Genomic DNA, 743,400 nt, shown 5'->3' with positions numbered 1-743,400 from the left:
AGAAGTGAAACAGGCCTGCGCCGATGGTAGTGTGGCATTGCCCATGTGAGAGTAGGTCATCGTCAGACTCTTAATACCGAAAAGCCCCGACAGCTTCGCTGCCGGGGCTTTTTTTTGTTTGAAAATCATCTAAGACGCCGGGGGGCGCTGCTCCTTATACGTCCCGGTGATATACTGCTGCAATAAAACCTAATGCGATATGGAGTACCTCAATGTCTGGCAACGATCATCTGGTCATATTTGACACGACTCTCCGCGACGGTGAGCAAAGCCCCGGCGCCACCATGAACAAGACGGAGAAGCTCCGTATTGCCAAGGCACTTGAGAAGCTGAAGGTTGATGTCATAGAAGCCGGTTTCGCAATCGCCAGCCAAGGTGACTTTGAGGCGGTGAAGGCAATTGCAGAGACCATAAAAGAGTCAACGATATGCAGTCTCGCCCGCGCTCTGGATAAAGATATTGATCGTGCGGCTGAGGCCATCCGGCCTGCTGCCCGGGGCCGGATCCATACTTTTATCGCAACCTCGCCTATTCATATGAAGCACAAGCTGCAAATGCAACCTGATGAGGTTGTTGAGCAGGCAGTGCGGGCCGTGAAACGGGCTCGAGGCCATGTTGATGACGTTGAGTTCTCGTGTGAAGATGCCGGCCGTTCGGAGCTGGATTTTCTCTGTCGTATCATCGAAGCGGCGATAGATGCTGGCGCCAACACAATCAATATTCCTGACACTGTTGGTTATGCGATTCCGGAACAGTTTGCTGAAACTATCCATCAACTGCTGACTCGTATCCCCAATGCGGACAAGGCGATTTTTTCTGTGCACTGCCATAACGACCTTGGTCTTGCAGTTGCAAACTCGCTTGCTGCCGTAACACGGGGAGCCCGACAGGTCGAGTGCACAATCAATGGCTTGGGCGAACGCGCAGGGAATGCCTCTCTCGAAGAAATCGTGATGGCAGTCCGTACTCGCCAGGACCTCTTCAATATTGATACCGGTATAGACGCTCGTCATATCGTCCCGGCTTCACGTCTGGTGTCCACTATTACCGGTTTTCCAGTGCAGCCCAACAAGGCTATCGTTGGCGCAAACGCATTCGCCCACGAGTCTGGTATTCACCAGGATGGAGTACTTAAGCACCGCGAGACCTACGAGATTATGCGGGCGGAAGACGTCGGATGGCACACCAACAGCCTCGTGCTGGGCAAGCACTCAGGTCGTAACGCCTTCCGTACCCGGTTACTTGAACTGGGAATCCAGTTTGAGACTGAAACGGAGCTTAATGAGGCGTTTACACGCTTCAAGGCGCTGGCTGACTTGAAGCACGAAATTTTTGATGAAGATTTGCAAGCCATTGCAAGCGACACCAGACAGAAAGATGAGGACGGGCGCTTTGGTTTGGTCTGTCTTCAGGTCTGCTCTGAAACGGGCGTCGTCCCCAAGGCGATTATGACGCTGACCATGGATGGAAAAGAGCATAAGGTCGAAGCCGAGGGTAGCGGTCCCGTAGATGCAACCTTCAAAGCCATCGAGTCTCTTGTCGATTCAGGCTGCAACTTACAACTCTATTCTGTGAACAACATTACTAGCGGTACTGATGCTCAAGGGGAAGTCACAGTGAGGTTGGAGCGTGGTGGCCGAATCGTCAATGGGGTTGGTGCTGACACCGATATTATTATTGCTTCTGCGAAAGCGTATATAGAAGCTCTTAACCTGATTAGTCGGGGAGGTATCAGGCAACATCCACAGGTGGCGGATGTTTGAGCGAAGCCTGAGGCTACCTATGGGGTTCAGCGAGCCAATAGGGTGATTGGATGATCCAGACTGAGGCCCAGAGACAGTTCTATCTCGGTGTCGCCGGCATTCGCTTGTGGTATGCCCGTGAACCCCTGCCGGGTGCGGCACCCAGCCCTGAGTTGGAATTTGCGGACCCGGGCGAGCCGGAGCAGGCACCGATTCCAGGCCATACTATGGCTGCCCGAAAGCCGGGAGGTCCAGGTACGCCGAACCCTGCCCCAGCTCTGTCCGGATCTAATCAGCGAGGGGGCCAGCGAATTGCCAGTCTCCAAGCGTTGATGGAGAAGAGTGCAGGGGTGTCGGAGAAGGAGTTGCCAGCTGCGGAGGTCCCCGTAGATGAAGCTCTGTCCTCAAGTGATTCCCATGACAGCGCAACGTCAGAAACGCGGCCAAAGGTGCCGGAAGACAAGACCTTCAAACTTAACCTTGCCGTTTTTTCAGGCGAGCATCATCTTTTGGTTGCAGGTATCTCCAAAGAAGCGAGCCTTCGTTTGCAGGAGATCCTGGCAGCGAACATACTGAAGAGTCTTGGAGAGGAGAAGTCGAGGTTGGTCGAATGGGTTCAATGGCCAGTGTTCAATAATACTCTTGTGGCTGGTGGATCTACTGCCAACCTGATGGCAGTTTTGCAGCATGTTTTTCGCGATGCGGGGGGCAAAAAGGTCGTTGTCCTGGGTAATATTGACGGGGCTGATGCGGTGCAAGGAGGTGCTGGTGGCTGGCTATCAGAGGCGCTTGAGCGTTGTCCGGATATCGAGTGTGAATACTCTCTTGCAGAGTTGGCCAGCAACCCTGGGGCCAAACGCTCCTTGTGGCAACAGCTAAGGCCGCTGGTCAGTGCCTGATGCGTAAAAAAGTGAGTGCAGATTGTTCTGCCAAGGGGCTGGATCTGGCTATAAGGCCATTGGAACCCGAGGATCTGCCTGAGATGCTTGATATCGAGCTTCAGGGCTATTCTCACCCTTGGTCTGAAGGCGTATTCCTGGACTGTTTCAAACCGAGCTACCGTTTGTGGGGCATTTGCCAGTTTGGTTCTTTGGTAGGCTACGCTGTGGTCTCCTATATACTTGATGAGGTCCATCTCCTGAACCTCTGTATCCACCCCGGGTGTCGAGGCCGAGGGGCTGGGCGGCTTCTATTGCGCCATCTCGTTGAGGAGGCAAATCGGGAGGGCATGAACCAGGTGATTCTGGAGGTAAGACTCAGTAACAGCACCGCAAGCAAGCTTTATCGCAGCGAGGGTTTTGAGGAAATAGGCCGTCGCCCTCGTTATTATCCTGCAGCTTCCGGATGGGAGGATGCCAGAGTAATGGCGCTGTTGTTGCAACCCTGATGGTTGCTGCTTCTGTTCGCGTAATCACCTCTTAGCCCCTATAATGGCAGCCTCTTTTGAATATCTGACGCAGGTTGCTTTTCGATTATGGCTCACCTTTCCCAGGAAGTGGCTAAACGCCGCACCTTTGCGATTATTTCCCACCCGGACGCTGGTAAAACCACGATTACCGAGAAAGTTCTTTTATTCGGGCACGCGATACAGAAGGCGGGCACGGTCAAAGGCAAAAAGTCTGGTCAGCATGCGAAATCCGACTGGATGGAAATGGAAAAGGAGCGTGGCATCTCGGTCACTACCTCTGTCATGCAGTTTCCATACGGTGGCAAGCTGGTGAACCTCCTGGACACTCCGGGTCACGAAGACTTCTCTGAGGATACTTACCGTACCCTGACAGCCGTAGATTCGTGCCTGATGGTTATCGACAGTGCCAAAGGTGTCGAAGAACGCACCATCAAACTGATGGAAGTGACCCGGCTCAGAGACACCCCCATCCTGACCTTCATGAACAAGCTCGACCGTGATACCCGTGATCCAGTGGAGTTGATGGATGAAGTGGAGGATGTTCTCAAAATTGCCTGTGCGCCCATCACCTGGCCTATCGGTATGGGGAAAAGTTTTAAAGGCGTTTACCACCTGCTTCGTGACGAAGTGATCCTGTATCAAAGCGGGCAGGGCCATGCTATTCAGGATGTCCGGACAATAAGTGGTTTGAATAACCCGGAACTCGACTCTGCGCTTGGTGGGTACGCTGAGGATTTGCGAGATGAAGTTGAGCTGGTAAAGGGGGCTTCTCACGAATTCGATCTTGATGCGTTTCTAGCGGGTGAGCTTACTCCAGTATTTTTCGGTACGGCATTAGGTAATTTTGGTGTAGACCATATGCTGGATGGTCTGGTTGAGTGGGCCCCGACGCCACAGCCTCGCGAAACAGACCAGCGGCTTGTGCAGCCTGATGATGAAGCCTTCACCGGATTTGTCTTTAAAATTCAGGCCAATATGGATCCCCAGCACCGGGACAGAGTTGCGTTTGTGCGCATCGTATCCGGTAAATACAGTCCTGGCATGAAGGCCCGTCATGTGCGAATTGGCAAGGAAGTGCGCTTTTCCGATGCCTTGACGTTTATGGCAGGGGATCGTGAGCACGCTGAAGAGGCTTATGGGGGCGATATTATTGGCTTGCATAACCATGGCACGATCCAGTTGGGAGATACGTTTACTTCCGGTGAAGATATGAAGTTCACCGGTATCCCTAACTTTGCTCCGGAACTGTTCCGTCGCATCCGGCTCAAAGACCCGCTGAAAGCGAAGCAGCTCCAGAAGGGCCTGATTCAGCTGTCGGAAGAAGGCGCTGTGCAGGTCTTCCGGCCGCTGCGCAATAACGATCTGATTGTGGGCGCGGTTGGTGTGCTGCAGTTCGACGTGGTTGTTAGTCGTCTCAAGACCGAATACAAGGTTGAGGCTGTCTATGAGCCCATCAACGTCGCCACTGCACGCTGGGTAACATGTTCGGATGAGCGTGGGCTGGATGAATTCCAGCGCAAGAACGCCGATAACCTTGCACTCGATGGTGGTGACCGGCTTGCGTATATTGCACCGACGAGGGTAAATCTGAACCTCGCTCAGGAGCGTTATCCTGATGTGGAATTCCACAAAACCCGGGAGCACTGATCCGGTAGGCCGGGAGGAAGCTTTGAAACTGGTTGATGCCCATTGCCACTTCGACTTTCCCCGGTTCGATGGTTGCAGAGCCGGTGAGCTGGAGGCCGCTCTGCACAATGGCGTTGTCGGCCTCGTTATTCCAGGTGTGCGCAGTTCGGATTGGGACCGCGTTAAGAGCACTGCCCAGGCTCACAGTGGGTTGTTTTACTGTCTAGGTATTCACCCGTGGTACATCGGTGAGCACTCTGAAAGGGATCTGGAAGCCCTTGAGTCACTCCTGAGCGCTCGCCCTGAGCGCTGCATAGCCATTGGTGAGTGTGGGCTGGACCGTTTGCATGGCGATCTGGCCTCACAGTACCCCTGGTTTGAGGCGCAGATTGAACTGGCATCGAAGTTGAATTTTCCTCTGATTATCCATTCGGTAAAAACGCACGATGAGGTGCATGCCACTCTGAGGCGTCACAATTGGAGCGGTAGGGCTCTATTGCATGGTTTTTCCGGAAGCTATCAGCAGGCTGCCAAGTTGGTAGAGCAGGGGTGCTTTATAGGCGTGGGGGGAGTGATTACGCACCCTCGGGCACGCAAAACCCGCGAGACTGTTGCGCGCCTGCCTCTGGAATCTCTCGTGCTGGAAACCGATGCGCCCGATATGGCCCCTGAAGGCATAGTTGCCGGAAATAATTCGCCTGCATACCTTCCCAGAATTTTGGAATGTCTTGCCGAAATCCGGTCTGAGCAACCGGAATATCTGGCTTCTGTGTTATTCTCCAATACGGAAGAGTTATATGGTCACTCGCTATGGTAGTGCAGGAATAATAAAACACTGTGCTACAGGGTTGGATTCCTGAAATCGTTCGAGTATACTTCGCGCCCTGGCTTTTCAAGGCGATGCCACTATCTCAGCCCCGAATAGTGTCACTGCCAACTAAATAACAGGTACTGAACCTCCTCCGGGTGTATTACACTTTCCGGTGGCGGTTTTTAACGTTTCTTTTTATAGCGTTCAAGGCGGAATCAATGAAGACTCTGAGTGCGAAACCAGAAACCGTAAAACGTGACTGGTACGTTGTAGACGCAGCCGGCAAGACGCTGGGTCGTCTGTCAACCGAAATCGCCCGTCGTCTGCGGGGCAAGCATAAGCCTGAGTATACCCCTCATGTAGACACTGGCGATTACATTGTTGTGATCAATGCGGGCCAGGTGCGGGTTACCGGCAACAAGTCATCTGACAAGATGTACTACAGTCATACCGGCTTTCCGGGTGGGATCAAATCTATCAGCTTCGAGAAGCTGGTCGACAAGGCGCCTGAGCAAGTGATTCAGAAGTCTGTAAAAGGCATGCTTCCGAAAGGCCCGCTTGGTCGTGCCATGTTCAAGAAGCTGAAAATCTATGCAGGCGCTGAGCATCCTCATACAGCCCAGCAGCCCAAAGAACTCGACATTTAACGGAAGGCGGATATGTCTGTAGCACAAAATTACGGTACTGGTCGCCGCAAAACGTCCACGGCTCGGGTGTTCATCAAGCCGGGAAGCGGTAATATTTCTATCAACGGTCGCACTATCGAAGATTTCTTCGGTCGTGAGACTTTGCGCATGATCGTGCGTCAGCCTCTGGTTGTTGCCGAATCTGCAGATCGTTTCGATATCAACATCACGGTTAAAGGTGGTGGTATCAGTGGACAGGCTGGCGCTATTCGTCACGGCCTGACACGCGCTCTGATGGATTATGATGAAACTCTGCGCCCAGCGCTGCGCAAAGCGGGTTATGTAACTCGTGATGCTCGTGAAGTTGAGCGTAAGAAAGTTGGTCTGCGTAAGGCGCGTAAGCGTCCTCAGTACTCCAAGCGTTAAGTTTCGCTGGAGCAGATCTCAAGAAAACCCGGCTATTTTGGTCGGGTTTTTTTGTTTCCGGGTCAATGATAGTCAAATTGATCTGGAGCAGAGAACCGGCTCTGGTGGCGTCTTTCTGACTTGTAAGGACATGGTAATTTCATTACCATTTGAGCGCTTATAATTTTGGATTGTGAAGTCCTTTTCGATGCACACTGTCGGCTTTCTTGCGGGCTGTGACATCGCCTGATGGGAGAAAACCATAATGAATAATGGCGACGTGAGCCAAGGTCGACGCCGCTTCCTTATCGGTGCTACGGCTGCGGTAGGTGGAGTTGGCGTCGTCGGTGCGGCAGTCCCTTTCGTGGCATCCTGGAATCCCAGTGCCAAAGCGGAAGCGGCTGGTGCGCCGGTAACCGTCAATATCAGTAAGATTGAACCGGGTCAGCAAATCACTGTTGAGTGGCGGGGTATGCCGGTCTGGCTTATCCGTCGGACCGACGAAATGGTGGGTAATATAGAAAAGCTCAACGATAAGGTGAAAGATCCTCAATCCGAAGCCCCTCAGCAACCAGATTACATTGACGGCGTACTGCGGTCGCTCCGGCCTGAGATGGCTGTTCTCGTCGGCTTGTGCACTCACTTGGGTTGTGTGCCCTCTTATCGTCCTGAGATTGCGCCTGCAGATCTGGGGGATGAGTGGCTTGGTGGCTTGTTCTGTCCTTGTCACGGTTCCCGCTATGATATGGCCGGACGGGTCTACACGGCGCAGCCTGCACCGCTGAACCTTCAGGTTCCGCCTCATCGGTACGACGATGACGTGACTCTTACGATTGGACTTGATCCGGAGGCAGCGTAATGCAGAAATTATTGAATTGGGTAGATGAGCGTCTACCCGTTGTTGATGCCTGGAATAAGCATCTTGCAAAGTATTATGCGCCGAAAAATTTCAATGTCTGGTATTTCTTCGGCTCTCTGGCAATGCTTGTTCTGGTCAATCAGCTGGTAACAGGCGTCTGGCTTACTATGAGCTACAATCCGACTGGCGAGGGTGCGTTCGCTTCGGTTGAATACATCATGCGTGATGTGCAGTGGGGCTGGCTCCTGCGTTACCTGCATTCTACAGGTGCGTCTGCTTTCTTTATTGTGGTTTACCTCCACATGTTCCGTGGTCTGATGTACGGCTCGTACCAGAAGCCCCGTGAGTTGATCTGGCTGTTCGGTATGTTGATTTATCTGGTGCTGATGGCGGAAGCTTTCATGGGCTACTTGCTGCCTTGGGGTCAGATGTCCTACTGGGGCGCGCAGGTTATCGTCAACCTGTTTGGTGCCATCCCCGTTATTGGTGAAGATCTGTCTCTGTGGATTCGTGGTGATTACCTGATCTCGGGAATCACTCTGAACCGCTTCTTTGCGTTACACGTGGTTGCTCTGCCGATCGTGCTGCTTGGCCTGGTTGTTCTCCATATTCTTGCCCTTCACGAAGTGGGTTCCAACAACCCGGACGGTATTGATATCAAGAAGAACAAGGATGAAAACGGTATTCCAAAAGACGGCATCCCGTTCCACCCTTACTACTCTGTGCACGACCTGGTGGGCGTAGCAGTGTTCTTCTTTATCTTCTTTATTGTGGTGTTTTTCTTCCCGGAAATGGGTGGACTCTTCATCGAGAAGCCGAACTTCGAGCCTGCAAATGCGCTGAAGACACCTGAGCATATTGCGCCTGTCTGGTACTTCACGCCTTTCTACGCGATGCTGCGTGCGGTCACGGTTGACCTGTTCGGTTTGTCCGCGAAGTTCTGGGGTGTTGTTGTTATGGGTGGCGCGATTGCCATTCTGTTTGTCCTGCCGTGGCTGGACAGAAGCCCTGTTCGCTCGATTCGTTATAAAGGTTGGTTGAGCAAAATTGCATTGGCACTGTTTACAGTTAGCTTTGTTATTCTTGGTTATCTGGGGCTTGTGCCTGCAACCGAGGGTCGTACCACTTTGGCTCAGATTTTGACCGTTGTGTACTTCCTCTACTTCATTCTGATGCCGTTCTATACGCGCATGGAAAAAACCAAGCCAGTACCAGAGAGGGTGACAGGATAATGAGAAAGCTGATTTTTGGTCTTTTCATCGCATTCCTGCCGGTTCTCGGGCTGGCAGCCGGTGCTGGCGTTCCGCTCGATCATATTGAGACGGATCACACCGACAAGGCGTCTCTGCAGCGAGGCGCGGCCATGTTTACGAATTACTGCATGGGATGTCACTCCATGGAGTATGCGCGCTACAAGCGTGTGGCCGAGGATCTTGAGGTTCCAGTTGAGCTCTACGAGGAGAACCTGATCTTCACTGGCGCCCAGATAGGCGAGTTGATGAAGAACTCCATGGACAAGGAAATGGCTGCGAACTGGTTTGGTGCACCGCCACCGGATCTTACACTGGAAAGTCGTCTGCGCGGCGAATCCTGGGTTTATTCCTACCTGCGCGGTTTCTATAAGGATGAAACCCGCCCGCTTGGCGTAAACAACGTGGTATTCGATAAGGTGGGGATGCCCCATGTGCTTGTTGATCTTCAGGGTTTGTGTGCGGTTGAGCCCAATATTGGTCATGCAGCAAGCGTAGAGCCATTAAGTGGGAACATTAATAACGCAAGCGCTTGCCCTGAGTACGCGACGGAAGGAAGTATGACCGGAGCAGAGTTCGATCGTGCCATGTACGATCTGACTAACTTCATGTCTTACATGGCGGATCCGGTCAAGGTAGAGCGTGAGCGCCTTGGGATTTTCGTTTTGATCTTCGTGGCTATTTTCTTTGTATTCGCCTACCTGCTCAATCGTGAGTACTGGAAGGACGTACACTGAGAAATAGGGTATAATCCTGTTCCCTGAGTTCCAGTGGGCGTTAACCGGCCCGCTGGAATTTTTGCGTTTTTCAGGGCCAATTCGGTTTGTTTACTCGTGAGGTAGTTCTATGGGCGTTGTGACCAAGCGGTCATCGATGACGTTTTTCTCGGATCCAGCCAGTCACTATAGCCACAGGGTGCGCATTGTGTTGGCGGAGAAGGGTGTTACCGTTGATGTCGTTGATGTTGATCCGGACAATCCGCCAGCCGAGCTGGCTGACCTGAATCCGTATAACGCCCTGCCGACTCTGGTAGATCGTGACCTGGTTCTGTATGAGCCGAACATCATGATGGAATATCTTGATGAGCGCTTTCCTCATCCTCCATTGCTGCCGGTTTATCCGGTTGCCCGTGCCAATAGCCGGTTGATGATCCATCGGATTCAGAAGGACTGGTGTGGTCTGGTGGATCAGATCTTGAACCAGCCAAACGTCAAGGCGTCAGAAACTGCCCGCAAAGAGCTGCGTGAAAGCCTTCTTGCAACGGCGCCTCTGTTTGGCGAAATGCCGTTTTTCCTCTCTGAGGAATTCACTATTGTAGATTGCTGCATTGCCCCCATCCTCTGGCGTCTGCCGTCACTGGGGATAGAGCTCAATGACAAGCAAGCCAAGCCGCTGCACAAGTATATGGAAGCTATATTTGGGCGCGAAGGTTTCAAGGCGAGCCTCTCTGATCTTGAAGAAGATATCCGGAGCTGATTTGGCGGGCATTCGCTTTACGGAACAGGAGGCAAGCTGTGTCTGATAATAAGATCACCATGACATCCAGTCGTCCGTATCTGGTGCGGGCGTTTAATGAGTGGATACTGGATAACGACTGCACACCCTACATAGTGGTGGATGTGGGCGTTCAGGGTGTACAGGTGCCTACTGAGCATGTGGCGAACGGACAAATCGTTCTGAATGTCAGTCCCGGAGCTGTACGCGGTCTGGTAGTGGGAAATGGCGCGCTGGAATTCAGTGCCCGCTTCGGCGGTGTGCCAATGCAGGTGTTTATTCCGCTTCAGGCTGTGATGGCGATTTATGCCAAGGAAAATGGTGAGGGTATGGTATTTGGCAGTGAGCCAGGCTCGCCAGATCCTGACGGCACTAATGATCGGGAAGGTGCCGGGCAGTCGGGAAATCAGGACGATCGCCCATCGGGCAGGCCCACTCTCAAAGTTGTGAAATAAGCTATAACCAATAGCTGAACTAAACAAAAACGCCGGCATTTGCCGGCGTTTTTGTTAGCCCCCGAACAGTTTGCTGTCTACCAGGGAGCACAGTGCGTTAATCACGAGTAACAGCAGGGGCGTTGCTTCTGTTGGCGAGAGATCGTTGAGGGCAATTTCATGATCTTCCGCGTGCATAAGAGAGGTAATGTCGGACTTCTCCCGTGCGCTCAGTACTACCACGTTCATTTCCCGGTCATGAGCTGCCTGAATCGCCTGAATCAGGTTCGCTTTGTGGCCGTCGTCGACGATCACGAACAACAGGTCGCCGGGTTTACCGATCGCTTTTACCTGACGCGAGAAGGTGTCGTTGAAGCGATTGTCGCGGCAAATGGCCGAGTAGGTCGTGGCATCGGCTCCCAGGTTGATTGCCGGTAGTGCGGGCCGGTCCTGCTCAAAGCGATTCAGGAATGCGGTACAGAAATACTGGGCGATGACATTGGCGTTGCCGTTGGCACAGGTGACAATCTTTCCATCATTGAGAAGAGCATTTACAAAGGCATCTGCTGCCTGCTCAATGGCGGGGCCTGCGGTGCTCGCTGCCTGGGCTGTGTGCTCCATGTGGCTTGCAAACAATTGGTTGATCAGGTTCTCCGTTTCGCTCATCAGAATCTATACGTCCGCCTGGATTGCATTTTTGATCCATTGTACCCGGTATTTTTTTACGGTTCCCGGGCTGATTGCCACGACATCTATGCGGCTGATTGTGTTCCACAGGTTGTGGCGGTGTAGATAGAATGCAGCTGCTTTCAGTAGTCGCTGTCGTTTCGGGTATGAAATGGAGCCCGCCGGGTCGACAAGGCTGCCGCTCCCGCGGTAGCGCACCTCAAAGAAGACGAGTGTATCGCTGTCCACTCCTATCAGGTCGATTTCACCGCCCCGGTTATAAACGTTGCGCTCCCTGATGTGCACGCCGTGGGCGGTGAGGTACCGTGCAGCGACTCCTTCAAAGTGCGCTCCAACAGCTTTGCGGCCTTCCATGGCTCTGCTTGTCCTTTTGCGAGGTTTGTTCAGTCGATCAGTGTTTGGAGGCGTTAATCCTCTTCGTTGGCAGGATCGGACTGTTCGGGTAGCAGGCTCGGAGTGCCGCTGCCGAATTGGGCCCAGAGTTGGCTCCTGTGGATGCTGCCTTCAGAGGTCATGGTAAGTTCGCCGGTTTGTCCATCAATGGTTGCAGTTTGAACCTGTCGCAACAGGGGTAAACGTTTACTTAGCTGCCAAGCGTCCGCGCCCATCGCAAACAACCTGCCAAGCTGGCCCTGAGTGCCGGGTAGGGTCTTGGACGCTTCTTCGCGCAAAGGGTTTTCGCTGTCGAGAACCCATGGAATGTCAGTAAATATAACCTGATTCAGATCCCGGTCGCGGGCGGGGTCTGGCGTGCCCTCGTAAACGATGGAAGGTGAGTAGACCGGCAGGTCACCTCCGAAGTAAAAGGCAAACAGCGGCTTGAACTGGCGTGCAATCGCTGGCTCGGCCACCATTACGATTGCCTCAGCGTCCTGGCGCCGACGAGGCTCAAATTCGACATTGAGCCCAATGGTTCTTTCTACTTGTATGGCCCTGTCACGGGATACGGTTATGCCCAGCAAGTCCGCAGTAACGGCGCGTAGGTTATCCTCGCGGAAGAATCGCTCGATATCCAGTGCAACGGACCCATGGCGTTGCATGCGATTCAGTAGCGCCGCTTCAACCCGGTCACCCCACTCACCTTGTGGGATGAGTGCCAGGACCTGATTGATATTCTGTTCCGAAAGCCTGTCTGCGATCTGCCGGGCTTCATCCTCTGCTGAGAGGCCAAACTGATAGAGGCCGTCTGGGGCCTTCTTGCCGGCAGCCAGGTAGTTGAGCCCGAGAGCGGGTACCGGAAGAGCCTTCATATTGGTAAGACTCGCCAGGGCTTCCTTTTCAAGGGGGCCGATAATCAGGTCGATATCCTGAGCGGCGAGCTCTTTATAAAGCTCATCAAATGGTTGGCTAGAGGTGTCTACGATGCGGATGTCGGTTTTGTCGCGGTCCGCCGATTCATCCTGGTAGTAGGCTGCAAGAAAGCCGTCACGGATAGCTTTGCCCGCGCTGGTAAGGGCCCCTTGTAGAGGTAAAGCCAATACAATTTTTTCAGGCCGGTTTTCTGATAGGCTGGCGATCAGCTGTAGCTCTGATGGCAGTATCTGTGCTGCCGGGTGGCTGGGCCAGTTGTTCTTCCAGCGACGGATAACTCGGCCCTGATCATCAATGCTTAGTCCCGGGTCGCGTACGCTGGCAGCGAGCTCAAGCCATCCCTCGGTTTCAAAACCAATGGCGCCCTCATTTGCGGTGGAAAGTTTCTCATCCGGAACGGCTTTCAGGAATGCCCAGATCTGGTCATGGATTTCTTGAGGATTAACCGTGCCGTCCGTCTGTGAAAGCAGCATCAGCGTCATGGCCGCTGAGAGGCGGTCGCCGACCAGTGCGTAGGTTTGGGCCTGAAGACTGGCGGCTCGGTTAACAAGATCTGCGTTGTAGCTTCTGAAGTTATCCGGTGAGAGCGTCTTGACGATGGTGTCGGCCCACTCCCGATCTTCGAGTGCCACTGCGCCTGCCATGGCAAGCAATTGCTTTTGTGCGAGCAGTGCCGGTGCAGGTTGCGCCAATTGATCGCTCTGCAGTAATGTGCGGGCGGCCCGGTGTTGGTCGCGCTCCTGGAATCGGCTGGCTACTTTCAGCAGGTACTGCTGGGCCGTTTCAGTGTCGCGCTCCTTTGCGGCGAGCTCTAGCGCCTGGGCTGGCGACTCTGCAACGTGTGACGCCAGATCGACACTGGCGCAACCGGCAAATAACAGAGTTATGGCGAATATCCCGGCCAGGGCGCGGTGGTTAATACGGTTTTTGGTCATGGCAAGCTCTATAGATTCCGGAGTTTTGGGCTTGTGGCGCCGATCTGATGGTGGCAAGTTTAACAGCTCCCGGGCTAATTCACATGACGCAGGTGTCATGGTAACCATGTCCCTGTGCGCGAGGCTTACATTTTGAAATCTGAATCGGATCAATCTGCCATACAGGCCATAAAGCCAGGTGATGGCCGTGGAACGCTATACATCGTTGCCACCCCCATTGGGAATCTGGAGGATCTTTCGCCGCGTGCAGTCAGGGTGCTTTCGGAGGTTGCTGTGATTGCTGCAGAGGATACCCGTCATAGTGGGCGTCTGATTCAACATCTGGGTATCAGCAAGCCCCTGATTGCATTACATGATCACAATGAGCGTGGCAGAGTTAAAAGCATACTGGATCAGTTATTGGCGGGTGCTGATGTTGCGTTGATTTCAGACGCGGGCACGCCACTGATCTCTGATCCGGGCTATGTGCTCGTTCGTGAAGCGAGGGCTGAGGGGGTGCGGGTGAGTCCGATCCCTGGGGCCTGCGCATTGGTTGCTGCACTTAGCGCTGCGGGCCTGCCTACAGACCGCTTCCTGTTTGTCGGGTTTTTGCCTGCAAAGCGCACAGGTCGATGCACGGAGCTGGGAGAGCTTCAAAAGGAGACAGCAACACTGGTCTTCTATGAGTCACCCCACAGAATACTGGATACAGTGTCCGACATAGCGGACGTTATGGGTGCGCATCGCGAGATTGTGCTGGGTAGGGAGATCACCAAGACATTCGAGACTTTTTACTCCGGTGAAGCTTCACAGGTTCTTTCTGCACTGCAAGACGACCCTCACGGCAGTCGTGGCGAGTTCGTTGTTATGGTAAGGGGTGCTGATAAATCTGAAAGCGGATTGATGGCTGGTGCGCTGGATGTGGATCGGTTGCTAAACCTTTTAATGGCGGAGCTGCCGGTCAAGAAAGTTGCGAAGATTGCTTCTGGTTTAACGGGATTGGGTAAAAACGAGCTGTATCAGCGAGCATTGGAACTTAAAGACGGCTAACACCCTGGGGCGGTGCTTTTTCTTGCATGGTGCGTAGTGCAGGAGTATTGTCTCGCCCGAGCTCGCCAGACAGTCGCCGCCGGTATGACCGGGGGAGGAAAGTCCGGGCTCCGCAGGGCAAGGTGCCAGGTAACTCCTGGGCGGCGTGAGCCGACGGAAAGTGCAACAGAAAGCAGACCGCCTAAGTACCCGTGACCAGTTCGCGGGTGCCGGTAAGGGTGAAACGGTGCGGTAAGAGCGCACCGCGTGGCTGGCAACAGTCCACGGCGATGGTAAACCCCACCTGGAGCAAGACCAAATAGGAATCCAATGGCGTGGCCCGCGCTGGATTCGGGTAGGTTGCTTGAGGCCTGTGGTGACGCAGGCCCTAGATGAATGACTGTCCACGACAGAACCCGGCTTATCGGCGAGCTCGCCTTTTTCCTTCAGGTTGTGAAGCGCGTTCATTCTCATGGCGCGCTTCTTATAGCCAAAAAATCTTATACCTCACTTGTCTTCTTCAAACACTTTTGCAGGTGTTTGATTTTCCTTCTTTTCTTATCCGTAATATTACCTTTTTCTCACGCTGTCGTCCGTAACTTGTTGTCGTAAAAGGAACTTTTCCAAGAGGGCCGCTGTTTACGGCGCTTGCATTGTGAATTGCGTGTTTCTATAGTGTGCACAAGTGGGAAAAAGTGGTTTCTAGTGGTTATTTGTGGTTTTTGAGTACTCAGAGACGGTGTAAATGAGCAATTTTCTCGGCAGTCATGCCATCAATATGGATGCGAAGGGTCGCCTGGCGATCCCCGCCAAGGTGCGCGAAGGCCTCGCGCAGACCTGTGGTGGGCGCATTGTATTGACTGCGAATGCCGATGAAGAGCGGTGTCTGCTGGTCTATCCGGAACCCGAGTGGGAGATTCTTCGCCCTAAAATTGAGGCGCTTCCCAATATGAATAAGGCGGCGCGTCGCCTCCAGCGGCTGTTGCTTGGTAACGCGGCGCCCATGGAGATGGACTCCGCTGGGCGCATTCTGGTGCCGCCCACATTGCGCAGTTATGCCCATCTTGAGAAAAAACTGATGCTCATCGGTCAGGGTAAGAAGCTGGAGCTGTGGAGTGAGGAGCGCTGGTTCGAGTGGCTGGATGAATCCTCTGGTGATGATGATATGCCACCTGAGATGGAGGCGCTCTCCCTATGACCACCGATCGCACTCAGGAGGTCGGGGCAGATTTTTCGCATCGCTCGGTCCTTCTGGATTCGGCGGTCGACTATCTGGTCAGCGATCCCGATGGCAAATATGTAGATGGCACCTTTGGTAGGGGTGGCCACAGCAAGCTTATTCTCGGGCGCCTGGGCGCGTCTGGACATTTGCTGGGCATCGACAAGGATCCTGAAGCCATTTCTGTAGCTGAAGGTCTGGCTGCAGATGATCCTCGTTTTGGATACTTCCATGGTTCCTTTGCTGAGCTCAGTCGCGCGGTATCCGATGCTGGCTGGGAACAAGTTGATGGCGTGTTGATGGATCTGGGTGTGTCTTCACCGCAGCTTGACGATGCGTCGAGAGGTTTCAGCTTTATGCGTGATGGTCCATTGGATATGCGCATGAATCCGCTGCAGTCGCCAAGTGCGGCTGAGTGGCTGGCATACGCGGAAGAGCATGAAATCGCTAATGTGATTTTTCGTTACGGTGAGGAAAAGTTTTCCCGCCGTATCGCCCGACTGATAGTCGAGCGTCGCCAGGAGGCGCCTATTGAAACCACGCTTCAATTGGCCGCGCTGGTGAGCGAAGCCGTGCCGAAAAAAGAGAAACACAAGCATCCGGCAACACGCACGTTCCAGGCAGTTCGGATTTTTATTAACCGCGAACTGGAGGACCTGGAGGTCGGGCTGAAAGCAGCAGTAAGCCGGCTGGCGCCTGGTGGGCGTCTCGTGGTTATCAGTTTTCATTCGCTGGAAGATCGGCTGGTAAAGCGCTTTATGCGAGATCTTGCTCGTGGCCCCAGATTGCCGAAAGGAATACCGGTAACGGCTGAGCAGGAGGCTTCTGGCTTTAGGTTGATTGGCAAGGCCAGTAAAGCCGGTGCCGGCGAGGTCAGTGAAAATGTTCGAGCCCGCAGCGCTGTTATGCGGGTTCTGGAGCGTATCGACGACAGCAAACAGAAATCGCAGGGGAGCGCGTAATTATGGGCGCGGTAGCCATAGAGCCGACGGTAAAGACGGCGAAGCTGAATAAAGAAAAGGTTCGTGGTGGCGTTGTAGCTGCTGTCAGGATTTCGCGGCGCGTTTTTGATGCCACCCGGCAAAAAAAGGTCTTGGTGTCACTGGCTCTCGCTGCGCTACTTGTAGGTTCATCGATCGGCGTTGTTGTCAGCGCTCACGAGAACCGCGGGCTGTTTAATACGCTTTCTCAACTTCAGGCCGAGCGTGATCGTTTTCAGGCGGAGTGGAGTCAGTTGCTTCTGGAGCAAAGTGCTCTGGGGGCCCATGGTCGCGTAGAAACTCTTGCGGCAGAGCGATTCAGTATGGTGGTCCCAGGGCGTCAGGACATTGTCCTGGTGCCGCTGATGTCGCGTTAGCACTGCAGTAATTCATGACAATAACCTTATCAGGGTGATCTGATTGTCAAGCCAGGAATCAGCAAGAACATTGGGCCAGAAGATAGCGGCAGGCTTGAAAGCCTGGCGCTTTGGCTCCGTGCTGGGCGTATTTCTGGTCGTTGTGCTGGCGATTGGCTGGCGGCTGGTTGATCTACACGTTGTAGATAATGATTTTTTACGAAAACAGGGTGATGTGCGCACGATTCGCGTAGAGGCCATCGATGCTCACCGGGGCGTGGTGACGGATCGTTACGGTGAGCCTTTGGCAGTGAGCACCCCGGTTCAGACGCTCTGGGCCAATCCTTCAGAGACCGATCCCGATGAACCCCGTCTGACTAATCTGGCGCGGGTGCTGGATATCAGTGAGGCCAAGCTGCGTGAACGTCTTGCGACCTACGCTGGGCGAGAATTCATTTACCTTCGTCGAAAGATACAGCCGGCACTGGCCGCAAAGGCTATGGAGCTGGATATTCCCGGTGTTTATACACGCCAGGAATATCGGCGTTATTACCCGGCGGGAGAGGTGACCGCTCATGTTGTCGGGTTTACCAACATTGATGAGCTCGGCCAGGAAGGCATGGAGCTGGCATATAACGACTGGCTGTCCGGAGAGTCTGGCCGCAAACGCGTGCTGAAGGACAATCGCGGGCGCATTATCAAGGATCTTACGCTTATTCGGGATGCCAGCCCTGGGAAAAATCTTGAGCTGAGCATTGATCTGCGCCTGCAATACCTGGCTTATCGCGAGTTGAAAGCCGTGGTCGGAGCCCACGACGCGCGTGGCGGCACGCTCGTGATGCTCGATGTCGAGACCGGTGAGGTCCTCGCTATGGTTAATCAGGGCTCGTATAACCCCAATGACCGCAGCCAGCTTGCGCCGGGAAATCTCCGCAATAAGGCGATTACGGATCTGTTTGAGCCAGGCTCAACCATGAAACCGATCTCGATAGCCGCCGCGCTCGAGTCGGGGCAATACTCGGCCAACACAACGATCGATACCTCTCCCGGTTATCGCCGTTTTGGTCGGTTTACGATTCGTGATTACAGGAACTACGGCGTTATCAGTCTTACCGACATTATAGTGAAGTCCAGTAACGTCGGTGTCAGCAAGATCGCGACCGAGCTGGGTGGTGACACCATCCGTAATTTGTACGCCCGGCTCGGGTTTGGTCAGCCAACCGGCATCGGCTTCCCGGGAGAAGCAGTGGGTGTATTGCCGGCGCGACCAAAATGGCGCCCCTCGGAAGAGGCAACGCTCTCATACGGTTACGGCATGAGCGTCAATGCCCTTCAGCTGGCTCAAGCCTACATGGTTATAGCAAATGGTGGTGTGCGGTATCCGCTAAGCCTGCTCAAGTTGAATGAAAAACCCGTTGGCGAAAGAGTGTTGTCCGAGCAAGTAACGGGCGATGTGCGGCTTATGCTGGGAGAGGTGGTTTCCAGGGGCTCAGGAAAGCGGGCTCAGCCCGGCTTCTACAGCGCCGGAGGCAAGACAGGTACCGTTCATCTGGTAGGGGCTCAAGGCTACGAGGATAGCCAGTACAAAGCGATTTTCGCCGGAATGGCGCCAATCGATAATCCCAGAATTGTCACGGTCGTGGCCGTCGATGCGCCCCAGTCCGGTGAATATTACGGCGGCGAAGTAGCGGCGCCGGTTTTTTCACGGGTGATGAGTGATGCGCTTCGCCTCCTGAACGTGAAGCCGGAGCTTGAGGTAGGCACCGCAGGCCCGCAAACGCAAAAAACAGGGGAGAGGGGGTAAGCCTATGTGCATAACGTCTCTCAGCACTCTGTTGCAAGGTATTGTTACTGTTCCCTCAGTGTTCGATGTAACGATTCACGGGTTGCAGACTGATAGCCGTGAGATCGGTTCTGGCGATGCGTTTGTTGCACTGGCGGGGGCAGCTACGCCCGCGGACTATTATGTGGATCAGGCCATAGCCGCCGGTGCGACGGTTGTGCTTATGGAGTCTGATGCAGATCAGGAGTGCTCGGAACACCACGGTGCGCTGATTGTCCCGATTGTGGGGCTGCGGCAGTTAACGGGAAAAATTGCAGCCCGCTTTTACGAGCACCCATCCCGTCGGCTTCGTCTGATAGGTGTTACGGGTACCAATGGTAAAACCTCCGTGAGTCATTATGTTGCCCAGTTGCTGACCCAGACGGGGACACCTTGTGGTGTTCTGGGAACTCTGGGTTACGGCATGCCGGGAGCTTTGCAAAGCGCTACCCATACGACGCCCGATGCTGTTCAGATAAATCGTGTGCTGTCGGCTATTCTCGCCAAGGGCGGCCGTGCTGCAGCGATGGAGGTGTCATCGCATGGTCTCGACCAGGGGCGCGTGGATGGACTGAACATAACCGCAGCGATATTCACTAACCTGACGCGGGATCACCTCGATTATCACGGCTCCATGGAAGCCTACGGGGCAACCAAGGCTAGGCTTTTCGAACGCGAAGATGTGCATTTTTCGGTGATCAACTTTGATGATCCTTTCGGTCGTCAGTTGTATGAAAAGCTCGAAGGTCGGAGCGATCGCGTCCGCTACAGCCTGCACGAGTCCGAGACGGAACTGTGGTTGAAAGAGTTTCATCCCACGGGTTCCGGTTTTCATGCAACGGTCGACGGTGAGTGGGGGGCATTTGAGCTCTCCGTGCCTCTGATGGGCAGCTTCAATGCCAGTAATGTGCTCGCGGCCGTTGCGACAGTCATGACACTGGGCGTCCCGGTAGAGCAGGTTCAGCAGGTTGTGAAACAGTTGGTTCCGCCTCCTGGCAGGCTCGAACAGTTTGTTGGTGCGGATGGAATTTCTGCTGTTGTGGACTATGCCCATACCCCGGACGCCTTGACCAATGCATTGGCGGCTCTGAGGCCGCATGTAACTGGCCGGCTGATTTGTGTTTTCGGTTGCGGGGGCGACCGCGACAGCGGAAAGCGCCCGGAAATGGCGAAAGAAGCAGAAGCGGGTGCCGATGTGATCGTTGTTACAGATGACAACCCGCGTACAGAGAGCCCGGCAGAAATTGTTCAGGATATTCTGGCGGGCTTTTCAGAGGCGGGCGCTGTAACGGTGATCCATGATCGAGCGGAGGCGATTCGTTTTGCGGTGAGTATGGCAACGCCGGACGATATCGTTCTTATAGCAGGCAAAGGTCATGAAGCCTGGCAGGAGATTGCTGGTAAGAAGCTTCCCTTCAGCGATGCAGCTCAGGTTCGCCAGGTGCTGAGACTTGAGGGAGGTGCAGCATGATGCGCGCTTTTTCACTGGCTGAAGCCATGGAGTTTACCAGCGCTGTCTGCAAATCCACGGGGCTCGACGCTACCACGTTTGCTGACATCTCCACCGATACGCGTGCACTGAAACCGGGTGACCTGTTTGTTGCCCTGCGTGGTGAGAACTTTGATGGCCATGAGTTTTTGCTGGCGGCGAAGCAGTCAGGAGCCAGTGCTGTCGTGGTCGATGCCTTTGATAGCGCTCTTGATAGCGCCATCGATAACGATCCGGACAACTCCCGCCAGATGCCCCAGTTGGTTGTGGCTGACACCGTTGACGCGCTGGCAGGCCTCGCCGCAGGCAACCGCAACGAGAGTGACGCAAAACTGGTTGCAATCACTGGTAGCAGCGGCAAAACCACCGTTAAGGAATTGACTGCCGCCATTCTGACTCGCATGGGCGATACGCTGGCGACCCGCGGCAATCTGAACAACCACATTGGTGTTCCGCTGACTCTGTTTGGCCTCAGGCCAGCCCACAGGTATGGCGTTATCGAACTCGGAGCCAGCGGGCTCGGTGAAATTGCACATACGGTGGCAATCACTCGCCCACAGGTGGCAGTTCTCACAAACGCTGGCCAAGCGCATCTGGAAGGCTTTGGCAGCTATGAAAATATTGTGCAGGCCAAGGGCGAGATTATTGAGGGTGTCGCTGAGGGCGGCCTGGTTGTTCTGAATCGCGATGACCCAGCTTTCGAGCTATGGCGTACGCGTGCCGGCAGTCGCAGGGTTGCGAGCGTTAGCCGCTATGGGCACCCGGATGCGGACTACAACGCCATTGTAAAACAGCCTCAAGACCAAAAGCCGGAAATCGTGGTTACAGGGCCGGGCGGCTGGACTTGTAAGTTACCACTGCCTTTGGAAGGCGAGCACAACGTAACGAACACTCTGCTTGCTATTGCAGCGACTCGTGAGCTGGGAGCAACAGATATTGCGGTTATCGAAGGCCTCGCCGGGGTGCAACCGGTTCGCGGCCGACTGCAGGTTGTCAATTTTTCGGGAGGGCTGTCAGTCATCGACGACAGTTACAACGCTAACCCGGCGTCCATGAAAGCTGCGCTGAGCGTTCTGGCAACACGCGATGGCAAGCGTGTTGCGGTTTTTGGTGCCATGGGAGAGCTGGGGCCAACTGCCCGTGAACTGCACAAGGAGGTCGGAGTACTGGCTTCCGAACTCGGAATCGACCGCCTGCTGACGGTGGGAGCTGGATGCGACGGCTATGCCGACGGTTTTGGCGAAACAACTGAAACGTATCAGACACACGAAGAAGCAGTGCAAGCCATCGCTCTTGTTAATGAGCTGCCGATGACCGTGCTGGTGAAAGGGTCCAGGAGCGCCGCCATGGATCTCGTGGTGGAAGGGATTAAAAACAAGGTGAATAACGCATGCTGCTCTGGCTGACAGAGGTTCTATCACAGTATTTTTCAGCGCTGACAGTGTTTCAGTACCTGACCGTGCGTGGAATTTTGGGAACGTTGACCGCTCTCCTGATTTCATTGGTTATTGGGCCTGTGATGATTCGCAAGCTAAGCCAGTACCAGATTGGCCAGGCGGTCCGTGATGACGGGCCCCAGACCCATCTGAGTAAAGCCGGTACCCCGACTATGGGTGGCGCGCTGATTCTGGTATCTATCGCCATCAGCACACTGTTGTGGGCGGATCTGACGAATCGTTATGTGTGGGTTACTTTGCTGGTTACCCTGATGTTTGGCGCCGTTGGGTGGGTTGACGATTACCGCAAGGTGGTTGAGCGCAACCCTCGCGGTCTGCCTGCCCGCTGGAAGTATTTCTGGCAATCGCTGATCGGTGCTGGTGCAGCCATAGTGTTGTATTTCAGCTCGGTCTTGCCTCAGGAAACTTCGCTTTACCTGCCGTTCGTAAAAAATGTATCGCTGACCCTTGGCCCGGTACTTTTCATCCTGCTGACCTATTTCGTCATCGTCGGCAGCAGCAACGCAGTGAATCTGACGGATGGTCTGGATGGTCTGGCCATTATGCCCACGGTGATGGTCGCCGGTGCGCTGGCTATCTTTGCTTATGTTTCCGGCAACGTTCAATTCGCCAACTATCTGTTGATCCCCTATTTGCCAGGCACCGGTGAGCTTATTGTGTTTTGTGGCGCATTGGTCGGCGCCGGTCTCGGCTTCCTTTGGTTCAACACATATCCCGCTCAGGTGTTCATGGGTGATGTTGGCGCACTTGCACTTGGTGCTGCTCTGGGTGTGGTTGCGGTGATCGTGCGCCAGGAAATAATTCTTTTCATCATGGGTGGGGTGTTCGTGATGGAAACTGTTTCAGTGATCCTTCAGGTGGCCTCATTCCGATTAACCGGTCGCCGGATTTTCCGGATGGCGCCGTTGCACCACCATTTTGAGCTCAAAGGCTGGCCGGAACCGCGAGTGATCGTGCGCTTCTGGGTTATCACCGTCATTCTCGTTCTGATTGGCCTGGCCAGTCTGAAATTACGTTAGGAAAACGGACTGATTATGAGTGTCATCACGTCAGATCGCCGCATATTGGTAGTGGGGCTCGGTAAAACCGGGCTCTCCTGCGTGCGCTATCTGTCTACTCAGGGGCGAAAGGTTGTCGTGGCTGATAGCCGCGAAGCTCCCCCGGGCATTGATGACCTGCGTGCGGGGTGGCCGGATGTTCCTGTCTATCTGGGTCCATTTGATCCTGAGCTGTTCGCTGACTTCAGCGAGTTGGTCGTCAGCCCGGGCATAAACATCGCTGAGCCGGCAATTGCTCACGCCGCTGAACAGGGGGCGCGTATCCGAGGCGACATCGATCTGTTCGCAGAGGCTGCCGATGCGCCGATAGTTGCGATTACCGGTTCCAATGGCAAGACCACGGTCACTACACTGTTCGGTGAAATGGCAAGGGCCGCCGGTCTCAAAGTTCAGGTGGGCGGAAATATCGGAACACCCGCGCTGGATTTGCTGGGGCTTGATACAGAGCTTTATGTACTCGAATTATCCAGTTTTCAGTTGGAAACAACCGGGGAATTGAATGCGCTGGCGGCTACGGTGCTGAACGTCAGTGATGACCACCTGGATCGATATCCAGACAAGATGGCTTACTTCCAGGCCAAGCAGAGAATTTTCCGTGGCTGCAAGAACGCCATTGTGAATCTGGATGATGCGCTGAGCACACCGATGGCCAGGGATAATCTTCGATTCTTGTGCTTCGGATTCAACCGTGTTAATCCGCAGACGTTCAGCACCCGGGAAGATGACCAGGGCATCTGGTTGACCTTTGGGTTCGATAACCTACTGAACGCCAGTGAGCTGAAGCTGATTGGCTGGCACAACCTCAGCAATGTTATGGCAGCGCTGGCGTTGGGTCAGGCTGCGGGGCTGCCCATGAACGTTATGCTGGATACCGCTCGTCAGTTTAGCGGTTTGCCTCACAGGTGTGAGTTCATACGCACGTTTGGTGATGTTGATTATATCAACGACTCAAAAGGCACAAATGTGGGCGCTACCGTCGCAGCTATAAAAAGCCTGGTGCCGGAAGGTGATGGGAAAATAGTGCTGATTGCCGGTGGAGAAGGCAAAGGGGCAAAGTTTTCTGACCTGGAAGCACCGATTACAGCATGCTGCCGTGCAGTGGTGTTGATCGGCCATGACGCAGACCGCATTGCTGAGGCAGTTGGTGCTGGTATCCCGGTATACCAGGCAACATCGTTGGCTGATGCTGTGAAAAAATCGTCAGAGCTTGCGTTGAAAGGCGATCGGGTGCTTTTTTCTCCTGCCTGCGCAAGCTTTGATATGTTCCGGGATTATATGGACCGTGGTGAGCAATTCGGCGCCCTGGTCAAGTCTTTGGGGGAGATACTGTGATGCAGGCAGGATTGTCCGTATCTCCCGTCAGAACCCAGTGGCTGAGTGATATTCAGCCCCTGTCAGCTCTGGTGATCAGTTCGGTTGCACTGCTGATTATTGGGGTTGTAATGATTTCGTCCGCTTCTATGGATATGGCGGTAGAAACCATGGGCAACAGTTATCACTATGTGATTCGCCAGCTCATGTTCGCGGCCATGGGCTGCGTGCTGGCGTTGGTGGCGGTCAACGTGCCTGTTGCCTGGTGGGAGCGCAGTGGCTGGTTGTTGCTGGGTATCGGCATGTTGTCTCTGGTTCTGGTGCTGACCCCTCTGGGTCGCACGGTGAACGGTTCAACCCGTTGGATTCCCTTTGGCCTGTTCAATGTGCAGGTATCGGAAATTGCAAAGCTGTGCCTGATTGCTTATCTGGCGGGATACGTTGTTCGTCGACGTGATGAGTTGTTGAACACCTGGCCTGGCTTCCTGAAGCCTCTGGTTGTTCTGGGTGTGGCTTCTGCATTGCTGGTGATTCAGCCTGATTTCGGTGCCACAGTGGTTCTGGTTACAGCGGCCGCGGGCATGATTTTCCTGAGCGGTGTGCGGCTAAGTCGGTTTATGCCCTTGATTGCAACGCTGGTCGTGCTCGGAGTGGTCTTGGTTCTGACTCAGCCCTATCGCCTGAAGCGTGTTGTCAGCTACCTCGACCCATGGAAAGACCAGTTCGATAGCGGCTACCAGCTAACTCAGTCCCTGATTGCTTTCGGTCGGGGTGAGTGGGGTGGTGTTGGCCTGGGTAACTCTATACAGAAGTTGTTTTTTCTGCCGGAAGCTCATACAGACTTTATTTTCGCGATTATTGCAGAAGAGTTCGGGTTGCTGGGTTCATTGATTGTGCTTGGGCTGTTTACGGTGCTGGTTGTCACTGGTTTTGTGATTGCCCGCCGCGCTGAGAAGGCAGAGATGCCGTTTGGTGCCTGTTTCGCTTACGGCATTACGCTACTGATCGGCCTGCAGGCAGGGATCAATATGGCGGTCAGTACCGGGTTACTGCCCACCAAGGGGCTCACCTTGCCTCTGGTCAGCTACGGCGGCTCCAGCCTTATGATCAGTTGTGTCTGTATTGGCATTCTGGCCAGGGTTGAGATGGAAAGGCTGGACAAGGAAAAACAGGCTACCGAAAAGACCGGCTCCCGTAAGCGGGGAGGGGCTAGCTATGACTGAGTCACGCCGGTTCCTGATGATGGCTGGAGGTACAGGCGGGCATGTGTTTCCTGCACTCGCCACTGCCCGGGCACTGGAGTCCAAAGGGCATGAAGTGCACTGGCTGGGCGCCAGTGGGGGAATGGAGGAGCGTTTGATTGGGGATACTGAAATTCCGCTCTCGCTGATCCATATCTCAGGGCTTAGGGGCAAAGGCAAGTTGGCTCTGGTTATGGCGCCGTTCCGGCTTATGCGGGCATTGGGAGAGGCCTTCACGATCATGCGCCGTGTTCGCCCGGATTGTGTGATTGGTATGGGCGGATTTGTAACCGGCCCTGGCGGTTTGGCTGCTTGGCTAACTCGAACGCCCCTGGTGATTCACGAGCAGAACGCCATCGCAGGCATGACTAATCGCATTCTTGTGCGGTTTGCGAAAACGGTTCTCGAAGCTTTTCCAGGGAGTTTCGGTCCGGATGTAATCACCCGGTGTACCGGAAATCCAGTGCGCGAAGATCTGGCAACTCTGCCGTCGCCAGAGCAGAGAATGTCCGGGCGCTCGATTCAGCCCGGCGAAAAGAACAAGCCGCTGCGCCTACTCGTGATCGGCGGCAGCCTCGGAGCCCAGGTGTTCAATCAGCAGCTGCCGGAAGCACTGGCAATGCTGCCCGAACAGGAACGGCCGCAGGTCAGGCATCAGTGTGGTGAAAAGAATCTTGAGGCCGCGCGTGCGTCTTATCAACAGCACGGCGTGGATGCGGCTGTGGAGTCGTTCATCAAAGACATGGCGGAGGCCTACAGCTGGGCCGATATCGTTTTGTGTCGCGCGGGTGCCCTGACGGTTTCCGAGCTTTGCGCAGCAGGTATCGGAGCAGTGTTGGTGCCGTTTCCCCATGCAGTGGATGACCACCAAACGAAAAACGGTCAGCAAATGGTGAACGCCAAGGCGGCCGTACTAATACCACAGTCACGGCTTACGCCGGCCGTGCTGGCAGAAACCCTGGGCGATATTGCCAGGGATCGTGCCCGGGTCATGGATATGGCAAAGGCTGCACGCACACTGGCTCGCCCTGACGCAACGGAGAGAGTCGTGAATTATTGTCTGGAGGCCGCTAATGGCTGATATAACCAATCCGCCACTTGTTTTTCAGGTACCGGAGATGCGCCGGATTCGCCACATTCATTTCGTGGGTATCGGTGGGGCCGGCATGAGCGGGATCGCCGAAGTGCTGAAAAACCAGGGTTACGACGTCTCAGGGTCAGATCTGAAAGAGGGTGTGGTTACCGCTCGCCTCAAGGCCATGGGAATTGAGGTTCAGATCGGTCACCGGGAAGAGAACAGCGCCAAAGCGGATGTGGTTGTGGTGTCTTCTGCGGTCGGTTCTGAAAACCCTGAAGTGGTCTCTGCTCGCAGTCGGCGGGTTCCGATTGTGCCCAGGGCTGAGATGCTCGCTGAGATCATGCGTTATCGCCATGGTATCGCCGTTGCCGGTACCCACGGAAAGACTACTACGACGAGTCTGATCGCATCGGTGTTTGGCGAAGCCGGGCTGGACCCGACCTTTGTGATCGGCGGAAAGCTGAACAGTGCAGGTACCAACGCCAAGCTGGGTGGCTCACGCTATCTGGTGGCAGAAGCGGATGAAAGTGATGCTTCGTTCCTGCACCTGACGCCGGTGATTTCTGTCGTCACCAATATTGAAGCCGATCATATGGATACCTATGACGGCGACATTGAAAAGCTCAAGCAGACGTTCGTCGATTTTCTCCATAACCTGCCGTTCTACGGCGTTGCGGTTATGTGTGTCGACGATGCCTATGTGCAAGAAATTATTCCGCGCATTTCCCGCGCGATCATTACGTATGGCATCAGCAACCCAGAAGCGGATTATCGTGCCGAGAATATCGTTACCGACGGCCTGAGAACCCACTTTGTGGTCAAGCGCCCCAGCGGGCGCAGTGATTTGACGGTAGAGCTGAAAATGCCCGGGCGCCATAACGTGCTGAATGCGCTCGCGGTCATAGCGGTTGCAACCGATGAGGGAGTTGCGGACACCGCTATTTGCCAGGGTCTGGCAGCGTTTGCCGGTGTAGGCCGGCGCTTTCAGGTCAACGGAGAATATAAAATTCCCAAGGGCGGCACGGTTACCCTTGTGGACGACTACGGTCACCATCCGACTGAGGTTGAAGCGGTTATTCGCGCAGCTCACGATGCATGGCCCGGGCGGCGCCTGGTGATGCTTTATCAGCCCCACCGGTTCACGCGAACCCGTGATCTCTACGAAGACTTTGTACGGGTTCTGTCGGAAGTAGATGGCCTACTGCTGATGGATGTGTACTCCGCTGGCGAACCGGCCATTCCGGGCGCGGACGGGCGAGCCCTGTGCCGCAGCATACGGCAGCGTGGCAAGGTGGAGCCGGTGTTTGTAGAAGATAACCGTGAAATTGAGAGCTTGCTGGGCAGTGTGCTACAGGACGGTGACCTCCTTATTACGCAAGGTGCAGGCGATATTGGCGGTGTGGCGAATCGGTTGGCAGCAGCAGGAGTATTTGCAGGTGAGTGATATGCAGCATTCCGGGATACCAGCGTATCAGGCCGAGCCAGCATTGGTTCGGTCGTTGGGACGCGTGGCTGTGTTTATGGGGGGAGACTCCGCGGAGCGTGATGTTTCTCTCAAGAGCGGCAAGGCCGTTCTTGCTGCTCTGGTATCTGCCGGCGTTGATGCGTTTGGCATTGATGTTCAGGGGTGTCTTCTGAAGACCGTCGAGAGCCCTGAGTTTGATCGGGTTTTCATAGCGTTACACGGCCGCGGTGGGGAAGACGGCATCTTGCAGGCGATTCTGTCTCAGGCTGGTATTCCCTTCACCGGCAGCGAAGTGATGGCATCTGCTTTGGCAATGGACAAGCTTCGTACCAAATATGTCTTTGCGGGTTGTGGTCTGCCGACACCAAAGTTCAGAACCATGTCGGCTGCCGATGAGGCTGAACAGATTGTTCGTGAGTTGCGCACACCATTGAGTGTAAAGCCATCTCGCGAAGGCTCCAGTATCGGTATTCGTAAGGTAAATAACGTCGCAGAACTGGCTGAAGCATACGAGCAAGCTGCTGCACTGGATAACTCGGTTCTGGTAGAGGAGTGGATTGAAGGTCCGGAATTCACCGTCAGCTTGCTGCAGGATAGCGCGCTTCCAGCGATAGGGCTGAGCACGGACCATGTGTTCTACGACTATGACGCGAAATACCTGGCAGATGACACCCGCTACAGAATTCCCTGTGGTTTAGCGCCCCAGGATGAAGTGCGATTACAGAAACTTGCGCTTGAGGCTTTTCGCGTCGTCGGCTGCCGCACCTGGGGCCGAGTAGACATCATGCAGGATAGGGACGGCGAATTCTGGTTGCTGGAAGTAAATACGGTGCCGGGTATGACCGACCATAGCCTGGTACCTATGTCGGCAAGAGCTGCCGGTATCAGCTTTGAAGAGCTTGTTGTGAGGATTCTTTGCGACACGCTGGAGACTGCCGATGCTTGAAACACTACTCATCCGGAGCCGGGCGGTACCGTCCGACCCTCCCCGGCGCAGGGGGGCAACCTCCCTCGGGCCGGAGAAGGACCGGTTTGGAGTGTTGAAGGCAGTCTTGGCTGCCGTGCCCTGGCTGCAGGCCGGTATGGGTATCGCGGTACTGCTGTTGGCGGGCTTGGTGCCCTGGGCAACGGGTAAGGTTCTGGGTGCCATGGATCAGCAGGTTATGGCCATTGATGTAAACGGTGAATTTGTGGGCGACAGCCGCGTTGCCATTGAACGCCAAGCCGGGAACTGGATCGGTAAGAGCTATTTTTCGACGGATCTTTCGGAAATCAAGGCTGATCTGGAGAAGCGGCCATGGATAGAGACTGTAGCGGTGCGCCGGGTTTGGCCGGATCGCCTGGAGATTAATATCCGGGAGAAAAAGCCCCTGGCGTACTGGAACGACGGTCGCCTGGTGAGCCGCACAGGAGAGCTTTTTATGCCACCCAACCCCGAAGTGGCCGGGCGCTTGCCGCAGCTTTCGGGGCCGGATGAGCGGGTGCGGGATGTGATCAGCATGGCCCGTACCATGAGTGACAAGCTTGTGGGGCACGGGCTGGGTTTTTCCGGGCTCTCACTGGAGCGACGAGGTGCCTGGACCCTACGTCTCTCGAATGGAATTGAAGTGGTACTCGGGCGGGACCAGGTTGCGAAGCGCTTTGAACGTTTTATCACTGTGTATGAAAACCGGCTTATATCGCGGTCGGACGAAGTTAGCCGGGTAGATGCCCGCTATACCAACGGTGTAGCGGTTCAGTGGAAGCCAGCTCTGGCTGCTTCCGGCCCGAAAACATAGAAACAGTAAATTCAGACCTACGGTTTGGTGGAACACATGTCATCGGTTGAAACGGAAAACATGATTGTCGGCCTCGATATCGGAACCTCGAAGGTGGTTGCGATAGTCGGCAAACGCAAGATGGACGGAACCATTGAAGTGGTGGGTATTGGCTCCCATCCGTCAAGGGGACTGAAGCGGGGCGTGGTGGTCAATATCGAAACTACGGTTCAGGCGATCCAGCGGGCGGTTGAAGAAGCTGAGCTGATGGCGGGTTGTCGAATCCACTCAGTGTATGCAGGGATTGCAGGCAGCCACATAAAAAGCCTCAACTCCCACGGCATTGTGGCGATTCGCGACCGTGAAGTAACGCAGGCGGATATTGACCGGGTCATCGATGCAGCCCAGGCCGTGGCTATTCCTGCGGATCAGAAAGTCCTGCACATTCTGCCGCAGGAGTTTGTGATCGATAACCAGGAAGGCATCAAGGAGCCTATGGGCATGTCCGGTGTGCGCCTCGAAGCGAAGGTGCACCTGGTGACATGCGCCGTTAACGCAGCGCAAAACATTGAAAAATGCATTCGCCGCTGCGGTCTTGAGGCTGATGACATCATTCTGGAGCAGTTGGCTTCCAGCCACGCAATCCTCACAGAGGACGAGAAGGAACTGGGGGTCTGCGTGGTGGATGTGGGAGGTGGTACTACGGATATTGCTGTGTTCACCGGCGGTGCCATCCGTCACACGGCCGTTATTCCTATCGCCGGCGACCAGGTTACCAATGACATAGCCATGGCATTGCGAACGCCCACGCAGAACGCCGAAGAGATAAAGATCAAATACGCCTGTGCCTTGACGCAGTTGGCGGGAGCTGATGAGACCATCAAGGTGCCGAGTGTTGGCGACCGGGCGCCCCGTGATCTGTCGAGACAGGCGCTGGCGGAAGTTGTTGAACCTCGATACGAGGAGCTGTTTACCCTCGTGCAATCGGAGCTGCGCCGTTCAGGTTTTGAGGATCTGGTTCCGGCGGGCATCGTGATTACCGGGGGCGCCTCCACCATGGAGGGTGTGGTGGAGTTGGCTGAAGAAATCTTCCATATGCCGGTGCGGCTAGCTTGTCCGCATGCAGTTTCCGGTATGACAGAAGTTGTTAATAACCCCGTTTACGCCACGGGCGTGGGGTTGTTGATTCACGGTTTCCGGCAGATGGATCTTGGCCGGGCACCGGTGCTCAAGGGCGAGGATGCACCCTCGCTGTTTGAGCGCATGAAGGCCTGGTTTACCGGTCATTTCTGACGGTTCCGGGCAGGCAGTAAACGAAGGTATCTCGAAAATACAAACTCGAATAAACAGCCTGGAACAAGGCTGAAACAGCACGAAGGAGAAGGGGAATGTTTGAACTTGTCGATAATGTCCAACAAAACGCTGTCATCAAGGTAGTGGGTGTTGGCGGCGGCGGCGGTAACGCTGTGCGCCACATGCTTAACAGTGACATCGAAGGTGTGGAGTTCATCTGCGCCAACACAGATGCTCAGGCATTGGCTGATATGGATGCCCGTCAGATCATTCAGCTGGGCGGAAATATCACGAAAGGACTGGGTGCCGGAGCCAACCCTGAGATAGGCCGCCAGGCTGCTCTCGAGGACCGTGACCGCATTGCTGAATCCATTAAAGGCGCGGACATGGTGTTCATCACCGCTGGTATGGGTGGCGGAACGGGCACTGGTGCTGCGCCGGTGGTTGCGGAGGTTGCTCGGGAAATGGGCATACTGACCGTTGCCGTAGTGACCAAGCCCTTCAACTTTGAAGGTGGCAAACGAATGAGTCTGGCTGATCAGGGGCTCAAGGAACTGGAAGAAAGCGTTGACTCGCTGATCACCATTCCAAATGAAAAGCTACTTGCAGTGCTGGGTAAAAAGACCAGCCTGCTGGACGCTTTCGCCGCAGCTAATGATGTTCTGTTGGGAGCGGTTCAGGGCATTGCGGATCTGATTACCCGGAACGGCATGATCAACGTCGATTTCGCCGACGTTAAAACGGTTATGTCCGAAATGGGCATGGCGATGATGGGTACAGCCCGTGCTTCCGGTGAGAATCGCGCGCAGGAAGCTGCAGAGGCCGCTATTCGCAGCCCGCTGCTGGAAGATGTCAACCTGCAGGGCGCCAAAGGTATTCTGGTCAACATCACCGCAGGTATGGATCTGAACCTTGGCGAGTTCTCCGAGGTTGGCGACATTGTGCGTGAATTTGCGTCAGACACTGCCACAGTGGTCGTCGGCACCGTTATTGATCCGGAAATGACTGATGAGCTGAAGGTAACCGTTGTTGCAACAGGGCTTGGTGGCGATCGTGAAAAGCCGACCAAGGTTGTTGATAACACGCGAACTCTGGACGGTAAAACGGACTACAACCAGCTGGACCGCCCTGCAATCCTGCGTCGCCGTGCGGTATCACACGGAAACGTTGCGGTAGATCAGAGCAAAGAAAGCGAAGAGCAGGGAGTCGACTATCTCGATATTCCCGCATTCCTTCGGAGGCAGGCTGACTGATAATCTGTTGCAATTGATGTCCGGTGCAGGTTCATATCTGAAGAGATAGACCATAATTCCGGACAATGAAGCGCTGATGACCAATAGCCGGTGTTGCTTATTTTTTAGGCAATTTCAGGTTGGGCAAATGGTACTCAGACGTATTCTTTGATATTCTGCGCCCAGATTTTTGCTTTGAATATCGCCATTTTTTACGGAATAACGAACCGATGATCAGACAACGGACACTTAAAAACACGATCCGTGCTACCGGGATTGGCTTGCACTCAGGGGAAAAGGTTTACCTTACCCTGAAGCCAGCTCCGGTAGATTCGGGAATCATTTTCCGGCGCACGGATCTCGACCCGGTAGTCGAAATTCTTGCTTGTGCTGAAAATGTGGGTGAGACCATGCTGTCCACGACGCTGGTAAAAGACGGTGTCCGTGTGGCGACAATCGAGCATTTGCTCTCCGCTATGGCTGGTCTCGGTATCGATAACTGCTATGTTGAACTGAGCGCTTCAGAAGTACCGATTATGGACGGCTCTGCCGGTCCATTCGTGTTTCTGCTGCAGTCCGCCGGTATTGCTGAGCAGGAAGCTGCAAAGCGATTCATTCGTATCAAGCGGGAAGTGACCATCGAAGAGGGCGATAAGAAGGCAACCTTCCTGCCGTTCGAAGGCTTCAAGGTGAGTTTCGGCATCGACTTTGATCACCCTGTGTTCAAAGGTCGTGCCCAGACAGCGACCGTTGATTTTTCAAGTACGTCTTTCGTGAAGGAAGTCAGTCGCGCCAGGACTTTCGGGTTCATGCGCGATATTGAAAAGCTGCGGGCGATGAACCTGGCCCTGGGTGGCAGTGTCGACAACGCCATAGTGGTAGATGACTACAAGATCCTGAACGAGGATGGTCTGCGCTATGACGACGAGTTCGTGAAGCACAAAGTACTGGATGCAATCGGAGACCTTTACCTGCTGGGCAATAGCCTGATCGGTGAGTTCCGCGGTATCAAGTCTGGTCACGACCTGAACAATAAGCTGTTGCGTAAACTCAGGGCGGAAGAGGACTCATGGGAAGTGGTTACCTTCGATAACGAAGAAACTGCACCTATCTCTTACATGAAGCCTGTGTTGGCGGTGCCGGCTTAAGGCTGGATGCCTTAATCCCGGACATGGCTTGCGAGTTTTTCGAGAACCTCGCGTAGTTTTTTATCCTTCGTGTGCCCGGCTTCCTCTTTGAGGAGTCGGGCATTTTCTTTACTTAAAGGTATTTTTTTTGCTGGCGGCCTGTCATGAAATCTTGGGGGCGCAACTTTCACCTTGAGCTTCCATACGAACCGGAAGAGCTCGTTTTCCCGCAATTTTTCCATGATCTCGTGTTGCCGAAAGCGAATCTGACTGGCCTTTCCCGCGTTCTCCGCTGAGAGAGTCAGCTCCCCTTCCTGACAACAGACGAACCGGGTACCCGCTACCAGCGTTGGTGGCAAGGCTGCCATGACCTCTTCTTCCGCCATGCGATGTGTGTTGGCTTTGGCGACCAGTTCTCTCAGAACCGGGGTTTTTCCAAGGTTGTCAAAGGTCATTTTTTGATCATTTTTTCGGTTCATAAGGTGCTTTCTTCTCGACGGCCGCGATAACGATTGGTTACACTTCTGCACGTTTTACGCGTGGTGCCTCCAGTGCTCTTGTTTTACCTTGTTGTAAATGAGTATGTCTACCGGGCGCTGCGATTTATCAGTACGTAGTTGTTGCTAAGGAGGGCAGACCCACTCGGAACATTTCGAGCTGCAGCACTACAGGACAGGATTGCAGCTCATTGATGAAACCAGAAGACAATATGAACATCATTCTCGTTGGCAAACGCCACGGAGCATCTCGTGTGTTTGCCCTTAACGGCACAGTCGCTCTTGTTCTGGCATTTTTCGTAGCTGCCTTGCTGGTTGCGACGGCCTGGGGTGGGTACACCATCGCAATGAACCAGGCGGAAGCAAGAGAGCCATCAAGCTCTGAACTTGTAGCCGAATGGCAAAGCAGGCTGGGTGAGCAGAAAGCTGAACTGGCGGGGTTGCAGCAAAATGTGCAGGATCAGGTAGACGCGTTGACCCTGCGCCTTGGCGAGATTCAGGGCAGATTACTGCGCCTCGATGCACTGGGTCAGCGATTTGTGGAATCTGGCTTGGTAGCCAGCGATGAATTTGATTTTAATCAGCCAGCGGCTGTAGGTGGCCCTGAAGACGCCCTTTCTGCGGATTCCTTCACGGCACCGGAACTGACCCGGATGATTGATGAGTTGGAGCGCAAGATGCTGGATCGTGAGCAGCAACTTCGGTTGCTGGATCAGGTTTCATCGCGCCAGAAACTTGAAGACGAATTGTACCTGGAAGGTCGTCCCATTACCTGGGGCTGGTTATCTTCACGTTATGGCTATCGCTCAGATCCTTTCACTGGAAAGCGTACCTGGCATGCCGGCGTCGACCTTGCAGGTAAGGACGGTAGTGATATTATCTCTGTAGCTGGTGGCGTTGTATCATACGCAGGTGAGCGCTCCGGTTATGGTAATCTGGTTGAAGTCGACCATGGCGATGGCCTGGTTACCCGCTATGCGCACAGCAAAACGATCAAGGTTAAAGTAGGGGATGTGATCCAGAAGGGGCAGGTGCTGGCGCTGATGGGGAGCACGGGTCGCTCCACTGGGCCTCATGTTCACTTTGAAGTCATTCGCAATGGAAAAAGCGAGAACCCGGAAACCTATATCAAGAGAGCCAGTCGCTAGAACCTCAGGCGCTGCCTGACGTTAACCTTGTTCCCGCCAGTTTCGTCAGGTTTGTCAGCTCCCGGTATTTGGCACAGGATAGTCACGGAACTCAGGCTATGTGAGCCCTGCCTTTTGTACTGTTACAAAATAAGGTTAGAATGCCGGCTTCCTCCGTTTAATCAAAGAAGTAGTGGTCTATGTTCTCAAAGTTTGCAACCAAGATGTTCGGCAGTAAAAATGCCCGAGAAATCAAGAGAATGCGTAAGCTTGCCTTGCGTGTTAATGAGCTTGAAGAGCAGTTTGGCAATCTGGCGGACTCCGAGTTGCAGGGCAAAACGGCGGAATTCCGTCGCCGGCTTGATGAAGGTGAAAGTCTGGATGCATTGCTGCCCGAAGCGTTTGCGACCGTTCGTGAAGCGGGGCGGCGTGTCATGGGCATGCGCCACTACGATGTACAGTTAGTCGGTGGCATAACCCTGCATGAGGGTCGGATTGCGGAGATGAAGACCGGTGAAGGTAAAACGCTGGTCGCGACTGCTGCTGTTTATCTCAATGCCTTGCCGGGCAAAGGGGTACACGTTGTAACTGTGAATGATTACCTGGCCAGCCGTGATTCCGAGTGGATGGGCAAGCTGTACCGCTTTCTCGGTATGCAGGTAGGTGTAGTAGTCGCCGGTCAGGCTCCGGAGGAAAAGCGAGCTGCTTATCAGGCCGATATTACCTACGGCACGAACAATGAATTTGGTTTTGATTATCTGCGTGACAACATGGCGTTCAGCGCCGATGACAAGGTACAGCGCGGTCTCCATTATGCGATTGTGGACGAAGTTGACTCGATCCTCATCGACGAGGCCCGTACTCCGCTTATTATCTCTGGTGCCGCTGAAGACAGCTCGAAAGCGTATATTGCTATTAATGAATTGATCCCCAGTCTGCAAAAAGGCGAAGTCAGTGAGGAGGGCGAACCCTCCGGCGACTTCACCATCGATGAAAAGTCACGTCAGGTTGAATTGACCGAGGCGGGGCATGAACGGGTTGAAGAGCTGCTGCTGAGTCGCCAACTTCTGCAGGAAGGTGAGAGCCTGTATTCCGCGGCCAATCTGAGCCTGCTGCACCATGTGCATTCAGCACTGCGTGCCCACCATCTGTTTCAGAAAGATGTGGATTACATTGTTCAGGGTGGCCAGGTTGTCATTGTTGATGAGCATACAGGCCGCACCATGCCAGGCCGTCGCTGGAGCGAAGGCCTGCATCAGGCGATGGAAGCCAAAGAAGGTCTGAAGATTCAGGCTGAGAGTCAGACTCTGGCTTCAACAACCTTCCAGAATTATTTCCGGTTGTATGACAAGCTTGCCGGTATGACCGGTACGGCTGATACCGAAGCTTTCGAGTTTCGTCAGATCTACGCACTGGATGTTGTGGTCATTCCACCGAACAAAGCCATCCAGCGGATTGATTACAACGATCTCGTATACCTGACTCAGGATGAAAAGTTCCACGCCATCATCGATGAGATCAAGGATGTGACCGGTGAGGGTCGGCCAATTCTTGTGGGCACCGCCTCCATCGAGGCATCGGAGCTACTCTCGATGCTGCTGAAAAAAGCGCGTATAGAGCATAAGATCCTTAACGCCAAACAGCACGAATCAGAAGCTCAGATTATTGCCCAAGCCGGGCGTCCGGGTGCCGTTACTATTGCCACCAACATGGCCGGCCGGGGCACGGACATTGTGCTGGGCGGCAACTGGGAGCACGAAGTCGCCGGGCTGGACAACCCGTCAGAGGAGGAGGTTGCGCGCCTCAAAGCTGAATGGACAGAACGTCATAATCAGGTTCTGGAAGCCGGTGGCCTGCATATTGTGGGTACCGAGCGCCACGAATCCCGCCGTATAGACAACCAGTTGCGTGGTCGTGCCGGCCGTCAGGGCGACCCGGGTTCTTCACGCTTCTTCCTGTCTCTGGAAGACAACCTGATGCGCATCTTTGCGCCGGATCGTGTCAAGAGCCTGATGCAGGCGATGGGTATGAAGAAGGGCGAGGCCATTGAACACCGCATGGTCACGAATGCCATTGAAAAATCCCAGCGTAAGGTTGAGGGTCGCAACTTCGACATGCGTAAAACGCTGCTCGAGTACGATGACGTCGCTAACGATCAGCGTACTGTGATTTATGACCAGCGTAACGAGGTTATGGCGTCAGAGGATGTCTCCGAGATGGTTAACACCATCCGTGAAGACGTTGTTGATGCATTGATCAGCGAACACATCCCGCCCCAGAGCATGCCTGAGCAGTGGGATGTGGCAGGGCTGGAGACTCAGTTGCAGTCGGAAATGGCTGTTGACCTGCCAATCCAGGCCTGGCTGGAAGAAGACAAAAAGCTTTTCGAAGACAGTCTGCGCCAGAAAATTCTGGATGAGATTGTGGCAGCCTATCGAGCCAAGGAAGAAGTGGCCGGCGCAGAGTCCATGCGTAAATTCGAAAAGCAGGTGTTCCTGCAGGTTCTGGATACGCTATGGAAAGAACATCTTTCGAATATGGATCACCTGCGCCGTGGTATTCACCTGCGCGGCTATGCCCAGAAAAACCCCAAGCAGGAGTACAAGCGCGAAGCATTTAACATGTTTGAGGGCCTGCTTGAGAATATGAAGCGTGATGTAACTCGCGTGCTTTGCCATGTCAGGGTTCAAAGCCGTGAGGAAATGGAAGAGGTCGAGCGTCGCCGTAAAGAAGCCCTTGAGCTTGAGCTTGCCAAGGCGCGCTTGCGCCATGACGAGACCAGCGCGACCGCGCAGAGTCAGGCTGAGCAAGGCGATAGCGGTGGTGAGGGTTCCCGGCAGACTACGCCTGACACCTTCGTGCGACAGGAGCGCAAGGTGGGCCGTAACGAGCCTTGCCCATGCGGATCTGGCAAAAAGTACAAACAGTGTTGTGGAAAGGTGAACTGACCAACCCTCACTGGAAAAGCTAAAGTAAGGAGCCCGCAATCGACCAGTTGACTGGAAGACTGCGGGTTTTTCGTTTTCAGGCATATTCAATTCAGAAGGAGTGGCAAAGATGGCGGTTGGACCAGGAACCTTACCCGAGTTCTTTCCGGTAGCAGGTGTCAGGCTGGGTATTGCCAGCGCAGGTATCAAAAAGCCCGGGCGTAAAGATGTGGTGGTGTTTGAGTTGGCACCAGGCAGCCGGGTAGCGGGATTGTTTACGACCAACCAGTTCTGTGCCGCTCCGGTTACTATCAGTCGCAGACATTTAGCGGAAAAGGCTCCACGCTATCTGTTGATCAATACCGGGAACGCTAATGCAGGAACCGGTGAGCGAGGAATGCAAGACGCACTGGCTTGCTGCGAGGCCTTAGCGCAGCAAGCAGGTGTTAGCGCTTCTGAGGTCTTGCCATTCTCAACAGGGGTGATTGGTGAACCTTTGCCGGTTCAGAAGATCCTGGGCGCGCTGCCAGATGCGCTTGCGAGCGCTGGTGATAATCGCTGGGTGGAAGCTGCCAGCGGTATAATGACGACCGACACGCGCCCCAAGGGCGCATCCGCGCAGGTTGTTCTGGGCGGGCACACTGTCACCATCTCTGGTGTCAGTAAGGGTGCGGGCATGATTCGCCCCAACATGGCTACTATGCTGGGTTTCATTGCCACAGACGCCCTTATTGCGCCAGACGCGTTGCAGGTGCTGGCATCAGAACTCGGAGAGCAGTCGTTTAACCGCATCACAATTGATGGTGATACCTCAACTAATGACGCCTGCATGCTGATAGCCAGCGGCCAGTACGGCGGGCCGGAAATTACTCTGGACAGCGAGCATTTGCCGGCGCTGCGGGATGCGTTGAAGAACGTTTATATGAATCTCGCCCACGCTATCGTGCGCGACGGTGAAGGCGCAACCAAGTTCGTTACCATTCGCGTCAGCGGCGCAGCTGCCCGGCAAGAGGCTTTGGATGTGGCCTATACGGTCGCCCATTCCCCTCTGGTAAAAACGGCGCTGTTTGCATCTGATCCTAATTGGGGGCGGATTCTGGCGGCGGTCGGTCGAGCCGGCGTTGCGGATCTGGACGTCAGTGCGCTCGAAATCTATCTCGGAGAGGTTTGTCTTGTCAGGAATGGTGGCCGCGCCGAGGATTATTCCGAGGAGCGGGGGCAGGCGGTCATGGATCAGGAAGAGATCACTATTGCTATTGACCTGAAACGGGGTGATATCAGCGAGACGGTCTGGACCTGCGACTTCTCCCACGACTACGTCACAATTAACGCGGACTACCGCAGTTAACTATGGCTGGTACAGGAGCCCACGTCCGAGAGGTACATGTAGCAGTCGGAGTTATTGTCCGGGAAGGGCGTGTGCTCATTGCCCGCCGGCCAGATCATGTGCATCAGGGAGGTTTGCTGGAATTTCCCGGCGGCAAGGTTGAGCCAGAAGAATCCGTGCAGGACGCTCTGGTGCGTGAGATCGCTGAGGAAACCGGGTTACAGATAGCGGCCGATTGCCTTCAGCCCGTTATTGGCATTCGCCACGATTATGGTGACAAACGGGTATTTCTGGATGTCTGGAGAACCGATCAGGCGCGTGGCAAGGCTCATGGCCGTGAGGGGCAGACCATAGACTGGATGTGCCCTGAACAACTGCGCGACGAAGACTTTCCAGCGGCCAACCGACCCATTATTCGCGCTCTGAGGCTTCCTTTCCTGCTTGCTATAACAGGAGATATTCAGGCCGGAGATGCTGGCGTCCGGCAGCTAAGCAATGCGCTTTCTAAATTGCCGGCCGTGTTGCCAGCTAGTGATCGTGCAAGCCTTGTACTGTTGCGCGCTCCGGGTATGGCTGCAGAGGAATACTGTAGCCTGGCCGAGTCTGCATCAGACCTTTGCGAGACGGTCGGTGTTGGTCTTCTGGTCCACGGGTCGGTCTCAGTGTTTGATGAGAATCCGGACGCAGCTGGGCTTCACCTGCCCTGGCGAGAAGCAGAAAAGCTTGATGCGAGGCCCGTACCGAGCGGCGTCTGGCTTGGGGTTTCCTGCCACGATGCTCACGAAATCGACCATGCCGTTGTCATTGGTGCGGATTATGTGACGCTGGGACCGGTAAAACAGACGACAACACACCCGGATACACCAGCCATGGGCTGGATGGAGTTCCGTGAACTGGTTTCTCGTGCAACGATTCCGGTTTTTGCTCTGGGCGGTCTTGAACCTGCAGATCTTGATCAGGTAAAGCAGTCCGGAGGACAGGGGGTTGCCGGGATAGGTTACTGGTGGCCAGCAAGTTGCGCATGATCAGCCGCGCTGACGGGTATATCTGATATGCTCGCCGGCGGAATTTCACTTATATCGCTAGTGATCTGGCGGTTATTCTCAAATACGCACCTGGGGAGACGCTGTGAGTAAACTGACCCATCTTGATGACAAAGGTGAAGCCCGCATGGTGGACGTTACGGATAAAGCCGTAACGGAACGCGAAGCGCGCGCAGAAGCAACTATCCATATGGCGGCTGAAACCCTGCGGATGATCACGGACGGTGAGCATCCGAAAGGCGATGTGCTGGCGGTGGCGCGTATTGCCGGAATTATGGCCGCCAAGCGAACCCACGATTTGATTCCCTTGTGCCACGCTTTGAACCTCACCTCTGTGAAAGTTGAGCTCACCCCTGGGGCGGATGGTGCGTCAGTGCATATACTGACGCGCTGCAAGCTTTCAGGCCAGACGGGTGTCGAAATGGAAGCTCTGACGGCGGCCAGTGTTGCTGCGCTGACGCTGTACGATATGTGCAAGGCTGTTGATAAGGGTATGGAGATCAGCGCCGTGCGCCTGCTGGAGAAAAAAGGCGGACGCAGTGGGCATTGGGTTGCGGGTAACCAATAAGGCGTGATCTGCATGGTAACTGGGCTCGTAAATACCGCCTGATAGCTCACCCATGTTAGAATCCGGACCCCGATTTACTGAACCACGAGGAAACACTGTGGCTGTTCGTTACATCCAGACCTGCCGACTTCCGACCCCGTTTGGGGTGTTCGATATGCACGGTTTTGAAGAGCTGGACACCGGAAAGGAGCACGTTGCACTGACTCTGGGGTCGCTTGAAAGTGACGAACCCATGTTGGCACGCACACACTCGGAATGCCTGACCGGCGACGCCCTGTACAGTATGCGCTGTGACTGCGGCTACCAGCTTGAAGAAGCGTTACGAAGCATTGCCCGTGAGGGGCGCGGCATTCTGATGTATCTGCGCCAGGAAGGTCGTGGTATCGGGTTGCTCAACAAGATCCGGGCTTACCACCTGCAGGATCAGGGGGCTGATACCGTAGAGGCCAATGAGCGCCTTGGATTTGCGGCTGACCTGCGCGATTACAGCATGTGTAAAGACATGCTGGAGCATCTCGGCATCAAAAGCCTGCGCCTGATGACGAACAACCCTCGCAAGGTTAAAGCTCTGACGTCCTATGGCATCGAGATTGTGGAGCGTGTGCCACTGCATGTCGGGCGTAACCCTCATAATGAGCACTACCTGGACACCAAGCAGAGCAAACTCGGGCATTGGCTGGAAACCCATCAGGACGATGATCCTGCGATATAAATGCAGCACTGAGAGCCGATGTTAATATTAAAAAAGCCCGCCTGAGCGGGCTTTTTGTATACTGGTTTGGCGACAGGTCTATTTCACTGCTTTAAGTCTCTGGTGTTGCAACCGCTCCATGCGGGCACTTATTGCAGCGAATATGCCCTGAGCATCCAGCCCGCAGTCTTTCAGCAGTTCTTCGTGCTTGCCATGATCAATGAAAGTGTCGGGGAGCCCCAGGTGTAGCACTGGCATGGAAACCTCCTGGCTGTTCAGGAATTCGGTAACAGAACTGCCTGCGCCCCCGGCTATGACATTTTCTTCCAGTGTGACCAGTAGTTCGTGTTGCTCTGCGAGCTCGAGAACCAGAGCTTCGTCCAGTGGCTTTACGAAACGCATGTCGACCACCGTTGCGCCCAATTTTTCTGCGGCTTCCAGGGCCGGGCTTAGCAAGGTTCCAAAGTTGAGAATGGCGACGTCATTGCCGTCACGGATCTTTCGTCCCTTGCCGATTTCCAGGCGGGTAAGTGCTTTCTGGATCACCGCCCCTGGTCCGGTTCCCCTGGGATAACGAACAGCTGCGGGCCCCTCAAACAGCATGCCGGTATGAAGCAGTTGGCGAGTTTCATTTTCATCGGACGGCGTCATCAACACCATGTTCGGGATACAACGCAGATAGCTGATATCAAAAGCCCCTGCGTGAGTCGGGCCGTCCTCGCCAACCAGGCCAGCCCGGTCGATCGCAAACAACACATCAAGGTTCTGGATAGCGACATCGTGTATCAGCTGGTCGTACGCACGCTGCAAAAATGTCGAATAAATTGCAACCACTGGCTTGCAGCCATCGCAGGCAAGGCCTGCGGCAAGCGTTACGGCGTGCTGTTCGGCAATGGCAACATCAAAATAGCGGTCCGGAAAGCGCCTGGAGAATTCCAGCAGATCTGAACCTTCGCACATGGCGGGCGTTATGCCGTTTACCCGTTCGTCCTGTTCCGCGGCATCACACAACCACTGCCCGAACACGTTCGCGTATTTCTGCTTCGCGGGCTTGGGTTTGAGCGGCTCAGGTTTGCTTGGAGGCACCGGCTCAATCTTGTTGATGGCGTGGTAGCCGATGGGGTCTGCTTCGGCCGGCGCGAAGCCCTTGCCTTTGGTGGTCACCACATGAAGGAACTGCGGCCCTTCCAGCTCACGGATGTTTTCCAGGGTCTCGATCAGTAAGGGCAGGTCGTGGCCGTCGATGGGGCCGATATAATTGAAACCCAGCTCTTCAAACAGGGTGCCTGGTACGATCATACCTTTGAAATGTTCTTCAGTTTTCTTTGCCAGTGCCATCAGGTTGGGCGCGCCCTGGAGGACCTTTTTGCTGCTGTCACGAACCTGGTTGTAGGTGCGACTTGAAAGCAGCTTGGCGAAATAGTTAGACAGGCCACCGACATTGTGTGAAATCGACATGTCGTTATCGTTCAGGACCACCAACATATCAGCATGCAGGTGCCCTGCGTGATTCAGTGCCTCAAAGGCCATGCCTGCCGTCATGGCGCCATCACCAATAACGGCAATGCTCTTGCGACCGGTTTTCTGCTGTTGGGCGGCAACGGCCATGCCCAGAGCTGCGCTGATTGAGGTGCTGGAATGACCTACACCGAAGGTGTCATAGGCGCTTTCAGACCGTTTAGGGAAGCCGGCCAGGCCGTTTTTTCGGCGGATGCTACCCATTTGTTCACGGCGGCCCGTCAGGATTTTATGTGGGTAAGCCTGGTGGCCAACATCCCATACAAGGCGGTCTTCGGGTGTGTTGAAGACATAGTGCAGGGCTACGGTGAGCTCGAGCACGCCAAGCCCCGCGCCGAAATGGCCGCCAGTCTGCCCGACAGTCCATAATAAAAACGCGCGCAGTTCTCTGGCGAACTGAACAAGCTGTTCAGCCGGCAACTCCCGCAATTGGGCGGGCACGTCAACCCTGTCCAGCAAGGGCGTATTTGGCCGCTGTGACGGGATTTCCTTGAAAATATAAGTGTCCTGCATCTACTCGGGTCTTTTCCGGAATGTTCGGTAACTGGCTGCCATTATAGGGGAACAGGGGTGCCTGTTTCACACATGTCGGGCCATATGTTACGAAATTGTACTTGCTCAGTGTGCGCCTTCGCGGCGCCTGATTTCAACGAAAGGCTCACCGAGAGGCGCAATGTTGATTTAAGAAGCGTACTCAATGAGTTCTGGCTACCACATAATCTGCCATAGCCCTCAGGGGGTCGGCTTCCGGGCCGAAATCCTGCAGGCTCTCAAGCGCGTTGCTGAGCAGTGAGGCAAGATGCTTCCGTGTTCCTGCAAGTCCGAGCAGGGCGGGGTACGTCGGTTTTGCGCGGGCAATATCGGAGCCCTGGGGTTTGCCGATGGTTTCTGTGTCTCCCTCAATATCCAAGAGATCATCCTGAACCTGAAATGCCAACCCGAGCGCTTTGGCATAACGCGTCAGGGAATTCAGTGAGTGTTCACTGATGCCGGGCACGGTCAATGCTCCGATTCGCACGCTGGCTTCAATGAGCGCCCCGGTTTTGTGTCGGTGCATGGTTTCGAGCTGTGCCAGTGTCAGGCTTTTGCCCACGGATTCCAGATCAATCGCCTGGCCGCCTACCATGCCGCTATGTCCGCTTGCGCGGGCCAGTTCCTGAATCATGGCGAGCCGCGCTGATACCTCAATGCCGGGAGCCTCTGCCAACCATTCAAATGCCAGTGCCTGCAGGGCGTCGCCCGCCAGGATTGCCGTAGCCTCATCAAAGGCAATATGTGCCGTCGGCCGACCACGACGCAACTCGTCGTTGTCCATCGCCGGGAGATCGTCGTGCACAAGCGAATAGGCATGGATCAGCTCTATTGCGCAGGCTGGAACCAATGCTGCATCAGGGTTTTGGCCGAGGGCATTCGCGGCAGCAATGGCCAATGCCGGGCGGATGCGCTTGCCTCCGCCAAGTACGCTGTAACGCATTGCTGCCTGCAACTGCTCAGACACGGAGCCGGATTTTATGCGGCGATCCAGTTCGTCGTCTACGCGGCTGCGGCAGGCTTCCAGAAAATCCATGGTCGGCGACCTCCCGTTATGCATCAGTCGGCATCGCCCGGCGAAAGTGGACGGGTTTCAAGGGTGCCATCGTCGTTTTGCACCAATTGCTCAACCCTTTGTTCAGCGCTCTTGAGCGCCTGCTGACATGCGCGGGTCAGCTTCACGCCCCGCTCGAAGGCTGACAGCGATTGCTCGAGGGACAGCTCTCCCTGTTCCAGGTTGCGTACCAACGTTTCCAGCTCATCGAGAGACTTCTCAAAGTCGGCAATGGATGTGGCGTCTTGTTGACCGGCCATCGGCGGCCCTCCGATCGGGTGAACGAATTTCGCGGAGTATATCAGAGGCTGAGCGCTATCGCTGCCAGTGGAATTCCCGGTGCTCTTCCGGGCGGCCTTCTGGTCCCCAGCTCTGCTCGGTAACGCGAACTTCGCCAATATGGGAGACGCTGACGACTGTGGTGGCTCGTGTGCCGTATTCAGCACCGGTTATGAAAGGCGACGAAAGAAAGCGTTCAGTGTCAAGATTTATGCCGGTATCGGGTAGCAAGTGATCCGGCGCCGGTGTTGTATCCTTCAGCAGCCGGGCAAGGTCTGTGTGCAAGTCCCGGGCATGATTTCCTGCCGACTTTATGGTTCGGCCTACGGCTTCCCGGAGGCGCAGCAGTTTCGGCCAGGGCGTTTGAAGCAGGTGATTGCTCAGGCCATATATTCCGCGATGAATGGCTCGACCGGGGTGTGCATCCCGATTGCTGAAGTACCAGCCGCCCGCTTCGCCGAGGCTGACAAGGTTGAAGCCGGCGTACCGGGCAGCTGTGTTTTCCAGGCTTCCCTGCAACTGCGATTCAGCTTCAATGAGCGCCCGTAAGGGCAACTCGCCACGGCTTGCCTGGCCGGCTTCTGGGGTGCCTTCGCGAACATTGGTTACTGCAGCCACCCGGCCTTCCGGGGAAACTGCCAGCCAGGTTCCCCCGGACTGGAGGTCCCTGCCGGCCAGAATCCGTTCGCCGGATTCCGTTTCCCACCAGTCGAGAGGCGCTGTGGGTCTCCGGAAAAATTCATCCCGGTTGGCGGCAACCACCAGGGGGAAACGGGCGCTTTGGCCAATAGAAAATGCGATCAGACACATGCCAGGTTGTTCTCCGGATCTAAGGGGGTATTCCTGGGTGATGAAGTTCTTGCTGGTGTGTATCATACCAGCCTTATTTTCCCGTATGTGTGAGCACTTATGTCCCTGTTATCCGTGTTTCTGATTTATATGGTGCTGGGAGCCTTTGCCGGAACCCTTGCGGGCCTCTTTGGCATTGGTGGCGGCCTTATTATTGTGCCGGTGCTGATTTTCAGCTTCGGGGCGCAGGGCTTCAGCCCTGAGATTGCTGCCCATTTGGCTGTGGGCACCTCACTGGCAACCATCGTATTCACCTCCTTCAGCTCTATCCGCTCGCACCAGAAACACAGTGCAATTCGTTGGGACATCTTTCGCCCTATGACTGTTGGTATAGTGCTTGGCGCCCTTGTGGGGGCCTGGACTGCGTCACTACTCAGTGGCCCAGCCCTGGAACTGATCATTGGAATATTTGTCATCCTCGTGGGTTTCAAGATGCTACTCGATGTAAACCCCTCTCCGGGCAGAGACGTGCCGGGGAGTTCAGGCCTTGGTGCGGCCGGTGCAGGAATAGGCTGGGCCTCCGCTATTTTCGGAATAGGCGGCGGTACACTGACGGTACCCTACCTGAACTGGTGTAATGTGCGGATGCAGCAGGCTGTGGGCACCTCTGCCGCATGCGGGTTGCCTATTGCCATTGCGGGCACCCTCGGGAACGCCTGGACGGGTTGGGGTGAGTCCGCTGTTCCGGAATACAGCCTTGGTTTCATCTATTTGCCGGCTCTGGTAGGTATTATTCTCACCAGCGTTCTGTTCGCACGTGTCGGCGCTAACCTGGCGCATCGACTGAACGCCAAAGTGCTAAAGCGGGTGTTTGCCATCATGCTTTTGCTGGTTGGCCTTCGTTTTCTTCTAAGCTGAGAGGTTATTGATGCTTCAGCATCCACAGATAGACCCGGTCGCCATTGCCATCGGGCCATTAAAAATTCATTGGTATGGGCTGACTTACCTCGTAGGCTTTGTTGCCGGCTGGTGGCTGGGCCGCCTGCGTGCTCGCAAACCGGGGTCTCCGATTACAGAGGAGCAGATGGGCGACCTTCTGTTTTACCTGGCGCTCGGCGTTATTCTGGGCGGGCGTTTTGGCTATGTTATTTTCTATAACTTCAGTGTTTTTCTGGCCGACCCCATGTGGCTCCTACGAGTATGGGAGGGTGGTATGTCTTTCCACGGCGGGCTGCTTGGCGTCATGCTCGCCATGTGGTTGTACGGGCGCAAAATTGGCACCGGGTTCTGGCGGCTCGCGGATTTCGTCGCACCTCTGGTACCGGTAGGCCTGGGGGCCGGGCGGATTGGTAACTTTATCAACGGCGAACTGTGGGGCAAGCCGACGGATCTGCCCTGGGGCATGGTGTTCCGCCAGGCGCCGGATGCGTTGGCTCGACATCCATCCCAGCTTTACCAGTTTGCCCTGGAAGGTGTGCTGTTCTTTGTCATCCTCTGGTGGTTTTCTGCCAAGCCACGGCCGCGAATGGCGGTGTCAGGGCTGTTCCTGATTTGCTACGGAATCTTCCGTTTTCTGGTGGAGTTTGTGCGGCAGCCAGACGCCCAGTTGGGCTATCTGGCGTTTGACTGGCTCACCATGGGGCAGGTACTTTCCTTTCCGATGGTGCTTGCAGGCGCAGCCCTGATGTTTATTGCTTATCGGAGAAACGCGGAATGAAAGCCTATCTCGATCTCATGAAAGACGTAGTGGATAACGGATTCGACAAGGGCGACCGCACCGGTGTCGGCACCCGCTCTGTTTTCGGGCGGCAGATTCGTTTTAATCTTCAAAACGGCTTTCCTCTGGTAACCACGAAGAAAGTACACTTGCGCAGCATTATCTACGAGCTGCTCTGGTTTCTGAAAGGCTCAACGGACAACAACTGGCTGAAAGAGCGAAAGGTTTCGATCTGGAACGAATGGGCGCTGGAAAACGGTGACCTTGGCCCTATCTACGGCAAACAATGGCGTAGCTGGCAGTGCCCTGATGGCCGCGTGGTGGACCAGATCAGCGAAGTCATTGATCAGATCCGCAACAAGCCAAACTCCCGGCGCCTGATCGTTTCTGCCTGGAACCCGGCGGAACTGCCGGACGAATCTGTTGGTCCCCAGGAAAATGCCCGGGAAGGGCGCATGGCGCTGGCTCCTTGCCATTGTCTGTTCCAGTTCTACGTGCTCGACGGAAAACTCTCATGCCAGCTTTACCAGCGCAGCGCTGACCTGTTTCTGGGGGTACCGTTCAATATTGCCTCCTACGCCTTGCTGACCCACATGATCGCCCAGCAGTGTGACCTGGAAGTTGGCGAGTTTGTGCATACCTTTGGCGACTGTCATCTCTATCAAAATCACCTCACCGATGACATCGTTTTCGAACAGCTCAAGCGTGAGCCGAAGGCGCTCCCTGAACTCGTGATCAAGCGCAAACCAGACTCAATATTTGATTACGAACTGGAAGACTTCGAATTCGAGGGCTACGACCCTTATCCAGGCATTAAAGCGCCCATAGCAATATAAACCTGGCAAGCTTCGCGCGACGTTTGATCGCAAGGGTGCGAAACGGCTCGCCAAAAATGTGCGGAGCCATGGATGGCGGAGCCAAGCGTACACGGACGTATTCACAGCGGTTTTTGGAGAGCCGTTTTGCATCCTTGCAGCCCCGAAGCCCAAAGCAAAAAGCCCCGAGTCAAAGGAACCAGCATGCGTAAAGCCCTCATAGTAGCCATGTCCCGAAATCGGGTAATCGGAAAAAACAACAACCTGCCCTGGCATCTCCCGGGCGATCTCAAATACTTCAAGCAAGCCACCATGGGCAAGCCCATCATCATGGGCAGGAAAACCTGGGACTCCATTGGCAGACCCTTGCCGGGCCGGATGAATCTGGTTATTTCCCGGAATGCGGATCGTGAAGCGCCCGCAGGAACGGTTACCGCCAAATCACTGAAAGAGGCTTTGATAAAGGCAGAAGCACAGGCTGAGCTGGAAGGTGGTGACGAAGTAATGATTATCGGGGGAGGGCAAATCTACGCAGAAGCGCTACCCATGGTAGATCGTATTTACATTACGCAGGTGCATGCCGAGGTGGATGGCGATGCGTATTTTCCGGAAGTGAACTGGGATGAGTGGGAAGAGATCGGACGGGAGGATTTCTCCGCGTCCGATAACAATCCTTACGACTACAGCTTCGTCGTCTATCAGCGCTTGGCGTCTGACTGACGGGGAGGCCGCTTACCGCCCGGCTTGCCACCTTTGCCCGGTGGTTTGCCGCGGGCACCTGAGCCACCTGGGCCGCCGCGCCCTTTGTATCCACCTTTAGGCGGTCCCTTACGGTACTCGCCCGGGCGGCCGCCCTTGCGATCACGACGGGGAGGTGCTGTTGCAGACACAACGGGCAGGGCTTCCGGCTGTTCAAGCGGGAAAGTGCCTGGCTGAAGCGCTTCCATCCAACAGGCCAGGGCGCCGGCAACCATGGCGATATCCATCTCGTTGCGCTCAGCGATATCGTCAAGCAATGCCATAGACTTCGCAAGCTTCTTGTCTTCAGCAAAACCAAGCAGTTGGCTTTCGAACTGCTCTTCGCGCATTTTCTTCAGTTCAACTGGCGACGGCAGCTCGTAAGCTTCCATTGGCGAGTTAGTGGCGCGCTCAAGCGTGCGAAGCCAGCTCCGCTCACGGGGAGTAACCAGCAGAATCGCTTTACCAGTGCGCCCGGCACGGCCGGTACGCCCAACCCGGTGGATGTAGGCTTCAGTGTCGTAGGGCACATCGTAGTTAATGACGTGAGTAATTCTTGGTACGTCCAGACCACGCGCCGCTACGTCTGTGGCCACGATGATATCTTTTTTGCCACGCTTCAGATCTTCAACCGTCTGCTCACGCTGGCGTTGATTCAGATCACCGTTCAGCGGGGCGACAGCATGTCCGCGAGCGCTCAATTTTTCAGCCAGCAGTGTGGTTTCGGCCTTGGTTCGAACGAAGATAATCGACGCTTCGAAAGGCTCTACTTCCAGAATACGGGTGAGGGCATCCAGCTTGCGCTCTGCGTATACCGGGAGAACAAACTGCGAAATGCGCTCAACTGTGCGGGTTTCGCTTTCGATCTTTACTTCGGTCGCATCGCTCAGGTAGGTCCTGGCGACCTTCTTGATTTGCGGTGGCATGGTGGCCGAGAAAAGCGCGCGCTGACAATTTTCCGGCGTTTTGGCCAGTATGGCTTCTACGTCGTCAATGAAACCCATGCGGAGCATTTCGTCAGCTTCGTCGAGAACCAGCGCTTTCAGATTGCCCAGCTTCAGTGTGCCTTTGCGAAGATGGTCCAGCATACGGCCGGGCGTGCCGACAATAACCTGGGCACCGCGTTTAAGGCCTTTGATCTGGGGGTAAAAGTCTTGCCCACCATAAATTGGCAGTACATGGAAGTGCTTGAACTTGGCGGCGTAGGAGGTAAACGCTTCTGCCACCTGAATGGCCAGCTCCCGTGTGGGGGCTAGAACCAGAATCTGTGGTTCACTTACGGATGCATCAATACGGCTCAGCAACGGTAAAGCGAAGGCGGCGGTTTTACCCGTGCCGGTCTGGGCGACGCCCAGTAAGTGTTTGCCAGCGAGCAGCGCGGGAATGCACTGGGCCTGGATGGGCGTCGGGGTTTCATAGCCAATAGCGGATACAGCTTCAAGTACGGCTGGATCAAGCCCCAGTTCGGCGAAGGACAATTCAGACATTGATTTACTCGGAATTCGGGAGGTAGAGCATTGCCGGGCAATGCATTATGTGAACATATTATAAACGCTTTTTGACGGTTTTAATACGTAAAATCGAATCCAGTCTGTAGGTAGTTGCCGGAGCACCGGGATTGCGTTGTGCCCGTAATTTCGGCAATCTCCTGTTTTACTGATAGGTTGCTAATAGGAACGCGCTATGACCTTTGATGAACTGATTGCCGCTGGCCGTGCCAGCAACGAGTTGGTGATGCCTGCGACCTGGTCTCAAGGGCGAGCGACCTTTGGCGGCTTGGTGACTGGTCTGTTGTTCGACCGTATGGAGCGAACGGTTGCTGATAACAGGCCTGTACGGTCCATGCACGTGTCGTTTATAGGGCCGGTAGAAGCAGAGGTTCCCGCGGTTTTCGATACACAGATTCTGCGCGAGGGCGGCTCGGTCAGCCAGGTGGAAGGGCGGATTATCCAGAATGGGGAACCGCGGTTAATCTGTATTGGAGCATTTGCAGGCGACCGGGAATCGGTTGTGCGCATCGATGGAATGCCAGCTCCGGAGGTTAAACCAGTGGATCAGTGCCAGGGGCTTCCGTATATCGAAGGTGTCACTCCGGGATTTATCGGGTACATAGATATGCGCTGGGCATACGGAACTATGCCGTTTACGGGTGGAAGTGGGCGTGAAATGGGTGGCTGGATGCGGTTCAGGGACGTGCCCGAGGTTATGACCGATGCGCATATTGTTGCACTTATCGACGCCTGGCCAGCGCCGGTTCTTCAGCACTTCAAGTCCCAGGTGCCCGCCAGTTCATTGTCCTGGGCGTTCGATATTATTCACCCAAGGCCGGCCCTGAAGCCAGATGACTGGCTATTGTACAAGGCGACAATTGAGCAGGCAGGAGACGGCTATTGTCATTTCAATGCCGGAATCTGGACACCCAGGGGTGAGTTGCTGGCGATCAGTCGCCAGACCGCGACCGTCTTTGGCTAGGGGTATCTGAGACATTGAAAAGAAATGGCGGCTCAGGCCGCCATTTCAGCTTTTAACGCATCAATAATGATTCGGGCGAAGTCTGCGGGGGAGTCTTCCTGCAGGAAGTGTCCGCCGCGCAGGGTGATATGAGGCTGGCCGAGGGCGCCTGGAATGCGGCGCTGCATGTAGCGGTCCCCGCCACGGGTGATCGGGTCGCCGCTGCTGAAACAGGTAATAAAGGGCTTTCGCCAGTTTTCCAGGACTTTCCATGCGGCCTTGTTTGCGCTACTTGCCGGGTCGCCAGGCGATATTGGCACCAGCTTCGGGAATGCCCGCGCGCCTGCTTTGTACTCAGCCGAGGGGAAGGGCGCCTCGTAGGCTGCCAGTTCATGTTTGCTCAATGTTCGCTCGGTGCCAAACTGTACGATGCGGCCAACCGGAAACCAGGGGCTGTGGGTAGCGAAAGCCTTCCATAGGCTGAACGCAGCAGGTGCCGAGGTTTCGCCGGTTGGCAGCATGCCATTCCCGACTATGATCCGTTGAAAGCGGTCTGGAAGTTCCGCCGCAAGCCGCAAGCCCAGAAGTGAGCCCCAGTTCTGACAGACCAGAGTGATGTTTTTTAGGTCCAGAGCTTCAAGCCAGTGTGTCAGCCATGTCATGTGGCGATCGTAACTGTAATCGTCGATGGATGCCGGTTTGTCCGACTTCCCGAAGCCAATGAGGTCTGGTGCCAGTACACGGTGCCCGGCCTCGGCTACCAATGGAATCATGTGACGGTACAGGTATGACCAGGACGGCTCTCCATGGAGCATCAGAACGGGGGATGCTGCGGCTGGGCCTTCGTCGACATAGTGCATCCTGAGGCCTGACTCAACATCGAGATAATGAGGGAGAAAAGGGTAGTCCGGAAGACCTGAAAAACGGTCTTCGTCGGTTCTCAGAATACGCATGCCATCGACTGTCCTGACTGATTGGTTGCGTGCTCAGGATAAATCAGTTGGCGGTTTCCTGTGTTTGTATTGCGTAACAGAGCGTTGCGGCTTTGAATCAGGCCTTGCCAGGGTCGACTTTGGGTCGCCGGTTTGAGCGCTTGTCTTCCCAGTCAAGGTTTTTTGGATCGTACCAGCCAATAGCTCTGAGCACCTTCTCTCGGGTCGTCGCGGAAAGGGTTGGCCAGAGTTCCTGGAAGTCGTCCAGTCCCTGCTCGCGAAAACGCTGCTGCTTGCTTTGGAGCCGATTAAGAATTCGGGGCAGCTGCAGCGCCTCGCCGAGCTGCCCCGGAACCAGAACCTCCTGGCCCATTACCTTTCGGCGATGCGTTCTGGCAGCCAGCACCCGTCGTAGTTCCGCCGCAGCGTCCAGAGCAGTTTCCGTAGTAAAGGTTTCCTGTTCCAATACCATGACCTGTCTAATTGCTGATCAACAACCTTCCACTATAACCTGAAGCATGCACCAGTGGCCATTTGGTCGTGTTAGGCTAATGCGAGTCTGAACTTCACTGGGATAAACGGAATTATGTACGCAAAACTTGAGACACGAACCTTTCTTGCCTTGCTGGTTGGAGTATCTGTGGCTTTCGTGTTTCTTATGAAGCCCTTTTTCGGACCGATCTTCTGGGCGATTGCGATTGCACTGATTTTTCATCCGTTCCAGATGCTTCTCGTGCGCCGGCTTGGAGAGCGGCCAAACGTGAATGCGTTGATTACCTTGACTGTATGTATGTTGATTGTGGTCATTCCTGTATTAGTGCTGATCACATCCCTTGCGGCCGAAGGGCTGGGAATCTATCAGCAGATTCAGGAAGGAGAGATAAAGCCCGGCGAGTATATTGATCAGGTGAACAAGTCTTTCCCTGCTATCCAGTCGCTTCTGGCGCAATTTGATATCAGCTTCAGTGAAATCCGCGACCGGGTTGTCAGCCTGTTCGTGGGCGGTAGCCAGTTTCTTGCCAAGCAGGCACTTGGCGTCGGCCAGAACACATTCCAGTTTTTCCTCGGGCTGGCTCTTATGGTGTACCTGGCGTTCTTCTTGCTGCGTGACGGCAGCGCATTGGTAGATTTGCTGATCCGTGCGCTTCCGCTGGGGGATGAACGTGAGCGCCTGTTGTTTGCCAAGTTTGCGGAAGTAACCCGTGCAACGGTGAAAGGCAACCTGCTCATCGCCATTATCCAGGGGGCTTTGGGGGGCATTATTTTCTGGATTCTGGGTATTGGCGGGGCTTTGCTGTGGGGGGTGGTGATGGCCATATTCTCACTTTTACCTGCCGTGGGCGCTGCATTGGTTTGGGTGCCAGCTGCTATTTATCTGGCCGCTGTGGGTGATATTGTTCAGGCCGTTGTGCTCACAATATTCGGAGTCGTCGTGATAGGGCTTGCGGATAATGTGTTGCGCCCGATTCTGGTCGGGCGTGATACAAAACTTCCTGATTACATAGTGTTGCTTTCCACTCTGGGCGGTCTTGCGATGTTTGGCATTAATGGTTTTGTGATGGGGCCGCTTGTCGCCGCGCTGTTTATGGCCTTCTGGGGAATTTTTATCCGGGAGTTCAGCGAAGAGTCCCAGAGAGCTGCGGATCACGACCGTGATGTAGATTAAAGCGACAGGATACAAAAGTATGTTAGGCTTTTGCCGTTCGCCCCAGCCTGTGGAGATGGGCTCCACATAACAAGAAAGAAACGGATATCGCTGAGATATCAGGAGTAAAACAGGTGAGTATCATGAAAAACGCGACCATCCGCATGGGCCGCCTTGCGCTCACAGCCGCTACAGCAGCTATGTTGTTTTTCGCACCCGCTGCCTTCGCTGACGAGACAGTATCGCTCAAGAATGCCTTATACGGCGCCGGGTACGATGTCACTAACGTTAATTCAACAATGGATGATGCCACCCGGTCTGAGTTGTCCCGTTTTCAGAAAGACAATGGGCTTCAGGCGAGCGGGATTCTGGATGAGGCAACCAAAAAGGCTCTGGGAATGATCAGCGTGCAGGTGGCGGCCGCTGGTAATACTTCCAGCCCGGTTGAATCCAAGCCTGCAGCAGTCAGCAAGCCCGAGCCTGTTGAAGAAGATGCCATTGAGGAAGAAGACGACGGTGGCTGGTCCCTGTTCTAAACCAGGTAATACAAAAAAGCTCGCGCAGGTCATCTGCGCGAGCTTTTTTGTTTAAGAGCCCGAATTAGCCGAGTTTTTCCAGGTCTCTGACTGCGCCCTTGTCAGCGCTGGTTGCCAGAAGAGCGTACGCTTTCAACGCCGCCGACACGGCTCGCGGTCTGGGCAGTTCGGGCTTCCAGCCTTGGGCATCTCGCGCTTCACGACGGCGATCCAGTTCCTGTTCGTCCAGTAGGACATTAATGGAGCGTTGCGGAATATCGATGCGGATAGGATCACCGGTTTCGATAAGCCCTATTGCGCCGCCGGCTGCAGCCTCGGGCGACGCGTGGCCGATGGAGAGGCCCGAGGTACCGCCAGAAAAACGTCCGTCAGTCAAAAGTGCGCACTCTTTACCCAACCCTTTGGATTTAAGGTAGCTGGTGGGGTAGAGCATTTCCTGCATACCAGGGCCGCCTTTGGGTCCCTCGTATCGGATAATAACCACTTCACCGGGTTTGACTTCGTCAGCGAGAATGCCGGCAACGGCGGAGTCCTGGCTTTCAAATACCCGGGCTTTGCCTTCGAAAACATAGATGCTTTCATCGACGCCTGCGGTTTTTACCACGCAGCCGTCTACGGCAATGTTGCCGTAGAGGACGGCAAGGCCGCCTTCTGAGCTATAGGCGTGCTCAACGGAACGAATGCAGCCTGTCTCTCGGTCGCCATCCAGGCTTGGCCAGCGTGTGCTTTGGCTGAAGGCGGTCTGGGTCGGGATGCCGGCGGGGCCAGCTTTGTAAAACTCGACAACCTCCGGAGGCGGAGAACGCATGATATCCCAGGTTTCCAGCGCTTCTTTCATGGTCTTGCTGTGAACTGTGGGCAGATCGGTGTTGATGAGGCCTCCACGTTCAAGCTCACCCAGGATTCCCATAATGCCGCCGGCGCGATGTACATCTTCCATGTGGTATTTGGGTGAGTTCGGGGCCACTTTGCAAAGTTGTGGAACCCTTCTGGAAAGCTGGTCAATCTCGTTCAGAGTGAACGGAACACCGCCTTCCTGCGCAGCTGCCAGCAGGTGAAGGATGGTGTTGGTGGATCCGCCCATGGCGATATCCATAATCATTGCATTCTCGAACGCCGCCATGGAGGCAATGCTCCTGGGTAGGACGCTGGCGTCGTTCTGTTCGTAATAGCGCTTTGTATTCTCCACAATCTGGCGTCCGGCTTTCAGGAACAGCTGTTCCCGGTCGGCGTGGGTTGCCAGCATTGAGCCATTGCCGGGCAGCGCCAGGCCGATGGCTTCAGCCAGACAGTTCATGGAGTTTGCAGTAAACATGCCGGAGCATGAGCCGCAGGTCGGGCAGGCGCTGCGCTCGTACTCTGCGACAGCTTCATCGTTGGCAGTCGGATCTGCGGCTATGACCATGGCATCCACCAGGTCCAGTTTGTGCTCAGATAACTTGGTCTTCCCGGCTTCCATGGGGCCGCCTGAGACAAAAATTGCGGGAATGTTCAGGCGCATGGCAGCCATTAACATCCCTGGGGTGATTTTGTCGCAGTTGGAAATGCATACCAGCGCGTCAGCGCAGTGAGCATTCGCCATGTACTCAACGGAGTCCGCGATAATCTCGCGCGAAGGCAGAGAGTAGAGCATGCCGTCATGGCCCATGGCGATACCATCGTCCACTGCAATGGTATTGAATTCCTTGGCTACACCACCTGCAGCCTCAATTTCGCGGCAGACAAGTTGTCCCAGGTCTTTAAGGTGAACGTGCCCGGGTACAAACTGGGTGAAGGAATTGACAACGGCGATAATCGGCTTGCCGAAATCATTGTCTTTCATACCGGTGGCGCGCCAGAGGGCGCGGGCGCCGGCCATATTGCGGCCTGCGGTAGAAGTCCGCGAACGATACTGAGGCATGGTGCTCTGATCTCTCTTGGTGGATGCTTGGTTGTAACTTTAATGAAGAGATAAAGGATACCAGATTAGACACCCTGCGCATGGTTGTTTTGCTGCGCCATGGTTACAATAGCTTACAGACATCATGAATTAACTCCCGCCTTGAGCTTACTAAGGAGAATGCCTATGGCTAGCCAGGAGAGCTTGCCGCTACGTCGTCTGAAAGAGTTTCAGCCACTGAACCGGTTGACTGATGACCAGTTGGTATTGCTAGCCAGCCGAGCCGAGCGCCGATCTCACGGGCCGGGCCAGCGAGTATTGGAGCGCGGTGTGCGTGATGGTCTGGACTATTTTCTGGTTACCGGGAAAGTAGAGCTTGAATCGGTTGATGGCCGCAAAACGGTTGTTGAAGCCGAAACCGAAAAGGCGCTGAACCCCATTGCCAGGCTGCAGCCACGAATGTATGAGGTGACTGCGGTAAAGCCCTGTGAGTTCCTGGTAATAGAGCAGGATGTTCTCAACCAGCTGCTGCGAGCTGCTCCGGTTGCCCAGGTTGAGATGGATTCGGGGGAGAGCAGTGATAGCGGAGAGAGTGAAGAACACCATCTTTTGATGGAGTTCTACGCCGAGCTGCGCTCGAACCAGCTCAAGCTGCCTAGCGTCCCGGATGTTGCCTGGAAAGTGCGGCGCACCGTCGATAAAGAAGACTCAACGGCAGACCAGGTTGCCACCGCTGTATCAGCTGACCCCGCCATAGCGGCGAAACTGGTTCGTGCCTGTAACAGCCCCCTTTATCGCGGGTTCAGCGATGTGCGCAATGTGCGTGAGGCGGTTATACGCCTGGGCATGAGAACAACGCGGCAGCTTGTTACGGTATTCTCCATGCGAGAGGTGTTCAAAAGCCGCCAACCCTCTTTGCAGCACGAAATGGAAAAGCTGTGGCGACATTCCCGTGAAGTCGCAGCCTTGTGCTGGGTACTGGCAGATCATGCCACGCGGCTCAACCCGGAAGAGGCGCTGTTGGCGGGCCTGCTTCACGATATCGGTGTGGTGCCAATTCTGGTTCAGGCAGAGCACCATGTAAATCTGTTTGCCGACGACGCGAACTTGCAGAATGCGGTCAGCGAGCTCCGGGCAGATGTAGGTACAGCGATTATGGAAAGCTGGTCTTTCCCGCCCGCCTTTATCGATGCCGTTCGGCATGCGGAAGACTGGGATTACGAGAGTCGGGAGGAGGAGCCACAACTGGTGGACGTCGTGATCGTGGCCCAGCTTCATGCCATGATAGGTTCGAGCCAGAACGCAGGCTTACCGCCGTTCGACAAGGTGCCGGCTTATCGCAGGTTGGGCGATCTTGAATTGAACGCATCCCGCAGCCTTGAACTTCTGACCGAAGCGCGTGCGCGGGTCAATGAGGTTCAACAATTGCTGTCGATTCGATGACAGTTCCTATTTTTCCTCTCAATTCAGTTGTACTGCCAGGCGGCAGAATTCCGCTTCAGCTGTTCGAGCCTCGCTACATCGATATGCTGACCCGTTGCCTGAAGGATGATCAGGGCTTTGTTATAACCCTGCTGCGTGATGGCGCAGAAACCGGGCGCGTGGCGTCTTTTTACGATATCGGCACTTATGTGCGCATTATTGATTTTCAGCAGTTGGAGAACGGGCTGTTAGGGATCACGGTAGAAGGTGAAGCCAAGGTCGCTATCACGCAAAGTTGGCGCCAGGATGACGGGTTGAATCTTGGTGAGATGGAGTTTCTGCCGGTAGAGTCCTCTGGGGATATTCCTTCCGTTTTTCATGAGCTGCCATCCGTTTTGCGCGCACTTTTCCGGCATCCGGTTATTCAGGAGCTGGGTATGAGCGTTGATTATGCAGAGGCGCGAGATGTCAGCTGGCGGCTGACTGAGCTGCTACCCCTGGACAAGCAGGAAAAGCAGCATCTGCTTGAGATGCAGGATCCTCTGGCCCGTTTGAGTCGGCTGCAGGAATTGCTGGAAGCGCTCGAAGAGGGCTGAGGAAATCAGGAAGCTGGCGTGTAATGCTGTATGGCATCCGGCCACATGAGCCAGATGTAGTAGCCGCTGAACGTCAGCCAGGCTATTGCCGCCAGAAAAGTCAAAATATCCGGAGCTATGGGAACCCGGTCAAACCGGCTGAAACTGGCCCTTGTTGCGCCGGTGATTGCCAAGCCCAGTAACAATCCCCCGACGATATCACTGAACCAGTGCACCCCCAGATAAAGCCGACTGAGGGCTACCGGAATCAGTGGTAACGATAACATGATGTATGTCTGCCAGCGCTTGCGGTTGCGAGCTTCGGCTGCCACAAAGCTGGCCAGTAGCGTTACGAGCACCGTAGTGCCTGTGGTATGGCCGCTGGGAAACGAGCCGGAAAAGGGTGGGTTGATAACCTGATCTGGACGCACAATGCCAATGGCAGATTTCAGGCCCCACACCAGCACGGTAGCCGTAACAGCAGCCAGCAGTATATGAACGGCGGCTGCGTAGTGCCCACGAAATACCAGTACCAGGCAAGCCAGCACGGCTGCCGCGAAAAGCACCGGTGAGTCGCCCATGAGGGTGGCAACGATTGCTGGGGCATCAAAGAGTGGCCGGCGTAAATCGCTGAACCATTGTAGTGCCAGCTGATCGAACGGCGTAATCAGGTCTGTCATGGCTGTGAGCTGCCCCCAGACAACCAGCAGGGCAATGGAGCCGAACGCCAGCATCAGCGAGGCTAACGGAAACTCACCCTCATGTGCCGGGCGCTCATTGGTGTAAAGGCGCCAGAAACGGTGGGTTGTTTCATACTGGGCCATTTGCCGCTGTAGCCATAGATAACACCTGCCATCTTCAGCGAGTCCCAGCTGAAAGCGAAAAAGTATGACGTAGATTGTCGCCAGAATCGCAAGACTGATACCAGTAACCAGGTAAAAATGCGGAGGTGGCTGAATTTCGCTCGCCAATGCGCTACCCACCAGAAACCCCGGCAGAATATAAACCGGTGCCCAGCCAAGGGCTGACGCTATATTGAATGCAAGGAAACGGCGCCAGGGCATCAGAAGCGCGCCAGCGATGAGTGGGATTATCGGTCGGACAGGCCCGACAAAGCGCCCGATAATGACGCTTTTGCCGCCGTGACTTCGGAAAAAGCGCTCACCTTTTCTGATCAGTTCGGGGTGGCGGCTCAAAGGCCACACGTTTGTCAGCCGGCCCTGAAAAAGCCTGCCGATCGCAAAGCTTGTTGCATCTCCTGCGACCGCGCCCATTCCGGCCCACATTAGTGCAGTCATCAGAGGCATGCCGATCTGCGCAGCCAGTGCGGCAATGGCGAACAACAGTGCGACACCTGGAACGATAATGCCTGCAACTGCCAGGGATTCAACAAATGCGGTGCTGAACAGCGCTAGCGACAACCATCCCGGGTTGGCACTTAGCCACGCGGTAAGATCCGTAAGCCAGACGCTGTTCATGAACGAAGCGTTTCTCCCGGACTGTACCAGGCAGTGTCAGCCCCGCGCCTGCGGGCTTCGAGCATGGCCTGGTGTGCGCGGTTGCGCAGAGTATCCGTGCGAGTGTCACTGCTGCCGCGGGTTGTGCAGCCCAGGCTGACAGTGGCTTTGCCGATCACAGGCCAATGATGTTCCGAGATGGTGCGCCTTATGCGTTCTGAAATTACCCGAACGCCTTCTTCGGGTGTAAATGGAAGAATCAGGAAGAATTCCGAATCATTCAGTGTGTACAGGGTGTCGCCTGCCCGGATCACGTCGAACAGGTGCTGGGTCATATTGTAAAACAGCCCCTGTATACCCGGCTGTCCGTGAAGGTCAGCCGCCTCGTCGGCGTGATCTATGGTCAGGTTGATGACTGATAGGCTGTGACCGGTGGCAATGGCCCGGCTGATTTCTTTTTGTAGCGTTTCATCAAGAAAGCGAGCGTTGTGCGCGCCCGTAACCGGGTCGGTAATAGCAAGGTCTTCAGCCGACTGCGCCATATGGTCGTAATGCCATATATAAAGGGCTGCGACCGTCAGGACAATGAGCAGACCGCTAATCGCCGTCAAAGCGTCGGCGGGAGCCTGCTTTACAAAGAGCACAATGGCCATTGGGGCAAGCAAAAGCAGAGACAGCATAAGCGCCTGGCGGAGCGGCAGTATCAGCAGATTGAGCACAAGTAGCGGCATGGCCCAGTGGGAGATGCCCGGGCTGTTCATGGTTAACATGGCCGCCAGAAGCCCACTGTTCAGACCTGAGAGAATAACCAGGTGGCCGGGCGCGGAGAGTTGGTGTCGGCGGCTAAGAAAAGTATAGGCAACGCCCGCGAGCGTCAGGGCTGCCATGCCCGCTGCCAGATAAAACAGTTCGTAAAAGCCATAGCGCAGGTTTTGTAGTGCCAGAGTAAAGATAAACAGGCTGGCAAGGCCGTAGCCAATGCTGTGTGTCCAGGTTCTCAGCCGGGTTTCTGTCATGGCGCAGATCCTTCCGCACGTGTCTGGTTGTTGTTGGGTGCCCAGGTGCTATAGGCCTGAGATCGGTTGCCGCCCTGTTGCTGTGCACGACGTAGCGCGTTTGCTGCGCTCTGATGCAGGCTGTTTGCATCATCGCCGATATTGAGCCCGGCAATGCCGGTGCTGACGGTCAAGTTCATGCCGTGAGTTTCGAGCAGCTTACCAAGCCCTTTGCGGATCGTTTCTGCCTGTGTGATGGCCTCATGGGTGGCTACGCCCGGTAGTATCACCAGAAATTGCAGATCTGCCGCCCGGTAGTAGGTGTCGAAATCCCGTATCTGAGAGTGCAGGAAGCGGCCGATTCGCGGAAGAATCGAGCGGATATCCTCGTCCGGATCATTGTCGCTGGCATGGGCGTCGAGACCAATCATGATGATGGACATGTCCGTTCCCTCGCGTTCGCTGCGCTGGATTTCCTTGTGCAGGTCTGCAGAAAGGTATTCGCGGCTGGCGGCCTGCGTGAGTTCATCTGTTCTCCTCAAAGGTGCCAGCTGGCGAGTTTTGTATTCGCGCAGAAAGATCAGCAGGGCAGAAAGTAGAATGGTTAGAAGAAAAGCGCTGATCATCTGGTGGCGATCAGCGATGCCTTCGGCCCAGTGTGCCGCGGCCATTGCAAGAACGACCATGATCACCGTTACCAGGGTGGCAATTCCCCTGGGGACCAGCGCAAATGCAATCAATACAAGGGCATAAAGCCAGTGACTGAGTGCCCAGGGGCCAGTCCAGAAACTCATCATCAGTAGTAGTATCAGGGTCGCAAAAAACAGTTTCTGAACGGTTGGCCAGGGGCTGGCTGCGCGCCCCGGATGGAAACTGCGCCCACTGATGATTATTCCCGCGGCAGCTGCAGCACATGCCGCGGTAAGCGGCTCTCCAAGTAAGGCGCACGCAACAGCCACGGCCACAAAAAATGCAAGGCTGGCGCGTGATAGCCGGCTGAGCAAAAACTTTTCGGCCTTCTGGGCCATGGTATTCGTCCTTTTCCGGGGTTCCCGTTGTACCGCAGCGGTATAATATCTGTTTGGGGTGCGTACTTGAAACGGGAAAGGTAAAGTTAGCGTCTTATTCCTGAATTCTGACTGAAAATACATAAGGTAAAGGGATGGATATTGCAGCTTATATGACCGAAGTCGGTCAGCAAGCCCGTGCAGCGGCCACACTTGTAGCCCGTTCGACGACAGAAACACGTAATCGCGCGCTGCTGGCAACCGCCGAAGCGCTGGATGCGGCTCGTAGTGAACTCGCCGAGGCGAATGCCCTGGATCTTGCCGGTGGAAGGGAAAGTGGTCTGGATGACGCTATGCTGGACCGGCTTGAGCTAACACCAGCGCGGATCGACACTATGATCGAAGGGCTTCGTCAGGTAGCCGGCTTGCCGGACCCCATTGGCGCAATTACCGACATGGCCTACCGCCCGTCCGGCATCCAGGTCGGTAAGATGCGTGTGCCCCTGGGTGTTATCGGCATTATTTATGAATCCCGCCCCAATGTAACCGTTGAGGCCGCGAGTCTGTGTCTCAAATCCGGCAACGCCACTATTTTGCGCGGAGGTTCTGAATCCATTCATTCCAATCAGGCTATTGCCCGTTGCCTGGCACAAGGTCTTGCGGAGGTCGGCTTGCCGGAATCGGCGGTGCAGGTTATCAAAACCACCGATCGCGCGGCTGTTGGCGAACTGATTACCTTGCCGGAATATGTGGATGTCATTGTGCCCAGAGGTGGAAAGGGATTGATCGAGCGAATTAGTCGTGACGCACGGGTTCCGGTTATCAAGCACCTTGATGGTGTGTGCCATGTTTATATCGACAGCCATGCGGATCCGGAAAAGGCAGTGAAAGTTGCCGTTAATGCCAAAACTCACCGGTACGGCACCTGCAATACCATGGAGACCCTGTTGTTGGATAAGGAAATCGCTGCTGACATGCTGCCGCTGCTGGGCCCGGCTTTTACCGAAAAGGGCGTTGAGCTGCGTGGGTGCGAGCAGACCCGGGAAATTCTTACAGATATAACAGCAGCCACGGAAGCAGATTGGGAGGAAGAGTATCTGGCTCCAGTGCTGGCTATCCGCGTGGTAGAAGGCCTGGACGGGGCCATCGCCCATATTAATCGGTACAGTTCCCAGCATACTGACAGCATCATCACGGAGAACTACACTCGCGCCAGACGATTTATTACAGAAGTTGATTCAAGCTCGGTGATGGTTAATGCATCGACGCGCTTTGCTGACGGATTCGAGTATGGTCTTGGGGCCGAGATCGGTATCTCCACCGACAAAATACACGCCCGCGGCCCGGTTGGGCTTGAGGGCCTGACATCGCAGAAATACGTTGTCTTTGGCGATGGCCATATCCGGGCCTGATGCCGATGCATGTGATTTATGGCGGTACCTTCGACCCGGTGCACCATGGGCATCTGCGTCTAGCGCTTGAGGTCAGCGAGCGGCTGGGAAAGGTGCCGGTCAGCCTTGTTCCCTGTCATATTCCGCCGCACCGGGGGCAGACCGGCGCCACGGCCGCGCAACGGCTGCGCTTGCTGGAGCTGGCAATAGAGGGCGAACCCCGCCTGAGCATTGATGACCGCGAATTGCGCCGCGAAGGAGCCTCCTATACGGCAGATACGCTGCGTCAGCTGCGCGGTGAACTGGGTGCAGATATACCTCTGGTGATGGTTGTGGGTACGGATGCATTCGCCGGTTTTGACAAGTGGAAAGAGTGGCAGAAGATATCAGGCCTCGCCCACATTATTGTTGTGCGGCGCCCGGGTGCTGAGCTGGATCCTGTTGGTGAACCTGCCAGATTGCTGGCGGAACGTGGCGTTGGGAATGATACCGGCAGTGAAGCTGGGAACATCGAAGCCTTGAGTCGCGAGGTGTCCGGCCGCATTCTGGAGCTGGATCCGCCCTGGTTGGACATCTCCGCAACCGGTATCCGTGAGCGCATTGGTAGCGGGCGATCCCCTCGTTATCTTATGCCCGATAGGGTCTGGGTGGAGATTCAGCGTATGGGGCTTTACGGGGCATGCCCCGTAAAGAACTTTTAGTGTTACAATCGCGTTTGAATACGACTTTTCGGGTGGCCATTCCGGCCGGCACCCGGACAACAGGGTGATTATGCAGGCAGAGCAACTCAAAGATCTGATAGTGAATGCACTTGAAGACGTAAAAGCAAAGGACATCAGCGTTATTGATGTACGGGACCGCACCAGCGTTACCGACTTTATGGTTCTGGCATCCGGAACGTCCAACCGCCACGTAAAATCCCTTGCGGATTCTGTTGTCGTCGACGCCAAAGAGAAGGGTGTCCGTGTCAGCAGTGTAGAAGGTGGTGGTGGCAGTGACTGGATTTTGGTGGATATGGGAGATGTCGTTGTCCACGTGATGCTGCCTGCTACCCGCGAGTTTTACGACCTGGAGCGCTTCTGGCGCGATGCGCCGGATGTCGGTGCTGCGGGCAGCGAGTAACCGTGCGGTTGCGTCTGATCTGCGTGGGGCAGAAAATGCCCGACTGGGTCAGTAAGGGCTACGACGATTACGCTCGGCGTATGCCCCCGGAAATGCCGCTTGAGTTGGTTGAAATCGCCATGCCTCATCGTGGCAAAAATGCCGATATCCCGAGGTTGATGCAGCGCGAAAGCGACGCTGTATTAGCGGCTACAGGTTCCAGAGACCGAGTTGTTGCTCTGGAAGTGACTGGCCGCCCCTGGTCCACCGAAAAACTGGCCAGCCAGCTCGAAAACTGGCAGCAGGATGGTCGGGATGTGAGCTTTCTTGTAGGCGGCCCTGACGGCCTGGCAGAGCCATGCCGTCAACGTGCCGATCAGCAGTGGTCGCTCTCACCGCTTACCTTGCCCCACCCTCTGGTTCGAATCCTGCTTGCGGAGCAGCTTTATCGGGCCTGGTCGATTACCCGTAACCACCCGTATCATCGGGCCTAGGAAGCATCCATGCCGTGGGGTGAATTCAAGGACACAGCCGCCGAGCGCCGGCTTTTCCAGCGTCGTGCCATGGTTATGCTCGTGGTCGTGTTTTTGCTCCTGGCAACGCTCGTAGCGCGGATGTATCAGCTCCAGGTCGTGGAGCACGATATCTACACCACTCTCTCCGATAAAAACCGTGTTCAGGTCCAGTCTGTGCCGCCTCCCCGGGGGCTGGTTTACGACCGGAATCAGGTGTTACTGGCGGAAAATCGCCCGGTGTTCAGTGTAACCGTAGTGCCAGAACGGGTTGGCGGTATGGAAGCGACACTAGAGCAGTTGGCCAGGATTCTCGATGTTTCCGAAGAGGATATGGAGCGGTTTCAACGCCGTCTTCGTGAGCCCCGGCGCCCTTTTCAGGAAATTCCACTGCGTTATGACCTGACCGAAGACGAGATTGCTCGCCTGGCGGTGCATCGGCACGAACTGCCCGGCGTAGAAGTTGAAGCTGAGCTGGTTCGGTATTATCCCCATAGTGAACTGACGGCCCATGCGTTGGGTTTTGTTGGTCGTATTAATCGCGATGAGTTGCAACGGATTGATCCGGTCAACTACGCCGGCACTAACTACATTGGGAAATCCGGTGTCGAACGCTTTTACGAAGAATTGTTGCACGGAAGAGTTGGTTATCAGCACGTAGAGACCAATGCGCGTGGACGAACTCTGAGGGTTCTGGAGCGGGAGAATCCCGTGCCGGGTGAAGATCTTGAGTTGCACATTGATCTGCGGCTGCAGAACCGGGCGCATGAGCTTCTGGATGGCCGTCGGGGGGCTATCGTCGCCATTGAGCCTGCAACCGGCGGGATACTGGCGCTAGCCAGCGTACCGGGATTCGACGCTAACAAGTTTGTCACCGGTATCAGTGTATCGGATTACCGCGAGTTGAGTGACAGCAAAGACAAACCTCTATTCAACCGGGCACTGCGTGGACAATACCCTCCCGGTTCCACGCTGAAGCCCATGCTGGCAATTGCAGCACTTGATAGTGGCGCAGTAACCCGGGATCTCACCATTTGGGACCCTGGACACTTCCAGATCAACTCCGTCGGCCGTCGTTGGCGAGATTGGAAGCGAGGAGGGCATGGTTGGGTTGATCTAACCTATGCAATGGCCCAGTCCTGCGACGTTTATTTTTATGAAGCTGCTGTGGAAATGGGCGTTGATACCATGGTCAGCTATTTATCCCGCTTCGGTTTTGGAGAAGACGCAACCCTGGATGTGTCCGGGGCTTTGAGTGGCCTTCTGCCGTCTCCCGACTGGAAGAGGGCCACGCGCAATGAACCCTGGTACCCGGGCGACACTGTCAATCTCGGGATCGGTCAGGGCTTCATGTTATCAACGCCCTTGCAGCTCGCCACCGCGACAGCACTGATCGCCAATCGAGGGGAGTGGGTCGAGCCCCGGCTTTTGAAGGGTATACAGGGGGATCGATCTCCAGAGGAGTTTTTGCCGGGTGAAACTCATGAGCCCCTGCAGCTGAAGGATCCCAGCGACTGGGATTTTATTGCCGATTCCATGGCCGAAGTTATGCATGGCGTGAAGGGAACAGCGCGCGGAGCGGGCCGCGGGGCGTCTTACCGTATGGCCGGGAAAACCGGCACGGCCCAGGTTTTCAGCCTTGCAGAAGATGAAGAATACGATGCTGAAGAGGTGCGGGAGCGGTTGCGTGATCACGCCTTGTTTGTTGGCTTCGCGCCCTTGAAAAACCCGCAGATTGCAGTGGCGATAATTGTCGAGAACGGAGGCGGGGGCAGCAGTACCGCAGCGCCTGTTGCCCGGGCGCTGTTCGACGCATGGATACAGGAGTTTTCTGAATCTGGCGACGGCGCGCTGGTCAGCCAAACCGATATTGAGAACGAGGTTCGTTAATGGCCACCCGGGAAGTGTTCAGTTCAACGGCAAGCAACCCTCTAGGGCGTCCAAGGGGGCTATGGTCAGCTCTGCACGTCGATCCGATACTGCTTCTGCTGCTTTTAATCCTGGTTTCCGGCGGCCTGTTTGTGCTTTATAGCGGCGCAGACCGCAATTTTGATGTGGTCAAAGCGCAAGGTCTACGTTTTGGCGTTGCCTTTATTGTGATGCTGGTTTTTGCCCAGCTTGACCCCTCTGTATTTCGTCGCTGGGCACCCTGGCTGTATGGCCTGGGACTGGTGGGTCTGATAGCAGTATTGGTCGTGGGTGTCGGCGCGAAAGGTGCTCAGCGCTGGCTTGCACTGCCAGGGTTGCCCAGATTTCAGCCCTCAGAACTGATGAAACTGGTCGTACCCATGATGGCTGCCTGGTACCTGTCACGGCATTTTTTACCGCCAAGGCTTTCCCGCATCGGTGTAGGCCTCGCGATAGTGCTGCTTCCCATGGTGCTCATTGTGAAACAGCCGGACCTTGGAACCTCCCTGTTGGTGGGTATGGCGGGGTTATTCGTGGTGTTTTTCGCCGGCATGAGCTGGAAGCTGATCAGCGCATTTTTTGTTATGGTCTCTGTCGCCGCACCCGTGATGTGGTTTTTTGGTATGCGCGACTATCAGAAGCAGCGAGTGCTCACACTACTCGACCCCCAAAGCGACCCGTTGGGTGCAGGCTGGAACATTATCCAGTCCAAAACGGCCATTGGCTCCGGTGGTTTTGATGGAAAAGGTTGGCTTCAGGGTACCCAGTCGCATCTCGAGTTTCTCCCAGAGAGCCACACGGACTTTATTGTCGCCGTGCTGGCGGAGGAGTTCGGCTTCATTGGGGTTCTGGCGCTGCTCAGCGTATATTTTCTGATTATTCTACGGTGTCTCTTTATATCGGTTACCGCTCAGGATTCATTCAGCAGGCTGGTAGCGGGCGCGCTGACTATGACCTTTTTCATCTATATATTCGTAAACGTCGGCATGGTGAGTGGTTTGCTACCCGTGGTCGGGGTGCCCTTGCCGCTGGTGTCCTATGGGGGCACATCGACAGTCACGCTGATGGCCGCGTTTGGAATTCTGATGTCCATACACACCCATCGCAGGATGATCACGGCCTGATGTCAGGCTGGTAATGGTGATACATGTAGGGAACCCGTTACAATAGTATACGCCGCGGTGTTTTATTCATTTTTCGGCGACTATTTCAGAGGGCGTCTGGACAGTGATATCAAATTGTTTTCGTTTTTGGCTGGCGGTATCGGCAGCTCTGGTAATAGCTGGCTGCGCCTCCTCTCCGACACCGGTCGGCACCGATCATTCGTCGCGCTACACCATAAGCCAGGACAGAGCTCCTTCCGGAAACTTTGATGCCTCCGGGTTGTCAGATGCCGTGCCGGTTTATCACGAGCCTGCCAGAGCCGGAAACATGTCATCGTATACGGTTTGGGGCAAGCAATACTCTGTCATGGATAGCAATGACGGTTATGTTGCCCGTGGCACAGCGAGTTGGTACGGCGAGAAGTTTCACGGTCACAAAACATCCAACGGTGAAACGTTCGACATGTACAAAATGTCGGCGGCCCATAAATCACTGCGGATTCCCGGATATGCAAGGGTGACCAACCTGGATAATGGTCGTACAGTTATCGTCCGGGTTAATGATCGTGGACCATTTCATGGTGACCGACTGATCGACTTGTCTTACGCTGCGGCCAAGAAGCTGGGTTATCAATCACGCGGAACTGCCCGGGTAGAAGTTGAAGCGATTACGGTCGAGTCGGATGGCCGCATGTTTATCGCAGGTCAGCCTTTTGCGCCAGGCGAAGAGCCGGTAGTGAAGCAGGCTGGACCCACAAAGGAAAGTACTGTAGCCGTAAACTATGGCGAGGGTGACGGTGGTGGGCTGTTTGTTCAGCTCGGGTCGTTCAGCAGTCGTGATCCCGCAGAACAGCTGCAGGTGCGCGCGAAAAGCGTGCTCAGCAATCCCGTACGGGTGCGTTCTGTAGACACTGACTCCGGGCGATTTCACCGGGTACAGGTTGGACCTTTCGAGGATGAGGGTAGCGCGAGAAAGACCCAGAGTCTGCTGGAGGCAAGAGGATTTTCTCAGTCAATTGTGCTGACCGATTCACACTAGGCGTCAGGCCAAACTTAAAAATACACTTAACGACGAATGAATGGACCCATGGCATTAAAATCAGTTTTTCGCTCGATTTCCCCTATTTTTGCGTCTTTCGCCCTGGTGTTGATGCTCTCTGTATCAACCAAAGCCATGTCGCAGACAGTGCTGATTCCTTCCCCGCCACAAATTGCTGGCAGCTCTTACGTGCTGATGGATCCGACAAGTGGTCGCATCATTATGGAGGAGAACAGTAACGAGCGGTTGCCGCCGGCCAGCTTGACCAAAATGATGACGGCCTACATTGTTGAGCGTGAGCTGGACGAAGGTCGGATCAGCATGACCGACATGGTGCCCATCAGCGTAAAGGCCTGGAAAACGGAAGGCTCAAGGACATTTGTCAAAGAAGGTACCAGTGTATCCGTAGAGGATCTCCTCAAGGGCGTTATCATTCAGTCCGGTAACGATGCGTCTGTCGCGTTGGCAGAATTTGTCGCAGGCAGTGAGGGAGCATTCGTGGATATCATGAACCAGCAGGCTCAGCTGCTGGGCATGAAGGACACCCACTTCGAGAATGCAACGGGTCTGCCTTCCCCGGATCACTTTTCCACGGCCTATGACCTGGCTGTTCTGGCACGTGCGATTATCAATGATTACCCGGAAAATTATCCGATTTACGCGGAGAAGCACTTTACCTACAACAACATCCGACAGCCTAACCGAAACAGCCTGTTGTGGCGCGATGACAGTGTTGACGGCTTGAAAACCGGCCATACTGAAGAAGCTGGATACTGCCTGGTTGCTTCTGCAAAACGCAATGATACCCGGTTTATTGCGACGGTAATGGGTACCAACAGTTCCCAGGCCCGATCCCAGGAAATCCAGAAAATGCTGAACTATGGCTTCCGCTACTATGAGAGCGAGCGCTTATTTCGCGCGGGTCAGGAGCTGATTGAAGCCAAGGTATGGGGTGGCCAGTCGGATACACTTTCTGTGGGCATGCTTGAAGACGCTCACGTGACCATCCCCCGTGGATCCCGGGAAAGCCTGGAGTCCAGTGTGGATCTCGATTCGGTAATCAAAGCGCCCATCAGTGCAGGTGATGAGCTCGGCCGAGTGAAGGTGTCGTTCAACGGAGAAGTGCTGATAGACCAGCCCGTGCTGGCCTTGACGGACATACCCGAGGGTGGCCTGTTCAAGCGTATCTGGGATGCCATCAAGCTCTTTTTCATTCAGTTATTCTAGTAAGGGCGATTTGAACCCGGGAGTAAAACGGCATGAGTGAGCCGAAAGCACCAAAAATTGAGTTTCCCTGCGACTATGCCATCAAGGTGATTGGTGACTCCGCTCCGGATTTCACGGAATTTGTGATCGGGGTTGTTGAGCAGCATGCACCGGGAATCAGTGAGTCGGATGTTTCCGTTAAAGACAGCAGCCAAGGGCGCTTCTGCTCGATCCGGATGACCATAGTCGCGACTGGCGAACCGCAGTTGAAAGCCTTGTTCGAAGAACTTAAGGCAAGTGGCCGCATACACATGGTGTTGTAAATCCGATGCCTGAGCTGATTGTCAGGTCGTTGGGGCGCCAGCCCTATCTGGAAACCTGGGAAGCTATGCAAAGCTTCACGGCCGACAGAGGCGATGACACAGAAGATGAGCTCTGGTGCCTTGAGCACCCCAGGGTCTATACACAGGGGCAGGCCGGAAAAGCCGAGCATATTCTGGCGCCCGGCGATATTCCGGTTATTCCGGTTGACCGGGGCGGGCAAGTGACCTACCACGGCCCGGGCCAGTTGGTGGTGTATCTGATGATTAACCTATCGCGCCGCAAGATGGGCGTGAGAGCGCTGGTTGATCTCATTGAGCAGGCTATTGTTCGCACATTAGCAGGCCTGGACATTACTGCTGAACCGCGGCCAGATGCCCCGGGCGTATATGTTGATGCTGCAAAAATCGCATCCCTCGGCCTGCGTGTGCGCCGTGGATGTTCTTTTCATGGCCTGGCACTGAATGTCGCCATGGACATGGAGCCATTTCAGAGAATTAATCCCTGTGGTTATGCCGGACTGGCCATGTGCCAGGTTAGCGATTTTGTTGCCTCCGCGACCATTGATGATGTTGAACAGCGCCTGGTGGCCGAGCTGGTCTCGGGCCTGGGTGACTCCAGTGTGAGCTACCGACAGAACCGCTAAATACAGCTCGAATCGGGTGGGTCAGGTGGTTACAGTATTCGTATAATGATTCAAGCCACCTGTTGCTGTTACGCTAAAGAGATTGAACCAGGTGGTTAAATTCTCCGATTCGGACAGGTGTACATGTCATCCAGACACTCAGGTAAATCCGTCTCACGCATCAAGACAGGTAGCTTTGAACGCCGGCTGAGCCTGACTCGTGCGGGGCTCTTTGCCGGAACACGTGTGGCTTCGCACATGGCGACCAATTGGTTCAGCAGCAAGGAGCGGCGGGATGAGCGCCATCGCGCCATGCTCTCCAAGCAGGCTCGCTTGCTGGTGGATGAGCTCGGCAAGCTGAAAGGCAGCGTAGTGAAAATCGGGCAGGTGATGGCGCTTTATGGCGAGCATTTCTTGCCCGAAGAGGTTACCGAAGCGCTGCATACATTGGAGGATCAGACGACCTCTCTGGAGTGGCCAGCCATAGAGCGGGTGCTCAAGGCAGAGTTGGGCGGTGAGCAGCTTGCTGAGCTGGATATAGACCCAGAGCCTATAGGCGCCGCTTCTCTAGGGCAGGTCCATCGCGCACTTCGGCGCAGTGATGGACTGGAGCTTGTGCTTAAGGTGCAATACCCGGGCGTTGCAGACGCTGTCGATAGCGACCTGAATTCTGTGGCCCAGTTGCTCAAAGTGGCTCGTTTGGTGAGTTTTGGGCCAGAGTTTGATGACTGGCTGGAAGAAGTTCGTCAAATGATGCACCGGGAAGTCGATTACCGGCTCGAAGCACGCACCACCGAGAAGTTTCGCCAGATGCTGGCAGATGATCCGCGCTTTGTGGTGCCCAGGGTGCTGCCGGAGTATTCCAGTGCACAGGTTATCGCCTCAACTTTTGAACATGGTCATTCGGTCAGCTCCGGTGCGGTTCGGGAGTTGTCTCTTCAACGCCGCAGCGCGCTGGGAGAAGCGGCCCTTGAGCTTTTCTTCCGGGAGTTGTTTGTTTGGGGCGAAATCCAGACAGACCCTAATTTCGGAAACTACCGTATTCGTATTGCCGGAGAAGACGGCGCGGATGTGGAGTATGACCGCATTGTGTTGCTGGACTTTGGCGCAGTTCAGGCCTATTCAAGGGGCTTTCTTGATCCAGTCATGCAGATGATCCGGGCCTCCTATGAAGATGACCTTGATGCAGTAATCGATGGTGGGGTAAAGCTGCGCTTCATGAGCAAGGACTGGCCCAGTGAGGTGCTCGAGAAGTTTGGCCAGGTATGTATGTCAGTTCTGGAGCCCTTATCCAGTGATCATGAATCTTGGCCAGACTACGCAGTTAACAGCCAGGGTCAGTATCGCTGGAAGCAAAGCGACTTGCCATCTAGGGTGGCCCGGCAAGCCGCGCGATCGGCCATCAGTCGCTATTTCAGGGTGCCACCGAGCGAATTTGTTTTTCTTAACCGCAAACTGATCGGTGTGTATACCTTTATAGCCGTGCTGCACTCTGAGTTTAACGGTGAGACGTTGTTGCGCAAATACCTTTACGGCGAGGGCGACGACACGCCCGACGCTTCGGCAACCAGCCAGATCACAAAGGCGTAACGCAGTCCTTTTCCGATACCCACGAGCACAACAAAGTTGAGCCAGGGCACGCGCATGATTCCGCCGACCAGTGTCAGGGCGTCGCCGCCCAGTGGCAACCAGCCCAGCAGCAAAGACCACTGGCCGTAACGATTGAAGCGGTTTCTGGCCTTGTGGAGCTGGGCTTCGCTGATAGGAAACCAGCGTTTATGCTTCAGACGATCAACCTGCCTGCCAATAATGCCGTTAACTACGGATCCCAAAGTGTTGCCTAATGTGGCCCAGACCCACAGCCACCATACTGAGTATCCCTGTACAACCAGCGTGCCTGTCAGTATTTCTGAATAGGCCGGCAACAGCGTTGCCGCGGCGAACGAGGTCAGAAACAGGGTCAGGTAGACCACAAAGTTCTCCTTGTCGTGATAAGTAATTGCTCCTTGAGTTCAATGAAATTGCTCTACGTATGGTCCTGTACTATAGCGGCCATTCAAAGCATCAATTTTTAATTTTCCACAATCATGTCATCATGTTTTTAGAACTTTTGACACCCCTTTTAAATATCACCCCGGAATTATTCCGGGTTAACTATTCCGGAGGTTTTTATGGAGCAGGTGACTATTTACGGTCGTTCGAGTTGCGGATTCTGTGTGCGCGCAATAAGCCTGTGTGAGTCTCGTAACATGCCGTATACCTGGATTGATATGATCGAACAGGGTATGACGAAAGCGGATATAGCTGACAAGATTGGCCGCGCCGTGCATACCGTTCCACAGATTCTTGTGGGCAGCAGATACATTGGCGGCTATGACGAATTTGCGGCTTATGTGCGGGAGCTGGAAGCGGGGAAAGTGCACTGAGTGGCATTTGAGAGATTTAAAAAAGGCCCTGCAAAAACTGCAGGGCCTTTTTTTGATTGCTCCTAAAGCCGGGCAATCAGGCTGTCATTCAGAGCTGAAAATCGGTTTTCAGCTTCTTTTCTGCAAGCGTGTTTTTCAGTTTGGCAACTCGGGGTAAGCCGTTGTCGAAAGGAGGGAAGCTCTCGCCGGCAATCAGTGGTTCGAGGTAGTCCCTGCAATCCTTTGTAATACCGAAACCATCATCCGTAATGTAGTGGATCGGCATTTTCTTTTCCTGGTTTGCAACTTCGCTCAGCGGTGCCTCTCCAATCTTCCAGGTGTAAGGCTTTGCCTGCTCTCGTACGATGGTGGGCATAAGTGCCTGTTTACCGTCCAGAGCCATTTCCACTGCTGCTTTTCCTACCGCATAGGCCTGCTCAACGTCTGTTGCTGATGCAATATGACGAGCACTGCGCTGGAGATAGTCAGCGACGGCCCAGTGGTATTTGTGTCCCAGTGCCTGCTTGACCATGTTGGCCAGTGCCGGCGCTACGCCACCGAGCTGGGTGTGGCCGAATGCATCTTTGGCGCCGGCATCGGCCAGAAAACGGCCATCTTCATACTGGGCACCTTCAGAAGCGACAACAACACAGTAGCCGTATTCTTTGACGCAAAAATCGACCCGCGCCAGAAACGCATCGCGGTTGAAAGGGATTTCCGGGAACAGAATGATGTGAGGTGGCTCGCCCTCTTCCTGACCCGCCAGGCCACCGGAAGCCGCAATCCAGCCAGCGTGGCGCCCCATGACTTCCAGTATGAATACCTTGGTGGAAGTCTCGCACATGGATTTGATATCCAGACTGGCTTCCAGGGTGGAGGTGGCGATGTATTTGGCTACTGAGCCAAAGCCCGGGCAGCAGTCCGTAAACGGCAAGTCGTTATCGACAGTTTTGGGAACACCGATGCAGGTAATGGGATAACCCATTTTCTCACCCATCTGCGAGACCTTGTATGCGGTGTCCTGGGAGTCACCGCCACCGTTGTAGAAAAAGTAACCAATGTCGTGGGCACGGAATACTTCGATAAGCCGCTCATATTCCCGGCGGTTTTCCGAGAAGTTTTTCAGCTTGTGCCGACAGGAACCGAAAGCGCCGCCCGGCGTGTGGATAAGCGCCTGAATGGCGTCATCACTTTCAAGGCTGGTATCAATCAGCTCTTCGTTCAGGGCACCCAGAATGCCGTTGCGCCCGGCAAAGACTTTGCCGATCTTGTCCGAGTGCTTGCGGGCGGTCTGAATGACCCCACAGGCACTGGCATTAATAACGGCGGTAACACCGCCGGACTGAGCGTAGAATGCGTTCTTGATGGCCATGTCGGGGTGGAGCCTCCTGCAGTTTCAATAATGGCGCAGATGATACGTTAAATGCAGACGATTTTCATGGCGGGAAATGCGAATGGTTGCGCTCTTGACGGGGTGGGGCGGATACGGGAGGCTTGTCGGGTTTCAACGGAGAGGACAGTCGGCGAATGCACATTCATATTCTAGGAATCTGTGGCACGTTTATGGGCAGCCTGGCTGTTCTGGCGCGGGAACTTGGCCACACAGTGACCGGTTCCGACCAGGGTGTTTACCCGCCCATGAGCACACAGTTAGAGGCGCAGGGCATCAGCCTGATGGAAGGCTTCAATAAAGACCACCTTGAGCCAAGGCCTGACCTCGTGCTGATCGGCAACGCCATGTCTCGGGGTAACCCCGAAGTTGAGGCGGTTCTGAATCGCAACATCGATTACATGTCAGGCCCTGAATGGTTGTCTCGCGAAGTGCTGCGGCACAGATGGGTGCTGGCTGTGGCAGGGACCCATGGAAAAACCACGACTACCGCCATGCTGCTCTGGATTCTTGAGCAGGCGGGGCTGGCGCCCGGTTATCTGGTCGGGGGTGTACCCAAGGATTTCCCGGTTTCGGCCAGTCTAGGGAAGAGCGATTTTTTTGTAATTGAAGCCGACGAGTACGACAGCGCCTTCTTCGATAAACGTTCCAAGTTTGTTCATTACCGCCCTCACACTCTGATACTGAACAACCTCGAATTCGACCATGCGGATATTTTCGACAATGTCGAAGCGATTGAGCGTCAGTTCCATCACCTCGTACGCACGGTTCCTTCCCAGGGACTGATTATTCGCCCGAGCCTTGATGCGCATCTCGACAAGGCGTTGGCCATGGGGTGTTGGAGCCCGGTGCAGGATACGGCCATCGGCAGCGAGATAGCCGGGTCCGCAGATTGGCGCGCCGAGCTCTTATCGGAAGACGGTAGCCGGTTTATGGTTATCCATCATGAACAACCGGTTGCGGTAGTGAAGTGGGGGCAGACCGGGATGCATAACGTACGCAATGCCCTGGCCGCGATTGCCGCCGCGAAGCACGTAGGCGTAACACCGGATCATGCGGTAGCGGCCCTGTGTCGGTTCTCTGGTGTGAAGCGCCGTATGGAATTGCTGGCCGATATCGGTGGAATTAGGGTGTATGACGACTTTGCCCACCATCCGACGGCCATTGCGACTACGTTGGAAGGTCTGCGCAATCAGGTTGGGGACGAACCGGTCGTTGCACTTATTGAACCCCGGTCCAATACCATGAAACAGGGCGTTCACCAGCATACGCTGCTGCCGAGTGCCGCGTTGGCCGACAGGGTTTATTGGGCCAACCTCAACAATATGGACTGGTTGCCGGAGCTGGTATCAGCATGGCAGACGGAAAACCCCGAGTCCGGGCAGCACAGTGTAGAGTCCAGCGTAGAGGCGTTAATTGAGCGCGTCGTGAAAGAGCTGCCCAGCCCTTGTCAGATAGTCATCATGAGTAACGGCGGTTTTGGCGGAATTCACGGTAAGCTTATTGCGGAACTTGAGCGTATTCATGGCTGATCCGACACTCAGGGAGCCAAAACGATGACAGAAACCACAGCCACCAGTCTGTCGAACGCCAGAACGATTAATCTGGCTTTTACGGGCGCTTCCGGTGCCCACTACGGCCTTCGCCTTTTGCAGTGCCTGGTGGCGGCTGGTTGCCGGGTTAACGTGATGATCAGCAAGGCCGCGCAAATCGTTATTGCGACGGAAACCGATCTGAAACTTCCGGGAACCCCACCGGCAATGCAGAAAAGTCTTTCTGAGTACGCGTCTGCCGAGCCCGGGCAGGTTCTGGTGTTTGGCCGCGAAGACTGGTTTTCGCCCCCCGCATCCGGGTCAGGTGAAAAAGCGCCTCTGGTGGTTTGCCCCTGCAGCACCGGAACCCTGTCTGCCTTGGCCACCGGTGCCAGCAATAATTTGATTGAACGTGCCGGCGATGTGGCACTCAAAGAAAGGCGCCAGCTGATTCTGGTGCCTCGCGAAGCACCTTATTCAGAAGTGCACCTGGAAAACATGTTGAAACTCACCCGAATGGGTGCGGTGATTATGCCGGCCAGCCCCGGGTTTTATCACCAGCCGGGCTCGGTGCAGGACCTTGTGGACTTTATTGTCGCCCGCATCCTCGACCATTTGGATGTTGCTCAGGATCTCATGCCCCGTTGGGGCGAGGCGCGCGTCAACGCAAAAGCGGAGCGTGACGATGGTTTTGGTCAGCATGATTGATGGTTTTAACCATTGAGCAAAACTGCCTGCCGGCAGAGACTTGGTGAACGCTAAAAACAATATTGTTCACTGATTGAGGTTCACCATGATTCCACGCACGCTCTTCGACGCTGACCTTGATGGTTTTCGGGATTCCGTTCGGAAATTCCTGGAGCAGGAAGCCGCGCCTTACCATGAACAGTGGGAGAAAGACGGACAGGTCAGCCGCGAGTTGTGGCAGAAAGCCGGCGAGCTAGGTTTTTTGTGCCCAACCATGCCGGAAGAGTACGGCGGCGTTGGCGCTGACTTCCGTTACAGTGCGGTCGTGATGGAGGAAGTTTCACGGGCAGGGCTTTCTGGCATTGGCTGGACCCTGCATTCGGATATTGTCGCACCCTACATTCTGAACCACGGCTCTGAAGAGCAGAAAAAGAACTACCTGCCCAAAATGGCCTCGGGAGAGATAATCACCGCTATTGCCATGAGTGAGCCAGGCGCCGGCTCTGATCTCCAGGGAGTCAAAACGACAGCGCTGAAAGATGGCGACCACTATATCCTGAACGGTTCCAAAACCTTTATAACCAATGGCCAGATGGCAGACCTGGTGATAGTCGTTGCTAAAACAGACCCGAAAGAAGGTGCTAAAGGCATCAGCCTGCTGCTGGTTGAAACCGCTTGGGAAGGCTTCGAAAAAGGCCAGAACCTGAATAAAGTCGGCATGAAAGCGCAGGATACCTCGGAGCTATTTTTCCAGGATGTAAAGGTTCCGGTTACCAACCTGCTGGGCAAGATGGAAGGTCAGGGCTTCTTTCAGCTCATGCAAGAGCTCCCTGCTGAGCGATTGCAGATCGGTCTCACCGCGATTGCTGCGGCAGAAGCAGCCTGGCAGTGGACGCTCGATTATGTAAAAGAACGCAAGGCATTCGGCAAGCCGGTCATCAAATTCCAGAATACTCGCTTTAAAATGGCTGAGATGAAGGCAGAGATTACGGCTGCCAGGGTATTCACTGATCGCTGCCTTGAACTTCACCTTGATAAGAAACTGGATATTCCGACCGCAGCAATGCTTAAGCAGTACACAACGGATCTTCAGTGTCGTGTGATGGATGAGTGTGTTCAGCTGCACGGTGGCTACGGCTATATGTGGGAATACCCGATAGCCCGCGCCTGGGCCGATTCGCGGGTTCAGCGTATTTACGGTGGAACCAACGAAATCATGAAAGAGATCGTTGCACGCGCATTTTAAATAGTAAGTTGCAAAACACCCGGGGGGCAGCTCCCGGGCTTGCCTGTTACCAAACTTTACAAATTGCCAAGCCTATCAAGGTCTCCGAAACTCACTTCCCCTAAAGTAACGGCACAACCTCTAACAAGGATAAATGGTTGCCGTGATGAATCGTCTGATTAGCCTGCCTGTTTCCGTTCTTTTACTCACCATTGCCGGCTGCGGTAAAGAATCTGATGAGTTGCCAGTCGATGGGCGTGACTTTGATGGTGAGCAATACAGCGAGCCTGCACCCTATACAGGCAGAGTGATAGACGGGTACCTGAAAAATGCCAGGGTCTGGCTGGATATGGATGGTGATAGCCAGTACACCCCCGGGCCGTTCGTTTACGAGTTGCCCTCTGGCCGGAAGGTAACGCTGCTTTCTGGAGAGCCTACTGCCATGAGCGGCGAGGGTGGCCGGTTCTCGCTGGATACCTCTGAACTGGCACTGGACCCGGAAGTGGGGCCGGACATCGACCCGCGCAGTTTTCCTTTATATGCCCTGGCCCTTCCGGAGAAAACCCTGGAGCAGACATACCGTGGAGATGTACCGGTTCTGCGTGCCTACATGCTCTCTGCCGAACCCGGCGTGCGCAATATTACCCCTCTGACAACCCTGGCCCGTTATCGCGGCTTGGCGGCATTGGGGCCATTGCTGGGGTCGACAGATGCATCGCTGTCCGGTTTGGCGGGTATCAACCTTTGGAAGGACTATGTGCTCGCCGAAGATGACCGGGCTCATGCGTATGCCCGCGCTATGGCGCGCTTCATGGCTAGCCAGTTCCCGGATGCATACAGCGGAGAACTGGCCAGGCCCGATAGTGATGGCACAGGACGTTACCTCAGCTCTCAGAGCGCCTTCCTTCTGGGTATCTCCCTGGTGCGGAACGTCGGTGACGTGGTTGCGGCCGTTGATTCGGCAGTTCAGGGCAGCTATGCAAACCTGGACGTCGATCTGATTGATTTGCCTGAGGTACCGCTGGAGCTGAGTGATCCCGTGCTGCTGACAAGCCAGCGAATCTATGCTCAGCCGGAGCGATCGGATACGCTCCCCGCCAATCGTTCAGACCTGCTGATTTCGGCAGAGTTAATGTTTGATTACAGCGAGGATGGGCGTTTGCAATCCGTCAGCGCTGAAGGTTGCCTTGCGCCGTCTATGCAAGAGATTGCGAGGTTGGTCAACGTTAACGGCTATATGGCTAAGCTCAGTACCCAGTGGTTGCCCGAAGTCTCTCTTTCACCCCAAAGCAGAATTGCGTATCTGGATTCGGGGGTCGATGAGCGACTCGTGTTTGACTGGGCCGCCGGTACTGCCCGTTTTGAAACTGGCACGACATGCCACCTGCACGAGGGCATTCAGCCAGGCTCCACCGAGTTGGGCGGAAACCCCGAGATAACCTATAGCTGGAGTTTGAACGGCGGTAAGTTAGCCGAGTTGGTCGCTCGGATTCCGCAGCAAACCGGCACTCTCACCCGGAGGCTGGAACCGCTGTTTTCCTACGCTCCCTCTGGGTTCCCGGGGCATCGGCTTCTGGAAGAGGGCGTAGAACTGGAATCCCTGGCTTACACCGGAGCGTTCCAGGGGTGCGCAGTTGAGGACGGTGTTGATGCTCAGAATACGGCACAAGTGGTAACCGGGTATCAGAACTATGCGTTCTCAGGATATGAGCCTCAACCGGCAAGTTTTAACGGGGGTGCATGGGAGTTCGATGTACGAGGCGACCTCAACCGCCCGCTCAGATACAGCTTTTTGTCGCCCGAAATGGCTGGGCTTGGCAACGTGGACGCCGATCGCGGGTTCGAGTGGGCGCTGTATTATCCTGCAGGAAGCACGGTCACTTCTCCTGGCGGCACTCCCAACCTCATTCGGGAAGCTTATCTCAAAAGCTACGCTGGAAGCCGCTCATGTGGCCGTGAGTTCGAGGGAGTGCCGTCGGGTGTTTATGCGCGGGTAGATTACGAATACAGGAATCTTTCCGAGTATCTTGTGGAGCGGTTTGAGTAGTGTGTACAAGGATGCGAAGCGCTGCGGGTAATTTAAATGCTGTTCCATTTCCTAGGGAAAGAAATGGTGCCGAGGAGAGGACTTGAACCTCCACGCCCTTGCGAGCACTAGCACCTGAAGCTAGCGTGTCTACCAATTTCACCACCTCGGCAGGTGATTTGCAGAATTTACCGTTAGTTTGTTGAAAACTGGGTGTTTCTGCCATAGATGAAGGTGTGCTTCATCAGATGGCGCGTACTTTAATAATTTCAACTGTAGCTGTCAAACGTTTTTTCCGTCGTTGGGCGGCAAGTAATTGTGCTTATAAATGGTGGGTTGTTAGGCAGTCTACCCGTACCAACGTATACTGTATTGAAAATGAATCTGAATAGCGCCGTTGTGGCGCCGCATTTAAGAGCAAGGATTTGAATGGTTTCCAGGAATAAAAAGCACAAGGACCCTCACGCAAATCGTGAGGCCCAGAATTACGAGAACCCGATTCAGAGTCGGGAATTTATCCTCGCGCACCTCAAAGACCGGGGTGCGCCGGCAACACACGAAACGTTGTGTTCTGAACTCGGTCAAACCTCTCCTGAAGGCATCGAGGCGTTGAGGCGCCGTTTGATTGCGATGTGCCGGGATGGTCAGCTTGTTTGTAACCGTCGCGACGCTTACCTTCCGATTGAGGAGGCCGATCTGGTCAGTGGCCGGGTTATTGGTCACAAGGATGGTTTTGGCTTTTTGGTACCGGACGATGGCGGGTCTGACCTGTTTCTTACCGCCCGACAGATGCGCCAGGTGTTTCATGGCGATCGGGTGGTTGCGCGAGTAGACAGGGTGGACGATCGTGGTCGGCGCGAAGGCGTTATTGTGGACGTTACCGAGCATCACACGCATCAGACTGTCGGTCGCTTTTTCAAGGAAAGCGGTATTGCTTTCGTGGTACCGGAAAACGCACGAATCAACCACGAAGTACTGATTCCCGAAGAACACGCAGGCGGGGCGCAGCATGGCCAATACGTTGTCGTAGATATCTTGCGCCAGCCCACCATCCGTACTCAACCCACCGGCAAGATTGTTGAGATTCTGGGTGAGCACATGGCTCCCGGTATGGAAATCGACGTAGCTATTCGCTCTTACGATATTCCTCACAGTTGGCCTGAAGAAGTGGGGGCCCAGGCCGCAGCTATTCCAGGCGAGGTGGAAGAAAAAGACAAAAAGAACCGGGTGGATATCCGCAATATGCGGCTTGTAACCATTGATGGTGAAACTGCCCGGGATTTTGATGATGCTATTTATTGTGAGCCTCGAGGTCGCGGCGGATATAGATTGGTCGTGGCAATCGCCGACGTGTCCCATTATGTCCGTGCAGGCTCTCCCCTTGATGATGAGGCGTTACGTCGCGGCAACTCGGTGTATTTCCCGGACCACGTAGTGCCCATGCTTCCCGAGAAGCTGTCCAATGGTTTGTGTTCGCTGAACCCGGATGTTGATCGGTTGTGTATGGTGGCCGATATGACCATCAGCGCAGCGGGTAATATCAGCGGATATACCTTTTATCAGGCGGTTATGCGCAGCCATGCCCGGCTGACCTACACCAAAGTCAGTGACATGCTGGAGCGACCGGATTCAGAGCCCGGTTATCGGTTGTCTGCCCAGTACGCGGATGTGCTTCCGCACCTGCATAATTTGTACGACCTATACAAATTATTGCGCAAGGCGCGAACAGCCCGTGGCGCCATTGACTTTGAAACCACTGAAACGCGAATTATTTTCGATGCAGAGCGCAAGATAGAAGAAATCGTGCCGGTGCATCGTAATGACGCCCACAAGATTGTCGAAGAGAGCATGCTGTGTGCCAACGTGGCTGCTGCTCGCTTCCTCAAGAAGCATAAAGTGCCAGCGCTTTACCGGGTGCACGATGGCCCTTCCGAGGAGCGGCTCAATGCCGTTCGCCTGTTCCTGGGTGAGTTGGGTTTACAGCTAGGCGGTGGCGATCAGCCGACTTCGGCGGATTATCAGGAGTTGCTGTCCCAGATAGTGGACCGGCCGGATGCCAACGTGATTCAGACTGTCATGTTGCGTTCGTTAAGTCAGGCGGTCTACAGCCCGGAAGAAAGTGGCCACTTTGGTCTTGGTTTTCCAAGCTATGCTCACTTTACTTCCCCGATTCGCCGCTACCCTGACTTGATTGTGCACAGGGCGATAAAGTCCCGGATTCACAACCCGGAAGTGACGAAAGATATTGTGTCGCCCGCGGTTTTCGACGAGGAACTGGCGCACTATCCGTACGATTACGCGCGCATGCAGCAGTTCGGTGAGCACGTTTCCATGACTGAGCGGCGGGCTGACGATGCAACCCGTGATGTTATGGCGTGGCTCAAGTGTGAATTTCTGAGTGAGCACGTTGGAGAAGAGTTCGACGGGGTGATTGCCTCAGTTGTGCCCTTCGGGTTTTTTGTTGAATTGGCGGATGTCTATGTTGAGGGTCTGGTCCACATCTCAACGCTCAGTGGCGATTACTTCCATCATGACTCTGCGAAGCATCGCCTGATAGGTGAGCGAACTGCTGTAAGTTTCCGACTCGGTGATGAAGTGCGCGTTCGCGTTGTGCGGGTAGGGCTTGAAGATCGCAAGATTGATCTGGAGCTGATCAGTACGCCAAAACGCCGCCAGGCTGACCGGGATGCACTTGATGTGCCCAAGCGGGATAGCCGTGGAAAGAGTGGTAAGCGTGCAGATAAAGGGCGTGGCCGTGCGCCAGGCGCGGACAAATCCGGAAAAGCCAGGAAACCCCGCGAGGCGGGTAAGCCTGGTAAAGCGGGTAAGCCGGGCAGCGCTAAAGCGCAGTTAGTGGCTGAGGCCGCCCAGCAGGCTGGGAAAAAACCGAAGAAAAGCTCGGGCAAGCCCGGGGGTGCCAGCAAGCCCCGAAAAGCACGCAAGACAGATAAATAACAGGAAGCCGAACCAGTGTCCGGAGAATTTGTATTTGGCTGGCACGCGGTTGAGGCCGTTCTCAAGCGTGAGCCGGGAAGGTTGCAGCAGGTCTGGATTCAGACCGGGCGGCAGGATAAGCGGGTAGGTACTATTACGGATGCTCTGGATGAGCTCGGAGTAAGGTGGGCCGTTGTCCATCGTCGGGAGCTTGACGGGCGTGTTGCCGGTGTTCACCAGGGAATCGTTGCGGCAGTCAGTGAAAGCCGGGAATGGACAGAAGATGATCTTCTGACCCATCTTGCGTCGAGCGAAAAGCCCCCGTTCCTGTTGGTGCTGGATGGCGTGACGGATCCTCATAATCTGGGGGCCTGCATGCGCACCTGTGATGCTGTGGGCGTGCAAGCTGTGATTGCACCCAAGGACAAGTCAGCGTCGTTAACGGCGGTGGCCCGTAAAGTAGCCTGTGGCGCAGCCGAAACGGTTCCTTTTGTGCGTGTGACCAATCTGGCCCGTTTTCTTCGCACGATTAAAGATCAGGGCGTTTGGTTGATTGGTACCGCTGGTGAGGCGAATGCCACGCTGTACCAGGCTGATTTCAAAGGCCCGATTGCTCTGGTGATGGGCGCTGAGGGTGCGGGGATGCGGAGGCTCACGCGGGAACACTGCGATCAGCTCATTAATATCCCCATGCTTGGCCATGTCGATAGTCTTAATGTTTCGGTGGCAACCGGCGTCTGTCTATACGAAGCGCTGCGTCAGCGTCTTGGTTAACTCTTGCACAGAACGTTGTGTGCGCCTAGAATACGTCACCCCTTTTAGTAGGGGGGGGTTTTGTATTGTCTTTAATCAGGTAGGCAACGCCTCGCTTTTGATCAAGCCTTTCTCGTAAAGCCTTATCGATAAAGCAAAAAAAACCGGCGGCTCAGGCTGCCACCTCCTTGCTTTCATGCTTCCCGGTCCGTCCGTGAAGAAAGAAAGCTGTTCAATCCGTAGGGAGAACTCATGCGTCACTACGAAATCGTGTTTATGGTACACCCGGATCAGAGCGAGCAAGTGCCCGCTATGATCGAGCGCTATACCGGCGTCATCACTGAAGATGGCGGCAAGGTACATCGCCTGGAAGATTGGGGCCGTCGTCATATGGCTTACCCGATCAACAAGATTCACAAAGCTCACTATGTGCTGATGAACGTAGAATGTTCACAGGCAGCAATGGACGAGCTGACTCACAACTTCCGGTTCAACGATGCCATCATCCGCGACCTGATCCTGCGTCGCGATGAAGCTGTTGCTGATATCTCTCCGATGAAAGCCGCTGAGTCCCGTGAGGACCGTCGTTCAGGCGGAGATGATCGCCCGCGTCGTTCAGCTGAATCTTCTGATGATCGTCAAAACGACAGTCAGAAAGCTGAAACCCAGGACGAAGAAGAGTAATTAACCGGAGTTGAGGAGTTACGTTATGGCTCGTTTTTTCAGACGTCGCAAGTTCTGCCGGTTCACGGCAGAAGGTGTTAAAGAGATCGATTACAAGGATCTGGACACCCTGAAAGGTTACATCACTGAAACCGGCAAAATCGTGCCCAGCCGTATCACCGGCACCAAAGCACGTTATCAGCGTCAGCTGGCAACCGCTATCAAGCGTGCCCGCTACCTGGCACTGCTGCCGTACTCGGACAGCCACGATAACTAAGTAACAGATTTACAGGACTTGGGACCATGCGTGCACTGGCACAATTTGTAATGCGCGGTCCCCTGCAGGCCAGCGGGGTAGCAGCAGTTACGACTGCGATACCTTTGTTGTTCTGGATTGGCGCAGCGGTTGTCGGTCTGGTTATTCTCAGGCTTGGCATCAGTCAGGGACTTACAATCGGTCTCTGGGCACTGCTCCCGGCGCTTGGCTGGGGTGTGTTTGGAGGTGACCCGACGGCCCTGGGGGTGTTGCTGCAAGTGATGCTGATGGCATCATTGCTCAGAGCAACACTGTCCTGGGAAAGAGCCCTTCTCGGAGGGAGCTTTCTGGCGATAATTATGGGGCTTGTACTGCCCATGATTTATCCCGGGTTGCTGGACGACCTCGTGCGCGCCGGTGTCAATTTTTACGAACAGTACAATGCTGAAGTGGCTCGTTCGCTCGGAGAAGACCTCGAGACGGTTATACGGGACACCATGAACGCCAGTATGGCGGGCAGTTATCTGGCAGTAGGTGTGGGCATGACAATGCTTGCAAGATCATGGCAGGCGGGATTGTATAATCCCGGCGGATTCCGAACGGAATTCCATGGTTTGAGGTTGTCACCCGCAGTTGCTGTGATTCTTGTCGCCACCATGGTTATAGGTCCCTTTCTCGGGCTGAACTCCATGTTACTGGCCTGGGTAGCGGGAACGCCTATGTTCCTGGCTGGCCTTGCACTGATTCATGGCATTGTTGGGCGTAAAAAGTTGAGTGGGCAGTGGCTGGTAATGTTTTACATTGCACTGGTGCTTCTGGGCCCAAGTCTGATGATTCTGTTAGTGGTTCTGGCTTTTGTGGATAGCTGGCTGGATATCCGGAGGCGAATAAAGCCTGCCGGGCCGGCTGAATAAAGCACGAAGAGGTTAACGAGATGGAAGTTATTCTGCTCGAGAAAGTTGCAAACCTTGGCTCCCTGGGCGACAAGGTAAATGTTAAGTCCGGCTACGGCCGTAATTACCTGCTTCCGTATGGCAAGGCTGCGCCTGCCACTGAAGCGAACCTGAAGGCGTTTGAAGAGCGTCGCGCTGAGCTTGAAAAAGCTGCAGCCGACAAGCTGGCAACGGCTCAGACTCGCGCCGAGGCTCTGGAAGGTGCATCCTTCACAGTTACCTCCAAAGCGGGTGACGAAGGTAAGCTGTTTGGCTCCATCGGTGTTCGTGACATCGCAGACGTTATTACTGCTGCGGGCACTGACGTTGAGAAGAGTGAAGTTCGTCTGCCAGAAGGCCCGCTGCGGGCTACCGGTGAGTACGAAATCGAGCTTCACCTGCACTCAGACGTTGAAGTTACCGTTAAGCTGGCGGTTGTTGCCGAGTAATCCGCTTTCTCTGAAAGTGGAGTCGGGCTTGCCCCGACCTCTGTAGCACGCTAGTGGCAAACAGTGAGCTTTTTGGAGCCCATTGCTAGCCAAGCTAACAGGCCCGAACCGTTTAATACGGCTTTCGGGCCTGTTGCTTTCTGGTATGCTGTCAGAACCAAACCCCCTCCCATTGCTGCGACTATCTGCTTACACTGTCGTGGTTATGACGTTCAACTGAAGATGTGTTCATGGCAAAGCCTAATCTGAAGCCCGCGAGTACTGATCCCGAAACCAGCCGAATCAAGGTTCCTCCCCACTCCGTTGAAGCCGAGCAGGCTGTTCTGGGTGGCCTGATGCTGGACAACCGGCGATTTGATGAAATTACCGAGGTGATCTCGGCTGGTGATTTCTATCGCCAGGATCATCGGCTGATTTTTGGGGCTGTGGAGCGCCTGGCCAGCGAGAATGAGCCGCTTGATGTCGTTACACTGGCTGAGTTTCTCGAGCGTGCCGGAGATATCGAAGATGCCGGCGGATTGTCTTATTTGGCTGAGATGGCAGAAAAAACTCCGGGAGCGGCCAATATCCGGGCCTATGCGGAAATCGTTCGCGAGCGCTCTATTCTGAGGCAGCTTGTGGAAGTCTCGGGTAAGATTTCAGATTCGGCCTTTAATCCCCTGGGGCGAAACAGTAATGAAATTCTGGACGAGGCTGAGCGCAACGTATTCCAGATTGCCGAATCCAGAGTTAAAGAAGGTTCCGGCCCTCAATCAATTAACCCTATCCTGACCAAAACCCTGAGCCGCATAGAAGAGCTGTTCGAGTCTGGTGAGCAGACGACAGGCATGACCACAGGGTTCAGGGATCTGGATGAGCAAACTTCCGGTATGCAGCCGGCAGATCTCATCATCGTGGCAGGCAGACCCTCAATGGGTAAGACCACCTTTGCCATGAATATCGTCGAGAACGCTCTTATAAGCACAGGAGCGCCGGTTCTGGTGTTCAGTATGGAGATGCCGGCAGACGCGCTTGCCATGCGTATGCTTTCGTCTCTGGGCCGGATTGATCAAAGCAAAGTTCGTGGTGGCAAGCTGGAAGAGGATGACTGGCCTCGGCTGACATCTGCGGTAAGTCTGCTTAAAGATAAACCTTTGTATATTGACGACACCCCTGGCCTGAGCCCAACCGAACTGCGTTCACGCGCTCGCCGGATTGCCCGTGAGAACGGAGGTAAAATCGGCTTGATAATGGTCGACTACCTGCAGTTGATGCGAGTTCCGGGCAACACGGAAGGCCGGACGGCTGAAATCTCTGAAATCTCCCGCTCTCTGAAGGGCATTGCCAAAGAACTAAGCTGCCCCGTGGTTGCGCTTTCACAGCTGAACCGAAGTCTGGAGCAGCGCCCGAACAAGCGCCCGATCAACTCTGATTTGCGTGAGTCCGGTGCGATCGAGCAGGACGCCGACGTTATCATGTTTGTCTATCGTGATGAGGTTTATAACGAAGATACGCAAGACAAAGGTATTGCAGAGATTATTATTGGTAAGCAGCGTAATGGTCCGATCGGGACGGTTCGCCTGGCGTTTATCGGCAAATACACTAAGTTTGAAGACTTGGCTCACGGTGACTACGGCGACTATGGTGGTGATTACTGATGCCGCGTAACACGGCCGCATACATTGATCTGAATGCCTTGCGCGCGAACTATCGCACGGCTTGCGAGCGTGCGGGAGATGCCAGGGTGATGGCTGTTGTGAAGGCTGATGGCTATGGCCACGGTATTGCCAGGATTGCATCCGCCCTTGCGGATATGGCGCCAAAGTACGCCGTTGCCTGCATTGAAGAAGCTTTTGCCATTCGTGCAGCAGGTCATGCTCAGCCCGTGGTGTTGCTTCAGGGTGTGCATGCTGCGGAAGATCTGGCGGATTGCGCAAAAAGTCAGTTCGAACCCGTGTTGCATGGGGAGCACCAGTTGCAGTGGCTGGAACAGAGTGGCCAATTGCCCGCTTTCTGGCTGAAGGTTAATACCGGCATGAACCGCTTGGGTTTTCGGTCAGAAGAACTCTCCGAGGTTATGGCCAGACTTGAGAAAATGCCAGCTTTTCATGGGCTTCAGGGTTTTGTCAGTCATTTTGCCTGTGCCGATGACGCCGGAAGCGCAATGACTTCTGTACAGACAGCCAACTTTGAGGCGGCAACCTTGCCCTGGCCCTCGCTGATGAGAAGTGTTGGCAATTCTGCAGCCCATTTTATTCCTGGCCAGCCATTGTTTGACTGGAGTCGTCCGGGTGTCATGCTTTACGGCGGTTCACCTATAGTTGGCAAGACAGGTCCTGAGTTGGGGCTTGAGCCCGTAATGACCCTTGAAGCGCCTTTGATAACCACCCGGACGGTCAGGGCCGGTGAAAGCGTTGGTTATGGCGCTGCCTGGGTGGCGGAGCGCGACACCCTGATGGGTATGGTGGCTATCGGATACGGAGACGGCTATCCACGGCATGCTGGCACGGGTACGCCGGCCGCAATTGGTGGTCGTCGCATCCGGCTGATTGGTCGGGTATCCATGGATATGTTGGCGGTGGATCTGAGTAATGTGCCAGAGGCCCGGGAAGGCGATTTGGTTGAGCTTTGGGGGCGCACCGTTGGAGTGGATGAAGTGGCGAGCTGTGCTGGCACCATTTCTTATGAATTGCTGACAGGCATCACCAGCAGGGTTCCTCGCATCTGCCGATAGTGTGTTCAGGTATCGCGTTTCAAATCAGTTTTATCCGGAGGCATTGAACTCTAGTGCATGTTCTTGTTGTTCACGATTACAGTCCCTTGGGGAAAGTTCTGCTTGAGCTGCTTCGGGAGACATCGTTGCATGTCAGTCCTTTGCTGGTCAGTGACCCGGCAAACGCAAACCTCAGTGCTCTGGAAAGCTGGATCCCCGGAGACACGGATCTGATCGTCAATGCGCTGTGGTTGGCAGACCCTGAGGCTGCAGAACAAGATCCTGAGGGCACGAAAAAAACCGCGTTTTCCATGCCATTGGCAATTGCTGAGCATGCCCGTGACCGAGGTATGGCACTGTTCCAGCTCTCGTCGTGCTATGTGTTTGATGGCCGCAAGCAGAGTGGCTACATAGCCTCCAACCCGGGCCAGCCAGTAAATGAGCTTGGCAACTGGCAGTGGGAGTGTGAGCAGGCGTTGCGTACGCTTTTGCCTCGACACATCATTTTACGCACTGGCTGGAGTCTCAGCCGCTTTATTCGTAAGGTTCAGGCGAGCACCGCTTCGGAGGAGGCTCTGTCACTGCCTGGCAGGTGTGTGGGGCAGCCGGTTTCTGTAAGAGATCTTGCGCGGGTAATAACCGCCGTTATACAGCAGCTGGATTGCGGCGCCGAAGTGTGGGGGACATTCCAGTATGCTGGCGCGGAAGTTATCAGTCTGTATGAGCTGGGGCTGGCTATTGCCGGTTTGCCAGGTATTCCTGAGGTTCTTCACGTGGTGGATGGAATGCCGGCATGGGGAGCGGTGGAGCCGCCAAATACCACTTTGATCTGCACGAAAATTCGCAATACCTTCGGTATCAAGCAGTGTCCCTGGCGCTCAGGGCTGGTTGATGAGCTGGAATTACTGAGGCGCGATGAGACGCATGTAAAAAAACGAACGCCGGCCGAATAATGCCGGCTGTTCCCGGTTAAACCATGTTATTGCTGGCAGCCTTGGCGGGAAAACTCCCGGGTTACCAGCTGCAGTGCTTCAATATCAAGCAGCTCCACTTCACGGCCACGTGCACGGATGATGCCCTGATTCTGGAAGCGTGTGAAAACACGGCTTACCGTCTCAACCGCAAGTCCCAGGAAGTTGGCGATGTCGTTCCTCGCCATCGGCAGACTGAAATTAGTCCCCGACATGCGCCTGCGCTGGAACCGGCTGGAAAGCGAAAGCAGCAGAGAGGCGATACGCTCCTCAGCTGTATTTTTGCTTAACAGCATGGCGAGCTGGTGACTGTTCTGAATTTCATGGCTCATCAGGCGGTACATATGGTGCTGCAGTTCAGGTAGCTTGCCGGTGAGCTCTTCCAGCTTGTCTATCGGGAACTCGCATACGCTGGTTCGCTCCAGGGCCTTGGCAGTGCAGGCATAAGATTCACCGCTCATGCTGTCGAGACCGACGAGCTCGCCAGGCATGAAGAAGCCTGTAACCTGTTCCTCACCACCTTCGGTAATAATCGATGTTTTGACTGAACCGCTCTTCACAGCAAAGCAGGAGCGGAAGGGCGTGCTCTGGTCAAAAATGTGTTCGCCACGGTTGTACATGCGTCCCTGCTGAACAATGTCTTCCAGGCTGTCCAGGTCATTATCCTGAACGGCGAGTGGCAAGCACAGGTTGCTCAGGCTGCACTGATGACAGGACGCTTTCAGCGGAGAAGGGGCTTGGCGGAATCGTAGTGCTTGGGCCATCGCTTATAAACCGTCCAGATTGATGTAAGTCAAAATACTACTTTAATACGCAGAAGTCCGTTTGCCAATGACCAAACTTAAGGACATGTGCATATATCGAAAATAAAAGGTAAGGCCTGGTGCCAGGCCCTACCTTGACCTTCGTCAGGCGGGCAGCCTCTCAAATACCAGTGAGGCGTTTGTTCCCCCAAAGCCGAAGCTGTTGGACATAACGGTGTCGAGTGTTGTTTCGCGGCCCTGAGGGCCTACAAGAGGCATATTACCGATGGCTTCGTCTACCGAGGCCAGGTTGGCGGTGCCGGAAATAAACCCGTTCTGCAGCATGAGTAGAGAGTAAATGGCCTCATGAACGCCTGCGGCACCCAATGAGTGCCCGGAGAGGGATTTGGTGGATGAAATAGCGGGAATGTTTGAGCCAAAGGTGTTTTTTACCGCGCCAAGTTCCGCGGCGTCGCCGACAGGAGTGCTGGTTCCATGGGCGTTGATGTAATCAATCTTGCCGCGGATGGTTGCCATAGCCTGCTCCATACAGCGTTTTGCACCTTCACCCGAGGGCGCCACCATATCGTAGCCATCTGAGGTGGCGCCGTAGCCGGTTAGTTCTGCAATAATATTTGCGCCGCGCTTACGTGCGTGTTCAAGCTCTTCCAGCACTACCATGCCGCCGCCGCCGGCGATAACAAAACCATCGCGCCCGGAATCGAACGGGCGCGATGCGGTTTCCGGCGCATCATTGTATTTTGTGGAAAGTGCGCCCATGGCATCAAACATCATGGTGAGGCTCCAGTCTTCCTCCTCACCCCCGCCCGCGAATACAATGTCCTGCTTGCCGTTCTGGATCTGCTCCATGGCATGGCCGATGCAATGCGCACTGGTGGCGCACGCTGAGGACATAGAGTAGTTCACGCCGCGAATTTTGTAAGCGGTGGCCAGGCAGGCAGAAACCGTGCTCGTCATGATGCGTGGCACCATATAGGGCCCGATACGCTTGACGCCTTTTGCTCGCATTATATCGGTTGCTTCAACCTGGCTTGAGCAGGAAGAGCCGCCGGAGCCTGCAATCAGTCCAGTGCGATCGTTGGAAATCTGCTCTTCACTCAGACCTGCCTGGGCAATAGCCTGTTCCATCGCGAGGTAGCTGTACATGGCAGAGGGGCCCATGAAACGCCGCACTTTGCGATCAATAACGGTGGTATCAACAGTCGGAGAGCCAGAAACCTGGCTGCGAAACCCCATCTCTTTATAGGTTTCATTGAAGCGGATGCCCGAGGTTCCGTTCTTGAGGCTTGCGAGAACCTCGTCAAGTGAGTTTCCGAGGCAGGAAATGATGCCCATGCCGGTAACGACGACTCGTCTCATAATATTCTCCTTATTGCCGGCGGCCAGAACGGGATGCTTTGGAAGCGGCCTTCTTTTCTGCAAGTTTAGACTCTTTTTCAGCTTCGGCAGCGGCGGTTTCCTTTATTTCCCGTTCTACCATCGCAGGCGTTTCAAGAGAAATTCGCCCCAGAGTGCCAGCGCGAAATTCGTTGATTAGTACTTCAGAGACCTTGTTCAGGTCGGGAATGCCGCCACGGCCAAGGAACCTGCGCCTGGCTGCAATTTCGTCCATTACGGCCAGGCCATCTACGGGCAGCTTATCGAAACCGTAGCGGGCTTTGACCAATTCAGGGTAAGCCTCTCGCAGGTATTCGGCTTCAAACAGAGCGATATCTTCGAAATCCAGAACCGAGCTGCGAATGGCTCCGGTAATGGCCAGCCGATAACCGCAAGCCTCAGGCGAGAGCTTTGGCCACAGGAACCCCGGGGTATCGTAAAGAAGAATGTTGTCCGGCAGCTTGATGGTCTGCTGCGCTTTTGTCACGGCCGGTTCATTGCCTGTCTTTGCGGCCGGGCGCCCAGCCAGCGTATTGATCAGCGTGGATTTGCCCACGTTTGGTATGCCCAGAATCATTACCCGAAGAGCGCTCTTCTGGCGATCATGGTCTGGCGTCATCTCTGCGGCCAGACTGAGGATATCAAGTGCCTCGCCCCGTTGGTTGTGGGTGAGGGTAATGGTTCTTACCCCGCGCTCTTTCTCCAGCCACGTTTGCCACTGTGTGGTGATGTCCGGATCGGCCAGGTCGCGCTTGTTCAGAACCCTGATCAGTGGCGTTTCCCCACGCAGGGACGGCACCAGCGGGTTTTCGCTGCTGAAGGGGATGCGGGCATCCAGTACCTCAATGATGAGATCCATCTGAGGCATGATCTTTTTGATCTCCTTGCGGGCTTTGTGCATGTGCCCAGGAAACCAGTTAATAGCCATTTCTCTGCTCCAGCGTTGGTGAATCGCGCCATTATGAAGGGGAATGACCAAACTTTCACATTTGTTTCGATTCGCTGGTGGGGCGGGGTTTGAGCGGGCATGGTGACCAATATGTATAAAAACAGGGGGTACCGGGGTGAAAATCAGGGCCGGGATGTTTTAGGGTGTCACCTCAGGTATCTATCGAGATCAAATCGCATAATCAATTTGTTAATGGAGATTTTCATGAAGCTAGCAAAACTGTTCGGTACCGCTCTTGTTGCCGTAAGCCTGTCCGCACCGGTATTGGCCCAGCAAGCAGCAGGTGGTCAGCCGGATCAGGTTGCCCAACTGGCACAGATGGTTGGTCTTTCGGAAGATCAACAGAAAGAGATCCGCGGAATTCTTGATGAAATGCAGGGCGAAATTGGAACATTGCGCGAGGAGGCCCGTGCGCTGCAAGAGCAGATGCAGAGTGAAATCAAAGCGGATTACGATGAAGACGCCATTCGCGAACACGGTGAAGATCTGGGTGATGTGACAGGTGAAATCGCCGCGCTTTCAACTCTGATGCAAGCCAAGGTAGACAGCGTATTCACTCAGGAGCAGCGTGACGAGCTCGAGATGAAAATGCAGCAGATGCGTCAACAGATGCAGCAACAGCGTCAGATGATGCAGCAACAGGGTCAGTAATGGCCTGATGGCTGACTGAGGCTGTCCCACATGCCACGGTGGGGCGGCTATCCTTTAACCGCTGGTTGGTTGTCTTCTCAGTCGAGCGCTTTTACCGGAATCTGCATGGCGTTAGAACTGGGGACACTGGGCACTGCAAGCCCGAGATTATTCTTGTCGAATACCTTGTCTGCCCGGTAGCTGGAACGCACCATGGGGCCGGAAGGCACTTCCATAAAACCTTTTTCAAGGCCAATTTCGCGATACCTGTTGAAGTCTTCCGGTGTTACATATTTCTCGACCGGCAGGTGATTCGGTGTCGGGCGCAAATACTGGCCAAGAGTCAGAATGTCCACTCCGATTGCGCGGAGGTCGTCCATTGTGGCGAGAATTTCCTCTTCGGTCTCGCCCAGGCCCAGCATCAGGCTGGTTTTGGTAAGTACATCGGGTCGATATTGTTTGGCATGGGCCAACACGCTGAGAGTCTTCTGATAGCCGGCGCGAGGATCCCGCACGCGACGCGTAAGCCGTTCCACGGTTTCTACATTCTGGGCAAACACCTCAAGGCCGGAATCCACCACCTTCTCTACGTTGGACATGACGGCATCAAAGTCGGGCGTCAGCGCTTCCACAGCGACGTCGGGTGTGCGTTGTTTGATCGCTGAGACGCAGGCGGCGTAATGGGCAGCACCACCATCATCCAGATCATCCCGGTCTACGGAGGTAAGCACGATGTAGCGCAGCCCCATGAGCTCGACAGACTTGGCCGTGTTCTCCGGTTCGTCTTTATCCAGCCATCCGTTCGGGTTGCCCGTATCTACCGCACAGAAGCGACAGGCGCGGGTACATACGGAGCCCATCACCATGATGGTCGCTGTGCCGGCTGTCCAGCACTCGCCTATGTTGGGGCAGTGAGATTCCTGGCATACGGTACTTACCCGGTTATCGGTAACGTTTTTGCGCACCGCTTCGTAGCGTTCGCCACCCGGCATGCGCGCTCGTAGCCAGTTAGGCTTACGTTCAACTTTTACGGGCTCCTGATGCGTCGATCGCTTTACGCCATCCTTGATAGCCGAAAAGCCATGCTCATTGCGGAATTTGGAACCACTGGTGACGCGGGGCTTTGCGCTTTCGCTCATTGCAACCGGACTCTCATCAAGACTATAGGGAACCTTAGAGAATAATGGGGCGGCGGAGCAGTTACAAGGCGGGTAAGGGCAATCACTGGGTGCGGTAAGAGTTACCGGGTGCGACATTCGTCGTACCCGGTTGGGAGCTAGTGGCCAGGAGCAATCAGGCCTGGGCTTTTTCCAGTGCCTGAGTGATGTCGGCAAGTATGTCGTCTACGTGCTCAATCCCGATCGACAGACGCACCAGGTCTTCACTGACACCCGCGTTTTCGAGCTCTTCCGCATTTAACTGGCGGTGAGTAGTGGTTGCCGGGTGGCAGGCCAGAGACTTGGCGTCACCAATATTCACCAGGCGGTAGATCATATCCAGCGCATCGATAAATTTGGCGCCGGCTTCACGTCCGCCCTTAATGCCGAAACTCACGATGCCAGATGCTTTGCCGCCGCAAATCTTGTCGCAAGTGGCTTTGTATGGGCTGTTCGCCAGCGCTGCGTAATTCACCCACGCTACAGCCGGGTGATTCTGCAGGAAGTCGGCCACTTTTTCGGCGTTCTCGCAATGACGCTCCATGCGCAAGCCCAGAGTTTCCAGGCCCTGCATGATCAGGAACGAGTTGAATGGCGAGAGAGCAGAGCCGGTGTTGCGCAGAGGCACAACGCGGCACCGACCGATGAAAGCAGCGGCGCCGAGGGCTTCGGTATAAACCACACCATGATAGGACGGGTCTGGCTCGTTCATCATCGGGAACTTGGCACCGTTGGCCTTCCAGTCAAACTTGCCGGAATCGACCACGCACCCGGCTACGGTTGTGCCGTGGCCGCCAATATACTTGGTCAGGGAGTGAATCACGATGTCTGCCCCGTGCTCGAACGGCCGGCAGAGATAGGGCGTGGCGACGGTGTTATCCACGATCAGCGGAATACCGTGCTTGTGTGCGATTTCGGCCCAACGGGCAATATCCACCACGTTACCGGCAGGGTTGCCAATGGATTCGCAGAACAGTGCGCGGGTCTGGTCATCAATAGCGTTATCGATGGCGTCGAAATCGTCGTGGCGGACCATGCGGCACTCAATGCCCTGATTGGGCAGCGAGTGGGCGAACAGATTGTAGGTGCCGCCATAGAGCTGGCTGGTGCTGACAATATTGTTACCAACCCGGCAGATTGTTTGCAGAGCATAGGTAATGGCAGACATGCCGGAGGCAACTGCGAGAGCGCCAACGCCGCCTTCAAGGGCCGTCATGCGCTCTTCAAGGACCGAGTTGGTCGGGTTCATGATCCGGGTATAAATGTTGCCCGCAACCTTCAGGTTGAACAGATCTGCACCGTGCTGGGTGTCGTCAAACGTGTAGGACGTGGTCTGGTATATCGGTGTGGTAGCTGCCTTGGTAGTCGGGTCGCCTTTGAAGCCGGCGTGGAGGGCGAGCGTCTCGAATTTCATGTTAACTTCCTTGCGAATGGATAGTCGTTGTTATCGGTTTCGGACGTCAGTATGCCATATAGATTTAGCGGGGTTTATAACGGTATGCAATCGAGACATGCCGGAAGGTCATATGTACATGGTGAGGCAAGCTGGTACCGGGTAGTCCTTCGCGGTATGGAGCCTTATTTACGGGCTTCGGGCGCTGGCGATGATGAAGTTTTTTGGGTTGTTTCAGCTGTATCCGGGTCAGGAAAGATCGTGTCGTAACACCAGGTGAACACGAAGGCGTACACCAGATAAAACAGTGCAAATGAAACATCGACCAACAGCGCTTCCAGCAATCCGATGCCCATCCACCAGGCAATAATCGGAAGGAAGGCAATTAACAATCCCAGCTCGAAGCTGAAGGCGTGCAGAATGCGAACCTTGAAGGACTTGCGTGTTGAGCCTGTCAGCTTTTTAAGCGTGTGATCGAAGCCCAGATTGAAGATGTAATTCCATGTCGTGGCCAGGGTGGCGCCGATCAGCCCAAGCACACCGGTCTTTTCGAGGGAAAAGCCGAAGGCGACGGCTGCGAGGGGAACGGAAATCAGCAGCCCGACAACTTCAAAAGAAATCGCTTGCCGGATTCTGTCGTCGGTGGATCTCATCAGAACTCTCCGCAAGGGCAGGGCTTAGCGCCTTTTCGTTGCCCGGAAATAAAAAAAGGCCGCGACCTGAGTCGCGACCTTTTTCGAATACTGGTAGCAAGGGGCGGAGTTGAACCGCCGACCCCAGCATTATGAGTGCTGTGCTCTAACCAACTGAGCTACCTTGCCACTTCGCTTCACCAAAGGAAGCGGCGCGTATCTTATGTACGGAGGACGTAGGTGTCAATAGCTGGCTGGAAAATCTGATCATTTGTCCGTCTTTTTGGTCGGTTCAAGGCCGTATAAGATAATATAAAACAATGATTTGAATGAGATTTTTGATCTGCACAAATTCATCCGGATTTAACATGGTTCTGTCATGAGGTCAGGGGCGTTGTTGCTAATGTCAGAGTTAGACTAACCTGTAGTTGAGTATGACGCAGGGGGGCGTGGAAGTAAGGTGGACAGTCGGGTTGTACAGAGTGCTCAGGAACTTGCTTGGTGTGATGGCGGTGTGCGTGATGCTGCCCGGTTGTATGTCGATGAAAGCGGACCGCGACGTCACCATGTCACAGCAGCTTGATAAAGGAGAGCCCCGGTTTTCACTCTGGAGTACACGTCGGGTCGCATGGCTGGAGCGCGGAGACCCGCAGGGCTATCCAGTATTCTACGCCCACGGCAATCCTGGTTCCCGCCTGGAATTATTGTTTATGGATGCCAAGGCATGGGAATACGGGGTCCGGCTAATTGTTATGGACAGGCCCGGTATAGGCGGGTCCGATTTTGTCTCCAATTATGGGCTGCTGGATTTTGCCAGAGATATCGAAAAGCTGGCGGATGAGAAAGGGATTGAGGGTTTTGGTTTGATGGGCTGGTCGAGCGGCGGTCCACCGGTATTGGCGGCAGCTTACTACCTACCCCAAAGAGTCCGCTTTGCGATCTCCATATCCGGTTACACCAACTTTGGCGAGTACGCTGAGGCACGGGCGCTGATGAGTGAATACGGGCTGCGTGGCCCTGAACTGTCTGAAGAGCATCCCGTATTGTTCAGACAGGCTCTCAAAGTGGCCCGATGGGCCGATCTGGCTTTGCCGGAAGTCTATATGGCTGTCGCAGAAGGCGAGATGCCCCCATCTGATCAGGCGCTACTTCAGGACAAGGCGCGCTCAGAGCTGTTTGTTCGTAATCAGCAGGAGGCGTTGGCACAAGGTGTGAAGGGGACTATTCAGGATCTTAAGGTGCAATGGAAGGCCTGGCCTTTTGAATTGGCAGAGATCCATGTGCCGGTACATATCTATCAGGGTGAGCGGGATACCTTCGTTCCCGTGGAGTTCGCGCGACACATGGCTCGGGAAATTCCCGACGTTTCGCTGGATATAATGCCGGAAAGCGGGCATCTGCTGCCTCTGGATCCGATGTTTCTGGACCATCTTTTCAGAAGGGTTCAGCGTTATATCGCAGGAAATCCGGTCAGCAAGCCTTCTTGAGGATCTCTTCGCACACCTGGTCCTGGGTTTTGTGCTCGCCGTTGACGGTCAGGTCGGCGTAGAGGGTATAGAGCGCGCGCCGCTCGGCGAACAGTTCTTCCATTGTCTGCTCAGGGCGTTTTGAAATGCCTCTGAGGCTGAAGTCGCCAATACGCTGGCACACCGTTGCAAGAGGTATGTCCAGAAAAACAACCACACTGTTGCGCTTGAGATGCTGCATCGCACGTTCGCTGTAAACCGCGCTGCCACCGGTTGCAATGACGTGGCCGGTAACGTCCAGGTTGCACAGCACTTGCTCCTCAACGCTGCGCAAGGCTTCGTAGCCTGCATTATCAACAATGCTCTGTAAGCTGTCGCCGGCCTGTGACTGAATCAAAAGGTCCGTATCGACAAACGCCAGTGCTGCGGCCTTGGCCAGCACAACGCCCACAGTGCTCTTGCCTGAGCCCGGCATACCGATCAAAACAATGTTATTCAGTGGAGAAGGCATAGGTGAGGCCTGGCCGCCGTTTAACGGAGTGTTATTGCAAGGCCCCTCCTCAAGATGAAAAGAGGGGCGAGTATGCGTTAAACGTTAAATCGGAAGTGGATGACGTCGCCATCTTCAACGATGTATTCCTTGCCTTCCAAGCGCCATTTTCCTGCTTCTTTAGACCCGGCTTCGCCATTATATTTCACGAAATCCTCATAACTGATGATTTCCGCGCGTATGAAGCCGCGCTCGAAGTCGGTGTGGATAACAGCAGCGGCTTGAGGTGCAGTGGCACCGATTTTAACGGTCCAGGCTCGCACTTCTTTTACTCCGGCAGTGAAGTAGGTCTGCAGATCCAGCAATCTGTAGCCGGCGCGGATAACGCGATCAAGCCCTGGTTCATCCATGCCCATTTCGCTCAGGAACATGCTTTTTTCATCATCTTCCAGCTCGGAAATCTCAGACTCGATTTTGTTACAGATAGGAACGACAACCGCGTTCTCGCTTTCCGCAATCTCACGCACGGTATCCAGGTACGGGTTGTTCTCGAAACCGTCTTCGCTCACGTTGGCGATGTACATGGTTGGTTTGATGGTTAAGAGGCACAGTTCGCGGATCAGTTGCAATTCGTCTTTATCCAGCCCCATGCCGCGTACGGGCTTGCCTTCGTTCAGCACGGGCAACAAGCGTTCAAAGATCTCGATCTGGGCCTTGGCTTCTTTATCGCCACCCTTGGCAATCCGCTGAACACGCTTGATGGCTTTCTCAACGGTATCCATGTCGGCCAGTGCAAGCTCGGTATTGATGATTTCAATATCGGCCGCCGGATCTATCTTGTTGGCAACGTGAATAACGTTGGGGTCGTCAAAGCAGCGCACTACGTGTGCGATAGCTTCGGTCTGGCGAATATTGGCGAGAAACTGATTGCCCAGGCCTTCGCCCTTGGATGCGCCTGCGACAAGGCCGGCGATATCGACAAATTCCATGGTCGTGGGCACGGTGCGCTGCGGTTTTACAATTTCCGCCAGTTTATCCAGCCGGGGGTCTGGCATGGCAACCACGCCTGCGTTCGGTTCGATGGTGCAGAACGGGAAATTTTCCGCGCCAATGCCTGCTTTGGTCAGTGCGTTGAACAGGGTAGATTTGCCGACGTTAGGAAGGCCGACGATGCCGCAGTTAAAACCCATGGAATGCCTCTGCTGGTACGAGAAAATTTGGCGGGATTATACCGGTGTCGGGCAGTGTGTGCGAGTAAGGGATATTCAGGGGGCTGAAGAGCTGAGCGTTTCGCTGTGGAGGTTCAGGCAATGTCCGGCTTGAAACTGTGTAAACGATTCATTGCAGTGGCCAGTTTTCCGGAAGCTGCGTCGGGCAGCACACGCATAGTTTCGTTGAATACTGCGTTCAGGTCTTCGGTTTCCCGTTTGCCAAGGCGGCCTAATACGTAGCCTGTTACCTTGCGGCTATCGCCGGGATGTCCGATGCCAATGCGCAAACGCTGAAATTCGTTGGTGCCCAGGTGTGCAATGGTGTCTCGCAAGCCGTTATGTCCACCGTGTCCTCCGCCTTTTTTCAGCTTGGCGGTGCCGGGGGGCAGGTCGAGTTCGTCGTGAGCGATGAGTATCTGGCTTGGGGGGATCTTGAAAAAGTCCGCGAGAGCTTTTACGGACAAGCCGCTGCGGTTCATAAAAGTAGCGGGGTTCAGCAGGTGAAGCTCAAGGCCTTGCCACTGAATGCGGGCATAGTGCCCGTGATATTTTTTTTCGGGGCGGAGCGGCTGGCCCGCATCGCGGGCCAGTGCTTCGACGAAGAGGGCGCCGGCATTATGGCGGGTATTCTCGTAGTCCGGACCGGGGTTACCCAATCCAACCACCATGACAATATCCTGTGCCATCTGCCAACGCCTCCGGAGTAATTACTCCTTGTCTTCGCCTTCTTCGCTTTCACCTTCGGCTTCGTCTTCAGCTTCGTCAGTCTTGACGCCTTTTGGCTTGTTGATGGATACAACAGCCTGGTCGTGCTCTGAGTCGTGCTGGAGAGCCGGGATACGAACGCCTTCTGGCAGTTTCAGATCGCTCAGGTGGACAACCTGGTCCATCTCAACGTCTGCCAGATCAAGCTCGATGAACTCGGGCAGGTTCTGGGGCAGACAGGCGACTTCAATCTCGGTCATCAGACGGAACGCAACGCCGCCGAAGGTCTTGATTGCCGGAGCTACATCTTCGTTCAGCAGGTGCAGAGGAACCTGAACAACGATTTCGTGATCCTTGTCTACGCGCTGGAAGTCAGCGTGAGTCAGCAGCAGCTTGTACGGGTGCCGCTGAAGATCCTTCATGATTACGCTTTCTTTCTTACCATTCAGTTCGATGGTCAGAATGTGCGAGAAGAAGGCTTCGTTTTCCAGAGCCTTTTTCAGCTCGTTGTGCCAGATGGAAATCGGAGTAGCTTCCTTGTTACCACCGTAAATGATGGCTGGAATTTTACGCTCTTCGCGACGCAGGCGGCGGCTCGCACCTCTCCCCTTGTCGTCACGAGGAAATGCTTCAATAACAAAGTCCTGAGACATGGTTTGTACCTCAATCGTCACCTGAACTGCCCGCGACCAGGCGTTGGGACAGGTGATGTTTTCGAAAAGCCGGATTTTTCCGGCTGACTAAAAGAGTCGGGAGCCTGATTAGGCTCCCGACTCGGTAACTTTCTTGTATCTGCTGTAACCTGTTGTTTTCCCGAGTGTTGCGGCTTTTAGCCTACTCAGACATTCTCAAACAGGGCGCTTATGGATTCTTCGTTGCTAACGCGACGAATAGATTCCGCAAGCAGTCCAGCCATACTGAGGGGGCGGATTCTATCACAGTTTCTGGCTTTGTCACTCAGTGGAATGGTGTCACAGACCACCAATTCGTCCAGGTCGGAGGCCTCGATGTTTTCGATAGCCGGGCCGGAAAGCACAGGGTGAGTGATATAGGCCACTACCCGGGATGCGCCACGCTCTTTAAGAGCATTCGCCGCTTTGCACAAAGTGCCGGCGGTATCCACGATGTCGTCAACCAGGATGCAGGTCTTGCCGTCTACATCACCAATGATGTGCATAACCTGAGAGACGTTCGCCTTCGGGCGGCGCTTATCAATGATGGCCAGGTCGGCATCATCCAGTCGCTTGGCCACGGCGCGGGCACGCACAACACCGCCCACATCCGGTGAGACCACGACAAAGTTCTCAAAACGCTGCCTTTCTATGTCTTCAAGCAGTACCGGTGTGGCGTAGATGTTATCAACCGGTACGTCGAAAAAGCCCTGAATCTGGTCGGCATGAAGGTCTACGGTCAGTACACGGTCAACGCCAATGCTGGAGATCATGTCGGCAACAATTTTGGCGCTGATGGCAACCCGGCTGGAGCGCACACGGCGATCCTGGCGAGCGTAGCCATAATACGGAATGACTGCTGTGATGCGTGATGCGGAAGCGCGACGCAGGGCGTCAGCCATCACGATCAGTTCCATAAGGTTGTCATTCGTGGGGTAGCACGTGGGTTGGATGATGAATACATCGTGTCCGCGTACGTTTTCGTTAATCTCAACGGTGGTTTCGCCATCACTGAAGCTGCCTACAGTGGCTTCTCCCATGGGGATGTGGAGTTTTTTGGCGATAGCGTGGGCAAGCTCTGGATTGGCATTGCCTGCGAAAATCATCAGTTTGGACACGACGGGACCCTTCTCATTTTCGGCGGTTGAGTCAGAAGAAGCGGGAGAAAGTTGGCTGGGGTGGCAGGATTCGAACCTGCGCATGACGGGATCAAAACCCGTTGCCTTACCACTTGGCGACACCCCAGTATCGTGCTTTTTTGGCATCATTCCAGCTCTGTCAGCTTTTGGTGAAGAGGTGATACGTTCACCCCTTTAGCTACGAACCCGGTGATGCCGGAGGGTTTGCTTTCCCAGATAATCCGGGCTGCGGATTCTGTAGGGAAACGTCCAAATATGCAAGCCCCGGTTCCGGTTAATCTTGCAGGTCCGAATTTTGTGAGCCATTCCATGCTCTGATTGACTTCAGGATACAGCCTTCTGACTACATCTTCACAGTCGTTTCGGTACCTCGAGGCGTCTCCCTCAAAAGCGGGCGCTATTTTGATTCTCGGGGTGTTCCTTGTCAACCCTTGCGCTGAAAATATCTTTCCTGTGTTGATGTTACAGGCAGGTTTCAGCACCACAAACCAGTCTTCTGGTGGGAACGCGGGGGTTAGTTTTTCGCCAACCCCTTCGCCAAAAGCAGCGTGGCCGCGTACGAAAACCGGCACGTCAGCGCCAAGAGCCAGCCCTGTCTCTGCGAGTTCATCCAACCCTAGTCCGAGCTTCCAGAGATGATTGAGCCCAAGCAGGGTTGTCGCCGCATTGGAGCTTCCGCCGCCCAGACCGCCACCCATGGGTAGGCGCTTTTCGATGGCTATGCTTACCCCTGGTAGCTCTTCTGATGCCTTTTCTGCAAGAGCATGCGCAGCTTTCATGATCAGGTTGTCTTCATCAGGGACGCCCGGAACCGGGTTCTCCAGCCGCACGCCGGTTTGCGCAGGGCTCAGGCTCAGTGTGATGTCATCACCGTAGTCCAGGAACTGAAACAGCGTTTGAAGCTCGTGGTAGCCATCCGGGCGCCTGCCAACGATGTGCAGAAAGAGGTTCAGTTTGGCGGGCGAGGGTAAGGTAATACTGGTTGTCACGGCGTCAGGTCCTGCCAACTGCTCACCACCACACGCACCCGCTTATCTTCTTTAAGTGCAGTAATCCGTGCGGGCAGAGCAGGGGTGTTGCCTTCCAGCGCATGCCAGCGGTCGTAGCGGATTTCCCAGCCAGCCTGGCGAATCAGGGTCAATTCACCACGGTCGTTAAACAGCAGTCGGAAGTCACCGCCAGGTGCCGGGAGGCCGCGTATCCACCAGGTCATGCTCTCCAGGGGGAGTTGCCAGCCAGTGGCCGCTTGCATCAGCGCGTCCGGGTCGCCGGAACTGTAGTTGTCACCATTCGGAAGTGTAAGTTCAATGAACCCAGGCACACCTTTAAGGTTTGTACTGCCCATCCCGAGAAACGATGACGATAAGGCGAGGTCGTATGCCTCGCCCTCTTGTATCCAGTGGTTGATGATGGCGGTGCCGCTGTCCGAAGGCTGGCGCACAGCCAGTTTTCCTGATAATTGCCAGTGATCAAACTGGCTGAGCCTTACTGAGCGATCCTGCCAGTCGGCGGGCGGCTGATCTGTCATGCCATCCGGCAGAGGTTCAAGCTGGATGGTGGTGCAGGCGCTAAGCCCTGCAATCAGCAATAAGGCTGCCCAGGAGCGAATGAGCCGCCCCATCACTGGTCACCATTGCCGGTCAGCCGCTCAATCGTTTCGCGTAATATGGTGTGATCCGAATCCTGCTCAAGCCCTTCCTTCCAGATAATCTGCGCCTGCTCCTCTGCGCCGCTCATCCACAAAGCTTCACCGTAATGGGCAGCGACCTCCGGATCGGGGTAGGCAGCCCACGCGCGGGACAGATAATCCAGCGCGGGCTCGATCTGGCCTTCCTGAAACAGAATCCACCCCATGCTGTCGAGAATGGCAGGGTTGTTCGGGTCCAGCGTTAGCGCCTTTTCGATGTAGCCGCGGGCTTCTTTAAGCCGCTCGGTGCGGATTGCGAGAATGTATCCCAAGGCGTTGAGCGCCACGGCATTTTCGGGGTCGTTTGCAATAATTTGTTTGAGGTCTTCTTCGGCTTTGCCTGGCTGCTCCATAGTGTCGAAAAGCATAGCCCTCGCATAACGCAGTTGTATGTTCTCGGGGAAGTCTTCAAGTGCATTGGAGCCAACCTCGAGCGCCTCTTGATTCAGCCCCTGATCGAGCAGCAGGTTTACCTCAAGCAGCCAGAAATTTTCTGCTGCCTCAGGGTTGGCATCCCGCAGGGAGCGAATATTTTCAAGTGCTTCGTCGAGCCTGCCTTCCGTCGCCAGCAAGGTGCTGGCCCGGGCCAGGGATGGCAGATAGTAGTTGCCCTGTTCCACGCTTTGATAGTACCCGATGGCCTGTTCAGTATTACCAGCTTCATCTTCAATTCGCCCGAGATAATAGCTGGCTTCGCTGGTGTGATGGCCTTGCTCTGTGAGTTGTGTAAGTTCTTCTTTCGCTAGTTCCGGTTGCCCATTTTCGAGCGCAACAAGGGCGTGCGAAAGCCTCAGGCCGGGGTTGTCCGGGTAACGTTGCACCAGACGGTTGAATTCATCCTGAGCGGCCTGCAGTTCACCTTCACTGATGAGCATGCGACCGTACAGAGTGCCCATCTGCCGGTTTGCCGGGAACCGTCGGGTATTTATCAATAGGTGGTCGAGGGCTTCGACCGTTTGCCCGGCCTGATACAGAAGGTCGCCTTTGAGGATAATGGCAGGCTGGAAATTGGGCTTGTTTGCCAGCAGAGGTTCCAGGCGACGAAGGGCGGCTTCAGGTTGGCCGGTGATTTTCAGCAACAAGGCGATGCTGTATTCCAGTTCCGGTGTGTCCGGGTGGCGACTTGCCATCTCTTCATACAGCCCCAGCAACTCCACCTGCTGTTCCGGAGGAAGGTTTGCTGCCATGGCAGCAAGGCTGTCAAAATCTGCGTCGCCGCCCTGGTCCAGAATCTGCTCCATGTAGCCCAGCGCAGCTTCGAGGTCATTGCGTTTTACGGATTGAATGGCCGAAACCCTCAGCGCCTGGAGGTTGTCGGGGTCCACGTCGAGCCATAACTCTGCCAGCTGCTTCTGGGCGTTGTCGCTATTGAGCGACTGGGCAATACGCATGGCGCGCTCAATAACATTCTTGTCCCGGGACTGCTGCGCGGCTCGGAGGTAGTTGACCAGCGTGACGTCATACCTGCCCCGCTGTGCTGCAATTTCAGCTGAGAGGAGAAGATAAAGGGTTTCCGGCTCAAAATCGGCGTATTCGACGGGCGGCTCGCTGCTTGCTTGCCCGATACCTTTCTGTTCGTTCTTGGGGGTTGGATCGTCGAGGGCGGTTGTGTCCCCCGAACCGGTTATACTGGCGCAACCTGCCAGTGAGAGGGCGAACAGGCAGGTAACCAAAAGCAGTGCGGATTTGTGCATGCAACTTCCCGTGATTTGTCGACTACGCATCTTGAATAACCCGGGATCTCTCGTTTTATTGAGCTGAGTCGGGGACCGGTTCCCTATAATGGCATAAGCTCCTGTTCTTGCCCAACCTGTCCGCACTTCCCGAAGCACTGGCTGTTTGGGGTGGCAGCTGAAGGCTCTGGCGGCTAAAATGCCTGCAAAATGGCGCTTGTTTACACAGCTCACCGTTAAAGGATTGTATAACCATTAAATGGCACTGCTAACGCTGGGAATCAACCATCGCACCGCCCCTGTTGAGTTACGGGAGCGAGTTGCCTTTACGCCTGAGCGTATGTCCGAGGCGTTTTCTGAGCTGCGTGCGGCTTCTGGCGCCACTGAGGCGGCCATTCTTTCTACCTGTAATCGCACTGAACTCTACCTGGCGGGCGATGACGACTGCGCGCCGTTGGTGTTGCGCTGGCTGGCAGGCTTCCACGATCTGGAGGCAGCCGAGCTCGAAGAAGTGCTCTATATTCATCGCGATGCAGATGCGGTGCGGCACATGATGCGGGTTGCCGCCGGGCTGGATTCCATGGTTTTGGGTGAGCCCCAGATATTCGGCCAGCTGAAGGATGCCTATGCTCTGGCCCGGGAACACGGCGGGAGTGGATCCTTCTTGTCCCGCATGTTTGAGCAAACCTTCTCCGTTGCCAAACGCGTTCGAACACAGACCGCCATTGGCGAGAATCCGGTTTCTGTGGCTTATGCCGCCGTGAGCATGGCCCATCGTATTTTTGCGGATATGTCGAAGAATAAGGCGCTGCTGATTGGCGCAGGCAAAACCATCGAATTGGTTGCACGCCACCTTGCCGATGCCGGCGTAAAGGATTTCATTGTTGCTAACCGCACCCTGGAACGCGCTCAGGCGCTGGCAGAATCCAGAGGCGGCCGGGGTATCACCCTATCGGAGATTCCGGATTATCTTGCGGATGTCGATATCATTATTTCATCCACTGCCAGCCCACTGCCTATTCTTGGCAAGGGCGCGGTTGAGCGTTCGCTTAAAAAACGCAAGCACCGGCCGTTTTTCATGGTGGATATTGCTGTGCCCAGGGATATTGAGCCCGAAGTGGCTTCCCTGGCGGATGTGTATCTCTATACCGTTGATGATTTGCGCCAGGTGATCGAAGAAAATCTTCGTACCCGCGAGGGCGCGGCCCGTGAAGCGGAAAATCTCATAACTGCCGGTGTGCAGGAGTTCCTCAGCCAGCTCCGCGCACTGGATGCGGTTTCTACGCTGAAACAGTTCCGGCAGCGTGCGGAAGTGTTGCGAGATCTGGAAACCGAAAAAGCCCTGCGCGCTTTGCGTAATGGCGGCGATCCCGAAACAGCGTTGCGCAGCCTGGCGCGAGGCCTTACAAACAAACTCCTGCATGAGCCTTCGATACAGGTTCGCAAGGCCACCACCGAAGGGCGCGCCGAGGTGACTGAATGGCTCAGAGAGCTGCATCAGCTTGATGTGTTGGACGCAGACGCGACGACCACCCCGGAAAAACTATGAAACCATCGATACAGTCCCGCCTCGAGCAACTAATTGAACGCTACGAGGAGGTGAGTGCTTTGCTCAGCGATCCGGCAACCATCGCCCAACAGGACAAGTTTCGGGAATTGTCCCGGGAGTATTCCGAGATTGAGCCTGTGGTGCAGTGCTTCAAGTCGTGGAAACAATCGCTGGAGGATGTCAGCGAGGCAAAGGAGCTGGCCAAAGACGGCGATGCGGATATGCGCGAAATGGCCGCAGAAGAACTCGAAACTGCTGAGCAGAAAACCGAAGAACTGGATGAAGAACTGCAGCGCCTGATGCTGCCAAAAGACCCCAATGATGGCAAAAACGTGTTCCTGGAAATCCGTGCGGGGACCGGTGGTGATGAAGCTGCCATTTTTGCCGGAGATCTTTTTCGCATGTACAGCCGCTATGCTGAGCGCAGGCGCTGGCAGGTCGAAGTACTGAGTGAGAACGAGGGCGAGCACGGTGGTTTCAAAGAAGTGATTGCCCGTGTTGCGGGTGACGCTGTTTACGGTGCGCTGAAATTTGAATCCGGCGCACACCGGGTACAAAGGGTGCCCGAAACCGAATCTCAGGGTCGTATTCACACCTCTGCCTGTACCGTTGCCGTTATGCCAGAAGCCGATGAGGCCGAAGCAATCGAGATCAACAAAGCCGACTTGCGCGTGGATACGTTCCGTTCCTCGGGTGCGGGTGGCCAGCACGTTAACAAAACCGACTCCGCCATCCGGATTACCCACCTGCCAACCGGTATTGTGGTGGAGTGTCAGGAAGAGCGCTCGCAGCATAAAAACCGGGCCAAAGCCATGAGCTTTCTGGCCTCCAGGCTACAGAATGTTGAAACTGAGCGGCAGCAGAAAACCATGGCCGAAACCCGCAAAAGCCTTGTGGGCAGCGGCGACCGCTCTGAACGTATCCGCACTTATAACTTCCCCCAGGGCCGGGTAACGGACCATCGGATCAATCTCACCCTTTACAAGCTTGATGATGTGATTGCGGGTGATCTGGATGCCGTGGTTGTGCCGCTTCAGCAAGAGCATCAGGCGGAGCTTCTGGCCACGCTTTCTGATGACGAGTAAATCCTCACTTACCTGCAGCGAGTTACTGGACCGTGCCGTGTCCCGGATTGCCGGTGATACTGCGCGGCTCGATGCCGAGTTGCTTCTTGCCCAGGTAACCGGCCTGAGCCGCTCTGGCTTCCGGGCTTTTCCCGAGCGCGAAGTGAGTGCTCCGCTGGCGACAGAATTTGAAGACCTTGTAAAAAAGCGTGTGCAGGGGATGCCAGTCGCCTACCTGTTAGGTCATCAGGAGTTCTGGTCACTTCCATTCAAAGTCAGCAGCAGCACTCTCATTCCACGCCCGGATACGGAATGTCTGGTGGAGCAGGCGCTGGAATTGCCTTTGCCTGCCCATGCCCGAGTTGTTGATCTTGGTACTGGTACCGGGGCCATCGCTCTGGCACTGGCCAGCGAGCGGCCTGGCTGGGTAATCAGCGCCTGTGACCTGATGGACGATGCGGTGGCATTGGCTCAGGCAAATGCCAGCCAGCTGGAGTTGCCGGTGGACGTTTTTCGAAGCCGCTGGTTTGCCGGGTTGCCCGCTGGCCGTTTTGACCTGATTGTCTCCAATCCACCTTACATCGCTTCAGGCGACCATCACCTCGGCGAAGGCGATGTTCGCTTTGAGCCGGCCACTGCGCTGGTATCCGGAGCGGATGGACTTGATGATATCCGCCTGATTGTGAGTGAAGCGCCTGACTGGTTGAATGCAGAAGGCTGGCTGCTTCTGGAGCACGGATTTGATCAGGCCGATGCTGTTCGAGGGCTGCTCACCACCCGAGGGTTTGCTAAGGTGGAAAGCCGGAAAGACTACGGCGGTAACGACCGCATGACCCTGGGGCAGTGGCCCCGAAAAGGAGCCCTCCATGCTCAATGATGAAGAACTCCTGCGCTTCAGTCGCCAGATTTTGATGCCGCGTTTTGATATCGCCGGCCAGGAAGCTTTGAAATCCGCCCGAGTACTGGTGGTCGGCGCCGGCGGCCTGGGCTGCCCGGTTTCGCTTTATCTGGGTGCAGCGGGAGTTGGCCACATAACACTGGTAGATGATGACGTTATTGAACTGGCCAACCTGCAGCGGCAGATAGCGTTTGAGACGGCCCAGATTGGTCAATCAAAAGCAGAAACCCTGGCTGCCCGGGTGCGCAGTATCAATCCGGCAGTGTCCATTTCTGTGGTTAACCGTCGCCTTGAGCAGGACGACTTCGCCCGGGAAGTTGCCGAGGCCAGTCTTGCTTTAGATTGTTCCGATAATTTCGCCACCCGGTTTGCGCTGAACCGCGCCTGTGTAGCTGCGGGCGTTCCGCTCGTTTCAGGCGCAGCCATCCGAGGTGAGGGCCAGCTCAGCGTCTACGACAGCCGTGATCCCGAATCCCCGTGTTACCACTGTTTATATCCAGAGCAAGGCAATGAAGACCTGACCTGTTCTGAGGCAGGCGTGATCGCGCCGCTTGTTGGTATGATCGGTTCTGCCCAGGCCATGGAGGCTATCAAGGTAATTTCCGGCGTAGGCAAGCCACTTGTGGGCCGGTTGCTGATTCTGGATGCCTGGGAAATGCAGTGGCGTGAAATGAAGCTTACAAAAGACCCCGATTGTCCGGTTTGTGGCTCGAAACATTAACAGTCTGGCCGAAGCGGGTGCGGGAGGGGACCCTCCAAAACACGCTGTGAATACGTCCTTGTACGCTCGGCTCCGCCATCCATGGCTCCGCACGGTTTTGGAAGCTCCCCTCCCACGCCCGCTTCTACACTGTTTATCAGTCTAGTCTTTTAGTGCCTGGAACTTCGCGATTGCCTCTTTTCTGCTCTCTTTCAAATCAACAATAGGCCGGGGATACCCGCCAGGAATAACACCGCCTTTTGACGGATCGTGAATGCGCTTGTTATCCAGCTTCGCCAACTCAGGTACCCACTCGCGGATAAACTCGCCCTTTGGATCAAAACGCTCGCTCTGGGTAACCGGGTTGAACACCCGAAAGTAAGGCGCTGAGTCTGTGCCGGTCGATGCGCTCCACTGCCAGCCGCCGTTGTTGGAGGCCAGGAAGCCGTCCACCAGTTTTGACATAAAATAAGCCTCTCCCAGCCGCCAGTCGATAAACAGATTTTTCGTCAGAAACATCGCCGTGACCATACGCAAACGGTTGTGCATCCAGCCGGTCTGGTTGAGCTGGCGCATGGCGGCGTCTACCAGAGGGATGCCGGTTTTGCCGGCTTTCCACGCCTCGAAATGCTTATCTGGATCATTCCATTGTAATGCTTCGGTCTCGGGCTTGAAGGCGCGGTGCATGCTCACCCGAGGGCAGTGGTAAAGGGTATGGATATAGAAATCCCGCCAGGCGATCTCATTAACCCAGGTAGCCAGGCCTTCCTGGTTGCCACCCATTCCCTGTGCTTGGCGCGCTGCAATCAGGCACTGTCGGCCGGAGAGTACGCCGTTTGCCAGGTAAGGGGAGAGCTGACTGGTGCCATCAAAAGCAGGGAAGTCTCTGCGTTCCTTGTAGGTGCCACCATGCTCGCTGAGGAAGTGCTCCAGCTGTGAGTGAGCAGCATTCTCACCGGTTTCTACCAGAGCTGGCGGGGCACCTTCAAAGCCTTCAGGAATGTTTGTAATACGCTCAGGCTGAATGGCCTTGCCCTGGGGTTCAGCTACCGGGTATAGCGTGGGATGGGTTTCATCAATCCAGGTACGCCAGCGACGGGAAAAGGGTGTAAACACGGAATAGGGTTCACCCTGGCCGGTCAGTATTTCGCCTACAGGCGCTACCGTCTGGTCGCGGTACTTGCGGGTAGTGATACCCAGTTCATCAAAGCGGTGCTTCACCGTCTTGTCGCGTTTGCGCTCGTTGATGCCATACTCTTCATTGAAGTGTAGCGTGCTGACACTGTGTTCCCGGCAATGGCTTTCAAGGGCGTTGATGCTGTCGCTGAAACGTTCAGCCTCGATAAACGTAAGCGGTATACCGAGCTCTGCCAGTTGCTCAGCCAGAGCGTTAGCGTGGGCAACAACGAACTGAACCCGCGCCGGTGACCAGTCGTGCTCCTGCCATTGCGCGGGCGTCAGAATGAAACAGGCTCGAACGCCTGTGTTACCGCCCGCTGCTCGGGATTCTTTGCAGGCGGCGGTGAGGGCGGCGTTGTCGGCTATTCGCAGGTCGTTTCTGAACCATACCAGTTGCGTCATAGTCTGTTCCGTATCGGTTTCCGGCTTTGAATGTAAGGGTAATTACATCGCACTGAGGTAATAAAATCACATAGTTGGATATTCGCCCAGGGTCGCTGATTGGATTATAGTTGTTCCAACTTTACCTGCAGTATTCGTCGGAGATTTACAGCGTTTATGGATACTGAAACCGAAAGCCGGCGTGACGGTGAATGGGCTCAACCCTATCAGCTTTTGTCTGGCCAAACCCAGCACCATAGGCTTGGGCATGTTCGGTTGTGGGTCACCCTACTGGATAAAGAATGGCAAGTGCGCACGGAAACCCGGGAGCCGGAAACCGACCCAGTGGGCTGGACCGAGTCCATAGGCCATCACCTGCCACATACAAGCGCATCTTTGCAGCGCTTTATCCGGGAGGGCGATTCGTCAACGGTTACTTTCGTACCGGCGGTGGCTAACCTTCCGACGGTCATTCGTCCTTATCACCCATTGACCATTCCCGGCGGTGCCCGCTGTACCATCTACGTGGGAACGGTTGTCTGGATGAAAGTCTGTGTCGGGCAGAGTCAGACGCTTCTCACCGAAATTCCCCTAGAGGTTCCTTCTCTTACTTGGGTGGGGCGAAACACCATGGAAGGCGAGCTGTGCTATGCGTCGTCAAACTTTGGCCGGCTAGTGCTGGAGGCAGTGCCAAAGCGGCCATGGCGGGCGGTGACACCGGTCACGATTATTAATCGCAGGACCGAGCCCCTGATGTTGGAACGCTTCAGCCTGCCCACGCCACTGCTGTCGCTACACCGGAGTGAGCGCGGGGAGCTCTGGACACCGGGTGTGGTGGTAGAAGTAGCAACCGATATGAGTTCAGCAAGCCTGCATGTTGATGAGGGCTTACTCAAGTCTGCGGGTCCATGCCAGCAAGTGGCGCCGGCCCGGGAAAGAGCCAGCAGAGGGCGCCTGGTGCGAGCCATCGACCGGGTGTTTGGTTAATGCATATTCTGCGGAGTAATCATTGTGGCTGAAGGGCTGAAAACGGGTGCGATGAATTTCTTTTCCGGCGTAGCCTGGGGGCAGTGGATCAGTACTGGCTTTTTGTTGGTGCTTGGCATAGTCCTCGCCTCGCTGGCTGCGCGCAGTGTGACAAAGGTGATGGCCAGTCGCAGTTCCCGGCATCACACCGTTATGGTCCGGCGGCTGGTGTTTTACGTCATCTTTTTACTGTTTGGCGTGGCGGCGCTCAGGGAAGCCGGGTTTTCGCTGGACGTCGTGTTGGGCGCGGCCGGTATTCTTACCGTCGCCATAGGTTTTGCGTCGCAGACGTCTGCCTCGAATATGATCAGTGGCCTCTTCCTGCTTGTCGAAAAACCGTTTGAAATCGGTGACTTCATTGAAGTGGAAGCCATCATGGGGGAAGTGGTCGGAATCGATATGCTCAGCGTAAAGCTACGCACCCGAGACAACCTGTACGTGCGCATTCCCAACGAAACCCTGATCAAAACGCCGGTTGTTAACCGTTCACGCTTTCCGATTCGTAGAATCGACCTTCAGGTTGGGATTGCCTATGCTGAAGATGCAGAGAAAGTAGAGGAGCTGTTGCTGGAGCTGGCAGAAAAGAACCCCATCTGCCTGGAAGAGCCTAAAGCCTTGGTGCTGGTAACTGCATTCGGCCCTTCTTCAGTGGATTTGCAGTTTTCCTTCTGGGTCCCGAAAGACAGGGTGCTTGAAGGTAAGAGCGGTATGTTGGTTGCCATAAAGAAAACTCTGGATAAAGCGGGTATAGAAATACCTTTCCCGCATACCAGTATTTATGCCGGTAGTCATTCCGAGCCCTTCCGCGTGCAGCTGATGGGGCCGGAAAAAGCCATTGAAAAGGAACCGTTGGATGTCGACAAAGACAGCTGAAGCCATCAAAACTGTAGAGCCGACCCCTGCTGACAACAAACTCAGCCTGGGCTGGCGGGAGTGGGTGGCACTGCCTGATCTGGATATCAGCCGTATCAAGGCAAAGGTGGATACGGGCGCACGTACCTCCTGCCTGCATACGTTTCGCACGGAGCCCTACACACAGGATGGCGAACGCCGGGTCCGGTTCTGGGTTCATCCGGTTCAGAATGATATGCATCAGGTAGTGGAGTGTGATGCCCGTGTTCTTGATGAGCGTGATGTATCAGACTCCGGTGGGCACAAGGAATTGCGGTTGGTAATCGAGACTACTCTGGTGCTTGGCGACCAGAGCTGGCCCGTTGAAATGACCCTGACAAACCGGGATACCATGCGGTTTCGCATGCTGATCGGGCGTACCGCGATGGCGGGCCGCACGATGGTTTATCCCGAAGCATCCTATCTCGCCGGGGAACCGGCTTTAAGGTCTGAAAAATGAAGATTGCAGTTCTATCCCGAAACCGGCATTTGTACTCTACCCGCCGCCTGGTGGAAGAGGGTATCAACCGTGGTCATCAGGTGAAGGTTATCGATTGCCTGCACTGCTCCATGAACATTACATCGGCCAATCCGCGGATTCACTACCACGAAGAAGTGCTGGAAGACTTCGACGTTGTGATTCCCCGTATCGGTGCCTCCGTTACCTTCTATGGCACAGCGGTTCTGCGCCAGTTTGAAATGATGGGAACCTTTCCGGTGAACGAATCGGTTGCGATCACGCGTTCACGGGACAAATTGCGCTCCTTGCAGTTGCTCGCCCGTAAAGGCGTCGGCATGCCCATAACCGGCTTTGCCAACAAGCCGGATAACGTACCGGAACTGCTGAAAATGGTGGGCGGTGCCCCGGTTGTTATCAAGTTGCTCCAAGGCACCCAGGGCATTGGCGTGGTGCTGGCGGAAACCCGCACGGCGGCTGAAAGTGTGATTGAGGCTTTCATGGGCCTTAAAGCGGATATTCTTGTGCAAGAATTCATCAAGGAAGCCGGTGGCGCGGATATCCGGTGTTTTGTTATCGGTGACAAAGTCATTGCTGCCATGAAGCGCCAGGGTGCCGAGGGTGAGTTCCGCTCCAATTTGCATCGCGGCGGCAGCGCCTCTCTGGTGCGTATTACACCGGAAGAGCGAAAAACAGCCGTTACCGCAGCCAAGTCCATGGGGCTCAACGTGGCGGGTGTCGATTTGCTGCGCTCCAGCCGTGGCCCATTGGTGATGGAAGTAAATTCCTCGCCCGGCCTGGAAGGGATTGAAAACGCCACGGGTAAAAACGTGGCGGGTATGATTGTGAACTGGATTGAAAAAAACCAGGCGCCCTGGCGCACCAAAACCAAAGGCAGAGGATAATCGATGGCGCGCGCGCCCTTTGAAATGGCCGGTGTGAAAGTTCAGGCGGGCACCCGGCAAACCATAGAAATCCCGGTCGCAAAGTTGTACACCCACACACCTTTGCACGTACCTGTGGAAATTGTGCACGGGCGCCGGGATGGCCCCGTTCTGATGGTGTGCGGAGCCATACACGGTGATGAAATTGCAGGCGTGGAAATTGTTCGCCGTGTGCTTACCAATTCGGCGCTTCGCCATCTGCGCGGCACTCTGGTAGCAGTGCCTATCGTGAATATCTTCGGGTTTGTACACCGCACACGTTATCTGCCAGACAGGCGCGACCTGAACCGCTGCTTTCCTGGCAGTGAGAGAGGTTCGCTTGGCGGGCGCATTGCGTACCTTTTGCGCACGCAGATTATGGAGCACGTAACGCACATCATCGATTTGCACACGGGTGCCATTCACCGCTTCAACCTGCCTCAGGTACGGGCTGAACTCAAAAACCCCGAAACCGCCCGCATGGCGGAAGCTTTTGGAGCACCGGTCATTATCGATGCAGGCCTGCGGGAGGGCAGTTTGCGTGCCTACGCAGATTCCCTGGATATTCCTGTCATTACTTACGAGGGCGGTGAAGCACTTCGTTTTGATGATGTTGTAATCGGCAGTGGTGCTAAAGGTGTGATGCGTGTCATGCGGGAACTGGAAATGGTTCCTCCACGCAAGGGCCGTAGCACAAAGAAAAAACGTTCAGAAATCGCTGCCAGCTCGCAGTGGGTGAGGGCAGAGATCGATGGCATCATGCGCCCCGTTGCGCAGCTCGGGCAAAAAGTACGTAAGGGCCAGAAACTCGCTATGGTAGCTGACCCCTTCGGCGAGTCTGAAACGGCGATTATGTCACCCTGCTCGGGCATTGTTATTTGTGTGAACAACCTGCCGCTGGTTAATGAAGGTGAGGCGATCTATCACATCGCCCGGTTTGACGAACTGAACGAAGCCGAGAAAGCCATGGACTATTTCCGTAGTTCTTTCGAGGCGGAAGTAAGCGAAGCCGTTGTACCCATGCACCCCTGGGACGAATTGCAGAAATAAACCACAGGAGCCTTCATGATCTGGGATCAGACGTTTATTGACCTGGCACCCCTGCCAAGAGGATTTCATCTGTTAAGCAATGAAATTCTTGCCCAGGCGCCGGACATGACCAACTGCGAAGTGGGGCTGCTGCATCTGTTTATCCAGCACACCTCCGCTTCGCTGGCGGTTAATGAGAACGCAGACCCGGACGTGCGCGGTGATCTTGAACGCCACTTTAACGTGATGGTGCCCGAGCGGGCACCGCACTATGAGCATGTGATGGAAGGGCCGGACGACATGCCGGCCCATATCAAGAGCATTCTTATAGGCCCATCGCTCACCCTGCCCGTGAACCATGGGCGCCTGGCGCTAGGGACATGGCAGGGCATCTATCTGTGCGAACACCGGGATAGCGCCGATGGCCGCCGCATAGTCGCTACGCTGCAAGGGCGCTGGTAAGCGCCAGGCCTATGCTTAGCGAAACGGCGGCTCGTCGAAGCTGCGCAGCTTGCGCGAGTGCAAGGTGTAACGCTCACTGCGCATCAGCTCCAGCGCGCGGATGCCGATATGCAAATGCTGGGTAACCGCACTTTCGTAGAAAGCGCTTGCTGCGCCCGGTAGCTTGATCTCACTGTGCAATGGTTTGTCGGAGACGCACAGCAAAGTGCCGTAAGGTACGCGAAACCGATAGCCTTGCGCGGCAATAGTGCCACTTTCCATATCCACCGCGATGGCGCGGGCCAGGTTTATCTGCGGGCGTTCCTGTGCCCAGCGCAGTTCCCAATTCCGGTCGTCGTAGGTTAATACCGTGCCGGTTCGCAGCCGGCGCCGGAGCGTGTCACCCTCATCGCCAGTGATCTCCGCAGCAGCCTGCTGCAATACTTGCTGTACCTCGGCCAATGCGGGTAATGGAATGTTCGGTGGCAGCACCCGGTCAAGAATGCCGTCCCGGCGCATATAAGCATGGGCCAGCACGTAATCACCAATTACCTGTGATTGCCGCAGCCCGCCGCAGTGACCGATCATCAGCCAGCAGTGCGGGCGGGTTACGGCCAGATGATCGGTAATGTTCTTGGCGTTGGAAGGCCCTACGCCAATGTTGACCAGAGTAATACCCTGGCCAGGCTCGGATGCTTTCAGGTGGTAGGCTGGCATCTGGAATTTGTGCCAGACCACAGAATCGACAAGCGCCTGCATTTCTTCATCGGCCATGCCCCGCTCAATCACCACATTGCCGGGCAATACCATACTCTGAAAGCGCGATTCGCCTTGCAGCATGTCCAGCCCATGGCGAATAAACTGGTCGACATAGCGATGATAGTTGGTCAGCAGTATCCAGCGTTGCACGTGCTGCCAGTCACTGCCGGTGTAGTGCACCAGGCGCCGTAATGAAAAATCCGTGCGGGCAGCATCGAACAGAGCCAGCGGCATCTGTTCCAGTTCCTGCCAGTCGTAAAGGCCGTCGGCAACGCCATCGTCGGTGGCGGAAAGATCTGTACTGGGGAATACCCGCGCCAACTCGCTGGCGGTGACGCCCGAACCGCCCAGCTCGTCACCCCGATCAACAACATAGGGGTAGGGAATGTTGACCTGGCTCCGTCCTACCTCCACCACGACCGTGAAATCCCGCATTATGTGCCCAAGCTGTCTCTCCAGGTAACGCCTGAAGGCCTCTGGCTGAGTCACTGTCATACTGTAGATGCCGGGCACTTGCAGCCGGGCATAGGCACGTACGCTACTGGGTACTTCGCCCTGGGACTGGTACGTCAGGCGCAGCTCCGGGTACCGGAAGGTGCATTGGGAGTCCTGCGGTAGCTGGCGGTCAACAAGGTACTGCTTCAGCGCCGCACGCAATTCGCTGGTAGCTTGCTCATACAGGGCAGCAAGACGATCAACCGCAGCCTCGGCGGTGGTCACTACAACAAAATCATCATCACAAGATGGTGTCACGACGGGCCTCAGAGTTGTTTGATGGTTTTTAAGGAGGGTTACCTCTTGACGTAACTTTAGTAAAACCTCGAAAGGTTACGTTCTTTGTGTGTTCTCATGCAGGCTTACATATTCCACGCAATTTCGTTGCGCAGCTTTTCAACAGAGTCTTTATCACGGCCCGCAACTGCAAGATAAAGAAACGAGCCCCCGTTATCCATTTCGACGCATTTTACAGCGGCCCTGTTAGCCCCTGAGTTGCCATAAACGTAGGTTCCGTTTCGAACAACCGATGAAAAACTGAGTGAATCAAGAGCCGCTACGCCTCTTTGAGCGCAGACTGCTGCTGAGACGTTCAGCACTTCATGGTGCGACCATAAGTTGGGCGGTGAACCGGGGGAGCCTGCCGGGAATGAACTTGATGCAGTAGCTGGCCGCTCCTCGCTCTTGAAGTTAGGCCATGTAAGTTCCGACATCCAAAAATGAGCACCGATGTTGACAGCGATGACGAAAACGATAACCCCGTAAAACCAAAAGAACCGATCCCGGTAGCGTTGAAGAAACCAAAAGAACAGAAGGCCGGTCGCCGCATCAACGAGAAAGTTGATAAGAAGTGCCAAGAGGGCATAGTCGGCCCAACCAAAGAAGAGGCCACCAAGCAGGCCAAGCACCAGGAAGCTTCCGGCATAAATAAACGCGGTAGTTACAGGCCGACCATGGTCGAGCAGGTGCTTGATGCAGAGTAAAAGAATCGCAAATTTGAGAAACAAGCCCAAAACACTATCTCCAAAAGTCCCTTTCAGACTCAGGTCGAGCGTGCGCAGTTAGTTGCTTTCGCGTCGAGGGCCTGGCTTGAAAAGTTTAAACCATGCGATTAAACCCGCTGTCGTACCGAAGCCCAGAAAAGCGAAAAATTCTGCGGCGCTGTAGTCGCCAACTTCATGCATTAGCCCCAATACAACCAAGAGAAACGTTGCGATGGTGCCAATAACTCTTAATTTCATACACTGACCCCTAAAATTTGCGTGCCCATATTCTTATTAATTGTGATCATGCGGTGGCGGACCCTCGCCTCCGGGAGGGGGGCCGACGGGACCTCCTCTACCGGGTGGTCCACCGGGGCCGCCTTTGACGGTTGCGCCCATGTAGCAGGTTAAAACCCCGTTCAGCTCGGGAGACCTGGCATGATAATGGTAGCCATATTCATCGGTGGTATGGCCGTTACAGGCATCCAGGTCGCCAACTTTGCCGATGTCTTCACTATCAAGAACGCCGTGAATTAAATACCCGTCCATGGCAACTGCGAAGGGGGCCGTTTCGCCATCGGGTGCCTCACCAACCTCGCCACAACCGGTCGCAGCGTGCATGTGGTAACCCTCGAACGGATTAACGTGGCCACCACAGTCATCAAATGCGGCGATGGTGTGCGCGCCCAAAATTGCATCCACGGGAGCAGCCGCATCAATGCGGACGCCATTGAAAGATACGCCGAGCGGCGCTCTGGCGGGAATCGCTTCATCCTGTCGCACCGGGGAGACAGGGATCTGTACGGTCGTTGTGACAGGTTCGCCGTCTTCGAGCCATTCCATGCGCCCTTCAACGCAGTAGTTCTCGTATTCTTCCGCCACATCAGGGCGCGCTGCTGCTTCGAAAGCTTCCCTGGTGTCGGTGACGTGCACATGGCCATGGCCATCGTGAAGCATCCACTGGTCATCGTTGTAGATGGATGGCAGGTCGAGGATAAATTCACCTGTGACATCGTAAAGGTTTTCACCGTCCAGCCAGATACCGACCTCCTCTTCCGTGGCCGTTGTGGTTCTAGGGCAAAAAGGCCCTACTTCATGGTCGGCAGGCGTACCCGCAACGGTGATCTCGTAGCAGGATGTTTCCGTTCCATCGGAGAGGGTGCAATCGACTATGGATACGTCTTTCGCCAGTGCGCCTGGCATAAAGAGGCTTGGCCAGCCGGCGGTTGCGTCAGGTACAGCACTGGGTTTTGCTGAACTGCCCATGCAACCTGTGAGGACTAAAACCAGGCCTAGAAGGGTAGTGGCATAAACGCGAGGCATAAAAGTGACTGGTCGCGATTTCATCGGGTTTCTCCTAAAAAACTGTCCCTGAGCCAGTCAAGCGACAAAAATTTCATTCGCAATGTCCCGGGCAAGGCGTGCATCCACAGGCTCACCATTGAGTAGGGCATACCAGAATGCCCCGTGAATGAAGTTGGATAGCATTTTGACATCACGGGTGCGGGAAAGCTCGCCTTGATCTTGCGCCCGTTGTAACAAATCGATCACCAGGACTTCCCTCGGCTTAACGAAGCGCTCCCTCAAAGCTTCACGAAATGCCGGGTCGTCCTGTGCAGCAGCGATTAATGAGCGAATAGGGCTGCCACTCTCTTTTAGGTGTGTGAATACCTGGATCAGGAAGGCCTCAAGCTGCAATTTACAGCTTTTGTTCGGGTTATGGAGGGGGGCGTCAGCATAGTGCCCTGTTTCTTCGAATACGGCTTCAAGGACCAAGTCCGCCTTGGTGCTCCAGCGATTGTATAACGTTTGGCGCGCCACGCCGGCGGCACTGGCAATGGCAGCAATACTGACCTTGTTATATCCACGCTCACGCACCAATTTGAGTGTCGCCGCCTTGATAGAGGCCGCCGCGTCTGCGTCTCGTGGCCGTCCCCCTGAGTGTTTTTCTTCGCTCATTCTCGTCGCCTGAATGGGATTGCTCAAGTGCTAGTGTATTAAGTTTATAGACTGCGGTCTACTATCTAGATAGACTGCAGTCTAAAAACCTACTCCGAACTTCAGAGTGGGGCTGATTTCCCGCTTTTCTGGTAATTAAATATGCTGAAACCAACACTTACCTCCAGGCACGCTGCCGGCATAACCGCAGTGCTTGGCTTGCTCTCGCTTTTTCCACCGCTCGCCACTGATATGTACCTTTCTGCTCTTGGTGATATTGCTGAGGCGATGAACGCGACCTCCTCTGCTACAGAGTTGTCACTGTCTGTGTTTTTTCTCGGCTTGTGTGTGGGGCAGTTGATTATAGGGCCATTGATCGATAGCCATGGGCGGAAAGGGCCTCTACTGGGCGCAACGGCGTTATTTGTTGTGACTTCTGTTGCTCTGCCGCTGGTCAAGCACATTGAGGTGTTTAATGTGTTGCGATTTTTACAGGCGCTCGGTGCCTGTGGTGGGATGGTGGTTGGTAGAGCTGTAGTCAATGATTTATACGAAGGGCGTGAAGCGGCCAAGGTGATGACGGTTCTGGTGATGCTGCTAACCATTGGCCCCATAGTTTCGCCAATTCTGGGTAGCCTGTTGCTTGAGGCCTATGGGTGGCGCTCGAATTTTGTTGTCATGATTCTTGTCGGCTTGTTAGCGCTGGTACTGTCTTTGTTTATCGTGCCCGAAACACTGGCACCTCAAAACCGTATTGCAGCACCCTTTCGGACGGGTAGCCGGACTGCAGTTAAATTGTTGAGACAGCGGGATTTCATAGTGCCAACCTTGATTGCGGGCCTTGTGCAAGGGGGGATGTTTGCTTTTATTACAGGGTCTTCGGGTGTATTCCAGGGCGTGTTCAATTTGGGTCCCCTGGCATACGCGGGTGTGTTTGCCGGAATCGCGACGGCTTTGCTTGTGTTTGGGAAAGTGAATACCCGGTTGCTGGACCATTTTTCTGCGCGGCAGATATTAAAAACAGGTTTGCCATGCTATGTGGCATTTGCGCTTATTCTGACTCTGCTTTCAGGTACCCGTGAGTTGTGGGTATTCATTCCACCACTTTGGCTGGCCATCGGCATGGTGGGCTTGCTCTCCGCCAACGCCATGGCCCTGTCGATGGGGGCTGCACGACACAGCGCAGGTATAGGTTCTGCTGTATTGGGTGCAATCCAGTTTGGTATTGCTTTCACTGTATCGTCCAGTGTTGCACTGGGTGGAAGTGATTCGCCCCTGCCGATGGCTCTGGGGCTATTGCTCCCTGCCAGTGCTGCATTGCTGCTTTCGGTGAGGGCAAAGGCAGTGTAAGAGGAGGGCAGACTCCCATTTGGAGCCGTGAAGCAGCGGCCGCCAGGCCGGGGAGTGCAAAGTCGATTTGAGCCGTTTGATATGCGGATGTCTCCCGTGTGAGAAATGTTCAAATACGATGCCATTGGCTACTTGATGAACCTTGCCCCCTGGAGCAAATCGTCGGAGAAGTTACCTCCGTGGAGTACAGAGATATCACCGGTAGTCTCAAGAATTACAGCGTGGACGGATGAGAAATTACATACATTTGCTTCCCGTAGCTTTGCTATAAGGTCATCTCTTGATACGCGCGTCTTGGCTAGGGCATCGTCAAAAATCACTCCGTCCCGCATGAGAATAACTGGCTCGTTCTGCATTATGCTCTTGAGCTTGTCAGACGATTTGCGGGCAAACGCCGCAGAGAACTGAACTACGAAAAGAGCGGCCATAGCAACTGATGACTGAAGAAACGCATTCCAATTCGTTGATTGACTAGAACTCGCAACAAGGGAACCCATGGCCACGGTCATCACAAAGTCAAAACTCGTCATCTTTGAAAACGATCTTAGGCCGTTGACACGTACCAATGTAACGACCCAAACGATAGCCAACGTCGCAAGAACGCCACCTCGGAGAATCGAATCGAACGTGGGCTGAGAGACAAACATTGATACTCCTGTGTTTTGTTAGTGCGGTTGATGTTGTCGCGGGCTTTACCCCGTTACTGCGCACGCTCCTGAAGCGTCGTATAGCGCTGAACACAGCGGCGGCCACCAAGCGCGTACTGGTGAGGATTGTTATATTTTTGGGCTGACCTTGTTGATGGTACCTTGGGCAACTGCAATCGTACGTTCACCACCATCGTCGCCAACAGCAACCACTGTGCACTGGCAAACAGCCTGGTTTTTCCCCGAAGACAGAACGCTGGCTTTGGCTATTAATTTTTTACCTAAAGCTGGTCGAAGATAGTTGATCTTGTACTCGGAAGTCACCGAGTCTCCCAAAACCGAACCACCCGCATAAGTTAATGCATTGTCGGCAAGGTAACTGACAACGCCTCCATGAACGAAACCGTGTTGCTGCTTCAGCTCGTCACGCACAACCAGTGTAAGAACCGCCGTGCCCGGCTCAAATATTTCAAGCTCGGTACCGAGCATGACGCTGAACGGCTGACTGGCCAATATAGCCTTACCAAACCCGAATAACTCACTCATGATTGGCAAATCCTTTAGATATAACCCCCGGCTCACACGCAGGTTTGGCGCCGCTGGGTGGTGGAAAACCGGTCGCCATGGAGCCGGTTGTTATTTGAATCACATTAAGGCGCGTTGCGTTCGGATGGATCCGTCTTAAAATCCCTTACCAGGTTATGCGGATCAACCTGCGCTCGATATTCCTTCGCAGCCTGAGCCCACCAAATCAATTGGGTGAACGTTCGACCAAAATAATCGAACCAAGAGCCTTGATCCTCATGGGGCTGCACCGAGCCATCCGCCGTAAAGATTTCCTGTGCCTTGGGCACATGAATCATTGCAGAAACTGGCAGGCAGCCGAGCTCTGAGAGAAACGTACGCATTGCGACCGCTGCACGCATGCCGCCCCATTGCCCTGCTGAATAGGTAACAATCGCACTTGGCTTGTAGGAGAACAAGGAGCTACCAAAGTGGTTCAACAGGTTAGCAAGCGCCGGGCTCATCGAATGATTATATTCAGGGCTGACCATAACAAATCCATCGGCACTTTCTATCTTCTCTGCCAATTGGTTGAGCTCCGCAGGCGCTTTGCTTCGTGGGTAAGCGAAGTGCGGTTTGAAGACGGGTTCTGCTGGATAATCCAAAGCATCAACCAGCTCTATCTCATATTCGGGATATTGACTGTTCAGGCATTCGAGAACCGCTTCTGTAACCCGAACACCCAGGCGTGCCGGCTTCGGAGGGGTGCTATCGCGTACGGTGCCCAAGAAAACCAAAAATTTCATTCGAAACTCCTTTTGGTAGCAGTGCCCCATAGCGCTGATATAAGCGGCGGCCCGACAGGGCCGTCCGGTGGAGGCAGCAGGCCGGCACGAACTTAATTGACTGGTTGACTGGCGCTGCCATCATAATAAGACCTTAGCACCCGATGACGATGCGTGAAGATTAAGCGGTAAACAGGTGCCAGAACATATTCCAGTATCGGCAACCTGCACTGGAACTCGACGGTATCTGTGATCTGGGGCAACGCCTCATTTATCCTGATGTCTCGACGATGGTGCCACACCTTATTGGTTATGGAGCTCGACGATTCCATAAAACCCCGTTGGCGATCAATAGAGCTAAAAAAGAATGTGTGCCGATCGATGGGAAGGATGCCGAAAAGGAGTATCCAGCTTGAGAAGAGCACCTTGCCCGTAGGCCATTCAAAGATTGGCTTACATGACCATCCTGAGGGTGCCGTCATGTAGATGAGAGGACTCAATTCCCAATTCACACCCTTCATGGTGAGAAGTCCATCGACATCTTCGGGACTGATTTTCAGATTGCTCGATACTTCAAATTTCACTGATGTCTTCCATGACAGTTAACGCTTTGGTTTAGCGGCGGTCCGATATGGACGTCCGGTGTAGGCCCATCGGGCCAGAGCGAATTTAATGCAATGGTTAGGCTTTTATACCCCACTGCTCTCGTCGTAACCGGTAAAGTACATGCGGCCGCAAGGGGTTGTTCTCAGGCACGCCAGGATGCTCAAACTGGCCACTGCACTCCATGCCTATGCGCTCCATGACCCGACGCGATCGCTGATTGCCAACTGTGGTAAAGGAGACAATCTCGGGAAGCTCTAAATGTTGAAACGCAACATGCAGCGCACCACGAGCAGCCTCTGATGCATAGCCTTTCCCCCAGTGAGCTGACGATAACCGCCAACCAATCTCGACACACGGAGAAAAAGGCAGCGTTGCAGTGGGTACGTGCAGTCCACAAAAACCAATAAACGGCTCGGCACCCTTGACCTCGACTGCCCAGAATCCCCAACCGCGCTGTTCTATGAGTGAGCCAATTTTCTCCGCCATCTCAATACTTGCCTGGCCGCTCAGCGGTTCGGGAAAGTACTCCATGACCTTTGGATCGCCGTTCAGCGTGGCGAACGGCTTGAAATCGTTTTCTTGCCATTGCCGCAAACACAGCCGTTCGGTCTCAAATTCTATTAACTTTGCCATAGCAGGGTGTGCCTTGTTAGCATCTAGCGCTCTCCGGCCCATTTCCCGTCAACATTGATAATCTTGCACGGATATTCAGCTTCGTGTCTTTTATTGTTTCCTTGACAATCTATCAAAGAGTTCTCTATCGCGTGCTTTATTGAGGTTCTATTGGACTTCCAGGATCAGGCACCTACATCAGATTGAGCAAACGCTTTATGTTGGGTTGCATAGACATAGTCCTCCCGGTAAGACTTCAAGGCCTGGTTCGTCATGATCGAGGCCTCTCCAGCGGCCTTATGCTCAAATGTAGGCTCGACGATTTCGCCTGAACTTGTTGCTGCCGGAATGGGTTGTTCATATGTTGCACATCCAACCAGCAAAGCAATAAATACGATGAGGATTCCCGATCTCAAGTCTGACTCCTTGATTGATGCTTGTGCCAACGGCATTCGCGGCTGCGTTTGTTTGGAATTGCGGGCGGGGGCGCCATCAGTATTCTTTTGATCGATAGTTATTTATCAACTTCATTTTTCGAGTCAAAATCTTTGTCGAGGACGCTCATTTCCTTTAATTTCTTTTCTAACGCATCGATTCTGAAATAACAAAAACCAGCAAGCAAAAAACCAAGTATTCCGAAAGCTTCCATTCGAGTTTTCCTTTTGTGATATCCGGTGCCTGTAACTTTCCAGTGAAGGGCGCAGACACGTAGGCAAAAAATAGCGAGGCGGCCCTGTTTGTATGCGCTCTGGCGAATGAGGTAGCTGAAGTGCAGATTGGACCTCCCCAATAAAATGGACACGCTCCATCTGGACTTCCCCCGATCAAACTTCAGTGGGTGCCCATAGCTAAACTAATTATGATAATGCGCGCGTTGTAACAAATCGATTATCGGGAGTTCTCTCGGCTTTACTCAGCGCTCCCTGGCAGAGCGACACTCCGGCTGTTGCTGAAAGTAAGGTCAATGTGAGAGGAGCCAGACCCAGATTTTGGGGCCGCGAAGCGCCTTTAAACGGTCGGTGTACAGACGCTGAAACTGATCTCGCGGCTGTAAGATTATTGCAGCGCTGCGTGGGGCGCTGGTCATCTTAAGGTTAATGATAGTTAGCGCTTGGCTCTTGCAAAGCAACGCGCGACGCTCTATTTTGAATTCTTAATGCAGTTTACAGTTTCGTGACTTGACTTCATTCATGCCCAGCTGCCGTGGGGAATTTATGGCAGCGTGCTCCTCGTCTTAAAAAAAGGTTATATGGGAAAAATACAGCATAGAGTTCTTTATCAAGAAGCTGCTGACAGAATCAGAGAGTTAATCGAACGAGGCACATTGGCCCCAGGCGAGAAAGTTTCTGAAAAAAAACTCTGCGAAAGGTTTGGTATCTCCAGAACCCCGCTCCGCGAAGCGCTGAAAGTTCTGAAGTCGGAAGGTTTAATTGAAATCCCTCCAAATCGTGGCGCCCGGGTAACTCTTCTGACCACGAAGGACGTTGAGCATACCTACGACGTGATGGCTGCATTAGAGGGGCTGTCGGGAGAAGCTGCCTGTAGATATATCAGCGACGCTGAGGTTGCCCAAATACGTGAGCTTCACCTCAAAATGGTAGATCATTTTCATCGTAGTGAGCTCAAAGAGTATTTTCGCGCCAACCGGAAAATTCATGAATGCATCATGCTGGCATCAAATAATGATGTGCTCATGGAAATGTATAACAATCTCAGTCAGCGCATTAAGCAGATCCGCTACTCCGCCCAGATGACCGATGAATACTGGCAAAAAGCAATGAATGATCATGAAAACATGATTGAGGCTCTTGAAGATCGAGACGGCGAGCGCCTTGGTAATATTCTTCGGAATCACTTGGGGCTCCGTAAGCTTCAGTCTGCAGACCTCCAGGGAATAATCTCTGGCTGACTCACACAAGCCAACCCTCTGACCTTTGAAATCTTGTTGGCGCCTGCAAACAGATTTCATGTTAAATCCATGAGCGCCCGCCTTGGCATTTGTCCTTCTCAAGACGCTCGCTGATATTGATTCCCTCTTTCAGATTTAATCCATCCAGATGTCTGGGCTGGCAACGTTTGGTATCCCAGAGCCTCACTACTCCTCGATCATTGATCTAACCTAGTGCATGCGGTCGTCTATTGCGCACTATAAGTAGGCAGAAATCCGGTGAAACCTTCGTTTCTGGCCGGGTTTTAATTATTAACTATATGAAAATAAAGGATTTTCCTGACTTGGCCTAAAGTTTGCATTAGTATTTTGTATACAAAATTCATAATTCTGTTTTGTTTGTAGGAGGAGCTGTCAATCGCTCCCTTTGCTGATTCATGTTCAAGCCTGTCTGGGCTATGACTGGTTTAGCCTTGGGGTGTGCGCTGGCCAGGTCATTCTATAAGCGCTTTCTCGGCGCTTCCCTGGGTGGGGTGTTTGTCACCCTCCCGACATTGTTTTGAGTGAGGTTTTTATGTTGTCAGCGCTGGTGTTCTTCTCACTGGTGGGCGCCGTAGCCGGCGTGATTGCTGGTTTGTTTGGTATAGGTGGCGGAGTGGTAATCGTACCGGCGCTGATAGTAGCACTCAACCAACAGGGGGTTGATCCTGCTGTGGTTGTCCACCTTGCCATAGGCACGTCGCTGGCAATCATAACCGTTACGGGAGCCTCTTCCGCATTCGGTCACTGGAAAAAGGGCGCAGTAGCTTTCCATTTACTCAGGCAAATGCTTCCTGGATTGATGGCCGGTGCGGTGCTCGGCGGGCTTATCGCTGATCAGCTGCCGGCCGACCTACTTGAACGTTACTTCGGGATATTCATGCTTGTGCTGGCGCTTCGGATGCTGTTTTCCAAGCCTGCTGAAACCGGGAAGCAACCGGTCGGCTTACCGGTAATGTTAGGTGCAGGGGGCCTGATTGGCGCAATTTCGGCACTCTTCGGTATAGGTGGCGGCGTGCTGAATGTACCTTGGCTTGCCAGGAACGGTGCCAGTATGGCGAGAGCAATCGGTACTTCAGCAGCTTGTGGTCTTCCGATCGCGGCAGTTGGCGCCGGGACCTTCGTTCTGACGGGGCAGGGACAATCCACGTTGCCGGCGTATAGCTCAGGCTATCTCTACTGGCCAGCGTTCGTTGGTATTGCCTTAATCAGCGTTCCCTGTGCCAGGTTAGGTGTCAGGCTCGCCCATCACCTGTCCCCGCAGCTTCTTAAGCGCCTTTTTGCGTTTCTGATGCTGCTGGTTGGCTTTAAATTAATCATCTGACCGGATCATCTGTCTGCTGGAACCGGAGGAAGACGCGACGTGAATGACAATTCTATGACGATTAATAGCTATCAGGCTGCACTGGCGGAGGGGCGTGCTTCTCCCCTTGACTGGTGGCATTTTTGCGCGGCGCAGATCGAAAAATGCGAGCCCGAGGTGAGGGCGTGGGAGGCTTTGGCCGTCGCGGCACCCGAGCTTGATGCTGATCTGGCAGACAAGCCATTGTTCGGTGTACCTGTGGGTATCAAGGATATTATCGAGACCGTTGATTTTCCAACTGGTTGGGGTACGGGTGGTTATTTGCAGACATCCTCCTCGCTTGTTGATGCGTCACTGGTAACGCTGCTTCAGAAGCAGGGCGCGTTGGTTATGGGTAAAACAGTCTCAACTGAGCTCGCTTTTTTCACTCCGGGTAAAACTCGTAATCCGCACGATCCATCCCGCACCCCAGGGGGCTCCTCCAGCGGGTCAGCGGCGGCTGTAGCCGCGGGAATGGTGCCGCTGGCATTTGGCACTCAGACTGCGGGCAGTATGATTCGTCCAGCGAGTTATTGCGGGGTATTCGGTTTCAAACCGACGTTCGATACTCTCAGCGCTGCGGGCGTAAAATCGTTCTCTCCATCACTGGATACCCTGGGTTGGTTCGCACGTAATATCGAAGACATCTGCACGACCTTTTCGGCTCTGACCCGCGCACCAAATATTGCGCCGTGGGAAGATTTAGTCGGAGTTCGTGTCGGTATTCATAGCCTGCCCAACGCTCTTCCGGCCGATGATGATGTCGTCCAAGCACTGGCTACGGCCCAGGCAAGATTACAAAATGCCGGTGCTGAACTGGTTCAGCTACCCCTGGACGAGAGGTACGAAGCACTGGTGGAGCACCAAAAAGTGGTGATGGCTTACGAGGCGGCCCAAACCCTGGCCAGTGAATACTCCCTATTGTCCGACCGCATGAGCCTCAAACTGGTCGAGTTGATCGAAGAGGGGAAGGCGATCGACTACCTACAGTATCGCGAAGCGATGCTTGCAGCAGATAGCTTGCGGCAGGCGCTGACAGCTGTGTTCGATACAAAGGCTGATGTAATTCTTGCCGCCAGTGCGACCGGCGAAGCACCTGAAGGCCTGGAGAGCACAGGCGACTCGATCTATTGTCGCGCCTGGACGCTGCTTGGCGTTCCATGCATCAACCTGCCGTTTAGTACTGGAAAGACTGGTATGCCGGTTGGGGTTCAGTTGATTGCAGATCGTTGGCAGGATCAGCGACTCCTTGAGATTGTCAGTACCCTGATATCGAGGGGGGTGGTCGCATAGACCATGGGGAATCGAGGGAGTGTTATACCGCCGGTTCTGATTTCGGCAATCCCATCCCGGTGCAACTTTACGGTGCGCATTCCGCTATTAACCAGAGAAATCGTTCTTTCTCGGTGCGATATTTCTAATTAACAAATCATCTTTGATTAGGCTAGATAAAAATATCATTATTAAACAGTAATTTATAGATTTTGGTATACATTATGCAAAATTCAAATCATCAGTAGATCAATCAAACGAAAACGACAAACGGAGAAAGAAAAGATGACTATTCGAAAGAAATTTCTTGTTGCTACCGCATCGATTCCCATGATGCTTGCGTCGGCGCTGCTCTATGCGGCACAACCGATCAATGTGTCTTATAACGCGGCGGCGGGTTCCAGTTGGCATCAGGGAGCCGAGCGCTTCCGTGACCTAGTGGATGAATATTCCGATGGAGATTATGTCGTTCGGTTGCACCCGAATGCCGCGCTGGCCGGGGGTAGTGATCGGGTGGAGCTGGAGATGACGCAATCCGGTGCCATCCAGTTTCTGATCAAGTCGACAACCTGGATGACTGGCCTCGATTCACGCTATCAGGTACTGGGGCTACCCTGGCTTTTCCCGAACCATGAGACGGCTAATGCTGTTATGGACGGCCCGGCTGGTGATGAACTGTTGAATGATCTGGAGCGACACGACCTGGTGGGTTTGGCGTGGGGTGTGAACGGCTTCCGGCAAGTGACCAACTCAAAGAGACCCATTACAGAGCCTGCTGATTTTGAGGGTTTGAGTATTCGCGTTCCAGGCATTGAACTTTACCTGTCGATCTTCGAAACCCTGGGCGCCTCGCCAACCACAATGAACTTCGCTGAGGTGTTCACCGGGCTTCAAACTGGTGCGGTCGATGGCCAGGAAAATCCTCTGTCACTCATCTGGTCATCGCGTTTTTATGACGCTCAGGATCACGTGACTATCTGGAACTACTCCTACGATGCACTCTCATTTGTCGGCAGTCTGCCTTTCTGGAACAGCCTTTCTGAAGGTGACCAGGAAATGTTTACGAAGGCTGCACGGGAAGCCATGTCGTATCAGCGCGAAGTCGTCGCACAGGAAGATATTGATCTGATCGATGAATTGAAAGACGCGGGCATGACCGTTACCACACTCAGTGATGAGCAACTGACGGTATTCCAGGATGTTCTTAAGCCAGTTTACGGTGAGTACAAGCAGTCGCTTGGCGAAGAATTCGTGGAGCTCTTTGAATCCGGCGTTGCATCTAATACCAAGTAATGCCACGCAACGGGGCAGTCGATTCAGACTGCCCCGTTCACTTTTTGCCTGCTATACGAGGTCTTAACGTGGAAAGATTGAAGAAATACTCGATTTTCACGATTGATCATCTGGAAGAGATCGTTGTTGTCGTGTGTATGCTCGGTATCGTCATTCTCACTTTTACTGCAGTGATTGCACGCTACGTCCTCAAAATCCCCATTGCCGGTGCCGATGAAGTGGCAACATTCATGTTCCTGTGGGCTGCGTTATTTGGTGCCTCTGCTGCGTTCAAGTACAACCAGCATGGCAGTGTTCCGCTCCTTGCTGACTTCTTGCCTTCTGGTTGCCGCCGCATTGCTGATTTACTGGTCTTGCTGGTCACTGCAGCGTTTTTTGCTTTTCTGGCCTATTACTGCTGGATCTTTCTGATTCAATCGGTCCGGGTTGGTCAAACCAGCTCAGCGACGGGCATCCCCGTATGGACTATCAATGCAGGTATTTTTGCCAGTTTATCAATGTGTGGGGTTCGGTGTTTGATCGCGGTCGTTCGGGATATCGCCGGCTTACCACGGTACAAGAACGTCCCCTCCTCGGACATGCTCCTTTCTGAAAGTGAGTTGGAACAGCAGTACAAATAGACCTTTTGTTTATTCTGCGGAGATTTATTGATGGATGTACTTTCAAGCGCTGGCATATTGGCCTTGCTGCTTTTCTTTGTTTTTCTGCTGGCTAATTTTCCGATCTCGATATCGCTGGGGCTTGCCGGGGTGGTGGTTTTCGCATACAACCATATTGCACCTTTCACTACCTTGCCGCAGATCTTTTCCGGTGCCATCGATTCCTTCACTCTACTGGCTATTCCGCTCTTTATTGTAGCCGGAAACATGATCGCGCAAACGGGTCTGGCTACCCGGTTAGTGTATCTGGCGCAATTCATGTTGGGCCGTGTTCCTGGTGGGTTGGCGATTACCGTAATTGTTGCGGGAGCTTTCCTTGGTGCCTTGTCGGGCTCGAATGTTGCGGCAATCGCTGCACTTGGTTTTATGATCGGTGCCATGCAGAAAGCTGGCTATCCATTGGGCTTTTCATGTGCCACGGTAGCGGCAGGTTGCACCTTTGGCGTTGTAATTCCGCCGAGTATTAATCTGATTCTTTATGGTGTGATTTCCAATTCTTCTATCCCGGCGTTATTCGCAGCGGGGATAGGACCTGGGCTCATTCTTGCCGTGGTGTTGTGCGCTTATATTTTCTTCGTCGCCAAAAAGCGAAAATTTCCTATTGCCGAGATTGAAAGGACCGGGAAGGAATTCCGGCGGGCGCTGAAGGATGCTTTTTGGGGGTTGATGGCACCAGTAATTATCTTGGGAGGTATATATGGAGGCATATTTACTGCCACAGAAGCGGCGGCGGTGGCCGTAGTCTATGTGTTCATTATCGATCGCTTCGTCTATCGCCAGATTCGGCTCAAGGATTATCCTTACCTTATGTTGCAATCGGGTATCACTACCGGGGTGGTGATGCTGATTCTGGCCATGGCGTCGATTCTGTCGTTCATTCTCATGATCGACGGGACTGCCATGCAGGTGCGGGATTGGCTTCTGGCGGCCAGTGGCGGCAGTGCCGTGATCATGTTGTTGCTCGTCAACTTCATTCTGTTCTTTGCCGGGGCTTTTCTTGACCCTGTATCGGCTATCTTCCTGTTGGTCCCCCTTCTGTTACCGGCCGTACAGGCAGTGGGTGTGGACACCATTCATTTCGGTGCCATTATGACCACCAACTTGTCCATGGCACACATCACTCCACCGATAGGGCTCGCCCTTTACCTGGCCTCTCAGATTGCAGGCATACGCTTTACTCAAGCGGCCAAAGCCGTGGTGCCGTTCGTCATATGTGAGATGTTTGCGCTGATGATTATTACGTATTTTCCGGGCTTCACGCTGTTCTTCGTTAATTTGTTAACTTAATCAGGCCAGGCTTTTGGTGAGCTGACTGGGCATCTCGTGACTAACCCGGTTAAAGCACGGCATACCGAAGCTATAAGGTGGTTATAAAGAAGCATGGATGCTTAATGTCTGATGAATGAATTGCGTTCGATGGATTAACCAGCAGGCCATCCGGCATGCAATCAAACCACCGTCGGGCGGCCATTGCTTATACTGTTATTGAGGAGAGTTCTGCAACGTTTGTTGGTTGAGTTGACCGCTACGGCAAATAGGCAGTCTTCCAGACTTTCTTTCAAGATGGCGGAATTTAACCCATGACGCTCTGATAGTGGGTGGGATTTCACCCATTCCTTTGCTCTTTGTTTTCAGGTTTTTAGAAACTGTCTGTTTTATAAGTGTTTTTTAATCTGGCCTACTCTTTGCAAAGCCCTCCTGATCGCAGCCCTTTCGGGCTCCGTCGAGCACCCAATAAACAAAATGAACCAGGGAGCATTCTCTATGAAGACCCAAGCCGTTATGGCAGTGGCTTTTGCCTCTACTCTTGTTGTTGCTAATCCTGCTGTTGCCCAGGATCGGGATGGATGGCCAAGTAACTTTACAGTGGGAACCGCCAGCCAGGGTGGTACATACTTCGCCTATGGCTCCGGTTGGGCCAACTTTGTTGCAGAAAATCTGGGTGTTTCCGGCGGTGCTGAAATCACTGGCGGCCCGATGCAGAACATGGCGCTGGTGCATACCGGTGACCTCAAGTTCGGTTTGACCACCATGGGCCCGGCTCGGGAATCCATGGATGGCAACAGCCCGCTGGCACCAGGCATGAAGATGGACAACGTTTGTGCCATGTTCCCCATGTACGAGACGCCTTTCTCTGTGACTGCGCTTAGCAGCTCGGGCATTACTTCTATTTCCGAAATTCCGGATGGTGCCACCATCGGTTTTGGCCCGGCAGGCTCAACTTCCGATACTTATTTCCCGCGCATGATGGAAACCCTGGGCGTGGACTTCGAGCGTCGTAACGGCAGCTGGTCTGATCTTGGTGGTCAGCTTCAGGATGGCCTGATTGATGTTGTGGCCTTTGCCGCGGGTATTCCAATCCCGGCTGTTAGCCAGTTGGAAGTTCAAACAGATGTGAACATCATCAGCATGACGGATGAGGAAGCGAAGAAGGTTACCGATAACTTCCCGGTATCTGAATTCACCATTCCGGCAAGCACCTACCAGTCTCTGGATGAGCCGTCGCGTGTGGTTTCCATGTGGAATTTTGCCATGGTGAACTGCGATATGCCGGAAAGCTTCGTGTATGAAATCACCAAGCTGACCATGGAGCAGAACGAAAGGATGGTATCCATCCACAAGGCTGCTCGTAACTCTATTCCCGAGAACTACAGCAAGAACAATGTTCTGCCCTGGCACAAAGGCGCAGCTCGCTGGTTCAACGAGAACGGTTACACCATCGAAGAAAGCAAGATCAAATAAGTTTCTGATCTGAATGCTTGAATGAAGGGGCCGCAAGGCCCCTGAACAACAGCCGGCAAGCTGCCGGCTCCGATTTGCCTGCAGGCAGGATACCCAATGACACTTGAACGACACCCTAAAGACTTTTCCGACGTAGAGGTGGGCGAAGACCATGTACTTGCCCACGACGTGGACAAGGAACCTGTAGAGGCAAATCGCAGGCTGTTTGAAGGCGGCATGCTTAAATTTGTTACTTTGCTTGCCATTGTTTACTCATCTTTCCATCTTTATGCGCTGAACATCTCGCCGCTGGAAACCTGGTCGTTCCGGATCGTTCACATAGCCGGGGCACTTGTTCTTGGTTTTGTTCTGTTTGCTGGCGCTCGCTTTGTGTCTGCGGAAGAGGGTTCTGCACGCCATCGCTGGACAACATGGATTGGTGCTGCTGCTCTTTTACCGGCGTTTTATGCGCTTTATCAAACATTCTCGTTCTGGCAGTTGGTTCAGAACGGCGCCATGCGTATTCCGGTTGAGCTGGAAACCTGGCACTTTGGCTGGCCCCTGTTGGCGGCTACTGCGGTGGGTATTGTGCTGAGCTGGTTTCATCAGCGTGAACGTGCGCGTTTCAGCGTGCCGGATCTCGTGCTGATTGTGTGTTCAATTGCCGTTGCCGCTTACTTTCTGGTGGCTTACAACACCGCTATGCGTATGTCCACGGGCACGTCGTTTGCTCCTGTGGGCATATCCTTTGCAGCTGTTGCGGGCACAGCACTGATTATGGAGCTTACCCGCCGGGTGGCTGGTCTGGCGCTGGTCATCATCGGGCTGGTGTTTCTGGCGTATGTGTTTGCAGGGCCTTATTTGCCAGGGTTCCTTGGCTACCCCGGGCTGTCTGTGCAGCGCTTCTTCAGCCAGGTTTATACCGATGCCGGTATTCTTGGGCCCACCACGGCGGTGTCGTCCACGTACATTATTCTGTTCATCATCTTTGCTGCTTTTCTGCAGGCTTCAAAAGTGGGTGACTACTTCGTTAACTTCGCGTTTGCGGCGGCTGGTCGCTCGCGGGGCGGCCCTGCAAAGGTATCCATTTTTGCCTCAGGCCTGATGGGTATGATCAACGGCACCAGCGCCGGTAACGTGGTGTCTACCGGGTCGCTGACCATCCCGCTGATGAAAAAAGTGGGCTATAGCAAAAAATCCGCCGGCGCTGTGGAAGCGGCGGCCTCTACCGGTGGCCAGATCATGCCGCCGATTATGGGGGCAGGTGCCTTCATCATGGCCGAGATTACCGGTATTCCTTATACCGAGATCGCCATTGCGGCCATTATTCCTGCCATCCTGTATTTCGCGTCTGTCTACTTCATGGTGGATTTTGAAGCTGCCAAAACCGGCATGCGTGGCATGCGGGAAGATGAGCTGCCGAAGTTGCGTACCATGGTTAAGCAGTGCTACCTGTTTATACCGATCATCATACTGGTGGTGGCCTTGTTCATGGGGTATTCGGTAATACGTGCGGGTACTCTGGCAATGATATCTGCGGCGGTTGTCAGCTGGTTCTCACCGAACAAGATGGGCGTTCGCGCGGTTCTGCACGCTCTGGAAATCGCCTCGTACATGGCAATACAGATTATTGTGGTGTGTGCGGCAGCGGGCGTTATTGTAGGTGTTATTTCCCTGACCGGTGTTGGTGCGCGCTTCTCGGTGCTGTTGCTTGATGTGGCAGAAGCCAGTCAGCTTCTGGCACTGATTTTTGCGATGTTCATCTCCATTCTTCTGGGCATGGGTATGCCAACAACGGCGGCTTACGCCGTGGCCGCTTCGGTGGTGGCGCCGGGTCTGGTGCAATTGGGTATTGAGCCGCTGACGGCGCACTTCTTTGTGTTCTATTTTGCGGTGGTTTCGGCGATTACGCCTCCTGTTGCCCTGGCCTCCTATGCCGCGGCAGGGATTTCCGGTGCCAATGCCATGCAAACCTCTGTGGCGTCTTTCCGCATTGGTATTGCAGCGTTCATCGTACCTTTCATGTTCTTCTACAACGGCGCACTGTTGATGGAAGCAGGCTGGTTTGATATCGCCCGTGCATTGGTTACTGCGCTCTTTGGTGTTTATCTGCTGTCTGGCGGCGTGTTGGGCTGGTTTGCCAATGTATCGGCTTCCTGGATAGCACGTCTGTTGCTCATTGGCTCTGCGCTATTGATGATTGAGGGTGGCCTGGTGTCTGATCTGGCAGGTATTGCCCTCGCCGTAGCGGCATTCCTGATGCAGCGTCAGCGTAAGGGTCGCCTGGCAGCCGCCTGAGTGTTCCGGCGCTCATAAGCTCGGGGAGGGCGTAGCACAAAGCGCGCTCGCCCTCCCTGTGCTTGGCCTTGCGCTTGTCCTTGGGAGGGCCGGTCTATACTCTGGCGTCCTTTAACGGTGTTGCGGGAACCGGGCTATGTCCTACCGGATAGGCGCTTTTTTTGTTTTTGTGATTACCCTTGCGGTGTCCTGGGTACTGGGTGGCTGGGTTGGCTACCGGCAAGTTGAACAGGACGGCCTTGAGGAATCTTTCCGTTATCGCCAACTTGTCGGGAACGAGCTTAACCGATACCTGCCCATTCCCGAGCTGATGGCCGAGCACCCGTTGCTTGCAGCCGCTCTGAGTTCTCCAGACGATCCCACTACTATTCACCAGGCCAATGAAGAAATGCAGCGCATGGCCACGATTGTGGGTAGTTCCGATGTTTATCTGATGGACACCACAGGGCTTACGATTGCAGCCAATAACTACCAGCAGGCAGACAGCTTTGTAGGCAGGAATTTCGCCTTCAGGCCCTATTTTTTTGAGGCCATGGAAAGCGGCCATTCTGCTGTCTACTTTGCACTCGGGCTTATGTCTAATGTTCGGGGCCTCTATTTTTCCCACCCTGTTCGCGGAAAGGGCCCCGAGATTCTGGGCATTGTTACGGTAAAGGTACTGGTTCATGAACTGGAGTCCCAGTGGCAAAGACCGGGTTCTTTACGTGAATCGGAAATGGTGGTGTTGGATGAGGCAGGCGTAAGCTTCCTCGCCAGTAAACCCCAATGGCTGTACCGGGATTTTACCCGCAGCGCGGAGGAAGCCCCGGGGGAGTTATCGCGCCAGCGCTACCCGGGCCGTGATCTTAAACCGGTTGCCCTGGATTATGAGGATAAGCCCCCTGGCTTGTCCGGCTCTTCCGAGACAGTGCGCGTTCGTGAAAATGGCGGTGGCCAAGAGTACCTGAGCATTCGAACACCTCTGCCCAGGCTGGACTGGACGCTGCAGGTTATGGTGAGCACGCGTTCGGTTATCTGGGCTCGGCTGGGGTTTGTGGCGGGAGGTATGGCTGTCTTTTTTGGCGGTTTTCTGGCCTGGCTCTACCTGCGTGAGCGTTATCGTCGCGAAGCGGAGCTGGCTCTCAGGGGCGAACAGCTAGAGCTCAGCGTAGCAGAACGAACGGTGGATCTGGAGCGATCCAACCGCAAACTGCTGGATGAGATACGGGAGCGCGAACGCACCCAGAGCGAGCTGCGGGAAACCCAGCAGGAGCTGATTCAGGCGGCAAAGCTGGCGGTGCTGGGGCAAATGTCTGCAGGCCTGAACCATGAAATGAGCCAGCCGCTTACTGCTATCCAGACCTACGCCAGAAACAGCCGCCGCTTTCTGGAGAAAGGCGCCGCCGATATGGTCGACGCAAACCTCAGTGAAATAGTGCTGTTGTGCGACAAAATGGCGGAGCTCACCCGGCAGTTCAAGGTGTTTGCCCGCAAGTCTGAAGGCCCGCCAACGATTGTTGATTTCCGCCTGTCGGTGGATGCCTCTCTGAAAATCATCACGGCACAGAAAAGCAGTGCGGGTGTTGATATCAGATGGGCGCGCCCTGAGCAGCCGGTGTTTTGCCACGGGGATCTGATCCGCATAGAGCAGGTGATGGTTAATCTGCTGGCCAACGCGGTACAGGCTGTTGAAGGCGAGGAGCAACCCGAAATTACGATAGAGGTTGAGGAAAAAGAGGGGAGCTGGTGCTGTCTGGTTCGGGACAACGGCTCCGGGCTGCCGGCGAATACCGAGCAGATTTTTGAGCCTTTCTTTACTACCAAGTCAGTCAAGCAAGGGCTCGGGCTTGGTTTGTCTATCTCCAGGCAGATTGCCGACGCCCTGGGCGGCAGGTTGACCGGTCGCAACCGCAACGATGCACCCGGTGCGGAATTTGAATTCACTCTGACAAAACGTGAGGCCACGGAATGACAGAACCCTCAGTGATCTTTGTGGATGATGACCCACACATCTGTAAGGCCATTGCGCAGGCACTGACGCTGGAGGATCTGCCTGTGCGTTGCTTCGAGAGTGCGGAAGCAGGCCTTGAAACGATTAACCCGGAATACAACGGTGTGGTGCTGTGTGACTACAATATGCCGGGTATGGACGGGCTTGAGCTCCTGAGTGCCGTTCAGGCTCTGGATAAGACCATTCCCGTTATTATCCTGACCGGGCAGGGCGACATCAGCACGGCGGTTTCCGCCATGCAGAAGGGCGCCTATGATTTTATCGAGAAGCCGTTCAATCACGACGAGCTGATCGAATTGCTGCGGCATGCGCTTGAGAAGCGGCACCTTGCGCTTGAGAATCGTCGCCTCAAAGCCCAGCTACGCCATATGGCCCGGCCTGGCCCGAGAATTCTCGGTGGCACGCCCAGCATGCAAAAGGTGATGGATACCATTACGCCGATTCTGGATATCTCCGCCAATATTCTGTTGTCTGGCGAGACCGGCTCAGGTAAGGATGCGCTGGCCCGGTATATTCACGAGAACAGCCCGCGCGCCACCCATAATTTTGTGGCGATCAATTGCGGTGCTGTGCCGGAGAATCTGATTGAAAGTGAGCTGTTTGGCCACGAGGCTGGTGCCTTTACCGGGGCGGAAAAGCGCCGTATTGGCAAGATTGAGCATGCCCACCAGGGTACGTTGTTCCTGGATGAAGTAGAAAGCATGCCTATGCCATTGCAGATCAAGCTGCTCCGGGTACTTGAGGAACAGAAAGTCGAACGCCTGGGCAGCAATCAGGTGCAGGAACTGGATGTCCGCATTATTGCGGCCACCAAAGCGGATCTCAAAATGCTCAGTGATGAGGGCAGTTTTCGTGCGGATCTGTATTACCGGCTGAATGTGGTGAAAGTGGATATTCCGCCGTTGCGCGAGCGTAAGGAAGACATCCCGATGTTGTTCCACCACTTTGTTCTGATTGCTGCGGCGCGTTACGACCGGGAAAGCGTTCCCTTGGATGCCAGCCAAGCTGCGCGGCTTATGCACCACAGCTGGCCGGGAAACGTTCGTGAATTGCGCAATCTGGCAGAACGTTACGTACTGCTTGGCCCAGCGGCTCTGGAGGAAGGTGAGCCAGCTGCCAAGGCTGATGTCAGTGGGCGGCGCACCCTCACCGAAATGATGGACAGCTTCGAGCACTCAGTGCTCACCAGTGCGCTGAATGCTTGCCATGGAAGCATCAAAGACACCATGGTACAGCTTGGCCTGGCCCGTAAAACCCTCTACGACAAAATGAAAAAGCATGGCCTGGACAAGGCTCAATTCAAAGACTGAGCCTTGTCCAACCCGTTCTACAGGTTAGCTTCCGCAAACTCCGCCAATAGCGAGCGCGGCACACCTTGCAGGTGAATGTGCCCACCGTGGTTGAAGGCCTTGAAGCGTTCGGTCATGTAGGTCAGGCCGGAGCTCAAGGCGCTCAGGTAAGGTGTGTCGATCTGCGCCAGGTTGCCCAGGCAGATTACCTTGGAACCGTTGCCCGCGCGGGTAATGATGGTTTTGATCTGGTGCGGAGTCAGGTTCTGGGATTCATCAATAATGATCAGGCTGTGCTGGAAGCTGCGGCCTCGAATATAGTTCATGGATTTGAAGTGCAGGGGTACCTTGCTGAGAATGTAGTCCACACTGGCTGTCATGTTCTCATCGTCTTCGTGCAGTGCTTCCAGGTTATCCACGATGGCGCCCAGCCAGGGCTCCATTTTCTCCGCCTCGGTGCCGGGCAGAAAACCAATGTCTTCATCCAGGCCCTGGGTTGAGCGTGTGGCGATAATCCGTTTGTAGAGTTTGCTTGCAACGGTCATCTCGATGCAGGCAGCCAGCGCCAGAATGGTCTTGCCTGAACCGGCTGAACCGGTGAGGTTCACCAGATGGATATCCGGGTCCAGAAGCAGGTTGAGGGCCATGGCCTGATAGATATCCCGAGGCACCAGGCCCCATACTTCTTCATTCATCAGATCGTGCTGGTGCAGATCCCTGATGATTACCTGGGTATCGGTAATGTTGACGGCTCTGCCGATAAACCCTTGTTCATCAAGTACGAACTCGTTGATGTTGAGTTTGGCCAGCTCGCCTTCCCGCTGGAGAACGTGTTCAGTTACCCCTTCCCGCTGCACGGTTTCCACTTTGGCAATGGTGTCCCAGAAGGAGTTCGGGAATTCGATGTAGCCTTTTGGCAGCAGGTCAATATCATCAACCAACTGGTCGTTATGGTAATCCTGGGCCTCAACACCAAAGCCACGGGCTTTCAGCCGCATGTTGATGTCTTTGCTTACGAGAATGATGTCCCGGGACTTGTGCCGCTCCTGAAGCGCAGCAAGTGTATTGATAATCTTGTTGTCGTTCAGATGCTCCGGCAATGAGTTGCTGCCGGTGTGCTCGGTGCTCATCAAGATGGTCAGGGTGCCCAGAGGCTCTGCCTTTGTAGCCCGTACAATGGGAACGCCTTTTTCAATATCCTTGGGGCTCGCATCACCAAGCAGTCGGTCAATGTTGCGGATTGCCTGGCGACAATCAGCCGCTACACTTTGCTTGCCGGATTTAAGCCCGTCGAGTTCTTCAAGGACAGTCATCGGAATGATGACATCGTGTTCTTCAAAATTCAGGAGGGCGTTCGGGTCGTGGATCAGGACGTTGGTATCGAGGACATACATTGTTCGTTTTGCCGGTGCTTCGGGCATAGCAGGCGCTACCTCTGTGATGGTTCAGTTGTTACTGGCGCAGCGTTTCGTAAGCTCCTCATTCGAGATGACTTTCAGCATATCATAGGTAGTTACAATACCGGTTATTTTTGAATCTCTTGTGACAAAAATACGATGCAGGTGCTCTCGCATCATGATCTCTGCTATATCGCGTACGGGCGTGATCTCGTCTACCGATAAAACGATGGGTGTCATGATATCCCGGACTTCCACCGGCACTTTGCCCATTTCCTCAAAAAGCACCATGCGCAAACGACGTGCTTCCTGCTGGTCCTCTTCTGTAAGTTCGTTGTCGGCCTCAGACTGCTTGGCATTCCAGCGGAATTCCGTAATGTCTTTGAGTGTGGCAATGCCGACAATTTCGCCCGACTCATCTGTAACCGGGCTGCCGGTTATTTCGTTATCGGTCAGAAATCGGGCCAGACGATCCATTGTCCAGGATTGAGGTACGGCCTTGATGCTGGGCGTCATTATTTCAAATGCGAGCACTGTCATTGGGTGATCTCTGCCATGGGAAGTCTTGCATCAAAGCTTAGCCTTTCATTTTCTGTCCGTCACGTCTCAGTTGTCATGCGGTTGCCGTACATCAACCAGTTGACCATCTTCGTCGTACACCAGCCGGAAGCCCTGGTACTGCTCCAGACCTGCTGTCCGTTGCAGCTCTTGCATGGAACTCAAGGGTATATCGACAAGGAGTGTATTCACCAACCAGCCGGGGAGGGCGCCGTTGGGATCGGTATGTTGTACCCATATCATTCGGGTTTTGCGGCCTTCGGGGGTAAACCTGTACAGAGTGTCTGAACGGTCAACTCTTACCCGGTTGCTGTTCTCTGCCCGTTTGCCGGGAGTGGCGCTCATTTCCATGGTGATTTCGCCGGAGCTTTCGTTTCCCCGGGTGCGAATGCGAAGCACATAATCCCGGTCTGTCACCGGCCATGGCATGTCGTTTACTGAGTAGGCGTAGCGATCGTTGAAGCTGTTTTTATCTACACCATAGGATTCTGTGCAGTTAAGTACCCACTCGACACAGGATGCGGGGTTCACCATCACGGCCATGACGGATTCGATGGGCGCGTCGAGCAGAGCTTCCGCTTTGAACGCCTGAAAGCTGGAGTCGTTCTGGTCCGTGGTGTAGATCCGAATATCGCCAGCCTCCTTGCGCAGCTTCCATGCTTCGCTGTTTTCGGCGGGCAGTGCGGCGCGGGCGGTGGCCGCGGCCATGGCTGAAACCAAAAGGGCGCAAATTACGCCGCTGATGACTGAGGCCCAGCGTCTCAAGCCATGGGCTCCGGTCTTGCTCATAAGCTACACTTCCTTATTATCGTGGGCTGAGTCTAACACGAGGTGTTGGGCCTTATGGCTCCCGAAACGGGGATTGTGAACCAGGTAGCGGCCCGGGGAAGCAGTTCGTGAAAACGGCCTGATTTGACTATAAACATGACCAACACAAAGCTGATCGATGCGAAAGGGCACATCTCTCCGGGTGTGCTTCACCAACCGGTAGACGAAATAAACTATCTGGATTACGACTTGCGAACGGTGATGGATCGCCCGCGTTCCAAGCTGGCCCGGCGTTGGCGTTTCAACCAGTTCCAGTTTGTGAGTGCGACCGGCCCGGGGTGGGTATTCGGGTTGGCGATGGTGGACCTGAAACTATTGGGGAATGGTTTTTTCTACCTTTATGATTTCGCATCTGGGCAGATGCTTGAGCACAGCTTTATGAGCCCCCTGGCCAGGGGAACCCGAATAGAACCCTACCCGGAGCATGGTTCAGCTGCGTTCATTAAAGGGGATGTTTCCATGCGTATCCTGCCTTTTGCCGGGGGGCGGTCTATTTCGGTGTCTGCGCCAGGGGGTATACGCGTGGAGCTCAGGCTGACAGAGGATAATGATCCTTTGCGGCTTGTGTGCCCTGCCGGTTACAACGGTTGGGTGTTTACCCGTAAGTCGGCGGGTTTGTCGGTAGAGGGTGAAATTCGTTGGGGGCATCGCATCTGGCGGTGTGACGAGGCCTCCCATGGCGCCATTGACTGGAGTTGTGGTTTCATGCGCCGTGAAACCGCCTGGAACTGGGCGAGCCTGGCCGGGCAACTAACAGATGGCCGTTCAATAGGGATTAATCTCGCCGCTGGCGTTAATGAAACCGGTATGACAGAAAATGCGTTATGGCTGGGCGGGAAATGCCAGAGGCTCGGTGCTGCCCGGTTTCACTTCGACCGTTACCACCCTGGCGGCGACTGGCATGTAACCACTGAAGATGGGCGGGTGGATCTGCATTTTGAACCGGCAGCGGCGCGTAAGGAGAAACTGAATGCAGGCATACTGGCGTCTAATTTCCGTCAGTATGTTGGTACCTTTAATGGCACCCTTACTGATGAGGAGGGCAAGAAAGTTGCTGTTCAGGGCTTGAAGGGCTTGGTAGAGGATCATTTCGCCCGGTGGTAGCACCCGGGCATAAGTAAAAAGCACCTGCCCGCAGAACACGGACAGGTGCTTTGTTATGTCGGTCTGTCTGGCCTGAACTGGCTCAGCGTTCCGGCAGGGTAACGTTCAGTTCCAGAACGGAGCAGCTGCCATTACGGTCAACTTCAACCTGCACCATATCATCACTGATCTGGACATATTTGCGGATCACTTCCAGCAGCTCCTGCTGCATCTGCGGCAGATAATCGGGCTGATCGCGCTGGCCGCGTTCGTGAGCCACTATGATCTGTAACCGCTCTTTTGCCACATTGGCAGAGCTGGTCTTTTTGCCTCTGAAATAATCGAGGAAACTCATCCGTCAGCCCCCTTTAAACATCCGTGAGAAGAAGCCCTTTTTCTGGTTGGTCATGAAGCGTTGTTCACGCTCCTCCCCCAGAAGGCGTGCAACTGCGTCATCGTAAGCCTGGCCGGCATCGCTCTCGGCTTCCAGAATAACCGGCAACCCCTGGTTTGAGGAGTTGAGAACAATCTGGCTTTCCGGGATAACGCCCAGCAACGGAATGGCGAGAATCTCCTGAACATCCCCGACAGAAAGCATTTCGCCGCGCTCAACCCGGTCCGGGTTATAACGAGTCAGCAGTAGATGCTCCTTGACCGGATCCTGGCCCATTTCAGCGCGTCGGGACTTGCTTTGCAGAATGCCCAGAATGCGGTCCGAGTCCCGAACGGAGGAAACTTCGGGATTGGTCACAACAACGGCTTCATCCGCATAGTACAAAGCCATCATCGCACCGTGCTCGATGCCTGCTGGCGAATCGCAGATGATGTAATCGAAGGTTTCGGAGAGTTCGTTGATGACTTTTTCAACGCCCTCTTTAGTGAGAGCTTCCTTCTCCTTGGTCTGGGATGTTGGGAGGATATAGAGCGTATCGACCCGTTTGTCCCGGATCAGCGCCTGATTCAGCGTTGCCTCGCCCTGTATGACATTTACGAAGTCATACACTACACGGCGTTCGCAGTTCATGATCAGGTCGAGGTTGCGTAGGCCTACGTCGAAGTCAATCACGACGGTTTTGTGGCCACGCTTGGCAATCCCGGTGCTTATGGAGGCGCTGGTGGTGGTTTTACCAACGCCGCCCTTTCCTGAGGTAACGACAATGATTCTGGCCAAGGTTCAATTCCTGTTTCTCGGTGGATTCGTCGTGTCTGCCGGTTAAACCGGTCAAATTATTAGGTTCGATTCCGGTATCAGGCCTTATCCAGTGGCGTTACCGCCAACAGATCGTCCCTGAGTTGAATCTGTACAGCGTTTTTCCAGCCACTGTCTTGAAGATCTTCGGAGATTTTATAGTGTCCGGCAATGGACACAAGCTCTGCCTCAAGTGATTGGCAAAAGATTCTTGCAGACTCGGCACCGTGGATACCTGCCAGGGCCCGGCCTCGCAGTGGTCCATAGATGTGAATGTTGCCTGCGGCCAGCACTTCAGCGCCCGCCTGAACCGATGACAGAATAACCAGGTCTCCCTCCGGTGCAAGGACTTGCTGGCCCGAACGAACGGGCTGGGTGATTATCTTGGCCGGAACGACTGCCGGCGCCGCCGGAGGTACAGGTGCAGCAGGGGACTCTGGTACTTTTTCAGGTGCGGCGCCGGTTTCATGGGCCCGATCTCTCTGGCCGTTGCCCGGCATCAGGGCTAGAGAGGCTCCCCTGGCCAGACGGCGTTGATCGTTTGTGCCGCCGCGAACGCCAATCACGTGGATGTTGTTTCGGCGGCAGGTGCCGATAATTTTGAAAAAATCCAGCTCGCTGTCCAGGCCTTCGTATTTTTCCAGGCTGATGATAAGAGGGGTATCCCGGAAAAAGCCGGGAGCCTGGCTGATCGTGTTCTTCAGTGATTCTTCGAATTCGTTATCGTCGAAGTAGTAGAGTTCGAGCGCTGTCATGGAAACGCTGGCGCTTCTCAGCTGGAACCCCTGTTTTACCCCGGAGGTGGCGGTGTCGCTCATGAATGGGTCTCTTCCCTGATGTCTGGCTCATATGGTGCTTCGCGCAGGCGCAGCGGCGCATTATCAAAACGGATGCCGGACCAGCCTGTGCTGATGAACTGCCGGATGTTGCCGTGGCTGTCATCCGCCGGGTTGTCCAGAACCTGCTGATAATGCTGCGCAAATAGCTTGAGAGTGTCGGCTTCGTTCAGATTGCAGTATTGAGCGATACCGAATACCTGGCAGGAGCCTGCGTTCTCACCTGCTGCATTGAATTCCGGACCGTTATGGAACCCCGTCGGCTCGTAATGAAAGTGCTGTTCGATCAGCGCCAGGGTGTCACCGAAATCCGCATGGCCACCATCCAGCGAAGCCAGGTGGATACGCAGTGCATCGTTCACGTTCATTATTTGTGATCCTGCTTGGGGCCTGTCTGGTTAGCCGCCTTCCACTCTTCGTAGGGCATGCCATAGATTTCTTCGCGGGCGTCGGGGTCAGAGATCTCAAAGCCTCGCTCGCTGGCCTCAGCCCGGTACCATTTGGAGAGGCAGTTGCGGCAGAACCCGGCCAGGTTCATCAGGTCTATGTTTTGAACCTTAGGGTTGTCCCGTAAATGCCCAACCAGGCGACGAAATGCGGCTGCTTCTATCTCGGTGCGTTCTGAGTCTGGAATGGGGTTTGTCATGAGGCCTCTCGATGATATCAGGTAGTGATCTTAGGGGTTCCTGACATTCTCAGCATCTTACTTTAAGATACAAGGCTGTATAAATGTACAGAAACCCGACGCGAGCGCAGTCATTATGCCTCAACGCAAGATCATCCACGTGGATTGTGACTGCTTTTATGCGGCAGTAGAGATGCGTGATGACCCAACACTGCGTGATGTTCCCCTTGCCGTGGGCGGTGCAGGCGGCCGGGGTGTTGTCACTACCTGTAATTACAAGGCCCGCGCGTTTGGTGTGCGTTCGGCTATGCCGGGCAGTGAAGCCCGACGTTTGTGCCCGGGCCTGGTAACCGTGCCAACGGATATCCCCCGTTATCGGGCAGCTTCACAGCAGATTATGACAATCCTCCGCGAACTCACAGATCTTGTTGAGCCTTTGTCTCTGGATGAGGCTTTTCTGGATGTATCTGATGTTGCTGATCACCGGGGCAGTGCCACGCTAATGGCCCGTTACCTGCGGGAGCGGGTAAAAAACGAAGTGGGGATTACCATTTCTGCGGGTGTGGCGCCCAACAAATTCCTCGCCAAGATTGCCAGCGACTGGCAAAAGCCTGATGGCTTGTTTGTAGTAAAACCCGAGGATATCGACGATTTTGTGCGGAATCTAAAGATTGAGAAGCTGTTCGGGGTGGGGCAGGTGACGGCGGCCAAACTACACGCACTCGGCGCAGAGACTTGTGGTGATTTGCAGGCGCTGGGCGCTGAGGTGCTGATTGAGCGTTTTGGTAAACAGGGATATCGCCTGCACGAAATGGCCTATGGCCGGGATGATCGGCCCGTGGTTGTTTCGCGGATTGCCAAGTCTGTGAGTGTCGAGCGTACCTTCTCTCAGGATCTGCCCGACATGTCGGCCTGCGAAACTGTGCTGGCATCACTGGTTGCCGACCTTAACCTGCGGCTTTCCCGCAAGGGGCGCGAGAAGCCCATCCATAAGCTGTTTATCAAAATACGGTACAGTGATTTTTCCACGCACACACTGGAACGCGTGCGGGAGAATATAAAAGAGCCGGCTTTTGAGGACTATCTGCCGCTTCTGACCGAGCTAGTAACCAACCGCGAGCGGCCGGTTCGCCTGTTGGGCCTGGGTGTGCGTTTTCGCAATGATGATGCGCCCGTCACCCAGCTCCGGTTATTCGACTGATGTCAGCCTGGAAACAAGGCGATGAAATCGGTGAGAAAGTACACAGTTGACAGATAACCCATCAGGCTTCCTATCAAGGCCCCAGCTACAACGTCGGTAGGGTAGTGCAGTCCGAGCACAACCCGGGATGCGGCCACGCTTAATGTAAATGGCAGAGTGGCGAGTGCCAGGGTGGGTGTGGTGGCGAACAGCATGGCCTGAAAGCATGCGGCGTGAAGTGTGTGTCCGGAAGGAAAGCTGTAGCGATCTAGTGGCGGCGTACCGCAATTAATAGAAGGAAAGGATATAAACGGTCGTTCGCGGATCAGCCTGTGCTTGAGAAGTTTATAGGTCAGGGTGCAGGTCAGACCTGTCAGCGTCATCAGCAGTGCCAGGCCGGCACCAGATTCGGGACTCAGGAAGGGGATGGCTAGAATCAGTGCGTACCAGAACCATCCGTCACCCAAACGGCTCACCAGCTGAAAGTAATGGAGTACTACCCGGAATCTGACTATTCGGTTGATGCGCTGGCAGAAGGCGTACTCGCGTTGATCTGCCGATTCAAAGAAGCGAGATGCTTTGCTTGTTGTTTGCATAGTATCGGGCCTTTGGGCTTTGGTTTAGCACGAGCTGCTCGAATTGTTCTATCTGCGAATTCCAGCTCAGTTTCAGGGCATCCTGCCGGGCCTGCTCGCGAATACGGTTAAGCAGGGTTGGTTGGTTAATCAGCCGGAGTGCCCCGCTGACAAATTTCTCATCCATGGTCAGCGGAGCCTTTATGCCGTTTTCCTCGTTCCGGATGTGTTCCCGGGCTGCGGCGTCATCGTAAGCAATGACGGCGAGACCGCTGGCCATGGCTTCAAGGACAACGTTGCCAAAGGTGTCGGTTTTGCTTGGGAACAGGAACAGGTCGCAGGAGGCGTAGTGGCGGGCGAGCTCATTGCCCCGCTGGGTGCCGCAAAAAATGTAGTCGGGGTGTTTCTCGGCCAGTTGTTTTCGCATGGGGCCATCGCCCACCAGCACAAATTTGGCCCGGGGGTGCAGCTTGTGTATGCGTTCGTAGCAAGCCACCGCCATTTTTAGGTTTTTTTCTGCGGCTAGCCGCCCCGCATAAAGCACTGCGGGGCTGTTGTCGTCGAGCCCCCAGCTTGCGCGAAGTGATTCGTCCCGTTTGTGTGGTGCAAAGTGATTGCAATCGACCCCGCGGCTCCAGACACCGGTGGAGGTGATGCCCATTTTTGCGGTGACCTGCTGCATCTTTTTGGTGGGAACCAGGGTGATGGCTGTGCGGTTGTGAAACCAGCGGCCGTAGCTGCAAAGCAGCTTTTCAAGAACGCCGACGCCGTAGTATCGGCTGTACTGGTGGAAGTTGGTGTGAAATCCTGAGCTGACCGGTATTCCCATTTTTCGGGCCGCAGACGCGGCAGCTATGCCCAGAGGCCCCTGGGTGGCCACATAGATTGTATCCGGCCGGTTGGTTTGCCAGAGTCGCCGGAGTTCTCCGCTGGTGGTCACACCGAACCGCAGGTCTGCATAGCCGGGCAAGGGCAGGCCGGTCACAATATATTCCCGGGAGAACAAGGCTTCATTTGTAGTTGGCGCAATGTTCTTGCGTTCGCCACGTTGCCGTGGGCGAACAACAGTGACCCTGTGACCCTTCTGAATGAGTCCCTGGCACAGGTGTTTCAACGTATTGGCAACGCCATTGATTTCCGGCGGAAACGTTTCAGAAACGATGGTAATGTGTTGCTCTCGCGGATTAGCCTGATTGCTTTTAATCACGATGCTTCCAGGAGTTGCTTTGCGTGCATTCACTATGAGAGAGCTGAGTGACAGTTACGCGACACTCCTGCGACGTTTTCATTACTCGCTCAATAATCTGAAGCGGAGACGCTAACGCTATGCAAACCCGAAAGCTTGGAAGTACCGACATTGACGTCAGCCTGATTTGCCTGGGAACCATGACCTGGGGCGAGCAGAACACTGAGCAGGAAGCTTTTGAACAGCTGGATTACGCGACCTCTGAAGGTGTGAATTTTATTGATGCGGCAGAAATGTACCCGGTGCCGCCGCGTGCAGAAACCCAGGGGCTGACTGAAACCTACCTGGGCAACTGGCTGGCGCAACGCGGGCGCCGCGACGATTTGGTGATTGCCTCGAAAGTCGCCGGGCCTGGCAACGGATTGAGCTATCTGCGCAATGGCCCCCGCCTGACCCGCAATCATATTATTGAAGCTTGTGATGCCAGCCTGAAGCGCTTGCAGACGGACTATATCGATCTTTACCAGGTGCATTGGCCGGACCGTAACACCAACTTTTTCGGCAAGCTTGGTTATGAACACGACCCGAAAGAGAAGTTCACGCCGATAGAGGAAACACTGTCTGCCCTCGGAGAGCTGGTGGATGCGGGAAAGGTGCGGCATATCGGGCTCTCCAACGAGACGCCCTGGGGCATTATGGAATATCTGCGTCTGGCCACAGAACTAGGCTTGCCGCGGATCGCCAGCATTCAGAACCCCTATAATTTGCTGAATCGGTCTTTTGAAGTCGGTACCGCGGAAATTGCCCATCGGGAGCGTACTGGCTTGCTGGCCTATTCACCTCTGGCCTTCGGGATGCTATCTGGCAAATACATGGGTGGTAAGTGGCCTGAAAAAGCACGCCTTACACTCTTTGAGCGCTTCAGCCGCTACAACAACGGGGGTGGTGCGGATGCAACTCGCGCCTATGTTGAACTTGCCCACCAGAACAATCTTTCCCCGGCTCAGATGGCCCTGGCTTTTGTAAACAGCCGGAGCTTTTTGACCAGCAATATTATTGGTGCTACCACCATGGAGCAGCTTCAGGAAAACCTCGGCTCGCTCAGCGTGCAGCTAAGCCCGGATACACTGGAAGCGATTGAGGCGATTCACGGGGAGTTTACCTATCCTTGTCCGTGATGAAAGATACGGCTTGGTTTGATTATAAATTATTGAATAATATATCTATTTTTGTTTTGGTCAGGTTGGCTGTTACATTCTGCAATACAGGGGATCATTTTTTGACAAAAAGTGAGTGAAGCTGTGACAAAAAGGCGTCGCAATTGTGTGCAATTTCACATCTTTTCGCCGCTCAGGGGTTAGACTTTAGGCTATGGTATAAGTAAACTTCTGATCCGGTTGAAAGGTCATCGCAAACATCATGATTATTCGCATATTTATCACATTGCTGGTTCTCAACGTCGCCGCGTTTGTAGTTCGCGCCGAAGCTGCTGGGCACGGGTTTGATGAACTGAGCGAAATCATGACCACTGAAGACGTCTACGAGCTACAGCAGCGGATGTCTGGCGATTATGATGACGACGCTGATGCCGTTGCCGAAATCGGATCGCGCTTGCTGAGTCTGTCGCTGGTTCGTAGCGAGAGTACGGGCAAGCAATACGCCTCTCAGCCTGCGCAGGCCGACCATGGAATTGCACTTTTGAATGAAGGCGCCTGCCTGAATCTGAAGTGGAACTTCTGATCCCGATTATCGCACCCCTGCATTTTTAGTTCGCCGTTAATTCCGCTGCAAGATCTTGTCTCGCTCGCTTTGAGCGAATGTTTTGCCTCCTCGTTTTTCTATACCGTCTGATCAAGACCGGTTAAAGGTCGTATTCATGATCTGATGCATTGTCTGATCACATAGGTCATGTGATGATCCTCATATTATAAAAGCTGATCGACCAATGAGGGTTTTGATATGGCGGTAAACAGCATTGAGCGTTTGGATGACACGGAACGTTGTGTGGATGAAGTAATCCGCCGGGTTGGCAAGAAGATTACACTGGGCTTGCCCTTGGGGCTCGGAAAGCCGATCCGCTTTGTGAATGCGCTTTATCAGAGGGCAAAGGACGACCCGGAGATAGATCTGCGGATATTCACTGCGCTTTCACTGCTCGCCCCCTCCGGTAGTTCCTCTCTGGAAAAGCGCTTTATGGGTCCGATAGCGGAACGCCTTTACGATGGCATCCCGGACCTGCAGTACGCTCAGGATGTCAGCAATAACCGGTTGCCCTCCAATGTTCAGGTTTCGGAGTTCTTTTTCAAAGCCGGCAGTGCCCTCAACAATCGGAGCCAGCAGCGCCACTACATATCCACGAACTACACGCACGCGGCGCGCGATCTGATGGATATGGGGGTAAATGTAGTCGCCCAGATGGTTGCGCCGGGTGAATTGCACGACGCTCCGGGCATGGTGAGCATGAGCTGTAACCCGGACCTGACTCTGGATCTTGTCCCAATGCTCAGAGATCTGGAGGCAGCGGGTTCCCCGGTAGCTATCGTAGGTGAAGTCAATCGCCAGCTACCCTGGTTTGGTCGTGACGCCGCTATATCCGAAGACCAGTTCGATATGATTTTTGAACACGAGGCTTCGGAATATCCGATGTTTTCCGCGCCCCAGATGGCCATAAGCCCGGAAGACCATTTGATTGGCTTTTACGCCAGTACCTTGTTGAAGGATGGCGGCACCTTGCAGCTGGGAATAGGATCGCTTGGCGCGGCGCTTGTGCATAGCGCCATTTTGCGCCACAAGAATAACGATGCCTGGAAGGCTGTTTTTGACTATCTGAAAGTCGCGGAGTACTTCCCCCTTGCAGTAAAAGAAGGTGGTGTCGGGCCGTTTGAGCAGGGGCTATACGGCTGCAGCGAAATGATGGTGGATGGCTTTCTGTATCTTCTGCAGGAGGGTATTCTCCGGCGCGAAGTTTATGACCATGCCGATCTGCAAACGCTGATTAATAACGGTGAGATTGGGAGTGCTGTTTCCCTGACAACTCTGGATGTTTTGCGACGTGAAGGGCTGATTGACTCGCCCTTGCGCGCCCGCGACGTGAACTGGCTGACCCGTTACGGGATTCTGCGAAATGAAGTTGAATTCAAAGGTGGTCGCTTGCGGGTAGGTGACCATACGCTGGATGGTGATCTGGATAAGCCTGAGTCCAGGGAGGCTATTGGGGCCCTGGCGCTAGGGGACAAGCTAAGCGGTGGTGTTGCCATGCATGGTGGCTTTTATCTGGGGCCCAAACAGTTCTATCAGTTGCTGCGCGAGCTCTCTGATGAGGACCGTGATCGAATCTGTATGACCAGCGTTAACTTCATTAATCATCTTTATGATCACCGCTTCGGTAACCAACGTCTCAAGGCCGCTCAGCGTGTTCATAGCCGGTTCATAAATACTGCAATGATGTACACACTTAGTGGCGCTGCAGTTTCGGATGGGCTTGAGGATGGTCGGGTGATCAGTGGCGTTGGAGGTCAGTACAATTTTGTGTCTATGGCGCATGAGCTGCCCGGTGCTCGTTCTATTATCGCCTTGCGCAGTACCCGCAAAACCAAGGGTGAGGCGGTCTCGAACATTATATTCAACTACGGCCACTGCACGATTCCCCGTCATCTCCGTGATGTGGTGATCACCGAATACGGAATTGCTGACCTGCGCGGTCAGCCGGATGAGCAAGTCTATCTGCGCCTGATCCGCATTGCGGATTCCCGTTTTCAACAGTCTCTGCTTAGCCAGGCCCAGAAAGCCGGGAAGGTTGATTCAGCGTTCCGGCTTCCGGAGAGTTGGCTGAACAATACGCCAGATGCCATCGCAAAGTTGTTTTCAGAGGCTGGCGGCAAAGATTGGTTTCCGGCGTTTCCCTTTGGTCGGGATTTTACCGATCAGGAGCTGGTATTGGGTAAAGCCCTTAAGAAACTCAAGTCTGAAACGGCGAGCCGCCGTGGTAAACTATTCACTCTCTTGCAGGCTCTTCGGGCCAAAGATGAAGAGGGCCGCTACACAGAGCTACTGCAACGAATGGGCCTTGACCAGCCTTCAGGGCTGCGTGAAAAACTGGATCAACGCCTTGTGGTCCACGGCCTGCAACTGACAGAAAACCCATCGGATACAGGAAACTCGAAACCCTGATGCAAGATTCCCAAAAAAGACCGGACGTTTTTACTGTTCACTACGTGCTGAAGAACAAACTCGGCGAGTTGGTTGATACCTCAGAGGGCAGTGAGCCTCTGCATTTTCTCTACGGCAGCCCCGATATTATCAAGGGTATCCAGGAGGCAGTGAAAGATCGTAACGCCGGGGATTGTCTTGAGGTAACCGTGCCGCCTTCCATGGCTTATGGTGAGCACAGGGAAGATCTGGTGCGGAAGATTCCCAAGTCGATGTTCGAAGGTGTGGAAAACCTTCAGGTTGGAATGAAGTTCCAAACCAACACAGGCGACAATGCGCAGATTGTTCAGGTTATGGGCATTGACGGTAACCTTATTCGGGTTGATGCCAACCATCCGTTAGCTGGCTTTACCCTGTATTTTGATCTGGAAATCATTGGGCGCCGTGAGGCGACAGACGAAGAAATTGCCCAGGGCCGGCCGCTATAACAACTGAGTTGGCTTCGTTCCGGTTGCGGTGAATCCGGCCAATCTATGTGACTGGGTGTAACTGATGGAACGTTCCATGTATATTTTTGAATAGCATGTATAATTGCTGTTACATCAGGTTGTCTGTATCGTCGGAGACAGATGGACAACTGAACTTGGAAAAATAAAACCAGAGATGGACCGCGTGGAACAGACGAACGAAAGTTGGCGAATTCTTATTGTCGAAGATGATGAGCGGCTGGCCGAGCTGACCCGGGAATACCTCGAGAGTAACGGCTTGGCTGTAACAGTCGAAACGCATGGAGGCCCGGCGGTTGAGCGCATCCGCAACGAGCAGCCAGATCTTGTGGTGCTGGATCTGATGTTGCCCGGTGAAGATGGCCTTTCAATTTGTCGCCGTGTAAGACCGTTTTTTTCCGGCCCTATCATCATGCTCACTGCGCGCACGGATGACCTGGACCAAGTGCTTGGTCTTGAAATGGGCGCGGATGATTACATCGGTAAACCCGTCAAGCCCCGCGTGCTTCTGGCTCGAATTCGCGCCATGCTGCGCCGTGTGACAGAAAATTCGCAGAATAATGCGGATGAAGCTGGCGGCGAGGAACCTACCCGCCTGCAATTCAACGACCTGGTTGTTGACCGCTCCATGCGTGAAGCCTGGTTGAGTGATGTCAGTATCGATCTGACCAGCGCTGAGTTTGACCTGCTCTGGTTGCTGGCCAGCAATGCCGGAAGGGTGTTGAGCCGGGAAGAGATTTTCACCGCCTTGCGGGGCATCGAATATGATGGTCAGGATAGATCCATTGACGTCAGGGTCTCCCGGATTCGCCCGAAAATCGGCGATGACCCCATCCATCCACGCAGGATCAAGACGGTTCGAAGCAAAGGCTATCTGTTTGTAAAGGAAGCCTGACGGTTCAGTCTTCATCGCCGGCTCGGGGTTTCCGGCCGGCGTATTCCTGCCAGGGTTCGTTGACATGCCCCTGAAGTTTTACCTCAAGTTATACGTCCGCCTTGCCGGTCTTGCTGCACTGGTGGTTCTGCTTTGTGTTGTCCTTTTTACGGGTATCAACTCCGTACGTTCTCAGTTCTGGCATGAGCGGTTCTCTGAGCCATTGATGCGCTGGCTGGCCTCCTCGCCTGCACCGGAGCAGCAGTATCACTGGCTTGTCTCCCAATATGACTTCAAAGCTGCAGGTGCCGGGGAATTGTCGCTCTCTCCGGTTATTCGTGAGCGGTTGGGCTATGGTCAGGTGGTAGCCGTGGAAGATAGTCTGGGTTACCGGTTTCTGGCGAGCGGGTTCCATGGGGAAGCCTTGCAGCTAAGGACATCTGAGCCCTATCAGGATATAGCTGTTGCCTCTGCGCAGATTACGCGGATGCACCTCGATGCAATTGGGGCGGAAGAGCGGGACGACGCCTCTGAGCGGCTGGCGGCAGGACTGAATCTATCCATTCTGAGAATCCAGGGCCCCGGGGCTTTACCGGATGATGCGGTTCTGGATCGGGTGCACAGCCGCGGTTCCGTTTTCTATCAAGACAAAGGTAAGGGGCGGGTACTTGTGCAGCTGGCTGATGGCGAGCTGATTCAGGTCACCCTGCCTGCGCCCTTTAACCCTTGGGCATGGCCAGTCATTCTTATGTTAGTGGTGGTGTCAGGTAGTGTGCTGGCGCTGTCGCTGCTTCTTGCGCTTCGTTACCTGGACAGCAACCTGCGCAAAGTCGAGTCTGTTGCGGTACGGATTGCGCGGGGTGAAATGGGTGCTCGTGTAGAAGCCGGAGAGGGCACGATTGTCTCTCGATTAGCGGTGTCGTTTAACGGTATGGCTGAGCACATACAGCGGCTTGTGAATGTTCAGCGTGAAATGATTCATGCGGTTTCCCACGAATTGAGAACTCCGGTCGCTCGTATACGTTTTGGCGTACAGATGATCGAGGATTGCCAGGGCCAGGAAGCTCTTCAGAAACAACTTGATGGTATTGATGGGGACATTCAGGAGCTTGATGAGCTGATTGACGAGATCCTGACGTACGCACGTCTGGAACAGGGTGGCCCGGTCTTTTCGCTACAGGAAGCTTCTATAACCGATATTGTGAAGCAGGTTGTAGAGGAGCAGCAGCGTGTTCGCCCAGCTCTGTGCATCGAAGGTGATATCGATGAAGCGACGGAACGTTGGGCTATGGCTGACGTAGAACCACGCTACATCCATCGTGCTATCCAGAATCTTGTGGGGAATGCCGGGCGCTATGCGGCGGGTAAGGTGCTGGTCCGTTGCCACATTGATGAGGACCATTGTCGGATCGATGTGGAAGATGATGGCCCGGGTATACCGGAAGAAGAGTGGGAGAAAGTGTTTACCGCATTTGCCCGGCTTGATGACAGTCGTACCCGCACCTCCGGCGGGTATGGGCTTGGCCTTTCTATAGTGCGCCGTATACTTTACTGGCATAACGGGCAGGCGTTCGTGAGCCGCAGCGACAGCCTGGGTGGCGCTCGCTTTAGCCTGGTCTGGCCGCGTAAAAAACCGTTGGAGCCAGGTTGTTGATGAGAGTGTGAGACAGGTCTCAGGCTCTCACCTGATGTAACAAAGCGGCTACACAAGGACTACTGAACTTTTTGCAGGTGAAACAGATAATCAGGTTGTAAGAGATGACTTCTACGTTGTGGTTCTTACGAATTTTCCTTGTTTCATTCGTCATTTGAGGGCCGGTTTCCGGTCCTTTTTTTTCTTTTTTGCATACCCTGCACCTTCTTTCCGGGGTTTCTCTCCCGAATCCTCGCCAATGCTCTTATTTCCTGGAACCTGCTGCTAGAATCCGGTAAACAATCAGACGCCAGGATTCGTAATGACCCGATATCTGCTTGCCATTGATCAGGGCACCACCAGTTCCCGTGCGATCGTGTTCGACCAGAGTGGTACCAGTGTTGCTGCAGATCAGCAGGAATTTCCCCAGTACTTTCCCAGTGACGGCAGGGTTGAACATGACGCCACCGAAATCTGGGAGAGCACCCTCAGTGTATGTCGAGGTGCGCTTGAGCAGGCTTCAGTTGACGCCTCGGAACTCGCAGGAATCGGCATTACCAACCAGCGCGAAACTACGGTTATTTGGGAGCGGGCGACAGGTAAGCCTATCCATCGCGCGATTGTTTGGCAGGACAGGCGCACAGCCTCACTGTGTACCAAGCTTAAAACCGACGGCCATGAAAGCGCGGTCGTCGAGCGTACCGGCCTGCTGATCGATCCTTACTTCTCTGCCACAAAAATTGCGTGGATACTTGATAATGTGGAAGGTGCCCGTGCTCGGGCCGAGGCTGGTGAGCTTGCGTTCGGCACGATAGACAGTTGGCTACTCTGGAATCTGACGGGAGGGCGCTCGCACTATACGGACGCCAGCAACGCGTCCAGAACTGCGCTGTTCAATATTCATGAACAGCGTTGGGATGATGAGCTGCTATCGCTGTTTCGTGTCCCGTATTCGTTGTTGCCTGATGTTCTCGACAGTGCGGCGGATTTTGGTGAAATCGAGCCTCATTGGCTTGGTGCGCCGGTCATGGTGGCCGGGATCGCGGGTGATCAGCAGGCGGCACTGATAGGGCAAGCCTGCTTCAAGCCAGGAATGGCCAAGAGCACCTATGGCACGGGGTGTTTTCTGGTGGCCAATACAGGCTCGAAAGCAGTGCGCTCCGAGAACCGCCTGCTAACTACAGTGGCTTATCGTCTTGGTGGCAAACCCTGCTATGCGGTGGAGGGCAGTATATTTGTGGCTGGCGCCGCCATGCAGTGGTTGCGTGACGGCTTGAAGTTGATAAGCCATGCCAACGAATCCTCCGTCCATGCGGAAACCGTGGGCGTGGAAAATTCGGTTTATCTGGTGCCCGCGTTTACCGGGCTGGGTGCTCCCCACTGGGATCCGCACGCTCGTGGCGCCATCATGGGGCTGACACGGGATACGGGGATTGGTGAGATAGTTACGGCCGGGCTGCAATCTGTCTGTTACCAGACCAAGGACCTGGTCCGGGCAATTCTGAATGACGGGGCAACTCTGGGGTCACTAAGGGTCGACGGGGGTATGGTTGTCAATGACTGGCTGATGCAGTTCCTGGCAGATATTCTGAACGTTACGGTTGATCGCCCCCGGGTCACAGAAACGACGGCTTTAGGCGCGGCTTATCTTGCCGGCCTGCAAACCGGTGTTTATGAGAGCCTGGAGCAGATTGCGGAACTCTGGGAGTGTGAGCGGCAGTTCCACTCAGAAATGCGCCCCGCGCTGCGTGAATCGTTGTACGCGGGCTGGCTGGATGCGATAGAGAGGGTCAGCAACAACTGATCCTTTGATCAGCTGTTGCGTTCGAAAGCGATGAGGTGGTCGGCTTCGACCCGCACCGGTACTGTCTCGCCCAGGTGAAAGTCCAGATGACTTCTGAACAGTGCCTCAAATTCGGTATCTTCAGAGCAGCGGAACCGGTAAAGCGTGGAGGTGCCCGCAAAGGTCTTCTCCACCACTTTCGGGCGCAGGTCTGATTCCGCATCGTAGACAATGTCATCAGGCCGGATAAGCACGTCTACCAGAGTGCCGGGAGGCCACTTGTAGGCCCGGTTTCCGTGAATGATACCCAGTTCAGACTCTATGATGTCCGGCCCCACGGCTTTGCCCGGTATAAATCCACCTTGTCCCACAAAGCTTGCCACAAAGCGATTCACTGGCTCATGGTAGAGGTTGTAAGGCACGTCCCACTGCTGGATCTTGCCACTTTGTAGTACGGCTACCTGGTCGCACATTGCGAAGGCTTCCTGCTGATCGTGAGTCACCAGAATGGCGCTGATGCCAAGGGTTTTCAGGATTTCACGAACGTCGAGGCTGAGCCTGCGGCGCAGGTCTGTGTCTAGGTTGGAGAAGGGTTCATCGAGCAGAATCAGTGTCGGCTCAGGGGCGAGCGCCCGCGCGAGGGCAACCCTTTGCTGCTGGCCGCCGGAAAGTTCATGGGGGTAGTTGTCTGCCAGATCCTGCAAGTGGACAACGTGAAGCAGGTCCATAACTTTCTGCCGCTTCTCGGCTTTGTCCAGCCCGCGTAATCCGAAGCCCACGTTGTCGGCGATGCTCAAATGTGGAAACAGAGCATAGTCCTGGAAAACCATACCGATGCGACGCTTTTCGGGCGCCAGTGTTCTTCCGGGCAGGCTTATCTGTTGGGATTGCAGGCGTATCTCACCGCCGGTCAGCGGAAGAAAGCCTGCCAAAGCCCGCAATATCGTACTTTTTCCGCAACCGCTGGGCCCGAGCAAGCAGCCGATATCTCCGTGGCTGAGTGCGAAGTTGACGTCTTTTACAACAGCGTCTCCGCCGTATCCACAGGTCAGATTGTTTACTTCGAGCAACCAGTTGTGAGCGGTGTTGTCGGGCGAGCTCATAAATCTTAGTCCAGGCGGTTCAGGATCAGGAATTCCAGCAGGGCTTTCTGGGCGTGAAGCCGGTTTTCGGCTTCGTCCCAGATGACGGAATTCGGGTGCTCTATCATATCAGCAGAAATTTCCTCACCACGGTGAGCGGGCAGACAGTGCATAAGCAGTGCGTCTTTTTCCGCTACAGCCATCAGCGCCTGGTTGATCTGATAGTTGCTGAACGCTTTCTCACGGGCCTTCTGTTCATCTTCCTGGCCCATCGAAGCCCATACATCGGTAACCAGCAGGTTTGCGTTGCGCGCAGCGTCCGCTGGCTCACGCATGAGTGTGACTCGGTCACTGTGGGCCTTCACCAGTTCTGGATCTGGCTCGTAACCTTCGGGCGTTGCGATGTTCAGGTGAAAATCGAACTGTGTGGCTGCATTAATGTAGGAGTGACACATATTATTGCCATCACCAATCCAGGCCACCGTGGCGCCTCTAATGCTGCCGCGATGCTCGCGGTAAGTCTGCATATCGGCCAACAACTGGCAGGGGTGGAAATCATCGGTCAACGCGTTTATAACCGGTGCCCGTGATGCTTTTGCAAACTTTTCAACGGTTTCATGAGCAAAGGTGCGGATCATCACGGCATCCACCATGCTGGAGATGACGATCGCAGAGTCTTCTATAGGTTCCCCGCGGCCCAACTGCGTGTCCCGTGGAGAAAGAAACATTGCAGAGCCACCCAGTTGGGTCATACCCGCTTCGAACGAGACTCGGGTGCGAGTTGAGGACTTTTCAAAAATCATCGCCAGCACGCGATTTTTAAGTGAGTCCCTTACCTTGCCTTGGCGCCATTCGTTCCGGAGCCTGGTTCCATGATCCACAAGGCTCTCCAGCTCGTTGGTGGTCATGTCATTCAGTGTCAGAAAATGCCTTGCTGCCATAGGATGGCCCTTACCGTAATGAAGCCTTGGATGAGTGAAAAGTTATTGATGAAAAAAGGGGGCATCAAGTCTAGCCCTTCGCGCCATTGATGACAACGCTGCGGTTTGGGGGCTTGCTCTGCGTCAAATTGCAGAGTTTGTTGAGGGGCTCGCCAGAAGTGTACAATGGTTTTCAATAGATCAGATGCAACAGCGTAAGAAAGCGCAAGACACTGTTCCGTTTTCAATTAAAGGTGAATGTTCATGGACATCAACGAAACCATTAAATCGCAGCTCTCGGAAAACCCGATTATCCTATACATGAAGGGGTCGCCTCAGGCTCCTCAGTGCGGTTTTTCTGCCAAAACGTCACAGGCTCTGATGGCGTGCGGCGAACGTTTTGCATTCGTTAATATTCTTGATAATCAGGAGTTGCGCGAAGGCCTGAAAGTTTATTCAAGCTGGCCTACTTACCCTCAGCTGTATGTTAACGGCGAGTTGGTAGGTGGCTGTGACATTATTATGGAAATGTCTGAGAACGGTGAGTTGGCGAAGCTGGTCAAAGAGGCTGCCAAACAGACTGAAGCCTGATTATCTTTTCTGCTTTTCAGAGCCGCGACGGAGCAAACACCAGTTTAACTTCGAAGCGGCTCTTTCCGTTCTCATCGGGCGGTGGTTCAGGGTAGGGGCTGGCAGCAAGTGCGGCCCGGTATGCTGCGGTATCTATCTGCTCGATACCTGTCGATTTGATTACTCTCACTCTGGTAAGTGCTCCATTCCCCAGTAGACGAAGTTCCATCTCCATGCTGTGCGAATGAGTCAATTCCCTGATGGCAGGTATGCGCCGGCTTTCAAGCTGCGTAGCCAGGTGCATGGCAAGTTTGATCAGGTAAGGATCCTGTTCGGAAGGCGATTGCGTAATTCTGGTCGTGTTTTCTTTGCTTTGGCTGTCTGGCGACTGCTTGCGGGCGCCAGATTTTGATGGCTTGTGTGCAGGGCGTGAGGGTGTTGCGGGCTTCGCGAGTTCAGCTGCGGTGATCTTTTGCTCAGAGCGGTTGGCTGTCAGCACGGGTTTTTGCTGCGATGGTTCGCTTTGGTCTGGCGTAGCCTCAAATGGTGGATTGCGCACGAGGTTTTTCCCGTCTCGGTCTGTCGTATAGATAGATGGCGGGGTCTCGGGAGCAATGCCCGCTGCGACCAGTTCGAGTTCGAGTTGCTGTCGGTGATTGACCGGAGGATCCGGAACGACGTAAGGAATGCCAGATAGCAACAGCGTGTGAATCAGGAAAGCGGTTGATAGGGCGAGCGCGATCCGATACTTCGCCGGAAGGCTATTGTTGCTGCCATGTTCCAGCATTGACCTCAGGTTACTCCATTATTACCGGATGATCAGCTGCGCCGAATCTGCGGACCCTCAGGTTAACCGAGGATCCGCGCCGGTTCAGGCAGTTTTGCTGCGCAGGGAGCCGACAACGGCGTCCAGTGCCCGATCAATGAATGCGCCTTGTTCCAGCAGAGTCATTCTTCCACGCCGCATTTCGTGGGCAAGTTCAACGCGTGTCTTTTCAATGACTTTCAGGCCCATGCGATTAACAAAGACGAAGCAGTCGGCTTCTTCAATGATCGCCGAGAGCTTGCACCGGAAACTTGCCCCATTTACCAGACGGAACTCCACCCAATTGCCTATCTCGATGCCGTCGATCTGTGCAACAAACTCAGCGATGGCCGCATCCTCGGGCTGAGGCTGCATATGGCTCTTGAGGTCATCCTGCTCAGGCTCCTGTGTCGGAGATTCCTCAACAAGCTCTGCACTGGAGCTCGCACGGAAGGCCTCCGCCAGTTCGTGCTTGAGCTGGCTCATGGTCTGGTCAAGTTTCGAGGCGTTATACGAAACCTCTTCCAGCCCAGCGCGCAGTGACTTGAGGAGGCCGGGCACAACGCGAACCCACTGATCCCTTTCTGCGTCTTCCTGATGTGGATGGAGGCACCAGATCAGGTCATCAACAACTTTCACGCTTTCCTGCCAGCGGTGCTCCACGTCGTCACGAAGATAGGCCAGGAACATAACGCGGCTCCAGCCATTGACCAGAATGTTATAAGTAGGCTCCGGTAGCCGATAACGGGCTACGCGTTCTTTGATAACCCGGTCTACCAGTTCCTGTGCTTTCTGGGACTTGATGCGCCCCCGCTCTGATTCACGAGTACGTTGTTCTACGAGAGATGCTTTACGATTTTCCCGGGCCAGAAACTCTTCAAACTCATCGTTAAGCGTTTCAAATAAGACGATGTCTCCGTCGAACTCGTTAAGGATCCTCTGCACGATCCCGTGAATCTTATCGTAAAGCTTGTCTCTGGCTTTCTCGTCGCTGTTGCTCCAGCCGATGCCTGCACGGGCAAGAGCGTTAAGCAGCTTTCGCGCAGGGTGTGTGGTCTTGCTGAAAAAGCTCTTATCTTTTATGACGACCTTGAGTATAGGTATCTGCAGTCTGCTTATCAGAACCTGAACCGGGGCAGAGAGATTGTAGTCATCGAGGATGAACTCAAAAAGCATGGAAACAAGGTTGATCAGATCCTCATCGACCTCTTTGAGTGCGGGCTTTTTGCCATCGCTGGTATTAGCCTGGGCAAGAATCTGTTGCACCACATCGCGAACATCAATGGTAAGCGGCTCACCCTCGCTGAGGTTGTTTCCTGTGTCAGTATCCTGAGTAGAGAAGGGCAATGATGCCAGCAAACTTGCCAGTTCATTCCCCCCGATAATCCGGATATTTGGATCATTCTGCCGGGATGGTATACCTGCGTTCGCCCGCTGACGGGCCAGTAACTGATGAATCTGTTCAAAGACGGCATTGCTGCCTTCTGCGGCCTCCCGGCGGTTTTCCTCTGATCCGTCCGGAGCCTGGGCGGTCGATTGGCCGTCAGGTGCAACGTGCTGTTCTCCGGTTTTGCCGTGATAACGGAAATTCGGGATAACACCTGCCTGAATAAGAATTCTGTTCGCCTCATCCAGAAGCATGCCCAGGTTGGATACAACGTATCGATCAAACTGCTTGAGCAGGATTAAGCGTTCGCGGATCTGAATTTCCAGGGCCTGAATGGCTTCAGTAAAGGCACTGCACAGGTGCTCTGGCGCCATGGGGTTTACCGGCGCTTCGTCAGTAGCGCCTTCGTAGACCTGGCTGAAGCGGGTCTGGAGCTGCAAAAGAGGCCCCTGAAAATGCGCCTTGGCTTTGGTGATCATGGCGTTCAGCGCAACCTGTTCTTCGAGGTCATCATTACCGACCAGTGCGAGGTTGTCCGCATTTGCCTGCCGCCCAAGGGCGTCTTCTTGAAATGAGCCAGTATGAGGTGGGTTGGAAAAAAACTGCGCAACTGTATTCTGGAAGTGGCGCTCTACACCTTTTCGCTTGATGCGAATTTCCCGCATGGCTTCAAAATAGCGATTCTGTTCATTGTTGCTGCGGGCGTTGTTGGCCAGCTCGAACAGCGAATCATCAACGGCATCAAAAGCGCCTTGCAACAGGTCACCCAATCCGGCAACAACGGTGTCGCGGATGCGTGTGACCTCCACAGGAACCGGCTGGTTGCTTCCTGCCTCTCTGTGCTCACGGAGGTAATGTATGCCGGACTGCTTATTCATGGCCGACTCCTGTTTACGGCTCAACCGGGTACATGACCGAGCTTGACTATCTATTTTTTGATTATAGGGCTAATTCTTGATTATAGATTAAATTTACCGCATTTTGGGTTGCGTTAACATGAATAAAAACTAACCCGAGTGCTTATTCTAAAAAATAAAGGGTGCTCCCATGGAGCACCCTTTCTGGTTTACTGACACGAATGCCGGGCTCTAACCTTCATGATACGTAAATCGGACCGATTCCTACGCTCCAGATCACGACGCTGATAGCAAGTAGTGCAACAAACATCACAAGCCCTACGGTAAGTACAGCTGTGGCAAACATGAATCCGCGCTCTTCCGGAATTTTCATCAGGATGGGTAGGCCTTCATAAAGCAGGTACACCGCGTACGCGATAGCAACGAGCCCGGCCAGCATATTTATCCAGATGTTCGGGTAAGCTGCGATAACGCCTATCAGGAACATGGGTGTGGCGGTGTAGGCGGCCATTGTAACCCCCCTTGGTGCCTGATCCGCCGCGTCGTAAGTTGCTGCAAAAAAATCAATGAACTTGCCGAGAATGAAGATGCCGGCCAGCATGGCCGCGTAGAACAGCACGGACAGGCTAAGCGCGCTATCGACAGAGAGGCGCGTAACTTGGCCATCACCGATTTGCCAGCCTACTTGAGTGGTTCCGATGAAGCCTGCAAGAGCAGGTATAAGTGCGAGAAGTAATACGTGTCCCGTGTATAGGCGAGTAACAGATTCGGATTCTTTTCGAATCGCCTCCCACTGCTCGTCAGGGTGGGTCAGAAGGCCAAAGGTATGTGTCAGACTCATGGACAAGCTCCTTGCGATTATTATTTTTTGAACTCACCCTCAGTGTTGGTGGTAGTTTGATATGCGTCAAGGAGATGGTTAAATTTTGATCTTCCAAGAAGAGGCTGCGCTATAACCGGAACGTCTATCAAGCCTGACCGGAAAGGGAATTGTCAGGCCATGGATAGCGCGCGTTTTTTGCGCTTTTTCGGATGTACGATCGCTGCTTTTACAACATTGTCCTTGATTTGGAGAACTTCGACCCGATGCCCGTCTACTTTCAGGCAAACGTTGGTGTCCGGAATATTTTCAAGGGTTTCTGTAATAAGGCCGTTCAAGGTTTTCGGGCCGTCTGTAGGCAGTTTCCATCCCAGAGTCTTGTTGATGGTGCGTACGGCGGTCGTGCCGTCAATAATGAAGGTGCCGTCCTCCTGCGGAATGATGTCGGGACTCGTCGCCGCATAATCCGTTGTGAACTCGCCAACAATCTCTTCGAGAATGTCCTCCAGGGTAGCGAGCCCGAGTACATCGCCATATTCGTCCACAACTATCCCGAAACGACGCTTGCCTTTCTGGAAGTTGATGAGCTGAGTGTTCAGCGGGGTACTTTCAGGAATGAAGTAGGGTTCCTGGCAGAGCTGCATGATCATGGCTTTATTGATTTCTTCCTCTTGCAGTAATTTGGTTGCGCTGCGTAGGTGCAGAATGCCCTGAATGTCATTGATGTCGCCTTTGAAAACCGGCAGTCGGGTATGCTGGCTGTTCCTCAGTTGGCGCAAAATAGTGTCCGTGTCGTCGTCCAGGTCTATGCCGGAGACTTCGTTTCGCGGCACCATGATGTCGTTTACCGTCACTTTCTCCAGGTCCAGGATGCTCACAAGCATATCTTTGTGCTTCGCTGGAATCAGTGCGCCGGCTTCGTTCACCAGAGTTCTTAGCTCTTCCCGGCTCAGGTGGTCGCTGGCCGCGTCATTCGGAGAAATTCTCAAAATTCTCAGGATGGCTCCTGTGAACAGGTTCACGGCCCAAACGATCGGGTATAGAACCTTCAGGAGCGGGCCGAGCACGTAGCTCGCCGGGAATGCGATTTTTTCCGGAAACAGGGAGGCCAGGGTCTTGGGTGTGACTTCGGCAAAAATAAGGATAACGATCGTCAGGAGCAATGTCGCAATGGCTATGCCGGCATCGCCCCAAATGCGGATTGCAATGACCGTGGCGATAGACGACGCCAGGATATTGACGAAGTTGTTGCCAATAAGAATGATGCCGATAAGTTGATCGGTGCGCTGCAGCAACCCCTGTGCCCGTTTTGCGCCTTTATGGCCGGTTTTCGCCATGTGTTTGAGGCGATACCGGTTGAGTGACATCATGCCGGTTTCAGAGCTGGAGAAAAATGCCGACAGCATGATCAGCCCGACGAGAATAATCGACAGCGCAGTAAGCGATGTACCGTCCAAACCAGGGGTGTCCTTATGTTGCTGACAAGTAGCGAAAGTAGGTTGTGATTGTGTCTGGTGTCAAGATGTTAAGGGCGGGATATCAACCGCCCTTCTGGAATACCAGTTCGATGGCAAACTTGCTGCCATAGAAGGCCACCATAAGCAGGGCGCACCCGGCCAGTGTCCAGCGGCTTGCAGTCATGCCGCGCCAGCCTTTTGTATAACGCCCTACAAGCAGTGCGACGAAAACCAGCAGTGACAGCAGCGAGAATATAGTTTTGTGGGCAAGATTCTGGGCAAACAGGTTTTCTATAAAAATGGCGCCCGTCACGATGGCGAGAATAAGCATGACAACGCCTGCCCATAGCATTTCAAAAAGCAGGGATTCCATGGTTTGCAGTGGTGGCAGGTTGCGCAATATCGAGCTGTTATAGTTGCGCTTCAGTTGGCGGTTCTGGAAATAAAGCAGGGTCGCCTGTATAGCCGCCAGAGAAAACAGGCTGTAGGCTGTAACTGACAGTGCGATGTGAGAAAGTACGCCATAGCTCTCATCAGAAACCACCCGCGAGGGTGTGTGCGTGACCAATGCCATGATGATGGTCAGGGCTGCTAGAGGATAGACCCCCAGAAAGAGGCTTTGAACCGGCTTTTTGAGGTTGAGTCCCAGTAAAAGGAAAACGATTAGCCAGGAAATCAGTACCGAGCTTTTGAACAAGCCGAAGTCGACACCGCCATCGTGGAGAATAGTCTGGGTTATCAAAACTCCGTGGGCGGTAAGAGCCAGCATGCCGATAAGTGTCGTAATGGCAATGTTGCTGTGCACGCGTCCACGAAAATGAAGCGCCTGCAAGGCGGTGCCGACGCTGTACAGAAAAAGAGCGGTGACCGCGAGAATCAGCGTTCCCATGACTTCCTTATAAACCACTGTGCTGGCTGGAGATCGGCAGGCATAGCTGCCGATTTGACCGGGTTGGTCGTTTCAGGACGATAGTCTGGTTATAATGTCGCGATTATGCAACAGGAATCAAGGAGCCGAAGCCGGCTCTGAGGTTTGTGCACTCAATTTATCCGGGGTACGGAAGAGCAACATGTTTGAAAACCTCCAAGACCGACTTTCCGGTAGCCTGCGCAAGATTTCCGGTCAGGCGCGGCTCACCGACGACAATATAAAGGACACTCTCCGGGAAGTGCGCATGGCGCTGCTTGAGGCAGACGTTGCCCTGCCGGTGGTAAAAGACTTTGTTGAGGGCGTCCGGCAGCGCGCCATTGGTCAGGAAGTCCAGCGCAGCCTTACCCCGGGACAGGTGTTTGTAAAGGTTGTCCAGCAGGAGCTGGAGCGGGTAATGGGTGAGGGGAATGAAACCCTCAATCTTGCCGTTCAGCCGCCCGCGGTAGTTATGATGGCCGGCCTTCAGGGCGCGGGTAAAACGACTACGGTTGCAAAACTGTCGCGTTTCTTGAAAGAGCGACAGAAAAAATCGGTCATGGTAGTGAGTGCTGACGTCTATCGCCCGGCGGCTATCAAGCAGCTGGAAACCCTGGCAGGTGAAGTGGGTGTTGAGTTTTTCCCCAGCAGTGCTGACCAGGATCCTGTCACCATCGCTGAAGGCGCGGTTGCCGCCGCCCGCAAGAAGCACATTGATGTAGTGATTCTGGATACCGCCGGGCGTTTGCACGTTGATGAACAAATGATGGGCGAGATCGGTCGCTTGCATAAAGCCGTCAAGCCGGTTGAAACCCTGTTTGTGGTTGATGCCATGACAGGTCAGGATGCTGCAAACACGGCCAAGGCATTTAACGACGCTTTGCCGCTGACTGGCGTAGTGCTGACAAAGACCGATGGTGATGCCCGCGGCGGTGCGGCACTGTCTGTGCGGCACATTACCGGCAAACCCATCAAGTTTCTTGGTGTTGGCGAAAAAACCGACGCCCTTGAGCCGTTTCATCCGGATCGGGTGGCGTCGCGCATTCTTGGTATGGGCGACGTGCTCTCTCTTATTGAAGAGGCCGAGCGCAAGCTCGATCAGAAAAAGGCGCAGAAGCTCACCAAAAAGATCAAAAAAGGCAAAAGTTTTGATCTTGAGGACTTCCGTGACCAGCTTCAGCAAATGAAGAGTATGGGTGGAATCGGTGGCTTGATGGACAAGCTGCCGGGCATGGGGCAGATGGCTCAGGCTGCCCAGCAGCAGGTTAACGATAAGTCGATGGGGCAGCTGGAAGCGATTATTTGTTCGATGACCGCAAAGGAGCGCCGTTACCCGGATGTCATCAACAACTCCCGCAAGCGCCGGATTGCGACTGGCTCCGGTACGCAGATACAGGATGTGAATCGTCTGCTCAAGCAGCATAAGCAGATGCAGAAGATGATGAAAAAGTTCAGCAAAAAGGGCGGTATGGCGAATATGATGCGCGGTCTGGGTGGTATGATGCCGCCGGGCGGTGGCGGCGGTGGGATGCCTCCGTTTGGTCGTATGTAAAAAGCCTTACACGGAAAACCTAGAAACAGTCTGTTTCCCTGTTTTCTTTGAAGCGCATTTAGCATAGAATAGCGCCCCTTTCGAGTATGGGTCTCCGCGTTAACCACCATTGTGGTAGGCGTGAAACGTACAAAGTTCGTATTAACAGAACAGGATATTGGTTAAATGGTAACAATCCGTTTGGCTCGTGGCGGTTCCAAGAAGCGCCCGTTCTATCATCTGACAGTAACCGACAGTCGCAGAGCACGCGACGGCGCCTTCATTGAGCGCGTTGGATTTTTTAACCCGATCGCCCGCGGTCAGGAAGAGCGCCTTCGTGTTGATCGCGACCGTGTAGATTTCTGGATTGGCCAGGGTGCACAAACCAGCGATCGCGTTGCGCAATTGCTCAAGGCTGCTGTGTAAGTTTTACTGACCACCGGGGTTGTTGTATGACGCAGAATCCTCAGGAAACTGTAGTCGGTCGGATTACCTCGGTATTTGGGGTTAAAGGGTGGCTCAAGGTTTTTTCCTTCACCGACCCCAGAGAAGGAATACTGAACTATACCGACTGGGTTCTTGATCTGGACGGCAAACGTATTCCTGCAAAGCTTGAGGAAGGTCGTCGCCAAGGGCAGGCGATCGTTGTCAGGCTTAAAGGTATTAACGATCGTGAGCTGGCTCGCACTTATTGTGGGGCCGAGGTCAAGGTCCCGACTGCTGAGTTGCCCGAGCTCCCCGAAGGGGAGTTTTACTGGCTTCAGTTACAGGGTCTTGATGTGTTCACGGTTGAGGGTGAATGCTTCGGTCGTGTGGATCACCTGATAGAAACCGGTTCCAATGATGTCTTGGTGGTGCATGCTACAGCAGGCTCCATTGATCAGCGCGAGCGCTTGATTCCCTATCTTCCTGATAAGGTCGTCCGGGAAGTAGATCTGGCAGAGCGTAAAATGGTCGTAGACTGGGATCCGGAGTTCTGACAGGTGTGGATTGGTGCAGTAAGCCTGTTTCCAGAGATGTTCCAGGCGGTAACAGATTACGGGATAACAAGCAGGGCAGTGCGCGACGGTCTTTTGACCGTTAATAGCTGGAACCCTCGCGAGTTCACCCATGATCGTCACCGTACTGTTGACGACAGGCCTTACGGTGGTGGCCCCGGCATGCTGATGAAAATTCAGCCGCTAAGGGATGCCATTCACGCAGCGAAAGAAGCTGCGCCTGGGAAAGCTTGCGTGGTTTATCTTTCGCCTCAAGGCGAAACTCTGAGTCAGGCTGTTGTTGAGTCGCTTGCTGCAGAAGAACATTTGATTCTGGTAGCAGGTCGATATGAAGGTGTTGATGAGCGCCTGATAACGGCAGAAGTCGACCGGGAAATATCACTGGGAGACTTTGTACTCTCTGGTGGCGAACTGGCAGCTATGGTTGTCATTGATGCGGTTACACGCCTCATCCCCGGAGCGCTGGGTCATGCGCAGTCGGCAGAGCAGGATTCTTTTGCTGACGGTTTGCTGGATTGTCCGCACTACACCCGGCCCGAAGTATACGAAGGTCAGGCGGTGCCGGATATTTTGTTGGGCGGTCACCATGATCAGATCCGGCGTTGGCGACTCAAGCAGTCGCTGAGGCGAACCTGGGAGCGACGCCCCGACCTGTTGGAAAAGCGGGTGCTTACGGGCGAAGAGCGTGAGCTACTGGGTGAGATTTTAAACGAACCGTGTGCCTCTGAATCATCAGGGCATTAAAAGATTGGGTATCAGGAGCATTACGATGAGCGGCAAGAACAACATCATCAATCAACTCGAAACAGAACAGATGACCAAGGAAGTCCCCGCGTTTGCGCCGGGTGACACCGTGGTTATTCAGGTTCGTGTTACTGAAGGCAACCGTGAACGTCTGCAGGCGTTCGAAGGCGTTGTTATTGGTAAGCGTAACCGTGGCATGAACTCGTCGTTCACCGTGCGTAAAATTTCTTACGGCGTCGGCGTTGAGCGTACGTTCCAGACCTTCTCCAAGCTGATCGACAGCATTTCAGTGAAGCGTCGTGGTGACGTGCGTCAAGCCAAGCTTTACTACTTGCGTGACCTTTCTGGTAAGGCAGCACGTATCAAGGAAAAGCTGGGCTGATCAGCCATGTGCTGAGCAACCTTGCAGTGAAAAAGGCAGCCTTAGGGCTGCCTTTTTTGTTTCTGGCGAGCCAGAATATACCTTTGTGAATATAGAGTTGCCAGAGGGCTACGGGGTGAGACCAGAGGATGAAGCGGTAATTGTCCGATTTGTTGATGCAGTCTGGCTTGAGGACGGCCTGGGTGAGAAAACCCGGCAGGCATATTGTAGCGACCTGCAGCGGTTGGTCGTCTGGCTGGAAGGTCAGCCTGGGCAGCCCCTTCTGACGGAAGTGCGACGGACGGATTTGCTGGCGTGGATGGCCAACGGGCTCGCTCAGGGCATAAAAACGTCAACGGCGGCCCGCCGGCTCTCGGGAATTCGCCGGTTTTACCGGTTTTTACTTCGGGAACGGTTGATCGCTGAAGACCCCACGTTGCGCATAGACAGCCCACGCCTGCCGAGACGATTACCGGACTCCCTGACCGAAGAGGAAGTAGACGCTCTCCTGGCAGAACCTGACCCCGACTTACCGATTGAGCAGCGGGACAAAGCTATGCTGGAGATTCTCTACGGCTGTGGCTTACGGGTGTCTGAGCTCACAGGTTTGCGTGTTGACCAGGTAAATCTCCGCCAGGGTGTCATACGCGTTACCGGTAAAGGCGATAAGGAGCGTCTGGTTCCCTTGGGTGAAGAGGCAGTGGACTGGCTTGAACTGTATATGAAAGAGGGGCGCCCTGAACTGCTGAAGGGTCGGGCCTGTGATGCGCTGTTTCCTGGCAATCGGCCGACTGCGATGACCCGGCAAACCTTCTGGCACCGGGTGCGGCATTACGCCATCCGTACAGGTATCCGCAAGCATCTCTCTCCTCATACGCTCAGGCATGCCTTTGCAACCCATCTGCTTAACCATGGTGCCGACTTGCGTGTAGTTCAGATGTTGCTGGGTCATTCGGATCTTTCGACAACGCAGATTTACACCCATGTGGCGCGCCAGCGCCTGCAATCCTTGCACCAGGCCCATCATCCTCGTGGTTGAACCTGAGATTATTAGGTAAGGTAGCGCTTTGAACTTTTGTGGCGGCTTGGTGTCGCAGAGTTGGTTTTTTTGATTGTTTCCTGGCTAGTGTGAGTGTTTCCGCAAGCTTGATTAAGTACCCTACTGAAAAGGTGTGTTTGCCAGAATGAATGTAAAACGTTTTTTTATGGTGGCCGTGATGGTGGCTGGCGTGTTGGGTTCACCCTTCAGTGTTGCGGGTGATGTAGAAGACCGTATCAGTGAGCGTCTTTCCAGTGCCGTTCCGGGGTTGAAAGTATTGTCTGTGAAGGAATCCGAAGCGAAGGGGCTTTATGAAGTCCAGAGCAACAACGGCGATACCATCTATACAACGCAGGATGGCCAGTACCTGCTGACCGGGGACTTGCTCAAAGTTACCAGCACTGGCATCGCGAACGTTACGGAAGCGGCAAGAGCTGCGGATCGTCACGAGATCATGGAAAGCTATGGCGATGAAGGCGTTATCAGTTACAAGGCCAGTGACGAGAAAGTGGTGATTGATGTGTTTACCGACATTGACTGCCCGTATTGCCGCAAGCTTCACGACGAAGTTCCGCAGCTTAACGATTACGGAATTACAGTGAATTACTATGCGTATCCGCGCTCAGGGCCGGGCCAGCCATCGTTCGTGAAGTATGTGTCTGTCTGGTGTGCAGAAGATAAGGAATCAGCGATGGACGCTGCCAAAGCCGGTGATGCGGTTGCGGCGGCTACCTGTGAAAATCCGGTGCTCGAGCAGTTTGAGCTTGGTCAGCGCGTAGGTGTAACCGGCACCCCGGCTATTGTGCTGGAGGATGGCAATATTGTGCGTGGTTATGTGCCTGCGAAGAACCTTGCCGAGGGGCTGGGTCTGCTCTAAGGCCTTTTCGAACGGCAGTGCACTACGAGCCGTCACGGTTATGTGACAAGCTTTCGGTTCAGGGCTTATTCAGCGAGCCCTGAACCGGTATACTGTGCGGCCTTTCAGCGTCGCGAAATAGCAATGCTGCAATCTACAATTCATCAGCACCCCTTCGGGATCAGAGGTGAGAGCTTGAAAGACGTCAATGTCGGAATCTGCGGACTGGGAACCGTTGGCGGCGGTACATTCAATGTATTGACTCGCAACGCCGCAATTATTGCTGGCCGTGCGGGCTGTAATATCCGGATTACCCGGGTAGCCAGTCGCCGCAGTCGTGACGATATAGATCTTGGCAGCGTCGCCTTCAGCACCGAGATATTCGACGTGGTGAACGATCCTGAAGTTGACGTGGTTGTCGAACTTATTGGCGGCTATGAGACAGCGCGGGAGCTTGTGCTTTCAGCTATCCGCAATGGCAAGCATGTGGTTACTGCGAACAAGGCTCTGATTGCTGTCCACGGCAACGAGATTTTTGACGCTGCAGAAAAGGCCGGAGTTGTGGTCGCTTATGAAGCCGGTGTTGCCGGTGGTATCCCCGTAATGAAGGCTATCCGAGAAGGCCTGGCTGGGAACCGCATTGATTGGATTGCAGGGATTATCAACGGCACGGGCAATTACATCCTTACAGAAATGCGTGCGGGTCGGCCCTTTGCCGAGGTTCTCAAAGAGGCCCAGGATCTTGGTTACGCGGAAGCGGATCCCACCTTTGATGTTGAGGGTATCGACGCTGCACACAAGCTGACCATTCTCGCTTCTGCAGGCTTTGGTGTTCCTCTTCAGTTTGAAAAAGCCTTTACCGAAGGGATTTCGCAGATCACGCCCTACGATATTGCTCATGCGGAACAGCTTGGTTATCGCATCAAGCACCTGGGCATCGCTCGTCGTCGGGAAGAGGGTATTGAGCTTCGTGTACACCCGACCCTGGTTCCCCAGAGTCACCTTATTGCCCAGGTTGATGGTGTTCTGAACGCCGTTCTTGTGGATGGCGATGCGGTCGGCCAGACCATGTATTACGGGCCGGGTGCCGGTGATGAAGCAACGGCTTCGGCTGTGATTGCAGATGTTGTAGATGTTGCCCGAATTGTGGCGAGTGAGAGCTCGTTACGGGTGCCGTATCTCGGGTTTGTGCCGGGTGCATTGGACGATCTGAATGTGCTTTCCATGGAAGACATACAGTCTGCCTATTTCCTTCGCATAACCGCTCTGGACCGCCCGGGTGTGCTGGCCAAGATAGCCTCGATACTGAGTGAGCATGGCATCAACATCGAGTCGATCATGCAGAAAGAGTCCGAGGTTAAAGATGGCCGCATTCCCATCATAATCCTCACCCATACAGTGCAGGAACGACAGATCAACCGTGCTATCGAAGAGCTGGAATTGCTCTCTGATACCGATGGCCCGGTGGTTCGCATTCGCGCCGAAAATTTCAACTGAAAAAACTATAACTGACAGGTACGCACGTGAGATATATCAGTACGCGGGGAGAAGCCCCCGCACTGGGCTTTGAAGACGTTCTGCTCACCGGTCTGGCACCGGACGGTGGCCTTTATGTTCCGGAATCGCTCCCGCACTTCAGTCTGGAAGAAATCCGCAGTTGGCGGGGGCTTCCGTACACCGAGCTTGCGTTCAATATCATGTTCCCGTTTGTGGAAGAGGCCATTCCCGAGGCTGATTTCCGGCAGATGCTGGATGAAACCTACAGTGTTTTTGCGCACAAGGCTGTCGCTCCGCTGGTCCAGCTTGATACCAATGAGTGGGTGATGGAGCTTTTCCGCGGACCCACATTGGCATTCAAGGACTTTGCGCTGCAGTTATTGGGTCGCCTGTTGGATTATGTCCTTGGAAAGCGCAAAGAACATGCCGTGATTATGGGTGCTACCTCCGGGGATACCGGATCTGCGGCCATCGAAGGTTGCCGTCGCTGCGAGCATGTGGATATTTTTATTTTGCATCCCTTCGAGCGAGTATCTGAAGTACAGCGCCGTCAGATGACAACGGTTAAGGGTGACAATATTCATAACCTTGCCATTCGGGGCAATTTTGATGACTGTCAGCGCATGGTCAAGGAAAGTTTCAGCGATCAGTCGTTTCTGGGTGGTAAAGCCAGACTGGCGGCGGTTAATTCGATCAACTGGGCCCGCATCATGGCTCAGATCGTTTATTACTTTCATGCCTCGTTGGCACTTGGTGGCCCTGATCGCAGCATGGCGTTCTCCGTACCTACCGGTAACTTCGGGGATATCTTTGCCGGCTATCTGGCACGGAAAATGGGTCTGCCCGTATCTCAGCTGGTTATCGCGACTAACAAGAACGACATCCTCCATCGCTTCATGAGCGGTAACAAGTACGAGCAGCATCAGCTTGAGCACACGCTTTCGCCAAGCATGGATATCATGGTGTCCAGCAACTTTGAACGCTTGCTGTTTGATCTGCACGGCCGGGACGGGCTGGCGGTTAAACAGTTGCTGGATAATGCCACGAAAGGTCCGGTGAGTATCGAAGACTACCGTTGGAAGCACGCCCGCAAGCTCTTCGACAGTGCTGCAGTTGATGACAAAACTACCTGTGACACCATCCGTGAAGTTTTTGAGCAGAATGAATACCTGCTGGATCCGCACACGGCCATCGGCGTGCATGCAGCTCGCGCTTGTCGTCGGGATCTCCAGGTGCCGATGATCACACTTGGAACTGCTCACCCGGCCAAATTCCCGGATGCTATCGTCGACTCCGGGCTGACTGTGAAGCCTGAGCTTCCACCGCATATGGCCGATCTGTTTGATCGCGAAGAGCGCTATACCGTGCTTGATAACGATCGGGCGGGTGTGCAGGCATTTATTGCCAAGCACTGGAAGAATGCCTGACCAAGTATGACACCCAAAAAGATCCTGCGTCGCCCCAGCCCGGATAACACTCCGGGCTGGGGGCAAGACCTGCCTCCCTTGCTCCGCCGTCTGTATGCCGCCCGAGGCGTTAGCTCTGACGAACAGTTAAGCTATACCCTTCGACATCTTGCCTCACCCTTCAAACTGCGTGGCATTGATCGTGCAGTTGAGCTATTGGCGGACGCCATTGCCAGCAACCAGCGGGTGCTTGTGCTTGGTGATTTCGATGCTGATGGCGCGACAAGTACTGCGGTAGCGATGCTTGGGCTTTCCATGCTTGGGCTGCGGAGCGTTGATTTCCGGGTGCCCAGTCGCTTTGCGGATGGGTACGGATTGACCCCGGGGATTATCGAACGTCTACGGGATGAAGGGGAGTTGCCGGATCTTATGGTGACGGTGGATAACGGAATCTCTGCCATCGAAGGTGTAAGCGCGGCGAAGAAACTGGGTATCAAGGTGGTGGTTACGGATCACCATCTGGCCGGCGAAACGCTGCCGGACGCCGATGCGATAGTAAATCCCAATCAGCCCGGTTGTGCCTTCCTGAGCAAAAACGCCGCCGGCGTAGGCGTGATGTTTTATGTGCTCACGGCGCTGCGTAAAAAGTTGAGGGAAGCAGGGCGCCTGCCCCAACCTGAGCCCAATCTGGGGGCGCTTCTGGACCTGGTTGCACTAGGCACAGTAGCTGATGTTGTGCCGCTGGATCATAACAACCGCATCTTCGTTGAGCAGGGCCTGCGCCGAATCCGTCAGGGCGAAGCCCGCCCGGGCATTCTCGCACTGCTTGAAGTGGCTGGTCGGGAGCACGCAAACATCAGCTCAACGGATCTCGGGTTTGTGGTTGGTCCACGCCTCAATGCAGCCGGCCGGCTGGACGACATGAGTGTTGGCATAGCCTGCCTGCTGGCCGATAGCCCGGACGAAGCCCGGCGTCTTGCCCGTGAACTCGATACTTTTAACCGGGAACGGCGCACCATTGAAAAAGACATGAAGACGCAGGCGCAGGATTTGCTCGCCTCCATGTCGCTGGACCTGGAAGGACTGCCCTGGGGGCTGGCTTTGTTCGATGAGGATTGGCACCAGGGCGTGATCGGCATTCTTGCAGCCCGGATACGGGAGCAGACTCACAGGCCAACGATTGCTTTTGCGCCAGACGAAAACGGTGTGGACATAAAAGGTTCTGCCCGTTCAATTCCGGGGCTGCATATCCGTGATGTGCTGGCGGTCGTCGATTCTCGCCACCCGGGGATGATGCACAAATACGGTGGTCACGCTATGGCCGCTGGCATGACTTTGGCCCGGAGCGATCTGGATGCATTTTCCGAAGCCTTCGATCGGGCTGTTCGGGATGCTCTCACTGCCGCAGATCTTGAGGCTGCCATCACGACTGATGGCCCTCTTAGTTCTGATGAGCTTTCTCTGGAAACAGCGGCGTTACTGAAACGTGCGGGTCCCTGGGGGCAGCATTTTCCAGAGCCTTTGTTTGACGGTGAGTTCAAAGTGGTCAGCCAGCGTATTGTTGGCGAAAATCATTTGAAGCTGGTTTTGCAGCCAGCAGATGGCAGCGGCATCATTGACGCTATAGCGTTCAATACCGGGCCGGAGGTTCCTGATTACACGCGCACAGGTGCACGGGTGGTATATAAGCCTGATGCCAATACGTTTCGGGGGCGGACTAATCTTCAGCTGTTAGTAGATTATCTGGAGCCGCTTTCCTAGCTTGTCTGGTTTTGGAGGCTGGTCAGGAGGCGGGAGCTCTTTTCTTCTGGAAAAAGCAACTCGCTGCGCTCAGACATCTTTTTCCGGCAGAAAAGAGCCCCCGCCCCCTAACCGATTTGAAAGCGCGGGTAGGTCAACAGTGGATAACTATGTTTGGTAGCATGCAGTTTGCTCCCAACATCGGGCGCTGGTCAGGAGCGGCCTGCGGGGAGTGTCGAAAACATGGATGTTTTCGTCAAGCTTACAGGGACGTATTCACAGCGTCTCCCGGCAGGCCGTTCCTGATCAGCGCTTGCGCCAAACTAGGCGGCAACGGCTGATTTACCGTTAAAATTCGGGTAGAATCCCGCCACTGTTTTTACGCATCATTTTCCAACATTGAGTAGTGTTCTTATGGAAGTTAATCCCATTGTGACGAAGATTAAAGAGCTTCGTGAGCGTACTGAAGCGCTCAGGGGGTATCTTTGACTACGATCAGCGTAGTGAGCGGCTAGTAGAAGTAGAGCGTGAGATGGAAATGCCCACTGTGTGGGATGATCCAGAGCGCGCGCAGGCGCTGGGTAAAGAGCGTTCTGATCTTGATCTGATTGTCAGTACCATCGACAACCTTACAACCGGTCTTTCCGATGCAGAAAGCCTGCTGGAAATGGCTGTAGAGGAAGACGATGCAGATACGGTAACCGAGATCGAATCCGATCTTCAGACTCTCGATGTCAAACTCGAAAAGCTTGAGTTCCGGCGCATGTTTTCCGGCGAGATGGACGCCAACAGTGCCTACCTGGAAATTCAGGCAGGGTCTGGCGGCACTGAGGCACAGGACTGGGCGAATATGCTTCTGCGCATGTACCTGCGCTGGGCTGAGAGTCGTGGCTTCAAGACAGAGATTGTAGAATTGCAAGAAGGTGATGTGGCGGGTGTGAAGAGTGCCACCATCCATATTCAGGGCGAGTACGCGTTCGGTTGGGCGCGCACTGAGACCGGCGTTCATCGTCTGGTTCGCAAGTCGCCGTTCGATTCCGGCAACCGTCGCCACACTTCTTTTTCTTCGGTGTTTGTGTCGCCCGAAGTGGATGACAGTTTCGAGATTGAAATCAATCCTGCAGATCTTCGAGTGGATGTTTACCGTGCCTCTGGCGCCGGTGGTCAGCACGTTAACCGGACAGAATCTGCGGTGCGTCTGACCCACAACCCTACGGGCGTTGTTGTGGCCTGTCAGGCCGGTCGAAGCCAGCATCAGAACAAGGATCAGGCCATGAAGCAGCTTAAGGCAAAGCTTTATGAGCGTGAGATGCTGGAGCGTAATGCCGAGAAGCAAAAGGCCGAGGATGCAAAGTCTGACATTGGATGGGGTAGCCAGATTCGTTCTTACGTTCTGGATGATGGCCGCATCAAGGATTTGCGTACCAAGGTTGAAACCAGCAACACCCAGGCGGTGTTGGATGGTGATATCGACAAGTTTATTGAAGCCAGCCTGAAAATGGCGCTGTAACCAGCGCCATTACCACGCCAACCCGGACACCCCTGATTTTTTAGTGAGCCAACATGACTGAACACACCAAGAATGCACCGCAAGAGGACAACAGGCTGATTGCTGAGCGCCGTGCCAAGCTGGCAGAGCTGCGTGAAGGTGGCAATCCGTTCCCCAATGACTTCCGTCGTGATGTCACTGCAGCAGAATTGCAGGCTAAATACGGTGAATATAGCAAGGAAGAGCTGGAGTCTTTGGGGATCAAGGCGGCCATCGCGGGCCGTATGATGCTTGACCGTAAGGCATTCAAGGTGGTCCAGGACATGACCGGCCGCATGCAGATTTATGCCACTAAAGACGTGCAGAAAGACACCAAGCACTGGGATCTGGGTGATATCGTGGGTGTGCGGGGTACCTTGTGCAAATCCGGCAAGGGCGATCTGTATGTGACCATGGATGAGTATGTTTTGCTCACCAAGTCTCTGCGTCCGCTGCCGGAGAAGCACAAAGGCCTGACCGATACTGAAGCCCGTTATCGTCAGCGGTACGTGGATTTGATGGTGAACGAGGACAGTCGCCGGGTATTCCTGGCCCGCTCTAAAATCATTACCGCCATGCGCCAGTTTTTTGCTGACCGCGACTTCATGGAAGTGGAAACTCCCATGTTGCAGGTAATTCCCGGTGGCGCAACTGCGCGGCCGTTTGTTACCCATCACAATGCGCTTAGTATGGACATGTACCTGCGCATTGCGCCGGAACTGTACCTGAAGCGCCTGGTTGTAGGTGGCTTTGAGCGGGTGTTCGAGATAAACCGTAACTTCCGGAACGAAGGGCTTTCTACCCGTCATAATCCCGAATTTACCATGGTGGAATTCTATCAGGCATATGCCGATTACAACGATCTGATGGATCTTACCGAAGACATGCTGCGCACAATTGCTGAGCAGGTACTGGGCAGCACCACGGTGGTGAATACCCGGATGCTGGCCGATGGCACAGAAGAGTCCATCGAGTACGACTTCGGCAAGCCTTTTGAGCGCTTGACGGTGGTCGATGCCATCTTGCGTTTCTCTCCGGATGTCACTGCCGAGCAATTAGCGGATGAATCTTCCGCGCGCCAGGTTGCAAAGGATCTGGGTATCCACGTGAAAAACGGCTGGGGTCTGGGCAAGATTCAAATCGAGATCTTTGAAGCGACCGCAGAGCATCGCTTGATGCAGCCTACGTTCATCACCGAATACCCTAAAGAAGTGTCGCCGCTTGCGCGCTGCAAAGACAGCAACCCGTTTGTGACCGAGCGCTTTGAGTTTTTTGTGGGTGGTCGTGAGATCGCCAACGGCTTTTCAGAGCTTAACGATGCCGAAGACCAGGCTGAGCGCTTCCAGGCTCAGGTTGCCGAGAAAGATGCCGGCGACGACGAGGCTATGTTCTACGATGAAGACTATGTGATGGCGCTGGAGTATGGCTTGCCACCAACGGCGGGTGAGGGCATCGGCATTGATCGGCTGGCTATGCTGCTGACCAATTCTCCATCCATTCGCGACGTAATCCTGTTCCCGGCTATGCGCCCCGAGCATAAAGCTGAGAGCTCCAAGTCGGAGGAATAACCATGCACCCGGTTGAGGTACTGGCTAGCCATCTCAGGCCCGACCGGGGCTGGAAAGAACACCTCGGAACGGAATTTAGCCAGCCCTACATGCAGGTGCTGGCAGAGTTTCTGGCTGCTGAAGAGGATGCCGGGAAGGTTCTCTTCCCGGAGAGCTCCCTTTGTTTTAATGCCTTGAACAGCACGCCTCTGGAAAAGGTGCGTGTTGTTATTCTCGGGCAGGACCCCTACCACGGCCCCGGCCAAGCCCATGGCTTGTGCTTTTCAGTAAAACCGGACGTTCCTACGCCACCATCGCTCGTTAACATATTCAAGGAAATCCAGAGTGACCTTGGTATGGTGCCGCCGGATCACGGTTGCCTGCAACCTTGGGCGGAGCAGGGCGTATTGCTGCTCAACAGCGTGCTTACGGTGGTTCAGGGTCAAGCTGGTGCGCATCAGGGCAAAGGCTGGGAGACGTTTACAGACCGAGTGATCGAAACGGTAAATCGCGAGTGTGAGGGTGTTGTATTTCTGCTTTGGGGTAGTTATGCCCGGAAGAAGGGGCGGTACATTGATCGCAGCAAGCATTTGGTGCTGGAGGGGCCGCATCCGTCACCCCTGAGCGCCTACCGCGGATTCTTCGGTTGCCAGCACTTCTCCCGGGCCAATGAGTGGCTCCAGGAGCAAGGGCAGGAGCCCGTAAACTGGGCGCTGCCCTCCAAGGCAGATCTGAATATCGGCTATTGAAGCAAGGCCATGGCAGCTTCCATTTGAGCGTTCAGGTCTTCTTCTTCGCTCATGTCGATATTCGGATCAAGGCCAAGACGATCGAAAGCTGAAATGGCAGTCCAGTCCATCTGTGCCCAATTATGCTCAGAGCCTGCAATCAGCTGAAGGTTAGCCACCATAACCAGGTCGGCGTAGTCGGCTGAAGGTATTTCTCTCTTGAAGTTGGCGTATTCCAGCGGAACATTTTGCAGTTCTTTCGGGAAGTCCCACTTTTTGAGAATGGCTGCTCCGATTCTAGGGTGCAGCTGCTCAATAACGTTATCCAGCATTATGCTGCTGATCTGCACATCTTCGTCTTCCACGTAGCGCAAAATCGGCAGTACGCCAATCAGGTGCACCAGGCCGGCAAGGGTGGCCTGATCCGGTTTCAGTTTTGTGTAGTGCTGGGCCAGTACGTGGCAAACCCCCGCAACTTCGGTGCTGGTTTGCCAGGTTGCGCGCAGGCGCTTGTCGATCATGTCCGAGGTTGCCTGGAACATCTGCTGCATGGCCAGGCCCATGGCCAGGCTGCTGGTGTAAGCCATGCCAAGCCTGCTTACTGCCATATTCAGGTTCTCTATCGCTCGGTTGCCCCGGAAAAGCGGGCTGTTGCAAACGCGGATAATGCGTGCAGAGAGAGCCGTATCATTGCTGATAACCTTAACCAGATCACCAATGGCTGAGTCTTCAGATTCGGCGATCTCGCGCACCTGAAGCGCAGCTTCGGGCAGGGTAGGGAGTATCAGTTTATCGTTCTCAATCGCGGCAGTAAGGTCCGCTTTGATGGTTTCGGCAATATTCGACATGGCTCGATAAGGATCCGCTTGGCAGTTCGGGAGAGGCTTATTTGCACAGGCCTGACACCCCGAAGGTCAGAATAATAAGATCTATTTATAGCAAATTTTCGCAGGCTTGCCTGTCAACTTATGTATCGTTGGTTGCGCCATCTTCACGTTCGGTAACGCTATATGGCAAAGGCTGCAGTTGCAAAAAGGCATCTGGTTGGCCTTCAGCGATAAGTTGGCCATGGGCGCTGTCATGTCGGACCACCGCAAGCAGCTGGCAAGACCCATCACTGAACCCGACTGCATTGACGACCTCGCCAACTGATCGTTCGCCTGCCATGATGAGTGTTCCCGGTGTGGGTACAGAGCTGGCATTCACCATGTGAAAGCGGAACAGGCTCTTTTTGAGTTGTCCGAGAAAGTGCATCCGGGCAATAACTTCCTGGCCGGTATAACAGCCTTTTTTGAAATGCACTCCGCCGAGATGTTGCCAATTGAGCATCTGCGGTACGTAGGATTCGCTGGTGGCTGCACTGAGCATCGGCACGCCTGCCGCAATTTCGGATGCCTGCCAGTCCGCAAGCGTTTTCTCCGGAATGGAATCCAGCTTCAGACCGCCTGCGACGGGTTGCCAGGCTTCAAATCGGGACAGCCCTTCTGCTGTATTTTCTGTACGGATCAGAAAGCCGGAATCGAGCGGGAGAGAATCCCCGGGCGATACCAGTTTACGCATCTCTTCTCCGGCAAGTGCCGACGCGGCTTCATCGCCCAGTAGACCGATGATTTGCCCCTCATCCTCTACTGTCATAGACGTGCCGCGAAACAGCATCATATATTTGCGCAGGTGAGCCATGATGGGTTCTGCCAGCTCGGCTGGGAGGTCCATCAGAACGTCGTCCCTATCACGTACCAGGCGAGTCAGGCAGTAGGCGCGGCCCTTGGGTGTTGCGCCTGCGGCGCGCGGTGATGTGCCGAGTTTGACGTCTTCAAGGTTCTGGCTGAGTTGGCCTTGCAGGAATTTGTCAGTGCCCGGCCCGGAGATGCGAACCAGAATGCGGTTGGTCAATAGAGCGCGGCCTGTGGCCGGCGTCGGAATCTCGGCTGATGTATAAACGGGCGTGGCTGAAACAGGTGTTTCTGTACCAGTCATGGGAAAACTCCGGGCAGAAAACTATTCAAATGAATGCTGGGTGCGGCCCAGTCGGAGCCGCATTCTCAGGCGACGAAACTGATCTTCGGATACGTTACCCGCAATCCGTTTTCCTGAGAGTAACACAACCGGGTAAGTAGACGATGTGGAGGTGGTGGGCTCCAGTTTCAAGAGTGCCACATTTGAGCAGATACGGCTTGCGGGACTCGCGTTCACAGCCAGAATCCGCCCGTTTCCAAGGCGTGCATAGAGGGTGCCCTGTTCCTGGTGAAGGCCGAGAACGGCCGATGGTCCTGCCAGTAATCCATTTAATCGATACTGAAAGATCGCGCCCGCGAGGGCCAGTGGGGCTAATATGAACATCCAGTTCTTGCCGGCCGTACCAGTAATCAGGGCGAAAGTGAAGGCGGTCAGCCATGGTGCAGCGGCCAGGCAGCCAGCTGCAGCACAGCGCGAGAGTGTCAGATCAATCCGGCTGGACACGATTAAGGATCATGTCAACGATACGTTGCAGGTCTGCATCGTCAGGGCGGCTGCGTTGCATGAACCATTCGAACATATCGGCGTCCTCGCAGCTCAGAAGTTTCTTGTAGCGCTCCTGATCTTCTTCATCCAGATCAAGGTAGGCTTCCTCCAGAAACGGAACCAGCAGGACATCCAGTTCCAGCATGCCGCGGCGGCTATGCCACCAGAGGCGTTTGAACTCCGGGTTTTCTGCTTGAGTGTCTTGCATAATTGCTCTCTTTACGGCGAAGGTGTTCTGTAGGTGGTTGGTGTCAGCACGGTATCACGGGCCTCGTGCAGCAGTCCCGGGTAATCCAGGGTGTAATGCAGGCCCCGGCTTTCTTTGCGTTGAAGCGCTGAGCAGATAATCAGATCAGACACGGTTACCAGGTTCCTGAGTTCCAGGAGATCATTGGTTACCCGGTAATTGTTGTAAAACTCGCCGATTTCGGCGGACAGAAGATCCACTCTGTGTTTCGCCCGCTGAAGGCGTTTGGTGGTGCGAACTATGCCCACGTAATCCCACATGAAGTGGCGTAACTCGTCCCAGTTGTGAGAAATAACTACATCTTCATCAGAATCACGCACCTGGCTTTCATCCCACGCCGGCGCTTCGGGTGGAGGCGGAATGTCTGCCTCCCTGCGCGCAATGTCGGCGGCTGCTGCTCGGCCATAAACCAAACATTCCAACAATGAGTTGCTGGCCATGCGATTGGCTCCGTGAAGCCCGGTAAATCCGGCCTCGCCAACAACGTAAAGCTGGTTGATATCCGTTCGTGCCCGCTCATCGCTGACTATGCCGCCACAAGTATAGTGCGCCGCAGGTACTACGGGAATGGGTTCCCGGGTAATGTCGATGCCAAACTCCAGACACTTTTCGTAAATGGTCGGGAAGTGGTGTCGGATAAAATCTGTTGGTTTGTGGCTTATGTCCAGATACAGATGATCGGCGCCCAGCCGCTTCATCTCGTGGTCTATTGCGCGGGCTACTATGTCCCGCGGTGCGAGTTCTCCACGCTTGTCAAAGCGATCCATAAAGCGCGAGCCATCGGGCAGTTTCAGGAGACCTCCTTCACCTCGCACCGCTTCGGTGATCAGGAATGACTTGGCATGAGGGTGGTACAGACAGGTCGGGTGGAACTGGTTGAATTCCATGTTGCCAACACGACAGCCTGCACGCCAGGCCATAGCTATGCCATCACCGGATGCGCCGTCAGGATTGGTGGTGTATCGATACGCCTTGGATGCACCGCCGGTTGCGATGACCGTGAAGCGCGCCCGGAAAAGTTCTACGTGGTTATCTTCAAGATTCAGTATGTAGGCGCCTACGCAACGGTTCCCCGGCAAGGCGAGTTTGCGATTGGTGATGAGATCGACCGCAACACGCCCGGACATGAGCTCAACATTGGGACGAGCCTGGGCCTGGGCAGTCAATGTCGTTGAAACTGCATGCCCCGTGGCATCGGCTGCGTGAATAATACGGCGGTGACTGTGACCGCCTTCACGGGTGAGGTGGAGTTGGGCGTCGGTATCCCGGGTAAAGTCGACGCCGGTGCCGATTAGCCACTCGATGCTTTCCTTGCTGTGATCTACGGTAAATCGCACAGCATCTTCGCTGCACAAGCCGCCGCCTGCAGCCAGGGTATCCTGCACATGGTTTTCAGTGGAGTCCTCGTCGTCCAGAACAGCAGCTATGCCGCCCTGGGCCCAGAGTGTGGCGCCGCTGCTGATATCGGCCTTGCTGACAACACCCACCTTCAGGTGTTCCGGAAGGTTAAGCGCAACGGTCAGGCCGGCAGCACCGCTGCCGATAATAAGAACATCGTATTCGTAGGACTGTGGCATCGGGTCGGTATCGCGGGCCATAATGTAGAGGTGTATTGAACTAAACTTTGCGCTTGCTGTCTATTTGGCCTGATGGATGACCTGCCCGATGGGGTGGGTTGTCGTTTACATAAACGGGCGCCGGACAGTGAGCATGAACCACCAGAAACTCGTAACGGCCGGAAAGCTGGCCAGGAAAACAGAGCGCACCGGCGTAACGTCAATGGTACCCGATAACGACCAGAAACAGGCTGAGCAACCAGATAGCCAGACCGACCTGCAGCTCGTTCGCAAAGTGCGAAACGGGGACCGCGCAGCGTTCGATCTTCTGGTTGTTAAATACCAATCGAGGGTCGCTTCAATCATCAGTCGGTACGTTTACGATAGCCAGGAAGTCATGGATCTTACCCAGGAAGCGTTCATCAAAGCTTACCGGGCCATAGATCGCTTTCGTGGTGACAGTGCCTTCTATACCTGGCTGTACCGCATTGCGGTGAATACCGCGAAAAATCATCTTGAATCTCGCAGTCGCCGGCCGCAAGGCAGCGCTGATTCTGCTGAGGCAGAGAACTACGATGACGGCAGGCGCTTACGCGACATTGCGTCGCCTGAGCGTTTACTTCAGCGTGATCAGCTTCAGAACGAGTTGAGAAAGGCGATAGCCAATTTGCCAGAGGAACTGAGATCGGCCTTCCTGCTGCGAGAGTACGACGGGCTCAGCTATGAAGACATTGCGCGAATTCTGGAGTGCCCCATCGGGACCGTGCGCTCGCGTATATTCCGGGCCCGGGATGCCGTTGACAGGCATCTCGGACCCTTGCTCAATCATTCCGTGACGTAATTGAGGGTGCATCCTATGGATGATCGTCTCAGAGAAACACTGTCGGCCATGATGGACGATGAGGCCGATGAGCTTTCGGTCCGGCGCCTGCTATCCCACGAGGAACAGGGCGATGTGCATGCGCAGTGGCAGCGATGGCAAGGTATTCATGACCTGATGCACCGGGGCCATTCGCCGGCTGAGGGTGTTGATGTAAGTGCGGCAGTGCGTGAAGCGCTAGACGGCCGTACCAGGTCACAGGTGTCGCCGGCACCGCAGACCCGGGAAGCGCCGCGCAACTGGCAGTGGCCGGCGGTGGCCATGGTTGCTTTTGCTATGCTGTTAGGCTTTGGTGCCGGTGCTGGCTGGGACTCTGGAGAAACCTCTCCAGGTGATCTGGCGTCAGCGCCCTCAGAGCAGAGACAGGGAGCAGAATCTGTCGGCGAGGTCGCGCCGGTTCAGGAAGTTGCCCTTCAGGGGCTCGATGAAAAACAGTGGGAACACATGAACCGATATCTGCTGGAACACGCTCAGCACAACAGTGTAGGCGCCGGGCAGGGTTCAGTAGGCTATGCCCGTCTTGTTAGCGCTAATGGCGGATACTGATATCAAGTAATGAAGGTGCTCATGAGTAAAGCCCGTTATTTTGGCCTGTGTCTGACTGATCTGTCATTGCGCGGACTCCTCGCATTGGCATTGGTGCTGGCCGTGCCGGCCTATGCGGTCGCTGGCGAAAAAACAGCAGTCTACTGGCTTGAAAAGCTTGCGCCTGCCCTTAATATGACCTCCTATCGCGGCGTCTTTGTCTATGCCAGGGGGGCCAGTGTGCACTCCATGCAGATTGCCCATCGCTACCATGATGGCATGGTGGAGGAACGTCTGGTTTTGCAGGATGGAGGCAGCGGAGAAATTGTTCGCAGGGGTGTGAATGTCGTTTGCGTGCTCCCGAACCAGGGCCGGGTAAAGCTGGATCAGGTTATTCCTTCAGGGCCTTTTGCTGAGGTTTTCGCCAGTCAACTTATCCCTGTAAGCCGATGGTATAGAGCTGAACTAAAGGGTGAAGACCGTATTGCTGGCTACGACGTGGTTACTGTCGCTCTGACCGCCAAAGACCAATATCGTTACAGCCATCGCCTCTGGCTGGAAAAGTCCACCGGTCTTTTGGTAAAAAGCCATGTCCGTTCTTCCAGCGGCGAGGTGCTTGAGCACTTTCAGTTCACCAGTCTTGAGATTACGGACGATATTTCTGACAGTGAGTTTGAGATTCGTACAGAAGGCCTCGAGGTCTCTCGAACTCTGAGCGATACCGATCAGCGTGCCGGTTTGCAGGGGGAGTCGGCCCAAACGCCACGCATGCAGGGGTGGCAACTCGACTGGCGACCTGAGGGTTTTGAGCCTGCGGCAGCGCCTATTACGGGGAAGGGGCAGACCGTTGCATTTTCTGATGGGCTGGCTGCCTTCTCTGTGTTCGTGGAGCCCGCAGGAAGAGTAAGCATGCCCACCGGTGCTTCCCGTGTCGGTGCAACAACGATTTATATGCGTCAGCTGCAGAGTGGAAAGCAGATGTTTCTTGTAACGGTTGTGGGCGAAATACCACCAGCAGCGGCCCGGCAAGTTGCAGAGTCGGTACAGATTGAAAAAACGTTTGCCCTGAGTGCGGGTGAGCAGTGATCACCGAGACCGGCAAAGTAGTTGCCGTGACGGGCGAGCACGCGTGGGTCCAGACCATTCGCGCCAGTGCTTGTCAGAGCTGTGCTGCACGCAATGGTTGTGGGCAGAAGGTTCTGGCGTCAGCTACGGGCGGTCGGGCTAACCAGGTGCGGGTCGTTAATTCCGTGAATGCCAGCGTTGGCGAAGAGGTAACACTCGGAATTGATGAAAGCGCGCTTCTGGGTGCCTCTATGCTGGTGTACGCGCTTCCCCTTTTAGTGATGGTAGCTGCCAGTATGTTCGGGCACTACCTGTCCGGCGGCAGTGACTTTGCGGCCATGTCGGGCGCCGTTGCAGGGCTTGCTTTTGGCTTTTTCCTAAGCCGGCATTTGCAGAGCCGGAATACCGGCAACTACGAACCCACGCTACTCCGGGTTAACCGTATCCCGGCCGGAGTGGTTTCTCATCCAGACTCGCTAATATGATATTCAGGGGATTCTGACATGCTGAGAATGACAACAGCGGTTATCCGCTTTTCCCCGGCATCACTCGTTCAGGGGTTGCCGGCTTCTTTGCTGTTAACGCTGGTGGCTTTTATGATGCTGGCCTGGAGTCAGGCAGGTGCTGCCCGTGGCTTGCCGGATTTCACCGGCCTGGTTGAGGAGAATGCAGGTGCAGTGGTGAATATAAGCACCACCAGTGCTGCCACTACTGGTAATACACGCTTCCACGGCTTGCCTTTTGATGAGCGGCAGCTGGATCAATTGCCGGAATTTTTCCAGGAGTTCTTTCGTGGCCCCCAGTCCCCTTTCGGTGGGGCGCCGGGTAGCTCTCAGCCGCGGCGTTCCATGGGTTCGGGCTTCATCGTCTCCAAAGATGGTTACGTGTTGACCAATAATCATGTGGTCGAAGGTGCGGATGAGATTATTGTTCGGCTCAATGATCGCCGCGAGCTACCCGCAACTCTGGTGGGTACAGATGCGCGTTCGGACATGGCTGTTCTGAAAATCGAGAATGGTGACGATCTGCCGGTTGTAAAAACAGGGCGCTCCAGAGATCTCAAGGTGGGAGAGTGGGTGTTTGCGATTGGCTCGCCGTTTGGTTTTGATTACACGGTTACGGCGGGTATCGTCAGTGCCTTGGGTCGTTCGCTCCCCTCAGAAAACTACGTGCCGTTCATTCAGACTGATGTTGCCATAAATCCGGGTAACTCAGGTGGTCCGCTGTTTAATCTTGACGGCGAAGTAATCGGTATTAACTCGCAGATTTACACGCGCTCCGGTGGTTTCATGGGGGTTTCGTTTGCTATTCCCATTGATGATGCCATGAGTGTTTTTCGGCAGATTCGAGACAAAGGCACTGTCTCCCGCGGCTGGCTGGGCGTGCTGATCCAGGAAGTGAACCGTGATCTGGCCGAATCGTTTGGCCTCAAGCGTCCGCGGGGCGCGCTGATTGCAGAAGTTATGAATGGCTCTCCGGCTGAGGAGGGCGGCTTGCAGTCTGGAGATATCGTTCTTGAGTACGACGGCGACGATATTCAGCTATCGTCTGACTTGCCACCCATGGTGGGCCGCACGCCTGTAGGTGAGACGGCCCGCCTAACGGTTCTGCGTGGCGGGAAAGAAATCGCGCTGGATGTCGAAATTGGCCAGCTGCCCGATGAAAGTGGTTCCCGGCAAACGTCGCCCTCTGTTGGCAGCTCATCATCAGCGCCTCTGGGGCTGACGGTTGAGCCTTTGCCACAGGACCTGGCTGACTCTATTGGTGTATCGGGTGGTGTTATAGTGACCGGTGTCGGCAGAGGACCAGCCTATGATGCAGGTATTCGCGACCGGGATGTGATCACTGAGATAAACAGGACGGCTGTGGCATCGGTCGAGGATTTCCGGCAGGTGGTCAGGTCGCTGCCTGAGGGGCGAGCTGTATCCGTGCGGGTAGTTCGCCAGGGTCGGGCAATTTATCTTGTAATGAAACCCTGATTGTAGCTGCCTGAAAAGAAGCATATTGTTACGAAAAGCTCCGAAACCTGGTGTTGGAAACGACAGACTTCGGAGCTTTTGTTATACTGCCTTCCAGAAATAAAAAGAGCTGCCACGGAACGGATCAGGCCAGGTATGAACACAAAGGATCTCCCCCTTCTGAAACTGCTGAACCCTCGTAATGCCTGGCTTGCATGGCTGCTTTTGGTCGTAACCATTATTGTAACCGTCGCGTCCTGGCAGTTTTCCATCCGGTTGGTGGATGACCGCACGGAGGCGAGGTTCCGAACCCAGTCCCTGCAATTGAAAACCGCCATTGAGGAGCGTTTGCTCAACTACGAACAGGTTCTGGCGGGCAGTGCTGGACTTTTCGCGGTCGCGGGTAAGGTATCCCGTGATCAATGGCGGGAATATGTTCATAAGGTCGACATTAACCGATATTACCCGGGTATTCAGGGCATCGGGTACGTTGAGCGCATCGAAGTGCGGGGGATGGCCGATCACATTGCTTCGGTGCGTGAAGAAGGGGTTTACAATTATCTGGTGAAGCCATTGGGAACAGGTCCTTTCTATTACCCCATGGTGTACCTCGAGCCCGGAACCGAAAGCAATCGAAAGGCTTTGGGTTATGACGCTTTCAGTGATCCCGTTCACCGTAAGGCTATGGAACGTTCGCGTGATCGTGCGATTCCAACGGTAACGGCCAAGGTGGTCCTGGTCCAGGAAGAGCTGGAGGAGGGGCAGGCCAGCTTCCTCATGTATTACCCTGTTTATCAGGGCGGACAGGTGCCGGAAATACGAGCGGAGCGCCGTATGATGCTGGCCGGCTTCGTGTTCAGTGCATTCCGTATGAACAACCTTCTCGATGGCATCATTGGCCTGATTTCTCCGTTTCTCGATGTTCGTATTTACGATAACGGCGTGGTTGCCCGTGAAAACCTCATGTACGGCTCGAATCTTGGTTCCCTGGATAACGAATACAGTTTTGAAATGAGCCAGACCGTAAGTCATGGCGGACGGGACTGGTTGTTGCAGACCCGGTCCACGCCGGCCTTTGACTATCTGGCGTCCGATCCGCGCCCGTCTATTGTGCTTGGCAGTGGTATTGCCATCAGTCTGCTACTTTTTGTTGTGGCACTGGTATTGATTCATTCACGTCTTATGGCGCAAATCGGCGCCGGACGTTATCGCGCGATTACTGAGGGTGCGGCTAACGTTACGCTGGTTATGGATGAGTTTGGTACGCCGCTTTATGCCAGTCCGTCCAGTTTTGATATTCTGGGATTTGATCCTGACGAAGTTCAGGAGTTGGCGCTGGAAAGTCTTGTGCATGAAGACGACTGGCCCAGGCTCAAGCAGGGCTTTGATGATGCCATGGAGGCGCCAGGCAAGCAGATGCCTGTTGTGCGGGCGCGCATCTGCGATGCTGACGGCGGCTGGCGCGACATGGAAGGCACTTTTACCGCTATGCTGACAGTCCCTGGGGTTAACGGTATCGTGTTGAGCCTGCGTGATTTGACCCAGCTGAAAGCGGCCCAGTCCGAGCTGCACCGCCTTGCGTTTTACGATCCCCTTACCGGGCTGGCCAACCGCCAGTTATTCCGTGATCGCCTCAATAATGTAGTGCACCGAAGCCGCAGAAGCGGCGAGCCGGCAGCGCTGATGTTCCTTGATCTTGATGGCTTCAAGCGTATTAACGATACACTGGGCCACGACGCGGGCGACGAGCTTTTGTGCCAGGTTGCCAAATGGCTTGAGGGCTGTGTGCGCGAAGAAGATTCAGTGGCAAGGCTTGGGGGTGATGAATTTGTTGTATTGCTGTCACAGGTCGCTGGTTCGGAAGCGGTCTCCAAAGTTGCGGAAACTATTTTGCGAAGGCTCTGCCAGCGGATTCGCCTGAGTGACCATGAAGTGGGCATTACTGTCAGCATCGGTATCACAATGATCCCTCACGATAGCGAAGACCCCGGCGCTTTGATGAAGTATGCGGATCTGGCGATGTACCGGGCCAAGGAAATGGGGCGGAATACTTATCAGTTCTTTACCCCTGCCATGAATATCAAAGCTGCTCGCCGCTTACTCCAGCAAGAAGAGCTGGCGAGCGCCCTTGAAGGTGAGCGCTTCGTTCTGCATTACCAGCCCAAGGTAGATCTGATCAGCGGGCGGGTGATTGGGGTTGAAGCTTTCCTGCGCTGGCACCATCCGGAAAAGGGCCTGGTGTCGGCGCAGCAGTTTATCGGACTGGCCGAAGAAACCGGCCTGATTGTGCGTCTTGGTGAGTTGGCATTGCGCCAGGCCTGTATTCAAGTGCAGGCGCTGGAGCGGGCGGGTTTTGAAGCGCTGAAAATGGCGGTCAACCTGTCGGTAATGCAGATCACGGATTCCCGCTTTCTCGATATGGTCCGTAGGGTAATTACCGAGACGGGGGTTTCGCCTGAGAAGCTGGAGCTGGAAATGCCGGTCGAGTTGCTGAACGAAGATCCGCGCATGCTTCGTGAGCTTCTAGTGTCGCTCAATGACCTTGGTGTTTGCCTGATACTCGACGACTTCGGGGCTGGCTCCTGCTCCCTGGTTTCTCTGCAGCAGCTCCCTCTTGATGTGATAAAAATTGACCACCGCTTTATCCGCGATATTCCTTACAATGTCAGCGCAACCGACGTGGCCTCTGCGGTGATTGCGCTGGCGCAGAAACTTCACCTCACCGTGGTCGCTGAAGGTGTAGAAACGCCGCAACAACTGAGCTTCCTGAAGTCCGCCGGTTGCACCCAGTGCCAGGGCAACCTGTTCAGCTATCCGTTGGATGAAGACGCCCTGATTGGCTTTCTTATCCGGCAGTATGAGCGGCCGCTTAGTTGCTGATCATGGCAATGGCGGCCGGTTACCGGTAAAATCACGCCGGCCCCGGATGCTGGTAGTGGTCTCTCCGGGCTCAATCCTCCGTATTATTATGAGTATTCATTGTCTGTGACTGAACTGAGCCGAATCCGTAACTTCTCCATTATCGCCCACATTGACCATGGAAAATCCACGCTTGCAGACCGCTTTATCCAGGTTTGCGGAGGCCTGACCGACAGGGAAATGGCCGCGCAGGTACTGGACTCCATGGATCTGGAGCGCGAACGGGGCATCACCATCAAGGCTCAATGTGTCACGCTGCATTACACAGCGCAGGATGGTGAAGTATACAAGCTGAACTTTATCGATACGCCCGGTCATGTCGATTTTTCCTATGAAGTATCGCGTTCGCTTTATGCCTGTGAAGGTGCACTGCTGGTAGTGGATGCCGGCCAGGGAGTGGAAGCCCAGTCTGTTGCCAACTGCTATACCGCCATCGAGCAGGGCCTGGAAGTTGTGCCCGTCCTGAACAAGATGGATCTGCCCCAGGCAGAGCCTGAGCGGGTTGCTGCTGAGATAGAAGATATCATCGGTATTGATGCTTCTGATGCGGTACGTTGCTCGGCCAAGAGCGGAATGGGCGTTGAAGACGTACTGGAAGACCTGATCAGGAAAGTACCACCACCTCAGGGCGATCGGAAGGAGCCCTTGCAGGCATTGATCATAGATTCCTGGTTCGATAACTATCTGGGTGTGGTGTCTCTTGTCCGGGTTACCCAAGGCGTTATGAGAAAGGGCGACAAGATTGTTATCAAATCTACTGGGAAAGCCTGGAACGCTGACAAGGTGGGGATTTTCAACCCCAAGCCTTATGACACCAACATATTGGAAGCCGGTGATGTGGGTTTTGTGGTTGCCGGTATCAAAGATATTCACGGCGCTCCGGTAGGTGACACAATTGTGCATCACAAGTTTGCTGCCGAAACGCCAATGCTGCCGGGGTTCAAGAAGGTACAGCCGCAGGTTTACGCAGGCCTCTTCCCGGTAAGCGCTGACGACTACAACGATTTCCGCGACGCGCTGGAAAAGCTCACCTTGAACGACGCTTCGCTGTTTTATGAGCCTGAGAGTTCTGATGCCCTGGGTTTTGGTTTCCGCTGTGGTTTCCTCGGCATGCTGCACATGGAGATTATTCAGGAGCGGCTCGAGCGTGAATACGATATCAATCTGATTACGACCGCACCTACGGTTATTTACGAGGTGCTGACCAAGCAAAGAGAGACGCTGTCGGTGGACAGTCCCTCAAAGTTGCCGGATATTGGCTCAATTGAGGAAATGCGTGAACCCATAGTAGAAGCGAATATTCTTGTACCCCAGGAACATCTGGGTAATGTAATTGCGCTTTGTGAAGAGAAGCGGGGCGTTCAGAAGAATATGCACTTTACGACCAATCAGGTGCAGCTGACTTACGAATTGCCGATGGCCGAAGTGGTGCTCGATTTCTTTGATCGGATCAAATCTGCCAGTCGCGGGTTTGCGTCTCTGGATTACCACTTCGTGCGCTTCCAGCAGGCAAATCTTGTACGTCTCGATGTGCTTATCAACGGTGAGCGCGTGGACGCCCTGGCTTTAATCGTCCATAAAGAGCAGTCCCACTACAAGGGGCGTCAGTTGATTGAGAAGATGAAAGACCTGATCCCCCGGCAGATGTTTGATATCGCCATTCAGGCTGCCATTGGAAATCAGGTGGTGTCCAGGGTCAGTGTGAAAGCACTGCGTAAAAACGTAACCGCAAAATGTTACGGCGGTGATGTCAGCCGAAAGAAAAAACTGCTCCAGAAGCAGAAGGAAGGTAAAAAACGCATGAAGCAGGTGGGCAATGTCGAAGTGCCTCAGGAAGCGTTTCTTGCCGTGTTGAAAGTCGATAATTAAAAGGCATCTGGATGGATATTGATTTTCCACTGGTTCTGGTTGTTCTGACCTTTGCGTCAGGGCTGATCTGGCTAGCCGATATACTGTTTTTGCGTAAGCGTCGCCTTGCAGCGCTCCCTGATGATGCAGCTCATGATGAGGAAGAGCCTAAAGAGCCGTATCTGGTTGACCTTAGCCGTTCATTTTTTCCGGTATTGGCCATTGTGTTGATCCTCCGGTCGTTTCTTGTGGAGCCCTTCCAGATTCCTTCAGGCTCCATGCTGCCAACGCTGGAAGTCGGAGACTTTATTCTGGTCAACAAGTACGCCTATGGGCTGCGTTTACCGGTTGCCGGAACCAAAGTGCTGGAGGTCGGCGATCCTGATCGGGGTGATGTAATGGTGTTCCGTTATCCCGAAGACGGAAAAACCAATTATATCAAGCGTGTAATTGGCCTTCCGGGAGATAGAGTTCGCTATCGTAACAAGCAGCTGTTCATTAACGACGAGCAGATAGACAGCGAGTTTGTTGTGCGCCTGCCGCCGGTAGAAGTGCGCCGCGAAGACCTGGGCACAGTGGAACATGATATTTTCCTGACCATGGGCCGTCCGGGAGCTGCGGGCGAAGGCGAGTGGCAGGTGCCAGAGGGGCACTATTTCGTTATGGGCGACAACCGCGACAACAGCAACGACAGCCGATACTGGGGTACGGTTCCGGACGAGTTGGTCGTGGGTAAGGCTTTTGCGATCTGGATGCACTGGAAATCCTTAACCAGTCTGCCATCCTTCAAGCGGGTGGGCGGAATTGAGTAATTTTTACTATTCTGGAGTTCAGTTGTAATGAAGAAAAATAATCTATCCGCCATGAGCCGCCAGGGTGGTGCTTCGGCGCTTGTCATTCTGGTCATGGTGCTGTTTTTTGGCAGTTTGCTTACTTTGGTTATCAAGGTCGGGCCGGCGTATATGGACGACCTCACCATTCAGGAAGCGTTGGAAGGCCTGGATGGTACCGAGGGTTTGTCCCGGATGGGGCCGGCTCAGATCCGTACCCTGATGAACAAGCGTCTCAGCGTAAACAATATTCGCGGTTTTGATGCCAAAGATATTACGGTTGAAAAAGACGGTGAGCTTGTCGTGATCAATGTGGATTACGAAGTTCGCAATAACATCTTTCGCAACATAGACACTGTTGTTCACTTCCAGCACAGATATGAGATGAAGGGCAAGTGAGTTCGCAGCCGGACCTGGATCAGTTACAGCGATGTATTGGCTACCAGTTCAAGTCGCCAGAGCGGCTTACGCTGGCGCTGACGCATCGGAGTTATGGTAACCAGAATAACGAACGGCTGGAATTTCTCGGTGACTCCATTGTCAATATGGTCATCGCCGAGTATCTGTTTCTGAACTTTGAGAAAGCCCGGGAAGGCCAGCTGAGCCGTTTGCGGGCACGAATGGTGAAGGGCGTAACGCTGGCCGAGATTGGCCGCGAATTCCAGCTGGGAAGCTACATGCGGCTTGGTTCAGGCGAGCTGAAGAGTGGCGGCTTTCGCCGTGAATCCATTCTTGCCGATGCGGTAGAGTCCATCATTGGCGCTATCTATCTCGACAGCGATTTCGAGACCTGCCGCGAACAGATATTGCGATGGTTTGAGCACAGGCTGAAGCAGTTGGACCTGCAGGATACCCAGAAAGATCCCAAGACCCGCTTGCAGGAGTATCTTCAGTCGAGGCAGTTCCCTCTGCCCCGGTATGAAGTTATATCTGTAGACGGAGAGGCTCACAACCAGACATTTCATGTGTCTTGTGTGTTGTCTTCGCTGGACCGAACTACTAGCGGAGTCGGAAGCAGTCGCCGCGTGGCGGAGCAGGAAGCGGCACGCAGCGCGCTGAAACAACTCGGCGTGGAGACACCCTGATGAACGATATTACGCGTCCGGAGAACCCCGACAGCCGTTGCGGTTTTGTGGCCATTGTTGGCCGCCCCAATGTCGGTAAGTCGACATTGCTGAACCATATCCTGGGACAGAAACTGAGCATTACCTCCCGTAAACCACAAACCACTCGCCACAAGGTGCTCGGGATTAAAACCGAGGGCCCGGTGCAGGCAATCTATGTGGATACACCCGGGATGCACCTGGAGGAACCCAGGGCCCTGAACCGCTATATGAACAAGGCTGCCACCTCTGCGCTATCGGGTGTGGACGTGGTGGTATTCGTGGTGGATCAGCTTGCCTGGACCACGGCGGATGAGATGGTGCTTGAGAAACTGAGCAAGCTGGAATGTCCCGTTATTCTGGCGGTGAACAAGGTTGACCGGATTGAAAATCGGGAAAGCCTGCTGCCACACCTGGACATGCTTTCCAGGAAGCGCGAATTTGCTGAAATTATTCCGATGTCGGCGCTGAAGGAAACTAACCTGAAGCCGCTGGAGGAAACAGTTGGTCGTTTTCTGCCTGAGAGTGTTCATTTCTATCCCGATGATCAGATAACCGATCGCAGTGAACGCTTCATGGCATCGGAGATGGTGCGTGAAAAAATCACCCGTCAACTGGGTGCCGAACTGCCGTATTCCGTTGCCGTGGAAATTGAAGAGTTCAAACATGATGGTAAAACCCTTCATATATCGGCGTTGATTCTTGTGGAGCGCGAAGGCCAGAAAAAAATCATGATTGGTGATAAGGGCGATCGGCTGCGCAGCATCGGTCAGGACGCCCGAGCTGATATGGAGCGCATGTTCGATAGCAAGGTCATGCTCAAGTTGTGGGTCAAGGTAAAACGTGGCTGGGCCGACAGTGACCGTGCGCTCAAGAGCCTGGGCATGAACGACCTCTGACGCCAGAGCCCATTATGCCCCCCGAGGCACCATGAGAAGAGAAGCGCAGCAGGAACCCGCCTATGTGATTCACCGTCGTCCGTGGCGGGAAACCAGTCTCATGGTTGATCTTTTTACTCTGAACCATGGCCGTATGAGCGTGATAGCCCGCGGTGCCAGCGGCAGTAAAAGTCCACTGAAGGCTCAGCTCCAACCCTTTCAGCCCCTGATGTTGGGCTGGGTAGGGCGCGGCGACCTGAAAACCCTGACTCACATAGATGTTCGTGACGGCCCAGCTTTGCACCGTACCCTATCCCTTTACAGTGGTTTGTATTTGAATGAGCTGATACAACGGGTGCTGCCCCAGGCGGATCCTCATCAGACTCTTTTTGCCGCATACATTGAAGCCCTGGCACAGCTTGCACAGACATCCGATGTTGAACCGGTACTGCGAAAGTTCGAGCAGGCGTTTGCGGCCGCCCTTGGGTTCGATTTTTCCTGGGCGCTGGCAACGGATACCGGTCAGCCTGTCAGTGCTGCTCAAAGCTATTGCTATGATCCTGAGCAGGGTATCGTCGCTGCTGTCTCGATTGGTGTGCGTTTACAGAACTTGCCCGGAGAAACGCTGCTGGCACTTGCGGCCGGGGATTATGAAAGCGTCGCAAGCCGCCGGATATCAAAGCGGGTAATGCGCGTACTGACAGACTACCTGCTTCAGGGGCGTCCGTTGAACAGTCGCAGTCTTTTCAATCATCTCAGGGGAGAACGACATGAATCCTAGAGTATTGCTTGGCGTCAATATCGATCATATTGCCACCTTACGTGAGGCCCGGGGAACACGTTACCCCGATCCGGTACAGGCTGCGCTAATGGCGGGAGAGGCCGGTGCGGATGGCATAACCATCCACCCCAGGGAAGACCGTCGACACATCCAGGATCGCGATGTGTTGCTGCTCAAAGAAGTGCTGCAAACCAAAATGAACCTCGAGATGGCCGTTACGGACGCCATGCTGGAATTCGCCGAGAAAGTGCGGCCCGAGTGCGTATGCCTGGTTCCGGAAAAACGGGAAGAGCTGACGACGGAAGGAGGGCTCGACGTGGACGGCCAGGAAAGTCGTGTTGCCAGCGCTTGCGAACGACTGGCCAGACTGGGTGCGGAAGTATCTCTGTTTATCGATCCGGATCGCGCACAGATTGATGCAGCGGTGCGTTGTGGTGCACCGGTTATCGAACTCCATACGGGTGAGTACGCTGAGGCGGTTGGTCCAGAGGCACAGGACACCGCCTTCAAGATTCTGGCGGAGGCCGTGTCCTATGCCCGCAAAAAGGGCTTGATTGTGAACGCGGGCCACGGGTTGCACTATCACAATACTGAGCGGGTTGCCGCCATCCCGGGTATCAATGAACTGAATATTGGCCACGCCATTATTGCCAGGGCGGTATTTTGTGGCCTCAAAGAAGCTGTCCGGGATATGAAAGCGATCCTTGACCGGGCGCGTGGAAGAGCCTGATCCATTTCTGGCACCGCCGCGAGTGCACTATCAGTTGGTTTCAGCTTGCTGGTGGTGCTCCCGAAACATCTCCTGCCAGTCGGTCTTCTCACTCCAGATTTGCAGCCGTTCGATAGCAGAAACCAGCAGGTTCTTTTGCAGCTCCACGTCTGATGCTGACCGTTTGAGTGCTGTTTCCAAGCGATTTGCTGCCGACCGCAGCTCCGGAACACCGCAGTAGCGTGTTGCGCCGTGAAGTCTGTGGACACATTCCAGCAGCTCTTCCAGATTGCGCTCATCCCAGAGCCAGGCAATCCGGTTCAGTTCAGCAGGCAGCTGTTCCAGAAGCATGCTGAACAACTCCTCAGCCAGATCTGTTTTGCCAGCTGCGAGCTGAATGCTTTCAGCTACGCTTACACAGTCGCGCTGCATTTTGCGCGTGGAGGGTCTTAAAGCGCGTCTCGTATCACGGACTTCCGGTACAGCAGGCTGGTCAGCCTGACGGATGCTACGGCATTGGTAGCCTGTGCACTCCTGAATGGTTTCTGCAAGCTGAGCGCTGCTGATCGGCTTGGGTAGATAACCATCGAAGCCTTGTCTGGTCAGGCGTTCCTGCTCGTCGGCCAGTGCGTGTGCCGTCAGGGCAATGATCGTTGTTCTGTGGTTGTTGTTGTCCATCTCGCGAAGGCGTGAGGTTGTTTCCACGCCGTCCATGCCAGGCATCTGAAGGTCCATGAAAACAAGATCAAAAGCCTTTTGCCGGGCTTTGCTAAGAGCCTCAAAGCCGCTTGATGCGCCTTCCACGTCTATCTGGTAATCCTGCAATAAAGTCATGACCAGTTTCAGATTGGCCTCGTTATCGTCTACGGCCAGTACTCGGGGCATATCGTCTGGGATAGGCAGGCGGGCGGCATGCTCCTGGCGTGAAATGCCTTGCCCGGAAGTGTTAATGCCGTGTACCAGAAGAAGCAGTTCGTCATAAAGTGCGTCACGGCACACCGGTTTGGACAGGTGGCCGCTTGCCAGTCCGGCCAGAGAGGTGTCGTGGACTTCCAGGGTTGGTGTCAGTAACAGAGTTCGGCAATCGCGCTCGACCTCCAGCGTCCGCACCAGTTCACAGTACTGGTTTGAATTGAGCAGGTGCCTGGTGATTCCAACGATCGCTGCCGCGTATCCTGACTGGCTCTTTTGTGCATTCTCGACCTGCTCCTGCATGGCGCCAGGCGATGCGACGCGGTCAACCGTTATGCCCCATTCCCGCAAAAGATGCTCAACTGCAAGGCCACAGGTTTTTTGGTGTTCCAGGTAGATAACCCGCTCGCCCCGAAGGGCGTCTCGGGGCGCAATTGCCTCACCGCCAGAAGACAGCTCCGGTGTCAGGGTAAACCAGAAAGTGGAACCTTTCCCAAGCTCACTCTGCAGGCCAATCTTGCCACCCATCTCCTCCACCAAACGCTTTGAAATAGCCAGGCCCAGCCCCGTACCGCCATACTGCCTGGCTGTAGAGGCGTCTGCCTGATTGAATGCGTTGAACAACGATTGCTGCTGAACCCGGGATAACCCCACACCGGAATCTGTAATGCTCAGACGAAGGGTAACCCGGTTGTTTTCTTTGTCCTCATCCTCAAGACTGGCGCGCAATACCACTTCACCGGTTTGGGTAAACTTAATGGCGTTGTTGACCAGGTTGGTGATTACCTGTTTGACCCGCAGAGGGTCGCCCATGATGTTGTCTGGCACATCGTTATAAACCAGAGGCACGAGGTCCAGGTTTTTGCTGTGGGCAGCAGGTGCCAGCATAACCATGACGTCTTCGACAATATCCCTCAGCTGGAATGGAACGCGGTCCAGGATCAGCTTGCCGGCCTCAATCTTCGAAAAATCCAGAATGTCGTTAATGATCGTCAGAAGAATTTCGGAAGACTTGCGTATGGTGCTCAAATGGTCCCTTTGTTGGCGGGGTAGCGGGCTTTTGAGCAGTAATTCGGTGAAGCCGATAATTCCGTTGAGTGGGGTCCGGATCTCATGGGACATATTTGCCAGAAATTCAGATTTTATCCGGCTGGCTTCCAGGGCTTCCTTGCGCGCAAGATCCAGTTCAATGTTCTGGATTTCAATGGTTTCCAAAGTCTCACGCAGATCTTCTGTCGCCTGGTCGATGTTCTGCTGCATTTCTGCCTGGGCAGTGCTCAGCCCTTCCGCCATGGCATTCAGACCTGACTCCAGCTGTTCAAATTCCGGGCCTGCCCCGGTATGTACACGGGTGTCGAGTTTTCCCTCTTTTAGTTTTGCCACTGCCGCGTTCAGCTCGAACACCGGGCCGGTAAATGCTCGGCTCAGGCGCAGTGCAATAAGAAGGCTGAAAACCACGCCGCCAAGAATCAGCAATAAAGAGATCAGAAGAGCTTTGTAGGTTTCTTTCTCGGTGCGTATGTGGGACATCTCCACAGCTACCCAGCCCATGGGCTCACGTTGTTGAGCGGCCGACTGTCGGGTGTCCGGGTCAAGCACGGACTGGATCATCAGATCCTGGAGGAAAACCGGATGTACAAAGCGCGTACTTGTGGCGCGGGCAATGCGGCTCGCCCGATCACTGGTCAGCTCCTTGCTATCAAGGTTGTCGGAACTACCCGGGCCTGTGTGCAGCAAGCGACGGCGGTCACTGTCAAAGAACGTAATCGAGCGCACATCCTGTTCTTCGAGTAACGCGTTGGAAAGACTGCTCAGCAGGCTGCGATTTGCAGTGAACAATCCGTATTCCGAACCGGCTGCAAGTTGGCGGGACAGGGATTCGCCGCGATCTCTTAGCAGGCTCTCAATATTGTTAACCCAGCTGTAGGTAAAAAACAGCCCCAGTATCAGGGTGGTGAGAAGGGTGGGAACAAGAGTTACCACCAGCACTTTTTTGCGAATACCCCAACGTCGCATACGAAATTCCTAAAATATATCTTAACGCCGCTTGTTTACGCGGGTTACGTCCTTGTAATAGTAGGCTATCCGGGAACAGATAACCTTACAATCAGTGCCGGTTGAGTGGAAAAAGACACTTTTTTTATAGCCTCCAGTCATGGTTTTAGCGAGAAGCTGTATTGGGCGACCGGTGCCATAAGGCGTATCATGCCAACCCAAAAGTGTACCACAGGGTTCTCATATGCATTTTCCCACGATTGAAGATTATGTCGGGCATACGCCTCTGGTTCGATTGCAGCGCCTTCCCGGCGATACCAGCAACGTGATTCTGGCAAAGCTGGAGGGTAATAACCCTGCCGGTTCTGTAAAAGACCGGCCCGCCATAGGGATGATTCAGGAAGCCGAACGCCGTGGCGAGATTCAGCCAGGCGATACGCTGATTGAGGCAACCAGTGGTAACACAGGTATCGCTCTGGCGATGGCTGCGGCTATCAAAGGCTATCGAATGGTTCTAATCATGCCCGCAAATATGAGCGAGGAGCGCCGCGCATCCATGCGCGCGTATGGTGCCGAAATCATCACTGTCAGCAGTGATGAGGGCATGGAAGTTGCCCGGGACAAGGCTCTGAAAATGCAGGCGGAAGGTAAAGGTAAGGTGCTTGATCAGTTCAGCAACCAGGATAACCCTTTGGCGCACTATCGAACCACGGGCCCGGAAATCTGGGAACAGACCGAAGGTCGGGTAACCCACTTTGTCAGCTCCATGGGAACCACTGGTACCATTATGGGCGTTTCCCGCTACCTTAAAGAACGCAATCCCGATATCCGCATTATTGGCTTGCAGCCAAAAGAAGGCGCCTCCATACCCGGTATCCGCCGCTGGCAGGAAGCGTATTTGCCCCGTATTTACGATGCGACCCGGGTGGACCAGGTGCTAGACATCGGGCAACAAGAGGCTGAGGAAACCATGCGTGCCCTGGCCGAGCAGGAAGGCATTTTTTGCGGTGTTTCATCCGGTGGTTCTATTGCAGCAGCGCTGCAACTGTCAAAGCAGGTTGAAAATGCCATCATCGTGGCCATTATCTGCGATCGTGGCGACCGCTATTTATCAACAGGTGTCTTCCCCGGCGCCTGAATCTGACGATATCAAGAGAACAGACTATGAGCAGAAGACGCAGGAAGGTACTTCCTACGGAACCCGTGCGCTGTGAAGTGGAAAAACTCAGCCATGATGGCCGCGGTATCGCTCGTCAGGATGGAAAGATCCTGTTCGTGGACGGTGCCTTGCCGGGCGAAACGGTCATGGCCAAGGTGGTGTCCACGCGAAGCAAGTTCGATGAGCTGCGCACACTAGAAGTACTACAGGCAGCGCCTGATCGCCAGAAGCCGCCCTGCGAATATGCAGACCTGTGCGGTGGTTGCAGCCTTCAGCACATGAGCAGCGATGCACAGATTGGGTTCAAGGAAGACACCTTGCGTGAGCAGTTTGCACATTTTGGAGGCATAGAACCTGAAGAGTGGATTGAGCCAATGCTTCCGGAAAGCACGCTTGGCTACCGGCGCAAAGCGCGTATGGGTGTGCGTTTTGTTAAGGCTCGGGAATCGGTGCTGGTAGGTTTCAGGGAGAAGCGTAACAGCTTTCTAACCGATATCGACCGTTGTGTGGTGCTGGATCCACGCATTGGTGAGCGCATACTTCCTCTGCGCACCTTGTTACATAGCATGGATGCCTATGCCCGTATCCCCCAGGTTGAGGTTGCCTGTGGAGATGATATGGCGGCCATGGTTTTTCGCAATATGGATGACCTGAGTAGCGGTGACAGGGAAAAGCTGATTGCCTTTGGTCAGGCCCATGATTTGCATATCTATCTGCAACCCAAAGGCCCGGATACCGTCCATCGTATCTGGCCGGAATCAGCGGGTAGACAGGATGAACGCCTCAGTTACCGGCTTGATGCCTTTGACCTGACTATGAAATTTCATCCGATGGACTTTACCCAGGTCAATGCAGGCATAAATAAAGACATGGTAAACAGGGCCGTGGAATGGCTGGACGTGCAGCCGGGTGAGCGTGTTCTGGACCTGTTCTGCGGCCTGGGTAACTTTACGCTGCCCCTGGCGCGCAAAGGCGGCCAGGTTGTAGGAGTCGAGGGTGATGACGCTATGGTGGCGCGGGGCCGGGAGAATGCGGAAATGAACGGGCTTGCGAATGTGTCATTCCACGGCGCCGATTTGCACGGTGACTTTACGGGGCAGGGCTGGGCAAAAGAGGGCTTTGATAAAATTCTTATCGACCCGCCGCGTTCCGGTGCGGAGGAAATCTGCAAATACCTGACCGCCTTTAATGCCAGCCGTATCGTATATGTATCATGCAACCCGGCCACCCTAGCCCGGGATGCAGGAGTGATGGCGCGCAACGGGTATCGCCTCGTGCGGGCTGGTGTGATGGATATGTTTCCTCACACTACACACGTAGAGTCTATTGCGCTGTTTGAGCGGGACTCACACTGAATGTCGTTGTGCTCAGCAAAGGACTGCTGGGTGAACCTCCGGGACTAACAAGACTGATATGGTAAAAGTTCGAGAAGACTATGCAATGACTGGCGATGGCCAGATCGATATTGAAGGCTGGGTCCAACAGATCGCCTCTCAGGCTCATCTGGATGACGTGAAGCAGTTTCGCAGGGCCTGCGAAAAAGCAGCTGAAATCGATTTGCAGGCTTTCCGGGAAGACCGTCAGTGGGCTTCCGGCTCAAGCAGCTTTCGAATTGGCATTGAAATGGCTCAGGTGCTCGCAGAGCTGCGTCTGGATCAAGCCAGCCTTGTGGCCGCCATTCTTTACCGCGCGGTGCGGGAGGAGCGGGTCGCCCTTGAGGTCATCCGTAAGGAGTTTGGTGACGAGATAGCAGGTCTTATTAATGGCGTGCAGCAAATGGCTGCCATTTCCTCCATTCACCACCCGCTCAAGGGCAACGTGCTCGGGCAGAGCGAAGGCCAGTTGGACAACGTCCGCAAAATGCTGGTTACCATGATTGATGATGTCCGGGTTGCCCTGATCAAGCTCGCGGAGCGCACCTGCGCTATTCGTGGTGTGAAAAATGCGCCTGAAGAAAAGCGCATGCGGGTTGCCCGGGAAGTGTTCGATATATACGCGCCGCTGGCCCACCGACTGGGTATTGGTCATATCAAGTGGGAGCTGGAAGATCTGTCGTTCCGTTATTTGCACGAGACGGCATACAAGAAAATTGCCAAGCTCCTGGACGAAAAGCGTCTCGACCGTGACGGCTATATCCGCCGTGTCATTGATACCCTGCAGACCGAGTTGAAGGCCTCGGGTATCGACGCCTCGCTTTCAGGCCGTGCCAAGCATATCTACAGCATCTGGCGAAAAATGCGCATAAAGGGGATAGATTTTTCCCAGGTGTACGACATTCGAGCTGTACGGATTCTGGTTCCTGAGGTAAGGGACTGTTACGCAGCTCTCGGGATAGTGCACACGCTCTGGCGTCACATACCCAATGAGTTTGACGATTACGTGGCCAGCCCCAAGGAGAATGGCTATCAGTCGTTGCATACGGCAGTGATCGGGCCTGATGGGAAGGTTCTGGAAGTTCAGATTCGTACCCATGCGATGCATGAAGATGCGGAGCTGGGGGTTTGCGCGCACTGGCTCTATAAAGGCACGGATAAGGCCAATAAATCTTCGGGCTATGATGCCAAGATCAACTGGCTCCGGCAGGTGCTGGAGTGGCAGGAAGAGCTTGGAGACCTGTCAGGCTTGTCAGACCATCTCAAATCAGATGTGGTCTCTGACCGGATATACATCTTTACACCGGAAGGACATGTCGTTGATCTTCCTCAGGGCGCCACACCTGTTGATTTTGCTTACCGCGTGCACACTGAAATCGGCCATGCCTGCCGCGGTGCCCGGGTAAACAGTCGCATTGTCCCTCTGACATACCCTTTGAAAACCGGAGAGCAGGTTTTCATTCTTACGTCCAAAAATAATGCTGCGCCCAGCAGGGACTGGCTGAACCCCAGTCTTGGGTACATTCAGACTTCCCGGGCTCGGGCAAAGGTAACTCACTGGTTCAAACAACAGAACCGCGAACGCAACGTAACAGACGGCCGCGCCATCATTGAAGACGAATTCAGACGTCTTTCGTTGCATGATGTTGACCTTGGCGAGCTGGCCGTAAAAGTGAATTACCACAGTGTCGAAGATATGTATGCCGCTATCGGCGCTGGTGACCTGCGCCCTGCACACGTTGCCAACGTGGCCCAGCAAATGCTGGAGCCAAAGTCTGAACAGCTCGACCTGAAGCTGACCGCCCAACGACGCAAACCCTACGATACCGAGTCTGATATTCACATTCTTGGTGTGGGAAAGCTGAAGACTCAGGTGGCAAAATGTTGCAAGCCGCTCCCCGGTGATCCCATCGGGGGTTACATTACCGTTGGGCGCGGCGTGACCGTTCATCGCCAGGATTGCCTGACCTTTCTGAATCTGCAGGAGTTTGAGCCCAACCGGATTATCGAGGTGAGTTGGGGTGGTAAACAGGCCTCCGTTTACCCGGTGGATATCGAGGTTGAAGCCTATGACAGATCGGGCCTTCTGAGGGATATTACCCAGGTATTGTCGTCTTCAAAGAGCGATGTTCTGTCTCTCCACACCGTGACCAACCGTGATGACAACACGGCAACCATGGTGGTGACCGTGGAAATTCACAGTCTGGAGCAGTTGGCACGCTTGTTGGCCCAGATACGTAACCTGCCCAATGTTATTGACGTCAGGCGTAAGCGCTCATGAGCTATTCCATTGATGATCTGAAAGTTCTGATGTCCAGATTGAGAGATCCGGAAACCGGTTGTCCCTGGGACACGAAGCAGACGTTCAGAAGTATTGTGCCGCATACTCTGGAGGAGGCCCACGAAGTAGCCGATGCCATCGAAAGGGAAGACTACCCTAACTTGAAAGATGAGTTGGGCGATCTGCTGTTCCAGGTGATTTTCTACTCGCAGATAGGGGCGGAAGAGGGCCTTTTCAGTTTTGATGCGGTGGTGGATCACCTGGTGCGCAAGCTGGTGCGCCGTCATCCCCATGTCTTTCCTGAGGGTACTCTGGAAAGCCGCATAGACCCGGATAACCGGCCAGACGAAGCCTGGATCAAAGAAAGTTGGGAGCGCATCAAGGCAGAGGAGAGGGCTCAGAACCAGCCCGAAAAATCGTCGGCGGCAGCATCTCCAAGCCGGCTGGATGGTATTGCCCGGGCGCTGCCGGCGATGGTGCGGGCCGAGAAGTTGCAAAAGCGTGCAGCTCGCCATGGTTTTGACTGGCCAGACGTCGGCCCGGTGTTTGATAAACTCCATGAAGAAATCGATGAGTTGAAGGAAGCCTGGCAGGCCGCCGAATCCGGAGAGGGTGATCGCGACGCCGTAGAGGATGAACTGGGCGATCTGCTATTTGTGTGTGTGAACCTGGCGCGCTTCATGAAGGTTAATCCGGAGCAGGCAGTCGGTCGCACCAACCACAAGTTTGAGGCACGATTCCGGGCCATCGAGCAGGTTCTGGAACGTGAGGGCCGATCCTTTGATGAAGAAACCCTGGAAGCACTCGACGAGATCTGGCAATCCGTTAAGGGTATTGAAAAGAAAAGCTGACAGCCGGACAGCGTAGGTACAATCCGTTACCAATTTCCTGGGCTTCTGTTCCTGAGCTTGGTCTACACTTGCACGAAAGGGCGCTCATTGTTTGTGCGCTGTGTGCCTTCAACAGGATGCAGGAGTCAGACTCGATGAAAATCAAAGATCTGGTCAGTTATTGGGACAAGCATGCAAGAGGCAGACTTACCCGGGATGCCAGCTTTATGGCCTTGTCTGACCAGCATCATCGGATGCTTGAAAAATTGGCGGTTATCTACCCATTGAAATCGCCTCAGGATCTTATGCGCGACCTGATTTCCTCATCTCTAGATGAAATAGAAACCGGTTTCCCCTACGTTCAGGGCACCAAGGTGGTTGCCCATGACGAGGACGGATTTGAAATATATGAGGACCAGGGCGTTACCCCGGAATTCGTGCGCCTGAGTCAGAAACATATCAAGCGCCTGAAAGCCCGCCAGCTCGAATCCGCAGCGTGATCGAGCAGGCTTCTGGCTCCGCTGGTTTAACTGCTTTTACCGCCCAACTTTTCTTTTAGCGGGCCCTGGCTGGCAAGGTCATCCAGGGCTGCGGCAATCACATCATTCAGAATGTCACTTTCGCTGCGATCGGGATACAGCTCTGCCAGCGCAGAGATTCTCGCAGCGTCTTCCAGGGGAAGCCTGAGGTTATAGTCGTGGGTTCGCTCAACAGGCTTTTTCTGTTGTTCCCATTGCTTATGCAGGTCCGTTACTTTCATGGGCACTCCTCATAGATATGGCCTCACTGTCATAGCTACGGCATCAATGGCCAATAGACTTTTCCGGCAGTTCCTTAGTATCGTTAGTTTACTTTGTCTCCGTCAATTCAAAAGGACGCCAATGTGACTGAGCTACACCCTGATCTTCGCGAAAATGTCCGTATGTTGGGCGAGCTTCTGGGGCAGAGCATTCAACGCCACCCTGGTCGGGATTGTTTTGATCTTATTGAGGAAATCCGGGCTGCCGCCAAATCCGACCGGCGACAGGAAAGCGGGTCTGGCCAGCGTCTGGTTAACCTTCTCGGTAAATTGAGTGATGACGAACTGTTACCGGTTACCAGGGCATTTAACCAGTTCCTCAACCTTGCGAACCTCGCAGAGCAATACCACGGCATTCGTCGTAAGCGCGACCATCAATCTGATCTGATGGTGGAGCCTGTTTCAGATGTTTTCGAGCGGTTGAAAAATAGCGGTGTCAGCCCCGAAGCACTTCATAAATGTGTGGCAGACATGCGTGTCGAATTTGTGCTGACAGCACACCCCACTGAAGTTGCGCGGCGCACGCTGATTATGAAATACGATGAAATGTCAGAGTGTCTGGCCAGCCTGGATCACGATGACCTGATGCCGGCGGAGCAAGAGGCGATTACAGAACGCCTGTCGCGGCTGGTGGCAGAAGCCTGGCACACAGACGAGATCCGGCATGAGCGCCCCACGGCTGTTGATGAGGCCAAATGGGGTTTTGCAGTTATTGAAAACAGCCTTTGGCAGGCTTTGCCGCGATTTCTTGACAACCTGGACGGGTCGCTGCAGAAGGCGACAGGGAAGGGGTTGCCCCTGCAGGCGTCACCTGTTCGCATCGCCTCGTGGATGGGCGGCGACAGGGACGGCAATCCGAATGTCACTCACGAGGTGACGCAAAAGGTATTTATGCTTGGGCGCTGGATGGCAGCGGATCTTTTTCTCCGGGATATTCGTGCGCTACGGGCAGAGCTTTCCATGTGGCAGGCGAGCGACGAACTGCGCGGCCTGGCGGGGGATTCCCGGGAGCCATACCGCCATGTGCTGGCTGAACTTCGCGAGCGCCTGCTGAAAACCCGGGATTGGGCTGAAGCCAGTGTCAGTGGAGAGCCTGCAGACACTAGCGGAATCTTGTTCGAAAACCGGGATCTGACGGCACCGCTGGAGCTTTGCTATCGCTCACTGGTTGAGTGCGGGCTGGAACATATAGCCGAAGGCGCGTTGCTGGACACCATTCGCCGGGCTCACACGTTTGGCCTTCCGTTGATTCGTCTGGATATTCGTCAAGAGGCCACCCGTCACGCCGAAGCGGTAGCCGAAATGGTGGAGTATCTTGGTCTGGGCGACTATCTGTCTTGGACTGAAAGCGAGCGTCAGGCATTCCTGTTAAGGGAGCTTCAGGGGCGTCGACCGCTTGTCCCCAGGAGCTGGGAGCCTTCTGAGCCGGTGCGTGAGGTGCTGGACACCTGTGAGGTCGTTGCGCAGCAAACGCCTGAAGCGCTGGGTTCTTATGTCATCTCGATGGCCAGCAAGCCTTCCGATGTGCTCAGCGTTATCCTGTTGCTCCGCGAATCGGGAATGAAATTCCCCATGCGAGTGGTTCCTCTGTTTGAAACGCTGGACGACTTGCGCGGAGCGCCCGACAGCATGGCGGCGCTGTATGAGGTCGAGTGGTACCGGGATTATTGCCAGGGCCGGCAGGAAGTCATGATTGGTTATTCGGATTCGTCGAAGGATGCCGGCCAGCTTATGGCGGCCTGGGCTCAGTATCAGGCGCAGGAAAAGCTCACCCAGGTAGCGAGCCAGTACGGCGTTCACCTGACACTGTTTCACGGCCGCGGGGGAACCGTTGGCCGGGGTGGTGGTCCGGCGAATCGTGCAATTCTGTCTCAACCTCCCGGCTCGGTTAATGGCAGCTTCAGGATTACCGAGCAAGGTGAAATGATTCGCTTCAAGTTTGGCCTGCCCCAACTGGCGGTACAAAGCCTGACGCTGTACACCACAGCGGCAATCGAAGCCACCCTGCTGCCTCCGCCCGAGCCGGAGGAAAAATGGCGTGAAACCATGGACTGGCTGACTGAGCGCTCGCTGAAAGCCTACCGCGAAGTGGTCAGGGATAATCCGGATTTTGTACCCTACTTCCGCCAGGTTACGCCTGAGCAGGCGCTGGGGAAGCTCGCTCTGGGTAGCCGGCCTGCGCGCCGTAAGGCTTCAGGCGGTGTCGAGAGCCTGCGGGCAATTCCCTGGATTTTTGCCTGGACTCAGATACGACTGATGCTGCCGAGCTGGCTGGGTAGTGACGTAGCGCTTGAAGAGGCGGCCAGAGACGGGCGATTGCCCATGTTGCGCGAGATGATGCGAGGTTGGCCATTTTTCCGCACTTACGTAGATATGCTTGAAATGGTTTTGGCCAAGGCCGACCTGCGTATCGCCGGCTATTATGAAAAAACCCTGTTGAGCGACGAAAAGCTGAAAGAGCTTGGCGCCAGCTTGAGTAAGCGGCTTGAAGGCTGTGTCCAGCGCCTTCTGGAGCTTAAGGAGCAGAGCGAGCTACTGGAACATGAGCCAGTTTTTGCCCACTCGATGCGTGTGCGCAACCCTTATACAGATCCCTTGCATTATCTTCAGGCGGAGCTGCTGAAGCGCGATCGTGAAAGCGAAGGCAAGGGAGAGGTTCCTGAGCTGGTAGAACGCGCACTTAAGGTTACAATGGCGGGCATTGCTGCCGGTATGCGTAACACAGGTTAACAGCACCGGGGACGGACGAGGGGCGCGCAGAGCTCCTGCCATGGACAACAGGAGTATTGGTGTGGCTCTCGCAACGCGATTGCAGCGTTTTTTCGATCAACAGGACATAGCCTACAAAGAGCGACCCATCGAGCAGGCTTCAAGCCTGGATTCGGCGGTGTCCGCTCTGGGGTCTGCCCGTGAGGATGTCATTAAAGCAACGTTGCTGATCGATATCAGCGGCATTGTGATGGTGGTTCACAGATATGACAGTTCGCTTGATGCCGATGCCCTCCGGCAAATGACGGGCCGGCACCTGCAGCCTCTCACGGTCCAACAGACCATGAGGCTGTTCAGCGACTGTGATCCCGGGTTCACGCCACCAATTGGCAATGCCTACGACTTGCCCGTGTTGCTGGACGAAGGCATTGACCGGTTCGAGCGGGTTTTGTTTTCCAGTGGCACGGATCATTCTATGGTTGAACTGGACGGCCGCTCTTTGCGTCTTGCGATGGCAGGGTCAAGGGAAGGGCATGTGGCGATCCGTGGCCCAGGCAATGAGGGTGCCCGGGATGCGCTGACGTTGGCGGAGGTGGCCAGCAAGCTGAAAAAACTGTACCGATTGCCGCCCATGCCGGCTCTGGCACTGCGCATTCTGCGCCTGACTTCGAATACCGAAGCAACCGCCCGTGAACTGGCAGAACTCATAGAGTTCGATCCGAGCCTGACCGCGCAGGTTATGCGTTATGCGCGTTCAGCTTTGTTCCACTATCCGGGCCAGATTAACTCCGTGCAGGACGCAGTAACCCGGGTTCTGGGGTTTGATCGTGTTGCCCATATTGCGATGGGTATTGCTTCGGTACGTGCGTTTGATGTCCCCAGATCCGGCATTCTTGGGATGGACAACTTCTGGCGCCACTCACTCTACTGCGCGTTCCTGTGCCAAACCATGGCACCCAGTTGTGGTGCCGATAAAGGCCTTGCCTACTTATGTGGCCTGCTGCATAACTTTGGCTTATTGCTGGTGGGACACCTGTTTCCTATTGAGTTCAAAGAGCTCAACAGACTGCGCGAAGCTAATCCTGAGGCCAGTATGCAGTCGCTGGAACAACAGGTATTCGGCCAGGGTGGCGAGCAGGAAATCATTGCCGTTGGGCACGGTGCTATCGGTGGTATTTTGCACAGGTTATGGGAGTTGCCTGATCCGGTGGTCAAAGCAGCCGGTGTTCATCAGCAGCCTGGTTATCACGGCGAGAATGAGAACTACGTCATGATCGTCCAGCTCGCCAATGCGTTGTTAAAAGATCGGGGTATTGGTGATGAATTTAATCCTGATGATGTTCCTGCACTTCTGCAGGGTTTGGGGCTGGAGCCAGCATTCGTAGGTGATCTGATGGCTCAGGTCGATCAGGTTGCCCCGGATCTCGACGCGCTTGCATTATCTCTGACCGCCTGACAGTAACCTTCCCGGCTTCTGCGGCAAGTCCGTTTCCCGGAGATGATACGGAGGTCGACTTTCTCTGAGGTGACTGAGTTCGTATAATGCGCCATCATCGAATCCGGCTGACACCTTTTCCGGAAGGAGAAGTTGTCGCAAAGACATAGATCTTTGCCGCAACTTTTCAAACTATAATGACGAAAATGGGAGCACAGCGTTATGCGAATCATCATGTTAGGCGCACCTGGCGCGGGAAAGGGGACTCAGGCCCAGTTCATAACTGAACGCTTTGGCATTCCTCAGATATCTACCGGTGACATGCTTCGGGCAGCCGTCAAGGCTGAGTCGGACCTTGGGAAACAGGTCAAGGAAGTTATGGCAACCGGCGGCCTGGTATCCGATGACATAATCATTGCTCTGATTGAAGAACGGGTTCAGCAGTCAGATTGTGCAAATGGCTATTTGCTCGACGGCTTCCCCCGCACCATTCCCCAGGCCGAAGCCTTGAAAAACCAGGGTATTGTTATCGACTACGTTGTCGAGATTGCGGTAGATGACGAAGAGATTGTCAGCCGGCTTTCTGGTCGTCGTGTGCACGAAGGCAGTGGTCGCATCTATCATGTCAAATACGATCCACCGAAAGTGGAAGGCAAGGACGACGAAACCGGTGAGCCGCTGATGCAGCGCCCGGACGACAAAGAAGAGACCATTCGCAAACGTCTGCAGATTTATCATGATCAGACGGCACCTTTGATTGGCTATTATCAGGGCCTGGCAGAAAAACAGCCGGAACTTGCGCCTGAGTATGTGAGCGTAAAAGGTGTTGGCAGCCTGGACAGCATTCGCGATCAGATTCTTGCCAAACTCAAATAATTCAACGACGTTCCGCCGAGGCAGCGCCCGCTTGTGAAAATTTTGGCACTGGATACCTCCTCAGAGGGCTGCTCGGCAGCCCTTTTTGTTGATGGTGAGGTTTTCGAGAAGTTTGAGATCGCTCCCAGGGGCCACACCCGCCTGTTGATGCCGATGGTTCGCGGATTACTGGCGGAGCAAGCGCTGAAACCTGCAGAACTTGATGCGTTGGCGTTTGCCTGTGGACCGGGCTCCTTTACCGGAGTTCGTATTGCCACGGGTGTGATCCAGGGGCTGGCCTGGGGGCTTGATCTCCCCGTGGTGCCTGTCTCTTCACTGGAAGCGGTTGCGCTGGGTGCTATTGAAGCCATGCAGGTAGGTGAGGGCGAGGGGGTTGCTGTTGCGTTTGATGCCCGCATGAGCGAGCTCTATTGGGGGTGTTTCCGCAACCACTCGGGCTTGCCGGAGCTGCTGGGCGACGAGCGTGTTTGTTCGCCGTCCAGGGTTTCCCTGGAAGCTGGCGTTGCAAACTGGGTTGGCGCAAGCCAGGGTTGGGCATATCGTGACGGTATGCCAGCCGACGTGTCAGAACGAATCAATTCCGTAGATGAAGCTCTTATTCCCCGGGCGAGCTGGGTTGCACGCTTGGCCTATGCGAAGTTTAATCAAGGCTTGGCTGTGCGGGCAGAGCAGGCTCAACCAGTCTACATCCGCGATGAAGTCACCTGGAAGAAACTGCCGGGCCGCGAGTAAGTCTTTTAATCGGTGCAGACTTCTTTCATACTTCTATAACGAGTCATTATTTTCCCTGAGCGAGCGGTACCCTGACCATGATTGGTGGTATTAATCCAGGCAGTACACTTTCCTATCAGTCGGGCACCAATAGCCCTGTGCGTGAACGCACTGATGTTGCCCGCGCTCCTGCCTCTGCTCCTGAGAAAGCAGCCGAAACAGCCCGCCGAGATCTTGCAGACAGCACGAATGTGCCAGCATCTGAACGAAACGTCGGTGATAACCCTGAGCGTCGTGTAGAAGCTCGCAGGGCATCTGAGGATGTGCGCCTGGAACGCTTCCGGGCGGATGAGGTGCCGCTCCCCGCGGCCCGGGCACTATCTACGTTCGCAAGTGTTGCAGCAGCAGGACAGGAATCTGGCGGCACAGCGCTCGCCGGAATTGATATTCTGGTCTGATGTCTCGCGCCAAAGCTTCGAATGCCTCCTCCACTGATGAAACCATTCCACTGGCGATAGCGAGAAGTCCCCTGGGTGACGATCGCCAGGCACTGGCGCTCAGTACTGATCTTTCATTACCCTATCTGGGCGTTGCCAGCCCTAAAGATATCCGGAATGTGAGTGCATTGTTGTTTCTGGATGAACATGGTTTGTGTTTGCAGGTGGCTGGCAAAAACGCGCCTGGCCCGGTAAGGGCAGAGTTTGTCACCGGTAAGATGGGTTACCGCCGGGAACATGGTGGTGGCTCCGGCCAGCTTGTAGCCCGTGCGGTCGGATTGCAGAAAACAAAAGCCGACCTGCATGTCCTGGATGCGACAGCAGGTCTGGGCCAGGATGCGTTTGTGCTTGCCAGCCTGAGGTGCAGGGTGAGTCTTTTCGAGCGGAACCCGGTGATTCATGCGCTGTTGGCAGACGGGTTGGCGCGGGCATCGTTGAATGTGGATTGTGCTCCGATCATCGCGCGGATGACGCTTCATTCCGGTAGTAGTATTGATTGGCTGCGCAATGCTGCAGTGGACGGTGGTGATGACGAGAGCTCCAATCAAGGTACCCTTGCTGACGTGATCTATCTCGACCCCATGTTTCCTCACAGGGAAAAGTCGGCGCTTGTGAAGAAAGAAATGCAGGTGTTTCGAACGGTTGTAGGGGATGATGACGATTCAGAAGCACTGCTGGAGGCTGCCTTGGCTGCAGCAAGGTACAGGGTTGTGGTGAAGCGCCCGCGCAAGGCTCCCGCAATCGGCGGGGCCGAGCCAGGTACCCGGATAGAAGGCAAGAGCAGCCGCTACGATATCTACCCCATCCGCGCCTTGCCGCGCTAGGCGTATGATTGCCGGTCTTTCGTGTACGCCTCAAACGCCCAGCATGGTCACTTGCTGAATCGCCTGGCGCTTCTCAACACTCAGTACCAGCCTCGCATCATCTGCCACTTCATCCAGCCCATCACCATAACAAAGCAGCCCGTTATCATCGGTGGTAATAACACCATCCTTCTGCATGTTGGCGATAAAATTCCGGAATAGGGTTTTGTCGAAAAACTCAGGCGCATTAAGCCCGAACAGTATGGACATGCGCTCGGCCAGCAGTGTGCTCTGTTCTTCAAGTTCGGCCGCGGTGATCTTGCCGGAGCCGTACTTGCGCAGTATGCCCAGAGCGATGTGGTAACGCTCTACGGTCTGGATGATGAATCGTGAGAGCACCTTCAGACGAAGCATGGCTTCGGTGCCTTCTTCCGGGTGGGCGATTCGTTCGTTGTCCTGAGCTACCAGCAGGCCCTGTTGTACCAGCACATCAATCCACTGGTTGATTACCGCTTCCGCTTCGTCGGGTTGATATTTCAGGAACAGTTCTGATTGCACGTAGGGGTAGGCGACGCTTGCCAGGTTTACAATCTTGTCCCTGGCCAGCGAACTCTTGTTTTCAAACAGGCTGGCCACCAGAGAAGGCAATGCAAAGAGGTGCTGGATGTTGTTTCGGTAGTAAGTCATCAGAATGGCATTGCTACCTTCCAGCCCGATAATGTCTCCCAGTTTCTGGGGTTGGCGCGAGACCAGCCCCATGGACTCGCAGTAGGCTACCCAGTCTTTGCCACTACCTTCCGGGAGGGTTACCGTTTCGGCGTAAGGGAAGGCTTTCAGAAGCGCCGCATACTGATCCGCGAGGCGGATTAGCTGGCCCTCATCCATCGCCAGCCTTTCGGCGCCAAGAAGCACGGTTGCGATCATGCCAATGGGGTTGACGGAAACCGCCGCGTTGATATTGGAGGCGACTCGAAGAGACAGTTCTGTAACCGCTTTGGTAAGCCAGGCAGGGCGGTATTCGGAATCGTAGGCCTCATCCCGCCAACTGACGTGAACGTCATCCAGGACATCAGAGAGGTGTATGGCTTCACCAAAGTTGACCGCAACCTGGCCAAAGGAGTTACCGAGTTTTCGAGCAGTTTTGGCGAGGCCGAACACGCTCTCTTTCTGTTTTTTCTTACCGCGGAGTTCCCCTAGGTAAGAACGACCCTCCATGACTTTCTCATACCCGATGTACACAGGAACAAAAACGATTGGCTTGCGATGGTCGCGCAAAAAGCTGCGCACGGTCATGGAAAGCATGCCGGGGCGAGGCTGCAACATCCGGCCAGTACGACTCCGGCCGCCCTCTACGAAATACTCAATGGAATAGCCGCGTGTGAGCATGACATGCATATACTCATTGAATACCGTTGAGTACAGGGGGTTGTCGCGGAAGCTTCGGCGCATGAAAAAGGCCCCGCCCCGGCGCAGAATCGGCCCGACAACCGGCATGTTGAGGTTGATTCCAGCGGCGATATGTGGCGGCATCAGGCCGTTTTTGTACAGCACATAAGATAGAAGAAGGTAGTCGATGTGGGAGCGGTGGCACGGCACATAGACAACGGCGTTGTTCTGGGCGGTTTCGGTCACTACGCGAATATTATTGACCGAGACGCCGTTATAGAGGCGGTTCCATAGCCAGGCAAGAAGTACCTCGAACACGCGGATGGTAACGACCGACATATTGGCGGCTATTTCATCGGCGTATTTGAACGCCCGGGCACGAACCTTTGCCGGAGCAATGTCCTCGGCAACTGCCGTTTCCCGAATAGCCTCTTTCACCGCCTGGGTTCTTAGCAAGCCTTCTACCAGTGTTCTGCGGTGAGAAAGGTCGGGGCCAAGAACGGCTTGCCGAACCTTGCGGAAATGGGTGCGTAGAATACGTGCAAGTTTGCGGTTGGCGCGCTCTTCGCTGTGACGGTACTCATTGATAACCTGCTCAAGCGACAACGGCTTATTGAATTGCACATAGGTATTGCGGCCGTGCACCAGAATAACAAGAAACTTCTGCAGTCGGCCGGCGACAGACCAGGTGTCGGAAAGCAACAGCTTCACCAACGACTTTTCTTTATCCGGGGAGCGGCCCCAGAACAGGGATACCGGAATAATCTGAACATCCTGTTCAGGGTTCTCCAGGCCGTAACGAACCAAGGCCTGGAATTCGGTGGTCGGTGTAGGTGTCTGGCGCCTGCGAAACAGGCCTCCCACGCGGCGATAGAGGAAAAAAAACGAATGTGACGGGCCGTTTTTTACCGGTAGCGACGTGGTAGCGCCCGGCAGCTTGGCCCGAATCACTTCCTGTTCCAGCACCAGCCGGTTGGAAAGTGAGCTGTACTGCAGCACGTAACAAACTGGTTTTTCGGGCGATAGCCCCAAAGCATCGACGCTGTTCCCGCTGACATCTGTCCGGACCCATAAAAATAGTATTTTCCGGAAAAAGGTCAGAATCAGGCTTCGAATACCCTGGTAAAGACGCATAAAATGTCGCTCCGATGAAAAACAGGCGCCAAGTTTACTTGGTTGCGAACGGGCCGGAAAGCCACTGCTGCATTCTTGGTGGCTATGGCTGTGTGATACATTCCTGTTTTGCTTGTTTATCACGAAGGTGCAATTGCAGATGGCGACATCAACGATTCAGTGGAGCCCGGGCTGGACCACGCAGGGGCCCGAGCAGGGCGATCTTGTGCTGGCGCTGTCGGGGTCTGGTGTTTTCAAGCCCAAGGGTGACTGGTTGCAGCCTCTGGAGAGCCTTCCTGCCAATCCCCGAAATGCTGGTTTTATCTCGCTGGGAAACGTTGACGGCCGGCCGGTTTTCGTGACTGAGGTGCCGGAGCCCCTGATTGCCGGCCATGACATTGTTCCTTTGCGTGATGCCTTGCTGATGATCAGTGATGTACCAGCGGCCATGCTCAGTACCGGCTTTCAGGTGTGGCAGTGGTTTCAGGATCATCAGTATTGTGGGCGTTGCGGCAGCAGAACAGGCTTTCATCCGCGAGAGCGGGCAAGGTGGTGCAGTAGCTGTAATATCCCCTGGTACCCGCGCCTTGCGCCTTGCGTGATCGTGGTAATTCGCAATAAGGATCGCTATCTTCTGGCGAAATCCTCCCGGGGCAAGCGCAATTTCTATAGCCTGATTGCGGGTTTTGTGGAGCCGGGTGAAAGCCTGGAAGGTGCGGTTGTTCGTGAGGTTAAAGAGGAAACCGGCCTGGATGTAACCAATATTCAATATCAGGCATCCCAGCCCTGGCCGTTTCCACACCAGTTGATGGCAGGATTCTTTGCCGACTACGCAGGTGGTGAACTGATTCTTCAGGAAGATGAGTTGGCAGATGCTGGTTGGTTTTTACCCGGAAGCAGACCGCCGATTCCTCCGGATACCACCATTTCCGGGCGGCTGATACGCGATATGGAACGAGTGATCGCCGGGGGAGGCGTGGAGCGTTGAGTGAACGTGAACTTCCCCGCATTCTGGTTTTCGACTCCGGCGTCGGCGGATTGAGCGTTGCGGCCCGTGTGCATGAGCAACTTCCCACCGCATCGATTGTGTATCTGGCCGACAATGCTGCGTTCCCTTACGGAGCATTGTCGGAATCTGTCGTGGTTGAACGCTGTTGCAGGCTGATTTCAAAAGCGCTTGAGCAGTACCCTTGCGATGCCATTGTCGTTGCCTGTAATACGGCCAGTACCGTTGCATTGCCGAACTTGCGAGCCATAACAGACGTGCCTGTGGTTGGGGTGGTACCGGCAGTGAAACCAGCGGCAACGCAAACAAAGAATCGGCGCATTGGCATTCTGGCCACTCCTGCAACAGTGCGCCGACCTTACCTTGATGAATTGATCAGGGAATTTGCGCCCGACTGCCAGGTAGAGCGAGTGGGCCACCCTGGGCTCGTTCAGTGGGCAGAGGATCTGGCGCGGGGTGTGCCTGTGCCTCAGTGCAATCTTGATGGTGCGGTCAGGAAATTGCGCGATGCCGGTGTCGACACTGTTGTTCTGGGATGTACCCATTATCCGCTTTTGCTAACAAGCCTTAAGCAGAGTCTGCCGGAGGTAAAATTCTGGGTGGATTCAGGAGATGCGATTGCCCGCCGCGTTGTGTGGCTGCTGGCGCAAGCCGGTAAGCCTATAGAAGCGCGTGAGCCAAGCAGGGTGCTGGGTACGCCCGTGGCTGAAGCTCTCTTCACAGGTAAGGCCCCGGCGGGGATTGCCAGCTACATGGCAGGCCTGGGCCTGCAGCCAAAGCTGGTTACCGGGAACTGGCCAGAAACATTATAGTAACTGTGTCAGTTTGAACATGGCCAGAAACTCCAGTGCCGGTATTCTCCGTTTATGGCAGCAGTAGGTTTTGAAGTTGTCGCCCCGGAATCTTGACTTGGTAAACTCCAGGCCCTTGAAGTTGTAAATGAAGCTCCCCCTGTTGTAGAGGCCATGTAAGGTTTGTTTCAGAAGCCGGCTTTCCTGATACTCCGTCGTGGCATCAAGGGATAACGGAATGAGCCCAAGGTCGAGATACGGGATGCCCTCCGCCTTGAATGCTGCCATGGCATGCGCCATCAGGGTATAAAAGATGCCCTGCTTGAAGTCTGCGTTGGCGCGGGAAATGTTTGGCACGTAACTGATGATTTCGTTATTGCGATATATCGGGTCAAAGTAGATAAAGCCGACAGCCTTGCCATTCTGATAGGCGTAGAAATGGCGCTCATTCTCCCTGTAATCCATTTCCATTGGACGAATCAGAAAGCGGATCTCATTGCTTTTGCATTTCCGCGTTCGGATCCAGGCTTCCGAGATTTCGCGCGTGTGATCGTCGCTGAAACGTTCCTGAACAGTTATTCCGTTTTTTTCGGCCTGGTTCAACGCTGTACGCAGGATCTGTTTTTTCTTGCCTCTGAGGGACCACTTGCCCAGGTCAATTCGTGATTCGCTGCCAAACTGTGTGCCATACAATCCGAAACGCGCATGCAAATAGTCCACAACAGGCTTGGAAACCTGAACGTAGGCGGCATTGTGAAAGCGCTCCTGGAAGCGTTCAAGAAGCTCTCCAAAATTCTCCGGTGCACATACCGGGTCAGAAAGAACAATGGTGGCGCCCCACTTGCGCATATAGGCGAGGTAGCCTTTGCCTGGCACATCGAAATACTGCATGCCTGGCTGCAGAGTAGAGAAGGACTGGGAGTGTGCGCCGAACCTCTTCAGGTAGCCCACTCTCTCGCTAAAAGTAAATGCAGTGCTTTCAAGTCCTGTGGTCCGGCCAAGTGCAAGGGTCTGGTCTGACATAGTGATTCTCCCCGATTGTTATTATCTGTCAGGCTGTCTCTTACGCTTGCTTGCGGCCGAGAATCGACCAGTAGCAGTCCATGTTCATCAGTTTGAAGTGCTTTTTCTCTGTGACCTCAAGGCCCAGGCGCCGCATGTGTTCCGGGTAGTTGTAGATTTTGTGAAAGGCATTGTTGGCGAATAGCCAGAAGGTGAAAACGGCCATGTACCAGTAGAGTTTTTTAAATGTTCGAGAGAACACATTGCCGGTTGGGTAGCAAAAATCACCCACAACAACACGGGCGTCTGCCTTGCCTAGCTTAATCAGATGCTCCAGGACACGCACCATCATGTTTTCGTCAAATACGTTCAGGAAAAAATTGGCAACGACCATGTCGTACCGGCCAAACTCATCCACGTTCATTATGTCGCTGTGAATGCGACGAATAGTCAATTGAGGGGCTTCGCTTTCCTGGGCCTCTCCGAACTTCCGCAACATGGTTTCCGACAGGTCAACAACGGTAACATCGGCGCCCAGCTCAGCTGCGCGCAGGGCATCACGACCATGGCCAACGCCGGCAAACAGGATGCGGTCTCCGGGCTTTACCGTTTCTACGTCCAACATGGCAGTTTTACATCGGTGGATGTTCTTGCCGCTGTAGAGATTGCTGAGGAAATCGTATACGGGACCGATATAACGGTATTTGTCGCGCATGATGACTGCTGCCTGTTTTTGTTAGCTGGGATATTGCCACCGTTATTGTCATTTTTTCCCGGCGGTAGGTGCGGGCGTTTCGATGGCCAATGCCTTGTTGATCCGAGCTTATGAAACGAGGTGGGGAAAATATGTGCAGCAATGCGCATTTCCGGATACACAAGTTAACGCAAAGCAATACTTTGCAGACAGGGTCAAGGTTTTAGATCGGATTGTAGGACAGGATTTTGTGGGGTGGAGTGTCGGAATCAGCCAGCTACGGGGGTGCGAATGCTTTTCTGGACCAGTAATTTGTCAATATCTGTTGCGGGTTGTGCCGGCCCATAAAAGAAGCCCTGAACCTGATGGCAGCCAAGGGTCCTCAGGTACTGAAGTTGTTTATCCGTCTCCACGCCTTCGGCGACAATTTCCAGTTTGAGTCCGTGAGCCATGGCAATAATAGCGTTAACAATACAGGCATCATCCGCACCGCCACGGATGGCTTTGACGAAAGACTGGTCTACCTTCAGGGTGTGGATAGGAAGCCTGTGTATATAGTTGAGTGATGAATAGCCAGTGCCGAAATCATCGATTGCAATACGCACGCCTATGTTTGCAAGCTCCCGGAGTTTTTGGCTGATCTGTTCCAGGTCATTCATGATCACGTTTTCCGTGATTTCGATTTCCAGGTTGCCAGGTGGGAAACGGCTAGCTTCCACCCTTTCCATAAGCGTCTCCACAAACCGGGGGTGTTCTACCTCAATAGGAGAGAGGTTAACGGCCAGACGCAGATCCTTATGGCCGGAGCGAATCCATTGGCCGACATCACGACAGGCTTGATCCAGAACCTGCTCGCTCAGTTGACCGATCAGCTTGGTTTCTTCTGCCAAGCCAAGAAAATCCCTGGGGTAGAGTAAACCGCGCTCAGGGTGTTGCCAGCGTACCAGCGCCTCGAGCCCCATAATCCGGTTGGTGCTTGCGCAAACCTGAGGCTGGTAATATACCCGGAGTTCATCTCTCTCAAGCGCCAGGCGCAGGTCTCTCTCCAGGTGCAGACGGTTGGTGCTGTCGATGCTCATACTCTCGGAGAAAAAGCGATAGCTGTCTTTGCCCCGGGCTTTGACATGGTACATAGCGATATCAGCGTTCTGGATCAGCTGATCCATGCTGTCACCTGCCTCCGGGTAGATAGCAATACCAATGCTGACGCCTACGAACACTTCATGTTCACCCAAAAGGAAGGGTGCTTTGAGCGTTTTGATCAGCTTCTTCGCGATCTGGCTTGCATCCTCGTGGCCATGAACGGATGGCAACAGCAAAGTGAACTCATCACCACCGAAGCGCGACAAGGTGTCGCCCTTGCGTATGCAGCTTTCAAGCCGCTGGGTTACCGCTTGCAGAAGCCTGTCGCCCATGGCGTGGCCGAGGGTGTCATTAATGATTTTAAAGCGGTCGAGATCGAGAAACATCACAGCCAGTTGCTGGCCTCCGCGGCGAGCATGGGTGATGGCCAGCTCAAGACGGTCTTTGAACAGAGCGCGGTTTGGCAGGCGTGTGAGCAGGTCGTGATAAGCCTGGAAGTTAATAAAGGCCTCAGCTTCCTTGCGTTCGGTGACGTCCCGGGCGGTTCCGTAATAGCAGGCTCTTTGGCCACTGCCACTGCCCCCGGTATTGTGGTCATGTGTCCAGTTTTGTGGATCGATGGGGAAGGCGGTTATTTCAAAATGTCTCGTCGCCCGCCGGCTGCCACGGGTTTTAAGGCGGATCTCCAAGGTGCGGGGGTTATCTGCACTGATATCCGGAGCATTGAGCGCATTGGTACCTTTGGCAAAGTCACGGTCGTCCAGAATGTTCCGGAAATGCTGGCCACACAGCTCAGTCGGCTTGTACCCCAGCAGGATTTCAATTTTGCTGTTGATAAAACAAAAGCGGCCGCCTGCATCGAGCATGAAGACGATATCGGGTGAGCTGTTTACAATGTAACGGTGCAGGGCTTCAGATTTCTCGAGTCGCACCTGAATGTCTTCGTGAGCTTTAAGCAGAGATTGTTTGCCGACGACGCCTTTTACTGTAGCGATCAGCTCTTCAGGATCAAAGGGCTTGCGGACGTAATCCAGAGCACCGCGCCGCAGCGCGCGGCTGACAGCGGTGAATGAGCTTTCTCCACTGATCACGATACTGCCGCATTCAGGTTGTTGGTTCGCAAGGTGGGCCATCACGGCAAAACCGTCGACCTCTGGCATGCGTAAGTCCAGCAGCACCAGGTCAAAGCGCAGGGTATCTATCAATTCACAGGCGTGCCTTCCTCCGTGGGCCTCGGTTACATCGTAACCGCAACTTCGGAGCAGCGAAGCCAGCGCGTCCACCAAGCGTGGCTCGTCATCAACCACCAGAATGCGAGCGGTCGTCACCCGTGAGAAAGGCCTGTTGGACTGTTCAGGTGCCATCTTTGTGTATCCGTTTTTCTACGTCACTCAGATTTGCTTGTTTCCTGGCTGGCCGCCGGCAGCAAAATCCGGAAGGTGGTGCCTTCCTGCCCCGTATGGCAAGCAATAATGCCCTCCATGTCATCAACAAGCTGTTTTACAATACTTAAGCCCAAGCCACTGTGGCCTGCTCCTTTCGTCGTTTTCCCCGGCGTAAACAGGGCATCCCGGACTTCTTGGGGAATGCCAGGGCCGGTATCTGAAATTTCCATTTCCACCCAGTTACGGCGGCCTTGCCATATCGGTGCGGATGTTTTCAGCGAAACGACCCCACCGGCATCGCGCAGGCTCTCCACGGCATTTCTGATCAGGTTGATCAGAATCTGGCGGATGGCTGGCGGACCGGCAATGACACGCGTCGAAGTACTACACATTAGCACGTTAAAGTGCAGCTTGCTGTCACCGAAGAGGCTGTGATCAAGCACACGGGCAAGGCTTCGCAGTTCCGCATTGAGATCCGACGTATCCTCGCCTGTGTCACCGGTGTTTCCGTTGTTCATCTGTAGCAACAGGTTAGCTGCACGATCCAGCTCGTCCCGCACAATGTCCAGATCTTCACGGGCGCTGGGGTCATCAAGCCGATTGCGCAGCTGATGCAGGTATTGTCGTATTATGGTCAGCGGATTGCTGATCTCATGTACCTGTTCTCGCAGCTTTTCGATGGCGATTTCATGGTTTATCCCTTTGCTTTCCTTTTCGGCCTCATAAGCTGAAGTCTTTTCCTGAAGCACGGCGGACAATTGGCGGATAAACAGATCTATGAGGTCCGTGGTTGAGTCGGATGTTCTGCCGTCAGTACCCAATACAAACACGCCAGGGCACTTGTCGCCTGTGACTATAGGAATGGCTGTCAGAGATTGTGTTCGCAGCAACGATAAAAGCTGACGATCAAGTACTGTTGGCGCCTTATCCTTGAGGCTGACAGGTATTCGCGAGGTGAAAGCTTCTGTGATTACGCTACCGCCTGCCTGTGCGGACACGACAAGGTTCGGGTGCGGCCCGGTGGTACCGGAAAGAAGTTCAAGGCTGTCATCGTTGCTCGCGAAATATAATGCAGGCAACCCGGTAATCAAAGTCAGGCTGTTTACCGTTTCGGCCAGAATGGCGCCACTCTTGCCGGTAAGATCTGCGAAGCCGAGGGCTTGTTGTGCGATGGCGTGCCGCAATACAGTTTGTCGGAGTTGTTTTGATGCCGGCTCTGCGTCGTAGCTGTTGATCAGTGGTATACCCAAAGAATCGGCCATCGCAGACACATCATGGCTGATGCGCCGGTTGATCTCGTGGGTCAGCTCTTCACTGAGCCCGAACATGGTGCCCGCGGCCGCAATACCTGCCGAATCTGAGAGCGCCAGGCGGGTGGAGAGTGCGATGACTTTGACCAGATGCCCGGCATCCAGCAACTCTGAGGGCAGCGCTTGTTGATAGCGCATAGCGTCGGCTGCCAGAGGTCCCAGCCCCCAGGAGGTAACCAATTCCGCGGCGATATCGGGTTGCCGGTTCGTATACTGCTGCCCGGTTTCCGTATCTGGTGATTTTACGTCAATCAGTTCCCCGACATTATGAAGCATGCCCAGCATGAAGGCTTCGTCGGCTTCCGGGTACCGGGTGAGGGTTGCCAGGGCTCGTGCAGTCAGTGCAGTTGTCAGGGCGTGCCGCCAGAAATCCCGCAACTGCTGCCAGGCACCGCCACCCAGCTCAAACAGAATCTGGCGCAGAGCAGCGGTGAGTATCAGTGTTTTGAAACGTCTGGTTCCAAGGCGCATTAGCGCCTGGTCTATTGACCGGATCCCGGGTGTTGGGCCATAGAGTGCAGAGTTAGCCAGTGCCAGAATTCGAACCACGAGAGCGGTATCCGAGGCTATTACTTCGCTGATCTCGCGGTAGTTTCCATCCTTGTTGCAAATTTCGAGCGCACGTAGCGTGACCTCCGGAAGGCTAGGGAGCTGAAGGTCGGATATTGCATTCATAAGGTTGCCAGACGCACGCCGGGGTCAGTTTCTGAAATTCTGTTCATTTTCACTTCCAGTGAATGAGCTTAGACAAAAAAGCACGGATTGAAAACTATCGCTGTGCTTTTTTTGAACAGCATATTCATTATAACGCGATATGTGTACAATTTTTACAGACTAGAGCTCCTTTTGTTGTTGTTTCAAGGATGTAAAATCGCCCGTCATGAATGCTCAGGAAGCTCCCAAGCCAAACACAGACTACCCCAGGACCATCGCCGTGACCGGTGGTAAGGGTGGAGTTGGAAAAACATCGGTAGCTCTTAATCTGGCACTTACCCTGGCTCGAAATCATAAGCGGGTGCTGTTGCTGGACGGTGACACCGATCTTGCCAACGTCAGTATTATGCTGGGGCTCTATCCGGAACGGACGCTTGCCAATGTGGTAGCCGGTGAGTGCAGGCTTGAGGATATAATGCTGGAAGCCGATTACGGGCTGCATATTGTGCCAGGCGCTTCTGGTGTCCAGGAATGTATGGATATGGAGCCGGAAGAGAGCTTTCGTATTTTGCGAGCTCTATCAAAGCTTGAAAGCCGTTACGATTACGTCATAACGGACACAGCTGCCGGCCTTCAACCTACGTCTATGCACATGATTGCAGCGGCTCAGCTGGCGTGTGTTGTCGTTACCCCGGACCCGGCCTCGCTCACGGATGCGTTTTCCCTGATCAAAGTACTGAGGCGTCGCGGCTACCGGCGAATGCCAAGCGTGCTGATTAACATGGCGCAGGGCGCCAGCCAGGCCCGCTCGGTGTTCCAGCGTCTCGATTCGGCAGCCCGGAGACATCTGCAATGCTCTCTCCATTACATGGGGGGCATCTGGCGCGATGAGACCCTGCGCCAGTCGGTGCTGAACCAGAGGCCGGTCGCACTGCTGCCGCCCGCCGACCCTTCGTGCCGTCAGTTCATCACACTGGCAGACATGCTTGATGTGCGCTTGTCTCAATTGCCTGCAAGAAAAGCCGGTATTGCAGCCTACTGGCATTCCGTTTCGAAACGGCAGTCGGTGCAAAAGAAAAAGGCGGTTGAGCCTGTTTCAGCACCGGCCAGCCCCCGCGAACGCAGCCTGCAGGCTGTGAGTGAGCTGGAAACCCTGCTCGCACCGACACCGGAGAACGCTTTGCTCCGCTACGATGTGTTCACGCGATTGTTCGCTCTTTTAGGCAAGGCGCCCGACAGCGATACTGTTGAAATTATTCAGGCGGGGCTTGGGGCGATTGACTGGCAACCTCTTTCTCCTGAGCAGCGCGAGCACATGGCAAACCATTTGAGGCACCTTGCCGAGGATGTCTGCATATCGCCGGATACTGGATTAAACGAGCAGGAGCCGACGCACCCTGTGCTTCCCGAGCCCTCATACGACAGCATCAGTTTTGGTGATCAGGACAAGCTTGTCAGGGCTTTGAAAGAACAACCCTCTGATATTTCCTTGAATAACTTTCTGCGGTCCTTAGCCGGCAAGAGAAATATTGACGGCTGAGACTTTCCGGTTAAATACTGTAAGCAAGACATGCCGGTTAATTCGTCATTTCTTATGCCGTCTTTGTCGCGTAGCGTGCTCATAGTAACCATGGAGTCTGTCACGGCACTGTCAAAGGGATTGTGTAAGGATCAAGTGCTGCAGGGATCCGGAAAAGGAGTTTTCAGAATGGGAAAGTCGCAAAATCAGTCGGGAGTCTCGTCTTCAAAAGTGCTCGAACAGCTTCGTGGCAAGCATGTCCTGATTACGGGCACCACGGGCTTTCTAGGCAAGGTCGTGCTGGAAAAGCTGATTCGTGCAGTACCGGACATTGGCGGCGTGCATCTTTTGATAAGAGGCAACGTGCGGCATCCTGACGCTCGAAGTCGATTTCTTGAAGAAATTGCAACCTCCTCTGTTTTTGATCGCTTGCGCCAGGAGAAGGGCGAGTCCTTCGACGTCTTTCTGAAAGAGCGACTGCATTGTGTCACGGGAGAAGTAACGCAGCCTGATTTTGGTCTGGAACCAGAGGCCTTGCGAGAGCTGTCTGGCAGTATTGACGCCGTTATTAACTCCGCTGCCAGTGTTAACTTTCGTGAAGAGCTGGATAAAGCTTTGTCCATCAACACGCAATGTCTGGAAAATATTGCAGAGTTGGCCCGTCAGAACCCGGCGCTTGCGGTTGTTCAGGTATCAACCTGCTACGTTAATGGCATGAACTCGGGACAGGTTACTGAGTCGGTGGCCAAGCCGCCCGCTGGCGAGGATATACCGCTTAACCCTGCTGGTTACTATGAGATCGACGAGCTGGTCCGGTTACTTGAGGACAGTATTGCGGATGTGCGCTCTCGCTATTCAGGTAAAATACTGGAGCGAAAGTTGGTGGATCTGGGTATCCGCGAGGCCAACCGCTACGGCTGGAGCGATACCTATACCTTTACCAAGTGGCTGGGTGAGCAATGGCTGATGAAGGCACTCGACGGCCGCGCCCTCACGATCGTGCGCCCATCGATTATTGAGAGTGCTCTTGAAGAGCCGGTGGCAGGCTGGATTGAGGGCGTAAAAGTTGCTGATGCCATTATTCTTGCCTACGCGAGAGAAAAGGTAACGGTATTCCCCGGTAAGCGCTCCGGTACTATTGATGTCATTCCCGTTGACCTTGTAGCGAACTCTATTGTCCTGGCAGTTGCAGAAGCTCTTGGTGAGCCTCCCCGTCGGCGCATCTATCAGTGTTGCAGTGGCAGCTCCAATCCGGTGACTCTGGGCGAGTTTATTGATCACCTGATGGCGGAGGCCAAAACCAATTTCGCTGCCTATGATAGGCTTTTCTATCGCCAGCCGATCAAGCCCTTTATTGCCGTGAACCGGACAATGTTCGATGCTCTGGCAAGCGGTGCTCGCCTTCCGCTTGGTGTGGCGCAGAGTGTTATGCGTCGGCTGGGTGTGCTGGCAAAGGAGCGTGATCTCAAAACATTGCGAAATCTTGATACTACCCGCTCATTGGCCACCATTTTTGGCTTCTATACTGCACCGGACTATATTTTCCACAATGATGACTTGTTGGCCCTGGCGTCGCGTATGGGGGAGGCAGACAAAGCTTTGTTCCCGGTGGATGCACGCCAGATCGACTGGGAGGTGTATCTGCGCAAGATCCATCTCGCAGGTCTGAATCGCTTCGCGCTCAAGCCCCGGCGGAAGGCTCGGTTGCGCTCCTCAAAGGCCCGAACGCAGGCGGCATGAGGATAAAGTTGGAGCTTGTTAGGACGTTCGTCTAATTCATTGTTTAGTGGCACACATGGTGAACTAGATGCATGTGTCCATAGGGCTGATGTGCCTTATCGCTTTGAATTAATGGTACCGACAAAAACAACAGACTCTGATCAAGGGGGAACACAATGACTGATAAGCATCTTTATCCGGTAAGCCCGGATGTGGCCGCACGGGCCTTGGTGAACCGGGAACAGTATGACGAAATGTATCGTCAATCTGTTGAGGAGCCAGATACTTTCTGGGGTGAGCATGGTAAGCGCCTTGACTGGATCAAACCCTATTCCAAGGTCAAGAACACGACTTTTGATTACAACAACCTTTCGATCAAGTGGTTTGAAGACGGCCAGCTGAATGCTTCAGCCAACTGCCTCGATCGTCATCTCGCCACACGCGGTGACCAGACTGCCATTATTTTCGAAGGCGATGACCCTGCCGACTCCCGTCACGTTACCTATAGCGAACTGCACGAAGAAACCAGCAAGTTTGCCAACGTTCTGAAAGGTCTGGGCGTGAAAAAAGGTGATGTAGTCACCATCTACATGCCGATGATTGTTGAAACCGCTGTCGCTATGTTGGCGTGTGCGCGGATTGGTGCAATCCACTCTGTAGTTTTCGGCGGCTTCTCGCCAGAGGCTCTGGGTGCCCGCGTTGCCAACGGCAAGTCCCGTTTTGTGATCACTTCTGACGAAGGTCTGCGCGGCGGCCGCAAGATTCCGCTGAAAAAGAATGTGGATGCGGCGCTCAAAAATGAAGACGACGCCCAGGTTGAGAAAGTCATCGTTGTTAGCCGTACCGGCAATAAAGACGTACCCTGGGTTGAAGGTCGCGATGCGCGTTATGAAGACCTGATGAAGTCTGCCTCTGCCGACTGTCCTCCAGAGCCGATGAACGCAGAAGATCCCCTGTTCATGCTTTATACGTCGGGTTCAACTGGTGCGCCCAAAGGTGTTTTGCATACGACTGGCGGTTACATGGTCTACGCCTCTATGACTCACCAGTATGTGTTCGATTACCACGACGGTGATGTTTACTGGTGTACTGCCGATTTTGGCTGGGTGACTGGTCACAGCTACATTCTGTATGGACCGTTATGTAATGGTGCGATCTCCGTACTGTTCGAGGGCGTGCCGAACTACCCGGACAGCTCTCGTATGGGGCAGATTGTCGATAAGCATCAAGTCAACATTCTGTACACCGCACCGACTGCAATCCGGGCTCTGATGGCTGAAGGTGAAGCCTGTATGGATGGCACTACCCGCAAGAGCCTGAAATTGCTTGGTTCTGTTGGTGAGCCGATCAATCCTGAGGCTTGGGAGTGGTACCATCGCGTTATCGGCAACAGCGAATGCCCCATCGTAGATACCTGGTGGCAGACAGAAACCGGCGGCATCCTGATTGCGCCCTTGCCGGGTGCGATCGACCTGAAGCCGGGCTCAGCGACAGTTCCGTTCTTCGGTGTCCAGCCAGCGCTTGTCGATAACGAGGGTAACCTGCTCGAAGGCAAGACTGATGGTAACCTCGTGATTCTGGACAGCTGGCCGGGCCAGATGCGCACGATTTATGGCGACCACGAACGTTTTGCCCAGACCTATTTCAGTGCCTATAAAGGCATGTACTTCACCGGCGACGGTGCTCGTCGCGATGAAGATGGTTACTACTGGATTACCGGTCGTGTTGATGACGTGCTCAACGTTTCCGGGCACCGCCTGGGTACCGCGGAGGTTGAAAGCGCTCTGGTGGCTCACGACAAGGTTGCCGAAGCCGCTGTTGTTGGCTTCCCTCACGACATCAAGGGCCAGGGCATCTATGTCTATGTAACCCTGATGCAGGGCGAAGAGCCTTCAGACGAGCTCAAGAAGGAACTGGTACAATGGGTGCGCAAGGAAATCGGCCCGATCGCGTCTCCGGATGTGATTCAGTGGGCGCCGGGCTTGCCAAAAACCCGGTCAGGCAAGATTATGCGCCGGATATTGCGTAAGATTGCTGCAAATGAGCACGACCAGCTGGGCGATACCTCGACACTTGCAGACCCGGGTGTGGTGGACGAGCTCATCGGAAGTCGCGAGTTCAAATAAGGTCTGAAAGCAGGCCATAAACCTGTGAGGAATCTGTTTAATGACACAAACAATTATCGTCGCTGATGATCACCCATTGTTTCGGGCTGCCCTGAAACAGGCGGTCAATCAAGCGGTGCCTGATGCTGAAACCGTAGAAGTAGAAAGCATCAAGGCGCTGCAGGCGTCGGTAGATTCGCACCCGGATGCAGATCTGGTTCTGCTCGATCTCAATATGCCAGGTGCCCATGGTTTTTCCGGGTTGGTGTTCATGCGTGGGCAGTATCCCGGATTACCGGTGGTGGTTGTGTCAGGTTCGGAGCAACTTCAGGTGATGCGACGCTCCATTGATTATGGGGCGTCCGGCTTTATTCCAAAGTCGGCGCCTTTGCCTACCATTACGGAGGCAATTCGCGCCGTGCTCGAAGGCGATGTCTGGTTGCCGGAAGGTGTAGCAGACAAGCTTGAGCGGATGCATACGGATACGACTGATTTCTCCGAGAAACTGGCATCCCTGACCCCGCAGCAGTTCCGGGTGCTGGGTATGTTGGCGGAAGGCCTGCTGAATAAGCAGATTGCTTACGATCTGGATGTGTCTGAGGCTACTATCAAGGCACATATTACGGCGGTATTCCGTAAGCTTGGGGTTCGTAACCGCACTCAGGCGGTTATCGCGATACAGCAGATGGAAATCGATCCCTCTGACCAGTCGTTGTCCGGAAGCTGAGCGTCAGTTTGTTGGTCTGAATAAAAAAACGGGAACCTGTTGGTTCCCGTTTTTTTATGTATTTGCAGCTCGGGTCGGATTATTTACTTCCTGCGTAACCCAGCTCCTTGTTGACCAGGTTGAACAAGTCTTCGCCTTTATGCCAACGGTCAAAGTTCTCGAGAAACTGATCGGTAAGGGCCCGCTTCCAGCCGATAAAATCTCCGGCCATGTGCGCCGTCATGGTCACATTCTCCATATCCCAGAGCGGGTGATCCTCGGGTAGTGGCTCTTCCTCGAACACATCCAGCCCCGCGCCGGCTATTTCGCCGCTTTTGAGCGCCGCAATCAGGTCGTCGGTCTTAACAATCGGCCCGCGCCCAATGTTGATCAAGCGGGCTGTGCTCTTCATGGATTTAAATGCTTTTTCGTCAAACAGCCCTTCCGTTTGTGGTGTAAGCGGTGCGGCGATAACCACGTAATCAGCATGGCCGAGCTGATCATAGAGATCGTCATTGCCATGAACGGCAACGAAGTCGGGGTCGTCTTTGCGGGCTGTTCTGGCAATTCCATGAGGTTTCAGGCCAGCAGCTGCAACAAGGCGCCCGATCTGACGGCCGATGGATCCTGCACCAACGACCAGAACCTGTTTGCCCTCGGCTCGTTCTGTATCCCGGTGCTTCCATTGGTGCTTCATTTGCAACCGGATGGAACCCGGGAAATCCTTGGCGAACATCAGAATGGTGCACAGCACATATTCTGCGATAGTCCGATCAAATATGCCCCTGGCGTTAGTGACAACCACGTTGCCTTCAGTCAGGGCAGGGAACATAAGAGCGTCCACCCCGGCACTGGTCGCGTGGATCCATCGCAGCTTGTCAGCACAACCCCAAGCGGCCTCGAGCGCCTCGGTGCGAAAATCCGTCACCATCATAATATCTGTGCCGGGCAGGGTGCTTCTCAGAGTTGCCTCGTCACTGGCGAAGCGTACTTCGGCTCGCGCCCTGAGTGAATCCATTCCCGGTGGCTCTTGCTCACCGGGCGCGGTGAGAACGGTTACCACAGGCTTGCTGCGCTGAGTCATTGAACCTCCGATTGGTCAGATGGCTGGTGGTCGTATGTGTGTTTTCCGAGGCTTGTCATACCCGCTGTCGAGCCCTCAGTACAGTCTGGTAGGCAGACGCCACCGGGTCAACCTTGGCCTGATCCTGCTGTATCCGGACAGCCCTTTATTGGCACGTATTTATACCTATCCAATGTTTGTCTGCTTTTGTCTTGTATGCCCTTGCCTTACTGGCTAACCTGCAATGGTAGTTTTTTATTTGCCCCCGTTCCCGTTGCAGGAGGTTTTTATGGCAGGCGCCGCCAACAGAGATACCGGCCAGGATACACCGCGGAAAGTGAAGTACCGGAAAACCAAGGCCAGTTGGAACCCTGCTATGCAGGCAGTTCCGGTGCCGGGAATCCGGCGTATGGTTAATATGGCGGCCAGTATGAAAGATGTCATTCATCTTTCCATTGGTCAGCCGGATCTGCCGACACCCAGGCATATTGTTGATGCTTACATCGAGGCCCTGAACGCAGGGCAAACCGGCTATACCATGGACGCCGGGCTGCCTGAGTTACTGGTAGCGCTGAGGGACTATTACAGCAAACGCTATAACCGCAAGCTGACCAGAGACAACATTCTGGTTACCAGCGGGGCCACTGAAGCTATGTACCTGGCAATTGCCGCTACAGCAGCACCAGGGCGACAGTTCATCGTGACGGATCCCTCCTTCTTGTTGTACGCACCTTTGATCCGTATGAACGGCGGCGAGGTGAAGTTCGTATCGACTCAGGCAGAGAATAATCATCAGCTTGATCCTGATGAGGTGATTCGTGCCATGGGGCCACGCACCTTTGCCCTGATCCTCAACAACCCGAATAACCCGACGGGTGCTGTATATCCCCGCACTACCGTGGAAACCATTCTGGAAGAGTGCGCATACCGGGGTATCCAGGTTTATGCCGACGAAGTGTATGACCACCTTATTTTTGATGACGATGATTTTGCCAGTGTCCTGAACTGCTCCATGGATCTGGATAACATCATGTGCATCAGCAGTTTTTCGAAAACCTACAGTATGGCGGGACTGCGTGTAGGTTGGGTGATTGCCAGCCAGGCTGCAATCAAATCCCTGCGACGCTTTCATATGTTTACGACTTCCGTTGCCAATACGCCTTCGCAGTTCGCGGGTGTGGCAGCACTGACAGGTGACCAGCAGTGTGTAAAAGACATGGTGGATATCTATCGGGAGCGCCGGGACAAAGTCGTGGACCTGATAGAGCAGACGCCTTACATGACCGGTTATAAGCCTGGTGGTGCCTTTTTCGCATTTCCCGCTTTGCCGCCCCATGTTGATGGTTCTGATCTGGCGCTGCGCATGCTCAAGGAAACCGGGGTGTGTATGGTACCGGGTGATGCCTTTGGCGAAGGCTCGACCAACGCGGTTCGTATCAGTTTCTCCACGACCTGTGAGAAGCTCGATGCGGCGTTTGATCGCATCATTCCGTGGATGGCTAAACAACAGTTCTGAGGAGTGCCTATGTCGGCTCTGGACTCTGTACTTATCCAATGCCCCTACTGCGGGGAGGCGCTGGAGATCAGTGTCGATCAGTCAGTGGCGGAGCAGGAATACGTGGAAGACTGTCAGGTGTGTTGTCAGCCCATTCTATTGAAGGTGGTTTTCGACGATAATCTCATCCCTCACGTAGATGCCCGGGCTGAAAACGAATAGCCAGTCCGGGTTTGCCGTCAGATAGTGGCGGCTTAACCAATGGAGAGTGATGATGAATAAACTGCACCTGAGTCGCCTTTGGGGCATGGTGTTTCTGGTGCTTGCTTTGTCCAGTGGCTGTGCCAGCATTTCACCTTATTCAATTTCGGAAGGAGAGCTGGAGAAGCATCTTCAGGATGTGGTTAGTGATTACGATCGCACGCAGCTTAAAAGTGGCTCTCCACTCAGCTTGAGTCTCGACAGTGCCGACATTACCCTGGGGCCGGACGGCCGGGATGTCGCGGTGGTGGATTTGAACGGGCAGGTTGCGTTGAACGCGTTTCTGGCCAAACTGCCGGTTGATATTGCCTTGAAGATTGAGGGCGCGCCGGTCTACGACAGCACGGAAAAGGCTATTTACATTCGGAGAATAAAACTGCTGGAAAGCAGTGTTGATGCGGGTTTCTTCAAAGGCGATCTGGCGCCGGTCACTGAGAGTGTGATGCGGGTTGTAGCCCAGATGCTTGAGACCATGCCTGTATACCGCCTGGATGACACCAATCTGGCTCAGCGGATGTTCGGCATGGTGCCTATGGATATCCGGGTGGCGCCGGGTCGTCTGGAATTCGTGATGGCTGACGAGTAAACGTTTATGAATGAGACAGAGCCAGAAAACCCTTTCTGGCTCTGTCACTGCTTTTTCAGGCTGACAGCCTTTGGCAGATCGCGTCGCCGATTTCCTTGGTTTCCCGCCGGGCCCCGGCACTATCCGCCAGGTCTGCGGCCACGGCATCAAACAGCTCCTTGCCAGCAGTCGCCATCGACGGATCTTTCCGCCCTAACCATTCCAGCATGCGTGCTGTGGTAAACAGCATGGCTGTGGGGTCTGCCAGGCCCTTGCCAGCGATGTCCGGAGCGCTGCCATGAGTAGGCTCGAACATGGATGGCATGTCCGGGTCTGTGGGGTTCAGGTTACAGGATGGCGCAACGCCCATGCCACCCGACAGCACGGCTGCAAGATCCGTAAGAATATCTCCTTGCAGGTTGCTGGCGACCACCACATCGAAGGCCCAGGGGCTCTGAACGAACTTCATACAGGCCGCATCGACCAGTTCGTGATGCGTAGCGACATCCGGAAACTCCTTGCTGATTTCTTCGAACGCTTCGGTGTACATATCGCCCCAATAGCGGAGGGCGTTTCGCTTGGTGATCAGGCAAACCTGGCTTTCGCAGGCTCGACCATACTGAGAGCCATCAAGGGAGCGGAAGGTTCTGGTACGGCCTTCTTTAACCCGGTCTGCAGCCCGGGTGCGGGCCTGCTCGAAACCATAGCGAATAATGCGGTTGGTGGCCTTGCGGGTAAACACCTCCATCTGCGTCGCAATCTCATCCTCCGTGCCTTTGCGCAGGCGACCGCCCTGGCTTACGTACTCACCTTCGGAATTCTCCCGAATCACCAGCATATCGATATCTTTCGCGCGTTCATCCGCAAGGTACTGTCGGGCACCCGGTAACAGGCGGGCAGGGCGTTCGCATACCCATTGGTCAAAGCCTTTGCGCATGTCCAGAAGGGGGGCTAGCGAGACGCTGTCGGTCAAAAGATAACGGCTCGGGTCATCCAGTGGGCCCGGATCACCCAGGGCACCCAGCAATATTGCGTCGTAGGCTTTGAGCTGAGCCAGTGCATCGTCGGGCATGGATTCGCCGTGTTCCTGATGCCAGGCATGGGACGGCCAGGGAAAGCTCGTCCACTCAAGGTCCAAACCATGTTTGGTACGCAGGGTTTCGAGGCAGCGTATGGCTTCCCCCACGACTTCCGGACCGATCCCGTCTCCCGGTGTTACGGCGATGCGGATAGTTTGGGCCATGTTGGCGACTCCTTTTTCGAGTTGACTCGTATAGATAACAAGCCCAGTTTAGCTTCCCAAACACAAGACGCCACCACGCAGGCCAATAAAGCCGTTTTACCCGCCCTCGGCTGGACGTTATAGTGTTTGCGGCAGTGGGCGGGCTGATGCTCGAAATTTGTATGACGAACTCACAGGACGATCTCTTTGCTCTACCGACTCATTACCATCATTGGCGGCATCGTTTTCGTTGTTGTCCTGTTCGCATTGGTCTGGTTCTTTTGCAAGAAGTTTCTTGAGCACCATGGGGTTCGAGAGGGGCTATCGGATCGTGCAACCGTGCTTGCAACCTGGACATTTGCCGGTATCAGTGTGGGGCTTGTTTTTGCAGTAGTCGGAGCGTTTATTCTTGGTCCATGGGCGTTTTACCGCACCCTGCGTGGCCACGGTGTTGCTATTTCGGATGGTGCAGCGGTCTGGTGGGGCTTCGGCATTGTGGTTGCCTCGCTTGGTATCACGGCTATTGGCTTTTTCGGCTTTCTGGCGGCCGTTGGCGCCTACTGAATAGCCTTGAGCAGTTCCCTGAACCAGATTAACGCCGGCTCCTGACCGTAGGCCTTGTGCCAGTAGAGGTGCACGTCGAGAGAGGGCAGGTCTGCCGGTGGGTTCATAATGGTAATGCTGGCCTGTTCTGAAATGATTCTGGCGTAGGTTTCCGGCATGGTCAGCAGAAGATCGGTTGCTTCAACAACCCGGCAGGCGGCGTAGTAATGTTGGCAACGCAGGCGAATACTGCGCTGAACCCCTAGCCGCGATAACGCGAAATCCTCAATTCCTGGCCCTTCCGTGCGTGATGAAACCAGCACATGACGCGCTGAAAGATACCCGTTCATATCCAGAGCCTGTGATGCCAGTGGGTGACCCTCCCGGGCCAGAACAACGAGTCTGTCCTGCCTCAATAATTCGTGTGATGTCTGGCTGCTGATTGGTAACAGCACGTCGACAGCGAAATCCAGCTTGCCGGCCGCGAGCTGGGTTTCCATATCCCTGCGTGGAATACGCTTGCTGACAATCTCAAGTTCCGGATACGGGTCCAGTCGTTGCATGAGCTGCGGCAGAAAAGTCGACTCCAGAACATCTCTCAAGCCCAGAGAATAGGTCTTGCGCTGATTCGCCGGATCAAACGCGTGAAACTGATTAACCGCGCCCTGAATCTGGGTAAGACCGGGTTTCATGGATTCCAGAAAGCGACGAGCCAGAGGCGTTGGCACCATCTGGTTGCCCTGGCGCGTGAACAGCGGGTCGTCGAAATGATCACGCAGACGCGACAGAGAATGGCTCACCGCCGGCTGAGTAAGGTGCAAGGCCTTCGCAGCACGGGTAAGACTGCCCTCACGGTATATGGTGTCAAAAACATGCAAAAGATTGAGATCCAGGCGGTTCCCGGCCATAACTACGATGCCTCAAGTTAATAAGTATGGTTAATAATAAATGATAAGAATAATTCAGTCGCGTAATAGTTAGTGCAACTTTAGACTGGGTTCATCGTGCTTATATTCATCGCACCAGCTTGTGCAATTTCTACGAGGGTTCGGCAATGGATTTCAGTATCTCTGAAAAGGGTCAGGATTATCTAAAGCGTGTAAAAGCGTTTATGGCGGAAGAAATCTTCCCGGTGGAAGCTCAGTACCACAAAGAGCTGGCCTCGCTTGAAAATCGTTGGGTTGTGTTACCAGTTATCAAGGAGCTGAAGGAAAAGGCCAAAGCTCAAGGGCTCTGGAACATGTTTTTCCCTGATGAAAAACACGGTTGTGGCCTTCTCAACTCTGACTACGCCCTGATTGCAGAAGAAACAGGTCGCAGCTTTATAGCGCCTGAAATCTTCAACTGTAATGCGCCGGATACCGGCAACATGGAGGTTCTGATCCATTACGGTTCCGAGGAGCAAAAGGCCGAATGGCTGCCGCGTTTGCTGAGTGGCGAGATCCGCTCTGCGTTTTGTATGACCGAGCCGGCAGTGGCTTCATCTGATGCAACCACTATGGAAGCAACTGCGATTGTGGAAGGTGACGAAGTGGTGCTCAATGGCCGTAAGTGGTGGAGCACAGGTATTGGCCACCCGGACTGCAAGGTTGCTATTTTTATGGGCCTGTCTGATCCGGATGCCCATAAACATCGCCGTCACTCCATGGTTCTGGTGCCGCTGGATGCCCCGGGTGTAAAGATTGAACGTATGCTCCCGGTGTTCGGTGAGTATGACGAGCCTTACGGCCATGGCGAAGTACTGTTTGATAACGTGCGCTTGCCGAAGAGTGCCTTTATTGCAGGCCCCGGCCGTGGCTTTGAAATTGCCCAGGGTCGCCTTGGGCCAGGCCGGGTGCATCACTGTATGCGAGCGATTGGTGCGGCTGAACGCACACTGGAACTGCTGGTCAGGCGGGCGATGAGCCGTGAGGCGTTCGGTCGTCCTTTGGCGAAGCTGGGTGGTAACCCGGATATTATTGCCAACGCCCGCATGTCGATTGAGCAGGCACGCTTATTGACGCTGAAATGCGCCTGGGCTCTGGACACCAAGGGTATTGCGGGTGCGATTCAGGAGGTTGCCATGATCAAAGCGGTGATTCCCAATATGCTTCAAACAATTGTTGATCAGGCTATTCAGATCCATGGTGGCGCCGGCGTGAGCGATGACGACTTCCCACTGACCCAATTGTTTGCCTATGCTCGTGTACTGCGTTTGGCAGATGGTCCGGACGAGGTGCATCGTGCCACGGTTGCTCGCCTTGAGTTGCGCAAGTATAAAAACTGATTCTTCGTTTTATTTAAAAACAAACAACGGACAAACACATGACACAAAGAGTATTCGTAACAGGCGGCGCTAGCGGCCTTGGCCGGGCCATTGCGCTGCGCTATGCCAGAGAAGGCGCCAGGGTCTGTATCGGTGACATTAACCCTGAACAGGGCGTTGGTGTTGAACAGGAAATCAACAATGTGGGTGGCGAGGGCTATTTTGTTGAGTGTGATGTCCGGCGGCTGACGGATCTGGAAAAAGTCTGCGCGGATCTTACGGAAAAGTGGGGCGGCGTTGATGTGGTGGTGAACAATGCTGGCGTAGCCTCTGCCGGTTCAATTGAAGATACCACCATGGCGGACTGGGAATGGATACTGGATATCAATGTGCTTGGAGTGGTGCGGGGCTGCAAGGCGTTTACGCCCCAGTTCAAGAAACAGGGTTCAGGTACCTTTGTGAACATTGCGTCTATGGCGGGCCTGATGCTGGCGCCGATGATGAATAGTTACAATGTGTCCAAGGCCGGAGTGATCGCGCTGTCGGAGACTTTGAGCCAGGAATTACGGAGTGACGGTATCCATGTCAGCTGCGTGTGCCCGGCGTTTTTCCAGACCAATCTTACCAACAGCATGCGTTCAGACATTCCGGGCATTCAACAGAACGTGACCAAGCTGATGAAGCGCTCCAATATCTCTGCAGATCATGTTGCAGAAGACATTGTGCGCTCGGTCAAGAACAAGAATTTCTGGGTTTTGCCGCATGTGAAAGAACGCCGCATGTGGATACTCAAGCGTTACGCTCCCTGGGCTTTTGATAAGCTGATGTTTGAAGAGAGCAAGCGCTGGATGAAGAAAATGGGCGGTAAGGCCAAGGCCTGACCGGAACGCGGGAACAAAAGGAGAGTCTTGAATGACCCAGATTGACCAGGCGGAAGATATCCGCGAAGGAGAGGAGTTGGACCTTTCGGCCGTCGACCGGTTTATGAAAGGTGCCATCCCGGACCTTTCGGGCGAGCCGGTGATCCGCCAGTACCCGGGTGGTGCTTCCAACCTGACGTATCAGGTGGACTACGGCGATCGATCGTTCGTTTTGCGCCGCCCGCCGTTTGGCAAGATTGCAAAGTCTGCTCACGACATGCTTCGCGAAGCGAAGGTGATGCAGGCTCTGAAGCCCGTTTATCCATATGTGCCTGACATTATCGCTATTTGTGATGATCACGATGTGCTGGGGTGCGACTTCTATGTGATGGAGCGAATGAAGGGCATCATTCTGCGCCAGGATTTCCCGAAAGACCTGGAGTTGAGTGAGGCTGACACACGCAAGCTGTGCCTGAGCGTAATTGACAAGATGGTGGACTTGCATCGAGTTGACGCCAGGGCCGCGGGCCTGGATTCATTGGGCAAGGGTGAGGGGTATGTCCAGCGGCAGATCGGCGGTTGGAGTGACCGTTTCCGCAAGGCTCGCACAGATGATGTCGGCGATTTTGAAGCGGTTATGTCCTGGTTGAACGACAAGATGCCAGATGATATTGCCCAGGTTGTGATTCACAACGATTTCCGTTTTGACAATGTGGTACTCAACCCGGACAACCCCTTTGAAGTCATCGGGGTGCTGGACTGGGAAATGGCGACAATTGGCGATCCTTTGATGGATCTCGGCAACACGCTTGCCTACTGGATTGAGGCAGACGACGAAGGTCCGTTCCAGATGCTACGCCGTCAGCCTACCCATCGCCCGGGTATGCTCACGCGCAAGGAAGTCGTCGCCTACTATATGGAGCAGTCTGGTTTTCGGGCAGATAACTTCGATTTTTACGAAATCTACGGCTTGTTCCGGTTGGCGGTGATTGTCCAGCAGATCTATTACCGTTTCTATCATGGCCAGACCAGTGACAAACGTTTTGCCGCTTTCGGCCATGCTGCAAACTATCTGGAGAAACGCTGTCAGCGGTTGATCTCAGAGAGTGCTCTTTAATGGCAACTGTGTACCTTGTGCGCCACGGCCAGGCCAGCTTTGGAAAGGAAAACTACGATCAGCTTTCGCCCAGAGGCTGGGAGCAGGGAAAGGTTCTGGGTAGCTGGATGGTCGACAAGATCAAGCCTGCAGCAATCTTTGGCGGCGATTTGCAGCGTCACCGGGAAACCGTTGAAGCCATCGCAACCGGCTACGGTGCGCAGCTACCGGATATGCAGGTCGCTCCCGGTTTTAACGAGTTCGACCATATCTCGGTTGTGAATTGTTATCGGCCAGAGTGGAGCGACCGGCAGGTGATGGCAAGAGATCTCGCGACGTTTCCTAAACCGGCGGCAGCTTTTCAGAAGGAATTCGTGAAAGCGGTACAGCGCTGGGCATCCGGGGAATATGACGCGGAATATGCCGAAACCTGGACCGATTTCAAAAAACGGGTTCTTGCGGCTTTCGATGAAATGATTGAGTACGCAGACGGAGGTGATGTACTCGTTTCTACATCTGGAGGCCCCATAGCGGTTATGTGTCAGCGCCTTTTGGGCCTTGAAGACGAACGGGCACTGGCTCTGAACTCGGTAATCGCCAATACCAGCGTTACCCGGGTTCTCTATTCCGCCGGGCGCCGTAGTTTGTCTGTTTTCAATAATTACAGCCACCTGGAAGCGGAAGACCCCGCCCTGGTGACCTTCCGATAACACATTGAGGTGAACGAATGAGCAAGAAAGACCTGTTTGATCTGACTGGCAAAACGGCTCTTATTACCGGTGCCAGCCGTGGTATCGGCGAGAGCATTGCCCGCACGCTGGCGGATTACGGTGCCCATGTCATTGTTACCAGCCGCAAGATTGACGGCTGTGAAGCTGTTGCCAGCAGTATTCGCGAGGCCGGTGGTAGCGCAGAAGCCTATGCCTGTCACATTGGCGAAATGGATCAGATCGAGGCTATCTGGGCCTACATTGAGAAAGAACACGGCAAACTGGATATTCTTGTTAACAATGCGGCAGCCAACCCTTACTTCGGGCCAGCTGAAGATACAGATCTTGGTGCTTTCCAGAAAACGGTAGACGTGAATATTCGTGGTTACTTCTTCATGTGTGCTCGAGGAGCGCAGCTGATGAAGAAAAATGGCGGTGGTTCGATTGTGAACGTGGCTTCTGTTAACGGCGTAAACCCGGGCCACTTCCAGGGCATTTACTCAGTGACCAAGGCCGCAGTTATTTCCATGACCAAATCCTTCGCTATGGAGTTGGGCCAGCAGAAGATTCGCGTAAACGCACTGTTGCCCGGGCTGACAGACACCAAGTTTGCCAGTGCCCTGACGACCAACGATGCGATCAAGAAACAGGCTATGGCGCACATTCCCATGAAGCGTGTGGCAGATCCGAGCGAAATGGCGGGCACGGTTCTGTATCTGGTGTCGGATGCTTCCAGCTACACTACGGGCGCCTGCATTAATGCAGATGGCGGCTATCTTACGATTTAACGACTCGTAAGAGCCTGTGATGCGACTTCGGAGCCCGGTTGGCAAGTGAGAGCTTTGAAGTCGCCGCTCAATTTCGAGGCTTGGCGGGCGAGGTGGTCCAGGTGTGATGGATGGCTTGCCAGCAGCAGATCCTGAATAAGTGAAGTCATGGCTTCCATACTTGTATCCATCATCTCTGAATAAGCTTCGCCCCGGCCGGCTTCCGGATTATTGATGAGATCAGTGATTCTGGCATCGAAACCTGGCTCATCGCGTTCTCTAAGGGCTTCGAGCAGGGCTTCCTGCCAGTGTTTTCGCCCCTCCAGCCAGATTGTTGTTTGCCCGGCGCGATTTTCCGACCAGTTGTTAATGCTGGTTTGTTGCCGGCCATTCAGGCTTCCTAACCATCGTTCAGCGCGCTCTGCCGTCCGTTCAGCCCTTGCCTTTGCGATCTGCTCCGAACTACCAGAGAGAAATTCCTTCTCCAGTTCCTGCTGTTTCTCCGCCATATTGTCTGCTAGCTCGCGCACCTGTTCATCGCTGAGGCTGGATAGCAAATTCGTAGCAATGGGAGCGACCTGGTTCAAAAGTGGCGGGATAAATGTTGCCAGCTGGCTTTGAAGGCCACTGACTTCTGCAGGCCCCGGATCGCCTGTAGCCAGGTCGCTTTGAAGGTTGTCCAACCATGAGCGATAACGCGGAAGCTCGGTGCTGCAGTGCCAATCTTTCAGGTTATCTATGTCTGCATTCAGCTGCTGTTTCTGGGGTTCAGTGAGTGTAATGAAGTCTTCAACCCACCAGATAATGCCCCAGTCTGCGTAGCGGTATGCAAGTTTAGTGGAGCTGCATCCTGAAACGACAAAAATAGTGACGAGCAGCAGGATGACAGCCCGTTTGGCTCGAACCTGAAAAGAATGCTCATACTGATCCATATAAAGCCTGACTCGGTAAACAAACCTATCGAAAAAAGATCGCTAGCTTATTAATATCCAGTGTTTATCTAAACAATCATACGGCATGTGCAGGTTTTCGGATGCTGTTGTCCGGAGACCTGTAATCTGACGAGGAGCACTCATGAGTCGAATTAAACCCGCACGTTTACGCCAAATCGTTTTTGGATTCTACATGTCCGGAATGATGTCGCTGCTGATGTCCGCAGTAATTACCTTCATCAACACTGGTATAGACAACCAGTTTTTTTATCGTTGGCTCCCCGCTTTTCTGGTGGCATGGGCTGTGGCTTTCCCTCTGGTCACCTTTTTAGCACCTATAGCAGTGAAATTAACCGAAATGACCCTGGGGCGCCCCCCTAAGGATAGTCCGCGTACACCTGTAAACTGAAATGTAAAATTCTCTAATCCGTTTTTATTGCCTCCCCGTAAGTTGCTTGTACGCACAGTGCAGATGCTGAATCTGTGCAGTTTCAAACCACTTGATTCTGTTAACTAACCTTGGAACAGAGGGCTCGAGACAATGAAAACAAAAGTTGCACTAACTATGGTTTTGGCCGGCAGTGTTATGCTGGTGGGTTGTAGTGATGATGATAACGTCGCAGAAAATCCTGCAACGCAAAATATTCTGGAAATCGCTGTCGAAAATGAAAACACGACGGTCCTTGAAGCGGCAGTGCTTGAAGCAGACCCCGCTATTGCGGCACTGCTTGGGGGAGATGATGAGTTAACAGTATTCGCTCCTACAGACGCAGCGTTCCAAGCTTTATTGAATGACTTGGGCATCACTGCAGAGCAGTTGTTGGCCAGCACGGATTTGTTAAACACGGTTCTGAAATACCATGTTCTTGCAACATCAGTGGGTGAAGTGAAGGCAGACGCAGCGATCAGTGTCGCGCAAAGCCCTATCCCTCAAAACCTGGTTCCAACGGTGAACGGTGAAAACGTCGCCCTCTCAATATCCCAGGAAAATAGTGAGGACGTACTGTATGTAAACACCTCTCGAGTAACCGGTCCTGATGTAGACGCGACTAATGGCGTTATTCACATCATCGATAAAGTACTCCTTCCTCCCCCGAGCGATCTCAGTGATACAAATTCCACGATTGCGGGTATCGTAACGGCGCTAGCAGGCGCTGAAGAAGGTGCTGAGTTCACAATCCTGTTAGCCGCACTTGGTACTGATGGCGCTTCCGATCTGCTCGCTGCAGCTTCGGATGAAGATTCGACCTTGACGGTGTTTGCGCCAACGGATGCCGCTTTTGAAGCGCTATTGGCAGATCTCAACATTACGGCAAGTGACTTGCTCAACGATCCTAATCTGTCGTCCATTCTAAGCCAACACATTCTGGGAGCTGAGGTAGGTTCACTTACGGCCTATGCTTCGAACGGCGGTACAGTAACAAACTTGGCTGGCACCACTTTGAACGTGGACATTCAAAATAACGCTCTGGTTATCGAGGGAAGTGCGGTCACCGAAGCAGACGTTGAAGCGAACAACGGCGTGATTCATGTGATCGACAAGGTGATTTTTTCAGTCGACTGATACTTAAAAAACTGTTGTTTTGCTTAAATAACGAGTGTTGGGCCGGCTAATTCAGCCGGCCTTTTTTATTGGACGGAAGTGCTCGACTTGCCTGAATCTACCCGAGAAAGTGCCGTCCCTGTAGGCGGCCGGAAATGCAGGGAATACAGAACCCGATCCAGCACAGCCTGTCCATTCCAGGCAGGGTCATTGTTCACCATTCCTACAACCGCCCAGGTTGTGTTGTTCTCATCCCGCGTGAAACCGGCAATTGACCGCACGTTTTCGAGGTAACCGGTTTTAATACGGCCTTCGCCATCCATGCCGGTGTTGCGCAGGCGGCGGGCCATGGTTCCATCCATGGCGATTATCGGCATGGAGGCCATGAGGTCTGAAGCGTAGGGGCTGTTCCAGGCATGTTGCAGGATTTTCGTGCCTTGTCTTGCGGTAATCCTGCCATGGCGGGTGAGGCCAGCTCCGTTGTCAATCACCATCCCGGAGGTGTCTATGCCTTTGCGTTCCAGCCAATCGTAAATCACGCGTATGCCGGCAACCCTGTCGTCATTCTCGTTATCCAGCCGGTTCCGCGCCCCGATGGTCAGCAATAATTGCCGTGCCATCACGTTACTGCTCCATTTGTTTATATCCCGCACCATAGTGACGAGATCTGGCGATGTGGTTTTCATAACCAGTCGGGCATTTTCCGGAGTTATACCGTTCAGGTTTCCACCGGATACGATAATGCCCATCTCACCAAGCAGTGAGCGAATCATGGAGGCGCTGTATTGCTCGTGGGGTAGCAGTGAAAGGTATTTTGTTGTGCGACAGCCTTGCGGCAGCTCGCCAGTTACCCGCACTGTGACTTTGCCGCCCTCCTGAAATATCGGTTTCCACTCAAAGCTACGGCGTGAAGGACAGGATCCTTCGGCCACGGCCGTTACCCTATTGTCGATAGCTATCTCGCCGAGGGCTGGAGTGCTCCAGGCCTGAGTGCCGCGTTCGTCAGCACGCACTTGAAAGTGCATGAGATTGAGGTTGGTCAGATAGGCAGACGGCTCAACCAGAAATGGCGCATATGGGTTGTTGCCATTGTCTTCAAACGCGGGAAAACCTCCATCGACTTCAAAATAGCTGCCATCCAGAACGAGATCACCGTCAATGCGGGTGATTCCCATGTCCCGAAGTTCCCGTAGGGTTGTCCAGAGTCTTTCAAAGGTGAGTTTCGGGTCTCCGCCGAAGCGCACGTAGAGGCTGCCTTTTAGGGTATCTCCGACCATTTCTCCATCGGTGAGAAAATCTGTATCCCAGTGATGGGTAGGCCCGAGAATTTCCAGGGCTGCGTAAGTGGTAACTACCTTCATGATAGAGCCGGGGCTCATGGGTACATCGGCATTGATGTTCTGATCAAGCCCGGGGCCATTCAGAGGCACCGCTGCCATGCTGAGAGCTTCGTCGCTTTTCAGGGATTTCATTGCGTAGTCACGCATCTGAGTGGCCCAGAGGCGGTTGCTGCTATAGCCAGAACTGTCGTTGTCGTCAGCCAGCGCTGAGGGCAAGTATGCCAGGGCAGGTGTCAGAACAAGTGCTGCAGCGAGGGCCAGCGCTGGACGCTTTTGCCGAAGAGTGACTTTCCCTGCGCTGTTTGAATACGGCATACCCGGCATCACCATAGTGGTTGCTTGAAAAGCTGCGAAAATTAGATTCCTAAAATTAACAATAGCTCATCTTTGCTTGTTGTACTATGCAGAAAACCTCTACATGACGTTAAAAAATGCCAGTAGCCTGCTTGTTTATAATGGGTTTTTGTGACCGAGTGTAAGTCAGTGTGGTGGAAGCGGAGATGCAGGCGTCAAGAAGATACCGGCTGATGCGCTCTTGTCGGTCGTTCCCGCAATCGTAAGCCAATGGAAAGCCTTGTTATTTAATGATAATGGTCGGGTTACCAATTGAGGATTTGATTATGTTTAATAAACTCGCTCACCACGCGAACGTACTGGGCTCCGTCGCAACCTCATCGTTTACAGCGTGGCGTGGATGCCTGGTGGTAAGCGAAGTGCCACAGCCGGAGCAGCCTCTCGTGCTTTACGACATGGAAGGCTGCCCCTACTGCCGTCGGGTGCGCGAAGCTCTGACCGCGCTTAATCTTGATGTTGAGATCCGGCCTTGCCCGAAAGGTGGCCACATATTCCGTAGACAGGCAGAGGCCGCAGGGGGCAAGCAACAATTTCCTATGCTGGTCGACCAGAATACGCAGACGGTGATGTACGAGTCGGAAGCTATCATCAAGTACCTGTTCCTCCAGTATGCAGGTCGACCTGTGCCTGGGTACTACCGCGAGCGTGTTTGGCAGCCGGTTCTGGGTTCATTTGCTTCTGTAGCCAGCGGCATGAGAGGTCTAAGAGCCGCTTCGGGAAAACAGCCGGAGCAGCCGCTGCACTTGTGGAGTTTTGAAGGCAGCCCTTTCTCCCGGCTGGTGCGAGAGAGGCTTTGTGAGCTGGAGATCCCTTACACTCTGCATAACCTGGGTAAGGAGCACTGGACCGAAATCGGCCCAGCGAAGCAGCGCATCAAGCCAGGGCCATACGCGCCGGCACCTGGCGGAAAGCGCGATGCTTTCTTCAAGGCGCACGGCAGGGTTCAGGTGCCTTATCTTGAGGATCCGAATACCGGGGAGGGGTTGTTCGAGTCTGCCTGCATACTGGATTATCTGAACGCGCAATATGGCTAAAACAAAGGTCGTTCGCGCTGTTTCGCCGGCGCCATGGCAGGTATCATGGTTGGCTATCGAATAGCTTTAAAGCTCCCGGGAAATGATCAACAGGAAGTCTATGTATACCGGTCAGTGTCTGTGTGGTGATATTACTTTTGAATATGAGGGCCCGCTGGGCCCGCTTTCTCTTTGCCATTGCAGCCAGTGTCGCCGCGCTCACGGCAGTGCGTTCTCTGCGAGCTCCCCGGTGCAGAAAGTGCGTTTCCGGTTTTTATCCGGAGAAGACAAGCTGACGGAATACGAATCGCGCCCGGGGAAATACCGAGCCTTCTGCAGTCGTTGCGGAAGCCAGTTGTACAGTCGCGTTGACGCAATTCCCGGCATTCTCCGGCTGCGTGTTGGCGTGATCAACGAGCCTCTGGGAAAGGGGCCGGCGCAGCATGTCTACACCGGTTCGAAATCGGATTGGTATGAGATTACCGATACCTTACCCCAGTACGAAAAAACCGAGCGTACTGGCGATCCTCACTGAACCGGCACTATTCGGTAGACTTTGCCCCGCGAGGAGTCCGTTAGCAGCCATAGGCTTCCGTCCGGGCCTGTCCTGACATCTCGAATGCGTTCTTCAAGATCGGTGAGTAAGTCTTCTTCCGTGGTTACTTCTCCGTTTGTCACTTCAAGCCGAACCAGTTTCCGCAATTTTAACGCCCCAACGAACCAACTGCCTTGCCATTCAGGAAACTCAGAGCCGCGGTAAAACGCCATGCCTGAAGGTGCAATAGACGGGTCCCAGTAGTGCAGGGGTTGTGCCATACCTTCTTCTTCGGTTCGCAAGCTGATTGGAATGCCGGAGTAACCAATACCGTATGTTATCTCCGGCCATCCATAGTTGGTGCCGGCTTTTAAGATGTTGACCTCGTCGCCGCCTCGCGGGCCGTGTTCATGAGTCCAGATCTCACCGGTTTCGGGATGAACGCTCATGCCCTGAATGTTCCGGTTTCCCCAGGTAAACAGGGTGCTATTAATGGCCGAGTTATTAAGCCCCGGATTGCCAGGTGCCGGTTCGCCATTAATGGTGACACGGTGGACCCCGCCTGCGTCGTCTTCAGTGTCCTGAGCCCGATCCTTGTCGCCGCGGTCCCCAACGGAAATATAAAGGTAGCCAGGTGCGTCGAAAGCCATTCGGCCCCCGAAGTGGCGGGAACCACCGGAACGCGGGAGCGCTTCGAAGATGATCTTCACGTCTTTCAGCCTTCCGTCGTCATAGATTGCACGCGCTACCCGAGTAGTCATTCCGTCGCCGGAGTTGTGTGCGTAGCTGAGGAACAGTGTCCGGTTTTCTGAAAACTCCGGATGCAGAACTATATCGAAAAGCCCGCCCTGGCCTGATACAGCAGGTTTAGGAAGCCCTTGAACGGCTTGCGGCAACAACTTTCCATCCTGGATGACGCGTAGCCTGCCAGCCCGCTCTGTAACGAGCATGGAACCATCGGGAAGAAAGGCCAGGCTCCAGGGGTGCTCGAGATCCTCGGCGACGGTTTTCAGAATGAAGCGAGTATCTTCGCCGGTATAGGTCTGGCTCGAGGCGATGAGGGGTAGCCCCGAAAGAAACAAGCCGATGAGTGTTACTAAGGATCGGGCAGTTTGCATATGAGCCTCTCTTTGTATTGCAAATGATAATCACTATCATTAATATAATTGTGCAGTTGCTGAATCAAGGCAGATGTTTTTCATACGATCTGTTTACACCATTAGGCCAGGGAGATACAGCCATGACGGCAGAACAGGAAATGATGGAAGGGCTGAAGATTGCGGCGGGCGCCGGTCTTTTTGTTACCTTAGTTATTGTCGGGCTTGCGGTTGCGCTGTAGCCACCGGTCCAGCTTGTCAGCAAATTCTTTTTTGTCGGTCTGGTTGAATGGAGCCTGGCCGCCAGTAACCTGTCCAGCGTTACGCATCTCTTCCATAAAGTTCCTCATAGCTAGGCGCTGGCGAATATTTTCCTTCGTGAAGGCCTGACCCCTCGGGTTAAAAACATCGGCACCTTTCTCAATAGCTTCGGCCGCTAACGGGATATCCTGGGTAATTACGAGATCTCCGGCACTAAGCTGATCCATGATCTCGTTGTCCGCCACATCGAAACCCTGCATAACCTGTCTGGCCTTGATATGAGGGCCGGGCGGCAGCTTGATGACATGGTTTGCTATGAAGGTAGTCTGTATTTGCCAGCGCGTGGCAGCACGGCAGAGAATTTCCTTGATGGGCACGGGGCAGGCGTCGGCATCGACCCAGATTGGCATGAATGGCTCCTTCGTTGGTTCAGTTTGTTGAGAGTTTACCTTTTGTTGTTGTGAGCCTGGTAGTAGATACCTGATTGTAATTGTCGGCATCGCCAGAGTTCTTGCAAGCTTCTCACCACGACGTTGGTGGTATAATCCTGTTTCAATTCAACGAACAGGAAACTGAAATGTCACAACTCCCACCATGTCCCCAGTGTGCTTCTGAATATACCTATGAAGATGGCGTTCAGTTAGTTTGCCCCGAGTGTGGCCATGAATGGACAGCAGCAGAGGCGGCTGAAGCCGATGCGGGAAAGGTCGTTCGCGATGCCAACGGTAACGAGCTTCAGGACGGCGACGCCGTTACTGTCATCAAGGATCTGAAGGTCAAGGGTTCAAGCTCGGTTGTAAAAGTTGGCACCAAGGTCAAGAGTATTCGTCTGGTAGACGGCGACCATGACATTGATTGCAAGATTGATGGTATTGGCGCCATGAAGCTTAAATCCGAGTTTGTAAAAAAAGCCTGAGACTGGCAGCGTCGAGTTCCGGCTGCTCTGAAGGCTGCGACTATTCGACGCAGTCCGTCACTTGCGCTGAACCGGTCTGAGCGCAACACTGTCGGCACTGTAGCTTCAGAAACTGATACAAATGTTCAACCGTTCAACAGTAGCGACGCGAGATATCATGAAAAAACTAATAACATTGCTGTTTGCCACTAGCGCATTGATCGTATCGGTCTTTGCCAATGTTGCGATGGCCCATGAGTACTCTCATGGAAACATTGCTATTGATCATCCCTGGAGTCGGCCGACTCCGCCAGGGACGCCTATGGGTGTCGGTTATATGGTGATCGAAAATCACGGCGACAGGGATATCACACTGGTCAGCGCGAGTACGCCCAGAGCGGGCCATGTTTCAATCCATGAAACGCAAATGAGAGACGGTGTTATGCGTATGCAGCCGTTGAAAAGTGGGCTGGTAATTCCGGCTGGTAAAGCGGTAGAGCTCAAGCCGCACAGTTACCATTTGATGCTGGAAAAACTGCCGAAACCGCTGAAGGAGGGCGAAAATATTCCCGTGACGCTGGAGTTTGAAGGCGCAGACGCGATTGAAGTAGAGCTCACCGTAGAGTCGCTGGACAGTGACATGAAAAAGCCCGAAATGGACCATTCCGGGCACCACATGGACCACTGATGTTCTCTGGTTTGAGTGGCCAGTGACGCCCTCAGGGCGTCACTGCCAATGTTATTGACTTGGTTTGCTTTTAAGAACAACCCCCGCAGCAGACGCCTGAGTCTCCGTGTTTACCTTTCTTTACAGTTTCTTTTTCGGTGCTGTCGGACCCTCCGGCGGCTTGCGCACCGATCCCATCTTCAGGTTTTCCCTGTTCTGCTTTGTCAGCGTTTTTGGGGCTGGCTACTTCTTTAAATAACTGTGTCATCAGAAATATCTCTTTTGGGTTTCTATAAGATTCATATGCAATGTATCTTATTTTGCGTCAAGCGGGGAGTCAACGGATGTTTCGGCTGTTTGAGTGGGAAGTGACCACAAGCCTGCTGAAAAAGGATTCAGAGTTTCGCTTTTGTGCTACAGTCATGCGCAAATATACCTATAGTAAGCAGGTTCGCTTCCCGGTGTTTTTGCCCGGGCGCTCAATGGCGAAATTCAGATAGAACAGGCTGCTCTGTTGCAGGGAAATTTGCAGTATATGAATAACGATAATAGTACTGTTAACCCTGCATCGCGGCGTGAACGGGGGCTGAAATTCTGGCAGGTTGCCCGCCGTGCGTGCCAGATTGCAGCGGCTGTCGATATCTCTTTCTTCTTCATGTTTCATTTTCTCGGGTCGCCCATTCTTGCCTGGATAAATGTTGGCAGTGTCGCTATGTACGCTGCCGCTTATTACGCCCTTGAGCGCAGGCAGAACCGTCTGGCTATCGCGTTGATCTGGCTGGAAGTTATTGTTCACTCGGCACTTGGTACGATAATGCTCGGGTGGGGCAGTGGCTTTCATTATTATTTGCTGATGTTCATTCCGGCGCTGTGCATTAGCTCCGTGCGGCGCAGCACGATTTATTCGTTATTAATTGGTCTTTGGGGCTACTACATAGCGCTTGATATTCTCATGTGGTTTATCGAGCCGGTTCAGCCAATCTCACCTGAAGCCTTGCTGGGCGTTCACCTGTTTAATCTAAGCGTCGTATTCGCGATGTTTGCTTACCTGTCTTTCTTTTACATGAGCATGGTGGTTTCTGCGCAACGTAAGCTTCGTAAGCTGGCTACGGTCGATTCGCTGACAGGCCTGTTTAATCGTCGCCACGGAAGTGATCTGGCCGATAATGAAATCGCACGCTTTCGGAGGGTGGGGCGCCCTGTGACCTTTATGCTGCTTGATGTCGACCATTTCAAACCAATTAACGATCGTTATGGCCATGAAATGGGTGACAAAATACTGGCAGAGATCGGGCAGCTAATTCCGGCTCAGCTGCGAACTCAGGATATAGTTGCGCGTTGGGGTGGGGAGGAATTTCTGGTTATTCTTCCGGATACCAGGCTTGAAAGTGCGTTGGCAAGCGCCGAAAGGATCAGGGTTGCACTTCGCAGTCACGATTGGAAGATGGTTACAGGTGAGCCAATTGATGTAACGACCAGCGTTGGTGTGAGTGAAATGTATGAAAATGACGACCGCGGTTCTGTTATAGGTCGCGCAGACAGGGCGTTATACCGTGGTAAGGCTGGAGGTCGAAATAGAGTAGAGTGTGGGGGAGCCCCGGAGCAATAAAACGAGGGCAACAAAAAAGGCAGCCGGAGCTGCCTTTTTTTAGCGTTGTCTGTTAATTAAACAGCAACAACGTTCTCAGCCTGAGGACCTTTCTGGCCCTGAGTCACGGTGAAATCGACTTGCTGGCCTTCAGCCAGAGTCTTGAAACCGCCGCCCTGAATAGCGCTGTAGTGAACAAATACGTCGGGGCCGCCTTCACGAGTGATAAAGCCAAAACCTTTTGCTTCGTTGAAGAACTTAACAGTACCGGTAACAGTAGACATAATATAATCCTGAATTCAATCATTTAAAGTGCCGCCAGTTCATCGTTTGGATGGCTGGTCAGCGGTATGCGGAAACAAAAAACGGGCGTGATCAAAAACAGGACGTACAACTACTGAAATGCGTCTTATTGATGAAGTGCTTTGCTAAATCTTTCCAACGGAGTGAACTGTACCTGTTGGTTGCTGAAAAGCAAAGAACTTTCTTGTAGGCATAAACCCGACATTTTCAGCAACATGAGGTATGTTTGCCTCAGCATTTCAGAGTTTTTATAAATTGATAAAGGAGTTTTGTCTTGTCTGAGCTATCCAATTACGAAAGTTTTTCTATCACCGTCGAAAACAAGATTGCCCATGTGCAGTTCAGTCGCCCGGAAGCGATGAATACCATGACGAAAGCATTCTGGCTTGAACTGCCCAGATGCATGCAGGAAATCGAATCGAAAACCGATGCCCGGGTTATTGTTGTGTCATCTACGGGTAAGCATTTTTCGGCGGGAATGGATCTTGGGGTTTTTACTGACTCCAAGGCTGTTCCCATGAGCGGTGATCCTGGTCGTATGGCGGAAAACCTGAGACGGGTTGTACTCCAGCTACAGGATACGCTGACTTCCCTGGAGAACGTTCGCCTACCAGTATTGACGGCCATCCACGGAGGCTGCATCGGCGGGGCTCTGGATTTGGTGTGTGCAGCGGACAGCCGTTACTGCACGGAAGACGCATACTTCACGATCAAGGAAACCGAACTTGGTATGACAGCCGACGTTGGAACTCTTCAGCGTTTGCCCAAGTTGATGCCGGAAGGCGTTGTGCGAGAGCTGGCCTATACCGGTCGTAAGTTTTCTGCTCAGGAAGCAAAGGATCTGGGGTTTGTAAATGCTCTTTATGCAGATCAGGAAGCGTTGATTACCGGTGTTATGGACATAGCCGCTCAGATTGCGGCCAATTCGCCGCTTGCGGTCACTGGTTGTAAAGAGATGCTGAATTACAGCCGTGATCACACCGTAGCCGACAGCCTCAAGTACATGGCAACCTGGCAGGCTGGCATGTTCCGCCCTACCGACATGATGAAAACCTTCCAGGCTAAAGCGCAAAAACAGGCGCCCAAGTACGATGACCTGTTTGCTGTAAAAGGGCTTTTTGAGCAATAAATGGCTCTGAATAAACAGCCGAAGTCGAAAATTTCTCCGGTTACCGCCCTGGCATTTCAGGGTGGAATCGGGGTCATCGGGCTTTTGGCAATCCTCTTTGCAGACATTCCAGTGGGTTTCTCCGGAGACAGTCTGTTATTCAGTGTGCTTTTGGTGTGCTGGGCGCTCTGTGCACCTACGGTGCTCTGCTTCTGCTCACGCAAATTCCACGCCTGTTGCCCGACAACCTTGACCGCCAAATGCGCGGTTTGCACAGGTTTGCATCCGGGTATTCCTGGAGGGTGCTTTTTTTGCTCTCAGTCTTTGCCGGTGTAGGCGAAGAATTACTGTTTCGGGGTGCGTTGCAGGGCTGGCTCAATGTGCACACGAATGCCACTACCGCTGTATTGGCTGCATCAGTTCTTTTTGGCCTGGTGCACTACGCATCCTTTACTTACTTTGTGATCGCGACATGCCTTGGGCTGGTGTTCGGGCTGACCTATGTGATTACCGACAGCATTCTTCTGGTTATGGTTTGGCACGGTGTTTATGACATGATCGCGCTGTATTTTCTGCTTCGGTATCCTCAATGGTTTGGGATTAGGATTCGACCGAATGATTAAGGGTGCGCTGCTTTCAATGCGGTCGTCAGCCGCTCCATAACCCTTCCGCTGTGGCGCCAGAAATGCCAGTACAGCTCGACTTCAAGAGATTGGCCCGGAGCAATGCTGACCAGTTGCCCCGCCTCGAGCTCACGCTTAGCCTGACTCTCCGGAATCATGCCGTAACCCATGCCGGCCAGTGCCAATTTTACAAAGCCTTCAGAAGAAGGGCATAGATGATAGGGGAATGCGCCGTGGTAGCCACTTTGAGCCAAAAACCGGTGCTGCAACTGATCATTTGGCCCGAATACAATCACCGGTGCTGTCTGCAAGCTCTGTTCATCAAAGCCCTGGCTGAAATACCTGGCCTGGTATGCAGGCGTCGCCAAGGGCAGGTAGGTCATGGTGCCAAGCGGCACGCAGCGGGCCCCTGCTACTGGTTGCGGATTGCTGCACAGGCAGGCGGCGACATCACCTTCGCGCATCCTGCGTAGAGCTATGTCCTGGTCTTCGACTACCATGTCCAGCAACAAAGATTCTTCCCGGCAGAATTCACCCACAGCACTTGCCCACCAGGTTGCCAGGCTGTCGGCATTGAGGGCGATGCGCAACCGCGCAGCAGGCTCGGAAAGGGTCGGCAGTGATTTTGCCAGGTCCCGCTCAAGCAGTTGAACCTGCTGAACGTGGTTCAATAGCTGCTGCCCAGCCGGTGTGGCTCTGGTAACCGGGCCGCGAATCAGAACCGGTTGTCCGATGCGTACTTCCAGGGTTCGAATGCGCTGTGAAATGGCGGATTGGCTCAGACCCAGCACAATGCCAGCCCGTTCAAAGCCACCGGTCTCTATAACCGTAGCGAGGGCTTCCAGTAATTTATAATCGATCATAAGTAAAACTGATGCATCATTATCAATATGAATTTCAAGTATAGCTTCCAGCGGCTATTCTTTCCGCATCAAAATGGAGTGAAGGGCCGTGGTTGAAAGTTATTTGACGGGATTAATTGTAGGTGGCGGCATCATTGTTGCCATTGGAGCGCAGAATGCCTATGTGCTTAGCCAGGCCATTCGGCGTGAACATCATTGGTGGGCGGCCGGTTTGTGTATGGCTGCGGATATTGCCCTTTTCTCGCTTGGCATGTTCGGGGTAAGCGCGGCGCTGATGGCCATGCCGCAGGCATTGGAAATTCTACGGTGGCTGGGGGTGGTATTCCTTGGGTGGCTCGCACTCCAGGCATTTGTGCGGGCCAGTCGCGGCCGTGCGGCACTTGAAACCGCTGAAGTAACACGCCGCAGCTTGAAGGGCGTTCTGTTTACCACGCTGGCAGTCACCTTACTGAACCCCCATGTGTATCTGGATACCCTGCTGCTTATTCCGGCGGTGGGCGCTCAGCAGGAGAACGCAACGACCTTTGTCGCGGGCGCCAGCAGTGCGTCAGTTCTCTGGTTCGGTTTACTGGCGTGGAGTGGTTCGGCGTTGGCACCTGTTCTGTCACGTCCGCTGGCCTGGCGTATTATTGACGGTGTAATCGGTATGATGATGGCGGCGATCGCCCTTCAACTGGCTCTTAATGGAAGCCTCTAGCGTCAGTCGAACCGCCGGGCGCCGGAAAAGCGATCTCTCCAGTAGTATCCGTCAAGTTCCGACATAATGACGCCGGAAGACGTCGACGCGTGAATAAAGAGGTTGTCACCCATATAAATACCAGCGTGTTGGTCTTTCCCCGCTATTCGAAAGAATACGATATCACCGGGCTCAACGCTGTTCCGATGCACTACATCTCCGTGCTTCAGCATTTGTGAGGTTGTGCGCGGCAGTTGTTGTCCCAGGCTTTCACTGTACGCTGTTGTGATGAACCCTGAACAGTCGAAGCCGCGGCTTGTTGTGCCGCCGTACTGGTAAGGTGTGCCTTGATAACGTTCAAAGGCTTGCCATAGTTTTTCAGCTTTCACAGAACCCGGTGCGGACTCTGCAGGGGAGTATTGCAGAGCGGCACTTCCGGGCTGCAATTGCTGATTGCTGGCGCAGCCACCCAGAACAAGGGAGGTGAAAGCCAGAATGATGACGTACCTGAAAGCCTGAATCATGCTTTTTCCTGAGCTACTGTTCTTTAATTCCACTTTATTACCGAATTCCCGGGAAGTCAGGTTACGGTTTCCGGGATTTGATAACATTAGCGAATGCTGAAAATATCAAATGCTGTTGAAATCGCCGACTGGGAAATAGAAATTACCCAGATCCGGGCACAGGGCGCCGGTGGCCAGAACGTCAATAAAGTAGCCTCGGCGGTGCATCTGCGTTTCGATGTGCTGAATTCTGCGCTGCCGCCGTTTTATAAAGAGCGCCTGATGGCGCTGCAGGATCAGCGTATAAGCAAGGAAGGCGTGATAGTCATCAAGGCTCAGTCTTTCCGTACGTTAGAGCTGAACAAAGAGGATGCTCTTGAACGCCTCAAGGAATTGATACACGAGGCGGTCAAGGTACAGAAGGCGCGCCGAGCCACCCGCCCTTCAAAATCTGCCCGCCGCAAAAGGGTTGACCGCAAGACGCAAAAAGGCAAAACCAAAGCCCTGCGCGGCAAAGTTCAGATTTGAGCTGTGTCGGGTTCCTGCTTGGTGGATTCGATGTCCCTGATGAATTCTTTTATATCGGCGAAAGCTTCTTCGGCCTCCGGTAGTACCGGCGTGAAAATCTGCCAGACATGAACCATGCCTGGCCAGGTGTGTAGCTCCACCTTCGAACCCTGAGCTTTTGCTTTCGCTGTGTATCGCCTGGCGTTATCCAGAAGCATCTCTGTGTCACTGGCCTGAATCAGTATGGGCGGCAAATTGGCAAGATTGCCTAGCAGTGGTGATGCGACCGGACTGGTGGGCGAAGTGCGAAATGCAGCGAGCGTGGCCCACCAGAGAACCGGCCGGGGAATTTTCGACAGGCCGCCAAGCATTGGCCCCAGCATTGGGTCTGTTGCGATATTACCGCGGTTGCTCGGCGCACTCAGGGTTAGGTCGGTGGAGGGAGAAAACGCTATGGCGCCATCTGCCTGGCGCAGGCCGCTTTCTCGAATCCATGCCAGCAGTCCAAGGGTATGGCTGCCACCGGCGGAATCTCCTGCCACCAGAATAAATGTGGCTTCCCCCGGCCCCTCCGGGCCGTTTTCCGTCAACCAGGTGTAGGCTTTGCGACAATCACGTACACCATCCATGAAACGGTACTCTGGCATAAGGCGATAATCGACGGCGAAGACAGCGGCATTGGCAATGTGAGACAGGCGGTCTGTAATGGATCGATGGCTGCGGGGACTGCCCGCGGCCCAGGCGCCACCGTGGATGTAGAGAATTCGCCGCCGGGTGTCGACACCCGGGGCAATGACCCATTCGCCGTTCGGGTTATTGCACTGGCGGAATTCGGACTCGAACGTCAGGCCATCACTCAGGCTGTCCATATGCTTACGCAATGCTATCAGTCGCGCTTTGCCGTGAAGGCCTTTGCCAGCCCTGCCCATTTCCCGAATGCGGTCCAGAACCTTGTCATTTTCTGCGCTGGGGCTCGCCTCGCTCGCGGCGTACTTGTCATCGTCCAGATAAGACAAATCTTCAATGCGAAACAGAAACAACGTCAATGCGACGATTAATAAAATAACGACGGCGATAATCCAGAACATAAGCTGTCCGTATCCTGAAAGTTGGCTCTGTTAATGCTGGGGCACTAAGCTCTGTGTACAAAGCATCGCAGATTTTCGCGATTTTTGCTCCTCAAGGCGTCTGTCAGAGGCTCCTTAATCTCACAAAAGGAGAAGGGTGATGCAAATAGCCTATCGGGCCAGAGACATCACTGAAGCGCATATTGTGGCCGGATTGCTGAATGCCAACGACATTGAAGCTTATGTAGGTGGTCATTACCTGCAGGGTGCTATGGGTGAGATTGGCGCAGCAGGTTTCAGCAATGTTCACGTAGAAGATGACGATCTCTATCCGGCCCGGCAGTTGATTGCAGAGTATGAGGCAAGCCATCGTGTTACCCGGGCAAGGGAACGAAATGATGATAAACCCGATTCTTATGCCCGGTGGTTTTTGCTGATTATCGCAGTGTTGGCGGTGATCTGGCTGAATCTTTGAGAAGTACCTGTAGATGATATTTATTTGATAAACGGAGAATAAAGCTTATGGCGGATAGCCACTCGAAAAACCCGGTAATGTTGATCACCGGTGCATCTTCAGGCATTGGTGCGGCAACGGCCCGGGCTGCGGCCAAAGAAGGTTACAGGCTTGTGCTTGCAGCACGCTCGGCCGACAAATTGAAAGCCTTGCAGGCGGAGCTCGGCGGTGACAGCAGGGTATTGATTGTAGAGTGCGACGTGCAGAGCGCTGATGACCAGAAAGCGATGGTCGAGCAGGCCCTGCAGACCTTCGGTCGCATTGACACGGTGTTTGCCAACGCTGGTCGCGGAGGGGAGCCCGGCGGTTTCAGCGAAGCTGACCCCGAAGTATGGAAAGATATGATTCTTACCAATATTTACGGGGTCGGGCTGACCATTCAGCATTGCCTGCCAACTCTTCGGGAAAGCAAGGGGCACTTGTTACTGACAGGCTCTGCCGCAGGCAGAGTGACGATTCCAGGTTCAATGTACAGCGCAACGAAGTGGGCTGTTTCCGCGATTGGCTATGGCGTTCGGGAAGAACTGCGCGGCTCTGGGGTGCGGGTCACCCTGATAGAGCCAGGGATGGTTGATACGCCATTTTTCGATAAACAACCGGCGCATGCGTTGATGCCAGACGACATCGCCCGCGCTGTTATTTACGCGGTGTCTCAGCCTTCCCATGTGGATGTAAACGAAATTCTGGTGCGGCCAACGCCTGCCGAATAAGAGCGCAGCCCCTTAACGCTCGGCCCTGCTTATCGTTTAACGCTGCGTTGTCGTGGTTTTCCGGCTTTGGGGCGCTTTGATGATTTGGGTTTTTTGCCGGTTTCAGGCCGCCCTCCTGGTGGTTTCGGCCTGGCTCCCGGAGCTTTAGGCCTGCCTTTGCGACCTGATTCCGGTGGCCGTGAGGATTGATCGGATGAACGGCTGGGTTTTCGGGCAGGTTTCTTTTTAACTGCGGCAGGCTTATCCGTTACGGCATCAGAAGTTGAATCACGAATTGCTTCAAAAAGACTGGCCAGCTCCTTCTCCGTAAGATCCCGCCATTGGCCCACAGCAAGCCCTTTCAGGTTAATGTTCATAATGCGAACACGTTCCAGCCGGGTGACTTCAAACCCGAAATGTTCGCTCATTCTACGAATCTGGCGGTTCAGTCCTTGCACCAGTGTTATGCGAAATACAAAACGACTCTCTTGCACCACTTTGCACTTTTTGGTCATGGTGCCGAGAATTGGAACGCCCCCCGCCATACCCTCAATAAACGATTTGGTGATTGGTTTGTCGACTGTCACCAAATATTCTTTTTCATGATTATTGCCGGCGCGCAGGATTTTATTCACCAGGTCGCCATTGCTGGTCATGAAAATCAGCCCCTGGGAGTCCTTATCGAGGCGGCCGATCGGAAATATCCGCGCGCTGTGGCCAACAAAGCGCTGAATATTGTATTTTTCCGTGTCGTCGGTGGTGCTTACAATGCCCACTGGCTTGTTCAGGGCAATAAACACCAGGTCTTCTTCGGCGCGGGGTTCGATAACCTGGCCGTTTACTCTGACTGTGTCTGACGGTAATACCTGATCTCCGACACTGGCCCGCTTGCCATTAATATAGACATTGCCCTGTTCAATGTAGCGATCTGCCTCCCGGCGGGAACACATGCCGCTTTCACTGATGTATTTATTAAGGCGCGTAGAGTGATTACTTGTCATCGATTATCCGGTTGCGTATCTGGGTGCTGGCATCATAACAGGCGACTGCCACTCTCGCAGCCAGACGGTTGGTGCTTTGGCGTGGAGTCTGTCATTCTTTCAGGTTGTAAACATCCGTTTTTAAGGTCGTTCTGAACCATGAGCCCCCGTCGCTTTATCCGGTCGCTGAATTTCTTCAAAGCCTGTGCCGCCCTTTGCCTCGTGATTGCGCTTCCGGTCTCGGCGCAGACGATTCATTTGGTGACTGAGGAGTGGCCAGGGCTAATTGACGATAACCCGCAAGGTCCCAGTGGTGTCCTTTGGGAGATCTCAAGAGAGGTGCTCGAGAGTATGGGGTATGACGTAAAACTGGACTTTGTGCCCTGGAAGCGAGCTCAACGTCTGACTCTGAAGAACGAGCGTGACGGCATTGTTGGTATTGGCATAACGCCCGAGCGAGAGAAAGTGTTCCGGTTCCCGGAGAAGGCCCTTTTGATCAGTGAAACAGCCGTCTATACGAAACAGGACCATACTTTTGACTATGAAGACCTGGACTCATTGAAAGGTATGAGGGTTGGTGTCTCCCCCGGCTACACCTACTCACCGGAGATCGCGTCTGCACTCCATTTTGAACGAGTAGAAATGCCCTCTATCGAGTCGGGACTGAAGATGCTGCTGCTCGGGCGGCTCGACGCCATACTGGCTAACCGGTATGTTGCCGGGATTCAGGCGGAACGGCTGGATATTGTCTATAAAATAAAGGCTTCTGAGAGGCCCGTTAGCGTCGGACCGGTATATCTGGCCTTCAGTCCCGAAACATCAACAGAGTTCCTGGAAGCGTTTTCCAGTGCTCTGGAGACATTTTACGCAAATCGTCCATGATGGCCGAGGTCATTCTATGTGAAGGCTCGGCCTGCAGTGTTTGCGGGCAGGGCAGGCTGACGCGCTTTCGTGTAGTGCAAGGGCGGGAATATCTGCGTTGCCCGCACTGCGAGGCAACCATCATGGCGCAGGCTAACTGGCTTACGTCTGAAGAAGAGCAGACCGTTTATAATCTTCATGATAATGATCCGGCGGATCCGGGTTACCGGGCCTTCCTCAACAAGCTTGTGGTGCCTCTGCTTGAGCGCATTCAGCCGGGCGCTCTGGGGCTGGATTTCGGCTGTGGGCCAGGGCCAGCCCTTGCTGGCATGCTGCGCGAAGCGGGAATGGAGGTAAAACTTTACGACCCTTTTTTCTACCCTTCTCAGGCAGCGCTGGGTCGCCAGTATGATTTCATTACCTGTACCGAAGTGGTCGAGCACCTGCATCGGCCGGCAAAGGTGTTGCGTCAACTGGACGGCTTGTTAAAGCCCGGCGGGTGGCTTGGTGTAATGACGTGTTTTCAGACCTGTGACGAACGGTTTGATAACTGGCATTACCGTAGGGACCCCACACATGTTGTGTTTTATCGGGAGAAGACTTTGGCCCAGATAGCCGATCACTTGGGCTGGGTCCTTTCGGTGCCAAGAAAAGATGTCGCCATTTTTCATAAGCCTTTATGAGACCGGGGACCATATGTCCCCGGTTGTTTCCCTTGAGCCTTTATAGCCAGGTAAGGCCGACACTGATGATCACGCCCGTGATTATCAGCAGGATGAGACAGTATCCCATAATGTCTTTGGCTTTTAGCCCTGCAATGGCGAGTACAGGTAGCGCCCAGAAGGGTTGCAAGAGGTTGGTCCACGCATCGCCCCATGCAACGGCCATGGCCACCCGTGGAATGCTTGCACCAAGCTCCTGAGCTGCTGGCAGCATGACAGGTGCCTGCACCGCCCACTGACCACCCCCAGAGGGTACGAAAATGTTCACCAGCCCGGCGCTGATGAAGCTCCAGAATGGCAGGCTCTCAGCTGTTGCCATGGAGACAAAACCGGAGGAAATGCTGGCAGCCAGGCCCGAGGCGGTCATCACTCCCATGATGCCGGCATAGAACGGGAACTGAATAACGATACCCGAACCACCCTTCACCGCTTCATGCAAGCTGTCGAGCAGCCTCTTCGGCGTCTGGTGCAGGATAATTGCAAGGAACAGGAACATGAAATTGACTATGTTCAGGTTCAGGCCACCACCGTCCATGAAGTACTGAAAGATAAACGCGAGACCACTGAAACCAATGAGCCAGGCCAATGTCCGACTATTTTCCAGGTGATCAGCCGGCCGGTGAATAGAAACGCGGGTATCGGGCTCGTCATCCAGGACGGCGGGGTCGACATAGACGCTCTCTTTCTCAGGGGGCAGCATCAAGCGGTTTACCAGAGGAACAACAATAAACAGCGCCACGATGATCGCAAGGTTGAAAAACGCAAAGATAGTTTCGCCGGTGCCAATCACACCGATCACATCGGCGGTGAAGTGCCCGTCGGTCGCGATCACCAGAGGGATTGAACCGGCGAGACCGCCATGCCAGACGATAAAACCGGAGTAGGCACTTGCGATCAATAACGGGTAGTGGACCCTGACCTGCCGGGCAAGAGCTTTCGCAAAGAGAGCACCAACTACAAGGCCGAACCCCCAGTTAATCCAACTAGCAATAAGCGCTACGAAGGTAACCAGAACAATCGCCTGGCCTGGCGTGCTGGCAACTGCAGCAATTCGGTTCAGTATGCCGCGAACAAACGGGGTGCTGGCAAGCATGAACCCCGTAACCAGAACCAGCAACATCTGCATCGAGAAAGTGAGCAGGTTCCAGAAACCGTTACCCCACATTTCGATCACTGCCATCGGGCCGTGGCCTTCAAATACCATGGCTGCGATGAATGCGAACAGGGATAGAATCAATACAAAAATATATGGGTCTGGCAGATATTTATCCACCAGGCTGACCATGGGTCGAGCAGCTTTATCTAACATTATTATCCCCTTGTTTTTGTTAGGTTTGACGTAGAGGAGCATAGGTGATTCCGGGCGGGAAACCAAGCGAAGCCTGATGGGTCAGACAGGAGGTAGGTTAAGCCTTCTGGGGAGCTAAGGCTTATACAACCAGAGAATGCAGACGTACTGGTTCAGAAAGTTGAAAGCCCGGTTGCTTCCATCAAGCGGTAGCGCCAGTAACGCAGTGTTGAATCATCTGCCCAGCGCTCGTAGGGCAGACTCATGACAGGATCGCTGCCAGGGCCGGATTGCCACTGCCGTTTGAAGAAATCGACAGCCTTCATGGCTACCTCAGAATCAGCTGGGACGGAAACCCACACATCAGTTTCCAAGTTCAGATCATCGAGATTGCGGCGTGTGAAGTTTGCTGAGCCAAGCAACAGCTCGGTATGGCCGGTAAGAGGGCGCAGGATCAGTAATTTGCTGTGGCACTGCTCACCAAAAGTGTTGCACCAGCGCACGGGGATGCCCGCCCTGTGAAGTTCAAGGGCGACCTGCCGGTTGGGTATGCCGCTTTTCTGATGGCCGAAGGCTTCATTGTTGGCGTCGAGAAGCACACGCACATGCACGTCGCGGTGGTGAGCATCGAGCAGGGCACCAACAATTTCCCGGTGTGAGAGGTAGAAGAACGCGAGATCCAACTGGCTGCCACTTTGGGCTTCGGAAATCATCTGGAGCGCAGAGTCCAGAATGGCTGATTCTGTTTTAACCGCTATCCTGCCGGCGTCGCTCTGGTTTGCTGGTTGGCTCGTATTTGGTGCGTTGATCAGGGTGTCCAGGCTGGGGTTGGCCTGGTCCGACAGGGCCAATACAGCTTGCTCTGTTTTCAGAATGTCGGTTACCGCCGGGCCCGTAAAACTGATGGCTGTGTTGCTGTGCCGGCTACTGCCATCGTGAGGGTTGGCGGACGTTACCAGGGCGCGTAGCCGGTTGCCTTCATCCGTTACCAAAACCTTCCGGTGGTTTGCCTTGAAGTTGGGCAGTGCAAGGTAGCTGCGTATGGTAACTGGCTCTGTTCCCAGAGCGTTCGGCAGCCAGCCTCCGTCTGAATTATTTCCGAACCACTGGCAGCATAGCCGCCAGATGGCTGACCAGGCCGGGTTACTGTCACGAAGCGGTCGCAGATTGGTTTCTGTTACCGGAATGCCTGCCTCGCGCAGCTTTTGAAACCAGGGAGAAATGGAGCCTCCGTAAAGCGTATTCAGCGGGTCAGAGATAACAATAATCTCCAGCTTCGGCTGTTCTGCCTTTCGCTGGATCAGTGCTTCGGTAAGCTGTTCTGAAAGCTGCCGATGTTCAACGTCCTCCGGGCTGCTGCTGTTGTAGAGGAACATATCGACAAGAACGAAGGATCTGGCCTGGCTGACCAGTCGCAGTATTTCGTCGAAGATTTCATGGTCGCGCGTTTCTGACCCATCACTGTAATGATAAGTGGAATCCGTCAGCAGCACCGCATCGTGCAATGGGTGGTCGTCACCGTTGTAACTGATGCCATGGGGCAGGGGCTTATAGCTATGGTAAAAGCCTATGCCAATAAGTGTCAGAACAACGAGTGCGAACAATACCTTCAGAGACATACGGCTCCAGTGCTTGCGATTCGGTATTAGCTGGTTCGGTTCTCAGTGACCAGTGCGGAGAAGCGTTCCAGAAGCCCGGATGCGTCAGGGGAACTGGTAACCGAGTCGATCATGGCCTGTGAATCAAGCCCTTCACGCTCCAGGTCCGGTGCCTGCACGCCGAGATAGGCCTTCATGATGGCCGCCGAAAATTCAGGGTGAAATTGCACACCCCAGGCGAATTTACCCACCCGAAACGCCTGGTGTGGTTCGAATTCGTTACGGCCAAGCAGAATGGCGTCTTTGGGCAGGCGCAGCACGGATTGTTTGTGGGTTAGCTGGGCGTCGAAGCTTCCTGGCATGCCGCGGAACAGCGGGTCATCCTGTGCGCTTTCCAGCAGCGCGACGCTATGCGTGCCACTTTCCCGACCGTCTGGGTGGTAGCCAACCTCACCGCCCAGTGCGTGGGCCAGAAGTTGGTGCCCGTAACACACACCGAGCAAAGGAACAGCCTTGTCTACGGCCTGGGCCAGCCATTCGGCGGCCTTTTCGCTCCAGGGTTCACGGTCACTGACCATCGCCGGGGAGCCTGTCACAACAATTCCGTCCCAGTCGGCTGGGTCTCCGGGCAACTCTCCTGCGTCCGTATTGAGCACGGTAATGTCGAGCCCGGGCGAGAGCCCGCGCACGAACCATTCATCGAAATCACCGAACTGGTCTTTGATGGCCGGGTAGGTGCTGCCCGTTTTAAGGATCACCACTCTTGGGTTGGGCTGGCTCACTGGTCGGGTAATTCCGCGTTGTGGAAAATGTTCTGTACATCGTCCAGTTCATTCAGCATGTCGCAAAATTTTTCAAACATGGGAATGTCGTCGCCTTCCACAGGCGTGGTGGTTTTTGGCAGGAACTGGATCTCGTCGACGTCGAAATCAATGTCGGCAAAAGCGGTTGTCAGTGCCTCGCGGGCTTTGGCGTATTCGGTGTTTGGGGTAAACACCGTGATCTGGCCATCTTCATTCTCTATGTCCGTAACGTCGACGTCGGCTTCCATCAGTGCTTCAAGCACAGCTTCCTCGTCTTGACCCTTGAACACGAATATCGCGCTGTGATCAAACATGTGGGCGACCGTGCCGGGTGTGCCGATCTTGCTCTTGGTTTTGGTGAAGGCCAGACGAACATCGCCAAAGGTGCGGTTAGGGTTGTCGGTGAGGCAATCCACAATCACCATGCAATTACCCGGGCCATAGCCTTCGTAACGGGCGGGTGAATAATCCTCGCCGGCACCACCCCGGGCTTTATCGATGGCTTTTTCGATAACGTGGCTAGGCACCTGATCTTTTTTGGCACGATCTATAAGACCGCGCAGGGATAGGTTGCCATCCGGGTCTGTGCCGCCGGATTTGGCGCTCATGTAAATTTCGCGCCCGTATTTGCTGTATACCTTGGTTTTGGCCTGAGCTGTCTTGGCCATGGATTCTTTGCGGTTCTGGTAGGCTCTGCCCATTTTGCGCTGCCCTTTACTTGCTGGAGAAAAGGCAGGATTTTACGCAAGAATAGCGATTTGGGACAGGCCTATTTGCTGGACTGCCCCCAAGTGCTCAGACGTAATCGACGGGAGGGCGGTAATTGTCCTGGGCCATCAGGTCGATGCCGCACTCAATATTGCTGACCCAGTTCAGAAATCGATCCACCATTGCGGGGCCTTCGAACCGTTTCCCGTGCTGGGGTACGATCATGGATACATCCATGTCCCGAATCATGTTCGCCCACAACCGGCACACCTTTTGTGAGGCAATATAACGCCGATGAAAGCCGACCATGTGGGGAATGTGTCGATCAAAATCGCTTACGGGCATGTGGTCGTCTTCAGCACCTATCGATGCGCCGAGGTCGCCGGAAAACAGGATTTTCGAGACCGGATCGTAAAACTGCAGGTTTCCTACAGAGTGCATAAAGTGGGCCGGCAGACACTGGAGGTAGGACTCGCCGAATCTTACGTTGGCGCCTGTATCCGGGATGCTGACAATGCGATCGTAAACACTGCCGCTGAGTTGATTGGTAACGTAACTGGAGACCAGATGGGGGAGGAATCTGGCCCACAGCTTCGATGTCACGATCTTCGCGCTGGTATGGACGATCCAACGGTCAATGGCTCCAATGATGTCGGGGTCCTGGTGCGAGGCAAATACATAGTCCATGTCCTTGATGTTCATGAACTTGGATGCAGCCATCGCAAGCGGAGTATAGGTAAGGTCCCCACCCGGGTCGATCAGCGCTTCGTGTTTGCCGTCAACGATCAGAAACTGATTGGACTGGACGCCCTCACCGGTCACCAGAGAATCGAACATCAGACACTTGTGGTGCCCATTATCAAAAAGAATAATTGGCTCGTTTGCCATTTTGAACTCCGCAGGGTAAGTGTCGGCTTGGAAGGCCGGATGTTGCCAGTTGCGCGGAGATTACAAAATTGACGAAAAACAACCATTGCGTCAGGTCAATTATCTGAGATCCATCAAGTAACGTTTTGTGTCCTTTATGAGCCCGGATTATGCCAGCCTGGGTACCTGCCTGACTCCACGCCGGATGGCATTCTCCAGGGCGGCACTGACGAGTCTGCCGGTAAACGGCACAAGATCGTCAAATGAGATGCGATAGCGCACGCGAGTGAGCCCCTCCGGTGTATCTTCAAAGCGGATGCGGCCCAGATGATTTCGAATCGGGCTAAAGCTGGTGATGGTGTACTCGATCAGCAAGTCGGGCTCAAAGCAGGTTATGGTTTCCTCTAGCCCGACTGGGCCGATGCCAAGCTTGCGAACGGAACCGAGGCCGTTAGGGTCTGCCTGGTTACTGTCCTTTATCCGCTTCACTGGCGCCCCGAGAAGCTTTCCGAAGCGGTGATGGTCGGCAAACAGCGCAAAAACCCTGCTGCGCGGTATGTTGAAGGTCTCATCAATTTCAAAGGTATGTGTAGCCATCAATATGCTCTTGTTGTTGCTTTTGATACTCAGACTAGCGGTTTAATATCCACAACAAAAGTTGCACGCCGCGGAAGATTGATAACTAACCCTCTGTACGGGTTAATGTCTGGAAGCAAGTCGATAGTCCCTTGGTGACTGTCCCATGACTTTTTTGAACAGGCGGGAGAAATAGTAGGCATCGTCATAACCAAGACGGTGGCTGACTTCTGTAAAGCTCAGGTTTGTGGTGTCGAGCATCTGACAGGCTCTCTCTACTTTCAGGTGCAGAAAATGCTGAATGGGAGAGGTTCCTGTCTGCTCCTTGTAGCGAGTCGCAAAGTGGGTCGGGGTAAGCCCGGCAAGATCCGCAAGCTGTTCCAGAGTAATTCGTTCATCAAGGTGTTCGCGCATATAATTATTGATGGTTTCGAGTTCGGCCTGCCGCTCATGGCTGGTTTCATCGACGCTGATCGGAACGGCTGCCAGCAGCTGCCGCAAGCGGTTTGCCGCATGAATTAGTCCGCGGGCGCGGAAACCTGTCTGGCGAACTGAAAGCAACCCGTTAAAGTCAACCAAAAGGCGTGGTTGTCGCCCCAGATGGCGGATTGGGGTCGAATCGTTTAACCCCATGTACTTGTGAAACTCACCTGCCAGTGGCCCGGTGTAATGCACCCAGTGAATCGTCCAGGGGTTGTCGGGGTCGGCGGTGTATCTGTGGCTGGCGCCGGCCGGCAGCAACAGAAGATCCCCTGCTTCGACGGTGTAGGGCTCACCTTTCACGTTCAGAAAGGCTTTTCCTTCGGTGCAGTAGATCAAAAGACTGTCGCGATGGTGTTCGCGATGCATGTGATGGCCTGCGGCTCGTCGGTAGTGACCGAAAGCCAGCGGATACAGGTCACGGGTAAGCGGGTGTTCAGACAAAAGCCTGATGATGGGGGCTGGTACCACGTAACGGATGCTGTCCCTCGGTACCGGCCACATGGAGGTCTGTGTCATGGTTTTCGCAGTCGTGTGTTGTTTGGTAATCGAAAGATAGTCCATCAAGTGCGAAATTTAGTCAATCTTCAAGTCCCGGGTAGCGTGCTATGGTCTTACCCATACATTGCTGAAGCCCCGATGCTTTGGCCCGAATCTCGCACAACAACAAATGGGGATCTCAAGATGAAGAACGTTCCACTGTACCTGGCAGGTGAATTTGTTCAGAGCCAGACCAACGAATGGATTGACGTTACCGACCCGGCCACCAACGAGGTGATCGCCCGGGCACCCAGTACCACAGACGCTGAAATGCGCAAAGCCATCGATACTGCCGGTGAAGTATTCAAATCCTGGAAAGAAGTTCCGGTTTCCGAGCGTGCCCGCGTAATGCTGCGTTACCAGGCCCTACTGAAACAGCACCACGATGAAATTGCTGAGATCCTGTCACAGGAAACCGGTAAAACATTTGATGATGCCAAAGGCGACGTGTGGCGTGGCATTGAAGTAGTTGAGCACGCAGCCAACGTAGCTTCCATGATGATGGGCGAAACGGTTGAAAACGTAGCGCGTGAAGTGGATACCCATTCCTGGATCCAGCCGCTGGGCGTTTGCGCAGGTATCACCCCGTTTAACTTCCCTGCGATGATTCCGTTGTGGATGTTCCCCATGGCGATTGCCTGCGGTAACACCTTTATTCTTAAACCGTCCGAGCAGGATCCGCTGACTCCGATGCGTCTTGCTGAACTGTTTGAAGAGGCCGGCGCACCGAAAGGCGTTCTGCAGGTAGTGCACGGTGGTAAGGCGCAAGTGGATGTGCTGCTGACTGATCCTGCAATCAAAGCAGTGTCCTTCGTAGGGTCCGTGCCGGTTGGCCGTTATATCTACGAGACTGGCACTCAAAACATGAAGCGTGTTCAGAGCTTCGCCGGTGCCAAGAACCACATGGTTATCCTGCCGGATGCTGACAAGCAGCAGGTTATCAATGCCCTGGTAGGTGCTTCTGTAGGTGCGGCAGGCCAGCGTTGTATGGCTATTTCCGTAGCTGTGTTTGTCGGTGAAGCGCAGGCCTGGATTCCGGAGCTGAAAGAAGCCATGGCAAAAGTTCGCCCGGGTGCCTGGAATGATTCCGGTGCCAGTTACGGCCCGGTGATCTCTGCCAAAGCCAAAGATCGCGTTGAATCACTCATTGCCACTGGCGAAGCTCAGGGCGCCAACCTGCTTCTGGACGGTCGTGGCTGCACAGTTGATGGCTTGCCGAACGGCAACTGGGTTGGCCCCACCCTGTTCTCAGGCGTGACCACCGAGATGGACATCTATAACGAGGAAATCTTCGGTCCGGTACTGACCTGCATGGAAGAGGAAAGCCTGGCAGACGCCATTACCCTGATCAACAACAGCCCTTACGGTAACGGTGTTTCAATCTTTACCAGTTCAGGCGGCGCAGCCCGCAAGTTCCAGCATGAAATTGAAGTCGGTCAGGTTGGCGTGAATATCCCCATTCCTGTGCCCCTGCCGTTCTTCTCCTTCACCGGTTGGAAGGGGTCTTTCTACGGTGATCAGCACGCTTACGGCAAGCAGGCCGTGCGCTTCTATACTGAGACTAAAACTGTTACGTCACGCTGGTTCTCCAGTGAGGCGACAGCGGAAGCCAACTTCTCTATTCAGTTGCGTTAATTGCGTTGACGGTGGGATGACTTGGGCCGAAACCTGTTTTCGGCCCCTTTTTCATTCCGCGTGACCCAGGACCTTTTAATCTGGAGCCTGACGATGGACTTTAATCTGACTGAAGACCAGCTGGCCTTCCGTGAAGCGGCTCGTACCTTTGCTGAAAAATCCATGGCGCCCCATGCGGCCAAATGGGATGACGAGCATATTTTCCCTGTAGATGTTTTAAAAGAAGCCGGTGAAATGGGCTTCATGGGGATTTACACCCCGGAAGCGCTTGGGGGTATGGGCCTTTCGAGGCTGGATACGTCTGTTATCGTGGAAGAGCTCGCAGCTGCATGCCCCTCCACAGCTGCGTTTATAACCATCCATAATATGGCAACCTGGATGGTTGCGAGCTTCGCCTCTGATGATCTCAAACAGGAGGTTGTGCCTAAACTGGCCAGTGGTGAGCAGCTTGCTTCTTACTGCCTGACTGAGCCGGGTGCCGGTTCTGATGCAGCGAATCTCCGAACCAAGGCTGTTCGTGATGGCGACAGTTATGTGATCAACGGCAGCAAGGTTTTTATTTCCGGGGCAGGTGATACCGACATTCTTGTGCTGATGGCGCGCACCGGTGCAGCAGATTCCGGAGCCAAAGGTATTTCGACCTTCGTGATTCCCGCGGATGCCGAAGGTGTTTCCTACGGCAAGAACGAAGAGAAAATGGGGTGGCACAGCCAGCCCACCCGCACGATTAATCTTGAAAACGTTCGTGTTCCCGCAACCAGCCGGGTAGGTGAAGAGGGTGACGGCTTTGCCATTGCCATGAAAGGCCTCGATGGCGGCCGCCTCAATATTGCCACCTGTTCTCTCGGCGGAGCGCAAGCTGCGCTGCTGAGAGCCCGCAACTATATGCACGAGCGTGAACAGTTCGGCAAACCTTTGGCCGCCTTCCAGGCGTTGCAGTTCAAGCTGGCAGATATGGCAACCAATCTCGTGGCTGCCCGACAGATGGTTCGCCTGGGGGCGTTCAAGCTGGACAGCGGCGATACCGAAGCCACACTGCACTGTGCCATGGCTAAACGTTTTGCAACCGATGCCTGCTTTGACGTGGTGAATGACGCACTTCAGCTGCATGGCGGTTATGGCTATATCCGGGAATACCCTCTGGAGCGTTTCTTGCGCGACCTGCGCGTGCACCAGATCCTGGAAGGTACCAACGAAATCATGCGCTTGATTGTTGCCCGCCGCGTGCTGGACAACGGTGTGGCCGAGGCCATTCAATAAACCGCAACAATAACAGGAGAAACAAGATGAGCGATCTGATTCAGCTCGAAAAACGTGGCCATATTGCGGTTCTTACCATCAATAATCCTCCAGCCAATACCTGGACCGCGGACTCCTTACCGGCTTTAACAAAAACGGTTCGTGAGCTTAATGAAGATACCAACATTTTTGCTCTGGTTCTGACCGGGCAAGGTGAGAAGTTTTTCTCTGCCGGTGCAGATCTTAAAACCTTTGCTGATGGCGACAAGGCTCGTGCCAACCAGATGGCTCAGCTCTTTGGAGAAGCGTTTGCGGCACTGACAGAGTTTCGCGGCGTTTCGATTGCTGCAGTAAACGGGTACGCCATGGGCGGTGGACTGGAATGCGCACTTGCCTGTGATATCCGGATTGCAGAAGAACATGCCCAGATGGCCTTGCCGGAAGCGTCTGTTGGTTTGCTGCCGTGTGCTGGCGGCACCCAGAACCTGCCGTGGCTGGTAGGTGAAGGTTGGGCCAAGCGCATGATTATGTGTGGTGAGCGGGTGAAGGCCGATAAGGCGCTGCAAATCGGTCTGGTTGAAGAAGTAGTTGCCAGTGGGAAGAGCCTGGAAAAGGCGCTGGAATTGGCGGACATGGCCTGCAAGCAAAGCCCGTCGTCGGTCGCGCGCTGCAAGACTCTGGTAATGAGCTCCCGTGACGGTCGCAGCCATTCCGATAGCTGGCGTATGGAGCGCGAGCTGTTTGTTGAACTGTTTTCAACTGAAGACCAGAAAGAAGGCGTGAATGCCTTCCTGGAAAAGCGTAAACCGGAATGGAAAAACCGCTGAAACCTACCGGTCCAAGGATTTGATATGAGCCATCAACCGATTGTTTTTGAAGAGTGGAAAACCGCTGACGACGCCTTGATCGCCGTTGCCCGGCTAAATACGCCTAAAGCGCTTAACTCGCTCTCCCTCGAGATGATTCGGATGCTGACCCCCATGCTCAAGCGCTGGGCCGATGACGACCGAGTTCGTGCTGTCTGGATCGAGGCCGAAGGCGACAAGGCATTTTGTGCCGGCGGCGATATTGTGGCGCTTTACCGCAGTATGACCGAACCACAGAGCGTGGGCGGTAAAAGCGAAGGCGAAGCCTTTTTTACAGAAGAGTACGAGATGGACCACCTTATCCACTCGTTTCCCAAGCCTGTGGTGTGCTGGGGCCACGGTATTGTTATGGGTGGCGGCATTGGCATCATGGCTGGCGCCTCCCACAGGGTGGTGACGGAAGCATCCATGTTGGCTATGCCTGAAAGCAGTATCGGGCTATACCCGGATGTTGCGGCCGGCTGGTTTCTGAACCGGGCTCCCGGCCGCACAGGGCTGTTTCTGGGATTGACCGGCGCCCGCATGAACGCAGCCGATGCGCTGTTCGTGGGCCTTGCCGATCGCTTCATCAAACACGAACTGAAAGCTGAAGTCGTTGCTGACCTGGTTGCTCAGAACTGGCAGGACAAAGACGCTTTTGCCGTGGTCGGCAGCGTGCTCCGGCAGCACGAAAATCAAAGCGCGAGTGAATTACCCAAGTCTCACGTACGAACTCATTTTGATGAGATTAATCGTGTTACCGATGCGGACAGCCTTACCGATATGGTTGCACAGATGAAGGAGCTTTCGAGTGCTGAAGGTTGGCTTGGTAAGGCAACCCGCCCATTGGAAGCCGCTTCACCCACGTCGTTGGCACTGTGCTGGCAGCACCTGCGCAATTGCCGCCAGGATAGCCTCAGCGAAGTATTGGCCAAGGAGCTGACATTGTCGGTCAACTGCCTGAGTAAAGGAGAATTTGCCGAGGGTGTTCGTGCGCTCCTTATCGACAAGGATAAGCAGCCGCGCTGGCGTTACGCTTCGCTGGCGGAAATGGACAGCGAGTGGATTGACAGCTTTTTCACAAATTAGCCAAACAGGCCGCCTGGCTTGATACGAGCAGCGGCCTACTCAACCGAATACAAAAACAAGGGGATGATTATGGCAACGATTACCTTTATTGGCCTTGGCAACATGGGTGGCCCTATGGCCAGCAACCTTGTAAAAGCCGGGCACGATGTAACCGTTTTTGACCTGTCGAAAGATGCGGTTGCTGCACTGGTTTCCGAAGGCGCAAAAACCGCGGCTACGGCCCATGAAGCCGCCAGGGGCGTAGAATGTGTGATCACCATGCTGCCGGCAGGCAAGCACGTCGAAGCTGTGTATCTGGGTGAAGATGGCTTGCTGGCTGCGCTGCCCGAAGGCACTCTGGTTATTGATTCGTCTACTATCTCTCCGGAAACCGCTCGCGGTGTGGCTGAGCAGGCTGAGGCCAAACACATTCCGTTCCTTGATGCTCCGGTCTCAGGCGGTGTGGGTGGTGCCAAAGCGGGCACTCTGAGCTTTATCTGCGGTGGCGATGAAGGCACTTTCAATAAAGCGAAGCCAATACTTGAGGACATGGGCAAGAACATTTTCCATGCCGGCGATCATGGCGCGGGGCAGGTTGCCAAAATCTGCAACAACATGCTTTTGGCCATCCTGATGGCAGGCACAAGTGAAGCCCTTGCACTGGGTGTGAAAAACGGTCTGGATCCAGCAGTTCTCTCGGAAGTCATGAAGCAGAGCTCTGGTGGTAACTGGGCATTGAATGTTTATAACCCCTGGCCTGGAGTCATGGAAGCAGCGCCTGCCTCACGGGGATACGAAGGTGGCTTTCTTGTTGATTTGATGAACAAGGATCTTGGCCTGGCGTTCGATAACGCCGTGAAGAGCCACGCAGCGATTCCCATGGGCTCTCTCGCACGAAACCTGTTTGAGCTCCACGCAGGGCAGGGCAATGGAGCGCTGGATTTCTCCAGTATCCAGCGCCTTTATAAGCCTGAGTAAAACCCTCCGGGGCACGGTTTCCGTGCCCCGGAATCTCCTTCTGAGCCCCTCTCCCAGCTCATCTTTTCCTGTCCTGAATGTCGCCGTATGTCAGTGTAAAAACTGTTGAGCAAGATAACTATAAGTAGGACAATGAGTTTTCTGAATGTTGGATCGGCGGTTCGTAAAACCTGGCCGGTTACTGATCATGGTTGCAGGCTGTTTTACCTATGCTGACGAATACCTTTGTACTCTACTTATCCACCGTTCTGATCTGGGGATCGACGTTTATAGCGATACCCCTGCAACTCGGTGAGGTCCCGGGCGATGTCTCCATTGCCTACCGCTTCGGGTTGTCTGCGCTGGTGTTGATGCTTTGGTGCAGCCTTACGCGGAGAAATATGAGGTTCGGATTTCGTCAGCATCTCTGGATGGCGGGCCAGGGCCTCATGTTATTCGGGTTCAACTACATGCTGGTTTATCAGGCTTCTGCCGACATCACGAGTGGATTGATTGCGGTGGTGTTCTCCACAATTATCGTGATGAACATCATCAATGGTGCCCTGTTTTTTGGCAATCGCGTGCCCCGGGCAGTTATCGGCGGGGCAGCTCTGGGGCTTGTGGGTATTTGCCTGGTATTTTTACCGGAAGTTCGCGCTTTGGACGCAGATGGCACGACCTTGCGCGCGATCATCCTTAGCCTGGTAGGAACTTTTATCACTTCGTTCGGGAATATGCTCTCGGCCCGCAACCAGTCTGCAAAACTGCCTGTCATGCAGAGCAACGCCTATGGCATGGCTTATGGCGCCCTGACACTGGCGCTCATTGCCTGGGGCAGGGGCGAGGCGTTTGTTTTCGACACCACCTGGACCTATACGGGCTCTTTGGTTTATCTGGCCCTGGTTGGATCGGTACTGGGCTTCGGCAGTTTCCTTACTCTGCTCGGGCGAATAGGGCCGGAGCGGGCAGCCTACTGCATGGTGCTTTTCCCGATCGTGGCACTTGCGCTCTCTACGGTATTCGAAGATTACCACTGGACTATAGAGGCGGTTGCCGGCGTCTCGCTGGTGCTTGCCGGCAACCTGCTGGTGATTCTGCCGAAAGAAAAATTGCAACGGGTGTGGCGGATCTTCCGGCCAGTAGTTACTCGCCCAGCTGAGTGAGTGCGTAGCCAGGGCCAGGGTAGTGATTGGTACTAGGTATGAGTGACGCAGCGTAAAGTCTATAATGGCGGCCCTGCATGGCCGAAGCGCGCCGAAATCTACAAACCGGGTACCCTCGCAATGGAAATCAACGTCAATTATCTCGACAACCTCCGAGTCGAAGCCAAGTTTGATGACTTCTCGGTGATTGCCGATCAGCCTATTCGCTACAAAGGTGACGGCTCGGCACCCGGTCCATTTGACTACTTTTTGGCTTCGTCAGCGTTGTGCGCTGCCTATTTTGTGAAGGTGTACTGCCTGGCGCGGGATATTCCAACCGACAATATCCGCCTGTCCCAGAACAATATTGTGGATCCTGAAAATCGCTACAAACAGATTTTCAAGATCCAGGTAGAGTTGCCTGAAGATCTTTCCGAAAAGCATCGCCAGGGCATAGTTCGATCAATCGATCGCTGTACCGTTAAAAAAGTTGTGCAAACCGGTCCGGACTTCCAGATTGAATTGGTGGATAGCCTGGATGCCGACGCACAAGCCCTGCTGATCGCGAAACCGGAGGACGGCGCCAGTACCTACATTGCTGGTAAAGACCTTCCTTTGGAGCAAACCATAGCCAACATGACCGCCATTCTGGCGGATCTGGGCATGAAGATTGAAATCGCGTCCTGGCGCAACATAGTGCCTCACGTGTGGTCACTGCACATGCGAGATGCGGCTTCGCCGATGTGCTTTACCAACGGTAAGGGTGCCACCAAAGAAAGTGCTCTGTGTTCGGCGCTGGGTGAGTTTATTGAGCGCCTTAACTGTAATTTCTTTTACAACGATCAGTTCTTCGGTGAAGAAATTGCCAATAGCGATTTCGTTCATTACCCGAGGGAGCGATGGTTCAAGCCGGGGTCCAATGACGAGCTACCAGAAGAGATTCTGGATGACCATTGCCTGGCCATCTATAACCCGGAAGACGAGCTTTGCGGCTCTAACCTGATCGACACCAACTCTGGCAATGTTGCACGCGGAATTTGCTCATTGCCGTTTGTGCGCCACTCCGATGGGCAAGAGGTGTACTTTCCTTCGAATCTGATCGAAAACCTGTTTCTCAGCAACGGCATGAGTGCCGGTAACACGTTACAGGAAGCGCAGGTTCAGTGTCTGTCGGAAATCTTTGAACGAGCGGTCAAAAAACAGATTATCCAGGAAGAAATTTCATTGCCTGATGTGCCTTTGCACGTGCTGGAAAAATACCCAAGTATTCTCGAGGGTATTCGGGCGCTGGAGGCTCAGGGGTACCCGGTCCTGGTAAAAGATGCCTCTCTTGGTGGTCAGTTTCCGGTGGCCTGCGTCACTTTGATGAATCCGAAAACCTGCGGTGTTTTTGCCTCCTTCGGCGCGCACCCCACTATGGAAGTGGCGCTGGAACGCAGCCTTACAGAATTGATGCAGGGGCGTAGTTTTGAGGGCCTGAACGATTTGCCGCCACCGACGTTTAACAGCTTCGCAGTTTCTGAGCCAAACAATTATGTGGAGCACTTTATTGATTCCAGCGGGGTTGTTTCCTGGCGTTTCTTCAGTGCCAAGCCCGACTATGAATTCAATGAATGGGACTTCTCGGGTACCAACGAGGAAGAAGCCGCCTGCCTGTTCAGTATTCTTGAAGACATGGGCAAAGAAGTGTACACAGCGGTTTTTGAAGATCTGGGCGCTCCCGTTTGCCGCATGCTGGTACCCGGCTATTCTGAAGTTTACGAGGTCGAAGATCTGATCTGGGATAACACCAATAAAGCTCTGGATTACCGTGAAGATATTCTCAATCTTCACTCACTGAGCGATGAGCAATTGAGTGCATTGGTTGAACGGCTGGACGAGAGCCAGATCGATGAACATACGGATATTATTACCCTGATTGGTATCGAATTCGACGAAAACACCGTTTGGGGTCAGCTAACCATTCTCGAATTAAAGCTGCTGATCAATCTGGCTCTGCAACGTTACGAAGAAGCGCTTGAGCAGGTTGAGACCTTTATCCAGTTCAACGACAACACGGTTGAGCGTGGGCTGTTTTATCGAGCTGTGAATGCCGTGCTGGAGATCACTCTGGATGACGAGCTTGAGTTGAGTGATTACCTGTTTAATCTCCAGCGCATGTTTGGCGAAGAGATTATGAATGCGGTTGTTGGTTCAGTCGAAGGCAGTGTGCGCTTCTACGGGCTTACTCCAACCAATATGCAGCTGGAAGGCCTGGATAAACATCTGCGCCTGATCGAAAGCTACAAAAAACTCCACGCTGCCCGTGCGGCTAAGGCTGTGTAGTGACCAGGCGCAACTTTTCTCATGGTCGCAGTAACAGATGTTGATAGACACGAAGGCGGGGGCAGCTCCCGCCGTTAGCTGTTCGAATTGTGAGGCGTGTTGCTGTCGCCTCGAAGTAATGCTGATTTCAGAGACAGGCGTTCCTGAACGGTTTATCGAGACCGATAAGTGGGGCGGCCAGACCATGGCGCGATCAGAGGATGGTTGGTGTGCAGCATTGGATCGCAGCACCATGTCCTGCTCGATTTATGAGAGCAGGCCGTTTATTTGCAGGGAGTTCGAAATGGGCGGCTACGAGTGTATCGCTGAACGCGCCGCCAACGAGCCGGTGGAATAAAAACCGGCTTCATGGCCACTACGAATCCTGGGCGACTTTTACCCGAATCCGGTTTGAGCCCACTCGGGTTTCATGCAGGCGAGCCTTGGCAAGCTTGGCCTCTTTTACATTCGGCATTTCCACAAAGCCGAAGCCTTTTGATTTCCCGGTTTCTTTATCCAGTACCAGAGTGCACTCAGTGACGGTTCCGTGGGCTTCAAAAAGCTCCCGAATTTCCTGTTCTGTTGTGGTGCGTGCGAGGTTGCGGACGAGTAGTTTCATGATTGGCCATATAGAGGAATGATGAGCGCAATTGTTCCAGTGTGAGTTGGCAAGAACAAGCTGTTTTGTATCAGTGATGAGATAGGTTGCGCCTTAGGCCCAGTGAACGTTTGATTAACCAGGGCGTTTACGACAGAATTCCAGCCCGAATCTAAACAGAATCATACCTTCAAGGATTGAAGATATGTCCAAGGCAAACGGACTGCAGTTTACCGCCCGTGTTGGCGAACTCCCCTCTGATTTATTTTCTGTGGTTGGCTTTACGCTGACTGAACGACTATCGGACCTGTTTCACGGCCGTCTTGAGCTGGCCAGCACCGATCCCGGCATTGATGCCTCCGAGGTTCTGGAGCAGCCCGTAGATCTGGTGGTTTGGCAAAACGGCGCGCCCCTTCGCGGCTTCTCAGGTGTGGTGAACGAGTTTGCCCGGGGTGATAGCGGCCACCACCGCACCCTTTATGAATTGGTCATACAGCCGCCCTTATGGCGCCTGGGATTGATGCACAACAGCCGCATCTTCCAGAACCAGACCACAGACACTATTGTGCGAACCCTGCTGGAGGAACGGGGCATTATGGACTTGGTGTTTGAGCTCAAGCGCACACCTCAGGAGCGGGAATACTGCGTACAGCACCGGGAAACTGATCTGGCGTTTATTCAGCGTCTGGCCGCAGAAGAAGGCTGGCATTATCGCTATCAGCACGGCAGCGTAGACGGTAAGAAAGGAGGAAAGGAGAAGCCCGGATTCCTGATTGCGGACCATCACGGCAATGCACCCAGACTGGAAACCGCCGAATACAATGGCAAAGCCGGTGGCAGCACCCAGCAAGCTGCCGTGTTCTGCTTCCGCTACGAAGAACGGGTACGTGCCGCCTCCGTGACCATGAAGGACTACACCTTCAGGAACCCTGCCTACGCCCTGATGCACGAACAGAGTGGCGCCAGCCCCAGTCAACGCCAGGACTATGAGCACTTCGACTACCCGGGCCGGTTCAAGGCCGACGCCAGCGGCCAGCCTTTTACCGAAGCGCGGCTGGACGCCTTGAGAAACGACGCCAGCACGGCAAGGGGCGAAAGCAACCGCCCGGACTTTTCCTGCGGCGCCAAAACCAGGCTGACCGATCACGACAACCCAAAGCTGAACCGGGACTGGCTGCTTACAGCCGTTACCCATATCGGCAAACAACCCCAGGCAATGGAAGAAGAGGGCGGTTCTGAGCCCACCTCCTACCACAACACCTTCGGTGCCATACCCACCGACAAAACCTGGCGGCCGGCACTCACTCATCGCCGCCTGATGGACGGCCCGCAGATAGCCATTGTGACTGGCCCGGACGGTGAGGAAATCCACTGCGATGAGTTTGGCCGGGTAAAAGTGCGCTTTCCGTGGGATCGGCGCCAGCGGCGAAATGAGGTAGAGAGCAAGGAGAACACAGAGTGCAGCAGCGCCTGGCTAAGAGTCAGTCAGGGCTGGGCCGGTGGCCAGTATGGTTTTATGGCCTTGCCCAGAATTGGTCACGAAGTGATCGTTTCCTTCCTGGACGGCGACCCGGATCAGCCTATTATTACCGGGTGCACCTACCACGCCACCAACATGCCTCCCTATGCGTTGCCAGAACATAAAACCCGCACCACCCTGAAGACTCAAACGCATAAGGGCGAGGGTAGTAACGAGCTGCGTTTTGAAGATGAAGTGGGCGAGGAGCAGGTCTACATTCACGCCCAGAAAGATCTGGACCTGCTCACTGAAAATAATCGCACTGAAGTCATTAAAAACGATAGTCATCTGACGGTTGAGAATGACCTCTTCACCCATATCAAAGGCAACGAACATCAAACCATCGACGGGGAAAAGCGCGAACAGACCGGCAAGGACCACAGTTTCAACGTAACCGGTACGCTCCACCTGAAAGCCGGTACTGCCTGGCTCAGTGACTCCGGAACAGAGCTTCATATCAAGGCTGGACAGAATGCCGTTATTGAAGCGGGGGCTGAAATAACCCTTAAGGCTGGCGGCAGCTTTGTAAAGATTGACCCCAGCGGTGTGGCCATCGGCGGGGCAGCAATCAAAATGAACGCCGGCGGAGCGGCTGGAACGGGAAGTGGCCAAAAGGTGGCCGTGCCTGAGATACCTGGGTCGACATAGAACACAATCAATCAGACAGTACTGGAATCGCGTTTCTGTTAACGATCCAGAACCGACCCAGTTCGCTATCTACGCCAGAAATCAGGTCTGCAATGAGCCGGCCATTCAGCTGCGTAAGGGATACGCCGTGGCCGATGCAGCCCGTTTCCGTATAATAAATGCATGAAGCGTTTTCGCTTCCTGGTTCCTTTGCACACATTACTTGAATAAAGAGAACAAATTTGATGAAAGGGCTCATATTCACTTTTTTAATCATGGCAGCCCCAATCACCCAAGCTGGCGCCTATCGCTGGGTTGATGAAAACGGCCAGACTCACTTTGGTGATCGACCACCCGCGAATGCGGTTTCTGACGAAGTGCACCTGGACATAGCACCTTCCTCCATTGATTCAGTAGCCAGTGAACGAAAGCAGCGAGTGAATGAGTTTCTTCAACAAGCTGAAAAAGAGCGCAACGCCCGGGAACAGGCGCAAGCCAGTCAGGCCACTAAAGCCGCCAAGCATAGAGTTCACTGTGAATCCTTGGAGGCGCGTCTGAAATATCTGAAAAGTGTTTCGGGAATTTACCGGCTGAATAAGGACGGGGAACGCGTTTTCGTGAATGATGATGAAAACGAGCGCATCCGTAACGAGTTTCGCTCGCGTGTCCAGAATGAATGCAAGAATTGAGTCAATTTCGGTGTGTTGCCCTCACCCCAACCTAAGCCATTCTATAATGCGATAAAGCTTCACCAAAGGTACACTGGTCCCGCTTGCCAGCCGAAACCTTCGGGGGGGCACCAATTCAGGCATGCGGCGCCTTTAATCGCTGCATGTCGACAGGTAATGGTTTTTATATGGATGACGAACAGCATTCGGGTAAACAACCCGCTCCCGAGCCCGGAAAAACACTGGCCGATCTCGCCACGCCAATCTATGGGCTGTTTATTCTGGGTGTGCTTTACACCTTGTACCTTGCGCATCAGATCATATTGCCCATGGTGCTGGCGCTTCTCACTAGCCTGTTGTTGTCACCCTTGGTGTCTCGATTGTGCTCAGGTCTACACATCCCCAGGGTGATCAGTTCACTGATCCTGGTGTTGTCGTTACTTGCAGCTATCGCAGGGGTAACTATGGCCGTTGCCACACCCGCATTGGAGTGGGCAGGAAAGGCTCCTGAAGGTATTTCCCGTTTGCTGGTCGGCGAAAGCGAACTGAAACGGCAGATCAGCAAGGTGACGGAGTCTGCCCAGAAGGTGGAGGACTCTGTTAGTGGTCTCTCAGATGGAGATGGGAAAAAGCCTGACGCGGAGCCAACAACCGTAGTTCTGCAGACCGAGTCCTGGCGAGCCCAGCTTATGAGCAAAGCCCGGGATGGAGTGGCGGGCCTCGCTCTCGCCATGGCCCTGACTTATTTCCTTCTGGTCAGTGGTGACAGGCTAATGCTGAATTTTGTACGGCAGTTGCCGAGAAGTCAGCGCAGAAGGGTAATGCGCATCAGCCGGGATTCCCAGCATCAGATCGCCCAGTATCTGGCTGTTCTCGGTATCAGCAATACCGCCGTCGGGGTGGCTACAGGCCTGATGGCCTGGGCGGTGGGCTTGCCTGATCCTGCAGTCTGGGGGTTGGTTGCTGGCTTGGCGCGTTTTATTCCTTACCTGGGTGTTATTCTCACCATTCTGTTGCTGGCGGTTGTCTCTGCAGTAAGCCTGGATACTTTGTGGATGATGGCGGTTGCACCGGTGGGTTATCTTGCCCTGACCACAATGGTGGGCTTCTTTATCGAGCCCTGGATTCACGGCTTCCGCATGGCTATCAACCCTATCATTATCTTCGTTTCGATTTTTTTCTGGGGCTGGTTATGGGGGCCGGTAGGCGTTTTGTTGGCAGTACCATTGATGACGGTTATTCAGGTCGTTCTGAAACAGATCCCCAGGTTGCGACCTATCTATAAAGTGATTGCCCGCTAGAATAGTCGGTTTTCAATAGGGAACAAATACCTGCCCCCCCCTGACACAGGGGAAGATGTCACCTATCCTGACGGGATGCCTTACATTTCGCAGATAGGGAGGGTTGTCTCCTCATGATCCCCAAGTCGATGAAAGCCATGGTTCTAACCGGCCATGGTGATATTGATAAACTTGAATATAAAGATATGCCCACGCCATCCCCGGCGGCGGGTGAGGTTCTGGTTCAGGTAACCGCTACTGCCAAAAACAATACAGACCGTAAGGCCAGAGAAGGCCTGTACCCCACCAAAAAGGGTGAAACCACTTCATTTCAGATGGGAGGTAAACCCACTCTGACTTTTCCTCGCATTCAGGGCGCTGATATAGCCGGACGCATTGTTGCTGTGGGCTCCGATGTTGATAGCAACCGAGTTGGTGAGCGGGGTCTGCTGGACTTCAACATTTATGCCACTGACCGGCGGGACATAAACCTGACCCCTGATTATTACGGCCATGGCGCGGACGGTGGATACGCGGAATACATCGCCGTTCCATCCGACCAGTTTCATGCCGTGCTAAATGAGGATCTGGCGGATTCCGAGCTGGCAGCAATGGGAATGTGTTCCTATCAAACGGCCATGCACATGCTTACATCTGCCAACGTCACAGCTGGAGAGCGTGTCCTCGTTACCGGCGCAAGTGGCGGTGTAGGCACAGCTCTGATCCAGCTCTGCCGGGTTATGGGGGCCATACCTTACGCCCTGAGTAAAGCGGACAAAGCGGCGGCTCTCCGGGAGTTGGGAGCTGAGGCAGTGCTCGATCGTTCAGATATGGACAGCTTTGTTGAGCGCGTAAAAGCGGAAACTGGCGGCAAGCCCTTTGACGCTGTAATGGATCTGGTCGGCGGTGATATGACCGACCGATTCATCGATACCATGATCTTTGACATGAATGCCCGTGAAACATATCCACGCCTGAGCATTGCCGGCGCCAGTGGTGGAAACATCAGTGAAATCCTCTGGACACGGATTTACCTGTATCAGGTGCAGATCTTTGGCGTATCCCATGGCACCCGGGAGGAAGCAGAGCAACTGGTGGCCTGGATTCGCGGCGGACAACTCAGGCCGGTGCTTCACGGTGCTTTCCGGCTTTCGGAGCTGCATCAGGCGGAGCGCTATTTCATGAATCGTGGTAGCAATTATCTGGGCAAGATTGTGATTGTTCCCGATTCTCAGTGGGAAGAGCACGGAAAACCCTGGTCTCTGGAGAGCAACTCATGACTCAAGAACTGACAATTCAACTTATCGATACCCACGCTGGAGGGGATGTCAGTCGCATAGTGACCGGAGGCATTGACCCCTTGCCTGGCGACACGGTGCGGGCGCAAATGGAGTATCTGCGTGACGATGCAGACGGTTTGAGAAAGCTGTTGCTTGAAGAGCCCTACGGCATTCCCGAGATGTCTGTGGACTTGCTGGTTCCGCCATCCGACCCCCGTGCGGCGGCGGGGTACATCATTATGGAAGTGATGGGGTACCCGATCTATTCCGGCTCTAACACCATATGTACTGCGACGGCAGTGCTTGAAACTGGCATTGTGCCTAAAAAGGAGGGGAGACAAAGCTTCATCCTTGAATCTCCGGCAGGCCTGGTCCACATCGACGCCCTGGTTGAAAACGGAGTGGTTGAGGCGATCACCTGCGAAGGTCTTCCAAGCTATATAGAGACCCATCGAGCGACAATCAATGTCCCTTCACTAGGCACGGTTACATACAGCGTGGCCTACAGTGGTGGGTTTTACGCACTGGTGGATGCACAACCGCTTGGATTTGATCTCACCCTGGACGAGGAACGCGATCTCGCAAGAGCTGCCCACGCCATTGTTGAGGCGATTCAGGCTGAGCGGGGCTTTTCCCATTATACCCTTGGGGATGTCGGCCCTCTGCCATTCCTGCACTTCATGGGGCCGGTTGAACAGGTGGCTGATGGCTACTACCGGTCCCGTTCAGCGACCTACGTGCACCCGGGCGTGATTTGTCGGAGCACGACCGGTACGGGTACTTCTGCGAGGCTGGCGCTCATGAATTATGAAGGGCTTATAAAGCCGGGAGACAAGTTGGAGACGGTGTCGCTCAGGGAGACCGGCTTTATTGGTGAGTTCTCGGCAATCGAGCAGGAAGGCCGTTATCAGGTCGTGAAAAACAATATAACCGGAAAGAGCTATGTTATTGCGCGGTCGGATATTGTGGTGAACTGCGACGACTCGCTCGTAGACTGTGATGGTCTTCATCATATTCTCACCAATAGATCATCATCCTGACACTCGTTCGCCTAAAGTTTACCTTTACGTAAAGTGAAGGCTATGATAAATCTTCATCCATGCATTCAATGATAAAAATAGCAGGAGTTGATCATGAGTCTTCCGGAATACGCTGACGTTTATAAAAACTTCGATGCCGCCGCACTTGAGGCGGACATTCTGGACGGAAGTCTGGAGAACGGGTTGAACGTTTGTCATGAAATTTGCGACAAGTGGGCGACTGACCCCGGGAAAGTGGCGCTCTTCTACGAAAAAGATGGCGGTGGCGATGGTGTGCTCACCTTTGCTGAGCTGAAAGAGCAGTCTGCCCGGTTTGCGAACTATCTGGCTTCCCAGGGCATTGGCAAAGGCGACCGGGTTGCCGGCCTGCTGCCCCGGGGGCCAGAGCTGCTTATTGTTATTGCCGGCACCTTGCGTGTAGGCGGCGTTTACCAGCCGCTGTTTACAGCCTTCGGGTCCGGCGCTATCGAGTATCGGTTAGAGCGCGCTGGCACAAAGCTGGTCGTGACAGATCCGACAAACTACCCGAAACTCGACGATGTAAAGGATTGTCCGCCAGTTCTCTGTGTTGATGCCGGGGAAGTGGGTGCTGAGGTTCCGGACTTCCACGGCACTCTTGCCGAGCAGAGCGCTGATTTTGAGCCGGTTATGGTCAAGGGCACAGATCCATTCCTGCAAATGTTTACCTCGGGCACCGTCGGCAAGTCGAAAGGCGTGGCCGTGCCAGCCCGAGCTCTGATGGCCTTCTATGTATACATGAAGTACGCCGTTGGCCTGCGTGATGACGATACCTTCTGGAACGTCGCAGATCCGGGTTGGGCCTACGGTTTGTATTACGCAGTAGTCGGGCCGCTTCTGATGGGGCACGCTACCCACTTCAATCCGGGAGCGTTCACGCCCGAGTCCACCTACGACATGATCCGCAAATACAAGATCACCAATCTTGCAGCGGCACCTACGGCCTATCGCCTGCTTAAGGCCAATGATCACGTTCTCCCTGAGGGCGAGAACCTCGGGCTTCGTGTTGCCAGTAGTGCGGGTGAACCGCTGAACCCGGAAGTGGTCAGCTGGATCAAAAACCGTCATTTCTGCCCGGTCATGGATCACTATGGACAGACAGAAACCGGTATGACCTGCTGTAACTTCCATGAGCTTGCCCACCCCATGCGCCAGGGTGCAATGGGCTATTCATCGCCAGGTCACAGAGTCGTTGCCTTGAATGAGAAAAACGAAGAAGTGGGTGAAGGTGAGGTTGGGCAGATTGCGGTGGATGTAAAGGCATCTCCCTTGTTTCACTTCGATGGCTACACCTGGGGTGAAAAAGACCCGTTCGTAAAAGGCTACTACCTCACCGGCGATATGGCGATCTGCCACGGTGATGGCAGTTTCTCCTTCAGTGGTCGCGACGACGATATTATTACCACGGCCGGTTACAGGGTGGGTCCTGCCGATGTGGAAAGCACTCTGCTGGAGCACGCAGCGGTTGCTGAATCCGGGGTCGTTGCCAAGCCTGATGAAAAGCGTGGCTCGATCATCAAGGCCTACGTGGTGATCAAAGGCGATCAGCAGCCGGCTGATGATCAGGCTCTGCGGGATGAGCTACAGGAGCTGGTCCGCCGCAGGCTTTCGACGCATGCCTTCCCTCGGGAAATTGAATTCGTGGACGAGCTTCCAAAGACGCCCAGCGGCAAGATTCAGCGTTTCGTGTTGCGCAACCGTGCTCAGGAAGAGCCGGGTTCATGAAAATCACTTTTGAAGAGCTGGACCGGTTTCTTCAGGAGCAGTTTCCCCAGGGAGCCGCTTACGGCACCCTGAGGAAGCTTGGCGACGGCTGGGCCGAGATGAGCCTGGATGTCGACGACGGGCACCTCAGGCCGGGCGGGACGGTGTCCGGCCCGGTGATGATGGGGCTGGCGGATGTAACCCTCTATGCAGCGCTACTGAGCAGGATTGGCCTGGTGCCTCTGGCAGTGACCACCAATCTCAATATCAACTTTTTGCGCAAGCCCGCCGCCCATACCCCGATCTGGGCCAGGGCAACCATGCTTAAGGTGGGGCGCACCATGGGAGTGGGTGAGGTTTTTGTTTACTCGGAAGGCGGGGAAGAGCCGGTTGCCCACTCAACGATGACTTACTCCATACCGCCAAAAAAACATGAGAATTAGATTGACGTCTACGTAAACGTCAATCTAATCTGTAGACAAGTACAAATGTACAACAATAACAAAAGGTAGATTGGCTCATGAGTGACCAGTTCGTACTGGAGACCCGAAACCTTGTTAAAGAGTTCAAGGGTTTTGTTGCGGTCGACGACGTGAATCTGAAGATTCAGAAAGGCCACATACATGCTCTTATCGGCCCCAATGGTGCTGGTAAGACGACCGTGTTCAACCTGCTCACCAAGTTCCTGATCCCGACACGTGGACAGATTCTCTTTAAAGGCGAAGATATTACGCCCATGAAGTCTGCTGCCATTGCCCGCAAAGGTATGGTTCGCTCGTTCCAGATCTCTGCTGTTTTTCCCCATATGACAGCCCTGGAAAATATCCGTGTTGCGCTGCAAAGCTTCGAAGGAAGCTCTTTCAGCTTCTGGAAGTCAGGTGCTTCGCTGAATCGACTTAACGAGCATGCCATGGAGCTTCTGGAGTCCGTTGGCCTCACTGAATTTGCAAACACCATGACGGTTGAACTGGCCTATGGCCGAAAACGTGCCCTCGAGCTGGCAACTACTCTGGCCATGGAGCCGGAAATACTGCTACTCGATGAGCCGACCCAAGGCATGGGGACGGAAGACGTTGACCGAGTTGTGGAGCTGGTTCGTAAGGCGGCTAAGGGGCGAACGGTTCTGATGGTCGAGCACAACCTGAGTGTTGTTTCCAAGCTGTGCGATCGGATAACCGTACTGGCTCAAGGCTCCGTGCTTACCGAGGGTGATTATGAGGCAGTTTCTGCTGATCCCAGGGTTCGTGAGGTCTACATGGGAACCGGCGCCAGTGGTGAACGGGGAGCGGTAGCAGCAGAGGAGGCCACCCAATGAGCCAGGACGCGACGAGGGAGTACGATCAGCTGCGCATCTCGGGGCTTCACGCATTTTATGGTGAATCCCACATTTTGCATGGTATTGATTTGGTCGTTAAACGGGGCGAACTGGTTACGCTGCTCGGCCGCAATGGTGCGGGCAGAAGCACCACTCTCAAAGCGATCATGAATATGGTGGGCCGACGCACTGGCTCAATCATGATAAACGGCGAGGAGACCATGTCCTGTGCCCCCCACAATATTGCCAGGTTGGGCGTCGGGTATTGCCCCGAGCACCGGGGAATTTTCGCCTCCCTCAGCGTGCATGAAAACCTTACCTTGCCGCCGGTTGTGCGCAGTGGTGGCATGAGCCTGGAAGAAATTTACACAATGTTCCCCAATCTCTATGAGCGCCGCTTCAGCCAGGGCACCAAATTATCAGGTGGGGAACAACAGATGTTGGCTCTTGCGCGCATCCTGCGTACGGGCGCCAACATGCTTTTACTGGACGAAATCACCGAAGGTCTGGCTCCGGTTATTGTAGAGAAACTGGGCGAGGTCTTGGTAGACCTGAAAAACAAGGGTCTTACCATCATTCTGGTAGAGCAAAACTTCCACTTTGCAGCGCCATTGGCCGACCGTCATTACGTGGTTGAGCATGGCCGGATTGTAGAGGAAGTCAGTGCCGGCGAGTTAGAAGCAAAACAGTCGGTGCTGGATGGCTATTTGGGTGTCTGAACTCGGATAGGTGTACGTGAAAGTAAAACAAGAGCAACAAAAACCGAACCAACGCAAAACAGTAGCGGAGAAATAATAATGACAATTATGAAAAAGCTTCTGGCTTCAGCTGTCGCATCAGCCCTGATGGTAGGTGGTGCCCAGGCGGAAATCACCAACAATACAGTGAAAATTGGCTACTTGGCCGATATGTCCGGTACCTATCGTGACCTGGCCGGTCCGAACGGCCTGAAGGCACTGGAAATGGCCGTCGCCGATTTTGGTGGTACAGTCAAAGGTGCCAAGATTGAAATTGTTACCGCGGACGATCGTAACAGCCCGGACGTAGCCTCCAGTACAGTGCGTCGTTGGGTGGAGAACGATAACGTCGATATGGTGGCGGGCCTCGTTGCATCTTCTGTAACCATCGCTGCGACCAAAGTTATTGAAGAGAACAACAAGCTTGGTCTGGTTAACGGCTCTGCCGCATCCAGTATTACCAACGAACACTGCACCCCGAATCATATCCATTACGCTTATGATACCTATCCATTGTCAGTCGGTACGCCTACCGCGATCGTTAAGGAAGGCGGCAAAAGCTGGTATATCCTGACAGCCGACTACGCATTCGGGCACTCCCTGGAAGCAGACGTTACCCGTATGGTTGAATCCAATGGCGGGGAAATAATCGGCAGCATTCGCCACCCGTTCCCGACTCCGGATTTCTCATCATTCATCCTGCAGGCGCAGGCCTCTGGTGCTGATGTTGTCGCCCTGGCAAATGCCGGAGCGGATACCACCAACGCCATCACCACAGCCGCAGAATTTGGTTTGACCCAGTCTGGCCAGACCCTGGCAGCTCTATTGCTGTTCCTGACGGACGTTCACGCGCTGGGTGCTGAAACCGCTCAGGGTATTCAGCTGACCACCGGCTGGTACTGGGATAAGGATGAAGATGCCCGGGCCTGGTCCGATCGTTTTTGGGATGAAACCGGCGTAAGACCGACTATGGTTCACGCTGGCATCTACTCCAGTGCGACTCATTACCTGAACGCCATTGCGGCGACAGGCTCTGATGATTCCCAGACTGTGCGCAAGCAGATGATGGACACGCCAATCAACGACATGTTCGCCAAGAATGGCCGCATCCGTGAAGATGGCCGTATGGTTCACGACATGTACCTGGCGCAGGTCAAAACCCCGGAAGAGTCCAGCAGCGAATGGGATCTGTACGAAATCATCCGCACCATTCCGGGTGATGAGGCATTTCGCCCGCTCTCGGACAGTAAGTGCAAGCTGGTTAGCAGCAAGTAAGGCGTAAGTAAGTGTGAGCTCCCTGGCGCTTGCCGGGGAGCTCAAAACACGGCTCAAAGCATTACGCAAAAATAAAAATTGATTCAATGTCTGTGCTGCTTCTGGAGTTAGCAACATGTCCATGATTTTCGGCGTGCCCATGGCGGTGCTGTCTGGCCAGCTTCTGATCGGGATAATCAACGGTGCTTTTTACGCACTATTGAGTCTCGGGCTGGCTGTTATTTTCGGCCTTCTCAAAATTATCAACTTTGCCCATGGTGCCATGTACATGCTCGGCGCCATGGCCACGGTCATCATGTTCGACACCCTAGGGGTGAACTACTGGGTGGCTCTTTTCCTGGCGCCTGTTCTGGTTGGCATAGCCGGGGTACTTCTCGAATACTTTCTTCTCCGTCGCATCGCCGGGCAGGATCATATTTACAGCCTGCTTCTGACTTTCGGTGTTGCACTGATCATGCAAGGCATTCTCACCAATATTTATGGTGTATCCGGCCTTCGCTATGCGATGCCTGATGTGTTCAAAGGCGGTATAAACCTTGGGTTTATGTTCATGCCTTACTACCGCGCCTGGGTGATCGTGGCTGCCCTTATTGTGTGCTTTGGCACCTGGTTCATGATTGAGAAAACCAAGTTGGGTGCCTACCTGCGTGCAGGTACTGAAGACTCCCAGCTTATGCAGGGCTTTGGTATAAATGTGCCTTTGCTGGTCAGCCTTACATACGGGTTTGGCGTTATGCTCGCTGCGTTTGCGGGTGTGCTCGCTGCACCTATCTACTCGGTAACCCCCGTAATGGGCTCGCACATTCTGATTGTGGTGTTCGCTGTGGTGGTTATCGGCGGTATGGGCTCCATTGGTGGGGCTATTATTACCGGCATTCTCATGGGTGTAGTAGAGGGGCTAACCAAAACCTTCTACCCGCCTGCGTCGTCTGCTGTGATCTTCCTGGTCATGGTAGTTGTGCTGATGATCCGGCCCAATGGCCTGTTTGGCAAGGAGGCATAATCATGAGCCAGACCGATATCCGCTCCCAGATTCATAAATCTATCCTCAAGCAGCAAAAAGCTGAGGACCGCAGAAAGCTGATGCTGAACGGGTTCCTGTTGGTGCTGCTGCTGCTTGCACCGTTTGTGATTTACCCTGTGTTCCTGATGAAAATCCTGTGCTTCGCGCTGTTTGCCGTCGCCTTCAACCTGTTGTTCGGGTTCACCGGGCTTCTGTCTTTTGGCCATGCGGCGTTTCTCGCGACGGGCGGATACACAACGGGCTATCTGCTCAGCAACTATAGTGGCCTCACTACAGAGATGGGGATTATTGCCGGTACGCTGGTGGCAACTGTGCTCGGGTTGGCTTTTGCTCTCCTCTCCATTCGTCGCCAGGGCATATACTTTGCCATGGTAACTCTGGCATTGGCCCAGTTGGTGTTCTTCTTCTTTGTACAGTCGCCGTTTACCGGTGGTGAGGATGGTATGCACGGCGTACCCAGAGGAGAGTTGCTCGGATTTATCAACCTTGAAGACAACCTGAACATGTACTACTTCGTGCTGGCTGTTTTCCTCGGATGCTACTTGCTGGTTCAAAGGATTGTCGGCAGCCCCTACGGCCAGGTACTCAAAGCCATTAAACAGAACGAGCCGCGTGCCGTATCTCTGGGCTACAAAGTGGATCGTTACAAGATACTTGCATTTGTGATCTCGGCAGCACTGGCCGGCCTGGCGGGCTCCATGAAGTCTGTGGTATTCCAGTTGGCCTCTCTGAATGATGCGCATTGGCATATGTCCGGTGAAGTTATTCTGATGACGCTTGTGGGCGGGATGGGCACTTTGTTGGGGCCTGTTATAGGTGCAATGTTTGTGGTTAACGTTGAGTATCAACTTGCTCAAGGCCCACTCAGAGACTGGGTCGACCCGATTCTTGGTGGTGTCTTTGTCATCACCGTGCTGGCGTTCCGCAGCGGTATCGTGGGTGAAATTCAGAAGTTCGTGAGGAAAAATTTAGGGTAGTGAATATAGCTCCGTACACCGTAAAAGGGCCACTTTAATAGTGGCCCTTTTTATTTGTCCGCTTTACTAAGTAGAACGATAACCGCCATCCGTGCCCAAATTGCTTTTAGCGTATTTCTGCATTACCGGAGTCTTAATAAATGATAATCAATAAGTAAAATTCAGGCGAATCAGAAATTTATATATTTTTGGTTGGTTTTTTAAGCTTGGGTGAGTGGCTCATTTGTTGTGCTATATAAAGTTATATGCCAGTTTGTAGGTGAGCGTTTCGGAACAGCATAAGAGTGTTTATTAGCCTTATGGTGATTTTATAAAATCCGAGCTGTTAAATGTTTTGGCTCCAAAACGCGAAGTAATGGATTGTTTAGGAGTCATTTAAAAGGGAGGAAAAATCATGTTGTATTGGGCATTGGTTTGTCTGGTTGTCGCTATCATTGCAGGCGTACTGGGCTTTGGTGGTATCGCAGGTACGGCAGCAGGCATCGCTAAAGTTCTGTTTTTCATTTTCGTTGTATTGCTTGTTGTTTCTCTCGTTATGAATGCAATGAAAGGGCGTGGGCCATAAGCGTCGGTTAAACAGCGTATATTGTAATACCAATGTAATGCCAACTTTAAATCACTACAGCGACATCATTATGCTGTTTTGAGCCAAGAGGAGAAAATCATGAATGACGATATTATGGAAGGAAACTGGAAACAGCTTAAAGGAAAAGTGCGCGAAAACTGGGGTAAGTTGACAGATGACGATGTCGACGAGATCGCGGGTAAGAGAGAGCACTTTGTTGGCAAAATTCAGGAAAAGTACGGCATGAAAAGGGACGAAGCTGAGAAAGAGTGGGACAGGCTCACTAAATAGTTATCGTCGCTATGCCCTGTTACCGATTAGGCGTCATGCGCAATCGGTAACAGGGGCCATCGAAGGTTTGCTCAGCGTCCTAATCTCACGGGGGATGACAAGATGTCTGAACACGATAGATCGGTTCTGGGAGAAGAGTATTCCCATAAAATCAGCGAGGAATTTGACAGCCTGGATGCAGCGGAGCGCTGTGTTGAGTCGCTTGAAAGTCTGGGCGTTTCCCGTGAGCAGGTCGAGGTCATCCGGCCAAATGATCCTGGCATGGAGCGCAAAGTGGAACCTGAGACACAGGGTATAGCCCGTTCTCTGGTTCAAGCGCATGTGCGATTCGGGCTGGTTGGCCTGGTGATTGGTCTGACTGTTGCCGCCCTGATGGTAACCCTTGGCCCGGAACTGACCCGTTCCAGCCCTGTGCTGACATTTGTCGCTCTGGGGTTTTTGTTCCCGGTGCTGGCTCTTCTCATCGCAGGCGCGGTATCTCTGCGACCTGATCATGACATTGTGATCGAAAAGGTGCGTATGGCCAAAGATGACGGTCGCTGGACGGTAGTGGCCCACTGCGACAGCATTGAACAGCAGAAGCTGGCGAAGACAGCGATGGGTAATAGCGTACAAACCCTGTAGGGCCCATTAAAGTGGAAGTTGGTTCTGTCAGAATTTGAGTGAGGTGTCGATATGGTTAAAAAAAATGATCCATTCCCTTCCCGTTTAAAACACCAGAAAGATCCGTTCCTGCGATCGGATCCCGTTGTCCACTCGCGAAATCAGCATCGCTGGGAAGGCCCTCTTGATGAAGTGTCTCTTTCGCGTTACGAGAGAGACGGGTTTTTGTGGTTTAAAGGCTTTTTCAGTCAAGAACGGATGATGCCGTTTTTTGATGAGCTTGTGGAAATGGCAAAAGACGAAAAACTTAAGGAGTCGGATAAGGTCATTAGCGATCCGAAGAGCGGAGAGCTACGATCCGTTTTTGGTATGCACGAACTATCCGATAACTTCAGTCGTTTAACCCGAGACCCCCGGATACTGGGAATGGTGCGCCAACTCCTGGGTAGCGAGGTTTATATCCATCAGTCTCGCATTAACGACAAGTTCGGCTTTGAGGGTAGTGGTTTCGATTGGCACTCGGATTTCGAAACCTGGCATGCGGAAGATGGAATGCCGCGCATGAGGGCAGTGAGTGCCTCCTTGATGCTCACCGACAACAACGAGTTTAACGGACCATTGATGTTGATCCCTGGCTCGCACCATTATTTTGTACCTTGCGTGGGTGAAACCCCCGACCTTAACTGGCGAGACTCCCTCAAAGCCCAGCAAGTGGGCGTTCCTGACCGTGATAGTTTAGCGAGACTGGCGGAGCGTGGTGGTATTGAGGCACCTAAAGGTCCGGCTGGATCCTTGCTGTTGTTTGAGTGTAATACCTTGCATGCGTCTAACAAGAATATGTCACCCTGGCCTCGTTCAAATCTGTTCTTCGTTTATAACAGTGTTGATAATAAGTTAGGTGAGCCGTACGCGGCGAAGCGTGAACGTCCTGAACATCTGGGGGTTCGGAAAAATTGCGCGCCTTTGTCGATGCATGATGATTTCCCCGAACTTTCTCACCAGGGCGTGCCACTGCTCAAGAAATAAGGTCTGCTAACAAGATTATGCGAAGGGGACGTATGCGTGTATGAGTGGATAGCAAAGCACCATCAGGTACTTTCTGTGTGCGCGAGCCTGGGATCGGTAATTATATGGGTAGTTTATGCCCAACTTCTGTACCTGGGCTTTCGGAGACAGCGTAGCCCTCGCCTGATTATAAATAGAGGTCGTAATAAAGACATCAATGCACTCTGCCTTATCAGTAATATGAGCGCAGAGTCCGTGTTTATCGAATACATAATTGCGAAACTCGAAACTTCGGAAGGCGTTATCACCATGGATGTGACCGATTTCGAGCAGGATTACAACGAAGGCGACGAAGATGATCAGAAGCGTACCGGGTCGTCAGACAAGCCTTTATCAATGAGCGTAAAGGAAAATACCAGGCAAGGGCCGATTGAGCCCGGCGGCTTTATACATATCGGTACTTTTTGTGAATTGATCCAGCGCCTGGCCCGAAGTGAGGGTATTCAGATGGAGACTGACGCGCCCGAAGGCAATCTTGAGTTTCACCGTCTTACACTGCGACTGATAGGAATTTATGGACCCGAAAATATGCCGATTGGGGCAGAGCGCAGTTTTGATTTCAAGGCGAGCGAAAGTCATTTTGGCCTTATACCAACGTCCTGGGATACAAAGCAGTTGGCATCTATGTGGCAACGCCGACAGCTGCGTAAATCCGTTGAAACGCTGAACGCGACAGATTTTTCGTCCTCTTCCTCGTTTCAGCGCGCTGACCGGGAGCAAGGTGTTGATAATCGATCTGCCGCCGAACAGGCGAGCCGGGCAGGGAGGTAGGCGATGGCGACTGGTTTTGAGACAGTCGCTTTTACAGTGGCAGGTATTTTAATTGTTGCCGGCGTGTGGCTGGATTTCATTGCTACCGCAATGACAGCTTCCTCAACGGGTACTCTGTCGAGATTTTTTTCTCACGGAGTTCACCGGTTTTTCAAAGCGGGAAGTCAGCTTTTTCGGTCGTCAGGCTGGAGTGTAGCTGCAGGCCCCTGTATTACCCTCTCTCTGATTTTACTCTGGTTTGGTCTCAGCTGGTTAGGTTGGTCGTTGGTGTATTTGGGTAGCGAGGGGGCAATCGTTAGCTCCACAACGCGACTGCCTGCGCAGAGTTATGAGACGGTATACTATGTTGGTTTTGCGCTGACTACTCTGGGCACCGGGGACTTCATTCCAAGTAGCACTCTGTGGCGCTTGGTATCAGTTGCGACCGCATTTAATGGTCTTGTCCTGGTCACATCATCTATCACCTATGCAATCCCGGTGATCCAGGCGACTGCGGCCAAGCGAGCACTTTCGCTGCAGTTTGCAATCTGGGGTGACAGTGTGGAATCGGTGCGCAGGCATATAGAAAGCGATCGAAGCTACTCATCTCTCACAAGTTACCTTGAATCCGTACCCGCGCAAATTTTACTCGTTGCCCAAAACCACCTGGCGTATCCAGTCCTCCACTATTTCCACAGCCCCGCTTCTGCATCATCATTGGCCTTGCAAATAGCTGTGTTGGATGAAGTTCTGCGTGATTTACCTGATGAAGCATTTGAGCGTCAGCCGGAGTTGTATGTTCTTGTGCCTAATTGCACCAGAGCAATCACTGAGTTTCTCACCACGCTCTCCCGTGTTTTTATCAAGCCCGCCAGGGAGGAGCCTCCTGGCGGTGAGGGAGGAAACTCGACGAGTATTGCGCGGCGCCTTACTCGAGAGCACAGCACGATTGCCGTGAGTGAGCGGCGCAAGCTCCTCAAAGCTCTGGTTGAAGAAAATGGTTGGAGTTGGGAAATGATTCACGCAGCTCAGAAGTGATCCCGCCGGCTGGTTGGTCCGATATAGATATAGACCGAGTTATCTCTTCGGTAATCCACTCGATGGACAGCAATGCCTGGTTTACCCGCTTCCTGCGCTGAGAAGCGCGTTGCTACGCCTGCGGCTTCGCCATCACGAATGCGCTCGGCCTCAGCCTCTTGTGTCCAGGTGTTGCCAATGCAACGGGCAACAGAGTCGATGGACTTGTCATACATCGCTTTGGCTACATCTTCATTTGGCGCTGTGCTTGAGCACATGTAGGCACTGTCCTCATTGGCCCATTCCCAGATCTCGCAATGACCACTGATTATCTGCTCTTTGGCCCGGAAAACCGTTATCGATTGGAAAGTGCTCGCTTTGCCTCGATAGCTGGAAAATCCCGAGTTGTAGTCCGCGACGATGTTTTGCAGTGAGGTACAAGGGTCCTCCACCCCAAGTGTAAGTTTTTCCTGAACTGCGCAAGCTGAAAGGGAAAGGCCTATCAGCAGGGGGGTACACTTCAGCATTTTATAACTCATCGTTTTCACGCTCACTCTTTAAAAGGTTCACCGAGTTCGCGCACAACTTTAAAAGAGGACGCGTTATTGTCTTGCGATAAAATATAGCAAAGTTTTGGCGGTACTGGCTGTCCCGAACAGGGGAGCATGATAAATCATTCAATAGAATGATGTTTCTGAATTAATGGGCATTAACCTTGGTATTGTCTAACCTAAGTGCAGACAGCCGTGTCAGCCTGGGCTCAACCGTGTTGAGCGGGATGGTTGCAGCAACAGTTATGGGAACGCTTCTGGTTCCTGTTTTTATACGTGGATTCAGTCACTGAGGGACCGCAAGGCGGCTTGAACCGCGTGGATCTCGGTTGTGTCATACAGCGCCACCCGCGTATCGGAAGCCTGGATCAGCAAGCCGATCTCAGTGCATCCCAGAATCACGGCTTGAGCGCCTCGCGTGGCCAGTGAATCTACAACATCAAGGTAGATAGCTTTAGAGTCAGGGTTGATGACGCCCTGGCACAGCTCTTCGTAGATGATCCGGTGTACAGCATTTCGTTCGCTGTCATCCGGAATGATGACGCTGATGCCCTGTCGCTCGAGCCGCTCACGGTAGAAGGTTTGTTCCATGGTAAATCGTGTGCCAAGCAACCCTACCGATGTTATACCGTCTTTTAACAGCGCATTGGCTGTGGCATCTGCAATGTGAAGTAGCGGTACCGCGCAAGCTTGCTCAATTTCCAGGGCAACCTTATGCATGGTGTTTGTGCAAATCAGGAGAAGGTCGGCGCCACCGGCTTCAACGGATTGCGCTGCGGATATCAGTATCTTCGCAGTGCCGTCCCAGTCTCCCCTATGCTGAAGACTCTCGATTTCTGCAAAATCCACGCTGTAGAGAATAATCTTTGCAGAGTGGAGCCCGCCGAGCTGGTCCCGAACTTTCTGGTTGATGATGCGGTAGTAAGTCTGGGTAGATTCCCAGCTCATGCCGCCTATTAATCCGATGGTTTTCATACAGCCTCAAATGCTTGAAAGGCGCTTTAGTTTTCGTCGTCACCACTGGTTTGGTGACGACGGGATTACTGAACTTTATTAACCCACAAACATCTTCTTCGCAAGCGGAAGCCCTTTGAAACCGCTGACGGCAATCGTTGTCAGCAAGCCACCAAGCATTGCGCCGACGACACCACAGGTCATGATGTCCTGACCTGTGAGGTACAGGCCGGGAATGCGGGTTTTGGGTTTCAGCCAGTCCAACTCGAAGCGGTCAGGGGTGTGGTCCAGGCCGTAGATTTCACCTTTGCTGTACCGGCAGAAATAGTCGGTGGACAGGGGAGTGGACAGCTCGTAGTAATCCACTTTACCTTCCAGGTGAGGGAACTTCTCGTACAGTTTTGCCAGCAGTCGCTGGGCGTATTCTTCTTTTTTGGCTTCGTAATCTTCGCCGCGTTTGCCCCAGGTTTTGTCGGACCATTCTTCGTACCATTCAAACGGGCCAGGCGCTACGATCTCAATGGTGGCACGGCCAGGGTAGCGCTCTGCAAAGCTGGGGTCTTTAGCCGAGGGGAAGGAAATATAGGTCAGCGGTATGTCGTTGTTCTCCGGGTCGTCCATGAAATTCTGTATCTGTTTTTCGTAATTCGGGCCAGGGTAGATCCAGTAATTGGTTTTCGGCAAACCCAGGTTTTCGGCCGTATCCTGCAGACCGATATACAGGCAGTTGCTGGCCATGGAGCGCTTAACGGTTTTCAGCTTGTCTTGATAGTAGCCCCATTCAGGCGCGTCTTCGGGCAGTAGCTTGTTGAATGTGTTGAACACGCCGGCATTGCTGATAACCAGCGGTGAGCGTATTTCTTCGCCATCTGCCATGCGAACACCAATGGCTTTGCCTTTTTCGACCAAAATGCCGGTTACATCGGCGTAGGTGAAGACTTCGCCACCGCTTTGCTGAACCACCGGGATGATGGTTTTCGCCATTTCAGAGGCACCGCCGACAGGGTAGTACCCACCGTGCAGATAATGGCGTGCAATCAGCGAGTGGATGATGAAGCTGGATTCCGCCGGTGGCAGGCCGTTGTCGCCCCATTGGCCGGTCAGTACAGCAATCAGCTCCTGATTACTGGTAATGCGCTCCAGCACTTCACGGGTCGGCTTGTTCAGGAAATCCGGGGCGCGGCGTTTGGTAAGCATGCTCAGTGGGCCTGCGGCCAGGTCTGGCAAAACTTTGCCCAGAACGACGCCGGGCATGGCCTTGGATACCTTGCGTAGGTAATCAAGGTAGGTGTCGATGGCTTTTTCTTCTTCCGGGAAGGTTTTGACCAGTTCAGCACGGAAGGCGTGAGGGCCGGCAACCAGGTCCACATGCTTCTCGCCTAAAAAAATGCGGTCGTAATGGGCGTCCATTGGTGCCCACTTCAGTTGTCCGTTTGTAATGTGGTCGAACAAGCGCTTTCCCATGGTGTGGTCTGCACCCATGTCGCCGATATAGTGCACACCTACATCCCATTCATAGCCGTTACGGTCGTAACTATGAGTGAAGCCGCCGGCGGTATAGTGCTGCTCAAGCACCAGAACCTTTTTACCCATTTTGCTCATGCAGGCAGCAGCAGTCAGGCCGCCAATGCCGGAACCGATGATAATGGCATCGTAGGGGCCGTCTAGGCGGTTGGCACGGTAGCGGCGGCCAACGCGGAGGGTGCTGGGTTTGGGGCTGCTCATAGGTTTGAGTCCTGTTGTGATTGTTGTCGGGTGTCGCTCCGGGCGCCGTCCAGCAGCAAGCTGAGTACGCCTTCGGTCAACGTGGGTTCAGCCTTTGCGCTCGGCAAATGTCCATCGATTGTGAGTTGAGACAGTCCGTGCACCAGGGACCAGGCTGCAGCGGTTGTCATCGAAACAGGTGAGGGTTTCAGATAACCAAGCTGGCGGGCATTGGACACGGTGTTTTCCAGTACCGTGAACGCACGCTTGCCGGCTGCATCCAGTCGCGGATGAGCTCCCAAGGGCAGAACGCGGCCTCCGAACATCAGGCGGTAAAGATTGGGTTCTTCCTGTGCAAATTTTACGTACACCAGGCCGATCTCGATCAGCGCTGTGCGCGGCGTCGTTTGGTCTACGGCGCCCAGCCGGTCAGTCAAAGCCTCAAACCCACCGATGGCCAGCTCAGCCAGCAAAGTGTCGCGGTCTGAAAAATGCCGGTACAAAGCTGGAGCACTGACGCCAAGCTGTTTTGCAAGGGCGCGCAGGCTAATGGCAGCATCCCCGAGTTCACGCAACGTTTTCAGAGCCAGATCAAGGGTTTGTTTTGGCAGGTCACCGTGGTGGTACGCGAATTTTAACGAGGGGGTATTGTTCGGCATAAGTTAACATCGATAACATTGTTATTCATCATAGAATCACGACACAGAGCAGCTTGTCAAATGGATTAGATAGGCTGGCTCCAAACCAACACAAACAGCATCGATTCAGTATCGCTCTCGAGAGGGGATCTTGGTGGGGTTGCTGGGCAATCGCGGTGCCGCCGGCACGGGCAATCTGATCTAAAGGGACGTGACAACCGGGCCTGCGACGGCAATCCGAAGGATTGTTTTGCCGCCGCAGGTAGGATCGCCTTTATTTATGGCAGGCGGGATAGATTGGTATAGTCATCGCTGTAGCACGGCGCAAGCCCGCACACATCAGTGACTGCACCGTCGCTTCGCATGAAGTCAGATTTTTGTTCCCTGGCTGCCAGAGTGTTGCGTGGTGACTCGTGCGGGTCGTTGCCGTAGTCGCCGTCCGGGCCGGTGTTGTTAGTCGGCGGCAACGGGTTGCCCTTGAAAGTTCCCGGGCTGGTTTCCACCACGTCACCCGAATCCCATATCATCAGTGCATGGTCCTCGTGTGGATATTGCTCGATCCGCTGGATACCGAAGAGTGGATTGCTGTCCGGACTCTCTCCCAGGCGGGCGGTTGGTTCGTGTACCGCCGCGCCAATGGTGCGCGCCATGATTTCGGCACTCCACTGAGTTACCTGATAGTCGCCCAGTGCTACGTGCAGCAACACCTGTTTGTCAGTAGGGGTGTTGGGTAGGTGATTTCCCGCCAGATGGCTGAGGTAACCGTTATTTTCGGCTCTGTCCCATAGCATTTGCATGAGCGCGAAGTTCAGGGATTGGTCCAGGCCGTCCTGGTAGGCTTCATAAAGCACCGAGCCAAAACGCTGGTTAAATGGGCCATAACGCCTCAGCAACAGGCTGTAGTTACTCCCCGGCACACCAAGCACTCCGCGGTGGATATTCGGTGCAGTAGCAATCAGCGCGCCACCAAGAATCCCGCCTTGGCTGTTTCCGTCATAGAATACCTCTGTCGGATCATAGACCAGAGTATCGCCTGGCCCATGGCGGAAGTTCGGATTGCTGGCGAAGCCGTCAGGGTGGCGCATCAGTTCGGCCAGGTACATGAAGTTCAATAAACCTTGCTGACTGCGATCGAGTTGTTTGGGCAGGTCACTCAGGTCGGCCAAAATACGATGAATGTTCCCGGCGACTATGTCCTCCTGAGCCATGCCGATCCAGTCTGTGGCACAGAAGGCAATATTGTGCTCGCTTTGAAGGGCACGAACGTGCCCGCTGCCAAATTCGCCACCTTTGGGCTCATAGGCACTTTGCCCGAACAGTCCATGCCCATAGAGTGCCGCCCGCGCTGGCTCAACCGCGCTGTTCGGATCTGAAAAGTCAGCCACCGCCATAGAAGGTATTTGGCAACGGAACCTGGCCTGCATTACGTCGTTGCCATTGAGTACTTCGGGTAAGGCGTCGGGGCCATCGTTGGAATAATTGAAGGTCGCACCCACCCCGCCATCTGGCTGGTTAAGGTAATTGGGCACTTCGAAGGTGCCGACAATGTTCCGGCTCAGACCATTGGCAGGATCTTCCAGCACCTCGGTAACGGTGAACACTGGAGCTTGACCACCCAACCGACTGAATGCATCATCACGAATGCTCAACAACCGCTCGGTAAGCGACCGTTGGCTGGCTATGGTGAAGTCCCAGGCCAGAGTCACCTCCTCACGGGAGATTCCGGCATCCTCAATGGTCTCGAATAGGTCGTCCATGGCATCACGACGAGCCTCAAACGCTTCCTCACCAGTAGCAATGCCATCGCGATAGGCTCGGAACAGTTCGTTAGGTTTCAGCAATTCGCCATCGGCGTTCCTGGCGTTGCGAATGACTGCAATATAGCGCTCACCTTCGATAAAATTCTTCGCGGGCCGGATAATCAGGGCTTGTTGTGCCGGGTCCGTATTGTTCGCGTCCAGTTCTGCCCATAATAAATGACGTTCGAGGGTCTGCGCATTGAACACCAGTATGGGGGCATCCGCTTCCAAGGATTGTTCAATATCAGTCAGCGGAGCCGCTCCGGTCGTCGTCAGATCAATACCGGGCAAGTGCGCGAGCAACATGGAACCGGGTGAAAATCCATCATTGCGATTCCATTGTTCAGGGTTGATCGGTGCAGATTCTGTGGTTTTTACCGGAACGTAGCGATTATCCGCTGGCGCTGCGGGGAGGTCTATTGGCGCAGCAACGGGCATCCCTGCCTCCATGAAATTGACTCTCAACCCGGTCGGCGTCAAGTTGTCATTTTCCGTGAAGAAGTTGTTGGGAAAGGGGTACATGCAGTGGCCTTGCACAGTATGGTCACAATAACTGGCGGTGACTAAATCAAAGCTGCTTAAATCCGGGGCTGGGTCTTGCTGGCTCTGGTTGCTGGAATCAGAATCGGAGTCTGAGTTCAGGCAACCCTGCAAAATAAAGACGCTGCAGGCGAGCGCTAGAAAACTGCGTTGATAGTGCATGACAACTACCTCTTGTTTTTGTTGATAGTTTTTGGAATCCTCCAAAGCCTAGTCAACGCCGACCCTGAAAAACAGGTACAGTTTCGGCTAATCGCAGTCAAACAGTCTCGCTGATGGGGGGGGCGGCCTGGCTCAGCCCGACACATAAGGTTTCGGGCTGAGCTACATTTTTCTGTTACCTGGTGCCTATCTTGTTTTCAGCCCCATTTCCTCGATAGAAATTTCTCGCATCTTGAACTTCTGGATCTTGCCGGTAACCGTCATCGGGAATTCATCCACGAACTTGTAGTTACGGGGGATCTTGAAGTGGGCGATTTTGCCTTTGCAGAAGGCCATCAGGCCATCGGCATCCACCGGGTCTGCGTCGGGCCGCAGTTTGACCCAGGCAACCAGTTCTTCGCCATACTTGTCGTCGGGAACGCCGGTAACCTGAACTTCCTCAATGGATGGGTGGGTGTAGAGAAATTCCTCAACCTCTTTCGGGTAGATGTTTTCACCACCACGAATCACCATATCCTTGATGCGTCCGACAATCTGCACATAGCCTTCTTCGTCCATCGTCGCCAGATCTTCGGTGTGCATCCAGCCAGCAGCGTCGATGGCTTCGCGGGTTTTTTCTTCGTTGTTCCAGTACTTCAGCATTACGCTGTAACCGCGAGTACACAACTCACCGATCTCGCCGCGGGGCAGCACGTTACCTGTTGCCGGGTCGACGATTTTCGTTTCCAGGTGCGGTTGGGTGCGGCCTACAGTAGTGACCTGCTTCTCGAACGGGTCAAGGGAGCTGGTCTGGGTGGAAACCGGGCTGGTTTCGGTCATACCGTAGGCAATCTGAACTTCCTTCATGTTCATCTTGCCGTTGACCTTTTTCATCACCTCCGCGGGGCATATTGAGCCTGCCATGATGCCCGTGCGCAGGGTTGAGAGGTCGTAGGATTCAAACTCCGGATCGGCCAGTTCTGCGATAAACATGGTGGGCACGCCGTAGAGCGCCGTGGCTTTTTCCTGATGAACTGCCTGCAGCACTGCTTTGGGCTCAAAGCCTTCACCCGGGTAGATCATGGTAGAACCGTGGGTGATGCAGCCCAGGTTGCCCATTACCATGCCGAAGCAATGGTAAAGAGGTACCGGAATAACCAGGCGGTCTTTTTCGGTAAGAATCTGACTTTCACCCACAAAGAAGCCGTTGTTCAGAATATTGTGGTGGGTGAGGGTAGCTCCCTTCGGGTTACCGGTAGTGCCAGAGGTAAATTGAATGTTGATAGGGTCGTCAAACTGCAGCTGACTCTGGGCCTTGTCCACTTCGTCCTGGCTGACATTGCCCCCAAACCCCGTGAACTCGTCCCAGCTCCACATGCCTGCGTGCTTTTCCGTATCCAGGTTGATCACTGCGTGCAGATCTGAAAGCCGCTGGGCCTTGATTTTTCCGGGTGTGCCCGCCTTCAGTTCTGGCGCCAACTCGTAGAGTGTTTTGCGGTAGTCAGAGGCCTTGAAACTGTCAGCGGTAACCAGCACGCTGATGCCCGCCAGGTTCATGGCATATTCCAGTTCGTGCATGCCGTAGGCCGGGTTGATGTTGACCAGAATAGCGCCCACTTTGGCGGTAGCAAATTGGGTGACCGTCCACTCATACCGGTTTGGCGCCCAGATGCCCACGCGATCGCCGCGCTTCACACCAATTGCCAAAAAGGCTCTTGCCGCCTCATTGACCTTGGCCAGGAACTTTTTATAGGTCCATCGGATGTCCTGGTGCAGGCACACCAGAGCTTCGGTGTCGGGATACTTGTTGGCGGTGCGGTCAAGCATCTCACCAATGGTCATGCCCAGCAGCGGTGTTTTGGAGGTGCCGCTGGTGTAGCTTGGAAGAGTCTGGTTCATTGTCTGCCTCCGGTTGTTTTTGTCTTCGAGGTCAAAATTTTAGTGAGCCTGTTAGCGGCTCTGACTGTGATATTCAGTATTCGGGCGCATGTCGCTGGCAATCGCCACGCGGTTCGACATGTTGTAAAAGCCGACGATGTTGCTCAGGTCCCAGATCGCACTGTCGCTGAATCCTGCATCACGCAGCGCCTGCACCTCGTCTTCCGCTACCGTTGCCGGCGAGCGGGTGAGGTGGGATGCGAAATCCAGCATGGCGCGGTGGCGCTTATCCAGTTTGGCTGACCGATAATTCATCACCAGGTGCTCGCCCAGCGCCGGGTCGCCACTCAAGACACGGACCGCTGCGCCATGGGCCACCAGGCAATAGAAACATTTGTTTTCTGAGGAGACCACCACAGCAATCATTTCCCTTTCCAGCTTGCTAAGCTCGCTTTCGCCCATCATCAGTTCGTTGTAGAAGCGGGTGAAGCCGTCCAGCTGCTTGAGATTCTGGCTGAACGCGGTTAGCACGTTGGGAACCATTCCCAACTTTTCCAGACAAATTTCAAAATACTTCCGGACATCGTCCGGAAGGTCATTCATGTCGGGAATGGGAAGATCCAGAGCGACAACATTCTTGTTTTTAGTCATGTCAGATCCTTACGATTTGAGCGCCTGGCCCACTTTCGAGCCGTTGTGTCGGTTGAGCTGGCTGCTGATCCACTCGCCGGTCGACACCAGTTTGTCCAGATCCACGCCGGTTCTGATGCCCAGGCCGTTGAGCAGATAAAGCACATCTTCGGTGGCGACGTTACCGGAAGCGCCTTTGGCATACGGGCAGCCACCCAGGCCTGCGACCGAGGCATCGATAACGGATACGCCCTCTTCCAGTACCGCGTATAGATTGGCCAGGGCCTGGCCATAGGTATCGTGGAAGTGAGCAGCCAGGCGCTCAACGGGCACGTGTTTAGCTACGGCTTCCAGCATACGTTTGGCTTTCAGTGGTGTACCTACGCCAATCGTGTCGCCCAGTGAGATTTCATAGCAGCCCATGTCAGCCAGCGCTTTGGCAACTTTTGCCACCTGTTCCGGTGCGATATCGCCTTCATAGGGGCACCCCAGTACGGTGGAAACATAGCCTCGCACTGGAATCTTGTGCTTGTTCGCTGCCTCCATCACGGGCAGGAAACGCTCCAGGCTTTCTGCGATGGAACAGTTGATGTTTTTCTGGCTGAACGATTCTGAAGCTGCACCAAATACGGCCACTTCATCCGCACCCGCCGCCAGAGCGTTCTCGAAGCCTCTGAGGTTAGGAGTCAGCACAGAATAGCGTACGCCCGCTTTACGCTGGATACCGGCCATCACGTCAGCGGCATCGCCCATTTGCGGAACCCATTTGGGTGATACAAAGCTGGCGGACTCGATATGCGTCAGGCCGCAATCGGCGAGCCGGTCAATCAGCCCGGTTTTAACGCCTGTGGCAATCACCGGGCCGGCCTCATTTTGCAGGCCGTCCCTCGGGCTCATTTCTACCAGCCGAACCTGTTCGGGAAAGGCCATTAGACTGCCTCCTCAGTGCCTTCTTTCGCGACTTCGATCGCAATCAGTTCTGCACCTTCCGAAACCTGTTCACCTTCGGTGAAGAAGATTTCGGTGACGACGCCGTCTGCCGGGGCCTTGATAGCGTGTTCCATCTTCATGGCTTCCATAATGACCAGTGTTTGGCCACCGGTCACCGTATCGCCCACATTAGTCTGCACGGCCACAATTGCACCGTTCATGGGGGCTGTCAGGCCGCCTTCAGGCGCCAGATCGTCGGAAATGTAATTTTCCCGGTACACAGTGCACTGGAAAGTGTCGCCTTCGTAGAAAAGCACCAATTGGTCATTGTGCAGGTTGCCATGGATGCTGATCCGGTGGCCGTTGATAACGGCTTGCATGTAGTCGTCATCAAGTTTTGCCGTGAGGCTGTATACACTGCCGTCTACGAATACCTGGTAATTGTCGTCCCGCTCGAGAATTTTCAGTTCGTGAATCTCGTCACCCGCCTGCAACTGCAGGGGCTGAGCGTATTCCGAATTCAGGCGCCAGCTGTTGCGGCGACCGAAAGGCGACCAGGGATCTGTGCTTACGGACTCAGCAGATTTGCGCTCTTCCAGCACGAAGCCAGCGGCCAGTACCAGCGCCTTGTGGGTGTCCAGCTTCGATTTCGGAAACAGTAATTCACGATGGCTGTCGATAAAGCCGGTGGTAAGGTCGGCTTCCCGGAATGGCTGCGAATCGGCCAGTGCGTGCAGGAACCGAATGTTGGTTTTAACACCAGCAATCCGGTAATGCTCAAGAGCCTGAACCATACGGTTGATAGCCTGATCACGGGTTTCGTCCCATACGATCAGTTTGGCAATCATCGGGTCGTAATGAATACTGATTTCGTCGCCTTCGATGACGCCGGTATCGACACGTACATGGGCGCTCTCATCGGGCGTGCTCAGGTAACGCAGGTTGCCGGTGGCCGGCAAGAAATCCTGGTCAGGATCCTCAGCGTAGATACGAGCTTCCAGAGCATGGCCGCGTGTCCTCACCTGAGATTGCTCAAGGGGCAAGGGCTCACCCCAGGCCACTTTAAGCTGCCACTCCACCAAATCCTGGCCAGTAACCATCTCGGTAACCGGGTGCTCTACCTGCAATCGGGTATTCATCTCCATGAAGAAGAAGGAGCCGTCGACATCGTAGAGAAACTCCACGGTGCCAGCGCCCACATAGTTGATCGCCTGGGCCGCTTTCACCGCAGCTTCACCCATGGCTTTGCGGGTTTCCTCACTCAGCCCTGGCGCCGGGGCTTCTTCCAGAACTTTCTGATGGCGGCGCTGAACCGAGCAATCACGTTCGGCCAAGTAAACACCGTTGCCGCTCTGATCACAGAAGACCTGGATTTCAACGTGACGCGGCTGAGTCAGGTAACGTTCTATCAACATGTCGGGGTTGCCGAAGGCGTTCTTTGCTTCACGCTTGGCAGCCGCGAGGGCATCATCGAATTCACCAATGTTCTCGACCACACGCATACCTTTCCCGCCGCCCCCGGCTACCGCTTTTAGCAGCAGTGGAAAGCCACATTTTTCAGCTTCAGCGCGCAGGGTTTCCGGGGTTTGGTCGTCGCCATGGTAACCGGGCACCAGTGGCACACCCGCTTTCTCCATTATGGCTTTGGCGGCCGATTTGGATCCCATAGCTGCAATGGCAGAAGAGGGCGGCCCGATAAATACCAGGTTGTTGGCTTCGCAGGCTTCTGCAAACCCGGTGTTCTCAGATAGAAAACCGTAGCCGGGGTGGATGGCCTGGGCACCGCTCTGCTTGGCGATTTCAATGATCTTCTCGCCACGCAGGTAGCTTTCCGAGCTGGGAGCCGGACCAATGTGAAAGGCTTCGTCTGCCATGGAGACGTGATGGGCGTTGGCGTCTGCATCGGAATAAACGGCGACACAACGGATACCCATGCGGTGTGCTGTCTGGATAATCCGGCAGGCGATTTCGCCCCGGTTGGCAATGAGTATTTTGCTGAACATGTTAGTTGCTCTCCGGAATCCAGTTGGCGCGACGTTTGTTCAGGAAGGCGTTGAGTCCTTCCTGACCTTCTTTGCCTACGCGGATATCAGCGATGCGATGCGCGGTATCGTCAATCACATGGCTGTCGATGGGCTTGTGGCTGACGGCAAACACCAGGCTCTTGGCCGCTTTCATGGCTTCCGGGCCATTCTGGGCCAGCTGCTGCAGCATTTCGTTGCAACGAGAGTTCATGGCGTCGATATCGTCGCAGACGATATGCACAAGGCCGAAGTGTTCGGCGTCCCGGGCATTGAATACTTCCGCTGATATAAAGAAGCGGCGTGCCTGGCGCTCGCCAATGGCGCGCACAACGTAAGGACTTATCACTGCAGGAATCAGCCCCAGCTTTACCTCACTCAGGCAGAAGCTGGATGTTTCTGTCGCAATCACAATGTCACAGCAGGCTGCCAGGCCAACCGCGCCGCCGTAGGCCGCGCCCTGGACAAGGCCGATAACCGGCTTGCTGAGATGGTTAAGACAATCCATCAGACGCGCCAGTTGGCGGGAATCTTCCAGGTTTTCCTGTTGGCTGTTGTCCGCCATGCGGCGCATCCAGCCAAGATCCGCGCCGGCGGAGAAATGTTTGCCTTCGGAGCGGAGGATAACCACTCTGGTTTCACTGTCGGCATCTACTTCGGTGATTGCGCTGATCAGTTGCTGGATGATCACGTCATCAAAGGCGTTACGTTTGTCGGGCCGGTTCAACACGATTTCGGTCACGCCCTGAGCGCGGCGCTTCAGTAGAACGGCCGATTCCTTTTCCGCCTGAGAGGATTGGGTATTGGTGTCTGTCATGTTTGTTCTCCCCCGGTTACATCCGGAACACGCCGAAGCGCGTGGGCTTCGCCGGCCGGTTGAAAGTGGCAGAGAGGCTGAGGGCAACGACTTCCCGGGTCTGTGCCGGGTCGATTACTCCGTCATCCCACAAGCGGGCGCTGGCGTAGTAAGGATGGCCCTGGTGTTCGTAGGTGTCGGTAATCGGCTTTTTGAACGCAGCTTCTTCCTCTGCGCTCCATTCCTGACCTTTGCGCTCCAGGCCTTCACGACGAACCTGAGCCAATACCCCGGCAGCCTGTTCGCCGCCCATGACGGAAATACGGGCATTCGGCCACATCCACAGGAAGTCGGGGCTGTAGGCTCGGCCGCACATGCCATAGTTGCCGGCGCCGTAGCTGCCACCAATCAGGACGGTAATTTTGGGTACGTTGGCGCACGCCACTGCCATCACCATTTTGGCTCCGTGCTTGGCAATGCCTTCAGCCTCGTACTTCTGGCCAACCATAAACCCGGTGATGTTCTGCAGGAATAGCAGCGGGATATTGCGCTGGCAGCAGAGTTCAATGAAGTGCGCGCCTTTCTGGGCGGATTCGCTGAACAGGATGCCGTTGTTGGCGATGATGCCCACGGGGTAGCCGTGTATGTGGGCAAAGCCGGTAACAAGGGTTTGACCATAGTAACGTTTGAACTCGTCAAACTCGGAGCCGTCTACTGTGCGGGCGATGACGTCGCGCACGTCGAACTGTTTGCGCAGGTCGGTGCCGACAATGCCATAGACTTCGCTTGGATCGTACAGTGGTGGTTTGGGTTTGCGAATCTCTGCGTCAACCGGTTTGCGGCGGTTGAGGTTGGAGACGCAACGCCGGGCAATTTCAAGGGCATGGGCATCATTTTCGGCGTAATGATCGGCAACACCGGAGACTTTGCAGTGCACGTCGGCACCGCCCAGGTCTTCGGCGGTAACTACTTCACCGGTGGCGGCTTTTACCAGTGGCGGGCCGGCCAGGAAGATGGTGCCCTGGTTGCGTACGATGATGGATTCATCGGCCATAGCAGGTACGTACGCACCGCCGGCGGTGCACAGGCCCATTACGACGGCAATCTGTGGGATGGCGTCGGCTGACATTCGGGCCTGGTTGTAGAAAATGCGGCCGAAGTGGTCTCGGTCAGGGAACACTTCGTCCTGCAGGGGCAGGTTGGCGCCACCTGAATCCACGAGGTAGATGCAGGGCAGGCGGTTTTCCAGGGCTATTTCCTGGGCACGCAGGTGTTTTTTGACGGTCAACGGGTAGTAACTGCCGCCTTTTACGGTGGCGTCGTTCGCGATGATCATGCATTCGGTGCCGCTGACGCGACCTACGCCGGTGATAACTCCAGCCGCAGGTACAGCTTCATCGTAGACGTTGTAGGCAGCAAACTGGCCGGTTTCGAGGAACGGTGAGCCGTCATCCAGAAGGCGGTTGATGCGCTCTCTGGGCAGGAGTTTGCCACGGGCGATGTGACGCTCCTGGTATGAAGGGCCGCCACCCTGCTGGATGGTGGAGACTTTTTCCCGCAGGTCTGCGACGGCTTCTGCCATGGCGGTGTGTTTTGCCTGAAACTCTTCAGACCTGGGGTTTATTTTGCTTTGGAGTATCGTCATGTTTTCCGGGCCTCGAGGTTCGGGGCTTCGGGCCTGACGAGGTGTCGCTCCGGGAACCGCTACGAGCACATCCATGTGCGCTTGTCTTCGGCCGTCCTTGGCCTACGACATTCCCGGAGCGACACCCCGCCAGTCCCTCGTCTTGCTTGGGTGCTGGCCGTCCAAAACTAATTCGTTTTGGCGGGTGTCTGGCTTGAAGCGACTGCTTAGTTGTTCAGGAACAGTTCCCGACCGATCAGCATGCGTCGAATTTCAGATGTACCTGCACCGATTTCGTACAGCTTGGCATCGCGCAACAAGCGGCCAGTGGGATACTCGTTGATGTAACCGTTGCCACCGAGAAGCTGGATGGCGTCCAGTGCTAGCTTTGTAGCCATTTCGGCGGAGTAGAGGATGGCGCCGGCGGAGTCTTTGCGGGTGGTTTCGCCGCGATCCGCGGACATGGCCACCATGTAAACATAGGACTTGGCGGTGTTCATCCAGGTGTACATATCGGCTACTTTGCCCTGAACCAGTTGGAACTCGCCGATAGCTTGTTCGAATTGCTTGCGCTCGCGAATGTAGGGAACCACATTGTCCATGGCAGCCTGCATGATGCCCAGCGGGCCTCCAGAGAGAACCAGGCGCTCGTAGTCGAGGCCGCTCATGAGTACTCTTGCGCCTTTGCCCACCTCACCCAGAACGTTCTCTTTGGGCACTTTGCAGTCCTGGAATACGAGTTCGCAGGTGTTGGAGCCGCGCATGCCGAGCTTGTCGAGTTTCTGGTGTCGGCTGAAGCCTTCGTAATCGCGTTCTACGATGAAGGCGGTGATGCCTTTTGACCCAGCTTTTACGTCGGTTTTAGCGTAGATAACGTAGACGTTGGCGTCGGGGCCGTTGGTGATCCACATTTTGTTGCCGTTCAGCACGTAGTGGTCACCGGCGTCTTTTGCGCTCAGTTTCATGGAAATAACATCGGAGCCGGCGTTGGGCTCAGACATAGCGAGAGCGCCGATGTGTTCGCCGCTGACGAGTTTGGGCAGGTACTTCTGCTTTTGCTCTTCTGTACCGTTCCGGTGAATCTGGTTTACGCAGAGGTTGGAATGAGCGCCATAGGAAAGTCCGACAGAGGCGGAGGCCCGGCTGATTTCTTCCACCGCAATCACGTGTGCGAGGTAACCCATGCCTGAACCGCCATAGGCTTCATCAACGGTAATACCCAGCAGACCCATATCGCCGAACTTTTTCCAAAGATCCATGGGGAATTCGTTGCTGCGGTCGATTTCTTCCGCGCGTGGGGCGATTTCGGTCGCGGCGAAGCTGTTGACTTGCTCACGAAGCATGTCGAGGGTTTCGCCAAGGCCGAAGTTGAGCTCTGAGTATTGTGATTTCATGTTTGGTTGCCTTTTGTTCTGCCAGATATGTGTTTAAAAATGGCTTGCCGGGCCGGGCGCCAGTTGCTGTCAGTTCTTTTTAGCAACACTTCCGGGTTCGTCGTTGGCCGGTGCCTGTTGTTTTTTCTTTTTCTGCAGTTCAGATAGAGCTTCCCGACACCGCGACTCCGCTGTATCGATTTCCATTTCCGCCATCGCTATATCGCTTTTCTGCTGCTCCATGTGAGCGCGCTTTTTGCCCAGTATGGTCAACATCTTGAGCAGCTGTTTTTCGTTACCGGTCGGTGTTTCATCCCACAAATCGAAAAGTTCTTTTGTTTCAGCGAGAGAGAAGCCCATGCGCTTGCCTCGAAGTATGAGCTTCAGGCGCACTTTATCTTTGGTGCTGAAGATTCGCGTTTGCCCTCGACGTGTTGGCCTTAGCAAGCCCTGATCTTCGTAGAAGCGGATGCTACGGGTCGTCACGTCAAACTCGGTAGAGAGCTCACTGATGCTGAACGTTTTCTTTACGATCATGGCGATATCCTTTTTTAACCAAGGTTAGATGAAGCTTACGTAAACGTAAAGCAATTTCAGAGGTAAAATTTCCGGCTTCTGATTCAGGAAATGAAATCAGTCCGTTCGTCTGTTAGGTTGCGATGGAGTGTATCAGAGACAGTTACGGGGTTGTGTGAAGCGGTGCGGAGGTATGGTAAAGGTTTTAGACGTTTGTTCAGCCCCCGCAACGGGCGTGCGGGGGCGGAGGCTGGCGGTTACAGATGTCAGGAGAGGTTTTCCCGGAGTTTCCGTTTTAACAGCTTGCCTGCGGTATTTTTGGGTAGCTGTTCTGCAAAGTGAATGTGTTTGGGTACCTTGAAGCTGGCCAGTTTGGAGCGGGCGTGTTGCATAAGCGCCTCTGGATCGTCCGGGTAGCCCTCTTTGACAACCACAACAGCGCAAATGGCCTCAATCCACTTTTCATCCGGTACGCCGATAACCGCAACTTCTGCAACAGATTCATGCTGGTAAAGGGCTTCTTCCACGTCTCGGCTGGCAACGAGAACGCCGCCGGTGTTAACGACATCTTTTATGCGATCAACAATGTAGATGTAGCCCTCCTCATCACGGTAGCCCAGGTCGCCGGAATGGAACCAGCCGTCTTTAAAGGCTTCTTCCGTCGCTTCCAGTTTGGCCCAGTAACCCACCATCAATTGTGGTGAACGATGAACCAGCTCACCCTGTTCGCCGGGTTTGCAGTCGTGACCGGTAACCGGGTCCACAATGCGGGTCATAACGGTTTGCAGGGGGCGGCCGGCAGAAGAGGGTCTATCAGCGTGTTCATCGGGTAGTAGTACGGTTGCCAGCGGGGCGATTTCGCTTTGGCCATAACAGTTGTAAAGGCCTGCGCCGGGCAATTTCTCGCCAAGTTCTTTTACAACCTGGACGGGCATGATGGAGGCGCCGTAGTAGAGTTTGTCCATGTGCTGCAGTTTGTCCGGATTGAATTGCGGATTTTGCAGCAGTGCAATCCACACGGTAGGTGGTGCGAAGAAGGCGTTGAGCTGTTCGCCGGCAAGCAGGCCGAGAATCGCCTCGGGGGTTGGCGTGTTGATCATCCGGCTGTAGCCGCCGCTCAGCAACATCGGCATGGTGAACACATGCATCTGAGCCGAGTGGTAGAGTGGTAGAGCGGCCAGTGAACGATCGCCCGCACGAATGCCCAAATGATATTGGCAGGCGCTGTAGTGCGTCATCAGTGAGCGATGCGTATGCATGGCACCTTTTGGGTCGGACGTAGTGCCTGAGGTATAGAGAATCTGTACTACGTCGGTTTCGGAGAGGTCCAGTTCCGGTGCGGTATCCTCGCCATCTGCCAGCGCGAACTTCAGTGCATCCGGGTTGTTGCCCGAGGCATCTCCGCCATGAATGCTGCCATGAATTGCCACATCCGTTTCAGCCTGCACTTCGTCAACCTGGGGTAGAAGTTCCAGATCGGAAAATAGGGCCTTGCAGCCAGATTGATTGAGCGCGTAAGTGAGCTCATGCCCTATCAAGGCGTAATTGAGTGGCACATGAATCAGCCCCGCCTTTGTGCAAGCCAGCCAAAGCAGAACGTAAGCGTCCGAGTTTTTGCCATAAGCGCAGACGCGATCGCCTTTCTCTAGCCCCAGTCCTATCAGACGGTGCGCCAGCCGGTTCGAGGCTGTGTGGATCTCCGAAAAGGTCCAGGTACGATCGCCAAAAGCCAGAGCGGTGCGGCTACCGTGAGTGCTCGCCGAACGGGCAATGGCGTCACCGATGGTATTGCGCAGAGCCCGCTGTATACCCGCTGATACGGAGGTAGAAGCGGATGTACGGGTGTTGTTCATGCAGGTGCCCCTTGTGCTGTTGTTATTTCGTGCGTGCCGGCATTAACTCAGAGGAACGGATGCTACGGGAATGATCGATCAGGTCGAAAAAATTGACCTAATTGGCCAGTTCGCAGTTCCGGCCGGCTGAATTACCCGGTCCATTGGGAGGGAGGTTTACCGGTCCAGCGCTTGAAGGCCCGGCAAAACGAGGCTGTTTCTGAAAAGCCGACGCGCTCGCTGATGTCGGCAACGGTGAGGTTTTCCGTGCTCATCAGTTTTACAGCGTATTCCCGCCTCAGGGATGACTTGATTATGCGCAGGGAAGTCCCTTCTTCCTGAAGCTTTCGACCGATACTCCGTGGTGTCATGTGGAGCATCTTTGCAAGCTCATCCAGACTCGGCATGTCTTTCAGGCTTTGGTTCGCCAAAAGGGTTCGAACCCTGTTGCGCAGGCTATCATCGATGTCCGGGCGGTGCAGAATGTAGGCGGGCGCCTCTTTCAAAAACACGGCCAGCTCAGCCTCGCTGCGCGTTACGGGGAGTTGCAGATATTTTTCATGCAAAGCAAAGCCGCAGACCTCTGCATTAAACTGCAGTTCGGTCGGATACATGGCGCGGTATTCATTTACGTGAGGTGGGGGCGGATAGTTAAACCGGGTCGTGGCGAATGGAATTTGCTGGTCCACCAGCCAGCACGCGAATCGTTGCCACATGAGAAGCAGGAATTCCTGAAGCATGTGGTCGGTATCCAGACTGCTGTCTTCGAGGCTCAGGCGGAAAAATACCAATCTGTTATCGTCACTTTCATTCAGGCCTGTATCGACGTTGTCACAGGCGATGCTGTAGACCCGTGCGCTTTTTCGCAACACCGCGCCCAGAGATGCGGAATCGAGGCAGTAATCGGCCATCAGAGCAAAGGTGCCGTTTTTGCATCGACTGGTGGACAGTCCCATGAACTCGTCGCGCGTCGCGCGCCAGACGGTTTTTATCAGCCGGGTTAGCTGGTCTTCGGTAATCAGCTGCTCCGGTTTGTCCAGCCAGGCTGCTGGTACGCCAGCGTCTGCCAGTAGAGCTTCGCGCTGGGCGCCCAGTCGTTCGGCGCCACACAAGGATGCCCGAAGGTAGTGGTTCGCTATATGAGGTCTGGGTGGCAAGTTGGACATGTCTGCGGCGGTTCAGGTGCGTAAAGTGTCAATTTTTTCGGCTTGTACGGCCATTCTCGGAGAACAGCATAACCCTTTAAATGGTCGGCTGCCCGGTTTATCAGATCAAAAACGGGTTTATCCAAGGGTTATGCAGGGGGTTATATATGTCGGGTCAACACGAAGATATTGAGCTGTTTCACGCCATGATCAACCGGGTGCTCGATAAGGAAATCGCGCCCCACTATGAAAAGTGGGAGGAGGATGCAGCTCTTCCGCGGCCCGTCTGGAATACGCTGGGGCAGGCTGGCATGCTCGGCATTGATATGCCGGAAGAATATGGAGGTGCGGCGGCGAGTTTCGAGATCTCCCAGTTGGCTATTGAAGAGATGGCTCGCAAGGGTTTTGGCGGTCTGGCTTCCGGCTATAATATTCACGCCAACATTGTGATGCCCTATATTCTGCATCTTGGCTCCGAAGCCCAGAAAAAGCGTTACCTGCCCGACATGATCAGCGGTGATGTGCTTAGTGCTATTGCCATGACTGAGCCGGGTGCCGGCAGTGATCTTGCCGCCATGCGCACCACGGCCCAGCGCACGGAGGACGGCTATGTGATCAATGGAGCCAAAGTCTTTATCACTAATGGTCTGAACGCCGAACTGGTAATTGTGTGTGCCAAAACAGATCCCGCCGCCGGTGCCAAGGGTGTATCCCTGTTCCTTGTAGATGCCAGCCTCCCTGGATTCTCGCGAGGCAAGGGTATTCGCAAGATTGGACAACACGCCAGTGATACTGCGGAACTGTTTTTCTCGGATCTGGTGGTCCCGCACGATGCGCTGCTGGGGGAGGAAGGTCGTGGATTCGCCTACCTGATGCAGGAGTTGCCACGAGAGCGGCTGGGCGTTGGTGCGCAGGCTGTGGGCGCGACCGAGGGTGTGTTGGCAATCACGCTGGATTATGTGCAGCAACGTCAGGCCTTCGGGCAGAGAGTTGCGGATTTCCAGAACACCCGGTTTAAGCTTGCAGAGGCCCGGGCGCGCCTTGAAATGGCAAAAGCTTATCTGAATCAATGTATCGCCAATTATCTTAAAGGCGAAATGGGGCCAACAGAGGCGGCCATTCTGAAATTGATGCTCACCGAAATGCAATGCGACATTGCGAATGAGTGTCTGCAGTTGTTCGGCGGTTACGGTTATACCCTTGAGTATCCCGTGTCGCGATTTTTTGTGGATGCCCGAGTACAGACGATCTATGCCGGGACATCTGAAATCATGAAAGAAGTCATCGCCCGCTCTATGCTGGGCAAATAGATTATCCGTTCTCCGGATTATTACTCATCTTAAATTTAAGGAATCACGCTATGAAACTGACCGATGTTGTAATTTTAGACGGTGCACGTACAGCCATTGGCAGCTTTGGCGGCAGCCTGAGTTCGCTGAGCCCGGCCGAGCTGGGAACCTGCGCAGCAAAGGAAGCTATCAGTCGTTCCGGCATACCTGCTGAAGATATCGACCACTCTGTATTTGGCCACATTATTCCGACCGGCCCGGCTGATGCTTACGTTGCTCGCCATATTGGGCTCAATGCTGGTCTGCAAAAGGGGTCCGCGGCATTCAATGTGAATCGCCTTTGCGGCTCCGGTGTTCAATCGGTTATCAGTGCTGCGCAGATGATTATGATGGGCGATAGTCAGATTGCCCTGGCGGGTGGTGCCGAAAGCATGAGCCAGGGTGCTTACGTGCTGCCTAATGTTCGCAAGGGCCTGCGCATGGGTGATGGTAAAGCCGTTGATATGACCATAGGCACACTTAGCGATCCGTTCGGTAGCGGGCACATGGGCATGACGGCTGAACGTATTGCAGAGCAGTACGGCTTGAGCCGTGAAGATCTGGATACCTTCTCGGCAGAAAGTCATCGCCGTGCCAGTCACGCCATTGAGAGTGGCTACTTTAAAGAACAGATTGTGCCGGTAACAGTAAAGCAGGGTCGCAAAGAGTCAGTCGTTGAGCAGGACGAGCATGTGCGCCCCGGTACCACTGCTGAAAGCCTTGCCGGCTTGAGGCCCGCCTTTACCAAAGAGGGGATAGTCACTCCTGGAAACGCTTCCGGTATTAACGACGGTGCTGCTGCCATGGTGCTTACCAGTGCCGCGGAAGCCGAAAAGCGCGGCCTTAAAGCCCGGGCACGGATTGTCGGTTACGCATTTGCGGGTGTGGATCCCAGCGTTATGGGGCTGGGTCCGATTCCGGCCGTACGTCGGGTGCTCGAGCAGACTGGTCTCAGCGTGGAAGACCTGGACGTGATTGAGTCCAATGAAGCGTTTGCGGCCCAGGCACTGGCGGTCAGCAAAGAGCTTGGTCTGCCAGCAGACAAGGTAAATCCGAACGGCGGCGCGGTCGCTATGGGTCACCCTGTAGGTGCCACGGGCTCTATTCTGATCATCAAAACGATGGCAGAGCTTGAGCGCACGGGCGGGCGCTACGGGCTGGTTACCATGTGTATTGGCGGTGGCCAGGGCATAGCTTTGATCGTCGAAAGCCTTGGCTGATCCAACAGACTGATTTATTTTCAGGGCTGAATTGGTTAAAGTTTACGTTAACGTAAAGGTTTTCTGATTGCTGATTCAGCCAAACTATTTGATGTGGGGTATAAGACGATGGAATTCAAAAACATACCAGCCATTGTTACCGGCGGTGCTTCCGGGCTTGGCGAAGGTGCAGCCCGTGCGCTCGCAGCGGCAGGCTGTAAAGTTGCCATCCTTGATCTGCAGAAAGAACAGGGCGAAAAGGTAGCCGCCGATATTGGTGGCATCTTCGTACACTGCGATGTGAGCTCGCCAGACAGTGCAGAAGCGGCGTTGGCGGCAGCTCGTGAGGCTCACGGCCCCTGCGGTATCGCGGTGAACTGTGCAGGTATTGGCCCGGCAGCAAAGATTCTTGGTCGCGACGGCGTTATGCCACTGGAAAAGTTCAGCAAGGTCATCCAGATCAACCTTATCGGTACGTTCAATATTCTGAGGCTGGCTGCTGCCGATATGGCACAGCGTGAACCCAATGCCGATGGCGAACGGGGTGTCATTATCAACACGGCTTCGGTAGCCGCATACGAGGGGCAGATCGGACAGTCAGCCTACAGTGCCTCCAAGGGGGGAGTGGTTGCCCTGACAATTCAGTCGGCCCGGGAACTGGCCCGCGAAGGTATCCGGGTAAACACTATTGCACCTGGCCTGTTCATGACGCCGATGATGTCCGGTATGCCACAGGAAGTTCAGGATAGCCTGGCGGCAACGCTGCCGTTCCCCAAGCGCCTGGGCAAGCCCGAAGAGTTTGGCATGATGGTGGATCAGATGGTTCGCAACCCGGTTCTGAACGGCGAAACCATCCGGCTCGACAGTGCTTTGCGTATGGCACCCAAGTGAATCCAATGATTGTGAGGAGAGCGCAATGACCAACACTGTGGATCAAGAAGAGCTCGCACTGTTTCGGGCATCTGTCGTCAAGGCTCTGGAAACAGAAGTGGCGCCACACTATGAGGAATGGGAGAAAACCGGCCTTGTACCCCGTGAACTATGGAACACGCTCGGCGATGCCGGCATGTTATGTGTCGATGTTCCTGAAGAGTGTGGGGGGTGCGGCGCACCGTTTCAGTATTCCGTGGTTGTTGGCGAGGAGCTGGCTCGCATGGGGTTTGGTGCGCTCTCTACCAACGTGATGGTGCATTCAGATATTGTCGCGCCTTACATCAGTCATCTGGGTAACGAAGAGCAAAAGCAGCAGTGGCTACCCAAAATGGTATCTGGCGAGGTGGTTGGCGCTATAGCCATGACCGAGCCGGGTGCCGGTAGTGATTTGCAGGCCATGCGCACCAGTGCTGTGCGGGATGGTGACGACTACATTCTTAATGGCTCCAAAACTTTCATCACCAACGGTCAGCATGCTGACATGGTGATTGTTGCGGCGAAAACCGATCCTTCGGCGGGCGCCAAAGGCATCAGCCTTTTTCTGGTCGACACCAGCCTGCCGGGTTACAGCAAAGGGCGGAACCTCGACAAAATAGGCCAGCACAGCGGCGATACCTCTGAGCTGTTCTTTTCGGACATGCGCGTACCGGCTTCGGCACTTGTGGGTGAAGAAGGCAAAGGCTTTGTTTACCTGATGCAGGAGTTGCCACGTGAACGCCTGGTTATTGGCGCATTGGGCGTCGCTGCCGCCAGAGGTGCTTTGGATCTCACCATTGCTTACACCCAAGAGCGTGTGCTGTTTGGCCAGAAGTTGGCTCAGATCCAGAACACACGCTTTGAAATTGCCCGTATGGAAACCGATTACCAGGTCAACAAGGCCTTCGTAAGCCAGTGCATCAGCCAGTACGAAGTCGGTGAGTTGGATGCGCCCACGGCGTCCATGGCCAAGTACAGCGCGACTGAAATGCAGTGTCGTGTGGCAGATGGCTGCCTGCAGTTGTTTGGTGGTTATGGTTATACCACTGAGTACCCCATCTCCCGTGCATTCATGGATGCCCGGGTTCAGCGCATTTATGGCGGTACGTCCGAGGTCATGAAAGAAATCATTGCCCGTTCTGTATTGGGTAGAGTCTGACATTATTGAGGTTTGAGTATGAGCGATAACAGCGTAGTGATTGCGGGATCTGCCCGCACCCCCATGGGTGGCATGATGGGGGCGCTGAGTTCGGTGCGTTCTCCTGAGCTGGCAGCATTCTCCATCAAGGCTGCTATTGAACGCAGCGGCCTGAAACCCGCAGACATTCAGGAGGTGGTTATGGGGTGCGTGTTGCCGGCCGGACTGGGTCAGGCACCTGCGCGCCAGGCCTCCCGCGCCTCCGGTATCCCGGACAGCTCAGGTTGCACCACTGTGAACAAGATGTGTGGTTCCGGCATGCAGGCCGTGATCATGGCGCACGACCAGATCAAGGCTGGCACCAATAACATCATGATTGCCGGTGGTATGGAGAACATGAGCCAGGCGCCTTACTTGCTACCGAAAGCTCGCGGCGGTATGCGTATGGGCCACGGTCAGGTGATGGACAGCATGTTCCTCGACGGTCTTGAGGACGCCTATGAAGGCGGCCTGATGGGCGTGTTTGCGCAATGCTCGGCTGATGAATACAACATCACCCGGGAAGCCATGGACGACTTTGCCATCGGCTCTTTGAACAAGGCACTGGCGGCGATACACAACGGTTGGTGCAAGCCTGAAATCGCGGCCGTTAGCGTTCCTGGACGGGGTGGCGAAACCCTGGTAGACACCGATGAACAGCCGGGTAATGCGCGCCCCGAAAAGATTCCCCAACTTAAGCCGGCCTTTAAAAAAGACGGCACGGTTACTGCCGCTAACTCCAGTTCTATCAGTGATGGTGCATCAGCGCTGGTTCTGGCGTCTGCTGAGGAAGCAAAGGCCCGCGGCTTGAACGTTCAGGCGAAGATTGTCGCCCACGCTACCCACGCCCAGTTGCCAGCCGAGTTCACTCTGGCACCCATTGGCGCCATAGAGAAGGTGCTGAAAAAAGCCGGCTGGAGCAAAGACGAGGTAGATCTTTACGAGATCAACGAAGCCTTTGCCGTTGTCTCCTTGCTGGCGATCAATGAGCTGGGACTGGATGCGGAAAAGGTGAACGTCTACGGCGGTGCTTGTGCTCTGGGCCACCCTATCGGTTCGTCTGGTTCACGCATCATTGTCACGCTCCTCAATGCTCTAAAGCAGAAAGGACTGAAGCGTGGAGTGGCCTCCCTGTGTATCGGGGGTGGTGAAGCTACTGCAGTTGCTGTAGAGCTGGTCTGATAGGTGGCTGGCCTCCAGGGTTCTGTATTGTTCAAACGGGTGCTGGAGGCTGATGGGGTTGAGTACGGTATTGCCGTGCATCAACCCTAAGCTTTTTCAGTCGTGAAGTCAGCGTTGTTGGCTTGATCTGGAGAAGCGCCGCAGCACCGTCGTCTCCAAAAATTCGGCCTTCGCTTATTCGGAGTGCATTGATCAGGTTCCGCTTTTCAAGTGCCCGCAGTTCATTTTCGGTCATAAGCTCGCCGTTATCGTGGCGCGCCGGCGGGTGCTGGTAGCTGGCGGGTCGTGATCGTGAATCTGGCGCCAATGTCTCCAGATCGAAACTGCCGTCATAGGTAATGACCTGGCGTTCGATAACATTCTCCAGCTCTCGCACATTGCCCGGCCATTGGTAGGCCTTCAGGATTTCAGCCTCCTGCTCCCTCAGTACAAGGGCTGGCCGGTTAAATTTCTGGCACGCGCGGCTGAGGAACTCTTGGGCCAGAATCGGGATGTCCTCCACGCGTCGCCGGAGAGGCACGGATTCGATAGGAAAGACATTCAGGCGAAAGTACAGGTCTTCACGGAAGGTTTTTTCCCGAACTTCCGTTTTCAGCTCCCGGTTGGTCGCCGCGATAACCCGAACGTCTACAGCCCTGGTGCGGTTGTCCCCGACGCGCTCGAATTGCTGGTCTTGCAACACCCGAAGGAGCTTACCTTGAAGCTCCAACGGGATCTCTCCGACTTCGTCGAGAAAAAGTGTACCGCCGTCAGCCAATTCAAATCGCCCAACACGATCGCTAATAGCGCCGGTGAATGCACCTTTCACATGCCCAAAAAACTCACTCTCGAACAGGTCTTTGGCAATCGCTGCGCAGTTTACCCGTATCAGTGGCCTGTCCCTGCGGGTGCTGGACTGATGAATGGCCCGTGCGATCAGTTCCTTGCCGGTGCCGGATTCTCCGGTAATCAGAACATTGGCATCGGTGGGCGCAACCATGCCGATACGTCGAACAATGGCTTTGATGGCGTCGCTCTGGCCGAAGATTTCGTGGAAGTGGTATTCAGCACTGATTTCTTCTTGCAGATAAGCATTTTCCATTTCCAGTCGGTGCTTGAGGCTTTCGACTTCCTCCAGGGCTTTTTGCAGCTCATTTTGTGACTGCAGGCGGGGAGATATGTCACGGAAAACTACCACGGCGCCGACCGGGTGGCCGTTGTCGAGGATGGGTGTGCTGGTGTATTCCACCGGGAAGCCTGTGCCATCCTTACGCCAGAACCAGTCTTCGCCTACGCGTTTGACGCTGACATCACGAAAAGCGGCGTAAATGGGGCACTCTTTTAAGGGGTAAAGGCTGCCATCCTGATGTGAGTGGTGCATCACCCGGTGAATTACCCGGCCCATCAGTTCATCCATTCTCCAGCCCAGCATTCGCTCTGCAGCCGGGTTGGCAAAGGTGGCACGCCCCTCTGCATCGACGCCATAGATACCTTCCCCGACAGCGTGCAGTATCAGTTGATTCTCTCGTTCCATGTCCTTGAACAACTCTTCTACGCGCCGCCACTCCAGCAATCCGCCCCGGTGATAGTGGTTGACTTCATGTCTCTCCCTTAGTGTGCGTAACTGTTGCCTGTCCCTAAGAAGCAATAATACATTCAGGGATTCGGCTTCGCCGGCCCGAGAGGAGGAGACTTCCAGCTCTACCGTGTTGCCGTCCCGGTGCTGAAGCATAAAGTCTCTGCTCCATCCCTGTCCCCGGAACAGGGTTTCTTCGGTGAAAGCGATCAGTTGTGGGCGTTGGTCCGGAAACAGATGGGTGCATGGAGTGCCTGTGAGAGATCGCCGGCTTGTGCCGATCATCCTGCCCATGGCGCTGTTTGCAGCAATGATCAGATCCTCTCCCGCATCAACCAGCAGGGCAGCCTCCGGAAGATGGTCGATCCACTCGATGGCGGGGTCGGCAGTTTTGGTGCTCATAGAGTTGTCCCGTGTGATCCTGCAAAAAGACAAAACAAACTCTGTGCCAACTACGAAAAATCGTTAATTTGGCTACGAAATATCGTGAATTACGAAATTGCGTAGTTTTAAAAGTTGTGCGATAAGCTTGAAAATCAAATAAAAACAAATGGTTACTAAAAATTGAATCGATGGCACAAACCCTGCAATAACTCTGGCAGAACGCGTAGACGGCAGATTGGTTTTCACATGCCGGACCCGGACCGCATTTTTGCTGCACAGCAAAAGTGCAAAAACTAGCGAAGAGTAGGGAGAGTGCCCCATGACCACGAAAAGCCTTGGCAATCCGTTTGACGGTGACAAATCTCTGATTCACGCAAAAACCTGCGGTTGCCACGAGTGTCAGCCGGGTCAGGAAATGCCGTCGATTTCACTGGACCTGCCGCAGTCTCAAAGCCAGGACGTCATGGCATCTCAAGGGATCATGGATTCCGAGGCGATGATGGATCGGGCAATTGAAAGTGCAGTGGTGCGGTCAGTGTTTGCGCACAACGACCACAGCCGCCGGAGTTTCATGAAAATGATGGGCGCCGGCACAGCAGCTGCTTTGCTTGGCAGTGTGTTTCCCTTTGAGAAAGCCAAGGCAGCTGTAAAGGAATCTCTTGGAACGCTCGAGAAAACCAAACTGAACGTAGGTTTTGTGCCGATAACCTGTGCTACGCCGATCATCATGGCGCATCCCATGGGTTTCTATGAGCGCTACGGGCTTGATGTGACCGTAACCAAAACCGCCGGCTGGGCGGTGGCTAGGGACAAGTCTCTGGCTGGCGAGTACGACGCCTCCCATATGCTTACGCCCATGCCTCTGGCCATGACAGTAGGCGCAGGCTCTACGCCGGAACCCTACATTATGCCGGCTGTCGAGAATATCAACGGCCAGGCCATCGTTCTGCACGTTGATCACAAGGACAAGCGGGATCCCAAACAGTGGAAAGGGTTCAAGTTCGGTGTGCCGTTCGAGTACTCCATGCACAACTTTCTGCTGCGCTACTATCTGGCTGAAAATGGCGTTGATCCAGACAAAGACGTGCAGATTCGTGTGGTTTCACCCCCTGAGATGGTCGCCAACCTGCGCGCCGGTAACCTGGATGGTTACTTATCTCCAGACCCCTTCAACCAGCGTGCAGTCTGGGAAAAAGTCGGGTTCATTCACATGCTCACCAAAGATATCTGGGACGGCCATCCGTGTTGTGCCTTTGCCTGCAGTCAGCAGTTTGCTACCCAGAACCCCAATACATACGGGGCTCTGCTAAGGGCTATTATCGATGCAACCCAGTACTCTAATAACCCTGAAAACCGTAAGGAAATCTCCGAAGCCATTGCGCCCAAGAACTATCTGAACCAGCCGGTACCGGTTATTCAGCAGGTGTTGACCGGCTATTACGCTGACGGTCTTGGCGAGATACAAAATGTGCCGGACCGTATCGACTTCGATCCATTCCCCTGGCACTCCATGGGCGTCTGGATTCTCACCCAGATGAAGCGCTGGGGATATATCGAAGGTGATGTGGACTACAAGGGCATCGCTGAACAGGTCTATCTGGCGGGCGAAACCGGCAAGATTATGAAAGAGCTCGGCTACACCGCTCCAGACAAGACATATAAAACTCACGTTATCATGGGTAAAACCTTCGATTCGGATCACGCAGAAGAATACGCCCGCAGCTTTGACATCGGGAGGGTGTAACCATGGCATCCCTGAACGTTCGGGCAGCGTTGTTGTCGGTATCGTTCCTGATCCTGGCTCTGGGGCTTTGGGAGATGGCTACTCAGCCCCCTGAAGCCCAGACCGGGCTGACCGAATACGAAATGCTGATGGGCGGTGCTGAGCAGGAATCGCGGGTGCCACCGCCCTCGGCGGTGATCAAACTGGCCTGGGCCGAGTTGTCTGACCCCTTCTATGATGCGGGCGCCAACGACAAAGGCATAGGTATTCAATTGGCCTATTCGGTATATCGGGTTCTTGCCGGCTACCTGGCTGCCATGGCCATCGCTTTGCCGCTGGGCTTTCTTATCGGCATGTCACCGTTGATGTACAAGGCCATGAATCCCTACATTCAGGTTTTGCGGCCAATATCCCCTCTGGCGTGGATGCCTCTGGCGCTGTTTATCATTCAGGATTCCGATGCGTCCGCCATCTTTGTCATTTTTATCTGTTCGATCTGGCCAATGTTGCTTAACACGGCATTTGGTGTCGCCAACGTCAGGCAGGATTGGGTGAACGTGGCGCGTACTCACGAACTCGGGCCGCTGCGTACCGCAATCACGGTCATCCTTCCCGCAGCTGCTCCGACCATTCTGACCGGTATGCGGATCTCCATCGGTATAGCCTGGCTGGTCATTGTTGCAGCTGAAATGCTGGTGGGTGGCACCGGGATTGGATACTACGTCTGGAACGAGTGGAACAATCTGGACCTGGCAAGCGTGATCTTCTCGATCCTGATGATCGGGGTGGTGGGTATGCTGTTGGACCTGGTTCTGGGTAAAGCCCAAAAGCTGGTGGAATACAAAGAATGAGTGGCTGGGCGTCTGCAAGCGGGCGCCAGCCTCAATACTCCGAATGGAGACCTGTTATGAGTAAGCCATTCCTCGAAGTCGACGGTCTGTCGAAAGTATACCCGGACGGGCAGGGCGGCGAACTGACCGTCTTTGAAGATGTCCGTTTTGCGCTGGAGAAAGGGGAGTTTGTCTGCATCATCGGCCACTCTGGTTGCGGCAAGTCGACCATCCTCAATGTACTGGCCGGCCTGGATGAAGCCAGCGGCGGCAACGTGGTTATGAACGGGAAGGAAATCAAAGGCCCGGGGCTTGAGCGCGGCGTTGTGTTCCAGAATTACAGCTTGCTGCCCTGGAAAACGACGCTGAACAACATCGTATTTGCAGTGCGCGCCCGCTGGCCCGAGTGGTCTAAAGAAAAGATCAGAGAGCACAGTGAACGTTATCTGAAAATGGTAGGCCTGGACCATGCCCTGAATCGTAAGCCGTCACAGCTATCTGGCGGTATGCGCCAGAGAGTCAGTATTGCCCGCGCTTTCGCCACCCAGCCTGAATTGTTGTTGCTTGACGAGCCGTTTGGTGCGCTGGACGCGCTCACGAGAGGCGTCATTCAGGACGAACTGGTCAATATTTGGCAAGAGACCCGACAGACTGTGTTCATGATTACCCACGATGTGGATGAAGCGATTCTGCTATCTGACCGCATCTTCCTCATGTCCAACGGTCCCAACGCCCGCATAGCCGAGAGTGTAAAAGTGGATATCCCCCACCCGAGAGCTCGGGCCACGATCTTTCAGAACCCGGCCTATCATAAAACCCGGGACTACCTGGTGGACTTTCTGGTCAACCGGAGTGGGTCAGCCACGCCGGAGGAAGATGGCACGCCCAGAATAGTGGAGCCCGCCATAGGAGTCGCCCGGTCTGCTTCTGCTGGAGCCGAAACTGAAACTGAAATTGCCGCCCATGCGGTAAATGTCTGATATTGATAGCCGAAAGAGGAAACTGCCATGATGAACAAAGAACTGATGACTGCAAAGATTCTGGAAGCAAAAGTAGCCAAGGACATGACATGGGAAGCCATTGCCGAGGCTATTGGCCTTTCTCCGGTGTTCACTACCTCTGCCGTACTGGGTATGAACAGCCTGACCGAAGACAAAGCCTTTAGCCTTTGTGAGACGCTGGGCCTGGATAAACAGATAGCCGAAGCACTCCAGGTTTGCCCGAAGAAAGCCTGGGACGGTGCTATTCCTCAAGACCCGCTGATCTACCGTCTGTACGAAGTGGTTGGAGTATATGGCGATACCATGAAGGCGCTCATCCATGAAAAATTTGGAGACGGCATTATGAGTGCAATTGATTTCAGCATGGATATCGAAAAGGAAGAGAACCCGAAGGGCGACCGAGTCGTCGTCACGATGAATGGGAAGTTTCTACCCTATAAAGCCTGGTAGCCCGGAAGAGGCCACCGATACAGGTTGTCGATTAAGATTGTAAAGAAGGAGGGCGCCAGACCTTAGCCTTCCTGGCTATTGAGCCGGCGCATCGACAAAAGCCCGAGAACAGGGCCGGGTAACAACCAAAGTGTCACCCAGACGCCCTGGGTGTCCCAGAGGCTATTGGTTATCCAGATGGCCGGTATGGTCAGCGCAAAGCCTATGGCGTTCATTACCGCCAGAGATGCTCCGACATATTCTCTGGGAGCGTTGTCGGCTGCCAGTGCGGAAAACTGGGGGGAGTCGGCAATGACCGTAAGCCCCCAAAACATCAGTAGTGCCAGTAATATGCCAGGCGGGGCCCAGACGAGGAAAGGGTAAGCAAGGCAGATCGTTCCCGACACAGCCAGTGAACTGTTTGCTACCCACTGGCTGCCAAGCCGTCGGCTGAGCCAGCCTCCGCCTATACAGCCTGCAAACCCTACACCGATGACGGTGAATGATAATAAGGGGATCATTGATGCCGGGGCCTGCATTCGCAGTACTTCCCGGGTAATCAACAGCGGTGTCAGGGTCCAGAAAGCGTAAAGCTCCCAGCAGTGGCCGAAGTAACCACCGGCTACAGCACGAAACCCGGGCGACCTGAGCCCCGCCAGCCCGCTTCGCAATCGGGTTTTTGCTGTGTTCAACGGTAGGTGAGGGCCATCCCCCAGAAGAAGAACCGCAGCCCCACCCAGAAGTGCCAGGGCCGAAGAGCCCAGTAACGGCCACTCCCAGGGAAGCCCCGGTGTGATGCCCCGTAGCAGATGAGGCATGGCGGTACCAAGGGTCAGCATGCCAACTAACCAGGCCAGTGCGGTTCCTGTATGTTTGGGCGTCCAGCCGATAACCAGTTTCATCCCGAGGGGGTAGATCCCGGCCAGGCAAAGGCCGGTTAAAAAACGCATAACAAGGTCAAAGGGAGGCGATGTTACGGCGATTACAAAACCTGCATTTGCCAAGGCGCCAAGTGCACTGGAACAGGCGAAAATATAACTGGCATGGAATCGGTCAGCCAGACCGGTTATGGCTATGCCCAGGGTACCGATGATGAAGCCTGCCTGTACCGTGAGCGTGAAATGCCCGATATCTGCTTCCGAAAGCCCGAGCTCCCGGGAAAGTGAGAGCCATACACCGTTTATACTAAACCACAGCGAGGTTCCGCACAGCTGCGCCAGGACGATGACAAATAATGGATAACGCTGTGCAGTATTTCGGAATATCACGGTTGTTCCCTGTCATCGTCCCGGGCCGTCAGGCCGAGCGGGTTGCTGCAGGCATCATGGCTGGAGTGGTGAGTATAACCTCCGCGACAGTGTGCAGCTTTTCCAGCTGAGATTGAAGCATGGTCACATGTCGGGTGCCTTGAACCGTCAAGGCGATATCCAGAAAATCGTTTGTCGTTTCTACGGCCATTTTTTCAATTCGGAAACCTCGGATACGAACCACCTGACATAGGCGCTCAAGGGCTGCCGCTTCGTGGTTCATCCGGCAGGTAATTGTATAGCTGGGCGATACATTGCTACGGTCAGTGATCATGCAACTCTCTCCTTCTTATCCGCGGCACAGCGGCGGGTTTCGTTAATCATTTCTTTATTACTGCCACCCGGTTTTACAATCGGCCAGACGTTCTCTTCCCGCGCGATGGCAACATGCAGCAGCATCGGGCCGTTATAGGCGAGAATGGTTTCAATCCCGCGGCGAACCTGATCAGTGCGGTCGATTTTCAGGGCAGGGATTTCGAACGCTCGGGCCATGGCGACAAAATCCGGATTGTCGTCGAGGTTAATCTGGCTTTCGCGGTTGTTGTAGAACAGTTCCTGCTGCTGGCGCACCATGCCTAAACACTGGTTGTCCATAACGATCAGCTTCACAGGCAGGTTATATCGGCGAATAGTGGCCAATTCCTGAGCGTTCATCATGAAGGAACCGTCGCCAGTCACGTTCAAAACGGTGCTTTGGCGGTCGGCAAACTGGGCGCCGATTGCCGCTGGCAAACCAAAGCCCATGGTGCCGAGGCCGCCGCTGGTAAGGTGGTGGCGTGGGTGATCAAACTGGTAGTGCTGGGCAACCCACATTTGATGCTGGCCAACATCGCACGCAATAATCGTGTCATCCGGGGCAACCCGGGAGAGCTGGCGGATGAAGGCAGGGCCGGTGATCGGTGCCAAAGGTTCTTCGTTATCGGCTGCCTGAAACCCGCCTGTTGTGCGCAGGTTCTGGCATTGTTTCTGCCAATCGTTGATGGCCAGTGGGGCTTCTCTGAGCGCCCTTGTCAGCTCGCCTAGAATAGCGTTCAGGTCACCGCGAACCGCGAGCTCCGCGCGCCGGAGTTTGTTAATTTCGGCACTGTCGGCGTCAATATGAACCAGGCGCGCATTGGGCGCGAAGCCATCCATCCTGCCGGTGGCCCGGTCGTCAAGGCGGGCACCGATAACCAGTAGAAGGTCACACTCATCCACTGCCTGGTTGGCTGCGCGAGAGCCATGCATGCCCAGCATGCCAAGGTTGTGAGCGCTATATTTACCTGGGTTTCCGATTCCCTTGAGGGTCACAACGGCTGGCAATTCCGAGCATTCCGCAAACTCGCGAAAGCTGTCTTCCGCGTGTGCCAGGCTGATGCCCCCGCCGCTGTAAAGCAGAGGTTTCCGGGAAGCACGCAGCAAGGCTATAGCACTTGCCAGATCCGGGCACTCTGCTTGCGGTGGCGCAGGTGTCGTAAAGGGGCTTGTAGTGATTTCTGCCAGCAGAACATCCTTTGGGATATCAATCCACACAGGGCCTGGTCGACCACTTTGGGCAAGCTGCATTGCGCTATCCAGAATGCCTGGCAGTTCATCTGCACTCTCAACCAGATAACTGTGCTTTACGATACCCAGGGTCATGCCCAGAACATCGGTTTCCTGGAACGCATCTGTGCCGATCAGAGCCGAGGGGACCTGGCCCGTAATAACCAGCATGGGAATGGAATCCCGGTGTGCGTTGGCAACGCCGGTAATCAGGTTGGTCGCGCCCGGGCCTGAGGTGGCAATGCAAACTCCCAGCTTGCCGCTGGCGCGGGCGTAGCCATCGGCGGCCAGTGCACAACCCTGTTCGTGGCGGCAAAGCACGTGTTCCACACGGACATCATCCACCAAGGCGTCGTATAGCGGCATGATGCAGCCGCCGGGGTAACCGAAAACCGTCTGGATGTTGTGGCGGTGGAACGCTTCGAGAATGTGCTGTGCGCCGTTCATTATCGTATTTCCTTTTTTCTTCCGCAAAAAAGAAACCCCCGGGACCTTGCGGTGCCGGGGGTTTCTGGTGTTTTGTCAGGCTTGTCTTTATCTCACCCGTTTATCCACGCAAAATCCCCCGGAAGGTATCACTACCACGAGGACTAGCATTGCAAGGACGATCACGGATTTGAGGTTCATAAAACGGACAATCTGCTCTGAATTCGTACAAAGATTATGTGTAGAATCTACCTCACGCTTTAAACCGGTTGCAACCGTTTAATCTTTTTATTTTTCAGGCAACGTCACTTTTCGATCTGTCGTTCACCAAATTCAGGCTGTGTAGGTATCTCATGAGCAAAGTAAAATGGAGTTCGCTGGGGCTCTCTTTGGTGGTCGTGATCGTTCTGGTTATCTGGATGGCAACGGGTGATATCAAGGTTGCGAGCACCAAAGCACCGGAAAAGCAGGAAACAGAGCAGCAGGAGCTTACACGGGTTCAGGTTACGACGCTCAACACTCGGTTGTATGAACCGGGCCTTTTGCTTCAGGGCGAGCTTGAACCATGGAGCACTGTGAACGTGAGTGCCAGGGCTGCTGGTACAGTCCAAAGCATTGGGGCGGATCTTGGTGAATCGGTAAAAGCCGGGGATCTGCTCTTAACACTGTCTGAGGATGGTCGCGGTGCAGTCGTCCAGCGCTGGCAGGCCCGGGTGAAGAAGCTTGAAGCGGATTTGACGGCAGCGCGCAAACTTCGCTCCAGCAATCTGGCCTCGCAGTCAGAGATTCTCAGTATTGAAAGTGACCTGGCAGCGGCGCGTGCAGAGCTGCAGACTGCTGAGCTTGAAGTTGCCCACCTAAGGCCTTCAGCACCGTTTGATGGTGTGATTAATAGTAAGAGCGTTGAGGCTGGTAGCCTGGTTCAGGTGGGCTCGCCGCTTTTAGAACTGGTGCGGATAGACAGGTTAAAGGCTAAAGGTCAGGTACCACAGCAATCTGTTTCTCAAGTTGCGCCGGGCCAGAAAGTGCGGGTGCGCCCATTGGATGGCGATACGCTAGATGGTGTGGTTTCCTTCGTTGCCAGTGCTGCAAATCCCGAGACGCGCAGCTTTGCTCTGGAGATCGCGGTTGATAATCCGGACAAGAAACGTATTGCCGGGGGCAGTGCCAACCTCCGGGTTGCTTTACCTGACGTCCAGGCCACCTTTATTTCTCCGGCCTATCTGTCTCTGGGGGACGACGGTCGCCCTGGTGTGAAATACGTTGATGAACAGAATCAGGTCGTTTTCCGCACGGTGAAATTGCTCAACGTATCCACTGAAGGTGCCTGGGTTACTGGCTTGCCTGATGAAATTCGCCTGATTACCCGGGGTGGGGGCTTTGTCAGTGAGGGTGAGTACGTTGAGCCTGTTGATGCCTCTGACGAGCGGGGCTGAGCGGGATGCGCACACTCATCTTAGCTGCCATAGATCGCAGCCGCACCACGCTCCTGACTCTCTTGTTTTTGATTCTGGGCGGTATAGCGGCTTTTCAGACGATCCCCAGGGAAGCAAACCCGGACGTCACTATTCCAATGATCTATATCTCCATGACGCTGGAAGGTATCAGTCCGGAAGATGCAGAGCGATTGCTGGTTCGGCCTATGGAGCAGGAACTGCGCTCGCTTGAGGGGATAAAGGAAATGCGTGGTACCGCCTCAGAGGGGCATGCCTCGGTAATGCTGGAGTTTGATGCAGGTTTCGATCCGGATGCCGCTCTGCAGGACGTCAGGGAAAAAGTGGACACTGCTCGAAGCAAGCTTCCGCAGGAGGCAGACGAGCCCCGGGTAAATGAAATCAACGTTTCCCTCTTTCCGGTACTTTCCATTGGCCTTTCCGGGCCCCTGTCTGAACGTGAGCTGATTACTGTTGCCCGTGGGCTTCAAGATGCGATTGAGGCCATTCCAGAGGTACTCGAGGTGGAGATAGGTGGCGACCGGGAGGATCTTCTGGAAATCGTTGCAGACCCTCAAGTGCTTGAAAGCTATGGCATAGACTTCGACCAGCTCAGCTCTCTGGTGACACGGAATAACCAATTGGTGGCCGCCGGCTCGCTGGATACCGGCAATGGCCGCATGACGCTTAAAGTCCCGGGCGTTATTGAAAATATCGAAGATGTCATGTCCATGCCGATCAAAGTGGACGGCGACACAGTTGTGACTTTTGGTGATGTGGCCATGCTCCAGCGCACTTTTAAAGACCCGACTGGATTTGCGCGCATCAATGGAGAGCCGGCGCTGGTTCTGGAAGTGTCCAAGCGCACGGGTGCAAACATTATCGAAACCGTGGGGCAGGTGCGTGAGCTGATTGCCCAGGCGCAGCCACAGTTGCCTGATGCGCTGGATATTCGCTACATCATGGATCAGTCCGACGAAGTTCGTGACATGTTGAGTGATCTGCTCAACAACGTGCTAACCGCCATCGTGCTGGTCATCATTGTTATAATTGCCGCCATGGGCCCGCGCTCCGCCATGCTGGTGGGGCTGACCATTCCTGGCGCATTCCTGACCGGCATTCTGGTTATCTGGATGATGGGTCTCACCCTGAATATCGTCGTACTGTTCAGCCTCATTCTGGTAGCCGGAATGCTGGTGGATGGGGCCATTGTTGTTTCGGAACTGGCCGACCGTAACCTTTCAGACGGACAGACGGTGGTGGATGCCTGGGCTGAGGCAGCAAGTCGTATGGCCTGGCCCATTATTGCGTCCACGGCGACCACGCTGGCGGTGTTCGTACCGCTTCTGTTCTGGCCTGGCGTTGTGGGTGAGTTCATGAAGTTCCTGCCCATCACCGTCATTATCTGCCTGGTTGCATCTCTGGCGATGGCTCTGGTGTTCCTGCCGGTTCTGGGAGGTGTCAGCGGTGGTCGTCGTGCCCGTGTGGTTAACGAAAGCGGCCGGATGATGCATGGGTATCGTCGACTGCTTTCCGGGCTACTGTCCTACCCCGGTTATACGCTGGCAGGCGTGCTGGCAGTGGTTGTTTTGGTATATGTTGCTTATGGCAAGTTCAACTACGGCGTCGAATTTTTCCCCAGTGTAGAGCCGGATTCGGCGCAGGTGCAGGTTCGTGCCCGGGGTGATCTTTCGGTCTTGGAGCGAGACGCCATTGTGCGTCAGGTAGAGGGCCGCTTGCAGGGAATGCCCGAAGTGAAAGCCGTTTACGCGCGCTCAATGTTGAGTGCCAGCACGCAGATGGCACCGGATGTCATAGGCGTGCTTCAGTTTCAGTTTACTGATTGGTTTACCCGCCGCCCGGCCAGCGCCATTCTTGATGATTTCCTGACCCGCACTGAGGATATTCCGGGTATTGAGCTTGAGTTCCGGAAGCAGGAAGACGGCCCTGCCGGCGGCAAACCAATTGAATTGCAGGTCAGCAGTCGCGAGAGCAGCAAGCTTAATGGCTATGTGGACCAAATCGAAGACCAGATGCGCGCGCAAGGTGGCTTTCTGGATATTGAAGATGACCGTAGCCTGCCAGGCATTGAATGGCGCCTGGAAGTTGATCGTGAAGCTGCTGCGCGTTTCGGAACCGATGTACTCAGTATCGGCAGTGCGGTTCGCCTGGTGACCAATGGCCTGGTGCTGGCCACATACCGCCCTGAAGATGTGCGCGATGAGGTGGATATTGCCGTGCGGGTTCCGAACAACTGGCGCGAGCTGGATCATCTGCAGCGACAGACCATTAACACATCGCGTGGGCAGGTTCCGCTTTCGCAGTTTCTTGACCTGCAACCGGGAAACAAGACCGGCAGCATCGCCCGGGTGGACGGACAGCGGGCAGTAACCATCAAATCGGATATTCAACCAGGTGAACAGGTGGATAGCCTGTTGAAAGCACTGCAGGCTGAGCTCCCCGAAACACCTGAGGGGGTGACCGTAAAGGTTGCGGGCGAAAACGAAGACCAGCAGCAGGCCTCCAATTTTCTCGTCACAGCGTTTCTGGTGGCGATCGCTATGATGCTGCTTATTCTGGTGACCCAATTCAATTCCCTTTACCAGAGCTTCCTGATTCTTTCAGCGATTGTGCTCTCCACTGCTGGAGTTCTCCTCGGGCTGCTGTTAAACGGCCAGTCCTTTGGCATTGTTATGGTGGGTATGGGGATCATTGCGTTGGCGGGTATTGTGGTGAATAACAACATCATTCTGATCGATACCTACAACCAGATGAAGAAAGAGGGATTGACTGCCTATGAAGCAGCGCTGGAGACAAGTTGTCTGCGTGTACGGCCTGTGCTGCTCACTGCCATTACTACAGTGCTGGGTCTGATGCCTATGGTGTTGAGTATTAATGTCGACCTGTTGACACCGTCGCTCGGTATGGGCGCGCCATCAACCCAGTGGTGGGCACAGCTCTCCAGCGCCATTGCCGGAGGCTTGGCCTTCGCCACCTTGCTGACACTGCTTTTAACGCCGGCCATGCTGGTACTTGGAGACAAGGTCGGGCAGAGAGTGAGGAGGCGTCTGAGCCGAAACGTCTCATGACCACGTTGTTTGCAGAGTCGTTCGCCGAATTAACGCTTCTCGCAGATCAAGGGCCAGGGATGATCGGCCTCAAGCCCGAACGCGATCTCCAGGAGGGTGCGGTCCTCGCCGTGACGGCCCATAATCTGCACTGAAACCGGCAGGTTCTCCGGTGACCGGGCTGCGGGAAGTGAAATGGCGGGTGCGCCGGTGACGTTGGCCAGAGGCGTGAAGTTAGCGTAGCGGGTCAGCCGGTCGAACAAGGTGTCGAAAGGCACGTTCGGGCTGAGGTGGCCTAGCCTGGGCGTGGTATGGCCGAGCACCGGCGTAAGGACGGCGTCGAAACCAGCCATTGCTTTGGCATAATCGAATCTTGCGCGGCGTAGGCGCCACAGAATCGCAGGCATACGCCAGAAGTTTTTCCGGAACATCCGGTCCAGGCCCTGGGTAAGAGCATCTACCCGGCGTTTGTCAAAACCCGGATGAGTCAGCTTGCGTCCATGTAGTTGGATGCCGAATGCCAGCATGGCCCAATACAAGGCAAAATCTTCGGGGAATGTTGAGTTTGCCGGCACTCGCACCGGCTCAATGTGATGCCCCTGAGCTTCCAGTCGTCTGGCGGTCGCTTCGACGGTTTTACGGGTCATACCGTCAGTTTTATGGCCGTTGATGGAGTCTATAACCAGGCCAATTCTCAGCCGCTTTTCAGTTGCACCGTCCACCTTGCCAACGTGTGGCAACTTGGTGTTCCGGAAGTATCGCTCTGCCTGGTAGATAAAGTTCGCGGTATCCCTTACCGAGCGGGTAACCACGCTGTCGCTGAGAATATTGATGGGTAGGGATTTAGCGGCGTCGTTGTCGACAACGCGCCCGCAGGTAGGCTTCAGTCCTACCAATCCGCAACAGGCTGCAGGAATTCGTGTGGAGCCGCCCCCATCGTTGGCGTGGGCAATGGGAATTGCTCCGCTTGCCACCAACGCAGCCGAGCCGCCGGACGAGGCACCGGCGGAGTAAGCAAGGTTCCAGGGGTTGCGGCTTGGTTCACCATGAGCGTATTCGGTTGAAGCGTTGAACCCGAACTCGGGCATGGTGCTTTTGCCCAGACAAAGAAAACCCTGCGCGAGCATCTGCTGTGCGAAAGGGCTGGTCTTTTTTAAGGGGTGGCCGGCAGGCACGGCGTCTGAACCCATGCGTGTGGCCATTCCGGCCACATTCGTGTTGTCTTTGATAAAGGTCGGCACACCGCTGAAAAAAGGAGCCTCCGTCAGGCTGTTGCCTTTGTCCAGTTTTGCCGCTGCCCCCAGCACCTGCTCATAACGTTCAGCAACAATACTGTGAATCAGCGGCTCAACTTTGCGTAATCGCTGGATGGCAGCCTGTGTGACCTCAGTAACCGATACGTCGCGGCTACGGATGCGTTCGGCGAGGGCGGTGCCGTCATCAGTGCCCAGGGCATCGTCGGTAAACGCGTTGGCGATTTTCGGGGAGTCAGAGGCCGACATCAGGCGCTATTTTTCCGGGATTCCTTGATTACATCGTAGGCGTGGGTGATTTCCTGTGTGCGCTCTTCCGCCATTTCGCGCATGCTTTCCGGAAGACCTCGGCCTGCAAGTTTGTCAGGGTGGTTATCACTCATCAGTTTACGATAAACCTTCTTGAGCTCTGCATCGCTGATAGAGGGGGATACCCCAAGAACCTTGTAGGCGTCATCATTCTGCTGGGCGCTAGTGCGTTGGCTACCAGCCTGTCCCGCATGGGCACCGCGCAGCATGGCTTCCAGTTGATCAACCTGGCTCTCCGGCAGGCCGAGGCCGCGGGCAATGCGAACCAGCATTTCGTGCTCAGCCGGATGTACTACGCCGTCCGCCGCGACCGCTGAAACCTGTACTTGCAGAAACATCTGCAGGAAGGCTGGCTGGCGCCCGCTGATGCGCATGAAGTGCGCCAGTTCTGCATCCAGGTCGAAACCTTCGGCTTTGCCACGGCTGAAGGCTGCTTTGGCTGCGGCTTTTTGGGTTTCATTCAGGCGAAAACGCACGAACATGGTTTCTGCCATCTGGATTTCATCTTTTGAAACAACGCCATCTGCTTTGCAAAGGGCACCCATAACCGCGAATACAGATTCAATGAAACCAGATTGAATGTTCTGCAGTTTACCGATCAGACGGCTCTTCGCCCGGTTGAGCAAAAATGCACCGAGAGCTGCGCCCACCAGGAAACCGGGGAACTTGCCAAAGGCATAACCAATCAGACCACCAATGATCATCGCAAACAGCATCAAAACGTCCTTACCGGATAATGGATCAGACCACAGAATATACGTGTTTTTCAGTCAATCTTCATGAACAGGCTTTCATTCTGGTCATCTGTTTATACCCGTGCCTGTTAGAAGGCCGGTTTTTCGTGTTAAAAGTAGCGGTTATGACTCCTGACCTGTTTGCCGACCAGCCCATTGAAACAACGACTGAAGCCCTTGCGGAGGGTGCGTTTGTGCTTAGGCATTTCGCGTCGGCCGCAGATGAGGATCTGTTGCGTGAGATTGGACAGATCACGGCTGCCGCCCCTTTAAGACACATGAAAACACCCGGCGGGCACAGTATGTCTGTTGCCATGAGTTGTTGTGGACATTGGGGCTGGGTGACTGATGCGCGCGGGTATCGCTATCAGGCGGAGGACCCCTGTTCTGGCGACCCCTGGCCGGAGATGCCTCCTATTTTTGCCGAGTTGGCACGGTCGGCCGCACTGGCTGCGGGGTATCCGGATTTTACTCCGGACGCCTGCCTCATCAATCGGTATGAGCCAGGTGCAAAAATGGGGCTGCACCAGGATAAAAATGAGCGGGATCTGTCGCAGCCGATCGTATCGGTCTCTCTTGGGCTGCCCCAGACGTTTCAGTTCGGTGATATGACACGGAGTGAGCGGCCACGAAATATTCCCTTGGGCCACGGCGACGTGGTGGTCTGGGGAGGGCCTTCACGGTTACGCTATCATGGAGTGCTTACACTCAAGCACGGAGCCCACCCCCTGACCGGTGCCTGTCGTTACAACCTGACTTTTCGCAGCGCCCGTTAGCGATTATCTGATTACTGAATCCATGCCACCAGAAGCCCCGCGCTGAGCGACAGCAGCATGGGCCCTGCGACATAAAGCCCCGTTTTCCGGTTACCAATAACCCAGGCCATACCGGACTTGACCAGGTTGTTGGCTGTGGCAGCAATGACAATACCCATAACTGCCGTATCCAGCGAAAGACCCGTGTTGGACATGCGGCCGAGGGAAAGCGTAATTGCATCCACATCAGCAATACCAGAGGTGGCTGCCAGCACGTACACGCCTATGTCTCCAAGCCAGTTCTCAAGAAAGTCACCGAGCAGCAATACAACGGTTAAAAGTACGCCAAAAACCAGGGCAGATTTCAGGTCGAGCGGGTTTTGGCCAAGGGTTGGCTGGTTAAGCTGATTGCCCCCGGAATTTCGGCGCCAAATAACAACCGCCGGTACGTAAAGCAGTGTCGTCATTATCGCGACTGGCCACACAAGGCTGGGAAGCAGGTCGCGGTTGATCACGAAGCAGTACACCAATATGCGAGGGAACATAGTGCCACAGGCAATGAGGATGCCGGTTGCAAACTGTGCGTTCAGCGCTGGGTGCAGGTTGGCCTGGCGAGCAAAATGCAAGGTCAGCGCAGTGGAGGAGCTCAGGCCTCCAAAGAGGCTGGTAAAGAGAATGCCCTTTTTAGTGCCCGCCAACCGCATGGCAAAGTAACCCACGAAGGAGATGGACGCGATCATCACCACCATCCACCAGATTTCCCGAGGGTTGAGCACACCACTTGGCCCCATTGGTTCGTTGGGGAGCAAAGGCAGCATCACTACGGAAATTACAAGGAGTTTTAGCCCGGCATCCAGCTCGTGGGCTTTAAGTTTGTTCACCCAGCCGTGAATTTGTTCCTTGTTATCGAGAATAATCGCGGTGATCACGGCGGCGGTAGTTGCTATTACGGGGTCTACGGCAACAGCAATAGCACCAAAACAGAACGTCAGCACCATGCCGACCATGCCGGTAATGCTGAAATTGCGGATATGATCGAGCCGTTCACTGTAGGCCACGATTGCCATGGCGACCACGCTCAACAGAAGAACGGGAAACGCCCATACTGTGATTTCCTGTGCCAGAACAACAGAAATGCCGCCAAGAAGGCCTATGAGGGAAAAGGTACGGATGCCCGCAATGCGCTCGCCGGATTTTTGTTCGCGCGCATCCCAGCCGCGCTCAAGGCCAATGATGGCTCCAAGAATGAGTGCGACAGCGAGATTCAGCGTGGTCTGGTTCGCGGCCAGAAACTGGGATGCAACATCGTCCATGAACGGGCGAAACTCCTGTGTGTCTGTAGCAGTGCTCCAATAATACCAGTCCGCTATGCGAAGAGGACAGGCGCCCTTACGCCGGCACCCGCACTTTGGTAGAATTCGCGCCCCTTATCTTGCCGAAATTGCCGTAATCCAAACATCGGCAACGCCATTTTTGTTAAACAGCGCAGCCACCCGGATACCCGAAACTATGGTAAATACACTGAAAGCCAACTGGTTTTCCAACACGAAAGGCGATTTGCTCGCCGGAATTGTGGTTGCCCTTGCGCTGATTCCGGAAGCGATTGCTTTCTCGATCATTGCCGGTGTAGACCCGAAAGTAGGGCTCTACGCCTCTTTTTGTATTGCTGTCATCATCGCATTTGTGGGTGGTCGCCCCGGCATGATCTCTGCCGCGACCGGTGCCATGGCGCTGCTAATGGTTACTCTGGTAAAAGAGCACGGCCTGGAATATCTGATGGCTGCAACATTGTTAACCGGTGTTATTCAGATTGTTGCTGGCTGGCTGAAACTGGGCGGCCTTATGCGGTTTGTGTCACGCTCGGTGGTTACAGGCTTTGTGAATGCCCTTGCAATTCTGATCTTCATGGCCCAGTTGCCGGAACTCACCAATGTTACCTGGCACGTGTACGCCATGACTGCCGCCGGGTTGGGCATTATCTACCTGTTCCCGTATGTACCGGTGTTGGGCAAGGTGCTGCCATCGCCGCTGATTTGTATCGTGGCCCTGACGATTGTTGCTGTGCTGTTCAATATCGACGTGCGCACCGTGGGCGATATGGGCGAGTTACCCGACACGCTGCCTATTTTTCTTTGGCCTGATGTGCCGCTGAATCTCGAAACCCTGATGATTATCCTTCCATACTCCATTCCGCTGGCCGTGGTCGGTCTGCTGGAGTCGATGATGACAGCCACAATAGTGGACGACCTGACCGATACCGAAAGTGATCGTAACCGCGAATGCCGTGGGCAGGGCATTGCCAACATCGGGTCCGGCCTGTTTGGTGGTATGGCGGGATGCGCGATGATTGGTCAGTCAGTTATTAACATCAAATCCGGGGGGCGTACACGGCTTTCCACGCTCACCGCCGGTGTTTTCCTGATGGTGATGATCGTGGTACTGGACGACATACTGGTACAAATTCCCATGGCAGCTCTGGTGGCAGTGATGATCATGGTATCCATTGGCACCTTCTCCTGGGAGTCTATCCGCAACCTGAAAACGCATCCGCTTTCTACCAACATTGTCATGCTGGTCACCGTGTGCGTGGTTGTCGCAACCCACAACCTGGCGTTGGGCGTGTTCGCCGGCGTACTCCTTGCAGCGTTGTTCTTCGCTAACAAGATCGGGCATTTTATGGAGGTGCAGACAACGCTTGATGAATCATCGGGTACACGCACATACCAGGTAACCGGGCAGGTTTTCTTCAGCTCCTCAGAAAAGTTCGTTGCAGCATTTGATTTTCGCGAAGTGGTGGATAAAGTGGTGATAGACGTCAGCCGTGCCCACTTCTGGGACATAACCGCCGTGGGCGCGCTGGACAAGGTAGTTATAAAGTTCCGTCGTGACGGTGCGGAAGTGGAAGTGATTGGCATGAACCAGGCCAGCGCCACTATCGTTGACCGCTTTGGCGTGCACGACAAGCCGGAAGGCATTGACCAGCTGATGGGCCATTGATATGCAGGAAACGACAGCGAATATCCAAACTGACCCGCAGGATACATTGCAAGTTGTAGCCTGTGTTGATGGCTCCCGTGCTGCACCGGCCGTATGTGAATACGCTGCCTGGGCCAGTAAGTATATGAACCTGCCGCTGACCTTGCTGCATGTACTTGATGAAGAGCGCTACCCGGCGGAGCCGGATCTGGCCGGCAACATTGGCCTGGGGAGCCGGGAACATCTTCTGGATGAACTGGCTCAGCTGGATCGCCAAAGGGCAAAGCTTGCTCTGGAGCATGGCAACCATATGCTGGAAGAAGCCGCACTCAGGTTGCAGGAGGCAGGCGTCAGCGAAATCAAAAAACGCCAGCGCCATGGTGATCTGACGGAATCTCTGCTGGGAATGCAGGAGCATATTCGCCTGCTGGTGATGGGGCTGCACGGCGAAAGCAGTTCAGAGGGTGAGCAACACATCGGCAGCCAGTTGGAAACCGTCATCCGCAGTATGAGCCGTCCGATCCTGCTGGTTCCCAATGAATTCTCAACGCCTAAAAGCGCCATGCTGGCATTTGATGGCAGCGCCACGGCGTTTCGTGGTGTTGAGCACCTGGCAGCCAGCCCGGTACTCAAAGGCATGCCAATGCATCTGGTGATGGTGGGCAATGAAACCTCGGAAGCCATGGCCCAGTTGCGCAAAGCCGAGGCTATGCTGGCTCCTCTTGAGTCAGAAATTACGCTGGCTATCCGTAGTGGTGAAGTAGAACCTGTATTGCACAGTTATCAGGATGAGTTCGATATCGACATTCTGGTGATGGGCGCATACGGCCACTCTAAAATTCGCCGCTTTTTACTGGGCAGTACGACCACCAGCATGCTGACGACCGCGAAGAAACCACTGGTGATTCTGCGCTAGCCAGCCAAAAGTCATAAAAAAGGCGAAGCCGGGCTCCAGCTTCGCCTTTTTTATTTCTGCAACAGATGGTTACAGGCCCAGTTTTTCCGCCACGTAGTCGGCGTCTTTATCCCCGCGGCCTGAAAGGTTGACCAGGATAGACTGTTCTTTTGACAGCTTGGGTGCCTCACGTATGGCCCAGGCCACAGCATGAGCACTTTCCAGCGCAGGAATGATGCCTTCCACCCGCGACAGCATCATGAATGCATCCAGACACTCGGTGTCATTGGCACTGGCATACTCCACCCGTCCCAGGTCTTTCAGATAACTGTGTTGCGGGCCGCTCCCCGGATAGTCCAGGCCAGATGCGATGGAGTGAACCGGCATGGGGTTGCCTTCATCGTCTTCGAGCACGTAACAGGCCATACCGTGTATCTGGCCGGGTTTTCCCTTGGTCATGGTTGCCGCATGCCGCTCAGTGTCCAGACCCTCACCCGCAGGCTCGACACCCACGAGCTTGACGCTTTCATCATTCAGGAACGCTGTAAAAATGCCCATGGCGTTGGAGCCGCCACCCACGCAGGCTGCAACGTAATCCGGCAATTTTTTGTAGCGTTCCATGAATTGCGCGCGAGCTTCACGACCAACAACCGACTGGAAATCGCGAACCATACCCGGGAATGGGTGTGGGCCCACAACGGAGCCAATGGCGTAAATAAAATTCTGGGGATCTTTCAGGTACTCATCAAAGGCACTGTCGACGGCGTCCTTCAGGGTCGCTGTCCCGCGAGTCACCGGTATCAAAGTAGCACCCAGAATCTTCATTTTGGTCACGTTCGGGTGCTCTTTGGCAATATCCACCGTGCCCATATGAATTTCGCAGGGAATGCCTACCAGTGCGCAAGCAGTTGCCAGAGCAACACCGTGCTGGCCCGCGCCAGTCTCGGCAATCACCTTGGTTTTACCCATAAACTTCGCCAGCAAGGCTTCGCCGAGGCAGTGGTTGATCTTGTGAGCGCCTGTGTGATTCAGATCTTCACGCTTCAGATAGATGCGTGCACCGCCAAGTTTTTCAGATAACCGCCGTGCGTAAAAGATCGGGCTTGGGCGACCCACATAGTCTGCCAGCAAGTAGTCCAGCTCATCCTGGAAATCCTTGCGCTGGCGGATTTCCTGATAGGCGGCGCTGATTTCATCCATTACCTGCTTCATTTCCGGCGGCACAAACTGCCCGCCGAATTTACCAAAAAAGCCCTGTGCATCGGGTAGGTTGTCGTAGGGGGAAGGTGTGCTCATAAGACCGTGTCTCGCTTAAGGTTATTCAGCAATGATAACGTTCCGTTCCGGACCGCTCAACAGCATCGGAATTGGGGTGAAGGAGCCCCCGCCAAAGAAAAGCTGTGTGCCCAGCATGACTTCGGAGATTTTTCGAAGGTATTGCTATTAGCAGCATGCTGTGTCCGGAGTGAAAGTGAGTTTCTGTGGCGGTAACAGTAGTACACTGCCAAAATGTGCCACGTCAGTGATTTGTTTCTTAATCTCACGATGCAACGTAGAGTTGCCGTTCTGGATCAGGATTTGTCGGACCATTTAAAACGTCGAGATTAAATGAGAAGACGAAATGCTGTCAGGCTCTGCGTACTGTCAAAAGTGGAAAAGAACCCGAAAATGAAGTGCCTCGATACACCAAGAGTTGCGGTAAAGCATGCTTGAGAAGGAAATTCTGTCCGCCTGGCTTGATCTGACCTGCAAAATGATGCGGGGCGCGAAGCGGGCGGTGCTGCTTGTTGATGTCGAGCAGGAAATTCCCCAGTCAGTGCAGTGGCCGAGTGAGGAGGCAGCGCCGGAAGAGCTCGTGAGGCTAGCCCGCCAGGCCAGTTTGCAAAATCGTTTGATCGTAAAAAAGCTGGATTCGAACGGACTTGATCACATTCTCGCGACGCCTCTGAGAGTAGCTGCAGGGAGAAGTGTTGCTGTTGCTGTCCAGGTCAGAATAAAGCCCGAGCAGCAGCGGGTGGTCCTCCAGCTATTAAAGTGGGGAGAAAAGTGGCTCGAGTTGCTACTCCGGCATGAGCCTGAAGACGCAGACACCTCCGATCAGTTACTGATGGGTGATACGAGAGGGGAGGGCAAACGGAAGCGCCGCCTGGCTGCACCAGCAACAATCGCGTTGATGTGCGCTCTGCTTGCAATATTGGCGGTGTCATTTCTTAAAGGGGATTATCGGATCAGTGCACAGGCAACCCTTGAGGGAAGTGTGCAGCGTGCAGTGGTTGCGCCGTTTGATGGGTACGTAAACTCGGCACCCAAAAGAGCAGGAGAGACGGTGGCTGCTGGCGAAATTCTGGCGAAAATGGATGACCATGAACTCCAGTTGTCTCGCCTGCAGTTTGAATCCAAAAAAGATGAATACAATCGACAATACCGACAGGCTTTGGGGCAGCGCGATATGGCCCAGGCCTATATATACAAATCTCAGATCAGCCAGGTAAACGCCGAATTGAACCTGGTCGAGCGCAAACTGGAAAGGTCTGCAATCCGCGCCTCCATGGATGGCTATATTATTGCCGGTGATTTGAGTCGGTCACTGGGCGCGCCGGTCGAGCTCGGCGATGTGTTGTTCGAAGTGGCGCCACTGGATTCCTATCGATTGGTTATATATGTGGAAGAGCAAAACATTGCCGAGGTAAGGTCGGGGGCGGTTGGTCACGTCAATCTTCAGGCGTTACCTGGGAAGGAACTCGGCTTTGCGGTTAGCAAAGTGTCGCCCGTATTCGAGGACAGAGCGAACTCGATTGTCTACCGAGTGGAGGCCATTCTGGACCAGCAGTATCCGGCGTTGCGCCCGGGTATGCAGGGAGTGGCCAAAATTGAAGTTGGCGAGCGGTCGCTTGCCTGGATCTACTTTCACGAACTGTATAATGCAGTGGTGCTTTGGCTGTGGAAATGGCTTCCTTAGAGCAAAACCGGGTCAGCTACTCTATCGGTGAAACCTGGGACAAGGTGGCAAGCCTGCGCCTGCAACTGCATGATGGCGTCGTCAGCTATTGCCATGAATATCGGGGGCAACCCTGGCTCATACTGGCTGATCAGAACTCGGAGCGATACTTTCGAAGCAGCTCTGACGCAGACGCTTTTATTCGCAGACTCGACGGCCAATCTACCGTAGAAGAGATCTATAACAACCTGCAAAAATTACAGTCACCGGCATTGAGCCAAAGCGATATCATTCTGCTGATAGCCAATCTCAAGTCCTCTCATTTGTTACAGGATGACGACAGGACTGCCGGTTTGGCACAAAAGAACGTCATCGGAAAAGTCGGACAGTTTATAAAGGGGCTCTCCCGGCCTTTTGCCATTCGTGTTCGCCTGATCGACCCTGATCGCTTTCTTTCCAGAGTGATGCCTTACCTCGGCTGGATTCGGAGTCGCGTGTTCATATGGCTATGGCTGTTTGTTGTGCTGTACGCGCTGGTGACAAGCTGGATGCATTGGGGGGAGCTGGTTGACTATGGCGCAGCGCGTTTCAATGATCCGGTTTATCTCCTCTATTTCTGGCTGCTCTATCCAGTTGTGAAAGCGCTGCACGAAATGGCGCATGCGCTGGCCACCAAGCGCTGGGGGGGAGTCGTCCACGACATGGGCATCATGTTGCTGGTGTTTTTTCCTGTCCCCTATGTAGATAGCTCCGCGTCTAACCGCTTCGCCAGTCGGCGGAAGCGAATACTTGTCAGTGCTGCGGGCATTTTGGTGGAGACCTTTCTTGCCTCGGTTGCGCTTATCTGGTGGTTGCATGGTGCTGCCGGCATTGGCCGTGATATTGCGTTCGGCATCATGATCATCGGTGGCGTTTCGACCCTGTTATTCAATGCCAATCCGCTGTTGCGCTTTGATGGTTATTACGTCTTCAGTGAGTGGATTCAGATACCGAACCTTGCGAGCCGCAGTCAGCAGTATGTGGGTTACTTGTTTAAGCGTTTTTTGGTCGGTATCCCTGATGTCAGGTCGCCGGTCACAGCAGTCGGTGAGGCAAAGTGGCTATTCGTTTACGGAATCGCGTCCGCGGTCTACCGGGTTTTTATTTCACTATTCATCGCGCTCTGGGTATCTGGCAAGTTTTTTGTACTGGGTATGGCGCTGGCGCTTTGGGCGGTTCTCTCGCAAATCGTTTACCCTGCAATCAAAAATACGGTTGGGTTGTATAAAGCGGCGCAGCGAGCGGGCCGTCAATTACGCTTTGCCCTGGTCAGCATGGTTCTGGTAGCGATCGTTGGCATAGTGATGTCCGTACCTGTGCCAGATTCCACTTATGCGCAAGGGCTCGTTAATATACCGGAAGATGCCGCGATCCGGGCTGCAAGTTCGGGCATCGTGCAAGAGATGCACCGGGAAGATGGAAGTGCCGTTCAAGCCGGTGATGAAATCCTCACGTTGTCCAATATAGAGTTGGAATCCCGGCGCGTGGTGGTTCAGTCTCAGATTGACGAATTGCGTGGCAAGCTAAACGGTGCTCTCTCCCGGGATCGATCGCAGTCAGAGATTCTAAAAAAACGGATTGTCAGTCTGGAAGAAGAGCTAAGAGATATTGACGATCAGATTTCCGGTCTCTCCATTGTCAGTCATCAGGCAGGCCTGTTGGTACTACCAAAATCACAGGATTTGCCGGGACGCTTCATCAAGCGCGGAGACTTGGTGGGATACAGTCTGGATCGTGATCGCTTGACTGCCCGACTTGTGATTCCTCAAACGAAAATAGAACAGATCAGGCGGGATAGTCAGGACATCAGTATTCGTCTGATAGGACAGCCGCGAGATGTACTGCCCGCTAGCATGTCCCGGGAGATACCCCTGCTGAGCAATCGTCTTCCCAGCAAGTACTTGGGCAGTAGCGCCGGCGGTGCGACGGCAGTCGACGCGAGAGATGAATCAGGCCTGCAGGCGTTAACCAGTGTCTATCAGGTTGAACTGGAATTGCCCCAGCGACAACAGGGTATATTTCCAGGACAGCGAGTACACGCGCGTTTTGTTCATGGCGAAGAATCCCTGGGTCGTCAGTTGGTCCGTTATCTGCAGCACCTTTGGTTACATGAGCCAGTCTAAATGTAGCGTTTTGTTGCATGTCTATAGCTGAGAGAAGTCCCTTCATCTAGACTCATTCCTTCGACCCTTTGCGAAACCGGAACTTCCAACATGGCTAGTAGTTTAAAGCCCCATTCTTGGAACACAAACTCAGCTCTCTTTGCCATTATTTGCCTGCTGCAACCCAGCGCGGTTTACGCGGATAACGCTGTCCACAGTCCAGTCCCCGCAGTCGATTGTGTCATTAATCCGAGTCAGGTTGCCGATGTTTCAAGTCCCGTTTCTGGAGTGGTTGAACAAGTGCTGGTTCAACGCAGCGAGCAGGTTCGAAAGGGGCAGGCTGTTGCGCAGATGAATGCAGATGTAGAGCGTGCCAATTTCGAGCTGGCGCAGTATCGGGCAGACATCCTCTCCGAGATTGAGCTGAGCAAAATCAATTTGGCTTTTGATACCAGCCGGATAAAGCGGTCCCGGTCGCTTTCGCAGAAACAGGTGATCGCGGTTGAAGATGTTGATGAGGTCGAGCGGGAATTTAGTCTTTCTCAGCAGCGGTTGGTGCAGGCACGGGAGCTGGCGAGGGTGCGCGAGCTGGAATTGCAGCGCGCCAGGGAGCAGCTCGGGCAGAAAACCATCAGGGCGCCTTTTGACGGTTTTGTCATTGATACGTTGAAACAGTCTGGCGAGCATGTGGAGGAAGATGCAATTCTTCGCATGGCGCAGCTGAATCCCCTGGTGGTTGAGGCCATTGTACCCATGGAGTACTTCCGTGACATCGAGCTGAATATGCTGGCGAAGGTCGTGCCCGAAACACTGGTCAATGAGCAGCTGCATGCAATGGTGTCCATCATAGACCGAATCGGCGACACGGCCAGTAATACATTTGGCGTTCGGTTAGAGCTGCAAAACCCGCATTACAGGATTCCGGCCGGGTTGAAATGCACGGTCAAATTTTTGCAGAACATGGCGTCAGACACGGAACCTGGGCAGGAATCAGAGCAACGGCAGGGTGTCGAACAAGGCGATCCGCAAACCGTTTATTACCTGTTAACCACGAAGCAGGCTGACTCGCACCAGAAAACCAGTGAATTGACCAGTCGCCTTCGGGCTGCAGGTGTCACTGATCCGCTCACTATGGATCAGGGACCACACAGCGGAATGATTTTGCTGGGCCTTTTCAATTCACTTGAAGATGCGGAAGTGCGGAGAAAAACCCTTGAAGACCAGGGGTTCAAAGTTTCCATAACGAAAGGCGTTTGACCGAAACAAGGGCGCCGAGGGATCAGGCGACATTTTGAACGTAATCGAGTATTTCGGTGCTACAAAAGATACTCGGCCATACTGGTCTTACCGTGATAGCGCGGGGATGTCATGATTCGCAGATTCGTGCAGTGGGCAGCTAGAGGCGATCGTCCAGCGGAAAATTCCGGTGGTTCTAAGCTGTTTTTTGAACCCATGGAGCCCAAAATTCTGCTCTCGGCGGATGCCTTGTCGGGCCTGTTGCCTGCGTCCCCCTCCTCAGACGAACACAGTGCTCCTTTAACCATGCAAGACAGCGTTGAGCTGTTTGAAGACCTGGCAGGCGATGAACAGGCGCTTGCGGCCGCCCCAAATGATCCCCCTTCACTTGATGAACTTGGCGCCTCGCTGTTATCCCCGGGAGAACTTTCTGACCGGCTGGAAATAGTATTCATCGATGCAAATGCCCCGGACTACCAGCAACTACTGCAGGGCATAGGCGACTGGCCTGGCGTTGAAACCCGGGTCTTCGTGCTCGAGGCGGATGCAGATGGAACCGCGCAAATCAGCAGTATCCTGGCGGAATACCAGGATGTTGATGCCATTCACCTCCTCAGTCACGGTGATGACACCGGCTTTCAGTTGGGGCGCGACTGGATTGGTGCTTCGTCGTTGGATAACTACACCAATGACTTCTCCAATTGGGATCAGTCGTTGAGCCAGGGTGCCGATATTCTGATCTACGGCTGCAATCTGGCCTCCGACCCTGCCGGCGAGCGACTGCTGAATGATCTGGCCCGGTTGACCGGAGCCGACATTGCGGCCAGTGACGACCTGACCGGGCACGCGTCACTGGGCGGGGACTGGGATCTGGAGTTCGCCAGTGGTGACATAGACACCAGCGTTATCGCGGATGCCGAGCTACAGGATGTGTGGGTGGGTGCACTGGCCACAGAAACTCTGAACCCCTCGCAGGATACCTACGTCGATGACAATTCCGATGAGACAAACTATGGCAGTTCGCAGTTCCTGATCGTCGACAAATCCGGCGGCGGGGTTGGCGACCAGAGAACGCTTGTCCAGTTTGATCTCAGCACTATTCCTGCAGGCTCCACGATCACCTCCGCGACGCTTTACCTGACTGCGGTCGATATCACCGGTTCATTGACGGTTAGCGCATACCAGGTCACCGAGGCATGGGTGGGAAATACCGTTACCTATGATACCCAGCCAGGCCACGAGAATGGTGCGTCGTCTGGTTTTAATGCGTGGGCTGGACAAATAGTTGATGGGCAACCCGTTGATCACGACTGGGACATCACATCGTTAGTACAGGCCTGGGTTGACGGGACAGCTAGCAATTATGGCGTACTGCTGGGCAGTGAGGAAAGCGGCGATGAACAAGTCCAGTATTACAGCAGCGAGTCTGGCAATTCGCCGCGCCTGGAGGTCATCTACGATGATTCGCTGACAGCCACAGATAATGCGGGAGAGGTGACTGAGGAGGGGCCGGCCAGCGCCAGTGGCAACGTCATTACGGATGACGATGGCGATGGCGTTGACAGCGACCCCGAAGATTCGATCAATGACCTGGAAGTTTCTGCGGTTGGCGGCAACGCAGGCGATGTGGGTGAGACGGTAGCGGGTAGCTACGGATCGCTGACGATTGGCTCGGACGGCATCTACACCTACAACCTGGATAACACCTCGGCGGCCGTCCAGGCCCTGGGCGTCGGCCAGACGCTGACGGACACCTTCAGCTACACACTGAGCGATCTGGACGGCGATACCGATACAGCGACACTGACAATCACCATCAATGGCACTAACGATGACCCGGTCGCGACTGCGAACACCAACCTGCTTGCCGCGGGCGGGACCAGTGTCAGCGGTAACATGCTGACTGACAATAATGGTGCAGGTGTGGACAGCGATATCGATGGTGACACCCTGAATGTCAGCGCTATCGACGCCACTGGCGCCGATCAGTATGGCACTCTGTCCTTTAACGCCGACGGTTCCTACACCTACACCCTCAATACCGGCGACTCTATTGTCCTGTCACTTTTGCAGGCACTGGGCTTGGGTCAAACCTTGACCGAGACATACGAATACACCGTTAGTGACGGTCAGGGCGGCATCGATACAGCTTCGCTGACGATCACCATTAATGGCACCAACGATGCGCCTGTGGCGGAGGCGGACGCGGTTGGTACGGGTGAAAACGTGATTTTGAACGAGAACGTGCCTGCGGCCTCGGACGTGAATGGCACCATTGTGAGTTATGCACTTGGCACGACAGTGGCCGAAGGTAGCCTGAGCTTCAACAGCGACGGCAGCTACAGCTTCGATCCGGGCCCGGATTTTGATGACCTGGCGGTTGGCGCCACGCGGGATGTAACCTTCACCTACACCGCCATGGACAATGACGGTGCTGTGAGCGCCGAAGAGACCATTACCATCACCGTTACCGGCGCTAACGATGCGCCGGTCGTGGTGGCGGGTGCGGTCGGCACCGGTGAAAACGCGATCCTGAACGAGAGTGTGCCTGCGGCCTCAGACGTGGATGGCACCATTGCGAGCTATGCCCTCGGCACCACGGTGACCGAGGGTAGCCTGAGCTTCAACAGCGACGGCAGCTACAGCTTCGATCCGGGCCCGGATTTTGATGACCTGGCAGTGGGCGCCACGCGCGATGTGACCTTCACCTACACCGCCATGGACAATGACGGTGCTGTGAGCGCCGAAGAGACCATCACCATCACCGTTACCGGCGCTAACGATGCGCCGGTCGCGACCGCGAACAGCAACCAGATTACCGAAGATGCGGTGAGTGTCAGCGGTAACATGCTGACTGACGATGACGGTGCAGGTGTGGATAGCGATATCGATGGTGACACCCTGAGCGTCAGCGCTATCGACGCCACCGGCGCCGACCAGTACGGCACCCTGACCCTGAATGACGCAGATGGCTCCTACACTTACGCTATCGACAACAGCAATCCGGCCGTGCAGGCACTCAGTGTGGGCCAGAGCCTGACCGAGGTCTACACCTACACCGTCATCGACGGCCAGGGTGGTACTGATACCGCCACACTGACAATTACCATCGATGGCAGTAATGACCAGCCGGTTTCCGGCACCGCACAGCCGGATCAAACGAGTACGGATGGCGAGACAATCACGCCACTGGATGTGTCGGGTAATTTCTCCGATATCGATAGCAGCGACACGCTGACCTTCAGCGCGAGCAACTTGCCGGCGGGCCTGTCGATCGATACCAATACCGGTGTGATCAGTGGCACGATCGACGGTTCGGCGTCGCAGAGCGGCCCATTTACTGTGACGATCACCGCGGATGATGGCAGCGGCACGGGCAGCGCCACGCGGACGGACACCTTCCTGTGGACCGTGACCAACCCAGCCCCGACGGCGACGGACAACACCGATACCGTGACTGAGGATGGCCCTTCAAGCGCCAGTGGCAATGTTATTACGGATGACGATGGCGCCGGTGTTGACAGCGATCCTGACGACCCGGTCAGCCAGCTGGTGGTTTCCGAAGTGGACGGTAGCGCCGGCGATGTGGGCACCGCGGTAGCGGGTAGCTATGGCACGGTGACGATTGATCCGGATGGTGGCTACACCTATAACCTGGATAACACCTCGGTGGCCGTTCAGGCGCTGGCCGCTGGCGAGACGCTGACGGACACTTTCAGCTACACGATGAGCGATCAGGACAGTAATACCGATACAGCTTCGCTGACGATCACCATCACTGGCAGCAATGACGCACCTGTGATCATTGGCGGTCCGGACAGCGTGGCCCTGAATGAAACCGATTCGGGGCTGGCTAGCAATGGTGATTTCACGGTTTCTGACCTTGATACCGGCGACTCAGTAACGGCCAGCGTCATCGATCTGGTTGTGGGTGGCACCTCTGATCGAACGGATCCGGCGGCCCCAAGTGACGCGGATCTGAAAGCGATGCTGACGGTGAGCCCGACCACGATTGTGGACAGTGCCGGCAACAGTGCGACGCTGGGCTGGAGCTTCGATTCGGCGTCAGAAGCCTTTGACTACCTGGCTGCCGGTGAGACCTTGGAACTGACGTACACCCTGCGTGCTGAGGACAGCCAGGGCGCAACGGCTAATGAGACGGTTACCATCACCATCACCGGCACCAACGATGCACCAACGGTATCTGGCCTGCAGGAGAGCACTTCTTACAGTGGTGGTTCAGGCATGGTACCTCTCAACGACATTGTCATTTCTGATGTTGACGGGGCAGAGACCGTCACAGCCACCTTGACGCTGCTGAACCCTGATGTGGGTCAGCTGAGTGACAATAACGGTGCTGTCTATAACCAAACCACGGGTGTCTGGTCGATCACTGGCACCGTCGCAGATGTGAATACTGCACTGGCTAACCTCACTTTCATTCCGCGGCCCGATAATGACCTGGATTCGACAGTTGCTATTAACATCGACGACGGGAACGAAGATGGCAGTGGTCCGCTGTTAGGGACACTGAAGGTATTTGTTGATGTGCCACCTGAGGTATCTGATGACCTTATTGGGGACATAAATGATTCTCCTGGAGAAGATGCCGGTGCTCCGGTTTCTGAATCACAGGAGGAGATTCAGGAAGAGACACCAGAGGAGTCACCAGAAGAGCAATCTGCGGAGTCAAGTGAAGGTACGGTAGTCACTGGCGGCGGCTCGTTTGGACCACTGGAAGCCAGTCGTGACGAAACAAGCGAATTCGTCTCGCCATTCGATGAGCTGGATCAGACGCAGGGGGCATTCGAAGTATCGATGGCCAACGTCGCGTCAAACAACGAGCAATCGGCAGCATCTGTCAGCGAAAGTGAAAAAGTGGTTCAGTTTCTCCGAAGTCAGATCACCCAGTTGAATGAGCCGTTCGAGTTGCTCGATCGGGATAATTTTATCCGGCAACTGGACGACATGCGTCAAGAGCTGGTGGAAGAACAAAGCCAAGTCGAAAAACTTATTGGCGCGAGCGTTTCGGTGTCTGCCGGTTTATCCGTGGGTTATGTGATTTGGCTGGCTAGGAGCGGCATTATTATGAGCAGTGTTCTGTCCTCTTTGCCCGCCTGGCGTCTTATCGACCCCTTACCGGTATTGGCAACTCTCAGTGCACCGGCGGCTGAAGAAGATCGAGAGTCCCTTGAGTCTATGGTAACGGAAGCCAACCAGAGCAAAAGCTCGGGTTCGGACCAGAATGAACCCGGTTAGCTCGCGCTGCGACCCTAAAGTTGGTTAAACCACGCATTATGGCTCTAAACATATTTAAAAAAGTCAGCACCCGCTTCCGGATCTCACTGGGGCTTTCCAGCATGCTGGTGAGCCTTGTTTTATTCGCAGCATTGTTGGGGTTGGTTCCTGACCGGAATGCCGCTATCCGCGATGGCCGCGCTCTGTTTGCGGAATCTGTCGCGGTTAATAGTTCTATTTTTATAACCACCTCGGATATCCGGCGCATGGACACGATACTTCAGGTGCTCGTTGACCGGAACGAGGATCTGCTTTCAGCAGCTGTTCGGCATGCCGATGGACGCCTTATGACTGTGATTGGCGAGCATCAACGTCTGTGGCAAGACAGCGGCGAAAATACCTCGCGGGACGGACAGATTATCGTGCCCATATACGAAGGGCAGCAACAGTGGGGGCAGGTCGAGCTTTCATTTGAACCACTGTTACCAAACCAGTGGTACGGATGGATCTATCATCCGGTCGTGATGCTGATGGCGTTTCTCTCTATTGCAGGGTTTATTCTGTACTATCTCTACATGGGCAAAATGCTCAAGCAACTGGACCCGTCACAGGCCATCCCTGACCGGGTGCGATCTGCACTGGACACTATGGCGGAAGGTTTGCTGGTGATTGATGCCAAGCAGAATATTGTGCTCGCCAACCAAGCGTTCTCCAACATTCCATCGGTCAACCCGGATAAACTCATCGGCTTACAGGTTTCGCGGTTCGGTTGGCTGAATCAGGAAAATGAAAAGCTTGATAGAGAGCAAGCGCCCTGGACCAGGACACTGGACGATGCCGTCGTTCGGACGGCAGAGGTCGTCCGGCTGGCCATTGGAGAAAACGAGACACGAACATTTATGTTGAACTGCTCACCCGTGCTGACTGGTAGCGGCAAACCGGCAGGTGCGCTGATCAGTTTTGATGACATTACCGAGCTTGAGAAAAAGGAAATTGAGCTGCGGCTATCCCGGGATGAAGCTGAACAGGCGAATCGATTCAAGAGTGAGTTTTTGGCGAACATGAGCCATGAGATCCGCACGCCCATGAACGCCATACTTGGCTTCGCTGAGGTTCTGAAACGAGGGTACGATCGTAACAGCAAGGACAGTATTCGTTACCTGAACACCATATCCTCCAGTGGAAACCACCTGTTGGGATTGATCAACGATATCCTGGACCTTTCCAAGGTTGAAGCCGGTCGCATTGAAATCGAAAAAGTTCAGACGCCTGTACATACGATCATTCAGGAAGTGATCCAGATTATGCGGGTTAAGGCGGACGAGAAACAGATTTCTCTTGAATACCAAGCAGATGGCCCGTTACCGGCAACTATCGAAACCGATGCCGCCAAACTTCGTCAGATCATCACCAACCTGGTCGGCAACGCTATTAAATTCACAGATCGCGGCGGTATTGTTGTTACTTCGCGATTTGAGTCTTCAGTAACTGGTCCCATGGTGCACATTTCGGTTCGTGATTCAGGGATCGGCATGACCGAACAGCAGGCCCTCGCGGTGTTCAATCCTTTCACTCAGGCAGACAGCTCTATCACGCGCAGGTTTGGCGGAACAGGCCTGGGGCTAACCATCAGTAAGAGTTTCGCTGAAGCAATGGGGGGTGATATACGGGTCGTCAGTAAAGAGGGAGAAGGCTCGGATTTCCAGGTCACGGTTCCTGCCGGGAACATCGGCAGTGTTGGACTACTGTCGGTGGAAGAGATTATGTCGATGGATTGGGCCGAACAAACTGACACGGCTGTGCGTTGGAAGTTTACAGAAGCGACAGCGCTGGTCGTTGATGATGGCGAAGAGAACCGTGATCTTCTCAAGGTCGTTATGTCGGATGCGGGCGTTCAAGTCTTTACCGCGGAGAATGGTCAGCAGGCCCTGGACTTTCTGGCGCAGCAAACCGTCGACGTGGTCTTGATGGATGTGCAGATGCCTGTCATGGATGGTTTAACGGCGGCCGGGATTATGAGAGAACGTTATCCTCACCTTCCTGTGATTGCATTGACGGCTGATGCCATGAGTGGGGTCCAGCAGCAGTGCCTGTCCGCCGGATACAGTGACTATCTGAGTAAGCCTGTCGATATAGATCTGTTAATGGAGCGGCTTGGCAACTACCTGACTGGTAGCCGGGTAGATGCTGGGCAAATGATTGACGACAAGCTGCAGGACAATGTGGGCTGGGTAGCAGATGCTGCACAAGAAGAAAAGATTCACTCTTCGCTGCCGGTTCATAAAGAGCAGTTCCGTCGTATTGTCGAAAAGTTCATTGAGCGCATGCATGGACAGGTTGAGGTGATAGGTAGTGCATGGCGAGACAGGGATTATGATCGCCTGAAGAAGCTCGGGCATTGGTTGAAAGGCTCATCGGGCTCGGTAGGGTTTCAACAACTGATGCGGGCAGGAAGCGACTTGGAGCAGTACGCGATCGATCGCAATGATGAAAAGCTTGAGTCAACCATTGAACAGATTGGTGCGTTTGTAGGTCAGATGGAGGTGGCTCCCGGGACCGAAACCAGGCAAAGGCAATCAGCGAAAGCACAGAGCATACAGAAAGACTATGCCATTCCGGATAAGGTATTGTGTCGACTACCGGTGACCAGTCCGCGTCTTCGTCCGATCATTGAGCGATTTCTTGAGCAACTTGACGACTGGCTTGGTCAAATCGATGCCGAGTTGGAAAGAGAAGACTGTGAGCACATCCATAAGTTCGCGCAATGGCTTAAAGCCTCGGGTGGGTCAGTAGGGTTCGATGCATTCACTGAACCTGCGAAAGATCTGGCCAATCATTGCCAGGAAGAGGAATTAGACGACATTAGGTATACGATCGGGGTCATTAAAACCTTGAGTTCCCGCATTGACATCGACAAAGAATAATTCGATTTGAGCTTCATGGCAGATGAGAAGTTTAACTTTGCAAAACAGAGATTGGGTGAGGTAATGGAATCTACGATCATGTTGGTAGACGACGAACCCGTCATGCTAGATATCGTGCAGGCGCTGCTGGAAGAGTCCGGATACCAACACTTCGTGGCGGTTGAACATTCCACCGATGCGATGTCGAAAATGGAGGCATCGAACCCGGATATCATGCTGCTGGATCTCGATATGCCGGAGTTAGATGGGTTTCAGGTTCTTGAGCAGGTACGAAACCACAAAAAGTTCTCTCACCTGCCGGTCATTATTCTTACCAGTGCAGAAGACGCAGCAAGCAAGCTCAAGGCTCTTGAGCTCGGCGCAACTGACTTTCTTTCCAAGCCTGTTGATCCCAGCGAACTGGGGCTGAGGGTGCGCAATACCTTATCTGCAAAAGCCTATCGGGATCAGCTTGCTTATTATGACAGCCTTACTGGCTTGCCAAACCGCAATCTGTTCCTTGACCGTTTGTTCTGGTCGATGGAAAACGCCAAACGAACGGGCACCCAATTGGTTTTGCTGGATATAGGTTTAGACCGCTTCAGGAAGATCTACGAGACACTGGGCATGTCTGCCGGCGACTCTATGTTGCAAGATGTGGCTCTGCGGCTGCAAAAGGTAATCCGTACCAGTGACCTCATAAGTCATGGTCAGGGGCGAGGAAGCCAGGAAAATGTGGCGAGGATTTCGGGCGAGGAATTCTCCGTTGTCCTGTCTGGTGTGTCGCAGCTGGATAGGACTTCGATGATTTGTAAGCGGATCATTGAAGAAGTTGAGAAGCCGCTCGAATTCAAAGGTCGAGAATATTACTTGAGTGCAGGGGTTGGGATGTCAGTCTACCCGGACGACGGCGAGGACGTCGAGTCCCTGGTGAAGTACGCCAGTGCGGCGAGAGAGCATGCCAAAGTGCAGGGCGCCGGAAAATATCTCTTTTATTCTGGAGAAATGAATGCCCAAGCACTGACGGTCATCAATATGGAGGCTGAACTCAAGAATGCGCTCAAGAACAATGAATTCGAACTCGTATATCAACCCAAAGTCGATGGTTCGACGGGAAGAACCGTTGGAGTAGAGAGCCTGATTCGTTGGAACCACCCGCAAAGAGGCAGGGTAGCTCCATTCGAATTTATATCAGTAGCTGAAAGCACTGGCTTGATCGTTTCGATTGGGAACTGGGTTTTGAAGGAGGCCTGTTCCCAAATGAGCCATCTGCATGGACTCGGCTATGACGACCTGACGGTTTCGGTCAATGTTGCCGCCTTGCAATTCGAAGACGAAGGATTCAAAGCTTCGATCGTATCGGCACTGGATCAAAGCGGGCTTAACCCCAAAAGCCTGATTCTCGAAATTACCGAAAGCACTTTGATGGGTGACGTTGACCGGATCGTAGATCTGATGGAAGAGGTTATTGGATTGGGGGTCTCTTTTTCAGTTGATGACTTCGGTACGGGGTACTCTTCTCTTAGCTACCTCAAACGTTTTCCAATCAGTGAGCTCAAGATTGATCGATCGTTTTTGTTAGGCATTTCGACTGAGGATGACGATCGCTCTATCGTCCAGGCGATCATTACTCTTGCCCACAGTCTTAATCAGAGGGTGGTTGCAGAAGGTGTGGAAGAGAAAATTCAGCTGGAATTTCTGCAACAAAATGGATGCGATGTTATACAGGGCTACTATTTTAGTAAGCCGTTAGAGACAAGGGGGCTGATTGATTATCTGGCTTGATCAAAAGTAGACGTGTTCGGTGGGCACAGAGTGCCCAGTGTCAAACGTCCATTCCTGCCGCCACACCTGAGGCCCATGCCCACTGGAAGTTATGGCCGCCAAGGTGACCGGTCACATCGACTACTTCGCCAATAAAATACAGGTTAGGTCGCTCCAGTGCCGACATAGTTTTGGAGGATAGCTGGCGGGTGTCGACGCCACCGAGTGTTACTTCCGCCGTTCGATAGCCCTCGGTGCCAGCGGGTTTGATTGACCACTGGCCCAGAACATCGGCTACCTGCTCAATATCGTTGTTCTTGAAACTCTGCAGTGGGCCTGTCCAACCCTGCAATTCATTGAACGCCTGGGCGAACCGTTTTGGCAGGTGCTGGATCAGGTAGTTTGCAATGGTGGATTGTGGACGGGCTTTCCGCAGGTTCAGCAGGTCTTCCTTAACACGACAAGCTGGCAGCAGGTTGATGGCCAGTCGGTCACCTGGTGCCCAGAAGCTGGAGATCTGGAGCATGGCCGGGCCGCTGAGTCCGCGATGAGTGACCAACATGGGTTCCCGGAAATGCTGGTTGTGGCATTGCACATCAACCGGGCAACTGATGCCTGAAAGAGGTGCGAGCTGTTCTTTCAGCTCCGGCTGCAGGGTAAAGGGCACCAGGCCTGCACGGGTGGGCAGCGTATTCAGGCCGAACTGTTCAGCAGTCCGGTAACCAAACGCGGTGGCACCCATGGTGGGAATCGATAAACCGCCGGTGGCTATTACCAGAGATCCGCAGGTGAGGTCGCCGGAGCCGACGCGCAAACGGTATCCCGCGTCGGTTTCGGAAATGCTATCGACAGCTGCCTTCATTCTGACTTCTGCGCCCGCCCAGTCGCATTCCGTCAGCAGCATGTTAACTATGTCTTTTGCACTGTCTTTGCAGAACAGCTGGCCGGCGGCTTTTTCTTCGTGTTCAATGCCGTGTCGTTCAACAAGGTCGAGAAAATTCTGTGGGGTATAGCGCTTGAGGGCGGAGATACAGAAGCGCGGATTGTCTGATAGAAAATTGGCAGGCGTGCTATTCAGGTTGGTAAAGTTGCAGCGCCCGCCACCGGACATGAGGATTTTCTTGCCCGGCTTGTTGGCGTGATCAATTACCAGTACTTTGCGCCCACGGTACCCGGCCGTTGCCGCACACATAAGGCCAGCGGCGCCGGCACCGATAATAATCACATCATATTGGTTACTGGAACTTGCCGTCATTGCTAGCTGCTGTCCGCCGGTTGGTTAATGTTGCGCGCAGTATACCAGCCTAGAGGCAGCAGTATGGTTCATTCCAGATGAACAGCTCCCTCCATGTAGAATGCAGCCTGCCCCGCAATAGCGACACGATCGCCTTTTAATTCGCAGCGTAATACGCCGCCACGGGCAGAAAGTTGCCGCGCTTCCAGCCTGGTTTTGCCGAGTTTTTCGGCCCAGTAGGGCACCAGAACACTGTGGATAGAGCCGGTAACCGGGTCCTCATCAATGCCCGAGCCGGGTGCAAAGTACCGGCTTACAAAGTCGGCGGTCTCACCGGGTGCGGTGATAATCACCCCTTGATTGCCGAGTTGTTTGAGTTTTCGCATGTCCGGCTGTGCGGCTTTCACTGCAGCCTCATTTTCCAGAACAACCATGTAGTTGGTGTCGTTCGGCACGTAGAAGGCTGTTTCTGGCGCACTCTCAAAGGCCTCGCTGATGGTTGTTGGTATTTTTTGTTCCTCAATCTGAAGGTTGGGGAAGTCCAGCGTTAGCCAGCCGTCTGCGCTCCGATGGACGCCCAGAGGTCCACTTTTTGAGTGGAATCGAATCTTTGTTTCGGGCCAGCCAAGTTTGTTGAAAATAACCCAGGCGCTGGCGAGTGTGGCGTGGCCGCAGAGAGGCACCTCAACACCTGGTGTAAACCAGCGGATGTGAAAGTCTGCGTCGTTAGCCCCGTTTTTACGCACAAAGAATGCCGTCTCCGACAAGTTATTCTCGGCGGCGAGTGCCTGTAAGGTTTCGTCTGGAAGCCATGCTTCCAGAGGCATGACGGCGGCCGGATTGCCTTTGAATATTTCGCTGGTAAATGCGTCTACCTGATAGATGGGGTAACTCATGCGCTGTCCTCCGGGTTTCTTATGCTTAGGGTGGAGCTATTATCAACCGGTGTAAGCGATCATAACAGATTCAGATTGACCGGCTTTGAACCGGTACAGTGTGATAAATTCATCAACTGTACTTTGGGTTTTTCCGGTATCTGTGTGGTTCCGGTCTGATGTGAATTTTTGGTGACAGGAGAGCGCGCGGCATGGGTGTCTTATACCACCAGGTAGCAGACAGGCTTCAGGCCCTGATTCTCGATGGCGTATATAGAGACGGGGACAGGTTGCCGGGAGTGCGAGTGCTGAGCAAACAGTTCGGCGTGAGCATTTCGACGGTTCTGCAGGCACACCAGACACTCGAGGGCCGAGGCTATCTCCAGGCCCGGGCGCGCAGTGGTTATTTTGTACGTTTACCAACAGTTGATGCTCCCGAGCCGGTGATGCACAAGCACAGAAATCGCCCGGTTCCCGTCTCGGCCAGGGAGATGACACTGGAGTTATGTGCTGACGAACAAAAGCGTATGGTGCCGCTGGCTACTGCTATTCCCCATCCTGATTACCTGCCGTTACGACAGATTCAGCAATGCACCCTATGGGCGGCGCGCCGTGGCCTTGAAACACTTGATTATGCCTTTCCCGGCAAAGAGTCGTTTCGTAGGCAGATTGCGCAACGCATGGCGTCTGTGGGGGTCGCGGTTCCGCCGGATGATGTGCTTGTTACCAACGGCGCGCAGGAAGCGATTATTCTTGGGCTGCGCGCGGTTACTCAACCTGGGGATATAGTTGCGATAGAGTCGCCATCCTTCCCGGGTATCTTGCAGGCGTTGGAGGTGGTTGGGTTGCGTGCGATGGAAATACCGACTCATCCATCGGAAGGTTTCAGCCTCGAAGGCCTGCAGTTGGCTCTGGAGCAGTGGCCATTAAGGGCATGTGTCGTAGTAACCAATCACAGCAACCCTATGGGCGCCCGAATGCCGGATGAGCGCAAGAAACAGCTGGTGTCGATGCTGGACGCCGCCGGAGTGCCGTTGATTGAGGATGATATTTATGGCGATCTTTACCACACGGGTGAAAGGCCGAGGCCTGCGAAGGCCTTTGATCGAACGGGTAACGTTATCTATTGCAACTCCTTTTCGAAAACCGTTTCCCCGGGCTTGAGGCTTGGCTGGATGCTGCCAGGGCGTTATATGGCCGGTGCCAGACAGCAAAAGTACTTTTCCAATCTGGCTACGTCTTCCATTCCGCAACTGGCCGTGGCGCGCTTTCTGGAGCAGGGTGGTTATGATCGATATCTGCGTTCTGCCCGGCAGAATTACCGGGAGGCCACGGAGCGCATGAGGGCTGCCGTGGCGAGGTCGTTTCCTGTCGGTACCGCGGTGAGCCGGCCCAAGGGCGGCTTTGCGCTCTGGGTGCAATTGCCTGCGGGTGTGTCGGGAACACGGGTCTATCAACGTGCCCGGGAGGAAAATATCAATGTGGCACCTGGCCTGATGTTTTCGATCTCAGGCAAATTCGAGTCCTGCATCAGGCTGAATGGAGCTAATCCCTGGAGCGAGCGTATTGACCAGGCCATCGCCCGGCTTGGTGCTCTGGCTCATGAGGAGCAGTCGCTGAGCTGCTGAAGAGAAGTGCCTTAAGTTCTTCAGGGTTCAGCGCGAAGGTGCAACGGATCAAGTAGCCCGGCGGTGATTGCAATACCCGTAACGTCGGGCAACCGCTCCCCCCCCAGGCGTTTCATCACACGAGCCCTGTACAGGTCGATAGTCTTTACGCTGACACCCAGCTGGCTGGCAATTTCCCGGCTGGTGTAACCTTGTGCCATCGGCAGAAAAACATCCCGTTCCCGACGGGTAAGTGCGGTAATCAGCTCGCCCGTCTGCTCGTCACCTAGTTGCAGATGACTGGATTGCTGGTGGGCTTCCAGTGCCTGCTGGACGCTGTCGAGAAGCAGTTGCTCGTTGAATGGTTTCTCAATGAAATCAAAGGCACCGGATTTGAATGCGCGCACTACAATAGGTACGTCCGCATGGCCGGAAACAAAAATGATCGGAAGCTTGATTCCCCGTTTTTGCAGTTCTTCCTGCACGTTAAGTCCACCCAGCCCCGGCATTCTTACATCGAGCACCACGCACCCCCCCTGGTGTTCTTCCAGGGCATCCAGAAACTTGCGGCCATCGCCGTATGCCTGAACATGCAGACCGACCGACTCCAGAAGCCACTGGGTTGATTCCAGCATGCCGGCGTCATCGTCGACAACGTAAACGGTGGGTGTATCCGGGGCGGTTTTTTCACTCATCGGTTGAGGTCTCCGAGTTTATTGTGCTCAGTTTTACGGATGTTGGTGGGAATCGGCAGGTCAGGGTGAGGCCGCCGGTTGAGGCTGGTTTCGCATCCAGAAACCCGCCAAAGCCTTCGACGATGGAGCGGCTCATGGATAACCCCAACCCCAGGCCATGGGGTTTGCTGGTATAAAAGGGTTGGAACATCTGGCGGATACCCTGATCATCAAGGCCCGGGCCTTCATCTGTAACTTCAATCAACGTTTCACCAGCTTCGTTCACCGAGGTTGAAAGCACCAGGGAAGAGCCTGAGTTGCTCATAAGTATGCCGCGGGCCTCCTCGTTTGCTTCGATGCCGTTACGGATCAGGTTAATCAGTACCTGCTCCAGTAATACCGGATCTGCAATGATAGATGGCCCACAAGCGTCGGGAGCACAGACAATGTCCACATAGTTTTTGTCAGCTTCCCACTGACAAAGCCGGGCGACATTGGCGAGGGTCTGGTTCAGTGCAACCGTTGCGGTGCGCTTCTGTCCCTTGCGAAGAAAAGCGCGCAGCCGCTTGATTACCTCTGACGCCCGATTGGCATGATGGATGGTTTTTTTCAGGCCATCGCTGACTCGTTCGAAGTGTTCAGGGTTCGTCTCAGCGCTTTTTAGGTAACGCTGGCTGGCGCTGGCAAAATTGACGATGGTCGCCAGGGGCTGGTTCATTTCATGGGCAATACTCGAGGCGAGTTCACCAAGAGCGGCTAACCGTGCTGTACGCGCAAGCTCATCTGCAAGTTTGCGGCGGCTTTCTTCCGACTCTACTCTTGCGGTTATGTCTCTCGATACGCTAACCACCTCAACAACTGCGCCGGTATAGGTTTCTCGTATTGCGCGGCTTGCAATCTCGAACCAACGTTTGCTGCCATCAACATGGGTTATATCCAGAGTCATGGTGGCGTAGCCGTCGTCCCTCAGGGATACATGGCTTTCCATCAGTTGGCGAGCGGTGTTGTCGCTGTGAAAAATATCCTCCAGCGGCTTGCCTCTGAGTTCCTCAGGTGAATAACCGAGCAGGCGCCATGAAGCCGGAGTTGCATCGATAAATCGCCCGTCTGGAGCATGACGCGAAATGAGGTCGGTGGTGTTTTCGGTAATCAGCCGGTAAAGGCGGTTTGATCGGATGGCTTCATCGTGAGTCCGGACATCGTCTGTGGCATCCCTGCCGCGGGCGAGTACTTCCCCCGAATCGGGGGAGGGGATAAATGTCCACATGAGTATGGTGTTGTTGATCCGTGCTTCCACATTCTCAATTGCCCGGACCTGCGCCATTGTGGCTTTAACCAGCGCTTGTGTGTTTGTAGGGAGCAGGTCCACGGGAGACAACAAACGGTTTGCAACCTGCAAAGCCTCTGCAGCCCGATTGCTGTGCAAAAGAGTGGCATCGGCGCTTAATATAAGGCCGGGTTGCGGGTCTGCATCTGACAAACTAAAACCCATAGTAGGAAAGGAATCGCTCAATTAGGATGGAGTATAGTGTTACTACTATAATACGTTAGTGTAATTCCTAGAAATTGATCTATTAAATACTATTGTCGCCCGTGAAAGTATAGCGACTCCCGCGATTTTGCTAAACCCAACACAAGAACAATAGTCTTACACACAGAGGACCACACAATGACCTCGATTTTTGATCAGGACCTTGCGCCCGTCGGTGCCAACTACGCAGTTCAATCTCCCATTGATTTTATTGAACGCACTGCCAGTGTTTATCCCGATTATCCGTCCATTATTCATGGTGCTATCCGTTACAACTGGTCGGAGACGTATGAGCGTTCCCTGCGGTTGGCGTCAGCCCTGAAAGGTCGTGGAATTGGCCGAGGCGATACAGTTGCTGCCATGCTGCCCAATATTCCGGCGATGGTGGAGTGCCATTTCGGTGTACCCATGATCGGTGCAGTACTGAATACGCTGAATGTGCGTCTCGATGCTGAAGCCATTGCTTTTATGCTTGAGCACGGCGAAGCCAAGGTTGTGATTGCAGACCGTGAATTTGGCGAGGTGGTACGTGATGCAGTCAGTCGTATGGAAGACAAGCCGCTGGTCATCGATGTTGACGATCCGGAGTACGGTGAGGGTGTTCAGGTAAGTGACCTGGACTACGAAGCCTTTCTGAAAGAGGGCGACCCGCAGTTTCAGTGGAGCTTTCCGGAAAATGAATGGGATGCTATTTCACTGAACTATACCTCAGGAACCACCGGCAACCCCAAAGGTGTGGTTTATCACCACCGTGGTGCCTATATCAACTCGCTGGGTAATCAGACGGTTTGGTCGATGGGTATGCACCCGGTGTACCTGTGGACGCTGCCAATGTTCCATTGCAATGGCTGGTGCTTCCCCTGGACTGTTACGGCAATGGCGGGCACTCACGTTTGCTTGCGTCGCGTAGATCCGGAAAAGATTCTGAGTTTGATCAAGGAACACAAGGTCACGCACATGTGCGGCGCACCTATAGTGCTGAACGCATTGTTGAATGTGCCACCTGAATCCAAGGCAGGCATTACTCACGAAGTGCGCTCCATGATCGCAGGGGCTGCTCCGCCGGCTCAGGTAATTGGTGCTGTAGAAGAAATAGGCATCAAGATAACTCACGTGTATGGCCTGACCGAAGTTTATGGCCCGGTTACTGTCTGCGCCTGGAAGTCCAAGTGGGAAGAATTGCCCCTGGGTGAGCGAGCTCAGATTAAAGCCCGTCAGGGTGTTCGCTACCATACTCTGGCCGGCACAATGGTCGGGGATCCGAATACCATGGAAGCTGTGCCCAAAGATGGCAAAACCATTGGTGAGATCTTCCTTCGCGGCAACACTGTGATGAAGGGTTACCTGAAAAACCCGAAGGCGACTGATGAGGCTTTCCGCGGCGGATGGTTCCATACCGGAGACCTGGCTGTGTGGCACGAAGACGGCTATATGGAGATCAAGGATCGTCTGAAGGACATCATTATCTCTGGTGGCGAGAACATTTCGACCATCGAAGTGGAGGACACGCTGTATCGACACCCTTCCATATTGGAAGCTGCCGTCGTGGCGAGGCCGGATGAGAAGTGGGGGGAAACGCCCTGTGCGTTTGTAACCTTGAAGCCTGAAGCCGGAGATGTAAGCGAAGAAGACATTATCAACTTCTGTCGTGAGCACCTCGCCCGCTTCAAAGTGCCCAAGACTATTGTGTTCTCGGAGTTGCCTAAAACCTCCACGGGTAAAATCCAGAAGTTTGTGCTCAGAGACGAGGCCAAACAACTGGATTGACGCTCTGAACGGCAGCACCAGCCTGGTGCTGCCGGATACCGCTACAAAAACAACATAATCAGGCACGCGCTATGCGTATGCCCGGAGACCCTGTTATGCAAATGTTTCACCGTAAGAATGGCGAAGAGCAGCCGTTTTGGCCTGCTGGTCCTTTTAAAATCCGCCTTCCTTTTGTTCATTACCGCTGGGAATTTGCGGAGATGGTGCAAGCCCTGATCATGTTCGTGGTCAGCCTGGCTATGATTCCTTTATTGCAAAAATACCTGGGCGTTCCCTATGACGTAGCGCTTGCGTATGCGGTCATTTGTGGCATTGGGTTTATGCTGCCTGCGTTGTTGGGCGTTCCTCTTGTTCCTGGCTGGATAACGCCGGGTATTCCGGTGGTTCTGCTTTTTCTGAGCGACTTTGAACCCGGCCCCGAGGCCATTCAGGCAATGTTTGCTCTGCAGTTCCTGGTGTTTATTATTTTCCTTTTCCTCGGTGTTACCCGTTTGGGGAGCAAGCTGGTAGACCTGATACCCCGTTCCATGAAGGGTGGCATTATTATTGGTGCCGGTATCGCTGCGCTAATGGGTGAGATTGAGGCGGGTGGACGCCTCGCCAATACGCCCATATCGCTGATTGTTGGTGGCCTGGTGTGCCTGTACCTGATGTTCTCCGTGTCGTTTAAAGGTTTCGTAGAGAGCAATTCCATTGCCCGGAAAGTGGCCAACTACGGCATGGTGCCTGGCATGGTTGTCGCCATCCTGGTGGGGTTTGCAACTGGTGAATATGAGGTGCCAACGGTTGAGTGGGGCATTACAAAGCCGGCCTTTGATGAGCTGTGGAACTATCTGCCGTTTACAGTTGGCTTCCCCAACCCGGAGGTGTTCCTTTACGCCATTCCAACGGCGGTTATCGCTTATATTATTGCCTTTGGGGATATCGTAGTGGGTCAATCCCTGATGAATCGTGTGGACCACCTTCGCAAGGACGAAGATATCGATAACAGTATCGACCGCGTGCACCTGGTGACAGCTATCCGGAACGGCGGGCATGCGTTTTTTGCTCCTTACCCCGGTCTTGCTGGCCCAATCTGGACTGCCGTTACGGCAACCATGGCGGAGCGGTACAAGTACGGCCGCAACGCTATGGACTCTATTTATAGCGGTGGTGGCACCTTCTGGATTACCGGCTTTATTGCCCTGTTTATCTTGCCGCTGGTGAGCTTCTTCCAGCCGGTACTACCCATTGCCTTGTCCCTGACGCTTCTGTTGACCGGCTATATTTGCCTGATGGTTGGCCTCGAACAGCTGGAAAACAATACCGAGCGCGGCATTGCCGGCACCATGGGCGTCGTGCTGGCGGTGTATGGAGCAGGCTGGGGTCTTGGCACCGGTGTGGTTCTTTATCTGTTGATTGAACGGACCAAGCTGCTTGGCTTTACCTCAGACCCTGAAGCCCCTGGTTCCGTATCAGACGACAACCCCTGAATTGGTTGCTTCCGGTCCAGGCCGGGAGCAGTTCAAACCCTGTGTGTCTTTGGGGAGGCTAAAAGCCTCCCCTTTTTTGTTTGTGAATGCCCGTTGACGGTATGTCATTTTGTGACAACATGTCGGTTTCACCGGGATTTCTCTTCCTTCCAGCTTGTTTTGAGGACTAAACTGATTCCGTTGGTGAATTTTTGTCCGCCGTTCGATAACCATAATAAAAGTACAAAGAACACAGGAGCTCGTCATGACAATCAGCTCAACCCCCGAGGGCGTAGCTGTTCAGCCTCGCCATGTCCGATTCGATGTCAGTGAAGATCTAAAAACCTTTTGGCATGGAGATGATGCTTTCCGGACGGCCTTCTTCAACGCACTATCGCTTCAGTTTCCGGATGGTGAGCAACAGTTTATCAATGCGGTGCGGTTATACCGGGACAGAATTGATGACCCGAAGCTGAAGGCCGAGATTCGTGGTTTTATTGGCCAGGAAGCCTTGCACAGTCGTGAGCACAAGGACTACAACGAGGCATTGAAAGCCCGGGGTTATGACATTGATGGGCTGGATCGCCGTTTTCGCAAGCATATGGGAATGGTTGGAAATCTGTCGCCCAGCCGGCAATTGGCAGGCACCTGCGGCGCAGAGCATTACACGGCAGTACTGGCAAATGCTATTCTGAGCGACCCCGAATGGCTGGGTGGCGCAACGCCCGCAATGGCCCGCCTCTGGCGCTGGCATGCGATAGAAGAAACCGAGCACAAATCAGTAGCGTTCGATGTCTACCGGGAATGCGTAGGGAGTGAGCGGTTGCGCCGGATTATCTTTCTGTTTGTAACCTGGAATTTCTTCAAGTACACCTTTCTGAATACTTGTAGCCTACTGAAAACTGACGGCAAGCTCTGGAGCCTTCGTACCTGGATGGGCGGGCTCAATTTCCTTTGGGGAAAGCCTGGCATTTTGCGCCAGTGTTTGCCTGAGTTTCTGGCGTATTTCCGAAAGGATTTTCATCCATGGCAGTATGACAACAGGGCACTGTTAGAAAAAAATCTCCGTGAGCTGGATGCTGCAACCTAGTAGCCTCCAATTGAAACACACCTTATTTTTAATCTCGGCAGGGCCATCAATACCATGACCAAGGATAAAACCGATCCAGCCAGCCAAGTGCTTGAGCTGCATATAAAGCATGAGGTTGCATCCCTGAAGGGAGCGAAACTCCGCAAGTTTCTCAAGCATGAGGTCGGTGAGGTTCTTGATCTTGCGAGCGGTATCACGCTGAGTCGTCTCGCCTCGGAAAACCAGGTCATGGAGACCATTCAGCGTGTGGTTGTGAATATGGAGCTGGACGCGGGCATTCCGGAGTTGGCAGGTGAAATGGCGACCGAGGTGTTGAATGCGCCGGTTCAGGCCAGTACGGCTCTGGGAGATATTGTTACCCGGGAACAGGCCACAGGTTTCGTGGAAGAAATGCTTGAGCTCAGGCAGCAACGTGAGCGGATGATCAGCGAAATAATGGCACACCCGGTTTATCAGGAGCTGGTTTCGAACGTCGTGTATCAAGGGGTGGTCAATTACCTCTATGAAGACAATCTGATTTCCAAGTCGGTGCCCGGTGTCGGGTCCATGATGAAGTTCGGAAAACGTATGGCCAACAAGGCGGTACCCGGGCTGGACGAAACCTTTGAACGTCGGCTAAAGGCTTGGCTTTCTGACAGTTTGCCGGGGCTGATCAGTCGCAGTGAGCAGTTCCTGCAACGGGCACTCAGTGATGAGGAAGTGCGGGATACGGTTATGGCGGCCTGGGCTGCCATGGAGGACCGAACAATGGCTGACTTACAAGAGGGGTTGGGCGATGTTCAGCTTCAGGAGTTTGTCGTGCTGGGCTATGAGTTCTGGTTGCAATTCCGGAAAACGGCTTACTTTGAAGGTTGTACCCGGGCTGTGGTTGCACATCTTTTTGCAAAATATGGTGATCGTCCGCTTACAGACCTGCTTGGCGACGTCGGGGTTACTCGTGAGGTGGTTATGGCAGAGGTAGATGCCTGGGCCATTCCGGTTGTAGACGTGCTTCGGGAAGAGGGTTATGTTGAGGCGCTTGTGCGTAGGCGGTTGTCAGCTTTCTACAACTCCGCAGCGGCACGGAATATTTTTGAGCAGAAGTCTTAGTACTCATGGTCTTCTGCGTTGAAAGGTGTGGAGGTCTGAGTGTTTTCTGAGTTGTTCTGGGCTTATCTGATTGCCATAAGTTTGCTGACGGTGACGCCTGGCGTGGATACGCTTCTGGTTATGCGCAACGCGGGGCGCGGGGGCTTCCGGGATGGCTGCGTCACGAGCGTTGGTATTTGCAGTGGGCTGTTTTTCCACGCCACTCTCTCGGCACTGGGTATCTCTCTTCTTCTTCTGGAAACCGCTTGGGCATTCTCGGTGCTGAAATGGGCCGGAGCCTGTTATCTGGTCTGGCTGGGGCTGGGGTCGTTGAGGCAGGCCATGAAGCGTGAGGGCGATACCAACGAGGAGTTGCCTATGGTTATGCGCCGCCGTGTCTCTCTGGCAGTGTCGTTCCGTGAAGGCCTGCTCTCCAATGTGCTTAATCCGAAAACCGCCCTGTTTTATATGGCTCTGCTACCCCAGTTCGTAGATGCTTCAGGAAGTGCGTTTCAACAGTCGCTCATGCTGGCGGGGGTGCACTTTTTGCTGGCGATGTTGTGGCAGTGTGGGCTGGCCTGGATGGTTGTGCGTTTCCGGGGTATGGGTGTCGGAGTAGGCGTTAAACGCCTGCTTAACGGGCTGACCGGAGGGTTTTTTGTCGCAATGGGGGCCAGGCTTGCGGTGAACTGACTGGAGATTCAGAATGCGTGCAAACAAAAAGGGAAGCCGGTTCGGGCTTCCCTTTTTTATTCAGGCGACTGCTTCAAACTTGCTGGAATTACTTTTCCAGGTATTGAAGTTTGTCTGTCTTGCCATCCCACTCTTCGGCGTCCGGCAGCGGGTCTTTCTTTTCGGTGATGTTGGGCCACTTACCCGCCAGGTCGGCGTTGAGCTCAACAAACTGAACCTGATCTGCTGGTAGCTCGTCTTCGGAGAAAATCGCTTCGGCAGGGCATTCCGGCTCACACAGAGCGCAGTCGATACACTCGTCCGGATCAATGACCAGAAAGTTTGGCCCTTCGTAAAAACAATCTACGGGGCACACTTCCACGCAGTCTGTGTATTTGCACTTGATGCAGTTATCGGTAACGATAAACGCCATAATTTGATCCCTGGTCCAGTGGTCAATCTCATCCGGAGTCTGGTTACGGCTCCGTGGTTATATTTTAATGGGCGATATTGTAGGGAGCAGCCCGCACAGCCGCAAGCGTTTGGCAGCGATAACCTTATTACTCAGATCAACTCCCTGTCAGTTTTTCAGCAATTCTTTCAATTCGTAAAGCCGGTTTATCGCATCTCGGGGTGATAGGCCGTCCAGATCAAGACTCTGCAGAGCTTCCTCCACAGCACTGGGCTCCGCTATGGCAAACATATCACCCTGGTAGGCTGCGCTCTGGCTGGTCGCCGGAGAATGCTTGGGGCCGGTCTCATGTATGGGGGCAGGTATTGTAGTAGCCGCGGGGGCTGCGCTGCCTTCCAGCAGCTTTAGTTGAGCCTTCGCGTTGCCAATAACGCTCTGCGGTACGCCGGCCAGTTTCGCTACCTGCAGGCCGTAGCTCTGGCTGGCCGGGCCTTCGTGCACATTGTGTAGAAACACAATGCTGTCATCGTGCTCCGTTGCCGTCAGATGCACGTTGACCGCAAGCTCAAGATCATCTGCCAGTTGCGTGAGTTCAAAGTAATGCGTGGCGAACAGGGTATAGCAGCGAATTTCTTTTGCCAGATGTTCTGCTGTGGCCCAGGCCAGAGATAAACCATCGAATGTGCTGGTGCCTCGGCCGACTTCGTCCATCAGAACCAGGCTGAAATCCGTGGCGTTGTGCAGAATGTTGGCGGTTTCTGTCATTTCTACCATGAAAGTAGAGCGCCCGCCGGCGATGTCATCTGACGAACCCATGCGAGTGAAAATCCGGTCCACTGGGCCCAGCACGGCGCGGTTGGCAGGCACAAAACTCCCCGTGTAGGCCAGCAATGTAATCAGAGCCGCCTGGCGCATATAGGTGGACTTACCACCCATGTTCGGGCCAGTGATAACCAGCATTCGGCGTTGGGAATCCATCAGCAGGTTGTTGGGCACGAAAGGTTCATCAAGAAGCTGTTCGACAACTGGATGTCGGCCCTCTTCAATTTCAAGCCCGGGAGAGTCGCGGAACTCTGGCGCGGCAAAACGCAGCGTGGTGGCTCGCTCGGCAAAATTACTGATGACGTCCAGCTCTGCCAACGCCTGTGCGGCATCCTGTAACGGCGCGAGTTGTTCTGCCACAGTTTCCAGCACCTCATCGTAAAGCGCTTTCTCTCTGGCCAACGCCCGGCTTTTGGCACTCAGGGCTTTGTCTTCGAACTCTTTTAATTCCGGTGTAATAAAGCGTTCTGCGTTCTTCAGGGTCTGCCGACGAATGTAATCCACCGGTGCCTGAGCAGACTGGGCCCGGCTGATTTCAATGTAGTAGCCGTGCACACGGTTGTAGCCCACCTTCAATGTGCTTATACCGGTGCGCTCTTTTTCCCGGGTTTCCACGTCCAGTAGATATTGGCCGGCGTTCTCACTGATGTTGCGTAGCTCATCCAGCTCCGCGTCGAAGCCCTCACGGATCACGCCGCCTTCCCGAATGACAACCGGAGGGTTGTCGATAACGGCCCGCTCCAGAATATCGGCCAACTCGGGATATTCACCAATCACAGTGGCCAGCTTCACGATCTGGTGAGAGTTGACCGGCTTAAGCGCTTCCTGCAGGTCTGGCAGCGCCAGAAAGGCATCCCGCAGGCGAGCGAGATCTCTGGGCCTGGCCGATCGCAGCGCCACACGGGCCAGCACTCGCTCAATATCGCCCACGGCCTTCAGCAGGTTGTGCACGGGTTCGTAGTGGAAACCATCAAGCAGAGCGGATACCGCGTGTTGACGCTGTTGTACTGCATCCACGTCCCGAAGCGGACGATTCAGCCAGCGCCTGAGCTCGCGGCCTCCCATGGAGGTTGCGGTTCTGTCCATCACCCAGGCGAGGGTGTGCAGGTGGCCGCCCATGAGGTTGATATCGATTTCCAGATTGCGGCGGCTGGTGGCGTCGAGAATAACGGCTTCGTCGCGGCGCTCACGGGTCAGTTTGCGAATGTGGGGCAGGGCGGTTCGCTGGGTCTCTTTTGCATACTGCAGGAGGCAGCCGGCTGCACAGATAGCCAGGCTTAGGTCTTCGCAGCCAAAGCCCGTTAGATCACGAACCTGCAGTTGCTGGGTTATCACCCGGCGAGCGGTATCGGCTTCGAACAGCCAGGGCCCCTGGCGACGAACGCCGGTAAGGCCTGCCAGAATGTCCTCAAAAGGAAAGTCTTCACTGATCAGTATCTCTGCCGGCCGCAAACGCTGGAGCTCTCCTTGCAGGGCTTCCAGGTTTTCCAGCTCTGAAACCACAAAGCGACCACTGGAAATGTCCAGTGACGCAAAACCGAACTGCTCGCGATGATGAAATATGGCGGCCAGCAGGTTGTCGCGGCGATCTTCCAGGTAGGCATCATCGCTGAGGGTGCCGGGAGTCACGATTCTGACTACCTGGCGATCAACAGGCCCCTTGCTGGTTGCCGGGTCACCAATTTGCTCACAGATGGCGATGGATTGACCCGCTCTGACCAGCCGTGCAATGTATCCTTCGGATGCGTGAAACGGGATACCCGCCATGGGGATCGGGTTGCCCCCGGACTGCCCCCTGGCCGTAAGGGTTATGTCCATCAGCTCCGCAGCTTTTTTGGCGTCGTCATAGAAGAGTTCATAAAAATCACCCATGCGATAGAACACCAGTTCATCCGGGTGCTGGCCCTTGATTTTCAAGTACTGCTGCATCATGGGTGTGTGCTTGGGTAAATCGTTCTGAGCTGCTGACATGGACGAGTCCGGCTAATCTTGCTTTGGGTGAAGCCACGGATTGTAAGAAAATAAAGCCCGCGATGAAACGAAGGAGAGCATTATGCCTGCCAGTGACCACGAACTCGAACAAGCAGGGAGCCAACTGGCCGATCAGTTGTTGGCCGCCGGCCTTAACCTGGTAACGGCTGAAAGTTGCACAGGTGGCTGGGTTGCAAAGGTTTTAACCGACAAGGCAGGCTCTTCCGCCTATGTCGTCGGCGGCCTGGTTACCTACAGCAACGACGCCAAACAGAAACTGCTCGGGGTTACCGATGTTTCTTTAGCTAATCACGGTGCCGTCAGTGAACCGGTGGTCCGGGAGATGGTTGCCGGTGCATTGGCAACAACCGGAGCGAATGTTGCGGTAGCTGTCAGTGGCATAGCCGGCCCTGGAGGTGGCAGCGAAGAGAAGCCTGTTGGAACTGTCTGGTTCGCCTGGGGTACCGGCGCTGAAAATACAGAGGCTGTAGTCCGGCATTTCAGCGGCGATCGTGATCAGGTGCGACGCCAGGCCGTTCTTGTTGCGCTGCAGGGTGTTAGCGGGCTTTTGATGCGAGCGTGAAGACTTTCACAATAACAGGGGTTGGTCTCGCTCTCGCGGTATGTTTTAATACTGTTCAAATATACAGGGAATTCACTGTTAACGTTGTACAGGTTCCCGTTTAACCACACCTCCACCGGCTTGCCAGGTTCTGCTGGCGGCCACGGCAACAGAGGGTTTGCACTGATGGAAGACAACCGCAAAAAAGCACTGAGCGCAGCTCTGGGTCAGATTGAGCGCCAGTTTGGTAAGGGTGCAGTAATGAAGATGGGCGACCAGCCCCGCGAAGCCATTCCTGCGGTCTCTACTGGTTCCCTGGGATTGGATGTTGCTTTGGGGATAGGTGGTTTGCCTTTCGGGCGCATTGTTGAGATTTACGGCCCTGAAAGCTCCGGTAAAACAACTCTGACCCTTCAGGTTATCGGCGAAGCCCAGAAAGCCGGTAAAACCTGCGCGTTTATTGATGCTGAGCACGCCCTGGACCCGATCTACGCAGAAAAACTGGGCGTTAATGTGGACGAGCTTCTGGTTTCCCAGCCGGACACTGGGGAGCAGGCGCTGGAAATTGCCGACATGTTGGTGCGCTCCAACGCTGTAGACGTCATCATTGTTGACTCGGTTGCGGCATTGACCCCGAAAGCAGAAATTGAAGGCGAGATGGGCGACAGCCACGTTGGCCTTCAGGCCCGTCTTATGTCCCAGGCCCTGCGTAAGCTCACAGGTAATGTGAAACACGCAAACTGCTTGATGGTGTTCATTAACCAGATTCGTATGAAAATCGGTGTAATGTTCGGCAGCCCCGAAACCACCACCGGTGGTAACGCACTGAAGTTTTACTCTTCTGTTCGCCTTGATATCCGCCGCATTGGCGCCGTGAAAGATGGCGATGAGGTTGTAGGTAACGAAACCCGGGTTAAAGTCGTCAAGAACAAGGTGTCACCACCTTTCCGCCAGGCCGAGTTCCAGATTCTTTACGGCAAAGGTATTTATCACATGGCGGAAGTGCTCGATATGGGCGTTAAAGAAGGCTTTGTGGATAAGTCCGGCGCCTGGTATGCCTATAACGGTGATAAAATTGGCCAGGGTAAAGCCAACGCCTGCAAGTTCCTGGAAGAGAATATGGACGTGGCCAGGGAAATTGAGGCCAAGGTGCGCGACAGGTTGATGCCGAAGCCGGTTTCCAAAAAAGATGCGGACGCTGAAGCGCCTGCAGAAGCGGATGGTGAACTGCTCTAAGAGAGTCCCGGAGGTGTATTGTGGATAGCAAAAAGAAATTACTTGTTGTTGCCCATGCACCTTCTCCGAATACCCTCACCCTGCGCAATGCAGTTGCTCAGGGTGCAGGCGATGAAGATATTGAAAATGTAGAAGTAACCGTGTTGGCGCCACTGGATGCCGGCCCGGACGATATCCTTGCCTGTGATGCCATTCTCCTCGGCACCACTGAAAACCTCGGTTATATGAGTGGCGCGCTCAAGGATTTCTTTGATCGCAGCTACTACCCTTGCCTGGAGAAAACCCAGGGCCTGCCGTTCGCTTACTACATTCGTGCCGGCCATGATGGCACCGGAACGCAACGTGCTATCGAAAGCATTACCACCGGTCTGCGATGGAAACTCGTTCAGGAACCACTGATTTGCCGTGGCGAATATCGTGATGAGTTTGAAGGTCAGTGTCGTGAGCTGGGGATGTATGTTGCGGCTAGCCTGGATGCCGGGCTTTTCTGAAGGCTTCGGGCTGGCGAAGCGTTAACGACAATTCTTTTCCTCTGAGCGCGACAGACCGGTCTGCAAAACCTACAATGGTCGGCCAATGAGTCAACTGTTACAGGACCCAACCTTGAAGTCACTGTCTCTGCATCAGCTATACAAAGCCTGCGTTCTGAAAGATCTACCGTTCAAGTCCACCAGACAACTGGTGCCCCTGGCTGAAATTGTAGGCCAGAATCGGGCCCAGGAAGCGGTGCGCTTTGCTCTGGCAATGCCGCACAGCGGTTATAACGTATATGCCGTTGGTCGCAATGGTCTGGGTAAGCGCACGATGATGCTGCGTTACCTTGAACATCATCTGGATACCGAGCAACAATCCCACGACTGGTGTTACGTCGCAGATTTTGAAGAGCCTAGGGTTCCCCGGCTGCTTCAGCTTCCCGCAGGAAAGGGCGCGCGGCTGAAACAGGATATGGAAAAGCTCATGAGCCGGCTGGTCAAGGTTATTCCGCAGACCTTTGACAGCGACAGCTTCCTGGAGCGCTCAGAGCAGCTCAAGGATGAGTATGGCAAGAAGCAGGAAGATGAGCTTGAGAAAGTAGCGGCCCAGGCACGCCGAAAAAAAGTCAGCCTCACGATTACAACGCCGGGCGGATATCGCCTGGTGGCGATGCAAGGTGATAAACCGCACACCGCAGAGACGTTCAAGGCGTTGACGGATGTGCAGCGCGACAAGTTTGAGGATTCCATCAACAAGCTTGAGAAAAAACTTCGTCAGGCGCTTCGCAAGCTGGCGGACTGGGAGCAGGAATACGCTGACAAACAGCAAGCGCTTAACAAGGAAACCCTGGAAGGTATATCCGGCCATCAGATTGATGAGTTGATTGAGAGCTACAAAAGCCTCCCGGATGTAGTCGCCTACCTTGAAGCTGTGCGGGCAGACCTGGTAGAGAACCTGGATATTTTCCTCGACGACAACGAGGAGCAGGCTGCCATTGCCTATGCGTCTCTGGATAAAAAGATGCCGCGTCGTTATCTGGTTAACGTGCTGGTACACCAGAAAACCAATGAAGTGCCTATGGTGGTGGAGGACAACCCGACGTATCACAATCTGTTCGGGTATGTTGAGAATGTGACCTACAAGGGCACCGTATTCACGGATTTTTCACTGATTCGTGCTGGCAGCTTGCATCGGGCCAATGGCGGGTATCTGTTGATGGATGCCATCAAGATGCTGGAGCAGCCTTTTGTCTGGGATGGATTGAAAAGGGCTCTTCGAGCCAAATCCCTTCAGATCAATTCCCTCGAGCGTGAACTCACCCTTTCGGGCACCATCTCGATTGAACCCCAAGGGGTACCGCTCGATGTAAAACTGGTGCTTTTCGGTGACCGTGAAACATGGATGCTGTTACAGGATTATGATCCCGAATTTTCGGAGCTTTTCCGGGTAACCGCAGACTTTGAAAATGAGATGTACCGTTCGGAAGACAGTCAGGTGATGTATGCGAAGTTTATCGCCAGTGTGGTAAAGGAAAAGAATCTCCTGCATTGCACGAACAAGGCAGTGGCGAGGGTCATCGAATACAGCGCTCGTATTGCCGAGCACCAGGACAGGTTGTCTCTGCACGCAGCCAATATTGCCAATCTGCTTCGGGAGTCGGATTTCTGGGCCAGGCAAGCGAATGCAAAACTGATTCAGGACGTTCATGTAGAGCGGGCCCTGGAGAGTGCCAAATACCGAAGTAGCCGGATTCGTGACCAGTTCTACGATTCAATTCGCGACGGCTCTACTCTCGTCTCAACTCAGGGTTCGGTTGTCGGGCAGGTGAATGCGCTGTCTGTTCTATCTTCAGGCGGGTTTGAATTTGGCCTGTCTAATCGTGTCACTGCTACCTGCTATTATGGAAGTGGTGAAATTATGGATATTGAGCGTGATGTAAAGCTGGGTGGCAATATTCACTCTAAAGGCGTCATGATTCTCAGCTCATTGCTTTCCTCCCGTTTTGCTGTGACTGATCCGATGCACCTTTCTGCAAGCATTACGTTTGAACAGAATTATGGCGAAGTAGATGGGGATAGTGCGTCGCTGGCGGAGCTCTGTGCGCTGATTTCTTCACTTTCGGGAATTCCGGTGCGACAGGACTTGGCGATTACTGGCTCTGTAAACCAGTTTGGTGAGGTTCAGCCTATCGGTGGCGTCAATGAGAAAGTTGAAGGTTTCTTTGCTACCTGTCAGCTTAAGGGCGGGTTAACGGGCACTCAGGGCGTCATAGTACCGGAAAACAACGTACAGAATCTTATGCTGGACAGCGAAGTGGTCAAGGCGGTTCGCGAAGGGCATTTTTCAGTTTACGCAGCATCGCATGTTGAGGACGCCATTGCGCTGCTTTTGGGTAAGCCCGCAGGCAAACCTGATAGCAAAGGAAACTATCCGAAACAGAGCGTTTTTGGCATTATCCAGCAGCGGCTTGAGAAAATGCGCGAGCACGAACGCCAGGAGCACGCCCGGGATGATCAGAAAGATCCGTCAATCCATTAACCGGCGTCACAATAAAACAGACAGGAGAGAACTCCCCCATGACTGATATTCAGCAAACTGTGTACGTGGTAGAGGATGACGAAGCAGTTCGTGACTCGCTTGAGCTGTTACTTAGATCTGATGATAAGCCGGTCAAAACCTATGAGAATGCGGCGATGTTCTTGAAGGATTACTCCGAGAAGATGGCCGGATGCATTGTGCTGGATATCCGCATGCCGGGAATGGACGGTATGGAGTTGCAGAAGAAGCTCAACGATAAGCACTCCATTCTGCCGATCATTTTTGTTACCGGGCACGGCGATGTGCCCATGGCTGTTGATGCCATGAAAGAGGGCGCCGTTGATTTCATCCAGAAGCCTTACCGTGAAGAAGCGCTGCTGGAAAAAATCGAAGCCGCGCTGCAGCAGGATCTGGAGCAACGGAAAACACTTGGCGAGAAGCAGGAGATTATCCGCCGTATCAAGAGTCTGACCCCTCGCGAACATGAAATCATGGATCGAATGATAGAAGGCCAGGCCAACAAGGTTATCGCGATCGAGCTGGAGATCAGTCAGCGCACAGTGGAAATACATCGCTCCCGAGTCATGCACAAGATGGGCACTCATTCGCTGGCACACCTGGTTCGGATGGTGTTGTCCGTAAAGAACCTTATCGACGCGCGGTAATACCGCCGGCATTATGCGGTTATCTTATTGACCGGCCTTTTACTATATGACTGAAGTTGTCAGCGAAAACTCAGAGGTTACGGTTCTGCTCGTGGATGACAATCCACAGAACCTGAAAGTACTCTATGAGACACTGAAAGATAAAGGCTACCGGCTTCTGATTGCCAATGAAGGCGAAAAAGCACTGGATCTTGCTCAGCGCCATCAGCCCGAAGTCATTCTGCTTGATATCATGATGCCTGAAATGGATGGTTATGAGGTGTGCCAGCGCCTTAAAGCCGATCCTGAAACAGCCGATTGTGCGGTGGTGTTTCTCTCAGCTCTGGACGACCTGAGTGCGAAAGTAAAAGGTTTTTCTCTTGGCGGCGCAGACTACATTGCCAAGCCGTTCCAGTCTCAGGAAGTCATTGCCCGGGTTAAAACCCACGCCCGTGTTATCCGGCTCGAGCGCGAGTTGCAGGCTCGCAACCGAGAGCTTCAAGGCGATCAGACCCGCATCCTGAACTCCATTAGTGAAGGGATTTACGGCCTCGATGAGCAAGGTACAATCGAGTTTGCCAATCCCGCAGCCGGCCTCATCATGCGCTGCCCGGTAGAAGATCTGATTGGTCGTAATTTTTTCGAAGTGCACTTTTCAACCGCAGCCGAATGCCCGACCAGTCTTCCGGTGCATGCTACCTGTAGCCAGGGTGTTGCAGAGAATCAACGCGATATCCGAATGCTGCGCACGGACAACACGGCGTTTCCGGCTGAATATCGTTCCACACCCAAGCACGAAGGTAACGAACTGCACGGAGCGGTTGTTGTTTTTCGTGATATTACTGCTGAACTTGAGAGCGAGCGAGAGCTTGATGAGGCACGAGAGCTGGTTCAGGAACAACGTGACCAGCTGGCACATACGTCTCGTCTGACAACCATGGGTGAGATGGCTGCAGGTGTGGCGCATGAAGTTAACCAGCCGCTGACGGCTATTGCGAACTACGCCCGCGTGGCCAAACGGGTTATGGCCAAAGAAACCCCGAACCTGAGTTTGCTCCAGGAAACCCTCGATAAGATTGAGGCTCAGTCCCATCGCGCCAGCGAAATCATCCGCAGAATCCGCCGATTTATGAAAAAACCGGCGACCGGTAAGGAAGTTTTGTCTGTATCCGCACTGCTGGAAGATACACGCCAGTTTGCAGAAGTAGATATGCGCAATAACGATGGGGCTATCAATCTTGTTGTGGCAGACGATTTACCGGATATCCTGGCTGATCCGATCCAGGTGCAACAGGTTGCCCTGAACCTGATACGGAACGCGCTTGAGGCTACGCGCAGTGCAGAGTCGGCATTGCCAGTGGAAGTGAGCGCGAGAGTGATGAGTGAAGGTTGCGTGAGGGTTGAGGTCCGTGACCGGGGTGTGGGCCTGGCGGAAGATGCAGAGGAAAAGCTTTTTCTGCCTTTCTACACCACAAAGGATGAAGGCATGGGTATCGGTCTGCCGACCTGCCGCTCACTTATTCAGGCTCAAGGGGGTGATATAGGTTTCGAGCGCCCCGAAGATGGAGGCGCCCTTTTCTTCTTTACGCTACCTGTAGCGGGTGCACCAGGAACCTCATCGTGCCCGTCAGGCGCCGATTAGCGCCATTCGATGCGCCCGCTGAGGTGTGGCGCGTCGCCTCTCGCGTTCAGTAGCTGATAATCCCATCTGTTTTTTTCTGTTTGCCAGTTCAACTGTGCGGTGCCCGGCAAGAATAGCGGCTTCTTGAATTGGCAGCTCACACTTACCGGACCTGATTGCCATCCATTCTGCTGCTCCAGAACGGCAAGTGCCTTTGCTTTGCTCCACATACCGTGTGCGATTGCCCTTGGAAAACCAAAAGCCCTCGCGCTCAAAGCATGCATGTGAATCGGATTTCGGTCGCCGGAAATCTTTGCATACTGGCGTCCGATGGACTCCGGGGCTTCAAACTCTTTCGTATTCGGGTAGCGCTCCAGAGTCGGAGGCGTCGCTTTCGTCGTTTGCTCAGTGTGTTTTTCAGGTTGGCGAAAGAGCATTGTGCTGGTTTCTTCCCAAACCACTTTGCCTGCAGAGCTGGCATTGGTGATCATGCTGAATTCTATGCCGCGGCTGGTGCGTTCCTGGTGACTCACGCAGACATCCAGTTTCAGTGCCTCACCCACGCCGATGGGCCTGTGCTGGGTTATGGAATTGCGCAGGTGTACCAGTCCCAGGAGAGGTAATGGAAATGCTTTCTCGGTCAGCAATTTGAGATGCAGCGGGAACGCAAGAATATGGGGCCAGGTAATAGGTACGTGACTGCTCGGTCTGAATTCGCATGTCCGCCTATAGTGGCGCAGGTCTTCACTGGCCGTGTGAGCACAAAGCAGCGTGGCGGCGAGTCGGGGAAGTGTAATGTCTGCATCGGGCGTGCTTTTTTTCGACAGAAGAGCTCTGCCATAGAGCGGTAGCAGCGCTGGCGGAGTGTCTTTATAAACGAGCGTGTCTGCCATGATGGTCCTCTCTTGAAGCTGTTCTGTCCGGATGCTGGTACAACTGTGAGTCTGTGGCCTGATATGCTCTAATGTAAGACGATAGTATAAGTCAGTTTTTAAGCAAACCTCGTCAAACCAAAGCTCGCAGGGCCGGGTAGCCAGCCTCTTGGCAGTCTGGCAGGCCTTCTCAGGCGTGGCATTGGCCTGGGGTGTTCCGGTGAGAGTCTGCCGGGCCAAAGTGGTATCCAATAAATATAAAGCAGAATTTTATGCGGGAGCGACATGCAAGAACTACGTGACGCAGGCGTAATGTTGCGCCTCATTTATGAGGCGATGAAAGCAAAAGGTATTGATACCGATCTCATTTTCAGCCGGTTGGGTATCAATGCGGATTACGTATACACAGAGCAGCTCCGAACTCCTCATAGCGCGCAGACATTCTTTTGGCAGGCCGTTGAAGATGTATCCGGTGACCCGGATATCGGTTTACACCTTGGCCAGCTCCTTCCCGTCTACAAGGGGCAGGTTCTGGAATATCTCTTCCTGAGCAGTCCGACGTTTGGTGAAGGATTACGTCGCGCGAAGAACTACCAGCGTCTGCTCAGCGATGCTGCGAACACCGATTATTTCATAGAAGGCGATGATGCCTGCATGGTACTGGATGCTGCTTCCGACGACGTTCGGCGCCTCAGGCATTTCAATGAGTGTTTTGTGCAGGGGCTGATTACGTTTTTTCGTTCTATCACTAATGGCGGGTTTCATCCCTCGCGAATCGAGTTTGAGCATCAGCGTAACGAGGGGCAAGAGCATGTCAGAGATGTGCTGGGGTGTGATGTGGTATTCGGAGCAAAAGAAAGTCGGTTGTACTTTTCGGCCAGCTTGCTCTCTCATGCTTCGCCTCACGCAGAACCGGAACTTCTGGACTTGCATGAGCGCTTTGCCAGTGAACAGGTGGCTCGCCTGGAAAAAAGGGATATTGTCGGCCAGGTAGAACGAATTATTGCCGAGTTACTGGATAGCGGTGAAGTGACTCTGGATGCGGTGGCGACGCGGCTGGGCATCAAACCCCGCACATTACGTACGCGGCTGACTGAAGCGGAAAGCAGTTTTAACCAGGTGCTCGCCGACTTTCGCTATCGACTCGCCCGGCAATTGCTGGCGACAACGGATGAGTCTATCGACGAGATTGTCTACCTGACTGGTTTTTCCGAGCCCAGCACATTTTACCGAGCGTTTAAACGCTGGTCCGAGATGACTCCCATCGAGTACCGTAAAACTGCGCAGGGCAAGGATGCAATGGTTGATGCCATGTAATACGGTGCTTTTCTGAAATTTTTCAGAAAATGCGTTGACATAATCAGGCACCTCTTTATAATGCGCTCTCGTTGTCACCGAGCAATCAATGAACGATTGCAAAGCCTTTAAAAGCAATCGGTTATGACATTGTGGAGCGGTAGTTCAGTTGGTTAGAATACCGGCCTGTCACGCCGGGGGTCGCGGGTTCGAGTCCCGTCCGCTCCGCCACTATTCCAAAAAGCCGTTAGCTATCCATAGCTAACGGCTTTTTTCGTTCTATCTCCCGATTTATCTATACCTCTCTTCCGCCTGCGTTCTGCTGTTTACTTCATCATTTTACGCAATTGCTTCCTGTGCTCTCCCGGGCTGAGCCCGAACCAGCGCCGGTATGCCTTGTGTAGCGCGGCAGGATTTGAAAAACCCAACAGCCAGGCTATTTCGGATAAAGAGGTTTCAGTTTCGCGGATATAATCCCTCGCAAGCTGTTTCCGGGTGCTGTCTACCAATTCCCGGAACCCGGTGTTCTCGCTGGATAGTTGTCGTTGTAACGTCCATGGCGTAACGCCCAGTCTGGAGGCGATGGTTTCAAGGCTCGGAGTTTCTCCGCGGAAAAGGGGTGTAAGAAGGCGTCTTACTCTGTCTCCCGTTGTCCAGCCGCGTTGAATCTCCTGTATCTCTGCATCACAAATCTGTATCAGCTTCTCGTGCATGGCCGGTTGTGCCTGCACTGTTCCCTGATTCCACACCTCCTGTCTCACGGTTAAGCTGTTCATGGCTGCACCAAACTGAACCGGGCAATGAAACCAACCCTCGAACATCTCGTCCAGGCCTCTGGAGGGGTATTCTATGGTTACCCGCTCCAGCACATCCCATTGCCCCGTAACGGAGCGTAAAAATTGCGTCCAGGCGCTCAGTACCGAGTCCACAACAAAATAATTAAAAGCGTTATAAGGGCGAATGGAGTAGAACTGCAGCCTCCGGTTTTCCGGCTCGGCTTTAGGTGTTCCCCGGCTGTTACGACTCGTTAGCAGGGAATAGCGAATTATTGTTTGCGCGGCAGCGCCGGCAGTGCTGGATGATTCACCGGCAAGGCCTGCTATGCCAGCGTCGACAGGCCGCGAGAGAGCTCCCATGCGTAATCCCAGCGCGGCATTACCGCAGGCCTGAATGGCAGCGTGCCCCAGCCTCATGAATCTGGGAATGCTGATTCGCGCAGCAGGCGATGTGAGGGTCTGCTCGTTGAGTTGAAAGCGACGTGTCAGATCCTCTACGTTAACGCCCTCGGCTTCAGCTGCCCGCAGCAGCACGCTCACGTAGAGAACACTGATGTCACCAAGAGGGTCCTGGTTTGAGGGAGGTCGGCGATCGTATGGATCCATGGTGGTTAACCTGGGGTCTGTTGTCTGAGGATAACAGAATGTTATTCAGGGATATTGTTGAAGGCAACCAGCATCGGTAATTTAGGCATCATTAAAAGAAGCGGGGCATCAGAGCTGCCGCCAATAATTGTCTGAGGAGACCATTTATGACCGCCAATACTATGCCAGGCGTCGCCAAATACCCGAATTTGCTTGAGCCACTTGACCTTGGGTTCACCAAACTGCGCAACCGCACGCTGATGGGGTCTATGCATACCGGACTGGAAGAGGCGAAGAACGGCTTTGAACGCTTGGCCGAGTTTTACGCTGAGCGCGCCCGTGGCGGCGTGGCTCTCATCGTTACAGGTGGTATTGGTCCCAATCCGGAAGGCGGCGTTTTTCAGGGCGCGGCCAAAATGACCAACGATGAAGAGGTGGAAAAGCACAAGGTTATCACCAATGCCGTGCACAAAGCCGACGGCAAGATCTGTATGCAGATTCTCCATGCTGGTCGTTACGCCTATTCCCCGGCGTTGGTTGCACCTTCTGCTATTCAGGCACCTATCAACCCGTTCAAGCCGAAAGAACTCGATGAAGCCGGCATTGAAAAGCAGATTGAAGACTATGCCGTATGCGCGCAACTGGCTCAAAAGGCCGGTTACGACGGTGTTGAAATCATGGGTTCTGAGGGTTACTTCATTAACCAGTTTATTGTGTCTCACACAAACCACCGCACAGACCAGTGGGGCGGTAGTTATGAGAACCGAATCCGCTTGCCTATCGAAATTGTGCGCCGTGTTCGCGAGCGTGTCGGCGAAAACTTCATTCTGATTTACCGCCTTTCCATGCTAGACCTGATTGAGGATGGCAGCACCTGGGAAGAGGTGGTGCACTTGGCGAAGGAAATCGAAAAAGCCGGAGCTACCATCATTAATACCGGTATCGGCTGGCATGAAGCTCGCGTGCCCACCATCGCTACGTCTGTTCCCCGTGGCGCCTTTACCAAGGTAACTTCCCGCCTCAAAGGTGAAGTGAGCATCCCTTTGGTCACCACGAACCGGATCAACATGCCGGACGTCGCCGAAAAAATTCTGGCGGAAGGCGATGCAGACATGGTCTCCATGGCCCGCCCGTTCCTGGCAGATGCGGATCTGGTGCAGAAGGCTGTGGAAGATCGTGCCGAAGAGATTAACACTTGTATTGGCTGCAACCAGGCGTGCCTGGATCATACCTTTGGCGGCAAGCTGACTTCGTGCCTGGTCAACCCGCGCGCTTGTCATGAGACTGAGCTTACTTATGTGAAAACCGCAGCGCCCAAATCTATTGCTGTAGTGGGTGCCGGGCCCGCCGGGATGGCATTTGCTTCGGTTGCGGCTGAACGAGGCCATAAAGTGACTTTGTTTGATGCCGGCAAAGAGATTGGTGGCCAGTTCAATGTTGCCAAGCTGATTCCGGGTAAAGAGGAGTTTTACGAAACTCTGCGTTATTACCGTGTGATGCTGGACAAGCTTGGCGTTGACGTTCGGCTGGAAACCCGTGTGGATGTGGACGACCTGAAAGCCGGCAACTTCGATGAAGTTGTATTGGCTACTGGCGTAGAGCCTCGCACACCGGACATCGAGGGTATTGATCACCCGAAAGTGATTGGTTATCTCGATGCTCTGCTGGAGCGGAAACCTGTGGGTCAGAAGGTTGCAGTAGTCGGTGCTGGCGGTATCGGTTTTGATGTGTCTGAATTCATCGTGCATAAGGGTACCTCTGCCGCGCTGGACACCAATCACTTCATGCGTGAATGGGGCGTGGACCTGACAGTCGAGCACCGTGGTGGTATTCAGGGTGTAACGCCGGAAGTTCCGGAACCTGCGCGAGAGGTTTACCTGTTGCAACGGAAGTCCTCAAAAGTCGGCAAAAACCTGGGCAAAACCACCGGTTGGATTCATCGGACGTCACTCAAGAATCGTAAGGTTCAGATGATGCCGGGTGTGACATACCGAAAAATTGATAACGAGGGTCTCCATATCACCGTAACGCCCAAGGGGGCGGAGCAGGGTGAAGACCGGGTGCTGCCGGTAGATACCATCATTCTCTGTGCTGGTCAGGAGCCCTTGCGTGAACTGCAAAGCGGGCTTGAAGCGGCCGGGTTGCCCGTGCACCTGATTGGTGGGTCGGATGTGGCAGCAGAACTGGACGCCAAGCGCGCTATTAATCAGGGTAGTCGGTTGGCTGCTGAAATCTGATCACAAAACGTTGCAGTTTTTCTCTTTGCACCGGAAACTCTCTGGCTAGACTATAACCTTTGGGTCTGCCAGAGAGTTTTTCGATTTTAGGGAGTCTGCAATGGTTTCTGCCGGCGAGGCAACGGACAATTATTCGGCTGTCTTCTTTATTGAAGGCAACGAGGTGGCACGCCAGATGCGCGCCAGCGAGTTCGGGGCTTTCCTTGATGGCTATGTCGGGTTGTCGGATCTTGCTGAAACTGATGTAAGAGCAGTACTGGTTGATCTGAGTGGCGACCTTCTGGTGCGCGCCCTTGTGTTTTTCCGCATCTGGTTTGATGAGGAAGGGCGGGCCGACAGCAGCTGGAACATGCCCATTGAAGAGCTCGCCACTCGCGGAGCTAAAGGCCCGAACATGGGAGGCGGAGCTATCCGCCTTGTATGCCGCAGCCAGTGCCCCGACCCGCAGTATGCTGCCGAGTTATGGGATCCGGATATGACGCCGGGCAATAACCACTTTCAGGTTATCCGCAAAGCCGTCAACGCAAACAATCTCAAATTCCGCCGTATTGAACCGGAAGAAGAAAACATCCCTGTGCTCCGTGCCGGAGAGAATGATTCCGCTTCGACCGAGGAGTCCCGTACCGAAGCAGATCGCTCCCGTGTGGCTCAGCTGATCCGCGAGCAGCGCCTGCGTATCAAAACACTGCAAAGCGTCCACCGGGATATGCTTGCTGAAGTGCAACGCGAACACCGGCTTGAAATCAAAACCCTGCATAACGAGACGGCCGAAACCCTCCAGAAGTTGGAACGTCAGCGTCTCAGTAATGAACAGTTGAAGAGTCGTCTGGCTGAGAGAAATCAGCAGTATCTGACCATGCAGGAGGAGATGGCTATCGACGGTGCTGGAAAAGACCGTGATGATGCCAATGCGAACGCTGAGCTGGTATTGCTCAGGGAGCAGCTTGAGCGCAAGCGGCGCGAGCTGGAACACAGGGACGAGAAATTCATTGCCCTTGAGCAGGAGGTTTATGAGCTCCGGCACCGCGAGCCGCTTGAAAATTCGATTATGGGGCACCTCAAGGGGCAGTCTGTTTTCCTTGTGGCCTACCACCCGGGTGTCGGGCACCTGACACTGCCATACCAGGATATTGAAACCTACTTCCAAAACCCCATCGCTTATGCATCAGAGCGTTGCGGCATGAACGAGCCTTCGTACCTACAATGGCTTGAGCACTACGAGAATCCGGTGTGTCAGCATACTGTCCAGGGTGGAGAGCTTTGTGGCGAGCCTCTGATGCGGGTAAGCCAGCCCGCAGATTTCCAGTCTGGTATTCATGACCGCTGCGAGAATCACCGCCCTTCCGAACAATGACACTCCTGATCGACTCCAAATAACTTTTTTCAGTATCGGGGTGACTTTCGTTAAACTGTAGGTCAGATTGATATCGGCCTGAACGGGGTTGTCCGTTCTTGTCGCATTCCGACATCACAGGAAGCTTCATGGATCATTTCAGGAACATAGGCGTTATCGGCCGGATGGGCAGCGTAAAAGTGGTTGAATCACTGCGCCAGCTTAAGCAGTATCTGGTCGCTAACCATTATCACGTTATCCTCGAGGAAGACACGGCCAGCATGTTACCTGGTCATGGTCTGCAGGTTGCCAGCAAGAAGCTCCTTGGGGAGATCTGTGACCTGGTTATTGTGGTTGGTGGTGATGGCAGCTTGCTGGGCGCTGCCCGAGAATTGGCGAAGTCCAAAATTCCTTTGCTTGGCGTAAACCGCGGGCGGCTGGGATTTCTTACGGATATCTCACCAACGGATCTGGAAGATCGCTTGGGTAAAGTTCTTGATGGCGAGTACATTGAGGAAACCCGGTTTCTGCTTGATGGCAACGTCGAGCGCAATGGCCAGCCCTTGGGATTTGGAACCGCCCTGAACGATGTGGTTCTGCATCCGGGTAAATCTACGCGCATGATTGGCTTTGACCTCTATATAGATGGCCACTTTGTCTACAGCCAGCGTTCAGATGGCCTGATTGTTTCCACGCCTACCGGATCGACCGCATACTCGCTCTCCGCAGGTGGGCCGATTATGCATCCGAAACTTGATGCTATCGTTCTGGTCCCTATGTTTCCTCACATGCTTAGCAGCCGTCCGATCGTTGTGGATGGCAAGAGCGAAATAAAGCTGGTTATCGGGGAAACGAATGAAACTTACCCACAGATCAGTTTTGATGGCCAGATGAACATAGCATGCGCTCCGGGCGATATTATTCGCATCGCTAAAAAGCCATTCAAGATCCGGCTGATTCACCCGACAGATCATAATTTCTACGCCACCTGCCGCGACAAGCTTGGCTGGGCCAGCGAAATATCAGCGAGTTGATCATGGCCGAAAGTAATCATACTGCAAGTCGTGGGTACGACATCATCGGCGATATACATGGCTGCGCGAACACGCTTGCGCGTCTGCTTGAACAGATGGGTTACAGCAAGGTTAACGGGGTGTACCAACACCCCCGCCGGCAGGCTGTTTTTATCGGGGATATTATCGACCGCGGCCCGAGAATCCGGGAAGCGCTCCATCTCGTAAGGAATATGGTTGAGAGGGGCTCTGCCCGGATTGTAATGGGTAATCACGAGTACAATGCCCTGGGTTATTGCACACGGGCGCGGGCGGGTAGCGGTAAAACATGGCTGCGTGAACATAACCCCCGTCACGACCGGCTGATTCGGGAAACCCTTGATCAGTTTGAAGCCTACCCTCATGAATGGAATGATTTTCTGGAGTGGTTTTATACGATTCCACTGTTCATTGAGGAAGATGACTTCCGCGCTGTCCATGCGTGCTGGGATGGCGAGCTTATCGAGAGATTCAAAGAGGTGCAGGGGGGCGGCTCCTGCATTGACGAAGATTTTCTCCATGCCTCAGCAGCCATTGATTCTTTCGCAGGGCAGGTTATGGACACGCTGTTGCGGGGCACAGATTTACGCTTGCCTGAGGGTATGAAAATCACCGGGCGTGATGGCTACGTTCGTGAGTTTTTCCGTACCAAATTCTGGGCGGATAACCCGCACACATATGCAGATGTCGTGTTTCAGCCTGACCCTTTGCCAGCTGAAGTTGCCAGTAGGGTTTTGACCGATCATGAGCGCAAGCAACTTATCAGCTATCCGCTGGATGCGCCTCCGGTATTCGTTGGACACTATTGGATGGACAGTGAACCGGCGCCGCTGAGATCGAACGTTGCCTGCATTGATTTCAGTGCAGTGAAATACGGCAGGCTTGTTGCTTACCGGATGGACGGTGAGCGGGTACTTTCCCGCGACAAGTTTGTTTGGGTGAATGTGGCTCGGGATCATCGCGACTCTCCGGACTATCCCATCAGCGAAGACAGTGTTGCGCGCTAGTGCAATTTGCGGCCAATAGCCGGATTAATCCTACAGGGCAAGGTAGATTGTGTACCGAGTAAAGCAGTTGGATACCAGCGTAGATCTTGGTGGGTTCAGCCAGTGGTTAAAAGGCCAGGGTGTTCCTCACAGGATCAGTGTGGAGGGAGCTTTTCAGGTGTTATGGCTGGAAAACCCGGATCATGCAGAGCCTGTTCTGGAGGCGCTGGATCGGTTTCTTGCCGAGCCGGAAGTGCGGCAGGCGGTCGAGCAGCACAATCGTTCGCCAGTCTTTGTCGCAGGGCGCTGGCAGCCATCCCCGGGTCACGCGCCACTTGTGATTGGCATTATTGTGCTGGGTGTTTTGATGGCATGGGTTACCGGTCTTGGGAGTAATCAGCTCACCACCAGCCTGATGATCATTGATCCACGGGCTTACGATTGGGGTAGCATGTCCGAGCGCCTGAGCGCACTCTCTGCCACGCTCGCAAGCGGCCAGATATGGCGTTTGTTTACACCGGATTTTCTGCATTTCAGCTGGACTCATATTATTTTCAATGCCGTGATGCTTTGGTTTTTGGGCAGTCAGGTTGAGTGGTTTGATGGCCGTGGTCGGCTTGTTGTGATTTTTATTATCACCAGCCTGGTATCGAACGGGCTTCAATATCTTGTTACCGGGCCTTTATTCGGCGGTCTCTCCGGGGTTGTTTATGGCATCCTCGGATATTGCTGGCTGAGCCAGCGGACTGTCCCAAGGTTTCAGTTTCCGCCCGCACTGGTAACCTTTGCGGTGGTCTGGATGGTGATCGGATTTACACCCTTGCCTGAGCTGCTGGGGTTGGGAAGTATGGCAAACGAGGCCCACCTGGGTGGGTTTGTCGGTGGCTTGGCGCTGGCGGCCTTTTTACCTGGCAGCAGAAAGCGGCGGGCATAAAAAAACCCCACCAGAGGTGGGGTATAAAAGAAGCTTTACAGCTCCTGATGAGAGAGACCAAATGAACGACCGTTGTCATTTGGTGAAGTAATGATAATCATTATCGTTTGCACTTGTCAAACGATTCCTCCATTTTATTTGTGAAGGTTTTTTCAGGAGAGCCGGATGACTTACGAAGAGCTAATCGAGCGACTCGATCCTAACGTTTACCAGAACCTGCGGCAGTCTATTGAACTCGGCAAATGGCCTGATGGGCGCAAAATCACCCCGCAGCAGCGCGCGATCAGCCTGGAAGCAGTTATCTATTATGAGAATCTGCACAATATTCCGGAGCAGGATCGGGTTGGTTATCTCGATCGTGGCAGCAAGGCCGGCACCGAATGTGACCCGTCCGTGCGTCGCAATCAGGCAGGTAATAACGACGTGGACCCCGATCAGTTTGTTGAGGTCAAGTCTTGAACGACCCTGTCGATGTAACCGGAAGGCTCAGGAAGATGCCTGCAAGCATCGGAAACCCTGTTGCTTATGATCTGGCTGTGGGTGACGCTCGTGTGCCAATGAATGAGCTCATAGGTAAACCTGTGCGTTTTGATTTTGAGGGCGTGATCCGCTGTATCCATTGCGATCGCAAAACCAAGAAGAGCTTCAGTCAGGGTTTTTGCTATCCCTGCTTTCGAAAGCTGGCTGCCTGCGATACTTGCATTATGAGCCCGGAAAAATGCCACTATCACCTTGGCACATGTCGTGAGCCGGAATGGGGAGAGACCCATTGCATGGTTGAGCATGTGGTCTATCTGGCCAACTCGTCCGGCCTGAAGGTGGGTATTACTCGTGGCTCACAGGTACCAACACGCTGGATAGATCAGGGCGCGGTCGATGCCATTCCTATGTTGAGAGTGGCAACCCGCTACCTTTCGGGACTGGTTGAAGTGGCCTGTAAAAGTCATGTTGCTGACCGCACGAACTGGCGTGCCATGCTCAAGGGTGACGTTCCTGAGTTGGATCTCGTAGAGGAGAGACAGCGGATATTGGCACTGATCGCAGATGATATTGCCGCGTTGCGGAAAGAGCATGGCCCGGATTCCATCCGTGAAGTGGATGAGCAGGGGCTTGATCTCAGTTATCCCGTGCAAATCTGGCCGGAGAAGATAAAAACCCACAACCTGGATAAAACACCGGAAGTGGAAGGGGTTCTTGAGGGTATTAAAGGCCAGTACCTGATCCTCGACACCGGAGTGATCAATATCCGTAAATTCACCGGTTACGAAGTCCGTTTCCGGGTAATGGTTGACTAATTCATCCATTCCCGTCTGATCGTATGCTGCCTGTTCAACCTGCTTTAGCCGGGTTGAAGGCCAGGAATTCTGGAGAAATCAATGCGCACCAATCAGCCTAAAACCATCCACCTGAGTGAATACAAAGTACCCTCGTACCTCGTGGATTCTGTCGACCTCCGTTTCGAACTTTTTGAGGATGGGGCAAGAGTACACAGCACACTTTCTGTTCGCAGGAACCCAGAATCAACAGATGGTTCAGCACCTCTGACCCTGGACGGAGACAGCCTCAAGTTGGAGCGGGTTGCACTCAATGGTGAAGAGCTTACGGCGAGCGCTTATGAAGACACCGGTGATCAACTGGTGATTGCAAAGGTACCGGCTGAATTTGAGCTGACTGTTGTTACCTGGATAGAGCCGCAAAACAACACTCGCCTGGAAGGGCTGTATAAATCGTCTGGTATGTTCTGTACTCAGTGTGAGGCTGAAGGCTTCCGTTGTATTACCTACTTCCCGGACCGGCCCGATGTGATGGCCCGTTACCGCACCCGAATTGAGGCAGACAAGAGAAGTTGCCCAGTGTTGCTCTCCAATGGCAACGATGTGGAGAGAGGCGATTTGGAGAATGGCCGACACTTTGTTACCTGGGAGGATCCGTTTCCCAAGCCCAGTTACCTTTTTGCATTGGTGGCCGGCGATCTTGTGGAGAAACAGGATACCTTTAGAACCTGCTCCGGTCGGGACATCGATTTACGCATTTATGTTGAACCCCGGAACGCCGCCAAGTGCGAGCACGCCATGGATTCTCTCAAGCGCTCCATGCGCTGGGACGAGGAAGCCTACGGTCGCGAATACGATCTCGACATATTCATGATCGTTGCGGTGGACGATTTCAATATGGGGGCTATGGAAAACAAAGGCCTGAATATTTTCAACTCTTCCTGTGTGCTGGCCAGCCAGGAGACAGCGACAGATCTCGCGTTCCAGCGTATTGAAGCGATTGTTGCCCATGAGTATTTTCACAATTGGTCGGGCAACCGGGTAACTTGTAGGGACTGGTTTCAGCTGAGCCTCAAGGAAGGGTTTACAGTGTTTCGGGATTCCACCTTCTCGGCCGACGTAGGCTCGCCGACGGTGAAACGCATTGAAGACGTAACATTGCTTCGTACAGCGCAATTTGCTGAAGATGCGGGCCCAATGGCTCACCCGGTGCGCCCGGCTTCTTATATGGAGATTAGCAATTTCTACACGCTGACCATCTACGAGAAAGGTGCAGAGGTCGTTCGTATGATTCACACACTGCTCGGACCAGACCTGTTCCGGAAGGGCAGTGATCTGTATTTCGAGCGCCATGATGGCCAGGCAGTAACCACCGATGATTTTGTCAAAGCGATGGAAGACGCGTCCGGCCGGGACCTGACACAGTTCCGGTTGTGGTATGAGCAGGCGGGCACTCCGGTTTTGGCGGTAACTGATGCATATGACGCAAAGCTAGGTATCTATCGCCTGACGATTCAACAAACTGTTCCGGATACCCCGGGCCAGACCGACAAGAAGCCTCAGCATATTCCGTTTGCCCTGGGTCTGTTGGGTGCTGATGGTGAGGCTTTACCGCTCAGTCTTGAAAGCGCCGCGGGTGCAGCAAACGCGCCAACCGAGCGCGTTCTTGAATTGACGGAAGCGAGTCACACCTTTGAGTTTCATGGGTTGGCGCAGAAGCCCGTGCCCTCGCTACTTCGCCACTTTTCGGCACCTGTGCGCGTGGTCTATCCCTGGACTCGTGAACAGCTGGTGTTCTTGATGAGCAACGATCCGGATGGTTTCAACCGGTGGGATGCCGGCCAACGCCTGGCTGTTGACGTAATCCAGTCTCTTGTGGGGTCCGCTGGTTCGGAAATTGATCCGCGCCTGGTGGGTGCTTACCGCGCGTTGCTTGAAGATTCGGCGCTTGACCAGGCATTGGTGGCAAAAATGCTACAGCTGCCATCGGAAGCTTACCTGATCGAGCTTGCTGATAACCCGGACGTTGCAGCTATCCACCGTGCCCGTGAAAAGGTGTTGGGACACCTTGCTACGTCTTTGCGTGATGAGTTGCTCGCGTGTTTCCATCGGAATGCCGGCGCAGGCGCCTACGAGGTTACACCAGAGTCTATTGCTCGCCGAAGCTTGAGAAATACGGCGTTGGCGTGGTTATTGATGATCAATGACGACACGGGCAGGGACCTGGCGGTTCAGCAGTTCTCGGAAGCCGATAATATGACGGACCGCATGGGCGCGTTGCGCGCACTGGTTAACTCTGATTACGCTGCGGAGCGAAGCCAGGCGCTGACTGACTTCTATGAGCGCTTCCAGGACGATCCTCAGGTTGTTGAACAGTGGTTCTCAGTACAGTCATCGAGTGACCGTGCCGGGCAACTGCCACAAATTCAGGCATTGCTGAAGCATCCTGCTTTCGACTGGAAGAATCCTAACAAGATCCGTTCCGTTGTTGGTGTATTTGCCGGCCAGAACCTGGCAGCCTTTCATAACCCGGACGGGTCGGGCTATTCATTTCTGGCTGATCAGGTGTGTCGCCTGGATGACAGCAACCCGCAGATTGCGGCACGCCTGGTGACACCGCTGACCCGCTGGCAAAAGTTTGCTCCTGCATATAGCTCGCTGATGCGCTCGGCTCTGGAACGGATCCGGGACAAGTCCGGGTTGTCTGCTGATCTGTATGAGGTGGTGCATAAAAGCCTCGAAGCCTGAGTGTATACAATGAAGGTCCGGCTGTAGTTATAAGCCCTTGATTACAGCCGGATACAAAATCGCACTTTCGGTCGATAGACAAGCTTGACGGATCCGTTAACCTGTCGGAAAGCCTGACTTTTCGTTCAGGCAACAATAAAAAGCCTTTTCAGAGGCTTCCAGTCGAATTCAGGGCTATACAATGAACTATAAAAAGAGTGCGATACTCGGGGGCTTGCTCGTCCTCTCGATAGCGTCAGCTTCCTCCTGGGCAGCGGTTTCCTCAGCTGAAGCGTCACGGCTCGGCCAGGATCTGACACCGTTTGGTTCGGTCAAGGCCGGAAACGATGCAGGTACTATCCCCGCGTGGACCGGCGGCCTCACCGAAGGACCCGCTGGCTTCCAGGGTGCAGGACAGCATCATATCGATCCGTTTCCGACGGATGAAGCTCTGTTTACCATCAATGCTTCCAATAAAGATCAGTTCGCCGAGCACCTGAGCGATGGTGTGCTTGCCATGCTCGAAACTTATCCGACCAGTTTCCGTGTGCCTGTCTACCAATCCCGCAGAACCCATGCTGTACCGGACTGGGTTGCTGAAAATACCCGGAAGAACGCCGTAGAGGCCGAGATCGTTGGCAAGGGCGAAGGTTTGGAGGGTGCTTTTGGTGGCTATCCTTTCCCGATCCTTCACGGAAACAACGAACAGAAAGCCTGGCAAGTGATCTGGAACCACCTGACTCGTTGGCGCGGTGTCTCGGGCACTCGCCGCTCAAGTGAAGTTGCTGTTCAGAGCGATGGAGACTATTCGCTGGTTACCTCTCAGCAGGAAGTCTTCTTTAACTTTTATAACCCCGAAGGCAGTGAGGATGAGCTGGATAACATCATTTTCTACTACCTCTCGTTCACTCAATCTCCGCCCCGCCTTGCAGGTGGCGCCATTCTTGTCCACGAGACCCTGAACCAGATTATCAACCCGAGAAATGGCTGGGGCTATAACGCCGGGCAGCGCCGCGTGCGGCGTGCTCCGAATCTGGGTTACGATTCGCCGATTGCCGCAGCAGACAATCTCCGGACCGCGGACGATACGGACATTTTTAATGGTGCTTTGGATCGTTATAACTGGTCTTATAAAGGCTTGCGGGAAGTTTACATCCCCTACAACAACTATCGCATCGGCGAAAAAGGCACACCTTATTCCGAAATACTTGGCATTGCGCACCTAAACCCGGATCTCACACGCTGGGAACTGCACCGGGTGCATGTGGTTGAAGCTAACCTGAAAAAAGATGCACGGCACATTTACAAAAAGCGTCGTTTCTATGTCGATGCGGACAGCTGGAACACGGTTCTGCTTGATCAGTATGACGGTCGCGATGAGTTATGGCGTGTGACCATGGGGATTGCGAAAAATTATTATGAGCTTCCGGGTGTGTGGACTGTACTGGACGTCTATCATGACTTACAGGCCCGTCGTTATCATGTGCTCGGCCTGGATACGGAAGAACCCAATACCCGGGTCTTTACTGAAGAAGTTCGGAATAAGCGCTATTTTTCTCCATCCTCTCTGCGTCGCAGGAGTGTCCGCTAAGAAGGGTAACTTTCAGTAGCGGTTAGAGATATACAGTTAAAACAACATAATAGGCAATCTGAATGGCTATAAGGTTGACGTGCAAGACACTGGGGGCAGCCTGCCTCGGGCTTTCCATGGCTTGGTTTACACCAGCTGCGTTCGCGCTTGCGGATATCATCGAAACGCCGGCCCGGCAAACCGACCTGGCTCCCACCAACCTCCTGAATGACGCAGTACGCGCGGGTGATCGCATTGTTGCCGTCGGGGAAAGGGGGCACATTATTTACTCGGATGATGGCGGACAAACCTGGGCGCAGGGCAGTGTCCCAGTTGCTGTTACGCTGACTGCCGTGGATTTCGGGTCCGAGACGCACGGCTGGGCAGTAGGCCACAGCGGCGTGGTTCTCCATACTGAGGACGCCGGGGAGAACTGGAGCTTGCAGTTAACCGGTATAGGAGCGTCTGAACTGGCTATCGCCAGCAAGGAAGACCAGATTGCGGCGATGGAAGAGCGCATCGAGGAGGCTCCTGAATCAGAAGTAGGTGATCTGGAATGGGCGCTGGATGACCTGTTTTTTGCCATGGAGAATATGCAGTCGGATTTGGATATCGGGCCGGTAAACCCGCTGCTGGGTGTTTGGTTTGAAAATGATCAGCACGGCTTCGTGGTGGGCGCCTATGGCATGATCCTGCGCACGCAAGATGGCGGCGACACCTGGAAAGACTGGGCCCCACAAATTGATAATGGCCAGAACTTCCATCTTAACGGTATTGCCCGTATAGCCGGCGGTGCACTGGTAATTGTTGGAGAGGCCGGGCAGATCCATGTGTCTGTGGATGGCGGGAGCACATGGGAGCGGCGAGAAAGCCCTTACCCCGGTTCTCTTTTCGGTGTTATCGGAACGGGCCAGGTGAATGAGATCCTGGCCTTTGGTTTGCGAGGAAATATGCTCTTTTCCAGTGATCTTGGGAAAAGTTGGCGCATGGTTCCTAACAGCGCCGGAGCGACACTTAATGATGGCGCCGTTGCTGATGACGGTCGGATAACTCTAGTGGGTAACGGGGGCACCGTGCTGATGAGCGGCAATGGTGCCGATTCATTTCGTGAGCATTTCCGAGGGGATCGGGCGGGAATTATGAGTGTTGTCCCGGTATCAGGAACCAATCTTCTTATCGTAGGTGAAAGCGGCGTAAAGATTACTGATGCGCGCGGAAAAAACCTTCAATAACGCCCTGATGTGGCAACAATCGAAAAAATAATAGAGGGGCTTTTGAATGTCCAACCCGAACCATGACAGGGGTGATCACTTCCTGACAACGCCCAAAGCTGAGCCATTTCTGGAACGTCTGATTTTTAACAATCGGGTCGTTATCCTGATCGGCTTTCTGCTGCTAACGGCGTTTTTGGGCTACAACGCGATAAAAATCCAGCCGGATGCCAGTTTCGAGCGCATGATTCCGCTTGAGCATCCTTACATTATTAACATGCTGGACCATCGCAACGACCTGGAAAACCTCGGTAACTTCGTGCGCATTGCCGTGGAAACCAAAACCGGCGATATATTCTCTGCAGAGTACATGGAGACTCTGAAGCAGATTACCGATGAGGTTTTCTATCTTGATGGTGTTGACCGTTCTGGTCTGAAAACCCTTTGGACATCCAACGTCCGTTGGGTGGAAGTAACCGAGCAGGGTTTCCAGGGGGGTACCGTTATTCCGGATGGCTATGATGGCTCCCCGGAAAGCCTGGAGCAGTTGCGCCAGAACATTTTGCGTTCGAACGAAGTAGGGCGCCTGGTTTCTGATAACTTCAGATCGACGATCGTCTATGCGCCATTGTATGAAAAGAACCCGGAGACTGGGGAGCCGCTTGATTACGCAACCTTTTCTCGCCAACTTGAAGAAAAGATAAGGGACAAATACAGGGAGCAGAACCCCAATATTGATATTCATATTGTGGGCTTTGCCAAGAAAGTCGGCGACCTGATTGAGGGAATTGGCTCCATTGCCTGGTTTGCGGGCATCACCATTCTGCTGACAACCTTGCTCTTGTTCTGGTACTCCCGGAGCGTCACTGGCACCTTGGTACCGGTGTTTACATCAATCGTGGCGGTATTCCTGCAATTGGGAGCACTCAGGCTGCTGGGCTACGGTCTGGATCCCTACTCGGTACTGGTGCCTTTCCTGGTCTTTGCTATTGGCATCAGCCATGGTGTCCAGATCGTAAATGCCATGGCGGTCGAGGCAGCCAAAGGTTTCGATGCAGAGACTTCAGCCCGTCTTGCATTCCGGGCTCTCTATATTCCCGGCATGCTGGCGCTTATTTCCGATGCTTTCGGTTTCCTGACTCTGTTCTTCATCGAAATCGATGTTATCCGTGACCTTGCAGTAGCAGCGGGACTGGGTGTGGCGTTCGTGATTATCACTAATCTGGTGCTTCACGTTCTGATCATGTCTTACCTTGGTATTTCCAAAGGTGGCATTCGCCACGTGCAGAATCATGGCGAAAAGCAGGATCGCAAATGGCGTTTGATGTCCTACTTTGCTCACCCGGGAGTTGCACCGATTTCATTGCTGATTGCGGTGATAGGGCTGGGTCTTGGCCTGTACTACAAGCAGGATCTGAAGGTAGGGGATCTTGATCAGGGTGCGCCCGAGCTTCGAGCCGACTCACGCTACAACCTGGATAACGCCTATATCATCAATAACTACTCGACCAGTGCCGACGTGCTGGTCGTGATGGTCAAAACACCCGAAGAGCAATGTACCCAATATAATGTGCTGCGGGCGATGGATTCACTGCAGTGGGAGTTGCAGAACACGCCGGGGGTTCAGTCCTCCGCTTCGCTCGCGGATGTTTCTAAAATCGTCACCAAGGCTCTTAACGAGGGCAACTGGAAGTGGTATGAGATATCGCGCAACCAGACGATTATTAATGCGTCCATCCGTGAAGCACCGACCGGTCTTATAAATACCAATTGTAGCCTGACCCCTGTTCTTGTGTTCCTTGAAGATCACAAGGCGGAGACTCTGGAAACAGTGGTTGAAAGCGTCGAAGTGTTTGCCAATGCAAACAGCAATGAAAATCACACATTCCTGCTGGCGGCCGGTAACGCAGGGGTTGAAGCGGCGACCAATGAGGTTATTGCTAACGCCAAGGATATGATGCTTATCATGGTTTACGGCGTGGTGAGCCTTTTGTGCTTCGCGACCTTCCGCTCTATACGGGCTGTGTTGTGTATCGTGGTGCCTCTGGGCCTGACATCGATTCTCTGTGAAGCAATCATGGCAGTTTCGGGTATTGGTATTAAAGTGGCGACCTTGCCGGTTATCGCGCTCGGTGTGGGCATAGGTGTGGACTACGGCATCTATATCTACAGCAAGCTGGAAAAATATCTGCTGGAAGGCAAGCCTCTTCAAGAAGCCTACTTCCAGACGCTGCTCTCAACGGGTAAAGCTGTGATGTTTACCGGCGTAACGCTTGGGCTGGGTGTTGTTACCTGGATCTTCTCGCCAATCAAGTTCCAGGCGGATATGGGCTTCCTGTTGTTCTTCATGTTCCTCTGGAATATGGTTGGGGCTATCTGGTTGTTGCCGGCGCTTGCGAGGTTCTTGCTGAAGCCGGAAAAAATGATAGCGAAAGCGCGAGCAGCAAAATAAACAGAGCTGTAGTCAATGACAAAAAAGCCCGCATCGCGGGTTTTTTTGTTGCTTACTCAGTTGGTTAGCGACCTACTCCATACTTTATTTATCGTGTGAAGTGGTCTATGTTCTATCTTGAGCACAACGCTTGCCCGGTCGCTTGGGCGGGCTGTCAAAGACAACGATGAAAATAAGGGATGATTCACATGACATTGAAACTAAAAGCCTCCGCATTTGCAGTTGCAGCGGCTGTCAGCCTGGGCGCTGCTTCTACCGCTGTTTCCGCGCAGGAGCAACGTTTCGTAACCATCGGAACCGGCGGCGTGACCGGAGTTTATTATCCGGCTGGTGGTGCGATTTGCCGTCTGGTCAATATGGACCGGAAAGAGCACGGCATTCGTTGCTCTGTTGAAAGTACCGGCGGTTCTGTATACAACCTGAATGCTATAGCACAGGGCGAGCTGGATCTGGCGGTTGCTCAGTCAGACTGGCAGTTCCATGCATACAATGGCAGCAGTCAGTTCAAGGATGATGGCCCCAACGAGAAACTGCGTGCTGTTTTCTCCATGCATCCGGAGCCGTTCACCGTAATTGCCAGCAAAGGTTCGGGCATCAAAAACTTTGAGGACCTGGAAGGTAAGCGTGTGTCTGTTGGTAACCCGGGTTCTGGCCAGCGCGCTACAGCAGAAGTGCTGATGGACGAAATGGGCTGGACCATGGACAAGTTCTCTCTGGCAGCGGAGCTAAAAGCCGCTGAGCAGTCCCAGGCACTTTGCGATGGTAACATCGATGCATTCTTCTACACCGTGGGACACCCTTCCGGTGCTATCAAGGAAGCTACCACCTCGTGCGACAGTGTTGTTGTAAGTGTCGAAAACGATGCTACAAAAACGCTGATCGAAGAGAATCCGTACTACCGTAAAGCGATCATTCCGGGTGGCATGTACCGCGGTAGCGACAATGACGTTGCAACCTTCGGTGTCGCGGCGACCTTCGTCTCATCGACCGATGTGCCGGATGACGTGGTGTATCAGGTAGTTCGTGCGGTGTTTGAAAACTTTGACAGCTTCAAACGCCTGCATCCTGCTTTCGCCAACCTGAAGAAAGAAGAGATGGTTTCTGATGCACTGAGCGCGCCACTGCACCCTGGCGCAGCCAAGTACTACAAAGAGGCCGGTCTGATCAAGTAAGCCTTATCCCAGCCGCTGGCGCACCCTCTGGGTGCCCCGCGGCCATTCCGTTTTCCCGATTCCTCTTTGACAGGACATTGCTATGACCGATAGCGAGCCGAGGGCCGGAGGTGCCATCGATAAACAGAACGTGGAACAATTCCTTCAAACCGAAACCGGGGGAAGGGCGGCCACAGGGACCGCCGCCATTATTCTGTTCACGGTGCCTTTGCTGTGGTCTCTTTTTCAGCTGTGGATAGCTTCACCACTGCCGTTTATTCTGGAGTTCGGAGTATTTAACTCCACCGAAGCTCGTTCTATCCACTTGGCGTTTGCCTCGTTTCTGGCGTTTTCTGCCTTCCCTATGTTCAAGGGCAGGCACACAGGTCACGTGCCTTTTTACGACTGGATACTTGCCCTTGGGGCGGCGTTCACCGCCTCTTACCTGTACGTTTTTTATGATCAGCTTGCTGCACGACCCGGTGCGCCTGAAACCCAGGATCTGGTTGTTGCCCTGTCTGGTCTGGTGTTTTTGCTGGAAGCGACTCGGCGCTCACTGGGTCTGCCGCTGGCGGTTGTCGCCACCGTGTTTATCATTTACGCCCTGGGCGGGCCTTTCATGCCTGATGTTATTGCCCACAAGGGTGCGAGTCTGAACAAACTGGCTTCACACCAGTGGCTGGGTACTGAAGGGGTTTTTGGTGTGGCTCTTGGTGTGTCCACCAGTTTCGTTTTCCTGTTTGTGTTGTTCGGAGCCTTGCTGGAGCGCGCCGGTGCCGGCAACTATTTTATAAAAGTGGCTTACGCCATGCTTGGCCACATGCGTGGCGGTCCCGCCAAGGCAGCGGTAGTTGCCAGTGGGCTTAGCGGTATCATTTCTGGCTCTTCCATAGCCAACGTTGTTACAACCGGCACCTTTACCATCCCTCTGATGAAGAAAGTAGGGTTCCCAGCCACAAAATCCGGTGCTGTGGAAGTGGCGGCTTCAACTAACGGCCAGCTGACACCGCCGATCATGGGGGCTGCAGCATTTCTCATGGTCGAGTATGTGGGTATTTCCTACCTCGAAGTAATCAAGCACGCCATTCTGCCGGCAATGATTTCCTACGTAGCGCTCATCTACATCGTGCACCTGGAAGCCTGCAAACTGAATATGAAAGGCGTTGAGCGGCTGAACAAACCTACTTTGGCTCAGCGCATGCTCGTCTGGGTCATGCTCTTGCTGGGGCTGAGCGTACTCTCGTTGGCGGTCTATTACGGCATAGGCTGGACGAAAGACCTGTTTGGCAATGCGGCCATGTGGGTGCTTACTCCATTGCTGGTCGCGATTTACGTTGCTCTCGTGGGTTATGGCTCGCGCTTCCCCGATCTGGAAGACGATGTCTCCGATGCGTTGATGGAAAAACTGCCTCCGGTGGGGCCAACGGTTAAAACCGGGCTGTACTTCCTGTTGCCTGTCGTGGTGCTAGTGTGGTGCCTGACGGTCGAGCGCTTTTCGCCGCAGCTGTCTGCGTTCTGGGCCACTGTATTTATGGTGTTTATCATCATTACCCAGCGGCCTTTGAAAGCATTTTTCAAAAACAGTGGTCATTACCTGGATGGTTTGAAGCAGGGCGGCTCAGACCTGATGCATTCGCTGGTCACTGGCGCGCGGAACATGGTGGGTATTGGTGTGGCCACTGCGACTGCTGGCATTGTGGTAGGCACTGTGACGCTCACCGGTATCGGTCTGGTGATGACTCAGTTTGTTGAATTCATCTCCGGGGGTAACCTCCTGTTGATGCTGGCGTTCACCGCTGTTATCAGCCTTATATTGGGCATGGGCTTGCCTACTACTGCGAACTACATCGTTGTGTCCACTCTGATGGCACCTGTTATCGTTACTCTCGGTGCCGAAAACGGGTTGCTGGTGCCGTTGATTGCCGTTCACCTCTTCGTATTTTACTTCGGTATATTGGCGGACGATACACCGCCAGTGGGGCTGGCGGCCTATGCAGCCGCAGCCATTTCGGGCGCCGATCCGATTCGAACGGGTATCCAGGGTTTCACCTACGACATACGTACCGCTATTTTGCCGTTTATGTTCATCTTCAATACTCAGTTGTTGTTGATCGGGCTTACCGGCTGGTTTGACCTGCTGGTTACGGTGTTCAGTGCGGTAACGGCCATGCTGGTGTTTTCTGCGGCGACTCAGGGATTTTGGTTTACCAAAACCCGCTGGTGGGAAACCATTGGGTTGCTGCTGATAACGTTCACGCTGTTTCGCCCAGGCTTCTGGTGGGATGAAATTTACCCGCCCACGAATGACCGCCCGGGTGTGGAGTTATTGCAACACGTGGATGAGGTGGCGGCAGATCAGCCCATCATTCTACAGGCGTCTGGAATGTCCCTGGCGGGTGATGATGTATCCAAGTACATGAAGCTTCCTTTGCCAGCAGGCGATACTCCGGAGGAGCGGTTGGCTGCTGCCGGGCTGGAAGTATCGGAGGCAGGAGAGGTAATGAATGTCGAGTTCGTCAACTTCGGTAGCGATGCGGAAAAAGCCGGGCTAAGCTTTGGTTGGACCATTGATACTGTGCAAGTAGCGAATCCCCGTCCGCCAAAAGAGTTGATGTTCATTCCGGCTTTGCTGTTACTGGGGCTGCTGGCTTTTGGGCAGCTGCGACGACGGGCCAGTGAGGGTGAGCGACCGGCGTTTGTTCCCTCACGGTAACCCAGTGAGCATCGCTTGAAGCCCTAAGCAAAACCCGGCATTAACCTGCCGGGTTTTTTTCTGTTAAACTTCCCGCCATTCTTGGCACCGCGGTTTGTATCGTGGCTGCCATTCACCCAAGTGATCTTTGGTATAGATCACCGCTGAGCAGCTCCCTGGAGACTCCCATGCCCGTAGTAACTCTGCCTGATGGCAGCCACCGCAGTTTTGCTGAACCCGTTAGCGTGCACGATGTAGCAGCCGACATTGGCGCCGGCCTGGCCAAGGCGGCATTGGCCGGAAAAGTTGATGGTAGTCTGGTCGATACCAGTCATATGATCGAACACGACGCTGAGTTAGCCATTATCACCGAGCGCGATGCAGACGGTCTTGAAGTTATCCGCCACTCCACCGCCCATCTGTTGGCGATGGCGGTAAAAGAGCTGTTCCCGGAAGCCCAGGTTACGATCGGTCCGGTGGTGGATGACGGTTTTTACTACGACTTCAAATATGATCGCCCCTTCACTAACGAAGATTTGGCGCGTATTGAAAAGCGCATGGCGGAGTTGGCCAAGCAGGACATTCCAGTGTCCCGTTCTGTGCTGTCCCGCAGCGAAGCCGTCCAGCTGTTCACCGAGATGGGTGAGGAATACAAAGTTCGCATTATAGAAGACATCCCCGGTGAGGAAGATCTGTCGTTCTATCGCCAGGGTGACTTTATTGACCTCTGCCGTGGTCCACACGTGCCCAGCACAGGGAAAATGAAAGCCTTCAAACTTACCAAAGTGGCTGGTGCGTACTGGCGTGGCGATACCGGAAACGAGCAATTGCAGCGTGTGTACGGTACAGCCTGGGCTAATAAAAAAGATCTGAAAGCTTACTTGCACCGGATTGAAGAAGCCGAAAAGCGTGACCACCGCAAAGTCGGCAAGAAACTCGGCCTCTTCCATATGCAGGAAGAAGCTCCGGGTATGGTGTTCTGGCATCCGGCGGGCTGGACCATTTATCAGCAAATGGAACAGTACATGCGCGATATCCTGCACCGGCACGAGTATCAGGAAATAAAAACTCCGCAGATCGTGTCCCGCACACTTTGGGAAAAATCCGGCCACTGGGATAAGTTCAAAGAAGGCATGTTCACCACCGAGTCGGAAAAACACGACTTCGCTATCAAGCCCATGAACTGCCCATGCCACATTCAGGTGTTCAACCAGGGTCTGAAAAGCTACAAAGACCTGCCCCTGCGCCTGGCCGAGTTTGGCTCTTGCCACCGCAATGAAGCTTCCGGTGCGTTGCATGGTTTGATGCGGGTGCGCGGCTTTACCCAGGATGATGCTCACATCTTCTGTGAAGAAGACGCCATCCAGCACGAGGTGTCGAAGTTCATTGATTTGCTGCATGAGGTTTACAAGGACTTCGGCTTCACCGAGATTCTGTACAAGCTGTCCACCCGCCCGGAAAAGCGTGTGGGTTCTGACGAAGTTTGGGACAAATCCGAAGCTGCACTGGAAGAAGCCCTGAATCGCGAAGGCGTAGATTGGGAGCTGTTACCGGGCGAAGGTGCTTTCTATGGCCCGAAAATCGAATTTTCTCTTAAGGATTGTATTGGCCGGGTGTGGCAGTGTGGCACTATTCAGGTGGATTTCTCCATGCCTGGGCGCCTCGGAGCACAATACGTTGCTGACAACTCCGAGCGAAAAACGCCGGTTATGCTGCATCGCGCTGTACTTGGTTCGTTCGAAAGGTTTATTGGTATACTGATCGAAGAGTACGAGGGTGCGTTTCCGACCTGGCTTGCTCCGACGCAGGTCGCAATTCTCAATATCACCGATAATCAGCGTGAATATTGTGAGAATTTGGCGAAAAAGTTCGATTCTTTGGGGTTCAGGGTTAATGCTGACTTGAGAAACGAGAAGATCGGCTTTAAAATCCGCGAGCATACTATTAACAAAGTTCCTTATCTTGTCGTTGTCGGCGATAAAGAAGTCGAGAACAATGCCGTTGCGGTGAGAACCCGCAAAGGTGAAGATTTGGGAACTCTATCGCTCGAAGCGTTCGAGCAGCTTCTGCAGGAAGATGTTGAACGCAAGAGCAGAATCAAGACGGAGATTTGACTATTAAACAGCGAACGAATCGGGGTGGGCGTACTCCAAAGGCGCCGATCAATGAGAATATTGATGCAACTGAAGTCCGCCTGATCGATGCCGAAGGCAATCAGGTAGGTGTAGTTCCGATCGAAGACGCCCTCAAGATGGCAGAGGAGGCGACACTGGATCTGGTACAGGTTACAGATTCCGATCCGATCGTCTGTAAGATAATGGATTATGGCAAAAAGGTCTTCGACGAGAAGAAAGCGAAGGCCGCTGCCAAGAAAAAGCAGAAACAGACGCAAGTCAAAGAGCTTAAGTTCCGACCAGGAACTGAAGAAGGGGATTATCAGGTAAAACTACGCAACCTGGTACGTTTCCTTGAAGGCGGGGACCGCGGCAAAATCACTATCCGCTTCCGTGGCCGTGAGATGGCACACCAAGAAATCGGTATGAAGCTCATGGAACGCATTGAAGCAGATATTGAGGCGCTGGCTCAGGTAGAAATGCGGCCAAAAATGGAAGGCCGCCAGATGACCATGATAGTGGCTCCCCGCAAAAAGAAGTGAATCTGATTCAATGATTCATCCCCTGCCAACGGCGGGGGATTTGTCGTTCAGGTTCATATATATGTATTTAAAAAAACAGAATGCGGAGTTTTAAAATGTCTAAGATGAAAACGAAAAGTGGAGCGGCCAAGCGGTTCAAAAAAACTGCTACCGGCTTCAAGCACAAGTCAGCCTTCACCAGTCACATCCTGACCAAGAAGACCCCCAAGCGTAAGCGTCAGCTGCGTGGTACTTCATTGGTTGCCAAATCTGATGTGGCTTCCGTAAAGCGTATGCTCCGTAAGTAAGGCAGCAATACACTCACAACGGTTTTAAGGTAGAAGGATTATAGTATGGCTCGTGTTAAACGTGGCGTGGTTGCACGTCGTCGTCACAAGAAGATTCTAAAGCAGGCCAAGGGTTACTACGGAGCTCGTAGCCGTGTATTCCGCGTTGCCAAGCAAGCGGTTATCAAAGCCGGTCAGTATGCATATCGCGACCGTCGTAACCGTAAGCGCGCCTTCCGCGCTCTGTGGATTGCCCGTATCAACGCTGGCGCTCGGGCTAACGGCCTGTCCTACAGCCGCTTGATTGCTGGCCTGAAAAAGGCAAACGTTGAAATCGATCGTAAGGTTCTGGCTGATCTGGCCATGAACGAGCAGCAGGCATTTTCAGCTGTGGTTGAGAAGGCAAAAGCATCTCTCTGATCGCTTAGCTCTTTCATCGATTACGAATCGAACCGGTGCCAGTCGCAGATTTTTAAGCGCGTAAAGGCATCGTTTAATAGGGGAAGGGCACGCTCTTCCCCTATTTTTGTTTCAAGATTTCAAATTTTGAAATCCTCACTTCTGGTTTGGAGCAGGGTCAATGGAAAACCTGGAGCAACTGGTTCAGGACGGCTTGGCGGCAGTAGAGAAAGCCGACAGTTTGCAGGCGCTTGATCACATTCGTGTGGAGTACCTAGGCAAGAAAGGCGCTATTACGCAACAGGCGAAAACGCTAGGTAAGCTCTCTGCAGAAGAGCGTCCCGCAGCCGGCCAGAAGATCAATGAGGCAAAAGGACAAGTCGAACAAGCGATTAATGCCCGACGCAGCGATCTCGAGCGAGTCGCCATTGAGCAGAAGCTCGCAGCTGAATCCATAGATGTGACCCTGCCTGGCCGTGGCCAGGATCTTGGTGGTCTGCACCCGGTAACCCGAACCCTCCAACGCATTGAGGAGTTCTTCGCCAGGGCTGGCTACACCGTGGAGCAGGGGCCTGAAATCGAAGACGACTATCATAACTTCGAAGCCCTCAACATTCCTGGCCACCATCCTGCCCGGGCAATGCACGATACCTTTTATTTCAATCCCGGTACTTTGCTGCGTACTCACACCTCTCCAGTGCAGATTCGTACCATGGAAGCCGGGAAGCCCCCATTTCGCATGATATGCCCGGGCCGGGTGTATCGCTGTGATTCGGATATGACCCATACCCCCATGTTTCACCAGATTGAGGGATTGCTGGTTGAAAAGAATGTCAGTTTTGCTGATCTGAAAAGTACGGTTGAAGAGTTCCTGCGGGTGTTTTTTGAGCGTGATCTTCAGGTTCGTTTCCGACCGTCTTACTTCCCGTTCACTGAACCCTCTGCGGAGGTAGATATTGAGTGGGGGCGGGAAGCCGATGGCAGCATCAAGTGGCTGGAAATCATGGGTTGCGGCATGGTGCACCCAAAGGTGTTCGGTTACTGCGGTATTGATGCCGAAGAATATCGCGGCTTTGCATTCGGTATGGGTGTAGAGCGTTTGGCAATGCTCCGTTATGGCGTAAATGACCTGCGTATGTTCTTCGAGAACGACCTGCGCTTTTTACGCCAATTCCGTTAATACGGCGCTTTACGGCATTCAAATCAATATCCGAAACCGCATCAGAACAAGGCAATTACCATGAAATTCAGTGAGCAGTGGCTGCGCGAGTGGGTTAACCCGGAAATCAGCTCTCAGGAGCTGATGGATCAAATAACGATGGCAGGGTTGGAAGTCGATGGCTTCGAGCCGGTGGCCGGTAAGTTTCAGGGCGTGGTGGTCGGAGAGGTTCTGTCTGCAGAGCCTCACCCTGACGCTGACAAGCTGCGCGTATGCCAGGTTAGTGATGGGAGTCAGACCGTTCAGGTGGTGTGTGGTGCCCCGAATGTTCGCCAAGGCATAAAGGTGCCTTTTGCTGTGATTGGTGCGGTTCTGCCCGGCGATTTCAAGATCAAGAAGGCAAAACTTCGTGGTCAGCCATCTGAGGGTATGCTGTGTTCAGGATCCGAATTGGGGTTGTCTGAAGACCATGACGGCATTATGGAGTTGCCCGCTGATGCGCCGGTGGGGTCAGCATTAAGTGATTATCTCAAGCTGAACGATGTTGCCATTGATGTGGACTTGACGCCTAACCGCAGTGACTGCCTTTCTATCAAAGGTATTGCACGTGAAGTTGGTGTTTTGAACAGCTTGGTTCCTCAAGCGCCACAGATCGATCCGGTTGAAGCCGTCCACTCAGAGGTGCCGGATATACGAGTTGATGCTTCTGAGGGCTGTCCGCGTTACCTGGGTCGTATACTTCGCAATGTGAATCTACAGGCCGAGACACCCTTGTGGATGCAAGAAAAACTCCGGCGCTCCGGCATTCGATCCATTGATGCGGCCGTAGATGTAACCAACTTCGTGATGTTGGAGCAGGGCCAGCCCTTGCACGCGTTTGATCGCGAAGAAATAAACAAAGGTATTGTTGTGCGTATGGCACTACCGGCTGAGAAGCTGGTGCTGCTTGATGGTCAGGAAGTTGAGCTGACGGAACAAACGCTCGTTATTGCGGATCATGAGAAGCCTATAGCTATTGCTGGCATCATGGGTGGCGAGCACTCTGGTGTGAGCCCCAAGACCCGCGATCTGGTGCTGGAAGCGGCCTACTTTGATCCGATCACCCTCGCAGGCAAGGCTCGTTATTACGGCCTGCATACGGATGCATCGCACCGCTTCGAGCGTGGTGTTGACTATGAGCTTGCCCGTGATGCCATGGAGCGTGCAACCCGTCTGCTGATGGATATTGTAGGCGGCGAGCCTGGCGAGATTGTTGAAGTGGTCAGTGCTGATCATTTGCCGAAAGCCCGCACCATTGACCTTCGCTCACAGCGCCTGGCCGACGTTTTGGGCCTCGACATCGACCGCACCACCGTTGAAGAAATCTTGATCCGGCTTGGCTTGACCGTCGGCAAGTTGCTGAAGAACGGTTGGCGCATCAATGTCCCCAGCTTTCGCCCCGATATTTCAATCGAAGAAGATTTAATCGAAGAGGTGGGCCGAATCTACGGCTACAACAACCTGCCGGTTACCGAGCCGACGGGTTCCCTTGGTCTTAGAGTGAACGAAGAAGCCGTTCGCCCGGTTTCGGCAATACGTGATTACTTTGTCTCCCAGGGCTACCAGGAGGCGATTACTTATAGCTTTGTTGACCCCAAGGTGCAGGCGCAGATAGACCCTGAGCGTGAAGGCATTGCTCTGGCGAACCCGATCTCATCGGACTTGTCAGTGATGCGGACAAGTCTCTGGAGCGGCTTGCTGAAAACAGTTGCTCATAACCAGAATCGCCAGCAGCCGAGAATCCGTATGTTCGAGACGGGCTTGCGCTTTCTGCAGGATGGTCAGCGCATTGATCAGCAGCCTATGCTTGCGGGCGTGGTTGTTGGTTCCCAGAATCCCGAAAACTGGGTGAATGGTCGCAGAACAGCGGACTTTTTTGATGTAAAAGGTGAATTGGAGGGGTTGTTCAGTGTGCTGGGTATTCAAGTCGGATTTGTGAGTAGCCGTCACCCGGCCTTGCACCCGGGACAGACAGCTGAACTCCTGCGGGATGGTGAACACGTTGGGTGGTTAGGCACCTTGCACCCACAAGTTCAGAAAAATCTTGAACTTAATGGCACGATCCTGATGTTTGAGCTATCCTTGAATTCGATCATTACCGGATATGTGCCTAATTTCAAAGAAATTTCGAAATTCCCGGAAGTTCGCCGGGATCTGGCTATTATTATTGGTGGTGAAGTTGCGTTCGCCGACGTTGAGCGTGTAGCCCGAAAACACGCTGGTGAGCGCCTGACAGCGTTGCGTGCGTTTGATGTTTACGAAGGAGAGAGCATTGGCAAGGGTAACCGAAGCCTGGCTCTGAGTCTGTTCTGGCAACATCCTGAACGTACGTTGAATGAAGATGAGGTGCATTCGCTCTTTAACGGTGTCATTGACGCACTGAAGGAAGAGTTGGGGGCAACACTGAGGAGTTGAGAGATGGCGGCTTTGACGAAAGCGGAAATGGCAGAGCGCTTGTATGAGGAGTTGGGCCTGAACAAACGCGAAGCCAAGGAAATGGTAGAAGCTTTTTTCGATGAAATCAGGGGCGCACTCAGCCACAATGAACAGGTAAAACTGTCGGGTTTCGGTAATTTTGACTTGCGCGATAAAAAACAACGCCCAGGGCGGAACCCGAAAACCGGTGAAGAGATTCCGATAAGCGCACGACGTGTCGTTACGTTTCGCCCGGGACAGAAACTGAAACAGAAAGTAGAAGCGTATGTTGGAACCCAGTCATAACAACGAACTCCCTGCTATTCCCGGGAAGCGTTACTTTACGATCGGTGAAGTGGCAGATCTGTGTGCGGTAAAAGCCCACGTTCTGCGCTATTGGGAGCAAGAGTTCCCACAGCTATCGCCTGTAAAACGCAGGGGTAACCGCCGGTATTATCAGCGTGCGGATGTTATTACCATCCGGCAGATACGAAGCTTGCTGTATGAGCAGGGGTATACCATCGGTGGTGCCAAGCAGAAGCTTAGTAGCCATGAAGTGAAGGATGACACCACTCATTACAAGCAGCTTATCCGTCAGATGATCTCTGAACTGGAAGAGGTTCTGGACGCACTTAACGCGCCAGTAAAGTAACCAGCCTCCCAAACAAAGAAGCCGAAGCGATTCCCCGTCACTTCGGCTTTTTTGTGTCTGGCTGAATTCTACTGCTTTTTACAGGTTTTTATACCCAGCAGCGAATACGCAGGGCAGTTGCCCATCAGCGCGGTAGCCAGCGGCACAATGCCAATCCAACCCCAAGGTGTTTGAGGGCCGACAAACACCAGCGCCAGAAGTACAATGCCTACAATGGCACGAATGATCCGGTCTGCAGAACCCATATTAACGCTCATGATCCATTCTCCTGTGTTGGTATGAGGCTAGGGTTGTAACTTTAGCGCTCGTTGCAAAGCAGTTCAGTGATAAAGTCACACTGGTGGTATCAGTTTTAAAAGCCCAAGGAAGATATATGTTACACCACAGCATTCTGGAAACCCTGCCTCGGGAACTTCAAAAGGAAGCTCTTGAAAGGATTCAGGTTATGCGTTTCCCGGCCGGCAAGATTCTGTTCCGGGCCGGTGAGCATTGCCAGGGCCTACCACTGATGCTCAGTGGTGCGGTAAAAGTGCAGATGACCGGTGTTTCCGGAAACAGTATCGTGCTGTACCGCATGGGCGCCGATGACATTTGTACCTTGTCGATTGGCTGCCTGATGACAGGCTGTGGTTATCGGGCTGAGGCCTTTGTAGAGGAGGAATCCGAAGCCGCTATGGTGCCCAGGGGGCTATTCGACCGGCTGATGGACCAATCTGCTGCTTTTCGCCTGGGGATTATGGAGTCCTATGGGCGCAGACTCGATGACCTCATGTTGCTCGTCGAGGAGGTGGCTTTTCGCCGTATGGATGAGCGGCTTGAGGAATGGTTGGAGGCCCGGCGCAGCCCTATTCACATCACTCATCAAGAGCTTGCCGTCGAACTGGGAACCGCCAGGGAAGTTGTCAGCCGGTTATTGAAAGAGCTTGAGCGTAAGGACAGGGTGCAGTTGTCACGAGGCAGAATTGATGTGAAGGGCCTGTAAGGCAATCGCCCCGGAGATCCGCTCTGGAGCTCCGGGGCGATTGGTCAGCCTTTTGGTAACTGCGGTAAGCGTTACCAGTCAGTAACGGATTTAACCTCAAGGAACTCTTCCAGACCCCAGACACCGCCTTCGCGGCTGCCGTTACCGGACTGTTTCATACCGCCGAACGGAAAGCCGGCTGACCCGGATTTGCCGTTGATCTCGACCATCCCTGATCTGACCTGTCTGGCAACCCTGTGCGCCTTTTCTTTGTCGGATGTCTGGATGTAGTTGGTCAGCCCATAAAGTGTATCGTTGGCGAGCTCTATTGCCTCTTCTTCTGTTTCAAAAGGCGTGATAGCCAGAACCGGGCCGAAAATTTCTTCGCTCCAGATGGTCATGTCGGGCGTTACATCAGCGAAAACGGTTGGTTTAACGAAGTAACCTTTCTCGAACCCTTCTGGCCGACCTTCACCGCCCGCCACCAAGGTAGCACCTTCCTCTATGCCCTTTTTGATCAGCGCTTGAACCTTCAGGAACTGGGGCTCTGAAACCACTGGTCCGATATGCCGGCCTTCTTCGCCTGCAAGACCCACCTCGGTCTTGGCAGCAATCATCGTTGCGGTTTCAACGGCTTGCTTGTAAACGGACTTTTCCACCAGCATTCGCGTAGGTGCGTTGCACGACTGACCAGAGTTTGCAAAGCAGTGGCGTACACCACGGGTGACGGCTTTTTCGTCGGCGTCAGCGAAGATGATATTGGCGCCTTTGCCGCCCAATTCGAGGCCGATTCGTTTCATAGCGTCTGCGGCAGCAATGGTGATGGCCTTGCCTGCACGTGTGGACCCGGTAAAGCTGACCAGGTCGATATCCCGATGCTCGGACAGTTGCGAGCCAACGCCTGCGCCATCGCCGTTAACCAGGTTGAAAACGCCTTCCGGGAAGCCTGCGCTATCAATCATCTCAGCAAGCAACATGGCCGACAGGGGAGAGATCTCAGAGGGCTTGAGAACCACCGTGCAGCCTGCGGCAAGTGCTGGAGCGACCTTGAGCATTACCTGGTTCATCGGCCAGTTCCAGGGTGTGATCAATGCACAGATGCCTACGGCTTCGTGCAAAATGATGTTGTCCGGTGCGTGGTCGCCAAGGGGGTGCTCAAAGTTGAAAGACTTCAGTGCACGGATAGTGTTCTTCAGGTGTGCGGCACCTGCACCAACCTGTGCGCTTCTCGCAAGATCAATGGGGGCGCCCATTTCCTGACTGATGGTTTGCGCCATTTCTTCAGCGCGCGCCTTATAGGTTTCGAACAAGCGCTCCAACAGTTCAATACGTTGTTCTTTGGACGACGCCGACCAGGCAGGGAAAGCTTTTTTTGCAGCACTGACAGCCTTGTCCGTATCAGCCTGTGAGCCTAGAGTAATCGTAGAAAACCCTTTTTCGTCAGAAGGGTTTATCACCTCCAGGTGCTGGGTGCTTTCGGGGGTGATCCACTTCCCGTTAATGTAAAACTTGGTTGCATCCATCGTAGTTCAGCTCGTTATTTGGGAATTTGAGCCATGGTAACAGATTGAGAGATTATTGAGCCTGGGCACTGGCCTTCAGTTGATTAAGCGAACCCGTGGAGCCGATTCTGCTTCGGCCCAGTTGACGGTTTCTGGCTGCGTATCCTCACCAGTGAACAAATGCCCGATCTCTGGCACTGCGTAACGCAGATCTCCACGAGCAGGGCGTTGCTGGTTGAACTCGGCATGGCTGATGCCGACCTCCCAGATGTTATCCGAACCTGTGCTGTGCCAGCCTTCCGGGCGAAGCTCAATGCGCACTTCTGAGCCTATGAGGCTGACCGCTTCGATGCGTAATGGCAGGTTGGCATTGGCGGCAGGTGTTGTGGCCAAGCGTACTTCGTGGGGGCGCAGATACAGCTGCGCTTTGCCCTGATGCTTGATGCCAGGAACTGTTACCCAGGCGCTGCCAAGACTTAAGCGACTGTGTTTAACATCACCGGACAGAACGTTCACCTGTCCGAGGAAATCGAATACGAAGCGGCTATCGGGGCGGGCATAAAGTTCGGTAGGCTCGTTAACCTGTTCCACATTGCCCTGGCTCATAACCACCACCTGATCGGATAGCTCCAGAGCTTCTTCCTGGTCATGGGTTACGAAAATGCTGGTGAAATGGAATTCATCGTGCAGATTACGCAGCCAGCGCCGAAGGTCTTTTCGTACCTTGGCGTCAAGCGCACCGAAAGGTTCGTCCAGCAGAAGGATTTTTGGCCGCGTTGCAATAGAACGGGCAAGAGCGACACGCTGTTTCTGACCCCCGGAGAGCTGTGCGGGAAAACGCTGTGCCATATGCGGCAACTGGATCATTTCCAGCAGTTCACTGACGCGCCTCTTGATTTCAGCCTTGGGTGGACGCTGTTTGCGTGGCAATGAATCCAGGCCAAAGGCAATGTTCTGTGCAACCGTCATGTGTCGGAACAGGGCGTAATGCTGGAACACAAAGCCGATATTACGGTCACGCACGTGCACACCGGTCACATCTTTTCCTGAAAAACTGATCCGTCCACTATCGGCAGATTCCAGCCCGGCAATAATACGCAGCAGGGTGGTTTTACCGGAGCCCGAAGGCCCAAGCAAGGCAGTCAGTTTGCCTTCCGGAATATCGAGGGACACGTTATTCAGCGCCTGATAGCTCCCAAAACGCTTGTTGATACTATCTACGGTGATACTCATTATGCGGTCTCCTCTGTTTGCAGACGGTTCAGAGTTCTAGCCTGTCGCCACTCCACAAAACCTTTGGCTGCCAACGTAAAGACGGCAATGCCAGCCAGCAGGGAAGCGCTGGCAAAAGCGCCAACAATATTGTAATCCTGATACAGCAGCTCTACGTGCAGAGGAAGCGTGTTGGTTTGTCCGCGAATATTCCCGGATACCACCGACACAGCACCAAATTCACCCACCGCTCGCGCATTGGTGAGTACTACACCGTAAATCAGCGCCCATTTGATGTTAGGCAAAGTGATCGTGCGGAATATTCTCCAGCCCGACGCGCCCAGTACCACGCCGGCTTCCTCTTCCTCGCTACCCTGTTGTTGCATGAGGGGTATCAGCTCACGGGCTACGAACGGGCAGGTTACAAACACAGTGACCATCACAATGCCGGGCCATGAAAACATCAGCTGTACGTCGTAATCTGCCAGCCAACTGCCAACCCAACCGTTGCGACCGTAAAGCAGCAGATACAGGAGGCCGGCGACAACAGGGGATACTGCAAACGGGATATCGATCAGTGTGATCAGCAACTTGCGGCCAGGAAAACGAAAGCGCGTGACCAGCCACGCCAGCGCGGTGCCAAATATCAGGTTGAGAGGCACTGTGAGAGCGGCAACAAACAGCGTTAAACCAATCGCATGTAAGGTGTATTGGTCCAGCAGGTTATCGGCCAGAGTTCCCCAGCCAGCACCCAGAGCTTCGAAAAAAATGACCAACAACGGCATTATCAGCAAGGCAGTAGTGATGACTATGGCGGCGCCTATCAGCAACCACTTTATAAGCGGGCCATCGCCGACACGACGGTGCTGGGCTGAATGGGAGGTGCGCATGCAGCTAGCGTCCTTCTATGCGTTTGAGATAGCGGGCCTGCCACAGGGTAATGGCGAAAAGCATCACCAGCGACACCGCCAGGATCACTGAGGCAATGGCACTGGCGGCGGCGTAGTCGTATTCCTGCAGTCGGACAAAAATCATCAGGCTGGTTACTTCGCTTACGTAGGGCATGTTGCCGGCGATAAAAATAACCGCGCCGAACTCGCCAAGGCTGCGGGTAAACGACAGGGCCACACCGGTTAGTAGTGCCGGCCACAAAGCTGGGAAAATTACGCGACGGAATACGTGACCGTCACTGGCGCCCAGACTGACAGCCGCTTCTTCGTCTTCGGGTGCCAGCTCTTCCAGTACCGGCTGAACCGTGCGCACCACAAAGGGCAGGCTGGTGAAGGCCATGGCGACAACGATACCTACGGGTGTAAAAGCGATTTCAATGCCCAGTTTACTGAGCCATTGTCCGTACCAGCCATTGGCGGCAAACAGAGTGGCCAAGGTAATACCTGCAACCGCGGTAGGTAGCGCAAACGGCAAATCAACGACCGCATCAATCAATCGCTTGCCAGGAAAGTCGTAACGCACCAGCACCCAGGCCAGAAGCAATCCGAAGGCGCCGTTAAACAGAGATGCAGCGAGTGCTGCAAGGGCAGTGACTTTGTAGGAGGCGACCACCCGCGGATCGGTTATCACAAACCAGAACTGGTCGAAGCTCATGGCGGATACTTCCATCACTAATCCAGTGAGTGGCAGCATCAATATCAGGCTGATAAATAAAAGCGAAATACCGAGGCTCAAACCGAACCCCGGTAGTACCCGCTTGCTGCGGATTCCGCTCAGTGGCCAGCGCTGAGAGTTTAAAGCGCTGGCCTGTTTGGCCGTGGACATGAATTACCGCCGGCGTTGCAGTTGGTCAAGTTTGCCGCCACTGGAAAAGTGTTCTTTAGTGGCGTTTTCCCAGCTGCCCGCAATGGCATCAATGGGCAGCAGTTTTACCTCTGGAAAACGGTCTGCCGTTTCCTGTTTTACCGCCTCGTTGTGAACCCGGTAGTTGAACCCGGCCAGCAGGCGCTGGGCGTCTTCGCTGTACAGGTGTTCCAGATAGGCTTTTGCAAGATCCTCGGTTTTATTCTGCTGCACGTATTCGTCAATCCAGGTAACCGGGAATTCCGCCAGAAAGCTTACCTTCGGTGTTACAACTTCATATTCGCCATTGTCGTAACGGTCGGCCAGATTCAGTACTTCTGATTCGAATGTCAGAAGCACGTCGCCAATCTCACGCTCTATGAAAGTGGTGGTGGCGCCGCGCCCGCCGCTGTCAAAAACCTTCACATGACCCAGAAAGTCCTGCAAAAAGCTGTCTATTTTCTGCTGATCATCGCCAAAACGATCCTGGGCGTAACCTAATGCGGCAAGATAGGTATAGCGGCCGTTGCCTGAGGTTTTCGGGTTGGGCATAACCAGGTCGACATCTTCTTTAATCAAATCGTCCCAGTTTTGAATGTCTTTAGGGTTACCCTTGCGAACCAGAAACGCCATGGTGGAATAGTAGGGCGAGCTATTATTCGGCAAGCGCTCGGCCCAGTTCTCCGGAATCAGGCCGCCGCGAGAGTGCAGAATATTGATGTCGGTGACCTGATTGAAGGTAGCCACATCAGCTTTCAAACCTTGAATGATGGCTTGTGCCTGCTTTGAGGAACCAGCGTGGGACTGGCTGACTTCCAGCGTTTCACCGGTTTTTTCTTCCCAGTACTGATTAAAATGTACGTTGTAGGCAGCAAACAGTTCCCGGGCAATGTCATAAGAGGTGTTTAGCAGTTCGCGATCGGCCGATACCGCCGGTTGTGCGAAGAGTGACGCGCTGAGCGCAAGGCCGGTAACCAGGCCTTTGAATATACTTGGCATGACATTCCCCTGAAACAGATGTTGTGTTGGAGGGTAATTTATCAAAGCCAACATAAAACTGGAAAGAATATAAACTAATTAATTGCGTCTTTTTTGGAATAAGAGGTTACTCAGGTGAGAGTTGCGCATTGCATGGCTTGACCTGTGAATTGAGTAGTCTTTCCCCTAAGCTTGGATTAATACCCTGGCAGGGTGAAGCGGGTGGAAAAGCGTATGTCTGATAAAGAGCTCCGTACCAAGTCCGATAAGCAGTCTATCGATCAGTTTATCCAGCAGGTCCGCAAGCTGCCTCAGCAAGGTGGAGGGCAGGGTCGGCTGGTTTTCGCGCTGGATGCTACTGCCAGTCGCGGAGCTACCTGGGATCAGGCTTGTCACTTGCAAAGTGAGCTTTTCCTTGCGACCAAAGGTTTGGGCGGGCTCGCAATTCAGCTCTGCTACTACCGCGGTTTCAGGGAGTTCAAAGCCACAGGGTTTGTTAACGAGACTGGTCAACTGCTCAACCTGATGAACGGTGTTTCCTGCCTGGGCGGCCAAACCCAGATCTGCAGAGTGTTGGCGCATGCAAGGGAAGAGACACGCGCAAACGCGGTTAAGGCCGTTGTGTTTATCGGGGATTCTTGTGAAGAGCCTGTGGATGAGCTTTGCCATATTGCCGGAGAACTGGGCATGCTGCGAACCCCGGTGTTTATGTTCCATGAAGGTGCCGATGCTCATGCCAGAGCGGTGTTTCAGCAGGTGAGCAAACTGTCGGGAGGTGCCTATGCCCCTTTTGATCGTAACAGCCCGCAAGTACTTAAGGATCTTATGGCCGCTGTTGCGGTCTATGCTTCCGGGGGAGCCAAGGCCTTGCAGGACTATTCCAGCCGCAGCTCCCCGGAGGTGAAACGTTTGACCCAACAGATCAGATAGCGCTTGATTCAATCAACCGGTGGGCCAATTGGCCCGGAGTATCCGAGTGCCCCTTACGTTTCTGGTTATTATAGTAGTGGTTGTTGCGTGGGTCTGGCTACGTAATCAGCCGACCAGCCAACGAAAACCCGCCATTCTCAAGTTGGCGCTGATTGCCAGCGTTCTGATATTGGTTCTTCTGGCCGTTACCGGTCGCTTGAATATCTTGTTTGCCCTGTTGGTTTTCTTGTTCCCCCTGCTGCGGCGCGTGTTGCCGTCTCTGCTAATGGGTCGGATGCCGGGGTTGAGGGAGGGTGGAGCAAAGGCTAAACCCGGGAATCAATCCCATGTCTCCAGTGAAATCCTTGACATGACTCTGGATCACGACTCCGGAAACATGAGCGGGGAAGTGTTAAAGGGGCCTATGGCCGGGCGAGCTCTGGCAGATCTCGGTGAAACCGAATTTATTGGTTTACTGCAGTATTGTCGGGATCACGACGAGGACTCTGCGCGATTGCTGGAAACCTATCTGGATCGGCGTTTCGGTGACTCCTGGCGGGCTGACGATCCGGATGAAAACCACGGCGAGAGTGAAAGTGAGCGTGAAAAATCGGGCAGCGGTGGCGCCCTGAGCGAGAGCGATGCCCTTGATATTCTGGGGCTGGAAGCCGGTGCCAGCCGGGATGAGATCATTCAGGCCCATCGTCGGGTGATGCAGAAAATACACCCGGATCGTGGAGGCAGCAATTATCTGGCTGCCCGTGTTAATGAGGCCAAAGAGCGACTGTTGAGTTAAAGAGCTTTTGAACCCGTTTCCACTCGCTCCAGAAATTTCCCTATATGCTCGAACGCCTCTTCTGCCTCCGGTAATAGGGGCGTAAACAAATGCCACACATGAACCATGTCGGACCAGGTTTCTATTTCCACTGGTGAACCGGCTGCCCGCGCCTTTTCCGCATATTTTTGAGCGTTTTCCAGCAACAGCTCTGACTCGCTGACATGAATCAGGGTGGGCGGGAGATTGTGTAGGTTTCCTCGCAAGGGGGAGGCTATCGGACTCGTTGGCAATACCCGAAAGCCCATAACGGTTCCCCACCACAGCAATGGCAAAGGTATTCTCGCCAGCTTCTCAATGGTTGGCCCCAGCATGGCATCGGTTTTCAGATTGGCGCGTTTACCCAGCGATGTGAGCATAAGCTCGGTAGAAGGCGACAGGGCAATAGCAGCATTCGGTGGTTTCAGTCCCTGGTCTCTTATCCAGGCAGCAAGCCCCAGAGTGTGACTGCCGCCTGCAGAATCCCCGGCGACCACCACGAAATTGGCCGGTGCCATTTCGTCCGGGCCGTTCTCAAGTATCCAGCGGTAAGCCTCCTGGCAGTCGATAATACCGTCCAGATAGCGGTTTTCGGGCATTAGCCGGTAATCAAGGGCGAACACACTGGCCTTCGCCAATCTCGATAAACGGTCAGTGATAGCGCGGTGGCTTTTGGGGCTGCCGGCGATCCATGAACCGCCATGAATGTAGAGAATCCGACGGCTGGGGAGCGATCCCGGTGCAATTACCCACTCTCCCTTTGGTGCACCGTTTGCCGAGGGACGGATTTCCGAAACGAACGTCAGGTCATCGTTCATGGTATCCATGTAGTGTCGCAGAGCCCTGATTCGTGCCTGTCCACGAACGCCGTCAGTTACAGTGTGCATGCCCTTTACCTTCTCCAGCACTTGGCGGCGGGCTTCGGTTTGTTGCTGGAGACTGGTCGCTTCTTTTGTGCGTTCTTCCCCGTGTTTCCGACGAAGGAAAAACACTACCAAAGCCACCAGTGTGACCACTACCAGGCTAAACCACATCATGGCAAACCAGGCGATTCCGAAAATCATATGCGACCTCGCGTTGTTGGGGCTGCTCATTGATGAGCTGTAATGCATGTGCGGGAAAACTGGACTACTGTATTAAACATCACGGTTAAGTTTGTTTCTCAATTAAATCTTCGTGCGGCTTTCGCCGATGTTCAGATTAACAATGCAAACCGGAGATGACGTCATGCTGAATAAATTAATTTTACTCAGGTTTTTGGTGGCAGTGCTTGGCCTGATGTCTTTGAGTGCCCATGCTGGTTGGGCGCTCGACTCGGAGAGGTCGTCACTGCACTTCGTATCAATCAAGAACGGTACAACGGCAGAAGTACATAACTTTGCGGAGCTCAAAGGAACGGTTGGGGACGATGGAAAGGTGAATCTGGATGTTTACCTGGATAGCGTCGATACCAATATTGCTATCCGCGACGAGCGCATGCGAGAGATGCTGTTCGAGATCGAAAAAATGCCAACGGCAACAGTAACGGCTCAGATTGATGTCGCGTCCATCCAGCAAATGTCGGAAGGTTCGATTGGAAGCAAAGATGTCCGCCTGACTCTGTCTCTCCATGGTCAGGAGCAGGGTTTCGATACTGTCATGAAAATCATCAAGCTGGCGGATGGCGGTGTTGCTGTTAGCACAGAAGAACCGCTGCTGGTTGAGGCAAAGGCCTTTGACTTGGCTGAGGGTGTTGAGGCCCTGCGCGAAATTGCGGGGCTGTCGTCCATTGCCATCGCCGTCCCTGTGACAGTTAATCTGGTTTTCCAGGTTGCGGACTAAAATGTAGGGATAATCAGGAACTCATGAAACGCTACAAGCCTCGACCAGTCCTTCGAAGAAAGGTCTGATGAGAGGGGCTCTGGCCAAAAACGCAAAAAGGGCACATCCGAAGATGTGCCCTTTTTGCGTTGAATATGGTCGGGACGGTAGGATTTGAACCTACGACCCCTTGCACCCCATGCAAGTGCGCTACCAAGCTGCGCTACGCCCCGATTCGCTAACTACTGCCTTTTCAAAGCCGTGCTTTTGATGGCGTGTGCCGGTGAGACTTAAAGAGGAATCTCAGTGGCTTAGCGGGAGCGAAGTCTACACCAGCCAGAAATAAAAATAAACAGGATTTGTGGGTTTCGCGCTCATATTCCTATCGGAGTTTGGTTTCCCTGAGTTGCTGAACGAACTCTGGTGGATCAAAGCTGTCCGGCTTCGATTCTGCCCAGTATTTATCGAATACAGTGAGGCCGGTTTTTCCTTCAAGCAAGGAGCCGGGTGCCAGGAAAGGGAACAGGTCCAGGTAGGCATGAACCTCCGTTTTTGAAACGCGGCGCATAATATGTTCAGGTCCGAGTTCTGACGGGTGGCGCAAGCCGGACGCTTCCAGCAGGTTTTGCAGGGCATCCAGGGTGTTTTTGTGGAAGTTATATACTCTCTGGCTTTTGTCTTCCACGTCCAGTTTACTGCTTCTACTGGGATCCTGCGTCGCAACACCGCTGGGGCAGAGGCCAGTATGACAATTCAGGGCCTGGATGCAGCCCAGCGAAAACATGTAGCCACGGGCCGCGTTACACCAGTCAGCGCCCAGCGCCAGTGTACGCGCAATGTTAAAGGCGGAGGTGACTTTTCCGGCAGCGCCAATGGCTATGTCTTCTCTGAGATTAGTGCCCACCAGAGTGTTGTGGACAAGCAGTAATGCCTCAGTCATTGGCGTGCCAATGCGATTGATAAACTCCAGTGGCGCTGCGCCAGTGCCGCCTTCACCGCCATCGACAACGATGAAGTCGGGCTTGCGCCCTGTTTCCAGCATTGCTTTCACTATGGCAAACCATTCCCAGGGGTGGCCGATAGCCAGCTTGAAGCCTACGGGCTTGCCTCCGGACAGCTCTCTTAGCTGGTCGATAAACTCAAGCATTTCGATTGGCGTGGAAAAGGCGGAGTGTAGAGCGGGGGAGATGCAATCCTCACCAATGGATACACCACGGGCTTCGGCAATTTCAGGGGTGACTTTTGCGCCAGGAAGGATGCCACCATGGCCCGGTTTTGCGCCTTGAGATAGTTTGAGCTCTATCATTTTTACCTGATCGAGGGTGGCATTTTCCGTAAATCGCTCAGGGCTGAAGGATCCGTCTTTATTCCTGCAGCCAAAGTAGCCTGAACCGATTTCCCAAACCAGGTCGCCCCCGGGTTGCCTGTGGTAGCGGGAAATCGAGCCTTCGCCCGTATCGTGATAGAAGCCACCCTTATTGGCGCCAGTATTCAGGCTTAGAATTGCATTGGCTGAAAGAGAGCCAAAGCTCATGGCAGAGATATTGAAAACACTGGCACTGTAAGGCTTGGCGCAGCGCGATCCGATTTGCACCCGAAAGTTGCTGCCTTGAATTTTTGTTGGCTTCAGGGAGTGGTTTATCCACTCGAACCCTTCTTCATACATTCCCAGTTGGGAGCCAAACGGGCGTTTGTCCAGAATGTTTTTTGCGCGCTGGTAAATGATGGTGCGTTGTTCCCGGGAGAAAGGACGTTCTTCCGTGTCTGATTGAATGAAGTACTGCCGGATTTCCGGCCCTACGGACTCAAACAGATAACGGAAGTGCACCATGATCGGATAGTTTCTGCTGACCGTGTGCTTTTTCTGAAGCACGTCGTAGGTGCCAAGGATGGCCAATGCACCGAATATACCTGCGAACAGGTAGCTAGTCTCAAAATATGGGGTCAGAACCAGCGATACAAGAAAGCCTGTAATGCTGATGATATAGGCCGAGTAGCGCAACGGGAAAGTAGTTGTTTTCTCCATGAATATTTCGCCTGGCTCCGTGGGTGCGTTGGATGAGTTGCTTCTTGATATGGCCGCCTAGTATAGCCATCCGGCTCTAAACTTATATTCGATTGACGAGACTTTTCGCTGGTGGCTTATCAGCTTTGGTCTATGCTGCGTTTGGGTGTACCGGAAAGCGACTGTTTTGATGTTTTGAGCTCAAAACATTATTATGGCGCGCCTGTAATGTTCGAATCCAGATTTTTAATCGTATCTGGTACTAAATCCAGAACCAGGAGGCGCCAAAACGTGGGCGACGTAATTAAAGACGAATATCAAACGGATTACGTAGCCGGTCAGGACAATATCAATCCGTTCGGGCTGGATCTACATGCTCCGGTATTTCCGATCACCGCCATACTGGTGGTCGTTTTTGTTATAGGAACGCTGATGTTCCCGGAGGCGGCTAAAGAATTGTTGGACGGCGCCAAACTGGACATTATTGCAACCTTTGACTGGTTTTTCCTGCTCAGCGCCAACATTTTCGTGCTGGTTTGCCTGGCGCTGATCGTTATGCCGGTGGGTAAGATCCGCCTCGGTGGTATGGATGCCAAACCCGAGTTTTCCACGCTGTCCTGGTTCGCGATGCTTTTCGCAGCGGGCATGGGTATCGGCCTGATGTTCTGGGCAGTTGCAGAGCCTGTGGCCTACTACACCGGATGGTTCGGGACGCCTTTTGATGTGGCAGCCAATAGTCCTGAAGCTCGTGATCTCGCCATGGGTGCGACCATGTACCATTGGGGCCTCCACCCCTGGGCGGTTTACTCTATTGTTGCGCTTTCGTTAGCGTTTTTCTCATTCAATAAGGGTATGCCCCTGACGATTCGTTCTGCCTTTTTCCCTTTGCTGAAGGACAAGGTATGGGGCTGGCCGGGCCATATTATTGATATTCTGGCGGTGGTTGCCACAATTTTTGGTCTTGCAACCTCTCTTGGTTTCGGCGCCCAACAAGCCGCTTCTGGCCTGAATTACCTGTTCGATACCGGTTCTGGTATCAACATACAGATGGCTATCATCGTTGGTGTCACGGCTGTTGCGCTTATGTCTGTGCTCCGGGGCCTTGACGGCGGGGTGAAGATTCTGAGTAATATCAACATGTCACTGGCTGGCATCTTGCTCTTTTTCATCATTTTTGCCGGCCCGACCATGAGTATTCTGGAAACGCTTTGGGTTACGGCATCCAGCTACGTAACAAATATTGTGTCTTTCAGTAATCCATTTGGTCGTGATGACGAAGCCTGGATGCGTGGTTGGACCGTGTTCTACTGGGCCTGGTGGATTTCCTGGTCGCCATTCGTGGGTATGTTCATCGCTCGAGTATCCAAAGGCCGGACCGTTCGCGAGTTCGTAACTGCGGTACTGATTATTCCGACTGTGATCACATCGATCTGGATGAGTTCATTTGGTGGTTCGGCGCTTGAGCAGATTGACCAAGGTATTGGTGCGCTTGCCGAAAACGGTATCACCGAGGTTTCGCTGGCTACGTTCCAGATGTTTGCAAACTTGCCCTTTACCGGCATTCTGTCATTCATAGGCATTATATTGGTGCTCGTGTTCTTTATAACTTCTTCGGACTCCGGCTCACTGGTTATAGATAGCATAACCGCCGGTGGTAAAACGGACGCGCCTACAGCGCAACGTGTGTTCTGGGTTGTTATGGAAGGCGCGATCGCTGCCGCACTGATCTTTGGCGGCGGTGCCGATGCTCTGGGCGCTATTCAGGCCACGGCAGTCAGTGCCGGCCTGCCGTTTACGCTGATTCTGTTGATTATGACCTGGGGCTTGCTGAAAGGCCTCACTCATGAGCGTAAGCTGTTAATCGCTAAAGGCGAGTTGTAATGGCTGGCTGAGATAAAAACAGTCGCGAAAAAAACCGGAGCCTGCGAGCTCCGGTTTTTTTTATCACGTTGAAAGCAAGAAATCAGATGCCGAACTGAGCGTGTGCAACTCAAAAGCTGGCGAAGGTTTCCATTGCATATTTCGCCCGTTCTTCGGGAGTGAAATGAGGGCGCTTGAGGCTTTCAATAGCACGTAACCGAGGGAGCAGACCACGACCGTTTGCCATCTGAATGGCCAGGCCTGGCCGGGCATTGAGTTCGAGCAGTAAAGGCCCCTGGTTGGCATCTACCACGAGATCAACGCCCATATAGCCCAAGCCGGTCGCTTCGTAGCAACGTGATGCCATTTCGAGCATTTCAGCCCAATCATCTATGTCGATGTTCTCCAGGGCCAGCCCCGTATCCGGATGAAGCGTAATCGGGCGGTTAAACTGAACGGCGTTAAGGCTTTTCCCCGTACCGATGTCGAGGCCGACACCTACAGCGCCCTGGTGCAGGTTAGCCTTGCCATCCGATGCTGTGGTCGCAAGCCGTAACATAGCCATAACCGGGTACCCCTGAAACACCACTATCCGTATATCGGGCACGCCCTGATGGGAATAGCGAGCCAGTGTTGGCGACGATTCCACCAGATCTTCGACAATGGCAACATCCGGTGTTCCGGCCAATGAATACAGGCCGGCCAGGATGTTGGTCAGATGACGCTCCAGCACCGGCGCACCCACGCGGGCTCCGGAAGCTTTTACAAAGTTGTCCTCATCCCGGCCCGTTATGACGGTAATACCTTTTCCGCCCGAGCCTTTGGCTGGCTTGATAGCAAAGCCGTTGAGCTCTTCAGCCATTTCCCTGAAGTGGGAAATCTCATGTTGTTGCTTTACAACCTGCAGGAGCTTAGGCGTTTTTACACCGTATTCAGCTACTACGAGCTTCGTTTTGAGCTTGTTGTCGACCAGCGGATAGGACGAGCGCTCGTTGTAACGCGCTATATAGTCCACATTGCGCTGGTTCATGTTAAGCATGCCCAGCCTTTTTAGTGTGCGCGGCGAGATCCAGTCCATATCAGTCGTAGGCCTTCATCGGCGTGAAGCGTTTCAACTCCGTGAGTTTGTAGCCGGTGTATTGACCCATCAGAAGAATCAGACCCAGAATTGCAAAGTGGAGTTCGGGAAAGTTGAACGTCAGGTGGCCCGCTAACGGCGCGCTCATCAGCAAATAGGCGCAGATGGCGACAAACAGGCTGCCGGAGCCCTGAACCAGAACCTCCTGGCCGCCTTCTTCTTCCCAGAGGATGGACATACGCTCAATGGTCCAGGCGATAATGACCATGGGGAAGAACGTCACTGTCATGCCTGTATTGAAGCCCATCTGGTAGCCAAAGATACTCAGGCCCGCAGTAATAAAAATCACCAGAATGATCAGTGCCGATATTCGGGAGACCAGCAGGAGGTTCAGGCTGGAGAGATATCCCCGCATTGCCAGACCAATGGAAACTACTGACAGGAAGGCAATCAGGCCGGGTACCAGTGTGGTCTGAACAAAAGCGACGGCAATCAGCACAGGCATAAAAGTACCTGACGTGCGAATACCGATCACGATACGCATAAAGGCAACCACCAGCGCTCCGAGTGGCAGCAGAAGGAGCATGCGGAACATGCTTTGTTCTTCGATTGGTAGTTCATAGAAACTCAGAAAACCCAGGCCGTTGCCATCAGACTGCATGGCTGCCAACTGGAGAGCTGGCACGGTTTGCCTGAGCATGGAAAAGCTGATTTCCGAGTTGCCACCGCCGACCACATCCAGAAGCGACTCGGAACCTTGGCGCCAGAGCAGAATATCCTCCGGTACACCCTGAGCGGCTGTTTTCGGGTTCAGCGTGAGCCAGCGCTCGCCATTGTAAATCTGCAGGAACGGTATCAATTGCTGCCGTCGACGCGCATCCTCGAGCTTCAAGCCATCGGCTGTTCTGGCAGGGATGCCGGAGTGGTTGAGCATGTCGACCAACAACTGAAGATAGTTTTCCTCTGCAACGAGCAGCGTTGTGTTCTGAACTCGGGTATCGGGCTGCATCAACCGAATCAGTTCCCGTGTCATGCTTTCAGGTGTGCTTGAACGTGCCTCTGCCTGAGCCAGAATCTCTCGAACGGCCGTCGCCTGGGGCTCTTCCCAGAAAAGCCTCTGGGTTTTTGGCCGTTGGGACGGCGGTGTGGATACCGCACCAGGGTCGGGTATGAATTGTGCCTTGAAGTACAGGGTTTGAGGGCCTGTTACTTCCCGCTTCGTCCATTCTGCGCGCCGGCTTCCGGACTTATCAATAATCGAGAAACCATAACCGGGTGATGCGGCCTGTTCTGTAAGAATATGGAACCCGGGAGGCTGTTCCGGAATGTTCAGGCTTGCTACAACGGAATCGTTTGCTCCATCGAAATCAACCCGGGCTTCTACCATCCAGACAGGGCGTTGCTCGCCCGTGAGCCAGGGGATTCCAAGTTCTATGTGCCGCCATACGGCGAGTGAGATGCCTGCAGAAATTAGCAGGAAAACAGCAATGTAAAACGGTAAACGCGATGGGCTAGTCACTATTAGTTCCCGTTATCAGTGCGGATTGATTCCGGCAGTTCCGTTGCATACTCCTTGCCTACATCAATCAGCATGACATCGCGGAGCACGTTTCGGCCTATAAGTGCCTGATAAGTAAGGTTGCTTCGGTCTGCAAGCGTGAACTCTGCAACCTGCTGATGATCGCCTATCGAGAACTGAAGCTCAACGACGACGCGCCGCTCTGCTTCATCCGCGCTCGCCTGAATCACTCTTACACGTCGAGAAACTTCTTTCTCAAGAGTGACGAATTCTTCTGTGCCGGGTACAGGAACGTCAAAACGGACCCAGTTGCTCCCGTCGCGCTCGAAGCGTGTAATGTTGCGTGCGTCGAGGGAAGAGGTTTCCGCTCCACTGTCGATGCGTGCTTTGTAGATAAGCCCCGGGCCGGCCAGGTAAAAATTCTCGACCTCTCCAACCACTACTTTCCCTTTGAGTCGGTCGGCCCGGCCTTTGGTATTCTCAGCGGCGGGGCAGGCTTTCTGGGCCTGTACAGGCGGACAGGAAGGTTTCGCAACCTGAGTTGAGATCGCCTCCAGGACCTTCTGTGTGGCGGCTTCGTTATGCTCTAAAAGTTTGTCATGACGAACGGTTGCGTTTTGCTCCATGGTTACCAGAGTGGCACGCTGGCTTTGAACCGAGGCGTTCATATCACTCAGGTCGGACTTGGGGACCATGAAGTACCTGTCTGCAGAGCACCCCGTCAGCAGAGCAGTACCTGCAATAACCAGAACGGAGAGCGTCGGCAGACCAGCTCGAAATCGATTAGAACACATGAAAAACCCCTGAGCCGGTTACCGGTCACACCCGGAATGGAATAGGTGTGACGGTTTGAAAGTGTATGGCAAAGAATATCCGGAGCCGAAGTATACAACAATCGACCTGTGTATTTGCTTTACAGTTGGTTAAGGGGATAGGAAATGGCTGTTTCCAAGCACCTCGTCGGAGCGCAGGTACTCCTGAATAACCGGAGAGCAATTCAGGTAGAACAGAAGCAACTCCCGTTGAATGTCCTGATCCTGTACCCGTGCAGCAAAGGTGATTAGATCACGTACGGCATCGTCGTCACTGCTGGCTTCAGTGTCTGCCGAAGTCTTGCCGTACCGGCTTTTAAGCAGCGATGTCAGCCGCTCCAGGTGGAGTTCGCCTGTGTGGGTGATGTGGGGGAGAATGCGAAACCCGCGTGAGCCGTACAAGTCAGGGTTGCGCTCCCTGCACTCATTGCCAGAGCAATCAGTCTGCAGAAAATCCTCTCCCAGCTTTCGCCAGAGTTCTTTGAGCATGATCGTTCTTCCGTTTTGGCTCTGAGTAAGCCTGAATACCGTTAATAAAGCGTAGTGCTATTAATCTCAGGCTACTTTATCGTTGTAATAGATATTACGTCGCGCGTCCAGAGGTGGATTGAGGCGCATTACCAAATTGCCAATCAGTCGCGATACAGGCTGCATATGCGCGATCGCCGAAGAGCATCAAAGAAAAGCCGTGTGTGTTCCGATAGAATGTAATGCGTGCGTAAGTTCACGTTAATCCGAAAAAATACGAAAACCCAGAGGAGCCTTGTTTGTGCCTGAAGCCATCAGTGAATATATAAACTCCCAGCCGGGATCGGTGGCGGCATTTGTGACTCTACTTTTGGCAACTGCGATAATTGTTGCCGTAGTCCTGGCAAAGGCCAGGGCAGAGAATCGGGCTGCGGGCCTGCAAGCCGATTTGGCAGCCCAAAGCCGGCGGATTGAAGAACTGACGGACGAACGCCAAAACCAGCAAGTGAAGATCGATGAGCTTGCGAGGGAGTTGGGGGAAGCACGTGCCGTGCTGAGAGAGCAGCAGGTGACTCTTAAGGAAGAACGGCGCTCTGCTTCTGAGAAGCTCACATTGTTGGAGCATAACCGCGACGCCTTGAAGCAGGAATTTGAAAACCTCGCAAACCGGATTTTCGAACAGAAAAGTGAACGCTTCACCCAGCAGACCCGCACAAGCCTGGATAGCTTGCTCAACCCCTTCCGGGATCAACTGCAGGATTTTCGCAAGCGGGTGGAAGACGTATATACCTCCGAAACCCGGGACCGGCAGGCCCTTCGCAGCGAGATAAAATCTCTTCAGGAACTTAACCGGCAAATTACTGAAGAGGCCGCTAGTCTGACCCGGGCTCTGAAAGGCGATAAAAAAATTCAGGGCAACTGGGGTGAGCTGATCCTTGAGCGAGTGTTGGAAAAATCCGGGCTACGCAAGGGTATTGAATATCACACCCAGGGCAGCTACAGAGACAGTGAAAACCAGCTGTTAAGGCCTGATGTGGTAATTCATCTTCCAGATAACCGAAACCTGGTTATCGATTCCAAAGTCTCCTTGTTGGCTTATCAGAAGTGGGTGGTTGAGGAAGAGGACACAGACCGGCAAGAGGCTTTGAAAAGCCATGTGGAGGCGGTTCGCACCCATATCCGAACACTCAGTGAAAAAGATTACAGCCAGCTCGAAGGTCTTCATTCACCTGATTTCGTGTTCCTGTTTATGCCCATAGAGCCGGCATTTGTGGCGGCTTTTCAGCAGGACGAGAACCTTTTCGCAGAAGCCTTTGAACGAAAGATTATTGTAGTAACACCAACAACACTCCTGGCGACGCTGCGCACGGTTGAAAACATATGGCGATACGAGCGCCAGAGCCAGAATGCCCGTCTGATAGCCGAGCGCGCGGGCGCAGTTTATGACAAACTCAGGGTGTTTGTGGAAGCCATGGAGCGCCTTGGCGGACAACTCCACACTGCGCAGGTTACGTATGACTCAGCCATGAGCACGCTAACCAGAGGGCGGGGCAATCTGATTTCCCAGGCTAACCGGTTTGTTGAGCTTGGCGTGCGAGTAAAGAAGGAGCTGCCAAAAGCCATTACGGATCAGGCAGAGGTGGATGCGGAAGAACAGGCAATTGGTGCAGATAACGAGCAGGAGTAAGTACCATGGCAGTAGAATTCGGGAATAGCCGTTTATCGGCCTTGAGAATAAAAGGCCGGCAGCTGGCCAGGGTTGTGGTTATCAGCTCTGCGCTTGTGGCAGGGCAGGCTGCTGCACTTGCACCAGAGCATGAAGCCCGCCGTTTGATGCTGGCGATCGAAGAATCGGTGGCCGCCGAAAATTGGGGCGAGGCTAGTGAATACTTGAACCGTATGCAGCTTCTGGAGGCGGAAAAGCCGGCCGATTACCACTATTACCGTGGCAGAGTGATGCTGCAGTCTTCTCATCTCAATGAAGCTCAGGCGGCACTTGAAACCTATGTGACCAGCGCCGGCGTTGAGGGTAGTCATTACCAGAGTGCTCTGAAACTGATCACTGGAATTGAGCGTGCAAGAAAGGAGAAAGCTCTGGTAACCCAGGTTGGGGAGGATGCCCAGGTCGCGGTAATTGAACCTGCCGGCGACGAGCAAGCTGCTTCTTTGCGTAAATTGTATCTGGCAGATTCAGATCGCGAAGCGCTTGTTCTGCACCTTAACAGTTTGCTGAGTGTTGCCGGTTGGCGACAGGATCAGGCGGTAGTGCGACTCGATAGGCCTGCGGATGTTGAATATCGCTTGAGCAGCAGCGAGGACGCCATCTCCATTCAGGAACTCCGGCGCAGCAGCTCAGGTGGTGTTACACGGAAAACCGGGCGGATCCCAGTTTTTGGAGTGAACCCGCAAGTGGAGTGGGGCTGCGAGCAAGCAGTGGCGACCTGTTGGGTATATGATCCACGAGACGGCTCTCGCTTGTTTCAGCTTTCTCCAAACCGAAGCCAGGCGGAAGAGATAGCGCAGACGCTGGGTAGACTGATAAGGAATCTCCAGGCCCCCTCGGGCTCCTAGCGTTCAATTTTCAGATTGCCCCGTTCGCCTTCGCGATAGGCGCCCGGGGTAACGCCTGTCCACTTCTTGAAGGCACGGTGAAAGGTCGAGGGTTCTGTAAACCCGACTTTCTCTGCGATATCGTTTATTGAGAGTTCCTGCCGGCTCAGATAGTAAATTGCCATATCTCTGCGCAATAAATCCTTGATCTCTTGGAACGACGTGTTTTCCTGTTTCAGACGCCTGCGCAGTGTTTGCGGACTAGTGTGCAGCTCAGTCGCAATCCATTCAAAGTCCGGTAGCGGTTTTGAAAAATCCCGGCCTATCAGTCCCCTGATTCGTCCAGTGAACGTATTGCTCTCGTCTGGGCGGGAGAGAAGATCGGCTGGTGACGTTTTCAGAAACTGAAGCATTTCCGGCTTGTCCCGAATAACCGGTGCCGTCAGAAAGCGTTTATCGAACGTCAGGGCGGTGCAATCGGATTCGAACTCCAGAGGACAATGAAAAATATGGCGATACTCATCGCCGTGGGCTGGCCGTGAGTAGTCGAATTCGGCTTTCTCCAGCTCCACCGGCTGGCCGATAAGCCAGCTTCCCAATCGGTGCCAGATAACCAGTATGCTCTCTCGCAGAAAGTAATGAGGGTCGTGGATCTCGCCTTCCATACGAGTAACCAGCCGCACCTTCTGCTTGTCGGTTTCCAGTTTCATGGCAACCATAGGGTCAAACAGCCGGGAAAACTGGTACGCCTTGCGATAAACAGCTTCCAGCGTAGGGCAGTCAATCACCAGAGCACACATAGTGGCAAAGGTGCCGACCTGCGCCCGCCTTGGGCCCATGCCCATGAATTCATCATTCATGCGATTCCAGGCAATCTGCAACAACGAACTGAATTGATCGCTGCTAACCCTCGCCATCTCGATACGCAGAAGATCCGGGGAAATACCTGCTTCCCGGAGCATTTCACCGGTATCAAACCCCAAGTGTTCAGCACCGGCCATAGCGGCCAGCACGAAGTGCCGTGAAACTGTCAGATCAGACATCTAACCCGCCGATTCCTGAAAACGAAACCTATCATAAAACCCCCTACCTACAATGCAACCGAAGTGGCTGTAAGAATCGGCTAATTGTAATGGCGTAACCGGCAGTTGGCCTCAATGGTAAAACCGTGCAGCATGGAACCCTTCCCAAAAATAGTCAGAACAGCACACCACATAATAAGGAGAACACCATGGCAGGTCCTTTGAACTCGATGAAGATTTTGGACTTCAGCACTCTGTTGCCCGGGCCTTATGCCACCATGCTACTGGCAGACATGGGAGCAGAAGTGCTGAGAGTTGAGGCGCCAGACCGGGTAGACCTTACCCGTGTAATGCCACCTCATGATGCAGGCGTAAGCACCGCCCATGGGTTTCTGAATAGAGGGAAGCAATCTCTTGGGCTTAACCTCAAAAAAGAAGGCAGCAAGGAAAAGGTTCTGGAGCTGGTGAAGGGTTATGACATTGTGATCGAACAGTTCCGCCCCGGCGTGATGGATCGACTTGGAATTGGTTATGAAACCCTGAAAGCGATCAACCCCAGGCTTATCTATTGTGCGATTACAGGCTATGGCCAGACGGGGCCATACAAAGACCGCGCCGGCCATGACATCAACTATCTCTCCCTTTCGGGCGTGAGCAGTCATTGTGGCCGCGAAAAAAGCGGTCCTCCACCTATGGGCATCCAGATTGCTGACGTAGCAGGTGGCTCTCACCATGCGGTAATGGGAATACTCGCAGCCGTTATTCATCGCCAACAAACAGGAGAAGGGCAGTTTGTTGATATCAGCATGACCGACGCAGCCTTTGCACTTAATGGCATGGCCGGCGCCGCCTGCCTTGCTGGCGGCCAGGAACAGAAGCCGGAAACCAGCCTGCTGAACGGTGGCTCCTTCTACGATTACTACCAGACCCAGGACAGCCGCTGGCTTTCTGTGGGAAGCCTGGAGCCCCAGTTCGCCGCAAGGCTGTGCGACATTCTTGAGCTGGCAGAAATGAAAGGCCTGGCGCTGAGCCAGAAGCCGGAAGACCAGGCAAAATTCAAAGCTGCGCTCAGTGAAAAAATACAGCAGAAAACACTGGAGCAGTGGCAGTCTGTTTTTTCTGATGTGGATGCCTGCGTGGAGCCGGTATTGACGATTGATGAGGCTGCCGAGCACCCGCAGCTGAAAGCGCGGGATATGGTGATTGGTGTTGACCGGGGTGATGGAACCCTACAAAGGCAGATTGGGTTTCCGATCAAGTTTGAGAAAACGCCGGCAGCTACAACATTGATTGGACAGCCACTGCTAGGGAAGTAGCTAAAAAGTATGATTTTGCGAGAAATATCCTGAATATAGATTCAGTTTTATTCTCCTTCTGCTAGGTTAATAGTGTCGCCGGTAACGGCGAATCCCGTAGTCAATAATTACAAGGGTGACACTATGAAAACCTGGAATAAACGGGCCGCGCGAACAGCGCGCGGCGTAGCGCTAGTGCTATTGGGTAGCACGATGCTTACCGGCTGTTTTGATGGCGATAGCTCATCATCAGGGTCGTCTCAGTCTGAACTCGATACCAACCTGTTCCCGGCCGATGGGAAGCTTGAGGCGACGATACGGAGAACGGAAGGGGGGGTGCCCCATATTAAAGCGGACAACCTGAAGTCTGCGGCGTTCGGGCATGGCTATGCTCAGGCGCAGGATAACGTTTGTCTGTTGGCGGAAGCGATTGTTAAGGCAAGGAGCGAGCGTGCCAAATATTTTGGGCCGGGGCCTGATGTCCAGTTCGCCCCCGGAGCAAGCGTTGGTCTCAATATTATCAACGACTTCAGTTACAAGGCCCAAAAAATCTATTCCGGAGCTGAGGCGGAGTTCCCGACTCTGAGTGCGGAGAGCCGTGCACTTATTGAAGGCTTTACGGAAGGGTATAACCGCTATATCAATGAAACCGATACCTCTCAATTCCCTGCAGAATGCGCTGATCAGGAGTGGGTCAAACCGATAACACCGGTGGACCTCATGGCGCACTATCGTATTGTTGGTCAATACGCCAGTGGTGCTCTGTTTGCAACCGGCGCCGTTTTTCTGGCGGTTCCTCCAGGGGAAAGTCCGGCGCCTTCGCCAGTAAGCTCAGTTACCAACGTCGAGGCAGTTAACAAACTCCTCAAGAGCGTGGTAGCGACCGCGGAAGCTGGCGCGAACTCACAGACGAATTTTGCAGATATGGGGCTCGCCAGCAATGCGTGGGGTATTGGTAGTACCCTGACTGAGCAGGGGCGTGGTGCTCTTCTAGCAAACCCACACTTTCCCTATACAGGGCACCGGCGGCTCTATGAGGTTCAGATGACCGTGCCGGGTTATCTGAATGTTCACGGAGCCGGCCTGCTTGGAACGGCTATTCCGCTGATCAACTTCAATGAGAATCTTGCCTGGTCTCACACGGTAACGACCAGTCGTCGTTTTACCTGGTATGAATTGGTGTTGAAGGATGGGGATAACCTGACTTATGTAAAGGATGGTGTTGAAAAGCCAATCACCACCGAGACATACCAGATCGAAGTCAAAATGGACGGTATGCCAGAACCTCTGGTTCTTGAGAGGAATTTTTACTTCTCCGAGTACGGACCAATGATCGCTGCCAACGCTGTGAGCGATCAACTTCCTGCATGGGGTAGTAATGGAGCCTTGAACACGTCCTCAATGGTCGCTCACACCTATCGAGATGCTAATGCAAACACCGGGGGTCTTCTGGATACCTGGTTGGGAATGAGCCTGGCGAGCAATCTTGAGGAGTTCCAAAGTGTCTTCCAGAGCTGCGGCTCTACTCTGTGGACAAACACAACCTATGCGGATGATCAGGGCAACGCGTTCTACATCGACAGCAGCTCGGTACCGAACCTCTCCGAGAAGGCCATAGCGCTTATCAATTTCAGAAGGGCCGGGAGTGCAGCCTACGCAGGCCTCTTTGATCAGGGTGTAACCTTGCTCGACGGCCGGCTCTCGCAGGAGGATTGGGTTGAAACGGCCTGTGGTTCGCTGACTACATACGACCAGAAACCCAAACTATTGCGCTCAGACTGGGTTCAGAACTCGAACAGCAGCCACTGGTCCACGAATCCTGATGAGTTCCTGACCGGCTTCTCGCCTCTTTTCGGGGATGAAAGAGCGCCGATTAATGCGCGAACCCGGTTGGGTATCAAGATGCTTCAGAATCTGATGGACCCGGGTTTCCCCGGTGCGCCACTCCCAGCCGGGCAGGACGGAAAATTCAGCGCGGAAGAGTTGATCGGAGTGATCTGGAACAACCGGGCCTGGTATGCAGAGCAATTCCTGCCGGAGCTTCTCCAGCGTTGCGATGACATTGGTAGCACAGCGGTCAATGGAGTGGATCTTTCTTCCTGGTGTCAGTCCTTGAGCAACTGGGATGGACTCTATAATCTGGATAGCGTGGGTGCCCATGTATTCCGGGTGTTCATGGCGAATTACCTGGACGATGTGGATACCGACCTGACAACACCTTTCAGCCCTGCTGACCCCGTGGGTACACCTGCTGAGCCATCGCAGGAGAATGCGGGCACGGTTAACGACACAATGCTGCTCGCGCTTGCTGATGGTGTTGCAGCTCTTCAGTCCCAGGGCATTGCACCGACCGATGCTTTGAGTGACCTCCAATACTATCGTGCCTCAGGCGGTGTGGTCCCTGGTTCAGGTAGTACACCTTCATTCCTTACCCAGCCCATTCCATGGCATGGCGGCGATGGCAACATTGATGGCGCCTTCAATGCAATCGGAGTAGTGACCGATCCGTTCCTGGAAGACACCCGCTTCCCGCGTATTGCACCATCAACTATCGACAATACGGCCGGGCTGTCGGACGGCACTGATGGTATTGATGGCTGGCTGATGGCCAGAGGCACGAGCTGGCATTTCGGCTTGGAGTTTACCGATAATGGTCCGGAAGCCTACGGACTTGTGAGTTATTCGCAATCTACAGACTCAATGTCACCGTACTTTAGCGATCAGAGCGAGCAGTATTCCGATAAGGACTACCGCCAGCTGTTTTTCACGGAAGAAGATATTCAGACGAATCTGTTGCCGCAGGGCGAAACAGTGATCTCTACAGACTAAAGGTTGGAGCAGAATGAAAACGCCGCACTCTAACGGGTGCGGCGTTTTTTTGTGGGTCTTAGTCATGCGGTTTACTTCCAGGAAGGGCGCGTCGGCACCCCCGATGGTCCTGACCCAAAATTAGGCGCTACCCCTTTCCCTTCGTCTTGACTGGCTATTGGAGGATCGCCAGGAGGTCTCATAAAACCGTCTCTCAGATATGTGAGCTTCTACCTTGTTGCAAGATCCCTGAATTATATGGGGAGTTCGCCAGGTGCTGAATGTTTATTTATCGCCACGATCGGATACCCAAAAAAAAGCCCCGGCGACGCCGGGGCTTGATTATCAGAAGTTAGTGCTTAAGGAACAAGCTGCTCGTCCTGATCAAGTGCATTGGCCAGCGTTGGGCTGGTTCCCAATGCATCAATGCCGCTCGGTGTTGCTGGTACCGCAAGGCCGCTTAATGCGCTAGCTGTTTGAGTAACCATGACAGTGAATGCATCGGTGGTTACAGCAAAACCACCAGGGCAGGCACTGTTGGGCGCTTGCGGCACAACGAAGGTGCCATGGTTTGCGGTTGAGCACGGATTGCTGCCATCGAAGAAGACTGCAACGGGAGTATTGGGGCTTGAGGTGTCTCCGGCTTGCAATAAGTTCAGATCATTGCCGTCGGCAAGGTTTGTGCCGCCAGCGCCAAGCTCCAGCAACGCCATCAGAGGCTCGGTTCCGGTCAGCGGGGCAGAGAATGCCGGGCTTAGAGGATTTACGTTGGCCTCATTGGGAACCGTGGTGTCGCCCACAACTTCTGTTACCAACAGGTTGCTTGTGGATCCGCCCAGCGACTTTGCAAAGTTCACAGGATCGCCGGCATCAACGATGGACTGGAAGACATAGAAGAAACTCTCAAAGTCAGCCGTTTCCTGGAGCACGCCGGCATTCGCTAGCCCAGGCAGCACTCTACCGGAGAAGGCCGGTGAGTTCTCAATCAAACGAGTGACCTGGCCACTGGTGTTGTGCAGAACGACCGAGTCAAGGGTTGGGAACTCAAAGCTACTCAGCGGAGCCCCGGCTTGCGCGTATATTCCGTTCAGGGTTCCGTTCAGCGTTGGATCATTTGCCAGAGCGGAAAATACAGTGCCTGAAATACCGCCCAATGAATGGCCAATAAAGTTCACAGGAACTCCCGCAAGGTCTCCCGGCATGAAATCTTTATTAATGTCGAAGGTCTGGATCGACGCTGCAACGTTCAACAGATCAACGACACCCTGACGCAGGTTGTCACGGCTGTTCATCATGTTCAGCGGGTTGATAAACAGACTGCCGGATGATAACGAAGCCAGATCTGCCGCCACGGGCTGTAGTGACGCATTGGCGGTGAAGCCAAAGTGTCTTTCACCGATGTAGTCAGCAGAAATCAGCGCATTGAGCTGGGCAATCACAGGTGCCAAGGCAGGGTTGCTCTGTAATTCGAGGCCTTGGATGGTTGCCTGAACGGTTGTGGTCAGCGTTGCTTCATCAAGCTCTGCCAGGCCGGCAACTGTCCCCGTGCTTTCTCCTGCCAAGCCATGAAGGGGCTGGTCGATCGCCACGACAGTTTGACATGCACTCTGGGCCAACAGGATTGCTGGCAGCATGGAAACGCTGCGATCTACAGTAATCCCGTGCTGAAAGATTGTTACGCCATTTGGCTTGGCGCCGTCAACACAAGCTGCAGGGCGGGAAGTGGATGATGGGTTGAAAACAACCACAGGCACCGTCGTGTCAGCGTTCTTTTGCGGGAATGGGAAGTAACCATTCACGTTCAAGGTGCCGTCGATGTCCCGCAAGAAGGAGAAGATAGTCTGACCAGGAGCCAGATTCTCATTAAGGTCAGCCTCTAAGCTTGTGCTGCCGCTCCAGCTCCCGGCAACGATGCCAGCGCCGGTTTCACCCGGGAGTGACTGAAAATAAGGCAGGGTGATTGCACCTTGAGAGACCTCGACCTGTTGCGCAGCCTGGGCGATTGCATTGGTTGGATCCAGAGCTGCAAGACCTTGAATAGTAGCAAGGTCAGCTGCCTGCTCGGCCTCGTAGAAGAAAGATGGGCGCGGGACCGGTAGGTGTAGTGTATCGCCAATTTCTGCGCCGATGGCCGCTTGCAAGTCAGCCGGCTCGGTGAGGGGTGTTATCGTCGCCAGTGCAGTGATGGATGCAAGTTCCTGAGCAGTCAACGTTGCCGGATCAAGCTGGCCTGCGCCGAGTTTTGCCGCTAGTTCAGCGATTTCACCGAGCTTTGTCGTCAGTTCAGAAAAGTTCAGCTCAGGGTAGTTGTCTCTTACGGCTTTCAGCTGTGCTGTAAAACCGATTTTCTCACCAAGAGCCGTTCCAAACGCGGCAGGCGCCATCATTGCGCGCAGCACGTCCGTATCGGAGTTGGTCGTAAAGGTATATGCCAGTGCGGATTCGGGAGTGTCCTGCGGAACCGCTTGGGCTAGGAAACCGTTTGCCAAGTCATCTGAAGCCTGGAGAATCGATTTAACGTTGGCGAGGGCCGAATTGCCCAAAACACCATCTGCCAGATTGACGTCTTCAACGGATCTTTCAATGGGCTGGCCGTCAGCGCCAACGATACTGTTTGTAGCCACCACCAGGTATTTTTGGCCCTCGGCGAGAGGTTCGAGCGGAACCACCCGGATAGCGTTATCGCTACCACCATCGATGCTGACTACGTCTGCACGGAAGTTGGGGATTGATGCGAGGTCAAACGGATTTTCTCCGTCGATATTTGACGGATTGGTGTTCGGGAGCGCTCCAGGAACACCCTCAACTTGATCGTTAACGTTCAGCGGTAACAGGAAAACAGAAGCCCCGGCCTGAACGGATAACGGGTTGAGTGATCCATCGAACTTCAGAGTAAATGCACCGGAGGCCGAGAAACCGGAAAGCTCGTTTACCGCGTCATCTGCTGGTGAAGTACCAGTGGAAAGGCCGGTGAAGTCATAGTTGGCACTCTGAGTCGCGCCCAGCAACAGGATCAGGTCGGCATTAATTGGGAACGCCGGCTCTGCCGCAATTGGATTCGGATTGTAAACCGGACGAACAATTGATTTGTCGATGGTTGTATCATCAATCAAATAATCCGGATTAGCATTCGCCCCCTCATCACCGCCACTGAGGCAGCCTGTTAGCCCAAGGGAAGACGCCACGGCAAGACTTATTAGAGTTTTCTTGAACATGGGTGGAACCTTTTCCTGTTGTTGTATCGTTATGTTAGGCAACTAACGGGGCCGGTCTGATCCGGTAAGCCCGATGTCAGAGGCCTGTTTTGCTTAAACGGTTGTCTGAAATTGTAGCCAGCGCTTCAAGCCAATTTCCGTATTTATGACTATAACGCTGCTATAGCCAGTGTTGATCAGCCGAAAGTGTGATTCTTGCTGTTTTGGAAGCTTCTCGCACAGTTCTCTCTACCCCGAAAACACGAAGAATGGTCACTATGAAAAATAGTTGTCCGGCCGTTATTTGTCGAGTCGTAACTGGCGATACGTCACGATTTTTACAATTCGTATCAATTGCCTACCGGAACGGTTGTGCCGGAGGTTGATGCAGTCATTTAAAGCTTGAAAAGTCTGGCTTGCGCTTTTGCATGAAGGCGCCGAAAGCTTCGGCTGCTTCGGGGGATTTAAGGCGCTCGGAAAACAACTCTCCTTCGGCCAGCATGGTTGCGGCAAGTTCGTCGTGAGTCGGGCTGCTCAGCAGCTTTTTGGTCGCGCGGATGGCCGCTGGTGGCTGGCTGGCGAGTCGCTGGCATACTTGAATGGCTGTTTGTTCTGTATCTGCTGGATCGCATACGCGGTTGATCAGCCCGAGGCGATAGGCGTCTTCTGAGCTGAATGTGTCCCCTAGCATCAAAAGCTCGGCCGCTCTAACCCGGCCAATCCAGGTGGGTAACAGAAGGCTGGAGCCGCCTTCGGGGCATAGCCCCAGGCTGGCAAAGGGCATCTGGAAGCGGGTATTGGTGCCGGAAAATACCATGTCGCAGTGCAGTAGCATGGTGGTGCCAATGCCCACGGCTGGACCGTTTACCGCAGCAACAACCGGTTTTTTGGCTTTCGCCAGGAGAAACAGGAATCGGCCTACAGGTGTTTCTGTAAAGGCTCCGGTCAAGCCGCTGGCGAAATCACTCAGGTCGTTGCCTGCGGTAAAGCATTCTTCGCTGCCAGTAAACAGTACGCAGCGAATATCAGCATCGGAGTCGGCCTTTTCAAGCGCATCGCCCAGCGCGGTGTACATGGCATGGGTGAGGGCGTTCTTGCGTTCCGGGCGGTTGATGCGAACGGTCAGAACCTGGTTGTTGGTTTTGGTAAGAACAAAGTCAGTCACGATCTCTCCAGAAGTGTTTTTTTATGATTTGATTAGGATGATACCTTTTTAACAGTGTTTGTTAAGAAAAGCTTCGCCTTCTGTCGAGTCCTCGTGCTCGCGAATTTCTGGTAAACTGTGGCTCCTGTTTTTTGACGATACAACCATAACCAGACCAACCTGATGAGGCGCCTATGACCACCGTAATCCGCCAGGATGACTTGATTGAAAGCGTAGCGGACGCGCTGCAGTTCATTTCCTACTATCATCCAAAAGATTTTATCGACGCTGTTTACGAGGCCTATCAGAAGGAAGAGTCGCAGGCGGCCAAAGATGCCATGGCGCAAATCCTGATTAATTCGCGCATGTGCGCCGAGGGCCATCGGCCTCTGTGTCAGGACACCGGCATTGTGACTGTGTTCGTGAACATTGGTATGAACGTACAGTGGGATTGCGATATGCCACTGGATGACGTAATCAACGAAGGTGTGCGCCGAGCTTATAAGAACCCAGATAACGTGCTGCGTGCATCGATTCTGGCGGACCCGGATGGCAAGCGACAGAACACTGGCGACAACACACCTGCAATCATCCACTACAAGATGGTGCCGGGCGACACGGTTGAAATCCACGTGGCAGCCAAGGGCGGCGGTTCCGAAGCCAAGTCCAAGTTCGCCATGCTGAATCCGTCCGATTCCGTGGTGGATTGGGTGTTAAAAATGGTCCCACAGATGGGCGCTGGCTGGTGTCCGCCAGGTATGCTGGGTATTGGTATCGGCGGGACGGCCGAGAAGGCGATGGAAATGGCCAAGGAGTCGCTTCTGGACCCGATTGATATCCACGACCTGCAGGCACGTGGTGCGTCCAACCGTGCCGAGGAGTTGCGACTTGAACTGTTCGACAAGGTAAATGATCTGGGTATTGGTGCTCAGGGCCTGGGTGGTCTCACAACGGTTCTGGATGTAAAGGTAATGGATTACCCAACTCACGCAGCCAATAAACCCGTGGCGATCATTCCGAATTGTGCCGCTACCCGTCACGCGCATTTCACGCTGGACGGCACTGGCCCGTCTTTGCAAACGCCGCCGAGCCTGGAAGACTGGCCGGAAATCACCTGGGAAGTGGGTGAGGGTACCCGCCGGGTAAACCTGGATACGGTTACGCCGGAAGACGTGAAAGAGTGGCAGCCTGGTGAAACGGTTCTACTGTCAGGGAAGATGCTGACGGGTCGCGATGCCGCCCACAAGAAAATGGTCGACATGATCAACAACGGCGAAGAGCTGCCAGTGGATCTTAAAGGCCGCTTTATCTATTACGTTGGCCCGGTTGATCCGGTGCGTGAAGAAGTCGTTGGCCCCGCAGGCCCCACTACCGCAACTCGCATGGACAAGTTTACTCATACCATGCTGGAAAAAACCGGCCTCACTGGCATGATTGGTAAGGCGGAGCGTGGTCAGGTAGCCATTGATGCCATCAAGGAATTTGGCGCTGTATACCTGATGGCGGTGGGCGGTTCAGCTTATTTGGTCTCCAAGGCTATCAAACATGCCGAAGTGGTCGCTTTCCCGGAACTCGGTATGGAAGCCATTTATGAGTTTGATGTAAAAGATATGCCGGTAACGGTCGCGGTGGACTCCCGTGGTTCGTCCGTGCATCAGACTGGCCCTGCCGAGTGGCACGACAAGATCATTGCTGCCAAGGCCGTCTGAAGTTAGTCACGTTTTAAAGGCGGAGGGCCAGATTTTCAAATCTGGCCCTCCGTTTTCCCTTCTGCTTCCGCATTATTAGCTTGAACAGCTGATGTTCAGGTGTTTGCCCCAGTCTGGTGGCAATGCAGCGTATTTTTCATGCGCTGGTTGTTCATCAAAGGGGTTTTCCAGAACCTTGATCAGTTCTTTCATGGGTTCGTAATCGCCGTTCTGTGCTTCCAGAATCACTTGCTGTGCCAAATAATTCCGCAAGACGTACTTGGGGTTTACCCTGCGCATTTCGTATTCACGTTCATCATGGGCTCGGGTTTCTTTTTCCAGCCGCTGCTCATAACGCGCCAGCCATTCATCAGCGACTTCGCGATCTACAAACAGGTCACGAACGGGTGAATGACCCTGGGCGTAGAGATTTGAAAGCGCGCGGAAGAAGGCCGTGTAGTCGGTGTGTTGCTCCTGCATCATGCTGAAGGTATCCATGATCAGGCCAAGGTCGGCTTCGTCTTCCTGCGCCAACCCCAGTTTGTCTCGCATGTTCTGTAAAAAACGCTCGTTATAAGCATTCTCATAGCGCTGCAAACCGCTGCGTATGGTGTCTTCATCCATAACGGGCAGTAGAGCGTTGGCAAGGTACTGACAATTCGCAAAGCCAACTTGAGGCTGGCGGTTGTAAGCGTAGCGGCCGCCGTGATCAGTATGGTTGCAGATGTAACCCGCATCGAAGTCGTCCAGGAACGCAAAAGGCCCATAATCGAAGGTATCGCCGATGATGGACATGTTGTCGCTGTTCATAACACCATGGCAGAAACCTACCGCCTGCCAATCTGCAATCAGGCGAGCCGTTCGCTCTACTACTTCTTCAAACCAGCGGGCGTAGCGCTCTTCTTCGGCCAGCTTGATCAGATGCGGAAAATGGAAAGCGATCACATGTTCAAGCAAGGTTTTGAGCGCTTCCGGCCCTTCGTGGTGGGTAGCAAACTCGAAATGGCCGAAGCGGATATGGCTCTGAGCTACACGCACCAGGGCTGCGGCGGTTTCAATGGATTCACGGCGAACCGGGTTCCGGGCACTTACCATGAACAAAGCACGGGTAGTTGGAATGCCCAGGCCGTTCATGGCTTCGCTGCACAGGTATTCGCGAATGGTTGAGCGTAAAACGGCCCGGCCATCCCCGAAGCGGGAGTAGGGAGTCATGCCGGCGCCTTTCAGGTGCCAGTCCCAGCGGCGGCCATCAGGGCCTATGGTTTCCCATAAAAGCAGGCCTCGGCCATCACCCAGTTCGGGGTTATACATGCCAAACTGGTGGCCGGTGTATTTCATGGCCACCGGGTCCATTCCCTCAAGCAGTTCCGTGCCCCCGCCGATTCCGGCCCAGTCGGCTTCATTGGTGACATGAAAACCCATTTCCTGAGCTAGCTTGTGGTTGAAGCAGGCCATTCTTGCATCTTTAAGCGGAGTGGGCTGCACTCGGGTGTAGAAGCTGTCCGGGAGCTCCAGGTAGCGGTGTTCTACACGAAAATCGTTGCTACTCATAAAAGCCTATACTCCCATATGGTACGAATTCTGCTGATCTATCGAATAGTTGATTAACCGATCCAGAAAAGACGGGAACCTAACGTGTCTGACACTGAGCTTAGAATAACTATTGATGCCCTGATTGAGAAAGAGGGGCTTCCTCAAAATTACGCGGCTACCGTAGAACAGACCATCCTGCCTCTGATAGAGCATATTGTCTCGTTAAGGAACGCAAAGAACAGAACCGTTGTTGTGGGGATTCACGGTGCTCAGGGCACTGGAAAATCCACTTTGGCGTTGTTTCTGAGCAAGCTACTTTACGATCACTATCAATACCCGACCGTAAGCATTTCACTGGACGATCTTTACCTTACCAGAGAGGAGCGGCGGGCACTCGCTGAGCGCGTGCATCCTTTGTTTATAACCCGAGGGGTGCCGGGAACGCACGACGTAGAACTTGGCGAGCATATTATTGATCAGCTTCGAACGGCAGGACCGTGCGACCACACCCGTATCCCGGCCTTTGACAAATCACGTGACGACCGTGTGCCCCCGAACGAATGGCCAGTTTTTGAGGGCAGGGCAGAGGTGGTTTTGATTGAAGGCTGGTGTCTCGGAGCTTTACCTGAAGACGACAAGGCTCTGGCGGCACCCCTCAATACACTGGAAGCGGAGGAGGACCCTTTGGGCATTTGGCGCAGGTATGTAAATCAGTGTCTCAAGGGCGAGTATCAAGCGTTTTTTGGCGAGTTGGATAGCCTGATTATGCTTAAAGCGCCGTCAATGTTCCGGGTGTTGGAATGGCGCACACTGCAGGAGCATAAGTTGGCAGAGAAAACAGGCCGCGCACCAAATGAGGGCGACCCAGCACAAACTGCGCAGGATTTGCGCATCATGAGCGATGAGGAGGTGGCCCGCTTCATCATGCACTATGAGCGGGTGACCCGATCCTGCCTTAAGGAACTGCCAGGTCGCGCGGATGTGCTGATTGAGGTCTCCAATGATCATTCCCTGAGTCGCCCTTGTTTCCAGGCTCAATCTTGAAGGAGGTTCCCATGCCCAAGTCACGCCTGGTCATATTTTCAGATCTGGATGGAACTTTACTCAACCATGACAACTATCGTTGGCAGCAGGCATTGCCGGCGCTGGAGCGGGTCGCGGAGGCGGGTATTCCGCTGATCCTGAACTCAAGTAAAACCGCTGCGGAAATCCGGGTATTGCGGCAGCAACTTGGAAACACCGACCCTTTCATCGTCGAAAACAGTGCAGCCGTGGTTATTCCGCCGGACACGTTCGGGAATGATAGTGAGCAGATTGTGCATTTTGGTGCGTCCCGGGAAGAGGTGCTGAAGGTGCTCACTGCTCAAAGGGACAGCGGTGCACGCTTTCGGGGCTTTGCGGATATGGCTGATGACGAACTGGCGCAGCTCACGGGGCTGGATTCATCTTCAGCCGCCCGCGCCCGTGAGCGTCTGGGAACCGAGCCATTGGTGTGGCAGGGGAGCGAAGAAGAACGGATACGTTTTGAAGCCGCGCTGGGTACTGAAAACCTGCGCCTGGTTAAAGGTGGTCGGTTTTACCACGCAATGGGAATCTTTGATAAAGCCGATGGGGCCCGCTTTTTGCTAAACAAATATAGAGAACTATACCTGGAGCGCTATGGCAACCAGCGAGTGACGGCTATTGCGTTGGGGGACAGCCCCAACGACCAGCAAATGCTGGAGGAAGCAGACATTCCGGTCGTCATCCGCGGGGTTAACAGCTGTGAGGTGCAGCTGCCCTCGGAAAAACACGCCATGCGCTCTCTCAAACCCGGCCCGGCGGGCTGGAATGAGTGTGTACTCAATCTCCTGTTTGAGTACGGATACTAGTACTGCAAAGGAGCATCGCCATGGGCGACTTTTACCAGAATGGCATTGTAACCACACTGCACAACCTTGTTCGCCGACCAGTGGAAGATCTGGAAGCCGAACTGATGACCTTCCGCGAGACCAGGCCCATGTCACTTGTGCTGCCGTCGCTCTACTCCGAACTGGAGGGGCCGGCACTAAAGCACATTGTGCAGGAACTCACGAAGGTGCCTTATCTGGATGAGATTATCATCGGTCTGGACCGGGCTAATGAAGCGCAATACCGCCATGCGCTTGAATATTTCTCCGGGCTCCCGCAAAACTTCAAAGTACTCTGGAACGATGGACCGCGCCTCCGTGCCATTGATCTAAAGCTTCGGGAGCAGGGGTTGGCACCCACGGAAATGGGGAAGGGCCGCAACGTCTGGTACTGCTTCGGTTATGTCCTGGCTTCTGGTGTGAGTGAATCAGTCGCACTGCACGATTGTGACATTCTTACCTATTCGCGGGATCTGGTGGCCCGCCTGATTTATCCGGTGGCTAACCCCAACTTTAATTATATGTTCTGCAAGGGTTACTACGCCCGAGTGGCAGATGGAAAGATGAACGGGCGTGTCAGTCGGCTGCTGGTGACTCCGTTGATTCGCGCCATGAAAAAGGTATGTGGCCCGAGCGATTTTCTGGATTATCTCGACAGTTACCGCTATCCCCTGGCAGGAGAGTTTTCCTTCCGCACCGATGTGATTAATGATCTTCGCATCCCCAGTGACTGGGGATTGGAAATTGGCGTGCTATCGGAAATGAAGCGGAACTATGCCACTAACAGGCTCTGCCAAGTAGATATTGCGGATGTTTATGATCATAAGCACCAGGACCTCTCACCGGAGGATGCCAACCAGGGTCTTTCCAAGATGAGCGTGGATATTTCCAAGGCGTTGTTCAGAAAACTGGCAACGAATGGTGAGATATTCTCAAGCGAGAAATTCCGGACCATCAAGGCGACTTATTTCCGTATCGCTCTGGATTTTGTGGAGACTTATCAGAACGATGCGATCATCAACGGACTAGAGTTTGATCGGCATAAGGAAGAGAAAGCCGTTGAACTGTTCGCCCAGAATGTGATGAGCGCAGGTGCTTACTTTCTTGATAATCCAATGGATACGCCCTTCATTCCGAGTTGGAACAGGGTCACCAGTGCGATTCCTGATATCAAGCAGCAGTTGCTTGAGGCGGTGGAACTGGATAATGAGGAATACCGACCATGAGCCATCCGCTTAAGGCAAAACTCCTCAGCATGCTTGAAGTGGTCTATCCGGCACTGGATTGCAATTTTCTCGCAGAGGAGTTGCTCGCTACGCTGGGTCTGAGCCCGGATCAGCCGGCGCCACCTGCACACCAGAATCATTGGAGTGAGTCGGATATAATTCTGATTACCTATGCAGATACGGTGCAGCAAGCTGACGAAAAGCCGTTGGCGACCTTGCATCAGTTTTTGAATCGGTGTTTGTCTGACACCATTTCGGGCGTGCACATCCTGCCTTTTTTTCCTTACAGTTCCGATGACGGCTTTTCGGTCATGGACTATCTCGCGGTTAATGAATCCCACGGAGGCTGGGACGATATTGAAAACATCGCGAAGGACTTCAAGCTCATGGCGGACCTGGTGATCAACCATATGTCAGCCCGCAGCCGGTGGTTTGAAAATTTCAAGAAGCGGATTGATCCAGGCAAGGACTATTTTTACGAGGGTAATCCGCGGGACGATTTGAGCGCAGTGGTGAGACCTCGCACCTCACCGCTACTGACGCCGGTCCAGACGGACGATGGTGAACGCTATGTCTGGTGCACTTTCAGTGAGGATCAGGTCGACCTCAATTTTGCCAACCCCCGGGTTCTGATCGAGTTTGCGGCTATCATCCGTTATTACCTTGAGCGCGGCGTTTTGATCTTCCGGCTGGATGCCGTGGCGTTCCTCTGGAAAGAGCCAGGTACTGCCTGCATTCACCTGCAGCAGACCCATGAGCTGATCAAGATTTTGCGCTTGTTGATTGAGCACCACAGCCCGGATGCTGTGATCATAACCGAAACGAACGTACCGAACCGTGAGAATCTCACCTATTTCGGCAACGCCAACGAAGCTCATGCGGTCTACAATTTCTCGCTGCCGCCACTTCTGATCAACACGTTGGTGACAGGTGACTGCAAGCACCTCAAAACCTGGCTGATGAGTATGCCGCCTGCCCAGATGGGCACCACCTACCTCAATTTCATAGCCTCCCATGATGGCATAGGAATGCGCCCGACGGACGGATTGCTGAGTGAAGAGGAAAAGCAGCGGTTGATCAACACCATGGACTCGTTCGGGGGCAAGGTTTCCTATCGGCGGACAGCGGATGGCCGGGATCAGCCCTATGAAATCAATATCGCCCTTTATGATGCATTGAAGGGCACCGCAGGGAACGGCGCGGACCACTGGCAACTGCAGCGGTTCATTTGCGCCCACACGGTGATGCTCGCACTTGAAGGAATTCCTGCCTTTTACCTGCACAGCCTGCTGGCAACCGAAAATGATACTGAACGGGTTGAACACACCGGGCGCCTGCGTTCCATTAATCGCAGCCAGTGGCAGCTTGCAGATCTGAAACAGGCACTGGATAACCCTTTGAGTCATCACAGCAAGGCTTACCACGAACTAAAGCGCCTCATTGCCATTCGCCGCAGGCAGCCGGCCTTCCACCCCAATGCTACCCAGTTCACCCTGCACCTGGGGCTGCAGTTGTTTGGTTTCTGGCGTCAGAGTATGCGCCGGGATCAGTCTATTTTCTGCATTCACAATATCAGCGACGAGGTGCAGCAGGTGGCCTTGAGTGACATCAACCTTATCGGTACTGATCATTGGGTTGATCTTATTGCGGGTACGACGATTGACGATCTCTCAGGCTGTATTACCCTCAAGCCCTACCAAAGCGTCTGGTTGTCTAATCGGGAGTAGGGCAGAATGCCCGGATGCTCAACACGCCTTCCTTCCGAAAACCCAGAATACTCCTGCTCTCTGCCTACGACGCTGGCAGCCATCGCCGCTGGAGAGAGCAGGTGGTGCACAGCCAGCCGGAATTCGAGTGGCATGTGCTTTCTTTGTCTCCGAGGTTTTTTCGCTGGCGAATCCGGGGTAACGCGCTTACCTGGTTGAACGAACCCTTGTTGAAGGAAGCCTGGGACCTCCTGCTTGTAACATCGATGGTCGACCTGGCGTCGATCCGGGGATTTCACCCGAACCTGGCCGCGACGCCGGCGCTTCTCTACATGCATGAAAATCAGTTTGCCTATCCGGCATCTGATGACCAGCACAGCAGTGTCGACCCCCAAATGGTGAACCTTTACAGCGCTATTGCCGCAGATGCCGTTGTGTTCAACAGCGAGTGGAATCAGCGTAGCTTTCTTAATGGCATCCAAAAACTTTTCCGCCGCCTGCCCGATGGCATTCCGCAGGGAACACTTGAACGCCTTGCCGGGAAGTCCTGTGTCTTGCCCGTCCCTATCGATGATCACGCGTTCATCAACGAGGCAGAGGCAGGGCGCCGGTACCCTGAACCGGGCGAGCATTTATGGGGCAATGATCACCAACCCGGGCTTTGTTCTTCACCGCTGAGGATCTTATGGGCAGCCCGCTGGGAATATGACAAGGGCCCTGATCGGCTGCTCGCGATTCTGCAGGAACTTGACCGCAGGGCTGTGAACTTTCAGGTGTGCATCCTTGGAGAGAGCTTCCGAAAAATACCCGAAGCACTGGCATCAATCCGGGAGCAGTTTTCCCACCGGCTGGTTCAATTCGGATACGCGTCAAGCCGCACTCAATATTACGGGTGGTTAGGGAGTGCAGACGTCATTCTTTCGACCGCGTTGCATGAGTTTCAAGGGCTGGCGGTGCTTGAGGCGGTAGCCGCTGGTTGTGTCCCCATTGCCCCGGAAAGGGAAGTCTATCCCGAGTTATTTGCATCGGAATATTTGTATCCGGACTGTGGTGACGACATTCCCACCGAGGCAGCCTACGCAGCGGCGCTGATTGAAAACCAGGCTGCGGGCACTGGCCCGAAACGATTAACCGTGCCGGATGTGCAGCGTTTCAGTGGAGGCGCATTGATGCCGGAATACAAGGCTTTGCTGGCAAAAACAATTACAGGCAGCGCCTGATTCCAGGGCTGAGTGGGAGGTTCGGGTAGTTACAGGATTGTGAAAACATACTCATTACATCGTTCCAGCTACATGGGGTATCCTGACGGGATATTCCTGACCGGTCACTCGCTTCATGACTGGATACTCGAAAGCGCCGAGATTTGATACATGATGAAAGCAATCAAGATAGACGGTGACGCCCTGGTATGGGAAACCTGCGCGGGCTTTGAGGAATTGCCGGCAGATTCCGTAGAGATTGATGTTGTCTGGACTGCGGTTAATCGTGCAGATCTTTCGCAACGGGCTGGTGTATATCCCCCACCTCCAGGTGCGTCGAATATTCTTGGGCTGGAAGTGAGCGGCCGTATTGCCAGGGTTGGCGAAGCCGTGACAGCTTTCAAGCCCGGCGATGACGTGTGTGCATTGCTCACGGGGGGCGGTTACGCGACCAGGGTTGTTGTTCCTGCCGTTCAGGTACTTCCGGTTCCGAAGGGGTTCTCGTTGGAAAAAGCAGCGGCTCTTCCTGAGGTTTTTGCGACGGCCTGGCTGAACCTATACCAGGAAGCGGATCTTAAGCCCGGTGAGAGAGTGCTTTTGCATGCAGCGGCCAGTGGTTTGGGCACCACTGTCATCCAGATTGCCACAGCGTTTGGTAACCCGGTATTTGCGACAGCTGGAGATGAGGAAAAGCTTGATGTGTGCCGAAAGCTGGGTGCAACGGGGACCTGGAATCGTAAACACGGTTCTTTTGTAGACGCGGTTAAAAAGTGGGGCGGCGTCGATATGGTGCTCGACCCGGTTGGCGGAAGTTACATCAAAGAGAACCAGAAAGTTCTGAGTGCCGATGGAAGAATCAATCTGATCGGCCTAATGGGAGGTCGCTTTGCGGAAGTTGATCTGGGGCTCATGTTGATGAAGCGCCATCGTTTGATTGGCTCTACACTGAGATCCCGCTCAGTAGAGGATAAAGGGCGTGTTATGCAGGCGCTGTATCGCAATGTATGGCCTTTGCTGGTGGCAGGGCAGATAGAGCCTCTGATTGACAGCATCTGGCCCATCGAGCGAGTTGAAGACGCTATGGCGCATGTGGCGGCCAATAGAAACACCGGGAAGGTGCTCCTGAATATAGGAGAATAACCTTCCCGGCATTAAGCGTTAATTTGTCTTAGTCGGCGATATGTACCAGTTGCTTACCGAAGTTCTTCCCCTTCAGCATGCCCTTGAAGGCCTCAACTGCGTTTTCGAGGCCTTCAGCAACCGTTTCCCGGTATTTGATCTGACCTGAAGCAATGCGGCTTGTAAGGATGTCGGTAATCTCCTGGTGCTTATCCTGCCACTCGGTTACCAGGAAAAAACGATGCTCTGGAACCGGGTCGAGGCGCTTGAGAATATCGAACGGAGTCTCCACTTTTTCTGTGCTCTTTGCATTGTAAGCCGAGACATAACCGCAAATGGGTACCCGTGCGCCTGCGTTCAGTAACGGAGCAACGGCCCTGGTAACGTCGCCACCCACGTTTTCATAGTAGATGTCGATCCCGTCGGGGCAGGCTGCTTTCAGGTCGGCTTCCAGATTCCCTGCCTTGTAATCCACGCAGGCATCAAATCCGAGCTCATCTACCACATAACTGCATTTTTCCGGGCCGCCGGCAACACCGACCACGCGGCAGCCGTTCGTTTTGGCGGTTTGGCCAACAACGGTACCCACTGGGCCGGACGCCGCGGAGACCACAACGGTTTCGCCCGCTTTGGGCTTGCCCACGTAGGTAAGGCCACAGTATCCAGTGCGGCCTGGCATGCCGGCAACGCCAAGATATGTCTGAAGGGGAACGCCTTCTTTTTGGTGGATTTTATAAACCATCGGCGCATCTGCGGGGAAGGTTACGTATTCCTGCCATCCGGAATAGCACGTTACCAGATCGCCGACTTTCAGCTTGTCTGAGCGGGACTCTACTACTCGCGCGACACTTTCGCCGGTGATGGGGTCACCAATGGCGATAGGGTCCATATACCCTTTGGCATCATTCATGCGCGGGCGCATATACGGATCCAGCGACAGCCATAAAATCTGTGCAACGACTTCGCCCTCTTCCGGCTCCCGTACAGGGCGTTCTTCCATAACCAGATCGCCTTCCTGGATTTCGCCGTTGGGGCGTTTCTTCAGAACAATGGCGCGGTTTTGATAGTTGCTCATGGTGTTCCTCCCTATCTGTAGTGAGGTCGTTAGGAGCCATTCTGCTCCTTGGGTTGCATAACGAAACCAGATTAGCGTGAAGCAGATTGGTCTTGTGGTCAACCTCTCATGTTAGCTGTGCGTCTTTACAGCGGGGTTCCATTACGGAATCTGAGGGTTATAATTGAACGCTGGCTCAGGAAGAGCATGATTAATACTCCAATCTTCAGGGAACGAAGATATGCCCCAGGCAAGCGGACTGCAGTTTACCGCCCGTGTTGGCGAACTCCCCTCTGATTTATTTTCCGTTGTAGGCTTTACGCTGACTGAGCGGCTATCCGAGCTTTTTTATGGCCGCCTTGAGCTGACCAGTACTGATCCTGCTATTGATGCGTCCGAGGTTCTGGAGCAGCCAGTGGACCTGTTGGTCTGGCAGGATGGCGTGCCCCTTCGCCGTTTCACAGGCGTGGTGAACGAGTTTGCCCTGGGTGATTCCGGCTATCGTCGCACCCGTTATGAAGTGATTATCCAGCCGCCGATGTGGCGTTCAGGGTTAATGCACAACAGTCGCATCTTCCAGACCCAAACTACGGAGACCATCTTGAGCACCCTCCTGGCAGAGCGGGGCATCCCGGATTCGGTGTTTGACCTCAAGCGCGCACCACGGGAACGGGAATACTGCGTTCAGCATCGGGAAAGCGATCTGGCGTTCCTTGCGCGGATGGCTGCAGAAGAGGGCTGGCATTACCGCTACCAACACAGCAGCGTCGACGGAAACGAGCAGCCGGGCCTGATCTTTGCTGACCACCATGGTGATGCACCTCGCCTTAGGGTCGCCGAATACAACGGCAAAGCTGGTGGGAGCACCCACCAACCTGTGGTATTCCGTTTCCGCTATGAAGAGCGAGTTCGGGCTGGCTCCGTCGCCCTGAAAGATTACACCTTCAAAAACCCCGCGTACGACTTGCTGCACGAACAGGGCGTGAGTGCGAACCAACGCCATGACTATCAGCACTTCGATTACCCGGGCCGGTTCAAAGCGGACGCCACCGGCCAGCCGTATACCGAATCCCGCCTCGACGCTCTCAGGAACGATGCCAGCACGGCCTTCGGAGAAAGCAATCGTGCAGATTTCACCTGCGGCGCCAAAGTCGCCCTGACCGAGCACGACAGCCCCAGCCTGAACCTGGACTGGCTGCTCACGGCCGTTACTCACACGGGCAAACAGCCACAGGCCATGGAAGAAGAGGGTGGTTGTGAACCGACCACCTATCACAACACCTTCAGTGCCGTGCCCGCCGACAAAACATGGCGGCCCAAGCCCACCCATCGCCCACTGATGGACGGCCCGCAAATTGCCATCGTGACCGGCCCAGCAGGAGAAGAAATTCACTGCGATGAATATGGCCGGGTAAAGGTAAGGTTTCCCTGGGACAGATACAGTCAATATGCTGAGCACAGCAGTGCCTGGCTGCGAGTCAGTCAGGGATGGGCCGGCGGGCGATATGGCTTTATGGCGTTACCCAGGATCGGCAACGAGGTCATCGTTTCCTTTCTCGACGGCGACCCGGACCAGCCCATCATCACCGGGCGAACCTACCACGCTGCCAACATGCCGCCCTACGCGCTGCCAGAACACAAAACCCGCACTACCCTGAAAACCCAGACTCACAAGGGTGAGGGCAGCAACGAATTGCGGTTTGAAGACGAAGCCGATAAGGAACAGATTTACATCCACGCTCAGAAAGACCTGGACCTGCTTACCGAAAACAATCGCACGGAAGTCATCAACAATGATAGTCATCTGACGGTTGGCACTGGCCGCTTCACCCACGTAAAGCGCAACGATCACATCACCATAGATGGCGAAAAACGCCAGTCCATCGGAGCCGATTGCAGCCAGACCATTGGTGGCACGTTCCATCAAAAGTCCGGCCGCGCCACCTTGTGCGAGGCGGGCGATGAGATTCACCACAAGGCCGGAGCCAAAGTAGTGCTGGATGCCGGCGTCGAACTCACCATTGCAGGTGGCGGCAGCTTTATCAAACTGGACCCCAGTGGGGTAACCCTGAGTGGGCCGGGGATCAAGATTAATTCGGGCGGGAGCGCCGGTAGTGGAAGTGGCGCGAGCCCTGAACTCGCAGATTTGCCAAACCGGTTAGATGGCGCCCCGTCCGTTTCTTCGTCGGCAGCCACTCATGGGAATGTCAATGCTCGCACAAGTGCTCTTGCAGATGCGCTTCTTATGGAGGAGCTGCCAATTACTGACCGAAAGCTGATTGTTGATGTGATTGGGGGGAATGCTAGCAGGGGTTCCGTTGATGTCATCAAAGAGTCTTCGGACGGAGATGGGCTATGACGGATTCCGTAACTTTTGCAGACGAGCCCAAAGATCGCTCAATTCGGCGCAAAGCAGAATACGATGACAGCAATCCTCACGATCTGGTTCTCACGGTAAACAAGCGTGAGGGTGGGCAGATCACTATCCCTCTCCTGAAAAGTGCCCGATCAAATATTGAACAGGATGAGCACCAGGAGAATACTCTGATAAGAATTAAACCTTTGGCGGAAACTGAAAGCGCATTGCCCGTCTCCACCGGTGGTGCCCCGGTTTTTCAGGGCAAGGGCGTAGCAATGCTTCGGCCGGGTTATTTGTATATCTATCGCCGGAACAGGCTTTGGCGTGAACTGGAGATCGGGGCTGATTCGAAGGTGAGTGATGTGGATCTGGCTACCGTTCGGAAAGCTGTAGATACCCCGGAAAGCCAGTTGCGGATAGTAAGGCCAGCGGAAGGTGAATGGCTTGATGATGTGCTTGTTCCGGTTTTTCTACAGGGGCAAGCGGTAATGCATGATATCCGCATGGCTTACAGCGAAGTGCAGTGGGATTGGGGATATATTCAGAAGCTGGAAGCAGACGAAAAGGCCAGAAATACCCGCACGACAGGCATAGGGCACGCCTGGGCCGTGACTACCGTGGAAGGCCTTAGATTCCAGACCGGATTTCCGGCATCCAGGGTGGAAGATGTACCAGAACTCCGCACACGGGATCTGGGTGTTGAGCTGATGCTGGAGAACCCCAGGGATTTCATCCCTACTTTCGAAAAGCCATCTGACGCAGAGCTCTGCGCAAAGCTAACAGCCCGGCTACGGGAGGTGCAAGAAGCGGATGAAGAACCTGTTGAGCTCGACATCCGTTGTGATCCCGAAGAAGACCGATTGGCTGGACTGAGAGGACAACGAGGGCTGGCCTGTGTTGCTTTGCCGGATCCGCTGTTCAAACTGCGACATTCTTTAGCTCAGTTACAGTTGGCTTTGCATTATCTTGATGCCATTGATGTATCGATAAAAGACAAGCCTTTGATTCATTCGGCCATGTTGATACGTCAGGCTTTGTTTGACCCAAAAAAAACGACAGCCAGTTACGACATTAGAGCGCTGCGAGCGGCCGTGGATCAGGAGAAACTCCACAAAATTCTGGAGCACTCCGAGCGCCGGGCGGTGCTTGAAAAAATGACGGTCCACATGCAAGCGCTGGAAACATTGCTCGATAGCAGCGAGCTTGATGTGACCTGGGGAGATTACCTCCATCAGAAGGGCCTTGGGCCTTGTGAAGCTTTTTCTCTTCATTCGACGCTGCTCGACCTGGCTCAGCAAATACCCGGGGTGCTCGTTGCCAATGGTCTGGAATCGCCAACCATCGTGCCACGATTGCTAAAGCTGGGTTTGGACAAGAGTCTTCTTATAGAGGCTTTGGCAGGAGGCGCAAGCGTAAACAATGAACTCTCCTCCATGCTGACTCAATTAAAGGAATTGGCCCGGACGCAAGATACCCTCACGGAAGAACACCTGAATGAAGTAGGCCTTTCTTCCATCGGTGCTTTGGCACAGCAACTGCAACAGGACGACAGCGATTCCATCGCCAATGGCAATAACGGGTCACCAGTCCCCAGCAGTGCAGCGGGAACCGTTGGAGGAATGATTCAAACTGCGCTGGGAGGGTGGAGTGGCGCTGTTCTGAAAGCTGCCGAGCAGTTGCGTGAAAGTGGTGACCTGACAGCTATAAAGCTGGATCGAGTTTTTACGTCTGTAGCAGAAGTGGCCGATATAGCAGACCCCAACCTGGGTGGCGAATTGCGAGTAATGCGCCGAGGGTCCGTAGATCTCAACCGATACAGTATCGTGGGTCTGCATGGGAAAGGGCTCTCTTTTGGCTTGACCGATGCAGACCTCCAAAGCGAAGCGCTAACAAGGCGCAATGACTATTTGTTCGCGGATAGGGCAAACGCGGCAGGCCAAACGGTGGCGTCTACCAGTCCGGCGCGACTGGTTGATGAGATCGGCGAAGCCGCTGTGAAGGCTGCAGCTCATACTTGGGTATTTGTGTTGCCCGTCGATCACCCTGAGGCGCTTAAATTCAGTGCATTCAAATTTGATTGGGCGAATAAGGCGAAGGCCATTGCTGATGGGCCGGGATTGTCTCGGGTTTTGGTGGGGTTGGCGGCTTATAATCTATTGTCAGAGCTTTGGGTTTTGGGAGGTAAAAGAGCTGGAAACAAAGGTCTCTCATTTACGAAGTCTATAGGAGCATTTCTCGATATATCGGCAGCGCTGATGAAACTACATGTTGTTAGCTCCCCAGCCGATAACAAGCTGGTTTCAAAGGTGATACTCAGGCCACTCTTCGAGATGAAATCCCTGCCAATAGTCGGGCAGTTTATCCACAAACGACTTACGCATATTGGTGCGAGTACCATTGTACGTTCTATGGCGCTGGTCAATTTCTTTGCGGGTGGCGTGATGGTCGGCGTTAGTGCCTGGGATTACCGTAATAGCATTAGCCGTGGAGATTTGGATGCTGCCTTTGGGCATGGCTTGGCAGTGGCCGGGGGCAGCATTTTTGTGGTTTCGAAGTTGATGAGCGGGCTGCTGGCGCTACCCGGCTGGGGTTGGGCTTTGTTGGGACTCGGGCTCGTGGTTGGAGGCAGTGTGTTCGCAGCCATTGCCACCGACAGTGAAATGGAAAGGGTGCTGAAACAAGGGCCCTTGGGTCGTGGTCCAAGCCACGATGGGCTGCCAAACGACGATGCGGTTTACTATCCGCAGTTGCTTAGCCTGTTTTCACCGATATCTGTATCCGCTAAGCGTTACGGTGACTTGAGTGATGCTGAAAGGGCAATGTTTTCCGATCACGACCCATCCGCAAACGACTACCGAGTGACGGTGACTTCCCCTCTGATCAGTCGTTTTAAACTTGGTCAGAAGAGCCAGAAAGAAAGCAGCGCCAAAGGTGACAAATCAGGCTTGAGATTGGGAGTTCAAGAGCTTGAGTACACTTATAGTACGATTGAAACGTCTGTTGGCAGAGTCGATGAGGTTAATATAACCCGCAAAGCGGCGTTGAAAAAGATAACAACGTGGGTTGCCCTGCCGGAAGATCATGCAGTGCATTTTCTGATAGAACGGGATCTTGTTGGTGGTGAAACCCAGGCATTTGGTCGTCGGGAACAACGCTCCATTAGTTTGAGGGTTGTCTTGCAGGCACGTATCCAGAGTGAGATCGGAGACTTCAGGTTTCCCATGCCGGTACTTGATGATTACGAGCCGTTTGATGCAACACGTCATGAGGAATTGCCAGATAAGATGTTTCAGCAATTCAATCCATTCAAAAATGTTTCCGTTCCTTATTGGCTCGTGAAAGAGGTCACTTTGTGAGCGAAAATGATAAGAATATCAATCACGGAAAGGGTGGGTTTCACGGGAGACAGATATCGAACCTTCCGGAGCCGGTAAAAAGCAGAACAAAGCTGGGGCAGGATCTTCAACCCGTTGGTGACTACGTAGGTATCGCCCCCTATTACCGAGTGTGCGAGGATGTAGATGACGTCCAACGTCAGGAACAGAGCGAACCAGAAGCCTTTAGCTCCGGTGATTGGTGGTGGGATCAACGCAAGATTCGCTTCCTTAATGGAAAGGCATTCATAGGACTATCAGCTTTACTATTGTTAATTCCCTACACCTGGGGCGGATTGGTTTTGGTCGGGGGAGGAGTTTCAACATTGTATTTGGCTGATCTTGTTGAAATGCCTCGCCTCCTTAAAGTTCTTTGGTTTCTTCTTGTGGGTTTTGGCTGGATAGCCGCGTCTTTTTATATTCTCATAAAAACCATGCCCTGGATCATGGGCGCCTTTGCTCTACTACTCAGGCCTTTCGACAAATTCCTTGCCAAGCTTCTGGATCGAGGTCTGGATGCAGGCGAAAGCTTTTTCAGTCGCGAGACCGGCGAAGTGAGTTTCGCTGTATCGGGGGGCAAGAAACTGACGGCCCCCTTTGAAGAGTTCGATGCCTATGTGGAACGCGTGATCGAAGCGGGTGGTATCTTTTATCGCCTGATGTTCGTGCATCGCTACACCGGTAAGCAATTCAGTCAAACGTCCTTGAGCCGTGTAGAGCCGTCGAAAGAAGAAGTGATGGCGCTTTGGGACATGCTCCAACGCTACATGGATGTGTCCCAGCCTTTGCCTGATGTGCCAAGGCTAGAACCCTTCCGTCACCTTGATCCGGTAACCGTGGAGCATGATCAGCGCACGGGACGAAATCCCCGGTTTTGGCGCGACCTGAATCTGGAAGCCTGGATGCAAGGCGATGGGGCTGAATGGCTGAAGCGGCAAACGGAGTACCCCTGGGGGAAACGTAGCTGCAGGCTGACACCGCAGCTTGGCAAAATTTCCATGGAGGAATATCGAAAACAGCGTCCGGCGGAAGCCTGGCCTATTTGAATATACCTGCTGGCTTTAAGTCCCAAATGAGAGAACTCACGGCCAGGTTCCCGGCACCACGAACACCCGGTCTGTCTCAAGCCAGTGCTCCGTTTGTTGGTCTTGCCGCATCACAGCAAACAGTTGCGGGACAGATTTATTCTCGACACGCTCCAGGGCTTCCTGAGTGTGTTCAGTATCCGGTGGCTCTGTCTGGAACCAGTTGCCAATCCAGTGCGGTTTGTTGAGTACAACCCATTGTGAGGTGTCTTTCGCCCTCGCGTCATGGGCATACATCCAGCGCCCACGCAGGTGATCCGCCGGAACATACTCAGGCGTTATCGCGGGTTGGTCGTCGGGATAGAACAGATACCCGGGCATGAAAATTCGCGCTGTTAACGGGCCGGTTATATGGGATTCCGAAAGCAGTGCGATTGTTTCGGGTAGTTCCGTTCGGCGGCTCTGCTTTTCGAGCAGGTTGGTTGTTTTCAAATCCAGCCGGTCTTGGGCATTTGGGCCGTACCAGAGCGTGGAGCCGTCGAGCTCTGAAACACCGAGATAGAATTTGATTGCGATTTCGTGGTGCTCGACGCGATTGTCTTTCACGTTGTGCACCACAAAATCCAGTTCGCCGATGGTGCGCCCGCTTGACTGAATCTGCTGGTTTTTCAGCAGAATGGGCCAGCCAATCAGGTCTTCCAGTAAAACCTGATAGAGTCGCTCGAAGTAGAAGCCCAGGCGGCGTTGTGGTGGTTCACTGAGCAACGCCGGAGCAGGCTCGATGTTCCGGTCCCAGGCTTTTAGGATGGCGGCGTAGTCTGCTGGCAGATACCGGGCAGGCACAAAGGTGATTGGGGAGTGCATCAACTGCGGCGCCTGGCACAACCACGCAAGGTGTCGTATCGCTGGTGTGTGGTAAGAATTAATCAGCTCAGAGGCAAGGTTTGCATTCATTCCCCCAGAGTACCGTAAACTGTTACTTAATAAAGTCGAGCTGACAGGAGAAAATATGCAATACCTACATACAATGATCCGTGTAAGTAATCTTGATCAAACCTTGCATTTTTTCTGCGATCTACTCGGTATGGTTGAGATCGACCGAAAAAGCAGTGAGAAGGGCCGCTTCACGCTGGTGTTTCTAGCGGCGCCGGAAGATGAATCCTGTGCTCGTGAAAACAAGGCACCAATGCTTGAGTTAACCTATAACTGGGACCCGGAAGAATACTCCGAAGGTCGTAACTTTGGTCATCTGGCTTACCGCGTGGATGACATCTATGCTTTGTGCGAGACTCTGCAGGCAAATGGCGTAACCATTAACAGGCCGCCTCGGGATGGTCACATGGCGTTCGTTCGCAGTCCCGATAATGTATCGATTGAATTGTTGCAGAAAGGCGAAGCGCTGGCCTCCAGAGAACCTTGGGCCAGTATGGAAAATACGGGAAGCTGGTAAAAGCGGCTATTCAGTTTGAACGCGCTGAAGAATTCGGGAATCATTCAGAAATCACCAAGTCTTTAAAGCAAACTTCATCAGAATAAATCTTATAGCATCAGGATGATGCGATTAAACAGGGAAACGTTTTATGGAAGATTGGCAAGGATGCCTCACACCTCAATGCCAGGCTGCGTTACTGAGCGCCCGTGATGATGTTGATCGCCGCGGTGGAGCAGTGATCACGGTTGAAGATTTCCTGCTAGCACTACTGGAGTGCAGCCCCTGCATAACTGGCTTTCTGCGAGGCTCCGGCGTGGATATGGATGAGCTGATCCGGACGATCCAGTGCGAGCAACCCATTGTGACTGAGGTGGGCGGTGAAGATCTGCTTTCCTCCCAGTTGATCTACTGGCTGGCGACGGCGCGCGAAGCTTTTGGCACGCCTGCCTGGTTGGACTGGCCGCAACTTCTGGAAGTGCTTGCGCGAAATGCGGAGCGTTTGCAGGGAAAAGCTTATGTTGCGGTGCTTGAACTGGTTTCACGCTGGCCTGACCCGGGTGCTGCCCACATCGACGCAAATACCGAGCAATCTGGTATTGAAGAGCATGACGACGCGCCAGTTGTGATTACCGATCCGGAGTGGATTGAACTGGCGGAAGACGTGGCTGTAACACTTGCCGCAACGCCACACGCGCTGGTGTGGGTCAGAGGGGGGCGGGGCGCCGGCAAGTCCTCATGGCTGAGCTCGCTGCTGTCGTCACTGGCGCAACCTTATATCGAAATAGATTTACGCCGTGAAGCTGAGCTGATGGACAGTGATCTCGCAGTGATTCCAAGGGCTGCCGGGAGCTCCTGGCCTGCTCTTGTCCTTGATAACGTGACACCTGCGGACTTGTTGTCCCTGATGAGCCTCCCTTGCGGCCTTGCATCGGAACTGGTTCTACGCTGGAAGGGGCCGGTGGTGCTTCTGGGGCCTGATGCCTCAGGCAGCGATGAATGTTGCAGTTTGTTGGAGCAGCGCCTGGGCCGCACGCTGGAAACGTTCGATATGCCGCTTTCGAGTGTTGGGCAGCGTAAGGCTATTCTGGTCGCCCACCAGGCAGCTATTGAACGTCGCTGGAACATTCAGCTACCGGATCCGGTCACCCAGTTTGCATCTTCCCGGCGCAGTCGCTGCGTCAGTTCGCCGGGCGGAATGTTGCAGTGGGTCGAGCGCGCAGCGGCACGGCTCGACCTTTTTGCACGGCGCGGCTCTGCCAGTTCGGTAGCGCTTTCCGGTCAGGCGCATACTCTTCGGCGTGAAAGTCTGGTCGCCATGGCACGGCAGGAGTCTGTGAGCGAGATAGAAGCCTCACTTACAGAGGTAAGTCTGCTACATGCTGCCACTGAAGTGGCATGGCATGAACGCAAAGCTGCGGGTACGCTGCGCTGTCTTACCCTGGATGACATGCGCCAGGAACTGGAGCGTTGGGTTGCAGCGCGACGCGGGCCGGTTCACTATGTGCTGCATTGTGATCATCAGTATGGAGAATCTGCGAGTGCAGGACCTGGAAATCTACATTCGTGACCTGGAAGCGGGCATGGTGTGCCGCTGGCTGGAAAGTCACGTTGATCAGTTAGTTCTTGATGACAGCGATGTTTCATCCGTCGTCAAAGGCTCTGCTTCTTTCGACGACGCCCCCTTGAAAATAACGCTGTATCCGCAAGCATTTGGTAAGCGGTATACCTCACTGATTATTGAAGGCACACAGCTGCCCTGGAACAGTGATCTGGAGTGCGCGCGCAGTGCCTGGAGAACTCTTGATACGGAGGTGCGCTGCAGCCCCGGAGAATGGAAAGAGGGCGAGCCTGCGGAAGATGAGAAATGGTGGCGACTGGATGCTCGGGGCGAACAACTCGTAGTCTGGAATTGAATAGCTGGGAATTGACCAGCCACGAACGAAAAAAGGCAGCCCCTTGTTTAACGAGAGGGCTGCCTTTTTTACATCAATCGACGTTTTATTCGCTCAGAATAGAAACGTTATCTGCTTGCAAGCCTTTATCCGCATCAACCACACTGAAACGAACCAGTTGGCCTTGGCGTAGTACCCGACGACCACTTCCACGAATGGCGCGGAAGTGTACAAAGACTTCGTCTCCACTTTCCCGAACAATAAAGCCGAAGCCCTTTTTAACGTTGAACCACTTAACAGTGCCTTCCTCGTCGCCTTCCGGGCTGTTGTCGTCGTAGCCGTCATCTTCGTCGATGTAGTTTTGGCCGGAGCTTTGATTGGAGCTCTGGCTCCGTGACGGTGAGCTCCCGCGCTGAGATGTGCTACGGGCCGTTTGTTGCTTGGCGGAAAATGTAACGGCCAGAAAGCCTGCAATGCCGAATACGATGAAAGTGATGATGTATGCGGCTATGCCGCGAGTGCTGCCCAGGGCCTCTACAAATTCGCCCACGGCGATCAGGCGGAGTGGCTCAGGAGTAAACGAGAGCAGCAGAGCAAGTACCAACGGTGCTGGAATAGCGATCAGGAGAGCAACAAGGATCGCTTTGGCTGGATTACGCATTGATTGAGAATTCTCCGTTATTTATTAACGCTGACGATAAAAAACCGGATATCGGGTAAAATCGCACATCCGGCCAGTGAATACCGCTTGGTTTCCGGGAAAACGGAAGCGCTGGCGGTCAAAAGCGGCATGATAACAGATTATCCCGACCGCTTACCAAGCTGTCATACTACGCATTGCCTTTTATAGAGTGCTTTTGATCACATTCTTCAATCATCCATGTGGGCGATTGATGCGAGGGAGTTTCAGTACCCGATGAGCCATAACGATCTGCAAGCCAGACTGGACGAGCTAGAAACGCGGCTGGCGTTTCAGGACGACATTATTAATACCCTGAGCGAACAGGTGACTAAACAGGAAATGGATATCCGCGAACTCTGGAATGCAAAGCGGTTGTTGCATAACCAGTTGAAAGATGTGTCTCCTTCCAACTTGAAAACGGAAGAGGAAGAAACACCTCCGCCTCACTATTGATCCAGTGAACGAAAATGCCGGAGTAATTGCTCCGGCATTTCGGGTACTTCTGTCATCCTGCGAAGGACCTGTTCAGGTCAGCAGCTCTTCAAGTATGCGTTCGTAGATCTGGGACAGGGTATCCAGATCATCGGCTTTCACGCACTCATCTATCTTGTGGATAGTCGCGTTGATCGGGCCAAGTTCCACAACCTGGGCTCCCGTAGGAGCAATAAAGCGTCCGTCGGATGTGCCACCTGAGGTGGACAATTCCGTTTCACGCCCGGTTACATTTCGGATCGCGCTTTGGCAGGCTGCAACCAGTGCGCCCTTGTCCGTCAGGAAGGGGCGGCCACTGAGATGCCATTGCAGGTCGTATTTAAGGTTGTGCCTGTCAAGAACGGCTACTACCCGCTCTTCAAGGCTCTCTGCTGTATTTTCCGTACAGTACCGAAAATTGAAGTGCACAAGGCATTCACCAGGAATGATATTGCTGCCCGTGCCTGCTTCCACTTTCGTAATCTGAAAGGTCGTTGGCGGGAAATAATCGTTACCGTTGTCCCAGAACTCATTGGCCAGCGTATGCAGGGCAGGCGCAACCGCATGAACGGCGTTCTCCGCGAGGTGCGGATAGGCCACGTGGCCCTGAACCCCTTGTACCGTAAGATAGCCGTGCAGTGAGCCGCGACGGCCGTTTTTAATTACGTCGCCGACGTCTCGAGTGCTGGAGGGCTCGCCTATCAGACACCAGTCCATTTTTTCCGAGCGGGCTTCCAGAGCTTCAACCACTTTCACGGTACCGTTCTGGGCAGGGCCTTCTTCATCGCTTGTGATCAGCAAGGCAATAGAGCCGTGATGGTTTGGATGATTAGTGACAAAGCGCTCGCAGGCGGTAATGAAAGCAGCAAGGCTTCCTTTCATGTCAGCGGCGCCACGGCCATGCAAAAAACCATCTTTGATGACAGGGTCAAAGGGTGGGTTTGCCCATTTGCTTTCAGGCCCTGTGGGCACCACATCAGTGTGCCCGGCAAAAGCGAGCACTGGCCCCTCTGAACCCTTGCGGGCCCAGAGGTTGTCTGTGTCGCCAAAGCGCATGTGTTCCCCGGTAAAACCCAGAGGCGCCAGCCGGGACATCATCAGTTCCTGGCAGCCGGCGTCATCCGGTGTTACCGATGGCCGGCTGATCAGGTCGATAGCCAGTTCGAGTGTTTGAGAATCAGTTGTTTGCATGCAGCTCTTCGTTCAGCTCGATGGCGGATTTGTTAGTTTTGCATTCAACCGCGCCGGTCTGGCTATTGCGGCGGAAAAGAAGGTCGGGCTTGTTGGACAGTTCACGAGCTTTGATGACTTCCACGAGCGCATTGTTGTCATCCAACAGGGCAACCTTGGTACCCGCAGTTATGTACAGGCCAGCCTCAACTTTGCAGCGGTCGCCCAGTGGGATACCGATACCTGCATTGGCGCCAATAAGGCAGTTTTCGCCAACAGCAATCACCATATTGCCACCGCCAGACAGGGTGCCCATGGTAGAGCAACCGCCACCAAGATCGGATCCTTTGCTTACCATAACGCCTGCAGAGATACGGCCCTCAATCATGCTGGTACCTTCGGTGCCGGCATTGAAGTTGATAAAGCCTTCATGCATGACGGTTGTGCCTTCGCCTACATAGGCACCCAAACGCACGCGGGCGGTGTCTGCAATACGAACACCTTTTGGCACCACGTAGTCTGTCATTTGCGGGAATTTGTCTACGGATTTGACTTCCAGAGTGCGCCCTTCCAAACGTGCTTTCAGTTGACGCTCTGGCAGTTCGTTCAGGTCGATAGCGCCTTCATTCGTCCAGGCCAGGTTAGGCAGCAGTCCGAAGATGCCATCGAGTTTAAGACCATGAGGCTTGGCTTGGCGATGGGAAATCAGGTGCAGCTTGAGGTAGACCTCGGGTGTGCTGGATGCAGTGTCATCTGTCTCCAGAACTGTAACGACCACCGGGCGTTTGCTGCCGGATGCTTTTTCCGCTAGGGAGGCCTGATCCGTTGCGCCGGTCTGGCGCAGGGCGTTGGCAAGCTGTGTCAGCTGCTCGGTGGTTGCCTGGATAGCCTGGTTGCCACCTTTGTAGTCGAGAGTAGCTTCTACCACATCGATCAGCTCTCTTTCGGGGGTCATTGTCGGCTGCTGGTAAAAAACCTCCAGCCATTCGCCCTGATTGTTTTGGGTGCCGATACCGATACCGAATGCAAAGCTCATGTAGTGGTTGCTCCTGTTTTAGTTAATCAGTGTTGCCCAGTCGTCGGCGTTAAAGCCGACATAAACGGATCCCTCATGCTCGACCACTGGCCGTTTAATGATGGAGGTGTTTTCCAGCATGATGTCGTGGGCAGATTGGGCGCTAATGGTATCACGAACTTCTTCACTGAGTTTACGCCAGGTGGTGCCGCGGCGGTTCAGCAGAAGCTCCCAGCCAACCGCCTTTTCCCATTCGCTAAGGCGGGCCTCATCGAGCCCATCTTTTTTGAAGTCGTGAAACTCATAGCGAGCGCCCTGTTCATCAAGCCACTTGCGGGCCTTTTTGACGGTATCGCAGTTTCGGATGCCATATAACTTCATAAATCAGTTCGCCTTTACAAATTCAACAATGCGCTTTGCGGCTTCAACGCACTCCTCCAGTGGCGCAACCAATGCCATGCGCACCCTGTTTTCTCCCGGGTTGTGGCCGTTCACTGTGCGGGACAGGTAGCGGCCGGGGAGCACATGAACGTTCTGCTGGGCAGACAGCTCTTTTGCAAAGGTTTCATCATCCATTGGAGTAACCGGCCAGAGATAGAAGCCAGCGTCGGGGAAATTCACGTCCATGACTTCGCGTAATATGGGTACCACAGCCTCAAATTTAGCGCGGTAAGCCGCCCGGTTATCCCGTACATGGCTTTCATCCTGCCAGGCAGCAATACTGGCAAGTTGGTTGTGTACTGGCATGGCGCAACCATGATAGGTGCGATAGTTAAGGTAGCCTTTTAATATATTCGCATCTCCGGCGACAAAGCCCGATCTCAGGCCTGGAAGGTTACTACGCTTCGAGAGGCTGTGAAAAACAACACAGCGGGCGAAGTCATGCCGGCCAATCGCTGCACAGGTTTGCAGCAAACCTTCTGGCGGCTTGTTTTCATCCGGATACAGTTCGGAGTAGCACTCGTCTGAAGCAACAATGAAGTCATACTTGTCCGCCAGTTCGATGACCTTTTTCAGAGTTGCCCGAGGCATCACTGCGCCGCTGGGGTTACCCGGGGAACACAGGAACAGAACCTGGCATTCCCTCCATACCGTTTCTGGTACTGCGTCAAAATCCGGAATAAAACCGTTGGATCCATCGCACGGCAGGTACACGGGTGTAGCGCCGGCCAGGAATGCCGCCCCTTCATATACCTGATAGAACGGATTCGGACTTACAACCGTTGCCTGTTTGCTTGCATCGACCACGGCCTGTACCAGCGAAAATATTGCTTCCCGGGTACCGTTCACCGGCACGATGTTGTGATCCGGGCTCAGGGATCCTGGTTGCAGGTGGAATCGGCGGGTAGCCCATTCACCAATGGCCTCCCTGAGTTCATCCATGCCCTTGGTTGTAGGGTAATTTGCCAGCCGGTCGAGGTTGGCGGCAATCACTTGCTTCACGAATTCAGGAGAAGGGTGCTTGGGCTCTCCAATACCGAGGGAAATAGGTGGCAGGTTAGCCGGTACCGATATGTCAGCCTTGAGCTTTGCCAGTTTTTCAAATGGATAGGGGTGAAGCTTGTTCAGGTTCGGATTCATTGGATGTCATCCAGCGTTTTGCATAAGTCTTGTTGCAGGGCGTGGCACACGGCAGGGTCACTGATCGGTTCCCCATCTTCGTCGGTAACAAAGAACACGTCTTCCACCCGCTCACCTAGCGTTGCGATTTTAGCGTTGCTCAGGCGTATATGATGGTGCAGGAAAACTTGTCCGACCCACGCCAGAAGACCGGGGCGGTCTGGTGTAACCACTTCAATGACCGTGCGATCGTTGACAGTATCATTGGAAAACACCACTTCCGTTGGAAACGAGAAGTGCCTGAGTTGCCGTGGTGTGCGGCGGTGGATTATGTCGGGATAGTCTTCCGGGTCGTCCAACTCTTCGATCAGGCGCCTGCGCACTCGTTCTTTGCGGGCCGGATCCGTTCCCAGGGGTTGGCCTTTTTCATCCAGTACTACATAAGAGCTGATGGTGTAGGGGCCTTCGTTCGAGCTGATGCGAGCATCCACAATGTTCAGGTTGAGCTGCTCCAACACCGCGGTCGTTGCGGCAAATAGCGTTGGCCGGTCGTTCATGTAAATAATGATTTGGGAGTAGCCATCGGTAGGACCGCCGTGGGTATCCCGGATAAGCACAAGCGGTCCTGGCGTATCGCCATGGTTGATGATCGCCGCAGTTTGCCAGGCAATATCAATGGTTGAGTCCTGCAGGAAGTAGTCTTCATCGACCGTATCCCAGATGGCATCTATCTGTTCATCGGTAATGCTTTGGGCATGGAGAATTCCCCTGGCCTCGGACTGGGTGGCCTGAACCCAGGCCTGTCTGTCAACAGGGATCTCTGTGCCTCGTCTTAAGGCACGTTTGGCCTCTATATATAACTGGCGCAGAAGGGAAGCCCGCCAGGTATTCCAGAGCTTGGGGTTGGTAGCGCTGATATCGCACACAGTGAGGATATACAAGTAATCCAGGTGGGCCTGGCTGGGTATGGAACGAGCAAAGGACTGGATGATATCCGGGTCGGAAATATCCTTGCGTTGGGCCGTCATGGACATCAGCAGGTGGTTCTCCACCAACCAGGATGCCAGCTGGGTATCTCGCTCACTAAGGTGGTGGCGCTTGCAGAAGGATTCGGCATCCTCGGCGCCAAGCTCTGAATGATCTCCGCCACGGCCCTTGGCAACGTCGTGATACAAACCCGCAATATAAAGAATTTCGCGTTTTGGAAGGCCGTGAATCAGTCGCGCTGCCAGTGGGTAGTCGTCTCGGGCATCCTTGCCATTCAGCCGCACCATATTGCGCACAACCCGCATGGTGTGGGCATCAACAGTGTAAATATGAAAAAGATCGTGCTGCATCTGGCCGATAATCTGGCCGAACTCCGGCAGATAGCGGCCCAGAACATTGTATTTTTTCATGGCTGAGAGGGTTTCATCCAGCGCATGGGGCGTTCGCAGCAGTTCCATAAACAGAGAAGTCACCGCCAGGTCAGACCGGAATGCATCATCAATCAGATGCCTGTGCGCCCGCAAAGACCTTATGGTTGTAGCCCTGATACCCTTGATTTCCGGGTGTTGGGCCATCAACACAAAGATTTCCATGATTGCATAGGGGGAATAAGCAAATACCTGGTTGTTTACTGCCTCTATATAGTTGTTGCGAATCTGAAAGCGTTTATTGATTGGCTGAATATTGTCTTCAGTGCCTGAGCCGAGTATGGCTTCGTCGTAAAACTGAAGGATAACGTCGGCGAGCTCTGCCAATGCCAGTACAGTGCGATAATAGGACTGCATCATGAGCTCGACATCCAGCCTCTTGCCTTCATCTTTATAGCCCAGCATTTGCGCCAGGGCTCGTTGATGATCGAACAGCAACCGGTTCTCGTTCCGATCCGCGATCAACTGCAGTCCGTAGCGCAGTTTCCAAAGCAGGGTTTCACCCTGCACCAGAATCTGGTGTTCCTCGTCGGTGAGGATGCTGAAGCGGGTGAGGTCGGCAATGTTCTGCAGGCCGAAGTGCCGTTTGGTAATCCACCCAATGGTCTGGATGTCTCGCAGGGCACCCGGGGAGCTTTTTACATTAGGCTCCAGGTTGTACTCGGTGTCGCTGTATTTTTTGTGGCGTTGCTCTTGCTCTTTACGCTTGGCTATAAAATAGTCGCGGTCGGTAATGATGTTGTCTGAGTAGGCTTGTTCACTGAGCTCTTCGCGCAGCTCATCCGGGCCGGCAATCGTGCGGGTTTCCAGAAGGTTGGTCAGTGTCGATATATCATCTCGTGCCGCTGCTTTACTTTCTTCAATGCTGCGGACGCTGTGACCAATGTCGAGTTTCAGGTCCCACAGCAGAGTAACGAAAGCGCCAAGGTCTTCCTGCCAGCCGGGATCAATACCGTCGCGGGTCAGAATCAGCAGGTCGATGTCAGAGTGTGGGTGCAGCTCACCGCGGCCGTATCCGCCCACAGCGACCAAGGCAATATCGGGTGAGCTGGAAAAAGGGTACCGGTTCCATATCAGTCTGAGTGCTGTGTCGACAGTATCGGCTCTGGAGTGAACCAGAGCCCTCACGTCGGCGCCTTGTCGAAAGGCCTCGGCATCTGCGTCGTAGCGCTGTTTCAGCAAATCCCTGGCTGCCATGACAGGGGATGTGTCACCGCTGATCCTGGCTTCCAGTTCCTGACGGTCCACTTAGAAGGACTCCTCCGATCGCTTGGTCAGCACTTCGTAGCCATCAGCGGTAACAAGGATGGTGTGTTCCCACTGGGCTGAAAGCTTGTGATCTTTGGTGACGACGGTCCACTGATCCGGGAGCAGTTTGGTTTGGTACTTGCCCTGATTGATCATCGGCTCGATCGTAAAGGTCATGCCTTCCTGGAGCTCCATGCCGGTGCCAGGCTTGCCATAGTGCATAACCTGCGGCTCTTCATGAAACACCTTGCCGATGCCATGGCCGCAGTAATCACGAACCACGGAATACCGATGTTTTTCAGCGTGCTGCTGTATCACGTGGCCGATATCTCCCAGGCGCGTGCCGGGCTTGACCAGTTCGATGCCTTTATACAGGCATTCCTGGGTGATCTTGATCAGTCGTTCTGTTCCCGGCTTGGGCTTGCCTACAATCCACATCTTGCTGGTATCGCCGTGGTATTCATCCTTGATTACAGTGACATCTATATTGACGATGTCGCCATCTTTCAGGATCTTTTTTTCTGAAGGTATGCCGTGGCAGATAACGTGGTTAACGGATATGCAAACAGATTTGGGGAAACCTTTATAATTAAGTGGAGCCGGAATCGCTTCCCTCTCGTTAACAATATAGTTGTGGCATATCTGGTTGAGCTCTTCGGTGGAAACACCAGGCTTGACGTGTTCTCCAATCATCTCGAGAACGTCAGCTGCCAGGCGACCGGCCACGCGCATCTTTTCAATTTCTTCCGGAGTCTTGATCGATACCTGCATTGGGTTTCCTGTTGATTTGTGTCAAAGCGGTATTTTAAGGGGGCGGGGCTCAGGGTACAAGGAAGCTTGAGCGCAAAAATAATGGCGGGATGCCTGTGTTTTGTGATATAAACGCGCCCGCTGGAAACGAATCCGGCAAATTCGCACACGTGTCAGCACGTTGTCCCAGGGTGCCTGCTCCTGCTTTAGAGTTGTAAAGGAGTCTGGTTGGGGCAATCGGACGCGTGGAGGACTAACCCGAAGCTAAACTAAGGTAATATCATGGCTCAGGTAAATATGCGTGACCTGCTAAAGGCAGGTGCTCACTTCGGTCACCAGACTCGCTACTGGAACCCGAAAATGTCGAAGTTCATCTTCGGCGCCCGTAACAAGATTCATATCATCAACCTTGAACAGACTGTTCCTGCCATGAATGAAGCACTCGACTTCGTTCAGAAACTGACAGAGAACAAGAACAAGATCCTGTTCGTTGGCACCAAGCGCGCCGCGGCCAAGGTCATCAAGGAAGAAGCAGAGCGTTCCAGCCAGCCTTTTGTTAATCACCGCTGGCTCGGTGGCATGCTGACCAACTACAAGACCATCCGCCAGTCCATTCGTCGTTACCGTGATCTGGAAGCCCAGAGCAAAGACGGTACCTTCGATAAGCTGACCAAGAAAGAAGCTCTTGAACGCACCCGTGAAATGGACAAGCTCGAGCGTTCCATCGGTGGTATCAAGGACATGGGTGGTCTGCCTGACGCGTTGTTTGTTATCGACGTTGATCACGAGCGCATTGCCATTAAAGAGGCGAACAAGCTGGGTATCCCCGTTATCGGTGTAGTCGATACCAACAGTAACCCTGACGGCGTAGATTTCGTGATCCCGGGCAACGACGATGCCATCCGTGCGATCCAGATCTATGTGAAAGCTGTAGCTGATACGTGCCTTGAATCAGCACAGGCCGGCGGCGCAGGCGCTGACGAGTTTGTAGAAGTCAGTGAAGAAGCTGCAGGAACCACCCCGGCTGCTGAGTGATGCTTCAGCGTCACGTTTGAGATGTAAGGCCCGTCCGGAGGTTTCTCTGGGCGGGCTTCCCACCGTATTCGAACAAGTTAAGAGGATTGAACATGGCTGCAATTACCGCTGCAATGGTCAAAGAACTGCGCGAGCGCACTGGTCTTGGCATGATGGAGTGCAAAAAGGCTCTGGTTGAATCTGAAGGCAGTGTAGATGCCGCAATTGAAGAATTGCGTAAGTCTTCCGGCCTCAAAGCCGCCAAAAAAGCTGGTCGCACAGCCGCTGAAGGTGTGTCGCTGATCAAGATTTCTGATGACAACACTGCTGCTTACATCATCGAAGTCAACTCCGAAACCGACTTCGTTGCACGCGACGATAACTTCATCAACTTCGCCAACGACGTTCTGAACGTTGCCTTCGAGAAAGGCGAGACTGATGTTGCGAAACTGATGGATGGCGATCTTGAAGCCAAGCGCGAAGCTCTGGTTCAGAAAATCGGTGAAAACATCACCGTACGTCGTATTGTTGAAATCAAAGGCGCGGTTGTTGGTGGCTATGTTCACAGCACCAATAAAATTGCCGCTGTTGTTGCGCTGACAGCAGGCGACGCCGAGCTGGCTCGCGACATCGCTATGCACGCTGCTGCGGTTAACCCGCGTGTTGCAAGGCCAGAAGATATGCCTGCTGACGAGCTCGAGAAAGAGAAAGACGTCATCAAGGCCCAGCCGGATATGGCAGGCAAGCCCGCTGAGATCGTTGAAAAAATGATGGGTGGGCGTATCAAAAAGTTCCTCAAGGAGCACAGCCTTGTAGAGCAGCCTTTTGTTAAAAACCCTGAGCAGACCGTGGGTGAGTTGATCAAGTCCGCCGGTGGCGAACTGGTCGGTTTCATTCGCCTGGAAGTGGGTGAAGGCATTGAAAAAGAAGAAGTAGACTTTGCTGCTGAGGTTGCTGCGGCAGCCGGTACAGGCAAAGCCTGATTTTTCTGGGCGCTGTGACAGCCAGTCGCAGTGCCCCTTGAGTCTGCCACGTTAGCTGGATTTTTCCGGCTCTCGTGGCGGGCTTGTATCTGAGATCCCCCTTTTTCAAGGGGTATGTCAGATGCAAGCCTGCAATGCGTATCACGCCGGATAGCAGTTAACAGACGAAAAGGGGATCAGTATGCCGACAACACCGAAAAACCCACCAAGATACAATCGTGTTTTGCTCAAACTCAGTGGCGAGGCCCTGATGGGAGAGCACGATTTTGGCATTGATCCTAAAGTTCTTGACCGCATGGCTCTCGAAATCGGTGCGCTGATTGGTATCGGTATTCAGGTCGGGCTCGTTATTGGTGGTGGTAATCTGTTCCGGGGCGCATCTCTCAGTGCTGCCGGTATGGATCGGGTTACTGGAGATCACATGGGTATGCTGGCAACCGTTATGAATGGTCTGGCCATGCGCGATGCTCTTGAGCGCTCGAACATCCGCACCCGGGTTATGTCAGCCATTCCCATGAGCGGTATTGTTGAGCATTACGATCGCCGCCGTGCGGTTCGCGATCTGAAAGACGGCGATGTGGTTATATTTTGTGCAGGTACTGGCAACCCCTTCTTTACAACAGATTCGGCGGCCTGCCTGCGTGGCATCGAGATTGAAGCCGACGCAGTGTTGAAAGCAACCAAAGTAGATGGTGTTTACTCTGCAGATCCGCATCTTGACCCGACGGCAGAAAAGTACGACAAACTGACTTATGATGAAGTGCTCGACAAAAAACTGGGCGTGATGGATCTGACTGCCATCTGCCTGGCGCGGGATCATGGTATGCCACTGCGTGTTTTTGATATGAACCGGGCTGGTGCCCTGACGCGCATCGTGACTGGTGAGAAAGAAGGTACACTGATTGAATAGCGGGTATCACAACACCCTGATGAACGAATTGAGGATGACTACGTGATTAACGATATTAAAGCCGAAGCCGAAACGAAGATGAAAAAGAGCCTTGAGGCTCTGCACTCGGCGTTCAACAAAATCCGCACTGGCCGTGCCCACCCGTCTATTCTGGACAGCGTGATGGTTAACTACTACGGTCAGGAAACGCCGCTGAAGCAGGTTGCGAGCGTTAACGTGGAAGATAACCGTACGTTGGCCGTGTCTCCCTGGGAGAAGAATCTGGTTCCGGTCATTGAAAAGGCGATCATGACTGCCGATCTGGGCCTGAATCCGGCCACAAGCGGCGACCTGATCCGTATCCCCATGCCGATGTTGACGGAAGAAACCCGTAAGAGCATGGTCAAGCAGGCGAAAGCAGACGCAGAGAACGGTCGTGTCTCTATCCGTAACGCCCGTCGTGATGCAAACAGCATGATGAAAGAGCTGCTGAAAGACAAAGAAATCAATGAAGATGACGAGCGCCGGGGCGAAGACGAAGTCCAGAAGCTGACCGATCGCTATATCGCTGAAATCGAGAAGATGCTCAAAGCTAAAGAAGAGGATCTGATGGCGGTCTGATCGCCTGGGTTCACTTACAAGCGAAACATGCGGCTGGCAGGGTATTTCTGCTGGCTGTACAGGGGATTTCATGACGGGAACAGTATCCGCAGAGATTCCGGTGTCGGCTGATAGCCGGCCCCGGCATGTCGCCATTATCATGGACGGTAATAATCGGTGGGCCAAGGCACGCCGATTGAAAGGGGTTGCAGGGCACAAGGCTGGAGTGGATGCGGTAAAAGCTGTTGTGGAAACCTGTGCCCGCGAAGGGGTAGAGGTGCTCACGTTGTTTGCTTTCTCAAGCGAAAACTGGCGCCGGCCCAAGGACGAAGTGTCGGCTCTGATGAAGCTGTTTGTTTTTGCGCTGGAGCGGGAAGTCAGAAAGCTGCACCGCAACGACATACGCCTGCGCATCATCGGGGATCGTTCTGCTTTTAATTCGACTCTGCAAGAGCTAATGGCCAAGGCGGAGCAGCTCACCAGCAACAACACCCGAATGACGCTCGTTATTGCCGCCAACTACGGAGGTCATTGGGATATCGCCCAGGCCGTCAGGCAGGTGGCCGAAAAGGTGAAAGAGGGTGGGCTCCAGCCATCGGATATCACCGATGATCTGATTCAGCAGCACCTGAGCATCGGTGATCTCCCCATGCCAGATCTTATGATTCGCACCGCGGGCGAGCAGCGGATAAGTAATTTCATGCTTTGGCATCTGGCCTATACCGAACTTTACTTTTCGCCTGTATTCTGGCCCGATTTCAAAGAAGACGAGATGTGTAAAGCGTTGCAGGCCTATGCCGGCCGTCAGCGCCGCTTTGGTCAGACGGATGACCAGATTACGGCCAGGCCGTTACAACAATAACGAACCATAGCGACCCCCATTGTGCTAAAAACCCGAGTTATTACCGCTCTTATCCTTGCTCCCATCGCTATTGGTGGCATATTTTTCCTGCCGCCTCTGGGCTTTGCGCTTTTTACCGCTGCGATTATCACGCTGGGTGCCTGGGAGTGGGCCAACATGTCTGGTTTCGAGCATCAGGCAGGGCGCATAGGCTATGCGGCAGTGATTGCACTCATCCTATATGGTCTTCTTGATATTCCTGGCGTTGCGGTGCTTTGGCTCGCGCTGGCCTGGTGGGTCGTCTGTTTTTTGCTGGTTCGCAGTTATCCTTCGGGCTCAGCACGCTGGGGCAGCGTCCCAGTCAGAGCCCTTATGGGAGTGTTTGTTCTGGTGCCCGCATGGGTTGGTCTGAATCATCTCAGGGCAGGGGACTTTCAGTTCGGAAATACAGACAACAATCTTCTGGTTATTCTATATGTGCTCTGTGTTGTCTGGGTGGCGGATATTGGTGCTTACTTCGCCGGTAGGGCCTTTGGTAAATCCAAGCTGGCCCCGAGGGTAAGCCCCGGAAAATCCTGGGCTGGCGTTTGGGGCGGGCTCGTCGCTGTTGGCACATTTGCAGTCATTATCAGTATTCTGGCCTCCGCTGGCGTAGCCGAAACAATTATGCTGGTGGTCGCGAGCCTTATAACGGGAATGGTCTCCGTGCTTGGTGATCTGCTCGAGAGCATGCTCAAGCGCTTCAGGGGCATAAAGGACAGTAGTCGGTTGCTACCTGGGCACGGGGGAATTATGGATCGTATCGACAGCCTTACCGCTGCAATTCCGGTATTTACGCTCATTATTATTCAAATTGGCTGGCTGACGACGGTCGGGCACTTTTGAGCATGGCCTCTCGTTCTATTACGATTCTCGGGGCCACAGGGTCAATCGGGCTCTCCACTCTGGATGTTGTTCGCCGTCACCCCGGACGATTCTCCGTTTATGCCCTGACGGCTGGAACCCGTTCTGAGGAACTCGCCGCGCTATGCCGTGAGTTCCGTCCCAAAGTAGCTGTAATGGCAGATGCGCAAGCGGCGGAAAAACTGACAGAACTGCTTTGGGAGCTCCCAGATATTTCCGTCCTGAGTGGTGAGCCCGGGTTGTGTGACGTTGCTTCCGCTCCGGAAGCCTGCACCGTTATGGCGGCCATAGTGGGTGCAGCGGGGCTTGCGCCTACTCTTGCAGCTGTTCGCGCTGGTAAACGGGTTTTGCTGGCCAACAAAGAAGCGTTGGTGATGTCCGGCAAGCTTTTTATGGACGCGGTATCTGCTTCTGGCGCCGAGTTGTTGCCCATCGACTCCGAGCACAACGCCATCTTCCAGTGTTTGCCCCCCGATAAGATCCGGGATCCAGACGCCGCGGGCATCACCCGCGTTCTGCTGACAGCGTCCGGCGGGCCTTTCCGCGAGCACACCTCAGAAGCCCTGCGCTCTGTTACGCCGGCTCAGGCCTGCGCTCACCCGAACTGGTCCATGGGACAGAAGATCTCCGTGGACTCGGCAACCCTGATGAATAAGGGGCTTGAGCTGATTGAGGCTTGCTGGCTGTTTAACGTCACGCCAGACCGGATCGAGGTTCATGTACATCCGGAAAGTATCATTCACTCCATGGTAGAGTATGCCGATGGTTCTGTGCTGGCTCAGTTGGGCAGCCCGGATATGCGTACACCGATTGCCAATGGGCTGGCGTGGCCCGAACGTATTGATGCCGGGGTAGCGCCGCTGGACCTGTTCCGTATCGGACGGTTTCACTTTGAGCGGCCGGACCTGGAACGGTTTCCCTGTCTGCGCTTGGCGGCTGAAGCTTTTGAGGTGGGTGGCACAGCGCCTGCGGTTCTGAACGCAGCAAATGAGGTTGCGGTAGCTGAGTTCCTTAAGGGAAATCTGGCTTTTACGGACATACCGGTTGTTATTCAGAGAACTCTTGCGGCAACGCCGGTGGTGCCCGCAGACAGTTTTGATATCATCTTCGCGAAAAACTCAGAAGCGCGGCAAAGGGCGCAGGAACAGATAGCTTTGTTAACTGTCTGATGTAAGGCAAAGAATTTCACCGGGCTGGCGCCAATACCAGGAAAGATATGCAAATTATTCAAACCGTACTCGCCCTTGCGCTTACCCTGGGCATACTCGTCACCCTCCATGAGTATGGCCATTTCTGGGTAGCGCGTCGTTGTGGTGTGAAGGTACTTCGCTTTTCAGTGGGCTTCGGTAAGCCGCTGTTTTCGTGGTTTGACCGTCATGGTACCGAGTTCGCCATAGCGGCTATCCCGCTGGGCGGTTACGTCAAAATGCTTGATGAGCGAGAAGGGCCGGTTCCTGAAGAGCTCAGAGATCAGGCTTTCACCTCCAAGCCTCCATCCCAACGGATTGCCATTGCGGCAGCTGGCCCTGTTGCTAATTTTATGTTCGCAATTTTTGCATACTGGCTGCTCAGTGTAGTGGGCGTTACTCACATTGCACCAATTGTCGGGGATGTTGCTGATAAAAGCGTTGCCCGGCAGGTTGGGTTGCAGGAAGGTATGGAGATTCACGCGATTGACGGGCACCGGATAAGTTCCTGGCGCGACGTGAATATGCGAATTCTTGAGCGAGCGGGTGAGCAGGGAGTGATAACTCTGGCTGTATCCAGTGGTGGCGCTCGTGGAACCGTGAGTGGTGAACTTGGCGGCTGGCGTCTGAGTGAAGATACACCTGACCCACTAGCAGAGTTCGGCATTACGCCCTGGCGACCGGATGTGCCAGCCGTTCTCGGGCAAATTTCAGATGGCGGTCGTGCCCAGGCGGCAGGCTTGCGCACTGGAGATCGTATTCTGGCTGTGAATGAACAGCCCGTGGCAAACTGGTTTGAGCTCGTTGATTTCATTCGCAATGCGCCTGGGCAAACACTGGCCCTTGTCATCCAGCGAGCAGGCTCTGAGCAATCTGTGCAGATTACGCCAGAAGCAAAAAAACAGGATAATGGACAAATAATCGGATTCGTCGGTGCGGGGGTTGAGACTGTTTCCTGGCCTGAACATGTGTTGCGCGATGTCCGCTATGGCCCTCTGGCGGCAATTCCCGTTGCTCTGGATGAAACCTGGGCGGATACCCGCCTCACGCTTGTTGCCATCAAAAAAATGGTTACAGGGCTACTTTCCCCCAGTAACCTCAGTGGCCCGATAACGATAGCCCGGGTGGCAGAGGCCAGTGTCAGTTCCGGGTTTGAAGGTTTTATTCGTTTCCTGGCTTATCTCAGTGTCAGTCTGGGTATTCTTAATTTGTTGCCTGTACCGGTTCTGGATGGTGGTCACATCGTTTACTACACGATCGAGGCAATCCGCAAAAAACCGCTATCGGACGAGGTTCAGGCCATAGGATTACGAATTGGTATGGCAATGATCCTTACATTAATGGTGTTTGCTCTTTACAACGACCTGATGCGGTTGTGAGAATTGCGGGCTCCTTACGCGCATTAACCAGGCGAAATAATTGAATGAGACGTTCTCTTCTAGGTTTAGCCGTTGGCCTCGCTGTTGCCGCAACCGGCATGACGCCAGCACTTGCAGATGAATTTACGGTTGCAGACATCGAGGTGGAAGGCTTGCAGCGTGTTTCTGCGGGTTCTGTGTTTTCCGCTTTTCCCGTCAATATCGGCGAACAGATGGACGAAGCCGAACTGGCAGATGCAATCAAATCACTGTTCCGGACCGGGCTGTTCACCGATATAGAGGCCAGCCGTGACGCCGGTATTCTTATCCTGTCGGTACGCGAGCGGCCTTCGATCGCTTCGATCGAAATCGAAGGTAACAAGAATATCGAAACCGACATGCTTATGGATGCGCTGGCGGGTGCCGGCCTTCAGGAAGGCCAGGTTTTCAGGCGGGCAACGCTGGAGCGGCTTGAGCTGGAGATTTTGCGCTCCTACATTGGCCAAGGTCGCTATAACGCCAGGGTAAAAGCAACCGCTGAAGTGCTGCCGCGTAATCGAGTAGCCATTCGGCTGGATATTAACGAAGGTACGGTTGCAGCTATCCGGCACATCAACCTGGTGGGTAACCAGGAATTCAGCGATGAGCAATTGCGCGACCTGTTCGAGCTGCAAACCAGCAGCTGGTGGAATTCCCTAACCAACGCAGACAAGTATGCCCGGGAACGCCTGAGTGGCGACCTTGAAACACTGCGCTCGTTCTACCTCGATCGCGGCTACCTGGATTTCAATGTAGAGTCCAGCCAGGTGTCCATTTCGCCGGACAAACGCCAGGTCTTTATCGCAATAGCATTGAACGAAGGGCCTCAGTACACAATATCCGAGATCCGGCTTCGCGGTAATCTCATTGTTGATGAAGAGGAGCTGCGTGAGCTGATTCCCGTGAGTGAGGGAGATGTTTTCTCCCGTGCCCGCATGACCGCAATTTCTGAAACACTGTCGTTCCGGTTGGGTAGAGAAGGTTATGCCTTTGCCAATGTGAATGCCGTGCCTGAACCAGGTGAAGGTAACACCGCTGCCGTTACGTTTTATGTTGAGCCAGGTAAGCGGGCTTATGTTCGCCGCATTAACTTCGACGGCAACGTTTCCACTCGCGATGACGTCCTGCGCCAGGAAATGACCCAGATGGAGGGCGGGATTGCCTCCTCGGATCGCATCGAGTTTTCCAAGACCCGGCTGGAGCGGTTGGGTTTCTTCCAGACGGTCAATGTGGAAACTGTTCCGGTGCCTGGAACTGACGATCTGGTCGATGTGAACTATTCGGTAGAAGAGCAGCCTACGGGCAGTCTCTCCGCATCCGTGGGTTTCTCTCAGGATTCCGGTGTGATTCTTGGCGCCAACGTTTCCGAAAATAACTTCTTCGGCACGGGTAAACGTGTGTCGTTCGGTGTGAATGTCAGTGATTCGGTCAAGAGTGCCAATATTGGTTATACAGACCCCTACTACACCGTAGATGGTGTAAGCCGCGGGTTCAGTATCTTTGGTCGTGAAACCGACTTCGAAGAAGAAGACATTACTTCCTACCTCCTGGATGAGTACGGTGGTCGCCTTACGTTTGGCTATCCTACTGACAATATTACGCGGCTGAACTTCGGCGTTGGATACACACTTTCTAAAGTCAAAGGCGGTACATATACTTCGCAAGAAGTGACTGACTTCATAGAGGAGGAGGGTGACTCCTTTAATAATTACTTTTTGTTCGGTAGCTGGCGCCGCAGTACCCTCAACCGGGGTGTGTTGCCGACAAAAGGTTACAGTCACTCGCTGTCGTTGGATGTTGCTGTGCCTGGAAGCGACCTTACGTTCTACAAGGCCAGCCACAAAACCGACTTCTACTTCCCTCTGTCAGACACTGGTCGATGGGTGTTTCGGACAAGAACGGATATCGGCTATGGTGATGGCTACGGTGACCGTTCGGTGATGCCGTTCTACGAACACTTCTATGCAGGCGGGTATGGTTCGGTAAGAGGTTATCAGGCTAACTCGCTCGGTCCACTCGCCACCAACGCGGCCAATGATTTTTCGGACCCGGATCCTTTTGGTGGTAATTTTCTCACCGAAGGTTCTATGGAGCTGATTTTCCCGACTCCATTTGCCGGTGATACCCGGTCTATGCGCACGGCGTTCTTTGTCGATGCAGGGCAGGTATTTGATACGGATCGAGGTTATGACGCGGAATTGTCGGAATTGCGTTTGTCCGCAGGTATTGGGTTTCAGTGGATTACGGCAGTGGGTCCTCTGGCATTCAGCCTTGCCAAGCCGCTCAACGACAAGGATGGTGACGATACCCAGATATTCCAATTCTCGCTTGGTCAGACATTCTGAACCAGAAATACGTGAAACAATAACGAGTGAAACTCAGGAGACCCATTATGTTCAGAACCGTGTTGATGTTTGTTGCAGCGATGGCGCTGGCATTACCCGCAATGGCTGAAACCCGCATTGGCGTTGTAGACCTGCGTCAGGCTCTGTTCTCTTCGAACGATGCCAAGATTTTCAGTGAAAGTCTTCAGAAAGACTTTGCTGGCGATGAGGAAAAAGTTCGCGCAACCCAGGAGTTTGCTCGCGAACTCAAAGAGCGTCTGGAAAAAGACGGTGCAATGATGAACGAAAGTGAGCGTAACAAGCTTGCAAGTGAATTCCAGGAGAAGGTCAAAGAGTTTAACTTTCTCAAACAGCGTCTGGATTCTACTGTTAATCAGCGCAAACAGGCATTTCTTGAAGAGGCTCGTCCGGAAGTAGACGCGGCGGTAAAAGAGCTGGTAGACGAAAACGATCTTGATCTGATTCTGCCGAGCGAAGCCGTTGTTTACGTGAAGCCGGACATGAACCTGACCTCACAGCTTCTGGATAAGCTGAACCGTTAATTCCTGCCGGAGAGCCCTCGGGCTTGCGAGCGCTTGTGGAGCGAGTGATGACAGAACAGTCTTACCGGCTTGGAGAGATCGCAAATGCTCTGGGGGCAGAGCTTCGCGGAGATCCTGAGATCCGGGTTTCGGGCCTTGCGACTCTTCAGGCAGCTGGCCCCGAGCAAATCAGTTTTCTGGCGAATCCTACCTATGCCAAGCACCTGGCAGATACCCGGGCTGCGGCTGTTATTATGTCGCCTGTGGCCGCGGGTGACGGTCAGACCAATGTCCTGTTACTCGATAATCCGTACCTGGGCTATGCTCGTCTTAGCCACTGGTTCGACCCAGCCCCCGTCGCGCCGCCAGGTATTCATCCTGCAGCCGTGGTTGATGCGACGGCAAAAGTAGCGGCCAGCGCCAGTGTTGGCCCCAATGCTGTTATCGAAGCCGGCGTTGTGGTTGATGAGCAAGTTGTTATTGGACCTGGCAGTGTAATCGGGGCTCGGAGCAGGATCGGAGCTGGTTCTGTTCTCCGTTCCAGGGTCACCCTGGCTCACGATGTGGTTGTAGGGGAGCGGTGCCATATCCTTAGCGGCGCAGTGATAGGCTCCGACGGGTTCGGCTTTGCTAATGAAAAAGGTCAGTGGCACAGGATCGCGCAACTCGGGCGCGTTATTCTTGGTAATGACGTTGAAGTTGGTGCGAATACTACGATTGACCGTGGCGCCCTTGATGACACCGTGATCGGAAATGGCGTCAAACTTGATAACCTTATTCAGATCGCTCATAACGTTCGTATCGGTGATCATAGCGCGATGGCGGCTATGGTCGGGATTGCGGGCAGCACGAAGATTGGCAGCCACTGTGTGTTCGGAGGAGCCTCCGGAGTGGCTGGGCACCTGGATATTGCAAGCCAGGTTCACCTGACGGGTATGACTCTGGTGACCGGCGACATTCGGGAGCCTGGTGTCTACTCCTCCGGAACCAGCGCAGACAAGAACCGGCAATGGCGTAAAAACGCCGTTCGTTTCCGCCAGCTCGATGCTCTGGCGCGGCGCATTAAAGAGTTGGAAAAGAAATTAGAGGGCTGAGGCCGATAAAATGATGTATATCAATGAAATACTGGAGTATCTGCCGCACCGCTACCCGTTTTTGCTGGTGGACCGGGTTACCGAGATTGAAAAGTCCAAATCGATCAAAGGCTACAAAAATATCTCCTTTAACGAGCCGTTCTTTACTGGTCATTTCCCGGAAAACCCGATTATGCCGGGTGTATTGCTTATTGAGGCCATGGCTCAGCTTTCCGGTATTCTTGGTTTTGTGACTGTGGGTCGGAAACCTGCAGACGGAGTGGTACAGTATTTAGCCGGGTCCAGTAAGGCGCGCTTCAAGCGCCCGGTGCGGCCGGGCGACCGCCTGTGTATGGAGTCGGAACTTATTTCGGGCAAACGTGGAATTTATAAATTCGATTGCCGCGCACTGGTCGACGGTGAAGTCGTTTGTGTGGCAGAGATACTGACCGCTGAGAGAGAAGTTTGATGGCGACAAATGATTGGTCGGGTGTCCATCCTCAGGCGATTGTAGACCCGTCAGCCAAACTTGCGGATAACGTAACGGTTGGCCCGTGGAGCTATATCGGCCCAAATGTAGAGATTGGTGAAGGTACAGAAATTCTTTCCCATGTGGTTGTTAAAGGGCCAACCGTAATTGGTCGGAATAACCGGGTTTTTCAGTTTTGCAGTGTCGGTGAAGAGTGCCAGGACAAAAAATACGCCGGAGAGCCGACCACGCTGATTATCGGCGACAATAACGTGATCCGCGAAAATTGTACGATCCACAGGGGTACTGTACAGGATCAGGGTGAAACCCGTATTGGCAGTGACAATCTGCTGATGGCCTATGTGCATGTGGCCCATGACTGTGTTATCGGCGACAACATCATTCTTGCCAACTGCGCAACGCTTGCTGGCCATGTAACGGTCGGCGATTACGCTATTCTTGGTGGCGGCACCATGGTGCACCAATTCTGCCATATAGGGCCTCATAGCATGGCGGCGGGGGGAAGTATCGTTCTGAAGGATATTCCGGCCTACGTCATGGCTGCTGGACAGTCAGCGGAGCCCCACGGTATGAATGTCGAAGGCCTAAAGCGGCGCGGGTTCAGTAAAGAAGTACTGATGACCCTGAGGCGTGCCTATAAGGTTATCTACCGTCAGGGTCTTACCACAGAACAGGCCGTCGAAGCGCTGGAAGATGCTTATTCGGATACGCCGGAAGTGCGCGTGCTAATTGACTCCCTGCGAGGAGCTCATCGCGGAATAATCCGCTGAGCGGGCAGGAGCCCTTCTAGATGGACCAGCCTCTGACCCCGGTTGTCAGTGATCGTAGGATAACCTTTGGAATTATTGCAGGTGAGGCGTCGGGGGATATTCTCGGCGCAGGCCTGATTCGCTCGCTTCGCAACCGGTATCCGAATGCGCGCTTTGTCGGCATCGGCGGCGATGAGATGATCGCCGAAGGCTTTCACTCTCTGGTTCCCATGGAACGCCTGTCCATAATGGGGCTGGTGGAAGTTCTTGGCCGCATACGAGAACTCTTCAGTATCCGGGCCCGCCTTTTAAGTTATTTCTTTGCTACGCCGCCAGATGTGGTTATTGGTATTGATTCCCCGGATTTCACTCTTGCCATTGAGCGGCGTTGCCGTGAAGCGGGTATCCCATCTGTTCATTACGTCAGTCCGTCTGTTTGGGCATGGCGGCAGAAGCGGATATTTAAAATTGCCAAATCAGTTGATCTAATGCTCACCCTGTTGCCATTTGAGGCCAGGTTTTATGAAGAGCACAAGGTGCCCGTTGCTTTTGTAGGGCATCCGCTTGCAGACCGAATCCCTATCGTTCCAGAGACGGGCAGGGCTCGCCAGGAACTGGGGCTTGATGAGAATGTTCCCTTGTTGGCTGTTTTACCAGGAAGCCGAGCTGGAGAAGTTGAGCGCCTGGGGACTCTATTTCTGGAAGCTGCGCGTTGGATTCAGAGTAAGCGCCCGGATGTGCAGCTGATCATTCCTTGTGTTAACCGTGAGCGGGAGCAACAAGTGCGCGACCTTATCGAAGCACTTGAGGTAAAACTACAGGTCACCATAGTGAGGGGGCGCTCGCGTGAAGTTATGGCTGCTTCAGACGTTGTGTTGCTCGCTTCCGGAACCGCGACCCTTGAAGCCATGTTGCTGAAGAAACCTATGGTGGTGGGTTATCGGCTGAGCAACTTCAGCTACGCGCTCGTTTCCCGTCTGGTTAAAGTGCCTCACGTTTCATTACCCAATTTGCTGGCAAGGAAACCCTTGGTTCGTGAGCTCCTGCAGGATGACGCAACGCCCGAATCCCTTGGCGCAGCTGTGCTGGAGTGCATGGAGAATCAGGAGGAGCGTGAACGACTTGTCGAAGCGTTCACAGAGCTCCACCATACCTTGAGACAGGATGCCGATGAGAAGGCGGCCCAGGCAATTTCCCGGCTTGTTGAAGAGAGGGTTCACTAGATGGCCAAGGCTCCAGCGCTACCACCTTTTGAATGTGCCTATCAAGGAAGGCTTCTGGCCGGTGTTGATGAAGTAGGTCGTGGGCCCCTTGTAGGCGCGGTGGTAACTGCCGCTGTGATTCTCGATCCCGAGCGGCCCATTACGGGGCTGGCGGACTCGAAAAAGCTCACAGAGAAAAAGCGCAATGCGCTCTATGACGAAATCCTCGAGCACGCCACAGCCTGGAGTCTAGGCCGCTGTGAAGCAAGCGAGATTGATCAGATCAATATCTATCAGGCCACGATGATCGCGATGGAACGGGCTGTCGCAGGCCTTGGTGTATCGCCTGAATATGTGCTTGTGGACGGAAACAAGTGCCCGGAGTGGCACTGGCCCTCAGAACCCGTGGTAAAAGGGGATAGCCGGGTAGAAGCGATCAGTGCGGCATCCATACTTGCCAAAGTAACCCGCGACAGGGAGATGGAAGCTTTCGAGCTGAAATACCCGGGCTTTGGTTTTGCACAACACAAAGGCTATCCCACCCCTGTGCATCTGGAAGCCTTATTCCGTCTGGGCGTGACGCCAGAACACCGAAAATCTTTTCGGCCTGTGCAAGAAGCGATAGAGCAAGTGGGGTTCTGTAAACCTTACCTTGCAACGGTTGAGGAAACTCTGCATTACCCCAATGACCTGTTTGAAAACTTGAGTTGACAAAGCTCTCACGAGTCCTTAATATACGCGCACGTTGATCGGGGCAACCCGGCAACAACCAGTTTGATGCGGGGTGGAGCAGTCTGGTAGCTCGTCGGGCTCATAACCCGAAGGTCGTTGGTTCGAATCCAGCCCCCGCTACCATATAAAAAGGCAGATCAGTAACTTACTGATCTGCCTTTTTGCTTTTCGAGTCTCGAATTTCCTCTCCGTCCGTATCCTGTCTTACCAGGCAGGGTTCAAATTTGCCTGTCAGAGTTCCCGTGGCTATAACAAAATCTCCTGGAGAGACAGGGAATTTGTGGTGATCCGCTCGGCCCCTGTTGCGGTGATCCGCACAGTTTCGCTGAATCCAATGCCAAATTCCCCCGGCTTGCGCAGGCAGATCGGCAAATGAAATACCATATTTTCTTCCAGAATGGCCTCGTTGTCAGTTGCGATAAACATCGAACCGGCCACCCAGGATGGTGGAAATGCCACGCCGACCGGATAGCCAAATACGCCGGAGAAAAAGGCTCGATCGGCAATCGGCTCGAGTGCGGTCTCTCCGGCTCGGGCAGCTGAGGCGAAGCTTGAACCGGCTCGTGCGGCTGACATCACCGCTTCGAGCACCTGTATACAAGTTTCATGGAATTCACGAATCTCAGCCGAAGCTTCACCGACTACGGCCGTTCGCATCATTGGTGCGGTATAGCGCCGGCGAACCGCACCAAATTCGGTGAATACCACGTCACCCCGAGCGACCTCATAACCGGCATGGTTGGTATGAATGATTCCGCTACGGGCGCCGGTCGTCACAATGGGTTGCATGCTCATGAACTCGCTGCCAGCCCCCAGCATGGTGCTGGCACCAGCCTGCGCGATTTCGTGGTCAATGATACCTGCTCGTATGACAGCCGCTGCCGCGTCCAGGCCGGCACCTGTGATGGTTGCGCTTTCAGTGAGATAGTCTATTTCGGCAGGGGATTTTACCAGGCGGACACGATCGATCAGCGTGCCGAAATCCATAAACTTTGCTGTGTCCAACTCATTTTTGAGAGCCACAAGCAGCCCTGGTCGAAAGGAACCCGCCCAAGGATTGAACCCTATTCGAGGGGCAGGTTTAGTGGCCGCTCGACGTACCTGCACAGCGAGTTCGCGGGCTACCGTCTCGGGTGCCTGCCATGGATAACCGATAACCTCGTCCACCCGGCTCAGATAAACCGCGGGCCCGATTTCGATGGCCGGTACGAACAGCACGGTTCGATCAGCTGAAACAAGAAGAACGCACTGAACCGAAACCTCGAAGGTGGTGTACCCGGTCAGATAACATAACTCTCCGGCTTCCGTCAGCAATAATAGGTCAAGATCGGCTTTAGCCATTTTTCGGCGAACTGAAGCAAGCCGTGCCTCATATTCGCCAGGCTCAAATGCGAGAACGGGCTCGGGAAACTGGTTCTGCAGTCTTTTACGGTAGGTGCGGTAATCCATAGGTCGATTGCTCGCTGTTCCGGAAACCAGCTTGCATTAGGCGCTTATTTGTTCCCGATATGCAAGAAGCGGGGTTTGATTCAGGTTCAGGCTCTAGGGAAGTTGCTCTCGCCAGCGCTTGACTCTGACCTGCCCTTTGATAGCGTCAATAATTTCAATAATGAGTGCGATCAGCGCTTCGTTCCTTGCGTCTTTACTATCAGGTTGCCCCGGCCCGCGGATAAACGCGTTTACTATGTCCTCGATAAACGCATGGTTCGAAGAGGAGGCCAGGTCTTCCAGAATCTGCTGGATAACATTGGCAACAATATCGCCCACCGCATCTTCAAGGGTTTCCTTGATCGTTGATCCCACAACCGGTAGGTATTTCAGCCGTGAAAGTTCCACGTTCTGCTTCAGTGCATGGTCAACCCTGTCCTCAAGATAAGTTCTCAGTGCACCGCGGTTGGGGACATAACCTTCTTTTGCGGCCTGAGCCACGCGTTGGGAGATCCATTCAGTCAGCATTTCTCGCCGCGGGTAGAGGATCTCGTTCTGGACTTTCTCGAAGAGAGGTGAGCCGAGCGTTATTTCGTGTTGAACGCCGCTCAATACCTTGTTCACGATGCGATCGGAAAGTTCTTCCATAAAAGCTTCGTAGTAGAAATTTACAAAGCGGAAAACTCCGGTGCTGGTAACATCGATTATCTTGTACTGATGCAGGCGGTAGATAATGGAAATAACCCGCAGAATCCTTAAGAACCTCAGGCTTCCTACGGGTATACATCCAATCACGTCATACCAGTGGATAAAGGGATAAAAGTACCAGCGGTCGTACACCTTGGCCCTGATTGCATAGCCCCAGCGCACGAAAAACTCGGTCAGGAAGATCGCAACGAACACTGCATCGTATAGGATGAAGTTTTCGTGCACCGGGTGATAAGCGGCCTGGAATGCTGGCAGATGTTCTTTTAACGCGTTTTGGATGGCAACGAAGTTATAGACGGAGTCCCAGATAATGAACGCGAGGTTGATGATGAGCAGTCCCAGCATCAGGAAGTCAATAATGAACCAGATAAGTTGATGGCTGGACTTCAGGTTCTCGCGGTTAATTTTCAGCATTCGCTGGCATCCGTCCTCTGTGGTGTAATAGCAGTTATCGTTCATCTGACAGGTTAGCGTATTTGAACCCGGCGGACGACTTGCTCGGGCGTGGATTAACTTGACCGCCTGGCATTAAACTCTCACGCTTGACCGATAATCACTTTCATCGTTCCCATCACGACCAACACTGAAACAGCCGGATGCAATCACTTGATCACAATTTGAAATCGGGCCGAATCCGGCTTTTTGGGCTGCTGCTCCTGTGGTCCTCTTTGAGCCAGGCGCAACAAGTTGAAGTTAAGGTTAAAGGTGACTATCCGGGGCTTGAGGATAACGCTGAAGCGTTTATTGGCGAGGTCGAGGGTCGAAGTGCTGACAATTTGCGCCGTTATGCATCGACGGCAGTGAAGCAGGCCAGTAAGGCATTGCGCGCTCTGGGCTATTACAGCCCAACGGTGAACTGGAAAGTCGAAGAGAGCGAGTCAGAAGAACTTGCCCGACTGGTCCTGGATATTACTCCCGGAGATCCGGTGCGAATCAAATCCCGAGTGGTCGAGATTCGAGGTGCGGGAGCTTCAGACGAAAGCTTTACCGACGATCTGCCTGTGCACCCTGCAGAAGGCGATATTCTCAATCACGGTGAATACACTAACCTCAGGAATGCGCTTCAGACCCGGGCCCGGCGTCGCGGGTACTTTGATGGCCGCTTCGAGACTCGTACTCTGGAGGTTGATCCGGAGGCTGGCATTGCCAACATTGTTATTGTGTTTGAAAGCGGTGAACGCTATCGGCTCGGTGACGTTACGTATGGGGAAGGACACTGGTTTGAAACTGGTCTTCTTGATGATTTTGTTACGTTTGAGCCAGGCATTCCCTATCACGCGGACGAAATCGCCAAGCTCAACAGTGATCTTCTCGGCAGCGGTTATTTCTCGGGCGTGGATATCGATGCGACACCGGGGAGCGCAGAGGATGGTGTTATTCCAGTACGGGTCGACGTGACTCGAAGAGATCCCCGGTCGCTGGCAGCTGGCCTTGGGTTTTCCACGGATGTCGGGCCTCGCTTTCGGGGCACTTGGCGCGAGCACTGGATCAACCCGATGGGGCACCGGCGTGGGGCCGAAACAGAGTTATCCGAACCCAGGCAGAACCTGAGCACCTGGTATGAGCTGCCGCTGGACCCTCCCATGACGGACCTGATTCGTTTTACTGCAGGCTATCAGCGCGAAGACATCGAGAACGTCGAGTCTGAGCTGCTGACGTTTGGGCAGCAATGGCAACACCAACTTGATCATGGGTGGTTGCAGGTGTTGTCCCTGCGTTGGGAGGGGGAGCGCTTCAATATTGGCGATGATGAAAAAGGAACGAGCTCGCTGCTGTTGCCGGGTGTCGGCTATTCCAAGCTGCATGTTGACTCTGCGCTGGACCCGACCAAGGGGTATCGTTTGCAGGCCGATGTGAGCGGCTCTCACAGGGCAGTCCTTTCCAGTGTGGACATATTGCACGTGAACGCCATTGCCAAGGGTTTGTTCACATTGGCTGGCAAGCACCGCTTTTTATCCCGTTTTCAGTTGGGCGGCGTTGCGACTAGCCGGTTTGAGGATGTGCCTCCTTCACTGCGCTTCTTCGCCGGTGGTGACCAGAGTGTGCGCGGGTATGCCTACGAGAGCCTGTCCCCGGAGAACGAGAACGGTGTCAAAGTTGGCGGGCGTTACATTCTGGTGGGTAGTGCTGAATATCAGTATCAGTTCGCAGACAAATGGCGAGCCGCGTTGTTTGTTGATCATGGCAACGCTATCAATGATCTGCTTGATCCCCTTGCTACTGGCGCGGGTGCCGGTATTCGCTGGCTCAGCCCCCTTGGGCCCCTGCGTCTTGATATCGCCAAGGGTTTGAACCCCGAATTCGGTGGTGGGTGGCGGATTCACTTTTCGATGGGGCCTGAACTGTGACCGAAGCTCTTGAAGGCCAGGGAACTCCGGACGGCGCACAGAAGCCTCAGCGCAAGCGTGGTGGTCGCATCAGGTTCTGGCTTCTTTTGCTGCTTGGATTGTTGGTGCTTTTGCCGGTTGTACTGGTGTCGGCAATTTTGCTGGCGTTGCGCTCCGAGACGGGGACCGCCTGGGTTATCAATCAGATACCCGGGCTTGAAGCGGTTAATGATCGTGGCTCCCTGTTCGGAATCTGGCAGGCGGATAGCCTCCAGTGGCGGGGGTATGGTGTTGATGTGGCGGTTGAGTCACCGTTCATAGACTGGTCTCCCTCCTGTCTTTTTGATCTGCACCTGTGCCTTGAGACCCTTCAGGTAGAGCAGCTGGATGTTAGCGTGCAGCCATCCGAGGAGGGGCAGAGCTCGAGTGGAGATATCAGCCTGCCGGAGCTTGAGCTACCACTGGGACTGAGGGTCAATAATGTAAGCTTGGGCACTTTCACGTTCAATGGCAGTAAGGTTTGGGACAGATTTGAGCTAGAGGCAGATGGTTCGGGAGCTGACTGGCAACTTGAACGCGTCTACTACCAGCTCGATGACTATACCGTAGCTGCGTCTGGTCGCGTGGAAACCCGCCGGGACTGGCCGGTCAGCCTTGAGATAAGCGCGAATTTGCCGCCGCCCTATGGAGATGCCTGGGCAATCGATCTGGTGCTTTCCGGCAGCGTTCGGGATCTTTCGATCGCGGGCCAGAGTCGCGGCTATCTCGATGCAACACTAGAGGGGGAGGTCCAGCCGCTGGCCTCGAGTCTGCCGGCACGCGTGCGAGTCGAGTCACAACAGTTCCGTGCGGCCGAAGCTTTGCCGGACACACTGGTTCTGAACGATTGGTTTGTCGAAGCTTCAGGTAGCCTGCAGGGCGGATTTAAAACCCAAGGGCAGGCCATGCTTGAGGGTACGCAAGGGCCGATAGACCTGGCGCTTGCAGGCTTGGTGACAGCCGCTGAGGCACGGGATATTCGGTTACAACTTTCCACACAGGATAAGGCCGGTAAATCGCCTCAAACCCTGGTGCTCGCCGGCAACACGCGGTGGCAGGGCGGTGTCAGTGCGCAGTCTGATATCCAGCTAAGAGATTTCCCCTGGTATTCACTGCTACCTGGCCTGAGTGAGCCGATTGTTTCGCTTCATACACTGGACGGAAGTGCTTCCTGGCATGATGGTCGCTATCAGGCCAATCTGACGGCTGAAGTAGATGGTCCTCAGGGTCTCGCGGAGTTGGCAACAGTTATTGAAGGCGATGCCAGCCAGGCACGGCTGACAGAGTTCTCAGCAGTGACGGGTGCCGGCTCTCTCTCTGGCGAGGGCGCAGTAGATTTTTCCGGGCCGCTGAGCTGGCGTGCGGCGCTGGAGGCAAAAGACTTTAATCCCGGCTACTGGGTGCCGGTTCTTGAGGCCAGTCTTAGTGGTCAGGTCACCACAGAGGGGCAGCTTACCGATGGGTCGGTGCCGACGATGGAAGCCAGCTGGGACCTGGAGGGCCAATGGCGTTCCAGCCCCACTGTTGCGGCCGGTCGACTTGATACCTCAACCGGTGCCTGGGTCGTGCCGGAGCTGAAGCTGGTTGTTGGTGATAATCGCCTGGAAGGCAGCGGCCAATGGGGCGAGGAGTTGCAAGCTGACCTGGACCTGGAACTGCCAGATCCTGGAAAAGTTCTGCCAGGCCTTGGTGGCAAGGTTGAGCTAAAGCTGGAGCTTACAGGAACGTCTGATGACCCCCTTGGGGCATTAAGCGCAAGTGCGACCGAGCTGCGCTGGCAGGACTTTCTGGTGGTTGATGCGCTGAGTCTTGATGCGAGGCTGGACTCCGGATTCCGCCTCAACACCGAGCTGCAGAGCAAAGGAATTAGCGTTGCTGGGCAAAATATCGAGTCGCTTGCCGTCAGGGTTGAGGGCACCCCGGGTGAGCACGAAGTAGCTATTGATGCCCGGCGCGAAGAAATGGGGTTGCAGCTGGACTTTGAAGGCTCTGCGGGTGATGGCTGGGCGACCTGGAAAGGTGAGCTCGCACAGGGCGTGATTGATCTACCCGGTCAGGAGCAGAGTTGGGTGCTGGAGGCTCCCGCAGGGCTGGAATACGGCGATGATGGCGAACTTAATTTTGCGGCCCATTGCTGGCGCTGGCAGCAAAGTTCTGTTTGCGCGGATGACCAGACCCTGTTGCCTGTACCTGATATAGCCTATCGAATTAACGATTTTCCTGCTGCAGCTCTGGCCCCGGTTCTGCCGGAGACGATGCGTTGGCATTCCGATATCAATGGCAAAATTGACTTCACCTCAAACGGAAATGGCCCCGATGGCCGTATAACGCTGGATGCGGGTAAGGGCAGGTTTGCGCTGCTGCTGGATGGTGAGTGGGAGAACCTGAGTTACGAGACTCTGACAACGGAGCTGGACCTCAAGCCGGATCAGGCGGATCTCGCGGTGCGCTTGTCTGGGCCTGAGCTTGGTAAGCTTGCTGTGGATATGAGGCTGGACCCTATGAGCGAAGACCGCCAGGTTGAAGGAAGCTTCAAACTGAGTGATCTCGATATTGCTCTAGCCGGTTTGTTTACCGGTCTTGAAGAAGTTGCCGGGGAAGTAAACGGTGAAGGGACCATATCTGGCCCGCTGATGAGGCCTGCTGTGCACGGGGAGGTGGCTTTAACCAACGGCCACGTGGTAGATCCGCGCTTGCCTCTGCCCATGGATGAAGTGGTTATCAGTGTTGAGCTTGACGGATATTCTGCGGATATTCGGGGGCGGGTAAGTAGCAACGCTCGAAGCGAAGCCGTTATCCGGGGCGATATTGACTGGCAGGATACCCCGGGCGGTGAGGTTCGCATTACTGGTGAAAGACTACCCTTTAGTATTGAACCCTACGCCCATCTCGAAGTGGCACCCGACCTGACCATTGCATTCCGTGATGGAGGGCTGCGTGTTGAAGGCCGTATTGAAGTGCCCCGGGGGGACATTTTAATAGAAGCGCTGCCGGCGCAGGCTGTCTCAGTATCTGAAGATGAAGTCATTGTCGGAGTGGAGCAGGGAGAGCCTTTTGTTCGGTCTATCAATATGGATGTTACGGTTGTTGTAGGTGCTGATCAGGTGACCTTTGCCGGGTTTGGTGTGACCGGCGATCTGGAGGGTACACTGCGGATCGGTAACGACATGGACGCCCGGGGTACCCTTCAGTTGGTGGACGGTCAATACGATGCCTATGGCCAGGAGCTTGAAATACGGCAGGCCAGGTTGCTGTTTGTCGGTAACCTGGCTCAGCCGTACCTCGACATTGAAGCCGTAAGGCAGGTGGACACTGTGGTCGCCGGAATTCGACTGAGTGGCCCGATTCAGTCACCTACGACCGAGGTGTTCTCCAGCCCCGATATGCCGCAATCCGATGCCTTATCTTATGTGATTCTTGGGCGGGCTCCGGGAGGACAGGCTGATGATGGTCAAATGGGGCGAGCAGCCATTTCTCTGGGACTGACCCAGGTAAACAAGGTTACCGGCCAGATTGGAGAAGGTTTTGGTATTCGCGAGCTCATGCTGGAGGCGGAGGGTAGCGGCGACCAGACATCCGTTGTAGCCAGTGGTTACCTGACAGACGACCTGAGCATTCGTTACGGAGTGGGTATTTTTGAACCCATAAGTACCGTGGCGTTGCGTTATGATCTGGGCAAATACTTCTATCTAGAAGCTGCCAGTGGGTTGGCAGCTTCTCTGGATATCTTCTACACCCGGGACTTCTAGCCTCAGTCCAGTTCAAAGGTTGCGCTTACAGATGCGCTGATTTCCCGTTCTCCAACACTCGAAATGGAGTCCGCGCCCCTTGTTTCGGCCGCCATCATCATTGGCATGGGGCGGTGACCACCGTTAATGTTGAGAGATACCACCTCCCCGCAGCGCTGGTTCATCTGCTGCGCAACAAAATCGCAACGGGATTTCGCGTCGGCCAGTGCCAGTGCCAGCGCTTCGCGTTCCATGCGAGCTTCTTCAGAGTGGAAAAACTGATGCGGGCCCAGGTTGTAATTAAGCCCCAGAGCTTGTGCCTGTTGTAGGACCGGGTTCAGCAGTGATAAGTCAGTGACGGTGAAGCTGACGGTCTGGGAGGCAACTGCCCGTTTTTCCGGCTCTGCCTCCCGGGTTTCGGCAGGCAGTGTGCGGCTATAAAGGTTGACCGATGCATCCGTGTACTCATGGAGTTGCGCCCTGTACTCGCTGATCCCCTGGTGCCATTGTTCTATCATTGATGCTACCTGAGCAGTAGCTTGCTGCGGCTGTTCATGCTCCGCGCTGGCGGTAAACTTCAGGCGTGCACTGTCCGGCTCATACCGGACACTTCCCTCTCCGGTGAGTGTAACCTCGCCAGCCAGGGCCAAACCTGGCACCAACAGTGGCAGTACCCAAAGAGAACGGGTTTTCCTGTTGTTTCTCGCCATAACACTTGGTCTCCGAATTCGGGTTTAACGTCAGGCTCGTCAGGATGCAGGTTCCAGTCGGGCCAGTTTGAATGAGAGGGCTGCTTGCACGAACTCGCTGAAGATCCGCCGGTGGCCACTGTGATAAAGCAGGTACTCGGGATGCCACTGCAGCCCCATAAGCCATTGGCCACGGGTGCTTTCTATAGCTTGGACGAAAAGATCATTGTCTACGGCTGTTACCTGCAGATTTTTGCCAAGGCGCTTTATGGCCTGACTGTGGATCCGGTTGGCTCCGATTACCGGGGCTCGCATGAGCTTTCCCAGCCGGCTGGACTTTACTAGCCGGACAGTCTGCATGGGCAGTAAAAGTGGCCTGTGGCGGGTATTTACCCTGAGAGGCGTTACGTTCTGGCACAGCGAGCCACCGTGAAATATGTTGATAAACTGAGCGCCACGGCAGATACCCAGCACCGGAATGCCGACAGACTCAGCTTGTTCCAGTAATTGAAAATCGGTTTTATCCCGGGCCTTGTCGTAATGGGCGCTCACTTGGGGTTCCTGGCCGTAACGCTCCGGATGAACGTGTGTGCCACCTGAGAGCACCAGCCCGTCTAACATCGATACGTCTACGCGGGTGCCGGGGCGGATGTAGTAAGGGCGAACACCCTGCAATCTGAGGCCGAAACTGATCAACTGTTGCGCGACGCGCCTGCGGGCGGGACCGCTGATGCCAATTGTCAGGCCGGGCAAGTTGTTTTCTGTAAGGTCCTGTTCAGACATAGCCTTTGCTTTGTAGCCACTTTGCTGAAGTTTCCTGCCAGCTATGTGTGAGATTGCGCAGGCTGATCTTTCGGCTTTCCCGGAACAAGGCTCTCAGCTCCGCCAGATCGTCTGCATTATTGGCGATCTGCTCGACCACCACCCAGTCATTCCACACACTGGAGAAGTTCCATTCCGGATTGTCGATGTCACAGTCCGGCAATCGGTAGTGCAGAGTAGGCCTGCTCTTGATGCGTGGATCTTTGACGTACTGATCGAGAAGGGGTTTGTCCAGATGGGCAAACAAAGGCAAAAGGTCCAGAGCACGGTTGCGCGTAGGATTGGATTCCAGGTAGTCAACCATCATCTGGTGTTGGTCCGGCGAATAGCCCTCCGTCACCAGTAGGTCTGTATAGCGGCTGCTCCAGGGTTCGATATAGGGCGTGAACTTTCTGCTGATATCCAGTTGGTGGTGAGCTTTGAGCCAGTCATAGAGCACGGCAAAAGCCTGGAAATAGCGAATCAGTGTTGCTGGTGTAAGATCCGGTAGTTCCGGGTTCAACTGTAAGCCGAATGCAAAATAGATAGCCTCCCGGCTACCCAGTGCGCCGGCTTCGCGTAGCTCCTTGACCAGATATTCGATCTGTTGAATTTCGGAGAACGGTAAAGGAGGACTCACAATCTCTAGCGGAACAATGCGCTCAGCTGCCGCGTCGATAACCTCCATGGCTTGCCCGCCAAGTTCACGCAGTACCTCTGGAACTCTGTCATCCGTAAGATCGAAATCTTTCACCTGCTCGGAATCAAGTTCAATGATGAAATCACCCATCGATGTCTGAAGCTTGCTCACATAGCGGGATTCGAGTGTCGGGGTTCCATCGAGAAGTTCCGCAACGATACTGACAAGTTGCTCATACCCAAGCCCGGACAGTTCGATTTCAACACCGACACGGCGTTCTTTTCCATCGGTTGTTTTCAGTATGTCTGGCATTTTGCAGGACGTAGCGTTGTTCATAGGACTCACTGGGATGAATTTGCGATCTTTTTACCATATCACACTCACTTAAGAGCGTCGGTTAAGGGGTTGAAAGAAATTAGGGTGCGCGACTTTACACTGGATAAAACACTGTATATAGTCAAAACACTGTATAAACAAACAGGAATGCTGGCAGGCCGTATCTGCCAGCAGATATCAGACCCGGCATGTATAAGCCCTGCATGCAGCAAGCGGAGCAGCGCAACAATGAAGCTGACAGCAAGACAGACTCAGGTACTGGAAATTATTCGCCGATCCGTGGATGAAACCGGTTACCCGCCCACTCGCGCAGAAATAGCCGCAGAGCTTGGATTTCGTTCGGCGAATGCCGCTGAGGAACACCTGCGGGCACTGGCACGTAAGGGCGCTATTGAGATGGTGCCGGGTGCGAGCCGGGGCATACGTCTGCCAGAAGCCGCTGAAGATCTGGGGCTGCCTGTGATCGGTCAGGTGGCGGCGGGCAGTCCGATCCTGGCCCAGGAACATATTGAAGATCATTGTACGCTGAAGCCGGAGTTTTTCTCGCCTTCGGCCGACTATCTCCTGCGGGTCCGGGGCATGAGTATGAAGGACATCGGGATTCTTGACGGCGATCTTCTGGCAGTTCACAGCACTCAGGATGTGCATAACGGGCAGGTTGTTGTAGCCAGAGTGGGTGAGGAAGTGACTGTAAAGCGTTTCCGGAAAGAGGGTTCGAAGGTCTATCTGATTGCCGAAAATGAAGAGTTTGCGCCGATTGAAGTCGATCTTACGGAGCAGGAGCTGTTCATTGAAGGGCTGGGTGTAGGTGTTATCCGGCGCTCTGATCTGCACTGATCGGGCTGGTATAAACCACAGACGCATTGAAAAACGGGTGAATTATGGAACAGCTAAGCTTTAATCAGAACATGGCGTGGCAGCAAGCTATTTTACCTTGCCCTGTGCCGGAGTATACCGCCCGAAAGCAGCGCACAGTCATTCGGGCCCGGCATAAACCGGATATCAGGGAATCCGCGCCTGCTGGCAACGTTACGGAAATCATAATGCCAGAAGGGCAGGTGGAGAATTTTCAATTACTGTTGCCGATGCTGACTCAGCTTAACCAGGAAAAGCGCTGGCTGGCCTGGATTGATCCTCCCCAGGCGCTCGTGAGCAAGTGGCAGAAAATGCACGGGATTGTTGCTGGAGAGCTTTTGGTGCTGCGCTCTACCGCAGAGTACCCGGCACGTCAGCTTGCGGAAAGAGCCCTGAGCGCAGGTACCTGTCATGCGGTAGTGATGTGGACCCGTAAACTGGGTAAGACAGCCTTTGATTCTCTGCAGAAGGCTGCGGCGGAGGGCAACAGCCATGGTGTTGTGCTCCGGCAGCGGTAAAGCCTGCCTTCAGTGCAGAGTGTATGCGGGCTGAGCGTCTGAAGCGTCCAGCTCGTCTTCTTCCCAGTCAATGTCGTGAGTGATGTTGCCAGCGGCTTCTATTCCCGCGGCAATCATTGCTTTGGCAACAGACATATCCCGATCTTCCAGCATTTCGCGAGCTTCACCTGAAAAGGAAATTTTGACCAGCGGCTCACTGTCATCGTCGATGCGTCGCAGGGCATAGTCGCCGTTGCTTAGTTGTACAATTTCGAAAAACGATGGTGACATTTCATTAACCTTTATCATGTTGAGAACCGGAAGTAGCGGTGATTGCTGCAGTGGTCGAGGGTAGTTACCACTCGCCGTGTTGCTCTTCCAGGTTGTCGGCAAACTGTTTTATCGCATTCATAGTCTTCAGGAGCGTTTGTGCGGAACGGTCGGGTCCTGCGTCAGCTGATACGGCAATGATATTTTCTGCATTAACCGTTTTTCGTGCTGCGGGCGGCCTGCTTTGAGTGGCTTCCAGCTGGTCAAGGTAGTTCCACCAACTACCCGCCTCCTGCTCAAGAGCTCTTAATTTTCTGATTTCGGTGGCTTGTTCGCCGATCAGATTTGCCAGCTCCCCCAACGACGAAGGCTCCTCCGAACGCTTCTGGTAGAACCTGGTAATCATTATCAATAATAGCCGTCTTGCCCTTAGCAGGAGCTCGATAGAGCCCTGAATAGCCGCCTCATGCTGCAGTTTCTGCGCTGGAGCATGATTAGCATTTCCGCTATCGGCAAGCTTCTCCGGCATTTCCAGAAGCGTTCTTGCAAGAAACAGCTTTTGAGAAACCAGAGAATACCATTGAGATGCCATTGATCGTGTCTGCCGTGCATTTGGGGGCTTTTGTGCGTTCTCGATTGCGGGAATTTCTCCGCCCGAACTGCCCGTGAATAAAACAGCCCACCATTGTAGCATTCCAGCGCGTAGATTTCTTCAACCCTTAGCTCCAAGCCCCCAGGTGACAATAAAACACAAACATTCACTTGAAACGGCTGTTTGAATTTGGGAAAAAGCAGCATTGAATTTTGGGTTTTCGATTGTCTGGAGGGTTTGAAATGCGGGGCCAAGTTGTCGCATGTGTTGCAGTGCTTTCGCTCGGGTTTTCCGGGCAGGCGCTGTCAGGAGTATCGTTAGCGGAAGCAGAACGGCTCAAGCAGGATCTGACGCCGGTTGGTGCCGAGCGTTCGGCCAATGCCTCTGGCAGCATTCCCGAATGGACAGGTGGGCTGTCAGAAGCACCTGCAAGCTGGCGCAAGGGTCAGGTGGAGACAGATCCGTTTCCTCAAGATGAGACGTTGTTCGTAATAACATCGAACAATATGCACCTCTACAAGGATAAGCTCTCCGAAGGCTCTCTCCAGATGCTCCGTCAGTATGGCCCGGATTTTTTCATGCCGGTTTACCAGACTCGTCGCACAGCGGCGTTTCCGGAGCATGTGTACGACAAATTCTACGAGAACGCTCTGAGCGCTGAAGTACTGGATAACGGAAATGGTGTTCGCAACACGATCATGACCAGCCCGTTTCCGATCCCCGCAAACGGGCTCGAAGTTATATGGAACCATATTCTGCGTTACCGTGGTGAAGAGGTCTCGTTCCGAAGTGGCTCAGCCACGCCTCAGGTGGACGGTTCTTTTAACCCGGTAGTAAATCAATACGATTATTACTTTGCTTACAGCAAGAAGAATACAGAACTTGCCGATATCGATAACAAAATTTTCTACCTCAAGACCGATACGATCTCGCCCTCAACATTGGCAGGTACTATCACGCTTGTGCACGAAACACTGGATCAGGTTCGCTCGCCGCGTTTAGCCTGGCGCTATGATTCTGGATCTCGGCGCCTGAGGCGTTCTCCGAACCTGGCCTATGAGACAGATTTACCGAACTCGTCTTCTCTGCGTTCTGTTGACCAGAAAGATATGTATAACGGCGCTCCCAACCAGTATGACTGGGTTTTGAAAGGTAAGCGTGAGCTCTTTGTTCCTTATAACGCTTACAAGTTACACGATGAAGATGTCAGCCCGGATGATGTGATTCGCGCCGGTCACATTAACCAGCAGCTCACACGTTATGAACTACATCGGGTGTGGGTAGTTGAGGCAAAGCGTCGCACTGGTATCAAACATATCTACGACCGTCGTGTGTTCTATGTAGATGAAGATAGCTGGCAGATCCTCATGTCCGAAGAGTATGACGAAAACGGTGATTTGTGGCGGGTTTCCGAAGCTCACAATATCAGCTATTACCAAGAGCCTGTGTTCTGGACTACTATGGAGATGACGTACGACCTCAAGTCGAAGCGTTATTACATTGATGGTCTGGATGACAATTATCCGGCCTACGATTACAACCCCGGTTTTCGTGGCAGTGAGTTTACTGCTTCCTCTGCGAGAAGGGCTGCTCGCCGCTGATTGAGCTGTAGCGGTATGGAGCGCCGGCAATCGCTGGCGCTCCTCGGGGTCGTTCGTTCTTCATCTCTTTGTGCAAGGAGAAAACGTCATGGCCGACGCTCAAGATACTTTTCACTCCGATCCGCAGGCCTGTCTGGCAAGTTTCGATCAACTTATGGCGAAACTGGGCCGCGCTCTGGCCAAAGAGGACTGGGATGCTCTGGTCAGTCTCAACTCCGGGATAAAGACCACTATAGAGCCCATGATGGTTGCGCTTGAGGCTGGGCAGGTAGAACCGGAGCCCGTCCGGACACGGATTGAAGAGTTGCGTCAGTTTCTGGACGCAGCCGGAGAAGGTGCCGCTCGGTCCAAAGCTGAAGCGGAGCTGGCTCTAAAAGGCATGAACCGTAACCGCAGTGCAGCCAAGGCCTACCAAAATATTTCAACGTCTCGACCTAAATAGTGTCATAAAATTGACTCTACTGGCTTTACCGTCTTAAATACCGCACAAATCCCCAAAGAGATTCTTGTGAATGTCCAAAAATAACAAGGTTCTGGTGCTAAGTGAGGATGAGTCGAGGCTTCATGACTTGGCGACGATCCTGGAATTCATTGGCGAAGAGCAAGTGGTTGCAGGCGATGATGCCTGGGCGCTCCTTGAATCTGGAGATCAAGAGAGTCTTGCGGACATTTCCGTTGCCATCGTTAACGGTGTCGACACCGGTGTCGTAAAGACAATTGAATCTCTTTGTCGGGCTGCCCAGGGTGTTCCGTTGCTGGTGGTGGGTGATCCCGAACTGAAAGGCCTGGCGGAGACAGATTCTGCCCGCATAATTGCCCGCTTGGAATGGCCTCTGCATTACACGAAGTTTGTAGATTCACTTTATCGCGCTCAAATTTTCTATGATCAGTTCCGGCGCTCAAAGGAGCGGGGCCAGCAGCGTGGTCTGCAGTTGTTCCGCAGTCTGGTGGGCACCAGTCGCAAGGTTCAGCAAGTTCGCCAGCTTATGGAACAGGTTGCGGATAAGGATGTGAGCGTTCTGGTTACCGGGCCGTCGGGGACCGGCAAAGAAGTTGTCGCAAGAAACCTTCATTATCACTCTTCACGTCGTGACAAGCCGTTCGTGCCCGTTAACTGCGGCGCCATTCCCGCAGAGCTGCTTGAGAGCGAGCTTTTCGGGCATGAAAAGGGCGCGTTCACTGGTGCAATTACGGCGCGAGTCGGCCGTTTCGAACTGGCAGAAGGGGGCACCCTGTTTCTGGATGAGATCGGCGATATGCCGCTCAATATGCAGGTAAAAATACTTCGTGTGCTGCAAGAGCGGACATTCGAACGAGTGGGCAGTAACCGGACAATTTCTGCCGATGTGCGTGTTATCGCAGCGACTCACAAGCACCTTGAGGACATGATTGAATCGGGAGAGTTTCGAGAGGATCTCTACTATCGATTAAACGTTTTTCCGATTGAGGTACCGTCATTGCGGGATCGGGTGGAGGACATTCCACTGCTGATCAACGAGCTGATTTCCCGCATGGAGAAGGAAAAACGCGGTTCCTTACGCCTGAATTCGGCGGCGATCATGAGCCTGTGCCGGCACGACTGGCCGGGTAACGTTCGTGAGCTGGCGAATCTGGTTGAGCGGCTGGCAATCATGCATCCTTACTCGGTAATCGGGGTGCAGGAATTGCCAAAGAAGTTCAGGTATGTAGATGATTTCGATGAGAATCGGCCGGTTGAGGATTCGGGGATGCCTTCTGGTATTCCTGGCCTTGTGGGACTGGATTCTCCGGCTTTATTGCCAGTGAATGGTATTGATCTCAAGGATTATCTTTCGAACCTGGAGAGGCAACTGATTCAGCAGGCTTTGGACGAGGCAGGGGGGGTAGTTGCTCGGGCTGCGGAGAAGCTACGGATTCGGCGGACTACGCTTGTGGAGAAGGTTCGGAAGTATGGGCTTCGGGAAGAGGAGGAGCCTGAGGAGTCCTGATCAATTACAGTTAGGTGGCGGCGTGGTCGCGGTGGTGTGGGACTGGGGAGGTCTTTTGAAAAAGTGCCGCACAACTCGCTTCGCTCAGACAAGCGGTTCTTTTTAAAAAGACCTCCCCAATCCCACCTGTACATATTTTATTGCCGCTGCGGTGTCTGATTTTTATTCTGTTGCTGGTTGTGACAATAAGACGTCAAGGGTCTCAGGCCCTTGGCGTTTTTTTCGTTACGGGCGACGTAAAACTGTCGCTCACCTTTCTTTTGCTTTTCTTAGCTTCTGATATTTATGGAAAAATATGAGTTGGCACGAAGCTGGCTTAGTGGCTTGTAAACGAATCATCCTATGGGTGTGGTCCGATGTAACGGACTGATCGGGAGTCAGGTTATGAGTCAGGCACAGTTTGTCATTTCATCAGCAGAGCATGAGGCGCGGGCCAATGCAGCGGCGGATGCTAACGATAAGGTGAGGGCGCTGTTTCCGCAGCAGAATGATGAGGCGGTGGATTCTGCGTTAGAAATGTTCAATCAGATGTCTAGGCAGATCACCGATTCCTATCGCACTCTGGAGTCTCGGGTTAATCAGTTGTCCGGCGAACTGAGCCAGGAGTCTTTACAGCGCCAGCAGGAGCTGGAAGAGAAAGAGCAGTTGGCTGACCGTCTCTCTACGCTTCTGAAAGCGCTGCCCGCTGGTGTGGTGGTTCTTGATAGTCAGGGGGTTGTGTCGCAGAGCAATCCTGCGGCTATCGCGTTATTGGGTGAACCGCTGGGCGGTGAGCGCTGGGTGGATGTGATTCGCCGCTGCTTCTCGCCACGCCGGGATGACGGTCATGAGGTGTCTTTGAAAGATGGACGCCGTGTGAGTATCGAAATTCGTACTATGGATAACCAGCCAGGCCAGTTGATTCTGCTTACCGACCTGACGGAAACCCGTCATTTGCAGTCGCAGCTCGCTCATGCTCAGCGGCTTTCGGCCATGGGCAAGATGGTGGCTTCGCTTGCGCACCAGATTCGTACGCCCCTGTCTGCAGCCATTCTTTATGGTGGCCATTTGACGCAGGATGATCTGGATGAGGAGATGCGCCAGCGTTGTGCCTCGCGCCTGATGTCCCGGCTTACGCATCTTGAGCAACAGGTGCGGGATATGTTGATTTTCGCCCGGGGCGAAACCCGGCTGGCGGAAGAGCTGTCTGCAGAAACGCTGGTTTCGGCTCTGGAGTCTGCCCTGGAAGGGATTAAGACCGCTGCCGGTGCTGATGTGATTTTGAGAACCGATCTGCCGGAAGATTGCCGGCTGTTATGTAACCGGGATGCGCTGGTCGGAGCCTGTACCAACCTCGTGAACAATAGTGTTGAAGCTGGCGCCACTGCGGTTGTCGTGCAGGTTGTATCAGAAGCCGGTGAGTTGTTGATTCGGGTTATGGATAACGGCCCGGGGTTTGGCAAGGCTGAAGCAAGCCGGCTGTCTGAAGCTTTTTATACCACTAAATCCCATGGTACCGGGCTTGGCCTGGCGGTTGTGCAGGCGGTTGTTAAGGCCCACCAGGGTAAATTTTTTATTGAGTCGCCAGAGCAGGGTGGTGCTGTCGCTACTCTGCGTCTGCCGCTATTGCATAATAAAGTCTGATCGGAGGCAACCATGGCCAAGGCACAGATTCTGATTGTTGAAGATGATCGTGACCTGCGCGAGGCGCTGGTGACTACCCTGGAACTGGCGAAGTTTCGCGTGCGCGAGGCCTCGAATGCTCACGAAGCCCTGGCACGGCTTGCAGAAGCTCCAGTTGATATGGTGGTCAGTGATGTCAATATGCCCGGGCTTTCCGGTCATGAGTTGCTGAGCGAGGTGCAACGCCTGCATCCGGGGTTGCCGATGATGCTGATCACGGCGTACGGGCAAATCAGTCATGCTGTTTCTGCGATGCAGTCCGGTGCGGTGGATTATCTGGTTAAACCGTTTGAGCCGAAGGTGCTGGTTGATGCAGTCACCAAGGTAGTGGGTGGTAGCCGTCAGAAATCCGGCGATGAGCCCGTTGCGGAGGATCCAGCCAGCAGGCGTGTTTTCCAGTTGGCGGCCAAGGTGGCTGGCAGTGAATCTACAGTGATGATCTCCGGGGAAAGTGGGACCGGCAAAGAAGTTTTGGCACGGTATATTCATCAGCAGTCGCCTCGAGCAGATCAGCCCTTTGTTGCTATTAACTGTGCAGCTATTCCCGAGAATATGCTTGAGGCGATCCTGTTTGGCCATGAGAAAGGTGCCTTTACCGGAGCGGTTGCATCTGCACCAGGGAAGTTCGAACAGGCTAATGGCGGAACGATTCTTCTGGACGAAGTGTCTGAAATGGATCCGGCATTGCAGTCCAAGCTGCTTCGCGTATTGCAGGAGCGGGAAGTTGAGCGGGTAGGAGGGCGCAAAACCATCGCGCTGGATGTTCGTGTGATTGCCACCACTAACCGGGATCTGGCCGATTTCGTGCGGGAAGGGCGATTCCGGGAAGATCTCTACTATCGGCTTAGCGTATTTCCTATGCACTGGCAGCCGCTGCGAGAGCGCCCACTGGATATCCTTCCGATGGCAATGTCGCTGCTTAAAAAGCACTGTCGCAAGATGAAGCTTACCGGCATCAGCTTTGCTGCTGATGCCCGCAATGCGCTGATGCAACACTCATGGCCTGGTAATGTAAGGGAGTTGGATAACGCCATCCAGCGATCATTGGTTTTGCACCAGGGTAATGTGATTCACGTTGACGATCTGTGCCTTGATATTGGTACCAGCCGACGTTTCGATGGCCTTGCCGAAGCACCTATGGCATCTCCTCGTACTTCCGAGCCCTTTGACGAGGCGTATACGCAGTCCGCTGAGCAGGCTGCAGTTGGTGAGGCGGAGGCCCTGGCACCGTCATCGATCGAAGCCGGCTCGCTTGGTGATGATCTACGCCAGCAGGAGTTCCGTATAATCATTCAGACACTCAGAAATGAGCGCGGGCGTCGTAACAGGGCAGCGGAGCAATTGGGCATCAGCCCGAGAACTCTGAGATATAAACTGGCCCAGATGCGTGAAGCGGGCATTGATCTGGATGCAGAGTTAGCGATTGCGTGATGAGTTCTTCAGTAGTCTTTTTTTGTAGTGATCCTTGATTGTAGTAGCTCTTTATCGTAGTACCCCTTCATTGCGGCACCCTTCATGGGTGCCTTTTTTTATGTGCTCCAGTGCGGCGCGCACTCTGATCAGTTTTGCGCCAGTCTCCGGAAATCCTCGCTCTTTGGGGTTGTAGGGCACCTATCCTCACCGTGCTAACAACTTTATCCACAGGTATTGTGGGTAACCTTGATGCTTGGATATTCCAGTTCTGAGTCATCGTAAAATCGCCCATTTGCTTCTGTCAAAACCTTGTCGGTAGAGATTGGTTTTGGTTTGGAGTCTCCTTTAACTATCTGTTAAACATTAAAAAAATAATTTTGGCCTGACCATTGCTTAGTTTTAACTATTACAGTCAGTCCAGCAATCCTGCCTCTAACGGGGTGGTGTCAGGAGAAATTTATGGTTCAGCGTGCCGACATCAACAGTGTACTGTCCGATATCCGTTCACTGCGTTCACAAATGATGCAGAACCAGCGTGTTGAGCAGGACCAGTCGGTGCGTGGCCGCATTGATGGACCGCGTCAGGTTGACCAGGCCCGGGAGACATCGAATTTTGGCGATATGCTCGGTAAGGCTGTTAATAGTGTCAATGAAGTTCAGCAAAATGCCAGCGAGCTGCGCACGGCATACGATATGGGCGACCCCAATGTGGACATCACTCGGGTGATGATTGCTGCCCAGAAGTCTTCTGTGTCTTTTGAAGCCTTGACCCAGGTGCGTAACCGCGTGGTCAGGGCTTACGAAGACATCATGAATATGCCTATCTGATAACGGAGCACAGACATGGCCAGCGTTCCCGCCGAAACTACCTCAAACATGCCAACCGCTCAAGATGGTGCTGGCTCCGACAGCAACAGCGATTTGTTTCTGGGGTTTAACCGATTGAACCTTCTGCGCCAGGTTGGCCTGATGGTCGGCCTCGCTGCCAGCGTTGCGTTGGGTGTTGCGGTTGTGCTCTGGGCTCAGGAGCCGAATTACCAGCCAGTCGTGGGCGACTTGTCGGCTTACAACCCTCAGGATGTCACCACTATCCTCGATAGCAACGGCATCGATTACAAAATGGATACGCGTTCAGGCGCCTTATTAGTGCCTTCCGATCAGGTCTACAATGCGCGGCTCAAGTTGGCTGCTGAAGGCGTAACAGACCAGAAAACCATGGGCTACGAGCTTCTCGACAAAGATCGCGGTTTAGGTACATCGCAGTTCATGGAAACCGTAAGCTATCGCCGTGGTCTCGAGGGCGAACTGGCGCGAACCATCAGCAGCATGCGTGGCGTTCGTGGTGCCAGGGTTCACCTGGCGATTCCAGAGCGCTCCGTGTTCGTGCGGGATGCCAGGGATCCTACAGCCTCGGTTTTTCTCGAAGTCTTTGCCGGTCGTCGCCCCGAGCAGGAGCAAATTGCAGCGATTGTGAATCTGGTTGCCGGCAGCATTCCGATGATGAATAAGGATCACGTAACGGTAGTTGATCAGAACGGGAACCTGCTTACCGGGAAAGAAAACCGGGGTGATGGCGAGCGCATGCAGGATCAGTACGATTATACCTCGCGTCTGGAAGAGGGGCTGACCCGCCGCGTTTCCTCGTTGATTGCTCCCATTGTGGGCGAAGGTCGGTACCGGGCAGAAGTGTCTGCGGACCTGGACTTCTCGTCTGTGGAGCAGGCCGAAGAGCTGTTTAATCCCGAACAACAGGCCGTTCGCAGTGAACGTGATCTAACAGAGCAGCGCGTTGCCGGGTTCAATGGCGGTATACCCGGGGCCTTGTCCAATCAGCCTCCTGCAGATGCGACAGTGCCTGAACAGGCGAACGCACAAGCGGGCGATGCTGATGAAGGCGCGCCGGCGGCCCCACCGGTTAATGTGCGCACGGAATCTACCCGAAACTATGAGATGGATCGAACGGTCAGCTACACCCGGCAGGAGTTGGGACGCATAAGGCGTGTGACCGTCGCGCTCGCAGTCGATGATATGAAAGTGGTTAACCCGGAAACCGGCGCGGTAACTTATGAGCCTTGGCCCGAGCAGGAGTTGCAACGCCTGAGTATGCTCGTACGCGATGCCGTCGGCTATTCCGCCGCACGCGGTGACAGCGTGACCGTAATGAACACAGCGTTTGCTCCGGAAGAAGCATTCGAGTTTGAAACCCCGGGGTTCTGGGAACAGCCCTGGTTCTGGGACCTGATGAAGCAGGTACTGGCCGGATTGGTTATCCTGGTACTCGTGCTTGGCTTGCTGCGTCCGACGCTGAAGAGCCTTTCCGGTGGTGGGCGTCGTGAGCGCGACGATGAAGCTGGCTCCGCAGGCTATGACGGGTACGACGACGTTGGCGGCAATGATGCTTTGCGCCAGGCGATGTCTTCTCAGGATGACTTGCTTTTGCCCGGCGCTACAGATAGTTATGATAGGCAGCTGAATGCTCTTAAAGGCTTGATTGCCGAAGACCCGGCGAGGGTATCTCAAGTAATGCGCCAGTGGGTGAATGTTGATGACTGATCAATCCAGGCAGTCGGGCGGTGATACGCCCCAAAAACCTGCGCGGAAGATTCCGCGGGTAGAGCAGGCTGCGATCTTGCTGATGTCTCTGGGCGAAGCGGATGCCGCCGAAGTGCTCAAGCATATGGGCCCGAAAGAGGTCCAACGGGTAGGCGTTGCCATGGCCCAGATGAAAGACGTTAGCAAAGATGAAGTGACCTACGTATTGAATCAGTTCGTGGACGCTGTGGGTGGCCAGACCGGACTGGGCGTTGGCAATGACGACTACATCCGCGCCATGCTCACTCAGGCTCTGGGTGACGACAAAGCCGCCAGCCTCATTGACCGCATTCTCATCGGCGGCAATACCACCGGGTTGGATACGCTCAAATGGATGGAGCCAAGAGCGGTTGGTGACATAATCCGCTATGAACACCCACAGATTCAGGCCATTGTTATCTCATACCTTGATCCTGATCAGGCGGCTGAAATTCTCGCAACGCTGGATGAGAAGGTGCGTCTCGATGTCATGATGCGGGTTGCTTCGCTTGAAAGCATTCAGCCCCAGGCTTTGCAGGAACTGAACGACATTCTGGAGAAACAGTTCTCCGGAGGAGCCTCGGCCCAGACCAGCCGGATAGGCGGTGTACGGCGTGCTGCGGATATAATGAACTTTATGGACCGCAGCATCGAGGGCACTCTGTTGGATTCGATCAAGGATATGGATCCCGATCTGGCCACCACCATCGAAGACCTCATGTTCGTATTTGATAACCTTAAGGACATTGATGACAGAGGTATTCAGGCATTGCTGCGTGAAGTGTCGTCTGAAGTGCTTGTAGTCGCTCTGAAGGGTGCCGATGATGCGGTTCAGGAAAAGATTTTCAAGAACATGTCCAAGCGCGCTGCCGAGCTGCTGCAGGATGACCTTGAGGCGAAGGGCCCGGTGAAGGTCAGCGATGTGGAAGCTGCCCAGAAAGACATAATTACCATTGCCCGTCGCATGGCTGAAGCGGGAGAAATTACGCTTGGCGGTGCCGGTGAAGAAATGATGTGATGAAAGACTCCTCCAACGATTCCTCCAGAGACACCAGCCGCATTCCCAAGGAGCAGTTGACTGCCTATGAGCGCTGGGAACTTCCGTTACTGGATGCCAGTGGCAATGAGGTTGCGCGTGAAGAGGAGCGGGATGTCAAACCTCTGACGGCAGCTGATCTTGCGGAAATTCGTCAGGCGGCACGGGAAGATGGCTTTAACGAAGGCCGGGACCAGGGGCTGCAGGAGGGGCGGGCTGAAGGTTACGAACTGGGCCACAAGGAAGGGCTGGAAACCGGCCTTGCCGAGGGAAGGGAACGGGGGCAGGCTGAAGGCTATGACGAAACCCGTGCGGAAGTAAGTGCAAGCCTGGATCGCCTCGAACCCATACTGGAAGAGCTGTTGTTGCCCATCCGAAAACATCAGGATGAACTTGAAACCTCGCTACTCAATCTCACCATGGTCCTTGCTCGCGCCGTTGTTTACCGCGAGCTGACTATCGATTCCTCACAGATACGTCAGGTGGTACGCCAGGCCGTAGAAGCTCTGCCTTCAACGGCGGATAACGTCCGGATTCATGTTCATCCGGACGACTTCAGTGCGGTTCGCGATGTGGCCGAGCGTTTGGAGGCAACAGCTTCAGTTGTGGAGGATAGTAAAGTGTTACCTGGCGGATGCCGGGTTGAAACCCGCAACAGCCTGGTCGACTTTACCGTTGAAAAACGCTTTCAGCGCGCTGTTCAGAGTATGTTGGAACGGCAGACGGATGACGGTGAAGTGGGTGAGGCTGAAGAGCTGAATGCCATAATGGATGACCTGACGGACTTCCAGAGGGATGTGTTGAGTACGCCGGGTCACTCCCCAAAGGACGACGCTGTCGAAAGCACTGGCAAAGATTCTGACGAAGATGATCCCACCGAAGGTGAGCGTGATGACATCCTCCCTGGCTGACCGTCTGGATCGATACAAAGCTTATCTGCAAACTGATCCTGAGCCAGAACTATCCGGGCGCCTGACCAGAATGGTAGGGCTGACGCTGGAGTGCGTTGGATGCCCCATGGTGGTGGGCGACCGCTGTGTGATTAAAGGCCAGGGTGCCGGAACGGTTGAAGCCGAGGTTGTAGGTTTTGAAGATGACAAGGTCTACCTAATGCCCCTGACCGCTATAGAAGGCCTCAAACCGGGCGCCAGGGTGGTTCCCTTATCTGCCGCAAGCCGTGTTCCTGTTGGCCCTCTTATGCTCGGCCGGGTGGTCGATGGCAGTGGCGAACCTCTTGATGGCAAAGGCCCGCTTCAGGCCGAATCCAGAGTTCCGCTTACCGGAGAGATTATCAACCCCCTCAACCGTGCTCCGGTAAGGCAGTCCATGGATGTGGGTATCCGGGCTATCAATGCCTTACTGACCGTTGGTCAGGGGCAGCGTCTGGGCCTTTTTGCTGGCAGTGGCGTTGGTAAAAGTATGCTGCTTGGCATGATGACCCGGTTCACGGATGCCGATGTCATCGTGGTAGGGCTGATAGGTGAGCGGGGCCGGGAGGTCAAGGAATTTATAGAGGACATTCTGGGCGAAGAAGGCCTCTCCAGGTCGGTTGTGGTTGCCGCGCCAGCGGATGACTCCCCCCTTATGCGCCTGCGAGCGGCCATGCTGACTACCCGTATTGCTGAGTATTATCGGGACAAGGGCAAGCGCGTTCTGTTGCTGATGGATTCGCTAACCCGATACGCACAGGCCCAGCGTGAAATTGCGCTGGCGGTTGGTGAGCCACCGGCCACCAAAGGTTATCCACCTTCCGTATTTGCTAAACTTCCGCAGTTGGTTGAGCGCACCGGCAATGGTTTGCCCGGAGGTGGCTCGATCACCGCATTTTATACCGTTCTCACCGAAGGTGATGACCAGCAGGACCCGATTGCGGACGCTGCCAGGGCAATTCTCGATGGTCACATTGTGCTTTCTCGCAGGCTTGCAGAAGAAGGACATTACCCAGCTATCGACGTGGAAGCTTCCATCAGCCGGGTTATGCCTCAGGTTACCGAAGCTGAGCACTTTTCCCGGTCGCAGCGTTTCAAGCAGGTCTATTCCCGCTATCAGCAGGCCAGGGATCTGATCAGCGTAGGTGCTTATGTGAAGGGCTCCGACCCGGAAACTGACTTCGCTATTACTCATATCGGGAATATGCGCCAGTTTTTGCAGCAGGGCCTGAACGAACGGGCCTCGCTGGCCGAAAGCATCGAAGGGTTATTGGCTGTGGTTCCCGAGCGCCGTTCGCCGGAGCGCCGCAAGTCAGCCGTTCCGGACCCATCTGCCATCAACACCAGTAGAGGTGCCGGTTAATGTTGCGCTCGCAACGTCTGGCCGTAGTGCTCACGGTGGAAGAGCGCAAGGAGCAGGCGGCACTCGAGCGGATGGGTAAAGCCCGCGAACTCATGGAGCAGCACAGCAGCCAGGTCGAAAACCTCAACCGCTATCAGCAGGAATACCGGGATCAGATTCGTGGCAGCCAGCATGGTGTGGTTCAGGTCAGTCGTTTACAAGCCTGGCAGGCATTTATAGCCCAGCTTGACCAGGTTATCCTGCAGCAACAAAAGCAGCTGGATCAGGCTGAAGCCGTGTTCGAGTCCCGCCGACTGGAGTGGCAGCAAGCCTGGGAGCGTCGGCGAGGGATGGAGAAATACATCGAAACCTGTCGTAAGCAAGAGCAGGTCGCACAGGACGCGCAAGAACAGAAACTGTCCGATGAAGCAGCAGGCCGGGCTTTTTCGCGGCGTCGTCGCTGAATTTGTGCGGAATCAATGGTGATGCCATGCAAACTGACTGCGCTGAGCTATCCTTGTAAGAACTTGGGCGGCTTCAAAGCGAGCCGCTGAATCTTGAAGTGAATACCACCGGAGGTTTTGCGGATGCCCATCCATACCCGCCGCAGTCACGACGGTCAGGCTCTGATTATCAGAATTGAAGGGCGCTTCGATTTCAGTACGCATCAAGCCTTTCGCGATGCTTACGAGCATGGCGGAACGGATGTCCGCAACTATGTTGTGGATTTGTCCGATGCAACCTATCTCGACAGCTCAGCCCTCGGCATGCTTCTGTTACTGAGGGACTATGCCGGGGGTGACAATGCCAGTATTGCTATTGAGAACTGCAATAACGATGTCCGCAAGATTCTGACCATTTCCAATTTCGAGCAACTTTTCACCATTCGGTGATTGCTCAGGCCGCCGGAACCTTTCATGGATGAGCCTGCTGTAGAAAGTGGCCCGCTGAAAATCCTCATAGCAGATGACAGCGACAGCGATCGGCTGATATTGAAAACACTGTTGCGACGCCTCGGCCATTTGGTGCTGGATGCAGCCAATGGTGAGGAGGCTGTTGCGCTTTTTCGCTCCGGCGCACCGGACCTCGTTCTTTTGGACGCGATGATGCCTGCAATGGATGGCTTGGAGGCAGCGCAGGAGATCAAACGACTTGCCGGTGAGCGCATGGTTCCGGTGATTTTTATTTCCTCGCTATCGGAAGCGGAAGATCTGGCCCGGTGTCTTGAGGCAGGTGGCGATGGCTTTCTCAGCAAACCCTATAACCGGGTAATGATAAAAGCCAAAATCAACGCGTTTAACCGGATGCGCCTGATGCATCAGGCCTTGTCGGATCAGAGAGACCTGATGCATGAACGCAATCGGCAACTGCTCGAGGAGCAGTATGTGGCGCGGCGAGTCTTTGATAACGTTGCCCACACTGGTTGTCTGGACGCACCCAATATTCGCTATCACGCGTCTCCTCTTTCGGTTTTCAGTGGTGACGTGCTCTTCGCTTCGCCTCGCCCTGCTGGTGGAATGCTTGTTTTTACTGGTGATTTCACAGGCCATGGCCTACCAGCGGCTATTGGCGCCATGCCCGTTGCAGAAACATTTTACGGTATGGCAAGCAAGGGGTTTGATGGCTCCGATATCCTGCAGGAGATCAATCAAAAGCTCGTACGCATTCTGCCGAAGGATATGTTCTGCTGCGGAACGATGCTTGAGGCGGACTTCACACTCAGCCAGCTGAAGGTCTGGAACGGTGGTCTGCCCGACGGATGGCTGGTGCGCGCCTCTGGGGAAGGGTTTAGCTTGCCATCACGCCACTTGCCGCTAGGGATACTTAACGCTGATGAGTTCAATGCTGATATGGAGATCATCAGGACCCTGCCTGGAGACCGTCTGATACTGATGACCGATGGTGTGCTTGAATGCAGCAGCGAGGAGGGTCAGCCTTTTGGAGAACAGGGGGTGCGGCGTGCAGTCGAGAGTGCTGCTTCTGGCCAGCACCCATTCGATGCTCTTATGAACGCAATACAAGGTTTTACCGGGCGCCAGAAATTCGGAGACGACCTCACGCTTTGCTGTCTGGAAATGGTTGATCAGGAGGGACTGTCGGCGCTGCCCGAGGGAACTGCGCCTTCTACGCTCGCCGGGCCTACTGAGTGGAAGTGTGTTTATGAAATCCGGGAGCGCACCTTGGGGGAGTTCAGCCCCCTGCCACTTCTGTTGCACATCTGTATGGAGGTACCCGGGCTTCGGAGAAAAAGTGGAGAAATTTATACCCTGCTCTCAGAACTGTACAATAACGCTCTGGAACATGGTGTACTTGAGCTACCTTCAGAGTGGAAATACACTCCGGAGGGATTTGGCCGCTATTATTCTGAGCGTACCGCACGTTTGAGCATGGTGAGTGGCCATTACATCCGGTTCAGTTTTCATCACGAGCCCAAGCAGTGGGGCGGTCGGTTGAGGGTTGTGTGTGAAGATAGCGGCCAGGGGTTTGACTTCGAGAATCACCCGGTTCTGCAAGCCACGGAGATGGCGCAGAGTGGGCCCCGATATGCGGGGCGCGGATTGGTTCTGCTGAAACGGCTGGCTGAATCCATCAGGTTTCATGAACAGGGGAGCCGGGTGGATATTATTTATGACTGGTACTTTTAATCGGCATTTATACAGGAACAAGGGAGTTGGTCATGGTTGATAAACCACACCTTGATAAAGAAGCTTTGGCAGAGCTTCGAGACGTAATGGAAGATGAATTCGAGATGCTGATCCAGACCTACCTTGTCGATTCGAAAGAGCGAATTGATAGCCTGAAGGGGGCTGCGATGGCTGGGGATTCAGACGCGTTCGCTAAAACCGCCCACAGTTTCAAGGGCAGCTGCATTAATATCGGGGCGCCGCGCCTTGGAGAACTTTGTCGGAATGCGGAAAAAATTGGGCAGAATGAGAATCTGGCCGAAGTACCGCCCGTTCTCGAAGCAATTGAATATGAATTTCAGCAGGTTACCGAGGCATTTGGTGCTCTGATGGAGCGCGGAACAGGATAGGAACTTGGGGCCTTGGTAATGGCGGGCCTGGCAGAGACGGTGGCTGGCATCGCTTTTGCAGCTATTTGGGAAACAGCCTGAAAATCAGCTCTGAAACGGACTGAACAGTGCGACTTCCGATCAAAAGCGGCAAGAGGTTGCCATGACACAGATGGTTCTTCCCCAGACTCCAGCGCCCGGGGCTCAGAAAGATGCCGGCGCACCGAAACCTGATTCTGCTCGAGATAGTGGCGCGGATGAAAGCCGGTATGAAGCCGTCTCCCGTGCGGAGCAGAAACGTCTCGACAAACGGCAAGCCGACGCCAGAAACTCCGAGCGCCAAGAAAACTCGCAATCAGCAACTCGGGCTGATTCCGCGAGCAAAACCGCTGAAGCGGGCAAGCCAGATAAGCCGGCTTTGGCAGGCAAGGACAAAGCGGCTGATAAGCCTGGGGCTGGCAAGAATGCAGAGCCAGCCACTGAAATGGAAGCCGTTACAACTCCGCTGACCTTTGCGGAATTGCAGGCTCTGTTATTGCCTGCGGCCAGCCAGGTTGGGGTCGCTGGCAGTGCCGGAGGTACTGCTACGAGCAGCCCGGCCACTGAGCTTTTTGCCGGGCTTACGGGCGGTAAGCCAGGCCAGACAGGTCAGCTAATGAATGTCGGTAATGGTGGGGCAGTGGCTGGACTGCAACTGACCGACGCGCTTATGCCGGGTTCTGGAGAAAGTGCCAGAGTCGCTGATACCTCCAGCCTCTTCACCGGCACTCGATTGGAAGCTGCCATGGAGCTGGTTTCTCAACAAAGCACCCATAGTTCCGCCGGCAAGCTTGCAGCTGAAGCCCAGGTGCCTCTGAGGAGCTATGCTACATCGGTTGATGTTCCTGTAAACCATGCAGAGTGGGGCGACAAGCTGATGGGGAAGCTTAGCTGGCTGACAGCCAAAAATCTGTCGGTAGCCGAGATTCACCTCACTCCGCCTGACATGGGGCCTATGGAGGTGCGGGTTCGTGTTCAAAATGAGCAGGCTAACATTACCGTTCATGCGGCTAACCCGGTGGTGCGGGATCAACTTGAATTGCACTCGCAACGCCTGCGAGACATGTTGGGCGAACAAGGTCTTTCACTGGCTCAGTTCGACGTCTCTGATAATTCACAAAACCAGCGTGGAGAGCAGGGTTCAGGTGACGGAGAAAGCGCATCGTCGGGTTCAGGCGCAGAGTTCGCATCTGCAGGCGGAAGCGACATGGATAATCAGAGCGGCAGTCTTGACCTGAGCTGGAATGGCGCGGTTGACATTTTTGCCTGAATGGCCGAACCATCCTGCTGAGCGTTCCTCGCCAATCTGCTTTGCCCATCCCTTCATGCAACGCTAAACTGCGGTTCTTAGCGGGAGGAGTGGGCCTTCTGGCCCGCCCTTTGCAGTCAATCTCTAAAAGTCATGGAAAAGCATTTTCACTGACGGATTTCTGGCGAAAACACTATGGCAGAAAATAGCGCACCTGAGGCTGCACCGGCCAAGAAAGGTAAACTGAAACTGATCATCCTCATTACGGTGGGGTTGATACTGGCCATTGCCCTGTCGGTTGCGGGCACCCTGTGGTTTCTTGGTGGCGGATTGCCTGGAATGGGTGATGACACTGAAACTGAGGAAGAGGTGGCGGGTGAAACCTTCTCTCCAACTGTCTATCTGGAGATTGAGAAAGCCCTGGTAACAACAGTACAAGGTGAGGGCCGTCAGCGTTATGCGCAGGCCTATGTGGCTTTGGGAGCAACTGATCCACAAGCGCTTACCGCAGCCAAGCTACATTTACCTTTGATTCGAAGCCAGTTGGTTATGGTGCTTGGTAGCAGTGGCTTTACCGAACTGCAGACGCCCGAGGGTCGGCAAGGCCTGGCGGAAACTATGCTTACAACGGTGAACCAGGTGCTGGAGCAGGAAGGCGAGCCCGGCGTCAACCAGGTTTTGTTCAGGAACTTTGTAGTTCAATAAAGAATACGACAACGGGTGTAACAGCCCCCTGATTTGGGCAAGGCTTTTCAGCGGCAGGACAAAGTATGCAGGATTTACTGTCACAGGACGAAATCGATGCGCTCCTCCACGGCGTGGATGACGGTGACATTGATACGTATGAAGAAGCTGACGAAACCGGTGTAAAAAACTACGATCTGGCTAGCCAGGATCGCATCGTCCGCGGCCGGATGCCGACACTGGAGATGATCAACGAGCGTTTTGCGCGTTACACTCGCATCAGTCTGTTCAATCTTCTACGCCGCAATGCGGATGTCTCCACCGGTGGCGTCCAGATCATGAAATTCGGCGAGTACATTCACACTCTCTATGTGCCTACCAGTCTGAATCTGTGCAAGGTTCGCCCCTTGCGCGGCACATCCCTGTTTGTTCTGGACGCCAAGCTGGTGTTCAAGCTGGTGGACAACTTTTTCGGGGGTGAAGGGCGGCATGCCAAAATCGAGGGTCGGGAGTTTACGCCCACAGAAAACCGAATTGTTCAGATGGTGCTTAACCAGGTTTTCAAGGACATGCAGGAGGCTTGGCAAGCAGTCGTCAACGTCGATTTTGACTACCTGAGCTCCGAAGTAAACCCCGCGATGGCAAACATTGTCAGCCCCAGCGAAGTGGTGGTTGTCAGCACCTTTCACATTGAACTGGATGGCGGCGGTGGTGAGTTGCATTTTGCCTTGCCCTACTCAATGATCGAGCCAATCCGGGATGTTCTTGATTCTGGTGTACAGAGTGACGTAGATGATGTGGACGAGCGCTGGGTCAATGCGTTGCAGGAGGATATCAGAGAGGTAGATGTTCCAGTTAACACGACCGTTTGCCGCCGCAGGATTTCCTTGAGAGAGATCGCCAAGCTTAAAACCGGCGATATTATTCCCGTAGAGGTGCCTGAGTATCTGACCGTAACTGCCAATGGTATTCCCGTGTACAAGGCAACCATGGGAACACGGGACGGAAAACTGGCGCTTAGAATTCATGAGCGGGCGACGCGGCCCAAGTTAAAAAAACAACCGAAGGTAGGACGCAATGGCTGACGACAAAAAAGACGGTCAGGAGCTGAGCGAGGACGAAAAGCTGGCAGCCGAATGGGAGGCTGCCATGGAAGAGACTGGTGAGGAAGGGGCAGAAGAGTCCCGGGATGACGAGTGGGCCGAGGCTATGGAAGAGGCCGGGGAGAGCGGCGCCGGCGCTAAAAGCAATGTGCGAACAGCCCCGATGGAAGAGTTTGATGAGGTTTCAGCGTCGACTCAGGCTAGCGGGCCGCCACCGGACCTTGACGTCATTCTCGACATTCCTGTCAGTATTTCCATGGAGGTGGGGAATACCCAGATCCCCATTCGTAACCTTCTGCAGTTGAACCAGGGGTCGGTTATCGAGTTGGACCGGTTGGCCGGTGAGCCATTGGATGTTCTGGTCAACGGCACGCTTATTGCCCATGGCGAAGTTGTTATGGTTAATGAAAAGTTCGGTATTCGTCTGACCGATGTCATCAGCCCCGGCGAACGCATCAAACGGCTGCAGAAATAGAATGGTGATGAAAACCGCGGGTCTATTCTTGCTGCTTACAGCCATGCCGGTGCTTGCCGAAGAAACTTCCAGGGCAGTGGAGGGGAGCCCTGGGCGGGCACCTGACACACTTGGTACTCTGTTCAGCCTCGGTGCCGGCCTGGTTGCAGTGATCGCCGTGATATACGGGTGTGCCTGGATTATCCGTCGCATGAACGGGATGACGGGTATGAACAATAATGCGATTAAAGTTGTGTCTGTAATGGCGATCGGCGCTCGCGAACGGATCGCTCTGATTGAGGTGGGCGGGCAGCAGATTCTTTTGGGCATTACTCCATCGGCTATCCGCACGCTGCAGGTATTTGAAGAGCCAATCGTGGATGCGAGTAACCCGAATTCCGGAGATTTTGCCCGCCGCCTGCAAGGCATGATCGGTAAATCCTGGACAGCCCCGAACAAGGAATGAACAGGCCCATGATGGTGGCAACGCTTAGACAACTCATCCCGCTGTCTGTTCTGCTCGGCGGCCTGTTCTGGGCGCCGCTGGCACTTGCAGACCTGCCAGGCATCCCGGCGTTTACCGTACAGCCAGGTGAAGGTGAGGGTGTTGAGGAATACTCGGTAACTCTGCAGATTCTGGCGCTGATGACCGCGCTGACGTTTTTGCCGGCTATGCTGATGATGATGACATCCTTCACCCGCATCATCGTGGTGTTTGCGATTCTGCGCCAGGCGCTCGGCCTGCAGGCAACTCCCTCAAACCAGATACTGCTCGGCCTGGCCCTGTTTCTCAGTATTTTTATTATGAAACCGGTCCTCGAGGAGGCCAATCAGGTCGGGTTACAGCCTTATCTTCAGGAAGAAGTTACATCGCTGGAGGCGGTTGAGCTCGCCAGCCAGCCCTTCAAGAAGTTTATGCTGGAACAGACCCGGGAAGATGACCTGGCGTTGTTCATGCGTATCGCTGACGTTCAGTACGATACCGCACAGGATGTTTCCTTCTGGATTCTTATGCCTGCGTTCGTGACCAGCGAACTCAAAACTGCGTTCCAGATAGGGTTCATTCTGTTCATTCCGTTTCTGATAATTGACATGGTGGTCGCCAGCGTCCTGATGGCAATGGGTATGATGATGTTGTCACCCATCATTATCTCGCTACCATTCAAGATAATGCTGTTTGTTCTGGTGGATGGTTGGGCCCTGATTATGGGCACTCTGGCCGCCAGTTATGGAATATAGTCCGGTTATGGGAAAGGGGAGCAAGTCATGACTCCGGAAACCGTTATCGATATTCTGCGGGAAGCCTTGTGGATGATTGTGCTCCTGGCTTCTGTCATTATCGGGCCGGGGCTGGTTATTGGTTTGGTGGTAAGCACGTTTCAAGCTGCCACTCAGATCAACGAACAAACGCTCAGTTTCCTGCCACGGCTGCTGGTCACGCTCATTGTTATTATCGTGATGGGGCCATGGATGCTCACCAAACTACTGGATCATGCACACCGGCTTATATCCAGCATTCCCTTCCTGATTGGCTGACCTATGATCCCTGCCGAACTCAGTGCAGACGTGCTCGGCCAGTGGGTCGGGCAGCACCTCTGGCCATTGTTTCGTCTGGCCAGTTTTTTGATGGTTATCCCAATTTTCGGTACCCAGCTTGTGCCCGCCCGGGTGCGCCTCGGGCTGGCCTTGCTAATGACCATCCTGATTGTCCCCATGATCCCGGAAGTGCCGCAGGTTGAAGCCCTGAGTGCCGATGCGGTAATCATTACTTTGCAGCAGATCCTGATTGGTGTCGGGATGGGCTTTGCGTTGACAGCCCTTTGGCAGCTGTTTGTCGTTGCTGGTCAGATGATCGCGATGCAAATGGGTCTCGGCTTTGCGTCCATGGTTGATCCGGCCAACGGTGTTAACGTACCTGTGCTGTCCCAGATCTACACCATCACTGTGACATTGCTGTTTCTTGCCATGAACGGCCACCTGGTCGCGTTTGAAGTGTTCATTGAAAGTTTCCGATCCTTGCCCATCGGAATGGAAGGCCTGGGCCAATCCGGAGTATGGGAACTCGCGCATCGCATTAGCTGGATGTTTGCGTCTGCCATGTTGTTGGCATTGCCGGCCGTGACCGCCGTGCTCATTGTGAGCATTTCCTTTGGCGTAATGACCCGGGCTGCGCCCCAGATGAACATCTTCGCACTGGGCTTCCCGATTGGCCTGATTTTTGGATTGTTTGCTATATGGGTGCTGCACGCCAATTTTCTGCCGCACTTCGAACAATACACACGGCAGACCTTTGAGTTCATGAGGGGCCTTCAAGGACAACCCTGAAGCATGGCAGAAGAGAACGACAACAGTCAGGAAAAAACCGAAGAGGCTACCCCCCGAAGGCTTGAAAAAGCGAAGGAGGATGGCCAGACCGCCCGATCAAAAGAGCTGGCCACCATGGCCGTACTGATCACTGGCGCCGGTGGACTCTTGGTGTTCGGAACCCATCTGGGTGCTTCTCTGGAAGCTATCATGCGCGACAGCTTTACGCTGGAACGTTCTGCGATCTTCGACACCCGGCATATGAGTATTCAGCTGATGGCGTCTGCGAAAGAAGCTGCCTGGGCTCTTTCACCCATTCTTGCACTGCTTCTTGTTGCCGCTATCGCCGGCTCGATCGGTATTGGGGGCCTACTGTTCAGCGGCAAAGCCATAGCGCCCAAACTTAACCGCATGGATCCCATTAAAGGGCTGGGGCGGATGTTCTCCATGCGCTCCCTGATTGAGCTGGTCAAAGCCATTGCCAAAGTTAGCCTGGTTATGGCGTTGGCAATTCTCATACTGAACCTCCGCACCGAAGACCTGCTCGCCATCGCCGAAGAGCCTGCCGTCCCTGCTATGGAACACGTGCTCTGGACACTGGGCTGGAGCTTCTTTTTGCTCTCTTGCGCCACCATCATCATCGCGGTGATCGACGTGCCGTTCCAGATTTTTGATCATCAGAAAAAACTGCGAATGACCAAGCAGGAAGTCAAAGACGAGTACAAAGACACGGAGGGCAAACCGGAGGTTAAAGGCAAGATCCGCCAACTCCAGCGCGAAATGGCTCAGCGCCGAATGATGCAGGATGTACCCACTGCTGATGTTGTTATCACCAACCCGACTCACTACGCCGTCGCGCTCAAGTATGATTCCAACTCCATGGCTGCCCCTGTGGTTGTTGCCAAGGGCAATGATGAAACGGCGTTCAAAATCATGGAAATCGCCCGTGAGCATAAAGTCGAGATCCTCCGCACACCGCCTCTTACCCGAGCTGTTTACCACAACAGCGATATAGGCGATGAAATTCCCGACGGGCTGTACATGGCCATTGCCCAGGTGCTGGCCTACGTGTTCCAGCTCCGGCAGTTCCGCAAAGGGCGTGGGCCCAAGCCTGGGATGCCTGATTTACCGATTCCTTCTGACCTGCGTCGGGATATTTAGTTTGGTCCCTAGCTTTCTGGTTTTGGGGGAGGAGTGATGGTGGGTGGCCTTTTCAGGACACGCTACGAGCCCATCCATGGGCGCTTGACGGTGGCCGTCCTTGGCCACCGACAGTCCTGAAAAGGCCACCCACCACCACTCGGTAGACCTCACGATGTCGCTAAAGCTTAAGCGCATAATTATTGAGTGGTTGTAGTTTTGTTGGATATCTGAGGCTGAATCCACTGCTTTCAACACAGGGATTTTGTAGTCGCGGTATCTCGAAAGTTGAACAGCAGGTGTGCAGAACCCCTTTCCAAAAATGTTGGAGGCCATGGACGGCCGGAAACAAGCGCACATGGATGTGCTCGTAGCGGTTTTTGGAAAGGGGTTCTGCGCGCCTGCAACTATCGAATTTTCAGGCTACAAGCAGAGGGTAAGAGTTGAGAGGGGAACATCGCCACCAGTGCCCGAAGACACCAGTGGCTGGCATTAACGTTTTAGTCAGTCTTCTTTGTGCTCGTAAATAGCCTTGCCCCATGCCTCGCGGCTGCCCGGAAGTATCAGGTTCAGAATGATGGCCGCTACCGCACACAGGGCGATACCTTCAAGGTGGCCCAGAACCATGCCGCCGATGCCGAACACCAGGGTTACACCCACGATAACCAGGTTCCGCGCCTGGGATAGGTCAACCTGATGGCGGATCAGAGTGCTCATGCCTACAACGGCAATGGAGCCAAACAGCAGGCACAGGATGCCACCCATAACCGGAACAGGGATTGTCTGCAGGACCGCGCCGAACTTGCCTACAAAGGCCAGAACGATCGCTGTACAGGCCGCCCACCACATAACCTTCGGGTTGAAGTTACGAGTCAGCATCACCGCACCAGTTACTTCTGAGTAGGTTGTGTTTGGTGGCCCGCCCAGCAAAGCGGCAGTGCTGGTAGCCAGGCCGTCGCCCAGCAGAGTGCGGTGCAGGCCCGGTTTTTCCAGGTAGTTTTTGCGGGTAACGTTACCAATCGCCAGGATATCGCCAATGTGCTCAATGGCTGGCGCAATAGCCACCGGGATCATGAACAGGATGGCGCCCCAGCTGAATGCTGGCGCTACAAAGTTGGGAACCGCAAGCCAGGCTGCCTCCTGGACGGGGGTGGTATCCACAATGCCTGCGAATGCAGACAGGATATACCCAACTATTACACCAAACATGATCGGAATCAGGCGGAAGATACCCTTGGACCAGACTGATGCAATGATGGTCACCGCCAACGAGATCATTGCGATCCACAGTGCCGTTTCCTGCGGAATCAGTTGTACCGCACCATCGCCGGTGCGGCCAGAGGCCATGTGGACGGCCACGGGTGCCAGCCCAAGGCCGATCACCATGATGACGGGCCCGATAACCACTGGAGGCAGAAGGCGGGTTACGAACCCGGTACCACGCAGGCGTATCGCACCGCTGAGCAGGACATAGAGAATACCCGCTGCCATCAGACCGCCCAGAGTTTCTTCAAGGCCGAATTTGCCTTTGGAGGCGATAACCGGCGCGATAAACGCAAAAGATGAGGCCAGGAAAATCGGAATCTGACCACCGGTCACAATGTGAAATATCAGCGTGCCTACGCCGGCAGTAAACAGGGCGACATTGGGATCAAGGCCGGTAATCAGCGGCATCAGCACCAATGCGCCGAAAGCTACCAGCAGCATCTGGGAACCGGCAATCGCCTGCTTCCAGATGGGGTCTTTGGTGTGATCTTCCATCATCAGACGTCCTTCTGCTTGGTGCCGAAGATCTTGTCGCCGGCGTCACCAAGCCCGGGGAGGATATAACCTTTCTCATTCAAGCATTCGTCCACAGATGCTGTGTAGATAGACACATCGGGATGCTTATCCAGAACATTCTTTATACCTTCGGGCGCAGCTACCAGTACGAGAGCGCGGATCTCAGTACTTCCGGCCTTTTTGAGCACGTCGATGGTGGAGATCATTGAGCCTCCGGTCGCAACCATAGGATCAACAATCAATGCCATTCTCTGGTCCAGTTCACCTACCAGTTTTTCCAGGTAGGTATTGGCTTCGAGAGTTTCCTCATCGCGGATCTGACCAACCACGCTCACCCGGGCAACAGGGATCAGGCTCAGCACACCATCGAGCATACCAAGTCCGGCCCTCAAGATCGGGACGATCGTAATTTTTTTACCGTGGATCTGCTCCACGTTAACCGGGCCGGCCCAACCTTCGATGGTCTTTTCCTGCAGGTTGAAGTCTTTGGTAGCTTCGTATGTGAGCAGCGAACCAACTTCCTGCGCCAGTTCACGGAAGTTCTTGGTACTGATGTCTGCACGGCGCATCAGGCCGAGTTTGTGTCTGATCAGGGGGTGTTTTACCTCGTGGATCGGCATGGGCTCACCTGTTTTGGGTCTGATGGTATTGGATTGAAGGTGCAATTTCGCGATTGAGTGGCGCAAGGATACCGCATCTTAGAATGTGAGTCAGGCAGGTAAAGGCAGCTTGCGATTGAAAATCGTCTCACGGTGGTATGGATCTTGCGGTAACACTGTGAAAGATACTCCGGCGTCAGAATTTCGACCCTGAAAACGCCCTCAGAAACAGTGAATCGGAGAAGCTTCCGGCATGGACAGAGCTTTAGTCCTTAATAACGTCAAATCCCTGACGCGGGGAAACCTCGGCGTACCCGTTATGCTGATGGGCTTGCTGGGCATGATGATTCTGCCCATGCCCGCGTTTTTGCTGGACGTATTCTTCACATTCAACATCACGCTCTCGATCGTCATTCTTTTGGTCTGTGTATACGCGCTGAGGCCGATGGAGTTTGCGTCCTTCCCGACCGTATTGTTGGTAGCCACTCTACTGCGACTGGCGTTGAATGTGGCGTCCACCCGGATTGTGTTGCTGGAAGGCCATGAGGGCGGGGATGCCGCGGGTAAGGTCATCGAATCCTTTGGTGCCGTGCTGATCGGCGGCAACTACGCGGTTGGTCTCGTGGTATTTGCCATTCTGATGATCATCAACTTCCTTGTTGTTACCAAGGGCGCCGGCCGGGTTTCGGAAGTCAGTGCACGCTTCACACTGGATGCAATGCCGGGCAAGCAGATGGCGATCGATGCAGATCTGAATGCTGGCCTTGTGAATCAGGAAGAAGCTAAACACCGTCGCGCAGAGATAGCGCAAGAAGCTGACTTTTATGGCTCGATGGACGGTGCGTCCAAGTTCGTAAAAGGCGACGCGGTCGCTGGTTTGTTGATTCTGGCCATCAACATTATCGGCGGTGTTGCCATAGGCATGGTTCAGCATGGCCTGGGTTTCGGGCTCGCTATGGAGCGCTATGCGCTGTTAACCATCGGCGATGGCCTGGTTGCCCAGATTCCTTCACTGCTGCTTTCAACCTCTGCAGCCATCATGGTCACCCGGGTTACTTCCAGCCAGGACATGGGTGGGCAGATTATCCAGCAGATGTTCAACGCACCCAAGGCTCTGGCGATAGCGGCGGGTATTCTCCTGCTTCTGGGTCTGATTCCAGGTATGCCCCATGTTGCTTTTTTGGGGCTGGGAGGCCTCGCCGCTGCGGGAGCCTGGTTTATCTGGAAGAAAGATCAGCAGACTGTAGAGGAGGGTGGCGCTTTCCCGGGTCGGGGTGGTGCTGCTGTTTTGCCCGGCTCAGGTGGTCGGGATGTGCCACTGGCAGGTGACGCTGGCGGCGACGCGGGCCGTCAGTTGCCTGCGCCGGGAGAAACCCGGGAGCTGGGTTGGGATGATGTGGCAACGGTGGATATTGTCGGGCTGGAAGTCGGTTATCGCTTGATTCCGTTGGTCGATAAGTCCCAGGGTGGTCAACTATTGAGCCGCATCAAGGGTGTCCGTAAAAAGTTGTCCCAGGACATGGGCTTTTTGATGCCTTCGGTGCACATTCGCGACAACCTGGATCTCATGCCCAACGTGTACCGGATCACGCTGATGGGGGTAACGATCGCAGAGGCGGAAATACACCCTGATCGCGAACTGGCAATCGATCCTGGTCAGGTATTCGGAAAGATAGAGGGTATAGAAGGCAAAGACCCTGCTTTTGGTCTTGATGCGAGCTGGATCGAACCTGAAAAGAAAGACCAGGCACAGACACTGGGTTATACCGTGGTTGATGCCAGCACCGTTGTTGCAACGCACCTTAACCAGGTTCTGCAAAAGCATGCCCATGAACTGCTAGGGCATGAGGAAGTTCAGAAATGGCTGGATCAGCTGGAAAAAGTCTCACCGAAACTGGCGGAAGAGTTGGTACCGACGACTGTGTCCATCAGCCTTTTGCTGAAGGTGCTCCAGAACCTGCTTAAAGAAGAAGTCCCCATCCGTGATATGCGCTCTATTGCAGAAGCCATGGTGAACCTGCATCCGAAGAGCCAGGACCCCAGGTTGTTGACTACAGTGGCGCGTCAGGCACTGCGTCGAATGATCGTTCAGAGTATCTGTGGCAATGATCAGGAGATACCGGTGATCACCCTGGATCCGGACCTGGAACAGTTATTGCTAAAGTCTGTTCAGCAGAGTCAACAATCCGGCGGACAGGAAGATATCGGGATGGTTCTGGAACCCAATATGGTGGAAAAGTTGCAGCGTTCTTTGCAAGACAGTGTGCAGCGCCAGGAAATGCTGGGTAAGCCCGCCATCCTGCTGGTATCCGGGCCGTTGAGGCCGGTGTTGGCCAAGTTTGCCAGTTACGGTGTGGAGCGGTTGCATGTGCTTTCATACCAGGAAATACCGGATAACAAACAGATTACGATCGTGGCGTCCGTAGGCCAGTAAGCGTGCGGATGAAAGAACGGATAACGTCAATGCAGCGTTACCGGTGGAGGATGCAATAACATGAAAGTTAAACGATTTTTTGCCAAGAGCATGGCCGAAGCGCTGAAGCAGATCAGTGAGCAATTGGGGCCGGATGCTGTCATCCTTTCCAACCGTCGAGTAGATGGCGGCGTTGAAATCGTCGCTGCGCTGGATTACGACGAAAATATGGCGCGCCAGAGTCTTGGCGAAAAAGCCAGTGAGGCCACCAACGGCGCCCGACTTGGTGAAATGCAGGCAGAGCAGCACCGCCGTCTGGAAGATGAGCTGAGCCGGTCCCGCTCACGTATCCGTGATGTTCGTGAAAGCCGGACAGCGCGAACCCAGGGCTATGCCGAAGCGTCATTCGCGGAACTCCACGAAGCCGCGAGTGAGGGTTTTGACGAGCCTGCCGCTGCAAACGTCGCCAGTAATGCAGGTTATTCTGACGAGCTGGCCAGCATGCGTGCAGAAATCAGCTCTTTGCGTGATCTCATGAGCAGCCAGCGCGGTGAGCCGGAAAAGCCCGGCTCCAACGCGATCCAGCAACGACTTGCAGAGCGTTTGCAGGAATTTGGTCTGAGTCAGGATCTGGCAGGCTCGCTGTCACGTCGGCACAAAAGCGGAAAACTCGAGGACGGCTGGAAGCAGACCCTGAAAATGCTTGTTACCGGGGTGCGTACAGCCCGGCAGGAGTGGCTTGATGAGGGCGGCGTATACGCGCTGGTCGGCCCTACCGGCTCTGGTAAGACAACCACCATTGGCAAGCTGGCGGCTCGTTATGTTTTGAAGCATGGCGCCGATTCTCTGGCGCTGGTCACGACAGACCGCTATCGGGTTGCGGCACATGAGCAGCTTTTCGTGTTCGGCCGAATTCTTAATGTGCCGGTTCGAGTGGTGGACGAAAGCCACACTCTGGACGATATTCTTGATGAGTTGTCAGATCGCCATCTGGTGTTGATCGATACGGCAGGGCTGACCAGTTCTGAGAAAGGCTATCAGGAGCAACTTGCAGAGCTGGCCCGCAGTCACCATAACGTGCGTACGCACCTGGTGGTTTCAGCAACCAGCCAGCCGCGTATTATGAAATCCGTATGGCATTGCTATAAGATGGCAGGTCTCACGGGCTGCGTGATGACAAAGATCGACGAGGCGCTGACTCTGGGCGAATCTCTGGGCTTTGTGATGGAAACCGGATTGCCGGTAGCCTATTACACAGATGGACAAAAGATTCCTGGAGATCTGCACCACGCCGAAGCGGTTCCGCTGGTACGTTTGGCTGTCGAGCGACTTAAAGCGCTCCAGCAACAGGCTACTGCAGAACAGTTGTCGGGTGAAGAACGCCCCCGCGAAATGGCATGAGGTTCTGAAGGTCTGATTTGTTTCAGCTATGAGTCATATCCGGCTAAACGTTGCGAGAGATAATAACAGTTATGAGCAAAGCACATCCGGTACAGGTGATCGCAGTTTCCGGCGGCAAGGGTGGAGTCGGCAAAAGTAATGTGTCGGTCAATCTCGGCATTGCTCTGGCGCAGAAGGGTAGGCGTGTGGTTTTGCTTGATGCCGATCTCGGCCTGGGTAACATCGATGTGCTGCTCGGCATTACTGCCAACCGCACCTTAAAAGATGTGCTGGCAGGAGAGTGTGACCTCAGGGACGTATTGGTCAATGGCCCTGGCGGTATCAAAATTGTACCGGCGTCCTCCGGCACCCAGCGCATGACCCAGCTCAGCTCGATGGAGCACGCCGGCCTGATTAACGCCTTCAGTGAGTTAGGTGATCAGATCGATGTGCTTATTGTGGACACCGCGGCTGGAATTTCAGAGTCGGTGGTGAGTTTTCTCAGGGCCTCCCAGGAATTGCTTCTGGTGGTGTGTGATGAGCCTACATCGATTACCGATGCGTACGCCCTGATTAAACTGATGAATCGCGACTACGACACCAACCGTTTTCGCATCCTTGCCAATCAGGTGGGTAGCGAGCAGGAGGGTCGTCATCTGTTCGAAAAACTGACCCGGGTTACTGAACGCTTTCTGGATGTAGCATTACAATATGTTGGTATGGTGCCTTACGACGAAGCCGTAAAGAAAGCCGTTCAGCGTCAGAAAGCTGTGCTGGATGCCTATCCCCGGGCTAAAGCCTCGCTCGCGATCAAGGCATTGGCCGACAAAGTCGAAAGCTGGCCGTTGCCGTCATCTCCCCGCGGACATCTGGAGTTTTTTGTGGAGCGGCTCGTCGAAGTCTGAAACGGATCCCGTCAAACAATACCGGATACACGACATTGACGAAAAATCTGGGAATCTATCACCAGGCTGGCGTAAAAAGTTCTTCAGAACTGATTGAGACGCACGCCCCCCTGGTCAAGAAAATTGCTCTTCACCTTCTGGCCCGGCTGCCAGCCTCTGTGCAGCTGGATGACCTTATGCAGGCTGGCATGATTGGATTGCTGGAAGCTGCCCAACGCTACAGTTCAACCAAAGGCGCAACCTTCGAGACCTATGCCGGTATCCGCATCCGGGGTGCCATGGTGGATGAAATCCGTAAAGGCGACTGGGTGCCGCGCTCTGTTCACAGGAATAGCCGCCGGGTGGCCAAGGCGATCAAGGCTGTTGAAAACAGGCTGGGGCGTGAAGCCCAGGACGCCGAAGTTGCCGAAGAGCTCGGTATGGAGCTTTCTGAGTACCACGCCACTCTGGCTGATTCGAACAGCGGCAGACTTTTTAGCCTTGATGAGCTCAATGAATCCGGAGAGCTGCCGATAGAAGAAACAGAGACCAGTGATAATCCCCTGGACGGACTGGCTTCTGATTCTTTTCGGAGCAATTTGGCGGCTGCTATTGAGCAGCTGCCCGAGCGGGAAAAACTGGTTCTGAGCCTGTATTACCAGGAAGAACTGAACCTCAAGGAAATTGGCGCAGTGCTGGGCGTTAGCGAAAGCAGGGTCAGCCAGATTCACAGCCAGGCCGCACTGCGGTTGCGCGGCAGGCTGTCGGAATGGCGTCATGAGGATGGCGAATAGGCCCGGCTCAGGTTTCCGGATCGTACTGGAGTGTAGTATTTGGTAACCGATGCTTTACAACCGTCATAAAGATCAGACAATAAGTGCTTAAATTAGCGGCCTGCCAAAATTTGAGCACAAAGGTCACACCATTTCCGGGTGTTATTAACTGGAGGTCCCTTTGGACAAAAACATGAAAATTCTCATTGTGGATGATTTCTCCACAATGCGACGGATTATCAAGAACCTGCTCCGTGATCTGGGCTTCACAAACACGGATGAAGCGGATGATGGCAACACGGCTCTGCCCATGTTGAAAAGCGGCAAGTACGATTTCCTGGTGACAGACTGGAACATGCCTGGAATGTCGGGCTTCGATCTGCTCAAGGCCGTGCGGGCCGACGACAATCTGAAATCTCTCCCGGTTTTGATGGTTACTGCCGAGGCCAAGCGCGATCAGATCGTCGCGGCCGCCCAGGCGGGTGTTAATGGGTATGTGGTCAAGCCTTTTACCGCCGCCGTTCTCAAGGAAAAGATTGAGAAAATTTTTGAACGAATCCAGTAAGCAGAGATTGGATGGATCGTATGAGCGATAACAAAAAGATCCACCGGGGTCTTGAGCCGGAAGTGACTGAAAAGCTTCGGCACCAAGCGGCTGAGCTCAATCAATGCGTTGAAAGGGAAGACTATGTCCGTGCTATGGCCCTGATCAATGAAATGGGCGATGTTAGGGATCAGAGTCTTTACCAGGAAGTGGGTCGGTTGACCCGAACGCTTCATGAATCAATCCGTAACTTTCAGATAGATCCGCGCAGCCCCGAACAGAAGGAAGTTCTGTCGATGATGACAGATGCTTCAGACCGACTTGCCTACGTCGTGCAGATGACAGGTCAGGCCGCCAACCGCACGATGGATCTGGTTGAAGAAAGCATGCCCGTTGCCAACGCAATGCGCGATGAAGCGTCTGCCTTGCGTGATGAGTGGCAGCGTTTGCGCCGTCGTGAAATGCAGCCCGCTGAGTTTCGTGAGCTGTACGGCCGTATCGATAAGTTTTTTGTGGGCCTGTCCCAGGACGCCGACACCATTTATGGGAGTCTGTCTGAAATTCTTTTGGCACAGGATTTTCAGGACTTGACCGGTCAGGTCATTCAGCGCGTTACGACACTGGTCAAGGACGTGGAAGAGCAGATGCTCAGCCTTGTTGTCATGGCCAGCCATGTTGACCAGCTTACCGGGACGGTTCATCACATTGATGGCCAGGAAGTATCCGCTGAGCAGGGCGTCGGCCCGCAGATAAAGCCTGAAGAGCGTGAAGATGTAGTTTCGGGACAAAACGACGTAGATGACCTGTTGTCCAGTCTCGGTTTCTGAATATAAGAGGTTAACCCATGGCGTTTGATGCCGATGATGAGATTCTTCAGGACTTTCTTGTAGAGGCCGGAGAGATTCTCGAAAAGCTGTCTGAGCAACTTGTCGATCTTGAGCAGCATCCTGACGACAGCAATCTGCTCAACGCCATATTCCGCGGATTTCACACGGTTAAAGGTGGCGCAGGCTTCCTGCAGCTGGACGCCCTTGTTAATTGCTGCCACTCCGCAGAAAACGTGTTCGACATTCTGCGCAACCATAAGCGGCGGGTTGATTCGGAGCTTATGGACGTTGTTCTTGAGGTTCTGGACCATGTGAATGCCATGTTTGAGCAGGTGCGCAATCATGAGGAGCTGACGCCTGCGCCGGATGAACTAATTGCGGCGCTGGATGCTCTGGCTCTGCCTCAGGATGCGGCTTCTCACGAGGCTCCTACCCCCTCGAAGAACCGTCGGGAGCAGGCCTGGACGACGGTGACATTACGGATGATGAGTTCGAGCAACTACTGAATGCCCTTCACGGAGAAGCACCTGCCGCCGCAACAGTGCCCAGCCCGACTCAGGAGCCTGCAGCTGTCGGGAACGACGGGTCAGGCGACGACATCACCGACGACGAATTTGAAGCCTTGCTGGATGAGCTCCATGGCAAAGGCAGATTTGTAGCACCAACTGCTCCCGGCGCAGACGCAGAGGACTCGGCATCTTCGACAGGGCCGGTTGCGGGCAGCGATTCTGAGTTGATCAGCGACGACGAATTTGAAAAGTTGCTGGACGAGCTACACGGCAAGGGCGGTAGCCCGACAACCAGCGATGCAAGTAGCAAGCAAGCAGAGCCTTCGCAGGAAAAAACTGAAATAGGTAAGGCCGGGCAACCGGAAAAGAAGGTAGCCGCGCAGCCGGCTGACAGAGCGCCAGCTAAACAAACTACCCCGGCCCCAGCCGCCAGAGAACAAGCTCCGGTTGCAGAAACCACCGTCCGCGTTGATACCAAACGCCTGGACGATATCATGAATATGGTAGGTGAGTTGGTACTGGTCCGTAATCGGTTGCAGCGGTTGGGTTCTGCAAGTGAAGACGAGCATATGCACAAGGCGGTCTCCAGCCTTGATGTTGTGACTACCGATCTGCAAACCGCTGTAATGCAAACCCGGATGCAGCCTATCAAGAAAGTATTCGGTCGTTTCCCGCGTGTTGTTCGCGATCTTGCCAGGAACATGAAAAAAGAAGTGAACCTGGTCATGCATGGCGAAGACACGGATCTCGACAAAAACCTCGTCGAAGCCCTCTCGGATCCACTTGTTCACCTGGTTCGCAACTCAGTGGATCATGGTATAGAGGCGCCGGATGTAAGGGAAAAAGCCGGCAAGCCGCGACAGGGGACAGTTACTCTGTCTGCCGAGCAGGAAGGAGATCATATTCTTCTGTCCATCGATGATGATGGCGCCGGCATGGACCCGGACGTTCTCCGACGCAAAGCGGTAGAGAAAGGAATTTACGATCAGGACGCCGCCGATCGCCTGACAGATACTGAGTGTTTCAATCTTATTTTTGCTGCTGGCTTTTCCACCAAGGAGCAGATTTCTGACGTTTCCGGTCGCGGTGTGGGTATGGACGTGGTCAAGACCAAAATTGGTCAGCTCAACGGCCAGCTCAGCATTGTTTCAGAACTGGGCAAAGGCTCACGCATCATCATCAAGGTGCCTCTGACACTGGCGATCATGCCAACGCTGATGATCATGCTCGGTGATCAGTCGTTTGCGCTGCCGCTGGTGAACGTAGTGGAGATTTTCCACTTGAACCTGAGTCGCACCAACATTGTCGATGGCCGGGAATGCATTGTTGTTCGCGACAAGGTATTCCCTCTGTTTCATATAAAGCGCTGGTTGGTTAAAGGTTCTGCCGGCACTCCTGATCGCGAAAACGGTCACGTTGTAATCGTGGCCATGGGCACCCGACAGGTTGGTTTTGTTGTTGATCAGTTGGTGGGTCAGGAAGAGGTCGTTATCAAGCCGCTTGGGCGTGGGCTTCAAGGCACACCGGGCATGGCTGGTGCAACGATCACCGGTGACGGCCGTATCGCGCTGATTATTGATGTTCCCAGCCTGCTCCAGCATTACAGTTGAGTGCTCCTCCATAGCACCTGGGTGCTTTGCGGAAGCGGAGGGCCTTTCAACAACTGAAGGGCTCTGTGGGACAACGTATTTTTAGTTAGGAGAAACGGATGACAGTTTCTGTCCTGGTCGTTGACGATTCAGGGTTCTTCCGCAAACGGCTGACGGAAATACTGACTGCGTCCGGACAGATCCGGGTAGTAGGTGTCGCTGCGAATGGCCGCGAGGGCGTTGAGCTGGCGGAATCCCTGCGCCCGGATGTTATTACCATGGATTACGAAATGCCGATAATGGATGGCATTTCGGCCGTGCGCGAGATCATGAGCAAGCATCCAGTGCCGGTATTGATGTTTTCTTCTCTTACCTATGAGGGGGCGAGAATTACACTGGATGCACTCGAGGCCGGAGCAGTCGATTTTCTGCCTAAAAACTTCGAGGAAATTGCCCGGGATGGCAGCCAGTTGCAGAAAATCTTGATAGACCGCGTGCTGGACGTGGCCCGCAGCCGCCCGGCCAGCCGCGCACAACTTTCTCCAAAGCACTCACGACAGCCATCTCCACCTCATTCGCCATCACAATCGTCAGCGAACGCTCAACCGGGGCAAACTCCACGGCCCGCTACCACGGTTCAGGTGCCGGCGGCACCCAGACCTGCTGTTCCAGGCCGCACGGAGGGCGGATCGCCTGTTTCCGGGCCGCAGAGTACCATGTCCGGCAGAGCCTCTCGGAAGAGCCCGGCCAGACGCTATGCCGTTGTCGGTATCGGGACCTCGACCGGTGGGCCAGTGGCACTCCAGCGTGTGCTGGCGGCATTGCCCGCATCTTTTCCCTCGCCCATTGTGCTTGTACAACATATGCCCGCGAGTTTCACACCGGCGTTTGCAGAGCGGCTTAATAAACTTTGCAAGATAGAGGTGCGCCAGGCGGAAGACGGAGACATTCTGCGCCCCGGGCTGGCATTGCTTGCTCCGGGTGGCAAACAAATGATGGTAGAAAACCGTGGTGGCCAGCCAAGGGTGCGTATTCTGCCGGGGGGTGAGCGCTTGAATTACCGGCCCTGTGTAGATGTTACCTTTGGTTCTCTGGCCCGTTCGTTTCCTGGAAAAACCCTCGGAGTGATCCTTACCGGAATGGGGTCAGACGGAAGGGAAGGCTGCCGTATGATGAAACAGAGCGGTTCTCCAATCTGGTCGCAGGATGAAAAAACATCAGTGATCTACGGCATGCCCATGGCCGTTGCCAAGGCAGGCCTGAGTGATGAAGTTCTGTCTCTCGATGACGTAGGTCCACGACTGGTGGAGGGCGTTTGCTGATGGATGTTCTTAGCCTGCTTGGTGTTGTTCTGGCATTCGCCGCCATTCTGGGTGGCAACCTGCTAGAAGGAGGGGCGCTCAGCTCGCTGTTCAACGCTCCTGCCGCCATTATCGTTATTGGCGGTACGCTTGCCGCAACTATTCTTCAGACCTCCTGGCCCACATTGAAACGGGCTTCTGCTCAGGCTCGATGGGTATTTGTTCCACCGTACATCAATATTGAAGATGGCATTGGCAAGGTGATTGACTGGAGCGTGAAGGCTCGCAAACAAGGTCTTCTCGGGCTCGAGGGACTGGCTGAAAAAGAGCCGGAAAACTTTTCCCGTAAAGGCCTGCAGCTTTTGGTCGACGGGGCTGAAACGGAAACTATCCGTAGCATCATGGAAATTGATCTGGATTGCCGGGAACAGCGGGATCTGGAATCTGCGAAGGTGTTTGAAGCCATGGGCGGCTACTCGCCAACGATTGGCATAATCGGCGCTGTCATGGGGTTGATCCAGGTAATGACCAACCTCGAAGACCCCGAGTCCCTCGGGAGCGGCATTGCCACCGCGTTTGTGGCGACCATCTATGGTGTGGCTCTGGCAAATCTGTTGTTTTTTCCGATTGCCAACAAGCTCAGGGGGCTGGTTAAGGAACGTTCCAGGTACGAAGACATGATGATCGATGGCATTATCGCCATAGCCGAGGGTGAGAACCCTAAATCCATTGAATTGCGTCTGCGGGGTTTCCTGCAGTAATCACACCCGGTCCCTATTTATGCGGCGTCGCAGGCAATCACAGGACGATTTACACAACAAAGAGCGTTGGCTGATTTCTTACGCGGATTTCATCACGCTTTTGTTCGCTTTTTTTGTGGTGATGTACTCGGTGTCGTCGGTAAATGAGGGCAAATACAAGGTGCTCTCAGAAACGCTCACAGGCGTTTTCAATGCGCCTCAACGGTCCTTTCAGCCTATTGCAGTAGGCGACCAGCCGCAGCGTGCGGCGGTGACTGAATCAGAAGATGTTATTGCTCCTGCGGTAACTGAAGCTCCCCGCAATGATGAACAGGATACCCGGGAACGCTCAGATGATCTGCGTGACATGGCGGATCAGCTTGCACTGGAGTTTGATGACCTGATTAATCGGGGGGTGGTTACTCTCGAAACCAATGAACGTTGGTTGGCGCTGAACTTGCCTGACAGCTTGTTGTTTGGCAGCGGCGATGCCGAGCCGCACTACGATTCGTTTGAGGTGATCGAAAAAATAGCCAGGGTTCTGAGAGACCGGGATAACGCCGTAAAGGTTGAAGGCTTCACCGACAATCAGCCTATTCGTACTACCCGCTTCCCTTCCAACTGGGAACTTTCGGCGGCCCGTGCAGCGGCGGTTGTGCGCATGCTGGGTATGGAAGGCATTGAGCCTGAACGGCTGGCGGCGGTCGGGTACGGGCAGCACCAGCCTGTGGCGCGTAACGACACCGAGGAAGGGCGGCGGCGTAATCGGCGTGTTGTGCTTCTTATTTCTCGCGATGCCAGCATACGGGGCGTCATGCGCTAGTGTTCCGGTTCCGTTCAAGTTGTTCCGTCGCTGGCCGTTAAAACGGAATACAGCGGGTTTCAGTAGTTTGAGATAACGTATTTTCCGGAGAGAAAACGTGCGAATCTGGGCAGTAGCCAATCAGAAAGGTGGTGTGGGTAAAACCACCTCGGTAGTCGCTTTGGGCGGGCTGCTGGCAGAGCGTGGTAAGCGCGTACTGGTGGTAGATCTTGACCCCCATGGTTCTCTGACCAGCTGGTTCGGGTACGACCCTGATACGCTTGCGCACAGTGTTTTTGATCTGTTCCAACACCAGGGCAAGGTACCTGAAGGCCTTCCGGCCCAGCTGATTACGGATACAAATTGCTCCGGGCTTGCTCTGCTACCGGCAAGCACGGCGCTTGCTACGCTGGAACGCCGTATGGTTGGCGTTGAAGGTATGGGGCTGATTGTTTCCCGGGCTCTTGCTCAGTTGTGGGATGATTTTGACTACGTCATCCTCGATAACACGCCGTCACTGGGCGTACTTATGGTTAATGCACTGGCAGCCGCGCAGCATCTGGTAATTCCTGTGCAAACCGAATTCCTCGCTATTAAAGGTCTTGAGCGTATGCTGCATACGCTTGAGATGATCATGCGCTCCCAGAAAAACCAACTGCCTTACACCATCGTGCCTACAATGTTTGATCGGCGCACCCAGGCGTCGGTAAAGAGCCTGAATCAACTACGTAGAATCTACCAGGATGATTTGTGGAAGTTTGCGGTGCCAGTTGACACAAAATTCCGCGACGCCAGCCAAGCGGGCGTTATACCGTCAAAACTGGATGCACAGACTCACGGTGTTCGGGCTTACCGGCACCTGTTGGATGAGTTGCTGGCAAGGACTGGTTCATTGAAGGTACGTCAGCATGGCTGACGAAAAATTGACAACGCTGGCGGATCCAGCAAACGCCATCGCCAGTTATCTGGATGAATTGCTGCATACGGCAATGGACACAGCGTTGCTAGAAGAGATCCGCGAGCCGGAGCCTACGCCCGGATTAAAGCCTGAGCGGAAGCCGGCGCCAGTGTCGAAGCCGGTGTCGAGACCCGAACCGGCGCCCAGAGTGGAATTGCAGCCGCAACCGTTACGGGTGCGCGAGCCTGTTGTTGTGGAGGAGCCCTCGCCGGAAGCGTCACCGGAGCCTGCGCCGGATTCACCGGTATTGCGCCCGGAGTGGTCGGAGCGCCCGTTTGAGTGCCTGATTTTTACTGTGGCCGGCTTGCAGCTTGCGGTTCCTCTTGTTCTTCTGGGTGCTATCCACCGGATTGAAGAGGATATCCGACCAATTCCCGGCAGCCCGCGCTGGTATATGGGTATTCGTTCGAGTACTCATCAGAATTTGAGAATTGTGGATACGGCAGAGTGGATTATGGCTGGAAGGGTCCCGGCCAATGCCCGGGACAACTACCAGTTTGTGATCCGTCTGGATAACAGCGAATGGGGGCTGGCATGCGACGACGTAGCTCAGTCGTTCACTCTTAGCCCAGATGATGTGCGCTGGCGCACGGCGCGTAGTAAGCGGCCCTGGCTGGCAGGAACGGTTATTGAGCAGATGTGTGCTCTGGTTGATGTGAGCACCATGGCGAACTTGCTGGTGCGTGCCGAGCGCGAGCAGCACCTTGATCTGAGCTGACCGCTGGTGTCCCGTCGGGCCAGTTACTGAATGAAACGGTGCCGTGCTGGCACGGTTTGTGCCCTTGCTTATAGTATTGGGCACTGATGATGTTTTTTTGACGATCAGGTTGCCCGCGCTGGGCGGCCTAACAGGAGATACAGGTTATGGCATCCCCGAGCGGACAGCAAAGTCAGTCCCAGGACGATCAGGTACTGCAGTATGTGACTTTTCGGCTGGATAACGAGACCTATGGTCTGAACGTTATGCAGATCCAGGAAGTGCTGAGATACACGGAAATCGCGCCAGTACCGGGTGCTCCGGATTACGTGTTGGGCATCATCAACCTGCGGGGCAACGTGGTAACGGTAATCGATACCCGTCGCCGTTTCGGTTTGGCAGATGCAGACGTTACAGACGCGACCCGGATAGTGGTAATGGAATCGGCCGATCAGGTGATGGGTATCCTGGTGGATTCCGTAGCCGAGGTTGTGTACCTGAAAGCCAGTGAAATTGAGACTGCACCAAATGTGGGTAACGAGGAAAGTGCCAGGTTTATCCAGGGTGTATGTAATAAAGATGGTGAACTGATCATATTGGTCGAGTTCGACAAAATGCTGACAGACCACGAATGGGCTGAAATCGCAGGGTTGTGAACCGGAGTTGTACCGGTCGGATCTGATGATGGGCGCCTTCCGTGGTTAATAAACCGGAGACGTCCATCATGTTTGCTGAAATGCCTTCCTATGTTCCCTGGGTGCTGACTTCAGTCGCGCTTGCTCTGGTTTTTGTGCAGGGCCTGATACTTGGTCGCCAGAACCGACAACTGAAAGCCTCACTTAAAGAACGCTGCGATACGCTGGGCCGGGAGTTGCATGCCACTGCGAGCGGTAGCATGGGAGTGGGCCAGCGGCTTGTGGTATGCGAGCGACAACTGCATGAGCTGCGCTCAACCATGGATGAGATGCGTCAAAATGACCCTCTGCGTATTTCCTACGATGAAGCGTCGCGGCTTGTTGATCTCGGAGCAGATATCGACGATCTTATGAACACATGTGGGATATCCCGTCCCGAGGCCGAGCTGGTGTCAGCGTTGAAAAAACGTCAGGCGGCCTGAAAACTGAGCTGCTATGGACGTTGCTGAATGAAGAAAGTTTACCAAAGGGCCCATGAGGCCCTTCTTTCTGTATCCCGTCATGATTTTGTCACCGGTTCGGATCTGATTCCTTCCATAACCGGGCACTCTATTCCCCGCGAAGAAACCGTCAGCCATATTCTGTCCATCATGCCGGAAGTGACGCCAGCTGATAACGTGATGCATGTGGGAGGCGGCTCTGGTTATCTGGCTGCCGTGTTATCCCGTCTGGCTCATCGTGTTATCTATATTGAAAAAAACCCGGACGTTGCTGAAGCCGCGAGGGCAAGGTTTTTTCGTTTGGGCATGTACAACGTAGATGTTCTGGCGAAGCCTGCGGAAAGCGGGTTTGACATCGACCAGCCCTGCGACCTTGTTCTTTGCACCACGTTCATGGCAGATCGTGATGTTTTGTCGAGCTACCTCCGCGAGGGCGGCAATCTGATTTGCCTAGAGGGTAAGGCCGGACCAGTTCCCAGTATGGCGATGTTTGTAAAACGTGCAGACAAGCTTGAGCGTGTCCGCACGCTTGGCTGGGTGGATTTTAACCGGAACTCGGAACAGATTCTGATTGATCTGGGCGTGATTGATGAAGGTGTACTGGCGAAGGCGAAAGCCGAGGCGGCGGCAGAGAACTGCCGCGTGCTCGATGTCTTGCGTCGTAATCTGAATATCGAAGAAACCGACCTTTATCGTTCGCTGGCCCAGCAAAGAGGCATGACCTTTGTCGATGCCGATGGGCTTCTGCCAACGCTGAAGGTTGAACTGTTCCGGACCTTTTCCCGCACGTTTCTGGATTTGTCCCGAATCATTCCTGTGGCGCAAAGTAGTGGAAAAGTCTCATTTGTAACCGATGACCCGGATGCGCGCACCGATCAGCTGGAGCGTATGAGCCCCAAACGTGCCGTGGAGCTCTGGCTGGTTACGCCTACGGATTTCCGGAGAATCTGGTCGTCTTTGGATTTGTCGGCCAAGGGTAACCGGTTTGCTGCCGACGAAGCAGTGTTATCGACGGCCGGGCAGGGTTCAAGCCGTCACCGCGACAAACCTTTGGGTCGTGAAGCGGCTAACGATCATGTCAGTCCGTATCTGGTATCGGTATATGAGGCGATTCTGCTGGATGCAGTCAGCGAAAAAGCCAGCGACATTCACATTGAACAGTATGGTGAGCGGGTAAGGATCCGTTTGCGAGTGGATGGCGATCTTCGTGATCTGGGCCAGTACCAACTTACGCCCCGGGAAATAAAAGGTGTTATCAACGTTATCAAGTTGCGGGCAGAGCTGAACATTGCCGAGCGCCGTTTGCCGCAGGGTGGGCGCTCCCGCCTGCAACTGGGTGACATGTCCTACGACCTCAGGGTACAGACCCAGCCGTCGCTGCACGGTGAGCATGCGGTGATCCGGTTACTGCCGCAGACCGGCCGGGCCATGACGATTGCCGAACTGGGCATGTCGCCAATGATTGGCTCCCACTACCAGCGCCTGCTCGATAACCCTGCCGGCCTGGTTCTGGTCGTCGGGCCAACCGGTTCAGGCAAGTCCACAACACTCTACGCCGGCCTGCAAACGCTGGCAGACGATGGTCGCAGAAAAGTTATTACGGTGGAGGACCCTATCGAGTACTCCATTGATAATATCCAGCAAACCCGTGTGCGGGGCGAAATCGGTTTCAACTTCGCGGATGCCATGCGTGCTTTCGTGCGTGAAGACCCCGATGTGATTCTGGTCGGTGAGATCCGCGACCATGAAACGGCACTGGAGGCGGTTCGCGCATCCCAGACGGGCCACGTTGTACTTTCGACACTGCACTGCAACGACGCGGTGGATTCCCTGCAACGTTTGTACGATCTGGGTATCCACCCGAATTCCATTGCCGGTGAGCTGCTGGCCGTGATCGCCCAGCGCCTTGCCAAGCGAATCTGTACCCATTGCCGGCAGCCTGCAACACCGGACCCTGTCATTCTTGAAGAGCTGTTCCCCAATGGCGCGCCGGATAACTTCCGTTGCTTTGAAGGTGCGGGTTGCGACAAGTGTAATGGTCGGGGAACTCACGGTAGGGTGGCTATTGTGGAATATATGGAGGTGGATTCTGATATCAGGAATGCTATTTCCAGCCAGCCCCCGATCGGAGAATTGCGCTGGCGCGCGTTGGATTCCGGCCTGATCACCATGAGAGACAGTGCATTGGATCATGTTATCGAGGGTATTATTCCTATGTCTGAATTGCCGCGTATTCTGCCCCGGGAGCGAATGGCGCCTGAAGTCCGTGGTGGCCGCAGGAGTCCGTTATGAGCGCAGCAAGCCAGCCGAAAAAAGCGGCGCAGCGGCAGCCCGCGGAAGTTGTTTTCAGGGATGAGCTGGAAAAACTTGCAGCAATGGATCTTGGTCCGGTGCCACCGGGTTGGCAACTGTCACCGAGGGCGGTTGAGAAATTTGTGTTGGGCGATGACAGCCTGGGTATTGAGCGCAAGTTTGTTGCGGATCGCGCCATGGTTGTCCGTATTATCATTTCTCTGTGTACGAGCAGGGGTTGTTTACTGGTTGGCGAGCCCGGCACTGCGAAATCCTGGCTTTCCGAGCTGCTTACGGCGGCCATATCCGGCAACTCGACTCTTGCTCTGCAGGGCGGTGCCATAACCCAGGTCAGGCAACTTCTTTACGGCTGGAACGAGGCAGTTCTCGCTGCCAAAGGGCCGTGTCTGGAAGCCCTGGTTCCAAGCCCGCTTATGCGAGGCATGATGGAGGGCCGGCTAGTTCGCTTCGAGGAAATTGCCCGCTGCCCTCAGGCTTTGCAGGATGCACTCTTGTCGGTGCTTTCTGACCGGGTTCTGGTGGTGCCGGAAATTTCCGGTGATGATGGCGTAATACTGGCTCGTGAAGGCTTCAACCTGGTAGCCACATCCAACAGCCTCGACGCAGGCGTTCACCAGATGAGCGCTGCGCTTAAACGCCGAATGGACTTCGAAGAAATCCGGCCGATCAAGAGCCTGTCGGATGAAATAGGTGTGGTTTTGCGAGAAGTGCGTAAGGCCAATGACCGCGCGGGTATCAGCGTGGATCTGGATGCAGAAGTCATTGAGTTTCTGGTTACCATGTTCCATGAGTTGCGTAACGGCCAGACCATGGATGGCCGAAGCACTGACAGGCTTGCGGGCGCAGCGCTATCCACGGCTGAGGCTGTATCCGTTGCCCATGCGGCGAGTCTCAATGCCTGGTATTACGGTGGCGGAAGCATGACGGTGGAGCAGTTGATGCACCACATTATCGGCTCGGCACTCAAGGATCATCCGGACGACCGCCGGCGCCTCAAGCACTATTTTGAGACCGCAATCGCACAACGCGAGGGTGAGGTCTGGGCTCAGGTATGGGCGCTGCGCTCACTTATCCACTAGGGGTGATGATGAAGGCGCGGTATTATCCCGGCCGGCGTCTTCGGGCGTTCGGCCGCGAATGTGGAAAGCGAAGGCAAGAATTTCTGCGATAACCCGGTATAGGTTTTCGGGGATTTCATCGTTCAGGGACAGGCGCGCGAGAATGCCGGCCAGCTCTGCATTTTCGTACAGGGGCACGTTGTGCTCTCTGGCGATTCTGATGATTTCATCCGCCAGTTCGTATGTTCCCGTGGCAGTTATCGTCGGAGCCTTCTCGCCGTCGTATTTAAGAGCAACGGCTGCGCTGGATGAAGGGTGTTCGTTTTGGTCTTTCATGCCCGTGTATCCACCAGTCTATGCTCCAACTTTGTTGCCGGATAAGAGGGGCTGCCCCGGCGGCACTCGAGATCGGTTACTTCCAGTCCCAGCTCCGTAAGACTTTGCCGCAGAAGCGGTAGCTCTTCGTTGACCTGTCTCAGCGTGTCCTGCTTTTCTGCCCACACCCGCGCGCTTATATCCTGCTGGCGCAGGGAAACCTCAAAATTCAGAGCTCCGGCCCGTTCCAGATCAATGGCAAGATTGAGGCGCCATTCGCTGATGGCTGCCCGCTTGAGTCCGCGATCCTTTGATGGCGATTCATCTTTATGTTGCTCTATGCGCAGTTGTGCCAGCCTGGGTTCGTTCTGAGGCGTCACCCAGGGTAAGTCCATGAGCATGGTAGAGGTCGGGGCAGGCGCATCAGCCCCGCCTCTCGCAGTGAGGATCTGGCTGTGCAACTGGTTAACCGTTATTCGGTTCAGCATACCGGCGAGCATTCGCAGTGTCTGGCCCACCGATGTGGGTTCTGAGTTGTTCGCAGGTGCCGGTGAAGCGGGCACCTGTGGGAACTGCAGCGGCGCCTGAACCAGCCCGGGGCTGGCCAGCGGTGATAGGCGGTTAAACGTGGTCGTGGCATCTCCGGTTTGCTCGGCCAAGAGCGCAGTAATCATGCGCCCGATAGCAAGCTTGAGATCCGGCAACGCGGGGGAGGGTGCCTGGGTAAGGCGGGACTCTGCAAACAACCCGCTTTCAGCCACCCACTGTCGTATTTGCTGCACGCTATTGTTCTGCGTGCCAGCTCCAGGCGCCAATGTGTTGCTGGCGGGCAGTCTCGCAAGTAATGTTTCGGCCGCCTGGCGGGCGGCTTCTGGCAGCGGCTGTGGGCTTCGGGCCCCGGGTAGCTGGCCAGGTGTCAGTTCGGGAATCACGCCCCGGTTCAGTGCTGTCATCAATTTTGCGAGGCCGCTGTCCAGGCTTTGCTGCCACGGCATACGCTGCGCCAGAGCCCGGGTGATGATTGCTTCGGGAGCTGCGGCCAGCTTTCCCATCAATTGCAGTTCATTGCCCGCACGCATCACTTTTACCCAGTCGCCCGGGGTCAACTCAGTCGCACCAATCGCGGCGCTTACCTGAAGTGATTTTCCTCGCACGTCCAGCAACAGGTCTGCATTACCACTGCCCTGGCGATTGATGACTTCTGCCACGCGGGCCAGTATGGTTTCCCGGTTTGCAAGCTGGAGCTGATCCAGTTGCTGTCTGGCAGAGAGCGTGGCGGTTTCACGGCCAATTTGACCAGCATCCCGGGGCTGCGCTGGTTGCGCAGTGGCCGGTGCCGGAGGAGTAGGAGGCTGTTGGCTGCTGGGTAGTTTCATCGCTGCTAACTTGATACCAGACAAGAGTAATCTGTAAACGCTTTAGTTATAATACGCCGCGCTGGCAACTATTGCTGTGAATACACCCGATGCAATTTGTGCATCGTCCTGACTTCGGGGCCCTGATGTCCGAGCCGTTACTACAGGCTGTCAATCTTCAGTGTGAACGGGACAAGCGGATACTTTTTCGCGAGTTATCCTTCTCCATACTGCCCGGTACGCTAACCCGTGTCGAGGGGCCGAATGGCTCCGGCAAGACAACGCTGCTGAGAATACTGGCAGGTCTGAATGATGCGTGGACAGGCGAACTCAAGTGGTGTGGTGCGCCGCTAGCCAGTCAGAGAGAGGCATTTCTTCGGAACATGCTCTATCTCGGGCATCGCCCGGGAATCAAACCCTTGCTTACACCTTTGGAAAATCTCCGGGCCCTGATGGCCGGTCGCAACCCTCTATCTGATGCAGCTTTGAGGCAGGCCTTGCAAGGTACCGGCCTGGGAGGCTATGAAGATGTGCCTTGTCGTAATCTGTCTGCGGGCCAGCAACGCAGAGTGGCTCTGGCGCGCCTGCTGGTTGCTGATGAACCCCTGTGGTTGCTTGATGAAGTGTTTACGGCTATCGACGCAGAGGGCGTCAAAGCACTCGAATCACTATTGCAACAGCGTGCAGATGAAGGTGGCGCCGTGCTGGTTACCACTCACCATGACCTGACATTGCCGGGCATGAAAAGACTGACTCTTGGCGCGGGAGGCTTGCCTGATGAACGCTGAAGCCCGCCCGGTGGTCCGGCTCGCCGGTAATAGTGTTGGTGCTCTGGCTGCAATGAAAGGCGTTTTTGTGCGGGATATGAAGGTGGCGTTCCGGCAGCGCCAGGACCTCCTCAACCCGCTGCTGTTTTTCGTTATGGTTGTTACTCTTTTTCCGCTCGGAGTCAGCCCGGAAGTATCATTTTTGCGTGAAGCGGGAGCCGGTATCCTTTGGGTAGCGGCGTTGCTTTCTGTATTGCTGTCACTGGATCACCTGTTTCGCCATGATTTTGACGATGGCACTCTGGAACAGCTTGTGCTCCAGCCGCAGCCGCTGTTTCTACTGATTTTGGCAAAAACCCTGGTGCACTGGATGCTTACAGGCTTGCCTCTGGTCATTCTGACCCCCGTTCTTGGTGTAATGATGCATCTCGACGGGAACTCTATTGGTATTTTGTGTCTAACGCTGCTGATTGGTACACCGGTACTGAGTCTTATTGGTGCTATTGGCGCTGCGCTGACCCTCGGATTGCGTTCGGCAGGGGTGCTCTTGTCTCTGCTGATCATTCCACTGTACATTCCGGTGCTGATTTTTGGCACGGGCACCGTTGCAGCAGCAGCGGAGGGCGCAACTGTGGGAGCCTACCTGGCACTGCTGGGTGCTTTTCTGGTGCTGGCGCTGACACTGGCGCCGTTTGCAGCGGCCGCAGCCCTTAAAATCAGCTTGTCGAACGGGTAAAACAAGGTAAACGTTAGGACGGTGACCATCTGATGTGGCAATTTTTTCACAAACTGGGTTCCCCAAAATGGTTTTTCGGGATATCCACCCGGTTCATGCCCTGGCTGTTGGCAGGTGGCGTAATACTATTGATGGCCGGGGTGGTATGGGGACTCGCCTTTGCGCCCGAGGATTACCTGCAGGGCAATAGCTACCGCATCATTTTTATTCACGTTCCGACAGCATTTATGGCGCAGTCGGTTTACATCATGATGGCGTCCGCGGCTCTTGTAACGCTGGTCTGGCGCATGAAGCTTGCCGATGTCTTCGTCAAGGCGGTTGCGCCTGTGGGGCTGGTTCTGACGTTTCTGGCCCTTTTTACCGGTGCTGTCTGGGGCAAGCCGACATGGGGCACCTGGTGGATCTGGGACGCCCGGCTTACCTCCATGCTGATACTGATGTTTCTGTATGGTGGTGTTATAGCGTTGGATCGTGCCATCAATGATGAGAAGTCTGCCGCCAGGGCGGTTGCGGTGCTGGTGTTGGTGGGGGTAGTGAATATCCCCATTATCAAATACTCCGTGGAATGGTGGAATACACTTCATCAGCCCGCAACATTCAAGCTCACGGAAAAGCCCTCGATGCCGGCGGAAATGTGGGTGCCGCTGCTGCTGTCCGTGTTAGGTTTGTACCTGATTTTTGGCTGGCTGGCCTGTGTTCGTATGCAGACAGAGATTCTGTCCCGGGAGCAACGAACTCGCTGGGTAAGAGAATTTGTAATGAAAGGGAGGGTCTGACCAATGGCATTTGATTCCTTTTCTGCCTTTATCGCGATGGAAGGTCACGGCCCTTATGTGTGGGCCTGTTACGCTGTGTTTTTCGTATTGATGCTGTTGATGATGATCGGGTCGGTCCGGAGCCGAAAGGCAATTGTCGAGTCCTGCCGCCGCGGTTACGAGTTTCAGGCTGACAAGAGTAAAGTAGCGGCGTCTCCGCCACCCTCCGCGTCTTTCGCGCGCGTGAACGTTTCCCAAGACTGACTGACAGGTACTTAAATGCATCCGATCCGTAAAAAGCGGCTGACCATTGTTCTGTTTCTTCTGGCAGGGCTTTCCATCGCGGTAGCGCTTACCACTTATGCGTTACGTCAGAATATCAACCTGTTTTACGATCCTACCCAGATTTCGGCTGGTGAGGCACCGATGGATGTACGAATTCGTGCCGGTGGCATGGTAGAGGCGGGCACGGTTGTGCGAGATCCGGACAGCCTTAAAGTGGTATTCCACGTAACCGATTACAACGCATCCGTTCCAGTTGAGTACGTGGGGATTTTGCCGGATCTGTTTGCAGAAGGTCAGGGCATTGTTGCGATGGGTAGGTTGAATAACGAAGGTCGCTTTGTGGCAGATCAGGTTCTGGCCAAGCATGATGAAAACTACATGCCCCCGGAAGTCGCTGATGCCCTGGAAAAGGCGTCAAAAAACGAGGGCTCGTCGATGCCCGCCAGCGCCCAACCGGCATCTTACTAAACACCTAAAAACCAACAGCCTGATTCCTGGAGAGCTTTGATGTATCCCGAACTCGGACAGCTTGCACTGATACTTTCGCTGTTGCTGGCGGTGCTACTTTCGGTTGTACCCCTTGCCGGATCGCTCACCGGCCGGGACAACCTCCAGGCGTTTGCCAGGCCTCTCGCAGCGGGCATGTTCGTGTTTGTCGGGCTGGCCTTCGCCTTACTTACCCATGCCTTTTTAACGGACGACTTCTCGGTTGCCTACGTTGCTAACAACAGCAACAGCATGCTGCCCTGGTATTACAAGTTCAGCGCTGTGTGGGGCGGGCATGAGGGCTCGCTTCTGCTTTGGATATTGATGCTGACCGGCTGGACTCTGGCGGTCGCCATTTTCAGTCGCCGTTTGCCTTCCATTATGGTTTCACAGGTATTGTCGGTTCTCGGCATGGTCAGTGTCGGGTTCATGCTCTTCATTGTTGTTACATCAAACCCGTTTGACCGTTTGCTGCCCAATGTGCCGGCCGACGGGGCGGACCTGAATCCGTTATTGCAGGACTTCGGACTTATTGTCCACCCGCCTATGCTCTACATGGGCTATGTGGGTTTTGCGGTAGCATTTGCGTTTGCTATTGCTGCATTGATCAACGGTCGCCTGGACGCCGCATGGGCCAGGTGGTCCCGACCCTGGACAACCGTTGCCTGGGCATTCCTGTCCATCGGTATCGCCCTCGGAAGCTGGTGGGCCTATTACGAGCTCGGCTGGGGCGGCTGGTGGTTCTGGGATCCGGTTGAGAATGCCTCCCTGCTGCCATGGTTGTCGGGCACGGCCCTTATGCACTCACTTGCAGTCACAGAGAAGCGCGGTGTATTCAAAAGCTGGACAGTACTGCTGGCTATTGTCACCTTTGCGTTGAGCCTGCTGGGTACCTTCCTGGTTCGTTCGGGCGTACTTACCTCGGTTCATGCGTTTGCATCGGATCCTGAGCGCGGTACCTTCCTTCTGATTTTGCTCGCGATCACTGTTCTCGCAAGCCTGATGCTTTATGCCTTCAGGGCTCCTGTGGTTCATGTGCGCTCCCGGTATGGCTCCCTTTCGCGGGAAATATTCCTGCTTTTAAATAACGTATTGCTGGTTTCTGCAACGCTGTTGGTCGCAGTGGGTACCTTGTATCCGCTGGTTCTTGACTTCTTCGAGCTGGGTAAAATTTCCATTGGTGAGCCGTTCTTTAATCTCACCTTCAGCCCGCTTGCAGTGGCAACCGGCCTTTTGCTTGGCGTTGGTACCTTCTCTCGCTGGAAGAAAACGGATGCTGGCTGGCTCGCGCGCAAGCTACTGTGGCCACTGGCAGTGAGCATGCTGCTCACCACGGCGGTTATGGTTGGCTATGGCGGCTTCACCCCTTGGGCGTTTCTTGGTGTCTTCACAGCGGTTTGGGTGACCATGGCTACGTTCTGGGATCTATGGGACAAATCCTCTTCGAGGAATGGCCGAATCCATGGCCTCAAGCGCCAGTCACGCAGTTACTACGGTATGGTACTGGGTCATCTTGGGCTGGCGATCACTATGGCTGGCGCAACTGTGGTCTCCAATTATGGTATCGAGCGTGATGTGCGCATGGTGCCTGGCGATGTGGCCGAGGTGGGTGACTATCAGTTCGTTTTTGTAGACATAGGTGAACGGCGTGGGCAGAACTTCACTGCGCAGTATGGCAGTTTCGATGTCATGCTGGATGGGGATCGTATTGCAGAATTGCACCCTGAAAAACGCCAGTACGCTGTAGGCATGAGCGTTATGACCGAAGCGGATATTGATGCCGGCCTTTTCCGGGATATCTTTGTGGCTGTAGGTGAAAGAATCTCTGACGACGCCTGGGCTATTCGGCTCCAGTATAAGCCGTTGATCCGTTGGCTCTGGCTTGGCGCCTTGTTTATGGCCGCCGGCGGGTTCCTGGCCATTTCAGATCGCAGGTACCGGATTCGTGATCGCGCCAATGAACCGTTAGCGACATCGCCGCCATCGAAAGCCCCTGCACAGGGTACCGCCGGAGCGGTTTCATGAAGCGTTTCTGGTTGTTCATGCCCTTGATCGTAGCCCTTGTCGTCGGTGTTGTGCTGTTTGCGGGGATTGGTAAAGATCCAACAAAGCTGGACTCAGCGCTGATTGGAAAGCCTGTTCCTGCATTCAGTCTTAAAAATCTGAAAGCGCCGGATGCCTCCCTCGATGAGAGCCTGTTTCGTGGCGAGATTACCCTGCTGAATGTTTGGGGGACCTGGTGCCCCGCGTGTCGGGATGAGCACGACGACCTGTTGTGGCTTGCGCGGGAAAAGAACGTGACGATTATTGGTCTCAACTACAAAGATAACCGCGACGATGCACTGGTTTGGCTGGACCGGCTGGGTGATCCATATCGTACGGTAATCTATGATCCCAAAGGCACGCTGGGTTTTGATCTTGGTGTTTATGGTGCACCGGAAACCTTCGTTATTGATGCCTCCGGTGTGGTCCGCTACCGCCATGTGGGAGTGGTCAACGGCAAGGTATGGGAAGAGATTCTGTTGCCGGTCATTAACGACGCACAGGAGAATGGCTGATGCTCCGTATGATCTGTTTTCTCATGGCTGTTCTTGCCTCAGGACTGTCTATTGCAGATGTATCCGCGGTCTACGATTTTGATACCCGTAGTGAAGAGCAGCGTTATCAGAACCTGATTGCGGAACTGCGGTGCCCGAAGTGTCAGAACCAGAATATTGCGGATTCAAATGCGCCAATTTCCAAGGACATGAGAAATGCGGTTTATCAGATGATGCAGGATGGTGCCAGCAACGAGGAAATCGTCGACTCTCTGGTGGGTCGCTTTGGCGAGTTTGTGAAATACAAGCCAGACCTCGATAGCCGCACCTTCATGCTCTGGGCAACGCCAGCGATTGCCGTTCTGGGTGGTCTCTTTGTGGTCGCGGGCGTTGTTGTTCGTTCCCGCCGGGCCGGCACGTCAGGGCCAGCACTGAGTAAGGAAGAGCAGGCCCGGATTGATGAAATGCTTGCAAAACCTGACCAGAACGATAACGGGTGATGCATGTGCAGAGCAGCCTTCTGACCTGGTAACAAAACCCGCCGCTTTATTCATTTTTGAACGTGTGACGATATCTTCATGACTGAAACTTTCTGGATTGCCGCAACGGTACTGATCATTTTTGCCCTGGCGTTTGTACTCTACCCCGTTATGTTCCATCGCCGGGACGCCCGGCAGCAAACGGATGTCAGAAACCAGAACCTGATGGCGTATCGCAGCCGGATGGCGGAGCTGGAGAAGGAACATCAGTCAGGCATTATTGATCAGGAAACTTACGGGCAACTTCGCGACGAACTTGCCGGTGCCATGTTGGACGATGTTCCGGAAAATGAAGCCCCGGCCAAAACCGTACCTGGCCGAAAGGCTGCCATTGGCGTTGCCCTGGTTTCCATCCTCCTTATTCCTGCGGCCACGGTTCTGCTCTATGACGAGTGGGGCGCAATGGAAAGGGTTGAATCTTTCATTGCCATGCAGGAACTGGGCAACACGGATGATGCCCGCGTTGCGCAGATGAATGAACTTACACAGCAACTGCGCGCGCGGCTTGAAGCCAGCCCTGATAACCCCGACGGCTGGGCCATGCTGGGCCAGACCTACATGCGTCTCGAACGACATGAAGATGCGGCCTGGGCATTCCGGCAACTGGCTGACAGTGTTCGCTCTGACGACGGCTCCCGGGCTGTAGCTCTGGGTCTTGCGGCTCAGGCACAGTTTTTCCGCAGCCAGGGTGCCATGACCGATGCGGTAACGTCTGCGATTGATGAGGCGAGGGCGCTGAACCCGGACGAAGTTAACTCGCTTGGGCTTTTGGGAATCCATTCATTCAGCCAAGGTAACTATCGTGAGGCGATCGGTTATTGGGAGCGTATCCAGACAGTGGCTCCCGACCATCCGCAGCTGGCTTCGATTCAGGGTGGTATCAGGGAGGCTTACGCGCGCCTGGGTGAACAGGCACCGGCTGAAAGTTCCGCACTCCCACAATCCGATGACGCAGCACAGGAAAGCGTAGGCGTAACCGTACGGGTAACGCTCGATGAAGCATTCAAGCAGGATATCCCGGAAGATACCACGCTGTTTCTCTTTGCCCGCGCTGCCAATACCCAAAGCGGACCGCCTTTGGCCGTTGTGAGATTAACGGCGGGCGCATTGCCTGTAGAGATACGCCTGGATGACCGTCATGCGATGGCGCCACAATCGGTTATATCGGGCGTAGAAGAGGTCGTTGTTACCGCTCGCCTGACCCGCTCCGGCGACATCAACGCACAGCCTGGCGATTGGCAGGGCAGTACGGACTCGCCTGTTGCCGTTTCTGCGGTTTCGGATTCGCCAGTAGCTCTAGTGATTGATCAGCAGTTGATTAACTAAGCTGGCGAGTAAAAGCCCATAGAGTTTTAAAGCACTTCGAGTTGCCGCCAGGCCTGCCCTTATACCGAGAGGTTGCCGGGGTAGAGTGGCGGCAAACCTGCTTCTGAAGGTGTATTGCCCGCTTTCTTCCTGGCTTTTTTGAGTGCGTCTGTCATGGCGCTACCATCCCACGTTTTATTGCTTCTCTCGCCGCCTGAGTGATTCCGGCTGAACAGGTGCGCCTGCAACCGGTCGAGCTCCTGCGCAACGTCTGCGGCTGGGCAAACGGCAAAAATGTCCTTTGCCGAGCGCAAATTATGGCCTGGCCAACGTAAGTTTGCCCAGCGTACTAGTAGCCCAGGTGTTGACGCGCGGCCTTCCTGTGCAGCATCGAGTAATTGTTCAAATACAGCGTCTTCGGTCTCGGCACCTGCAGAGCCAGTGTTGTCCGGTGCCCGGGGTGGGATTCTGCGAGTTCGCCACCAGGCCAACAGGGTCAGAACCCAGATTACGGCGAGTACTATGCTTGCCCATTGCCAGAACCTGCTGTTTTCAGGCCCAGCGCTCATGTCGATAGCCTCTAGTTCTCTGTCGATTTCCGTTGCTGTGTTCTGGCTATCGGTAGAGGGGGCAGATGGTATAGCTGCGCCATCTGCAGCCGTTACATTCAGGGTTTGGGCTGGGATTACGGCGACCTTTTCGCTGTTGGATTCTGTATCCCACCAGGGAACACGTATCGCCGGCAGTACGAGTTTGCCAGCTTGCACTGGAACCAGGGCTCGTGTCTGCGTGAGGGTAGAGGTAATACCATCGGGGCCGACGCTGGTGTTGCGCTGAGGTTCCTCGGGATAGCTGCGCAGCCCATCCGGCACAGAGTCAGGCAAGGGAGGCAGGGCTTCCGAAGGTAGGCCGTTTGCTTGCAGGCTGAGTGTCCGCGTGAGGTTGTCTCCGGTTTTAAGGTTCAGCGTTGGCGGCATGCCTGCTTCTGCGAGGCTAAGGCTGGTAGCTGGCAGCCAGGTGGAGCCGCTGAAATCTGCCGGTACATCTTTAACAGGAATCTCAAACAGTTCTGCACTGTCTCGTAAAAACCTGAGTGAGCCATCAGGATCTCTGGTCTGACCTTCAAAACGAATAGCGGGCAGGTTCAGAGATCCGGGTTTTTGTGGGAATAGCGCATAGCGTCTTTCTACCACCCTGTACCTGACACCATTACGCTCACTGGAAAGCTCGCGCTGCTTGCCCAGGCTTTCTATGATTGCATTAGGGTGCTGGGGGTCTGATAGCTCGCCACGGATAAGGTTGCCCCGGAAGAACAGCCTCACCGTCAGTATCAGTTGTTCCTGAACGTATACTTCCGCCTTGTCTGCCGCAAGTTCAATGAAGACGTCCCGATTGGCGTTCGCCTGCTCTGGAGGGTTGCCGTCGACCACTTCTATGGTTACCGGGCGGGATATGGAATCCTTGAAGCTAAGCGCCGGGATGACGATCTCTCCGGTTGATCTGGGTGAAAGCTGGTACGTCCAGGTTATTTCTCCGACCATGTCGCCGTTTATCGTGCGAATGCTGTACTGCTGATTGCGGCCAAGTATTTCAAAATCTGAAGACACCTTTTCAATATCTGGTGAGGGTAGGCTCGAGATGTCAAAATCGAAAAGGTTGCTCAGGTTGATATCAATTTCTGTGGTGCCTTTTACCGTCAGTGTCAGGACTTCGCCTTCGTAGAGTCGGGTCCGGTCTGGTTCGACGGTGAGTTCACTCGCATGTGCCGTTAATCCAGGCATCATCAACATTAGCAGCCAGATTGTCGGCATGATGAACCGTTTTACCATGGTGTATCGCCCTCATCAGATGGTGTCTGGCGTTCCTGATATTGCTGCAGAAATTTCCGCTGTAGAAGGCCGCCCGGGTTGTCTGGCACTCGTCGCAGCGATTGCTCCTGGCTCTGGGTCAGAGGCGTTTCGGATAGGGGTGGCGGTGCCTTTGCTTCTGCATTGCCGGCATCTGCGTCATTGCTCTCCCCGTTACTTTCTTCTGCGGAGGCAGGCTCTTGCTCGCCAGATTCTTCCTGCTCGCCGCTGTGCTCCTGTGTCTGATCATCACTTGGGGGCTGCTCAGATTCTTCGCTAGAATTCTGAGGTTGGCTCTGATCCTGGCTCTGGTTCTGATTGTTGCTGGATGAATCAGAATTGGGTTCCTGCTGCTGGCCTAGATCGTTGTCGGAATCGGAAGAGTTTTGATCGCTGCTGCTCTGATTCTGATCAGAGTTCTGTTTCTGCTGGTCGAGGAGATCCTCCACAAGCTGTCGGTTTACGCGAGCGTCTTCCATTTCCGGGTTGCTATCGATAGCGCTGTCATAGGCTTCGAGGGCTTCCTCCAGTTTGCCGGCCCGGGCGAGAGCGTTGCCACGATTGTAGTGGGCGAGGGGGGTGTTCGCTCTGGAGAAAGCTTCCGCTGCTTCATCGTAGCGTTCAGCCCTGTAAAGCGCAGAACCTTGCCATTCGGGTAATTCAAGCATGCTCGCCGCTGTGGCCGGGTCCTTTGAGATCAGTTCCGCCGCCCTCTGATCCTCCCGTTGCCAGAGGCCGCCCCAATCCATGGCTGTTGCGGGTTGTGGTATCGCTGGCAGGAGTACCAGGGCCACCGCAGTAAACGCGCTTCGGCGCCATCCGAGCAGTAATAAAGGCAGTGCCAGCCATAACAACCAGTAACCGTCGTCTTTCCAACGGTCGATCGTGAGCTCGGAGTTTGTGTCCTGCCATTCGTCTGATTCTTCGGGGCTGAGGCTCAGTGCCGCTATATCGATATCATCCAGAGTCATTTCATGGCTTGTGCCATTGTTGTTGCGGGCAAGCTCCGCCAGCGTCTCGAAGTCAGTTCGAGTTATGACGATCTTATCCTTGTCGCGGATAAAGCCGCGTCGTGCAAGGGGAATAGGGCCGCCGTCCCGAGTGCCGACCGCCAGCGTGCTCAGGGTGAACCCTGTGCCAGCCAGAGTGTTACTGATGGGTGCCAGGTAGCGTTCGGACACGCCATCGGTAATCAGCAGAATACGGCCTTTGCCGGGAGCGCCCTGATCCAGAAGGTCCCGGGCTCTGACAACAGCCAGGTCGGCACGATTGCCCTGAGCCGGCATAATAATCGGGTCGAGCACATTGAGCATGCCAGTAAGAGTATTACTGTCATCGGTCAGTGGCGCTACCACATTTGCATCCCCCGAATAGACCACTAGTCCGGTGAGGCTGCCGTCACGGATTTCCAGAATATCGCGGATCTTGCGCTTTGCACGGGTAAGTCGGTCGGGTTCTATATCTGTGGCCAGCATGGACAGAGAGAGGTCGAGCGCTATCACCAGACTGTCCCCCGGCTTTTTCAGGGGTGTGGGGGCTTCACGCCAGGCGGGCCCTGCGAGCGCAACTGCCAGGATAACGACTGCGCTGATTGCAGGTACAAGGGCGGAACCATGATTTTTTGCAGCGCCGCCGTAACGCCGGATCACCGGAGATAAAAATTGCTCGGGGATACGGCCGGACCAGCCGCTGTCGCCGGAGTTTTTCTTTTTCAAAACCATATAAAGCAATGGTGCAACCAGCAACAGCAGCAGCCAGAGTGGCCGAAGGAAATGAAAGTCAGCCATTGTTTACACTCCCGTCTGTCGGCTGACGGGCGCCGGTCAGCCGGCCGGCGATGCGGCGGAAAAGGAAGAGGCTTAACCACAGCAACGCAGCAAGGCCCGCTGGCCAGAAAAACAGTTCGCTAACCGGGCGATAGGATTTGCCCTCCAACTCGATGGGCTCCAGCTGGTTGATGGTTTCGTAAATCAGCTCCAACTCTGGCAGGCTGCGGGCGCGAAAATATTCACCACCTGTTTGCTGTGCCATTCGGGTCAGCAGGCCTTCGTCGAGATCTCTGGAAGGGTTTACCCTGCGTGAGCCCAGAAGCCCTCGCTGGATCATTGAGTCTGCGCCAATACCAATGGTGTAGAGGCGAATGCTGGTGGCAGCGGCTATCTCAGTGGCTTTGTCAGGCGAGATCTCTCCAGCGGTGTTGGCGCCATCCGTGAGCAACACAACGACCCGTTGCTCCTGGGGCCTGTCTCTCAAACGCTTGGTGGCCAGACCCACGGCATCTCCAATGGCGGTTGCACGACCGGCCATACCAATGCCTGACTCTTGTAGAAGCGTTTCGAGTGTTGCGAGATCAAATGTAAGAGGCGCCTGAACGTAGGGCTCTGTTCCGAATAGTATCAGGCCAAGCCGATCGCCTTCCCGACGGGCAATGAATTCGTTCAGTACCTTTTTGACGGCCTGCAGGCGGTTAATGCTGCGGCCCTGAAGAACCATATCCTGTTCTTCCATGCTGGGTGAAATGTCCACAACCAACATCAGGTCGCGTCCGGTTATGGGCATTTGCACTTGCTCGCCGACATGTTGTGGTCTTGCCAGTGCCAGCACGAGTAAAGACCACACAAGTAGCAGTACGAGAGTTTGCCAGCGAGGCACAGCGTTGCCCTGGCGGGTTACACCTGGCAGGTCCGAGAGCCAGTGGCCAACAGGGAGGACCGGAGCATCTACCGTATGGGCAGCCGGTTTTCGCCATTGCAGAAGTATCGGTGCCAGAATCAGCAGCAGGAGCCAGGGGTAAGCGAGACTCAGCATTTTTGAGCCTCCAGCCAGGTTCGGGCAAAGGCCAGAGCCTGGTCAGGCTCGGCCATGGGCTCTGGATGCCAGGGGCTGTTTACCAGTGCTTCGACAACGGGTTGATTTGAAACCCGGCCATCGGGGAGGTGGCGTAACAGGCAGGCAGCCCACTGCTCTCCAGACAGAGCTTCAGGGTGCTCCTCCGGATAACGCTCCCTTGCGATTCGCTTGAGCAGGGTGTTCAGCTGAGTAAACCAAACTAATTCTTTTGATGCTGTGCGCTCAAGATCGGCAAGCTCGGCTCTTGCCAGCTTCAGCCATCGGTTCCGGCGCCGGTGGCGATGCACCAGCCACGCCAGAGCCGCGATTGCGGTAAAAAGTGCAAAAGCCAGAACCCACCAGCCCGGCGCCGGCGGCCAGAAGCCTCCGGTTTGTGGCAGGTGAATATCCCGGAGTTGACTCAGGGGATCATCCGGCATCATCCAACCCTTCCTCCCGGCCCAAGTATGGATTGAAGACTTATAGCGGGTGCCTCGCGGGTTGAAACATCGGTTGCTCGCACGCCAGACAAACGGAAGCACTCTGCCAGTGCAGCTTCATGACGGGTGATCTTTTCCTGCCAGGCTCGTTGAAAGCTTTTGTTGGAGGCATCAAACCAGACCGGGCCTTCGGTTCCGGCAATGGCAAACCGGCCACTTTGCGGCAACTCCTGCTCCAGCGGATCGACAATCCGCAGTGCACTTACGCTGTTATGGCGAGCCAGCGCACCAAGCAAGGACGTGGTGTTCTCCGAGATACCAAGAAAGTCGCTGATGACAAAAATCCGGCTGCCGGTATGAGCAACCCTGCGAGCTTCGGCAAGGGCGATATCAAGGGTGATGTCTTGCGCTGAACCATCCAAAGATGTGTGTTGCTGGCTGGCAAGCGTGTCCAGCAGCCGCAGTACGGATTTCTTGCGCCGTGCCGGGCGCTGGACGGTCAAAGTGTTTCCGTTAAAAACAATGCCGCCTACCTGGTCACCTGCTGAAAGCGCTAGCCAGGCAAGGATGGCGGCAAGCTGGGCGCTGCGTACCTGTTTGAAGGCACCGGTGCTGGCAAAGAAAAGGGTGGGGCCAAGATCGCACAGCAACAGTACCGGGCGCTCTCGCTCTTCTTCATAAAGCTTGGTGTGGGGTGCCTGACGCCTGGCCGTTACACGCCAGTCGATGCTGCGGATGTCATCCCCGGGCTGATAAAGCCGCACTTCAGCAAATGCCATCCCACGCCCACGTTGCGATGATTGCTGCAAGCCGGTCTGCCGGGCTCTTGCCGGGCGTGCCGATGGCAGTTTCAACGCTCTTGCATCAGCTTGCAGGCGGATGAGTGCCTGCAGGCTGATGCTGGTTATTGCATCACTGTCGGTTGCGTTCATAGCCAGCCTCAGGCGCTCACTGGCACACGGGCAATCAGGTGCTCTATCACGGTGTCGGCAGTTACGCCTTCAGCCTCGGCTTCAAAGGTAAGCAGAATGCGGTGTCGGAGCACATCGTAGGCCACAGCTCGCACGTCATCGGGCGTTACATAGTCCCTGCCTTCAAGCCAGGCCATCGCTCGGGCACAGCGATCAAGAGCAATGGTGCCTCGCGGGCTGGCACCAAAGGCCGTCCAGCGTGCCAGCTCCGGGTCGAGTGCACCCGGATCCCTGGTTGCCAGTACCAGGGCCAACAGATACTGCTCAACCGGTTCGGCCATGAAGATGTCCGCCACTTCTGTTCGGGCTTCAAATACCTGATCGGCAGTCAAGCGAACATCAGCGGCGGGCTGGCCCTGTCGATAGTCGTTTCTGGCCAGATGAAGAATAGCCTGTTCCGCCTGTGCGGAGGGATAACCAATCACCACATGCATCAGGAAACGGTCAAGCTGGGCTTCGGGCAGGGGATAGGTGCCCTCCTGTTCGATGGGGTTCTGGGTTGCCATTACCATAAAAGGCTGATCAAGCGGGAAGGTGCGCATGCCTACGCTGACCTGGCGCTCACCCATGGCCTCGAGCAAAGCTGATTGCACTTTGGCCGGTGCCCGGTTGATTTCATCTGCCAGGACCAGGTTATGGAAAATCGGACCGCGCTGGAACTCGAACAGCCCGGTTTCCGCGCGGTAAATTTCACTGCCCGTGACATCTGACGGCAGCAGGTCCGGGGTGAACTGGATGCGATGAAAGTCACCGGTCAGATGATCTGCCAGAGCCTTGATAGCTGTGGTTTTAGCCAGTCCCGGTGCACCCTCTACCAGAAGGTGTCCATCGGCAAGTAGTGCGATGAGAAGACGGTCAACCAGTTTCTCCTGCCCGATGATCCTTTTAGCTAAATGTGTTCGTAACTCGCCAAACGTATGCTGTAAAGACATTGGAAGTGATTGCTCTCGTGCGTAAGTAGTTGCCGCAGTTTTGGTGTCTGACCGGCAAAAATCAAGGGTTTGACTATGCTTATCTCACGATATCCCGATTACGTTTATTTCACACTATTTGAGGTCGCCCATGAATGCGCTGACAGTGGCCAGCAAAGATCAGTTTTTTGAGCTTTTGGCTGAAGAATTTTCCAGGAAAATCGCCAAGGCCGAAGCCAAGAAAATCAGCGAGTTTGTAAAACAACATTACGCCCATATTCCACTGGATGAGCTCATGAGGCGGCGGCTCTCCGATACCTACGGCGCAGCATTGGCAGCCTGGCAATTTCTGCAGAAACGCAGCGCCGAGGAAAGTCCTGTCGCGGTATTCAATCCGGACCTGGAGAGTGATGGGTGGCAATCCACTCATACCGTGGTGTTTATTCTGCACCCGAATATACCGTTTCTGATTGATTCTCTGCGTATTGCGGTTAACCAACGCGAAATCGGAACACACTCGATACAGCACTCCATACTTCAGGTAGAGCGTGACAATACCGGCAAGCTCAAAAAATTGCTGGCGACTAAAAAAAGCGATTCTGCCTCTGCTTATGAAGCTTTCATCGTTCTTGAAATCGACAGACATAGCAGCCCGGAGGACCTGAAAGACCTGGAGCAGACGCTGCAAACCGTTCTGCACGAGGTGAGAATCGCGGTTTCGGACTTCCCGGTTGTCACCGACAAGGTCAGCCAGGCCATTAAAGAACTGGATAATACGACTGCCGGCATCAACAGCGAGCAAAAGGAAGAGGCGCAGGCCTTTCTGAGCTGGCTCATGCGGGATCACTTCACCTTTCTTGGCTACGATGAGTATGACTTTGCCAGCGACAAGTCAGGCATGGTGGTTCGCCGTGTGGAAAATTCCGAGCTGGGCATTCTCCGCGTAAACAACGAGCGGCCAGACCGGGTTCGTCTCAATGAGCTGCCCCAGCGAACGCGCCAGGAGATGACGCGGGCCGATGATGTCTTTATTTTCGCCAAGTCCTCCCAGCGCTCGCGGGTTCACCGCCCTGCCTACCCGGATTATATCGCCGTCAAGAAGTTCAACAAGAAGGGCGAGGTGGTTGGTGAACGCCGCTTTCTGGGCCTATACACGGCTCGTGCCTACAATGAGCGCCCTGACGAAATTCCACTGCTCAAGCGCAAGTTCCAGAATGTCATGAAACGCTCCGGCTTTCTGCGCGCGGACTACGCAGGTAAGGAACTGGAACAGATTCTTACACTTTATCCTCGCGACGAGCTGTTTCAGATCGCCGAGGATGAGTTGCTGGATGTAGCAAAAAATATCCTGTACATACAGGAGCGACGCCGTATCGAGTTGTTCATGCGCGAAGATGTATACGGCCAGTTCGTTACCTGTCTCGCCTTTTTCCCGAGGGATATCTATAACACCGAGCTTCGCCTGAAGGTGGAAAAAGTACTCATGGACAGGCTGGAAGCTGAAGACATCGAGTTTGTTACGCACTTCTCGGAGTCTGTGCTGGCCCGGGTCCAGTTCACTATCCGTGTTCCCCAGGTCGAAAACCGCAAGCTGCCAATTGCAGAAATACGGGAAAAAGTGATCGAGATGGCTCAGTCTTGGCGCGACGGTCTTTCGGATTCCCTGAGCGAGACCTACGGTGAGGAGCAAGGTAATGAGCTCTATCGCCTTTGGGCCGCCGGTTTTCCCGCGAGCTACACCGAGATGTTCTCTGCGCGCCGGGCGGCTATAGATCTTGAACATATTTCGGCGGCTTCGACTCGCCAAGACCTGATGATGAGCTTCTACCGGGCGCTGGAAGAAGACGAAAGCACTCTGCATTTCAAGCTGTTCTACCCCGATGGGCAGTTGCCGCTCTCCGATGTGATGCCTATCTTCGACAATCTCGGTTTCCGTGTTTTGGGAGAACATCCGTTTGAAGTAACCGATCGCAACAATAAAACCGTGTGGATACACGACTTCACCCTCTACGCTCACAGCGGCAAAGTGGTGGATATCCACCAGATAAGGCCTATTTTTGAGGAGCTGTTCCATCGAGTGTGGTACGGCGAAGCGGAAAATGACGCTTTCAACCGCATGCTGGTTTCCTCATACATGAGCTGGCGGGAAATTGCATTGCTGCGCACCTATGCCCGCTATATGCGCCAGATCCGCTTTTCAAACAGCCAGACGTTCATCTCCAATACACTGGTGAACCATGTTGAACTTACCCGGATTTTGCTGGAGTACTTCGAGGTACGTTTCAACCCGGATCGATATCAGAGTGCGGGCAAAAGCCAGGCGGCCCAGCAGAAACTGGAAATTGAATTCAATGCGGGACTGGAGGAGGTAGAAAACCTCAGTGAAGACCGTGTGCTTCGCCTCTATCTGGAGCTGATGCAGGCGACGCTGCGCACTAACTTCTACCAGTATGACGAAGTAGGCGGCCCCAAGCCTTATATCAGTGTGAAGTTCGATCCTTCCGGAATTCCGGATATGCCGCTACCGTTACCTGTATACGAGATATTCGTGTATTCGCCCAGGGTTGAGGGCGTTCACTTGCGGGGTGGCAAGGTCGCACGGGGCGGTTTGCGTTGGTCGGATCGCTTTGAGGATTATCGCACCGAAGTTCTGGGCCTGGTGAAGGCCCAGCAGGTCAAGAACGCTGTGATCGTTCCAGTGGGCGCCAAAGGTGGCTTTGTGGCCAAGCGCCTTCCGGACTCCTCGGATCGCGAAGCGTTTCAGGCGGAAGGTATTGCTGCCTACAAGACGTTCATCCGGGGGTTGCTCGACATTACCGACAACCTGGTGGATGCGGGTATCCAGCCCCCTGAACGCGTGGTTCGTCACGATTCGGATGATCATTACCTGGTTGTTGCTGCGGATAAAGGAACGGCTACCTTCTCTGATATCGCTAATGGTCTTGCCGCAGAATATAATTTCTGGATGGGCGACGCCTTTGCCTCTGGTGGCAGCAATGGCTATGACCATAAAAAGATGGGCATTACCGCCCGCGGCGCCTGGGTTTCTGTTGAGCGCCACTTCCGTGAGCTGGGGGTTAACCCGGCTGAGGACGAATTCACTGCCATCGGTATTGGCGATATGGCAGGGGACGTATTCGGCAATGGTCTGTTAAGCTCCGAAAAAACCCGCCTGGTGGCCGCATTTAACCATATTCACATCTTTGTGGACCCGTCACCGGATGCAGCCAGGAGTTATAAAGAGCGCAAGCGCCTGTTCGAAAAGCCTCGCTCAGCCTGGACTGATTACGACACCAAGTTGATATCCAAAGGCGGTGGCGTATTCAGCCGTAACACGAAATCCATTCCGGTGAGCCCGGAAATCAAGAAGCTGTTGGGTATCAATTCTGATCGTGTACCTCCGAACATGCTGATCTCCCACATCCTCAAAGCTCAGGTTGACCTGCTCTGGATTGGCGGCATCGGTACATACATCAAAGGCAGCAGCGAATCCCACAGTGATGTGGGAGACAAGGCGAATGATGGTCTGCGTATCAACGGTGGAGAGCTGCGCTGCAAGATCGTAGGTGAGGGCGGTAATCTGGGTATGACCCAGTTGGGCCGCATTGATTTCGCCCTGAAGGGCGGGCGGCTGAATACAGACTTTATTGACAACTCTGGCGGTGTTGATTGCTCGGACCACGAAGTCAATATGAAGATCCTGCTCAATCGCGCCGTTGCCATGGGGGACCTTACGTCCAAGCAGCGGAATGTCATGCTGGAAGAGATGACAGACGATGTGGCGGCGCTGGTGCTCAAGAACAATTACCGTCAAACCCAGGCCATCAGCATTGCTAACGAGGATGTCGCAACTCGCCTCGAGGAATATCGCCGGCTGATGAATACCTTTGAGAGTGAAGGGAAACTTAACAGGTCGCTGGAATTCCTGCCCGATGATGAAACCCTGTCCGAGCGGAAGCTGAGCAAGAAAGGGCTGACTCGGCCCGAGTTGTCGGTTCTGATTTCCTATGTCAAAGGGGACCTGAAACAGGCTTTGATCGACAGTAGCCTGCCGGATGATCCGCTGCTTGCCCGTGAAATGTACAAAGTGTTCCCGCGGGAACTGACCAAGAAATTCTCGAAAGAGCTCGGTGACCACCAGCTGCGTAGGGAAATTATTGCCATGCAGGTCGCCAACGATATGGTTAACCATATGGGCATTACCTTTGTGGAGCGACTGAACCAGTCCACTGGGGCAGATGCCGCATCTATTGCGCTGGCATGGCTGATCACGCGGGACGTCTTCCGGATTGATAACTGGTGGGACAAGATTGAAGATCTCGACTTCCACATTCCGGCTCAACTACAGATGGACTTGATGCGAGACCTTATGCGCCTTATGCGCCGCTCTGTGCGCTGGTTGCTACGTAATCGTCGGGCAGAGCTGAGCATCCAGAGCCATATGGAGCGCTTTGCTGATAGCGTCTGGGCGATCACCTCAGGCCTGCCGGAGTACCTGGGTGACCAGGCCCGCAGTGACTGGGAGAAACGCAACGAGGCGCTGGTCGGCGTCGGGTTACCGGCGGAACTGGCGTCCGTCGTGTCCGGTACAGGATATCTGTATTCGTCACTGGGTATTATTGAGGCGCAAGAAGCCTCGGGCATGCCGCTGAAAACCGTGGCGAATTTGTATTATGAGCTGGGTGACCGTCTTGATCTGAACTGGTTTGCTTCCGCGATTGCCAAACTCATGCCCGCATCGCATTGGCAGGCACTGGCACGGGAGAGCTTCCGTGAGGATCTGGACTGGCAACAGCGTGCCCTGACCAGTGGCGTGCTCAATCTTGCAGCTAAGCCAGAAGATGTGCCTGCTTGCGTCGAGGGTTGGCTGCAGCGTCACGAGCACATGGTCGAGCGCTGGAAAACCATGCTGCTCGAACTCAAAAGTGTAAGGGAGCCGGAATACGCGATGTTCTCCGTGGCTCTCAGGGAGCTGCTTGATTTGGCACAAAGCACACTGCATCAGCCCCACAGTGACGGACCGTTGGAAAAAACTTCATGACATGATTCAGACAAACTGAGTATTGCGTTGGAGCCCTGATTCCCGTTCAATCCTGACCGGGAATCATGAACTGGAGATTTTTAATGGGTCAGCTTGACCATCTGCTGGAAAAAAACCGGTCTTGGGCCGATAGCATCAAGGCCGAAGACCCGCAGTTTTTCCATCGTCTGTCGAACCAGCAGGCGCCGGAATATCTGTGGATTGGTTGTGCCGACAGTCGTGTGCCCGCGAACCAGATAGTTGACCTGATGCCTGGCGAACTGTTCGTCCACAGGAACGTGGCGAACGTGGTGGTGCATACAGACTTCAATTGCCTGTCTGTATTGCAGTTCGCCATAGAAGTGCTCAAGGTTAAGCACATTCTTGTGGTTGGTCACTATGGTTGCGGTGGTGTCCGAGCGGCTCTTCGCAACGAGGGCTTTGGTTTGATAAGCAATTGGCTGAGGCATGTGCAGGACGTACGTGATCGTCATCAGCCCGTACTGGACGTATGTGGCAGTGAGCTTGACCGGGTTGACCGGTTGTGTGAACTGAATGTGGTTGAACAGGTTGGGCATGTGTGCCAGAACAATATTGTTCAGGAAGCCTGGAAGCGCGGCCAGCGTCTGAGTGTTCACGGCTTCGTGTATGATGTGGCAGACGGCATACTCCGGGATATGGGCTTATCGGTTTCCGATGCTGAAAGCTGGGAAACCATCAAGCAGAACAGTCTGGATGAGCTGATAGTGCGCCCGGTACGTTCGGGTCGCCAGCAAACAACTTAGTCTCCACCGCAAAACGGCACTATTCAACTCATGCAGAGTTTATCCGGCTCCGGCTTACCTAATTCTCATCAGGCACTGCTCAGAAACCGTAACCTGCTATCCGGTCGGGTAGCATTGCTGGGTGTCGCATCGGCACATCTGCTGTCAGAACTTCCTTTTAGTGGCCTTGCCTTGAGTGAGCACGCGGGTGTTTTCCACGCGCTGGAACGCCATGAAAACTGGCAGGCCTGCTTTGGTTATGACGCCCCGGCGCTGGCAGATAGCAGCTACGACAGCGTGGTGGTGTTTTTACCCAAGGCCCGTGCCGAGCTGGAAATGCGCCTGGCACTGGCGCGTTCACTGGCAGCTGAAAATGCCCGAATGATATTGATCGGTGAAAAGAAGGAAGGCATTGCTGGCGCCATCAAACAGCTTAAAGCCGTTGCCCCGCAGGCTTCCAAGATAGATAGCGCACGCCATTGCCAGGTCTGGCGTGCAGAGGCGATTAATCCTGTACCCGGATTCCGGGTTCAGGACTGGTTGGGCTGGAACAGAATCGAGTGTTCGGGAATAGCTATTGACGTTGCCGGCTTGCCGGGTATCTTCAGCCAAAATGGCCTGGATGATGGAACACGGATGCTCCTGGAAACGCTTGCAGAACAGCCGGTTTGCGGTGACCGGTTACTGGATTTTGCCTGTGGCGCGGGCGTTATTGGTGCCTGGACCCAGGCGCACCAGAGCGCTGAGGGGAAGCCTGTTGCCAGCGTTGACGGTGTTGATGTTCAGTCCCAGGCGGTTATCTGCGCGAGGGAAACCTACCGGCGTAACAGCGCCGCAGGCACGATTTTCGCGTCTGACGGCCTTTCCGGCATCGATGGCCTCTGGTCGGGAATTATCAGCAATCCGCCCTTTCATACCGGTGTAAAAACCGATACCTCCATGACGGAACAGTTTCTTCAGGACGTGAAGCGACACTTGCAGCCTGGCGGTGAGTTGCGGCTGGTGGCGAACAGTTTTCTACCCTATGAGGCTCTGATAAAACGCTATATTGGGCGCGTCGAACGTTTGCGGGAAGACAAGCGTTTTACCGTTTACCGTGCTTTCCGTGGTCAATAACGAAAAAAGCCCCAGGGGTTAGGGGCAAAAGGTCCGCTTCCGGTAACAACGAAGCTAACCGTGAAAGTTTTTAAAAAGAGCTCTCATTGAGAGAACACTTCTTGAAGTAACAGAATGAACGATAGGGTTATTTTTTAGAGTAATCAGCCTAAAATGGCATCTTTCTAGCGAATTCCCCTCTGGATGCCTGATATGACAACCGCTGTGCTGGATTTTCCCTGTGGTAGCCTTCTTCTGAGCCGTCCTGGCACAGATGATCCGAGCTTGCGCGCCTGGAACGCTGCCGACGAGCTGCTGTTGAAAGAGGCATGCACCCGGCTGGAAGTGTCGCCGGATATCAGGGTACTGATTGTGGATGATCAGTTCGGCGCCCTGACGCTGGCTTTGTCCCGGTATGCACCGGATGTGGTTGCCGATGGGGCTCAACTCAGCGGTGCGTTGACGGAGAATGCGGAGCAGAACCCTGGCTATTCGGCACCGGAGTATATACACAGCTGGTTGCAGCCTCCCGATAAGTCTTATGATTTGATTCTGCTGAAGATTCCCCGCGAAACCGACTACCTGGAGTGGTTGCTGCGCTGGGCTAATGGTGCGATCAAGCCGGATGGGACTATATTGGCCGCAGGAATGATCAAGCATCTTCCAGATCGAAGTGTTGATGTCTTTGCCAAAACTGTGGAAGTCCAGAGCGTGAGCCGGGCAGTAAAGAAAGCTCGCATGATGACCTGTGGTTGCGGTGAGGCGACGCTCAACGGCTGGCCCGGGATCTGGAAAGGCTATGACCTGGCGGGCAAACTGCACGGCAAAGAACTTCGTGTCGCCGCTATGCCCGCTGTTTTTGCGCGGGAAAAGCTGGATATAGGCACGCGGCTGATGCTGCCGCATCTGAAGTCTGCCCTGGAGCACTGCCATGCAGGTGCCCAGGTACTGGATTTGGCTTGCGGTAACGGCGTGCTTGGCCTGAGCGCTTTGGCTATGCGGCCGGATCTTGAAGTGACCTTCAGCGACGTGTCCAGCCAGGCGGTCTTGAGTGCCCGCAGTAATACAGAAGCGGCATTTCCCGATGTCAGGGGTGCATTTCTGCATGCGGATGGAATTGCCAAAGGCAAGGGACCGTTTGAGCGGATCCTGTTAAATCCACCGTTCCACGAGGGTGGTGTAGTCGCCGACCATATCGCTTTGAGGTTGTTTGAGCAGGCGTCGCAGAATCTGTCTGCAACCGGCCGCCTGATTATGGTGGGCAACCGGCATCTTGGGTATCACCGAAGTTTGCGGCGTTTCTTTCCGCAGGTGCGTCAGCTGGATGCTGATCCCAGGTTTGTGGTCTTCGAGGCCTGGCTGTCGTAACCCAATCGCGTCAGCGTATCCACAATGGTTTGTGTCTGGCTGTCGATTTCGATATTGACCTTCATGCCTTCTTCAATGACACCAAAGGTGGTAGCTCTCAGGGTTTCGGGAATCAGGTGAACGTTGAAGCGGTTGCCATCCACCTCACCAATGGTGAGGCTCGCGCCATTGATCGCAATGTAGCCTTTGGCAAAAATGTAGCGAGCCCACTCATCCGGCACTTCAAACCAGATCGTCACGTTGTTTTCCGGCCGCAGTATCTTAATAACATTTGCCGTTGTGTGAATGTGTCCCGACAACAAATGGCCGCCAATTTCATCGCCAATCCGCGCGGCCCGCTCAAAGTTGATCTTGTGCCCCGGCTCCAGGGTGCCAAGCGTTGTCAAACTCAAGGTTTCCTGCATGGCGTCGAAAAACAGTATGTTGCCGGTTTGGCGGGTAACGGTAAGGCAGGTGCCATTGATTGCCACCGATGCGCCAATGTCCACGCCTTCTGCGCTGTTTTCCGGCAAGCGGATTGCGAACGTACTCAATCCGGTCGCGGCGGCGACATCTTCAACAACGGCAATACCCTGAACAATACCGGTGAACATAAGCAGGCCTCTTATAGAGAGTAGAGAGCGAAAACGGACGGAAAGGATAGCGAGCAAGCTTGCCGTTGCCAAGTTCAGAGGCGGGAAGTGCCATCGGAAACATCATGGTTCAAGATCTGTGCAAGCCTGCCGATACATTTTTTAACAGATTTGTTTACCGAGATTCCATAACGCACTGGATATAACGTCATGGCTCAAAATCAGAATGCCGCAGAAACTTTAACTGGTGCCGCGCAGGGGGCTGTATTGCATCCCGGGCGGTCGGCGGACCCTGTTCCTGTCCCCGTCATTGAGCAGCCGGATGCCCATCAGGAAACCTCTGCAGCTGACTCCCCAAAAGAGGTCCTTGCGAACGCTGAGGACAGGTTGGCCGGCGATGTCGAAGCACAGAGCGCAGATCCCGTCCAGGTTGAATCCAGGCAGCGGACGCTTAGACTGATGTTGCGTCAGTGTGACCGCGTGCTATTGATGGATTTTGACTTGCTGGCAATGAATGACTGGCCAGATAATTTCAGTGTTGCGTCTGCACGACGCAGTCGTGACCTGTGGATCTTCAGTGCGCTGGTGGCGGCAGTTATATTCCTGAGTGGACTGACAGGTTTCGTGCCGGCCTGGGTTGCAGGAGGCGGCTTTGGTGCCTTCGTTATTATAATTCTGTTGGGTATCCCAGCCGTTCGCCGGATATACACCTCGGAGCCTTCTTATCTCGATTTACTGATCAGGCGCCAGCGTATGATACGTGATGCCCGGAAACACGCCGAGCATCTGGAGGGTAAAGAAGGACTTATCTGGCAGTGTGCACGCATGGCCGACTTTAATCCCGCCCTGAAAAATACCCGGTTCAGCAGGCTTTTGCGTTTGTCTGAGCAGAAAGCCCTGCCTCGAGCCTTATCCCGACGTGAGCATGTCCGGGTCTATCTGATTTATCTTCTTGAAGCTGAAAAGGCTTACAGTCGGGTTCAGGCTGCTTTTCTGGAAGGTAATCAGAATGCCATCGACCGCGGCTGGCAGGAAGCGGTGGCGGAGCCGGAGGAGAGAACTTGACATAAATGTGCTTCAAACGTATGTTTCAAACAGACGTTTGCTAGAGGCACTGAAAACAAAATGGCCCAGTCAGATACTGTTGACAGAATTCTTGATGCCGCAGAAGAATTGTTCGCTGAGCGTGGTTTTTCAGAGACTTCATTGCGGATGATTACCAGCAAGGCCAAAGTAAACCTGGCCGCCGTAAACTACCATTTCGGTTCCAAAAATGCGCTGATCCATGCAGTCTTTGGTCGTTTTCTGACGCCGTTCTCGGCGACGCTTGAAAACGCATTTGATGAGCTGGAAGCCCGCTGTAAAGGTACGCCCCCTACGTTGAATCAGACTTTGTGGGCTCTCACTGAGAGTGCCGTGCGCATGCCACAAAGGAATGAGAAGGGTATTTCGATTTTCATGAGGCTTCTTGGGCTGGCATATACCCAGTCACAAGGGCACCTGCGCAAGTTCCTTGAGCAGGAATACAGTCAGCCTTTCAGTCGCTTTATGCGGCTTTTAAAGGAAGCTACACCGCAGCTTTCCGCCGTTGATCGTTACTGGCGCATTCAGTTCATGCTTGGAGCTACCGCGTTCACCATGTCCAGCAGCGATGCCCTGCAGGACATTTTGCGGAACAAGTTGGGTGTAGAAACCACAGTACAGGAAATTGCCGCACGCCTTGTGCCCTTCCTTGCAGCCGGCATGCAGGCGCAGGATGCCTTGCTCGTTCCTCCCGCCCCCGACAAGATGCCGGTTGCCTGACTTGCACCCTCTCGGTTAGGCTTCCCCAACAGTCCCGGAGGGAGCCCAACCCGTTTTGAATCAAAGCAACTGCAGTGCCTGTTCAATCGATATCAGCCTGGATGACCAGAGCCTGTCTGTGCTTGGTGCAAACGGGCGCCTTATTGAACGCTATGCTGTTTCTACCGCGCTTAACGGCGCAGGTGAGCTCAATGGTAGTGGTTGTACACCGAGAGGTAAGCACTACATCCGCGCTATGGTGGGCTCCGGACTCCCAGAAAATACGGTTTTTCGAGCCCGTCGACCCACTGGCGAAATCTATACCCCGGAACTCGCAGCCAGGCACCCGGGTCGCGACTGGATCCTGAGTCGCATTCTCTGGCTTTGCGGTTTGGAATCGGGGAAAAATCGTGGTGCTGGTGTCGATACCTTCCGACGTTTTATATACATACATGGTACTCCTGATACAGAGCCTATGGGGCTGGCGCTTTCTCATGGATGCATTCGTATGCGAAATACCGACGTTATAGAACTGTTCGAGTGTGCCCGATCGGGTATGCCGGTTATGATCCGTTGAAACCAGATTTATGACAGCGACTAGAGGATTCCGATGATTGGCGAAATGATGTCCACCGTAAATGGCTGGATAGAGAGCTTTGGTGTGCTTTCTGAGGCGTGGCGCGCAGCCATTGTGGTTTTCGCGTTGGTGTTTGGTACGGCTCTGATTGCGTATATTGCCAGCCATATCATCCGTGCCCTGGAACGCAAGTTCTCGAAAACCAAGAATATCTGGGATGATTCGCTGCTTCATGCTACTCGTTCTCCGGTTGTGGCGTTCGTTTGGCTTCAGGGGGTTTATTGGGCCGCTGAGGTGGCGCACCATTATTCGTCGGCAGAGATCTTCACAGCTAACGAGACCCTGCTCCAGGTAGGCTTCATTTTTATCTTTGTTTGGTCTGTACTCCGGATGATCAAAGAAGTGGAGGGAATTCTCATCTCTCCGGTAAGAATGAAAAAGCCTATGGACTACACCACGGTTAATGCGATCAGCAAGCTGTCCAGAGCTGTGGTGTTGATTACGGCCGTACTGATCAGTTTGCAGTCGCTGGGGTATAGCCTTTCGGGCGTGCTTGCTTTTGGTGGCGTAGGCGGTATCGCTGTAGGTTTTGCGGCCAAAGACCTGCTGGCCAACTTTTTTGGTGGTTTTATCATTCACCTGGACCGGCCATTCAAAGTCGGAGACTGGGTTCGCTCACCGGATCGTAATATTGAGGGAACCGTGGAGCAGATCGGGTGGAGGCTTACGACCATCCGGACGTTTGATAAACGTCCTCTGTATGTTCCCAACGCTGCATTTACAACCATTGCGGTAGAGAACCCCTCGCGGATGACTAACCGGCGTATCTCAGAGACCATCGGAATCCGCTATGCGGATGTCAGTGAAATGGCAGCCATAGTTGCAGACATCCGCTCAATGCTGGAAGAGCACGAGGATATAGATAGCAATCAAACCCTGATTGTGAATTTTCTGGCTTTCAATCATTCATCGCTGGATATCATGGTTTATGCGTTCACCAAGACCACCCAGTGGGTAAGGTTTCACGAGGTGAAGCAGGACGTGCTGCTTAAAATCAGTGACGTTATTGTTGGCTACGGTGGCGAGATAGCCTTCCCGACACAAACTTTGCATATCAGTGATGATAGCCAGCTTCCGGAACGGGAAAGCACTCGTGGCAAGCAAGCTGAAGACCACAAGGAAGGTGACGGAGAGGAAGGTGATGGAAAGGACGGCGATAAAAAGGACAAGAATGAAAAACGGGCGTCGCGTAACAAAGACGACGCAGCCAAACGCCAACGTAGTCGTCGTCACGATACTCAAGAGGGTGACGTAGGCGAGCAATCGCGGGATGCGGGATATGGAGAAGAGGGTGGAGATTGATGTCTGAAGCCAGCGGTGCAGTTGGGATTATTGGTGGTACAGGCCTGACGACCCTATCGGGCCTGGAAATTTCAGGGACGCGAACCCTGGAGACGCCATGGGGGGCTCCTTCATCCGAGTTGACTGAAGGGCACCTCGATGGCCAGCCTGTTGTATTTCTGTCCCGACATGGCAACCCCCATAGAATACCGCCTCATGAGGTGAACTACCGGGCGAACATCAAGGCGCTTTACGACGCCGGTGTGCGCACGGTAATCGGCGTGAATGCGGTGGGCGGGATACATCCGGATATGGGCCCCGCCTGCGTGGTTATCCCGGACCAGATTATTGATTACACCTGGGGAAGGGCGGGTACCTTTTTTGAAGGGGAGCTGGAAACGGTTACCCACATAGATTTTACCTGGCCATATGACCAGTCCGCTCGGGACATCTTGATTAAGGCAGCGACAGCACGAAAGGTTCCGTTTACCGGGTTTGGCGTCTATGGAGCGACTCAGGGGCCGAGGCTTGAAACAGCAGCGGAAATACGGCGTATGGAACGGGACGGTTGTGACCTGGTAGGGATGACCGGAATGCCCGAAGCTGCCCTGGCTGCAGAGTTGGGCATGCGTTATGTGTGTCTTGGTCTGGTGGTGAACCGGGCAGCAGGGAAATCAGAGCACATCATTACAATGGAAGAAATCGAATTGGCCATCGAGCAGGGCATGTCTGGTGTGAGACGCATCCTTGAAATCTCGATGGCCGGCTTGGGAGCCCTTACTAATTTGCCTCAATCTTCCTGAAAAACACAAGAACACCTATGGTGGGGGAATCCAGGAAATGAATTTCCTCACTCCGCATCCTGCGGGTTTCGCGAATCCAGGTTAGCAGGTCCAAGGGTATGTCGGGCTTGATAGCCAGCTCTGCGTTTGCTGCAGTACTGCTATCGGAGGCCTGATCTGGATTTCCCTGGGCGATAGGAGAGGCCGCAACGCTTGCTTCTTGCCAGTGATTGAGATGAACGGCGACGTGCAAGTAGCGTTGCCGATCAATCGTGATATGCCCTTCAATCTCTCTTTGGCCTGCCTGTGCCAGCCAGTCCCCGATTTCCACCCGAAGCGGCTGACCTTTGTAGTTGGGTGGGAAGGCTTCGTACCAGCCGGCGGACATAAGCACCCGGTAACGCCCACTCGCTTCAAGGCGGTTTGCCGCGCTCCCCAGGTGAAGCTGGCTTCGAGGTTGGAGTTTAAGCGACGAGATCACGTTGCCGTCACCGGTTACGCTATAAAGATCCTTGTTGGTATCTGTCGGTGCCGCCACTTTTTGGTTAACCATGCGCTCGTTAACCGCGTCCGGATCGATTATGCGCTCCAGAATCACGAACTCTGCCCGGTAATAGTCATCGGGCGTTTGTTGCGCATGGCCCGCCATGGCGGTTGTGAGCAAGAAAGCCGTCAGTAGTGTGCGTGCCAGTAGCCGGCACAAGCGATTACCATCAGTCTGCAAGAGGTTGCTCCAGTTAATTCAGGGCCTTTTTCAGGCGGTAGCGGTGCTTGGTTCAGGCACCAGTTCGCCCAGCATTCCGGAAATTCCGTCGAGTTTACCATTGGTTGATGTGTCCTTCAGCCGAAAACGAAAGCTGTTGGCCCCTTCAAGGCGGTATGTGTCCGGTGAAGATTGCATTTTCTTAACCAGTATCAATGGATCCACTGGGGTGGAACTGCCAAATTCAAGGCGGGCCCACTCCTTTCCGGCGTCTACTTTAACTATGCCCAGAGCTTCTGCCTTGAGCCGGAGTTCGGTCTGCCGAACCAGATTTTTTGCCGGCTCTGGTAATAATCCGAAGCGATCAATCATTTCAACCTGAAGTTCTTTTAATGCATCGCGGTTGCTGACGCTGGCAATGCGTTTGTAAAGCATCAGGCGGTTGTGGACGTCTGGCAAATAATCTTCCGGAATCAGTGCTGGTATCCGAAGGTTCATTTCTGTTCCATGGCTGAGGGGCAGTTCCGCGTTGGGCGTTCGACCGTCGCGGATGGCTTTGACCGCCTCATCGAGTAATTGCATGTACAGGGTAAAGCCGATGCTTTCTATCTGGCCACTCTGTTCATCACCGAGCAATTCGCCGGCGCCCCGAATTTCGAGGTCGTGGGTAGCCAGCATGAAGCCGGCGCCCAGTTCCTGGGCTTCGGAAATGGCTTCGAGCCGTTTTTTGGCATCCGCAGAAATGGCTTTCGGTGGCGGTGTTAGCAGGTATGCATAGGCCTGGTGGTGTGATCGGCCAACGCGGCCGCGCAGTTGGTGCAACTGGGCCAGGCCGAATTTGTCGGCGCGTTCAATAATGATGGTGTTGGCGCTCGGGATATCGATACCGGTTTCGATGATGGTGGTGCACACCAATACGTTGAAACGCTTGTGGTAAAAATCCGACATGATTTGCTCAAGCTGTCTCTCACGCATCTGACCATGCGCTACACCCACACGGGCTTCCGGTACAAGACTCCGCAGATCCTCGGCAGTTTTTTCGATACTAGCTACATCATTATGTAGGACATATACCTGACCACCACGCAAAACCTCACGCAGGATGGCTTCTTTGACCATTGCATCGTCGCGCTGGCGCACAAAGGTTTTCACCGAGAGACGTCTGGCTGGTGGAGTGGCGATGATGGAAAGATCTCTCAGGTGCCCCATGGCCATATTGAGGGTTCTTGGAATGGGGGTCGCCGTAAGGTTCAGCATGTCGACTTCAGCACGCAGAGCCTTCAGTTTTTCTTTCTGTCCAACACCGAACCTGTGCTCCTCGTCGATGATGACCAGACCCAGATTCTTGAATCGGATATCGCCCTGAAGCAACTTGTGGGTGCCTATGACGATATCGGCTTTACCGCTTTCAATAGCCTCCATTGCCTTGGATGTCTGGCTCGAGCTACGAAAACGGCTCAGCAGCTCGACATTTGCCGGCGTATCCGAGAAGCGGTCGCGAAAGGATTCGTAATGTTGTTGGGCCAGTAGCGTAGTTGGAACGAGCACCGCGACCTGCTTTCCTGACCAGGTTGCCAGGAAGGCAGCGCGCATGGCCACTTCGGTTTTGCCGAAGCCGACATCGCCACATACCAGCCTGTCCATAGGCTTCTCGTTGGTCATGTCTTCAAAAACAGCCTGAATGGCAATTTGCTGGTCCGGAGTTTCCTCGAAAGGGAATCCGGCCGCAAAGGCGCGGTAGGCTTCTTTGGGATCTTCAAAGGCAAAGCCTTTGCGAGCCTCCCGGCGGGCATAGACGTCAAGCAGTTCGGCCGCAGTGTCACGAATTTTTTCCAGAGCCTTCTGCTTGGCGTTGCTCCAGCGTTCGGTGCCCAGCTTGTGCAGTGGCGCATGCTCTGTGTCTGTGCCGGCATAACGTGAAATCAGGTGCAGACTGGAGACTGGAACATACAACTTCGAGCCGCCGGCGTATTCGAGCATCAGGAACTCGCTGGATTCGCCTTCAACGGCAATGGTTTCCAGGCCCAGGTAGCGCCCAACGCCATGATCAATATGCACAACGGGTGACCCGATTCGCAACTCAGACAGGTCGCGATAGCCATCATCATTGGCCTCGGTGGGCTTGTCACGACGCCGGCGCTGTAGCACTCGTTCGCCAAACAAAGCCGTTTCAGTAATCAGGGCCAGGTTATGTTCTGGCAGCACCAATCCCTGCTCCATGGGCGCAATGGTGATGCCCAGAGAACCCTTGTCATCAGCGAGGAAGTCCTTCCAGTTCTCAAAACTCTGCGGCTTAAGCTGGTACTCGCCCAGATTTTCGACCAGGGCTTCGCGCCGGCCCGAAGATTCGGCACAAATCAGTATCCGCCCGGCAAAATCCTTTATAAAGCGTTTTAGCCGACCTGCAGGGTCGGCGGCCCTTGCGTTCATTGCGATATCCGGTAGCGCTTCACTGGCGCAATTCACCGTGCCGCTGCCTTCTGCGGTCCCGAGCTTTGTGGTTACTCGGGGGAAAGCTTTGAGATGGCCAAAGAGCTCGTCCTGCTGCAAAAACAGGCTTGCAGGTGGAAGAATCGGTCGCATTCGGTCATGTCGGCGGTCTTCATGGCGATTACGGGTTTCTGTATCGAAGAGGTTGACTGCTTCGTTAAGGCCTTCGGCTGTAAAGACATGGGTGGTGTCTGGCAAATAATCGAACAGGGTTGCGGTCTGGTCGAAAAACAGTGGCAGGTAATATTCGATGCCTGGCGGAGTGATGCCATGGGTGACGTCCTGATAGATAGGTGCGTCTTTGTCTGCGTTCGGAAACTGTTCGAACCAGCGGCCCCGGAAGGCGGATCTGGCTTCTTTGTGCCATGGGAACTCATAGGCCGGGAGGAGTTCAATGCGCTCGATCCGGTCGATGGAGCGCTGGGTTTCCGGGTCGAACGTTCGCAGTGTTTCAACTTCGTCATCGAACAGGTCGATTCGATAGGGCAGGTTAGAGCCCATAGGAAATATGTCGAGTATGGAGCCGCGAACCGCGTACTCGCCGTGTTCGTAAACGTTTTCAGAGTGCCGGTATCCCGCGGTTGCCAGCTGCATGCGCCAGTTGTCGATATCGAGAGACTGACCGGTTTCCAACAGCAGGGTGTTGCCCTGGAGATAGTCTACCGGGGGAAGCCGGTGCATCAGGGTGCGAGCAGGGACCACGATCACGCCATGCCGGATGCCGGGCAGCCGGTGCAAGGTGCGAATCCGCCTGGAGGTTATATCCTGGTGCGGTGAAAACAGATCGTAGGGCAGGGTTTCCCAGTCTGGGAGCGAGAGCAGCTCTAGCCCATCTGCTGTGACAGTGGCGCCGTCTTCTTCTGGTGGCAGCCCCAGAAAGAAGCGCATGGACTGCTCCAGCCGTATTGCATCGGCGGTGCTGCGGGTAATCACCAGAGTCAGCCCTTTGTGAGCCCGGGCGCTTTCACAGATAGCCAGGGCGTCGCTGCTTCCATGTAATTGTCCCCAGGTACGGTGATCGGCCTGTTTTACAGGAAATTGCGGCGCAATCAGCGTTTGCGGTGAAGCGGAAGTCGGGGCACCTTGATTCATGGGCAGCTGTTTTCTCCTGCAGTGGGTTGGTGGAAGGTTGTGGGAGCCGGTGAGGCCGCTATTCTAACGCCCACAGATGACGGTGTCATGGCGGCGAATGTACGATGTCCGTGCCAGTTCGTATTTGCCGTAAGACACTTTAAGTTGGATAATGCCCGACCTTGATTATTCCACGTGCGAAACATAGGGGTCCCTACCGTGAGTCACGAACAGATGAACCAGTGCTTGTCCAACTGGATGGACAGAGAATCCACTGCGGAGGCTATGATTCCGCTGATTGGCCGTCTTTACCGTAAAAACAATGTTGTTACCTCCGTTTACGGCCGCGCGATCATCAACCAGTCGGTTATCGATATTATCCGCGCCCACCGATTTGTGCGTCAGGTGGAGCACAGTGAGTTGTCCGTTCACGATACCCTGCCGATTCTGCAGGTTATGGACACTATGGACCTTGGGCGTGCTCACGTTGATATCGGGAAGCTGGCGGTAAAATTCAAGGAAGAAGGTGGTGATCTGGCCGAGTTTCTCAAAAGAGAAATTGGCTCTGTAGCAGGGCTGTATGCATCCCAGTCAAAAGAAGACGCAAACAACGAAACCAAAGACGTTGTGCTTTATGGTTTCGGACGCATCGGGCGTTTGCTTGCACGTATTCTGATCGAGAAGGCTGGTGGCGGTAATAATCTGCGGCTGAGAGCCATTGTTGTTCGTCATGGTGGTGCGGAAAGCGATCTGGAAAAGCGCGCCAGCCTGTTACGCAGAGACTCCGTCCACGGCCCCTTTGATGGCACAATTCGTGTGGACGAGGAAGAGTCGGCGCTGATCGCTAATGGTAACTTTATCAAGGTGATCTACTCGGACGGCCCGGACAAGGTGGATTACACCCAGTACGGCATTAACAACGCTATTGTGGTCGATAACACCGGTATGTGGCGTGACGAGGAAGGCCTGGGTATGCACCTGAAATCCAAAGGTGTCAGCCGGGTGCTGCTTACTGCGCCGGGCAAGGGCGATATCAAGAATATTGTTTACGGCATCAACAGTGACTGGATTACTGATGAAGACAAGATTCTGTCAGCTGCTTCGTGTACCACCAACGCCATTACTCCGGTTCTGAAAGCGATTTACGACGAGTACGGTATTGAAGACGGGCACGTTGAAACAGTGCACTCTTATACCAACGACCAGAACCTGATCGATAACTACCACAAGGGCAGCCGTCGCGGGCGAAGCGCCGCACTCAATATGGTGCTTACCGAGACTGGGGCGGCGAAGGCAGTCTCCAAAGCTCTGCCGGAGCTGAAGGGCAAGCTTACGGGTAATGCTATCAGGGTGCCTACCCCGAACGTTTCCATGGCGATTCTGAATCTCAACCTGAAGAAAGAGGTTGATGTAGAAAGTGTCAATGACTACTTGCGTGAGATGGCACTGCACTCGGAATTGCAAAAACAGATCGACTTCGTGAATTCTCCGGAAGTGGTATCTACCGATTTTGTCGGTTCCCGGCACGCCGGTGTCGTTGACGCTCAGGCGACAATTGCCGCAGGCAAACGCCTGATTCTCTACGTTTGGTACGACAACGAGTTCGGGTACAGTGCCCAGGTTATCCGGGTGGTGAACCAGATGGCCGGTATCGATTACCCCATCTTCCCGAAGCGTACACGCGACTGAGATTGATGCGCCTGAGTTGGCGCAGGCAACTCTGAAAACCCGGCGTCGGAAGGCGTCGGGTTTTTTATTAACTGTGGCTGGCTGCTGAGGGATTAGGCTCCGGTATAAACCTGTTCTCGTTTCAGGTGGAAATAGCTTGCCTTAGACTCTATAATTGGCGCGATTTTGGGTATGTCTGTCCCCCCGTTTCTCGACCGTTTCTGGGCCGCAGGGGGCGGATGATACAAATGCATCGAATAGTTTCTGATGATTGGATGAGGCTAATGATCAAGATCAAAAAAGGCCTGGATCTTCCCATCAGCGGCGCTCCCGAACAGACCATTACAGACGGCAAGCCGATTCGCCATGTGGCGCTAATCGGTTTTGACTACACCGGCATGAAGCCGACGATGGCTGTTCAAGAAGGGGACCGTGTCAAGCGCGGTACGCTGCTGTTCACGGACAAGAAGACCGAAGGCGTTCGTTATACATCACCCGCTGCAGGTGTGGTGAAAGAAATTAATCGCGGCGATCGTCGGGTTTTTCAGTCAGTTGTCATCGAAATTGATGGTGACGAAGCTGAAACCTTCGCCCGCTTCAGTGAATCGGATCTTGCTGGTCTGGAACGTCAACAGGTGGTTGATAACCTGGTCGAGTCCGGGCTGTGGACGGCGCTCAAGACCCGTCCTTACAGCAAAGTGCCGGCCATCGATAGCGCTCCGCATTCCATTTTCGTATCCGTCATGGACACCAACCCGCTGGCAGCTGATCCCACGCTTGTGATCGCAGAAAATGCTGCTGCGTTCGAGAACGGCCTGACAGTTCTGGGCAGGCTTACTTCTGGCAAAGTGTTTGTGACCGGTCGGCCTGGCTCCAATGTGTCTGTTCCAAAAGCGGACAACATTGACGTACAGCAGTTTGATGGCGTGCATCCCGCCGGGAACGTAGGCACTCATATTCATCACCTTGACCCGGTATCTGTCACCAAGAGTGTCTGGACTATCAATTACCAGGACGTGATTGATGTGGGGCAGCTTTTTACAACTGGCGAGCTGAACGTTGGCCGGATTGTTGCCCTTGGTGGGCCTAAAGCCTTGAAGCCGCGTCTGGTACGCACACGTCTGGGCGCCAGCCTGGCAGAGCTGCTTGACGGTGAAGTGGCTACAGATTGCGACGTGCGCGCGATCTCCGGTTCGGTTTTTGGTGGCCGCCGTGGCGAAGGGCCCTGTGCATACCTTGGCCGTTTTGCCAACCAGGTGTCTTTGCTCGAAGAAGGCAACAAGCGTCACTTTATGGGATGGTTGTCTCCTGGAGTTAACAAGTTCTCGGTTCTGAATATCTACCTGTCCAAGTTCACTGGCGGCAAGCTGTTCAATTTCACCACCACGACCAATGGTAGTGAAAGAGCGATGGTGCCGGTAGGTGCTTATGAGAAGGTTATGCCTCTGGATATCCTGCCTACCCAGTTGCTGCGTGCGCTGATCGTCGGTGATACCGAAATGGCTCAGAAGCTCGGCGCTCTGGAACTGGATGAAGAGGATCTGGCGCTGTGCACCTTCGTGTGCCCGGGTAAATATGAATATGGTCCGATTCTCCGTGAGAACCTGACCCGAATCGAGATCGAGGGCTAACACGATGGCTATCAGACAGTTTCTCGATGGAATCGAGCATCATTTTGAAAAAGGCGGAAAGTATGAGCGCTGGTATGCGCTCTACGAAGCTGCCGATACCATTTTCTACACGCCCAGTTCGGTAACTTCCACGACCTCTCACGTGCGTGATGGCGTTGATCTCAAGCGCATCATGATCACGGTTTGGATGTGTACCTTTCCGGCAATGTTCTTTGGGATGTGGAATATTGGCTTTCAGGCTAACAGCTTTCTGGCATCCAACCCTGATGCGCTGATTGCTGACGGTGGCCTGCGTGCTGCCTTTATACAGGCGCTTGCCGTCACAGGCTCTGGTGCTGGTGTCTGGGATAATTTCGTATACGGGATGGCGTACTTCATTCCTGTTTACGCAGTGACCTTCGTGGTTGGTGGTTTCTGGGAGGTTCTGTTCGCAACCGTGCGTCGTCACGAGGTGAATGAAGGCTTCTTTGTAACCTCTATCCTGTTTGCACTGATCTGCCCACCGTCTATTCCGCTTTGGCAGGTAGCTCTGGGTATCACCTTTGGTGTTGTAATTGGTAAGGAAGTTTTCGGTGGAACCGGAAAGAACTTCCTGAACCCTGCGCTGACCGGTCGGGCATTCCTGTACTTTGCCTATCCGGCTCAAATTTCCGGTGATACGGTTTGGACCGCGGTTGACGGCTTTAGTGGCGCCACGGCTCTGAGCTGGGCCGCTAGCGGCGGCATGGAAGCACTGGAAAACAACATCGGCTGGATGAACGCATTCATGGGCTCTATTCAAGGCTCCATGGGCGAAACCTCTACCTTGGCTGTGCTTATCGGTGGGTTGGCGCTGGTTGCAATGCGTATCGCCAGCTACCGGATTGTTGGCGGTGTCCTGATCGGTATGATCGGCATGTCTGTTTTGCTGAATGTCGTTGGTTCTGAAACCAATCCGATGTTTGCAATCCCTGCCCACTGGCATCTGGTTATGGGTGGGTTTGCCTTCGGTATGATGTTTATGGCGACGGACCCTGTCTCTGCGGCGATGACCAACACTGGCCGCTGGTGCTTCGGTATTCTGGTGGGTGTAATGACCATCCTGATCCGGGTCATCAACCCGGCCTTCCCGGAAGGCATCATGCTGGCAATTCTGTTTGCTAACCTCTTTGCTCCGCTTATGGATCATTACGTGGTTCAGGCCAACGTTAAAAGGAGGCTCGCTCGTGGCTAAAAGTAAAGAAACTGTCTCGAGAACGCTGATTGTTGCGTTGGTGCTGAGTATCGTCTTCTCCGTTGTGGTTTCTACGGCGGCGGTAGTGCTTCGTCCTGCGCAGATCCAGAACCAGAATCTGGATATCAAAACCAATATCCTTTCTGCTGCGGGAATGTTGCCTCAGGGAGCGGGTGCTGAAGAAATCGAAGAGATTTTTTCGCAATTCGAAGTGCGCCTGGTGGACCTGGAGACTGGTGACTACGTGGAACCGTCTTACGTAAATGTGCAGGATCCAATGAAGTACGATATGTACAAAGCCGCGTCGGATCCCGAGATGTCCACAAACATACCTTCCTCAGAAGACAAGGCAGGCATCAAGCGTCGTCCGAATATTGCCAAGATTTACACTCTGAGCGAGAACGGAAATCTCACGCGTGTGGTACTCCCGATTCATGGCTACGGGCTTTGGTCTACCCTGTATGGCTTTGTGTCTCTTGAAGGTGATCTGAACACCATTGAAGGTCTGGGTTTCTACGCTCACGCAGAAACACCGGGTCTTGGCGGTGAAGTGGATAACCCTCGCTGGAAGAGCCAGTGGGTTGGTAAAGAGCTTTACGGAGATGATAAAACGGAACCGCAAATTCGTCTTGTGAAAGGCGGAGTGGGTGCCAATGCTGCCGATAAAGAACACAAGGTCGATGCGCTTTCCGGTGCAACACTGACCAGTCGTGGCGTTCAGCAGCTGGTTAACTACTGGATGGGTGACCGGGGTTATGCACCGTTCCTCAAGAAACTTCGTGAAGGGGAGGTCTGATCATGGCTGACGTAAATGCCAAACAGGTTCTTTTCGAACCGATATTCAGTAACAACCCGATCGGACTACAGATCCTCGGTATCTGCTCAGCGCTGGCGGTAACCACCAGCATGAACGTTACCATCGTTATGTGTCTGTCTGTTATCGCTGTTACCGCGTTTTCCAACCTGGCTGTATCACTGGTTCGCACCCAGATTCCGGGGAGTATCCGGATCATTGTGCAGATGACCATTATCGCCTCCCTGGTTATTGTGGTCGATCAGATACTCAAGGCCTATGCCTATGAGATCAGCAAACAGCTTTCTGTATTTGTTGGTCTGATCATTACCAACTGTATCGTAATGGGGCGTGCTGAAGGCTTTGCCATGAAGAATGGCCCCTGGCTGAGCTTCCTGGATGGTGTCGGTAACGGCATGGGTTACTCGATTATGCTGTTGTTCGTGGCCTTTTTCCGCGAACTGTTGGGTGCTGGTTCACTGTTTGGGGTAACCCTGCTGACTCCGGTTAACGAAGGCGGCTGGTATATCACCAACGGTCTGCTGCTACTGCCACCGAGTGCCTTCTTCATTATTGGCCTGGCGATCTGGGGTCTGCGTGCCTGGAAACCTGAGCAGGTAGAAGAGCCGGATTACAAAATGTCCCGCCACACCCATAAGGAGGCGTTCTGATGGAGCACTATATCAGCCTGCTTCTCAAGGCTATTTTCATTGAGAACATGGCACTCGCGTTCTTCCTGGGTATGTGCACCTTTCTTGCCATTTCCAAGAAGATAGAGGCCGCTACTGGTCTGGGTATTGCCGTAATTGTGGTTCTGACGTTGACCGTTCCGGTTAACAATCTGATCTACAACAACATACTGCGCGAAGGCGCTCTGGCATGGGCAGGCTTGCCCAATGTCGATCTGAGCTTCCTCGGGTTGATTACTTACATTGGCGTTATTGCAGCCATTGTTCAGATCATGGAGATGATTCTGGACAAGTATATCCCGGCACTCTATTCCGCACTGGGCGTGTTCCTTCCGCTGATTACGGTTAACTGCGCCATCATGGGTGCGGCACTGTTCATGGTGGAACGTGACTACACCTTCAGTGAGAGTGTGGTATATGGCTTTGGTGCCGGCGTAGGCTGGGCTTTGGCCATTATTGCTCTGGCCGGTATCCGCGAAAAGCTGAAGTACAGCGATGTTCCGGATGGTCTGCGCGGTCTGGGTATCACCTTCATCACTGTAGGTTTGATGTCCCTTGGCTTTATGTCCTTCTCGGGGATTTCCCTGTAATTCATCCGGTGATTCGGTTTAACGAAAAGGCGAGACCATGTATACAGAAATCATACTCGGCGTGGTCATGTTCACCGTTATCGTTCTGGCGCTTGTGGCGATCATCCTCGCGGCAAGATCCAAACTGGTAAGCACCGGTGATGTGACTATCGAAATCAATGACGATCCGGAACATACCGTGAAAACGGAAGCCGGTGGGAAGCTTCTGGGTACCCTGGCTAACAACGGTATTTTCCTGTCGTCAGCCTGTGGCGGCGGCGGTACCTGTGCCCAGTGCAAGTGCAAGGTGTTTGATGGCGGCGGCGCTATGCTGCCTACGGAAAAAACTCACTTCACGAACCGTGAAGAGAAGGAAGGCTGGCGTCTGTCGTGTCAGGTTCCGGTCAAGCAGGACATGAAAATTGAGGTTCCTGAAGAGTTCTTTGGTGTTAAAAAGTGGGAGTGTGAGGTTGTTTCCAACCATAACGTAGCCACCTTTATTAAAGAACTTGTGTTGAAACTGCCAGAAGGTGAGGAAGTTGACTTCCGCGCCGGCGGCTATGTTCAGCTTGAATGCCCTCCATACGAAATTGACTTCAAAGATTTTGATATCGAGAAGGATTTTCACGGCGATTGGGACAAGCTGGATATTTGGCGCTACAAAGCGATCAACAAGGAAGAGACCATCCGCGCCTATTCCATGGCGAACTATCCGGAAGAGAAGGGTGTCCTCAAGTTCAATATCCGTATCGCTACTCCGCCTCCGGGTACTGATCACCTGCCGGGCATCATGTCCAGCTACGTGTTCAACCTGAAGCCAGGTGACAAGGTTACGGTGATGGGGCCGTTTGGTGAGTTTTTCGCCAAGAAAACCGAGGCGGAAATGGTGTTCGTTGGTGGTGGTGCTGGCATGGCGCCTATGCGTTCGCACATCTTTGACCAACTTAAGCGCCTGAATTCGAAGCGCAAGATCAGCTTCTGGTATGGTGCCCGAAGTGTCCGCGAGATGTTCTACGTGGAAGACTTCGACGGGCTTGCCGAAGAGAACGATAACTTCGAATGGCACGTTGCCCTGTCCGACGCACAACCCGAGGACAACTGGGACGGCCCTACAGGCTTTATCCATAACGTACTCTATGAGAACTACCTGAAGGATCATCCTGCTCCTGAAGACTGTGAGTTCTACATGTGCGGCCCCCCTATCATGAACGCATCGGTTATCAAGATGCTGAAAGATATGGGTGTTGAAGACGAGAACATCATGCTGGATGACTTCGGAGGTTAAACCTTTCAGATGACATTCCGCATGCTTCAACCCGCCAGGGCGGTCTTGACCAGTGTCTTTATGATGCTGGCCTTGGCGGCCCTGGCGGGTTGTTCGTTTCAGCCGGACGAAGAAGTCTGGGAAATCTCAGGCCCTGTGTTTGGCACCACCTACCACATCAGTGTTGTAGCACCGGAAGATCGTAAAAAGCTGGAAGTTCTTGCTAAAGGTATTGATGAAGCTCTCGAAGATGTCGATGCTTCCATGTCGACCTGGCGGAAAGATTCCGAACTGTCGAAGCTGAATCGTCGGGAAGATCAGTCGGACTGGGTTCCGTTATCGAAAGGACTTTATGAGGTTCTGGCTAAAGCCGATGAGATTTCACGGCTGACAGATGGAGCTTTTGACGTAACCATAGGGCCAGTGGTGAATCTCTGGGGCTTCGGACCGGAAGCAAGACCAGAACAGATTCCCTCAGAGCAACGTCTGGCTCAGGTTCTGTCCAGAACGGGTTACGAGCAGCTTGCACTCCGGGCCAGCCCGCCTGCAGTAAAGGCGGCTTTGCCCCAGTACATCGATCTTTCCGCCATCGCAAAAGGTTATGGTGTTGATGCGGTGGCCCGCTATCTGGATAGCGAGGGAATAGAGTCATATCTTGTCGAAATCGGTGGAGAGGTCCGTACCAGCGGGGCTAAGCCTGATGGCAATGTGTGGAGGCTAGCTATCGAGCAGCCGGTGGAAGGTGCTGAGCATACGATAAACCTGATTGTTTCTTTGCCTTCTCGCGCAATGGCCACGTCGGGAGACTATCGTAACTATTACGAATCGGAAGGGCGGCGTTTCTCCCATACAATAGACCCTGAGACCGGAAAGCCCATAACGCATAACCTGGCTTCTGTAACGGTTATCGCAGATGACAGCATGAGTGCAGACGCTCTGGCGACCGGTTTCACTGTAATGGGTTTTGAGCGGGCGAGTGCGCTCGCAACACGGGACAATATTCCGGCCTATTTTATTATCCGGACAGAAAACGGGTTTGAAGGGCATCAGACTCCAGCGTTTTCGTCCTACGTTACTCAGTAAGGGGAGGGCAGTATGGGTACCTTTCTTCTGGTTTTGTTGATTGTGGTTCTATTGGTTGCCGGCATGTCTGTTGGCGTGATTTTCGGGCGTAAACCGATCAGCGGTACCTGTGGCGGTATTGGTGCCCTTGGCATCAGCTCGTCCTGTGATATTTGTGGTGGCAACACCCAGAAGTGTGAAGAGGAAAACCAGCGCGTTGCTTCGGAGGCACTGGCTCCCGAGGAACTGGCTTATGATGCGACCAAAATAGGTCGCAAGTAGTAAACGCTGGTAGATTTCATAATCACAACTATTTTTTCCGACGCAAATAAGGAGTCAATGCGCGCATGGCAGAACATCATTACGACGTCGTCGTTATCGGTGCTGGTCCTTCCGGTGAAGGAGCGGCAATGAATGCGACCAAGCATGGCAAGCGTGTTGCTATCGTTGAAGACAAGCCCACAGTGGGGGGCAACTGCACCCATTGGGGAACGATTCCTTCCAAGGCTTTGCGTCACTCGGTCAAACAAATCATTACCTTTAACACCAATCAGATGTTCCGGGATATCGGAGAGCCTCGCTGGTTCTCGTTTCCCCGGGTGCTGCAAAGCGCACAGAAGGTTATTGGTAAACAGGTAAAGCTCAGAACCCAGTTTTACTCCCGTAACCGGGTCGATTTGATCAACGGCCGCGCGTCCTTCCTTGACAACAATCGTCTAGAGGTCCGTGGTAACAAGTCGGTTGAGACGCTGCACTTCAAGCAAGTCATCATCGCAACCGGCTCACGCCCGTATCTGCCGCCCGATCTGGATTTCAGACACCATCGGATCTACAACTCGGATACCATCCTGAATCTCTCCCATACACCGCGCACTCTGATTATCTATGGCGCTGGTGTAATCGGTTCAGAGTATGCGTCTATTTTTGCCGGGCTTGGTGTAAAGGTTGATCTGATTAATCCGGGTAGTCGCCTGCTGTCGTTCCTTGATGATGAAATATCAGACGCTCTGAGCTACCACCTGCGTAACAACGGTGTGCTGGTGCGTCACAATGAGCAATACGAATCGGTAGATGGAGATGACCACGGGGTGGTCCTCTCGTTGCAGTCGGGCAAGAAAATTCGCGCGGATGCGTTTCTCTGGTGCAATGGCCGGAGCGGCAATACCGATAGTCTGGCGCTCGAGAACGTTGGCCTGACGCCTAATAGCCGTGGTCAGCTGTCCGTTGATGAGCATTACCGCACAGAGGTAGAGAATATCTACGCCGCCGGGGATGTTATCGGCTGGCCAAGCCTTGCGAGTGCTGCTTATGACCAGGGCCGTTCTGCATCCTCGGATATCGTGCATGATGAGTACTTCAGATTTGTTTCAGATGTACCTACGGGCATTTACACGATCCCTGAAATCAGTTCTGTTGGTAAAACCGAGCGTGAGCTAACAGAAGCCAAGGTACCCTATGAAGTCGGGCAGGCTTTTTTCAAACATCTGGCAAGGGCGCAGATAACCGGCGAGGCGGTCGGTATGCTGAAAATCCTGTTTCATCGCGAGACCAAGCAGATTCTGGGCATTCATTGCTTTGGTGACCAGGCTGCCGAGATCGTTCATATCGGCCAGGCCATCATGAACCAGAAGGGTGAAGCCAACTCTCTCGATTACTTTATCAACACAACCTTTAACTACCCGACCATGGCGGAAGCTTATCGGGTAGCTGCATTGAATGGCCTGAACCGGATCTTCTGAGCGGGCTGATGCTCAGTTGGCGGGTAATGCCTCATTACCCGCCGCTGTGCTTTCCTGGCGGTCAGGCAGTGAAACGGCAGCACGTGCGCGGTTATCAAAAAACATGCGTGTGCTTGTGGGGTAATCTGTAATGATGCTGTTTACGCCCATGGCTTCCAGCTGAAGCATGTCCTGAATACGGTTAACCGTCCAGCAGGAGACATGCATTTCTCTTCTACGAGCATTCTCGACCAACTCTGGTGAACAAAGCTTCCAGTTGATACACAAGTAGTCGCAGCCTAAACGCGTTGCTACGCCAAGGGGGCGAGGGAAGCGCCGCTCTGCTACCAGCCCGGTGCGAATGCGTTTGTTTCTTCTGCGTATTTCTTTCAGAAACCAGGTGTCTGCCGACGTAATGGCTGCCGTCTGGTAGAGGTTACGGTGCTGGATAACTTCCGTTAAACGATTGCAGAGAATGTTTAGCCTGGCACGGGAATCCTTCTTTACCTCCAGCTGAAAATGCTCAATATCACCGAACTCATCAAGGAGGTCTTCCAGCGAAGGGATTCCGGTTCTTACCGGCCATGAAACTGTGTTGCGACGGGCGTCCATGGCCGCAAGCTCTGCTGCCGTATACTGGCTCACATGGCCTTTCTGGTCAGTCGTCCGATCGGTCGTCAGATCATGCACCAGCACAGGTTTGCCATCTTTCGATAGCACCAGATCCAGCTCAAAATGTCGAACACCCTGCCGGTAGGCGTGCTTGAAACCGGCAAGAGTGTTCTCTGGGGCTTCGCCTTTCGCGCCCCGATGTCCGTAGACGATCATTTTGATGATTCACCTTTCAGGCGTTGGTAAATGGCCTGGCGTTTTATCCAGGTATCGTGGCAGAGGTGTATATCTTCAAGATAGGCGGGTAGCTCGTTCATCAAGAGCGCTTGAGGGCCGTCTACAAGTGCTTTTTCCGGCTTGGGGTGGAAGTCCACCAGAACCATGTTGGCCCCGGCGATCACACCCTGTGCCGTTGCGTGCATAACGTCCAGAATGCCGTCTGGCGACTTCTCGCGAGTGCCCACGGAATGAGAAGGGTCGACGCAGACAGGCATGCGCGTAAGCCGTTTAACGGCTGGCACGTGAGCAAAATCCACCATGTTGCGGTGCGGTTGACCAGCTTCGGTCTTCATCCCTCGCAGGCAAAAAATGACGTTTGCATTGCCTTCGCTGGCAAGGTATTCCGCAGCATTCAGGGATTCGTTCAAGGTAATACCGAACCCGCGCTTGAGCAGAACCGGATAAGTACTCTGACGACCAATGGCTTTTAGCAGCTCAAAGTTCTGAGTGTTCCGGGTCCCTACCTGAAGCATGACACCCGTAGGGCGCCCGAGTTTCTCCAGGCAGGTATCGATTTCGTCAATGTGGCTTTCATGGGTGATCTCCATGGCGACCACCTTGATACCGTGTTTGCCCGCTTTTTCAAATACCCATGGTAGACAGCCTTTGCCATGCCCCTGAAACGAATAGGGATTGGTGCGAGGCTTGTAGGCACCCATGCGTGTGCAAACCTGGCCATTCTCTTCCAGGGCTTTCAGCATCATTTCTACATGCTCGGGCACGTCCACGGCGCAGAGACCGGCGAAGATATTCAGGTTGGACTGGTTGAAGTCCACGCCGTTATAGCTAAAGCCTGTCTGACGGTTGTCGTCTTTATGACGCCCCAGAATCCGGTAGTCGTCGGATATCCGAATGGCCCGTTCTACTGCCGGCAAAGCTTCGATTTCTGCCTTGTCGAGCGGTTTGGTGTCGCCCAGCAGATATATCTCGGTCAGACGCTGGCTGACGCCCTGTATTTCATGCACCCGCACCGATACGCCTGGCAGGTTCTCCAGAAAGTGCATCGTCTGGCGATAAGCTTCACTGTCCAGAGCTGTGTTGGGATGAAGAATAGCTAGCATGCGATTTCCTTTGTTATGTCCCGGTCAGGAGCGAGCACTCTCTGCCTTGTGTCGCGCCTGTATGAACTCCCGATGGTTAAGATGCAGCAGATCTGCCATACGGCGAATAAGGTGTTCTTCGTATTTGTCTACGCGGTCATCTGCGAGCGCAACCTGCCAGATATTTTCCAGCAGCGACTGTTTGCCTTCCTGATCCAGGTGTTCATTTATCTGCCCGGTAAATTCATACAGTGAAGTAGCATCCTCAGCATGGGCCAGTGCATCGTTGAGAATCTCTTCCGCTTCTTCCCGGGTTACCTGGTGGGCTTTTATTGCACACTCTACGATAGCCTTTAGTTCTCGTTCGTCTTCGTGGTGATCTACCCGCGAAAGCTGCACCATCAAAGCGGTTGCAGCGACCGCAAGCTGGTGGGCATCAAACTCATGATGCTCTGTTTTCGGTGCACTAAACAGTTTTTTCAGGCTCTCAATCATAATCGGACATGACCATTCAGGTGCATTGAAAATCAGGCCGCTTTACTGGCGAGCTGGCGAACCTGGTTCTCCAGCTCAATCTGGTCGTTGGTAAAGCGCCGAATGCCGTCTGCCAGTTTTTCGGTGGCCATGGCGTCTTCATTAGACTCCCAGCGAAACCGCTTTTCATCCAGAACTCCGAAACCGTCGGATGAAGTGGCTGCAGAGGCCGAAAGCTTTTGCTCCAGGGTGCCGGTGTCGTCTTGCAGCTCCTGCAGTAACGCAGGGCTGATGGTCAGACGATCGCAGCCTGCCAACATTTCAATTTCCCCGGTGTTTCGGAAACTCGCACCCATGACTACCGTGCTGAAACCATTGGCCTTGTAGTAATTATAGATCCGGGCGACCGATAGCACACCTGGGTCCTCGGCGGCGGGAAAACTATCCCGGCCACTGCTGGCGAGATGCCAGTCGAGTATGCGCCCAACGAAAGGGGAAATCAGGAATGCCCCTGCCTGGGCGCAAGCTGCAGCCTGCACAAATGAAAACAGAAGCGTGAGGTTGCAATGAATGCCTTCCTGCTCAAGTATCTCCGCCGCGCGGATGCCTTCCCAGGTCGACGCAATCTTGATAAGAACCCTGCTGGTATCGACTCCCTGCTGGTCGTAGAGTTCGATAAGGCGCCGGGCGCGCCTGAGCGTAGCCTCTGTATCGAATGACAAGCGTGCATCAACTTCCGTCGAAACCACACCGGGTATCAGACTGAGTATTTCCTGGCCCGCCAGAACCGCCAACATATCAGTTGCCACCGTTAACTGTTCGGTATCAGAGCCGCCTCGTTTCCGTGCCATCGTAACTGCTTTATCGAGCATAGGGCGATAGGCGTCGGAAGCAGCTGCCTTGAGCAGCAGTGATGGATTTGTTGTGGCGTCCTGAGGGCGCCATTGGGCAATGGCGCCAATGTCACCCGTATCCGCCACTACAGTGGTCATGGTTTTCAGTTGGTCTAGCTTGTTGGTCATTAGGGCTGTCGTCCGAGTTATTTTTTCGGTACATCCGAATCCCGGATGTGGATTGTGCTTCTACAATAGCGGGCTGAAAAGACAGGAACAAGACAGCAAAAAGTAAGGTGTTGGTAATAATGCCTTAAGGTCGCGGTCAGGCGTTCTCCGTCGTTTCAGTCACTGCTGGCTGAGCGGGCTCCCGGACCTTATCCAGAGCGGTCTGGATGACCTCCAGGTCGGCGCCCGGCTTATGAGCGTTCTCGCTGATATACCGGCGAAACTGGCGTCCACCGGGAACACCGTGGAAAAGCCCCAGGAGGTGTCGGGATATGTGACCGAGAAAAACACCGCGCTCCAGTTCGCTCTGAATATAAGGATACATGGCCCTGAGTGCGTCGTGGCGCGAAGCAACGGGAGCTTCGCTGCCAAAGAACTCCGGATCCACGCCCGCCAGAAGCCAGGGGTTATGGTATGCCTCGCGGCCCAGCATAACGCCGTCAGTATGTTCCAGGTGCTCGTGACACTCAGCAAAGGTTTTGATGCCACCGTTGATGATGATCTCAAGGTGAGGGTATTGCTGTTTCAGCCGGTATGCCCAATCGTATTTTAATGGCGGCACATCCCGGTTTTCCTTCGGGCTTAGCCCTTCGAGAATGGCTATACGTGCATGGACAATAAACGTACGACAGCCTGCAGCACTGACTTTGTCGACGAATTCACAAAGATCCTCCCAAGACTCCCGGCCATTGATACCAATGCGGTGCTTAACCGTGACCGGAAGGCTGGTGGCTTCGATCATGGCGCGAACGCCTTCAGCCACCTTGTCCGGATGCCCCATCAGGCAGGCGCCAATCATGTTGTTCTGAACCCGGTCGCTGGGGCAACCAACGTTCAGGTTTACCTCACTGAAACCGAATTGCTCCGCCAGTCGTGCGCAATGTGCCAGTTCACCCGCATCACTACCACCCAGTTGCAGGGCCAGCGGGTACTCGGCAGAGTTGTGGTGCAAAAAACGCTCCGTATCGCCGTGAATCAGCGCACCGGTTGTGACCATCTCGGTATAAAGCAGGGTATGCCGGCTCAGCAGTCGGGCAAGGTAGCGATATTGCGGAGTCGTCCAATCCATCATCGGCGCCACGCAAAAGCGGCGGGAGGGTTCAGACCCGATTCCACCAGGGGTTCCGGAGGGCTTTCTGGCGTTTTCTGAAGTTGCGTCTTTGATCATTAAGTGCTCAATTCTGACCGGTTGTGTGTGGCCACAACTCGAAGGCAGGTTTGTGGTCTTATGCTTTCACTCGAACGGGTTGTATGAGGGGACGATTCTATCAGGAAATCGGATTTGTTGGTTCCTGGGAGTATGAGTGTTTCTCGCCATAAGAATAGAGCGATTAGCGGAAATACGTGCAGATCCTTTGTCCGTTCAGTTCGTGGACACTCGTGGGGATATCGTAAAGATCGGTCAGAACCTCGTTCCGGATAATTTGTTCCGGCATGCCCTGGTAGGCCAGTTGGCCGCGACGCATGGCAATAATATGGTCGGAATAGCAGGAGGCGAAGTTGATGTCGTGCAGTACGACGACTACGGTTTTACCTTTTTCATCCGCAGCGCGGCGCAACAGTTGCATCATGCCAACAGCGTGGCGCATATCTATGTTGTTCAGGGGTTCGTCCAGCAGCACGTATTCCGTGTCCTGGCACATCACCATAGCCACGTAAGCCCGCTGGCGTTGGCCACCTGAAAGTTCGTCCAGATGGCGTTGCTGGTATTCTTCCAGTTCGAGATACTGGATGGCTTCGTCAATATGCTTTTGGTCTTCCGTGGTCAAACGCCCGCCAGAATGGGGGAAACGGCCAAAGGCAACCAGATCCCGAACGGTCAGGCGCAGGCTGGACTCATTGTGCTGGCGCAAGATTGACAAGCGCCTGGCCAATTCCGGCCCAGATGTGCGTGTTACGTCAAACCCGTCAATTTCCACCGTGCCGACGCTCATGGGTGTCAGGCGGCTAATCATCGACAACAAGGTGGATTTACCGGCACCGTTGGGGCCGATAATCGAGGTTAGCCCACCTTTGGGGATTTGCAGGCTGACATCTTCGACCACCAGGGTATCCTGGTACTTTTTGCTCAGCCCACGGGCTTCAATCATTGTTTGACTCCTCGCAACAACAAAACAATAAAAAGCACGCCACCGCACAATTCAATGATCATGGCCAAAGGCAGTCCCGAATTCAGTAGGTGCTCGAATACAAGCTGCCCGCCGACCAGGCAGACTATTCCTGCCAATACACTCGCAGGCAGGGTCCAGCGATGTTGGTGGCTGCCGGTTATCCAATAGGCGAGATTGGCCACCAACAAACCAAAAAACAGCATGGGGCCGACCAGCGCGGTGCTGATGGAGACAAGCACACAGATAGCCAGCATCAGGAGGGTGATGGTTTTTGTGTAAGGGATGCCCAGATTGATCGCCACGTCACGCCCCAGAATTAGTACATCAAGCTGATGGCGAAACCGAAACAGCAGTGCGCTACACAAGCCAACACCGATCAAGCCGACCCATAACAATTGCACGTTGATGCGATTAAAGTTGGCAATACCACTGCCTTGCTGAATGGAAAACTCGCTGGGGTCAAAAATTCTCTGGGCCAGTTCCGCCAGCTCCCGGAATAACAAGCCAGTGACCATGCCCAGTAAAATGAGCACATGCAGTCCACGGACCGAATCGGTGAATAACAGGCGAAAGATCACCAGAGCAATGCTTACCATCACCGCAACTTCGACAATGAAGCGCAACTCCACTGGCCAGCCAGTATTCTGCCCCACACCCCACACCAATAAAGCCAGTGAATGCACCAGCACATACAACACATCAAAGCCCATCAGAGATGGCGTTAAAATGCGGTTATGAGTAATGGTCTGAAACACGACTGTTGCCAGGCCCATGGTGATAGCAACCAGCAACATGCCCAGCAACCGGCTGCCACGGTGCTGGACGATAAAGCCCCAGTCACTTTGAACATTCAGGGTCATAAAGCCCACAATGCTCAGCACGGCCAGTACGGTGGTAAGGCTCAGCAGCAATTTGGCGCGCAGGTTCAGGCCCATTGTTTGCGCCCCCGTATCAGAATGACCAGGAACACCAGGCAGCCGGAGATGGCCAGAATATTAGCGGAGGGTATTTCGTAGGGGTGAATCAGTACGCGAGCCAGCAGATCTGCCACGAGCATTAATACAGCACCACCCAGAGCCACCAGAGGAATGGCGTGGCGCAAATGATCACCGGTAATTCGGCGAATCAGGTTAGGAACAATTAAGCCTATAAAAGGCAAGGCGCCGGCGATGACCACCACACTGGCCACCACCATGGAGACCAGTAAAACCCCCAGGGCAATCAACCACCGATAGTTAACGCCTACATTGGTGGCGAAGTCTTTGCCCATACCGATCACGGTAAAGCGATCCGCCAACAGCATCGCAAGGACGGTAATGCCCGCAGCAACCCAAAGCAATTCATAGCGCCCGCGCAGAATCGCCGAGAAGTCGCCGCTGTTCCAGGAGCGCAGGGCCTGCGCCAGCTCAAACTGGTACGCCAGCAAACTACTGCCTGCATGAATTACGCCTGCCAGAACCAGCCCGACCAGGGGCACAATCAAAGCCGACCGCAATGGGATACGTTCGAGTACGGCCAGAAACAGCAGGGTTCCGCCAGCAGCACAAAGGGCCGCCACGCCAAACTTCAGCCACAGGGCCATACCCGGTGCTGCTATGGCACAGAACAATACTCCGAGCGCAGCAGCATCCGCTGTCCCCATCATAGAGGGATCTACCAGGCGGTTGCGTGCCATCATTTGCAGAAGCAGGCCAGCGACAGCCAGAGAGGCTCCCGCCAGTACCAGGGCCAGGGTTCGCGGCCAGCGGCTGACGAACAGCAGCTGGGTGATCCGATCATCCGGCTGAGTGAACAGGTGCAGCAGGTTCATGCGGCTGGCACCCACATTCAGGCTGACAATGGCCAGCGCGAACACGAGTAGCGCCAGCCCCACCAGCCATGATGTGGTGGAGAGTCGGGTGGAGGTTGTGTTCATACGGTGGGTGCTTAGTTAGAGAACACTTCCAGCAGGCGATCGACGTTGCTCTGTAGCACTCTCAAACCGCTGTTATCCAGTAAATACCAACTGACCGGCTCCAGGTAAACGATCTGACCTTTTGCACCGGCTTCTGTGGCCTGAACCAGCTCGTTATCCATCATTTGTCTTGCGGCAACACCTTCACGGCCAATCGCTGCGTCCCTGTCCATCACGAACAACCAGTCAGGGTTTGCCTCCAGCAGAAACTCGTAGGAAACCGCCTGCCCATGACGGCCGACTTTCAGATCTGCAACGGCCGGCGTTACCCCGAATACATCGTGGATCATGCCAAAGCGAGTGCCAATGCCAAACGCACGCATTTTCCCGCCCGAGGTCAACAACGCCAGCCCGGAGCCCTGTTTGGCCGCCAGCGTTTGCAGTTGTTTCACGGAGGCTTTCAGTTTGGCGGTCAGTTCAGCAGCTTGCTCCTCCCGGTCGAAAATTTGCCCAAGGATTTCTGTGTTGCGCACGACACTTCCCAGCATGTCTTTTGGATCGGGAGTCAGGTCGAGAGTCGGGCCATATTCAGCAACCTTTTCATATTGACTACTGGCGCGCCGGCCCAGAATGATCAAGTCAGGTTTGAGGTTTTGCAATGCCTCGTAGTCTGGCTCAAACAGGCTGCCAATCTGAACAAAGCGGGCATCGTCGTATTGTTCGAGCATGGGCGGCATGATGTTGGAGCGGGGAATGCCCTGGGCTTCAACCCCCAGCGCAGCCATGGTGTCCAGGGTTGACCAATCAAGCACGGCGACGGTCTTTGGTAGCTTGGGTATCTGAGTTTCACCCTTTGCATGTTCAATCGTTAACAGGTCGTTTGCATACGCTGGTGCGATCGCGCCAATCAACAAAAAGCTAAAGAACGAAATCGTTCGGAATATCGAAAAAAGGCTCAAACGCATAATCAGCTCCTGGTAAATTTCAATAACCTGGCCCGGAGGGCACAGAGAAAAGCAGGGAGCATGATATGCGAATGATTTTGATTTGTAATCCGTTTTGTGAGATTTCCTTTTGGCAGCGCCCGGTTCAGATTTTCTCTGGATAACACGTATTACCTCTTGCTCCCACCACTGGTACCCTCCCGCCACCAGAACTTGGTTCGTCCCGACCTTAAAGGAAAGTTAAACGAATGAACTCGCACATACTGGCGGCAGTTCTCTCTGCTGTTTTCATGGGTACCATCGGCGCAATTTCTGTTTACGCCGATGTCAGCGCTGAAACGGTTACCTTTTACCGCCTGTTTATTGGCGCCGTTTTAATGGGTTGCTTCCTGTTGTTTACAGGCCAGAAAGATAAAATATTTACCTGGCCGGGTTTCAAGGTTTTGGTAACGGGCGCGTTCCTCGCATGCTTTGTCGTCTTTTATGTAATGGCGTTGAACTATACGAGCATGGCCAATGCGGTCATGTTGTTGTATCTGGCACCGGTAACCGCGTCCGCCGTTGCCCACTTTTTTATGGGTGAGCGGCTATCAGGGCCAAGTGCGGCGCTGATCGGAGTGGCGCTGTTTGGCTTTGCCATGATGATGGAGTTCAACTTTAACCTTACAGGGCGAAAGCAGGAATCGATCGGTCTCTTTTACGCACTGTGTGCCATGTTGTGCTATGCGGCCTTTATTCTGACCAACCGACTAATCCATGAACGGGTGCATGTGCTGACTCGCAGTGGCTTTCAGATGCTTGTGGGGGCCATGTGCGTGTTGCCTTTTATGCTTCAGCAGAGTGAGAGCATCGGCGCTGTGCAGTGGGGCTGGTTGATTGCAGCGGGTATCGTTCCGGGGTTCCTGGCTATAATGTTGGCAGTGGTCGCGTTAAGAGCGCTCCCGGCCGCGACCTTTGGTACCCTGGCTTATCTGGAGCCTATTACCGTAGTCGCGCTGGCATGGTTTCTGTTTGATCAAAGCCTGAATACGTTGCAGTTGTCCGGGAGTGCGTTGATTATCGTCTCGGGTGTGGCGCAGGCGGTGTTATCGCAGCGCAGTTCGCGCTGGGCCGCAGCAGGCCCTGAAGTGGAGGCAGGGTAGGATTTTTCTTGATTATTCTCCCAGATTCGCCACCCCAAACGGGATATGCACCATTGGAATGTCCCCAGCATCAGACTCCAGGTGGGAGCGTTGGTCATCAAAAAACATGTGGGGTTTGAGCACGTTCAGGATCCGGTCTTTTTTCATCCCACCCAGGAAGAAAACCTCGTTGGCATCCACGCCCCAGTGCTCCAGAGTTGTAATCACCCGTTCATGGGAAGGCGCATTGCGGGCCGTCACTATGGCGATTCTTAATACCCGCCGGTAATCCGGATCATCCAGTACTGCGCGGTCCTCCAGTTTTTGCAGATGTGAAAGCTTGCGGAATAAATCCGCCAGAGGGCCAGGGCTGTGGGGGATTTGTGATCGGGAGGACTCGTGTTCCTGAAAGTCTTCCAGGGAGCCTGCCTTGAATACCCGCTCTGAGGCATCGTCTGCTATCACTCCGTCAAAGTCGAAAGCAATCCGCAGTTCTGCATCGCCCTCATCATCGACTACGTGACTCGGCAGTACCGTGCCCGCCGGGTGGCCGTAATCGATGGCCTGTGACACATCCTTGGCATTAGCAGAAAGAAACAGCGAAGCATTGAACGCAGGAATATACGCATAGGGCGACTTGCCCTCCAGAAATGCCGCTCGGGTAATGTCCAGCCCGTGATGATGAATCGAGTGGAAAACCCGCTTACCGGTAATCACCGAGTTTCGTGACAGTAAAACCACTTCTACGGGGCATTGCTCCGGAAACTTCTGATTCACACTGAGAAAACGCTTTACGAAAGGAAAGGCGACGCCCTTGCGCAAGGGTTCTTCCAGATGCGCCTCCTGATATTTCCGATAGGCTTTTTCACCCTGTTCCCGGAAGACCTGGTCCGATCCGGAAAGATCAAACAGGGCGCTGGATGCAACCGCAATAACGAGCTTTTGTTCGATGGGGTAGGGCATCGGCAGGGCGTTCCTTTTTTTTGCGTATCAAAATGCAAATCACGGAGGATCGGGTCCCAGGCGTATTATGCAATACAGACCATTGTATGCGTGTTACCTGGTGATGATCTCACCAAACTGGTCTGGGTTATACGAGGTAAGATTGCAAAGTTCCGCAAGCGTCAGGCGCATCTCCCGCAGGTCGACGGGTTTCGATAAGTATGCGTTGAACGTTTCTGAAGTATTTTCCATGGGCTCTGAACTCAGTTCCTGTTTGCCCGAGAGCAGAATCACCGACACACCAGGCCGGCAGGATCGTGCAGCGTTCAGAACTTCGGCACCTGAAGCACCCGGTAAGTGATAGTCGGTAATGATAATATCGGGCACATTGCCGCCAGGCGTCACAGCTTCCATAAACATTTCTGCTGTAGTGAAAAGCTCTACCCGAAATCCCATGTTGGTGAGTTCGTCGTCTAATAGGTCACGAATCTGTAATGAATCCTCTACCACCCAGGCTATTTTGCCCTGGGCGTCAAAAACAGGCAGAAAATCATGCATCACCGGAAGTGCGGGGCTCACAAGCTGCTCGTTTCCGGCAATGTAGGGAATGGTGCATGTCGCAGTAGTTCCTTTGCCCGGTTCACTATCAAGATGAAGTTTGCCCCCCAGCTTTTTGGTCAGTTCGAAGCAGATGGCCAGGCCCAGACCAGCGCCGGGATTACTTTTGGAGCTTTGATAAAAAGGTGTATAGATTTTTTCAAGCTGATGGGGGGTTATGCCACGGCCAGTGTCAGTGACGCGGAAAACAAGCGATGGCTCACCGTCTTGATTGTTGTCGAATGCAATGGATAAGGTGATTTTTCCGTTATCAGTGTATTTCGCGGCATTGTCCAGCAGATTGAGCAAAACACGCTGCAGCTGGGTGCTGTTGCACTGGATGACCGTTGGCAATTCCGTTTCGATATTGAATTGAAAATCGTTATTTTGCTTGCCGGCGATAATGTGGGCTTGATTAACCAGATTGTCGATAAAAGCAATCAGGTAAACGTCCCGTAGTTCATCGTTATACGCTGTGATGTCCCGCGCATAGTCCATCAAGCCATCTACCAGATCCTTCATGTACAGTGCTCGGTCCTGGATAACCTGATTTGCTTTCTGGCGGCTCACTGCGTCAACCGCCTGCAGTTGCGCGTAGCCCAGGATGGCTGTTAGCGGAGATCGCAAATCATGAGTGATCTGTCCCAAAAAGTTCACTTTGGCTGTGTTGGCTTTTTTTGCCGTCTCTAGGGCATGGTTCAGTTCTTTTGTCCGGTTTTCGACGGCTTTTTCCAGAAGTTCGCGGCTTTCTGATTCTTTTACCCTGAGCGCGGTTGCAGCTATTTCCAGTTGACGTCTCTGCTGCCAGTTGTATGTGAGTATCAATGCCAGAACGATGAAGATCTCGACGTAAATTCGTACACCTGCGAAGGCAGAGGTGTAATAGAAATTGAATGTGTAGCCGAGCAACAAGAATGAAGACGTAACCCAGTATGCGAAGAGCAGGAGCAGTATCGGGATCTGCCCGGGACGCTTGGCTTGAAGGGTGGGGGGGATCATGAATGGCCAGCTTAAGGCATACAGGCCCGTGATCAGAATTCCCCAGCTGCGGATACTCACCCCATCCAGAACAAAGGTGAGACACGCTGTAACGACGGCAGATATGGCCGTCAGGGCCAGGAACCGGCGCCAGAATCGATGCTGGTGAAGCCCCAGCAAGAACACAGACGTTGTCAGGAACAGCTGTTCCGTAAACACCCATGCGGAAACTCTGAGATTGGTTGAGTAATTCTCAAGGACAGGCAGCAGGTATAAGCTGAAAAAACCATCCTTTTCTGTTTCAAATATGAACGCAATCAATAGCCATAGGCCAGTGATGAATAAGCCGGCGTTGAATTTGAGTGTCAGAACGGTCAGCAGCATTACGATGCATGCAAAAAGAACGATCTGAAATACCCGCTTTTCATGGATGCTTTGAGCGTATGAGGCTGGTTCCCAACTTTTCACACTGACAAAGGGGAGGCTGTCACTATCAATTTTCAGGAGAAGTTGCTGGGTTTCCCCTGCATTGAGCTGCACCGGAATAACGCTTTTTCCATTGCTTATGGTGCGATCCTGCAAGGGCTGGGCTAAACCTGTGGTTTTCTGCCAGAGGAGTGCCTTGCTGGTCGGGGAGAGAAAGAACGCATCTACCCGCGTCATTCTCCAGGGTTCCAGTACCAACCAGCGTGTTAAAGCCTGGCCGCTGCTGTTGTGTAGGGTGGCGTTTAACCAAGTGGTCGTGTGCTGTCGTGGTGCGTTGAAGGTATCTTCACCGGGGTGAGTCCAGTCGGTGGAGTTCAGGGCATCATGATAGTTCTGTACATTTCTGCTTCCAGAAATGGTTGTCATCGCGCCTGTGAGCTCATGATTGTCCGGCGCTGTGGCAAGGTCTATAGGAGTGCCTTGAGCTACGCTGGTATCGGCCAACGTGTGTGGGGTAATGCCAAAACACAATGTTGCGATGGCGACTAAAAGAACGGGTTTCCACAAGCTGTGAATCAAAAGAGCCTCTAAGGTTAGTTATGCTGTTGGCGAAACTCTCTGGGCGACGATTTGAATCGCTCTTTGAACGCGGTGGAAAAGTTGGCGCTGTCTTTAAAACCCACCTGGTGCGCTATATCTTGCACCGGGAGCCGGGTTTCTTGAAGAAGAATCCTGGCTTCCTTCATCCGCTCTTCTCTGAGGTATTCGTATACGGTTGCCCCGGCACAAACCTTGAACGCCATATTCAGTTTCTTGCTGTTCGTTCCTGTCAGTGTTTCCAGTTCATTCATCGATAGAGTCGACGACAGTGACCTGAGAAGGTGGGTGCGCGCTGAGTGGAACAGGATCGAATGCAGATTGTTTGTTGGTGGTGCATCTGTTTTTTGCGCTTCTTTATTATTCGCCGAGGATGCTCTGTTGCGCAAATGAATGACCAGTCTCAACTTTACTTCATTGAAATCAAAGGGCTTGTTGATGTAATCAACAGCACCGGCGAGTAGACCTCGAACTCGCTGCTCGGCTGCGGTCATGCAGGAAATAAACACTACCGGGATATCCCGGGTCCTAGGATCCTGAGTGATGATTTTGCAGGCGTCCCGGCCATTGCAGCGAGGCATCTCAGAGTCCATCAGGATGATGTCAGGTTGTCTTGCGCGTGCCTGTTCGATGCCCTCAAGGCCATCACAAGCATAAAACAACTGGCAACCCTGACGCTGGAGATATGCCGAAAGCAGCATGCGATCTGCTTCTTCATCCTCGACAATCAGGATCCGTGTGTGTCTCAAAGCACCCATGTTTGCCCTTTCGCGTTTTTCGGCGTCGCGTTTATAGGTCGAACCTTGCAAGAATTTTAACAGCACAGCATGCAGGGTGTTTGTTGCAAAACAATTTAACGGCGAAGTTTAGCCGAATTTACTAATCCCTCTAAAGTGGCCTTGTGATATCGGGCCAAAGATATTCCCCTCAAACACAACTTTTTTCGCGTAGGCAAATGTTCGCGATGAAAGCAGTGTTACGGTCAGTTAATTACGTCTCTCTGCGTTCGTCGCTCTGTATGAAACGCTATCAATTTCAGGCTGTTCCATGCCTTTGATGGTACTTCATAACTTGATGAGTGCGGGCCTTTTATCTAAATCACCAGCCTAACGACCTTATCCGTTGCTGAGCCAAAAGCTCGAACGGATTGCTTAGAGGATTTTATGGCCAGAACACCCTTTGCCGCCAAACTTGCCCTTGCGTATTCTTTGAGCTTTACAGCATTTATTTCAGCTGCAGAGAAGCCACACGACGACTTGTTAAGTGTTGTTCAGGAAACACTGGACACTAACCCGGAATTGCAGATTCGGTTGCATGCGTTCCAGGCCTCGACTTATGACCAGCGTGAAGCTTTCGGCGGATACTTGCCATCTATTGATGTAAGTGCGTCCGGTGGTATTGGCGCCCGTGACTACGATGACCGTGGTAGCTACAACCGCAATTATGCAGAAGTGTCGCTCACACAAATGCTGTTCGACGGATTTCGAGTGCGTAACGCCGTCGCGAGAGCCGAGCATAGTAGTCGTGCGCGCTATTACGAACTGCTGGATGAGGCAGAAACCAAGGCGCTCGAGGCCAGTGAGGTTTATCTGAGCGTTCTCCGCCACCGCGAGCTGGTGGCACTCGCACAGCAAAACGTTGCAAACCATCAGCGGGTGCAACGCCATGTGAGCGATCGTGTCGGTCGAGGTATTAGCAATCGGGCCGACCTGCAGCAAATTGATGGGCGTTTATCTCTCGCACGCTCTAATTTAATGACTGAGGTGGCAAACCTGCAGAGTGTTACTGCTCGTTTTCAGCGTTTGGTTGGTCGCTTCCCCGCCGAGAATCTAACCCCTTTCGAAGTAGAAGCGCAGGCTGTGCCTGAAGGGTTATGGCAGGTTCTAAAGACGGTCTATGCCAATAACCCGGCCTTGTTTGCAGCGTTTGAGGAGATTCAGGCTTCCGAGGCCTCTTACGGTGAAGCCAAGTCTGGCCGCTACCCAACGCTAGAACTGGGCGCTCGGCACGGTACCTATAAAAATAACAATAGTTTCGATACGCGATCAGACCCGCACTCCTATGGCGATGAAACAGTGATCGAGCTGCGAGCGCGTTATAATTTGTATCGCGGTGGCAGTGACCGCGCGGCCGAGCGCGCAGCAAATCGCCGAATCAGCCAGGCTGAAAGCATGCGGGACAAAACCTGCGTCGATTTGCGCCAGACTGCAACCATTGCACACAGCGATGTACTTAACCTTCAGGTAAAACTTGCCTCTTTAGCGAATCACCGCGAAGAAGCAGGGGGAGTGCTTGCCGCCTATCGCGAGCAGTTCGATATCGGGCGTCGTTCGTTGCTGGATGTACTCGACTCCGAAAACGAGTTTTTCCAGGCGGAGCGTGCTTATATCAACGGGACATACGACCTGGAAATCAACCGCCTGCAAACACTTCACAGTATGGGGCGGCTGCTGGATACCCTTGCCGTTGGTAGTGAAGAGCTTCCAGATCTTGGTGACATCAATCAGTCGGTTAACCCTGGCTCCAGTCGTTACTGCACGCTGCCCGATGATGGCGCCGCAAGCTTCGATCGCTACCTGCAAACGGCAGATACCGAAGAGGTCTTGAATCTGGGCAGCGATACGCTGTTCGACATCGGCAGTGCCGAATTCAAACCCGAGGCAATGGCTCGCCTGCAGCAGTTTGCCCGGCGTTTGCTGGAGCGTGGAACGGCGAAGTCCATCAATATTGTGGGTCATACCGACAGCACCGGCACTGATGCACTGAATCGTGAGCTATCTCTGGCCCGAGCAATAGCAGTGCGGGATGCTCTTGTTGATAGCGGTGTTACGGATACCGTTATGCTGGTCTCCGGCGTAGGTGCGTATCAACCCAATGCAAGCAACGACACAGCCGAAGGCCGGGCATTGAACCGCCGTGTTGAGGTGCGTGTTACTCATGCCCGTAAATAGGCATGAAAGGCTGTCATGGATCTGACCGATGACCCCTTAGGCGCTTGCCTGCTATGGCTGGCCGCTGAAAATGGCACTGCGACCAGCCACGATGCGCTGGTTTCAGGTTTGCCATTAGTGGACGGACGCCTGTCGCCTTCTGTATTTGCCCGCGCCGCGGAGCGGGTAGATATGAAGGTGACACTGGTACGGCAGCCCTTGAGTCGCCTTAACCGTCTGCTGTTCCCCTGCGTCGTCTTGTTGGAGGGTAACCGCGCTTGCCTGCTAACAAGCATTGACGTCCAGAAGCAGAAAGTTCAGGTACTGTTGCCGGAACTCGGTATGCAACCCCAGGAGCTGGAACTGGACAGCTTCAAAGACAGCTATACGGGGATCGCCCTGTACTGTCGCCCGGATTTTCGCCTGGATTCGAATAAGACAGGTGCAGGCTCCGCTGCTACAGATAAGGGTCATTGGTTCTGGAGTGTCATCAAGGCAAACCGGCCGGTGTATCGAGATATCCTGATCGCGGCTTTTTTTATTAATCTGTTCGCCCTGACGATGCCGCTGTTCGTCATGAACGTCTATGACCGAGTGGTTCCCAATCACGCGACGGATACACTCTGGGTTCTCGCTCTGGGTGCGCTTTTCATTATATGTGCCGACCTGGCTTTGCGGTTGCTGCGCAGCTGGTTTGTGGAGTTGGCTGCGAGCAGGGCTGATATTAAGGTGTCGGCCCGGATCATGGAGAGGATTCTGGGCGCCCGGCTTGAGCATGCGCCGCCTTCAGTAGGCTCGTTTGCAGCCAATGTACAGTCGTTTGAATCCGTGCGCTCGTTTATCGGCTCGATGACCGTTACTGCGCTTGTTGACCTTCCGTTCTTTCTGCTTTTTGTGATCATCATTGCCCTGATTTCGCCAGTGATGATGATTCCAGTGGTGATTGGCGCAACGCTGATTATTTTTTACGCCCTTTCGGTACAGGCGACCATGCACCAGCTTTCAGAAACCATGAGCCAGGCCAGCGCCCAGCGTAATTCGGGCTTAATTGAAAGCCTGGTTGCTGCGCCCACGCTCAAGAGCTTCAATGCCACAAGCCGCATGCAAAGTGCCTGGGAGCAGTCTACCCGGTTTTTGTCTGGCTGCTCGGGGAAGCAGCGCATGCTCGGTATGTCAGTTGGTGCGGGTGCGTCCTGGGTACAACAAGTTGTCTCGGTAGTAATGATTATCACCGGTGTTTACCTGGTGATAAGTGGTGATTTGAGCCAGGGCGGGCTCATCGCAGCTTATATGTTGTCGTCCCGTGCCATGGCGCCTGTTTCGCAAACAGCCTCGCTATTGACTCAGTATTACCAGGCGGCCACCGCTCTGACATCTGTTGAGCAGATCATGGACGCTGAGCAGGACCGAGATCCCGGAAAACAACTAATCAGTCGGGGCAAGCTGCGCGGTGAAATAGAACTGCGCAACGTCTCTTTTCAGTATCCGGATGAAGATCGTGACGCTTTGTCTGAAGTTTCACTGCATATCCGGGCGGGCGAGCGAGTGGGGATTCTTGGCCGTGTGGGCTCCGGCAAAAGCACACTGGAAAAACTCATTCTGGGATTGTATCGGCCAACCTCTGGAAGCCTCCTGATTGATGGCGTGAATATAGAGCAGATAGATCCGACGGAGCTACGCCGCAATATCGGTTACATCCCTCAAGACGTTCAGTTACTCAGTGGCACTGTCTACGACAACATTACGCTGGGCATAGAGCACCCAAGCAACGAACGTCTGATGCAGGCGATCAATATTTCCGGCCTGAAAGGTTTGGTGGGTGATCACGCCGATGGTTTATCAATGCCCGTCGGAGAAGGGGGTAATCGTCTGTCGGGTGGGCAGCGTCAGACTATTGCGGTGGCCCGCGCTGTTATGGCCGATAGCAGCATTTTGTTGCTTGATGAGCCCACCAGTGCCATGGATAGCATGTTGGAGAACCATGTAAGCAAGGGCCTGAGCCAGCTTGGCCAGGGCAACACGTTGCTGCTGATAACTCATCGCACCGGCTTGCTGGACCTGGTTGATCGACTGATTGTTATGGATGCTGGCAAAGTCGTTGCCGACGGCCCGAAACAGAGCGTGCTTCAGGCGCTTCAGCAAGGAAGTATTCAGCGGGGGGCGAGATGAAAGACAAGCCCGACGTTGTAGAAAAAACGGCTCAGAAGCACGTTGAACAACAAGCATTTGAACGTTTGCAGTTGGCAGACGCGGTAGGCGCCCGGGGCAGGGGCTTCATTGATCGCCTGTTCCGGCCGTTTTTCTCAGCGTTTCGCAACAACTCAAGGCAATGGCCCGACGATGCAGACCAGGCAATGGAGCAGCAGAGCACCCTCCGTGCCCGTAGCCTTCTATATGGTATTGCGCTGACCTGCATCGGGTTGATCATCTGGGCTGCGGTTGCTCCCATAGATGAAGTAACCCGGGGGGAAGGCAAGGTGATACCGTCGCGGCAACTGCAAATCATACAGTCTGCGGATGGCGGTGTTATCGACGAACTTTTCGTTGAGGAAGGCGCAACGGTGAAGCAGGGCGACCTTCTGGTGCGCATAGATCCCACCCGCTTTGTTGCCAGCTTTCAGGAAGGCAGTGTGCGGGCGTTTGCATTGGCGGCGAAAGTTGAGCGGTTGCGGGCGCAGATCAACAACGAACCACTTCAACTGAACTTCAGCGAAGCTTTAACCGCCGAGCAACAGCAGGTTCTGCGCCAGGAGCAGGGTTATTACCAGGCCAGTCTGAAAGAGCTGAGCGATCGGCTCTCTGTCGCGCGGGAACAGCGCGCCCAGCGGCAGCAAGAGCTGGGAGAAGTTCAGGCGCGGTTGTCTGCGGCAGAGAAGTCTTACCGTATGTCGACGCGGGAGTTGCAGGCCACTCGGCCCTTGTTAGGCTCTGGTGCTGTTTCCGAAATAGAAGTTCTGCGCTTGCAGCGAGACCAGGCTGCCGCAGACGGTGAGCAGCTTCAAGCGGCGGCTCGTGTCAGGCAGGTCAAGGCCAGCATCAAGGAAGCGGACTCCCGGCTACTAGAGATTGAGTCTACTGCGCGTAACCAGTGGCGCGCGGAACTTAGTGATGCCAGTTCCCAATTGAACAGCCTGGAGAAGAGTGTTGCGGGTCTGGCGGATAAGGTAAGGCTCTCTGAAATTCGATCTCCCGTGAACGGCACAGTTCAGCGGGTACTCCTGAATACTATTGGTGGGGTTGTTCAGCCCGGGAATGCAGTTGTTGAAATTGTGCCCAGTGACGATCGCCTGCTTGTCGAAGCCAAAATAGCGCCCAAAGATATTGCCTTCCTGCGCCCCGGGCTACCGGCCACTATCAAACTGCATGCCTACGATTTTTCTGTATACGGCGGCATTTCCGCAACGCTCCAGCACATCAGTGCCGACACCATTACCGATGAGCGCGATAACACCTTTTACCTGGTGCGTGCCGTCACCAATGACACAGATTCGGCGCAGAAATTTTCTGTTATTCCCGGGATGACCGCTCAACTCGACATCATGACTGGGAAGAAAAGCATTTTATCGTACCTGCTAAAGCCTTTACTGCGCGCCAAAGCCAATGCTTTGAGCGAACGCTAAACCAGATTCTCTACATGCGCGCATGCTGCATGAATAGCTACTTTGTGAGGTCCTTATGACTACTCTGGCAATTGTTGTTTCACTGATCGGACAGGCCTGGGCGGAGAACGCGAACGGCGAACGTCGTTTACTCAGCGTGGGTGATCAACTTGGCGTTGATGAAACGCTGATCATGGAAGAAGGCGCACGCGTTGATTTGGACTTCGGTGATAACCAGCAACTGACGTTTGTGGGTGAGCAGCAAGTCTCAGCCGACCAGCGCGGCGAGTTCATGGAGCAGAATGAAGACGTGCGGCCTCAGCAGTCTTCAGACCAGGCGCCGGCGGATGCGAGCCCCACGCAATACCAGAGTGCCACGCCAGAAGGACATGGTTTTGTTCAGCTGGTTCGTATTGGCGAAATTATCGAAGCGGATGGTTACACGCCGGTGACCGTTGCGCGCATTCAGGAAGTGTTGCGGCCATTCGGTATGAGCCTGCCGCAATCAACGTTTGTACGTGATGAGATACGTGATCACCAGGGTTCTACTGACCGTCACGAAACAAATAATGACTACCCTCAGACTGGCTCTAAGCTCCCAAAACTGAGCATTTCCATCGATGTGATTGCTGGCAACGATATCGTAGACGCAACGGAAGCCGGGCAGTCTATTACTCTGACAGGGACAGTGGGCGGCGGAGTAGAACCAGGCGATCGTGTTACTGTAACTGTCAACGGCCAACTGTATGAAACAACCGTTAATGCAGATGGCAAAACCTGGCAAGTGGATGTGCCGGGCAGTGAGTTGGCGCAAGACAAGAACGTTCAGGCAACCGTTGCCAGTGTAGAGCCAAATGGTACGCCTGTTTCTGAACAGGCGGAGCGGCCATATGAGGTGGACAGTGTTGCACCAGCAATTACGGTTGAGTTGGAGCCAGGCTCTGGCACCAATGGCGGATACAACGAAGACGACACGAAAGACGGCAAAGTCACTGGCACAGTGACTTTCGACCCCGACACCACAGAACCTGGTGACACCGTCATAATCACCGACAAAGACGGTGAAGTGATTATTGAACGCCCGGTCACCGAGGATGACATCACCAATGGCATTATCGTCGACGTGCCTGTGTCTGAGGGACAGACCGATGTCGAACTCAACGTTACCATCACCGACCCTGTTGGCAATACCGGCACCGGATCAGACGCCAAACCGGTGGATAATGTTACCCCGGGTGTAGATGCAGTGCTTGAACCGGGCTCTGGCCCGAACGGCGACTACAACGAAGCCGATACGCAAGACGGAAAAGTTACGGGTACGATCACCTTTGATCCGAGCACCACACTTCCCGGCGACAAGGTGACAGTAACGGATATCGACGGTAACCCGATTGCAGATAACAACGGCGATCCGATCGTGGATTACGAGCTTACCGAAGACGATATCAACAACGGCATTGTTGTGGACGTGCCCGTCGCGGAAGGCCAAATCGATGTTGAGCTGAATGTTGAAGTCACCGACCCAGCGGGTAATACCAGCACAGGTTTCGATAAAAACCCGAAAGATAATATAGCCCCGGAAGTAATCGTAGAACTTGAAGACGGTTCTGGCCCTAATGGTGCGTATAACGAAGACGACACCAGCGACGGTAAAGCTACCGGCACCATCACCTTTAAGCCCGGCACCACTGAACCGGGTGATACCGTCAAAATCACCGACAAAGACGGCAATGTGATCATCGAACGGCCGGTCACCGAAGATGACATCAGCAATGGCATTACCGTAGATGTGCCGGTCAGCGATGGCCAGACCAGTGTCGGCCTGAACGTGGAAGTTGTTGATCCGGCGGGCAACACCGGCAACGGATCGGATACTAAGCCGGTAGACAACGTTACGCCGACCGTTGAGGTTGAACTAGAGCCGGGTAGCGGCCCTAACGGCAGCTACAACGAAGACGATACCAGCGATGGCACGGTTGAAGGCACCGTCACGCTGGACCCCGGCACCACCAAACCGGGCGATACGCTGGTGATTACCGACGGCCAGGGCAACGAACTGATTAACCGCCCGGTGACCCAGGACGATATCGACAACGGCATCTCTGTAGACGTGCCCGTCATGTCCGGTCAAACCGAAGTGGAACTGAATGCCACCGTTACCGACCCGGCGGGGAATACCAGCGACGGTAAAGACGAAAACGACGTCGATAACGTCGGCCCAGGAGCAAGCGTGGAACTGGAGCCGGGCACAGGCCCGGGTGGCAGCTATAACGAGGGTGACATCACCGACGGTACGGTCACGGGCGACATTACTCTGACGCCAGAGACCGTTCCCGGCGATACCCTGGTGGTCACCGATGGCAACGGCAATGAGCTGATCAATCGTCCCGTCACCCAGGACGACATCGACAACGGCGTCAGTGTGGAGGTACCGGTAGAGCCCGGTCAGCCGGACGTTGAGATCAATGTTGAACTGACGGACCCCTCGGGGAACACCGGCACGGCGACTGACAACAAAGACGTGGATAACGTTACGCCCACTGTTGAGGTTGAACTCGCAACGGGCTCCAGCCCGGATGGAAGCTATAACAAAGACGATGCCGATAACGGCACCGTTGAAGGCACCATCAACCTGGACCCAACGGTCTCGGTCGGTGACCACCTTGTAGTCACCGACGGCAAAGGTAATACGCTGTTTGATGCCCCAGTGACACAAGCCGATATTGATAACGGCATTACCGTTCAGGTTCCCATTGATGGCAACGACACCGAGCTCACCCTGGACGCTGTGATCACCGACGAAGCTGGTAACACCAGCAATGCATCGGACGATAAACCGGTCGATGCGGTGACACCCACGCTGACGGCGGAGCTCGAAGGCGCCGGCAGTGATGGCGTATACAGCGTTGACGAAATCACCGACGGTAAAGTCACCGGCAAAGTAACGCTGGATCCGAACACCGTTGAAGTGGGCGACCGCCTGGTGATTCAGGATGGTTCCGGCAGCGTCCTGATCGACCGCCCGGTCACGCAGGACGATATTAATGATGGCGTTAGCGTCGACATCTCCGTGTCATCCGGTGACACCGAGGTAGAGATCAGCGCCACCGTTACCGACCCGGCGGGTAATACCAGTGACGATGCCGATAACAAAACTGTAGACAACGTTACGCCGACCGTTGAGGTTGAACTAGAGCCGGGTAGCGGCCCTAACGGCAGCTACAACGAAGACGATACCAGTGATGGCACGGTTGAAGGTACCGTCACGCTGGACCCTGGTACAACCAAACCGGGCGATACGGTGGTGATTACCGATGGCCAGGGCAACGAGCTGATTAACCGCCCGGTGACCCAGGACGATATCGACAACGGCATCACGGTAGACGTGCCCGTCATGTCCGGTCAAACCGAAGTGGAACTGAACGCCACCGTTACCGACCCGGCGGGCAACACCAGCAGCGCAACTGATAGCAAACTCGTAGACAATCTCGCGCCGGATATCAATACGCCTATCGCTGACCAGAGTGATCTCGATGCGGATGTGATCAACCTGGATGTCAGCGGAAACTTCAATGACATCGTTGATGGCAGCGACATCAGGTACAGCGCCAACGGCTTGCCCGATGGGCTAACCATCGACCCAGATACCGGCATTATTAGCGGCACTATCGACAAATCTGCCAGTCAGTTTGGCGGCAACGGCGAGCATACTGTCACCATCAGTGTGACCGATCAATCAGGAAATAGTGCAGATACTGAGTTTGCCTGGAGCGTGAGCAATCCACTGCCGGATGCTGTAGACGACGCCATCACAGCTGTTGAAGGCATCACGCTTACGGTTGATAGCGCCAACGGTGTTCTGGCCAACGATTCCGACCCTGATGGCGATAACCCGCTGGGTGTTACCGAATTTGCGGTAGATGGCCAAACTTATAGCGCGGGCGATGCAGCAACGATTGCCGGTGTTGGCGAGCTAACACTTAATGCTGATGGCAGTTATGAGTTTGTGCCTGAGCCTGATTATAGCGGCACAGTGCCAGCAGTGACTTATACAGTCTCTGATGCCGATGGCGGCACGAGCACTGCGGATTTACATATCACGGTTGAGCCCGTACTGGACATTACTTTGAGCGCGCCGGCGCAGGTTAATGAAGGCGATAAGATTACTGTCACCGCAACCGTTGAAACACCGGTGCAGGACAATCCGCTCTATGTCATTTTGGACAATGGCCAGACAATCACCATTCCGGTGGGCCAGACCAGTGGCAGCGCAGAGGTAGATAGCCGCCTGGATGACGCCTACACACAAGGCAGTACGACGGCAGAGTTTGAAGTGGTCGGCGCAAGCGGTGGCAGCGAGCATATTAACGACTCAAGCTTTGGCAGCGCAGCCAGCACGGAAGTTGTCGATAACAGTGATGTAACGACCGTCAGCGTTTCAACCGCGGATGTCACTGAAGATGCCACCGGCGTTACCTTTAGTTTCCAGCTGAGCAACCCACCACAAACGGGCGAAACCATTACGCTGACGGTCGACGTTGCTGGCACTGAGCACACCGTAGTCGTTGATGCCAATGGCGGTGGCGACTTGTTTATCAACACTCAGAACCCGGACGTTTACCTTGATCCTGACAGCGTGACTGCAGAAGTTACCGCTATCAATGGTGGAAACTTTGAGGCAACAGATCTGTCTGGCGCCACTGCCACAGCGCAGATCGCCGACACGATCGATGCCGTTACCGCGAAGTTGAGCGTAGACAGCACAACAGTGAATGAAGGCGAGTCAGACTTGGCCTACACAGTCACGCTGATGGATGCCAATGGCAATGCAGTAGATGCCAAAAACGATATAACAGTGACCTTGTCAGATGGCAGCAGCATCACCATCGCCGCTGGTAGCAGCAGTGAGAGCTTTAACTTAGCGGTGCAAAGTGATGATGTTTATGTGGATGGCGAGACCATCAGTACTGCCATTACTGATATTAGCGAACAGAATGCGGGGGCCGCTGATAGTTTCGAGAACCTGACCTTCAATGGCGCTGACGTAAATACGGTGGTTAGCGATACCATCGATACCACCAGTGTTAGCCTGACTGCTGGCCCTGGTCTGACGGAATCCGGTGGCACGCTCACCTATACCGTGACCTTGGGCGGCGAGGTGCGCGCAGGTGACGACCCCGTTGAAGTAACGTTCAAAGACCTTAATGGCGATGATCAAATCATCACCATCGGTGGTGGGAACACTACTGGCACCGTGGATGTGATCATCCCGCCGAGTCTGTTTGAGGGTGTGTATACAGACGATCCACAAGACATTGTGGTGGCTACAGATGTAGCGGTTAGTGGTGGTTCCGATTTTGAGAACCTGGGCGCTCCGAGTGTGGGTACGGTTGAAATTACTGACAGTATCGACATCACCACTGCCACGCTAACGTCTAGCGGCAGCGGCGATGAAGACAACGGTTCCATTACCTACACCGTTAACCTGGATAACGCGCCGCAAGCGGATCAGTCGTTCAGTATTACCTTGAGCAATGGTCAGACAGCCAGCATTCAGGTAGCTGCCGGCGCAACCAGCGGTGAGGTTACCTTTGGCTGGGGCACTGGTGCTGTAGCTGGCACCCAGGCGTTGGATGGTTACCCGGATGGCGATGTTTACGTAGAAGATGACGTTGCCCTGACCGTGGATGATTTCGTTGCCGATGGTAGTGGCGGCAACTTCGAGCAACTCGATGTGGTGAACGACAGTACGGACATCACCATCTCTGATACAGATACACCTGTCACCATCACCCTGAGTGACATTACAAGTGAAGAAGGCGAAAGCCAGACCATCACCGCAACGGTTGATCACCCGGTTACAGAGAACGATCTGGTCATTAGCCTGAGCAATGGTGAAACCATCACCATCGCCGTGGGCGCGACCAGTGGTACGTCTGATCCGTTCCAGGTTCAGAGCGACGACGTTTATGTAGATGGAGAAACCTACGACGTCTCCATCGATAGCGTGACTGGTGGAAACTTCGAGCAAGTCGTTGATACGGATACGTCAACGGTGACGGTCACCGACACCATCGACCCTGTATACGCACAAATCACCGTCGACCAGGACTCTGTCCTTGAAGGTGGCACGCTCAATTACACCGTTAATCTTGTCGATGAAAATGGCGACCCGGTTAACGTTGAGTCTGGAAAAGACGTAACCGTGAACCTTGACTGGAGTGGCGCAGCCGCCAATACGGGTGACGTGGATGCCTTGCCCGCCAGCATTACCATTACCGGCGGCAATGCCTCAGCGAGTTTCGAAGTTAATACTACCGCGGACATGACAGCTGAACTGAGTGAGCCTGTCACTGCCACAATTGAAAGCGTTGTAGATAATGCCGGCATAGATCCCGGCTTTGAAAACCTGCAAGTAGATTCAGGCAACGACAGCGCCACCGCCCACATAGTAGACGCCCCGACCATCGAAGTGCTGGACGATAACGGTGCTGCTGATGGCCAGCTCACCGTGCATGAGCAGGGCCTGGACACCGGCGATGGCTCAAATACTGTCAGTGGCGTACTGCGTGTTACCGCACCGTCCGGACTTGATTCCATCGAAATTGGTGGGCAGGAATTCACCCTGGCGGACATCGAAGCTCTGGATGGCACTCAGACCATCACAGTTTCCGGCCACGGCGAGATCACTCTGAACAGCTCTGCCATGGTGGAAACCGCCAATGGTCAACCCACTGTGTGGGAAGTTGATTTCGACTACAAGTTAACCGACGCACAAGCGCACAGTGCCCAAGGTTCTGATGATGCACTGAAAGATATTGATTTAACAGTGACTGCCACAGACCCGCAGGACGCCGCTAACAGCGTTATCGGCTCTGGCAGCCTTGGCGTATTGGTGATTGATGATCTGCCCGAAGTGGATCTTACTGGCGTAGAACTGGACGAAGCTCAAGTGAAAGAAGCGCAAATTGGTGCGCAAGGCGCTGAGGCGACCGTTAATTTCTCCGGGGCTTTCGATATTAAATATGGCGTCGATGGAAACAACGGTGTCGCTTATGAATTGGTGATTGATAACAGTGCTTCTGGCCTTGTGGATACGGCCAGTGGTGATGCAGTCATGCTTTTTGACAATAGCGGCGTAATTGAAGGTCGTAATGACAATGGCGATGTGGTTTTTACCATCACAGTGGATGCGGCGACAGGCCAAGTAACACTGGTTCAAAATCGCGCTCTGGAGCACGAGGACCCGCTCACCCCGAACGACTTCGTTAAAATCACCAACGGTGCGATTGACCTGAAAGCCACGGCCAAAGATGGCGATGGCGATGAGATCAGCAGTACCGTCAATATTGGTGACCGGTTCGTATTTCAGGACGATGGCCCGGCTGTCAGCGGTCAGCCGACCGCGACAAATGTTGATGAAAAATACCTCGATTCAGGCAGTGAAGCAGGGCAGGGCAGCACCAGTGTTACAGCGTCCTTGCCGATAGATACCGGTGAAGACGGCATGGGCAGCCTGACGTTCGCTACGAATCAGATTGCACTGCAAACCCTGCTGGCGAGCACGGGTAACTCAGGCATTACGATTGATGTAACCGATGAGACCCTTATCGCTACCCGGGGAAGTGAAGAAGTATTTGTCGTAACCCTGAATAAGGATACGGGTAAGTACACCTTTGAGCTTAAAGGTGCGCTTGCGCATCCGGTTTCCGTCAACGGAACCATGGCAATGGAGTTCGCCTATCAGGTGCAGGATGCCGATGATGACTCAGCCACGGGCACCTTCGTTGTTAACCTGGTGGATGATGTGCCGAAGACGAGCGTATCTATCACTACGGATGAAGATACAGCTTATGGGCCCTTTACCACTTCGGCGGACTCAACTCAGAGTAATGTCAGCATTCAGGATACTGATGATAATCCGGCCACAAGTGAAACCATCTTGCCTGATGGGTCGGCTATCCCTACCGGAACCCTTGGATACGATGTGGGTCATGGCGTGGTTGTAGTAGACACCGATGGAAAACTGACCTATTACCCAAATTCTGACTACAGCAATGAGGGATCTACGGATAACTTCCAGGTCACCATCACCAATGATGACGGTTCGACCACAGTGACCGAGGTGGATGTAACCGTTAACCCGATCTCCGACGCACCCCCGCTTGCAGTGGATGACGAGAATATCAGTACGAAGGAAGATACTGCAGTTGCGCTGGGCCTGAACGCCCCTGTGATCGTGGATAATACGGATCAGAACAGCACTGGCACCGCAGGAGACAATCCTGAGCGTCTGGGTGAGATTACCCTGAGCGGCCTGCCCGAAGGGGCTGTGCTCACTTATGGAGCAAACACTTACACGGTAACTGCCAGCGGAAGCGTGACTGTTAAGCTGAGCAACCTTGCCAGTGGTGATCATCTGTCGGGCCTGACGACCGACCTTACCATGAATACAAATGATTTTGAGGGTATGACCGTTACTCCGCCCGCTCACAGCCACGAAAACTTCACCGTGGAGATGAGCGCCACCAGCTATGAAGTGGATGCCAGCGGCAATAAGCTGGCCGCTGTGGATGGTGCCACCAGCACCACTGAGGTGGAAGTTCGCGTACAGGCGGTGACTGACGATGCCGAGCTGGTATTTGATAACACAGCGACCAGTATCGATGACACCGACAGCGTTGTATACACGGGTAACACTGAGGCCGATGTCACCCTCAAGGAAGATACCACCTTCGACCTGACGGACATGCTCAGCGCTTCCTTCGATGATCTGGACGGCTCGGAGGTACGTTCCATCACCATCACCAACCCAGCGGGTAACGGCACCATTACCGTAGATGGCAAGTCCGTGGCTGCCGATGAAAGCATCACCATTGATGCCGGTGGGCAGACCGGTGGCATCGACAGCTTCCCGGAAATTCAGATCGGCGGAGCCGGTGATTTCAGTGGTGACCTGAATGGCATTACCGTGTCCATCAACGCCCAGGACAAGGATGCCGATGGCTGGGGTGATGGCGCTTCAGCAGAACATGAAGGTGAAAATGGCGTTGCAGAAGCGGTTACCGACAATAACAGCGTAACCCTGAACCTGCATGTCACTCCGGTAGCCGGGGATGTAAATACATCCAGCACTCAGGAAACCGATGAGGATACAGCGGTCAATTTCCTGTCCGGCATTCGGGTAACGGATGACAATGATGGTACAGAGGTCATTACGAAAATCAGTTTCGATACGCCAACGGAAGGAGGTACCTGGACTCTGGGCCAGCCTTCCAGCGGCAGTGGCAGTGACTGGACGCTGACAGAAAGCGGTGGCACCTACACAATTACCTTCGATGACGGCCTGACAGAAGCCCAGCGCGAAGCCATTCTGGATGAGTTTACCATCACCCCGCCGGGACACAGCAGTCTCGATGCGAAGATCGCAGTGGAGGTAACCTCTAAAGATACCCAGACGGTGAACGGCTCGTCGGTCACCAATGAGGCTCCAACCAATCATGATGTTGCTATCACCGTAAACCCGGTTGCCGAACGCACTGATTCCGATACTGATGGCCAGGCAGGCAATGATGTTGATATGACCTCTGGCCATGAATACACCACCACCGGAACCGAAGACCAGTGGTTCACTCTGGGTACAGAGGGTGGCTTCAAGTTGGAAACCGGCTGGAATGTTGAAGATGACGAGCAGCTATTTGCTGCACTGACCCCTGAACTGACAGCCCATAATGCTATCCAAACAGACCCAGCGGGATCGCAGTTCAGTTACACCGATGGGTCAGGTAACACGATTACCCAAACCTTTGGTGGTGATGCTGTACGTGTGCCGGCGGAGTATCTGGATACGCTGCAATTCAAGGCTCCGGAAAACTTCTCCGGCCAGTTCAAAATCAACGTGCAAGCCGTGACTGTGGATACCGATGATGATGGTGAAGAAACGGTCGAGGCGGTCAGCGGCCATGCCGAATTGACTAATGTTCTGATCAAACCTTCAGCCGATACTCCGACCACCACCGTTACGGCGCGAGTTAACGGTAATGAAGACGAAAGTGTACCGCTGTCCATCCGGCCCAGTAGTTCCGACGACTCTGAAACCTTTAATGTCACCATCGGTGATATACCTGATGGTGCTGTGATCACCTATGGCACTGAATCCTTCAATGCTGATAGTGGCAGTGGCACCATGGCAGATGGAACTGGATACGAGGTGGTGAAAAGCGGCGATTCCTGGAGTCTGAAAATTACAGACTTTGATCCGGATACGGGCGCTAATATGACCCTGACGCCGCCGGAGCACTCCAACAAGCCATTTACTCTGAATGTAGAGACGGTTTCCGTGGACACTCTGACCGTGGGTGGTACGTCCTATGATAGTGTTTCCACTCCTCCCTTCGAGCTGTCCATCAATGTCACCCCCAAAGGGGTGGCAGACGAAGCCAACGTGGAAGTGGTGGACCCATCCGCTCAGAGCTTCACCGAAGCCGGTGTGGACAGCGATGGCGGTGTGATGCTGACAGAGCTTCTGAAGGACACTCCGTCACTGGTTGATACCGATTCCGAAACCCTGAGTTTCAAGCTCTCCGGCCTGCCGGAGGGCTTCAGTGTGGTGGATGTCAGCGAGGAGGGAGGGCGAGTCACCTCACTGGGCAATGGAGAATGGGTCTTTGCAGCTGACGACCTGAATAATGTCAAAATTACCACCCCGGCCAATTTCAGTGGTACTTCCGATGCCTTCACCCTGGCTGCGGTGACCACCGAAAACGATGGTGATTCGCTTACGGAAAACCATAGTGTCCAGATCAAAATCACCCCGTCCCCGGAAGCGACCATGAATCTGAGCACTGGAGGGGTTGAGGATACTCCTGAAAAACTGGATTTCAGTGCCCAGCAGCAGAACGGAGAAATCGGGGAGACCATTACCGAAGTCTGGATCAGCAAGGCTGACCTGGATAACGCAGGCGGCTATACCCTGACCTATGGCGCATCAGGCAGTGAGCTTGAGGGTACCGAGTCGGGAGTAACGCTTGAAGGTGGCTGGTACAAGCTGGATAGCACCGCCATGGACAATATCTACCTCAAGGGTAATGACAACTGGCACGGTGACGGCAGCTTTACCGTTCAGTACACGGTTGAAGATCCGGGTGATGATGGCACCGTATCTCCGGCATCCGAAATGTTCGGGTATCAAACCTACAACGTTAGCGTAACCGCAGTCACCGACCAGCCGGATCTCACGGTGACGTCTGATGATATTTCCATGACCTCAACAGGTGATGCAACCATCAACCTGAATATCGCCAACGAAGGTATCAATGGCGGTGACTATGATGGCAGTGAGAAGCTGACTCGTATCCTGCTGGATAATGTGCCCGAAGGTGTCATCGTTGAGGGAGCCGATTTTATCGGGGGAAACCAATGGTTGTTTATCACCGATGACAGCTTTGATTCAGCGCTGACTCCGTCGATTAATCTTAAAGTACAGTCGGAAGCGGGAGGTCTGACTGATCACGAAATCTCTATTACTGTCATCACGAAAGATGCAGACAATGGTAAGGAGGAGCCAGCCAGTACAACGGTTAAACTGACAACCAACTTCCCGGGTGGTGAAGGCAGTCAGTTACCTGCTGAGATAGAGGCATGGAAGCAAACCGACTTTGATCCCACCGAGGACACCGCCTTTACACTGAGTGATGCCTTTAACGGTGAAATCCAAGATGGCGTTACCGATAACGGCTTCAATATCACTTTGTCCAACCTGCCCGAGGGCACGGTGGTAACCGGCATGACCTCAACTGTTATTGATGGTCAAACGGTGTGGACCGCTTCCGGTACTGGTGGCAATGCAGACCTGCAAACGCTGATGAGCAACATTACCGTGAAGCCGCCAGTCAACTGGAACCAGCACGATGGGGATTTCGAGTTTGACGCCAAGCTGACCACCTATGTGCCCAGCGGCCTGAGGAGTGATGCCAGCGTTGAAGCTGTCTTCGATGCGGTACAGCCGGTCAGTGATAAGCCGGAGATCAGCATTAGCGCACCGGCGGTGGATGAAGGCAGCGATCTGACCTTTACCATCAATCTGTCCAATACGGCGGACAATCCCAACTGGACCCTGGTGGGTGATAAGCTCTACCTCCAGCTGGATGAGTCAGGCATCGATGACAACGGGGTGCTTAAACAGGGCGGCACAACCCTGAGTACTTCTGCGGTCAGTGGTGTCACCGGGGTTTCTGATGGTAGCTACTATGTGATCGATGTAACCGACCCGACCAGCTCCATTGAGCTGACCTACACCGCTTCCGGCGAGCATGTGAGCGGCTCCGTTAGCCTCTCGGCTTGGGCGCAAGGCCAGGAAGACGGTTCGACTGAAATAAAAACTGGTTCATCGGTACAGACCGGCGTAATCACCCCGGTCAACAGCGGCTATAACTTCACGGTAGAAAATGTCAGTGGAACAGAAAACGCCAGCCAGTTGGCGGAAACTGACAAGTCCAATGTGATTCAGCTGAACGTGACCAATGTTGGCCTGCACGACAGCGACGACTCCGAAGCCCTTGGTGCGGTATTGTTGAGTAATGTCCCCAACGGCTTCCTGGTTTATGTGGGCGACAGCGCCGAAAGCGCAACCGAGGCCGCTTTGTCCAATAACGCCGGTGGTGACGGTACGACCAACACCTGGCTGCTGGGGAATGGTGAAATCCCGGCCTATATCGGCATTATGCCGCCCCAGTACTGGAGCGGTACGGTCAGTGGCCTGAAACTTCAGGTCACCTCGAGCGAAGATGCCCTCTCCACCGAGGAGGTTAGCGAGCAGACCTTCAACCTGACAGTGGGAGCCCAGGCCGATGGCCTGACCCTGGCCCCCACCCCCAGCTTTGGCGAGGAGGGGGATATCATCCCGCTCAACCTTAACCATGAGCTGAAGGACCCGGGTTCGGCAGGATCAGGGGATGAATCTACAGAAACCCTGACCCTGGAGTTCTCCGGGATGGGCGAACATGCCGCCTTCTATCTGGGCAATACCCTGATCAGCGGTACCGCTCAGGTAGCCGATAACGGCGGTGGCAGCTACACCATCAGTGGATTGACCTTGGCAGAAGCGGAAACCCTGGGCTTTGTGCAGGCAAAGGATGATCTAAGCAACGTGCAGGTCAGAGCGCAGACTGCAGAAACGGCCGGTGGAGATCCCTCTGCCTGGACCGACTGGAAAGATATAAGCATCAGCGGCGTGACTGAGCAATATTCCACCTCTGGCGATGACACCCTGCTCTGGACCGGTGAACGCATCGACGGCTTCGGTGGCGAGGATACGATTCAGCTCCGCTTCGGCGAATCTGTCACCAGCACTGATCCCACTGATGCCACTGATCTGGCGAACAACCTGAACAACATCGAAACCATCGATATGCAAGGTTCCGGCGATAACAAAATCGAAGGCCTGAAAGCGGAGGATGTCATCGCCATGACCGATGAGGACAATCTTTTGAAGATTATGGGCGATGCCAACGATAGCATTTCGCTCGACGACAGCTGGGCGAAAGTCGGTCAGGGTGGTGGCTACGACGTCTACACAGCTTCAAATGGTGGCAATGACGCAACCTTGCATATCCAACAGGACGGGGTAATCGTTGATTAGCGACTGGCAGCGTCAAAACCTACGCTGGATAAGCGTTTTGTTTGAAGGAGCAAAGGAAGTGTAAGATTGCGTAACTTGCTGGCTATGGTATTACAGTAACGAACGATTCAATATGGGGCCTAAGGATAGGCAAGACACGGCCCGTTAGCTCAGGAGGTTTTCACATGGCTACGCTTAACAAACTGCGCCGCGATCACGGCAATATGGCTCGGTTGCTGTACGTGCTCTCGCTCCGGCATACGACGCTGGAGGAGGGCGAGCGCCCGGACTTTCGTCAGATACGCGAGATTGTGGATTATATTCTTGATTATATGGATGGCTTCTTGAAGCCTCTGGAGCGTCTGTATAGTGAGAATCTGCTGTCCGGGAAACCCGATGGTGAGGCGTTGAGCCGTCGAATGACTGAAGACTATCAGGCCTTGCATAAGCGCTTGAAACTGCTTTCCGAGACGCTCGATATGATCCTGATGGATGCTGTGGTGCCTATGGAACGGTTTATTGACGATTTCAAAGCCTATCTGGATGCTCACCAAGCGTACCTGAAGGCAGAACGGGAGAAATTGTTTCCGTTCCTTCGTTTATACCTGACCGATGCAGAACAGCAGGAGTTATTGGAAATGCTGCCGGATAGTGCGCAGTCCAATCTGTCGAGGCTTCGTGAGGACTATCCTGAGCTTTATGCTGAGTTCAAGGAAGCACCGTCGCCGTTTGCCTGAGTGCCTCGACCAGCTCGCTCAATCGCCTGTCGCCAGGTGGCTCTGAATCAGTTCGGCCAACTGCTTCACTGGTTCTGAGGGCCGGCCGGCTGGCCGGTGCAGGGCAATCTCCACGTGTTGAAGTGTGGGCATGCCGCTACGCTCATCCAGCACTCGCAACTGGGGTGTAAGCATGTTTCGGGTGATAACCGCAACTGCCAGCCCAGCTGCGACTACGGGCATCAGGCCCGTCATGGACTGGCTCGAGTAGGCCATTCGCCAATCCCGCCCTGCGTTCGTTAACGCCTGTTCGGCGACGTCCCGGAATACATCGGCTCCCGGTGAGTAGAACGCCAGAGGTATCGGGTCAGTCAGCGATGGCTGGGCGTTGGCGCCGACAGCCCACATAAGGGGCTCGCGCCGGATAACCTCACCGCCAGGTGAGCGCGCCTGCCGGGTCACCACAGCCAGGTCCATGTTTCCTGCCTGCACCTGTTTTACCAGCTCAACGCTTGACCTGCAGGTAACCTGCAGCTGCACTGCAGGAAACTGCCGGTTGAAGTGAGACAGTACCGAGGTCAGCAGGAAGGCATAGTCTTCCGGAATGCCAAGGTTCAGCTCCCCGGAAACCTGGCGCTGCTGCACATCATCAATAGCTTCACTGTTTAGTTCCAGCATTTTTCTGGCATACCCCACCAGCTTCTGGCCTTCCGCCGTAAACCGTATGCGCCGCCCGTCTTTTTCGTGCAACGGAACACCGAGAGCAGCCTCAAGGCGGTTCAACTGCATGCTCACGGTGGATTGTGTGTATGCCAGTCTTTCCGCTGCGGCCGTCACGGTTCCGGTGTCTGCGATGGTAACCAGAGTCAGAAGCATGTTCAGGTCCAGAATCCGGTTTCTCAATGTATCAGCCCTTGTGATGTGTTCTATCAAAAATAATTGATTCTGTGATGAGTGGTCAGTGTATAGCCTGTAGCTGTCGAATCCAATTCACCCACAGCAACAGGAGCCACGACGGTGCGCATATTGACTAACCCCTCCCGCCCATTTTTCATCAGTATCATTGCCGCGCTTTTTGCCGTTGTGCTCTGGGCCGGCGCGCCTTTGCTGGTGGACATTGCCAGTTCGGTGCCGCCCTTCCAGCTTACCGCCATCGCGTTAATCAGTGGAGCCATAGTGGCTTTGCCGGTGAGTCTTCGTAAGCGGCGCCATCGCGGTGGCCAACCGGTTCAGGCGCCGGTTTCCCTGAAGTGGAGGCTGGCGATTTATGGGCTTTTGCCGGCCTTGATACTCGGAGCGATCGGTGGCTATCTTACGGGTGTTGGCATGGCGCCGACGGCAGAAGCGGCATTGATAACTTACACCTGGCCTGTGATGTTTATTGTCATCAGTCAGTGGCTATTTCATCGCCGCCTGCCGTTGCCTGTTTTGTGTGGCGCTCTCATTGCATTTTCTGGCGCTGCGGTATTACTTTCCCCGGAAACGGAGAGTGTGGGGCATTCGCAATACCTGGCAGGTTATGCGTTGGCGCTGATGGCCGGTTGCTGCTGGGCCCTGTATTCGTGGATCTGCCAGGCGGCACCTGTTGCGATTGCGCCGATGATGCCGGGGCTGTTTCTGCTAGCGGCGTTCGGCGCTGCAATCGCCGATGTTCTTTCTGGTAGCCCCTTCGGGTTGCCTTCAGGCCTGGCGCTTGTTGCAGGTGTCGCGCTTGGAGTCGGGCCCTATGGGCTTGCGATGATGGCCTGGGACCTGGCACTTCGCACCGGGCCGACCGCGCTGGTGGGTAGCCTCGCCTATGGTGTGCCTGTTCTGGCGGCTACATTTCTGGTGATTGCCGGCGTGGCGGCTCCGGATTGGCGATTGCCCCTGGCCGCGCTGCTGGTGGTTGCCGGGTCTGTTGTAGCGACGATGAAGCGGGGCAACGGCGCTCTGAAATATTAATCCAGAAGTACTAAACTGCGGGCTGGTGGATTCCTCAAAGCTGCTGCCCGGTGACCTATTAAAAGACCAACCCTGAAAAACGCTCTTAGACGGCCGGCTGATGAAGCCGGCCAGAACTTCGTAGCTTTGTGTGTATCGCTCACATTCTGCTTCGTTGTCTACTCGATGCTGCTCGTAACCGTGCCGGTGTACGGGCTTGAACTCGGCGCGTCCCCCCTCATGTTGGGTGTCATTCTCAGCTCCCAGTATCTGCTTCCCTTTTTGCTGGCCATTCCTCTGGGCGGCGTGGTGGCGCGCCACGGAGGCCGGGTTACACTGCTGGCCGGCGCGCTTGTGATGACCGGGGGGCTGCTGTTGATGCAGATTCTGCCCGGGTATTACGGGCTCATTGGTGGCCAGCTGCTAATTGGGCTGGCACACCTTCAAATGGTGTTATCGGCCCAGACGATCATTTCTTCATTGGCGACCGGGCCTAAACTGGAAGGCTATTTTGGCTGGTATTCCACCTGGCTGTCTGGCGGGCAGGTGGTTGGCCCTTTACTGGCTGGCGGCTGGATTCATTGGGCCGGCGGCGTCGACAACCTGTTCCTGGTTATGGCAGGCATTGCTTTGTTGGGTTGGCTGTCGGGGCTAGCGCTGACCGGAGATGCAACCCTGGGCATATCGGTGACCCGAAAACAGACCGGATTCCGCGCTCAGGCGGGTCTGATTCGCAATAATACCGGCGTTCAGGTTTCCATCGCGATTACGGTTGCGGGAATGTTTGCTTTGGGCGTCTACGGCAGCTATCTGCCTGTTTATCTTGATAGCCTGGAAATGAGCGCGGTGATGATTGGCGTGCTGGTTAGTTTGCGATCGGGCGTGTCCATGGTGATTCGCCCGTTTATTCCAAAGATCATCAGCGCTGTGGGCGGGCGCGAAAAGGCAACGATTCTGGCGCTTTGCACTTTGTCTGGCGGCCTGGTCTGTATGGGGTTCGCGGGCAACGCGCTGGTTATTGGCCTTTTGTCCGTTTTGGTAGGGCTGGGCGGTGGACTTACGCAGCCCCTGTCGATGGTAGTTCTGGCTGAAAGCGTTGAGCGCGAACAGAGGTCGGGAGCATTGGGCATGCGTCTGATGGCCAATCGGGCTGTTCACTTCGTGGCGCCGCTTATGTTTGGTGCGGTTCTCGGTGTTAGTGGTTTTCGTTTGTCCTTTGGGCTTTCGGGCTTGTTTATAGCACTGGTTGTTGCAGTGCTGATGTGGCTTCAGGGCCAGCAAAGATTCAGGTAGGGCCTCCCAGCGGAACTGTCTGGGTGTTTTTGATCTCCCGCAGTACAAAGTTGGAATTTACCTGCGCGATGCCCTGCAGGGTGAAAATCTTTTCGTTCAGAAAACGATCGTAGCTGGCCATATCCGGTACGATCACTCGCAATACAAAATCTGCATTACCGGTCACCGCGAAACACTGAAGTACCTCCGGGTAGCTGCTCACCTGTTGTTCGATCTCTGCCGTGCTGTCAATGGTGTGGCGTTGAAGGGATAGGTTGATCAATACACAGAGCCCCTGTCCGATACGTTCCGGCGCCAGGTGCGCCGTATATCCGGTTATAACGCCGGATTCTTCAAGCGCTCTCACCCTTCGCCAGCAAGCTGCCGGTGACAGGCCCACCTCTTCCGCCAATTGCTGGTTACTGATCCGCCCATCGCTCTGAAGTATGGCAAGAATGCGTTGGTCTAGTTTGTCCAGCTCTACGTGTTTCATTTGGTAACACCTGATTTTTATCAAAGGATATTCGGTTATATTGTCAATTATCGAACATCCTTTCGCAAACTCTCGGTATTTCCTTCCAATTAGCAAGCACCTTTTGCCGACTTCCCTCTAGAATTTTGGTTATAAAATCGACAAAAAGGAGGGCGTCATGTCCGCCGATCTCTCTCGACCAGACAATTCTCAACTCGACAATTACAGCCTTGAAGACCGATACCTCAGAGACTCAGGGCGGGTATTCCTGACAGGCACCCAGGCACTGGTGCGCATACCTTTGATGCAGGCTGCCCTCGATCGCAAGTTGGGCCTGAAAACCGCGGGCATGGTGAGTGGTTACAGGGGGTCGCCCCTGGGCGCATACGATCAGGCGTTGTGGCAGGCGAAAAACTACCTCGACGAGAGTCGCATCGACTTTGTGCCTGCCATCAATGAAGACCTTGCAGCAACCATAATGCTGGGGACTCAGCAGGTAGAAACCGATGACGACCGCCAGGTGGATGGCGTGTTCGGGATCTGGTATGGCAAGGGGCCAGGAGTTGATCGCGCCGGTGATGCGCTGAAGCATGGCACCACATACGGCAGTTCGCCCCACGGTGGTGTGCTGGTGGTTGCCGGGGATGACCATGGTTGTGTGTCTTCCTCTATGCCGCACCAGTCTGATGTGGCATTCATGAGCTTTTTCATGCCCACAATAAATCCGGCCAACGTTGCCGAGTATCTGGACTTTGGCCTCTGGGGTATTGCCTTGTCCCGTTACAGTGGCTGTTGGGTGGGTTTTAAAGCAGTTTCGGAAACGGTAGAAAGCGCTGCCTCGGTTGAGCTGCCGCCGCTGCCTGAGTTTGTTACCCCGGACGATTTCACTCCGCCTGAAACCGGTCTGCACTATCGCTGGCCAGACCTGCCGGGCCCGCAGTTGGAAACCCGCATCGAGCACAAACTGGCGGCTGTGCAGGCGTTTGCCCGGGCCAACCCTATCGACCGTTGCCTGTTCAATAATGCTGAGGCGCGCTTCGGCATTGTTACCACCGGCAAAGGCCATTTGGATCTACTCGAAGCGCTTGACCTGCTGGGCATTGATGAACACGGCGCCCGTGAGATGGGGTTGGATATCTACAAAGTAGGTCTTGTGTGGCCAATCGAGCGCCGGGGCATGCTCAACTTTGTTCATAGCAAGGAAGAAGTGCTGGTTATCGAGGAAAAACGGGGCATTATCGAGAGCCAGATCAAGGAAGCTATGTCTGAGCCGGATCGCCCCGGCGAGGTTCTGATTACCGGTAAACAGGACGAGCTGGGCCGGCCCCTGATTCCCTATGTTGGCGAATTGAGCCCCAAATTAGTCGCCGGTTTTCTGGCCGCCCGCCTTGGGCGCTTTTTCGGCGAGGACTACAATGAACGCCTGATGGCCATCAACAGCATGAGCAACGCTCAGGATCCGGGTGGCGTAAAGCGTCTGCCGTATTTCTGTTCAGGTTGTCCTCACAATACTTCCACCAAAGTGCCGGAAGGTAGCAAGGCACTGGCCGGGATCGGTTGCCACTTCATGGCCTCCTGGATGGGCCGCAACACGGAATCCCTGATCCAGATGGGTGGCGAAGGGGTCAACTGGATCGGCAAGAGCCGTTACACCGGTAATCCTCACGTGTTCCAGAATCTGGGGGAGGGCACCTATTTCCATTCGGGCTCCATGGCCATTCGCCAGGCCGTTGCTGCCGGCATCAACATCACCTACAAGATTCTGTTCAATGATGCGGTCGCCATGACCGGTGGTCAGCCCGTGGACGGTCAGATTACCGTGCCGATGATTGCGCAGCAGGTTGCCGCAGAAGGTGTGCGCCGGGTTGTGGTGCTCAGTGATGAGCCGGAAAAGTACGATGGCCACAAGAAACTCTTCCCGGATGACGTAACCTTCCACGACCGTTCAGAGCTGGATAAGGTGCAGCGAGAGCTGCGCGACATTTCCGGTTGCACGGTACTGATTTACGATCAGACCTGCGCTGCGGAAAAGCGGCGCCGGCGTAAGCGGAATCTGTACCCGGATCCCGCCAAGCGGGCGTTTATTAACCATCACGTTTGCGAAGGCTGCGGCGACTGTTCCGTGCAGTCGAACTGCCTTTCTGTGGTGCCGCGCCAGACGGAGCTGGGCCGCAAACGCAAGATCGACCAGTCCTCCTGCAACAAGGATTATTCCTGCGTTAACGGCTTCTGCCCGAGTTTTGTCACCATCGAAGGCGGCCAGTTGCGCAAATCCCGGGGTATGGATACCGGTTCTGTTCTCACAGGCAAACTCGCGAATATTCCAGAGCCAGCTCGGCCAGAACTCACAGGCTCCTACGATGTGCTGGTGGGTGGCGTTGGTGGCACAGGTGTCGTAACCGTAGGGCAGCTCATCACCATGGCGGCGCACCTTGAAGCCAAGGGTACTTCGGTGCTGGATTTCACTGGCTTTGCCCAGAAGGGTGGCACGGTTCTCAGTTACGTTCGCATGGCGCCTTCCCCGGATAAACTGCACCAGGTCCGGATCAGTCACGGCCAGGCGGATGCTTTGATTGCCTGTGACCTTGTCGTTGCATCGTCCCAGAAAGCGCTGAGCGTTCTGCGTCCGGATCACACCCGTGTGGTTGCCAACGAAGCGGAACTGCCTACCGGTGATTACGTGCTGTTCCGCGATGCGGACATGAAATCTGAAAAGCGTCTGGACCTGATCCGCGACGCGGTTGGTGATCACAATTTCGCGCGGTTGGATGCTAACGGCATCGCCGAGAAGCTGATGGGCGACACCGTGTTCTCCAACGTGATGATGTTGGGCTTTGCCTGGCAGCGGGGTTTGTTGCCGCTGTCGCAGGCTGCGCTGATGAAAGCCATTGAGCTGAATGGCGTTGCCGTCGAGCGCAATAAGGAAGCCTTTGGCTGGGGCCGGGTTGCGGCGACAGACGTGAAGGTTATCACCGACCTGTTGACTACCGGCCAGGCGAGAGTAGAAGAAGTGAAAGCGGAGCCGAGCCTGGACGAGCTGATCAATATTCGCCACAAGCATCTGGTGAACTATCAGAGCCGCCGCTGGGCAGATCGCTATACCACGCTTGTAAAACAGGTGCGTGAAGCAGAGGAAAAGCTGGGTGAGACCAATAATTTGCTGACCCGCGCTGTGGCGCAGCAGTTGTATCGGTTTATGGCGTTCAAGGACGAATACGAAGTGGCCCGTCTGTTCGCCGAAACCGACTTCATGAAGGAAGTGAACAACACCTTCGAAGGTGACTTCAAGGTTCACTTCCATCTGGCGCCGCCCATCATGAACCGGGGCACTGATGCCCAGGGCCGGCCCAGGAAGCGTCAGTTTGGCCCCTGGATGTTCCGGGTATTCAAGCTGCTGGCAAAGTTCCGCGTGCTGCGTGGAACGCCTGTCGATCCGTTCAGCTATTCGGCCGATCGCAAGATGGACCGCGCCCAGCTGAAAGAGTACCAGCAACTGGTTGAGCGGATTGTCAGTGAATTGGACGCCAGCAATTACGATACCTTCTTGCAGCTGGCGGAACTGGGCAGTGAAATACGAGGCTATGGACCGGTGCGTGAGCAGGCGGCCGAAGCTGTTCAGGAAAAACACTCACAGCTGATCAAAGCGCTGAATACCGGCCGGCCGACACTGATTCGAACCAGCCAGGCAGACCACAAGGAGGCCGACCATGTTTGAGGCGCTTGAACAGTTACCTCAGGACCCGATTCTGCAATTGATGCAGACGTTTCGTGCGGATACCCGGCCCGACAAGGTGGACCTGGGGATTGGGGTCTACAAGGACGACGAAGGCAATACGCCCATTATGACTGCGGTTCATGAAGCTGAGCGGCGTCTGCTGGAGGGTGAAACCACCAAGAGCTATGTCGGCCCAGCCGGAGCGGCAGGCTTCAACGATGCCATGGCGCGTCTTATTCTGGGAGGCAGCAACAGCCTCATTCGCGATGGCCGCACATCGGTTATTCAAACGCCGGGCGGTTGCGGGGCCTTACGCATGGCAGCAGAGTTTCTGCGGTTGTGTCAGCGGGACACCACGGTGTGGGTCAGCACGCCCACCTGGGCGAACCACATGCCATTGCTGGGCGGCGCCGGCCTGAAAATTCGCGAATATCCCTATCTCAATCGAGAGACATTAACGGTAAATTTCTCCGCCATGCTCGACACTCTGGAGAGTGCCGAAGCGGGGGATGTGGTTCTGCTTCACGGATGCTGTCACAACCCCTCCGGCGCGGATCTTACGTTTGATCAATGGAGAGCCGTTACCCAACTGATCCTGCGTAAGGGGCTATTGCCCTTTGTGGATATGGCTTACCAGGGCTTGGGCGAAGGGCTTGATGCAGATGCCGCAGGCCTGCGCTATCTGGCTGGCCAGGTTCCGGAAATGGTGGTTGCTGCCTCCTGCTCCAAGAACTTTGGCTTGTACCGGGAGCGCACGGGGGCCCTGGTGTTAATCTCGGCTACCGAGGCCATTAACAAGGCGGCAACCAGCCAGCTGCTGAGCGTTGTTCGCGCCCACTACTCCATGCCGCCGGCCCATGGTGCAGCGATCGTTGAAACCATTCTGGACGATGACGTATTGCGCGCCGAATGGCAGCTTGAGCTGGGTGGCATGTGCGAGCGAATTCTGGGCCTGCGGCATGCCTTTGCGGATGCCTTGGCGCCTGTGGGTGATTTTGGCTTTATCTCACGGCAGCGGGGTATGTTCTCGTTTCTTGGCATCACTCCGGAACAGGTTGGCCGGCTGCGGGAAGAACACGGCATATACATGCTGGAAAGCAGTCGTGTGAACGTGGCTGGTCTGAATGAACGGGTGTTGCCGCAAGTTGCCAGCGCCATACGCAGCGTCATGTAGCAGCCCGCTCCCCCTTTTTAAGTATTCAATCAGAGCCTCTTTCACAGAGGCTCTACATTATGACGATCCGACAAAAACAACTATTCGGAGAACGCAATGACTGAATCGGTTCATCCCCACCAGCAGGCCAGTAACCTCTGGACCTCTAAAATGGCCTTCATTCTGGCTGCTGCCGGCTCTGCCGTCGGGCTGGGTAATATCTGGAAGTTTCCCTATATCACGGGTGAAAATGGAGGCGGTGCTTTTGTACTGGTTTACCTCGCCTGTATTTTCCTGATCGGTGTGCCGGTGCTTATTGCAGAAATCATGATCGGCCGCCGTGGCGGTCAAAGCCCAATTGCAACCATGCGCTCCCTGACGAAAACCGAGAACGCATCTAAAAGCTGGCGCATTATCGGCTGGAACGGTGTGGTTGCTTCTTTCCTGGTGCTTTCTTTTTATGCGGTAATCGGCGGCTGGTCTCTGGTTTACATCGGAAAAGCAGCGCTTGGCCTGTTCGTTGGCGCGGATGCAGAAGCTATCGGCGGGCAGTTCAATAATTTGCTGGCGAATCCCTGGGAATTGTTGCTCTGGCATACGGTCTTCATGGCCATTGTGGTGTTTATTGTGGGGCGGGGCATTCGGTCTGGCCTGGAAAAAGCGGTCAATATGCTGATGCCATTGCTGTTCGTTCTGCTGATCGTGATGGTGTTTTATGCCATGAGCAGCGGCAGCTTTGGTCGTGCTGTCAGCTTCATGTTTTCACCGGATTTCAGCCGCCTTACCGCCGAAGGTGTTCTGGTCGCCCTTGGTCATGCTGCTTTTACGCTCAGTATTGGTATTGGCGTGCTGATGGCCTATGGCTCTTATCTGCCCAAAAACGTCAACATCGCCAGAACTGCCATGACTATTGCGGTGTTGGATGTCAGCGTGGCTTTGCTTGCAGGGCTTGCCATTTTCCCGCTGGTATTTGCCAACGGCCTTGAGGCGGGCGCCGGGCCGGGGCTGATTTTCGTGACTCTACCCCTGGCCTTCGGTCAGATGAGTGGCGGGCTTGTCTTTGGCGCTATCTTTTTCGCGCTTTTGTTTGTAGCCGCTATCACTTCGGCCATTTCCATGCTGGAGCCGGTTGTTGAATGGCTGGAAGAACACAAGGGTGCAAGTCGGACCAAAAGCGCCGTAGGCGGAGGACTTGCTGTCTGGTTCATTGGTATTGGCACTGTATTGTCCTTCAACCTCTGGAGCGATGTGCATCCCCTGGGCTTCCTCGGCTTTTTCGAGGGTAAAACGGTATTCGACCTGCTCGACTTTCTGGTCTCCAACCTCATGATGCCTTTGGGTGGGCTTGCGATTGCCCTGTTTGCGGGCTGGGTTATCCGTCGCGAAGGGCTGGCTGAGGATGTTGGTCTGAAAGGTGGTGCCTTCAAGGCCTTTATGTTTGTGCTGAAATTTGTGACACCGGCGGGTATCGCGATCGTGTTTCTTTATAACCTGGTGTGATTCAACTCTGCCGGTACTCTTTGGGGTGCCGGCAGGGAATACTCTTTACACAAAGCGAGCGAGGTGGCCCGGGCAAAGTCAGTTATGATCCGTATCCCATGAAACAAATGCCCATCTAAAATCCTCTCCGCCACGATGCGCACGCTCTGGGTCTGAATGATACCAGCCTGTCAAACGTTCTTTTTCAGCATCGCTCAACTGGCCCAGAGCGGATTCCGCTTTCGCCAAAAACTCATCAACATTCGCCGCTCCCGCAAGACGGCCTCTGGCTTCAATATAATCCAGGCGGGGGTAACGCCCCATCTGATAAAGAATGTTCAGTATGTATATGAAATCCGGTATTGGGCACACTTCCCGGCCAATGGCTTTGAGAAGGCTGCAGTCGATGAACCTGCCGCCAACAAGATTGGTGAGGCAGACCCGTTTGCGGGCTGTTTGATGGAGTTTTTGCAGGGCATCCGCCATGTCCATCACCGCCGTTGAGCGGGAGGCGATCACCAGGTCGCACTGGGGGATGTTATCCCAGCTGTCTTCCCAGGCGCATTGAATCGTGCGGGTATTGTTAAGGCCGAGCGCAAGAGCGTTGTCCTGAAAAGCCTGCAACATTCCTGCACTGTAGTCCACGCCCGTAACCTGCTTCATTTTAGGCGCCAGTGCCAGCCCGATGGCGCCTGTGCCGCAACCCATGTCCAGCAATGTGTCGCAACCGCTCAGGTTTGTGAGGTCGATAAATGCCTGACTGTAGGGGCTGTCGATGGGCGTTTTCGGCATGCTGGCCGCTTTGGCATCCCATGCGCTGGGGGGCTTTTCTCTGCCGCCGGCCTGAGCCATCTGGTCGCGGTATAGCTGCCCGAAATCAATGTCTGAGATTGTCATGGAATATGCGTTTCCTGCTCAACAGATGCCGATACTGTAACTGTTTCAGTTATATCAACCAATGTACGGTAGGATTCATATAAAACCGGTAACGGGTCAGGAGATAGCCCGCAATGCGCATTGCATGGAAACCGATCGGATGGGGAATATTCGCGGTATTGGTGCTCACCATACTGTCCGGCATTCTGGCCGCCCGCCATCTCTTGAACGAGACGCTGCAACAGAATGGCATTGAAACGCTTGAATGGCAGGGGCTGCGCCTCTCGTTCAGTGGCGTGTCTGTGCGTGAACTGGAACTCGTGCAGTCCTTGCCGACGCGAAAACTTGAATTGAAAAGCAGGGAGCTGAATTTGGGGTGGAGGAGCCCTGAATGGGGAGAGGGGTGGCTGCCGCAACTAACGGCGCTGACGGCAGGATATCTTGAGCTGGATTGGCACACGAAACCCGGAGAACAATCTGCGGGTGGCCAGCAAGAAGAGAATCAGTGGCCGCCAGAAATGCCCAGCTGGTTACCTTCGGAAATCACTGTTCAGCAGTTTAGGGTGACTCTGCCGTGTGAAGCAGGGCGTTGTCCTCTGACCGGAGGCCTGTCGATTACCGGCCCTGAATCCGGTTTGGTTCCAGTCACTGCCAGTGTACACCTTGACCATGACGGCCATCAGGTCGCTTTGCTGGCCACGCTTGATGGTGTCTGGGATACGGATCTGGATTTATCTGCAGAGCTGGCGATTGATGGCACTCGCTACCTGTCTGCAACGTCTGGCTACCTGAAACAGGGCGTTAACGGCCTGGTGTCCTGGCGCGGCTCAGTGGCGGTACCCGATTTACCGCAGACCGACTGGTTACTGGCCTGGCTGCAAACCTGGCAGAGCATTCCCGCGGATCAGTGGCCGGAACAACCTGAAACCGGGTCTATGGAAGCCAGCTGGGAGTTGCAGGGCCCGGGCGACGAGAACTTTCTGGCGTATGTAACGGGGAGCGCCAAGGTTCAGGCACAACTACCGCAGCCCTGGCCTGCGCCCGGGGTGGGAACGATCGGAGGCAATCTGGAAGTCGCTCTGAAGGCAAATCAGGGCCGATGGCAGCCCGAAACTCTTCAGGCAGATCTTGTGCTGAGCCATCCGGCAGCGTGGATCCGAACGGTGCCAGAGCTGATGCAACCAGACTCGCTAACCTTGTCGGTACGGCCAGCCCCTGCATTGGCGCCGCTTTCCGCTATCTTACCTACAGCTCCGGGAGAAGCGCCTGAGGCGAAAATGCCACTGAACGTGGAGCTGAACAGCCGTGGCGGCGCAAATGTTTCTTTACGTTCCCATCTTTCGGTAACGACCAAAGCGCCGTGGATGATGCAACTGGGCGAAACTCAGCTTAATGCAGCAATGCCAGAACTTGAGGTTGCAGGCTGGCGACTGACCAAACCAAGGGTGGAAATTGCGCTGACCGGTCAGCTGGACACCAACAGCGGGACATTGAGATTTGCTGAGTCCACGTTTTTTGAGGTTGATAGGTTAGAGCCGGTTTCCGGAAGTGCTTTGGCATCTGCGAATGAGTCGCTGCTTAAAGGCCTGCGCGCGGAACTCGGCAAAACGACGTTGAATGCAAGCTACGCGATAGAGAAGAGCCAGCTCGACAGTTTACATCTTGAGGGGCCTGTCAGCCTGGATGCCAAAGAGGTCAGGCATCCGCAATTGTTGTCACAATCCTGGCAGTTTAATGGCAGGGTTGAAAGCGATCTCGCTCATACCGATGTTGCAGGTGTTCTGGGGGCCGATGCAGGGACTACGATAAACCTGGACCTGAAGTTTCCATACAGTGGGCTTTTAACACTTGAGGGCGAGACGAGGGTGAGTGGCAAGCAGGAAGCCGAGGCGCTGTCTCGAATTTTTGCAGCCTGGCCATCCCTGCTTACGGTATCGGGCGGCACGGTCAGTGCCAATGCCACATATAAGCAACCGAAAGCCGGTCCGATGCTGCTGGATGGGAGGTTTGTTTTTACCGATTGGAGCGGTATCTATGATCGAACAGCCTGGAGCAAAATGAACGGCTCTGCGGAGTTTCGGTTGGAGGAAGACAACATCAAGATATCCGTGCCGGAATTGACCGTGGAGGAGGTGAACTCCGGGCTCCCCATCGGCCCCTTGCTCTTGGCCGGAACCTACGAAGCACCGCTGGCGCAACTGGCTGCAGGAACCTTGGTGTTGGCGCAGGCCAATACCAATGCCCTGGATGGTAAGGTACGCATTCAGCCGGGCCGCTGGAATCTGGCGCAGGCACCAGTGACGATTCCTGTTGAGCTCACGGAGCTCAGTCTTGCCTACCTTTTGCAGTTATACCCAACCGAAGGGCTCGCAGGCACTGGTATTCTAAGCGGCACCGTGCCCGTGCTGTTCGACCCTGCGACCGGGATAAGAGTAGAGAGTGGACGCATTGCTGCCCTGGAGCCCGGCGGGCGGTTACAGTTGACGGCCGAACGGCTGAAGGCGCTAGCCAGCCAGAATGATTCTATGAAGCTGGTGGCTCAAGCCCTTGAGGATTTCCGTTACTCGGTTCTGGACAGCGGTATTGATTACGATGAGAACGGCACTCTGGTTTTGGCGCTTCATCTGAAAGGCAACAGCCCGAACGTTGGTGAAGGCCAGCCGGTGGTGTTGAATATCAATCTGGAGGAGAACATTCCGGCGCTGCTCCGGAGCCTGCAACTGAGTGGCAAGGTTAACGATGCTGTGACAGAGAGAGTCAAAGAGTTATTCAACAAGCGGGAATGAAATCCTGACCATGGGTCAGGCGACCTGTTAGAGTGAAGGCTAACAAAGGAGTAAAACGATATGACGCAATCTGGTTCCAGGTGTTCCCGGCGTGTGTTCGCCCTGTGTGCGGGTCTGACGATGGGTGGTCTGCTGGCAGCTTGTACCCCGACCGTTCAGGTAGCCGCGCCCAAGGAGCCGATAACCGTGAACCTGAACGTGAAAATCCAGCATGAAATTTACGTGAAGGTTGATAAAGACGTAGACGAACTGTTCAGTGAAAAGGGCCTGTTCTGATTGTCTTGGCATTCTGTATTTAGCGAATTATTAAGGAGTTGAACATGACGTTATTTACGCGATTCAGTGTCCTGATTCTAGCGCTTTGCCTGGCTCTGCCGGCAATGGCCATGAGCCTGGATGAAGCGAAAAATGCCCTCGAATCTGCCAAGAGCGATGGCTTGGTGGGTGAGACACCGGCGGGGTATCTGGCTGCTGTAAGCTCGGACCAGAGAGCGAAAGAGATCGTGAGTGCTATTAACGATGCCCGGCGCGAAGCCTACAAGGCCATCGCAGAGAAACACGGTATTGCAGTAACCAAGGTAGAGACGGTTGCTGGCCAGAAAGCGGTTGAGAAGACGCCATCCGGGCAATACATCCAGGTGGATGAGCACTGGATCAAGAAGTAGAGCGAATCATGGGTGGTTTGGTCGATTTATAACCAACCGATCTTAATGCCGGGTAAGCATCTGCCGATAACCATTACATATACATCCTTTCAGGAGGAGAAAGTTATGGTAGCGCCAATCATTGGTCGCGGGCCGGATGTGACCGGTCGAGTGAATACGGGCCCGGGTGAGGTCAGGTCTGCAGGCCAGGTTTCCACAGAAGTACGTGTCGATAAACAGACTGAGATCCGCACGCCAGCGGACGCAATCAACGTTATGCGCGTACGCATGGAGCAGAGACTGCAGGAAGCCATGGGCGGCCAGAGCAAAGCCGTATCGGGTGCCGATCAATACGCTGCGCAGGCGCAGCCTCCTTCCGCTTCTGATGTTGCTGGCGTGATTCTAGGCTTTGTGCAGAATCGCCTGCAGCAAGAGACAGACGCCGGTGCAGATCTTGAAACACTGGCAGGCCTGATGGAGCAGGCAAGGGCTGGAATTGAAAAAGGTTATGCCGAAGCGCGGGAACAGATTGTGGCCCTGGGCATGATGAATGAAACCCTGGGCGCAGAAATCGACGAGGGTTTCGACCTTATCCAGGACGGCCTCCTGAATCTGGAGAAACTGTTTTTAAGTGAAGGATCTGAAATGGATAGCCCAACCGACGTGGGTTAATCAGACACCTTTGGGAGGCCTTGCCTGGCCAAGTCCTCTGCCAGATTGTTCCACCTCACCTTAAATCGGATAAGCTCGATGTAAGGTGCACTTGCATAAGCTATGCTGTTGAAAAATACCTTCTTTCATCGTCGGACCCTCCCATTATGTTTGATGCTGACTCGACAGCTTTCGAAATTTTTCCATGGAACCGAAATTTCGAGACAGGTATCGAGAAGATTGACGATCAGCACAAAGTGCTCGTCGAGATCCTGAACCGTCTTGCCTGGCACTTCGCGTCCAGTGCGTCGGAGCTTGATTTTGGCCATATCCTGGATGAACTGCTTTCTTACGCTGCGTATCACTTCAAAACCGAGGAAGACATCTGGAAATCGGTGCTTGGGCAAGAGGAAATGGTAAAAAACCATCACGATGGTCATCAGCTGTTCTTTGTGCAGATTCAGATGTATCGCTCCAGCAATGAGCCGGAAGAGAAGGTAATGGGGGGGCTGTTCGATTATCTGACCCGCTGGTTGGCGTTTCATATCCTTGAGTCGGATCGCAGGATGGCCCTGACAGCCAAGGCGCTTGAACGCGGTGTTCCCATGTCAGAGGCGAAAAGAGAGGTTGACGGCCAGCTGAGCGGTTCGGTCTCCGTGATGGTCTCGGCCTTTCTCGAAATATACGGCAAGCTCTCCGCCAGCACGATACAGCTTATGCGAGAGAAAATGGCGAGGCTCAGGGCCGAGAATGAACTGGCAGGTTTACAGAGGGAAAAAATTGATGCGGCTCTGGAAAGGCAGGCTTCGGACCACGAACGCCAGCTCCAGTTTCTTGCTTATTCAGATCCGCTTACCGGCCTGATGAATCGCAATGGCATTGTCAGGGAAATCCGGAGTGTCATGCAGCAAAGTCATTTGGAGGCTGAGTCCGTCGCACTGGTCTCTATTGATCTGGATAATTTCGGCAAGGTCAATGCTCGTTTCGGGGAGGAATATGCCGACCGGCTCCTTGGCCTGCTTGCGAAGCGTTGGTCAGATGTCCTGGCGCAAGGTGGACAGCTTGCCCGCATCAGCGGAGATGAGTTTGTGGTGTTGCTGCTGGATAGCAGAAAGGTCGAGGCCCAGCTCCACACCATGAGGCTGACGGCTGAGCAACCGTTTGTTTTGAGTGGTGACAGCGTCTCAATGGGTTTCACGGCAGGTGTTGCTCTGTTCCCCCATGATGGCGCTTGCGATGCCGATACAGTATTGAGGCAGGCGGATCATGCGCTGTTCCGCGCCAAGCAGGAACAAAAGGGCGGCTGGCTGTTCGTGGATGCGAGTGAGCAGCGTCAGTCTGCCGAGCGCCAACTCCTGCTGGCGGATATTCGAACCGGGCTGGCTGATAATCAGTTCTGGTTAGCGTACCAGCCCAAGGTAAACATGCGCTCGGGTGAGATTATTGGTGTTGAAGCGCTAATCCGCTGGGATCATCCCGTTGAGGGTATGTTGAGCCCGATTCATTTTTTGCCGGCGCTGGAGCACCATCCGCTAAACATTGAAATTGGCGAGTGGGTTATTGAAGAGGCTTTCAGGCAGATGGCAGTCTGGGATAGCGAAGGGTTGCATCTTGATGTGGGCGTTAACATTGCGGCGATGCATCTCCAGCAGCCGGGCTTCGTGGAGAAACTCGAAGAAATTCTCGCCCGATATCCTCATGTGGCTCCGCAACGGCTTGACCTCGAAATACTCGAAACGGCTGGACTTGGCGAACTTGATAAGGCAAGCAGCATTATTTGTAGCTGTGAGGGCCTTGGCGTTACCTTTTCTCTTGATGATTTTGGTACCGGGTATTCGTCGTTATCCTATCTCAAGCAATTGCCAGTGAAGACCTTGAAAATAGATCAGGGTTTTGTGAGAGGCGCACTGTCGAATGAGGACGATATTTCCATTCTTAAAGGTATCATCGGATTGTCCCATGCCTTTGACAGGAAGCTTGTTGCAGAGGGCGTAGAAACCCGCGAACACGGCGAACTTCTGATTAGCCTTGGTTGCTATTATGCACAGGGATACGCCATTTCCAGGCCGATGGAACCGGAGAAAATGGGCGCCTGGAAAGATGAATGGAAAACCTACCCTGAGTGGTCTTCTGGAGAAAAAATATAACAATGATTACACCTGCAAATACAACCGATAACCGCCAGCTTGCCAAAGCTCGTTTGCCGCGGATGATGTTCGACTACTTTGATGGTGGTGCTTTCTCTGAACAGACACTCAGAGAGAACACGACAGACTTTCAGAACCTGCATTTTCGTCAGCGTGTTATGCGGGACGTATCCAGCGTTTCGGCTGCAACGCAGATCCTGGGACAGGCTGCGTCACTGCCACTGGTGTTGGCTCCTGTCGGTCTTGCCGGCATGCTTGCGCGGCGAGGTGAGGTTCAGGCTGCCCGCGGAGCAAAGAGCAGTGGTGTCCCGTTTTGCTTGAGTACCGTCTCGATCTGTTCACTGGAGGAGGTTGCCGGGGCGGCCGGCGCGGACAACTGGTTCCAACTATACGTACTGAAAGACCGGGGTTACTCCGAAGCTCTGCTCAATCGTGCACACAAGGCTGGTTATTCCACTCTGGTGTTTACGGTGGATCTTCCGAAGCTCGGTGTACGCTACCGCGACGTGCGTAACGGCATGAATGGGGGGCTTTCTCCCTGGGGAAAAGTTCAGAAGTTGTCCGACATACTTTCCCATCCTCTCTGGCTTTGGGATGTGGCCATCAAAGGCAAACCCCTGACCTTTGGCAATCTCGCCGATGCGGTACCCTCGGGTCGCAACCCTGAAGACTTCAAGGCCTGGGTAGACCAACAGTTTGATGCATCTGTTACCTGGAAAGATCTGGATTGGGTGCGCCAGCATTGGCCAGGCAAGCTGGTAATAAAAGGCATTATGGACCCGGACGACGCCCGTTCTGCAGTGGATGTCGGGGCTGATGGAATCGTTGTCTCTAATCACGGTGGGCGGCAGCTGGATGGTGCGCCTTCAACTATTTCGGCATTACCGGGTATTGTTGAAGCGGTGTCAGGAAAAACCGAGATTCTGTTTGATGGCGGTGTGCAATCCGGGCAAGACATTGTGCGGGCACTTTGCCTGGGTGCAAATGCCTGTCTGGTAGGCCGCGCATGGGCATATGCGTTGGCGGCAGGTGGAGAAGAGGCTGTCTCCCGGATGCTGGATAACTTCCGGTACGAGGTAGAGTTGACACTTGCACTCTTGGGTAAAAATTCGGTAGAACAGTTGAACGCGGGTGACCTTGTCTGATCAATAGAACGGAGGCTTGATGATGGAAATTCGAATCAAAAGAGCTTACGAAGAATCTGCGCGTTCCGATGGACCACGCATACTGGTCGATAGACTATGGCCCCGCGGTGTTGCCAAGGAAGATGCCGAACTTGAAACCTGGCTGAAAGGGCTCGCCCCGTCTTCCGATTTGCGCAAGTGGTTTGATCATGACCCTGAAAAATGGGGTGAATTCCAGCAGCGGTATCTGAAGGAGTTGAAAAAAACTGACGCGGCTGATGATCTGAAAGAGTTGCAGTCGATCGTGAACGCCCACAAGCGAATAACACTTGTTTTTGCCGCAAAGGATACCGAGCACAACAACGCGGCAGCCCTTCGCGACTTTCTCAAGAATGGTGATCTATAACTGGTTCAAAGCCTGTTGCAGGTCTGCGATCAGGTCATCCGCATCTTCGAGCCCAACAGACAGTCGCAGCATTCCGTCAGTTATTCCGCGGCGCTCGCGCTCCTCTCGGCTGATGCCGTGGTGACTGGTGGCGCAGGGTTGGGACACCAGGCTTTCGACGCCTCCCAGGCTGGTAGCTAACAGAAAAACCTTAAGGCTGTCGGCCACTTTTTCAGCCTGTTCGCGGCCTCCCTTTAGCTCCAGCGTCAATACCCCGCCAAACCCCTCCATTTGTTGCGAGGCAAGGCTGTGATCGGAAAAGTCGGGTAACCCCGGGTAGAGTACCCGCTTGATTGCCGGGTGATTTTGCATCGCACAGGCTACTGCCATAGCGTTCTCATTATGCTGTCGCACTCGCACAGGTAGGGTTCTGAGGCTGCGTGAGAGCAGAGCTGCGGTTTCCGGTGCCAGTATCTGGCCGAGGTTTTTGCGCCACTGGGCAATGGGTCTGACGTGGTCAGCGGAGGCCATAACGGCACCCGCGGTGAGGTCGCTGTGGCCACCCAGGAATTTGGTGGCACTGTGGATACTGAAGTCGGCACCCAGCAGCAGAGGACGCTGATTCACTGGTGAGGCAAATGTACTATCGACTGCAAGAAGGGCGCCTCTGGAGTGGGTTCGCTGTGCCAGTTTCCGGATATCCAGTATGCCCAGTGTCGGGTTGGCCGGGGTTTCACAGTAAACCAGCATGCCGGGCATGTTGAGAACACTGGCCAGTTGTTCGCATTCGTTCTTCAGCAGGAAGGTAACAGGAATACCCAGAGGCTGCAGGTGATTGATCAGCAGCTCCTGGGTGCCGCCGTAAAGGTCACCGATACAGACGATGCCGCTGCGTCCGTGAGCAAATAATGTTGCTGAAATGGCCGCCATGCCAGAGGCGAAGGCCAGCGCATCTTCTGCGTCTTCAAGGCTCGCCAGGCCTTGCTCAAGCTCCCGGATGGTGGGGTTGCTGCCCCAGCGTGTGTAAAGATTTCCCTGTGTATGCCCCTCAATTACGTTTCGCAGCGAGTCTGTGTCCGCAAATCGGTAAGTGGTGGTGTTGTACACCGGAGAATAGGGGCTGCCAAGGCTGTCTTTATGGCGGCGGTTATGAATAATCCGGGTTGCTTTACCCTGTTTCGTTTTGGGATCGGGGTGCATGGGTTCTTCCTGATGCTGAATATGGCGCTCAACCGGATGTGGCGGCTTAGTGGGATTTATTCTGGCAGGCCCGGTTCAGGCTGACCACTGGGCGAGATGATCAGTGGCAAGAGACGTTCTGTCAGTCCAAGTTCGGAGACGGTTTAGGGGCCATCTGATATCCTTGACGATTGCCTGGCTTACGAGCCGGACGGGTCCCCGTAAAAATCACTGATGCTGGAGTTTTCGATATGCCGGTTATGGTTCAGGCGTTGGTGCCTGTTTTTGCGCTGATAGTGCTAGGTCATCTGTTCCGGCGCTGGGCATTCCCATCAGTTGAGTTCTGGCCACAGGCCGAGCGGTTTACCTACTACGTGCTCTTTCCTGCCATGTTGGTCTACAAGCTTGGCCAGGCTCGCCTGCCGGCTTCTGCCTACGGCGATACGGCCATGCTGATTGGTTCCATGTTGCTGGCGATGACTGTGTTGTTAGTGGTTGTGCAGTTTTTCTGGCGCTGGGACGGTCCCGTCTTTTCTTCGGTCTATCAAGGTGCAATCCGGTTTAACTCTTATGTGGGGCTAGCGGCAGGAGGGATGTTGCTGGGTGACGAAGGCCTTTCTCTGACCGCGATCGCTGTCGCCGTCATGGTGCCGATGTTGAACCTGATGTGTATTCTTATGTTTTCTTTGGTGGTAACCCAGGGCCCGTTGAGAATCAAGCCGGTGCTACGCGCCATTGTGTCGAATCCTCTGATTATCGGGTCGGTCCTAGGGGTAGTCTGGAGCTTTTTCGAGATTGGCTTTCATCCGCTTCTCGCGGGCACGCTTGAGCCTTTGAGTAATCTTGCGCTGCCGATGGGGCTGATGACAGTTGGCGCAGGGCTTCAATTGAAGGCCCTGCGGGGCGGGTCTGCGCCCTTTATTCTGTCATCGGTTCTCAAACTGCTGCTTTTTCCGCTGATGGCAATGGGGCTTGCCGTTCTGCTCGGGCTTGAAGGCACCCTGGTGCAGGTAGCCGTGCTTCTGGCCACCCTGCCAACCGCGACATCCGCCTATATTCTGGCCAGGCAGTTAGGCGGTGATGCGCCGCTGATGGCGGGCATAATCAGTGGTCAGACGCTTCTGGCCATGGTGTCTGTTCCATTAATGCTCAGCATTCTCTGGTAAGCATTTGAGCACGGCATCGGCGATGCTTTGCTGGAAAGCCTCGTAGCCGTTTGCGGTTGCAGCTATGTCGGTCGCCAGTGGATCCCAGCTGCTGAATGTTACATCCAGTCCCTCAGTGACTGAGTGCCACCACTGACGGTTGAATTGCGGCTCGGTCAGCAGGCATGGGTGGTTGGCACTCCGCAGCGTCTCTTGAACCTCGGCTATGTGTCGTGCTCCCGGCGAGAGTTCCGGGTTGAGCGTCAGGACGCCTTCAACGTTCAGGTTGTAATGTTCTCCGAAAGGGGTGAAGGCACTGTGATAGGCAAACAGGCTTATATCCTTCAAGGGTTCCAGTTGCTTCCGGATTTGCTCTTCTTTCCGTGCTACGGAGGCTTTGAATTTTTCCAGGTTACGATCCAGAGTCGTTTGGTCTGCACCGTCCAGTTGGGCCAGAGCATCCCGGATACTTTCTGCCATGGTAATCGCCATTTGGGGGTCTACCCAGATGTGTGGGTCTTCTCCGTCTCCATGATCGTGCCCATGCCCATGATCATCGTGGGTGACTTGTTCTTCTTGTTCGTGATGAGCCTCGTGTTCGTCATGCCCTTCGTGCTCGTGATGTTCTTCGTGGTCGTCATGGTCGTCGTGGTCGTCATGGTGGGCATGGTCGTGATCTTCTTCTGTACTTTCGACATCTGAGCTCATAAGTGCGACTGAGCGTTCACCAAATTCACTGCCTGTCAGGAGTCGGGTCAAAAACGTCTCCATTTCGGGGCCAACCCAGAATATGACATCTGCGCTTTCCAGCGCCCGGCGCTTCGAAGGTGTCATTGAATAGTTGTGCGGGCTGGAGCCCGGGGGTACCAGTGTAGTTGTGTGCATGTCATCTGTCGCAACTGCGCGTACCAGAAGCTCCAGTGGCTTGATGGAGGTAAGTATCTGGGTATCTGCAAGCGTGTTACTTCCGTAAAGGAGGGCGCTGGCGCTCAGAGTTATAGAAAGAGCTGTTTTGGCGATGCGCATGGCTATCTGAGTCCTACTATGTGGTTGAAACGTTATAATGTAACACCAAACATTAAAAGTTCGCAAAACCTCATTTGACTTGGCGGGTGGCCGTGCATTGATGCGCTGGGGCCATGCGAAATTATGCCCGGGCCGGTATAATGCCGGGTTTATCACACGGCCACTGATTTTCAGGAAGGTTTCATGACTGTACGTACCCGAATTGCTCCATCACCTACCGGTGACCCACACGTTGGTACCGCCTACGTGGCCCTGTTCAACCTCTGCTTTGCCCGGCAACACGGCGGGCAGTTTATCTTGCGTATTGAGGATACCGATCAGGCACGCAGTACTGCGGAATCTGAACAGGATATCCTCAAGGCACTGCGTTGGCTGGGCCTCAATTGGGACGAAGGCCCTGATGTGGGAGGTCCACATGGCCCCTATCGCCAGTCTGAGCGCAAGCATTCGTACGCTCAGTACGCGGAAGACCTGGTGACTGCCGGCCATGCTTTTTATTGTTTCCGTACGCCAGAAGAGCTGGATGCGATTCGTGAAGAGCGCAAGGCGCAAGGCCTGAACCCTGGCATCAAGGGCAACCTTGAACTGTCCCAGGAAGAGGTGAAACGTCGCCTGGATGCGGGTGAATCCTACGTGATCCGTATGAAGGTGCCCGATGAGGGCGTCTGCGAAATTGAAGACATGCTCCGTGGCACCATTGAAATAGACTGGGCACAGGTGGACTGCCAGATTCTGCTGAAATCAGATGGCATGCCGACTTACCATCTGGCTAACGTGGTTGACGACCATCTGATGGAAATTACCCATGTACTGCGTGGCGAAGAATGGATCAACTCTGCGCCCAAGCACAAATTGCTGTACCAGTATTTTGGCTGGGAAATGCCCGTGCTGTGTCACCTCCCGTTACTGCGCAATCCGGATAAAAGCAAACTGTCGAAGCGTAAGAACCCCACGAGCATTAATTTCTATGAGCGCATGGGTTTCTTGCCGGAAGCCGTTACCAACTACCTTGGCCGCATGGGTTGGTCCATGCCGGATGAGCGCGAAAAGTTTACTCTGGATGAAATGATCGCAAACTTCGACATCCAGCGTGTCTCTCTTGGCGGGCCGGTTTTCGATGTGGAAAAACTTCGCTGGCTCAACGGCCAGTGGCTGCGTGATGAGCTTACGGAAGAACAGTTTATTGAACGCATGCGCCAATGGTGGTTCAACGAAGACGCACTCAAGGCGTTGGTGCCGCATATCAAGGGCAGGGCGGAAGTCTTCTCTGATGTGGCGCCTATGGCGCAGTTCATGTTCTCGGGCATGCTTAATCTGAAGCCGGAAGACTTTGTTCACAACAAACTGGAAGAAGGCCAGATTAAACGGGTGCTCCAATTTACTTTGTGGAAGCTTGAGGCTCAACGCCATTGGAGTAAGGACACAATTTTTGCCGATATAAAATTCCTGGCCAAGGCTATGGATCTGAAAATGGGCGACTTCATGTTCTCTGTGTTCGTTGCAATTGCAGGCACGCCGAACTCCTGGTCTGTTATGGACTCCATGGATGTGCTGGGCCCGGATATGACCCGAGCGCGTTTGCGGCAGGCTCTTGAAGTGCTTGGAGGTTTCTCCAAGAAAGAAACGAAGAAAGTGGAAAAAGAGTACGCAGCATTGGGTGCTTAATAGCCACTTTGGTGAAGAAGTAAGCGGTCTGGACAAGGATGTTCAGAAAACTGGAAAAAAGTGGGGTGAAAGGTTGACGCCCATGGGGTGGATCCTTAATATACGCATCCGTTGAGGGGCCATAGCTCAGCTGGGAGAGCGCAACACTGGCAGTGTTGAGGTCGGCGGTTCGATCCCGCCTGGCTCCACCAATTTCTAGTCCCCTTCGTCTAGTGGCCTAGGACTCCGCCCTTTCACGGCGGCAACAGGGGTTCGAACCCCCTAGGGGACGCCAATACGGCTTGACGGTTTAGTCCACCGGATAGCCATCAAAAAAACCGCCTTCGGGCGGTTTTTTTGTGCCTGTTTATAAATGGATCGGGCTGATTGCCAGAGACCGTGAGCAGGGCGCCGCCTCCCAAAACACGCCGTAAACCCATCCATGGGGGCTTGGTGTTGCCATCCCTGGCAACACACAGTTTTGGAAGGTGGCGCCCTGCTCACTTGCCTCTGGAGTGGCCGGCATTAACGAGAGGCTAGGGCTCCTTTGCCAACGCCCTCATAAGCTTTCACAAGGATCGTGTCGGCAGGGAATTCTGATTTCAGCTGGCCAGCAATGTGCGCGGCAATCAATTCAACCGTGGTGTCAGTGGCCATCATATAAACACGCTTTTCCGGCAGGGTCAGGGCAAACTCGCCCTGGTTGGCCTCGTACTCAAAGGTGATGTACGGGACGCCGTTTTCCGCTACCTGCCTGCGCGCAACGTCTTCTTCAGACCCCACGTAGATATCCTGCCAAAGCCTGGCCCAGGAGCGCTCCAGGTCATAATCTCTGCGTCCGTTCCGATCGATGCGAATAGGTGAGCGGTGGCCGTGTGCTATGCGCTGGCAGTTACCCAGGTGCTTTTTCAGACCGTGAACGTAATGGTAGTAAGCCCCATCAATTTCCTCTTCCCGAAGATTGATTTCCACCGAAGTCACATTTGCCGGTAGTACCGCCATCAGCTCACGCTCAAGCAGAGCCGCTACTGCCGACGGAACAACCCGCTCTGCAGAAAGCCATACGATGGCTTCATCCGGCGAGCGGTGCACTATGTGGCTGCCGTCAGTTAGGGCCCAGGTGAAGGTGTCGGGTGTATCCTGGTTCCAGGAGAGGCCTTCGTAACCGCGGGGTATCACCAGCCTGTGATCCACACGCTCATCAATGATGCGCTTTATGGTGCGCTTTACGTTGCTGAAATCGAATACCATGCCCTGGTCATCAAGCTCGCCTCCCAGTACAACGTCGGCAATCCAGCTTTCCCCCACTAATCCCCGGGTGGGGTCCAGGTAAGCGAAATCGATAACGGTGAGGTTGTCTACAAACAGCTGGTTCATTAAGTTTCCGAGCGGGTATGGTTGAATGATGTGGGGATTCTAGCAAAAATCCGGAATGAGTGACCTGCCAGCGTATTAGTCTGAGCTTATTCTCGCCACTGATTCCATTTGTCTCATTTTATAAGGAACGAAACCATAACTGCTTCTCGCCATAATCACGATCAGGAGTTTCCGGCACTTGTTCTCGCGGCGGGTGCTTCCAGCCGTTTTGGGCGTCCCAAGGCTATGATGGCCCTGAGTGAAGGGAACGGTCAGAGCCGCACGCTTCTGGATCACGCCATTGCTCAGGGCAGGCTTCTTAGCCGGGATGTTCATGTAGTGTGTGGCGCCTGGTATCCATTGGTTCGCTTTCGTTGCCAGGCGCAGCCGTCTCGCTGGGTCCACGTGGCAGACTGGCACAAGGGGATGGCGGCATCGCTTTCGGCAGGTATTCGCAGCCTGGGACCCTATGCAAAAGGTGCATTTGTATTGTTGGCGGATCAGCCGCTGCTGGACCACCATGCTCTTGCAGCGTTTGGTGAAACAGCGCGGTGTTTTCCGGACCAGGCTCTTGCAGCAGACTACGGGAGCCGCCCGGGCGTTCCGGCTTATCTGCCTCGCTGGTTATGGCCTGACATTCTTGCGCTGGAGGGTGATCGGGGAGCGGGTCAGTTGTTGGTTGGAGCAAATGCGACGAGGCTGGCCATTCCGGGTGTTCATGACGATATAGACACTCCGGATGACTGGCGCAGGATTCGCGAGGAGTTTACCCGAACAGGCCTGCAAGCCAGGCAATCCCAAGGCTGAATACCCCAAGGCTCAAAGTCAGGCCAATGGTATATATTTTGGATGACGCAGAACGCTGCTGAGCGACAAACAAGTCAATAGTACGCTGGGCAATATCTTCAGCTGTCTCACGGGAAACCTCGTTAGCCTGTTGGATGGCTTCAGATTGCAGCGTTTGCCAGAACTCGGTGTCTATGGTCTGCACGCTGGTAATATGATCTTTCAGCTCCGCCATATGGTCACTGGTGAATCCGGAGTTACGTGAGAGCTCTTTTTTAAGGCCTGCCAGCTCCCTGCCCAAGTTAAGGTTTACCTCACCCGCAACCTCGTCTCGAAGGTTGCGGGTGCGCTCATCGATCATCTCGCTCATCGAATTCAGGCGCGCTTCCATGGCGCTTTCCTGTTTGCTTCGTGACTCGTCCAGCGCCCGTTTCAGATGGTCAAACTGCTCGTCAAACAAAGAGCTCAGCAACTCATGAAGGCGGTTGTTGATGTGCGTTTTGACGGCGGAGCGTGAAATCTGTTCAATCAGCTCGCTGGTCAGCGGAACAACACTGGTGGGAGCGCTGCCGTTTTGGGTAATCTCCGGATGGGGCTGCTCTGGTGGAATTTCCAGCGCTGCATTATCTGTCATGTCGTGAAGGTATTCGTCGGTGTCGGGCTCCGGGTCAATCCGGGGTGCCTCGGGAAGCGCGCCCTGGAGAAGATCACTCGCCAATTGGTCCAGTACCAGGCCCAGTCCATCAGGCTGCGTCGGCTTGGTAAGGATGTTGTAGACGCCGAAGTTCATGGCTTCTTTCGTGAACGATGAGGATTTCTGGGACGTGCACATTATGATGGGGATGCTGGAAGTGTCCGGGTTACCTTTTATGGCTTTGGTAGCCTCCACGCCGTTCATCCCGGGCATGAGGTGGTCCATGAAAATGACATCCGGGTGTTCGCCGGTGTTGAGGAGTTCCAGGGCCTCTTCTGCAGAACTGGCCATGCTTATATTCATGTCGCGGCCTTCGAGCAGTTTGCTCAGGGCAAACCGGGCTACTTTGGAATCATCCACCAGAAGAGCATTTTTGATCGCCATCTAACTACCTCAAGCTGTTACTTCAATCACGTTGGTTATCGGGCCGCTATTACCAGCCTTCCAGTGTCGGGCATTGTGTTGCCCGATAGCTTTTGTCCCGATAACACACGCCGGGCTCTGTGGTGCGGGCCGTGAATATTTCGCCGGCCGCTGTGGTCAGGCGAACCTGCCCGTAGGGCTCACCGTGGCGGAACGTCGCCTCGATGGAGCTGCCATTCGGGTTGCGCAGCAAACCGTTTCCGTGGAACTTGCCTTCGATGTACTCGCCTTCGTATTTCTTTCCGTTGGCGAATACTTCCGATCCGTCACCATGGAAGGAACCATTGGAAAAATCGCCTTCGTAGTGGCGGCCGTCGGGGTAGGTGAGAGTGCCTCGCCCGTGAAAGTCGCTGTTGCGAAAGCTGCCGACATATAACATGCCGTCGGCTGTGGTCAGAGAACCGTGGCCGTTAAGTTGGTTCTGCGACCACTCCCCGGTAAGAATATCACCGTTTTCAAGTGTGAGCGTGCCCTGGCCGTGAAATGCATCCGCACTGAATTGGCCTGTATAGCGGGAGCCATCCGCATCGCGCCATACACCCTCACCGCTACGCCTGCCGTTCTCCCAATCGCCCTCGTAGCGGGAGCCGTCCGCATACCAGGCGGTACCTGTGCCGTGAAAAGCACCATCAACAAAGTGACCTTCGTACCGGAGATTGTCGCTATCTATATAGGTTCCGTCGCCGGTTTTCACGTTACCTCGCCATACCCCGTTCTGATGATCGACGGAAGTGTAGGCTTCCAGTTTGCCGACCAACGTCAGCTCCTTGCCTGCATTGAGAACGACGCTTTGCTGCCAGGGCTGGAAACCGTTTTTAGTTATGGTGATGTCATATTTCCCCGGGGCCAGCTCGAGGTCCAGGCGCGTTGCACCATAGGCTTTGCCGTTGATTTCAACCTGATCATCTGCCACGTTTGAGCGCAAGGTAAGTGTGCCTGTTTTTGGAGCTGGAACAGGCTCTGAAGAGGACTCGGCTGTATCGGCAGCGTGGGTGTTCAGGGTTTTAGGCAGTTCGGCTGAAGCAATTGCCGGGGGGGCTTCCGCCAGTTCGGGAATAAGGAATGGCTCAGTGTTTACCTTAGGTGGCTCGTATACAGCTTCAGATTCGGCTGGAGGCACTGAAACAGCTTTAACGACAGCTGTTGATGTCTGCGCAGTATTTTCAATCGTAGGTGCGGCAGCTTCAACGACCTCACCACTGGGCTGATCATTGCGAATCGAAGCAAAGCCAGCTGTCACCAAGAGCATAAGAGCCAGGGCATTCAGAAACAGAAGTGGTCTGAAGTCGACCATGGTGGAACCTCTTGATCCAGCACTTTTCACATTGATCGTCGTTTTATCTTACCCAGCGCAGGCCGGGTTATGTAACTGAAAGTGCCTGAACTTGTTGAGAATGCTGGGCAAATCACATTTTCGCTGGAAGTTGTTCATGATTGAGCTGTTCCCATGCCCTCATGTATACATCGGCTTCGTATTCGTAAGGTGATTTGAACGGGGTTAACACGAAATCGAAGATCAGAAAGAAAAAACCAACCGATGCCCAGGCGATGGAGAAAGTGCTGAGGGTTGTAGCCTGTACTTCAGGATTCGAGTTTACAAAATCCTGAAGCAGGGGGATGAGGTCGGACGCCAGAACTACCGGGTTGAAGCTGGATAGCACCAGCGGCACCCAGAAGGCCATGAATACAGGGAAGAAGCCAAACGACCAGAGGATACGCCGGGCCAGGTATATGGCAACTTCGCGCCAGAACCTCTGTCGTAGTTCAGGGGATTTCCTTATGCGCTCTAGATACCGGCGTCGCTCCGCCCAATAGGCTGCGACTTCGGGAGCCTGCTCGGCTTTTGCTGGGCCTGAACTTGCTGGGCCTGGAGTTGTGCTCATGGATCAGTGGGCTACCTTATCGCTTGGGGACGGATGCATGATAATCGATACTACGTGTTACCCTACAATTCTCCAATTGTTTAACGACAGGATAGTTTGAATGGCTGCAGTGATCGACAACGCAACCCATCCGGCTTTTGAGAAGCTTCGCAGTCACCGGATTGATACGCTTAATCTCGATGTTGAGGAGTATCGTCACAGGAAAACCGGTGCCCGCCATCTTCATCTCGCGGCGGATAACGACGAGAACGTGTTTTTTGTGGCGCTCAGAACCTTTCCGATGGATTCTACAGGCGTTGCCCATATTCTTGAACACACGGCCTTGTGTGGCAGTGAACGCTATCCTGTCCGCGATCCCTTCTTCATGATGATTCGTCGTTCCCTGAATACGTTCATGAACGCCTTTACCAGCAGCGACTGGACGGCATACCCCTTCGCGAGCATGAATCGAAAGGATTTTGATAATCTGCTATCCGTTTATCTGGACTCCGTGTTCTTCTCCAAACTGGATCCGCTGGATTTCGCACAGGAAGGCCATCGCCTGGAGTTTGAAAAGCCGGATGACCCCAGTACGGAGCTGGTATACCGGGGAGTTGTTTACAATGAAATGAAAGGCGCCATGAGCGCGCCCACCTCACAGCTCTGGCAGAACCTGAGCAGCCATTTGTTCCCGACAACCACCTATCATTACAACAGTGGTGGCGAGCCGGATCAGATTGTTGATCTGAGCTACGAGGATCTTATCCGCTTTTACCGGCATCACTATCACCCCAGCAACGCAATTTTTGCCACCTACGGAAATATTCCTGCCCATGAGCATCAGGAGCGTTTTGAAGAGCTGGCACTCAAGCGTTTCGACCGGCTGGATATTGAACTGCCTGTGCGGGATGAAAAGCGCATGTTCGCGCCGGTTCGTGTTGAGCAGGGCTACGGGGTAAATGAGGGCGAAGACACGGCCAGCAAAACCCATATCGTAATGGGTTGGCTGTTGGGCCATAGCTTTGATCTTCAGGAAAACCTCGAAGGGCAGTTGTTGTCGGCTGTGTTGCTGGAAAACAGCGCCTCTCCGCTGATGCGCGCCCTGGAAACAACCGACATTGGTCAGGCTCCTTCACCAATGTGCGGTCTGGAAGATTCCAACCGTGAAATGACGTTTGTTTGCGGTATTGAAGGCAGCGAGCCCGAGAAGCAGGGCGATCTGGAAGTCCTGATCGAGAGCACGCTGAACAAGGTGGTCGAAGAAGGCGTCAGCGAGGAGCGCCTGGAGGCGATTCTTCATCAGCTCGAACTGCATCAGCGTGAAATTGCCGGAGACAGTTTCCCCTATGGTCTTCAATTGATCATGAGTGCCATTGCTCCCATGGTTCACGGCGGTGACCCTGTTGAATTGCTGGATCTGGAGCCGGTTCTGGCTAGTCTCCGCGAGAAAATCCATGATCCGCAATATATTCCGAACCTGATACGTCGCAAGCTGTTGGATAATCCGCACCGGGTAACGCTTACCTTGCGTCCGGACGACAAGCTTGACGCACGGCGCCAGCAGGCAATCCGCGAAGCACTTGCAAAACGCAAGGCTGAGCTTTCCAGTGAGGAAGTTGCCCATATCGTTGATCGCGCCAAAGCGTTGGAAGAGCGCCAGATGCGCAAGGATGATGACTCGATTCTGCCGAAAGTGGATCTGACCGACGTACCGCTGCAAATGCCGGAACCTGAAGGTCGCTTTGATGGTGATATTTCTGCAAGCATATTTGCACGGGGCACCAATGGTCTGGTGTACGAGCAGGTTGTGGTGCCTCTGCCGGATCTGACGGAAGAAGAACTGCTGCTGTTACCCTACTACGGTGCTCTGATTTCAGAGGTGGGTTGCGGCGACCTGGATTATCTGCAAATGCAGGACCGGATCTCGGCGGAATCCGGTGGTATAGGAGCCTCGTTTTCGGCTAAAGCTCGCATTGATGACGTCCAGAACCTTTCAGGCTATGTGATCTTCAGCGGTAAAGCGCTGTCCCGCAATCGTACAGCACTCACCAAGCTGCTCCGGGATGTTTACACCAGTGCCCGGTTTGATGAAAAAGATCGCATTCGTGAAATTGTTGCCCAGATTCGTGCCCGCCGAGAGCAGGCGGTAACAGGCAGCGGTCACGCTCTGGCTATGGGGGCTGCAGCCCAGGGTATGAGCCCCGGAGCCTGGCTGTCCTTCCGGCTGGGTGGTCTGGCTGGAATCCGAGGTACCAAAAAGCTTGATCAGTCCTTGAAAGATCCTGCTGCGCTGGACGCTTTTTGTCAGCAACTGGCTGGCTTGCACAAGAGAATCAGTGAGCAGGCGCGAGAGTTCCTGGTCATTGGTGAGGATGAGCACCTTCCTGCGCTGATCGACGACCTTAAAACCTGCTGGGGCAGTGAAAAGGGCGTTGAATCATCTCGTTGGAGCATGGAGCCGGTGAGCTTTGTAACCCGTGAAGCCTGGCTGACATCCACGCAGGTAAACTTTTGCGCCCGGGCCTATAGCACTGTGCCAGTTGACCACCCGGATGCAGCCGCACTTACGGTGCTCGGAGGGTTCCTGCGCAACGGGTATCTGCACAGAGCCATTCGGGAGAAAGGCGGTGCCTATGGCGGCGGTGCCGCCCAGGACAGCGTGAATGGCAACTTCCGGTTCTTTTCTTATCGGGATCCTCGTTTGGCTGAAACCCTGGATGATTTCGACAAGGCGTTGGCCTGGCTTCAGGAAACTGATCACGAATATCAGGAACTGGAGGAGTCTATCCTTGGGGTGATTGGTCAGTTGGACCGCCCCCGTTCTCCGGCTGGCGCTGCGCGCCACGCGTTTCATAACAAGTTGTTCGGGCGCAGCCCGGAGCAGAGAATGCGTTTCCGTGAGAGGGTGCTGGCGGTAACGCTGGATGATCTGAAACGGGTTGCGCAAATCTGGTTGGCTCCGGAAAAGGCAAGCACAGCCGTTGTCACCGGGCCTGAAAACCGTAATCTTGTGACAGAGCTTGGTCTGGATATTCAGGAGCTGTAGATAAAAAGCTGGCAGGCCAGTTATGGCCTGCCAGCTTCCCAAGAACTATTCCAGATACGATTCTTTTCCCAGAAATTACTGCTATCGGTTTCGCTTCAGGCCGGTAGCAACCATGATGCGTGTCGAGATTTCTTCGACTGAATACGCAGTCGTATTCAGGAAAGAGATGCGCTCTCGCCGGTACATCAATTCAATCTCTTCGATTTCGTGCATGCATTGCTGGATGGACGAATAACGGGAATTTGGTCGACGCTCATTACGGATGGTGGCTAATCGCTCCGGCTCAATCGTCAGGCCAAAGATCTTTTGTTTATGGGGGCGTAGAGCTTTTGGCATCTGCTGATCCAGCAGATCCTCCTCGGTAATCGGGTAGTTGGCGGCTTTAACGCCATATTGGAGCGCTAAATACAGGCAGGTGGGTGTTTTGCCGCTGCGGGACGCACCGACAAGAATCAGGTCTGCCTCATCGTAATGTCGCGTGCGTGCACCGTCATCGTTGTCCAGTGCAAAGTTCACTGCGTGTATGCGCCGCTCGTACACACCTTCATTATTGATCGCATGGGACTTGCCCACGGAATAGGATGAAGAAGACTGTAATTCCTGTTCCAGAGGGCTCAGGAAGGTTCCAAAAATATCCACCATGAACCCCTGGGCATCCGAGATAATTTCACGGATTTTGCCGTCCAGGATTGTGTCGAAGATCAAAGGCCGGGTACCGTCGGTTTCAGCGGCGCTGTTAATGCGTTTGACCATATCCCGGGCTTTTTCAACATCGTCAATATAGGGTACGGTAATACGCTCAAACTCAATTTTTTCGAATTGGGCCAGTAGGCTGTGACCGAGGGCCTCGGCGGTCAGGCCGGTGCCATCGGAGATAAAGAAGGCTGTACGTTTCATGGTGTTGGTCCGGCTCCCTAGGTAAAATCCGATGGTTACAGTATCATACACGCCATGCTCGATACTCCGCAGTGGTTGTTATCCGATTTTTGCGCTCGATACCGCTGGCCCGGTTTAATTCTTAGCCTCACAGATTCAAGGGAGACACGCTTTGGAAGATTACATAATCTGGTTTGATCACCTGGGAATGTCCGATGTTGACCGGGTAGGTGGCAAAAACGCCTCCCTCGGTGAAATGATCAGTAATCTCGCCAATGCAGGTGTAACGGTTCCTGGTGGTTTCGCCACCACGGCTCATGCTTACCGTGAGTTCCTGGCCAAAGATGGCTTGAAGGGCAAGATTGATAACGTCCTCGACACCCTCGATATAAACGATGTGAACGAACTGGCCAGGGTAGGTGCGAAAATTCGCCAGTGGATTATCGAAACTCCCTTTCCTGATGCACTGGAAGTCGCGCTCAAGGATGCCTACGCGCAAATACTCAATGGCAACGACCAGATGGCGGTCGCCGTGCGGTCGTCAGCAACGGCTGAAGATCTGCCCGATGCTTCGTTTGCCGGTCAGCAGGAAACCTTTCTGAATGTGGTCGGGCTTGAGCAGGTTCGCACGTCGGTTAAAGAGGTGTTTGCCTCTTTGTTTAATGACCGCGCGATTTCTTACCGTGTTCACCATGGTTTCGACCACAAACTTGTAGCCCTGTCTGCGGGTATACAGAAGATGGTGCGTAGCGAAACCGCCTCAAGCGGCGTTATGTTTACGCTGGATACTGAATCCGGCTTCCGGGACGTTGTATTCATTACAGGCTCCTATGGCCTTGGTGAAACAGTTGTTCAGGGTGCCGTTAACCCGGACGAGTTCTACGTTCATAAACCCACACTCGATGCCGGCCGGCCAGCCGTTTTGCGCAGGAACCTCGGCAGCAAAGCCATCAAGATGGTGTATCACTCCGAACCCGGTGAAGGCCAGCTTGTTGAAACCGTTAAAGTGGACCCGGAAGAGCGTGGCCTGTTCTGTGTTTCAGATGCCGAAGTCGAAGAGTTGGCCCGGCAGGCCATGATCATCGAGAAGCACTATCAGCGCCCAATGGATATTGAATGGGCCAAAGATGGTGATGATGGGAAAATTTATATCGTGCAGGCCCGTCCGGAAACGGTTAAAAGCCGGGCTTCTGCCAACGTAATGGAGCGTTACCTGCTGAATGAAACCGGCACCGTGCTGGTGGAAGGCCGCAGTATCGGCCACAAAATTGGTGCCGGCCCGGTCAAGATCATTACCAGCATAAAAGAAATGGATCGCGTGCAGGCTGGTGATGTGTTGGTGACTGACATGACAGATCCGGATTGGGAGCCTGTTATGAAACGTGCTTCCGCGATTGTTACGGACCGTGGTGGCCGGACCTGTCACGCCGCTATCATTGCCCGCGAACTGGGTATCCCCGCAGTAGTGGGCTGTGGTGATGCAACGGAAGTCCTGAAGGATGGGCAGGAAGTAACCGTGTCATGCGCTGAGGGCGATACCGGGCTGATCTACGAAGGTGCTCTGGACTTCGAGCTGCGTGAAAATACCGTGGACTCCATGCCCAATATCCCGTTCAAGATTATGATGAACGTAGGTAACCCGGATCGTGCTTTTGATTTCCAGTCCCTGCCTAATGAAGGGGTTGGTCTGGCCCGTCTTGAGTTTATTATTAACCGCATGATTGGTGTGCACCCGAAGGCCCTTCTGAACTTTGAAGGCTTGCCGAGGGATATCAAGCAAACCGTCGAGAAGCGTATCTCCGGTTATAGTTCTCCGGTTGATTTTTACGTCGACAAACTGGTTGAAGGTATTTCTACTCTGGCCGCCGCCTTCTGGCCGAAAAAGGTTATCGTGCGGTTGTCTGACTTCAAATCCAACGAGTATGCCAACCTGATCGGCGGTACCTTATACGAGCCGGACGAAGAAAACCCGATGCTGGGGTTCCGCGGTGCTTCACGTTATATCTCGGAAACCTTCCGTGACTGTTTTGAGCTGGAATGCCGTGCGCTCAAAAAAGTACGCGATGTAATGGGTTTGACCAACGTTGAGGTTATGGTGCCTTTTGTGCGCACTGTCGGTGAAGCCGAGCAGGTGGTCAAACTTTTGGCTGAGAATGGTCTCAAGCGCGGAGAGAATGGTCTTCGTGTAATCATGATGTGCGAACTGCCGGGCAATGCGTTGTTGGCCGAGAAGTTCCTGGAGCACTTTGATGGTTTTTCTATTGGTTCCAATGACCTCACTCAGTTGACCCTCGGCCTGGACCGTGACTCGGGCATTATTGCGCACCTTTTCGACGAGCGGGACGAGGCCGTTAAAATACTGCTTTCCAGTGCTATTCAGGCCTGTAAAAAAGCAGGCAAGTACATCGGCATCTGTGGTCAAGGACCATCGGACCATCCCGATCTTGCAAAGTGGTTGATGAATCAGGGCATTGATACTGTATCCCTTAACCCGGATTCGGTGTTGGATACCTGGTTCTTCCTGGCCGATGAAAAAATCGACTGATTTAACTCTGTACGTAAGGAGAGCGATAAGGTGACAACGATTATTACCCCGGATTTGTGTGATGAGTTTCCGGAAGTTGAAGTGGTCGCACCTGGCTTCAATAACTATGGTGGTATAAAGGCCTTCGGTGGCGAAATCGTTACCGTAAAGTGCTTTGAAGACAACTCTGTGGTGAAAGAGCAGGTTGGCTTGCCTGGCAATGGTCGCGTTATGGTAGTTGATGGTGGCGGTTCCATGCGCCACGCGCTACTGGGCGATATGCTCGCTGAAAAAGCGGCCAGCAATGGTTGGGCAGGGTTGATCATCTATGGGTGCGTGCGGGATGTTGACGAGATCGGCAAAACGGATCTGGGGGTCCAGGCGCTGGCTACTTACCCTCGGAAAAGTGAAAAGCGCGGGCTAGGCGATCTGGATGTGCCTGTGACATTCCATGGCGTGACCTTCCGTCCGGGCCACTATGTATACGCTGATAACAACGGCATCATCGTGTCAGAAAAGCCGTTGGTTTAACTGCCTTACCCCTGGTTTTTCGGAGCCAGGGGCAGGCGTGAGGGGAGGTTAGCGGGTGACTTCGCTGATATTGGTTCCCAGCAAGAAACCCTCACCCTCCGGCTCGCACCGGATTACCTCGCAGATCGTCTCCAGCGGAGGGAACTGATCGTTGCTCGGATGGAGCACCGTGCTCAGCTCTTCCCCCACCATTACCGGGTTTCTTACAAGCAGCTGCATTCCTGTTGCGCTCAGATCCTTGCAGGTGCCTGTAAAAACATTTCCCTTGCTGTCGGTAATCTCGATTTCCGACTCAACCTGCATTCGATGAAAGTCACGCTTTTCTGAATAGTCCTTCATAGCGTTTACGCCCAGTTATCGGTTTTTCTTGTCGGTTTGAGCATCGGAATAACCAAAGCGAGGAATACCCCTCCGAGCACGAGACCGGCGCCTACGAGCATGAAGTCTGATTCTTTGCTGGCTTCCAACCGCTCGTTCTCTGCGGTTAACACTTCCAGATCGTTACGCAGCTTCTGATTCTCACCCAACAACTCGCCGTTCCGACGCTTCAGGTTGATCGAATCTGAAGAAATGCTCTTGATGCGCCTGAGCTCTTCCTGTAACTCCTCGGTGCGGGTAGATAAGGTAGTTTCCGCGTTACTCAATGAGTCTCTTTCATTGGATACTTCTGATAGCTGCGCTTTTAGAGAGGATAGCTCAGTTTGGGCCTGCTCAAGTTGCCTGCTTACAGTTTTCAGCCGATCTGCGGCAATCGGCGTATCGCTGATGTACTGGCTTGAAACCCAGCCGTCGTTGCCTTTAGGGGTACGCACGCGGGTATAGCCTGAGTCTGACGTTTCAATAACTTCCAGAGCGGTGCCGCTGGGAACCGCGTTCTCAATGATGCGGTATTGGGAGCCGGCACCGGACCTGACAGGAAGATAAAGCTGGTCATCAACCCAAACGGTTCTTGCCTGAGCAGCGGCAATAGAAGACAGGATAAAAAGCGCACTGATGGCAAGGCGAAAAAGCGTCACTGGCAATATTCCCACGGTGTTCAGGTTAAAAGGGTGGTTCTGGAAGAGAGTAACTACTAAAGCAACAATTTTGTCACAGATCTGCGACCATTCAAGCGCGCTGTCATTACAATAAGCTCATGGATCAGGTTCAGTTGTTTCAGGGCAGTACAACTTTAAAGGGCTTAACCGTCACTTTCTGATAAACGCCAGCATCAACATAGGGGTCGCTGTCTGCCCAAGCCTGTGCTGCACTCAGGGAGTCGAACTCGGCAACTACGAGGCTGCCCGAGAAACCTGCTTCACCCGGATCAGCCGTATCGACAGCAGGGTGGGGCCCTGCTACCAGGAGCCGACCTGCGGCCTTGAGTTGCTGCAGTCGTTCGAGGTGGGCGGGTCTGGCTGCCTGGCGCAGAGGCAGGCTATTGTCGATATCTTCACTGATAATGGCGTAGTACATACTGCTCTCCGGTTTTGTGGCAGCTACCGATTAATAATGCATGCAGCGGAATGGCTGATACACTGTTGCTCCTGGCCTGCGTAAGCTGGTTCAGGCGCATACTGCCACTCACTTCACGCTGGAATTTCTGTGACTATACCGCAAGACCCTGTTTTGTGCATTGATCTGCATTGCCATAGCACCGCATCAGATGGTGCGCTCACGCCTACGGAGTTGGTGGTCCGCGCTGCGGATCAAAAGGTCACGCACCTTGCGCTCACAGATCACGATACGATTGATGGCCTGGAAGAGGCGCAGGCTGCAGCAGAAGCCAATGGTGTAGTACTGGTTCCGGGTATTGAGCTTTCCTGTTTATGGCGGAGCCATACAATCCACATCGTTGGTCTGGACTTTGATATCAGTAATACCCATTTCCTCGAGGCACTGAAGCAGCAGAACCGCAATCGCTGGGCAAGGGCTGCCATGATTGCTGAGCGTCTCAACAAGCTTGCCATTCCGGATTTACTTGATCGTGCCGTCGCCGAATCCGGCGGTGATGTTCCCGGGCGCCCGCACTTCGCGAAAGTAATGGTGGAAGCAGGTATCGTGAAAAATGCCGCGCAGGCGTTCAAGCGCTATCTGGGCAGTGGAAAGGTGGGTGACGTCAAGGCTTACTGGCCAGAGCTGCAGGAGGTCGTGCAGTGGATTAACTCGGCCGGCGGACTCGCTGTGTTGGCTCACCCCCGGAAGTACCAGCTTACTGCAACGAAACTCCGGGATCTTGTTGCTGATTTCCGGCGAGCTGGAGGGCAGTCTATTGAGGTGTCCACGTCAGGACAATCCAGTGGGGATCTCGGGTTTCTGGCTGAGCTGTGTAGGCGGGAAAAGCTGTTAGCCTCCCAGGGCAGTGATTTCCACTTTCCGGGGGGCCCCTGGTGTGAGCTTGGCCGGATTATGAAAATGCCAGACGGGCTGGAGCCGGTCTGGCATCATTTCAGGCAGGTTCCTGGCGTTGACGCGCGAGTTTAATCCGGCGCGTGGAACAGCAGGTACAAGTCAGTTAGCGAGTCGGGGATAGCGTCGGCCATCTGACGTGACAGTTTTTCGCTGTTGCGGACGTTCTGGAAGTCTTCGTCGTCAAAAAGACCCGACAACGTCAGCATGGGCACCATCAGGTCGGCGGTGTCCTGTTCGCTGGCAGCATCCAACCACTCATCCTCGTTTTCCAGGAAGGTGTCCACGAAGCCCGCGCACCAGTTTTCCAGAGCGTTAATCGGATCACCATCCTCCGGTTCTGGTAGCTCCAGAGCCTGGCCCATATCCAGCGCCTTGACCATGCTGGCTGCCAGCTGTGTAACGCACTGACGGAAGGTTTCAGGAATTCCACCGCCGGGTGTCTCATCGGTGCCTGTAACCAGGCGAAACACCGTTTCGACACTCAGCTTCGTTGGCCCTACAACGCTGGCGCAAACTGCGCCATGGAAGCCGAAAAAGTCGAGTGCTTCATCCCCCCATGGCTCGGCAAAGAGAATGTCTTCCAGAGCTTCAATGTCGGAATCGGACAACATCCTTTAGTTACCCCCGGACTTTTTTGCTTCTTCAGCTGCTCTCTGGCGTTTACGAACCTCGCGCGGGTCGTTGTAAGCGCGACCGGGTGTTACCGGAGCCACCGCTTGTTCTACAGGCTTTTCTGAAGCTTCAGAAGCAGCCTTGGTCGGTTCGGCCTCAGGCTTGTCTTCAGGTGCTTTCTCTGCAGATTTATCCGCTGCTGGCGTTTTTCTCCGGCTTCTGGCGGGTACTGACCTTTGCTTTTTCGCAGCAGGAGCGGCTTTGCTCTCGTCTTCAGAAGAGCTTGCTTCGGCGTTTGAAGGTTCTTTTTCGTCTTCTTTGGCTAAAGGCTTCTCGGGCACCACCGGTGCTTTCTCTGCTTCGGCTGCCGGCTTTTGTTCAGTCTCGGCTGAAAGCGAAGGCTCTTTTTCCACTGCTGAGGGCTTTTTATCCGCAGCTGAAGGCTCTTTTACCGCAGCTGAAGGTTCTTTTTCCGGGGCTGAGGGCTCTTTACCCGGGGCTGAGGGCTTTTTATCCGCGGCTGAAGGCTCTTTTTCAGGAGCTGAGGGCGCTTTATCCCCGGCAGCGGGTTTACTCGCCTCAGTAGCCCCACTGACTTTATCGGCCGGTTTCGGAGTGGTTTCTGCGGTCGTCTCCTCGCTTACCGCAGCTTTTGCCTCAGGCTCAGGTGTCTTGGCCTTGGGTGCTGCTTTCGGCTTGGCTACCGGTGCTTCCGCTTGCGCAGTTGGTTCTGCCTGAACGGGGGCATCGGTAGGGGCCTTGACTGCGGGCTTAGGAGCTTCCGGAGCCTCTTGTTCTTCAGGTTTAGGTGCCGAGGCCAGTTTCGTCTTGTCAGTAGCAGCATCGGCGTTAGCCGTGTCAGTGACGGTCTCGGTTTTTTGTGCCGGTTTAGGCTCAGCGGATGCCTTCTGTTCCGGTTGCTTCTTTTGGCTCTGTGAGGCCGCTTGGGATTTTGCGCTGGCTTGATCTGCGCTCTTTTCCGTCGCGGTAGGTGTTTTCACATCCGCACTGGCGTTATCCCGGCTTCTTTCAGGCTGAGTATCTTTCTGATGCTTCTCATTGCGTGCATTCTTGCGAGCTGCAGGGCTGGAAGCGGGAGCCTCGGACGATGAGCCGTCCCGATTACGTGGGCGGCGCGGCTTACGACGGCTTTCATCAGAACCGGATTTTTCGGTTGTCGGTGCCTTTTGACGGGCTTCCTGCTGATTTGTGTCTTTTTGATCGCCGTTATTTCTGTTGTCGCGCTGGGGCCGGTTGCGGTTTTGGCCGCGGCTCTGGCCTTCTTTACGCCCGTCCCTGCGATTATCGTCACCACGGTTGTCAGAGCCTTTGTTCTCGGCGCCTTTATTGGCATTCTGGCGATTCGGGTTTGAACGGTTCTGATCGTCGTTGCGGTTGCGTCCCCGCGAGCGGTTATCATCGCTGCGGTTTGCCTGGTTATTGCCCTGACGGCGCTCGTTACCGGTGCGATTGTTGCCGCTAGAGCTTTGGCCATCACGCGCTACGCGTGTTTTGCGACGATCCTGGCGCGCTTGATTACGCTGGTCTCCGCTTCTGGCTTCTGAGTTGTCACGGGCATTGGTCGGCTGCTCTTCCTCATTGTTAAAGAAGCACGCAATCTTGCGACCAATGCGACGGAACAGTCCGTCGTCCTGCTCTTCAGAGACGTTGACCTCTTCAGCTTTTGCAGTCGGTGCGGCGGCGCTCGGGCGAATAGCTCTGACTGCCGCCTGCTCACGAACTGGCTTTTCTGCTGCGGGAACTTCAAGCACCTCTTCTTCGCGCTCGCTGTATTCCTGCGCTACCTGGTGGCTTGAAATATGCTCTGGCGCTGTTTCATCATCGCGCATACGCAGAATTTCAAAGTGCGGTGTTTCCATATGAGGAACCGGCACAATCACGACGCTGACTTCCTGGCGCGCTTCGATATCCGCGAGTTGTTTGCGCTTTTCGTTCAGCAGGAAAGTAGCTACTGATACTGGCACGATGGCCCGTACTTCGCCGGTCTTTTCTTTAGAGGATTCTTCGTAGATCAGGCGCATAATGCTCAGCGCCAGAGATTCGATACCACGAATTGTGCCCTGGCCTTCACAGCGGGGGCACACTTCGCTACGGGTTTCGCCCAACGAAGGTCTCAGCCGTTGGCGGGACATTTCGAGCAGGCCGAAGCGGGAGATTTTGCCTACTTGAACCCGGGCCCGGTCGATTTCCAGCGCTTCGCGCATCTTTTGCTCGACTTCGCGCTGGTGTCTTGCGGGGGTCATGTCGATAAAGTCGATTACAATCAGGCCGCCCATATCGCGCAGGCGTAGCTGGCGGGCGATCTCTTCTGCTGCTTCCAGATTAGTCTGGAAGGCAGTTTCTTCTATATCCTGGCCTTTGGTGGCTCGGGAGGAGTTGATGTCGATAGACACCAGGGCCTCGGTAGGATCGATAACGATAGAGCCGCCAGAAGGGAGCCGGACTTCCCGCTGGAATGCAGTTTCGATCTGGCCTTCTATCTGGTAGCGGCTGAACAGGGGGATTTCGTCCTTGTACAGCTTGATCTTGTTCTCGAACGTAGGCATGACTGCGCGGACGAAGTTCAGTACGTCCTCGTAAACGCTTTCTGAGTCGATCAATACCTCTCCGATGTCCTGGCGAAGGTAATCACGAACGGCACGGATAATGACGTTGCTTTCCTGGTGGATAAGGAAGGGCGCTTTGCGCTCTCCTGCTGCCTGGGTAATGGCTTCCCAGAACTGCACCAGGTAATCGAGGTCCCATTGAAGTTCCTCGGAGGTACGGCCAATACCCGCGGTGCGCACGATGATGCCCATGGACTTGGGCACCTGCACGCTGTTCATCGCTTCCTTGAGTTGGGCTCGTTCTTCGCCTTCAATGCGACGTGAAATGCCGCCTGCGCGAGGATTGTTGGGCATTAAGACGAGGTAGCGACCAGCAAGGGAGATGAAAGTGGTGAGGGCGGCGCCTTTATTGCCACGCTCTTCCTTGTCGACCTGAACGATCACTTCCTGGCCTTCGGAAACCACTTCTTTGATATTGACCTTGCCTTCGATCTGTCCCGGAGATTTTTTAAAGTAATCTCTGGAGATTTCCTTCAAGGGAAGGAAGCCGTGACGATCGGCGCCAAAATCAACAAAAGCTGCTTCCAGGCTTGGTTCTACACGGGTAATGCGCCCTTTGTAGATGTTTGATTTTTTCTGTTCACGGGAGCTGGATTCGATATCGAGGTCGAACAGGCGCTGGCCGTCAACCAGGGCGACGCGCAACTCTTCTGGGTGAGTTGCATTAATAAGCATTCTTTTCATGGAAAGAGGATTTTCCTGTCGTTTAATTTTGACAGAAAACCAGTGGGCGTCGCATCTGCGAAGCAGGATGTGCGTGCCGCGGGCCCCGCTGAATCAGAGGCCAAGCGACGGACAGACGGATCATACCCTGTTGGGGTAAGATCCTGTTGATCTGAGACCACCGCCGACATCCCTAATGCCTGCTGGCAGGGAAGTGTCGCGTAGGGTTCGTGTCTGTTGGCGCATATAATCCGTTTTCAGGTTCACACAAGTGCCTGGGTCTCACGTCTTATTCGTAAGCTGGACGGCCCGGCCTTGCATGGCAGTGAATCTTCGCGATATCGCCCGGCGGTTTTCCGCACGGTTGCAATCATTCCGGTGCCAGTTCGCCGTTTTTTGAGCGGGTATTCCCTGGCGCTTCGGAAGCATTTCTTGCGCCGGGCCCGATAGTGATTGGGCGTTCGGCGTTCAAACTCTTGAATAGTGTCGGTATACTTCTGCCGCTCCGGCTTCTGACTCGAATTGGTCAGGCCGTAGACAAACGACAGATCACGCCGGAATATAACAGCATTCAGGGAGTCGTTCAATCCCGCTCGTATCACCAGCTATACCACCCGAGAAAGGAACCTTATGTCCCGCAAATCTGCTACCGGAAAGCCTACAAGTGCCAGGGTCAGAAAACCGGTGTCACGCCCGGGCAGTAGTGCCAATGCAAGGCAGGGAAGTGGCGGCCGAGAAGTGGTTCAGCAGGGGGTTCTTTGGGTCACGGTTGACGAAGATAATCATGGGCAGCGCCTGGACAATTTCCTTCTGGCGCAGCTTCGTGGCGTGCCCAGAAGCATTATCTACCGCATTGTCCGCAAAGGTGAGGTGCGTGTGAACAAAGGGCGGGTGAAGCCCGACACACGACTTGCGACGGGTGACCAGGTGCGCATTCCACCGGTTGTTCGCAAGGAGAAGGCTCCTCAAGCCGCACCCGGTAGCCGGGTGCAGGGCGTGGTCGAGGCTGCTGTTGTATTTGAGAATGATCAGATGTTGGTCGTCAACAAGCCATCGGGTATTGCAGTGCATGGTGGCAGCGGTCTCAGCTTTGGCCTGATTGAGGTGCTGCGAGCCGCTCGCCCGGAGGCCCGCTTTCTTGAGTTGGTGCACCGCCTTGACCGAGATACCTCCGGGCTCGTGATGGTAGCCAAAAAGCGATCAGCGCTTCGTTATCTGCAGGATGAACTCAGGCAGAGGCGGATTCGTAAACACTACCATGCCCTGGTAGCTGGGAGTTGGCCAGACAAGTTGGGTCGGGTTGATGAGCCGCTGTTGCGGTATGAGATGCCAAATGGCGAGCGCAGGGTAAGGGTGGACGAGGCCGGAAAGGCCTCGCTCACAACCTTCCGATGCCTTGCGCGCTATGACGGTTACAGTCTGGTGGAGGCATCGCCGGTTACCGGTCGCACCCATCAGATTCGCGTTCATAGCGCCTGCGCGGGTCATCCGATAGCGGGCGATGATAAGTATATGGATGATGTTAGTCTGAAGGCATTCCGGTCGGTGGGCGGTCAGCGCCTCATGCTGCACGCCAGGGCTCTTGAGCTTTTGCTGCCTGTTACAGGGGAGGCGGTTAGATTCGAGGCGCCTTATGATGAAGCATTCAGTCAAGTGTTGAGTAGGCTTGAAGCGCGTGCAATGGGAGCAGGTTGATGGAAGTTAAAGTTGTAATTTTTGATTGGGATGGGACGCTTGTCGACTCCGTAGATCATATTGCGGACAGCCTGCATCGGGCTGCCACTGAGCTGGGGTATCCTGCGCTGGAGAGAGAGGCCTATCGTGACATTATTGGTTTGGGCATGGTTGAGGCTCTTGAGCGGCTTTACCCGGGTATCACTCGCGAAGAAATGACGGCTATCCGGGAGGGGTACGGGAATTATTTCTTCCGCAAGGTTACGACGCCCCAGAACGTGTTTGAAGGTATGGCTGATGTGGTAGCAGATCTTCGTGGTGCCGGGCGAGGGTGTTCAGTGGCCACAGGTAAAAGTCGTAGAGGTCTGGAGTCAGCACTTGTTTCCAGTGGGCTGGGAACGCATTTTGATATTACACGCTGTGCCGACGAAACCCGGTCCAAGCCAGATCCGAAAATGCTTGAAGAGATACTGTTCTTCTACGGCGCTGAGCCTTCGGAGGCCGTTATGATCGGCGATACCCGCTATGATCTCGAAATGGCCCAGCGCATTGGTATGCCCTCTATTGGTGTTGAGTGGGGGGTTCACAAGCGTGATGTGCTTGGTGGGTATGCTCCCCGAGCCATTGTTGATTCAGTGCCGGACCTGCGTAGCGTGCTCGGTTTGTAAGCCAATTTTAGTGATTTAATTTCTGACAGGGAAAAATGCATGAGTGACTGGGATTCCGACAAATCGCCAGAATGGGGTGATAAGCCTGCAGAGCCTCGTCCAGGCAGAAATCAACCGCGTTTGCCGCCCGAATCGGGGCGTGATTGGAGGTTGATTGAAAAATTGGTGATGTCTCTGCAGTCCGAACAGCGGCGGAGTCGGCGGTGGGGGATCTTTTTCAAATTTCTCACTTTTGCGTATCTGTTTGCGTTGCTGGCGATTGTCTGGTCGCCGTTTGGGGGTAGTCTGGACGCAACCGTTGGTAAGCATACAGCGGTTGTTGAAGTGAACGGTCCTATCGCTGCAGACGAGCTCGCCAGTGCGGACAACATTGTGGGCTCGCTCCGTTCAGCCTTCGAGCAGGAGGACGCTGTGGCGGTTGTTCTTCGCATCAATAGCCCTGGTGGAAGTCCGGTACAGTCGGGTTATGTTTACGATGAGATCAAGCGACTGCGGGAGGAATACCCGGGTAAGAAGCTTTATGCGGTGATCTCAGATATCGGGGCATCCGGTGCTTACTATATTGCATCTGCGGCAGATGAAATCTATGCAAACCGGGCGAGCCTGGTGGGTTCTATCGGTGTCGTGGCAGGTGGTTTCGGGTTTACCGGCGCCATGGAAAAGCTGGGAGTAGAGCGTCGGCTTTATACGGCAGGCGAAAACAAGGCTTTTCTGGACCCCTTTTCGCCTCAACAGGAGCAGGAGGTCGACTTCTGGCAAAGCGTTCTGGAGAACACTCATCAGCAGTTCATAGAGGCAGTAAAGGAGGGGCGTGGTGATCGCCTCGCAGATGACGAGCGCTTGTTTAGCGGTCTGGTTTGGAGTGGTCAACAGGCGTTGGAGTTGGGGCTTATCGATGGGCTTGGCAGCACTTCACATGTTGCGAGGCAGGTGGTTGGCCAGGAAGATCTCGTCGACTACAGTCATCGGAAAGGTGCGCTGCGTGACCTTGTCGACCAGTTGGGGGTGTCTTTTGGTCAGGGAATTGCCGGGCAACTGGTTGAATCTCGACTGGAGCTGCGTTAGAGCGGCAGGGTTCAGGCTGGCAATTCCGGGGCAGGCTCAAGCAGCGGGTTTCTGCCCCAGGCTCTCAGCATGTCTGTCAGGGTGATTAATGGTAGCCCGATCAAGCTGTTGGGGTCCTGGCCTTCTAGTTGCCGGAACAGGGTAATACCCAGGCCCTCCATCTTGAAGCTGCCGGCACAGTCATAAGGTTCCTCTTTTAAAAGGTAAGCGTCGATTTCCGGGGCAGTCAGGTCCCTGAAATGGACCTTAAAGTGATCGCAGGAAGTTTGCAGTTTTCCGCTATTTGCATCGAGCAGCACCAGTCCGGTCATGAAGTTAACGTTCTGGCCGCTACTTCGGGCTAGTTGTTCGCGGGCATTCTGGTGATTCCCGGGCTTGCTGAGCAGGGTGCCGTCTGGCAAGGCGGCCACCTGATCTGAGCCGATAATCCAGTGTTTCGGGTAAGCGGAGGCCAGGGCTTTGGCTTTCGATGTGGCCAGGCGGATAGCGAGATCTTCTGGCGCCTCTCCATCAAGGGGTGATTCATCAATATCCGGGCTGGCGCTGGAGAAGGGTAGGCCGAGCCTTGTTAGCAGTTCTTTGCGATACCGCGATGAAGACGCCAGCAGCAGAGGGTTTCGGAGCATGAGGTTGGTCCTTGCATGGATTGTGCACCATTTTTCAGTGCGCTTATCGTAGAATACACCTACGGAAACCGGAACCCCTGATCAAAACCCGACGAAGTCTTTGACAGCAGCGAGCTTGGCCCCTAGAATTGCGCGCCTATGTCAAATGCGTCTAGTGCCGAATTGCCGAAAATAGTCGACCCGTACCGGTTGGCGGAGCATAACAGTGTGCTGGAGGGAGAAATTCCTATCAGTGCTTTGTCTCGTTTCCGTGAATCTGTTTTAGGGTTCGAAGACAGTGCCGCTTGTCGTGTGAAATTGTCCTTTTATCAGGATAGCGAGCGCCGCCGCATCGTCTCTGGTGAATTGGAGGCTCCGGTTAGACTGGAATGTCAGCGTTGCATGGGGTCCATGGATTCTGTGCTGGCCTCCACGTTTACACTGGGGCTGGTCACGAGCGATGAGCAGGCAGAACGGTTGCCAAAGGATCTCGAGCCGTTTCTGACGGCTGATTTCAGTGCAGACCTTTGGTCTATGGTGGAGGACGAGTTGTTACTGGTTCTGCCCCCGTATCCGCTTCACGATCGGAACGAGTGTCCGGCAAAAGAAGATCTGGAAGCCTACGAGCCAGACCACGCCTCGGCAGAGGCCGAGGCGAAGTCGAAGGATAACCCGTTCAGCGTGCTGGCGGGTCTCGGAAAAACAAAGCATTAATACGGGCGTGGGTATCTTCACGGGTGCCGGCGCAATTAAACGAACACACGTTACTTGTAACGATATTCAAGCAAAGTTTACGTTAACAGGTCAGGAGTATAACCATGGCTGTACAGAAGAACCGTAAGACCCGTTCCAAGCGTGGCATGCGCCGTGCCCACGATGCTTTGAGCCCTGTTGCTCTGAGCACAGATTCAACAACTGGCGAAGTTCACCGTCGTCACCACGTGTCCCCTGATGGGTTCTACCGTGGCAAGCAGGTAATCGAAGCCAACGACGAGTAATCTCGTTGCATAGCCGCATCAACACTCAGACGGGTGGAAGTACGGTGAAGCCGGTCACCATAGCGGTTGATGCTATGAGTGGCGATCGGGGGCCTGCAGTAGTGGTTGCCGCGGCTCTCGAAGCGGTGCGTGAAAATAAAGCCTTGAGTTTCATTCTGGTGGGAATCCGGAGCGAGCTCGAGGCTTTTTTGCGTGAAGGGCACCCGCGAATTCGTATTGTGGAGGCTGCGGATGTTGTCCGCATGAATGAGCGCCCCTCCCATGCGTTGCGACACAAGAAAAATTCTTCCATGGCCATCGCCCTGGGGTTGGTTCGTGATGGCGAGGCTGAGGGTTGTGTCAGTGCCGGAAATACCGGGGCTCTTATGGCTTTCGGTCGATCCATTATTCGTATGTATCCTGGTATTGAGCGCCCGGCAATTGCGAAACTGATTCCCTCGCTTCGAGGACGGTGTCATGTTCTGGATCTTGGCGCCAATGTGGATTCCAGCGCAGAAAACCTTTACCAGTATGCCCTGATGGGCTCTCTTATGGCCTCAGCAATCTGCAGCCAGGGTGAGCCGCGAGTTGCCTTATTGAACGTTGGCGAAGAAGAAATAAAGGGTAACGAACAGGTTCGCCTTGCCTCTCACATGCTTGCCCAGTGCGATTCTATTAACTACATAGGGTATGTGGAAGGCAGCGATCTGTTTCGCGATGTTGCTGATGTTGTGGTGTGCGATGGTTTTGTCGGCAATATTGCGCTGAAAACCGGCGAAGGTGTTGCCGGGCTGCTTATTGAGCTCATGGAGCAGGCGTTCACTCGCACGCTTTACGGCCGTTTTGTGGGTGCTCTGGCCCGCCCTATCGTCGGGCGACTCCTGCGGCTGATGGATCCCTCCCGTCATAATGGTGCCAGTCTTCTTGGTCTGCAGGGTGTGGTCATAAAAAGCCATGGCAATGCCAACGAGCGTGCCATGCTGGCTGCTATCCGGCAAGCCGTGCGAGAAGTCGAACTGGAAGTGCCTCGGCGTATCAATGAGCGCCTTGATGACCTGATGCTCTGACTGCCTCAGACTAAAGTCGTTATCGCATTTGCGGCAGACTCGCGCAAAATCAGGCCAGCTTGTACTATTGGCTAATCTCCTGAAACTCCCATTGACGATAAGATCCCGCTTATGAAATCAGCCTTTATATTTCCCGGACAGGGCTCCCAGTCAGTTGGCATGCTTTCCGCGGCCGCTGAGTCTTGGCCCATGATCAACAAAACCTTCGCTGAAGCTTCTAATGTGCTGGGCTACGATCTCTGGCAGCTTTGCCAGAAAGGGCCGGCAGAAGAGCTTAACCAGACGATGGTTACCCAGCCTGCACTTCTGACAGCAAGTATTGCATTATGGCGTCAGTGGCTAGTCGCAGGGGGGCCGAAACCCGATTTTGTTGCTGGACACAGCCTGGGTGAATACAGTGCTCTTGTTGCCGCTGAAAGCCTGGATTTCGTGGAAGCTGTCAAGTTGGTGCGTCTGCGCGGTGAGCTCATGCAGGAAGCTGTGCCCGCCGGTGAGGGTAAAATGGCAGCCATTCTCGGTCTTGAAGATGCTGACGTTGTATCAGCCTGTGAAGAGGCGGCTAACGGTGACGTCGTATCAGCCGTGAATTTTAACGCGCCAGGCCAGGTGGTTATTGCCGGCTCCGCGACTGCTGTTGATCGGGCTATCGAGGCCTGTAAATTAAAGGGCGCGCGTAAAGCCATGCTTTTGCCGGTTAGCGTCCCATCACATTGCGCGTTGATGAAAGGCGCTGCCGAGGAATTGGCTCAGGCACTTGATGAGGTGCGCTTTAATGATGCCGTCACACCGGTTATACAGAATGTTAACGCTGCAGCCGTAACAGATTCGGCTACACTGAAAGCCAATCTTCTCAAACAGCTGTATTCCCCGGTGTTATGGACCGACTCGGTTCGTGCTCTGGTGAATAGCGATGTTACTGTCGCAATTGAGTGTGGTACCGGTAAAGTGCTTGCCGGGCTGGCCAAGCGAATTGACCGTGGGCTCGCTGTTCACGGGATCGAAGATCCCGAGGCTCTGACAGCTGCACTTGCGGCATTTGAACCGTCTTGAAGAAAGGGAGTTGCACATGTCTCTGGAAGGCAAAACAGCACTGGTAACTGGTGCTACCCGAGGAATTGGTAAAGCTATCGCTCTGGCGCTTGGAAAACAGGGCGCAGAGGTGGTTGGCACCGCGACCAGCGCCGAGGGAGCAGCGTCCATTACGGATAGCCTTCAGGCTGCAGGTGTTAGCGGTTATGGCATAGTGATGAATGTCGCTGACCCTGAAAGTATCGAAACGGGGCTGAAAGAGATTGCCGGGAAATCCGGCGCACCTCTGATTCTGGTGAATAATGCGGGTATAACCCGTGATAACTTGCTGATGCGTTTAAAGGATGATGACTGGGGTTCGGTGCTCGAAACTAACCTTTCAAGCGTGTACCGTACCAGTAAAGCTGTTTTGCGAGGCATGGCAAAGGCCCGGTGGGGCAGGGTTATCAATGTCAGCTCGGTGGTCGCCAGTATGGGAAACCCCGGGCAAGCTAACTATTGTGCCGCAAAGGCCGGCGTAGAAGGCTTTACCCGTAGCCTGGCTAAGGAAATGTCGAACCGTGGCATTACTGCTAACTGTGTCGCGCCTGGATTTATTGATACAGATATGACGAAAAAACTGGACGACGGGCAGCGTGAGGCTATGCTGGGAATTATACCTGCTGGTCGCCTGGGTCAGCCTGAAGAAGTGGCGGCTCTGGTTGCGTTTCTTGCGTCTGATATTGCCGGCTATGTGACTGGTGAAACCATTCACGTAAATGGCGGAATGTACATGGGATAAGCTCCGGTTCCGGGGCTCGTGCGCAACCCCTTGTCGCACAACATGTTTAACCGAATCCCTGCTTGTCTGCAGGTAGGGTTTACACTAAACTGGCAGCAATTGAGTTGCTTGGTTGATACACAAAGTGAGGATATTATGAGTACAGTTGAAGAGCGCGTGAAGAAGATTGTTTGTGAACAGTTGGGCGTTAAAGAGTCCGAAGTTCAGAACTCATCTTCTTTTGTAGAGGATCTTGGCGCTGACTCACTGGACACCGTTGAGCTCGTCATGGCACTGGAAGAGGAATTTGAAACTGAAATTCCGGATGAAGAAGCCGAGAAGCTTGCCAGTGTACAGGACGCGATCGACTATATCGTCGCGCATACCTGATACTCTGCATTTAAGTAAGTCAGGCAAAAAGCCGTCCTTGTTATTCAGCGAGGGACGGCTTTTTTATTGCCTGAGAATTATCCGTGCTTCGGGTTCATTCAGTAACAGCGGAAGTTGAAAGAGCAGGTGAACGGCTTACGGGTAAATGGTATGGGTAAACGGTATGGGTAAACGGTATGAGTAAACGGCGGGTTGTGGTCACTGGCATGGGTATGTTGTCTCCTTTGGGAAACGATGTGGCTTCTTCCTGGGAGGCTATTCAGGCAGGTCGTAGCGGAATTGGAAAGATCGATCGCTTTGATGCCTCCGAATACAGCACCCGTATTGGTGGTGCGATCAGGAATTTGGATCTGGCCCCCTATCTTTCCACCAAAGAAGCCAGAAAGCTTGATGCGTTTATTCATTATGGTCTGATTGCGGCCCAGCAAGCCGTCGATGACAGTGGGCTTACTGAATATGACGAGCTGGATCGTGACCGTGCAGGTATAGCAATAGGTTCAGGTATTGGTGGGCTGGAGTATATCGAGAAGAGCGTGTTGACGATGGAGAAATCGGGCCCACGCAAAGTATCACCGTTTTTTGTCCCGGCGTCCGTCATCAACATGATTTCCGGAAATGCCGCAATAAGGTTTGGTTACCGGGGGCCAAATATCGCCATTGTTACCGCCTGCACCACGGGGACGCATAATATTGGCTACGCCGCCCGAACCATTGCTTATGGCGATGCAGACGTGATGCTGGCCGGTGGCTCTGAAATGGCCACAACGCGCACAGGCATAGCTGCATTTTCATCCGCCCGGGCACTGTCTACCCGTAATGACGAGCCTGAGAAAGCCAGCCGGCCGTGGGATAGAGACAGAGATGGATTTGTGCTCAGTGACGGTGCCGGGGTGCTGGTACTGGAAGAGCTGGAGCACGCTAAAAAACGTGGTGCAACCATCTACGGTGAGTTGGTCGGATTTGGTATGAGTGATGATGCCCACCACATTACAGCGCCGCCGGAAGATGGAGAAGGCGCTGCACGCTCCATGAGCAATGCGCTGCGGGATGCCGGCTTGGAGCCTGAAAGTGTCGATTACATCAATGCACACGGAACATCGACGCTTGTGGGCGATGTGGCTGAAGTTGCGGCGGTCAAACGTGTGCTTGGTGACCACGCAAGCCGGGTGGCCATGAGCAGTACAAAGTCCATGACTGGACACTTGCTTGGTGCGGCGGGCGCCGTGGAGGCGATTTTTTCCCTGCTTGCGATACGTGATGGCGTATTGCCGCCAACCATCAACCTCGATAACCCGGCTGAAGGCTGCGATCTCGATCTTGTGCCCAATGCCTGCCGTAAGGCAGATGTCCGCGTGGCTTTGTCCAATTCATTTGGCTTTGGCGGCACCAACGGTACTTTGATTGTCAGCCGCTACGAAGGCTGAGTAGGTATGTTCAACCTGCGTTGGGCTGATGAAGGTGGTTTCCCTGCCCGTGACCGGGGTGCAGCTTACGGGGATGGCTTGTTCGAAACCATAAGAATGCACGGAACTCGGGGTGTGCTGCTTTCCCGTCACCTTGACCGGATGGTTCGTGATGCGGGGCGGTTGGGTATTCCGGTTTCTCTGACAGAGCTTCGAAAAGCCACTACTGCCGCAATCAGCCGTTATTCTGGCCGGTATGCGAGCGAGCAGGAAGACGGCGCCTGGGTACTCAAATTGACTCTTACCCGCGGAGAGGGTGGGCGGGGATATCGACCGGGCCCGGGAGTCAGCCCGAATCTTATGGTATCTGCCGGGCCAATGCCTGAGGCTCCGACGGCCTCTGGTGTTGCGGTTGACTTCTCTCGGGTACCCCTGACAGTAAATTCGCTTCTTGCTGGGATCAAGTCGCTCAACCGGCTGGAACAGGTTATGGCTGCCCGGGAGATTGAGGGTGATCTGTTCGAAGTCATCATGTCTGACAGTGCCGGTAATCTGGTTGAGGGCACTCGAACCAATCTACTCTTGAAAATGTCTGACGGCTGGGTGACACCGCCTGTAAGAAGCCTTGCTGTCGCCGGTGTGCTGCGGCAGTGGGCGCTGGAAAGGCTCAGAGCCAAGGGGGAGCTTGTCGTCGAGCGTGATGTGAGTGTCGAGGATGCATTGGGGGCTCATTGCCGAGGGCTTTTTCTCCTCAACAGCGTTATCGGAGTTGTACCTGCGCGCAGTCTGGCGGGGCAGGATTTGCCTGTCGATGATGGACTTGCGACAATCTTTAATCCTCTCGAACTGCTGGAATAATCCGTTTGTTTAAAAAACTTTTGATTGCAGGAATTTGCGCTGCTGTGCTGGTTGGCGCGGGCACTGGTTTGTGGGTCTGGCAAGGGCTGGGTTCGCTGTCTAAGCCGGTAGTCCTGGCTGAACCGGTTTTGTTCAACGTGCCTGGCGGTACGGCTTTCAGTGGGGTTGCCAGGCAGTTGGAGACGCGTGGCCTGATTAAAAAGAGCCTTTGGGTGCGTATTTACGGTCGCTTGTTTCCTGATCAGGCAAGAATCAAGGCCGGAGAGTATGAGTTTACTGACGGTATGACCGTGGAAGCGATGCTCGGCAAAATGGTGGCAGGTGATACCAAGCACTGGTCTGTGCAGTTTATTGAAGGCTGGACGTTCAGCGATATGCGCGCGGCGCTTTCAGCAACCGAGCGTCTTGAGGGGCTTACCTCGGAGTGGTCGGATGCACAGATTATGGAAGCCGTCGGGGCGGAAGGTGAGCATCCAGAGGGACGCTTTTTCCCGGATACTTACCTGTTTACGAGTAGTGAGTCTGATCTCGACCTGCTCCGGCGATCGTTCCAGCGTATGGAGGGTGTTCTTGCGGAAGAGTGGAAAGAGCGGGAAGAAGGTCTGCCATACGACAATGCCTATGAGGCGCTGATCATGGCCTCCATTGTTGAGCGCGAAACCGGCGCTCCCCATGAGCGGGGGCAGGTTGCAGGAGTGTTTGTCCGGCGCCTGGAAAAAGGTATGCGCTTACAAACAGACCCTACCGTGATTTATGGCATGGGCGACAAATACAAAGGCAAGATCGGCAGTCGGGACTTGCGTGCTCACACGCCTTATAACACCTATCGCATTAACGGTCTTCCGCCTACACCCATAGCATTGCCGGGGCGCGAGGCAATCCATGCTTCGTTGCATCCGGAACCGGGTGACACCCTCTATTTTGTAGCACGCGGCGATGGCACCCATAAGTTCTCCAGAACATTGGCAGAGCACCAGAAGGCGGTGCGGGCGTTTCAGCTGAATCGGCGGTCCGATTACCGGTCTTCACCCGCTCCTGAGGTGGAGGAAAAAGAATGAGTTCAGCTGGTCGGTTTATTACCTTTGAGGGCACTGAGGGTGTGGGTAAATCTACCCAGATTTCGAATGCAGCCGAAACTCTGAAAGCGGTTGGCGTTGATTGTATTGTTACCCGTGAGCCAGGTGGCACGCCTATGGCTGAAGCAATTCGTGAGTTGCTCCTGGCCCCACGGGATGAACCTGTTAACGATCTCACCGAACTGCTACTGATGTTCGCTGCCAGGGCACAGCACCTGCATACGCTTATTCTTCCGGCGCTTGAAAAGGGGCAGTGGGTCCTCTGTGACCGCTTTACCGATGCAACTTTCGCTTACCAGGGCGGCGGGCGGGGTGTTCCGCTTGAGCGGATTGCGCTGCTCGAAAACCTGGTACAGGGAGACGTGCGCCCCGATCATGTGGTCTTGCTGGACGCACCGGTTGAAACCGGCATGACCCGGGCCAGGAATCGCGGACAGCTGGATCGCTTTGAGCAGGAAGCTGTGTCTTTTTTTCAACGTATTCGCGATACCTATCTGGCCCGTGCTGCTGCCGAGCCAGCTCGCTACAATATCGTGGACGCTGCTGCTCCATTAGAGGCTGTAAGTGCCCAAGTTAGTGAACTTATGTGCAAGTTCCAGTCAGATCTGCTTTAATTGAGTCATATTCTCAATTAAAGGTTCCGGTCGCGTCTATGCTGGATGCCCGTTTGCTCAAACTGCCAACCGCATCTCATCAGCACCGCCATGAGCATCATCAGATAGTGATTGGTGTTCGGGGCGAGGCGGATTTGAGTGTTGACGGAACCGGATCTCACCTTGATACCTGGAAAGCGTGCCTGGTTCCGACGGAAGCAAGGCACGACTATTGCGGTGATCACCAGAATCACGTGATGGTTATCAACCTGGACCCCTCAACCCCTGTTATTACTTCACCACACCACGCAGACTATGAACGTATGGTGCGTGTCTTCGAAAAGCCGCGTACGATTCATATGGACAGTCGTTTACAGGGGCTGGTTCAGTTTGCAGCCGGAGAGTTTGATCGTTCTCCCGGTAATCTGGCAATGCATGGCCATCTTGCCGCCAGTATCCTCTACTGTATGGCAGACAGGGTTGTTGACCGCAAGGTGAGCGTACCCAGCCGCCATAGCCTTAGCCCGGACGCCATGCAGACTTACATAAGGGACAATCTCCATCGAAAAATTACGGTGCAGGAATTGGCCAGTGAGGCCTGTCTGAGCGTAAGCCGCTTTCATGAAGTTTTCCGTGACGTGGTCGGAACCACACCCCACCAATTCTTGTTACAGGCCCGTCTGAATCAAGCTATGAACCTCCTTGCCTCGACGCAACTTTCTGTGTCGGAAATCAGTTACCGGGTTGGCTTCTCTTCACAAAGCGCTTTGACCAATGCTCTGAGAAAACACAAGGGGACGACCCCTACGAGGTTGCAAGTTCGCGATAACGTTGCCTGATCTGCTTTGTGAGTATCTGACTCCCGTAGAATTCCATAAAAAAATCGTAGGATTTTGTAAGCCGATAATACGTAGTAATACTAGGCTTGTTATGTCAAATATCATCCTGCCGGGCTGAGGGTTGTTGCGGTCGCAAATTGGCAACACTTGACTATAGTTAAGGTCGAGTTTGCGATACCTTGCCTCTCTCAGATTCGGAAGGCATTCCAGTACACAAGAAGAATGACACAGTAAGCTGACGCACCTGTCAGGTCTGTGCTTTGTGAGCAGATATTGTCTGCTCTTTAAACCGGAGGAACCCCATGGCTATTGGTGTATGGATTAGTCTGATTGGTTATTTTGCGCTCATGATCGCTATTGGCGTTTATGCGATGCGCACATCTACGTCTTCATCGGAAGACTATATGCTTGGTGGCAGGGGGCTTAGTCCGAAAGTAGCGGCTTTGTCTGCTGGTGCTTCTGACATGAGTGGCTGGTTGCTTCTGGGCTTGCCGGGCGCCATGTATGTCTCGGGTCTGGCTTCTGCCTGGATCGGCGTTGGTCTGTTTGTGGGTGCGTTCTTTAACTGGGTACTTGTTGCACCCAGGCTGCGTGCGCAAACCGTTCACTACGGTAATGCTTTAACTATTCCGGCTTTCCTTGCGAACCGTTTTCCTACCCAGGCACTGCCATTGAGAACAGTGTCGGCAATCGTTATCGTCGTGTTCTTCGCTGTTTATACCGCATCTGGTCTGGTAGCGGGTGGCAAGCTGTTTGAAAGTGCATTCGCTGGAATCTTCAACTTTGGTGGTCTGAGTGACTACAGCGTTGGCATCGTCATTACACTGGGCGTTGTATTAGCCTACACGGTTGTTGGCGGGTTCCTGGCCGTGAGCATGACCGACTTTGTACAAGGTTGCATCATGATGGTTGCGCTGGTTCTCATGCCGGCTGTTGTTCTGTTTGGCGAAGGCGGTGGTGGTTTCGCTCAGGCAACCCAAACACTGAATGAGGTAGACCCCAAGCTCCTATCCTGGACTCAAGGGCTAACATTTATCGGGTGGCTCTCCGCTGTAACCTGGGGTCTGGGTTATTTCGGCCAGCCACACATCATTGTTCGCTTTATGGCGATCCGTTCTGTGAAAGAGGTTCCTGCTGCCCGTAACATCGGTATGTCCTGGATGGCAATTTCACTGATTGGCGCAATTGGTCTGGGTATTTTCGGCCGAGCTTACGCGGTGCGTAACGGGATGGACATTGCCGACCCGGAAACCATCTTTATCATTCTTGCGGACCTGCTTTTCCATCCGCTAATCACGGGCTTCCTGTATGCAGCTCTGTTAGCCGCGGTAATGAGTACCATTTCCAGCCAGCTGCTGGTGTCTTCGTCGTCCCTGACAGAAGACTTTTATCGCTTGTTCCTGCGTAAGGAAGCTGGCGACAAGGAATGCGTAAACGTTGGTCGTGTATGTGTAGTGCTTGTAGGTCTTGTTGCCTCCGTTATCGCCTCTGACCCGAACTCACAGGTTCTGGCTCTCGTAGGTAACGCCTGGGCAGGTTTTGGTTCCGCGTTTGGTCCGCTGATCATCCTGTCTCTGATGTGGTCGCGTACCAATGGTGCAGGTGCGCTGGCGGGTCTGATTGTGGGCGCAGGCACCGCAATGATCTGGGTGTCGCTGGGCTGGAACGGTGAGTTCATGGGTGGCCCTGGCGTCTATGAGATCATTCCGGGCTTCATTGCCTCCTTTATTGCCATTATAGTGGTGAGTCTTGCAACTTCCGATGCAAACGAGTATCAGGCGGTGGATCACACCTAAAAACGTTTAACGTTTGATGTTGAAAAGGGCTCCTCAGGGGGCCCTTTTTTCGTTTATGAGGCAGGCTTTAAGGCTGGGCTGGTAGATCCGGTAGCATGCAGCTATCTTTAGATGGTTAGCCTTCAAGATGTGAATCAGAACAATGATAAAAAGGATCCGCTTCATGAGTAAAAACAGTGTTTTGAAATATGCCTCGGGGCTGTTAACAGCTGCGGTGGTTTCTTTTTCTGCCGGCGTTCAGGCGGAAGGTAATTATGTAATGGGCACAGCCACAACGGGTGGAACCTATTATCCCGTAGGCGTCGCTATTTCAACGCTCATCAAAGTCAAGCTTGAGCCTTCAACCAGTATATCGGTTTCGGCGATCAGCTCGGCCGGCTCCGGCGAAAACCTCAAGCTGATGGATGAGGATCAGATTCAGTTCGGTATTCTCCAGGGGCTTTATGGTGCTTATGCCTGGAATGGGTCAGGGCCGGTTCCCAAGGCTTATAAAAACCTCCGTTCCGTTTCCATGCTTTGGCAAAACGTGGAGCACTTTGTCGTGACCAAAAAAGTCACGAAAACTGGGACGATCGAAGACATGAGTAACCTGTATGGAGAAAGCTTCTCCATCGGGGCCAGAAACTCAGGTACGGAAGGTTCCGGCCGCTTCATTCTCGGAAAGGTTGGTATCGATCTGGAAAAGGTAAACCTTGCGTATCAGGGCTATGGTCCGAGTGCTGATGCTTTGCAGAATGGCAATATTGACGGTATGAACATACCGGCAGGTGTGCCTGCGGCTGCCGTAACACGGGCTTATGCCAATATGGGTGATGAAATCACGACCCTGGACTTCACCCCGGAGCAGGTTGCTCAGGTCAACAGCGATTTTGAGCTCTGGACAGCATACAAAATTCCCGCAGGCACCTACCCAAACCAGGATGAGGATATCAATACTATTGCTCAGCCGAATATTCTGGCCGTCCGCGATGATGTGCCGGAGAAGGATGTTTATGAGATTACCAGGACAATCTACGAAAACCTGCCGTTCCTGAACAATATTCATCCGGCAACGAAAGCGATGGCGTTGGAAAAGGCTATTGCGGGCCTGCCCATGCCGCTCCATCCCGGTGCAGCACTTTTCTATCAGGAACAGGGATTGAAGATTCCTGATCGTTTGATTGCACAATAATGGTTGTTGGTAATACAGAGCATGAACCTGCTGCTACGGTTCGTGATGAAAGTGCCAGCGAGGCGAGCGAGCGTCTGGAGCACCGGCTGATCGGGCCGGTGATCTTCTGGCTTGCTATCGGCACGGCGCTCGTTCATCTCTACTTCAATACCATCTCAACAATGTCGGAGTTGTGGAGTTCCGCCTTGCACTTCGGCCTTTTCGGTCTGATATGCACACTGACGACTCCTATGCTCAAGGCAGGTTCAACCGGCGGGCGGCGGCTCGTTCTGGGTGTTGATGTGGTCTTGGGGTTTGCTGCGCTTGCCTGTGCTTTTTACCTGATTATGTTTGAAGACGATCTGTATCAGCGCGGATTCAGTTTTGATACAGGTGACTGGGTTGTCTCCATTGTATCTGTCGGGCTGATACTGGAACTGGCTCGCAGAACGGTTGGCTGGTTTATTCCCCTGCTTTGTGTGGTTGCACTGACGTATGTGGCCTGGTGGGGCCAGTATGTGGATGGCATTTTCAATTTCCCCGGCCTATCCTGGGAGACCGTTCTTTACCGCTCTTATATCGGTGGTCAGGGCATGCTTGGGTCCATTGCCCGGATTTCCTGGACCTACGTGTTCATGTTTATTTTATTTGGTGCCTTCCTGGTAAAGTCCGGGGCAGGGGACTTTATTATAGAGTTGGCACGCTGTGCCGCAGGGCGGTTTGTCGGTGGCCCCGGATTCGTAGCGGTGTTCGCGTCCGGCCTTATGGGGTCGGTCTCGGGCTCCAGCGTCGCGAACACGGTTTCCACCGGCGTCATTACTATCCCGCTGATGCGTAAAGCCGGTTTCCCGGCACGTTTTTCTGCAGGCGTTGAAGCGGCGGCCTCCACCGGTGGCCAGCTGATGCCGCCAGTGATGGGAGCCGGTGCGTTTATCATGGCTTCCTATACCCAGGTGTCCTATCTCACCATCATTGGCGTTGCTGCTTTGCCTGCCCTTCTTTATTTCATTTCGGTGGCAATGTTTGTGCGCATCGAGGCCAAGCGCAGTCACGCGGTCAAGCTCGAAGACGATGCGGCGCCCTCACTCAGAGAGGTTCTCAAGGGGGGGTGGCATTACCTGTTGCCCCTGGTCGTTCTCGTTGCCGCTCTTGTATATGGATTTACGCCGACCTATGCGGCGGGAATTGCAATCGTTTCAGTGGTGGTGGCGTCCTGGCTATCAAAACAACCGATGGGCGTTGCGGATATTCTCGATGCTCTTGCGATGGGGACACGAAACATCACGACTACCGCGATCCTGCTGATTACTGTGGGCCTCGTCGTTATGGTTGTATCCACCACCGGCATCGGCAACACCTTCTCACTGATGATTACCGATTGGGCCGGTGGGAGCCTGCTGATAACGATTTTTCTGGTTGCCCTGGCTTCGCTGATTCTGGGCATGGGATTACCGGTAACGGCTGCTTATATCGTGCTTGCCACCCTGTCTGCACCGGCTATCTATAACCTGATCGCGCAGAGCCAATTGGTTGAACTGATGGTTAACGGTAATTTGCCAGATCAGGCCAAAGCCATCTTCATGCTGGCTGCACCCGAAAAACTGTCGCTGCTCGACGCGCCCATGGATGCTGTAACCGCTCAGCAGATGCTCTCTGTGGTGCCGGATACTTTCAGCAGCCAGCTTCTTGAGCAGGCATTATCGGCGGAGGCTCTTTCCATGCTCCTGGTGGCTGCCCATATGGTCATCTTCTGGCTGTCCCAGGATTCAAACGTAACGCCGCCGGTCTGCCTCACAGCTTTTGCCGCTGCAGCGATCGCGGGCACGCCTCAGATGCGCACCGGGTTTACCGCCTGGAAGTTGGCCAAGGGGTTATATATTGTGCCGCTTCTTTTTGCATATTCGCCGCTGATCACCGGAGACTTCACCGAAATGATCCGGGTATTCTGTTTTGCTCTGTTTGGTATTTACGCGATCATTGCCGGGCTAGAGGGCTACCTTGAACACAAACTAAATTGGCTTGTACGGCTATTGATGTTTCCACTTGGCGCCCTGATGCTTTGGCCCCATGGACAGATATTGGTAGACGGCGCGGGGCTGGTAATTTTTCTTATTGTTCTGGTTTGGAGCAGCCGTTGCGGGAAGCGTTCAGCTATCGTAAATGAGGCTGGCAAACCGGGAATTTCGAGCTCTACATGACTGCAGTTGAAGTAACAGCATTGCTCGCACTGGGCGGTATTGCCGGATTTATAAACGTACTCTCAGCGGGAGGTTCTATGTTGACCTTGCCGCTGTTGATGTTTCTTGGGCTGCCACCGCAGGTCGCAAATGGCACTAACCGGGTTGCCATCATTCTGCAGAGTACAACTGCAGTGGCAGGCTTCAGGCGTATGGGTCATGGAAATCTTCGGGTCAGCCTACATCTTGCTGTTCCTGCGGTTCTGGGCTCTTTACTGGGTGCCTGGGTAGCAACCTGGGTTGCGGACGCGATATTCGAGTGGGTGCTGATCATTGCCATGATCGGTGCTTCAGTGTTCATGCTGTTGCCTCAACCGAGGCTGGACACCAACCCGCTGACGCCGGACCGGCTTGGGCCGGTGATCTATATTGCCATGTTCCTGATCGGTGTCTATGGAGGCTTTATTCAGGTAGGTGTAGGGGCGTTGTTTATTGTGGTTTTATATCGAATGCTGCGCATTGATCTGCCCCAGGTGAATGTGTTCAAAGTGTCGATCATTTTGCTTTATACCTGGCCGGCGTTGCTGATTTTTGCCCTCAACGACCAGGTGCGTTGGGGTATGGGGCTGGTATTAGCGATTGGTAATATCACTGGCGCATTTGTGGCGGTTAAAGTGAATCTGAGTCAGAAGGGGGCGCTCTGGGTGAAGTGGATTACCCTTGTGATGGCAGGCGCGATACTGATCCGGCTTGTGGTCTATTAGTTCAAAGCTTGTTTACCGGTCATAAAAAACGCCAGCCCGGAGGCTGGCGTTTTTCGTGGAGCTGAACCTTGAAGGTCAGGACTTAAGCAACGTTCGCTTCAGACGCCTTCGTGGTGTAGTTCTCCATCTGGTCGAAGTTCAGATACTTGTAAATCTCTTTCGACATGCTGTTCAGATCTTTGGCGTACTCCATGTACTCCGCAGGGCTTGGGAGTTTGCCAAGTATCGCGCCCACAGCTGCCAGTTCCGCCGATGTCAGGTACACGTTGGCACCATCGCCAAGACGGTTCGGGAAGTTACGGGTTGAGGTAGACAGTACAGTGCTCTTTGCAGCCACTCGTGCCTGGTTACCCATGCACAGTGAACAGCCTGGCATTTCAGTACGTACACCGGCCGTGCCGTAGATGTTGAAGTAGCCTTCCTCCATCAACTGTGCCTGGTCCATTTTGGTCGGAGGAGACATCCACAGACGTGTTTTCAGAGGCGACTTGTTCTGATCAAGCAGCTTGCCAGCGGCACGGAAGTGGCCAATGTTGGTCATGCATGAGCCGATGAATACTTCGTCGACCTTGTCGCCAGCTACTTCGGACAGGAAGCGGGCATCATCCGGATCGTTCGGGCAGCACACGATAGGCTCTTTGATATCAGCCAGGTCGATCTCGACAACGTGAGCGTACTCAGCGTCCTTGTCAGCGCGCATCAGCTTCGGATCGGCAATCCACTCTTCCATCTGCGTGGCACGACGTTCAAGTGTACGTGCATCGCCGTAACCTTCGGCAATCATCCAGCGCAGCATGGTGATGTTGGAGCGCAGGTATTCAGCGACAGATTCTTCAGACAGGTTGATGGTGCAACCCGCTGCAGAGCGCTCAGCAGATGCGTCAGAAAGCTCAAATGCCTGCTCAACGGTAAGTTGTTCAAGGCCTTCAATTTCCAGAATGCGACCTGAGAATTCGTTGATCTTGCCTTTCTTCTCAACGGTCAGCATGCCCTGTTTGATGCCGTAAAGGGGAATTGCGTGTACCAGATCACGAAGAGTGATGCCTGGCTGCATTTCGCCTTTGAAACGAACCAGCACAGACTCTGGCATATCCAGTGGCATAACACCGGTAGCCGCGGCAAACGCGACCAGGCCAGAACCGGCCGGGAAGGAAATGCCCATCGGGAAGCGGGTGTGTGAGTCACCACCGGTGCCAACAGTATCTGGCAGCAGCATACGGTTCAGCCATGAGTGGATGATACCGTCGCCCGGGCGCAGGGAAACGCCACCACGGTTACGAATGAAGTCCGGCATGGTGTGCTGCATTTCAACGTCAACAGGCTTCGGGTAAGCCGCTGTGTGACAGAAAGACTGCATAACCAGATCAGCCTGGAAGCCCAGGCAAGCCAGATCTTTCAGCTCGTCACGGGTCATCGGGCCAGTGGTGTCCTGGGAGCCAACGGTCGTCATGTGTGGCTCGCAATAGGTGCCCGGACGAACGCCTTGGCCTTCTTCCAGTCCACATGCTTTACCAACCATCTTCTGACCCAGGGTAAAGCCCTTGGTGCCGGCTTCAGGATCGTTCGGAAGACGGAACAGATCTGTTGCGCCCAGGCCCAGAGCTGCACGAGCTTTCGCGGTCAAGCCACGACCGATGATCAGAGGAATGCGGCCGCCAGCCTGAACTTCGTCCAGGATAACGTCAGACTTGAAGTTGAATTCGGAGATGGTTTCACCGGCTTCGTTCAGGATCTTGCCTTCGTATGGACGGATTTCAATCACGTCGCCCATGTTCATGTCGTCTACAGGTGCTTCAAATACCAGAGCGCCGGCATCTTCCATGGTGTTGAAGAAGATAGGAGCAACTTTGTTGCCGATACACACACCGCCAGCACGCTTGTTCGGCACACCAGGAATGTCGTCACCGAAGAACCACAGAACCGAGTTGGTGGCAGATTTACGGGAAGAACCAGTACCTACGACGTCACCAACGAAGACAACAGGCAGTCCTTTGGATTTGATTTCGTCAATCTGGCTCATCGGGCCAGTTACACCTGGCTCCTCTGGCTTCAGGCCATCGCGTTCCATTTTATAGGCGGCGCGGGCGTGTAGCGGGATGTCCGGACGGGACCAGGCATCGGGCGCAGGGGAAAGGTCGTCAGTGTTGGTTTCGCCGGTTACCTTGAAAACCACCATTTTGGTGCTCTCGGCAACCTTGTTTTTGTTGGTGAACCATTCGGCGTTGGCCCAGGATTCAACAACGGATTTAGCAACTTCGTTGCCGGCATCCATTTTTTCTTTGACGTCGTTGAATGCGTCAAACATAAGCAGGGTGTGCTTGAGTTCTTTGCCTGCCAGTTCAGCCAGTTCAGCGTTGTCGAGCAGGTCAACCAACGTGGCAATGTTGTAGCCACCCTGCATCATGCCCAGTAACTGGACTGCTTTTTTGTTGTCGATCAGTGGAGATGAAGCTTCACCTTTGACAATAGCGCTCAGGAAGGCTGCTTTTACATACGCTGCTTCGTCTACGCCTGGTGGAATACGGTTTTCCAGCAGATCAACAAGTGTTTCTTCTTCGCCGGCCGGCGGGTTCTTCAGCAGCTCAACCAGAGCAGCGGTCTGTTCAGCGTTCAGCGGCTTCGGCGGAATATTCAGAGCCGCACGTTCTGCAACGTGTTCACGGTAGGCTTCTAACACGATATGGACCCTCATCAGTTGGTATGTCCCGCGCTTTGGCAATACGCCTGGCGGGAGTTCTTTGGCGGAAAGACCTTAAGTTGGCGCTGCATTCTATAGGAAACCCCTTATAAAGTTAAGTTGGACAGAGGTCGGAGAAGTCTGTTAGCTAGGTTATAATCGCGCACCCAATTTATTCACGTAGTTACTCACCATGAACAGCAAAACCGACACGATGGCTCAGGCCTTGCAGGAGATCCACGACTTTTTGCCTTGCGCAACGCCTCAGCGGTGGATTGACGACGCGCTTGCCAATCAGGATCTGATGCTGATCGACCATGCCCATTGCGAGAAAAAGGCGGCATCTACAGCGCTCAGCCTTATGTACCGGTATGTCGATAACACCGACCTGCTTAACAAAATGTCTCGTCTGGCCCGGGAGGAGCTTCGTCATTTCGAGCAGGTTCTGGCCATTATCAACAAGCGGGGAATATCCTATTGCCACCTGACTCCGGCGCGCTACGCAGCGGGGCTGCGTAAAGACGTGCGCACGGATGATCCGGGTCGCCTGGTCGATGTAATGGTGGTAGGTGCAATCATTGAGGCTCGTTCATGCGAACGCTTTGCTGCACTTGTTCCGTTTCTGGATGCAGAGCTGGCGGGTTTCTATAGTAGCCTGCTCAAATCCGAAGCTCGTCATTACCGCGATTATCTGGCTCTGGCAGAGCAAGCAAACGGTGAACCTGTTGACGCCAGGGTTGCAGAGTTTCTGGCTATTGAAAAAGAGCTGATTCTCGAGCCAGATAGCGAGTTCAGGTTTCACAGCGGCCCTCTTGGCTAGGGTCTTTCAGGCAAGCGCACGGCAAAGGCTAATCCAGGCATCAATTCCCGCGCTCCGGTATTTCTGCCGGTGCAAAATAAAATAGAACTGGCGCTCAAAGTTCCGGTTTAACGGTGTTTTGAGAGGCATCAGGCTGCCACGCTTGAAGGCGTCGGCAAGCACAACTTCCGACAGGCATCCTATACCGAGATCAGCTTCCACGGCTCGCTTGATGGCTTCGGTATGCTCCAGTTCCAGCAGTACGTTCAGGTCCGGAAGCAGGCCGTGCATGCCCCGTTCGAAGGTCTGTCTTGTTCCGGAACCCTGCTCTCTCATAATCCAGGTAGCGCTCCGAAGGTCTTCGTCCGAAATTTCCTTCTTCGCTGCTAATGGGTGGGTAGGCGAGCAGAAGACCACCAGTTTGTCACCGCGCCAGGGTATAACCTCAAGTTCTGAGGATTGCAGCTCGCCCTCAATCAGGCCGATATCCAGTTCAAAATCTTTGACCCGACGAGCGATGGTGCTCGTATTGGCTACTTCCAGCGAAACGCGTGGCCGGGTAGGGGTATTCATGTATTGGGCCATAACGCCTACGGCCAGATAGTTACCGATAGTCAAGGTGGCGCCGACTTTCAGGGCACCTACTTCAGAATGTTTGCTGAAGGCCTGTTCGAGTTCGGTTGCCTGAGCAAGAACTGCTTCCACCTTGGGTCGGTAGAGTCGCCCAAGTTCGTTCAGCTGCAGGCGTTTGCCAACACGATCGAATAGCTGGATGTCGAATTGGTTCTCCAGCTCTTTGAGCGCGCTGCTCGCGGCAGACTGGGACATGGCCAAAGATTCCGCGGCGCGGGTAATGTTTTGGAAGTGAGCGGCCGCCAGGAATACTTCGAGCTGCCTGAAGCTGTATTTCATAACAAAATGCTCTAAATCGATGTACCCGAATAAGGTTATGAGAATAACCCATTTCATCGATAGGTTAGAGATGGGGTAGACTTTAGGCAATTCATATTTGCAACATTCGCCGCCGATAACAAACCGGACAGGCCAGAGGTTTAAATGAGCAACCTGATAAAAGAAACTGTAACCAGCGTGCATCACTGGAACGATACTCTGTTCAGCTTCAAGACCAGTCGTGATCCGGGGTTCCGGTTCAAGAATGGTCACTTTGTGATGATTGGTCTGGAAACTGAAGGTAAACCGCTGATGCGTGCCTACAGCATTGCCAGCGCCAACTATGAAGAAGAGCTGGAGTTTTTTTCTATCAAGGTACAAGACGGTCCGCTCACTTCGCGTCTTCAGAAGATTCAGGTAGGGGATGAAATCCTCGTTAGCCGGAAGCCTACGGGCACGTTGATTCTGGATAATCTGCTGCCCGGCAAGAATCTCTGGCTAATCAGTACTGGCACCGGCCTTGCGCCATTTATGAGTATCATCAAAGACCCGGACGTATACGATGCCTTCGATAAGGTTATTCTGACCCACGGCGTGCGATATATCTCGGAGCTTGCCTATCAGCAAGAGATTGAAGAATTGCCGGAAAATGAATTCTTTGGAGAGATGGTCAAGGGCAAGCTGGAATACTACCCCACGGTTACCCGCGAGCCGTTCCGAAATGAGGGTAGACTTACCCACGCAATGCAGAGTGGCAAGATAACCGGTGATTTTGGTCTACCCGACTTAAACCCTGAAGATGATCGGTTCATGATTTGTGGTAGTCCGAGCATGCTTAAGGATACCTGCTCCATCCTTGATGAAATGGGCTTCAAGGAGGCCAGAGGTGGTGACATGGGGCACTACGTGATTGAGCGGGCTTTTGTGGAAAAGTAAACCCCTTACATTCTGGCTTGAATTTTAGACCCGAAACCCGGAGCGAAAGCTTCGGGTTTTTTTATGTACCCAGAAACTAAGCGTATAGTATCTGGTTTTAACCATTAGGAATTTTGCATGTTCTATTATGAACTTCAGCCCCGATTCAGCGACACAGATGCCCTTGGTCACATCAGTAATACAACGCTGCCAGTATGGTTCGAACAGGCCAGGATGCCTTTGTTCAGTATCTTCCATCCGACGCTGGATTTGAAAACCTGGCCTCTCATCATTGCTCGCGTTGAAATCGATTTTGTCGCGCAAAGCTATTGGCACCTTCCGGTCGAGATTCGCACAGGCGTCGGAAAAATCGGCAACAGTTCGTTTCAGGCTGTTCAGGAAGCCTGGCAGGATGGCAAGCAGATTGCGCGAGGCCAGGCCGTTCTGATCCACTTCGATTATGGAACTGATAAAGCAGTCCCCATCCCTGAGGAAATTCGCAACCAATTGGCCAACCACCGAATCGAGTAACCAATGGCATCTGAAACCGATCCTTCTTTGCAAAGCATGGCGGACGAAGTGAACTCGGTCATCCGGGCTGAAAAGAACCGGGGGCGATTCACTGTTGTGATCTGGGTTGTGCTTGGTGCGGCCCTTATCGCTGGATTGGCATGGTGGTTGTGGCCAGAGGATACTCACATACAGTGGCAGACTCACAAGCTCGACAGAGCTGATATGGTCCTCACTGCCATGGCGACCGGGAATCTTCAGCCCAAGAGTGAAGTGTCGGTCGGCGCCGAAATTTCAGGTTTGGTGAGCGAGGTTCTGGTTTCAGAAAATGATGAAATCCAGCGGGGTCAGGTTCTTGCTCTTTTTGATACTGAAGAGCTTGAAGTCGCACTGCTGCAAGCCGCCGCGGGCCTTGAACTGGCACGTGCGTCTCTCGCCGAGGCCGCAGCTACTCAGGAAGAGGCCTTGGTAGATGAACGCAGAACGGAGTCTCTGGTGCAGCGGGGAACCTCGCCCCAGGCAACGCTGGATAAGGCCGTTGCCACCCGGAAGCGTGCTGTCGCGAGATCCGCCTATGCCCGGGCTACTGTGCGCCAGGCTGAAGCGACGGTTTCTCAGGCTCAGACGCGACTGGAGAAAGCTGTAATAACGTCTCCTATTGATGGCGTGGTGCTTCAGCGGAGTATCGAACCAGGCGCGACAGTGGCTGCAAACTTCCAGACACCTGTACTTTTCTTGCTGGCTGAGGATCTGGGGCAGATGGAACTTCATGTCTCGATGGATGAAGCGGATGTGGGCTTGGTGAAAGCCGGCCAGCTTGCGACATTTACCGTGGATGCCTGGTCGGGCAGGGAGTTTGAGGCCGAGGTATTGAAGGTTTACCTTTACCCCACGGTTGAAAACAATGTTGTTACCTATACCACTGTGCTGGCGGTCGACAATTCCGAGCATCTCCTTCAGCCGGGTATGACTGCCACTGCAACCATCAACACAGGGCAGCGCGATCAGGCGTTGAGGGTTCCAAACATCGCTTTCCGTTTTACGCCCCCCACAACCGACGCAGAGGGTGGAGGTATGTTCAGTCATCCGGCGGACCGCTCAAGGGGGAACGCGTTGGCCTCCTCAAATACTCTCTGGGTGCTTGAGGGCGATAAGCCCCGTCGGGTGCTTGTCCGCAGCGGCTATACCGATGGCCGGTACACGGAAGTTCTGAGCGATGAGCTGTCCGAAGGCGACGAAATACTGACCGGAATCGTGAGCGGTTCCGTTGAGTAACAGCGCCCGTTTCGGAAATCATGACCCGGATGCGCGTGATTTGCCGCCGGCTGTTATTCGCATGCGTAACATCTTCAAAATCTATGGAAGCGGATCTGCTGAGGTGAGAGCGCTGGATGGTGTTGATCTGACCATTCGAGAGGGGGAATTTGTCGCAATCATGGGGCCGAGTGGCTCGGGCAAATCTACCTGTATGAACATGATTGGCTGCCTTGATGTGCCTTCAGCCGGCGAATACCTGTTCCGGGGCGTAAATGTCGGTGGTCTGGACCGTGACGAACTCGCTCTCTTACGCCGCCATTTTATGGGGTTTATTTTCCAGAGCTTTAATCTTCTGCCAAGGGTCACCGCGCTGGCTAATGTCGAACTGCCTTTGATCTATGATGGCGTCCGGCGTTCAGAACGCAAAGCCCGGGCCAGGGAAGCGTTGCGAATTGTTGGCCTCTCCGGGCGTGAACCTGCCACTCCCAATCAACTTTCCGGTGGCCAGCAGCAAAGGGTAGCCATTGCCCGGGCGCTGGTCACTGAGCCGCCTGTATTGTTGGCGGATGAGCCTACCGGGAACCTGGATACCGGCATGGCAGATAGCATCATGGTGCAACTGGCTCAGATCCGCGCTGAGCGCGGTATCACGATTGTCATGGTCACCCATGAGCCGGACATCGCCCGGTATGCCGATAGAGTCCTGTACTTCGTCGACGGAAAGCTCGTTAAGGATGGAACCCCGGACGAGGTTTTATCATGAGGTGGCTGGACATCTTTGTCATGGCATTTCAGGCAATCGTGCGGAACAAGCTGCGTTCGTTTCTGACGACGCTGGGCATCATCATTGGTGTCGGTAGTGTGGTGGCCATGGTTCACTTGGGCCAGTCCGCTACTCGCAGCGTTACTGACGAGATTGCCAGCATTGGCTCTAATCTGCTGTTCGTTATGCCGGGAACTGCTCAGCGTGGTCCGGGGGGAGTGCGCACTTCAGCTGAGCCTTTTGATCTTGAAGATGTAGAGGCCATTGCACAGGAAGTACCGGAAGTTCTTGTAGCACCTGCAATTACCGTCAACCCGACGGTGGTCATCGGCAACGCCAACGAGACGATCCCGGTCGTAGGAACAGATAACAATTACTTTGTTGTGCGCAATCACGGGATTGCATACGGCAGGGCCTTCGATCCCGACGAACTGAACGCCGGGTCAGCAGTGTGCATTATCGGCACCACTTTGATTGATGAGATGTACCTCGGCCAGGAGCCCTTGGGAACAACGCTTCGAGTTGGGCGCACCGCCTGTCGGGTGATCGCTGTGCTAGAAGAGAAAGGGCAGTCCATGGGGCAGGATCGGGACAAAACGATTCTTATGCCAGTCAAGGCGGTGCAACGACGATTGCTGGGGAGCCTCGATGTGCAAACAATTTTTGTGTCGGCGCTCATCGATGGAAGCACTGGCAGAGTCCAGAAAGATATCGAATCGCTGCTTCGCCAGCGTCGCCATATTACCTCCCCGGAAGATGATGATTTTTATGTCCGCGATACTCAGGATATTGCAAATGCTTTGGCGAGTACTACCAATACCATGACCATTTTGTTGGGTGCCATTGCCGCCGTTAGCCTTCTTGTGGGTGGTATAGGGATCATGAACATTATGCTGGTGTCGGTTACCGAGCGGACGCGGGAAATAGGTATTCGCCTGGCAATCGGCGCGAGAACCCGCGATGTGCTGACCCAGTTTCTGGTCGAATCTATAGCTTTGTCGACTCTGGGTGGAATTATCGGGCTGTTACTGGGTATTGGAGGTACCTGGTTGGTAACGTCCCGCCTTGATATGCCGTTTTTACTGGCGCCAGGCGTTATGTTGCTGGGGTTTTTCTTTTCTGTTGCGATTGGTGTTATTTTCGGGTTTTTCCCGGCGCGCAAAGCCGCAAGACTCAATCCTATCGACGCCCTTCGCCATGAGTAGATATAAACGACGTTCTAATGAGGTGATGACTTGTTTAATAAGGCGCTCGGTCTGATTTTTCTGGTTAGCATGTTGGTGCTTTCCGGTTGTGAATCCGAAAACAATACTGGAAATACCGAAGCAGAAGCGGGTGACACGAATCCTGCTGCTCTGGCTTCCAGGGAGACCTCCGTCGATATTTCTATTGCTCTGAAGCCTGCACAGATGGACTGGGTTGGTCAGAAAATATTTCAGAATGAATGCGCAGGCCAGTTTCAGTGCCTTGTTCACTGGAATGACGGGGAGGCGTTTCCTTCGCTGGGTATTGGCCACTTTATCTGGTACCCGGAAGGGGTAAATGAGCGATTCGTAGAGAGCTTTCCAGCGCTGGTTGAATATATGAAGCAGCGCCAGGTCAACATCCCTGGATGGTTGAGAGAGCTCGAACCGTTTGATGCTCCCTGGCCAGATAAGTCATCGTTTGAGGCTGTCGATGACTCCGTAAGGGTGGCTGAACTTCGTGAATTTCTGGCGGGCACGCAAGGTATTCAGGCAGAGTTCATCTTCCGACGTGCCAAATCCTCGCTGGTGGAGATCGTCGAGTCTCTACCTGAAGATCGCAAAGCTCAGGTAAGTGCCGATCTGAAAGCGCTGAGCCGTACGCCCGGCGGCACATATGCATTGATGGATTATGTCAACTTCAAAGGGGAGGGGCTCTCACCCTCTGAGCGCTATGACGGCGTGGGCTGGGGGCTCAGGCAGGTGCTTCTGGCCATGGAGCCCGACCCGAACGTAGTAACGCTGGCACGATTCCGTGAAGCAGCCGCACAGGTTCTTACCACAAGGGCCAACAATGCCGACAATCCAATTGAAAAAACACGCTGGCTGAAAGGGTGGCTGAAACGCCTGGAAACCTACAAGCAACCGGACGATGTTGTCAGTTCTGCAGAAAAAACCGGTATAAATTAGTTACATTTCCGAACTTTGATCTACCTTGTAATAACAAGGCTCCTTCGTGATGTCTCAAAACGGTGCGTATTGTTTGGCGACGCGTGCCATTTTGGGGCCGGAATAGTATCTCAACTGCTCCGGAATATTGGTTAGAGCCTGGAACGTAAGAAGAATTCATAATAAACAATAACTTGCCCTGCGTGGCTCGTAATTTGCTGGGGTAGTTCCCCGGCAGTTATTACGAAGTAACCAGCAAACGTTCGGAGAAACGACAATGAAGAGCATGAGATCGGTAGCCTTTGGAATGGCCTGTGTTGCAGGTGCCCTGACGACCACAAGCGTTTTCGCGGCGACAACTCTGGAAAGCGTAAAGGAAAAAGGCCACCTGCAGTGTGGTGTGACCAGTGGTCTCCCCGGGTTTTCCCAGCCGGATGAAAAAGGTGCCTGGACTGGTATCGACGTTGATACTTGCCGGGCAGTAGCTGCAGCTATCTTCGGCGACGCCAAGGCAGTGGAGTTTACTCCTTTGACGGCCAAGGAACGTTTCACTGCGTTGCAGTCAGGTGAGATTGACATGCTGTCCAGAAACACCACCTGGACCCTTACCCGTGATGTCTCGTTGGGACTCAACTTTGCGGGCGTGAACTATTACGACGGTCAAGGTTTCCTTGTAAATAAAGACATTGGCGTGGACGACGCGACGCAGCTTGATGGCGCAACCGTGTGTATCCAGGCTGGCACGACCACCGAATTGAATCTCTCGGATTATTTCCGGACCAAGGGTATGGAGTTCAAGCCGATCGTATTTGATACATCGGAACAGACTGTCCAGGGTTTTGCGGCCGGTCGCTGTGATGTGTTGACCTCCGATCGCTCCCAGCTTGCGGCTTTGCGCTCCAAGCTCACCGATCCGAGTTCCGCAAAGATCCTGCCGAACACCATATCAAAGGAACCTCTTGGCCCCGTTGTTCGTCAGGGTGACGACCAGTGGTTCAACATCGTCAAATGGGTTTTGAGCGTTCAGATCAACGCTGAGGAACTCGGCATTACCATGGCCAATGCGGATGAGATGCTGAAGTCTGATAACCCTAGTGTGCAGCGCCTGTTGGGCACCGACGGCGATATGGGGGCCAAACTGGGGCTTCCGGATGATTTTGGTCACGCCATTGTGAAACAGGTGGGTAACTACGCGGAGATGTACGACCGTAACGTAGGACCTGACACTGCTCTTGGTCTTGAGCGTGGCATCAACGCCCTCTGGACAGATGGCGGCATTCTGTACGCACCGCCGGTACGCTGATACCTGAAAGGCTGCGTCGGAGGTGTTCATGTAACGCCTCCGGCGTTAACTCTGAAGCTGTGTTTTGCAGGGAAGCTTTTCGGGATGGTGCATGAAAAAACAAACTGTTAATTCCAGACCTGCCGGGCCGAAGCCCTGGTACGACCCGCGGGTTCGAGCTCTTTTTTTTCAGGTTATTTCGCTGGCCGTGGTTTTCTGGGTCGGCTGGGTGCTTATCGATAATACACTCTCCAATATGCAGAGCCGGGGCATAAGTACCGGTTTCGGGTTTCTTGGTGAGTCTGCCGGCTTCGGTATTATCATGCACCTGGTGCCATTCGACGCCACCATGAGCTACGGACGCACATTTTGGGTAGGTTTGACCAACACACTGTTGGTATCTGCCATGGGTGTGGTGGCCGCAACCATTCTGGGGTTTGTAATTGGTGTTGCACGCCTGTCCAGTAACTGGTTGGTGGCCAAGATCTCGCTGGTGTATATCGAGGTCATTCGAAACATACCCCTTCTGCTACAGATATTTTTCTGGTACTTCGCAGTCCTGAGCAACCTTCCGTCGCCGAGACAAAGCGTGGAGGTTGGCGGAGCGCTGTTTCTGAACAACCGGGGTTTGTATTTGCCCGGGCCGGTAACCCAGGAGGGTTTCGGGTTGGTTTGGGTGGCAATTCTGGTAGCCATTGTTGCGGTTGTGGGCGTCCGGATGTGGGCGAAGAAACGTCAGATGGCAACCGGGCAAATTTTCCCCACATTCAAGGTTAGTGTCGCGATTCTGATTTTGCTGCCGCTCATGGTGTTTTTCAGTGCAGGCCAGCCGCTGGAATGGGATGTGCCTGCGCTCAAAGGATTTAATTTTGGCGGCGGGATTACGTTGATTCCTGAATTGGTAGCCCTTTGGATTGCGCTTTCTCTCTACACTGCCAGCTTTATCGCGGAAATCGTGCGGTCGGGCATCCTGTCGGTCAGTCAGGGGCAGACCGAAGCGTCCAAGGCCCTGGGTTTGCCAAACGGGCTTACCCTGAGATTGGTGGTTATTCCCCAGGCTATGCGGGTAATCATTCCGCCTCTGACCAGCCAATACCTGAACCTTGTGAAAAACTCCTCACTTGCAACCGCCATCGGTTATCCGGATCTGGTTGCTGTGTTTATGGGCACTACGTTGAACCAGACAGGTCAGGCAGTGGAGGTGGTGGCGATCACCATGGCTGTGTACCTAACCATCAGTCTGCTGATTTCGCTGTTCATGAACCTGTATAACCGGGCCGTGGCCATCAAGGAGCGATGATGACTGAACCGATGATGAAACCCCCGAAAAGAAACCTCGGGCCAGTCAAGTGGATGCGGACGCATCTGTTTTCCAACTGGTACAACTCCTTGCTGACTCTGGCGGTTGGCTATCTGCTTGTCACAAGTGTGGGCCCGTTGTTGAACTGGCTGATACTGGACGCGACTTTTCTAGGCAATGGCCCGGACGACTGTGTCGGGGCGGGTGCCTGCTGGTTGTTTGTGAAGCAGCGCCTGAATTTCTTTATTTATGGCTTTTACCCGGATGAGCTTCAGTGGCGGGTCGATGTCATGTTCGCTCTGCTGGCGGTCGCGTTTGTGCCCCAATTTATTGAGCGCTTCCCTGGTCGGAAATGGCTCGGAATCTTCGGTATTACTGGCTTGCCAATCATTGGCTACGTGTTGATTCCTGGTGGCGTTCTTGGGCTGGAAGAGGTGGGGAGCTCGAAGTGGGGCGGCTTGATGCTCACGCTTATTCTGGCTTATATCGGGATTCTTGCCTCGCTGCCGATCGGGGTTCTGCTTGCCCTCGGGCGTAGGTCGGACATGCCGATTATCCGCGGCCTTTGCGTGGTGTTCATCGAAGTCTGGCGAGCGGTGCCTTTGATTACAGTGCTGTTCATGGCTTCTGTGATGTTACCCCTGTTTCTTCCGGACGGAGTCAGCTTTGAAAAGCTGGTGCGAGCGCTCATTGGCATCACGCTGTGGCAGTCGGCTTATATGGCGGAAGTGATCAGAGGCGGGCTTCAGGCTATTCCGCGGGGTCAGTACGAGGCGGCGGGTGCCCTGGGGCTGGGGTACTGGCGCAAGATGGGGCTGGTCATTCTGCCCCAGGCACTGAAGCTGGTAATCCCGGGTATCGTGAACACATTCATATCACTGTTCAAGGACACCACCCTGGTGTTGATCATTGGTTTGTTCGACATTCTTGGTGCCGTTCAGTCGACCATAGCGGACCCCGCGTGGCAGAACGTTGCAATTGAGGGGTATGTCTTCGTGGCTTTCTGTTTCTGGGTCTTCTGTTTTGGCATTTCGCGCTATAGCCAGAACCTTGAACGCAAGCTTGATACCGGTCACAAAACCTGATGGTGAGACTATGACACAACACACCGAATCCACGGACGTACAGGCTGAGAATAAGCCGGGCATTATTCGAGTGGAAGGCATGCACAAATGGTATGGCGATTTCCACGTTCTAAAAGACCTGAACCTGACGATTGATCAGGGGGAGCGCATCGTCATCTGTGGCCCTTCAGGCTCAGGAAAGTCTACGTTTATCCGCTGTATCAACCGTCTTGAAGAGCATCAGCAGGGCAAGATTATCGTCGATGACGTTGAACTCACCGATGATGTCCGCCACATTGACAGTGTTCGCCGGGAAGTAGGGATGGTGTTTCAGCACTTCAATCTCTTTCCCCACCTCACGGTGCTGGAGAACTGCTGCCTGTCACCCATATGGGTGCGCAAGGTACCCCGACGGGAGGCAGAGGCAGCCGCCATGGAGTATCTTGAGCGAGTGAAAATTCCGGACCAGGCCAACAAGTATCCGGGGCAGTTATCGGGAGGTCAGCAGCAGCGCGTGGCTATTGCCAGGGCGTTGTGTATGAAACCAAAAATCATGTTGTTCGATGAGCCTACATCGGCGCTTGACCCGGAAATGATCAAGGAAGTGCTGGATGTCATGATCGAGCTCGCTGAAAGCGGCATGACCATGATCTGTGTGACCCATGAAATGGGTTTTGCCAAAACGGTTGCGGATCGGGTGATCTTCATGGATGGCGGCGAAATTGTCGAAGAGGCGCCACCCAGTGAATTTTTCGGTAACCCGAGGGAGCCGCGGACTCAGCAGTTCCTGCAACAGATTCTGCAACACTGACCGGGTAGGGCGCCCTGCCGGAGTCCTATTGGCCGGACTCGGGCAGGGTGCGAACATGAATGTCCCGCTGCGGAAAGGGTATGCGGATACCTGTATCCTTCAAGGCTATTGTGATTGCGGCGTGTATTTCGTGGGAAAGTGGCATGATGTCGATCAGATCTTTGACAAAAGCCCGGATTTCAAAGTTGATACTGCTGTCTGCGAGCCCAATACAGAACACTTCAGGCCCAGGGTCGCCCACAACTCGTGCGTTGTTGTGGGCAACGTTGATGAGTATGTCCTGGACTTTATCGACATCGGATCCGTGCGCAACGTCAACGCGAAGGACGACACGAGTAATCGGATCCGAAAGCGTCCAGTTGGTAAGATCTTCGGTAACAAAGGTCTTGTTTGGAATGATCTGTTCCTTTCTGTCCCAGTCGATAAGGGTTGTTGCGCGAATGCGAATGCGTGACACCGTGCCGGTGATGCCGTCAATAGTGACCGTATCCCCCACGCGGATCGGGCGCTCAAACAGAAGAATAATGCCCGATACAAAGTTCGCCACTATCTCCTGAAGGCCAAAGCCAAGGCCCACGCCCAGGGCAGCAATCAACCACTGCAGTTTCGACCATTGAACGCCAATTACCCCAAGACAAATGACCACACCCAAAAGTACCAATATGTATGTAGTGATGGTGGTGATCGCGTAGCCTGTGCCAGGCTCAAGGTTCATCCGGCTCAGTATCGTCACTTCCAGGGTGCCGGGAAGGTTTTTCGCTGCCAGAACTGTGCCCGCGGCTACCAGTATGGAAAGCAGAACATCTGCGAGCGTGATAGGTAACGGGTCGCCCCCCTGCAGGTCGGTAGCAATCGTCCAAAGTGTGATGTCGTTGAACAGTTGCAGGGCTGGAATAACGCTGGCCCAAAGGAAAAACAGGCCGGTCAGCGCTAGTGCCGAGACCATTATACGAAGCAGCGAAGAGCTCTGTTGGCTAATATCTTTCAGATCCATTTCGGGCATGTCCAGATTCTGAAGCGTGCCGTCGCCGGTAGAATCAGCCTCCTCTCTGGCTGCCGCCATCTTTTGCTCGGCTGCTCGCTGGTCCCTTAAGCGCTCAAGGGTGAGCCTGCGCTCGCGAACGGACAGCGCTCTTAAGCCCACATAGTAAAGCAGTGAATTAAAGGCGAGCCAGCAGATCGTTATAAATATGTTTCGTTCAAGTTGCAGAGCAGTGTAGTGATAGCCGATCAGGGATGCCGAAGCCAGTACCAGTGGGGCTGCAACCGCTATGACGTGGAGCATAAGCAACAGGTTACTGCGAGGTTTATCGGCCCGCACCGCCCTCATGATGTGAAATGCAAAGACGGCCAATGCAATGGACACCAGAGTGAATAGAAGGCGCCCAAGGCTGTCGTCAAATTGGGTGCCTTCAGGTGTTGAACTTGTCGACGTAGTGATGACGGCTACCGGTATGACAAACGCCATCAGCAACGGCAATTCTCGACGAATAACGCGCAAAGAGTTGGCGTTCCAGTGGAAGTGGCTTTCTCCGAGGCCCTGCTTGCGAGCAACATTGCGGATGAAAGCCAGCAAAAACATGATAAACGCAGCGGCTGTAAAGCCTTTTGAAAGTGCGGCATAGAAAGCATTGCCTTCCATGAGCAGTAAGGCCGCAAGAGAAAAACCAAGTACCCCGGGCAATGCCAGCAGTACGCTGTTGATCAGTGCCGCCAGGGTAAAAGCTGTTCGATCGTGGCCAACGTTTCCGATATAGCGGCTGTTGGACACCAGGTTACGTTTAAGGGTCTTGCGCTTTACAAGCAGCACGATGAGTAGCAATGCCACGAGTCCCGCGCGTGCTCCGCGCTCGCTGATTGAATCGTTCATGGCTTTGCTCAATGACGCGAAACTCAGTTGGGAGATAAACCACTTCGCGGATTCGTAGAGCTCCCTGGCGGTGTCTTTATCGATAGCAGACGCACTGGGGAGCCAGAACAGACGTTGCTGTAAAAGCTTCTGATACTGTACAACCTGATCCTGCAGGGCGGTGACCGTGCTGTAGTATTCATTGAGCACGCCGATGTGTTCGGTAACAACTTTGTGTAGTTCACGCAACAAGGCTGAGCGGTGGCTACGCAACTGGCTACGCGCGTCTCCATTCGGTTCGGTAATAGCCTCAAACTCCTCCAGTCGTAGTTGCTCTTCTCTTGCCTTAGAGAGCTTGGTCTCGATTCCTTCAATAAGATCACTGGCGATACTCTGCCTCTGCAGGCGCTCGAGACGTTGTTTTAGCAGGTTGGCGTAACTGGCGGTAAGGTTGAGCCCGGCCTTTTCCAGACGTAGCTCAAAACTTTCGTATTCATCCGTGAGGCGGGTCAGGACCGAGTCAGCGTAATTCAATCGCTCCCGACTGTCCCTTACAGCTTCCTGGCGCTGCTCAAGCGATGTTTGCAGCGCATGAGCCTGCGACTGAATATCCGAGTTGTCTGCGGCCGGCAGTTTAATTTCCGGTGGCGCATCCGTAGCGGCCTCCAGCTCTGGCTGTACCGCCGGGCGCGCTTCTTCTGCCTTCTCCGGCGCCTCTTCAGAGCGCTCGGCCAACGCCGGCGCGGTGGAAAAGCACAGCAGCAGAGCCCAGAGCCAAAGTGTGGCAGTAAATGCAGAACGGATGGAGCCTTGCGTCATGAACGTGCGTTCCTTGCGTGGGTTTTCGCGGTTGAGTTTCAATTCACGATAAGCCTATTTTAGTCGATATCAATGCAGCCAGCTCTGGAGTTTGGTCGCCAGTAGCTGGGTGCTGCTGAGGCTTTCACGTTGCTGGAGAATTTCTGTCAGCAATCCCGGTCGATCGGTAATAATGCTATCCACCCCCATATCGATGAATCGCCTCATCTCGGCCGGTTGGTTTACCGTCCAGACATGAAGCTCGTTTCCAGCACGATGGGCTCTGGCGATCCTTGCCGGCGTTACCCGGTTTGTGCGCAGCGCCAGAATGTCGTAGTTGTCTTCCCACAGAGGTCCAATCACAAACTGTGCAATTAACGCAGTTCTGAGCCCCGGTTCTGAGCGCTTTACCTCCTGAAGGGTCACCCAGTCCGCCGCTGCGATGATGGTTCCGTCGACCGCATCCTTGTGCTGAAGGAGCTTTACGACGGTTGATGTGAGATGCGGTGTGTTCCGGTCTGGCTTTAACTCAATAAAGAGCTTCGTGCGGCCACGGGCAGTTTCCAGAGCCTGTTTCAGAGTTGCGACCCGTTCACCTGCAAAGTCCGTGCTGAACCAGCTTCCGGCGTCAAGGTTCCGGATATCCTGGTAGCTAACTTCACTGATTCGTTGTTTTAAACCGAATATCCGGTTCATATCGGCATCATGCCAGAGTACCGGAACGTCGTCTGAGGTCAGCTGTACATCGATTTCAACATAGTCGGCACCATCTTCGATTGCCTGCTCGATCGCCTGTATCGTGTTCTCTGGCGCCTTGAATGCACTGCCTCGGTGCGCGGTTACTGCAACGTCATCTTGTTGTTCCAACGTAGCAATCACAAACCAGGCCTGCCCCAGCGCAAGCATGATGACAATGAACTCGACGGTCCAGGCTTTTAAGCCAGCATTTTTCGGCGCAGTGTCGAATGCGGATTGAGGTGTTGGTTGGCCTGCCAGCGGGAGGTGTTCTGCAGGCAGGCTGTCGCGCGCTCTGTGGTAAAGATTGAAAACGAATGTGCCGTAGACCACTGTGCCCAGAAACGTGATCATCATGGTGATCAGAATGTAGGTCGCAATAAAAACCAGGAGCACGGCGACCAGTATGTCGGTGTCGGCGGGTAAAAAAACAAATAGGCCCGTGGCGAGCCGACCGAAGGTAAACGTGACCAGCACCGGCATTAACAACAGAGCAGCCAGCCCGAAGAGCAGCACGCCGCTGGTTACTCTCATCTGGCCCTGAGTGAGACGACGGCTTTCCCGAAGCGCCCCGGTGGCGGACAGGTTGTTGAGCATCAGACAAGGTACTGCCAGTATCCAGCGCAAGTAAAGACGGCCGTTGCAGTAGAGGGTTCCCAGGCATGCCAGCGTCGTGCAAGCGATAAACCACCAAAGTTCAGGGGGCTTCTCAAGGCGCAACAGGTAGGGGTCATATAAGTCGATCAGCCATGTCCATGCGAACCCGACAAAGGCCAGGAAGGGCGAGGCAACGAGCAACTGACCGAAAACCTGAAGCATTGATAGCTTAAGCAGTCTCCCGAACGTGCGGGCGACGCCCCAGAGTGCGCTCAACGCAGTCCGGTATTGTTGGTGTCGGGGTGCTGCCGCGATGAGGATAATCCCGGCCTGTTGCAACAGGAAGATCAACGCCGAAAGGTTAAGGCTCACAACCACCCAGAGCATTCCGCCCGGCGAAACCAGAAATTCAACAATGCCACCTGTACTGATAGCCCCGTCTCCAGTTACCGGCCGCATGACTGCCAGAGCCCAGGTGAGGGTTGGGGTAATGACTGCCAGCGCGAGGCCGGAAAAAAACAGATAGTAAGTCAGCAGCGCCCGGCGATGGCAGTGGATAATCTTCAGTGTGCTGGCTATCAGTGGTTTCATAGATAACAGCTGTTGGGGTTGAGAGTGCTGGTTCGCGGGCCTTGCGTGCTAATCATCTGGTGTCAGCTTGGTCGCGTTTTTGAACAGTGTCAGGCGTTCGTCCAGCGTCAGAAAAGGTGGACTGTCTGATTCCTTGAATGATCCGAAGACCCGGTCGGGGTCGAATGTCCACGAAGTACAGCGAGCCAGCAACTCCGTGCATGCAAGCAGTTCGCCCCGGTCCCGGAAAAAGTACTTGAGCCCGGTATAGGTGTCTGCCAGGAGTATGTCTCGCTGCTCTTTGTCATTCACGGCCAGCAGGCTGCGGCCAATCATATCGCCTGCGTACATGCCCCGACCGGTCGCATCCAGAACAGTCATGGGGATATCCAGTTGTGCCGTGATGGCGCTCTCGTTCGCATATCCGGCCAGATCCCGTGGGTCAGGCGGGCGCACAGCGAGCATTCCCAGGTTGCTGTTCAGAGGAAGCGTTTCATGGTCTGCGCGCACAAAACCTCCCGACTCATCGGAGGTCAGTATGACCAGGGTATTATCCAGGGTTCCGTTGCGTGTCAGCTCTTCAAGAAAATGCCCGAGCGAGGTCTCCATTACTTTCATGGCGTCTCGTCGTGCTTGCTGGGGCTGTAGCAACGGAGTGTCATCGGAGCTCTCTGCATCTTCCGCGCGCGCTTCTTCGAGTTGCTCTTCTGCTTCTTCGCCTATATCGAAGGGGTGATGTGTGCCGATGTTAAGGAGAGTCACAAACCAAGGGGAGTCGCGTTGGTCGAGGCGCTTCAAGCGTTTCGCAATATTGGCGAAATATACTGGATCTGCCGGGCCCCAGCCTTCTATATCTTCGGCGTTATCGAACACCTCGGCGCCGGTGACATCGAGGAAGCCCGCTTTCGGCATAAATTTGTCTTTCTGCATGTAGTCTGTTGGCGCTGCCTGCCAGTAAGCGGTGTGATATCCCGTGTGGCTTAGTTTGGCAGGAAGACAATCCGGCGAGGCACGCTCCTCAGTCACGTCCGAAAGCTTTGTAGCGACTCTCCGGAAATCCGGATAACGGCCACACACGATGGAAAACGTACCACGATCTGTCTGTCGCTCCAGGCTCAAATGATTGCGATACATCCGGAACCCCTGTGCTTTCAGAGTGCTTTCAAGGTTCTCCAGAGTCACCAGAGGCTGGAGCCCGTGGTACTGGCTGATTTCGGGAAAATAGCCGGCCGACAGCCCTTCAATCATGATCAGCAGTACATTAGGAGGGTTGTCTACAGGTGCGCCCTTGACCCGCTGATGGAAGAAATTGAGCTGTGTCTCGGGGGTTTCCGGCGGCGGTCCGACAACCTCGACGGCTTCATCGCTGATTGCAGTGCCCAGGGGGGTGATCACAGTGCCGGGGATCTGAGCCAGCGCGCTGGCGACGACGTTGTTCGCAGGTGTTGTCAGGCTTGGGAACGCCGCTGTGTATACCAGGAGCGCTCCAGCGCCAAGTGCGAGCAAGCCGGCAGTACCACGGGGCGGTCTGGGAACCAGCGCCAGATGCAGCCGGTGCAGAAGCCATGCGAGAAAGAGATAGAAAGGTAGTAGGGCCAGATATGCGTTGATCAGACTCCCACTTATGAAGGTAGGGTCGATACTCTTGGCCGCGAAAGCCAGTTGAAACAAGGTACCGTGTGCAGCAAGGTGCATGCCGGCAACATAAACAGCACAGCCAAGTAAGATGACCATGATAATACGCAGGGGGCCGCGTGCCATTGTCAGCAGAATTGCGAGGATAAGCGCACCGATCAGGTCGCCTCCGACCATTCCGATGGGGCTGGGCCACACGCCACTTTGCATAACCAGAGCGGCTCGGATCATCAGTAGCCAGCACCAGGCGAGCCCAAGGGTGATCAAAAAACGGCGATCTGAAAGGATCGCGAAGAGTCTCATAATGATGGGTGTCCTGCATACAGTGTCTTCATACAGTATGTGTCGGACGTGCAGGCATTCAACTATTGAGCCCCGTCGAAGGGGCTCTGTGTCGCAGATTTAATTGCTGGGAAAGGTTATCGGGAACGATCAGAGCGACGCTTTTTTCAACTCATGCGTTAACCCGGGTTTTGCTTCCAACCACCACAGGTGTTGCCCCCAGTCCCCTAGAACGATTCGTTTTGCAGCTTTTCCGTTTACTTCCAGGCTGTGCTCGGCAGGCCTGTGGGTGTGGCCATGGATCAGTAACGGCACATCGTAGGCTGCCATAACGCGCACCACTTCCTCTGGCGTTACATCCATAATGTCTTCGGCTTTGCCTCGGTTTGTTGCCATGCTCATTTCCCGGAGTTGCCGGGCCATTTGCTGGCGGTCTTTGAGAGGGCGGGCCAGAATGAGTTTCTGCGTTTGAGGGTTGCGCATGTTAGCGCGGAATTTCTGGTACTCGACATCGGCGGTGCAAAGGCTGTCACCGTGCATCAGCAGGGTAGGCGTACCGTAAAGATCAATCAGCGTGGGGTCGTCCAGTAATGTCGCGCCGGCCCGGGCGCAAAAATCCTCGCCCAGCAAAAAATCGCGGTTACCGTGCATCAGGTATATTTCAGTGCCACTGTCACTGAGTTTGCGTAGCGCAGCTGCAATCTGGTTTTGTAGCGGGGTGCGTTCGTCGTCGCCGATCCAGGCTTCGAAAAAGTCTCCCAGAATGTATAACCGCTCTGCGCCCGGAGCGGTTTTATCCAGAAAGCCAAGAAACGCCCCGGTAATGTCGGGGCGTGACTCTTCCAGATGTAGGTCGGAGATGAACAGCGTGTTCACGCTGCGTCTCCGTCCTCTAGAACAGTGGCTTTTACAATTACCACGTCTTCGTGAGGAACGTCCTGGTGGCCTGCGGCCATAGTGGTTCGTACAGCACGGATGGCGTCCACTGTCTCCATTCCTTCCACTACCTTGCCAAACACGCAGTAGCCCCAGCCTTCAGCATTTTTTGCGGTGTGGTCCAGAAAGCCATTGTTCTCAACGTTGATGAAGAACTGGGCAGAGGCCGAATGCGGATCCATTGTGCGGGCCATGGCGACGGTGCCCTTCATATTGCTGAGACCATTGTCAGCTTCGTTCTTGATGGGTTCACGGGTTTTACGCGCGTTCATGCCGGGCTCAAAGCCGCCGCCCTGAACCATGAAGTTGCTGATTACCCTGTGAAAAATCAGGCCGTCATAAAAACCGTCACGAACATACTGCTCAAAGTTTTTCGCGGTTTCGGGGGCTTTTTCGTAATCCAGTTCGATCTTGATATCGCCGTGATTGGTTGTCAGCAGAATCATCAGGGTTTCCTGTTCGTTGAGTTTTAATCGGTTAATGCCAGTATTGTACTCAAGAGTTTCCGGCGATGCATGAGTCCGGCCCTGATTTGTGAGTATAATAGCCGGTTTCCGACCCACTTCTTTTAACAGAGATTGTATGAGCGCCGAGTCGAAGAAAGCCCATAACTTTATTCAGAGCCTGATTGAAGACGCCATTAACAAAGGTGAGCACGTCGGTCAGGTGGTGACACGCTTCCCGCCTGAGCCCAATGGCTACCTGCACGTTGGTCACGCGAAATCCATCTGCCTCAATTTTGGTATTGCCGAGACATTTGCCGGCGAGTGCACTCTTAGGTTTGACGATACCAATCCGGAAAAGGAAAGCCAGGAGTACATTGACGCCATCAAAAAGGATGTGAAATGGCTGGGCTTCACCTGGGCGGGCGACGTGCGTTACGCCTCTGACTACTTTGACATCATTTATGGCTTTGCCGAAGAGCTCATAGAGAAGGGTAAGGCCTATGTGTGTGCGTTATCTGCTGACGAAATGGCGGAATATCGTGGCAGCCTGAAAGAGCCTGGCAGAAACAGTCCCTACCGTGATCGTCCGGCTGATGAAAGCCTTAAGCTGTTCCGTGACATGCGTGATGGTAAGTATCAAAACGGTGAGCTGGTGCTGCGGGCGAAAATTGATATGGCGTCGCCCAACATCAATATGCGAGATCCCATTCTCTACCGCATTCGTTACGCTGAGCATCACCAGACAGGAAATAAATGGTGCATCTACCCGATGTACGATTTCACTCATCCTATCTCGGATGCCATGGAAGGGATTACGCACTCGTTGTGCACGCTGGAGTTTGAGGACCACCGACCGCTCTATGACTGGGTTCTGGATAACATCAGTGCTCCCTGTCAGCCGAGACAGATCGAGTTTGCCCGTCTTAACCTGAACTACACCATCACCAGCAAACGTAAACTCAAACGCCTGGTGGATGAGCACCTTGTCGATGGCTGGGACGACCCACGAATGCCTACCATTTCGGGCATGCGTCGCCGGGGCTACACTCCGGAATCCCTGCGTACCTTCTGCGACATGATCGGTGTGAACAAAGCTGGCGGCACAGTGGATATGGGCATGCTGGAGTTCGCCATCAGGGAAGATCTGAACACCCGCTCGCCCCGCGCCATGTGTGTGATGCGTCCTTTGAAAGTCACGATCACCAATTACCCGGCGGACAAGACCGAAACCCTGGTATTGCCGGTACATCCGCAGAACCCGGAAATGGGGCAGCGCGAAGTCACCTGGAGCCAGACCCTCTTTATCGACCGGGAGGATTTCGTGGAAGAGGCACCGCGCAAGTGGAAGCGTCTGGCACCAGAGCAGGCAGTTCGCCTGCGTGGCGGCTATGTGATGACGTGCAAAGAAATCGTACGGGATGCCAGCGGCGAGATCGTGGAGTTGCGTTGCGAATACGATCCAGCCACGCTGGGCGTGAACCCCGAGGGTTATAAGCCTAATGGCGTTATCCACTGGGTATCTGCGAGTAACAGTGTGGATTGTGACATCAACCTGTACGACCGATTGTTTAACCACGAATCACCGGACAGCGACAAGGAAGGCGACTTCGTTGACCACATTAACCCGCAATCACTTGTGGTGCTCCAGGGCGCGCGGGTCGAACAGAGTCTGGCTACACCTCTGACGGACCTGCCGTACCAGTTCGAGCGGGAAGGTTATTTTTTCTGTGATCAGGAACTGACCGCCAAAGCCGGTAAGCCGGTATTCAATCGTACGGTTACCTTGCGGGATTCCTGGGGTAAATGAAGAATGAAGAAGGGTCAGCATTCGGGAGACCAGCTGTGATCAGGATTTACAACACGCTAACCCAGCAGAAAGAAGCCTTTACGCCAATTGAGCCGGGCAAGGTTCGCATGTACGTGTGCGGAATGACGGTTTATGACTACTGCCACTTGGGCCACGCCCGAGTGCTGGTGGCTTTTGACGTGGTAACACGCTATCTGCGCGACCGCGGTTACGATGTAACCTATGTGCGCAACATAACCGATATCGATGACAAAATTCTGCGGCGGGCTGAGGAAAACGGGGAGCCGTTTACTGACCTGACAGAGCGCATGATTGCCGCAATGCATGAGGATGAGGCCAGGCTGGGAGTGCTGCCGCCCAGCGCCGAACCCCGTGCGACGGATTATATTTCCGAAATCACTGCCATGATCAACACACTCATTGAATCTGATCATGCTTACGCTGCTGATAACGGAGATGTATATTTTTCCGTTGAGTCCTTCAAAGGCTACGGAAAGCTCAGCAAGAAAAAGCTTGAAGACTTGCTTGCTGGCGCGCGCATCGACGTACACGAAGCCAAGCGCAGCCCGGCGGATTTTGCCTTGTGGAAAGCCGCCGGCGAAGGCGAAGTGAGCTGGCCGTCTCCCTGGGGTAATGGACGCCCTGGCTGGCACATTGAGTGCTCTGCCATGTCAACCCGTTGTCTGGGCGATACCTTCGATATTCATGGCGGTGGGCCGGACCTGTTGTTCCCGCATCATGAAAATGAAATTGCACAGTCCGAATGTGCGACAGGGCACACTTTTGTGAATACCTGGATGCATGCAGGTGCGATTCGAGTGAACAAGGAAAAAATGTCCAAATCTCTGGGCAATTTTTTCACCATCCGGGAAATTCTGGAGTCTTATCCGTCCGAAGTGGTGCGTTTCTTTCTGGTTTCCAGCCACTATCGCAGCCAGGTCGATTATTCCGAGGATAACCTGGCTGAGGCGGGTCGATCGCTTGCCAGGCTATATCACTCGCTGCGCGGCATCACGCCTGCAGAGTCCGGACAGTTGCCTGAGACCGAGTATGACCGGCGTTTTGCCGAGCTTATGGACGATGATTTCAATTGTCCCGGGGCGATTTCGGTCTTGCATGCCCTCGCCAACGACATCAATCAGCATCGTCGCGAGGGTAGGGATGATGAGGCACGAGACGCAGCCGCTGTAATGATCAGGCTTGGCGCGGTTCTCGGCCTTTTACAGCAAGATCCGGATGCCTTTTTTCAGGCCGACTCCGGCAGCGAGCTGAGCGCAGAAGATATTGAAGCGAAAATTCAGGCTCGTGCCGATGCGCGCAAAGCCAAAGATTTCGCCGGTGCTGACCGCATTCGCGATGAATTGGCAGAGCAGGGCATTATTCTGGACGACTCCCGCGAGGGAACGAGCTGGCGGCGCAGTTAACGCTATTACCAAGGTCGTGTTGTATTCAGGGAAATGACCTTATAAGGAACTTCCCGTATAATGCGCCTTCGATTTTTCAGGCCCGACCGCTGAGCGGCTTTCGGGACAGGTCTAACCCACTGAGGCTAAGAACGATGACAGAGCGCGTACAACTCGGCGGCATTCAGGTCGCAAAGAACTTGTATGACTTCGTTAATAACGAAGCAATTCCGGGCACCGGAGTGGATGCAGAAAAATTCTGGACGGAATTCGACAAGATCGTCAACGATCTGGCGCCGCGCAACCGGGAATTGCTGGCAAAGCGCGATGCAATCCAGGAAAAAATGGACAGCTGGAATCGCGATCACAAAGGTCAGAAGCTGGACATGGCTGCCTATAAGTCCTTCCTGAAGGAAATAGGCTACCTGGTAGACGAGCCAGCGGATTTCCGTATATCTACTTCTAATGTTGACCCCGAAGTTGCGACCATGGCTGGCCCGCAGCTTGTGGTGCCTATCATGAATGCCCGCTTTGCACTGAACGCTGCAAACGCACGCTGGGGTAGTCTGTACGATGCGCTTTACGGCACCGACGCGATCTCTGAAGAGAACGGCGCTGAAAAAGGCCGTGGCTATAACCCGGTGCGTGGCGCCAAGGTTATCGAGTTTGCACGTAATCTGCTCGACAGCTCCGCGCCTTTGGCAGCGGGCAGCCACAAAGATGCAGCTCTGTACCAGGTTTCAGAAGGCAAGCTGGTCGTCAAACTGCAGAACGGTGATGTAACCGGCCTGAAAGATGAGTCCGGCTTTGTAGGCTACACCGGCGCTGCCGATGCGCCCACAGGGATTCTTCTGGTGAAGAATGGCATGCACTTCGAAATTCAGATCGATGCCAGCCATCCGATTGGGAAAGACGACGGAGCGCACGTAAAAGACGTGCTGATGGAATCTGCGCTGACCACCATCATGGATTGCGAAGACTCCGTTGCAGCCGTAGATGCCGACGATAAAACACTGGCTTACAGCAACTGGCTGGGCCTGATGAAAGGCGATCTGGAAGAGACTTTCGAGAAAGGTGGAGAACGCCTGACCCGGAAAATGAAAGCGGATCGCGAATACACCGCCGCCGATGGTGGCTCGTTGAAGCTGAAAGGTCGCAGCCTGATGTTTATTCGTAACGTCGGGCACCTGATGACCAATCCGGCGATCCTGTTGAAAGACGGCAGTGAAGTGCCCGAAGGTCTGATGGACGGTATTCTGACTTCGCTGATCGCCATTCATGATCTCAAGGGCGACGGTCGCTTCCAGAACAGCACTTCCGGTTCTGTGTACATTGTTAAGCCGAAGATGCACGGTCCTGAAGAGGTTGCGTTTACTAACGAGTTTTTCGGTCGTGTTGAAGATGCGCTTGGCCTGCCACGCTTCACGCTGAAAGTCGGTATTATGGACGAAGAGCGCCGTACCACCGTGAACCTGAAAGCCTGCATTCATGCGGCCAAGGAACGTGCCGTGTTCATCAACACCGGTTTCCTGGATCGCACCGGAGACGAAATGCACACCTCCATGGAGCTTGGCCCCTTCATTCGCAAAGGCGAGATGAAGCAGGCAGCCTGGATTGGTGCTTACGAGCAGTGGAACGTTGATATCGGCCTGGAAACCGGCTTCCGTGGCGTGGCCCAGATTGGTAAAGGCATGTGGGCCATGCCGGATCTGATGGCCGATATGCTGGTACAGAAGATCGGTCACCCGAAAGCAGGTGCCAATACGGCCTGGGTACCTTCGCCCACCGCTGCAACCCTGCACGCAACTCACTACCATCAGGTGTGTGTTGCAGATATTCAGAAAGAGCTTGAGAGTCGCCCCCGTGCCAACCTGGATGACATTCTTACTGTGCCGGTTATGGATGATCCGTCCAAGCTGACTGCAGAAGCTATTCAGCAGGAGCTGGATAACAATGCCCAGGGTATTCTCGGCTATGTTGTACGCTGGATTGACAGCGGCGTGGGCTGTTCCAAGGTCCCCGACATCAACGATGTCGGCTTGATGGAAGATCGTGCCACCCTGCGTATTTCATCGCAGCATCTGGCAAACTGGTTGTATCACGGTATCTGCAACGAGGCACAGGTTGAAGAGACCATGAAGCGCATGGCGCAGGTTGTTGACAAGCAGAATGCCAATGATCCAACGTACCGGGCAATGGCGCCGGACTTTGCCGACAGCATTGCCTTCCAGGCCGCTATGGATCTGGTTCTCAAAGGCCGCGAGCAGCCCAGTGGTTATACTGAGCCGTTGTTGCATGCCTATCGCCTGAAGGCGAAAGCGAAGTTTGGCCAGTAAGATTGGTCTGCAGTATAAAAAAACCCGCTTAGGCGGGTTTTTTTACGGCTGCTCGGTAAGCATAGAAGCGGTTCGATTACTCCTTGTGGAGCTCATTCGCCGCATACAGGGTATTCTGCAGGAGTGTTGCAATCGTCATCGGGCCGACGCCACCAGGAACAGGCGTAATGTACGCAGCCCGCTCTGAGGCGGCTTCAAAATCCACATCGCCCTGAAGTTTGCCGTTTTCCATTCGATTGATGCCCACATCAATTACTGTGGCGCCGGGCTTGACCCATTCGCCTTTGATAAGGCCTGGTTTGCCCACCGCAGCAATAAGAATGTCGGCGTCACGAACATATTTTTCCAGATCAGGTGTGAAGCGGTGACATACGGTGGGGGTTGCGCCTTTGAGTAGCAACTCCATCGTCATCGGACGCCCAACGATGTTGGATGCACCCACGATTACGGCATGCTGGCCCTTGTAAGGGGTGCCGACGCTGTCCAGCAGGGTAATCACACCTGCGGGAGTACAGGGCCGCAGAGCCGGCTTACGCTGGACCAGGCGGCCGATATTGTATGGGTGAAACCCGTCCACGTCTTTGTCGGGGCGGATTTTCAGCAGGATAGGGTCTGCATCCAGATGTTGTGGTAGAGGAAGTTGCACCAGGATGCCGTCGACGACGGGGTTTTCGTTAAGCTCGTCAATCAGCGCTTCCAGGGTCTGCTGGGTGGTGTCTTCCGGCAGGTCGTAAGACAGTGAGAGGATACCCGCGGCATCGCAGGCTTTGCGTTTGTTGCCCACGTACACTTCCGAAGCCGGGTCGTTGCCCACCAGCACTACTGCAAGACCAGGCGCACGCAGTCCCTGGCGGATACGGGCTTCTACGCCGGATGCGACTTGTTGGCGGACTTCGGCAGCAATTTCTTTTCCGTTGATCAGTTTGGCGCTCATGATTCGTCTTGTAGGTTGGACATTGGTAAACGTAAGAGGACTTGTATTGTCTCACGCCTGCAGGCTTACGCCAATCAGTGAACTCTGGTGAATATTGGCGGTTTAGTGATCAGTGAAACGTTAAAACAGCGGATTTGTAAGAGAATTTCAATTTCCCTGTTGACGGAAGCATTTGGCGCCAGTAATATCCGCACCAACTTTGCTGATGCACGTGTTGTTCAGTTCAGACGGGGTATAGCGCAGTCTGGTAGCGCGCCTGCTTTGGGAGCAGGATGTCGGGAGTTCGAATCTCTCTACCCCGACCATTTTCTGAATGTTCAGCTAGGCGAACGGTCAAGCGCCCGTAGCTCAGCTGGATAGAGCATCGGCCTTCTAAGCCGAGGGTCGCAGGTTCGAGTCCTGCCGGGCGCGCCATAATAGCCGCCGGCTTGATCGGAACCGCAGCCAGCAAAGTTAAGAAACAGTGGTTTGTCGAATGTACCGCAAGGTATATCACGATGTGGTGGGCGTAGCTCAGTTGGTAGAGCTCAGGATTGTGACTCCTGCGGTCGAGGGTTCGATCCCCTTCGTCCACCCCAATTTCTTTAAGTGTTTTCCGCTTTATCAGGTATTACGATTGTAGCGGCCGATACTCTGCTTGTTTCCAGGTTTTTTGCTCCGGTGGTGGAATTGGTAGACACGATAGGTTTAGGTCCTGTTGCCGCAAGGCGTGGGGGTTCAAGTCCCTCCCGGAGTACCACTTTGAAGGCCCTTAGAGTTTCTCTGAGGGCCTTTTTTGTTTTAGTGCGTTCGTGAGTGCTCGAATTTTTCCTGTTGTCCAGGTTTTCCCCCTTTGTTTTTCTCTTTTTGCCCCCAACTCACGTATCGGGTCGTCGATCCAGTCGCGAACTCTGAAACTACACGAGGGAGGTGATTCTCTCGTCAGGGCAATCCGTGATAAACTATCGGCTTTTAATTTTGGGTCTTTTCCGGGGAATCAGCTCTGGAAAGGACTTTTGGTTTTAATTTCATTCATATACCGAACCCGAAATTTGAGGATTTTCCATGCAAGTGTCTGTAGAAACGACCTCCAACATCGAGCGTCGCATGACGATTGGTGTGCCCGCCCAGGAAATTGAACAGGCGGTCCAGAAACGCCTGCAGGAAACCGCGCGTACTGTGCGCCTTAATGGTTTCCGTCCAGGCAAGGTGCCCATGAGCGTGGTCAAGCGTCGTTTCGGTGACAGCGTGCGCCAGGAAATTGTTGGCGACATCATGCGTGACAACTACATCAAGGCACTGCAGGAGCAGGATATTAATCCAGCGGGTTGGCCCAAGCTTGAGCCAAAAACCATGGAAGCAGGCAAAGACCTTGAGTTTGTTGCTGTTTTCGAAGTTATGCCGGAAATTGAACTGGGTGATCTGAGCAAGGTTTCCATTGAGAAGCTGACCTCTGAAATTACCGACAAGGATATCGATACAATGATCGATAACCTGCGTCGCCAGCAGGCCACCATGAAGTCGGTCAAGCGTAAGTCCAAGAACAAGGATGTGCTGACCATTGATTTCAAAGGCTCTATCGACGGTGAAGAGTTCGAGGGCGGTGCCGCTGAAGGCCACAAGCTGACCCTGGGCTCTGGTCAGATGATTCCGGGCTTCGAGAAAGCCATCGTTGGCGGCAAGGCCGGCGAAGATCTAGAAATCGAAGTGACTTTCCCTGAGGATTATCACAACGAAGATCTCAAGGGTAAGCCAGCCAAGTTCGATATCAAGATTCACGAGGTTGAAGAGCCGCAGCTGCCTGAGTTGGATGCTGAGTTTTTCACCAAGTTTGGTATTGAAGCCGAAGATGAAACTGCATTCCGTGAAGAAGTGAAAAAGAACATGGAGCGCGAGCTTAAGCAGGCGGTATCTAACAAGGTCAAAAATGACGTTGTAGACGGTCTTCTTGAGACTACGGAAGTCGACATTCCTTCAGCATTGGCTGATCAGGAAATTGATCGCCTGCGTCAGGACGCTGTTCAGCGCTTCGGCGGCCAGGTAGATTTCCAGCAACTTCCGAAGGAGATCTTCCAGGAGCAGGCTGAACGTCGCGTGAAAACCGGTCTGTTGTTCCAGGAAGTTGTAAAGGCGAACGACCTGAAAGTGGATCCGGCCAAAGTTGATGAAAAGATCCAAGAGATCGCGTCAACGTATGAACAACCAGAAGAAGTGATTGCGCATTTCAGTGGCAACCCTGAGCAGAAGAGCCAGATCGAATCTTCTGTGCTGGAAGATCAGGTTGTCGACTATGTGCTTTCACAGGCCAAGGTCACAGAAAAGAAGGTCAAATACGAAGAAGCCATTCAGGCGGGTCAACCCCAGCGCTGAGTTTGGTGGCGTAATAGTGACGGAGCCGGATCAGTTTCTGGCTCCGCTGGCCGAACAGAGTTAACAGCCGGCATGTCCGGCTGTTTTCATCTTGGCTTGCGGCTGGCAAAGTATAAGATGCAAGAATATTGAAGATGCCGTGGTTAAACGCTACGTCCCATTTGTCCATAAGGAGTTCAGGCGTATCATGACGCAGAATCCATTTGATGGTCCCGCAATGGATGCCAGGTCTGCCCTGGTGCCAATGGTTATCGAGCAGACTGCCCGCGGGGAGCGTTCGTTCGATATTTATTCCCGGCTGCTTAAGGAGCGGGTGATTTTCATGGTTGGACAGGTGGAAGATCACATGGCCAACCTGATCGTGGCGCAGCTTCTGTTCCTGGAATCGGAAAACCCGGACAAAGACATCCATCTGTACATCAACAGTCCTGGCGGTTCTGTGACTGCGGGTATGTCTATCTACGATACTATGCAGTTCATCAAGCCTGACGTATCCACACTGTGTGTAGGTCAGGCTGCCAGTATGGGCGCCTTTCTTCTGGCTGGTGGTGCTGAGGGTAAACGTGCGTGCTTGCCTAATTCCCGGGTAATGATTCATCAGCCTTTGGGAGGTTATCAGGGCCAGGCGACGGATATTGAGATCCATACCCGCGAGATACTCAAAATTCGCCATACCCTGAATTCCATTCTGGCCCATCACACCGGTCAGGATCTGGAAACCATCTCCAGGGATACGGATCGTGATAATTTTATGGATCCTGCACAGGCGAAAGAGTACGGGCTAATTGACTCGATACTTGATAAGCGCGTGCCGAATAAATAATACTGGAAGTAATTGCATCACCCCTGGCTGGCGCTTGGATATCTTAAGCGCCAGCAAAACGAGATCAGAGGTATTTCAATGGCAGATGAAAGAAACGGCAGAAGCGACGATAACGGCAAGTTGCTCTACTGCTCGTTTTGCGGAAAGAGCCAGCATGAAGTCCGCAAGCTCATTGCAGGGCCCTCGGTGTTCATCTGCGACGAGTGCGTAGACCTGTGCAACGATATTATCCGTGAAGAGATTCAGGAAAACGCACAGGAGGAGCCGAGCGATCGTCTTCCGACGCCGGCTGAAATCCGCAATACGCTTGATGAGTATGTCATCGGTCAGGATCGCGCCAAAGTTGTACTCTCGGTAGCGGTTTACAACCATTACAAACGCCTTAGGTACGGTGAGGGCAAGGGCGATGTTGAGCTTGGTAAGAGCAACATTCTGCTGATTGGCCCGACCGGTAGTGGTAAGACGCTGCTGGCAGAAACTCTGGCGCGGATGCTTAATGTTCCCTTTACTATTGCTGACGCCACAACGCTTACAGAAGCTGGTTATGTTGGTGAAGATGTTGAGAACATCATCCAGAAACTGCTCCAAAAGTGCGACTATGATGTAGAGAAAGCCCAGCGAGGCATTGTTTACATTGATGAAATCGACAAGATTTCACGCAAGTCTGACAACCCCTCCATAACTCGTGATGTTTCGGGTGAGGGTGTGCAGCAGGCGTTACTGAAATTAATCGAAGGCACCGTTGCCTCAGTACCTCCTCAGGGCGGTCGCAAACACCCGCAACAGGAGTTTTTGCAGGTTGATACAGGTAACATGCTGTTTATTTGCGGTGGGGCATTTGCCGGCCTGGATAAGGTAATCCGCGACCGCACTGAAAAAAGCAGTATTGGCTTCTCAGCTGCAGTGGCTGCCCGCGATGACTCCAAAAATATTGGAGATGTCGTGAAGAATGTCGAAACGGAAGATCTGGTCAAGTATGGCTTGATCCCGGAATTCGTTGGTCGTCTGCCAGTGGTTGCCACCCTCAACGAGCTTGATGAAGATGCGCTTGTCCAGATTCTCACTGAGCCGAAAAACTCTCTGACCAAGCAGTATCAGAAGTTGTTCGATATGGAGGGAGTTGAGCTGGATTTCCGCGACGAGGCGTTGCGCGCTGTTGCCAACAAGGCTTTGGAGCGTAGAACCGGTGCCCGTGGCTTGCGCTCGATTATGGAAGCTACGTTGCTCGACACTATGTACCAGATACCGTCGGAACACGATATATCCAAGGTTGTGATTGATGAGAGCGTTATCCGGGGAGATTCAGAGCCCTTCAAGATATACGCGAACACGGATCACGCCAAAGCTGTGCCGGATGACTAAGGCGGCATGCACTGTTGAGTGATAAACAAAAAAGGGGCGGAAACGCCCCTTTTTTGTTGGTTTGTATCAGCAAACGCCAGTGCTGTGTTGTTTGGTAAAGATATTGCAATTTAAACAGCTGCCCCAATGAAGGGTGATATGCTGAATGAAACACCGTCAGAGGATTCCTTATGACCCGGACACCCGAAAATATCGTGCAAGAATACCCGCTGCTGCCTCTCCGCGACGTCGTGGTGTTCCCGCACATGGTGGTCCCCCTGTTTGTGGGCCGCGAGAAATCCATTCAGGCTCTGGAAGCCGCGATGGAAGGAAGCAAGGAAATCCTTCTGGTTGCCCAGCGGGATGCCGCAACTGATGAGCCCGGCCCCGATGATGTGTTTGAAATGGGCACGCTTGCTACCGTACTGCAGTTGCTGAGGCTTCCTGACGGCACAGTTAAAGTGTTGGTTGAGGGTAATGCCCGGGCTGCAATCAGTAATATTACAGAAGCTGACTATTTGTCTGGCGGCGCAACGCTGATGGACGAAGAAGGTCTGCCCGAGCGCGAGGAAGAAGTGCTCCTGAAAACGCTGATGGATGAGTTTGAAAAGTATGTGAAGCTGTCCCGCAAGGTGCCTTCGGAAGTCTCTAATGCCCTGACCGGCATCGAAGAGTTGGAACGCCTGGCGGACACCATGGCTGCACACCTTGAGATGCGTATTCCGGAAAAGCAGGAACTGCTGGAAGCCCTTAACGTTAATAATCGTGTAGAGCTTTTGCTCGGCAAGCTGGATGGAGAAATTGACCTGATCGAGGTTGAAAAACGCATCCGTGGCCGCGTTAAAAAGCAGATGGAGCGCAGTCAGCGCGAGTACTATCTCAATGAGCAGATGAAGGCTATCCAGAAAGAAATGGGTAACCTTGGCGAGGGTAATAACGATTTTGAAGAGCTGGAACAGAAGCTTGAAGAAGCCGGCCTGCCCGAAGAAGCTCGTAAAAAGACAGAAGCTGAGCTGAACAAGCTGAAGATGATGTCACCCATGTCTGCGGAGGCCACGGTTGTACGTGGTTATATAGACTGGATGCTGGCCGTTCCCTGGAAAAAACGCAGTCGGGTGCGCCACGACATTGAAAAAGCGCGTGAGATTCTAGACCAGGACCACTACGGCCTTGATGAGGTCAAGAAGCGCATTCTCGAATATCTTGCTGTGCAGAGCCGTGTGAAAAAAGTTAAAGGTCCTGTGCTTTGCCTTGTGGGGCCTCCTGGTGTTGGTAAAACATCCCTTGGTCAGTCTATTGCCCGGGCCACCAACCGCAAGTACACCCGGATGGCTCTTGGTGGTGTGCGTGATGAAGCCGAAATTCGTGGCCACCGCAAAACCTACATTGGCGCGCTGCCTGGCAAGTTGTTGCAGAAGCTATCCAAAGTGGGCGTAAAAAACCCGCTGTTTCTGTTTGATGAAATCGACAAGATGGGCATGGATCATCGTGGTGATCCCGCGTCTGCTTTGCTGGAAGTTCTGGACCCTGAGCAGAATCATACGTTCAACGACCATTATCTGGAAGTGGACTACGATCTTTCCGATGTCATGTTTGTATGCACGTCCAACTCCATGGACATTCCGTCAGCCCTGCTGGATCGCATGGAGGTTATCCGGATTCCGGGTTACACCGAAGACGAGAAAGTGAACATCGCGTTGCGGTACCTGTTGCCCAAGCAAATCAAGGCAAACGGACTGCGCAAGGATGAGCTCACACTACCCGAGGAAACCCTACGGGATATCGTGCGCTATTACACCCGGGAGGCCGGTGTTCGAGGCCTGGAGCGGGAAATCGCGAAAATCTGCAGGAAGGTAGTGCGAGAGCACGTGGTCGCCAATGAGAAAGCGACCATGGTTATTAAGCCAGAGTTGCTGGAGCATTACTCGGGTGTTCGCAAGTTCAACTACGGGCTGGCGGAAGAGACCAATCAGGTCGGCCAGGTAACTGGCCTGGCGTGGACCCAGGTAGGTGGTGAGCTTCTTACAATTGAATGCGCTCTCACTCCAGGTAAGGGCAGGGTTGTTAAAACCGGCTCCCTTGGTGATGTGATGCAGGAGTCGATTCAAACGGCCCTTACGGTCGTCAGAAGTCGCGCTCCGGGGCTTGGTATTGCCGATGACTTCCATGAAAAACACGACTTGCATGTGCACGTACCGGAAGGCGCAACTCCCAAAGACGGTCCAAGTGCCGGTATTGGCATGTGTACAGCACTGGTTTCTGCACTGACCAAAATTCCAGTTCGTGCAGACGTTGCGATGACCGGTGAAATCACGCTCAGGGGTCGGGTTCTGCCCATCGGCGGGCTGAAGGAAAAGCTTCTCGCGGCGCATCGGGGCGGTATAAAAACCATTGTTATACCTGATGAAAATGTTAGGGATCTCAAGGAGATACCCGACAACATTAAAGAGTCGCTGGAGATAATTCCAGTCAAATGGATTGATGAAGTTCTTGATATTGCTCTGGCTTATGCACCTGAGCCACACAAGGCAGGTAAAGGGTCAAAGGCGAGCTCAGGTAAGCCGCATGACGATGAAAGTGACAGTGCAGAACGCATAAATACACATTAAACCCTGGATGAGTTGTTGACATGCCAGAGAGCCCATTGGTATAACTGTTTCGCCGTGAAGCAGCCAATACCAAGGGCTCCCGCGCAGTATGTGCCTATTCCGAACACCGGTTGAACGCCGAAAGGAATAAGAAAACCGAAGAATGGAATTCTCCGACCGCTTATGCGATAGTCGAGAACGTCCGAGAAAAAACAATCCAACCTAGAACATCTTCAACCTGAAAGCGAAGGGGTTTAGTGTGAACAAGTCCGAACTTATCGATGCAATTGCAGAATCAGCAGATATTTCCAAAGCAGCCGCTGGCCGTGCTCTGGACGCAATGACCAACTCTATCACCGGTGCCCTCAAAAAAGGCGATCAGGTTACTCTGATCGGTTTTGGTACTTTCTCCGTGAAAGATCGTGCTGCGCGCACTGGTCGTAACCCGCAAACTGGCGCCGAGATCAAGATCGCTGCGTCAAAAGTGCCCGGGTTCAAAGCAGGTAAAGCTCTGAAAGACGCCGTTAAGTAACGGTTCTTTCTCCGGCGGCTCCCGTTAAACGGAGTCGCCAAGAAGAATTCAAGGCGCATTCCAACAGGGTGCGCCTTTTTACGTTGAGAGCACCAATAGAGGCTCGGGAGAAACATGCTTCAAGATATACGGGAAAATTCCCAAGGAACGATTGCCAAGATCATAATTGGTCTGTTGGTCGTGTCCCTCTCCATCTGGGGAATGGACGCCATTGTTGGGGGCTTCTCCGGCGAACCGGAGGTGGCAACAGTCAATGGTGAGGATATTACCGAGCGGGAGTTCCTGCGCGTGGTTCAGATGGAGAGCCAGCGTCGTCTTTCCGCTATGGAGCGTCCCGATCCCGCCATGCTGAATGAGGATCAGATTCGCAAGGATGTGCTTGACTCCCTTGTCCAGGAGCAGGTGCTTATTCAGGATGCCAGCGCCCAGGGGCTTGCACTCACTGATGCGGATATCGATGCTCTGATTACTCAGATGCCGCAGTTTCAGGTTGATGGACAGTTTAATCGTGATCGCTTTGTGGCTTCCGTGCGCAACCTGGGTATGGGTGTAGGCGAATTCCGTGAAGCCATGCGCAAACAGTATGTAGTCAATCAAATTCGTGGTGGCATTATGCAAAGCGGCCTTGTTGCCGATGCAAATGCCTCACAACTTCTGCGAATCCAGAACCAGACCCGTAACTTCCGTGTTGTTCAGATTCCTGCCAGCGCGGTTTCTGAAGGAGTTGAGGTGACTGACGCAGAGATTGAGGCTTTCTACCAGGAAAACAAAAATGCGTTTAGTCAGCCAGAGCAGATAGACGCAGCTTACATAACCTTATCCCTGGGAGCCCTGGCTGAAAAAATTGAAATTAGCCAGGAAGAGCTTGAGGCCTACTACGCACAGCGTGCTGGCGATCTGGCTCGTGAAGAGCGTCGTGCATCTCATATCCTGATCGAGGATGGCGCGGATTCCGAGCAGACCATGGTGGCTATTCAAGAGCGCCTGGAAGCCGGCGAGAGCTTTGAAGATCTGGCCCAGGAACTTTCGATTGATACTGTGTCTGCAAAAGAGGGCGGTGACCTTGGCTTTGCCGGGCGAGGTGTCTACGACGAAGCTTTTGAAGAGGCTTTGTTCGCATTGGAGGAAGGTGAAGTTTCCGGGCCTGTGCAGACAAGTTTTGGCGTACACCTGATTCGCCTTGACGACGTTCGCCGATCAGAAGTTCCTCCCATGGAAGAGCTTGAGCAGCAGCTTCGGACCGAGCTCGCCCGCGAACGTGCTCAGGAAAGGTATGCAGAGGTGCGTTCAGAGCTTGCTGACTCCGCTTATGCTGCAGATGACCTGATTGGGCCAGCCGAAGAGCTTGGGCTGGAAATTCGTGTGGCTGAGGCCGTTACCAGAGAGGGTGGCCAGGCACCGTTCGACCACGCTGGGCTTGTTCGTCAGCTTTTCTCGGAAGATGTTATGGAGAGTGGGTATAACACCGAGCTGATTGACGTGGGCGATAATGTTTCCGTCGTTGCGCGGGCCCGTGAATATCGCGAAGCCCAGCAACTGCCCCTTGCGGATGTGCAGGACAGCATTCGTAGCAACCTGGAAGACCGTAAGATCCGGGAAGCGCTGAATGAGCGTGCCCAGAACATCCTTGCCAGCCTGGAGAAGGGTGAGTCTCTTGATTCGCTGAACGCGGGTGATTGGGAGCAGTTTGAAAACCAGGCCAGGGATGCTGGAGGTGTGGAACCGCAGGTCGTACAGACCGTATTCTCGCTCTCCCGTCCGGGTGACAGCGGTTCGAGCTATGGCATTGCAATGACACGCAGCGGTGTTGCCGTTATTGCCCTGGACGCAGTGAACGAGGGTGATGCAGAGGGCAGCGATGCCGACCTGGGACAGTTGCGCAGGTTCATGGCTTCCCTTGAAGGACAGCGTGAATACGCAGCGTATCAGCAGTTCCTAAGGAGCAACGCTGAAGTATCCCGGCCATAACCAGGATACTGCATTAACAAAAAACCCGGACAACGCAGGTTGTCCGGGTTTTTTGTTGCCTGCTGAACTTCTCGTCAGTCAAGGCTTGATGGGTAGCGTGTAGGCATCAGGCTGTCTTTGATTTTCTTGAGATGCCCCAGAAAGTCGGTACCGCGCTTGAGTGTTACGCCGGTGGCCAGAATATCTATAACAGTAAGGTGGATAATTCTGGAAGACATTGGCATATAAACCTCTATGTCTTCTGGTGCGGTAACCTCCAAAGCAACGGTGCAAACGTCTGCCAACGGAGAGTCCGGAGTTGTGATGCCGATAACGGTTGCGCCATTGTCCCGGGCAATCCGGGCGATATCGACGGTTTCCCGGGTGCGTCCCGTATAGGAAATCATCACTATGACGTCTCCAACACTGGCACCTGCAGCAACCATGCGCTGCATGAGGGCGTCATCATAGGACATGACTGGAAGGTTAAAGCGGAAAAACTTGTGTTGTGCGTCAAGCGCAACGGACGCTGAGCCCCCCATGCCAAAAAAGTTGATTTGTTTTGCCTGGATCAGATAGTCAATGGCGGTTGCCAGTGCGCGGGGGTTCAGCGCCTGACGGGCCTTGTCCAGGTTGGCGATGGTGCTCATCATGATCTTGTCGGCAAACTCTGCAACCGTATCTTCCGGCTCTATGTTCTGCCCGATATAGGGTATGCCCGTAGCGATGCTCTGCGCGAGCCGGATCTTGAAATCCGGAAAACCTGTGGCCGAAAATCCACGGCAAAACCGGTTTACGGTTGGTTCGCTGACGTTTGACGCTCTGGCCAGAGCCGCAATGCTGTACCGGGTGGCTGCGCTGGGATCCCGCAGAATAGCCTCTGCTACCTTGCGTTCCGACTTGTTAAGCGTGTCTAGCCGTGACTGGATATCTTCCAGTAGGTTCTCGTCACGATGCGACTGGTTTACAGCCATCAAAGCTACTCCCTCAATCTTTGGTGGGATGGTTGTTCAACTCGAGCCGATTATACCGGGATTTCAACATGTTTTGGGTAGTAAACGTATCAATAACCCGATATTGCCCTTGGCTTAATCCATGGGCAATGTCATTATTTGGATAAAATTACTACATTTATGCGTGAATACAGCTTGGTTTTCTATGGCTTGATTCACCAGAGAGGCGTGCCCGATGGTCAACAGGATGATTAACCGCTGCGACATTATGTTGTTCGGGGCTCTGGGCGATCTTGCCCAGCGCAAGCTGTTTCCTGCGTTCTACCAGTTGGAGCGAGCTGGTCTTCTGGCTAGCGACAGTAGAATATTGGCACTCGCTCGTCAGGACCTCGACACCACAGAAGTTCGTGGCCAGTTGCTTCAAAAGCTGAAGCGGAATGTGAAGGCAGAGGAATTTGACCTTTCAGTAGCCGAAGCCTTTTTGCAGAGGGTGGAATATCAGGTTCTGGACTTCCAGGATGAAGATGCGTTTGGGGTTCTCAACAGTTGGCGCGAGGGTGGAAGCCATGAGAGAAGTAACGAGCTGATTGTTTATATGGCCACCCCGCCAGCGATGTACGGTGTCATTGCCCGAAACCTCCATTCAGCCAGTTGTTGCACAGAAAAGACACGTGTTGTTGTTGAGAAGCCCATAGGTCATGACCTTGAGTCCTCCAAGGTCATAAACGATGAACTCGCAGAAGTCTATAAAGAAAGCCAGCTCTTTCGGATCGACCATTATCTGGGCAAAGAGACCGTTCAGAACCTGATTGCTCTGCGCTTTGCCAATAACCTTTTTGCATCTCAATGGGACCAGAATCATATTTCTCATGTGGAAATAACGGTTGCCGAGAGCGTGGGTATTGAAGGTCGCTGGGGCTATTTTGATAAAGCGGGCCAGATCCGGGACATGATTCAGAATCACATGCTTCAGTTGTTGTGTCTGATTGCCATGGACCCACCCTCCGATCTGTCCGCCGACAGCATCCGTGATGAAAAGGTGAAGGTACTTAAAGCTCTTCGCACAATTACACCGGACATGATGGAAAGTTACGTTGTGCGGGGCCAGTACACAGCGGGCACCAGTATTGGGAAGCCGGTCCCCGGATACCTCGAAGAAGAGGGGGCCAACAAGAGAAGTGCAACCGAGACGTTTGTGGCTCTGAAAGTGGAAATCGATAACTGGCGTTGGTCGGGAGTTCCATTCTACATACGCACGGGTAAACGCCTGCCGGAAAAGCTGTCCCAGATTATTATTCACTTCAAGCCGGCCCCCCATTACATTTTTGATCCCGACCAGAAGCACCTGGCGAATAACAAACTGATCATCCGTTTGCAGCCGGATGAAGGAATGTCACTCAAAATACTCACCAAAGATCAGGGTTTGCACAAGGGCATGCGGCTGCGTCAGGGGCCACTGGAGCTGGCGTTTTCGGAGACCTTTGAGGCCGACCGGATTCCCGATGCATACGAACGTCTGTTGTGGGAAATTATGAAAGGGAATCAGTACCTGTTTGTGCGGCGTGATGAAGTTGAGTATGCCTGGCGCTGGGTGGACCAGATTATCCAGAACTGGAGTGACGGAGGTGATCCGCCCAAGCGATATGCCGCGGGAACCTGGGGACCGGTTGCTTCTATTGCGATGATCACTCGTGATGGAAGGAGTTGGTATGAAGATGCCTGACATAGTTTGGCCGGCCGGTATCGAGGCTCATATTGGCGAATCGGCGCAACATGTAGCGCTGGAGCTTGCCGATGCAGTCGCAGAGTTTCTCAACGCCCGGCTTTTGGTAGCTGAGCGGGCAAGTCTTGCGGTTTCAGGTGGGTCCACCCCTCTGCCATTTTTTCATGCATTGTCCCTCAAAAGCCTGGATTGGGGCAGGGTGGACGTTGTTTTGGCAGATGAGCGCTGGGTGGATGAAACCGATGCGGTCAGTAATACCAGGCTGGTAAAAGAAAACTTGCTCCGGAATAACGCAGCCGTTGCGAAGTATTTTCCTTTGAAGCAGAGCGGGAATACTCCTCACGCAGGTGTTGAGGCAGTCAGTGCCGGCCTGGCGACTCTGACACGTCCGTTGGATGTGTTGATTTTGGGTATGGGGAATGATGGTCATACGGCGTCCCTGTTTCCGGATGCCCCTGAACTTGTTCGTGCCATGGATCTAGAAAGCCGGGAATTGGTTGCGGCGATGACACCGCCATCACAGGGGCAATCACGCATCACACTGACCTATGCTTTGATGTGTGAGGCCCGTTTTACGGCGTTACACCTTAAAGGCAATGATAAGCTAGAAACGCTGAAGCGGGCTTTTGCTCTGCCGGAGGATCTTCTCGCAATGCCGGTGCGCGGCTTCCTGAATCCGGGCTTACAGGTCTTCTGGAGCCCTTAAGACCTTTAAAATCACGTATGGAGAGAAGCATGAGCCAGATATCGGATTTTCAGCGGGGTCGGATCAGATCTGTCTTGGAGGCTTCACCTTTGATGCCTGTTATCACTATAGAGCACCTGGCTGAGGCGGTACCATTGTGTCAGGCTCTGTTTGATGGCGGGATTGGTGTGATGGAGATAACCTTGCGGACAGAGCACGGGCTCAAGGCGATTGAGCGTGTACGCGAAGCCATACCCGAGGCCTGGGTGGGTGCTGGAACGGTGACGTGTGTCTCCCAGTATCGCGAGGCAGTAGCGGCCGGTGCCCAGTTCATAGTGACTCCCGGAGTAACGGATGAGCTTTTGAAATTTGCTTTAACCGCCGAGGTGCCTCTTTTGCCCGGTATTTCAACAGCTTCCGAGCTGATGCTCGGTTACGGTTTAGGCTACCGTGAGTTTAAATTTTTTCCTGCAGAAGTGGCGGGAGGCACCTCCGCACTGAAAGCCTTTGGGGGCCCATTCCCGGATGTGACTTTTTGCCCGACGGGTGGGATCCGCCGCAACACTGCTAAGGACTACCTGTCCTTGCGCAATGTGCAGACTGTTGGTGGCAGTTGGCTTACGCCCGCGGATGCTATTGCGAATAAAGATTGGGCTGCGATTGTCGATATCGCCCGTGATAGCCTTTCCGAGATCAGCTGATCTCGGAACCAACCCGAACAATTTTCATAGTGTTGGTTCCGCCCTGGGCGTTCACGTAGTCACCTTTGGTGATAACTACCAGGTCGCCCTTGCTTACCACGTTCCGATTAACCAGCTCTGATATGGCCAGCGCATTGGTTCGCTCATTCGGAATTTTTGCCGAATCAAACGGAATCGTCTGAACACCACGGTACATCACAACCCTGTGTTGCGTGGAATGGTGTCGGGAATACGCGAAGATTGGCAGGCTGGATTTGATGCGGGACATCAGCCGGGGCGTCGCGCCTGTTTCCGTCATGCAAATGATCGCCCGAACTCCGTTCAGGTGGTTTGCTGCATACATGGCGGACAGGGCAATGGCTTCATCAACAAGCTCCATGCTTTCGTGAATCCGGTGATTGGACTGGTGCATCGTCGGGTGTTTTTCCGCGCCGATACAAATACGCACCATTGCTTCTACAGCTTCTACCGGGTAATCGCCTACTGCCGTTTCTGCTGACAGCATAACCGCATCTGTGTAGTCCATAACCGCGTTCGCCACATCAGATACTTCAGCGCGGGTCGGCATGGGGCTGGTGATCATAGACTCCATCATTTGTGTTGCTGTAATCACAGCGCGATCCAGGACCCGGGCCCTGGCAATGATGTGCTTCTGTACACCCACGAGCTCAGCGTCACCGATCTCAACGGCGAGATCGCCGCGGGCCACCATCACAACGTCGGAAGCTTCGATAACTGCGTCCAGTGCTGCCACGTCGTGTGCAAGTTCCGCGCGTTCGATTTTGGCAACCAGGCCGGCATCTGACCCGGCTTCTTCAAGAAGCCGGCGGGCTGTGTGCATATCTTCGGCTGTTCGGACAAAGGATACCGCAACATAGTCGGCTCCAAGCCGCGCAGCCGTCACGATATCTTGCTTATCTTTGTCCGTCAGGGCATCGGCGGAAAGCCCGCCGCCACGCTTGTTCAGGCCCTTGTTATTGGAGAGTGGGCCGCCAATCAGAACTGAAGATGTGATGCTGTGATCATCGACCGACTGCACTTCCATTTCGATACGACCATCATCCAGAACCAGAATGTCTCCGGGCGAAACATCTTCAATGAGCTGCTCATAATCAATGCCTACACGTTCGTCTGTGCCGGCTTCCTTGTCCATGGCGGCATCCAGGACAAAAGTTTGCCCTGCTTTAAGGATAACTTTATTGTCAGTGAAGCGGGCAATACGGAGTTTAGGCCCCTGAAGGTCTGCAAGCAGGGCTACAAAACGACCTTGAGCTGCTGCTGCCTGGCGAACCCGTTGTGCACGCTTGATGTGCTCGTCGGCGCTTCCATGAGAGAAGTTGAGACGGGCTACATCAATGCCAGCGGCTATAATGTCAGCCAGAGATTCCGAAGAGTCTGTAGCGGGGCCTAGGGTAGCGACAATCTTGGTACGCCTGAGCATGCTGTTATCCTTCAAGGGTTTGATAGGTAGTAAATGTATCAACAAATTATGAATTAATTGTGACGTTAGGGTGATGATAGCAAAAAAAGAACGTAAAATTACTTCCAAATATCATTAAATCTGCCTTGGGCAAAGGAGTCTGATATGCATGCTGTCGTAGACAGAGTCACCCGGCGAATCATTGATCGCAGTCGACCATCCCGGCAGAATTATCTGGCTCGAATGACTGAGCTTAAATCCCAATCCCCCCATCGCAATTCTCTTTCCTGCGGTAATCTTGCCCATGGTTTTGCGGCTTGTCATCAGGATGATAAAAACACTCTGAAGCTGATGAATAAAGCGAACCTGGCCATAGTGTCGGCATACAATGACATGCTTTCTGCACATAATCCCTATGCCACATATCCGGATATTATCCGCGAGGCTGCTCATGGGATGGGGTCCGTAGCCCAGTTTGCCGGCGGCACACCCGCTATGTGCGATGGGGTGACCCAGGGGCAGCCTGGCATGGAACTCAGCCTGTTTTCACGGGATACCATCGCCATGAGCACGGCAGTGGCACTGAGCCACAATATGTTTGATGCCACTGTTTTGCTGGGTATCTGCGACAAGATAGTACCCGGGTTGCTAATTGGTGCCCTCAGCTTCGGTTATCTGCCCAGTATTCTTGTGCCCGCTGGTCCTATGCCCTCAGGGCTGCCAAACAAGGAAAAACAGCGTATCCGTCAGCTTTATGCAGAGGGAAAACTAGGAAAAGATGAACTATTGGAAGCTGAAAGCAAATCCTACCATAGTGCGGGTACCTGCACCTTTTACGGTACGGCCAACAGTAATCAGCTTCTGGTTGAAGTGATGGGGCTGCATCTACCGGGAGCTGCGTTTGTGAATCCGGGCACGCCATTGCGGGACCAGTTGACGCGTGCAGCAACGGAGCAGGTTATTCGGTTGTCGAGGCCTCAGGGCGGCGAACTCGGTCTTGGCGATATGGTTGACGAGAAAAGCATCGTCAATGCGCTGGTCGCGCTTCTGGTGACCGGAGGTTCCACCAATCACACGCTGCACTGGGTTGCGATTGCTCGTGCCGCCGGCATCATCATTGACTGGAATGACTATGCGGAGCTGTCTTCCGTTGTTCCATCCATGACCCGTATTTATCCCAACGGTGAGGAAGATGTAAATGCTTTTCATGAGGCCGGAGGCACGCCATTTCTGATCCGTGAACTCCTGGATGGGGGTTACCTGCACAACGACGTAGAGACTGTTGTCGGTTACGGCCTTGAGAGATACACCCGGACGCCTGAGCTGGACGGTGGTGCACTGGTCTGGCAGCCCGCTCCGGAAAAAAGCCGGCACCCCGATGTATTGAGTACAGTATCGGAGCCGTTCGCGCCCGACGGCGGGCTAAAAGTCCTGGATGGCAATCTCGGAAGAGGCGTTATAAAGGTATCCGCTGTTGCCCGGGAACACTACAGGATCGAAGCTCCCGCTGTGGTTTTTAACGACCAGAACGAACTGAAAGCTGCCTTCGATGCGGGTGAGCTGAACAAAGACTGCGTGGTTATTGTCCGCTTCCAGGGGCCAAGGTCCAATGGCATGCCCGAGTTGCACAAGCTCACTCCCTATCTTGGGGTGCTGCAGGATAGGGGGTTCAGCGTTGGCCTGGTTACGGATGGTCGCATGTCCGGTGCGTCGGGCAAGGTTCCGGCGGCTATTCACGTTTATCCCGAAGCCCTGAATGGTGGGCCCCTTGCAAGAGTTCGGGACGGTGATCTGATATGCCTCGATGCGGAAAAAGGCGCCTTGTCGATTATTGCTGATGAGGCGGACTTTGCACAGCGTGAGCCGGCCAGCCCGGATTTATCCCGGTATCACCAGGGCTATGGCAGAGAGCTGTTCGGCTGGATGCGGCGTGCGGCAGGTACGTCTGAAGAAGGAGCCAGCGTTTTCTGGAATCACGAAGCATGACACAAGGCGAATACTCTCTGGTCGGTGATGTCGGTGGTACCAATGCGCGGTTTGCGCTGGTGGAGCGGGGCAGTGTTGAGCTGTGTGCAATCGAAACTTTGGCTTGTGATGATTACGCTAATCTCGATGATGCGCTCTCATGTTATCTGGACAAACGCGGTGTCGACGGAGTCCGTGAAGCTTGCCTTGCAGTTGCCTCACCGGTTCGCGGTACCAGGGTGCAGATGACCAATAATCTCTGGCGCTTTGATATCGAAGAGATCCGCACGCAGTTTGGTTGGCAGACGTTCAAGGTTATCAACGATTTTATGGCCATGGCCCTGGGCGTGCTCCATGTTCCGGAGGGGAAGCTGGTGCATGTCTGCGGAGGCCCGGGTGACAGGCGTCGCCCCAGGTTGGTGATGGGCCCTGGTACGGGCCTGGGCGCATCGGCTCTGGTGCCGGTCAGAAGTGGATGGACGGCGTTGACAACCGAGGGCGGGCATGTCGATTTTGCGCCCAGGGACGATACCGAGATGGCAATCCTCCGGATACTCCAGGCCAGGTTTGGAAGGGTGTCGGTGGAACGAATACTGTGTGGTCAGGGGTTGCTGAATCTATACCAGGCCCACGCAGCCATTCAGAAGGTCTCGGCGCCGCTGGACGCGCCGGAGAAAATAACAGCCGCGGCGCTGGAGCGGAACGATCCCCTTGCGTGTCAAACCCTCCAACACTTCTGTGAATTGCTTGGCCGGACAGCGGGCGATGCTGTCCTGACGCTGGGAAGCTCCGGTGGTGTCTATCTGTGCGGTGGTATCTTGCCGCGGATTACGGATTTTTTTCTTGCAAGCCGATTCCGGCGAGGCTTTGAAGACAAGGGGCGCATGCGCCCTATACTGGAATTTACACCGGTTCACCTGGTAGCAGAGCCCTATACCGGGTTGTTGGGTGCCGCTGAAGCTCTGGGTAATCCCGAAATATAAGGCCATACCCCGGGCGTTTATGCGAAAAATTACCCTCTGGCAACAGCGTTCACAGATAGTGGATCAGCGTTTTCTGGTCGAATCTGTACTGGCGGTTATACACGCCGTTTTCCGCGCGCCGGCCGGCTGCCAGAACCATGGTTACAAGCCCTTTACGGGGCAGCTTCAGGAGTTTTCTTACCCGGTATTCGTCAAACCCCTCCATTGGACAGGAGTCGTAACCGTGGGCGCGTAGCGCCAGCATCAGGTTTTCTGCTGCCAGTGCCGTGGATTTCGTGGCCCAGACCTTCATTTCATTTATTGAGTAGGGCCCTCGGGGAACCGGACGCTTCAACCCGGCTATGAGTCCTGCTGTTTTCTTGGCTGCGCCCAAAAGCCCAAGTGGGCCCTGGTTATAATGGATGGGTGCGATCTTTTTGTAATACTTTTCAACAACGGAGGGCAGCTTTTCCTCTTTTGGCCAGTCTTCCAGTGCAAGGCGGGCGTGTTTGCGCCAGGTGTCCGGGCGCGCAACAATCGCGATCAATACCGGAGCGGTTCTCGCCGCGTTTTGTCCCAGGCAGGCCTCGGCAAGCTTCTCTTTTAGTTCGGGTGTTCTGACGACAAAAAATTCCCAGGGCTGCAGGTTGCTGGAGTTCGGGGCCAGTGTGGCCAGTTCGAGGCAGTCCTCAAGCACCGCATCCGGAATGGGCTCGTCCTTAAAGCGCCGCACGGAGCGCCGGCTTCGAACGACCTTTCGGAATTCTTCAACATCGATCTCCGGCAGAGGAAGAGGGCCTGCTTTTGCGTTCATGTATACTCCCAGGTATGCCACGGTGGGTACTCAATGCGGCCACTCTGTTGGCTTGCCGCATTGTCATCAGAGCTATAAGGTTACGGGAAATCCCTTCATATGCAATTGCCCTGGTGACGTTGATCCCATGACGGATATTCTTGCTCAGCTGCCTTTTGATGAACTGGTTCGGGAGGTGCGCGCCTGCACGATTTGTGCAGAGAGTCTGCCATATGGCCCGCGACCGATTGTGCAGCTGTCACCGTCGTCGCGAATTCTGGTGGTGGGGCAGGCCCCGGGAAGGCGGGTACATGAAACAGGGCTTCCGTTTAATGATCCAAGTGGTGACCGTCTCCGGCGGTGGATGGGCATAACGCGAGAGACCTTTTACGACGACCGCAAGCTGGCCATTTTGCCCATGGGGTTCTGCTACCCCGGAACGGGAAAGTCCGGCGATCTGCCACCTCGGCCTGAATGCGCCCCAGCGTGGCGAAGCGTTTTGCTTGAGCGCTTAACCAATATCGGCTTGACTCTGGTTATAGGCCAATATGCTCATGCCTGGCACCTTCCGAATGGTAAAAAGTCGGTTACTGAAAACGTCAAAAACTGGCGCAAATATTGGCCGGACCTCCTGCCCATGCCTCACCCCAGCCCGCGAAACAATCTTTGGTTGCGCCGGAACCCCTGGTTTGAAAAGGAGGTGATTCCCGAGCTTCAGAAACGGGTGTCCGAGCTTTTGTCTGAGTCAGACAGGTAGGCTTCCAGTGCCAGGGTTTGCGCTTCCGATGCATAGAGCCCCTGCTTCGTACGGCGCCAGAGTATATCTTCGGCTGTCCACGCCCATTCCTGAGCAATAAGGTAGTCGACCTCTTTCTGGAACAGGTTGCCGGCAAAAAGCGTCCCCATATCTTCAATTGAAACCGCGCCGGCAAGCAGGTTGCGGCATTCTGTGCCATAAGTCCGTACGTAGCGCTGTGTCAGTTCCGTTGGCAGCCAGGGGAATTCGATTTTCAACTCCGCCAGAAGTAGCGTTTTACTGGTGAAGTCCCCGCCCGGCAACACGGCATTCCCGGTCCAGGGCTTACCTGCCTGAGGGAAAAACTCACAGACCTTGTCTGTGGCAACCTCTGCAAGCTTTCTGTAGGTAGTTATCTTGCCGCCAAAAATAGAGATTAGTGGTGCCAGGCCCTGGTTGTCATCGACTTCATAGGAGTAATCCCTGGATGCTTTCTGTGCATTTTCCTCACCTTCATCATCGATGAGCGGCCTTACTCCGGAATAGGACCAGACAACGTCTTCGTTGCTCGTCTGACGCCTGAAATAGGCGTTCACAATTTTTAGAAGGTAATCGGTCTCTTCCTGAGAAATGCGGGCAAGCGACGGATCGCCTTCGTAGTCGACATCGGTTGTGCCTATCAGGGAAAAGCGTTCTTCGTAGGGAATCACAAAGACAATACGTTCATCTTCATTCTGCAGTATGTAGGCTTCGTCGCCATTGTTGAGGCGAGGAACGACCAGATGGCTGCCTTTCACCAAGCGAATCTGTTTTGGTGCGGGGGCTGCAATCGTCCCGGCAAAGAGTGCACTGGCCCAAGGCCCTGCTGCGTTTACCAGTATACTTGCTGACACTTTAGTTACAGACTCAGAAAGACTGTCCTGCAGGGTGATCGTCCAGGTTTTATTGTCACGGGTTGCCTGAGTACAGCGAGTCCGGGGCCGGATAACGGCACCCATCTGCTGGGCCTTACGAGCCATGAGCACAACGAGACGGGCGTCATCGACCCATCCATCAGAGTATTCAAAACCCTTGGTTATTTCGGGCTTCAGAGGACTGTCACTGCCAAACGTAATGGACCGGGAGCCAGGGAGCAGTTCCCGCTTTGCAAGGTGGTCATACAGAAACAGGCCTGTCCGGATCATCCAGCCGGGGCGCAGATGTGGCTGGTGGGGAAGACGAAAGCGCATGGGCCACATGATATGCGGTGAGTTTCGCAAAAGAGCTTCACGCTCTGCCAGAGCTTTTCGCACCAGACCGAATTCATAATGCTCCAGGTAGCGCAAACCGCCATGGATCAGTTTGCTACTGCTGGAGGATGTCGCCGAGGCCAGGTCATGCATTTCGCAGAGCAGGACTCTTAGCCCCCGCCCTGCGGCATCCATGGCAATTCCGGTGCCATTGACGCCACCACCAATAACGACAAGGTCGAACGAGTGCTGCTGCAAAGAGGAATCTCCATCAGAGAGTTTTTACAGCAGCCATTGTGCCTGAAAATCAGGCAAGGTTGTCACAAAGTCAGCGGTTTGCCGGCCTCTTTACGGCGAGCCTCCCATTCTTCCCGGGTCTGGGCGGCATTATCACCCGACATGGAATCGATGATACTGAAGTAATCCGAGCCGTATTGATCGGCCATAATAGTTTCCCGCGGTTTGATTTTGACCACGTAAACAGACTGGACATTCTGGTGGTCAAAATCGCGCCAGTACTGTTCATCTTTGAGGAAGGAATACCTGTGGCCTTCGAGGGCGCGAATCAATGCCCGGGTATTGGTGGTTCCGGCGCGTTCAACGGCACTCTTGTACTGATATACAATGCTGTAGGCGGAAGCCGCGGCGGTGGAAGGCCGCATTTCGTAACGTTGGGAAAAGGCTTCGACAAACTCCTTGCCGCGGGGATAGTCCAATTCATAAGGCACATTCCACACCCAGGGGCTACCTCCTACGATACCTTCCATAATGGTGGGCCCTACCTGGCGTGCCATGCCCAGGGTGAGGTTGGGCACAACAACCTGCATCTTTTGGGTCAGGCCCATTTCGTAAGCTGTGTTGAGAGCACGGACCATGTCATCACCAAACAGCACCAGCATCAGCACTTTGGCACCACTGGCGTCTGCCTGCTCCAGGGCACTCTGGAAGTCGCTCACCAGGGCGCGGGGAAAGGGTGTTTTTACACCAGGATGGCGTTGAGCATCTTCGGTGTCAGAAAATTTGCGTACGGATTCTTCAACCGACCAACCCCATGTATAGTCTGCCGTGATGTAGAAGTAGCCTTCATCGGCGTGATTACGCTTCAGGTACTGGCTGAGAGCCTTGGCTGTCATCCATGCATTGTAGGGTTCCCGGAACATATGGCTGTGGGCCTCGCTTCCGGTCGTCGCGTTGGAGTAGGTGAGTGTGCCGAAATAAAGTTTGTTGCGCTGGCGGGCGGCTTTTCCAGAGGCTATGGCTACAGCGCTGGATACGCCACCGAAGACCATTTGAGCTCCTTCCCCATCAATCAATTCAGCTGTGTTCTCTGCGCCCTTGGAGGGGTCTCCACGAGTGTTCCGGATAACCAACTCGAGGGGCTGCCCCAGAATGCCGCCTGTTTTGTTGATTTCGTCGACGGCCAGGAAAGCACCCAGCCTCTGTTGCAAGCCTTGATCTTTGTAACGGCCGGTTTGCGGATAGTTAAGGCCAATTTTGAGTGTTTCGGCGGCAACTGTGCTTGCGCCAAGCAATAGCAGGCAGGCAGTGAAAAGTGCGTTTACGGGTTTCATGAAGTCTCCAGTGACAGGGCACGGCCAAGCGGTTGCCACTTAGACTCAGTACTCTGAATATTATTGTTTGTTTATTGGTCGTGAAGAGGGTTAGTTTCTTAGCCTGTGGCCAAACCGGCAATCAGACTAAAGTGGAAATTTGCGTAAAGTATTGTACGTTTGCACGCGCGCCGACATGAGCCATACTGCGAATGCACACCCAGAATGACCGGGAAACAGAGGAACCCAGGCACAGGAGCCTTTCATGGCGGGTAGTAATGCACAAGACGAAACGATCACCTGGCAGACAGGCCACTGTTACCTCGGTGAAATTCTGGTTGCGAGCACCCAGAGCGGTGTTTGCGCCGTGCTGCCGGGTGGGTCTCGTGAAGAACTGGTCATGGAACTGGCTCGTCGTTTCCCGAATGCCACGCTTGAGCACGCAAATAATTCCCGGGCGGATTGGTTTGCTGAGGTCATGCGCTATCTGATTGATAGTCGCAGGCCGCTAGCTGTGCAACTTGACCTCCGCGGCACAGAGTTTCAGTGCAGGGTCTGGCGCGCGCTGCAGGAGATTCCGTCGGGAAGCTCGTCAAGCTATGGTGAAATTGCCCAACGCATGGGGATACCCACGGCCTCGCGGGCAATAGCGGGAGCCTGTGCTGCCAATCCCCTTGCTGTGGTTGTGCCCTGTCATCGGGTACTTCGTGGTGATGGTAGCCTTTCAGGGTATCGCTGGGGGATAAAGCGCAAGCAGGCGCTACTGAGTCATGAGCAGGGGTTGTCTGAACGCTGATGGAAAAATTCGATTCCATAAACCGTCTGATTTGTTTTGCGCCCTTCCGTTTTCGAGTGTGTGCGTGGGTATTTTTGCTAGCCCTGTTGCCTACTGCGGTCCAGGCGCAATGGTACAGGTATACGGATACCGCGATGACAACACCGGTAGAGTTGGAGTTCTGGTTCAGCGACCGTAGCGCTGCTGACGCTATTGCCGAGGATGTTCTGGCGGTGTTCCATCAGGTAGACCGGAGCATGAGCCGATATAAGGATGACTCCGAACTCTCAGCCATTAACCGCCGTGCCGCAGATAAACCGGTCAACGTAAGCCCCGACCTTTTCTTGGTACTCAAGAAAGCGGGCGAGGTGGCGGAACTCAGCGATGGTGCTTTTGATGTTAGTTTCGGGTCCGTTGGCTTCCTTTACGATTACCGTGAGCACCAGCAGCCCTCCGAAGAAGATATCCGCTCAAAGCTTGGTCATATCAATTATCAGGATATTATCCTGGACGAGGCAGAGCGCACGGTATTCTATCGTCAGCAAGGTCTGCTCGTTGATTTAGGGGGTATTGCCAAAGGCTTCGCCGTCGATCTCGGTATCGAGCGCTTGGTGCGGGCAGGTGTTCGTCACGCCCGGCTGAGCGCTGGCGGTGACCTGCGCCTGTTAGGCGATAAACGCGGGAGCCCATGGCTTGTGGGCGTGCGTGACCCTCGGTCCGGGGAGCGTAATGCGGTTGTGCTGCCGTTGGCTAACGTTGCGATTTCCACGTCTGGAGATTACGAGCGTTTTTTTATCAATGATCAGGGTGAGCGTGTACACCACATACTGTCGCCGGGCACCGGGAAATCAGTGCGCGGCGTGCAGAGTGTTACGATTATTGGAGACGATGCACTGACAACGGATGGGTTGTCTACAGCGGTCTTTGTGCTTGGGCCGGAGAAGGGGTTGGAGATGATTGAGCGGCTGCCCGGCATTGATGCGATTATCATTGATGATAAACGGGTGATGCATTTTTCTGAGGGCCTGGCGCCTCCCGAATCGTGACGTCGATTCAGGAGGCCCGGTTATCGCGATCTTGCTCTATGGAGTAGGCGTTTTGGGTGGGATTGTACCGCTGACTACATTTTCAAACGCGATCAATCTGTCCCGACTGTCTGAATTGCCGAGGCCATGCCCCATGAACTTCGAAGCGAAATCATTCTGTTCACCATGCAGTGCCATGTAATTAAGCAAAACGGTTTGCACCAGCTGATTTACATTGTTGGCTGCCGGGCTGGAGGCGGTTTCCACGGACGCATCCGCGCGCATGAAGCCGACCTGGTTACGGATGGGGGTCGGGCGTCCGTTTGGGTTGTAAACCAGGAAAAAGGAGGCGGCCGTTTGCTGGTTGTCGCCTGTCCACTCGCCTTTACCCCGTCCATCCGGTGAATCATCCAGGCGGCCATTACTGGAAACTGAGCCATCACTGAACACGTACAGCATTAATGGTACTCCCAACCTTGCTGCGTATTCGAGGCAGGCGCCCATGCAGCGGCCTGCAAGTTCGTCCCGTCGCTCGCCGGTTGCCCTTTCACCTGTGTGGTAGTCGTAGCCACCCATAGTAACTGTGCCTGCGCCAGCATAGCCGCTGAGAACCAGCTTCATTACAGAGGCAGTTTTCTGGAACTCACGATTACTATTAAACTCAGTGCTCGAGAATATTCCGCCGGGCCCAACGATGTCCGTATCGGCCACCGGGTCCAAAGATGACGGGTTGCCAAAGCGGGCAGCCAGGTCGGCACTCTTGACGTACCCACAGCGAACCAGGTCTTTAACAATATCGTCTGTCGAAATGCCGGTGTCCATCCTGTGCATTTTTTTATCACTGATGCGCTGGATAGACTCCATAACCGCCACCGCATCGCCCTGATCCAATATGCCAATCAGATCGCCAACGTCGACCAGGCCGGTTACGTCCGATGGCCTGTCAATCTTGGTAGGTCTTGCTTGCGGGTTGATCAGGTCCATAGGTGCCAGAGAGTTACCTCCCGAGTCGGTGCTTTGCGAACCAACCAGAGAGAGCAGAGAGCCATCCGCACCGGCTCTGTGAATTCCGTACATGGGGTTGTGAGGGTTGTTGCCGGTATCGTTCTCCGAACGGGCCGCGATGATCGCGCCGTTAGTTGCGGCGCGGGTGCCGGCACTGGTGCTCTGTTGAATACCGCGCAGAAAGGCGCTGTCTGAGTGAAATGCCAACCCCAGTTCTTCATTCACGAACGATGGATCGTTGGGCAGCATGTCACCGGGCAAGCCCAGCTTGCTGTAGCCAGCGGTACTCAGAAAGTCCTTCTGACCACCGGATTTCCCCATTAGCACATTGGAGCCGGCAATATTTGCACCTCCGGCCAGATCGAAACAGATAAATGGTATCTTGCCGGCCCCCTGGACTGCGATGCCACAGCCACTTTTAAGGCTTTCCAGGTCCGGGGAAAGCGCAACTGCAGCCTGTGCAGGGCTGGAGAACAGGCTGAACACCGAGGCCCCGAACACCGTTGCGGTGCCTGCCATCATACCCTGGGCAATGAACTCCCTGCGGGAGCGTGGCCGGGAGTGGTCGCTGTGGAAGAGGGGCTCGCCATTGGCCAGAGGCCGTTTACGGGATTTACGAATGAACATGAGCGTTGTCCTCTACTGAACCAGGGTTGTGGCGCTGCCAAGCACAGCGGCACAGCTTGCTTTAACAATTGTTTCGGTACGGTCTTCGGCGCAACCGTCTACTCCACAGTCAGACAGCTTGGCTATCAGGTCGCCCACTTCCGTCTCAACTTCCAGTGCGGTAGGTTGGGTAGATAGATTGACACCCACGAAGCGCTCTAACAGCCGGTCTGTTATAAGGCTCTTACCACCGTGCTCAAACGCTGTTGCGGGAGGAGCAGAAAAATTAAAACCGGGGAAAAAGTCCGCTCTGGCTTGACCGTCCGATATAAGAGCATCGCAGTACTGAATGGCCATTTGAGTGACAGCCATCTGGTGCGAGGACAGGAAGCCATCAATATTCTCAATGGTGGGTAGCTGTTGTTTAACCGTGTTGAAGGTGCTGGTAACAGCGGCCTGAGTTTTGGAGACGCCGGTCATGCGAGCCATAGATTCGTTGATCTCGTCGAAGGTTTTCAAACCAATGCTTGATGAAGCTGGCAGGTCGGCCGGTGAAGCCGTCTGTGGCAGTACAGGCTCTGTACGTGAGTATTCCTCAGAGCCCAAACGATCAAATGTCAGGAAAAATTCATCGCTTTCAGGCCCGTTTTCCAGGGCGATAATGGTGCCTAGTCTTGATAAGGGCTGGCCCGTTCCGGGCTCATAGAATTCGCTATCCAGAACCAGATCCAGATTGGCCCAGGCTTGACCTACGGTGGCCTCTTTGCCGTTTATGCCGAGACGCATCCCCTGGAGCGGAATGTTGGAAGGCTCAACCGTTTCATCAAGGCTGATAAAGAACGGGCTGGTGAATCGATAGCTGAAACTGTCAAACTGACTGACTTCGAAAACAATAAAGCTGTCGTTAAGTCCAACAAGTTCAGACACGCTGAATAGCAAGAAGAACTTCTGGCCGACGCCCACTTCAAAGTTGGCCTGAATCTGAGACGGGGTCAAGGCCCGGTCGTGGATGGCCACCATACGGATGGCCCCCTGCCAGGCTGATTTGCCATCGGTTTCGTTACCCAGAACCAGTGCAAAACTGTTGTCCCACTCTGAGAGCAGGCCGGCGTCATCCGGGTCTATATCACCGGACTGTTGACCATTTACGAAGATCTGTCGGCCTGTACCGAGGGAATAGTTCACAACAACATGTTGCAGGGTGGCCTGCAGGAGTTTGTCGCCGTCTTGCGTTGCGAATGGAGTGTTCTCGTCGCTTGTACTGCTGCGGTGCAGTACTTCATAGCGCTGCAGAGACTGGCTCAGTGTCATGTTACGAGTGCTGGCAGAGCCGGAATAGGTGACGATTCTGGCGTCTTCCTGCGTGATATTGCCGGGGGCCACCCAGGCCTCGATGGCGTATTCGCCAGTACCGGTCAGCAAGGTGTGTAGTTTGCGACTGTCTGCGGTAGAGCCCTGAGCTTTACCTGCTGGCACAGTGCCGCCCTGGTCCGTTTGCACGGCCGGGCCCATATCTACGCCCCATCCGCCGACCCAGTCCACATTTCCGCTGAGCGTCAGGTTCAGGGCGGGGGATACACCACTGGTATCGAACGCGGTCTGGCCATCGCCAGCCTTGAATTCGTAAAGGGCAATGATGTTGTCTTCAAAGCGTCCGCCGGCATTTGCCAGCAGACCATCGTTGTCCAGAACCAGTGCTTTACTGGTAACCAGATCCGCGTCTACTGGCTCGAGTTCCTGCTCTGCAGAAAGCGCCAGAATAGCTGATTCCATTTCCGCTGCATCGCTCTGACAGTCTGCTGACCAACAATTGTGGGCGTCAAACGCGAGTCGCACGACAAACCTGGAGTTTTCAGGAGTGGCCAGGTTAATCCGGCTCTTGGACTGCTCGTAGGCGGTTTCGATATTGCTGCTGGCAATATAGGGCGTTTGACCGCTATCGCCATGGCAATCACTGCAGTATTTCTCGAGTAAGGGTTTGTAGACGTAAGTTTCAAAATCTTCTGGGTCAGTAGGGAAGGGAACCGTATTTCCCGGGTCTTTGATGGCAGGTGCACTAAGCTCGATAGTCTTGGCTGAGTTTGATGTTCCCCCGGCCCAGTTCGATATGTAGGTCGTAAGAATATCAGCACAAACTGCATCACTGCTTGTCCAGCAATTGTGGCCGCCGGCAACCTTGGTCACCATCAGAGATTGGGAGGGGTTCGACAGGCTCACGACGGAATTGGCCTGGGAGTAGGCAGTGTTGATGTTCTCACTGTCAACGAATGTGGGTGACTGCCCTCCGGTGCCGTGGCACGAACCACAACGGTTGTCTTGCACTAGGTTGTCCCAGACGCTGAGCTTGAAGTTCTGCACGTCATCGCTTGCCGGGGTGGGCCCGGTGTAGCTGATAGAGTCTGAGCTGGAGGCGGTATTTGGTAATGTCTCTGTAGATTCACCGCCGCATGCGCTGAGCAGGAATGTTGTTATTACCAGTGTAGCGATCGTTGCCACAGAGCGCATAGCGTTTCTCTGATTACGGATTTTGGTTGTCATGGCGCTCTTACTCCCCGGCACAGTAAACGGCTGATTCGGCGAATACCTGCTTCAGATCGAAATTGCTAGCCTCGAAGCTGGCTACCATCGCTGAGACCTGGTTATGATCGATACTGTCCGAAGGCGGACGCAGGCATACGTTTGTGAACACCTTTTTCACCTGGCACTCAGCGAAAGCCTTTGAGTGAGCCCATTCCTCGCCAAGACTTTTTGCACCATTTCCTGAGCCGGGCAAGGCGTCATCCCAGCCCAGGCGACGATTAGCTCCCTGTCGCCAATAGTTGTCCCACTGCTCATCAGGTGTCACATAGCCCCCCTCAAACGTGGCAGAGTTAATATGGTACTTGGCCTTCACCCGCGATTGAGTCTCAGGATCAATGTCGTTGACCGTGTTATAAACCAGCCTGCCAAGGGCCCCGTCCGGGTCGCTGTCCTGGTTGTATTCGTAATCGTAGTAGGCGAAAGCCTGTGTCATCGGATCCATGCCTGTGTGGCAGCCCACGCAGTTATTCAGGAAGACCCGGCTGTCGCCGCCAGGGCTTCGGGAAACATCCTGACGAATCCTGTCCGTGGGCAAAGAAGTATCTGCAACTTGTTCCAGATCGCTGCACATGTGGTTGATCAGGGTAAAGCGGAACATGGCCCGGTTGGTGCCGGCACTGAAAAATGCTCGGGCTGCTGCCCGGGAGGTGATAACACCGGCGGTAGCGTCGGGCGGAAGGCCGTTAAAAGTGGATTGGTTTACCCGCTGAAGGGCGTCCTGCAGGGGCTCGCCGCTCTCTTCCAGTTCTTCGTAGTGGGTGTTATTAGAGGGTGAATAGGAGGGCAGTCCGAGCGCTGAGTCACCCACATAAAGCACGTCGCCAAACAGGACTTCGCGAAAATCTGCTCCATCCCGCACCAGGCCGATTACGGTTGCTGTGTAATCATTAAGCGGCACGAACGGGGTCATGGCCTCATTGGTCCATGGCGCAGCGAAATTTTTGATAGTTGCGTCGTAGAAGGCCGGATCATCCATTGCGAGTCTGGCGGCTTCAATAGGACTACCCCCGGTAATGTAGCTTTCCATGTCATCAAGAACCTCGGCGGATGGTGGCACGCCTGCAATACGGTCGTGAATCCGCTTGGCCTGTTCCCGCGCTCCTGCGCTCGCAGTAACCGCGTAGGTTGCGGTCAACAGAATCAGGAGTGACATACTGCAGGCCTTGAATGCGCTCGGGCGCATTCTTTCTGGGGCTTTCATGTCGCTGTCCTCGATGGCTTTGTTTTTTGGCTTCGGCACAATAGGCCAATTTGACAATTGTTAATAGTTTATACTTGCAATTAATATGGATTTTTGTGGGGTACGCCACGTAGTTACATTTACTTACGTAAAACCCGTAGAGCTATAGTGCGGCACAGACTTAATTTATGTCATGAATTTCATTCGCCGCAGGGCAATTACGTAGTTTTTTTAGCGGAGCCAGGGCACGTGCCTCATAAACCGAGCGAGATTATCAGGTCACTGCTCTGCCTCAGCATGGCAGTGGCACTTACCGGCTGTCTGTCCAGCACTGACAGCCAGCAAGCGGATCCCGTGGTGGTTGAGAATCCGGTTGCCTATGTGAAGCGGCCATTACTTTTCGACGACAACAGCGGAGCGCTGATTGAAGATAACCTGGCAGATCCTTCGGGGTTTCGTCCGGGGGCGCGTCTATTTCTGAAGTCCAGTGCGGCGATAGATGCTGACGCTGTTGATATCTCCTCCAGAGCTTTTTCCGGCGCAGGGTTTCTCGACGACTCTGGCCGCCTTCGTTACGACGTAAAAGACCTGCACGTTTCCCATGATGGTGAACGCGTTCTGTTTGCCATGCGGGCACCTGAAATCGAAGGCGCCGATGAGGAAGATCAGCCCACCTGGAACATTTGGGAATATGATCGTACAACTGATCTGTTACGCAGAATTATCGTTTCAGACGTAACGGCCAAAGCCGGTCAGGATGTGGCGCCCGCCTATCTGCCCGATGGCCGCATTGTGTTTTCATCCACCCGGCAACGTATCTCCAAAGCGGTATTGCTGGATGAGGGCAAGGGCCAGTTTGCCGGCCTTGACGAGAACCGGGATGCGCCTGCATTCGTGCTTCACACCATGGATGACGACGGCGAAAATATTCAGCAGATAACGTTCAACCAGAGTCACGACCTTGATCCACTGGTTACTGACGATGGCAGTATTGTATTCAGCCGTTGGGACAACGCGGGTCAGACCCGTAACAATGGCGTCAATCTCTATAAGGTGAATCCCGACGGAACCGGGCTTACTTATTTATATGGACGCAATTCTCATGATTCCGTGGAGGGGGCGAACAACGTTCAGTACCTGAAGTCCCGGAAGACCGAGTCTGGCGATTTGTTGGTGCAACTGCGCCCGTTTGAAAGCGACGACTATGCGTCGGCTCCAGCATTGGTGGATATTGAAAACTATGTTGAAGCAGGGTTGCGCATTGATGGCAGCGCCGGTTCGGGGCAGCGCCCTCTGATTTCAGGTATTTCGCTTGACGGTGAGCTTTCATTGCAGGGCCGCTACGGGTCTATATCACCATTGATGGATAGCACTGGTCGATACCTCGTAAGTTGGACGCCCTGCAGGCTCACAGAGGTCTCATCAAACCGGATCGTTAACTGCACAGAAGAACGCCTGGTTTCTGCTGACTATGTTCCCGCGCCCCCGGTTTATGGTCTTTGGCTACTGGATGTAGCAAGCGGTACTCAACGGCCCGTGGTGGAGCCTTCAGAGGGTGAGCAGTTTGATGGGGCTTTGCTGATGCGTGAGCGCCCGTTGGAAGGCTTCATTTCCGATGCCCAGGTTGTTGATGATGCTGCACAGTTGGCCGACGAAGGCTACGGTATTCTGCATATACGAAGTGTATATGACATGGATGGCGTAGATACGGCTCCGAATGGGATTGCAGCAACTGCCGACCCTGTCCAAACTACGGCGGCAGAGCGCCCCGCAAGGTTTTTACGCCTGGAAAAACCGGTATCCATGCCCGATGAGAATGTATACGACTTTGATAACAGCGCCTTTGGTCGCAGTCGCAATCAGCTCATGCGGGAAATTCTGGGCTACGTCCCGATTGAGCCAGATGGCTCAGTGAAAGTAGCTGTGCCCGCGAACGTTGCCTTTGCGGTCAGTGTATTGGATGCCGAGGGCCGACGAACCAGTGACCGGCACCAGAACTGGCTGTCGGTTCGCCCCGGCGAAACCCTGGAATGTCAGGGCTGCCACGACGCCGGATCGCCTGTCCCCCATGGCCGACCGGGCGCCGGCCCGGCACCTGTCTGGTCGGGCGCGAGCACAACGGGTGCACCTTTCCCTAACACAGATTCAACACTGTTCGCTGATATAGGCGAGACCATGGCCGAAGTTTATTCCCGGGTAAACGGTATCCGCGAGCCATCGCCTGACCCAGTGTACTTTGCAGATGAATGGGTCGATTTTGCTAACAGCGTTGCGGATCTTTCTCTGGCATACGAAGAACTGGATACTCCAAAGCCGATTTCCGGTGTGTGCGAAAACGACTGGGCCGCCAATTGCCGCACGGTTATCAATTATGAATCGCACATCCATCCGCTCTGGGGCCTGAATCGGGAAATTCTGGGTATGGTCGCCGGTCAGGAAGAGGTGATTGATGATTACACTTGCACTGGTTGCCATACCAACAGTGATGCGGCAGGCGCCGATGCTGTGGCGGCTGCACAACTGGATCTCACAGATGGTCCCTCAGACGCCGAGCCATTGCATTTCAAGGCTTATCGAGAACTGCTGTTTCCGGATAACGAGCAGGAGCTCACTCCAGGTGGTGTGCTGGTGGACACAATGATTGATACGGGGGATGTCCTCAGAGATGAAAATGGAGACCCGATACTGGATGAAGTAACTGGTCTGCCAACGCCCATTTTTGCGCCGGTTGCGGTCAGAGAAAGCATGTCTGTGAATGGCGCTTTGGCCAGTACCCGATTCCGGGCTGTATTTGCCCCCGGCGGAACACATGAGGATTTCCTGTCCGCTGCCGAACTCCGCCTCATATACGAATGGCTCGACATAGGCGCCCAGTACTACAACAACCCCTTCGACGCCCCGGAAGACTGATCAGGACTGATACCAGAACCATGCCCATTGCCTTTCTGATACTGACGCTCTGTTTACCTGTAACTGCCTGGGCCGGCTGGTTGTGGGGTGAGGATGAACCCGCTTCCTTGGTTCAGGTTGTGGAGCCTTTCGTTGAGTGGCGAACTGGCCCGGCGGTGGGGTATCCGGTTTTTCACAGCAGCGAACAGGGTGAATGGCTCACGCTTCTACAGCGCAAGACTGGCTGGATGAAAGTCCGGGATGAAAAAGGTCGCGAAGGCTGGGTGGCTGTGGCGGCTATTGCGCAAACCCGGGACGCAACAGGTGAGTTTGTCGATCTCAAGGTGCCGGATCTGGAGTCATTCAGTACCCGGAGCCTGGAAACCGGGATCATGATGGGTGAGTTTGAAGGGGCCTCGGTAACCTCTGGTTATGGAGGCTGGTGGTTCACACCCAATCTGGCCGCAGAATTGTGGGGTTCACAGGTGCTGGGCAGCGCCTCGGAAATACTCATGGTGAACGCCAACCTTGTGCACCAACCGTTTCCTCACTGGCGGGTTTCACCGTTTTTCACTCTTGGCGTGGGCCATATATGGGTGGATCCGAAAGCGACGCTCGCTCAGCCTGAGGAACGTGACAACCCTATTGGCCATGCAGGCCTGGGCCTGCGTGTCTACATCACAGATCGTTATTTTATCCGGGCCGAGTTCAAGGACTACAAAGTCTTTACCAGCCGATCAACCAACGAAGAAGCGACAGAATGGAAAATCGGACTAAGTATCTTTTTCTGACCGGGTTTTGCCTGGCACAAATCATGACGTTTACGCCTCAGACCTTTGCGGCTGATGAGACAGAGCGTGATGACCGGCCTTTGATCGAACCGGATGTAAAACCGGTGCCGGTAGACGAAGCGCTGATTGATACGGAGAACTTCGAGGTAGGAGCCTTTGTAGGGGTGCTCAATATCGAAGATTTCGAATCATCAATGGTTTACGGTGGCAAGCTCACCTATCACTTGAGTGAGTCGTTCTTTTTCGAAGCCGGAATCGGTTTTGCGGAGGGCGGTGAAACCAGCTTTGAGAATCTGGCTGGCAACGTGCAGGTACTGACTGACAGTGAGCGCGACTACAGCTATTACAACATCAATCTCGGTTATAACGTCTTGCCTGGTGAGGCATTTCTTACCGAAAACTATGCCTTCAACACCAACTTTTATCTGATTGCCGGAGCGGGCGCCACTGATTTTGCCGGCGATACCCGTTTCACCGTGAATGTCGGCGCCGGCTATCAGATTCTGCTGACAGACAGTGTTGCGATTCATCTGGGTGTGCGCCAGCACTACTATCGCATTGATGTAGTGGGTCCCGAGAAGACGTCTATAAATACCGAAATCAGTTCCGGATTGTCGGTCTTTTTCTGAGTACAGGAGCCTTTGAAATGAACAACCCGGTTACAGCCATTGCATTGGCACTCGCCCTTTCGGGCGCAGCATTCACGGCCCAGGGGGACGCTATAAACGTCCCGGCCCCGGATTTCACGCTGGAAAGTCGCTCCGGAGACAATATTCGGCTTGAAGATCACCGTGGTGAG

647 protein-coding genes, 12 tRNA genes, 1 other RNA gene and 1 pseudogene (1 of these 661 cut by a window edge) are annotated in these 743,400 nt (G+C 54.2%); 442 read left to right on the top strand and 219 right to left on the bottom strand.

What is annotated here, in order from left to right:
• Positions 1-212: 212 nt before the first annotated feature.
• The 12 genes from Q4501_RS03875 to Q4501_RS03820 all read left to right on the top strand — a co-directional run bounded on the left by Q4501_RS03875 (position 213) and on the right by Q4501_RS03820 (position 10,676).
• The gene (locus Q4501_RS03875; RefSeq protein WP_303594301.1) at positions 213-1,763 is read left to right on the top strand and encodes a 2-isopropylmalate synthase; all 1,551 of its coding nucleotides are present in this window, start codon (positions 213-215) and stop codon (positions 1,761-1,763) included.
• Between the two features lie 50 nt (positions 1,764-1,813).
• Complete coding sequence (locus Q4501_RS03870; RefSeq protein WP_303594300.1) at positions 1,814-2,641, top strand: 2-isopropylmalate synthase; 828 nt, start codon at positions 1,814-1,816, stop codon at positions 2,639-2,641.
• The gene (gene rimI, locus Q4501_RS03865; RefSeq protein ID WP_303594298.1) at positions 2,641-3,129 is read left to right on the top strand and encodes a ribosomal protein S18-alanine N-acetyltransferase; all 489 of its coding nucleotides are present in this window, start codon (positions 2,641-2,643) and stop codon (positions 3,127-3,129) included. The genes Q4501_RS03870 and rimI overlap by 1 nt, the downstream gene beginning before the upstream one ends.
• An 87-nt stretch (positions 3,130-3,216) precedes the next feature.
• Positions 3,217-4,797, top strand: coding sequence for a peptide chain release factor 3 (prfC, locus tag Q4501_RS03860; RefSeq protein WP_303594297.1), 1,581 nt, complete (start codon positions 3,217-3,219; stop codon positions 4,795-4,797).
• A gap of 22 nt (positions 4,798-4,819) precedes the next feature.
• On the top strand, positions 4,820-5,593 hold the full coding sequence (locus tag Q4501_RS03855; protein ID WP_303594365.1) for a TatD family hydrolase: 774 nt from the start codon (positions 4,820-4,822) through the stop codon (positions 5,591-5,593).
• A 212-nt stretch (positions 5,594-5,805) separates the two neighbouring features.
• Complete coding sequence (gene rplM, locus Q4501_RS03850) at positions 5,806-6,234, top strand: 50S ribosomal protein L13 (protein WP_303594294.1); 429 nt, start codon at positions 5,806-5,808, stop codon at positions 6,232-6,234.
• Between the two features lie 12 nt (positions 6,235-6,246).
• Positions 6,247-6,639 (top strand): 30S ribosomal protein S9, encoded by a 393-nt coding sequence (rpsI, locus tag Q4501_RS03845; protein ID WP_303594291.1) that lies wholly within the window; start codon positions 6,247-6,249, stop codon positions 6,637-6,639.
• Positions 6,640-6,883: 244 nt separating this feature from the next.
• Positions 6,884-7,477 (top strand): ubiquinol-cytochrome c reductase iron-sulfur subunit, encoded by a 594-nt coding sequence (gene petA, locus Q4501_RS03840; protein ID WP_303594289.1) that lies wholly within the window; start codon positions 6,884-6,886, stop codon positions 7,475-7,477.
• Positions 7,477-8,709: a cytochrome bc complex cytochrome b subunit gene (locus Q4501_RS03835; protein WP_216009755.1), complete on the top strand. Its 1,233-nt coding sequence runs from the start codon at positions 7,477-7,479 to the stop codon at positions 8,707-8,709. The genes petA and Q4501_RS03835 overlap by 1 nt, the downstream gene beginning before the upstream one ends.
• Positions 8,709-9,464 carry a cytochrome c1 gene (locus Q4501_RS03830; RefSeq protein ID WP_303594283.1) on the top strand — a complete coding sequence of 252 codons (756 nt, stop codon included), beginning with the start codon at positions 8,709-8,711 and terminating at the stop codon, positions 9,462-9,464. The genes Q4501_RS03835 and Q4501_RS03830 overlap by 1 nt, the downstream gene beginning before the upstream one ends.
• Positions 9,465-9,573: 109 nt before the next feature.
• Positions 9,574-10,203 (top strand): glutathione S-transferase N-terminal domain-containing protein, encoded by a 630-nt coding sequence (locus Q4501_RS03825; RefSeq protein ID WP_303594281.1) that lies wholly within the window; start codon positions 9,574-9,576, stop codon positions 10,201-10,203.
• 59 nt (positions 10,204-10,262) lie between these two features.
• Positions 10,263-10,676 carry a ClpXP protease specificity-enhancing factor gene (locus tag Q4501_RS03820; protein ID WP_303594364.1) on the top strand — a complete coding sequence of 138 codons (414 nt, stop codon included), beginning with the start codon at positions 10,263-10,265 and terminating at the stop codon, positions 10,674-10,676.
• Positions 10,677-10,730: 54 nt separating this feature from the next.
• Here Q4501_RS03820 and Q4501_RS03815 read toward each other — a convergent pair whose 3' ends face one another.
• From Q4501_RS03815 to Q4501_RS03805, 3 genes are read right to left on the bottom strand one after another with little or no spacing between them, the layout of a single operon-like run.
• Entirely contained in the window at positions 10,731-11,321 is a 591-nt protein-coding gene (locus tag Q4501_RS03815; protein ID WP_303594280.1) for an SIS domain-containing protein, read from the bottom strand.
• 6 nt (positions 11,322-11,327) lie between these two features.
• Entirely contained in the window at positions 11,328-11,696 is a 369-nt protein-coding gene (locus Q4501_RS03810; protein ID WP_303594279.1) for a YraN family protein, read from the bottom strand.
• 53 nt (positions 11,697-11,749) lie between these two features.
• Positions 11,750-13,645, bottom strand: coding sequence for a penicillin-binding protein activator (locus Q4501_RS03805; RefSeq protein ID WP_303594277.1), 1,896 nt, complete (start codon positions 13,643-13,645; stop codon positions 11,750-11,752).
• Positions 13,646-13,720: 75 nt separating this feature from the next.
• Between Q4501_RS03805 and rsmI the strand changes: the two genes are divergently transcribed.
• The 18 genes from rsmI (at position 13,721) to lpxC (ending at position 33,502) form a co-directional block, all read left to right on the top strand.
• Entirely contained in the window at positions 13,721-14,617 is an 897-nt protein-coding gene (rsmI, locus tag Q4501_RS03800) for a 16S rRNA (cytidine(1402)-2'-O)-methyltransferase (RefSeq protein WP_303594276.1), read from the top strand.
• Positions 14,618-14,674: 57 nt separating this feature from the next.
• Positions 14,675-15,036, top strand: an RNA gene (gene rnpB / locus Q4501_RS03795) — RNase P RNA component class A.
• 305 nt (positions 15,037-15,341) lie between these two features.
• Positions 15,342-15,794: a division/cell wall cluster transcriptional repressor MraZ gene (mraZ, locus tag Q4501_RS03790; protein WP_303594275.1), complete on the top strand. Its 453-nt coding sequence runs from the start codon at positions 15,342-15,344 to the stop codon at positions 15,792-15,794.
• Positions 15,791-16,777 carry a 16S rRNA (cytosine(1402)-N(4))-methyltransferase RsmH gene (gene rsmH, locus Q4501_RS03785; protein ID WP_303594273.1) on the top strand — a complete coding sequence of 329 codons (987 nt, stop codon included), beginning with the start codon at positions 15,791-15,793 and terminating at the stop codon, positions 16,775-16,777. The genes mraZ and rsmH overlap by 4 nt, the downstream gene beginning before the upstream one ends.
• A gap of 2 nt (positions 16,778-16,779) precedes the next feature.
• Positions 16,780-17,172, top strand: coding sequence for a cell division protein FtsL (gene ftsL, locus Q4501_RS03780; RefSeq protein ID WP_303594271.1), 393 nt, complete (start codon positions 16,780-16,782; stop codon positions 17,170-17,172).
• Between the two features lie 43 nt (positions 17,173-17,215).
• Entirely contained in the window at positions 17,216-18,955 is a 1,740-nt protein-coding gene (locus tag Q4501_RS03775; RefSeq protein ID WP_303594269.1) for a penicillin-binding protein 2, read from the top strand.
• A gap of 4 nt (positions 18,956-18,959) precedes the next feature.
• Positions 18,960-20,444 (top strand): UDP-N-acetylmuramoyl-L-alanyl-D-glutamate--2,6-diaminopimelate ligase, encoded by a 1,485-nt coding sequence (locus tag Q4501_RS03770; RefSeq protein ID WP_303594267.1) that lies wholly within the window; start codon positions 18,960-18,962, stop codon positions 20,442-20,444.
• Complete coding sequence (gene murF / locus Q4501_RS03765) at positions 20,441-21,868, top strand: UDP-N-acetylmuramoyl-tripeptide--D-alanyl-D-alanine ligase (protein ID WP_303594266.1); 1,428 nt, start codon at positions 20,441-20,443, stop codon at positions 21,866-21,868. The genes Q4501_RS03770 and murF overlap by 4 nt, the downstream gene beginning before the upstream one ends.
• The gene (gene mraY, locus Q4501_RS03760) at positions 21,853-22,938 is read left to right on the top strand and encodes a phospho-N-acetylmuramoyl-pentapeptide-transferase (protein ID WP_303594265.1); all 1,086 of its coding nucleotides are present in this window, start codon (positions 21,853-21,855) and stop codon (positions 22,936-22,938) included. Before murF ends, mraY begins: the two co-directional genes overlap by 16 nt.
• 15 nt (positions 22,939-22,953) lie before the next feature.
• Positions 22,954-24,309 (top strand): UDP-N-acetylmuramoyl-L-alanine--D-glutamate ligase, encoded by a 1,356-nt coding sequence (gene murD, locus Q4501_RS03755; RefSeq protein ID WP_303594264.1) that lies wholly within the window; start codon positions 22,954-22,956, stop codon positions 24,307-24,309.
• The gene (ftsW, locus tag Q4501_RS03750) at positions 24,309-25,511 is read left to right on the top strand and encodes a putative lipid II flippase FtsW (RefSeq protein ID WP_303594263.1); all 1,203 of its coding nucleotides are present in this window, start codon (positions 24,309-24,311) and stop codon (positions 25,509-25,511) included. Before murD ends, ftsW begins: the two co-directional genes overlap by 1 nt.
• Entirely contained in the window at positions 25,504-26,610 is a 1,107-nt protein-coding gene (gene murG / locus Q4501_RS03745) for an undecaprenyldiphospho-muramoylpentapeptide beta-N-acetylglucosaminyltransferase (protein WP_303594261.1), read from the top strand. The genes ftsW and murG overlap by 8 nt, the downstream gene beginning before the upstream one ends.
• Entirely contained in the window at positions 26,603-28,051 is a 1,449-nt protein-coding gene (gene murC / locus Q4501_RS03740) for a UDP-N-acetylmuramate--L-alanine ligase (RefSeq protein WP_303594259.1), read from the top strand. The genes murG and murC overlap by 8 nt, the downstream gene beginning before the upstream one ends.
• Before the next feature lies 1 nt (position 28,052).
• Positions 28,053-29,018 carry a D-alanine--D-alanine ligase gene (locus Q4501_RS03735; protein ID WP_303594362.1) on the top strand — a complete coding sequence of 322 codons (966 nt, stop codon included), beginning with the start codon at positions 28,053-28,055 and terminating at the stop codon, positions 29,016-29,018.
• Positions 29,011-29,850 (top strand): cell division protein FtsQ/DivIB, encoded by an 840-nt coding sequence (locus Q4501_RS03730; protein WP_303594257.1) that lies wholly within the window; start codon positions 29,011-29,013, stop codon positions 29,848-29,850. The genes Q4501_RS03735 and Q4501_RS03730 overlap by 8 nt, the downstream gene beginning before the upstream one ends.
• Before the next feature lie 36 nt (positions 29,851-29,886).
• Positions 29,887-31,122: a cell division protein FtsA gene (gene ftsA, locus Q4501_RS03725; RefSeq protein WP_303594255.1), complete on the top strand. Its 1,236-nt coding sequence runs from the start codon at positions 29,887-29,889 to the stop codon at positions 31,120-31,122.
• A 95-nt stretch (positions 31,123-31,217) separates the two neighbouring features.
• Entirely contained in the window at positions 31,218-32,375 is a 1,158-nt protein-coding gene (ftsZ, locus tag Q4501_RS03720) for a cell division protein FtsZ (protein WP_303594254.1), read from the top strand.
• 209 nt (positions 32,376-32,584) lie between these two features.
• Positions 32,585-33,502 (top strand): UDP-3-O-acyl-N-acetylglucosamine deacetylase, encoded by a 918-nt coding sequence (gene lpxC, locus Q4501_RS03715; protein ID WP_303594253.1) that lies wholly within the window; start codon positions 32,585-32,587, stop codon positions 33,500-33,502.
• Positions 33,503-33,513: 11 nt separating this feature from the next.
• On the opposite strand, the gene Q4501_RS03710 is transcribed toward lpxC, so the two are convergent.
• Positions 33,514-33,960: a DciA family protein gene (locus Q4501_RS03710; RefSeq protein WP_303594251.1), complete on the bottom strand. Its 447-nt coding sequence runs from the start codon at positions 33,958-33,960 to the stop codon at positions 33,514-33,516.
• Between the two features lie 212 nt (positions 33,961-34,172).
• Here Q4501_RS03710 and Q4501_RS03705 point away from each other — a divergent pair, with 212 nt between their 5' ends.
• The 6 genes from Q4501_RS03705 to ribA all read left to right on the top strand — a co-directional run bounded on the left by Q4501_RS03705 (position 34,173) and on the right by ribA (position 41,682).
• Entirely contained in the window at positions 34,173-35,126 is a 954-nt protein-coding gene (locus Q4501_RS03705) for a M23 family metallopeptidase (RefSeq protein WP_303594250.1), read from the top strand.
• A gap of 179 nt (positions 35,127-35,305) precedes the next feature.
• Positions 35,306-38,053: a preprotein translocase subunit SecA gene (secA, locus tag Q4501_RS03700; RefSeq protein WP_303594248.1), complete on the top strand. Its 2,748-nt coding sequence runs from the start codon at positions 35,306-35,308 to the stop codon at positions 38,051-38,053.
• Between the two features lie 109 nt (positions 38,054-38,162).
• Positions 38,163-39,380: a bifunctional glutamate N-acetyltransferase/amino-acid acetyltransferase ArgJ gene (gene argJ, locus Q4501_RS03695; RefSeq protein WP_303594247.1), complete on the top strand. Its 1,218-nt coding sequence runs from the start codon at positions 38,163-38,165 to the stop codon at positions 39,378-39,380.
• Positions 39,381-39,382: 2 nt separating this feature from the next.
• On the top strand, positions 39,383-40,384 hold the full coding sequence (locus Q4501_RS03690; protein WP_303594245.1) for a Nudix family hydrolase: 1,002 nt from the start codon (positions 39,383-39,385) through the stop codon (positions 40,382-40,384).
• Positions 40,385-40,487: 103 nt separating this feature from the next.
• Complete coding sequence (gene moaC / locus Q4501_RS03685; protein WP_303594243.1) at positions 40,488-40,970, top strand: cyclic pyranopterin monophosphate synthase MoaC; 483 nt, start codon at positions 40,488-40,490, stop codon at positions 40,968-40,970.
• Between the two features lie 97 nt (positions 40,971-41,067).
• A complete protein-coding gene (gene ribA / locus Q4501_RS03680; RefSeq protein WP_303594242.1) occupies positions 41,068-41,682 on the top strand; it encodes a GTP cyclohydrolase II in 615 nt (204 codons plus the stop codon).
• A gap of 78 nt (positions 41,683-41,760) precedes the next feature.
• Here the strand turns inward: ribA and dxs are convergent, their stop codons facing one another.
• The 4 genes from dxs to Q4501_RS03660 all read right to left on the bottom strand — a co-directional run bounded on the left by dxs (position 41,761) and on the right by Q4501_RS03660 (position 45,853).
• Positions 41,761-43,692, bottom strand: coding sequence for a 1-deoxy-D-xylulose-5-phosphate synthase (dxs, locus tag Q4501_RS03675; RefSeq protein WP_303594240.1), 1,932 nt, complete (start codon positions 43,690-43,692; stop codon positions 41,761-41,763).
• 181 nt (positions 43,693-43,873) lie between these two features.
• A complete protein-coding gene (gene ispA / locus Q4501_RS03670) occupies positions 43,874-44,746 on the bottom strand; it encodes a (2E,6E)-farnesyl diphosphate synthase (protein WP_303594238.1) in 873 nt (290 codons plus the stop codon).
• A gap of 23 nt (positions 44,747-44,769) precedes the next feature.
• Positions 44,770-45,024, bottom strand: coding sequence for an exodeoxyribonuclease VII small subunit (locus Q4501_RS03665; protein ID WP_303594236.1), 255 nt, complete (start codon positions 45,022-45,024; stop codon positions 44,770-44,772).
• Positions 45,025-45,079: 55 nt separating this feature from the next.
• Entirely contained in the window at positions 45,080-45,853 is a 774-nt protein-coding gene (locus tag Q4501_RS03660; protein ID WP_303594360.1) for an NRDE family protein, read from the bottom strand.
• A 99-nt stretch (positions 45,854-45,952) separates the two neighbouring features.
• Here Q4501_RS03660 and Q4501_RS03655 point away from each other — a divergent pair, with 99 nt between their 5' ends.
• The 4 genes from Q4501_RS03655 to Q4501_RS03640 all read left to right on the top strand — a co-directional run bounded on the left by Q4501_RS03655 (position 45,953) and on the right by Q4501_RS03640 (position 49,084).
• On the top strand, positions 45,953-46,750 hold the full coding sequence (locus Q4501_RS03655; protein ID WP_303594234.1) for a sulfite exporter TauE/SafE family protein: 798 nt from the start codon (positions 45,953-45,955) through the stop codon (positions 46,748-46,750).
• Between the two features lie 10 nt (positions 46,751-46,760).
• The gene (lgt, locus tag Q4501_RS03650) at positions 46,761-47,549 is read left to right on the top strand and encodes a prolipoprotein diacylglyceryl transferase (RefSeq protein ID WP_303594233.1); all 789 of its coding nucleotides are present in this window, start codon (positions 46,761-46,763) and stop codon (positions 47,547-47,549) included.
• A complete protein-coding gene (locus Q4501_RS03645) occupies positions 47,546-48,385 on the top strand; it encodes a thymidylate synthase (protein WP_303594231.1) in 840 nt (279 codons plus the stop codon). The genes lgt and Q4501_RS03645 overlap by 4 nt, the downstream gene beginning before the upstream one ends.
• A gap of 183 nt (positions 48,386-48,568) precedes the next feature.
• Positions 48,569-49,084 carry a dihydrofolate reductase gene (locus Q4501_RS03640; protein ID WP_303594229.1) on the top strand — a complete coding sequence of 172 codons (516 nt, stop codon included), beginning with the start codon at positions 48,569-48,571 and terminating at the stop codon, positions 49,082-49,084.
• Here Q4501_RS03640 and Q4501_RS03635 read toward each other — a convergent pair.
• On the bottom strand, positions 49,063-50,589 hold the full coding sequence (locus tag Q4501_RS03635; RefSeq protein ID WP_303594228.1) for a DEAD/DEAH box helicase: 1,527 nt from the start codon (positions 50,587-50,589) through the stop codon (positions 49,063-49,065). The genes Q4501_RS03640 and Q4501_RS03635 overlap by 22 nt on opposite strands.
• Before the next feature lie 196 nt (positions 50,590-50,785).
• Here Q4501_RS03635 and Q4501_RS03630 point away from each other — a divergent pair, with 196 nt between their 5' ends.
• A complete protein-coding gene (locus Q4501_RS03630) occupies positions 50,786-51,574 on the top strand; it encodes an acyl-CoA thioesterase II (protein WP_303594227.1) in 789 nt (262 codons plus the stop codon).
• A 32-nt stretch (positions 51,575-51,606) separates the two neighbouring features.
• Here Q4501_RS03630 and Q4501_RS03625 read toward each other — a convergent pair whose 3' ends face one another.
• Both Q4501_RS03625 and Q4501_RS03620 read right to left on the bottom strand, forming a co-directional pair.
• Positions 51,607-52,506 (bottom strand): haloalkane dehalogenase, encoded by a 900-nt coding sequence (locus Q4501_RS03625; protein WP_303594226.1) that lies wholly within the window; start codon positions 52,504-52,506, stop codon positions 51,607-51,609.
• A 97-nt stretch (positions 52,507-52,603) separates the two neighbouring features.
• Positions 52,604-52,957 (bottom strand): hypothetical protein, encoded by a 354-nt coding sequence (locus Q4501_RS03620; RefSeq protein ID WP_303594225.1) that lies wholly within the window; start codon positions 52,955-52,957, stop codon positions 52,604-52,606.
• Positions 52,958-53,071: 114 nt separating this feature from the next.
• Between Q4501_RS03620 and Q4501_RS03615 the strand changes: the two genes are divergently transcribed.
• Both Q4501_RS03615 and Q4501_RS03610 read left to right on the top strand, forming a co-directional pair.
• Positions 53,072-54,151: an AI-2E family transporter gene (locus tag Q4501_RS03615; protein ID WP_303594223.1), complete on the top strand. Its 1,080-nt coding sequence runs from the start codon at positions 53,072-53,074 to the stop codon at positions 54,149-54,151.
• A 122-nt stretch (positions 54,152-54,273) separates the two neighbouring features.
• Positions 54,274-54,666 carry a peptidoglycan-binding domain-containing protein gene (locus Q4501_RS03610; protein ID WP_303594222.1) on the top strand — a complete coding sequence of 131 codons (393 nt, stop codon included), beginning with the start codon at positions 54,274-54,276 and terminating at the stop codon, positions 54,664-54,666.
• Positions 54,667-54,730: 64 nt separating this feature from the next.
• Here Q4501_RS03610 and ilvD read toward each other — a convergent pair whose 3' ends face one another.
• On the bottom strand, positions 54,731-56,566 hold the full coding sequence (ilvD, locus tag Q4501_RS03605; RefSeq protein WP_303594221.1) for a dihydroxy-acid dehydratase: 1,836 nt from the start codon (positions 56,564-56,566) through the stop codon (positions 54,731-54,733).
• Positions 56,567-56,731: 165 nt separating this feature from the next.
• Between ilvD and Q4501_RS03600 the strand changes: the two genes are divergently transcribed.
• Together Q4501_RS03600 and Q4501_RS03595 are read left to right on the top strand one after the other, a co-directional pair.
• The gene (locus Q4501_RS03600) at positions 56,732-57,988 is read left to right on the top strand and encodes an HDOD domain-containing protein (RefSeq protein ID WP_303594219.1); all 1,257 of its coding nucleotides are present in this window, start codon (positions 56,732-56,734) and stop codon (positions 57,986-57,988) included.
• Positions 57,985-58,563, top strand: a complete 579-nt coding sequence (locus Q4501_RS03595; protein ID WP_303594217.1) for an LON peptidase substrate-binding domain-containing protein — start codon at positions 57,985-57,987, stop codon at positions 58,561-58,563. The genes Q4501_RS03600 and Q4501_RS03595 overlap by 4 nt, the downstream gene beginning before the upstream one ends.
• Before the next feature lie 5 nt (positions 58,564-58,568).
• On the opposite strand, the gene Q4501_RS03590 is transcribed toward Q4501_RS03595, so the two are convergent.
• The 3 genes from Q4501_RS03590 to Q4501_RS03580 are packed head-to-tail and all read right to left on the bottom strand — an operon-like array spanning position 58,569 to position 62,022.
• A complete protein-coding gene (locus Q4501_RS03590; RefSeq protein WP_303594215.1) occupies positions 58,569-60,020 on the bottom strand; it encodes a bifunctional DedA family/phosphatase PAP2 family protein in 1,452 nt (483 codons plus the stop codon).
• The gene (locus tag Q4501_RS03585) at positions 60,017-61,015 is read right to left on the bottom strand and encodes a GGDEF domain-containing protein (protein WP_303594214.1); all 999 of its coding nucleotides are present in this window, start codon (positions 61,013-61,015) and stop codon (positions 60,017-60,019) included. The genes Q4501_RS03590 and Q4501_RS03585 overlap by 4 nt, the downstream gene beginning before the upstream one ends.
• On the bottom strand, positions 61,012-62,022 hold the full coding sequence (locus Q4501_RS03580) for a GGDEF domain-containing protein (RefSeq protein WP_303594213.1): 1,011 nt from the start codon (positions 62,020-62,022) through the stop codon (positions 61,012-61,014). Before Q4501_RS03580 ends, Q4501_RS03585 begins: the two co-directional genes overlap by 4 nt.
• 134 nt (positions 62,023-62,156) lie before the next feature.
• Here Q4501_RS03580 and Q4501_RS03575 point away from each other — a divergent pair, with 134 nt between their 5' ends.
• The 11 genes from Q4501_RS03575 (at position 62,157) to Q4501_RS03525 (ending at position 72,797) form a co-directional block, all read left to right on the top strand.
• Entirely contained in the window at positions 62,157-63,413 is a 1,257-nt protein-coding gene (locus Q4501_RS03575) for a glutamate-5-semialdehyde dehydrogenase (RefSeq protein WP_303594211.1), read from the top strand.
• Positions 63,414-63,418: 5 nt separating this feature from the next.
• Complete coding sequence (gene nadD, locus Q4501_RS03570; protein ID WP_303594210.1) at positions 63,419-64,093, top strand: nicotinate-nucleotide adenylyltransferase; 675 nt, start codon at positions 63,419-63,421, stop codon at positions 64,091-64,093.
• 70 nt (positions 64,094-64,163) lie between these two features.
• On the top strand, positions 64,164-64,514 hold the full coding sequence (gene rsfS / locus Q4501_RS03565) for a ribosome silencing factor (protein ID WP_303594208.1): 351 nt from the start codon (positions 64,164-64,166) through the stop codon (positions 64,512-64,514).
• A gap of 2 nt (positions 64,515-64,516) precedes the next feature.
• Entirely contained in the window at positions 64,517-64,987 is a 471-nt protein-coding gene (rlmH, locus tag Q4501_RS03560; RefSeq protein WP_303594207.1) for a 23S rRNA (pseudouridine(1915)-N(3))-methyltransferase RlmH, read from the top strand.
• Positions 64,988-64,996: 9 nt separating this feature from the next.
• A complete protein-coding gene (gene mrdA / locus Q4501_RS03555) occupies positions 64,997-66,895 on the top strand; it encodes a penicillin-binding protein 2 (RefSeq protein ID WP_303594206.1) in 1,899 nt (632 codons plus the stop codon).
• Complete coding sequence (gene rodA / locus Q4501_RS03550) at positions 66,895-68,037, top strand: rod shape-determining protein RodA (RefSeq protein ID WP_303594204.1); 1,143 nt, start codon at positions 66,895-66,897, stop codon at positions 68,035-68,037. Before mrdA ends, rodA begins: the two co-directional genes overlap by 1 nt.
• A gap of 103 nt (positions 68,038-68,140) precedes the next feature.
• Complete coding sequence (locus Q4501_RS03545) at positions 68,141-69,055, top strand: septal ring lytic transglycosylase RlpA family protein (RefSeq protein WP_303594202.1); 915 nt, start codon at positions 68,141-68,143, stop codon at positions 69,053-69,055.
• A 48-nt stretch (positions 69,056-69,103) separates the two neighbouring features.
• The gene (locus Q4501_RS03540) at positions 69,104-70,282 is read left to right on the top strand and encodes a D-alanyl-D-alanine carboxypeptidase family protein (RefSeq protein WP_303594201.1); all 1,179 of its coding nucleotides are present in this window, start codon (positions 69,104-69,106) and stop codon (positions 70,280-70,282) included.
• A gap of 32 nt (positions 70,283-70,314) precedes the next feature.
• On the top strand, positions 70,315-70,584 hold the full coding sequence (locus Q4501_RS03535; protein ID WP_303594199.1) for a YbeD family protein: 270 nt from the start codon (positions 70,315-70,317) through the stop codon (positions 70,582-70,584).
• A gap of 5 nt (positions 70,585-70,589) precedes the next feature.
• Positions 70,590-71,228: a lipoyl(octanoyl) transferase LipB gene (gene lipB / locus Q4501_RS03530; RefSeq protein WP_303594197.1), complete on the top strand. Its 639-nt coding sequence runs from the start codon at positions 70,590-70,592 to the stop codon at positions 71,226-71,228.
• Between the two features lie 123 nt (positions 71,229-71,351).
• A complete protein-coding gene (locus Q4501_RS03525) occupies positions 71,352-72,797 on the top strand; it encodes an AarF/ABC1/UbiB kinase family protein (protein ID WP_303594196.1) in 1,446 nt (481 codons plus the stop codon).
• On the opposite strand, the gene Q4501_RS03520 is transcribed toward Q4501_RS03525, so the two are convergent.
• Positions 72,737-73,180, bottom strand: coding sequence for a YqaA family protein (locus tag Q4501_RS03520; protein WP_303594194.1), 444 nt, complete (start codon positions 73,178-73,180; stop codon positions 72,737-72,739). The two genes, Q4501_RS03525 and Q4501_RS03520, sit on opposite strands and share 61 nt — an antisense overlap.
• Positions 73,181-73,378: 198 nt before the next feature.
• Between Q4501_RS03520 and Q4501_RS03515 the strand changes: the two genes are divergently transcribed.
• A complete protein-coding gene (locus Q4501_RS03515) occupies positions 73,379-73,633 on the top strand; it encodes a GrxA family glutaredoxin (protein WP_303594192.1) in 255 nt (84 codons plus the stop codon).
• Positions 73,634-73,721: 88 nt separating this feature from the next.
• Here the strand turns inward: Q4501_RS03515 and Q4501_RS03510 are convergent, their stop codons facing one another.
• Positions 73,722-74,984, bottom strand: a complete 1,263-nt coding sequence (locus Q4501_RS03510) for a 6-phosphofructokinase (RefSeq protein WP_303594190.1) — start codon at positions 74,982-74,984, stop codon at positions 73,722-73,724.
• Positions 74,985-75,139: 155 nt separating this feature from the next.
• Between Q4501_RS03510 and mpl the strand changes: the two genes are divergently transcribed.
• The 4 genes from mpl (at position 75,140) to Q4501_RS03490 (ending at position 80,493) form a co-directional block, all read left to right on the top strand.
• Positions 75,140-76,534 carry a UDP-N-acetylmuramate:L-alanyl-gamma-D-glutamyl-meso-diaminopimelate ligase gene (mpl, locus tag Q4501_RS03505; RefSeq protein WP_303594189.1) on the top strand — a complete coding sequence of 465 codons (1,395 nt, stop codon included), beginning with the start codon at positions 75,140-75,142 and terminating at the stop codon, positions 76,532-76,534.
• 24 nt (positions 76,535-76,558) lie between these two features.
• Complete coding sequence (locus Q4501_RS03500; protein ID WP_303594187.1) at positions 76,559-77,242, top strand: flavin prenyltransferase UbiX; 684 nt, start codon at positions 76,559-76,561, stop codon at positions 77,240-77,242.
• An 85-nt stretch (positions 77,243-77,327) separates the two neighbouring features.
• Positions 77,328-78,467: an acyl-CoA dehydrogenase family protein gene (locus Q4501_RS03495; RefSeq protein ID WP_303594186.1), complete on the top strand. Its 1,140-nt coding sequence runs from the start codon at positions 77,328-77,330 to the stop codon at positions 78,465-78,467.
• Positions 78,468-78,612: 145 nt separating this feature from the next.
• A complete protein-coding gene (locus Q4501_RS03490; protein WP_303594184.1) occupies positions 78,613-80,493 on the top strand; it encodes a hypothetical protein in 1,881 nt (626 codons plus the stop codon).
• 64 nt (positions 80,494-80,557) lie between these two features.
• Here Q4501_RS03490 and Q4501_RS03485 read toward each other — a convergent pair.
• Positions 80,558-80,644: transfer RNA gene (locus tag Q4501_RS03485), tRNA-Leu, on the bottom strand.
• A 257-nt stretch (positions 80,645-80,901) separates the two neighbouring features.
• Between Q4501_RS03485 and rnr the strand changes: the two genes are divergently transcribed.
• From rnr to Q4501_RS03440, 9 genes are all read left to right on the top strand, one after another.
• Positions 80,902-83,427, top strand: coding sequence for a ribonuclease R (rnr, locus tag Q4501_RS03480; protein WP_303594183.1), 2,526 nt, complete (start codon positions 80,902-80,904; stop codon positions 83,425-83,427).
• Between the two features lie 15 nt (positions 83,428-83,442).
• Entirely contained in the window at positions 83,443-84,180 is a 738-nt protein-coding gene (rlmB, locus tag Q4501_RS03475; protein WP_303594182.1) for a 23S rRNA (guanosine(2251)-2'-O)-methyltransferase RlmB, read from the top strand.
• 231 nt (positions 84,181-84,411) lie between these two features.
• Complete coding sequence (gene rpsF, locus Q4501_RS03470) at positions 84,412-84,843, top strand: 30S ribosomal protein S6 (protein ID WP_303594181.1); 432 nt, start codon at positions 84,412-84,414, stop codon at positions 84,841-84,843.
• 25 nt (positions 84,844-84,868) lie between these two features.
• The gene (gene rpsR / locus Q4501_RS03465; RefSeq protein WP_007154918.1) at positions 84,869-85,099 is read left to right on the top strand and encodes a 30S ribosomal protein S18; all 231 of its coding nucleotides are present in this window, start codon (positions 84,869-84,871) and stop codon (positions 85,097-85,099) included.
• A 26-nt stretch (positions 85,100-85,125) separates the two neighbouring features.
• Complete coding sequence (locus Q4501_RS03460) at positions 85,126-85,992, top strand: hypothetical protein (RefSeq protein ID WP_303594180.1); 867 nt, start codon at positions 85,126-85,128, stop codon at positions 85,990-85,992.
• Between the two features lie 20 nt (positions 85,993-86,012).
• Entirely contained in the window at positions 86,013-86,459 is a 447-nt protein-coding gene (gene rplI / locus Q4501_RS03455; protein WP_303594179.1) for a 50S ribosomal protein L9, read from the top strand.
• A 230-nt stretch (positions 86,460-86,689) separates the two neighbouring features.
• Positions 86,690-88,096 (top strand): replicative DNA helicase, encoded by a 1,407-nt coding sequence (gene dnaB, locus Q4501_RS03450; RefSeq protein ID WP_303594177.1) that lies wholly within the window; start codon positions 86,690-86,692, stop codon positions 88,094-88,096.
• Positions 88,096-89,172 (top strand): alanine racemase, encoded by a 1,077-nt coding sequence (gene alr / locus Q4501_RS03445; protein WP_303594175.1) that lies wholly within the window; start codon positions 88,096-88,098, stop codon positions 89,170-89,172. The genes dnaB and alr overlap by 1 nt, the downstream gene beginning before the upstream one ends.
• Before the next feature lie 53 nt (positions 89,173-89,225).
• The gene (locus Q4501_RS03440) at positions 89,226-90,104 is read left to right on the top strand and encodes a sugar nucleotide-binding protein (protein ID WP_303594174.1); all 879 of its coding nucleotides are present in this window, start codon (positions 89,226-89,228) and stop codon (positions 90,102-90,104) included.
• 26 nt (positions 90,105-90,130) lie between these two features.
• Here the strand turns inward: Q4501_RS03440 and fnr are convergent, their stop codons facing one another.
• From fnr to ylqF, 3 genes are all read right to left on the bottom strand, one after another.
• Complete coding sequence (gene fnr, locus Q4501_RS03435) at positions 90,131-90,886, bottom strand: fumarate/nitrate reduction transcriptional regulator Fnr (RefSeq protein WP_303594172.1); 756 nt, start codon at positions 90,884-90,886, stop codon at positions 90,131-90,133.
• Positions 90,887-91,030: 144 nt separating this feature from the next.
• Positions 91,031-92,245, bottom strand: a complete 1,215-nt coding sequence (gene fabB / locus Q4501_RS03430; protein ID WP_303594170.1) for a beta-ketoacyl-ACP synthase I — start codon at positions 92,243-92,245, stop codon at positions 91,031-91,033.
• A 10-nt stretch (positions 92,246-92,255) separates the two neighbouring features.
• Positions 92,256-93,191 (bottom strand): ribosome biogenesis GTPase YlqF, encoded by a 936-nt coding sequence (ylqF, locus tag Q4501_RS03425; protein ID WP_303594169.1) that lies wholly within the window; start codon positions 93,189-93,191, stop codon positions 92,256-92,258.
• Positions 93,192-93,416: 225 nt separating this feature from the next.
• Between ylqF and Q4501_RS03420 the strand changes: the two genes are divergently transcribed.
• Positions 93,417-93,863, top strand: a complete 447-nt coding sequence (locus Q4501_RS03420; RefSeq protein WP_303594167.1) for a Spy/CpxP family protein refolding chaperone — start codon at positions 93,417-93,419, stop codon at positions 93,861-93,863.
• 77 nt (positions 93,864-93,940) lie between these two features.
• Here the strand turns inward: Q4501_RS03420 and lipA are convergent, their stop codons facing one another.
• The 4 genes from lipA to Q4501_RS03400 form a co-directional block, all read right to left on the bottom strand.
• Entirely contained in the window at positions 93,941-94,981 is a 1,041-nt protein-coding gene (gene lipA, locus Q4501_RS03415; protein ID WP_303594166.1) for a lipoyl synthase, read from the bottom strand.
• A gap of 154 nt (positions 94,982-95,135) precedes the next feature.
• Positions 95,136-96,413, bottom strand: a complete 1,278-nt coding sequence (locus tag Q4501_RS03410; protein WP_303594164.1) for an O-acetylhomoserine aminocarboxypropyltransferase/cysteine synthase family protein — start codon at positions 96,411-96,413, stop codon at positions 95,136-95,138.
• A 164-nt stretch (positions 96,414-96,577) separates the two neighbouring features.
• Positions 96,578-97,045, bottom strand: coding sequence for a PACE efflux transporter (locus tag Q4501_RS03405; protein ID WP_303594163.1), 468 nt, complete (start codon positions 97,043-97,045; stop codon positions 96,578-96,580).
• Positions 97,046-97,136: 91 nt separating this feature from the next.
• Positions 97,137-97,213, bottom strand: a tRNA-Met gene (locus Q4501_RS03400).
• Between the two features lie 293 nt (positions 97,214-97,506).
• On the opposite strand from Q4501_RS03400, the gene Q4501_RS03395 reads away from it, so the two are divergent.
• Positions 97,507-98,511, top strand: a complete 1,005-nt coding sequence (locus Q4501_RS03395) for an alpha/beta fold hydrolase (protein WP_303594162.1) — start codon at positions 97,507-97,509, stop codon at positions 98,509-98,511.
• Here the strand turns inward: Q4501_RS03395 and Q4501_RS03390 are convergent.
• The 9 genes from Q4501_RS03390 to Q4501_RS03350 all read right to left on the bottom strand — a co-directional run bounded on the left by Q4501_RS03390 (position 98,495) and on the right by Q4501_RS03350 (position 106,087).
• Positions 98,495-99,001, bottom strand: coding sequence for a shikimate kinase (locus Q4501_RS03390; RefSeq protein WP_303594161.1), 507 nt, complete (start codon positions 98,999-99,001; stop codon positions 98,495-98,497). The two genes, Q4501_RS03395 and Q4501_RS03390, sit on opposite strands and share 17 nt — an antisense overlap.
• A 77-nt stretch (positions 99,002-99,078) precedes the next feature.
• On the bottom strand, positions 99,079-100,170 hold the full coding sequence (ychF, locus tag Q4501_RS03385; RefSeq protein ID WP_303594160.1) for a redox-regulated ATPase YchF: 1,092 nt from the start codon (positions 100,168-100,170) through the stop codon (positions 99,079-99,081).
• Positions 100,171-100,283: 113 nt separating this feature from the next.
• Positions 100,284-100,877, bottom strand: coding sequence for an aminoacyl-tRNA hydrolase (gene pth, locus Q4501_RS03380; protein ID WP_303594159.1), 594 nt, complete (start codon positions 100,875-100,877; stop codon positions 100,284-100,286).
• A gap of 21 nt (positions 100,878-100,898) precedes the next feature.
• On the bottom strand, positions 100,899-101,549 hold the full coding sequence (locus Q4501_RS03375; RefSeq protein ID WP_303594157.1) for a 50S ribosomal protein L25/general stress protein Ctc: 651 nt from the start codon (positions 101,547-101,549) through the stop codon (positions 100,899-100,901).
• A 185-nt stretch (positions 101,550-101,734) separates the two neighbouring features.
• Positions 101,735-102,685 (bottom strand): ribose-phosphate diphosphokinase, encoded by a 951-nt coding sequence (locus Q4501_RS03370; protein ID WP_303594156.1) that lies wholly within the window; start codon positions 102,683-102,685, stop codon positions 101,735-101,737.
• Between the two features lie 52 nt (positions 102,686-102,737).
• Positions 102,738-102,812, bottom strand: a tRNA-Gln gene (locus Q4501_RS03365).
• Positions 102,813-102,831: 19 nt separating this feature from the next.
• Positions 102,832-103,695, bottom strand: coding sequence for a 4-(cytidine 5'-diphospho)-2-C-methyl-D-erythritol kinase (gene ispE / locus Q4501_RS03360; RefSeq protein ID WP_303594154.1), 864 nt, complete (start codon positions 103,693-103,695; stop codon positions 102,832-102,834).
• The gene (lolB, locus tag Q4501_RS03355; RefSeq protein WP_303594152.1) at positions 103,692-104,327 is read right to left on the bottom strand and encodes a lipoprotein insertase outer membrane protein LolB; all 636 of its coding nucleotides are present in this window, start codon (positions 104,325-104,327) and stop codon (positions 103,692-103,694) included. The genes ispE and lolB overlap by 4 nt, the downstream gene beginning before the upstream one ends.
• Complete coding sequence (locus tag Q4501_RS03350; RefSeq protein WP_303594150.1) at positions 104,327-106,087, bottom strand: tetratricopeptide repeat protein; 1,761 nt, start codon at positions 106,085-106,087, stop codon at positions 104,327-104,329. The genes lolB and Q4501_RS03350 overlap by 1 nt, the downstream gene beginning before the upstream one ends.
• Before the next feature lie 238 nt (positions 106,088-106,325).
• On the opposite strand from Q4501_RS03350, the gene hemA reads away from it, so the two are divergent.
• From hemA to Q4501_RS03330, 4 genes are read left to right on the top strand one after another with little or no spacing between them, the layout of a single operon-like run.
• The gene (gene hemA / locus Q4501_RS03345; RefSeq protein WP_303594147.1) at positions 106,326-107,615 is read left to right on the top strand and encodes a glutamyl-tRNA reductase; all 1,290 of its coding nucleotides are present in this window, start codon (positions 106,326-106,328) and stop codon (positions 107,613-107,615) included.
• Positions 107,612-108,700 (top strand): peptide chain release factor 1, encoded by a 1,089-nt coding sequence (gene prfA, locus Q4501_RS03340; RefSeq protein WP_303594146.1) that lies wholly within the window; start codon positions 107,612-107,614, stop codon positions 108,698-108,700. The genes hemA and prfA overlap by 4 nt, the downstream gene beginning before the upstream one ends.
• The gene (gene prmC / locus Q4501_RS03335; RefSeq protein ID WP_303594144.1) at positions 108,690-109,556 is read left to right on the top strand and encodes a peptide chain release factor N(5)-glutamine methyltransferase; all 867 of its coding nucleotides are present in this window, start codon (positions 108,690-108,692) and stop codon (positions 109,554-109,556) included. The genes prfA and prmC overlap by 11 nt, the downstream gene beginning before the upstream one ends.
• On the top strand, positions 109,546-110,298 hold the full coding sequence (locus tag Q4501_RS03330; protein WP_303594143.1) for a molybdopterin-synthase adenylyltransferase MoeB: 753 nt from the start codon (positions 109,546-109,548) through the stop codon (positions 110,296-110,298). Before prmC ends, Q4501_RS03330 begins: the two co-directional genes overlap by 11 nt.
• Positions 110,299-110,439: 141 nt before the next feature.
• Here the strand turns inward: Q4501_RS03330 and phrB are convergent, their stop codons facing one another.
• Positions 110,440-111,858, bottom strand: a complete 1,419-nt coding sequence (gene phrB, locus Q4501_RS03325) for a deoxyribodipyrimidine photo-lyase (RefSeq protein WP_303594141.1) — start codon at positions 111,856-111,858, stop codon at positions 110,440-110,442.
• Between the two features lie 156 nt (positions 111,859-112,014).
• On the opposite strand from phrB, the gene Q4501_RS03320 reads away from it, so the two are divergent.
• Genes Q4501_RS03320 through Q4501_RS03295 form a run of 6 tightly spaced genes read left to right on the top strand, consistent with a single transcriptional unit; the run spans position 112,015 to position 116,625 of the window.
• Positions 112,015-112,824, top strand: coding sequence for a hypothetical protein (locus tag Q4501_RS03320; protein ID WP_303594139.1), 810 nt, complete (start codon positions 112,015-112,017; stop codon positions 112,822-112,824).
• A gap of 51 nt (positions 112,825-112,875) precedes the next feature.
• Positions 112,876-113,736: a mechanosensitive ion channel family protein gene (locus tag Q4501_RS03315; protein WP_303594359.1), complete on the top strand. Its 861-nt coding sequence runs from the start codon at positions 112,876-112,878 to the stop codon at positions 113,734-113,736.
• The gene (locus Q4501_RS03310; RefSeq protein WP_303594138.1) at positions 113,717-114,214 is read left to right on the top strand and encodes an ATP-dependent zinc protease; all 498 of its coding nucleotides are present in this window, start codon (positions 113,717-113,719) and stop codon (positions 114,212-114,214) included. Before Q4501_RS03315 ends, Q4501_RS03310 begins: the two co-directional genes overlap by 20 nt.
• Positions 114,211-115,116, top strand: a complete 906-nt coding sequence (rimK, locus tag Q4501_RS03305; RefSeq protein WP_303594137.1) for a 30S ribosomal protein S6--L-glutamate ligase — start codon at positions 114,211-114,213, stop codon at positions 115,114-115,116. Before Q4501_RS03310 ends, rimK begins: the two co-directional genes overlap by 4 nt.
• Before the next feature lie 3 nt (positions 115,117-115,119).
• A complete protein-coding gene (locus tag Q4501_RS03300; RefSeq protein WP_303594135.1) occupies positions 115,120-116,184 on the top strand; it encodes a succinylglutamate desuccinylase/aspartoacylase family protein in 1,065 nt (354 codons plus the stop codon).
• A 15-nt stretch (positions 116,185-116,199) separates the two neighbouring features.
• Positions 116,200-116,625 (top strand): secondary thiamine-phosphate synthase enzyme YjbQ, encoded by a 426-nt coding sequence (locus Q4501_RS03295; protein ID WP_303594133.1) that lies wholly within the window; start codon positions 116,200-116,202, stop codon positions 116,623-116,625.
• Between the two features lie 15 nt (positions 116,626-116,640).
• On the opposite strand, the gene amn is transcribed toward Q4501_RS03295, so the two are convergent.
• The 5 genes from amn to Q4501_RS03270 form a co-directional block, all read right to left on the bottom strand.
• Complete coding sequence (gene amn / locus Q4501_RS03290) at positions 116,641-118,116, bottom strand: AMP nucleosidase (protein WP_303594131.1); 1,476 nt, start codon at positions 118,114-118,116, stop codon at positions 116,641-116,643.
• A gap of 104 nt (positions 118,117-118,220) precedes the next feature.
• Positions 118,221-118,871 carry a hypothetical protein gene (locus tag Q4501_RS03285; RefSeq protein WP_303594129.1) on the bottom strand — a complete coding sequence of 217 codons (651 nt, stop codon included), beginning with the start codon at positions 118,869-118,871 and terminating at the stop codon, positions 118,221-118,223.
• A 48-nt stretch (positions 118,872-118,919) separates the two neighbouring features.
• The gene (locus Q4501_RS03280; RefSeq protein ID WP_303594127.1) at positions 118,920-119,099 is read right to left on the bottom strand and encodes a hypothetical protein; all 180 of its coding nucleotides are present in this window, start codon (positions 119,097-119,099) and stop codon (positions 118,920-118,922) included.
• A gap of 36 nt (positions 119,100-119,135) precedes the next feature.
• Complete coding sequence (locus tag Q4501_RS03275) at positions 119,136-120,188, bottom strand: hypothetical protein (RefSeq protein WP_303594125.1); 1,053 nt, start codon at positions 120,186-120,188, stop codon at positions 119,136-119,138.
• Positions 120,189-120,221: 33 nt separating this feature from the next.
• Positions 120,222-120,800 (bottom strand): TetR-like C-terminal domain-containing protein, encoded by a 579-nt coding sequence (locus Q4501_RS03270; protein WP_303594123.1) that lies wholly within the window; start codon positions 120,798-120,800, stop codon positions 120,222-120,224.
• 141 nt (positions 120,801-120,941) lie between these two features.
• On the opposite strand from Q4501_RS03270, the gene Q4501_RS03265 reads away from it, so the two are divergent.
• Positions 120,942-122,129 (top strand): multidrug effflux MFS transporter, encoded by a 1,188-nt coding sequence (locus tag Q4501_RS03265; RefSeq protein ID WP_303594121.1) that lies wholly within the window; start codon positions 120,942-120,944, stop codon positions 122,127-122,129.
• 128 nt (positions 122,130-122,257) lie between these two features.
• On the opposite strand, the gene Q4501_RS03260 is transcribed toward Q4501_RS03265, so the two are convergent.
• The 7 genes from Q4501_RS03260 to Q4501_RS03230 form a co-directional block, all read right to left on the bottom strand.
• Entirely contained in the window at positions 122,258-122,776 is a 519-nt protein-coding gene (locus Q4501_RS03260; RefSeq protein WP_303594119.1) for a DUF421 domain-containing protein, read from the bottom strand.
• A gap of 129 nt (positions 122,777-122,905) precedes the next feature.
• Positions 122,906-123,322, bottom strand: coding sequence for a PaaI family thioesterase (locus Q4501_RS03255; protein WP_303594118.1), 417 nt, complete (start codon positions 123,320-123,322; stop codon positions 122,906-122,908).
• 104 nt (positions 123,323-123,426) lie between these two features.
• Positions 123,427-124,086, bottom strand: coding sequence for an NADPH-dependent FMN reductase (locus Q4501_RS03250; protein WP_303594117.1), 660 nt, complete (start codon positions 124,084-124,086; stop codon positions 123,427-123,429).
• Between the two features lie 92 nt (positions 124,087-124,178).
• A complete protein-coding gene (locus Q4501_RS03245; protein ID WP_303594116.1) occupies positions 124,179-124,649 on the bottom strand; it encodes a hypothetical protein in 471 nt (156 codons plus the stop codon).
• A gap of 97 nt (positions 124,650-124,746) precedes the next feature.
• Positions 124,747-125,304 carry a GNAT family N-acetyltransferase gene (locus Q4501_RS03240; protein WP_303594115.1) on the bottom strand — a complete coding sequence of 186 codons (558 nt, stop codon included), beginning with the start codon at positions 125,302-125,304 and terminating at the stop codon, positions 124,747-124,749.
• Positions 125,305-125,468: 164 nt separating this feature from the next.
• A complete protein-coding gene (locus tag Q4501_RS03235) occupies positions 125,469-125,699 on the bottom strand; it encodes a hypothetical protein (protein WP_303594113.1) in 231 nt (76 codons plus the stop codon).
• A 98-nt stretch (positions 125,700-125,797) separates the two neighbouring features.
• The gene (locus Q4501_RS03230; RefSeq protein ID WP_303594111.1) at positions 125,798-125,932 is read right to left on the bottom strand and encodes a hypothetical protein; all 135 of its coding nucleotides are present in this window, start codon (positions 125,930-125,932) and stop codon (positions 125,798-125,800) included.
• Between the two features lie 573 nt (positions 125,933-126,505).
• On the opposite strand from Q4501_RS03230, the gene Q4501_RS03225 reads away from it, so the two are divergent.
• The 10 genes from Q4501_RS03225 to Q4501_RS03180 all read left to right on the top strand — a co-directional run bounded on the left by Q4501_RS03225 (position 126,506) and on the right by Q4501_RS03180 (position 140,095).
• On the top strand, positions 126,506-127,192 hold the full coding sequence (locus tag Q4501_RS03225; RefSeq protein WP_303594109.1) for a GntR family transcriptional regulator: 687 nt from the start codon (positions 126,506-126,508) through the stop codon (positions 127,190-127,192).
• Positions 127,193-127,745: 553 nt separating this feature from the next.
• Positions 127,746-128,534 (top strand): sulfite exporter TauE/SafE family protein, encoded by a 789-nt coding sequence (locus Q4501_RS03220; protein ID WP_303594108.1) that lies wholly within the window; start codon positions 127,746-127,748, stop codon positions 128,532-128,534.
• 39 nt (positions 128,535-128,573) lie between these two features.
• Positions 128,574-129,845, top strand: a complete 1,272-nt coding sequence (locus Q4501_RS03215; RefSeq protein WP_303594106.1) for an amidase — start codon at positions 128,574-128,576, stop codon at positions 129,843-129,845.
• A 264-nt stretch (positions 129,846-130,109) separates the two neighbouring features.
• Positions 130,110-131,117, top strand: a complete 1,008-nt coding sequence (locus Q4501_RS03210) for a DctP family TRAP transporter solute-binding subunit (RefSeq protein WP_303594105.1) — start codon at positions 130,110-130,112, stop codon at positions 131,115-131,117.
• A gap of 68 nt (positions 131,118-131,185) precedes the next feature.
• Positions 131,186-131,737: a TRAP transporter small permease gene (locus Q4501_RS03205; RefSeq protein ID WP_187298732.1), complete on the top strand. Its 552-nt coding sequence runs from the start codon at positions 131,186-131,188 to the stop codon at positions 131,735-131,737.
• A 30-nt stretch (positions 131,738-131,767) separates the two neighbouring features.
• Positions 131,768-133,063 (top strand): TRAP transporter large permease, encoded by a 1,296-nt coding sequence (locus tag Q4501_RS03200; RefSeq protein WP_113814734.1) that lies wholly within the window; start codon positions 131,768-131,770, stop codon positions 133,061-133,063.
• A gap of 477 nt (positions 133,064-133,540) precedes the next feature.
• Entirely contained in the window at positions 133,541-134,518 is a 978-nt protein-coding gene (locus tag Q4501_RS03195; RefSeq protein ID WP_303594101.1) for a TAXI family TRAP transporter solute-binding subunit, read from the top strand.
• A 96-nt stretch (positions 134,519-134,614) separates the two neighbouring features.
• On the top strand, positions 134,615-136,795 hold the full coding sequence (locus tag Q4501_RS03190; protein WP_303594099.1) for a TRAP transporter permease: 2,181 nt from the start codon (positions 134,615-134,617) through the stop codon (positions 136,793-136,795).
• A 136-nt stretch (positions 136,796-136,931) separates the two neighbouring features.
• Positions 136,932-138,746 (top strand): ATP-binding protein, encoded by a 1,815-nt coding sequence (locus tag Q4501_RS03185; protein WP_303594097.1) that lies wholly within the window; start codon positions 136,932-136,934, stop codon positions 138,744-138,746.
• Positions 138,743-140,095: a sigma-54 dependent transcriptional regulator gene (locus Q4501_RS03180; protein ID WP_303594095.1), complete on the top strand. Its 1,353-nt coding sequence runs from the start codon at positions 138,743-138,745 to the stop codon at positions 140,093-140,095. Before Q4501_RS03185 ends, Q4501_RS03180 begins: the two co-directional genes overlap by 4 nt.
• Positions 140,096-140,112: 17 nt before the next feature.
• Here Q4501_RS03180 and Q4501_RS03175 read toward each other — a convergent pair whose 3' ends face one another.
• The 3 genes from Q4501_RS03175 to Q4501_RS03165 form a co-directional block, all read right to left on the bottom strand.
• Positions 140,113-141,468: a PhoH family protein gene (locus Q4501_RS03175; RefSeq protein WP_303594357.1), complete on the bottom strand. Its 1,356-nt coding sequence runs from the start codon at positions 141,466-141,468 to the stop codon at positions 140,113-140,115.
• A 51-nt stretch (positions 141,469-141,519) separates the two neighbouring features.
• Positions 141,520-142,011 carry an HPP family protein gene (locus Q4501_RS03170; RefSeq protein ID WP_303594094.1) on the bottom strand — a complete coding sequence of 164 codons (492 nt, stop codon included), beginning with the start codon at positions 142,009-142,011 and terminating at the stop codon, positions 141,520-141,522.
• Positions 142,012-142,077: 66 nt separating this feature from the next.
• Positions 142,078-142,818 carry an START domain-containing protein gene (locus Q4501_RS03165; RefSeq protein WP_303594092.1) on the bottom strand — a complete coding sequence of 247 codons (741 nt, stop codon included), beginning with the start codon at positions 142,816-142,818 and terminating at the stop codon, positions 142,078-142,080.
• A 135-nt stretch (positions 142,819-142,953) separates the two neighbouring features.
• On the opposite strand from Q4501_RS03165, the gene Q4501_RS03160 reads away from it, so the two are divergent.
• A complete protein-coding gene (locus Q4501_RS03160) occupies positions 142,954-143,961 on the top strand; it encodes a DUF2804 domain-containing protein (RefSeq protein ID WP_303594090.1) in 1,008 nt (335 codons plus the stop codon).
• 82 nt (positions 143,962-144,043) lie between these two features.
• Here the strand turns inward: Q4501_RS03160 and minE are convergent, their stop codons facing one another.
• The 5 genes from minE to Q4501_RS03135 form a co-directional block, all read right to left on the bottom strand.
• Entirely contained in the window at positions 144,044-144,295 is a 252-nt protein-coding gene (gene minE, locus Q4501_RS03155; protein ID WP_303594088.1) for a cell division topological specificity factor MinE, read from the bottom strand.
• Positions 144,296-144,298: 3 nt separating this feature from the next.
• Positions 144,299-145,111 (bottom strand): septum site-determining protein MinD, encoded by an 813-nt coding sequence (gene minD / locus Q4501_RS03150; RefSeq protein WP_303594087.1) that lies wholly within the window; start codon positions 145,109-145,111, stop codon positions 144,299-144,301.
• Positions 145,112-145,188: 77 nt separating this feature from the next.
• Complete coding sequence (minC, locus tag Q4501_RS03145) at positions 145,189-145,947, bottom strand: septum site-determining protein MinC (RefSeq protein ID WP_303594085.1); 759 nt, start codon at positions 145,945-145,947, stop codon at positions 145,189-145,191.
• Entirely contained in the window at positions 145,944-146,333 is a 390-nt protein-coding gene (locus Q4501_RS03140) for a HopJ type III effector protein (RefSeq protein ID WP_303594083.1), read from the bottom strand. Before Q4501_RS03140 ends, minC begins: the two co-directional genes overlap by 4 nt.
• The gene (locus Q4501_RS03135; RefSeq protein ID WP_303594081.1) at positions 146,333-146,611 is read right to left on the bottom strand and encodes a DUF1244 domain-containing protein; all 279 of its coding nucleotides are present in this window, start codon (positions 146,609-146,611) and stop codon (positions 146,333-146,335) included. The genes Q4501_RS03140 and Q4501_RS03135 overlap by 1 nt, the downstream gene beginning before the upstream one ends.
• Positions 146,612-146,726: 115 nt before the next feature.
• Between Q4501_RS03135 and dinB the strand changes: the two genes are divergently transcribed.
• Complete coding sequence (dinB, locus tag Q4501_RS03130; protein WP_303594080.1) at positions 146,727-147,791, top strand: DNA polymerase IV; 1,065 nt, start codon at positions 146,727-146,729, stop codon at positions 147,789-147,791.
• 2 nt (positions 147,792-147,793) lie between these two features.
• Here the strand turns inward: dinB and Q4501_RS03125 are convergent, their stop codons facing one another.
• Positions 147,794-148,366: a phosphatase PAP2 family protein gene (locus Q4501_RS03125; RefSeq protein WP_303594079.1), complete on the bottom strand. Its 573-nt coding sequence runs from the start codon at positions 148,364-148,366 to the stop codon at positions 147,794-147,796.
• Entirely contained in the window at positions 148,332-149,552 is a 1,221-nt protein-coding gene (locus Q4501_RS03120) for a glycosyltransferase family 1 protein (RefSeq protein ID WP_303594078.1), read from the bottom strand. Before Q4501_RS03120 ends, Q4501_RS03125 begins: the two co-directional genes overlap by 35 nt.
• A 119-nt stretch (positions 149,553-149,671) precedes the next feature.
• On the opposite strand from Q4501_RS03120, the gene Q4501_RS03115 reads away from it, so the two are divergent.
• The 7 genes from Q4501_RS03115 to glpK all read left to right on the top strand — a co-directional run bounded on the left by Q4501_RS03115 (position 149,672) and on the right by glpK (position 158,497).
• Positions 149,672-150,709, top strand: coding sequence for an NADP(H)-dependent aldo-keto reductase (locus Q4501_RS03115; RefSeq protein WP_303594076.1), 1,038 nt, complete (start codon positions 149,672-149,674; stop codon positions 150,707-150,709).
• Between the two features lie 241 nt (positions 150,710-150,950).
• Complete coding sequence (locus tag Q4501_RS03110; RefSeq protein WP_303594074.1) at positions 150,951-151,271, top strand: hypothetical protein; 321 nt, start codon at positions 150,951-150,953, stop codon at positions 151,269-151,271.
• A gap of 219 nt (positions 151,272-151,490) precedes the next feature.
• Positions 151,491-153,701, top strand: coding sequence for an acetyl-CoA hydrolase/transferase C-terminal domain-containing protein (locus Q4501_RS03105; RefSeq protein ID WP_303594073.1), 2,211 nt, complete (start codon positions 151,491-151,493; stop codon positions 153,699-153,701).
• Complete coding sequence (locus tag Q4501_RS03100; protein ID WP_303594071.1) at positions 153,701-154,168, top strand: peptidylprolyl isomerase; 468 nt, start codon at positions 153,701-153,703, stop codon at positions 154,166-154,168. Before Q4501_RS03105 ends, Q4501_RS03100 begins: the two co-directional genes overlap by 1 nt.
• Positions 154,169-154,343: 175 nt before the next feature.
• Positions 154,344-155,081, top strand: a complete 738-nt coding sequence (locus Q4501_RS03095) for a response regulator (protein WP_303594068.1) — start codon at positions 154,344-154,346, stop codon at positions 155,079-155,081.
• A 64-nt stretch (positions 155,082-155,145) separates the two neighbouring features.
• Positions 155,146-156,714 carry an ATP-binding protein gene (locus Q4501_RS03090; RefSeq protein ID WP_303594067.1) on the top strand — a complete coding sequence of 523 codons (1,569 nt, stop codon included), beginning with the start codon at positions 155,146-155,148 and terminating at the stop codon, positions 156,712-156,714.
• 301 nt (positions 156,715-157,015) lie between these two features.
• Positions 157,016-158,497 carry a glycerol kinase GlpK gene (gene glpK / locus Q4501_RS03085; RefSeq protein ID WP_303594066.1) on the top strand — a complete coding sequence of 494 codons (1,482 nt, stop codon included), beginning with the start codon at positions 157,016-157,018 and terminating at the stop codon, positions 158,495-158,497.
• 8 nt (positions 158,498-158,505) lie between these two features.
• On the opposite strand, the gene Q4501_RS03080 is transcribed toward glpK, so the two are convergent.
• Both Q4501_RS03080 and argF read right to left on the bottom strand, forming a co-directional pair.
• Positions 158,506-159,579, bottom strand: coding sequence for an ABC transporter ATP-binding protein (locus Q4501_RS03080; RefSeq protein ID WP_303594065.1), 1,074 nt, complete (start codon positions 159,577-159,579; stop codon positions 158,506-158,508).
• Between the two features lie 5 nt (positions 159,580-159,584).
• Positions 159,585-160,499 (bottom strand): ornithine carbamoyltransferase, encoded by a 915-nt coding sequence (gene argF, locus Q4501_RS03075; RefSeq protein WP_303594063.1) that lies wholly within the window; start codon positions 160,497-160,499, stop codon positions 159,585-159,587.
• A gap of 243 nt (positions 160,500-160,742) precedes the next feature.
• Here argF and grxD point away from each other — a divergent pair, with 243 nt between their 5' ends.
• Entirely contained in the window at positions 160,743-161,069 is a 327-nt protein-coding gene (gene grxD / locus Q4501_RS03070; protein ID WP_303594061.1) for a Grx4 family monothiol glutaredoxin, read from the top strand.
• A 16-nt stretch (positions 161,070-161,085) separates the two neighbouring features.
• On the opposite strand, the gene Q4501_RS03065 is transcribed toward grxD, so the two are convergent.
• From Q4501_RS03065 to Q4501_RS03045, 5 genes are all read right to left on the bottom strand, one after another.
• Positions 161,086-161,835, bottom strand: coding sequence for a TonB family protein (locus Q4501_RS03065; protein ID WP_303594059.1), 750 nt, complete (start codon positions 161,833-161,835; stop codon positions 161,086-161,088).
• Positions 161,836-161,919: 84 nt separating this feature from the next.
• Positions 161,920-164,118: a DUF1631 domain-containing protein gene (locus tag Q4501_RS03060; protein WP_303594058.1), complete on the bottom strand. Its 2,199-nt coding sequence runs from the start codon at positions 164,116-164,118 to the stop codon at positions 161,920-161,922.
• A 217-nt stretch (positions 164,119-164,335) separates the two neighbouring features.
• Positions 164,336-164,938, bottom strand: a complete 603-nt coding sequence (locus tag Q4501_RS03055; RefSeq protein ID WP_303594056.1) for a Yip1 family protein — start codon at positions 164,936-164,938, stop codon at positions 164,336-164,338.
• A gap of 152 nt (positions 164,939-165,090) precedes the next feature.
• Entirely contained in the window at positions 165,091-166,374 is a 1,284-nt protein-coding gene (locus Q4501_RS03050) for an HlyC/CorC family transporter (RefSeq protein ID WP_303594054.1), read from the bottom strand.
• Between the two features lie 82 nt (positions 166,375-166,456).
• Complete coding sequence (locus Q4501_RS03045) at positions 166,457-167,263, bottom strand: inner membrane protein YpjD (protein ID WP_303594052.1); 807 nt, start codon at positions 167,261-167,263, stop codon at positions 166,457-166,459.
• A 181-nt stretch (positions 167,264-167,444) separates the two neighbouring features.
• Here Q4501_RS03045 and ffh point away from each other — a divergent pair, with 181 nt between their 5' ends.
• From ffh to ung, 13 genes are all read left to right on the top strand, one after another.
• Positions 167,445-168,833 carry a signal recognition particle protein gene (gene ffh / locus Q4501_RS03040; protein WP_303594050.1) on the top strand — a complete coding sequence of 463 codons (1,389 nt, stop codon included), beginning with the start codon at positions 167,445-167,447 and terminating at the stop codon, positions 168,831-168,833.
• A gap of 165 nt (positions 168,834-168,998) precedes the next feature.
• Positions 168,999-169,238: a 30S ribosomal protein S16 gene (rpsP, locus tag Q4501_RS03035; protein ID WP_303594049.1), complete on the top strand. Its 240-nt coding sequence runs from the start codon at positions 168,999-169,001 to the stop codon at positions 169,236-169,238.
• 26 nt (positions 169,239-169,264) lie between these two features.
• Entirely contained in the window at positions 169,265-169,792 is a 528-nt protein-coding gene (rimM, locus tag Q4501_RS03030) for a ribosome maturation factor RimM (protein ID WP_303594048.1), read from the top strand.
• A 3-nt stretch (positions 169,793-169,795) separates the two neighbouring features.
• Positions 169,796-170,554, top strand: coding sequence for a tRNA (guanosine(37)-N1)-methyltransferase TrmD (gene trmD / locus Q4501_RS03025; protein ID WP_303594047.1), 759 nt, complete (start codon positions 169,796-169,798; stop codon positions 170,552-170,554).
• 25 nt (positions 170,555-170,579) lie between these two features.
• Complete coding sequence (rplS, locus tag Q4501_RS03020) at positions 170,580-170,936, top strand: 50S ribosomal protein L19 (RefSeq protein WP_303594046.1); 357 nt, start codon at positions 170,580-170,582, stop codon at positions 170,934-170,936.
• A 115-nt stretch (positions 170,937-171,051) separates the two neighbouring features.
• Positions 171,052-171,954 (top strand): site-specific tyrosine recombinase XerD, encoded by a 903-nt coding sequence (gene xerD / locus Q4501_RS03015; RefSeq protein WP_303594045.1) that lies wholly within the window; start codon positions 171,052-171,054, stop codon positions 171,952-171,954.
• A gap of 145 nt (positions 171,955-172,099) precedes the next feature.
• Positions 172,100-172,831: a DsbC family protein gene (locus Q4501_RS03010; RefSeq protein WP_303594044.1), complete on the top strand. Its 732-nt coding sequence runs from the start codon at positions 172,100-172,102 to the stop codon at positions 172,829-172,831.
• Between the two features lie 174 nt (positions 172,832-173,005).
• Complete coding sequence (locus Q4501_RS03005; protein WP_303594043.1) at positions 173,006-174,307, top strand: homoserine dehydrogenase; 1,302 nt, start codon at positions 173,006-173,008, stop codon at positions 174,305-174,307.
• Positions 174,308-174,333: 26 nt separating this feature from the next.
• Positions 174,334-175,734, top strand: coding sequence for a threonine synthase (gene thrC / locus Q4501_RS03000; protein ID WP_303594042.1), 1,401 nt, complete (start codon positions 174,334-174,336; stop codon positions 175,732-175,734).
• A 6-nt stretch (positions 175,735-175,740) separates the two neighbouring features.
• Positions 175,741-177,474, top strand: coding sequence for a single-stranded-DNA-specific exonuclease RecJ (gene recJ / locus Q4501_RS02995; protein WP_303594040.1), 1,734 nt, complete (start codon positions 175,741-175,743; stop codon positions 177,472-177,474).
• Positions 177,475-177,867: 393 nt separating this feature from the next.
• A protein-coding gene (gene prfB, locus Q4501_RS02990) for a peptide chain release factor 2 (RefSeq protein WP_303594039.1) occupies positions 177,868-178,963 on the top strand; the annotation gives its coding sequence in 2 pieces (ribosomal slippage) (positions 177,868-177,939 and positions 177,941-178,963; 1,095 coding nt in all).
• A gap of 53 nt (positions 178,964-179,016) precedes the next feature.
• Positions 179,017-180,549 (top strand): lysine--tRNA ligase, encoded by a 1,533-nt coding sequence (gene lysS / locus Q4501_RS02985; protein ID WP_303594038.1) that lies wholly within the window; start codon positions 179,017-179,019, stop codon positions 180,547-180,549.
• A 2-nt stretch (positions 180,550-180,551) separates the two neighbouring features.
• A complete protein-coding gene (gene ung, locus Q4501_RS02980; protein ID WP_303594036.1) occupies positions 180,552-181,277 on the top strand; it encodes a uracil-DNA glycosylase in 726 nt (241 codons plus the stop codon).
• Here ung and Q4501_RS02975 read toward each other — a convergent pair.
• From Q4501_RS02975 to nadB, 5 genes are all read right to left on the bottom strand, one after another.
• Complete coding sequence (locus Q4501_RS02975; RefSeq protein WP_303594034.1) at positions 181,271-182,104, bottom strand: HDOD domain-containing protein; 834 nt, start codon at positions 182,102-182,104, stop codon at positions 181,271-181,273. The two genes, ung and Q4501_RS02975, sit on opposite strands and share 7 nt — an antisense overlap.
• Positions 182,105-182,222: 118 nt before the next feature.
• Positions 182,223-183,233, bottom strand: coding sequence for a folate-binding protein YgfZ (locus Q4501_RS02970; protein WP_303594032.1), 1,011 nt, complete (start codon positions 183,231-183,233; stop codon positions 182,223-182,225).
• A gap of 21 nt (positions 183,234-183,254) precedes the next feature.
• The gene (locus Q4501_RS02965) at positions 183,255-183,716 is read right to left on the bottom strand and encodes a hypothetical protein (protein WP_303594030.1); all 462 of its coding nucleotides are present in this window, start codon (positions 183,714-183,716) and stop codon (positions 183,255-183,257) included.
• Entirely contained in the window at positions 183,700-183,966 is a 267-nt protein-coding gene (locus tag Q4501_RS02960) for a succinate dehydrogenase assembly factor 2 (protein ID WP_303594029.1), read from the bottom strand. The genes Q4501_RS02965 and Q4501_RS02960 overlap by 17 nt, the downstream gene beginning before the upstream one ends.
• Before the next feature lie 11 nt (positions 183,967-183,977).
• Positions 183,978-185,582, bottom strand: a complete 1,605-nt coding sequence (nadB, locus tag Q4501_RS02955) for an L-aspartate oxidase (protein ID WP_303594028.1) — start codon at positions 185,580-185,582, stop codon at positions 183,978-183,980.
• 202 nt (positions 185,583-185,784) lie between these two features.
• On the opposite strand from nadB, the gene rpoE reads away from it, so the two are divergent.
• The 13 genes from rpoE to pdxJ all read left to right on the top strand — a co-directional run bounded on the left by rpoE (position 185,785) and on the right by pdxJ (position 199,078).
• Positions 185,785-186,402: an RNA polymerase sigma factor RpoE gene (gene rpoE / locus Q4501_RS02950; protein ID WP_303594355.1), complete on the top strand. Its 618-nt coding sequence runs from the start codon at positions 185,785-185,787 to the stop codon at positions 186,400-186,402.
• Between the two features lie 15 nt (positions 186,403-186,417).
• Positions 186,418-186,987: a sigma-E factor negative regulatory protein gene (locus Q4501_RS02945; RefSeq protein ID WP_303594027.1), complete on the top strand. Its 570-nt coding sequence runs from the start codon at positions 186,418-186,420 to the stop codon at positions 186,985-186,987.
• A gap of 21 nt (positions 186,988-187,008) precedes the next feature.
• On the top strand, positions 187,009-188,052 hold the full coding sequence (locus tag Q4501_RS02940; protein WP_303594025.1) for a MucB/RseB C-terminal domain-containing protein: 1,044 nt from the start codon (positions 187,009-187,011) through the stop codon (positions 188,050-188,052).
• Positions 188,049-188,516 (top strand): SoxR reducing system RseC family protein, encoded by a 468-nt coding sequence (locus Q4501_RS02935; RefSeq protein ID WP_303594023.1) that lies wholly within the window; start codon positions 188,049-188,051, stop codon positions 188,514-188,516. Before Q4501_RS02940 ends, Q4501_RS02935 begins: the two co-directional genes overlap by 4 nt.
• 111 nt (positions 188,517-188,627) lie before the next feature.
• Entirely contained in the window at positions 188,628-190,010 is a 1,383-nt protein-coding gene (locus tag Q4501_RS02930) for a DegQ family serine endoprotease (protein WP_303594354.1), read from the top strand.
• 135 nt (positions 190,011-190,145) lie between these two features.
• The gene (locus Q4501_RS02925; protein WP_303594021.1) at positions 190,146-192,869 is read left to right on the top strand and encodes an EAL domain-containing protein; all 2,724 of its coding nucleotides are present in this window, start codon (positions 190,146-190,148) and stop codon (positions 192,867-192,869) included.
• Positions 192,870-192,974: 105 nt separating this feature from the next.
• Complete coding sequence (lepA, locus tag Q4501_RS02920) at positions 192,975-194,777, top strand: translation elongation factor 4 (RefSeq protein WP_303594019.1); 1,803 nt, start codon at positions 192,975-192,977, stop codon at positions 194,775-194,777.
• Between the two features lie 11 nt (positions 194,778-194,788).
• The gene (lepB, locus tag Q4501_RS02915; RefSeq protein ID WP_303594017.1) at positions 194,789-195,568 is read left to right on the top strand and encodes a signal peptidase I; all 780 of its coding nucleotides are present in this window, start codon (positions 194,789-194,791) and stop codon (positions 195,566-195,568) included.
• A 27-nt stretch (positions 195,569-195,595) separates the two neighbouring features.
• A complete protein-coding gene (locus Q4501_RS02910; protein WP_303594015.1) occupies positions 195,596-195,985 on the top strand; it encodes a DUF4845 domain-containing protein in 390 nt (129 codons plus the stop codon).
• Complete coding sequence (gene rnc / locus Q4501_RS02905; protein WP_303594013.1) at positions 195,982-196,671, top strand: ribonuclease III; 690 nt, start codon at positions 195,982-195,984, stop codon at positions 196,669-196,671. The genes Q4501_RS02910 and rnc overlap by 4 nt, the downstream gene beginning before the upstream one ends.
• The gene (era, locus tag Q4501_RS02900) at positions 196,671-197,588 is read left to right on the top strand and encodes a GTPase Era (protein WP_303594011.1); all 918 of its coding nucleotides are present in this window, start codon (positions 196,671-196,673) and stop codon (positions 197,586-197,588) included. Before rnc ends, era begins: the two co-directional genes overlap by 1 nt.
• 31 nt (positions 197,589-197,619) lie before the next feature.
• Positions 197,620-198,348, top strand: a complete 729-nt coding sequence (gene recO, locus Q4501_RS02895) for a DNA repair protein RecO (protein ID WP_303594009.1) — start codon at positions 197,620-197,622, stop codon at positions 198,346-198,348.
• Complete coding sequence (gene pdxJ, locus Q4501_RS02890) at positions 198,338-199,078, top strand: pyridoxine 5'-phosphate synthase (RefSeq protein ID WP_303594008.1); 741 nt, start codon at positions 198,338-198,340, stop codon at positions 199,076-199,078. The genes recO and pdxJ overlap by 11 nt, the downstream gene beginning before the upstream one ends.
• A gap of 30 nt (positions 199,079-199,108) precedes the next feature.
• On the opposite strand, the gene Q4501_RS02885 is transcribed toward pdxJ, so the two are convergent.
• The gene (locus tag Q4501_RS02885; RefSeq protein ID WP_303594007.1) at positions 199,109-201,985 is read right to left on the bottom strand and encodes a response regulator; all 2,877 of its coding nucleotides are present in this window, start codon (positions 201,983-201,985) and stop codon (positions 199,109-199,111) included.
• 223 nt (positions 201,986-202,208) lie between these two features.
• On the opposite strand from Q4501_RS02885, the gene cysM reads away from it, so the two are divergent.
• The 5 genes from cysM to Q4501_RS02860 all read left to right on the top strand — a co-directional run bounded on the left by cysM (position 202,209) and on the right by Q4501_RS02860 (position 208,107).
• Positions 202,209-203,102: a cysteine synthase CysM gene (cysM, locus tag Q4501_RS02880; protein ID WP_303594005.1), complete on the top strand. Its 894-nt coding sequence runs from the start codon at positions 202,209-202,211 to the stop codon at positions 203,100-203,102.
• A gap of 26 nt (positions 203,103-203,128) precedes the next feature.
• Positions 203,129-204,478 (top strand): 23S rRNA (uracil(1939)-C(5))-methyltransferase RlmD, encoded by a 1,350-nt coding sequence (gene rlmD / locus Q4501_RS02875; RefSeq protein ID WP_303594003.1) that lies wholly within the window; start codon positions 203,129-203,131, stop codon positions 204,476-204,478.
• 58 nt (positions 204,479-204,536) lie between these two features.
• Positions 204,537-206,777: a GTP diphosphokinase gene (gene relA, locus Q4501_RS02870; protein ID WP_303594001.1), complete on the top strand. Its 2,241-nt coding sequence runs from the start codon at positions 204,537-204,539 to the stop codon at positions 206,775-206,777.
• Positions 206,774-207,628, top strand: a complete 855-nt coding sequence (gene mazG, locus Q4501_RS02865; protein WP_303593999.1) for a nucleoside triphosphate pyrophosphohydrolase — start codon at positions 206,774-206,776, stop codon at positions 207,626-207,628. The genes relA and mazG overlap by 4 nt, the downstream gene beginning before the upstream one ends.
• Positions 207,629-207,762: 134 nt before the next feature.
• On the top strand, positions 207,763-208,107 hold the full coding sequence (locus Q4501_RS02860) for a pilin assembly protein (protein WP_303593997.1): 345 nt from the start codon (positions 207,763-207,765) through the stop codon (positions 208,105-208,107).
• Positions 208,108-208,133: 26 nt separating this feature from the next.
• On the opposite strand, the gene Q4501_RS02855 is transcribed toward Q4501_RS02860, so the two are convergent.
• Positions 208,134-208,367, bottom strand: a complete 234-nt coding sequence (locus Q4501_RS02855) for a hypothetical protein (RefSeq protein WP_303593995.1) — start codon at positions 208,365-208,367, stop codon at positions 208,134-208,136.
• A 123-nt stretch (positions 208,368-208,490) separates the two neighbouring features.
• Here Q4501_RS02855 and ppc point away from each other — a divergent pair, with 123 nt between their 5' ends.
• The 6 genes from ppc (at position 208,491) to Q4501_RS02825 (ending at position 215,458) form a co-directional block, all read left to right on the top strand.
• Complete coding sequence (gene ppc / locus Q4501_RS02850) at positions 208,491-211,136, top strand: phosphoenolpyruvate carboxylase (protein ID WP_303593993.1); 2,646 nt, start codon at positions 208,491-208,493, stop codon at positions 211,134-211,136.
• 61 nt (positions 211,137-211,197) lie between these two features.
• Positions 211,198-212,571: an HDOD domain-containing protein gene (locus Q4501_RS02845; RefSeq protein ID WP_303594353.1), complete on the top strand. Its 1,374-nt coding sequence runs from the start codon at positions 211,198-211,200 to the stop codon at positions 212,569-212,571.
• A 201-nt stretch (positions 212,572-212,772) separates the two neighbouring features.
• Positions 212,773-213,426 carry an adenylate kinase gene (gene adk / locus Q4501_RS02840; protein WP_303593991.1) on the top strand — a complete coding sequence of 218 codons (654 nt, stop codon included), beginning with the start codon at positions 212,773-212,775 and terminating at the stop codon, positions 213,424-213,426.
• Positions 213,427-213,459: 33 nt separating this feature from the next.
• Entirely contained in the window at positions 213,460-214,158 is a 699-nt protein-coding gene (gene tsaB, locus Q4501_RS02835) for a tRNA (adenosine(37)-N6)-threonylcarbamoyltransferase complex dimerization subunit type 1 TsaB (protein WP_303593990.1), read from the top strand.
• Positions 214,159-214,235: 77 nt separating this feature from the next.
• The gene (locus Q4501_RS02830) at positions 214,236-214,595 is read left to right on the top strand and encodes a UDP pyrophosphate phosphatase (protein WP_303593988.1); all 360 of its coding nucleotides are present in this window, start codon (positions 214,236-214,238) and stop codon (positions 214,593-214,595) included.
• Complete coding sequence (locus Q4501_RS02825; RefSeq protein WP_303593986.1) at positions 214,595-215,458, top strand: class I SAM-dependent methyltransferase; 864 nt, start codon at positions 214,595-214,597, stop codon at positions 215,456-215,458. Before Q4501_RS02830 ends, Q4501_RS02825 begins: the two co-directional genes overlap by 1 nt.
• Before the next feature lie 30 nt (positions 215,459-215,488).
• On the opposite strand, the gene plsB is transcribed toward Q4501_RS02825, so the two are convergent.
• Positions 215,489-217,957: a glycerol-3-phosphate 1-O-acyltransferase PlsB gene (gene plsB / locus Q4501_RS02820; RefSeq protein WP_303593984.1), complete on the bottom strand. Its 2,469-nt coding sequence runs from the start codon at positions 217,955-217,957 to the stop codon at positions 215,489-215,491.
• Positions 217,958-218,096: 139 nt separating this feature from the next.
• Between plsB and nudC the strand changes: the two genes are divergently transcribed.
• A complete protein-coding gene (nudC, locus tag Q4501_RS02815) occupies positions 218,097-218,924 on the top strand; it encodes an NAD(+) diphosphatase (RefSeq protein ID WP_303593983.1) in 828 nt (275 codons plus the stop codon).
• Positions 218,921-219,754, top strand: a complete 834-nt coding sequence (gene murI / locus Q4501_RS02810; RefSeq protein WP_303593982.1) for a glutamate racemase — start codon at positions 218,921-218,923, stop codon at positions 219,752-219,754. Before nudC ends, murI begins: the two co-directional genes overlap by 4 nt.
• Here the strand turns inward: murI and Q4501_RS02805 are convergent.
• From Q4501_RS02805 to Q4501_RS02790, 4 genes are all read right to left on the bottom strand, one after another.
• On the bottom strand, positions 219,749-220,756 hold the full coding sequence (locus Q4501_RS02805) for a DUF2156 domain-containing protein (RefSeq protein ID WP_303593981.1): 1,008 nt from the start codon (positions 220,754-220,756) through the stop codon (positions 219,749-219,751). The two genes, murI and Q4501_RS02805, sit on opposite strands and share 6 nt — an antisense overlap.
• Before the next feature lie 40 nt (positions 220,757-220,796).
• Positions 220,797-221,450: a class I SAM-dependent methyltransferase gene (locus Q4501_RS02800; RefSeq protein WP_303593979.1), complete on the bottom strand. Its 654-nt coding sequence runs from the start codon at positions 221,448-221,450 to the stop codon at positions 220,797-220,799.
• A gap of 248 nt (positions 221,451-221,698) precedes the next feature.
• The gene (locus tag Q4501_RS02795) at positions 221,699-223,876 is read right to left on the bottom strand and encodes an EAL domain-containing protein (protein ID WP_303593977.1); all 2,178 of its coding nucleotides are present in this window, start codon (positions 223,874-223,876) and stop codon (positions 221,699-221,701) included.
• Positions 223,877-223,899: 23 nt separating this feature from the next.
• Positions 223,900-225,882 (bottom strand): HDOD domain-containing protein, encoded by a 1,983-nt coding sequence (locus Q4501_RS02790; protein ID WP_303593975.1) that lies wholly within the window; start codon positions 225,880-225,882, stop codon positions 223,900-223,902.
• A gap of 205 nt (positions 225,883-226,087) precedes the next feature.
• On the opposite strand from Q4501_RS02790, the gene Q4501_RS02785 reads away from it, so the two are divergent.
• The 4 genes from Q4501_RS02785 to Q4501_RS02770 all read left to right on the top strand — a co-directional run bounded on the left by Q4501_RS02785 (position 226,088) and on the right by Q4501_RS02770 (position 231,931).
• On the top strand, positions 226,088-227,401 hold the full coding sequence (locus Q4501_RS02785) for an AAA family ATPase (RefSeq protein ID WP_303593974.1): 1,314 nt from the start codon (positions 226,088-226,090) through the stop codon (positions 227,399-227,401).
• 168 nt (positions 227,402-227,569) lie between these two features.
• Entirely contained in the window at positions 227,570-229,120 is a 1,551-nt protein-coding gene (locus tag Q4501_RS02780; protein ID WP_303593972.1) for a fatty acyl-CoA reductase, read from the top strand.
• Positions 229,121-229,275: 155 nt separating this feature from the next.
• Positions 229,276-231,225 (top strand): acetate--CoA ligase, encoded by a 1,950-nt coding sequence (gene acs / locus Q4501_RS02775; RefSeq protein WP_303593970.1) that lies wholly within the window; start codon positions 229,276-229,278, stop codon positions 231,223-231,225.
• A 40-nt stretch (positions 231,226-231,265) separates the two neighbouring features.
• Complete coding sequence (locus Q4501_RS02770; protein WP_303593968.1) at positions 231,266-231,931, top strand: response regulator transcription factor; 666 nt, start codon at positions 231,266-231,268, stop codon at positions 231,929-231,931.
• Positions 231,932-232,010: 79 nt separating this feature from the next.
• On the opposite strand, the gene Q4501_RS02765 is transcribed toward Q4501_RS02770, so the two are convergent.
• Positions 232,011-232,994: a D-2-hydroxyacid dehydrogenase gene (locus Q4501_RS02765; RefSeq protein ID WP_303593967.1), complete on the bottom strand. Its 984-nt coding sequence runs from the start codon at positions 232,992-232,994 to the stop codon at positions 232,011-232,013.
• A gap of 268 nt (positions 232,995-233,262) precedes the next feature.
• Here Q4501_RS02765 and Q4501_RS02760 point away from each other — a divergent pair, with 268 nt between their 5' ends.
• The 3 genes from Q4501_RS02760 to Q4501_RS02750 are packed head-to-tail and all read left to right on the top strand — an operon-like array spanning position 233,263 to position 235,315.
• Positions 233,263-234,489 carry a pyridoxal phosphate-dependent aminotransferase gene (locus Q4501_RS02760; protein ID WP_303593966.1) on the top strand — a complete coding sequence of 409 codons (1,227 nt, stop codon included), beginning with the start codon at positions 233,263-233,265 and terminating at the stop codon, positions 234,487-234,489.
• Positions 234,490-234,498: 9 nt separating this feature from the next.
• Positions 234,499-234,690, top strand: a complete 192-nt coding sequence (locus tag Q4501_RS02755; RefSeq protein ID WP_303593964.1) for a CPXCG motif-containing cysteine-rich protein — start codon at positions 234,499-234,501, stop codon at positions 234,688-234,690.
• A gap of 52 nt (positions 234,691-234,742) precedes the next feature.
• Positions 234,743-235,315, top strand: a complete 573-nt coding sequence (locus tag Q4501_RS02750; protein WP_303594352.1) for a DUF1439 domain-containing protein — start codon at positions 234,743-234,745, stop codon at positions 235,313-235,315.
• A 55-nt stretch (positions 235,316-235,370) separates the two neighbouring features.
• Here Q4501_RS02750 and Q4501_RS02745 read toward each other — a convergent pair whose 3' ends face one another.
• Positions 235,371-236,537, bottom strand: coding sequence for an isocitrate/isopropylmalate dehydrogenase family protein (locus tag Q4501_RS02745; RefSeq protein ID WP_303593963.1), 1,167 nt, complete (start codon positions 236,535-236,537; stop codon positions 235,371-235,373).
• Between the two features lie 186 nt (positions 236,538-236,723).
• Between Q4501_RS02745 and Q4501_RS02740 the strand changes: the two genes are divergently transcribed.
• On the top strand, positions 236,724-237,080 hold the full coding sequence (locus Q4501_RS02740) for a hypothetical protein (protein ID WP_303593962.1): 357 nt from the start codon (positions 236,724-236,726) through the stop codon (positions 237,078-237,080).
• On the opposite strand, the gene Q4501_RS02735 is transcribed toward Q4501_RS02740, so the two are convergent.
• The gene (locus Q4501_RS02735; RefSeq protein ID WP_303593961.1) at positions 237,074-237,967 is read right to left on the bottom strand and encodes a LysR family transcriptional regulator; all 894 of its coding nucleotides are present in this window, start codon (positions 237,965-237,967) and stop codon (positions 237,074-237,076) included. The genes Q4501_RS02740 and Q4501_RS02735 overlap by 7 nt on opposite strands.
• 146 nt (positions 237,968-238,113) lie before the next feature.
• On the opposite strand from Q4501_RS02735, the gene Q4501_RS02730 reads away from it, so the two are divergent.
• From Q4501_RS02730 to Q4501_RS02710, 5 genes are read left to right on the top strand one after another with little or no spacing between them, the layout of a single operon-like run.
• The gene (locus tag Q4501_RS02730) at positions 238,114-239,325 is read left to right on the top strand and encodes an acyl-CoA dehydrogenase family protein (RefSeq protein WP_303593960.1); all 1,212 of its coding nucleotides are present in this window, start codon (positions 238,114-238,116) and stop codon (positions 239,323-239,325) included.
• A gap of 38 nt (positions 239,326-239,363) precedes the next feature.
• On the top strand, positions 239,364-240,185 hold the full coding sequence (locus Q4501_RS02725; RefSeq protein WP_303593958.1) for an SDR family oxidoreductase: 822 nt from the start codon (positions 239,364-239,366) through the stop codon (positions 240,183-240,185).
• A 31-nt stretch (positions 240,186-240,216) separates the two neighbouring features.
• The gene (locus Q4501_RS02720; protein WP_303593956.1) at positions 240,217-241,281 is read left to right on the top strand and encodes a phosphotransferase family protein; all 1,065 of its coding nucleotides are present in this window, start codon (positions 240,217-240,219) and stop codon (positions 241,279-241,281) included.
• Entirely contained in the window at positions 241,281-241,970 is a 690-nt protein-coding gene (locus Q4501_RS02715) for a histidine phosphatase family protein (RefSeq protein WP_303593954.1), read from the top strand. Before Q4501_RS02720 ends, Q4501_RS02715 begins: the two co-directional genes overlap by 1 nt.
• Before the next feature lie 17 nt (positions 241,971-241,987).
• A complete protein-coding gene (locus Q4501_RS02710) occupies positions 241,988-242,758 on the top strand; it encodes an SDR family oxidoreductase (RefSeq protein WP_303593952.1) in 771 nt (256 codons plus the stop codon).
• Here Q4501_RS02710 and Q4501_RS02705 read toward each other — a convergent pair.
• Complete coding sequence (locus tag Q4501_RS02705) at positions 242,755-243,669, bottom strand: DUF6279 family lipoprotein (RefSeq protein ID WP_303593950.1); 915 nt, start codon at positions 243,667-243,669, stop codon at positions 242,755-242,757. The genes Q4501_RS02710 and Q4501_RS02705 overlap by 4 nt on opposite strands.
• Positions 243,670-243,811: 142 nt before the next feature.
• On the opposite strand from Q4501_RS02705, the gene Q4501_RS02700 reads away from it, so the two are divergent.
• Both Q4501_RS02700 and Q4501_RS02695 read left to right on the top strand, forming a co-directional pair.
• A complete protein-coding gene (locus tag Q4501_RS02700; protein WP_303593949.1) occupies positions 243,812-244,078 on the top strand; it encodes a DUF2798 domain-containing protein in 267 nt (88 codons plus the stop codon).
• A gap of 132 nt (positions 244,079-244,210) precedes the next feature.
• The gene (locus Q4501_RS02695; RefSeq protein WP_303593948.1) at positions 244,211-245,233 is read left to right on the top strand and encodes a fasciclin domain-containing protein; all 1,023 of its coding nucleotides are present in this window, start codon (positions 244,211-244,213) and stop codon (positions 245,231-245,233) included.
• A gap of 65 nt (positions 245,234-245,298) precedes the next feature.
• Here Q4501_RS02695 and dacB read toward each other — a convergent pair whose 3' ends face one another.
• Complete coding sequence (gene dacB, locus Q4501_RS02690) at positions 245,299-246,867, bottom strand: D-alanyl-D-alanine carboxypeptidase/D-alanyl-D-alanine-endopeptidase (RefSeq protein ID WP_303593946.1); 1,569 nt, start codon at positions 246,865-246,867, stop codon at positions 245,299-245,301.
• A 305-nt stretch (positions 246,868-247,172) separates the two neighbouring features.
• Between dacB and Q4501_RS02685 the strand changes: the two genes are divergently transcribed.
• Entirely contained in the window at positions 247,173-247,940 is a 768-nt protein-coding gene (locus Q4501_RS02685) for a glutathione S-transferase N-terminal domain-containing protein (protein ID WP_303593944.1), read from the top strand.
• A 100-nt stretch (positions 247,941-248,040) separates the two neighbouring features.
• Positions 248,041-248,454 carry a GFA family protein gene (locus Q4501_RS02680; RefSeq protein ID WP_303593943.1) on the top strand — a complete coding sequence of 138 codons (414 nt, stop codon included), beginning with the start codon at positions 248,041-248,043 and terminating at the stop codon, positions 248,452-248,454.
• On the opposite strand, the gene Q4501_RS02675 is transcribed toward Q4501_RS02680, so the two are convergent.
• Positions 248,448-249,572 carry a PQQ-dependent sugar dehydrogenase gene (locus tag Q4501_RS02675; protein WP_303593942.1) on the bottom strand — a complete coding sequence of 375 codons (1,125 nt, stop codon included), beginning with the start codon at positions 249,570-249,572 and terminating at the stop codon, positions 248,448-248,450. The two genes, Q4501_RS02680 and Q4501_RS02675, sit on opposite strands and share 7 nt — an antisense overlap.
• A gap of 188 nt (positions 249,573-249,760) precedes the next feature.
• Positions 249,761-250,222 (bottom strand): YaiI/YqxD family protein, encoded by a 462-nt coding sequence (locus tag Q4501_RS02670; protein WP_303593940.1) that lies wholly within the window; start codon positions 250,220-250,222, stop codon positions 249,761-249,763.
• A 167-nt stretch (positions 250,223-250,389) separates the two neighbouring features.
• Between Q4501_RS02670 and Q4501_RS02665 the strand changes: the two genes are divergently transcribed.
• Positions 250,390-250,728, top strand: coding sequence for a zinc ribbon domain-containing protein YjdM (locus tag Q4501_RS02665; RefSeq protein ID WP_303593938.1), 339 nt, complete (start codon positions 250,390-250,392; stop codon positions 250,726-250,728).
• A gap of 157 nt (positions 250,729-250,885) precedes the next feature.
• The gene (locus tag Q4501_RS02660) at positions 250,886-251,395 is read left to right on the top strand and encodes a copper chaperone PCu(A)C (RefSeq protein WP_303593936.1); all 510 of its coding nucleotides are present in this window, start codon (positions 250,886-250,888) and stop codon (positions 251,393-251,395) included.
• A 70-nt stretch (positions 251,396-251,465) separates the two neighbouring features.
• Here the strand turns inward: Q4501_RS02660 and Q4501_RS18485 are convergent, their stop codons facing one another.
• A complete protein-coding gene (locus Q4501_RS18485) occupies positions 251,466-251,642 on the bottom strand; it encodes a CCGSCS motif protein (protein WP_368497018.1) in 177 nt (58 codons plus the stop codon).
• A 267-nt stretch (positions 251,643-251,909) separates the two neighbouring features.
• On the opposite strand from Q4501_RS18485, the gene Q4501_RS02655 reads away from it, so the two are divergent.
• Positions 251,910-252,983, top strand: coding sequence for a GGDEF domain-containing protein (locus Q4501_RS02655; protein WP_303593934.1), 1,074 nt, complete (start codon positions 251,910-251,912; stop codon positions 252,981-252,983).
• Positions 252,984-253,039: 56 nt separating this feature from the next.
• Here Q4501_RS02655 and Q4501_RS02650 read toward each other — a convergent pair whose 3' ends face one another.
• Complete coding sequence (locus tag Q4501_RS02650; RefSeq protein ID WP_071266268.1) at positions 253,040-253,246, bottom strand: cold-shock protein; 207 nt, start codon at positions 253,244-253,246, stop codon at positions 253,040-253,042.
• 293 nt (positions 253,247-253,539) lie between these two features.
• Between Q4501_RS02650 and Q4501_RS02645 the strand changes: the two genes are divergently transcribed.
• Entirely contained in the window at positions 253,540-254,394 is an 855-nt protein-coding gene (locus Q4501_RS02645; RefSeq protein ID WP_303593928.1) for a crotonase/enoyl-CoA hydratase family protein, read from the top strand.
• 155 nt (positions 254,395-254,549) lie between these two features.
• Positions 254,550-254,996 carry a CPBP family intramembrane glutamic endopeptidase gene (locus Q4501_RS02640; RefSeq protein WP_303593927.1) on the top strand — a complete coding sequence of 149 codons (447 nt, stop codon included), beginning with the start codon at positions 254,550-254,552 and terminating at the stop codon, positions 254,994-254,996.
• On the opposite strand, the gene Q4501_RS02635 is transcribed toward Q4501_RS02640, so the two are convergent.
• A complete protein-coding gene (locus Q4501_RS02635) occupies positions 254,993-255,859 on the bottom strand; it encodes a LysR family transcriptional regulator ArgP (protein ID WP_303593926.1) in 867 nt (288 codons plus the stop codon). The genes Q4501_RS02640 and Q4501_RS02635 overlap by 4 nt on opposite strands.
• Before the next feature lie 88 nt (positions 255,860-255,947).
• Between Q4501_RS02635 and Q4501_RS02630 the strand changes: the two genes are divergently transcribed.
• Complete coding sequence (locus Q4501_RS02630; RefSeq protein ID WP_303593924.1) at positions 255,948-256,556, top strand: LysE/ArgO family amino acid transporter; 609 nt, start codon at positions 255,948-255,950, stop codon at positions 256,554-256,556.
• A 2-nt stretch (positions 256,557-256,558) separates the two neighbouring features.
• Here the strand turns inward: Q4501_RS02630 and Q4501_RS02625 are convergent, their stop codons facing one another.
• The gene (locus Q4501_RS02625) at positions 256,559-257,059 is read right to left on the bottom strand and encodes a C40 family peptidase (protein ID WP_303593922.1); all 501 of its coding nucleotides are present in this window, start codon (positions 257,057-257,059) and stop codon (positions 256,559-256,561) included.
• Between the two features lie 93 nt (positions 257,060-257,152).
• On the opposite strand from Q4501_RS02625, the gene arfB reads away from it, so the two are divergent.
• Positions 257,153-257,566 carry an alternative ribosome rescue aminoacyl-tRNA hydrolase ArfB gene (gene arfB, locus Q4501_RS02620; protein WP_303593920.1) on the top strand — a complete coding sequence of 138 codons (414 nt, stop codon included), beginning with the start codon at positions 257,153-257,155 and terminating at the stop codon, positions 257,564-257,566.
• Here arfB and Q4501_RS02615 read toward each other — a convergent pair.
• Positions 257,557-258,633 carry an alpha/beta hydrolase gene (locus Q4501_RS02615; RefSeq protein ID WP_303593919.1) on the bottom strand — a complete coding sequence of 359 codons (1,077 nt, stop codon included), beginning with the start codon at positions 258,631-258,633 and terminating at the stop codon, positions 257,557-257,559. The two genes, arfB and Q4501_RS02615, sit on opposite strands and share 10 nt — an antisense overlap.
• 139 nt (positions 258,634-258,772) lie before the next feature.
• On the opposite strand from Q4501_RS02615, the gene Q4501_RS02610 reads away from it, so the two are divergent.
• Positions 258,773-259,087: a DUF2007 domain-containing protein gene (locus Q4501_RS02610; protein ID WP_303593918.1), complete on the top strand. Its 315-nt coding sequence runs from the start codon at positions 258,773-258,775 to the stop codon at positions 259,085-259,087.
• A gap of 47 nt (positions 259,088-259,134) precedes the next feature.
• Complete coding sequence (locus tag Q4501_RS02605; RefSeq protein WP_303593917.1) at positions 259,135-259,836, top strand: SDR family oxidoreductase; 702 nt, start codon at positions 259,135-259,137, stop codon at positions 259,834-259,836.
• Positions 259,837-259,865: 29 nt separating this feature from the next.
• Here Q4501_RS02605 and rluF read toward each other — a convergent pair whose 3' ends face one another.
• Positions 259,866-260,816, bottom strand: a complete 951-nt coding sequence (rluF, locus tag Q4501_RS02600; protein ID WP_303593916.1) for a 23S rRNA pseudouridine(2604) synthase RluF — start codon at positions 260,814-260,816, stop codon at positions 259,866-259,868.
• Positions 260,817-260,954: 138 nt separating this feature from the next.
• Between rluF and Q4501_RS02595 the strand changes: the two genes are divergently transcribed.
• A complete protein-coding gene (locus tag Q4501_RS02595) occupies positions 260,955-261,677 on the top strand; it encodes an ABC transporter substrate-binding protein (protein WP_303593914.1) in 723 nt (240 codons plus the stop codon).
• Positions 261,674-262,339 (top strand): class I SAM-dependent methyltransferase, encoded by a 666-nt coding sequence (locus Q4501_RS02590; protein WP_303593913.1) that lies wholly within the window; start codon positions 261,674-261,676, stop codon positions 262,337-262,339. Before Q4501_RS02595 ends, Q4501_RS02590 begins: the two co-directional genes overlap by 4 nt.
• A 40-nt stretch (positions 262,340-262,379) precedes the next feature.
• Here the strand turns inward: Q4501_RS02590 and Q4501_RS02585 are convergent, their stop codons facing one another.
• From Q4501_RS02585 to Q4501_RS02555, 7 genes are all read right to left on the bottom strand, one after another.
• Complete coding sequence (locus Q4501_RS02585; protein ID WP_303593912.1) at positions 262,380-263,687, bottom strand: short-chain fatty acid transporter; 1,308 nt, start codon at positions 263,685-263,687, stop codon at positions 262,380-262,382.
• 152 nt (positions 263,688-263,839) lie between these two features.
• The gene (locus tag Q4501_RS02580) at positions 263,840-265,285 is read right to left on the bottom strand and encodes a phospholipase D family protein (RefSeq protein WP_303593910.1); all 1,446 of its coding nucleotides are present in this window, start codon (positions 265,283-265,285) and stop codon (positions 263,840-263,842) included.
• Positions 265,286-265,311: 26 nt separating this feature from the next.
• Positions 265,312-266,046: a glutamine amidotransferase gene (locus Q4501_RS02575; protein WP_303593908.1), complete on the bottom strand. Its 735-nt coding sequence runs from the start codon at positions 266,044-266,046 to the stop codon at positions 265,312-265,314.
• On the bottom strand, positions 266,043-266,768 hold the full coding sequence (locus tag Q4501_RS02570) for a YebC/PmpR family DNA-binding transcriptional regulator (protein WP_303593906.1): 726 nt from the start codon (positions 266,766-266,768) through the stop codon (positions 266,043-266,045). Before Q4501_RS02570 ends, Q4501_RS02575 begins: the two co-directional genes overlap by 4 nt.
• Positions 266,769-266,862: 94 nt before the next feature.
• Entirely contained in the window at positions 266,863-267,663 is an 801-nt protein-coding gene (locus tag Q4501_RS02565) for an MBL fold metallo-hydrolase (protein ID WP_303593904.1), read from the bottom strand.
• Positions 267,664-267,810: 147 nt separating this feature from the next.
• Positions 267,811-268,239: an SRPBCC family protein gene (locus Q4501_RS02560; protein WP_303593902.1), complete on the bottom strand. Its 429-nt coding sequence runs from the start codon at positions 268,237-268,239 to the stop codon at positions 267,811-267,813.
• Between the two features lie 102 nt (positions 268,240-268,341).
• A complete protein-coding gene (locus Q4501_RS02555; RefSeq protein WP_303593900.1) occupies positions 268,342-269,217 on the bottom strand; it encodes an AraC family transcriptional regulator in 876 nt (291 codons plus the stop codon).
• Between the two features lie 165 nt (positions 269,218-269,382).
• Between Q4501_RS02555 and Q4501_RS02550 the strand changes: the two genes are divergently transcribed.
• From Q4501_RS02550 to Q4501_RS02515, 8 genes are all read left to right on the top strand, one after another.
• A complete protein-coding gene (locus tag Q4501_RS02550) occupies positions 269,383-270,873 on the top strand; it encodes a CoA-acylating methylmalonate-semialdehyde dehydrogenase (protein ID WP_303593898.1) in 1,491 nt (496 codons plus the stop codon).
• 93 nt (positions 270,874-270,966) lie between these two features.
• On the top strand, positions 270,967-272,133 hold the full coding sequence (locus Q4501_RS02545) for an acyl-CoA dehydrogenase family protein (protein ID WP_303593896.1): 1,167 nt from the start codon (positions 270,967-270,969) through the stop codon (positions 272,131-272,133).
• 26 nt (positions 272,134-272,159) lie between these two features.
• Entirely contained in the window at positions 272,160-272,939 is a 780-nt protein-coding gene (locus tag Q4501_RS02540; protein WP_303593894.1) for an enoyl-CoA hydratase, read from the top strand.
• A 24-nt stretch (positions 272,940-272,963) separates the two neighbouring features.
• Positions 272,964-274,046 (top strand): enoyl-CoA hydratase/isomerase family protein, encoded by a 1,083-nt coding sequence (locus Q4501_RS02535; protein ID WP_303593891.1) that lies wholly within the window; start codon positions 272,964-272,966, stop codon positions 274,044-274,046.
• A 69-nt stretch (positions 274,047-274,115) separates the two neighbouring features.
• Complete coding sequence (gene mmsB, locus Q4501_RS02530; RefSeq protein ID WP_303593890.1) at positions 274,116-275,003, top strand: 3-hydroxyisobutyrate dehydrogenase; 888 nt, start codon at positions 274,116-274,118, stop codon at positions 275,001-275,003.
• A 209-nt stretch (positions 275,004-275,212) separates the two neighbouring features.
• Positions 275,213-276,145, top strand: coding sequence for a DMT family transporter (locus Q4501_RS02525; protein ID WP_303593888.1), 933 nt, complete (start codon positions 275,213-275,215; stop codon positions 276,143-276,145).
• Positions 276,146-276,265: 120 nt separating this feature from the next.
• A complete protein-coding gene (locus Q4501_RS02520; RefSeq protein ID WP_303594350.1) occupies positions 276,266-278,449 on the top strand; it encodes an OsmC domain/YcaO domain-containing protein in 2,184 nt (727 codons plus the stop codon).
• Positions 278,450-278,486: 37 nt separating this feature from the next.
• The gene (locus Q4501_RS02515; protein WP_303593886.1) at positions 278,487-278,786 is read left to right on the top strand and encodes a YkgJ family cysteine cluster protein; all 300 of its coding nucleotides are present in this window, start codon (positions 278,487-278,489) and stop codon (positions 278,784-278,786) included.
• An 18-nt stretch (positions 278,787-278,804) separates the two neighbouring features.
• Here Q4501_RS02515 and Q4501_RS02510 read toward each other — a convergent pair whose 3' ends face one another.
• Complete coding sequence (locus Q4501_RS02510; protein ID WP_303593883.1) at positions 278,805-279,047, bottom strand: RNA-binding protein; 243 nt, start codon at positions 279,045-279,047, stop codon at positions 278,805-278,807.
• 184 nt (positions 279,048-279,231) lie between these two features.
• On the opposite strand from Q4501_RS02510, the gene Q4501_RS02505 reads away from it, so the two are divergent.
• From Q4501_RS02505 to Q4501_RS02420, 18 genes are all read left to right on the top strand, one after another.
• Positions 279,232-281,193 (top strand): type VI secretion system Vgr family protein, encoded by a 1,962-nt coding sequence (locus Q4501_RS02505; RefSeq protein WP_303593882.1) that lies wholly within the window; start codon positions 279,232-279,234, stop codon positions 281,191-281,193.
• Positions 281,194-281,417: 224 nt separating this feature from the next.
• Positions 281,418-281,861, top strand: a complete 444-nt coding sequence (locus Q4501_RS02500; RefSeq protein ID WP_303593880.1) for a DUF4124 domain-containing protein — start codon at positions 281,418-281,420, stop codon at positions 281,859-281,861.
• A 167-nt stretch (positions 281,862-282,028) separates the two neighbouring features.
• Entirely contained in the window at positions 282,029-283,141 is a 1,113-nt protein-coding gene (locus Q4501_RS02495; protein WP_303593879.1) for an AI-2E family transporter, read from the top strand.
• Between the two features lie 113 nt (positions 283,142-283,254).
• Positions 283,255-284,400 carry a zinc-binding dehydrogenase gene (locus Q4501_RS02490; RefSeq protein WP_303593877.1) on the top strand — a complete coding sequence of 382 codons (1,146 nt, stop codon included), beginning with the start codon at positions 283,255-283,257 and terminating at the stop codon, positions 284,398-284,400.
• Positions 284,397-285,440, top strand: coding sequence for a proline racemase family protein (locus Q4501_RS02485; protein WP_303593875.1), 1,044 nt, complete (start codon positions 284,397-284,399; stop codon positions 285,438-285,440). The genes Q4501_RS02490 and Q4501_RS02485 overlap by 4 nt, the downstream gene beginning before the upstream one ends.
• A 93-nt stretch (positions 285,441-285,533) precedes the next feature.
• A complete protein-coding gene (locus Q4501_RS02480) occupies positions 285,534-287,183 on the top strand; it encodes an AMP-binding protein (RefSeq protein WP_303593873.1) in 1,650 nt (549 codons plus the stop codon).
• A complete protein-coding gene (locus Q4501_RS02475) occupies positions 287,180-287,605 on the top strand; it encodes a PaaI family thioesterase (RefSeq protein WP_303593871.1) in 426 nt (141 codons plus the stop codon). Before Q4501_RS02480 ends, Q4501_RS02475 begins: the two co-directional genes overlap by 4 nt.
• A 77-nt stretch (positions 287,606-287,682) precedes the next feature.
• Complete coding sequence (locus Q4501_RS02470) at positions 287,683-288,477, top strand: ABC transporter ATP-binding protein (protein WP_303593870.1); 795 nt, start codon at positions 287,683-287,685, stop codon at positions 288,475-288,477.
• Positions 288,474-289,196 (top strand): ABC transporter ATP-binding protein, encoded by a 723-nt coding sequence (locus tag Q4501_RS02465; RefSeq protein ID WP_303593869.1) that lies wholly within the window; start codon positions 288,474-288,476, stop codon positions 289,194-289,196. The genes Q4501_RS02470 and Q4501_RS02465 overlap by 4 nt, the downstream gene beginning before the upstream one ends.
• Positions 289,197-289,274: 78 nt before the next feature.
• Complete coding sequence (locus Q4501_RS02460; protein WP_303593868.1) at positions 289,275-290,489, top strand: ABC transporter substrate-binding protein; 1,215 nt, start codon at positions 289,275-289,277, stop codon at positions 290,487-290,489.
• Between the two features lie 115 nt (positions 290,490-290,604).
• A complete protein-coding gene (locus Q4501_RS02455) occupies positions 290,605-291,492 on the top strand; it encodes a branched-chain amino acid ABC transporter permease (RefSeq protein WP_303593867.1) in 888 nt (295 codons plus the stop codon).
• Between the two features lie 2 nt (positions 291,493-291,494).
• A complete protein-coding gene (locus Q4501_RS02450) occupies positions 291,495-292,490 on the top strand; it encodes a branched-chain amino acid ABC transporter permease (protein WP_303593865.1) in 996 nt (331 codons plus the stop codon).
• 394 nt (positions 292,491-292,884) lie between these two features.
• Complete coding sequence (locus Q4501_RS02445) at positions 292,885-293,055, top strand: DUF1328 domain-containing protein (RefSeq protein WP_303593863.1); 171 nt, start codon at positions 292,885-292,887, stop codon at positions 293,053-293,055.
• Between the two features lie 99 nt (positions 293,056-293,154).
• Positions 293,155-293,346: a CsbD family protein gene (locus Q4501_RS02440; protein ID WP_303593861.1), complete on the top strand. Its 192-nt coding sequence runs from the start codon at positions 293,155-293,157 to the stop codon at positions 293,344-293,346.
• A gap of 102 nt (positions 293,347-293,448) precedes the next feature.
• On the top strand, positions 293,449-293,970 hold the full coding sequence (locus Q4501_RS02435) for a hypothetical protein (RefSeq protein WP_303593860.1): 522 nt from the start codon (positions 293,449-293,451) through the stop codon (positions 293,968-293,970).
• A gap of 51 nt (positions 293,971-294,021) precedes the next feature.
• Positions 294,022-294,975 carry an ectoine hydroxylase gene (gene thpD / locus Q4501_RS02430; RefSeq protein ID WP_303593858.1) on the top strand — a complete coding sequence of 318 codons (954 nt, stop codon included), beginning with the start codon at positions 294,022-294,024 and terminating at the stop codon, positions 294,973-294,975.
• Between the two features lie 36 nt (positions 294,976-295,011).
• A complete protein-coding gene (locus tag Q4501_RS02425; RefSeq protein ID WP_303593856.1) occupies positions 295,012-295,785 on the top strand; it encodes a hypothetical protein in 774 nt (257 codons plus the stop codon).
• 3 nt (positions 295,786-295,788) lie between these two features.
• Entirely contained in the window at positions 295,789-296,802 is a 1,014-nt protein-coding gene (locus Q4501_RS02420; protein WP_303593854.1) for an ion channel, read from the top strand.
• Here the strand turns inward: Q4501_RS02420 and Q4501_RS02415 are convergent.
• From Q4501_RS02415 to Q4501_RS02345, 15 genes are all read right to left on the bottom strand, one after another.
• Positions 296,793-297,308, bottom strand: a complete 516-nt coding sequence (locus tag Q4501_RS02415; RefSeq protein ID WP_303593852.1) for a hypothetical protein — start codon at positions 297,306-297,308, stop codon at positions 296,793-296,795. The two genes, Q4501_RS02420 and Q4501_RS02415, sit on opposite strands and share 10 nt — an antisense overlap.
• 306 nt (positions 297,309-297,614) lie before the next feature.
• Entirely contained in the window at positions 297,615-298,307 is a 693-nt protein-coding gene (locus tag Q4501_RS02410) for an aspartate/glutamate racemase family protein (protein ID WP_303593850.1), read from the bottom strand.
• A 78-nt stretch (positions 298,308-298,385) separates the two neighbouring features.
• Positions 298,386-300,011: an NAD(P)/FAD-dependent oxidoreductase gene (locus tag Q4501_RS02405; protein ID WP_303593848.1), complete on the bottom strand. Its 1,626-nt coding sequence runs from the start codon at positions 300,009-300,011 to the stop codon at positions 298,386-298,388.
• Positions 300,008-300,649 (bottom strand): TetR/AcrR family transcriptional regulator, encoded by a 642-nt coding sequence (locus Q4501_RS02400; protein WP_303593847.1) that lies wholly within the window; start codon positions 300,647-300,649, stop codon positions 300,008-300,010. Before Q4501_RS02400 ends, Q4501_RS02405 begins: the two co-directional genes overlap by 4 nt.
• A gap of 257 nt (positions 300,650-300,906) precedes the next feature.
• Positions 300,907-302,865: a hypothetical protein gene (locus Q4501_RS02395; RefSeq protein WP_303593846.1), complete on the bottom strand. Its 1,959-nt coding sequence runs from the start codon at positions 302,863-302,865 to the stop codon at positions 300,907-300,909.
• A 450-nt stretch (positions 302,866-303,315) separates the two neighbouring features.
• The gene (locus tag Q4501_RS02390; RefSeq protein WP_303593844.1) at positions 303,316-305,007 is read right to left on the bottom strand and encodes an AMP-binding protein; all 1,692 of its coding nucleotides are present in this window, start codon (positions 305,005-305,007) and stop codon (positions 303,316-303,318) included.
• Between the two features lie 51 nt (positions 305,008-305,058).
• Positions 305,059-305,637, bottom strand: a complete 579-nt coding sequence (locus Q4501_RS02385) for a peroxidase-related enzyme (RefSeq protein WP_303593843.1) — start codon at positions 305,635-305,637, stop codon at positions 305,059-305,061.
• 9 nt (positions 305,638-305,646) lie between these two features.
• Complete coding sequence (locus Q4501_RS02380; RefSeq protein WP_303593841.1) at positions 305,647-306,546, bottom strand: hydroxymethylglutaryl-CoA lyase; 900 nt, start codon at positions 306,544-306,546, stop codon at positions 305,647-305,649.
• Positions 306,546-308,549, bottom strand: coding sequence for an acetyl/propionyl/methylcrotonyl-CoA carboxylase subunit alpha (locus Q4501_RS02375; protein WP_303593840.1), 2,004 nt, complete (start codon positions 308,547-308,549; stop codon positions 306,546-306,548). The genes Q4501_RS02380 and Q4501_RS02375 overlap by 1 nt, the downstream gene beginning before the upstream one ends.
• A gap of 1 nt (position 308,550) precedes the next feature.
• Complete coding sequence (locus Q4501_RS02370) at positions 308,551-309,384, bottom strand: enoyl-CoA hydratase-related protein (protein ID WP_303593839.1); 834 nt, start codon at positions 309,382-309,384, stop codon at positions 308,551-308,553.
• 16 nt (positions 309,385-309,400) lie between these two features.
• Positions 309,401-311,008 (bottom strand): carboxyl transferase domain-containing protein, encoded by a 1,608-nt coding sequence (locus Q4501_RS02365; RefSeq protein ID WP_303594348.1) that lies wholly within the window; start codon positions 311,006-311,008, stop codon positions 309,401-309,403.
• 206 nt (positions 311,009-311,214) lie between these two features.
• Positions 311,215-312,381: an isovaleryl-CoA dehydrogenase gene (locus Q4501_RS02360; RefSeq protein WP_303593838.1), complete on the bottom strand. Its 1,167-nt coding sequence runs from the start codon at positions 312,379-312,381 to the stop codon at positions 311,215-311,217.
• Positions 312,382-312,450: 69 nt separating this feature from the next.
• Entirely contained in the window at positions 312,451-312,897 is a 447-nt protein-coding gene (locus Q4501_RS02355) for a MerR family DNA-binding transcriptional regulator (protein WP_303593836.1), read from the bottom strand.
• 245 nt (positions 312,898-313,142) lie between these two features.
• Positions 313,143-314,729 carry a fatty acyl-CoA synthetase gene (locus Q4501_RS02350; protein ID WP_303593834.1) on the bottom strand — a complete coding sequence of 529 codons (1,587 nt, stop codon included), beginning with the start codon at positions 314,727-314,729 and terminating at the stop codon, positions 313,143-313,145.
• 131 nt (positions 314,730-314,860) lie between these two features.
• A complete protein-coding gene (locus tag Q4501_RS02345) occupies positions 314,861-315,874 on the bottom strand; it encodes an AraC family transcriptional regulator (RefSeq protein WP_303593832.1) in 1,014 nt (337 codons plus the stop codon).
• Between the two features lie 146 nt (positions 315,875-316,020).
• Between Q4501_RS02345 and Q4501_RS02340 the strand changes: the two genes are divergently transcribed.
• From Q4501_RS02340 to Q4501_RS02320, 5 genes are all read left to right on the top strand, one after another.
• Complete coding sequence (locus tag Q4501_RS02340) at positions 316,021-317,163, top strand: acyl-CoA dehydrogenase family protein (protein ID WP_303593830.1); 1,143 nt, start codon at positions 316,021-316,023, stop codon at positions 317,161-317,163.
• Between the two features lie 50 nt (positions 317,164-317,213).
• Positions 317,214-318,401, top strand: a complete 1,188-nt coding sequence (gene bktB / locus Q4501_RS02335; RefSeq protein ID WP_303593828.1) for a beta-ketothiolase BktB — start codon at positions 317,214-317,216, stop codon at positions 318,399-318,401.
• A 108-nt stretch (positions 318,402-318,509) separates the two neighbouring features.
• On the top strand, positions 318,510-319,271 hold the full coding sequence (locus tag Q4501_RS02330) for an SDR family NAD(P)-dependent oxidoreductase (protein WP_303593827.1): 762 nt from the start codon (positions 318,510-318,512) through the stop codon (positions 319,269-319,271).
• A 25-nt stretch (positions 319,272-319,296) separates the two neighbouring features.
• Positions 319,297-320,448: an acyl-CoA dehydrogenase family protein gene (locus tag Q4501_RS02325; RefSeq protein ID WP_303593826.1), complete on the top strand. Its 1,152-nt coding sequence runs from the start codon at positions 319,297-319,299 to the stop codon at positions 320,446-320,448.
• An 18-nt stretch (positions 320,449-320,466) separates the two neighbouring features.
• On the top strand, positions 320,467-321,648 hold the full coding sequence (locus Q4501_RS02320) for an acetyl-CoA C-acyltransferase (RefSeq protein ID WP_303593824.1): 1,182 nt from the start codon (positions 320,467-320,469) through the stop codon (positions 321,646-321,648).
• Positions 321,649-321,679: 31 nt separating this feature from the next.
• On the opposite strand, the gene Q4501_RS02315 is transcribed toward Q4501_RS02320, so the two are convergent.
• Positions 321,680-323,605 carry a sigma 54-interacting transcriptional regulator gene (locus Q4501_RS02315; RefSeq protein WP_303593822.1) on the bottom strand — a complete coding sequence of 642 codons (1,926 nt, stop codon included), beginning with the start codon at positions 323,603-323,605 and terminating at the stop codon, positions 321,680-321,682.
• Positions 323,606-323,906: 301 nt separating this feature from the next.
• Here Q4501_RS02315 and Q4501_RS02310 point away from each other — a divergent pair, with 301 nt between their 5' ends.
• Genes Q4501_RS02310 through cynS form a run of 4 tightly spaced genes read left to right on the top strand, consistent with a single transcriptional unit; the run spans position 323,907 to position 327,591 of the window.
• On the top strand, positions 323,907-325,331 hold the full coding sequence (locus tag Q4501_RS02310) for an ABC transporter substrate-binding protein (RefSeq protein ID WP_303593821.1): 1,425 nt from the start codon (positions 323,907-323,909) through the stop codon (positions 325,329-325,331).
• A gap of 2 nt (positions 325,332-325,333) precedes the next feature.
• Positions 325,334-326,161, top strand: coding sequence for a nitrate ABC transporter permease (ntrB, locus tag Q4501_RS02305; protein ID WP_303593820.1), 828 nt, complete (start codon positions 325,334-325,336; stop codon positions 326,159-326,161).
• Between the two features lie 56 nt (positions 326,162-326,217).
• Positions 326,218-327,120 (top strand): ABC transporter ATP-binding protein, encoded by a 903-nt coding sequence (locus tag Q4501_RS02300; protein WP_303593819.1) that lies wholly within the window; start codon positions 326,218-326,220, stop codon positions 327,118-327,120.
• 27 nt (positions 327,121-327,147) lie between these two features.
• On the top strand, positions 327,148-327,591 hold the full coding sequence (gene cynS, locus Q4501_RS02295) for a cyanase (RefSeq protein WP_303593818.1): 444 nt from the start codon (positions 327,148-327,150) through the stop codon (positions 327,589-327,591).
• A 62-nt stretch (positions 327,592-327,653) separates the two neighbouring features.
• Here the strand turns inward: cynS and Q4501_RS02290 are convergent, their stop codons facing one another.
• From Q4501_RS02290 to ilvG, 3 genes are read right to left on the bottom strand one after another with little or no spacing between them, the layout of a single operon-like run.
• Positions 327,654-328,838, bottom strand: a complete 1,185-nt coding sequence (locus Q4501_RS02290; protein WP_303593816.1) for a nitrate/nitrite transporter — start codon at positions 328,836-328,838, stop codon at positions 327,654-327,656.
• 28 nt (positions 328,839-328,866) lie between these two features.
• The gene (locus tag Q4501_RS02285; RefSeq protein WP_303593813.1) at positions 328,867-329,151 is read right to left on the bottom strand and encodes an ACT domain-containing protein; all 285 of its coding nucleotides are present in this window, start codon (positions 329,149-329,151) and stop codon (positions 328,867-328,869) included.
• Positions 329,148-330,848 (bottom strand): acetolactate synthase 2 catalytic subunit, encoded by a 1,701-nt coding sequence (gene ilvG / locus Q4501_RS02280; protein WP_303593811.1) that lies wholly within the window; start codon positions 330,846-330,848, stop codon positions 329,148-329,150. Before ilvG ends, Q4501_RS02285 begins: the two co-directional genes overlap by 4 nt.
• A 332-nt stretch (positions 330,849-331,180) precedes the next feature.
• On the opposite strand from ilvG, the gene Q4501_RS02275 reads away from it, so the two are divergent.
• Positions 331,181-332,263 (top strand): efflux RND transporter periplasmic adaptor subunit, encoded by a 1,083-nt coding sequence (locus Q4501_RS02275; RefSeq protein ID WP_303593810.1) that lies wholly within the window; start codon positions 331,181-331,183, stop codon positions 332,261-332,263.
• Positions 332,264-332,268: 5 nt separating this feature from the next.
• The gene (locus tag Q4501_RS02270; RefSeq protein WP_303593808.1) at positions 332,269-335,349 is read left to right on the top strand and encodes an efflux RND transporter permease subunit; all 3,081 of its coding nucleotides are present in this window, start codon (positions 332,269-332,271) and stop codon (positions 335,347-335,349) included.
• 29 nt (positions 335,350-335,378) lie between these two features.
• Here Q4501_RS02270 and Q4501_RS02265 read toward each other — a convergent pair whose 3' ends face one another.
• Together Q4501_RS02265 and djlA are read right to left on the bottom strand one after the other, a co-directional pair.
• Positions 335,379-336,830: an amidase gene (locus Q4501_RS02265; RefSeq protein ID WP_303593806.1), complete on the bottom strand. Its 1,452-nt coding sequence runs from the start codon at positions 336,828-336,830 to the stop codon at positions 335,379-335,381.
• A complete protein-coding gene (gene djlA, locus Q4501_RS02260) occupies positions 336,830-337,606 on the bottom strand; it encodes a co-chaperone DjlA (protein WP_303593804.1) in 777 nt (258 codons plus the stop codon). The genes Q4501_RS02265 and djlA overlap by 1 nt, the downstream gene beginning before the upstream one ends.
• 143 nt (positions 337,607-337,749) lie before the next feature.
• On the opposite strand from djlA, the gene alkB reads away from it, so the two are divergent.
• On the top strand, positions 337,750-338,400 hold the full coding sequence (alkB, locus tag Q4501_RS02255; protein WP_303593802.1) for a DNA oxidative demethylase AlkB: 651 nt from the start codon (positions 337,750-337,752) through the stop codon (positions 338,398-338,400).
• 11 nt (positions 338,401-338,411) lie between these two features.
• On the opposite strand, the gene Q4501_RS02250 is transcribed toward alkB, so the two are convergent.
• A complete protein-coding gene (locus tag Q4501_RS02250; RefSeq protein WP_303593801.1) occupies positions 338,412-339,692 on the bottom strand; it encodes an MgtC/SapB family protein in 1,281 nt (426 codons plus the stop codon).
• A 196-nt stretch (positions 339,693-339,888) separates the two neighbouring features.
• Here Q4501_RS02250 and Q4501_RS02245 point away from each other — a divergent pair, with 196 nt between their 5' ends.
• Together Q4501_RS02245 and Q4501_RS02240 are read left to right on the top strand one after the other, a co-directional pair.
• Positions 339,889-341,376 carry a SulP family inorganic anion transporter gene (locus Q4501_RS02245; protein ID WP_303593799.1) on the top strand — a complete coding sequence of 496 codons (1,488 nt, stop codon included), beginning with the start codon at positions 339,889-339,891 and terminating at the stop codon, positions 341,374-341,376.
• Position 341,377: 1 nt separating this feature from the next.
• Positions 341,378-342,271, top strand: a complete 894-nt coding sequence (locus Q4501_RS02240; RefSeq protein ID WP_303593797.1) for a universal stress protein — start codon at positions 341,378-341,380, stop codon at positions 342,269-342,271.
• Positions 342,272-342,340: 69 nt separating this feature from the next.
• On the opposite strand, the gene trpB is transcribed toward Q4501_RS02240, so the two are convergent.
• Entirely contained in the window at positions 342,341-343,546 is a 1,206-nt protein-coding gene (gene trpB, locus Q4501_RS02235) for a tryptophan synthase subunit beta (RefSeq protein WP_303593796.1), read from the bottom strand.
• 409 nt (positions 343,547-343,955) lie between these two features.
• Here trpB and Q4501_RS02230 point away from each other — a divergent pair, with 409 nt between their 5' ends.
• From Q4501_RS02230 to Q4501_RS02205, 6 genes are all read left to right on the top strand, one after another.
• The gene (locus Q4501_RS02230) at positions 343,956-345,209 is read left to right on the top strand and encodes an efflux RND transporter periplasmic adaptor subunit (RefSeq protein ID WP_303593794.1); all 1,254 of its coding nucleotides are present in this window, start codon (positions 343,956-343,958) and stop codon (positions 345,207-345,209) included.
• Positions 345,197-347,350 (top strand): hypothetical protein, encoded by a 2,154-nt coding sequence (locus tag Q4501_RS02225; RefSeq protein WP_303593792.1) that lies wholly within the window; start codon positions 345,197-345,199, stop codon positions 347,348-347,350. Before Q4501_RS02230 ends, Q4501_RS02225 begins: the two co-directional genes overlap by 13 nt.
• A gap of 90 nt (positions 347,351-347,440) precedes the next feature.
• Positions 347,441-348,586 carry an efflux RND transporter periplasmic adaptor subunit gene (locus Q4501_RS02220; protein ID WP_303593790.1) on the top strand — a complete coding sequence of 382 codons (1,146 nt, stop codon included), beginning with the start codon at positions 347,441-347,443 and terminating at the stop codon, positions 348,584-348,586.
• A gap of 111 nt (positions 348,587-348,697) precedes the next feature.
• Positions 348,698-353,824 carry a VCBS domain-containing protein gene (locus Q4501_RS02215; RefSeq protein WP_303593788.1) on the top strand — a complete coding sequence of 1,709 codons (5,127 nt, stop codon included), beginning with the start codon at positions 348,698-348,700 and terminating at the stop codon, positions 353,822-353,824.
• A 38-nt stretch (positions 353,825-353,862) separates the two neighbouring features.
• Entirely contained in the window at positions 353,863-356,727 is a 2,865-nt protein-coding gene (locus tag Q4501_RS02210; RefSeq protein ID WP_303593786.1) for a response regulator, read from the top strand.
• 15 nt (positions 356,728-356,742) lie between these two features.
• Positions 356,743-358,491, top strand: a complete 1,749-nt coding sequence (locus Q4501_RS02205) for an EAL domain-containing response regulator (protein WP_303593784.1) — start codon at positions 356,743-356,745, stop codon at positions 358,489-358,491.
• Between the two features lie 40 nt (positions 358,492-358,531).
• Here Q4501_RS02205 and Q4501_RS02200 read toward each other — a convergent pair whose 3' ends face one another.
• Positions 358,532-359,725, bottom strand: coding sequence for an NAD(P)/FAD-dependent oxidoreductase (locus tag Q4501_RS02200; protein WP_303593783.1), 1,194 nt, complete (start codon positions 359,723-359,725; stop codon positions 358,532-358,534).
• Positions 359,726-359,793: 68 nt separating this feature from the next.
• Positions 359,794-360,600 (bottom strand): PhzF family phenazine biosynthesis protein, encoded by an 807-nt coding sequence (locus Q4501_RS02195; protein ID WP_303593782.1) that lies wholly within the window; start codon positions 360,598-360,600, stop codon positions 359,794-359,796.
• Between the two features lie 191 nt (positions 360,601-360,791).
• On the opposite strand from Q4501_RS02195, the gene Q4501_RS02190 reads away from it, so the two are divergent.
• Positions 360,792-362,207, top strand: a complete 1,416-nt coding sequence (locus Q4501_RS02190; protein ID WP_303593781.1) for a PLP-dependent aminotransferase family protein — start codon at positions 360,792-360,794, stop codon at positions 362,205-362,207.
• Between the two features lie 20 nt (positions 362,208-362,227).
• Here the strand turns inward: Q4501_RS02190 and Q4501_RS02185 are convergent, their stop codons facing one another.
• The gene (locus Q4501_RS02185; protein ID WP_303593779.1) at positions 362,228-362,881 is read right to left on the bottom strand and encodes a response regulator transcription factor; all 654 of its coding nucleotides are present in this window, start codon (positions 362,879-362,881) and stop codon (positions 362,228-362,230) included.
• The gene (locus Q4501_RS02180) at positions 362,874-364,352 is read right to left on the bottom strand and encodes a PAS domain S-box protein (protein ID WP_303593777.1); all 1,479 of its coding nucleotides are present in this window, start codon (positions 364,350-364,352) and stop codon (positions 362,874-362,876) included. Before Q4501_RS02180 ends, Q4501_RS02185 begins: the two co-directional genes overlap by 8 nt.
• A 177-nt stretch (positions 364,353-364,529) precedes the next feature.
• On the opposite strand from Q4501_RS02180, the gene Q4501_RS02175 reads away from it, so the two are divergent.
• The 5 genes from Q4501_RS02175 (at position 364,530) to Q4501_RS02155 (ending at position 370,460) form a co-directional block, all read left to right on the top strand.
• The gene (locus Q4501_RS02175) at positions 364,530-366,158 is read left to right on the top strand and encodes an acyl-CoA synthetase (protein ID WP_303593775.1); all 1,629 of its coding nucleotides are present in this window, start codon (positions 364,530-364,532) and stop codon (positions 366,156-366,158) included.
• A gap of 95 nt (positions 366,159-366,253) precedes the next feature.
• Entirely contained in the window at positions 366,254-367,630 is a 1,377-nt protein-coding gene (locus Q4501_RS02170) for a solute carrier family 23 protein (RefSeq protein ID WP_303593774.1), read from the top strand.
• 244 nt (positions 367,631-367,874) lie between these two features.
• A complete protein-coding gene (locus Q4501_RS02165) occupies positions 367,875-368,699 on the top strand; it encodes a metal-dependent hydrolase (protein ID WP_303593773.1) in 825 nt (274 codons plus the stop codon).
• Between the two features lie 54 nt (positions 368,700-368,753).
• Positions 368,754-369,788 carry a hypothetical protein gene (locus Q4501_RS02160; protein WP_303593772.1) on the top strand — a complete coding sequence of 345 codons (1,035 nt, stop codon included), beginning with the start codon at positions 368,754-368,756 and terminating at the stop codon, positions 369,786-369,788.
• Between the two features lie 39 nt (positions 369,789-369,827).
• A complete protein-coding gene (locus tag Q4501_RS02155) occupies positions 369,828-370,460 on the top strand; it encodes a LysE family translocator (protein ID WP_303593770.1) in 633 nt (210 codons plus the stop codon).
• A gap of 88 nt (positions 370,461-370,548) precedes the next feature.
• On the opposite strand, the gene fdxA is transcribed toward Q4501_RS02155, so the two are convergent.
• Both fdxA and mutS read right to left on the bottom strand, forming a co-directional pair.
• Positions 370,549-370,872 (bottom strand): ferredoxin FdxA, encoded by a 324-nt coding sequence (gene fdxA / locus Q4501_RS02150; protein ID WP_303593769.1) that lies wholly within the window; start codon positions 370,870-370,872, stop codon positions 370,549-370,551.
• Between the two features lie 147 nt (positions 370,873-371,019).
• Entirely contained in the window at positions 371,020-373,644 is a 2,625-nt protein-coding gene (gene mutS, locus Q4501_RS02145; protein ID WP_303593768.1) for a DNA mismatch repair protein MutS, read from the bottom strand.
• Between the two features lie 82 nt (positions 373,645-373,726).
• Between mutS and Q4501_RS02140 the strand changes: the two genes are divergently transcribed.
• The 6 genes from Q4501_RS02140 to Q4501_RS02115 all read left to right on the top strand — a co-directional run bounded on the left by Q4501_RS02140 (position 373,727) and on the right by Q4501_RS02115 (position 380,740).
• Positions 373,727-374,227: a nicotinamide-nucleotide amidohydrolase family protein gene (locus tag Q4501_RS02140; protein ID WP_303593767.1), complete on the top strand. Its 501-nt coding sequence runs from the start codon at positions 373,727-373,729 to the stop codon at positions 374,225-374,227.
• Between the two features lie 165 nt (positions 374,228-374,392).
• A complete protein-coding gene (gene recA, locus Q4501_RS02135; protein WP_303593766.1) occupies positions 374,393-375,442 on the top strand; it encodes a recombinase RecA in 1,050 nt (349 codons plus the stop codon).
• Positions 375,443-375,462: 20 nt separating this feature from the next.
• Positions 375,463-375,933 carry a flavodoxin family protein gene (locus Q4501_RS02130; RefSeq protein ID WP_303593764.1) on the top strand — a complete coding sequence of 157 codons (471 nt, stop codon included), beginning with the start codon at positions 375,463-375,465 and terminating at the stop codon, positions 375,931-375,933.
• A 112-nt stretch (positions 375,934-376,045) separates the two neighbouring features.
• Complete coding sequence (locus tag Q4501_RS02125) at positions 376,046-378,454, top strand: Lon protease family protein (protein ID WP_303594347.1); 2,409 nt, start codon at positions 376,046-376,048, stop codon at positions 378,452-378,454.
• 38 nt (positions 378,455-378,492) lie between these two features.
• A complete protein-coding gene (fixJ, locus tag Q4501_RS02120; protein ID WP_303593762.1) occupies positions 378,493-379,119 on the top strand; it encodes a response regulator FixJ in 627 nt (208 codons plus the stop codon).
• Positions 379,120-379,165: 46 nt separating this feature from the next.
• Positions 379,166-380,740 (top strand): response regulator, encoded by a 1,575-nt coding sequence (locus tag Q4501_RS02115; protein WP_303593761.1) that lies wholly within the window; start codon positions 379,166-379,168, stop codon positions 380,738-380,740.
• Here Q4501_RS02115 and Q4501_RS02110 read toward each other — a convergent pair.
• Entirely contained in the window at positions 380,737-381,612 is an 876-nt protein-coding gene (locus tag Q4501_RS02110; protein WP_303593758.1) for a MaoC/PaaZ C-terminal domain-containing protein, read from the bottom strand. The genes Q4501_RS02115 and Q4501_RS02110 overlap by 4 nt on opposite strands.
• A 264-nt stretch (positions 381,613-381,876) precedes the next feature.
• Between Q4501_RS02110 and Q4501_RS02105 the strand changes: the two genes are divergently transcribed.
• Together Q4501_RS02105 and Q4501_RS02100 are read left to right on the top strand one after the other, a co-directional pair.
• On the top strand, positions 381,877-382,908 hold the full coding sequence (locus tag Q4501_RS02105) for an AraC family transcriptional regulator (RefSeq protein ID WP_303593757.1): 1,032 nt from the start codon (positions 381,877-381,879) through the stop codon (positions 382,906-382,908).
• A 133-nt stretch (positions 382,909-383,041) separates the two neighbouring features.
• Positions 383,042-383,118, top strand: a tRNA-Asp gene (locus Q4501_RS02100).
• A gap of 95 nt (positions 383,119-383,213) precedes the next feature.
• Here the strand turns inward: Q4501_RS02100 and Q4501_RS02095 are convergent.
• Positions 383,214-384,269 carry an AraC family transcriptional regulator gene (locus Q4501_RS02095; protein WP_303593755.1) on the bottom strand — a complete coding sequence of 352 codons (1,056 nt, stop codon included), beginning with the start codon at positions 384,267-384,269 and terminating at the stop codon, positions 383,214-383,216.
• Between the two features lie 146 nt (positions 384,270-384,415).
• Here Q4501_RS02095 and Q4501_RS02090 point away from each other — a divergent pair, with 146 nt between their 5' ends.
• The 21 genes from Q4501_RS02090 to Q4501_RS01990 all read left to right on the top strand — a co-directional run bounded on the left by Q4501_RS02090 (position 384,416) and on the right by Q4501_RS01990 (position 411,453).
• On the top strand, positions 384,416-386,485 hold the full coding sequence (locus Q4501_RS02090) for an NADPH-dependent 2,4-dienoyl-CoA reductase (RefSeq protein ID WP_303593753.1): 2,070 nt from the start codon (positions 384,416-384,418) through the stop codon (positions 386,483-386,485).
• A 100-nt stretch (positions 386,486-386,585) separates the two neighbouring features.
• Positions 386,586-387,839: a DNA repair protein gene (locus Q4501_RS02085; protein ID WP_303593751.1), complete on the top strand. Its 1,254-nt coding sequence runs from the start codon at positions 386,586-386,588 to the stop codon at positions 387,837-387,839.
• Positions 387,840-387,967: 128 nt separating this feature from the next.
• The gene (locus Q4501_RS02080) at positions 387,968-388,852 is read left to right on the top strand and encodes an NAD(+) kinase (RefSeq protein WP_303593749.1); all 885 of its coding nucleotides are present in this window, start codon (positions 387,968-387,970) and stop codon (positions 388,850-388,852) included.
• Between the two features lie 2 nt (positions 388,853-388,854).
• Positions 388,855-389,877, top strand: coding sequence for a metallophosphoesterase (locus Q4501_RS02075; protein ID WP_303593747.1), 1,023 nt, complete (start codon positions 388,855-388,857; stop codon positions 389,875-389,877).
• 49 nt (positions 389,878-389,926) lie between these two features.
• Positions 389,927-390,790 carry a rhomboid family intramembrane serine protease gene (locus tag Q4501_RS02070; RefSeq protein ID WP_303593745.1) on the top strand — a complete coding sequence of 288 codons (864 nt, stop codon included), beginning with the start codon at positions 389,927-389,929 and terminating at the stop codon, positions 390,788-390,790.
• A gap of 165 nt (positions 390,791-390,955) precedes the next feature.
• Positions 390,956-391,249, top strand: coding sequence for a YeaC family protein (locus Q4501_RS02065; RefSeq protein ID WP_303593744.1), 294 nt, complete (start codon positions 390,956-390,958; stop codon positions 391,247-391,249).
• Positions 391,246-392,085: a DUF2797 domain-containing protein gene (locus tag Q4501_RS02060; protein ID WP_303593742.1), complete on the top strand. Its 840-nt coding sequence runs from the start codon at positions 391,246-391,248 to the stop codon at positions 392,083-392,085. The genes Q4501_RS02065 and Q4501_RS02060 overlap by 4 nt, the downstream gene beginning before the upstream one ends.
• An 81-nt stretch (positions 392,086-392,166) precedes the next feature.
• A complete protein-coding gene (gene pepN / locus Q4501_RS02055) occupies positions 392,167-394,812 on the top strand; it encodes an aminopeptidase N (RefSeq protein WP_303593740.1) in 2,646 nt (881 codons plus the stop codon).
• A gap of 181 nt (positions 394,813-394,993) precedes the next feature.
• Positions 394,994-396,382 carry a DUF1329 domain-containing protein gene (locus Q4501_RS02050; RefSeq protein ID WP_303593738.1) on the top strand — a complete coding sequence of 463 codons (1,389 nt, stop codon included), beginning with the start codon at positions 394,994-394,996 and terminating at the stop codon, positions 396,380-396,382.
• A gap of 62 nt (positions 396,383-396,444) precedes the next feature.
• Positions 396,445-397,593: a YCF48-related protein gene (locus Q4501_RS02045; protein ID WP_303593736.1), complete on the top strand. Its 1,149-nt coding sequence runs from the start codon at positions 396,445-396,447 to the stop codon at positions 397,591-397,593.
• A gap of 46 nt (positions 397,594-397,639) precedes the next feature.
• The gene (locus Q4501_RS02040) at positions 397,640-400,024 is read left to right on the top strand and encodes an RND family transporter (RefSeq protein WP_303593734.1); all 2,385 of its coding nucleotides are present in this window, start codon (positions 397,640-397,642) and stop codon (positions 400,022-400,024) included.
• A gap of 188 nt (positions 400,025-400,212) precedes the next feature.
• Positions 400,213-401,196, top strand: a complete 984-nt coding sequence (locus Q4501_RS02035; protein ID WP_303593732.1) for a TAXI family TRAP transporter solute-binding subunit — start codon at positions 400,213-400,215, stop codon at positions 401,194-401,196.
• Between the two features lie 82 nt (positions 401,197-401,278).
• Positions 401,279-403,888, top strand: coding sequence for a TRAP transporter permease (locus Q4501_RS02030; RefSeq protein ID WP_303593731.1), 2,610 nt, complete (start codon positions 401,279-401,281; stop codon positions 403,886-403,888).
• Positions 403,889-404,055: 167 nt separating this feature from the next.
• Positions 404,056-405,981: a threonine--tRNA ligase gene (thrS, locus tag Q4501_RS02025; protein WP_303593730.1), complete on the top strand. Its 1,926-nt coding sequence runs from the start codon at positions 404,056-404,058 to the stop codon at positions 405,979-405,981.
• A complete protein-coding gene (infC, locus tag Q4501_RS02020) occupies positions 405,978-406,523 on the top strand; it encodes a translation initiation factor IF-3 (protein WP_096783168.1) in 546 nt (181 codons plus the stop codon). Before thrS ends, infC begins: the two co-directional genes overlap by 4 nt.
• A 95-nt stretch (positions 406,524-406,618) precedes the next feature.
• A complete protein-coding gene (gene rpmI, locus Q4501_RS02015; RefSeq protein ID WP_303593725.1) occupies positions 406,619-406,810 on the top strand; it encodes a 50S ribosomal protein L35 in 192 nt (63 codons plus the stop codon).
• 45 nt (positions 406,811-406,855) lie between these two features.
• Positions 406,856-407,209 (top strand): 50S ribosomal protein L20, encoded by a 354-nt coding sequence (gene rplT / locus Q4501_RS02010; RefSeq protein ID WP_106765605.1) that lies wholly within the window; start codon positions 406,856-406,858, stop codon positions 407,207-407,209.
• A 160-nt stretch (positions 407,210-407,369) separates the two neighbouring features.
• A complete protein-coding gene (gene pheS, locus Q4501_RS02005; RefSeq protein WP_303593723.1) occupies positions 407,370-408,368 on the top strand; it encodes a phenylalanine--tRNA ligase subunit alpha in 999 nt (332 codons plus the stop codon).
• 60 nt (positions 408,369-408,428) lie between these two features.
• Entirely contained in the window at positions 408,429-410,801 is a 2,373-nt protein-coding gene (gene pheT / locus Q4501_RS02000) for a phenylalanine--tRNA ligase subunit beta (protein ID WP_303593721.1), read from the top strand.
• Positions 410,802-410,804: 3 nt separating this feature from the next.
• A complete protein-coding gene (ihfA, locus tag Q4501_RS01995; protein WP_071264800.1) occupies positions 410,805-411,107 on the top strand; it encodes an integration host factor subunit alpha in 303 nt (100 codons plus the stop codon).
• The gene (locus Q4501_RS01990; protein WP_303593715.1) at positions 411,088-411,453 is read left to right on the top strand and encodes a MerR family transcriptional regulator; all 366 of its coding nucleotides are present in this window, start codon (positions 411,088-411,090) and stop codon (positions 411,451-411,453) included. The genes ihfA and Q4501_RS01990 overlap by 20 nt, the downstream gene beginning before the upstream one ends.
• Before the next feature lie 68 nt (positions 411,454-411,521).
• Here the strand turns inward: Q4501_RS01990 and Q4501_RS01985 are convergent, their stop codons facing one another.
• The gene (locus Q4501_RS01985) at positions 411,522-411,710 is read right to left on the bottom strand and encodes a DUF2892 domain-containing protein (RefSeq protein WP_100689467.1); all 189 of its coding nucleotides are present in this window, start codon (positions 411,708-411,710) and stop codon (positions 411,522-411,524) included.
• Positions 411,711-411,826: 116 nt separating this feature from the next.
• Between Q4501_RS01985 and Q4501_RS01980 the strand changes: the two genes are divergently transcribed.
• The gene (locus Q4501_RS01980) at positions 411,827-412,435 is read left to right on the top strand and encodes a Crp/Fnr family transcriptional regulator (RefSeq protein ID WP_303593711.1); all 609 of its coding nucleotides are present in this window, start codon (positions 411,827-411,829) and stop codon (positions 412,433-412,435) included.
• A gap of 71 nt (positions 412,436-412,506) precedes the next feature.
• On the opposite strand, the gene Q4501_RS01975 is transcribed toward Q4501_RS01980, so the two are convergent.
• The 5 genes from Q4501_RS01975 to cysP form a co-directional block, all read right to left on the bottom strand.
• Positions 412,507-413,937: an aldehyde dehydrogenase family protein gene (locus Q4501_RS01975; RefSeq protein WP_303593709.1), complete on the bottom strand. Its 1,431-nt coding sequence runs from the start codon at positions 413,935-413,937 to the stop codon at positions 412,507-412,509.
• Between the two features lie 75 nt (positions 413,938-414,012).
• Positions 414,013-415,149, bottom strand: a complete 1,137-nt coding sequence (locus tag Q4501_RS01970; protein WP_303593707.1) for a sulfate/molybdate ABC transporter ATP-binding protein — start codon at positions 415,147-415,149, stop codon at positions 414,013-414,015.
• Positions 415,149-416,018 carry a sulfate ABC transporter permease subunit CysW gene (gene cysW / locus Q4501_RS01965; RefSeq protein ID WP_303593706.1) on the bottom strand — a complete coding sequence of 290 codons (870 nt, stop codon included), beginning with the start codon at positions 416,016-416,018 and terminating at the stop codon, positions 415,149-415,151. The genes Q4501_RS01970 and cysW overlap by 1 nt, the downstream gene beginning before the upstream one ends.
• 4 nt (positions 416,019-416,022) lie before the next feature.
• On the bottom strand, positions 416,023-416,904 hold the full coding sequence (gene cysT / locus Q4501_RS01960; protein ID WP_303593704.1) for a sulfate/thiosulfate ABC transporter permease CysT: 882 nt from the start codon (positions 416,902-416,904) through the stop codon (positions 416,023-416,025).
• A 3-nt stretch (positions 416,905-416,907) separates the two neighbouring features.
• Positions 416,908-417,921 (bottom strand): thiosulfate ABC transporter substrate-binding protein CysP, encoded by a 1,014-nt coding sequence (cysP, locus tag Q4501_RS01955; RefSeq protein ID WP_303593702.1) that lies wholly within the window; start codon positions 417,919-417,921, stop codon positions 416,908-416,910.
• Positions 417,922-418,134: 213 nt separating this feature from the next.
• Here cysP and Q4501_RS01950 point away from each other — a divergent pair, with 213 nt between their 5' ends.
• Positions 418,135-418,830, top strand: a complete 696-nt coding sequence (locus Q4501_RS01950) for a VWA domain-containing protein (protein ID WP_303593700.1) — start codon at positions 418,135-418,137, stop codon at positions 418,828-418,830.
• A 46-nt stretch (positions 418,831-418,876) separates the two neighbouring features.
• Positions 418,877-419,605 (top strand): molecular chaperone DnaJ, encoded by a 729-nt coding sequence (locus tag Q4501_RS01945; protein ID WP_303593698.1) that lies wholly within the window; start codon positions 418,877-418,879, stop codon positions 419,603-419,605.
• Here Q4501_RS01945 and Q4501_RS01940 read toward each other — a convergent pair.
• The gene (locus tag Q4501_RS01940) at positions 419,602-420,687 is read right to left on the bottom strand and encodes an alpha/beta hydrolase (RefSeq protein WP_303593697.1); all 1,086 of its coding nucleotides are present in this window, start codon (positions 420,685-420,687) and stop codon (positions 419,602-419,604) included. The two genes, Q4501_RS01945 and Q4501_RS01940, sit on opposite strands and share 4 nt — an antisense overlap.
• Before the next feature lie 163 nt (positions 420,688-420,850).
• Between Q4501_RS01940 and Q4501_RS01935 the strand changes: the two genes are divergently transcribed.
• Complete coding sequence (locus tag Q4501_RS01935) at positions 420,851-421,444, top strand: YceI family protein (RefSeq protein WP_303593695.1); 594 nt, start codon at positions 420,851-420,853, stop codon at positions 421,442-421,444.
• A gap of 135 nt (positions 421,445-421,579) precedes the next feature.
• Here Q4501_RS01935 and Q4501_RS01930 read toward each other — a convergent pair.
• A tRNA-Pro gene (locus Q4501_RS01930) sits at positions 421,580-421,656 on the bottom strand.
• A 149-nt stretch (positions 421,657-421,805) separates the two neighbouring features.
• A complete protein-coding gene (locus tag Q4501_RS01925) occupies positions 421,806-423,449 on the bottom strand; it encodes an FMN-binding glutamate synthase family protein (RefSeq protein ID WP_303593693.1) in 1,644 nt (547 codons plus the stop codon).
• Between the two features lie 270 nt (positions 423,450-423,719).
• Here Q4501_RS01925 and Q4501_RS01920 point away from each other — a divergent pair, with 270 nt between their 5' ends.
• Positions 423,720-425,309 carry a BCCT family transporter gene (locus tag Q4501_RS01920; RefSeq protein WP_303593691.1) on the top strand — a complete coding sequence of 530 codons (1,590 nt, stop codon included), beginning with the start codon at positions 423,720-423,722 and terminating at the stop codon, positions 425,307-425,309.
• 109 nt (positions 425,310-425,418) lie between these two features.
• Here the strand turns inward: Q4501_RS01920 and Q4501_RS01915 are convergent, their stop codons facing one another.
• The 4 genes from Q4501_RS01915 to Q4501_RS01900 form a co-directional block, all read right to left on the bottom strand.
• A complete protein-coding gene (locus tag Q4501_RS01915) occupies positions 425,419-426,366 on the bottom strand; it encodes an alpha-L-glutamate ligase-like protein (RefSeq protein WP_303593690.1) in 948 nt (315 codons plus the stop codon).
• Between the two features lies 1 nt (position 426,367).
• The gene (locus Q4501_RS01910) at positions 426,368-427,885 is read right to left on the bottom strand and encodes an inactive transglutaminase family protein (protein WP_303593688.1); all 1,518 of its coding nucleotides are present in this window, start codon (positions 427,883-427,885) and stop codon (positions 426,368-426,370) included.
• Positions 427,886-427,887: 2 nt separating this feature from the next.
• Positions 427,888-428,679, bottom strand: coding sequence for a RimK/LysX family protein (locus Q4501_RS01905; RefSeq protein WP_303593685.1), 792 nt, complete (start codon positions 428,677-428,679; stop codon positions 427,888-427,890).
• A gap of 129 nt (positions 428,680-428,808) precedes the next feature.
• The gene (locus tag Q4501_RS01900) at positions 428,809-429,186 is read right to left on the bottom strand and encodes a hypothetical protein (protein ID WP_303593683.1); all 378 of its coding nucleotides are present in this window, start codon (positions 429,184-429,186) and stop codon (positions 428,809-428,811) included.
• A gap of 280 nt (positions 429,187-429,466) precedes the next feature.
• Between Q4501_RS01900 and rmuC the strand changes: the two genes are divergently transcribed.
• Both rmuC and Q4501_RS01890 read left to right on the top strand, forming a co-directional pair.
• Positions 429,467-430,852 carry a DNA recombination protein RmuC gene (rmuC, locus tag Q4501_RS01895; RefSeq protein WP_303593682.1) on the top strand — a complete coding sequence of 462 codons (1,386 nt, stop codon included), beginning with the start codon at positions 429,467-429,469 and terminating at the stop codon, positions 430,850-430,852.
• 5 nt (positions 430,853-430,857) lie between these two features.
• Entirely contained in the window at positions 430,858-431,736 is an 879-nt protein-coding gene (locus Q4501_RS01890; RefSeq protein ID WP_303593680.1) for a hypothetical protein, read from the top strand.
• Here Q4501_RS01890 and Q4501_RS01885 read toward each other — a convergent pair.
• Positions 431,733-432,758, bottom strand: a complete 1,026-nt coding sequence (locus tag Q4501_RS01885; protein WP_303593678.1) for an AraC family transcriptional regulator — start codon at positions 432,756-432,758, stop codon at positions 431,733-431,735. The two genes, Q4501_RS01890 and Q4501_RS01885, sit on opposite strands and share 4 nt — an antisense overlap.
• A 188-nt stretch (positions 432,759-432,946) precedes the next feature.
• Here Q4501_RS01885 and Q4501_RS01880 point away from each other — a divergent pair, with 188 nt between their 5' ends.
• A complete protein-coding gene (locus tag Q4501_RS01880) occupies positions 432,947-434,053 on the top strand; it encodes a CaiB/BaiF CoA-transferase family protein (protein ID WP_303593676.1) in 1,107 nt (368 codons plus the stop codon).
• Between the two features lie 123 nt (positions 434,054-434,176).
• Positions 434,177-436,861: a penicillin acylase family protein gene (locus Q4501_RS01875; RefSeq protein WP_303593674.1), complete on the top strand. Its 2,685-nt coding sequence runs from the start codon at positions 434,177-434,179 to the stop codon at positions 436,859-436,861.
• A 338-nt stretch (positions 436,862-437,199) separates the two neighbouring features.
• On the opposite strand, the gene Q4501_RS01870 is transcribed toward Q4501_RS01875, so the two are convergent.
• Positions 437,200-440,055, bottom strand: coding sequence for an MECDP-synthase (locus Q4501_RS01870; RefSeq protein WP_303593672.1), 2,856 nt, complete (start codon positions 440,053-440,055; stop codon positions 437,200-437,202).
• A gap of 370 nt (positions 440,056-440,425) precedes the next feature.
• On the bottom strand, positions 440,426-441,199 hold the full coding sequence (locus tag Q4501_RS01865; protein WP_303593670.1) for an enoyl-CoA hydratase: 774 nt from the start codon (positions 441,197-441,199) through the stop codon (positions 440,426-440,428).
• 173 nt (positions 441,200-441,372) lie between these two features.
• Here Q4501_RS01865 and Q4501_RS01860 point away from each other — a divergent pair, with 173 nt between their 5' ends.
• Positions 441,373-442,887 carry a fumarate hydratase gene (locus Q4501_RS01860; protein ID WP_303593668.1) on the top strand — a complete coding sequence of 505 codons (1,515 nt, stop codon included), beginning with the start codon at positions 441,373-441,375 and terminating at the stop codon, positions 442,885-442,887.
• A gap of 75 nt (positions 442,888-442,962) precedes the next feature.
• Here the strand turns inward: Q4501_RS01860 and Q4501_RS01855 are convergent, their stop codons facing one another.
• Positions 442,963-444,417, bottom strand: a complete 1,455-nt coding sequence (locus Q4501_RS01855) for a YdiU family protein (protein ID WP_303593667.1) — start codon at positions 444,415-444,417, stop codon at positions 442,963-442,965.
• 84 nt (positions 444,418-444,501) lie between these two features.
• Here Q4501_RS01855 and Q4501_RS01850 point away from each other — a divergent pair, with 84 nt between their 5' ends.
• From Q4501_RS01850 to Q4501_RS01825, 6 genes are all read left to right on the top strand, one after another.
• A complete protein-coding gene (locus Q4501_RS01850; protein WP_303593666.1) occupies positions 444,502-445,443 on the top strand; it encodes a hypothetical protein in 942 nt (313 codons plus the stop codon).
• An 11-nt stretch (positions 445,444-445,454) separates the two neighbouring features.
• On the top strand, positions 445,455-446,270 hold the full coding sequence (locus Q4501_RS01845; RefSeq protein ID WP_303593664.1) for a mannosyl-3-phosphoglycerate phosphatase: 816 nt from the start codon (positions 445,455-445,457) through the stop codon (positions 446,268-446,270).
• Positions 446,271-446,290: 20 nt separating this feature from the next.
• Complete coding sequence (locus tag Q4501_RS01840; RefSeq protein ID WP_303593661.1) at positions 446,291-447,514, top strand: glycosyl transferase; 1,224 nt, start codon at positions 446,291-446,293, stop codon at positions 447,512-447,514.
• Entirely contained in the window at positions 447,511-449,241 is a 1,731-nt protein-coding gene (locus Q4501_RS01835) for a sugar phosphorylase (protein WP_303593660.1), read from the top strand. The genes Q4501_RS01840 and Q4501_RS01835 overlap by 4 nt, the downstream gene beginning before the upstream one ends.
• Before the next feature lie 14 nt (positions 449,242-449,255).
• Complete coding sequence (locus Q4501_RS01830; protein WP_303593658.1) at positions 449,256-450,440, top strand: DUF3524 domain-containing protein; 1,185 nt, start codon at positions 449,256-449,258, stop codon at positions 450,438-450,440.
• 150 nt (positions 450,441-450,590) lie between these two features.
• Positions 450,591-451,559: an NAD(P)H-quinone oxidoreductase gene (locus Q4501_RS01825; protein ID WP_303593657.1), complete on the top strand. Its 969-nt coding sequence runs from the start codon at positions 450,591-450,593 to the stop codon at positions 451,557-451,559.
• Between the two features lie 28 nt (positions 451,560-451,587).
• Here the strand turns inward: Q4501_RS01825 and Q4501_RS01820 are convergent, their stop codons facing one another.
• Complete coding sequence (locus tag Q4501_RS01820; RefSeq protein ID WP_303593656.1) at positions 451,588-452,613, bottom strand: NADP-dependent oxidoreductase; 1,026 nt, start codon at positions 452,611-452,613, stop codon at positions 451,588-451,590.
• Between the two features lie 220 nt (positions 452,614-452,833).
• Between Q4501_RS01820 and Q4501_RS01815 the strand changes: the two genes are divergently transcribed.
• The 3 genes from Q4501_RS01815 to Q4501_RS01805 are packed head-to-tail and all read left to right on the top strand — an operon-like array spanning position 452,834 to position 459,371.
• Positions 452,834-454,951, top strand: coding sequence for a type VI secretion system Vgr family protein (locus tag Q4501_RS01815; RefSeq protein WP_303593654.1), 2,118 nt, complete (start codon positions 452,834-452,836; stop codon positions 454,949-454,951).
• Entirely contained in the window at positions 454,948-458,307 is a 3,360-nt protein-coding gene (locus Q4501_RS01810; protein ID WP_303593653.1) for a toxin VasX, read from the top strand. The genes Q4501_RS01815 and Q4501_RS01810 overlap by 4 nt, the downstream gene beginning before the upstream one ends.
• Positions 458,304-459,371: a hypothetical protein gene (locus tag Q4501_RS01805; protein ID WP_303593652.1), complete on the top strand. Its 1,068-nt coding sequence runs from the start codon at positions 458,304-458,306 to the stop codon at positions 459,369-459,371. Before Q4501_RS01810 ends, Q4501_RS01805 begins: the two co-directional genes overlap by 4 nt.
• A gap of 36 nt (positions 459,372-459,407) precedes the next feature.
• Here the strand turns inward: Q4501_RS01805 and Q4501_RS01800 are convergent, their stop codons facing one another.
• Positions 459,408-460,304, bottom strand: a complete 897-nt coding sequence (locus Q4501_RS01800; RefSeq protein ID WP_303593651.1) for a DUF1853 family protein — start codon at positions 460,302-460,304, stop codon at positions 459,408-459,410.
• 55 nt (positions 460,305-460,359) lie between these two features.
• On the opposite strand from Q4501_RS01800, the gene Q4501_RS01795 reads away from it, so the two are divergent.
• From Q4501_RS01795 to Q4501_RS01785, 3 genes are all read left to right on the top strand, one after another.
• Complete coding sequence (locus Q4501_RS01795) at positions 460,360-460,800, top strand: VOC family protein (protein WP_303593649.1); 441 nt, start codon at positions 460,360-460,362, stop codon at positions 460,798-460,800.
• Positions 460,801-460,930: 130 nt separating this feature from the next.
• On the top strand, positions 460,931-462,349 hold the full coding sequence (locus Q4501_RS01790) for a hypothetical protein (protein ID WP_303593647.1): 1,419 nt from the start codon (positions 460,931-460,933) through the stop codon (positions 462,347-462,349).
• Positions 462,321-462,695 carry a hypothetical protein gene (locus tag Q4501_RS01785; protein WP_303593645.1) on the top strand — a complete coding sequence of 125 codons (375 nt, stop codon included), beginning with the start codon at positions 462,321-462,323 and terminating at the stop codon, positions 462,693-462,695. Before Q4501_RS01790 ends, Q4501_RS01785 begins: the two co-directional genes overlap by 29 nt.
• Positions 462,696-462,780: 85 nt before the next feature.
• Here Q4501_RS01785 and Q4501_RS01780 read toward each other — a convergent pair whose 3' ends face one another.
• Positions 462,781-463,335, bottom strand: coding sequence for a cold-shock protein (locus Q4501_RS01780; protein WP_303593642.1), 555 nt, complete (start codon positions 463,333-463,335; stop codon positions 462,781-462,783).
• Between the two features lie 255 nt (positions 463,336-463,590).
• On the opposite strand from Q4501_RS01780, the gene Q4501_RS01775 reads away from it, so the two are divergent.
• Complete coding sequence (locus tag Q4501_RS01775; RefSeq protein ID WP_303593640.1) at positions 463,591-463,809, top strand: SlyX family protein; 219 nt, start codon at positions 463,591-463,593, stop codon at positions 463,807-463,809.
• A 72-nt stretch (positions 463,810-463,881) separates the two neighbouring features.
• Here Q4501_RS01775 and dapE read toward each other — a convergent pair whose 3' ends face one another.
• Genes dapE through map form a run of 6 tightly spaced genes read right to left on the bottom strand, consistent with a single transcriptional unit; the run spans position 463,882 to position 471,006 of the window.
• A complete protein-coding gene (gene dapE / locus Q4501_RS01770) occupies positions 463,882-465,018 on the bottom strand; it encodes a succinyl-diaminopimelate desuccinylase (protein ID WP_303593638.1) in 1,137 nt (378 codons plus the stop codon).
• A complete protein-coding gene (gene dapD, locus Q4501_RS01765; protein WP_303593636.1) occupies positions 465,005-466,033 on the bottom strand; it encodes a 2,3,4,5-tetrahydropyridine-2,6-dicarboxylate N-succinyltransferase in 1,029 nt (342 codons plus the stop codon). Before dapD ends, dapE begins: the two co-directional genes overlap by 14 nt.
• Positions 466,034-466,051: 18 nt before the next feature.
• Entirely contained in the window at positions 466,052-466,393 is a 342-nt protein-coding gene (locus Q4501_RS01760) for an ArsC family reductase (protein WP_303593635.1), read from the bottom strand.
• A gap of 3 nt (positions 466,394-466,396) precedes the next feature.
• The gene (gene dapC / locus Q4501_RS01755; protein ID WP_303593633.1) at positions 466,397-467,593 is read right to left on the bottom strand and encodes a succinyldiaminopimelate transaminase; all 1,197 of its coding nucleotides are present in this window, start codon (positions 467,591-467,593) and stop codon (positions 466,397-466,399) included.
• Positions 467,590-470,235, bottom strand: coding sequence for a [protein-PII] uridylyltransferase (locus tag Q4501_RS01750; RefSeq protein WP_303593631.1), 2,646 nt, complete (start codon positions 470,233-470,235; stop codon positions 467,590-467,592). The genes dapC and Q4501_RS01750 overlap by 4 nt, the downstream gene beginning before the upstream one ends.
• Positions 470,236-471,006: a type I methionyl aminopeptidase gene (gene map, locus Q4501_RS01745; RefSeq protein WP_303593630.1), complete on the bottom strand. Its 771-nt coding sequence runs from the start codon at positions 471,004-471,006 to the stop codon at positions 470,236-470,238.
• A gap of 261 nt (positions 471,007-471,267) precedes the next feature.
• Between map and rpsB the strand changes: the two genes are divergently transcribed.
• The 16 genes from rpsB to Q4501_RS01665 all read left to right on the top strand — a co-directional run bounded on the left by rpsB (position 471,268) and on the right by Q4501_RS01665 (position 486,034).
• Positions 471,268-472,020 (top strand): 30S ribosomal protein S2, encoded by a 753-nt coding sequence (gene rpsB / locus Q4501_RS01740; protein ID WP_303593628.1) that lies wholly within the window; start codon positions 471,268-471,270, stop codon positions 472,018-472,020.
• Positions 472,021-472,112: 92 nt separating this feature from the next.
• Positions 472,113-472,982: a translation elongation factor Ts gene (gene tsf, locus Q4501_RS01735; protein ID WP_303593627.1), complete on the top strand. Its 870-nt coding sequence runs from the start codon at positions 472,113-472,115 to the stop codon at positions 472,980-472,982.
• Positions 472,983-473,163: 181 nt separating this feature from the next.
• Entirely contained in the window at positions 473,164-473,892 is a 729-nt protein-coding gene (gene pyrH / locus Q4501_RS01730) for a UMP kinase (protein WP_303593625.1), read from the top strand.
• 42 nt (positions 473,893-473,934) lie between these two features.
• Positions 473,935-474,492: a ribosome recycling factor gene (gene frr, locus Q4501_RS01725; protein WP_303593623.1), complete on the top strand. Its 558-nt coding sequence runs from the start codon at positions 473,935-473,937 to the stop codon at positions 474,490-474,492.
• Between the two features lie 70 nt (positions 474,493-474,562).
• Positions 474,563-475,333, top strand: a complete 771-nt coding sequence (uppS, locus tag Q4501_RS01720; RefSeq protein ID WP_303593621.1) for a polyprenyl diphosphate synthase — start codon at positions 474,563-474,565, stop codon at positions 475,331-475,333.
• Between the two features lie 21 nt (positions 475,334-475,354).
• Positions 475,355-476,197 (top strand): phosphatidate cytidylyltransferase, encoded by an 843-nt coding sequence (locus Q4501_RS01715; RefSeq protein ID WP_303593620.1) that lies wholly within the window; start codon positions 475,355-475,357, stop codon positions 476,195-476,197.
• A gap of 2 nt (positions 476,198-476,199) precedes the next feature.
• On the top strand, positions 476,200-477,384 hold the full coding sequence (ispC, locus tag Q4501_RS01710; protein ID WP_303593619.1) for a 1-deoxy-D-xylulose-5-phosphate reductoisomerase: 1,185 nt from the start codon (positions 476,200-476,202) through the stop codon (positions 477,382-477,384).
• A gap of 47 nt (positions 477,385-477,431) precedes the next feature.
• Positions 477,432-478,781: an RIP metalloprotease RseP gene (gene rseP / locus Q4501_RS01705; RefSeq protein ID WP_303593618.1), complete on the top strand. Its 1,350-nt coding sequence runs from the start codon at positions 477,432-477,434 to the stop codon at positions 478,779-478,781.
• Between the two features lie 44 nt (positions 478,782-478,825).
• On the top strand, positions 478,826-481,144 hold the full coding sequence (gene bamA / locus Q4501_RS01700; protein ID WP_303593617.1) for an outer membrane protein assembly factor BamA: 2,319 nt from the start codon (positions 478,826-478,828) through the stop codon (positions 481,142-481,144).
• A gap of 47 nt (positions 481,145-481,191) precedes the next feature.
• Entirely contained in the window at positions 481,192-481,686 is a 495-nt protein-coding gene (locus Q4501_RS01695; RefSeq protein WP_303593616.1) for an OmpH family outer membrane protein, read from the top strand.
• Between the two features lie 47 nt (positions 481,687-481,733).
• The gene (gene lpxD / locus Q4501_RS01690; protein WP_303593614.1) at positions 481,734-482,759 is read left to right on the top strand and encodes a UDP-3-O-(3-hydroxymyristoyl)glucosamine N-acyltransferase; all 1,026 of its coding nucleotides are present in this window, start codon (positions 481,734-481,736) and stop codon (positions 482,757-482,759) included.
• A 10-nt stretch (positions 482,760-482,769) separates the two neighbouring features.
• Complete coding sequence (fabZ, locus tag Q4501_RS01685; protein WP_303593613.1) at positions 482,770-483,207, top strand: 3-hydroxyacyl-ACP dehydratase FabZ; 438 nt, start codon at positions 482,770-482,772, stop codon at positions 483,205-483,207.
• Positions 483,207-483,998 (top strand): acyl-ACP--UDP-N-acetylglucosamine O-acyltransferase, encoded by a 792-nt coding sequence (gene lpxA, locus Q4501_RS01680; RefSeq protein ID WP_303593611.1) that lies wholly within the window; start codon positions 483,207-483,209, stop codon positions 483,996-483,998. Before fabZ ends, lpxA begins: the two co-directional genes overlap by 1 nt.
• 20 nt (positions 483,999-484,018) lie before the next feature.
• The gene (gene lpxB / locus Q4501_RS01675; RefSeq protein ID WP_303593609.1) at positions 484,019-485,200 is read left to right on the top strand and encodes a lipid-A-disaccharide synthase; all 1,182 of its coding nucleotides are present in this window, start codon (positions 484,019-484,021) and stop codon (positions 485,198-485,200) included.
• Positions 485,201-485,890: a ribonuclease HII gene (gene rnhB, locus Q4501_RS01670; protein WP_303593607.1), complete on the top strand. Its 690-nt coding sequence runs from the start codon at positions 485,201-485,203 to the stop codon at positions 485,888-485,890. It abuts the gene before it with no gap.
• A gap of 67 nt (positions 485,891-485,957) precedes the next feature.
• Positions 485,958-486,034, top strand: a tRNA-Met gene (locus tag Q4501_RS01665).
• 123 nt (positions 486,035-486,157) lie between these two features.
• Here Q4501_RS01665 and Q4501_RS01660 read toward each other — a convergent pair.
• The gene (locus tag Q4501_RS01660; protein ID WP_303593606.1) at positions 486,158-487,360 is read right to left on the bottom strand and encodes a Xaa-Pro peptidase family protein; all 1,203 of its coding nucleotides are present in this window, start codon (positions 487,358-487,360) and stop codon (positions 486,158-486,160) included.
• Between the two features lie 93 nt (positions 487,361-487,453).
• Positions 487,454-488,461, bottom strand: coding sequence for a hypothetical protein (locus Q4501_RS01655; RefSeq protein WP_303593604.1), 1,008 nt, complete (start codon positions 488,459-488,461; stop codon positions 487,454-487,456).
• 182 nt (positions 488,462-488,643) lie between these two features.
• Between Q4501_RS01655 and Q4501_RS01650 the strand changes: the two genes are divergently transcribed.
• Together Q4501_RS01650 and Q4501_RS01645 are read left to right on the top strand one after the other, a co-directional pair.
• Positions 488,644-490,395 (top strand): autotransporter assembly complex family protein, encoded by a 1,752-nt coding sequence (locus tag Q4501_RS01650; protein ID WP_303593602.1) that lies wholly within the window; start codon positions 488,644-488,646, stop codon positions 490,393-490,395.
• Positions 490,392-494,162: a translocation/assembly module TamB domain-containing protein gene (locus Q4501_RS01645; RefSeq protein ID WP_303593601.1), complete on the top strand. Its 3,771-nt coding sequence runs from the start codon at positions 490,392-490,394 to the stop codon at positions 494,160-494,162. The genes Q4501_RS01650 and Q4501_RS01645 overlap by 4 nt, the downstream gene beginning before the upstream one ends.
• Positions 494,163-494,164: 2 nt before the next feature.
• Here Q4501_RS01645 and Q4501_RS01640 read toward each other — a convergent pair whose 3' ends face one another.
• The 3 genes from Q4501_RS01640 to Q4501_RS01630 are packed head-to-tail and all read right to left on the bottom strand — an operon-like array spanning position 494,165 to position 496,607.
• Positions 494,165-494,851: an SIMPL domain-containing protein gene (locus Q4501_RS01640; protein WP_303593599.1), complete on the bottom strand. Its 687-nt coding sequence runs from the start codon at positions 494,849-494,851 to the stop codon at positions 494,165-494,167.
• Positions 494,852-494,890: 39 nt separating this feature from the next.
• The gene (locus Q4501_RS01635) at positions 494,891-495,613 is read right to left on the bottom strand and encodes a gamma-glutamyl-gamma-aminobutyrate hydrolase family protein (RefSeq protein ID WP_303593598.1); all 723 of its coding nucleotides are present in this window, start codon (positions 495,611-495,613) and stop codon (positions 494,891-494,893) included.
• Positions 495,606-496,607: an amidoligase family protein gene (locus Q4501_RS01630; protein WP_303593597.1), complete on the bottom strand. Its 1,002-nt coding sequence runs from the start codon at positions 496,605-496,607 to the stop codon at positions 495,606-495,608. The genes Q4501_RS01635 and Q4501_RS01630 overlap by 8 nt, the downstream gene beginning before the upstream one ends.
• Before the next feature lie 228 nt (positions 496,608-496,835).
• Here Q4501_RS01630 and lexA point away from each other — a divergent pair, with 228 nt between their 5' ends.
• Together lexA and Q4501_RS01620 are read left to right on the top strand one after the other, a co-directional pair.
• Positions 496,836-497,444 (top strand): transcriptional repressor LexA, encoded by a 609-nt coding sequence (gene lexA / locus Q4501_RS01625; RefSeq protein ID WP_303593595.1) that lies wholly within the window; start codon positions 496,836-496,838, stop codon positions 497,442-497,444.
• Positions 497,445-497,488: 44 nt separating this feature from the next.
• Positions 497,489-497,980, top strand: a complete 492-nt coding sequence (locus Q4501_RS01620) for a cell division inhibitor SulA (protein WP_303593594.1) — start codon at positions 497,489-497,491, stop codon at positions 497,978-497,980.
• Between the two features lie 9 nt (positions 497,981-497,989).
• On the opposite strand, the gene Q4501_RS01615 is transcribed toward Q4501_RS01620, so the two are convergent.
• Together Q4501_RS01615 and Q4501_RS01610 are read right to left on the bottom strand one after the other, a co-directional pair.
• Complete coding sequence (locus tag Q4501_RS01615; RefSeq protein WP_368497096.1) at positions 497,990-498,250, bottom strand: hypothetical protein; 261 nt, start codon at positions 498,248-498,250, stop codon at positions 497,990-497,992.
• Between the two features lie 64 nt (positions 498,251-498,314).
• Positions 498,315-498,821 carry a DUF6586 family protein gene (locus Q4501_RS01610; protein WP_303593591.1) on the bottom strand — a complete coding sequence of 169 codons (507 nt, stop codon included), beginning with the start codon at positions 498,819-498,821 and terminating at the stop codon, positions 498,315-498,317.
• Between the two features lie 242 nt (positions 498,822-499,063).
• Between Q4501_RS01610 and Q4501_RS01605 the strand changes: the two genes are divergently transcribed.
• From Q4501_RS01605 to flhB, 23 genes are all read left to right on the top strand, one after another.
• Positions 499,064-500,422: a DUF1329 domain-containing protein gene (locus Q4501_RS01605; RefSeq protein WP_303593589.1), complete on the top strand. Its 1,359-nt coding sequence runs from the start codon at positions 499,064-499,066 to the stop codon at positions 500,420-500,422.
• 88 nt (positions 500,423-500,510) lie between these two features.
• A complete protein-coding gene (locus tag Q4501_RS01600) occupies positions 500,511-500,864 on the top strand; it encodes an SOS cell division inhibitor (RefSeq protein ID WP_303593588.1) in 354 nt (117 codons plus the stop codon).
• Positions 500,865-500,934: 70 nt separating this feature from the next.
• Positions 500,935-502,389: a sigma-54 dependent transcriptional regulator gene (locus tag Q4501_RS01595; RefSeq protein ID WP_303593586.1), complete on the top strand. Its 1,455-nt coding sequence runs from the start codon at positions 500,935-500,937 to the stop codon at positions 502,387-502,389.
• 384 nt (positions 502,390-502,773) lie between these two features.
• The gene (locus Q4501_RS01590) at positions 502,774-504,012 is read left to right on the top strand and encodes a PAS domain-containing sensor histidine kinase (RefSeq protein ID WP_303593584.1); all 1,239 of its coding nucleotides are present in this window, start codon (positions 502,774-502,776) and stop codon (positions 504,010-504,012) included.
• Positions 504,013-504,024: 12 nt separating this feature from the next.
• Positions 504,025-505,482, top strand: coding sequence for a sigma-54 dependent transcriptional regulator (locus Q4501_RS01585; RefSeq protein WP_303593582.1), 1,458 nt, complete (start codon positions 504,025-504,027; stop codon positions 505,480-505,482).
• A gap of 441 nt (positions 505,483-505,923) precedes the next feature.
• Positions 505,924-506,292, top strand: a complete 369-nt coding sequence (gene fliE, locus Q4501_RS01580) for a flagellar hook-basal body complex protein FliE (protein WP_303593580.1) — start codon at positions 505,924-505,926, stop codon at positions 506,290-506,292.
• Positions 506,293-506,307: 15 nt separating this feature from the next.
• A complete protein-coding gene (fliF, locus tag Q4501_RS01575; RefSeq protein WP_303593579.1) occupies positions 506,308-508,017 on the top strand; it encodes a flagellar basal-body MS-ring/collar protein FliF in 1,710 nt (569 codons plus the stop codon).
• Complete coding sequence (gene fliG / locus Q4501_RS01570) at positions 508,010-509,053, top strand: flagellar motor switch protein FliG (protein WP_303593578.1); 1,044 nt, start codon at positions 508,010-508,012, stop codon at positions 509,051-509,053. The genes fliF and fliG overlap by 8 nt, the downstream gene beginning before the upstream one ends.
• On the top strand, positions 509,053-509,982 hold the full coding sequence (locus Q4501_RS01565; RefSeq protein ID WP_303593576.1) for a flagellar assembly protein FliH: 930 nt from the start codon (positions 509,053-509,055) through the stop codon (positions 509,980-509,982). The genes fliG and Q4501_RS01565 overlap by 1 nt, the downstream gene beginning before the upstream one ends.
• Positions 509,963-511,363: a flagellar protein export ATPase FliI gene (gene fliI / locus Q4501_RS01560; RefSeq protein WP_303593574.1), complete on the top strand. Its 1,401-nt coding sequence runs from the start codon at positions 509,963-509,965 to the stop codon at positions 511,361-511,363. Before Q4501_RS01565 ends, fliI begins: the two co-directional genes overlap by 20 nt.
• Positions 511,363-511,806, top strand: coding sequence for a flagellar export protein FliJ (gene fliJ / locus Q4501_RS01555; protein WP_303593573.1), 444 nt, complete (start codon positions 511,363-511,365; stop codon positions 511,804-511,806). The genes fliI and fliJ overlap by 1 nt, the downstream gene beginning before the upstream one ends.
• A gap of 123 nt (positions 511,807-511,929) precedes the next feature.
• Positions 511,930-512,235 carry an STAS domain-containing protein gene (locus tag Q4501_RS01550; RefSeq protein WP_303593572.1) on the top strand — a complete coding sequence of 102 codons (306 nt, stop codon included), beginning with the start codon at positions 511,930-511,932 and terminating at the stop codon, positions 512,233-512,235.
• Between the two features lie 24 nt (positions 512,236-512,259).
• Complete coding sequence (locus tag Q4501_RS01545; RefSeq protein ID WP_303593571.1) at positions 512,260-513,987, top strand: SpoIIE family protein phosphatase; 1,728 nt, start codon at positions 512,260-512,262, stop codon at positions 513,985-513,987.
• A gap of 32 nt (positions 513,988-514,019) precedes the next feature.
• On the top strand, positions 514,020-514,376 hold the full coding sequence (locus Q4501_RS01540) for an Hpt domain-containing protein (RefSeq protein ID WP_303593570.1): 357 nt from the start codon (positions 514,020-514,022) through the stop codon (positions 514,374-514,376).
• A 142-nt stretch (positions 514,377-514,518) separates the two neighbouring features.
• Complete coding sequence (locus tag Q4501_RS01535; protein WP_303593569.1) at positions 514,519-515,664, top strand: flagellar hook-length control protein FliK; 1,146 nt, start codon at positions 514,519-514,521, stop codon at positions 515,662-515,664.
• A gap of 174 nt (positions 515,665-515,838) precedes the next feature.
• Positions 515,839-516,348 carry a flagellar basal body-associated protein FliL gene (gene fliL / locus Q4501_RS01530; protein ID WP_303593567.1) on the top strand — a complete coding sequence of 170 codons (510 nt, stop codon included), beginning with the start codon at positions 515,839-515,841 and terminating at the stop codon, positions 516,346-516,348.
• A gap of 65 nt (positions 516,349-516,413) precedes the next feature.
• Positions 516,414-517,412, top strand: coding sequence for a flagellar motor switch protein FliM (fliM, locus tag Q4501_RS01525; RefSeq protein ID WP_303593565.1), 999 nt, complete (start codon positions 516,414-516,416; stop codon positions 517,410-517,412).
• Positions 517,405-517,905 (top strand): flagellar motor switch protein FliN, encoded by a 501-nt coding sequence (fliN, locus tag Q4501_RS01520; RefSeq protein ID WP_303593563.1) that lies wholly within the window; start codon positions 517,405-517,407, stop codon positions 517,903-517,905. The genes fliM and fliN overlap by 8 nt, the downstream gene beginning before the upstream one ends.
• Before the next feature lie 43 nt (positions 517,906-517,948).
• On the top strand, positions 517,949-518,350 hold the full coding sequence (fliO, locus tag Q4501_RS01515; RefSeq protein WP_303594345.1) for a flagellar biosynthetic protein FliO: 402 nt from the start codon (positions 517,949-517,951) through the stop codon (positions 518,348-518,350).
• Positions 518,351-518,358: 8 nt separating this feature from the next.
• Entirely contained in the window at positions 518,359-519,123 is a 765-nt protein-coding gene (fliP, locus tag Q4501_RS01510; RefSeq protein ID WP_303594343.1) for a flagellar type III secretion system pore protein FliP, read from the top strand.
• A 27-nt stretch (positions 519,124-519,150) separates the two neighbouring features.
• Positions 519,151-519,420 carry a flagellar biosynthesis protein FliQ gene (gene fliQ, locus Q4501_RS01505; protein WP_303593561.1) on the top strand — a complete coding sequence of 90 codons (270 nt, stop codon included), beginning with the start codon at positions 519,151-519,153 and terminating at the stop codon, positions 519,418-519,420.
• Positions 519,421-519,423: 3 nt separating this feature from the next.
• Entirely contained in the window at positions 519,424-520,209 is a 786-nt protein-coding gene (gene fliR / locus Q4501_RS01500; RefSeq protein WP_303593560.1) for a flagellar biosynthetic protein FliR, read from the top strand.
• A gap of 3 nt (positions 520,210-520,212) precedes the next feature.
• Positions 520,213-521,349 carry a flagellar biosynthesis protein FlhB gene (flhB, locus tag Q4501_RS01495; protein WP_303593559.1) on the top strand — a complete coding sequence of 379 codons (1,137 nt, stop codon included), beginning with the start codon at positions 520,213-520,215 and terminating at the stop codon, positions 521,347-521,349.
• A gap of 483 nt (positions 521,350-521,832) precedes the next feature.
• On the opposite strand, the gene Q4501_RS01490 is transcribed toward flhB, so the two are convergent.
• On the bottom strand, positions 521,833-523,089 hold the full coding sequence (locus Q4501_RS01490) for a uracil-xanthine permease family protein (RefSeq protein WP_303594341.1): 1,257 nt from the start codon (positions 523,087-523,089) through the stop codon (positions 521,833-521,835).
• A gap of 2 nt (positions 523,090-523,091) precedes the next feature.
• The gene (upp, locus tag Q4501_RS01485) at positions 523,092-523,730 is read right to left on the bottom strand and encodes a uracil phosphoribosyltransferase (RefSeq protein WP_303593557.1); all 639 of its coding nucleotides are present in this window, start codon (positions 523,728-523,730) and stop codon (positions 523,092-523,094) included.
• 232 nt (positions 523,731-523,962) lie between these two features.
• Here upp and flhA point away from each other — a divergent pair, with 232 nt between their 5' ends.
• From flhA to Q4501_RS01405, 16 genes and pseudogenes are all read left to right on the top strand, one after another.
• Positions 523,963-526,143 carry a flagellar biosynthesis protein FlhA gene (gene flhA / locus Q4501_RS01480; RefSeq protein ID WP_303593556.1) on the top strand — a complete coding sequence of 727 codons (2,181 nt, stop codon included), beginning with the start codon at positions 523,963-523,965 and terminating at the stop codon, positions 526,141-526,143.
• Positions 526,144-526,203: 60 nt separating this feature from the next.
• Positions 526,204-527,523, top strand: a complete 1,320-nt coding sequence (gene flhF, locus Q4501_RS01475) for a flagellar biosynthesis protein FlhF (protein ID WP_303593555.1) — start codon at positions 526,204-526,206, stop codon at positions 527,521-527,523.
• A gap of 71 nt (positions 527,524-527,594) precedes the next feature.
• The gene (locus Q4501_RS01470; protein WP_303593553.1) at positions 527,595-528,407 is read left to right on the top strand and encodes a MinD/ParA family protein; all 813 of its coding nucleotides are present in this window, start codon (positions 527,595-527,597) and stop codon (positions 528,405-528,407) included.
• Positions 528,408-528,442: 35 nt separating this feature from the next.
• Positions 528,443-529,180, top strand: coding sequence for an RNA polymerase sigma factor FliA (locus Q4501_RS01465; RefSeq protein WP_303593551.1), 738 nt, complete (start codon positions 528,443-528,445; stop codon positions 529,178-529,180).
• 160 nt (positions 529,181-529,340) lie between these two features.
• On the top strand, positions 529,341-529,724 hold the full coding sequence (gene cheY / locus Q4501_RS01460) for a chemotaxis response regulator CheY (protein ID WP_303593550.1): 384 nt from the start codon (positions 529,341-529,343) through the stop codon (positions 529,722-529,724).
• 20 nt (positions 529,725-529,744) lie between these two features.
• Entirely contained in the window at positions 529,745-530,530 is a 786-nt protein-coding gene (locus Q4501_RS01455) for a protein phosphatase CheZ (protein WP_303593549.1), read from the top strand.
• Positions 530,531-530,547: 17 nt separating this feature from the next.
• A pseudogene (locus tag Q4501_RS01450) lies at positions 530,548-532,649 on the top strand (chemotaxis protein CheA).
• 98 nt (positions 532,650-532,747) lie between these two features.
• Positions 532,748-533,950, top strand: coding sequence for a chemotaxis response regulator protein-glutamate methylesterase (locus Q4501_RS01445; protein WP_303593548.1), 1,203 nt, complete (start codon positions 532,748-532,750; stop codon positions 533,948-533,950).
• The gene (locus Q4501_RS01440; RefSeq protein ID WP_303593547.1) at positions 533,950-534,690 is read left to right on the top strand and encodes a flagellar motor protein; all 741 of its coding nucleotides are present in this window, start codon (positions 533,950-533,952) and stop codon (positions 534,688-534,690) included. Before Q4501_RS01445 ends, Q4501_RS01440 begins: the two co-directional genes overlap by 1 nt.
• A gap of 19 nt (positions 534,691-534,709) precedes the next feature.
• Positions 534,710-535,492: a flagellar motor protein MotD gene (gene motD / locus Q4501_RS01435; RefSeq protein ID WP_303593546.1), complete on the top strand. Its 783-nt coding sequence runs from the start codon at positions 534,710-534,712 to the stop codon at positions 535,490-535,492.
• 97 nt (positions 535,493-535,589) lie between these two features.
• Positions 535,590-536,387 carry a ParA family protein gene (locus Q4501_RS01430; RefSeq protein ID WP_303593545.1) on the top strand — a complete coding sequence of 266 codons (798 nt, stop codon included), beginning with the start codon at positions 535,590-535,592 and terminating at the stop codon, positions 536,385-536,387.
• Entirely contained in the window at positions 536,380-537,147 is a 768-nt protein-coding gene (locus Q4501_RS01425; RefSeq protein WP_303593544.1) for a chemotaxis protein CheW, read from the top strand. Before Q4501_RS01430 ends, Q4501_RS01425 begins: the two co-directional genes overlap by 8 nt.
• 146 nt (positions 537,148-537,293) lie before the next feature.
• Positions 537,294-537,782 (top strand): chemotaxis protein CheW, encoded by a 489-nt coding sequence (locus Q4501_RS01420; protein ID WP_303593543.1) that lies wholly within the window; start codon positions 537,294-537,296, stop codon positions 537,780-537,782.
• Positions 537,783-537,850: 68 nt separating this feature from the next.
• Positions 537,851-538,243, top strand: coding sequence for a DUF2802 domain-containing protein (locus tag Q4501_RS01415; RefSeq protein WP_303593541.1), 393 nt, complete (start codon positions 537,851-537,853; stop codon positions 538,241-538,243).
• Positions 538,244-538,270: 27 nt separating this feature from the next.
• Entirely contained in the window at positions 538,271-540,553 is a 2,283-nt protein-coding gene (locus tag Q4501_RS01410) for an ATPase, T2SS/T4P/T4SS family (protein WP_303593539.1), read from the top strand.
• Positions 540,550-541,653: an AAA family ATPase gene (locus Q4501_RS01405; RefSeq protein ID WP_303593537.1), complete on the top strand. Its 1,104-nt coding sequence runs from the start codon at positions 540,550-540,552 to the stop codon at positions 541,651-541,653. Before Q4501_RS01410 ends, Q4501_RS01405 begins: the two co-directional genes overlap by 4 nt.
• On the opposite strand, the gene Q4501_RS01400 is transcribed toward Q4501_RS01405, so the two are convergent.
• A complete protein-coding gene (locus Q4501_RS01400; protein ID WP_303593536.1) occupies positions 541,639-541,968 on the bottom strand; it encodes an EscU/YscU/HrcU family type III secretion system export apparatus switch protein in 330 nt (109 codons plus the stop codon). The two genes, Q4501_RS01405 and Q4501_RS01400, sit on opposite strands and share 15 nt — an antisense overlap.
• Positions 541,965-543,323, bottom strand: coding sequence for a flagellar hook-length control protein FliK (locus Q4501_RS01395; RefSeq protein ID WP_303593535.1), 1,359 nt, complete (start codon positions 543,321-543,323; stop codon positions 541,965-541,967). Before Q4501_RS01395 ends, Q4501_RS01400 begins: the two co-directional genes overlap by 4 nt.
• A 125-nt stretch (positions 543,324-543,448) precedes the next feature.
• Between Q4501_RS01395 and ccmA the strand changes: the two genes are divergently transcribed.
• The 9 genes from ccmA to ccmI all read left to right on the top strand — a co-directional run bounded on the left by ccmA (position 543,449) and on the right by ccmI (position 550,733).
• On the top strand, positions 543,449-544,090 hold the full coding sequence (ccmA, locus tag Q4501_RS01390; protein ID WP_303593533.1) for a cytochrome c biogenesis heme-transporting ATPase CcmA: 642 nt from the start codon (positions 543,449-543,451) through the stop codon (positions 544,088-544,090).
• Positions 544,080-544,805 (top strand): heme exporter protein CcmB, encoded by a 726-nt coding sequence (ccmB, locus tag Q4501_RS01385; RefSeq protein ID WP_303593532.1) that lies wholly within the window; start codon positions 544,080-544,082, stop codon positions 544,803-544,805. Before ccmA ends, ccmB begins: the two co-directional genes overlap by 11 nt.
• Before the next feature lie 32 nt (positions 544,806-544,837).
• Positions 544,838-545,581, top strand: coding sequence for a heme ABC transporter permease CcmC (gene ccmC, locus Q4501_RS01380; protein WP_303593531.1), 744 nt, complete (start codon positions 544,838-544,840; stop codon positions 545,579-545,581).
• A gap of 3 nt (positions 545,582-545,584) precedes the next feature.
• Positions 545,585-545,824 carry a heme exporter protein CcmD gene (ccmD, locus tag Q4501_RS01375; RefSeq protein WP_303593530.1) on the top strand — a complete coding sequence of 80 codons (240 nt, stop codon included), beginning with the start codon at positions 545,585-545,587 and terminating at the stop codon, positions 545,822-545,824.
• A 15-nt stretch (positions 545,825-545,839) separates the two neighbouring features.
• Positions 545,840-546,313 (top strand): cytochrome c maturation protein CcmE, encoded by a 474-nt coding sequence (gene ccmE / locus Q4501_RS01370; protein WP_303593529.1) that lies wholly within the window; start codon positions 545,840-545,842, stop codon positions 546,311-546,313.
• A 39-nt stretch (positions 546,314-546,352) separates the two neighbouring features.
• A complete protein-coding gene (locus Q4501_RS01365; RefSeq protein WP_303593527.1) occupies positions 546,353-548,356 on the top strand; it encodes a heme lyase CcmF/NrfE family subunit in 2,004 nt (667 codons plus the stop codon).
• The gene (locus Q4501_RS01360) at positions 548,353-548,889 is read left to right on the top strand and encodes a DsbE family thiol:disulfide interchange protein (RefSeq protein WP_303593525.1); all 537 of its coding nucleotides are present in this window, start codon (positions 548,353-548,355) and stop codon (positions 548,887-548,889) included. The genes Q4501_RS01365 and Q4501_RS01360 overlap by 4 nt, the downstream gene beginning before the upstream one ends.
• Positions 548,889-549,368: a cytochrome c-type biogenesis protein gene (locus Q4501_RS01355; protein ID WP_303593523.1), complete on the top strand. Its 480-nt coding sequence runs from the start codon at positions 548,889-548,891 to the stop codon at positions 549,366-549,368. Before Q4501_RS01360 ends, Q4501_RS01355 begins: the two co-directional genes overlap by 1 nt.
• Before the next feature lie 78 nt (positions 549,369-549,446).
• Entirely contained in the window at positions 549,447-550,733 is a 1,287-nt protein-coding gene (ccmI, locus tag Q4501_RS01350; RefSeq protein ID WP_303593521.1) for a c-type cytochrome biogenesis protein CcmI, read from the top strand.
• Between the two features lie 59 nt (positions 550,734-550,792).
• On the opposite strand, the gene Q4501_RS01345 is transcribed toward ccmI, so the two are convergent.
• From Q4501_RS01345 to Q4501_RS01320, 6 genes are read right to left on the bottom strand one after another with little or no spacing between them, the layout of a single operon-like run.
• A complete protein-coding gene (locus tag Q4501_RS01345) occupies positions 550,793-552,541 on the bottom strand; it encodes a BatD family protein (protein WP_303593519.1) in 1,749 nt (582 codons plus the stop codon).
• Entirely contained in the window at positions 552,535-554,346 is a 1,812-nt protein-coding gene (locus Q4501_RS01340) for a VWA domain-containing protein (protein ID WP_303593517.1), read from the bottom strand. Before Q4501_RS01340 ends, Q4501_RS01345 begins: the two co-directional genes overlap by 7 nt.
• Positions 554,339-555,367, bottom strand: a complete 1,029-nt coding sequence (locus Q4501_RS01335; protein ID WP_303593516.1) for a VWA domain-containing protein — start codon at positions 555,365-555,367, stop codon at positions 554,339-554,341. The genes Q4501_RS01340 and Q4501_RS01335 overlap by 8 nt, the downstream gene beginning before the upstream one ends.
• Positions 555,361-555,831: a DUF4381 domain-containing protein gene (locus Q4501_RS01330; protein WP_303593515.1), complete on the bottom strand. Its 471-nt coding sequence runs from the start codon at positions 555,829-555,831 to the stop codon at positions 555,361-555,363. The genes Q4501_RS01335 and Q4501_RS01330 overlap by 7 nt, the downstream gene beginning before the upstream one ends.
• Entirely contained in the window at positions 555,828-556,760 is a 933-nt protein-coding gene (locus Q4501_RS01325; RefSeq protein WP_303593513.1) for a DUF58 domain-containing protein, read from the bottom strand. The genes Q4501_RS01330 and Q4501_RS01325 overlap by 4 nt, the downstream gene beginning before the upstream one ends.
• An 8-nt stretch (positions 556,761-556,768) precedes the next feature.
• On the bottom strand, positions 556,769-557,731 hold the full coding sequence (locus Q4501_RS01320; protein WP_303593511.1) for a MoxR family ATPase: 963 nt from the start codon (positions 557,729-557,731) through the stop codon (positions 556,769-556,771).
• Between the two features lie 130 nt (positions 557,732-557,861).
• On the opposite strand from Q4501_RS01320, the gene Q4501_RS01315 reads away from it, so the two are divergent.
• The 4 genes from Q4501_RS01315 (at position 557,862) to Q4501_RS01300 (ending at position 565,957) form a co-directional block, all read left to right on the top strand.
• Positions 557,862-562,751 (top strand): NAD-glutamate dehydrogenase, encoded by a 4,890-nt coding sequence (locus tag Q4501_RS01315; RefSeq protein ID WP_303593509.1) that lies wholly within the window; start codon positions 557,862-557,864, stop codon positions 562,749-562,751.
• A gap of 83 nt (positions 562,752-562,834) precedes the next feature.
• Positions 562,835-563,515, top strand: a complete 681-nt coding sequence (gene can / locus Q4501_RS01310; RefSeq protein WP_303593507.1) for a carbonate dehydratase — start codon at positions 562,835-562,837, stop codon at positions 563,513-563,515.
• 30 nt (positions 563,516-563,545) lie between these two features.
• The gene (locus Q4501_RS01305; RefSeq protein ID WP_303593505.1) at positions 563,546-564,610 is read left to right on the top strand and encodes a class I SAM-dependent methyltransferase; all 1,065 of its coding nucleotides are present in this window, start codon (positions 563,546-563,548) and stop codon (positions 564,608-564,610) included.
• Between the two features lie 192 nt (positions 564,611-564,802).
• Positions 564,803-565,957, top strand: coding sequence for a methyltransferase (locus Q4501_RS01300; RefSeq protein ID WP_303593504.1), 1,155 nt, complete (start codon positions 564,803-564,805; stop codon positions 565,955-565,957).
• On the opposite strand, the gene Q4501_RS01295 is transcribed toward Q4501_RS01300, so the two are convergent.
• Entirely contained in the window at positions 565,906-566,550 is a 645-nt protein-coding gene (locus Q4501_RS01295; protein WP_303593503.1) for a riboflavin synthase subunit alpha, read from the bottom strand. The two genes, Q4501_RS01300 and Q4501_RS01295, sit on opposite strands and share 52 nt — an antisense overlap.
• Before the next feature lie 189 nt (positions 566,551-566,739).
• On the opposite strand from Q4501_RS01295, the gene Q4501_RS01290 reads away from it, so the two are divergent.
• The 5 genes from Q4501_RS01290 (at position 566,740) to Q4501_RS01270 (ending at position 571,032) form a co-directional block, all read left to right on the top strand.
• On the top strand, positions 566,740-567,594 hold the full coding sequence (locus Q4501_RS01290; RefSeq protein WP_303593502.1) for a hypothetical protein: 855 nt from the start codon (positions 566,740-566,742) through the stop codon (positions 567,592-567,594).
• Between the two features lie 60 nt (positions 567,595-567,654).
• Complete coding sequence (locus Q4501_RS01285; RefSeq protein WP_303593499.1) at positions 567,655-568,332, top strand: TetR/AcrR family transcriptional regulator; 678 nt, start codon at positions 567,655-567,657, stop codon at positions 568,330-568,332.
• 91 nt (positions 568,333-568,423) lie between these two features.
• Positions 568,424-568,888: a L,D-transpeptidase gene (locus tag Q4501_RS01280; RefSeq protein ID WP_303594339.1), complete on the top strand. Its 465-nt coding sequence runs from the start codon at positions 568,424-568,426 to the stop codon at positions 568,886-568,888.
• Between the two features lie 33 nt (positions 568,889-568,921).
• Positions 568,922-570,250, top strand: a complete 1,329-nt coding sequence (locus Q4501_RS01275; RefSeq protein ID WP_303593497.1) for a mechanosensitive ion channel family protein — start codon at positions 568,922-568,924, stop codon at positions 570,248-570,250.
• Positions 570,250-571,032 carry an S-methyl-5'-thioinosine phosphorylase gene (locus tag Q4501_RS01270; protein WP_303593496.1) on the top strand — a complete coding sequence of 261 codons (783 nt, stop codon included), beginning with the start codon at positions 570,250-570,252 and terminating at the stop codon, positions 571,030-571,032. The genes Q4501_RS01275 and Q4501_RS01270 overlap by 1 nt, the downstream gene beginning before the upstream one ends.
• Here Q4501_RS01270 and Q4501_RS01265 read toward each other — a convergent pair.
• Positions 571,010-571,735: a CsiV family protein gene (locus Q4501_RS01265; RefSeq protein WP_303593494.1), complete on the bottom strand. Its 726-nt coding sequence runs from the start codon at positions 571,733-571,735 to the stop codon at positions 571,010-571,012. The genes Q4501_RS01270 and Q4501_RS01265 overlap by 23 nt on opposite strands.
• A 30-nt stretch (positions 571,736-571,765) precedes the next feature.
• Positions 571,766-575,296: a transcription-repair coupling factor gene (mfd, locus tag Q4501_RS01260; protein ID WP_303593492.1), complete on the bottom strand. Its 3,531-nt coding sequence runs from the start codon at positions 575,294-575,296 to the stop codon at positions 571,766-571,768.
• A 213-nt stretch (positions 575,297-575,509) separates the two neighbouring features.
• On the opposite strand from mfd, the gene Q4501_RS01255 reads away from it, so the two are divergent.
• From Q4501_RS01255 to sthA, 10 genes are all read left to right on the top strand, one after another.
• On the top strand, positions 575,510-576,964 hold the full coding sequence (locus tag Q4501_RS01255; RefSeq protein WP_303594337.1) for a glyceraldehyde-3-phosphate dehydrogenase: 1,455 nt from the start codon (positions 575,510-575,512) through the stop codon (positions 576,962-576,964).
• Positions 576,965-577,227: 263 nt separating this feature from the next.
• Positions 577,228-578,574: a Na(+)-translocating NADH-quinone reductase subunit A gene (locus tag Q4501_RS01250; RefSeq protein WP_303593490.1), complete on the top strand. Its 1,347-nt coding sequence runs from the start codon at positions 577,228-577,230 to the stop codon at positions 578,572-578,574.
• Positions 578,575-578,578: 4 nt separating this feature from the next.
• On the top strand, positions 578,579-579,787 hold the full coding sequence (locus Q4501_RS01245; protein WP_303593488.1) for an NADH:ubiquinone reductase (Na(+)-transporting) subunit B: 1,209 nt from the start codon (positions 578,579-578,581) through the stop codon (positions 579,785-579,787).
• Positions 579,780-580,583: a Na(+)-translocating NADH-quinone reductase subunit C gene (locus Q4501_RS01240; RefSeq protein WP_303593486.1), complete on the top strand. Its 804-nt coding sequence runs from the start codon at positions 579,780-579,782 to the stop codon at positions 580,581-580,583. The genes Q4501_RS01245 and Q4501_RS01240 overlap by 8 nt, the downstream gene beginning before the upstream one ends.
• Before the next feature lie 2 nt (positions 580,584-580,585).
• Positions 580,586-581,251, top strand: coding sequence for an NADH:ubiquinone reductase (Na(+)-transporting) subunit D (locus Q4501_RS01235; protein ID WP_303593484.1), 666 nt, complete (start codon positions 580,586-580,588; stop codon positions 581,249-581,251).
• Positions 581,251-581,859 (top strand): NADH:ubiquinone reductase (Na(+)-transporting) subunit E, encoded by a 609-nt coding sequence (gene nqrE / locus Q4501_RS01230; RefSeq protein ID WP_303593482.1) that lies wholly within the window; start codon positions 581,251-581,253, stop codon positions 581,857-581,859. Before Q4501_RS01235 ends, nqrE begins: the two co-directional genes overlap by 1 nt.
• A gap of 37 nt (positions 581,860-581,896) precedes the next feature.
• Complete coding sequence (nqrF, locus tag Q4501_RS01225) at positions 581,897-583,123, top strand: NADH:ubiquinone reductase (Na(+)-transporting) subunit F (RefSeq protein ID WP_303593481.1); 1,227 nt, start codon at positions 581,897-581,899, stop codon at positions 583,121-583,123.
• A 9-nt stretch (positions 583,124-583,132) separates the two neighbouring features.
• On the top strand, positions 583,133-584,185 hold the full coding sequence (locus tag Q4501_RS01220) for an FAD:protein FMN transferase (protein ID WP_303593479.1): 1,053 nt from the start codon (positions 583,133-583,135) through the stop codon (positions 584,183-584,185).
• Between the two features lie 12 nt (positions 584,186-584,197).
• On the top strand, positions 584,198-584,446 hold the full coding sequence (gene nqrM / locus Q4501_RS01215; RefSeq protein ID WP_303593477.1) for a (Na+)-NQR maturation NqrM: 249 nt from the start codon (positions 584,198-584,200) through the stop codon (positions 584,444-584,446).
• A 65-nt stretch (positions 584,447-584,511) separates the two neighbouring features.
• Positions 584,512-585,903 (top strand): Si-specific NAD(P)(+) transhydrogenase, encoded by a 1,392-nt coding sequence (gene sthA, locus Q4501_RS01210; RefSeq protein WP_303593475.1) that lies wholly within the window; start codon positions 584,512-584,514, stop codon positions 585,901-585,903.
• A gap of 12 nt (positions 585,904-585,915) precedes the next feature.
• Here the strand turns inward: sthA and Q4501_RS01205 are convergent, their stop codons facing one another.
• The 9 genes from Q4501_RS01205 to Q4501_RS01165 form a co-directional block, all read right to left on the bottom strand.
• Positions 585,916-586,710, bottom strand: a complete 795-nt coding sequence (locus tag Q4501_RS01205) for a glycerophosphodiester phosphodiesterase (RefSeq protein ID WP_303593474.1) — start codon at positions 586,708-586,710, stop codon at positions 585,916-585,918.
• The gene (locus tag Q4501_RS01200; protein WP_303593473.1) at positions 586,707-587,834 is read right to left on the bottom strand and encodes a 3-deoxy-7-phosphoheptulonate synthase; all 1,128 of its coding nucleotides are present in this window, start codon (positions 587,832-587,834) and stop codon (positions 586,707-586,709) included. Before Q4501_RS01200 ends, Q4501_RS01205 begins: the two co-directional genes overlap by 4 nt.
• Before the next feature lie 24 nt (positions 587,835-587,858).
• Positions 587,859-588,308 carry a TerB family tellurite resistance protein gene (locus Q4501_RS01195; protein WP_303593472.1) on the bottom strand — a complete coding sequence of 150 codons (450 nt, stop codon included), beginning with the start codon at positions 588,306-588,308 and terminating at the stop codon, positions 587,859-587,861.
• A gap of 32 nt (positions 588,309-588,340) precedes the next feature.
• On the bottom strand, positions 588,341-589,309 hold the full coding sequence (gene tal, locus Q4501_RS01190; RefSeq protein WP_303593470.1) for a transaldolase: 969 nt from the start codon (positions 589,307-589,309) through the stop codon (positions 588,341-588,343).
• Between the two features lie 136 nt (positions 589,310-589,445).
• Positions 589,446-590,516: a tRNA dihydrouridine(20/20a) synthase DusA gene (gene dusA, locus Q4501_RS01185; RefSeq protein WP_303593469.1), complete on the bottom strand. Its 1,071-nt coding sequence runs from the start codon at positions 590,514-590,516 to the stop codon at positions 589,446-589,448.
• Between the two features lie 163 nt (positions 590,517-590,679).
• A complete protein-coding gene (locus Q4501_RS01180; RefSeq protein WP_303593467.1) occupies positions 590,680-591,438 on the bottom strand; it encodes an ABC transporter ATP-binding protein in 759 nt (252 codons plus the stop codon).
• Positions 591,435-592,394 carry an iron chelate uptake ABC transporter family permease subunit gene (locus Q4501_RS01175; protein ID WP_303593465.1) on the bottom strand — a complete coding sequence of 320 codons (960 nt, stop codon included), beginning with the start codon at positions 592,392-592,394 and terminating at the stop codon, positions 591,435-591,437. The genes Q4501_RS01180 and Q4501_RS01175 overlap by 4 nt, the downstream gene beginning before the upstream one ends.
• Complete coding sequence (locus tag Q4501_RS01170) at positions 592,385-593,374, bottom strand: ABC transporter permease (protein ID WP_303593463.1); 990 nt, start codon at positions 593,372-593,374, stop codon at positions 592,385-592,387. Before Q4501_RS01170 ends, Q4501_RS01175 begins: the two co-directional genes overlap by 10 nt.
• Before the next feature lie 11 nt (positions 593,375-593,385).
• On the bottom strand, positions 593,386-594,318 hold the full coding sequence (locus Q4501_RS01165; protein ID WP_303593461.1) for a siderophore ABC transporter substrate-binding protein: 933 nt from the start codon (positions 594,316-594,318) through the stop codon (positions 593,386-593,388).
• A 227-nt stretch (positions 594,319-594,545) separates the two neighbouring features.
• Here Q4501_RS01165 and Q4501_RS01160 point away from each other — a divergent pair, with 227 nt between their 5' ends.
• Entirely contained in the window at positions 594,546-595,439 is an 894-nt protein-coding gene (locus Q4501_RS01160) for a DMT family transporter (RefSeq protein ID WP_303593459.1), read from the top strand.
• A 12-nt stretch (positions 595,440-595,451) separates the two neighbouring features.
• Here the strand turns inward: Q4501_RS01160 and Q4501_RS01155 are convergent, their stop codons facing one another.
• The 3 genes from Q4501_RS01155 to Q4501_RS01145 all read right to left on the bottom strand — a co-directional run bounded on the left by Q4501_RS01155 (position 595,452) and on the right by Q4501_RS01145 (position 599,716).
• Entirely contained in the window at positions 595,452-596,381 is a 930-nt protein-coding gene (locus Q4501_RS01155) for a 5'-nucleotidase (protein WP_303593458.1), read from the bottom strand.
• 93 nt (positions 596,382-596,474) lie between these two features.
• Positions 596,475-598,940, bottom strand: coding sequence for an ATP-binding protein (locus tag Q4501_RS01150; RefSeq protein ID WP_303593455.1), 2,466 nt, complete (start codon positions 598,938-598,940; stop codon positions 596,475-596,477).
• A 14-nt stretch (positions 598,941-598,954) separates the two neighbouring features.
• The gene (locus Q4501_RS01145) at positions 598,955-599,716 is read right to left on the bottom strand and encodes a DNA-binding response regulator (protein ID WP_303593453.1); all 762 of its coding nucleotides are present in this window, start codon (positions 599,714-599,716) and stop codon (positions 598,955-598,957) included.
• A gap of 405 nt (positions 599,717-600,121) precedes the next feature.
• On the opposite strand from Q4501_RS01145, the gene Q4501_RS01140 reads away from it, so the two are divergent.
• From Q4501_RS01140 to Q4501_RS01120, 5 genes are all read left to right on the top strand, one after another.
• A complete protein-coding gene (locus Q4501_RS01140; protein ID WP_303593451.1) occupies positions 600,122-601,909 on the top strand; it encodes a TolC family outer membrane protein in 1,788 nt (595 codons plus the stop codon).
• Positions 601,910-601,924: 15 nt separating this feature from the next.
• Positions 601,925-604,057 (top strand): type I secretion system permease/ATPase, encoded by a 2,133-nt coding sequence (locus Q4501_RS01135; protein ID WP_303593449.1) that lies wholly within the window; start codon positions 601,925-601,927, stop codon positions 604,055-604,057.
• Positions 604,054-605,508 carry an HlyD family type I secretion periplasmic adaptor subunit gene (locus tag Q4501_RS01130; RefSeq protein ID WP_303593447.1) on the top strand — a complete coding sequence of 485 codons (1,455 nt, stop codon included), beginning with the start codon at positions 604,054-604,056 and terminating at the stop codon, positions 605,506-605,508. Before Q4501_RS01135 ends, Q4501_RS01130 begins: the two co-directional genes overlap by 4 nt.
• 55 nt (positions 605,509-605,563) lie before the next feature.
• On the top strand, positions 605,564-619,126 hold the full coding sequence (locus tag Q4501_RS01125) for an immunoglobulin-like domain-containing protein (protein WP_303593445.1): 13,563 nt from the start codon (positions 605,564-605,566) through the stop codon (positions 619,124-619,126).
• A gap of 164 nt (positions 619,127-619,290) precedes the next feature.
• Positions 619,291-619,842 carry a hemerythrin domain-containing protein gene (locus tag Q4501_RS01120; RefSeq protein ID WP_303593444.1) on the top strand — a complete coding sequence of 184 codons (552 nt, stop codon included), beginning with the start codon at positions 619,291-619,293 and terminating at the stop codon, positions 619,840-619,842.
• Between the two features lie 18 nt (positions 619,843-619,860).
• Here Q4501_RS01120 and Q4501_RS01115 read toward each other — a convergent pair whose 3' ends face one another.
• Positions 619,861-620,697, bottom strand: a complete 837-nt coding sequence (locus Q4501_RS01115; protein ID WP_303593442.1) for a LysR substrate-binding domain-containing protein — start codon at positions 620,695-620,697, stop codon at positions 619,861-619,863.
• 141 nt (positions 620,698-620,838) lie between these two features.
• Here Q4501_RS01115 and Q4501_RS01110 point away from each other — a divergent pair, with 141 nt between their 5' ends.
• Together Q4501_RS01110 and Q4501_RS01105 are read left to right on the top strand one after the other, a co-directional pair.
• Positions 620,839-621,765: a DMT family transporter gene (locus Q4501_RS01110; protein ID WP_303593439.1), complete on the top strand. Its 927-nt coding sequence runs from the start codon at positions 620,839-620,841 to the stop codon at positions 621,763-621,765.
• Positions 621,766-621,822: 57 nt separating this feature from the next.
• Positions 621,823-623,037, top strand: a complete 1,215-nt coding sequence (locus Q4501_RS01105; protein WP_368497092.1) for an MFS transporter — start codon at positions 621,823-621,825, stop codon at positions 623,035-623,037.
• Here Q4501_RS01105 and Q4501_RS01100 read toward each other — a convergent pair.
• Positions 623,030-623,509 carry an Lrp/AsnC family transcriptional regulator gene (locus tag Q4501_RS01100; RefSeq protein WP_303593437.1) on the bottom strand — a complete coding sequence of 160 codons (480 nt, stop codon included), beginning with the start codon at positions 623,507-623,509 and terminating at the stop codon, positions 623,030-623,032. The genes Q4501_RS01105 and Q4501_RS01100 overlap by 8 nt on opposite strands.
• 157 nt (positions 623,510-623,666) lie before the next feature.
• On the opposite strand from Q4501_RS01100, the gene Q4501_RS01095 reads away from it, so the two are divergent.
• The 3 genes from Q4501_RS01095 to Q4501_RS01085 all read left to right on the top strand — a co-directional run bounded on the left by Q4501_RS01095 (position 623,667) and on the right by Q4501_RS01085 (position 629,856).
• Positions 623,667-627,203 carry an indolepyruvate ferredoxin oxidoreductase family protein gene (locus Q4501_RS01095; RefSeq protein WP_303593435.1) on the top strand — a complete coding sequence of 1,179 codons (3,537 nt, stop codon included), beginning with the start codon at positions 623,667-623,669 and terminating at the stop codon, positions 627,201-627,203.
• Positions 627,196-628,377: an amino acid aminotransferase gene (locus Q4501_RS01090; protein ID WP_303593433.1), complete on the top strand. Its 1,182-nt coding sequence runs from the start codon at positions 627,196-627,198 to the stop codon at positions 628,375-628,377. Before Q4501_RS01095 ends, Q4501_RS01090 begins: the two co-directional genes overlap by 8 nt.
• A 96-nt stretch (positions 628,378-628,473) precedes the next feature.
• Positions 628,474-629,856, top strand: a complete 1,383-nt coding sequence (locus tag Q4501_RS01085) for a sodium-dependent transporter (RefSeq protein ID WP_303593431.1) — start codon at positions 628,474-628,476, stop codon at positions 629,854-629,856.
• Between the two features lie 78 nt (positions 629,857-629,934).
• Here Q4501_RS01085 and Q4501_RS01080 read toward each other — a convergent pair whose 3' ends face one another.
• Positions 629,935-630,732, bottom strand: a complete 798-nt coding sequence (locus Q4501_RS01080) for a methyltransferase domain-containing protein (protein WP_303593429.1) — start codon at positions 630,730-630,732, stop codon at positions 629,935-629,937.
• Positions 630,733-630,845: 113 nt separating this feature from the next.
• Between Q4501_RS01080 and Q4501_RS01075 the strand changes: the two genes are divergently transcribed.
• The 7 genes from Q4501_RS01075 to Q4501_RS01045 all read left to right on the top strand — a co-directional run bounded on the left by Q4501_RS01075 (position 630,846) and on the right by Q4501_RS01045 (position 638,469).
• Positions 630,846-633,497 (top strand): YdbH domain-containing protein, encoded by a 2,652-nt coding sequence (locus Q4501_RS01075; protein ID WP_303593428.1) that lies wholly within the window; start codon positions 630,846-630,848, stop codon positions 633,495-633,497.
• 120 nt (positions 633,498-633,617) lie between these two features.
• Positions 633,618-633,773: a YnbE family lipoprotein gene (locus Q4501_RS01070; RefSeq protein ID WP_303594333.1), complete on the top strand. Its 156-nt coding sequence runs from the start codon at positions 633,618-633,620 to the stop codon at positions 633,771-633,773.
• A 44-nt stretch (positions 633,774-633,817) separates the two neighbouring features.
• On the top strand, positions 633,818-634,162 hold the full coding sequence (locus Q4501_RS01065) for a YdbL family protein (protein ID WP_303593427.1): 345 nt from the start codon (positions 633,818-633,820) through the stop codon (positions 634,160-634,162).
• A 105-nt stretch (positions 634,163-634,267) separates the two neighbouring features.
• Positions 634,268-634,813, top strand: a complete 546-nt coding sequence (locus Q4501_RS01060; protein ID WP_303593425.1) for a DUF5610 domain-containing protein — start codon at positions 634,268-634,270, stop codon at positions 634,811-634,813.
• Between the two features lie 146 nt (positions 634,814-634,959).
• Positions 634,960-636,939, top strand: a complete 1,980-nt coding sequence (locus Q4501_RS01055) for an EAL domain-containing protein (protein WP_303593423.1) — start codon at positions 634,960-634,962, stop codon at positions 636,937-636,939.
• A 2-nt stretch (positions 636,940-636,941) separates the two neighbouring features.
• Positions 636,942-638,084 carry an L-lactate dehydrogenase gene (locus Q4501_RS01050; protein ID WP_368496920.1) on the top strand — a complete coding sequence of 381 codons (1,143 nt, stop codon included), beginning with the start codon at positions 636,942-636,944 and terminating at the stop codon, positions 638,082-638,084.
• 19 nt (positions 638,085-638,103) lie between these two features.
• Complete coding sequence (locus tag Q4501_RS01045; protein ID WP_368496918.1) at positions 638,104-638,469, top strand: DUF488 domain-containing protein; 366 nt, start codon at positions 638,104-638,106, stop codon at positions 638,467-638,469.
• Here Q4501_RS01045 and Q4501_RS01040 read toward each other — a convergent pair.
• Positions 638,464-639,648 carry a PLP-dependent aspartate aminotransferase family protein gene (locus Q4501_RS01040; RefSeq protein WP_303593422.1) on the bottom strand — a complete coding sequence of 395 codons (1,185 nt, stop codon included), beginning with the start codon at positions 639,646-639,648 and terminating at the stop codon, positions 638,464-638,466. The two genes, Q4501_RS01045 and Q4501_RS01040, sit on opposite strands and share 6 nt — an antisense overlap.
• A 230-nt stretch (positions 639,649-639,878) precedes the next feature.
• Here Q4501_RS01040 and Q4501_RS01035 point away from each other — a divergent pair, with 230 nt between their 5' ends.
• Positions 639,879-640,793: an AEC family transporter gene (locus tag Q4501_RS01035; protein ID WP_303593420.1), complete on the top strand. Its 915-nt coding sequence runs from the start codon at positions 639,879-639,881 to the stop codon at positions 640,791-640,793.
• Here the strand turns inward: Q4501_RS01035 and Q4501_RS01030 are convergent.
• Complete coding sequence (locus Q4501_RS01030) at positions 640,770-641,798, bottom strand: zinc ABC transporter substrate-binding protein (protein ID WP_303593418.1); 1,029 nt, start codon at positions 641,796-641,798, stop codon at positions 640,770-640,772. The genes Q4501_RS01035 and Q4501_RS01030 overlap by 24 nt on opposite strands.
• 183 nt (positions 641,799-641,981) lie before the next feature.
• Between Q4501_RS01030 and gltX the strand changes: the two genes are divergently transcribed.
• The 3 genes from gltX (at position 641,982) to Q4501_RS01015 (ending at position 643,737) form a co-directional block, all read left to right on the top strand.
• Positions 641,982-643,463, top strand: a complete 1,482-nt coding sequence (gltX, locus tag Q4501_RS01025; RefSeq protein WP_303593416.1) for a glutamate--tRNA ligase — start codon at positions 641,982-641,984, stop codon at positions 643,461-643,463.
• A gap of 115 nt (positions 643,464-643,578) precedes the next feature.
• Positions 643,579-643,654: transfer RNA gene (locus Q4501_RS01020), tRNA-Ala, on the top strand.
• A 7-nt stretch (positions 643,655-643,661) separates the two neighbouring features.
• Positions 643,662-643,737, top strand: a tRNA-Glu gene (locus tag Q4501_RS01015).
• A gap of 230 nt (positions 643,738-643,967) precedes the next feature.
• On the opposite strand, the gene Q4501_RS01010 is transcribed toward Q4501_RS01015, so the two are convergent.
• On the bottom strand, positions 643,968-644,819 hold the full coding sequence (locus Q4501_RS01010; protein ID WP_303593414.1) for a 6-carboxytetrahydropterin synthase: 852 nt from the start codon (positions 644,817-644,819) through the stop codon (positions 643,968-643,970).
• A gap of 108 nt (positions 644,820-644,927) precedes the next feature.
• Here Q4501_RS01010 and Q4501_RS01005 point away from each other — a divergent pair, with 108 nt between their 5' ends.
• The gene (locus Q4501_RS01005; protein ID WP_303593412.1) at positions 644,928-645,605 is read left to right on the top strand and encodes a nucleotidyltransferase family protein; all 678 of its coding nucleotides are present in this window, start codon (positions 644,928-644,930) and stop codon (positions 645,603-645,605) included.
• On the opposite strand, the gene Q4501_RS01000 is transcribed toward Q4501_RS01005, so the two are convergent.
• From Q4501_RS01000 to Q4501_RS00990, 3 genes are all read right to left on the bottom strand, one after another.
• Positions 645,565-646,662, bottom strand: coding sequence for a response regulator (locus Q4501_RS01000; RefSeq protein ID WP_303593410.1), 1,098 nt, complete (start codon positions 646,660-646,662; stop codon positions 645,565-645,567). The two genes, Q4501_RS01005 and Q4501_RS01000, sit on opposite strands and share 41 nt — an antisense overlap.
• A gap of 49 nt (positions 646,663-646,711) precedes the next feature.
• Positions 646,712-647,995, bottom strand: a complete 1,284-nt coding sequence (locus tag Q4501_RS00995; RefSeq protein WP_303593409.1) for a PEGA domain-containing protein — start codon at positions 647,993-647,995, stop codon at positions 646,712-646,714.
• Positions 647,996-648,107: 112 nt separating this feature from the next.
• Complete coding sequence (locus Q4501_RS00990) at positions 648,108-648,584, bottom strand: hypothetical protein (RefSeq protein ID WP_303593407.1); 477 nt, start codon at positions 648,582-648,584, stop codon at positions 648,108-648,110.
• 100 nt (positions 648,585-648,684) lie between these two features.
• On the opposite strand from Q4501_RS00990, the gene Q4501_RS00985 reads away from it, so the two are divergent.
• Positions 648,685-651,609, top strand: coding sequence for an insulinase family protein (locus Q4501_RS00985; RefSeq protein ID WP_303593404.1), 2,925 nt, complete (start codon positions 648,685-648,687; stop codon positions 651,607-651,609).
• Positions 651,610-651,690: 81 nt separating this feature from the next.
• Here the strand turns inward: Q4501_RS00985 and Q4501_RS00980 are convergent, their stop codons facing one another.
• Positions 651,691-652,506 (bottom strand): pyruvate, water dikinase regulatory protein, encoded by an 816-nt coding sequence (locus Q4501_RS00980; protein ID WP_303593402.1) that lies wholly within the window; start codon positions 652,504-652,506, stop codon positions 651,691-651,693.
• 151 nt (positions 652,507-652,657) lie between these two features.
• On the opposite strand from Q4501_RS00980, the gene ppsA reads away from it, so the two are divergent.
• Both ppsA and rraA read left to right on the top strand, forming a co-directional pair.
• Complete coding sequence (ppsA, locus tag Q4501_RS00975) at positions 652,658-655,030, top strand: phosphoenolpyruvate synthase (protein ID WP_303593400.1); 2,373 nt, start codon at positions 652,658-652,660, stop codon at positions 655,028-655,030.
• Between the two features lie 30 nt (positions 655,031-655,060).
• Entirely contained in the window at positions 655,061-655,540 is a 480-nt protein-coding gene (gene rraA, locus Q4501_RS00970; RefSeq protein WP_303593398.1) for a ribonuclease E activity regulator RraA, read from the top strand.
• A 48-nt stretch (positions 655,541-655,588) separates the two neighbouring features.
• On the opposite strand, the gene Q4501_RS00965 is transcribed toward rraA, so the two are convergent.
• The 3 genes from Q4501_RS00965 to Q4501_RS00955 all read right to left on the bottom strand — a co-directional run bounded on the left by Q4501_RS00965 (position 655,589) and on the right by Q4501_RS00955 (position 656,995).
• The gene (locus tag Q4501_RS00965; RefSeq protein ID WP_303593396.1) at positions 655,589-655,879 is read right to left on the bottom strand and encodes a PilZ domain-containing protein; all 291 of its coding nucleotides are present in this window, start codon (positions 655,877-655,879) and stop codon (positions 655,589-655,591) included.
• A 5-nt stretch (positions 655,880-655,884) separates the two neighbouring features.
• Positions 655,885-656,556, bottom strand: a complete 672-nt coding sequence (locus Q4501_RS00960; protein ID WP_303593394.1) for a TIGR04211 family SH3 domain-containing protein — start codon at positions 656,554-656,556, stop codon at positions 655,885-655,887.
• 139 nt (positions 656,557-656,695) lie between these two features.
• Positions 656,696-656,995 carry a YciI family protein gene (locus Q4501_RS00955; RefSeq protein ID WP_303593392.1) on the bottom strand — a complete coding sequence of 100 codons (300 nt, stop codon included), beginning with the start codon at positions 656,993-656,995 and terminating at the stop codon, positions 656,696-656,698.
• 129 nt (positions 656,996-657,124) lie between these two features.
• Here Q4501_RS00955 and Q4501_RS00950 point away from each other — a divergent pair, with 129 nt between their 5' ends.
• Complete coding sequence (locus Q4501_RS00950; RefSeq protein ID WP_303593391.1) at positions 657,125-658,003, top strand: PHP domain-containing protein; 879 nt, start codon at positions 657,125-657,127, stop codon at positions 658,001-658,003.
• On the opposite strand, the gene Q4501_RS00945 is transcribed toward Q4501_RS00950, so the two are convergent.
• The 3 genes from Q4501_RS00945 to Q4501_RS00935 all read right to left on the bottom strand — a co-directional run bounded on the left by Q4501_RS00945 (position 658,000) and on the right by Q4501_RS00935 (position 662,420).
• Entirely contained in the window at positions 658,000-658,542 is a 543-nt protein-coding gene (locus tag Q4501_RS00945) for a YecA family protein (RefSeq protein WP_303593390.1), read from the bottom strand. The two genes, Q4501_RS00950 and Q4501_RS00945, sit on opposite strands and share 4 nt — an antisense overlap.
• Before the next feature lie 3 nt (positions 658,543-658,545).
• Positions 658,546-661,854 (bottom strand): ribonuclease E, encoded by a 3,309-nt coding sequence (gene rne, locus Q4501_RS00940; protein ID WP_303593388.1) that lies wholly within the window; start codon positions 661,852-661,854, stop codon positions 658,546-658,548.
• 242 nt (positions 661,855-662,096) lie between these two features.
• Positions 662,097-662,420, bottom strand: coding sequence for a hypothetical protein (locus Q4501_RS00935; protein WP_303593387.1), 324 nt, complete (start codon positions 662,418-662,420; stop codon positions 662,097-662,099).
• 43 nt (positions 662,421-662,463) lie between these two features.
• On the opposite strand from Q4501_RS00935, the gene rluC reads away from it, so the two are divergent.
• From rluC to Q4501_RS00920, 3 genes are read left to right on the top strand one after another with little or no spacing between them, the layout of a single operon-like run.
• Positions 662,464-663,528, top strand: a complete 1,065-nt coding sequence (gene rluC / locus Q4501_RS00930; protein WP_303593385.1) for a 23S rRNA pseudouridine(955/2504/2580) synthase RluC — start codon at positions 662,464-662,466, stop codon at positions 663,526-663,528.
• Positions 663,528-664,175, top strand: a complete 648-nt coding sequence (locus Q4501_RS00925) for an HAD family hydrolase (RefSeq protein ID WP_303593383.1) — start codon at positions 663,528-663,530, stop codon at positions 664,173-664,175. Before rluC ends, Q4501_RS00925 begins: the two co-directional genes overlap by 1 nt.
• 39 nt (positions 664,176-664,214) lie before the next feature.
• On the top strand, positions 664,215-665,240 hold the full coding sequence (locus Q4501_RS00920; protein WP_303593382.1) for a S49 family peptidase: 1,026 nt from the start codon (positions 664,215-664,217) through the stop codon (positions 665,238-665,240).
• An 11-nt stretch (positions 665,241-665,251) separates the two neighbouring features.
• Here the strand turns inward: Q4501_RS00920 and Q4501_RS00915 are convergent, their stop codons facing one another.
• Complete coding sequence (locus Q4501_RS00915; RefSeq protein WP_303593380.1) at positions 665,252-665,866, bottom strand: nucleoside triphosphate pyrophosphatase; 615 nt, start codon at positions 665,864-665,866, stop codon at positions 665,252-665,254.
• A gap of 138 nt (positions 665,867-666,004) precedes the next feature.
• Here Q4501_RS00915 and Q4501_RS00910 point away from each other — a divergent pair, with 138 nt between their 5' ends.
• The 15 genes from Q4501_RS00910 to Q4501_RS00840 all read left to right on the top strand — a co-directional run bounded on the left by Q4501_RS00910 (position 666,005) and on the right by Q4501_RS00840 (position 680,724).
• Positions 666,005-666,559 carry a YceD family protein gene (locus Q4501_RS00910; protein ID WP_303593378.1) on the top strand — a complete coding sequence of 185 codons (555 nt, stop codon included), beginning with the start codon at positions 666,005-666,007 and terminating at the stop codon, positions 666,557-666,559.
• A 104-nt stretch (positions 666,560-666,663) separates the two neighbouring features.
• Positions 666,664-666,843 carry a 50S ribosomal protein L32 gene (gene rpmF, locus Q4501_RS00905; protein ID WP_303593377.1) on the top strand — a complete coding sequence of 60 codons (180 nt, stop codon included), beginning with the start codon at positions 666,664-666,666 and terminating at the stop codon, positions 666,841-666,843.
• Positions 666,844-666,887: 44 nt separating this feature from the next.
• Positions 666,888-667,889, top strand: coding sequence for a phosphate acyltransferase PlsX (plsX, locus tag Q4501_RS00900; protein WP_303594328.1), 1,002 nt, complete (start codon positions 666,888-666,890; stop codon positions 667,887-667,889).
• A 111-nt stretch (positions 667,890-668,000) separates the two neighbouring features.
• On the top strand, positions 668,001-668,939 hold the full coding sequence (gene fabD / locus Q4501_RS00895; RefSeq protein WP_303593376.1) for an ACP S-malonyltransferase: 939 nt from the start codon (positions 668,001-668,003) through the stop codon (positions 668,937-668,939).
• Positions 668,940-668,955: 16 nt separating this feature from the next.
• A complete protein-coding gene (fabG, locus tag Q4501_RS00890; protein WP_303593375.1) occupies positions 668,956-669,699 on the top strand; it encodes a 3-oxoacyl-ACP reductase FabG in 744 nt (247 codons plus the stop codon).
• Positions 669,700-669,834: 135 nt separating this feature from the next.
• Positions 669,835-670,068 carry an acyl carrier protein gene (gene acpP, locus Q4501_RS00885; protein WP_012136033.1) on the top strand — a complete coding sequence of 78 codons (234 nt, stop codon included), beginning with the start codon at positions 669,835-669,837 and terminating at the stop codon, positions 670,066-670,068.
• Positions 670,069-670,244: 176 nt separating this feature from the next.
• Positions 670,245-671,492, top strand: a complete 1,248-nt coding sequence (fabF, locus tag Q4501_RS00880) for a beta-ketoacyl-ACP synthase II (protein WP_303593373.1) — start codon at positions 670,245-670,247, stop codon at positions 671,490-671,492.
• A 6-nt stretch (positions 671,493-671,498) separates the two neighbouring features.
• Positions 671,499-672,329, top strand: coding sequence for an aminotransferase class IV (locus Q4501_RS00875; RefSeq protein ID WP_303593372.1), 831 nt, complete (start codon positions 671,499-671,501; stop codon positions 672,327-672,329).
• A 5-nt stretch (positions 672,330-672,334) separates the two neighbouring features.
• Positions 672,335-673,387 carry an endolytic transglycosylase MltG gene (gene mltG / locus Q4501_RS00870; protein WP_303593371.1) on the top strand — a complete coding sequence of 351 codons (1,053 nt, stop codon included), beginning with the start codon at positions 672,335-672,337 and terminating at the stop codon, positions 673,385-673,387.
• On the top strand, positions 673,384-674,019 hold the full coding sequence (gene tmk, locus Q4501_RS00865; RefSeq protein ID WP_303593370.1) for a dTMP kinase: 636 nt from the start codon (positions 673,384-673,386) through the stop codon (positions 674,017-674,019). Before mltG ends, tmk begins: the two co-directional genes overlap by 4 nt.
• A gap of 38 nt (positions 674,020-674,057) precedes the next feature.
• The gene (locus Q4501_RS00860) at positions 674,058-674,837 is read left to right on the top strand and encodes an AraC family transcriptional regulator (RefSeq protein ID WP_303593369.1); all 780 of its coding nucleotides are present in this window, start codon (positions 674,058-674,060) and stop codon (positions 674,835-674,837) included.
• A gap of 302 nt (positions 674,838-675,139) precedes the next feature.
• Complete coding sequence (putP, locus tag Q4501_RS00855; protein WP_303593368.1) at positions 675,140-676,633, top strand: sodium/proline symporter PutP; 1,494 nt, start codon at positions 675,140-675,142, stop codon at positions 676,631-676,633.
• A gap of 163 nt (positions 676,634-676,796) precedes the next feature.
• The gene (locus Q4501_RS00850) at positions 676,797-677,804 is read left to right on the top strand and encodes a TAXI family TRAP transporter solute-binding subunit (protein ID WP_303593366.1); all 1,008 of its coding nucleotides are present in this window, start codon (positions 676,797-676,799) and stop codon (positions 677,802-677,804) included.
• Positions 677,804-679,981 (top strand): TRAP transporter permease, encoded by a 2,178-nt coding sequence (locus Q4501_RS00845; protein WP_303593364.1) that lies wholly within the window; start codon positions 677,804-677,806, stop codon positions 679,979-679,981. Before Q4501_RS00850 ends, Q4501_RS00845 begins: the two co-directional genes overlap by 1 nt.
• A complete protein-coding gene (locus tag Q4501_RS00840; protein WP_303593362.1) occupies positions 679,978-680,724 on the top strand; it encodes a sulfite exporter TauE/SafE family protein in 747 nt (248 codons plus the stop codon). The genes Q4501_RS00845 and Q4501_RS00840 overlap by 4 nt, the downstream gene beginning before the upstream one ends.
• Before the next feature lie 82 nt (positions 680,725-680,806).
• Here the strand turns inward: Q4501_RS00840 and Q4501_RS00835 are convergent, their stop codons facing one another.
• Entirely contained in the window at positions 680,807-683,401 is a 2,595-nt protein-coding gene (locus tag Q4501_RS00835) for a bifunctional aconitate hydratase 2/2-methylisocitrate dehydratase (RefSeq protein WP_303593360.1), read from the bottom strand.
• Between the two features lie 214 nt (positions 683,402-683,615).
• On the opposite strand from Q4501_RS00835, the gene Q4501_RS00830 reads away from it, so the two are divergent.
• The gene (locus Q4501_RS00830) at positions 683,616-684,221 is read left to right on the top strand and encodes a tRNA-(ms[2]io[6]A)-hydroxylase (protein WP_303594326.1); all 606 of its coding nucleotides are present in this window, start codon (positions 683,616-683,618) and stop codon (positions 684,219-684,221) included.
• Positions 684,222-684,227: 6 nt separating this feature from the next.
• Here Q4501_RS00830 and Q4501_RS00825 read toward each other — a convergent pair whose 3' ends face one another.
• Positions 684,228-685,112, bottom strand: coding sequence for a LysR family transcriptional regulator (locus Q4501_RS00825; protein WP_303593358.1), 885 nt, complete (start codon positions 685,110-685,112; stop codon positions 684,228-684,230).
• 144 nt (positions 685,113-685,256) lie between these two features.
• Here Q4501_RS00825 and Q4501_RS00820 point away from each other — a divergent pair, with 144 nt between their 5' ends.
• From Q4501_RS00820 to Q4501_RS00775, 10 genes are all read left to right on the top strand, one after another.
• Positions 685,257-686,027, top strand: coding sequence for a ferredoxin--NADP reductase (locus Q4501_RS00820; protein WP_303593356.1), 771 nt, complete (start codon positions 685,257-685,259; stop codon positions 686,025-686,027).
• Positions 686,028-686,144: 117 nt separating this feature from the next.
• The gene (locus Q4501_RS00815; RefSeq protein WP_303593354.1) at positions 686,145-686,537 is read left to right on the top strand and encodes a thioesterase family protein; all 393 of its coding nucleotides are present in this window, start codon (positions 686,145-686,147) and stop codon (positions 686,535-686,537) included.
• A 3-nt stretch (positions 686,538-686,540) separates the two neighbouring features.
• A complete protein-coding gene (locus Q4501_RS00810) occupies positions 686,541-687,791 on the top strand; it encodes an efflux RND transporter periplasmic adaptor subunit (protein WP_303593353.1) in 1,251 nt (416 codons plus the stop codon).
• Positions 687,784-688,536 (top strand): ABC transporter ATP-binding protein, encoded by a 753-nt coding sequence (locus tag Q4501_RS00805; RefSeq protein ID WP_303593351.1) that lies wholly within the window; start codon positions 687,784-687,786, stop codon positions 688,534-688,536. Before Q4501_RS00810 ends, Q4501_RS00805 begins: the two co-directional genes overlap by 8 nt.
• The gene (locus Q4501_RS00800) at positions 688,533-689,741 is read left to right on the top strand and encodes an ABC transporter permease (protein ID WP_303593349.1); all 1,209 of its coding nucleotides are present in this window, start codon (positions 688,533-688,535) and stop codon (positions 689,739-689,741) included. The genes Q4501_RS00805 and Q4501_RS00800 overlap by 4 nt, the downstream gene beginning before the upstream one ends.
• Before the next feature lie 30 nt (positions 689,742-689,771).
• On the top strand, positions 689,772-690,689 hold the full coding sequence (locus Q4501_RS00795; RefSeq protein ID WP_303593347.1) for a hypothetical protein: 918 nt from the start codon (positions 689,772-689,774) through the stop codon (positions 690,687-690,689).
• A 286-nt stretch (positions 690,690-690,975) separates the two neighbouring features.
• Complete coding sequence (locus Q4501_RS00790) at positions 690,976-691,971, top strand: amino acid ABC transporter substrate-binding protein (RefSeq protein WP_303594324.1); 996 nt, start codon at positions 690,976-690,978, stop codon at positions 691,969-691,971.
• Between the two features lie 91 nt (positions 691,972-692,062).
• A complete protein-coding gene (locus Q4501_RS00785) occupies positions 692,063-693,250 on the top strand; it encodes an amino acid ABC transporter permease (protein ID WP_303593345.1) in 1,188 nt (395 codons plus the stop codon).
• Positions 693,247-694,335, top strand: a complete 1,089-nt coding sequence (locus tag Q4501_RS00780; protein WP_303593344.1) for an amino acid ABC transporter permease — start codon at positions 693,247-693,249, stop codon at positions 694,333-694,335. The genes Q4501_RS00785 and Q4501_RS00780 overlap by 4 nt, the downstream gene beginning before the upstream one ends.
• A 10-nt stretch (positions 694,336-694,345) precedes the next feature.
• Positions 694,346-695,125: an amino acid ABC transporter ATP-binding protein gene (locus Q4501_RS00775; RefSeq protein WP_303593343.1), complete on the top strand. Its 780-nt coding sequence runs from the start codon at positions 694,346-694,348 to the stop codon at positions 695,123-695,125.
• Positions 695,126-695,150: 25 nt separating this feature from the next.
• On the opposite strand, the gene Q4501_RS00770 is transcribed toward Q4501_RS00775, so the two are convergent.
• From Q4501_RS00770 to Q4501_RS00750, 5 genes are all read right to left on the bottom strand, one after another.
• A complete protein-coding gene (locus Q4501_RS00770) occupies positions 695,151-697,793 on the bottom strand; it encodes a mechanosensitive ion channel domain-containing protein (protein ID WP_303593342.1) in 2,643 nt (880 codons plus the stop codon).
• Between the two features lie 69 nt (positions 697,794-697,862).
• Positions 697,863-699,695: a glycerophosphodiester phosphodiesterase family protein gene (locus tag Q4501_RS00765; protein ID WP_303593341.1), complete on the bottom strand. Its 1,833-nt coding sequence runs from the start codon at positions 699,693-699,695 to the stop codon at positions 697,863-697,865.
• Between the two features lie 48 nt (positions 699,696-699,743).
• Entirely contained in the window at positions 699,744-701,612 is a 1,869-nt protein-coding gene (locus Q4501_RS00760) for an LTA synthase family protein (protein WP_303593339.1), read from the bottom strand.
• Between the two features lie 129 nt (positions 701,613-701,741).
• Positions 701,742-702,467, bottom strand: a complete 726-nt coding sequence (gene lpxH, locus Q4501_RS00755; protein WP_303593337.1) for a UDP-2,3-diacylglucosamine diphosphatase — start codon at positions 702,465-702,467, stop codon at positions 701,742-701,744.
• Complete coding sequence (locus Q4501_RS00750; protein WP_303593336.1) at positions 702,464-702,973, bottom strand: peptidylprolyl isomerase; 510 nt, start codon at positions 702,971-702,973, stop codon at positions 702,464-702,466. The genes lpxH and Q4501_RS00750 overlap by 4 nt, the downstream gene beginning before the upstream one ends.
• Positions 702,974-703,109: 136 nt before the next feature.
• Here Q4501_RS00750 and Q4501_RS00745 point away from each other — a divergent pair, with 136 nt between their 5' ends.
• The 3 genes from Q4501_RS00745 to Q4501_RS00735 all read left to right on the top strand — a co-directional run bounded on the left by Q4501_RS00745 (position 703,110) and on the right by Q4501_RS00735 (position 708,519).
• The gene (locus Q4501_RS00745) at positions 703,110-704,780 is read left to right on the top strand and encodes a glutamine--tRNA ligase/YqeY domain fusion protein (RefSeq protein ID WP_303593334.1); all 1,671 of its coding nucleotides are present in this window, start codon (positions 703,110-703,112) and stop codon (positions 704,778-704,780) included.
• 35 nt (positions 704,781-704,815) lie between these two features.
• Positions 704,816-706,204 (top strand): cysteine--tRNA ligase, encoded by a 1,389-nt coding sequence (gene cysS, locus Q4501_RS00740; RefSeq protein WP_303593332.1) that lies wholly within the window; start codon positions 704,816-704,818, stop codon positions 706,202-706,204.
• A gap of 134 nt (positions 706,205-706,338) precedes the next feature.
• Positions 706,339-708,519: a malate synthase G gene (locus Q4501_RS00735; protein WP_303593330.1), complete on the top strand. Its 2,181-nt coding sequence runs from the start codon at positions 706,339-706,341 to the stop codon at positions 708,517-708,519.
• 76 nt (positions 708,520-708,595) lie between these two features.
• On the opposite strand, the gene folD is transcribed toward Q4501_RS00735, so the two are convergent.
• Positions 708,596-709,453, bottom strand: a complete 858-nt coding sequence (folD, locus tag Q4501_RS00730; RefSeq protein ID WP_303593328.1) for a bifunctional methylenetetrahydrofolate dehydrogenase/methenyltetrahydrofolate cyclohydrolase FolD — start codon at positions 709,451-709,453, stop codon at positions 708,596-708,598.
• Positions 709,454-709,681: 228 nt separating this feature from the next.
• Between folD and Q4501_RS00725 the strand changes: the two genes are divergently transcribed.
• The 10 genes from Q4501_RS00725 to Q4501_RS00680 all read left to right on the top strand — a co-directional run bounded on the left by Q4501_RS00725 (position 709,682) and on the right by Q4501_RS00680 (position 719,054).
• Positions 709,682-709,758: transfer RNA gene (locus Q4501_RS00725), tRNA-Pro, on the top strand.
• Between the two features lie 32 nt (positions 709,759-709,790).
• Positions 709,791-709,867: transfer RNA gene (locus Q4501_RS00720), tRNA-Arg, on the top strand.
• Positions 709,868-709,955: 88 nt separating this feature from the next.
• Positions 709,956-710,031, top strand: a tRNA-His gene (locus Q4501_RS00715).
• Positions 710,032-710,107: 76 nt separating this feature from the next.
• A tRNA-Leu gene (locus tag Q4501_RS00710) sits at positions 710,108-710,192 on the top strand.
• 305 nt (positions 710,193-710,497) lie between these two features.
• Positions 710,498-711,802 carry a trigger factor gene (tig, locus tag Q4501_RS00705; protein WP_303593326.1) on the top strand — a complete coding sequence of 435 codons (1,305 nt, stop codon included), beginning with the start codon at positions 710,498-710,500 and terminating at the stop codon, positions 711,800-711,802.
• A 187-nt stretch (positions 711,803-711,989) separates the two neighbouring features.
• Positions 711,990-712,625, top strand: a complete 636-nt coding sequence (gene clpP / locus Q4501_RS00700; RefSeq protein ID WP_303593324.1) for an ATP-dependent Clp endopeptidase proteolytic subunit ClpP — start codon at positions 711,990-711,992, stop codon at positions 712,623-712,625.
• Positions 712,626-712,703: 78 nt separating this feature from the next.
• Positions 712,704-713,987, top strand: coding sequence for an ATP-dependent Clp protease ATP-binding subunit ClpX (gene clpX / locus Q4501_RS00695; RefSeq protein ID WP_303593322.1), 1,284 nt, complete (start codon positions 712,704-712,706; stop codon positions 713,985-713,987).
• 170 nt (positions 713,988-714,157) lie between these two features.
• Positions 714,158-716,575: an endopeptidase La gene (gene lon / locus Q4501_RS00690; RefSeq protein WP_303593321.1), complete on the top strand. Its 2,418-nt coding sequence runs from the start codon at positions 714,158-714,160 to the stop codon at positions 716,573-716,575.
• A 238-nt stretch (positions 716,576-716,813) separates the two neighbouring features.
• Complete coding sequence (locus tag Q4501_RS00685; protein WP_044386154.1) at positions 716,814-717,086, top strand: HU family DNA-binding protein; 273 nt, start codon at positions 716,814-716,816, stop codon at positions 717,084-717,086.
• A gap of 114 nt (positions 717,087-717,200) precedes the next feature.
• Positions 717,201-719,054, top strand: a complete 1,854-nt coding sequence (locus Q4501_RS00680; protein WP_303593316.1) for a SurA N-terminal domain-containing protein — start codon at positions 717,201-717,203, stop codon at positions 719,052-719,054.
• A 74-nt stretch (positions 719,055-719,128) separates the two neighbouring features.
• Here the strand turns inward: Q4501_RS00680 and hexR are convergent, their stop codons facing one another.
• A complete protein-coding gene (hexR, locus tag Q4501_RS00675) occupies positions 719,129-720,007 on the bottom strand; it encodes a transcriptional regulator HexR (protein ID WP_303593315.1) in 879 nt (292 codons plus the stop codon).
• Between the two features lie 214 nt (positions 720,008-720,221).
• Here hexR and zwf point away from each other — a divergent pair, with 214 nt between their 5' ends.
• Genes zwf through Q4501_RS00660 form a run of 3 tightly spaced genes read left to right on the top strand, consistent with a single transcriptional unit; the run spans position 720,222 to position 723,095 of the window.
• Complete coding sequence (gene zwf, locus Q4501_RS00670; RefSeq protein WP_303593313.1) at positions 720,222-721,709, top strand: glucose-6-phosphate dehydrogenase; 1,488 nt, start codon at positions 720,222-720,224, stop codon at positions 721,707-721,709.
• The gene (gene pgl, locus Q4501_RS00665) at positions 721,702-722,415 is read left to right on the top strand and encodes a 6-phosphogluconolactonase (protein ID WP_303593311.1); all 714 of its coding nucleotides are present in this window, start codon (positions 721,702-721,704) and stop codon (positions 722,413-722,415) included. Before zwf ends, pgl begins: the two co-directional genes overlap by 8 nt.
• Before the next feature lie 29 nt (positions 722,416-722,444).
• Complete coding sequence (locus Q4501_RS00660; protein ID WP_303593310.1) at positions 722,445-723,095, top strand: bifunctional 4-hydroxy-2-oxoglutarate aldolase/2-dehydro-3-deoxy-phosphogluconate aldolase; 651 nt, start codon at positions 722,445-722,447, stop codon at positions 723,093-723,095.
• Here the strand turns inward: Q4501_RS00660 and pyk are convergent.
• Positions 723,088-724,536 carry a pyruvate kinase gene (gene pyk, locus Q4501_RS00655; protein ID WP_303593309.1) on the bottom strand — a complete coding sequence of 483 codons (1,449 nt, stop codon included), beginning with the start codon at positions 724,534-724,536 and terminating at the stop codon, positions 723,088-723,090. The genes Q4501_RS00660 and pyk overlap by 8 nt on opposite strands.
• Before the next feature lie 144 nt (positions 724,537-724,680).
• On the opposite strand from pyk, the gene edd reads away from it, so the two are divergent.
• Together edd and glk are read left to right on the top strand one after the other, a co-directional pair.
• Positions 724,681-726,501 carry a phosphogluconate dehydratase gene (gene edd, locus Q4501_RS00650; RefSeq protein ID WP_303593307.1) on the top strand — a complete coding sequence of 607 codons (1,821 nt, stop codon included), beginning with the start codon at positions 724,681-724,683 and terminating at the stop codon, positions 726,499-726,501.
• Positions 726,498-727,463, top strand: coding sequence for a glucokinase (gene glk, locus Q4501_RS00645; protein WP_303593305.1), 966 nt, complete (start codon positions 726,498-726,500; stop codon positions 727,461-727,463). The genes edd and glk overlap by 4 nt, the downstream gene beginning before the upstream one ends.
• Positions 727,464-727,512: 49 nt before the next feature.
• Here glk and Q4501_RS00640 read toward each other — a convergent pair whose 3' ends face one another.
• Complete coding sequence (locus Q4501_RS00640; RefSeq protein WP_303593303.1) at positions 727,513-728,256, bottom strand: nitroreductase family protein; 744 nt, start codon at positions 728,254-728,256, stop codon at positions 727,513-727,515.
• 127 nt (positions 728,257-728,383) lie between these two features.
• Between Q4501_RS00640 and Q4501_RS00635 the strand changes: the two genes are divergently transcribed.
• The gene (locus Q4501_RS00635; protein WP_303593301.1) at positions 728,384-728,992 is read left to right on the top strand and encodes a uracil-DNA glycosylase family protein; all 609 of its coding nucleotides are present in this window, start codon (positions 728,384-728,386) and stop codon (positions 728,990-728,992) included.
• Here the strand turns inward: Q4501_RS00635 and glpD are convergent.
• Positions 728,950-730,458: a glycerol-3-phosphate dehydrogenase gene (gene glpD / locus Q4501_RS00630; RefSeq protein WP_303593299.1), complete on the bottom strand. Its 1,509-nt coding sequence runs from the start codon at positions 730,456-730,458 to the stop codon at positions 728,950-728,952. The genes Q4501_RS00635 and glpD overlap by 43 nt on opposite strands.
• A gap of 62 nt (positions 730,459-730,520) precedes the next feature.
• Complete coding sequence (locus tag Q4501_RS00625) at positions 730,521-731,771, bottom strand: substrate-binding protein (protein WP_303593297.1); 1,251 nt, start codon at positions 731,769-731,771, stop codon at positions 730,521-730,523.
• A gap of 244 nt (positions 731,772-732,015) precedes the next feature.
• Between Q4501_RS00625 and Q4501_RS00620 the strand changes: the two genes are divergently transcribed.
• Together Q4501_RS00620 and Q4501_RS00615 are read left to right on the top strand one after the other, a co-directional pair.
• Positions 732,016-732,546, top strand: coding sequence for a methylated-DNA--[protein]-cysteine S-methyltransferase (locus tag Q4501_RS00620; protein ID WP_303593296.1), 531 nt, complete (start codon positions 732,016-732,018; stop codon positions 732,544-732,546).
• Positions 732,547-732,680: 134 nt separating this feature from the next.
• Positions 732,681-733,571: an FAD:protein FMN transferase gene (locus tag Q4501_RS00615; protein ID WP_303593294.1), complete on the top strand. Its 891-nt coding sequence runs from the start codon at positions 732,681-732,683 to the stop codon at positions 733,569-733,571.
• 36 nt (positions 733,572-733,607) lie between these two features.
• On the opposite strand, the gene Q4501_RS00610 is transcribed toward Q4501_RS00615, so the two are convergent.
• From Q4501_RS00610 to Q4501_RS00600, 3 genes are read right to left on the bottom strand one after another with little or no spacing between them, the layout of a single operon-like run.
• On the bottom strand, positions 733,608-735,182 hold the full coding sequence (locus Q4501_RS00610) for a general secretion pathway protein GspF (RefSeq protein ID WP_303593292.1): 1,575 nt from the start codon (positions 735,180-735,182) through the stop codon (positions 733,608-733,610).
• A gap of 12 nt (positions 735,183-735,194) precedes the next feature.
• Positions 735,195-737,699 carry a LamG domain-containing protein gene (locus Q4501_RS00605; protein WP_303593290.1) on the bottom strand — a complete coding sequence of 835 codons (2,505 nt, stop codon included), beginning with the start codon at positions 737,697-737,699 and terminating at the stop codon, positions 735,195-735,197.
• A 7-nt stretch (positions 737,700-737,706) separates the two neighbouring features.
• Positions 737,707-738,942 (bottom strand): hypothetical protein, encoded by a 1,236-nt coding sequence (locus Q4501_RS00600; protein WP_303593288.1) that lies wholly within the window; start codon positions 738,940-738,942, stop codon positions 737,707-737,709.
• Positions 738,943-739,170: 228 nt separating this feature from the next.
• Here Q4501_RS00600 and Q4501_RS00595 point away from each other — a divergent pair, with 228 nt between their 5' ends.
• The 4 genes in view from Q4501_RS00595 to Q4501_RS00580 are tightly spaced (at most 20 nt apart) and all read left to right on the top strand, a layout consistent with a single transcriptional unit that may run on beyond the window.
• Entirely contained in the window at positions 739,171-741,831 is a 2,661-nt protein-coding gene (locus Q4501_RS00595) for a hypothetical protein (protein WP_368496892.1), read from the top strand.
• A 20-nt stretch (positions 741,832-741,851) separates the two neighbouring features.
• Positions 741,852-742,601 carry an SH3 domain-containing protein gene (locus Q4501_RS00590; protein ID WP_303593286.1) on the top strand — a complete coding sequence of 250 codons (750 nt, stop codon included), beginning with the start codon at positions 741,852-741,854 and terminating at the stop codon, positions 742,599-742,601.
• Positions 742,571-743,230, top strand: coding sequence for an outer membrane beta-barrel domain-containing protein (locus Q4501_RS00585; RefSeq protein WP_303593284.1), 660 nt, complete (start codon positions 742,571-742,573; stop codon positions 743,228-743,230). The genes Q4501_RS00590 and Q4501_RS00585 overlap by 31 nt, the downstream gene beginning before the upstream one ends.
• Positions 743,231-743,247: 17 nt before the next feature.
• On the top strand, positions 743,248-743,400 hold the beginning of the coding sequence (locus Q4501_RS00580) for a TlpA disulfide reductase family protein (RefSeq protein WP_303593282.1). Its footprint extends 345 nt past the window's final position; only the first 153 of its 498 coding nucleotides appear in the window; its start codon is at positions 743,248-743,250; its stop codon lies beyond the right edge, outside the window.

The sequence above is a fragment of the Marinobacter sp. 2_MG-2023 genome (genome assembly GCF_030546935.1).
In the GTDB taxonomy this organism is placed as follows: domain Bacteria; phylum Pseudomonadota; class Gammaproteobacteria; order Pseudomonadales; family Oleiphilaceae; genus Marinobacter.
The sequence above is the reverse complement of the archived record's forward strand: the minus strand, read 5'-3'. Positions and strand labels throughout refer to the sequence as shown.

Bases quoted from the DNA above. Each gene is read 5' to 3' on its own strand.
- dxs (WP_303594240.1), bottom strand. From the start codon at position 43,692: ATGCAGGACACTTATATTTTCAAGGAAATCCCGTCACAGCGGCCAAAT.
- recO (WP_303594009.1), top strand. From the start codon at position 197,620: ATGAGAAGAGAAGCGCAGCAGGAACCCGCCTATGTGATTCACCGTCGT.
- Q4501_RS01320 (WP_303593511.1), bottom strand. From the start codon at position 557,731: ATGTCTTTACAGCATACGTTTGGCGAGTTACGAACACATTTAGCTAAA.
- Q4501_RS02960 (WP_303594029.1), bottom strand. From the start codon at position 183,966: ATGCAAGACACTCAAGCAGAAAACCCGGAGTTCAAACGCCTCTGGTGG.
- Q4501_RS02230 (WP_303593794.1), top strand. From the start codon at position 343,956: ATGCTTGAGAAGGAAATTCTGTCCGCCTGGCTTGATCTGACCTGCAAA.
- Q4501_RS02115 (WP_303593761.1), top strand. From the start codon at position 379,166: ATGACTGAAGTTGTCAGCGAAAACTCAGAGGTTACGGTTCTGCTCGTG.
- Q4501_RS02030 (WP_303593731.1), top strand. From the start codon at position 401,279: ATGACCGATAGCGAGCCGAGGGCCGGAGGTGCCATCGATAAACAGAAC.
- Q4501_RS02770 (WP_303593968.1), top strand. From the start codon at position 231,266: ATGACACAAACAATTATCGTCGCTGATGATCACCCATTGTTTCGGGCT.
- ccmE (WP_303593529.1), top strand. From the start codon at position 545,840: ATGCATCCGATCCGTAAAAAGCGGCTGACCATTGTTCTGTTTCTTCTG.
- Q4501_RS01050 (WP_368496920.1), top strand. From the start codon at position 636,942: ATGATTACACCTGCAAATACAACCGATAACCGCCAGCTTGCCAAAGCT.
- fabF (WP_303593373.1), top strand. From the start codon at position 670,245: ATGAGTAAACGGCGGGTTGTGGTCACTGGCATGGGTATGTTGTCTCCT.
- plsB (WP_303593984.1), bottom strand. From the start codon at position 217,957: ATGCGTCTTTACCAGGGTATTCGAAGCCTGATTCTGACCTTTTTCCGG.
- Q4501_RS03705 (WP_303594250.1), top strand. From the start codon at position 34,173: ATGAAACCAGAAGACAATATGAACATCATTCTCGTTGGCAAACGCCAC.
- Q4501_RS03820 (WP_303594364.1), top strand. From the start codon at position 10,263: ATGACATCCAGTCGTCCGTATCTGGTGCGGGCGTTTAATGAGTGGATA.
- Q4501_RS01440 (WP_303593547.1), top strand. From the start codon at position 533,950: ATGGATGTTCTTAGCCTGCTTGGTGTTGTTCTGGCATTCGCCGCCATT.
- Q4501_RS01780 (WP_303593642.1), bottom strand. From the start codon at position 463,335: ATGCGTAATCCAGCCAAAGCGATCCTTGTTGCTCTCCTGATCGCTATT.
- glk (WP_303593305.1), top strand. From the start codon at position 726,498: ATGACACAAGGCGAATACTCTCTGGTCGGTGATGTCGGTGGTACCAAT.
- Q4501_RS02300 (WP_303593819.1), top strand. From the start codon at position 326,218: ATGAGTAAGCCATTCCTCGAAGTCGACGGTCTGTCGAAAGTATACCCG.
- Q4501_RS03185 (WP_303594097.1), top strand. From the start codon at position 136,932: ATGTCCTACCGGATAGGCGCTTTTTTTGTTTTTGTGATTACCCTTGCG.
- Q4501_RS02715 (WP_303593954.1), top strand. From the start codon at position 241,281: ATGGCAACTGTGTACCTTGTGCGCCACGGCCAGGCCAGCTTTGGAAAG.
- Q4501_RS01125 (WP_303593445.1), top strand. From the start codon at position 605,564: ATGACTACTCTGGCAATTGTTGTTTCACTGATCGGACAGGCCTGGGCG.
- Q4501_RS02095 (WP_303593755.1), bottom strand. From the start codon at position 384,269: ATGGATCCATACGATCGCCGACCTCCCTCAAACCAGGACCCTCTTGGT.
- Q4501_RS01820 (WP_303593656.1), bottom strand. From the start codon at position 452,613: ATGAGCAACTATCAAAACCGCGCCATTGTTCTGAAGAAACGCCCCAAC.
- Q4501_RS01875 (WP_303593674.1), top strand. From the start codon at position 434,177: ATGAAAACCTGGAATAAACGGGCCGCGCGAACAGCGCGCGGCGTAGCG.
- lepB (WP_303594017.1), top strand. From the start codon at position 194,789: ATGGATATTGATTTTCCACTGGTTCTGGTTGTTCTGACCTTTGCGTCA.
- Q4501_RS01365 (WP_303593527.1), top strand. From the start codon at position 546,353: ATGTATCCCGAACTCGGACAGCTTGCACTGATACTTTCGCTGTTGCTG.
- Q4501_RS01915 (WP_303593690.1), bottom strand. From the start codon at position 426,366: ATGGACTGGATCTCGCCGCGCACACTAAAAAGGCTGGGCATGCTTAAC.
- nudC (WP_303593983.1), top strand. From the start codon at position 218,097: ATGGCGACATCAACGATTCAGTGGAGCCCGGGCTGGACCACGCAGGGG.
- pth (WP_303594159.1), bottom strand. From the start codon at position 100,877: ATGGCACAGGATATTGTCATGGTGGTTGGATTGGGTAACCCCGGTCCG.
- Q4501_RS00585 (WP_303593284.1), top strand. From the start codon at position 742,571: ATGGAAAATCGGACTAAGTATCTTTTTCTGACCGGGTTTTGCCTGGCA.
- Q4501_RS03535 (WP_303594199.1), top strand. From the start codon at position 70,315: ATGAGTGAGCCGAAAGCACCAAAAATTGAGTTTCCCTGCGACTATGCC.
- Q4501_RS03825 (WP_303594281.1), top strand. From the start codon at position 9,574: ATGGGCGTTGTGACCAAGCGGTCATCGATGACGTTTTTCTCGGATCCA.
- Q4501_RS03175 (WP_303594357.1), bottom strand. From the start codon at position 141,468: ATGTATGTCCTCGATACCAACGTCCTGATCCACGACCCGAACGCCCTC.
- Q4501_RS03110 (WP_303594074.1), top strand. From the start codon at position 150,951: ATGATTATTCGCATATTTATCACATTGCTGGTTCTCAACGTCGCCGCG.
- Q4501_RS02560 (WP_303593902.1), bottom strand. From the start codon at position 268,239: ATGGCTACACATACCTTTGAAATTGATGAGACCTTCAACATACCGCGC.
- Q4501_RS02075 (WP_303593747.1), top strand. From the start codon at position 388,855: ATGGCCGAAAGTAATCATACTGCAAGTCGTGGGTACGACATCATCGGC.
- Q4501_RS03410 (WP_303594164.1), bottom strand. From the start codon at position 96,413: ATGAAATTCGAGACGCTCGCCCTCCACGCCGGCTTCAAAGGCGACCCG.
- rpsF (WP_303594181.1), top strand. From the start codon at position 84,412: ATGCGTCACTACGAAATCGTGTTTATGGTACACCCGGATCAGAGCGAG.
- Q4501_RS02650 (WP_071266268.1), bottom strand. From the start codon at position 253,246: ATGTCTACTGTTACCGGTACTGTTAAGTTCTTCAACGAAGCAAAAGGT.
- Q4501_RS01205 (WP_303593474.1), bottom strand. From the start codon at position 586,710: ATGATCGTCTACGGACATCGGGGCGCGAAAGGCGAAGCCCCAGAGAAC.
- Q4501_RS03135 (WP_303594081.1), bottom strand. From the start codon at position 146,611: ATGACAAACCCCATTCCAGACTCAGAACGCACCGAGATAGAAGCAGCC.
- mutS (WP_303593768.1), bottom strand. From the start codon at position 373,644: ATGTCAGCAGCTCAGAACGATTTACCCAAGCACACACCCATGATGCAG.
- Q4501_RS00860 (WP_303593369.1), top strand. From the start codon at position 674,058: ATGCTGGATGCCCGTTTGCTCAAACTGCCAACCGCATCTCATCAGCAC.
- Q4501_RS02670 (WP_303593940.1), bottom strand. From the start codon at position 250,222: ATGCCAATCTGGGTCGATGCCGACGCCTGCCCCGTGCCCATCAAGGAA.
- Q4501_RS01035 (WP_303593420.1), top strand. From the start codon at position 639,879: ATGCCGGTTATGGTTCAGGCGTTGGTGCCTGTTTTTGCGCTGATAGTG.
- Q4501_RS00875 (WP_303593372.1), top strand. From the start codon at position 671,499: ATGTTCAACCTGCGTTGGGCTGATGAAGGTGGTTTCCCTGCCCGTGAC.
- folD (WP_303593328.1), bottom strand. From the start codon at position 709,453: ATGAGCGCCAAACTGATCAACGGAAAAGAAATTGCTGCCGAAGTCCGC.
- Q4501_RS01045 (WP_368496918.1), top strand. From the start codon at position 638,104: ATGATGGAAATTCGAATCAAAAGAGCTTACGAAGAATCTGCGCGTTCC.
- dapD (WP_303593636.1), bottom strand. From the start codon at position 466,033: ATGAGCTTTGCATTCGGTATCGGTATCGGCACCCAAAACAATCAGGGC.
- Q4501_RS01650 (WP_303593602.1), top strand. From the start codon at position 488,644: ATGCAATCACTTGATCACAATTTGAAATCGGGCCGAATCCGGCTTTTT.
- Q4501_RS02380 (WP_303593841.1), bottom strand. From the start codon at position 306,546: ATGGCCTTTCCCGAACAGGTTCGGCTGGTAGAAATGAGCCCGAGGGAC.
- Q4501_RS00785 (WP_303593345.1), top strand. From the start codon at position 692,063: ATGAAAAAACAAACTGTTAATTCCAGACCTGCCGGGCCGAAGCCCTGG.
- Q4501_RS02795 (WP_303593977.1), bottom strand. From the start codon at position 223,876: ATGGCACCTGAACAGTCCAACAGGCCTTTCTCACGGGTGACGACCGCT.
- Q4501_RS01235 (WP_303593484.1), top strand. From the start codon at position 580,586: ATGGCTGACGTAAATGCCAAACAGGTTCTTTTCGAACCGATATTCAGT.
- uppS (WP_303593621.1), top strand. From the start codon at position 474,563: ATGACGGGAACAGTATCCGCAGAGATTCCGGTGTCGGCTGATAGCCGG.
- Q4501_RS02360 (WP_303593838.1), bottom strand. From the start codon at position 312,381: ATGAAATCACAATACTCAGAGCTCAACTTCGGCCTTGGCGAAACCCTC.
- Q4501_RS03405 (WP_303594163.1), bottom strand. From the start codon at position 97,045: ATGAGATCCACCGACGACAGAATCCGGCAAGCGATTTCTTTTGAAGTT.
- Q4501_RS02505 (WP_303593882.1), top strand. From the start codon at position 279,232: ATGTCCAAGGCAAACGGACTGCAGTTTACCGCCCGTGTTGGCGAACTC.
- ylqF (WP_303594169.1), bottom strand. From the start codon at position 93,191: ATGGCTATTAACTGGTTTCCTGGGCACATGCACAAAGCCCGCAAGGAG.
- Q4501_RS00850 (WP_303593366.1), top strand. From the start codon at position 676,797: ATGAGTAAAAACAGTGTTTTGAAATATGCCTCGGGGCTGTTAACAGCT.
- Q4501_RS01395 (WP_303593535.1), bottom strand. From the start codon at position 543,323: ATGAAACTACCCAGCAGCCAACAGCCTCCTACTCCTCCGGCACCGGCC.
- Q4501_RS03315 (WP_303594359.1), top strand. From the start codon at position 112,876: ATGAATTTCTTTTCCGGCGTAGCCTGGGGGCAGTGGATCAGTACTGGC.
- pyk (WP_303593309.1), bottom strand. From the start codon at position 724,536: ATGCTCAGGCGTACCAAGATTGTCGCTACCCTAGGCCCCGCTACAGAC.
- lpxD (WP_303593614.1), top strand. From the start codon at position 481,734: ATGACAGAACAGTCTTACCGGCTTGGAGAGATCGCAAATGCTCTGGGG.
- Q4501_RS00810 (WP_303593353.1), top strand. From the start codon at position 686,541: ATGGCATCTGAAACCGATCCTTCTTTGCAAAGCATGGCGGACGAAGTG.
- Q4501_RS03640 (WP_303594229.1), top strand. From the start codon at position 48,569: ATGCGTAAAGCCCTCATAGTAGCCATGTCCCGAAATCGGGTAATCGGA.
- Q4501_RS01545 (WP_303593571.1), top strand. From the start codon at position 512,260: ATGGATGAGCCTGCTGTAGAAAGTGGCCCGCTGAAAATCCTCATAGCA.
- Q4501_RS02945 (WP_303594027.1), top strand. From the start codon at position 186,418: ATGGATGATCGTCTCAGAGAAACACTGTCGGCCATGATGGACGATGAG.
- Q4501_RS03610 (WP_303594222.1), top strand. From the start codon at position 54,274: ATGAAAAACGCGACCATCCGCATGGGCCGCCTTGCGCTCACAGCCGCT.
- Q4501_RS01445 (WP_303593548.1), top strand. From the start codon at position 532,748: ATGACAGTTTCTGTCCTGGTCGTTGACGATTCAGGGTTCTTCCGCAAA.
- Q4501_RS03165 (WP_303594092.1), bottom strand. From the start codon at position 142,818: ATGAGCAAGACCGGAGCCCATGGCTTGAGACGCTGGGCCTCAGTCATC.
- Q4501_RS00820 (WP_303593356.1), top strand. From the start codon at position 685,257: ATGAGCAACCTGATAAAAGAAACTGTAACCAGCGTGCATCACTGGAAC.
- Q4501_RS02435 (WP_303593860.1), top strand. From the start codon at position 293,449: ATGTCTGAACACGATAGATCGGTTCTGGGAGAAGAGTATTCCCATAAA.
- Q4501_RS02535 (WP_303593891.1), top strand. From the start codon at position 272,964: ATGAGCCATCAACCGATTGTTTTTGAAGAGTGGAAAACCGCTGACGAC.
- lpxA (WP_303593611.1), top strand. From the start codon at position 483,207: ATGGCGACAAATGATTGGTCGGGTGTCCATCCTCAGGCGATTGTAGAC.
- Q4501_RS02170 (WP_303593774.1), top strand. From the start codon at position 366,254: ATGCAAATGTTTCACCGTAAGAATGGCGAAGAGCAGCCGTTTTGGCCT.
- Q4501_RS01295 (WP_303593503.1), bottom strand. From the start codon at position 566,550: ATGTTCACCGGTATTGTTCAGGGTATTGCCGTTGTTGAAGATGTCGCC.
- Q4501_RS02825 (WP_303593986.1), top strand. From the start codon at position 214,595: ATGTCTCGCGCCAAAGCTTCGAATGCCTCCTCCACTGATGAAACCATT.
- Q4501_RS02210 (WP_303593786.1), top strand. From the start codon at position 353,863: ATGGCTCTAAACATATTTAAAAAAGTCAGCACCCGCTTCCGGATCTCA.
- Q4501_RS03115 (WP_303594076.1), top strand. From the start codon at position 149,672: ATGCAAACCCGAAAGCTTGGAAGTACCGACATTGACGTCAGCCTGATT.
- ispC (WP_303593619.1), top strand. From the start codon at position 476,200: ATGGCCTCTCGTTCTATTACGATTCTCGGGGCCACAGGGTCAATCGGG.
- Q4501_RS03240 (WP_303594115.1), bottom strand. From the start codon at position 125,304: ATGGCAAAGTTAATAGAATTTGAGACCGAACGGCTGTGTTTGCGGCAA.
- Q4501_RS03390 (WP_303594161.1), bottom strand. From the start codon at position 99,001: ATGCCTTCTCCACTGAATAACATTGTTTTGATCGGTATGCCGGGCTCA.
- Q4501_RS03095 (WP_303594068.1), top strand. From the start codon at position 154,344: ATGGACCGCGTGGAACAGACGAACGAAAGTTGGCGAATTCTTATTGTC.
- fliO (WP_303594345.1), top strand. From the start codon at position 517,949: ATGCCGGTGCTTGCCGAAGAAACTTCCAGGGCAGTGGAGGGGAGCCCT.
- Q4501_RS03295 (WP_303594133.1), top strand. From the start codon at position 116,200: ATGATCTGGGATCAGACGTTTATTGACCTGGCACCCCTGCCAAGAGGA.
- dacB (WP_303593946.1), bottom strand. From the start codon at position 246,867: ATGCCGTATTCAAACAGCGCAGGGAAAGTCACTCTTCGGCAAAAGCGT.
- Q4501_RS01170 (WP_303593463.1), bottom strand. From the start codon at position 593,374: ATGAACACAACCTCCACCCGACTCTCCACCACATCATGGCTGGTGGGG.
- Q4501_RS01300 (WP_303593504.1), top strand. From the start codon at position 564,803: ATGACAACCGCTGTGCTGGATTTTCCCTGTGGTAGCCTTCTTCTGAGC.
- Q4501_RS02700 (WP_303593949.1), top strand. From the start codon at position 243,812: ATGAGTCGAATTAAACCCGCACGTTTACGCCAAATCGTTTTTGGATTC.
- Q4501_RS02725 (WP_303593958.1), top strand. From the start codon at position 239,364: ATGACACAAAGAGTATTCGTAACAGGCGGCGCTAGCGGCCTTGGCCGG.
- minE (WP_303594088.1), bottom strand. From the start codon at position 144,295: ATGAGTTTCCTCGATTATTTCAGAGGCAAAAAGACCAGCTCTGCCAAT.
- Q4501_RS02270 (WP_303593808.1), top strand. From the start codon at position 332,269: ATGCGCACACTCATCTTAGCTGCCATAGATCGCAGCCGCACCACGCTC.
- Q4501_RS02510 (WP_303593883.1), bottom strand. From the start codon at position 279,047: ATGAAACTACTCGTCCGCAACCTCGCACGCACCACAACAGAACAGGAA.
- Q4501_RS01075 (WP_303593428.1), top strand. From the start codon at position 630,846: ATGCGCATTGCATGGAAACCGATCGGATGGGGAATATTCGCGGTATTG.
- ilvD (WP_303594221.1), bottom strand. From the start codon at position 56,566: ATGCCTCAGTATCGTTCGCGGACTTCTACCGCAGGCCGCAATATGGCC.
- Q4501_RS02625 (WP_303593922.1), bottom strand. From the start codon at position 257,059: ATGATTCAGGCTTTCAGGTACGTCATCATTCTGGCTTTCACCTCCCTT.
- Q4501_RS02490 (WP_303593877.1), top strand. From the start codon at position 283,255: ATGATCCCCAAGTCGATGAAAGCCATGGTTCTAACCGGCCATGGTGAT.
- bamA (WP_303593617.1), top strand. From the start codon at position 478,826: ATGAGACGTTCTCTTCTAGGTTTAGCCGTTGGCCTCGCTGTTGCCGCA.
- Q4501_RS02520 (WP_303594350.1), top strand. From the start codon at position 276,266: ATGGAAATCAACGTCAATTATCTCGACAACCTCCGAGTCGAAGCCAAG.
- thpD (WP_303593858.1), top strand. From the start codon at position 294,022: ATGGTTAAAAAAAATGATCCATTCCCTTCCCGTTTAAAACACCAGAAA.
- hemA (WP_303594147.1), top strand. From the start codon at position 106,326: ATGGCACTGCTAACGCTGGGAATCAACCATCGCACCGCCCCTGTTGAG.
- Q4501_RS02465 (WP_303593869.1), top strand. From the start codon at position 288,474: ATGAGCCAGGACGCGACGAGGGAGTACGATCAGCTGCGCATCTCGGGG.
- Q4501_RS01925 (WP_303593693.1), bottom strand. From the start codon at position 423,449: ATGGAGAAAACAACTACTTTCCCGTTGCGCTACTCGGCCTATATCATC.
- Q4501_RS02265 (WP_303593806.1), bottom strand. From the start codon at position 336,830: ATGTCGGCCTCTGACTCCCCGAAAATCGCCAACGCGTTTACCGACGAT.
- Q4501_RS03595 (WP_303594217.1), top strand. From the start codon at position 57,985: ATGACAGTTCCTATTTTTCCTCTCAATTCAGTTGTACTGCCAGGCGGC.
- Q4501_RS02180 (WP_303593777.1), bottom strand. From the start codon at position 364,352: ATGGGTTTTAGTTTGTCAGATGCAGACCCGCAACCCGGCCTTATATTA.
- Q4501_RS02800 (WP_303593979.1), bottom strand. From the start codon at position 221,450: ATGCGCGACAAATACCGTTATATCGGTCCCGTATACGATTTCCTCAGC.
- Q4501_RS03055 (WP_303594056.1), bottom strand. From the start codon at position 164,938: ATGAGTCTGACACATACCTTTGGCCTTCTGACCCACCCTGACGAGCAG.
- Q4501_RS01970 (WP_303593707.1), bottom strand. From the start codon at position 415,149: ATGAGTATCACCGTAGATAGTATCAACAAGCGTTTTGGGAGCTATCAG.
- Q4501_RS03265 (WP_303594121.1), top strand. From the start codon at position 120,942: ATGCTGAAACCAACACTTACCTCCAGGCACGCTGCCGGCATAACCGCA.
- Q4501_RS02805 (WP_303593981.1), bottom strand. From the start codon at position 220,756: ATGTCAGACCAGACCCTTGCACTTGGCCGGACCACAGGACTTGAAAGC.
- Q4501_RS01335 (WP_303593516.1), bottom strand. From the start codon at position 555,367: ATGCTGAGTCTCGCTTACCCCTGGCTCCTGCTGCTGATTCTGGCACCG.
- Q4501_RS02930 (WP_303594354.1), top strand. From the start codon at position 188,628: ATGATGCTGGCCTGGAGTCAGGCAGGTGCTGCCCGTGGCTTGCCGGAT.
- Q4501_RS03540 (WP_303594201.1), top strand. From the start codon at position 69,104: ATGGCATTAAAATCAGTTTTTCGCTCGATTTCCCCTATTTTTGCGTCT.
- dusA (WP_303593469.1), bottom strand. From the start codon at position 590,516: ATGATCAAAGACGCAACTTCAGAAAACGCCAGAAAGCCCTCCGGAACC.
- fixJ (WP_303593762.1), top strand. From the start codon at position 378,493: ATGACTGATATTCAGCAAACTGTGTACGTGGTAGAGGATGACGAAGCA.
- Q4501_RS03645 (WP_303594231.1), top strand. From the start codon at position 47,546: ATGAAAGCCTATCTCGATCTCATGAAAGACGTAGTGGATAACGGATTC.
- Q4501_RS03600 (WP_303594219.1), top strand. From the start codon at position 56,732: ATGGCTAGCCAGGAGAGCTTGCCGCTACGTCGTCTGAAAGAGTTTCAG.
- mpl (WP_303594189.1), top strand. From the start codon at position 75,140: ATGCACATTCATATTCTAGGAATCTGTGGCACGTTTATGGGCAGCCTG.
- Q4501_RS03515 (WP_303594192.1), top strand. From the start codon at position 73,379: ATGGAGCAGGTGACTATTTACGGTCGTTCGAGTTGCGGATTCTGTGTG.
- rluF (WP_303593916.1), bottom strand. From the start codon at position 260,816: ATGACAAGTAATCACTCTACGCGCCTTAATAAATACATCAGTGAAAGC.
- rpsR (WP_007154918.1), top strand. From the start codon at position 84,869: ATGGCTCGTTTTTTCAGACGTCGCAAGTTCTGCCGGTTCACGGCAGAA.
- Q4501_RS01165 (WP_303593461.1), bottom strand. From the start codon at position 594,318: ATGCGTTTGAGCCTTTTTTCGATATTCCGAACGATTTCGTTCTTTAGC.
- Q4501_RS02090 (WP_303593753.1), top strand. From the start codon at position 384,416: ATGACCGCCAATACTATGCCAGGCGTCGCCAAATACCCGAATTTGCTT.
- Q4501_RS01010 (WP_303593414.1), bottom strand. From the start codon at position 644,819: ATGAACCAGCTGTTTGTAGACAACCTCACCGTTATCGATTTCGCTTAC.
- Q4501_RS03170 (WP_303594094.1), bottom strand. From the start codon at position 142,011: ATGACAGTGCTCGCATTTGAAATAATGACGCCCAGCATCAAGGCCGTA.
- Q4501_RS03495 (WP_303594186.1), top strand. From the start codon at position 77,328: ATGATTCCACGCACGCTCTTCGACGCTGACCTTGATGGTTTTCGGGAT.
- Q4501_RS01285 (WP_303593499.1), top strand. From the start codon at position 567,655: ATGGCCCAGTCAGATACTGTTGACAGAATTCTTGATGCCGCAGAAGAA.
- Q4501_RS02400 (WP_303593847.1), bottom strand. From the start codon at position 300,649: ATGCCGAACAATACCCCCTCGTTAAAATTCGCGTACCACCACGGTGAC.
- Q4501_RS02205 (WP_303593784.1), top strand. From the start codon at position 356,743: ATGGCAGATGAGAAGTTTAACTTTGCAAAACAGAGATTGGGTGAGGTA.
- fliJ (WP_303593573.1), top strand. From the start codon at position 511,363: ATGTTGCGCTCGCAACGTCTGGCCGTAGTGCTCACGGTGGAAGAGCGC.
- Q4501_RS03350 (WP_303594150.1), bottom strand. From the start codon at position 106,087: ATGCACAAATCCGCACTGCTTTTGGTTACCTGCCTGTTCGCCCTCTCA.
- fliR (WP_303593560.1), top strand. From the start codon at position 519,424: ATGATCCCTGCCGAACTCAGTGCAGACGTGCTCGGCCAGTGGGTCGGG.
- Q4501_RS01315 (WP_303593509.1), top strand. From the start codon at position 557,862: ATGAATGCGCTGACAGTGGCCAGCAAAGATCAGTTTTTTGAGCTTTTG.
- Q4501_RS00660 (WP_303593310.1), top strand. From the start codon at position 722,445: ATGAGCCAGATATCGGATTTTCAGCGGGGTCGGATCAGATCTGTCTTG.
- Q4501_RS02450 (WP_303593865.1), top strand. From the start codon at position 291,495: ATGAGCCAGACCGATATCCGCTCCCAGATTCATAAATCTATCCTCAAG.
- Q4501_RS03625 (WP_303594226.1), bottom strand. From the start codon at position 52,506: ATGCGTATTCTGAGAACCGACGAAGACCGTTTTTCAGGTCTTCCGGAC.
- mraZ (WP_303594275.1), top strand. From the start codon at position 15,342: ATGAGCAATTTTCTCGGCAGTCATGCCATCAATATGGATGCGAAGGGT.
- Q4501_RS00825 (WP_303593358.1), bottom strand. From the start codon at position 685,112: ATGAAATACAGCTTCAGGCAGCTCGAAGTATTCCTGGCGGCCGCTCAC.
- Q4501_RS02595 (WP_303593914.1), top strand. From the start codon at position 260,955: ATGAGCCCCCGTCGCTTTATCCGGTCGCTGAATTTCTTCAAAGCCTGT.
- cynS (WP_303593818.1), top strand. From the start codon at position 327,148: ATGATGAACAAAGAACTGATGACTGCAAAGATTCTGGAAGCAAAAGTA.
- acs (WP_303593970.1), top strand. From the start codon at position 229,276: ATGACTGATAAGCATCTTTATCCGGTAAGCCCGGATGTGGCCGCACGG.
- Q4501_RS02345 (WP_303593832.1), bottom strand. From the start codon at position 315,874: ATGTCCAACTTGCCACCCAGACCTCATATAGCGAACCACTACCTTCGG.
- Q4501_RS01660 (WP_303593606.1), bottom strand. From the start codon at position 487,360: ATGGATTACCGCACCTACCGTAAAAGACTGCAGAACCAGTTTCCCGAG.
- Q4501_RS00635 (WP_303593301.1), top strand. From the start codon at position 728,384: ATGACGGATATTCTTGCTCAGCTGCCTTTTGATGAACTGGTTCGGGAG.
- rne (WP_303593388.1), bottom strand. From the start codon at position 661,854: ATGAAAAGAATGCTTATTAATGCAACTCACCCAGAAGAGTTGCGCGTC.
- murD (WP_303594264.1), top strand. From the start codon at position 22,954: ATGAGTGTCATCACGTCAGATCGCCGCATATTGGTAGTGGGGCTCGGT.
- Q4501_RS01940 (WP_303593697.1), bottom strand. From the start codon at position 420,687: ATGATTTTCGGAATCGCCTGGTTTGCCATGATGTGGTTTAGCCTGGTA.
- Q4501_RS01655 (WP_303593604.1), bottom strand. From the start codon at position 488,461: ATGCTGAAAATTAACCGCGAGAACCTGAAGTCCAGCCATCAACTTATC.
- Q4501_RS01795 (WP_303593649.1), top strand. From the start codon at position 460,360: ATGCAATACCTACATACAATGATCCGTGTAAGTAATCTTGATCAAACC.
- ispA (WP_303594238.1), bottom strand. From the start codon at position 44,746: ATGGATTTTCTGGAAGCCTGCCGCAGCCGCGTAGACGACGAACTGGAT.
- rimK (WP_303594137.1), top strand. From the start codon at position 114,211: ATGAAGATTGCAGTTCTATCCCGAAACCGGCATTTGTACTCTACCCGC.
- ccmD (WP_303593530.1), top strand. From the start codon at position 545,585: ATGGCATTTGATTCCTTTTCTGCCTTTATCGCGATGGAAGGTCACGGC.
- Q4501_RS03250 (WP_303594117.1), bottom strand. From the start codon at position 124,086: ATGAAATTTTTGGTTTTCTTGGGCACCGTACGCGATAGCACCCCTCCG.
- argF (WP_303594063.1), bottom strand. From the start codon at position 160,499: ATGGCAGCAAGGCATTTTCTGACACTGAATGACATGACCACCAACGAG.
- ffh (WP_303594050.1), top strand. From the start codon at position 167,445: ATGTTTGAAAACCTCCAAGACCGACTTTCCGGTAGCCTGCGCAAGATT.
- Q4501_RS01840 (WP_303593661.1), top strand. From the start codon at position 446,291: ATGGGCGACTTTTACCAGAATGGCATTGTAACCACACTGCACAACCTT.
- pdxJ (WP_303594008.1), top strand. From the start codon at position 198,338: ATGAATCCTAGAGTATTGCTTGGCGTCAATATCGATCATATTGCCACC.
- flhA (WP_303593556.1), top strand. From the start codon at position 523,963: ATGGACAGAGCTTTAGTCCTTAATAACGTCAAATCCCTGACGCGGGGA.
- tsf (WP_303593627.1), top strand. From the start codon at position 472,113: ATGGCTGCAATTACCGCTGCAATGGTCAAAGAACTGCGCGAGCGCACT.
- Q4501_RS02355 (WP_303593836.1), bottom strand. From the start codon at position 312,897: ATGATCGTAAAGAAAACGTTCAGCATCAGTGAGCTCTCTACCGAGTTT.
- prfA (WP_303594146.1), top strand. From the start codon at position 107,612: ATGAAACCATCGATACAGTCCCGCCTCGAGCAACTAATTGAACGCTAC.
- Q4501_RS03870 (WP_303594300.1), top strand. From the start codon at position 1,814: ATGATCCAGACTGAGGCCCAGAGACAGTTCTATCTCGGTGTCGCCGGC.
- ychF (WP_303594160.1), bottom strand. From the start codon at position 100,170: ATGGGTTTTAACTGCGGCATCGTCGGCCTTCCTAACGTCGGCAAATCT.
- Q4501_RS01145 (WP_303593453.1), bottom strand. From the start codon at position 599,716: ATGGGTGCTTTGAGACACACACGGATCCTGATTGTCGAGGATGAAGAA.
- fliQ (WP_303593561.1), top strand. From the start codon at position 519,151: ATGACTCCGGAAACCGTTATCGATATTCTGCGGGAAGCCTTGTGGATG.
- Q4501_RS03125 (WP_303594079.1), bottom strand. From the start codon at position 148,366: ATGCAAACAACAAGCAAAGCATCTCGCTTCTTTGAATCGGCAGATCAA.
- Q4501_RS00765 (WP_303593341.1), bottom strand. From the start codon at position 699,695: ATGAAACCACTGATAGCCAGCACACTGAAGATTATCCACTGCCATCGC.
- Q4501_RS00925 (WP_303593383.1), top strand. From the start codon at position 663,528: ATGGAAGTTAAAGTTGTAATTTTTGATTGGGATGGGACGCTTGTCGAC.
- Q4501_RS01610 (WP_303593591.1), bottom strand. From the start codon at position 498,821: ATGGCATCTCAATGGTATTCTCTGGTTTCTCAAAAGCTGTTTCTTGCA.
- rlmD (WP_303594003.1), top strand. From the start codon at position 203,129: ATGAGCAGAAGACGCAGGAAGGTACTTCCTACGGAACCCGTGCGCTGT.
- petA (WP_303594289.1), top strand. From the start codon at position 6,884: ATGAATAATGGCGACGTGAGCCAAGGTCGACGCCGCTTCCTTATCGGT.
- Q4501_RS01160 (WP_303593459.1), top strand. From the start codon at position 594,546: ATGAACTCGCACATACTGGCGGCAGTTCTCTCTGCTGTTTTCATGGGT.
- tmk (WP_303593370.1), top strand. From the start codon at position 673,384: ATGAGTTCAGCTGGTCGGTTTATTACCTTTGAGGGCACTGAGGGTGTG.
- cysT (WP_303593704.1), bottom strand. From the start codon at position 416,904: ATGTCCACGGCCAAACAGGCCAGCGCTTTAAACTCTCAGCGCTGGCCA.
- Q4501_RS03875 (WP_303594301.1), top strand. From the start codon at position 213: ATGTCTGGCAACGATCATCTGGTCATATTTGACACGACTCTCCGCGAC.
- Q4501_RS01030 (WP_303593418.1), bottom strand. From the start codon at position 641,798: ATGCGCATCGCCAAAACAGCTCTTTCTATAACTCTGAGCGCCAGCGCC.
- Q4501_RS00780 (WP_303593344.1), top strand. From the start codon at position 693,247: ATGATGACTGAACCGATGATGAAACCCCCGAAAAGAAACCTCGGGCCA.
- Q4501_RS00760 (WP_303593339.1), bottom strand. From the start codon at position 701,612: ATGAGACTCTTCGCGATCCTTTCAGATCGCCGTTTTTTGATCACCCTT.
- Q4501_RS03830 (WP_303594283.1), top strand. From the start codon at position 8,709: ATGAGAAAGCTGATTTTTGGTCTTTTCATCGCATTCCTGCCGGTTCTC.
- alkB (WP_303593802.1), top strand. From the start codon at position 337,750: ATGACTCCTGACCTGTTTGCCGACCAGCCCATTGAAACAACGACTGAA.
- ntrB (WP_303593820.1), top strand. From the start codon at position 325,334: ATGGCATCCCTGAACGTTCGGGCAGCGTTGTTGTCGGTATCGTTCCTG.
- Q4501_RS02665 (WP_303593938.1), top strand. From the start codon at position 250,390: ATGTCACAACTCCCACCATGTCCCCAGTGTGCTTCTGAATATACCTAT.
- fliF (WP_303593579.1), top strand. From the start codon at position 506,308: ATGGCCAGCGTTCCCGCCGAAACTACCTCAAACATGCCAACCGCTCAA.
- lon (WP_303593321.1), top strand. From the start codon at position 714,158: ATGACCCGGACACCCGAAAATATCGTGCAAGAATACCCGCTGCTGCCT.
- Q4501_RS01900 (WP_303593683.1), bottom strand. From the start codon at position 429,186: ATGCTCAAAGAACTCTGGCGAAAGCTGGGAGAGGATTTTCTGCAGACT.
- mfd (WP_303593492.1), bottom strand. From the start codon at position 575,296: ATGAATCAAGGTGCCCCGACTTCCGCTTCACCGCAAACGCTGATTGCG.
- Q4501_RS03210 (WP_303594105.1), top strand. From the start codon at position 130,110: ATGACTATTCGAAAGAAATTTCTTGTTGCTACCGCATCGATTCCCATG.
- glpK (WP_303594066.1), top strand. From the start codon at position 157,016: ATGACCCGATATCTGCTTGCCATTGATCAGGGCACCACCAGTTCCCGT.
- dnaB (WP_303594177.1), top strand. From the start codon at position 86,690: ATGGCAAAGCCTAATCTGAAGCCCGCGAGTACTGATCCCGAAACCAGC.
- fliE (WP_303593580.1), top strand. From the start codon at position 505,924: ATGGTTCAGCGTGCCGACATCAACAGTGTACTGTCCGATATCCGTTCA.
- tig (WP_303593326.1), top strand. From the start codon at position 710,498: ATGCAAGTGTCTGTAGAAACGACCTCCAACATCGAGCGTCGCATGACG.
- Q4501_RS01790 (WP_303593647.1), top strand. From the start codon at position 460,931: ATGGAAGATTGGCAAGGATGCCTCACACCTCAATGCCAGGCTGCGTTA.
- Q4501_RS00915 (WP_303593380.1), bottom strand. From the start codon at position 665,866: ATGCTCCGAAACCCTCTGCTGCTGGCGTCTTCATCGCGGTATCGCAAA.
- Q4501_RS03500 (WP_303594187.1), top strand. From the start codon at position 76,559: ATGACAGAAACCACAGCCACCAGTCTGTCGAACGCCAGAACGATTAAT.
- Q4501_RS02340 (WP_303593830.1), top strand. From the start codon at position 316,021: ATGTCGGGTCAACACGAAGATATTGAGCTGTTTCACGCCATGATCAAC.
- rimM (WP_303594048.1), top strand. From the start codon at position 169,265: ATGACGCAGAATCCTCAGGAAACTGTAGTCGGTCGGATTACCTCGGTA.
- Q4501_RS00800 (WP_303593349.1), top strand. From the start codon at position 688,533: ATGAGGTGGCTGGACATCTTTGTCATGGCATTTCAGGCAATCGTGCGG.
- Q4501_RS02605 (WP_303593917.1), top strand. From the start codon at position 259,135: ATGGCGGATAGCCACTCGAAAAACCCGGTAATGTTGATCACCGGTGCA.
- Q4501_RS01355 (WP_303593523.1), top strand. From the start codon at position 548,889: ATGCTCCGTATGATCTGTTTTCTCATGGCTGTTCTTGCCTCAGGACTG.
- tal (WP_303593470.1), bottom strand. From the start codon at position 589,309: ATGACCAACAAGCTAGACCAACTGAAAACCATGACCACTGTAGTGGCG.
- rpsP (WP_303594049.1), top strand. From the start codon at position 168,999: ATGGTAACAATCCGTTTGGCTCGTGGCGGTTCCAAGAAGCGCCCGTTC.
- pyrH (WP_303593625.1), top strand. From the start codon at position 473,164: ATGCCGACAACACCGAAAAACCCACCAAGATACAATCGTGTTTTGCTC.
- Q4501_RS03710 (WP_303594251.1), bottom strand. From the start codon at position 33,960: ATGAACCGAAAAAATGATCAAAAAATGACCTTTGACAACCTTGGAAAA.
- Q4501_RS01330 (WP_303593515.1), bottom strand. From the start codon at position 555,831: ATGATGCCGGATGATCCCCTGAGTCAACTCCGGGATATTCACCTGCCA.
- Q4501_RS03835 (WP_216009755.1), top strand. From the start codon at position 7,477: ATGCAGAAATTATTGAATTGGGTAGATGAGCGTCTACCCGTTGTTGAT.
- Q4501_RS01065 (WP_303593427.1), top strand. From the start codon at position 633,818: ATGACGTTATTTACGCGATTCAGTGTCCTGATTCTAGCGCTTTGCCTG.
- upp (WP_303593557.1), bottom strand. From the start codon at position 523,730: ATGCCGATCCACGAGGTAAAACACCCCCTGATCAGACACAAACTCGGC.
- dapE (WP_303593638.1), bottom strand. From the start codon at position 465,018: ATGCAAACAACTGATTCTCAAACACTCGAACTGGCTATCGACCTGATC.
- Q4501_RS03615 (WP_303594223.1), top strand. From the start codon at position 53,072: ATGTACGCAAAACTTGAGACACGAACCTTTCTTGCCTTGCTGGTTGGA.
- Q4501_RS02225 (WP_303593792.1), top strand. From the start codon at position 345,197: ATGGCTTCCTTAGAGCAAAACCGGGTCAGCTACTCTATCGGTGAAACC.
- can (WP_303593507.1), top strand. From the start codon at position 562,835: ATGGGTCAGCTTGACCATCTGCTGGAAAAAAACCGGTCTTGGGCCGAT.
- Q4501_RS02250 (WP_303593801.1), bottom strand. From the start codon at position 339,692: ATGGACGATGTTGCATCCCAGTTTCTGGCCGCGAACCAGACCACGCTG.
- Q4501_RS03460 (WP_303594180.1), top strand. From the start codon at position 85,126: ATGCGTGCACTGGCACAATTTGTAATGCGCGGTCCCCTGCAGGCCAGC.
- Q4501_RS01415 (WP_303593541.1), top strand. From the start codon at position 537,851: ATGTTTGCTGAAATGCCTTCCTATGTTCCCTGGGTGCTGACTTCAGTC.
- Q4501_RS02220 (WP_303593790.1), top strand. From the start codon at position 347,441: ATGGCTAGTAGTTTAAAGCCCCATTCTTGGAACACAAACTCAGCTCTC.
- Q4501_RS03300 (WP_303594135.1), top strand. From the start codon at position 115,120: ATGGCGCGCGCGCCCTTTGAAATGGCCGGTGTGAAAGTTCAGGCGGGC.
- Q4501_RS01360 (WP_303593525.1), top strand. From the start codon at position 548,353: ATGAAGCGTTTCTGGTTGTTCATGCCCTTGATCGTAGCCCTTGTCGTC.
- Q4501_RS00770 (WP_303593342.1), bottom strand. From the start codon at position 697,793: ATGACGCAAGGCTCCATCCGTTCTGCATTTACTGCCACACTTTGGCTC.
- secA (WP_303594248.1), top strand. From the start codon at position 35,306: ATGTTCTCAAAGTTTGCAACCAAGATGTTCGGCAGTAAAAATGCCCGA.
- Q4501_RS02445 (WP_303593863.1), top strand. From the start codon at position 292,885: ATGTTGTATTGGGCATTGGTTTGTCTGGTTGTCGCTATCATTGCAGGC.
- rpsI (WP_303594291.1), top strand. From the start codon at position 6,247: ATGTCTGTAGCACAAAATTACGGTACTGGTCGCCGCAAAACGTCCACG.
- Q4501_RS02730 (WP_303593960.1), top strand. From the start codon at position 238,114: ATGGATTTCAGTATCTCTGAAAAGGGTCAGGATTATCTAAAGCGTGTA.
- Q4501_RS01455 (WP_303593549.1), top strand. From the start codon at position 529,745: ATGAGCGATAACAAAAAGATCCACCGGGGTCTTGAGCCGGAAGTGACT.
- Q4501_RS02415 (WP_303593852.1), bottom strand. From the start codon at position 297,308: ATGCTGAAGTGTACCCCCCTGCTGATAGGCCTTTCCCTTTCAGCTTGC.
- nqrF (WP_303593481.1), top strand. From the start codon at position 581,897: ATGTATACAGAAATCATACTCGGCGTGGTCATGTTCACCGTTATCGTT.
- ccmC (WP_303593531.1), top strand. From the start codon at position 544,838: ATGTGGCAATTTTTTCACAAACTGGGTTCCCCAAAATGGTTTTTCGGG.
- Q4501_RS02790 (WP_303593975.1), bottom strand. From the start codon at position 225,882: ATGAATGCAATATCCGACCTTCAGCTCCCTAGCCTTCCGGAGGTCACG.
- Q4501_RS02040 (WP_303593734.1), top strand. From the start codon at position 397,640: ATGTCCAACCCGAACCATGACAGGGGTGATCACTTCCTGACAACGCCC.
- bktB (WP_303593828.1), top strand. From the start codon at position 317,214: ATGAAACTGACCGATGTTGTAATTTTAGACGGTGCACGTACAGCCATT.
- Q4501_RS01270 (WP_303593496.1), top strand. From the start codon at position 570,250: ATGTCTGAAGCCAGCGGTGCAGTTGGGATTATTGGTGGTACAGGCCTG.
- rplM (WP_303594294.1), top strand. From the start codon at position 5,806: ATGAAGACTCTGAGTGCGAAACCAGAAACCGTAAAACGTGACTGGTAC.
- Q4501_RS02165 (WP_303593773.1), top strand. From the start codon at position 367,875: ATGACAATCAGCTCAACCCCCGAGGGCGTAGCTGTTCAGCCTCGCCAT.
- Q4501_RS02785 (WP_303593974.1), top strand. From the start codon at position 226,088: ATGAATGCTCAGGAAGCTCCCAAGCCAAACACAGACTACCCCAGGACC.
- Q4501_RS01600 (WP_303593588.1), top strand. From the start codon at position 500,511: ATGGCCGACGCTCAAGATACTTTTCACTCCGATCCGCAGGCCTGTCTG.
- Q4501_RS01070 (WP_303594333.1), top strand. From the start codon at position 633,618: ATGGGTGGTCTGCTGGCAGCTTGTACCCCGACCGTTCAGGTAGCCGCG.
- Q4501_RS02050 (WP_303593738.1), top strand. From the start codon at position 394,994: ATGAACTATAAAAAGAGTGCGATACTCGGGGGCTTGCTCGTCCTCTCG.
- Q4501_RS03635 (WP_303594228.1), bottom strand. From the start codon at position 50,589: ATGTCTGAATTGTCCTTCGCCGAACTGGGGCTTGATCCAGCCGTACTT.
- Q4501_RS02655 (WP_303593934.1), top strand. From the start codon at position 251,910: ATGAATAACGATAATAGTACTGTTAACCCTGCATCGCGGCGTGAACGG.
- rplS (WP_303594046.1), top strand. From the start codon at position 170,580: ATGAGCGGCAAGAACAACATCATCAATCAACTCGAAACAGAACAGATG.
- Q4501_RS02975 (WP_303594034.1), bottom strand. From the start codon at position 182,104: ATGTCGAATATTGCCGAAACCATCAAAGCGGACCTTACTGCCGCGATT.
- Q4501_RS03580 (WP_303594213.1), bottom strand. From the start codon at position 62,022: ATGGCCCAGAAGGCCGAAAAGTTTTTGCTCAGCCGGCTATCACGCGCC.
- Q4501_RS01980 (WP_303593711.1), top strand. From the start codon at position 411,827: ATGTTACACCACAGCATTCTGGAAACCCTGCCTCGGGAACTTCAAAAG.
- Q4501_RS02940 (WP_303594025.1), top strand. From the start codon at position 187,009: ATGAGTAAAGCCCGTTATTTTGGCCTGTGTCTGACTGATCTGTCATTG.
- rplT (WP_106765605.1), top strand. From the start codon at position 406,856: ATGGCTCGTGTTAAACGTGGCGTGGTTGCACGTCGTCGTCACAAGAAG.
- mrdA (WP_303594206.1), top strand. From the start codon at position 64,997: ATGCCGTGGGGTGAATTCAAGGACACAGCCGCCGAGCGCCGGCTTTTC.
- Q4501_RS01835 (WP_303593660.1), top strand. From the start codon at position 447,511: ATGAGCCATCCGCTTAAGGCAAAACTCCTCAGCATGCTTGAAGTGGTC.
- lexA (WP_303593595.1), top strand. From the start codon at position 496,836: ATGAAGCTGACAGCAAGACAGACTCAGGTACTGGAAATTATTCGCCGA.
- lipA (WP_303594166.1), bottom strand. From the start codon at position 94,981: ATGAGCGAAAGCGCAAAGCCCCGCGTCACCAGTGGTTCCAAATTCCGC.
- fliL (WP_303593567.1), top strand. From the start codon at position 515,839: ATGGCAGAAAATAGCGCACCTGAGGCTGCACCGGCCAAGAAAGGTAAA.
- Q4501_RS00790 (WP_303594324.1), top strand. From the start codon at position 690,976: ATGGCCTGTGTTGCAGGTGCCCTGACGACCACAAGCGTTTTCGCGGCG.
- trpB (WP_303593796.1), bottom strand. From the start codon at position 343,546: ATGAGCACACCTTCCCCCTACGACAACCTACCCGATGCACAGGGCTTT.
- fliN (WP_303593563.1), top strand. From the start codon at position 517,405: ATGGCTGACGACAAAAAAGACGGTCAGGAGCTGAGCGAGGACGAAAAG.
- Q4501_RS02755 (WP_303593964.1), top strand. From the start codon at position 234,499: ATGTCGGCTCTGGACTCTGTACTTATCCAATGCCCCTACTGCGGGGAG.
- Q4501_RS02285 (WP_303593813.1), bottom strand. From the start codon at position 329,151: ATGATCACTGACCGTAGCAATGTATCGCCCAGCTATACAATTACCTGC.
- grxD (WP_303594061.1), top strand. From the start codon at position 160,743: ATGGACATCAACGAAACCATTAAATCGCAGCTCTCGGAAAACCCGATT.
- map (WP_303593630.1), bottom strand. From the start codon at position 471,006: ATGCAGGTATCGATCAAGACTCCGGAAGAAATTGAAAAGATGCGCGTG.
- Q4501_RS03065 (WP_303594059.1), bottom strand. From the start codon at position 161,835: ATGCTGGAACATGGCAGCAACAATAGCCTTCCGGCGAAGTATCGGATC.
- Q4501_RS01535 (WP_303593569.1), top strand. From the start codon at position 514,519: ATGACACAGATGGTTCTTCCCCAGACTCCAGCGCCCGGGGCTCAGAAA.
- Q4501_RS00640 (WP_303593303.1), bottom strand. From the start codon at position 728,256: ATGAACGCAAAAGCAGGCCCTCTTCCTCTGCCGGAGATCGATGTTGAA.
- Q4501_RS01120 (WP_303593444.1), top strand. From the start codon at position 619,291: ATGGCTACGCTTAACAAACTGCGCCGCGATCACGGCAATATGGCTCGG.
- Q4501_RS03230 (WP_303594111.1), bottom strand. From the start codon at position 125,932: ATGGAAGCTTTCGGAATACTTGGTTTTTTGCTTGCTGGTTTTTGTTAT.
- Q4501_RS01620 (WP_303593594.1), top strand. From the start codon at position 497,489: ATGGAACAGCTAAGCTTTAATCAGAACATGGCGTGGCAGCAAGCTATT.
- Q4501_RS02910 (WP_303594015.1), top strand. From the start codon at position 195,596: ATGAAGAAAAATAATCTATCCGCCATGAGCCGCCAGGGTGGTGCTTCG.
- motD (WP_303593546.1), top strand. From the start codon at position 534,710: ATGCGGCGTCGCAGGCAATCACAGGACGATTTACACAACAAAGAGCGT.
- lolB (WP_303594152.1), bottom strand. From the start codon at position 104,327: ATGGGGCGGCTCATTCGCTCCTGGGCAGCCTTATTGCTGATTGCAGGG.
- Q4501_RS00830 (WP_303594326.1), top strand. From the start codon at position 683,616: ATGGCTCAGGCCTTGCAGGAGATCCACGACTTTTTGCCTTGCGCAACG.
- Q4501_RS02470 (WP_303593870.1), top strand. From the start codon at position 287,683: ATGAGTGACCAGTTCGTACTGGAGACCCGAAACCTTGTTAAAGAGTTC.
- Q4501_RS02320 (WP_303593824.1), top strand. From the start codon at position 320,467: ATGAGCGATAACAGCGTAGTGATTGCGGGATCTGCCCGCACCCCCATG.
- Q4501_RS02745 (WP_303593963.1), bottom strand. From the start codon at position 236,537: ATGGCCCAAACTATCCGCATCGCCGTAACACCGGGAGACGGGATCGGT.
- Q4501_RS02925 (WP_303594021.1), top strand. From the start codon at position 190,146: ATGAACACAAAGGATCTCCCCCTTCTGAAACTGCTGAACCCTCGTAAT.
- rsfS (WP_303594208.1), top strand. From the start codon at position 64,164: ATGCAGGCAGAGCAACTCAAAGATCTGATAGTGAATGCACTTGAAGAC.
- prmC (WP_303594144.1), top strand. From the start codon at position 108,690: ATGACGAGTAAATCCTCACTTACCTGCAGCGAGTTACTGGACCGTGCC.
- Q4501_RS02970 (WP_303594032.1), bottom strand. From the start codon at position 183,233: ATGACTGGTACAGAAACACCTGTTTCAGCCACGCCCGTTTATACATCA.
- Q4501_RS02245 (WP_303593799.1), top strand. From the start codon at position 339,889: ATGGTAAATACACTGAAAGCCAACTGGTTTTCCAACACGAAAGGCGAT.
- Q4501_RS03375 (WP_303594157.1), bottom strand. From the start codon at position 101,549: ATGTCTCAGGACTTTGTTATTGAAGCATTTCCTCGTGACGACAAGGGG.
- Q4501_RS02420 (WP_303593854.1), top strand. From the start codon at position 295,789: ATGGCGACTGGTTTTGAGACAGTCGCTTTTACAGTGGCAGGTATTTTA.
- Q4501_RS01155 (WP_303593458.1), bottom strand. From the start codon at position 596,381: ATGCCCTACCCCATCGAACAAAAGCTCGTTATTGCGGTTGCATCCAGC.
- rimI (WP_303594298.1), top strand. From the start codon at position 2,641: ATGCGTAAAAAAGTGAGTGCAGATTGTTCTGCCAAGGGGCTGGATCTG.
- Q4501_RS02475 (WP_303593871.1), top strand. From the start codon at position 287,180: ATGAAAATCACTTTTGAAGAGCTGGACCGGTTTCTTCAGGAGCAGTTT.
- relA (WP_303594001.1), top strand. From the start codon at position 204,537: ATGGTAAAAGTTCGAGAAGACTATGCAATGACTGGCGATGGCCAGATC.
- clpP (WP_303593324.1), top strand. From the start codon at position 711,990: ATGACGCAGAATCCATTTGATGGTCCCGCAATGGATGCCAGGTCTGCC.
- pheT (WP_303593721.1), top strand. From the start codon at position 408,429: ATGAAATTCAGTGAGCAGTGGCTGCGCGAGTGGGTTAACCCGGAAATC.
- thrS (WP_303593730.1), top strand. From the start codon at position 404,056: ATGCCCGTAGTAACTCTGCCTGATGGCAGCCACCGCAGTTTTGCTGAA.
- Q4501_RS01090 (WP_303593433.1), top strand. From the start codon at position 627,196: ATGTTTGAGGCGCTTGAACAGTTACCTCAGGACCCGATTCTGCAATTG.
- Q4501_RS02365 (WP_303594348.1), bottom strand. From the start codon at position 311,008: ATGACGATACTCCAAAGCAAAATAAACCCCAGGTCTGAAGAGTTTCAG.
- Q4501_RS03090 (WP_303594067.1), top strand. From the start codon at position 155,146: ATGCCCCTGAAGTTTTACCTCAAGTTATACGTCCGCCTTGCCGGTCTT.
- Q4501_RS02675 (WP_303593942.1), bottom strand. From the start codon at position 249,572: ATGCAAACTGCCCGATCCTTAGTAACACTCATCGGCTTGTTTCTTTCG.
- Q4501_RS01425 (WP_303593544.1), top strand. From the start codon at position 536,380: ATGGCTGACGAAAAATTGACAACGCTGGCGGATCCAGCAAACGCCATC.
- dinB (WP_303594080.1), top strand. From the start codon at position 146,727: ATGCCTCAACGCAAGATCATCCACGTGGATTGTGACTGCTTTTATGCG.
- fabG (WP_303593375.1), top strand. From the start codon at position 668,956: ATGTCTCTGGAAGGCAAAACAGCACTGGTAACTGGTGCTACCCGAGGA.
- Q4501_RS01800 (WP_303593651.1), bottom strand. From the start codon at position 460,304: ATGAATGCAAACCTTGCCTCTGAGCTGATTAATTCTTACCACACACCA.
- nadB (WP_303594028.1), bottom strand. From the start codon at position 185,582: ATGCCACAGTCCTACGAATACGATGTTCTTATTATCGGCAGCGGTGCT.
- Q4501_RS02635 (WP_303593926.1), bottom strand. From the start codon at position 255,859: ATGATCGATTATAAATTACTGGAAGCCCTCGCTACGGTTATAGAGACC.
- rseP (WP_303593618.1), top strand. From the start codon at position 477,432: ATGCAAATTATTCAAACCGTACTCGCCCTTGCGCTTACCCTGGGCATA.
- cysP (WP_303593702.1), bottom strand. From the start codon at position 417,921: ATGCCAAGTATATTCAAAGGCCTGGTTACCGGCCTTGCGCTCAGCGCG.
- Q4501_RS02185 (WP_303593779.1), bottom strand. From the start codon at position 362,881: ATGAGTGAAAAAACCGCCCCGGATACACCCACCGTTTACGTTGTCGAC.
- Q4501_RS01845 (WP_303593664.1), top strand. From the start codon at position 445,455: ATGCCCAAGTCACGCCTGGTCATATTTTCAGATCTGGATGGAACTTTA.
- Q4501_RS02455 (WP_303593867.1), top strand. From the start codon at position 290,605: ATGTCCATGATTTTCGGCGTGCCCATGGCGGTGCTGTCTGGCCAGCTT.
- fliP (WP_303594343.1), top strand. From the start codon at position 518,359: ATGATGGTGGCAACGCTTAGACAACTCATCCCGCTGTCTGTTCTGCTC.
- Q4501_RS02610 (WP_303593918.1), top strand. From the start codon at position 258,773: ATGCAAATAGCCTATCGGGCCAGAGACATCACTGAAGCGCATATTGTG.
- Q4501_RS02390 (WP_303593844.1), bottom strand. From the start codon at position 305,007: ATGAACCAGACTCTTCCAAGCTACACCAGCGGCACCTCCAAAACACCG.
- Q4501_RS03045 (WP_303594052.1), bottom strand. From the start codon at position 167,263: ATGGGAACGCTGATTCTCGCGGTCACCGCTCTTTTTCTGTACAGCGTC.
- Q4501_RS01115 (WP_303593442.1), bottom strand. From the start codon at position 620,697: ATGCTTCTGACTCTGGTTACCATCGCAGACACCGGAACCGTGACGGCC.
- Q4501_RS02860 (WP_303593997.1), top strand. From the start codon at position 207,763: ATGAAAATCAAAGATCTGGTCAGTTATTGGGACAAGCATGCAAGAGGC.
- murF (WP_303594266.1), top strand. From the start codon at position 20,441: ATGATGCGCGCTTTTTCACTGGCTGAAGCCATGGAGTTTACCAGCGCT.
- Q4501_RS03810 (WP_303594279.1), bottom strand. From the start codon at position 11,696: ATGGAAGGCCGCAAAGCTGTTGGAGCGCACTTTGAAGGAGTCGCTGCA.
- rsmH (WP_303594273.1), top strand. From the start codon at position 15,791: ATGACCACCGATCGCACTCAGGAGGTCGGGGCAGATTTTTCGCATCGC.
- phrB (WP_303594141.1), bottom strand. From the start codon at position 111,858: ATGACGCAACTGGTATGGTTCAGAAACGACCTGCGAATAGCCGACAAC.
- rodA (WP_303594204.1), top strand. From the start codon at position 66,895: ATGGCCACCCGGGAAGTGTTCAGTTCAACGGCAAGCAACCCTCTAGGG.
- Q4501_RS01255 (WP_303594337.1), top strand. From the start codon at position 575,510: ATGAACCAGTGCTTGTCCAACTGGATGGACAGAGAATCCACTGCGGAG.
- Q4501_RS00735 (WP_303593330.1), top strand. From the start codon at position 706,339: ATGACAGAGCGCGTACAACTCGGCGGCATTCAGGTCGCAAAGAACTTG.
- dapC (WP_303593633.1), bottom strand. From the start codon at position 467,593: ATGAATCCGAACCTGAACAAGCTTCACCCCTATCCATTTGAAAAACTG.
- Q4501_RS01590 (WP_303593584.1), top strand. From the start codon at position 502,774: ATGAGTCAGGCACAGTTTGTCATTTCATCAGCAGAGCATGAGGCGCGG.
- Q4501_RS00615 (WP_303593294.1), top strand. From the start codon at position 732,681: ATGACAACACCGGTAGAGTTGGAGTTCTGGTTCAGCGACCGTAGCGCT.
- Q4501_RS00745 (WP_303593334.1), top strand. From the start codon at position 703,110: ATGAGCGCCGAGTCGAAGAAAGCCCATAACTTTATTCAGAGCCTGATT.
- Q4501_RS02240 (WP_303593797.1), top strand. From the start codon at position 341,378: ATGCAGGAAACGACAGCGAATATCCAAACTGACCCGCAGGATACATTG.
- Q4501_RS01950 (WP_303593700.1), top strand. From the start codon at position 418,135: ATGTCTGATAAAGAGCTCCGTACCAAGTCCGATAAGCAGTCTATCGAT.
- Q4501_RS02395 (WP_303593846.1), bottom strand. From the start codon at position 302,865: ATGCCCGTTGCTGCGCCAATAGACCTCCCCGCAGCGCCAGCGGATAAT.
- Q4501_RS02615 (WP_303593919.1), bottom strand. From the start codon at position 258,633: ATGTTCTGGATTATCGCCGTCGTTATTTTATTAATCGTCGCATTGACG.
- Q4501_RS03735 (WP_303594362.1), top strand. From the start codon at position 28,053: ATGCAGCATTCCGGGATACCAGCGTATCAGGCCGAGCCAGCATTGGTT.
- Q4501_RS02375 (WP_303593840.1), bottom strand. From the start codon at position 308,549: ATGTTCAGCAAAATACTCATTGCCAACCGGGGCGAAATCGCCTGCCGG.
- Q4501_RS00840 (WP_303593362.1), top strand. From the start codon at position 679,978: ATGACTGCAGTTGAAGTAACAGCATTGCTCGCACTGGGCGGTATTGCC.
- Q4501_RS03180 (WP_303594095.1), top strand. From the start codon at position 138,743: ATGACAGAACCCTCAGTGATCTTTGTGGATGATGACCCACACATCTGT.
- Q4501_RS02540 (WP_303593894.1), top strand. From the start codon at position 272,160: ATGAGCGATCTGATTCAGCTCGAAAAACGTGGCCATATTGCGGTTCTT.
- hexR (WP_303593315.1), bottom strand. From the start codon at position 720,007: ATGGCTGTAAACCAGTCGCATCGTGACGAGAACCTACTGGAAGATATC.
- Q4501_RS01060 (WP_303593425.1), top strand. From the start codon at position 634,268: ATGGTAGCGCCAATCATTGGTCGCGGGCCGGATGTGACCGGTCGAGTG.
- Q4501_RS03585 (WP_303594214.1), bottom strand. From the start codon at position 61,015: ATGACAGAAACCCGGCTGAGAACCTGGACACACAGCATTGGCTACGGC.
- mmsB (WP_303593890.1), top strand. From the start codon at position 274,116: ATGGCAACGATTACCTTTATTGGCCTTGGCAACATGGGTGGCCCTATG.
- prfC (WP_303594297.1), top strand. From the start codon at position 3,217: ATGGCTCACCTTTCCCAGGAAGTGGCTAAACGCCGCACCTTTGCGATT.
- Q4501_RS02385 (WP_303593843.1), bottom strand. From the start codon at position 305,637: ATGACTAAAAACAAGAATGTTGTCGCTCTGGATCTTCCCATTCCCGAC.
- recA (WP_303593766.1), top strand. From the start codon at position 374,393: ATGGAAGACAACCGCAAAAAAGCACTGAGCGCAGCTCTGGGTCAGATT.
- Q4501_RS01340 (WP_303593517.1), bottom strand. From the start codon at position 554,346: ATGGCTGACTTTCATTTCCTTCGGCCACTCTGGCTGCTGCTGTTGCTG.
- Q4501_RS01200 (WP_303593473.1), bottom strand. From the start codon at position 587,834: ATGCTAGCTATTCTTCATCCCAACACAGCTCTGGACAGTGAAGCTTAT.
- sthA (WP_303593475.1), top strand. From the start codon at position 584,512: ATGGCAGAACATCATTACGACGTCGTCGTTATCGGTGCTGGTCCTTCC.
- Q4501_RS02405 (WP_303593848.1), bottom strand. From the start codon at position 300,011: ATGAGCAGCCCCAAACCCAGCACCCTCCGCGTTGGCCGCCGCTACCGT.
- Q4501_RS02760 (WP_303593966.1), top strand. From the start codon at position 233,263: ATGGCAGGCGCCGCCAACAGAGATACCGGCCAGGATACACCGCGGAAA.
- Q4501_RS02555 (WP_303593900.1), bottom strand. From the start codon at position 269,217: ATGACACAGACCTCCATGTGGCCGGTACCGAGGGACAGCATCCGTTAC.
- Q4501_RS01885 (WP_303593678.1), bottom strand. From the start codon at position 432,758: ATGTCTGATCTGACAGTTTCACGGCACTTCGTGCTGGCCGCTATGGCC.
- ccmI (WP_303593521.1), top strand. From the start codon at position 549,447: ATGACTGAAACTTTCTGGATTGCCGCAACGGTACTGATCATTTTTGCC.
- Q4501_RS02190 (WP_303593781.1), top strand. From the start codon at position 360,792: ATGGGTGTCTTATACCACCAGGTAGCAGACAGGCTTCAGGCCCTGATT.
- ftsL (WP_303594271.1), top strand. From the start codon at position 16,780: ATGGGCGCGGTAGCCATAGAGCCGACGGTAAAGACGGCGAAGCTGAAT.
- Q4501_RS01245 (WP_303593488.1), top strand. From the start codon at position 578,579: ATGGCTATCAGACAGTTTCTCGATGGAATCGAGCATCATTTTGAAAAA.
- Q4501_RS01470 (WP_303593553.1), top strand. From the start codon at position 527,595: ATGAGCAAAGCACATCCGGTACAGGTGATCGCAGTTTCCGGCGGCAAG.
- Q4501_RS02370 (WP_303593839.1), bottom strand. From the start codon at position 309,384: ATGACAGACACCAATACCCAATCCTCTCAGGCGGAAAAGGAATCGGCC.
- Q4501_RS00910 (WP_303593378.1), top strand. From the start codon at position 666,005: ATGTCAAATGCGTCTAGTGCCGAATTGCCGAAAATAGTCGACCCGTAC.
- Q4501_RS01325 (WP_303593513.1), bottom strand. From the start codon at position 556,760: ATGAACGCAACCGACAGTGATGCAATAACCAGCATCAGCCTGCAGGCA.
- Q4501_RS03660 (WP_303594360.1), bottom strand. From the start codon at position 45,853: ATGTGTCTGATCGCATTTTCTATTGGCCAAAGCGCCCGTTTCCCCCTG.
- Q4501_RS03490 (WP_303594184.1), top strand. From the start codon at position 78,613: ATGAATCGTCTGATTAGCCTGCCTGTTTCCGTTCTTTTACTCACCATT.
- Q4501_RS03275 (WP_303594125.1), bottom strand. From the start codon at position 120,188: ATGAAATCGCGACCAGTCACTTTTATGCCTCGCGTTTATGCCACTACC.
- Q4501_RS01855 (WP_303593667.1), bottom strand. From the start codon at position 444,417: ATGAGTAGCAACGATTTTCGTGTAGAACACCGCTACCTGGAGCTCCCG.
- Q4501_RS02705 (WP_303593950.1), bottom strand. From the start codon at position 243,669: ATGGATCAGTATGAGCATTCTTTTCAGGTTCGAGCCAAACGGGCTGTC.
- Q4501_RS02545 (WP_303593896.1), top strand. From the start codon at position 270,967: ATGGACTTTAATCTGACTGAAGACCAGCTGGCCTTCCGTGAAGCGGCT.
- Q4501_RS02200 (WP_303593783.1), bottom strand. From the start codon at position 359,725: ATGACGGCAAGTTCCAGTAACCAATATGATGTGATTATTATCGGTGCC.
- ihfA (WP_071264800.1), top strand. From the start codon at position 410,805: ATGGCGGCTTTGACGAAAGCGGAAATGGCAGAGCGCTTGTATGAGGAG.
- Q4501_RS03665 (WP_303594236.1), bottom strand. From the start codon at position 45,024: ATGGCCGGTCAACAAGACGCCACATCCATTGCCGACTTTGAGAAGTCT.
- Q4501_RS03690 (WP_303594245.1), top strand. From the start codon at position 39,383: ATGGCTGGTACAGGAGCCCACGTCCGAGAGGTACATGTAGCAGTCGGA.
- Q4501_RS02720 (WP_303593956.1), top strand. From the start codon at position 240,217: ATGACCCAGATTGACCAGGCGGAAGATATCCGCGAAGGAGAGGAGTTG.
- Q4501_RS01815 (WP_303593654.1), top strand. From the start codon at position 452,834: ATGCCCCAGGCAAGCGGACTGCAGTTTACCGCCCGTGTTGGCGAACTC.
- Q4501_RS00680 (WP_303593316.1), top strand. From the start codon at position 717,201: ATGCTTCAAGATATACGGGAAAATTCCCAAGGAACGATTGCCAAGATC.
- rplI (WP_303594179.1), top strand. From the start codon at position 86,013: ATGGAAGTTATTCTGCTCGAGAAAGTTGCAAACCTTGGCTCCCTGGGC.
- ftsW (WP_303594263.1), top strand. From the start codon at position 24,309: ATGCAGGCAGGATTGTCCGTATCTCCCGTCAGAACCCAGTGGCTGAGT.
- Q4501_RS03200 (WP_113814734.1), top strand. From the start codon at position 131,768: ATGGATGTACTTTCAAGCGCTGGCATATTGGCCTTGCTGCTTTTCTTT.
- flhB (WP_303593559.1), top strand. From the start codon at position 520,213: ATGGCAGAAGAGAACGACAACAGTCAGGAAAAAACCGAAGAGGCTACC.
- Q4501_RS01140 (WP_303593451.1), top strand. From the start codon at position 600,122: ATGGCCAGAACACCCTTTGCCGCCAAACTTGCCCTTGCGTATTCTTTG.
- Q4501_RS01400 (WP_303593536.1), bottom strand. From the start codon at position 541,968: ATGAAAGACCAAAACGAACACCCTTCATCCAGCGCAGCCGTTGCTCTT.
- edd (WP_303593307.1), top strand. From the start codon at position 724,681: ATGCATGCTGTCGTAGACAGAGTCACCCGGCGAATCATTGATCGCAGT.
- Q4501_RS02410 (WP_303593850.1), bottom strand. From the start codon at position 298,307: ATGAAAACCATCGGATTAATAGGCGGCATGAGCTGGGAATCTACCCAG.
- pheS (WP_303593723.1), top strand. From the start codon at position 407,370: ATGGAAAACCTGGAGCAACTGGTTCAGGACGGCTTGGCGGCAGTAGAG.
- fdxA (WP_303593769.1), bottom strand. From the start codon at position 370,872: ATGGCGTTTATCGTTACCGATAACTGCATCAAGTGCAAATACACAGAC.
- Q4501_RS01640 (WP_303593599.1), bottom strand. From the start codon at position 494,851: ATGGCGAGAAACAACAGGAAAACCCGTTCTCTTTGGGTACTGCCACTG.
- fliG (WP_303593578.1), top strand. From the start codon at position 508,010: ATGACTGATCAATCCAGGCAGTCGGGCGGTGATACGCCCCAAAAACCT.
- Q4501_RS01880 (WP_303593676.1), top strand. From the start codon at position 432,947: ATGGCAGGTCCTTTGAACTCGATGAAGATTTTGGACTTCAGCACTCTG.
- Q4501_RS02485 (WP_303593875.1), top strand. From the start codon at position 284,397: ATGACTCAAGAACTGACAATTCAACTTATCGATACCCACGCTGGAGGG.
- argJ (WP_303594247.1), top strand. From the start codon at position 38,163: ATGGCGGTTGGACCAGGAACCTTACCCGAGTTCTTTCCGGTAGCAGGT.
- zwf (WP_303593313.1), top strand. From the start codon at position 720,222: ATGGTCAACAGGATGATTAACCGCTGCGACATTATGTTGTTCGGGGCT.
- rpmI (WP_303593725.1), top strand. From the start codon at position 406,619: ATGTCTAAGATGAAAACGAAAAGTGGAGCGGCCAAGCGGTTCAAAAAA.
- ccmB (WP_303593532.1), top strand. From the start codon at position 544,080: ATGAACGCTGAAGCCCGCCCGGTGGTCCGGCTCGCCGGTAATAGTGTT.
- Q4501_RS01040 (WP_303593422.1), bottom strand. From the start codon at position 639,648: ATGCACCCCGATCCCAAAACGAAACAGGGTAAAGCAACCCGGATTATT.
- Q4501_RS03260 (WP_303594119.1), bottom strand. From the start codon at position 122,776: ATGTTTGTCTCTCAGCCCACGTTCGATTCGATTCTCCGAGGTGGCGTT.
- nqrM (WP_303593477.1), top strand. From the start codon at position 584,198: ATGGGTACCTTTCTTCTGGTTTTGTTGATTGTGGTTCTATTGGTTGCC.
- alr (WP_303594175.1), top strand. From the start codon at position 88,096: ATGCCGCGTAACACGGCCGCATACATTGATCTGAATGCCTTGCGCGCG.
- Q4501_RS03160 (WP_303594090.1), top strand. From the start codon at position 142,954: ATGACCAACACAAAGCTGATCGATGCGAAAGGGCACATCTCTCCGGGT.
- Q4501_RS02695 (WP_303593948.1), top strand. From the start codon at position 244,211: ATGAAAACAAAAGTTGCACTAACTATGGTTTTGGCCGGCAGTGTTATG.
- murC (WP_303594259.1), top strand. From the start codon at position 26,603: ATGGCTGATATAACCAATCCGCCACTTGTTTTTCAGGTACCGGAGATG.
- Q4501_RS00995 (WP_303593409.1), bottom strand. From the start codon at position 647,995: ATGGTCGACTTCAGACCACTTCTGTTTCTGAATGCCCTGGCTCTTATG.
- Q4501_RS03140 (WP_303594083.1), bottom strand. From the start codon at position 146,333: ATGAACGTGAACGATGCACTGCGTATCCACCTGGCTTCGCTGGATGGT.
- Q4501_RS02330 (WP_303593827.1), top strand. From the start codon at position 318,510: ATGGAATTCAAAAACATACCAGCCATTGTTACCGGCGGTGCTTCCGGG.
- Q4501_RS01420 (WP_303593543.1), top strand. From the start codon at position 537,294: ATGGCATCCCCGAGCGGACAGCAAAGTCAGTCCCAGGACGATCAGGTA.
- djlA (WP_303593804.1), bottom strand. From the start codon at position 337,606: ATGCTGTTTGCGATGATCATTGGTGGTCTGATTGGTTATGCCTTTGGC.
- lpxC (WP_303594253.1), top strand. From the start codon at position 32,585: ATGATCAGACAACGGACACTTAAAAACACGATCCGTGCTACCGGGATT.
- Q4501_RS01175 (WP_303593465.1), bottom strand. From the start codon at position 592,394: ATGGGCCTGAACCTGCGCGCCAAATTGCTGCTGAGCCTTACCACCGTA.
- Q4501_RS01635 (WP_303593598.1), bottom strand. From the start codon at position 495,613: ATGTCTGAACAGGACCTTACAGAAAACAACTTGCCCGGCCTGACAATT.
- pgl (WP_303593311.1), top strand. From the start codon at position 721,702: ATGCCTGACATAGTTTGGCCGGCCGGTATCGAGGCTCATATTGGCGAA.
- Q4501_RS00945 (WP_303593390.1), bottom strand. From the start codon at position 658,542: ATGTTGTCCGATTCCGACATTGAAGCTCTGGAAGACATTCTCTTTGCC.
- Q4501_RS03010 (WP_303594044.1), top strand. From the start codon at position 172,100: ATGAATGTAAAACGTTTTTTTATGGTGGCCGTGATGGTGGCTGGCGTG.
- Q4501_RS01990 (WP_303593715.1), top strand. From the start codon at position 411,088: ATGTTGGAACCCAGTCATAACAACGAACTCCCTGCTATTCCCGGGAAG.
- Q4501_RS02565 (WP_303593904.1), bottom strand. From the start codon at position 267,663: ATGGCAAACGAGCCAATTATTCTTTTTGATAATGGGCACCACAAGTGT.
- mraY (WP_303594265.1), top strand. From the start codon at position 21,853: ATGCTGCTCTGGCTGACAGAGGTTCTATCACAGTATTTTTCAGCGCTG.
- Q4501_RS01180 (WP_303593467.1), bottom strand. From the start codon at position 591,438: ATGATTGAAGCCCGTGGGCTGAGCAAAAAGTACCAGGATACCCTGGTG.
- Q4501_RS02065 (WP_303593744.1), top strand. From the start codon at position 390,956: ATGACTTACGAAGAGCTAATCGAGCGACTCGATCCTAACGTTTACCAG.
- Q4501_RS02750 (WP_303594352.1), top strand. From the start codon at position 234,743: ATGAATAAACTGCACCTGAGTCGCCTTTGGGGCATGGTGTTTCTGGTG.
- Q4501_RS01405 (WP_303593537.1), top strand. From the start codon at position 540,550: ATGAGCGCAGCAAGCCAGCCGAAAAAAGCGGCGCAGCGGCAGCCCGCG.
- Q4501_RS02660 (WP_303593936.1), top strand. From the start codon at position 250,886: ATGAAAAAACTAATAACATTGCTGTTTGCCACTAGCGCATTGATCGTA.
- Q4501_RS01775 (WP_303593640.1), top strand. From the start codon at position 463,591: ATGAGCCATAACGATCTGCAAGCCAGACTGGACGAGCTAGAAACGCGG.
- Q4501_RS03100 (WP_303594071.1), top strand. From the start codon at position 153,701: ATGCAAGATTCCCAAAAAAGACCGGACGTTTTTACTGTTCACTACGTG.
- Q4501_RS03525 (WP_303594196.1), top strand. From the start codon at position 71,352: ATGTCATCCAGACACTCAGGTAAATCCGTCTCACGCATCAAGACAGGT.
- ftsZ (WP_303594254.1), top strand. From the start codon at position 31,218: ATGTTTGAACTTGTCGATAATGTCCAACAAAACGCTGTCATCAAGGTA.
- Q4501_RS02325 (WP_303593826.1), top strand. From the start codon at position 319,297: ATGACCAACACTGTGGATCAAGAAGAGCTCGCACTGTTTCGGGCATCT.
- cysM (WP_303594005.1), top strand. From the start codon at position 202,209: ATGCATTTTCCCACGATTGAAGATTATGTCGGGCATACGCCTCTGGTT.
- Q4501_RS03620 (WP_303594225.1), bottom strand. From the start codon at position 52,957: ATGGTATTGGAACAGGAAACCTTTACTACGGAAACTGCTCTGGACGCT.
- Q4501_RS02515 (WP_303593886.1), top strand. From the start codon at position 278,487: ATGTTGATAGACACGAAGGCGGGGGCAGCTCCCGCCGTTAGCTGTTCG.
- Q4501_RS02480 (WP_303593873.1), top strand. From the start codon at position 285,534: ATGAGTCTTCCGGAATACGCTGACGTTTATAAAAACTTCGATGCCGCC.
- Q4501_RS02460 (WP_303593868.1), top strand. From the start codon at position 289,275: ATGACAATTATGAAAAAGCTTCTGGCTTCAGCTGTCGCATCAGCCCTG.
- rpoE (WP_303594355.1), top strand. From the start codon at position 185,785: ATGGTACCCGATAACGACCAGAAACAGGCTGAGCAACCAGATAGCCAG.
- Q4501_RS01220 (WP_303593479.1), top strand. From the start codon at position 583,133: ATGACATTCCGCATGCTTCAACCCGCCAGGGCGGTCTTGACCAGTGTC.
- lipB (WP_303594197.1), top strand. From the start codon at position 70,590: ATGCCTGAGCTGATTGTCAGGTCGTTGGGGCGCCAGCCCTATCTGGAA.
- Q4501_RS03220 (WP_303594108.1), top strand. From the start codon at position 127,746: ATGTTGTCAGCGCTGGTGTTCTTCTCACTGGTGGGCGCCGTAGCCGGC.
- rluC (WP_303593385.1), top strand. From the start codon at position 662,464: ATGTCCCGCAAATCTGCTACCGGAAAGCCTACAAGTGCCAGGGTCAGA.
- fabB (WP_303594170.1), bottom strand. From the start codon at position 92,245: ATGAGACGAGTCGTCGTTACCGGCATGGGCATCATTTCCTGCCTCGGA.
- Q4501_RS03575 (WP_303594211.1), top strand. From the start codon at position 62,157: ATGGATATTGCAGCTTATATGACCGAAGTCGGTCAGCAAGCCCGTGCA.
- minC (WP_303594085.1), bottom strand. From the start codon at position 145,947: ATGAGCGACACCGCCACCTCCGGGGTAAAACAGGGGTTCCAGCTGAGA.
- Q4501_RS02080 (WP_303593749.1), top strand. From the start codon at position 387,968: ATGGATCATTTCAGGAACATAGGCGTTATCGGCCGGATGGGCAGCGTA.
- Q4501_RS00985 (WP_303593404.1), top strand. From the start codon at position 648,685: ATGGCTGCAGTGATCGACAACGCAACCCATCCGGCTTTTGAGAAGCTT.
- flhF (WP_303593555.1), top strand. From the start codon at position 526,204: ATGAAAGTTAAACGATTTTTTGCCAAGAGCATGGCCGAAGCGCTGAAG.
- Q4501_RS02140 (WP_303593767.1), top strand. From the start codon at position 373,727: ATGCCTGCCAGTGACCACGAACTCGAACAAGCAGGGAGCCAACTGGCC.
- Q4501_RS01080 (WP_303593429.1), bottom strand. From the start codon at position 630,732: ATGACAATCTCAGACATTGATTTCGGGCAGCTATACCGCGACCAGATG.
- pepN (WP_303593740.1), top strand. From the start codon at position 392,167: ATGCGCACCAATCAGCCTAAAACCATCCACCTGAGTGAATACAAAGTA.
- Q4501_RS00600 (WP_303593288.1), bottom strand. From the start codon at position 738,942: ATGAAAGCCCCAGAAAGAATGCGCCCGAGCGCATTCAAGGCCTGCAGT.
- Q4501_RS01630 (WP_303593597.1), bottom strand. From the start codon at position 496,607: ATGAACAACGCTACGTCCTGCAAAATGCCAGACATACTGAAAACAACC.
- nqrE (WP_303593482.1), top strand. From the start codon at position 581,251: ATGGAGCACTATATCAGCCTGCTTCTCAAGGCTATTTTCATTGAGAAC.
- cysW (WP_303593706.1), bottom strand. From the start codon at position 416,018: ATGCGCACCTCCCATTCAGCCCAGCACCGTCGTGTCGGCGATGGCCCG.
- Q4501_RS01000 (WP_303593410.1), bottom strand. From the start codon at position 646,662: ATGGCGATCAAAAATGCTCTTCTGGTGGATGATTCCAAAGTAGCCCGG.
- fnr (WP_303594172.1), bottom strand. From the start codon at position 90,886: ATGGCCCAAGCACTACGATTCCGCCAAGCCCCTTCTCCGCTGAAAGCG.
- Q4501_RS01490 (WP_303594341.1), bottom strand. From the start codon at position 523,089: ATGGAAGATCACACCAAAGACCCCATCTGGAAGCAGGCGATTGCCGGT.
- Q4501_RS01135 (WP_303593449.1), top strand. From the start codon at position 601,925: ATGGATCTGACCGATGACCCCTTAGGCGCTTGCCTGCTATGGCTGGCC.
- Q4501_RS02175 (WP_303593775.1), top strand. From the start codon at position 364,530: ATGACCTCGATTTTTGATCAGGACCTTGCGCCCGTCGGTGCCAACTAC.
- recJ (WP_303594040.1), top strand. From the start codon at position 175,741: ATGACACCCAAAAAGATCCTGCGTCGCCCCAGCCCGGATAACACTCCG.
- era (WP_303594011.1), top strand. From the start codon at position 196,671: ATGAACGATATTACGCGTCCGGAGAACCCCGACAGCCGTTGCGGTTTT.
- Q4501_RS02885 (WP_303594007.1), bottom strand. From the start codon at position 201,985: ATGCGACGTTGGGGTATTCGCAAAAAAGTGCTGGTGGTAACTCTTGTT.
- Q4501_RS03510 (WP_303594190.1), bottom strand. From the start codon at position 74,984: ATGGCCATCAAGAACGCATTCTACGCTCAGTCCGGCGGTGTTACCGCC.
- Q4501_RS01055 (WP_303593423.1), top strand. From the start codon at position 634,960: ATGTTTGATGCTGACTCGACAGCTTTCGAAATTTTTCCATGGAACCGA.
- Q4501_RS01830 (WP_303593658.1), top strand. From the start codon at position 449,256: ATGCTCAACACGCCTTCCTTCCGAAAACCCAGAATACTCCTGCTCTCT.
- ilvG (WP_303593811.1), bottom strand. From the start codon at position 330,848: ATGAACGGCGCACAGCACATTCTCGAAGCGTTCCACCGCCACAACATC.
- Q4501_RS03730 (WP_303594257.1), top strand. From the start codon at position 29,011: ATGCTTGAAACACTACTCATCCGGAGCCGGGCGGTACCGTCCGACCCT.
- Q4501_RS01565 (WP_303593576.1), top strand. From the start codon at position 509,053: ATGAAAGACTCCTCCAACGATTCCTCCAGAGACACCAGCCGCATTCCC.
- Q4501_RS01890 (WP_303593680.1), top strand. From the start codon at position 430,858: ATGGCAGTAGAATTCGGGAATAGCCGTTTATCGGCCTTGAGAATAAAA.
- Q4501_RS03590 (WP_303594215.1), bottom strand. From the start codon at position 60,020: ATGAACAGCGTCTGGCTTACGGATCTTACCGCGTGGCTAAGTGCCAAC.
- Q4501_RS02580 (WP_303593910.1), bottom strand. From the start codon at position 265,285: ATGTCTCTGAAGGTATTGTTCGCACTCGTTGTTCTGACACTTATTGGC.
- ung (WP_303594036.1), top strand. From the start codon at position 180,552: ATGCACCCGGTTGAGGTACTGGCTAGCCATCTCAGGCCCGACCGGGGC.
- nadD (WP_303594210.1), top strand. From the start codon at position 63,419: ATGCATGTGATTTATGGCGGTACCTTCGACCCGGTGCACCATGGGCAT.
- Q4501_RS02350 (WP_303593834.1), bottom strand. From the start codon at position 314,729: ATGAACAACACCCGTACATCCGCTTCTACCTCCGTATCAGCGGGTATA.
- Q4501_RS02315 (WP_303593822.1), bottom strand. From the start codon at position 323,605: ATGAGCACCAAAACTGCCGACCCCGCCATCGAGTGGATCGACCATCTT.
- Q4501_RS02570 (WP_303593906.1), bottom strand. From the start codon at position 266,768: ATGGGCAGAGCCTACCAGAACCGCAAAGAATCCATGGCCAAGACAGCT.
- Q4501_RS02085 (WP_303593751.1), top strand. From the start codon at position 386,586: ATGGTTTCTGCCGGCGAGGCAACGGACAATTATTCGGCTGTCTTCTTT.
- Q4501_RS01085 (WP_303593431.1), top strand. From the start codon at position 628,474: ATGACTGAATCGGTTCATCCCCACCAGCAGGCCAGTAACCTCTGGACC.
- Q4501_RS01345 (WP_303593519.1), bottom strand. From the start codon at position 552,541: ATGGTAAAACGGTTCATCATGCCGACAATCTGGCTGCTAATGTTGATG.
- Q4501_RS00750 (WP_303593336.1), bottom strand. From the start codon at position 702,973: ATGATTCTGCTGACAACCAATCACGGCGATATCAAGATCGAACTGGAT.
- Q4501_RS01290 (WP_303593502.1), top strand. From the start codon at position 566,740: ATGGCTCAAAATCAGAATGCCGCAGAAACTTTAACTGGTGCCGCGCAG.
- Q4501_RS00980 (WP_303593402.1), bottom strand. From the start codon at position 652,506: ATGAAACGTACAGCCTTCTTTATCTCCGATGGCACCGGCCTGACCGCC.
- Q4501_RS03080 (WP_303594065.1), bottom strand. From the start codon at position 159,579: ATGAGCTCGCCCGACAACACCGCTCACAACTGGTTGCTCGAAGTAAAC.
- Q4501_RS01975 (WP_303593709.1), bottom strand. From the start codon at position 413,937: ATGGATGCAACCAAGTTTTACATTAACGGGAAGTGGATCACCCCCGAA.
- Q4501_RS02590 (WP_303593913.1), top strand. From the start codon at position 261,674: ATGATGGCCGAGGTCATTCTATGTGAAGGCTCGGCCTGCAGTGTTTGC.
- fabZ (WP_303593613.1), top strand. From the start codon at position 482,770: ATGATGTATATCAATGAAATACTGGAGTATCTGCCGCACCGCTACCCG.
- Q4501_RS03060 (WP_303594058.1), bottom strand. From the start codon at position 164,118: ATGAATAAGCAGTCCGGCATACATTACCTCCGTGAGCACAGAGAGGCA.
- Q4501_RS02495 (WP_303593879.1), top strand. From the start codon at position 282,029: ATGGATGACGAACAGCATTCGGGTAAACAACCCGCTCCCGAGCCCGGA.
- Q4501_RS02440 (WP_303593861.1), top strand. From the start codon at position 293,155: ATGAATGACGATATTATGGAAGGAAACTGGAAACAGCTTAAAGGAAAA.
- rpmF (WP_303593377.1), top strand. From the start codon at position 666,664: ATGGCTGTACAGAAGAACCGTAAGACCCGTTCCAAGCGTGGCATGCGC.
- Q4501_RS02105 (WP_303593757.1), top strand. From the start codon at position 381,877: ATGCAAGAACTACGTGACGCAGGCGTAATGTTGCGCCTCATTTATGAG.
- Q4501_RS02525 (WP_303593888.1), top strand. From the start codon at position 275,213: ATGCTGACGAATACCTTTGTACTCTACTTATCCACCGTTCTGATCTGG.
- Q4501_RS00590 (WP_303593286.1), top strand. From the start codon at position 741,852: ATGCCCATTGCCTTTCTGATACTGACGCTCTGTTTACCTGTAACTGCC.
- Q4501_RS02855 (WP_303593995.1), bottom strand. From the start codon at position 208,367: ATGAAAGTAACGGACCTGCATAAGCAATGGGAACAACAGAAAAAGCCT.
- Q4501_RS03310 (WP_303594138.1), top strand. From the start codon at position 113,717: ATGTCGACAAAGACAGCTGAAGCCATCAAAACTGTAGAGCCGACCCCT.
- Q4501_RS03320 (WP_303594139.1), top strand. From the start codon at position 112,015: ATGGATACTGAAACCGAAAGCCGGCGTGACGGTGAATGGGCTCAACCC.
- Q4501_RS01695 (WP_303593616.1), top strand. From the start codon at position 481,192: ATGTTCAGAACCGTGTTGATGTTTGTTGCAGCGATGGCGCTGGCATTA.
- Q4501_RS02680 (WP_303593943.1), top strand. From the start codon at position 248,041: ATGTATACCGGTCAGTGTCTGTGTGGTGATATTACTTTTGAATATGAG.
- Q4501_RS01100 (WP_303593437.1), bottom strand. From the start codon at position 623,509: ATGAAACACGTAGAGCTGGACAAACTAGACCAACGCATTCTTGCCATA.
- Q4501_RS03655 (WP_303594234.1), top strand. From the start codon at position 45,953: ATGTCCCTGTTATCCGTGTTTCTGATTTATATGGTGCTGGGAGCCTTT.
- Q4501_RS03330 (WP_303594143.1), top strand. From the start codon at position 109,546: ATGCTCAATGATGAAGAACTCCTGCGCTTCAGTCGCCAGATTTTGATG.
- Q4501_RS01195 (WP_303593472.1), bottom strand. From the start codon at position 588,308: ATGATTGAGAGCCTGAAAAAACTGTTTAGTGCACCGAAAACAGAGCAT.
- Q4501_RS03105 (WP_303594073.1), top strand. From the start codon at position 151,491: ATGGCGGTAAACAGCATTGAGCGTTTGGATGACACGGAACGTTGTGTG.
- Q4501_RS00965 (WP_303593396.1), bottom strand. From the start codon at position 655,879: ATGAAGGACTATTCAGAAAAGCGTGACTTTCATCGAATGCAGGTTGAG.
- Q4501_RS00620 (WP_303593296.1), top strand. From the start codon at position 732,016: ATGGCGGGTAGTAATGCACAAGACGAAACGATCACCTGGCAGACAGGC.
- Q4501_RS01825 (WP_303593657.1), top strand. From the start codon at position 450,591: ATGATGAAAGCAATCAAGATAGACGGTGACGCCCTGGTATGGGAAACC.
- Q4501_RS01595 (WP_303593586.1), top strand. From the start codon at position 500,935: ATGTCCAAAAATAACAAGGTTCTGGTGCTAAGTGAGGATGAGTCGAGG.
- Q4501_RS01585 (WP_303593582.1), top strand. From the start codon at position 504,025: ATGGCCAAGGCACAGATTCTGATTGTTGAAGATGATCGTGACCTGCGC.
- Q4501_RS01275 (WP_303593497.1), top strand. From the start codon at position 568,922: ATGATTGGCGAAATGATGTCCACCGTAAATGGCTGGATAGAGAGCTTT.
- Q4501_RS01870 (WP_303593672.1), bottom strand. From the start codon at position 440,055: ATGTTCAAGAAAACTCTAATAAGTCTTGCCGTGGCGTCTTCCCTTGGG.
- Q4501_RS00955 (WP_303593392.1), bottom strand. From the start codon at position 656,995: ATGTACTACGCCATTATCAGTGAAGATATCGACAATAGCCTGCCTCTG.
- Q4501_RS00845 (WP_303593364.1), top strand. From the start codon at position 677,804: ATGGTTGTTGGTAATACAGAGCATGAACCTGCTGCTACGGTTCGTGAT.
- Q4501_RS01130 (WP_303593447.1), top strand. From the start codon at position 604,054: ATGAAAGACAAGCCCGACGTTGTAGAAAAAACGGCTCAGAAGCACGTT.
- Q4501_RS00610 (WP_303593292.1), bottom strand. From the start codon at position 735,182: ATGTTCATTCGTAAATCCCGTAAACGGCCTCTGGCCAATGGCGAGCCC.
- acpP (WP_012136033.1), top strand. From the start codon at position 669,835: ATGAGTACAGTTGAAGAGCGCGTGAAGAAGATTGTTTGTGAACAGTTG.
- Q4501_RS01095 (WP_303593435.1), top strand. From the start codon at position 623,667: ATGTCCGCCGATCTCTCTCGACCAGACAATTCTCAACTCGACAATTAC.
- fliI (WP_303593574.1), top strand. From the start codon at position 509,963: ATGACATCCTCCCTGGCTGACCGTCTGGATCGATACAAAGCTTATCTG.
- Q4501_RS00920 (WP_303593382.1), top strand. From the start codon at position 664,215: ATGAGTGACTGGGATTCCGACAAATCGCCAGAATGGGGTGATAAGCCT.
- Q4501_RS02160 (WP_303593772.1), top strand. From the start codon at position 368,754: ATGACCAAGGATAAAACCGATCCAGCCAGCCAAGTGCTTGAGCTGCAT.
- Q4501_RS02035 (WP_303593732.1), top strand. From the start codon at position 400,213: ATGACATTGAAACTAAAAGCCTCCGCATTTGCAGTTGCAGCGGCTGTC.
- Q4501_RS18485 (WP_368497018.1), bottom strand. From the start codon at position 251,642: ATGACACAGTTATTTAAAGAAGTAGCCAGCCCCAAAAACGCTGACAAA.
- Q4501_RS01860 (WP_303593668.1), top strand. From the start codon at position 441,373: ATGACCACCGTAATCCGCCAGGATGACTTGATTGAAAGCGTAGCGGAC.
- Q4501_RS01615 (WP_368497096.1), bottom strand. From the start codon at position 498,250: ATGTCACCATCGTTTTTCGAAATTGTACAACTAAGCAACGGCGACTAT.
- Q4501_RS03420 (WP_303594167.1), top strand. From the start codon at position 93,417: ATGAAGCTAGCAAAACTGTTCGGTACCGCTCTTGTTGCCGTAAGCCTG.
- lgt (WP_303594233.1), top strand. From the start codon at position 46,761: ATGCTTCAGCATCCACAGATAGACCCGGTCGCCATTGCCATCGGGCCA.
- Q4501_RS03280 (WP_303594127.1), bottom strand. From the start codon at position 119,099: ATGAAATTAAGAGTTATTGGCACCATCGCAACGTTTCTCTTGGTTGTA.
- Q4501_RS02735 (WP_303593961.1), bottom strand. From the start codon at position 237,967: ATGGCCGGGAACCGCCTGGATCTCAATCTTTTGCATGTTTTTGACACC.
- Q4501_RS02830 (WP_303593988.1), top strand. From the start codon at position 214,236: ATGATTGGTGGTATTAATCCAGGCAGTACACTTTCCTATCAGTCGGGC.
- Q4501_RS03815 (WP_303594280.1), bottom strand. From the start codon at position 11,321: ATGAGCGAAACGGAGAACCTGATCAACCAATTGTTTGCAAGCCACATG.
- Q4501_RS02310 (WP_303593821.1), top strand. From the start codon at position 323,907: ATGACCACGAAAAGCCTTGGCAATCCGTTTGACGGTGACAAATCTCTG.
- Q4501_RS03270 (WP_303594123.1), bottom strand. From the start codon at position 120,800: ATGAGCGAAGAAAAACACTCAGGGGGACGGCCACGAGACGCAGACGCG.
- clpX (WP_303593322.1), top strand. From the start codon at position 712,704: ATGGCAGATGAAAGAAACGGCAGAAGCGACGATAACGGCAAGTTGCTC.
- Q4501_RS02550 (WP_303593898.1), top strand. From the start codon at position 269,383: ATGAAGAACGTTCCACTGTACCTGGCAGGTGAATTTGTTCAGAGCCAG.
- putP (WP_303593368.1), top strand. From the start codon at position 675,140: ATGGCTATTGGTGTATGGATTAGTCTGATTGGTTATTTTGCGCTCATG.
- murG (WP_303594261.1), top strand. From the start codon at position 25,504: ATGACTGAGTCACGCCGGTTCCTGATGATGGCTGGAGGTACAGGCGGG.
- mazG (WP_303593999.1), top strand. From the start codon at position 206,774: ATGAGCTATTCCATTGATGATCTGAAAGTTCTGATGTCCAGATTGAGA.
- Q4501_RS02215 (WP_303593788.1), top strand. From the start codon at position 348,698: ATGATTCGCAGATTCGTGCAGTGGGCAGCTAGAGGCGATCGTCCAGCG.
- lpxB (WP_303593609.1), top strand. From the start codon at position 484,019: ATGGACCAGCCTCTGACCCCGGTTGTCAGTGATCGTAGGATAACCTTT.
- Q4501_RS03195 (WP_303594101.1), top strand. From the start codon at position 133,541: ATGAAGACCCAAGCCGTTATGGCAGTGGCTTTTGCCTCTACTCTTGTT.
- rnhB (WP_303593607.1), top strand. From the start codon at position 485,201: ATGGCCAAGGCTCCAGCGCTACCACCTTTTGAATGTGCCTATCAAGGA.
- Q4501_RS03255 (WP_303594118.1), bottom strand. From the start codon at position 123,322: ATGAGTGAGTTATTCGGGTTTGGTAAGGCTATATTGGCCAGTCAGCCG.
- Q4501_RS02275 (WP_303593810.1), top strand. From the start codon at position 331,181: ATGAGCAAAGTAAAATGGAGTTCGCTGGGGCTCTCTTTGGTGGTCGTG.
- Q4501_RS00990 (WP_303593407.1), bottom strand. From the start codon at position 648,584: ATGAGCACAACTCCAGGCCCAGCAAGTTCAGGCCCAGCAAAAGCCGAG.
- Q4501_RS02045 (WP_303593736.1), top strand. From the start codon at position 396,445: ATGGCTATAAGGTTGACGTGCAAGACACTGGGGGCAGCCTGCCTCGGG.
- lysS (WP_303594038.1), top strand. From the start codon at position 179,017: ATGACTGAACACACCAAGAATGCACCGCAAGAGGACAACAGGCTGATT.
- Q4501_RS02195 (WP_303593782.1), bottom strand. From the start codon at position 360,600: ATGAGTTACCCCATCTATCAGGTAGACGCATTTACCAGCGAAATATTC.
- Q4501_RS01305 (WP_303593505.1), top strand. From the start codon at position 563,546: ATGCAGAGTTTATCCGGCTCCGGCTTACCTAATTCTCATCAGGCACTG.
- Q4501_RS01605 (WP_303593589.1), top strand. From the start codon at position 499,064: ATGCGGGGCCAAGTTGTCGCATGTGTTGCAGTGCTTTCGCTCGGGTTT.
- rpsB (WP_303593628.1), top strand. From the start codon at position 471,268: ATGGCTCAGGTAAATATGCGTGACCTGCTAAAGGCAGGTGCTCACTTC.
- rnr (WP_303594183.1), top strand. From the start codon at position 80,902: ATGGTTTCCAGGAATAAAAAGCACAAGGACCCTCACGCAAATCGTGAG.
- Q4501_RS00815 (WP_303593354.1), top strand. From the start codon at position 686,145: ATGTTCTATTATGAACTTCAGCCCCGATTCAGCGACACAGATGCCCTT.
- arfB (WP_303593920.1), top strand. From the start codon at position 257,153: ATGCTGAAAATATCAAATGCTGTTGAAATCGCCGACTGGGAAATAGAA.
- adk (WP_303593991.1), top strand. From the start codon at position 212,773: ATGCGAATCATCATGTTAGGCGCACCTGGCGCGGGAAAGGGGACTCAG.
- Q4501_RS03630 (WP_303594227.1), top strand. From the start codon at position 50,786: ATGACCTTTGATGAACTGATTGCCGCTGGCCGTGCCAGCAACGAGTTG.
- gltX (WP_303593416.1), top strand. From the start codon at position 641,982: ATGACTGTACGTACCCGAATTGCTCCATCACCTACCGGTGACCCACAC.
- Q4501_RS00605 (WP_303593290.1), bottom strand. From the start codon at position 737,699: ATGACAACCAAAATCCGTAATCAGAGAAACGCTATGCGCTCTGTGGCA.
- Q4501_RS02110 (WP_303593758.1), bottom strand. From the start codon at position 381,612: ATGGCAGACACGCTCGTTTATAAAGACACTCCGCCAGCGCTGCTACCG.
- Q4501_RS01935 (WP_303593695.1), top strand. From the start codon at position 420,851: ATGCTGAATAAATTAATTTTACTCAGGTTTTTGGTGGCAGTGCTTGGC.
- Q4501_RS01760 (WP_303593635.1), bottom strand. From the start codon at position 466,393: ATGAAGTTATATGGCATCCGAAACTGCGATACCGTCAAAAAGGCCCGC.
- Q4501_RS02685 (WP_303593944.1), top strand. From the start codon at position 247,173: ATGTTTAATAAACTCGCTCACCACGCGAACGTACTGGGCTCCGTCGCA.
- ccmA (WP_303593533.1), top strand. From the start codon at position 543,449: ATGTCCGAGCCGTTACTACAGGCTGTCAATCTTCAGTGTGAACGGGAC.
- Q4501_RS01985 (WP_100689467.1), bottom strand. From the start codon at position 411,710: ATGAGCGTTAATATGGGTTCTGCAGACCGGATCATTCGTGCCATTGTA.
- Q4501_RS00775 (WP_303593343.1), top strand. From the start codon at position 694,346: ATGACACAACACACCGAATCCACGGACGTACAGGCTGAGAATAAGCCG.
- Q4501_RS02710 (WP_303593952.1), top strand. From the start codon at position 241,988: ATGAGCAAGAAAGACCTGTTTGATCTGACTGGCAAAACGGCTCTTATT.
- Q4501_RS01550 (WP_303593572.1), top strand. From the start codon at position 511,930: ATGCCCATCCATACCCGCCGCAGTCACGACGGTCAGGCTCTGATTATC.
- Q4501_RS01540 (WP_303593570.1), top strand. From the start codon at position 514,020: ATGGTTGATAAACCACACCTTGATAAAGAAGCTTTGGCAGAGCTTCGA.
- ftsA (WP_303594255.1), top strand. From the start codon at position 29,887: ATGTCATCGGTTGAAACGGAAAACATGATTGTCGGCCTCGATATCGGA.
- Q4501_RS03190 (WP_303594099.1), top strand. From the start codon at position 134,615: ATGACACTTGAACGACACCCTAAAGACTTTTCCGACGTAGAGGTGGGC.
- Q4501_RS02500 (WP_303593880.1), top strand. From the start codon at position 281,418: ATGAAAGGGCTCATATTCACTTTTTTAATCATGGCAGCCCCAATCACC.
- Q4501_RS02585 (WP_303593912.1), bottom strand. From the start codon at position 263,687: ATGTTAGATAAAGCTGCTCGACCCATGGTCAGCCTGGTGGATAAATAT.
- Q4501_RS02765 (WP_303593967.1), bottom strand. From the start codon at position 232,994: ATGACTCAGCGCAGCAAGCCTGTGGTAACCGTTCTCACCGCGCCCGGT.
- Q4501_RS01250 (WP_303593490.1), top strand. From the start codon at position 577,228: ATGATCAAGATCAAAAAAGGCCTGGATCTTCCCATCAGCGGCGCTCCC.
- Q4501_RS01410 (WP_303593539.1), top strand. From the start codon at position 538,271: ATGAAGAAAGTTTACCAAAGGGCCCATGAGGCCCTTCTTTCTGTATCC.
- Q4501_RS01905 (WP_303593685.1), bottom strand. From the start codon at position 428,679: ATGTGTTCTAATCGATTTCGAGCTGGTCTGCCGACGCTCTCCGTTCTG.
- Q4501_RS00625 (WP_303593297.1), bottom strand. From the start codon at position 731,771: ATGAAACCCGTAAACGCACTTTTCACTGCCTGCCTGCTATTGCTTGGC.
- Q4501_RS02780 (WP_303593972.1), top strand. From the start codon at position 227,570: ATGGGAAAGTCGCAAAATCAGTCGGGAGTCTCGTCTTCAAAAGTGCTC.
- fliM (WP_303593565.1), top strand. From the start codon at position 516,414: ATGCAGGATTTACTGTCACAGGACGAAATCGATGCGCTCCTCCACGGC.
- Q4501_RS03770 (WP_303594267.1), top strand. From the start codon at position 18,960: ATGTGCATAACGTCTCTCAGCACTCTGTTGCAAGGTATTGTTACTGTT.
- Q4501_RS01810 (WP_303593653.1), top strand. From the start codon at position 454,948: ATGACGGATTCCGTAACTTTTGCAGACGAGCCCAAAGATCGCTCAATT.
- fabD (WP_303593376.1), top strand. From the start codon at position 668,001: ATGAAATCAGCCTTTATATTTCCCGGACAGGGCTCCCAGTCAGTTGGC.